This window comes from Nocardia sp. CA-084685, from assembly GCF_050955785.1.
In the GTDB taxonomy this organism is placed as follows: domain Bacteria; phylum Actinomycetota; class Actinomycetes; order Mycobacteriales; family Mycobacteriaceae; genus Nocardia.
In genome coordinates this window covers 229,631-1,152,376 of the sequence record NZ_CP192094.1, presented here as the reverse complement: position 1 = coordinate 1,152,376, position 922,746 = coordinate 229,631, and the positions used below count along the sequence as shown (strand labels likewise).

Annotated in this window: 747 protein-coding genes, 12 tRNA genes, 1 other RNA gene and 14 pseudogenes (2 of these 774 only partly in view); 340 read left to right on the top strand and 434 right to left on the bottom strand. The window is 65.4% G+C overall.

The window, feature by feature from the left end:
• Positions 1–783 carry the 5' portion of a glutamine-hydrolyzing GMP synthase gene (guaA, locus tag ACQP2U_RS04925; protein ID WP_433713591.1) on the bottom strand. Its footprint begins 786 nt before the window's first position, so the window shows 783 of its 1,569 coding nt (coding positions 1–783); it begins with the start codon at positions 781–783; its stop codon lies off the left edge, out of view.
• 327 nt (positions 784–1,110) lie between these two features.
• Here guaA and ACQP2U_RS04920 point away from each other — a divergent pair, with 327 nt between their 5' ends.
• On the top strand, positions 1,111–1,911 hold the full coding sequence (locus tag ACQP2U_RS04920) for an alpha/beta fold hydrolase (RefSeq protein ID WP_433713590.1): 801 nt from the start codon (positions 1,111–1,113) through the stop codon (positions 1,909–1,911).
• An 11-nt stretch (positions 1,912–1,922) separates the two neighbouring features.
• Here ACQP2U_RS04920 and ACQP2U_RS04915 read toward each other — a convergent pair whose 3' ends face one another.
• Both ACQP2U_RS04915 and guaB read right to left on the bottom strand, forming a co-directional pair.
• Entirely contained in the window at positions 1,923–3,095 is a 1,173-nt protein-coding gene (locus ACQP2U_RS04915) for a GuaB3 family IMP dehydrogenase-related protein (protein WP_433713589.1), read from the bottom strand.
• A 402-nt stretch (positions 3,096–3,497) separates the two neighbouring features.
• Entirely contained in the window at positions 3,498–5,042 is a 1,545-nt protein-coding gene (guaB, locus tag ACQP2U_RS04910; protein WP_433713588.1) for an IMP dehydrogenase, read from the bottom strand.
• A gap of 384 nt (positions 5,043–5,426) precedes the next feature.
• Between guaB and ACQP2U_RS04905 the strand changes: the two genes are divergently transcribed.
• Positions 5,427–5,840 carry a DUF5319 domain-containing protein gene (locus ACQP2U_RS04905; protein ID WP_397031619.1) on the top strand — a complete coding sequence of 138 codons (414 nt, stop codon included), beginning with the start codon at positions 5,427–5,429 and terminating at the stop codon, positions 5,838–5,840.
• Between the two features lie 217 nt (positions 5,841–6,057).
• Here ACQP2U_RS04905 and ACQP2U_RS04900 read toward each other — a convergent pair whose 3' ends face one another.
• The 3 genes from ACQP2U_RS04900 to ACQP2U_RS04890 all read right to left on the bottom strand — a co-directional run bounded on the left by ACQP2U_RS04900 (position 6,058) and on the right by ACQP2U_RS04890 (position 8,700).
• Entirely contained in the window at positions 6,058–7,137 is a 1,080-nt protein-coding gene (locus ACQP2U_RS04900; protein WP_433713587.1) for an anti-sigma-D factor RsdA, read from the bottom strand.
• Complete coding sequence (locus ACQP2U_RS04895) at positions 7,130–7,708, bottom strand: sigma-70 family RNA polymerase sigma factor (RefSeq protein ID WP_040686727.1); 579 nt, start codon at positions 7,706–7,708, stop codon at positions 7,130–7,132. The genes ACQP2U_RS04900 and ACQP2U_RS04895 overlap by 8 nt, the downstream gene beginning before the upstream one ends.
• A 128-nt stretch (positions 7,709–7,836) precedes the next feature.
• Positions 7,837–8,700 (bottom strand): hypothetical protein, encoded by an 864-nt coding sequence (locus tag ACQP2U_RS04890; protein ID WP_433713586.1) that lies wholly within the window; start codon positions 8,698–8,700, stop codon positions 7,837–7,839.
• A 624-nt stretch (positions 8,701–9,324) separates the two neighbouring features.
• Between ACQP2U_RS04890 and ACQP2U_RS04885 the strand changes: the two genes are divergently transcribed.
• The 3 genes from ACQP2U_RS04885 to ACQP2U_RS04875 all read left to right on the top strand — a co-directional run bounded on the left by ACQP2U_RS04885 (position 9,325) and on the right by ACQP2U_RS04875 (position 10,786).
• The gene (locus ACQP2U_RS04885; protein WP_014981828.1) at positions 9,325–9,618 is read left to right on the top strand and encodes a WhiB family transcriptional regulator; all 294 of its coding nucleotides are present in this window, start codon (positions 9,325–9,327) and stop codon (positions 9,616–9,618) included.
• Between the two features lie 339 nt (positions 9,619–9,957).
• On the top strand, positions 9,958–10,533 hold the full coding sequence (locus ACQP2U_RS04880; protein WP_397031990.1) for a sigma-70 family RNA polymerase sigma factor: 576 nt from the start codon (positions 9,958–9,960) through the stop codon (positions 10,531–10,533).
• A 1-nt stretch (position 10,534) separates the two neighbouring features.
• A complete protein-coding gene (locus ACQP2U_RS04875; RefSeq protein WP_397031613.1) occupies positions 10,535–10,786 on the top strand; it encodes an RskA family anti-sigma factor in 252 nt (83 codons plus the stop codon).
• A gap of 269 nt (positions 10,787–11,055) precedes the next feature.
• Here ACQP2U_RS04875 and groL read toward each other — a convergent pair whose 3' ends face one another.
• Positions 11,056–12,666 carry a chaperonin GroEL gene (groL, locus tag ACQP2U_RS04870; RefSeq protein ID WP_433713585.1) on the bottom strand — a complete coding sequence of 537 codons (1,611 nt, stop codon included), beginning with the start codon at positions 12,664–12,666 and terminating at the stop codon, positions 11,056–11,058.
• An 88-nt stretch (positions 12,667–12,754) separates the two neighbouring features.
• Positions 12,755–13,054, bottom strand: a complete 300-nt coding sequence (groES, locus tag ACQP2U_RS04865) for a co-chaperone GroES (RefSeq protein WP_040686722.1) — start codon at positions 13,052–13,054, stop codon at positions 12,755–12,757.
• A 713-nt stretch (positions 13,055–13,767) separates the two neighbouring features.
• Between groES and ACQP2U_RS04860 the strand changes: the two genes are divergently transcribed.
• A complete protein-coding gene (locus tag ACQP2U_RS04860; protein ID WP_433713584.1) occupies positions 13,768–15,303 on the top strand; it encodes an Hsp70 family protein in 1,536 nt (511 codons plus the stop codon).
• 417 nt (positions 15,304–15,720) lie between these two features.
• Here ACQP2U_RS04860 and tsaD read toward each other — a convergent pair whose 3' ends face one another.
• From tsaD to ACQP2U_RS04825, 7 genes are all read right to left on the bottom strand, one after another.
• A complete protein-coding gene (tsaD, locus tag ACQP2U_RS04855) occupies positions 15,721–16,764 on the bottom strand; it encodes a tRNA (adenosine(37)-N6)-threonylcarbamoyltransferase complex transferase subunit TsaD (RefSeq protein WP_433713583.1) in 1,044 nt (347 codons plus the stop codon).
• The gene (rimI, locus tag ACQP2U_RS04850) at positions 16,761–17,264 is read right to left on the bottom strand and encodes a ribosomal protein S18-alanine N-acetyltransferase (RefSeq protein ID WP_397031606.1); all 504 of its coding nucleotides are present in this window, start codon (positions 17,262–17,264) and stop codon (positions 16,761–16,763) included. Before rimI ends, tsaD begins: the two co-directional genes overlap by 4 nt.
• A gap of 41 nt (positions 17,265–17,305) precedes the next feature.
• Positions 17,306–18,019: a tRNA (adenosine(37)-N6)-threonylcarbamoyltransferase complex dimerization subunit type 1 TsaB gene (gene tsaB, locus ACQP2U_RS04845; protein WP_433713582.1), complete on the bottom strand. Its 714-nt coding sequence runs from the start codon at positions 18,017–18,019 to the stop codon at positions 17,306–17,308.
• Positions 18,020–18,107: 88 nt separating this feature from the next.
• On the bottom strand, positions 18,108–18,560 hold the full coding sequence (gene tsaE, locus ACQP2U_RS04840; RefSeq protein WP_433713581.1) for a tRNA (adenosine(37)-N6)-threonylcarbamoyltransferase complex ATPase subunit type 1 TsaE: 453 nt from the start codon (positions 18,558–18,560) through the stop codon (positions 18,108–18,110).
• Positions 18,553–19,626, bottom strand: coding sequence for an alpha/beta fold hydrolase (locus tag ACQP2U_RS04835; RefSeq protein WP_433713580.1), 1,074 nt, complete (start codon positions 19,624–19,626; stop codon positions 18,553–18,555). Before ACQP2U_RS04835 ends, tsaE begins: the two co-directional genes overlap by 8 nt.
• Positions 19,623–20,762 (bottom strand): alanine racemase, encoded by a 1,140-nt coding sequence (alr, locus tag ACQP2U_RS04830; protein WP_433713579.1) that lies wholly within the window; start codon positions 20,760–20,762, stop codon positions 19,623–19,625. The genes ACQP2U_RS04835 and alr overlap by 4 nt, the downstream gene beginning before the upstream one ends.
• Positions 20,763–21,676: 914 nt before the next feature.
• Positions 21,677–23,161, bottom strand: a complete 1,485-nt coding sequence (locus ACQP2U_RS04825; protein WP_433713578.1) for an NAD(P)H-hydrate dehydratase — start codon at positions 23,159–23,161, stop codon at positions 21,677–21,679.
• Between the two features lie 119 nt (positions 23,162–23,280).
• Between ACQP2U_RS04825 and ACQP2U_RS04820 the strand changes: the two genes are divergently transcribed.
• Positions 23,281–23,706 (top strand): plastocyanin/azurin family copper-binding protein, encoded by a 426-nt coding sequence (locus tag ACQP2U_RS04820; protein WP_433713577.1) that lies wholly within the window; start codon positions 23,281–23,283, stop codon positions 23,704–23,706.
• A 481-nt stretch (positions 23,707–24,187) separates the two neighbouring features.
• Here the strand turns inward: ACQP2U_RS04820 and ACQP2U_RS04815 are convergent, their stop codons facing one another.
• On the bottom strand, positions 24,188–24,661 hold the full coding sequence (locus tag ACQP2U_RS04815; protein ID WP_433713576.1) for a MarR family winged helix-turn-helix transcriptional regulator: 474 nt from the start codon (positions 24,659–24,661) through the stop codon (positions 24,188–24,190).
• Between the two features lie 138 nt (positions 24,662–24,799).
• Between ACQP2U_RS04815 and ACQP2U_RS04810 the strand changes: the two genes are divergently transcribed.
• Entirely contained in the window at positions 24,800–25,996 is a 1,197-nt protein-coding gene (locus tag ACQP2U_RS04810) for an MFS transporter (RefSeq protein ID WP_433713575.1), read from the top strand.
• Positions 25,997–26,192: 196 nt separating this feature from the next.
• On the opposite strand, the gene glmS is transcribed toward ACQP2U_RS04810, so the two are convergent.
• Positions 26,193–28,073, bottom strand: coding sequence for a glutamine--fructose-6-phosphate transaminase (isomerizing) (gene glmS / locus ACQP2U_RS04805; RefSeq protein WP_397031594.1), 1,881 nt, complete (start codon positions 28,071–28,073; stop codon positions 26,193–26,195).
• A gap of 36 nt (positions 28,074–28,109) precedes the next feature.
• Between glmS and ACQP2U_RS04800 the strand changes: the two genes are divergently transcribed.
• A complete protein-coding gene (locus ACQP2U_RS04800) occupies positions 28,110–28,967 on the top strand; it encodes a dienelactone hydrolase family protein (RefSeq protein ID WP_433713574.1) in 858 nt (285 codons plus the stop codon).
• On the opposite strand, the gene ACQP2U_RS04795 is transcribed toward ACQP2U_RS04800, so the two are convergent.
• From ACQP2U_RS04795 to ACQP2U_RS04765, 7 genes are all read right to left on the bottom strand, one after another.
• The gene (locus ACQP2U_RS04795; protein ID WP_433713573.1) at positions 28,968–29,522 is read right to left on the bottom strand and encodes a TetR/AcrR family transcriptional regulator; all 555 of its coding nucleotides are present in this window, start codon (positions 29,520–29,522) and stop codon (positions 28,968–28,970) included.
• A 22-nt stretch (positions 29,523–29,544) separates the two neighbouring features.
• Positions 29,545–29,994, bottom strand: a complete 450-nt coding sequence (locus ACQP2U_RS04790; protein WP_433713572.1) for a DUF6640 family protein — start codon at positions 29,992–29,994, stop codon at positions 29,545–29,547.
• Between the two features lie 436 nt (positions 29,995–30,430).
• A complete protein-coding gene (locus tag ACQP2U_RS04785) occupies positions 30,431–30,817 on the bottom strand; it encodes a hypothetical protein (protein WP_397031586.1) in 387 nt (128 codons plus the stop codon).
• A gap of 49 nt (positions 30,818–30,866) precedes the next feature.
• Entirely contained in the window at positions 30,867–32,492 is a 1,626-nt protein-coding gene (locus ACQP2U_RS04780) for a hypothetical protein (protein WP_433713571.1), read from the bottom strand.
• Positions 32,493–32,550: 58 nt separating this feature from the next.
• Positions 32,551–32,865 (bottom strand): hypothetical protein, encoded by a 315-nt coding sequence (locus ACQP2U_RS04775; protein WP_433713570.1) that lies wholly within the window; start codon positions 32,863–32,865, stop codon positions 32,551–32,553.
• Between the two features lie 439 nt (positions 32,866–33,304).
• Positions 33,305–33,610 carry a DUF6802 family protein gene (locus tag ACQP2U_RS04770; RefSeq protein WP_397031580.1) on the bottom strand — a complete coding sequence of 102 codons (306 nt, stop codon included), beginning with the start codon at positions 33,608–33,610 and terminating at the stop codon, positions 33,305–33,307.
• A gap of 113 nt (positions 33,611–33,723) precedes the next feature.
• Positions 33,724–33,921 (bottom strand): PspC domain-containing protein, encoded by a 198-nt coding sequence (locus ACQP2U_RS04765; protein WP_433713569.1) that lies wholly within the window; start codon positions 33,919–33,921, stop codon positions 33,724–33,726.
• A 174-nt stretch (positions 33,922–34,095) separates the two neighbouring features.
• Here ACQP2U_RS04765 and ACQP2U_RS04760 point away from each other — a divergent pair, with 174 nt between their 5' ends.
• Positions 34,096–35,754 carry an ABC-F family ATP-binding cassette domain-containing protein gene (locus ACQP2U_RS04760; RefSeq protein ID WP_433713568.1) on the top strand — a complete coding sequence of 553 codons (1,659 nt, stop codon included), beginning with the start codon at positions 34,096–34,098 and terminating at the stop codon, positions 35,752–35,754.
• Here ACQP2U_RS04760 and ACQP2U_RS04755 read toward each other — a convergent pair.
• From ACQP2U_RS04755 to ACQP2U_RS04730, 6 genes are all read right to left on the bottom strand, one after another.
• The gene (locus ACQP2U_RS04755; RefSeq protein WP_433713567.1) at positions 35,751–36,335 is read right to left on the bottom strand and encodes a hypothetical protein; all 585 of its coding nucleotides are present in this window, start codon (positions 36,333–36,335) and stop codon (positions 35,751–35,753) included. The two genes, ACQP2U_RS04760 and ACQP2U_RS04755, sit on opposite strands and share 4 nt — an antisense overlap.
• A gap of 480 nt (positions 36,336–36,815) precedes the next feature.
• On the bottom strand, positions 36,816–38,192 hold the full coding sequence (gene glmM / locus ACQP2U_RS04750; protein WP_433713566.1) for a phosphoglucosamine mutase: 1,377 nt from the start codon (positions 38,190–38,192) through the stop codon (positions 36,816–36,818).
• Positions 38,193–38,409: 217 nt separating this feature from the next.
• The gene (rpsI, locus tag ACQP2U_RS04745; protein WP_433713565.1) at positions 38,410–38,910 is read right to left on the bottom strand and encodes a 30S ribosomal protein S9; all 501 of its coding nucleotides are present in this window, start codon (positions 38,908–38,910) and stop codon (positions 38,410–38,412) included.
• The gene (rplM, locus tag ACQP2U_RS04740; protein WP_040686710.1) at positions 38,907–39,350 is read right to left on the bottom strand and encodes a 50S ribosomal protein L13; all 444 of its coding nucleotides are present in this window, start codon (positions 39,348–39,350) and stop codon (positions 38,907–38,909) included. Before rplM ends, rpsI begins: the two co-directional genes overlap by 4 nt.
• Before the next feature lie 145 nt (positions 39,351–39,495).
• Positions 39,496–41,337: a hypothetical protein gene (locus ACQP2U_RS04735; protein WP_433713564.1), complete on the bottom strand. Its 1,842-nt coding sequence runs from the start codon at positions 41,335–41,337 to the stop codon at positions 39,496–39,498.
• A gap of 70 nt (positions 41,338–41,407) precedes the next feature.
• Positions 41,408–44,014 carry an FHA domain-containing protein gene (locus ACQP2U_RS04730; protein WP_433713563.1) on the bottom strand — a complete coding sequence of 869 codons (2,607 nt, stop codon included), beginning with the start codon at positions 44,012–44,014 and terminating at the stop codon, positions 41,408–41,410.
• Positions 44,015–44,121: 107 nt separating this feature from the next.
• On the opposite strand from ACQP2U_RS04730, the gene ACQP2U_RS04725 reads away from it, so the two are divergent.
• Positions 44,122–45,567, top strand: coding sequence for a metallopeptidase (locus ACQP2U_RS04725; protein ID WP_433713562.1), 1,446 nt, complete (start codon positions 44,122–44,124; stop codon positions 45,565–45,567).
• Positions 45,568–45,851: 284 nt separating this feature from the next.
• Here the strand turns inward: ACQP2U_RS04725 and ACQP2U_RS04720 are convergent, their stop codons facing one another.
• The 3 genes from ACQP2U_RS04720 to ACQP2U_RS04710 form a co-directional block, all read right to left on the bottom strand.
• Complete coding sequence (locus ACQP2U_RS04720) at positions 45,852–46,697, bottom strand: alpha/beta fold hydrolase (RefSeq protein ID WP_433713561.1); 846 nt, start codon at positions 46,695–46,697, stop codon at positions 45,852–45,854.
• Complete coding sequence (locus ACQP2U_RS04715) at positions 46,697–47,461, bottom strand: PIG-L deacetylase family protein (RefSeq protein ID WP_433713560.1); 765 nt, start codon at positions 47,459–47,461, stop codon at positions 46,697–46,699. The genes ACQP2U_RS04720 and ACQP2U_RS04715 overlap by 1 nt, the downstream gene beginning before the upstream one ends.
• A gap of 153 nt (positions 47,462–47,614) precedes the next feature.
• Positions 47,615–48,931, bottom strand: a complete 1,317-nt coding sequence (locus ACQP2U_RS04710; protein WP_433713559.1) for an FHA domain-containing protein — start codon at positions 48,929–48,931, stop codon at positions 47,615–47,617.
• A 115-nt stretch (positions 48,932–49,046) separates the two neighbouring features.
• Between ACQP2U_RS04710 and ACQP2U_RS04705 the strand changes: the two genes are divergently transcribed.
• The 7 genes from ACQP2U_RS04705 (at position 49,047) to ACQP2U_RS04675 (ending at position 56,833) form a co-directional block, all read left to right on the top strand.
• Positions 49,047–50,252, top strand: a complete 1,206-nt coding sequence (locus ACQP2U_RS04705; RefSeq protein ID WP_433713558.1) for a DUF7373 family lipoprotein — start codon at positions 49,047–49,049, stop codon at positions 50,250–50,252.
• 237 nt (positions 50,253–50,489) lie between these two features.
• Positions 50,490–51,692 (top strand): DUF7373 family lipoprotein, encoded by a 1,203-nt coding sequence (locus ACQP2U_RS04700; protein ID WP_433713557.1) that lies wholly within the window; start codon positions 50,490–50,492, stop codon positions 51,690–51,692.
• A gap of 8 nt (positions 51,693–51,700) precedes the next feature.
• Positions 51,701–52,894: a DUF7373 family lipoprotein gene (locus ACQP2U_RS04695; RefSeq protein WP_433713556.1), complete on the top strand. Its 1,194-nt coding sequence runs from the start codon at positions 51,701–51,703 to the stop codon at positions 52,892–52,894.
• A 124-nt stretch (positions 52,895–53,018) separates the two neighbouring features.
• The gene (locus ACQP2U_RS04690) at positions 53,019–54,101 is read left to right on the top strand and encodes a DUF7373 family lipoprotein (RefSeq protein ID WP_433713555.1); all 1,083 of its coding nucleotides are present in this window, start codon (positions 53,019–53,021) and stop codon (positions 54,099–54,101) included.
• Positions 54,102–54,199: 98 nt separating this feature from the next.
• Positions 54,200–55,792 carry a serine/threonine-protein kinase gene (locus tag ACQP2U_RS04685; protein ID WP_433713554.1) on the top strand — a complete coding sequence of 531 codons (1,593 nt, stop codon included), beginning with the start codon at positions 54,200–54,202 and terminating at the stop codon, positions 55,790–55,792.
• Between the two features lie 378 nt (positions 55,793–56,170).
• Positions 56,171–56,506 carry a WXG100 family type VII secretion target gene (locus ACQP2U_RS04680; protein WP_397031554.1) on the top strand — a complete coding sequence of 112 codons (336 nt, stop codon included), beginning with the start codon at positions 56,171–56,173 and terminating at the stop codon, positions 56,504–56,506.
• Between the two features lie 33 nt (positions 56,507–56,539).
• Positions 56,540–56,833 (top strand): WXG100 family type VII secretion target, encoded by a 294-nt coding sequence (locus tag ACQP2U_RS04675; RefSeq protein WP_397031552.1) that lies wholly within the window; start codon positions 56,540–56,542, stop codon positions 56,831–56,833.
• 70 nt (positions 56,834–56,903) lie between these two features.
• Here ACQP2U_RS04675 and ACQP2U_RS04670 read toward each other — a convergent pair whose 3' ends face one another.
• The gene (locus ACQP2U_RS04670) at positions 56,904–58,208 is read right to left on the bottom strand and encodes a type VII secretion-associated protein (RefSeq protein ID WP_433713553.1); all 1,305 of its coding nucleotides are present in this window, start codon (positions 58,206–58,208) and stop codon (positions 56,904–56,906) included.
• Between the two features lie 140 nt (positions 58,209–58,348).
• The gene (gene eccCa, locus ACQP2U_RS04665) at positions 58,349–62,389 is read right to left on the bottom strand and encodes a type VII secretion protein EccCa (protein ID WP_433713552.1); all 4,041 of its coding nucleotides are present in this window, start codon (positions 62,387–62,389) and stop codon (positions 58,349–58,351) included.
• A gap of 174 nt (positions 62,390–62,563) precedes the next feature.
• Here eccCa and eccD point away from each other — a divergent pair, with 174 nt between their 5' ends.
• The 3 genes from eccD to ACQP2U_RS04650 are packed head-to-tail and all read left to right on the top strand — an operon-like array spanning position 62,564 to position 66,306.
• A complete protein-coding gene (gene eccD / locus ACQP2U_RS04660; protein ID WP_433713551.1) occupies positions 62,564–64,030 on the top strand; it encodes a type VII secretion integral membrane protein EccD in 1,467 nt (488 codons plus the stop codon).
• A complete protein-coding gene (mycP, locus tag ACQP2U_RS04655) occupies positions 64,027–65,433 on the top strand; it encodes a type VII secretion-associated serine protease mycosin (protein WP_433713550.1) in 1,407 nt (468 codons plus the stop codon). The genes eccD and mycP overlap by 4 nt, the downstream gene beginning before the upstream one ends.
• Positions 65,434–65,493: 60 nt before the next feature.
• Positions 65,494–66,306, top strand: a complete 813-nt coding sequence (locus ACQP2U_RS04650; protein ID WP_433713549.1) for a potassium channel family protein — start codon at positions 65,494–65,496, stop codon at positions 66,304–66,306.
• On the opposite strand, the pseudogene ACQP2U_RS04645 reads toward ACQP2U_RS04650, so the two are convergent.
• Positions 66,237–66,434 (bottom strand): annotated as a pseudogene (locus ACQP2U_RS04645) (type VII secretion protein EccB); the annotation flags it as partial. The gene ACQP2U_RS04650 and the pseudogene ACQP2U_RS04645 overlap by 70 nt on opposite strands.
• Before the next feature lie 112 nt (positions 66,435–66,546).
• Here ACQP2U_RS04645 and eccE point away from each other — a divergent pair.
• Positions 66,547–68,196 carry a type VII secretion protein EccE gene (gene eccE / locus ACQP2U_RS04640; RefSeq protein ID WP_433713548.1) on the top strand — a complete coding sequence of 550 codons (1,650 nt, stop codon included), beginning with the start codon at positions 66,547–66,549 and terminating at the stop codon, positions 68,194–68,196.
• A 94-nt stretch (positions 68,197–68,290) separates the two neighbouring features.
• On the opposite strand, the gene ACQP2U_RS04635 is transcribed toward eccE, so the two are convergent.
• Positions 68,291–68,851 (bottom strand): NADPH-dependent FMN reductase, encoded by a 561-nt coding sequence (locus tag ACQP2U_RS04635; RefSeq protein WP_433713547.1) that lies wholly within the window; start codon positions 68,849–68,851, stop codon positions 68,291–68,293.
• A gap of 131 nt (positions 68,852–68,982) precedes the next feature.
• On the opposite strand from ACQP2U_RS04635, the gene ACQP2U_RS04630 reads away from it, so the two are divergent.
• Both ACQP2U_RS04630 and ACQP2U_RS04625 read left to right on the top strand, forming a co-directional pair.
• Positions 68,983–69,819: an NAD(P)H-binding protein gene (locus tag ACQP2U_RS04630; RefSeq protein WP_433713546.1), complete on the top strand. Its 837-nt coding sequence runs from the start codon at positions 68,983–68,985 to the stop codon at positions 69,817–69,819.
• A gap of 470 nt (positions 69,820–70,289) precedes the next feature.
• Positions 70,290–71,288: a GAF domain-containing protein gene (locus ACQP2U_RS04625; protein ID WP_433713545.1), complete on the top strand. Its 999-nt coding sequence runs from the start codon at positions 70,290–70,292 to the stop codon at positions 71,286–71,288.
• Between the two features lie 520 nt (positions 71,289–71,808).
• On the opposite strand, the pseudogene ACQP2U_RS04620 reads toward ACQP2U_RS04625, so the two are convergent.
• Positions 71,809–72,777, bottom strand: a pseudogene (locus tag ACQP2U_RS04620) (NAD-dependent epimerase/dehydratase family protein); the annotation flags it as partial.
• A 40-nt stretch (positions 72,778–72,817) separates the two neighbouring features.
• A complete protein-coding gene (locus ACQP2U_RS04615; protein ID WP_433713544.1) occupies positions 72,818–73,627 on the bottom strand; it encodes an S-methyl-5'-thioadenosine phosphorylase in 810 nt (269 codons plus the stop codon).
• Between the two features lie 302 nt (positions 73,628–73,929).
• On the opposite strand from ACQP2U_RS04615, the gene ACQP2U_RS04610 reads away from it, so the two are divergent.
• Complete coding sequence (locus ACQP2U_RS04610) at positions 73,930–74,199, top strand: metal-sensitive transcriptional regulator (RefSeq protein ID WP_062983353.1); 270 nt, start codon at positions 73,930–73,932, stop codon at positions 74,197–74,199.
• 3 nt (positions 74,200–74,202) lie between these two features.
• Here the strand turns inward: ACQP2U_RS04610 and ACQP2U_RS04605 are convergent, their stop codons facing one another.
• The 5 genes from ACQP2U_RS04605 to ACQP2U_RS04585 form a co-directional block, all read right to left on the bottom strand.
• Positions 74,203–75,108 (bottom strand): TAXI family TRAP transporter solute-binding subunit, encoded by a 906-nt coding sequence (locus ACQP2U_RS04605; protein ID WP_433716369.1) that lies wholly within the window; start codon positions 75,106–75,108, stop codon positions 74,203–74,205.
• Positions 75,108–76,532 (bottom strand): sensor histidine kinase, encoded by a 1,425-nt coding sequence (locus tag ACQP2U_RS04600; protein ID WP_433713543.1) that lies wholly within the window; start codon positions 76,530–76,532, stop codon positions 75,108–75,110. The genes ACQP2U_RS04605 and ACQP2U_RS04600 overlap by 1 nt, the downstream gene beginning before the upstream one ends.
• 37 nt (positions 76,533–76,569) lie before the next feature.
• The gene (locus ACQP2U_RS04595) at positions 76,570–77,229 is read right to left on the bottom strand and encodes a response regulator transcription factor (protein WP_397031988.1); all 660 of its coding nucleotides are present in this window, start codon (positions 77,227–77,229) and stop codon (positions 76,570–76,572) included.
• A 46-nt stretch (positions 77,230–77,275) separates the two neighbouring features.
• Positions 77,276–78,685 carry an MFS transporter gene (locus ACQP2U_RS04590; protein WP_397031527.1) on the bottom strand — a complete coding sequence of 470 codons (1,410 nt, stop codon included), beginning with the start codon at positions 78,683–78,685 and terminating at the stop codon, positions 77,276–77,278.
• Positions 78,686–78,885: 200 nt separating this feature from the next.
• A complete protein-coding gene (locus tag ACQP2U_RS04585; RefSeq protein WP_433713542.1) occupies positions 78,886–79,710 on the bottom strand; it encodes an LLM class F420-dependent oxidoreductase in 825 nt (274 codons plus the stop codon).
• Positions 79,711–79,899: 189 nt separating this feature from the next.
• Between ACQP2U_RS04585 and ACQP2U_RS04580 the strand changes: the two genes are divergently transcribed.
• On the top strand, positions 79,900–80,343 hold the full coding sequence (locus ACQP2U_RS04580) for an Hsp20/alpha crystallin family protein (protein WP_397031523.1): 444 nt from the start codon (positions 79,900–79,902) through the stop codon (positions 80,341–80,343).
• Positions 80,344–80,480: 137 nt separating this feature from the next.
• Here ACQP2U_RS04580 and truA read toward each other — a convergent pair whose 3' ends face one another.
• From truA to ACQP2U_RS04530, 10 genes are all read right to left on the bottom strand, one after another.
• A complete protein-coding gene (truA, locus tag ACQP2U_RS04575) occupies positions 80,481–81,293 on the bottom strand; it encodes a tRNA pseudouridine(38-40) synthase TruA (RefSeq protein WP_433716368.1) in 813 nt (270 codons plus the stop codon).
• A 392-nt stretch (positions 81,294–81,685) separates the two neighbouring features.
• Complete coding sequence (rplQ, locus tag ACQP2U_RS04570) at positions 81,686–82,213, bottom strand: 50S ribosomal protein L17 (RefSeq protein ID WP_433713541.1); 528 nt, start codon at positions 82,211–82,213, stop codon at positions 81,686–81,688.
• Between the two features lie 126 nt (positions 82,214–82,339).
• Positions 82,340–83,398 (bottom strand): DNA-directed RNA polymerase subunit alpha, encoded by a 1,059-nt coding sequence (locus ACQP2U_RS04565; RefSeq protein WP_040686662.1) that lies wholly within the window; start codon positions 83,396–83,398, stop codon positions 82,340–82,342.
• A gap of 107 nt (positions 83,399–83,505) precedes the next feature.
• Positions 83,506–84,111, bottom strand: a complete 606-nt coding sequence (gene rpsD / locus ACQP2U_RS04560; protein WP_327095488.1) for a 30S ribosomal protein S4 — start codon at positions 84,109–84,111, stop codon at positions 83,506–83,508.
• Positions 84,112–84,131: 20 nt separating this feature from the next.
• The gene (gene rpsK, locus ACQP2U_RS04555) at positions 84,132–84,545 is read right to left on the bottom strand and encodes a 30S ribosomal protein S11 (protein ID WP_014349147.1); all 414 of its coding nucleotides are present in this window, start codon (positions 84,543–84,545) and stop codon (positions 84,132–84,134) included.
• An 11-nt stretch (positions 84,546–84,556) separates the two neighbouring features.
• Positions 84,557–84,928, bottom strand: a complete 372-nt coding sequence (gene rpsM / locus ACQP2U_RS04550) for a 30S ribosomal protein S13 (protein ID WP_040686660.1) — start codon at positions 84,926–84,928, stop codon at positions 84,557–84,559.
• A gap of 221 nt (positions 84,929–85,149) precedes the next feature.
• A complete protein-coding gene (gene rpmJ / locus ACQP2U_RS04545; protein WP_040686659.1) occupies positions 85,150–85,263 on the bottom strand; it encodes a 50S ribosomal protein L36 in 114 nt (37 codons plus the stop codon).
• 177 nt (positions 85,264–85,440) lie between these two features.
• A complete protein-coding gene (gene infA / locus ACQP2U_RS04540) occupies positions 85,441–85,662 on the bottom strand; it encodes a translation initiation factor IF-1 (protein WP_003418601.1) in 222 nt (73 codons plus the stop codon).
• Between the two features lie 2,558 nt (positions 85,663–88,220).
• On the bottom strand, positions 88,221–88,679 hold the full coding sequence (locus ACQP2U_RS04535; protein ID WP_433716820.1) for a hypothetical protein: 459 nt from the start codon (positions 88,677–88,679) through the stop codon (positions 88,221–88,223).
• The gene (locus ACQP2U_RS04530) at positions 88,676–88,864 is read right to left on the bottom strand and encodes a hypothetical protein (RefSeq protein ID WP_397031518.1); all 189 of its coding nucleotides are present in this window, start codon (positions 88,862–88,864) and stop codon (positions 88,676–88,678) included. Before ACQP2U_RS04530 ends, ACQP2U_RS04535 begins: the two co-directional genes overlap by 4 nt.
• 1,783 nt (positions 88,865–90,647) lie before the next feature.
• Between ACQP2U_RS04530 and ACQP2U_RS04525 the strand changes: the two are divergent.
• Both ACQP2U_RS04525 and ACQP2U_RS04520 read left to right on the top strand, forming a co-directional pair.
• Positions 90,648–91,769: pseudogene (locus tag ACQP2U_RS04525) on the top strand (AAA family ATPase); the annotation flags it as partial.
• A gap of 78 nt (positions 91,770–91,847) precedes the next feature.
• Complete coding sequence (locus ACQP2U_RS04520) at positions 91,848–92,126, top strand: inorganic diphosphatase (RefSeq protein ID WP_433713540.1); 279 nt, start codon at positions 91,848–91,850, stop codon at positions 92,124–92,126.
• Positions 92,127–92,383: 257 nt separating this feature from the next.
• Here the strand turns inward: ACQP2U_RS04520 and ACQP2U_RS04515 are convergent, their stop codons facing one another.
• Entirely contained in the window at positions 92,384–93,358 is a 975-nt protein-coding gene (locus ACQP2U_RS04515; protein ID WP_433713539.1) for a GlxA family transcriptional regulator, read from the bottom strand.
• A gap of 100 nt (positions 93,359–93,458) precedes the next feature.
• On the opposite strand from ACQP2U_RS04515, the gene ACQP2U_RS04510 reads away from it, so the two are divergent.
• Both ACQP2U_RS04510 and ACQP2U_RS04505 read left to right on the top strand, forming a co-directional pair.
• Positions 93,459–93,890: a VOC family protein gene (locus ACQP2U_RS04510; protein ID WP_433713538.1), complete on the top strand. Its 432-nt coding sequence runs from the start codon at positions 93,459–93,461 to the stop codon at positions 93,888–93,890.
• The gene (locus ACQP2U_RS04505) at positions 93,887–94,381 is read left to right on the top strand and encodes a hypothetical protein (RefSeq protein ID WP_433713537.1); all 495 of its coding nucleotides are present in this window, start codon (positions 93,887–93,889) and stop codon (positions 94,379–94,381) included. Before ACQP2U_RS04510 ends, ACQP2U_RS04505 begins: the two co-directional genes overlap by 4 nt.
• A 76-nt stretch (positions 94,382–94,457) precedes the next feature.
• On the opposite strand, the gene ACQP2U_RS04500 is transcribed toward ACQP2U_RS04505, so the two are convergent.
• Positions 94,458–94,919, bottom strand: coding sequence for a DUF4254 domain-containing protein (locus tag ACQP2U_RS04500; RefSeq protein WP_397031507.1), 462 nt, complete (start codon positions 94,917–94,919; stop codon positions 94,458–94,460).
• Between the two features lie 212 nt (positions 94,920–95,131).
• On the opposite strand from ACQP2U_RS04500, the gene ACQP2U_RS04495 reads away from it, so the two are divergent.
• The gene (locus ACQP2U_RS04495) at positions 95,132–95,941 is read left to right on the top strand and encodes a GntR family transcriptional regulator (protein ID WP_433713536.1); all 810 of its coding nucleotides are present in this window, start codon (positions 95,132–95,134) and stop codon (positions 95,939–95,941) included.
• Between the two features lie 30 nt (positions 95,942–95,971).
• Positions 95,972–96,565: a GNAT family N-acetyltransferase gene (locus ACQP2U_RS04490; protein WP_433713535.1), complete on the top strand. Its 594-nt coding sequence runs from the start codon at positions 95,972–95,974 to the stop codon at positions 96,563–96,565.
• Here the strand turns inward: ACQP2U_RS04490 and ACQP2U_RS04485 are convergent.
• Positions 96,547–96,807, bottom strand: coding sequence for a hypothetical protein (locus tag ACQP2U_RS04485; RefSeq protein WP_433716819.1), 261 nt, complete (start codon positions 96,805–96,807; stop codon positions 96,547–96,549). The two genes, ACQP2U_RS04490 and ACQP2U_RS04485, sit on opposite strands and share 19 nt — an antisense overlap.
• Positions 96,808–96,850: 43 nt before the next feature.
• Entirely contained in the window at positions 96,851–98,158 is a 1,308-nt protein-coding gene (locus ACQP2U_RS04480) for a hypothetical protein (protein WP_433713534.1), read from the bottom strand.
• A 177-nt stretch (positions 98,159–98,335) separates the two neighbouring features.
• On the opposite strand from ACQP2U_RS04480, the pseudogene ACQP2U_RS04475 reads away from it, so the two are divergent.
• Together ACQP2U_RS04475 and ACQP2U_RS04470 are read left to right on the top strand one after the other, a co-directional pair.
• Positions 98,336–98,637, top strand: a pseudogene (locus ACQP2U_RS04475) (alpha-ketoglutarate transporter); the annotation flags it as partial.
• 194 nt (positions 98,638–98,831) lie between these two features.
• Entirely contained in the window at positions 98,832–99,497 is a 666-nt protein-coding gene (locus ACQP2U_RS04470; protein WP_397031501.1) for a response regulator transcription factor, read from the top strand.
• Here the strand turns inward: ACQP2U_RS04470 and ACQP2U_RS04465 are convergent.
• The 4 genes from ACQP2U_RS04465 to ACQP2U_RS04450 form a co-directional block, all read right to left on the bottom strand.
• Positions 99,494–99,799 (bottom strand): hypothetical protein, encoded by a 306-nt coding sequence (locus ACQP2U_RS04465; protein WP_433713533.1) that lies wholly within the window; start codon positions 99,797–99,799, stop codon positions 99,494–99,496. The two genes, ACQP2U_RS04470 and ACQP2U_RS04465, sit on opposite strands and share 4 nt — an antisense overlap.
• Positions 99,796–100,236, bottom strand: coding sequence for a hypothetical protein (locus ACQP2U_RS04460; RefSeq protein WP_433713532.1), 441 nt, complete (start codon positions 100,234–100,236; stop codon positions 99,796–99,798). The genes ACQP2U_RS04465 and ACQP2U_RS04460 overlap by 4 nt, the downstream gene beginning before the upstream one ends.
• 431 nt (positions 100,237–100,667) lie before the next feature.
• Entirely contained in the window at positions 100,668–100,949 is a 282-nt protein-coding gene (locus tag ACQP2U_RS04455; protein ID WP_433713531.1) for an NUDIX hydrolase, read from the bottom strand.
• A gap of 187 nt (positions 100,950–101,136) precedes the next feature.
• A complete protein-coding gene (locus ACQP2U_RS04450) occupies positions 101,137–102,048 on the bottom strand; it encodes a cupin-like domain-containing protein (protein WP_433713530.1) in 912 nt (303 codons plus the stop codon).
• A 240-nt stretch (positions 102,049–102,288) separates the two neighbouring features.
• Between ACQP2U_RS04450 and ACQP2U_RS04445 the strand changes: the two genes are divergently transcribed.
• From ACQP2U_RS04445 to ACQP2U_RS04435, 3 genes are all read left to right on the top strand, one after another.
• Positions 102,289–104,043 (top strand): hypothetical protein, encoded by a 1,755-nt coding sequence (locus tag ACQP2U_RS04445; protein WP_433713529.1) that lies wholly within the window; start codon positions 102,289–102,291, stop codon positions 104,041–104,043.
• Positions 104,044–104,085: 42 nt separating this feature from the next.
• Positions 104,086–104,517: a D-aminoacyl-tRNA deacylase gene (gene dtd, locus ACQP2U_RS04440; protein ID WP_433713528.1), complete on the top strand. Its 432-nt coding sequence runs from the start codon at positions 104,086–104,088 to the stop codon at positions 104,515–104,517.
• Between the two features lie 151 nt (positions 104,518–104,668).
• On the top strand, positions 104,669–106,171 hold the full coding sequence (locus tag ACQP2U_RS04435; RefSeq protein WP_433713527.1) for a hypothetical protein: 1,503 nt from the start codon (positions 104,669–104,671) through the stop codon (positions 106,169–106,171).
• Between the two features lie 63 nt (positions 106,172–106,234).
• Here the strand turns inward: ACQP2U_RS04435 and ACQP2U_RS04430 are convergent, their stop codons facing one another.
• Genes ACQP2U_RS04430 through ACQP2U_RS04420 form a run of 3 tightly spaced genes read right to left on the bottom strand, consistent with a single transcriptional unit; the run spans position 106,235 to position 109,706 of the window.
• A complete protein-coding gene (locus ACQP2U_RS04430; protein ID WP_433713526.1) occupies positions 106,235–107,518 on the bottom strand; it encodes a glycoside hydrolase family 130 protein in 1,284 nt (427 codons plus the stop codon).
• Positions 107,518–108,528 carry a glycosyltransferase gene (locus ACQP2U_RS04425; protein WP_433713525.1) on the bottom strand — a complete coding sequence of 337 codons (1,011 nt, stop codon included), beginning with the start codon at positions 108,526–108,528 and terminating at the stop codon, positions 107,518–107,520. Before ACQP2U_RS04425 ends, ACQP2U_RS04430 begins: the two co-directional genes overlap by 1 nt.
• The gene (locus tag ACQP2U_RS04420) at positions 108,525–109,706 is read right to left on the bottom strand and encodes a glycosyltransferase (protein WP_433713524.1); all 1,182 of its coding nucleotides are present in this window, start codon (positions 109,704–109,706) and stop codon (positions 108,525–108,527) included. The genes ACQP2U_RS04425 and ACQP2U_RS04420 overlap by 4 nt, the downstream gene beginning before the upstream one ends.
• A 245-nt stretch (positions 109,707–109,951) precedes the next feature.
• Here ACQP2U_RS04420 and ACQP2U_RS04415 point away from each other — a divergent pair, with 245 nt between their 5' ends.
• The gene (locus tag ACQP2U_RS04415; protein ID WP_433713523.1) at positions 109,952–111,043 is read left to right on the top strand and encodes a glycosyltransferase family 4 protein; all 1,092 of its coding nucleotides are present in this window, start codon (positions 109,952–109,954) and stop codon (positions 111,041–111,043) included.
• A gap of 17 nt (positions 111,044–111,060) precedes the next feature.
• On the opposite strand, the gene ACQP2U_RS04410 is transcribed toward ACQP2U_RS04415, so the two are convergent.
• Together ACQP2U_RS04410 and ACQP2U_RS04405 are read right to left on the bottom strand one after the other, a co-directional pair.
• The gene (locus ACQP2U_RS04410; protein ID WP_433713521.1) at positions 111,061–111,555 is read right to left on the bottom strand and encodes a DUF5994 family protein; all 495 of its coding nucleotides are present in this window, start codon (positions 111,553–111,555) and stop codon (positions 111,061–111,063) included.
• Positions 111,552–111,935: a DUF5994 family protein gene (locus ACQP2U_RS04405; protein WP_433713519.1), complete on the bottom strand. Its 384-nt coding sequence runs from the start codon at positions 111,933–111,935 to the stop codon at positions 111,552–111,554. Before ACQP2U_RS04405 ends, ACQP2U_RS04410 begins: the two co-directional genes overlap by 4 nt.
• Before the next feature lie 347 nt (positions 111,936–112,282).
• Here ACQP2U_RS04405 and ACQP2U_RS04400 point away from each other — a divergent pair, with 347 nt between their 5' ends.
• On the top strand, positions 112,283–113,011 hold the full coding sequence (locus ACQP2U_RS04400) for a TetR/AcrR family transcriptional regulator C-terminal domain-containing protein (RefSeq protein WP_433713517.1): 729 nt from the start codon (positions 112,283–112,285) through the stop codon (positions 113,009–113,011).
• A gap of 11 nt (positions 113,012–113,022) precedes the next feature.
• On the opposite strand, the gene ACQP2U_RS04395 is transcribed toward ACQP2U_RS04400, so the two are convergent.
• Both ACQP2U_RS04395 and ACQP2U_RS04390 read right to left on the bottom strand, forming a co-directional pair.
• Positions 113,023–113,355 carry a DUF5994 family protein gene (locus ACQP2U_RS04395; protein ID WP_433713516.1) on the bottom strand — a complete coding sequence of 111 codons (333 nt, stop codon included), beginning with the start codon at positions 113,353–113,355 and terminating at the stop codon, positions 113,023–113,025.
• Between the two features lie 46 nt (positions 113,356–113,401).
• Positions 113,402–114,088, bottom strand: a complete 687-nt coding sequence (locus ACQP2U_RS04390; protein WP_433716367.1) for a TetR/AcrR family transcriptional regulator C-terminal domain-containing protein — start codon at positions 114,086–114,088, stop codon at positions 113,402–113,404.
• Between the two features lie 270 nt (positions 114,089–114,358).
• Between ACQP2U_RS04390 and ACQP2U_RS04385 the strand changes: the two genes are divergently transcribed.
• The 3 genes from ACQP2U_RS04385 (at position 114,359) to ACQP2U_RS04375 (ending at position 116,162) form a co-directional block, all read left to right on the top strand.
• Positions 114,359–114,532 carry a hypothetical protein gene (locus ACQP2U_RS04385; protein ID WP_433713515.1) on the top strand — a complete coding sequence of 58 codons (174 nt, stop codon included), beginning with the start codon at positions 114,359–114,361 and terminating at the stop codon, positions 114,530–114,532.
• 19 nt (positions 114,533–114,551) lie between these two features.
• Positions 114,552–115,778 carry a fatty acid desaturase family protein gene (locus tag ACQP2U_RS04380; RefSeq protein ID WP_433713514.1) on the top strand — a complete coding sequence of 409 codons (1,227 nt, stop codon included), beginning with the start codon at positions 114,552–114,554 and terminating at the stop codon, positions 115,776–115,778.
• Positions 115,779–115,985: 207 nt separating this feature from the next.
• The gene (locus ACQP2U_RS04375; RefSeq protein ID WP_433713513.1) at positions 115,986–116,162 is read left to right on the top strand and encodes a hypothetical protein; all 177 of its coding nucleotides are present in this window, start codon (positions 115,986–115,988) and stop codon (positions 116,160–116,162) included.
• A gap of 608 nt (positions 116,163–116,770) precedes the next feature.
• Here the strand turns inward: ACQP2U_RS04375 and map are convergent.
• The 9 genes from map to rpsH form a co-directional block, all read right to left on the bottom strand.
• Positions 116,771–117,568, bottom strand: a complete 798-nt coding sequence (gene map, locus ACQP2U_RS04370) for a type I methionyl aminopeptidase (RefSeq protein ID WP_433713512.1) — start codon at positions 117,566–117,568, stop codon at positions 116,771–116,773.
• 6 nt (positions 117,569–117,574) lie between these two features.
• A complete protein-coding gene (locus ACQP2U_RS04365; protein WP_433713511.1) occupies positions 117,575–118,120 on the bottom strand; it encodes an adenylate kinase in 546 nt (181 codons plus the stop codon).
• Positions 118,117–119,439, bottom strand: coding sequence for a preprotein translocase subunit SecY (gene secY, locus ACQP2U_RS04360; RefSeq protein ID WP_433713510.1), 1,323 nt, complete (start codon positions 119,437–119,439; stop codon positions 118,117–118,119). The genes ACQP2U_RS04365 and secY overlap by 4 nt, the downstream gene beginning before the upstream one ends.
• Positions 119,440–119,577: 138 nt before the next feature.
• Complete coding sequence (gene rplO / locus ACQP2U_RS04355; protein ID WP_062983140.1) at positions 119,578–120,021, bottom strand: 50S ribosomal protein L15; 444 nt, start codon at positions 120,019–120,021, stop codon at positions 119,578–119,580.
• 1 nt (position 120,022) lies between these two features.
• Entirely contained in the window at positions 120,023–120,202 is a 180-nt protein-coding gene (gene rpmD, locus ACQP2U_RS04350) for a 50S ribosomal protein L30 (protein ID WP_062983142.1), read from the bottom strand.
• Positions 120,203–120,204: 2 nt separating this feature from the next.
• On the bottom strand, positions 120,205–120,867 hold the full coding sequence (gene rpsE, locus ACQP2U_RS04345) for a 30S ribosomal protein S5 (RefSeq protein WP_364780190.1): 663 nt from the start codon (positions 120,865–120,867) through the stop codon (positions 120,205–120,207).
• 31 nt (positions 120,868–120,898) lie between these two features.
• Entirely contained in the window at positions 120,899–121,306 is a 408-nt protein-coding gene (gene rplR, locus ACQP2U_RS04340; protein ID WP_397031466.1) for a 50S ribosomal protein L18, read from the bottom strand.
• Positions 121,307–121,308: 2 nt separating this feature from the next.
• The gene (gene rplF / locus ACQP2U_RS04335; RefSeq protein ID WP_433713509.1) at positions 121,309–121,848 is read right to left on the bottom strand and encodes a 50S ribosomal protein L6; all 540 of its coding nucleotides are present in this window, start codon (positions 121,846–121,848) and stop codon (positions 121,309–121,311) included.
• A gap of 14 nt (positions 121,849–121,862) precedes the next feature.
• Entirely contained in the window at positions 121,863–122,261 is a 399-nt protein-coding gene (rpsH, locus tag ACQP2U_RS04330; RefSeq protein ID WP_062983150.1) for a 30S ribosomal protein S8, read from the bottom strand.
• Between the two features lie 502 nt (positions 122,262–122,763).
• Between rpsH and ACQP2U_RS04325 the strand changes: the two genes are divergently transcribed.
• Positions 122,764–123,417 (top strand): Uma2 family endonuclease, encoded by a 654-nt coding sequence (locus tag ACQP2U_RS04325; protein ID WP_433713507.1) that lies wholly within the window; start codon positions 122,764–122,766, stop codon positions 123,415–123,417.
• Positions 123,418–123,566: 149 nt separating this feature from the next.
• Here ACQP2U_RS04325 and ACQP2U_RS04320 read toward each other — a convergent pair whose 3' ends face one another.
• The 4 genes from ACQP2U_RS04320 to rplN are packed head-to-tail and all read right to left on the bottom strand — an operon-like array spanning position 123,567 to position 125,009.
• Complete coding sequence (locus ACQP2U_RS04320; RefSeq protein WP_014981705.1) at positions 123,567–123,752, bottom strand: type Z 30S ribosomal protein S14; 186 nt, start codon at positions 123,750–123,752, stop codon at positions 123,567–123,569.
• A 4-nt stretch (positions 123,753–123,756) separates the two neighbouring features.
• Positions 123,757–124,320 (bottom strand): 50S ribosomal protein L5, encoded by a 564-nt coding sequence (gene rplE / locus ACQP2U_RS04315; protein WP_062983164.1) that lies wholly within the window; start codon positions 124,318–124,320, stop codon positions 123,757–123,759.
• Between the two features lies 1 nt (position 124,321).
• Entirely contained in the window at positions 124,322–124,639 is a 318-nt protein-coding gene (rplX, locus tag ACQP2U_RS04310) for a 50S ribosomal protein L24 (RefSeq protein WP_040686592.1), read from the bottom strand.
• Between the two features lies 1 nt (position 124,640).
• Positions 124,641–125,009 carry a 50S ribosomal protein L14 gene (gene rplN / locus ACQP2U_RS04305; protein ID WP_040686591.1) on the bottom strand — a complete coding sequence of 123 codons (369 nt, stop codon included), beginning with the start codon at positions 125,007–125,009 and terminating at the stop codon, positions 124,641–124,643.
• A gap of 347 nt (positions 125,010–125,356) precedes the next feature.
• Here rplN and ACQP2U_RS04300 point away from each other — a divergent pair, with 347 nt between their 5' ends.
• Together ACQP2U_RS04300 and ACQP2U_RS04295 are read left to right on the top strand one after the other, a co-directional pair.
• Positions 125,357–127,396, top strand: a complete 2,040-nt coding sequence (locus tag ACQP2U_RS04300; protein WP_433713506.1) for a M13 family metallopeptidase — start codon at positions 125,357–125,359, stop codon at positions 127,394–127,396.
• A gap of 98 nt (positions 127,397–127,494) precedes the next feature.
• Entirely contained in the window at positions 127,495–129,531 is a 2,037-nt protein-coding gene (locus tag ACQP2U_RS04295; protein ID WP_433713504.1) for a M13 family metallopeptidase, read from the top strand.
• A gap of 93 nt (positions 129,532–129,624) precedes the next feature.
• Here the strand turns inward: ACQP2U_RS04295 and ACQP2U_RS04290 are convergent, their stop codons facing one another.
• Positions 129,625–129,966, bottom strand: a complete 342-nt coding sequence (locus ACQP2U_RS04290; protein WP_433713503.1) for a hypothetical protein — start codon at positions 129,964–129,966, stop codon at positions 129,625–129,627.
• A gap of 270 nt (positions 129,967–130,236) precedes the next feature.
• Between ACQP2U_RS04290 and ACQP2U_RS04285 the strand changes: the two genes are divergently transcribed.
• Positions 130,237–131,220: an ABC transporter substrate-binding protein gene (locus tag ACQP2U_RS04285; protein WP_433713502.1), complete on the top strand. Its 984-nt coding sequence runs from the start codon at positions 130,237–130,239 to the stop codon at positions 131,218–131,220.
• A 2-nt stretch (positions 131,221–131,222) separates the two neighbouring features.
• Here the strand turns inward: ACQP2U_RS04285 and ACQP2U_RS04280 are convergent, their stop codons facing one another.
• From ACQP2U_RS04280 to ACQP2U_RS04225, 12 genes are all read right to left on the bottom strand, one after another.
• Positions 131,223–132,275 (bottom strand): MAB_1171c family putative transporter, encoded by a 1,053-nt coding sequence (locus tag ACQP2U_RS04280; RefSeq protein ID WP_433713501.1) that lies wholly within the window; start codon positions 132,273–132,275, stop codon positions 131,223–131,225.
• Positions 132,276–132,319: 44 nt separating this feature from the next.
• Entirely contained in the window at positions 132,320–134,089 is a 1,770-nt protein-coding gene (locus tag ACQP2U_RS04275) for an MFS transporter (RefSeq protein ID WP_433713500.1), read from the bottom strand.
• Positions 134,090–134,173: 84 nt separating this feature from the next.
• Positions 134,174–134,938, bottom strand: a complete 765-nt coding sequence (locus tag ACQP2U_RS04270) for an ABC transporter permease (protein ID WP_433713499.1) — start codon at positions 134,936–134,938, stop codon at positions 134,174–134,176.
• Positions 134,935–135,699 carry an ABC transporter permease gene (locus ACQP2U_RS04265; RefSeq protein WP_433713498.1) on the bottom strand — a complete coding sequence of 255 codons (765 nt, stop codon included), beginning with the start codon at positions 135,697–135,699 and terminating at the stop codon, positions 134,935–134,937. Before ACQP2U_RS04265 ends, ACQP2U_RS04270 begins: the two co-directional genes overlap by 4 nt.
• On the bottom strand, positions 135,696–136,652 hold the full coding sequence (locus tag ACQP2U_RS04260; RefSeq protein ID WP_433713497.1) for an ATP-binding cassette domain-containing protein: 957 nt from the start codon (positions 136,650–136,652) through the stop codon (positions 135,696–135,698). Before ACQP2U_RS04260 ends, ACQP2U_RS04265 begins: the two co-directional genes overlap by 4 nt.
• Positions 136,649–141,148, bottom strand: coding sequence for an amino acid adenylation domain-containing protein (locus tag ACQP2U_RS04255; protein WP_433713496.1), 4,500 nt, complete (start codon positions 141,146–141,148; stop codon positions 136,649–136,651). Before ACQP2U_RS04255 ends, ACQP2U_RS04260 begins: the two co-directional genes overlap by 4 nt.
• 67 nt (positions 141,149–141,215) lie before the next feature.
• Positions 141,216–147,206: an amino acid adenylation domain-containing protein gene (locus ACQP2U_RS04250; RefSeq protein WP_433713495.1), complete on the bottom strand. Its 5,991-nt coding sequence runs from the start codon at positions 147,204–147,206 to the stop codon at positions 141,216–141,218.
• Positions 147,207–147,220: 14 nt separating this feature from the next.
• The gene (gene nbtC / locus ACQP2U_RS04245; RefSeq protein ID WP_433713494.1) at positions 147,221–150,325 is read right to left on the bottom strand and encodes a nocobactin polyketide synthase NbtC; all 3,105 of its coding nucleotides are present in this window, start codon (positions 150,323–150,325) and stop codon (positions 147,221–147,223) included.
• Entirely contained in the window at positions 150,318–151,634 is a 1,317-nt protein-coding gene (locus ACQP2U_RS04240; protein WP_433713492.1) for a polyketide synthase, read from the bottom strand. The genes nbtC and ACQP2U_RS04240 overlap by 8 nt, the downstream gene beginning before the upstream one ends.
• Positions 151,631–152,386 carry a thioesterase II family protein gene (locus ACQP2U_RS04235; protein WP_433713490.1) on the bottom strand — a complete coding sequence of 252 codons (756 nt, stop codon included), beginning with the start codon at positions 152,384–152,386 and terminating at the stop codon, positions 151,631–151,633. Before ACQP2U_RS04235 ends, ACQP2U_RS04240 begins: the two co-directional genes overlap by 4 nt.
• Positions 152,387–152,537: 151 nt before the next feature.
• Positions 152,538–153,485 (bottom strand): methionyl-tRNA formyltransferase, encoded by a 948-nt coding sequence (locus tag ACQP2U_RS04230; RefSeq protein ID WP_433713489.1) that lies wholly within the window; start codon positions 153,483–153,485, stop codon positions 152,538–152,540.
• A gap of 39 nt (positions 153,486–153,524) precedes the next feature.
• Positions 153,525–154,811, bottom strand: coding sequence for a SidA/IucD/PvdA family monooxygenase (locus tag ACQP2U_RS04225; protein WP_433713488.1), 1,287 nt, complete (start codon positions 154,809–154,811; stop codon positions 153,525–153,527).
• Positions 154,812–154,951: 140 nt separating this feature from the next.
• On the opposite strand from ACQP2U_RS04225, the gene ACQP2U_RS04220 reads away from it, so the two are divergent.
• Positions 154,952–155,443 (top strand): hypothetical protein, encoded by a 492-nt coding sequence (locus ACQP2U_RS04220; protein WP_433713487.1) that lies wholly within the window; start codon positions 154,952–154,954, stop codon positions 155,441–155,443.
• 123 nt (positions 155,444–155,566) lie between these two features.
• On the top strand, positions 155,567–156,268 hold the full coding sequence (locus ACQP2U_RS04215; protein WP_433713486.1) for a siderophore-interacting protein: 702 nt from the start codon (positions 155,567–155,569) through the stop codon (positions 156,266–156,268).
• On the opposite strand, the gene ACQP2U_RS04210 is transcribed toward ACQP2U_RS04215, so the two are convergent.
• The gene (locus ACQP2U_RS04210) at positions 156,269–156,697 is read right to left on the bottom strand and encodes a MerR family transcriptional regulator (protein ID WP_433713485.1); all 429 of its coding nucleotides are present in this window, start codon (positions 156,695–156,697) and stop codon (positions 156,269–156,271) included.
• 28 nt (positions 156,698–156,725) lie between these two features.
• Here ACQP2U_RS04210 and ACQP2U_RS04205 point away from each other — a divergent pair, with 28 nt between their 5' ends.
• Positions 156,726–157,415 (top strand): methyltransferase domain-containing protein, encoded by a 690-nt coding sequence (locus ACQP2U_RS04205; RefSeq protein WP_433713484.1) that lies wholly within the window; start codon positions 156,726–156,728, stop codon positions 157,413–157,415.
• An 84-nt stretch (positions 157,416–157,499) separates the two neighbouring features.
• On the opposite strand, the gene ACQP2U_RS04200 is transcribed toward ACQP2U_RS04205, so the two are convergent.
• Together ACQP2U_RS04200 and ACQP2U_RS04195 are read right to left on the bottom strand one after the other, a co-directional pair.
• Entirely contained in the window at positions 157,500–159,236 is a 1,737-nt protein-coding gene (locus ACQP2U_RS04200; protein WP_433713483.1) for an ABC transporter ATP-binding protein, read from the bottom strand.
• The gene (locus tag ACQP2U_RS04195; protein ID WP_433713482.1) at positions 159,233–161,062 is read right to left on the bottom strand and encodes an ABC transporter ATP-binding protein; all 1,830 of its coding nucleotides are present in this window, start codon (positions 161,060–161,062) and stop codon (positions 159,233–159,235) included. Before ACQP2U_RS04195 ends, ACQP2U_RS04200 begins: the two co-directional genes overlap by 4 nt.
• 190 nt (positions 161,063–161,252) lie before the next feature.
• On the opposite strand from ACQP2U_RS04195, the gene ACQP2U_RS04190 reads away from it, so the two are divergent.
• The 4 genes from ACQP2U_RS04190 to ACQP2U_RS04175 all read left to right on the top strand — a co-directional run bounded on the left by ACQP2U_RS04190 (position 161,253) and on the right by ACQP2U_RS04175 (position 166,535).
• Entirely contained in the window at positions 161,253–161,432 is a 180-nt protein-coding gene (locus ACQP2U_RS04190) for a hypothetical protein (protein ID WP_433713481.1), read from the top strand.
• A gap of 51 nt (positions 161,433–161,483) precedes the next feature.
• Positions 161,484–162,434: an RluA family pseudouridine synthase gene (locus tag ACQP2U_RS04185; RefSeq protein WP_433713480.1), complete on the top strand. Its 951-nt coding sequence runs from the start codon at positions 161,484–161,486 to the stop codon at positions 162,432–162,434.
• Positions 162,435–162,522: 88 nt separating this feature from the next.
• Positions 162,523–163,266, top strand: coding sequence for a lysostaphin resistance A-like protein (locus tag ACQP2U_RS04180; RefSeq protein WP_433713479.1), 744 nt, complete (start codon positions 162,523–162,525; stop codon positions 163,264–163,266).
• A 299-nt stretch (positions 163,267–163,565) separates the two neighbouring features.
• Complete coding sequence (locus ACQP2U_RS04175; RefSeq protein ID WP_433713477.1) at positions 163,566–166,535, top strand: hypothetical protein; 2,970 nt, start codon at positions 163,566–163,568, stop codon at positions 166,533–166,535.
• A 105-nt stretch (positions 166,536–166,640) separates the two neighbouring features.
• Here ACQP2U_RS04175 and ACQP2U_RS04170 read toward each other — a convergent pair whose 3' ends face one another.
• From ACQP2U_RS04170 to ACQP2U_RS04145, 6 genes are all read right to left on the bottom strand, one after another.
• Positions 166,641–167,132 carry an alpha/beta fold hydrolase gene (locus ACQP2U_RS04170; protein ID WP_433713476.1) on the bottom strand — a complete coding sequence of 164 codons (492 nt, stop codon included), beginning with the start codon at positions 167,130–167,132 and terminating at the stop codon, positions 166,641–166,643.
• Between the two features lie 705 nt (positions 167,133–167,837).
• Positions 167,838–170,009 carry an MMPL family transporter gene (locus tag ACQP2U_RS04165; protein ID WP_433713475.1) on the bottom strand — a complete coding sequence of 724 codons (2,172 nt, stop codon included), beginning with the start codon at positions 170,007–170,009 and terminating at the stop codon, positions 167,838–167,840.
• Positions 170,010–170,050: 41 nt separating this feature from the next.
• Positions 170,051–170,470: an EXLDI protein gene (locus ACQP2U_RS04160; RefSeq protein ID WP_433713474.1), complete on the bottom strand. Its 420-nt coding sequence runs from the start codon at positions 170,468–170,470 to the stop codon at positions 170,051–170,053.
• A 184-nt stretch (positions 170,471–170,654) separates the two neighbouring features.
• The gene (locus ACQP2U_RS04155; RefSeq protein WP_433713473.1) at positions 170,655–171,854 is read right to left on the bottom strand and encodes an MFS transporter; all 1,200 of its coding nucleotides are present in this window, start codon (positions 171,852–171,854) and stop codon (positions 170,655–170,657) included.
• 554 nt (positions 171,855–172,408) lie between these two features.
• Complete coding sequence (locus ACQP2U_RS04150; protein WP_433713471.1) at positions 172,409–172,873, bottom strand: NUDIX domain-containing protein; 465 nt, start codon at positions 172,871–172,873, stop codon at positions 172,409–172,411.
• Between the two features lie 4 nt (positions 172,874–172,877).
• Complete coding sequence (locus ACQP2U_RS04145; RefSeq protein ID WP_433713470.1) at positions 172,878–174,089, bottom strand: helix-turn-helix domain-containing protein; 1,212 nt, start codon at positions 174,087–174,089, stop codon at positions 172,878–172,880.
• Positions 174,090–174,176: 87 nt separating this feature from the next.
• Here ACQP2U_RS04145 and ACQP2U_RS04140 point away from each other — a divergent pair, with 87 nt between their 5' ends.
• Entirely contained in the window at positions 174,177–174,692 is a 516-nt protein-coding gene (locus ACQP2U_RS04140; protein ID WP_433713469.1) for a hypothetical protein, read from the top strand.
• An 84-nt stretch (positions 174,693–174,776) separates the two neighbouring features.
• Here the strand turns inward: ACQP2U_RS04140 and rpsQ are convergent, their stop codons facing one another.
• The 11 genes from rpsQ to rpsJ are packed head-to-tail and all read right to left on the bottom strand — an operon-like array spanning position 174,777 to position 180,047.
• Complete coding sequence (rpsQ, locus tag ACQP2U_RS04135; protein WP_040686553.1) at positions 174,777–175,058, bottom strand: 30S ribosomal protein S17; 282 nt, start codon at positions 175,056–175,058, stop codon at positions 174,777–174,779.
• Positions 175,055–175,294, bottom strand: coding sequence for a 50S ribosomal protein L29 (rpmC, locus tag ACQP2U_RS04130; RefSeq protein ID WP_040686552.1), 240 nt, complete (start codon positions 175,292–175,294; stop codon positions 175,055–175,057). The genes rpsQ and rpmC overlap by 4 nt, the downstream gene beginning before the upstream one ends.
• Positions 175,294–175,710: a 50S ribosomal protein L16 gene (gene rplP, locus ACQP2U_RS04125; protein ID WP_433713468.1), complete on the bottom strand. Its 417-nt coding sequence runs from the start codon at positions 175,708–175,710 to the stop codon at positions 175,294–175,296. Before rplP ends, rpmC begins: the two co-directional genes overlap by 1 nt.
• A 3-nt stretch (positions 175,711–175,713) precedes the next feature.
• Positions 175,714–176,523 (bottom strand): 30S ribosomal protein S3, encoded by an 810-nt coding sequence (gene rpsC, locus ACQP2U_RS04120; protein WP_040686551.1) that lies wholly within the window; start codon positions 176,521–176,523, stop codon positions 175,714–175,716.
• Positions 176,524–176,925, bottom strand: a complete 402-nt coding sequence (gene rplV, locus ACQP2U_RS04115; RefSeq protein WP_364355561.1) for a 50S ribosomal protein L22 — start codon at positions 176,923–176,925, stop codon at positions 176,524–176,526. It abuts the gene before it with no gap.
• On the bottom strand, positions 176,922–177,203 hold the full coding sequence (gene rpsS, locus ACQP2U_RS04110) for a 30S ribosomal protein S19 (protein WP_040686549.1): 282 nt from the start codon (positions 177,201–177,203) through the stop codon (positions 176,922–176,924). Before rpsS ends, rplV begins: the two co-directional genes overlap by 4 nt.
• A 15-nt stretch (positions 177,204–177,218) precedes the next feature.
• Positions 177,219–178,055, bottom strand: coding sequence for a 50S ribosomal protein L2 (rplB, locus tag ACQP2U_RS04105; RefSeq protein ID WP_433713467.1), 837 nt, complete (start codon positions 178,053–178,055; stop codon positions 177,219–177,221).
• 33 nt (positions 178,056–178,088) lie between these two features.
• On the bottom strand, positions 178,089–178,394 hold the full coding sequence (gene rplW, locus ACQP2U_RS04100; protein WP_040686547.1) for a 50S ribosomal protein L23: 306 nt from the start codon (positions 178,392–178,394) through the stop codon (positions 178,089–178,091).
• Positions 178,391–179,065, bottom strand: coding sequence for a 50S ribosomal protein L4 (rplD, locus tag ACQP2U_RS04095; RefSeq protein WP_397031397.1), 675 nt, complete (start codon positions 179,063–179,065; stop codon positions 178,391–178,393). Before rplD ends, rplW begins: the two co-directional genes overlap by 4 nt.
• Positions 179,062–179,727, bottom strand: a complete 666-nt coding sequence (rplC, locus tag ACQP2U_RS04090; protein WP_040686545.1) for a 50S ribosomal protein L3 — start codon at positions 179,725–179,727, stop codon at positions 179,062–179,064. Before rplC ends, rplD begins: the two co-directional genes overlap by 4 nt.
• 14 nt (positions 179,728–179,741) lie before the next feature.
• Positions 179,742–180,047 (bottom strand): 30S ribosomal protein S10, encoded by a 306-nt coding sequence (rpsJ, locus tag ACQP2U_RS04085; protein WP_003938093.1) that lies wholly within the window; start codon positions 180,045–180,047, stop codon positions 179,742–179,744.
• Positions 180,048–180,696: 649 nt separating this feature from the next.
• Between rpsJ and ACQP2U_RS04080 the strand changes: the two genes are divergently transcribed.
• Both ACQP2U_RS04080 and ACQP2U_RS04075 read left to right on the top strand, forming a co-directional pair.
• Positions 180,697–181,173 carry a hotdog fold domain-containing protein gene (locus ACQP2U_RS04080; protein WP_433713466.1) on the top strand — a complete coding sequence of 159 codons (477 nt, stop codon included), beginning with the start codon at positions 180,697–180,699 and terminating at the stop codon, positions 181,171–181,173.
• A gap of 172 nt (positions 181,174–181,345) precedes the next feature.
• Positions 181,346–182,539, top strand: coding sequence for a lycopene cyclase family protein (locus tag ACQP2U_RS04075; protein ID WP_433713465.1), 1,194 nt, complete (start codon positions 181,346–181,348; stop codon positions 182,537–182,539).
• Between the two features lie 6 nt (positions 182,540–182,545).
• Here ACQP2U_RS04075 and ACQP2U_RS04070 read toward each other — a convergent pair whose 3' ends face one another.
• Genes ACQP2U_RS04070 through ACQP2U_RS04060 form a run of 3 tightly spaced genes read right to left on the bottom strand, consistent with a single transcriptional unit; the run spans position 182,546 to position 185,219 of the window.
• Entirely contained in the window at positions 182,546–183,400 is an 855-nt protein-coding gene (locus ACQP2U_RS04070) for an ABC transporter permease (RefSeq protein ID WP_433713464.1), read from the bottom strand.
• Positions 183,397–184,179, bottom strand: coding sequence for an ABC transporter permease (locus ACQP2U_RS04065; RefSeq protein ID WP_433716366.1), 783 nt, complete (start codon positions 184,177–184,179; stop codon positions 183,397–183,399). The genes ACQP2U_RS04070 and ACQP2U_RS04065 overlap by 4 nt, the downstream gene beginning before the upstream one ends.
• 35 nt (positions 184,180–184,214) lie before the next feature.
• Complete coding sequence (locus ACQP2U_RS04060; RefSeq protein ID WP_433713463.1) at positions 184,215–185,219, bottom strand: ATP-binding cassette domain-containing protein; 1,005 nt, start codon at positions 185,217–185,219, stop codon at positions 184,215–184,217.
• Between the two features lie 398 nt (positions 185,220–185,617).
• Between ACQP2U_RS04060 and ACQP2U_RS04055 the strand changes: the two genes are divergently transcribed.
• On the top strand, positions 185,618–187,138 hold the full coding sequence (locus tag ACQP2U_RS04055) for an aldehyde dehydrogenase family protein (RefSeq protein WP_433716365.1): 1,521 nt from the start codon (positions 185,618–185,620) through the stop codon (positions 187,136–187,138).
• A 559-nt stretch (positions 187,139–187,697) separates the two neighbouring features.
• Here the strand turns inward: ACQP2U_RS04055 and ACQP2U_RS04050 are convergent.
• Positions 187,698–188,945, bottom strand: coding sequence for a TetR/AcrR family transcriptional regulator (locus ACQP2U_RS04050; protein WP_433713462.1), 1,248 nt, complete (start codon positions 188,943–188,945; stop codon positions 187,698–187,700).
• Positions 188,946–189,076: 131 nt separating this feature from the next.
• Between ACQP2U_RS04050 and ACQP2U_RS04045 the strand changes: the two genes are divergently transcribed.
• Entirely contained in the window at positions 189,077–189,880 is an 804-nt protein-coding gene (locus ACQP2U_RS04045) for an enoyl-CoA hydratase-related protein (RefSeq protein WP_433713461.1), read from the top strand.
• A gap of 153 nt (positions 189,881–190,033) precedes the next feature.
• Positions 190,034–191,059 (top strand): SDR family oxidoreductase, encoded by a 1,026-nt coding sequence (locus tag ACQP2U_RS04040; RefSeq protein WP_433713460.1) that lies wholly within the window; start codon positions 190,034–190,036, stop codon positions 191,057–191,059.
• Here the strand turns inward: ACQP2U_RS04040 and ACQP2U_RS04035 are convergent, their stop codons facing one another.
• Positions 191,060–191,416, bottom strand: coding sequence for a winged helix-turn-helix transcriptional regulator (locus ACQP2U_RS04035; RefSeq protein WP_397031381.1), 357 nt, complete (start codon positions 191,414–191,416; stop codon positions 191,060–191,062).
• A gap of 108 nt (positions 191,417–191,524) precedes the next feature.
• Here ACQP2U_RS04035 and ACQP2U_RS04030 point away from each other — a divergent pair, with 108 nt between their 5' ends.
• Together ACQP2U_RS04030 and ACQP2U_RS04025 are read left to right on the top strand one after the other, a co-directional pair.
• On the top strand, positions 191,525–192,454 hold the full coding sequence (locus ACQP2U_RS04030; RefSeq protein ID WP_433713459.1) for a zinc-binding dehydrogenase: 930 nt from the start codon (positions 191,525–191,527) through the stop codon (positions 192,452–192,454).
• Positions 192,455–192,464: 10 nt separating this feature from the next.
• Positions 192,465–192,872, top strand: coding sequence for a nuclear transport factor 2 family protein (locus tag ACQP2U_RS04025; protein WP_433713458.1), 408 nt, complete (start codon positions 192,465–192,467; stop codon positions 192,870–192,872).
• On the opposite strand, the gene ACQP2U_RS04020 is transcribed toward ACQP2U_RS04025, so the two are convergent.
• The 7 genes from ACQP2U_RS04020 to ACQP2U_RS03990 all read right to left on the bottom strand — a co-directional run bounded on the left by ACQP2U_RS04020 (position 192,869) and on the right by ACQP2U_RS03990 (position 215,139).
• Complete coding sequence (locus ACQP2U_RS04020) at positions 192,869–194,194, bottom strand: Nramp family divalent metal transporter (protein ID WP_433713456.1); 1,326 nt, start codon at positions 194,192–194,194, stop codon at positions 192,869–192,871. The two genes, ACQP2U_RS04025 and ACQP2U_RS04020, sit on opposite strands and share 4 nt — an antisense overlap.
• Before the next feature lie 44 nt (positions 194,195–194,238).
• A complete protein-coding gene (locus ACQP2U_RS04015) occupies positions 194,239–195,228 on the bottom strand; it encodes an alpha/beta hydrolase (protein WP_433716363.1) in 990 nt (329 codons plus the stop codon).
• 230 nt (positions 195,229–195,458) lie between these two features.
• Positions 195,459–206,063 carry an amino acid adenylation domain-containing protein gene (locus ACQP2U_RS04010; protein ID WP_433713455.1) on the bottom strand — a complete coding sequence of 3,535 codons (10,605 nt, stop codon included), beginning with the start codon at positions 206,061–206,063 and terminating at the stop codon, positions 195,459–195,461.
• 211 nt (positions 206,064–206,274) lie between these two features.
• On the bottom strand, positions 206,275–206,529 hold the full coding sequence (locus tag ACQP2U_RS04005; RefSeq protein ID WP_433713453.1) for a hypothetical protein: 255 nt from the start codon (positions 206,527–206,529) through the stop codon (positions 206,275–206,277).
• Positions 206,530–206,624: 95 nt separating this feature from the next.
• A complete protein-coding gene (locus ACQP2U_RS04000) occupies positions 206,625–214,049 on the bottom strand; it encodes an amino acid adenylation domain-containing protein (RefSeq protein ID WP_433713451.1) in 7,425 nt (2,474 codons plus the stop codon).
• A 234-nt stretch (positions 214,050–214,283) separates the two neighbouring features.
• Positions 214,284–214,478: a hypothetical protein gene (locus ACQP2U_RS03995; protein WP_433713449.1), complete on the bottom strand. Its 195-nt coding sequence runs from the start codon at positions 214,476–214,478 to the stop codon at positions 214,284–214,286.
• Between the two features lie 226 nt (positions 214,479–214,704).
• Complete coding sequence (locus tag ACQP2U_RS03990; RefSeq protein WP_433713447.1) at positions 214,705–215,139, bottom strand: hypothetical protein; 435 nt, start codon at positions 215,137–215,139, stop codon at positions 214,705–214,707.
• A 26-nt stretch (positions 215,140–215,165) separates the two neighbouring features.
• Here ACQP2U_RS03990 and ACQP2U_RS03985 point away from each other — a divergent pair, with 26 nt between their 5' ends.
• The 3 genes from ACQP2U_RS03985 to ACQP2U_RS03975 all read left to right on the top strand — a co-directional run bounded on the left by ACQP2U_RS03985 (position 215,166) and on the right by ACQP2U_RS03975 (position 218,047).
• Positions 215,166–216,194 carry a helix-turn-helix domain-containing protein gene (locus tag ACQP2U_RS03985; RefSeq protein WP_433716362.1) on the top strand — a complete coding sequence of 343 codons (1,029 nt, stop codon included), beginning with the start codon at positions 215,166–215,168 and terminating at the stop codon, positions 216,192–216,194.
• A complete protein-coding gene (locus ACQP2U_RS03980) occupies positions 216,191–216,400 on the top strand; it encodes a DUF397 domain-containing protein (protein ID WP_433713445.1) in 210 nt (69 codons plus the stop codon). Before ACQP2U_RS03985 ends, ACQP2U_RS03980 begins: the two co-directional genes overlap by 4 nt.
• Positions 216,401–217,171: 771 nt before the next feature.
• Positions 217,172–218,047 carry an endonuclease domain-containing protein gene (locus tag ACQP2U_RS03975; protein ID WP_433713443.1) on the top strand — a complete coding sequence of 292 codons (876 nt, stop codon included), beginning with the start codon at positions 217,172–217,174 and terminating at the stop codon, positions 218,045–218,047.
• 66 nt (positions 218,048–218,113) lie between these two features.
• Here ACQP2U_RS03975 and ACQP2U_RS03970 read toward each other — a convergent pair whose 3' ends face one another.
• The 4 genes from ACQP2U_RS03970 to ACQP2U_RS03955 all read right to left on the bottom strand — a co-directional run bounded on the left by ACQP2U_RS03970 (position 218,114) and on the right by ACQP2U_RS03955 (position 242,111).
• The gene (locus ACQP2U_RS03970; protein WP_433713442.1) at positions 218,114–232,465 is read right to left on the bottom strand and encodes an amino acid adenylation domain-containing protein; all 14,352 of its coding nucleotides are present in this window, start codon (positions 232,463–232,465) and stop codon (positions 218,114–218,116) included.
• A gap of 125 nt (positions 232,466–232,590) precedes the next feature.
• Complete coding sequence (locus tag ACQP2U_RS03965; RefSeq protein ID WP_433713441.1) at positions 232,591–239,979, bottom strand: amino acid adenylation domain-containing protein; 7,389 nt, start codon at positions 239,977–239,979, stop codon at positions 232,591–232,593.
• 247 nt (positions 239,980–240,226) lie between these two features.
• A complete protein-coding gene (locus ACQP2U_RS03960) occupies positions 240,227–241,210 on the bottom strand; it encodes a DNA-binding response regulator (RefSeq protein ID WP_397031357.1) in 984 nt (327 codons plus the stop codon).
• Positions 241,211–241,283: 73 nt separating this feature from the next.
• Positions 241,284–242,111 carry a M23 family metallopeptidase gene (locus ACQP2U_RS03955; RefSeq protein WP_433713440.1) on the bottom strand — a complete coding sequence of 276 codons (828 nt, stop codon included), beginning with the start codon at positions 242,109–242,111 and terminating at the stop codon, positions 241,284–241,286.
• Between the two features lie 233 nt (positions 242,112–242,344).
• Between ACQP2U_RS03955 and ACQP2U_RS03950 the strand changes: the two genes are divergently transcribed.
• The 4 genes from ACQP2U_RS03950 to ACQP2U_RS03935 all read left to right on the top strand — a co-directional run bounded on the left by ACQP2U_RS03950 (position 242,345) and on the right by ACQP2U_RS03935 (position 244,753).
• Positions 242,345–243,406 carry a nitronate monooxygenase gene (locus ACQP2U_RS03950; protein ID WP_433713439.1) on the top strand — a complete coding sequence of 354 codons (1,062 nt, stop codon included), beginning with the start codon at positions 242,345–242,347 and terminating at the stop codon, positions 243,404–243,406.
• A 60-nt stretch (positions 243,407–243,466) separates the two neighbouring features.
• Complete coding sequence (locus tag ACQP2U_RS03945; RefSeq protein WP_433713438.1) at positions 243,467–243,859, top strand: SCO5389 family protein; 393 nt, start codon at positions 243,467–243,469, stop codon at positions 243,857–243,859.
• Positions 243,860–243,983: 124 nt separating this feature from the next.
• On the top strand, positions 243,984–244,193 hold the full coding sequence (locus ACQP2U_RS03940) for a type II toxin-antitoxin system VapB family antitoxin (RefSeq protein WP_433713437.1): 210 nt from the start codon (positions 243,984–243,986) through the stop codon (positions 244,191–244,193).
• Between the two features lie 11 nt (positions 244,194–244,204).
• A complete protein-coding gene (locus ACQP2U_RS03935; protein WP_433713436.1) occupies positions 244,205–244,753 on the top strand; it encodes a hypothetical protein in 549 nt (182 codons plus the stop codon).
• A 16-nt stretch (positions 244,754–244,769) separates the two neighbouring features.
• Here the strand turns inward: ACQP2U_RS03935 and ACQP2U_RS03930 are convergent, their stop codons facing one another.
• The gene (locus ACQP2U_RS03930; protein WP_433713435.1) at positions 244,770–246,407 is read right to left on the bottom strand and encodes a long-chain fatty acid--CoA ligase; all 1,638 of its coding nucleotides are present in this window, start codon (positions 246,405–246,407) and stop codon (positions 244,770–244,772) included.
• 220 nt (positions 246,408–246,627) lie between these two features.
• A complete protein-coding gene (locus tag ACQP2U_RS03925) occupies positions 246,628–247,650 on the bottom strand; it encodes a cation diffusion facilitator family transporter (protein ID WP_433713434.1) in 1,023 nt (340 codons plus the stop codon).
• On the opposite strand from ACQP2U_RS03925, the gene ACQP2U_RS03920 reads away from it, so the two are divergent.
• On the top strand, positions 247,531–248,136 hold the full coding sequence (locus ACQP2U_RS03920; protein WP_433716818.1) for a hypothetical protein: 606 nt from the start codon (positions 247,531–247,533) through the stop codon (positions 248,134–248,136). The two genes, ACQP2U_RS03925 and ACQP2U_RS03920, sit on opposite strands and share 120 nt — an antisense overlap.
• On the opposite strand, the gene ACQP2U_RS03915 is transcribed toward ACQP2U_RS03920, so the two are convergent.
• The 4 genes from ACQP2U_RS03915 to ACQP2U_RS03900 form a co-directional block, all read right to left on the bottom strand.
• Positions 248,118–248,513, bottom strand: coding sequence for an ArsR/SmtB family transcription factor (locus tag ACQP2U_RS03915; protein ID WP_433713433.1), 396 nt, complete (start codon positions 248,511–248,513; stop codon positions 248,118–248,120). The two genes, ACQP2U_RS03920 and ACQP2U_RS03915, sit on opposite strands and share 19 nt — an antisense overlap.
• 108 nt (positions 248,514–248,621) lie before the next feature.
• Positions 248,622–250,061 carry a C40 family peptidase gene (locus ACQP2U_RS03910; protein ID WP_433713431.1) on the bottom strand — a complete coding sequence of 480 codons (1,440 nt, stop codon included), beginning with the start codon at positions 250,059–250,061 and terminating at the stop codon, positions 248,622–248,624.
• Positions 250,062–250,941: 880 nt separating this feature from the next.
• Positions 250,942–251,790 (bottom strand): hypothetical protein, encoded by an 849-nt coding sequence (locus tag ACQP2U_RS03905; protein WP_433713430.1) that lies wholly within the window; start codon positions 251,788–251,790, stop codon positions 250,942–250,944.
• Positions 251,790–252,515: a ParA family protein gene (locus tag ACQP2U_RS03900; protein ID WP_433713429.1), complete on the bottom strand. Its 726-nt coding sequence runs from the start codon at positions 252,513–252,515 to the stop codon at positions 251,790–251,792. Before ACQP2U_RS03900 ends, ACQP2U_RS03905 begins: the two co-directional genes overlap by 1 nt.
• Positions 252,516–252,814: 299 nt before the next feature.
• On the opposite strand from ACQP2U_RS03900, the pseudogene ACQP2U_RS03895 reads away from it, so the two are divergent.
• The 3 genes and pseudogenes from ACQP2U_RS03895 to ACQP2U_RS03885 form a co-directional block, all read left to right on the top strand.
• Positions 252,815–253,434, top strand: a pseudogene (locus tag ACQP2U_RS03895) (acyl-CoA dehydrogenase family protein); the annotation flags it as partial.
• A gap of 66 nt (positions 253,435–253,500) precedes the next feature.
• Positions 253,501–254,346: a DUF1542 domain-containing protein gene (locus ACQP2U_RS03890; RefSeq protein WP_433713428.1), complete on the top strand. Its 846-nt coding sequence runs from the start codon at positions 253,501–253,503 to the stop codon at positions 254,344–254,346.
• Between the two features lie 444 nt (positions 254,347–254,790).
• Positions 254,791–254,863, top strand: a tRNA-Arg gene (locus tag ACQP2U_RS03885).
• A 417-nt stretch (positions 254,864–255,280) separates the two neighbouring features.
• On the opposite strand, the gene ACQP2U_RS03880 is transcribed toward ACQP2U_RS03885, so the two are convergent.
• Positions 255,281–255,670 carry a hypothetical protein gene (locus ACQP2U_RS03880; RefSeq protein ID WP_433716361.1) on the bottom strand — a complete coding sequence of 130 codons (390 nt, stop codon included), beginning with the start codon at positions 255,668–255,670 and terminating at the stop codon, positions 255,281–255,283.
• A 54-nt stretch (positions 255,671–255,724) separates the two neighbouring features.
• On the opposite strand from ACQP2U_RS03880, the gene ACQP2U_RS03875 reads away from it, so the two are divergent.
• The 10 genes from ACQP2U_RS03875 (at position 255,725) to ACQP2U_RS03830 (ending at position 264,972) form a co-directional block, all read left to right on the top strand.
• Complete coding sequence (locus ACQP2U_RS03875; RefSeq protein WP_433713426.1) at positions 255,725–255,907, top strand: hypothetical protein; 183 nt, start codon at positions 255,725–255,727, stop codon at positions 255,905–255,907.
• Positions 255,908–255,933: 26 nt separating this feature from the next.
• The gene (locus tag ACQP2U_RS03870) at positions 255,934–256,278 is read left to right on the top strand and encodes a putative quinol monooxygenase (RefSeq protein WP_433713425.1); all 345 of its coding nucleotides are present in this window, start codon (positions 255,934–255,936) and stop codon (positions 256,276–256,278) included.
• A gap of 91 nt (positions 256,279–256,369) precedes the next feature.
• Complete coding sequence (locus ACQP2U_RS03865; protein WP_433713423.1) at positions 256,370–256,942, top strand: carboxymuconolactone decarboxylase family protein; 573 nt, start codon at positions 256,370–256,372, stop codon at positions 256,940–256,942.
• Positions 256,943–257,024: 82 nt separating this feature from the next.
• Complete coding sequence (locus ACQP2U_RS03860; protein ID WP_433716360.1) at positions 257,025–257,981, top strand: pyridoxal-phosphate dependent enzyme; 957 nt, start codon at positions 257,025–257,027, stop codon at positions 257,979–257,981.
• Positions 257,982–258,117: 136 nt separating this feature from the next.
• Positions 258,118–258,972 (top strand): alpha/beta fold hydrolase, encoded by an 855-nt coding sequence (locus ACQP2U_RS03855; protein ID WP_433713422.1) that lies wholly within the window; start codon positions 258,118–258,120, stop codon positions 258,970–258,972.
• A gap of 112 nt (positions 258,973–259,084) precedes the next feature.
• Complete coding sequence (locus ACQP2U_RS03850) at positions 259,085–260,086, top strand: GlxA family transcriptional regulator (protein WP_433713421.1); 1,002 nt, start codon at positions 259,085–259,087, stop codon at positions 260,084–260,086.
• A gap of 299 nt (positions 260,087–260,385) precedes the next feature.
• The gene (locus ACQP2U_RS03845) at positions 260,386–263,316 is read left to right on the top strand and encodes a BTAD domain-containing putative transcriptional regulator (protein ID WP_433713420.1); all 2,931 of its coding nucleotides are present in this window, start codon (positions 260,386–260,388) and stop codon (positions 263,314–263,316) included.
• Positions 263,317–263,440: 124 nt separating this feature from the next.
• Positions 263,441–263,887 carry a DoxX family protein gene (locus ACQP2U_RS03840; protein ID WP_433713419.1) on the top strand — a complete coding sequence of 149 codons (447 nt, stop codon included), beginning with the start codon at positions 263,441–263,443 and terminating at the stop codon, positions 263,885–263,887.
• Between the two features lie 38 nt (positions 263,888–263,925).
• The gene (locus ACQP2U_RS03835; protein WP_433713418.1) at positions 263,926–264,444 is read left to right on the top strand and encodes a carboxymuconolactone decarboxylase family protein; all 519 of its coding nucleotides are present in this window, start codon (positions 263,926–263,928) and stop codon (positions 264,442–264,444) included.
• A gap of 129 nt (positions 264,445–264,573) precedes the next feature.
• Positions 264,574–264,972 (top strand): hypothetical protein, encoded by a 399-nt coding sequence (locus ACQP2U_RS03830; RefSeq protein WP_433713417.1) that lies wholly within the window; start codon positions 264,574–264,576, stop codon positions 264,970–264,972.
• 239 nt (positions 264,973–265,211) lie between these two features.
• On the opposite strand, the gene ACQP2U_RS03825 is transcribed toward ACQP2U_RS03830, so the two are convergent.
• Positions 265,212–265,505 (bottom strand): hypothetical protein, encoded by a 294-nt coding sequence (locus ACQP2U_RS03825; RefSeq protein WP_433713416.1) that lies wholly within the window; start codon positions 265,503–265,505, stop codon positions 265,212–265,214.
• A gap of 1,613 nt (positions 265,506–267,118) precedes the next feature.
• Complete coding sequence (locus ACQP2U_RS03820) at positions 267,119–268,144, bottom strand: ice-binding family protein (RefSeq protein WP_433713415.1); 1,026 nt, start codon at positions 268,142–268,144, stop codon at positions 267,119–267,121.
• Positions 268,145–268,857: 713 nt separating this feature from the next.
• Here ACQP2U_RS03820 and ACQP2U_RS03815 point away from each other — a divergent pair.
• Complete coding sequence (locus ACQP2U_RS03815) at positions 268,858–270,711, top strand: cutinase family protein (protein ID WP_433713414.1); 1,854 nt, start codon at positions 268,858–268,860, stop codon at positions 270,709–270,711.
• Positions 270,712–271,389: 678 nt separating this feature from the next.
• On the opposite strand, the gene ACQP2U_RS03810 is transcribed toward ACQP2U_RS03815, so the two are convergent.
• The gene (locus ACQP2U_RS03810; RefSeq protein WP_433713413.1) at positions 271,390–271,716 is read right to left on the bottom strand and encodes a hypothetical protein; all 327 of its coding nucleotides are present in this window, start codon (positions 271,714–271,716) and stop codon (positions 271,390–271,392) included.
• A gap of 1,708 nt (positions 271,717–273,424) precedes the next feature.
• Positions 273,425–297,964, bottom strand: a complete 24,540-nt coding sequence (locus tag ACQP2U_RS03805) for a non-ribosomal peptide synthase/polyketide synthase (protein ID WP_433713412.1) — start codon at positions 297,962–297,964, stop codon at positions 273,425–273,427.
• A gap of 1,326 nt (positions 297,965–299,290) precedes the next feature.
• Here ACQP2U_RS03805 and ltrA point away from each other — a divergent pair.
• On the top strand, positions 299,291–300,763 hold the full coding sequence (gene ltrA / locus ACQP2U_RS03800; protein WP_433716359.1) for a group II intron reverse transcriptase/maturase: 1,473 nt from the start codon (positions 299,291–299,293) through the stop codon (positions 300,761–300,763).
• A gap of 576 nt (positions 300,764–301,339) precedes the next feature.
• On the opposite strand, the gene ACQP2U_RS03795 is transcribed toward ltrA, so the two are convergent.
• Entirely contained in the window at positions 301,340–302,644 is a 1,305-nt protein-coding gene (locus ACQP2U_RS03795) for a cytochrome P450 (RefSeq protein WP_433713411.1), read from the bottom strand.
• Between the two features lie 992 nt (positions 302,645–303,636).
• On the opposite strand from ACQP2U_RS03795, the gene ACQP2U_RS03790 reads away from it, so the two are divergent.
• Positions 303,637–304,134, top strand: coding sequence for a hypothetical protein (locus ACQP2U_RS03790; RefSeq protein WP_433713410.1), 498 nt, complete (start codon positions 303,637–303,639; stop codon positions 304,132–304,134).
• A gap of 31 nt (positions 304,135–304,165) precedes the next feature.
• Positions 304,166–304,840, top strand: coding sequence for an RNA polymerase sigma factor (locus ACQP2U_RS03785; protein WP_433713409.1), 675 nt, complete (start codon positions 304,166–304,168; stop codon positions 304,838–304,840).
• 3 nt (positions 304,841–304,843) lie between these two features.
• On the opposite strand, the gene ACQP2U_RS03780 is transcribed toward ACQP2U_RS03785, so the two are convergent.
• From ACQP2U_RS03780 to ACQP2U_RS03755, 6 genes are all read right to left on the bottom strand, one after another.
• Positions 304,844–309,283 carry a trypsin-like peptidase domain-containing protein gene (locus ACQP2U_RS03780; RefSeq protein WP_433713408.1) on the bottom strand — a complete coding sequence of 1,480 codons (4,440 nt, stop codon included), beginning with the start codon at positions 309,281–309,283 and terminating at the stop codon, positions 304,844–304,846.
• A gap of 42 nt (positions 309,284–309,325) precedes the next feature.
• Positions 309,326–310,138, bottom strand: a complete 813-nt coding sequence (locus tag ACQP2U_RS03775) for an enoyl-CoA hydratase/isomerase family protein (protein ID WP_433713407.1) — start codon at positions 310,136–310,138, stop codon at positions 309,326–309,328.
• Positions 310,139–310,214: 76 nt separating this feature from the next.
• Positions 310,215–311,228 (bottom strand): TIGR03617 family F420-dependent LLM class oxidoreductase, encoded by a 1,014-nt coding sequence (locus ACQP2U_RS03770; RefSeq protein ID WP_433713406.1) that lies wholly within the window; start codon positions 311,226–311,228, stop codon positions 310,215–310,217.
• Complete coding sequence (locus ACQP2U_RS03765; protein ID WP_433713405.1) at positions 311,225–311,827, bottom strand: TetR/AcrR family transcriptional regulator; 603 nt, start codon at positions 311,825–311,827, stop codon at positions 311,225–311,227. Before ACQP2U_RS03765 ends, ACQP2U_RS03770 begins: the two co-directional genes overlap by 4 nt.
• 50 nt (positions 311,828–311,877) lie before the next feature.
• Complete coding sequence (locus ACQP2U_RS03760; RefSeq protein ID WP_433713404.1) at positions 311,878–312,906, bottom strand: phosphotransferase family protein; 1,029 nt, start codon at positions 312,904–312,906, stop codon at positions 311,878–311,880.
• On the bottom strand, positions 312,906–314,021 hold the full coding sequence (locus tag ACQP2U_RS03755) for a hypothetical protein (RefSeq protein ID WP_433713403.1): 1,116 nt from the start codon (positions 314,019–314,021) through the stop codon (positions 312,906–312,908). The genes ACQP2U_RS03760 and ACQP2U_RS03755 overlap by 1 nt, the downstream gene beginning before the upstream one ends.
• A gap of 126 nt (positions 314,022–314,147) precedes the next feature.
• On the opposite strand from ACQP2U_RS03755, the gene ACQP2U_RS03750 reads away from it, so the two are divergent.
• Genes ACQP2U_RS03750 through ACQP2U_RS03735 form a run of 4 tightly spaced genes read left to right on the top strand, consistent with a single transcriptional unit; the run spans position 314,148 to position 317,048 of the window.
• Entirely contained in the window at positions 314,148–314,756 is a 609-nt protein-coding gene (locus ACQP2U_RS03750; RefSeq protein ID WP_433713402.1) for a TetR/AcrR family transcriptional regulator, read from the top strand.
• Entirely contained in the window at positions 314,753–316,303 is a 1,551-nt protein-coding gene (locus ACQP2U_RS03745; protein ID WP_433713401.1) for an LVIVD repeat-containing protein, read from the top strand. The genes ACQP2U_RS03750 and ACQP2U_RS03745 overlap by 4 nt, the downstream gene beginning before the upstream one ends.
• The gene (locus ACQP2U_RS03740; protein WP_433713400.1) at positions 316,300–316,434 is read left to right on the top strand and encodes a hypothetical protein; all 135 of its coding nucleotides are present in this window, start codon (positions 316,300–316,302) and stop codon (positions 316,432–316,434) included. Before ACQP2U_RS03745 ends, ACQP2U_RS03740 begins: the two co-directional genes overlap by 4 nt.
• Entirely contained in the window at positions 316,431–317,048 is a 618-nt protein-coding gene (locus ACQP2U_RS03735) for a DUF305 domain-containing protein (protein ID WP_433713399.1), read from the top strand. Before ACQP2U_RS03740 ends, ACQP2U_RS03735 begins: the two co-directional genes overlap by 4 nt.
• A 10-nt stretch (positions 317,049–317,058) precedes the next feature.
• Here ACQP2U_RS03735 and ACQP2U_RS03730 read toward each other — a convergent pair whose 3' ends face one another.
• Positions 317,059–318,303, bottom strand: coding sequence for a helix-turn-helix domain-containing protein (locus ACQP2U_RS03730; protein ID WP_433713398.1), 1,245 nt, complete (start codon positions 318,301–318,303; stop codon positions 317,059–317,061).
• A 255-nt stretch (positions 318,304–318,558) separates the two neighbouring features.
• Here ACQP2U_RS03730 and ACQP2U_RS03725 point away from each other — a divergent pair, with 255 nt between their 5' ends.
• From ACQP2U_RS03725 to ACQP2U_RS03690, 8 genes are all read left to right on the top strand, one after another.
• Positions 318,559–319,701 carry a hypothetical protein gene (locus ACQP2U_RS03725; RefSeq protein WP_433713397.1) on the top strand — a complete coding sequence of 381 codons (1,143 nt, stop codon included), beginning with the start codon at positions 318,559–318,561 and terminating at the stop codon, positions 319,699–319,701.
• A gap of 19 nt (positions 319,702–319,720) precedes the next feature.
• Positions 319,721–320,758 carry a glycoside hydrolase family 3 protein gene (locus ACQP2U_RS03720; RefSeq protein WP_433713396.1) on the top strand — a complete coding sequence of 346 codons (1,038 nt, stop codon included), beginning with the start codon at positions 319,721–319,723 and terminating at the stop codon, positions 320,756–320,758.
• A complete protein-coding gene (locus tag ACQP2U_RS03715; RefSeq protein WP_433713395.1) occupies positions 320,755–322,113 on the top strand; it encodes a glycoside hydrolase family 3 C-terminal domain-containing protein in 1,359 nt (452 codons plus the stop codon). Before ACQP2U_RS03720 ends, ACQP2U_RS03715 begins: the two co-directional genes overlap by 4 nt.
• A gap of 42 nt (positions 322,114–322,155) precedes the next feature.
• Positions 322,156–323,760 carry an MFS transporter gene (locus tag ACQP2U_RS03710; RefSeq protein WP_433713394.1) on the top strand — a complete coding sequence of 535 codons (1,605 nt, stop codon included), beginning with the start codon at positions 322,156–322,158 and terminating at the stop codon, positions 323,758–323,760.
• A gap of 623 nt (positions 323,761–324,383) precedes the next feature.
• A complete protein-coding gene (locus ACQP2U_RS03705; RefSeq protein WP_433716358.1) occupies positions 324,384–325,148 on the top strand; it encodes an amino acid hydroxylase in 765 nt (254 codons plus the stop codon).
• Positions 325,149–325,219: 71 nt separating this feature from the next.
• Positions 325,220–329,173 carry an amino acid adenylation domain-containing protein gene (locus ACQP2U_RS03700; RefSeq protein WP_433713393.1) on the top strand — a complete coding sequence of 1,318 codons (3,954 nt, stop codon included), beginning with the start codon at positions 325,220–325,222 and terminating at the stop codon, positions 329,171–329,173.
• A 170-nt stretch (positions 329,174–329,343) separates the two neighbouring features.
• Entirely contained in the window at positions 329,344–330,078 is a 735-nt protein-coding gene (locus ACQP2U_RS03695) for an O-methyltransferase (RefSeq protein WP_433716357.1), read from the top strand.
• 190 nt (positions 330,079–330,268) lie between these two features.
• Complete coding sequence (locus ACQP2U_RS03690; RefSeq protein ID WP_433713392.1) at positions 330,269–331,123, top strand: MaoC/PaaZ C-terminal domain-containing protein; 855 nt, start codon at positions 330,269–330,271, stop codon at positions 331,121–331,123.
• Here the strand turns inward: ACQP2U_RS03690 and ACQP2U_RS03685 are convergent, their stop codons facing one another.
• From ACQP2U_RS03685 to ACQP2U_RS03675, 3 genes are read right to left on the bottom strand one after another with little or no spacing between them, the layout of a single operon-like run.
• Entirely contained in the window at positions 331,124–331,966 is an 843-nt protein-coding gene (locus ACQP2U_RS03685) for an alpha/beta fold hydrolase (RefSeq protein WP_433713391.1), read from the bottom strand.
• Positions 331,963–339,342 (bottom strand): SDR family NAD(P)-dependent oxidoreductase, encoded by a 7,380-nt coding sequence (locus tag ACQP2U_RS03680; protein WP_433713389.1) that lies wholly within the window; start codon positions 339,340–339,342, stop codon positions 331,963–331,965. The genes ACQP2U_RS03685 and ACQP2U_RS03680 overlap by 4 nt, the downstream gene beginning before the upstream one ends.
• Complete coding sequence (locus ACQP2U_RS03675) at positions 339,339–340,325, bottom strand: hypothetical protein (protein ID WP_433713388.1); 987 nt, start codon at positions 340,323–340,325, stop codon at positions 339,339–339,341. The genes ACQP2U_RS03680 and ACQP2U_RS03675 overlap by 4 nt, the downstream gene beginning before the upstream one ends.
• A 334-nt stretch (positions 340,326–340,659) precedes the next feature.
• Here ACQP2U_RS03675 and ACQP2U_RS03670 point away from each other — a divergent pair, with 334 nt between their 5' ends.
• The gene (locus tag ACQP2U_RS03670; RefSeq protein WP_433713387.1) at positions 340,660–342,303 is read left to right on the top strand and encodes a class I adenylate-forming enzyme family protein; all 1,644 of its coding nucleotides are present in this window, start codon (positions 340,660–340,662) and stop codon (positions 342,301–342,303) included.
• Positions 342,300–343,571: a cytochrome P450 gene (locus ACQP2U_RS03665; RefSeq protein ID WP_433713386.1), complete on the top strand. Its 1,272-nt coding sequence runs from the start codon at positions 342,300–342,302 to the stop codon at positions 343,569–343,571. The genes ACQP2U_RS03670 and ACQP2U_RS03665 overlap by 4 nt, the downstream gene beginning before the upstream one ends.
• A 39-nt stretch (positions 343,572–343,610) precedes the next feature.
• Here ACQP2U_RS03665 and ACQP2U_RS03660 read toward each other — a convergent pair whose 3' ends face one another.
• From ACQP2U_RS03660 to ACQP2U_RS03650, 3 genes are all read right to left on the bottom strand, one after another.
• Positions 343,611–344,123, bottom strand: a complete 513-nt coding sequence (locus tag ACQP2U_RS03660) for a VOC family protein (RefSeq protein WP_433713385.1) — start codon at positions 344,121–344,123, stop codon at positions 343,611–343,613.
• Positions 344,124–344,193: 70 nt separating this feature from the next.
• A complete protein-coding gene (locus ACQP2U_RS03655; protein WP_433713384.1) occupies positions 344,194–345,408 on the bottom strand; it encodes an FAD-dependent monooxygenase in 1,215 nt (404 codons plus the stop codon).
• Between the two features lie 45 nt (positions 345,409–345,453).
• Positions 345,454–348,546: a BTAD domain-containing putative transcriptional regulator gene (locus ACQP2U_RS03650; RefSeq protein WP_433713383.1), complete on the bottom strand. Its 3,093-nt coding sequence runs from the start codon at positions 348,544–348,546 to the stop codon at positions 345,454–345,456.
• A 159-nt stretch (positions 348,547–348,705) separates the two neighbouring features.
• Between ACQP2U_RS03650 and ACQP2U_RS03645 the strand changes: the two genes are divergently transcribed.
• Together ACQP2U_RS03645 and ACQP2U_RS03640 are read left to right on the top strand one after the other, a co-directional pair.
• Positions 348,706–349,239: a cupin domain-containing protein gene (locus ACQP2U_RS03645; protein ID WP_433713382.1), complete on the top strand. Its 534-nt coding sequence runs from the start codon at positions 348,706–348,708 to the stop codon at positions 349,237–349,239.
• A 317-nt stretch (positions 349,240–349,556) separates the two neighbouring features.
• Positions 349,557–349,775, top strand: a complete 219-nt coding sequence (locus tag ACQP2U_RS03640) for a hypothetical protein (protein ID WP_397031276.1) — start codon at positions 349,557–349,559, stop codon at positions 349,773–349,775.
• Between the two features lie 73 nt (positions 349,776–349,848).
• Here ACQP2U_RS03640 and ACQP2U_RS03635 read toward each other — a convergent pair whose 3' ends face one another.
• From ACQP2U_RS03635 to ACQP2U_RS03600, 8 genes are all read right to left on the bottom strand, one after another.
• Positions 349,849–350,367 (bottom strand): hypothetical protein, encoded by a 519-nt coding sequence (locus ACQP2U_RS03635; RefSeq protein WP_433713381.1) that lies wholly within the window; start codon positions 350,365–350,367, stop codon positions 349,849–349,851.
• 93 nt (positions 350,368–350,460) lie between these two features.
• Positions 350,461–350,793: a hypothetical protein gene (locus ACQP2U_RS03630; protein ID WP_433713380.1), complete on the bottom strand. Its 333-nt coding sequence runs from the start codon at positions 350,791–350,793 to the stop codon at positions 350,461–350,463.
• Between the two features lie 331 nt (positions 350,794–351,124).
• Positions 351,125–352,108 (bottom strand): aldo/keto reductase, encoded by a 984-nt coding sequence (locus tag ACQP2U_RS03625; protein WP_433713379.1) that lies wholly within the window; start codon positions 352,106–352,108, stop codon positions 351,125–351,127.
• Positions 352,109–352,189: 81 nt separating this feature from the next.
• On the bottom strand, positions 352,190–352,774 hold the full coding sequence (locus ACQP2U_RS03620) for a TetR/AcrR family transcriptional regulator (RefSeq protein WP_433713377.1): 585 nt from the start codon (positions 352,772–352,774) through the stop codon (positions 352,190–352,192).
• Entirely contained in the window at positions 352,771–353,991 is a 1,221-nt protein-coding gene (locus ACQP2U_RS03615; RefSeq protein WP_433713376.1) for a cytochrome P450, read from the bottom strand. The genes ACQP2U_RS03620 and ACQP2U_RS03615 overlap by 4 nt, the downstream gene beginning before the upstream one ends.
• A 42-nt stretch (positions 353,992–354,033) precedes the next feature.
• Positions 354,034–354,456 (bottom strand): DUF6098 family protein, encoded by a 423-nt coding sequence (locus tag ACQP2U_RS03610; RefSeq protein WP_433713375.1) that lies wholly within the window; start codon positions 354,454–354,456, stop codon positions 354,034–354,036.
• 17 nt (positions 354,457–354,473) lie between these two features.
• Positions 354,474–354,701 carry a DUF6480 family protein gene (locus ACQP2U_RS03605; RefSeq protein WP_433713374.1) on the bottom strand — a complete coding sequence of 76 codons (228 nt, stop codon included), beginning with the start codon at positions 354,699–354,701 and terminating at the stop codon, positions 354,474–354,476.
• Complete coding sequence (locus ACQP2U_RS03600; protein ID WP_364347222.1) at positions 354,685–354,822, bottom strand: hypothetical protein; 138 nt, start codon at positions 354,820–354,822, stop codon at positions 354,685–354,687. Before ACQP2U_RS03600 ends, ACQP2U_RS03605 begins: the two co-directional genes overlap by 17 nt.
• 168 nt (positions 354,823–354,990) lie before the next feature.
• On the opposite strand from ACQP2U_RS03600, the gene ACQP2U_RS03595 reads away from it, so the two are divergent.
• Positions 354,991–355,479: a hypothetical protein gene (locus ACQP2U_RS03595; RefSeq protein ID WP_433713373.1), complete on the top strand. Its 489-nt coding sequence runs from the start codon at positions 354,991–354,993 to the stop codon at positions 355,477–355,479.
• A gap of 47 nt (positions 355,480–355,526) precedes the next feature.
• Here the strand turns inward: ACQP2U_RS03595 and ACQP2U_RS03590 are convergent, their stop codons facing one another.
• Complete coding sequence (locus ACQP2U_RS03590) at positions 355,527–355,988, bottom strand: hypothetical protein (protein WP_433713372.1); 462 nt, start codon at positions 355,986–355,988, stop codon at positions 355,527–355,529.
• A gap of 114 nt (positions 355,989–356,102) precedes the next feature.
• On the opposite strand from ACQP2U_RS03590, the gene ACQP2U_RS03585 reads away from it, so the two are divergent.
• The 4 genes from ACQP2U_RS03585 to ACQP2U_RS03570 all read left to right on the top strand — a co-directional run bounded on the left by ACQP2U_RS03585 (position 356,103) and on the right by ACQP2U_RS03570 (position 359,278).
• Complete coding sequence (locus tag ACQP2U_RS03585; RefSeq protein WP_433713371.1) at positions 356,103–356,708, top strand: PadR family transcriptional regulator; 606 nt, start codon at positions 356,103–356,105, stop codon at positions 356,706–356,708.
• A gap of 63 nt (positions 356,709–356,771) precedes the next feature.
• Complete coding sequence (locus tag ACQP2U_RS03580; protein ID WP_433713370.1) at positions 356,772–357,020, top strand: galactose oxidase early set domain-containing protein; 249 nt, start codon at positions 356,772–356,774, stop codon at positions 357,018–357,020.
• 100 nt (positions 357,021–357,120) lie between these two features.
• Positions 357,121–358,128: an adenylate/guanylate cyclase domain-containing protein gene (locus tag ACQP2U_RS03575; RefSeq protein ID WP_433713369.1), complete on the top strand. Its 1,008-nt coding sequence runs from the start codon at positions 357,121–357,123 to the stop codon at positions 358,126–358,128.
• A 355-nt stretch (positions 358,129–358,483) separates the two neighbouring features.
• Positions 358,484–359,278, top strand: a complete 795-nt coding sequence (locus ACQP2U_RS03570; RefSeq protein WP_433713367.1) for an RluA family pseudouridine synthase — start codon at positions 358,484–358,486, stop codon at positions 359,276–359,278.
• 426 nt (positions 359,279–359,704) lie between these two features.
• Here ACQP2U_RS03570 and ACQP2U_RS03565 read toward each other — a convergent pair whose 3' ends face one another.
• Complete coding sequence (locus tag ACQP2U_RS03565; RefSeq protein WP_433713365.1) at positions 359,705–360,349, bottom strand: TIGR03086 family metal-binding protein; 645 nt, start codon at positions 360,347–360,349, stop codon at positions 359,705–359,707.
• Positions 360,350–360,435: 86 nt separating this feature from the next.
• Here ACQP2U_RS03565 and ACQP2U_RS03560 point away from each other — a divergent pair, with 86 nt between their 5' ends.
• Positions 360,436–360,870 (top strand): MarR family winged helix-turn-helix transcriptional regulator, encoded by a 435-nt coding sequence (locus tag ACQP2U_RS03560; protein ID WP_433713363.1) that lies wholly within the window; start codon positions 360,436–360,438, stop codon positions 360,868–360,870.
• 161 nt (positions 360,871–361,031) lie between these two features.
• Entirely contained in the window at positions 361,032–361,838 is an 807-nt protein-coding gene (locus ACQP2U_RS03555) for a metallophosphoesterase (protein WP_433713362.1), read from the top strand.
• Here ACQP2U_RS03555 and ACQP2U_RS03550 read toward each other — a convergent pair.
• The gene (locus ACQP2U_RS03550; protein ID WP_433713361.1) at positions 361,808–362,866 is read right to left on the bottom strand and encodes an AraC family transcriptional regulator; all 1,059 of its coding nucleotides are present in this window, start codon (positions 362,864–362,866) and stop codon (positions 361,808–361,810) included. The genes ACQP2U_RS03555 and ACQP2U_RS03550 overlap by 31 nt on opposite strands.
• 95 nt (positions 362,867–362,961) lie before the next feature.
• On the opposite strand from ACQP2U_RS03550, the gene ACQP2U_RS03545 reads away from it, so the two are divergent.
• The 5 genes from ACQP2U_RS03545 to ACQP2U_RS03525 all read left to right on the top strand — a co-directional run bounded on the left by ACQP2U_RS03545 (position 362,962) and on the right by ACQP2U_RS03525 (position 368,898).
• Entirely contained in the window at positions 362,962–364,422 is a 1,461-nt protein-coding gene (locus tag ACQP2U_RS03545) for a flavin-containing monooxygenase (protein WP_433713360.1), read from the top strand.
• Between the two features lie 63 nt (positions 364,423–364,485).
• Positions 364,486–366,600, top strand: a complete 2,115-nt coding sequence (locus ACQP2U_RS03540; RefSeq protein WP_433713359.1) for an ATP-binding cassette domain-containing protein — start codon at positions 364,486–364,488, stop codon at positions 366,598–366,600.
• Positions 366,600–367,337 (top strand): energy-coupling factor transporter transmembrane component T family protein, encoded by a 738-nt coding sequence (locus ACQP2U_RS03535; RefSeq protein WP_433713358.1) that lies wholly within the window; start codon positions 366,600–366,602, stop codon positions 367,335–367,337. The genes ACQP2U_RS03540 and ACQP2U_RS03535 overlap by 1 nt, the downstream gene beginning before the upstream one ends.
• A gap of 18 nt (positions 367,338–367,355) precedes the next feature.
• The gene (locus ACQP2U_RS03530) at positions 367,356–368,039 is read left to right on the top strand and encodes a hypothetical protein (protein ID WP_433713357.1); all 684 of its coding nucleotides are present in this window, start codon (positions 367,356–367,358) and stop codon (positions 368,037–368,039) included.
• Positions 368,040–368,253: 214 nt separating this feature from the next.
• Complete coding sequence (locus tag ACQP2U_RS03525; protein WP_433713356.1) at positions 368,254–368,898, top strand: ammonium transporter; 645 nt, start codon at positions 368,254–368,256, stop codon at positions 368,896–368,898.
• A 65-nt stretch (positions 368,899–368,963) separates the two neighbouring features.
• On the opposite strand, the gene ACQP2U_RS03520 is transcribed toward ACQP2U_RS03525, so the two are convergent.
• Positions 368,964–370,205: a lipase family protein gene (locus ACQP2U_RS03520; RefSeq protein WP_433713355.1), complete on the bottom strand. Its 1,242-nt coding sequence runs from the start codon at positions 370,203–370,205 to the stop codon at positions 368,964–368,966.
• Positions 370,206–370,486: 281 nt separating this feature from the next.
• Between ACQP2U_RS03520 and ACQP2U_RS03515 the strand changes: the two genes are divergently transcribed.
• Positions 370,487–371,134, top strand: coding sequence for a cysteine hydrolase family protein (locus tag ACQP2U_RS03515; protein ID WP_397040226.1), 648 nt, complete (start codon positions 370,487–370,489; stop codon positions 371,132–371,134).
• A gap of 44 nt (positions 371,135–371,178) precedes the next feature.
• On the opposite strand, the gene ACQP2U_RS03510 is transcribed toward ACQP2U_RS03515, so the two are convergent.
• The 5 genes from ACQP2U_RS03510 to ACQP2U_RS03490 all read right to left on the bottom strand — a co-directional run bounded on the left by ACQP2U_RS03510 (position 371,179) and on the right by ACQP2U_RS03490 (position 376,023).
• Complete coding sequence (locus ACQP2U_RS03510; protein WP_433713353.1) at positions 371,179–371,358, bottom strand: antitoxin; 180 nt, start codon at positions 371,356–371,358, stop codon at positions 371,179–371,181.
• Positions 371,359–371,449: 91 nt separating this feature from the next.
• A complete protein-coding gene (locus tag ACQP2U_RS03505; RefSeq protein ID WP_433713351.1) occupies positions 371,450–373,759 on the bottom strand; it encodes an ATP-dependent DNA ligase in 2,310 nt (769 codons plus the stop codon).
• A gap of 49 nt (positions 373,760–373,808) precedes the next feature.
• Positions 373,809–374,120, bottom strand: coding sequence for an antitoxin (locus ACQP2U_RS03500; RefSeq protein ID WP_433713350.1), 312 nt, complete (start codon positions 374,118–374,120; stop codon positions 373,809–373,811).
• 34 nt (positions 374,121–374,154) lie between these two features.
• Complete coding sequence (locus ACQP2U_RS03495) at positions 374,155–375,297, bottom strand: MBL fold metallo-hydrolase (protein WP_433713349.1); 1,143 nt, start codon at positions 375,295–375,297, stop codon at positions 374,155–374,157.
• Positions 375,298–376,023 carry an enoyl-CoA hydratase gene (locus ACQP2U_RS03490; protein ID WP_433713348.1) on the bottom strand — a complete coding sequence of 242 codons (726 nt, stop codon included), beginning with the start codon at positions 376,021–376,023 and terminating at the stop codon, positions 375,298–375,300.
• A gap of 90 nt (positions 376,024–376,113) precedes the next feature.
• Here ACQP2U_RS03490 and ACQP2U_RS03485 point away from each other — a divergent pair, with 90 nt between their 5' ends.
• On the top strand, positions 376,114–377,241 hold the full coding sequence (locus ACQP2U_RS03485) for an NAD(P)-binding domain-containing protein (RefSeq protein WP_433713347.1): 1,128 nt from the start codon (positions 376,114–376,116) through the stop codon (positions 377,239–377,241).
• Here ACQP2U_RS03485 and ACQP2U_RS03480 read toward each other — a convergent pair.
• The 7 genes from ACQP2U_RS03480 to ACQP2U_RS03450 all read right to left on the bottom strand — a co-directional run bounded on the left by ACQP2U_RS03480 (position 377,238) and on the right by ACQP2U_RS03450 (position 387,208).
• Positions 377,238–378,092 (bottom strand): aldo/keto reductase, encoded by an 855-nt coding sequence (locus tag ACQP2U_RS03480; RefSeq protein WP_433713346.1) that lies wholly within the window; start codon positions 378,090–378,092, stop codon positions 377,238–377,240. The two genes, ACQP2U_RS03485 and ACQP2U_RS03480, sit on opposite strands and share 4 nt — an antisense overlap.
• Before the next feature lie 210 nt (positions 378,093–378,302).
• Positions 378,303–379,751 (bottom strand): aldehyde dehydrogenase family protein, encoded by a 1,449-nt coding sequence (locus tag ACQP2U_RS03475; protein ID WP_433713345.1) that lies wholly within the window; start codon positions 379,749–379,751, stop codon positions 378,303–378,305.
• A gap of 367 nt (positions 379,752–380,118) precedes the next feature.
• Positions 380,119–381,621 carry a carboxyl transferase domain-containing protein gene (locus ACQP2U_RS03470; protein ID WP_433713344.1) on the bottom strand — a complete coding sequence of 501 codons (1,503 nt, stop codon included), beginning with the start codon at positions 381,619–381,621 and terminating at the stop codon, positions 380,119–380,121.
• Positions 381,622–381,711: 90 nt separating this feature from the next.
• Entirely contained in the window at positions 381,712–382,314 is a 603-nt protein-coding gene (locus tag ACQP2U_RS03465) for a GTP-binding protein (protein ID WP_174414979.1), read from the bottom strand.
• On the bottom strand, positions 382,295–382,669 hold the full coding sequence (locus ACQP2U_RS03460) for a DUF742 domain-containing protein (RefSeq protein ID WP_040686485.1): 375 nt from the start codon (positions 382,667–382,669) through the stop codon (positions 382,295–382,297). Before ACQP2U_RS03460 ends, ACQP2U_RS03465 begins: the two co-directional genes overlap by 20 nt.
• Positions 382,670–382,676: 7 nt before the next feature.
• Positions 382,677–383,090 (bottom strand): roadblock/LC7 domain-containing protein, encoded by a 414-nt coding sequence (locus ACQP2U_RS03455; RefSeq protein WP_011207200.1) that lies wholly within the window; start codon positions 383,088–383,090, stop codon positions 382,677–382,679.
• Positions 383,087–387,208: an ATP-binding protein gene (locus ACQP2U_RS03450; protein ID WP_433713343.1), complete on the bottom strand. Its 4,122-nt coding sequence runs from the start codon at positions 387,206–387,208 to the stop codon at positions 383,087–383,089. The genes ACQP2U_RS03455 and ACQP2U_RS03450 overlap by 4 nt, the downstream gene beginning before the upstream one ends.
• Before the next feature lie 346 nt (positions 387,209–387,554).
• Here ACQP2U_RS03450 and ACQP2U_RS03445 point away from each other — a divergent pair, with 346 nt between their 5' ends.
• From ACQP2U_RS03445 to ACQP2U_RS03430, 4 genes are all read left to right on the top strand, one after another.
• Positions 387,555–389,618, top strand: coding sequence for an AMP-binding protein (locus ACQP2U_RS03445; protein ID WP_433716356.1), 2,064 nt, complete (start codon positions 387,555–387,557; stop codon positions 389,616–389,618).
• 147 nt (positions 389,619–389,765) lie between these two features.
• Positions 389,766–390,152 (top strand): hemophore-related protein, encoded by a 387-nt coding sequence (locus ACQP2U_RS03440; RefSeq protein ID WP_397040246.1) that lies wholly within the window; start codon positions 389,766–389,768, stop codon positions 390,150–390,152.
• A 56-nt stretch (positions 390,153–390,208) separates the two neighbouring features.
• Positions 390,209–390,916: a response regulator transcription factor gene (locus ACQP2U_RS03435; protein ID WP_433713342.1), complete on the top strand. Its 708-nt coding sequence runs from the start codon at positions 390,209–390,211 to the stop codon at positions 390,914–390,916.
• A gap of 7 nt (positions 390,917–390,923) precedes the next feature.
• The gene (locus tag ACQP2U_RS03430; RefSeq protein WP_433713341.1) at positions 390,924–392,294 is read left to right on the top strand and encodes a sensor histidine kinase; all 1,371 of its coding nucleotides are present in this window, start codon (positions 390,924–390,926) and stop codon (positions 392,292–392,294) included.
• Positions 392,295–392,375: 81 nt separating this feature from the next.
• Here ACQP2U_RS03430 and ACQP2U_RS03425 read toward each other — a convergent pair whose 3' ends face one another.
• The 6 genes from ACQP2U_RS03425 to ACQP2U_RS03400 form a co-directional block, all read right to left on the bottom strand.
• Positions 392,376–392,621 (bottom strand): hypothetical protein, encoded by a 246-nt coding sequence (locus ACQP2U_RS03425; RefSeq protein WP_433713339.1) that lies wholly within the window; start codon positions 392,619–392,621, stop codon positions 392,376–392,378.
• A 179-nt stretch (positions 392,622–392,800) separates the two neighbouring features.
• A complete protein-coding gene (locus ACQP2U_RS03420) occupies positions 392,801–393,094 on the bottom strand; it encodes a hypothetical protein (RefSeq protein ID WP_433713338.1) in 294 nt (97 codons plus the stop codon).
• 96 nt (positions 393,095–393,190) lie between these two features.
• Positions 393,191–394,363, bottom strand: a complete 1,173-nt coding sequence (locus tag ACQP2U_RS03415) for a hypothetical protein (RefSeq protein WP_433713337.1) — start codon at positions 394,361–394,363, stop codon at positions 393,191–393,193.
• A 152-nt stretch (positions 394,364–394,515) separates the two neighbouring features.
• Positions 394,516–396,342 carry an ATP-binding cassette domain-containing protein gene (locus ACQP2U_RS03410; protein WP_433713336.1) on the bottom strand — a complete coding sequence of 609 codons (1,827 nt, stop codon included), beginning with the start codon at positions 396,340–396,342 and terminating at the stop codon, positions 394,516–394,518.
• Positions 396,343–396,372: 30 nt separating this feature from the next.
• Positions 396,373–397,554 carry a type III polyketide synthase gene (locus ACQP2U_RS03405; RefSeq protein ID WP_397040273.1) on the bottom strand — a complete coding sequence of 394 codons (1,182 nt, stop codon included), beginning with the start codon at positions 397,552–397,554 and terminating at the stop codon, positions 396,373–396,375.
• A gap of 88 nt (positions 397,555–397,642) precedes the next feature.
• Positions 397,643–399,115 (bottom strand): cytochrome b5 domain-containing protein, encoded by a 1,473-nt coding sequence (locus ACQP2U_RS03400; protein ID WP_433713335.1) that lies wholly within the window; start codon positions 399,113–399,115, stop codon positions 397,643–397,645.
• Positions 399,116–399,546: 431 nt separating this feature from the next.
• Between ACQP2U_RS03400 and ACQP2U_RS03395 the strand changes: the two genes are divergently transcribed.
• Positions 399,547–400,377: an LppX_LprAFG lipoprotein gene (locus ACQP2U_RS03395; RefSeq protein ID WP_433713333.1), complete on the top strand. Its 831-nt coding sequence runs from the start codon at positions 399,547–399,549 to the stop codon at positions 400,375–400,377.
• A gap of 281 nt (positions 400,378–400,658) precedes the next feature.
• Here ACQP2U_RS03395 and ACQP2U_RS03390 read toward each other — a convergent pair whose 3' ends face one another.
• The 4 genes from ACQP2U_RS03390 to pdxH all read right to left on the bottom strand — a co-directional run bounded on the left by ACQP2U_RS03390 (position 400,659) and on the right by pdxH (position 404,648).
• Positions 400,659–401,021: an FKBP-type peptidyl-prolyl cis-trans isomerase gene (locus ACQP2U_RS03390; protein ID WP_397040259.1), complete on the bottom strand. Its 363-nt coding sequence runs from the start codon at positions 401,019–401,021 to the stop codon at positions 400,659–400,661.
• A gap of 42 nt (positions 401,022–401,063) precedes the next feature.
• Entirely contained in the window at positions 401,064–402,368 is a 1,305-nt protein-coding gene (locus ACQP2U_RS03385) for a citrate synthase (RefSeq protein ID WP_397040261.1), read from the bottom strand.
• Positions 402,369–402,524: 156 nt separating this feature from the next.
• Positions 402,525–403,808 (bottom strand): MFS transporter, encoded by a 1,284-nt coding sequence (locus tag ACQP2U_RS03380; protein WP_433713332.1) that lies wholly within the window; start codon positions 403,806–403,808, stop codon positions 402,525–402,527.
• A gap of 99 nt (positions 403,809–403,907) precedes the next feature.
• Positions 403,908–404,648: a pyridoxamine 5'-phosphate oxidase gene (pdxH, locus tag ACQP2U_RS03375; RefSeq protein ID WP_397040264.1), complete on the bottom strand. Its 741-nt coding sequence runs from the start codon at positions 404,646–404,648 to the stop codon at positions 403,908–403,910.
• A 153-nt stretch (positions 404,649–404,801) separates the two neighbouring features.
• Between pdxH and ACQP2U_RS03370 the strand changes: the two genes are divergently transcribed.
• The 4 genes from ACQP2U_RS03370 to ACQP2U_RS03355 all read left to right on the top strand — a co-directional run bounded on the left by ACQP2U_RS03370 (position 404,802) and on the right by ACQP2U_RS03355 (position 410,827).
• Positions 404,802–405,950 (top strand): citrate synthase 2, encoded by a 1,149-nt coding sequence (locus tag ACQP2U_RS03370; protein ID WP_433713331.1) that lies wholly within the window; start codon positions 404,802–404,804, stop codon positions 405,948–405,950.
• Between the two features lie 435 nt (positions 405,951–406,385).
• Positions 406,386–407,246 carry a polysaccharide deacetylase family protein gene (locus tag ACQP2U_RS03365; RefSeq protein WP_433713330.1) on the top strand — a complete coding sequence of 287 codons (861 nt, stop codon included), beginning with the start codon at positions 406,386–406,388 and terminating at the stop codon, positions 407,244–407,246.
• A 285-nt stretch (positions 407,247–407,531) separates the two neighbouring features.
• On the top strand, positions 407,532–410,240 hold the full coding sequence (locus ACQP2U_RS03360) for an ATP-binding protein (protein ID WP_433713329.1): 2,709 nt from the start codon (positions 407,532–407,534) through the stop codon (positions 410,238–410,240).
• Positions 410,237–410,827 (top strand): GTP-binding protein, encoded by a 591-nt coding sequence (locus tag ACQP2U_RS03355; RefSeq protein ID WP_397030275.1) that lies wholly within the window; start codon positions 410,237–410,239, stop codon positions 410,825–410,827. The genes ACQP2U_RS03360 and ACQP2U_RS03355 overlap by 4 nt, the downstream gene beginning before the upstream one ends.
• 35 nt (positions 410,828–410,862) lie before the next feature.
• Here the strand turns inward: ACQP2U_RS03355 and ACQP2U_RS03350 are convergent, their stop codons facing one another.
• Positions 410,863–411,504, bottom strand: coding sequence for a hypothetical protein (locus ACQP2U_RS03350; protein WP_433713328.1), 642 nt, complete (start codon positions 411,502–411,504; stop codon positions 410,863–410,865).
• A gap of 64 nt (positions 411,505–411,568) precedes the next feature.
• On the opposite strand from ACQP2U_RS03350, the gene serC reads away from it, so the two are divergent.
• The 3 genes from serC (at position 411,569) to ACQP2U_RS03335 (ending at position 415,464) form a co-directional block, all read left to right on the top strand.
• On the top strand, positions 411,569–412,693 hold the full coding sequence (serC, locus tag ACQP2U_RS03345; protein ID WP_433713327.1) for a phosphoserine transaminase: 1,125 nt from the start codon (positions 411,569–411,571) through the stop codon (positions 412,691–412,693).
• A 369-nt stretch (positions 412,694–413,062) separates the two neighbouring features.
• The gene (sepH, locus tag ACQP2U_RS03340) at positions 413,063–414,187 is read left to right on the top strand and encodes a septation protein SepH (RefSeq protein ID WP_433713326.1); all 1,125 of its coding nucleotides are present in this window, start codon (positions 413,063–413,065) and stop codon (positions 414,185–414,187) included.
• Between the two features lie 533 nt (positions 414,188–414,720).
• Positions 414,721–415,464, top strand: coding sequence for a DUF6928 family protein (locus tag ACQP2U_RS03335; protein WP_397030282.1), 744 nt, complete (start codon positions 414,721–414,723; stop codon positions 415,462–415,464).
• A 127-nt stretch (positions 415,465–415,591) separates the two neighbouring features.
• On the opposite strand, the gene ACQP2U_RS03330 is transcribed toward ACQP2U_RS03335, so the two are convergent.
• The gene (locus ACQP2U_RS03330; protein WP_397030284.1) at positions 415,592–415,903 is read right to left on the bottom strand and encodes a DUF2537 domain-containing protein; all 312 of its coding nucleotides are present in this window, start codon (positions 415,901–415,903) and stop codon (positions 415,592–415,594) included.
• A gap of 13 nt (positions 415,904–415,916) precedes the next feature.
• The gene (locus ACQP2U_RS03325) at positions 415,917–416,720 is read right to left on the bottom strand and encodes a TrmH family RNA methyltransferase (protein ID WP_433713325.1); all 804 of its coding nucleotides are present in this window, start codon (positions 416,718–416,720) and stop codon (positions 415,917–415,919) included.
• Positions 416,721–417,337: 617 nt separating this feature from the next.
• Here ACQP2U_RS03325 and ACQP2U_RS03320 point away from each other — a divergent pair.
• From ACQP2U_RS03320 to ACQP2U_RS03310, 3 genes are all read left to right on the top strand, one after another.
• On the top strand, positions 417,338–418,543 hold the full coding sequence (locus ACQP2U_RS03320) for a GNAT family N-acetyltransferase (RefSeq protein WP_433713324.1): 1,206 nt from the start codon (positions 417,338–417,340) through the stop codon (positions 418,541–418,543).
• Positions 418,544–418,826: 283 nt separating this feature from the next.
• Positions 418,827–419,237: a nuclear transport factor 2 family protein gene (locus ACQP2U_RS03315; protein WP_433713323.1), complete on the top strand. Its 411-nt coding sequence runs from the start codon at positions 418,827–418,829 to the stop codon at positions 419,235–419,237.
• Positions 419,238–419,351: 114 nt separating this feature from the next.
• Positions 419,352–419,780 (top strand): YccF domain-containing protein, encoded by a 429-nt coding sequence (locus ACQP2U_RS03310; RefSeq protein ID WP_397030292.1) that lies wholly within the window; start codon positions 419,352–419,354, stop codon positions 419,778–419,780.
• Positions 419,781–419,988: 208 nt separating this feature from the next.
• On the opposite strand, the gene ACQP2U_RS03305 is transcribed toward ACQP2U_RS03310, so the two are convergent.
• Positions 419,989–420,426 (bottom strand): MarR family winged helix-turn-helix transcriptional regulator, encoded by a 438-nt coding sequence (locus ACQP2U_RS03305; RefSeq protein ID WP_364347112.1) that lies wholly within the window; start codon positions 420,424–420,426, stop codon positions 419,989–419,991.
• Between the two features lie 57 nt (positions 420,427–420,483).
• On the opposite strand from ACQP2U_RS03305, the gene ACQP2U_RS03300 reads away from it, so the two are divergent.
• Entirely contained in the window at positions 420,484–420,726 is a 243-nt protein-coding gene (locus ACQP2U_RS03300; RefSeq protein WP_433713321.1) for a DUF2530 domain-containing protein, read from the top strand.
• A gap of 3 nt (positions 420,727–420,729) precedes the next feature.
• On the opposite strand, the gene ACQP2U_RS03295 is transcribed toward ACQP2U_RS03300, so the two are convergent.
• Positions 420,730–422,775 (bottom strand): neutral/alkaline ceramidase, encoded by a 2,046-nt coding sequence (locus ACQP2U_RS03295; RefSeq protein WP_433713320.1) that lies wholly within the window; start codon positions 422,773–422,775, stop codon positions 420,730–420,732.
• A 115-nt stretch (positions 422,776–422,890) separates the two neighbouring features.
• Between ACQP2U_RS03295 and ACQP2U_RS03290 the strand changes: the two genes are divergently transcribed.
• On the top strand, positions 422,891–423,517 hold the full coding sequence (locus tag ACQP2U_RS03290) for a TetR/AcrR family transcriptional regulator (RefSeq protein WP_397030297.1): 627 nt from the start codon (positions 422,891–422,893) through the stop codon (positions 423,515–423,517).
• 67 nt (positions 423,518–423,584) lie between these two features.
• Here ACQP2U_RS03290 and ACQP2U_RS03285 read toward each other — a convergent pair whose 3' ends face one another.
• Together ACQP2U_RS03285 and ACQP2U_RS03280 are read right to left on the bottom strand one after the other, a co-directional pair.
• Complete coding sequence (locus ACQP2U_RS03285; protein WP_433713319.1) at positions 423,585–426,557, bottom strand: sacsin N-terminal ATP-binding-like domain-containing protein; 2,973 nt, start codon at positions 426,555–426,557, stop codon at positions 423,585–423,587.
• Between the two features lie 752 nt (positions 426,558–427,309).
• Positions 427,310–428,221, bottom strand: a pseudogene (locus ACQP2U_RS03280) (DUF3027 domain-containing protein); the annotation flags it as partial.
• Positions 428,222–428,238: 17 nt separating this feature from the next.
• Between ACQP2U_RS03280 and ACQP2U_RS03275 the strand changes: the two are divergent.
• From ACQP2U_RS03275 to ACQP2U_RS03265, 3 genes are all read left to right on the top strand, one after another.
• Positions 428,239–429,012, top strand: a complete 774-nt coding sequence (locus ACQP2U_RS03275) for a glutaminyl-peptide cyclotransferase (RefSeq protein ID WP_433713318.1) — start codon at positions 428,239–428,241, stop codon at positions 429,010–429,012.
• A gap of 77 nt (positions 429,013–429,089) precedes the next feature.
• A complete protein-coding gene (locus ACQP2U_RS03270; RefSeq protein ID WP_433713317.1) occupies positions 429,090–430,829 on the top strand; it encodes an MFS transporter in 1,740 nt (579 codons plus the stop codon).
• Complete coding sequence (locus ACQP2U_RS03265; RefSeq protein ID WP_397030307.1) at positions 430,826–431,335, top strand: DUF2771 domain-containing protein; 510 nt, start codon at positions 430,826–430,828, stop codon at positions 431,333–431,335. Before ACQP2U_RS03270 ends, ACQP2U_RS03265 begins: the two co-directional genes overlap by 4 nt.
• Before the next feature lie 117 nt (positions 431,336–431,452).
• Here ACQP2U_RS03265 and ACQP2U_RS03260 read toward each other — a convergent pair whose 3' ends face one another.
• Positions 431,453–431,878: a cold-shock protein gene (locus ACQP2U_RS03260; protein WP_433716355.1), complete on the bottom strand. Its 426-nt coding sequence runs from the start codon at positions 431,876–431,878 to the stop codon at positions 431,453–431,455.
• 201 nt (positions 431,879–432,079) lie between these two features.
• On the opposite strand from ACQP2U_RS03260, the gene ACQP2U_RS03255 reads away from it, so the two are divergent.
• Positions 432,080–432,310, top strand: a complete 231-nt coding sequence (locus ACQP2U_RS03255) for a hypothetical protein (RefSeq protein WP_397030309.1) — start codon at positions 432,080–432,082, stop codon at positions 432,308–432,310.
• A gap of 367 nt (positions 432,311–432,677) precedes the next feature.
• The gene (locus tag ACQP2U_RS03250) at positions 432,678–433,301 is read left to right on the top strand and encodes a resuscitation-promoting factor Rpf1 domain-containing protein (RefSeq protein WP_397030310.1); all 624 of its coding nucleotides are present in this window, start codon (positions 432,678–432,680) and stop codon (positions 433,299–433,301) included.
• Between the two features lie 544 nt (positions 433,302–433,845).
• Here the strand turns inward: ACQP2U_RS03250 and ACQP2U_RS03245 are convergent.
• Positions 433,846–434,034, bottom strand: a complete 189-nt coding sequence (locus ACQP2U_RS03245; RefSeq protein ID WP_397030311.1) for a hypothetical protein — start codon at positions 434,032–434,034, stop codon at positions 433,846–433,848.
• Between the two features lie 142 nt (positions 434,035–434,176).
• On the opposite strand from ACQP2U_RS03245, the gene ACQP2U_RS03240 reads away from it, so the two are divergent.
• Complete coding sequence (locus ACQP2U_RS03240; protein WP_433713316.1) at positions 434,177–436,570, top strand: helicase-associated domain-containing protein; 2,394 nt, start codon at positions 434,177–434,179, stop codon at positions 436,568–436,570.
• On the opposite strand, the gene ACQP2U_RS03235 is transcribed toward ACQP2U_RS03240, so the two are convergent.
• Positions 436,571–437,083 (bottom strand): LppU/SCO3897 family protein, encoded by a 513-nt coding sequence (locus ACQP2U_RS03235; protein ID WP_397030315.1) that lies wholly within the window; start codon positions 437,081–437,083, stop codon positions 436,571–436,573. It lies immediately after the preceding gene.
• 320 nt (positions 437,084–437,403) lie between these two features.
• Here ACQP2U_RS03235 and ACQP2U_RS03230 point away from each other — a divergent pair, with 320 nt between their 5' ends.
• Complete coding sequence (locus ACQP2U_RS03230; protein ID WP_433713315.1) at positions 437,404–438,219, top strand: hypothetical protein; 816 nt, start codon at positions 437,404–437,406, stop codon at positions 438,217–438,219.
• A gap of 3 nt (positions 438,220–438,222) precedes the next feature.
• On the opposite strand, the gene ACQP2U_RS03225 is transcribed toward ACQP2U_RS03230, so the two are convergent.
• Genes ACQP2U_RS03225 through ACQP2U_RS03210 form a run of 4 tightly spaced genes read right to left on the bottom strand, consistent with a single transcriptional unit; the run spans position 438,223 to position 442,711 of the window.
• Positions 438,223–439,614 carry a M1 family metallopeptidase gene (locus tag ACQP2U_RS03225; protein ID WP_433713314.1) on the bottom strand — a complete coding sequence of 464 codons (1,392 nt, stop codon included), beginning with the start codon at positions 439,612–439,614 and terminating at the stop codon, positions 438,223–438,225.
• A 53-nt stretch (positions 439,615–439,667) separates the two neighbouring features.
• Positions 439,668–440,303 (bottom strand): LysE family translocator, encoded by a 636-nt coding sequence (locus ACQP2U_RS03220; RefSeq protein WP_433713313.1) that lies wholly within the window; start codon positions 440,301–440,303, stop codon positions 439,668–439,670.
• A 39-nt stretch (positions 440,304–440,342) separates the two neighbouring features.
• Entirely contained in the window at positions 440,343–441,011 is a 669-nt protein-coding gene (locus ACQP2U_RS03215) for a DUF3239 domain-containing protein (RefSeq protein WP_433713312.1), read from the bottom strand.
• 41 nt (positions 441,012–441,052) lie between these two features.
• Positions 441,053–442,711 (bottom strand): DNA repair helicase XPB, encoded by a 1,659-nt coding sequence (locus tag ACQP2U_RS03210; protein WP_397030325.1) that lies wholly within the window; start codon positions 442,709–442,711, stop codon positions 441,053–441,055.
• Between the two features lie 369 nt (positions 442,712–443,080).
• Between ACQP2U_RS03210 and ACQP2U_RS03205 the strand changes: the two genes are divergently transcribed.
• Positions 443,081–443,725 carry a LysE family translocator gene (locus tag ACQP2U_RS03205; protein ID WP_433713311.1) on the top strand — a complete coding sequence of 215 codons (645 nt, stop codon included), beginning with the start codon at positions 443,081–443,083 and terminating at the stop codon, positions 443,723–443,725.
• Positions 443,726–443,761: 36 nt separating this feature from the next.
• A complete protein-coding gene (locus ACQP2U_RS03200) occupies positions 443,762–444,412 on the top strand; it encodes a trimeric intracellular cation channel family protein (protein ID WP_433713310.1) in 651 nt (216 codons plus the stop codon).
• Here the strand turns inward: ACQP2U_RS03200 and ACQP2U_RS03195 are convergent.
• On the bottom strand, positions 444,409–445,587 hold the full coding sequence (locus ACQP2U_RS03195) for a pyridoxal phosphate-dependent aminotransferase (RefSeq protein WP_433713308.1): 1,179 nt from the start codon (positions 445,585–445,587) through the stop codon (positions 444,409–444,411). The genes ACQP2U_RS03200 and ACQP2U_RS03195 overlap by 4 nt on opposite strands.
• Positions 445,588–445,764: 177 nt before the next feature.
• Between ACQP2U_RS03195 and ACQP2U_RS03190 the strand changes: the two genes are divergently transcribed.
• Positions 445,765–445,968 carry a hypothetical protein gene (locus tag ACQP2U_RS03190; protein ID WP_357476388.1) on the top strand — a complete coding sequence of 68 codons (204 nt, stop codon included), beginning with the start codon at positions 445,765–445,767 and terminating at the stop codon, positions 445,966–445,968.
• 49 nt (positions 445,969–446,017) lie between these two features.
• Here ACQP2U_RS03190 and ACQP2U_RS03185 read toward each other — a convergent pair whose 3' ends face one another.
• Positions 446,018–446,938: a sigma-70 family RNA polymerase sigma factor gene (locus tag ACQP2U_RS03185; protein ID WP_397030333.1), complete on the bottom strand. Its 921-nt coding sequence runs from the start codon at positions 446,936–446,938 to the stop codon at positions 446,018–446,020.
• A 61-nt stretch (positions 446,939–446,999) separates the two neighbouring features.
• On the opposite strand from ACQP2U_RS03185, the gene ACQP2U_RS03180 reads away from it, so the two are divergent.
• Positions 447,000–447,581 (top strand): GNAT family N-acetyltransferase, encoded by a 582-nt coding sequence (locus ACQP2U_RS03180; RefSeq protein ID WP_433713307.1) that lies wholly within the window; start codon positions 447,000–447,002, stop codon positions 447,579–447,581.
• A gap of 78 nt (positions 447,582–447,659) precedes the next feature.
• Complete coding sequence (locus ACQP2U_RS03175; protein WP_433713305.1) at positions 447,660–448,211, top strand: class I SAM-dependent methyltransferase; 552 nt, start codon at positions 447,660–447,662, stop codon at positions 448,209–448,211.
• Positions 448,212–448,249: 38 nt separating this feature from the next.
• On the opposite strand, the gene ACQP2U_RS03170 is transcribed toward ACQP2U_RS03175, so the two are convergent.
• The 4 genes from ACQP2U_RS03170 to ACQP2U_RS03155 all read right to left on the bottom strand — a co-directional run bounded on the left by ACQP2U_RS03170 (position 448,250) and on the right by ACQP2U_RS03155 (position 454,568).
• Positions 448,250–449,341, bottom strand: a complete 1,092-nt coding sequence (locus ACQP2U_RS03170; protein WP_433713303.1) for a 3-deoxy-7-phosphoheptulonate synthase — start codon at positions 449,339–449,341, stop codon at positions 448,250–448,252.
• A gap of 189 nt (positions 449,342–449,530) precedes the next feature.
• Positions 449,531–450,001 (bottom strand): carboxymuconolactone decarboxylase family protein, encoded by a 471-nt coding sequence (locus ACQP2U_RS03165; RefSeq protein WP_397030342.1) that lies wholly within the window; start codon positions 449,999–450,001, stop codon positions 449,531–449,533.
• Positions 450,002–450,175: 174 nt separating this feature from the next.
• Positions 450,176–451,054 carry an oxidoreductase gene (locus ACQP2U_RS03160; protein WP_433713302.1) on the bottom strand — a complete coding sequence of 293 codons (879 nt, stop codon included), beginning with the start codon at positions 451,052–451,054 and terminating at the stop codon, positions 450,176–450,178.
• 25 nt (positions 451,055–451,079) lie between these two features.
• Complete coding sequence (locus ACQP2U_RS03155; protein WP_433713301.1) at positions 451,080–454,568, bottom strand: amino acid adenylation domain-containing protein; 3,489 nt, start codon at positions 454,566–454,568, stop codon at positions 451,080–451,082.
• A 136-nt stretch (positions 454,569–454,704) separates the two neighbouring features.
• Between ACQP2U_RS03155 and ACQP2U_RS03150 the strand changes: the two genes are divergently transcribed.
• Positions 454,705–456,324, top strand: a complete 1,620-nt coding sequence (locus ACQP2U_RS03150) for a (2,3-dihydroxybenzoyl)adenylate synthase (protein ID WP_433713300.1) — start codon at positions 454,705–454,707, stop codon at positions 456,322–456,324.
• 123 nt (positions 456,325–456,447) lie between these two features.
• Here ACQP2U_RS03150 and ACQP2U_RS03145 read toward each other — a convergent pair whose 3' ends face one another.
• Together ACQP2U_RS03145 and ACQP2U_RS03140 are read right to left on the bottom strand one after the other, a co-directional pair.
• Complete coding sequence (locus tag ACQP2U_RS03145; RefSeq protein WP_433713298.1) at positions 456,448–457,758, bottom strand: salicylate synthase; 1,311 nt, start codon at positions 457,756–457,758, stop codon at positions 456,448–456,450.
• 93 nt (positions 457,759–457,851) lie between these two features.
• On the bottom strand, positions 457,852–458,616 hold the full coding sequence (locus ACQP2U_RS03140) for a DUF2127 domain-containing protein (protein ID WP_397030352.1): 765 nt from the start codon (positions 458,614–458,616) through the stop codon (positions 457,852–457,854).
• A gap of 120 nt (positions 458,617–458,736) precedes the next feature.
• Between ACQP2U_RS03140 and ACQP2U_RS03135 the strand changes: the two genes are divergently transcribed.
• Together ACQP2U_RS03135 and ACQP2U_RS03130 are read left to right on the top strand one after the other, a co-directional pair.
• On the top strand, positions 458,737–461,193 hold the full coding sequence (locus tag ACQP2U_RS03135; RefSeq protein ID WP_433713297.1) for a glycerol-3-phosphate 1-O-acyltransferase: 2,457 nt from the start codon (positions 458,737–458,739) through the stop codon (positions 461,191–461,193).
• On the top strand, positions 461,193–462,647 hold the full coding sequence (locus ACQP2U_RS03130; RefSeq protein ID WP_433713295.1) for an HAD-IB family hydrolase: 1,455 nt from the start codon (positions 461,193–461,195) through the stop codon (positions 462,645–462,647). The genes ACQP2U_RS03135 and ACQP2U_RS03130 overlap by 1 nt, the downstream gene beginning before the upstream one ends.
• A gap of 154 nt (positions 462,648–462,801) precedes the next feature.
• Here the strand turns inward: ACQP2U_RS03130 and ACQP2U_RS03125 are convergent, their stop codons facing one another.
• The 7 genes from ACQP2U_RS03125 to ACQP2U_RS03095 all read right to left on the bottom strand — a co-directional run bounded on the left by ACQP2U_RS03125 (position 462,802) and on the right by ACQP2U_RS03095 (position 465,680).
• Positions 462,802–463,521: a polyprenol monophosphomannose synthase gene (locus tag ACQP2U_RS03125; protein WP_397030358.1), complete on the bottom strand. Its 720-nt coding sequence runs from the start codon at positions 463,519–463,521 to the stop codon at positions 462,802–462,804.
• A 241-nt stretch (positions 463,522–463,762) separates the two neighbouring features.
• Positions 463,763–463,948, bottom strand: coding sequence for a hypothetical protein (locus ACQP2U_RS03120; protein WP_397030360.1), 186 nt, complete (start codon positions 463,946–463,948; stop codon positions 463,763–463,765).
• A gap of 155 nt (positions 463,949–464,103) precedes the next feature.
• Positions 464,104–464,331 (bottom strand): hypothetical protein, encoded by a 228-nt coding sequence (locus tag ACQP2U_RS03115; protein WP_433713294.1) that lies wholly within the window; start codon positions 464,329–464,331, stop codon positions 464,104–464,106.
• Between the two features lie 281 nt (positions 464,332–464,612).
• Positions 464,613–464,686, bottom strand: a tRNA-Phe gene (locus tag ACQP2U_RS03110).
• A gap of 59 nt (positions 464,687–464,745) precedes the next feature.
• Positions 464,746–464,819 (bottom strand) — tRNA-Asp (locus tag ACQP2U_RS03105).
• Positions 464,820–464,848: 29 nt separating this feature from the next.
• Positions 464,849–464,921 (bottom strand) — tRNA-Glu (locus ACQP2U_RS03100).
• A gap of 93 nt (positions 464,922–465,014) precedes the next feature.
• A complete protein-coding gene (locus ACQP2U_RS03095; RefSeq protein ID WP_433713293.1) occupies positions 465,015–465,680 on the bottom strand; it encodes a TetR family transcriptional regulator in 666 nt (221 codons plus the stop codon).
• 849 nt (positions 465,681–466,529) lie between these two features.
• Between ACQP2U_RS03095 and ACQP2U_RS03090 the strand changes: the two genes are divergently transcribed.
• Together ACQP2U_RS03090 and ACQP2U_RS03085 are read left to right on the top strand one after the other, a co-directional pair.
• A tRNA-Lys gene (locus ACQP2U_RS03090) sits at positions 466,530–466,602 on the top strand.
• 844 nt (positions 466,603–467,446) lie between these two features.
• Positions 467,447–468,409: an acyl-ACP desaturase gene (locus tag ACQP2U_RS03085; protein WP_433716354.1), complete on the top strand. Its 963-nt coding sequence runs from the start codon at positions 467,447–467,449 to the stop codon at positions 468,407–468,409.
• Between the two features lie 123 nt (positions 468,410–468,532).
• Here ACQP2U_RS03085 and ACQP2U_RS03080 read toward each other — a convergent pair whose 3' ends face one another.
• Complete coding sequence (locus tag ACQP2U_RS03080) at positions 468,533–469,171, bottom strand: hypothetical protein (RefSeq protein WP_433713292.1); 639 nt, start codon at positions 469,169–469,171, stop codon at positions 468,533–468,535.
• A 40-nt stretch (positions 469,172–469,211) separates the two neighbouring features.
• On the opposite strand from ACQP2U_RS03080, the gene ACQP2U_RS03075 reads away from it, so the two are divergent.
• The 5 genes from ACQP2U_RS03075 (at position 469,212) to phoU (ending at position 475,200) form a co-directional block, all read left to right on the top strand.
• Positions 469,212–469,373, top strand: coding sequence for a hypothetical protein (locus ACQP2U_RS03075; protein WP_433713290.1), 162 nt, complete (start codon positions 469,212–469,214; stop codon positions 469,371–469,373).
• 38 nt (positions 469,374–469,411) lie between these two features.
• On the top strand, positions 469,412–470,278 hold the full coding sequence (locus tag ACQP2U_RS03070; RefSeq protein WP_433713288.1) for an SDR family oxidoreductase: 867 nt from the start codon (positions 469,412–469,414) through the stop codon (positions 470,276–470,278).
• A 69-nt stretch (positions 470,279–470,347) separates the two neighbouring features.
• A complete protein-coding gene (gene dusB / locus ACQP2U_RS03065) occupies positions 470,348–471,496 on the top strand; it encodes a tRNA dihydrouridine synthase DusB (protein WP_433713287.1) in 1,149 nt (382 codons plus the stop codon).
• A 509-nt stretch (positions 471,497–472,005) separates the two neighbouring features.
• Positions 472,006–474,039 (top strand): LCP family protein, encoded by a 2,034-nt coding sequence (locus ACQP2U_RS03060; RefSeq protein ID WP_433713286.1) that lies wholly within the window; start codon positions 472,006–472,008, stop codon positions 474,037–474,039.
• Between the two features lie 498 nt (positions 474,040–474,537).
• On the top strand, positions 474,538–475,200 hold the full coding sequence (phoU, locus tag ACQP2U_RS03055) for a phosphate signaling complex protein PhoU (RefSeq protein ID WP_433713284.1): 663 nt from the start codon (positions 474,538–474,540) through the stop codon (positions 475,198–475,200).
• Positions 475,201–475,401: 201 nt separating this feature from the next.
• On the opposite strand, the gene pstB is transcribed toward phoU, so the two are convergent.
• The 6 genes from pstB to ACQP2U_RS03025 all read right to left on the bottom strand — a co-directional run bounded on the left by pstB (position 475,402) and on the right by ACQP2U_RS03025 (position 481,344).
• Complete coding sequence (gene pstB / locus ACQP2U_RS03050; protein WP_364347028.1) at positions 475,402–476,178, bottom strand: phosphate ABC transporter ATP-binding protein PstB; 777 nt, start codon at positions 476,176–476,178, stop codon at positions 475,402–475,404.
• 14 nt (positions 476,179–476,192) lie between these two features.
• Positions 476,193–477,098, bottom strand: a complete 906-nt coding sequence (gene pstA, locus ACQP2U_RS03045) for a phosphate ABC transporter permease PstA (protein ID WP_433713283.1) — start codon at positions 477,096–477,098, stop codon at positions 476,193–476,195.
• Positions 477,098–478,090: a phosphate ABC transporter permease subunit PstC gene (gene pstC / locus ACQP2U_RS03040; protein ID WP_397030377.1), complete on the bottom strand. Its 993-nt coding sequence runs from the start codon at positions 478,088–478,090 to the stop codon at positions 477,098–477,100. Before pstC ends, pstA begins: the two co-directional genes overlap by 1 nt.
• A 91-nt stretch (positions 478,091–478,181) precedes the next feature.
• Positions 478,182–479,294 (bottom strand): phosphate ABC transporter substrate-binding protein PstS, encoded by a 1,113-nt coding sequence (gene pstS / locus ACQP2U_RS03035; RefSeq protein ID WP_397030379.1) that lies wholly within the window; start codon positions 479,292–479,294, stop codon positions 478,182–478,184.
• Positions 479,295–479,536: 242 nt separating this feature from the next.
• Entirely contained in the window at positions 479,537–480,448 is a 912-nt protein-coding gene (gene mshD, locus ACQP2U_RS03030) for a mycothiol synthase (RefSeq protein ID WP_433713281.1), read from the bottom strand.
• 131 nt (positions 480,449–480,579) lie between these two features.
• Positions 480,580–481,344, bottom strand: coding sequence for a winged-helix domain-containing protein (locus ACQP2U_RS03025; RefSeq protein WP_397030383.1), 765 nt, complete (start codon positions 481,342–481,344; stop codon positions 480,580–480,582).
• 182 nt (positions 481,345–481,526) lie between these two features.
• Here ACQP2U_RS03025 and ACQP2U_RS03020 point away from each other — a divergent pair, with 182 nt between their 5' ends.
• From ACQP2U_RS03020 to ACQP2U_RS02995, 6 genes are all read left to right on the top strand, one after another.
• Complete coding sequence (locus tag ACQP2U_RS03020) at positions 481,527–482,333, top strand: LmeA family phospholipid-binding protein (protein WP_433713280.1); 807 nt, start codon at positions 481,527–481,529, stop codon at positions 482,331–482,333.
• On the top strand, positions 482,330–482,770 hold the full coding sequence (locus ACQP2U_RS03015; RefSeq protein WP_433713279.1) for a thioredoxin family protein: 441 nt from the start codon (positions 482,330–482,332) through the stop codon (positions 482,768–482,770). The genes ACQP2U_RS03020 and ACQP2U_RS03015 overlap by 4 nt, the downstream gene beginning before the upstream one ends.
• A gap of 321 nt (positions 482,771–483,091) precedes the next feature.
• Positions 483,092–483,649: a DUF4395 domain-containing protein gene (locus ACQP2U_RS03010; protein ID WP_433713278.1), complete on the top strand. Its 558-nt coding sequence runs from the start codon at positions 483,092–483,094 to the stop codon at positions 483,647–483,649.
• Positions 483,650–483,680: 31 nt separating this feature from the next.
• The gene (locus ACQP2U_RS03005) at positions 483,681–484,514 is read left to right on the top strand and encodes a sulfurtransferase (protein WP_397030391.1); all 834 of its coding nucleotides are present in this window, start codon (positions 483,681–483,683) and stop codon (positions 484,512–484,514) included.
• Between the two features lie 4 nt (positions 484,515–484,518).
• A complete protein-coding gene (locus ACQP2U_RS03000) occupies positions 484,519–484,824 on the top strand; it encodes a DUF1416 domain-containing protein (protein ID WP_062988334.1) in 306 nt (101 codons plus the stop codon).
• 183 nt (positions 484,825–485,007) lie between these two features.
• Complete coding sequence (locus ACQP2U_RS02995) at positions 485,008–485,715, top strand: FABP family protein (RefSeq protein ID WP_433713277.1); 708 nt, start codon at positions 485,008–485,010, stop codon at positions 485,713–485,715.
• On the opposite strand, the gene ACQP2U_RS02990 is transcribed toward ACQP2U_RS02995, so the two are convergent.
• From ACQP2U_RS02990 to ACQP2U_RS02960, 7 genes are all read right to left on the bottom strand, one after another.
• On the bottom strand, positions 485,712–486,296 hold the full coding sequence (locus tag ACQP2U_RS02990) for a Uma2 family endonuclease (RefSeq protein WP_433713275.1): 585 nt from the start codon (positions 486,294–486,296) through the stop codon (positions 485,712–485,714). The genes ACQP2U_RS02995 and ACQP2U_RS02990 overlap by 4 nt on opposite strands.
• A gap of 23 nt (positions 486,297–486,319) precedes the next feature.
• Positions 486,320–486,757 carry a hypothetical protein gene (locus tag ACQP2U_RS02985; RefSeq protein ID WP_397030397.1) on the bottom strand — a complete coding sequence of 146 codons (438 nt, stop codon included), beginning with the start codon at positions 486,755–486,757 and terminating at the stop codon, positions 486,320–486,322.
• Between the two features lie 290 nt (positions 486,758–487,047).
• Complete coding sequence (locus tag ACQP2U_RS02980) at positions 487,048–489,342, bottom strand: ATP-binding cassette domain-containing protein (protein WP_433716352.1); 2,295 nt, start codon at positions 489,340–489,342, stop codon at positions 487,048–487,050.
• A 292-nt stretch (positions 489,343–489,634) separates the two neighbouring features.
• Positions 489,635–491,518, bottom strand: a complete 1,884-nt coding sequence (gene cydD, locus ACQP2U_RS02975) for a thiol reductant ABC exporter subunit CydD (RefSeq protein ID WP_433713273.1) — start codon at positions 491,516–491,518, stop codon at positions 489,635–489,637.
• 2 nt (positions 491,519–491,520) lie between these two features.
• Positions 491,521–492,552: a cytochrome d ubiquinol oxidase subunit II gene (gene cydB, locus ACQP2U_RS02970; RefSeq protein ID WP_433713272.1), complete on the bottom strand. Its 1,032-nt coding sequence runs from the start codon at positions 492,550–492,552 to the stop codon at positions 491,521–491,523.
• A 9-nt stretch (positions 492,553–492,561) separates the two neighbouring features.
• Positions 492,562–494,049 (bottom strand): cytochrome ubiquinol oxidase subunit I, encoded by a 1,488-nt coding sequence (locus ACQP2U_RS02965; protein WP_433713271.1) that lies wholly within the window; start codon positions 494,047–494,049, stop codon positions 492,562–492,564.
• A 174-nt stretch (positions 494,050–494,223) separates the two neighbouring features.
• Positions 494,224–495,141, bottom strand: a complete 918-nt coding sequence (locus tag ACQP2U_RS02960) for an aminodeoxychorismate lyase (protein WP_433713270.1) — start codon at positions 495,139–495,141, stop codon at positions 494,224–494,226.
• Positions 495,142–496,248: 1,107 nt separating this feature from the next.
• Between ACQP2U_RS02960 and ACQP2U_RS02955 the strand changes: the two genes are divergently transcribed.
• The 4 genes and pseudogenes from ACQP2U_RS02955 to ACQP2U_RS02940 all read left to right on the top strand — a co-directional run bounded on the left by ACQP2U_RS02955 (position 496,249) and on the right by ACQP2U_RS02940 (position 499,532).
• Positions 496,249–497,364 carry a YgfZ/GcvT domain-containing protein gene (locus ACQP2U_RS02955; protein ID WP_433713268.1) on the top strand — a complete coding sequence of 372 codons (1,116 nt, stop codon included), beginning with the start codon at positions 496,249–496,251 and terminating at the stop codon, positions 497,362–497,364.
• Positions 497,364–497,978 (top strand): annotated as a pseudogene (locus tag ACQP2U_RS02950) (MOSC domain-containing protein); the annotation flags it as partial. The gene ACQP2U_RS02955 and the pseudogene ACQP2U_RS02950, both read left to right, overlap by 1 nt.
• Positions 497,979–498,199: 221 nt before the next feature.
• Positions 498,200–499,144 carry an asparaginase gene (locus ACQP2U_RS02945; RefSeq protein ID WP_433713267.1) on the top strand — a complete coding sequence of 315 codons (945 nt, stop codon included), beginning with the start codon at positions 498,200–498,202 and terminating at the stop codon, positions 499,142–499,144.
• 175 nt (positions 499,145–499,319) lie between these two features.
• Positions 499,320–499,532 carry a DUF3073 domain-containing protein gene (locus ACQP2U_RS02940; protein WP_040686370.1) on the top strand — a complete coding sequence of 71 codons (213 nt, stop codon included), beginning with the start codon at positions 499,320–499,322 and terminating at the stop codon, positions 499,530–499,532.
• Positions 499,533–500,116: 584 nt separating this feature from the next.
• On the opposite strand, the gene purM is transcribed toward ACQP2U_RS02940, so the two are convergent.
• The 6 genes and pseudogenes from purM to purF all read right to left on the bottom strand — a co-directional run bounded on the left by purM (position 500,117) and on the right by purF (position 508,891).
• The gene (gene purM, locus ACQP2U_RS02935; RefSeq protein WP_397030412.1) at positions 500,117–501,196 is read right to left on the bottom strand and encodes a phosphoribosylformylglycinamidine cyclo-ligase; all 1,080 of its coding nucleotides are present in this window, start codon (positions 501,194–501,196) and stop codon (positions 500,117–500,119) included.
• Positions 501,197–501,340: 144 nt separating this feature from the next.
• Positions 501,341–503,026, bottom strand: a complete 1,686-nt coding sequence (locus ACQP2U_RS02930) for an ABC transporter ATP-binding protein (RefSeq protein WP_397030414.1) — start codon at positions 503,024–503,026, stop codon at positions 501,341–501,343.
• A 278-nt stretch (positions 503,027–503,304) separates the two neighbouring features.
• Positions 503,305–504,222, bottom strand: a pseudogene (locus ACQP2U_RS02925) (ABC transporter permease); the annotation flags it as partial.
• A 35-nt stretch (positions 504,223–504,257) separates the two neighbouring features.
• Positions 504,258–505,268 (bottom strand): ABC transporter permease, encoded by a 1,011-nt coding sequence (locus tag ACQP2U_RS02920; protein ID WP_364358534.1) that lies wholly within the window; start codon positions 505,266–505,268, stop codon positions 504,258–504,260.
• 119 nt (positions 505,269–505,387) lie between these two features.
• The gene (locus ACQP2U_RS02915) at positions 505,388–506,944 is read right to left on the bottom strand and encodes an ABC transporter substrate-binding protein (RefSeq protein WP_433716351.1); all 1,557 of its coding nucleotides are present in this window, start codon (positions 506,942–506,944) and stop codon (positions 505,388–505,390) included.
• Between the two features lie 387 nt (positions 506,945–507,331).
• Complete coding sequence (gene purF / locus ACQP2U_RS02910; RefSeq protein WP_433716350.1) at positions 507,332–508,891, bottom strand: amidophosphoribosyltransferase; 1,560 nt, start codon at positions 508,889–508,891, stop codon at positions 507,332–507,334.
• Positions 508,892–509,108: 217 nt separating this feature from the next.
• On the opposite strand from purF, the gene ACQP2U_RS02905 reads away from it, so the two are divergent.
• Together ACQP2U_RS02905 and ACQP2U_RS02900 are read left to right on the top strand one after the other, a co-directional pair.
• The gene (locus tag ACQP2U_RS02905) at positions 509,109–510,362 is read left to right on the top strand and encodes an ABC transporter permease (protein ID WP_433716349.1); all 1,254 of its coding nucleotides are present in this window, start codon (positions 509,109–509,111) and stop codon (positions 510,360–510,362) included.
• Between the two features lie 54 nt (positions 510,363–510,416).
• The gene (locus tag ACQP2U_RS02900) at positions 510,417–511,433 is read left to right on the top strand and encodes an acyl-CoA dehydrogenase family protein (RefSeq protein WP_433713266.1); all 1,017 of its coding nucleotides are present in this window, start codon (positions 510,417–510,419) and stop codon (positions 511,431–511,433) included.
• 276 nt (positions 511,434–511,709) lie between these two features.
• Here the strand turns inward: ACQP2U_RS02900 and ACQP2U_RS02895 are convergent, their stop codons facing one another.
• The 5 genes from ACQP2U_RS02895 to ACQP2U_RS02875 all read right to left on the bottom strand — a co-directional run bounded on the left by ACQP2U_RS02895 (position 511,710) and on the right by ACQP2U_RS02875 (position 515,819).
• Positions 511,710–512,105, bottom strand: coding sequence for a sterol carrier family protein (locus tag ACQP2U_RS02895; RefSeq protein ID WP_433713265.1), 396 nt, complete (start codon positions 512,103–512,105; stop codon positions 511,710–511,712).
• Positions 512,106–512,334: 229 nt separating this feature from the next.
• Positions 512,335–512,502, bottom strand: a complete 168-nt coding sequence (locus ACQP2U_RS02890) for a hypothetical protein (RefSeq protein WP_433713263.1) — start codon at positions 512,500–512,502, stop codon at positions 512,335–512,337.
• Positions 512,502–513,206 (bottom strand): hypothetical protein, encoded by a 705-nt coding sequence (locus ACQP2U_RS02885; RefSeq protein WP_433713261.1) that lies wholly within the window; start codon positions 513,204–513,206, stop codon positions 512,502–512,504. Before ACQP2U_RS02885 ends, ACQP2U_RS02890 begins: the two co-directional genes overlap by 1 nt.
• Positions 513,207–513,429: 223 nt before the next feature.
• On the bottom strand, positions 513,430–514,071 hold the full coding sequence (locus ACQP2U_RS02880; RefSeq protein ID WP_433713260.1) for a lysostaphin resistance A-like protein: 642 nt from the start codon (positions 514,069–514,071) through the stop codon (positions 513,430–513,432).
• Positions 514,068–515,819, bottom strand: a complete 1,752-nt coding sequence (locus ACQP2U_RS02875) for an alpha/beta hydrolase (protein ID WP_433713259.1) — start codon at positions 515,817–515,819, stop codon at positions 514,068–514,070. The genes ACQP2U_RS02880 and ACQP2U_RS02875 overlap by 4 nt, the downstream gene beginning before the upstream one ends.
• Before the next feature lie 302 nt (positions 515,820–516,121).
• Here ACQP2U_RS02875 and ACQP2U_RS02870 point away from each other — a divergent pair, with 302 nt between their 5' ends.
• Positions 516,122–516,412 (top strand): YiaA/YiaB family inner membrane protein, encoded by a 291-nt coding sequence (locus ACQP2U_RS02870; RefSeq protein WP_397030424.1) that lies wholly within the window; start codon positions 516,122–516,124, stop codon positions 516,410–516,412.
• Between the two features lie 57 nt (positions 516,413–516,469).
• Here the strand turns inward: ACQP2U_RS02870 and ACQP2U_RS02865 are convergent, their stop codons facing one another.
• Positions 516,470–518,263, bottom strand: a complete 1,794-nt coding sequence (locus ACQP2U_RS02865; RefSeq protein ID WP_433713257.1) for an alpha/beta hydrolase — start codon at positions 518,261–518,263, stop codon at positions 516,470–516,472.
• A gap of 53 nt (positions 518,264–518,316) precedes the next feature.
• Positions 518,317–520,611, bottom strand: a complete 2,295-nt coding sequence (gene purL / locus ACQP2U_RS02860) for a phosphoribosylformylglycinamidine synthase subunit PurL (protein WP_433713255.1) — start codon at positions 520,609–520,611, stop codon at positions 518,317–518,319.
• Positions 520,612–520,788: 177 nt separating this feature from the next.
• Between purL and ACQP2U_RS02855 the strand changes: the two genes are divergently transcribed.
• On the top strand, positions 520,789–522,072 hold the full coding sequence (locus ACQP2U_RS02855; protein ID WP_433713254.1) for a glycosyltransferase 87 family protein: 1,284 nt from the start codon (positions 520,789–520,791) through the stop codon (positions 522,070–522,072).
• Positions 522,073–522,428: 356 nt separating this feature from the next.
• Here ACQP2U_RS02855 and ACQP2U_RS02850 read toward each other — a convergent pair whose 3' ends face one another.
• Positions 522,429–523,727: a M18 family aminopeptidase gene (locus ACQP2U_RS02850; protein ID WP_433713253.1), complete on the bottom strand. Its 1,299-nt coding sequence runs from the start codon at positions 523,725–523,727 to the stop codon at positions 522,429–522,431.
• A 423-nt stretch (positions 523,728–524,150) separates the two neighbouring features.
• On the bottom strand, positions 524,151–524,576 hold the full coding sequence (locus tag ACQP2U_RS02845) for a MarR family winged helix-turn-helix transcriptional regulator (RefSeq protein ID WP_433713251.1): 426 nt from the start codon (positions 524,574–524,576) through the stop codon (positions 524,151–524,153).
• Between the two features lie 49 nt (positions 524,577–524,625).
• On the opposite strand from ACQP2U_RS02845, the gene ACQP2U_RS02840 reads away from it, so the two are divergent.
• Positions 524,626–525,702 (top strand): substrate-binding domain-containing protein, encoded by a 1,077-nt coding sequence (locus ACQP2U_RS02840; protein ID WP_433713249.1) that lies wholly within the window; start codon positions 524,626–524,628, stop codon positions 525,700–525,702.
• A 109-nt stretch (positions 525,703–525,811) separates the two neighbouring features.
• On the opposite strand, the gene purQ is transcribed toward ACQP2U_RS02840, so the two are convergent.
• Entirely contained in the window at positions 525,812–526,489 is a 678-nt protein-coding gene (gene purQ, locus ACQP2U_RS02835) for a phosphoribosylformylglycinamidine synthase subunit PurQ (RefSeq protein WP_397030438.1), read from the bottom strand.
• A 76-nt stretch (positions 526,490–526,565) separates the two neighbouring features.
• On the bottom strand, positions 526,566–526,805 hold the full coding sequence (gene purS, locus ACQP2U_RS02830; protein WP_040686358.1) for a phosphoribosylformylglycinamidine synthase subunit PurS: 240 nt from the start codon (positions 526,803–526,805) through the stop codon (positions 526,566–526,568).
• Between the two features lie 95 nt (positions 526,806–526,900).
• On the opposite strand from purS, the gene ACQP2U_RS02825 reads away from it, so the two are divergent.
• Positions 526,901–527,545, top strand: coding sequence for an MBL fold metallo-hydrolase (locus ACQP2U_RS02825; protein WP_433713248.1), 645 nt, complete (start codon positions 526,901–526,903; stop codon positions 527,543–527,545).
• 88 nt (positions 527,546–527,633) lie between these two features.
• On the opposite strand, the gene ACQP2U_RS02820 is transcribed toward ACQP2U_RS02825, so the two are convergent.
• Complete coding sequence (locus ACQP2U_RS02820; RefSeq protein ID WP_433713247.1) at positions 527,634–528,998, bottom strand: dipeptidase; 1,365 nt, start codon at positions 528,996–528,998, stop codon at positions 527,634–527,636.
• 234 nt (positions 528,999–529,232) lie between these two features.
• Here ACQP2U_RS02820 and ACQP2U_RS02815 point away from each other — a divergent pair, with 234 nt between their 5' ends.
• Positions 529,233–530,663 carry a glutamate decarboxylase gene (locus ACQP2U_RS02815; RefSeq protein WP_433713246.1) on the top strand — a complete coding sequence of 477 codons (1,431 nt, stop codon included), beginning with the start codon at positions 529,233–529,235 and terminating at the stop codon, positions 530,661–530,663.
• Positions 530,664–530,828: 165 nt separating this feature from the next.
• Here the strand turns inward: ACQP2U_RS02815 and ACQP2U_RS02810 are convergent, their stop codons facing one another.
• A complete protein-coding gene (locus ACQP2U_RS02810) occupies positions 530,829–531,530 on the bottom strand; it encodes a DUF2334 domain-containing protein (RefSeq protein ID WP_433713245.1) in 702 nt (233 codons plus the stop codon).
• Between the two features lie 103 nt (positions 531,531–531,633).
• Between ACQP2U_RS02810 and ACQP2U_RS02805 the strand changes: the two genes are divergently transcribed.
• Positions 531,634–531,924: a hypothetical protein gene (locus ACQP2U_RS02805; protein ID WP_433713244.1), complete on the top strand. Its 291-nt coding sequence runs from the start codon at positions 531,634–531,636 to the stop codon at positions 531,922–531,924.
• A 1-nt stretch (position 531,925) separates the two neighbouring features.
• Here the strand turns inward: ACQP2U_RS02805 and ACQP2U_RS02800 are convergent, their stop codons facing one another.
• The 3 genes from ACQP2U_RS02800 to ACQP2U_RS02790 are packed head-to-tail and all read right to left on the bottom strand — an operon-like array spanning position 531,926 to position 534,826.
• On the bottom strand, positions 531,926–532,255 hold the full coding sequence (locus ACQP2U_RS02800) for a nitroreductase family protein (RefSeq protein WP_433713243.1): 330 nt from the start codon (positions 532,253–532,255) through the stop codon (positions 531,926–531,928).
• Between the two features lie 5 nt (positions 532,256–532,260).
• Entirely contained in the window at positions 532,261–534,444 is a 2,184-nt protein-coding gene (locus tag ACQP2U_RS02795; RefSeq protein WP_433713242.1) for a S9 family peptidase, read from the bottom strand.
• Between the two features lie 10 nt (positions 534,445–534,454).
• Positions 534,455–534,826: a MerR family transcriptional regulator gene (locus ACQP2U_RS02790; protein WP_433713241.1), complete on the bottom strand. Its 372-nt coding sequence runs from the start codon at positions 534,824–534,826 to the stop codon at positions 534,455–534,457.
• A gap of 178 nt (positions 534,827–535,004) precedes the next feature.
• On the opposite strand from ACQP2U_RS02790, the gene ACQP2U_RS02785 reads away from it, so the two are divergent.
• Both ACQP2U_RS02785 and ACQP2U_RS02780 read left to right on the top strand, forming a co-directional pair.
• A complete protein-coding gene (locus ACQP2U_RS02785) occupies positions 535,005–536,093 on the top strand; it encodes an alkene reductase (RefSeq protein WP_433713240.1) in 1,089 nt (362 codons plus the stop codon).
• A gap of 41 nt (positions 536,094–536,134) precedes the next feature.
• Complete coding sequence (locus ACQP2U_RS02780; RefSeq protein ID WP_433713239.1) at positions 536,135–537,175, top strand: DUF2330 domain-containing protein; 1,041 nt, start codon at positions 536,135–536,137, stop codon at positions 537,173–537,175.
• Between the two features lie 268 nt (positions 537,176–537,443).
• Here the strand turns inward: ACQP2U_RS02780 and ACQP2U_RS02775 are convergent, their stop codons facing one another.
• From ACQP2U_RS02775 to ACQP2U_RS02760, 4 genes and pseudogenes are all read right to left on the bottom strand, one after another.
• On the bottom strand, positions 537,444–537,866 hold the full coding sequence (locus ACQP2U_RS02775; protein WP_397030462.1) for an HIT family protein: 423 nt from the start codon (positions 537,864–537,866) through the stop codon (positions 537,444–537,446).
• Positions 537,867–537,887: 21 nt separating this feature from the next.
• Positions 537,888–538,178, bottom strand: a pseudogene (locus ACQP2U_RS02770) (adenylosuccinate lyase); the annotation flags it as partial.
• A 190-nt stretch (positions 538,179–538,368) separates the two neighbouring features.
• Complete coding sequence (locus tag ACQP2U_RS02765; protein ID WP_433713238.1) at positions 538,369–538,842, bottom strand: NUDIX domain-containing protein; 474 nt, start codon at positions 538,840–538,842, stop codon at positions 538,369–538,371.
• Positions 538,826–539,590, bottom strand: a complete 765-nt coding sequence (locus ACQP2U_RS02760; RefSeq protein ID WP_433713237.1) for a hypothetical protein — start codon at positions 539,588–539,590, stop codon at positions 538,826–538,828. Before ACQP2U_RS02760 ends, ACQP2U_RS02765 begins: the two co-directional genes overlap by 17 nt.
• Positions 539,591–539,761: 171 nt before the next feature.
• Here ACQP2U_RS02760 and ACQP2U_RS02755 point away from each other — a divergent pair, with 171 nt between their 5' ends.
• The 3 genes from ACQP2U_RS02755 to ACQP2U_RS02745 are packed head-to-tail and all read left to right on the top strand — an operon-like array spanning position 539,762 to position 540,385.
• A complete protein-coding gene (locus ACQP2U_RS02755; RefSeq protein WP_433713236.1) occupies positions 539,762–539,998 on the top strand; it encodes a hypothetical protein in 237 nt (78 codons plus the stop codon).
• Positions 539,995–540,165: a hypothetical protein gene (locus ACQP2U_RS02750; protein WP_433713235.1), complete on the top strand. Its 171-nt coding sequence runs from the start codon at positions 539,995–539,997 to the stop codon at positions 540,163–540,165. The genes ACQP2U_RS02755 and ACQP2U_RS02750 overlap by 4 nt, the downstream gene beginning before the upstream one ends.
• Before the next feature lie 28 nt (positions 540,166–540,193).
• A complete protein-coding gene (locus ACQP2U_RS02745) occupies positions 540,194–540,385 on the top strand; it encodes a hypothetical protein (RefSeq protein WP_433713233.1) in 192 nt (63 codons plus the stop codon).
• Between the two features lie 260 nt (positions 540,386–540,645).
• On the opposite strand, the gene ACQP2U_RS02740 is transcribed toward ACQP2U_RS02745, so the two are convergent.
• From ACQP2U_RS02740 to ACQP2U_RS02725, 4 genes are all read right to left on the bottom strand, one after another.
• Entirely contained in the window at positions 540,646–540,972 is a 327-nt protein-coding gene (locus ACQP2U_RS02740; RefSeq protein WP_433713232.1) for a hypothetical protein, read from the bottom strand.
• A gap of 237 nt (positions 540,973–541,209) precedes the next feature.
• Entirely contained in the window at positions 541,210–542,631 is a 1,422-nt protein-coding gene (gene purB, locus ACQP2U_RS02735) for an adenylosuccinate lyase (protein WP_433713231.1), read from the bottom strand.
• Positions 542,632–542,714: 83 nt separating this feature from the next.
• Positions 542,715–543,425: a TetR/AcrR family transcriptional regulator gene (locus tag ACQP2U_RS02730; protein ID WP_397030480.1), complete on the bottom strand. Its 711-nt coding sequence runs from the start codon at positions 543,423–543,425 to the stop codon at positions 542,715–542,717.
• A gap of 143 nt (positions 543,426–543,568) precedes the next feature.
• Positions 543,569–544,735, bottom strand: a complete 1,167-nt coding sequence (locus ACQP2U_RS02725) for a pyridoxal phosphate-dependent aminotransferase (protein WP_433713229.1) — start codon at positions 544,733–544,735, stop codon at positions 543,569–543,571.
• A 132-nt stretch (positions 544,736–544,867) separates the two neighbouring features.
• Between ACQP2U_RS02725 and ACQP2U_RS02720 the strand changes: the two genes are divergently transcribed.
• Positions 544,868–545,839, top strand: a complete 972-nt coding sequence (locus tag ACQP2U_RS02720) for a M23 family metallopeptidase (protein ID WP_433713228.1) — start codon at positions 544,868–544,870, stop codon at positions 545,837–545,839.
• Positions 545,840–546,136: 297 nt separating this feature from the next.
• On the opposite strand, the gene purD is transcribed toward ACQP2U_RS02720, so the two are convergent.
• Positions 546,137–547,408 (bottom strand): phosphoribosylamine--glycine ligase, encoded by a 1,272-nt coding sequence (purD, locus tag ACQP2U_RS02715; protein WP_433713227.1) that lies wholly within the window; start codon positions 547,406–547,408, stop codon positions 546,137–546,139.
• A gap of 283 nt (positions 547,409–547,691) precedes the next feature.
• Here purD and ACQP2U_RS02710 point away from each other — a divergent pair, with 283 nt between their 5' ends.
• Together ACQP2U_RS02710 and ACQP2U_RS02705 are read left to right on the top strand one after the other, a co-directional pair.
• The gene (locus ACQP2U_RS02710) at positions 547,692–548,066 is read left to right on the top strand and encodes a PH domain-containing protein (RefSeq protein WP_063046650.1); all 375 of its coding nucleotides are present in this window, start codon (positions 547,692–547,694) and stop codon (positions 548,064–548,066) included.
• Between the two features lie 185 nt (positions 548,067–548,251).
• Positions 548,252–548,677: an HIT family protein gene (locus tag ACQP2U_RS02705; RefSeq protein WP_397030488.1), complete on the top strand. Its 426-nt coding sequence runs from the start codon at positions 548,252–548,254 to the stop codon at positions 548,675–548,677.
• A 251-nt stretch (positions 548,678–548,928) separates the two neighbouring features.
• Here ACQP2U_RS02705 and ACQP2U_RS02700 read toward each other — a convergent pair whose 3' ends face one another.
• A complete protein-coding gene (locus tag ACQP2U_RS02700) occupies positions 548,929–549,864 on the bottom strand; it encodes a helix-turn-helix domain-containing protein (RefSeq protein WP_433713225.1) in 936 nt (311 codons plus the stop codon).
• A gap of 186 nt (positions 549,865–550,050) precedes the next feature.
• On the opposite strand from ACQP2U_RS02700, the gene ACQP2U_RS02695 reads away from it, so the two are divergent.
• The gene (locus ACQP2U_RS02695) at positions 550,051–550,290 is read left to right on the top strand and encodes a hypothetical protein (protein ID WP_433713223.1); all 240 of its coding nucleotides are present in this window, start codon (positions 550,051–550,053) and stop codon (positions 550,288–550,290) included.
• Between the two features lie 69 nt (positions 550,291–550,359).
• Here ACQP2U_RS02695 and ACQP2U_RS02690 read toward each other — a convergent pair whose 3' ends face one another.
• The 4 genes from ACQP2U_RS02690 to ACQP2U_RS02675 all read right to left on the bottom strand — a co-directional run bounded on the left by ACQP2U_RS02690 (position 550,360) and on the right by ACQP2U_RS02675 (position 554,490).
• Positions 550,360–551,856, bottom strand: coding sequence for a sensor histidine kinase (locus ACQP2U_RS02690; RefSeq protein WP_433713221.1), 1,497 nt, complete (start codon positions 551,854–551,856; stop codon positions 550,360–550,362).
• On the bottom strand, positions 551,853–552,590 hold the full coding sequence (locus ACQP2U_RS02685) for a response regulator transcription factor (RefSeq protein WP_397030492.1): 738 nt from the start codon (positions 552,588–552,590) through the stop codon (positions 551,853–551,855). The genes ACQP2U_RS02690 and ACQP2U_RS02685 overlap by 4 nt, the downstream gene beginning before the upstream one ends.
• A gap of 68 nt (positions 552,591–552,658) precedes the next feature.
• Positions 552,659–554,236, bottom strand: coding sequence for an alpha,alpha-trehalose-phosphate synthase (UDP-forming) (locus tag ACQP2U_RS02680; RefSeq protein WP_433716348.1), 1,578 nt, complete (start codon positions 554,234–554,236; stop codon positions 552,659–552,661).
• An 83-nt stretch (positions 554,237–554,319) separates the two neighbouring features.
• The gene (locus ACQP2U_RS02675; protein WP_169338030.1) at positions 554,320–554,490 is read right to left on the bottom strand and encodes a hypothetical protein; all 171 of its coding nucleotides are present in this window, start codon (positions 554,488–554,490) and stop codon (positions 554,320–554,322) included.
• A gap of 188 nt (positions 554,491–554,678) precedes the next feature.
• Here ACQP2U_RS02675 and ACQP2U_RS02670 point away from each other — a divergent pair, with 188 nt between their 5' ends.
• The gene (locus tag ACQP2U_RS02670) at positions 554,679–555,512 is read left to right on the top strand and encodes an alpha/beta fold hydrolase (protein ID WP_397030493.1); all 834 of its coding nucleotides are present in this window, start codon (positions 554,679–554,681) and stop codon (positions 555,510–555,512) included.
• Positions 555,513–555,640: 128 nt separating this feature from the next.
• The gene (locus tag ACQP2U_RS02665; RefSeq protein ID WP_011207082.1) at positions 555,641–555,883 is read left to right on the top strand and encodes an MbtH family protein; all 243 of its coding nucleotides are present in this window, start codon (positions 555,641–555,643) and stop codon (positions 555,881–555,883) included.
• Between the two features lie 336 nt (positions 555,884–556,219).
• On the opposite strand, the pseudogene ACQP2U_RS02660 reads toward ACQP2U_RS02665, so the two are convergent.
• A pseudogene (locus ACQP2U_RS02660) lies at positions 556,220–556,623 on the bottom strand (HNH endonuclease).
• A gap of 119 nt (positions 556,624–556,742) precedes the next feature.
• On the opposite strand from ACQP2U_RS02660, the gene ACQP2U_RS02655 reads away from it, so the two are divergent.
• A tRNA-Thr gene (locus tag ACQP2U_RS02655) sits at positions 556,743–556,814 on the top strand.
• Between the two features lie 743 nt (positions 556,815–557,557).
• Here the strand turns inward: ACQP2U_RS02655 and ACQP2U_RS02650 are convergent.
• The 12 genes from ACQP2U_RS02650 to ACQP2U_RS02595 form a co-directional block, all read right to left on the bottom strand.
• Positions 557,558–558,094, bottom strand: coding sequence for a h domain protein (locus ACQP2U_RS02650; RefSeq protein WP_433713219.1), 537 nt, complete (start codon positions 558,092–558,094; stop codon positions 557,558–557,560).
• Complete coding sequence (locus tag ACQP2U_RS02645) at positions 558,091–558,822, bottom strand: hypothetical protein (RefSeq protein WP_433713218.1); 732 nt, start codon at positions 558,820–558,822, stop codon at positions 558,091–558,093. The genes ACQP2U_RS02650 and ACQP2U_RS02645 overlap by 4 nt, the downstream gene beginning before the upstream one ends.
• Before the next feature lie 73 nt (positions 558,823–558,895).
• Positions 558,896–560,305, bottom strand: a complete 1,410-nt coding sequence (locus ACQP2U_RS02640) for an MCE family protein (RefSeq protein WP_433713216.1) — start codon at positions 560,303–560,305, stop codon at positions 558,896–558,898.
• On the bottom strand, positions 560,302–561,522 hold the full coding sequence (locus ACQP2U_RS02635; RefSeq protein WP_433713215.1) for an MCE family protein: 1,221 nt from the start codon (positions 561,520–561,522) through the stop codon (positions 560,302–560,304). The genes ACQP2U_RS02640 and ACQP2U_RS02635 overlap by 4 nt, the downstream gene beginning before the upstream one ends.
• The gene (locus ACQP2U_RS02630; RefSeq protein WP_433713213.1) at positions 561,519–562,787 is read right to left on the bottom strand and encodes an MCE family protein; all 1,269 of its coding nucleotides are present in this window, start codon (positions 562,785–562,787) and stop codon (positions 561,519–561,521) included. The genes ACQP2U_RS02635 and ACQP2U_RS02630 overlap by 4 nt, the downstream gene beginning before the upstream one ends.
• Entirely contained in the window at positions 562,784–563,851 is a 1,068-nt protein-coding gene (locus ACQP2U_RS02625) for an MCE family protein (RefSeq protein WP_433713211.1), read from the bottom strand. Before ACQP2U_RS02625 ends, ACQP2U_RS02630 begins: the two co-directional genes overlap by 4 nt.
• Positions 563,848–564,876 (bottom strand): MCE family protein, encoded by a 1,029-nt coding sequence (locus ACQP2U_RS02620; RefSeq protein ID WP_433713210.1) that lies wholly within the window; start codon positions 564,874–564,876, stop codon positions 563,848–563,850. Before ACQP2U_RS02620 ends, ACQP2U_RS02625 begins: the two co-directional genes overlap by 4 nt.
• On the bottom strand, positions 564,873–566,084 hold the full coding sequence (locus ACQP2U_RS02615) for an MCE family protein (protein ID WP_433713209.1): 1,212 nt from the start codon (positions 566,082–566,084) through the stop codon (positions 564,873–564,875). Before ACQP2U_RS02615 ends, ACQP2U_RS02620 begins: the two co-directional genes overlap by 4 nt.
• Positions 566,085–566,090: 6 nt before the next feature.
• On the bottom strand, positions 566,091–566,942 hold the full coding sequence (locus ACQP2U_RS02610) for an MlaE family ABC transporter permease (protein WP_397030512.1): 852 nt from the start codon (positions 566,940–566,942) through the stop codon (positions 566,091–566,093).
• Between the two features lie 4 nt (positions 566,943–566,946).
• Positions 566,947–567,711, bottom strand: coding sequence for an MlaE family ABC transporter permease (locus ACQP2U_RS02605; protein ID WP_062988486.1), 765 nt, complete (start codon positions 567,709–567,711; stop codon positions 566,947–566,949).
• 296 nt (positions 567,712–568,007) lie between these two features.
• Complete coding sequence (locus ACQP2U_RS02600; protein ID WP_433713208.1) at positions 568,008–568,925, bottom strand: 3-oxoacyl-ACP reductase; 918 nt, start codon at positions 568,923–568,925, stop codon at positions 568,008–568,010.
• 123 nt (positions 568,926–569,048) lie between these two features.
• Positions 569,049–569,237 (bottom strand): ferredoxin, encoded by a 189-nt coding sequence (locus ACQP2U_RS02595; protein ID WP_062988489.1) that lies wholly within the window; start codon positions 569,235–569,237, stop codon positions 569,049–569,051.
• Positions 569,238–569,389: 152 nt separating this feature from the next.
• On the opposite strand from ACQP2U_RS02595, the gene ACQP2U_RS02590 reads away from it, so the two are divergent.
• Both ACQP2U_RS02590 and ACQP2U_RS02585 read left to right on the top strand, forming a co-directional pair.
• Positions 569,390–570,583 (top strand): acyl-CoA dehydrogenase family protein, encoded by a 1,194-nt coding sequence (locus tag ACQP2U_RS02590; protein WP_433713207.1) that lies wholly within the window; start codon positions 569,390–569,392, stop codon positions 570,581–570,583.
• A gap of 16 nt (positions 570,584–570,599) precedes the next feature.
• Positions 570,600–571,706 carry an acyl-CoA dehydrogenase family protein gene (locus ACQP2U_RS02585; RefSeq protein ID WP_433713206.1) on the top strand — a complete coding sequence of 369 codons (1,107 nt, stop codon included), beginning with the start codon at positions 570,600–570,602 and terminating at the stop codon, positions 571,704–571,706.
• A 109-nt stretch (positions 571,707–571,815) separates the two neighbouring features.
• On the opposite strand, the gene ACQP2U_RS02580 is transcribed toward ACQP2U_RS02585, so the two are convergent.
• Entirely contained in the window at positions 571,816–572,574 is a 759-nt protein-coding gene (locus ACQP2U_RS02580; RefSeq protein ID WP_433713205.1) for a helix-turn-helix transcriptional regulator, read from the bottom strand.
• Positions 572,575–572,609: 35 nt separating this feature from the next.
• Here ACQP2U_RS02580 and ACQP2U_RS02575 point away from each other — a divergent pair, with 35 nt between their 5' ends.
• On the top strand, positions 572,610–572,912 hold the full coding sequence (locus ACQP2U_RS02575; RefSeq protein ID WP_433713204.1) for an SDR family oxidoreductase: 303 nt from the start codon (positions 572,610–572,612) through the stop codon (positions 572,910–572,912).
• Here the strand turns inward: ACQP2U_RS02575 and ACQP2U_RS02570 are convergent.
• A complete protein-coding gene (locus ACQP2U_RS02570) occupies positions 572,909–573,499 on the bottom strand; it encodes a TetR family transcriptional regulator (protein WP_433713203.1) in 591 nt (196 codons plus the stop codon). The genes ACQP2U_RS02575 and ACQP2U_RS02570 overlap by 4 nt on opposite strands.
• Before the next feature lie 100 nt (positions 573,500–573,599).
• Here ACQP2U_RS02570 and ACQP2U_RS02565 point away from each other — a divergent pair, with 100 nt between their 5' ends.
• Positions 573,600–574,781 (top strand): FAD-dependent oxidoreductase, encoded by a 1,182-nt coding sequence (locus ACQP2U_RS02565; protein WP_433713202.1) that lies wholly within the window; start codon positions 573,600–573,602, stop codon positions 574,779–574,781.
• Between the two features lie 101 nt (positions 574,782–574,882).
• Here ACQP2U_RS02565 and ACQP2U_RS02560 read toward each other — a convergent pair whose 3' ends face one another.
• The gene (locus ACQP2U_RS02560) at positions 574,883–575,665 is read right to left on the bottom strand and encodes a crotonase/enoyl-CoA hydratase family protein (protein WP_433713201.1); all 783 of its coding nucleotides are present in this window, start codon (positions 575,663–575,665) and stop codon (positions 574,883–574,885) included.
• Positions 575,666–575,770: 105 nt separating this feature from the next.
• Between ACQP2U_RS02560 and ACQP2U_RS02555 the strand changes: the two genes are divergently transcribed.
• Complete coding sequence (locus ACQP2U_RS02555) at positions 575,771–577,420, top strand: acyl-CoA synthetase (protein WP_433716347.1); 1,650 nt, start codon at positions 575,771–575,773, stop codon at positions 577,418–577,420.
• An 86-nt stretch (positions 577,421–577,506) separates the two neighbouring features.
• Positions 577,507–578,328: an acyl-CoA thioesterase domain-containing protein gene (locus ACQP2U_RS02550; protein WP_433713200.1), complete on the top strand. Its 822-nt coding sequence runs from the start codon at positions 577,507–577,509 to the stop codon at positions 578,326–578,328.
• 5 nt (positions 578,329–578,333) lie between these two features.
• Here the strand turns inward: ACQP2U_RS02550 and ACQP2U_RS02545 are convergent, their stop codons facing one another.
• Positions 578,334–578,750 carry a VOC family protein gene (locus tag ACQP2U_RS02545; protein WP_433713199.1) on the bottom strand — a complete coding sequence of 139 codons (417 nt, stop codon included), beginning with the start codon at positions 578,748–578,750 and terminating at the stop codon, positions 578,334–578,336.
• 241 nt (positions 578,751–578,991) lie between these two features.
• On the opposite strand from ACQP2U_RS02545, the gene ACQP2U_RS02540 reads away from it, so the two are divergent.
• Entirely contained in the window at positions 578,992–579,984 is a 993-nt protein-coding gene (locus ACQP2U_RS02540; protein WP_433713198.1) for a sigma-70 family RNA polymerase sigma factor, read from the top strand.
• A 903-nt stretch (positions 579,985–580,887) separates the two neighbouring features.
• On the opposite strand, the gene ACQP2U_RS02535 is transcribed toward ACQP2U_RS02540, so the two are convergent.
• Positions 580,888–582,432 (bottom strand): acyl-CoA synthetase, encoded by a 1,545-nt coding sequence (locus ACQP2U_RS02535; protein ID WP_433713197.1) that lies wholly within the window; start codon positions 582,430–582,432, stop codon positions 580,888–580,890.
• A gap of 64 nt (positions 582,433–582,496) precedes the next feature.
• Entirely contained in the window at positions 582,497–583,534 is a 1,038-nt protein-coding gene (locus ACQP2U_RS02530) for an LLM class F420-dependent oxidoreductase (RefSeq protein ID WP_433713196.1), read from the bottom strand.
• Positions 583,535–583,649: 115 nt separating this feature from the next.
• Between ACQP2U_RS02530 and ACQP2U_RS02525 the strand changes: the two genes are divergently transcribed.
• From ACQP2U_RS02525 to ACQP2U_RS02505, 5 genes are read left to right on the top strand one after another with little or no spacing between them, the layout of a single operon-like run.
• Complete coding sequence (locus ACQP2U_RS02525; protein WP_433713195.1) at positions 583,650–584,612, top strand: Zn-ribbon domain-containing OB-fold protein; 963 nt, start codon at positions 583,650–583,652, stop codon at positions 584,610–584,612.
• 24 nt (positions 584,613–584,636) lie between these two features.
• Entirely contained in the window at positions 584,637–585,713 is a 1,077-nt protein-coding gene (locus tag ACQP2U_RS02520) for a thiolase domain-containing protein (RefSeq protein WP_433716346.1), read from the top strand.
• A complete protein-coding gene (locus tag ACQP2U_RS02515; RefSeq protein WP_433713194.1) occupies positions 585,710–586,879 on the top strand; it encodes a thiolase domain-containing protein in 1,170 nt (389 codons plus the stop codon). Before ACQP2U_RS02520 ends, ACQP2U_RS02515 begins: the two co-directional genes overlap by 4 nt.
• Before the next feature lie 8 nt (positions 586,880–586,887).
• Complete coding sequence (locus ACQP2U_RS02510; RefSeq protein ID WP_433716344.1) at positions 586,888–587,778, top strand: TIGR03619 family F420-dependent LLM class oxidoreductase; 891 nt, start codon at positions 586,888–586,890, stop codon at positions 587,776–587,778.
• Positions 587,775–588,191, top strand: coding sequence for a nuclear transport factor 2 family protein (locus ACQP2U_RS02505; RefSeq protein ID WP_433713193.1), 417 nt, complete (start codon positions 587,775–587,777; stop codon positions 588,189–588,191). Before ACQP2U_RS02510 ends, ACQP2U_RS02505 begins: the two co-directional genes overlap by 4 nt.
• A gap of 135 nt (positions 588,192–588,326) precedes the next feature.
• Here ACQP2U_RS02505 and ACQP2U_RS02500 read toward each other — a convergent pair whose 3' ends face one another.
• Positions 588,327–589,634 (bottom strand): cytochrome P450, encoded by a 1,308-nt coding sequence (locus ACQP2U_RS02500; protein WP_397030551.1) that lies wholly within the window; start codon positions 589,632–589,634, stop codon positions 588,327–588,329.
• 98 nt (positions 589,635–589,732) lie between these two features.
• Here ACQP2U_RS02500 and ACQP2U_RS02495 point away from each other — a divergent pair, with 98 nt between their 5' ends.
• Together ACQP2U_RS02495 and ACQP2U_RS02490 are read left to right on the top strand one after the other, a co-directional pair.
• Positions 589,733–590,896, top strand: coding sequence for a steroid 3-ketoacyl-CoA thiolase (locus tag ACQP2U_RS02495; RefSeq protein ID WP_433713191.1), 1,164 nt, complete (start codon positions 589,733–589,735; stop codon positions 590,894–590,896).
• 361 nt (positions 590,897–591,257) lie between these two features.
• Positions 591,258–591,674, top strand: coding sequence for a helix-turn-helix domain-containing protein (locus tag ACQP2U_RS02490; protein ID WP_011207048.1), 417 nt, complete (start codon positions 591,258–591,260; stop codon positions 591,672–591,674).
• Positions 591,675–591,975: 301 nt separating this feature from the next.
• Here the strand turns inward: ACQP2U_RS02490 and ACQP2U_RS02485 are convergent, their stop codons facing one another.
• From ACQP2U_RS02485 to ACQP2U_RS02470, 4 genes are all read right to left on the bottom strand, one after another.
• Complete coding sequence (locus ACQP2U_RS02485) at positions 591,976–592,986, bottom strand: hypothetical protein (RefSeq protein WP_433713190.1); 1,011 nt, start codon at positions 592,984–592,986, stop codon at positions 591,976–591,978.
• Positions 592,983–593,507 carry an ImmA/IrrE family metallo-endopeptidase gene (locus ACQP2U_RS02480; protein WP_433716343.1) on the bottom strand — a complete coding sequence of 175 codons (525 nt, stop codon included), beginning with the start codon at positions 593,505–593,507 and terminating at the stop codon, positions 592,983–592,985. The genes ACQP2U_RS02485 and ACQP2U_RS02480 overlap by 4 nt, the downstream gene beginning before the upstream one ends.
• Positions 593,508–594,784: 1,277 nt before the next feature.
• A complete protein-coding gene (locus tag ACQP2U_RS02475) occupies positions 594,785–595,696 on the bottom strand; it encodes an SDR family oxidoreductase (RefSeq protein WP_397030558.1) in 912 nt (303 codons plus the stop codon).
• A 269-nt stretch (positions 595,697–595,965) separates the two neighbouring features.
• Complete coding sequence (locus ACQP2U_RS02470; protein ID WP_433713189.1) at positions 595,966–596,745, bottom strand: SDR family oxidoreductase; 780 nt, start codon at positions 596,743–596,745, stop codon at positions 595,966–595,968.
• 181 nt (positions 596,746–596,926) lie between these two features.
• On the opposite strand from ACQP2U_RS02470, the gene ACQP2U_RS02465 reads away from it, so the two are divergent.
• From ACQP2U_RS02465 to ACQP2U_RS02450, 4 genes are read left to right on the top strand one after another with little or no spacing between them, the layout of a single operon-like run.
• Entirely contained in the window at positions 596,927–597,700 is a 774-nt protein-coding gene (locus ACQP2U_RS02465; protein ID WP_433713188.1) for an enoyl-CoA hydratase family protein, read from the top strand.
• Positions 597,700–598,584, top strand: a complete 885-nt coding sequence (locus tag ACQP2U_RS02460; RefSeq protein WP_433713187.1) for a CoA transferase subunit A — start codon at positions 597,700–597,702, stop codon at positions 598,582–598,584. Before ACQP2U_RS02465 ends, ACQP2U_RS02460 begins: the two co-directional genes overlap by 1 nt.
• Positions 598,581–599,339 (top strand): CoA-transferase subunit beta, encoded by a 759-nt coding sequence (locus ACQP2U_RS02455; protein WP_433713186.1) that lies wholly within the window; start codon positions 598,581–598,583, stop codon positions 599,337–599,339. The genes ACQP2U_RS02460 and ACQP2U_RS02455 overlap by 4 nt, the downstream gene beginning before the upstream one ends.
• On the top strand, positions 599,336–600,400 hold the full coding sequence (locus tag ACQP2U_RS02450; RefSeq protein WP_433713185.1) for a nitronate monooxygenase: 1,065 nt from the start codon (positions 599,336–599,338) through the stop codon (positions 600,398–600,400). The genes ACQP2U_RS02455 and ACQP2U_RS02450 overlap by 4 nt, the downstream gene beginning before the upstream one ends.
• Positions 600,401–600,941: 541 nt before the next feature.
• Here the strand turns inward: ACQP2U_RS02450 and ACQP2U_RS02445 are convergent.
• From ACQP2U_RS02445 to ACQP2U_RS02435, 3 genes are all read right to left on the bottom strand, one after another.
• Entirely contained in the window at positions 600,942–602,093 is a 1,152-nt protein-coding gene (locus ACQP2U_RS02445; RefSeq protein ID WP_433716342.1) for an acetyl-CoA C-acetyltransferase, read from the bottom strand.
• A gap of 130 nt (positions 602,094–602,223) precedes the next feature.
• Positions 602,224–602,829, bottom strand: coding sequence for a TetR/AcrR family transcriptional regulator (locus tag ACQP2U_RS02440; RefSeq protein ID WP_433713184.1), 606 nt, complete (start codon positions 602,827–602,829; stop codon positions 602,224–602,226).
• Between the two features lie 152 nt (positions 602,830–602,981).
• Entirely contained in the window at positions 602,982–603,710 is a 729-nt protein-coding gene (locus ACQP2U_RS02435; RefSeq protein ID WP_433713183.1) for a hypothetical protein, read from the bottom strand.
• A gap of 477 nt (positions 603,711–604,187) precedes the next feature.
• Here ACQP2U_RS02435 and ACQP2U_RS02430 point away from each other — a divergent pair, with 477 nt between their 5' ends.
• On the top strand, positions 604,188–605,258 hold the full coding sequence (locus ACQP2U_RS02430; RefSeq protein WP_433709920.1) for an IS110 family transposase: 1,071 nt from the start codon (positions 604,188–604,190) through the stop codon (positions 605,256–605,258).
• Positions 605,259–605,479: 221 nt separating this feature from the next.
• Here ACQP2U_RS02430 and ACQP2U_RS02425 read toward each other — a convergent pair whose 3' ends face one another.
• Both ACQP2U_RS02425 and ACQP2U_RS02420 read right to left on the bottom strand, forming a co-directional pair.
• Complete coding sequence (locus ACQP2U_RS02425; protein ID WP_433713182.1) at positions 605,480–606,331, bottom strand: SDR family oxidoreductase; 852 nt, start codon at positions 606,329–606,331, stop codon at positions 605,480–605,482.
• The gene (locus ACQP2U_RS02420) at positions 606,328–607,515 is read right to left on the bottom strand and encodes an acyl-CoA dehydrogenase family protein (RefSeq protein WP_433713181.1); all 1,188 of its coding nucleotides are present in this window, start codon (positions 607,513–607,515) and stop codon (positions 606,328–606,330) included. Before ACQP2U_RS02420 ends, ACQP2U_RS02425 begins: the two co-directional genes overlap by 4 nt.
• Before the next feature lie 97 nt (positions 607,516–607,612).
• Here ACQP2U_RS02420 and ACQP2U_RS02415 point away from each other — a divergent pair, with 97 nt between their 5' ends.
• The 7 genes from ACQP2U_RS02415 (at position 607,613) to ACQP2U_RS02385 (ending at position 614,629) form a co-directional block, all read left to right on the top strand.
• A complete protein-coding gene (locus ACQP2U_RS02415) occupies positions 607,613–609,160 on the top strand; it encodes a FadD3 family acyl-CoA ligase (RefSeq protein WP_433713180.1) in 1,548 nt (515 codons plus the stop codon).
• Positions 609,160–610,050 (top strand): enoyl-CoA hydratase, encoded by an 891-nt coding sequence (locus ACQP2U_RS02410; RefSeq protein ID WP_433713179.1) that lies wholly within the window; start codon positions 609,160–609,162, stop codon positions 610,048–610,050. The genes ACQP2U_RS02415 and ACQP2U_RS02410 overlap by 1 nt, the downstream gene beginning before the upstream one ends.
• A complete protein-coding gene (locus ACQP2U_RS02405) occupies positions 610,050–611,192 on the top strand; it encodes an acyl-CoA dehydrogenase family protein (protein WP_433713178.1) in 1,143 nt (380 codons plus the stop codon). Before ACQP2U_RS02410 ends, ACQP2U_RS02405 begins: the two co-directional genes overlap by 1 nt.
• Complete coding sequence (locus tag ACQP2U_RS02400) at positions 611,189–612,220, top strand: acyl-CoA dehydrogenase family protein (protein WP_433713176.1); 1,032 nt, start codon at positions 611,189–611,191, stop codon at positions 612,218–612,220. The genes ACQP2U_RS02405 and ACQP2U_RS02400 overlap by 4 nt, the downstream gene beginning before the upstream one ends.
• A 20-nt stretch (positions 612,221–612,240) precedes the next feature.
• Positions 612,241–613,320, top strand: a complete 1,080-nt coding sequence (locus ACQP2U_RS02395) for an acyl-CoA dehydrogenase family protein (protein ID WP_433716341.1) — start codon at positions 612,241–612,243, stop codon at positions 613,318–613,320.
• 68 nt (positions 613,321–613,388) lie between these two features.
• Positions 613,389–613,838, top strand: a complete 450-nt coding sequence (locus ACQP2U_RS02390; RefSeq protein ID WP_433713175.1) for a MarR family winged helix-turn-helix transcriptional regulator — start codon at positions 613,389–613,391, stop codon at positions 613,836–613,838.
• Positions 613,839–613,876: 38 nt separating this feature from the next.
• Positions 613,877–614,629 (top strand): DUF427 domain-containing protein, encoded by a 753-nt coding sequence (locus ACQP2U_RS02385; RefSeq protein WP_433713174.1) that lies wholly within the window; start codon positions 613,877–613,879, stop codon positions 614,627–614,629.
• 12 nt (positions 614,630–614,641) lie between these two features.
• Here ACQP2U_RS02385 and ACQP2U_RS02380 read toward each other — a convergent pair whose 3' ends face one another.
• The 3 genes from ACQP2U_RS02380 to ACQP2U_RS02370 all read right to left on the bottom strand — a co-directional run bounded on the left by ACQP2U_RS02380 (position 614,642) and on the right by ACQP2U_RS02370 (position 616,352).
• Positions 614,642–615,046: a hypothetical protein gene (locus ACQP2U_RS02380; protein WP_433713173.1), complete on the bottom strand. Its 405-nt coding sequence runs from the start codon at positions 615,044–615,046 to the stop codon at positions 614,642–614,644.
• Positions 615,043–615,318 (bottom strand): type II toxin-antitoxin system Phd/YefM family antitoxin, encoded by a 276-nt coding sequence (locus ACQP2U_RS02375; protein WP_397030584.1) that lies wholly within the window; start codon positions 615,316–615,318, stop codon positions 615,043–615,045. The genes ACQP2U_RS02380 and ACQP2U_RS02375 overlap by 4 nt, the downstream gene beginning before the upstream one ends.
• A 113-nt stretch (positions 615,319–615,431) precedes the next feature.
• Positions 615,432–616,352: an AraC family transcriptional regulator gene (locus ACQP2U_RS02370; RefSeq protein ID WP_433713172.1), complete on the bottom strand. Its 921-nt coding sequence runs from the start codon at positions 616,350–616,352 to the stop codon at positions 615,432–615,434.
• Positions 616,353–616,448: 96 nt separating this feature from the next.
• Between ACQP2U_RS02370 and ACQP2U_RS02365 the strand changes: the two genes are divergently transcribed.
• A complete protein-coding gene (locus ACQP2U_RS02365; protein WP_433713171.1) occupies positions 616,449–617,483 on the top strand; it encodes a saccharopine dehydrogenase NADP-binding domain-containing protein in 1,035 nt (344 codons plus the stop codon).
• A 142-nt stretch (positions 617,484–617,625) separates the two neighbouring features.
• Here ACQP2U_RS02365 and ACQP2U_RS02360 read toward each other — a convergent pair whose 3' ends face one another.
• Together ACQP2U_RS02360 and ACQP2U_RS02355 are read right to left on the bottom strand one after the other, a co-directional pair.
• Positions 617,626–620,235: a LuxR C-terminal-related transcriptional regulator gene (locus ACQP2U_RS02360; protein ID WP_433713170.1), complete on the bottom strand. Its 2,610-nt coding sequence runs from the start codon at positions 620,233–620,235 to the stop codon at positions 617,626–617,628.
• Between the two features lie 81 nt (positions 620,236–620,316).
• The gene (locus ACQP2U_RS02355; RefSeq protein ID WP_433713169.1) at positions 620,317–621,606 is read right to left on the bottom strand and encodes an adenylosuccinate synthase; all 1,290 of its coding nucleotides are present in this window, start codon (positions 621,604–621,606) and stop codon (positions 620,317–620,319) included.
• A gap of 537 nt (positions 621,607–622,143) precedes the next feature.
• On the opposite strand from ACQP2U_RS02355, the gene ACQP2U_RS02350 reads away from it, so the two are divergent.
• Together ACQP2U_RS02350 and ACQP2U_RS02345 are read left to right on the top strand one after the other, a co-directional pair.
• On the top strand, positions 622,144–622,806 hold the full coding sequence (locus tag ACQP2U_RS02350; protein WP_433713168.1) for a hypothetical protein: 663 nt from the start codon (positions 622,144–622,146) through the stop codon (positions 622,804–622,806).
• A complete protein-coding gene (locus ACQP2U_RS02345; protein ID WP_433713167.1) occupies positions 622,803–623,585 on the top strand; it encodes a site-2 protease family protein in 783 nt (260 codons plus the stop codon). The genes ACQP2U_RS02350 and ACQP2U_RS02345 overlap by 4 nt, the downstream gene beginning before the upstream one ends.
• A 294-nt stretch (positions 623,586–623,879) precedes the next feature.
• Here the strand turns inward: ACQP2U_RS02345 and ACQP2U_RS02340 are convergent, their stop codons facing one another.
• From ACQP2U_RS02340 to ACQP2U_RS02330, 3 genes are all read right to left on the bottom strand, one after another.
• Positions 623,880–624,983: an FUSC family protein gene (locus tag ACQP2U_RS02340; protein WP_433716340.1), complete on the bottom strand. Its 1,104-nt coding sequence runs from the start codon at positions 624,981–624,983 to the stop codon at positions 623,880–623,882.
• Positions 624,984–625,031: 48 nt separating this feature from the next.
• Positions 625,032–625,481 carry a DUF3151 domain-containing protein gene (locus ACQP2U_RS02335; protein ID WP_433713166.1) on the bottom strand — a complete coding sequence of 150 codons (450 nt, stop codon included), beginning with the start codon at positions 625,479–625,481 and terminating at the stop codon, positions 625,032–625,034.
• A 1,270-nt stretch (positions 625,482–626,751) separates the two neighbouring features.
• Entirely contained in the window at positions 626,752–627,684 is a 933-nt protein-coding gene (locus ACQP2U_RS02330; RefSeq protein WP_433713165.1) for a hypothetical protein, read from the bottom strand.
• A gap of 268 nt (positions 627,685–627,952) precedes the next feature.
• On the opposite strand from ACQP2U_RS02330, the gene ACQP2U_RS02325 reads away from it, so the two are divergent.
• Together ACQP2U_RS02325 and ACQP2U_RS02320 are read left to right on the top strand one after the other, a co-directional pair.
• Positions 627,953–628,993 carry an Rv0361 family membrane protein gene (locus tag ACQP2U_RS02325; RefSeq protein ID WP_433713164.1) on the top strand — a complete coding sequence of 347 codons (1,041 nt, stop codon included), beginning with the start codon at positions 627,953–627,955 and terminating at the stop codon, positions 628,991–628,993.
• A gap of 113 nt (positions 628,994–629,106) precedes the next feature.
• Positions 629,107–630,171, top strand: a complete 1,065-nt coding sequence (locus ACQP2U_RS02320) for a fused (3R)-hydroxyacyl-ACP dehydratase subunits HadA/HadB (protein WP_433713163.1) — start codon at positions 629,107–629,109, stop codon at positions 630,169–630,171.
• 15 nt (positions 630,172–630,186) lie between these two features.
• On the opposite strand, the gene ACQP2U_RS02315 is transcribed toward ACQP2U_RS02320, so the two are convergent.
• Positions 630,187–631,623, bottom strand: a complete 1,437-nt coding sequence (locus tag ACQP2U_RS02315) for a DUF4185 domain-containing protein (protein ID WP_433713162.1) — start codon at positions 631,621–631,623, stop codon at positions 630,187–630,189.
• Between the two features lie 326 nt (positions 631,624–631,949).
• On the opposite strand from ACQP2U_RS02315, the gene ACQP2U_RS02310 reads away from it, so the two are divergent.
• Positions 631,950–632,285, top strand: coding sequence for an excalibur calcium-binding domain-containing protein (locus ACQP2U_RS02310; RefSeq protein ID WP_433713161.1), 336 nt, complete (start codon positions 631,950–631,952; stop codon positions 632,283–632,285).
• Positions 632,286–632,289: 4 nt separating this feature from the next.
• Here ACQP2U_RS02310 and ACQP2U_RS02305 read toward each other — a convergent pair whose 3' ends face one another.
• Together ACQP2U_RS02305 and fbaA are read right to left on the bottom strand one after the other, a co-directional pair.
• On the bottom strand, positions 632,290–633,408 hold the full coding sequence (locus tag ACQP2U_RS02305) for a BTAD domain-containing putative transcriptional regulator (RefSeq protein ID WP_433713160.1): 1,119 nt from the start codon (positions 633,406–633,408) through the stop codon (positions 632,290–632,292).
• A gap of 31 nt (positions 633,409–633,439) precedes the next feature.
• Entirely contained in the window at positions 633,440–634,474 is a 1,035-nt protein-coding gene (gene fbaA / locus ACQP2U_RS02300; protein ID WP_433716339.1) for a class II fructose-bisphosphate aldolase, read from the bottom strand.
• A gap of 356 nt (positions 634,475–634,830) precedes the next feature.
• On the opposite strand from fbaA, the gene ACQP2U_RS02295 reads away from it, so the two are divergent.
• A complete protein-coding gene (locus tag ACQP2U_RS02295) occupies positions 634,831–635,487 on the top strand; it encodes a DedA family protein (protein WP_397031180.1) in 657 nt (218 codons plus the stop codon).
• 19 nt (positions 635,488–635,506) lie between these two features.
• Positions 635,507–636,190: a DedA family protein gene (locus ACQP2U_RS02290; RefSeq protein WP_433716338.1), complete on the top strand. Its 684-nt coding sequence runs from the start codon at positions 635,507–635,509 to the stop codon at positions 636,188–636,190.
• Between the two features lie 3 nt (positions 636,191–636,193).
• On the opposite strand, the gene ACQP2U_RS02285 is transcribed toward ACQP2U_RS02290, so the two are convergent.
• The 3 genes from ACQP2U_RS02285 to ACQP2U_RS02275 all read right to left on the bottom strand — a co-directional run bounded on the left by ACQP2U_RS02285 (position 636,194) and on the right by ACQP2U_RS02275 (position 638,535).
• Entirely contained in the window at positions 636,194–637,282 is a 1,089-nt protein-coding gene (locus ACQP2U_RS02285; RefSeq protein ID WP_433716337.1) for a glycoside hydrolase family 76 protein, read from the bottom strand.
• 117 nt (positions 637,283–637,399) lie between these two features.
• Positions 637,400–638,080, bottom strand: a complete 681-nt coding sequence (locus tag ACQP2U_RS02280) for a TrmH family RNA methyltransferase (RefSeq protein ID WP_433713159.1) — start codon at positions 638,078–638,080, stop codon at positions 637,400–637,402.
• Positions 638,081–638,196: 116 nt separating this feature from the next.
• Positions 638,197–638,535, bottom strand: a complete 339-nt coding sequence (locus tag ACQP2U_RS02275) for a DUF4190 domain-containing protein (protein WP_433713157.1) — start codon at positions 638,533–638,535, stop codon at positions 638,197–638,199.
• 95 nt (positions 638,536–638,630) lie between these two features.
• On the opposite strand from ACQP2U_RS02275, the gene ACQP2U_RS02270 reads away from it, so the two are divergent.
• From ACQP2U_RS02270 to ACQP2U_RS02260, 3 genes are all read left to right on the top strand, one after another.
• Complete coding sequence (locus ACQP2U_RS02270; RefSeq protein WP_433713156.1) at positions 638,631–639,995, top strand: sensor histidine kinase; 1,365 nt, start codon at positions 638,631–638,633, stop codon at positions 639,993–639,995.
• Entirely contained in the window at positions 639,992–640,645 is a 654-nt protein-coding gene (locus tag ACQP2U_RS02265; protein WP_433713155.1) for a LuxR C-terminal-related transcriptional regulator, read from the top strand. The genes ACQP2U_RS02270 and ACQP2U_RS02265 overlap by 4 nt, the downstream gene beginning before the upstream one ends.
• Positions 640,646–641,390: 745 nt before the next feature.
• Positions 641,391–641,843, top strand: a complete 453-nt coding sequence (locus ACQP2U_RS02260) for a hypothetical protein (RefSeq protein WP_433713154.1) — start codon at positions 641,391–641,393, stop codon at positions 641,841–641,843.
• A gap of 335 nt (positions 641,844–642,178) precedes the next feature.
• On the opposite strand, the gene ACQP2U_RS02255 is transcribed toward ACQP2U_RS02260, so the two are convergent.
• From ACQP2U_RS02255 to ACQP2U_RS02225, 7 genes are all read right to left on the bottom strand, one after another.
• Positions 642,179–642,865 carry a lysoplasmalogenase gene (locus ACQP2U_RS02255; RefSeq protein WP_433716336.1) on the bottom strand — a complete coding sequence of 229 codons (687 nt, stop codon included), beginning with the start codon at positions 642,863–642,865 and terminating at the stop codon, positions 642,179–642,181.
• Positions 642,866–642,884: 19 nt separating this feature from the next.
• Positions 642,885–643,949: a beta-ketoacyl-ACP synthase 3 gene (locus ACQP2U_RS02250; protein WP_433716334.1), complete on the bottom strand. Its 1,065-nt coding sequence runs from the start codon at positions 643,947–643,949 to the stop codon at positions 642,885–642,887.
• 386 nt (positions 643,950–644,335) lie between these two features.
• Positions 644,336–645,745: an NF041680 family putative transposase gene (locus tag ACQP2U_RS02245; protein WP_433713152.1), complete on the bottom strand. Its 1,410-nt coding sequence runs from the start codon at positions 645,743–645,745 to the stop codon at positions 644,336–644,338.
• A 266-nt stretch (positions 645,746–646,011) separates the two neighbouring features.
• Positions 646,012–647,703, bottom strand: a complete 1,692-nt coding sequence (locus ACQP2U_RS02240; protein ID WP_433713151.1) for a dipeptide ABC transporter ATP-binding protein — start codon at positions 647,701–647,703, stop codon at positions 646,012–646,014.
• Between the two features lie 8 nt (positions 647,704–647,711).
• Positions 647,712–648,665 carry an ABC transporter permease gene (locus tag ACQP2U_RS02235; RefSeq protein WP_397037668.1) on the bottom strand — a complete coding sequence of 318 codons (954 nt, stop codon included), beginning with the start codon at positions 648,663–648,665 and terminating at the stop codon, positions 647,712–647,714.
• Positions 648,658–649,584 (bottom strand): ABC transporter permease, encoded by a 927-nt coding sequence (locus tag ACQP2U_RS02230; protein ID WP_397037666.1) that lies wholly within the window; start codon positions 649,582–649,584, stop codon positions 648,658–648,660. Before ACQP2U_RS02230 ends, ACQP2U_RS02235 begins: the two co-directional genes overlap by 8 nt.
• Before the next feature lie 64 nt (positions 649,585–649,648).
• Positions 649,649–651,223, bottom strand: coding sequence for a peptide ABC transporter substrate-binding protein (locus tag ACQP2U_RS02225; RefSeq protein ID WP_433713149.1), 1,575 nt, complete (start codon positions 651,221–651,223; stop codon positions 649,649–649,651).
• A gap of 457 nt (positions 651,224–651,680) precedes the next feature.
• Between ACQP2U_RS02225 and acs the strand changes: the two genes are divergently transcribed.
• The 4 genes from acs (at position 651,681) to ACQP2U_RS02205 (ending at position 656,562) form a co-directional block, all read left to right on the top strand.
• Positions 651,681–653,633 carry an acetate--CoA ligase gene (acs, locus tag ACQP2U_RS02220; protein ID WP_433713148.1) on the top strand — a complete coding sequence of 651 codons (1,953 nt, stop codon included), beginning with the start codon at positions 651,681–651,683 and terminating at the stop codon, positions 653,631–653,633.
• A 176-nt stretch (positions 653,634–653,809) separates the two neighbouring features.
• The gene (gene nhaA / locus ACQP2U_RS02215) at positions 653,810–655,069 is read left to right on the top strand and encodes a Na+/H+ antiporter NhaA (RefSeq protein WP_433716333.1); all 1,260 of its coding nucleotides are present in this window, start codon (positions 653,810–653,812) and stop codon (positions 655,067–655,069) included.
• The gene (locus ACQP2U_RS02210) at positions 655,066–655,566 is read left to right on the top strand and encodes a phage holin family protein (protein ID WP_433713147.1); all 501 of its coding nucleotides are present in this window, start codon (positions 655,066–655,068) and stop codon (positions 655,564–655,566) included. Before nhaA ends, ACQP2U_RS02210 begins: the two co-directional genes overlap by 4 nt.
• A 60-nt stretch (positions 655,567–655,626) precedes the next feature.
• Positions 655,627–656,562 (top strand): alpha/beta fold hydrolase, encoded by a 936-nt coding sequence (locus ACQP2U_RS02205; protein WP_433713146.1) that lies wholly within the window; start codon positions 655,627–655,629, stop codon positions 656,560–656,562.
• A 184-nt stretch (positions 656,563–656,746) separates the two neighbouring features.
• Here the strand turns inward: ACQP2U_RS02205 and ACQP2U_RS02200 are convergent, their stop codons facing one another.
• The 5 genes from ACQP2U_RS02200 to nth all read right to left on the bottom strand — a co-directional run bounded on the left by ACQP2U_RS02200 (position 656,747) and on the right by nth (position 660,629).
• On the bottom strand, positions 656,747–657,091 hold the full coding sequence (locus ACQP2U_RS02200; RefSeq protein ID WP_433713145.1) for a hypothetical protein: 345 nt from the start codon (positions 657,089–657,091) through the stop codon (positions 656,747–656,749).
• A gap of 193 nt (positions 657,092–657,284) precedes the next feature.
• Positions 657,285–658,478 (bottom strand): MarP family serine protease, encoded by a 1,194-nt coding sequence (locus ACQP2U_RS02195; RefSeq protein WP_433713144.1) that lies wholly within the window; start codon positions 658,476–658,478, stop codon positions 657,285–657,287.
• The gene (locus tag ACQP2U_RS02190; protein WP_433713142.1) at positions 658,475–659,194 is read right to left on the bottom strand and encodes an NUDIX hydrolase; all 720 of its coding nucleotides are present in this window, start codon (positions 659,192–659,194) and stop codon (positions 658,475–658,477) included. Before ACQP2U_RS02190 ends, ACQP2U_RS02195 begins: the two co-directional genes overlap by 4 nt.
• Complete coding sequence (locus ACQP2U_RS02185; protein ID WP_397037654.1) at positions 659,191–659,826, bottom strand: redoxin family protein; 636 nt, start codon at positions 659,824–659,826, stop codon at positions 659,191–659,193. The genes ACQP2U_RS02190 and ACQP2U_RS02185 overlap by 4 nt, the downstream gene beginning before the upstream one ends.
• A complete protein-coding gene (gene nth, locus ACQP2U_RS02180; RefSeq protein ID WP_433713141.1) occupies positions 659,823–660,629 on the bottom strand; it encodes an endonuclease III in 807 nt (268 codons plus the stop codon). The genes ACQP2U_RS02185 and nth overlap by 4 nt, the downstream gene beginning before the upstream one ends.
• Before the next feature lie 118 nt (positions 660,630–660,747).
• Here nth and ACQP2U_RS02175 point away from each other — a divergent pair, with 118 nt between their 5' ends.
• On the top strand, positions 660,748–660,990 hold the full coding sequence (locus ACQP2U_RS02175) for a hypothetical protein (RefSeq protein WP_364497978.1): 243 nt from the start codon (positions 660,748–660,750) through the stop codon (positions 660,988–660,990).
• A 146-nt stretch (positions 660,991–661,136) separates the two neighbouring features.
• On the top strand, positions 661,137–661,811 hold the full coding sequence (locus ACQP2U_RS02170; protein ID WP_011206875.1) for a Crp/Fnr family transcriptional regulator: 675 nt from the start codon (positions 661,137–661,139) through the stop codon (positions 661,809–661,811).
• A 131-nt stretch (positions 661,812–661,942) separates the two neighbouring features.
• Here the strand turns inward: ACQP2U_RS02170 and ACQP2U_RS02165 are convergent, their stop codons facing one another.
• Genes ACQP2U_RS02165 through ACQP2U_RS02155 form a run of 3 tightly spaced genes read right to left on the bottom strand, consistent with a single transcriptional unit; the run spans position 661,943 to position 663,385 of the window.
• The gene (locus ACQP2U_RS02165) at positions 661,943–662,737 is read right to left on the bottom strand and encodes an MBL fold metallo-hydrolase (protein WP_433713140.1); all 795 of its coding nucleotides are present in this window, start codon (positions 662,735–662,737) and stop codon (positions 661,943–661,945) included.
• Positions 662,738–662,746: 9 nt separating this feature from the next.
• Positions 662,747–663,205: a RidA family protein gene (locus tag ACQP2U_RS02160; protein WP_397037647.1), complete on the bottom strand. Its 459-nt coding sequence runs from the start codon at positions 663,203–663,205 to the stop codon at positions 662,747–662,749.
• A gap of 18 nt (positions 663,206–663,223) precedes the next feature.
• Positions 663,224–663,385 carry a DUF4177 domain-containing protein gene (locus ACQP2U_RS02155; protein ID WP_085998464.1) on the bottom strand — a complete coding sequence of 54 codons (162 nt, stop codon included), beginning with the start codon at positions 663,383–663,385 and terminating at the stop codon, positions 663,224–663,226.
• Between the two features lie 225 nt (positions 663,386–663,610).
• Between ACQP2U_RS02155 and ACQP2U_RS02150 the strand changes: the two genes are divergently transcribed.
• Positions 663,611–664,630: an ArsA-related P-loop ATPase gene (locus ACQP2U_RS02150; RefSeq protein WP_397037773.1), complete on the top strand. Its 1,020-nt coding sequence runs from the start codon at positions 663,611–663,613 to the stop codon at positions 664,628–664,630.
• Positions 664,627–665,757: an ArsA family ATPase gene (locus tag ACQP2U_RS02145; protein WP_433713139.1), complete on the top strand. Its 1,131-nt coding sequence runs from the start codon at positions 664,627–664,629 to the stop codon at positions 665,755–665,757. Before ACQP2U_RS02150 ends, ACQP2U_RS02145 begins: the two co-directional genes overlap by 4 nt.
• Before the next feature lie 101 nt (positions 665,758–665,858).
• On the opposite strand, the gene ACQP2U_RS02140 is transcribed toward ACQP2U_RS02145, so the two are convergent.
• Entirely contained in the window at positions 665,859–666,182 is a 324-nt protein-coding gene (locus tag ACQP2U_RS02140; protein ID WP_397037643.1) for a WhiB family transcriptional regulator, read from the bottom strand.
• 436 nt (positions 666,183–666,618) lie between these two features.
• Here ACQP2U_RS02140 and ACQP2U_RS02135 point away from each other — a divergent pair, with 436 nt between their 5' ends.
• On the top strand, positions 666,619–668,991 hold the full coding sequence (locus ACQP2U_RS02135) for a penicillin-binding protein (protein ID WP_433713137.1): 2,373 nt from the start codon (positions 666,619–666,621) through the stop codon (positions 668,989–668,991).
• Positions 668,992–669,054: 63 nt separating this feature from the next.
• Here the strand turns inward: ACQP2U_RS02135 and ACQP2U_RS02130 are convergent, their stop codons facing one another.
• The gene (locus tag ACQP2U_RS02130; protein ID WP_397037640.1) at positions 669,055–669,519 is read right to left on the bottom strand and encodes a GatB/YqeY domain-containing protein; all 465 of its coding nucleotides are present in this window, start codon (positions 669,517–669,519) and stop codon (positions 669,055–669,057) included.
• 169 nt (positions 669,520–669,688) lie between these two features.
• On the opposite strand from ACQP2U_RS02130, the gene ACQP2U_RS02125 reads away from it, so the two are divergent.
• The 7 genes from ACQP2U_RS02125 to ACQP2U_RS02095 all read left to right on the top strand — a co-directional run bounded on the left by ACQP2U_RS02125 (position 669,689) and on the right by ACQP2U_RS02095 (position 680,227).
• Complete coding sequence (locus ACQP2U_RS02125) at positions 669,689–670,651, top strand: metallophosphoesterase (RefSeq protein ID WP_433713136.1); 963 nt, start codon at positions 669,689–669,691, stop codon at positions 670,649–670,651.
• 308 nt (positions 670,652–670,959) lie between these two features.
• A complete protein-coding gene (locus tag ACQP2U_RS02120) occupies positions 670,960–672,186 on the top strand; it encodes a hypothetical protein (protein WP_433713134.1) in 1,227 nt (408 codons plus the stop codon).
• 60 nt (positions 672,187–672,246) lie between these two features.
• Positions 672,247–672,320, top strand: a tRNA-Pro gene (locus ACQP2U_RS02115).
• 487 nt (positions 672,321–672,807) lie between these two features.
• Entirely contained in the window at positions 672,808–673,530 is a 723-nt protein-coding gene (locus ACQP2U_RS02110; RefSeq protein ID WP_433713133.1) for a GntR family transcriptional regulator, read from the top strand.
• The gene (gene uca / locus ACQP2U_RS02105; RefSeq protein ID WP_433713132.1) at positions 673,527–677,168 is read left to right on the top strand and encodes an urea carboxylase; all 3,642 of its coding nucleotides are present in this window, start codon (positions 673,527–673,529) and stop codon (positions 677,166–677,168) included. Before ACQP2U_RS02110 ends, uca begins: the two co-directional genes overlap by 4 nt.
• Positions 677,165–678,898 carry an allophanate hydrolase gene (gene atzF / locus ACQP2U_RS02100; protein WP_433713130.1) on the top strand — a complete coding sequence of 578 codons (1,734 nt, stop codon included), beginning with the start codon at positions 677,165–677,167 and terminating at the stop codon, positions 678,896–678,898. Before uca ends, atzF begins: the two co-directional genes overlap by 4 nt.
• Positions 678,899–678,988: 90 nt before the next feature.
• Positions 678,989–680,227: an FAD-dependent monooxygenase gene (locus ACQP2U_RS02095; protein ID WP_433713129.1), complete on the top strand. Its 1,239-nt coding sequence runs from the start codon at positions 678,989–678,991 to the stop codon at positions 680,225–680,227.
• Positions 680,228–680,844: 617 nt separating this feature from the next.
• On the opposite strand, the pseudogene ACQP2U_RS02090 reads toward ACQP2U_RS02095, so the two are convergent.
• Positions 680,845–681,216 (bottom strand): annotated as a pseudogene (locus ACQP2U_RS02090) (catalase-related domain-containing protein); the annotation flags it as partial.
• Positions 681,217–681,669: 453 nt separating this feature from the next.
• Here ACQP2U_RS02090 and ACQP2U_RS02085 point away from each other — a divergent pair.
• Together ACQP2U_RS02085 and ACQP2U_RS02080 are read left to right on the top strand one after the other, a co-directional pair.
• The gene (locus ACQP2U_RS02085) at positions 681,670–682,899 is read left to right on the top strand and encodes an APC family permease (protein ID WP_433713128.1); all 1,230 of its coding nucleotides are present in this window, start codon (positions 681,670–681,672) and stop codon (positions 682,897–682,899) included.
• A 305-nt stretch (positions 682,900–683,204) separates the two neighbouring features.
• Complete coding sequence (locus ACQP2U_RS02080) at positions 683,205–684,554, top strand: serine hydrolase domain-containing protein (protein WP_433713127.1); 1,350 nt, start codon at positions 683,205–683,207, stop codon at positions 684,552–684,554.
• 342 nt (positions 684,555–684,896) lie between these two features.
• Here ACQP2U_RS02080 and ACQP2U_RS02075 read toward each other — a convergent pair whose 3' ends face one another.
• Complete coding sequence (locus tag ACQP2U_RS02075) at positions 684,897–685,808, bottom strand: aminotransferase class IV (RefSeq protein WP_433713126.1); 912 nt, start codon at positions 685,806–685,808, stop codon at positions 684,897–684,899.
• 66 nt (positions 685,809–685,874) lie between these two features.
• Positions 685,875–686,294: a nuclear transport factor 2 family protein gene (locus ACQP2U_RS02070; RefSeq protein WP_433713125.1), complete on the bottom strand. Its 420-nt coding sequence runs from the start codon at positions 686,292–686,294 to the stop codon at positions 685,875–685,877.
• A 94-nt stretch (positions 686,295–686,388) separates the two neighbouring features.
• On the opposite strand from ACQP2U_RS02070, the gene ACQP2U_RS02065 reads away from it, so the two are divergent.
• Positions 686,389–686,952: a TetR/AcrR family transcriptional regulator gene (locus tag ACQP2U_RS02065; RefSeq protein WP_433713123.1), complete on the top strand. Its 564-nt coding sequence runs from the start codon at positions 686,389–686,391 to the stop codon at positions 686,950–686,952.
• 293 nt (positions 686,953–687,245) lie between these two features.
• Here ACQP2U_RS02065 and ACQP2U_RS02060 read toward each other — a convergent pair whose 3' ends face one another.
• Positions 687,246–688,217, bottom strand: coding sequence for an alpha/beta fold hydrolase (locus ACQP2U_RS02060; protein ID WP_433713121.1), 972 nt, complete (start codon positions 688,215–688,217; stop codon positions 687,246–687,248).
• A 70-nt stretch (positions 688,218–688,287) separates the two neighbouring features.
• On the opposite strand from ACQP2U_RS02060, the gene ACQP2U_RS02055 reads away from it, so the two are divergent.
• Positions 688,288–689,031, top strand: coding sequence for a helix-turn-helix domain-containing protein (locus ACQP2U_RS02055; protein WP_433713120.1), 744 nt, complete (start codon positions 688,288–688,290; stop codon positions 689,029–689,031).
• Positions 689,032–689,083: 52 nt separating this feature from the next.
• On the opposite strand, the gene ACQP2U_RS02050 is transcribed toward ACQP2U_RS02055, so the two are convergent.
• Together ACQP2U_RS02050 and ACQP2U_RS02045 are read right to left on the bottom strand one after the other, a co-directional pair.
• A complete protein-coding gene (locus ACQP2U_RS02050) occupies positions 689,084–690,118 on the bottom strand; it encodes an aspartate-semialdehyde dehydrogenase (RefSeq protein ID WP_433713119.1) in 1,035 nt (344 codons plus the stop codon).
• 79 nt (positions 690,119–690,197) lie between these two features.
• Positions 690,198–691,463 (bottom strand): aspartate kinase, encoded by a 1,266-nt coding sequence (locus ACQP2U_RS02045; protein ID WP_397037609.1) that lies wholly within the window; start codon positions 691,461–691,463, stop codon positions 690,198–690,200.
• Between the two features lie 401 nt (positions 691,464–691,864).
• Here ACQP2U_RS02045 and ACQP2U_RS02040 point away from each other — a divergent pair, with 401 nt between their 5' ends.
• Entirely contained in the window at positions 691,865–692,272 is a 408-nt protein-coding gene (locus ACQP2U_RS02040; RefSeq protein ID WP_433713118.1) for a secondary thiamine-phosphate synthase enzyme YjbQ, read from the top strand.
• On the opposite strand, the gene ACQP2U_RS02035 is transcribed toward ACQP2U_RS02040, so the two are convergent.
• On the bottom strand, positions 692,269–692,574 hold the full coding sequence (locus ACQP2U_RS02035) for a helix-turn-helix domain-containing protein (RefSeq protein ID WP_433713117.1): 306 nt from the start codon (positions 692,572–692,574) through the stop codon (positions 692,269–692,271). The two genes, ACQP2U_RS02040 and ACQP2U_RS02035, sit on opposite strands and share 4 nt — an antisense overlap.
• A gap of 252 nt (positions 692,575–692,826) precedes the next feature.
• Positions 692,827–693,123: a hypothetical protein gene (locus tag ACQP2U_RS02030; RefSeq protein WP_433713116.1), complete on the bottom strand. Its 297-nt coding sequence runs from the start codon at positions 693,121–693,123 to the stop codon at positions 692,827–692,829.
• A 36-nt stretch (positions 693,124–693,159) separates the two neighbouring features.
• Between ACQP2U_RS02030 and ACQP2U_RS02025 the strand changes: the two genes are divergently transcribed.
• Positions 693,160–693,399, top strand: a complete 240-nt coding sequence (locus ACQP2U_RS02025; protein WP_433713115.1) for a hypothetical protein — start codon at positions 693,160–693,162, stop codon at positions 693,397–693,399.
• 46 nt (positions 693,400–693,445) lie between these two features.
• On the opposite strand, the gene ACQP2U_RS02020 is transcribed toward ACQP2U_RS02025, so the two are convergent.
• Positions 693,446–694,021, bottom strand: coding sequence for a dihydrofolate reductase family protein (locus ACQP2U_RS02020; RefSeq protein ID WP_433713113.1), 576 nt, complete (start codon positions 694,019–694,021; stop codon positions 693,446–693,448).
• A gap of 29 nt (positions 694,022–694,050) precedes the next feature.
• Positions 694,051–694,626, bottom strand: a complete 576-nt coding sequence (locus ACQP2U_RS02015; RefSeq protein ID WP_433713112.1) for a dihydrofolate reductase family protein — start codon at positions 694,624–694,626, stop codon at positions 694,051–694,053.
• Between the two features lie 57 nt (positions 694,627–694,683).
• On the opposite strand from ACQP2U_RS02015, the gene ACQP2U_RS02010 reads away from it, so the two are divergent.
• The 4 genes from ACQP2U_RS02010 to ACQP2U_RS01995 all read left to right on the top strand — a co-directional run bounded on the left by ACQP2U_RS02010 (position 694,684) and on the right by ACQP2U_RS01995 (position 697,534).
• Positions 694,684–695,304, top strand: coding sequence for a TetR/AcrR family transcriptional regulator (locus ACQP2U_RS02010; RefSeq protein ID WP_433713111.1), 621 nt, complete (start codon positions 694,684–694,686; stop codon positions 695,302–695,304).
• Positions 695,305–695,334: 30 nt separating this feature from the next.
• Positions 695,335–695,523, top strand: coding sequence for a DUF1918 domain-containing protein (locus tag ACQP2U_RS02005; RefSeq protein ID WP_040686020.1), 189 nt, complete (start codon positions 695,335–695,337; stop codon positions 695,521–695,523).
• 304 nt (positions 695,524–695,827) lie between these two features.
• A complete protein-coding gene (locus ACQP2U_RS02000; RefSeq protein WP_433713109.1) occupies positions 695,828–696,286 on the top strand; it encodes an SRPBCC family protein in 459 nt (152 codons plus the stop codon).
• A gap of 36 nt (positions 696,287–696,322) precedes the next feature.
• Positions 696,323–697,534, top strand: coding sequence for a low temperature requirement protein A (locus ACQP2U_RS01995; protein ID WP_433713108.1), 1,212 nt, complete (start codon positions 696,323–696,325; stop codon positions 697,532–697,534).
• Here ACQP2U_RS01995 and ACQP2U_RS01990 read toward each other — a convergent pair.
• From ACQP2U_RS01990 to ACQP2U_RS01975, 4 genes are all read right to left on the bottom strand, one after another.
• Positions 697,512–698,360 (bottom strand): ion transporter, encoded by an 849-nt coding sequence (locus ACQP2U_RS01990; protein ID WP_433713107.1) that lies wholly within the window; start codon positions 698,358–698,360, stop codon positions 697,512–697,514. The genes ACQP2U_RS01995 and ACQP2U_RS01990 overlap by 23 nt on opposite strands.
• 57 nt (positions 698,361–698,417) lie before the next feature.
• On the bottom strand, positions 698,418–700,040 hold the full coding sequence (locus tag ACQP2U_RS01985) for a GMC oxidoreductase (RefSeq protein ID WP_433713106.1): 1,623 nt from the start codon (positions 700,038–700,040) through the stop codon (positions 698,418–698,420).
• 120 nt (positions 700,041–700,160) lie between these two features.
• A complete protein-coding gene (locus ACQP2U_RS01980) occupies positions 700,161–701,738 on the bottom strand; it encodes an alpha/beta hydrolase (RefSeq protein ID WP_433713105.1) in 1,578 nt (525 codons plus the stop codon).
• Between the two features lie 152 nt (positions 701,739–701,890).
• Positions 701,891–702,658, bottom strand: a complete 768-nt coding sequence (locus tag ACQP2U_RS01975; protein ID WP_433713104.1) for a sulfite exporter TauE/SafE family protein — start codon at positions 702,656–702,658, stop codon at positions 701,891–701,893.
• Positions 702,659–702,888: 230 nt separating this feature from the next.
• Between ACQP2U_RS01975 and leuA the strand changes: the two genes are divergently transcribed.
• Positions 702,889–704,682 (top strand): 2-isopropylmalate synthase, encoded by a 1,794-nt coding sequence (leuA, locus tag ACQP2U_RS01970; RefSeq protein ID WP_433713103.1) that lies wholly within the window; start codon positions 702,889–702,891, stop codon positions 704,680–704,682.
• A 1,719-nt stretch (positions 704,683–706,401) separates the two neighbouring features.
• A complete protein-coding gene (locus ACQP2U_RS01965; protein ID WP_433713102.1) occupies positions 706,402–708,093 on the top strand; it encodes an AAA family ATPase in 1,692 nt (563 codons plus the stop codon).
• Positions 708,094–709,352: 1,259 nt separating this feature from the next.
• Here the strand turns inward: ACQP2U_RS01965 and ACQP2U_RS01960 are convergent.
• Complete coding sequence (locus ACQP2U_RS01960) at positions 709,353–710,249, bottom strand: LysR family transcriptional regulator (protein ID WP_397037771.1); 897 nt, start codon at positions 710,247–710,249, stop codon at positions 709,353–709,355.
• Positions 710,250–711,194: 945 nt separating this feature from the next.
• Between ACQP2U_RS01960 and ACQP2U_RS01955 the strand changes: the two genes are divergently transcribed.
• From ACQP2U_RS01955 to ACQP2U_RS01920, 8 genes are all read left to right on the top strand, one after another.
• Complete coding sequence (locus ACQP2U_RS01955; protein WP_433713101.1) at positions 711,195–712,163, top strand: EamA family transporter; 969 nt, start codon at positions 711,195–711,197, stop codon at positions 712,161–712,163.
• A 248-nt stretch (positions 712,164–712,411) separates the two neighbouring features.
• Complete coding sequence (locus tag ACQP2U_RS01950; RefSeq protein WP_433713100.1) at positions 712,412–713,011, top strand: DUF4226 domain-containing protein; 600 nt, start codon at positions 712,412–712,414, stop codon at positions 713,009–713,011.
• A 735-nt stretch (positions 713,012–713,746) separates the two neighbouring features.
• Positions 713,747–715,522 (top strand): hydroxysqualene dehydroxylase, encoded by a 1,776-nt coding sequence (locus ACQP2U_RS01945; protein ID WP_433713099.1) that lies wholly within the window; start codon positions 713,747–713,749, stop codon positions 715,520–715,522.
• A gap of 168 nt (positions 715,523–715,690) precedes the next feature.
• The gene (locus tag ACQP2U_RS01940) at positions 715,691–716,320 is read left to right on the top strand and encodes a pyridoxamine 5'-phosphate oxidase family protein (RefSeq protein ID WP_433713098.1); all 630 of its coding nucleotides are present in this window, start codon (positions 715,691–715,693) and stop codon (positions 716,318–716,320) included.
• Between the two features lie 188 nt (positions 716,321–716,508).
• Entirely contained in the window at positions 716,509–717,744 is a 1,236-nt protein-coding gene (locus tag ACQP2U_RS01935) for a Mur ligase family protein (RefSeq protein WP_397037577.1), read from the top strand.
• Between the two features lie 41 nt (positions 717,745–717,785).
• Positions 717,786–718,505, top strand: coding sequence for a type 1 glutamine amidotransferase (locus tag ACQP2U_RS01930; protein WP_433716331.1), 720 nt, complete (start codon positions 717,786–717,788; stop codon positions 718,503–718,505).
• 76 nt (positions 718,506–718,581) lie between these two features.
• Positions 718,582–719,472, top strand: coding sequence for a DUF2637 domain-containing protein (locus ACQP2U_RS01925; protein WP_433713097.1), 891 nt, complete (start codon positions 718,582–718,584; stop codon positions 719,470–719,472).
• A gap of 46 nt (positions 719,473–719,518) precedes the next feature.
• Positions 719,519–719,944 (top strand): hypothetical protein, encoded by a 426-nt coding sequence (locus ACQP2U_RS01920; protein ID WP_433713096.1) that lies wholly within the window; start codon positions 719,519–719,521, stop codon positions 719,942–719,944.
• A gap of 1 nt (position 719,945) precedes the next feature.
• Here the strand turns inward: ACQP2U_RS01920 and ACQP2U_RS01915 are convergent.
• The 5 genes and pseudogenes from ACQP2U_RS01915 to ACQP2U_RS01895 form a co-directional block, all read right to left on the bottom strand.
• Positions 719,946–720,176, bottom strand: a pseudogene (locus ACQP2U_RS01915) (putative zinc-binding metallopeptidase); the annotation flags it as partial.
• A 28-nt stretch (positions 720,177–720,204) separates the two neighbouring features.
• Positions 720,205–721,119: a transglutaminase family protein gene (locus ACQP2U_RS01910; RefSeq protein ID WP_433713094.1), complete on the bottom strand. Its 915-nt coding sequence runs from the start codon at positions 721,117–721,119 to the stop codon at positions 720,205–720,207.
• A complete protein-coding gene (locus ACQP2U_RS01905; RefSeq protein WP_433716330.1) occupies positions 721,116–724,082 on the bottom strand; it encodes a circularly permuted type 2 ATP-grasp protein in 2,967 nt (988 codons plus the stop codon). The genes ACQP2U_RS01910 and ACQP2U_RS01905 overlap by 4 nt, the downstream gene beginning before the upstream one ends.
• A gap of 66 nt (positions 724,083–724,148) precedes the next feature.
• Positions 724,149–724,412, bottom strand: coding sequence for a hypothetical protein (locus ACQP2U_RS01900; protein ID WP_433713093.1), 264 nt, complete (start codon positions 724,410–724,412; stop codon positions 724,149–724,151).
• 280 nt (positions 724,413–724,692) lie between these two features.
• The gene (locus tag ACQP2U_RS01895) at positions 724,693–725,343 is read right to left on the bottom strand and encodes a hypothetical protein (RefSeq protein WP_433713092.1); all 651 of its coding nucleotides are present in this window, start codon (positions 725,341–725,343) and stop codon (positions 724,693–724,695) included.
• Positions 725,344–725,517: 174 nt separating this feature from the next.
• Here ACQP2U_RS01895 and ACQP2U_RS01890 point away from each other — a divergent pair, with 174 nt between their 5' ends.
• The 3 genes from ACQP2U_RS01890 to ACQP2U_RS01880 are packed head-to-tail and all read left to right on the top strand — an operon-like array spanning position 725,518 to position 727,159.
• On the top strand, positions 725,518–725,850 hold the full coding sequence (locus ACQP2U_RS01890) for a YbaB/EbfC family nucleoid-associated protein (protein WP_084509499.1): 333 nt from the start codon (positions 725,518–725,520) through the stop codon (positions 725,848–725,850).
• A 13-nt stretch (positions 725,851–725,863) separates the two neighbouring features.
• Positions 725,864–726,472: a recombination mediator RecR gene (gene recR / locus ACQP2U_RS01885; protein ID WP_433713090.1), complete on the top strand. Its 609-nt coding sequence runs from the start codon at positions 725,864–725,866 to the stop codon at positions 726,470–726,472.
• Positions 726,473–726,508: 36 nt separating this feature from the next.
• Positions 726,509–727,159 carry a LysE family translocator gene (locus ACQP2U_RS01880; RefSeq protein ID WP_433713088.1) on the top strand — a complete coding sequence of 217 codons (651 nt, stop codon included), beginning with the start codon at positions 726,509–726,511 and terminating at the stop codon, positions 727,157–727,159.
• 3 nt (positions 727,160–727,162) lie between these two features.
• On the opposite strand, the gene ACQP2U_RS01875 is transcribed toward ACQP2U_RS01880, so the two are convergent.
• Complete coding sequence (locus tag ACQP2U_RS01875) at positions 727,163–727,807, bottom strand: hypothetical protein (RefSeq protein ID WP_433713087.1); 645 nt, start codon at positions 727,805–727,807, stop codon at positions 727,163–727,165.
• 128 nt (positions 727,808–727,935) lie between these two features.
• Here ACQP2U_RS01875 and ACQP2U_RS01870 point away from each other — a divergent pair, with 128 nt between their 5' ends.
• Positions 727,936–728,760, top strand: coding sequence for a MerR family transcriptional regulator (locus ACQP2U_RS01870; protein ID WP_433713086.1), 825 nt, complete (start codon positions 727,936–727,938; stop codon positions 728,758–728,760).
• A gap of 64 nt (positions 728,761–728,824) precedes the next feature.
• Positions 728,825–729,100: a VOC family protein gene (locus ACQP2U_RS01865; protein ID WP_433713085.1), complete on the top strand. Its 276-nt coding sequence runs from the start codon at positions 728,825–728,827 to the stop codon at positions 729,098–729,100.
• Between the two features lie 40 nt (positions 729,101–729,140).
• On the opposite strand, the gene ACQP2U_RS01860 is transcribed toward ACQP2U_RS01865, so the two are convergent.
• On the bottom strand, positions 729,141–729,575 hold the full coding sequence (locus ACQP2U_RS01860) for an SRPBCC family protein (protein WP_062981254.1): 435 nt from the start codon (positions 729,573–729,575) through the stop codon (positions 729,141–729,143).
• A gap of 357 nt (positions 729,576–729,932) precedes the next feature.
• On the opposite strand from ACQP2U_RS01860, the gene ACQP2U_RS01855 reads away from it, so the two are divergent.
• Together ACQP2U_RS01855 and ACQP2U_RS01850 are read left to right on the top strand one after the other, a co-directional pair.
• Positions 729,933–731,369, top strand: coding sequence for an FAD-binding oxidoreductase (locus ACQP2U_RS01855; RefSeq protein WP_433713084.1), 1,437 nt, complete (start codon positions 729,933–729,935; stop codon positions 731,367–731,369).
• Positions 731,366–732,682: a class I SAM-dependent methyltransferase gene (locus ACQP2U_RS01850; protein ID WP_433713083.1), complete on the top strand. Its 1,317-nt coding sequence runs from the start codon at positions 731,366–731,368 to the stop codon at positions 732,680–732,682. Before ACQP2U_RS01855 ends, ACQP2U_RS01850 begins: the two co-directional genes overlap by 4 nt.
• A gap of 23 nt (positions 732,683–732,705) precedes the next feature.
• Here ACQP2U_RS01850 and ACQP2U_RS01845 read toward each other — a convergent pair whose 3' ends face one another.
• The 3 genes from ACQP2U_RS01845 to ACQP2U_RS01835 form a co-directional block, all read right to left on the bottom strand.
• Positions 732,706–736,290 carry a protein kinase domain-containing protein gene (locus ACQP2U_RS01845; protein WP_433713082.1) on the bottom strand — a complete coding sequence of 1,195 codons (3,585 nt, stop codon included), beginning with the start codon at positions 736,288–736,290 and terminating at the stop codon, positions 732,706–732,708.
• Positions 736,291–736,458: 168 nt separating this feature from the next.
• Positions 736,459–737,070: an SgcJ/EcaC family oxidoreductase gene (locus ACQP2U_RS01840; protein WP_433713081.1), complete on the bottom strand. Its 612-nt coding sequence runs from the start codon at positions 737,068–737,070 to the stop codon at positions 736,459–736,461.
• Positions 737,071–737,097: 27 nt separating this feature from the next.
• Positions 737,098–737,538 (bottom strand): SgcJ/EcaC family oxidoreductase, encoded by a 441-nt coding sequence (locus ACQP2U_RS01835; protein WP_433713080.1) that lies wholly within the window; start codon positions 737,536–737,538, stop codon positions 737,098–737,100.
• A gap of 92 nt (positions 737,539–737,630) precedes the next feature.
• On the opposite strand from ACQP2U_RS01835, the gene ACQP2U_RS01830 reads away from it, so the two are divergent.
• A complete protein-coding gene (locus tag ACQP2U_RS01830; protein WP_433713079.1) occupies positions 737,631–738,083 on the top strand; it encodes a MarR family winged helix-turn-helix transcriptional regulator in 453 nt (150 codons plus the stop codon).
• A gap of 21 nt (positions 738,084–738,104) precedes the next feature.
• Here ACQP2U_RS01830 and ACQP2U_RS01825 read toward each other — a convergent pair whose 3' ends face one another.
• The 4 genes and pseudogenes from ACQP2U_RS01825 to ACQP2U_RS01810 all read right to left on the bottom strand — a co-directional run.
• Positions 738,105–739,217, bottom strand: a complete 1,113-nt coding sequence (locus tag ACQP2U_RS01825; RefSeq protein ID WP_433713077.1) for an esterase-like activity of phytase family protein — start codon at positions 739,215–739,217, stop codon at positions 738,105–738,107.
• 258 nt (positions 739,218–739,475) lie between these two features.
• A complete protein-coding gene (locus tag ACQP2U_RS01820; protein ID WP_433713076.1) occupies positions 739,476–741,626 on the bottom strand; it encodes a 3-hydroxyacyl-CoA dehydrogenase NAD-binding domain-containing protein in 2,151 nt (716 codons plus the stop codon).
• A 115-nt stretch (positions 741,627–741,741) separates the two neighbouring features.
• Complete coding sequence (locus ACQP2U_RS01815; protein WP_433713075.1) at positions 741,742–742,956, bottom strand: acetyl-CoA C-acetyltransferase; 1,215 nt, start codon at positions 742,954–742,956, stop codon at positions 741,742–741,744.
• 2,490 nt (positions 742,957–745,446) lie between these two features.
• Positions 745,447–747,066 (bottom strand): annotated as a pseudogene (locus ACQP2U_RS01810) (DNA polymerase III subunit gamma and tau); the annotation flags it as partial.
• A gap of 465 nt (positions 747,067–747,531) precedes the next feature.
• Between ACQP2U_RS01810 and ACQP2U_RS01805 the strand changes: the two are divergent.
• The gene (locus ACQP2U_RS01805; RefSeq protein WP_433713073.1) at positions 747,532–748,356 is read left to right on the top strand and encodes a hypothetical protein; all 825 of its coding nucleotides are present in this window, start codon (positions 747,532–747,534) and stop codon (positions 748,354–748,356) included.
• A 78-nt stretch (positions 748,357–748,434) separates the two neighbouring features.
• The gene (locus tag ACQP2U_RS01800; protein ID WP_433713072.1) at positions 748,435–749,730 is read left to right on the top strand and encodes an ammonium transporter; all 1,296 of its coding nucleotides are present in this window, start codon (positions 748,435–748,437) and stop codon (positions 749,728–749,730) included.
• Positions 749,731–749,795: 65 nt separating this feature from the next.
• Here ACQP2U_RS01800 and ACQP2U_RS01795 read toward each other — a convergent pair whose 3' ends face one another.
• Both ACQP2U_RS01795 and ACQP2U_RS01790 read right to left on the bottom strand, forming a co-directional pair.
• Positions 749,796–750,827 (bottom strand): neutral zinc metallopeptidase, encoded by a 1,032-nt coding sequence (locus ACQP2U_RS01795; protein ID WP_433713071.1) that lies wholly within the window; start codon positions 750,825–750,827, stop codon positions 749,796–749,798.
• Between the two features lie 307 nt (positions 750,828–751,134).
• Positions 751,135–752,256 (bottom strand): neutral zinc metallopeptidase, encoded by a 1,122-nt coding sequence (locus tag ACQP2U_RS01790; protein ID WP_433713070.1) that lies wholly within the window; start codon positions 752,254–752,256, stop codon positions 751,135–751,137.
• Positions 752,257–752,409: 153 nt separating this feature from the next.
• Between ACQP2U_RS01790 and ACQP2U_RS01785 the strand changes: the two genes are divergently transcribed.
• On the top strand, positions 752,410–754,020 hold the full coding sequence (locus ACQP2U_RS01785) for a DUF2207 family protein (protein WP_433713069.1): 1,611 nt from the start codon (positions 752,410–752,412) through the stop codon (positions 754,018–754,020).
• 264 nt (positions 754,021–754,284) lie between these two features.
• Here ACQP2U_RS01785 and ACQP2U_RS01780 read toward each other — a convergent pair whose 3' ends face one another.
• The 5 genes from ACQP2U_RS01780 to ACQP2U_RS01760 form a co-directional block, all read right to left on the bottom strand.
• On the bottom strand, positions 754,285–755,550 hold the full coding sequence (locus ACQP2U_RS01780; protein ID WP_433713068.1) for an ROK family protein: 1,266 nt from the start codon (positions 755,548–755,550) through the stop codon (positions 754,285–754,287).
• 402 nt (positions 755,551–755,952) lie between these two features.
• Positions 755,953–757,386 carry an MFS transporter gene (locus tag ACQP2U_RS01775; protein ID WP_433716329.1) on the bottom strand — a complete coding sequence of 478 codons (1,434 nt, stop codon included), beginning with the start codon at positions 757,384–757,386 and terminating at the stop codon, positions 755,953–755,955.
• Between the two features lie 141 nt (positions 757,387–757,527).
• Positions 757,528–757,914: a hypothetical protein gene (locus ACQP2U_RS01770; RefSeq protein ID WP_433716327.1), complete on the bottom strand. Its 387-nt coding sequence runs from the start codon at positions 757,912–757,914 to the stop codon at positions 757,528–757,530.
• A 156-nt stretch (positions 757,915–758,070) separates the two neighbouring features.
• Positions 758,071–758,784 (bottom strand): hypothetical protein, encoded by a 714-nt coding sequence (locus ACQP2U_RS01765; protein WP_433713067.1) that lies wholly within the window; start codon positions 758,782–758,784, stop codon positions 758,071–758,073.
• A gap of 113 nt (positions 758,785–758,897) precedes the next feature.
• Positions 758,898–759,491 (bottom strand): HhH-GPD-type base excision DNA repair protein, encoded by a 594-nt coding sequence (locus ACQP2U_RS01760; protein WP_433713065.1) that lies wholly within the window; start codon positions 759,489–759,491, stop codon positions 758,898–758,900.
• Positions 759,492–759,721: 230 nt separating this feature from the next.
• Here ACQP2U_RS01760 and ACQP2U_RS01755 point away from each other — a divergent pair, with 230 nt between their 5' ends.
• Together ACQP2U_RS01755 and ACQP2U_RS01750 are read left to right on the top strand one after the other, a co-directional pair.
• A complete protein-coding gene (locus tag ACQP2U_RS01755; protein WP_433713064.1) occupies positions 759,722–760,528 on the top strand; it encodes a methyltransferase domain-containing protein in 807 nt (268 codons plus the stop codon).
• Positions 760,529–760,530: 2 nt separating this feature from the next.
• On the top strand, positions 760,531–760,968 hold the full coding sequence (locus ACQP2U_RS01750) for an SRPBCC family protein (RefSeq protein ID WP_433713063.1): 438 nt from the start codon (positions 760,531–760,533) through the stop codon (positions 760,966–760,968).
• Between the two features lie 49 nt (positions 760,969–761,017).
• On the opposite strand, the gene ACQP2U_RS01745 is transcribed toward ACQP2U_RS01750, so the two are convergent.
• Positions 761,018–762,307, bottom strand: coding sequence for an aminotransferase class I/II-fold pyridoxal phosphate-dependent enzyme (locus ACQP2U_RS01745; RefSeq protein ID WP_433713062.1), 1,290 nt, complete (start codon positions 762,305–762,307; stop codon positions 761,018–761,020).
• 143 nt (positions 762,308–762,450) lie between these two features.
• Positions 762,451–762,545, bottom strand: an RNA gene (gene ffs / locus ACQP2U_RS01740) — signal recognition particle sRNA small type.
• A 129-nt stretch (positions 762,546–762,674) separates the two neighbouring features.
• On the opposite strand from ffs, the gene ACQP2U_RS01735 reads away from it, so the two are divergent.
• Positions 762,675–762,762, top strand: a tRNA-Ser gene (locus ACQP2U_RS01735).
• A gap of 143 nt (positions 762,763–762,905) precedes the next feature.
• Here the strand turns inward: ACQP2U_RS01735 and ACQP2U_RS01730 are convergent.
• Positions 762,906–764,432, bottom strand: coding sequence for a WS/DGAT domain-containing protein (locus ACQP2U_RS01730; RefSeq protein ID WP_433713060.1), 1,527 nt, complete (start codon positions 764,430–764,432; stop codon positions 762,906–762,908).
• Between the two features lie 168 nt (positions 764,433–764,600).
• Between ACQP2U_RS01730 and qcrB the strand changes: the two genes are divergently transcribed.
• A complete protein-coding gene (gene qcrB / locus ACQP2U_RS01725; RefSeq protein ID WP_433713059.1) occupies positions 764,601–766,226 on the top strand; it encodes a cytochrome bc1 complex cytochrome b subunit in 1,626 nt (541 codons plus the stop codon).
• Between the two features lie 101 nt (positions 766,227–766,327).
• Here the strand turns inward: qcrB and ACQP2U_RS01720 are convergent, their stop codons facing one another.
• A complete protein-coding gene (locus tag ACQP2U_RS01720; protein ID WP_397037763.1) occupies positions 766,328–766,450 on the bottom strand; it encodes a DUF397 domain-containing protein in 123 nt (40 codons plus the stop codon).
• A 485-nt stretch (positions 766,451–766,935) separates the two neighbouring features.
• Between ACQP2U_RS01720 and ACQP2U_RS01715 the strand changes: the two genes are divergently transcribed.
• From ACQP2U_RS01715 to ACQP2U_RS01705, 3 genes are read left to right on the top strand one after another with little or no spacing between them, the layout of a single operon-like run.
• A complete protein-coding gene (locus ACQP2U_RS01715; protein WP_433713058.1) occupies positions 766,936–767,445 on the top strand; it encodes a DUF309 domain-containing protein in 510 nt (169 codons plus the stop codon).
• A gap of 20 nt (positions 767,446–767,465) precedes the next feature.
• The gene (gluQRS, locus tag ACQP2U_RS01710) at positions 767,466–768,398 is read left to right on the top strand and encodes a tRNA glutamyl-Q(34) synthetase GluQRS (RefSeq protein ID WP_433713057.1); all 933 of its coding nucleotides are present in this window, start codon (positions 767,466–767,468) and stop codon (positions 768,396–768,398) included.
• 45 nt (positions 768,399–768,443) lie between these two features.
• On the top strand, positions 768,444–769,139 hold the full coding sequence (locus ACQP2U_RS01705; RefSeq protein WP_433713056.1) for an RDD family protein: 696 nt from the start codon (positions 768,444–768,446) through the stop codon (positions 769,137–769,139).
• A 65-nt stretch (positions 769,140–769,204) separates the two neighbouring features.
• Here ACQP2U_RS01705 and ACQP2U_RS01700 read toward each other — a convergent pair whose 3' ends face one another.
• Entirely contained in the window at positions 769,205–769,723 is a 519-nt protein-coding gene (locus ACQP2U_RS01700) for a DUF4190 domain-containing protein (RefSeq protein ID WP_397037518.1), read from the bottom strand.
• Between the two features lie 29 nt (positions 769,724–769,752).
• On the opposite strand from ACQP2U_RS01700, the gene ACQP2U_RS01695 reads away from it, so the two are divergent.
• On the top strand, positions 769,753–770,535 hold the full coding sequence (locus ACQP2U_RS01695) for a queuosine precursor transporter (RefSeq protein ID WP_397037516.1): 783 nt from the start codon (positions 769,753–769,755) through the stop codon (positions 770,533–770,535).
• 327 nt (positions 770,536–770,862) lie between these two features.
• Here the strand turns inward: ACQP2U_RS01695 and ACQP2U_RS01690 are convergent, their stop codons facing one another.
• From ACQP2U_RS01690 to ACQP2U_RS01665, 6 genes and pseudogenes are all read right to left on the bottom strand, one after another.
• Positions 770,863–771,933, bottom strand: a complete 1,071-nt coding sequence (locus tag ACQP2U_RS01690; RefSeq protein WP_433709920.1) for an IS110 family transposase — start codon at positions 771,931–771,933, stop codon at positions 770,863–770,865.
• 371 nt (positions 771,934–772,304) lie between these two features.
• Entirely contained in the window at positions 772,305–773,561 is a 1,257-nt protein-coding gene (gene tgt, locus ACQP2U_RS01685; protein ID WP_433713055.1) for a tRNA guanosine(34) transglycosylase Tgt, read from the bottom strand.
• A 57-nt stretch (positions 773,562–773,618) separates the two neighbouring features.
• Positions 773,619–775,532: an ABC transporter ATP-binding protein gene (locus ACQP2U_RS01680; RefSeq protein ID WP_433713054.1), complete on the bottom strand. Its 1,914-nt coding sequence runs from the start codon at positions 775,530–775,532 to the stop codon at positions 773,619–773,621.
• A 77-nt stretch (positions 775,533–775,609) separates the two neighbouring features.
• A pseudogene (locus ACQP2U_RS01675) lies at positions 775,610–777,337 on the bottom strand (ABC transporter ATP-binding protein); the annotation flags it as partial.
• 104 nt (positions 777,338–777,441) lie between these two features.
• Entirely contained in the window at positions 777,442–777,936 is a 495-nt protein-coding gene (locus tag ACQP2U_RS01670) for an RrF2 family transcriptional regulator (RefSeq protein WP_433713052.1), read from the bottom strand.
• Between the two features lie 38 nt (positions 777,937–777,974).
• Positions 777,975–778,568 (bottom strand): TetR/AcrR family transcriptional regulator, encoded by a 594-nt coding sequence (locus tag ACQP2U_RS01665; RefSeq protein ID WP_433713050.1) that lies wholly within the window; start codon positions 778,566–778,568, stop codon positions 777,975–777,977.
• 211 nt (positions 778,569–778,779) lie between these two features.
• Between ACQP2U_RS01665 and ACQP2U_RS01660 the strand changes: the two genes are divergently transcribed.
• On the top strand, positions 778,780–781,077 hold the full coding sequence (locus tag ACQP2U_RS01660) for an MMPL family transporter (RefSeq protein WP_433713049.1): 2,298 nt from the start codon (positions 778,780–778,782) through the stop codon (positions 781,075–781,077).
• Positions 781,078–781,400: 323 nt separating this feature from the next.
• Here the strand turns inward: ACQP2U_RS01660 and ACQP2U_RS01655 are convergent, their stop codons facing one another.
• Positions 781,401–781,646 (bottom strand): hypothetical protein, encoded by a 246-nt coding sequence (locus tag ACQP2U_RS01655; protein ID WP_397036284.1) that lies wholly within the window; start codon positions 781,644–781,646, stop codon positions 781,401–781,403.
• Positions 781,647–781,830: 184 nt separating this feature from the next.
• On the opposite strand from ACQP2U_RS01655, the gene ACQP2U_RS01650 reads away from it, so the two are divergent.
• The gene (locus ACQP2U_RS01650; protein ID WP_433713048.1) at positions 781,831–782,865 is read left to right on the top strand and encodes an EamA family transporter; all 1,035 of its coding nucleotides are present in this window, start codon (positions 781,831–781,833) and stop codon (positions 782,863–782,865) included.
• Here ACQP2U_RS01650 and ACQP2U_RS01645 read toward each other — a convergent pair.
• Complete coding sequence (locus ACQP2U_RS01645; RefSeq protein ID WP_364356943.1) at positions 782,862–783,062, bottom strand: hypothetical protein; 201 nt, start codon at positions 783,060–783,062, stop codon at positions 782,862–782,864. The genes ACQP2U_RS01650 and ACQP2U_RS01645 overlap by 4 nt on opposite strands.
• A gap of 163 nt (positions 783,063–783,225) precedes the next feature.
• A complete protein-coding gene (locus tag ACQP2U_RS01640) occupies positions 783,226–783,441 on the bottom strand; it encodes a hypothetical protein (protein ID WP_397036287.1) in 216 nt (71 codons plus the stop codon).
• A 143-nt stretch (positions 783,442–783,584) separates the two neighbouring features.
• On the opposite strand from ACQP2U_RS01640, the gene ACQP2U_RS01635 reads away from it, so the two are divergent.
• On the top strand, positions 783,585–783,875 hold the full coding sequence (locus tag ACQP2U_RS01635; RefSeq protein ID WP_433713046.1) for a DUF6191 domain-containing protein: 291 nt from the start codon (positions 783,585–783,587) through the stop codon (positions 783,873–783,875).
• A gap of 777 nt (positions 783,876–784,652) precedes the next feature.
• On the opposite strand, the gene ACQP2U_RS01630 is transcribed toward ACQP2U_RS01635, so the two are convergent.
• The 3 genes from ACQP2U_RS01630 to ACQP2U_RS01620 all read right to left on the bottom strand — a co-directional run bounded on the left by ACQP2U_RS01630 (position 784,653) and on the right by ACQP2U_RS01620 (position 785,805).
• Positions 784,653–784,740: transfer RNA gene (locus tag ACQP2U_RS01630), tRNA-Ser, on the bottom strand.
• Between the two features lie 62 nt (positions 784,741–784,802).
• A complete protein-coding gene (locus tag ACQP2U_RS01625) occupies positions 784,803–785,237 on the bottom strand; it encodes a nucleoside deaminase (protein WP_397036612.1) in 435 nt (144 codons plus the stop codon).
• A 28-nt stretch (positions 785,238–785,265) separates the two neighbouring features.
• Complete coding sequence (locus ACQP2U_RS01620) at positions 785,266–785,805, bottom strand: tRNA adenosine deaminase-associated protein (protein ID WP_397036291.1); 540 nt, start codon at positions 785,803–785,805, stop codon at positions 785,266–785,268.
• 58 nt (positions 785,806–785,863) lie between these two features.
• On the opposite strand from ACQP2U_RS01620, the gene ACQP2U_RS01615 reads away from it, so the two are divergent.
• A complete protein-coding gene (locus ACQP2U_RS01615; RefSeq protein ID WP_433713045.1) occupies positions 785,864–786,814 on the top strand; it encodes a prephenate dehydrogenase in 951 nt (316 codons plus the stop codon).
• 275 nt (positions 786,815–787,089) lie between these two features.
• Here ACQP2U_RS01615 and ACQP2U_RS01610 read toward each other — a convergent pair whose 3' ends face one another.
• From ACQP2U_RS01610 to ACQP2U_RS01590, 5 genes are all read right to left on the bottom strand, one after another.
• Positions 787,090–787,605: a putative glycolipid-binding domain-containing protein gene (locus ACQP2U_RS01610; RefSeq protein ID WP_397036614.1), complete on the bottom strand. Its 516-nt coding sequence runs from the start codon at positions 787,603–787,605 to the stop codon at positions 787,090–787,092.
• Positions 787,606–787,726: 121 nt separating this feature from the next.
• Positions 787,727–789,685 (bottom strand): ABC transporter ATP-binding protein, encoded by a 1,959-nt coding sequence (locus ACQP2U_RS01605; protein WP_433713044.1) that lies wholly within the window; start codon positions 789,683–789,685, stop codon positions 787,727–787,729.
• Positions 789,682–791,508: an ABC transporter ATP-binding protein gene (locus tag ACQP2U_RS01600; RefSeq protein WP_433713043.1), complete on the bottom strand. Its 1,827-nt coding sequence runs from the start codon at positions 791,506–791,508 to the stop codon at positions 789,682–789,684. The genes ACQP2U_RS01605 and ACQP2U_RS01600 overlap by 4 nt, the downstream gene beginning before the upstream one ends.
• Positions 791,509–791,759: 251 nt before the next feature.
• The gene (gene fadD32 / locus ACQP2U_RS01595; protein ID WP_433713042.1) at positions 791,760–793,679 is read right to left on the bottom strand and encodes a long-chain-fatty-acid--AMP ligase FadD32; all 1,920 of its coding nucleotides are present in this window, start codon (positions 793,677–793,679) and stop codon (positions 791,760–791,762) included.
• A 105-nt stretch (positions 793,680–793,784) separates the two neighbouring features.
• The gene (locus ACQP2U_RS01590; RefSeq protein ID WP_433713041.1) at positions 793,785–795,035 is read right to left on the bottom strand and encodes a KasA/KasB family beta-ketoacyl-ACP synthase; all 1,251 of its coding nucleotides are present in this window, start codon (positions 795,033–795,035) and stop codon (positions 793,785–793,787) included.
• Positions 795,036–795,272: 237 nt separating this feature from the next.
• Here ACQP2U_RS01590 and ACQP2U_RS01585 point away from each other — a divergent pair, with 237 nt between their 5' ends.
• The 5 genes from ACQP2U_RS01585 (at position 795,273) to ACQP2U_RS01565 (ending at position 799,437) form a co-directional block, all read left to right on the top strand.
• Positions 795,273–796,427, top strand: a complete 1,155-nt coding sequence (locus ACQP2U_RS01585) for a DNA cytosine methyltransferase (RefSeq protein WP_433713040.1) — start codon at positions 795,273–795,275, stop codon at positions 796,425–796,427.
• Between the two features lie 13 nt (positions 796,428–796,440).
• The gene (locus tag ACQP2U_RS01580; RefSeq protein ID WP_433713039.1) at positions 796,441–796,863 is read left to right on the top strand and encodes a very short patch repair endonuclease; all 423 of its coding nucleotides are present in this window, start codon (positions 796,441–796,443) and stop codon (positions 796,861–796,863) included.
• Between the two features lie 294 nt (positions 796,864–797,157).
• Entirely contained in the window at positions 797,158–797,853 is a 696-nt protein-coding gene (locus ACQP2U_RS01575) for a DUF998 domain-containing protein (RefSeq protein WP_433713038.1), read from the top strand.
• A gap of 434 nt (positions 797,854–798,287) precedes the next feature.
• Complete coding sequence (locus tag ACQP2U_RS01570; protein WP_433713036.1) at positions 798,288–798,698, top strand: RidA family protein; 411 nt, start codon at positions 798,288–798,290, stop codon at positions 798,696–798,698.
• A 10-nt stretch (positions 798,699–798,708) separates the two neighbouring features.
• Positions 798,709–799,437, top strand: a complete 729-nt coding sequence (locus ACQP2U_RS01565; protein ID WP_433713035.1) for a maleylpyruvate isomerase family mycothiol-dependent enzyme — start codon at positions 798,709–798,711, stop codon at positions 799,435–799,437.
• A gap of 465 nt (positions 799,438–799,902) precedes the next feature.
• Here the strand turns inward: ACQP2U_RS01565 and ACQP2U_RS01560 are convergent, their stop codons facing one another.
• From ACQP2U_RS01560 to ACQP2U_RS01545, 4 genes are read right to left on the bottom strand one after another with little or no spacing between them, the layout of a single operon-like run.
• Complete coding sequence (locus tag ACQP2U_RS01560) at positions 799,903–801,042, bottom strand: molybdopterin-dependent oxidoreductase (protein WP_433713033.1); 1,140 nt, start codon at positions 801,040–801,042, stop codon at positions 799,903–799,905.
• 1 nt (position 801,043) lies between these two features.
• Positions 801,044–801,691 carry a methyltransferase domain-containing protein gene (locus ACQP2U_RS01555; RefSeq protein ID WP_433713032.1) on the bottom strand — a complete coding sequence of 216 codons (648 nt, stop codon included), beginning with the start codon at positions 801,689–801,691 and terminating at the stop codon, positions 801,044–801,046.
• Entirely contained in the window at positions 801,688–802,383 is a 696-nt protein-coding gene (locus ACQP2U_RS01550) for a TIGR04282 family arsenosugar biosynthesis glycosyltransferase (protein ID WP_433713031.1), read from the bottom strand. The genes ACQP2U_RS01555 and ACQP2U_RS01550 overlap by 4 nt, the downstream gene beginning before the upstream one ends.
• Positions 802,380–803,051 carry a glycosyltransferase family 2 protein gene (locus ACQP2U_RS01545; protein ID WP_433713030.1) on the bottom strand — a complete coding sequence of 224 codons (672 nt, stop codon included), beginning with the start codon at positions 803,049–803,051 and terminating at the stop codon, positions 802,380–802,382. The genes ACQP2U_RS01550 and ACQP2U_RS01545 overlap by 4 nt, the downstream gene beginning before the upstream one ends.
• A gap of 124 nt (positions 803,052–803,175) precedes the next feature.
• Here ACQP2U_RS01545 and ACQP2U_RS01540 point away from each other — a divergent pair, with 124 nt between their 5' ends.
• From ACQP2U_RS01540 to ACQP2U_RS01530, 3 genes are read left to right on the top strand one after another with little or no spacing between them, the layout of a single operon-like run.
• Positions 803,176–804,498, top strand: a complete 1,323-nt coding sequence (locus tag ACQP2U_RS01540) for a hypothetical protein (protein WP_433713028.1) — start codon at positions 803,176–803,178, stop codon at positions 804,496–804,498.
• Positions 804,499–804,501: 3 nt separating this feature from the next.
• Entirely contained in the window at positions 804,502–805,197 is a 696-nt protein-coding gene (locus ACQP2U_RS01535) for a response regulator transcription factor (protein WP_433713027.1), read from the top strand.
• Entirely contained in the window at positions 805,190–806,215 is a 1,026-nt protein-coding gene (locus ACQP2U_RS01530; RefSeq protein ID WP_433713026.1) for a sensor histidine kinase, read from the top strand. The genes ACQP2U_RS01535 and ACQP2U_RS01530 overlap by 8 nt, the downstream gene beginning before the upstream one ends.
• 1 nt (position 806,216) lies before the next feature.
• Here ACQP2U_RS01530 and ACQP2U_RS01525 read toward each other — a convergent pair whose 3' ends face one another.
• The 4 genes from ACQP2U_RS01525 to ACQP2U_RS01510 all read right to left on the bottom strand — a co-directional run bounded on the left by ACQP2U_RS01525 (position 806,217) and on the right by ACQP2U_RS01510 (position 809,626).
• Positions 806,217–807,269 (bottom strand): NAD-dependent epimerase/dehydratase family protein, encoded by a 1,053-nt coding sequence (locus ACQP2U_RS01525; protein ID WP_433713025.1) that lies wholly within the window; start codon positions 807,267–807,269, stop codon positions 806,217–806,219.
• Positions 807,270–807,554: 285 nt separating this feature from the next.
• Entirely contained in the window at positions 807,555–808,175 is a 621-nt protein-coding gene (locus tag ACQP2U_RS01520; protein WP_433713024.1) for a carboxymuconolactone decarboxylase family protein, read from the bottom strand.
• A 3-nt stretch (positions 808,176–808,178) separates the two neighbouring features.
• Positions 808,179–808,505 carry a hypothetical protein gene (locus tag ACQP2U_RS01515; RefSeq protein ID WP_433713022.1) on the bottom strand — a complete coding sequence of 109 codons (327 nt, stop codon included), beginning with the start codon at positions 808,503–808,505 and terminating at the stop codon, positions 808,179–808,181.
• A gap of 47 nt (positions 808,506–808,552) precedes the next feature.
• Positions 808,553–809,626, bottom strand: a complete 1,074-nt coding sequence (locus ACQP2U_RS01510) for a nitric oxide synthase oxygenase (RefSeq protein WP_433713021.1) — start codon at positions 809,624–809,626, stop codon at positions 808,553–808,555.
• An 832-nt stretch (positions 809,627–810,458) separates the two neighbouring features.
• On the opposite strand from ACQP2U_RS01510, the gene ACQP2U_RS01505 reads away from it, so the two are divergent.
• Complete coding sequence (locus tag ACQP2U_RS01505; protein ID WP_433713019.1) at positions 810,459–811,523, top strand: alpha/beta hydrolase; 1,065 nt, start codon at positions 810,459–810,461, stop codon at positions 811,521–811,523.
• Here ACQP2U_RS01505 and hisC read toward each other — a convergent pair.
• Positions 811,520–812,602 carry a histidinol-phosphate transaminase gene (hisC, locus tag ACQP2U_RS01500; RefSeq protein WP_433713017.1) on the bottom strand — a complete coding sequence of 361 codons (1,083 nt, stop codon included), beginning with the start codon at positions 812,600–812,602 and terminating at the stop codon, positions 811,520–811,522. The genes ACQP2U_RS01505 and hisC overlap by 4 nt on opposite strands.
• Before the next feature lie 96 nt (positions 812,603–812,698).
• On the opposite strand from hisC, the gene ACQP2U_RS01495 reads away from it, so the two are divergent.
• The 4 genes from ACQP2U_RS01495 to ACQP2U_RS01480 all read left to right on the top strand — a co-directional run bounded on the left by ACQP2U_RS01495 (position 812,699) and on the right by ACQP2U_RS01480 (position 814,395).
• Complete coding sequence (locus ACQP2U_RS01495; protein WP_433713015.1) at positions 812,699–813,439, top strand: dienelactone hydrolase family protein; 741 nt, start codon at positions 812,699–812,701, stop codon at positions 813,437–813,439.
• 91 nt (positions 813,440–813,530) lie between these two features.
• A tRNA-Ser gene (locus tag ACQP2U_RS01490) sits at positions 813,531–813,620 on the top strand.
• Between the two features lie 40 nt (positions 813,621–813,660).
• A tRNA-Arg gene (locus tag ACQP2U_RS01485) sits at positions 813,661–813,733 on the top strand.
• Between the two features lie 44 nt (positions 813,734–813,777).
• Positions 813,778–814,395: a Uma2 family endonuclease gene (locus tag ACQP2U_RS01480; protein WP_433713014.1), complete on the top strand. Its 618-nt coding sequence runs from the start codon at positions 813,778–813,780 to the stop codon at positions 814,393–814,395.
• 396 nt (positions 814,396–814,791) lie between these two features.
• On the opposite strand, the gene ACQP2U_RS01475 is transcribed toward ACQP2U_RS01480, so the two are convergent.
• Positions 814,792–815,628 carry a hypothetical protein gene (locus ACQP2U_RS01475; RefSeq protein WP_433713012.1) on the bottom strand — a complete coding sequence of 279 codons (837 nt, stop codon included), beginning with the start codon at positions 815,626–815,628 and terminating at the stop codon, positions 814,792–814,794.
• Positions 815,629–816,275: 647 nt separating this feature from the next.
• On the opposite strand from ACQP2U_RS01475, the gene ACQP2U_RS01470 reads away from it, so the two are divergent.
• Positions 816,276–817,799 (top strand): FAD-binding oxidoreductase, encoded by a 1,524-nt coding sequence (locus tag ACQP2U_RS01470; protein ID WP_433713011.1) that lies wholly within the window; start codon positions 816,276–816,278, stop codon positions 817,797–817,799.
• Positions 817,800–818,018: 219 nt separating this feature from the next.
• Here ACQP2U_RS01470 and ACQP2U_RS01465 read toward each other — a convergent pair whose 3' ends face one another.
• The gene (locus ACQP2U_RS01465) at positions 818,019–819,008 is read right to left on the bottom strand and encodes an NAD(P)H-quinone oxidoreductase (RefSeq protein WP_433716804.1); all 990 of its coding nucleotides are present in this window, start codon (positions 819,006–819,008) and stop codon (positions 818,019–818,021) included.
• A gap of 471 nt (positions 819,009–819,479) precedes the next feature.
• Between ACQP2U_RS01465 and ACQP2U_RS01460 the strand changes: the two genes are divergently transcribed.
• The 5 genes from ACQP2U_RS01460 (at position 819,480) to ACQP2U_RS01440 (ending at position 822,326) form a co-directional block, all read left to right on the top strand.
• Positions 819,480–820,655, top strand: coding sequence for a lactate 2-monooxygenase (locus tag ACQP2U_RS01460; RefSeq protein WP_433713010.1), 1,176 nt, complete (start codon positions 819,480–819,482; stop codon positions 820,653–820,655).
• Between the two features lie 81 nt (positions 820,656–820,736).
• Complete coding sequence (locus ACQP2U_RS01455; RefSeq protein ID WP_397036344.1) at positions 820,737–821,234, top strand: MarR family winged helix-turn-helix transcriptional regulator; 498 nt, start codon at positions 820,737–820,739, stop codon at positions 821,232–821,234.
• A 44-nt stretch (positions 821,235–821,278) separates the two neighbouring features.
• A tRNA-Ser gene (locus ACQP2U_RS01450) sits at positions 821,279–821,363 on the top strand.
• A gap of 229 nt (positions 821,364–821,592) precedes the next feature.
• Complete coding sequence (locus tag ACQP2U_RS01445; protein ID WP_433713009.1) at positions 821,593–821,739, top strand: hypothetical protein; 147 nt, start codon at positions 821,593–821,595, stop codon at positions 821,737–821,739.
• Between the two features lie 290 nt (positions 821,740–822,029).
• Positions 822,030–822,326: a hypothetical protein gene (locus ACQP2U_RS01440; protein WP_433713008.1), complete on the top strand. Its 297-nt coding sequence runs from the start codon at positions 822,030–822,032 to the stop codon at positions 822,324–822,326.
• Positions 822,327–822,474: 148 nt separating this feature from the next.
• On the opposite strand, the gene ACQP2U_RS01435 is transcribed toward ACQP2U_RS01440, so the two are convergent.
• Positions 822,475–823,533 carry a hypothetical protein gene (locus ACQP2U_RS01435; RefSeq protein WP_433713007.1) on the bottom strand — a complete coding sequence of 353 codons (1,059 nt, stop codon included), beginning with the start codon at positions 823,531–823,533 and terminating at the stop codon, positions 822,475–822,477.
• 327 nt (positions 823,534–823,860) lie between these two features.
• Positions 823,861–824,724, bottom strand: coding sequence for an NAD(P)H-binding protein (locus ACQP2U_RS01430; RefSeq protein WP_433713006.1), 864 nt, complete (start codon positions 824,722–824,724; stop codon positions 823,861–823,863).
• Between the two features lie 85 nt (positions 824,725–824,809).
• Between ACQP2U_RS01430 and ACQP2U_RS01425 the strand changes: the two genes are divergently transcribed.
• Complete coding sequence (locus tag ACQP2U_RS01425) at positions 824,810–825,553, top strand: TetR/AcrR family transcriptional regulator (RefSeq protein WP_433713005.1); 744 nt, start codon at positions 824,810–824,812, stop codon at positions 825,551–825,553.
• A gap of 118 nt (positions 825,554–825,671) precedes the next feature.
• Complete coding sequence (locus tag ACQP2U_RS01420; RefSeq protein WP_433713004.1) at positions 825,672–826,022, top strand: hypothetical protein; 351 nt, start codon at positions 825,672–825,674, stop codon at positions 826,020–826,022.
• A 19-nt stretch (positions 826,023–826,041) separates the two neighbouring features.
• On the opposite strand, the gene ACQP2U_RS01415 is transcribed toward ACQP2U_RS01420, so the two are convergent.
• Positions 826,042–827,244 carry a cysteine desulfurase-like protein gene (locus ACQP2U_RS01415; RefSeq protein ID WP_397036356.1) on the bottom strand — a complete coding sequence of 401 codons (1,203 nt, stop codon included), beginning with the start codon at positions 827,242–827,244 and terminating at the stop codon, positions 826,042–826,044.
• A gap of 228 nt (positions 827,245–827,472) precedes the next feature.
• Between ACQP2U_RS01415 and ACQP2U_RS01410 the strand changes: the two genes are divergently transcribed.
• From ACQP2U_RS01410 to ACQP2U_RS01375, 8 genes are all read left to right on the top strand, one after another.
• A complete protein-coding gene (locus tag ACQP2U_RS01410; RefSeq protein ID WP_397036358.1) occupies positions 827,473–828,081 on the top strand; it encodes a bacterial proteasome activator family protein in 609 nt (202 codons plus the stop codon).
• Between the two features lie 320 nt (positions 828,082–828,401).
• Complete coding sequence (gene wzm, locus ACQP2U_RS01405; protein WP_433716803.1) at positions 828,402–829,280, top strand: galactan export ABC transporter permease subunit Wzm/RfbD; 879 nt, start codon at positions 828,402–828,404, stop codon at positions 829,278–829,280.
• Between the two features lie 15 nt (positions 829,281–829,295).
• Positions 829,296–830,135: a galactan export ABC transporter ATP-binding subunit Wzt/RfbE gene (gene wzt, locus ACQP2U_RS01400; RefSeq protein WP_040685856.1), complete on the top strand. Its 840-nt coding sequence runs from the start codon at positions 829,296–829,298 to the stop codon at positions 830,133–830,135.
• Positions 830,136–830,286: 151 nt separating this feature from the next.
• Positions 830,287–831,360: a galactofuranosyltransferase GlfT1 gene (gene glfT1, locus ACQP2U_RS01395; protein ID WP_433713003.1), complete on the top strand. Its 1,074-nt coding sequence runs from the start codon at positions 830,287–830,289 to the stop codon at positions 831,358–831,360.
• A gap of 202 nt (positions 831,361–831,562) precedes the next feature.
• Complete coding sequence (rsgA, locus tag ACQP2U_RS01390; RefSeq protein WP_433713002.1) at positions 831,563–832,684, top strand: ribosome small subunit-dependent GTPase A; 1,122 nt, start codon at positions 831,563–831,565, stop codon at positions 832,682–832,684.
• A gap of 106 nt (positions 832,685–832,790) precedes the next feature.
• The gene (locus ACQP2U_RS01385; RefSeq protein ID WP_397036363.1) at positions 832,791–833,498 is read left to right on the top strand and encodes a hypothetical protein; all 708 of its coding nucleotides are present in this window, start codon (positions 832,791–832,793) and stop codon (positions 833,496–833,498) included.
• Between the two features lie 184 nt (positions 833,499–833,682).
• Positions 833,683–834,534 (top strand): SDR family oxidoreductase, encoded by an 852-nt coding sequence (locus ACQP2U_RS01380; protein WP_433713001.1) that lies wholly within the window; start codon positions 833,683–833,685, stop codon positions 834,532–834,534.
• A gap of 347 nt (positions 834,535–834,881) precedes the next feature.
• Positions 834,882–835,442, top strand: a complete 561-nt coding sequence (locus ACQP2U_RS01375; protein ID WP_433716802.1) for an O-acetyl-ADP-ribose deacetylase — start codon at positions 834,882–834,884, stop codon at positions 835,440–835,442.
• A 91-nt stretch (positions 835,443–835,533) separates the two neighbouring features.
• Here ACQP2U_RS01375 and ACQP2U_RS01370 read toward each other — a convergent pair whose 3' ends face one another.
• Both ACQP2U_RS01370 and ACQP2U_RS01365 read right to left on the bottom strand, forming a co-directional pair.
• Positions 835,534–837,429 (bottom strand): glycosyltransferase, encoded by a 1,896-nt coding sequence (locus tag ACQP2U_RS01370; protein ID WP_433713000.1) that lies wholly within the window; start codon positions 837,427–837,429, stop codon positions 835,534–835,536.
• Between the two features lie 122 nt (positions 837,430–837,551).
• Complete coding sequence (locus ACQP2U_RS01365) at positions 837,552–838,088, bottom strand: GtrA family protein (protein WP_433712999.1); 537 nt, start codon at positions 838,086–838,088, stop codon at positions 837,552–837,554.
• Positions 838,089–838,197: 109 nt separating this feature from the next.
• Between ACQP2U_RS01365 and ACQP2U_RS01360 the strand changes: the two genes are divergently transcribed.
• Together ACQP2U_RS01360 and ACQP2U_RS01355 are read left to right on the top strand one after the other, a co-directional pair.
• Positions 838,198–839,178, top strand: coding sequence for a glycosyltransferase (locus tag ACQP2U_RS01360; protein WP_397036370.1), 981 nt, complete (start codon positions 838,198–838,200; stop codon positions 839,176–839,178).
• Positions 839,175–840,755 carry a DUF2142 domain-containing protein gene (locus ACQP2U_RS01355; protein WP_433712998.1) on the top strand — a complete coding sequence of 527 codons (1,581 nt, stop codon included), beginning with the start codon at positions 839,175–839,177 and terminating at the stop codon, positions 840,753–840,755. The genes ACQP2U_RS01360 and ACQP2U_RS01355 overlap by 4 nt, the downstream gene beginning before the upstream one ends.
• A gap of 1 nt (position 840,756) precedes the next feature.
• On the opposite strand, the gene rfbB is transcribed toward ACQP2U_RS01355, so the two are convergent.
• A complete protein-coding gene (rfbB, locus tag ACQP2U_RS01350; protein ID WP_433712997.1) occupies positions 840,757–841,764 on the bottom strand; it encodes a dTDP-glucose 4,6-dehydratase in 1,008 nt (335 codons plus the stop codon).
• Positions 841,765–842,069: 305 nt separating this feature from the next.
• Between rfbB and ACQP2U_RS01345 the strand changes: the two genes are divergently transcribed.
• Entirely contained in the window at positions 842,070–842,777 is a 708-nt protein-coding gene (locus ACQP2U_RS01345) for a hypothetical protein (RefSeq protein ID WP_433712996.1), read from the top strand.
• Positions 842,778–843,123: 346 nt separating this feature from the next.
• On the opposite strand, the gene ACQP2U_RS01340 is transcribed toward ACQP2U_RS01345, so the two are convergent.
• The gene (locus tag ACQP2U_RS01340) at positions 843,124–844,131 is read right to left on the bottom strand and encodes an alpha/beta hydrolase (RefSeq protein WP_433712995.1); all 1,008 of its coding nucleotides are present in this window, start codon (positions 844,129–844,131) and stop codon (positions 843,124–843,126) included.
• Between the two features lie 221 nt (positions 844,132–844,352).
• On the opposite strand from ACQP2U_RS01340, the gene rfbA reads away from it, so the two are divergent.
• Positions 844,353–845,225, top strand: coding sequence for a glucose-1-phosphate thymidylyltransferase RfbA (gene rfbA / locus ACQP2U_RS01335; RefSeq protein ID WP_433712994.1), 873 nt, complete (start codon positions 844,353–844,355; stop codon positions 845,223–845,225).
• Between the two features lie 2 nt (positions 845,226–845,227).
• Positions 845,228–845,776: a dTDP-4-dehydrorhamnose 3,5-epimerase family protein gene (locus ACQP2U_RS01330; RefSeq protein WP_433716801.1), complete on the top strand. Its 549-nt coding sequence runs from the start codon at positions 845,228–845,230 to the stop codon at positions 845,774–845,776.
• Positions 845,777–845,845: 69 nt separating this feature from the next.
• Here ACQP2U_RS01330 and ACQP2U_RS01325 read toward each other — a convergent pair whose 3' ends face one another.
• Positions 845,846–847,303, bottom strand: a complete 1,458-nt coding sequence (locus ACQP2U_RS01325) for an MFS transporter (RefSeq protein WP_433712993.1) — start codon at positions 847,301–847,303, stop codon at positions 845,846–845,848.
• Positions 847,304–847,388: 85 nt separating this feature from the next.
• Between ACQP2U_RS01325 and ACQP2U_RS01320 the strand changes: the two genes are divergently transcribed.
• The gene (locus tag ACQP2U_RS01320; RefSeq protein ID WP_433712992.1) at positions 847,389–847,811 is read left to right on the top strand and encodes a MarR family winged helix-turn-helix transcriptional regulator; all 423 of its coding nucleotides are present in this window, start codon (positions 847,389–847,391) and stop codon (positions 847,809–847,811) included.
• Between the two features lie 630 nt (positions 847,812–848,441).
• Here the strand turns inward: ACQP2U_RS01320 and ACQP2U_RS01315 are convergent.
• Entirely contained in the window at positions 848,442–849,314 is an 873-nt protein-coding gene (locus ACQP2U_RS01315) for a helix-turn-helix domain-containing protein (RefSeq protein WP_433712991.1), read from the bottom strand.
• A gap of 141 nt (positions 849,315–849,455) precedes the next feature.
• Positions 849,456–850,067 (bottom strand): DUF4282 domain-containing protein, encoded by a 612-nt coding sequence (locus ACQP2U_RS01310; RefSeq protein WP_433712990.1) that lies wholly within the window; start codon positions 850,065–850,067, stop codon positions 849,456–849,458.
• Positions 850,068–850,319: 252 nt separating this feature from the next.
• Here ACQP2U_RS01310 and ACQP2U_RS01305 point away from each other — a divergent pair, with 252 nt between their 5' ends.
• The 3 genes from ACQP2U_RS01305 to ACQP2U_RS01295 all read left to right on the top strand — a co-directional run bounded on the left by ACQP2U_RS01305 (position 850,320) and on the right by ACQP2U_RS01295 (position 854,107).
• Positions 850,320–850,802: a hypothetical protein gene (locus ACQP2U_RS01305; protein ID WP_433712989.1), complete on the top strand. Its 483-nt coding sequence runs from the start codon at positions 850,320–850,322 to the stop codon at positions 850,800–850,802.
• Positions 850,803–851,043: 241 nt separating this feature from the next.
• Positions 851,044–853,275, top strand: coding sequence for a molybdopterin-dependent oxidoreductase (locus ACQP2U_RS01300; protein ID WP_433712988.1), 2,232 nt, complete (start codon positions 851,044–851,046; stop codon positions 853,273–853,275).
• Between the two features lie 217 nt (positions 853,276–853,492).
• Entirely contained in the window at positions 853,493–854,107 is a 615-nt protein-coding gene (locus tag ACQP2U_RS01295; RefSeq protein ID WP_433712986.1) for a pyridoxamine 5'-phosphate oxidase family protein, read from the top strand.
• A 104-nt stretch (positions 854,108–854,211) separates the two neighbouring features.
• Here ACQP2U_RS01295 and ACQP2U_RS01290 read toward each other — a convergent pair whose 3' ends face one another.
• Positions 854,212–854,670, bottom strand: coding sequence for a GtrA family protein (locus ACQP2U_RS01290; RefSeq protein WP_433712985.1), 459 nt, complete (start codon positions 854,668–854,670; stop codon positions 854,212–854,214).
• A gap of 152 nt (positions 854,671–854,822) precedes the next feature.
• Between ACQP2U_RS01290 and ACQP2U_RS01285 the strand changes: the two genes are divergently transcribed.
• The 5 genes from ACQP2U_RS01285 to ACQP2U_RS01265 all read left to right on the top strand — a co-directional run bounded on the left by ACQP2U_RS01285 (position 854,823) and on the right by ACQP2U_RS01265 (position 865,123).
• On the top strand, positions 854,823–856,277 hold the full coding sequence (locus ACQP2U_RS01285) for an FAD-binding protein (protein ID WP_433712983.1): 1,455 nt from the start codon (positions 854,823–854,825) through the stop codon (positions 856,275–856,277).
• Complete coding sequence (locus tag ACQP2U_RS01280) at positions 856,274–857,035, top strand: decaprenylphospho-beta-D-erythro-pentofuranosid-2-ulose 2-reductase (RefSeq protein WP_397036393.1); 762 nt, start codon at positions 856,274–856,276, stop codon at positions 857,033–857,035. Before ACQP2U_RS01285 ends, ACQP2U_RS01280 begins: the two co-directional genes overlap by 4 nt.
• Before the next feature lie 345 nt (positions 857,036–857,380).
• A complete protein-coding gene (locus tag ACQP2U_RS01275) occupies positions 857,381–859,606 on the top strand; it encodes an arabinofuranosyltransferase (RefSeq protein ID WP_433716800.1) in 2,226 nt (741 codons plus the stop codon).
• A 220-nt stretch (positions 859,607–859,826) separates the two neighbouring features.
• On the top strand, positions 859,827–861,668 hold the full coding sequence (locus ACQP2U_RS01270; RefSeq protein WP_433712982.1) for a glycosyl transferase: 1,842 nt from the start codon (positions 859,827–859,829) through the stop codon (positions 861,666–861,668).
• A 59-nt stretch (positions 861,669–861,727) separates the two neighbouring features.
• Positions 861,728–865,123, top strand: coding sequence for an arabinosyltransferase domain-containing protein (locus ACQP2U_RS01265; RefSeq protein ID WP_433712981.1), 3,396 nt, complete (start codon positions 861,728–861,730; stop codon positions 865,121–865,123).
• Positions 865,124–865,181: 58 nt separating this feature from the next.
• Here ACQP2U_RS01265 and ACQP2U_RS01260 read toward each other — a convergent pair whose 3' ends face one another.
• Positions 865,182–866,111 (bottom strand): NADP-dependent oxidoreductase, encoded by a 930-nt coding sequence (locus ACQP2U_RS01260; RefSeq protein ID WP_433712980.1) that lies wholly within the window; start codon positions 866,109–866,111, stop codon positions 865,182–865,184.
• A 104-nt stretch (positions 866,112–866,215) separates the two neighbouring features.
• On the opposite strand from ACQP2U_RS01260, the gene ACQP2U_RS01255 reads away from it, so the two are divergent.
• Both ACQP2U_RS01255 and ACQP2U_RS01250 read left to right on the top strand, forming a co-directional pair.
• Positions 866,216–866,617 carry a winged helix-turn-helix transcriptional regulator gene (locus ACQP2U_RS01255; RefSeq protein WP_433712979.1) on the top strand — a complete coding sequence of 134 codons (402 nt, stop codon included), beginning with the start codon at positions 866,216–866,218 and terminating at the stop codon, positions 866,615–866,617.
• A 64-nt stretch (positions 866,618–866,681) separates the two neighbouring features.
• Positions 866,682–866,843, top strand: a complete 162-nt coding sequence (locus ACQP2U_RS01250; protein WP_169811244.1) for a hypothetical protein — start codon at positions 866,682–866,684, stop codon at positions 866,841–866,843.
• Positions 866,844–867,046: 203 nt separating this feature from the next.
• Here the strand turns inward: ACQP2U_RS01250 and ACQP2U_RS01245 are convergent, their stop codons facing one another.
• Entirely contained in the window at positions 867,047–870,415 is a 3,369-nt protein-coding gene (locus ACQP2U_RS01245; RefSeq protein WP_433712978.1) for an arabinosyltransferase domain-containing protein, read from the bottom strand.
• A 345-nt stretch (positions 870,416–870,760) separates the two neighbouring features.
• Here ACQP2U_RS01245 and ACQP2U_RS01240 point away from each other — a divergent pair, with 345 nt between their 5' ends.
• Positions 870,761–871,258: a peptidylprolyl isomerase gene (locus ACQP2U_RS01240; RefSeq protein WP_433712977.1), complete on the top strand. Its 498-nt coding sequence runs from the start codon at positions 870,761–870,763 to the stop codon at positions 871,256–871,258.
• Positions 871,259–871,317: 59 nt separating this feature from the next.
• On the opposite strand, the gene ACQP2U_RS01235 is transcribed toward ACQP2U_RS01240, so the two are convergent.
• The 16 genes from ACQP2U_RS01235 to ACQP2U_RS01160 all read right to left on the bottom strand — a co-directional run bounded on the left by ACQP2U_RS01235 (position 871,318) and on the right by ACQP2U_RS01160 (position 898,485).
• On the bottom strand, positions 871,318–872,862 hold the full coding sequence (locus ACQP2U_RS01235) for an acyl-CoA carboxylase subunit beta (RefSeq protein WP_397036407.1): 1,545 nt from the start codon (positions 872,860–872,862) through the stop codon (positions 871,318–871,320).
• A gap of 23 nt (positions 872,863–872,885) precedes the next feature.
• On the bottom strand, positions 872,886–878,390 hold the full coding sequence (gene pks13, locus ACQP2U_RS01230) for a polyketide synthase Pks13 (RefSeq protein WP_433712976.1): 5,505 nt from the start codon (positions 878,388–878,390) through the stop codon (positions 872,886–872,888).
• 106 nt (positions 878,391–878,496) lie between these two features.
• A complete protein-coding gene (gene fadD32, locus ACQP2U_RS01225; protein ID WP_433712975.1) occupies positions 878,497–880,413 on the bottom strand; it encodes a long-chain-fatty-acid--AMP ligase FadD32 in 1,917 nt (638 codons plus the stop codon).
• A 192-nt stretch (positions 880,414–880,605) separates the two neighbouring features.
• Positions 880,606–881,646, bottom strand: coding sequence for an LLM class F420-dependent oxidoreductase (locus ACQP2U_RS01220; protein WP_397036413.1), 1,041 nt, complete (start codon positions 881,644–881,646; stop codon positions 880,606–880,608).
• 314 nt (positions 881,647–881,960) lie between these two features.
• A complete protein-coding gene (locus ACQP2U_RS01215; RefSeq protein ID WP_433712974.1) occupies positions 881,961–882,953 on the bottom strand; it encodes a cutinase family protein in 993 nt (330 codons plus the stop codon).
• Complete coding sequence (locus tag ACQP2U_RS01210; RefSeq protein WP_433712973.1) at positions 882,950–883,465, bottom strand: DUF732 domain-containing protein; 516 nt, start codon at positions 883,463–883,465, stop codon at positions 882,950–882,952. Before ACQP2U_RS01210 ends, ACQP2U_RS01215 begins: the two co-directional genes overlap by 4 nt.
• A gap of 102 nt (positions 883,466–883,567) precedes the next feature.
• Positions 883,568–885,370: an alpha/beta hydrolase-fold protein gene (locus ACQP2U_RS01205; protein WP_433716799.1), complete on the bottom strand. Its 1,803-nt coding sequence runs from the start codon at positions 885,368–885,370 to the stop codon at positions 883,568–883,570.
• A 199-nt stretch (positions 885,371–885,569) separates the two neighbouring features.
• Entirely contained in the window at positions 885,570–886,607 is a 1,038-nt protein-coding gene (locus tag ACQP2U_RS01200) for an alpha/beta hydrolase (RefSeq protein WP_397036418.1), read from the bottom strand.
• Positions 886,608–887,900: 1,293 nt separating this feature from the next.
• Positions 887,901–889,004 (bottom strand): alpha/beta hydrolase, encoded by a 1,104-nt coding sequence (locus tag ACQP2U_RS01195; RefSeq protein WP_433712972.1) that lies wholly within the window; start codon positions 889,002–889,004, stop codon positions 887,901–887,903.
• 876 nt (positions 889,005–889,880) lie between these two features.
• On the bottom strand, positions 889,881–890,972 hold the full coding sequence (locus ACQP2U_RS01190) for an alpha/beta hydrolase (protein WP_433712971.1): 1,092 nt from the start codon (positions 890,970–890,972) through the stop codon (positions 889,881–889,883).
• 270 nt (positions 890,973–891,242) lie between these two features.
• On the bottom strand, positions 891,243–893,168 hold the full coding sequence (gene zomB, locus ACQP2U_RS01185) for a flagellar motor control protein ZomB (RefSeq protein ID WP_433716798.1): 1,926 nt from the start codon (positions 893,166–893,168) through the stop codon (positions 891,243–891,245).
• A gap of 7 nt (positions 893,169–893,175) precedes the next feature.
• A complete protein-coding gene (locus ACQP2U_RS01180) occupies positions 893,176–894,108 on the bottom strand; it encodes a decaprenyl-phosphate phosphoribosyltransferase (RefSeq protein WP_433712970.1) in 933 nt (310 codons plus the stop codon).
• Between the two features lies 1 nt (position 894,109).
• Positions 894,110–894,655, bottom strand: coding sequence for a phosphatase PAP2 family protein (locus ACQP2U_RS01175; RefSeq protein ID WP_433716797.1), 546 nt, complete (start codon positions 894,653–894,655; stop codon positions 894,110–894,112).
• 80 nt (positions 894,656–894,735) lie between these two features.
• On the bottom strand, positions 894,736–896,745 hold the full coding sequence (locus ACQP2U_RS01170; protein ID WP_433712969.1) for a glycosyltransferase: 2,010 nt from the start codon (positions 896,743–896,745) through the stop codon (positions 894,736–894,738).
• Positions 896,742–897,974 (bottom strand): UDP-galactopyranose mutase, encoded by a 1,233-nt coding sequence (glf, locus tag ACQP2U_RS01165; RefSeq protein WP_433712968.1) that lies wholly within the window; start codon positions 897,972–897,974, stop codon positions 896,742–896,744. Before glf ends, ACQP2U_RS01170 begins: the two co-directional genes overlap by 4 nt.
• 373 nt (positions 897,975–898,347) lie before the next feature.
• Positions 898,348–898,485, bottom strand: a complete 138-nt coding sequence (locus ACQP2U_RS01160; RefSeq protein ID WP_433712967.1) for a hypothetical protein — start codon at positions 898,483–898,485, stop codon at positions 898,348–898,350.
• A gap of 174 nt (positions 898,486–898,659) precedes the next feature.
• On the opposite strand from ACQP2U_RS01160, the gene ACQP2U_RS01155 reads away from it, so the two are divergent.
• Positions 898,660–899,286, top strand: a complete 627-nt coding sequence (locus tag ACQP2U_RS01155; RefSeq protein ID WP_397036432.1) for a TetR/AcrR family transcriptional regulator — start codon at positions 898,660–898,662, stop codon at positions 899,284–899,286.
• Between the two features lie 151 nt (positions 899,287–899,437).
• On the opposite strand, the gene ACQP2U_RS01150 is transcribed toward ACQP2U_RS01155, so the two are convergent.
• From ACQP2U_RS01150 to ACQP2U_RS01140, 3 genes are all read right to left on the bottom strand, one after another.
• Positions 899,438–899,977, bottom strand: coding sequence for a hypothetical protein (locus ACQP2U_RS01150; RefSeq protein WP_433712966.1), 540 nt, complete (start codon positions 899,975–899,977; stop codon positions 899,438–899,440).
• A gap of 215 nt (positions 899,978–900,192) precedes the next feature.
• Complete coding sequence (locus ACQP2U_RS01145) at positions 900,193–900,954, bottom strand: MerR family transcriptional regulator (RefSeq protein ID WP_433712964.1); 762 nt, start codon at positions 900,952–900,954, stop codon at positions 900,193–900,195.
• 69 nt (positions 900,955–901,023) lie between these two features.
• A complete protein-coding gene (locus tag ACQP2U_RS01140; RefSeq protein WP_433712963.1) occupies positions 901,024–901,950 on the bottom strand; it encodes an EamA family transporter in 927 nt (308 codons plus the stop codon).
• A 107-nt stretch (positions 901,951–902,057) separates the two neighbouring features.
• Here ACQP2U_RS01140 and ACQP2U_RS01135 point away from each other — a divergent pair, with 107 nt between their 5' ends.
• Entirely contained in the window at positions 902,058–902,558 is a 501-nt protein-coding gene (locus ACQP2U_RS01135; RefSeq protein ID WP_433712961.1) for a MarR family winged helix-turn-helix transcriptional regulator, read from the top strand.
• 357 nt (positions 902,559–902,915) lie between these two features.
• Here the strand turns inward: ACQP2U_RS01135 and ACQP2U_RS01130 are convergent, their stop codons facing one another.
• Entirely contained in the window at positions 902,916–904,919 is a 2,004-nt protein-coding gene (locus ACQP2U_RS01130; protein WP_433712960.1) for a SpoIID/LytB domain-containing protein, read from the bottom strand.
• Between the two features lie 280 nt (positions 904,920–905,199).
• Between ACQP2U_RS01130 and ACQP2U_RS01125 the strand changes: the two genes are divergently transcribed.
• Entirely contained in the window at positions 905,200–907,764 is a 2,565-nt protein-coding gene (locus ACQP2U_RS01125; RefSeq protein WP_433712959.1) for an N-acetylmuramoyl-L-alanine amidase, read from the top strand.
• A 117-nt stretch (positions 907,765–907,881) separates the two neighbouring features.
• Here ACQP2U_RS01125 and ACQP2U_RS01120 read toward each other — a convergent pair whose 3' ends face one another.
• Entirely contained in the window at positions 907,882–908,682 is an 801-nt protein-coding gene (locus ACQP2U_RS01120) for an HAD family hydrolase (protein ID WP_433716796.1), read from the bottom strand.
• Between the two features lie 74 nt (positions 908,683–908,756).
• Positions 908,757–909,800, bottom strand: coding sequence for a hypothetical protein (locus ACQP2U_RS01115; protein WP_433712957.1), 1,044 nt, complete (start codon positions 909,798–909,800; stop codon positions 908,757–908,759).
• A 160-nt stretch (positions 909,801–909,960) separates the two neighbouring features.
• On the opposite strand from ACQP2U_RS01115, the gene ACQP2U_RS01110 reads away from it, so the two are divergent.
• The 9 genes from ACQP2U_RS01110 to ACQP2U_RS01070 all read left to right on the top strand — a co-directional run bounded on the left by ACQP2U_RS01110 (position 909,961) and on the right by ACQP2U_RS01070 (position 921,332).
• Positions 909,961–910,938, top strand: a complete 978-nt coding sequence (locus ACQP2U_RS01110) for an ABC transporter permease (RefSeq protein ID WP_364349416.1) — start codon at positions 909,961–909,963, stop codon at positions 910,936–910,938.
• A gap of 73 nt (positions 910,939–911,011) precedes the next feature.
• Positions 911,012–911,953, top strand: a complete 942-nt coding sequence (locus tag ACQP2U_RS01105; protein ID WP_433712956.1) for an ABC transporter permease — start codon at positions 911,012–911,014, stop codon at positions 911,951–911,953.
• Positions 911,950–913,818: an ABC transporter ATP-binding protein gene (locus ACQP2U_RS01100; RefSeq protein WP_433712955.1), complete on the top strand. Its 1,869-nt coding sequence runs from the start codon at positions 911,950–911,952 to the stop codon at positions 913,816–913,818. Before ACQP2U_RS01105 ends, ACQP2U_RS01100 begins: the two co-directional genes overlap by 4 nt.
• Positions 913,819–913,830: 12 nt before the next feature.
• Positions 913,831–915,519, top strand: coding sequence for an ABC transporter family substrate-binding protein (locus ACQP2U_RS01095; RefSeq protein ID WP_433712954.1), 1,689 nt, complete (start codon positions 913,831–913,833; stop codon positions 915,517–915,519).
• Positions 915,516–917,201 carry an ABC transporter family substrate-binding protein gene (locus ACQP2U_RS01090; protein ID WP_433712953.1) on the top strand — a complete coding sequence of 562 codons (1,686 nt, stop codon included), beginning with the start codon at positions 915,516–915,518 and terminating at the stop codon, positions 917,199–917,201. Before ACQP2U_RS01095 ends, ACQP2U_RS01090 begins: the two co-directional genes overlap by 4 nt.
• Positions 917,198–918,856, top strand: coding sequence for an ABC transporter family substrate-binding protein (locus ACQP2U_RS01085; RefSeq protein WP_433712952.1), 1,659 nt, complete (start codon positions 917,198–917,200; stop codon positions 918,854–918,856). Before ACQP2U_RS01090 ends, ACQP2U_RS01085 begins: the two co-directional genes overlap by 4 nt.
• The gene (locus ACQP2U_RS01080; protein ID WP_433712950.1) at positions 918,853–919,665 is read left to right on the top strand and encodes a hypothetical protein; all 813 of its coding nucleotides are present in this window, start codon (positions 918,853–918,855) and stop codon (positions 919,663–919,665) included. The genes ACQP2U_RS01085 and ACQP2U_RS01080 overlap by 4 nt, the downstream gene beginning before the upstream one ends.
• Before the next feature lie 124 nt (positions 919,666–919,789).
• The gene (locus tag ACQP2U_RS01075; protein WP_433712949.1) at positions 919,790–920,527 is read left to right on the top strand and encodes a FadR/GntR family transcriptional regulator; all 738 of its coding nucleotides are present in this window, start codon (positions 919,790–919,792) and stop codon (positions 920,525–920,527) included.
• 109 nt (positions 920,528–920,636) lie between these two features.
• Positions 920,637–921,332, top strand: a complete 696-nt coding sequence (locus ACQP2U_RS01070; RefSeq protein WP_433712947.1) for a sterol desaturase family protein — start codon at positions 920,637–920,639, stop codon at positions 921,330–921,332.
• A 105-nt stretch (positions 921,333–921,437) separates the two neighbouring features.
• Here the strand turns inward: ACQP2U_RS01070 and ACQP2U_RS01065 are convergent, their stop codons facing one another.
• The gene (locus tag ACQP2U_RS01065) at positions 921,438–921,995 is read right to left on the bottom strand and encodes a TetR/AcrR family transcriptional regulator (protein WP_433712946.1); all 558 of its coding nucleotides are present in this window, start codon (positions 921,993–921,995) and stop codon (positions 921,438–921,440) included.
• A gap of 118 nt (positions 921,996–922,113) precedes the next feature.
• Between ACQP2U_RS01065 and ACQP2U_RS01060 the strand changes: the two genes are divergently transcribed.
• Positions 922,114–922,746 carry the 5' portion of a carboxymuconolactone decarboxylase family protein gene (locus ACQP2U_RS01060; RefSeq protein WP_433712945.1) on the top strand. 123 nt of this gene lie beyond the right edge of the window, so the window shows 633 of its 756 coding nt (coding positions 1–633); its start codon is at positions 922,114–922,116; its stop codon lies off the right edge, out of view.

Below are 922,746 nucleotides of genomic sequence, written 5' to 3'. Positions count from 1 at the left end.
CTGCTCGCGCTCACCCGCCCGCAACAGGCCGTGGTCGACGAACACACAGGTCAGTCGCTCGCCGATCGCCCGCTGCACCAGTGCGGCGGCGACCGCGCTGTCCACACCGCCGGACAGCCCACAGATCGCATGGCCGTCGCCGATCTGCTCGCGCACCGAAGCGATCAGCGATTCGGCGATACTGGCCGGGGTCCAGGTGGCGGGGATTCCGGCGAGTTCGTGCAGGAAGCGGCTGAGCACCTGCTGACCGTGCGGTGAGTGCAGCACCTCCGGGTGGTACTGCACACCGGCCAGCTTGCGGGCCCGATCCTCGAATGCGGCGACCGGAGCGCCCGCGCTGGTACCGGTGACCTCGAAACCCTCGGGCGCGTCGGTGACCGCGTCGCCGTGGCTCATCCACACCGGCTGTTTGGTCGGCAGGCCACCGTGCAGCAGACCGCCGTCGGCACTGAGCTCGGTGCGGCCGTATTCGCGGGTGCCGGTGTGCGCGACGGTGCCGCCGAGTGCCTGGGCCATGGCCTGGAAGCCATAGCAGATGCCGAAGACCGGAATGCCGAGATCGAACAGCCGCGCGTCCAGTTGCGGCGCACCTTCGGCGTACACGCTGGACGGTCCGCCGGACAGAATCACCGCGAGCGGCTGCTTGTCGGCGATCTCATCCACGGTGGCGGTATGCGGAATCACCTCCGAATACACACTCGATTCACGGACCCGCCGTGCGATCAGCTGGGCGTACTGTGCGCCGAAGTCGACGACGAGGACCGGTCTCTGGGTTTCTGCCACCTGAACAGTTTAGTGAGGGAGCGTAGCGAGCGAACCATCGGCACAGCAGGGTCCTCCCTGACGGCGGAGCCGAGCGCCAGCGAGGCGCAGGCGCCGAGCGCCAGCGAGGCGCAGGCGGCAGGGAGCGTAGCGAGCGAACCATCGGCACAGCAGGGTCCTCCCTGACGGCGGAGCCGAGCGCCAGCGAGGCGCAGGCGGCAGGGAGCGCAGCGCGCGAACCATCGGCACAGCAGCATCACTGCCATCGGAACCGAGCGCCAGCGAGGCTTTGATGGCAGCGGCCGAAATCGTCCCGCGCGCCCCCGCACCGCTGGCTATCCTCATGCCGTGCCCTTCGCCCGCGCGATAGATGCCGACATCCACTACGAGGACAGTGGCGGGGACGGTCCGGTGGTCTTACTAGCACACGAATTCTTCATGGACCGAACGATGTTCGCATCCCAGATGGCCGCGCTCGCACCGGAATTCCGGATCGTGTCCTGGGATGCGCGCGGACACGGTCGTACCAGGGACGAGGGACTACCGTTCACCTACTGGACCGCCGCACGCGATGCGCTCACCGTGCTCGACCATCTCGGCGTCGAACGCGCCGTGTTCGGCGGCACCGCGCAAGGGGGGTTCACCGCGCTGCGCACCGCGCTCATCGCACCCGAGCGGGTTTCGGCGCTGATCCTGATCAGCACCGAGGCGCACGGTCCGACGGCCGAACAATCCATCGCGACCCAGAAATTCCTGGACGAGTGGTATGAGGACGGCTCCCGGCAGGAGGCCGTCGAACAGCTCGCATATTGGCTGATCGGCGATGACGAGTGGTACCGGGCGATCTGGACCAAGCGGTGGCTCGGCCGCGACCGCCGCGGCATCGAGGTCGCCGCGGGCTGTCTACTCGGCCGCGATTCGGTATCGGACCGCTTATCCGAAATCACCTGCCCGGCCTTGGTGATTCACGCCACAGACAGCGGTATCGCCCGCGAGCGCACCCAGCAGCTTGCCGCCGGTCTGACCGCGTCGAAGTTCGTCGAGATCGCTGGCGCACGGCTCGCGGTCACCATGACCCACCCCGAGCCGGTCAACCACGCCATACAGCAGTTCCTCCGCGAGCAGTCGGTACCGACGCACGCCCGCTGAGCGTGGCTAGGTCACGCGCGGACGCTGAGGCCGACCCGCTGGAATTCCTTGAGGTCGGAGTAGCCGGCCTTGGCCATCGAGCGACGGAGGCCGCCAACGAGATTCAGCGAGCCGAACGGGTCGTCGGAGGGGCCGTACAGCACCCGCTCCAGGCTCGGGCGCACCGTCTCGCCGGTATCACCGGACAACTCGCCGCCCAGATCCCACGGATCCTCCACATGCAGCAATGAACCGCGCGGCACCGACGGATGCGCGGCCGAGGAAGGCCAGTACCAGCCGCGCCCCGGCGCCTCGGCGGCCAGCGCAAGCGGTACGCCGAGCATGGCGGCATCGGCGCCACAGGCGATGGCCTTGGCCAGCTGCCCCGAGGTGGCGATATCACCGTCGGCGATCACGTGCACATAGCGTCCGCCGGTCTCGTCCAGGTAGTCGCGACGCGCGGCGGCGGCATCGGCGATGGCCGTGGCCATCGGAACCCCGATGCCGAGCACCTCACCGGTGGTGGTCGCGCCCGGATAGGAGCCGTAGCCGACGATGACGCCCGCGGCGCCGGTGCGCATCAGATGCAGCGCGGTCTTGTGGTCGCTCACGCCACCGGCCACCACCGGCACATCCAGTTCGGCGATGAAGGTCTTGAGGTTCAACGGCTCACCATCGCCGACGTGTTCGGCGGAGATGATGGTGCCGTGCACCACCAGCAGGTCGATCCCGGCCTGCACCAGCGCCGGGGTCAGCGCGCGTGCGTTCTGCGGGCTCACCCGCACCGCCACCGTCACACCGGCGGCCCGCACCTGCGCGACCGCGGCGGCCAGCAGATCCGGCTGCATCGGCGCGGCATGCAACTCCTGCAGCAGCCCGACGGCACGCTCGTAACCACCCTTGGCGACCAGTTCGAGCAGTTGGTCGACCTTGGCGGCGACATCGGCATGCCGGGCCCAAAGCCCCTCACCGTTGATGACGCCGAGTCCGCCGAGCCTGCCGAGTTCGATGGCGAACTCCGGCGAGACCAGCGCATCGGTCGGGTGCGCTAGGAACGGGATCTCGAACCGGTAGGCGTCCAACTGCCACGCCAGCGATACCTGCTTCGACGAACGAGTCCGCCGCGACGGGACGATATCGACATCGTCCAGTTCATAGGTACGCCGGGCGGTCCGACCCATACCGATCTCGACCATGTCGCGCACGCGTGCTCCTTAGTTTCGGCCGCGCCGGCGCGGCATGTTCACGGCTCTGTTGGATTAGCAGCGCCCGCAGCACTGCGTGTTCGCCTCGCCCGTGGTCCCGCTGACCGGTCGAGCGACCTGCGTGCAGTCGCTGGCGTCCGAGCCGTCGAGACTCGCGACTGCGTCGCATGCGTTTCGACGATCCGGCTGCCACGCCGCGAGCGCCGCTCGCACGGACTCGCTCCCTCGTGGTCGCATATCGAGCCGTCGATCGCGAACAGGCGACTACGTCCGGGAGTCCGGGCCGGGACTCGTGGTCCCGGCCCTACGCTGCGCGAGGCTGTGGGTTATGCACCTCGATGACCGCGAATACGGTCAATCATGCACGGAACATCCCGTCCAGTACACAACCCGTCGAGCAGGCTAGCCGCGACCAGTGTAGTTGGGCGCCTCGACGGTCATCGTGATGTCGTGCGGGTGGCTCTCCTTGAGCCCGGCAGCGGTGATCTGCACGAACTGCGCCTCCTGCAGCTCCGCGATGGACTGCGACCCGGTGTAGCCCATGGCCGCGCGCAATCCGCCGACGAGCTGATGGATGACCTGGTTGACCGGTCCGCGGAACGGTACCCGGCCCTCGATCCCCTCGGGCACCAGCTTGTCCTCGGCGAGCACGTCGTCCTGGAAGTAGCGATCCTTCGAGTAGGACTTGGCCTGCCCGCGGCCCTGCATCGCACCCAGCGAGCCCATGCCGCGGTAGCTCTTGAACTGCTTGCCGCCCACCAGAATCAGCTCGCCCGGCGACTCGGCGGTGCCGGCCAACAGCGAGCCCAGCATCACGGTGGACGCGCCCGCCGCGATGGCCTTGGCGATATCACCGGAGAACTGGATGCCGCCGTCGGCGATCACCGGAACGCCGTGCGGTTTGCACGCGGCGACGGCCTCGAGAATCGCGGTGATCTGCGGTGCGCCGACACCGGCGACCACGCGGGTCGTGCAGATGGAGCCGGGACCGACACCGACCTTCACCGCGTCCGCACCCGCCTCGACCAACGCGGCCGCGCCAGCCCTGGTTGCCACATTGCCGCCGACGATCTGGATGCGGTCGCCGACCTCGGCCTTGACCTTGGTCACCATCTGCAGCACACCGGCCTGATGGCCGTGCGCGGTATCGACGATGAGCACATCCACCCCGGCATCGGCCAAAGTCATGGCGCGCGACCAGGAGTCCTCGCCGACACCGATCGCGGCGCCGACGAGTAGGCGGCCATCACGGTCCTTGGTGGCGTTCGGGTACTGATCGGTCTTGACGAAGTCCTTGACGGTGATGAGTCCGCGCAGCCGGCCGTTCCCGTCGACGATCGGCAGCTTCTCGATCTTGTGGCGGCGCAGCAGACCGAGTGCGGCCTCGGCGGTGACGCCCTCCTGCGCGGTGATCAACGGCGCCTTGGTCATCACATCGGCGACCCGCCGGTTCTGATCCACCTCGAAGCGCATATCGCGGTTGGTGATAATGCCCACAAGTGCGCCGGTCTCATCTACCACCGGCAGACCGGAAATGCGGAAGCGGGCGCACATCGCGTCGACCTCGGCCAGGGTGTCGGTGGGGCGACAGGTCACCGGGTCGGTGACCATGCCCGCCTCGGACCGCTTGACGGTCTCGACCTGTGCGGCCTGATCCGCGACGGCCAGATTGCGGTGCAGCACACCCATGCCGCCCGCGCGCGCCATGGAAATGGCCATCCGCGCCTCGGTCACGGTGTCCATGGCGGAGCTGCAGAGCGGGGTGCGCAACCGGATCTCGCGGGTCAGCTGGCTGGAGGTTTCCACCGTGCTCGGGATGAGATCCGAAGCGGCCGGCAGCAACAGCACATCGTCGAACGTGAGGCCGAGCATGGCGATCTTGTTCGGATCGTCACCACCCGTAGGAGGGCGGACCGTGATTCGTTCGCCCGATACGGGATTACTCATTCGGATCGACCCCTCCTGGACGTCGAAAGCAACGAACGCCGGGGTGGCCGGCGTCGTGGAAGCTGATGGGATGGACGGTGACGGCTCCGCCAGCGCTGTCGGATACTGGCCGGGGCCCGTCACCCATGGTATCTGTCCCGCAAACACGCTCACGACTGCGCCTCGCTGACGCTCGGCTCCGTCGTGCGCGTGGGCGCCTGTGCCTACGGTTCACTCGCTGCGCTCGCTCACGACTGCGCCTCGCTGACGCTCGGCTCCGTCGTGCGCGTGGGCGCCTGTGCCTACGGTTCACTCGCTGCGCTCGCTCACGGAACTGAGCCCACCACCGAAACTGGCGCGCCACATAGCTGGCGAAGAGCCCCCTGTTCTGCGTACCGTGGGGGTGTGCGTGACCATCTACCACCTGGCTTGCCGCCGGATCCGTTCGCCGGAGACCCCTCCGACCCGACCGCCGCGCTCGATGCCATCGAGCCCGGCGAACCGCTGGATCCCCACGAGCGCCTTGCGGTCGAGGAGGATCTCGCCGACCTTGCGGTGTATGAGGCACTACTAGCGCACCGTGGCATCCGAGGACTCGTGGTCAGCTGCGAAGACTGCAGACAAGATCACTACCACGACTGGGATATGCTGCGCGCCAATTTGCTTCAACTGCTGGTCGACGGCACGGTGCGCCCGCACGAACCCGCCTACGACCCGATGCCGGAAGCGTATGTCACCTGGGACTACTGCCGGGGGTACGCGGACGCCTCGATGAACGAGGCCTTCCACGGCGACGGATTCGACGGGTTCGACAGCTGACATCGCGCGCCCACACAGCGCGCTGACGCGCGTGCGCGATGTGAAATAGCTGACATACAAGAAGCCGACCGCCGGTCGGCGATCGGTTCATGCACGATTATTCGGATGTCCGCGCACCCACGCACGCGCGGAAGTGGCGGATATGCATCCGCCACAGCGCTTCTGCTGGATCGAGCGCTTCTCACGAACCAAAGCGCTGTTGGAGTATCGACTCCGATTAAGTGGTCGGCCCCGACCCGGGCAACCCCGGCAAGGACGGCAACCCCGTGGGAACCACGAAGGGCGGCGTCTGCTGATGTGTCGGCGGTTGCACGGGTGGGCCGGAATCCGCGCTCGGCACGACCCCCGTTGGCTTGGGTACCAGGGTGGTCGGCGGAGCCTGGGGCGGTTGATTGGGCTGGGTGGACTGTTCGGGAGTGGTCACCGGCGGCACTGTTGTCGGCGGTGTCGACGTGCCCGGGGTACGCGTGTCCGTAGTCGGCACCTTCGTATCGACCGGCGGAACCACCGAAGAGGTCGAACCCGCATCGCCGGACGGCTTGGTGGTCGACGGGTTGGTGCCGTCGGTTGTCGCCGGGTTGGATGTCGTCGTCGGTGGCGTGCTCGCCGCGAGTGACTTCCCGATCTCCGGAGCGATCTTGTTCAACTCCGCAAGCAAGAGGTTGAATTCGTTGATTCGCTTGTCCCGCTTGACCGGATCGTCGATCAGCTCGGCATTCGCCTTCGCGCCCTCCAGCCTTGCCCTCGCCTGCTCCGGATTATCCTGAGCGAGCATCACTTTCGCATTGGCCAGATCGCTGTCGGCGCGCTGCACCACGGTCGACTGCGCCTGCTCACTGAACACGACTTCTTTGACCCGCCAGAGCGGATCGCCCGGAGCGGCGCCATAGGAGAACGCCGACAGACCACCGATGACCAGAGCCAGCGCGGCAGCCGTCCCGAGAATCGGACGGATAAGCCGTAGTCGCCCACCGGACTGCGCACCGATACGGACCTGCCGGGCACCGATCTCCTGGTTGACCGCCGCAACGATCTCATCGAGGTTCGGTCCCCCAGGCAGCGGCGGAGAAATCAGCTCCGCTCGCCAGTCCGCGAGCAGCGAGGCGAGCTGAAACTCCTCCGCGCTGTCGGTCTGTACCGGGCCGTTGCTAGCAATGGCATCGATCAGCGCATCGTCTCTGCGCACCGCCGCGATGTCCACCGGACCGGTGTCACCACTCCCGGCGTAGGGACCGCTATTTCGCGATCCACGTCGCGCCTTCCAGTCGCCCCGACCGCGCTCGCCATCCCTAGCCATACATTTCACCTGCCCTCGCCACTTGTGACTTCAGTTTCGCGAGCGCCCGGTGTTGGGCGACGCGTATCGCACCCGCCGTACTGCCCACGGCGACTGCGGTTTCTTCTGCTGACAAACCCATGACCAAACGCAGGATCAGAATCTCTCGATGCTTCTCAGGAAGCGTCGCGAGCAAGCTATTCATCTGCCTGCTCGTTTCGGACTCGAGAGCTCGCTGTTCCGGCCCCTGGTCGGTGGATATGACATCTGGTACTTCGGCCATTGCCTCCGCCTTGTTACGGGCGGCGTTGCGATGAGCGTCGGCAACCTTGTGCGAAGCGATTCCGTATACGAAGGCCATGAAGGGCCTGCCCTGGTCCTGATACCGGGGCAGAGCTGTCATCACGGCCAGACATACCTCCTGCGCAACGTCGTCCGCGGAGAGCTGTCCACGCTCCGCGGCGCCGATCCGCGCGCGGCAATAGCGCACCACCAACGGGCGGACCAATTCGAGTACCTGGGCTAAAGCGGATCTGTCGCCCTGCGCAGCGGCAGCGACGGCGAGGTCCAACTCTTCGCCCGTGTTCGTCATCGTCAGAGAATTTCCTGGCGTTACAAGTGGCACCGGCTGGTGATGACCAGTGCTTCCGCCGAAGGGGCGGAACGGGTCTAACAATAGCGATACAACGCGTGGATCCGGGCAACACGGTGGTGTCTTGATCAGACTCGGGAATCACTCATGGGACGAAAGTGGCCGCCACGACGGCCGATGGTCTGCGCGCACTCCTGCGCATCGATCGCGGCCGCGTCCGCGCGAGTCCCCGTGCACACCCCCGAGCGCAACATCGAACTGGCCCAACGCAATGGGAGCAACCCATGCTCGTGGCACTGCTCGGCAACCGCGTCGGCGAGCGTGCGCGCGCGTTCGACATCACCGGATGCCGCGGCGGTCGCGGCGACCAAGAGCCGGGACTTGACCCGGTGCCGAACCGACGGTGCGTCCTCGGCCAGCGCGAGGGCTGTCGCGGCGTGGGGTGCGGCAGCGTCGGCGGCGCCGGAAGCGAGTGCCGTCTCCGCACAGACCCAATGCCAGCGGATCAGCGTTCGCCAGCCGTGCGGTGACTGCGCCCGGGCCATCGCGTCATGGCTGCGCCGAAGCAGGCGGGTGGCGAGCGCCGAGCGGCCGATGCCGAGCGCGTCGGCCGCGAGACCGGTCAGCGCGTCACAGATCGCGTCCACGCGAGCGGGACCCACCGCATCCTCGGTCGGCAGGATCAACGCGACCGCGCGACCGTCATAGCAGGCCGCGCGGGTATGCCAGCCGAGCTGACGCAGGAACGAGCCTTCGGTACTCGCCGCCAGCGACAGCAACACCGGATCGGTGGTGCGCTCGCGCAACGTCCGCAACTCTTCGCGTGCTGCGGCATACCGGCCCTGACCACCGAGAATCACCGCCCGGTACCAGCAATCGAGAGGGTTCGCGGCGGCTGGCAACTCGGTAGCGGCACGGCCGGGACAGGTACCGAAGGCCGCGTCGGCAAGCATGGCGGACTCGATATATATAGGGGAAGCAGGCACGAGCACGGCCGAACTCTAACCCGAGTGCCGCATGCGACCCCGCGCGAGAAACCGTCCGTCAGGTACTTCCGGCTAATATTGAGCATTTCATCGCCGTAGCCATGTTTCCATCAAGTAAAAGTACTTCCGGCAATCACATAGCGTGTGTGACCGGAATTCACATGCGTTTCGCGCAATTAACCTGAGCGCCCCGTTTCTGCCATCTCCGATCGAGCGGACATCGCAGCGGCCGGTCGGCGATGTGATAGGACCCACGTCCGCGACTACGCGCTACCGCTCGGGGATGCAACCGCCAACCCGTTCCCACCTGCGGGAATGCGGAATACTGACGCCATGCGAAGACCGCTCGGCCTCTGGTCAACCGATCAGTATTACCGGACCGATCCAAAAAGTAAACAGCTTCGAGGTTAAATTTCGCAGCTTAAGATTTAGAAAACTGCTGCATCGAACTATTGACGGAATTTCGCGGCTGGACCTAACGTAGCTCATCGCCACGGTCGGCGCCGCGCGAAATTGCAGCGACCGCAATAGGCGAGCCCATGGCACGCCGCCGACCCAGCGCCGTGGCCACAACTGTTGCAGAACAACTGCTCGACAACGCTGACGAGCTCGCACCACGAGGAGTTCACCATGCCCATGCCGACCCACCTTCCCGGACCGAACGCGGACGTCTGGGACTGGCAGATGCGGGGATCCTGCCGAGGCCAGGATTCCGCGGTGTTTTTCCACCCGGACGGTGAACGCGGCCGCGCCCGTACCGCACGCGAGATGCGCGCCAAGGAGATCTGCCGGGCCTGCCCGGTGCTCATGCAGTGCCGCAGTCACGCGCTCAAGGTCAGCGAGCCCTATGGCATCTGGGGCGGTATGTCCGAAACCGAACGCGAGATGCACGCCCGGCGCAACCGTCGTCGCATGGCCGTGTGAACCCAACTTCTTCCCATCCATGTGGCGCGGCGCGCCGAATGCCTAGCAAACACCCGGCGATGGCCACAAGCCGAAGTCGGTTGTACATACGGCGTTTCGCGAAAACCATCGGCGCGTCACGGCGCGTCCCCACCAGAAACGCCTGGCGCGTCGAGGTTTACAGAGAAGTTGCTGATCCGCACGCGGTTCGCTGATACCCCACCGCGCGGGGTCCGATAGCGGCCCGCTACGGTAGTGACCGATGACACAGAATGGAGCGTTGTGACAACGCGGCCGCCGGCCGCAGAGGGCGACTCGTTCCGAAGAGAAGCCATCCCACCCGCCGTTGCTTCCAACGGGGTGGAATCTGCGGTAACGGCACGCGCCGCCGAAAGTATCGAGCTCGCCGCACTTCTCGAACGTTGCGGCCGGTCGGACCAGGAGGCATTCGCCGAGCTCTACGACCGAACGTGCGCGCGCGTTTTCGGCCTGGTGCTACGCGTCCTACACGACCCCGGTTACGCGGAGGAGACCACCCAGGAGGTGTATCTCCAGATCTGGCGGACCGCGTCCAGTTTCGACGTCACCAAAGGATCCGCGGTGACGTGGTTGATGACCCTCGCACATCGGCGGGCCGTCGACCGGGTCCGCGCCGAACAGGCCCATACCCTGCGCGAAGTCGCATATGGGATAAGGGTTCTCGGCAACGAATTCGATGAGGTCACCGAAGAAGTAGAGCGCAGGCTCGAGCAGCAGGCTGTCCAGCGGGGTCTAGGGACATTGACACAGACTCAGCGGGAAGCCATTTCGCTCGCCTATTACGGCGGGCGAACCTACGCGGAAGTCGCCGACTTCCTCGGCGTAGGGTTACCTACCGTTAAGTCCCGTATACGGGACGGATTGACACGACTGAAGAAAAGTTTGGGGGTGACGTGAGATGAACGAAGCCCGGATCGATCTCGCGCACGCCGTCGCGCTCGGATCGATCGACGACGAAGACCACAATGCGGTACAGGAAGTGCTCGACGGCGAGGACCCCGCACTACACGCGGAATTCGTGACCGAGGTCCAGCAGACGGCCGAAGTCCTCGCCACTCTCGCGGAGGCGACGGCGGCCGAGCCGCCCGCCGCCCTGCGCACCAGATTGCTCGCCGCCATCGCCGCTGAGCAGCCACCGGTCGCCTCGTAAATTTCTCCCATACGGCCGATCCACGTCACCACTGCCGACGGAACAACCGTTCGCTGCCCCATGGGTAACTCGTCGGGTACGCCCAGAATCGGCTCGAGACAGTCCGCCGGTCCGCGGCGAAACTTCGGCGGCACCCGCCGATCGGTAAAGGTCAGAGAGAGCCGCGATTGATATTTTTCGACTTCTTGCGCGGCATTGCGTTCATATTGTTCACAAACAAGGCCCCCGGGACGCTTCGGTCCCGGGGGCCTTTTGCCTTCGGCCTGCGCTCAGTGCGCGTGACCGTGGTGGCTGTGGTCATGCTCCTCTTCGGCGGGCTTGTCGACCACGGCGCTCTCGGTGGTGAGGATCATCCGGGCCACCGACGCGGCGTTCACGACCGCGGAACGGGTCACCTTCACCGGGTCGACGACACCGTCGGTGAGCAGATCACCGTAGGTGAGGGTGGCGGCATTGAAGCCCTCCTTGCCCTCGGCCACCTTGCTGACCACCACGGAACCGTCCACGCCCGCGTTGGTGGCGATCCAGTACAGCGGCGCCCGCAGTGCGGTACGCACCGCCTCGACGCCGATCGCCTCGTCACCGGAGAGCGAGTCGCGCAGTTCGACGAGCTTGGCAGCGGCGTGCACCAGGGCGGTGCCACCACCGGGGACGATGCCCTCGTCGACGGCGGCCTTGGCCGCGCTCACCGCGTCCTCGACCCGGTACTTGCGCTCCTTGAGCGCGGTCTCGGTGGCCGCGCCGACCTTGATCACCGCGACGCCGCCGGCCAGCTTGGCCAGACGCTCCTCGAGCTTCTCCCGATCCCAATCCGAATCGGTGGCCTCGATCTCGCGCCGCAGCTGTGCGCCACGGGCCGCGATGTCCTCGGCGGTGCCCGCCCCGTCGATGATCGTGGTGTCGTCCTTGGTAACGACCACGCGACGCGCCTTGCCGAGCACCTCGATGCCCGCCTCGCGCAGTGAGATACCCAGATCTGGGTTGACCACGGTGCCGGCGGTGACGACGGCGAGGTCGTCGAGGAAGGCCTTGCGCCGGTCACCGAAGAACGGGGCCTTCACCGCAACGGCCTTGAGGGTCTTGCGGATCGAGTTGACCACCAAGGTGGACAGCGCCTCGCCCTCGACGTCCTCGGCGATGATCAGCACCGGCTTGCCGGATTCGGCGATCTTCTCCAGCAACGGAAGCAGATCGGGCAGCGAGCTGATCTTCTCCCGGTTCAGCAGGATGTAGGCGTCCTCGAGGACAGCCTGCTGGCTGTCGGCATCGGTGACGAAGTAGGGCGAGAGGTAGCCCTTGTCGAACTGCACGCCCTCGGTGACGACGAGTTCGGTCTGCAGCGTCGAGGACTCCTCGACGGTGACGACGCCGTCCTTGCCGACGGTGGTCAGCGCCTTGCCGACCATTTCGCCGATCTCCTCGTCGCGCGAGGAGACGGTGGCGACCTGTGCGATGGCCTGCTCACCGGAGACCGGGGTGGCCAGCGCGAGCAGCGCCTCGGAGACCGCGTCGGCGGCCTTGGCGATGCCCGAACCGACCGCGATCGGATTCGCGCCAGCCGCAACGTTCTTCAGACCCGCACGCACCAGCGCCTGGGCCAGCACGGTGGCGGTGGTCGTGCCGTCACCGGCGACATCGTTGGTCTTGGTCGCGACGCTCTTGACCAGCTGCGCGCCGAGGTTCTCGAAGGGGTCCTCGAGGTCGATATCGCGCGCGATGGTGACGCCGTCGTTGGTTACGGTCGGGCCGCCGAAAGCCTTCGCGAGCACGACGTGGCGACCACGCGGCCCGAGGGTGACCTTCACCGCGTCGGCGAGCTTGTCGACGCCGCGCTCGAGAGCACGACGAGCCTTCTCGTCGAACTCGATCTGCTTTGCCATGTGTTTGTCAGCTCCTGTGTGTTCTGGGCCGAACGCACTCCGCCCCGGGTCGCGAAAGACACCGGGGCGGAACGCATGTGCCTATCGGCTACTTGGTGACGACGGCCAGGATGTCGCGCGCCGACAGGATGAGGTATTCCTCGCCCTGGTACTTGATCTCGGTGCCGCCGTACTTGCTGTAGATGACGACGTCGCCTTCCTTGACGTCGACCGGGATGCGGTCACCCTTGTCGGTGACGCGTCCTTCGCCGACGGCGATGACGGTGCCCTCCTGCGGCTTCTCCTTCGCCGTGTCGGGGATGACCAGGCCGGAGGCCGTCGTCGTCTCGGCCTCGTTGGCCTGGACGAGGATCTTGTCCTCGAGCGGCTTGATGTTCACGCTCGCCACGTTGAGCCCTCCACTTTCAGGGGATTTACGGTCGTCCGGAACTGTTGTCCCGGACCATCGGTATCGGTGTTGTATCGAGCGCCCCGCATGCAATCGCCGGCCACTCGAACTCGACCCTGCGCATCAGCCCCGTCGTCGCGGGTGCCGGGACCCCTGCTCAGTAGTCGAACTGGCACACGCACATCACACAGTGCCGACTAGCACTCTATACATGAGAGTGCCAGCGCTCAAGGTTGGACTGTGCCAAAACCGTTGGTTCCCGGCATTCGCGTCGTTTTTCCGACACGCGTGCGCCACGCCACGCCCAGATGTCTGAGGGCTTCCCAAGACTTCGGCAAATCTGTAACGTTCGGATAACGGATTGTGACAGTATTGACGACGGGTCGTGCTCCGCTCGCCGTGTTCGTCACGAACCAGCGCCGTGGGGGAGCACCAAGCGTCACGAAACACCAAGCGCTACAGAGCAATACCCGCTCGCAAGAGCAAGATCAGCGTCAGTACCGAGTTCGAACCAGCGTCACAACACCAGCGTTTCCACAAGAAGCTTCACCAGAGGGCAAGACCACACGTGATCCAAGGCCGTCCCAGCGACCCATCCGGACAATGGGTCGGCCCGGTCCCGCGTCCGGATCGCTCGCCATCCACGCGAGCTGTCCGGCTGTCCATTCGAGATGGTCGGCGACACCATGACCATCCGCTCGAAGGGAGGTGACATGCGAACATCCCTCGGCATATCGGCCGGTAACGAGGTCGTGTGCTCGGCGCTGGTCGCTACCGCGTCCAACGGCGCGCAGAGTTTCGATTACCGAGTCGTTTCCGCGGACGCGGCCCATTCCGATCTCGGCGATCTCGTGGCGTCCTCGATCGAGCTGATGACCACCCAACTTCCGACCACGCAGCTCTCCTATGACGTGGCGTTTCCGGCACAACCGGTCGGTGCGCGCTTCGCCGGTGCGAAATCGATCGGTGTCGATTCCGCCGCCGGTCGCCCGCCCACCAGCGTCGCGGTCGCTTACCGCAGCAAAGAGCAGGCGCAGGTGATCCGGGCGGCCACCGGCAAACAGCGCGATCTGCGGCTGGTGCCGGAAGGTACTGCCGCACTTACCTATTTGCGGCACACCGGACTCGTGGATCGCTACGACACCGTCGCCATCGTCGATCTGGGCGCGACCGGTCTCAGCATCACCGTGGCCGACCAAGCCGACTCCACCATCCTGCGCACCGAACGCACCGCCGCGGTCAGTGGCAACGCCATCGACGAGCTGATCTATCACCATCTTGTCGATCTGCACTACGCCCGGCGCGGCACCCGACCCAACCGGGGCATGCTCACCAATCGCGGCCGCGCCGCCAAGGAACATCTATCGATCGCGCCCGCCGTGACCATCGATCACGTCGCCGGGCAACCGCTCAAGCTGACCAGGGCCGACTTCGAGGAACTGATCTCGGAGCTGTTGCGCGAGACCGCCGTCTTCGCCGCCGCGGTATTCGCGCGGGCCCCGAAATCGCCAGAGGCCGTAATCGTGATCGGCGGCGGGGCCAATATTCCGGCCGTCCTATCCACCCTCGAACACGATCTGGACATTCCGGTGCACACCATCGACGATCCGGAGGCGGTGATCGCGAAAGGCGCCGCGCTGGTCGCGGATTCGGTACAGCCATCGGTTTTTCCGGTGGTCGGTGCCGCCGACGCGCCGGTCGGTACCTTCACCAAGGTCGTCGGCACGCTGGCGGGTGCGATCGTGGTGGTCGGGCTGGTCATCGGCTATGGGGTGAAGACCTTCGCGCCGACCGGGGACGACGAGATCTCCCCCGCGGGCACCACCAGCAGTGCCCAACTACCCACGGCGCCGGTGACCGTGGCGCCACCGAGTACGGGTACGTCGCCCACCGGCCCGAACCGGGAGAGCACCAACCGGCCCTCCGGCGCCACTATCCCCTCGCTCACTCCGGACCGCAGCCAACCGGCCACCTCGACCGCCACGTCACCTGGCGGGACCCCCTCCGCGCCGACGCTGCGCCCGGACCCGAACCTGCCGCCGATCCCGTTCCCCGAGTTACTCGGGCCACTGTTCGGAAATCCGAACTCGCCGGGTGCGGGGTCATCGGGCCAGGACCGCGGTCCGGCGTCATCGCCTCAATCGGGGCCGACACAGACACCCGCGCAGTCCCGAATCCCGTTCCCGCCCAAGGCGGATTCAGGATCGAGCGCGGGGCAAGGCGGGCTGTTGGTCAGGCCTGAGGACTGAAGACGCTACTCCGGGACGATCCGGGGCGAGGGAGCGAGCCAGGGTACGAGGCTGATGGCGCGCTCAGTGGGACGCGGGGAGAGGCCATCCGGGCCCAAGGACAGAAGACGCGCCCCGCCGGCCACAAGGAAAGACCATCCGGGCCCAGGGGCCATGCCAGCCAGTAGGTCGGACCCGACCACAGAGGACGCACTCCGTGGGGCAGGCGGCAAGATCATCCGGCTCCAGGGACCAAGCAAGACAACAGGTCCGGCCCCAAGGACACACCCCGCCGCCCGCAGGGAATGACCATCCGCGCCGAGAGACCAAGCCAAACACCAGTCGAGTCTGGCTGGACAAATGATCATGTGGAAACTACGGCGGCAAAACGCGAGAGACTACCTCCACCAGTGTCACCTGATCTTGATTGCGTGGGGGTTAGGCGAGTTGGCTTATGGAGACGGGGAGGCCGGGGTCGGTGGCGACGGTTAGGGGGGATGGGGGGGCGCCGGCGGCGATTACGTGGGCGCCGAGGGCGGCGATCATGACGCCGTTGTCGGTGCACAGGCGGGGTTTGGGGACGCGCAGGCGCAATCCGGCTGCGGCGCAGCGCTCTTCGGCCATCGAGCGGATCCGGGAGTTGGCGGTGGCACCGCCGCCGAGGACCAAGGTGTCGACGCCGACGTCCCGGGCCGCGCGGACTGCCTTCATGGTGAGTACGTCGGCGACCGATTCCTGGAACGATGCCGCGATATCCGGTATCGGCAGTTCATCGGCGGTGAAGCCGTTGCACTGGGCCGCCTCGACGTAGCGGGCGACGGCGGTTTTGAGACCGGAGAAGGAAAAGTCGTAGCGGGGGTCGCGCGGGCCGGTCATGCCGCGCGGGAAGGCGATGGCCTTCGGATCGCCGTGTGCCGCAGCGGCATCCAGCGCGGGTCCGCCCGGGAAGCCGAGGCCGAGTAGCCGGGCGACCTTGTCGAAGGCTTCGCCCGCGGCGTCGTCGACGGTGCTGCCGAGTTCGACGATCGGCTCGGATAGATCCGTCACGTGCAGCAGATGCGTGTGCCCGCCGGAGACCAGCAGCGCGGCGCACGGCGGCATCGGGCCGTGTTCGAGAGTGTCCACCGCGACGTGTCCGCCGAGATGATTCAGTGCGTAGAACGGCACATCCCACGCTGCCGCATAGGCTTTCGCGGCCGCGACGCCGACCAGCAGCGCACCGGCCAGCCCTGGTCCGATGGTCACCGCGAGCGCGTCGGGCTTGCTGATGCCCGCAGCGGCCAGTGCTCGGCGCATCGCGGGCACGATGGCCTCGAGGTGTGCGCGCGACGCGATCTCCGGGACTACGCCGCCGAAGCGGGCGTGTTGTTCGACGCTGGAGGCGACCTCGTCGGCGAGTAGTTCGCAGGTCCCGTCGGGGTGCCGGCGCACAATGCCGACTCCCGTTTCGTCGCAGGAACTTTCGATGCCCATCACGATCACGACAGCACCTCGTTCGGTTGTGCCGATTCAGCCGGCCGCGGGCCCCAGGCCGGGTTTGCGGCTAGTTCCGGTCTGCGCATGGTGTAGGCGTCGGCGCCGCTGGGGTGGTAGTAGTTTTTACGCAGGCCGATGATGTGGAAGCCGTGCTTGGCGTAGAGCGCGATGGCGGGGGCGTTGTCGGTGCGCACCTCGAGGAAGACCGGACCGCCGCGCTCAGCGGCCTCGGCGAGTAGCGCCTCGAGCAACATCGTGCCGATACCGCCGCGATGACAGCCGGGATCGACGCCGATGGTATGCACTTCGGCCTCGGGATGTTCGGCATCACCGAGCAGCGCGATACCCGCATAGCCGACCATCCGCCCGGCCTCGTCGCGCGCGACGATATAGCGGTTGTGCGGCCCGGCCAGTTCCGAGCGGAACGACACCGCCTGCCACGGATCGTCCTCCGGGAACAACAGCTGCTCGAGTTGGACACAGCGCTCGATATCCGCAACGTCCATGGGCTCGATGCGAATCACGGGTCTGCTCGGCTGCACGGCCGTCACGCTCCCGTCCGGTCGAGCGCGCGATAACTCCGTTCGACCGCATCCGGTCTGCGCAAGTACAGCGGGATCAATGGTGCCGGCGCGGTGCGCGCCAGCAGTTCGGCAGCCGCGACCCGAACCAGACCGGCGGGCGACGGAGTCTCGACCGGGAGCACGGGCAGGTCGAACAAGTCGACGTGCGAGGCGGATCCGGCGACCATGGTGGCCTGCACGGGATCCAGGTCACCTGGCTTGCTCACCTCCGGGCCCTCGATGCGATATCCGTCACGGTAGCGAGCCCAGTACACCTCGCGACGGCGCGCGTCGGTGACAACGAGCAGTTCGCTCTCAGGTGTGATGTCGGGCAGCAGGGAGGGTTCGAGCACCGCGTCGGCGGCGATCGCATCGAGGCTGCAGACACCGTAGACCGGGATGCCGAGCGCGTCACCGAAGGCGGCGGCGGTCGCCATGCCGACCCGCAGTCCGGTGAACGGACCCGGCCCGATGCCGACCACGACGGCCTCTATATCGGCTCTGGAACGATCTGCCTCCGAGAGGCATTCGAGGATTTGCGGGGTGAGCACCTCGGCGTGGGCGCGGGCGTCGACCCGGACGCGAGCGGCGACGGTGTGCACCCGCGCTGGGGCGAGGTTGCCGGATGCGGCCTGCTCCAGTTCCACCAATCCCGCTGTTACGGCGGGTGTCGCGGTGTCGACGGCTAGTACAAGCATGATTGGCCCAACGATACCGGGTGGTACCTGCGCGCGGTGCGGAGCTACTCGGTCGTTACGGCACCCGGACGATCCGCCATCTGGCGAGCTAACCGACCCATTCCCAGATCGCGGTGCGGACTTCGGAATTCGGTTCGCGCGCGAGCAGCACATACAGGTGTCGCTCAGCGAGGTGTTCCACGACACCCTTGCCCCACTCGACCACCACGACCGCCTGATGCAGATCGGTATCGAGGTCCAGGGCGTCCAGTTCGTCCAGATCACCGGCGAGTCGGTAGGCATCCACATGCACCAGCGGCACCGGTGCTGCGCCCTGGCGCTGTCCTGCCCGGTGCTGGCGGGCGATGATGAAGGTCGGCGAACTGACCCGGCCCTGCACACCGAGGCCCTCGGCGATGCCGCGAGTCAGGGCGGTTTTGCCCGCACCGAGCGGACCGTCGAGTACTACCAGATCACCCGCCCCCAGTCCGGCGGCGAGTTCGCGACCGAAGGCCTCGGTGTCGGCGACCGTGGGCAGAATCCGTTGCTGCCGTTCAGCCACCGGCGACCTCCGCGATTGAGGGGGTGTCCTCGATCACGCCCGCCCGCATGAGCAGGCGGTCGAGTGCGGCGTTGACGATATCCGGGAACTGCATATGCGGCATGTGGGCGGCCTCATCGAGGCGGACGAGTTCGCTATCGGGCAATTCGCGTGCCAGCGCCCGTGAATTGCGGAACGGGATGACGACATCGTGCGCGCCACCGACTACCAGCACCGGCAGTCCCGCGAGCGTCGGCAGTGCGGCCGATTCATCGTGCAGTTCGATCGCCTTCAGGAACTTCACGATCGTTTCGACGGGTGTGCGGTCGATCATGAGCGTGGTGAAGCGGGAAAGAGTGGGGCTGACGTGCCCATGAAACGAACTGACGTGCAGTATCGGCGTGATCACATGCCGGACGGTGCTGCGCCCGGCCTGAACCAATGCCGGAGCGGTATGCACGGCCAAGCGGAAGCCGTCGACGGCCGGGTTACGCAGCAGTTGCGCGATGCCCGCCGAGGTGACCTCGGCGGCGGCGGTCGAGAGCAGACCGACGCCGATCACCCGCGCCGCGAACAATTCCGGGAACTGTGCCGCCGCGGCAAGTACCGCCATGCCGCCGAGCGAATGACCCACCAGGACCACCGGACCGGTCGGAGTGGTCGCCTCGATGACGGCCGCCAGATCGCGACCGAGCTGGGCGACGGTGCAGCTGTCGGTGGTCGGGGTGCCGGAGCGGCCATGACCGCGCAGATCGAAGAAGACCAAGCGAGCGCTTGTGCCCCACCGCTGTTCCAAGTCACGGCGCTGGAAGTGATAGGACGCCATGGAGTTGCAGAAGCCGTGCACGAAGATCACCGTGACGGGCGCATTGGGCGGACCGCATTCCCGGGTGGCCAGGCACACACCGTCTTCGGTGACCACCGCACCTGAGCGGTCCTCGTCCAGCAGGGCGAAGTTCTCGTCGCGGTACTCATCGACGCGAGCGGGCCAGAGCACGCGGGCACCGGCGCGGCGCAAAGCGTGGGCACTGGCCAGCGCGCCGACCACACCAGCGGTTGCCAGTCCGCCGCGGACGACTGATCTCATCGGATTCCCCCTATGTGGCGCCGTAGCACCCGGCCGTGGGGAGAGCACACGATCTCATAGTGGATGGTGCCGAGCAGATCGGCCCAGTCCTGGGCGCGCGGCTGGTCCGCGCCGAACATGATCGCGGTGTCGCCCTCGGTGACGCCCGCGGCATTGTCACCCAGATCGACGACGAACTGGTCCATGCAGATGCGCCCCACATTGGGGCGCAACGCGCCGCCGAGCCACACCGCGAAGCGGTTGCTCAACGGGCGGAACACACCGTCGGCGTATCCGGCCGGGATGAGGGCGACGGTGGTGTCGTGTGGAGCGATCCACTTGTGGCCGTAGGAAACGCCCTCACCAGCAGCGACCTGCTTGACCAAGGCGACCCGCGCTTGAAAAGTCATCGCTGGGCGCAGACCGAACTCACCGAGTTCGGGTATCGGGGTCAGTCCGTACATCGCGATTCCGGGCCGAACCATATCGAACGCCAAATCCGGGCGGGTGACCGTGGCAGCCGAGTTCGCGAGGTGGACCAGTTCCGGTTCGAGGCCGTGCTCCTTGGCGGCGGCGATGGCCTCGACGAATCGGTCGCGCTGGACGTCGAGGAAGGGGTGTTCCGGCTCGTCGGCGTGTGCGAGGTGGGAGAAGATCGCGCGGAACCGCACCAACTGTTCGTCCACCAGCGTGCGCAGGGCCGCCAGCACCGCCGGGTACTCGGTCGGTGCTATGCCGTTGCGGTTGAGGCCGGTGTCGACCTTGAGCGAGACGACCGCGGTTCGACCGGTTGCGCGCGCCGCGGCCTCGATCGCACGCAGATGATCAAGCGAGGAGACACCGATCTCGATATCGTGCTCGATCGCGGCGCCGAAGTCGGCATCGGAATTATTGAGCCAACACAGGATCGGCGCGGTGATCCCGGCGGTGCGCAACTGCACCGCCTCGGCGACCGTGGTGACCCCGAGTTCGGCCGCCCCTGCCACCAACGCGGCCCACCCCACCTCAACAGCGCCGTGGTTGTAGCCGTCGGCCTTGACCACCGCCATCACCGCCGCATCCCCCGCATATTCACGCAGGACCCGCACGTTGTGGGCAATGGCATCCAGATCGATAACCGTCTCCACTTGCGCCTCCACGCTTAGTGATCCTGCCATTCGGCGCCTGGCTCGCGCGAGGGCGTCGGTTCATGTCCAAGCGGAGAGGGCGCGCACGACGCGTGATGACGAGGCGGCAGCGGCAGTTGGCGGCGAGCGCAGGTAGAACGCGAACGGCCGCACGGTTACCGAGACCAGCGCGTCTGGTGGGTCGTCGAAGTGGCGTCCAGGGCAGCGCACGTCACTTCGTGTCGAGCGTGGGTGAGGTGGGATTGCCGCACGAAGGTGGTCGAGTGAGAGCAGACGCGGAGGTGGGGGTTCTCAGGGCGGCGAAGGCATAGAGGCCGCCGGTTGCGGTTGCCGAGACCCGTGCATCTCGCCGGGGTCGCCGATGCGGCAATGAAGGCGCGGGCCGGGCCAGCGCGCGCCATTTCCCCGCAACCGCGCGCAAGGTGCGGATTGCCGCACGCAGATGGTCGAGGAGAGAAGACACGGAGATGTGGTTCTCATGGGCGGCGAAGGCATGGACGCCGTTGTTGCCAGTCGCCGGCCCCGTTCCCGGCTGCCTGTCCCACCGTTCCCGGCTGCCTGTCCCGTTCCTGGCTGCCTGTCCCGTTCCCGGTCGCCGGTTGCCTGTCCCCGTCGCCGGACGCCTCTCCCGGACGCCGGTCGCCTGTCCCGGTCGCCGGACGCCGGTTGCCTTTCCTGGTCGCCGGACGCCGGTTGCCTGTCCCCGGACGCCGGACGCCGGACGCCGGTCGCCTGTCCCCGGACGCCGGACGCCGGACGCCGGACGCCGGACGCCTGTCCCCGGACGCCGGACGCCGGACGCCGGACGCCGGACGCCTGTCCCCGGACGCCGGACGCCGGACGCCGGACGCCGGACGCCGGACGCCGGACGCCGGACGCCGGACGCCGGGACCAGCGCATACCGCGAGGCCATCGAGGCGGCAATGAAAGTGGGCCAGCGCGCGTCACGTCCCCGCAACCGTGCGCAAGGTGCGGATTGCCGCACGCAGGTGGTTGAGGAGAGGGGATGCGGAGGTGGGGGCGGCGGATGGGTGGTTTTCATGGGCGGCGAGGTTGGCGGCGAGGGCGTGGACGCGGGCGGCAGCGGCGGCGGACCAGGCGGGGTCGTAGCCCGCGGCGAGGAGGGCGCCGATGATGCCGGACAGGACATCACCCGCACCGGCGGTGGCGGCCCAGGAACCACCTGCTTCGTTGACGAGTACGGGGCGACCGGGGCTGGCGATGAGGGTGGCTCGGCCTTTGAGCAGGACGGTCAGTTGCCAGGATTCGGCGAGGTCGCGGACGGCGGCTACCCGGTCCTGGCCGAGCTCTTGTCCGGTCAGGCGGGCGAATTCGCCTGCGTGCGGGGTCAATACGGTGGGGGCGGTGCGGCCGCGGACCAGGTCGGGATCGCCGGCGAGCAAAGTCAGGCCGTCGGCGTCGACGACGACAGGAAGGTCGGTTGCGAGGATTTCGCCAAGTCGTTTGTGGGCGTCGGTCTCGGTACCGGCGCCAGGGCCGAAAACCCAGGACTGCACTCGGCCGGTGGACGTGATGGTCTGGGCGGCAATTACTTCGGGAAAATGGCCGAGGACCTCGGCCGAGCCGGTTCCGGCGTAGCGAACCATGCCGGAGGTGGCCGCGACGGCGGCGCCGGTGCACAGGACAGCGGCGCCGGGATACGTCGCGCTGCCCGCACAGATACCGGTGACGCCCTGGGTGTACTTGTCGTCGGTTGGTCCCGGAATCGGCCACCGCGCACCGATCTCCGCTGGCTCCAGCGCCGCGAGATTCGGTTCGGGTAGTCGTAAACCGATAGGTACCAATTCGATTCGGCCGCAGTAGGGCGCGGCCAAGGCATGCACCGGCTTATAAGCGCCGAATGCGACCGTGACCTCAGCGCGGACAGCAGGGCCGGTGATCGCGCCGGTGTCCGGATCGACTCCGCTCGGGAGATCGGCTGCGATGATCGGAACGTCCAGAGCGGCAACGAGTTCCGCGGCGCTTGGACGGAGGGGGCCACGGCCGGAAATGCCGACGATACCGTCGATTACGAGGTCGGGTGCAGCCGAATTGATTTCGTAGTTCGCGCCATCGGCACGCAAAACATCCGATGCAGTTCGAATCCGACCGCCTGCCTTGCGCAGAGCGGCAAGGCCTTTCGCGTGCGCGCGTTCCGGATTCAGCAGCACGGCGGTGACAGCGGCGCCGCGGCGGCGCAGCATCGATCCGGCCCAGAGCACGTCCCCGCCGTTATCGCCGGAACCGACGAGCAGCAATACCGACCTGCCCGCGATGCCACTGGTCCGCGCGCGCAACTCGCTCGCGACCACGGTCGCCAATCCGTAGGCCGCCCGATGCATCGGCATGCCCTCGGGGACGCGGGTGAACAGCTCGGCCTCGGCCACGCGCACTTCATCTGCGGTGAAATAGCCCCGCTGGCTTGACATGAACGCTCGCCTCCACTGCGTCGATCGGGCACTGCGGTTCCGCTGGTACGGGGATACGCCGAAGCGCAACGTCATGCGCTGCGCTGGCCCGCACCGTCAGCAGACTACGCTTGGCCGTCATGCCGATCGTGCGCCACGCGATGTCCACCCGGATCGCAACCGGATCCGTCCTGGCCGCGACAGTACTGCTGGCAGGCTGCGGCTCCGGCGATACGAACTCGACCCCCACATCGACCACCGCGAAGTCCGGCCACACGACGACAACCACCAAGTCCGGCGATCCGAAAACCGCTGCGGTCACCGTCGATGTCACGGATATGAAGTTCTCCCCCGCCGATGTCACCGTCAAGGTCGGCGAGACCGTGACCTGGAAATTCAAGGACGCCGTCCCACACACCGTCCAAGGCATCGGCGATAAGGCCATGGGCATCAATAGCCCGATCTTCGACAAGGGCGAATGGAGCTACACCTTTTTCGCCCCCGGCACCTACCGCTACCTGTGCTCCCTGCATCCTCAGATGCGCGGCACCGTCACCGTCGAATAGCCGAGCTCCTTCTCCGGCTCCCAGCAAGCGCGGACGCAGGGGTAATCGCGCTCGGATGGATCGAGCACGAAGGCATTTCCGCACACCAGCGTCAGGCCAGTCTTCCCAGCGGGCTGATGGGAAGTTGAACAGATGATGTCCACAAGCACAGCTCCAGCGGCGACGATCACGGCCCAACCACCGCAGGGCATCATCTGCCGCCCGATACACATTCCGGCGTGAGCGCAGACGACCCATCCTGAGCCGCACCATCACCATCGAAGTAGAGCCTGGTCAGATCCCCGGAGTCTCCGCCACGATCACACCCCGCTGGCGCATGACACTCGATACACGTTCCGAGCCGAACGCGGGGGTCGGATCATCCGTCGTTCAACCCCGCGCACCATGTTGAGCCGATTCGGACCACTTGTCCCCCATGGCAGCAGGCACATGCGACCAGCGGGAGGGGCAGTGTGTCCGCCACTGGCGCGCCGACGAAAGATTACGTCTGCGGAATCCGGGCAGCGTTGGTGTTCATCGCTTCCACGGCGGCGACCAGCGGGGCGAGTTCAGGGTCGGCGGCGGCTTGGCCCAGAGCGCTGGACAGGGCGGTGTCGTGGGTGGGACGGGCGCGGGTCAGTAGTTCCAGGCCCGCGGCGGTGACGTCGGTGTAGATGCCGCGGCGATCGTCGGGGCAAAGGTAGCGCTGTAGGAGGCCGCGGTCTTCGAGGCGGGTGACCAGGCGGGTCGTCGCACTCTGGCTGAGCACCACGGCTTCGGCGACTTGATTCATGCGCAGGTGACCGCCGGATCCGTCGTGCTGGCGGCTGAGCACGACGAGCAGCGAAAACTCGCGCACGCTCAGCTCGTGACCGGATTGCAGGGCGCGTTCGATATGCGCCTCGATCCGATCGTGCAGCAGCGACAGTGCGTACCAACCATCGGCCAGGCCGGTCAGGGCGGCATCCGCGGTCATGACGTTCCTTCGCGTCGGGGGTCGTACGTCCAGGATAGATGAAGCACGCAATAGCCCGCGTTTGCAATTAACAAGCGTCTGCAATTATTGTTGACGCTTGTAAAGCTCAGGCGCAACATCACGTGGAGGCTCGCGCTCATGCCGCTCGCACTACTCGCCCTGACACTCGGGGCCTTCGGAATCGGCACCACCGAATTCGTTGTCGTCGGACTGCTGCCCGATATCGCCGACACCTACACGGTGTCGATCCCCACGGCAGGTCTGCTGGTCACCGGGTACGCGCTCGGCGTGCTGGTAGGCGCGCCGATCATGACCGGGCTCGGCACCCGGGTATCCCGCAAGCGCATGCTGCTCGTCAGCCTGTTGCTGCTTATCGCGGGCAATGTATTGTCCGCGCTCGCACCGACTTTCGGTCTCATGCTGACCGGACGCATCGTCGCCTCGCTCGCACACGGCGCCTTCTTCGGCATCGGATCAGTGGTCGCCGGAAATCTGGTCGGCCCGGAACGCAAGGCCGGTGCGATCGCCATGATGTTCACCGGACTGACCGTCGCGACCATCGTCGGCGTGCCGCTGGGTACGCTGCTCGGCCAGCAGTTCGGTTGGCGGCTCACCTTCCTGCTCGTCGCACTGGTCGGCCTGGCAGGTCTGATCGGCGTCACCGTGCTGGTGCCCGAACAGCCCGCACCTCATGACGCGCGCCTGCGTCACGAACTCGCCGTGCTCGCCAACCCGCAGGTGCTGCTCGCAATGGCCATGACCGTGCTTGGCTTCGGCGGCGTCTTCGCCGCGATCACCTACCTCGCACCGATGATGACCGAGGTCACCGGCTATGCGGAGAGTTCGGTCACCTGGCTGCTTGTCCTGTTCGGCATCGGCTTCTTCCTCGGCAATCTGATCGGCGGCAAATTCGCCGACCGCCATTTGATGCCGATGCTCTACACCACCCTCGGCGGCCTCGCGCTGGTGCTCGCGCTGTTCACGCTCACCGCACACAACAAGGTCGCGGCCGCCATCACCGTCGTCCTGATCGGCGCCCTCGGCTTCGCGACCGTCCCGCCGCTACAGAAGCGCGTCCTCGATCAGGCAGGCAATGCGCCGACCCTGGCCTCGGCCCTCAATATCGGCGCCTTCAACCTCGGCAACGCGATCTCCGCCTGGCTCGGCGGCGTCGTCATCGCCGCGGGATACGGGTACACCTCACCCAACTGGGTCGGAGTCATCCTGGTCGTGAGCGCGCTGTGTCTGGCGGTCGTGTCGGGCAATCTCGAACGTCGCGGTGCCGAAACGCCAAGCGAGACAACCGAAACTCTGGTCACGGCTGGCCGGTCCTGAAACCTCGTAACCGGCGGCGCTGATCGATCGTCGCCGGTCACGACTGTCCACGCCGAACTACATCCAGGTCGCAACGGCGTAGCACAGACTTCCGGTCTCACCGCCGTGCCCTCGCCCTTGTCGAAGGTTTCACCGCCGTCCTGTCGAGCAAGCCACCGCAGCTCCCCCGCCGACAGCACATAGCCGAGCCTTCTCGCTATTCGACAGTGACGGACTTGGCCAGGTTGCGCGGCTTGTCGATGTCGTACCCGCGGGCCTGCGCCACTTCGGCAGCGAAGATCTGCAGCGGAACAGTCGACAGTAGCGGCTGGAAAAGGGTTGGTGCCGAAGGGATTTCGATGAGGTCGTCGGCGAATGGGCGCACTGTGTCATCGCCTTCCTCGGCGATGACGATGGTGCGAGCGCCGCGGGCTTGGATCTCACGGATATTGCTGAGCAGCTTCGAATGCAGCACCGCGCGTCCCTTGGGTGAGGGCATGACGACGATCACCGGCAGCCCCTGCTCGATCAGCGCGATCGGACCGTGCTTGAGCTCACCCGCCGCGAAACCCTCGGCGTGCATGTACGCGAGTTCCTTGAGCTTGAGCGCACCCTCCAACGCCACCGGATAGCCGACGTGACGGCCGAGGAACAGCACGGTCGGCACGTGCGCCAGTTCCCTGGCGATCGCGCGCACCTGCGGAGCGGTCTCCAACACCTGCTGCACCAGGTGCGGCATCGCCTCGAGTTCAGCGAACTCGCGCGCCACCTCATCCGGATACTTGGTGCCGCGTGCCTGCGCCAAGGCCAGCCCGACCAGGTAGTTCGCGGCCACCTGCGCCAGGAATGCCTTGGTGGACGCGACGCCGATCTCCGGTCCGGTCCGGGTATAGAGCACCGCATCGGACTCGCGCGGAATCTGCGCGCCATTGGTATTGCAGATGGCGAGCACGCGCGCCTTCTGCTCCTTCGCGTGCCGCACCGCCTCGAGCGTGTCGGCGGTCTCGCCCGACTGGGAGATCGCCACCACCAGCGTGGACCGGTCCAGCACCGGGTCGCGGTAACGGAATTCGCTGGCCAGCTCGACTTCGACAGGCAGCCGGGTCCAGTGCTCGATCGCGTACTTGGCCAACAGTCCGGCGTGATAGGAGCTGCCGCAGGCGACGACGAATACCTTGTCGAAGTCACGCAGTTCCTGATCGGCGAGGCGCTGCTCGTCCAGCACGATCCGGCCACCGGCCTCGTCCTGGGTGAAGTGGCCGATCAGCGTGTCGGCGACGCCGGCGGGCTGCTCCTCGATCTCCTTCAGCATGAAGAAGTCGTGCCCGCCCTTCTCGGCGGCGGCCAGATCCCAGTCGATGGTGAACGGTCGGGTCCGTGCCGATGCGTCGTTGCCCGCGAAATCGGTGACCGTATAGGTGTCGGCGGTGATCACGACGGCCTGGTCCTGGCCGAGTTCGACGGCCTCGCGGGTGTGCTCGATGAAGGCCGTGACATCGGAGGCGATGAACATCTCGCCCTTGCCGACACCGACAACCAGCGGCGTCGAGCGGCGCGCGGCGACAATGACGTCCGGGTGGTCCGCATGGGTGAAGACCAGTGTGAACGCACCCTCCAGCCGACGCAGCACGGCCAGTGCGCTAGCCGCGAAATCACCCGCGGTCGGTCCCTTGGCGTATGCGCGCGACACCAGGTGCACAGCGACCTCGGTGTCGGTATCACTGCTCAGCTCGACACCGGCGTCTTCGAGCTCCCGGCGCAGCGGCGCGAAGTTCTCGATGATGCCGTTGTGCACGACGGCCACCTTGTTGCTGGTGTCGCGGTGCGGATGGGCATTGCGGTCGGTCGGCGCGCCGTGGGTGGCCCAGCGGGTATGCCCCATGCCGGTGGTACCGGCGAAGTGGTCGGTCCCGATTTCGGTGAGTTCGGCCTCGAGATTGGCCAGTTTGCCCGCCTTGCGTTCCACCGCCAACACACCCGCGCCATCCAGGATCGCGACACCCGCCGAGTCGTATCCTCGATATTCCATGCGGCGCAACGCGTCAACGACAACGCCGAGGGCATCCCGGTATCCGACGTATCCCACGATTCCGCACATGGCTCATCAGAGTACTTATCGGATAACGTTCACGTCGTGTCGGCGTCTGTGAAATCACTCGTGAGCACCCTGACCAGCCGGGGGCCCCACCGCGTACTGCGCGGCAATCTCGCCATCGCCGGTCAGCCCGGCGTGGTGTTCACCCCGGAGTCCGGACTGAATCTACCCGCGGTGGCCTTCGGTCACGGCTGGCTGACCAGCGCCGCCAACTATCGGGCCACGCTCGAACACCTCGCGTCCTGGGGTTTTGTGGCCGCCGCCCCAGATACCGAGCGCGGGCCGATTCCGTCACATCTCGGATTGGCCACCGATCTGCTCACCACGCTCGATATCTGCACCAGTGTTCGGCTCGGCGACGGTGCGATCAGCGTGCATCCGGACCGGGTGGCGTTGGCCGGGCACGGCATGGGTGCGGGCGCCGCGGTGCTCGCGGCCGGACAGCGTCGCGTCGCCGCAGTGGCCGCCCTCTACCCGGCGCCGACCGCGCCGTCCGCCGAGACCATCGCCCCCGATATCGACACCCCGGCGTTGGTGGTGGCGGGGGCGACCGATATCGAATCGGTGAGCTCGAACGCGATCCCGCTGACCGCCGCGTGGGCCGGACCGGCGGTATTGCGGGCGGTCGACGGGGCCTCACATAACGGCATTGTCGAAGGGCGTCGCGCGCTGGCCGCGTTGGGTGTGGGCAAGCACGAGTCCAAGACCGCGCGGACCACGCGGGCACTGCTCACCGGATATCTGCTGCACAAACTGTTGCACGACAAGACATATGCCGCGTTTTCCGATCCGGAAGCGGTTATCCCGCACACCACTGCTGTCGATCCGGAAGCGCCGCGCGAGGAGGAGAAGCCGAAGCTCCCGGTCCTTCAGCTCGCACAGCTGTTGCGTCGGTGATCATGGCCGAAGGCCGTCGAGCGCGAGCTCGATGAACCGCCGCCAATCGCCGAATCCGTCGCGACTGACCGTGGCGACCGCGCCGACGATCATATAAAGGTCGGCGACGGTCGCATCCGCGCGAATACTGCCATCGGCTCGCCCCCTGACCAGCAGTTCCGCGCCGAGTTCGGCCAGATCGTCGCGTACCGTACCGCGCGGTTCGGTATCGCCGAGTACCGCTTCGATGGTGCCGGACAGCGCACGCCCCTGCTCATGCACTTCGGCGACATGACTGAGGAAACCGGCCAGCGCCTCCCTGGCATCCGGATTCGGGAGACAGGTGCGGCGCACATGCTCGAGAATTCCGGCGAAGCGCTGTTCCGCAGCTGCCTCGATCAAGGCCCGGCGGGTCGGGAAATGCCGGTAGATGGTGCCGACCCCGACCCCTGCGGCGCGTGCCACATCGGCCATCTGCACCTGGTCACCGTGTTCGGCGAACAATGCGGACGCGGTGGCGAGGACCTGGTCACGATTGCGGGCGGCGTCGGTGCGGAGTTTTCGGTCGGTCATCATCTCCCTGTCTGCTGGCCGTAGGTTAGCCCCGGATCGGTGCGCGAGTGCGCTCGACGACGATCGCCAGCGCCAAGACGATCAGCATTACCAAGGCAATGAATAGTTGCGGGTCCATACCGATGACCTTCGTGGCGTCGGCCGCGTGCTCGGGGTCCTGGGCTGCGGTGCCAGGGAACAGCAGCGCGCCGAACATGGCCAGCCAGGTGACCGATCCGAGTGCGGCAGCCAGAAAGAACTGGGCGCGGAGGTTTCCCGATCGCTGCCATAGGACCACCAGTCCGATCGCGCCGATGAGTGTGCCCATGCCGATGTATTGAGCGTCGTGGAATTTGGCGTGCGGAGGCCATGCGGGGTTGTGCAGGTGAAGGTCGGCGATGTCAGGGATGACCAAGTCGGCGAGAAGGGGGCCGATGAGGGTGTTGAGCAGGACGGCGCCGACGAGGATTCGCGGGAGGGTCCAGTGGGCGGTCATGGGAGTCCTATCGGTCAGTCAGTCAATGAACCGGAATCCGATTCCGATTAGACGGTAGGGGCTGTGGGTGCGGACTGTCAACGGGCGGTTGGTATGCGAGTGTTCAACGGGGTTGCGACCGCACCGGCCTAGCCGGTCTCACTGGCTCGCGACCTCATTCGCCGTTCGCGTCATCTGCAAGCGATCGTTCGCATCACCTCGGCAAGGCTGTTGGCCTAGGTGTCACCCCGCCGATGCCGGAGTTTTCGGCAGGCTGACGCAGGTGTGGTTCATGGATTTGTAGGTTTGAGCTACTGCTGCCCTTGGCGCTGCTCGGAGGCGACAGACCCGCCCGCGACAACCTCAGCAAATACTTCCTCCGGCCCGACAACGACGCGACCTCGGCACGCAAGTAGCGTTGCGCTAGCCGAATCGCTGTGCGACGGAACGCACTCCCTCAGATCAGCCAACTCTTGCGACGGTAGTACTCGGACTCCGGATCATCGTCCTCATCGATCGGGGTGACGATGTCGTGGGCTTTGCGGGCGGCGATCGAACGCGCTATAGCTTCACGCTGCTCGCGAGCTTCGGTCTCCTGACGTTCCCGCTCGACCCGCGCTTCAGCTTCGAGCCGCTCCCGCTCCGCTGCCTCTGCCTCAGCCTTCGCTATCTCTTCGGCGTGGTCCTCCCAGAATCGATCCATCTCGGCGGTCGCCCGTGCCGAGAACTCACGCCCACCCCTGGCGGTGTCGGCTTGGATCTCCTGAACCTCATCCAGCAGTATCGCCATTCGCCGCTGATTCTCCTCGGCAAGACGCCTGGCTTCTTCGACGTAATTCACCACGTTGACTCTCCCTGATCATCAACAGCTGAGACGGTGCAGCGACAACGGGTCACAGCGGGCCAGCCTCGGCCAACCTGGCACCGCTATCGGCCGCCTCCTCCTGACTTCCAGTGACCGGCATCGGTTGAGGGGTGTGCTCACCGTCTTCTTCACGCTTACCTGCGGAGGGGACTCCAGGAACGGTTCGGCTACCGGGAGAGTTCTCATTCGTCGCCGGAGTGCCCTCATCGGGCTTGTCGGTGGAATCCGGCGCTAGCTGGTCGCCGGGCGTGGCGGATTCGCGGTCTTCGACTTCGGGCTCATTGGTGGAGATGATCGGATTCCCCTTGTCATCCAGCTTCACGCCGTATTCATGGGTCTTACCGTCCGCGTCCACTACCACGAATTTCGGCTGACCATCCGCCCCGATCTCTACCTTCATATGCTTCCCACCGAGATCGAACTCGACAATCGACTTGTCCTTCCTGTCGTCGCCGTCCTCATCTTCGGTCTTCGTCTCGAGAGACTTGGTCACTTGCTCGATCGCGGTGTCAACACCCGACTTTATCGAGGTACCGAGCGAAGTAAGTCCTTGACTGATGGTTTGCGCCAGCGAGCTCAGTTGCGAAGCTGATTGCGTGAGACTGGCGAGCCCCTGTAGGGGGTTGCTGGAGGTCGAGTTCGTGGTCGTGGGCGTCGTCGTAGTGGACGGCGTCGTTGCGGTGGACGGTGTCGCAGCCGACTGCGTCGTCGTAGTGGACGCAGTGGTTGTCGGCGGTTCCTTGCTGGTGGGTGTCTCTGTAGTGGTGGGCGACTCTGTCGTCTTCGGCTTGGCCGGTTCTTCCGGAGCTGGATACGACTGTTCGGATACCTGCGCCATCGCATCGGTCAGATTCTTGTACTGCTGCTTGAAGAAACTATCGACCGTGTTACAGATTTCGACATATGAACTCAGTTTGCGATCAAAATCTGGCTTGAAAACCTTTTGAAGCCAGTCATCCGTCACCTGATGAGCCTTTTTGCCGTACTCCCCCGTCATCAGATTCTGACTATCAGAGTTTATAAAACCCAGCGTACTCTTATGGATCTTATCCTCGGGAACAGCGACTTCTGGGAACACCCGCCCCAAGTCACGAACCTGATCGGCATTTATCCATTCGCGCGCCTCGTGGACATCGATAATGAGCTCGACGTCCTCCGGTGTCTTGCCATCAATCTTGACGACTTTACTGCCACCCACTGGCCCTTCGAGCAGTTCCTTCGTCACATATGCCTTCACGGCAACCGACGTGCGAAGCGAGCTCGTCATTTCCACTATGACATTCATGGCCGTGCGGGCATGCTTTCGATCTTCGTCGGCTTGGGCCAGTTGCTTGGTCAGCATGTCCATCGCGGAACTCGCAGCAGTCCCCGTCCAGAGTGTCGGCAGTGTACGCGCGTATCCCTGCTGGGCATCCCACTGAGCGTCCGCCTCCGCCAAGGCGGTCTTCAACGCTTCACCGGTCTGCTCCAGCTTCGAGACCTTCATACCCTTCTGTTCGTCATACAGCGCCAACATCGTACTGACATCACCCTTGCCGCCATTACCGCCGAATGCCCGTTCATAAAGAGGCATGAACTTTATCCAGTACTGAAGACCATAATTACCTTCGGTCAGGATCTCGTCGATCTCCTTGCCCTGCCAAGGAACTGTCATAGCCCCGAACCCCCCTGAAATACTGTGCCGCCAGTTCGAATACCTACTACTCGCGTGATCATTGCTTGTCCGTCTCTGAAGCACGCGCCCGATCGATTTCGGAATAGATCACCACGGATGCACCGAGTGCGTTGCCGAGGGCTGTAGTCGCGTCGCTCCAATTCTCGAGCCATGCGTCGATCCGCTCCAACCCGCTGTGCACGGCGATGCCCTCTTGCGAGTAGTTTCGTCCTGCCTCATCGTTGCCTACACCGAACATGTGGTCAGTTACGCGCTTGGCCTGATCCTTTACGGCACTCGCAGACCGTCTGAAGTCACTGCCGAGCGCTCCCAGCTCGCCGGTCTTGACGCCCATCTTGTCCGACTCAGCCACGCCATCCCCTCCATCCCTGCTGCACCCGATACGACCATCGGCGACTCATTCGCGCGGATAACCGCTTTATCTCTTCTGACGCAGCTGGTCCATGTTCGGTTCCATCGCACGGGGTGTCAGCAGAAATTTACTGGGTGGGTCCGGCGGCTACAACCGGCCGTCGACCCGGCAGCCACAGCACACGGCATCAATCGCGGTCGAAGAGTGATTCCGCAGGTTCCAATGATCCGCACGTGAGTCGCGCGGATCATTGCAGCCTGCGGCCGGGTGTACCCACGAAGGGTTTGGGTTGTGGGGGCCGTTGTCGGACAGTGTAATTGGGTGTCGGGTGGAGAGGAACCCGTCGAGATGCAGTCGACAAGGAGCTGTGGCTACTCGATGTGACGAGCGCGGCCCGGCCCCGAGAGCGAGGCCGGGCTGAATCGAGGCTGCTCAGCGGCTAGTGCCCGATCTTCCCCTGATCGGTCCGCACCCACTCCGACGTCCCATCCGGATGCCGATGGAACTCCCATGCGGAGTAATCGCCGTCCTTCTCGACCACGGTGACCTGGTCGGCGATACCGTCGTGGTCCCAGTCGGTCCACACCTGCATGGCTTCGGGGCCGGTGGTGGTGATGGTGTCCAGGGTGCCGTCGCCGTCGATGTCCTGGGTCGGGTGGTGCAGTTCCACTTCACCGAGCCCGTCCAGCGAAGAGGATGCGTCGATGCCGGGATCCATGCCCGGGAATTCACCTGAGGTGATCATGACTCCTCCTGCTCGGGACTCGTGTGGGTGACACGGCGGTCGATCGGTGGGTACCGGTCCATAGTGTCATCCGCGAGTCCCGGACGCAGCGCCCAGCCCCTAATTGTCGGGGATCACTTTTTCGGAATGATCAGCCACAGAACCAGATACACGACGAACTGCGGTCCCGGGAGCAGGCAGGACAGGACGAAGATCAACCGGACGACGTTGGCGTTCCAGCCGAAGTATTCGGCTATGCCGCCGCAGACACCGGCGATCCACTTGTCGTTATTGGAGCGCGTGAGTCGGCGGGTGGGCGCGGGGGCGGTCATTGTGGTCCCTCTCTGATGATGTTCGGCTACGACATCAACTCTGCCGGGGAAAACCGCGCCGCACATCGGTCGCACGACCTATGCCGACCCTGATTTCCGCAGGCTATGGACTCAGGGTGCAACCCCGAGCACGGACCCCTCGGTGCCGACGTGCAGCACGGACACGGCAGACTCATGCTGGTGAGCACCACTCTGCACGCGCGCGGACTGTCCGCGGGCCACGGCGAACGCACCCTGTTCGACGACCTCGATTTCACCCTTGCGCCGGGTGATGTGATCGGTTTGGTCGGCATGAATGGTGCGGGGAAGTCGACGCTGCTGCGCATGCTGGCGAACCGCTCGACACCCACCGGCACCATCACGCTGTCCCCACCCGACGCCACGGTCGGGTACTTGGCGCAGGAGCCCGAGCGGATTCCCGGCGAGACGGTGCTCGAATTCCTCTGCCGGCGAACAGGTGTCGCCGACGCGCAACGCATCATGGACGCTGCGGCAGAACGTTTGGCCGATGGCGACGAGGATGAATATTCACCGGCCCTCGAGCGCTGGCTCGCGCTCGGTGGCGCTGATCTGGATCAGCGGGCCGAGGAGGTCGCAGCGGACCTCGGACTCGCGAAAAGCTTGGCGAACGGCCTCGACACCGTGATGACCGGACTCTCCGGCGGCCAGGCAGCCCGCGCCGGACTCGCATCGGTCCTGTTGTCCCGCTTCGACATTCTGCTGCTCGACGAGCCCACCAACGATCTCGATCTCGACGGCCTCGCTCGGCTGGAGCAGTTCGTGACCGGCGTGCGGGTGCCGCTGATGGTGATCAGTCACGACCGAGAGTTCTTGGCGCGCACGGTGAATCGCATTGTCGAACTCGATCTCGCGCAGCAGCGGGTCGGGATCTACGACGGCGGCTACGAGGCGTATCTGATGGAGCGCGAGATCGCCCGCCAGCACGCCCGCGAGGCCTACGAGGAGTACGCAGACACCAAGGCTGGACTCGAGACCCGCGCCCAAATGCAGCGCAACTGGCTCGAACACGGCGTCCGCAATGCTCGACGTAAGGCGCGCGACCCCCGCAAACTCGACTCCGACAAAGCGGGCCGCAAGATGCGCGCCGAATCCACCGAGAAGCAGGCCGCCAAGGCCCGCCAGACCCAACGACGCATCGAACGTCTGGATGTGGTCGAGGAGCCGCGCAAGGAATGGGAGTTGCGCATGTCCATCGCGGCCGCGCCACGCAGCGGCTCGGTGGTCGCCACGGTGGCGAATGCGACGCTCACCCGAGGGGAGTTCGAGCTCGGCCCGATCACCACCCAGGTCGACTGGGCCGACCGTATCGTGCTGACCGGCGCCAATGGTTCGGGTAAGTCCACACTCTTGGCCCTGCTGCTCGGAAAAATCCAGCCCGACAACGGAACTGCCACACTCGGCTCCGGCGTCGAAATCGGCGAGGTCGACCAGGCACGCGGACTTTTCCGCGGCAGTGCCGCCCTCGCGGATACGTTCAGCACCGAAATGCCCGACTGGCCTGACGCCGAGGTCCGCACCCTGCTAGCCAAATTCGGCCTCCGCGGCCCACATGTTCTGCGCCCCTGCGAAAGCCTCTCCCCTGGCGAACGCACCCGCGCCGCACTTGCCCTCCTCCAAGCCCGCGGCGTCAACCTGCTGGTCCTCGACGAACCAACCAACCACCTCGACCTGCCCGCCATCGAACAACTCGAGCAGGCAATCGAATCCTTCGAAGGCACAATGCTTTTGATCACCCACGATCGCCGTATGCTCGACTCGATCACCGCAACCCGCCGCTGGCACATGAACAACGGCCGCCTCACCGAAAGCTAGGTGACCTCCTCCAGCGCGCGGGTGTCGGCCAGGGAGATCAGTTCGGCGGCTTGGGTGTAGCCGCGGCGTCTGTGGTGGCGCTGCAGTTCGGTGGTCAGGGCTGTGCGGGAGATGCCCAGGCGCAGTGCGGATTCCAGCGTTGCCAGGGCTTCGGGGCGAGGGGCGGTGCGAGCTACGTCGATTGCGGTTCGGGTGGGATTGGTGGCCGCAATGCCGTGGGTTAGTTCTAGTTCGGCCTTGTCGATGCGGTCGCGGTGCACGACCAGGCGGCAGGAGCGCGAATCCTGAAGGCCCAGTACGTGGGTGGGTTTGCTGGGCGGTATTGCCAGACCGTGTAGTTCGGCGGCGGTGTGATAGGCGGCGATCAAGGTCGGTACTCCCATGGATAGTCGGGCTGCTTCGACGCGGAGTTGGGGCGAGGGTGGGGTGGCTGACTCGCGGAAGACGCCGCGGAAGACACGGACCCATTCGCCTCGGTCGAGCAAGGTTCGCATTTCCACGCGGGTGTATTCGCACAGCACCTGCCATGAGGTGAAGACCCCGAATTGCTTGTCCCGTACTTCTTCCAGACCTGGTCGCATACGCCGACTATGGGCGATCCCGAACCCCGACCTCGATGCCCGACCAGCACAAACAGAAAGTCTGTGGATAACCGGTTTCCTGTGGACAAATCGCCACGCCGCCAGAGAACTTTCGAGCCTCATGCTGTCGGTCGACCACGCGACGCAGCCAGGTGACATTCAGGCCAGCCGATGAGTCGCTCGAGCTGGGCTGAGAATCATCCGACTTGTCAGCTGCACCATATGGCTTCCCCTGCATAGCCAGCGCAGCAAACGTCCCCGATTCCCATGAGCGCTGTTCAGGCGCACGCCCTGGTGCGAGCCCAGGGCTTGCCAGCTGAGACGACAGTGCGCGGCTGCCACGCGCACCAGCTGCCGTGCGACTGCCCCACCGAACCGCAGCAGTGATCAGCGCATGCAACCATCAAACGCACCCGACTGTCATACCGAGCACGCACCAGCGATCAGGAGTACGGGTGGCCGACCTTACCGCTGACGCGGCTATACCGCAGCGACGCGCTTGGCCAGATCGTCGGCCAGTTGCTGGGCTTGGACGGGGTCGGTGGCCTCGACCATCACCCGGACCAGTTGCTCGGTTCCGCTGGGGCGCAAAAGGATTCGGCCGGAGTCCCCGAGCACTCGTTCGGCTTCCGCTACCGCCTCGCGGATCTCGGTGGCCGCGGCGACCGTCGCCTTGTCGGTGACCGGAACGTTCACCAGAACCTGCGGCACCGTCTGCAGTACTGAAGCCAAATCGGCCAGCGTGCGACGCGTCTGCGCCATGCGGGCCATCAGTTTCAATCCGGTGAGGATGCCGTCACCGGTGGTGCCGTAATCGGGGAAGACTACGTGGCCGGATTGTTCGCCGCCGAGGTTGTAGCCGCCGCGGCGCAACTCCTCGAGGACGTACCGGTCGCCGACAGCGGTGGTACGCAAGGCGATTCCGGCTTCGCGCATCGCGATATGCAGGCCCAGGTTGCTCATGACCGTGGCGACCAGTGTGTTCTGGACGAGCGAACCGGTCTCGTACATGGCCAGGGCGAGGATGGCCAGGATCGCGTCACCGTCGACGACGGCGCCGTCGGCATCGACGGCCAACGTGCGGTCCGCATCGCCGTCGTGTGCGATGCCGAGGTCAGCGCCGTGTTCGCGCACCGCGTGCTGGATGTGTTCGAGATGCGTTGAGCCGCAACCGTCATTGATATTGAGGCCGTCCGGTTCGGCATTGATCGCGATGACCGTCGCACCGGCCGCGCGGTAAGCCGCGGGTCCGACCTCGGAGGCCGCGCCGTTCGCACAATCCACGACGACGGTCAGCCCGGACAGATCCTGTCCGGTCGCCTCGACCAGATGCTCGACGTACCGCTCGTGCGTGCCCGACTCGCTGTACTGATCCGAGATCACCAGGCCGTGATCGCGGGCGCCGGAAGCGTTCAGCACGCGACCGATTCCCGCCCCGATCGGCCGCAGCGTGGCGCCTTCGGCGATCAACGCCTCGATCCGGTCCTCCACCGCGTCGTCGAGCTTGTGCCCGCCGGCCGCGAAGATCTTGATTCCGTTGTCCGGCATGGGATTGTGCGAAGCCGAGATCATTACGCCGAGGCATGCGTCGTACAGACCGGTCAGATAAGCCACCGCGGGAGTCGGAAGAACGCCTACCGAAAGCACATTCACACCCGCGGCGGTCAGGCCGGCGGTGACCGCGGCTTCGAGCATCTCACCGCTGGCGCGTGGATCGCGACCGACCACAGCGAGCGCGCGCTCTTTGCCGCGACTCAGGATCTGCGCGGCGGCACCGGAAACCCGCAGCGCCAGTTCCGGACTCAGCGATTCATTGGCAAGCCCACGGACTCCGTCGGTGCCGAACAAACGTCCCACTACCCTCGCCCCTCATCGTAGATCTGCGGCGTGCGCGACGGGCACGGAGGCGGCAGCCCGCGTAACCACGCAGGGCCCCGCAAACGCCGCAAATAGATACAGCACGAGAGCAGGCGCCCAGCTGTGCTGGAAGCCTGCTCTCGCACAGGTGCCCCGCCGACCGTACCGTCTCCGACACCTGCACGGTGTCGGATGACGGTGGCCGACGTAGCCAAAATCAGCGCTTCGAGTACTGCGGCGCCTTGCGGGCCTTCTTGAGGCCGTACTTCTTACGCTCGGTGGCACGCGGGTCACGTGTCAGGAAGCCGGCCCGCTTCAGGGCGGGACGGTCATCCGGGGTGACCTCGATGAGCGCACGGGCAATGGCAAGACGCAGCGCACCGGCCTGGCCCGAGGGGCCACCGCCGACAAGACGCGCGTGGATGTCGAAGGACTCGGTCCGCTCGACAGTCACCAGCGGCGACTTGACCAGCTGCTGGTGCACCTTGTTCGGGAAGTAGTCCTCGATGGTGCGGCCGTTCAGCACGAAGTTGCCGGTGCCCGGCAGCAGGCGCACGCGAACGACGGCCTCCTTGCGACGACCGACGGTCTGCACCGGACGGTCGATCACGACCGGGGCGTAGCTGGCGGGCTCGGCCTCGTAGCCGTAGTCCTCCTCGACGACCTCGACGTTGGCGTCCTCGGTGTAGTCCTCGTTGAATTCCTCAGGAGCGGTCACTGGGCCACCTGCTTGATCTCGAACGGAATGGGCTGCTGAGCGGCGTGCGGATGCGTCGGGCCCGCGTAGACCTTCAGCTTGCCCGCGATGGCGTTGCCGAGCTTGTTCTTCGGGATCATGCCCTTGACGGCCTTCTCCACGAGACGATCGGGGCGCGACTCCAACACCTGACCGACAGTGCGCGACTTGAGCCCGCCCGGGTGTCCGCTGTGGTGGTGGATCAGCTTGTCCGCCTTCTTGTTGCCGGAGATGGCAACCTTGTCGGCGTTGATGATGATGACGAAGTCGCCACCATCGAAGTTCGGCGCGTATGTCGGCTTGGTCTTGCCGCGCAGCAGATTCGCTGCCTGGACGGCGAGACGGCCGAGCACTACGTCAGTGGCGTCGATGACGTACCACTTACGGGTCACGTCACCCGCCTTGGGGCTGTACGTAGGCACAGTGGTTCCCTGTCTGTAGTCGGTGTTGCCAGCCACGGCGTGCAGTCGAGTGAGTTCCCGGCGGCCGGTGGAGACCCGGGGCTCGACGTAGTGCCACACGCCAACGGGCAACGATACCAGCCATGCCCCAGCGGTATGAAACCGGTCAAATCTCGATCGGCGGACCGTGGTCGATCGCACCGGGCGGCCCAGGGACGACGTAGCGGGGGACGTCGATGCTCGGCTGCGCGCACTCCGCGCCCGCGGCATCGAATCCGGGGTCGGCCTGTTCCGACACCAGACCCGGATCGTATCCGCGAGCCGCGGCAATGCCCGCACGCTGCTCATTGGTGACGTATGGGGTCAACGGGCAGGAGACCGGGGCCCCGGCGACCGAAGCGGCCAGTTCGGCGCGGTCACCACCGGACGGCATGGCCATCGCGGCCAATGCGGCGGCACCGGCCACCGCCTGCGCGCCGAACAACTTGCCCCAGCGCTTGCCCTTGCGCGGTTTGTCCTCGTCGTCCGATTCGCGGGGGTGCCATTCCGAACCGCTCTGCGGCGGTTGGTCCTGCGGCGGCTGGTAGGGGCCTCGCGGCCCCAGCGGCGGCACCGGCCCTTGCGACGGTGGCCCCTGGGGCGTGGGCGGGCGACCGATAACGGTGGGCCGCTGTTCTTCCTGATACTGCCCGGGCGGGCGGGTGAATCGGCTACCCAACTCGGCGAGGTTCGGTGGCAAAGACTCCCGGCTGACCCGAGTGGTCGGCTCTTCCCCCGTCGGCTCGGTCGCCGGCCGCACCGTCGGATATCCGGGCCCGTACTGCACGACCGGCGGATGTGTCCGACCGGTGTCATGAGGCCCATGCCCCCGGTCAGGCCGGACTTGCCCCTGATCAGAATGCACCGGCCCTTGGTCGGGACGCCCCTGTTCCGGCCTGCCCTGCTCCGAACGAGACGACACCTCCCGCCCCTGCAACGCCTCCGCCTGATACTGCGCCGACGATGCCTGCGCGGCCTCCGCCTGCTGCTGCGGCGAAAGCTCCTGCTGCTGCAGCGAAAACGCCTGCTGCTGCGCCGAGTCGGCCTGATACTGCGCCGAGTCCACCTGCCGCGCCCGCGGCTGCGGTGCCGGCTCGGCATGGCGCCCCGCCGACTCCGGCTCACCGTTCTCGTTGTCGGTCACCAGCAAGTGCGAAGCCCCGAGCACCAGTGCGTGCATCGGGTGATCGGCCACGTGCAGCCGGTGCCCGAGGTGGTTCTGGAAGGCCAACCGCAGTGCATCGTTGAAGCAGACATTGCCGGACAGCAGCACCGTCGAGGTGTCCGCGCCGATCGAGCGGGCCGCGGCCATCACCTCGATCACCACATTGTCGGCCGAACGCGCATCGCGCATGGCCTCCGCGGTGACCGGCACGTCGACCGATTCGGTCGGCTGCTCATCGTCGCCGTGCACCGCGACGACCAGCATGGTCCGCCCGTCGGAGTACACCCCTGTCGCGCCGATGCCGTGTGGATTGCGATCGTCCGGGGACCGCACCAGGCCGAGCGCACGCACATATCCCGACAGCGCGACGCTTTCCGGCAGCGGTTCGACCGTGACGTCCAGCCGCTCGACCAGGTCGACGTATACATCGACCTTCGCGTCCGGCCAGCCGTCCGGAAACGGCAGCGCGACCAGATCCGGTTTACCGCGCAGATACTTGCCGACGGCCGCGAGCGGGTTGTACATGCGGGCACGGAAGACCAACTCGGCGGGCCAGGTCGCACCGGCCACCACGATCTGCGGATGGCCGAGGATGTCGCGCACATCGGCGATCGCCATCCCCAGATCCGGCCGCTGCCGCTCCACTCCTGCGGTATGCAGCCGACCCGACGAATCCGCCAGCAGATATGCCGGCGGCGTGTACGTACCTTCTACTTGCACGGGGCGGATAGGTGTCCCGCCGCCGCCCGCGGCAACGGACACCACATCCCACCCGAGATGTACTGCCCCAACTCGCACCGTCACAGGCATAAGTGTGCCTGTTGCGCGAGCGACGTGCTTACCGCATCCGGTGAGAACCCGCCTGAGCAGCCCGTCACGCGTTCGACTTCCGCAACCGCAACCGGCGCCAGGTGATAATCGCCAACACCGCGGTTATCGCGACGAGCAGGCCGATATCGAGATACCAGATATTCGGCTCGTGCTTCCACAGCGCATCGGGTTGCGCGTTGGCGAACAGTGTCCGAATATCCACCGTCGACGCACCGGCCGCATACCCCCACCGTGACGGGAACAGCCACGAGATCTGTTCGAGTACCACTCGGTTGGTCACCGGAATAAGACCGCCCGCCATCACCAGCTGGACCATGATCATCACCACGAGCATCGGCATGACCTGCTCATTGGACCTCGCCAGACTGGACAGCAGCAGGCCGAAGACCACACAGCACACCGCGGTCAACGCGATATCGAGATAGAGCTCGGCGGGCCCGTTCGGGATCACCGAACCCTCCAGCGGCGGCTTCTTACCGACCAGTGTGATGCCGACCAGCACCGCCGCCTGCAGGAACGCCGTAATGCTGAATATCGCGATCTTGGCGAGCAAATATGCCGAAGGCAGCAGCCCGACCGCGCGCTCGCGATAGAAGATCGTGCGCTCGCCGACCAGATCGCGCACGGACAGCGTTGATCCCATGAAGCAGGCGCCCAGAATCAATACAACGAGCAGCTGCTGCGTCTCGCTGCCCCCGGACGGGACGAACAGCACCTCATTACCGCTCTGTACTTGCTCCAGCGGACCGCTCTGGAAACCGTTACTGCCCGGCACTACCAGCGAAAGCGCACCGAGGATAAAGGGCAGGATCACCAGGAACGCCAGATAACCGCGGTCGGCGAAGATCAACCGCACCTGCCGTCGCGCCAGGGTGGAGAACTGCTTGGCACGCCCGGATTGCGGCGGACTGCCCGCCGACCCCTGCCGCGGCGGTGCTGGCGGTGGCGGCGGTGGCGCGAAGGCCAGCCTGGATCGATACGCGGCGAATGCCTGATCCGGATTCGCGGCCACCCGCCCGAAGATCTCGGCCCAGTCGCTGGTGCCCATGGCCGCGCCGACGCTGGCCGGATGACCGCAGAAGGCGGTCTTGCCACCGGGCGCGAGCAACAGCACCTGATCACACATGTCGAGGCAGGCCACCGAGTGGGTGACCACGATGACGGTGCGCCCGGCATCGGCCAGTTCGCGCAGCATCGTCATCACCTGACGATCCAGTGCCGGATCCAGACCCGAGGTCGGTTCATCCAAGATCAGCAGGGACGGACCGGTGAGCAGTTCCAGCGCCACCGACGCGCGCTTGCGCTGACCACCGGAGAGCCGGTCGACCCTGGTGTCGGCATGCTCGGTGAGCGAAAGTTCTTGCAGCACACCGTCGATCACCTTCTGACGGTCGGCCTTGGAGTTGTCTGGCGGCAGTCGCAGCTCAGCCGCGTAGCCGAGGGCCTGACGCACGGTGAGCTGACGGTGCAGCACATCATCCTGCGGCACCATGCCGATGCGGGAACGCAGCGCCTCGTATTCGGCGTGGAGGTTGCGGCCTTCGAAGGTGACCACACCGCCGGAGGGGTGTGTGTTGCCCGCGATCAACTTCGACAGCGTCGATTTGCCCGCGCCGGAAGGTCCGATGAGTGCGGTGAGGGTGCCCCGCCCCGCCTGCATATTCACATCGACGAGCAACTGCTTATTGCCTTCGACGGTGAACCCGACGCCGTGCACGTGCAGCCCCTGTTCGGCGACCGGCTTCTGCCGATGTACCAGCGTGCCCTGCTGAACGACGAAGTCGATATTGCCGATGGTGATGATGTCGCGCTCGCGCAGCACCGTGCGCTGCTCGCGATGGCCGTTGACGAAGGTGCCGTTGGCCGAGCCGAGGTCCTCGATGGTCAGGCCCTCGGATGCCGCGACCAGGCGGGCGTGCTTGCGCGAGGCCAGCGGATCGTTGACGACGATCTGATTGTCGGAGGTACGACCGATATTGAGTCCGCCCGGCGGCAGGCGATCACCCCTGGCGATCGGCGCTGTGGACGGGCGCGTGCGGATCGGCGGCAACATCGAACTGTCGGCCTTGAAGGTCATATTGACGTTCGGCTGCTGCGGTTGGGAGGGCGGTGGCTGCTGGGGTTGCGGCTGCGAAGGTGCTTGTGCGGGTTGCTGTTCTGGGCGTTGCTGTTGCGGACGCTGCTGCGACGGCGGCTGTGAAAATGGTTGTGGTGGGTACTCCGGACGCTGCTGGGACGGCGGTGGCGCCTGTGGTGTCCGTCGCGGATGCTGGTACCCCGGCGGCACCGACGACTGCGGTTGGGATGGCGGTTGCGCCGCAGGCGGCCGGGCCGCCGGCGTCGCGGGCAGCAGATGCAGTAGCGGACCACTGATCGCATCACCGAGGCGCACCTGCGTTGGCCGATTGATCGGCACCGGCTGATTCAACCGCCGCGCATCCACGAAAACGCCGTTGGTGCTGCCGTTATCGGTGAGTACCCAGCTGGTGCCCTGCCAGGCGAGCGTCGCATGCACCCGTGAGACGAGCGGACTGTCCACGAAGAGCGTCACTTCCGGTGCGCGACCCATCGTGACCTGTTGATTCGAATCGAAGACCCGTTCGGTTCCATCATGGCGCACGGTGATGGTCTGCGCCCCCGGTGAAGACATGCAGCGGATACTATTCCATCACCCGGACTTCGGCGGTGCCCCCGATGCGCCTTTTGCCCCGATCCGGAGACCGTTACGAACGTGCGACCGGCCGACTAGGGGGAGCCTTGCCGAAACTCCGAGCGACCGCAGTCATTGCCGTAGCCCTATGCGTAATCGCGATGTTGGCGGGCTGTACTCGCGCGGTGCACGGTCGAGCGGTTTCGGTCTACGACGATCCGTTCAAGGTCGCCGGACTACCCACCACGAGCGGTCCGAACGGGCCGCGCGAAGGCGTTCCCGACAGCTCGCTCACCGCGGTGAACGGCGACAGCGGCGAGGTGGATGCGCTGGCGCTCAACGCGATCGACGATATTCAGGCATATTGGCGCGCCGAATACAGCAAGGATTTCGAAGGGGAATTCAAGCCGGTCGACAAGCTGATCTCATGGAGCGCGAAGGCGCCGCGCAGCCAGGCACTCGAATTCTGTAAGGAATCCACCTATCACCTGGTGAACGCCGCCTACTGCCGACTGGACAACTCGATCGGGTGGGACCGCTCGGTGCTGTTGCCCACCATCGAGGACACCTTCGGCAAGATGGCCGTGATCATGGTGCTCGCCCATGAATACGGACACGCCATCCAGACACTGGCGAAAATCGTGCAGACCAAGGATCCGGTGATCGTCAAAGAGCAGCAGGCCGACTGCTTCTCCGGTGCGTTCATTCGCCATGTGGCCGAAGGCAAATCCAAGCACTTCACCATCAATACCTCCGACGGCCTGAACTCGGTGCTGGCCGCGACCGTCGCCATTCGCGACTCCAATCCCGACGATCCCGAGAGCGTGCACGGTTCGGCATTCGAGCGGGTCACTGCCGTGCAGATCGGCTTCACCGATGGCCCGAAGGCGTGCAAGGCCATTGATATGCACGAGATAGACCGCCGCCGCGGCAACTTGCCGCAGAGCTTCAAGGATGATCCCGGCCACGGCGAGAATCCGATCGACAAGGACAGTCTGATCGAGCTCAGTAAGGCACTCGCGGTGATCCTGCCGCTGAAACAGGCGCCGACCTTCAACTACTCCGGCGCGAAGATCGACTGCAAGAACGGTGTTGCCACACCGCCGGTTTCGTATTGTCCGGCCAAGAACACCATCGCGACCGATGTGCCCGCGCTCGCGCAGCGCGGCACGTCCGATGCCGATGACAATGATCCGTTGCCGGTCAAGGTGACCGGCGATTACAACGGCTATGTCGTCTTCATTTCCCGCTACACCCTCGCCGTGCAGCAGGCCAACGGTCAGCAGCTCGTCGGAGCGAAGACCGGATTGCGCGCGGCGTGCCTCTCGGGTGTGGTCACCGGCAAGCTCGCGCAACCGGGCCGGACCCAGGAACAAGGCGATATCGTCTTGGCCGCAGGAGATCTCGACGAGGCGGTCTCCGGACTGCTCGCCGACGGGCTCGCGGCCAGCGATATCGAGGGCAAGACCGTACCGAGTGGGTTCTCCAGGGTCGACGCGTTCCGCGCCGGGGTGCTCAACGGCGAGCACACCTGCACGTCACGGTATTCATAAGCTCCCCGGCTCTCAGCACCTACAGGCGCCGGACTCACGCGTCTGGCCATTAGCGTTTGCTGCCGCGCGCGAATGGTGCGACCTGATCTGCCAGTTGCACGGGTACCAGGCGAGTTCGACGCTGCCCTGTGGTCGAGTGCGCGCCGGACGCCTCCGCTCTTCATCGAAGCAGTCGCCTTGAAAGACGCGGCAGATGAACAGCTTTCGCCCGGCACGGTCATCGTGGCGCCGCGGCAATATGTCAGGTCGGTGTGGGCGACCTCGCTCGCCCGTGCGGGCGGAGCCTAGAAGAGATTCGGCGTCGTCGGCAGCACATCGTCGAGAAATGCGGTCACCATCGGCGCCAGTACGGCTGACTCGCCGAAGATACCGAGATGCGACGTCGCCGGCAGAATCACCAAGCGCGCGGGCGGAACCCTCAGCAGCGCCCCTGATGCCGCCGCTTCCTCATCGCCACCACCGCGCAATTCGAACATCGCCAGCGCATGCTCGGGCTTCAGTGCATCCGCATCACCGGCGACGACCATCGTCTTCGCGGAAATCGAACGCATCTGCGCGTCGCTGATGTTCTGGTCATTGACCCCCAAGATCTTCATCTTTTCGAGATAGGCGTCGAACGCCGCGCCGTCCGGGGTGTGCTCCCTGAACGCCTTCTCGACGGATGTTCCGGCAAAGGCTGCGGCGCTGAGACCCCTGATGCCCTCCAGCACCGACGGGTACCAGCCGTCCTGGCGGTAGGTGGCCGACACCGAGACCAGTTTGTCGACGAGCCTCGGGTGACGGAGCGCGAGCTGCAGCGCGACCCCGCCGCCTTGCGAGTAGCCCAGCGCATCCGCGCGCTCGACCTGCAACGCGCGTAGCAGCGCCGCGGCGTCATCGGCGAACTGCTCGTAGGACATCTCGCGCGGAGTGTCCGGGGTGCGGCCGTGCCCTTGCTGATCGAAGACGACGACGGTGCGCGTGCTCGCGAAGGCGGACACCCACGACTTCATCGAGTCGGTGGACATGAACCCGCCGGGAATGAGCAGCAACGGAGACGTCTTCGACGTGCCGAGCTCGCCATACACTTCGTAATAGATGCTCAGACCGTCGAGTGGCAGATGACCGCTGCTCGAAGGCTGCGTTGCCATCACTTCGACGAGTCCTGCGTGTCTTCGGTGGCGAATTCCGGTGGTGCTTGCAGGTCATGGGCGCGGAACAAGACAGCGTGCTCGACGCCCATGGCCTTACCGCTCAGCGCGGTGAACTGCGGGATGAAGTCCTCGGGGGCGGGGTGGTCCGGGAGCGCGGCCAGGTACGCGGCGTGCGCCTCGAGGGAGGCGACGCCGCGGCGCAGCGGCTCACCCGTGACCTCGACGCCGTGGGTCGCGGAGCCGGCGAGTCCGGGGACGACGTACCAGCGCACGGAGTGCGGTTCGAGGTCGTCGTCGATCTGCTCCGGGAAGACCCACCGGTTGCCCGCGTCGCGCACCGCGTCGAGCGTCGCGAGCCCGGCCGCGCGGTGGTCGGCCTGGTCGAAGCCATAGGGCGTCTCGATTTCGTAACCGGCGCCGAGTACGACATCGGGCTTGAACCGGCGGATCTCCCGGCAGATATCCCGGCGCAGGTCGAGGCCGTAGACGAGCACGCCGTCCGGATGTTCGAGGACGGTCAGGTGCTCGACGCCGACGACGGCGCAGGCGGCCCGCTGCTCGGCGACGCGCAGGCGAGCCGTCTCCTCGGGACGGTTCGGCATGCCGGCCTCGCCGCGGGTGAGCAGCAGATAACCGACTTCGATGCCACGCGCGGTCCAGCGAGCGACAGCCGCGGACGTGCCGTACTCCATGTCGTCAGGATGCGCGACGACACAGAGCACACGCCGGAAGGACTCCTCGGGGAGGGCAGGCAATGTCATGTCGGCCATCGTCGCGCGTCGCGGGCCCGCTGTCCTGCCTTTCAGACGCGCCCGACGATGCTCGGGCGGCGGACGGCGAGCCGGGCGGCGTGCCCTGTTACCCATGTCCGGACGAAATCAGTTGCCGCGTTGGGCAGATGCGCGGGACAACCCTCAGCCGAACGGTGGGGGCGCGGCCGGCTCGAAGCGCAGCACCCGGTTGCCGATCATGATTTCGGTGCCGGGTATCAGGCCCATCGGCTGGTTGGGTGGTAGGCGGATCCAGTCGCGGTAACCGGGTAGGCGGGTGCGGGTGCCATTGGTAGAACCCCGATCCACCAGGGACACATCCCAATTCACCAGCAGCACCTCGGCGTGCGCGCGAGACATGCCGCCCGAGGAGTCCTCGACCTTCAGCGGCACCATGCCGCGGCGGGCCTGTTCGGAATGTTCCGGATCGCGGCCGAGGACCGCGTCCGCGGCCAGCATGTAGGTCATACCGTCGTCGAGGACCAGCATGCCCAGCGGCGGGCGGACCACTTCGATCAGCTGCTGCGTCTGATCCACCGGCATCCCGCAGACCGTGCAGAACGCCGAGCGCGGATCACTCGGATGCGCACGCGCGCACTTGAATCCCATCACCTTGACGGTCAGTGCGGTGGACTTCGCGGTGGCCTCCAGCCTGCGTTGCAGATCCGGATCCGGGCGCGGGGCCGGATTGGTGCCGCCCGTTTGGGTCGGTGCGTGATGCGGGTCGACCGGTTCCTGTTCCTGGAGCGAATCGAGCATCGCGGTCGAGGCGCGGGTTTCGGTCAGCTGTGGTTCGGGCACGGGGTGCGGTTCGGGCGCGCGACGCTGGGTCGGTCCCGAGTCGATGCGCGCGGTCGGTGGTCTCTCGGGCCGCAACGATTCGGATCGACCACGTACCGCATCGGACCAGACGATCGCACCGCCCGCCTGTGCGATTCCCTCGACCAACCAGCCGATTCCGCGATCAGCTGGCAGCTCCGGAATGCGGCCATCGAGATCGTCGACGAAGAGCGCGACCGCTCGTGTGGGCAACGATGCGACCCGGTCCACCGTGAAGGCGGCATCGCTGCCCCGATAGCGCTCGCTTGTGCCGTCATCGGCGAGCATCGCGGTGACCCCGCCGTGCAGGAAGATCGCCACCCCGCCGGTCTCGGCAGCGGACAGGATGCCGAAATCGATCGGCTCACCTGGACTGATCCGCTCGGCATGCGTCATCAGCCAGCGCGTTGCCGCGCGCGCGACCAGTGCGCCCGGTCCTTCGGGATGCTGTTCGGCGGCGTCGCGCACGAGTTCGGCCAGCGATTCCAGCGCGATGACGGCGGGTGCGTCCGCAGTGGGGCGACCATGCCCACGATGTGCGACGACCACCACCGCACCCGCGACCCGAGCGACGGCGTGACCTCCGACAACGACCTCAACCTGCCGATCCTTCAACGGAATCGGCCTTCCAGAGGTGCGCATCGCGGGGTCGTCGCCACATCGACAAGGGTATTGCAAACCAAGCCCTGAGGGGTCCCCGTCCGCGGCGTCCGTCCGGTAACTTCGAATGCACATCGGGAGGAACGAGGGGCCTGTCATGGTTAGGACTTCGCGGATCGCGCTCGCCGTGGCTTGTATCGCGGTGACCGGGGTGCTGGCCGGGTGCAGCGGGGTGCAGGGTACGCCGCTGGCGGCCGAGCAAGACGTGCGCAAACTCGAGGTCGGCACCTATCCGGTCGATCGACACGAATACCAACAGGCGGCGGGCTCGAATGGGGCGCTGGTCGAGGGTATGCGGATGTCGGAGGCCGTAGTCGCCAGTTCGAAGATCGACCCGTCGCTCACCTATGGACGTGAAGGCAAGGTGCTCAGCAGCATCGACGATGCCGTCGAACACGTGGCGGCCGCGTCCAAGCCGGTGCTGGTGAACCGCAACTACCTCACCGGATACGCCACCAGCGGTTCGGACAAGCCCGATCCACCCGGTCAGACCCGGCCGTCGGCCGACACCACCGCGATCACCAACGTCGTGTTCCGGTTCCCGGACGAGGCCACCGCGAAGATCGCGGCGCGCGAACTCGAGGACGCCGATATCAACGTCTCCCCCGACAACCGCAAACTCACGTCGAACAAATATCCGGATGCCTTTATCCACTGGCGTCCTGGCATTGCCAATATCGGAACCTTCATGGCGCACAAGGAGTTCGTCATCTCATTGTTCGTCGGGCGGCCCCGGGCGGAGAGTTCGGACCTGGTGAGCTGGGTCGAGAAGACACTCGATGCCCAGGTCCCCGCATTGGACAAATTCCAGGCCACGCCGAAGGACGAATTCAGCAGCCTGAAGGTCGATCCGGAAGGCATGCTGGCGCGCGTGGTGGTCGCTGATCGCCGTGGGCACACTCCGAATGCCGATAACTTCGCGGTCTACGGACCGAGTTACTTCGTGCAGTCGGCCGAGGACGAGAGCAAAACCCAGAAGCTGGTGGACGAGGCCGGAGTCGATCGGTTCGCCATCGTCGACAACGGTTCGGTCACCCGTGTGCGGGACTATCCGGCCGCGCGGAAATTCATCGACGGGCTGATCGACGAGGTGCGCGACACCTTCGACCCGATCGACGCACCCAAGGACGTTCTGGGCGCGAAGTGCTTGCAGCTCAACAGCAAAGGCGATCCGGAGCGACAGTACAAGTACCGCTGCTATGTCCCGTACAAGCGGTATGTCGGTGTGGTCACCAGCGATAAGGAACCGGATGTGCGACAGAAGGTGACCGCGCAGTACGCGCTGTTGGCCAATAGTCTCTGATATACAGCGCCTCTGAGGGCTCGGTGGAGGACGATCCCTAACCGGTTCGCGCCGTTGGCAACTGGCCCGCGGGCTGGAAGCGGTCCTCGCTGGAAAGCTGGCACCGATGCTCGAATCCAGGTCGAGCTGGCGGCGAGTCGGTGTCCTTCCCGAAATGGCCCCGGCGCTCGCGACAAGTGTGAAGTAGGATCCCGCGAGGAGTACGAACGGGGAGAATGCATCCTGAACGGGGGAAGTATGAGGTACCGAGGCGGTTTCGTCGCGGTGCTCGCCGCAATAGCCGCAGCGAGCGTGAGTTGTTCGACGACTGTGACAGGACAACCGGGCCCCGGGCTGGCTCGGGTCGATGTGGCGACATTGAAGACCGGGGCATATGCCCCCGAGCCAACTGCCTACGCCCCGGACATCACCAGCATCCCCGACCTGCGGCTGATCGAAGCGCGCCGGATGCTCAACTACTTGATTCATCCGTTCGAGATCGATAGCGAAATCAGCGAGACCACAAATCAGACGTTAATGACGAACGCCGATTCGATGATCAGCGAGAAATCCTTTCCCGAACTATATCGCCCCGTCGCGACGGACAACAATCTCCTTGCGGGAGTTTATGTCTCGGGCACCAACGGTAATCTCCGCACTCGTAAGAAGCTGATCATCTCGATACTGCGTTTCCCGACCGACACGGCTGGGCGAGCCGCCGCCGACCAGTTCGATCAGCTCACCAACAGCAATCCGGGCCGTCATCCGGTGGCCATTCCGGGGCATCCGGATGCGCGGGCCTCCTCGGCCGACGATAAGACGGTGACCTCGTTCATCGCGCACGGTCCATACGTGATCGTCGCGAATGCTGCTCTGCCCCAGCCGGATCAGGCAATGGTCGCCAGCAATATCGCTAAGGCCATCGATCTGCAGACCGCTCGATTGGACCAGCAGCGACCCGTACCACTCGACGATCTGCTCGACCTGCCGACGGATCCGGACAACATCATGCGCCGCGCCCTGCCCGAGGCACCGGACTTCAGCGACCCGTTCATCGGCAAACGTGATTTCGGCTATTTCGAACCGTCCGGCGAACTGCACTTCGAACGCAATCCGATCGAGGTGCGCAAGGCATTCGATGAGAGCGGAGTCGATCTGGTCGGCCGTCGTGGCGCGATCCTCTATCGCGCGCGTGACCTGTCCGGCGCCTTCCACCTGCAATCCGTGCTGGCCAAGACCGGCAAGAACGACGAGATCATCGCATCGCCACCGGGCCTGCCCGATGTTACCTGCGTCAAGCTCGATACCAGGGACGACACAAGGAATTACGATCAATATTGCGTCGTGGTCTATGGCAGGTACGCGGCCGTCGTCATCGGGAGCACGTTCACCGGAAACCTGGATCCGGTGCTGTATCAGCGCGCCGCCGCTCAGTACGCAATCCTGGCCAAGAGCGAATGAGTCCGACTATGCGATTCCGAAACAGCCTGTACGCGATAATCGCTGTGGCCCTTGCGGCGAGCACCGCCTGCGGTGACACCAAGGACACAACCACCCCGACCATCGACATATCCAAACTGGATTCCGGGAACTATCCGACAACGCCACGCGATATGGAATCCACGCGCACAACGGATTCCGGAGCCAATCTGGAGTCGGTGCGGATCGGAAACTCGGTACCGCTGCCTTTCGAAATAGACGGGAAGTTCGCTTTCCAGCGCCTGGCGTCCGTTGATGGGCGAACTACCCTGAAATCCCCAGCAACCATGACGTCGATCGCGAGTAAGGAGTTCCCCGACCTCGCACAAGGACTCGTCGCCGGGTGGGAATCATCTGGCGAGCGACGCAAGAACCCGTGGGTCGGCAGCTCGGTAATCATTGATACGCTTCGATTCTCCGACGCGGCCAAGGCCGAGACCGCCGTCCGTCGCCTTGCGGACCGCCAGGCGGAGGTGGATCCCGGCGAGACCGTGACGATCCCGGGGCACCCGAGCGCCCGTGCGAAATGGTCGCCAGTCAAGCGGACCCTGGATTCATTCCTCGCACATGACAGCATGCTGCTCTACGTGTACATCACCGATCCGGTCAGCGAACCTGTCGACACAGCGCCGCTGATTGCTTTCACCCAGGCCGCTTTTACCAAGAGTATCGAGGCACTGAAGAACTATTCGCCGACGCCGATCGAGCAGCTCGCGTCCCTTCCGCTGGATACGGACGGACTGCTCGGCCGGACTCTGCCGCTCGAAGATCGGCAAATGAGCATTTCCGGGATCGATCGGACGAGGCTCATGACCGCCCGCAGCGCGCTGCCTTCCGAGAGCTTCCCGGCACTGTCGAAAGCCGCCTTCGATGACGCCGGCGTCGATCTCGTCGCATACTCCGGCGAAAAGGTATTCCGCACTCGTGATGTCAGCAGCACCGTCCGCCTGATCGCCGCTCTTATCGATCAGCGTTCGGATGGATACCGTTCGATCGAGGCGCCACCGAACTTGCCGGATGCCAAGTGTTTCGACACCAAGGATAAGAAGACCTCTGAACTCAGTTATCCGCCGGTGTGCTACCTCGCCTACGACCGATACGTCGCGAAGGTGCAGGGAACCAATGTGCAAGAGGCGTACCAAAAAGCCGCTGCGCAATACAAGTTACTTGCTTACGGGCGTTAGGGGAGGCATGAAACTCGCTACCAGGCCGACGGCCGTTCGAATAGTGGTGGCCCTGTGCACGGCCGCGGCATTAGCAGGGTGTGGCGCGCAGGTGACCGGACAGCCGCTCCGCGTGGAGCCGGACGTGTCGAAACTCGATGTCGGCAACTATCAGACCAAGCCGCGTCAAATAGGTAATGCCAAGAGCAACAAACAAGCTCGAACACGGGAGGCACAACGACTGGCCGACTACGTGGCGCTGCCCTACGAAGCCGATCCGTCCTACGTCGAGGATGCCTGGGGCATCGCGACGCATATTGTCCTCAACCGCAAGACCCTCGGCAGCCTCGTCATCAACGACACCTTCGATGATGTCGCGAAGGATTTGGTCGCGGGTTGGGTCAACGCGTGGCGAACCGGAGGTGCGCAGGAGGACAAGCGACGAACACTGAGTGTCGCTGTGCTGATGTTCCCGGATGCGCAAACCGCGTCAGCGGTCGGACCGACGCTCGAACACGACGACTTCACCTACAATGCCGACAATCAGCCTGTTGCGATCGCGCAGCCGAATACGTACGCCCATTGGCGGCCGGGCATTTCCTCTATCGGCTCGTGGACGGTGCGCGACCGGTACGTCGTCTACATCAAGGTGGTGGACGATACCTCCGCACCCGATTTGCCCGCGTTGACATCGCAGGTCGAGAAGATGCTCGGTGTGCAACTGCCGCTGCTCGACAAGTTCCAGCCGACTCCGGTCGGCGAACTCTCCCGTATCCCGCTCGACCCACAGGGTTTGCTCGGCCGAACCATACCCAGCAATCCGGAAAGACCCATCCGCGCGGAGCCCGATGGTGTTTTCAGCGGCCGCGGGACCGTGTCGTTGATGAACGCAAGCCAAACAACACTGCCGGAATTGGAGAAGCACGGCGTCGATCTGGTGTCCTTCGGTGATGCCGTTGTCTTCCGCACCAAATCACGGAAGGATGCCGACGATCTCTGGACGAAGTGGCAACCATTGAAGCCCGATCAGAAGATGATCGGCGCACCGGCCGGACTCGGCGAACATGTGCAATGTTTCGCCGATGGCGTAACCGACAAGAATCCGACCGGCTCGATGAATCTGTGTATGTTCCAGGTTGACCGGTATGTCGTGCAGGCGTTCGGGAAACAGCTGCAGGATCTGCACCAGAAGGTCTCCGCGCAGTATGTCCTGCTGCAGAGCCGCTGAGGGCGGTTCGGATGCGACTCGAATACCCACCGACGACTTGCTAGATTTCTGACGAAGGCTCGTGTGTCCGGGCGTTCGACATCATCGAGGAGGACCGAATGGCGTTGCGGCCCGGCGCAATCGTAGGCGGCTACCGGGTACTTCAAGTTCTCGGCAGCGGCGGGATGGGCACGGTGTACCTGGCCCAGAACCCGATCCTTCCCCGTCGTGACGCATTGAAGGTTCTCAGCGCCGATCTGTCCACCGATGACGAATTCCGCGCCCGCTTCGAGCGCGAAGCGAATCTGGCTGCGGGACTCGATCATCCGAATATCGTCGCGGTGTACAACCGCGGCGAGGAGAACGACCAGCTGTGGATCGCCATGCAGTACGTCGACGGTGTCGATGCCGCGGACGAGGCCAAGAAGGGCCCCGCCGTGATGACACCGCAGCGCGCCCTGCGGATCGTTTCCGAGGTGGGCAAAGGGCTCGACTACGCGCATCGACGCGGGCTGCTGCACCGAGATGTGAAACCGGCGAACTTCTTGCTCTCCGCCGCCGAAGAGGGCGATGAGGAACGAGTGCTGCTCACCGACTTCGGTGTCGCGAAATCCTCCGAGGACGGCCAAGATCTCACCGCGACAGGCAATTTCATGGCCACCGTCGCCTATGCCCCGCCCGAGCAATTGGTCGGAACCAGCCTGGACAACCGCGCCGATATCTACAGCCTCGGCTGCTCGTTCTTCAAGCTGCTTACCGGACAGAACCCGTATCCGTCGACCATGCCCGCCGTGGTCATGATGGGCCACCTCCATGAGCCGCCGCCGAAATTGAGCACGGTTCGACCGGGTCTGCCGCCCGCGTTGGACGCGGTGATCGAGAAGGTGATGGCCAAGGACCCGACGCAGCGCTATGCGACGTGTCGCGAGTTCACCCAAGCTGCCGAGGCCGCCCTCTACGGCGCGCAATTCCGAGCTCCGGAAGTCGGGTACTCGACCGATAACCGCATGCCTGTCGCCGGATATTCGACCAACCCGACGATGCCGGTAACCGGGGACCCACACTCCTCCGGCCACCACCTTCGAACCCGAACGCCTGCTGCCGGATTCGCGCCGCAGGAGAATACGGACCAAAGCCTGATCTCGACGCAGCGAAATCACGCACCACGGTCTGCCATCCGCCGCTTCCTGATACCAGCGGCTCTCGCCGTGGTTGTTATCGCCGCCGTCGCGGCTGGAACATTTTTCCTCACCAACGGTGGATCTAATTCCGGGGCCAGTGGCGACAAGGTGGCCGAAGCGCGCAGCGCCAACCCGCAGTTCTCGGGAAAGACCGTCACCGCATTCAATTTCGGCAACTCGACGCTGTCTGTGGTGCTCAACCCCAGCGACCAATCCAAGTTCCTGCAGAACCTGGGCTTCGTCTACAGCACCAAGTACAAGGCCGTCGGCGATGAGAAGTCGCCACGTGCACTTTCGGCCGCTAGTTATTCGGCGGACATCGATTCCGAGGTGGTTATCGTGCTGCGGACCGATAGCCAAGCCGGGAACGGTGGCCTACGTGGCTTGCCGGGGAGCATTCTGTCCAGCAACGCGAAGATCGTGGTGGTCGATGACCCTACGACAGTGCAGGCGTTCCAGGTGTGGACCGCACAGTCGCAGAACACGCTGGCGGACAAGATGGTTCCGACAATCGCCAAGGTCGTGAAGTAGCGCAACGCGAGGTGATCCACAGCTCTTATCGAACTGGGATCCGTCTTGTAGACGCGAGAGCGCGCTGTTCGGTAGGGTGTTCGCAGCCAGCCCACTCGCCAGTTCAAGTGGCCGCGAACAGGGGGAAGGAGGGGATCGGTGTGCTGGTGGCGACCGAGACGACGACATTGCGGTCCGAGACATCCGGGGGGATCTCTGAGTGCCCTCCGACCGTGATGAAGCCGGTCGACAACGCTACAGCGCCCGTGCGACGCGGTGTATCTGCCAGAATTCTTTCGAACTGGATGGAACCGAACGGGCCCAGGACGCGTCCAACCATATGAAGAGGTCAACTAGCACTTGGGACGTTGACCAGAACCAGAACCAGGAGCAGAAGCGATGACTTCACCAGGGAATTTCGCTGCGGATACCGAGGGTATCAATGCCAAGGCGAAGGAGTTCCAGGAGCAGCACAACAGCCTGATGCTCGCCATCCGGCAGTTGAAGACCGATGAAGACAACATCACGAACGGCGCCAACTGGCAGGGTGCGGCCCGCGACGCGTTCAACGCCTTCATGGAGCGCTACTACTTCCAGGCTGACAAGATGAACGACCAGCTGATGGAGACCTCCGAGAAGCTGCTCAAGATGAGCAACTCGTTCTCCGATCAGACCAACGACTTCGCCTCCAAGGTGCAGGCTCAGGTTTCCAGCCTCGACCTGCCTGCGGTCTAAATTCCAGAATCACGCAGCATAGGAGCCTGAACAATGAGCAGCAGCAAGCCGATCTCCGCCAATTTCGACGGTGTCGCCGACGGTGCCCGTCAGATCATCAACCGCGCCGAGACCATTCGCAACGAGCTCGAGGCGTTCGAGAAGAAGGTGAAGGCGTTCTTCGACACCCAGGGTGGTCAGGCGAAGGAAGCATTCGACCAGTACCAGACGACCTGGAACCAGCATGTCGTTCAGCTGAACACGACCCTGCAGGGCGCCGCTCAGCTCGTCGATAAGGGCAACTCCGAGCTTCAGGGCACGGACACCGCGCTCGCTGGCCTCTTCTGAGATTCGACTCGGAATCATTCGTGCCCCCGGCATGTGGTCGGGGGCACGAATTACTTTTGGGGAACAGCGATTACGGCGTGGCCTGAATGGATGCCGCGAACTGCTCGCAGATCTGCGCGATCGAGTCCCCGCTGCCGAAGTACTGGCATCCGGTGCTCACCTGAAGTCCATGCTCCACCAATACATGCCAGCTCACGGTTGAGCCGTCGCCCGGTTGTTCGGTGTAGGCCAGGCCCGATTTACCGCCGAATACGATGTCGCGCTTCAGCTCGCTGACCGTACCACTCGGCCGCTGCTTCATCTGGGCCTCGAGATTCACCGCGACCTGCTCGTATCCGGTACCCGTTGCGACCGGAGTCTGGATCAGGGTGATGCGCATCCGAGTTCCGTCCGAGGGGACAAGATCCACCCGCGACTTACTCGGGTCAGGCGCCTGCGCGAATCGCCATCCGGCCGGTATCTGAAAGCGCACGTGCCCAACGGTTTCCGCTGCTTTGGCCGTAGTCGACGGCGGCGCGCTGATCGACGGCGCCGTGGGACGCGCGGAGACAGCTGTGCTTGCGGGTGCGGCGGTTGGGTGGTCCTCCGAGCCGCCGAACGCGAACACCGCACCGACGGCCCCGGCCGCCACCACCGCAACCGCAACCACAGCACTCACGACGTACACCTTCGTATTGCGCCGAGGCGGCTGCATTGCGGCTGCCCGCTGCCGCAGCGGCTGCATCCACTCCTCGGTCGGCAATGGCGCGACCTCGGGCTGATACTCCGGTTCAGAGCGCGGTCCGCGCACTAGGTCCGCGCCCGTTACCGGACGGACCTCGACCTCCGGTCCACGGAGCTGCTGCGCCACTGACCTGATCAGATCCAGCTTCGGCGGATCCGAAACACCCACCGCCTGAACGACATCGATGGGTTGGCCCCCGAGGAGCCGATCGAGGAGTGCGGCCAACTCGTCGACCCCGGCCGCATCCGGTGCGATATCGGATATCGCGAGATTCGGTTCGTGCTCACACGATTCGATGTGCATGCCCTGATGGCTACGCACGACGGCGGTCGCCGTGGTCGAGAGCGGGCCGAACTCCAACACGACCGTGCGCCTGCTGCGCGCGGTACGAGCATCGGCGACGACGGCGCGTATTGCCATGTCCTCGAACACGATATCGGTCGTGAAGCGCCGCACTGCATCATCGATGACCGCACGTCGCCGCCTGCCCCATTCGGTCGGGCACACGATGGTGACCTGTTCGCACGGAATCGCGGCACCGAGGTTGCGCAGGACGGTACCGACCACCGCGGTCATCGCTTCGGCAACTGCGGGTACGCGCGGCAGCAGAGCTATCCGGTCCCCGCCGACATACTGGACCGCGGAACTCACCTGTGTAGGCGGCGTAAGCGGCTCTCCGACAACAAGATCCCCATCGCTTCCGAGTACCACCGAGGGCGGTGCATCCCAATGAGTGGCCGGACCCCGTGCCCAGACGCGGGTGTCCGTCACTACCAGATCGATGTTCGACATCACTCGGCCGGCGGCATCCAGGCCAACTGGATCAGACCTTCGCTGTTGCGCGTGACGTAGGTACCGCGACCGGGCGGTTTGATACCCGGTCGGGTGTTACCGAACAACACACCCTCGTCCTTATTGCAACTCATAACCAGCGCGGCCGAACCGAGATCCTTCATGCGCGCTACCGTCGCTTCGTACATGGCCCGGCTGGCACCACCGGAGCGGCGAGCGATGATCACGTGGAAACCAAGGTCACGTGCATGCGGCAGGTGGTCGACCAGCGCCGACACCGGGTTGCCGCTGGAGGACGCTACCAAGTCGTAATCATCGACGATGACGTACAGTTCCGGACCCCGCCACCAGGAGCGGTCGCGCAGTTGCTGCGGGGTGACGTCAGTGCCCGGTGTGCGCTGCGCGACATAGGCGGCGAGATCGGCCATGTTCTGGGTGAACTGCGGTGCCGTGGAACCGTATCCGGCGAGGTATCCGTCGGGCACGAGTCCCAGCATCGACCGTCGGTAGTCACCGAGGATGAAACGTGCCTGATCCGGTGTATTCGAGGCGGCGATGCTCTCGATGATCGACCGGAGCAATGTCGTCTTACCGCTTTCGGTATCACCGATGACGATGAAGTGCGGGCTCTCGTTGAAGTCGAGGTAGACCGGTGCCAGCTCGGATTCGTTGATGCCGAGCGGAATTCGCATGCACTTGGCTTCCGGGTCGACCTGCGACGGCCAATTGCCCGCGAGTTGCAGCAACTGCTCGCGCGGCAGCATTTCCGGCAGCATCCTGGCCGCGGGCGCGGGTCGTCCCGGGGTCAGGCGGGCAATGGTTGCCACCGCATCGGCGACGGCTTGGCCGAGGTTGTCCTGATTCGCGCTGCCATCGATGCGCGGCAGACCGGTCAGCATGTGCAGGCACTCGGGCGTCATACCGCGGCCCGGACGACCCTGCGGCACAAGCGAAGCGAACTTGCGGCCGAGGTCGGAGTCCATGGGGTCACCGAGGCGGAGTTCGATGCGGGTGCCGATCTGGTCTTTCAGGGCAGGTCGCGCCTCGGCCCAGCGGTTGAGGGCGATGACGACGTGCACGCCATAGGAAAGGCCCTGTACCGCAAGGTTCATGATCGGCTGCTCGAGCGGGTCGAAGTCTTGGCGGATCGAGCTGAACCCGTCGATCACCAGGAAGACATCGCCGAATGGATCCTCGTGGGCACCGGCCGCGGCCGGACTGCTCGCCGGGTCCATGGCGCGCAGACGGCGGAACTCGATCATCGATTCGATGCCGATTTGACGGAACCGCGCCTCGCGTTGACGGACGACCGTGGTCATTTCGGCAATTGTGCGGCGAACCTTGTCCTCATCGAGACGGCTCGCCACCGAACCCACATGCGGCAGGCCTTCGAGGCTGCCCAGAGTACCGCCACCGAAATCGAGGCAATAGAACTGCACCTGTTCGGCTGTGTGGGTGAGGGATAGGGCCATGATCATGGTGCGCAGAGCCGTTGACTTGCCCGACTGGGGACCGCCGACGACGGCGACATTGCCTCGTGAGCCCGACAGGTCCACCACGAAGGGATCGCGGCGCTGGTCGTAAGGTCGGTCGACAATACCCATGGGGGCGCGCAGGGTGGCGATGGCGGAGTATTCGCCGGTGAGCACGCTGCGCGGGATGAGTTGGTCGAGGGTGGGGGCCTCGTCCAGGGGCGGGAGCCAGATCTCATGCGCCGGGCGGCCGTGGCCGCGGATGCGGGAGGCCAGCATATTGAGGTTGGAGATCTGTTCGCCGTCGTCGGACTGCGGTTCGGGATCGTGGGTCGGCTCGGACGGCAGCGGGATGCGGTCGATGGCGCGGAAGTCGACGTGGGTGGCGGTGAACGGCCTTGCCTTGACGTCGATTTCGCCACCGGCGACGCCGGCCTGGGTAACCTCGCGCTGCGAACCGCCACCGACGTAGGGGCCGGAGACGTAGGCGGCCTGGAAGCGCTGAATCTCGCCCGAGTCGGACTTGAGGTAACCACCACCGGGGATGCCGGGCAGGTTATAGGCGTCCGGGACGCCGAGGACCTGGCGGGATTCATTGGCGGAGAAGGTCTTCAGGCCGATGCGGTAGGACAGGTGGCTCTCCAGACCCTTCAGCTTGCCCTCTTCGAGGCGCTGCGAGGCCAGCAGCAGGTGCACGTGCAGCGAGCGGCCGAGACGACCGATCATCACGAACAGCTCGGCGAAATCCGGGTGCTGGGTGAGCAATTCGGAGAACTCGTCGAGCACGACGAACAGTGCGGGCAGCGGGTCCAGATCGGCGCCAGCGGCACGCGCCTTCTCGTATTCGGAGACGTTGGCGAAGTTGCCCGCCTGGCGCAGCACCTCTTGGCGGCGATTCATTTCACCGGCCAGGGCGTCGCGCATCCGGTCGACGAGGTCGGCTTCCTCTTCGAGGTTGGTGATAACGGCGGCGACGTGCGGAACGCCGTCCAGGCCGAGGAAGGTCGCACCGCCCTTGAAGTCGACGAGCACCAGGTTCAGCTGGTCGGGCGAATGCGTGGCCAATAGGCTGAGCACCAGGGTGCGCAGGAATTCCGATTTACCGGAACCGGTCGCGCCGATGCACAATCCGTGCGGACCCATACCGCTTTCGGCGGCTTCCTTGATATCGAGTTCGATGGGCGCGCCGTCCGCACCGACACCGAAGGGCACGCGCAACCGCTCGCGGCCGTAGCGCGGACGCCAGGCGTGTTCGGGATTGAATGTGCCGATATCGCCGAGCTTCATCAGCTGGGTCCAGGTCGAGATCACTTCGGCGTCATCGTTTTCGACATCGCTGCTGCGCTGAGTCGCGGCGCGATACGGCGCGAGGCGGCGGGCGACCTGCTGAGCCTGCTGCGGGCTGATCCGGTCGATGAGGGCGAAACGCTCCTGGTTGCCGGTGGCCCCTCGACCGACGCATTCACCGTTCTCCACGACCATCTTGATGCCGCGCGAAACCGCCAAACGCGGTGCGTAGCCGCACAAGTCGAGAATGGTCACACCTTCGTAACCGGATTCCCGTAATTGGTCTTCTTCGGCCTCGAGCAGGCCACCGTCGACGACTATGACGATATGCACCAGGTTGGCGTTGGCGGGCTGGTTACGGGAATAGCGCACGCGGTTGGCCAGCAATGGATGCAGGCCCGCGGTGGCCTCCCGGATCGAGCCGTAGAACATACGCTGGGTGCCGATGCCGTCCTGCGCATCCGGGTGCTGGGTGTGCGGCAGCCACTTGGTCCACTCCCATTCGCGGGCGGTGTCCGGACCGCAGACGACGGCGATGAGCACCTGGTCCGGTGCCTGGAACATGCACAGCTGCAACAGCATTGCGCGGGTCATATCGCGAGCTTCGGCACGGTCGCCGTCGAGGGCGATGGTCGCGAATCCCTTGACCGCGATCGCGGTCGGCAGATCCGGCACCGTCGAGTGCGCGCGCACGAAGCGGCGCAGCGAGACCGCCGCGATCGGCTCCAATTCCTCGACCGGGCCGGTCTCCGGCGCGACCAGACGGGTAGCCAGACGCTGTCCGCCGATGCCGATGCGGGCGTGGCAGAAGTCCTTATCCCCGGCGCGGCGTTCCCACATCCGGGAAGTTCCGGCCAGCATCCAGATCAGGGCCGGCTCCGGATGGCTCCATTCGACCGAAGCGCGCTGCTGCGTTGCGGTCTGGTCGACATCCTTACGTACCTGGTCGAGGTAGCGCAGATAGTCCTTGCGGTCCTCGTTCGCCTCGGCCGCCTTCTGTCCCTTGCCGCCGCCCTGACCGGCGAACATGCCGACCATGGAGACGACCATCATCATCGGGAACATCATGCTCATCGGGTTCGACGCGATGCTGCCGCCCTGGGTGAACAGCAACGCCATCATGCCGACCATGCCGACGACCATCACGACCGGCATCAGCTTCGATACCAGACTGCCCGGTGTCACCCTTGGGATTTCGGGCGGCGGCTGCAGCGTGACCTCGCCACCCGGCGAGCGCGGCATCTCGCGACGCGCACGCCGCTGGAACCGGACGGTACTCATCGAACGAGATCCCCCTCTTCGCAAGCTGCACTTTTTCGGCCTCAGTGTAGAGGGCACAGCTGACATGTCGTACAGTTCGACCAGCATTCTGCTGCCCGAACGGTGGGTTCGCAAGCTCGGCCCCCTCGCTCACGGGACGCGGAAATACGAGGTAGAGACCGAGTTGGGGGAAGCTTGACGCACGCGCGACTTGACCACATCGACGAAGAATCCTCGCGCGGCATCGTCCGTGCACCCGACCTCGCCCGGGTCACGATTCTCGCGAAGCACACCCAGGTGGATATGGCGATTCCAGTCGATGTGCCGGTCGCGCTGGTGATTCCGAGTGTCGTCGATATGGTCGCTCAACACAGCCGCACCAACGATTTCGACAATGAGGGCGAGCGCTTCGAGCCCGCCGACTGGGTGCTGGCCCGAATCGGCCATCCCCCGTTCTCCAATTCGCTGAGCCTCGGCGAGCACGGTGTGCGCGACGGCGAACTGCTCATGTTGGAGAGCGCCTCACATACCGCGCCGACGCCGCTGTTCGACGACATCATGTACAACGTCGCGATCGCCGACACCGATCACTATCGCAGTTGGACACCGAAAGTCGCGCGGATCACCGGTTCGGTGCTCGCCGCGCTCACCATGATCGTCGGCTGCCTCGGCCTGCTGCTGTCCAAAGACGCACTGCCGGGCTGGGTCAGCGGTTCGCTCGCATTGACCGTGGCGATTCTGCTCGTGGTCGCTGGCATGGTGCTCAGCCGGATGTACGGCGATACCGCGACCGCGCTGGTGCTCGGCGGCTGCGCGCTGCCCGCCGCGTTCACCGCCGGAATGCTTTACGTGCCAGACGATTACGGTTGGGCGCATCTGCTGCTCGGCTCGGTAATGGTCGGCGCGACAGCGGTTCTCGCCTGGCGCGTCACCGGCGTCGGGCTCGCGCTGTTCATCGGCGCGGCCACACTCGCGGTGTACGCGGTACCGGCCGCGCTGGTCGGCGTGCTGACCGATCAGGAAGAGAAGGCCATCGGTGCCGTCGTCGCCGCATTCGGTCTCGCGGGTCTTTCACTGTCGCCACGGGTTTCGATGCTGCTGGCCAAACTGCCGCTGCCACCTGTCCCGTCCCCCGGCACCCCGATCGACCCCACCGAGGACGATCCGGACGATCACCGCGCGCTGCCGACCATGGAAGTGCTGCGGGTGAAGTCCGAGCGGGCCCGCATGTATCTGGCCGGACTCGTCTCGGCGACCACACTGGTCTCGGTGACGGGTGCGTTGGCGTCCACTGATCCGGGGGCCGGTGATCCGTACTGGCCGGGTATCGCGCTCGCGCTGGTCACCGCCGTGGTGCTGATGTTCCGCAGCCGGACCTACGCGGGTGCGGAGCAGGCCGTGGTGCTGATCGCGGGCGGTGCGGCGATCGTGCTGATCATGATGGTCGGTGTCGCTATCGGTATGGAGCAGCCGCTGGCCGTCTTCGGCGCCGCGATGGTGGTGCTGGTGGCCGCGCTGATTCTCGGGATCATCATTCCGAATCAGTCCGCGACACCGCCGATGCGTCGTGGCGTCGAATTGCTCGAGTACGGGTTCGTGGCCGCCGTGCTGCCGCTGGTGTTCTGGGTGGCCTCGCTCTACTCGCTCGTTCGCGGGCTGTGAACCGGCATGTGCGCGTCGCGGCGGCGGCCGTGGCGTTGGGCCTGAGCGCGTCGTTGGGTGCCGGTGCCGGTGCCGCTTCCGCGGATCACCCGCCTGCGGTGAATCCGGGTCTGCTGCCCGCGGGCGATCCGGCCGCGCCGCCCGAAAAGACCGAGCGGCCAGCGAATTCCGATTGCTCGAATACCGTGTCCGGTGGTGAGGGCGCAACAATTCCGACCGCGCAGCGCTCCCTCGATCTGGGCAGCGCGTGGCGGTTCTCCATGGGGGAAGGCCAGACCGTCGCCGTCATCGATACCGGTGTCGCGCGGCATCCCCGATTACCCGGATTGATCGCCGGCGGCGACTTCGTGGCGAACTCGGGTGACGGCACCGAGGACTGCGACGGACACGGCACCTTCGTCGCAGGGTTGATCGCGGCTTCCAAGATCGACGGTCAGGGGTTCTCCGGTGTCGCACCGGAAGCGCGCATCATGACCATCCGCCAGACCAGCAAGATGTATCAGAAGGAAGGCCGGGCCAGGGAGCGCAACCCCGACGACCTGCCCGAGGGCTACGGCAATCTGGCCACCATGGCCTCGGCGATCCGGCGTGCGGCCGATGCGAACGTGAGCGTCATCAATATCTCCGAGGTGTGGTGCGGCTCATCCAATGACGTCGACGGATCCATCGGTGCGGCAGTGCGATACGCGACGCTGGAGAAGGACGTGGTGGTGGTCGTGGCCGCCGGAAACCAGGACGGCTCCTGCAAGACCGAACAGCAGATCATCGATCCGCTGCGTCCGTCCGCCGATCCGTGGAGCAATGTCAAGGTCAATGTGAGCCCGGCACGCTGGGACGACTATGTGCTCTCGGTGGGTTCGATCGATTCGAACGGCGCGCCGTCGAAGTTCACCGTGCCGGGACCATGGGTGAGTGTGGCCGCGCCCGGCGAGAATATGACGTCGCTCGACCCGCGCGGCACCGGGACCGCGACGGGCACCGTGAATCAGCAAGGGCAGCAACAGACGATGAGCGGGACGAGCTTCGCGACGCCGCTGGTTTCCGGTGTGGTCGCGCTGGTACGTGCCCGCTTTCCAGATATGAGCGCGTTGGACGTGGTCAAGCGGATACAGGCCACCGCGCACGCGCCCGCCGAGGGCTGGAGCCCGTATATCGGCTACGGCGCGGTCGATCCGGTCGCGGCGCTGACCGACGAGGTGGACAGCACACCGCTGCCGCCCAAGCGGCCGAGCCCGGCCAAGAGTGCCCAGCTCGCCGTGCCGAAACCGGCTCCGCCGCCGGACAATCGAGCCCGCAATGTGGCACTGATCGGCACCGGGGTCATCGGGAGCCTTTTGGTGCTCGGCTACCTCGCCTCGTTCCCGATCCGCCGCCGGTTCGGGGTCGACTCCGACGATCTGTAGCGTCGTCGTGGCGAACAGCGGTACATAGAGTGTCGCGCCCGATCGATACAGGTAGTTCCCATGCACGCAGCACCCAGCCATCCGAGTCGTAGACAAGCCTGGGAACACGCGACCGGTATCCCGATGCTGGTGCTTGCCGTGCTCTTCATCTGCGTCTACGCCTGGCATGTGCTGGATACCGGTGCGTCACCGCGTCTCGATACCTGGCTCGAACGCATCGACATCATGATCTGGGCGGCATTCGCGGCGGACTTCGGCATCCGGACCTGGCTGTCCAGCGATCGCCGGCGGTTCGTGCGCACACATCCACTGGAACTGGTAATCGTGCTGTTGCCGCCGTTCCGCCCGGTGCGGCTATTGCGAGCAGCGCTGTTGGTGCTCGACCAGCTCAACCGCAACCGGGTGACACGCGCCCGGTTAGCGATATTCGTCGGCACCAGTTCGGCACTCACGCTGATGCTGTGCAGTCTGGCGTTCTTCGATGCCGAATATGGCGCACCCGACAGCAAAATCCACAACTTCGGCGATGCCCTGTGGTGGTCCATGGTGTCGGTGACCACGGTCGGCTACGGCGATGTGTATCCGGTGACCGTGCACGGCCGCCTGATCGCGCTGATCCTGATGACGCTCGGCATCGGCCTGATCAGCTTCGCCATCGGCACCACGACCAGCTGGCTGATGGATCAGCTGAAAGCCGTCGAGGTGACCGCCGATCGCACCGAAGGTGAGATTACCGTGCTGATCGACGAAATCCGTGCGCTACGAAGCGAAGTCGCCGAGTTGCGCGTGGCCTCGAAGTCCTGCGGACGCAGCAGTGCGAGTACGCCACAACCGGCCAGCACCACGATCGCCATGATCAATCCCGATGCGTAGGCACGGGACTGGGAGCGCATCGGATCGTGCAGCATGCGCACGTCCCGGCGCACCAGCGCGTGTTCCATCCGGCGGACCAGGAAGCGGTAACCGCTCACCTGCCAGCGTGTAGTGGGTTTTGAAGGCATGTTTCCCTCCCCGAACAATGCTCGCGTTCGCCGAACACAGTACAGTTCCCGAGGACTATTGTTCAGCTCGGCCGCTGCGATACGGCCGATACCGGGTACTTGGGGGACGACGATGGCCGAACAAGGCGGCGCGGGACCACGCCCGCTGCTCGGGCGCATCTCACTGCCGAATCTGCTGATCGCGCAGGTGATCGGGCTCGTTGCCGGACTGCTCGCCTTATTGGTCGGGCTCGCCGCCTGGCCCGCGTTGGGCGTCGCGGTGGTCGTCGGACTACTGCCGCTGATCCCGGTCGCCAAGCGCACCATCCTGGATTGGATCGGCACGTGGTGGCGCTACATCACCCGCCGCGATTACGAACTCGGGGATACCGTCGACTTCCGCGGCTCGGACGGTCGCTCGCTCGGGTTGTACTGGGACGGAACAAGAGTCGTCACGGTCGTCGAAGTGCTGGCCCCCAAGGGCGGGCTGACCCGGATCGCTCGCACCACCGTGCACGCCTCGCATCTGCTGCCGCTGCCGGAATTGGCGAAATGTCTGAACCAGCACGACATTCTGCTCAGCGGTATCGACATCATCAGCCATGGCCACCGCAGCCGTTCAGGTACGCCCGCGGGCAAGATCTACGAATCGCTGCTGGGTCCGCTGCCCGCGACCGCGCACCGGAATGTGTGGCTCGCGATCAGCTTCGACGCGATCACCTGCCCGGAGGCCGCCGCCCGGCGCGGTGGCGGTAATGAGGGCGCCTCTCGCACGGTAACCATTGCGACGCAACGCATTATGCGCACACTCGAGGACGCCGACTGCAGCGCGCGCATCCTCACCGCCCCCGAGATCCGCAAGGCGGTTCTGCAGGTCACGCAAGGCTTCGATCCGCGCACGCTGACCCACCGCTGGCGGTACGCCGAAATCGGCAACAGTGTGAATATCGGCAGCGCGGTCGATCCGAAGCGGCTCGGCTCGGATCTGCTCTCGCAACTCTGGGTCGCGCCGTCGCGCGGTACGACCGTGGCGGTGCGGCTGCGTCCGGGTCGTTCCGCCGAATCGGTGAGCATCGGCGCAGCCTGGCGGCTGACCACGCGGGAGCTCCCGGAGCGCACGAAGCTCAAGGGTCTGATCTCGATGAACGGACGGCAGCGCGATGGTCTGCTCGCGCATCTGCCGCTGGGCATTCCGGATCTCGACGACGCGGTTCCGGTGACCGAGTATCCGATCGATGTGATCAGTGCGCTGCATCTACCGTCGTCGGGGTGCGGTCAGCTGATCGGGTCGGATGACGAGGGTCAGGGTGTCGCGGTCCGCATTGTCGGTACCGGTATCTCGACGGTGTATGTGGCCGGTGAGCTGTATCTGGCTCAGCAGTTGGTATTCCGCGCGTTGGCGGTCGGTGAACGCATTCTGATCCGAACCGATCGGACGCATGCCTGGGAGAACCTGGTGACGACCATCGGGAATCCCGAGCGGCTGCAGATCGCGGTGGAGACACATCAATCCGATGCCGGATTCACCGCGACGGTGGTCGACGGTGTGCTGGCGCCCGCGCCGCACGCCGGTGTCACGACTATCTATGTGACCGGAGATCCCATGGGCTGGCCCGCGACTCGGCCGGACCTGTCGATCCACCAGCCGGGCGCCATCGGGAACCATGTGGTGCTGCGGACCGGGACGGCTCAGGTCGACCTGACGCTGGTCTCCATCCCCCGCGAGGCAACCTACATCGGCCACCCACGCGGCCGCCGCGCAATGGCAGACAGCCCGCAGTAGCCCTCCCTCACGGGTGCCTGCATGGATGCATAGTTGTGGCGCGCGCACGCCCGCTACTCGGGGGGCGCGGATTGCGCCATGGGGTGTGCGCGGGTCAGCCTGGATAAGGGTCTGTGGTCCGGGCGGTGCGGAGAGTTCGTGCCCACCAGGCCAATTGGCGGATCAGGCGGTCGGCGGCATCGATGGCGGCGCCGTCTTGGGTATCGCCGGACTTGTCGAATTGCTTTTTGGCCTGGTGGAAGCTGACGGTTTCGCGGATGGAGACCATGTGGATTTCGGCGACTACCTGGCGGAGTTGCTCGACGGCGCGCAGGCCGCCGGAGAGGCCGCCGTAGGAGACGAAGCCGATGGGTTTGGCGCGCCATTCGTGTTTCGCGTTGTCGAAGGCGGTTTTCAGGGACGCGGGATAGCCGTGGTTGTATTCGGAGGTGATGGCGACGAAGGCGTCGGCGGCAGCAAGGCGCTGGCGGTAGGCCTCGACCTCGTCGGTGAAGGTCAGGTCCGTCGGCAGGGGGGTGGCGATTAGATCGATGACGCCGGTGTCGAATTCGGGGCTCGCCCGGACTGTGCGCAGAAACCAGTCGGCGACCACCGGAGCGAATCGCTCCGGGCGCGTGCTGGCCACGATGACCTCTAGCCGTAGCGGAGTATCCACTGCGCGAGCCTAACTCGGTGAGCCGACGGTACGGTCGAGGCGGGTGCGGCGATCTCGATTCATTCGCGGAGATCGGCCGATGATTCCGCATGATGGACGGGGCAACCCGGTACGACTCTGGAGGAGACGGCATGATCCTGGTGACCGGTGCGACCGGCAATATTGGCACGGAACTGGTTGCGGCACTGAACAATTCCGGCGCTGCCGTGCGCGCGCTGGTCCGCGATCCCGCGCGGGCGCGGTTGCCTGCCGGTGTCGAGGCGGTGACTGGCGACCTGAATCGGCCGGAGAGCATGACGCAGGCCATGGACGGGGTCACCGGAATGTTCCTGCTGCCGGGCTACGCCGACGCCCCCGATCTGCTCGCACGCGCGAAGAAGGCGGGCGTCCAGCACATCGTCCTGCTCTCGGGTGGTTCGGCGGCGCTCGAGGATATGAACAATGCGGTCTCCGCGTATATGACGCAGGCTGAGCGGGACGTGCGCGAATCCGGTCTGGCGTGGACCTTTCTGCGCCCGCGCTCGTTCATGTCGAATGCGCTGCGCTGGCTGCCACAACTCGAACAGGGCGATGTGATTCGCGCTCAGTTCCCCGATGTACCGGTCGCCGCGATTGATCCCGCCGATATCGCGGCCGTCGCGGCGGTCGCCTTGACCGGCGGCGCACTGGCCGGGCGGATCCTCGAGCTGACCGGCCCGCAAGCGCTCGTGCCCGCCGATCAGGTCGCCGTGCTAGCCGACGTGCTCAACCGGCCGCTGGTCTGCCAAGGCTTGACGAATGCGCAGACGCGGCGCGAACTCGAGGCCTCCATGCCGCAGCACTACGTCGACGCATTCTGGAGCTTCTTCGTCGACGGCACCCTCGACGAATCCCAGGTCTACCCGACCGTGCCCGAGGTGACCGGCCGAGAACCGCGCACCTTCGACCAGTGGGCCCGCGCACACGCCGACGCCTTCGCTAAGGCTTGAGCGGTCGCAGCATTCGACAGGCCCATTGAAATTCGTCCCGAACTACGCGTACCAAATGGGCCGTCCGGGATTGCTGACCTTGCGGCGGCAGGGAATATGACACCGGGGACTTCCTACCTGACACAGCGACAACCACCCGACGCCACATGCTCGATCGCATCGCCGTAGCGACCAAGGACGAGGCCCGACACCCAGCGCGTCCGGACGGATGGTCGGAAGTCTTGGAGATGTGTCGGTTACCCCGAACGCCCGGGCCGGAGGCAAAGCCCGCCCGCGATGGACGACGCACAATGCCGGAGCGCAGCCGTCCGGCACTGGAGATTGCGGGCACACGGGTGTCCACGGACAAGGCCGAACGGCCGCGAACAGAATGCTGCGGATTCCGTGCTGGCCTTCTTCATATCGTGCACGATATGCATTGGCTATCAGCGGTGATCCTGACGTAGATTCGAGTTCGGGAGGGGGGCGAAGTGATCATCGAACGCTGGCTATTGATCGAAACGCTCGGCCGTGTCGACAGCTGGTCGGTGTTGGCCATTGGCACTTCGCCACGTGAATGGAAGTCGTTTCAGCGGGCCGTGCCGGGTCGGTTGCAGCCGCTTGTCGCTACCGCGTATGCGAGCGGATCGATGGTGGATCAGGTGCTGCCGACCTCGCGGCAGGCGTGGTCGGGACAGCATCTGCGAGCCGTGCCGATATTGGGTACGGACCAGCAGGTGTACGCGATCCATCTGTGGGTCGGCGCAGGGGATCCCCCACCCGCGCCGGGGGTAGCTCCGTTTGTCATCGATGCGCGCACACGCAGGTTGGATGCGCTGACGCGCGGCCTCTGGCCGGATTTCGCGTCCGATCGCACCAGCCGGATCGGTGCCGAAATCTTCGAGATGGTCGAAAGATTCGATGGCGCACTGGATCTCGTCGCAAACCTGACACGCTCCGAGCCCGATTCCCGGTGGCTGGGTACGGCAACCGTGCGCTCTAAGACGGGCCCGCGCTCCATACTGGCAGCCACCCGCAACGCGGTTACGGTAGCCGAACGGCACCGCTGGCGTGGCGTGGCCGTGGACGTTACCGGTACCGTTGCGCCGCAACACAAATCCTTCGAGGCGACCGCCCTCGATATGCTGCGCCGCGCCCAACCCAACCTCTACCTCGCGATCGTGGACACCGCCCAGATCCGCTTGATCCGCTGGGTCACCGAACCAGTTCCCGCAATGCGCTGGGCCAGCATCGACGAACGCACCGTCCCCCACCCCGCCGACCGACCCCGGATCATCGCCGCCCGCAACGCAATGCGCTCCGGCGCAGACCACCACCAACTCCGCGCCGTCCGCCTGGCCAGCGAAAACAGCGGATGGATTATCGCCAACCTGGAAATCTCCCCCCTTCCCGCCACCACCCCGAACTCCCCCGCTCCCGAATTCGTCCTCGTCCAACTCGAAGTACTGGATAACCCCGGACCCGCCTGACCATCCTGGGGCCTGCGACCCCAGCCTTGCTGGACACGATCACCGCGACCACCATCGGCACCCAGCAGGCCATCGTCGAGGGCACCGAAGCCGGTCACCACCGCCCCTGGCCGCGAAAGCATGCGGCCCCGCAATGGCAACGGTGCTGCGCACCAGATTTACGCCCCCATACGCAACGCAGCCGATCCAGCGAACGCACCCCCGACCACCGCCGCCCCCAATCGAGTCAGGCGCGAACCCACCACCAGGCGGGCGAACCCGTCCCGGCCTCCGGAGTCGCCAACTCGGGTTAGGGCGCAGGCATCACATTCGGATCGGCATCCTGGCTCGCTGGCTCCGGTTGGGGTGCAGCCGTCTCCGCATTCGGCACCGGAGCCTCCGGGCGGGATTCGGACCGCACGATCGGCGCGGCGGGCCGAGGTTCCGGACGAACCCGATGCTCGGGTGTGGTCGGCGGCGACGGAGCAACTCGCACGTGTAGTGGAGCGGATTCACGTTTGGCTGGCTCGACTCCGGGAGCGGCGAGTTCGGCGAGGCCATGGGTGGGTGCGATTCGGGCAGTGAAACCCAATGTGCGCCTGGCTCGTTCGGGGTCCGCGGCGAGGTGGCGGGCGTCACCGAGGTGGTAATGGCCGGTTACCACAGGGGCGGGGCCGCCGCGCGCTTTGGCCATGATCGAGGCGACTTCCCACAGGGTGATGGGGTGTCCGGAGGCGATATTCAGGGGGACGAAGCCCGGTGGACGGCGGTCGACGGCGGCCACGGTGGCGGCCACGATGTCGTCGACGTGCACTACGTCCCTGACCTGACCACCGTCCTCGCCGACCAAGGGCGGACGCCCCTGGTCCAGCGCGGTGAGGAAGCTTCCGATGAAGCCGGTGCGCGTGCCTTCGCCGTAACCGTTGTGGTAGCGCAATGCCGTGACGGCAGCGCCGGTGGCCAAACCCCAAGCGAGCGCATAGTTTTCCTGCGCCAGCTTGCTGGCGCCATAAAAGCCGCGCGGACGCAGCGGCGCGTCCTCGGTGACCGGCTCCCAGGTGAGCAATTCCCCGGTGCGCGGCGCCAAGTGGTCGAACATGCCACGATCCAGATCAGCGCGCCGCCGCAGTCCGGGGTAGAACGGACCGCTGTTCACTCCGCGATACCGACCCTCGCCGTACACCACGATCGAGGAGGCGAGCACCAGATGACGTACCTTCGCCCGCCCCATCACATCGAGCAGCACCGCCGTCCCGAGATCATTATTCGCGGCGAATACGGCCGATTCGGTCCCGGAGGTGATGGCAGCGAGATGACAAACCGTATCGATGCCGCGCAGCAATGGCTCGAGCGCATCGGCATCGCGCACGTCAGCCCGCGAAACACCGTCCGGCACTTCCACTTCCGGCTCGAGTAGATCGATCCCGACCACGTCGTGCCCGGCCGCGGCCAACGCCCTCCACAACCGTGCCCCGACGAACCCGGCAGCCCCGGTGACCAGCACTTTCATCGCATCCGCACCCCGTGTTTCGGCTCCGACCCCATCTGATTCACGGTAGTTCGAAGGGCAGCGACACCCCCGCATGGACACGGCAACGGTCGCAAGTATCGGTTCCGGTGACCGCCGAAACCGAGCGCCGGATCAGCTCCTTGAACGGCCCGAGGTTCTTCTTGAATTCAGCGAAGACGTCGAGCGCGTGCACACCATCGCCCTCCTCCAGTCCGGCATCCAGATCGGTCACCAAAGCGACTGCGGCGTAGCACATTTCGAGTTCACGGGCGAGCACCGCCTCGGGATGCCCGGTCATATTCACCAGCTCCCAGCCCTGTGCGGCGAACCACCGGCTCTCGGCCCGGGTGGAGAAGCGCGGGCCCTGTACCACGACCATGGTGCCCGAAGACTTCACCGGCAGCGCGTCCGTAGCGGATTTCGTTGCCGCGGAACGCAGATCATCGCAGTACGGGTCGGCGAAGGAGACGTGCACGCCACCGCCGTCGAAGTAGGTCTGCGGACGACCGGAGGTCCGGTCGACCAACTGTTCCGGCACCGCCACGGTTCCCGGCCCCCAGTCCGCGCGCAGGCTGCCGACCGCGCACGGCGCGAAGATCCGCCGCACTCCGATCGAGCGCAACGCCCACATATTGGCCCGGTAGGGCAGCGTATGCGGTGCGTATTCGTGCTGCTTGCCGTGCCGGGGGAGGAAGGCCACCGGCCGACCCTCCACCTCACCGACCGCGATCGGCGCGCTGGGCTTGCCGTAGGGCGTCTCGACCTCGACGGTGGTCGCCTCGTCATCGAAGAAATCGTAGAAGCCACTACCGCCGATCACGGCGAGCGCGGGCCGAACATCCAAACTCATGCACCGATTCTCTCGCCCGTCCCGGATCCCCGACCAAACGGGTCCACATCGGGCCAACTGACCTTCGTTCATCATGACCTGAATTAGTCCGGGGACGAGGTGTCGGCTGGTCGGCATCACCGGATCGCGGTAACCTGACAACGCCCTCGCGACACTGTACCCTAGGGGGGTATTAATGAGGCCGGTCAAGCCGGTGAGCAGCGAGGAGACAGTCGGTGACATCCACCCCGTCACACAATGACACCGCGCCCGCGCCGGGTACTGACTCGGCGGGCACCCACGACCACACCGCACACGGCTACATCACCGCCAAGGACGATTACCTCAAGCGCCTGCGCCGGATCGAGGGCCAAGCCCGCGGCCTGCAGCGCATGGTCGAGGAAGAGAAGTACTGCATCGATATCCTCACCCAGGTCTCCGCGATGACGAAGGCACTGCAGGCCGTTGCGATGGGCCTGCTGGAGGACCACATCAGCCACTGTGTGGTGGACGCGGCGGTCGCCGGCGGTCCCGAGGCTGATGCCAAGATCAAAGAGGCCACCGATGCCATCGCTCGTCTGGTGCGTTCCTGACGCTCAACCGTGTCGCCGTCGGTACACCGCCGCCGCCCCCGGATGCAACGGGACGGAATCGGTTCCGATGAGCGAGCGGCTATCCAGGAATTGGGTGCCTGCCGCCTCGGCGGGCACCAGCCGGTCCGCACGGGAAACCAGTAGCTCGACGATCGCCCCGGCCGCCGCATCGGACATGGTCGGGGCGGCGAGCAGCAGATTCGCGACGCCGACCGTGCGGACCGAACGACCACTGTCATAGGCGTCAGCCGGAATCTCGACCAAATCGTAGAGGTGTCCGAAGCGTTCGCGCATCGGCGCGGCCAACTCACCGAGTTCCACCAACCGCAGCCGCTGCGGCACATCGAGTGCGTCGGTGGGCACGCCACCTGCCCATAGCAGCGCGTCGAGCTCACCGGATTCCACACCCGCCACCGCATCTCGCAGCGGTCGATGCGAAATATCCACATCCGAAACGGGATTCACGCCCGCCGCCCACAACAGACGCTCTCCGGTCATCGCCGCACCGGATCCCGCGGCCCCCAGATTGACTCGGGTCCCGCGCAAATCAGTGACCTGCTGAATCGGCGCGTCCGACCGCACGGCCAATTGCAGATAGTTCTCATACACGCGACCGAGCGCCACCAACGGAGCCCGCTCACTTTGCACCGAATCCGCGAGCGCCAGTGCGGCATCCACCTGGCCGTTCGCCAACATCCCCAGATTTTCCTGCGATCCGGTAGTCGTCACCGGTTCGATCCGCACCGTGCCCGCCTCCTGGGCCACCGCCGCGAGCAGTTCCGCGAATGCGTGATAGAAGCCGCCGACCTCACCCGAGGCCAGCCGTACCAGCTCCGGGTCCTGACCACATCCGACAACACTGGCCGCGACACCGAAGGTAGTGAGCGTCAAGAACTTCCGCCGCCGCATCACGACCGCACCGCCTGCGGCAGCCGGATCTGGATCGCGAGACCGTGCGGCTCGATAGGGAGCACGGACAGGGTGCCGCCGCGCGCTTGGGCCAATGCCGTCGCGATCGGTAGACCGAGGCCGGAGCCGCCGGAGGACGCACCGGAGCCGCGGAAGAACCGGGTGGTCAGCTTGTCGAGTTCGCCAGGTTCGACGCCGACGCCATTGTCACGGACGGTCACGGTTACCCAACCCGGTTCGGCATCGACCACGATGACGGTCTGCGCACCGGAACCGGCATAGCTGCAAGAATTACTCAGCGGCACATCGAGAATTTGGGCGAGAACATCAGCGGACACCGCGGTATCAGCCTCGGCCACTTGCGGTTCCGCCCGCAACTCCTGTCCGGCGTTCTCGTAGGCGGAGTACCAGGCGTCGATCCGATCCGCAGCGACTTGCACTGCGTCGCAATGGTTTTCGTCGTCAGACGGAGTCCGCGCGGCCTCGAAGGCGGCCGGGGTCTCGGCAACCGCCAAACTCAGCAGACCGTCGAGCAGCGCCGTCAGCCGTTCGACTTCCGCCCCCGCGCTGCGGAAGGTGGCCACCGCGCCTTCGGGAATGGCGGCTTCCAAAGAATCGAGACGAATCGTCAAGGCGGCAAGCGGATTTCGCATGGCATGCGCGGTATCCGCAACGAGCTGACGTTGCGCATCCGCCGAATCGGCGACCGCCAATGCCATGGCATCGAAGGATTCCGCGACCGCCCGCATCTCCGGCGGCCCGCCGTGGTGGCGGGCGATCGAGACGTGCGCGGCGGCCTCGGCGCGCGGCTTCGGCAGGGTCGCGGCCAACTCGGCGACCGCCTGCGACAGCGCCGCCAGCGGGCGCAGCACCCAGCGCGCCAAGCTCAGGGCCAGCATGGTGAACACCACCATTGCCAGCACCGCGCCGACCGCGATCACCGCCCACGCACGGCCGATATCGCGTCGGGCGCGTGCGGTGGATGCCTCGATCACCACCGCACCGTTGACCTGCACCCCGGTGCCGACGGGCCGGGCGATCAGCACCCTCGGCCCACTCCACGGGGTGAGCCGATAGACCGGCTGTGGCCGCTGATTGCGACGAGCCGCGGCAACGGCGGCCTCGACGGGCGCGGCGGCCGCATCCACGCCCGCATTCACCGTCCGCGCGCCGCGCGCATCGACCACGAGCACATTTTCCCCATAGAGATCGTGGTAGCGCCCGGCCTCGTCGGCCAGTGCCCGACTGTCCCCCTCGGCCACCGCGGCATCGGCGAGGCTGGCGAACCGATCGGCATCACCGGACCGATCGGCGACGAACTCCTGGGTGCGGCTGGTCGCGAAGGTCAGCGAGAGCGGTACCGCGAAGGCGAAGACGGCGATCGCCGCGAATACCGTCAGCGCGACGAGTAGTCGTCTGCGCATGCCGGGCTCCGCTCCTAGGTCCGCCGGGCCAACACGATCACTGGCCCCAGCGGTAACCGTAGCCGCGAATTGTCGTTATCAGCCCAGGTCGGTCCAATTTCGCCCGCAGTCCGGTCATATGCACATCCAGTGATCGGGATACCGCGACGAACGCATCACCCCAGATTCGATCCATCAACTGTTGGCGGCTGACCGCGGCACCGGGCCGCTCCACCAATGCCTCGACCAACTCGAATTCCTTCTGGGTCAACGGGATCTGCCGCCCGGCGACCTCGACCACCCGTGCCGCCAGATCCACCCGCACGTCCCCGGTGACCACCTCGGCTCGCTCCGGCTGCGATCCGGCGGCGGCGCGGCGCACCACATTCTCCAGCCGGGCCATCAATTCCGCGATCCGCGGCGGCTTCACCAAATAGTCGTCGGCGCCGCCGCGCAACCCGCGCACGATCGAGCGTTCGTCGCTGCGCGCGGTCAGGATCAGCACCGGCACCGAACTCACCTCGCGCAGCTGGCGCAGCACATGCAGACCATCGCCATCGGGCAGTCCGAGATCCAGGATGACGGCGTCGTAGCCGCGGTGGGCGATGAGCAGATCCGCGCCGCGGCGCTTGCGCTCGGCCTGATAACCGCGGGCGTTGAGCGCCTCTACCAGCGCGTCGCCTACGCCGTCATCGTCCTCGACCACCGCAAGCCGCACCCGCCGATCCTCCCACAGCGGCGGAGCGGCGGGTGCGGTCGGGCCCTCAGGGTCGAGCCGTCGTGAGGTCACGGTCTGGCTCGGTGGCCGAGGGATCCGCCTTGGTGAGCGAAATATCGTCCGAGGCAGCGGCGTCGGCGTCGATGGCGGATCCCTTCGAGGTCTCCCGCATGAACCAGTAGGTCAGCAGTGAGATTCCGATGCATCCGGCGACGTACCAGAAGTACAGCGATTCATGGTTCGCCTGTTTCAACGACAGCGCGATGGTTTCGGCCGTACCGCCGAAGATCGCGACGGTCAATGCGTACGGCAGGCCGACGCCGAGCGCGCGGATCTTGGTCGGGAACAGCTCGGCCTTCACGATGGCATTGATCGAGGTGTAGCCGGTGATGATGACCAGCGCGCCCATCATCAGCGCCCACGCGGCGATCGGATTCTTGGTGTGCGCGATCACGGTCATGATCGGCACGGTGAGCAGGGTGCCCGCGACGCCGAAGAAGATCAGCAACTTACGTCGCCCGATGCGGTCGGACAATGCGCCGGCCAGCGGCTGCAGCACCACGAAGACCAGCAGTGCGATGAAGTTGATCCAGGAGACCGTCGGCTTGGAGATGCCGGAGGTATTGATCATGAACTTCTGCATGTACGTCGTGTAGGTGTAGAACGCGACGGTGCCGCCGAGCGTCAGCCCGATCACCAGCAGGCATTCCCGCGGGTACTGCAGCAGCATCCGCAGCGAACCGCGCGCGGGCTGCTTGGCATCGGTGCTGCTCGCCGCCGGATCACGCTCGGACTCGACCTCGGCCTCGAAGTGCTCCGATTCGTCCATGCTGCGCCGCAGCCACATCACGATCAGCGCGCCCGCCGCACCGATCACGAACGGAATGCGCCAGCCCCAGTTGTTCATCTGCGCGTTGTTCAGGAACTGCTGCAGGATGATCTGCACACCGAGCGCCACCAATTGTCCGGCGACCAGCGTGACGTATTGGAAGCTCGAATAGAATCCACGCTTACCCGTCGAGGCCACCTCGGACAAATACGTTGCGCTGGTTGCGTATTCACCGCCCACCGAAAGCCCCTGCAACAGCCGGGCCAGCAAAAGCAGTACCGGCGCGGCGATTCCGATCGTCTGGTATCCCGGCGTGGCCGCGATCAGCAGCGAACCCGCCGCCATCACCGTCACCGACAGCGTCAGCGCCGAGCGACGTCCGAACTTGTCGGCATAGCGACCGAGCAACCAACCACCGAGCGGCCGCATGAGGAAGCCGACCGCGAAAATCGCTGCGGTGGAAAGCAATTGCGCGGTGGAATCGCCCTTCGGAAAGAACGATTTCGCGAAGTACACACTGAATGCGGTATAGACGTACCAGTCGTACCACTCGACGAGATTACCGATGGAACCACGCAATACATTCGCGACCACCCGGCGCTCGCCGACAGGCTGTGTCGTAGTCACAAGATCTCCTTCTTCGACGCGGCCTTGCGTCGGTCGGAGACCAGTGTGTGCGCAGTCACAGCGCCGATGGAAGCGCACGGGGCGCTTTCTAACGCTGTCTTAGGACGATTTCGGTGGGGCGGCGGCGGCAACTGCTGGCGCGGCCCCACCAGCCCCTCAGGGCGATCGGCGGGTAACTCGTGCCGATCGCCTATGCGGTACTACTTCGCGAGCAGTGGCGCGAGGGTGCGGAGTGTGGCGGGTTCGTCGGCGAGGACTTGGATGACGACATGGTCGGCGCCTGCGTTCAGATGGGTCGAAAGCCGATCGACGATCGAATCCGCGGCGCCGTGGGCTACCAGGGCATCGATCAGACGGTCGCTGCCGGGTTTGGTCAGGTCGTCGTCGGTAAAACCGAGGCGGCGCAGATTGGCGACGTAGTTCTGGAGATCGAGGTAGAACTCGACGCGCGGGCGGGCGGCGGCGCGGGCCCGGACCGGGTCCTCGTCGAGGACGACCTTGTGTTCGGTGGCCAGCAGTACATCCTCGCCGAGCAGCGCGCGGGCGCGGGCGGTGTGTTCGGGGGTGACGTTGTAGGGCAGCGCGCCCGCAGACCGTTCCGCCGCCAGCCCGAGCACCCGCGGGCCGAGGGCAGCGAGCGCGCGGCGCGCCTTGGGGACACCCGCGGCATCCAGTTCGTCGAAATATTCGGCCAACGCGTCGTAGGGCTTGCGGTACTCACCCTGATGTTCGGGGTGGCCCGCACCGAGGCCGAGCAGGAACCGGCCGGGGAAGCGCGCCTCGATCCGGTGGAACGACTCCGCGACCTGCTTCGCGGGCGCCGTCCAGATGTTCACGATGCTGGTGGCGACGGTGATCGACTCGGTCGCCTCGAGCAGCGACTCGATCACGGGTAATTCGGCGGGCGGGGACCCGCCGAGCCACAGAGTGCCGTAGCCGAGTCCTTCCAAGTCCTGCGCGTCCTGCGGGGTGAACGCCCCGTAGTACCGCCATACACCGAACCGTCCGAGGTCTCCGATAGCCATGCTCGGAATGAACCAGGCCGCAGCTGTCGCTATTCCGCCGCAGCCGCACCCCCGATCCGAGACGGTCACGATTTTCGAGCCAACTACTGTTAGCACTCTCGTCTTGAGAGTGCTAACTTAGATGGTGCACAGCTTCCGGCGCCTACCGCCGTGGCAGGCGTCGCCGCTAGTGAAATGGAGGTGATTGCTGTGCTCCGGTTCGATCCGTTCCATGACATCGACACCGTTGCCCGCCAGCTGCTCGGCGAATCCATGGGGACATCGCGGGCGCCACGATTCATGCCGATGGATCTGTTCAAGGCAGGCGATCATTATGTACTCAACGCCGACCTGCCCGGTGTGGACCCCGGCTCAGTGGATGTGAGCGTCGACAACGGCACCCTCACCCTGCGCGCGCAGCGCAGCCTGCCGAGTGACGAAGGCGTCCAATGGATCGCGTCCGAGCGCTTCGCAGGCACCTATATGCGCCAGCTCAGCCTCGGCGACAATGTCGATGCCGACAATATCAGCGCAACCTACAACAACGGCGTGCTGTCGGTGACGCTTCCGATCGCGGAGAAGGCCAAGCCACGCCGCATCGAAATCTCCGGCTCCAACCAGCCGCGAACGATCGAGGCGGGTTCGTCCAGCTGACCGGAAGGGTCATGCTCCCGCACCGCCCGCGCCCGCAGATTCGCGGTGCGGGAGCGCCACCAATACAGGGCACATAGGTGTTGCCGCCGCGCACAGGTTGGACCTTCTGTGCGACGTCGAGACGTTATGCGCCAACCTCAGCTGCCACAGCAGCCTTCATCAAGCGTTGAGACCGTACGCATTTCACGCGTCTGCGCGTTGCGGACGGCCAGGTCCGCGTCAGCGGGGTAGTCGACGGCGATGAGGCTGAGCCCGTGGGCGGGGGCGACCGCGACGGAGCTGGACCGTTCGGTTTCCGCCAGCAAGCCGCCGACCCAATCCGGCGTCCGACGCCCCTCCCCGACGGCAAGTATCGCGCCGACGAGGCTGCGCACCATGGACCAGCAGAACGCGTCCGCGCTGACATAGGCGGTGAGCAGATCACCGTCGCGCTCCCAATCGAAGCGCTGGAGTTCGCGCACCGTGGTCGCACCATCGCGGCGGCGGCAGAATGCGGCAAAGTTGTGCAGGCCCAATAACTTTCGCGATGCCTCGCGCATGGCTTCGAGATCGACGTCGTGGCGACAAGCGACAACACTGCGGGCCTGCAGTGGCTCGGCCCCATAGGGCGCGGTGGTCAGCCGGTACGCATAGTGGCGGCGGATCGCCGAGAAGCGTGCGTCGAATTCGGGCGGGGCGACGCGAATATCCTTGATCCGCACGTCTTTCGGGAGAAACCGGGCCATGCGATGGATGAGTTTGGCCGCATCCGGCTCCGAACCGACATCGAAATGCGCGACCTGCCCCTCGGCGTGCACCCCCGCATCAGTGCGGCCCGCGACGGTCAATTGGATCGGTTCGCGCAGTACCTTGCTCAGCGACTCTTCGAGGACACCCTGCACCGTGCGCAGACCCGGTTGTCGCGCCCAGCCGATGAAATCCGTACCGTCGTAACCGATATCGAGCCGCACCCGGACCGCGTCGGCGTCGGACTCCAACCCTGCATCGACTTCCGCGCCCTGCGCGACCTCAGAAGTCCCCACAACTCCAGGAGCCTGCATCACCTCAGAAGCCTGCACGACATCAGGTGTCACGCCCCCAGAGGCATGCTCGACTCGGGATGACTGCATGACGCCGGGAACCTGCGCGAATCCGCGCGAATCCATCGGCGCGGACTCGCCCGACGCCGTCGAAGCCACCGAATTCTCTTCGGTCACAGGCGATCTCCTAATCGATACGAACGCGGGTCGCGGCGCGGCCGGAACCATTCACCACGCGAAACCCGATGTCGGCGTGGCGGTCTCGGATACGAGCGAGCCCGCCGACCCATACGGGGGCGGCGGGCTCGTGCGAGAACCGAACGTCAGGCGTCCTTCTTGTCCTCAGCGGCCTCGTCGGCAGCGGGCGCCTCGGCCTCGACGGTCTCGGCGACGGCCTGTTCGGCCTTCTCCTCGACCATGGTCTCGGCGGCGGGCGCCTCGACCTTCTTGGACGAGGCAACGCGACGGGCGCGGTCGGCCTCATTGGTCACGGTCTTCTCCCGGACCAGCTCGATAACCGCCATCGGCGCGTTGTCACCCTTGCGAGGCAGCGTCTTGGTGATGCGGGTGTAGCCACCCTCGCGGCCCTCGAACGACGGACCGATCGAGGCGAAGAGCTCGTGGACGACATCCTTGTTGCGGATGACCTTGAGCACCTCGCGTCGGTCGGCCAGGGTGCCGGCCTTCGCCTTGGTGACCAGCTTCTCGGCGTAGGGGCGCAGCGCCTTGGCCTTGGCCTCGGTGGTCGTGATCCGACCGTGCTCGAAGAGCGCCGTGGCCAGATTGGCGAAGATCGCCTTCTGGTGCGACGCCGACCCGCCGAAGCGGGCACCCTTCTTGGGCTTGGGCATTGTTTGTTCTCCTGTGTCTTATTGCGGCGCTCCCGGCGCCCTGCGTGGTAACGCTCCGCTACCGCCTCCGGGCGCGTCGCTCACGCCGCGGGTGCGAGGCCGGGCCGGGGTGCCTACCCCGACGGCCTAGAGCTGTTCGGTCTCGGCGTAGTCCTGCTCGCCGCCATCGGTGTCACTGAACGTGCCGCTGTCGCTCCACGTTCCGGTGCTCGCGTCGTAACCCACTACGGACGAAGGATCGAACGAGGCCGGACTGTCCTTCAGCGAGAGGCCGAGCGCATGCAGCTTGACCTTGACCTCGTCGATGGACTTCTGGCCGAAGTTGCGGATGTCCAGCAGATCCGATTCGGTGCGGGCGACCAGCTCGCCGACCGTGTGCACGCCCTCGCGCTTGAGGCAGTTGTAGGACCGGACGGTGAGGTCCAGGTCCTCGATCGGCAGACCGAACGAGGCGATGTGATCCGCCTCGGCGGGCGAAGGGCCGATCTCGATGCCTTCGGCTTCGACATTGAGCTCACGGGCCAGGCCGAACAGCTCGACCAGGGTCTTGCCCGCCGAAGCGAGCGCGTCCCGGGCAGTGATGGAGTTCTTGGTCTCCACGTCCAGGATCAGACGGTCGAAGTCGGTGCGCTGCTCGACACGGGTGGCCTCTACCTTGTAGGTCACCTTGAGCACCGGCGAGTAGATCGAGTCCACCGGGATCCGGCCGATTTCCGCGCCGGACGCCTTGTTCTGCACCGCCGGGACGTAACCGCGACCGCGCTCGACGACGAGCTCGATCTCCAGCTTGCCCTTGTCGTTCAGGGTGGCGATGTGCATATCCGGGTTGTGCACGACAACACCGGCAGGCGGCACGATGTCACCGGCGGTGACGGTGCCCGGGCCCTGCTTGCGCACGTACATCGTGACCGGCTCGTCCTCCTCCGAGGACACGACCAAACCCTTGAGGTTCAGGATGATGTCGGTGACATCCTCCTTCACACCGGGAACGGTGGTGAACTCGTGCAGAACGCCGTCGATGCGGATGCTGGTGACCGCGGCCCCCGGAATCGAGGACAGCAGGGTACGCCGCAGTGAGTTGCCGAGGGTGTAACCGAAGCCCGGCTCGAGCGGTTCGATGGTGAACTTCGAGCGGTTCTCGGCAACGACCTCTTCGGTCAGCGTCGGACGCTGTGAAATCAGCATTTTGGATCATCCTCCTGTACGGGCGCCCACTATTTGACGCCCACGTCTTGGGGGTTGTGCGTGGTCGCGGGCATTGCCGACGACCACGCACCAGCAGCGGTGAGCTGTTACTTCGAGTAGTACTCGACGATCAGCTGTTCCGACAGCGGCACATCGATCTGAGCGCGCTCGGGCACCTGGTGCACCAGGATCCGCAGCCGACCCGGGATCACCTGCAGCCAGCCCGGAACCGGGCGGTCGCCGACGGTCTCACGCGCGACCTGGAACGGCAGCGTGCCGAGCGACTTCTCCTTGACATCGATGATGTCGTACTGGGTCACCTGGAAGCTGGGGACGTTCACGGCCCGGTTGTTCACCAGGAAGTGACCGTGGCTGACCAGCTGGCGAGCCTGCCGACGGGTGCGCGCCAGACCGGCGCGGTACACGACGTTGTCCAAGCGGCACTCGAGCAGACGGAGTAGGTTGTCACCGGTCTTGCCCTTGAGGCGGTTGGCCTCTTCGTAGTACCGGCGGAACTGCTTCTCCATGACGCCGTAGGAGAAGCGCGCCTTCTGCTTCTCCTGCAGCTGGAGCAGGTACTCGCTCTCCTTGATCCGCGCGCGGCCGTGCTGGCCCGGCGGGTACGGACGACGCTCGAACGCCTGGTCGCCTCCGACGAGGTCGACCCGCAGACGACGCGACTTGCGGGTGATAGGGCCTGTGTAACGAGCCATTTTTCGTTATTCCTTTCCCGCTAGACGCGACGCCGCTTGGGCGGACGGCAGCCGTTGTGCGGCTGCGGGGTGACATCGGAGATCGTGCCGACTTCCAGACCGGCGGCCTGCAGCGAACGGATCGCGGTCTCGCGGCCCGAACCCGGGCCCTTGACGAACACGTCGACCTTCTTGACGCCGTTCTCCTGCGCCTTGCGGGCCGCGTTCTCGGCGGCGAGCTGCGCGGCGAACGGGGTCGACTTGCGCGAACCCTTGAAGCCGACGTGGCCCGAGGACGCCCACGAGATGACGTTGCCGGACGGGTCGGTGATCGACACGATCGTGTTGTTGAACGTGCTCTTGATGTGCGCGTGGCCGTGCGGGACGTTCTTCTTTTCCCGGCGACGCGACTTCTGGGTCTTCTTGGGGCCGGAGGCCCGACTCTTCGGAGGCATCCTTATATCCCCTACTTCTTCTTGCCTGCGACGGTGCGCTTCGGGCCCTTGCGGGTGCGCGCGTTGGTCTTGGTGCGCTGGCCACGCACGGGCAGACCACGACGGTGGCGCAGACCCTGGTAGCAGCCGATCTCGATCTTGCGTCGAATGTCGGCCTGCACCTCGCGGCGCAGGTCACCCTCGACCTTGAGGGCCGAGCCCTCGATGTAGTCACGCAGCTGCGTGACCTGCTCGTCGCTGAGATCCTTCGAGCGCAGGTCGGGGCTGACGCCCGTTGCCTCGAGGATCTCCTTGGAGCGGGTACGGCCGATGCCGTAGATGTAGGTCAGCGCGATCTCCATGCGCTTTTCGCGCGGGAGATCAACGCCCATGAGACGTGCCATGTGGCAGGTTCCTTAATCGTTGCGGAGGTCTGCTCCCTGTCCGTCCCCTCGTCTGGTGGGGCACCGGCCTCCGTACCGGTGGTTGGCTCGCACACCTTCCGACCTTGCGATTCCGAGGAACCGCGCGATCCGAATATCCGCAGTGTGCGGCTGGAGCTGGGAGTTCTTCTTTTAGTTGGCCAAGCCGATCAGTGATCGGTGCCCGGCTGGTGCCGCGAAGATCAGCCCTGGCGCTGCTTGTGGCGCAGGTTCTCGCAGATCACCATGACCCGACCGTGACGGCGGATCACCTTGCACTTCTCGCAGATCTTCTTGACGCTCGGCTGAACCTTCACGTCCGTCCAATCTTGTTCGGTTCACACGGGTGTGAACACAGTTTTTCCCCAGCCGGAGGGCTGAGGAAGTCTCTTGCCGCCGCGCTGGGCGGCGACGTGGTCTTTACCGCCGTACTGGGCGGCGAGCCCAACGAGCTGAGCCCGGGCCCCGGTGGGGGTCCGGAGGCGAAGCCCGATTCACTTGTAGCGGTAAACGATGCGGCCGCGCGACAGGTCGTAGGGCGAGAGCTCGACGACCACACGGTCCTCGGGAAGGATACGAATGTAGTGCTGCCGCATCTTTCCGCTGATGTGCGCGAGAACCTTGTGCCCGTTCTCGAGCTCGATCCGGAACATCGCATTGGGCAGCGGCTCGACAACTCGACCCTCGACCTCGATGGCCCCGTCTTTCTTCGCCATGTCCTCCGCGATCCCGGTTTACGCTCAAACCTGGTTTGATTGCCTTGTATCTGATTCCATGTAACCGATCGGTCGAACCGATCAGTGACACGCAAACAGTCGGCGCGTAGGTGCACCGCCGACCAAGCTTACCGGTTTAACTGCTGGCAGGCCAATTCGCCCTGGTCGCACGGGCCACGAGCGTCTATTATTCCGCTTTTGATGCGCGCAGAACGTGCGTGAACCCGCAGTTGCCAGGGTAGACCTGGGTGCCGAAGCCGCTTTGAAGCCCTGGTCGTTGCGCAGCCGCAAGGCACCTGTCGGTAACGAGATCAGAGGTCATGACGCTCTGATGATCATCGTCGAATGCCCACCGGCTTCACCGCCAAGGCCGTCTGATCGGCACGATCCCTTCCTTGCGCGGCGACGGCGTCGACATCGATGTTTCGACGCCATCCACCCCGGACGAACCAGAGCGGTGATGGTCGCACAGCGGAAGGCACCGACGGTGACGAGATCGAGAGCCGGTCATGCTCTGATCGCATGTCCACCGATTGCACCGACAAGGGTGTCTTACCCGGCGCGGCGCCCTTCCTCGGCGTGGCCACACGGCATCGAGTTTCCATCGCCGTTCCGGCGTGGCCGAGCGACGCTCGGTGAATAGGTCGTGCCGGAAGCGGAGGCCACACTCGCGCAGGCGGCCGTCGGCCGCCGATCATGCCGACTTTGCCGTCGACGGGGCGTGGGTAATCACAGGCCGATCGCCACCCGCCGGTCTGTACGAATAGGTCGCACTACAAGCCGCACTCGTGGAGGCCGAACTGGACCGGCGATCTCGCACGGCGGAGGTCACCATCTGAAATCGGGAGCCGGTCCTGCTCTGATGGCGTCGACATCGAGGTTTTAGACGCCATTCACCTCGGCCCGCCGGGACGGTGGGGCGCCGTTGTGCTGTGGCACGTGTGCGCGGGGAGCGTTGGGGAAAGATGGTTTTGCCGGGAAATACGAAGCGCGTGCCGGATTTAGACGGATACAGAGCCCTCGAACCTCAGGACCGTGACGCGACGCCGATGGCTAAGCAGACGCGCGGCAATCAACCACGTAGAGTGGCCCCGGTCACACCCATGGCACATTCCTGTCCCCTTATCGAGACATGTATGGGGCCCAACAGATCCCGCGATCGCGGTCGTCGAAAACCCGGTCATTCGCGCCCATCCCCACCCGTGATGAGGCAGAGTCGTCGCGTAAACTGACCACAGCCCAGGAATAAAGGTCGAGCAGATCAAGGGGGACGTGTGAGCCGTAATAACGACGGCCTCCCCATGCTGCCCCCGTGGCTATCCGAGAGCGATGTCACCGGCGGCTATGAAGCGCCCGTACAGAACCTGCCACACGAGGACCTCATCGATGAAGCGCCTTCGCGGCGTGGACGTTCCAAGCGCGCGCCGGAGACCGAACGGCCCGAAGCCGCGCGCCGGGACAAGCGCCGATTCGGCCGCCGCAAGAGTAAGGACGAGCAGCCCGAGGAGCCCGGTCAGCGCCCGGGTCCGGCGACGCGCGAATTGTCCGGTCCCGGTTTCGAACTACACAGCGGACCGGGTGGTTTCCAGGGCCCGAATACCTTTCGTGGACCTGAGCCCCAACGCGGTCCCGAGCAAGGGGACCCGCGCCAAGGGCCACCGCAGCACGACTCCGGTCCACACGCGCGCCCGGACCAAGGTTCGCCGCGTCCCGAAAACGGCTGGCAAAGCGGCAATCCACTGCCGACCCGCAATCCGCGCCAGCCCTCCGCGGGCTTCGACCCGCTCGGTAGCAGGGCGCCGACGCCACCGTCGCAACCGCTGCCGCCACACCCTCCCGGCCCGCACCAACCCGCTGCCGACTACCAGCAGCCGGGCGCTACCCAAATGCCTCCGGCCCAACAGTTGGGCGCGGGCCAATCGCCCGCTTTCCAGCAGCCAGATGTGGGCCAACCGACTGCCACCGAGCCGCCCGCGTCCGTTGAGGAAACGGTGCGCTACCAGCCGTCGCGCCCCAACCTGCCGCCCCCGCCCAACCAGACCGCCGCGCAACCGTATTCGGCTGCCGCACCGCCTCCGCCAACAAGCGAGCAGCCCGGCATGCCGCCGACGGGCGACTTCGACGCTCCGCCGCCATGGCTCGAGACGCCACGCCCCGAGCAGGGTCCGACCGCCGAACCCGCCGGTATAACCCCGGCAGCCGCTCGATCCGGCCATTCGCCGACGCCCGAAAACCGCTCGGACAACAGTCGACCGGCACCGCCCGTACACGTCGGCGCACCGCACGCATCGACCTCGCAAGGCGCTGGCGCACCGTCCGCGCGGCTCGACGAACCGCACGCGCGCGGTCTCGACGGCCCGTCCTCGCAGCTCGCCCCACCGCAATCAACCGGTCTCGACGGCCCACCCTCGCGACTCGATGAACCGCGCCCGCCGCGCTCTCACGGCGTCGACGGGCCGTCGACACGGCACGATGAACCGCGCCCCCACAATCCGCGCGGAATCGACAATCCACCTTCGCGACTCGATGAGTCGCGGTCGGGCTCGCGCGCGGATGGCTCAGGCGCGGGACTCGACGAGTCGCACGGCGGCCAGGGCACGGCGCAGCAGTTGGACGAGGCGGTGCAGCCGGTCTCGCAAGGTGCGGATGGTCCACCGCCTTGGCTTGCGCCGCAGCGGGCGACCGAGGATCAAACCGCTGGTGAGCAAGTGGGTGCGCCGAGCGCGCGTCGGCCTGAGTTGCCGCCGCCACCAGGGGAATTCGATGCGCAGTCGGCTGCGGATTCCGGCTTGTCTTCGGCTGCTGGCGTGGCAGGTGGTCCCTCGGATACCGGCGCGGCAAGTGGCCCCTCGGATACCCGCACGGCAAGTGGTTCCGGGTCGGAAGTTGGGGCGACGACGGATGAACCCGCGTCGGTAAGCCGTACGGGTCAGGATGACTCGGCGCGTGCGCTCGGCGCCGAGCACACAGCGAACAGCGCCGTTGGTTCCGCTGAAGACGCAGGAACGGGCGATCACGCGGAATCCCCCCATGGTGCGACACCGATATTCGACTCCGCGATGGTCGAGCCGACCAAGCGGTCGAGCAGCCCTTCGCGGGTTCCCAGCACCGCCTCCTCGGAGTACGGACCGGCACCACACGATCGCACCAATTCGGCAGCGAGCACCGGCCACCCCACCGGAGGCGAGTCAGCTTCGGGCACAACATCGTCCGCGAGTGGCACTGCACCACACGACTACAGCCAGGCACCGCGATCCGCCAACGACGATCGGGCCTCCGCGCAGGCCCCCAGCTCAGGCGCAGCATCCCAAACGCCGGGCCAGTTCCATCGCCCCGCGGCCGTACCACAGGCGCCCGGCAACGACTTCCACCAACCCCCATCAGCACCACAGGCACCCGGTGGCCAGCCCGACCAACGCACACCACAAACACCCGCCAACGACTTCCACCGACCGGCATCGATACCGCAGGGAACCGTAGCCGAATCCCAGCTGCCGACCGGGACCGCAGGGCAGTCGGGATCCGCTGCGGCGCAACGGGGAGGTGGCTTGGCCACCCCCGGCTGGACTGCGCACCCCGCGCCAGGAACGACGGGCGCACCGACGCCCGGCAGTGGCCGACACCGATTGTCATCGGAAGTCGACGCGGCCGCCGAGACAAGTGAGTTCAGCGGTGATGCCGCAGGGACAACCGATACCGTTGGCAGCAAGCAAGTTCCGACGGGCGAGCAGTCCGCACCGCACGCGCCGGGCGACCAAGGAACTGTCGGCGGAGCCGAGCAATCTGCGGTAGCCGAGAGCCAGAGCTCCGATCGCAATGCATCCAAATATGGGCAGCCTGCGGCCGGACCGGATGCGCCGGGCACCGATCAGCCGAATAGTCAGTGGCACAACGGGACCGGGTATGCGCAACAGCCCACCGCGCAGGCACCCGGCGACGACCGAGTCGGACAACCACGGCAGAGCGGACATGGGTCTGCGGGACAGCTGCCTGGCAGCGAGCGAGCACCATGGCAGACCGGCCCCGCGGGGCAGGCATCCGACGACCCGGTCGGGCCGTGGCAGAACGGACCCGGGTACACGCAACCGTCCACCGGACACGCACCCGGCAGCGGCCAGGCACCGCGGCAAAGCGGACCCGGACGCACAGAACAAGGCCGCGATCACGCGCTGTCGCAGGGCGGCCCCACACCCACGGGCCAAGCACCGCAGCAACACGGACCGAGGTCCACAGAGCAAGCACCGGGCGGCGACCAGGCATCGGCGCAAGGCGCGCCCGGATCCACGGCGCAAGCGTCCGACGATCAGGCACCGTGGCATGGCGCCCCCGGCCCCACCGGCCAAGCGCCCAACGACGACCGAGCACCGTCACACAGCGAACGCATCGGACACACACCCGCCATCGACCACGGCCCCCGGCCGAGCGGCGTTGGCCCCAAAGGCCAAGCCACTGGCAGCGATCAGGCTGGCGCACCATGGCAGAGCGGCCCAACGGGGCAAGCCCCCGGCGGCGATCACGCACCATCGCAACGCGGACCCGCGCCCACAGGGCAGATGCCCAGCGGCGACCAGGCACTGTCGCAAGGCGGACACGCGCCCACAGGGCAGGTGCCCGGTGGCGATCAGGCACTGTCGCAGAGCGGTCCCGCCGTGCACCCACCTGGCGGCGACCACGCGCCATGGCAAGGCGGACCCGCTCCTACGGGACAAGCACCCGGCGGCGTCCAGGCATCGCCGCACGGCGAGCTCGGACCGACAGGTCAGCCCCCCGGCGGGGACCAGGCACCATGGCAAAGCGCGGCCGGACCCATGGGGCAAGCATCTGGTGATCAGGCAGCGTGGCACGGCCCCGGGCACACCGGCCTGGCACCTGGCGGCGGTCACGCTTCCCAGCAAGGCGCGCCTGCGTATGGGCAGCCGCAGATGGGGCGGGCGCCCGAGGGCGAGCAGTGGCAGAATCCGGCGGCGCGGGCATCGGGGCAGCAGTCGCCGACGGGTGAGCCTGCTGACCAATGGCAGCATGGGCATGGGTCCGGGCCGATGGGACAGCAAGCGCCCGTTGGGGATCCACAGGGGTACGGCCAACCGTCGGCTGGGCCGCATGGACCTGGGTATGGGCAGGGGATGCCGCCCGGGTATCAGCACGGCGGGCAATATCAGCCGCAGCATCCGCACGGGCCGCAGCCTTCGCTGGATGACGTGCCGTTGCGGCGGGCGAAGAAGTCGCCGAGCAGTGGGTGGCGCAAGGCCGTGCACCATGTTTCCGGTGGCGCGATCAATCCCGGTTTGTCCGCCGAGGAGTTGCGACTGCAAGAGTTGGTGGCGCGGATCCGTCAGCCGGTGCGCGGTGACTATCGGATCGCCGTGCTCTCGCTCAAGGGTGGTGTCGGAAAGACCACCACGACAATGGGTCTCGGGTCGATCTTCGCCTCCATCCGTGGTGACCGGGTGATCGCCGTCGATGCCAATCCGGACTTCGGCACGCTGTCGCAGCGGGTGCCGTTGCAGACTCGCTCGACGGTGCGTGATCTTCTGCTCGATCCAGCGATCCAGCGCTATTCGGATGTGCGCAGGCATACCTCGCAGGGCACCAGCCGATTGGAAGTGCTTGCCAGCGAACGGGATCCGGCGGCGTCGGAGGCGTTCAACGACGAGGAGTACCGCGCGGTCGCGCGCATCCTGCAGCGGTTCTACAACATCATCCTGACCGACTGCGGTACCGGACTGATGCATTCGGCGATGGGCGGCGTACTCGACCTAGCGCATTCGCTGGTGCTGATCTCTTCTGCCGCGATCGATGGCGCACGCAGTGCCGCGGCGACACTGGACTGGTTGTCCCTGCACGGCCACGATCATCTGGTCCGCAATGCGGTCGTGGTGATCAACCTGCCGCGTGAGGGTTCCCCGAATGTCGGCATCCAGCAGCTGCGCGAATACTTCCTGTCGCGCTGCCGCGCCGTGCACATCATCCCGTACGACTCGCATCTGTCCGAGGGCGCCGAAATCGATCTGCACCGCCTGCACAAGACAACCAAGCGCGCCTACGTCGAACTCGCCGCCACCGTCGCAGACGAATTCGGCATCGATCATCGCCACTACCGAGTCTGATCAGCAGCGTCGGCAACGCTGCGGCTGCGTGTCTCACGACCGAGCCGCACTGCTAGCTCCCGCCGATAGCCTCGAACGATGACCGAACCGCGCCCGCTCACCGAATCCGGATCACTGTCGCCGGCGCGCCAGTTCCTCGGCCGCACAGTCGAACTCACCATCGACCGGCCCTATGGAAGCCGCCACCCCAGCTGCGGATTCCGCTACACCGTCAACTATGGATTTGTTCCTGGCACACTCGCACCCGACGGCGAGGAACTCGACGCCTACTTCCTCGGCCCCACCGAGCCCGTCACCGCCGCAGCAGGGCATGCATCGCGATCATCCACCGGCTCTACGACGATGACGACAAGCTGATCGTCGTCCCACCCGAGCTTCTCCACCTCGATGACGCAGCGATCGCCGCCGCCGTCGAGTTCCAAGAAGAATCCGGGCGCTACATCGTCGTCCGGTCATGACCACCCCACCGAACCGACCGGCACTCCATAGCCCCGAATCACAACGTCCTTGACGAAAACCACAGGGTCCGCGCATGCTCGTATCCGACGACTGAGCCGTTGAGACGCACGGTTTTCCAGTGAGGCGCGCGACGCGGGAGTCGTGATCATCGAGACTCACCACGACAGCCGCGACGCGCGCACCTCCGCAATGGAACGCCCGCGACGGCGACGGAACAGCCCGCGCAGTGTGCCCGCATTCAGGTAGCCGACCTTTACCGCTATCGCATCGATGGTCAGCGTCGTGGTGCGCAGCAGTTGGGTGGCCCGTTCCAGCCGCACCTCATGCACGAAATCCCGTGGCGACATTCCGATTTCGGCTTGGGTAGCGCGCTGTAACGTGCGTTCGGTGACGCCGAGCACATGCGCCGCGTCCGCGATGCGGAACTGCTCGGCGATATGGTCGCGTACCCAGCGCTCGAATGCGGCGACCAGGGAGTCATTGCGGGCGATCACCTCCGGTATCGCGGAGTCGATCTGCGTTCGACGATCGCCGACCACCAGATATCGGGCGGTCAATTCGGCCAGGGTCGGACTCTGCGCGGCGATCAGTGCCAGCGCGAGGTCGATATGCGATAGCGAGGCCGCGGCGGTGGTCAGCCGATCCGCCCGGCACAGGATTCGGCTCTCGTCCAGGTCGATGCGCGGATACCGGCGCCGAAAGGCCGGGCCGAGCCACCAACTCGTCGTCGCCACCGCGCCGTCCAGCAGGCCCGCCTCGGCCAGGTAGAAGGTGCCGGTGCAGGCCGCGGCGAGGTGCGCGCCGGATTCATAGGCACGCGTCATCAGTCGCAGCACCGGGCGATTCGCGGGTGCGGACACCACGCCGATCAGCCCATCCGCATCCAGGACCCGCGTTGCGGGGACGACGATCAGACCGACATCATCGGGCAGTTCGGTCATCGGTGTCGTCTGCGCGCGGAAACCGTGCGCCGTAAGCACTTCTTCGCCATCAGCCACAATGTGCACCCGCCACGGTTCGGGTGCCGTCTGCAACTCCTCGCGCAGCCCATTGGCGGTCGCGAAAGTCTCCAGTACGGCGGTCAGTCCGAGATCGGCGACGCCGTCCTGCACGAAGACCGCAACATCCATGTCGCAAACAGTACTGAATATGTCGTTTCCGACACTCGGAACTGCGGAATAAGCGGCTTAGGGTTCGTACTACTTGCCCGGCCTGCCCTGCGGAGTTCACATGACGATCGTCGAAACCACCGGTATCCACCACATCCGGCTGACCGTGACCGATATCGACCGCTCCAAGGCGTTCTACCGCGACGTCCTCGGTTTCGAGATCGCGGTGGAATCGCCGGGTCGGCCCGAGGATCCGCAGGTGCGCACCGATCCGGCCCAGTTCTACGGCGGCGTCGTATTCCAAACGAACGGAATGCTGTTCGGACTACGCCCGGTGGCCGATCCGACCGACAAATTCGATTCCGAACGCGTCGGTCTGGACCATCTCAGCTTCACGGTATCCTCAGTCGACGATCTGACCCGCACCGCCGCCCGGTTGGCCGAGGCCGGAATCGAACACGGCGAGGTCACCTCGCTGGACGGACTCGGCATCGCGATCCTGTCCTTCAGCGATCCCGACGGTATCCATCTCGAGCTCACCGCACCGCTGTGAACGCGCCGGCGCACTGTAGTAATCCGACGTTCCGTCGGCCTCCGACGCTGGCGGGCACGAATGTCGGCTCGGCACTGCCGAGCACCAGCGAACTACTGTGCGCGCTGAGCGGAAAACAGGTCCGCGGCCATGTCTGCCGATGGTCGCGCGATCTGGTCCGGTTGCACCGCATACGACGCGAGCATCCACAGCGTGCGGCCGTAATCGACTGCCTCCGAGTGGAATTGGTCGCCAATATCAACACCTGGGCCACCGAGCACCTGACGCTGCGCCCCGACAACCGTCGCGACGCCGCACTCGGCGACATCATCGATCGCATCGCGGCCAGCGCCGACCACGCCTTCCACCTACTGATGACCGGCGATCTCACCGGCGAACACATGCACGTGGCATGGACCCGACTGGCCGAATTATCCAATGCCTACGGTGATCTAGTCCGCGAAGCCGAGCACGGCCGCTGGTGCCTCTCCCCCAACACCAGACGCAGATAACCTGATCCGCTCGCGAAACAGCAAGGGGCCGTGGCCAGCCGGTAGGGAAGCCACGGCCCCTTGTCAACCCGAGTCGTCACCACTCCGGGAGTCGCCGCCGTCCCGCGAGTACATCGCGTACCAAATCGTCGTAGGCATCGGCCAATTCGGCCAGGTGATGCCACGCGCCGTGTAGCTGGTCGTCGTGGGCGTCCAGGGTCATCAACGCATGGTGCGCGCGGACCGAGGACTCCGCGATCCGGTCGATGACCGAGCCGACGGTTTCGGTGTGTAGTGTCGCGCCGAGCCGATGCTGCGGCACACTGCGCGCCACCCAATCGTCGATCGCCATGACCAATTCGATTCTGCGACGCTCGATTTCGAGGATCGTCGCCGGATCGGTCGATACCGATCCGCCACGACCAACGAGCCGTCGCTCATGCAGAATCGCCAGGTCACGGGCGAACCAGAGCAGCGGACCACCGACAACCCGGTGACCGCGACACGCCCGAACAAGTAGATCCGACGTGGGAAGTAGCCCGGCAGTCAGGGACTGCACCGTCGAATCGGCACACCTCGGTGTGCCGGGAAGAGCCATCACAACCGTTGATGAATCCGAACCTGCCACGTTGCCTCGCCGTCATCGCCGCACAACACCTGGATCAGGACTTCATTACAATAAACCTCTGCAGGCACCTGTCAAGCGTTACCGGGCCGTAGGGAGTCACGAAGAGTAGACTTCGTTACCTGCACGACTGACCGAGGAGCAAGATGGCCGACGGTCCGATGTATCTCCGGATCGCAGACCTCCTCCGGGAGGAGATCCGCGCAGGCAAGTGGAATCCGGGCGATCGGTTGCCCAGCCATACCGAGCTGGCCGATCAAATGCAGGTTTCGATCACTACCGCGCGCAACGCCATTCAGGTGCTTGTCGCCGAAAATCTGGTCTACACTGCTACTTCCCGTGGCACCATTGTGCGAAACCAAGAAGTTCTGGAATCGGTTGTCACCGACCATATTCGTCCGAATCGTCCGCAATCCGCTCACGATATTTTCGAGGAAATCGCGCGCGCCGCACATCGCGAGCCCACCAAGGAGTTCAGCGCGAAGATGGAACCCGCGAATCCGGAGGTGGCCCATTGGCTGGGCCTGCCGGAGGATTCCTGGGTGCTGGCCAGGACGGTCGTCCAGTTCCTGGACAACGAGCCGTGGTCGTGGGAGGTCAGTTTCTATCCGCGGGATTTGGCGGAGGCGACCGGCATCGACTCGCCGCACGATATTCCCGAGGGCACGACACGCCGACTGGCCGACCGCGGCCACGCCGAGACCGCGCACCGCGACACGCTCGTCGCCCGCCCGGCCAGTACCGAGGAGGCCATTGTGCTCGGTGTCGCGACCGGCACCATACTGCTGGACCATCTACGCATCGGCGCCAACCATGAGCGCATCACCAGGGCCACTCGGCATCGGTCGATCGCCACCCGCAACCGGCTGGCCTATGAACTCGGCGACGATGTGGGCAGCAACGTCATCCGACACGCGCTCGGCATCTCCTACGGGCAGGGTATCTCGCTGCCGTGAAAAATGTTCCGCCATGAATACGGTGCAGTCATGATAACGATCCGCCGGGGGGCTCTGAGTGATCTCGGCACTATCTGTCGACTCCGAATCCAGCGTACCGCGTGGCTCACCGCACGCGGCTCCGATCAGTGGACCGTCGCAAGCCGCGGCCTACCCATCGAGATCTTCGCACGGGCGGTCGGCAAAGCGCTGGACGCGGGCGAAACCTGGATTGCCGAGGTGACAGGGGAGCCGGCCGGAACGATCACCGTCAACGACCGCTCGGACCCGGGACTGTGGTCGCCATGGGAACTGGCCGATGCGGTGATCGTGCATTACATGATCGTCGACGTCAGCTTCGCCGGTCAGCGCATCGGGCACCGGCTGCTGGCCCACGCCGCATCGCTTGCGCGCCACCGACAACGTCATTGGGTCCGGCTCGATGCCTGGACCACCAACAACGATCTGCACGACTACTACCGCAAGGAAGGCTTCCACCTGGCCAGGATCGCCGGCCCGGCAGCATCGGGACCGTCCCGCGCGCTGTTCCAACGCCGCTCCGACAGCTGGACATACGAGCCGATGACGCCGGTGCTGACTCCGGTGCCGCAGCCTGCGCCGGAGGCTCACAGCGGCGGCAGATAGGGGTGCGGCCACGACCAGGGCGGCCGACCGGCACCAGAGCTGCTGCGCGTTTGCAGCGCGGGCGGTCGCGGATGTCGATTCACACCGGTGTCGATGACCGCGACCTTCTGTCCCGCACCGCGACTGAATTGCCAAGCGGCGGGCAGGTCGAGTTCCGCACTGGTGCGGATGATCCGGGATTTCGATCTGCCCAAGATCACGGTGCGGACCTCCACGGCTCGGGGAGCGTGGTCGGCAGCCATGCGCGCAACGATGTGTCAGGTCCGCGGATCCTCTGACCTCCGGCTATAGCGCAACTCGATCATCGCATGGACGTCTGTCGTCCAAAAGGTGAAATTCCGGCATGGTTGCGGTAACCGGCTCGGGCCGCCGATTCCCGGAATGGACTCGATTCGGTTGCGGCGCAAACAATCCGGCTGCGGAGAGCTGACGCATCGCGGCTTCGAGATCGGAATCGCGACCGAAGGCGTCGACCAACAGCTCTCGAGTGACCGCACCGCGCTCCGCGCCAGTCAGCAAATGCGCCACCGCGGTTCGTGTTCGGGTGCCCGGATCCCCCGACAGTAACCGGGCCACCGTCTCGACCACGGTGTGCGACTCCCAGATTTTCGGCATCGCCACACCACACTGCTGCACCGAGGGCGACTCCCCGCAGTACCACCGTTGCCCGTCCCACCAAAAGCAGAACGAGAGCAAGCCGACGGCCGCGCGCGGACTCAGCACCGCGTTGGTCACCCAATCCGGTGCCCCCGCATAGAGATTCGGCAGGCCTACGCCGCCGTTGTAGGCCGCATTCAATGCCGGTGCGTCCCACACTCCGCCCGAAAGCACGGCTCGACCGCCCGGCACGGTGTACAGCGTGGAGCCGCTACTGCCATTGCCGCCGCTCTCGAACCAGCCGTTCGATGGCACCACGCGCGGGCCGCGGTCGGAAGATACGGCAACGTGCGCCGCCGAAATCACCGCCCAGCGGGCCCATAACTGCGGGAAGGACGGCAGTTCCGGATCCACCGGCCGCGCGGTCACCCCGTGCGCCCGGTCGACGAGGGCAGCGGCCACGGCACGGCGCGGGCGGCGACACTGGCGGTCGCGGTGACCCATATAGGCCGCCAACCACACCGGTAGTCGCGGGCGTGGATACGCCGCCACATCGGCGCGATACGCCTCCGGGCGGAAGAGTTGGTCGGCCGGGAACGGGTCGTCACCGTAGTCGTAGTCGACCTCTACGTCACCATATGCGTTGGCCCGCAGCAACAGTCGCCACCAAGGCTCGGTGCCGGACGCGGCGATCTCGCCACGATACTGCCGCACCGATGCGAGTACCGACTCCGGGACCTCCAGACGTACCGGCCGGTGCTCGCCGGTGAACTCGACGCGCGCAGACTCGACGGTCACGGTCAATGCGAATACCGCATTCAGACGCTGCCAACCGCGTGGTGCGAGTTCGGCCAACTCGCTCGCGATGCGCGAAACCAACGTATCGGCGTACCGGCCGTGGTCGGCGACGGCATCCGCGCCGCCGATCTGTCCGTCGCGCCCGCCCGTAGCTCGACCGCCACCCCGCACGGAATCGCTACGCGATGCTCGAGTCATTGCTCTCGTTCCCTGTTCCAATACAATCGATGCACCGATCCGCGCTGTTGTTCGGCGCGCTCGCCATCGGTGTCATTTCCGATAGTGGCATGCGGGTCGGCCCCCGCATCTCGGTACCGATGGTGACTAGCTAAAGGGATTGTTAAGAATTCAAACCGCCTCCGACCAGGGCAATCTTTGACCCCGACCGGCGAATTGACGAGCGCAGAATTCGTCTCGGACTTTTTCGCCCACGTGCTGCGTGGCTCGCTCGGCAATCTCGCCGAGTGGTACGACTGGTATGTCCAGGCGGCGTTCAGCGTGTACTTCGCGCACAGCTTCATCCCGAAGGGCGATTCCACCGCACAGCTACTCAATTCGGCCACGGTCTTCGCGGGGGCTGCCTGGTGCGCCCGATCGGCAGCTGGATGCTCGGCCGCCGCAGTCGCCGTGCCGCGCTGACCCGCTCGGTGAGCGTGCTGGCCGAGGGTTCACTGTTACGTCGCGATCTGTATCGCGATCTCGTTGACGATCTACTACTTCGTGCGTGAGACCTCGACGAAATCCGCGTCGAACGCAGGACACGGCCGAGGACGTGGTGTCGACTGCTTGCAGGTCGCGCGAAAGGACCAGCTGAGCACGGCTATCCGCAAAACGCCTGCGCGTCGAAGCTTCGCTTTGCAAGGATCGGCGCGTGCGGCTTGTGCTGGTGGAAGACGATGACGGAGTCGGCGACGCGCTGCAGGCCGCGCTCACAGCTCGGGGCTACCTCGTCGACCGTAAGCGGCGCGGTGCCGACCTACTCCGCACACACCGCGACTACGACGCGGTGATCCTCGATCTCGGACTTCCGGATATGGACGGGCTGGAGGTATTGCGGCGGCTGCGTGCGGTCAGTGCGGTACCCGTGCTGATCCTCACCGCCCGGGCCGGTGAGCGCACCGTCGTCCTCGCGCTGCGCTCCGGCGCGGACGACTATCTGGTGAAACCGCCGCGAATCGCGGAGCTGGTCGCGCGGCTGGAGACGGTCACCCGTCGCGTCGTGATCCACACCTCCCCCGTGGAAGCGGTTGTGTCCCAAGATGTTCGGGTGGATCTGATGGCTCGGCGAGTCGAAGTCGCCGGAGTGCCGATCACGCTCACCCACAAGGAATTCCAGCTTGTTCGGATCCTGGCGGAGCGACCCGACACCGCCGTCAGCAGACAAGAGCTGATGGACCGCATCTGGGGCGACTCATCGGCCTCGGTATCGCGCGCGCTCGATGTGCATATGGCCGGATTGCGCGCGAAACTCGACCGGCCCGGTTTGATCGCCACCATCCGCGGTTTCGGCTATCGGTGGCGCACCGACGGATCCTAGCTCCGCACCGAACCGTGCCGCTGCTGGAAGCGCCGCTCGAACTCCACCGCGTAGACCGACGGCGCCACCGATGACGAAGATTGTTCCAGCACACCGTCATCCGCGACATAAAAGATCGCCCGACAGATCGAGATCTCACCGGGCTCGGTCGGCACGTACACCATCCAGCCGACCCTGATCCGGTCCGCGCGCGGGTTCTCCAGCGGATAGCCGGTGGTGTCCATGTTCTGATCCAGCACGAACTGGCGGACCTGAGCGATCGCGGCTTCCCGCGAGATCAGCTCCGGCAAGGTGATCGTCACACCGGCGAGGGTGAGTTGATAGAGGGCGCTGTCGATATCAAAGGTGCCGTCGTCACCGAAGACTTGGCGTTGGCGTCTTTCTCCCGGTTGGTGATGTTGGCGGGCGGGCGGATCGAGGAGGTGTAGCCGCTCGCACAGATGGTGCTGCCCAAAGTATCCGCAGTGACCTTGGGATTGGCCGCGCCTGGAGTACACACCGGATCGGGAAGCGGCTGCTCGCTGGCAGACTTGCCGAAATGGCAGCTGCCCTCGGCCGGTTGGGGCTGCACCGTATAGGTCCCCGACGGCCCCGGACCAACCGGGTCCCGCGCGGCCTCGTGCGCCGCGGGCGGATGCGGCACGACCTGGGAGATCGGTTTCGAATTCTGGTGTGAACAACCGGCTGTCAATAGCGGCACGGACATCAATGACACCAGTAGGAGCTTGCGCGTATTCATGACTTCCTTCGGCAGAACCTTCATCTTTACCCAATTGTCTGGTACTGCAGGCGATATGGCAGCGCGATATACTATTCATTCGAATAATGCTGGTATGCAGTACATTTGACGCACACATTGGCGAACGCGAATGCCTGCGCAGATCCCAGCGCCCGGTAGTCCACCATTCTGTGATCGCGTACTTTGATGTCCAGCGCTGCGTCGGGCGTAGTCGGCCGCGTCTGCGTATCGGACGGTTCCGTCGTTTTGTGGATGGCGACGGGATGCGCGGTACGGCAGCGCAATGGCCGGAGCGTGATCGTTGGCCGGCTGATAGTTTCGGTGGATTCAGTGCCAGAGCCCGTTACGGGCCTAGGTCCGTTGCTCTGCATGGTGTCGTAGCCGTAATCGCACCGTGGCGTGTACCGGCAACTCGGCTAGCTCGTCCAGGCTCAGAAACCGACCTCAGTGGATTCGTTGCTGACCGTGATCCGGCCGCCGACAACGCGGCCGTAAAACGTGATGTTGAACTCTTGGCGTATCTCGCCGTCCGCGGATTCGATGATGTGCTCGGGATCCGTGTAGATACCGAGTAGCCCGGTTATCTCGATATTGAGCCCGGATTCTTCCTCAGTCTCGCGGATGACGCATTGTTGATGGGGGCACGCGGGCGAGTCGGGGGGATCCGCCGGATATCCGTGGGACGGTGCGTGTGTTCGGTCGTACGGGGACATCGTTGGATCGTGGGAGGTGCCGTTGAGTCGTGAGATGGAAATGTTGGGGGTTGCGGATGCTCCGGTGTCGTTGGCGGCACAGGCGTCGTCGGCGGTACCGGCGCCGGCGCTTGGCAACTCATCCGTAGCTCGAACATGAACGGCAAGTGCCGCGCCAGCTACAGCGCCCACCAACCGCGGTTCGCGGTCACTTCGGCTTGCGGAACCTGCCCACGATGCTGTCGATAATGCGCAGCACACCGCGCACCGCCATCGGGAAGAAGGCCGCCTTCATGAATTCGAAGTAGCTCGGGTTGTAGCGGGCGACATACGAGATCGCCGGATCCACGGATTCGACCTGATGCCACCAGAACATCGGGATGTAGAGGATGTCACCGGTCTCGAGGACCACGTCGTAGTAGGACGCCTCGCCCAGCTTCTCGAAGCTGCTCACGTCCGGGTCGAATTCGTCGGGAAGCCCGGTGTAGGGGTCCGAAACTTTCATCGGTATCCGGCCGTACACATTGCGGTACTCATTCGGCGGGAACAGCCGGACCCGCTTGCGTCCGTGCAGCTGGATCAGCAGGCCGTGCCACGGGTCATTGTGCAGCGGTGTGAGGTTGCCCTGCTGGCCGATCCACACGCTGCTCGCCGCCGAACTCTGCTGCCGGGTGCCGACTCGCGCGGGCAGCTGATCGGCGAGTGGCTGCGGGTCCGCGGCGGCACGTGAGTAGTAGTTCTTACCCGGCGTCGGCTCGTCGAAGACGGCCGCCATGACGTCGCGGTATTCGAGCACCTCTACCGGCGATGTTTCCTGCGTGAACACATTGGTCGTACTGGTCAGCGCGGCGACCTTCTGGTCGCCATACTTCTCGCGCAGCGCCGCGGGCTGGAAATCCTCGAATACGGGCCAAGTCGTTGCGACTCCGCGGAATACGACCGGAGTCTGCTCATCGAAGACAGTCCCGAGTTTGAAATCCCGATCGGGTACGACCAACCCCCGCCGCCCGCCTTTCGACGGATTCACCACATCCCGAACGCTGCGACCGACCCATAGTGCGAAACTGGCCAGGAAAATAGGAGCCAGTGTGACCGGCCTCTCATCGTAACCCTTAGTCATATCCCCATGTCTTCTAAGAGAATTGGTGTAGCGGCTTGACTTCGGTTGCTTTTACGCAACCATCACCCCGTCATGAGCCGACCCTATCGACGGCCTCGAGTCTACCGCTGCGGACCGTACCCACATCTGGGAAGACCGTAACGCAGGTCATGGCCGAGCAAGTGGACCTCCCACAGACGGCAACAACGGGTGCGTGTCGGGACGCCTAGGGTCGAGGGGACGCCGATTTCAGGAGATATCGTGGCCGACTTGCCTTCGGACCCGTTGATTTCGCTGGTGACCGTGGCGGCTGAGCATATGGGGTACTCGTGCCTGGCAACTGAACCCGACGAGGTGCGATTGGTGGGGCCGCGCGGGGATGGGCCGCATTTCCTGTGGTTGCACAACCTGCGACGCAGGCTGAACGAGCAGCCGTTGGAGCAGTGGCCCGCGCTCATCGCAGATCATGTCGAGACATTCCTCGCGCGAGTGGATCTGGATTGCACCGATCCACTCGCTACCGACGAATTCCGTGCGGTGCGTGCACTTCTCAGGACACGATTCGCGTCATCGGACACCATTGCGGGTATCGACATCGTCGGCCGCTACGTCGCGCCGGGCATCATCGCGGTGGTGGTGATCGAGCAACTTCTCACCGCCGAGGCCATCACCACCGATCAGCTCCACCAGTGGCAGATCGACAGTACCGAGCTCTTCGAGCTGGCCGAGGCGAACACCCGCGCCGCCGGGCGCCTCGAGATCGAATGGCGCAACTACAACGATGCGCATTTCGCCATTCTGAGTGGCTCCGACTGCGCGAGTGCCCACGCGAACTGGCTCGGCGACTATCCGGTAATCGGAACCTACGGTGCGCTTTTCGTCGTCTCACAGGAGGGCAATGTCTACGCACATCCGATTGTCGGACCGAATGCGCTAACGGCGATGATCCTGCTTGGCAAGGTGGCCGCCAATACCTACCGCAGCGAGCCGCGGCCCATCAGTCCGGCGGTCTACTGGTGGGGCGACGGGAAGATCAGCCTGGCCGCCATCACCGAGGTCGATCCCGATCACAATGTCGAGGTGCGCCCGACCCCTGAATTCGAGGCGTTGCTGACCAGCCTGGCGGTGACCTGTGAGTTCGCGGTGGTACCCGCCAACGCCGTCGATACCGCGCTCGACGTACTCGAGCAGTACCAGCAGATGTGCACGGCACCGGACAACAGCGCGACCCCACCCGCCGTCGACGACCTCATCACCGAAATCAACCGCAACGGAGGCGCGGTCGGATTCATTGCGGCAGTGGCGGATTCACGTGGCGCCGTACTGCGCACCTGGGGACCGAACCGCGGCCAGCACCTGTTCGCCGTGCTGAAACTCACCAAGGATCGCGATCTCGCCGTGCTCGACGTCGAGACGGGGCACCTCTACGACCCCCGTGGACACCTCGACGTCCATGTGACCGTCGGCGACGGCCGGTCACTGCCCTACCTCACCCGCGAACTGCTCGACGACTTCGTGGTCGCGGCCGCCGACCCGGATGACCCGTTCCTGGTCGTCGCACGTGCGGAGGAGACCTATATCCGAACGCGCCGCCACGAGTGGGTCTACGAAATCGAGCACCGGGCCGGATCCGCGTCGGAACATTTTCGCGTATACACCTTGCGGCACAAGGTTGTTCGCGATGTCATCTGGGCGTGGGCCGGTGGCGATCCGTCGTGGACAGCCGCGGTGCGATGGCGGCGGGTCGATCCCACATCGCCCGGTATCGAGGCGGCATCCGGGGTGGAAATCCTGCAGGACGAACTGGCGTCTGCCGGTTCCGATCTCTCCCCCGACGCCCTCGCGCTCCTCGATACCTTTCTGACAGTCCGTGATACGCCGATCCCGTCGACGGATCTCGCTCCGATGCAGGACCTCGCGATCGATCCGGCGATCTTGCGCGATCTGGCGTCGTCACACACCGAAGAGGCACGGCCCAACGAAACAGCGAAACCCGACGACCCGGACGAGACCTGACAGAAGTCCGGCGCACCCACCTCCGGGTGCGAGGATCGATGCATGCGAGTACTGGTGCAGCGCGTATCCGCCGCGCAAGTGACCGTCGACGGCCAGACCGTGGGCCGGATCGATCCGAATCCGCAGGGCCTGGTCGCCCTGGTCGGCGTGACGCATGACGACACCGAGGCCACCGCGAAGGCATTGGCGGACAAGTTGTGGCGGCTGCGCATCCTGGCGGGGGAACGCGCCGCCGCGGATCTGAATGCGCCGATTCTCGTGGTCAGCCAGTTCACCCTGTACGCCGATACCGCCAAGGGACGGCGGCCGTCCTGGTCCGCGGCCGCTCCCGGCGCTGTCGCCGAACCGCTGGTCGAGACCTTCGCCCAAGCGCTGCGCGAGCTCGGCGCAACCGTCGCCACCGGGAAGTTCGGTGCGCACATGGAGGTTGAACTCGTCAATGACGGGCCCGTGACACTGCTGCTCGAGGGCTGAACACAACCGCTGTCAACCGGTCGATCTCGGCGGCAGCGGTCACCGGTGGATTGCCTGCTCATTCCGGCCATTTCTATGGCAAACTCGGTCGAGCAGAATGCGGCCGCTCGACGACCGTGGCGCGGAAGGGTAAGCGGGAGTTGAGGTCGCGATGGATCTGAGTGCACTCGAGCGTCGGGTAGCCGAGGATCGCCGGGCAGCGATCGACCGGACGATCGAGAACGAATTGCGTTTGGCCACTTCGCTGTGCGACCTCGCAAAAGGCCTGGTAGCGACGAAAAACGGGCCCGGCAGGGACCGGACGGCCGAGGCGCTCGCGCCATCGCAGGAATCCGTCGGTATCCGGCTGCACTGGCTCGCCGCCGGTCGCGTGACCGCCGAGTTCGCGGGCGAAGTCCAGGATGCGCTGCGCGTCTTCGAGCAGGCGACCCGACACATCGGTCACCGGGAACTCGCGGCGAGCACCATCCGCAATGCCTGCCATACCTACCGCCAGGTGTCGCGGACGCATCCGCAGGTGGCCGCGGTCTGCGCGGACGGGCTGTCGAAATGCGGCGTCTGGTTGTGTCGCCTCGACCCGAAGGCCGCCGTCGCCGCCAGCGAGGATGCCGTGCGCATCCGCAGCGCACTGTTCGCGGCGAATCCGGAGCAATCCGGAAAGTATCTCGCCAGCCTGAATATGCTGCTGCGTACGCTGATGGTCGGCCGCCAGCGCAAACAGGCCGTCGCGATGTACCGCGAGCGGTACTCGGCACTGACCTCACCGGAGATGACCGCGCGGCTGCGCGAAACCCGGATCGAGGATATCGATCTCACGAACAAGACCTTCACCGCGCTCACCAAACTCGAAGCCCGGACCTTACAGCGCGCCGGACATCTCACGCAGCAGCAGATTCTGTACCAAACCTCCGGTGATCTCGCCACGATCGAGGAGATCAACTGGAAGCTCGCGCTGGTCGGCTTGAAGCCGCTGGCTGCGGGCGCCCTACCCGATCCCCCTTCCCGGCCGGTGGAAATCGGTGCGACGTTCGGCGCGTTGAGTGTCCGCTGCAGCGCTCGCGACGCCCTCGCCCAGGTCCGCGCCGCGATCATCGCCGCCTACGCCACCGACAACGCGCGCCAGGTGGACCGCTCCGCCGTGCGCGGGGCACATGAAACCCACTGGCACACCTTCGACCCCGAACTGAATACGGCCGAAACTCTGGGCGATGATGTGGTGTTGATCGAACAGCCATACGGCGGTTCGGTTGTCGTCATGAGCTTGAACTGGGAGATGTCGCCGGTCGGCAAACATCCACTGGCACAGCACCTTTCCGCGCGCTGGCCGGTGATCAGCGTTACCGCCAACGAAAAAATGTCCTACGAGCTGTGCCGATACGAGGACGGTGTGGCCACCCAATACGCCGCGCTCGGCCGACCGAGCGGACAAGCCCCGCTCGATACACCATTGGCGCCCTTGGACTTCGCGGCCCTGGCCGACTACGGCGCGGACTACGCGTCCGAAACCCAAGTGCGTGCCGCTTTCGGCAATACCGATATGTTCGCGAAACTCACCCACCTGCCCGCCAGCGGCATCCGGCAAGCGGCACTGGCCATTCCGCTCGCCGACTACGGCGACAACGTCCTGTTCTTCCGCAAGTCGAGCGGGGGCTGAGAACTACCCCGACACCCTGTGCACGTCGAGAAGGGCCACTCCCGGATCCCGGTGCCGCCAGGTCTAAGCGATGAGCTGTCGGCGCAGAGCGGACAGGTCGACGAATGCGAATCTGATGGCGGAGTCGCCGCAGCCGTAGGGCAGCACCAGGGTGTTCCGGTGGACGAGCGCGCCGCACGAGTACACCACGTTCGGCACGTAGCCGTCGCGTTCGTCTTCGTTCGGGACAAGCAGCGGCTCGCGGAGTGCACCGATGAGTCGAGTCGGGTCGTCGAGATCGAGCAGGATCGCGCCGATGCCGTACGTGCGCATCGGACCGACGCCGTGGGTCAACACCAGCCAGCCGTTGGGCGTCTCGATCGGTGGACCGCAGTTGCCGAGTTGGATCAGCTCCCAGGAGTTGGTCGGTCGATAGACGGTGACCGGCGCACGCCACACACGAGTATCGGAAGAGCTGACCACACTGATGTTTTCCCGGTCCCACCGTGAGAGCATCAGGTAGCGGTTGCCGACCCGCCGCGGAAACAGTGCCATCCCTTTGTCTTCGGCCCCGGATCCGGCCAGCCGAGTGCTGACGAAGGTGCCGAAGTCGTTGGTGCGCAACAGCCGCGGCGCGATGTGCGCGCCGTCGAAAGCAGTGTAGGTGCCGTAGTAGGTAATCGTCCCATCCGCCTCGGTGAACCGGGTCAGCCTCGTGTCCTCGATGCCGCGGCTCTCGTCGGGACTCTCGGGAAACAGCACCCGCTCCGAGAGCGGGCGATCGGCGGGGAAGTTCACGGTGTAGTTGCCTGCCGCCGAGGCGGCGACCCGGCCGGTGTCCAGAAAGGGCGAAGGTTTGTCGAGGCGAACCGAATCATGGTGTGCGACTGTGCCGGTCCGGAACTCAACGCTCGAAAGGTGCCCCTCGCCCAGTGCGCGCACGCTCATGACGAACCGCAGCTCGCCCGCCGCCAGGCCGGATTGGTCCGGGTGCGCGACCATCGACGGATTGAACAGCGCCGCGGCTTCGACCGCGAACTCCTGGGTGAAATACGCGCCGATGAGCTGCCTGCGCGCCGGGGTCAGTGTCCCCCGCCGTGGCAGCAGATGTTCGACGAGCGCCGCATGCGTGGCGAATGTCGCGTCGATATCGCGGTGGCGATCGCCGAACCGGCGGCGCACGGAAGCCAGGCTGGCCAGCAGGTCCGCATCGGTGAGTGCGAGCACCCGGTCGATGATGGCCTCGGCGCGTGAAATCCCCTGTCCGAGAATCTCTTGGCCGGGCAAAAATAGCCTGGCCGAGACTCTGCTGGCATCCGGCACCAGCACCACGGCACTGCGCCGGATGAGATCGGCGGGGTTAGCCACTACCCGGCCAGCGTGAGTCGGCGTGCCTGTTGCTGCGTGGAGATCAACGCTAGCGTCGACTCGGCGCCCTGGTTCTCGTTCCGGCCGGTGTGCTCGAGTCCGTCGCAGCAGCCGCCGCTGACCGGGTCGATCAGGGGAGTGTCGACGTCGTTCGTGCCACGGAACCACGCCTCACACAGCAGTACCGCATCCTTCCACCGCTGGTCGCCGGTGTCGTCGTAGGCGCGGGCGCAGGCGTCCGCCAGGGTCGCGACCTCGATGGGTTGCTGGTCGAAGCCGGGCCGGGTTTCGCCGGTCACCCAGCCGTCGACGGGGGTGACCGATAAATGATCACCCGAGGTTTCGATCTCGAGTAACCAGCGCAGCATCGCGAGCCCATCGGCATAGACGCGGCCCTGTCCAGGTAGCAGTGCGCCGACCGCGAGCAGCGCTTCGGCCAGCACCGCGTTGGCATAGTGCAATCGCGGCTCGGGCCAGCGCCAGTCGAGACGGCGTGTCGGCGGACCGATCCGAGCGGAGGCGGCGGCCAGTAGCTCACGCGCTTGTGTGTTTCCCGGCTGGACACCCAGTACCTCGGCGGCGCCGAGTGCGGCGAAGGCCATTGCCCGGGGATACGGGGATCGCCCTTGTGCCCCGATGGTGAAGTGCGCCAATGCGATCTGCGCCAGATCGGGTCGGCGGGCGACGACGGAGCCGAGTGCCCATAGGGCGCGGCCCCAGTGATCTTCGAGGCTCGGTTCGTCCTGCCAACTCCGGTCCGTGCCGCGACGATTGTGGCAGGTTCCGTCCTCGCTCAGTGCCGCGACGATGAAGTCCAGATACACGGCGGCGTTGTCGAGTAATTGTTCGGTCGGCTCGGGCTCGCGAACGGCCACCACTAGTGCGCGCGCGACATCGTCGACACAGTAACCGTTTTCGATGCGGGGCGTGGTGAACCTCGAGTGTTCGAAGATGCCGCACTCGTCGCTGAGTCGGTAGAGGTGCGCGTAGGAGATGCTGATGGTATTCATGCCGTGGCCAGTTCCGTATCGGCGCGCAGCGTTTCCGCGGCAAGATCACGGTACTTCCGGCCTACCGAAGTCCACAGTAGGTCGGGTGCGATACGTTTCGCTTCGGCACCCATTGTGGCCGCGAGGCCCGGTTCGGTGATCACGCGGCGCAGCGCCGCGGCGATTTCGGTCGGTGATTCTCGATCGACCAGCAGGCCCGCGCCGCTCGAAAGCAGTTCTTCGGCATGCGGGAAGGGGGTCGATATCACCGGTTTGCCCGCCGCGACCGCCTCGATGAGCACGCCGGATGTCACCTGCTCGCGCGAATCATAGGGCAGCAGAACGACATCGGCCTGCCTGATGAGCCGGTACAGCTCGATGTTGGACAGGTAGCGGGCGTCGAAGTGCACGGCGTTGGCCACGCCGCGGCGCCGGGCGCGCTCGACGAGCCCGCTGCGGTAGGACTCACCCTGGCGCGCGAGCACTCTCGGATGCGTCTGTCCCACCACGCGGTACTGCGCGGCCGGTCGCAGGTCGGCGATGTGGGCCATCGCGTCGATGCCCCATTCGATGCCTTTACCCGCACCGAGCAATCCCCAGGTCAGGATTACCGGCGTGCGGGAGATCGGCTGGTGTTGATCGCCCGGCTGTCCGGAGCGATTGTCGGTGGCGCCGTGTGGAATTACCCGGACCTTGGCCGGGTCGACCGCGTAGTGGTCGATGAGTCGTCGACGGGCCGTATTCGTCATGGTGACGATGGCCGCGCAATTACGGGCGAGCTGCTCGAGGATCATCCGCTGCTGCGGTGTCGGAGTCACCAGCACTGTATGCAGCACGACAATGGCCGGAACGCGAAGGGCACGAACGATTTCGAGGACATCGACGCCGTCTCGCCCACTATAGATGCCATATTCGTGCTGGATGACCGCGATATCGAAACGGTTGAGCGCGATGGCCGCGGCGGCGGCACCGCGATGGTCGCTGCGCTCCCACTGATGTGCCACCTCGGGGGCCGGTGTCGGATCCGGACTGTCGACCACCGCGACGACGCCGACGGTAGGGCGGCGCCCGAAATCAACCGGCCCGAAACAGATTTCGCCGGGTGCGGACAATGCATCGACGAGCGCGGCGGTGAAGGTGGCCAGTCCGCACTGGGTCGGTGCGTAAGTACTCAGAACGCCAAAGGACCGAACCGACACTACGCCAGCCTTTCTGATTCGAGGCAGCGCCGACGGTGCCGCTGTCTGCAGCCACTCAACTGGCTGATCGTGTTGCGCTGAAGCGCTTGAGAATCCGCTCCGGAAAAAGACACGAAGGGATCGGCAACCAGGTCTCGATCATAACACTCGGGTCGGCAAAAATTAGTGTGATATGATCCCCGCATCCTGTTCGCCCACATCTGGGGCGACTCTCGGCGGTCTTGCCGCCAGTAATCGAGGAATATATGAGAATCGGCGTTATCGCGTCGGTCGCACACCGTACACCTCCGAAGAATTACGGCCCCTGGGAGCAAATCGCTTCGACGCTGGCCGAGGGGTTTGTCGCGCGTGGGCACGATGTCACACTGTTCGCAACGGCGGACTCCGCGACCTCGGCACGGCTGGTCTCCGCCGTACCGTCGGGTTACGAGGAGACGGCCGGTGCGGATGCGAAAGTCTTCGAAGCGCTGCACAATTCGACGGCATTCGCGCGGGCCGGGGAATTCGACATACTCGCCAACCATTTCGACTTCATGCCGCTGACTTACAGCAGGCTGGTATCTACACCGATGGTGACGACGATTCACGGCTTCTCCTCGCCGAATATTGTCCCGGTTTATCGAGAATTCGGTGACATCGCCCACTACGTGGCGATCACCGACGCCGATCGCGACCCAGATCTGCGCTATGCGGCGACGATTCATCATGGTATCGATCTCGCTCAGTTCACATTTCGGCCGGAGCACGGCGAATATCTGCTGTTTCTGGGCAGAATTCATCCGGATAAAGGGACGCACCTGGCGATCGAGGTGGCGCGGCAGGCCGGACTGCCATTGATCATCGCGGGCGTGATCCAAGACGAGGAATACTTCCGCACGGCGGTCGAACCGCACCTCACCGGCACCGATGTGACCTATCGCGGTCCGGTCGGCCCGGCAGAGCGGGACGCGCTACTCGGGGGTGCCCGCGCGCTACTGCATTTGATCGGTTTCGCCGAGCCGTTCGGTTTGTCGGTCGTCGAAGCCATGGCCACCGGGACACCGGTCATCGCGACACCATTGGGTTCGATGCCGGAGATCGTCCGCCACGGTCGCACCGGATTCCTTGTCTCCGATGTCGCGGGTGCGGTCGCGGCGGTATCGGATATCGGACGGCTCGACCGTTCCGCCTGCCGGGACGACGTCTTCGAACGGTTCACCGCTGATCGCATGATCGATGCCTACCTAGCTCTATTCGAGCGGGTCGTTCGAGATTGCGGACATCGCAAGGTATCGGCCGAGCCGGTAGCACAACAGTCCATCGGCTCGCCCGGACTGTTCTCGCACGCCGGACTGTAATCGACAGTGCGCCAGTGTTATTGGGTTCCAGCTCGGATGCCGAGTTGGTGCGGTGTTTCGGTTCGTGTCGACGACCGCATCAGACTGTTCGCTTGATCGGGCGGGGTGTCGGCAGGGATGACCAGCAGAGCCATATGAGTTCCGCCGGCGCCTACCAGATGCATGACATCGTTTGGTTGAGCAGCGCCTGGTCCGTGCAGTCGGATGCCGTCGTCGTGGTCGATGCGGCGTTGGGCGAGACTGACCGCGTTCCAACCGAAGCCGATTCGCACGGTCGAGCCGAGGCGTGGGGTGAGCACGCTGATCAGATCGTGCAGTTCGGCGGTGAGGTTGGCCGTCCACGGCCACCAGGCGCCGTCGACATGTCCGGCACTGGAGCCGGCTCCGCGCAGCAGCAGACGTGGTGTCCGGGTAGGTTTCCGGAACGGTTGCCGATCGAGCACGGGCGGGCCGGTGTTGCCGGTCATGTCGCGGTGATTGGTGATCGGGCGGTGTGCCTTGATGTGACTCATGATCTGGACTCGATTCCACTGGCGGCCATGGTCGCCGGTTCGGGCTTGACGGTCGCCATGAGGGCAGCATGTGCGACGTCCTCGGCGGTCGCCGATGGGATGACGCGGAGCACGATCAAGCCGCTGTCCCGGCCGAAGACGAACATCGTGTTCCACCGCTCGAAGCGATATGGATCGAGCCGGACCGTTCGGTTGTCGACGGTTATTTGCTGGGGTGCGCCCGACCAGCACGCGGGGTCATAGACGACGCGCCAGACCGGGCCGAGCCCCACTGATAGGACCGCCAGGAGATCTGGGAGTTCGGCGGCGAGTACGCCGGATCGGGGCCACCAGGCGCCATCGATATATCCGTCGCGTGCGGCCTTCGGCTTCAGTCTCAATCGAGGAGTGTATTCCGGCGGGACACGATGCCGAGCCGACGGTGAGCGGATCTTTTTCGGTGACATGACGGTGCTCCTGTTTCGGCTGTGGCGCCCGCCGATCGACGGGTGTCGCGGACGTGCGCGACGGTGCCCGCGTGCCGTCTGGACGAACAGTAGAAGTCGCGGCGACCGCGGGTGGCCGCTGGCGCCCGCGGACATGAGCACCGATCGGATGACGACGATGACGCAGATCCTCAGATCTGTTGGTTCTTCCAGTAGACGCCCATTATGACGTAATGTCAACGCTGTAGGTCTACGATCATGACCTACAGCGCAGACGCTGAGAAACTGGAGAATTCTTCGAGATGACCGAACCACCGACCGATCGCATGAACTCCCGATCCGGGCGGCCCGCGCCGGCCACCGCAGGCCGAGGCGGCGGTCCGGTGACCAGGGCGACGGTGCTGCACGCGGCGCTCGAGATCGTCGATCGGGACGGGATCGACGGACTCTCGATGCGGCGCTTGGCTGACGCGGTGGGGCGGGATCCGATGGTGGTCTACCGACATGTGGCGAATAAGGCGGCGGTGCTCGACGGTGTCGCCGAGGTCGTCTTCGCGCAATTGTCGATCGATGCCTCCGACGCGGACTGGACCGCTCAGTTGCGGCTGGTCGCCCGCGACTTCCGGCGCTTGGCACTGGCCCATCCGAAGGCGGTACCGCTGCTGGTGACCCGGCCGTTGGCGACTCCGTTGGGGCTGCGTCCTCGAGCGGTGGTCCGTCCGCTCGAGAACATCCTCGCGCTGCTCACCCGCGCCGGGTTTTCCGGTGCGGATGCCCTGCACATTTACCGTGCACTGTTCGGCTTTCTCTACGGTCACGTGCTCAACGAGCTGCAGGAGATCGTGGAGAGCCCCGAGGAAACCGACGAGGTGCTGCGCCTCGGGCTGCATCGGCTGCCCATCGCGGAGTTCCCGTTGCTGCGCGAACTCGCTCCGGCGCTGGCGGCCTATGACGGCGCCACCGAACTCGAACGAGGTCTCGATATTCTGCTCACCGGACTCGCGGCGACGCTGCCCAGCCAAGAGCGATGATCTTTTGCCGATCAGGCCACCGACCCGCCTTCGGAGTCCCAACGCTGCTGCGCCGCAATCGTTTCGATGTCAGCCGGGGTAACCACTACTAGCGTGAGCTGAACACCACTCACCCCGAGAACACCGAGCGTATGCCGGGCCTTGTGCCGGTAACCGTCGAGCCGCACCAGTCGCCCACCACTGCGGAGTTTCCTTGGTGCTGCGGCCCATTCGTCGAGGTGATAGATCACTCGATGGATCGGGCCGAGTCGGGTCGCGACCGACGTGAGCAGATCCGGTAGTTCGACCACGAGGTCATTGCCGCGCGGACGCCATACTCCGTCGACCGAAGGGGTTGAGTCCATGGTGAATTCGAGTTCTTGTCGCAGCCGACGAGGATTGCGTGGAGGTCTACCCGAGTCGGTTCGGGTCAGCTGGTGCATCATGGTCGACGCTCCCTTCTCGGTCGCGTGGCGGGCGGGTCATAGTGGCGGTCAGGCCAGTGAGCAGAATGTCCAGGCCTCGTTCGAGTTCGACGACGCCGTCGTAGGCTGCCAGGTCGGTGGCGAGACCGCGTAGCAGTGGGAAGTCGCCGATCGGCAGGCGGTGCAAGCCCAGGCGCAGCAGGTCGGTCGCTTCTTCGGGGCGTTCGACGAGTTCCTGTCGTTCGTTGAGGATGTGGCCGTAGAGAAAGCCGAACAGCGCGCGGTAGATGTGCAGCGCATCGGTGCCGCTGAATTCGGCACGGGTGAGCAGCGCGAGGATGTCCTCCAGCGGACGCAGCGTGCCTACCGGTCGGAGCCCGAGTGGGGTGGCCAGCGGGTGGGTGACCAGCAGCGGAACAACATTCGGGTGGTCGACCGCGAGACGGCGGAAGTCGCGTGCGATGCTGCGCAGCTGGTGGCGCCAGTCGTGATCGGCGGTGTCGACGGTCAACTGCTCGAGCACGATCTCGGCGACCCCGTCGAGCAGCGCCGCCTTATTCGCGGCATGCCGGTAGAGCACCATGGGGTCCCGGCCGAGGGCCGCGCCAAGGCGTCGCATCGAAAGCCGCTCGATGCTGTCGCGGTCGATGATCTCGAGCGCGGCCGCCAGCATCGCGGCCCTGGTCAGTGGAGCATTCCCGGCGTTGGCGCGGTGCGCGCTGACTGGATTCTTGGGGTAACCGACGGGTCCTTCCCTGATTCCGTTCATCTGATTCAGCGCCTCTCGATGAAGACAGCACAACTGTTAACGATGTAAGCCTACGCCGTAGACAGGCGGCGTAGATAGGGCTTAAGCTGTGGATATACCGGATCGCGCAGCGGCCGGTCGGGCGGTTTCGGCTGTCACCATCGACGCCGCGCATCCGGAGACAGGAATATTCCGATGACGATCGAAGACAGGGTCGCGCAGCAGATTCGGGCACTCCGCACAAGGTTGCGAAGGCTACTCGCCAAACCGGACGAAGACAGTCGGCGTCGGACCGACATCGGCGGCAAGCGCCCCAACGACATAGTCGAACGCCTCTCGAGATCGCTGCGGGACGCATTCAAACGCTGACCCGATCGGGGGCATGAGGATGGCAATCACACAGGTCGCGGTCTACGCGCATCTGACCGCGGCCGATATCGAGGCACTCGGCGACGAGCTCGATGCGATTCGCCGCGATATCACCGATCAGCGCGGCGCACGGGATGCGGCCTACATCCGCCGCACGATCGCCTTCCAGCGGGCACTCGACGCCGGGTCGCGGCTGATGATCGCGCTCAGTCGCAAGCGGACCGGTTGGATCGTCGGGACTGCCGGATTGGCGATGGCGAAGAGCATCGAGAACATGGAGATCGGCCACAACGTCTGCCACGGCCAATGGGATTGGATGAATGACCCGGAAATCCATTCCAGCAGTTGGGAATGGGATATGGCGGGTCTGTCGTCGCAGTGGCGCTATTCGCACAACTATCGCCATCACGTCTTCACGAATGTGCTCGGCATGGATGAGGACATCGGATTCGGCGTCATACGTGTGACCCGCGATGACCGTTGGCGCCCAGGGAATCTGCTGCAGCCGTTGCTGAACCTAGTGCTGGCGGCCACCTTCGAGTGGGGTATCGCACTGCATGGTAACGACTCCGAACACCTCCGCGCGGTGACCCCGGCCCAGAAGACGATGCAGACCAGAGCGCTCCTCGGCAAGGTCGCCAGGCAAGCCGGCAAGGACTATCTGCTGTTCCCCGCGTTCAGCGGGCGGCGCTGGCGGCGCACCTTGGCTGCGGATACCAGTGCCAATGTCCTGCGCAACCTATGGGCCTATCTAGTGATCTTCTGCGGGCATTTCCCCGACGGCGCAGAGAAATTCGCGCCGACCGTCCTGGAAAACGAGACAAAACCGGAGTGGTATCTGCGCCAGATGCTCGGCACCGCGAACTTCGACGCGGGCCGGGTGCTGGCCTTCCTCAGCGGCAACCTCTGCTACCAGATCGAACACCACCTGTTCCCCGACCTGCCGAGCAACCGCTACGCCGAGATCTCCCGGCGCGTGCGCGCACTGTGCGACAAATACGACCTGCCGTACACCACCGGTCCACTACTGCGCCAATATCTGCTGACGCTACGGACCATCCACAAACTGGCGCTGCCCGACAGCCTGCTGATCGCCTCCTCGGACGACGCACCCGAAACCGCATCCGAACATAAGTTCAAGGGCATCGATTCGTCCACGGTCGTCAACACCGACCGGACGCCGGGACGTCGCGGGCTGCGCACGGCGTTACGACGACTAGCGATCAATCGGGCGCTAGTCCGCTAATTAGCTTCTCCCGCAGTTATCGACTGCGAAAATGCACGTCCAGCAACGGGTCTCGTCGACTACCATCGGCACGCGCTGTGGCTCGACCGCGACGACCCACTGGACCTGATCGCCGGTATGCGCGCCGCGATCCTGCCCCAGCTGGAAGACCCAGCACCCGGCCGTCCTGTTCTTCCGCGGCAACGGGAGTTAACCGGATACTTCCCAATGGGTTTCGGAGCGGTCGGGCAGGGCCTCGATCGCGAACCGCACGGCAGGCGGGAAGCCGCTGACGGCGAATTCGACTTTCCCCTCCGCACCATGGTCATCCGCGCCGTGCGACGACCGGCCGATACGGCGGCACCGCAGGCGGATCGAGTCGCAATGCGCTCGGCGGACGTCTAGCGGAAGCCGCTACTTACGCGCGGCGCCGTGCACCCACTGCACCGGCCCTGAGCAGTGCGGAGACCGGATCAGACGGCCGCAAAGGCCAACCGTCGGATCACGGTTCGCTGCGGAACTGCGCAATCCCACAAGGGAATTCGAGTAGCTATCTACTCGGGTACGCACCCCTGCCCCGGTCATACGCTTCTTCCATCGTCGAAGTGCGTTACGAATCGGAGGAGAAATCATCGCCCCTGTGATTGCGGTCGATCCCCTGGATTACCCCCGAATGCGGTAAGACGCACGAGCGCGGGTGCAAGGAACGACGTCACCGATCCAGCGCAAGCTGGGTAACGTCAGGTTCGGGCGGCGGACGCATTGTGTCCGAAGCCGTTGGGTACCAGACATTTACGACCTTCGGGCGTCGGTGCGGCTCGGCTCCTCGCCGCGAGGTCACCGAACTCGGAGTCGGATAGGGTTGCCGCCGCACACGGCACAATGTGGGCCGAATCGCACAACACAGTCGAGCTACAGACCCAACTGTAGGCGTAGCGCCCGATCGAGTTCGGCCGCAATAGTTTCGAGCGGTCGGCCCGACCGTACCTGTTCGGCTCGAGCCTTCGAGGCTCTTACTCCGGACGAACCGTGAGAATCCGCGGCCCATCCTCGGTAACGGCGACCGAATGTTCCCAGTGCGCCGCCCGACTACCGTCCACCGTCACCACGGTCCAATCATCGTCGAGTACCTTTGTCTGCGTCGTGCCCAACGTCAACATCGGCTCGATCGCGAGCACCGATCCGACCACGAGTTTCGGCCCCTTACCCGGCGCACCCTCGTTGGCCAGGAACGGATCCATATGCATCTCCCTGCCGATGGCGTGCCCACCATAACCGTCGACGATGCCGTAGGACCGACCGTGCTCCTTTTCGGCCGCGCGTGTACCGATTTCGATGGCATGGGACACATCGGTCAGCCGGTTGCCGGGCAGCATGGCTGCGATACCCGCCTCCATCGACATCTTGGTGGCATCGCTGAGCAGCTGATCGGCCTCGATGATCGTGCCCACACCGAAGGTCCAGGCCGAATCACCGTGCCAGCCTTCGAGAATCGCGCCGCAGTCGATCGAGACCAGATCACCTTCGCTCAAGATCTCCGACGAGGTCGGAATCCCGTGCACCACACGGTCGTTCACCGATGCGCAGATCGACCCCGGAAAGCCGTGGTAACCCTTGAACGACGGCACGGCGCCCGCGTCGCGGATCACCTGCTCGGCGATCTCGTCCAGTTCCAGGGTGGAAACACCGGGCTTGGCCGCCGCGCGCACCGCGACGAGCGCGCGGCCGACAATCGCACCGGCCGCCGCCATCGCATCCAGTTCGCCTGCCGTCCGGAACGGCACGACCTTCTTCTTGCGGTTGAAGACCATCCGGCCTCAGTGTCCCAGGGCGCGCAACGCGCGCGCGTTGACCTCGTCGATCTCACCGACACCGTCGACCGAGACGACCAGACCGTCGTAATGCTCCAGCAGCGGCTCGGTCTCCTCGCGATACACCCGGAGCCGGTTGCGGATCACATCCTCGTTGTCGTCCTTGCGGCCGCGCGCCATCATCCGGGCGACCACGGTGTCCTCGGGCACAACGAAGCAGAGCACCGCGTCGAGCTTCTTGTCCATATCCGCGAGGATCTTCTCCAGCGCGTCGGCCTGATCGACCGTGCGCGGGTAGCCGTCCAACACAAAGCCGTTCGCGGCATCCGGCTCGGCGACCCGAGCCTCGACCATGCGGTTGGTCACATCGCTGGGCACCAGATCGCCCGCGTCGATGTATTTCTGCGCCTCCCGGCCCAGCGGCGTCTGGGCGGTGATATTGGTGCGGAACAGGTCCCCGGTAGAGATGTGTGGGACACCCAGCTTGTCCGACAGGAGGTCGGCCTGAGTGCCTTTGCCGGCGCCCGGCGGTCCGAGCAGTACAAGTCTCACTTGAGGAACCCTTCGTAATTTCGATTCATCAGCTGGCTTTCGATCTGCTTCACGGTGTCCAAGCCGACGCTCACCATGATCAGCACCGAGGTGCCACCGAACGGAAGGTTCTGGGTGCCACCGGACGCGCCGATATCGAGGAACAGGTTCGGCAGGACGGCCACAAGACCGAGGTAGATCGAGCCGGGGAGGGTAATGCGGCTCAATACGAAATTGAGGTAGTCGGCGGTGGGCCTACCGGGACGATATCCGGGAATGAACCCACCGAACTTCTTCATCTCGTCCGCGCGTTCCTCCGGGTTGAAGGTGATCGCGACATAGAAGTAGGTGAAGAACACGATCAAACCGAAGTAGATCGCGATGTAGGCCGGGTTGCCCGGGTTCACCAAGTATTTCTGGATGATCTCCTGCCACCAACTCTGGTCGGTGGCATTCTTCGAGGAGGTCAGCTGCGCAACCAGGTTGGGCAGATACAACAGTGAAGAAGCGAAGATCACCGGAATGACACCGGCCTGGTTGACCTTCAGCGGCAGATAGGTCGAAGAACCGCCGTACATCTTGCGGCCGACCACACGCTTGGCGTACTGCACCGGAATTCGGCGCTGGCCCTGCTCGACGAAGATGACCGCGGTGACGATCGCGAATGCGGCCACACAGACCAGACCGAAAACCAGTCCGCCGCGGTTGTCCAGAATGTTCTTGCCCTCGGTGGGGATGCGCGCGGCGATACCGGCGAAGATCAGCAGCGACATGCCGTTGCCGATGCCGCGCTCGGTGATCTGCTCGCCGAACCACATGACCAGTGCGGCACCGGCGGTCATCACCAGCACAATGATCACCATGCCGAAGATGCTGGTATCGGCCAGGATGTCCTTCTGGCAGCCTTGCAGCAGCTGGCCGCGGGCCGCCAGCGCGACCAGACCCGTGGCCTGCAGGATCGCGAGCGCGATCGAGAGGTATCGGGTGTACTGCGTCATCTTGTTCTGGCCTGATTGGCCTTCTTTACGCAGTTCTTCGAAACGCGGGATGACAACGGTGAGCAGCTGGATGATGATGCTCGCGGTGATATAGGGCATGATGCCGATCGCGAAGACCGACAACTGCAGCAGCGCACCACCGGAGAACAGGTTGATCAGCTGGTAGATGCCTTTGGAATCACCGCCGGAGACCAGGTCTATACATTCCTGGACGTTCTTGTAATCGACACCGGGGGACGGCAGCGAAGCACCCAAGCGGTACAGCGCGATCAACCCCAGCGTGAAGAGAATCTTCCGCCGTAAGTCCGGAGTCCGGAAGGCCGATACGAAGGCGGAAAGCACAGATCCTCCTGGCGAACGACATGGTCATGCCACGGATATAGAAAACCCATGACGAGGCTTGGCAGACAACAATTGAACTCTAACAGTGGCACCGGACGAGCTCTTCACTCGTCCGGTGCCACTATCTGCAGAGTACCGTCAGCCCAGCTCGGTGACAGTGCCACCGGCCGCGGTGATCTTCTCCTTGGCGGCGCCGGTCACCTTGTCGACGGTCACCTGGACCGCGACGCCGATCTCGCCATCGCCGAGAACCTTGACCAGCTGGTTCTTGCGAACCGCGCCGGCGGCCACCAGCTCCGCCTTGCCGACCGCGCCGCCCTCGGGGAACAGCTTGGCGATCGAGCCGACATTCACGACCTGGTATTCCACGCGGAACCGGTTCGTGAAGCCCTTGAGCTTGGGCAGCCGCATGTGAATCGGCATCTGCCCACCCTCGAAGGCGGCTGGGACATTCTTGCGAGCCTTGGTGCCCTTGGTACCGCGGCCCGCGGTCTTGCCCTTGGAGCCCTCACCGCGACCCACCCGGGTCTTCTCGGTCTTGGCGCCAGGAGCCGGACGCAGGTGATGCAACTTGATGGTCATGTCAGACCTCCTCAACTGTTACGAGGTGGCGCACGACGTTGATCAGCCCACGGTTCTGGGGGTTGTCCTCCCGAACCACGGTCTGGCGGATCTTACGCAGGCCGAGCGTACGAAGGCTCTCCCGCTGGTTCGCCTTGGCGCCGATCGACGACTTGATCTGGGTCACCTTGAGATCTGCCATAACTACCGACCTCCCGCTGCCTGAGCGCGTGCGCGCAGCATGCCCGCGGGGGCAACATCCTCGAGGGGCAGACCACGACGGGCCGCGACCTCTTCCGGACGCTGCAGCATCTTGAGTGCCGCAACCGTCGCGTGCACGACGTTGATGGCGTTGTCGCTACCAAGCGACTTCGCCAGAATGTCATGGATACCAGCGCATTCCAGCACCGCGCGCGCCGCACCACCGGCGATCACACCGGTACCGGGCGAGGCCGGACGCAGCATGACCACACCGGCCGCCGCCTCACCCTGAACCGGGTGGGTGATGGTCGAGCCGATCATCGGAACGCGGAAGAAGCCCTTGCGAGCCTCCTCGACACCCTTCTGGATGGCCGCGGGAACTTCCTTGGCCTTGCCGTAGCCGACGCCGACCAGACCGTTGCCGTCACCGACGATCACCAGGGCGGTGAAGCTGAAGCGACGACCACCCTTCACGACCTTGGAGACGCGGTTGATCGCTACGACGCGCTCGAGCTGGTTCTTGTCGGTCTGCTGGTCACGACGGTCACCACCGCCACGACGATCGCGGCCACCGCCGCGGCCGTCCCGGCTGTCGCCGCCACCGGCGGCACCATTCTGCTGTCCGGCGGGTCCGTTGCCGCCGTCACGCCTCTGACGTCCCGGCATCAGACGTTCCTTCCGTAAATGTTTGCAGTCATCAGAACTTCAACCCCGCTTCGCGAGCGGCGTCCGCCAACGCGGCGATCCGGCCGTGGTAGTCGTGACCACCACGGTCGAACACGACAGCTTCGATGCCCGCGGCCTTGGCACGCTCGGCCAGCAGTTCGCCGACCTTCTTGCTCTTGGCCGACTTGTCGCCGTCCAACGCGCGGACATCGGCCTCGATGGAGGACGCGGCGGCAATGGTCTTGCCGATCGAGTCGTCCACGAGCTGTACGTGCAGGTGCCGCGAGGAGCGGTTTACCACCAGGCGCGGGCGCTCGGTGGTGCCGACGACCTTCTTGCGCAGACGGAAGTGACGGCGGGTCTTCGACAGACGACGTGCGGTAGACACGTCCTTGCCGCGCGGCTTGCGCTTGGCAATCTGGTTTTCGGTTTGCGCCATGATCACTTACCCGTCTTTCCGACCTTGCGGCGAACGACCTCGCCGGCGTAGCGGATGCCCTTGCCCTTGTACGGGTCGGGCTTACGCAGTCCGTGGATGACAGCGGAGATCTGACCGACCTTCTGCTTGTCGATTCCGGACACGGAGAACTTGGTGGGCGATTCCACCGCGAAGCTGATGCCCTCCGGGGCCTCGATCGGCACCGGGTGCGAGTAGCCGAGGGCGAACTCCAGGTTCGAGCCCTTGGCCGCGACACGGTAACCGACGCCGAAGATTTCCATCTTCTTCTCGTAGCCCTTGGTGACGCCCTCGATCATGTTGGCGACCAGAGTGCGGGTCAGGCCGTGCAGCGAGCGGTTCTGGCGCTGGTCATCCGGGCGGGCAACCTCGAGCTGACCGTCCTCACCCCTGGTAACGGTGATCGGCTCGGCGACGACGTGGGTCAGGGTGCCCTTGGGACCCTTCACCGACACGTTCTGGCCGTCGATGGCGACCTCGACACCGGCAGGAATGGCGATGGGCTTCTTACCAATACGCGACATTTGTCCTACCTCCCTTACCAGACGTAGGCGAGGACTTCGCCGCCCACGCCCTGCTTGGCCGCCTGACGATCGGTGAGCAGACCGGTCGACGTGGAGATGATCGCCACGCCGAGGCCGCCCAGGACCTTGGGCAGGTTGGTGGACTTCGCGTACACACGCAGACCCGGCTTCGACACGCGGCGCAGGCCCTGCAGGCTGCGCTCACGGCTGGGGCCGTACTTGAGGTCGACGACGAGGGTCTTGCCCACGGTCGCGTCCTCGGTCCGGTAGTCGGCGATGTAACCCTCGCGCTTGAGGATCTCGGCGATATTCGCCTTGAGCTTCGAGTGCGGAGCCTTCACCTGATCGTGGTACGCCGAGTTGGCGTTGCGCAGACGTGTCAGGAAGTCTGCGATCGGATCAGTCATGGTCATAGTTCGACCTTGACACCTTTCTCGCTACGGTTCCCATGCAACACCGGCGTACGCATCGGCACGCCAGCCGTGGGCCTATAGCAATTCGGCGGTCCGGCCGACATTTGCCGACCGGATTGAGTTCTCATATGAGCTCTCGGTGCGAGGGCCGTCCACACGTCGATGCAGCATCGCACCAAGGACATGCGGACACAGAAGCGCCCACGCAACCGCTCTAGTGTAGGCAATGGGCTGACCAGGACAAAATCGGCCCCGACGGTTCGAGCCGCTCCCCGAAAGCCACAACATATGCCGCCATACGCATATGCCTTCCGCCGCCAATCGCCACCGCCATGCCCCAGCCCCACCTCCAGGCACTCTGGACACCAAACACGCGAGGAATGCCTGTTCACGCAGACCTTCCGGCGCCGCGCACATCGACTCACCGCACGAAACGCCGTGCCCCGAACCCGAAGGTATGCGAGAGCCTCGAGCGGTCGGCGGGCGAGATTAGGATTGGGGGATGTCGCTGCGGCGCTTCGAACGACCTGACCTTCCCGAGTACATGACGTGGGAGGAACTCGAGCAGTTGCCCGAGGAGATTGCTCGGCAGATCGAACTATGGGATGGGCGGGTGGTCTGGGTACGGCGTGGGCCTGCCGAGCATCAGGAATTCACCAACCTGCTGTGGAGCGGCCTGCGTCGGTGCGCACGGGGGGATATGGCCACGAACCCGGAGCAGTGCTGGCGAGTCCACACGGAAACGAACATCTTCTTCGGCACATCGGGAAAGTCCGATTTCGTGACCCCGGACTTCCTGGTACACCGGTGCCTCCCAGTCCCCTATCAGGATGTTCGTGCCGACGACGTGCTCTTGGCTGGTGAGGTCCTGTCACCATCGAACACCCAGACCGATATCGATGAGAAGAAGGCGCGCTACGCGAAAGCGGGCATCCCCTGGTACTGGGAAGTGACGCTGGAACGCGAGCGGAGCGCCATCGCAATGGCCCGCGCGTTCGCACTGGAAACAACCCACGGCGACCTCCCGGAGGGAGTCCACCCGCTGTATCCCGTGAACTACCTGCTCATCGGCAAATGGACTCCCAAGGATTCCGACGCGATAACCGCCGACTTCCCATTCCCGATCCACATCCCCTGGTCCGAACTCGAATTCTGAACCGCGACAAGCGAATCGAGGGCCCGGGTTGATCCCTCCAGCCGCTGTCCCATGAATGTACGGGCCTGAAAACAAGCAAGGGCACGGCCTCTGGTGGAGGCCGTGCCCTTGTTCAGTTTCGTGCGGGTGCGCTCACAAGGAGCGCAAGCTCACCAGGAGCTCTTGTGCACGCCCGGGAGCTCACCGCGGTGCGCCATTTCGCGCAGGCACACGCGGCACAGGCCGAACTTGCGGTAGACGGCGTGGGGACGGCCGCAGCGCTGGCAGCGGGTGTAAGCCCGGACCGCGAACTTCGGCTTGGCGTTGGCCTTGTTGACCAGTGCTTTCTTAGCCATGTGCTCAGTTCTCCTTGAACGGGAAGCCGAGGTGCTTGAGCAGGGCACGGCCTTCTTCGTTGTTGGTCGCGGTGGTCACCACGGTGATGTCCATACCGCGCGGTCGGTCGATGGAATCCACGTCGATCTCGTGGAACATCGACTGCTCGCTCAGGCCGAACGTATAGTTGCCGTTGCCGTCGAACTGCTTCGGCGACAGACCGCGGAAGTCGCGGATACGGGGCAGCGCGATGGAGACCAGGCGGTCCAGGAACTCCCACATGCGGTCGCCGCGCAGGGTGACCTTCGCACCGATCGGCATGCCCTCACGCAGCTTGAACTGCGCGATGGACTTGGTGGCCTTGCGGATCTCGGGCTTCTGACCGGTGATCAGTTCCAGGTCCCGGACCGCACCGTTGATGAGCTTGGCGTCGCGCGCGGCGTCACCGACACCCATGTTCACGACGACCTTCACCACGCCCGGGATCTGCATCACGTTGGCGTAGTTGAACTCGCTGTTCAGCGCGTCCTTGATCTCGGCACGGTAGCGCGCCTTCAGACGCGGCTGAGTCTTCTCAGAGGTGGTCATGTCAGATGTCCTTCCCGTTCTTACGGGAGATCCGGACCCGCTTGCCGCTCTCCTCGTCCGCCCGGTAGCCGACGCGGGTCGGCTTGCCGTCGGAGTCGACGACCATCACGTTGGACACGTGGATCGGAGCTTCCTGGGTCACGATGCCGCCCGAGGAGGCGCCACGCTGGTTGGTGGAGTTGGCAACGTGCTTCTTGATCCGGTTCACGCCCTCGACCAGGACCCGGTTCTCCTTCGGGTAGGCCTGGATGACCTTACCTTTGGCGCCCTTGTCCTTGCCCGAGATGACGAGCACCGTGTCGCCCTTGTGCACCTTCATGTCAGAGCACCTCCGGAGCCAGCGAAACGATCTTCATGAACTTCTTCTCGCGCAGCTCGCGGCCGACCGGGCCGAAGATACGAGTGCCACGCGGGTCGTTGTCCGCCTTGATCAGAACGGCCGCGTTCTCGTCGAACTTGATGTACGAACCGTCCGGGCGACGACGCTCCTTGACGGTGCGCACGACGACGGCCTTGACGACCTCGCCCTTCTTGACGTTGCCGCCGGGGACAGCGTCCTTGACGGTGGCGACGATGATGTCGCCGATGCCGGCATAGCGACGCGACGAACCACCGAGAACGCGGATGCAGAGGATTTCCTTCGCACCCGTGTTGTCGGCGACGCGCAGTCGCGACTCCTGCTGAATCACTTCAGCCTCCTTGACCTGGATGTATACGCACGCCGGATTGCCGACCCGACGGGCATGGTCGTGTTACCACCCGAACGCGCGCCTGCCAGCGGTTTTCTCGATCGGATAGATCAACCACTGGGGGTTCGTGGCCGGATTGCGGGCACAGCTCCCGCAGGCAACCGGTTCAGTGTAGGTGGATGCCCAGGTCGGTCCCAAATCGGGCCCCGCAACCGCAGGCTGAACTTCCGCTGTGAAACCCCGCGTGGATCAGTGCTCGCGGGCCGTCCCGTCACTACCCTCGGGACGAGCAAGATCACCAGATGAACTGTGCGTATTCCGCATCGTCGCTGATATAGGGGGTTTCCTTGAGTTCGTCCGCGCGTTCCGCCCGGCTCGATCGTCGCACCTTTCTGATCGCGCTCGGCGTGATTCCCGCCGCACTGGTCTCGTGCACGCGAGAGCAGTCGGTGCAGCTCACCGGGGTCGATATGCGGGGTGGGGATCAGGCGGTTCGTCCGCAGGACGATCTGTTCCGGTACGTCAACGGGGGCTGGCTGCGCGATTTCCAGCTGCCGCCGGACAAGCCGTCCTACACCACCTTCGACGAGGTCGGCGACCGGGTGGAGCAGCAGTTGCGCGAGATCATCGATGGCATCCACGAACCCGAGGACGGTACCGCCGAGCAGCAGATCCGCGATCTCTACGACGCCCGGGTCGACTTGGCCGAAATCGAGCGGCTCGGCGTGACCCCGCTGGCCGATCTGTTCGCGGCGATCGACGGCGCGGCAACCAAACCGGATCTGGCGAAGGTGATGGGCGGGCTGCCGATCGGCGGCCTCGTCGGTTTGTCCGTCGGGGTCGATGAGAAGAACTCGGCCGAGTACGTCGCGAACATCTCCCAGTCCGGTATCGACCCGAATATGGGCGAGCAGTATTACCGCAAGCCCGAATACGCCGAGCAGCGTGCCGCTTATCAGACCTATCTGCAACGGGTCGCCGCGGGCGCGGGCTTTGCCGATCCGGCGGGTATCGCCCAGCGGGTATTCGAGCTGGAGACCAAGATCGCCGCCGGTTACTGGGACGACGTTCGACTGCGCAATCCCGATGCTGTCTACAATCCGATGAACTGGTCCCAATTGACCGCGCTCGCACCGCAATTCGATTGGGAGCCGTGGCTGGCGGGCAGTACCGACCGACCGCGCACACTATTCGATCGCGTGGTGGTTGGTCAGCCGTCGTTCGTGGCGGCGACCGGAAAGCTCTGGGCCGCGGTCGATATCGCGGTCTGGCGGGAGTATCTGCGTATGGCGGTGGTCAAACAGTTCGCGGCGCTGCTACCCAAGGCCATTGCCGATGCCGAATTCGATTTCGTCGGCAAGGTGCTGCAAGGGTCGCAGGAGCGTCCGGAGCTGTGGAAGGACGGCATCGCCACCGTGAATGAGAACCTGAGCCAGCAGCTCGGGAAACTCTATGTGGGAAAACACTTTCCGCCCGCGGCCAAAGAGCGCGCCTTGGCGATGGTCGCCGATCTCATATCCGCCTATCGAGCCGATTTCACCGATTCCACCTGGATGTCGCCGCCGACCAGGCAGGCCGCCATCGCGAAACTCGACAAGATCGTCACCAAGATCGGCTATCCGGACAACTGGATCGACTACTCGGGGTTGACGATCACGCGCGGCAAGTTGATCGAATCGGTCCGCGCCGCACAACGTTTCGAGACCAAGCGCGGTTTCGCGCGCCTCGGCACCCCGGTCGACAAGTCCGAATGGCGGATGGCGCCGCAGCTGGTGAATGCCATGTACGACCCCAATGCCAATTCGATCACATTTCCGGCCGCCATTCTGCAGCCGCCATTCTTCGACCCCAATGCCGCGACCGCGGTCAATTACGGCGCGATCGGGGCGGTCATCGGTCACGAGATCGGACACGGGTTCGACGATCAGGGTTCGCGCTACGACGGTGACGGCACTTTGCTCGACTGGTGGACGCCCGAGGACCGGGCCGCCTTCGAAGCCAAGACCAAGCAGCTCATCGAGCAGTACAACGCGCTGGTCCCGACGGGTCTGGACCCGAGCAAGCACGTCGACGGCGCGCTCACGGTCGGGGAGAATCTCGCGGACCTGCGCGGTCTCGGTATCGCCCTGGCCGCCCTCGGCATCGCCGATGAACGCGACGGCAAGGGCAACCCGGACAATCGCATGCTGTTTTTGTCCTGGGCCCGGATCTGGCGGGAGAAATCGACAAAGCAGCATATGGAATTGCGACTGGCCATGGATCCGCACGCGCCCAACGAGTTCCGCTGTAACCAGGTGGTCCGCAATATCGACGAGTTCTACACCACCTTCGCGCTCGAACCGAGCGACAAGCTGTACCTGGCCAAGGACCAGCGGGTCTCGCTCTGATCCGACGCGCTGGCAACGCCGGAGGCGGGTAGCCTCGGGCCAGCACTATCGCGCCTGACGAGGATGCGGCCGGGACCGCATCGGGAGAGGAAATCCTCGTGACATCAACCGGTCGTCTCGGTCAGCTCGACCGTCGTGCCTTCCTGGTCGCGCTCGGGGTGGTGCCCGCGGCCGTCGCTCTGGTCTCCTGCTCGAACGATGAGCATCCGGTGCGGCTCACCGGGGTCGATATGGGCGGCGCGGACGAGGTGATCCGGCCGCAGGACGATCTTTACCGGCACGTCAACGGAAAGTGGCTGCGCGAGTACCAGCTACCGCCGGATAAGGCCGCGGTCGGCGCGATCAGCGATGCGAGCGATCGGACGCTGGCTCAGCTGCGCGAGATCATCGAGGGCATCAAGGATCCGAAGCCGGGTTCGGAGGCGCAGCAGATTCGCGATCTCTACGACGCGCGCCTGGATGAGGCCGCCTTCGAAACGCTCGGCATGACACCGCTGACCGACCTGTTCGCCAAGATCGACGGCGCGGCGACCAAACCGGATCTGGCCAAGGTGATGGCGGAGCTGCCGATCGCCGGGCTGATCGGCATCGGAGTCGGCATCGATCGCAAGGACTCCAATGCCTATATCCCCACCGTCAGTCAGTCGGGTATCACGCTGAGCGAGCAGTACTACCGCAAGCCGGAATACGCCAAACAACTCGCGGGCTACAAGACCTACCTCGAGAAGATGTCGGTGGGCGCGGGTCTCGCCGATCCGGCGGGCATCGCGCAGCGCATGCTCGATCTGGAGACCAAGATCGCGGCGGCGCATTGGGACAGCGTGCGCAATCGCAATACCGATGCCACCTACAACGTGATGAGTTGGCATGATCTGGTCGCGCTCGGACCGCAATTCGATTGGGATCCGTGGATGGCGGGCAATACCGATCGGCCGCGCTCACTGTTCGACAAGCTCGTGGTGGCGCAGCCGTCGTTCGTGACCGCCGCCGCGCAACTGTGGGCCGACACCGATATCGCGCTGTGGCGAGAGTTCCTGCGGGTCAATGTGATTGCCGAGTACGCCCGCTTCCTGCCCAAGGCGATCCGCGACGCGCGGTTCGAATTCGTCGGCAAGGTGCTGAGCGGAATCGAGGAGCGGCCCGAGACCTGGAAGTCCGGTGTCGGGGTCGTCAACGACAATCTCGGTGACCAACTCGGCAAACTGTATGTGGACAAGTACTTTCCGCCGGCCGCCAAGGATCGGGCCAAGGAGATGGTGGCCGACCTCATGGCCGCCTATCGGGAGAATTTCACCAATTCGACCTGGATGTCCAAGCCGACCAGGGATGCCTCGATCGTCAAGCTGGACAAGATCGAGGCCAGGATCGGATATCCGGATAAGTGGGACGACTACTCCGCGCTGAAGATCACCCGGGGCAAGCTGATCGAATCTCTGCGCGCCGTCAATGCTTTCGAATCCAAGAAGGCGTTCAACCGGCTCGGCACTCCGGTCGACAAGTCCGAATGGGGTATGTCGCCGCAGACCGTCAACGCCTACTACTCACCCACCAGCAACCAGATCACCTTCCCCGCCGCTTATCTACAGCCGCCGTTCTTCGACAAGGACGCGACCACGGCGGTCAATTACGGCGCGGTCGGCGCGACCATCGGCCACGAAATCGGCCACGGCTTCGATGATCAGGGCCGCAAGTACGATGCCAGCGGTAATCGCAGCGACTGGTGGACACCGGAGGACCTGGCCGCATTCGAGGCCAAGACCAAACAGCTGATCGAGCAATTCGATGTACTGGTCCCCGAGGGCCTCGATCCCAAATACCACGTCGACGGTGCGCTCACCGTTGGCGAAAATCTCGCCGACCTGCGCGGCCTGCAAATCGCCGTCGAGGCCTACCGCATCGCCGCAGAACGCGAGGGCATCGACCCCGATTACCAGCAGATGTTCTTCTCCCACGCCCGCAGCTGGCGCGAAAAGCAGACCGAGGAATCCACCATCAGCCTGCTCCAGGACGTCCACGCGCCCAACGAATTCCGCTGCAACCAGATCGTCCGCAATATCGCCCAGTTCTACAACAGCTTCGCCGTCAAGGAAGGCGACAAACTCTTCCTCCCGGAGAACCAGCGCATCACCCTCTGATAATCGCCTCTCATGAAGCCCGGCCCCTACGCCGGGCTTCATTCGTGGAGAAACGCTCGCGAGCGAATAGGGTTCGCCGCCGAGGCGAGCGGGTCAGAAGGCGCTGCCGGTGGAGGGGCGGGGGAAGTAGCCGGGCCAGCCGAACAAGTAGCCGGGGTAGCTGGGGTAGCCGGGGTAGCTGCGCTGGCCCCAACCGCCGTGGCCACCCCAACCGCCGTGACCGCCGTGGCCGCCCCAGCCACCGTGACCCCAGCCGCCGTGACCGTGGATGTCGTCAGCCTGGTCCACCTGCACGATCGCCGGGCCCTGGGTGTCGGCCGTATCGGCGAGCGCCGGGCCTGCGACCGCGGCGATCGGGGCCAGGGCAAGCACGGAGGTGATGGCGATGCGGGCGACCATGGGGCGGACGCGTCGGGCGGAACTCTTTTGGTTCATCGGAACTAACCTCAATTCGGTATGCGTCAGTCGTGCGAAGACCCGTGTGCTCACGGGTTCGACGTCGATGCCTCCCGGACGAGAGGATCATTTATTGACGTCATTTAACGTACCGCTAGATAGCGGCACGTTCAATAGGTTTGCAACAGATGACGTGACAGCAAATCGCAGGGCACTCGGTGGCTACAGCAATGTAGGTTAGGCTGGCCTTTGCTGCTGCGGCTCGAACGGAGCCGAGTCGGGGGTTCCTCGATGAAGGAGAGGGTGAGGATGGAGTCTGTTCGGACGTCTCGTGGCTGGAAACGGGCGGCGGTTGCCGTGCTGGCCGGTGCGCTGACCTTGGGCATTGCCGCCTGCGGGTCGTCGAGCGATGACACGGGGTCCGATAGCGGCGCACCAGTCACCATCACCCACGCGCGCGGCACGACAACCGTCCATACCACCCCGGAAAAGATTGTCACGCTGGGGAATCAGTGGCTGGATTCGACACTGGCACTCGGCGTGACCCCGGTTGGCTATGTCGACAATGTCGCCTCCGTATCCAAGAGCACCCCGGCATGGGAGCCGAAATCGCTCGGATCAGCGAAGGCCTTGAATACCACTGGCAATATCGCCGAGCAGGTCGCGGCGCTGGAGCCGGATCTGATTCTGGTGGACGGATTCCTGGCCGACCAGAAGACCTATGACGAGTTGTCCAAGGTCGCCCCGACGCTGCCCGCACTCACCTCCTCCTCAATCCAGCCCTGGCAGGACCTGGTGACCACGCTCGGCAAGGTACTACACAAGGAAGACGACGCGACGCGGGTGATCACCGATGTGGACAAGAAAGTGGAATCCATCGGCCAGGCCAATCCGGGCCTGAATGGCAAGACCTTCGCGAGCACCTGGCTGGCCAGCCCGGCCCAGCTGATGGTGCTGACCGATCCGAACGACGGGTCGAGCAAGATCTTCACCCAACTCGGACTGAGCATTCCGAAGAACCTCACCGATCAGCCGTCGAGTCAGGGCAGGCTCGCGCTGTCGCCGGAACGAGTCGACGAGCTGACCGCCGATCTGTTGCTCGCTGGCTACTCCCCCGGTATGGACGATAAGTACCGGCAGCTGCCCGGATACGCCGATATGCCCGCGGTGAAGAAGGGGGCGGTGGTCTTCCTCACGGTGCAGGAGATCAGCGCCGTCAACCAACCGACCGCGCTCTCAGTGCCCTATCTGCTGAACAAGCTGGAGCCTGCTTTCGCCAACGCGGCGAAATAGCTTCAGCGCGCCGGAGATTCGATGCGCACCAGTGCGTGGGCCTTCGGCCATTCCGCGGCCATGTCCAGCAGGTACCTGAGTTCATCGGTTCGATCGCGTAGGGCTGGAGTAGCGCAGCCGGAGGACATCGCCGGGGACTCACCAGCAGCTTTTGCCTGCACGGCATGCGCGATACACCGCGCGTATTCGCGAATATCGGTGTGCGCCTTGGCATGCGGTGTGTACGGCCGCAATCGCACCAGGGCATCCCGGATTTCCACCGTCATCCGATATAGCCGCGACGCGGAACCGCCGCTCGGCCGGGCCAGCACTACCTCGGGTACGGCATCCGTGAGCGCCTGCCACAGCGGACGCAGTCGGCGACAGCGGCGCCCGGCCCGGTCCAGTTCCGCTCGAGCCAGCACCGCATTCCACAGCGGGATCGCGATCAGTGCGGTGAGCAGGACCAATGTCGCGTAGGTTCCGATAGACCAGATCAGCCCCTGCTCATCTGGTCGAGTTCCGTTGGTCATCCGCACGAGCGAGACCATTGTCGAGATCGCGGCATACACGGCGACGATCAGCAGTGCACCGTAGGTCAGTCGCTCCTGCACGGTGAGGCCGGCGGTGCGCAACTCTCGCACGCAGGCCCGCGTCATCAGCATGCCGGACAAGGCGGTCGGCACCGTGGTCAGCGACCAGACGGTCAGCCCCCAGTCCAGGTGCGAAGCCACAATGCCGACCAGCACAACACATCCGGACGCGAGGGCGGTCCTGTCGTAGGTGCGCTGCCGGCGTACCGCGGTGTGCGCGTCCCCGCCATCGAGCAATCGTGCGAATCCGAAGACATTCGCCACCGCCAGCGCACCGAAGATCGTGAACAGATCGAGCGCTAGATCAGCCCGACCGAGCCGACCGACGCAGATGAAGATGAGCAGACCGACCAGATCCCAGGCCAGTGCGCGATTGATGAGCCGGTCGCTGAGGGTGTCGGCGACCAGGAACCACCGGCCGATGGTGATCGCCGCGACGAATCCGAGGACCGCCACCACGGGCGCGACCGGCAGCGAGTTCATGGCCAAGACAGTAGAGTCCGGGCGCGGCAGGCACCAGCCGTGCGTCAGCGCGCGGCGACGAGTTCGTCGGCCTCGGCGAGTTCGGCCAGTTCTTCCTCGACGTACTCATCGCCCGCGAAGTATGCGGCCGCGGCGGCCAGGAACATCATCACAGCGGCCGAGACGAATACCACGATCAGACCCGAGTGGAACGGCCCGGTGAGCAGATTCGGGAAGAATTCCTGACCGGTGAGGATGTCCGCATTGACCCCCGGCTTGGCCAATTCGCCGCTGGGTCCAAGCAATTCCTGGATCGGATTGTAGCCGAGGAAGGCGGCGAACATACTCGCGACGGGCGGCAGATCGGCGAGTTGGGACGCGGCGCCCGCGGATACGCCCTGGGCGCGCAGACCGCTGTCGAGTGCTGAGGGCAGGCTGGCGGCCAGGCCGACGACCATGAGCGAGAAGAAGATTCCCATCGACAGCGCATTGCCGCCGTTGAACAGGGTGCCACGCATACCGGATGCCGCACCGCGCTGGGACGCGGGCACGCTCGACATGATGGCCGCGGTATTCGGCGAGAAGAACAGTCCGCAGCCGACGCCGTTGAGCAGCACGATCGTGGCGAATACCCAGTAGTTGAAGTCGACCGGGATGACCAGCAGCCCCAGGAAGGTGAGCCCGGCCAGCGTCGCACCGCCGGTGGTGAACCGGCGCGATCCGTAGCGATCCGACAGCCAGCCCGAAACCGGTCCGGCGGCAAGGAATCCCACGGTCAGCGGCAACAGATAGATACCCGCCCACAGCGGCGTGGATTCGTAATCGTAGCCGTGCAGCGGCAACCAGATGCCCTGCAGCCAGATGATCAGCATGAACTGCATGCCGCCGCGGCCGATCGAGACCATCAGATTGGCGAAATTGCCCAGGCCGAATGCGCGGTTGCCGAACAGCGACAGGTGGAACATCGGCTCGGCGATCTTGGTCTCCACCACACAGAACGCCGCGAGCAATGCGATGCCGCCGAGCACCGCACCGAGCACCCATGGGTTGGACCAACCGGTGGGGTGTCCGCCATAGGGCTGGATGCCGTAGGTGATGCCGGTGAGCAGCGCGGTCAGACCGAGGCCGAAGGTGATGGTGCCCGCCCAGTCGACCTTGCCCTTGGTGCGCGTGCCCACTTCGTGCAACGAGCGGTAGGACCAGATCGAGCCGATCACGGCGATCGGCACGCTGACCCAGAACACCGCGCGCCAATCCCATTCCGAAAGCACGCCACCGATGATCAGCCCGAGGAAGGAGCCCGCGACCGCGGCGACCATATTGATGCCGAGTGCGGTACCGCGCTGTTTGGCCGGGAAGGCGTCGGTGAGGATGGCCGTCGAGTTGGCCGTCAGCATGGCGCCGCCGATGCCCTGCAGCACGCGCCAGACGATGATCCACATCGCGCCCGACCCACCGTGGAATGGATCGAAGGACAGCGCGACCGAGGTCACCGCGAAGACCGCGAAGCCGAGGTTGTAGATCCGGACGCGGCCGAAGATATCGCCGAGCCGCCCGAACATCACCACGAGCACCGCGGTGACGAGCAGATAGCCCATCAGCATCCACAGCAGATAGCCGACATTGCCCGCTTCCAAGGGATTCAGTCCAATACCTCGGAAGATCGCGGGCAGCGAGATCAGCACGATCGAGGCATTGACCGCGCTGAGCAGCACACCGAGGGTGGTGTTGGTCAGCGTGATCCACTTGTAGTTCGGATGATCGCGGTCGTAGCGCAGGCGGCGGCGAATGGTCTGGACATCATCCAGATCGAGATCGGCGGATGGAATCGTCACGGCAGCCCCTTGCTGATTGTTACCTCCGGAAACTATATAGTTAGCCGATGTAACTATCAACTGAAGGCTCGCTCAGTGGACTCGTCAGCCCTGCGCTGCCTTGCGGTAGCCGCGGACCGCGAAGGCGCCGAAGACCAGGGCCAGCCCCGCGGACCAGGCGATTGTCTGCAGCAGCGCAGTGGCGATGGGACCACCGATCATGCAGCCGCGCATTGCCTCTATGGCGCAGCTCATCGGCTGGACGCGCACCACCGGCTGCAGCCAGCCCGGGTAGTTCTGCACAGGCACGAATCCGGAATTGAAGAACATCCCGAGCAGCACGAGTGCCGAGAACAACTGCACGACTTTGTCGCCCGCCTTGCTGACGCCGACCGTGATCACCATGGTGGCGAAGCCGGGAATCAGCAGCACCGGAGCGGCGAGCGCGCCGAGCACACCCGGCCAGCCCTGCTCGAAGCGCAATCCGAGCGCCACGCCGAGGGCGACCACGACGACCGTCGCGATCAGCGTGCGTCCGCATTCGGCGAGCAGTCTGCCGATCAGTCCGGCCGCGCGGTGCACCGGCAGCACCCAGATGCGCCGCAGCAGACCGCTTTCCCGCTCCGCATAGAGTGACAGGCCGGTTCCCATGGCGCCGTACATCGCGCCGGTGACCGCGATCATCGGGACGAAACCGTAGATGGCATCCACGCCGGAGGATGCGCTCAGGAATTTGTGGAGCACCAGTTGGTACATCAATAGCAACAGCACCGGCAGGATCAGCGTCGAGGTCAGCACCTCCTGCTCGCGCGGCCAGCGCCGCAGCAGTCGGCCCGTTTCGACGAAGCTCTGGTCGATCAGTGCTTTCACGGCCGCCGCCTTTCCACCGAGACCGATATCGCGGTGAAGGCCACGATCAGAGCGAGAATCCAGATCGCCGCCACGGCGACGGCCGAGGTGTATTCGCCGCTCGCGAGATCACGTAGGGCGGCAGCGGCCTGGGATACCGGCTGATTGCGGACGAAGGGCTGAATCCAGCCCGGAAAGCCTTCGACCGGAACGAAACCCGTGGACATCATGATGAGTAGCAATTGCGGTGCCAGCAGCGCGGACGCGCCGATTTCCGGCTTGCCGGTGGCCGCGCCGAGTGTGTCGGCACCGATCACCAGTGCCACAGCGAAGGTCAGCGACAGCACGATGAAGATGAGAGCCGCTGTGCCACTGTGGAATCGGAATCCGAAGATCGTGCCGATAATCAGCGCTCCAGCGAGTCCGGCCAGCGCGCGAACCAGATTCGCGGACATCCGGGCGGCCAGCGGGACCCAGGGTGTGACCGGCATGGATCGCATGCGAGTACCCATGCCGCTGAAGGTGTCTCGGGCAGCGCGATCGCCCGCCGACATGGCGGTGAAGAACATCCCCTGCAGCACGATTACCGGCAGCAGGTACTGGGCGTAGTCCGCACCGGCCTGCTCCATCGACTTGCGCAGCGGGACATAGAAACAGACGAAGAAGATCATCGGCGCGACGAAACCGAAGGGCAGATCGCCCTCACGGATCGCAGCGCGCACGGTGCGGCCGCTCAATGCGGTCCATTGCATTCCGGCCGGAATGGCGACTGATTCGGTCATGCGGTCACCAACCCCGGTTCGTCGGTGGTGAGCTTGATGAAGACCTCATCGAGTGACGGTCTGCGCAGGGCGATATCGATGAGTTCGATATCGGCATCGGTAATGCGGCGCAACGCTTCGGCCAATGTGGCGGCACCGTCTGGAGCCGGAAGCGAAACCCGGTCCTTGGATTCGGCGACCGTCACCGTGCCGAGGTCGTCCAGCGCGGTGACCACGGCGGGCACGTCACCGGCATCGACCGGAACGACCTCGCAGTAGCTCGAACCCGAGTGGGCCTTGAGTTCGTCCGCGGTGCCCTCGGCGATCACGCGGCCCTTATCGATGACGATGATGTTGTCGCTCAACGCATCCGCCTCTTCGAGATACTGCGTGGTGAGCAGGATCGTCACCCCCTGCTCCTTGAGCGAACGCACCAGCGACCAAACTCCCTGTCTGCTCACCGGATCCAGGCCGGTGGTGGGTTCGTCGAGGAAGACGACCTTGGGCAGGCGCACCAGGCCGCAGGCGATATCAATGCGTCTGCGCATACCGCCCGAATAGCCGCCGACACGACGATCAGCCGCCTCGATCAGATCGAACTGTTCGAGCAATTCCGTGGCCCGGAGCTTGGCCTGCTTCGGACGCAGACCCATCAGGCGACCGAAGAGGACGAGGTTCTCCCGGCCGGTCAGCACCTCGTCCAGGGCCGCGTACTGGCCGGTGAGCATGATGGATGCCCGCACAGCGGCGGCCTCGCGCACCACGTCGTGGCCCGCGACCAGGGCGCGGCCCGCATCGGGCTTGGTGAGCGTGGACAGGATGGAGACCGTGGTGGTCTTGCCCGCGCCGTTCGGTCCGAGTACGCCGAGCACACTTGCGGTCGGCGCCGAGAAACTCAGGCCGCGCACGGCATGGACGTCGCCGAAGGACTTGCGGACGTCCTCGACCACGATGGCGTTTTCGATCGCGTTCATCGTTCTCCTGGAGTTGCGCTTGGTATGGCGGCGGCCACCGCGGTGATGCAGCGCTGCCAGATAGTGGCGAAACGGTCGATCTCGGTGGCCTCGAAAAGCGCGTCGCTCCAGCGGAACAGGGTGGCCAGCTGGGGGCCGTCGGCGCTCGGATAGACAGCGACGACGAGGTCGAGCGCGTAGCGCAGCGGCATATCCGGTTCAGGGGCCACCGGAAGCCGTTGGTGCAAGGTGAGATCGGTGATGGGGGTCCATGGGCCTGCTGTTCCCGCCGGGAGATCCATACGGCCCAGGTAGTCGAGCATTACTTGCGGGTCTGCCTGCGATTCGGTGTCGCCGTAACGGAGCAGGCCGTAGTCCAAACCCTTGTTCGGGACACTGGCCAGCTGTGCTGCAACGGATTTCAGTAAGTCTGCCGCTCGGGCAGGATCATGCTCAGCGCCGGTGATGTCGAGTGTCGAGCCCACGCCGACGCGCAGCGGGTGCACGGTGGTGAACCAGCCGACCGTCCGTGATGTGTCGGCATCGTCGACGATGGCATCTTCGCGGCCGTGGCCCTCGAGGGCGACCAGTGCGCCGGTTGAGTCGTCCTGGTCGCGTTCGGCTCGCCAGGTGGTGAGCGCGATTGTCAGTGCGGTGAGCAGCAATTCGCGCATGTCTAGGTCGGCGCCGAGACCATCGAGGATGCGGCCGGTGGTATCGATCGGCGTGAACGATGGGGTGAGGCGGTAGGCGGACCAGGTGTCGCGGGTCGGATCCGGATGGCGTAGGCCCAGTTCCGGATCGGGGCCGGTCAGTTGGTCGGACCAGAAGTCGCGTTGGCCTGCTACTTCCGGTGCGCCGCGGCGCTTGTCGAGCAGTGCGGCCCAGCTGCGATATCCAATGAATTCTGGTGCGACAGTGGGGGTTTGCCCTGCCGTGAGTTGCGACCATGTGTCGGCGAGATCCGCGAGGATAATGTGCCAGGAGACCGGATCCACGGCGAGATGGTGGATCGATAGCAGCAGCACATCGGGGCCCACGAAGCGGACGGCCTGAATCATGGTGCCCGTCTCCGGATCGATGCGGTCGATCGCCGCTCGCGCATGCTCTTCGAGGACCGGGCCCAAGTCACCGAAGACCCGGACCTCGTGCAGAATATCGGCGGCGCGCACGCTGCCCTGCGCCCTGGTTTCGAAACCGGTTGTCGACAGCTGGCCACGCAGCATGTCGTGACCGTCGAGGAGTGCCTGCAGCACCGCTTCCAACTCGGCCCGATCCGCCTCGGCGGGCAGCGATACCAGTGTCGAGAGTGCGAGTCTGCGGAAGCCGCCGTACTCGAACATCCAGGACATGATCGGTGTCGGAACTACCGCGCCGATTTCGTCCGGGGCGTTATCCTGTTGTGTCGCACGGGAATCGATGGCTGCCGCCAAATCGCGGACGGTGGGATTGGCCATGACCATGGCGGGGCTGACCGAGAGTCCAGCCCGTCGCACCGCGTTCACCAGGGAGATGGCGACAATGCTGTCCATGCCGAGTTCGATGAAGTCGTCGTCGATGCCCGGTGTGGTACCGCCCAGTGTCTCTGCGAGCGCGCGGCACAGGGTTCGCTCGGTATCGGTGCTCGCCAGAGTGCGCTGAGCGGAACTCCGCAGTGCCTCCAGTCCCCGAGCGTGCAGAGCGCGGACGTCGAGTTTGCCGTTAGGGGTGACCGGTAGCTCGGGCAGCGCAAGGACCCGCGCCGGAACCATATATGCGGGCAGGCGCTCGGCGAGTCCGGCACGCAAGTTGGCCGAATCAGCGGTGACCGCGAAGGCGACGAGACTCGGCCCGCCCGGGCGCCGCACAACCAGCACAGCGCCCGCACGTACCTGCGGTAGTTGCAGCAAAGCCGTTTCGATATCGCCGATTTCGATTCGGTACCCGCGGATCTTGACCTGGTCATCGGCGCGGCCGAGATACGCCAGATCGCCATTCGGCGACTGCCGCACCAGATCACCCGTACGATACATGCGCGCGCCGGGTCGGAAGGGGTCGGCGACGAAGCGATCCGCCGTGATCGCCGCCTTGCCGATATAGCCGCGCGCCACCTGCGCACCCGACAAATACAGCTCACCGACGACACCGCGCGGCACCGGCCGCAGCATGGCATCGAAGACGTAGGCGCACATGCGATCCACCGGTCCGCCGATCGTGGGTTGGGCACTGCCCGGCTCGTTGCGGCCGGTATTCACGGTCGCGACCACCGCCTCGACCGTGGTCTCGGTGGGTCCGTAGCAGTTGTAGACCGCGGTGCCCGGCAGCGCGCGCAGTTGCTCCCACATGGACGAACCGATCGCCTCGCCACCGAGGGCCAGCACGGTCAGCCGCTCACCATCGACCAGACCGGCGGCCGAGAGCTGGGTGAACATGGACGGCGAAGTGTCGATCATATCGATCTCGTGCCGGACGATGCCGTCGACGAGGCCCTGCGCATCACGCATTTCGGTCTCATCGAACAGGTGGACGGTGTGGCCGTCGAATAGGCCGATCATGGGCTGCCAGGAGGCGTCGAAGCTCAGCGACCAGGCGTGTGCGATGCGCAGTCGGCGACCGAGACGGCTCACTGCCGGGCGGTAGACGCGGTCGCGGTGGTCGGTGAAGTAGCTGGTCAGAGCGGCGTGGGTGCCGATGACACCCTTGGGTTCGCCGGTCGAGCCGGAGGTGAAGATGAGGTATGCGGCAGTATCGGGAGCGACCGGATGGTAGGGCGCGATGGTGTGGTGCGCGATTCGTTCGGCTACGGCGGGATCGTCGAGTACCAGGACCGGGTGTGTGGTTTCACCGAGCAGGTCTGCGGACTCCCGCACCGTCAGAACGAGTTTCGGGTCCGCTTGGCGCAGGATGGATTCGATGCGTGCTGCCGGTGCCGAGATATCCACCGGCACATAGGCTCCCCCTGCTTCCAGTACAGCGAGGATCGCGATGATGGACCGTGCGGATCGCGGTAGCGCCAGGGCAACAACGGTTTCCGGACCGATGCCGCTGCCGGTCAGCTCATGTGCCAGCCGCCCAGCGGCCGCACGCAATTCACGATAGGTGTAGCAATCCCAACCGGTGCGCAGGGCGATCGCATCTGGAGTGCTGGCCACCTGGGTGAGGAAGAGCTGGTAAACCGTGCCATCCGCGCGGTCCTGCTTCGCGACGGCGACTTTCTCAGCGGCCAGCAGCAGGTCCAGCGCATCGGGGCTCGAATCACCATGATCGGGCAGCTGACGCAGCACCGACAGGATCCGTTCACCGATATCACCCACCGGGAAGTGGGGCAGCGCTTCGGCAATCGCCTCGAGCATCACGACGAGCGTGCCGTCGTTCAAATGCGACACCACCGAAAGCGGATAGTGCACCAGACTCTCCATCGCCACCGGCAGGAACCGGGTGCCGCTCGCGGTGACGATCGGATCGGTGGCCGCGCCGATGGGTGCATTCTCGAAGACGAACAGCACATCGAACAGCGCACCGTGCCCGAGCGCGCGCTGAATAGTCGACAGGCTGACATAACCCGCATCCCGCATGGCCGCCGATTCGCGCTGTAGCTGCGCACATTGCTCGGTCACGGTGCGAGCCCGGTCGATGAGGACACGCGCGGGCACCGTATTGATGAACAGTCCGATCATGGTTTCGACGCCGGGCAGCGCATCCGGACGGCCGGAAATGGTGGTGCCGAAGACGACATCGCGTCGATCGGTGAGCCTGCCGAGCACGACTGCCAGGGCGAATTGGACGACCGTGCTCATGGTCAGGCTGTTCGCACGTGTCCACCGCACCAGCCGTGCGGATTCGGCGTTATCCAAACTGAATCGGCTGCGGCGTGGAATCGCCGCGCCGACTTCGGTTGCGGTACCACCGGCCAGCATGAGCGGACCGCTCAGCGGCGCGAGGTATTCGCTCCAGCTGCGGGTGATGGCGGCGGTGTCCTGCGCGGCCAGCCAGCCGATGTAATCGCGGTACGGCCGCGCCGGTGCCAGTGAATTCGCCTGTCCGCCAGCCTCGTACACCGCGATCAGCTCGCGGAAGAACAACGCGACCGCCCAGCCGTCCATCAGGATGTGATGCGCGGTCACGATCATTCTGCGCCGCTCGCCGGGCAGGGTGACCAGCGTAATGCGCAGCGCGGGACCGCGAGACAGATCGAACCGCCGCTGCCGGTCGGCTTCGGCAATGGCATCGAATTCCGCGGGTAACGCGGAAATTTCGAACCAGGGCAGATCCACCCAGGTCGGCACGATCTGCACCGGCTTGGGTAGATCCTTATCCCAGAACGAGGCCCGCAGATTGGCGTGCCGCTCCAGGATGACTTCGGCGCTGCGACGCAGCATCGGCACATCGATCGGACCGCCGATATCGATGACGAACTGCATCGTGTACAGATCGACCCCGTCGGCTGCCAACCGCGCCAACGAGAACAGCCCCTCCTGTAGTGGGCTGAGCGCGAGCACATCCTCGATTTCGGCCGGGACGCTCCGGTCCACCGTCATCGCAACGCCTTTCGGCCCGCAGTCATCGCAACGCTGCTCGTCCCGAACGCTCGGAAGTAGTCGCCCCTCATTGCGACTGCTTCCATGCCGCGCCCAAGGTGGCCAGCGCGTCGGAGCTGAGGCCGGATACGCTCATCGCGGCATGCTGGTGCTGAGCAGGTGGTGCCGTATCGGGCTGGCCGTCATCGCTGTTCGCCTGGGCTGCCGCACCGAAGGTGTCGCCGATGGTCGTGGTCACCCCCGCCGTCACCGCCTCGTCGACCGCGGCCGCGAGCTCGGCAATGGTGATGTGCTCGAAGACCAGCTGTGGAGACAGCGGAAGGCCGAGCTGATTGGCGCGTGTCGACCACTGAATGGAGATCACACTGTCGCCGCCGAGCGCGAAGAAGCCATCCTCGGCAGTGACATCCTCGATCTCCAGCAACTCCTCGAGGATCGCGATGAGCTGCCGTTCGGTCTCGGTGTGCTCGGCATCGGGCGATGATGTGCTCGTACTGGTTTCACCGACGCGATCGGTCCTGAACACCAGTCGCCCTGCGGTGTCCCAACGCGCCAACTGCTGCGTGCGGAACAACCGGGCACCTGGCAGGTACGGGTCGTCGATGAACGCATTTGCCGCCTCCTCGACATAACCCTGAGCAAGTCCGGCACCACCGACGTACACATCGCCGTCAACGCCGGGCGCAACCGGTCGCAGGGCTTCATCCAGCACCAATACCCGCGCCCCCGGAATGGGACGCGCACGTGCGCTCCCGTCGACCGCACCGCGTGCCACCGCGCCCGCGTACTGCGGAATCCGGAAGTCGAAGGTCGCGACCGAACCGGCCGCCAGCGCCGGCAGTAGGTCGGGAAGCGCTGCGGGCCAACCGGTTCCGATGATCTCCCAGCTGCGCACCGACGGCAGCATGGAGACGCCGGTCTGCACGAACCGCGACAGCGTGACGGGCTCGGCAACCACATGGGTGACCGAATACGTAGCGATCAGCTCGACCAGCGCGACCGGATCTTCGCGTTGCTGTTCGGTGGTGAGGATCAGCGTCGCCCCGTCGACGAGCGCGGCCAGCAACTCGACCTCGATCTCGGAACCCGCCCAGGGGATGGCAACGAGTCGCACATCTGCCGAACCCGTCGCCCGGTCGAGCGATGCGCCGCGGCGATCGGCGGCAATGGCCCGTCGATCGGCGACCGCGGCGGCTATGGCCTCCCGGCCCAGCACAACGGGCGAAGCCGAAATGGTCCCACCGGTATTCGCTATCGTGTCCAGTGCGGCGAGCCGTCGCACCACCCCGGCCGCCGAAACACCTTCGGGCACCTGTGCCACGCCTCGATCGAGCCGTTCGAACAGCTCGCCATAGGTGAGTGTCTCGGTACCACAGCGCAGCGCGATCCGATCGGGTGGAACGCCGCGACCACGCCGGATCAGCTCGGCAAGGCCGGGCAGCCAGGACAGCTCCACACCGGTGGCCCATTCACCGAGGACCCGCTGCCGCTCGGCCGCGGGCATGATGTCGAGTTCACCGACGGTGCTGTCCGGGTTATCAGCAAAGGCCGTGAGAACGCGAAGCATGCGCTGCGCGAACAACGCCCCGGTCGCAGGATCGTACAGATCGGTATTCACGATGACGCTGGCATCGAAGCCGCCGTCGGACCCCGCGAAGAAATTGATGCTGAGGTCCAGCAGCGAGGTGTCGAAGTCCAATGGCAATACCGTCAGTGCGGTGTGCGCGTCCAAACCCTGACCCGTGCCGTCCCAGTTCTCCTCACGGAAGTGCATCATGGCCTGGAACAGCGGGTTCCTGGATCGGGACCGGACCGGATTCAGTGCGTCGACCAGGCGTTCCATCGGAATGTCCTGGTTGCTGTACGCGCCGAGTGCGGTATCGCGGGAGCGCTCCAGCACGGTCCGCAGCGTCGGATCGCCGGATAGGTCATTGCGCAGTACCACCATATTGGCGAGCAGGCCGACCAATTCGGCAGCGGCCGGATCGACTCGACCCGCGATCGGCGTGCCGAGCGGAATATCCACCCCCGCACCGAGTTTGTGCAGCAGCGTCGCGACCGCGGCTTGGTAGAGCATGAACTCGCTGCCTCCGCTCGCCTCGGCGAGGGCTTTCAGCTTGCCGCGCAGTGCCGCGGGCACGGCGAACGGCACCACATGCCCGTTCTTGCCGAGTACGGCGGGGCGCGGGCGGTCCAGGGCGACATTGATCTCGGCGGGCAGACCAGCGAGGGTGTCGCGCCAATAGTCCACCTGCGTGCCGAGCGTCTCGACGACCTCGCGCTGCCACAGCGCATAGTCGGCGTACTGAACGTCCGGGGACGTCCAGTCCGGAGCAGCGCCTGCGATGCGTGCACGGTAGGCGGTGCCGAGATCGTCCAGAATCGTCCGGAACGACCAGTGATCGGCCACCAGATGGTGAACGAGCAGTGACAGCACATGCGTCTTGGCGCCCAGCATGAAGACTCGCGGCCGAATCAGCAGCTCGGTAGCGACTTCGAAGCAGTGACCACCCGCTGCCGCGAGTTCGGAGCGCAGTTTTCCTGGATCGTAGAGCTCCGCCACCGGCACATCGATCGGACCGGCGGGCAGCACCAATTGGTATGGGACACCGCCGTTCTCGGGGAAGACAGTGCGCAGCACCTCGTGCCTGGCAACGACGTCGGCGAGCGCGGCAGTCAGCGCATCGAGATCCAACGGACCATCGACCCGCACCGCGAATGGAATATTGCCGATCGCACTCGACCCCTCCAGCTTGCGCTGGAACCACAGTGCGAGCTGCGAGTACGACAGTGGAATACGCTCGGGCCGTACGCGTTTCAGCAGCGGCACGGCCGATGTGCTGCGCGCCGGCGTGGTCTCGATGAGGGCGGCAAGGCCCGCGACGGTCGGTGTATCGAACGGTGCGCGCACATCGATCTCGACACCGAACTCGGTGCGAATCCGCACCACCAGACGGGTGGCCAGCAGCGAATGCCCACCGAGTTCGAAGAAGGAATCGTCCGCGCCGATCTGCTCGCGGCCGAAGATCTGCGCGAACAGACCGGCGAGGCGGATTTCGGTGGCCGTGCTCGGCTCCCGGTAGCGGTGCGCGGTGGCGCGTTCCGGATCCGGCAGCGCGCGACGGTCGAGTTTGCCGTGCACGGTCAACGGGATTTCATCGATCACCGCGAAGGCGCTGGGCACCATGTACTCCGGCAGCGTCGCGGCGGCGTGCCTGCGCACCTCGTCGATATCGAGCGTCGACTCCGAAAGTCCGTTGGCCGCAACCACATAGGCGGCGAGCATCGCACCGACCGCGGCATCATCGACCGCGATGACGACACAGTGGCCGACCCCCGGATAAGACGCGATGGCCGCCTCCACCTCGCCGAGTTCGATCCGGAAGCCACGCACCTTGACCTGCTCATCGGCCCGGCCGACGAATTCGATCTCACCATGGGCATTGCGCCGCGCTAGATCTCCGGTCCGATACAGCCGAGCGCCCAGCGCGAACGGATCGGCGACGAACCGCTCCGCCGTCGAACCACGCCGATTCAGGTATCCGCGCGCCAATTGCGCTCCACCCAAATAGATCTCACCGACCACACCCGATGGCACCAGCTGCAGCGCCGCATCCAGCAGATACACCGTGACGTTCTGATTCGGCACACCGATCGGCACGATCCGAGTGCCCTGTGGGCCTTCCACATTCATATGCGTGGCACACACCACGGCCTCGGTCGGACCGTAATGATTTCGCAGCTCGGCATCGAAGACACCGGCGAACTTGTCGGCCACCTCACCGGGCAGCGCCTCACCGCCCACCGGAACATGCCGCAGCGCACGCCATTCGCTCACCTCGGGCAGCAGCAGGAAGGTGCTCAACATCGACGGCACCATATGCAGCACCGTGACCCCGCAGCGGGTGATCAACTCGGCGACGTACGGAATATCGCGGAAGGCATCGGGTTTCGGGATGACCAATCGGGCGCCGAGTGTCAACGTCACGAAGATATCGAGCAGGGAGGCATCGAAGCTCACCGAAGAGGACTGCAGCAGCCGGTCCTCGGCGGTCATACTCCATTCCGCGACAAAGCCCGCGAGATGTTCGGCGATCGCGGCATGAGGTACCGGTACACCCTTGGGCTTTCCGGTGGATCCGGAGGTGTAGATGACGTACGCGAGGTGGCCGGGCAGCAGCGGCCGCACGCGGTCCGGATCGCCGGGATCGGTGTCGGGGAGTCCGACGGCCGCGGATTCGGCGGCATCCAGCTCGTCCCGACCGAGCACCAGCCGGGGTTGCGCGTCCTCGACCAGGTAGTCGATGCGGTCCTGCGGATAGGCCGGATCGATGGGTAGATAGGCCGCACCGGATTTGAGCACACCCAGCACCGCGACCACGAACTCCACCGAATTCGACAGCCGCAGCCCGACGATGTCCTCGGTACCGAGTCCACGCCCGATCAGCCAGTGCGCCAATCGATTGGCGCGCCGATTCAGTTCGGCGTAGCTGAGTTCGGTGTCGTGTTCGGCGGGGGCGACGATGGCGAGCGCGTCGGGCGTGGCCGCGACCTGGTTTTCGAAGAGCGCGACCATCGTGGTCGGTTCGGCCGCGACAATCGGGCCGTGCGACAGCGCGAGGATCGCGGCGCGATCGGCCGCTCCGAGCATATCGATATCACCGAGCCTGCGATCCGGATTCGCGAGTGCGCTGTACAGCAGCTGCAGGTAGTGACCGAGCAGCTGTTCCACCAAGGCGCGGTCCAGATCGGCGATCCGGTATTCGGCCTCCAGGTAAGCGCCATCGGCTTCGGTGACAACGGTCAGTCCCAGCGGAACCTGCGCAACCACACTGCCGAGGTCGAGCAGTGTCGCCTCGACCCCCGCCAGGTCGAAACCCTCTGCGCTCCTGCGCATTCCGAAGCCGAGCCGGACCAGCTGTTCCAACCCGTCCCGGCCGCCGATGCGATCCGGATTCGCCTCGCGCACAACGCGATCGATTCCGACATTCTGGTGTGCGAAGGCACCGATACAGGTGTCGCGAATGGTGTCGGTGAAGCGAGCGAAGGTGTCCTCGGCGCCGATGGTGGCGCGCAGCAGTAGCGTATTGCCGAAGTAGCCGATCAACGATTCGGCGGCATCGCGGCGCACCGTCACCGGGACCGACACCAGGAAATCCGTTGCCGCGGTGTAGCGGTGAATCACCGCGTCATACGCGGCCAGCCACACCATGAACGGAGTGGCGCCGTGCGCACGCGCGAACGCTTCCACGCGCCCGAGGAGCTCTGCGGGCAGCGGCAAGGTACACCGATCGGACTGCTTGGCCGCAACCGTGGCCACCGTGGCCGGACCGGGGAGTTCCAGGGACTCCGGCAACGGGCGCAGGGCCGCGCGCCAGTAGTCGATATCGGCGCTGTCGGTGATATCGCCGAAGACCGCGACGTCGACGAATTGCGCACGGGCAGTCTGTACCGACTCGGCGCGATAGGCGGCATTGAGCTCGGTGAAGAAGACGGCCCACGAGTCGTCATCCCAGCTGATGTGATGTGCGACCAACAACAATGCGAACTCATCGCCACCGGTGCGCACCAGACTGACACGCAACGGCGAGTCGGTCGCGAGATCGAACGGTCGGCCGAATTCCCGACGGGCGAGCACTTCCAGCCTGCGTGCCCGGCCCGCCTCGGGCAAATCGGTCAGATCGTGTGTCTGCCAGGATAATCCGAGGTCTGCCCGCACGACCTGGTACGGCTCGCCGCTCTCGTCGAGCCCGTAGGTGGTGCGCAGAATGTCGTGGCCGCTGACGACGGCCGCGAGCGCATCGCGCAGCCGCGCCTCGTCGAGCGCACCGGTCAGCCGGTAGGCCACACAGATATTGAGGGTGGTGTCCTCCGGGTCGCGGGTCTGCAGAAACCACATGCGACGCTGACCGGCCGACAGCGAGTGACGCTCACCAGGTTTTGATCGCCGAATGGTCGCATTTTCGGAAGTTGGTGCGGCTAGGCCTCTTTCGGCCAATCGCTGGCGCAGCAGCGCCTTCCGGCGGTCCAGCACGCTGGCCGCCTCGTTGTTCGACATCGTCAATCCCTCGCCTAGACGTTGCTGTCGGCCATCAGGCGCACGACGTCGTCCAACGACGCGCCGCCCAGAATGGCCGCCACCGGAAGATCGCGGTTCAGTTCGGCCCGCACCCGCTTGCGGAAGTCCAACGCCTGCAGTGAATCCAGGCCGAGCGCCACCAGTGGCACCGAGCTATCGATGGCGTCGAGCCCATCGGCGCCCATCACCTTGCCGAGTTCGATGCGCACCTGATCGGACAGTGAACCGGTGGGCCGTGGCGTGGGGGCTACCACCGGCACCGCCGTCGGCTCGATGACCGGAGCAGAGCGCGGCACTCGAGCGAGCACGTTCGTGAGCAACGGACCGAACCCGAGCGCCGAGATGAGGGCATGCACCTGGAACCAATCGGCCGCGGCGACCAGCCGGTTGCCGGGTCGACCGATTTCGGCGTACTCCGACATTCCCACGGCCAGCGCGGCAGCCGCATCCATCGGAACCACCCCGGCCGCGGTCACCCGGTCCAGTCCGACCGCATGCAATGGTCCTTCGAGATCCCAGATACCCCACTGCACCGCTGTGGCATTCGCGCCCGCCGCGCGCAGTCGCTGGGCGAGGGCATCGAGCATCCGGTTGACGGTGGCGTAGAGGATCTGTCCTCGACCGCCGAACGTCGCGGCCGCCGAGGAACAGATGATGATCCGGCAGCCCTCGGTCATCGGTAGCACACGCAGCAAAAGGTCGGTGCCGACGATCTTGGAACCGCCCATCTCCCAAACCTTTTCGGCGGTGATATCGGCGAGTTCGGCGCCGACATAGTTCACCGCCGCATGCACCAGCACGCTCACCGGCCGATCGGCCTGCGCATCGGCGAACCGGCGCACCGCGTGCTCGTCGCTGACATCGCATGCGACGACCACGACCTCGACATCGCTGATCTCCCGGATCGAACGCACCCGGGCCGCAGTGGCATCGCTCTGCCCCGAACGGCTCAGCAACGTGATCCGCCGAGCGCCGCGCTCGGCGAAGTGCGCACCGAACTTCAGTCCCAGCGTGCCGGTGCCGCCGACGATGACGACATGGTCGAGCTCATCGGATGCTTCGCCGAGCGCGGACTCCTGGTCCACCTCGAGCCGCTTGGCATATAGACCGCCCGCACGCAACGCCAGTTGCGGTTCGTCCTTGGTGTGCAGGGCTCGCACTATCGCGGCGGCCTGCGCGGGGTCGGCATCGTGCGCGAGGTCCAGGTGCCGGAACGCGGTGCCGATGTATTCCATGCCGATGCAGCGGAACCCGGCCGAGATCGCGCCGTGGAACAGGTGTGGCACGGCATCCTCGGCCACGACGGATTCACCGCCGATGGTCAGCACCCAGCATTCGGTGACGGTCGAGTCGATGGCGGGTAGCCACCGCGACTCATAGAACTCGGCCACCGCACGAAGGGCGGCGGGCCCGTCCATATCGGGGAGTTCCGGCAGCAGTACCACAATGGTGTCGCGGTCGCTGTCGGGTCGATTCGGATCGAAAACCGTGGCGTCGCCCCCATGGTTGTACGCCGCGCTGGTCAGCGCCGCTGCCAGTTCGGCGCATCGGCCGGTGGGGTCGACGATCAGCAGCGTGCGCGGCGCGGCGAGTGCACGTCGCTCCAGCCGCACCCAGCTCTCGGCCAGTCGCGTCGGGTACTCCCCCGCACGGTGCGATTCGATGCCCACCGATCGCGGCCGCTGGGCCGGGGTGGCGGATCGGTATGCGGCCCAGAGCCGTTGCGGGTTGAGCACCGTATTCGGGAAATCGCGCAGCGGCAATGGGACAGTGCCGGAATCGGAATCGATGCGCAGCGCGTCCCATGAATAGTTGAGGTCGTGCACCGCGACCGTGGCCACGTTGCGCGTGAACTCCGTCAGCCCGGTCGCGGTGCGCAGCGACGTGCCGAGCACCTGAAGATCGCGCGGCGGCAGCCCCGGATCATGTGGCACCAGGGTCAGGTTCTCCTGCGCCGCCAGTTGCAGCATCGGATGTTCGGACACCTCGATGAAGGTGTCGATGCCGTCGGTAGCGGCCGCCACGATGGCGCGATCGAAACGGACCCGGTTGCGCAGATTCCAGTACCAGTACTCATCGTGCTGCAGATCCGGCGTGATCGCCGCGCCGAGGGTGGCCCCGTAGCAAGGTATATCGGTATCGGTGAAGTTCGGATCGCTCATCTCCGCGCCGAGGAAGGCCTCGAACTCCGACCGCACTTCGGCCACGATCGAGGTGTGTGCCGGATAGGCGACCCGGATCTCCCTGGCGAACTGGCCGTTCGCGGTGGCGGTCGCGACCATATCGACAATGGTTTCCCGGTCGCCGGAGATGGCCAGAATGTGCGGCGAGTTGACCACTGACAGCTCGGCCCACCCGGAGTGCCTGGCCAGCAGCGCCTCGCAGGCGTCGCGGTCCATACCGAGGACGGCCATAGAGTAGCCGCGCGGCGAGATCCGCTCGACCAGCCGGGCGCGGTGCGTCACCGCGAGTACCGCGTCGCGGCGCGTCATCACACCCGAGACCGCACCGGCCGCCAACTCCCCCTGGCTGTGCCCGATGGTGGCGGCGGGCAGCACACCGACGGCACGCCACATGGCGGCCAGACCCGCCATATGAAACATCAAGGCGGGCTGCACTTCCCAGATGGCATCGGCGTATTCGCCCTCGTTCCCGAGCAGATAGTGCAGCGGGCTGACGTGGCCGAAGCGCTCCCGATGGATCTCGGCGCAAGCATCGATCTCGGCACGGTAGGCCGCGGAAACCTCGTAGTACAGCGCGCCCATGCCCGTCCGCTGGCTGCCCTGACCGGGAAAGACCAGCCCGATCCGGCGAGCGGTCGCGATGCCGTCCGTCGATACCACCGACGGGTGCGCGACGTCTTGGGCGACCGCCCGCATCGCGTCGAGTAGTTGCGCGTGATCGGTGACCATCGCCAGCGCCCGCCGCCGACGCGCGATCCGCGTGCGAAACAGCATGTCCGCCACCCGATCCGGGGTCACTTCGGGATGCCGCTCCAGATATCCGAGAATCGCCGCCGCCTCACCGCGCAGCCCGTCGGCCGTATCGGAGGACAGCAGCACCGGGACGGTTCCGTCCGGAAGTCGGTATTCAGGCATCGATATCCTCCAGCAGGGGCATGGCCAAGATCGCGTGCGCATTGGTGCCCGCGACGCCGAACGAGGAGACGGCACCGTATCGCCCGCCACCGATCGGGTCCCAGGGTTCGAGTTTCGTGGCCAACCGCAGACTGGTGGCCTCCCAATCCACCTCGGTGGTCGGATTCTCCGCGTAGAGGCTCGGCGCGATCTGACCGTTCAAGCCGCACAGCAGCACCTTGATCAGGCCGAGCACCCCCGAGGCGGCCTGTGCGTGGCCGATATTCGACTTCACCGAGCCGAGTCGCGGGCCATCGGTGCCGCGGTCGAGGCCGCCGTAGGACTGTGCGAGAGCGGCCAGCTCGAGCGGGTCGCCGACCGGCGTTCCGGTGCCGTGTCCCTCGATCAGGCCTATGTCATCCGGCCGAACTCCGGCCGCCGCCAGGGTTTTCTCGATCAGCCGCTGCTGTGCCGTCACACTGGGTACCGCGAGCGGTGCCCCCTTGCCGTTGTGGTTCAACCGGGTGGCGAGCACGCGGCCATAGATCCGATGGCCGAGTTCACGTGCGCGCGATTCATGTTCGACGACGACCACTCCCGCGCCCTCACCCCACAAGGTGCCGGTCGCGTCGGCGGCATAGGAGCGACAGTGTCCGTCGACGGCGAGCGCGTTGTTCTTGGCGAACTCGAAGAATGCCGCGGGCGAACCCATGACACAGACGCCACCGGCCAGCGCCCACTCGCATTCACCGGCGCGCACGGCGTTGGCAGCCAGGTGCAATGCGGTCAGCGACGATGCGCACGCGGTATCGGTGGTCAGCGACGGCCCGATCAGTCCGAGACTGTGCGAAATCCGACCCGCCACCGCGCCGAGGGCCGTCCCCGTGGCCCGATATCCGGAGTACTCGGTGACCACACCGGACTGCGGCCCGTACTCATTGATGGACGCACCCATGAAGCAACCGACCTCGGCGCCGTCCAGCGCCCCCGGATTGATGCCCGCATTCTCCAACGCCCGCCAGGCCACCCGCAGCGCGACCCGCTGCTGCGGATCCATCGAAATGGCCTCGCGCGGGGTGATACCGAAGAACATCGGATCGAATTCGGTTGCCGCCGAGAGGAAACCACCGGCATCGGCAACTCGACCCCATCCTTCAGTGCGGTGCAGCGCGAGCAACTCCTCGATCGGCCATTCCCGATTGCGCGGGAACGGTCCGATGAGTTCCCGCGATTCGGCCAGCACCGACCAGAAGTCGGGCAGTGTCTCGATACCGCCCGGCGCCTCGACGGCCATACCGGAGATGACGATCGAGTTCATTTCCGCACTCATCCGACGCGGTCCAGTTCGGGCGCGAGTAGTTCCGCGATACCGGCGGCATTGTCGTTCAAGTAGAAATGTCCGCCGTCGAAGATGGTGACGTCGATTTCCTGTGCGCTGTGCTTGGACCAGTCGTACAGCTCACGCGGCGTAATGAGGTGATCCTCGGCACCGCCGAGCACGTGAATCTTGGCCTGCACCTGGACATCCACCGGGCAGGTATAGGCATCGAAGGCCCGGTAATCGGCCTTCACCACCGGCAGCGCCATCCGCATCACCTCGCGGCTGCCGAGTACATCCGCGCCGGTGCCCTCCAACGCGCTGAGGTGGTCGAGAATCTGCTCATCCTGGGTCGGATGCGGCGGCAGGTCCACGGCCCGGCCCGGTGAAACAGCGGCGGACGGCGCGAGCAACCGCACTTCGAGTCCGGCCGCCTCGGCATTGCGCACCAGTTCGAAGGCCACCATCGCGCCCATGCTGTGGCCGAAGACCGTCAGCGGGAGACCGCGATTGTGTTCGGAGCTAAGGAATTCCGCGAACGCACCGGCGGCGAGTTCGGGCAGCGTGGCGAGTGCCGCCTCGCGGGCCCGGTCCTGGCGACCCGGGTACTGGAAGATCAGGACGGTGAAGTGTTCGCTGAGCACCTTCGAGAACGCGCGGTAGGTGGACGCGCCGCTACCCGCGTGCGGGCAGATCAACAATGGCGGGCACTCGACGGAGCGGGGCCGGTGGAATTGCCGGATCCATCCGAGATTTGCTGGCATTTCTTGACTCCTGCGCTCCCGCCGGACGCCCCGGCGCAATGGTCGCGCCAGGCATTCAATCGGCGGCGTACAACACCCCCCGGCTCGCTGCACTGATCTGTGGTTACTTCTGAACGGTCGCCCAATATTAGCGTAGCCTACCCTAACCCGTCTAGGCAGTCCCTTCGTGACCGGCGAGATAGCCACCGCGGGTGAAGAATTCCGCGGCCGAATGCTCGGTGCCGTCCGCGGCGCGAATCCGGGTGAGCACCAGGCCGCGATTGCGCCCGCGATGCGCCTCCGGACCGCAAACCACCGCGCCGCCGCCCTCCTGCACGATCACCCGACCGGGCGTCCCGCCGTAGCGCGCCTCCGAAACCGCCGCCTCGAGCACCTCGATCCGCTCACCGCGGTAGTAGGTGAACGCGCGCGGATACGGCTCGGACAGTGCGCGCACGAAACGCTCCAGATCGACGGCGGACCAGGTCCAGTCGATGCGGCTGTCTCGCTCGGAACGCTTGTGGAAGTACGTTCGCTCGGATTTGCGCTGCGGCTTCCATTGCGCGGTACCGGTTTCCAGGGCCTGCAGCGCTTCTTGCAGCGCACCGGGGATGAGTTCCATACCGCGCAAAACCAATTCGGTGCCGGTATCGGTGGGGCCGATGGGCAATGCGCGCTGCACCAAAATGTCGCCGGTGTCCAAGCCCTCGTCCATCCGATGCACGGTCAGGCCCGTCTCGGATTCACCGCTGATCAGCGCCCACAGCACCGGCGAGAAGCCGGTGAACTTCGGCAGCAGCGAATCGTGCAGATTGAGGGTGCCGTGCGGGGGCAGGTTGTAGAGCTCGGCAGGCATCCAGGTGTACCAACTGTTCACCACGATGACATCCGGTTCGGCCCGCTTCACCAGGTCGATGGTTTCGGCATCGGCCCGTTCGGTCAGGTGCACCGGAATACCGTGCTCGCGGGCGAGTTCCTCGACCGAATCCGACCAGATCCCCTTGTAGGAATCCGCACTGGCCGGATGGGTGACCGCGAGCACGACCTCGTGCTCGGAATCAATCAATGCCTGCAGGGTGCTGCGGCCCCAGGTCTGGAAGCCGAACGAGACGATGCGCATGAAACCTCACCTAGATGAACGGGGGAACTCGGGGCCCGATCAGCCCAGTCGGGCGGCCGAGCCTCGCCGCGCACCGACGACCTGACGCGCCGGGGCGGTACGCAATACCCGATCCGAAAGTTCGCCGAGGCAGCTGAGATTCGGGAACCCGGGCCCCTGCGCGATGGCCGCCATATTCGGCAGATAGAGCTTCGCGTCCAGTCCGGAGACCGCCAGGTCATAGCCGATCGCGGCCTCCAGCCTGACCTGGTTCAGCGGACCGCCGACGGCGAGTTCGAGCAGATCGGCGGCATCGGAATCGAAGAGCTCCAGGAACCACAGCGGCTGCCCGCCGGTCGCGTCGACCACCAGATCGAAGTTGTGCGCCTGATCCGGGCGGCGGTCGTTGCGCAACGTCACGGATACGCCGTCGCCCTGGTCGGCGACCCGCACGACCCGCCCCTGCATATGGTGCACGCGGTTGTCGCCGATCACGCTCTCCTGCACACGCACCGAGAAGACGCCGCGGTCGGTGCGCCGGATGACATCGCGACGCTCGTCCATGCTCAGCGCGTTCCATTTGGTCGGATCGCTGAAGAGCGCATTCTCGAAATAGCTTTCGCCGCGGGTGTAGATGGTGGCCTTGGGCGTGATCACCGAAATGGTCAGCATGTCGTGGCGGACCAGCTCGTCCAGTGCCGAACCCGCGGTTTCGCCGCCGCCGATCACCGCGACGCGTGAGGAGACCGGCAGCGCGCGTTTGCCTGCCAGGTTCCAGAATTCGGCAATGCTGAGCACCCGCGGGTGTTCGGCCAGGGCACGGCCGCTGTGGCCCGGACCGGTGATCATCAGTGCGTCCGTGTCGATTTGGGTGGTCACACCATCGGCGTCGGTTACCGAAACCAGCCAGCCGTCGGCCGCCGCGGCGACCGAATCCACTGACGCGAGGACCAATTCGAGATCGATCGCGCGGGCAACCCACTGCAGGTATTTGGCCCAGACGTGGTGGTGTGGGCTCGGGCGGCCACGGTCGATCCATTCGGCGTAGGTGCCGTGCTCGACCAGGAACGAGGTCCAGCTGTAGGCCATCATCGCCTCGTCGATGGCCCGGTTGTGCCCGCGCGCCCAGGTCGAGTGGTACGGGAATCCGATGTCCTTCTCCGGACTCGTACCGAGCCGGTGCTGCCCGTCGGTCCAGCCGCCGCTCGGTAGCCAATTGCCGCCGACGGCATGGGCCTCGACGACGATCACCCGTGGGGCCGCCAGCCCCAACTTTCGCAGGACGTGCGCTTTCGCGGCCACCGCAAGGGCTTTCGGCCCTGCTCCGACCACCAATAGTGTGTCCACGGTTCTCCTGCGTTCGATCTGGCGGTAGTCAGGGTCACCTAACTTCCGACTTTCATCTTTGCATAGGCTTACCTTATATTGCACTGTAGTGCCAGTCCTCGACCGGCACACTCCCGGCAGATGAACGATTGGATGATCCGATGCTCAGCACCAGAAATAGGCCGGTGGCGCGCCTTGCCACCGCGGCGTTTTCGCTCGCCGCGGCCGCCGCGATCGGCGCATTCGGCACCGTCGCCACCGTGGCCCCCGCCACCGCCGCGCCCATCGGCGCACCGATGCGGACCGCCACCCCCGGCCTCGGTGAGCTGAAGGCCAAGCTGCAACTGGTGCTGAACACCGGCGCTTCGCGCTCCGCCCGCGCAGCCGAACTCGAGGCGGGCGAGGCCGGTCTGCCCCTGGTCGACCAGGTCGGTGGCGTCATGGCCGCGGCCCCGCCGAGCTTCCGCTGGAATGTCCTCGGCCCGGTCAATGTTTCCGGCGATCTGCTCACCGCCCAGCTGACCACCGCCATCGACGGCTGGGACCCCTGGTACTTCGACCTGTCCTGGAAGCAGATCGACGGCACCTGGAAGCTGACCCGAGAGGCCGAATGCACCATCGCAAGCGTCGCGATGCTGCCCTGCGACCTGTAATCGCCTGCGGCACGCGCGAGTTGGCCCCGAGGTTGCTCACTGCCTCGGGGCCACACGGCCATTCGGAGTCGTTTCCACCCACACCCCACGACATCAGAGTTTGTTTAGGCTAACCTTAGCCGCATGGGTAGAGGCTTCGAAGGGTTGATGCTGAAGGCGTGGCGTGCCGAGGATTACCGGCTCACGGTGACCTCGACCGAGTACATCAGCGACAAATACCTGCGGCTCGGATTCGATGCGGGCGGACTACTCGCCGATCATCCGGTGCACCCGACGCAATGGGTGCGGCTGTGGATTCCGAATGGTGAGCGCGAGCACCAGCGCGGCTACACGCTGGTCGATCCCGATCCGGATGGGAACAAGTTCTCGATCGAATTCGCGGTACACCACGGCCCCGCCTCGATGTGGGCGCAGCAGGCGTCCGTCGGCGACCAGATCGATGTGTCGGTGCTCGGCTCGGATTTCCAACTGCCCGAACCACTCCCGAGCGAGTTCGTCATCTTCGGCGATACCGCATCGCTGCCCGCCATCAATTCGCTGCTCGACGCGATCGGCGATGTACCCGCCCGGGTCTGGCTGGAATGGCAATACGAATCCGATACCGGGCTCCCGGTCCGCAATAAGCCGCACCACGAGGTGAAATGGGTGCAGCGGATCGATAACGGTCGGCTGTTGCGCGAGCAGGCCAATGAAATGCAGTGCCCGAAGGACGCTTTCGCCTGGGTCGCGTGCGACGGCCACACCACGCGCTCGATCGTCAAGGCACTGAAGACCACTCATGGTCTGCCCAAAACCGCGATCAAATCCCGCGCTTATTGGAAATAGTCACACCGTTCGGTCAAGCGCATCCAGGAACTCGGCGTCCGCCGCGGTACCGGAAGCGGGCCGCAGTCGATCAGCCAGCAGCCCCTGGAAACGCGGGCACGTCATGATGTCGTCGTACGGGCATTCGCCTTCGAGCATGTCGAGTGCGGCCTGTGCTCGGGCGATCCGTGCCAGCAGCCGCTCGCGATGGCGGACCGTCACCTCGTGGCGCGCCGGTGCGGACCGTGCGGCCAGCATCGTGCGGATGTCGGCGAGCCCGAAGCCCGCCTCCTTCGAGATCAGGATCGCCGCCACCCGGTGCAGGTCCGCGTCGGTGTAGCGGCGGCGGTCACCTGCGCGGGCCGGTGTCAGCAGTCCTTCGGCCTCCCAATATCGCAGTACATGTGTCGGCAACCCGAACTGGGCCGCCACCTCACCGATTGACTTCATGTCGACATTAAGTCGCACACTGACGGCCATGTCTACGTTGCTCACTCTGCTCGACGCCTTCGACGACCTACCCCAGGTACGCAACCTGCGAGAACACACCTACAACGCATTGGGCGACACCGTTGTCGACGTCGGCTGTGGGAGCGGGCGCGCCGTCGGTGAGTTGGCCGCGCGCGGGGTGCGGGCCATCGGCATCGACCTCGACCCGGCCACGATCGAGATCGCCGGCCAGCGCTGGCCCGCGGGCGAGTTCCATATCGCCGACGCCACCGCGTTGCCCCTCGATGACGGCTCGGTCACCGGCTACCGCGCCGATAAGGTTCTGCACACCCTCGCCGAGCCCGAGCAAGCCGTCGTCGAGGCGCGCCGGGTCCTGGCGGGCAACGGCCGCGCTGTGCTCATCGGCCAAGACTGGGACACCTTCGTCATAGACTCCGACGATCCCGGACTCACCCGCACGCTGGTCCACGCTCGCGCGGACGGTATGCCCAACCCACGGGTTGCCCGGCGATACCGCAATCTCCTGCTGGACAACGGATTCGTCGACGTTACCGTCGAGGTCCACACGATCGTGTGGACAGACGCCGCGGCCCTGCCGGTGCTCGCCAATATCGCGGGAGAAGGTGCCTGGCTCGACGACCAAGCCGCCAGGGCGCGCACCGATCGACTGTTCGTCGCCGTCCCGATCTTTCTCGCCTCCGGGACGCGCGCCGGTTGAGTACCGGTTCGCGGTCGTTCGGGAAATGGCCTGCCGTATCGGGAGCTCTCCAGCGATAACAGAAGCGGCCAACTCACGAATTCTCTAGACCGGCGCGGGCTCCAATCGCCAACCGGCGGCCCGCGACCGCTCGTTCCAGAAGTCGGCATAGCGGCCGCCGAGCGCCAAAAGTTCGGAGTGCGTACCACGTTCGACGATCCGGCCACCATCCAGGAACAGGATCTGATCGGCATGCGCGATGGTTGCCAGCCGATGCGCGACGACGATTACCGTTTTATCCCTGGTGAGTTCGTGTATCCCGCGCACGACGACCGCCTCGCTGTGCGGATCCAACGCACTGGTCGCCTCGTCGAGCAGCACGATCGGCGCATCCTCGAGCAGTGCGCGGGCGATCGAAACCCGTTGCCGCTCACCACCGGACAATGTCGCACCGCCCTCGCCGACCGCCGTGTCATAGCCGTCGGACAGCCGCTCGACGATCTCGTCCACCCTGGCCGCCTCGGCCGCGCGCCACAGTTCGGCGTCGGTGGCGTCGGGGCGGCCGATCCGAATATTGTCCGCAACCGACTGATTGAACAGATACACGTTCTGGAAAACGAGCGAAAGCTGATTCAGCAGTGTCTCCGACGGCTGCTCGCGCACATCGTGCTCGCCGACGATTACGCGTCCAGCCCCGACATCGTAGAACCGCGCGACGAGCCGCAGCAGCGTCGTCTTACCCGCTCCGCTCGGCCCGACGATCGCGGTGGTGCTCCCAGCAGGCACCTCGAAGCTCAGCTCCGACAGCACCGGTTCACCCGGCCGGTAGCCGAAGCAGACATTGTCGAAGACAACCGACGGCGCACCCGGTGTCACCGACGCCTTCGCCTCGGGCAGTACAGGTTCGGCGAGCAGTCCGGTGACCCGGTCGGCGGCCGCGGCGGCCGACCGCAGCGCATTGCCCAGCTGCGCGGCCTGATTCAGCGGTTCGATGAACCTGGAGCTCACCGCGATGAGGGCGATAGCGGCCGCTGCCGATACGGCGCCGTCGGTAACCCGGCCCACCGCAATATAGACCAGCACCAGGAACACGGCCTGCACGAACAGTGCGAATACGATCAGCCCCGGCACCGATGCGAACATCAATCGGATGATCGCCGAACGTTGTTGTGCCAGGGCGCTATCGAGTGCTCGGTTACCGGGCCCGACCGCGCCGAAGGCGCGCAACACCGGCTGCGCCTGCGCGAATTCGACCACCCGCGAATCGGCTTCGGTCGCCGTCTCGTGCATCCGCGCGTCGGAGCTGGTGTACGCGCGATTGGCCAGTCCATTGACCACGAACAACACCGGCGCGGCGAGCAGCATGGCCAGCGAGATCCGCCAATCGATGAACAGCATGCCGACCGCGACACCGAGCGGAACCACAATGCTGGTCAGCACCTTGGTCAGCAGATACGCGATCAGGCCCTGGATCTCACGCACATTCTCGACCACGATCCGCGACAGCGGCCCAGCGCTGTGCGTCTCGAACCAGCCGAGCGGCAAGGCATTCAGATGGTCGCCGAGTCTGGACTGCAGCCCGCGCTGCATACCGACGCCGATGCGCAGACCGATTACGGCCTGCAGATATCCGAAAACAACGACCCCGGCGACCGCGACCAACATCCACAGCGCCCAGAACCAGGCGCGGCCGAGATCGTTGTCGAACAATGCCTCCAGCACCGGCACCAACAGCAGATACGCCACAGCCTGACTCAGCGCCTGAGCGATGATGGCCGCCAACAGTTTCGGCCTCAGGTGCGCGAACTCCGCCGGAATCAGCGCGAGCACCTTGCGAATCATCGTGTCACCTCGACATTTTCGACCAGCGCGAGCGCGCCGATAGCCGCCTCGTTTATTTCCCAGAGCCGCTGATAGGTACCGCCCGCTTCGCGCAGACCGTGGTGATCCCCCTGTTCGACCAGGGATCCGTTCTCCAGCACGAGAATCCGATCGACACCGGTGATTGTGTGCAGCCGGTGTGCGATTACGAGCACTGTCCGACCCGCGACCAGCACCGCGAGCCCATCCTGAACCGCCGCCTCGGATTCCGGATCGGCGAAGGCGGTCGCTTCATCGAGCACCAGCACCGGAGTATCAGCCAAAAGCGCGCGGGCGATCGAAAGTCGTTGTGCCTCACCGCCCGACAGCGTCGCATCGACACCGATCTCGGAGTCGTAACCGCGCGGCAGCGCCAGGATGCGATCGTGGATCTGGGCCGCCCGCGCCACCTGCTCCAGCGCGGCATCATCGGCATCGGGACGGGCCAGCCGCAGGTTCTCGCGAATGCTGCCGCGGATCAAGCGCACATCCTGGAAGACGAATCCGACGGTGCGATAAAGCTCCTCGCTCGAAAAGTCGCGAATATCGCGGCCCGCAATGGTGATTCGCCCGGCACCGACGTCGTAGAAGCGCGGCAGCAGCTTCGCGAGCGTCGACTTACCCGACCCGCTCGGCCCAACCAGCGCGGTAATGGTGCCCGGTCGCAGCTCGAGGTCGATCTCGCGCAGCACCTGGTGACCCGCGCGATATCCGAAACTCACGCCCTCGAACCGCACCACGCCTACCTGCTCCGGATCGGGCGCCGATGTCGTCTCGGGCACAGTCAATTCGGGTGTCTGCTGCAGTTCGTGCAGTCGCACAGCGGCCGCACCGGCGGCCCGCAACGCCTGAGAGCCGTACCCTAGACCGAGCAGCGCACTACCCAGGCCGAGGCCGACGAGCAAGAACGGCAATATATCCAGCGGCGCGACCCAATCCAGTCCCACCGCGGCGAGCCCGGCGATCACCACGACCAGCATCACGAATACCGGCATGACCACGATGTCGGAGGCCGACTGAATGCGAATGATCGGCATCTTCAACCGATTCAGGCTGTCGGCTTGGCCGTCCACCGCCTCCTGAAATACCGTGTGCGCCCGGCCCGCTTGCCCGAACGCCCGCACCACCTGGATGCCGTCGACGAATTCGATGGCGGCGTCCTGGGTTCGGCGTTCCCAGCGGGTATAGACGGCCATGCGATCGCGGCCGTCCTGGTCCATCATCCGGCTGAACAACACCAGGTAGGCGATCAGTGGAATCAGCAGTGCCACCGTGAGTCGCCACTCGACGCTGACGAGATAGCCGAGCGTGACCAGCGGCACGGTGAGCGCGCCGACGAACTCGAGCCGCGCATGCGCGACCAGATAGTGCAGCGCCTCGACATCGTCCTGCAGATATTTCTTCACCTCGCCGGAGGACCGTTCACCGAACCAGCCCAGTGGCACCCTGGTCAGCTTGGCCGCCAACAACCTACGCAACGTCAGCTGGTATCCGGCATCGACCAGATGCGACCAGGTCAGCGCAGCCGCCTGCAGCAAGCCCCGCGCGATGAGCACAACCACGGCGATCAGCAGCAGTCGCCACACCCGATCGGTATCCACCTGGTCGGTGAGCAGCTCCCGGCAGGCCGCCACGATCAACACGAACGGCACGACGGTGCCGACCGAGGCAATGGCCACGAGGATGCTTGCGAGCGTCAACGTCGCGCGCACTGGCGCGAGGATCTCCTTGCGGGCCGCGGCTTCCTGCTGCTTTCGCGCCTTCAGCACCGCCTTCGGCGGCCGGTTTCCGGTTTTCTCCACCCTCATCTGCCTTGCCCCTCTCACCGACCCTCGTGCCGCAACGGCACCCATCTTCACACAAGATGAGCCGAGAAAGTAGGTTAGGCTAAGTTATCTACTGGCCGTTTCAGCCGAGGTCACGGTGCTTGCTACCGCGACACCGGCCCCTTGTCCGAGCAGCAGGCGCACCGGGCGATGCAGGTGCACCTGTATTGCAGTGTGGACAGCTGCAAGGTCCGCCGCCGCGCCGGACAGACGCTGGTCGAATCCCGACGAATGGTGCTGGACCGAGAAATACGCCGAGGGACTCGCATCGCTTTCGATGACCGAGGAACAATTCCACGCCGAATATTCGGTCACGGTGCGCGTCACGCCGGATCGGCTGCGCGGATTCTGAGCCCGACCCGGCCGTGAGCTGGGCATTCGTCGCCGACTAAGGTCATCGGTGATGAGAAGGAGGCAGCAGCCGCCGTTGCCCAAGCGGCACGGCCTGGATCCGGCCCGGCTCCGCCTACCGGAGCAGGGCGATTGGGCGACCATTCGCGACCATTTGGTCGACCGGCAGCCTCGCGTCCCCGCCGCGCGCATAGATGAGCTGCTGGATGCGGGCGGGATCGTCGACCTATCCGGTCCGATCGCGCCGGATGCGCCGTATGTGCCGGGCGGCGCGGTCTGGTTCCATCGCGACCTACCCGATGAGACCGAAGTGCCGTTCGATATCCCGATCGTCTACCGCGACGACGCTCTGCTCGTCGTCGACAAGCCGCATTTCCTGGCCACGATTCCCCGTGGCCAGCACATCCTGCAGACGGCGTTGGTGCGGCTACGTCGCGAACTCGACCTACCCGATCTGATTCCGGCGCACCGGCTCGACCGCGTCACGGCGGGGCTGGTGCTCTTCGTGGTCGATCCGGCCCGGCGCGGGGCATATCAGACGATGTTCCACAAGCGCACGGTGCGCAAGGAGTACGAGGCCATCGCCGCATTCGATCCGGAGCTGACGCTGCCGCGCACGGTGCGCAGCCGGATCATCAAGGAGAAGCAGGTGCTCGCCGCCCAGGAAGTAGCGGGTGAGCCCAATGCGGAGACCTGGATCGAGTTGCTGGAGCAGCGCGACGGCCTAGGTCGCTATCGGCTACGGCCACTGACCGGGCGCACCCATCAGCTGCGACTACATATGAACGGACTCGGCATTCCGATCCTCGGCGACGACTTCTATCCGGCAATCACCGAAAAATCTGTGCACGACTTCACTCGGCCATTGCAATTGCTGGCCACATCACTCGAATTCACCGACCCGATCAGCGGCGCCCCGCGCCGGTTCGACAGCGCTCGAACGCTGCAGGCATGGGCGGATCCGCAAGGGTGGCGGGTCGGTATTAACGCCGCCGGTGCGTAACGCGAAACAGGGTACGACCATGTTGATGACGCGAACCCCCGAAGCCGACCACCGCGCACCGCTTGCCGGCATCCGTAGACTGGGCCGGGTGCTTCAACCGGACCTCGACGAAGCGGCACCGCCCCGCCACAAATTGCACGCCTATCTGGACGTGGCCGTTGTGGTGGCCGTCCTGGCCGGCACCAATCTGATCGCCCACTTCACCACCGCATGGGCGAGCATCCTCACCGTTCCGATCGCCGCCGTCGTCCTGCTCGCACTCATGCGCCGACGCGGACTCGGCTGGTCCGAACTCGGATTAGCACCGCGACACTGGCGGCGCAGCACACTCTGGGCACTCGGTGCCGTCGGTCTGGTGCTCGCGGTCGTCGCGATCGGGGCGTTGCTACCAATCACCCGGCCGTTCTTCCTCGCCGACCGCTACGCCACCATCTCCGGCGCACTCATCGCATCGATGATCGTCATCCCGCTGCAGACCGCGATCCCGGAAGAGCTGGCCTTCCGCGGTGTCCTGCACGGCACGCTCGACCGCGTCTACGGCGCCCGCGGTGTCTTCGCGGCGGGCTCGCTGCTTTTCGGCCTCTGGCATATCGCCTCCTCGCTGGGCCTTACCACCAGCAACCGAGGCCTGACCGGGGTCGTCGGCGGCGGTCCGGCGGGCCAGATCATCGGCATCCTGCTCGCCGTCCTCGCCACGGCTGCCGCGGGCGTCGTCTTCACCTGGCTGCGCCGCCGCAGCGGCAGCCTGCTCGCCCCGATCGCGCTGCACTGGTCTGTCAACGGAGCAGGCGCACTGGCGGCCGCGATCGTCTGGCATACGACGCTGACCTGAGCTCGCCGATTGGCGCGGCGATGACCGGAGAGGGGAGCGGATCCAGCGTGTCCGAGGTTGCGCGCTCGGCTCGCTCTGAACATCGGCGAGCTCCGATACGTGGGCCGATCGATCGTTGGTCGCCGAGTCTGGCGAGGAAGTTTTCCGCGGACAGGATCTCGCGATTCGCGCATTTGTTCGAGTTTCGGGGTAGCGAGCATTGACCTCTGGCGGGTAGCGGTTTAATCTCGGTGCGATCACACATATGTTCGAGCATGTAGGTCTGCGTCGGTATGCACCTGCTTCTGGGAAGGCTCGCGATGCGCGACAAACAGTCGACCGGTAGGTCCGAGATCGCCGCATTGGCCGAGCGGGTCGCGAACGCGCGGGGTCGGTTGCCGCTGCAGGAGGATGCGGCGCTGGTTCAGGCGTTATCGGATGACGAGATCGACGCCGAACAGCAACTCGCGCAGTGGGTTCGGGCACAGCGAAGGGGCCAGCGCAAGCGGGCCGTCCAGGATGAACTCGCGGCGGAGAAGCGTACTCGGCGAACCATGTCCGCCATCCAACGCGCCGACGATGCGGATGCGCGCTGGCATCGGCGGGCGCTCGCGGCGCGGCGGCGGGTCTCGAATCAGGATGCGCGCCTTGCCCAGTTGTACCGCCGGGCCGAATGGTCCTCGCGCGCATTGATCGCTGTCGTCGTGCTCGGCATGGTGTGGGCCGGGGTGAATGTCCAGCACAATCTGGTGCCCAGCGGGAATATGGCAGATCCGCTGTACTGGTTGAGCTATGGCATCGAGGCGATGATCTCGATCCCGATCATCACCATCATGGTGGCCGCGACGACGGCCGCCCGCTGGGGCCGCGAACTCGATCGAGGCAAGGTCGTCTTCTTCGAAACCGCGCTGCTCGGTACGACCATCGCACTCAATGCGGGCCCGCATCTGGCCGCCGGATCCTTCGGTCAGGCCGCCGAATACGCGATCGCCCCGGTTATGGTCGGCGTCGTCATCTGGTTGCACGCCTGGGTTTCCGCACGATACGCCCTGCTCATCGACAGCGTTCCGATGGTCGAGGACGAACCCGACCTGCCGCCGCGGCATCGGGTCACCACCGAACGTGGAGCGCCCATCGACACCTTCCGCGACGAACCCGCCGACCGTCGAGAACTACTCGCCGCCAAGGGTTTCGATCCCCTACTCGACCAGGCAGGTGTCCGCTTCCCGGTCGACATGGATACCCACGTCGCCGAGGCAGCGATGCGCGCCGCGCAACCCGACACGGTCCCCGTCTCGCGCCTCGATTGCACCGAAACCCTGGTGTACCACGCCCAGAGCACCCGCTCGACCAACGGCCGTTTCACCCAACAGATTCCGAGCGAGGACTACCGATCCGGTCACGCGATGCGTGGGTCGGATTCGATCCACGACACCGCACGCAACGTTGCCGACGCCGATGGCACAAGGCCCGCGCATCCATCGTCCTCTGCCACGAACCCCTTCGGCGAAAATCCATTTCACGCCGCCGACGTCGATCAGCGCATTGCACCTGATGGCACCGCAAACGTCAGTCAACGCTCGCCGCATGCCACTGTGCGTGTCGAGTCAGCGATGGCGCAGGTGAACACTCGCGACACGCACACAGCTGTCGCCCCAACCGTGTCCTTTCCTCAGACTGCTTCTACGGCTGCCGGCGAGCACATAGCTGCCGGTGCCACCGGATTCGAGCCCGATACCGCGCCTGCGACCGCTGCCGATGAGCGCACGACTGCCGCTGGCACAGGCTTCGTGCCACGGACGGCTGCGCCGGGTGCCGCCAGCACCCGCGACGAACACACCACCGTTGCCGCCACCGGATACGAGGCGGACAACGCGTCAAGGACAGCTGCCGATCATCGCGCGACCTTCGCTAGCACGGGCTCCACGCCACGGACCGCAGCGGCGAACGCCGCCAGCGCCCGCGACGAACACACGGACGTTGCAACCGGATTCGTCGCGCAGAACGTCGCCGATGAGCGCACGGCTTTCACTGCCGCAGGCTTCGCCCCTCGGGCCGCTGCACCGAATGCGGCCCGCGCCCACGATGAGCACACCACTGCCACAGCCGGATTCGATCCCCAGACTGCGGTGACTTCGCCCGGCGAGAACACAGCTCTCACTGCCCAAGGTTTCCGGGACCATACTGCTGCACCGAGTGCGGTCAGCACCCGCGATGAACACATCTCAGTTGCCGACATCGGTACCACGTCCGCGACAACTGGTTCCACTCGCGTCGAGACCGCGGGTTCCGCTACAAGCGGCGACAGTGCCCGGACGGCACCTGCGGCCGCTGATCACGCGGCTTTTCCCGCCACAGGCATCGACCTCCGAACTGCGACGACGGCTGATATCGGCGCTTCCGATGAGCGCACGGCCCCAGGCACCGGAGACTTCGAGCAGGATGGCACCACCACAGCTTCCGTTCGCGACGAACGCCCCACTCGCGACGCGAGTGCGACTTCTGTTGTCGGCGAGGTCGAATCGCAGAAGGCCTCGGCACGCCACGCAGCACAGTCGCAGCTGAGCATCTTCGATACGGCCGCTGTCGAGCCTGCGGTGCAATCCAGTGACGACACCGCCCACACACCACGCCGCCGCGCACAGCCCGACACGAGTCGCGTCACGGTTTCTCACAACGCAACCACAGCGGGCACGGGCACGGGCACGGGCACGGGCACGGGCACGGGCACGGGCACGGGCACGGGCACGGAAGCTGATGCTCCCCGGCCCGCGAAGTCAAGCACTCGCACCGAAACTCCCACGCGCACAGCCGCAGCCGCCGAAACCCAGCGTGCTCCTCGCAGTTCCGCGACATCCACCCCGGCCGAACGAGTGACCCGGGCAATGGAGGGTCACCGCTCGCGCGCGGACGACACCGTAACCGATCACAAGGATCAGACCGCAGAATCCGAAGCCGAGGGCAGGCAACTCGTTCCGGATGACGCACCTCGTCGCACCACCAGTGAGGTGATCAGCGAAGTCGTGCAATCACTTTCGGCCGAGAACCTGCTGACCGAAAACCTCGGCTCCGAAAGCGACGATGTCGAGGTGTGGTCGGTCGCCCGTGCGATCGCGGGCCGCGGCCTTTCGGTCATCCCCGTCGAACAACTCGCCGAAATCCTCATGCTCGCCGACCAATCCTGGACCCCAACCAGCATCGGCGCGGAAGTCGGCCTCTCCCGCACGGCCATCGCCCAGGTCCTCGAATTCGCCAGACGAGTCCGCCGCCCCTACGCCATCAGCAGCTAGAGCTTGTCTCCCAACAGGTCAAGGGCATCGGATGGTCGCGTGGCGGGCTGAACACCAAGACTCATGTCGGGGTCGACGGGCACGGCCTGCCGCTGCCGCTCGTGGTCACCGGTGGATTGCCGAAGTGACGTGCTGTACCACGGTTGCCATTTTGCGAACCTGGGTCCAGAACCGTTTCAGCGGTGCGTATTTCGGGCCGTGTTGGTCTTCGTAGATGTCGCCATTCTGCACGATCATCCCGCGCACGCGTTCCGGCGCCGAGATCGCCAACCGCAGCCCGAACTGAGAACCGTAGTCGTGCAGGTAGATCACATATTCGGACAGCTCGAGCACTTCAGTGAAGCGGCGCAGGAATTCCGAATATCCGTCGAAGGTATACGCAAAATCCTCCGGAGCGTCGCTGTAGCCGAAGCCGGGCAGGTCGGGCGCGAGCGTGCGCCAGCGATCGACCAGCGCGGGCATCAGATTGCGGAACCCGAACGAGGACGACGGGTATCCGTGCGGCAGCAGCACTACCGGCCCGTCGGACGGGCCCGCCTCGCGGTAAAACGTTTCGATGCCGTCGATCGTGATCCAGCGATGCCGGGTTGTATCCATTCGGTGCCCCTCCTCAGGTGTAGCTCCGTGCCGAACCATCCCGCGCCCCGAGGAGTGGTCTCGTTCTGTCCGCGTACCCCGATCGCGCGCCCACTCACCTTCAGACCGAGGGTGACCTCCGTGCCCGCCAATTCCCTGACGCGAGGGCATCGATGATCATGTGGCGGCTACTCCCGCGCGCGAGCGCATTCGGGGAACCGGTTTCTCAACGCCTGGTCGAAAACTTGCGCCCGCTCCAGTGACTCCCGCGCATAAGAACTGCGCGCGTGACAGGTATCAGGCCATCAGCGTCGCGGCTGTGGTCGCCGCGCCGTCGAGCAAACAGCTAGCGTTCGGAACGATCTGGATCGGCAGCAGCTGCGCGGCGTTCGGTGCTCCCTACTCTCGCATTACCGCGCCGCTGCGGCCAAGCAACAACAGCGCCAACAATGCAGTGCTGATGGCGATAGCGCGATAGCAGCGCCACGTCAGCGCGATAGCAGCGTCAGCGCGGCGGCAGGGCGAGGACAGCAGAAGGCCTTCGATCCCCGCTCGCGCATACCCAGTGACTACCTCGCATAGGTTGCGACGTAGTGAGGTAGTCACTGGGTATGCGACAACTAGGCATCGAGGACAACGAGAAAGGCCGTCCGACTTGGATATCCCGGGTCGGACGGCCTTATCACTCAGCGGCAGAACTACCGGCGTTCCCCGGTAGAGGGGGCCCTAGTTGTAGTACGTATCCGAGTACGCGTACTGATCCGAGCGCGGGTCCTGCGACTTTCCTTCGGACGCCCCGGTCGAAGCCCGGTCCCCATGTCCCGGCCACCAGGCCCGGTGACCGATCAGCGCCGTCACCGCTGGGGTGAAGAACATCGCCATGACGAATGCGGCGATCGCGATGCCCACCGAGATCGCGAAGCCCATCTGCGACAGCACGTTATTGCCAGCGAGCATCATCGAGGCGAAGGTGCCCGCCAGGATCACACCAGCGGCGGCGACCGTCGGGCCGGTGTGCCGAATCGCGAGGGCCGCAGCCTGTTTCGGCTCGTTTCCGGCCCGCGCCTCCTCACGCAACCGAGCGACCATCAGAATGTTGTAGTCGGTACCGAGGGCAACCACGAACAGGTACATGATCACCGGCAAGTGGAAGATCAGTCCGGAATTGCCCTGGAAGTGCTGGAACACCAGCACTGCGGCACCGAGCGTCGCGGCGAAGCCGAGGAAGACCGAGGCCATCAGGTATAACGGCGCCACCAGACTGCGCAGCAGCAGCGCCAGCACGATCATAATGAGAATCGCCGCCACCGGGAACACGATCTTGTAGTCGTGGACCATCGCATCCTGGAAGTCGACATACACCGACGTGATGCCACCCACTGCGGCGGTAGTGCCTGCGGGTGCCACCGAATGCGCGGCATTACGCAGCGGATCACGCACCGTATCGAGCGCGGCATCCGATTCGGGCGCACCATTGAGGGTCACCTGAAAGTCGGCGGCCAGTCGATCGCTCGATACTGTCGGCGTCGCAACCTGATTCACGCCCGGCACGGCGGCGAGTACGGCACGGTAGGTGGTGAGCTGTTCATCGTCGAGCGGTGCGCCGGTGTCCGAACGCAACAGCACCTCGGACGGCTGGGTCGCCCCGGCGGGCATGCCCTTGAGCAATTCCTTGTTGTAGACCGTCGATTCGGCGGAATCCGAGGTTGAGCCCGAACTCAGATCGAATGTCGGATGGAAGCCGAACGCCAACACACCGAGGGCTACCAGCAGCCCACCGGATACCGCCGCGAATGCACCGGGCCGCCGACCCATCGCCGCGCCGATCGCGCTGAAGCGCGCACCCTTCGGCTCCTGCTGCCACGCCTTGGACGGCCAGAACACCTTGGTGCCCAACAGCGAAACCACGGCAGGCACGAGCGTGAGTCCGGCCACCAGCGCCACCGCGACCGCGATCGCCAGCGCCGGACCGAGCGCACGGAACATGCCGAGCGTCGACAGGACCAACGCCATGAATGCGATGATGACCGCACCCGCCGCCGAGGTGATCGCCTCGCCGACCTTGGTGACCGCACTGACCATCGCGGTCTTCGGATCCTCTCCGGCGCGCAGTCGCTCCCGGTACCGGAACATCAGGAACAGGATGTAATCGGTGCCGACGCCGAATAGCACCACCAGCAGAATGGAATTCACCGAACTGTCGACCTCGAGGTCGAAGGCCTTGCTGACCATGGCGATCAGACCGCCGACGGTGCCGGAGATCGCGCCGATCACGACAATCGGCAGCAGCGCGATGACCGGACTGCGGAAGATGATCAGCAGCAGCACCAGAATCAGCACCACCGTCGCGATACCGATTATGGCCATACCCTTTTCGCCGGATTCGGTCTGATCCAGCATCTGCGCCGCCTGACCGGTGACGCCTGCCTTCAGATCCGTCCCCCGCACCTGATCGCGCAATGCGTCCCGCAGTTTCTCGACCGCATCGGTCTGCGTCGTATCGCCCGCATTGGTCACCTTCGTCATCTGCACGGCGGCGACCTGCACCAGACGGTTCTCCGAGACCACAGCGGCCTGGATGCCGATGACATCCTTGATTCTGTCGCCGTTGAGCTTCGATGCGATCGCCGTCACGCTCGCCGAATCGGCCTCGGATAGCGGTGCGCCGTCCGACCGAACGAAGACAAGTAGCGCCGCGGGTGCCTGCTGCTGCGGAAATGCCCGCTGCTGCAATTGCATCGCCTGAATCGACTCGTAATGCGATGGCAGGAATTCGGATTGGTCGGTGGTCGATTTCAGTTGCGGCGCCGAGGCCACCACCGCGATCACGATGAACAGCCAGAGACCGATCACCTTCCACGGGTTGTGCACAACGATCGCGCCCAGTCGAGCGAACATGTGGGAGAAGTCCTTTCGAGGTCCGAACGAGCGGGCTGGTCTCAGATGTCGAGTTCGTCGATCTTCGGACTCGCCGCGGTGTCGACGAGTTCGCGGTAGATGCGGGCCGGAATCCGTCCGGCGAGTTCCTCGACCGAATCGACGATGTCCACCGTGTAGTCGCCCCAGGTCTGGTCGTCGACATCGAAGATCTCGCGCCAGTTCTTCAGCTCCTTGGCCCAGTTCGTGATGGCGAAATCCATCCAGTCGGCCTGCTGCCGGTGCACCACGTATTTGCCCTTGCGGCTCAGGTAGACCCGGATCACCGCGATGCCCGCCTTGGTGAATTCCCTTGCCTCACCGAGCTTTCGCCCGACGAAACGCTGGCTGCGCAGGCCGCCGGGACCGGTTTTGAGCAGCACATCGCGCATATCCGATGCGCTCTTATCGATATCGACCGGTGTATGCGGATTCGCGTTCATAATTCCCCGTCTCATAAATAGATATGCAATAAAGCATGAGATCGACGCCAGCGGACCCGATTCGGTCCGCCGCGATGACTTGATCTGATGTTTTCGGGTTGCCTCGAGCAGGCTCGTCAGCTTCTGTCGGAAATCACTATAAGTAGATGTATACGTATAACGCAAGCCCTCGGATCGGCCGACTTCAGCAAATCCCGACGGGCCGCCCTTCCCGCTCAACGTTCCGCACTACCTTGACCAGCAACGCCAGCCCGATCCCGAGTCCGAGTCCGAGTACCGCGGCCAGCGCGAATCCGGCCGGGAATCCGCCCGCGTCGATGGCGACGCCACAGAGGGAACTGCCGATGCCGTTGCCGAACGTCATCGCGGCGGCGTGCCAGCCGATCGCCTCGCCGCGCCCGCCCTCGGGGACGATCCGGCTCAACTGGTCGATAGATGCGACAAGTGTTGGCGCACATAGCGCTCCGGCGAGGAGCCCGGCCACGCCGAGCGATAGCGGACCGACGGCGAAGCACATCGGAATGGTGGCGACGCCGAGTCCAGCGAGCAGCACATACGTCGAAATGGATCGGCGCAGCGCGCCGTACACGAGACCACCGACGAGCGAACCGAAACCCCAGACCGCCATGACCCCACCGAGCCATTGCTGCGCGCCGAACTCGCGAATAGCCGAGACGAAGGTCAATTCCGAACCCGCGAGCACCGCGATCGCCACACCCGCGCCGACGCACAGCGCGACGAACTCCAGCCGGAACCATTCGCGCCGCGGTACCGCCGCGACCTCGGCCTTGTCATGCCCACCCTGCTCAGCGGAGCGCAGCGGCGGATCGCGCACCCACAGAAAGACTCCCGCGAAGACCAGCGCCATCTGCATCGCGAACAGGGTCAGCGTCGTCGACCATACGGTCGCGGCGGCAACGCCGAGCACCGGTCCCACCATGAATGCCGTCTCCACCGACACCGACTCCAGCGCCAGCGCCGGTTGGCGGGTCTGTTCGCTGGTCGCCGCGATCACGGCCTGCCGCACCACCGTGAAGATCGGAATATCGAAAAGCCCTGCGATCGCCGCGAGCACCAACAGCGCCGCGTACCCGACGAACGGCGCGATCGACCAGCACACCGCTCCGACCACGATCGAGGGCAGGATCGTGCGCCGCAACCCGAACCGATCCAGCATCCGCCCGCGCCAGGGCCCACTCGCCGCAACACACAGCGTGACAATCGAGCTCAGCGCCCCCGCCTGTCCATACGACCCGTGCAATGTCTGCACGACATGCAGTGCGAGCACTACCGACCCGGCGAACACCGGAATCCGAACCAGCACCCCCAGCAGCAGCACATTGCGCAACGCCGAGTTCGCCAGCACCTCCCGATAGGATCGCACGCGACCGAGCGTCGCACGCCTGTCCACCACCACGCCACCGATTAATCCCACGAGCCGAGCTACGCGCCCCCGCCATGTGACAGGCAGCTCTCGAACTATTCAGCAGGTCGCTTCAACCGAAGTACGGATCCGTCGAGATTCCGCCCAGCGAGTGAATCTTTTCCGCCTCGGATATCGATCGCGAGCACCCGCTCGAGGCTAGTGCCCGAGTCCAGATAGCTTCTGAGGCAACTGAGATCCGTCGAGCGCAGTCATATGGCGTTGCCTGCGGGGCGTGCCGCGCCGCGTTTCGACCGCGCTCGACGAAAGCCGGAACTGATAGCGCGGCAACCTATCTGGACGGGCACTGGTTCAGGTCGATCACTATCGATCGCGAGCACCCTCTCGAGGCTAGTGCCCGAGTCCAGATAGCTTCTGAGGCAACTGAGATCCGTCGAGCGCAGTCATATGGCGTTGCCTGCGGGGCGTGCCGCGCCGCGTTTCGACCGCGCTCGGCGAATGAGCCGGAAGTGATAGCGCGGCAACCTATCTGGACGTGGCATTAGTCAGGTCGGTCACTGTGGGGCGGGCGCGCCGTGTTCGAGGTAGGCGGTGCGGCTCGTGGAATGCGCGATATGCGCTTGGCGTAGTCGGCGAGCGAGTCGCGGAATGAGATAGTCATCGAGTTTCGACAATGACACCCAGGCCCACTGGTCGAGTTCGGTCTCCTGCAGCGTGATGGCTTGCTCATCGGATCCGAGCTCGCCGCAATCGAAAATGTAGAGAATTTTGTCGCCGTCGGTTTCGGTAGGCGCCCAATCGTGAACAAGCAATTGCTTTGGGCCACGGTCGATTCCGAGTTCTTCGCGAATCTCGCGACGACAGGCCGCGCCTGGCGACTCCCCCGGCTCCACATAACCGCCGGGTATATCCCAACCACTGCCGTACGTCTTGTGCACCAAGAAAAGCTCGTCGCCGCGCACGAAAAGCGCTCCCGCCGCCAGCCGTGCGCGCGCAAAATGATTGTCTTCGTCGGTCATTGGTTCACCTCACGACGTGCATTCGTTGGGCCAAGGCTTGCAAAACGAACGAAGGACTGCCGTGCGCATTGCGCATCCAGGTGAGTACGAGTTGTCGACTGAGGTAATGGTGGCGAACTTGTTCCGGTGCCGCCCGCTCGGCGTCGAGTAGAGCCGATACCGAATCCTGTTGACGGCCAGCCAGATTGAATGCGCGAGCAAGTTCGAGTTGGTGCCGAATCCGGCGCTCCACCGGGAGGGCGGAGGTATCCAGCCCGGGACCCAACCGAAGCGCGATCTGCACATCGCCGAGTTCCATCGCGGTATTGACTCGATGGATCGCGACATTGGTGGGTCCGAATGCCGTCCACAGGCAGTTGCGATCACCACCTAATTTCCTCGCAGCCTCATCCGCCTCGGCCAGGAACACCTGCACAGTGTCGCGACGATTGCTACGCGCGGCTGCCATCGAGCCGACAAGAAGCAATGTTCCGTATACCGACAACATGTCGTCGCGGCCCGCACCGAGATACGGCCGCAAGTACTCCGCTCCGGCTTCGACCAGATCGACAGCGGGTTGCACCCGGCCCGTCGACATGACCGTAAAGGCGACAGATCGCATCAGGGAACCGACGATGGCGAGATCATCGGTCCGCTGCGCCGCCACGAGACCCCGTTCGGCGGCGTTCCAAGCCAAATCCGTTTCACCGAGTTTGGTCAAAACAGAGGCCGCGACCTGATAGCACAGCGCCAACAGCCGAAACCCCTGTGCTTCCCCATCTCGCCGGGCGACGGTCAGAGCAGCAGACAACAGGCTGGGCAATCGACCCGCGACGAATGCGAACTTGGCATCCTGGTACGCATCGAAGACACCACAAAGCTCTAGTTCGAGGGTCGGCAGCTGCAATGCGTCCGGATCACGATCGGGCGGCATCAGTTCGGGCATCAAATGGCTGTAGTCCATCAACGCGGCCCGGAGTGCGGGAATAGTCGAGGTCCCACTGTCGATGGTCCACTCCAACAGGCTCGGATCACCGATCAGGTCGCCCAGCGAAACATCCAATGCGTCTGCGAGTAGGCGGATTACCGACAAACGGTCCAGTGGAATCCGATTGTTTTCGACCTTGCTCATCCAATCGTCTGTCCGCCCGACAAGTCCGGCTAGCACGTCTTGGGACATACCGCGACGCCGTCGGTACCAAGACACCCGCTCACCGATAGTGAGGTTCTGGGACATTCCGCGCACAACACAATCTTCCGACTCGGCTGGGCAACGATCCCGGAAAGATATTCCGGGCATACAGCTGATCTGGCCTCAGGCTACTTGCAAACCAACGACATCAGTGCCGAACGGGACAAGGCCACCGTGGACACCGAGGGACTCGAGAACGTCGTCGATTGGGCGGACTACTACCGCCAACAGTTTCATCTCCCCGCCGAGGAACGTGGCGGTTACGTCATGTTGCCGGTGACGAACCATTTGGGCATCGTCCACATACCCAAGCTATTGGCCGAAAAAGTCCGGATTTCATTGCTACGGCAGGGCACTCTCGGCCCACTGCTGGCGCGGCAGATTCGCTGGACTTTCGTGGCGGCCGTGGACTACGCCCCCGGCCGTCAAGTCCTGGAACTGCTGGCGCGCAAAAACATTTGTGTGCCCGTGGTCGGCAGCGCGCTGATGATCCCGACCAGCCTCGGACGCTGGACCCGTGAGGGCGCGCACTGGATCAATCCACCGGACCGCGACCAATCGATGCCGATGCTTTCGACCGTCATCAGCACTACGCTGGCAGCAATTTCGGATCGAAGCGACCGACCGGCTTCATCGTGGACCGGGTGAATAATCCGAACCGCTGAGGAGATATGAAAAAGGCCCGCTTCCCAAGAAATGGGAAGCGGGCCTTCGCTTTTCCGCCGGAAAGACTTACTTGGCCTTCTCCAGGACCTCGACCAACCGCCAGTGCTTGGTGGCCGACAGCGGGCGGGTCTCCATCAGCTGGACGCGGTCGCCGACACCGGCGATCTCGTTCTCGTCATGCGCCTTCACCTTGGTGGTGGAGCGAATGATCTTGCCGTAGAGCTTGTGCCGCGTGCGGTCTTCCAGCTCGACCACGATGGTCTTGTTCATCTTGTCCGAGACCACGTAGCCGATGCGGACCTTGCGGGTGCCGCGCTTGACCTCGGGGGTCACTTTCTCTTCACTCATGCCGCATCTCCCTTGCCAGCGGGTGCCGAGGCCAGGCCGAGCTCACGCTCGCGCATGACCGTGTAGATGCGCGCGATCTCGTGACGCACGACGCGCAGGCGACGGTTGTTGTCCAACTGACCCGTCGCCATCTGGAAGCGCAGATTGAACAGCTCTTCCTTCGACTCGCGCAGGCGGGCGACGAGCTCCTCTTCGTTGAGCTCGCGGAGCTCTGCGGCCGGTGTACCGGTAGCCATCAGAACTGCTCCTCCCTGGTCACGATCCTGCACTTCATGGGGAGCTTGTGCATCGCGCGGCGCAGGGCCTCACGAGCGGTCTCCTCGTTGGGGTAACTCATTTCGAACATCACGCGTCCGGGCTTGACGTTCGCGACCCACCACTCCGGCGAGCCCTTACCGGAACCCATGCGGGTTTCGGCCGGCTTCTTGGTGAGCGGGCGATCCGGGTAGATGTTGATCCAGATCTTGCCGCCACGCTTGATGTGGCGGGTCATCGCGATACGCGCGGACTCGATCTGCCGGTTGGTGACGTAGGCGGGCTCGAGAGCCTGGATGCCGAATTCACCGAACGCGACCGAAGTGCCGCCCTTGGCCATGCCGCTGCGGCTCGGGTGATGCTGCTTCCGGTGCTTGACCTTCCGTGGCATCAACATGCGTCAGCCCTCCTGTGTTTCTGCCGGGGCGTCGGCAACCGCGGTAGCAGCGCCGGCACGACCGGCCTCGGTGCTGGTCGCGGTGGTGCCTGCGGAACCGGACCGACGCGGGCGGCTCGGCCGCTCCCGACGCTCGCGGCGGTCACCAGCGGCGGGCGCGGCCGCGGCCGTGACCTCACGCTTGCCACCGACGATGTCGCCCTTGTAGATCCAGACCTTCACGCCGATGCGACCGAAGGTGGTCTTGGCCTCGTAGAGGCCGTAGTCGATGTCCGCGCGCAGCGTGTGCAGCGGGACGCGACCCTCACGGTAGAACTCCGAGCGCGACATTTCGGCGCCGCCGAGGCGGCCCGAGCACTGCACACGGATGCCCTTGACGTTCGGCGAACGCATGGCCGACTGGATCGCCTTGCGCATCGCGCGACGGAACGCCACACGGTTGGACAGCTGCTCGGCCACGCCCTGGGCGACGAGCTGCGCATCCGACTCGGGGTTCTTGACCTCGAGGATGTTCAGCTGCACCTGCTTCTTGGTGAGCTTCTCCAGCTCGGCGCGAATGCGATCGGCCTCGGCGCCGCGGCGACCGATGACGATGCCAGGACGCGCGGTGTGGATGTCGACGCGAACCCGGTCACGGGTGCGCTCGATCTCCACCTTGGAGATGCCCGCCCGCTCCATGCCAGTGGCCAGGAGCTTGCGGATGGCGACGTCTTCCTTCACGTAGTCCGCGTATTGCTTGTCCGCGTACCAACGCGACTTCCAGTCGGTGGTGATACCGAGGCGGAAGCCATGGGGGTTGATTTTCTGTCCCATTTACTTTGCCCCTCCCTTCCGGCGGTTACGAGTGGATCCACCGGCGGTGGGCACGCTCTCGACCTCGATGGTGATGTGGCTGGTGCGCTTGCGGATCCGGAACGCGCGGCCCTGGGCTCGCGGCTGGAAACGCTTCATGGTCGCGCCCTCGTCGACGTAGGCGGTCGAGATCACCAGGGTCGACGGATTCAGGCCGAGGTTGTTCTCGGCATTCGCCGCGGCGCTGGCCACGACCTTGGCGACCGGCTCGCTCGCGGCCTGGGGCGCGAACTTCAGGATCGCGAGGGCGTCCTCGACCCGCTTGCCGCGGACCAGGTCCACGACACGGCGAGCCTTCATCGGGGTGACGCGAACGTGCTTGGCGGTCGCGCGCGCAGTCGGATTCTGAGTCTCAGTGGTCATCGCCGCTTGCTCTTCCGATCTTCCTTGACGTGGCTCTTGAACGTCCGGGTGGGCGCGAACTCACCCAGCTTGTGGCCGACCATGGACTCCGAGACGAACACCGGCACATGCTTGCGGCCGTCGTGGACAGCGAAGGTGTGACCGATGAAATCGGGGATGATGGTCGAACGACGGGACCAGGTCTTGATGACCTGCTTGCTGCCCTTTTCGTTCTGAACGTCCACCTTCGCGAGGAGGTGGTCGTCGACGAACGGGCCCTTCTTGAGGCTGCGTGGCATTTCTTACCTCCTCCTTCAGCGCTTCTTGCCGGTCTTGCGACGGCGGACGATGAGCTTGTCGCTCGGACGGTTGGGCTTGCGGGTGCGGCCTTCCGGCTGACCCCACGGCGAGACCGGGTGGCGACCACCGGAGGTCTTGCCTTCACCACCACCATGCGGGTGGTCGACCGGGTTCATCACGACACCACGGACCGTGGGGCGGCGACCCTTCCAGCGCATGCGGCCGGCCTTACCCCAGTTGATGTTCGACTGTTCGGCATTGCCGACCTCGCCGACGGTGGCGCGGCAGCGCACGTCGACGCGACGGATCTCACCGGAGGGCATACGCAGCGTGGCGTAGGGGCCTTCCTTACCGAGCAACTGGATGCTCATGCCGGCGGCACGGGCCATCTTGGCGCCACCACCCGGACGCAGCTCCACGTTGTGGATCGTGGTACCGGTCGGGATGTTGCGCAGCGGCAGGTTGTTGCCCGGCTTGATGTCGGCCGTCGGGCCGGACTCGATCGGGGTGCCCTGCTGGATACCCTTCGGCGCCAGGATGTAGCGCTTCTCGCCGTCCACGTAGTGCAGCAGCGCGATGTTGGCGGTGCGGTTCGGGTCGTACTCGATGTGGGCGACCTTGGCCGGGATGCCGTCCTTGTCCAGGCGACGGAAGTCGATCAGACGGTAGGCACGCTTGTGGCCGCCACCGCGGTGGCGGGTGGTGATGCGACCGTGAGCGTTGCGGCCACCCTTGCTGTGCAGCGGGCGGATCAGCGACTTCTCGGGGGTCGACCGAGTGATCTCAGCGAAGTCCGAGACGCTGGAGCCACGACGGCCCGGCGTAGTCGGCTTGTACTTACGGATTGCCATGAGTTCTTCTCTGCTTTCTGGATTCCCAGGCGCTTACGCGACCGGGCCTCCGAAGATCTCGATGGGCTTGCTGTCGGCCGAGATGGTCACGAGCGCGCGCTTGGTGTCCTTGCGCTTGCCGTAACCGAAGCGGGTCCGCTTGCGCTTGCCCTGACGGTTGGCGGTGTTGACGCTGGTCACCTTCACACCGAAGACCTTCTCGACGGCGATCTTGATCTGCGTCTTGTTGGAATCCGGGTGCACGATGAAGGTGTAGGTACCTTCCTCGATCAGTCCGTAGGACTTCTCCGAGATGACCGGCGCCAGCAGAATGTCGCGGGGGTCGGCGATCGTGGTCACTTGCTCTCCTCCTGTGCGGACTCGGCGGGGCCGTGCACGAAGGCGTTCAAGGCCTCGACGCTGAACACCACTTCGTCGCTCTCGAGCACGTCGTAGGTGTTGAGCTGATCCGGCGCGATCGGGTGCACGAACTCCAGGTTCTGCACGCTCTTCCAGCCCGCGACGTCCTCACGTCCGAGGACGAGCAGGAACTTCTTCCGGTCCGAGAGCTCGGCCAGGAACGACTTCGCGGTCTTGGTCGACGGGTTCTGACCCGAGACCAGTTCGGTGATCACGTGGATGCGCTCGTTGCGCGCACGATCCGAGAGAGCTCCACGCAGCGCGGCGCGGATCATCTTCTTGGGGGTGCGCTGGCTGTAGTCGCGCGGCTGCGGACCGTGCACGGTGCCACCACCGGCGAACTGCGGCGCGCGGGTCGAACCCTGACGGGCACGACCGGTGCCCTTCTGGCGGTACGGCTTCTTGCCACCACCGGAGACCTCGCCGCGCGTCTTCGTCGCGTGCGTGCCCTGGCGTGCGGCAGCGAGCTGCGCGACGACGACCTGGTGCATCAGCGAGATGTTCGCGGTGGCATCGAAGATCTCCGCGGGGAGCTCGACGGTGCCGTTGGTCTTGCCGCCGAGTTCCTTCACCGGGAGGGTCAGGTTCGTCTTCTTCTCGACGCTGGTCATGCGTGCGCACCACCCTTCACTGCGCTCTTGACGGTCACGACGCTGCCCTTGCGACCGGGGATCGCGCCCTTGATGAGCAGCAGGCCGTTCTCGGCGTCCACCTTGTGAACCGAGAGGTTCTGCGTGGTGACGCGGTCGTTACCCATGCGACCCGACATGCGCATGCCCTTGAACACACGGCCGGGGGTGGCGCAACCACCGATGGAACCTGGGCGACGGTGCACTGCCTGCGCACCGTGCGAGGCGCCCTGACCACGGAAGCCGTGGCGCTTCATGGTGCCTGCGAAGCCCTTGCCCTTGCTGGTGCCGGTGACGTCGACGTAGGCGCCCTCTTCGAAGACATCGGCGTTGATCTCCTGGCCGACCTCGAAGGTGGAGGCGTCCGCGACCCGGATCTCGGCGACGTGGCGGCGCGGGGTGACACCGGCCTTGGCGAACTGACCGGAGACCGGCTTGTTCACCTTGCGCGGGTCGATGGCGCCGAAAGCGACCTGGACGGCGCTGTAGCCGTCGCGCTCCACGGTGCGGATCTGGGTAACGACGTTCGGTCCGGCCTTGATGACGGTCACGGGGACGACGCGGTTCTTGTCGTCGAACACCTGGGTCATGCCGAGCTTGGTGCCCAGGATGCCGGCCGCTGGCCTGTTCTTGTTGTCAGTCATATCTCGAGTCCCCGTCACTGAATGTTGACGTCGACGCTGGCCGGCAGGTCGATGCGCATGAGGGCATCAACCGTCTTCGGCGTCGGGTCGAGGATGTCGATCAGCCGCTTGTGCGTCCGCATCTCGAAGTGCTCGCGCGAGTCCTTGTACTTGTGCGGCGAACGGATGACGCAGTACACGTTCTTTTCGGTCGGCAACGGCACCGGCCCGACCACACGGGCCCCGGTGCGGGTCACCGTCTCCACGATCTTGCGCGCGGACGCGTCGATCGCTTCATGGTCATAGGCCTTGAGCCTGATGCGGATCTTCTGTCCCGCCACGCTAAGTGTCCTTTTCTCCGCTTATCGTTCGTGGTCCGGAAGCCGGCTTCCGAACCACCTTCAATTGCACAGCCCGAACACACGAAGACGTCCCAGCCCGGTCAGTCAGGCCCGGAGGTGGCAGCCTGCGCAATTACGCAGGGCCCCCGCTCGGGCAAGATCCAACACAGTGAGACCGCGACCGGGCACCGCCCGATCCTCGCCGCTGTTCATCTGTCATGGTTCTCCGGTCCACGCGGTCGGGCGTGTCGCCCCTCCGCTCATTCCTCGGCCCCGGTTCGTAACTTCACCTGGCCTGGAACGTTGTCCCGGACGCACCCACGCTGGATGTCCAGCGAGGTACACGATTGGGTGTTGCTCGCCTCACCACCCGCCACAACCGCCGAACGGCATGACCCGGTGCAAGGCAACCCGAACAGTATGCCCGACCGCGTTGGCGACTTCAAATCCGCCCCCTGCCAACAACTCCTCAGCAGGTCAGGACATGAATCCCGGGCGCGCCCATCCTAGTCGCCGACGACACCGGACGCCGCCACCGGCGACCGAGGGCGATCAGGACGACGAATGCGATGAGACCGGCACCAACAGATTTCCCCATTGGCTATCCGCGACGGCCGCTGGCAAACTTACTTCTGAGTAAGATAGAGCCATGACGAAACCGACCGCGACTCATCGGATCTGGAACAAGCTGCCGGACAACCGGCTGGGGCACACCCTGTTCTCGCTGGGCATGGTGGCCCGGGTGCCCTACTTCGGCACGGTGCTGCCGAGCGTCGTGCGGTTGGAACCCGGACTGTGCGAGGTGACCTCGCCCAAGTGGTTCGGCATCCACAACCACCTGGGTACCTTTCACGCGATCGCGGCCTGCAATCTGGCCGAGGTGGCAATGGGCATGTTGAGCGAGGCAACGGTGCCCGATACCCACCGCTGGATTCCCAAGGCCATGAATGTGCAGTACCTGGCCAAGGCCGAGACCGGTCTGCGCGCGGTGGCCGAACTGTCCGAGGTGCCCGACTTCGCCCGGATCACCGAGGGACAGGAGCTGACTGTGCCGGTCTCCATCTACGACAAGCACGGTCTCGAGGTCGTGCACGCCGACATCACCACCTGGATCACCCCCAAGTAGGTGAGCGCGCCAGAGTCCCGAGGCAGGCGACAGCCTCTGCGCAGTGACGTGCGCACACCCAACGCGCGACCCTTTATCGCGGTTGTGCAGGTCACATGCGGAGTGTGCGGTTGGCCGCACCGGCGGGGAGCAGTGTTGCGCGCGAAAGGACGGAGCGGATTGAATGCGGAACATGAGTGACGGGGCGGTCCGGGAATTCGACCTCTGCGTGGTCGGTCTCGGACCGACCGGTCGGGCGCTGGCGCATCGGGCGATGCTGGCCGGGTTCCGCGTCGCCGCCGTCGATCCGCGGCCGGAGCGGCTCTGGACGCCCACCTTCTCCTGCTGGATCGATGAGCTGCCGCAATGGTTGCCGTCGAGCGTTATTGCCACACGCATTCCGAAGCCGACGGTCTGGACGAAGTCCGAGCACCGAATCGACCGCCCCTACTGCGTACTCTCGAAGACGGGGCTGCGCGCTGCACTAGCGCTCGACGATGCCACCGTCGTCGCCGGGCGGGCCACTCGCGTCGAGGCCAACGAGGTGGAGCTCGCGGACGGCACGATCCTCAGGGCCGCAACGGTTTTCGATACCCGCGGGCTCCCGGCGCCGGGACAGCGCCGCGCGGCCAGCGCGCACGGCATCTTCGTCGATGCCGAATCCGCCGCGCCCATGGTGACCGAGAGTGAGGGACTGCTACTCGATTGGCGTCCGGAGAACGGCGCCGGACCCGACGAGCCGCCGTCGTTCCTCTATTCCGTTCCGCTCGGTGACGGCACGGTGATCTTCGAGGAGACCAGCCTCGGCCTGCGCGGCGGCATGCCGCAGCACGAGTTGCGCAGACGCACGCTGAACCGCCTTGCGGCACATGGTATTCGACTCACCGGTGCCGAACCGACCGAGGCCGCGCACTACCCACTGGATCAGCCACCGCCGAAAAAGGGCACCGCCCAGGCGATTCCGTTCGGCTCCCGCGGCGGCATGATGCATCCCTGCACCGGCTACAGCGTCGCCGATTCGCTGGCCCTGGTCGACACCGCCGTCGCAGCCCTGCGACAAGGCCGCGACCCCATTGCCGAACTCTGGCCATGGCAGGCCCGGCTGGTGTACTGGATGCGCTTGCGCGGCCTATGGGGCATGGGCCGCCTGACCACCGGCCAGTCCATTTCCATGTTCGACGCCTTCTTCAGCGCCTCGCCCCGCGGCCAGCGCGCCCTGCTCTCCGCCCACGACGATTACACCGTTCTCGGCGCGGTCCTGTTCAATACGGTCGCCCGCACCTGGCCGTTCCGCTGGCGCTACGACCTGGTCGGCTGGACGAATCGAAACCGGTGGGTCGGTTTCGACTTCGCCGCAGCCGACCGCGAAGAGCGACGGATCCGCTGACGAAGATCAGGCGCCGGTTTCGGCGGCGCGCTGATAGCCGCGGATCGCGGGATACGCGAACACGACGATGAGCCCGAGCACCCAGGCGACGGTCTTCACCAGGGGCTCGGCGACGGCACCGCCATAGGACAGTCCCTTCATCGCATCGATGGCGCAACTCATCGGCTGATTCGCGACCACGTCCTGCAACCAGATCGGATAGGCGATCACCGGCACGAACCCGGAATTGAAGAACATCAGCAGGGTATTGACGATGCCGATAACGCTCACCAGCATGACGCCCTCGGTAATGGTCGCCAGTGCCGTGACCAGCACCGCGAAGCCGACACCGAACAGCACCGGAATGCCGATCAACGCGATGGCCGCCAGCGGACCCTGCCCGAAGCGGAAGCCGAGGCAGAAGCCGACCACGATCACGAACAGCGTGGTGACCAGCACGCGAACCGCTTCGGCGAAGAGCCTGCCGGTCAGTCCGGCCGCCCGGTGCACCGGCATGGTCCAGAACCGACCGAGCAGTCCGGTGTACTTCTCGCCCTTGAAACCGAGTGCACTGACCACCGCACCCGACATCGCCGCGACCAGCGTGATCAGCGCGACCTGTCCGTAGATGCTCGGTTTACCGGTGGCCGCGGTAATCGAATTGCCGAGCACGACGCGGAACATGAACAGCGTCAACGCCGGATAGATCAGCGTCTGGATGGTCGTCGCGGGATCGCGCGCCCACACCAGCAGCAGCCGCTTGCACTGGATCAGGCTGTGCGCGATCCAGGTCGACAGCGCGCGCTCGGATGGCGTGGCCACCAGCGGCAGCGGGTCGAATCCGTCCACCTCGGTGCGCTCCAAGGTCTCGACCGAACTCATGACCGCCTCACACTCGCCCAGATCGCCAACGGGATGAAGACGATCGCCATACCGCCCAGCCAGGTCAGCGGCACCCACAGCACATCCCAGCTCACTCCGTCATGGGCCATATCGCGCAGCGCGAAGGAGAACTGGGAGATCGGCTGATTGCGCACGAACGGCCGGATCCACATCGGAAAACTGCGTTCCGGGACGAACCCGCAGGACAGCATGCCGAAGATCAAGGTGGGCAGCGTCAATGCCTGACTCAGCGATTCCGGACTCTTTGTCAGGCTGCCGAGCGCGTCCGCGCCGAGGGCGAGCACGGTACCGACCGCGATCGAGAACACACAGAACAGTACGGCCTGACCGAGTCCGGCGATGAAGCGGAAGCCGATCATGTAGCCGAAGATGATCGCCGCGGTCAGCGCCGTCAGCGAGCGCACCAGGCCCGCGCCGATGCGCGCGCTCAACGGCACGAGCGTGCCGATCGGCATCGTCTGTAGTCGCGTGCTCAGACCGGTCAGCGCCTCGTATGCGGACAACTGCGCATTCGACATCATCGTGAACGCCATGGTCTGCAGCACAATGATCGGCATGACGAACTGGGCGTAGTCGATGCCCTGGAACTTCATGACGAATCGCAGCGGCAGATAGAAGCCAAGGGTGAATACCAGTGGGGTGATCATCGCGACGATCAACTCGCCCTTGACGGCCATCGTTCGCACAATGCGTCCGGCCAGCGCCCGCCACTGCGCGAAGTAAGAGATTCTGGCCACGGGCAGCTCAGCGAAGAGCAGTGCCGAATCGGCCCGCTCGACGGTAGTGGAACTCACTAGTGGCCGCCCGAATGACCGGTGATGGAGAGGAAGACATCGTCGAGCGAGGGCCTGCGCAGCGCGATATCGGCCAATTGGATCCCGGCGGTGTCGAGCCTGCGCAATGCCTCCGACAGCGTGGCCGCGCCGTCGGGGGCGGGAATCGAAATCCGATCGCCGCCATCGAGGTCGGCGAGTACGGCGGCGGGCACCAGATCGCCGAGCGCGCTGGCGGCTTTGCCGAGCTGACCCGGAACCAGCGGCACAACCTCGCAATAGCTGCCGCCGGTCTTCTCCTTGAGTTCGTCGGCGGTGCCCTCGGCGATCACCGTGCCCTTATCGATGACGATGATGTTGTCGCTGAGCACATCGGCTTCCTCGAGGTACTGCGTGGTGAGCAGCACCGTGATGCCCTGATTCTTCAGCGCGGTCACCAGATCCCACACGCCCTGGCGGCTGCGCGGATCCAGACCGGTGGTCGGCTCGTCGAGGAAGACCACCTCCGGCCGCACCACAAGGCCGCAGGCGATATCGACCCGACGACGCATACCGCCGGAGTAGTGGCGCACCGCGCGACGGCCCGCGTGTACCAGGTCGAATTCCTCGAGCAGGGTGTCGGCGCGCTTGCGGGCCGCCGATTTGCCCAGGCCCATCAGTCGGCCGAACAATTCCAGGTTCTCCCGGCCGGAGAGGTTTTCGTCCAGCGCGGCGTACTGGCCGGTCATCATGATCGAGCGGCGCACACCCGCCGGATCCTTCAGCACATCGTGGCCCGCCACCACGGCGGTGCCGGAGTCCGGGCGCAGCAGGGTCGACAGCACTTTGACCATGGTGGTCTTGCCCGCACCGTTGGGCCCGAGGATGCCGAGCACACTCGCCCGCGCGGCAGTGAAGCTGATGCCCTGCAGCGCGTGCACATCGCCGAATGACTTCCGGACATCCGCAACCGCGACCGCGGCGTCACCACCATCGATGGGTGGTGGCTCGCCGGTATGCGAATCCGCTTGGTTCAAGCTCGGCATCAACTCTCCACTGTGTCTGATCGGCGGCGTTCGCGGGGCCTGGGCGGCGACCGCGGGTCGCCAAGAGTGTGGGCATGAATTCGTCCCGGTTGGTGATCCCTGCCGCCAAGCGTGATGTTACCGGCAGAGCCATCCGCACACGGCAGACCGCGCCATACCCAGCAAACTGCGACCTAAGTGTGTCCTTACTCACATTTCTCTCCGCCGATCCACTCGACCGGAGAACGTCGCTGGTGGCGGCCCTTCAGGGGCAGCGTAGGGGCGGTAGCGACACCTTGTCCGGCCGTCGCGGCGCCCATAGTCTGCTAGACGGGGAAAACGCACTCACTCGTTTGCGGCAGCGCCGTTTCGTCAATCGTTCGACGGCCTGCGGCGGATCGACCCTGCAAGAGGTGACCATGGCCGAGACCGCGCAGCCGAGGCTGGCAGCGCATACGGGAGGATCGGGCCGACCGAACGTGCTGACGTCCTATGACCCGCGCACCGGCGAAATCGTCGGCAACTATGCCGTGATGGGTGCGGGCGAAATCAACCGCACCGTGCGCGCCGCACGCTCCGCCGAAAAATGGTGGGCCGAGCTGGGATTCAGCGCCCGCAAACGCTGGCTACTGGATTGGAAACGCAGTATCGCCAGGCGCGCAGGCGAGTTGGTGGAAATCCTGTGCGAGGAAACCGGAAAACCGGAGGCGGACGCGGCAATCGAGGTGATGCTCGCCGTCGAGAATCTGGATTGGGCGGCCCGCAATGCCGCGCGCGTACTGGATCGGCGCAAGCTCGGCTCCACCTGGCTGACCCGCAATCAGCACGCCTCGGTCGGCTACCTGCCGCTCGGCGTGGTCGGCGTGCTCGGGCCGTGGAACAACCCCGTCTTCACACCGATGGGTTCGATCGCCTACGCGATGGCCGCGGGCAATGCCGTGGTGTTCAAACCCGATGAGCTCACCACCGGGGTCGGGGTCTGGCTGGCCGACAGCTGGAACAAACTCGCGCCGAATCAGCCTGTGCTACAGGTCGTTACCGGGGATCACAGCACCACCGCGGCGCTGTGTCGGGCCAAGGTCGACAAGATCGCCTACGCCGGTTCGGATGCGGGTTCGCGCGAGGTGATCACGCTGTGCGCGCAGACCTTGACGCCGGTGGTGGTCGAGCGGAACGGCAAGGGCACCATGGTGGTTCACGTCGACGCCAAACTCGCCGAGGCCGCTGAGGCCGCGGTATTCGGCGCTATGGCCAATGCGGGCCAGAACTCCACCGGCATCCAGCGGGCCTATGTCGCCAACTCCGTCTACGACCGATTCCTGGACCTGGTGGTCGAACAGGCGCGGCGGCTGCGGCCCGGTGCGGATAAGCGCGCGTCCTACGGTCCGATGATTCTGGAATCGCAAGTCGATGTGGTGCGCAAGCAAGTGCGCGACGCGGTGGCCAGGGGTGGGCGCGCGGTGGTCGGCGGGCTGGATTCGATTCGCGACCCCTATATCGAACCGATCGTCCTGGCCGAGGTGCCGGAGGAGAGCGTCGCGATCACCGGCGAGGGCATCGGGCCAGTACTGATCGTCAACCGGGTCGCGAATATGGACGAGGCGGCGCAGCGGATCAACGCCGTCGGCAATGGCGTCGCGGTGTCGGTGTTCACCCGCGATGTACACGGCATAGAATCCTTCGCCGAACAACTGCGGGTCGGCGTTGTGACCATCAATTCTTCGACCACATACGCCGGAATTCCGGCGCTGCCCTTCGGCGGGGTCGGCGAATACGGGCAGGGACACCATCACGGCGACCAGGGACTGCGCGAGTTCAGCCGGACACTGGCGATCGCGCGCAAGCGGTATCGAGCGCCGGTGAATCTGTCCACCTTCGACCGGCACTCTCGACATCTACGCACGGCCAAAGCAATCTTCCGAATGCGCCACGGCCGCTGAAGCCGAGCCTGAAGCCGCACCGGATCGCTCCATCCGGAGCCACCACGGAGCGAGCCTTACGAGCGAGGAGTTCGCGGCCCATCTCACGTCCAAGCCGTCAAAGCGCATACGCCGCAAACACGAGACCCCGCGCGCATCAAGTGCCGACAGACCCCACCTCCGCAACCACAACGGAGCGAGTCTTACGAGCGACGTTCGCGGCCCATCTCACGTCCAAGCCGTCAAAGCGCATACGCCGCAAACACGAGACCCCGCGCGCATCAAGTGCCGACAGACCCCACCTCCGCAACCACAACGGAGCGAGTCTTACGAGCGACGTTCGCGGCCCATCTCACGTCCAAGCCGTCAAAGCGCATACGCCGCAAACACGAGACCCCGCGCGCATCAAGTGCCGACAGACCCCACCTCCGCAACCACAACGGAGCGAGTCTTACGAGCGACGTTCGCGGCCCGTCTCGCGTCCGAGCCGTCGAAGCGCATGCGACGAAGTCGCCAGTCTCGACGGCTCGGACGCGAGACACCAGGGGGCCGCGAACACGCAGCGCCGAAGGCGCTGCCATTAGACACAGCCTAGAAGGACGGCCTCCATCAGGGCGCAGACTCGGGCCAGCTGTTCGGGGCGGGGGTCGAATTTGGTCAACCGGCCCACGTCGATCACCTGGGCGATGGCGGCGTGCACGCGGAAGCGCGCCTCCACCGAGTCGCCGTCGAGCAGGTTGGCCCACTCCAGCACGTTCTGTCGCTGGATGGCGCGCAGCTTGTGCTGTTCGGCCTGCGGCAGATTACTGAATTCGGCGTAGTAGACCGGCATGATCTCCGGCATCGAGAAGGTCAGTCGGGCCTGGCGGTAGGCGATGCGCCGGACCGCGTCCGGACGGCTGGTGGCCTCGGCCAGCGCCTCGGTGATCGCGATGGCCACCCGGTCGCCGGTGCGGTGGAAGGCGGCGGCGAGCAGGTCGGCCTTGCTGGTGAAGTACCGGTAGACGCTGGAGGCGTTGATGCCGACGGCCGCGCCGATTTCCTCGATGCTGGCCTCGTGATACCCCTGGCGACCGAAGATCCGGATCGCCTCGGTGAGCAGCTGTTCGCGTTTCGAGGTGACCGGCAGGCCACGGGTGGCCGGTCCGGGTGCTGGCTCGGTCGGGGCGGGCGGCAGTTCCGCGCGCAGGATCGACCAGCTCATCTCGCGCAGCAGCGGCATCAGCCGGGCGGTGGCGAGCGTGGTGCGATGTGAGGAGATGCTGGCGATCGCGCTGAGCACCCCGGCGGCGAGCATTGCCACGTCGGCGGGGGGTGCGGTGGGACGCAGCTGTCCGATCGGTTCGGCGAGCGTCGCGTTGAGCGCGTCGTAGACCTTCCTGATCCGGGCGCGGTCCTCGGCCTCGAGGTAGCGCCGCTCCCAGCGGTACAGTCCGGCCTCGCGACGAATATCGATGGTGTGTTCGCTGATCGCCTTGATCAGGGCGTCGAGCCTGGGTCCCGGTTCCAGATTCGGATCGTCGGCTGCGCGCGCGATCTTCAGCAGGTGCGAGGCACCTTCTTCGGCGGCCGCGACCAGCAGCGCGTACTTGTTCGCGAAGTGGCGATACAGCGCGGGCCCCGAGATGCCGACCTCCGCGGCGATCTCGTCGACGCCGACCGGGTAGTACCCGCGTTCGCTGAACGCGCGCGCGGCGGCCCGGGTGATCTGGACCTTGCGATCCTTCGGGCGCCGCCGCACCGTCTGGGCGGGCTCCGCTCCCGTCCTGTTCGCACCCGTGTCAGGCCGCGCGGAAGCGAGACCGATCTCGCTGCGATCCGCGACCATCCAGCTCTCCGTTCCGGTGCGGCGCCGCTGGTTGACAGCGCCGGACAATTCAACCTAAGTTAACCACAATTCGCAAAGTTAACCACCATTCATGGGAATGCCGAGCCGGGATTCCAGACCAGGAGCACCAAATGAGCAACCCCGATTCCGCGACCACATCCGCGGGTTTCAGCGCCGTCAACGACGGCAAGGTGCTCCGGGTCACAATCACCAAACCCAAGCGCAAGAACGCCATCGACTACGACACGATGGTCGCCCTCGGTGACACCTTCCTCGCCGCCGCCGAGGACCGTTCGGTGCGGGTGATCGTACTGACCGGCGAGGGCGGCGACTTCTGCACCGGCGCCGATCTTGCCGCATCGGCCGCCGAGGCGCAGCGCGGAATCACTTCGGATATGGTGATGGACGCGGCCAATCGGCTGGTGAAAGCCATTGTGGACGCGCCGATTCCGGTCATCGCGCGGGTTGCGGGCGCCGCCGCGGGCGTCGGTGTCGGCATCGCGCTGGCCGCCGATCTGGTCTATGCCGCCGAGGATTCCTACCTGCTGCTCGCCTTCATCAATATCGGCCTGATGCCCGACGGCGGTGCGGCCGCCATGATCGCCGCCGCGGCCGGTCGCCCGCTGGCCGCGGAAATGGCCCTGCTCGGCGAGCGACTCCCCGCACCCGTGGCCAAGGCGGCCGGACTGTTCACCGCCGTGGTCCCGCAGGACGAACTCGATGCCAAGGTCGAGGCCGCCGCCGCCAAGATCGCCGCTGGCCCGCGCCGCGCTCTCGAACTCACCAAGAAGGCGCTCAACGCCGCAACCTTGCCCGCCTTGGACGCCGCGCTCGCCGCCGAAAAGTCCGGCCAGAGCGAACTGCTCCAGTCCCCCGACTTCTTCGAGGGCGCGACCGCCATGCTCACCAAGCGCAAGCCGGTCTTCGCCGACTGATCGCGTCGACGAGCGGGCTTCGAGCCGAGTCCGGGAATCCTCAGGCCCCCGGCTGGGTAATGGTCGTAGCCCGCAGCCGCGGCGACCGACACAAGCGCGGGAGCGTGATCCCGGACACAGGCGCGCCCGCACGAGCGACTATGTTGATCGGCTATGGCTTACCTGGTTACCGGAGCAACTGGGTTTATCGGTCGATTTCTCATTCCCGAACTGCTGAACCGGGATGGGGATATTCATGTGCTGGTCCGGCCGGGGGTTGATTCGGCGGACCGGTATGCCTGCTGCGCTCGCGAGTGGATGGGGGGCGAGCGGGTGCGGGCGGTGCGCGGGGATATGGGCGCGCCCGGGCTCGGCATCGATCCGGCCTGGATCAGCGAGCATCGGGGCTCGATCGAGCATGTCTTCCATCTGGCGTCGAGCTATGACCTCGCCGAACGCGGCGGCGGCACCAGACATGTCATCGATGTCACGCGGGAGTTGAAAGCCACTCTGCTGCATCATGTCTCGACGGTGGATGTGGCGGGCGGGTTCGACGGTGTGTTCACCGAGGATATGTTCGACGAGGGTCAGGTGCTGAGTTCGCCCATGCAGCGGGCGAAATTCGAGGCCGAGAAGATCGTGCGCGAATCCGGGTTGGGCTGGCGGATCTATCGGCCCTCGATCGTGATCGGCCATTCGCGAACCGGCGAAATCGATCGAATCGAAGGGCCCTACTATTTCTTCCGGCTGCTGCGGATGGCCGCGCAACTGCCGAGGATTCTGCCGGTACTCGTGCCGAAGCTAGGTGAAACCAATATGGTTCCGGTCGATTTCGTGGCTCGCGCCCTGGCCCACATCGCGCACCGGCCCGACTCGAACCACCTGACCTACCATTTGGCCGATCCGCGCCGACAGAGCGCAGCCGAGGCGCTGAATCTGTTCGCCGACGAGGCCGGTGCGCCGCATCTGGTGGAGGTGATGCCCAAGCGCACCCTCGAGATGATGCTTCGTGTCCCTGGCACGAACTGGCTGCTCCCCCGCGTCGGCGTTCCCCAGGATGTGTTGGAGCACAGCGAATTCAGCTGTTGGTTCGACTGCCGCAACGCCACCGCCGCACTGGCGGGCACCGATATCAAGGTGCCGCCGCTGGCCGCGTATGCCCCGCTGATCTGGAAATACTGGATCGAAAACTGGGTGTGATCAGCTCGCCCGCTCGTAGTCGGCTCTAGCCGCGTCGATTTCATCGATGTGTTCGATGGCCCAGGCCCGCAGCACATCGACGGCGGCACCGAGGCTGTGACCGAGCGGTGTCAGCGTGTATTCGACAGTGACCGGCACGGTCGGATACACCGTGCGCGACACCATGCCGTCACGTTCCAGACCGCGCAGCGTCTGGGTGAGCATCTTCTGCGTGATGCCCTGCACCTGCCTGCGCAGCTCCGAGAAGCGCAGCGTGCCGGGCTTCAGGGCCAGCAGCACGAGCCCGGTCCACCGTTCACCGAGCCGATCGAAAACCGCGCGGGACGGACAGTTCAGATCGAAGACGTCGTATGCCATTGGATTGTTGGTATCCACCAGGTACCTATACCACTAATTACTGCCTTCTTTCATCTGGAAACCAGCCCTCCTAGTGTCGTTTTCATAGCAACGACCAGGAGGAAGTCGATGAAAGCCCTTGCAGCAACCGGTGATCCGACCTTGGTGCGGTTCGCCGAGGTCCCCGAACCCACGGCCGCCGCCGATGCGGCGGTCATCCAGGTCGAGGCGTTCTCGGTGAACCGCGGCGAGATTCTCGCCATGACCGGCGCCTACGGCACGCCGACCGCACCGGGGACCGTCATGGGACAGGATGTGGTCGGCCGGGTCGTGGCAGCCGCTGTCGACGGCTCGGGCCCTGCCATCGGAGCCCGTGTGGTCGGCCATGCCGAGGGCGGTGGGTGGGCCGAGCTGGTGGCCATCCCGACCGCCGCATTGGCCGAGTTGCCCGACACCCTCACCGCCACCACCGCGGCCGCCTTGCCACTCGCGGGGTTGACCGCATTGCGTCTGCTCCGGCACGTCGAGGTCCCCGCGGGCAAGAAGGCTCTGATCACGGGCGCATCGGGCGGCGTCGGTCATTACCTGGTGGAGTTGGCGACGGCCGCAGACATTTCGGTGACGGCGGTGGCGGCCTCGCCCGAGCGGGGCGCCCGGCTGGCCGAACTCGGCGCGGCCGTCGTCCATGATGTCGCGGACGCCGACGGTCCCTTCGATGTCATCTTCGAATCGGTCGGCGGCGATGTCTTCGCCGCCGCACTTGCCCGGATCGCGCCCGGCGGCACCGTGCTGTGGTTCGGTCAGGCCAGTCTGCAACCGATCCGGCTCAGCTTCTTCGAATACCTCACGGTCACACCGTTCACGCTGCGGCATTTCCCGCACTGGGTCGCCGACACCACCGATGCCGAGGATCTGCGCATGCTGGTCGAGCTGACGGCCACCGGCCGCCTGCATCCGGAGCTCGGTAGGGTCGCCGACTGGGCCGAAACGGCAAGCGTGCTCACCGATCTGAACAACCGCCGGATCCGCGGCAACGCGATCCTCGCCATCGCCGCCTGAAGGAGCGATCATGTCGACCACCGAGCAGACCCGCGCCACCATCCTGGCCTATATCGAGGCACTCGGATCCGGTGAGGCCGAACGCGGCGCCGGGTTCTTCACACCGGATTCGACCTGGACCCTTTTCGGCGACTTGCCGACCGCGCGCACCTGGACCGGACCCGAGGAGATCTTCGGGCAATTCGTCGCGCGGATGATCGAGCGGATGGATGCGTCGCAGCCGATCGGCCAGGAGGTGCGGACCGTGCTGGCCGACGGTGCGCAGGCGGCCGCGGAATGGACCACCCGCGCCACCACCAAGGCGGGCGAACCGTACGTCAATAATGTGGCGATCGTCTTTCGCGTCGAGAACGGCAAGATCGCCGAGGCCCGTGAGTATTTCGATACGGGCTATGCTCAGCGCACGCTGTTCGCCTAGTCGCCCGCGACGGTCAGGTAGATCAGGGCCACATTGAGCAGACTGATGATGACGGCGACGAGCCAGGCCAGGCTCGTGGTCACGCGGTGGTTGACGTCGACGCCCATCAGCATGCGGTCGCTGGTGAAGCGGACCAGGGGGATCAGTGCGAAGGGGATGCCGAACGACAGCACCACCTGCGAAATGATCAGTGCGCGAGTGGGATCGATGCCGACCGCGAGGATGAGGATGGCCGGGATCAGCGTGACCATGCGCCGGACCAAAAGCGGAAACTTGCGGTTCAGCAACCCCTCCATGATCATCGCTCCGGCATATGCGCCGACCGAGGTGGATGCCAGGCCGGAGGCCAGCAGGCCGACCGCGAGCAGCAGTGCGGCGACGGGGCCGAGCGCATCGCCGACGGCGGCGTGCGCCCCTTCGAGGGTGTCGACATTCTCGCGGCCGCGCAGGGTATTGGCGGCCATCAGCAGCATCGCCATATTGACCGTGCCCGCGAGCACCATGGCCAGTCCGACGTCGTATCTGGTGATCCGCAGCAACCGGGTCCGCAGCGGACCGACTTCGGGCTGACCGTGCCGATCACGGGCAAGGCCGGAGTGCAGGTACACCGCGTGCGGCATGACGGTCGCGCCGATCATCGCCGCCGCGAGCAGCACACTTTCGGTGCCATGGAACCGCGGCAGCAGACCACCGACGGTGCCGGAGGCCGACGGCGGCGCAATCACCACGCTGGCCAGAAAACCGATGGCGACGACGGCGAGCAGGCCGGTGATAACCCGCTCGAACGGCTTCTGCCCGCGCTGATTCTGCACCAGCAGCAGCCCCATCGAGACCACACCGGTGATGAGCCCGCCGACCAGCAGCGGCAGATCGAACAGCAGTTGCAGCGCGATCGCGCCGCCGACTACCTCGGCCAGGTCGGTGGCCATCGCGACGGTCTCCGCCTGCATCCAATAGGCGAGGCGCATCGGACCACTCGACTTGGACCGCACCGCCTCCGGGAGCGACATACCGGTGACCAACCCCAGCTTCGCGGAGAGGAACTGCACCAGTCCGGCCATCACATTGGCCATCACGATGACCCACACGAGTAGGTAGCCGAACTGAGCGCCCGCGCTGATATTCGACGCCACATTGCCGGGATCGACATAGGCGATGGCGGCTACGAAGGCAGGTCCGAGCAAGACGCTGACCGATCTTGCCCGGCTCGTCGCGTTCCGCGCCGACTCAGCCAAGGTTGTACTCATGGAACAGAATTTTACGGCTTCCCGAACTTTTTGTTTAGCACTATCTATATAAAACAAACCGCCCCGACTGTGCATAAGGTCACAATCGGGGCGGTCCGTTGGGAATCGCGGGGATCGGGTCAGATACCGAGTCCCTTGGCCAGCGTCGGCCAGGAGGCGTGCAGTTCGTCGTTCCAGTAGCCCCAGGAGTGGGTGCCGCTGGGGCGGAAGTTGAAGGTGGCGGGGATGCCCAGCTGATCCAGCTTCGTCTGCATGTTGTGGGTGCAGTAGTTGGTGCCCGCCTCGATGACACCGCCGATCAGAATCTGGTTGGCCAGACCGCCCGGGCCTGGCAGTGCGTACTCACCGTTGAGGGTGTCGTACGGGCCGGGCAGACCGTTGCCGGTCGAGATGTAGAGGTCGGTGCCGCGCAGACCCTCGGCGTTGACATACGGGTCGTTCGCCACCCAGTCCGGCCCACCGATCGGTCCCCACATGTTATCGACATTGCCGCCGCCCCAGGTCTCGACGGTCAGCTTGACGAACTCCGAGCCGACCGGATCACTGGTCTGGGCGCAGCCGCTGTAGGCCGCGGCGGCCTTGTACAGGCCGGGCTTGGCGATCGGCAGCGCGAGCACGGTGGTACCCGAGGTGGACAGGCCCGCGATCGCGTTGGTGCCGTTGGTGCCGAGCGCGCCGTCGATCAGCGGCGGCAGCTCCTCGGTGAAGAAGGTCTTCCACTTGTTGCGGCCGAGTACCGGATCGTCCTTGATCCAGTCAGCGTAGTAGCTCCACTTGCCGCCGATCGGCTGGACCACATTGACGTTCTTGTCGCCGAGGAACTTCAGCGCATCGGTCTTGGCCACCCAGGACGCGCTGTCCTCGCCGCCGCCCGCACCGTTGAGCAGGTACAGCACCGGACGCGGCACCGAGGCATCGGCCGGGCGCTGCACGTCGACCGGGAAGGTCCGGTCCATGGCCGCGGAGTAGACGTACAGGCGGATGCTGCGGTCGTCCTTGTACTCGGCCTTGGTGATCTTCGAGCCGTCCGGCGCGACCGGGTTGGCCAGCAGCGTCTTGGAATCGATGATCGGATCAGCCGTCGCGGTAGATGCGCCGAAGCCGGACATGACTCCCGCGAATACCGCGGTTGCCGCGATCACCGCCGCCGCACGTGTGCCGCGACGCCGGATCAGACTACGCATCAATTTCACACCTTCACTTCGTATCGTGATTACGGGAGGGCTTCCCCATGCCGCGGGCATGCACCGCGGCCGACCATACGGCCTATTCAATCGTGACGATAGTGGACGTCGTTACCGCAATGTTGCTCCATCATGCCTGAACGGCCGGAATGTGATCAGGGTCGCCCCGGATATCGCTGCCCGTATTCGGCCAGTCCGCCCAGCGCCCGGATCCAGTGTTCGGCGAAGGTCTTGACCTCATCACCGCCGAACACCTCGGCCGCGTAGTCGAAGCGCACGAGCAGACCGTCGGCGGTGGCGTCGGCGGTGATATCGAGCAGCAGATCCGTGGCCGGTGCATCGGTGTGCACGCGCGCCGGGCGCAGATCTCTATAGCGCAACGCGCACCGGCCGGTGGGGAGCGCGCTCAAGGCGGCGGCGGTATCCGGATTGAGATAGCGCAGCAGGCCGTAGCCGACGCCATAGGACGGCACTGCACCGGTGAGCCGTTTGACCTGCTCGATCGCGACGCCCGCCGCGTGACCACCGACCAGCGCCTCCTCGACGTTGACCCCCGCCAACTGCAGCGGGAGCGGGTAATCGGTGGTGAACGCGCCGACGAGGGTGTCGGTCTCGGCCATCGCCCGGCTGTCGGCGTGCAGCCGAACCACCGGGCCGATGGCATCGGTGACGGTTTCGCCCGCGGAGGTGATCTGCGCGAGCGCGAGGGCGGTGAGTAGGACCTCATCGACACTGACACCATGCGCGGCGGCCGCGGCGACGACGGCGGCGGTGCCCTCGGTGGTGATGGTCAGCGAGACCCGGCGCCGCGAGCGCAGGTTCTTGTTCGTGGCACCGGCCTTGGCGGCGGGGACCACGCTCAGGGCGTGGTGCCACCATGCCATTTCCTCGATTGCCGCCGGGCCGCTCGCGCCCTCGGACAGCACGCTCAGCAAGTCGGACAGTCCGGACTCGGGGACGGCGGGCGTGCGGTGCCTGCCGCGCGACCAGGCCAGTGACAGCTTGTCGATGATGGTGCGCCAGGAGGTGTCGTCCACGACGAGGCCATTGGCGACGATGACCATGGTCGTTGGCACCTCGCGGCCACCGACCAGTACGAAGCGGATATTGCGGCCCTGTGCCGGATCCAGTTCGGAGGCGACCGCGCGCACCACATCGTCGACCGGCGGCGGGGTCTGATCGATGCCGTACTCCAGCCCGAGGAAAGCCTCGTCGAGACGCTGCGCCTCGGCCGGGATCTCGAAGACCGGAGCAGTACCCGCAGCGTCGCGGTGCAGACGGACCCACAGCATCGGATGCTGTTCGAGCACCGTATCGACGGCGAATTGCACCGCCTCCGGTGAGTAGTTGGGTGGGATCTCGAGGGTAAGGACGCGCAGTTCGACACCGGAGTCCAACAGCCGCACGGCATTCGGGGTCAGCGATAGCGGGATGGGGGCGTCGTCGGGGGCGTCGGCACGGTGGGGGACGGCGTATTCGATCGGGTCGTCGTCGTGGATGACCGCGAACGGCATGCGCTGGGGTTCGGCGGCAATCGCGGGCTCGTCGTCGTCGAAGTCCGGTGTCGGGGCCTCGACCGTCGGGGGCAGGTCATCGGTCGCTGCCGTGTCCTCGGTCGGTTCCGGAGCATCGATCGGTATCGGGACCAGGACCGATGTCGGGTAGTCGTGGTCGAATGCGGCCGGATCGGCGAGCGGTGCCGCGTACTCGTATCCCTCCGGTGCGGCAGCGTATTCGACCGGCTCGGATGCCTCGGCTTCGGTGGCATTCTCGACCGGCTCGGGCTCTGCGAGCAAGGCGGCCAGGACCGGACCGATTTCGGCGAAGGCCACCGGTGACGTCATCAGCTCGTGGGTCGCCCCGATCGGATGCTCGTTGATCGTGCCGTCGACATAGGGCCGCCAGGCTCGGGATTCGGCGGTGTGGCCGGTGGCGCTGAAGAACTCGAGCGTGCCGTGGAAAACCTTGTGTTGATGGTTGATTCCGAGCTCCACCGAGCGCACCGCGCCACGGTAGCTCTGGCGCAGGCGGTCCGGGGTCAGCAGCGCCAGTTCCGGTGGGATGTTGGCATACAGCACCGCGAGCGCCTCTTCGGTGAGGTTGCGAATATTGCTGTCACCGAGCATGTCCGGGCCGATGCCGAGTTCAGCGAAGGCCGAGCGCAGCTCCGCCCAGAAGTCGGCGATATTGCCGCCGGTGCGGCTGTCCAACATCGCGAGCAATGCGACCTCGGCACCCTCGGACTGCAATTGGACCGCGACCGCGTGGGCCAGCGCACCACCGAGCGACCAGCCGAGCAGCCGATACGGCCCCTCGGGCTGCACCGCGCGGATCTCCTCGACATAGCGCCGGGCCATGGCGTCCAGCGAATCCGGCCGGAAGTCCGATTCGGACAGCGCGGGTGATTGCACACCGAAGATCGGACGGTCGGCGGGCAGGTACTGCGCGAGACCGGTATAGCACCAGGACAATCCGGCCATCGGATGGATGCAGAACAGGGCTTCGCCGGTGCCGTACCGGATCGGCAGCAGCACATCGAGTGCGGCCTCGGCATTCAACCCGTATTCGTAGGCCTCGGTGTCATCGGCGTCCATGATGCGCTGGGTCAGTGCGGCGACGGTCGGATCGGTGAAGAACCATTGCACCTGGACCGCGATGCCGGTCAGCTCGCGCAGCTTGTGCACCGCGCGCATGGCGGCCAGCGAACTGCCGCCGAGTGCGAAGAAATCGTCATCGGAGCCGACCCGATCGATGCCGAGTACGTCGGCGTATACGTCGGCGACGGCCTGTTCCTGCGCGGTCGACGGCGCGAGGTAGGGGCGCGGGGCGAGCTCGGGTGCGGGCAGCGCCGCGCGATCGAGCTTGCCGACCGGGGTCAGCGGCACCATATCGAGTACCACCACCGCCGAGGGCACCATATGCCGAGGCAGGCTGCGCGCGGCGTATTCGGTGAGCGCACCGGTATCGATGGCCCGTCCCGCTACCGGAAGCACATAAACGACGAGGATCTTCTCGCCCGTTGGGTTTTCCCGACCGATCGTGACGGCGAACTCGACATCGTCGTGACCGCCGAACACCGCGTCGATCTCACCGAGTTCGATGCGCAGACCGCGGATCTTGAGTTGGAAGTCCGTGCGACCGATGTATTCGAGTTCCCACTGCCCCGCCTCGCCGACCCAGCGCACCAGATCACCGGTGCGATACATCCGCGCACCGGGTGGACCCCACGGATCCGCGACGAAGCGTTCCGCGGTCAGCATCGGACGATCGTGATAGCCGCGTGCCAGCGCGGTGCCACCGAGATACAGCTCGCCGACGGCGCCGGGCGGCACCGGACGCAGCCGCGAATCCAGCACCACCATCGGCGTTCCCGGCACCGGGCCGCCGATGGTGATGCGCCCTCCGGCGATCAGCTCGCTCCACGACGCGGCCACCGTGGCCTCGGTAGGGCCGTAGCCGTTGATGAAGTGCCGTCCCGGTTGCCATTTGGCGACCAGATCGAGCGAGGTGGAATCGCCACCGCAGCACAGGTATCGGAATTCGTCCAGACCGGCCGGATCGACGGTGCCGAGCACAGCGGGGGTGAAGATCGCGTGGGTGACCCGCTCGGTGCGCAGCAGCGCGGCCAGATCCGCTCCGCCGAGGATGGTGGACGGCACGATGACCAACGTCGCGCCGTTGTGGAAGGTGCACAGCCACTCCAGAATCGACGGATCGAAGCTCGGCGAGCACAGATGCGCGAACCGATGCCGCGGACCGAGTTGGAATACGGCGCTGGCATTCTCGACTGCCCCGCCGATGCCGACCTGGGTGACGGTGACACCCTTCGGTGTGCCCGTCGAACCGGAGGTGTAGATGACGTACGCCGGATGCTGCGGCAGCAAGGTCGCCAGCCGCTCGTCATCGGTGATCGGCGATGGCGACTTACTGGCGACGGCCGCATGGATCGCGGGATCGTCGAGCTGTAGCCAGTGGGTCTCGGACGACTCGTCGGGCAGCCGCTCACTGTAGGTGGAGGTAGTGATGCCGAGGACGGCACCGGAATCGGTCACCATGTGCCGGATCCGGTCCGTCGGATAGGTCGGGTCGATCGGCACGTGCGCCCCACCGGCCTTGGCTACGGCCCAGAAGGCCGCGACCATCTCCAGGGAACGCGGGAAGGCAAGTGCGACGAGGCGCTCCGGGCCGACACCGCGATCGATCAATACCCGAGCCAGTCGCGAGGAGTATTCGTCCAGTTCGCGGTAGGAGATCGAGCGACCGGCGGTGCGCACCGCGACATGTTCGGGGTCGGCGCTGACCGCGCTGGTCAGCAGGTCCGGCAGCAGCCGAACGGCGGGCGTCTCGCCGCGCCGCACTGGTGTCAGCGCCTGCTCTTCGGCCGCGCCGAGCAGCCGCAGGTCACCGATCGGGGCGTCCGGACGGGCGACGATCTCGGTGAGCAGCCGGGTGAACCGGGCGGCGAACATCTCGATCGTCTTGTCGTCGAAGAGATCTCGCGCGAAATTGAACTCACCGCGCAGGCTTTCCGCGGCGGTACCCGGTGCCCACATGGTCAACGAAAGATCGAACTTGGCGGTATCGACGGCGAAATCGAAGGTCTGCGCACGGAGTCCGGGGAGTTCGAAGGTGCTGGTCGGCAGGTTCAGATACGACATCGACACCTGGAACAGCGGGTGGCGAGCCGTGGAGCGCGGCGGGTTCAGCAATTCGACCAGTCGCTCGAACGGGAGGTCGGCATGCGAAAAGGCCTGCAGGTCGGTGTCTTTGGCGTTGGCGAGCAGATCACCGAAGGTGCGGTCCTCGGGCACCTGTAGTCGCAGCACCAGCGTATTGACGAACATGCCGATCATGTCGTCGAGTTCGGCCGCGCCGCGACCGGCCACCGGCGTGCCGATGGCGATATCGTCGGTGCCGGACATGCGCGCCAGGAATACCGATAGCGCGGCGTGCACCACCATGAACATGGTGGCGTTGTGTCGCCGCGCAAGGCGCACCAGACCGGCGTGCACCAGCGGGTCGATCTCGAATTCGGTGCGCCCGCCGGTGAAACTCCGCAGCGCCGGGCGTGGCCGGTCCGTGGGCAGGTTCAGTTCGTCGGGCAGGTCGGCCAGTGCGGTCCGCCAGTATTCGGCTTGGGCCGAGATGAGGCTGTCCGGATCGTCCTCGGAGCCGAGTACCGCACGTTGCCAGATACTGAAATCCGCATACTGCACCGGCAGCGGCGACCATGAGGGAACCTCGCCCGCGCTGCGGGCCGAATAAGCCAGCATGACGTCACGCACCAGCGGCGACATCGACCAGCCGTCGGCGCCGATGTGATGGGCGACGAACACCAGGATGTGATCATCGGTGTCGAGCCGCATCAAGGTGGCGCGGAACGGCACCTCGACGGTGACATCGAAGCCCGCCGCGACGATCTCCCGCACCTGCCGCACCGCTTCCGATTCCGCGATCGGAATCGGGACCAGATCGATCGGCACCGCGTTCGGTGCGAGTACTTCTTGCACCGGCCCGTCGGCGGTCTGCGGGTAGACGGTGCGCAGCACCTCGTGCCGCGCCACCATATCCTCGACCGCCGAACCCAGTGCGGCGATATCGAGTTCGCCGGACAGCCGGATCGCCACCGGTATGTGATAGGCCGCCGAGCTGGGATCGAACTGGTTGATGAACCACATCCGCAACTGCGCAAGCGATAGCGGGACGTGCTCCGGGCGCAGTCCGGCCAGCAGGGGCTGTCGCCGGCCGGAACCGGCATGGGTTTCGACCTTGGCGGCGAGTCCGGCCACCGTGGGCGTCTCGAAGATCGAGCGCACGAGCACCTTGGTATCCAGCGCATCGCCGACGCGGGCCGCCACCTGTGTGGCCAGCAGCGAATTGCCGCCCACGGCAAAGAAATCATCATCGCGGCCGACGCGATCCACGCCGAGCACATCGCCGTACACACCGGCCACGATCTCCTCGACCGGTGTCGCGGGTGCGCGGAAGGCCTGGGTCTCGAACTCCGGATCGGGCAGTGCGGCGCGATCCAGTTTGCCATTCGTATTGCGCGGCAAGTCCGTCAGCGTGACGAACGCATTGGGCAGCATGTACGACGGCAACACCGCGGCCAGCGCGGCCTTCAGTTCGGCGGTCTCGACCGGGGTCGACTCGTCGGCCGGTACGACGTAGGCAACCAGCCAATCACCGATCCGCGCATCGGATTTGACCGCCGCCGCGGCCTGCGCGATCTCCGGCCGGGCCAGCAGCGCGGACTCGATCTCGCCGAGTTCGATGCGGAAACCGCGGATCTTCACCTGGAAATCGGTGCGGCCGTGGTACTCCAGTTCGCCGTGCTGATTCCAGGACACCAGGTCGCCGGTGCGGTACATGCGCGCGCCGGATTCGAACGGGTTCGCTATGAACCGTTCCGCGGTGAGATCGGACCGCCCGAAGTAGCCGCGCGCCAGTTGCGCACCGGCCAGGTACAACTCGCCGGATACGCCGACCGGGACCGGCCGCAGGCGCGAATCCAGGACGTAGACATGGCTGTTCCACTGCGGCCTACCGATCGGAACCGTCACCGAGTCGGCGTCGGTAACCCGATGGTTGGTGATCGAGACCGCGGCCTCGGTCGGTCCGTACAGGTTGAACAGGTCCGCCGCATTGCTTTGGCGCAATCGCTGTGCGGTGGCGGCCGGTAGCGTCTCACCGATGGCCAGTACCCGGCGCAGCGAACGGGCCAGGTGACCTGTCGACAGCGCGTCCAGCATCGACGGCACGACATGCAGTGTCGTCACCGACTCGCGCGCCATCAATTCGTTGAGATAGGCCGGATCCCGATGACCATCCGGCGCGGCGATGACCACCGTGCCACCGCATACCGCCGCCGTCCAGAACTCCCAGACCGACAGATCGAAGGTGGCGACCGTCTTGAGCAGCACCACATCGTCGGCTTTGAGGCCGAATTCGGTTGTCTCCCAGAGCAACTGGTTGACGATCGCCCCGTGCGTGACCGCGACGCCCTTCGGCTGCCCGGTCGAACCCGATGTGTAGATCACGTACGCGGTGTGTCCCGGCAGCAGCGCACCACGGCGTTCGCCCGCGGCGAGCGGAGCGTCCGAGTAGTTCGACAGGTCGAGCTCATCGATCGTCACGGAATCCACGGCATCGGTGTGGAAGCCGCCGGGTACGGAGCTCAGCAGGCAGACCGGTCCTGCGGTCCGCAGTATGTACTCCATGCGTTCGGCGGGTTGATCCGGATCGATGGGCACATACGCCGCACCGGATTTCGCCACCGCGTACATGGCGACGATCAGATCGACCGACCGACGCATGCCCAATGCCACCCGGTCCTCCGGGCGCACGCCGCGTTCGATCAGATACCGCGCCAACCGATTCACCCTGGCATCGAGTTCGCCGTAGCTGATTTTGCGTCCGGGCTGATCGGACACCACCGCCACCGCATCCGGGTCGGCGGCCACCGTCGCATCCAGGAGTGACACCAGCGTCGCCGTCGTATCGATGGGATGCGCGGTGTCGTTCCAACCCGCCAGAATCCGCGAACTCTCGTCACCGGCGAGCAGTTCGATCTCGCCGACCCGCACCGACACATCGGCGAGTACCGCATCGAGCACCCGGACGAAGCGGTCGGCGAAGCCGCGCACCGTGGTCTCGTCGAACAGGTCGGTGGCATATCCGAAATCGGCCATCATTCCAGCGGGCGCGCCGTCGTCGGTGTAGCGGTCGGCCAGGGAGATATGCAGATCCGTCTTGGCCAGCTGCAGATCGAAATCGACCGTGGCGACCGAAAGTCCGGGCAGTTCCAGGGTGGTTTCGGCCAGGTTCTGGAAGGAAAGACCCACCTGGAACAGCGGATTGCGAGCAATCGAGCGAACCGGATTCAGCGCCTCCACGATTCGCTCGAAGGGCACATCGGCATTGGCGAAGGCCTCGAGATCGCGCTCGCGCACGTCGGCGAGCAGCGCCGCGAAAGTATCACCGGGACGCACCCCCGTCCGGAACACCAGCGTGTTGACGAACATGCCGATCAGATCATCGAGTTCGCGCTCGCCACGACCGGCGATGGGCGTACCGACCGCGATGTCGTCGGTGCCCGACAGCCGTGCCAGCAGCACCGCGAGCGCCGCATGCACGACCATGAACAGCGAGGCGTGATTGGCCCGTGCCAGCGCATGCAGTCGGGCATGCCGATCCGCCGAGATCTCGAACCGCACCGATTTACCCTGGAACGACTGGGCAGGTGGGCGCGGTCGGTCGGTCGGCAGCTCCAACTGGTCCGGCAACTGCGCCAAGGTCCGCCGCCAATAGGCGATCTGCTGTGCGGCAGGCGATTGCGGATCGTCCTCGTCGCCCAGCGCCTCGCGCTCCCACAGCGCGTAGTCGGCGTACTGCACCGGCAGCGGCTGCCACTGCGGCGCCTGCCCGTGCATCCGTGCGGCATAGGCGACCATGAGATCGCGCGCGAGCGGACCCATCGACGCACCGTCGGCCGCGACATGGTGCACGGTCAACGCGATCACATGCTCTTGCGGCGCCAGACGGAACAGCGTGACCGCGACCGGAACCTCAACGGTCACATCGAAGGTCAGCACGGCGAAGTCGATGAGGCGGCGCACCAGTTCGTCCTCGGCCACATCTTCGGGCACCATGGCGAACCGGGTATCCGGCACCGGATGGATGACCTGATGCGGCCGCCCGCCGATGCTCGGATAGGTGGTCCGCAGCACCTCGTGCCGGGACAACACATCGCCGATGGCCAGTCCGAGCGCCGCCGCATCCAGCTCACCGGTGAGCCGCACGGCCAGCGGAATATTGTCCACCGCCGAGGTCTCGGTATCGAACTGGTTCAGGAACCAGTACCGCTGCTGCGCCAGCGACAGCGGAATCAACTCGGGTCGCTCCCCCGCGACCAGCCGCGGCCGACTCCGACCGGATCCGGCGGTGCGTTCGACCACGGCGGTAAAGGCGGCGACCGTCGAGGCGTGGAATAGATCCCGGACCGCCAACTGCGTGTCGAGCGCGGCGTCCAGCCGTGCGGTGACCTGGGTGGCCAGCAGCGAATTGCCGCCGAGTGCGAAGAAGTCGTCGTCCAGGCCGACCCGCGTGACACCGAGCACATCGCCGAAGGTGCCCGCGACGATCTCCTCGACCGGCGTCGTTGGTGCGCGGAATACCTTTGCCTCGAATACCGGTGCGGGCAGCGCCCTGCGGTCCAATTTGCCCATCGGCGTCAGCGGCACCTGATCGAGCACCGTAATGGACGCGGGCACCATGTGCGCTGGCAATTTGCGCTCTACCAGCGCTTTCAGCTCCGCCATATCGACGGTCAGCCCGTCGATGGGATGCACATAGGACGCCAAAACGGTGGTCCCGCTGTCGAGTTCGTGCCCGACAGTGACCGCGAAATCCACGTGGTCGTATGAGCCGAGTACCGCGTCGATTTCGGTGAGTTCGATGCGGAAGCCGCGGATCTTCAGTTGGGAGTCGTTGCGGCCGAGGTACTCGAGATCACCGGTCGCGGTCCAGCGCACCAGATCACCGGTGCGGTAGAGCCGGGTGCCCGGTTCGAACGGATTGGCCACGAATCGGGCCGCGGTAAGAGCTTGTTGGCCGAGATAACCGCGCGCCAGTTGCGCACCGGCGACATACAGTTCGCCGACTACCCGGTTCGGCACCGGCGCCAGCCGATCGTTGAGCACATAGGCGGCGATGCCGTGGATCGGCGGACCGAGGGTCACCGGCTCCCACGGCACCATCGGCGCGGTGATATTGGTGGCGATGGTGGCCTCGGTCGGACCGTAGGCATCGAAGAATTCGCGCAGCAGCCCGCCCGCGATCGGCAATACCCAGCGCCGCACCAACTGCGGCGGACAGGCCTCACCACCGGTCACCACGACCCGCAGTTCGTCGAGGCCGTCGGGCTCCACCGAGGCCAGCGCCGCGGGCGTCACGAAGGCATGGGTCACCCGCTCGCGCCGCAGCACCGCGGCCAGTTCCGCGCCGCCGTAGACGGTCGGCGAGACAACCACCATGGTGGCCGCCGCGCCCAATGCCAACAGCAGTTCCAGCACCGACGCGTCGAAGGAGGGGGAGGCGAAATGCAGTGTCCTGGCCGAACTCGTCACCCGGTAGCGGGTCCGCTGCTCATCGCAGAAACCGGATAACCCCTGATGGGTGACCACCACGCCCTTGGGGACGCCGGTCGAGCCGGAGGTGTAGATGACATAGGCCGGATGTGCGCCGTGCAGGGGCCGCACCCGATCCTGATTGGTCACCCGGTCTACCGGATACCGCTGCAGCAGTTCCGCGGTGATCGGGTCGTCGAGCACCAGCCATTCGGCGTAATCGGGCAGGCCGCGGCGAACCGCGCCGACGGTCAGGCCGAAGCTCACGGCGGAATCGGTGAGCATGTGCGCGACCCGATCCGCCGGATAGTGCGGGTCCACCGGCACGAATCCGGCGCCGGTCTTGGCCACCGCCCACACCGCGAGCACCGAATCCACCGATCGCGGAACGGCCACCGCGACCAGATCCTCCGGACCGACACCACGATCGATGAGCAGCCGGGCCAGCCGGGTCGAACGCTCATCCAACTCGGCATAGCTCAGCCCGCCGGAAGTGGCATCGGCATCGGCGAATACGACGGCGAGGCCGCCGGGATTCGCCTCGACGGCGGCCGCCATCAGCTGCGGCAGGGTGACGACGCGCGTCCGCTGTGTCCGTGTCCGAGCCGGCCGCACCCGAGCCTGGCGCGTCACCGGCTCACCGCTTGCGACTGCTCGCAGGTCGCAGGAAACAACGCAGCTTCCTCATGCCGACGTTGTGCAACCACCCGAAACATGAAGGAGCTCACCTACCCTGTAATCCCTAAAAAGTGCTCCCCTCCCAGCGTTTGCTCAGAAGCATCGCATGGTCAGACGCCGATCGTAACCGCATTGGCCGCTTGTGCACGCCGACGATCCACCCGCGCTACCCCGCCGATCGCCGACGCTCAGGGGGTTCGAGCAGCTCAGCGAGCCGGGGACCGATCTCGGCCAACGCTTCGGCAGAGGTCATCAACTCGTGCGTCGACCCGATCGGGCGATCGATGATCTCATCGGAGACGAAAGGCTGCCAGTCGGCGGGGGTGCGATCACCTCGAGCCTCGGCGGCTACCGACGCGCTGGCCTGGTCACGAGAATGCCCCCCTCCGATATCGCGCGGCCGCATCCGAACTTGTCCCATCGACCGATATCCCGGCATAGGAACTTTCCTATCCTCCTCTCGTCGCTACCCGTACCGGTAACGGCCTGTGCGAGCACCGGCCGCCGGGTGGAAGATCAACTCGGGTCCTGGACGCCCAATAGCGCACCGAGGTCGACCACAACCGGGACGGCCCCGAATTCCGGCGCGGGCGCGCCGTCATCCAGCACCACCGCGTGCAGATCTTCCAGCCCTGCCACCTCGACGGGCCCGAGTCCGGCCCGATCGATGAACAGATGTGTCACCCATTCGTCGGCCAATAGTGCCGAAAGCGTTACGTTGTCCAGGTCACCGGCGGTCACCACCACCGACGCGCCGTTCTCACCGGCCGCGACCACTTCCAGCAGCGCCGCCGCCGAATCCGCGCGGCCGTGCCGGAACAGCCGGGACTCGAAGGTGAGTTCGGTGCGCGCCCGCAGCCGCTTGGTCGCGACGGAAATGTCGTTGTAGGACAACGCAACTCCGGCGACGAAGGCCGGATCCTCGCCGCGCAGCGCCTGGGTCCGGTTGGCGTAGGTCACCGGTCGCGGCGATTCGGCGGCGATCTCGGCGAGCACGTCCGGATCGTCCAGGGCCAGCCAGTCGATACTGCTATCAGTGGGCCATGCACCGGTGGTAAGCCCGACCTTGACCTCGAGACCAACGGGCAGCGGCCGGTCGAGGCCACTCACCGGGATCAGTGCGGCACCGGCCTTGAGCACCGCCCAAGTGGCGACTACCGCGTCCACCCCGCGATCCAGCCGGATCACGACACCGGTGCGCGGACCGCAGCCGCGGCCGATCAGCACCCGAGCCAACCGCGAGGACCGCGCGTCGAGATCCTGGAAGGACACCGCGTCCTCGCCGAAGACCACCGCGGGCCCGTCCGGATCCTCCTCCACCGCGGCGGCCAGCGCCTGAGTCAGCGCCGCACCACTGGTGACCGGCACATCATCATCGACGGGCTGCGGCACGGTTTCCGGTGCGGCCAGTGCGCGATCGCGTTCGGCGGCATCGAGGATATCGATGTCGCCCACGCTGATCTGCGGGTCCGCCACGACGGCGGTGCAGATCCGAGTCAGCCTGCGGCCGAATGCCTGCACCGTCGATGCGTCGAAAAGGTCGGTGGCGTAATTGAATACCGCGACCAGCTCGCCGGGAGCACCGTCCGCGCCGTGGCGCGGCTCGACGGTCAACTGCAGATCGAACTTCGCCGCGACCGCACCGGTATCCAGCGCCGCGACCGTCAGACCGGGCAATTCCAGCTTCGGCGGCTCCAGATTGTCGAAGGAAAGCACCACCTGGAACAGCGGGTTGTGCGAGGTCGCCCGGTTGGGCAGTACCACCTCGACCACTCGCTCGAACGGAATATCGGCATTGCCGAAGGCCGAAAGGTCGGTCTCGCGCACATGTTCGACAAGCGCGTCGAAGGTGGTTCCCGATTCTGTGGTGGTGCGCAGCGCCAAGGTATTGACGAACATGCCGACCAGATCGTCGAGCGCGCGCTCACCGCGGCCCGCGATGGGGGTGCCGATCGTGATATCGGAACTGCCGGACAGTCGCGCCAGCAGCACCGCGAGCACCGCGTGCACGACCATGAACAGTGACGAATTGTGTTCCCGGGCAATGCGAATCAGACCGGCATGCACCTCGGGTGAAAGCGTGCAGGCCGTCGACGCGCCGCGCATGGACGGTACCGCGGGACGCGGCCGGTCCAGCGGCAGCTCGAGCGCGCCGGACAGTCCTGCCAATTGCTCGCGCCAGTAGGCCAATTGCTGCGCGGCGACGGAATTCTCGTCGTCGTCGGTACCGATAGCCGCACGCTGCCAGATCGCGAAGTCGGCGTACTGCACCTCGAGCGGCGTCCAGGTCGGGACATCACCGGCACAGCGCGCGGCGTAGGCGAGCATCAGGTCACGGGCCAGCGGTGCCATCGAGGCGCCGTCGGCCGAAATGTGGTGCACCACCATGGCGAGCAGATGACGCTCCGGGGTCCCACGCAGCAGCACACCGCGCACCGGAACCTCTCGGGTCACATCGAATCCGGTCGACATCAGCTCGGTGATGCGGACGATCGGATCGGTGCTCGACTCGACCGCGAGCCCGCCCGGCCAAGCCTCGGCAACCGGCAGGATCTCCTGGTACGGCAGCCCGCCCGGCCCCGTCGACGGGTAGCGAGTGCGCAGCGCCTCGTGCCGCTCGAGCACATCGGCGATGGCATCGCGCAGCGCCTGCACATCGAGGGCACCGGTCAGGCCGATGCCGAGCGGGATGTTGTAGGCCGCCGAGCGGGTATCGAACTGATTGAGCACCCACATGCGCTGCTGCGCCAGCGACAACGGCACCCGTTCCGGGCGCGCCGTCACAACCAGCGGGGTTCGGGTTCCGATCGAGGAGCCGGGCACGATTCGTGCGGCCAGCGCCGAAACCGTCGATGCCTCGAATAGCTCGCGCACCGAGACATTGGCGTCCAACGCCTCGTTGATCCGGCTCACCGCCCTGGTGGCCAGCAATGAATTACCGCCGAGGACGAAGAAATCGTCGTCCAGACCGACATCGCGGACACCGAGTAGTCCGGCGAATACCCCGGCGACGGCCTGCTCGATCGGGGTCTGCGGGGCGCGGTAGGTGGCGCTGCTGACGAATTCCGGTGCGGGCAGCGCCTTTCGGTCCAGTTTGCCGTTCGGGGTCAGCGGCAGCGCGCCGAGTACGACGATCGCGTCCGGAACCATATAGCTGGGCAGGAATTCGGCGATCGTGCTGCGCAGCTGCGCGCCCTGCACCTGCGAATCCGCCTCGGCCATCACATATCCGACCAAACGGTCACCGGTGTGTTCGTCGGAGCGCACCAGCACCATCGCCTGGCTGATGGACGGCTGGGCGAGTAGCGCCGATTCGATCTCACCGAGTTCGATGCGGAAGCCGCGCAGCTGTACCTGCTGGTCAGTGCGCCCGGCGTATTCGAGATTCGCGTGGCCCGCGAAACCGGCCCAGCGACCTAGGTCGCCGGTGCGGTACATGCGAGATCCCACCGCCCCGAACGGATTCGCTACGAAACGGGTCGCGGCCAATCCGGGCCGCCCGAGATAGCCGCGGGACAACTGCGCACCGCTGATATAGATTTCGCCCGCAACTCCGACCGGAGCCGGATGCAGCCGATCATCGAGCACATAGCTCTCCAGGCCGGGCAGCGCACGACCGATGGCACTGGCCGGATTCTCGGCGAGCTGCTCATCCAGCGCCAAGAACGACACGTGCACCGTGGTTTCGGTGATGCCGTACATATTGACCAGCCACGGCGCATCGAAGGCGTGCCGCTCGTACCAGCGCCGCAGCTGACGCAGATCCAGTGCCTCACCACCGAATACGACATAGCGCAGCGCGAATTTGCCCTGGTCCCCGGCATGTGAGGCACGATCGGCCTCGGCGAGTTGGTAGAAGGCCGACGGCGTCTGGTTCAGCACCGTGACTTGTTCGCGAATCAGCAAGTCGCGCAATTGCTCCGGTGAGCGAGAGGTCAGGTAGTCGACCACGACCACGGTGCCGCCATTGGCGAGCGCGCACCACAGTTCCCACACCGAGAAGTCGAAGGCGAAAGAGTGGAACAGCGTCCACACATCGGTGTCGTCGAATTCGAACATCAACTGGGTGTTGGCGAACAGTTCGACCACATTGCGATGTGAAACGCCGACGCCCTTCGGCACACCGGTGGAGCCCGAGGTGTAGATGACATAGGCCAGGTTGTCCGGCCGCAGCCGGGACGTGCGCTCGATATCGGTGATCGGCGATTCGCCGAAGCCCGCGGTTTCATCGAGCAGCACCACCGGGGCATCCGTCGCCGGAAGGTCGCCCAGCAGATCCGAGGTGGTCAGCACACAGGTCGGCTGCGCGTCGCTGAGCATGAACTCGAGTCGCGGCGCCGGATAGGTGATGTCGATCGGCAGATATCCGGCACCGGCGGTGAGCACTCCGAGCAGCGCGATGGGCAGCTGTTCGGAGCGCGCGACGGCAACGGCGACCAGCGCTTCCGGCCCCGCACCGCGCGCCATCAACGCCCGCGCCACCTGATTCGCGCGCCGCTGTAGTTCACCGAAACTCAGTGCGGTACTACCGAATCGGACCGCGACCGCATCCGGACGGCGCCGTGCCTGCGCCTGGATGAGATCGAGCAGTGTCACATCCGGCACGGCCGCACCGGCCGAATTCCATTCGTGCAGAACCAGCTCGCGCTCGCCGGGGGCGAGCAGATCGATATCGCCGAGCACCGCATCGGAGTCGGCGGCCACTGCGGACAGCACCCGCAGGAAGCGATCGGCGAAGTCCTGCACCGTGGCGGCATCGAACAAGTCGGTGGCATAGGTGAATGTCGCCGACATGCCTCGCGCCGCGGTGTGAGATTCGCGGCGCTCCCGGCGCCCTCCGTGGTGACGCTCCGCTACCGCCTCCGGGCCCGTCGCTCGCGCCGCGGTGTCGGATTCCGCGATCTCGAGCTGCAGATCGAACTTGGCCAGCGCCACCCCGTGTTCCACACCCGCGACCGTCAGACCCGGCAGCTCCAGTTCGGTGCGCGCCAGATTCTGGAAGACCAGCATTACTTGGAACAGCGGATGCCGCGCGGCCGAGCGCACCGGATCGAGCAGTTCGACCAACCGCTCGAACGGCACGTCGGCATGTCCGAAGGCCGCGACATCGACCTTGCGCACCGTACGTAGCAGGTCGTCGAAGGTCATGGCGGGATCGATCTCGGTTCGCAGCACCAGGGTGTTGACGAACATGCCGATCAGATCGTCCAGCGCCGCCTCGCCGCGACCGGCCACCGGGGTGCCGATCGCGATGTCGCGGGTACCCGACAGTCGGGCGAGCAGTACCGCGAGCGCGGCGTGCACGACCATGAACAGGGTCGAATTGTGTTCGTGCGCAAGCTGGTCGAGACGGCTGTGAATGTCCGCATCGATGTCGAAGGCGAGGACGGCACCGTTGTTGGATGCGGTGGCGGGGCGCGGCCGATCCGCGGGCAGATCCAATTGTTCCGGCAGCGCGGCCAATTCGTTGCGCCAGAACTCGATCTGCTGCGCGAAGACCGATTCCGGATCGTATTCGCTGCCGAGGATTTCGCGCTGCCAGAGGGTGTAGTCGGCGTATTGCACCACAAGCGGCGGCCATTCCGGCCGTCCGCCGCGCACGCGCTCGCTGTACGCCGCCATCAGATCGCGGGCAAGCGGACCGAGTGAGAAACCGTCACCCGCGATGTGGTGCACCACGCACACCAGCACATATTCGGACTCGCCGAGCTGGAATAGCCGCAGCCGCACCGGCGGTGCGGCCGTCACATCGAATCCGTCCACCACCTCGGCCCGGATCAGTTCCGAAAGTTCTTGTGCTACAGCGGCGGTCACCGGCAGTTCGGGCACCGCACGAGCATCGGTGACGGGCAGAACGACCTGGAAGCCCTCGCCATCGATATCCGGATAGATAGTGCGCAGCACCTCGTGCCGCTCGATCAGATCGCGCGTCGCCGCGAGCAGTGCCTCGACATCCAGTCGCCCGGACAGTCGCACCGCAAGCGGAATGTTATTGACCGCATTCGCCGTATCGAAACGGTTCAGGAACCACATCCGCTGCTGCGCGTACGACAGCGGAATCCGATCGGGTCGGGTCTGCGCGGTCAGCGCCCGGCCGACCGCCGAACCCGCGTGCTGCTCGACACGTTGGGCCAGTACCGAAACCTTCGACGCCTCGAAGAGCAGCTGCACCGGCACCCGGAGACCGAGTGCGAAACCGATGCGCGCGGCGGCTTGGGTGGCCAGCAGCGAGTTGCCGCCCAGTTCGAAGAAGTCGTCATCCACGCCGACGCGCGCATCCGTCGTGGGACCGAGCAGCAGCGCCGCGAATACATCGGCGATGATTTCCTCGACCGGCGTTGCCGGAGCACGGAACTGACGTGCGGCGAAGACCGGTTCTGGCAGTGCCGCCCGGTCCAGCTTGCCGACCGGGGTCAGCGGGATCTCGTCCAACACCATGATAGCGGCCGGAAGCATAGAGGCCGGCAACGATTCTCCGAGATGCGCGACCAGCTGGCCGGTATCGAGGGCGGCCCCCGCACGCGGCAGCACATACGCGATCAGCGAGGTCGTACCCGAGGGCAGCGTCTTGCCGAGCGTGGCCGCGAAGTCGACATCCGGATGTGTGCTGAGCGCGTTATCGATCTCGCCGAGTTCGATGCGCAGCCCGCGGATCTTGACCTGGAAATCGGATCGGCCGAGGTACTCCAGAGTGCCGGTTTCATTGCGCCGCACCAGATCTCCGGTGCGGTACAGGCGTGCACCCGGGTTATCGACGTCCGCGCCGAACGGGCTGGCAACGAAGCGTTCCGCGGTCTGCGCCGGTCGACCGAGATAACCCTGTGCGAGCACCGCGCCCGAGACGTAGAGCTCACCGACGACGCCCGCGGGCACCGGCCGCAACCGCGCGTCGAGGATGAAGGCGCCAACGCCCGCGATGGCCGAGCCGATGGTGACGGGCTCTCCGGGCGCGATGGCCTCGGTGGTGGTGACCATGACGGTCGCCTCGCTCGGCCCGTACGCATTGAATACCGCGCGCCCGCTATCCACCCAGCGCGCCACCAATTCCGCGGGCAGCCGGTCCCCGCCCGCCACCACGACCTGCACGTCATCGAGACCGGCGGGATCCAGTGATTCCAGCGCACCCGGGGTGATCAGCAGATGGGTGACCTGTTCCCGGCGCAGCAGATCCGCGAGTTCGACCCCGCCGAATACCGTCGGCGGCGCGATGACCAGCGTCGCGCCCACCGAGAAGGTGAACAGCGTCTCCATTATCGAGAAGTCGAAACTGGGCGAACTCAGATGTGCGACGCAGGAGTCCGCGTCGATCAGATAGTGCTCGCCGATCGCCGCCAGCCCCGCCAGACCGGTATGAGTGACCGCGACGCCCTTCGGCTTACCGGTGGAACCGGAGGTGTAGATGACGTAGGCCGGATGGTTTTCGTTGACCGCCCGCACCCGATCGGCATAGGAGACCGGGTGATCGGGCCGAGCGGCGATGCGCTCGGACACCACCGGATCGTCCAGTTCGATCCAATAGGCCGAGGTGCCGAGCTTGGCCCGATGCGCCGAAGTGGTCAGACCGTGTGCGGCACCCGAATCGGTGACGATGTGCTGGATCCGCTCCGCCGGATAATGCGGATCGACCGGCACATAGGCCGCACCCGTCTTCGCGATCGCCCACAGCGCGACGATCGATTCGACCGAACGGGTAATGCCCATCGCCACGTAATCGCCCGCGCCGATCCCGCGGTCGATCAGCTCGCGCGCGACCCGTGAAGAGCGGGCATCGAGTTCGCGATAGGTGAGTTCACGCTGGTCCGCGGGATCACCGGTCGGGTTGAAACGCAGTGCGATCGAGGTGGCCGCGGACTCCACCGCGGCCGTGAGCAGCTGAGCGAACAGCGGGCTGCCAGACCTGCGTCGGCGACTACCTCGGGCGGAACGACGAGCAGTTTCCATTCGGGTGTAATCACCTCTCGGGTCGAGCTGAGACCTGCCCCCGACCCCGCTGCAGGGCGTCGTGCGCCGGGGGCCAAACCAGTCCGAGTCATCTTATAAGCCTGAAACACGCGCGGTTATGTCTCCGCCCGAAGGGCGCGGACGGCACAGCTGTGTATCGGTCTCTGATGATTGATGTTGCGGACCCATCAGACCAGGGTGACCTACATCACATACTGGTCGGACTATTCCAGCTCATTCGTCGAGCCACCGCTCGATCTGATCGAGGTCCGCACCCGAGTAGATGTTCGTACCGTCTTCGGCGTCGAGGAGCATCCAGTCGTAGGGCACCCTGGAACCGCGTTCGAGCCGATACCCCGCCCGTCCCGCTCGGGCCGTGAGTTGCCGAATCCGCACCACCGTGGGTTCGAGCCGCCTGTCATCGTCCATTAGACGAACCGTCCTCGTGAATTTCGCGGAGGCGGAGTGAATTCCGCCCAGTACTCACGCCGAATCGCATCCCACAACCGAGACAGCTCCGGAAATTGCTCTCGCATCTGCGCCAGGTCCGGTGCCGCAGCCGCCGTGCACGAAACCAACGGCTCCTCGGACCCATTGCGTACCAGCATCATTCGAATGTCGTGGTGATCTATCCGCCACTCGGCCAGCCAGCCGTCTACCTCGGTGCGACGCCCGCCCACGCCTCCCCCTGCCCGTGTGGATCGCCTGCCAGGGATTCGAGCCTCTCCAGCACCTCACGCAATGTCCGCACCGACTGGCCGCCGGACGGTAGCGCGTCGACCTCGGGCGCTCTCGGGAAATCGATTCCTCTGGGGGCGGCGCGTTCACGCGGGCTCATCGACTGCGGAACCAGCCGCCCAGCGAGAACGAGCGTCTGGTATGCCGCCGATTTCCACACGCACCGGTTGATTCGGCACGCGCGATGCCGTTGCCACAGCCGGTGCGCCAGCGTCACATCCGCGGCATCGCATAGCGGTGGCACGGTGACGAGTACGGGGCGCGATTGCTTCGCCTCCTCGACTTCGAGAAGTCGAATACCCTCGTGGCCAGGGCGTTTCGCGTTGTTGATGCTTCCGTGTTGCTCGACCATGTGGTTATGTTGCTCCCCTACACGGCATCGACGAGTCTCAAACGGACAGTCCGATTGAAATCGTCCGTACCCGCAGTGTCCGGACCGTTTACATCTGGAGTTACATCCGAAACGGACCGAGACCTGGGCCGTTTCGGACTAAGCAGGGGAAGGGGAAACAATGGCGAGGGAATGATCAGCCCGGCTCGACGCTGCCGCGTCGGCAACTGGGGCGAGCACTTCGTGATGCGCGCGAGGGCGCCGGGTTCACGCTCGAGCAGGCCGCACACGAGATGGAGATGGGCAAGACCTCGGTAATTCGGATCGAAAAGGGACACAACGACAAGGTCAAGCAGCGCGACGTAGACGGATTCGGCCGTCTTTACGGCCTCAGTGACCGACGGATCGACGAATTGAAAGCCCTTGCGCAGCAGATGGCAACGAAATCTTGGTGGCAAGCAGACCGACATCTGATTCTGCCGAGATATCGCACGTATATAGGGCTTGAATCCGGAGCGTCACAACTGTTCTCTTACCAGCCCTTGATTGTCCCTGGGTTGTTGCAGGTGGCCGATTACGCGAGAGCGATCGAGCAACCTCAGCTGCCGAGTGATACACCGGAAGATCTCGAGCGCCGTGTCAGCCTGCGGCTGCGCCGCGCCGCAATCCTGACTCGGCAGCGCAATCCCATACCCGCCGAGTTCATTCTTCATGAGAGCGTCCTGCATACAGTCGTGGGATCGCGCACCGTCATGGCCAACGAATGCCGACACATGGCGGACATAAGCACCCGGGACAACATCATATTGCGGATACTGCCGTCCTCCGCGGGTTTTCCGGCGGCGGGAATTCCGGTGCAGCCGTACACCATCCTGGACTTCCCGGCAACGGGCCGAAGTTTCGACGCGGAGCCGCCTGTCGTCTACTGCGAAAACCCCATCGGTTCAATGTTCTTCGAGGATGCAGCTGACGTGCGGCGATACCGGGACATTCACGAAGCTCTTCAGCGTGCCACACTGGACGAGCAAGCATCGAGGGACCTGCTCAGGCAGGTAGCAAGGAGATACGGCTCGTGACCATCAACCTGACCGGCGCACAGTGGTTCAAGTCGTCGCGCAGTGGTCCGGCCAACGACTGCGTCGAGGTCGCCTGGCTCGAATCCGGTCACGTCGGAGTCCGCGACTCCAAAAACCCCACCGCCCCCGCCCTGATCTTCACCCCAAGCGAATGGGACACCTTCACATCTGCCTTGCAGGCTGGCGAGTTCCACCACCCCGCATAGCCTCGGCCCTGGACAACTGATCACCGTGCATCCCTGCGGGCAAACACCGAGAATCCCCTCCACCCAAACCTTCTCGAGCACGCAACCACAGCCAGTCGACCCCGCTGGAAGTCGAAGGAGCCCATCTGACTGCGGAAGGTAAGCCGGGTACGGCACACGACGCGCCCAGCACTGCAACGGCAAAACCACGGAACGCCAAACCATCTTGGCCAGGCACACCCCGAAAGCCACTGCAGAACAACAGGACCCACCGCAGCCCCACCAACCCTCCGGCCCCACTGATCTCCCCCGAATCGAACACCTTCCCCGCCAACCCGCACGACACCACCCCCACCCCCGCTCGACTACCGTCTCCCGCGCATCAGTTCGCACGCCGCGCACGCTTCTGCCCACGATTTCGTGCGTGGCGTGAAAACACCTGCGCGGCACGGGTCCAGCGCATCAGAGACTTCCGGTCATGAGTCGGATGCGGATTCCACCACAGCTCGGTCAGCAATTGCCGATTTCGGCGAGCCCAGCAGCGGCCGTCATCTCCCAGTCAATGGTCGATACCCCACGGCTGACCACCGCCCCTCGACCACCTGATCCCCACCACCCACCCAGACGGGCCCCAGGTTGGACAGATGATCACGTGGAAACTGGGGCGGCATCGCCCGAGACGCCCCCGCCGCCATGTCCACCTGATCTTGATCGTTGGGCGAGGCCGGGGGGGCGCAGAGGTTCGAGCTGGGGGTTGAGGGGGTTGTCGGTGGGGGTGGGGATAGTGGGGGGATGGGGGTATTGGATGAGCCGTTTGTGGGGTCTTGGGCAGTGGCGGCGGGGGTGGTTACGCGGTGGGAGCTGCGGCACAACTTTGTGCGGGTGTTTCCGGATGTCTATGTGCGCAAAGGGTGCTCGCTCGATGCGAGAGGGCGCGCCTGTGCCGCTGCGCACTGGGCGAAGGGTGATGGTGTTCTGATCGGGCGCTCGGCGGCCGCCATGCACGGCACTCGCTGGCTCGATGCAGATCAAGCAGCAGAGATCGCCAGGCGCGGACACTGTCGTCCGCCCTGCGGGATTCGTGTCGTCCGCTCGGTTATCGAGCCGAGCGAATGCTGTGAGGTCGACGGGTTCGCGGTCACAACACCGGCGCGCACTGCATTCGACCTCGGTCGGCGGCTGCCGCGCGAGCGGGCCGTACCGATCCTGGACGCACTGTGTGCGGCCACCGGACTCGAACCAGGTGAAGTCGCGGTCTTGGCAGCAAAACATCCGGGGGCACGTTTCCTCAACCGTTTGCGCACAACGCTCGTCGTCGTAGATCCAGGCGCCGAATCCCCACCCGAGACCCACACACGCTTACTCCTGATCGACGACTGCTTACCCCGTCCCGCAACACAATTAGTGATCCGTAATCACTACGGCGAATTCGTCGCGCGCGTCGACCTCGGTTGGCGCAAATGGCAGGTAGCCGTCGAATACGACGGCGCCCAACACTGGACCGACCCCACCCAGCGCACCAAGGACATAGACCGCATAGCCCGCATCGAAGCCCTGGGCTGGCGCGTAATCCGCATCAACGCAACCCTCCTCTACCACCGCCCCCACGTAGTCCTCGACCGCGTCCGCACCGCCCTCACCACCCAAGGTGCACAACTGAACAAATGATCACGTGGAAACTGGGGCGGCATCGCCCGAGAAGCGCCCGCCCCCAGCGCCACCTGATCTTGATTTCTAGAGGGGTTGGTGCCACAGCTCGGTGAGTACCTTGCCGATTTCGGCGAGGGCTTCGGCGGCTGTCATGCGCCAGTGGGTTGTTGGCACGGCGCGGTTGTCGACTGCGCCGTCGACCACCTCGGCCCAAATCGACGCGCCGATCGAGCCGGTGGGATCATCCAATGCCGCCGTGAAGTAGATGACGTCGCCGTGGAATCGAACGGGCTGGTAGTCATTGCGCAGCACGACCGAGTGCACCGCCGTATCCAGCACCCGGGTGAACCGCTCGGAGCCGAAGGAGGCGAACGGCTCCGGCAGCTCGACCAGCCGCTCGGCGAGTTGTGCCAGGTCGATATCGGCGGCGAAGCCGAGGTCACCGGCCTGTTCGCCGAGCAGGCCGCCGATCAACTCGGCCACCGGCACGGGTGAGCCCGCACCTTGCGCGCGTTCGTCGGGGGGATCGGCCATATAACTGTCCATCACCGCGAGCGTGGCCACCCGCTGTCCGGCCCGCTGCAACTGCACCGCGATCTCATGGGCGAAGACACCGCCCATCGACCAGCCGATCAGGTGATATGGCCCCTGCGGCTGGACCGATCGGATCGCATCGACGTAGATCGCCGCCCACTCCTCGATCGAGTCCGGCAGTACCGCAGGTGCGGCCAGGGTCGGTGCCTGGATGCCGTAGATCGGCCGGTCGGAATCGAGGTAGGCGGCCAGTCCCGCGAACGACCATGCGATACCTGAGACCGGATGGATGCAGAACAGCGGATCGGCGCTACCTGTCGCACGCAGCGGCAGCACCACATCGAAGGCCACCTCACCCTCGACCTGGCCACCAGCCCGGCGAGCCAGCTCGGCCAGGAAGTCCGATGGGGTCGGCGCGGTGAATATCCGCATCACCGGAATCTTGTCGCCGAGTACCGAACTCAGCCGCGCGGTCAGCTTCGTGGCGACCAGCGAATTGCCGCCGCGCTCGAAGAAGTTGTCGTCCATACCGAATCGGTCGAGGTCGAGCACCTCCGCGAAGGCGGCAGCGACTGTTTCCTCGATCGGCGTCGCCGGTGCGCGGTACTGGCGTGCCTCGAATGCGGGTTCGGGCAGCGCGCGCCGGTCCAGCTTGCCGTTCGGCGTCAGCGGCATGACATCGAGCACCACGATGGCGGCGGGAACCATATACCCGGTGAGGAATTCGGCCACCTGCACGCGCAATTCATCCGCATCGATACTGGCACCGGCCGCGGGCACCACATACCCGACGAGCTGATCCCCGAGACGTTCGCTCGAGCGGACCAGCACAACCGCCTGGCTCACACCGGGACAGCGCAGCAGCGCGGATTCGATCTCGCCGAGCTCGATTCGGAAGCCGCGCAACTGAACTTGCTGATCACTGCGCCCGGCATAGGCGAGTCCGGAGTGGCCCCAGCGACCGAGGTCACCGGTGCGGTACATGCGAGATCCGGGCGCACCGAAGGGATTGGCAACGAAACGCGCCGCCGCGAGCCCCGGCCTGCCGAGGTACCCCCTGGACAGCTGGGCCCCGGCCACATAGATCTCCCCCGGTGTTCCGACCGGCACCGGATGCAGGCGCTCATCGAGCACATACCCGTCCAAACCGGGGAGCGCACGTCCGATGAGGCTGTCCGGACTGTCCGCGAGCTGCTTGTCCAGCGCAAGGAACGATACGTGCACCGTGGTTTCGGTAATCCCGTACATATTCACCAGCCGCGGCGCATCCGGGTCATGACGCTCGTACCAGCGCCGCAACTGCCGCAGATCCAATGCCTCGCCGCCGAATACGACATGCCGCAGTGCGAATTCGCGATCCCCATCGGCCGCCCGATCGGCCTCGATGAGCTGATAGAAGGCCGACGGAGTCTGGTTCAGCACCGTCACGCGTTCACGAATCAGCAACTCGCGGAAAAGTTCCGGTGCCCGTGAGGTCGCATAGTCGACCACGACCACCGCGCCGCCGGTGGCCAACGCACACCACAGCTCCCACACCGAGAAATCGAAGGCGAACGAGTGGAACAGCGTCCACACATCAGTCTCATCGAAACCGAACAGCGGCTGGGTATTCGCGCACAGCTCGACCACATTGCGATGCGCCACACCAACCCCCTTCGGCACACCCGTCGAACCCGAGGTGTAGATGACGTAGGCGAGATGATCCGGGAGCAGGGGTGCGATGCGATCGGCATCGCTGACCGGTCGATCATCGAATTCCGTTGTCTCTTCGAGCAATATCACCGGCAACTCGCCGACCGGCACATCGGCACGTTGTTCGGCAGTGGTGAGCACGCAGACCGGCACCGCGTCCGACAGTACGAAGGCCAACCGCTGCGCCGGATAGGTGATATCGATCGGCAGATACGCCGCACCCGCGATGAGCACGCCGAGCAGTGCGACCGGCAACTCCTCGGTGCGCGCAACCGCGACGGCTACCAGCGATTCCGGCCCGGCACCGGCAGCGATGAGCGCCCTGGCAACCCGGTTCGCCCGCCGCCGCAGCTCCGCGAAGCTCAGCGCGGTATCGCCGAATCGAACCGCCACCGCGTCGGGCCTGCGCCGGGCCTGATCGGCAATCAGATCGGGCAATGTCGCGGCGGGCACCCACGCACCGCGCGAATTCCATTCGTGCAGCACTCTGGTGCGTTCGTTCGGTCCGAGCAGCTCGATATCACCGACGATCACCGCGGCATCGGCGACGACCGCGGTGAGGATCCTGGCGAACCGGTCGGCGAAGCCCTGTACCGTCGCTGTGTCGAAAAGATCTGTCGCATAGGTGAATTCGGCCAGCACGCCTTGGGTTTCACCGCGCGGGCCGATCCGCTCGTTCAGCGAAAGCCGCAGGTCCACCTTGAACGGATCCGTTGCGTGATGCCCCATCGCGACCTGGAACAGCGGATTCCTGCCGGTCACCTGGACCGGATCGAGTATCTCGACCAGTTGCGCGAACGGCACATCGACGTGCGCGAATGCGGCGGCATCGACCAGACCGACCGCCGCCAGCAGTTCATCGAACGTCGCATTCGGGTGGTATTCGGTGCGCAGCACCACGGTGTTCTCGAAGGTCCCAGGGACCCTGGCGGCGTCGGTGGGACCGACCGCGGCGACTAGTTCACCAAAGGTCGCACTCGGATTGCTATCGGTGCGCGGCATCACAGCGTTGTCGAGGGTTGTCTCCGAGGCCGGCGCACCGATGGCTATATCGCTCATGCCGGACAATCGCGCCAGCAGCACCGCGAAAGCCGCATGCGCTACCACGAATACCGAGGTATTCCTGGCCTCGGCAAGCCGACGCAGTTCGTGGTGCAGGTGCACCCCGATCTGCAGCACGACCTGCCCGCCGTCATAGGAGGGCACGGTCGAGCGCGGACGGTCCATGGGCAACGTCAACTCATCCGGCAGTCCTGCCAGCGTGGTGCGCCAGTATCGAACCTGGGTGATGACATCGGGCCCCGCGCTATCACGCACAGCCGCAACCGAATCGGCGGTGACGAAGGCACCGAGCACAGTGCGCAACCGCTCGGTCAGCGCCCGCGCCGCCGAATCCGCGACGGCATCGCCGCGATACAGCACCTCTACTCGCAGCTCGCTGCCCAACTCCGCCCGCACCGTGACCGGATAGTGGGTGTAGTCGACCGAACTCACACCACTGACCACCAGCCCGTCGACGGCACTACCCGCCTGCCGCAGGCCATCGGCATCGATCGGGTACGACTCGTAGGCCACCAGCGTGTCGAACAACTCGCTGCCACCGGCGATCGCCTGGACATCGGCCAGCCCGAGATAGTGATGCTCCAGCAGCGCCGCCTGCTCGCCTTGCAGCGCGGTGAGCAGCTCCGAAACCGTTGTGGCCGAATCGAATCGGACCCGCACCGGGATGGTGTTCACGAACAGGCCAACCATCGCGTCGACCCCGTCGAGCTGCGGTGGACGTCCCGAAACGGTGACGCCGAAGACGACATCATCACGGTCGGTGATACCCGCGACGACCACGCCCCACGCCGCCTGCAGCACCGTATTGACGGTGACCTCCTTCGCCGCGGCGAAGGAGGTCAGCGCGGCCGTCTCGGTCGCCGACAGTTCGAATGCGGCTCGGCCGAATCCGTTGTCCGGGCCGAATCCGTCGTCCAGCACAGCCGGGCGCACCAGCGCGGGCGCGAGCAGCGTCGGTGTGACCTTGCTCAGCGCGGTTTCCCACGCGCGCAGTGTGGCTTCGCGGTCCTGGCGCGACAGCCACGCCAGATAGTCGCGATACGGCCGCACGGCGGGCAGCAGCGCGGTATCGCCGCTGGTCGCGTAGAGGATCAGCAGATCCTTCATCAGCAGCGGCATGGACCAGCCGTCGAGCAGGATGTGATGGGCCGTCAGCACCAGGTGCGTGCGCCCGGATGCGGTGCGATACACCGTGAATCGCAACAGCGGCGCCTGCGCGGCATCGAATCCGGTGCGCTGGTCGGCGGCGAGCAGATCGGGCAGGTCGGCGTCCGGCACCTCGGTGACCACCCGCCACGGCACCCGAACCCCGTCGGCGATGAGCTGCACCGGTTTGCCGTTCGCGGCGAACGTGAAGGCGCTGCGCAGATTCGCGTGCCGGTCCAGCACCGCCTGTGCCGCGCGGCGCAGACGGTCGAGTTCGAATTCGCCCGAGAGTTCGACGGCCACCTGAATGACGTAGGGGTCGACCGACTCCGCCAGCATTTCCATCAGGAACAGCAGGCCGGTTTGCAGCGGCGACAGCGGCAGTACCTCGACCAGGCCCGGATAGTTCGTCCGCCAGCTGTCGAGTTCGTGCTGGGTGGTGGACACGAGCGGCACGTCCGAGGGTGTGAGACCACCGGCGTTCGGGTCGGCTACGTGCCGGGCCACCGCCGTCAGTGCGGTCAGCCAGTCGTCTGCCAGTTCCTGAACCGCCGCCGCGTCGAGGATTTCAGCGGCGTACTTGAACACCACGTCCATCCGCGGTCCGGCCTCGGTATCGACGACGATCGCATTGATGTCGACCACGGCCGATGCGGGCAGTGCCGGATCCTGGCTGTCGTCGAGGTCACCCAGATCGCCGGACGGGAGCCAGGATGGATCGGACAACGCCGGTGCGCCGCCGGTGGCTACCCGGCCCAGATAGTTGAAGCCGACCTGTCCGATATCACCGGCCAGACCCGAATTCAGTTGGCGCAGTAGCCCGAAGCCGATCCCTCGATCCGGAACCGCGAGCAATTGCTCCTTCACCGAGCGCAGTACCGCCGCGGTCTCGTCGGCAACGCCGGTGAGATCGAGCGCGACCGGGTATACGCTGGTGAACCAGCCGATCGTGCGAGTCAGATCGGCGCCGGGCACGGTCGCTTCTTCGCGACCGTGGCCCTCGAGTCGAATTCTGGTGACCGGGAGGTCGATACCGCGTCGCGCGCGCCAAGTCCGCACCGCCATGGCCAGTGCCGCGAGCAGACCGTCGTTGACGCCGCCCCGGTACAGCGCGGGTACTGCGGTCAGCATCGCCTCGGCGACATCGACCGGCACCTCGACCGTCAACTGCCGTACCGTCGCGTGCGTATCAACGGTGGGATCGAGCGCACGCGTACCGAGCAAGGGATCCGGTGTGGCCAGCACAGTGCGCCAGTAGTCGAGCTCGGCCGTCCGGGACGGCGAACCAGCCGCCTCGACCAGGCCGTGCGCCCAACGCCGGAACGATGTTCCGACCGGCGGCAACGCAATGGCCATCCCCGCGCAGCGCTGGGCCCATGCGGTGATGAGGTCCGGAATCAGGATCCGCCACGATACGCCGTCGATCACATAGTGGTGCGCCGCGAAGACCAGCAGATCGCGTGCATTCGACCTGCGCAGCCAACTGAACGCGACCATCCGGCCCGCGGCCGGATCCAGCGCCGCCAGCGCGGAAGCCACAGCGGCATTGCCGATTCGGTTGAGCTCGGTTTCGTCGGAGACTTGCACCTCGGACAACAGCGTCGACGCGTCGAGGGTTCCCGGCGCGGCGACCTGCTGCCACCACCGTCCGTCGACCTGCCATACCCGCGCCCGCAGCATGTCGTGGTGATCGAGCACGGCAGTGAGCGTGGTGGTCAGTCCGGTGCTGTCGATGCCTTCCGGCAGCGCGAGCACAAGGGTCTGCGCGAATCGGCCGAACGAACCGTTCTCGAGGAAGCCCGCGAGCACCGGGGTGAGCGGGATATCGCCGACACCGCCACCGGGCAACTCCGCCAGCACGACCGGCGCGGGATCGGTACCGAGCACCGCGACCCGCGCCAATCCGGCGACGGTCTTCTGCTCGAAGACATCGCGCGGCGTGAAGGCGATTCCGACCGCCTTGGCCCGCGAAACCAACTGGATCGAGACGATACTGTCGCCGCCGATGGCGAAGAAGGAGTCATCGGCTCCGACCTGCCGCGCGCCGAGGACCTGCGCGAACAAGTCCGCGATCCGCGATTCCAGCGGGCTGGAAGGTGCCCGCGATACGGTGGCCGTGAACTGCGGTTGGGGTAGCGCTGTGCGATCGAGCTTGCCATTGCTGGTCAGCGGCACCTCGTCGAGGACGACGATCGCCGAGGGCACCATATGCGAAGGCAGTACTCGCGCCGCGAATTCCGTTAGTCCGTCCTGGTCGACGATACGGTCGGCCACTGGAAGCACATAGGACACCAGTGCCGTTGCACCAGCGGTAGTTTCGCGACCGAGAGTGACGGCGAATGCGACATCCTCGTGGCCGCCGAGCACCGCGTCGATCTCACCGAGTTCGACACGGAAGCCGCGGACCTTCACCTGGAAGTCGCTGCGCCCCACATAATCCAGTGCCCAGGTCCCTATGGCCGTCGCGTACCACCGGACCAGATCGCCGGTGCGGTACATCCGGGCCCCCGGCTCGCCCCACGGATCGGCCACGAAACGCTCCGCGGACAGCCCGGCTCGGTTCTGGTAACCGCGGGCAAGCGCGCCGCCCGCCAGATACAACTCACCTGTCACTCCGGGCGGCACCGGATGCAGCCGGGAGTCCAGCACCAGCGCGGACATGCCGCGCACCGGACGACCGATCGTAATGTGCTGTCCCGCGAACAATTGCGCATACGACGAAATAATGGTCGTCTCGGTCGGGCCGTAGCCGTTGTAGTACCTGCGACCGGGCTGCCACTTGGCCAGCAGTTCCGGTGTCGTGACGTCGCCACCGACGGATAGCACCTCGAGGTGGTCGAGGCCGGTCGGATCCACCGTACCGAGGACCGCCGGGGTGATGATCGCGTGCGTGACCTGTTCGGTGCGCAGCAGTTCACCGAGCTCGTCCCCACCGGGCACGGTGGACGGCACGATCACCAGAGTCGCGCCGACCGAGAATGCGCACAGCCATTCCAGTACCGACGGGTCGAAGCTCGGCGCACAGATATGCAGGAAACGGCGGTTGGGCTCCAAACGGTAGAGCTCGATGGCATGTTCCAGTAGGCCGCCGAGTCCGGCGTGGGTCACCGTGACGCCCTTGGGCATACCGGTCGAACCCGAGGTGTAGATGACATAGGCCGGGTTGTGCAGACGCAGCGGGGTGATCCGGTCGGCATCGGTGATCGGTGCGGCGGATCGGTTGGCGCACAATGCCTCCGTCGCGCGATCGCCGAGCGCGAGCCACGGCACGTCGTCCGGGAGGTCAGCGAGGTATTCGACCGAGGTCAATCCGATGACCGCGGCCGAGTCGGTCAGCAGGTACCTGACCCGTTCCAGCGGGTGGTTCGGATCGACCGGCACATGTGCGCCACCGGCCTTCGCGACGGCCAGCACGGCGGCGACCATCTCGTAGGAGCGCGGAAATGCCAACGCGACCAGACTTTCCGGGCCGACACCGCGCTCGATCAGCACCCTGGCCAACCGCGACGAGTACCGATCGAGTTCGCGGTAGCTGATCGAGCGACCCGCGTACCGGATCGCGACACGGTCGGCCCCGAGGCGCAATCCGCGCAACAGCAGATCGGGCAGCAGCCCACCAGCCATCACGTGATCCGGTTGCACCCTGGTCAGGAATTCGAGTTCGGAGTCGGCCAGCAGCGGCAGATCACCGATCGGTGTTTCCGTATCGGCGACGATCGCGGTGAGCAGCCGCACGAACCGGTCCGCGAAGCCGCGCACCGTCGCGTCGTCGAAAAGGTCGCGCGCATAGGTGAACGCGGCGAACATGCCAGCACTCGACTCGCGAATCGCCAGCGACAGATCGAATTTCTCGGTGATCAGATCGAAAGCCACTGGGGCGACCCGCAAATCGGGCAGCTCGAACGAGTTGTCCGGCAGGTTCTCGAACGAGAGCGCCACCTGGAACAGCGGATGCCGTGCCGTCGATCGCTCCGGTTCGAGCAGATCCACCAACCGCTCGAACGGAATATCCGCGTGCGCGAAGGCCTGTAGATCCACATCCTTGGCATGGGCCAGCAGTTCGGCGAAGGTAGTGCCGCCCGGCACCTCGGTACGCAGCACGAGCGTATTGACGAACATGCCGATGACATCGTCGAGTTCGGCCTCGCCACGCCCGGCGACCGGTGTGCCGATGGCGATATCGTCGGTGCCCGACAGGCGCGCCAGCAGGACCGCGAGCGCGGCGTGGACCACCATGAACAGGGTCGCATTGTGCTCGCGGGCCAAGCGCAGCAGCCCCGCGTGCACATGCGCATCGATCGGGATATCGCACCGCCCGCCGACGAACGACGGGACGGCAGGCCGAATCCGATCCGATGGCAGGTTCAGCTCATCCGGCAGCTCGGCAAGAGCCTGTCGCCAATACGACACCTGTTGTCCGGCAAGTGACTCCGGATCGGACTCCGAGCCGAGTACCGCGCGCTGCCACAGCGCGAAGTCGGCGTACTGCACCGGCAATGGTGTCCATGCGGGAGCGGATCCGCCCGTTCGAGCGACGTAGGCCAGCATCAGGTCACGGGTCAGCGGACCCATGGACCAGCCATCAGCGCTGATGTGATGGGCCACCAGCACCAACACGTATTCGCCTTCACAGCACAGCAATTCGGCACGCACAGGCACTTCGGCGGTGACATCGAATCCGGCACTGACCAGTTCGATGATTCGATCCCGCAGCTCATCGGCAGCCACATCGACCGCTGTCAGATCCGGAACGGCCTGTCCCACAGGCAGAATCACCTGGTAGGCGATACCGTCGCGAGTCGGATACACGGTGCGCAGCACCTCATGCCTGGCCACCACATCGGCAACCGCCAACCGCAGTGCATCGAGATCCAGTGCACCCGACAGTCGCACCGCTACCGGCACGTTGTACGCGGCCGAATCGGTATCGAACTGGTTCAGGAACCACATCCGCTGCTGTGCCAGCGACAACGGCACCCGGTCCGGTCGCGTAGCCGCGGCGAGTGGTGGCCTGCGACCCGAGCCGACCCGCTGCTCGACCCGGACCGCCAATGCCGCGACGGTGGTCGCCTCGAACAGCACCCGCACCGGCACCTGCGTATCCAACGCGGCACCCAGCCGCGCGGCCACCTGAGTGGCGATCAGCGAATTGCCGCCGAGTGCGAAGAAGTCGTCATCGATTCCGACCCGATCCACCCCGAGCACCTCGGCGAACACCCGGGCAACGATCTCCTCGATCGGCGTCGACGGCGCACGGAAGACCTGGGTCTCGAACTCGGGCGCGGGCAATGCCTTCCGATCCAGCTTGCCGTTGGCGTTGCGCGGCAGTGCGGCCAGAACCACGTAGGCAGCGGGCACCATATAGGACGGCAGCACGTGGACCAGCGCCGACTTCACCTGTGCCACATCGATATCGTCGCCAACCAGATAGGCGACGAGCCGATCACCGGTCCGCTGATCGGCATCGGCGAGCACTACCGCCTGCGTAACTTGCGGCAGTGCGGCTAATGCCGCCTCGATCTCACCCAGCTCGATCCGGAATCCACGGATCTTCACCTGGAAGTCGGTGCGACCGCGATACTCCAGCTCGCCATCAGCATTCCAGGCAACCAGGTCACCCGTGCGATACATACGCGCACCCGACTCGAACGGATTCGCCACGAACCGTTCGGCGGTCAGATCGACCCGACCGAAGTATCCGCGCGCCAACTGCGCACCGGCCAGATACAACTCACCCGAAACGCCGACCGGCACCGGGCGTAACCGCGAATCCAACACATAGACCCGGCTGTTCCACTCCGGCGCACCGATCGACACCGATACCGCATCTTTGGCGGTCACCCGATGATTGGTGACCGACACCGCGGCCTCGGTCGGCCCGTACAGATTGAACAGTTCCTTCTGCGGATAGGTGTCCCGGAACCGCTGCGCCAGCTCCGCGGGCAGTGCCTCACCGATGACCAGCACCCGTCGTAAGGTGAACGGCAGCCGACCGGTCAACAGCGCGTCCAGCATCGACGGCACCACATGCAGCGTGGTCACCGACTCCCGGGCCATCAGATCGTTCAGATAATCCGGATCGCGATGCCCGTCCGGGTGGGCGAGCACCAATCGCCCGCCGAATACGGCCGCCGACCAGAACTCCCATACCGACAGATCGAAGGTGGCGGCCGTCTTCAGCAATACCGCGTCGCCTGGGCCGAGTACGAATTCGGCTGTCTTCCAGAGCAATTGGTTGACGATCGCGGCATGCGAAACCGTCACGCCCTTCGGCCGCCCGGTAGAACCCGACGTGAAGATCACATACGCGGTATTCGCCGCGCGCAGCGACCGGACCCGCTCGTCGTCCGCGATCGGTGTCGCGTCGACCCAACCGAGATCGAGTCGGTCCAGTCGCACCACAGGTGCCAGCTCGGTATCGAAATCCGCTGCCGCATTGGTCAATACGCAGACCGGTGCCGCGGTACCCAGAATGTAATCGGTCCGCTCCGCGGCCTGGTCCGGATCCACCGGCACATACGCGGCACCGGCCTTGGCAACCGCGTACATCGCGACAACCAGATCCACCGACCGGCGCAAGGCGAGCACCACCCGCGACTCCGGTCCGACGCCCCGGGAAATCAGGTGCCGCGCAAGACGGTTCACCCGCGCGTCCAGCTCGGCGTAGGTCATCGGTTCGCCGTCCGCGGCCATCAGCGCCACCGCGCCCGGTGTGGCGGCCACGGTCGCATCCAGCAGCGACACCAGTGTCGCCGTCGCATCCACCGCATGGTCGGTCGCATTGCGGCCGGACACCAGTTCGGTCCATTCCGCGGCGTCGAGCAGTTCCAACGCACCGACGACAGCGCGCGGTGCCGCGGTGATCTCGCCGAGCAAACGCGCGAATCGAGCCACGAAGCCCTGCACCGTCCGCTCGTCGAACAGATCGTGGGCATAGGTGACGGCACCGCTGATGCCCGCGGGTTGTCCCATCTCGTCGTAGTGATCGCCGATGATCCAGTGCAGATCGAACTGCGATACCGCGGCATCGAAGTCCACCGCCGACACGGTCAGTCCGGGCAGTTCCAGACTCGTCGCGGCCAGATTCTGGAACGACAACCCCACCTGGAACAGCGGATGACGTGCGGTCGAGCGGACCGGATTCAGCACCTCGACGAGTCGTTCGAACGGCACATCGGCGTTGGCGAAGGCCCCGAGATCCGTCTCGCGCTGCCGCGCGAGCAGTTCGGTGAACGGCACGGATTCATCGACCCTGGTCCGGAACACCAGGGTGTTGACGAACATGCCGATCAGCTGGTCCAGCGCCGGCTCACCGCGACCTGCCATGGGCGTACCGATGGCGATGTCATCGGTGCCCGACAACCTGGCCAGCAATACCGCAAGCGCCGCGTGTACAACCATGAACAGCGTCGCGCCCTCGACGCGTGCCAATTCGACGAGCACCCGGTGGGTTTCGGCATCGATATGCACCGGAACCTTGCCACCGGCGAAGGACTGCACCGGGGGCCGCGGCCGATCCGTCGGCAGGTCCAGTTGATCGGGCAGTTCGGCGAGTGCGTCGCGCCAGTAGGCGATCTGTCCGGCCGCCAACGACTCCGGATCATCCTCACGACCAAGCAGTTCGCGCTGCCAAATGCTGTAATCGGCGTACTGCACCGGCAACGGTGCCCATCCGGGCACGGAACCGGCCGACCGTGCGGCGTAGGCGGTCACCAGATCGCGCGTCAACGGCCCCATCGAGGTGCCGTCACCCGCGATATGGTGCACCACCAGCGCCAATACGAACTCGGCTTGCGCGTCCTCGACCTGGAACAAGCCGACCCGAAGCGGCACCTCTGCGGTCACATCGAAGGTTGTCGAAAGAAGTTCGCGCACAGCTGATTCGAGCTGTTCGGCGGCGACGGTCTGAACCGTCAGCTCAGGCGCCGACTCATCCGCGGGCAAGATCAACTGCACCGGACCGGTGTCGGTGTGGGGATACACCGTCCGCAGAACCTCATGTCGCGCAACGAGATCCGCGACCGCATCGCGCAGCGCGGCCACGTCCAGCGCACCGCTCAAACGCACCGCGATCGGAATGTTGTAGGCCGCCGATCCGGTATCGAACCGGTTCAGGAACCACATCCGCTGCTGAGCCAGCGACAGCGGAATCGCCTCCGGACGCGGACCGGCAATCAATGCCTTGCGGTCACCAGCCCCAGCATGTTCCGCCACCGCGGCGGCAAGCCCGCCGACGGTCGGCGTCTCGAAAAGTAGACGCACCGGAATCCTGGTATCCAGCGCGGCACCGAGGCGCGCCATCAGCTGGGTGCCGATCAGTGAATTGCCGCCGAGGTCGAAGAAGTCGTCATCGGCACCGACCGGCACTTCGAGCGCAAGTACCTCGGCGAAGAGTTCGGCAACTACCGGCTCGATGGCACCCGACGGCGCGCGGAAAGTCTTGGTGCGCAACTGTGGCGCGGGCAGCGCCTGGCGATCCAACTTGCCGACCGGGGTCAGCGGGATCTCGTCGAGCACCATAATGGCGCTCGGCACCATATGGGCGGGCAGTTTGCTTGCGGCCAGCTCGGTCAGCTCCGTCGTATCGATCGCGACACCATCGAGGGCACGCACATACGACACCAGAATCGTTGCGCCACTGTCCTGTTCGTGACCGATGGTAACAACGAAATCGATGCCGTCGTGTGCGGCGAGCACCGCGTCTATCTCACCGAGTTCGATGCGGAAACCACGGATCTTCACTTGGAAATCATTGCGCCCCAGGTATTCCAACTCGCGCTCGGCCGTCCACCGCACCAGATCGCCGGTGCGATAGAGCCGCGAACCCGGCGCACCGAACGGATCGGCTACGAACCGAGCGGCGGTCAGACCTGGTCGGTCGTGATAGCCGCGGGCCACCTGCGCACCGGAAATATAGAGTTCGCCGACGACCCGGCCCGGCACCGGCGCGAGCTCGGAGTCCAGCACATATTCGGTGATCCCGCGGATCGGCCCACCGATGGTCACCGGTTCGCCCGGCACCAGCGGTGCGCTGATATTCGTCATGATCGTGGTCTCGGTTGGACCGTAGCCATTGAAGAATTCCCGGATGCGGCCATCCGCGATCGGTAAAACCCAGCGCTGCACCAACTCCGGTGGACAGGCTTCACCGCCCGCGACCACGACACGCAGCTCGTCCAGCCCATCGGCGGGCAACGAGGCGAGCGCGGCCGGGGTGATGAAGGCGTGCGTCACTCGCTCTCGGCGTAGCAGTGCGGCCAGTTCCGTACCGCCGTACACCGTCGGCGCGGCCACGACCATGGTCGCGCCCCGACTCAACGCGAGCAGCAACTCCAACACCGATGCGTCGAAGGAGGGTGAGGCGAAATGCAGTGTGCGCGAATCGGGTGTCAGTGTGTAGCGCTCACGCTGCTCATCACAGAAATTCGACAGCCCCGCGTGGGTGACGACTACGCCCTTGGGCGTACCGGTCGATCCGGAGGTGTAGATGACATAGGCCGGATGCTCGGCGCGCAGCTGCCGGAGCCGATCAGCGTAGATGATCGGTTCCGCCGAATATGCCGCCATGTCCAAGGTATCGATGGCGAGCCATTCCGGACCATCGGGCAGCTCCACCGCCGCAACGGTAAGACCGAGTGCCGCACCCGAATCCGACAGCATAAGGGCGACGCGATCGGCGGGATAGTTCGGATCGACGGGCACGAATCCGGCGCCAGCCTTGGCGATCGCCCACACCGCGACAATCGATTCCACCGAGCGTGGAATACCGACCGCGACCAAATCCTCCGGCCCGATACCGCGCTCGATCAGCAAGCGCGCCAAGCGGTTCGATCGATCATCGAGTTCGGCATAACTCAACCGCGCCAATGTCGTCGTCGCATCCGCGAATACGACCGCGGGTCCGGCCGGATTGGCCTCCACGGCGGTGGTGAGCAATTGCGGCAGGGTCTTGATCCGGGGGCGTCGAGTCCGGTTGGGCCGCTCGCGATTCGGCCGCGTCATGCGCCATACCCCTGTCGCGCACCACGCGCGAACGCCAACACACCTTCGAACAAGCCGAACATTTCCGGGACTACTTCCTAGCGTTTGTCGTTACATCTCAACCACCCCCATGCACGGTCATCTACTCAGCTCGACACCACCGGCAGCAGCTCGTCCAACGGCACAATCTCGGCCGATTCGGGCACCACGACCTCGGCGGAGCCGACCTGCTCGAGCACCACCGCCCGCAGATCCGCCAGCTGGGCGGTGTCGATGGCGGCCAGCGCGGCCCGATCGGCGATCAGATGCGTCACCCACTCCTCGGCGAGTGAGGCACCCAGGTCTTCCACGGTCGGCACCACGATCAATCCGGCCCCGGTCGCACCGGCGCTCACCACCTCGAGCAACCTCGCCGCCGAATCGGACCGGCCGTGCTGGAAGGTGCGCGATTCGAAGGTCAGGCCGGTGCGCACGCGCAGGCGATCGGCCGCGGTGGCCAGTTCGTCGTAGCTCATCCGCACCCCGGTCGCGGCGATAACAAGCGCCGGATCGGACCCGCTGAGCACCCCGGTCCGATTGGCGTGGTTGACCGGTCGCAGCGACTGCGCCGAGATTTCGGCGCTGGTCGCGGCATCGTCGAGGCGCAGCCATTCGATGCCGTCACCGACCGGACGCGCACCGGTGGTCAAGCCGATCCGCACCGATGGCTCATCGGGCAGCGCGGCGTCCGGAGGCAGCAGTACCAGCGCCGCGCCCGCCTTGAGCACCGCCCACGCGGCCACCGCCCAGTCGACGCCGCGATCCAGCCGTATCGCCACCCCCGTCCCCGGACCGCAACCACGCCCGATCAGCACCCTGGCCAGCTGTGACGACTTGGCGTCGAGTTTGCGGTAGGGCATTTCCTCCGCACCCAACACCAGCGCGGGTGCGTCCGGATCATCCTCTACCGCGGCGGTCAGCAGGTGGGTCAGTTCGGTGCCATCGGTGGTCGTCGTGGCATCGGTCGCGGTGGGCCCCAGCTCCTGCCCGTCGACAATATCGATGCCGCCGATGCGCACGCCCGGATCGGCGACCACCGCGGTCAGAATGCGCTCCAGCATGCGCCCGAGCCCACGCACCGTCGATTCCTCGAATAGATCTGTGGCGTAGGTGAATACCGTGGCCAGCTCGTCCGGCGTCCCATCCGCCCGCAGGCGCGGTTCGACGACCACCTGCAGATCGAACTTCGCGACCACATCGCCCGCATCCAATGCCGCGACGGTCAGTCCGGGCAGCTCCAGACTCGGCTGTTCGAGATTCTGGAAGACGAGCATCACTTGGAACAACGGCCGCCCCGGCGACACCACCTCGACCACCCGCTCGAAGGGCAGATCCGCATGTGCGAATGCGGCCAGATCCGTCGCACGCGTCTGCTCGACCAGCTCGTCGAATGCCATGCCGCGCTCGACCGATGTGCGCAGTGTCAGCGTATTGACGAACATGCCGACCAGCTCGTCCAGCGCTCGCTGCCCGCGCCCGGCGACGGGCGTGCCGATGGCGATATCCGAACCACCCGACAGTCGGGCGAGCAAGACGGTCAGCGCCGCATGCACCACCATGAACACCGAGGATCGATGCTCGCGCGCAATCCGTATCAGACCCTCGTGCACCTGCGCTGGCATGGCCCAGCCGACCGATGCGCCACGGCCCGACGGCGTTACCGGGCGTTGCCGATCCAGCGGCAGCACCGGCGCGCTCGACAGTCCGGCGAGCTGCTCGCGCCAGTACGCCAATTGTGCTGCGGCCACCGAGTTCTCATCGTCATCGGTGCCGACGACCTTGCGCTGCCAGAGCGCGAAATCCGCATACTGCACCGGCAGCGGCGACCAGCCGGGTGCCGCACCGCCGAGACGGGCGAGATACGCGGTCACCAGATCACGCGCCAATGGGGCGAGCGAGGCACCGTCGGCCGAAATGTGGTGCACCACAAAGACAAGCACATACTCGTCCCCGTCGGCCAGTAGTCGGGCCCGCACCGGAACCTGTTCGGTCACATCGAATCCGGCCGACACCAGCTCGACCACCCGACCGAGCACATCGATGCTGGTCTCGACCTCGAGTCCATCGGGAAGCACCTCGGCGGCGGGCAGAATCTCCTGATACGCCTGCCCGCCGGTACCTGCCGTCGGGAACCGGGTACGTAGCGCCTCATGCCGCACCAGCACGTCCTCGACGGCCTGTCGCAGTGCCGCGACATCGAGTTCGCCGGTCAACCGGATCGCGAACGGCAGATTGTATGCCGCAGATTCCGGATCGATCCGATTGAGCACCCACATCCGTTGCTGGGCAAGGGAAAGCGGTATCAGCTGCGGGCGCTCGGTCCGAGTCAGCGGTACGCGCGCGGCGACACGGCCCGCACCTGGGATGATTCCGGCGGAGAGCGCGGCAACGGTGGAGGTCTCGAATAGATCGCGCACAGCGACATTCGTATCGAGCGCATCATTGATGCGCGCGACGACCCGGGTGGCCAGCAGCGAATTACCGCCGAGCGCGAAATAGTCGTCATCGAGGCCGACCCGCTCGATGCCGAGCACATCGGCGAAGACAGCGGCGACTATCTCCTGCGTTGGAGTGATCGGCGCACGGAATTCGCGTGCGGTGAAGGTCGGCGCGGGCAGTGCCTTGCGATCCAGTTTGCCGCTGGTGTTGAGCGGGAAGGCGTCCAGCACGACAATGGCGGCCGGAACCATATATGCCGGAAGCACTCCGGCCACCGCCGTCCGCAACTCGTGCGGTTCGACCTGTTGTCCCGGCCGCGGCACCACATATCCGACCAGCTGATCACCGGTCGCCACCAGCGCGGCAGCTTGACTGACCGCAGGTTGGGCGAGCAGCGCGGTCTCGATCTCGCCGAGTTCGATGCGCTGACCACGGAACTTCACCTGGAAGTCGCTGCGGCCCAAGTACTCCAATCGGCGCGGATCTTCGCGCCACACCACGAGGTCACCGGTGCGATACATCCGCGCCCCAGCGGTGAACGGGTCCGCGACGAAACGATCCGCCGTGAGATCCGGTCGTGCGACGTACCCGCGCGCCAACTGCACCCCGGCCAAATACAGCTCACCGACCACCCCGGCGGGCACCGGCCGCAATCGCGCGTCCAGCACGTAGACTCGCGAATTCCACTGTGGCAGGCCGATCGGCACGGTGGTCCGCTCGCTCGCGGACGCGCGCCATGCGGTAATCGACACCGCCGCCTCGGTCGGACCGTACAAGTTGTGCACCGCCGCATCCGATACCGCACGCAGCGCGGTCACCGTCTCCGGCGGCAATGCCTCGCCGATCACGAAGATATCGCGCAATGTCGGGCAGGACCCGTGCCGCAGATGTGCGGCGAATACCGTCAGCATGGACGGCACGAAGTCGGTGACTGTGACACTATGCGCGGCAATCGTTTCCGCGAGATACGTCGGATCCCGGTGACCGTCGGGCGTGGCGACTACCAACTTCGCGCCCGCGCGCAGCGGCATGAAGTAACCCCACAGGGATACATCGAATGTGGTGGCGGTCTTCTGCAGATACACGTCATCAGGGCCGAGCGGGTAGTGCGCGAGCATCCACTCGATCTGGTTATTGATGGCCGCGTGCGTTACCGCGACACCTTTCGGGCGACCGGTGGAACCCGAGGTGAAGATGACATACGCGGGATTGTCCAGCGAAACCGGACGCAGCAGTTCCGTCGGCAGCACCGGATCGCCCGAGAATCCGGTCAGCTCAACGGTATCCAGATAAATGAGCGGCGTATCCGATACCTCGACGACATCCGCACTCGTGGTCAGCACACAGACGGGTGCGGCGGTGTCGAGAATGTGTGCGATCCGATCGGCCGGATGATCCGGATCCAACGGCACATACGCACCGCCAGCGGTGACGATCGCATACATGCCGACCACCAGGTCGATCGAACGCCGAACCGCCAGTCCCACCAGGGATTCGGCACCGACGCCCCGCTGGATCAAGAGGCGCGCGAGCCGATTGACCCGCTGGTCGAATTCGCGATAAGTCAGCGTCGCGAAGCGACTCGATGGGGGGTGGTGGTCGGGCGACGGGTGGGCCAGCGTCGCGAAGCGACTCGATGGGGGGTGGTGGTCGGGCGACGGGTGGGCCAGCGTCGCGAAGCGACTCGATGGGGGGTGGTGGTCGGGCGACGGGTGGGCGAGTTCGGTTCCCTCGTAGACCACCGCGACCGCATCCGGATGTGCCGCCACGGCACGGCGATATCCGTCGAGCAGCAGTTCCGGAACGACCGGATGCGCGGTGTCGTTCCATTCCCACAGCATCCGCTGTCGCTCGGCGGGCGCGAGCAGTTCGAGCTCGCCGACCACCCCGTGCGGATCCTCGGCCACCGCCGCGAGCACCCGATGCAGGCGCTGCGCGAACCCGGCCACCGTAGCCTCGTCGAAAAGGTCGGTGGCATAGGTGAACGATGCCGCAAGACCGTTCGCCGCACCGTGGTCCGCGCGCGGTACGACGGTCAGCTCCAGATCGAACTTCGCCTGCACGACACCGAGATCGATGCCGGATACCGCGAGGCCGGGCAACTCCAGCTCGGGCCGGTCCATGTTCTGGAAGGTCAGCATCACCTGGAACAGCGGATGCCGCGCCATCGAACGCACCGGGTCGAGCAGCTCCACCAGTCGCTCGAACGGCACATCCGCATGTCCGAAGGCCGCCACATCGGCGCGCCGGAAGTTGCGCAGCAGATCGGCGAACGATAGTTCGGGGTCGACCTCGCCACGCAGCACGAGCGTATTGACGAACATTCCGATGACATTGTCGAGTGCGGCATCCCCACGACCGGCAACAGGGGTCCCGACGGCGATATCGGCGGTTCCCGCCAGTCTGGACAGCAGCACCGCGAAGGCGGCGTGTACCACCATGAACAGCGTCGAATGATGCTCGCGGGCAATCCGTTCGAGCGCGGTATGCACCGCGTCATCGATTTCGAAGGCGAAGACGGCGCCGCTACTGGACAGTACCGCCGGGCGCGGCCGATCGGTGGGTAGCGCCAATTGCTCGGGCAGTCCGGCCAATTCGGTGCGCCAGAAGTCGATCTGTTGCGCCAGTAGCGATTGCGCGTCGTCCTCGGCGCCGAGCACCGCCCGCTGCCAGATCGCGTAATCGGCGTACTGCACGTCGAGCGGCTGCCACTGCGGCCCCGCGCCACGCACCCGAAGCGAATAGGCGGACATCAGGTCCCGTGCCAGCGGACCCATGGACAAACCGTCGGCCGCGATGTGGTGCACCACGCACACCAGCACCCGCTCGGTCTCACCGAGCTCGACCAAACGCAGCCGAATCGGCGGTGCGACGGCGACATCGAAACCGGCGACGGCCGCGCCGATGACCAGTTCGGGCAGCTCGGCCGCACTCGCGGACACGATCTCGAGCTCCGGCACCGCGCGAGCATCATCGACCGGCAAGACGACCTGGATGCCCTCGCCATCGATCTCCGGATACACCGTCCGCAGCACCTCGTGCCGCGCCACCAGATCGCGTGCCGCCGCACGCAGCGCCTCGAAATCGAGCGCCCCGGTCAGCCGCACCGCCAGCGGGATGTTGTTGACGCCGCTGGTCGGATCGAAGCGGTTGAGGAACCACATGCGCTGCTGTGCGTAGGAGAGCGGAATCCGCTCCGGGCGCGGCTGGGCGCGCAAAGTGTGTCCAGCCGCCGCAAGTACCCTCACCCGTTGCGCGAGTTCGGCGACTGCGGGTGCCTCGAAGACCAACTGCACCGGCACCCGCGTGCCCAACGCGGTACCGATGCGCGCGGCCGCCTGCGCGGCCAGTAGCGAGTTGCCGCCGAGTTCGAAGAAGTCGTCATCGACACCGACTTCCACACCGTCGGCACGCAATAGCTCCGCGTATACCTCAGCGACGACCTGCTCTTCCCGGGTGGACGGCGCACGGAACTCCCGCGCCTGGAAAACCGGATCGGGCAGCGCGGCGCGATCCAGCTTGCCGACCGGTGTCAGCGGCAGCTCGTCGAGCACCACGATGGCCGTGGGCACCATGTACTTCGGCAGCTTGCGCTCCAGTGTGGCCACGAGCTCGGCGGTATCCACGGCGGCACCGGTACGTGGCAGCACATAGGAAACGAGTGCGGTCGTCCCCGAAGGCAATGTCTTGCCGAGCGTGGCCGCGAAATCCACATCCGGATGCGCGGTGAGCGCGCTATCGATCTCGCCGAGTTCGATGCGCAGACCGCGAATCTTCACCTGGAAATCGGACCGGCCCAGATACTCCAGCACACCGTTTTCATTGCGCCGCACCAGATCTCCGGTCCGATACAGCCGTGCACCCGGCGCACCGGCTTGCGCACTGAACGGACTGGCCACGAACCGTTGCGCGGTCAGCCCGGGACGTCCGAGATAGCCCTGTGCGAGCGCGGGTCCGCCCAAATAGAGCTCGCCGACAACACCCGAGGGCACCGGCCGCAGGCGCGAATCGAGGACAAACGCCCCGACCCCGGCGACGGTGCCGCCGAGGGTAACCGGCGCGCCGGGTTCCATCTGACCGGTCGTGACCATGACCGTGACCTCGGTCGGGCCATAGGCATTGAAAACGGCCCGCCCGTCGCGCGCCCAGCGTTCGACGAGTTCGGCGCCGAGCTTGTCGCCACCGGTCACCACGACCCGCAGTTCGTCCAGCCCAGCCGGATCGACCGATTCCAGCGCACCCGGAGTGATCAGCAGATGGGTAACCCGTTCCCGGTGCAGCAGGTCCGCGAGTTCGGCACCGCCGAATATCGTCGGCGGCGCGATCACCAGCGTCGCACCCGCCGAGAACGTGAAAAGCAGCTCCATCAGCGAGAAGTCGAAACTCGGCGAACTCAGATGCGTCACCCGCGAGTCACCTGTCAGCCCATACCGCTGACCGATCGCGGCCAACCCGGCCAACCCGGCGTGCGTCACCACGACGCCCTTCGGCCGCCCGGTGGAACCGGAGGTGTAGATGACATAGGCAGGATGTCGTTCGTCCAGCCGCCGCACCCGATCGGCATAGGAGACCGGGCGCTCCGGCTGTCCGGCTATCCGTTCGGACACCACCGGATCATCGAGCTCGACCCATTCGACCGATGCGCCCAGCGCCGCGCGATGCGCCGAAGTGGTCACGCCAAGCACCGCGCCGGAGTCCGAGACCATATGCGCGATCCGCTCCGCGGGATAGGCCGGATCCACCGGAACGTAGGCCGCACCCGTCTTCGCGATCGCCCACACCGCGAGCACGGACTCGACCGAGCGGGCCAGCGCGGTAGCGACAATGTCACCGGGTCCGATGCCCCGCGCAATCAATTCCCAGGCCAGGCGCGAGGATGCCGCGTCGAATTCGCGGTAGGTCAACTCGCGCTGGTCGGCCGGATCACCGGTCGGGTCGAAGCGAACCGCCACCGCATCGGCAGCGGATTCGACGGCGGCGGTGAGCAGTTGTCCGAAGAGTGGGGCGCTGACGCGGCGCCGACGATTGGTCCGAACAGATCTACTCGCTCTATCCATTCTCAACCATTAGCCTTTCACATCGAACATATGCCAGAGGCGAATCGAGGCACGCGGAATTCCGCCGCCGCATCCGCTCCTGCGCAATGCAATCGGGTAACCGTATCGAAGAGAGCTAACTGTCCGCGAACACGGAGTGCACGGTGTTAGCTCCGAATCCGTTGTGACACAAGCCCTCAAACTTCCCGGGACATTGATCGTTCAGTATTCGTCCCATGTTGTCCACTCGAGCGTTCACTCGAGCGTGCTACAGCCATCCGCGCCTCGTCGCCTGCACGCCGGCCTGGAACCGGGTACTCGCGCCGAGCCGCTCCAGCAGCCGCGCGGTGCGCCGCACGACGGTTCGACGGGACATGCCGAGTCGGCGAGCGATGGTGTCATCGGTCGCACCCAGGCCCATCAGGGTCAGAATCGCCTTATCCCGCTCGTCGAGTTCGTCGGCGGACGGATTCACCGAAATCGGCGCCGCCAGCGACCACAGCACATCGAAAGTCTTCACCAGCAACCGCAATCCAGGCGATCCGGTAATGCGCAAACCCATCGGATCCGGGCGGCGCTCGTCCGCGTGCAGCACCAGGCTCGCTCGCTCGTCATCGCTGATGATCAGCTTGAACGGCGGCTCGGGTAGGGTGCGCGCCTGTGCGCCACTCGCATTGGTGGACAGGGCGTGCCGCAATCTTTCAGCATCCTGGTAAATAGTATCCTGATATAGCGTCTGGTAGCGGATGCCGTCACCGATCCGAGAGCGCTTGAGCAGGAAAAGCTGTCGCTCGCGTTCCGGATCGCTGAGATAGGGACCGCGTTCGATCACCTTGACCGTGCTGCGGGCCGAGGTCTGGACCTCCTCGAAATCCGCCAGCATCTCCAGGCGTTCGAAAACCGGCACGATCGCGCCATTGGTGCGCGGTGAGCGGCGCACCGATCGGAACGTCTCGCTCAGTCGCGCGGCCGCGGCGTGCATTTGGTTGATCTCGTGCTGCCTGCGCCGCGCCTCGGCTTCGGATAGCGATTCGGGAGCGTGCGCGTCCCAGATGGCCTCGCCGTCGACCGACAGTTGACTGACCGCGGCCTGCAGGTGGGTCAATACTTCCAGCGATGCGGCGGCGGTCTCCTTCGAGACGCCCAGATATTCGGCGACCTCGCCCAGGCTCGATCGCGGATGATGCACCAGCACGGCATAGGTGCGCCCATGCGGTGATCCAGGCTCGAAGATATCGCCCAGCGCAGTCATCGCCTGAGCCTAACGACCATACGGTCCCCACGGGACCGTTGTGATCGTCGGATTATCAAGCCGGGCAACAAAATCAGTGCGCCGACGGGCCCCATTGCAGCGGCACACCCTTGGCCGCCAGATACGGCATCGGGTCGACCTTGTGGCCGCCCTGATCCCAGATCTCCAGGTGCAGATGCGGTCCGGTCGAATTGCCGCGGTTACCGACGGTGGCGATGACATCGCCAGCGTTCACATGCTGCCCGGCGTGCACGAACATCTCGTTGACGTGGCCGTAGACCGCGATGGTGCCGTCGTCCTGCTGGACCCGCACCCACAGGCCGAAGCCCGAGGCCGGGCCAGCCTCGATGACGGTGCCGCTGCTCACCGAATGGATCGGCGCGCCGAGCTGATCGGCGAAGTCGAGGCCGTAGTGGAATTCGCCCCAGCGGGAACCGAATCCGGAGCTGATCTCACCGGCCACCGGACGCACCGCGGGAGCCGGAGCGAACTGCTGCTGCGCGCCCTTGAGGATCTGTTCGACCTGGGCCAGCGGGCCCGCGATCTCCGGCGGCAGATTGCTGATGCCGAACGGATTGGCGACCGCGTCCGCGATCGGCGCTGCCACCGGAGTGGCCGCGTCGGCCTGCGCGACTTCGGCGACCGGTGCCACGGCCTTGATCTCTTCGACAGGTAACTCCGCCGTGCCCTTGAACGTGATAGGAGCGGCGGCTTCCTCGTCCCCGTCGTGCGCACCCGGCAGGAGCGGGGCGGCAATGGCAGGCGCGACCTGGGCCGCGGTGCCGATGAGAGCGCCGGCGGCGACGGCCGCACCGGCGGCGATCTTCACCCTTTCGGTGGTCGACGGCTCGGCGCGATGCCGCGTCGGCCGACCCGTAACGCCGTCGCCGATGAGGCTCATGACGGTTATGGAACTGGGGCCTACCCGATGCTGCGACAAAGCTGGTCCTAGCGCTCGACCTACAGTGGCTGAAACGGGCTCCGACGTTTGTAACGTTTCGGCATCCGTTGTGACGGGAACTCTACCGCGTCGTGACCATTTCGCAACCTATTGCGCAGAAATCCCCGTTTAAGTCCTGGTCAGACCCCTGGGCCGGTGTCACGCAGCCGTGACCGATAGGCCACACTGGACGGGTGATCCTCAACGAGTTGAGCGTTCCGATCGTGCTTGCGCCGATGGCGGGCGGGCCGTCCACGCCCGAGTTGACGGCGGCGGTCTCCGCGGCGGGCGGCCTCGGCCTGCTGGCCGCCGGATACCTGACCGCGACCGATACCGCGGCACGACTCGCCGCCACCCGCGAACTGACCACCGCACCATTCGGCGTGAACCTCTTCACCCCCGGTCCCGCGACCGCACCCGAGGATTTCGCCGACTACCTCGCCGAGTTGGGACACACCCACGAGCTCGGCACGCCGAAGTACGACACCGACGACTGGGACGCCAAGCTCGAGCTGCTTGTCAAAGCGCCGGTCCCGGTGGTCACCTTCACCTTCGGCTGCCCGAGCGCCGCCGAGGTCGCGCGGTTGCACGAGGTCGGTTCGGAAGTGTGGGTGACGGTCACCTCGGCCGCCGAGGGCCGCATCGCGGTCGCGGCGGGTGCCGATGTGCTGATCGCACAGGGTGCGGAGGCGGGTGGGCATCGCGCCACCTTCATCGATCGTGTTGACGATGACGCCACCGATCCGCTCACCTTGCTCGCACTGCTGCAGATTCTCCGCGCGACCGTCGACCGGCCGATCGTGGCCACCGGCGGCATCACCACCGGTGCCGGGATCGCGGCGGCACTCGCGGCCGGTGCGACGGCCGCGCAACTGGGCACCGTCTTCCTGCGCTCGCCGGAGGCGGGCACCAATCCGGTGCATCGCGCCGCACTGCATCACGCCGCACTGGGCGCCGAGACCCCGACCATGCTGACCCGCGCCTTCACCGGGCGCCGGGCGCGCGGGCTGCGCAATCGGTTCATCGACGAACATTCCGCGACGGCACCGGTCGCCTATCCGGAAATCCATTACGCCACAGCGCCATTGCGGGCCGCCGCACGGACGGCGGGCAATCCGGACAATGTGAACATGTGGGCTGGCCAGACCTACCCGCTGGCACCCGAGCTACCGGCTGGTGAACTGGTCCGCACCCTGGCCGCCGATGCGAAAACCGCGCTGACCACAGCACTTTCGGGACGAATCCAGTCTTGTTGACAACAGTTTCCGTTTAGAATCGAGGGGCATCGCACCAGCCATCCAGGTCAGGAGAGCGCTATGTCCCTCGATGTTCCCACCGCCCTACTCGAACGCGCCGAACGCGGCGAGGTCGACGACGCCGACTTCGTCGAGGTCGTGCGGGTCTCCCTCCCGTACGCCTGGGAGGTCGTCAGCCGGGTGGCCGGTGAGCTGCATTCCGGCACAGCCGAATTCGCCGACAATGTCGTTCCGCCACCCGACGAGGTGGCGCGTGGACAATTGCTGCGCGCCATGGCCTCCGATGCCATCCGCGGCGGCCTGGAACGCCACTTCAAGGTGAAACTGGCCTTCCAGAACTGCCACCGCGTCGCCGCGTTCCCCATCGCCGCAGTCGGCGGCGAAACGTACAGCACCTTCATCGGGACTCGCGCCCAACTGCTGAACCAGAGCCCTGAACTCCGCAACTGCTGATCAGTTGACAGGTCGGCGCGGCCGAGATTTCGGTCGCGCCGACCTGCGTTCGGCCATATGCCAATGGTGGCCGGATCGCGCCGCGGTGATGTCCCATTCGCGTAGTGGATATCAGAGGTTCCCGATGGCACGTCCAGTGATCGACCTGGATGCGGAAGCCCTCGCCGAAGCAGCAAGGCGTCTGGGCATCAGCACCGAGTCAGACGTCAACGCAGCCCCGCGTGAAACCGTCGACGTCGCGCTGCCGCTGTGGAGCGCATCGCCACGGGTCGAGGTAGGCAAGATCGACTTCTCCTCCTCGAAGTGGAAACGTCGCGTCCGATACCACGCGTAATGTGAACGGACATGAGCGGCAACGATCTTCGCGACGAGATCGATCGGCGGCTGCATCCCTGGCTGCCGCAACTCGGCTCGGATCGCGGTGCCTACACCAACCATGTGCTGCGTGTGCTGGAGCTATGCGATCTGCTCGACACCGGCTCGAGCAGCCTGCCGAGCACTCGCGAGGAGTTCCGTACCGCCGCGGCCTTCCACGATCTGGGCATCTGGACTGCGGGCACCTTCGACTACCTGGCGCCATCCGCCGACCTAGCACTGCAATGGCTCGACCAGATCGACCGCGCCGACCTAGCGGACCTGGTCGTCGCAATGATCGACGAGCACCACAAGATCCGAGCCGCGGGCGCGGCCACCGACCCGATCGAAATCTTGCGCCGGGCAGACGCGATCGACGTCGAATACGGCCTGCTCGGACGCTTCGGGATACCCCGCTCCACCTACCGCGAACTGGCGAAGCGATACCCCGACAAGGGCTTCCACCGCCGATTGGTCCAACTGGCCGCCAAACGAATCCGGACGCACCCCACGTCACCACTGCCGATGCTGAAGTGGTGACGCGGGGCTCCTCGTTCTAGGACAGCGTGGTGACGGTGAGATCGCCGTCGGCGTATTGAGCACGCAGGCGCTTCTTGTCGAATTTGCCCACGCTGGTCTTGGGGACCTCCGCGATGAAGGTCCAGCGTTCCGGCAGTTGCCATTTCGCGAATTTGTCGGCGAGGAAGTCGCGCAGTTCCTCCGGTTTGGTCTCGGCCCCCTCCGCGAGCACGATCGCGACGAGCGGGCGCTCGTCCCACTTCTCGTCCGGCACACCGATAACCGCGGCCTCGGCGACGGCGGGATGTCCCATTACCGCGTTCTCCAGATCGACCGAGGAGATCCATTCACCGCCGGACTTGATGACATCCTTGGAGCGGTCGACCAGGGTGAGATAGCCGTCCGGGCTGATCTTGCCGACATCGCCGGTGCGCAGCCAGCCATTGTCGAACTTATCGGGATCGATCACCGCACCATCCGGCGAGTAGTACGACCCCGTGATCCAGGGCCCGCGAACTTCCAACTCGCCCAGCGACTCGCCATCATTGGGGACCACGCGGCCGTCATCGCCGACCAAGCGGGCCTGCACGCTCGCCGGAAAACGGCCCTGGGTGAAGCGGTACTCCCATTCGTCCTCGCCCTCCACCCCGGCGGGCGGATGCGCGACGCTGCCGAGCGGGGAGGTCTCGGTCATACCCCAGGCGTGCAGAATGCGAACGCCGTGCTTTTCCTGGAAGGCGCGCATCATCGACGGCGGCACTGCCGAACCGCCGACGACCACCGAACGCAGATGCGAGATGTCCTGCGGCTTGGCGGCCAGTCCGGCGAGTACACCGCCCCAAATGGTCGGGACGGCAGCGGCGAAGGTCGGCTTCTCGGCGGCCATCATCTCCAGCAGCGGACCGGGCTGCAGGAAGCGGTCGGGCATGAGCACATTCGCCCCCGACATCAGCGCCGCGTACGGCAGGCCCCAGGCATTGGCATGGAACAGCGGGACGATGGCCAGCACATAGTCGCGGTTGGAGAAGCCCATGCTGGTCGGCTGGCACACCTGCATGGCGTGCAGCCAGTTGGAGCGGTGCGAATACACCACGCCCTTGGGGTCACCGGTGGTGCCGGAGGTGTAACACATTGCGGCGGCGGATCGTTCGTCGGTCACCGGATAGTCGAAGGTATCCGGCTGCGCGGCGAGCAGTTCGGTGTAGGAATGCACCTGGACGCCCTCGGGGGCCTGCAGCGCGGCGGCATCGCCATTGGCCACGATGACGTGGCGGACGGTCTTCAGATTGGGCAGATACTGGGCGAACATCGGCACCAGCGTGCCGTCGACGATCACCACCTGATCCTCGGCGTGATTGGCCACGAAGACGAGTTGTTCCGGGAAGAGCCGGATATTGAGCGCGTGCAGCACCGCACCCATCGCGGGTACCGCGATATAGGCGACCATATGCTCGTTGTTGTTCCACATGAAGGTACCGACCCGATCGCCGTCACCAACCCCTAAGCCGCGCAACGCATTTGCCAGGCGGGCCGATTCGGTGCCGAGCTCGCGGTAGGTCATGGTGCGCACGCCGGTGCCGGTCCAGGTCGAGACGGTGGAATCGCCCATGAACGTCGATGCGTAGCGCAGCAACGTCGCCAGCGACAACGGCTCGTCCTGCATGGTGCTCAACATCGGTACTCCTTTTCTTCGGTGGCTACGGCGGCCTGCCGACCATGAGCCACATCACACCGGGGATGCTACCCAAGAGTAGGGCGCCCAGCGCCCCCCATCGCCGATCACATCAGCAGGCAGGTGCCGTCAGTTTGCCCAGCCCGCCCGCAATCTCGCGGGGCGAGTCGAATGGCGGTTCCCCGCGGCTCAGAACCGCCATCCGACTACGCTCGACGGCCGGTCAGACCGCTGAGTGGGCGGGGTAGGCGTGCACCAGGGCGGTGTCGAGTTTGGGCACGGCATGGGTGAGGGTGTGCTCGGCACCGTGGGCCAAGCGGTGGGCGTCGGCCAAGGTGATGGTCGGAGCGACATCTAGTTCGACGTCCGCGTGCAGGCGGTGGCCGATCCAACGCATCCGGAGGCTGCGCACGCCGAGCACACCGGGCTCGGCGACCAGCGCCTGCTCGGCGGTACTCACCAGGACGGGCTCGACGCCATCCATCAAGCGGCGGAACACGTCTCGCGCGGCCGTGCGCAGCACGGCCAGGATCGCGGTCGTAATCAGCAGTCCGACAACGGGATCAGCGAGCGGAAAGCCGAGCGCGACACCACCCGCACCGACCAACACCGCCAATGAGGTGAATCCATCTGTCCGCGCGTGCAATCCATCGGCCACCAGCGCCGCCGAGCCGATCCGCCGCCCCACCCTGATCCGATACAGCGCGACGGTCTCATTGCCGACAAACCCGACGAGCCCCGCCGCCGCAACCCAACTCAGATGCTGGATCTGCACCGGATCGATCAGCCTGCGCACCGCCTCGTACCCGGCGATGATCGCCGACAACGCGATCATCCCGACCACGAACAACCCGGCCAAATCCTCGGCCCGCCCGAACCCATACGTATACCGTCGCGTCGCCGCCCGCCGACCGAGCGCGAAAGCGATCCACAGCGGCACGGCGGTCAGCGCATCGGAGAAGTTGTGAATGGTGTCCGCCGCCAACGCGACCGAGCCGGAAACCAGCACGATCAAAACCTGCAGCACCGCGGTCAGCCCGAGCACCGCCAGACTGATCTTCACCGCCCGTATCCCGACCGCACTGGACTCCAACGCATCATCGACACTGTCGGCAGCATCGTGACTGTGCGGCACGAAGATCTCACGCAGCGCCCCGCGCAATCCACCCGGGTGACCGTGGTCATGGTGCGCACCGTGCGCGTGATCGTGGTCTACACCGTGGGTGTGTCTGTGGCCATGGCCCACACCGCGATCAAGGTGCGCACTACGCGCTTGTCCGTGGCCATCGCCCGCACCCTGGTCATGGTCATGTTCCGCACCATGCGCGTGCCCGCGGTCTACATCGTGGGTGTGCCTGTGGCCATGGCCCGCACCTCGCGCGTGTCCGCGATCAAGTTGCGCACCGCGCGCTCCGGGGCTATCGCCCGCACCCTGGTCGTGGTCATGATCCGCACCATACGCGTGCCCGTGGTGGTCGCCCTCACCCTGCACGTGCCCACGGTCATCGCCCTCACCGTGCGCGTACCCGTAGTCATCGCTCACACCCCGCGCGTACCCGCGATCGTCGCCCGCACCCCGCGCGTACCCGCGATCGTCGCCCGCACCCCGCGCGTACCCGCGGTCATCGCCCGCACCCCGCGCGTACCCGCGATCGTCGCCCGCACCGTGGCCATGCGAAATGCTCTGCCAGCGTTCGGGGTTGCGTTCGTGACTCATTCCGCCACCGCCTGATCGCGAGTGGGCAGTTGGCGTAAGGAACCCTCGCCGCGGTGGTGCGCGGGTACGCCGGGGCCTGCGTGCTCGGCGTTGTACACCGCATCCACGACCAACTGGCGGACGTGTTCGTTCTCCAGGCTGTAGAAGATGGTGGTTCCAGCACGGCGGGTCCGGACCAGGCGGGCCATGCGCAGTTTGGCCAGGTGCTGCGATACCGAGGGTCCTGGTTTGCCGATGTGGTCGGCCAGATCGTTGACCGAGAGCTCCTGGTCCACCAGCGCCCATAGGATCTGTACGCGGGTCGAATCGGCCAGCATGCGGAATACTTCGACGACCAGGCGGACTTGGTCCTCCGCGATCGGCGGTCGCGGCGGCTCAATACCTGCATTCATACGCAGATAATAGAACTAAACTGCCTTCGATGGAACCGGCCCCTTCGAACCGACCTGACGGCAACACCCCGCCGACAGACCGATCCGCCCCAGCTCATTGGTTCGGCGTCAGTACCGACGGGCGCCCGCGTAGGGCATCGACGACATCGGCGACATGATCACGCCGGTCCCATAGGTGGACGCGTGGATGACCTTGTCGTCACCGGCATAGAGCGCCGAGTGGCTGCCGCCGTAGAAGGACACCACATCACCGAGCTCCAACTCGTCCCGGGCAACCGGGGTTCCCGAGGACAGCTGCTCATAGCTGGTGCGCGGCACCTTCACACCGGCCTGCCGGTAGGACCACTGCACCAGCCCGGAGCAGTCGAAGGCATCCGGCCCCGTCGCGCCCATGCTGTATCCGGTGCCGACCTTGCCGCGTGCCGCCTCGACGGCGATCGCGCCGTGGGTGCGTTCCGGCGACACCGCTGGTCCCGGTGTCGCAACAGGCGGCTTGACGCCGAGAACACCGGTGAGGAATGCGAGTTCGTTGCGGAACATGTCTGCGGGGAAAGTTATCCCCGTTCCCGGAATCGTCGCGAGTGCCGGAGGCTCAGCACCTGGAACCACGGCAGGCACCGGAGCCGATCGGTCACCCCACGGGATCGCAAGGGGCAGCGAGCGCTCCGCCCCCGGACCCACCGACCGGTCCGTACCCGGTATCGCGAGCGGAGCCGACCGCTCCAATCCGAGCACCCCGATGGGTATAGAAATTTCCGTACCCGGAATAGCCAGCGGAATCGAAAATTCCTTCCCGCGGACCTCGACAGGCGCGATCCCCGGGACATCGACGGGATTCTCGACCGCGGGGATCACGGGGAGCGGCAACCGCTCGATTCCCAGCGCCCGCAGCGGCACCGCGAACCCGGGAACCGAAACAGTCAGCGGCGCAGAAAGCTCCTCGCCCTGCACCGCAGCAGGCGCGGCGCGAGAAGGAGCAGCGCGATTCTCAACCGCGGGATTCAGCGGAAGCGCCGACCGCTCGACCCCCGAGGCCCGCATGGGCATCGCGAGTCCGGGCACTGGAACAGTCAGCGGCGCGGAAAGCTCCTTACCCAGCGTCGCAACAGGCGCGGTGTCCAAAGGAGCAACCTCAATAGCGGGAATCAGCGGAAGCACCGAACGTGCGATGCCCAAAGCCCGCATGCGCACCGCGAACCCGGGACCCGGAAGCGGAGCCGAAAGCTCCTTGCCCTGCACCGCAACAGGCGCGAGCCCCGAAGGAGCGATCTCAATGGCGGGCATCAGCGAAAGCGGCAACCGCTCGACACCCACAGCCCGCAGCGGCACCGCGAACCCAGGACCCGAAACAGTCAGCGGCGCAGAAAGCTCCTTACCCAGCGTCGCAACAGGCGCGGCCTCCAAAGGAGCAACCTCAATAGCAGGAATCAGCGGAAACGCCGAACGCTCGACACCCACAGCCCGCAGCGGCACCGCGAACCCACGATCCGAAACAGTCAGCGGCGCAGAAAGCTCCTTACCCAGCGTCGCAACGGGCGCGGCCTCCAAAGGAGCAACCTCAATAGCAGGAATCAGCGGAAACGCCGAACGCTCGACACCCAAAGCCCGCATAGGCACCGTGAGCCCGAGCCCCCGAAGCGGAGCCGCAAGTTCCTTGCTCTGCACCGCAACAGGCGCGGGCCCCGAAGGAGCGATCTCGATAGCAGAAGCCAGTGGAAGTGCCGAACGCTCGATATTCAAAAATGCAAGAGGCGTCGAAAACTTCGCGCCCGGAATTGTTGGTGGAATAGAAAGTTCATCGGCCGGGACCCCGAGCGGCATATCGAGTTCCGCACCGGGCACCGCGGGTGGCGCCGAAAGTTCCTTCCCCGGAACTTCAGCCGGCGCTATTTCCGAAGGCGCGACGGAATCCGCTACCGCGGGAATCGGTGTGGGCAACGCTCGCCCATCCGTCGGGACCTCTGTGCCGGGAATCGAAAACTGATCCGGGACTTCGAATGTTCCAACCCCCGGAACGGTCAGCGGTTGCGCTGACGCCTGACCTCCTGCGAGCAGTGTCGCGGCGATTGCCGCACCTGCGATGAGTCCCGCGCCGACGGCCCATGGGAGCACGCGCCGCAGGAAACGAGAATATCGACCCTCCGTAGTTGATGCCATGATCCGGTCCTCCGATGCTCGTATCGAAGTTCCTGGCTGGCCGTGCGACGCCGAACTGCATTGGCGTGTGGGACTTCACCAAGACCTCGAATGAATTCGAAAACCATCACGGTGATCTGTCGTCCAGCGGATCCGATCGCCATATTTCGCGCAATAATCACCAATTCCGCGACACGACACGCGCATTAACGATAACGAAAGTGTAACTAAAATGAAATGCCTCGTCGCGGAACCGCTTCCGCGACGAGGCATTCCGGCACACCGAATTGGCTCAGGCGATGATCTGCTCCTCGATCTGCTCGGCGAGAGTCCGCAGTTTCGCAGCGAATTCGCGCGCCGCCGCCGGATCATTGTTCGAGCTCTTGACAACTCGTCGCGTCAGCGCGGCGAACCGCGACTCCACCGCGGCGAACAGATCGACGGCCCGCTCATTCGATCGCTCGCGCAAATCTCCGCGCAGCCACGCCTGCAGTAATTCGACCACCTCATCCTTGTCGAACCGCTCGGGCAGCAGCGCGACGGCCTCGCGAAGCTTGCCCGCGGTGACCTTCATATCCTCGGCAGCGGCAATCGTGGTGTACACCGTGACCGCCGCATCGTCGCCGTGCTGGGCGGCCACCGGCAACAGTTCTCGAACCTGCCCCTCATTGATGGCGGGCGCGACCGGATGCAATTTGGCGGCGAGCGGCCAGGCCCGAATCAGCTTGTGGGCGTATGACCGCTGCATATCCCAGCGCTGCTCCACATACTCGTCGAAGTTCGCATACCGATCTCGGTAGAGCCGACCGTCGCGAACTATTTGCAGTGCCCGTCCGGCCGACCAGAAGGCGACCCGCAGGCCGTCGATCGAGGATTCGCAGGTCGTCAACTGCGCCTGCTCGCGCTCGTCGAGCGGGCCATCCGGCGCGGTTTCGTTCGGCGTTGGCAGCGGCATCGTCAAAACATTCGCCTCGGCCGGCGGCGCGATCACCTCCAGCGACGCCGTGCTCAGCGGGACCGTTCGCCACTGGGCATCCCGCAGCGGGGATACCGGGGGCGTGTGCTCGGCGCTATCGGCCAACGGATTCGCGCCGCCGATCGAGCCCTTACCGATGGAACCCTTCCTACGTTGCGGAGGCATCAGGCGGGTACCTCCACCGCGACCCGGTACGGACTCACCAGCTCCTCGCCGACCTGCCGATATTCACCGAGATCCATGATCGGATTCTCGGCGCCCTCACCGACCTCCCCGTCGGCGGCCTCGCGATACCACTTCCACGCGCTCAAATAGGATTCGAAGACGTCATAGCCCGCATCCTCCAGATTTCGGCGCTGCGTACGGTATTCGGTCGAGACGTTCATGCCGTTCTTCATCGTCACCGGAACCTTGGTCATCAGTACCCGTACCCGGATCTCGCGGCCGCTATCGGCCGCTGCCTCCTCGGCCGCCTTATAGGTACTCGGCACCCGCTTGACCTCCGAGGGGCTGACGCTGGTCAACAGAATCAGCTCATCGGTCTGCGGGATCGCGGCCTTGAATATCTCGGCCGACTCACCACCGGCATCGATGATGATCACGTCGAATTTCCCGGCATTGTCGGTAATGCAGTCGTCGACATGTCGCGACGGGAACGCGATCAGGTTGAACGGCACTTCGATCCCGCCCTTACGCAGGCGCCGGTACCAGGAATATCCGGTCTGACTGAGCGGATCGGCGTCGATGACGAGCACACGCAATTCGTGGACCTGTGCGAAATATGCGGCCAAGAAAAACGCTGATGTCGTCTTACCGACGCCGCCTTTGAGATTTCCGAGCGTTATAACCAACGGCTCGGGTAGTTCCAGTGGCGCAACAGAATTCTTCATGGACAATCCTCCGGGGGTGAGGAGTGCAGAACTGTGGCGGTCCTAAGTTTCGCATAGTGAAGATGAATTACCGCTGATTGCGGACCCGCCATTTACGCGCGCGCGTGCGTTGTGCGCGATTTGGGCGGCGAAGCTGTGTCCAATTGGACACACCCGGCCACACCGGCGCGCCCCATCGAACGGGAAGACAGGTGATATGCCCCTTGACCGGATATTGCCGACGCCGGAGGCCTGCGATCCGATCGAGCTCACCCGCGAAATCGTCGACAGCGTCTCCATACTCGCGTGGTCGAATCCGAGAGGGTGGGTACCGGATCAATGGTTCGAAGGCGTGAACCAGTATGGCGGCCGCACCCTGTTCGCCAGGAACTGCGAGGGTCGCGCGGCATCTCCTGTTCCTGGTAGCCAGCGGAGGTCTGAGTTTCGGTAAGGTCGATGAGGAGAATCGGCCTGCGTGAATGCCGCCGCCTGTTTACCCATCAATTGACTGAAAGCATTGAGGGACAACGACTTTCGGTCACATACAGCGCTTGGACTCAGGTCGCCTCGGCCTCGCGCAGCGCGCCATCGACAATGCCCGCTATGCCCAGCAACGAAGGGCCTTCGCCCGCCACATCATCGACCATCAGGGCCTCGGTTTCGTACTCGCCGATATCGCCGCCGCGCTGGATTCGGCGCGCGACCTACCTCGACGCCGCATGCCGGACTCCCCTACTCACGTCAGGCCGGTGTCGCCCAACTGATCGCCACCGCCGCCGCGATGAAAGTCACCGCCGATGCAGTGCAGGTCTTCGGCGGCTACGGCAACACGCGCGACTTCCCGGTGGCGTTATGCGCGAGGCCGAGGCCGAGGCAGATCTTCGAGGGCACCAATCAGATCCAACGTCTGGTCATCGCCCGCCAGCTCGCCGGACAATAGACAAGGCGGGACACCGCCCGCCGCCAAGCTCAGCCCAGTCTCCGCAATCCACCAGTAAACTCGGTGATGACCTGCACCGATGACGAAGGGGCGCGAGCGATGCTGTGGGTACTGATCGGCGTTGTGATCCTGCTCGCGGCGGCCTACGTCATCTATCAGACGCAGCAGACCAGACAGCGCGCGGCACGCGAGTTCGATGATGCGGCCGCCGACGCCAGGCAGATGATCGAACGGCTCGCAGGTCAGGTCTACAACCTCAGCGGTAGCAACGAGGCGGCGAAGCAGGCACTCGCCGACGCCTCGGAGCGACACATCGCGGCCGGATCACAGATCGAGCAGGCGCGCACGCCCGCCCAGGCGCGGCTGGCGAAGCAGACCGCGGTCGAGGGCATGTACTACATCCGCGCGGCGCGCACCGCGATGTTGATGGATCCGGGCCCGGCGATTCCGGCGCTGGACGGTCAGGACACCGCCGGGCGGGTCACCGAGAAGCGCGTCGTCGAATACGAGGGCCGCGAAGTCGCCGCATCGCCGAATCCCTCCACGGAGACGCCGAATTACTATCCGGGCGGGCGCGTCGCCGGGCGGCCGGTGCCCGCGGGCTGGTATTCCGAGCCGTGGTGGCGGCCCGCATTGCTCGGCGGCGCTTGGGGTTTGGGGTCGGCACTGCTGTTCTCCTCACTGTTCTCCGGAATGTCCGGGGTGGGGTATGACGTGCAGGGATTCGAAAGTGGTTACGGCGAGGGGTATCAGGACGCGCTCGACGCGCCGGGTGGGGATCAGGGTTACGACTCAGCGGATCAGGGCGGGTACTCCGACGATCAAGGTGGGTACGACTCCGGCGGGGGGTACGACGGTGGGGGCTTCGACGGCGGCGGGTTCGATGGGGGCGGGTTCGACGGCGGTTTCTGATGCACTGAGCGGCACGAGTCGCTCCCCGAGCACAACAACCGACCCTTATTGTCTGAGACAGCTTTGTCTCGCGAGCGATCCCGAACAGGGAACAACTTTCGCAAGCCGGACCCCAGAAACCGACCTCACACCAGGGGCCGATGCCTGACGGAGGTCGGCTCCGCACCAGAGGCGGCTGCGGGGTCGACAGCTCCGGAGTCCGGCGCGCTTCTCGTCGCCACACCTCGGAAGCCGACCCACGACCGGGATCGACCACCCCGACATGCCTGCCGATCCGATAGAACAGACCCGCGCCACCAACAGTCTCAGACAGATGCCCTATCCCCGTTAACCCCAACCGATCTCGACCCCGATGACGCCCCCGACCAAATCGATGCGGCCCCCTCGCCCCCGACCCGGTAGACTCCCCGACGTCCCGATCGGTGCCCCGGCACCACCAGTTAAGCCCTCGTAGCTCAGGGGATAGAGCACCGCTCTCCTAAAGCGGGTGTCGCAGGTTCGAATCCTGCCGAGGGCACTTACCCTGCGAAACGTCTCCGCAGTTCAGCGGGTTTTCTTTAACTGCACATCGCTTTCGGATTGCCAACAGAACGAAAAGCGCAGGTCAATCGGTCGCCCGTGCGAATCTCCCAGGAAACACAAAACATGGGCAATCGGTCCGACAACTCGCCGGCGCGGCGGGAGAACCCGGGAGGTGGTCCGGCCGTCCGAAACTCGAAAGCTCCAGCGCCGTTCCTCCGCAGGGCGGTCGCAGCATGACGATCTCGGTGGCAGTGCCAGCCATGCCGATCACCGTGTCCAGGAACTCGCCTTCGACGGCAATCTCTGATCGGCCGAAGAGGACGGCCCACCATGACGGCGGGTATTCATGTGTGATCCCTTCGGAGTGGAGACGATCAGTCCGACACCCGGTGTGCCGCCACGGCGAGTGGTCTCAGGCGACCGGCCGCGTCTCCTCGGCCCAGCTGGCGAGTAACCGCAAAGCGGTGTGCGAGGGTGAGCCTTCCTCGACCGTGTGCGCGATCAGTGCTTGGTCCGGATCGTCGGGCAGGCGCAGGGTTTCGAAGCCGAGGTCCACTTCGCCGACCACCGGGTGCCGGTAGACGTACCGGCCGTGGGTCTTGTCCTTCAGGTGGTGCTCTGCCCACGCTGGCCGGAATTCCGCGCTGGCCGCCGACAGTTCGTCGAGCAGGGCCGCCGTTTCCGGGTCGTCCGGGTGCCGCCCGGCGTCGAGCCGGAGGTAGGCGGCCACGTCGCGGGTCTTTTGCGGCCAGTCGGCGTAGAGGCTGCGCATGCCCTCGTCCAGGTACACCAGGCGGGCCAGGTTTCGCTGCGTGGGTGGCAGTGCGCCGAAGTCGGTGATCAGCGCGGCGGCGAGGTGGCCATCGCCTGGGTGCTGGCCTGGCCGGGTATCACCGGAGCCATCGTCGGTGCACGCAGATCAGACCAGGTCGACGGCTGGATCGGCGCGGACTCGGTGACGCTGACACCGTCGGACCTGGCCGAGATCGCCGCCGCGATCACCGCATCCGGCGCGGGCGCCGGCCCCGCTCAGCCGTGAAAACCCCTACCGCACAGGAGATCACCATGTCATTGACCGTCATCGCCGAGTGCCTGGCCGCGCCCGGGCAGGAGGACCGGCTTCGCACCGCGCTGGAGGCGATGATCGAGCCTTCGCTGGAGGAGCCCGGCTGCCTGGCCTACCGGCCCTACCTCGACCCCAACCACGCAGGCCGGATGGTGATCGTCGAGCAGTGGACCGGCGCGCAGGCACTCGCCGAACACTTCACCTCCGCGCACTTCCGACACGTGCAGCAGGTGCTCGAATTCGTGCTCGCCGAGCCGATGACCATCCGCGAACTCGTCACCGCCCCACCGGGTGAACGGTCGAGAACCCGGCAGCGGAACACCGAGCGGCTCTTCCCCGGGTGATGAGTTCGGGTTCCTGGCGTTCTTCATGGCATCCGAAGTCCCATCGCGAGCGCATCGCAAAAGTATCAACCTGGCCGACAATGCTGACCGCATGTCCGACCACATGCTCGAGTTGCCGCTGATCGAGCCGGAGACGACGGCCGACGCCACCCGCACTCTCTTCGACACCGCCCAAACCATGTTCGGGATCACGCCCAATCTCGCAAAGGTGCTGGCGCACAGTCCGGCCGCGATGCGCGGGTATCTCGCTCTTGCCGGCTCACTGCGCGGTGACAGCGCGCTGGAGGCGGCGACCCGGACGCGCGTTGGCCTGCTGCTGGCACAGGAGCACCGATGCGATTACGTACTATCGGCCCACAGCTTTCTCGCCTCGCGGGTGGCCGGACTGAGCGAGGACGCAGTGGCCGACGCACGATTCGGCACAGCGTCGGATCCGAAGCAGGCCGCGATCCTGGCCTGGGCGACGGCACTGGTCCGCCGCGGCGGGGCGGTCACCGACCAGGAGCTGGCCGCGGCCCGAGCCATGCTGTCGGTGGCAGAACTCGTCGATGTGGTGGCCGAGATTGCGCTCGGAGTGTTCGACTCCTATTTGTCGCTCGCTGGGCGGGTGCCGATCGACTGGCCGCGGGTGCGCCATACCGATCCGGCTGGCGAGCAGCGATGATGCCGGGTTCGGGCGCTGGTGTTCCCACCCGGCCCGTCGTTGTCGGCGGTACGTCGGTCGGCATGAGGAGCAGTGTCGGGTGATGGGTCCATGCCTTCCTGCCATCGACGACGTTGCGGCGGCCGCCGATCGCATCAAAGGGATCCTCCGACCGCTGACAGTGATCGACGCAGATGCGGATCTCGTCCCGGACGCCGAGATCGTTCTGGCCCTGGAATTCCTGCAGCACACCGGTTCCTTCAAGGCCCGGGGTGCGGCGAACCTGGTGGTTGCTCTGGTGCAGGCGCGACGAATGCCGGCCGCCGGCATCGTCTCGGCCACCGGCGGCAACGCAGACATCGGATTCGCCTGGGCGGCCCAGCGGCTCGGTATTCCCGCGACGGTGTTCCTCGATCGTTCGACTCCCTCGGCCAGGGTCGAACGGCTGCGCAGCCTCGGCGCCGAGGTGCACGTGGCGGGTGCGACCAAAGCGGATACGTTGCAGGTCGCCCGGCGATTCCAGGAGCAAACCGGGGCCATCGACGCCTATACCCACGACGACACCCTCACCTGTGCAGGCGCAGGCACCATCCTGCTCGAACTCGCTGCCGCCCGCCCGATGCTGGACACTGTCGTCTGCGCAGTCGGCGCCGGCGGCATGTTCTCCGGTATCGCCGCCGTCGCCGACACCTTGGGTATCCGGCTGGTCGGAGCCGAACCAGAGGGCAGCCAGGCGCTGCACGCTGCGCTGGCCGCAGACGCCGTCTTGGAGGTGGATATCGATTCCATCGCCGCGGAATCCCTGGGCGCGCCCCGAGTGTCACCCGCCGCCCTGGCGTGGGCCAAGACCACCGACGCCCGTTCGGTTGTCGTGGACGACGGCGCAATCGTTCACGCGCGCCTGCAGTTGTGGCAACGCCACCGCATCGCCGTCGAATACGGTTCGGCGGTGGGCCTGGCGGCCGTGCTCACCGGCGCCTACCGGCCCCGGCCCGCGGAGCGGATCGGAATCGTCTTGTGCGGGGCCAATACCGATCCCGCCGACCTGATCGACAACTGACCGAAGGTCGGTGACGATCCCTGCCAGCTCGGTGACCGGATCTGCCGCCGTCCTCGCGCTCGGCCGCTTTCTGCCGTTCAATTTCGGTCATCACAGTGTGTCCCTGACCTGCAGGGACTTCAGGAGAGGCGAAGCAGTGACCGAATTTGTGGAGTTGACCGGTGGCCGGATCGCCTACGACACGCTCGGGGACGGGCCGCTCGTGCTATTGGCACACGGCATGGGCGACCATCGCCAGGTGTACCGGGCCGTCGTACCGCGGCTGGCTGCGGCAGGCTACCGGGTTGTCAATATGGACATTCGCGGGCATGGCCAGTCGTCTATGGACTGGGTGTCGCAGACCGGGCGGGCAGTCATCAGCCGGACCGATGTAGCGCGGGATCTGGTCGGGGTGATCGAGCACTTCGGCGGTCCGGCGGTGATCATCGGGCATTCGATTTCCGGGGGCGCGGCGACGATCGCTGCCGCCACCGCACCGGAGCTGGTCGCGGGCATCGTGCAGATAAACCCTTTCACCCTGGCCCAAAAGTTCAGCGTGCCGGGTTTCTGCAGGGTTCGCCGGTATCGGCAGGGGATGCTGCGGCTCGGCATGACCGCAACGGGAAGCCTGCGATGGTGGCTGCGCTACCTCGACGTGGCCTACCCGACCAAGCCGGCCGACCACGCAGAGTACACGGCGGCATTGGCTGCCACGCTGCGCGAGCCAGGGCGGATGGCGGAATTCATGAAGGTCGAGTCCCGGCCGACCGACGCGCACGCTCAGCTGCCCAATGTCGCCTGCCCAGCGCTGGTGATCATGGGCACCTCGGACCCGGATTTCGTCGATCCGACGGCCGAGGGCGAAGCGGTCATCTCCGCCATGCCGCCGGGTATCGGGCAGCTCGCGACCATCGCCGGCGGCCACTACCTTCATGCTGAAAAGCCCGACGCCACAGCAGAACTCATTGTCAACTTTCTCGCGACCCGGGTGGCGGAAAACCGAGTCGGCTGACGACATGTCCCCCTCGGGCTGCCGGCTCGCATACCCGGCACACCGCCCTCTAAGCGGATACCCGCCCTGCACTTCGGCGTCGGAAAGTTCGGAGGGCCGTCATAATGTCGGCGTGCTTACTCGGACGGTCGTGTTTGTCGTCTACGACGGTTTCCAGCTGCTCGACCTGGCGGGTCCGCTTGATGTGTTCGCTACGGCCAACCATGCAGTGGGCGGTCCGGCCTATCGACTGATCACGGCGTCACCGGGCGGTCGGACGATCGAACTCGCGGGCGGGGTGAGCTTCGCTGTCGACCGAGCATTGGAGGAGGTTGCTGCGACCACCGAGGTGATCGACACCCTGCTCGTGGTCGGGGGGTTCGGGGCATTCGTGCCGGAGACGTCGTCGGAGGTGGCACAGCAACTGCCCGCACTCGCGCGGAGGTCCCAGCGAATCACCTCGGTGTGCGCGGGCGCGTTGGTGCTGGCCGCAGCAGGGCTGCTGAACGGGTACCGAGCCACCACGCACTGGGGGGCGGGTGATCATCTGGCCCGCGCATTTCCGCTGGTAAGAGTGGAGGTGGACCGGATTTTCGTCCACGACCGCAATCGGTGGACGTCGGCCGGGGTCAGTGCGGGAATCGATATGGCGCTGGCTTTGGTGGACGCCGATCTCGGCGCCGAGATCGCGCAGCTCATCGCCCGCCAACTGGTCATTTACGTCCATCGAGCGGGCGGGCAGGAACAGTTCAGCGCGCAGCTGCGCAGCCAGCCCGCCCGGACACCATCGATCCGGGCAGTACAGCAATGGCTGCCCGACCACCTGACCGGGGATCTGACAATCGCAGCGCTGGCCACCCGAGCGGGGATGAGCGAACGCACCTTTGCGCGGACCTTCCGCGCCGAGACCGGTACCACTCCAGCACATTTCATCGAGACCCTGCGGCTGGAGGCCGCTCGCCGATTGCTCGAGAGCACCGACCTCACCGTCGACGCGATTGCCCGCACGGTCGGCTACAAGCACGGCAAGACACTGCACCGGTTGATCGCCCGGCGGCTGTCCACCACCCCCGACGCTTACCGACAGCAGATTGCCTCCACCACTGCCACGCATCCCCAGCTCAACCCTGCGTGAGCAGAATTATCCAGCCGACGGGACCCTCATGTGTCCCGATTGCGACCTGTACCAAGGGTTTTCGGAGCGCACGAGTCGCAATCGGGGAGCATGAGTTACTGCTTGACACGCGCATCGCTCGCGTCGGCTCGGAATCTTCCACACGATATCCGCCGACGCTGCGGCGTTCGTGTCAGCGGCCAGCCGTTCCATCGGATCCGGTGCCCGGCGTCGTGAGCGAACTGTTCCCAGAACGCGCCCTGCGTCCCGGCCCATCGCCCCTCCGGAACGGACACAGCGCATTGATCTCATCGCAACCCATGCAGGTACATTTCTCGATTCTCGGACCCGTCGAGATCACTGTCGACGGGCAAGCCACGGCTTTGGCTCCTCGCCACCGCGGAGTGCTCACCTACCTGCTCCTCAACGACGGCAGAGTCTGCACCATCGATCGGCTCGTCGACGCCGTCTGGGGACTCGATGCGCCCGTCACCGCCCGCGCACAGATCCACGCCGCCCTCACCGCGATCCGACGGGTCCTGCGCAACACCGACGCCGCGTCGGTCATCGAAACCCGGGCCGCCGGGTACGTTGCACATCCGACGCCGGATCAGTTCGACCTCGCCGAGTTCACCGGTCACGTCGCCGCCGCCACACGCGAGGCGGATACTCACGCCGCTGCCGCGAAATTGCGCACGGGACTGGCGCTGTGGCGAGGGGACGCTCTGGCCGATCTGACTGCCGATTATGTGGCCGGTGCCCGCGCCCGGTTGCACGAGCAGCGGCTCAGCGCGTTCGAGCGACTGATGGACCTGGAGTTGTCGCTAGGCAGTCACGAACTCCTGCTGGATGAACTGATCGCAGCGCTGGCCGAGAACCCGTTGCGGGAACGGCTCGCCGGCCAGTTGATGCTTGCGCTGTATCGGTCCGGACGGCAGAGCGACGCGCTGGCCACGGCCCGCTCACTGAGAAACACACTCGTCGAACGGCACGGGCTGGACCCGGGATCGTCATTTTCCGAGCTGGAACAGGCGATCCTGCGCGACGATCCCAGGTTGCGGTTGCCCGCGAACCACACCGACGCGGAACCTGTCGAGTCTCATCGACCGGCCACGTCGTCTCCCACCCCGCCGCCGTCGCCGAATCCTCCGCCGCGCCGAACGAACTTCCTGCCCTACGACATTCCCGATTTCGCGGGCCGGGAAGCCGAACTGAATCGGCTCGGCGCCGCCCCCTGCGGCTCGGGCGGTGTCGTCGCTGTCGACGGTATGGCCGGGGTCGGCAAGACCGCGCTGGCCGTCCATGTCGCTCACCGCCTCACCGACCGGTACCCCGACGGCCAGTTGTTCGTCGATCTGCAGGCATACGCGGCCGATGGCGCCGCGCTCGCTCCGGCCGCCGCACTGGAAATACTGTTGCGCCAGATCGGAATCCCGCCCAATCGCATCCCGGCCGACGAGAGCGATCGGGGCGCGCTGTGGCGCACCGAGCTGATCGGTCGCCGAATCGTCACCGTGCTCGACAACGCCGCAGACACCAACCATATTCGTCCGCTGCTGCCTGCCGCCACCGACAGCCTGATACTGATCACCAGCCGCCGACGGCTGGTCGATCTCGATGGCGCACAGGCTGTTTCAATGCAGGTACTGCCACCCCGCGATGCCGTGGCACTGTTCGAGCAGATCGTCGGTGAACGAGCCGCTGCGCAGCCGGTGGCGGCACTCGATGTGCTGCAGCTGTGCGGATTTCTGCCACTGGCGGTACGGATCGCGGCAGCCCGACTGCTGCACCGCCCGCAATGGACCGTGTCTTACCTGGCGGAACGGCTACGCGACGAGCGCCGGCGCCTCGCCGAGTTGTCAACCTCCGAACGCGGCGTCGCCGCGGCCTTCGCGCTGTCCTACAGTCAACTCACCTCCGGCCAGCAGCGCATGTTCCGGCTGCTCGGCCTGCTCCCCGGCCGCGACGTCGACCCGGCCGCGGCGGCCGCCCTGGCTGGCCTGCCCTGCTCCGACGACGCCGAACTGGTGCTCGAGGGTCTGTTGGATGTGCATGCCGCCACACAGCAGGAACCCGGGCGTTATCTGTTGCATGATCTGCTGCGCGCCTATGCGGCCGCGATCGTAGCGGCCGACGAGTCCGACATTGCGCGCGACGATTCGCTGTCCCAGCTACTCGACCATTATCTGCATACCGCCCGGGCCGCGGTGGATCTGCGGTTCCGCCACAGCGCCGCCGACCGCAGTCCATTGCCGCCCGCCACCGTCACGATCACTGCTTTCGAGGACCCGGACGCCGCGGCAGCGTGGTTGCATGCCGAACGCGACAATCTCATCGCAGCCACCCTCCATGCCGCAGATCACGATCGGCTGGCTTATGCACGCGATATGGCCGCAACGCTGCGGCCCTATCTGGACGGATACTCACACCATGCCGACGCGGTCCGGCTGCACGCGGTCGCACTGGCGGCCAACCGCAGGCTCGCCGATGGGTCCGGTGAGGCGCGGGCGCTGACCGACCTCGGCTGGACTTGCTGGAGGCAGGGCGAATACCCGGACGCGACACAGTATTCGGAGCAGGCATTGACCGCGGCCCGGACGAGCGGGGATCGCTTCGAGGAAGCACGCGCCCACAACACACTCGGCAACATTTGCTGGCGGCAACGCGACCTTGCCGAGGCGTACGGCCATTTCCAGACCGCGCTCCGGCTCACCCGCGAGATCGGTAATCGCAGCGGCGAGGCCCATGTCCTCGGCAGTCTCGCGCTGGTTCTCGACGAGAGCCAGTATCCCCAGGCCCGCGACCATCTCGATCGGGCGCTGGTGCTGCACCGCCAGGCGGACAACCAGCTGGGAGAAGCCTTGGTGCTCGACAAGCTCGGCACACTGTGCCGCCGACACGGAATGCTCGACGAGGCCCACCGCTATCACCGCCAGGCGGTCGAGCTGTTCGGCTCGCTCGGCAATCGCAGCGACATGGCGGCCGCGCTGAACGGGCTGGGCGAGACCGTCCGTGCCTGCGACGATGCCGCACAGGCGATCCGCGATCACTCCGCCGCGCTCGAACTCGCGACGGAGACGGGCAACACGCCCGCGCTCGCCGGCGCCCATGATGGGCTGGCGCGAGCCCATCACCTTCGCGGCCAGTTGGACCTGGCTCGCAGGCAGGCCGCGCTCGCATTGAATCTGTTCGAGACACTCGGCCTACCGGAGGCCGGCGACGTGGCGGAATTTCTGGCCGGACTGCCGTAGCCGTCCCCGAGCGACTCATCGACGATGCAGGCGCGTCGCCGGTCCCATCGCGGCCACATCGCAGAAGTATCAACCCGGCGGCCGACGCTGTCCTGGTGCATTTACGCAACAGGAGTAAACATCAATGACCATCGCCGCGAAACTTTCTTCTCGCGCACTGCAATTGGCGAAATGGGTGCCCGCAGCCGCCGTGCTGACCGAGACCGCGGTCGGTTCCTACTGGGACCTGGCCCGCACCCCCTACGTCCGTGAGGTGTTCAGCGAACTCGGGTATCCGATGTATTTCGCGACCATCCTCGGCGCGGCCAAGGTCGCGGTGCTGGTCGCGCTCCTCACGCCCGGCCACCCGCGCACGAAAGAATGGGCCTACGCCGGATTGTTTTTCGTTTACGGCGGGGCCGCGGCCTCACACCTGGCCGTCGGTGACAGCCCGGACAAGTGGGGCGGGCCACTGCTGTTCGCCGCCTTCACCGTCGCCACCCGCGCGGCGCTGCCCACCGGCGTCGCCATCACACAGTCCGCATCGCTGAACAAACTCGGTGCTCTCCAGCACCGACCGCAGCATGCCTGAGCCACACCGAACCTGATATCAGGAGAAAGGAAATCATCATGTCAACCAATGCGAACACCACACAGGAGCTGACCGGCTCGCGGCTGCCCAACCCACAACAACTCGTTCCGGAAATGGGCGACGTCGCCAAGGCACTGTTCAAGGCCACCGGCAACGGCTCGGTCCCGCGGACCACGATCGGCCTGATCCAGTTGCGCGCCGGACAGATCGTCGGAAGCACCTATTTGGTGCTGCAGCAGGCAGGCGGCTTGCGTAAGGCAGGCGAGTCCGAAGAACGCATCGCGGCCGTGGTGACCTGGCAGGACGCCCCCTACTTCACCGACGCCGAACGCGCCGCGCTCGCCCTGGTCGAGGCTGTCCTGCAACCGTCGCCCGAGGGCCCGCGGGTGTCCGACGAGCTGTACACGCAGGCCAGTGCCCACTACGACGACAAGGCATTGGCCACCCTGGCGATGGCAATTGGGCAGGTGAACTTCTTCGTCCCGGTGGCCGTCATCGGCAAGCCGATCCCCGGCGTATCGCCCGCAGCACAGTGGACACCTGTTGCGGGACAGTAAATCCCGCGCCCGACGGGACGCGGTCGCAATGCCGATGGGCACGGCGACCGCGCTTTCCCGGCTTACGCTGGGCATCTCGCGCCCAGCGTAAGCCGCGACTTTACGGCTCCCCGCTTAACGCTGTCGGCCATGCTCGACCCCACGACTGTCTCTCCCAACCTCACTGCCCGAGGCCGCATCCCCTCGATCCTCCGTTTCAGCACCGAACTGATCGCCTGGATCGCTACCCCCTGGGCGCTGGCCGACTATTCGGTCATACTCGCCATCGCCGCCGTGGTCCTACTCATCGGCTTGCCCACCCTCTTCTCCACGCCGGGCGACAAGAAACAAACCCTCGTCCCGGTCCCGGGCACAGTCACGATCGGCCTTGTCGTACTCCAACTCTCGGCAGCCCTGATCAGCCCCTGGCTCTCGTGGCACCCCTGGCTCGCCATCCTGGTCACCGCACTAACACTCGTCACGGTGCTAGCCGAGCTCCCGCGCTGGCGGTGGTTGCTCAATGCGCCCGGCCGCGCCCACCGCGGCTGACAGAAAAATGCAGCTACCGTGCATCGCGTTCGCAGAAGGTCACGAGTGACCTAGAAACCACTGCTCGTCCCCGTTCTCATCTTCGATTAACTCTGCCGTAGGCACTCTGGATGAGAACGGTCTGCCGGTCCGTACATACTGACCACTATCGTCGGACCGGATACACGCCTACGATGACCAGGCGTTTCCCAGCTGCCCATGTTGTGCGTGCCCTGCCGAGGGCACATCATTTCCCCAGGTCAGCTCGGCATTTTCCGAAGGTCGACCACTTCTGCGTCGCCTTGAGTACGCAGAGAGTACGCAGTAGCGAAGTTGGTTCGCGCCGAGTTCAATCTGTTCGCCACTTCGTCGAGATCGTCGTCGAACAGATCGGCGTAGTTATCCAGGGTTGCTCGCTCGGGCCGGTTCGGTGTCGGGGGCGGGTAGCGGTCGAGGTCGTCGTTCAACCGCGCCGCGATCACTTCATAGGCGAGGTGTTCGTCGTGTCGCAGCTGGAAGATCCGCACGACCGCCGGTGCGCGTTCGAGGTCCACGACGAGTCGGGATTTGGTGCGTCCCTCTTCTCATTTGGCCCGCGACCGGGTGCGGGGCTCGCTCGTTGAGGTCGCCGTAGAGGGGTTTGCCGATGTTCCAGCCTTGTATGGTGTGTTCGCAGTAGCCCTCCCAGGACTGTTCGAGAGTGTGGCGCAGGAACCATTCGGCCACACCTTGTTTCATGCGCCGCACCAGGATCTGGGTGGCGCGTTTCTCCGACAGCGAGATCGGCCCCTCATTTGCGGCGAACAGCGGCACGCCCACGGTTTCCAACTCGTGTTCGAGCTGAGTGGACTGATGAGTCCACCGCGCGGCGCGTTCGATCTCCTCCACCACCACCGCTCGAACCGGCGATTGGGGTGGCGTGCTTCGGCCAGCAGGTCGGCCAATCCCCCGTCGCGGGGAAATCGGGATGTCGAACGCCTCGTGCGCGTTGCCGCGATCACCGCAGCGACGTTGTAACCGCGTGCGGTGTTGATCAGCCGCGCTACCGGGTCGTCCACTTTCGATGGGTCTCGAACCACCATCCGCACCAGCTGATAGCCCAGAGCGGCAGCACATTCCGACACGCACATCTCGTTCATCACCCGCTCACCCAGTGCGCTGTTCACGTACCCGATCGCACGTGGCGGCCCCACGGAGCGGCGGCGATTGCCGAATATGGATTCGTCATCGCTGCCCTTTCTCAATACCTCGCAGCATTCGGGAAATACACGGTCGCATGCGTGTCGGCCCGTGACACCTGCGTGACGGTCCGACAGCCGCCCGGTTGATGGGTAGCGCTGAACTGGGCGTTTTCGCTGACCGGACTTGCCCATCGTGATGGGGTAATCCGAGGGCCGTGACGGTTCCGGGTGTGGAGGACTGGGATGGGTGGGAGTTCCTTCGAGGCAACGCAATTCGACCTCGCCGATGAATCAGCCCACGACACCCCAGGCGCGTGGCCGGTAGATGGCCGCTGTCGGCAAAAAGCTATGGACCACACTGGGTTCGGTGACGCAGGCACGATTCTGGTCGGCCCACCGGACACACTGGCACGGAACGCGATCTGGCGAGGATATCTCGGCCCCGCCACGAAGCCATCGACCTCGACCGTTTGGTCTGCGCCACAGCGCAATTCACCCCCGCCGATATCAAATACGCGGCCGTGCAGGCGCACAGTCCGCGTTCAGACGCGCAATGCGCGAGTACACGCGAACCCACGACCACCGAGGACTACCTGACTGCGGTCGCCGATACCCGCCCGACCCTGACACCGGAAATCCTGAGCGCGTTCGAGCAGGACCAGCAAGGCCTGCACCCGACTGTGAGAAGTCGACATCAGGCAGCCAATTCAGCTGTTGCTCAATTTGTTTCGATGGTTCCGGTCAGCCGGGGCGGGGACCCGCTGTGTAGGTCGGGCCCGGAATTTCACCGGTCCACACTTGACACACACCAGCGCGGGCACGATCGTCCTCGTCGCGGGCGGCCTGATCATCATCGCGATCAGCGGCTGCCTCGACGGCCTCGGGGGTCCGGGAAGGCCGGGGGTTGAAACTCCTCCCGGCCACTCGCTACAGCACCTTTCGCTGTCTCCCGGTACACAATGCCGGAAAACGGTGAATTGCCCAGGCTAGGCAGTACCACCCCCACCCGTTTCTGGCGAGCCTTCGGGGACGTCCCCGCCACCGCCGGGGCCTTCCTCGTTGGGGCCTTGCTCGCCAGGTCCCTGCTCACCCGGTCCGCCCCTACCCGGTCCACCCGGAATACCGCCACCGGGAATCGGAATGGGGATGGGGATAGTTGTCACCGGCGTTGTTGGCGGTGCAGTTGTCGTTGTCGTTGTCGGCGGCGCTGTAGTCGTGGACGTCGGTGGGATAGTGCAGTTGGGTCGGGTGATCCTGTTGTTGTCCAGGCTGACCTGGCCGTTCCGTGCCAACAGCCGTCCCTCCACGATGGTTCCGCTCTGCGCCGAGATCGAGGTCAACGCCATGATGGTTCCGACGAAGGTGGTGTTGGTGCCCAATGTCGCGGAGCTACCCACCTGCCAGAAGACGTTGCACGGTGAGGCCCCGTTGATGAGGGCGACCGTGCTGTTCGATGCCGTGATCAACGTAGATCCCGCTTGGAAGATCCAGACCGAGTTGGGATCATTTTGCCCATCGAGGGTGACTGTCCCGGTTAGGCCCATGGGGCCCGCCGTGTTGTACACCCCCGCGACCAGTGTTTGGCCGCCGAGATCAGGGGGAGCGGCGGTGGCAGGACCGCGACCCGCAGCATCGTTATATGCCGTAGTCAGATCCGTTTGCGCGTGCAACGCCACCGCGTCGGCAGCGTGGAAGGTTCCCGTTCCGTGCGTAATAAGTCCCGGCGGGAACCCGGTAATCGCACTCCCCGGGCTGACCCCCACATCGGAGATGATCGTAGGCCCCGTGTTGGTGACCATCTGGCCCGCCAGTACCGCAAAGGACGCGGCCGTTCCCAACCCGACAGGGGGCTGGGCCGCTGACGCGACCCCATTGAAGATCAGCAGGACTGTGGCGGTCACAACCGTCACCGCAGCGATGATCAATCGTCCGACCGGACGCGCCCGGGGCGAGTTGGACGCCAATGTCACTGGTTTCCCTTCGCCGTTGAACGGCACACGTGTGAATGTCACTGTGCGTCTTCGATGCAGCTCGGGTACGTGGATGGGTCGGTCATGATTTGCCCATCGCTGTTATAGCAGCGTCCAAACCGCCCTGACCACGCCGATAAATCGAAGCCAGAAATTAACCCATCCAGGGTCGCGCGACTTACGAAGTACCTTTCGATGCCGATGTAGTGGGGCGGGGGCGATGCTCGCGTCAGTTTGCTTGCTACTGAATCGGTGTCACGGTCGAGTCTCGCCACGGGAGTATCAGCGGTTCGCAAAACAATGCGCGATCCCTCTTCTGGCGGGCGACCACGCAAGCACCCTCGAGGCCCGTCTTCGGGGGAACACCAATCACCAAACAGGAAGAGGTTAAACAAACATGGGTCTCCTCAGCGGTCTGCTGCCGATCGTGGGCAACCTTCTCACCGGTGTCGTCAGCGTTTTGGTCCACTCGCTGCTCTGACACGAATGTTTGGTTGCGGTCCGACCCCCGACATCTCGAAACAGTCGGTCGGGGGTCGGGCCGCAACCAATTCACTACGCCCCGATACATAGGTGATCAACCGACCGAGAGGCTGTTCGAATGATCCTCCAGCCCGTAATCAACGTCGTCACAGGACTTCTCGCCGTCGTGGGAGACACACTCCATTTTCTGACCGGCGGGCTGCTCTAGGGGGCAATGACAATCCGGCGGGATGAACGTGAAGTACGGCAAGTCCAAGTAGAAGCTCGAGTCTGTGAGAGGTCGGATCGTAGTGTCGAGGAAGATAGCTCGAGCACTCGCCGTAACCGGCGTGTGTGCAGTCGTCGCAACGACCGGCGCCGCCGTCGCCGAACCCGCGACCGCTGCTCCGGAATTCGATCCGACCGACTGCCCGGCCCTATACACCCTCGGGGTTCAGGGCACAGGGCAGTCCTCTTTCAGCGCATCGCCCACCGTCGACACCGGCTTGCTGTCGGGCGTTTTCGCGCCATTGCTGGCCAGCATTTCGAAGCCCGGAGCGATCGATCGCGCATACGTGCCCTATCCCGCGGCGTTCGGCGGGATCGTGCCCGGCGCTGCCACGTCGCCGTACGCACAATCCGTCTCCGCCGGACTCGACGAGTTGCGCAGCATGGCCCGCGCGATCAGCGCTAGATGCGAGAACACCAGCCTGGCTTTGCTGGGGTATTCACAAGGGGCGCACGTTGTTTCGCTGTTCCTGCGGGAAGTAGGGCTCGGATACGGTGTGGTGACACCGGACAAGATAGCCGGCGCCGCACTCTTCGGCGACCCGACCCGCGACCCGGGGGCACCAGTGTTCCCCGGCGCGCCGGGACAGCGCATCCCCGCCCCCGCGCCCGGCATCGACCGAACAGCATTAGCGGGGCTGCCACCAGTTGCACAGGCGATGCCAGCGGGCGGTGGTATCGGACCGCAACAAGACATTGCGGCAGACTTCGGCGCGCTCACCGGACGCGTGGCCTCGCTATGCATTGCAGAAGACCTCGCCTGCGATGCGCCCGCCGGCACACCGATACTGCACGCGTTGACGAACATCATCGGCCAGGCACTGCTCTCCCCACTCGACCCATTCACCGCACTGTCCTCGATCATTCAAGCCGTTGTCGCGACAACCGTGAAGACCGCCGCCGCCGTGGTCAGCCAGGACGTGGATGGCAATACGGTTGAAACCCTGACGCTGACGTCCGAAAGGACGCTCAGTCAGCGCCTTGCCGAAGCCTCGGACCCGCGGGTACCGGTTTATGGTCCCGACGCGCAGGCAGCATTGCTCAAAGTGGCTACAGTCACGCTCAATATTTTGCTCGCCGTAGTAGGCGTGACACTCGAACCGAGCGAAGTCACCGAAATTCTCAGCGTGGGCGAGAATCAACCTTTGGACGGCATTGCCCTCCTTACGGAAAAAGTTACTGGCCCGCGATTCCCATCGGAGCCGATCGAACCCGTCGGGAACTTGGTGACACAAGCGTTCGACGCGGTCGCCTTTGCCGTCGCAGACAACGCCGCGCTCCTCGAACCCGCAACGTGGGCGAGATATCAGGATGTTGTCGCACGCCACGGCGCCTACACATGGGAATCCGTCACCGAAACCGGCCAAACGCCAACCCAATTCGTCGCGGACTGGTTTGCAGCGCTGGCACGCAGTCTCGCCACTCGGACAGGCTCCGCCGCCAACGCCAAGGCTTCCGCCGCACCGAGTGTTCCCAGTCAGCCTATTGATCCACATCAGGCCGTAGCACCAGACGATGCATCTCCACCGGCGATCCAGGCCTCCGAACCAACTACGGCCGAATCCACGCTCCTACATCGCGCACCGCGAAAAGACATGTCGGCATCCGTTACCGCTGACGCTGATATCACAATGTGGGATTGCCTGTGGATGCTCCTGATGTTCCTGGTTTCGTGGCGACTGCTTCGATATCGGCTCGCCGCTGGCGATGCCGTCGGTGCCCGATCCAACTTTCTTGCCGGGTCCACGAACTCGGCCTCGAACAGCGCCAGCTGGGGTTGGAGCGCGCCGCCGATAGTCGCAGCAGTCGGAGCCATATCGCTTATCGCGGTGTCGGTGCGCGAACTCCCGTATCTGTAGGGGATACCGATAAATCGCCATTTTGCGGTTGCTGCGGGTTGGCGCAGGCCGTCCCCGTTCTCATGTTCGACATGCCCCGCCCCGGGCGCGCCATAAAGTTGGGGCCGATTAACCAACGCCCGCAGGGAATCGCGATCCCTCAGACGGGATACGTACCCACGATGACCAGGCGTTTCTCAGTTGCCCATGTTTGTGTGTCGAGCCGAGTACCAGTACCTGCGATTTTCGCTGAAATCGGCATCGCCACAACCGAATTCAATGGCATGACCACTACACCTTCGCTCCTTCTCGAGTTCCTGACCGCTGCCGCCAGGAACACTGGCAGGACTTCTCCTGATGGCCGGCCGCAGTCCCCCGACCTACGGTCGCTGGCTACATCGAAGTTCCGCGAGGTCCTGATCTCGCATACGAGTTCTTGAAGGTCGAGTGGCGGGCCATCCAGCACTACGGTGTCGAGTTCGGCGGGTACTCATTCGAGCGATTTGCTTCGAAGTGTCGACATAGGCGACGGATCTCGCCGGCGGCCATCGGGACCCTCCGCTGCGGCTGCGCGGCCTGTACTGGTGATGGCGGCGACAAGGTGACGTTGAGAAGAGGCCGTTGGCTCAGTATACGGCCAGGTGGCCGAATGACCCGGAACCGCCGCGGCGCGTGTAACCCCGCGATCTGATCGGCTCGTTACCGAGTCGCGGCCGCGCGGATGGAACGGTAGGCGAGCAGGTGGGTCAGGAATAGATGGGACTTCTTGTCCCGCAGTGCATACAGCGTGGCGGTGTCGGTGGCGCGACCGGGCGTAGGCGGAAGGCCCAGCTCGTCGAACAGCACCACCTGCAGTTCCCGCTCGGAATCGAGATCAACTGTCCTGCCGATCACGTCATAAGCTGCGGCGCGGAACTGGTCCGCCGTGTCGAGCAGATGCTCGCGGCTTTCTGCGCTGGCGATGATGCCGAGCTTGCCGAAGTCGAGCAACGCCGAATCATCGAAGGCCCGAAAGGAGTCGGTCATGACCTTCATTCGTTGCCGACAGCGCGCCCGGATGACTGCAGACACGCCACACAACCGCGTCACATCCGAATCGGCCCGGTGAGTCCGGACTCTCTGACATGAAGGCGCAAGTTGCTTGTCTGGTTGTCGAACGTTGGAGCACTCCAAACCGACTCGATCGACAGCATTTTCACGAACCTTTGATGAAACCTGTGTCAAAAATTTTGGTGCACAACCTAATTCGTGATCAAATGGATTTCGTCGCGCCCGGGTCTCCACAGCACAACACCGGGGCGCGGCAACCGCAGATAGGCAGCGACCCGGCGCCCTCATCAGCCGAACGTCGGGAGCCGGGGTCGTTTCGGCTGTTGGGAACGCGCCGGTCATAGGGTTGCGGACTGGTGAGATCGGGGCACTGCGGCTCGGGACGGCTACGGAAATCCACTCTGCGGCTCAGGCTGGGGCCAGGATTCCCGAGGCCCGTGGTGACCGAGCGACTGGCTCGGCCGCGCCAGCTAGGAGGGCTGGTGGACGTCGGGTGTGAAAGTAGTTGTGCCGCAAGGGTTATCAGATCAACGGTGGTGGTGTTCGCGCCACGCACGTGTCGAGGGAATAGGAAACGGTTGTTGTTGATCGGCGGATCTGTCATCGGCGTGATCGTCGTGCTGGTGTTGCTAGGTATCGTGGCCGCAGCTATGGATCCACGTAGCCGCGCGGAGCGGAGCGACCGGGTCGACTCCGATGTGCACGAGCATGTTCGGCGGCACTCTCAGTGGCCGAGACCTGATCATCTCCACCATTGATGACCTCCGGCAATGCACTCCGTTCAATCGACCGTGCATCAAGTCACCTAGCCTTGTTGCTACTGATCGGCCTCATCGCTGTGACCGTAACGTCGGGCCGAAAACCTATCCCTCTCCGCCGCGCGCCCGGGCGCAACCGTGCCAATTCCAGCCAACGAAATAGACCCGAGGTACTCGAGGTAGCTGCCCTACACCGCGACGAGGAAAATGATATGTGCGCGAATTCGAAGCACCGTCGGCAAAAGTGACTGGTTAAATACGCGCGCCCGATCCACTCCCGATATGGTGGCGGAGCAAGGTCGCGCCGTTTTCTTCCAAACCGGCCGTACGGCAGGAGGATCCGAGGACAGCTCGTGGCTACTCGGGGTGAAGTCGGATTCGATAAACGAGCGGATTCGGCGCTGCTGAGTGCCATTGTGGTGCTGTCTCGGCGCCGCATCTACGGCCGTGGTCGCGAGCACCCGGCGCCACGTCGGACACCAGATTGCGAGCCTGACGCGGTATTGCGCGGACCGCGCCGGATCTGGTGCACTGCAACCTGCGAAGGGACACATTTTGCGGCACCGGGTGCACATCCCAGCATGCGCGATTCCGGTGCTCCCCGCACTGCCCTTTCGATGGCCTTCCGCTGACTGTCGACATTCACCGGATATCTCCAGCCGAGGCGGATACAGAAGTGTGTCGACCGCATGGCAAGTTCGCGTGCGCCGATTACTACCAGTTGTGGCGATACATAGCCGATTGTGGCGAAGGGCGCGACCATCGCGGTCGAGCTGACCATTACCCAGCCGGGTGAACTCGAGCTCGACCGGTCGGCCTGGGCGCAGCACAACTCAGGCCGACCACAGTCGCCTTCCCCGCATCCGAACCATGGCCAGCTCGTCGAGACAACCGTCGGCGTTGAGTCGGAGCCGGTTGGACCGTGATCAGCATTCGTTCATAAACCTTTCCAGGATCGGGCCGACGACGGCCATAGCATGCGGGTGGCTGAGCTCGAGGTGGCGTGCGTCGACAACCCTGTTGTGAAGGTTGCCTGTCACGTACGGGCGCCACGCCTGCACGAGAGCGTCGTGGTCCATACGGTCTTTGCCTGCGGTGAAGAAGACCAAGTCTCCTTCGAACACTTCTGGCCGGTGATCGGCCGCGATTTTGCCCGCTGTCTCGAAACTCTCCATCACTCGGTCCGTCTGTTCGGCGGTGAACAGCCCCGTGCCGATCACCTGGTCACGGATGACTGCCCACGCTTGGTCATGGGTGTCCACCTTCACCGCGTCACCAAGGTCGAACAGCTCCCGCCAACCGCCGAGCAGGTCCGCCATCAGCTGTCCCGGAGCGGGCTCGGCCACGGTGGTGATCGTCGAGGCGGCCGACAGATCCGCTGGGTCGACGGAGGTATCCAGCATGGCCAGCGTTCCGACGAGCTCACCATCGCGTTGGAGCTTTACCGCCATCGCATGCGCGATCTGCCCGCCCAACGACCAGCCGAGCAAATGGTACGGTCCGCTCGGCTGTACTCGGCGAATCTCGGCCACATACCGCTCGGCCAATTCATTCACGGACTCAGCGCGTGGTTCGCCCGCCACGACGTGCGGATCCTGCAAGCCGTATACCGGTCGATCCTTGTCCAAATGTTCGACCGCGCCGCCGTAGAACCACGCTAATCCACCGGCGGGGTGCACACCGAATACGGCAGGCTTCGAGCCGCTGGCACGCAGCGGAAGCAGTACCTCCAGACCGGAGCCGCCCTCGGCCTCATCGACCTTGCGCGCCAGGGCCTTCGGTGTCGCATCATCGAACATCCATGGCAACGCGATCGTCACACCGCGAGCACGCAGTTCGGTGACCACCATCGTGGCCAGCAGCGAATTGCCGCCCAGGTCGAAGAACCCATCCGATATCCCGACTCGCTGGACGCTCAAGACCTGCGCGTAAACGTCGCTGATCACTTTCTCGGTGTGGGTCCGCGGAGCGACGAACTCGTCCACCGATACATCGAAATCGGGAGCAGGCAATGCGGTTCGATCGAGCTTGCCGTTGACCGTCAACGGCAGATCGGGCAACACCATCACTGTCGAGGGCACCATGTAGCTCGTCAGCATCTGGGCAGCGACCTCCCGGACCTGGCCCGGATCGATCAGTTGGCCGTAGATGCCCACGACGTAACCGATCAACTGATCGACACCCGAGGCGTGGCGGTGCACCGCCACGGCGGCCCGCGTCACGTGCGGGTGCTGCAGCAGTGCCGACTCCACCTCGCCCAACTCGATGCGGTAACCACGCAACTGCACCTGTGCGTCGGCCCGGCCAACGTAGTTCAACTCGAGCCCGGTGGCGGTCTTCTTCCACCGGCCGACATCGCCGGTCCGATACAACCGGCCACCCTGCGGATCGAAAGGATTGGCCACGAATCGTCCCGCCGTCAAAGCCGGGGCCCCCAGGTAGCCTCGCGATAATTGCTCACCGGCGACATAGATCTCCCCGCCGACGCCGATCGGCACCGGGCGCAGCCTGTCGTCGAGCACGTATACGCGCAACCCCGGAAGCGGCGATCCGATCCCGGCCACGTCGGTCCCACCGATCTCGGTGAACGTGACATGTACCGTCGTCTCGGTAATCCCGTACATGTTGGTCAGTCGCGGCGATCCCGGCTCGTGCGCTGCAAACCACCCGGTCAAGCGGGACCCATCCAGTGCCTCGCCGCCGAATACGACGTAGCGCAAAGTGAGTTCGCCAGCACTACAACCGGATTCGCGGTATACACGCTCTGCCGCGGCGAACCCGTAGAACGCCGACGGGGTCTGACTCAACACTGTCACGCGCTCTCGGGCCACGAGATCCACGAACGCCTCCGGCGACCTGGATGTGGGGTAGTCGACAACGACCAGCCTGCCACCGGACAGCAGTGCTCCCCACATTTCCCATACCGCGAAATCGAAGGCGTACGAATGGAACATCGTCCACACGTCGTCCGGGCCGAAATCGAAGCGTTCGGCCGTGTTGGCGAACAACGTGACCACTTCGCGGTGGCTGACCGTCACTCCCTTGGGGCGGCCGGTCGATCCTGAGGTGTAGATCACATAGGCCACGTTGTCCAGTCGCAGGTTCGGCGGCACCGGATCGCAGCCGTCCGCTGTCGCGTCCGCACTATCCTCGATAAGCACCACCGGCGCGGCGTACTGCGGCACCGCCGATGCCATCTCGACCGATGTCAACACCGCGGCCGGACGTGCGTCGTCGAGCATGAACCGCAATCGGTCCGGCGGATACGCAACATCCAGTGGCAGATACCCAGCGCCCGCTCGCACCACCGCGATCAGGCCCACGACCAACTCGATCGAGCGCGGCAACGCCACGGCCACCAGTGATTCCGGCCCGACTCCCTGCTCGATCAGCCGAGCCGCTACGTGGGTGGCCTGCCGCTCCAGCTCCGCATAGGTCAACTGTGACGCACCGTCGGATACCGCGACCGCATCCGGCTGGGCCAGGACTCGGGCAGCGAACAGATCCACGAGCGTCGCGTCGGCGACCACGACGCCGTCTTCCCCTGCCGAGTCGAGCAATTCGCGGCGCTGCTTCGCATCGACGATCTCGATATCGCCGACCGCACCCGCCGGATTCGCGGTCACCTCCTCCAGAATTTGTATGTATGCGTGTGCGACCCGAGTCATCGTCTCTTCGACGAACAGATCGGTAGCGAAGGTGAGCCGACCCACCACGCCATCCGGACGGCCTCGATCATCGAACTGCTCGACCAGCTTCATGCTCAGATCCGCCTGTGCCTGCTCGAAGCCGTTTTCCAGCGGCTCGATGCTGAGCCCCGGCAGCTCCAACGCGGCCTTGCTCAGGTTCTGGACGTCGAGGGTCACCTGATACAGCGGAAGATGCGCAGTCGACCTCGGCGGATTCATCGCTTCCACGACTTGTTCGAAGGGAACTTCCGCATGCGCGAACGCCGCCAGGTCCGTGTCACGGGTCGCGGCGAGCAATTCGGCGAACGGCTGGCTGGTCCGCACCCGTGACCGCAATACCAGCGTGTTGACGAACATACCGATCAGATCATCGAGCTCACGCTCGCCACGGCCAGCCACCGGGGTGCCGATCGCGACGTCGTCGACGCCGGCCAGCTTGGACAGCAGGACGGTCAGCGCGGCGTGCAGGACCATGAAGACTGTGGCGTTCGCGGCGCGTGCGACAGCAATGATCCGTTCGTGCAGTTGCGTGGGAAGCTCGAAATCGACGGCGCGGCCGCGCATGGACGCTACCGGTGGCCGGGGCAGGTCGGTCGGCAGTTCCAGCAGCTCGGGCAATCCGTTGAGGGTGTCTTTCCAGAATCGCAACTGCCGGGACATGACCGAGTCCGGGTCGTCCGCCGCGCCGAGCACTTCCCGCTGCCACAGCGCGTAATCGGCGTACTGGACCGGAAGGGCCGGCCACATCGGTTCTGTCCCTTGCCTACTCGCCTCGTAGGCCAGTGCTACATCCCGCGCGAGCGGCATCATCGACTGGCCGTCGGCGCAGATGTGGTGCACGCAGATGACCAGAACATGGTCCCGGTCATCGACCGCGAACAATTCGATACGTAACGGGGGTGCCTGGCGCACATCGAAGCCCGTCGAGACTACGGCGATTGTTCGTTCCAGCAAATGCTTTTCGTCGACCCGGACGGGAGTCGGTACGGATGGGATCTCATCCGTGGCGACCGTAACCTGATACGGCTGTCCGTTGGTCATCGGGAACTTGGTCCGCAGCGACTCGTGGCGGTCGATGACCAGTTCGCACGCGCGCCGCAGCGCATCGGTGTCGAGTTCGCCCCGCAGCCGGATCACCAGCGGGATGTTGTACGCGCCGACCGTGGTGTCGAACTGATTGAGGAACCACATCCGCTGCTGCGCCGGTGACAGCGGTACGAGCGGGGGCCGCAGTCGCGGCGTCAGTGGCATTCGGGTGTTTCGGTCGAAAGTCTGCAGGCGGGAGGCGAGTTCGGCGACCACGGGTGCCTCGAACAGGTCTCGGACCCCGATACGCACTCCGAGTGCCGTGCTCAACTGGGCAGTCACCCGTGTCGCCGACAGCGAATCGCCACCGAGGTCGAAGAAACTGTCCGTCGCCCCTACGCTGTCGACGCCCAACACGCTTGCGAACACGTGGACGATGCGCCGCTCCGCGTCGGTGCGTGGCGCGACCCATTTCCGACCGGCTGAGAATTCCGGGCTGGGAAGCGCCAAGCGGTCGAGCTTGCCGGACGTTGTGCGTGGAATCTCGGCGAGCACCATGAACACGTCGGGCACCATGTGCGCGGGCAGTCGCAACCGCGCGGTGGCCCGAACCTCGTCCGGATCCACATCCTCGCCGACGACAAGGTAGCCGACGAGACGATCTATGCCGCGCTGGTCCTTCCGCAACAGCACGACCGCGTGTTCGACCCCGGGATGTTCGGCCAGAACAGCTTCGATCTCGCCGAGTTCGATGCGCTGACCGCGGATCTTCACTTGGAAATCGCGCCGTCCGAGGTATTCCAGCGTGTGCTCCGGTGTCCAGCGGACCAGATCGCCGGTGCGGTACATGCGCGAACCGGCCGCACCGAATGGATTCGCCACGAATGCACCGGCTGTAGCCGGGGCCCGGTTCACATATCCGCGCGCCAGCTGCACACCCGCGAGGTACAACTCGCCTACGACCCCGACCGGCACCGGCTGCAACCACGCATCCAACACGACAGCCTCGACACCTCGGATCGGTCCGCCGATGGTCACCTCACCACCCGGGAGCAGCGCAGCACTGATACCAGCCAGAATCGTGGCTTCGGTCGGACCGTACCCGTTCAACAGGGTCCGGCCCGGCGCCCACGTCGCGACCGTTTCCGGTGTCACCGCCTCTCCACCGGCCATCAGTACCCGCAGCGAATCCATACCGGTCGGCGACATCGTCGCCAGCACGCTAGGCGTAATGAAAGTATGCGAAATCCGCTGTGCGCGAATCAGTTCGGCAAGCTCGTCGCCCCCGAAGACCGTTGGCGGCGGCACCACGAGCATGGCACCGGCGGTGTGGGCGAGCAGCATATCGAGGACCATCGCGTCGAAGCCCGGAGCAGCGGCCTGCAGCACTCGCGAACCAGTGTCCACACCGAACCGGTCCCGCTGCACGGCTGCGAAATTCGCCAGCCCCTCGTGGGTGACGGCGACGCCCTTCGGCGTTCCGGTCGAGCCGGAGGTGTAGATCACGTAGGCCACATCTCGGATGTGCGGCGTACGCACGCGCTCACCGGCGGTCACGTCGGCCGCCGATCGCAGGGCGATCGACTTCGCGGTGTCCGCGTCATCGAGGACCAGCGGGCGCACCGCGTCCGGCAGCAGCTCCCGCATTGCCTCGACCGTGACCGCGACCTGCACCTCGGCATCTGCCACCATGTGCGCGACGCGCTCGGCCGGATTCCGCGAATCGACGGGCACGAACGCCGCGCCCGCTTTGGTCACCGCCCACAGGCTGACCACGAATTCCACCGACCGCGGCATCGCCAGCGCGACCTGATCCCCTGGGCCGACGCCCCACGCGATCAACTGCCGCGCCACTTGGTTGGACCAGGCATCCAATTCCGCGTAGGAGACGGTACGCCCGCCGAAAACAACGGCCGCCGCATCGGGATCGACCGCCACGCCCGCCGACAGCAGCTCCGCCATGACGCACGGTGCCACTGCGCTGCCACCGGAACCAGGTACAAGCTCGCGCCGCTCGTCCGCGGACAACAGATCGATCGCACCGAGTCGCTTGGTCGGATCGGTCGTCACCGCACGCAGCACAGTCTCGAGACGGGCCGCGAGACCAGCCGCTGTCACCTCATCGACGCGGGCCCGCTGGTAGCGGACTCGGACGTGCAACTCGTCGGTGTGGTGTGCTTGCACGGTGATCGGGTAGTGCGCTGCGTCGCGGCCATCCGCCGCGACCACCCGCATACCGTCGATGTCGGCATCGCCCAGGCCACTGCTGTCGACCGGATACGACTCGAACACGACCAGAGTGTCGAACAGTTGGCTGCTGCCCGCGGCCACCATGATCTGTGACAGTTCGAGGTAGTGGTGGTCGAGCAGACGGGTGTTATTCGCTTGCAATAGGCGCAGCGCGTCCTCGATCGGGAGATCCTGCCGCACATCGGCGGCGACCGGAATCGTATTGATGAACAGACCGATCGTCGACTCGACGCCCGGCAGTTCGGCCGGGCGGCCGGATACCGTGCCGCCGAAGGCCACCCGTTCGACACCGAGCAGATTGCCCAGCACCACAGCCCAGGCGAACTGCACGATCGTCGCCATCGTCACCGCTCGTTCTCGCGCGAATTTCACCAACTCTGCCGTCGCGGCACGATCGAGCACGATCGGCAGATCGATCGGGATGTCCGCGGTCGTCGCCGTGTGTGGATCCGCAATCAATGTGGGCTCGCTGATGTCCCGCAGCGCGTCCCGCCACACCTCGATGCTGGTGGCGCGATCGCGCAGGCTCAGCCATTCCAAATAGTCGCGGTACGAGGTCGCCGGGGGAAGCAGCTCCGACTGTGCGGCCACGGCATACAAACTGATCAATTCACGCCACAGCAGCGGCAACGACCAGCCGTCGAGCAGAAGATGGTGCGCCGTCAACACCAGCCGGAACTCGTGCGAGCCAACGGCGACAAGCAGGAACCGCAGCAGCGGCGGGTCGGCGGGATCGAACACGACCGCCCGCTCGGCTTCGATCAACTCCTCCAATTCCCTTGTGCTGCCACAGTGATCGACGCTGAGCCAGCACACCGTGGTGGCAGCCGGAATAACCTGCACCGGAACACCATCGGCCGTTCGTGTGAACGCGGCCCGCAGGTTGGGATGCCGCCCAAGCAAGGCTTTCGCGGCACGCTCGAGCCGATTCTCGTCGACCGCACCGGTAAGAGTGAGCACCGATTGCGCCGTGTAGACGTCGAGTTGGCCCGCCGCGAATTCGGCGTGGAACAGCAAACCCTCCTGCAGCGGCGCCAGCGACCATACCTCGCTCAGCCGACCATACCGATCGGCGAACATATCCAGATCGCGCTGCGTGAGGTCGACCAGCGGAGCATCCGTCCGCGACAGTCCCCATTCGTCGTCTGCATGAGCGATGCCGGCGATTTCGGTCACGGCGGCGACCCATCCGTCGACAAGTTCGGCCACATCGTCGTGTTCGAGTAACCGCGAGGCGTAGCCGACATGTGCCGACAGCTCAGGTCCGGCCGCGGTGTCCACGATGTTCACGTCGATCGTGACCACCGCTGCGGCAGGCATATCCGGATCGAAGGCGGCCCGCCGATCGAACCGCTCGTCGGTCGGGACCCACGCGAGGCCCGACAGCGATGTGAGGTCGACGCCGGCCCGGCCGAGATTGTTGAAACTGATCTGCGGCTGGGACGCCGACGCGAGCCGGTCGGCCGTGTCGGTGTTCAGATAGCGCAGCAGGCCGTAACCGATGCCCTTATCGGGGATTTCGCGCAGCTGGTCCTTGACGGACTTCACTGCCGCGCGCAGGTCCGCACAGTCGATTCCACTGAGGTCGAGCGCGACCGGGTACGCATTGGTGAACCAGCCCACGGTGCGTGAGATATCAGCGCCCGCGGCGATCTGCTCTTCGCGGCCGTGTCCTTCCAAAAGGACTTTCATACCCAGGTGCGTGATGCCGCGGTGGCGGCGCCAACCGGCCAGCGCCACGGCCAGACCGGCCAGCAGCGCGTCATCGACGCTGCCGCGCACGGCTCGCGGCACCGTGTCCAGCAACGCCGAGGTCACTGTGGTCGGGATGGACACCGTCAGATGCCGCACCGTCGCCTGGGTGTCCACGGCGGGATCCAATTCCGCACTCCCGAGTAGCGGATCGGGCGCCGCACTCATCCGCTGCCACAGCTCGAACTCGCTGCGGCGGGCGGCCGCGGCGGCGCTCAACGCGTGTGCCCACCGCCGCATGGATGTGCCCTGTGTCGGCAACTCGACCGCGCGTCCCTGGCTGATCTGCTGCCAGGCGGTGACGAAGTCGGGCAGCAGGATCCGCCACGACACCCCGTCGACAGCCAGGTGATGAATCACGATAAGGGCGCGGGCATCGGCTTCGACGCCCGATTCGGGAAGCAGGCACACGACCTGCAGCATCCGCCCCCCGGCGGGATCGAGTCGGTCGGACGCCTCGGCCAGCGCCGCTTCCACCACAGCGGTGAAACCGTCGCTGCCCGGCACCTCATGCACCCGGAACGTTCGGACGAATACCGAGCCAGCGGCATCGGCCGCGCTCACGGGAAGCACCTCCATGCACCGTTCGCGCAGCCGCGAGCGCAGCATGTCGTGCTGGTCGAGCACCGCCTGCACGGTCGCGGTCACATCACCGACTCGTGCGTCCCTCGGCAAGCGCACCAGCATCGACTGCGCGAACCGATCGGCTGGCCCGAGCCGCTCGACAAACCACGACACGATCGGCGTGAAGGGGATTTCGCCCACACCACCGCCAGGCAGTTCCGCCATCGACACCCGTTCCGCGGCCGCGGCGACCTGTGCGAGCCCCCGAATGGACTTGCGCTCGAAAATATCGCGAGCCGTCACGATGACACCCGCTGTCTTCAGCCGCGATGCCAACTGGATCGACATGATGGAATCACCGCCGAGCGCGAAGAACGAGGTCGTCGCGCCCACCGACGCGATGCCGAGCACGTCCGCGAAGGCGGCGGCAATAGTGCGTTCCAGTTCGGTCGCCGCGGCGACGGCATCGTCGTCATCGATCTCGAAAACGGGTTCCGGCAGGGCTTTTCGGTCCACCTTGCCGGTCGAGGCGAGCGGCATGTGGTCGAGCACGGTGATCGTCGATGGCACCATGTAGGCAGGCAATACCGCGGCGAGGTGATCGAGCACGGCGCTCGGCTCGACGACGGATGCGGGTTCGGCCACGATGTATGCGACGAGCATCGGTTGCCCACCGGATCCCTTATGGCTCACTGAGACAGCAGCAGTCACCTTCGGATGCGAGAGCAGTGCGGCGTCGATCTCGCCGAGTTCGATGCGCTGGCCACGGATCTTGACCTGGAAGTCGATGCGGCCGATGTATTCCAGCGCACCCTTCGCCATCCAGCGCACGATGTCGCCGGTGCGATACATCCGTGACCCCGGCTCGCCGTAGGGATTGGCCACGAACGCACCTGCTGTCGCGGCAGGGCGATTCAGGTAGCCCTGCGCCAATGCGGCACCGGAAAGGTACAACTCCCCTGTCACCCCAACCGGCACCGGACGCAGCCGCGAGTCCAACACCACAGCCTCGACACCACGGATCGGACCGCCAATGTTGATCACATCGGACGGCTGTACCGGATCGCTGATCGTGGTCACGATCGTCGTCTCCGTCGGGCCGTAGATGTTGTGCAGTTGCCGCCCCGGCGCCCACGCCTCGATCAGGTCCGCCGAGACCATCTCGCCGCCGACCGCCAGCACCCGCACCGACGCGAAGTCCGCAGGTGCCATTGTCGCCAGCACGCTGGGTGTCAGGAACGCGTGCGTCACCCGATGCGCGCGGACCAGTGCGACCAAATCCGGGCCGCCGAACACCTCCTGCGGCGACACGACCAGGCAAGCGCCGGCCGCACACGCCATCAACGCTTCGAGCAGCACCGCGTCGAAGGCGGGCGCCGCCACTTGCAGTACACGCGAGGTGGCGTCCACGCGATAACGCACCCGCTCCTCTGCCGCGAATCCGGCCAATCCGGCATGCGTCACCACGACACCCTTCGGTGTCCCGGTCGAACCAGACGTGTAGATCACATACGCCGCGTCCCGAATCTGCAATGCGCGGGGGCGATCTGCATCCGTGACGGCCTGGCCCGGTTGCGCCGCGATCTCGGCGGCCGCATCCGGGTCGTCGAGCACCACCCATCCGACATCTTCCGGAAGGGAGGTGTGTGCGGCCGCAACTGTGATCCCCACGGTGACACCGGAATCGTTCACCATGTGCGCAATCCGCTCCACGGGATATCGCAGATCCACGGGGACGAACGTGGCACCGGTCTTCGCTATCGCCCACATGGCGACGTGGTAATCGACCGACCTCGGCACGGCCAGCGCCGTGAACACCCCCGGTCCGACCCCTCGGGCGAGTAAGTGCCCGGCGAGCTGGTTGGACCGGTGATCGAGCTCGAGGTAGGTGAGGGTCTCGGTCTCCCCGATCAGAGCGATCGCCGCCGGATCCGTTGCGACGGCCTCGGCCAGCAGTTCAGGCAGCAGGCACGGCGACGTGGTCGCACCACCACGTGCCGGGACCAATCGTTCGGCCTCCACGACACCGAGCAAATCGATGTCGCCCACCGCGCGCTCCGGATCGGCGGCGACCGTTTCGAGGACACGGACGAACCTCTCGGCGAACGATTCCGCGCTCGATGCGACGAAAAGGTCCGTCGCGTAGGTGATCTCGCCGTCGATGCCAGCAGGCCGCTCGCCATCGATGCGTTCGGTCACCAGCACGGTGAGGTCGGTTTTGGCCTGCGCCAAGCCGGGGTCGAGCAGTTCGACATCGATACCGGGCAGCTCGAACCGGGCCGCGCGCATGTTCTGCAACCCGAACATCACCTGATACAGCGGCGTATACGCGGTCGACCGGGAACGGTCGAGGACATCGACCAGTCGTTCGTAGGGCACATCGGCGTGTGCGAGGGCCTCGAGGTCCACGTCGCGCACCTGGGCCAGAAGTTCCCGGAACGACAGGTTCTCGCGGATTCGCGTGCGCAACACCACGGTGTTGACGAACATGCCGACCAGATCCTCCAGCGCCTGGTTGCCTCGACCGGCGACCGGGGTGCCGACCGTAACGTCCTCGCTGTGCGCGGTGCGCGCCAACAGGATCGCCAATGCCGTGTGCAGCACGACGAACACGGTGACGCCCTCGCGGTGTGCCAGCCGCACGATGTCATCGTGCAGCCGCGCCGACATCGCGAAGCGGACGATGCCACCGGCCATCGACATAGTGGCGGGCCGTGGCCGATCGGTCGGCAGGTCGAGCAGTTCCGGGGCGTCACCGAGAACCTCGGTCCAGTGGGCGGTCTGCCGCGCGCTCAGCGACGCCGGATCGTCTTCGGTGCCGAGCATCTCGCGCTGCCACATCGCGTAATCGGCGTACTGGACTTCCAGTGGTTCCCACTGCGGCGCTTCGCCATTCACACGCGCTTGGTAGGCGGCGAAGACATCACGGGCCAGCGGTGCCATCGACGAGCCGTCGGCGGCGATGTGATGGACCACGACCACGACCACATGTTCGTCGGCGCCGGTGCGATACAGCCGCGCCCGCACAGGCACCGATTCCGCGACATCGAAACCCGTCCCGACGGCCTGCCGAATCCGATCGGCCAACTCCGCCTCATCGGCGACCGGCTCGGGATCCAACACCAGGCCCCTGGCCACAGCCGCGACGTCCTGCACGACCTGACACGGTTCACCGTCGACAGCGGGATACAGTGTGCGCAGCGGCTCGTGCCGGGATACCACATCGAGTAATGCCGCCCGCAATGCATCGACACTCAGCCCGCCGGTCAACCGGGCCGCGAAACAGATGTTGTATGCCGCCGAAGCGGTGTCGAACTGGTTGAGGAACCACATCCGCCGTTGCGCCGCCGCCAACGGGACCGCCGCCGGGCGTGGCCGGGCTGCCAGCGGAACCGCGGTGGAACCGGTTCGCTCGCCGAGGCATTGGGCCAATCCGGCGATCGTCGGCTCATCGAAGACATCGCGGATGCCGACATCGATGCCGAGCGCCGCGGCGGCTCGCGCCGCGATGCGGGCGGCGGTAAGCGAGTTGACCCCGATTTCGAAAACGTTCGCCGTCATGCTCACTCGGTCGATATCCGTAAGCTCGGCGACGATTTCGGCAAGGGCCGCTTCGTATTCGGTGCGAGGCGGCACGAATTCCTCGCCGTCGTCGAACACCGGCTGCGGCAAGCCAGCTCGATCGAGCTTGCCGTTCGGTGTCAGCGGCATCGCATCGAGCACCTGTACAGCGGCCGGAACCAGGTACGAAGGCAGTGAGCGGGTGAGCTGGCCGCGAATCGCGCGTCCATCGGTCACCGCACCGGATACGAGCGTCACGTATCCGACGATGTGTTCGGCGGTGGCGACAGCGACGGCGCGTGCGACATCCGGGAGCGCGGACAGCGCCGCTTCGATATCCCCCGGTTCCACCCGCTGACCGCGGACCTTGACCTGGAAATCGCTGCGACCCAGGTAATCCAGTTCGCCAGCTTTCGTCCACCTGGCGAGGTCACCGGTGCGATAGAGTCGCTCACCCGCCGCACCGAACGGGTTCGCTACGAATACACCGCAGGTGAGGTCGGCGCGAGCGTGATAACCGCGCGCCAGCTGGACACCGGAGATGTACAGGTCGCCGACCACACCCACCGGCACCGGCCGCAGCCGCGAGTCCAGGACGTAGACCCGCATGCCCGATACCGGCGTACCGATCGGAACCATCGCACGGGTCGTCACACCCGGCAAGCAGCGTGCAGCCGTGACGACTTCCGCCTCGGCCGGGCCGTACCAGTTCACCACCTCGGCATTCGTGAACACGCGCGCCGCGGCGTCGACGGTGCGCTGCGCGAGCGCCTCACCGGCACCGAGTACTCGCCGGATCGATGGCAGCTCCGTGACAGCGGTGGTTTCGAGGAGAACGTCGAGCATCGAGGGTACGAAGTGCACGGTAGTGACGCGGTGTCGCGCGATGACACCGGCAAGGTACGCCGGGTCGCGGTGCCCGTCGTGTTCGGCGACCACGATCTGCGCACCGGTCTGTAACGGCCAGAACAACTCCCATACCGCGATGTCGAACGTGATCGGTGTCTTGTACAGGACCATGTCGGAGGCGTCGTGCGGCCACTGCTGCTGTGCCCACGCCAACTGGCTCACGGTCGCGGCATGGGTCAGCGCGACGCCCTTGGGAACACCGGTGGAGCCGGAGGTGAACAGGACGTAGGCCACATTGGCTGGCCGCAGCGGCGCACGGCGCTCCGAATCGGTGATCGGACCATCGGGAAGACCGGCCACGTCCACTCGATCGATCCGCGCGGTCGCGAATCCATCCGGAAGTTCCTCGCCGTCCGCCGACGTGGTGAGCACCATCAGCGGCCGCGCCGCGTTCAGCACATCAGCGATTCGCGCGCTTGGATGATCCGGATCTATCGGAAGGAAGGCGGCGCCCGCCTTCACCACCGCATACAGCGCCGTGATTTGCTCAATCGATCGCCGGATACACACCGCCACAACAGTTTCCGGACCCGCACCGCGCGCTATGAGCCATCGGGCGACACGGTTGACGCGGGTGTCGAAATCACGGTAGGTCAACACGGCGCCGTCGGGGACGCGGATAGCCGGAGCGTCCGGGGTACGGGTGACCTGCTGGTCGAAGGCGTCAACCAGGGTCCGGCCTGTCGCGGCGGGAGCCGCGGTGTCGTTCCATCGCTCCAGCACCAGGTGCCGCTCGGCGGCATCGAGCAGCTCTATCGCGCCGACCGCCGCCTCGGCATCGGTCGCGGCGGCGTCGAGTACCCGCACGAATTGTTCGGCGAAACGCCGTACGGAGTCCGCGTCGAAAAGGTCCGTGGCATAGGTCAGGCGCAGCGTCATGCCGGTCGGCTCGTTGTGGGCGCCGTGCCCCTCGGTCATCATCAGCAGCAGGTCGTAGATCGCGGCACTGTCGCCCGGATCCACGTTCTCGACGGTGAGGCCCGGAAGTTCGACACGCGCCTGCACCATATTCTGGTAGGCGAGCATGACCTGGAACAACGGCGTGTGGGCCGTCGACCGCGCGGGATTGACTGCCTCGACCAACTGCTCGAATGGGACGGCGGCATGGTCGAATGCCTCGATATCCGTGCGCCGCACCTGGTTCAGCAGGCTCGAGAACGATTGATCCATCGTGACCCGGGTGCGCATCACCAATGTGTTGACGAACATCCCGACAAGGTTGTCGAGTGATCGGTGACCGCGGCCCGCATGTGGCACACCGATGGCGATGTCGTCGCTGCCCGAAAGCCTCGACAACAATACTGCCAGCGCCGTGTGCACGACCATGAACGTCGTCGCCTCGGCCCGCCGCGCCAGCGCCTCCAATCGGCCCTGCAGCTCACCGGGGATCGTGACATGCTCGACCGCACCACGCTGTGTCTGCACAATCGGCCGCGGCCGATCGGTCGGCAATTCGATCACATCGGGGATGCCCGCGAGTTGAGTCTGCCAATAGCCGATGTCGCGGGCCACATACGAGTCCGGGTCGTCCGCCGAGCCGAGCACCTCCCGCTGCCAGAGGGCATAATCGGCGAACTGCACGGCCAGCGGAGCCCAGTCCGGCGGGTTACCACTGGACCGCGCACGATAGGCGGTCACGATATCGGCAGCCAATGGCGCTACCGAAAAGCCGTCGCAACTGATGTGGTGGATGGCCAACGCAACCACCCATGACTGGTCGGACAGCTGATACAACGCAATACGCAGTGGCGCGCCCTTCGACACGTCGAATCCGGCACCCGAGAACTCGGCCAACCGGTCCGACAGCGCGCGCTCACCGACCGGCTGCGGCGTGAGATCCCAGGTCTCGACAACGTCGGCCGCGTCGAGCACAACCTGCGTGGGTGTGCCATCAACAGCCGGATACACCGTGCGCAGGCTCTCATGCCGCTCGATCACATCACCGACGGCCGCCGTGAGGGCATCTATGTCGAGCACACCGTCGAGTCGGATCGCCAGCGGCACAACGTATCCGGGTGAATCCGGATCGAACTGGTTGAGGAACCACATCCTTGCCTGTGCCTGCGACAGTGGAACACGGTCCGGACGCGGCTTCGGAGTCGGCTCCGGCAGGTTCGGCACCGCACGCAGCCGCGAGATACGTTCGGCGAGGTCGGCAACGGTGGGCGCCTCGAATATCACCCGCACCGGTACCGCCACGCCGACGACATCGCCTATCCGGCTCAGCGCGCGCGTCGCGATGAGCGAATTTCCGCCCACGTCGAAGAAGTTGTCGTCCGCGCCGATCTCCGGGCGATCGAGCAGCTCGGCGAAGATCCCGGCGACCGCCTGCTCGACGAGTCCTTGCGGCGCGCGATACCCGGCTTCCTGGTTTCTCGGATCCGGCACCGGCAACGCTCGGTAGTCGACCTTGCCGTTGGTCGTGAGCGGGATCGCGTCGATCCGGATCAGCGACGTCGGCACCATATACGCCGGCAGCCGTTCGAGCAGAAAGCTCCGGACCCCTTTGACATCCAACGCCTCTGTGGCCACCACGTAGGCCACCAAGCGCTGCTCACCGTGATCAGTGCGCACCTGCACGACGGTCGCGTTCACCTGCTCGTGGGCGATCAGCGCGGCTTCGATATCACCGAGTTCGATCCGCAGACCGCGAATCTTGACCTGGGTGTCGGCGCGGCCGACATAGCGCAGGCCGCCATCCGCGTCCCAGCGGACCAGGTCGCCGGTGCGGTACAGCCGAGATCCGCTCGCACCGGAGCAGGGGTCGGCGACGAACGTCGCTGCCGTGAGACCGGGACGTTCGTGGTAACCGCGAGCCAGCTGGATCCCACCCAGGTAAAGCTCACCGGTAACCCCGACCGGAACCGGACGCAACCGCGAATCCAGAACGCGCACAACCACATTCGCCTCGGGGGCGCCGATCGGCACTGCGACGCCGTCGAGTGCGTCGATGCGGTGGTAGGTGACGCTGACCGCGGCCTCCGTCGGCCCGTACAGGTTGTCGATGCGCGCCGAGCTCAGTTCTCGGAAGCGGCGAACGGTATCGGCCAGCAGCGCCTCGCCGATGCACAGTACCTGCCGCAGGTCGGGGAACTCGTGCCCAGCGGCCTGCTCGATGAATGCGGAGAGCAATGAGGGCACGAAATCCATGGTCGTGACGCGATACTCGGCCATCAGGCGGGCCACAGCGGCCGGGTCGCCGTGTGCGTCGGGACCTGCGACAACCAACGCCGCGCCGCAGGTCAATGCGGAAAACAGCTCCCAGACCGACAGGTCGAAGGTGAACGGCGTGCGCAATAGCATGACATCGTCGCCGCCGAGCCCATACTGATCCCGCAGCCACCGCAGTTGATTCACCACCGCGGCATGCGTTACCGCCACACCCTTCGGCACGCCTGTCGAACCCGAGGTGTAGATGACATAGGCCAGATCGTCTGGGCGCAAAGCCCGGGTCCGGTCGGCGTCGGCCACCTCCGACGTATCCACGTGCTCGATACCGAACTGCTCTAACGTCCACACCGGCACGTCATCGGGCAAATTCGCCTCGTCGACCGGCCGAGTGAGGACAGCATTCGGCATCGCGTCGGTGAGGACCGCGCGCACCCGGTCGACTGGGTGATCCGGATCCAGAGGCAGATAGGCCGCGCCCGCCGCATGGATTGCGTACAACGTGGTCAGCAGATCAACGGAGCGACGCATCGCGACGGCAACAACGGTTCCCGGGCCAACGCCCTGTCCGATCAGCGCGCGTGCCAGCGAATTCACCCTCGCCGCGAATTCCTGGTAACTGAGCCGGCCGCCGCCACCCTCTGCATCTACCACTGCGGTGCTCTCCGGGGTCGCTGCCGCCTGTGCGGTGAACAGGTGTGCGATCGTCGCCGGCGAAGGATGCGTAATCTCCCCGGTCGACCGCGCGGTCAGCTCGCGCGCCTCTTTCACGGTCAGTAGATCGATATCACCGACAACGCGGGCGGGATCGGCGACGATTGCCTGCAGCAGGTGCAGGTAACGGTCGAAGATCGAGGAGATCGTCGCCTCATCGAACAGATCTGTCGCATAACCGAATTCGACTGCCATATCGCCCGGTTCACCGTCCGGCCCCAGCGCGTCGACGAGATTCAGAAGCAGGTCGTACTTGGCTACGCTCGGATCAACCATCCGGGCCGAAACCGTCAGGCCCTCGAACCCCACCGTCGGGATCTCGATGTTCTGGAACGAGAATCCGACTTGGGTCAACGGCGCATGTGCTGTCGTGCGCGGCGGATTCAGCACCTCGACGAGCCGCTCGAACGGGATGTCGGAGTTCTCGAAGGCGGCCAGATCGGTGGCCCGGACTTGATCGAGTACCTGCAGGAAGGACGCGGCAGGCTCGATGCGTGTCCGCAATACCAGCGTATTGACGAACATTCCGACCAGAGCATCGAGTCCAGGCTCGCCGCGGCCGGCGATCGGTGTGCCGACCGCGATGTCACCGGTTCCCGACAGCCGCGCCAGCAGCGCGGCGTAAGCCGCGTGCATCACCATGAAGACCGTCGCATCGTGGCGGCGGGCCAAGGCGACTATTTCACGGTGGAGATCCGCGGGCACCGTCATCGACACCGTCGCACCACGGAACGACTGTTTCGCCGGCCGCGCGCGATCGGTAGGCAGGTCGAGCACCTCGGGCAAATCGGCGAGAGCCGCGCGCCAGTAGTCGATTTGGGCGACGGTCTGGCTGTGCGGGTCGCTCTCGGTGCCGAGCAATTTTCGTTGCCACAGAGCGTAATCCGCGTATTGCACAGGTAACGGCGCCCACTGCGGTACCTGTTGCCGGGCGCGGGCTTTGTACGCGGTCATCAGATCTGCGGCAAGCGGCGCGAGCGATGACCCGTCGAAGCTGATGTGATGGACGACGAGCACCAGGGTGTGGTCGTCGGGTGCGCTGCGCAGCAAGGTGGTCCGGAACGGAGCCTCGGTTGTGACATCGAACCCGGCGCTCACCTCCGCGGCAATGTGCGCCTCGACCTCGCTCGCCGCGACCGGCAACGGCGCCAGCCTGGGCAGTGCCGTCTCCACCGAGACGACCACCTGGTGGGGTCCGATGTCGCTGTCCGGGTAGACGGTTCGCAGGGATTCATGCCGGTCGAGCACATCCGCGATTGCCGCGTGCATGGCGGCTACGTCGAGGTCTCCCGACATGTGGACGACCATCGGAATGTTGTACAGCGCAGAGCTCGTGTCGAACTGATTGAGGAACCACATGCGCGCCTGCGCGGGCGACAGCGGGATTCGGGCCGGGCGCTCCTGCGGCGCAAGGGGTTCCCGTCTCGCCGCATCGCTGGTCCGGAGATTCTCCGCTAAAGCGGCGATGGTCGGCGCATCGAAGATCGCGCGCAACGAAACATCGACACCGAACGCAGCGCTCAGTTGTGCCGCTACCCGAGTGGCCGACAACGAGTTTCCGCCCAGATCGAAGAAACTGTCGAAGACGCCCACGCGCTCGATCCCTAGCACCGCGGCACACACGTCGGCGACGATCTGCTCGGCAGCATCGCGAGGTGCAACGAATTCGATCGTGGTGGCGGCGAATACCGGCTCGGGCAATGCCGCACGGTCGATCTTGCCCACCGACGACAGCGGCAGCGTGTCGAGCACCATCACCACATCCGGGACCATGTGCGACGGCAGGCGTTGGGCAGCGTAGCCCAGCAGCTCCGCTGTATCGACGGTGTCGATCGGCACGACGTAGGCGGCCAGTCTCGACCCGCCGTCGGTCGCGAAGCCCACCGTTACCGCTACCGCCACGTCGGGGTGCGCGGCGAGGACGGCCTCGATTTCGCCGAGCTCGATGCGCTGGCCCCGGATCTTGACCTGGAAGTCGGTGCGACCGAGGTATTCCAGAGTTTCCTGCGGTGTCCAGCGGACCAGGTCACCGGTCCGGTACATACGGGTACCAGGGGGACCGTACGGATTGGCCAAGAAGGTGGTGGCCGTAGCGACCGGCCGGTTGAGGTATCCGCAGGCCAGCTGCGCTCCGGACACATACAGCTGTCCCGTCACGCCGACCGGCACCGGCTTCAGGTCGGTATCCAGTACCACGGCCTCGACACCACGAATCGGGCCACCGATGGTGACACGGTCTCCGACACCCAACGGGTCGCTGATCGCGACCATGATCGTGGTTTCGGTCGGCCCGTACCCATTGAACAGCTGCCGACCGGGTGCCCATACCGCGACCGTCTCCGCCGACACCGCCTCCCCACCGGCCACCAGCACCCGCAGCGAATCCAAGCCGGCCGGCGACATCGTCGCCAGCACACTCGGCGTCACGAATGCGTGGGACACCCGCTGCGCCCGAATCAATTCCGCCAAGTCCTGCCCTGCGAAGACTTCCGGCGGCGACACCACCAACGCCGCACCGTTCGCATGAGCCATCAGCAACTCCAGAACAACCGCGTCGAAACCCGGTGCCGCCAACTGCAATACCCGCGAGGAACTGTCGACCCGGTAGCGCTCCCGCTGCTCGGCTGCGAAATTCGCCAATCCCTGGTGGGTGATTGCGACACCCTTCGGCGTCCCCGTCGACCCCGAGGTGTACAGCACATACGCCGTGTCCGAGATATGGCAGGACCGCACCCGATCTGCATCGGTCACCGCCGCCGAGGACTGCGAGGCGATGCAGACCGTGGTGTCTGGATCGTCGAGCACCAACTGCCGGACAGAATCCGGAAGCAGGTCATGGGCGGCCTCGACGGTGATCCCCACCTGGACATCGGCATCGGCCACCATGAGCGCGACCCGATCGGCCGGATTTCTCGGATCAACCGGCACGAACGCCGCGCCCGCCTTGGTCACCGCCCATATCCCCACCACGAACTCCACTGACCGCGCCATCGCCAACGCGACCTGATCCCCCGGGCCTACCCCCCACCCGATCAACTGCCGCGCAAGACGGTTCGACCAGGCATCCAACTCCCCGTACGACACCGTGCGCTCGCCGAAAACCACTGCCGCCGCGCCCAGATCCCGTACCGACAACACCTCCGCCAACACCCTCGGTGCCTCGGCATGGCCACCCGACGCGGGCACCAACCCTGCTCGCTCGCCCCGCGACAGCACATTCACACCACCCAACCGGGCCTGCGGGTTGGACACGACCGCATCAAGTACCCGATTCAGCCGCGCGGCCAGCTCCTCGACCGTCGCCCGATCGAACAGATCCGTGGCGTAATTGATCCGCAGTGCGACATCGCCTCCTGCGGCGGTGTTTTCGGCGACGGTGACGATGATGTCCACCTTCGCCGGCTGCGGCCCAGGATCCAGGACCTCGACTGCGAGGTCGGATAACTCCAGACGCGGGCGGTCCATGTTCTCGAACGCGAGATATACCTGACACAGCGGGGCATGCGCGGTCGACCGCGTGGGATCGATTTCATCCACTACGCGTTCGTAGGGCAGGTCGCTATTGGCAAAGGCATCGACATCGATCTCTTTGACCCGCGCCAGAAACGCGGTGAACGATTCGCCGGAACGCACCTGGGTGCGCAGCGGCACCGTGTTCACGAACATGCCGATGAGCGGTTCCAACGCCCGCTCGCCGCGGCCCGCGACGGGCGTCCCGATGGTGATGTCCTGCGAGCCCGAGAGCCGGGCCAGCACAACCGCCAGGGCGGCATGGACGACCATGAAAGTAGTGACGTTGGCTGTGCGAGCCAACCGCTCGATCCCGGCGAAGGTTTCGGCCGGTACCACGGTGTCGGCGACGTCGCCGCGCATGGACTGGTGAGCAGGGCGCGGACGGTCGGTGGGCAGCTCCAGCAACGGCGGCATCCCCGCCAACTGCGCTGCCCAGAAACACAACTGACGTGCCGCCAAAGACTCCGGATCGTTCTCGTCACCGAGCAAGCGGCGGTGCCAGATGCTGTAGTCGGCATATTGCACCGTCAGGGGCTGCCAGTCCGGCGTCTTTCCTTCCGACCTCGCTTCATAGGCCGTCACAACATCGGCCGCGAGCGGTCGAAGCGACGATCCGTCGCAGCAGATATGGTGCAAGACGATAACCAGCACATGCCGACGCCGGTCCGCGGACGTGAGAAGCGTGACCTGGATCGGGGGACTCGTACGCACGTCGGACCCGGTCGACGCCAAGTCACGGAGCCGATGCGTGATGTCGGCGGAGTCGATCGGTTCCGGTGACAGATCGAGACCCGCGACAACGTGCGCGGTCGGCAGAACGACCTGTGTCCCTTCTCCATTCACGACTGGATAGACGGTGCGCAGGGATTCGTGCCGATCGATCACATCCGTCAGGGCCGCGTGCAGCGCAGCGACGTCGAGACGGCCGCTCAGCTGAACCACCACTGGAATGTTGTAGGCCGCCGAGGCGGGATCGACCTGATTGATCAGCCACATGCGGTTCTGCGCCGGCGACAACGGAATCGGCTCGACGCGTGGCTGCGCGCGCAACGCGAGCCGGCCGGGGCGGTGCTCGGCGTCGACGTGTGCGGCGAGTTCGATGACGGTCGGTTTGCCGAACAGATCCCGGACCGACACATCGGATCGTGTCCGCTCTGCGATCCGTACGGCAGCGCTGGTCGCGGTGAGCGAATTGCCACCCAGTTCGAAGAAACTGTCCCGCGCGCCTACCCGCTCCAAGCCCAGCACCTCGGCGAAGACATCAGCGATCGTCTCCTCCATAACGGTGCTCGGCGCAACGTAGGCCGCGGCCGAATCGAAGATCGGCTCGGGCAGCGCCCGATAGTCGACCTTGCCGTTGACGGTCAGCGGCAACTCGGACAACTCCACGACGGCGGCTGGGACCATGTATTCCGGCAGCGTCGCCGCGACGTGCGCGCGCAGGGCGTCGGCCAAAGCGGCAATTTCGCCGGTGAGCACGACATAGGCGACGAGCCGGGCCGCTTCCGTGCCGGGCAGATGCACGATGACGACTGCCGCTGAGACCGCGCCGTGGGTCAGCAGTGCGTTACGGATCTCGTCGAGCTCGATGCGGAACCCGCGCAGCTGCACTTGCTGATCGCCACGGCCGCGGTATTCCAGCTCACCCTTGTGATTCCATCGTGCGATATCGCCGCTGCGATAGAGTCGCTCGCCCGGCTCGCCGAACGGGTTGGCCACGAACCGTCCGGCAGTAAGTGATGGCCGGTTGAGATAGCCGCGCGCGAGTTGCGTTCCGGCGACGTAGATCTCACCCCAGGCTCCCAGTGGCGCTGGGCGCAATCGTTCGTCCAGTACATATGTGCGCAGCCCCGGCAGCGCAGGGCCGATCGTGCTCGGCGCCCCCGGCATCGCGATCTGCGGTGTCAGGCCGAGGTAGGTGACGAAGACCGTGGTTTCGGTGATGCCGTAGCTGTTGGCCAGCACAGGAAGCTTCGGGTTGTGCCCGTACCAGTCCGCGAGCCCCGCCGGGTCGAGACGTTCGCCCGAGAGAATGACCAGTCGCACCGAAAGCTCACCGTCGGGCTCACCGGCGTCCGCGTAACGCTGCCGCGCCACGGCGAATTGGTGGAACGCGGATGGCGTCTGGTTGAAGACGGTCACCTTCTCGAGCGCCACCAAGCGCACGACATCGTCCGGTGAGCGTGTGGTGAGGCTGTCCACGACGACCACTCGGCCACCACTGACCAATGCGCCGAAGATCTCCCACACCGAGTAGTCGAACGCGAACGAATGGAACAATGTCCACACATCTTCAGTCCGGACGCCGATCTCAGCGCACGCGTTCACGAGGTACGTCGCGACGGCGCGATGGGCGATCGCCACGCCTTTGGGCCTACCTGTCGATCCGGAGGTATAGATGACGTATGCGACGTTGTCGGGGCACAGTGGGCTCGGCCGATCGGCGTCCGTGATCGGCGCTGCTGACTCGTCGCCGACCGCGCCGTCGAATAGCACCACACGTCCGGGATCACTGGGCAGGTATTCGCGCATACTGCCCGTAGTCACGACGGCGATCGGATCGGCGTCGTTCAGCACATATTCGAGCCGGTCAGCCGGATGCGCGACGTCCAACGGCACGTACCCCGCGCCCGACTTCAGGACGGCCAGCGTGACGATGATGAGATCGGCGTCCCGTGGCATCGCGATGGCTACCAGTGATTCCGGCCCGGCCCCGAGAGCGATGAGCGTGCGGGCGAACCGGTTGGATCGCTCGTCCAGCTCGCGATAGGTCAGGGCGGTCTCCCCCGAAGTGACGGCCACTGCCGATGGTGTAGCGGCGGCCTGCCGCGTCAGCAAATCTACGAGCGTCGCTGTGCCTGTTGCGCCGTCACGCCCGGCGAGCTGCCCAACGATGCGCGCCTCTTCGGCGGCGTCCACAATCGGGATCTCGACCAAAGAGGTTGCGATCGGCGAATCCATCAATCGCTGCAAGAAAGCGACGAACCGACCCGTGTGCGCATCGAGTTCATCCTGGCTGTACAAATTCGCATTGCCGTGAAGTTCGATCAGCAGTGGCGCGTCGGCTCCGGAACGGTACAGATTCAGCTGCAGATCATCCAGCGCACCCGACGTCAGTGCCCGATAGCGGCCGAGGGCCGACCCGAGGCGAATCTCCGAGTCGAAGAAGAGGATATTGACAATCGGACCGAACGAGTTCGCCGACGCGTCCAACGCATTCGAATCGCGACGCAGATCTTCGAACCTATAAAGCTGATGCCGCATCGCGGAGACGAGCTCAGACACGGACGCGTGGATTATTTGCTCCACAGTGGTCGTCGCGTCCATAGTGAACCGAATCGGCACCATGTTCGCCAACATCGCGGCAGCATTGCGCAGACGCTTCGTCACACGACCGCTTACCGGCATCGACAACACCACATCGTCGGTACCGGTCATCCGGGCGAGGAACGCAGCGAAGGCTGCGATGACCACTTGCGCGGGCGATGCGTGGAGGTCGTCGCAGAAACGGTCGAGCATGTCGGACAATCGCGACGGAAGCTGCAGGCTCGCAACATTATCGACCTTGCTCCACCGGGCTGTGCGGCCGGAAAGACTTGTCGGCGTCGGCAGATCGGCAACCTTGTCGAGCCAGTATGCCTTGTCGGTGTCGAACCGCGAGCTAGCTCGATAGGCGCGCTCCGCCTCAATGATGTCGCGCAACCCGGCCGCCTTCAGAGGTACAACCGGCCGGCCCTCGAGCAAGGCGTTGTAGTGCTCGGCTATCCGGGTCACGACGTTGAACGCGGCGTAGCCATCAACGACGAGGTGATGGGCACGCGCGTACCACAGGTACCGATCTTCAGCGACCTGGATCAGCCGCATCGCGGTGAGCCGGTCACGGCTCAAATCCATAGCCTTGGTGCTGTAATCGCGCCGCATCCATTCCATTGCCGCTGCCAACGGATCGTCCTCGCCACTGAGGTCGAGCACGGACGCGTCGAACGTGATGCTGCGGTCGACGAATTGATATGGGACGCCGTTCAATTCAACCACCCGAACACCAAGCGACTCGGTTTCCTGAGCGGCGTCATTCACCGCCTTGGTGAATGCGTCGACGTCGATCGGCCCCTCGATCTCGATGTAGTGTGCGATGTTCACCGCCGGCCTGCCCGAGAGGTTGTCCGCGAGCCACATGCCGTACTGCGCCCGCGATAGCGGAATCAGATCCAGCTGAGGATCAGCAGTTTCGGCTGACTTCGAATCCAGCTGACTGCTGGCAGTTTCGGCTACCTTCAAATCCAGCTGAGGGTCGGCAGTTTCGGCTGACTTCAGATCCATCTCAACCTCTCACTCAGACTCGGAGGCACTGGAACACGGCAGACCACACCCCTACCCGTGCCCGAAATTTCCTGTATCTGCACATCATCTAGGTCGAAGCAGCGCCCATATCTCTGATCTGGAGCGCGCCGGTCAGCACAGCGTGCGGCTCTCCAAGTCCGCGCCCGGAATCAACTCGGGCGCCGACGTTCTAGTGCGACGGAACCCCAAAACTCCCATTTGTCGACGTCTCCCAGCATCTCGAAATCTGAAAAGTCGGACACTTCGAACATCTGGCAAAGCAACACAGGCTCACATGCAACAGCTATCTGACAGCTTCCTCGAACAGTCTAGCGACCCATAGCCATGAGCTATGCCGGAGGTGGTGTCTCGGGCCCGGTTTCCTGGATGACATCCCCGACGGGGTCGCTCACCGGCCATATGCCAACACCAGCCAGCAATGCTAGATACGTTGATGCTCAGTAGAATTCGATCCAGCGCATCACACATCGAGCGCGGCCATTACAGTCCCGGGCATGCTCAGCTCTGAGCCGGAAGCGGCGACGCGTGAAGTTCTCTTTGAGGCAAGGGCAACGCTGTGCGAACCATCATTGCGCTGCGGGCACACTATAAGCTAATAGCATGTCGCGCAAGCGGTTGCATCAGGTGACCGGTGCGCGGAGGGATGGCTGGCTCAATGATCGGAGTGTCGTTGTCACCAGCCACGGTGATGGGTTCTGGCGCAAACAGTGTTTGCGCCGTGAGGCGCTGTGTTTCGAGTGGAGGTGAGAGACCCCCGCCTCCGGTCTGTCGTAGCAGGTCGGTGGAGCTGAGGGCAGCCTGATCCGGGTGGTGCCGGGGAGGGTGGGAGCAGCCCTGACAAAGCCGGGACGTGGCCAGTACTGCCAGATGGTGCGGGTCCGGCGAGCGGGATGAAGAGGAGTACGCGAGGAACCAGCGTTGTTACGTCCCTCCATGCGCCACCTGCTCAAATCTGGCGGATATGGGCAGGACGCGGTGTGTCCCCGATGTTTACGCTTGCGGAGGGGAACTCCTGGACAGGTTTACGAAAGCCGGTCGGGAGGCCACGAGGAAGGTCTACGGCGTACTCGTGGCGATGCCGCAGGGACACAGTTGGGCTCCTCCTTCGTCGAGCGAATCACAGTGAACACGGGAACCACCCGGTCAGACTCCCCGGCGGCGGGCAATCCGGTTGCGCCGCTTGGGGATAGACGCACCGACCGTCGAACGGGCTGGGTGGGGCGGAGCCGCCGTAGTAGTCCGAGGCCGGGAAAGCCGGTCACATGGCGAAGGGCGGCAGCGGTTTCGAGAAAGGCGGAGACTGTAATGCCGAAAGATGCGCCACCGAATGGTGACGCCGCGCCGGTGGACCCTGCGGGGCCGCGTCGGCGGGTATCGGAGATGCAGGCCAAGCTTCACCGTTGGGCGGCGGCCGATCCTGACCGCCGGTTCGACGACCTGTTCAACTTCGTGCACGACCCGGCGACGCTGATCGTGGCGTTCGACCGGGTCGCGGGCAACCACGGAGCCCGCACTCCCGGCGTCGACGGAATGACCGTCACCGACGTCGACGAGCGCATCGGGGTTCCGGGGTTCCTGGACGATCTACGGGCCTCGTTGAAAGACGGGTCTTTTCGGCCTTTACCGGTGCTGGAACGCAAGATCCCAAAACCAGGCGGGTCGGGGAAGGTTCGCCGCCTCGGGATTCCGACGGTGACCGACCGGGTCGTTCAGGCCGCGCTGAAGCTGGTGCTGGAACCGATTTTCGAGGCCGACTTCGAACCGGTCTCATACGGGTTCCGGCCCGACCGGCGGGCCCAGGACGCGATCGCCGAGATCCACTACTACGGCACCCGTGGTTACCGCTGGGTGCTGGATGCGGATATCGAGGCGTGCTTCGACCGGATCGACCACACGGCCCTGATGGACCGAGTTCGATTGCGGGTCAAGGACAAACGCGTCCTGATGCTGGTCAAGGCGTTCCTGAAAGCCGGGATCTTCACCGAGCTCGGCGAGCATCAGGACACGATGACCGGCACCCCGCAGGGCGGCATACTCTCGCCGTTGTTGGCCAACATCGCGCTGAGCGTGCTCGATGAGCAGGTGATGGCGCCGTGGAAGCCGGGCGGGACGATGGCCAGCGAGGTCAAACGGGCCTACCGTCGCCGGAAAGGGTCGCCGACGTGGCGGATCGTCCGCTACGCCGACGACTTTGTCGTGCTGGTCCACGGGGCCGAGCACGACGCTGCGGCGATGCGCGAACAGGTCGGGAAAGTGCTTGCACCGCTGGGGCTTCGGTTGTCACCAGAGAAAACTACGGTGCGGCACCTATCGGACGGGGTCGATTTCTTGGGATTCCACATCCAGTGGCGTCGCAAGCGCGGCTCGGACAAGTGGTTCGTCTACACCTTCATCGGCGACCGGCCCCTCCGGTCGCTGAAGTCGAAAGTCCGTGCCCTGACCCATCGTTTGTCCCAGCAGAGTCTGAGCTATGTAATTATGCGGCTCAACCAGATTCTGCGTGGTTGGTCCAACTACTTCAAGCATGCCGTTGCGAAGAACCGGTTCGCCGTTCTCCAGAAGTTCGTATGGAAACGGATGATCGTAATGTTGCAGACCCGGCACCGTTGGAACTGGACCGATATCCGCCGCCGCTACACCACCCGAACTGGGCGATGGCTGCCCATCACGGCGGCGGACGGGACCGTGTTGTTCGACCTAAACAGCGTGACGGTCAGTCGTTATCGCTGGCGCGGACACACGATCCCGAACCGATGGGCGACTCTTCAACCAGCCTGACGGCAGAAACCGTGGAGAGCCCGTTGCGTCGAGAGGCGCACGGCGGGTTCGGCGAGAGGTTCGGGGAAACGGAGCAGGAGCAATCCCGCCACCGCGCCCCGGGCCTACTCAGCGATCAACTCGGCCGCAGTTGTTCTCCGGCATGGGCGCATCCGCTTCCGCAAGTCCAGCTTCGCCCTGCCGAAGCACTGGCGCACGAGGTGCTTCATTTTATTGACGGTGACCTCAGTTGGACCGTTGCTCCACGGCAGCGTCAATCAGACCGTCACGGCCGGCTCGGGGTGGCGATCGACGCGCTACACCTGTTGCGGAATCATCGTCCGGCTGATCAGCGCCGGCGCAGGGGATTACACGTCACCGCGCCAGCTTCGCTGTCCGGCAGCGCATTCGGAAAGCGAACCAAAGCGGATCACGAGATGTCGTGCGGCAGCGGCGGTTCAGGGGCTACTGGATATTGCCGCGCCATGGCAAGAGTCGGCCGAACCCAGCGCAGAGCAACCCGTTGCACACTGCACACCCTCTTGACCGGCACGGAGGCACCCTTTTCCGGCCGCGAGCACGCGCTGCGGGTGCAGATCAGCTGATGGGCTGGTGGCTGCGGAGACGCGGACCGGTGTGTGCAGGAAGGTGCTGGTAACCGTGCAGGGTGAATAGCGGCCGCCGCGTGGGCGGATCGGTCAATCGCAGGTCCGGAAACGCCTCGAACAGTGCGCGCAGGGCGTGCGCTGCTTCCATACGGGCCAGACCGGCGCCCAGGCACGCATGGCTACCGCCGCTGAAGGACAGGTGATTCTTGGCGTTGTCCCGGGTGATGTCGAAACGTGCCGGGTCGGTGAACACAGCAGGGTCGCGGTTCGCACCGGCCAGCGACAGCACCACGGTCGACCCCGCGCGCAGCCGGACACCGCCGATCTCCAACGCTGTCCGGGTGGTGCGAGCGGTGCTCTGCACCGGGGGGTCGATCCGGAGGATCTCCTCTACCGCATTGGGCCAGAGTGCCGGCTCAGCGCGCAACTGGTCCAGCTGATCGGGGTGGCGAAGCAGCCAGATGATGCCCTTGCCGATCAGGTTGACCGTGGTCTCGAAGCCTGCGGCCATCAGCAGGGTCGCCGACGCGCACAGTTCGTAGGTGGACAGATCGCCTGCGGTGACCAGGCTGCTGAGGATATCGTCGCCGGGTTCGGCGCGGAGGCGCTCGACGTGCTCGACGAGATACTGGTGCACCCGCTCCGAGGATTCCATCGCCCGCTGGTGCGTGCGCCATGAGATTCCGAAGTCGAGCAACGGACTGATGTCATCGCCCCAGCGCAGAAACATCTCGCGGTCAGAGTCCGGGAAGCCGAGCATCTCGGAGATGATGGCGATGGGCACCTGCGCCGCGTACCGCGCCACCAGATCGGTGGGCCCGTCGTCGGGGAGCGTCGCGAGCAGTTCCTCGGTGACCGTTTCGATCCTGTCGCGCAGCCGGGCGACGGCACGCGGGTTAAAGGCCGCGCTGACCGGTTTGCGCATCCGGGTGTGTTCGGGTCGGTCGATCACCAGCATCGACGGCGGATCGACAGGGGTCGGCGGGAGGGGCCGACGCTCCAGCGCGCGCAGAACAGGCTGCGGTATACCGAACACGGTCGGTATACCGACACCGAAACGGTTGTCGCGCAGTATCTCCCGGACCATATCGTGATCGAAGGTGATCCATACCGGAACGGCACGGTGCAACCCACCCGCCCCGCGCATCTCCTCGATCAGAGCGTACGGATTCTCGATACCCTTCGCGCTGCCGATCAACTGAGCGAACAGATCACCACGGCGGAGCGGTATCTTCTTGAACAGGCGGATCAACCCGTGATTGTTCACCCACCGATACACGTAATGCGGTTTCATCGAGCCCCTCGGTCGTCGAATCGCGTCCCTGTGGCCGTAACGAATATCACAGGAATCGCTGGCGCAGTGGGATCTCGAGACCTGGCAGAAGACGTGGCCTCGAGAGCGTGCGGATCACCCGTTCGGCGGTACGCGTGACAACGACTTTCGACGGATTGTCCGCGCTGATCCGCGCCGCCGCCACGCTATAGCCCGCCGTCCCCACCGCCCCCGCGATCCAGCGCAGCCAACATCGCCACGGTCGCCAGCATCCGCACCAGCGCCTCGAACCGGTCCGACACGTGCATCAGCGGGTTCGTACTCCACGGTCGCGCCCGCCACACACGGACCGCGACGGGCGCTCCGACACCCAGATCACCTCTTCTCGACCGCGTCGCCACCTTGGTGAAATCGTGGTCCGATTCGCACGTAGATTCGCGCGACCAAGAAACCGCAGGTCGCGTGTCGCAGGTTCGCATCCTACGGGGATTGCTGTCAGCTAACGCCCCAGCTCAGAGCGCCTATAGTGCGGAATAGCCAGCTGATCGGCCTTTGTGGATTGGCCTCGACGCGTTGGCCTCTCGGCGTGCGGCCGTTTCGGATCGCGCGATCGGTGGTGCGTTCGTTGGTCGGGTGCTGCGGTGGGGATTGGCGCAACCCCGGTCGAGGACTTGCCTGGTCGAATCGTGCTATGTAGGTGCGAGCGCGTTTCCAGGGGTCGTAGATGAACTCTGCGGGGCTGCGGTGCCAGTGCCGCGCGTAGAACTCGTCCAGATCCATTGCGATGGGCCGGGACTGACTTGCTTCGATCGGCGCAAGATGGCGGCTACCTTCGTGGGGTCGCGGCGGCCGACGGGTCCGCGTCACACACCGCGTCGGCGATTTAGGCCGTGTCCTGCTGGCAGCCAGGCAGACACCACCGCCACCATGAAAATCCTCTTACGGACCCAACGTTTCGCGACCCACGGCGGTTGATCCCTACGAACACCCAGTTCGAGAAGGAGGAATCCGCCATGATGCAGAGCCCCACCGCCCCTGGCGACTTTGCCCATTCACACCCGGTGCCGTCACCCAGCGGCGGGACCGCCATCACGGCCGGGGTGCTCGCCTGCCTCGGCGGTACGCACCGGCTGCTGAGTATTCTTGTGCTCATCGCCGGGATAGCGCTGTTGAGCGACGTCGACGCGGAGGGCGAAACCACTGGGGTGCGAATGCTTTTCGCGATCTCGATCCCGGTCTTCTTGATCGCCGGTTCGCTGTTGCTTGCCGGTGGCATCCAGATGTTTCGCAAGCATGCCTCGGGCCGTCGGCTGATCGTCATCGGCTGTGCGGTCGACATCGCCTACATCATCATCGAGACAGTGGTCGTGCTTGCCGTTGCCGGAGCCTCCGATGACTACGGTGTGATCGGCAGCCCGCTGTTCGCCATACTCGTGGCCGTGTTCCCGATCGCCACGATCATCCTGACCTTGGCGACATCGACCACGCGGTGGCTCGAGTATCGGTCATAAGATACCGAGAGACGACAGGGAGCCAGACCACATGAGCGCGCCACTCGATCCCGCCCAGGCCCGTGATATTTCCTTTGCCGCCCTGCTGCGTGTGGTGTTGCACGAATGTGCGCGGGCCCCACTCACGCTGCTCACCGCCGATACCGAACCGGCCCTCATCCGGATCGCCCGCGGTGGTGAGCAGCGGGAGCAGGCATTCGCCGAAATGCTGGTGGAGGCATACGAGTCGGCGAGCGAGATGCTGCTGGCCCGCATCACCAAGTTGACGCGCAACCGCGCCGACGCCGACGACATCGTGCAGACCGCGTTCATGCGGGTGTACGCGCGCTGGCCGGACCACATCACCGACGTCGAAGGGCTCCGGAAGTACCTGTGGACCACGGCGGAAAACCTGGTGAAGGATGCCATGGTCCGGGCCGCGAAGGACGGGGAACGGCTGGATTCCGGTGGGCATGAACGCCTCTCGGTCCTCGCCGCCCATGCCGGCCTACCGTTCGACGACATGATCGCCTTGCGGGACATGCTGATCCGGCTCTTGGACGCACTGCCGCCGAGGGAACGCCAGGCGGTCATCATCTACACCTACGAGGGAAACACCTACAAAGAGACCGCTCGGGTCATGGGCGTGGCGGAGGGCACCGTCAAGGGATACGTCCACGACGGGCTGTTGCGAGTCCGCAAATACCTCGAAGAGCAGGTCGCTTGATCGTCAGTTCCCTCGGCAGGGTGGGGTGTTGCCGGCGCCCACCGGCAGCTGGTCACGTTCGGCCCGGGTGTAGTCGCGGTCATTGATCGCGCAGAGCCGTCCCAGTACGTCATCGCGGTCGAGATTGATCGAGTACCGTCCGACACCTCCGCTGCCGGAATACCTGCCGGGATTCAGCGCGTACAGGGCATCTCCGGAGAGATCCCCGTACCGCTGGTCCGAGATCTTCACATCGAAGATCTTTACGCTGCGATCGAAGTCCCAGATCTCCAGTATCCCGAGGTGATCGACCACGAGCAGGCCATCGTCGGTCATGCCAACCCCATTGCCCGACGGAAACGGTTGTGCAGAAGGAGATTCCACACCGCTGTCGAAGTTCTCCACGGTGTCTTCCCCGGACTCGTACCTGATGTATATCTGGGGAGCGGCAGGGCTGACGAAGGCATCCTGCCTCTTGCCGCGATCGATCGGTTTGACGGGTACCGAGCGGAGTACTCGTCCGTCATCCAGGGCCCGTACGGTATCGCCGTCGATGTTCTCGGTGAAGAACTGGTCGTTGTGCGTCGGGATGAGGGCCGCCTGCGCGCCAGCCCGTACCATCCACACCAGTTCGTCGATGTCGCGCCAAGTCCGCACGGTCTGGCCGAGCTGTTTCCCATCGCTGATCCGCCACCGGGTGACCGAGCCCGCATGGAAGAAGGCCAACTCGTCGTCGCCGGGCTGCATGATGGATGTCGGTCGCCGCAGTCCAGGTCCGAGTTCGGGCGGGACAGGTAACGAAATACGTTGCTCGACAGCGAGTCCGGGCAGCGAGAAGATGGTGATGACCCCCGTCGCACCGGCCACGACGAAATGCTTCCCGTCGGCAGTGATCCGGTAGGCAGATTCGGGCGGAATCGACCCACGCACGGCAAGGCCCACCGTGATACGCGCGACTTCCCTTATGGCAGGAGTCATTTCGACGACGCGCACCGTTGCGTTCGCATCTTCTGGGCCGCATGCGACTTCCACAACGAACGAGCCGTCGGGACTCCACTGGACAATTCGCTGCTCGGTGGCCGGTCCGGCGAACACATTCATGTCCGAGATCGCCACGGCGGGCGCGAATCGGAGCAGGCCACTCGGCGTGAACTGTGCCAGCCTCGGGCCGTCGTCGGCAGGGGCGACCAGTACCGTGGCCGACATGTCCCGAGGGCTGGCTGTTTGGACAACGAAGGCCTGGCCGGTCCGTAGGTCGATGAGTTGAGTCTGGCCGAGCGTATCGCCGGCGAGGATACTCGTCGACCACGCGTACCGTCCGCTGCTATCGACGGCCCACTGGCAATCCTCGGTCGTCGAGCCCGAGCCGCGCGGCGTCCGCAGACGTTCGGCCCCCGTCAACGCGTCCGAGACGACCAGTTGGTTGTCGGAACATCCGACCACCAGGCCGGTCGAGGTGATATTACCGGCTGGCAATTCCCGAATCGGCTGTCCGGTCTTGGCGTCGCGCACGACGTTGCGCGTGATCCCGATTTTCGACTCGCGCATCGCGATCATGCTGCCGGTCGGGTCGACATAGTCCGGAAACTGGGCGAAATCCCCCAGCGGAGGCGGGGAAGAGACCAGAACGGGCCCGGCACCCGCCATGTCGTACACCTCCAGCAGGTCGGTGTGCTGTGCCTGCTGCAGCTCTGCCCGTTGGACCTGCGCTCGGTTGAGTCGCACCGCGAGCCAGCGCCCGGTCTGATCCCAGCCGGTCGACACGCCATTGGGCAGCAGCGGCGCAGGCTCCGGCGGACGGACCAACGCAGGACCGGTGCGGTTTCGAACATCCCAGACGGCGACCGCACCATTGTCGGTCACCACGGCGAGTGCGGAGCCGTTCCGACTCAGGTTCAGCGAGGCGACCGTCCCGGCGATCGGTGGAAGTCGCCACGGCATCGGCTCATCGCCGAGCACACCGGTCCAGACTGTGACGTCGCGGCCCTCAGCGACCGCGACCTCGGACCCGTCGCCACTTGCCGCCCCGAATGTCGCATCGCGCCACAGGCCGGTCCGGTAATCCGTGACGGAGGACATCCGCACTTGTTGATACAGCAGTGCCGTCCGCACCATGTCGTCGTCCGGCGCATACCGCGCTGCGGCCTGCGCGAATTGCAGCGCCTTGTCCAGGTCGGAGTCGGCCACCCGCATGGATTCCGCCGCGAGGCTGCGCCCCGCCTGCAACCGCAACTGCGCCGCGCGAGCCGCACTGCTCCGGTAGGCGAGCACCGCCATCGACGTGGCCACGACCACCAGAACGGTGAGCGCTGCGGCCACCGCCCGCAGGCGCCGCACCTCCCGCCCGCGCAGCCGGCGGCTGGCCGCGATGAATTCCTGATGTGCTTGCGGCACATCGGATTTTCGAGCCTCGAGCTGGTCCTTCGCGGTCTCGAGAGCGGTACCGCGCAGCAACGCCTCGTGCTCGCGACCGCGCCGTTCCCAGTTGTCCAGGTCCTGCGCGAGGTGTTGCTGCCAGGCGCGGAAATCGCGGTCGGACTGCAGCAGGTCGTGCAGCCGTTCCCAGTTGTCGATGAGCGCTTGGTGTGCGAGCTCGACGGTGTCCGCGCCGTTCTTGTCGCGACCGACGACGACCAGGCGGTCGAGCGCCAGCCGCCCGGCCACACCGCGGAGTTCGGGGTACTCCCGCATCGGCAGCACCGCTCGGAGGAATCCGGCGCTGTTCGAGGTCGGCACCGCGAGCAGCTTCAGTAGCCGTTCCGCGTCGTCCCGCTCGGCGGGATCGGTGAACTGCGCCATGACCCGCTCGGCCCGCCGGGCGATGGAAACCTCCACACTGCCGACGTTTTCGTAATCAGCCAGGGTGATCCGGCCACCGGTGTGCCGAACCCACAGATCCGACAGCACCGACGCCAGCAACGGCAACCCGCCGGGCTGGTCGAAAACACCGTCGATCAGCCGCTGCACCACCGCATCGTCCAGCATCACTCCGGCACGCGCGGCGGGGCGGCTGATGACGTCGCGCAGTTGGGCACGGCTCAGCGGAGCCACCGCAACCGTTGTGCTGCTGAGGAATTCGGCGAGTTCGGCGTCGAGTAGGTCGTCCAGCGCGTCCCAGCGCAACGTCAGCACGATCGCCAGGCGTCCCTCGGTGTCGGCGCGGGTGAGCTCGAGCAACGCCTGCGATAGCGCACGGGCCTGCCGCGGGGCCGCCACTGCCAGATCTTCGAACTGGTCGACGAACAACACCGTGCCGTGCGGCGGAAGCTGTTGCAGCAGTGAGGCCACGTCAGTGGTGTCGGGCGCGGGCGCGGCCTGCTCGATCAACCAGGTAGACAGTGGCTCGTCCGCGGCGATGCCGGAGCCGATCGCGCGCACACCGGATTCCGTCGCAGCGTCGCCGCTGAGCCGGAATGCGGCGATCTGCCACCCCTGCTGCCGCAATCGCGGTATCACCCCGGCTCGGATCAACGAGGACTTGCCGGTACCGGAACGTCCCACCACCGCCGCGAAACCGCTCTGCCGCAGGGTCTCCCGCACCCGCGCGATATCGTCGTCTCGCCCGTAGAAGAACTCTGCGTGCTCCTCGTCGAACGGCGCCATACCGCGATACGGGCTCGACAGCAGCGCCGGATTCAGCCGCAGCACCTCGTCGATGGGAAGCATGAACGCGGTGCGGGTGTAGCGGCGGCGGTCGGCAGCGACCGCCATTCCGGTCACGGCATGCGCCTCGGTGTCCCAAACGGCGGCGCCACTGAACCCCTCGGTGATCGGCTGCCCGCCGGTCGCTGCCTGCAGCTGCACCCAGCCCTGGCTTTGCGGCGCTCGAAACTCGCCGGACACCCAGACACCGCCGGGCATCTCGGCCGGAAATCCGAACATCCGGAACTCGCCACCCCAGGGCTGGCCGGCAGGCCAGAACGGCAGCGGCGCAATGGAATCCGGGGGCGAATCGAGGAGCTCCAAGATGGCGATATCGCCGCGGCCGTCCGCGCGGATGGGGGTCCAGTGCCGGACCCGGGCGAGTATCGGAACTGCGGCATCCGTTGACGGAAAGTCCACGGCCACAGGCTCTTCGGGCCGTTCGCCGTCCGTCGGTTCCCGACCCAGCGCCGCCGATACGACGTGCGCGCACGTCGCAATCAGAGTGGGCCGCAACAGAAATCCGGCACCGACCACATCGCCGGTAGGCGTTAGAATCCGCGCTGATGCCCAGCCGAGCCGACCGGTTTCCGCAATCCCTTGCACGCGTCGAACCCTCCCCGGGAAGTTCGGCAAGCGTAGCAAATCCACCGATGGTGTGAAGGAATCGTCGCCGAGCACGGGCAGGAGACCGGAGATCGAATTCCGCGGTCCCTTCGGGATCTGAACTTCAGTCGCGCCGGCTACACAGCGCCATCGGCGCCAGATGGCATCCGAACCGAATCTTGTTGGCGCTGCGAGCCTCTGACGGGACGAGTGCATGTCGAGGCGGCTTCGCTCGCCTTCGTGAGTCCGGCCGGACGGTCAGAACTGTGGCAAGTCCTCCCACTCGCTCGACAGTCGGGCAGACCACGCCGGTTTGCGGCGGGTGAGCCGGGCGCGCATTCCTTCCGCGGCGTCGGGTGTGCCCATGACCCGCAGGTGCAGTTCGGTTTCGAGCGCGGCGACGCGGGTGGGGTCGTAGCCGTGGATCGCGGTGTCCCACAGCAGTCGTTTGCTCAAAGCCGCGGACATCGGCGCGACATTTGCGGCTATATCGGCGGCCATCGCGAGAGCGGCGGGCAGCACGTCGGCGGCCGGTAGGCAGCGGGTGGCGAGGCCGAGTCGCACTGCTTCCTGGCCGTCGAAAGTCCGTCCCGACAATAGGATGTCGGCCGCGACCGACATGCCCGCGACCTTGGCCACGGTCCAGTGCGCCATCGCGTCGGGCACGACGCCGAGGCGCACCTGGGGAATGGCGTAGCGGGCGGCGTCGGCGACCAGGCGGATGTCGGCCTGCATCGCCAGAGTCAGCCCGATGCCGATCGCGTGCCCGTTCACCGCGGCGATCACCGGTTTTCGCAGGGCGAAGGCGGGTGGGTCGACCGGTGATGCGGAAAATGCCGCGCTGTCGGGCTTTTCGAACGTCGTCGCACCGCCGGCCAGATCCGCTCCGGCGCAGAAGGCCGGGGCGGCGCCGGTCAGCACGATGACCCGGACATCGTCGTCGGCATTGAGATCGCGGTAGGCCAGGCCGAGCGCGCGCCCCATCGCGGCGGTGAAAGCATTGCGGCGCTCCGGCCGGTCCAATGTCACCACCGCGACGCCCTCGGCGATGTCGATCCGCACGTCGCTCATGCCTGCGCCTCGCTGACGCTCGGCTCCGGCATGACCGACCTTATCGGCTGTGTTGATGCTCGCTCGCTGCGCTCGCTCACGCGACCTGCAATTCCGTGACCAGGTCCCTGATGTGTGCGTCGGCGACGGCGTAACCCGGGAAATAGCAACAGATCCGGTCGGCGACGGCACCGAAGCGCACCATGATCTCGGCGGCGCATTCTTCGGGCGTGCCGTAGACGGCGAGAGTCTCGAGCATCCGGTGATCGATCAGTTCGGTCATCGCGGTGACCTGGCCGCGCTTGGACAGCGTATTCAGTTCCGGCTGGAGCTCACCCCAGCCCTCGACATCGAGGACCGGACGATAGGCGGGCGTCGATCCGTAGAAGGCGAGCAGCCGGCGAACACCGACGGCGGCAGCCTCGAGTTCGCCGGCGGTCCGGCCCATCGCGACGATCACCTGCGGATAGATCGCCAGCTCCGCGGCATCGCGACCGGCGCGCGTCAGGCCCTCGGCGATGGCAGGCTGGGTGCGCTCGGCGAAATGCCGGACACTGTTGAACGGCATGACCAGCAGCCCGTCGGCCACCTCGGCCGCGGTTCTGGTCATGATCGGGCCGAGCGCGCCGAGGCAGACCTCCGGCATGCCATAGGGATTGGGGCCGGGGTCGAAGGTGGGCGGCATCAAGGTATGCCGGGTGAATTCGCCCTCGAAGCGCAACGGCGTGCCGTGCTGCCAGGAGCCGAGGATGGCCTTGACCGCCAGCACCGCTTCCCGCATCCGTGCCGCCGGCTGCGACCACTGCCCGCCGTACCGCTTGTCGATGTGCGCGCGGGTCTGCGAACCCAGGCCAAGCCGGAACCGGCCGCGGCTGAGCAGATGCAGGTCGTAGGCCGCATGCGCCAGGTGCACGGGGCTGCGCGGGAGAGCGATGGCGACGTTGGTCATCAGGTCGACGGGTTCGGCACCGGTCGCCGCCAGAGTCAGCGGCAGGAAGACATCGTGGGCCCCTTCGAAGGTGAACAGGCCGTCGGCGCCGCACGCGACCAATTCGTTTGCCCGCGAGACGGCTTCGTCGGGACGACCGTTCAGCTGGAGATCGATCTTCATTGTTGCGCCGTCCTACCCGCGGCCACCAGCGCGTACAGCGCGTCGGCCATTCTCGACACGAACAGCTCGGCCTCCTCGCTGCCACGCGAGAGCGCGTGGAAGGTCGTTGTCCCCGCGAGTATCTCGAAGACGAATTCGGCATCGGCGCCGGGCGCGATCCGGCCGTCGTCGACCGCGCCGCCGAGCAGCTCGGCGAACGCCTTGCGCACCGGGGCCCCGATCGCCAGCAGCCGCCGCCGCGCCTCCTCCGTCTGTGAATCGGCCAGCAGGCCCGGCACTCCGGCTCGCGCGGCGGGGCTGTCCGCGCGAGCGAGGAAGATGCGCACCCAGGTCGCGAGGTCGGCCCGCAGGTCCCCGGTCGGCTCGGGCGGCGCGTACGCGCCCGGACCGTGAATGGCCTCCTCCAGCAGGGCCTGCCGAGTCGGCCAGCGTCGATAGATCGCCGGTGTGTTCACCCCGGCGCGCTTGGCAATCGCCACGACCGTGGTCTGCGGATATCCCATTTCGGCCAATAACTGCCGCGCCGCGATGAGCACGGCGAGGTCTTTATCGGCATCACGCGGCCGACCGGGGCGCGGCGAGGTCTGCGAAGTCACCATTACATAGTAACCTGTAACGTTATTCGGCCCGCCGCAATCCGAGGTCGCACCTACACGCCGGCGAGCAGCTGCTCGATCCGTGCGACGCAGAATGCGGTCACATCGATCTCCGGCGGTAGCTGTAGCCGGTGCGCCATCCGTAGCAACGGGATACTGAGCAGGACGGCCGCCAGTATCTCGTTGTAGCGCAGGTTGCGCACCGTCATCCCACTGCGGTCCTCGTAGCGTGCGATCGTCTCCTCCCGGGTGGGCGTTCCCGGAAGCCTTTCGGTGTTTTGGAATTCCGAGCACGCCCAATCCAGGAACAGCATCCATGCGAGGTCGGCCTCGTGGTCGCCTATGTAGGCGATCTCCCAGTCGAGGACACCGGTGACCCGGAAATCGCTGTCGTAGAGGATGTTCGACATGCGGGCGTCGCCCCAGCACAGCGTGACGTGCTCGGGTACATACAGATTGGCGCGCAGCCAGTCCACGGCCCGGCGCAACACGGGTGGCTGAATGGTCGAAGCCCAGTCGAGCGCGGCGTCGACGTAACCGATCATCTGCTCGAGCGGCGCGGTGCCGAATTGCGGAAACGACAGGAAGTCCATATTCAGTGTGCGCCAGTCGAGCCGGTGGATTTCGGCGATGGTGTCGACACAGCCCCGCCACATCTTCGCGCGCTGGGCCGGCTCGGCGTCGAAGTACAGCCCGGCCGAGTGGTAGGACGGGAGGTCACCGGGCGCACTGCCCTCGATCCGGTCCATCACGAAGTACGGACTGCCGAGGGCTTCGGCGCCGCGATCCAGCCAACGCACGGCGGGAACAGGGAGGGCAGTGTCAGCGAGCCGGCGCATGACCAGCACCTGTCGCAGTAGATCGTAGTCGGGAAACAACGCCACCTCGGGCGGGCGGCGCAGCACCAGCGACACCGGCTCGGCGTCGTCGCATTCGAGGTCGAACAGGAAGGTCTCGGTCGCCAGCCCGCGCGGGCTGGCCGACCAATTCGTCACCCGGACGGAGTCCGCGCCGGGAAATCCGGCCCGCAGGACGGGGACGACGGCGGTCGGCAGATCGGCTGCCGTGGGCCGAGCGGTCATCAGTAGCCCTCGTATCCGTAGCGGGCATTGCGCCCCATGAACACCATCTCCACCAGCCCGTACCCGACTTTGCCTTCGCTGCTCTCGATCTTGCAGAAGGTCTCGGTGAGCATGCTGACCTGGCGCAGTTCGTCGGTATCGGTCAGGTCGACGGTGAAGCCGTCGCTGTAGAACGGGCCTTTCCAAATACCCGACGCGTATCCGCGGTACATGTCGTAGCCCGCCAATCCCGGCCAGAAGTCCTGGAGCGCGGTGACCGTGAAGGTACGGGTACTGCCGTCGGCGGCGTTCGTGGTGAAGCAACCCTCCGACACGATCCGGAAGTCGTCACGGAACCGCAGGTCGTGGGTCACGCTGACGATCGGCACAATCGCCGCCCGCGCCTCGATCGGCTGCTGGATGGAGCCCTCGAAATGCCAGCGCTGACCGTCGGCGGTCTCGCGCTGTGCGAAATGCACCAACTCGTCGTCGAACTGGAAGATGCCCATGAAGTACAGGACGCCCTCGGGGATCTCCGAGGGCTGCAGGCCACCGCCCTCGGAGAGGCTGCCACCACCGCCGCCGTGCCTGGTACCCCATGAGTGGTCGCGACCGAACCACCAGGTGCTCGGATCGATGTCGATGCGTTCGCCGTCGACCTCGAGCCAGCCGGAGATCTCGCCGTTCTGGTAGTAGCGCCGCGCATCCTCGCGGACCCGGCCGTGGGTGCGGAAGAAGGCGGGTTCCTGCTCGTAGGCGGGGAACTGTCCGGCGAAGTTCAGCTCGAGGCGGACACCGTGGTCGTTGTCACCCAGGGTGGCCCGCACCCCGCGCAGTGGCTCGGTGATCTCGTAGCGGTAGGGGCCGACCTGCCAGGCGCCCAGGTCGTCGTAGTTGCCGCCGATCTCGCGTGACAGGCGAGCCACGTGCGCCTTGCCGTCGACAGTGACCATCGCGTAGGCGTCCATGACATTGCGGTTGGGGTAGCGGGCCATACCGGTCATCACGCTCACCCGGCCGGTGGTGTCGAAGCCGTAGAGCACGATCCGCTCGGTCCAGCGCAAATCGCTCTGGACGACGTGGTCGAACGTCGTCGGCAATTGATGGCAGAGCAGTTCGTCCTGGGGAGTCAGCATGGGCGTTTCCTTCGAGAGTGGGGGTAGAACACGTTTCAAGTTAGCTAATTTGAATACACCATGAAGCGTTTTTGAAAAGCTCCCGATCTCGGCTACGCTCGGCCGACGTCGAAGGAGGAGTTATCGGTGAGTGAACGCCGCGAGGCCCGGCCGGGACCGGGCCGCCCCCGGGACCCGCAACTGGATGATCAGGTGCTGCGCGCCACCCAGGAACTGCTGGTGGAACAAGGTTTTCAGGCCACCACCATCCAGGGTGTCGCACGCCGGGCCGGGGTGGTCGCCACCTCGATCTACCGCCGGTGGCCGAACCGGATTCATCTCGTCGAGGACGCGATCTTCGCCCTCGACAGCGGCGTCGTCCCGCAGCCGACGGGCGACATCCGCGCGGATCTGCTCGCCTGGACCCGCCTGTTCTTCGCAGCCGCCACCCATCCCGCGGCTCGCTCCGGCATCCCCGGCCTGCTCTCGGCCTACCACGACGACGAGCAGAGTTACCGCAGGCTGCGCGAACGCGGCGAGGGCCTCGCCCGGGTCGCGCTGCGCGCCACCATCGACGCGGCGATCGACTCCGGTCAGGTCGCCCCCGGCTGCGATCCCGACCTGATCTTCGAATTCCTGCGCGGCGCAACGCTGCTGCGCGCCCTCACCCGCGGCGACGAGGACGGCGAACAATTCTGCCGCCAGACCGCCGCGGCACTGGTCACCCTGGCCGTCCACCACGAAAGTACGACATGAGAACTTCCTATCGCCGCCTGCTCGCCGCGGCGGCGGCCGTGCTGGTGATGCCCGCCGCCAGCGGCATCGCACAGCCCGACTCCGCGGGGGTCGTGCTGGAAAACCGCGACATCGCCGAGACCGCCGTCGCCCGCGCCACCTGCGCGGGCGACGCGCTACCCGAACCCGGCCTCCAAGGCGACGTGCCCGCCGGCGAACGCGACAGCCGCAGCAGCACACATGGTTACCGGTGCAACATCAGCCGCATCGGCGGCTACGCGGGCCGCGGCGCCGGGATCACCTCGACTCAGTTCGAGCACTGCGTCTATCTGGGCAGCTTCTTCCCCGGCAATCTGCTCGGTCCCGCGCAGGGCGTGCAGGTGGTCGACGTCGGCGATCCAGCGAACCCGGTGCTCACCGCCACGCTCACCGAACCGGCCATGCTGGCGGGAACCTGGGAAAGCCTCAAGGTCAACGCCGCGCGAAAGTTGCTGGTGGGCACGGGAGTTCCCGCATTCACCGGGGCAGGGCTGATCTCGGTCTACGACATCTCCGACTGCGCGCATCCGCGCCTGCTCAACCCGGGCCCCGGCACCGATCTGAGCCTGCCGGTCCCGATCACGGCACACGAAGGCGGGTTCTCTCCCGACGGCCGCACCTATTGGGCCTCGGGCGTCATCCCTGGGATCGTCAGCGCCATCGACCTGACCGATCCGGCCGACCCCCGCGTGATCTGGCAGGGGATGCCGGGCCAGTCCATGCACGGCATGGGCCTGCGCGCCGACGGCAACCGCCTGTATCTCGCCAACAACATGGGCGGTCTGACCATTTTGGACACCTCCGCGGTGCAGCGGCGCGATCCCGATCCGCAAGTGCCGATCCTTGCCCAGCTGACCTGGACCGACGGCTGGGCGACCCAGCAGAACGTCCCCGTCACCTATCACGGCGTGCCCTACCTGTTCAGCGCCGACGAGGCCGGATCCGGCGGCGTCAAACTCATCGACATCTCCGACGACGCACATCCGCGCGTGGTGAACACGATCAAGCTGGAGATCAACCTGCCACAGCACCGCGACAGTGCGATGGCATCCAGCATGGGCGGCTCACTGTTCGCCTACGACGCCCACTACTGCTCCGCCGACCGCCCGGTTAACCCCACCGCGCTCGCATGCGGCTGGATCTCCTCCGGCATCCGGGTGTTCGACGTGCGCGACCCGTTGCGCGTGCGCGAGATCGCCTACTACAACCCACCCGCGCGTACCGGTCAGAACAGCGAGCTGTGGAACTCCCCGCATGCGCTCGCATCGATCATCGGAGTTCCGCTGCTCAGCGCGCCCTCGGTGATGCAGGCCGTCGAGTCGGGCGCCTTCGATTCCGAGCAGGCACAGAGTTCGCGCACCGGCGACGTGGCTTTCGGCGACCTCTCCACCGACTGGTGCTTCTCCGCTCCCGAGTGGCGCGGCAATCAGCTGTGGGCCGCCTGTGCGGACAACGGGCTGCTCACCTTGGAGTTGTCCCCCGAGGTGTACACCCCACCCGCCGACCAGCACTCGACGGTCGGCTCATGAGCGAACTAGTTGAGTACAGCATCGCGGAGCGATTCGATGAGGGGCGGTGGCCGGGCGACGGGTGGGCGCGAATCATGTGCCGGCGCGCCGTGCGCATGCCGGAGCCGAGCGTCAGCGAGGCGCGGGCATGAGCCGACGAGTGCTGCTCGGCGCCGCGGTCGCCGCGTCGATCCTGCTCCTGCTGGTGCTCGGCGCGGCCGTACGCCCGCTCGTAGTCTCCGAGACCGCCACTGCCGCACCAATATTGACGTCCACCGAGATCGGCTTCGTACAGGACATGACCGGCCACCATCAGCAGGCGCTGATCCTGGTCGAGCGCCTCGCCCCCGATATCGACCCCACCGTACGACGGCTGGCCGACCAGATCGCCGATGCCCAGCGCCTGGAGATCGGCACGATGCTCGGCTGGCTCCGGTTGGCCGGGGCGACTCCGACCAACCCGCACCCGATGTCGTGGATGCCCTCCGGTCACCACAGCGCCGCGCCGGCGACCATGCCCGGCATGGCTACCCGCGCCGACCTCGACGCCCTCACTCGGGCACACGGCGCCGAGGCCGAAACGCTGTTTCTGCGCCTGATGTATCGCCACCACCAGGGCGGAGTCGCCATGGCCCAGACGTTCGACCAGTTGGCCACCGGCGGCCCGGTCGAACAGGCGGCCCGCGACATGATCAGCACGCAGAGCCAGGAGTCCGGGATCATCGGCCTGCTGATCACCCAGCACGGCGCGACAGCGGCCGGCTGAGTACCCGAACTCAGGCGGGCGCGACCAGCTCGCGGATCGTGGTGCGCACCTCGCCGACTGCCGGGACCGTGGCGAATTCGACCGACTCGTGCCAGAAGTCCGACAGCCGGGCGGCCGTGCGGCCGGTGGGGCGGTCGTCCAGTGACAACACCGGACCGACCTGCTCGGCCGCGTGTTCGGGCTCGCCGAGCATCAACTGCAGGCGGGCGGAGGAGATCGCGGCCATCGCCGGTGTCACGAATTCCTGTGGCACCGGAGGGTGAACATCGCCGAAGGCGATCCGTGCCAGGTCGGGTCGGGTGGCGAAGAGCTGACGGTAACTTTTGCCGAGTAGCCGCCACTGCTGTCCCGGCCCCGGCCAGTCGCGGCGCGGCCCGAGAAGCATGCCGATGGTGGCCGCGGTGAGGCTGCGGTCGGCGGCGCGATCACCGGCCGCGGTCTCGGCGGCTTCGCAACGGCATTCCGCGGCTACGACGATCGCGCGCTGGAACGCGGCCTGCTCGCCGAGAATGCCGTGCGCGTACGCCTCCAGCTCGGCAAGGGCGACCCGCAGCAGCGGCGTCGCCGTGCGGCGCGCCAGATACTGGGCGAGCTGAGCTATCTCCAGTCCCTCCTCCGGCCTGCCGCTATCGAGGAGCTGCCAGGTCGACTCGGTGAGGATCGCGGCGGTCAGCAGCGAGTCCCCCGCGGCGTGGGCCAGCCGCGCGGCGACGACCGAGTACCTGCGCGCGGCGGTGATGTCCTCCACGTCCCAGCTCATGGCGGCGGCGATATCGGCAAGCTCCGCGCCGACCCGCAGGGCGCGTCCATACCTGTTCGAGTCCGAAAGCTGCTGCAATCGAGGCAGATTCGCGGCCAGCCATGCCATGACAACGCGGCGCGGCGTCTGCCCGTCGCCCCATTGCCTGCTACGCGCCCAGGTCGCGAGCTGCTCGGCGGCCGCCAGCTCGGTCACAGCGAAGGTGGGGTGTCGAGCGCGCGTGCGCGCGACGGGCGGCAACAGCAGCGACGACAGTTGGCTGGGCAGATCGTCGAGCTCGCTGACCGACTCGACGGTCAGCCGGACGCGCAGGTGAACCAGCGGCATACCTAGCGCCGACTCATATGCGGCTATGTGCTCGGCACGCACCGCGCGGGCCCCGGTCTCGAGCTGGCCCAGGTACGGCTTGGAATAGTTCGTGCGCGCGGCCATGCCCTGCAGGCTGATCCCCGCAGCCGTTCGTGCGACACGCAGCGCCGAGCCGACCTCGCTCATGGCTCCACCTCGCTAACGCTCGGCTCCACCACGAGCGAGGGCTCGACCGCGCCTACTGTTCGCTCGCTGCGCTCACTCATGCCTCCACCTCGCTAACGCTCGGCTCCACCACGAGCGAGGGCTCGACCGCGCCTACTGTTCGCTCGCTGCGCTCACTCATGCCTCCACCTCGCTAACGCTCGGCTCCACCACGAGCGAGGGCTCGACCGCGCCTACTGTTCGCTCGCTGCGCTCACTCATGCGAGGTCCGCGACAGTGCAGGTCGACTTGTACATCGCTTCGAGAATACGTCGCCGGCATTTTGCAGCGCGGGTGTCTGCAAAGAGTCTGCAAGACCGCGCTGCCCGCCTTGCGCAGCCATTTGTCTCCCTATCGTCCGACATCGTGAGCAACAACTTCGTCTTGTCCGATCGGCGCCCGCGCAACGGCGCCCGGGTTGGGCTGACCATCCTCGCGCTGATCGTCGCCGCGGCGACCGGGATGACACCGGCGGCCGCGACGCCGCCCTACCAGCCCGCCGGCCAGGTCGAAGCCACCTATTACGCGCCAGGCCCCTGGACGGTGGCCGAGCGGACCGGTGTCGACTGCTGCACGTCGACCGGCGACAGCTACGACATCTGGTATCCGACCGATCTCGGGGCGCACGGCGTCGTCCACCCGGTCATCACCTGGGGCAACGGCACCATGGCCCACCCGCGCGAATACGCGTATCTGCTCGCGCACCTCGCGTCGTGGGGATTCGTGGTCATCGCCGCCGACCGGACCGACACCGGCACCGGCATTCAGATGCTCGACGCGGTGCGGTACCTGGCCCGTGAGAACAGCGACCCGAACAGCATCTTCAGCGGCAAGATCGACACCGGCCGGGCCGGCGCGACGGGGCATTCGCAAGGTGGTCTCGGCGCGATCAACGCGCTCGCGCGCGGCGGCGGCGCCGTCAGCACCGCGGTGACTCTCGAGATGCCGTTGTCGGCGGTCTGCGCGTCGCTGCCGTCGGCCGAGGGCCGGGGCGCCTGTATCGACCCCACCGCGGTGACCTCGGGTTCGGTGCTGCTGGTCAACGGTTCGGCCGACGGCATCTCGCCCGCGACCCAGCCGGCCCCGCCGGAGTTGATCGGTGCACAGTCGATGCAGGCGTACTACGACGCGCTGCCCCCCGGACTACCCAAGGCCCGCGCGGCGGTGGTCGGCGCCCAGCACAACGATGTCCAGGGCCAGCCGGACTGCACCAACTTCAGTTGCACCGAGGGCGTCTACCGCTACCTCGGCTACCTGACCGCCTGGTTCATGGACCGATTGCGCGGCGATTGCGCCGCCCGCGGCGCGTTCCTCGCCGACACCGGCGAGCTCCTGCACAACCCCCACTGGTCCGATCAAGCCAGCACCATCACCCCGTGACCGAAAGGCTGCATTTTTCATGGAAGACGACATCGAGAAACTACTCGCCAAGCTGGATCTGGACGGCAAGCTGCGACTGATCTCCGGCGCGAGCCTGTTCCGGATGGCCGGTGACCCCTCGATCGGCCTCCCCGAGATGCCGGTCTCCGACGGTCCCTCCGGTGTGCGTGGCGAGAATTGGGACGAGCGCGATCCGTCGGTGAGCCTGCCCTCGGGCACCGCGATCGGCGCGACCTGGAATCCGGCGCTGCTCACCGAGATCGGCGCCGTCATCGCCGCCGAGGCCCGCCGCAAAGGCGTCTACGCGGTCCTCGGCCCGACAATGAACCTGCACCGTTCCCCGCTGGGCGGCAGGCATTTCGAGTGTTTCTCCGAAGATCCGCTACTCACCGCCGAGATGGCCGACGCCTACGTGCGGGCCGTGCAGGCGCACGGGGTCAGCGCGTGCCCGAAGCACTACGTGGCCAACGATTCCGAGACCGATCGCTTCACCGTCGACGTCCGCGTCGACGACCGGGCACTGCGTGAGCTGTACCTCTACCCGTTCGAGCGCACCGTCGAGGCGGGGGCGTGGATGATCATGGACGCCTACAACTCCGTCAACGGCACCACCATGACCGAGAGCCCCTTGCTCAACGAACCACTCAAGGGCGCATGGGGATTCGACGGCGTGGTGGTCTCGGACTGGACCGCAGTCCGCACCACCGAGAGCGCGGCGCAGGGCACCGACCTGTGCATGCCCGGGCCGCCGCACCTGTGGGGTGAACCGCTGGCCGCCGCCGTGCGCGCGGGCGAGATCGCCGAGTCTGCCATCGACGACAAGGTGCGCCGCATCCTGCGCTTCGCCCAGCGCGTCGGTGCCCTGGACGGAACCCCGCAGCCCACACCGGTTTTCAGTGACGAGCAAGCACAGGATCTGGTCCGCCGGGTCGCCGCACAAGCGATGGTTCTGGTGCGCAACGACGGCGTCCTGCCCCTGGCACCGGACACGGCGGTCGCCCTGCTGGGCCCGTCGGCGGGCGAACCCCGCTTTCTCGGCGGTGGCAGGCGACCGTGATCCCCGGCCACACCACCACCCCGGCGGAGGGCCTGACCGGCCGGCTGCCGCTGACTCACACCGCCGGTGTCCACCTGTCCGAGGACCTGATTCCCGCCCCGCCGGCGATCATGACCGATCCCGAGACCGGCGAACCCGGACTGTCCGTGCGGTATCTGACAGGTGACATCGTGCTCGGCACCCAGCACCGCACCACGAGCCGCCTCGTGCTGCTCGGCGAACCGCTGGCCGCACGATCGAACGTGGTCGAGATGCGCACTCGGCTGCGTGCCGACATGGCCGGTGACTGGCAGATCGGTTTCGGCGGCGTCGGCCATATCCGGCTCGACCTCGACGGCGAGACCGTGCTGGACGAGAACGTGGCCCTGGATTCCGGCGATCCGGCGGCAGCGCTGCTCAACCCGCCCCAGCGTCACGTGACTCGCACGCTCGCCGTCGGCGACGAGGTCCAGGTACGGCTCGTGACCAGCATCGAGGAGGCGATGCCCGGTCTCGGCATCATTCTCGGCGCGACCCTCGGTATCCGGCGGCCTCAGCGCGATGACGACGAGGAGTTCGCGGCCGCGATCCAACTAGCGCGCGCGGCCGAGGTGGCCGTGGTCGTGGTCGGCACCACCGAGCAGATCGAGAGCGAGGGCGTCGACCGCACCTCCCTGCGGCTGCCCGGCCGTCAGGACGACCTGGTCGCCGCCGTCGCGGCGGTGAACCCGCGCACCGTCGTGGTGGTGAATTCCGGTGCGCCGGTGGAGATGCCGTGGCGTGACGAGGTCGCCGCGGTGCTGCTGGCCTGGTTCCCCGGCCAGGAGTTCGGCGCGGCGCTGGCCGACGTGCTCACCGGCACCGCCGAACCCGGCGGCCGGCTGCCGACCACCTGGCCGAAGACCATGGCCGACGTCCCGGTTCTGAACACCGCACCCGTCGACGGCGTCCTCGACTACACCGAAGGCATCCACATCGGTTACCGCGCGTGGCTGCGGGCAGGGATCGAACCCGCCTATCCCTTCGGCCACGGCCTCGGCTACACGACCTGGTCGACCGACGATCTGGTCGTCGAAGGGCGCACCGTCTCGATCACGGTGACCAATACCGGAGATCGCGAAGGCAAACAGGTCGTCCAGGTGTACCTCTCACGCCCGGACAGCGCCGTGGATCGACCGGTCCGCTGGCTGGCCGGCTTCACCGCCGTCACCCTGGCACCAGGCGAATCCCGGACCGTAGCGATCCCCTTGCCCGAGCGCGCATTCCAGCATTGGGGACCAGCCGGCTGGGAGACCGAGCCCGGCGAGTTCACCGCCCAGGTAGGCACCTCGGTCGCCGATCTCCCCCACACCGCCTATATCTACTGCCCCTTCTGATCGACCATCTCGAACGCAGTTCCCGAACAACGGAGCGTGGCCATGTCCACCAGTACCTCTCAACTCGACATCGACGATGACACCGGTCGGCTCGACGGTGCCTCGCGCACAAGGATTTTCACGGTTCTTGCGGTGATCGTCCTGTTCTCCGAGATCGCCCCGATGCAGTACACGATCGTCGCGGCGGCACTACAGAAGATCGCGCCGAGCTTCCCGGGCGTCGGGGCCAACATCAACTGGGCGATCATCGTGTTCGGATTGGTCGGTGCGGCCGCGTCTCCGTTGATCGGCAAGATGAGTGACGTGTGGGGCAAGAAGCGGATGTTCCTCATCTGCGGTGTGCTGTTCGTCATCGGCTGCGTGCTCGACGCGACCACCTCGAACTGGGCCGTCTTCCTGTTCGGTCGCTGCCTGCAGGCCACCGCCATCGCGACCGCGGTGATCGCCTACGGCCTCATCCGAGACTTGATGCCGCGCGACATGGTGCCCCTCGCACTCGGTTTCACGGCCACCGGTTTCGGTGTCGCCTCCATCGCGGGCCCGATCCTGGGCGGCTACCTGGTCGACAACTACAGCTGGCGTGCGATCTTCTGGGTACTCGCTTCGTTCAGCTTGATGCTGCTGCCGATGGTGTGGCTGATCGTGCCCGAATCCAAGCTGCGGGTGTCCGAGCGGATCGACGTCGTCGGCGCCGCGCTGCTGTCCGGTGGCGCCGCGCTCATCCTGATCTACGTCGACAAGGGTCATGACTGGGGTTGGGCAAGGCCGACCACGCTGGCCTGGCTGATCGCGGGCATCGCGCTGCTCGTCCTGTTCGTCGTTGTCGAAAAACGCGTCTCGACACCGGTCATGGACATGAACCTGCTGTTCCATCCGCGCGTCGCGTTGGTGCTCGCCGGTGCGCTCTTCGCGTCCCTGCAAATCGGCATCGTCTCCTACGCCATCGCCTACATGGCCCAGACCCCACCCGAGCCGACCGTCGTCACCGGCGTCCAGCAGGGCACGCTGGCCGAGATCCAGGAGATGACGGGTCGGGTGCTGCCGCCCGAGGCCGTGCAGGTCAGCCTCGATCCCGGGTACACCTACGGCAGTGGGTACACCCTGCTCGAGTTCGCCTTCCGGATCGCGCTGCTCGGCTCGGTGATCACGATGATCTTCGGCGCGGTGGCCGGCCTGCTGGCCAAGCGCGTCGGAGCCCGACTGCCGCTGGTTGCCGCCCTGTTCATCTTCGCCGGTGCGGGGATCGCCTTCGCGGTGTTGCCGCTGACCACCACCAACTTCCTGATCGTGAACTCGATCTTCAGCATCGGATTCGGGATGTATTACGCCTGCATGCCGATCCTGCTGGTCGATGCGGTTCCACAGGAACAACAAGGCATCAGTCTCGGCATGCTCGGTGTCATGCAATCCATGGGAGTCGCGATCGGCCTGGCCATCGTCACCGCATTCCTGCACAACAACAGCATGAGCGCCCTGGTGAGCGTCGGCGGGCAAACCCAACCAGCCACACCGCTGCCGGACCTGTTCGGTGATCACGGCTACCAGTTGGGTTTCTGGGTCTGCGCGGCCGCCTCGATGCTCGCCCTCTCGTTCGCGCTGGTAATGCAGCACGGCCGCACCCCGGCCACCGGCGGCATCGCCCACTGACCATGATCGCCGCGTCACATCGATGAGCACCGTCGGTCTACCCTCAGCGACCGAAGGGCGTGATCAGCAATGTATTGGCAAACCTCCGAATTGCTACCGATCTTGTAGTAGTTTGACTGACTACCGTCGCTGGTGCGATCGCGTCGTCATCGGCGGCGGGTTCGAATCGAACGGGTGCACGCGTCGGCCCGCTGCGGAGTTGAGCGCTGCTGGTGTGCCGGCGCGGATCGTCTTCCGGCCCAGGGGGACCCATGCATGGGGATATCCGCACGATGCACTGCACAATTCGTGGCCCATGTTCGCGGCCGCGATCGGCGCCTGATCGGTTCCGAAGACCGCATGATCACCCAAAAGCGACCATTCACACAGCGAATCCATCCCTCGCCGGACACCCCCCGTTTCGCTCGTAGCGGGCGACCTCGGGCGGCGTCGACTAATCGCGAATAAACCGCCAAATGTGTTGTGGGAAGCCATATCTTCCTATATGGGCCGCCGTTGCCGATTTGTTTGCCGGGAATCGGCGGGGGTACGCGCAGACAGAACGTCCTTATTGTCAGCGCCGATCGATTTCGAGTGGTGATGACCTGCGCAGCCAAGGCAGCTCGAGGAGAGGATTGATTGCGATGACGGTTGGTCTCGACGTTCGATCCGAGCGTGAGCGCATTGCCCGCGCGTGCCGCCCGGGGCAGCCCTTGCCCGAATTTGTCTACAGCAGCGACGAGGACGCGTTGTGGTCGCGTGTTTTCGCGACACTTTGCGCTATGCACGAGCAGGTCAGTTGCGCGCACTATCGTTCGGCCGCTCGCCGCATGAAGTTGCCCGCCGGCCGGGTACCACAATTGAGTGAGGTCTCGCGCACGCTTCGTTCGTTGACCGGCTTCGAGCTTGCGCCGGCTATCGGAAGCCTACCGGGCCGCCTGTTTTACGGCCCTCTTGCCGACGGCGTCCTCCACGCGACCCCGGATGTGCGCCCCGCTACCGAGCAATCGTTCTCGCCTGAGCCCGATGTCATCCACGAACTGGTCGGACATGCGGTAATGCTTGCCGATCCGGAATTCGCGGAACTGTATCGCTGCTTCGGACGAGCCGCCAACGACGCCGTCTCGAACGAGGCCAGGACAGCGATCGCGCGGTTGTTCTGGTTCACCCTGGAGGTCGGCGTGGTCTCCGAAAAGGGTCACCCGCGAGCGTATGGAGCTGCCATCTTGTCCTCGGTCACGGAGATGGAGTCTTTCGTGGATGCGGATTTGAGGGAGTTCCGAGTCGAGGACATAGTCGCCAGCGGCATCGACGACAGCATTTGTCAACCTGTCCTCTTCGTCGCCGATTCGGTCAGCCGGATGATGGATGAGGTAAAGGGCTTCCTCGGGACAAGCGTCGGTTCGTGACGGTGCTGTCGCTCGCTATCTGCATGATTACCTTCGCCGACATCCTCGCCGTCGAGAATTAAGGAATTGCGGTGGTAGACCTGTCGAGTACCAGGCGTGGCAATGGCAGCACGACTCCGGAAGCGGACTTCTTCGAGTTGTCGGTCGCGCAGTCCGAACTGTGGCTGGCCCAACAATTGCATCCGACAGTTCCGTTTTCCATCTCTCAATACACCGACCTGCACGGTCGCCTCGACCTCGGACTGCTCCAGGACTGTCTGCGCCGCGCCGGTCGCGAATTGCAATCGCAGCATGTGCGATTCGCCATCGTCGGTGGACAACCGCGCCAATACCTCGACCACGACCTGGAAACCGGATTCGACTGCATAGACCTGAGCGATCACCCCGACCCGGAACACGCCGCGCAAGTGTGGATGAGCCACGACCATCGCGGCGGCATCGACCTGACCGGCACCGACGTCACAAAGACGGTGATGTTCACCCTCGGCCCCGACCGACACCGCTGGTACGCGCGCAGCCACCACATCGCGGTCGACGGCTTCGGCGCCGCTCAGGTGTTGCAGCGAACGGCCGAATTACATTCCGCGGCAAGTGAAGGGCGGACCGCGACACCGTGCCGGGCAGTGTCCCTGACCGAGATTGTGGCGGCAGAGCGGCGATATCGGTCCTCGCCGCGGTTCGCGGCCGATCGCGAGTACTGGGGAAACCATCTCGCCGGCCTGAATCACGTGACACGGCTCAGTGATCGGTACGCTGCACCGTCGGCACGGCCACATAGCGCGCACGCAACTCTCGATGCGGCGGCAATGGCCCGGCTCGATGCCGCAGCCGGCCGGCATGGCACCGGCATGGCCGAGGTGCTGGTCGCGGCGGTGACCGGATTCCTAGCGCAAATGACCGGTGATACCGATATCACGGTGTCACTGCCGGTCGCCGCGCGCACCACCGGGGCGCTACGGCGATCGGCGGGGATGGTCTCGAACGTGGTGCCCTTACGCGTGCGGGGCGTGGCCGAGAGCACGGTCGGTGACCTGGTCCAGCAGGTACGCCTGAACATGATCGGCGCGTTGCGCCACCAGCTGTATCGGCACGAAGACTTGCTCCGTGACCACGGCGTGGGTCAGGCCGGTCGCCATGGCTACGGCCCACTGATCAACGTCCTCACCTTGCCCGACAGCATCGGCTTCGGCGCCGTCCGCGGTCGAACGCACCTGCTTTCGGCTGGGCCGGTGGAGGATATGGCGATCAGCTGCTACCGATTCGGTACCGGGCCCCTCACCATCGACTTTCATGCCAATCCTGAGCTGTACACAGCAGACGAGGTGGATAGGTATCGACAGCAGTTCATGGACTGCCTGACCCGATTCCTCTGTGCTTCCGGTGCGGAGAAAGTGTTCGCTGCTATCGCCGACAAACGCACAATCGCTACCCCACGGCAGCGACGCCGCCAGCGGTTGCTGCCGGAGTTGCTCGCGGGCGGAATCGGTGCGGGTGAGCGGATCGCACTGAGCGGCCCGGACCGGTCGGTATCTTATCGTGAACTCGACGAGTTGACCGCCCAGTGGGCGCGTGAGCTGATCGCGCACGGGGCAGGGCCGGAAGTCGTTGTCGCCGTGGCGTTGACCCGGTCGGTGGAATCGGTCATGGCGTTATGGGCGGTAGCCCGGGCGGGCGCGGTGTTCTTCCCGGTAAATCCCACCGATCCGCCGGCGCGCGTGGCGAAGCTGATCACTGATTCACGCGCGAGGCTGGGAATCACCCTCACCAGGTGGCGCACACCGCTGGCGGCCACGACGGTCGACTGGTTGATGCTCGACAGCGACGAGTTCACCTGCGCCGCCGCGTCACGGTCGGTCGCTGCGGTGACCGACGCGGATCGGATAGGACCGCTGCGTGCCGCGCACCCCGCCTATCTGATCTACACCTCCGGATCCACCGGAGAGCCCAAGGGCGTGCTGAGCACGCACGAAGGTCTGGCAACACTGGCCGACGACCTGCGCACCCGTAATCGCATCAGCAGCGAATCGGTAGTGCTGCAAGCACATTCACCATATTGCGACGCGTCGATGCTCGAATACCTCTCCGCGTTCGCTCCTGGGGCGAAGCTGGTCGCCTTGGCGCCGGACATCGTGGCCGGCCAACGGCTTTCGCAGGTGATGCAGGACGAGGCGATCACGCACCTGGTGGTCACACCGGCCATTTTGGCAACGCTCGACCCGAACCGATTGCCGTCGCTGCAGACCGTAACCGTCGGCGGAGACAAATGCCCGCCTGCCTTGGCCAGACGCTGGGCCAGTCGGCTACCGATGTTCAACTCCTACGGCCCGACCGAAGCGACCGTGGTGGTGACCCAAACCGAACCGCTCGACCCGAACGCCACGATCACGATCGGCCGGGCACTGCCCGGAGTGCAGACTCTCGTGCTGGATGCCCGGCTGCGCCCAGCTCCGCGCGGCGCCCGCGGCGAACTGCATCTCGCCGGTGACGCGTTGGCGCGAGGGTATCTGGGACGGCCCGGGATCACCGCGCATTGTTTCGTGGCGAATCCGTACGGGCCGACGGGAACCCGGATGTATCGCACCGGTGACATCGTCCGCGAGCAACCCGATGGCACGCTGGAGTACCTCGGCCGAGGCGATGTCCAGATCTCGCTACGTGGGCAGCGCATCGAGCCGTCCGAGGTCGAGCGCGCGCTGGCCGCGGACGAGGCAGTCGATCAGGCCGTGGTGCGGATGTGGACGTCCGAGACACTCGGCGACCGGTTGATCGGTTATGTCGTCCCCACGGAGGCAGAGCGCGAGCATTTCGACCGCGCCGCCGTATTGGCACGGTTACGGACAGTCTTGCCGCCCGCAATGATTCCGGCGGTGTTGGTACCGCTGCCCGAGATACCGATCAATCCGAGCAGCGGCAAGACCGATCGATCCGCATTGCCGGATCCACAGGCGCTGGCGCGTCCGGCATTTCGCGCGCCGACGTCACAAATCGAGCACACGGTCGCGGCGGCGATCGCCGAAGTGACCGGGCAGACGCGTATCGGCTTGGACGACAACTTCTTCGAACTCGGCGGCAACTCGTTGCTGGGCGTCGAACTGTGCCAGCGGTTATCGGAGCGGACCGGCACCACAGTGACGATCTCGTTGCTGTTCACCCCGACGGTGCAAACCTTGGCCGCTGCCATCGAATCCACAGCGGTCGGAGCGAACAGCGATGTGATATTCGGCGGTTCGGCCTTGGAGACGATCCTCCCCTTGCGTAGCAACGGTTCCGGGACGCCGTTGATATGTCTACATTCCGCTGTTCCGCTGTCGTGGTGCTACTCGGGGTTGCTGCAATACGTCACCGACCGGCCCGTCTACGGGCTGCAGTCCCCAGCCATCTCCGGACAATCGAGGCGATACCGCACCGTCGAGGAACTCGCCGAGGTGTATCTGCACGAACTCACGCGCGTGCAACCGGAGGGGCCGTACCATCTGCTGGGCTGGTCCCTGGGCGGGCAACTCGCGCACGCGCTCGCCGTTGAGCTGCGCGCCCGAGGGCACGCCGTGGATTTGCTCGTCATGCTCGACAGCGTGGCATTCGCCGACGGTGCCTCCCAGCCGCAGCCGCCCACCGTACGCGATCTGGTCACCCACCTACAGGGCAATGAGGCAGCCACTCCGGACACCCGACCACTCACCCTCGACGAAGCCGTCGACCTGCTCGCCGACAGCACCGGGCCCGGTCGTGGATTGACCCGCCAGCAGCTCGAACGTCTGCATCGTGGATATGTCGACTGCGTTGCCATGTCCACGTGCTACCGGCCGACATCCTACGACGGCGATCTGCTGTACTTCTCGGCGCGCGAAGGCATCACCGGCGAACTGACCGGCGATATGTGGCGACCTTATTGTTCCGGACAGATCACGCAACACTCCGTCGACCTAACTCACGCCCAAATGACAAACCCCGAGGCGCTCGCGGTCATCGGGCCGATCCTGGATGCCGAACTGAATCGGCGGCAAGGGGAAGGGAAGGACATGTGAGCAAGCATTCCGCCGCTATCGTGGCAGCCACGGTGTCGGTTGCTTCATCGATCCTGCTGACCGCGCGTCGGCCGAGAGTATTCGGTCTACATCCCCCGCGGTCGGTGCTGGCCGCAATCGCCACAATCGCCCTGGCAGTTGCCGCCAACGAGTGCGTCGGCAAACCGGTTATGTTTCTGCGATGGTCGTATGTGCGGTTTCTATTCGGCCTACGACACATGGGCACCACCTGGCAGGTCGGTGACGGCCGCGAACAAGCCTTGGCCGACTATGTGTGCGCGCATGCGCGCCGAAACGACATCGACGACGTCATCAGGGCGATCGACGAGTTCTGTTACACCAAGAGTTACCTGATCAACATCGGTGACGAGAAGGGAAAGATCCTCGACCGCGCTGTCGCCGCTGCGCATCCGCACCGCCTGCTGGAGCTCGGAACCTACTGCGGCTACAGCGCATTGCGCATCGCGCGGGTCATGCCCGCCGATGCCGTTTTGTACTCGATCGAGTTCAATCCGGCGAATGCCGCCGTTGCCCGACGGATCTGGGACCACGCGGGCATCGGCGAGCGCATCGTCGTGCTCGTCGGCACGTTGGGCGACGGCGGAAAGACCCTCAGCGCACTGCGCGACGAACACGAGTTCGCCCCCGGCACAATCGATTTCGTCTTCCTCGACCACGAGAAAGACGAATATCTTCCCGATCTCCGCCGGATCCTCGACCAAGCCTGGCTGCACGCCGGTTCGGTCGTCGTGGCAGACAACGTCAAATACCCCGGCGTCCCTGGGTATCGAGCATTCATGCGCCGCCATGAGAGCGCCCACTGGCGAACCCGAGAACATCGGACGCACGCCGAATACCAGAAGATCATCAAAGACCTCGTACTCGAATCGACCTTTCTCGGCTGATCAGCCGAGGCGGGTACCCACTAGCCACGGATCGCCGGTCGCATCGGCGCGGCAGAAGCGAGAACGGCTGGGAGCCGCCCTACAGCCTCGAGGATGGGTTCGACGGTAAAGTTCGCACCGACATTTCGACGTGACTGCTCGGCAAGCGCGTTTTCGATGCAACGGGCCTCGGCCGGACGGGAACTGTCCCATGCCTATCGATGTTCAGGCCGCTGTCGGTCTTGCGATACCGGAGCAGGAGTTCCACTGGTCCGAGCAGAATATGCGCGAATATCGCCGGGCTGTCGGGCAGGAGCCGCGGCAGACGGGTGTGCTACCGACCTTCGCGATGACCGCGCCCGGCGCATTCGGCGTCGCCTCACCGGATTTCTATCTGCCCGGGCCGCCGGAGATCCGATTCCCCGGCATCCGCCTGAACCTGGCCACCCTGCTGCACCTGGAGCAGGAGCTCGTCGTTCCCACACCACTGCCCCGAACCGGATTCGCCAGATGCCGCGGCGAGGTGGTTGGCATCGAGGAGCACGGCACCGCGGCGGTTCTGGTTCAGCGCACCACCATGATCGCGGCCGACGGAACCACGCTGATGTCCGGGATCTCGCGGATCCACGCCCGCGGTGAAGGCGGAAATGGCACAGACAACCGTCGCACTGCCGCCGCGACGACGCCTACCCGCGGTCCCGACGCCGAAACCCGCACGCCAACCTCGACCGCGCAGGCGGTGTGGTACCAGGCGTGCATTCGCGGCGGTTCGCTACACGACAACGTCCATACCGACGCCGCCTTCGCCCGCGCGGCCGGATTCCCCGGACCGATCCTGCAGGGCGTGTGCACCTACGGGATGGTGTGCGCGGCACTGGTCGATGCGGTGGCGGATTCGGACGCCGGGCGGGTGCGCCGGTACGCGGCTCGCTTTCGGGGCGTCGTCTTTCCAGGTGAGTCCTTGCGCACGCGGATCTGGAGCACCGACGATGAGTACGTCTTCGTCACCACCGTGCCCGAACGCGAGGACAAGCCGGTGCTGTCCGGAGCACTGAGAACCGGATGATCAGCCCCATTCCAGAAACTTGCCGATCTCGGCGGCCACCTCGTCGGGGTTCTCCATGTGCAGATGATGACCGCCGGGAAGGGTGACCTGCCGTAGTTTCGGAACGCTGCCGATGCGCGTCGGATAGTACGGCTCCACCAGCGCAGTGCGTTCGGCCGTCACCAGCAGCGTCGGGGCGAGAATACCGCGCAGAAAGGCCAGCACTTGTTCCTCGCCGAGCGTCGCGGTGAGGCCGCGGTTGAGGCGCACGTCGTGACGCCAGGAGAAGCCGCCGGGAACCTCGATCAGATCCCGCTCCACCAGCACCTCGGCGGTGTCGAGGAGAATATCGGCCAGCTGGACCCGTGTCTTCACGGCGTGAATCCGACTGCGGTACACCGGATGCCGGTCACCGTTCAGGTAGGTGTCGAGGTAGCGGGCAAGGCCGAACACCGCGCGGTCCGGATCCGCCGACAGCGGCCCGATCGCGTCGAGCAGCACCAGTCGATCGACCTTGTCCGGGTGGATTCCGGCGACCAGTGACGAGACCGCGCCCCCGAGCGAATGCCCGATCAGCCGGAAGCGGTCCCAGCCCAGGGTGTGCGCCAACTCCAGCACACACGCCGCGTAGTCGACGTAATTGCACGTGAGCGCGGGTATCGGGTCGGATAGGCCGTGACCGGGTAGATCGACGGCGATCAGATCCGCACCCGGCAGCCGCTGCGCGAGCGCATCGAAACTCGCGCAGTTGTCGAGAATGCCGTGCAGGCACAGCACCGGAATACCCTCGCCTCCGGTTCGCTTGCCGCGCAGGGTGATTCCGGCTCTCGGCAGCCGGATGGACACCTCCTCCGCCGAGGTCACCGCTTGTCCAAACGGCCGAGTACCAGATCCGACAGTTCCAGCACGCTCGGGCCTTTCATCAGTTCCATGATGGTGACCTTGGTGCCCAACTCCCGTTCGAGCCAGGCGCTGATCTCGACGGCGAGCAGCGAGTCCAGGTAGTCCATCAGCGGCATGTTCTCGTCCAGCGTTTCCAGGGGGATGCCGAGCACCGCCGCCAACCGGCCCTTCAACGCCGTCGTGACGAGTTCACCGCGATCGGCGCCGCCGGGAGCCTCCAGTCGCTGGCGCAGGGAGCCCGCCGCGGTGCCGACGGCCGTTACCGACTGCCCCGACACCTGCTCGTAGCGGGGGTGGGTCTCGGGCGTGATGCCGTGGTGGCCGAAGAATTCCGGCCAATCCATGGGCAGCACCCCCACCTGCGCAATGCGGCCGGACCACAGCCTGGTCAGGGCCCGATACGCCGCAGCGGCGCTGAAACCGCGCATACCGGTGGCGGCGACGAAACGGCCGATATCGTCGTGGCGGGCAACATATCCGGCATCGGAGATCGCACCCCAGTTGACTGCGAGTGCGACCTGTCCCCGCGCACGGCGGGCGTGGGCCAGGTGATCCAGTACTGCGTTGGCCACGGCGTAATTCGCTTGGCCCCGGTTGCCGACCATCGAGGTCGCGGAGGAGAACAGCACGAACGCCTCCAGCGGCAGGTGCGCGGTGAGCTCGTCCAGATACATGGCACCGAACGCTTTGCCCGCCAGAACCTTTCGGACCCGTTCGGGATCCATGTCGACGAGCAGAGCATCGTCGAGGACCATCGCGCAGTGCAGCACACCACGCAGCGGCGGCCCGTCGGCCTCGATACGATCCAGGACCGCGGCCAACTGTTCTCGGGAGGAGACGTCCACCGCCTCGGCCAGTACCCGCACGCCGCGCTGCCGCAGCGCCTGCACTCGGGTGGCGCGCTCGTCGTCGGCGACACCGGATCGCCCGAGCAGCACCAGGCTCCGCACTCCCGACTCGGCGAGCGATTCGGCCATCGCCAGGCCGAATCCGCCGAGACCGCCCGTGATCAGCCAGGTCCCGTCGAGCGCGGGCGGACGCGCCGGAAGGACCACCTCGACATCGCGCTCATTCATGGTCATCACGACCTTGCCGATATGGCGGGCCGCGGCCAAGTGCCGGAACGCCGCCTCGGTCTGCGCCGGGTGGTACAGCCGGTACGGCAGCGGGCGCAGTTCCCCGGAGGCGAAGCGGTCCATGAGTGCGCGGAATACCGCATTGGTGGCCCGCGGCCGGTCCACCAGCAACTGGCGTAGATCGAAGGCGAAGTAGGTGAGGTTGCGCAGGAACGGCCGCAGCCCCATCCGGCGGTCCTGGAGCAGATCGCGCTTGCCGAGTTCGACGAACCGGCCGTACGGCGCGAGACAGGCCATACTGCGTGCAGCCGCTTCTCCTGCAATCGAATTCAGCACCACGTCGACACCCTCGCCGCCGGTCGTTGCCCGGATCCGGTCGGCGAAATCCAGTGAGCGGGAGTCGAAGACGTGCTCCACCCCGAGTGCCCGCAGCAGGTCGCGCTTGGCCGGACTGCCCGCCGTGGCGAACACCTCGGCGCCCGCGAGCCGGGCGATCTGCACGGCGGCCAGGCCCGTGCCGCCGGTGGCGGCGTGGATGAGGACGCGCTCGCCTGCGGTCACCCGGGCGAGTTCGTGCAGGGCGTACCACGCGGTGAGGAACACGATGGGAACCGAACCGGCGGCCTCGAATCCGAGGGCTCCCGGTTTGGGGACCACATGGTCGGCCGAGACGATCAGATGCGAGCCAAGGGCGCCCTGGGCTGGGCTGACGGCGACCACCTCGTCACCGACGCACAGCCCCTCCACATCACCGCCGACACGGGTGACGACACCGGCGCATTCGGCGCCGAAACGGTGCCCGCTCACCGACTCCAGTGACGGGATCTGGCCGAGCGCGATCATCACGTCCAGAAAATTGAGCCCCGCCGCGATCACCTCGATCTCGACCTCGTCCGCGGCGGGGGCCACCCGCTCGCGCAGGTGATAGTGCAGGCCGTCCAGGGCTCCGGGACTCGTTATCGTCAAGCCGAATCCGCTCTCGGGCGGCAGCGCCGCCCCGGTCGCGGTGTCGCGCTCCGGCGACCACGAGGCGAGGCGGCGCACGAAACGCTCGCCGGAGCGGGCGAGAATTTCTCGTTCCCGGCCGTCGGTGAGCACCTCCGCCCACACGACGTCGAGATCGCCGCGCGCGGGTTCGGCGTCGAGATCGACCACGGTGAACCGCAATTCGGGCAGTTCGACCGCGACGACGGCCGCCAGCCCCCACGCCGCGGCACCGGTGAGCGCGGCGTCGCCGATTCGGTGGGCGTGTGCGCCCCGCGTCAGCACGACCACCCGCGGCCAGTCCGACGGATCGTCCCGGCACACCCTGCGCAGCACGTCGACGATGTCGAGGGTGGCGGTGGTGAGGGTCTCGTCGAGGGGCCCGTCACCGCGCCCCGTCCGCATGTCGACGATCGCCGCGGGCGGCGCGTCGAGGTCGATTTCCTCAGGCGCGCGCACGAGGACCGCGCGGCCGCCGTACTCGTGCACCCGGTCGGCCAGCGCGGCCGCCAGCGGGTCGCCGTCGGCGAGGACGTACCAGGTGCCCAGCGGCTCGGCGGGCGCCACGGGCGGGTGCGGTACCGGTGCCTGCAGCGCGCGGGCCAAAATCAGCGACTGGGATCCGGCTCCCGGATGCGCCGGATCGCCGAATGCGGCCACATCGTCGAAGTCCAGCGATCGCAGCAGTTCCGACCAGTCGTGCGCGGACAGCAGCGGCGTCTGCGGGCGCAACCGCTGATCGCGGAACGACCACCAGCCCTCGGTAAGTCCGAAGGTGAGATCGAGCCACGGGTTCTCCGGTGCCGCCTCCAGCAGCATCAGCACACCGCCGGGGGCGAGGGCGTCCTGCAGGTACAGCAGCGTCTTCTTGGCGTCGGCGGTGGCGTGCACGACGTCGGAGGCCACGACCAGATCGAACGCGGCCGAATCGATGTCCTGGGCCAGCAGGTCCTGTTCCAGATCGAGCACCCGGTAGTCGACGAAACCATAGGCGCGGAAGCGTTCTCGGGCCGCGGCCAGGAACGCGGGTGAAACGTCGGTGAAGACGTATTCGCACCGATCCGCCGACAGCACCGGGAGCAGGCTCGCGGTCAGTCCACCGGTGCCGCCGCCGACCTCGAGCACACGCAGTGTGCGGCGCGGGTCGGCGCTGTCACCGAGGCGTCGCACCAACTGTGCGGCGAGCACGTTGTAGAACCGCGCGACCGGCGAGTTCTGGTAGATGGCTTCGAGATCGACCGGCGCGGCGTCGGAGAACAGCAGTTCCAGCGGGTCGGCACGGCCGATGAGGATATCGCGCAGGTGGGTGCCGGTCTGGCGCAGCAACAGCAGTTCCCACGCACAGTCGGGATGCCGGGCGAAAAGGTCCGACCACCATGTGTCGGTGTCGAGCGTGACCGGCCGTTCGAGACGGTACCGTCCGTCCGACTCGCGCACGGTTCCCGCGGCGACCGGCAGCCGCAGCAGGCCGTGCAGGGCACGCCGATACTTCGGCAGCAGGTCCGGGATGTCGGCGACCGCGAACTCCCCCTCCAATCCCCACTCTTCGAGGCATCGGGTCACGTAGCTCGCGCAGAGCCGGGCGATATCCCGCTGGTAGTCGGTGGCGTAGGAGGTGCGGTCGAGTCGCCGCGAAAGCTCCTGTGCCGTCGTATCGAATTCGGCCGCGAGTTCGGTGGGAGCGACGGTGAACGCGCTGTGCTCGGGCGGCACCACCGGACCGCGCGAATGCCAGTCGAGGGTGTAGTAGTGCTCATCCAGGTTGTCGGCCGGACCGTCGTCGCCGTGCCGCACTGCCTTGCCGGACAGCGAAATGTACTCGGCGACCACCGCGCCCTCGTCGTCGAGCAGATAGATGTCGACCAGCAGGGTCTCGTCGTTCTTGCGTGGCCGTGTGTAACACCACACCGGCAGTGCGACCGGCCGGTGCACCCGGATCCGTTCGATACCCGTCGGCAGGTAGCTCATCGGCAGCAGTTCGTCCGGATGCTCCGCGGTCGGATGCAGTATCGCGCTCTGGAAGCAGGCGTCGAGGACAGCCGGATGCAACAGATAGCCGTCGATCCGGTTGCGCAGCACACGCGGGGTCTGGATGCGTGCCAGCGCCTCGCCCCGTCCGAGATGGATCTGCCCGATCCCGCAAAATGCGGGACCGTAGGCGTAGCCGCGCCGGGCGAACCGCCCGTATACGTCGACGGCCTTGACGGTCTTGCCGCACCGCTGACGTATCGCCGCCAGATCGAAGGACGCGCAGGTGGTATCCATGGACGACAGCGCGTGAAAACGCCCGCGCGCGTTGCGAACCCAGGTGTCACCGCGGACCGCGCGCTGGTGGAACTCGAACGTACCGTCCTCGGGATCGATGTCGAGCCTGCTCAACTGCGGTTCTTCGCCGAGCACACAGGCGCGTTCGAACTCGACGAATTCGAGTGCGCAGGACCGGCCGGTCAATTCGCCCGCCGCCGCCAGCGCCGCCTCGACGTAGGCGGCGCCGGGCACGATCACCGAACCGAAGACGTCGTGTTCGCGAACCCACGACAGCCGGTGGTCATCCCAGCTGATATCCCATGCCGGCCGCGCGCCGTCGACCGGCTTCAGCATCGGATGCGCCTGGCCGCCGGCGCGGTAGTCCTGCGAGACCTTGCTCTCGTTCCAGAACGATTCCCGGATCCACCAATTGGCGGGGAGATCCAATACCGGGGCACCCGCCGGATACCGGCGATCCCAGTCGACGGCGCAGCCGCCGGTGTAGAGCCGGGCGAACGTGTCGAGCAAGACCGACCAATCGTCCTTCTTGCGCACCAGCGACGGCACGACCGTGACATCGGCGCTGATCTCGGTAACCGAGTTCGCCAGGACCGGATGCGGGCTCAACTCCACGAAGGTGTCGTAGCCGTCGGCGAGCATCGCGCGGATCGCGGATTCGAACAGCACCGGCTCGCGAAAGTTCCGCCACCAGTACTGGGTACCCAGTTCGCTGCCCCCGATCCGGGCACCGGTGAGCGTGGAATACAGCGGAACAGAAGTATCGCCGTGTTCGACCTCACCGAGCGCCTCGAACAGTTCCTCGCGCAGCGGATCCATGTCCTGGCTGTGGCAGGCGCAGTTCACCCGCAGCACGCGCGCGAAGACACCGCCGTCGGCCAGTTCAGCCGACAGCGCCTCCAGGACCGGACGGCGGCCGGATATCGTGGTGGCCTGCGGACTGTTCACCGCGGACACCCAAGCCTCATCGGGATACCGGGCGCACAGCTCGCGCGCCTGCGACTCCGGCAGGGCGACGAACATCATCCCGCCCGTCGGATCGGCGCGATCCTGGATTCGCGCTCGGTGGCAGATCACCTTCAACGCTTCGGACAGCGACAGCGCTCCGGCGACGTGGGCCGCGGCGATCTCGCCCATACTGTGCCCGAGCACCGCGGCCGGGCTGATACCCCAGCTCTTCCACAGCTCGACCAGGGCGACCTGCAGGGCGAACATGGTCGGCTGCAGGAATCGAGTCTCCCCGATGCGGGAGGATTCCTCGTCCGCGGTGAGGATCTCGTGGATCGACCAGTCGAGGTACCGGCGAGCCAGCCGATCGCATTCCAGGATCTTGTCCCGGTAGACCGGCGACGTTTCCAGCAGCGTGCGGCCCATCGCAAACCATTGCGGCCCTTGGCCATTGAACAGGAATGCCACCTTGCCCGAACGGCCGTGCCGCACCTGGCCGCTGACGACCTCCCCCGCCCGCAGCTTGGCGGCCGCCTCGGCGGTCCCGGTGGCCACGACGGCGCGACGGTGGTCGTGATGGCTACGCCGCAGCGCCGTCGCGGCACTGTAGATGGCCAAGTCGATGCCCGAATCCTCCAGTGTCCGAGCGAAGTCCGCGCTCAGCGCGTCGAGCGCCGCGGCGCTGCGAGCGCTGAAGGTCAGTACGGTCGGGAACGCGGCGGGACTCGGCGACTTCTCGGGGTTCGCTGCCGGGGCATCGGTGTCCTCGGCCAGCACAACATTGGCATTGGTGCCACCGAAACCGAAGGAGTTGATGCTGGCTACGGCGACCGTATACTCAGCGGGCCAGGGCTGTGCGTTGGCGGCGACCGAGATAGGCAGCGCATCGAAGTCGATATCCGGATTTCCCTCATGGAAGTGCAGGCTCGGCGGGATGCGCCGATGCCGTACGCACAGCGCCGCCTTGATCAATCCGGCGATGCCCGCCGCCGCCTCGAGATGTCCGATATTCGTCTTGATCGACCCGAGCAGCGCCGTCGACTTCGGCTCGCGGCCGGTGCGTAGCACCCGGCCGAGCGCGTTGGCCTCGATGGGATCACCGACCGGTGTCCCGGTGCCGTGCGCCTCGACATAGCCGACCGCGGCGGGCGCGATTCCCGCATCGACCAGGGCGGCACGGAAATTGGACTCCTGGGACTCCCCGCTTGGTACGGTGATGCCCGGTGTGCGCCCGTCCTGATTGACGGCGCTGCCGTGAATGGCCGCGTAGATCCGATCCCCGTCACGCCGGGCGCGCGCGAGCGATTTCAACAGCACCAGCCCGACGCCCTCGCCACGCACGTAGCCGTTCGCGGATTTGTCGAACGCACGCGACCGCCCATCCGGCGAGAGCATGGCAGCCTGGCTCAACGCGATACCGAACTGCGGTGTCAGCATCAGATTCACGCCGCCCGCCAACGCGAGATCGCTTTCGCCGCGACGCAGACTCTGCACGGCCAGATGCACCGCCACCAGCGACGACGAGCATGCCGTATCGATGGTCATACTCGGCCCGCGCAGATCGTAGGTGTAGGACAGGCGATTGGACACGATGCTCATGAAAGTGCCCGTCGCGGAATGCGGCCCGAGCCCCGCCACCTCACTCGGTGCCGATTGCATCGCACCGTAATCCTGGCTGCACGCGCCGATGAACACACCGGTCCGGCTGCCCGCCGCGGCGCCGGGAATCATGCCGGCGTCTTCGAAGGTCTCCCAGCTCACCTCCAACAATTGCCGCTGCTGCGGGTCCATCTGTTCGGCGACACGGCCGGAGATTCCGAAGAATGCCGCGTCGAACGTGTCGACCTCGCCGAGAAATCCGCCCCGCCGGGCGCTGATCCGGCCGGGTTGCTGCGGCTTGGGAGAGTAGAAGCGGTCGACGTCCCAACGGTCGTCCGGCGTGGGAACTATGGCGTCGGCACCCTGCTCGAGCAATTCCCACAATCGGTCGGGACTGGTGACGCCACCGGGTAGGCGGCAGCCGATGCCGATGATGGCGATGGGGTCGTCGTGACCGAATGTCATTGCTGCTCCAGGTATTTGAACGCGGCGAGCACCTGCGCCGTGGTGTATACGTCCTGAGTGGCCCGGAAGGAGGCGTAACTCTCCGTTTCCGGATACGGGTAGCGGCCGCCCGACCAGGAACCGTCCGGCCGTCGGCGGCCCAGCAGCCATTCGATCGCCCGGCGCACCGGAGGTTCACCGGCTTCCATCCCGGCGTGCGCGAGTGTCGCCAGCGCGAGCGCGGTCTGTAGTTCCGGAGCGGAAGGCTCACCACGGAAACCTTCCACCTGGGAGAACCAACTCCCGTCCGGACGTTGTCGGCCTATAACGAAATCGCGGGCCCTGGCAACCGCGGCGTAGTTCCCGAATTCCGCCAGGGCGGCAATCGCAGGCCGCATAAGATAATAATGGGTGCAGTAGTAGTACCAGTTTATTCCGAAATGCCCCTCGGCCTGCTGCTTCCTCGCGAGAAAATCGAGGGCCTCGTCGAGATGCACGGGTTCGACACCGACGTCATCGAGAGCGCACAGGGCAAATCCGGTCACCGACGACTCCAATTGGAATGCCTTGGGAATGTGGCCATGCACTTCCGCCCACGGCCCGTCGGGCAGTTGCCGGGTGCGCAAGAACTCCGCTTTCCGCTCGGCCGCCTCCCGTTCACCGAGAAGCGCGAGGGCGGAAATGTACTCGCTACTCGTCTCGGTGCAGTATTCGCCGGGTGCGATCTCCGTCGCCCCCCAGCTCAACATCCCGGTGGATTTCTCGCGACCCGCCAGGAATGCTAGTACGGGGTCGACCACATCCGCCGCGCTGTCGGGGAAAGCATTCCGCCACAGGGCAATCGCCTTGAGCGCGTTGACCGAATCCCATTCCTGGAATACGACGATCCCGGGATCCTCCGCGATGGAGCCATCCGGTTGCAGGCATCGTCGGAAATAGCCGAGCGCGTCGGCAAGAACTCCGTCGAGGGTCAGGGATCGATTATTCGAGATCTTTTCCAGCATTATTCGAACTAACGCGATCGACCGACCGTTACCATCCCCCCGGATTTCACCGTACTTCGACTACTCACATCGCACTCCATACCCTGCCGGGATCTGTCGCACCGCACGACACGCGCAAGCTAACACATCGCAACACCCAATGAACTTCCCAATTTTGAGAACATACTCATGTCAATCGTGTTACCTCTCCAAGCGCAAGTTCTTAACGTCAGCGACGCCTTCCGTTAACGCCTCGCATACCACCCGAAGGATGCGCAGCAATCTGTTGCCGAGTGACCGACTGTGCGGTACGGTCCGCCTGCTGGGGGCTTTTCCGGTCGATTGGGAGTCATTAATGAACCAGGGAGATCTCGCCCAGCAGCGGTGGATCGAGGTCACCACTCTCGGTGATCTGCTGGACCGGCGTGCCCATGAGCACCCCGACCGAATCGCCCTGGCCTTTCCCGGTTTGGAGGTCAGCTACGCGCAACTCGGCGCCCGCGCCGAGAGCCTCGCGCGCGGCCTGCTGGCGTCCGGGATCGCGCCCGGTGACACGGTCGGAATCCTGTTGCCGAACTGCCCGGACTCGATCGCGGCACTGTTCGCGGTCACGCAGATCGGCGCGCTTCCCGTACCGATCAATTCCCGGTTCAAAGAACACGAACTGAGCCAGGTCGTGGTCCATTCGCGGATGAGCCTGTTGTTCGTGCACCCGTCGACGCCCGTTCCCGAGTCGGTCACGGCCCAGGCTCCGCGATTGCGGCAAGTCGTGCTACTCGACGCCGACGACGCACTCCCTGGTCTGGTGTCGGAGGGCGAATTCCTCACCGCCGCAATGCGCGTCGAGCCGAGCCGGGTGCACGAGCGCCGTCGGCTGGTGCGGGTACGCGACGCCGCTCTGGTCATGTATACCTCCGGGACGTCGGCCAGTCCGAAAGGCGCCCTGATCACTCACGAGGCCCTGATCAGATTCGCCGCGGGTGCCGCCGGGTCGCGACTGCTGCTGACCGGGGACGACCGGGTCTGGACGCCGTTGCCGCTGTTCCACATCGGCGCCGTCGCCTTCGCCGTCGCCAGCCTGTACGCCGGTTGCCGCTTCTGCCATGTGGGGCACTTCCAGCCCGATGTGGCGCTGGAACAACTGGAATCCCAGCGCTGTACGGTCGCCCTGCCGGGTTTCGAGACGGTGTGGCTGCCCGTGCTGAACCATCCGGATTTCGCGCGCCGCGATCTGGCGGCGCTGCGCCTGGTAATGACCGTCGGTGTCCCGGAACGCGTGCGGGACATGGCGAGTCGGCTCCCCGACGCGATTCAGGTGTCCTGCTTCGGCATGACCGAGGCCGCGTCGTTCCTGTCACTGAGCGAGCAGACCGACACCCTGGAGCAGCGGACCACCACCGGCGGACGGCCGCTGCCCGGCATGCAGTGCAGGGTTGTCGACCCCGGCACGGGTGCTGATCTACCTCCCGGCACCGAGGGCGAACTGCTGTTCCGGGGCACTAACTGCTTCGAGGGATATCTCCACGATCCCGAACTGACCGCGCGGTCCTTCGACGAGGACGGATGGTTCCACACCGGCGATATCGCGGTCATGGACAACGACGGCCGGGTCACATTCGTGAGCCGGATAAAGGACATGCTCAAGGTCGGCGGCGAGAACGTCTCCGCGGTCGAGGTGGAGGATTTCCTGTTGCGGCATCCCGCCGTCCACATCGCGCAGGTCGTCGGAGCACCGGACGCGTACTACGTCGAGGTGCCCACCGCGTTCATCGAGCTCAAACCCGGCGCACACGCCACCGAACAGGAGATCATCGACTACTGCCTCGGCAGCATCGCCACCTACCGGGTTCCCCGCTACGTCCGCTTCGTCGACGAATGGCCGATGTCGGGCACCAAGATCAAGAAATATGTGCTGCGCGAGCGCATCGCGGACGAACTCCGGCAGCGCGGGATCGACAGCGCGCCGAAAATCCGTGCGCCGCAGGAGACCCGCGCATGAGCGGTGAGCTGGGCACCGTCGCCCGCCTGTACCGGAATTCGCTGCGCCTGCGCACCTCGACGGCCCTGGGCGACCCGGTCGCCACGGTGCTGAACCTCCGGCGTGGTTCGGATGGGCATGCCGCCTACGAACGGATCCGCGCCCGCGGTGACCTGGTGCGCGGGCGCAGCGGCCTGTGCATGTCGGCCTCGTACCCGGTGTGCAATGAGGTATTGCGCGACAATCGATTTCGCGTCGCCCCTACCTCCGCAATCCGCCTGAAACTGCGACCCCGCCCGGATCAGCGCACCGATTTCCTGGTCCATCCGCTCGATGATTCCCTCGCCTCGGCGAATCCGCCGGAGCACACCCGGCTGCGAAAGCTCGTCGCCCCGCTATTCGGTGCCGCGCAGATGCGTGCCCGCCGGACGTTCGTCGAGGAGCTCGTCGAACGGCAGCTGGACCGGCTCGACCGAGCCGAGCCGGTCGACCTGATCGACGAATTCGCCTTGCGCATACCGAGTCTGGTGATCGCCGAACTGCTCGGACTGCCGCCGGAGGATCACGACCGCTTCGCGTGGTGGGGTCTGGAATTCGGGGCAACGGTCGACGGCGCACGCGGCGCACGCGAGCGGCACCGGACGCACGTCCTGCTCGCCGAACTGACCGACTACTTCGCGGAGGTGACGTCCCGGCGCAGGAAGGATCCGGGCGACGACCTGATCAGTGCCCTCACGACCGCCGTTGACGAGGGCGCGATGACCGAGGCTGGGCTGGTGTCCACGTGCCAGGCGCTGCTCATCGGCGGCTTCGTCACCACCGCCAACATCATCGGCAATGCCGTGATCGCCCTGTCGGCCGCACTGGACCAGCGCGAGCTGTTCATCGCCGACCTCGATCTGGCCGGACAGGTGGTGGAGGAGGCGCTGCGCTGGGAGGCGCCCGCGCAGTACAGCGTCCGGGTCGCGGGTGAAGACGTCGAGCTGGCCGGACACCGACTGAGCAGAGGCACCCCGGTGGTGGCGCTGCTGGCTGCGGCCAACCGCGATCCGAGGGTGTTCGCTGACCCCGGCCGCTTCGATATCGAACGCCCGAACTCCCGCGACCACCTGTCCTTCGCCGCCGGTGTGCACTACTGCCTCGGTGCGGGCCTGGCCCGGATGGAGGGCGAGATCGCCCTGCGCGGCCTGTACCGGCGCTATCCCCGGCTCCATCAGGTCGGCCGAGCGGACTACTGCCCATCGCGTGTCATCCGAGGTCCACAGCGCTTGATGATCCGCCCCCGTTGATTCTCGCGAATCCCCAGTATTCGCCATCGACGTCGGGGACTATCCGTGCGACCACGGGTTCCGGTATCCGGACGGAATCATGCTGTCGAACATTGCGCGAGCGTCCGCGGGTAGCCGCAGCAACTCGATGTACGTGCCGAGCGGGCCACCGTCGAGATAGACGAACTCCATGCTGAGCTCGGCGACGGTGCAATGTTGCGCGATCTCGGTGCCCGATGCTTGCGCCGCTGCCAGTGCGGCGTCGAAATCATCTGGTACCCAGGCGATGTGATGTAATCCGGGGCCCGACCGCGCTAGCGTTTCGGTGTACAGATTCGTGCCCGAGACCGGCGCGATCAATTCCAGTTGCTGTCCGCCGGCATAACCGAGCGAGGTGTCGATCGTGTAGTCGGCGGGCGCACCGCGATAACTGCACGACTCCGGGCCGAAATGCACACGGGGCATGCGGATCCACCTGTCGACGCCGTAGCTGTTGGTGAATTCCTGTTCGGCCGCCTCGAGGTCGTGGACAACCCACGCCACCTGGAAGATCGGGCCGGAAACGATACTCATGTCGGTACTCCTCACGAATCAGTTGGACATGCGGGTCCCGCAGTCGGGAACAGCGCAGGTGACGACGGGTTCAGTAATCCGCGAGCCGGATGGCATTGGCCGCGCGCTCCAGCGGTTTGATGATCGGCCGCAGGGCCAGACCCTTCCACGGCATGTGCCGCAGCATGCGCAACATCGTGGTCTGGGTCCGGATCGCACGCCGGTCGGCAGCCACCATTTGGGTGGCATTGCTCCAGCCCAGCGTCAGGTTCTCGCTGACGTAATCCTGCATAGCGTGCTGGTAGCGCTCGAACGCGACAGCGTGATCGCCGGCGGCCGCTTTCAGTTCGCCCGCAAGGACATACGCGCCGACCAGCGCCATGCTCGTGCCCTGCCCGGACAGTGGCGACGGGCAGTAGGCTGCGTCACCGACGACCGCGACGCGACCGTCGGACCACCGGTCCAGATGGATCTGGCTGACCGAATCGAAGTAGAAATCCGGGGATTCCGGCATGGCACGCACCAGATTCGGTGTCTCCCAACCGGCATCGTCGAAGGCGTCGGTCACCAACTGTTGCTGGACGGCGCGGTCGCGTCGGTCCGGCAGTTGTTCCGGCGCCTGGAAGATGAACTGTGCCTTGGCCGTGGTCCGTTGGGTGCTGTACACCTGCACCACGCGCCCGGGCGTGGGATGCACCAGTTCCCAGTGGTCGAGGTTCAGGTAGTTGGGTACCGAAATCACACAGGCTGCCATGCCGGTGTGCCGGGCGAACTGCTCGGTCGGCCCGAATGTCAGCCTGCGCACCGCCGAATGCATGCCGTCGGCCCCGATCACCAGGTCGAATACGCGTGGCGCGGAGTTGCGGAACCGCACCGTCACACCATCGGCCTGCTGCACCAGGCCGGTGATCGAGTCACCGAACACGTACTCGACCTCGCCCTTGGTGGCGTCGAACAGGATGTGGGCGAGATCGCCGCGCAAGACCTCGTCGTCGCCGGGTGAGCGCAGGCCGATCAGTTCGGGTCCCAGCGTTGCCAGCGCCTTGCCCGCACCGTCGATCCACACCCCGCCCCGCATCGCCGTAGAAGCTTCGCGGATTTGCGGCATCAGACCCATTCGGTCGACGACTTCCATTGCCACACCACGGATATCGACCTTGTAGCCGCCCTCGCGCAGAGTGGGCGCCTGTTCGACGACGGTGACGGTGAACCCGTAACGGGCCAGCCAGTAGGCGAGCGCCGGCCCGGCGACACTGGCGCCGGAGATGAGGACGGTCTTGCTGGTGAACTGCTGTTCGGTTGTCATGCGCACAGCGTCGGGCACGGCAATCACCGTGCCCTCACCACCGGCTCACCACCGCTCACCGAGCAACTCGGTGACCTCCTCGGCCGAGCATCGGGCGCCGCGCTCGCGGCCGGCACGAAACTCCGGTTCACCGAGTTCGGTACGGCATCTTGCGGCGGTGTCGGCCGCCGCACCTTCATATACCCCGGGCATACCGCGCAGCGAGTCGGCCGCACCCAGCATCATCGCGCCCCGCGCCGGCGCACCGAGTGCCACCGCGATCCCAGCCATGCCCTCCACCGCTGCCGCGGCCACCGGCCGGGACCGGTCGCGCGCCAACTCGAACGCCTCGCGGTGCGCCGCCAGTGCACCCTCGATATTCGCCTCGGCGAGACAAATCCAGCCCAATCCGATGAGGCTACGGGCCAGGGCCTCGGCCGTGCCGAACGTGTCGTTGCCGGGCACAGCGATGGCGGTGACGTAGTACTCCCGGGCGGCGGACAGATCACCCGCTACCCGGGCCAGATCGCCGAGCCCACGTAGTGCGTTCGCGTAAATATCCGTTGCGCCTGTTGCGCGGGCCAGTTCCGCGGCGCGGTGGTAGGTGGTACCCGCATCCGCGCGACACGCGGCGGACCCGCGGGCGAGAATGTCACCGCGCCGGTTGAGCAGGTCAGCGGCGTCATCGCCGGCGCCCAGCTCGGTCTGCAGAAGGACGGCCTCGTCTATGAGGTCCAAGGCGGCCTTTCGTTCACCACGCCAGTCGGTGACCGCGGCGAGCTTGTCGAGCGTGGTCGCGATCGCCCACCGGTCGCCGATAGCGCGGAAATCCGCTAGCGCACAGGACAATTCGGGCTCGGCCAGCAGCGGCTCACCGGACAGGAGGTACCGCAGTCCGGTACCGAGCCGCAAGAATGACTGCGACCAGCGATCAGGACCGAACAACACATGCTGCCGCTCCGGCGACAGATCGAGCAGCCCGCCGGCAGTTGCCAACAGAAACACCAGATGTGGCCGCCGCAAAGGTCCTTCGATGCTGGACAGGGCCGCGGCAGCCTGGGTGACCGGCACCGGCGGCCCGATTCCGGCGCGCGCGGCGACCGCTACGCAGAAGGCGTATTCTTCGACGTCCGCCGCCGGGTCGAGGGCGGGCAGCAGTTTGCCTGCCAGTTCGACGGCGTCGCCCGAATAACCACGCAGCCACCAGTGCCACGCATGGGCGGCGATCAACCGCTGTGCCAGTGCGGGATCCATGTGCACCGCCCAGCGCAGCGCCGCCTGCATATTGTCGTGCTCGGCCGTCAGCCGCGCCAGCCAGTCGAGCTGCTCGGGGCCGCGTAGCAGCGGATCAGCCCGCTCGGCCAGCTCCGTCGAGAAACCGGCGAGGGCACGTTGCAACCGTTCACGCTCGCCAGCCTCGGTCAACCGTGCGAAACCGTAGGCCCGGATGGTCTCCAGCATCCGGTAACGGCCGTTGCGCGCTTCCACCAGCGACTTATCGGCCAAACTGTCCAACAGTTCGTCGGCGTCGTCGAGTTCGCAAACGGATGCGACCATGGCTGCGGTGGCCCCACCCGCGAAGACGGCGAAGCGTCGCGCCAGTAGGCGTTCGGACGGTTCCAGCAGTTCCCAGCTCCATTCCACCACCGCCTGCAGTGTCCGGTGTCGTGGTTCGGCGGTGCGATCCCCGCGCGCCAACAGCCGGAACCGATCGGCGAGCCGCGCGTCGATCTCGCCGACGTCGAGAGTGCGCAGCCGGGCGGCGGCAAGTTCCAGGGCCAACGGCAGCCCGTCCAGCCGCTCGCAGATGCGCCGCACGGCCGCGATCGTGCCCGCGTCGACGGTGAATCCCGGCCGCGCGGCGGCGGCACGATCGGCGAACAGGCGGACCGCGCTGCAGCCGAGCTGGTCGGCCAGTGCCGCCTCCGCGGCCACAACCGGCAGCTGCCCGACCGCGAGCACGGTCTCGCCGGTGATGCGCAAGGCTTCCCGGCTCGTCGCCAGCACCCGTAAGCCTGGACAGTCACGCAACAGCCGATGCACCAGGCGGGCCGCATCGAGGATCAGATGCTCGCAGTTGTCGAGAATGATCAACTGCGACCGGTCGGCGAGCATGGCGCGCACTCGGGCTTCGGCATCGTCGTGGTCACCGCTCGCACGGCCACCGAGCGTCACCGCGATCTCCGGCGCCACCTGTGCGCCGTCCACCAGCGGCGACAAATCCACGAAACAAACCTCGCCCCGAACCCGAGCGCCGACTTCCATCGCCAACCGGGTCTTACCAGTACCGCCCGGGCCGGTGAGTGTCACCAGGCGGGCCCGGGTAAGCAACGACGCGACCTGCGCAAGCTCGTCGTCTCGACCGACGAAACTGGTGAGCTGGGCGGGTAGGCGGCGCACCGCGGCGGCGGCGACGGTGTCGGCCCGCAGGATCGTCGAGTGCGCCTGCATCAGCTCCGCCGATGGGTCGGCGCCCAGTTCGTCGGCGAGCAGTTGCCGGCCCTGCTCGAACAGCTCCAGCGCCTGTGCCTGCCGCCCACCGGCATAGAGCCCACGCATCAGTAGCGCTCTGGCTCGCTCCCGAAGCGGATGTGCGGCAACGAGTTCCGGCAACGTAGCGACCACCGCCCGGTGATCACCCAACGCCAATGCGGCTTCGGCACGATCCTCCTGAGCCGCCAGCAACGCCTCGGTGAGGCGGGCGACCACCGCGGCGGCGAATGGCGCGTCGCGCACATCGGCCAGCGCCGCGCCGCGCCATATCCCGGCGGCCTGGTCCAGCAGCGCGACAGCGGCAGGGCAATCTCGGGCGCGCAACGCGATTCGCCCCTCCTCGGCGAGGCGAAGGAACCGATGCATATCCACCAGCTCCGGATCGACCGCGAGCCGGTAGCCCGCCGCCGAGGACTCCACGAGACCATCGGCACCCGCGGCGCGTAGCGCACGCCGCAACCGCGATACCTGGGACTGCAGCGCATGCGCGGCATCACCCGGCGGCTCCTGCCCATAGAGGTCGTCGATCAACCGATCCCGCGACACCACCCGCCCGGCCTCCGACACCAGAACCGCCAGCAGCGACCGTACTTGCGGCCCGCCCACCGCGACCGGAGTCCCATCGGTCCCCCGCACCTCCACCTGCCCCAGGATCCCGAACTGCACGGCCGCCAGTATGCATCCGAAGAACTCTGCGCGTGGGCGCAATTTCCCTGCGTCCACCGACAACCGGGGTACCCGCGCCGCTCCTACCGTGACTGGTGTTGCCAAGCAAGTACGGCAAGCGTCGAGCACCGCAGCCGTCCAGAAAGTGAGGAGTGTCGAATGCGCAGGGTAGTCATGGGTCACAACGACTCCGGCGAAACGCAGGTCCTGTCCGACACGGACATCGACCCGATCACCATCGCCCTGCTGCCCGGCGCGACGGTGCACCGCATGTGGGAGTTGGACAAGGCTCCGGTGCTGCCGGTGACCACAGCGCAGGCCGCGCCAACGGGCACGTATTTCCCCGGCCCTGATGGGCTGCGGTTCGGCTGTATCACCATCCCACCGGGGCTGTCCTATGAGCCGCCCGCGGATGTGTCCGCCTCGGATATGGAAGCGGTCATCGCCGAGGCGGACGCGAAGCTGCCGGGAATGATGGCCACCTTCGATGCGACGCGACCGGGAATGCATACCACCCCTACTGTCGATTTCGTTGTCGTGTTGTCCGGCGAGGGCCGGTTGCGGACGGACAATGGGATCGACGTGGCGCTGCGCGCTGGTGACTGCGTAATCCAGAACGGCTCCGCACATGGCTGGTTCAACGACGGCACGGAACCGTTCGTCTTCTGGTACACCCTGTGTGGCACCGACTGACCGCCGATCATCCACCTGCCCCACCACGGCATGCCACCGCGACGGGCAGCTGCTCCGGCCGACCGTCGGCGCTCCGCGTCTGTCCGGGACGTGACTCGACGCTAGAGGTTTCGCCGCTCGGCTGGCCGGCGTGCCAGGTGCGGCTCGTGCACTTGGGTCGGTGTTGCCGAACAATTCGCGACGCAGCGGCCTCTGTGGGAGATACCCGATCGGGCGCACAGGGTGGAGAAAATCGGGCTCACCGCTGGCGGGGACCAGCCCTCTCGAGTTCTCGATAGGCTACGGAGGCAATGAGCCGAAAAGCGAAAGGTAGCAATATGATCCGGAAGGTTCTGCTGGCGGTGACGGCCGGTGTTCTGATCAGCACACCCGCAACGGCATCGGCCGAGGTGACCGCCATCGAGCAGCCGGCTACCGCACAGGAAGTAGCGATCAGCACCGGATCGGGTGTTGCCGACACCGTCATCAATGGACTGATCGCGCTTATCTTCGGGCCGAACGATCCCTCGACCTGCAAGTTCCCCTACTGCTTCTGAGTTTGCGCCAACCTTTGGCAATTAACTGAAAACGGGTACCGGGCGCACTGCCCGGTACCCGTTATTCATCGGTTCAGCTGAAACGCGCCGCGAGGATCGGCACGTCGGCACCGCGCGCCTCGCCCGCGATACACGACCCAGCCATGGCCAGAGCATTGCCGATCGGCCCCTGCTCGACCACCAGATGGCCACCCGCCCCGGGTCCATCGATGATGGTCACGGTGTTGGACATCGACCCGCCGACGCCACCGCCGACATGCCACGGCCCGCTGATCCGGCTGACCGCACCGTTGGACCAGTGGAGCTTGCCGTCGATCTGACCGTCGACATCGGCGCAGCTACCGCTTCCGTTGAAGGTGCCGCTCACGGTTGCTCCGGCCGCGGGCGTACCCGTGCAGCCGGTGAGGTTGCCCTCCCAGGTGGCCGTGGCGGGCGCGACCGCTATCCCGAGTGGGCTTGTGCTGTAACTGAATTGGCCGCCGGAGCAGCCTCCCGCAATGGGATCGGCGGCGGCCTGTTGAGCCCCGACGAATGCGGCGGCGAGTGCGGCGACGGCGATCGCCGCTGTCGCGATCTTCCGGAAAATTGCCATGACGAATACCTTCTCCCTTGGATCGAACTTGATCTGATGGAGCAGCTGACGACAAGCAAACGCGAAAATCGTAAACGCCGCGCCCGGCGCAGGCTAATCAGCCCACACCCGTTCCTCGGGAAATGCTCGTCGAGCATAGGTATTCGCCGGGTTGACCGTGATCACATCGCAGGCCCGCACAAGCTCTTCCGGTCGATCGTCCAAATGCGCGAGATTCGGCATGATCACCGCTTCCGCATCCGTCTTGCGGATTACCTCGTGCAGTGCCGCGAGAATATCCGTGCCCGCGCCGGCGCACTGCACGATTTCGGCGAGGTCGTATCCATATCGCGTTGCCAATTTACGGATCTGGGCAATGTCCCAGTCCATGGCATCTCCCGACACGTCCGGACGGAGGAATCCGATCGCGGTCGGCGTCGGCCTCATCGACTTGCCTCGTTCCGTCGTGGGCCAGATCTTCTAATGCTGGATCCATACAGGTCGGGAGCAGCTACCGTCGTGGCGCCCCGCCACCGCACACTTTTCGCAGCAAATATAACGCAACCGTAGCAATTTCCCCCGCCGAATACAACAGGTGTGTACGTCCTCGACACCGAAAGCCGTGCGTTCGAACCGATTCCACGTAGGGCCTTCATCGGGATGACCCAGGAGAATCCCGACAAATAATGCCGTCGCAGACCTTCGTCTTCGAGGCACGGCGTTTCATGCGGTGCGTCGCTATGCGAGGTGCGCGGACCCTGTGCGAGACCCGAGGATGTCAGCGCCCGGCGACCTTAGCGAGGTGTTCCGGATAACGCGCACCGGCGAATGCGGTGGCGGGAGCGGCGGCATCGATGCGCGCGAGATCGTCTGCGGTCAGCGTGATCTCGGCAGCGGCCACATTCTCCTCGAGGTAGGTGCGGCGCTTGGTGCCCGGAATCGGAACCACATCGTCGCCGCGACTCTGCACCCAGGCGAGCGCCAATTGTCCTGCGGTAATGCCCTTTTCGGCGGCCAACTCACGCAGCGCCGCGACGATGGCGAGGTTGTCGTCCAGGTTGTCCTCGGCGAATCGCGGTAGGCGGCGGCGCATATCGTCGGCGGGCAGATCGGCGGTGGAAGTGATGGCGCCGGTCAGGAAGCCGCGGCCGAGCGGTGAGAAGGGCACGATGCCGATGCCGAGCTCACGGCAGGTCGGCAGCACTTCGGCCTCGATATCCCTTGTCCACAGCGACCATTCGCTCTGCAGGGCAGTCACCGGATGGACCGCATGCGCACGGCGGATGGTCGCCGCCGAGGCCTCCGAAATGCCGAGGTAGCGCACCTTGCCCGCCTGCACCAGCTCCGACAGCGCGCCCCAGGTCTCCTCGACCGGGACATTCGGATCAACGCGGTGCTGGTAGTAGAGGTCTATGTGGTCGACACCGAGCCGGGCCAGCGAGGCGTCACAGCTCTGCTTGACATACGCGGCGTCGCCGCGGGCGCCCATGCTGCCGTCCTCGCCCCATACGATGCCGAATTTGGTCGCGAGCACCACCTGGTCGCGGCGGTCGGCGATGGCCTTGCCGAGCAGTCGCTCATTCGTCTCCGGGCCGTAGACATTCGCGGTGTCCAGCAGCGTCACGCCCAGATCCAGCGCTCGATGGATGGTGGCGATGGATTCGTTGTCGTTATCGCGCACGCCATAGGCCTGGCTCATGCCCATGCAGCCCAGCCCCTGTGCGCCAACGGTCAACTGGCCGAGCTTCCTGGTCGGAATCATGCGAGGCTCTCCTCCTTGGTCGACGATTTTCGCCATCGACGCTACGACCTGGAGCGCGCTCCAAGTCAAGCGCAAGGAGGTTCAGTTCGCGAATGCGCCCATGACGACGGGTGCGACGAACTGTTCCAGCATTGCCCGTTCATCGACCTCGTCGCGACCGGGCGCGGTGAGCAGCGACATGATGATACGAGCCAACCAGCGGGCCAGCCGGGAGCGCTCCGGATCGGCCGTCGGCGGCAGCAGCCCGGCGGCAATGGCCTCGATGACCTCGGAGGATTGTCCGATTTCATTGGCGATGCCCGCATCACCCGCAGTGAACCACGCGATCAGTGTCGGGTCGGCGCGGACCTCGCGCAGCGATGCGAGCATGACCGCGACGATGCGCTGGCGCGGATCAGTGATCTCACGAGTCCGCTCGGCGACCGTGGCGCCGACGCGACGAGCTTCGCGGTGCACGAACGCGATTCGCAACGCTTGGCGGTTCGGGAAATAGCGATACAGGGTGGCGCGGGAGCAGCCCGCCGCCTTCGCGACATCGCCCATGCCGGTGTTCGTGACGCCGCGCTCGACGAACAGCTGCGCGGCGGCATCCAGGATCTGCTCGGCCGCGATATCGGCGCGCCTGGGGCGCAACCAATCTCCCGCCCCGCCCGGTGCCGCCGTCATCGCGACGCCCGGAACGGCACGCGGTCCGGCCAGCGCACGTAACTGCCCGGGGCATAACGCACACGGTCGATATCGACGACGAAATCCGGACAGCGCGAAAGCAATTCCTCCAGCGTGACGCGTGCGACCATGCGCGCGGCGGCCGCGCCGAGACAATGATGGTTGCCGTGGCTGAAGGTCAAGATCTGCTTGGGCCGACGCAGCACATCGAGTTCGCTTGCCTCGGCGCCGAATTCGCGCTCGTCCCGATTAGCCGAGGCATACAGCAGCAGCACGCGACGTCCCGCCGGAATAGTGGTGTCGTGAATCTCGACGTCGCGCATCATGGTTCGCGCCAATCCCTGCACCGGAGACGTGAGCCGCAAGAATTCCTCGACCGCATCCGGGATGAGTGCCGGCTCCTCGATCAGCAGCCGACGCTGATCAGGGCGCTCGGTCAGCAATTGCACCGCACCACCGAGATTGCCGGTGGTGGTGTCGTTTCCGCCGGTGATCATGGTGAAGGCGAAGCCGAGAATCGAGATGATGCCCGCATAGTCGCCGTCCGCACCGAGCCCGGAAGCCACCAGATGCGAGATCGTATCGTCGGCGGGTTCGGCGCGACGGCGTTCGATCAGATGGGTGAAGTACTGCATCAATTCCCCGATTGCCGCTTGGGCATCGAGCGGACTACCGCCTGCGGAGGCGGTCATGATGTGATCGGTCCACTCGTCGAATTTCGGCCGATCCGGTTCCGGCACACCGAGATAATGCGCGACTACCATGCTCGGCAGCGGCTTGAATAGTTCGACGACGATATCGCCCTCGCCTGCCGCGCACAGCCGCTCCAGCCGCTCGACGACGAAAGCGCGTACCTGTGGTTCGACCGAGCGCACCTGCCGTGGCGTGAAGCCCTTCATGACCTGTTTGCGGAAGGTGGTGTGATCCGGCGGATCGGTGAAGACGAACGGACGCGGTTCAGGCAACCCCATCTCGCCGAGGTCGCGGTAGTCGACGGTCAGACCGCCCGCCGAGGAGAAGGTCGCGACATCCCGCGCCGCCGCATACACATCCGAATAGCGGGACAGGACGTAGTAGTCGCTCGCCGGATCATCCTCGGGCACAACGTGATGTACCGGGTCATGGGCGCGCAGTTCGGCATACATCTGCCACGGGTCGCGCCAGGTCTGCGCGGATCTCAATTCGAAATGCGGACGGTGAGACAACTCTGTCACCATGACACGAGCGTAAGACAGAATGGCAATTCTGTCTAGAACGCGTTACATCTGACGACAGCGGGAATCCTGCGCCACTTCGAACCGGCTGCGATACACGCGTTTCGCCTCATCGATCACCTTTTCGTCGATCACCGCCACGGGGGTGATATCGGTAACCACCGGCTCATGATCCGGCCCCCGCCCCACCTCGCGACCGCACAGTATCCACGCGAATCGCCCCCTCTCGGAACCGAGTTCGGCGTATTTGCACAGTCGGCGCGCTATCCAGTCCTCGGCTGGGCGGGTCCACCACGGCTCGGGAGCCAGCGTGGTCACCGACAGTCCAGGCAGTTCCACCCCCGACTCGTAGTCGAGGCTGGGCCCATCATCGGTATCGGGGCCGTCGGAATAGCGCAGGTACACCGGCCGCTCGGTCACCAAGTCGACGAGATCGGCCAGGGCGCGGATAGTCGGCAACTCTGTCATGGGTCGCCCCTTCGCGCTCAGAACAGGGTTATCACCAGCAGCACCGCCACCACGATGAACAGGATCGCCAACGCCGCGGCCATGGCGATGAACCCGACTCCAGTCGGCGGGAAATGTCGGCTGGTGCGCGGTTCGGGCGCGGACAGACCGGAGGTCTGCGCCGTCTCGGGCGGGGTCGAGCCGGGCCGGACGCCGCCACCCGGCTCGAGATCGGGAGTGCCGCGGGGATCAGGATCCATCGACATGGCGATGCCCTTCGTTGCCGGTGATCATTTCCGGGTCCGTCGGCTTCCCGGCACGTTTACGTCGCAATACCACGATGGCGACGATCACCGGTATCACGACGAGTACCAGTAGAAGTTCCATATCGGGCGCTTACCCGGACGCGCACCACTTAAAGGTCATCGTTCACTCGAAAATTGCCAAGGCTCCGGCCAGGTTGCTGCGGGCGAGCGGCCGCGTCCGCGCGATATCTCGAGCCGTCGCCATGGCATACGACGGCGGTACCGTGGAAGAAGACGCGGGGAGGCGACGATGGTGCAGATGGACCGGCCGCCCAGGGTGCAGACACCGGATGCGGATGCGCCGTGGAACGAGATTGTTCCACAGCTATGGATGGGTGGGCATCACTACGGGAACACCGAGGGTGTGCGGGTGCCCGCGATCGTCGGGACCGAATTCGAGGTGGTGATCAGCCTGTACCAGGCCGAGGGGCACGGGCCGGGACCGGATGTCGAACACCATCACCTCGCGATTCCGGATGCGGCGCTGCACGCCGAGCAACTGGCGGCGGCGCGGGCGTTGGCCAGGATCGCCGCCGCCGCGGTTCGCGCCGACCGCAGCGTCATGGTGCGCTGCCAATACGGATACAACCGCTCGGGTTTGGTGGTCGCGCAGACGCTGCTCGATCTGGGGCATGCGGTCGATGACGCCATCGCGCTGATCCGGCTGCGGCGCTCACGTTACGCGCTGAACAACGAGTTCTTCGTGAAGTATCTGACGATTGGGCTCGACGGCGGCTGAAATGCTCTGTGCCCCAACCACAGGGTTGGGGCACAGAGGGTTCGATATCAACGCGGCGCATTGGCCGGATCGGCGACCGTCGGATGCGTTCCTTCGCGATGCGCCCGGCGCACATCCTCGAAGAACTCCCGCGAGAACATGGCCGACAGCACGGCGGTACCCGCACGGTGCACCCGGAATTCGCTGCGGTTGCTGGTGCCGGTGAGCCGGATGACGCGACCCGCGGCGTCCTGGGGCCGCGCGAAATCCTTCACCCGGCCGCGGCCGGTCCAGTGCAGTTCGGTCTGGTCGATGACGGCGTCGTCGGGGACGAGCAGTTTCACCATGGCGTGGTCGAGATCGGCGTGCACGACGATCTCGCCGTCACCGGTGATCTGCGGCGAGCGCAGGTCGATCACCACGCTGCCGTAGCGGGCCGTGATGTCGAAGGTATCGGCATCGGTCCAGTTGCCGAGGCGCTTTGCGGTCTCGTGGTCGACGTGGATGCGGGTGGCGGTCTTGGCGGTCATTTTTCGATCCTCTCGGGTGGCTTCCGCTGATGAACCAATAGTGACATACACACTAGTTTCTTCGCAACTAGTTTGTATGAACCTAGTTGTCTAAACACCATTAGAATGAGCGGTATGACGGCATCGACGCAGTTCAAGCGCTCGCCCCTGGCGATGGCGCTGCTCGGCATCCTGCATCTGGAACCGATGCACCCGTATGCGATCCAGCGGCGGATCAAGGAGTGGGGCAAGGACAAGGTCGTCAATGTCACCCAGCGCGCGGCGCTCTACAAGACGATCGGCAGGTTGCAGGAGGCCGGACTGGTCACGGTCCGCGAAACCGGCCGCGATCAGCAATATCCGGAGCGGACCATCTACGAAATCACCGATGCGGGCCGCACGGCCTGCGCGAATTGGCTCGCCGAGATGATCGGTGAATCGCGCAACGAGTATCCGGAATTCCCTGCGGCGCTGTCGTTCCTGATGTTGCTCGGGCCCGAAAGCGCCCGCACCGAACTAGAGCGGCGCGCAAAATCGGTGCGCGCCAAAGTCGCCGAGATGGACGCGGACGCGAAGCAGGCCGCCGCGATGCAGCTGCCCAGGGTGGTCATGCTGGAGGACGAGTACCAGCGCGCGGTCACCGAGGCCGAATTGCATTGGCTCGACGCCGTTATCGCGGATTTGGCGGCGGGCACCCTCACCTGGTCCTGGGAATCCCTACTGCCGCATCAGCAGCCGTAGCTCGCATCCCCCCGCGGCGACACCGGAATACCAATCGGCGCCGCCGATGGATCTTCCCAGGATGTGGCGCGACCGTTGCCGCGACAAAGGCCCGCCCCGCGCGAGGTGAATCTCGTCCGCCCCGGTGCGTGCACGCACTCCGCCGATAACGAGCAACGCGCGATTGATCTCGAATTCACCAGCACCGCACCGGATTCGGTGACGATCACACTGCCGTCGAATCCGGCACTCGCGCCGCCTGGCTGGTACCCGGTGTTGGTCGTGAACGATCAGGGTGTGCCGTCGACCGGACGGTGGCTGCACCTGAGCTGATTGTGACCGATCACAGTCCCGGACCGCCACGACGGTGGCGCCGACCGTCACCTGCTCCGTTGCCGCCATGGGCGCGAGCTCGGCCCGTAAGGTACCGATCATGGTTCCCACCGAGATATCCGAGCTGGTCGAGTCGGTCGTGGAGTCGTATCTGCTCGACGGGCCGCGCCGCTACAACCGCACCGAGGTCGCCGAGGAATCCGGGACCACCACCGATCTGACCAAGCGGCTGTGGATGGCACTCGGCTTCCCCGCCGGTATCGATGATGCCGCCGTCGACTACGCCGATGCCGATATCGCCGCCGTGCGCAATTTCCGCGCGCTCAATGTGCTCGCCTCGGCGGACTCCAAGCAGCAGGCCGCGACCGCGCGCACTCTCGGCCAGGGCATGGCGCGACTGGCCGAATGGCAGGTCGATGTGGTGCTCGCCGAAATCAGCGCTCGGATGGCCGCGAGCACGCCCGGCGCCGACCCTGCCGAAACCGCGCGCGCCGCCACCGAGGCGGCCATCTCCACGCTGGAACAGCTCAATACCTACGCGTGGCGCCGCCACCTCGCCGCGGCCCTGGCCCGGTCCCTCGATCCTGGCACTACGGCGGGTGAGGCGGTGCGCGAGTTGGCGGTCGGCTTCGCCGATATGGTCGGCTACACCCGGCTCACCAGGCATCTGCACCCGGATGAACTCTCCATGCTGTTGGAGGCATTCGAATCCACCACCACCGCCGCGATCACCGAGAACGGCGGCTGGGTGATCAAAAACGTCGGCGACGAAGTCATGTTCGCGGCCGAGGATCCGGCCGATGCGGCCCGGATCGCGCTGGCCATCCAGGAGAGCACGATGATGGTCGGCGGCACGCCGGAGCTGCGGGTCGCGGTGGCCTACGGGCCGGTGCTGCAGCGCTTCGGCGATCTGTACGGCTCGGTGGTGAATATCGCCTCCCGGCTCACCGGCGTCGCCCGACCCGGCACCGTTCTCGTCGATGACGACGCCGCCGCGGCCCTGGACGGCAATCCGGAGTTCGATATCCGCAATCTGCGCAGCGTGCGCGTCCGCGGATTCAACCGCCTGCGTCCCCACACCCTGCGGCGCAACGGCAAGTACCGGTAACACACGAACCTGCCGCCCGGGCACCCCCAAGCACAGGGCCGCAACAGCAAGCAGCGGTAAGGCACAACCTGTCTGCCCCACTCGCACCGCCGCAACAGCAAACGCCAGCAACGCAGAACCTGAGTCCACCGCCTGGCCCGCCCGCCCACCCACTCCGCCGCAACAGCACCGGCAACGCACAACCTGAACTCCCGCCTGCCCGCCCACACGCAGCGCCACACCAGCAACACCGGCAACCCACAACCTGGCCGCCCAATCGCAGCGCCGCCACAGTGAACACCGGCACTCCCCGCCTGCCCGCCCACACGCACCGCCGCACAGCAAACATTGGCGACGCACAACCTAAGCTCGTCCGGTGGAATTCGAGTGGGCCGAGTTGCGGGAGAGCTGCGTTATCGAGGAGGACGCGGCGGTGTTGGCGTTGAACAAGCCCGCTGGGATTTCGGTGACCGGGGAGCGACACGACAGCGATATCGTCGAGGCGGCGGCCGCTTCCGGGGAAACACTGTATCCGGTGCACCGGATCGACAAAGTGACCTCCGGGCTCGTGCTGCTAGCCAAGGAACTCGGCGCGCACGGGCAGCTGACCAGGCAGTTCAATAAGCAGACGGCCGAGAAGTCGTATCTGGCGATCGTCGAATCGACCGGCCTGCCCGATCGCGGCGTCATCGAACTCCCGCTCAGTGTCGGCCGCAAGAACCGAGTGCGGATCGCCGCGCCCCGCGAATCCATTCGCGAGCAGGCGGGCCGCTGGTTCGTCGACGACGCGGATCTCCTGGCCACCAAGAACTACCCGTCGACCACGCAGTTCACAACGGTGCTGCGCACCGACGCCCATACCCTGCTGGCCGTGCGCCCTATCACCGGCCGGCGCCACCAGATCCGGATACACCTGGCCTGGATCGGACACCCCATCGTCGGCGACCCGCTCTTCGACAAATCCGCCCGATACGACCGCACCTACCTCCACTCCTGGCAACTCGCCCTGACCGCCCCCTGGCGCACACCCCCAACCCTCACCCTCCAAGCAACCCCAACCCCCGACTTCTGGCGCCCCTTCCAACCCACCCCCGACGCCGAAGCCCTCCTCCAACACGCCGACAACCTGCTGCACACCGCCGAATCCCCGCTGCTCCCTCCACCCGAATAGCCCTACACCCGCACGCAACAGACCAAGCCCCCGTGCCACATAACCACCCCGTTACCTCTCAGCAGCCCCCGAAGCCAATCTCCCCAGCCTGGTCCAACGCTGCTCACGTTCTCTCGTGCCGCGCGTCGAATAGCCGAAAATCCCCTGCGCCGCATGCCCAAATCGCGCGCGGCGCGGCGAGCAGGTTGCGGCGGTGTACGACGAGCGCTTGCGTCGCGGAGTCCGGACGGTCGTCGCGGTTGCTGCGCGCACCGCGGAGCCGATGGGCCGCGGCAGCCGCTCGAGCGATCTTTGCCAGCGCAGAGCACCTGAGCGGAGGCGTCGTGCGAAAAGACACGCGCACGCCGTCTCATCGCCGCGCGCCTCAGCGCGACACACGTAACAATTGCCCCGGCGTGGCACACGGTGATCGGGTTCGTGCGACGACTACTCGGGCCAACTCGGGGAACGTCCGAGGATGGCGACGATCTCGTCGAGCGCGGAGTCACCGGACCAGTTGATGACCGGTCCGAAAGCCGCACCGGGCGCCAGGCGGGCCGGGCCGCCGGGGACGACTTCGGCTACCGAAAGTGCGACCGCGAGCAGGTCGTCGTCGAAATGCACTGTGCGGCCGAGGGTTCGGGCGACGTCCCAGGAGTGCACGACGTAGTCGATGAAGTGGAAGCTGACCGCCTCGGCTCCGGAGAATTCGAAGGCGCGGGTGAACTCCGGCAGTGGAAAAGTTCGGTCGAGCACGCCGTCCTCGGCGAAGGATGCCAAGACATGTTCGGCGGCAGCACGGTAATCCGCGACCGGATCCGCACCCAGCGGACGCAGCCGCCACAGTGACAGGTCGCCCTCGCCGCGGGAGGCGGCCGCGAACCCGTAGTGCTGGGTGATCATATGCGCCAGCAATCCGTGCAGCGTCCACCCGGTGCACGGCGTGGGTTTCGCCAGATCGGCGGCGGTCAGGTGGGAGACAACTTCGATGCTGGTGCGCACCGCCTGTGCATTGAGGGCGATCAAATCGACCTGCGTACCCAGCGATTTGAGGGTCCGCAGTTCGGCGGAGGTGTCGGAATCGGTGGTCATTGAGAGTCCTTTCGAAACATCCAATTAATACGCGCATGCTTATCGTAAGCGCATGCTTATCATAAGCCAAGCGGTATTTTCTACCCATGCCGGAAAAGCGCCCCGACCTCGCCGCGATGATCGCGCCGCTCGGCCGCGCCCTCGCCGCGGCGGAACTGCCCGTCCTGGAGCGGCACGGCCTGACCATGTGGGGCTATGTGGTCCTGCTCGGACTCGGTGACGAACCCGTCTACACCCAGGCCGCGCTGGCCAAGAAAATCCGCGCGGACAAGACACGCATCATCGGCACACTCGACGAACTCCAGCAGCGCGGCCTCATCCGCCGGGACCTCGATCCGACCGACCGGCGCGCACGCCTGATCTCGCTCACCCCGGCCGGTCGGACCACCCGCGACCAGGCACAACACGATATCCAGGAGCAGGAGAACCAACTGCTGGCCCAGCTGCCCGCCGCCGACCGCAAGTCGTTCCTGCGGTCACTGCAGACGCTGTGGGCCTCGGTCGTCGACCCGTCGAGCTGACCCGGTGTGTGCGCGACCACTTCCGACCCCGCGGTCTGCTACCGGTGGTCAGCCTCATGACGACGCGGAACTCGCAGGTCATCTAGCCTGTAGACGTGCCAGCACACGATGCCGACACCCTCTGACGCAATGGAGCGACCCCCCAGAGAAAGCGAACGCCGATGATCCTGGTGGCTCAGGTCAGCGATACCCATTTCGATCTCGGCACCCGCAATGCCGAACGCGCCGAGCGGGTCATGGCCTATCTCGCCGAGCTGCGACGCAGGCCTGATGCCATTCTGGTGACCGGCGATATCACCGATTCGGGTAAACCCGAGCAGTACGCCGAAGCGCGCGTCGCACTCGAAGCCGACATTCCGGTCTATGTCCTACCTGGCAATCACGACGACCGCGCCGCCTTCCGCGCCGTTCTGCTCGGTGAACCCGCATCGACCGCGCCGATCAACCACGCACACCGGGTCGGCGATCTGACCGTGGCCCTGCTGGATTCGAGCGTCCCCGGCGAATCCGGCGGCCGACTCAGCGAGGAAACCTACGACTGGTTGCGCGGCGTACTCGTCGCCGCACCCGCCGACGCGCCCATACTGCTCGCGCTGCACCATCCGCCCGCACATCTGTTCAGTCCGGTCATCGATGAGATCTCGCTGGCCGAACCCGAGAAATTCGCCGAGGTGGTCGCCGCTGACGAACGCATTGTCGGCGTGGTCACCGGACACGCACACTCCGCCGCCGCGACCACCTTCGCGGGCCGCCCACTACTGATCGCGCCGAGCACCGCCTCCGTACTCGGCGGAGAGTGGGAACTCGAACTCCCGCACCGCGTTATGGATTATGCGCCGGATCCTGCCATCGCAATGCACGTCATCGACGAAAACAAGCGCATTACAACGCATTTCCGCAATATCACGATGGACGGCTGGATCAACGTGCCGCCGAATCAGCCCCGCACGGCGCGTTCACGGCGGTAGGCGGCCGGTGTCGCGCCGGTCCAGCGTTTGAAGGCGTAGATGAAGGTGGAGGATTCGGCATAGCCGAGTCGGATGGCCACATCGCTCACCGAAAGCGGTGTGGCGGTGAGCATTTCCTCGGCGAGCGCGCGGCGCACCTCGTCCAGCAGTGTGCGATAGCTGGTACCAGCGGCATCGAGGTGGCGACGCAAGGTGCGGGTGCTCATATTGAGATCGCGTGCGACGGAGTCGATTCCACGCGGAGCGGCGAATCCGTCCGCACCGCCGGGCACCAGGAGTTCGCGCACCTCGGCCGCGATACCCGTGCGGGCGCGTCGTCGGTCCACCAGATCCCGGCATTGTGCCAGGCACATGGCCCAGGTGTGCTCATTCGCCTGCGGCAGTGGCTGTTCCAGCATTGCCGGATCGATGGTGAACAGATTGTGCGACCGCCCGAAACGCGGTCGCACCTGGGTGACCTCCATGATCCGATCGACGTATCCCGGCTCAGGAAACCGGAATTCGGCCCTGGTGAGCGGCAGTTGTTTGCCGATCAGATCGCTCATGACCTGATGCATGGCGGTGACATCGCGTTCGACCAAGAACTGGCGCACATCGGCCGGAATCGATTCGTCGTGCACCCAGGCGATGAATTCGCCCTGCCCCCATTCCGCGACAGGTAGGCAGAAAGTGAAGCTCAGCTCCAGATAGCGCAGCGCGAACGAGATGGCCTCACCGAGCGTCGGACTGCTGACGCACGCGAAACCGAAAATGCCGAAGGTGGTGATCCGATACCGGCGGCCGATCTCGACACCGAGCGCGGGTGTCTCGGCGAGTTCCCGCACGAGATTGCGGATGACGGCGAGCTCGGTGCGCGCGTCGATCTGCGCGTCCGGATCGTGCAGCACGGCCTCGGTCAGCCCGGTTCCGGCGAGCATGCGCTCGACAGGCACGCCCTGCTCACCGCCATAGCCGACCATGAGTGCCACGCTGGCGATGCCGCGTGGAAAGTTCCAGTCGCGGATGCCCGGATCCTGTACCCGCTCCACAGCGGACATTATGGCCGAAAATCTCGATCTGCCGACCGGTACGACCGGCAGTCGTAGAGTGGAACTCATCTACAGTGCTGTGAGGAGTGCCACACATGACAGCTGGGAGGCAGCCCTCGGTCATCATCGTCGGCGCCGGATTCGGCGGCATCGGGATGGCAATCGAATTGCGGCGCAATGGTTTCGACGATATCACCATCCTGGAGCGCGGCACCGACATCGGCGGGGTCTGGCGGGAGAACACCTACCCCGGCGCGGCCTGCGATGTGCCGTCGCCGCTGTACTCGTTCTCCTATGAGCCCAAGCCGGACTGGCCGCAGCGCTATTCCGGACAGGTGGCGATCCACGACTATCTGCGCGGCGTCGCCCAGCGGCACCAACTGCTGGAGACGATCCATTTCGGCGCCGAGGTGACCGATGCCGAATTCGACGACGGCCGCTGGACCGTACGAACCAAGGACGGCGCGGCCCGCGCCGCCGACGTGCTCATCTGCGCGGTCGGCCAATTGTCCCGGCCCGCCCTGCCGAACATTCCCGGCATCGATACCTTCACCGGCCAGGCCTTCCACTCCGCCGAATGGGATCACGGCGTCGAGTTGACCGGTAAGCGCGTCGCCTGCATCGGCACCGGCGCCAGCGCCATCCAGTACATTCCGCAGATCCAGCCGCAGGTCGAACACCTCACGCTGTTCCAGCGCACGCCGGCCTGGGTGCTGCCCAAATTCGATACCGACTACACCCCCATCCAGCACAAACTCTTCGCCCGACTGCCCGGGGCCCTGCTCGTCGAGCGGTTCGGGTGGTGGGCCATTGCCGAATTCGTCGCGCTTGGTCTTGTCGAATTCCCGTGGATCGCACGGCTGGTCGGGCAGATCGCGTCGAAGCATCTGGAAAAGCAGGTCCCGGATCCGCGGCTGCGCGCCGAACTCACCCCCGACTATCCGATCGGCTGTAAGCGCGGGCTGTTCTCCAACGATTACTACCCGGCGCTGCTCGAGCCGAATGTGCAGGTCGAGACCACCGCCATTACTGAAATCGTGCCGAATGGCGTGCGCACCGCCGATGGCACGGTGCACGAGGCCGAGGTGATCATCTACGGCACCGGGTTCAAGGGCACCGAATTCCTCTGGCCCATGAATATTTACGGCCGAGCGGGCCGCAAGCTCGCCGATGCGTGGCAGGGCGGCGCGCACGCCTACTACGGCATTACCGTGCCCGACTTCCCGAACCTGTTCCTGGTCTACGGGCCGAATACCAACCTAGGTGTCGGCTCGATCATCTACATGATCGAATCGCAGGTCCGGTATATCCGCCAGGCCGTCCAACTGCTCGCCGAACGTCCCGGCCACGTGCTCGAGGTGCGTCCCGAGGCGGAGGCGCGATTCAATACCGCGGTCCAACAGCGTCTGGCGCGCACACCGTGGAACTTCTGCTCCAGCTGGTATCGCACCGCTTCGGGCCGGATCACCAATAACTGGCCGGGCCCGCAGCTCGCCTATCGCCGTCGCGTGCGCAAGCTGAACGTCGCCGATTACGAGCTGACCCGGGTCGCCTGACGCTCACAGTCTCCACAGAAACACCACACGAACTCTGCCACCGGATCCTGGCAGACTTGACCCGTGAGTGATCTGCCCGCCCGCCCCACCGAGCACGGACCACTGCGCCCGATCGAATTGGCGGTGGGGGCGGTGCTAGGCGGTGCCACCGTCGGCCTTGTCACCGTCGGCGCCCTGATTCCGTTCGCCGCGGCGCTGCAGCTGGTCGCGGCGGTGCCGCTGGCCATGATCGCGCACCGCTATCGGCTGCGGGCCCTGATCACCGCGACCGGTTCGGCCGTGCTGGTCTGCTTCGTCGCGGCGGGCATCGTGCCGGCATTCGGCATTCTCAGTTCGGCCACCATCGCGGGCATTATCGGCACCGTCAAAAGACGACGCGGCGGCTTACCCGCGGTGCTCGGATTATCGGTAATCGCCGGTCTCGGCTTCGCGGCCTTCGCCGTCGGAACGCTGTTCGTGCTGTCCCGGTCCCGGGATCTACTGTTCAACACCATTCGCAGCACCGCGGAAGGGCTGGAGCGGACGGCGGCGCGACAGCCCCACCTGGAACCGCTCGGGCGTGGCGTCGCCGATGCCGCGGATGCCGCGATCCGCTGGTGGTGGGTCCTGATCGGCGGTGGCGTGCTGGTGGGCATCCTCGCGACGGCGGTGTTCTCCTGGTTCGTACTCGGCTCGGTACTCGACCGGCTGGCCTGGCTACCGAGTCAGGACCGGCTCGACGCACCACCCGATGACCGGCCCATCGCGCCACTGCCGGTGCGACTGCGCGAGGTCGGCTTCCGCTATCCGGGCGCGCCGGTGGATGCGCTGTCCGGTATCGACCTAACGGTCGCGATCGGCGAATTCGTGGCCATTGTCGGCCACAACGGATCCGGCAAATCGACATTGACCCGGGTGCTCGCGGGATATCCGCCGACCACCGGCAGCGTGGACCGCCCGGGCGCGGCAGGCCTCGGCCACCTGGGTGGCACCGCACTGGTACTGCAGCGGCCGGAGAGTCAAACGCTCGGTGTGCTGGTAGCCGATGATGTGGTGTGGGGTCTGTCCACCGAACTCGCCGCCGCGGTCGATATCGATGGCCTACTGCGCGAGGTCGGCCTGGACGGGATGGGCGATCGAGAGACCGCCACCTTGTCGGGCGGTCAGCAGCAGCGGCTGGCGGTGGCCGCGGCATTGGCCCGCCGCCCCGCGCTGCTCATTGCCGACGAGGCCACCTCGATGATCGATCCGGACGGCCGCCGCGATCTCGTCGCACTCCTGGCCGAACTGCCCAACCGCCATCCCATGGCGGTGGTACTGGTAACCCATCACGAAGCCGATGCCGCCGCCGCCGACCGGGTCGTGCACCTGGCAGATGGCCGGACCGTCGAGCGACTACCAGCCTGGCCGCAGCCGGTCGGCGAAATACGACGCCGCCCGATGGGGGAAACCGTCCTGCGGTTGAGCGATGTTCGGCACACCTATAACCACGGAACACCTTGGGCCGCACCGGCTTTACACGGCGTCGACCTGACCGTCCGGCGTGGCGAGGCGGTACTCGTAGTGGGCGGCAATGGATCCGGCAAGTCGACACTCGCCTGGATCATGGCCGGATTGATCGAACCCAGTTCCGGCCGTTGCGAATTGGTCGGTAAGCCGATCGCGAAACAGATCGGCCGAGTCGAGTTGGCGTTCCAGCACTCCCGGCTGCAACTGCAGAAACAGACGGTCGGCGACGAAATCGCGGACTGGGGTGGCCGAGCCGCCGGATCCGGTGCCGTCGGCCGCGCACTCGACGCGGTGGGCCTGGATCGCGCACTCGCCGCACGCTCCATCGAACAACTCAGCGGGGGCCAAGCCAAACGCGTGGTGCTCGCGGCCATTGTGGCAAGCCACGCGCCGGTAGTCGTGCTCGACGAGCCGCTGGCCGGGCTCGATCCGCAGGGCCGCGCCGAAATCGTGGAATTACTTGCTCGCCTGCGTAACTCCGGGCTGACCCTGATCGTGATCTCCCATGACGTGCACGATATGGCCGCCGTCTGCGACCGGACCGTCCACCTCCAGGCCGGACGCATTCTGGAGACCGATCCGATCCGCGACACCGCGAATGCACCCGCGCACCAGCCAGATGCCCACACGATGCTGCCAGGAACCCACCCGGGGGATCCGGCATGGCGACTCGGGAACGGAGGTCGGTGATGAGTACGGTGCTGTTCCGCGAAGTGCCGGTTGCCAGTCCAGTGCACAGCCTCTGGGCCGGAACCAAGATCATCGGGGCGTTCCTGATCAGCCTGGTGCTGATGTTCCTACCGTCCTGGCCGGTACTGGGCTTGATGGTGGTTTTCGTAATCGTGATCGGGGTCGCGGCCCGACTGCCGCTGAGCACACTGCCGCGCCTCCCGTGGTGGTTCTGGGCCGCGATCGGCGTCGGTGCCCTGCTCAATGTGCCGGTAGGCAGTGCAGCCGTGCTGCGCTACACCAATGTCACCGTCTTCGGCCTGATCCTGCTGGCCTCCTCGTTCCTGATCGCCTGGACCACCCCGATGGCCGATATCGCCCCCGCACTGGCCAAACTCGGCTCCCCGCTGCGCAGATTCCGCGTGCCCGTGGACGAATGGGCCGTGGTCATCGCGCTGACACTGCGCGGGCTGCCACTACTGATGGACGAGATCCGGGTGCTGCGAGCGGCGCGCCGACTGCGCCCGAAGAACAATCTGCTCAATCGTGCCGCCGATAATCCGCTCGTCGATATCCTCACCGCCGCGATGGCGGTATCCAGCCGCCGGGCAACCGAACTGGGCGAGGCCATTACCGCGCGTGGCGGCACCGGCCAGCTCACTGCCCGACTGAGCGTCCCCGGCCGCAATGACGCGATCGCGCTGACCATTGTTGTCGCGGTCTGCCTCGGCGCGGTCGTCCTGGATCTGCTGACCTGATCGGCGATACTGGCCTCTGTGCGGGACCAAGACGAGGATGTACCTGCCTGGCAACGCAAGACGGAGGGTGAGTCGCGGTTGGCCGCGACACTCGCCGTGGTGGTGATCGTCGTGCTGCAGGTCGCGCCGAAGGAACTTCGCCAACAGCCCGCCTGGCTGGTGCTGCCCGTGCTCGAAGTCCTGTTGCTCGGTGTGTTGGTGGTGGCGAATCCGTTCCGGCTCAACCGGGAAGAGCGCTGGCTGCGCAGCGGCGGCCTGCTGCTGACCGGGTTGCTGAGTCTGGCCACGGCGGTCTCGGCGGGTCGACTGGTGTTCCAACTGCTCAATGGAACTCTCACCGATCCAGTGCAACTGCTCGTCTCGGGCGGTGCGGTCTGGTTGACCAATGTGGTGGTGTTCGGACTCTGGTATTGGGAGTTCGATCGCGGCGGACCCGCGGCTCGTGCACATGCGCGAAAGCCGTTGCCGGACTTCCTGTTCGTGCAGATGCAGAGTCCGGACCTGGCTGGACCCGACTGGGAGCCACAGTTCCCTGACTATCTGTATCTGGCATTCACCAATGCGACGGCGTTCAGCCCGACCGATGTGATGCCGATGTCGCGATGGGCGAAGGCGACGATGATGCTGCAATCGGCGATCTCGCTGGTGCTGGTGATCTTGGTGATCGCCCGCGCGATCAACGTCTTGCAGCAGCCCAGATGATGACCGAATAGCGAAGAGCTATAACAAGACTCATCATGTGAGCATTGTTGTATACCCCGAAAAGCATTCCTCTAAACCTTTTGTGCGCGGTACGGTGTCCTCGGAGTGCGTTCTCTAGATCACATCGCGGCTCTGCACGGCGTCGGGGGAAGGATTTTTCGTGTGCGGAGCGTTGCTACGGCTTACCAGAACTGATGAAGATTGGACCACCGGAATGATTTTCCGCAAGATCACTGCGGCAGCCGTGCCGATCGTCGCCGCTGTCGCGGTCGGCGCGGGCACCTCGTACGCACAGCCGGATGCCGCGCCCGTACCGGACATCGGATACGAGGCAAAACTGGTGGGCGACAAGATCGTTACCACGCTGACCGACGGGTCCTTCCAGATGTCGGCGAACACCGTGGATATCAAGGACATCGCGGGCAATACCGTGGTCACGCTGCCGCTGTCGTTCCGGCAGGACGGCCTGGAGTTCACCATGCCGCACGAGATCCGCGACGCGGGCCGGGTGCTGGAGTTGACCGCGGTCAAGGACTTCACGACGGCGCGGCAGGCGGCTACGCCCGTCGCGTCGGCACGGGAGAATCTGCGCGCACAGGACAACTTCCTGTCCCAGTTCGGCATTGCCACCGCCATCGGCGGCTTTATCGGCACGGTGATCGGCGCGCTGGTCGGGCTCACCGGCATTGTCGGCGGACCGACCGTCATCGCCAGCGTCCTCGCGGGCGCGGGCATCGGCGGCATTATCGGCACACTCGTGGTCGGCGGTCCGGCACTGATCATCGCGGGCATCGATCTGCTCGACACCCTGTCCGCCCCGCCCGGCACCACCAAATGGCAGGACGGTCCGGTCAAGTAAGACCGCGCACTTCCATCGCCCGACGCGGCGCGCAACGAATCGTCTGAGCGCGCCGCATCTTTCGTTTATCGTCCGTGGCAACCGGGCGCTATCGGGACACCCGCGAAACGATCGGCGAGGAAGCCCATGGCACCGGCCGCCTCACCGATCGCGGTCGCATTGTGTCCGGGCAGCGCCGAATGCACCGAGGTGAGATCGGCACCCTGTGCGCAGTATCGCCCGACCAGATCGGTGAAACCGGCGACTGGGATTACATCGTCAGTTGCGCTGTGGTACAGGTACATCGGCATGATCGGTGCGTTGCCGCCGAGCTCCTGCCGGTCGGTCGCCGCCCGTAATACCGGATGAGACAACACATCCGGCACCGCCGCGAATTCATCCACATGCGCGTTGAAGTACTTCGTAAGGAGATCCGGACCACAGGCCGAGGCGTCCTCGATGAGGGCGGTCCGACCGCGCTCGTTGAGTAGTTCCGCCACACCGGAATCCGGCTCGTTCTTCGCGATAGCGATCAGTACCAGCATTGCCAGTCCCGCTTGCACCCCACCATCGACACCCTGCGCAATGGCTGTCCAATCTGCGGGCACCCCACCCGAGGTGATTCCGGCGAATTGGATATCGGGCGCGTACTCCGGTTGTATCTGCGCCGCCCACAGCGTCGCGAAGGCACCGCCCGAATAGCCCCACGCCCCAATGGGGCTCGCTAGGCCGACGCCGTCCGGTGCGAACGCCCGAGCGGCCCGGATGCCGTCGAGCACCGCGCGGCCAGCGTTGACGCCGTCCAGGAATCTGGAGTCCGGCCCCTCGTAATCGCTTGTCACCACCGCCCAGCCGCGGCGCAACGCCTCGGCGATGAACAGAGTGTCGATATAGGTGTTTGCGCCGCCGAGATCCCAGCCGCCTCGCAGCGCGTACGACGGCGCACATCGGGTATCGAGACTGTCCTCGGCAATCTGATACGACAGCAGCGGCCGCTGGCCGGGACCGAACCACGGCCAATTCGGCACCAGCATGGTGGCCATACCGGCGATCGGCGAGCCATTCGTATCGTTGGTCCGGTATTGCACCTGCCAGGCCGAAACCGGTAGCGGCAGACCGTATAAAGCGATCGAACGGGTCCGCATCACAGCACCGTCGGGCTGCGAAGCCGGATCGACCGCTGCCACGTAGAAGAGGTCCTGATCCGGCGGCGGCACCGCCCTGGCAACGGGCACGCATGCGAATGCCGCGACCGCGAGAACGGTAAAGATCGATATCGCACCGAATCTCCGGTTACCGCCGACGAATGGTGCAGACAAAATGTTCATCGCGGCCTCCAGTCTTCGACGCGGCGCGACGCGGAGCGCGCCGGAAACACGTCGGCGCCGACTTCGCCCGGCCTCTTATGAAACCACCGTACTGCCTGATCAGAGGGCCTAGCAACGGTCATCGGCGGGCATCGGCTACGCCGTAGGTGTCCGATTTCCGACATGGTTACAGTTGGGGCGGAGCACGCCTGGAGCGCGCTTCGAAAGTGGCTATAGCGCAATCGGATCACCGTCGGGACGAACCCCGAACGTGACCGGTACCGAACAGGAGTGAGCTGACCATGCGGCATGGCAACGGACTGGACATTCCCGAAGAACTCGCCGATGTGTGTGCGCCGCACCGCATGGCGGTGATCGTCTACGACATGCAGGTCGGTGTGCTCTCCCAATTACCGGACGGTCCGGAGATCATCGAGCGGGTGGCGCGAGTGGTCGAAGCGGCACGGCGCGGCGGTTATCCGATCATCTTCCTGCGGCATTTCTTCCTGCCGCGCCGCCTGAGCGGCACCTTCGCGCTGCGCATGGCGATGAGCTGGCAGCAGGTCGACAGTGTCGATGACGTGAAATTCATCCTGCAGCGCGACACCCCGGCCTTCGAACTGGTTCCAGAGCTGCGGCCCACAGCCGATGAGGTGGTCTTCGACAAGACCTCCATGTCGGCCTTCGAGGGCACGCCATTGGCCGCGGTGCTGCGTGATCTCGGCATCGGCGCATATGCGATCACGGGTGTCGCACTGGAGATCGGCATCGCGCCGACGGTCACCCATTCGACCGATCTGGGCTTCGTGCCGGTGATCATCAGCGATGCCGTCGGCGGCCGCGATAAAGAGGCCATGGCGCGCGCCTACGACGATTTCGAATTCCAGGGGCACGCGATGGTCACCGACAGCGCGACCATCATTGCGCTGCTCGCCCGCGAACCCAACTGACCGCGGGAATGGCGGATCGGTACTCCCGGTCCGCCATCGGCGGCTCAGCTGTCCTTGTGGATGGCCTTCTTGGCGGCATCCTGCGCGGCGTCGACCTGGCTGGCGAACTTGCCGTCGGTCTGCTTGTCGACGAGATCGCCCACCTTATCGATGGCGGTATCCACCTTGTCCGCATTCTGCTGGGCCAGGTCCAGCGCCTTATTCGCCAGGTTCTTGAAATCCACCGTGCACTCCTCGTTTTCGAGCCGACACAACCGCGAACAAACGATACCCAGCGAACTCACCGATGAACCGGCAAACCATCAGCGACCGCCGTCACATCTCGCCGAGCCAGGCCGGATGCCAGAGACGGCCGGTCTCGGTCCAGTTCATGAAGCGCACGGTTCCACCTAGTTTCGGGGTAACCCACACCGCGTCCGCGCGCTCCTCGGCGGTGAGGTCATTGTCGAAAGGGGTGGACTTGCGCTCCAACTTGACCAGCCTTTTGGCCAGATCCCGCATGACAGGCTCGCTGAACCCCGTGCCGACCCGTCCCACGTAATACAGCCTGCCCTCGTGCGGAATGCCGACCAGCAGCGATTTGAAGTTGCGGGCATCGCTGCGCCGCCAGCCGCCGATCAGCACCCGCTGAGTGCGCCAGTTGCGCTGTTTGACCCACGAATGCCCGCGCTTACCCGGCAGATACACCGAATCCTTGCGCTTGGCGACCACACCCTCCAGCCCCTGCTCCTGGCTGTAGCGCAGCGCTTCGGCGCCGGTGCCGTCCAGTCGCCGCGGCACCCGCAGTGACGGCGCGGTGGCTGCGATTGCTTCCAACACCCGACGCCGATCCGAATACCGTTTGCGGAGCAGTGAAGTGCCGTCCAGATACAACACATCGAAGGCGACGAAGACCGCGCGCGCCGCATCGGCCTGCAGCAGACCGACATTGGCGACGCCGTGATCGTCGAACACCACGGCCTCACCGTCGAGCACCACATTGTGACCGGCCAACTCCTCGGCCAGCACCGCCATGCCCGGATAGCGTGTGGTCACCACATTGCCCGCCCGGCTGCGCAGCGTCAATGTTCCGGAATCTATTTCGGCGATGAGCCGGAAGCCGTCCCATTTGGTTTCGAAGCACCACTCGACGTCATCGAGATCGGCGACCTCACCATGCGTGGCGAGCATCGGCCGCAGGCCGCGCGGAAAAGGGGCGGGCCCAGCTGGTCTCGGCACGATGAACGCGGCCTCGGGGCCGACTGGACCACTGGAAACCCGGTCCGCGCCCTCCTCGGCCGGATTCTGGTCGCGCATGAGATGCATCAGCCACTGGGTGCCATTGGTTCGGATCATCGCGTAGCGGCCGCGCAGTCGCCTGCCGTGGAAGGTGACGATCACCTCGTCCTCGCGCCACTTCTCGGTCTCGTAGGTACCGGAATCCCAGATCGTCATCTCCCCCGCGCCGTACTGCCCCTTCGGAATGGCACCGTGGAAGGTCAAGTACTCCAACGGATGATCTTCGGTGTGCACGGCGAGCCGGTTCTGAGCCGATGAGGTCGGCGGCCCCTTCGGCACGGCCCACGACACCAACACGCCGTCACGTTCGAGCCGCACATCCCAATGCAACCGCCGCGCATGGTGTTCCTGGACGACGAACCGATTGTTCTCCCCCGGCACAGGTTCTTCGGAAGGCACCGGTTCCGGCGTCGCCGAGGCGTCGCGCATCGATCGGTATTTCGTCAGCGCATCGCTGTTCGAGCTCGGCGGATCCAATTCGGCGAGCAGATCCCCGTCATCGCGCCAGCGGGCGAGCACCTCATCGAACCTCAACTGCCGCAACTTCTTCCGGCTCTCCAACTCGGCCCAGGTGCGCGGTGCTGCCGCATTCGGTTCGGTGCGGCCGCGCAATGAATACGGTGCGATGGTGGTCTTGGCCGGATTGTTCTGACTCCAGTCCAGGAAGACCTTCCCGCCGCGCGCCGATTTCGCCATCGTCGCGGTGACCAGATCCGGGTGCAGCTTTTCCAGATTCGTCGCCACCTGCTTGGCCACGGTGGACGCACCGCCCGGACTCAACTCCCGTTCCAGCGGCACGTAGATGTGAATTCCCTTGCTACCACTGGTAACCGGAAAGGCGTGCAGCCCGATGCCCTCGACCATCTCGCGCACTGCTAGTGCGACCCGCGCGCATTCGGCCAATCCCGCGCCAGGACCCGGGTCCAAGTCGAAGACCAACCGGGTGGCGTAGCCGACCTTGTCACCGTCGAAACGCCATTGCGGCACATGGACTTCCAGCGCGGCCTGCTGTCCGATCCAGGCCAGTCCGGCCTCGGAATCGATGACCGGATAGACAACCTTGCGATCGGAATGTTCGATGGCGTGACGTTCCAGCCATGACGGCGCGTGTTCCGGGAGATTCTTTTCGAAGAAGGATGATTCGTCGACGCCGTTGGGCCAGCGCTTCCGGGTGACCGGTCGTCCGGCGATGTGTGGAAGCATCGCGGGCGCGATGGCCGAGTAGTAGGCGATGACCTCGCCTTTGGTGGTTCCTGTTGCCGGATACAGCACCTTGTCGAGGTTGCTCAACTCAACCTCGATGCCCGGCCGGCCCGGGCTGCCACCGAATTCCCGGCGGGTCACCATAAATGAAGTTTAGGGGTGGGGACCGACAGAAACCGGCCCCCACCACATATCAGGCCTGCGGCTCTCCTGGCTCGGGGGCGGGCTTGGGAGCGGGCGGCACCGGCGGTTCCTCAGCCGCGGTCACCGGCGGCTCCGGTGCGGTCGGCTTCGGTGCGGGCGGCTCCGATGCGGACTGGTCTGTCGGGACCACCTTCTTGGCGGCCTCCTGCACCTTGCCGATCTTGTCGGAATATTTGTGGCCGGTCTTCTCGTCGATGAACCCGCCGGCCTTGTCGACCGCACCGTAAATTTTGTCGGCGTTCTCGGCCGCCGCTTCCTTCCCCTTGCCGACCAGGCCTTTCAGGGTGTCCACGAGACTCATGCCTGTATTCCTTCCTGTCGACGAACCTAGGTATTCACCCAATATCCTCCCACCAGGAATCCCGGCCCGGCAGGTCATTGAGGTCGATACGCTGGCCCGGCATCGGCACCGCCACGGCAGTACCGGCCGCACGCGCCGCCTCGACCATCCGGCGCACCGGCTCCGACCACCCGTGGAAGGCCAGATTGAAGGTCGCCCAGTGGATGGGCACCAGTAGTCCGTGTCCGGGATCGCCGACGCCGAGGTCGGCATGGGCCCGAACCGCCTCCTCCGGGTTCATATGCACGTCCGGCCAGGCCTCGTCGTAGGCCCCGATCGGCAACAGCGTCAGATCGAACGGGCCGAGTGCGGCGCCGGCCTCCGCGAAAGCCTTGGTGTACCCGGTATCACCGCCGAAGTAGGCCCGCCGGGTCGAGCCGATGATGGACCAGGACGCCCACAGTGTGGTGTTGCGCACCAGGCCGCGTCCGGAGAAGTGCCGCGCTTCGGTACAGGTGAGCACCAGATCGGTGCCATCGCGCTCGCGCCCCAGCGCGGCGAGGGAAACCGAACCGCCCCAATCCAATTCGATGATCCGATGTTCGGGCACACCCCAGTGCCGCAGATGTGCGCCGATGCCGATCGGCACCAGGAAGGGCGCGGCCTGTTCGACCACCAGCTGACGGATCGTCGCCTTGTCCAGATGGTCGTAGTGATCGTGCGAGATCAGCACCGCGTCCACCGGCGGCAGCTCCGACAGCGGCGTCGGCACCGGATGCAGCCGCGCGGGACCGACCAACGCCGACGGCGAAACCCGTTCGCTCCACACCGGATCGGTGAGAATCCGATACCCGTCGACCTCGATGAGCGCCGATGCGTGCCCATACCAGGTGACCGCGAGGTCGGCGGCCTCGGTCGGCACGTCGGGCGTCGCCAGCGGAACCGCGGTGCGCGGACGACCGGCATTACGCCGGGTCAGCACCGAGAACAGCAGAGACGGAGTGGCACCGGAGACGAACTGCGTGCTCGGCTCGGTGTTGTGGAACTGCCGATTGCGATAGCTCACCGCGCCGGTCGCGTATGGCTGAATGGCATTGATGGAGGCGCCGATCGCCGAGGGGATGTCCCACACCGCGCGTACCAGCCAGGTGAGGCCGAGTGCACCGGCGGCAATGCCGACTATCTTCTTCGGATTCATCTATCGCCCCACGAATTTCGCCGCGCGCTTCTCGGCCCTTGCCAGCCGGCCCTCCTGGGCGTCCTGACTGGTCCACGCCGCCTCCAGCGCCGCACGCTGCTGTGTGGTCTCCGGATCCCGGGTGCCGTCATCGTTGAGCTCCAACTTCATATGCCGCAGCGACAGCGGAGCCAGTTGGGCGATCGATTTGGCCCACGCCTGCGCATCGGCCAGGGTGCCGAGCCGGTTGGCGAAGCCGAAGGAGTAGGCGTCGGCGGCCGATACCGGTTCCGCGCCGAGCAGCATGGTCCGGGCGGGGCCGCCGCCGATCAGCGAGACCAACCGCCGCACGGTCCAGCGGTCGACGCTGATGCCGAGCTTGGCGGCCGGAATGGCGATATAGGAATCGGGTGCCATGACCCGCAGATCCGAGGCCAGCGCGATCTGCACGCCCGCGCCGAGTGCGCCGCCGTTGATCGCCGCGATCACCGGGACCGGTACGGATTCGATGGTGTGCAGCATGTCGGGCAGGGCCGTCAAAAATTCCTCCGCGTGGACCCCGGACAGGTCCGCGCCCGCGCTGAACAGGGCGCCCCGACCGGTGAGCACTATCACCCTGGCATCCTCGGCCGCGGCCAACACCGCTTCACGGAGCCGAGTGATGAGTTCGATGTTCAGCGCATTACGCCGCTCCTCGCGCTGTAATTCGATGGTGACGACATCGCCATCGCGGCTAACGTCGAGCATGCATCCTCCGCAACTGACCGGTTCGACTGGTTACATCAACTGTGCCACAGGTGGCCGAACATACCGACCAAGCCGATACGATCTCGGTTTGTGCCGACAGACTTCCCCATCCTGGTGATCGGCGCTGGTCAGGCCGGGCTGTCGGCCGGTTACCACCTGCAGCGCCTCGGTCTGCGCCCGGAACGGGATTTCCGCATCCTCGATCACGCACCGGGACCCGGTGGTGCCTGGCAGTTCCGGTGGCCATCGCTCACACTGACCACCGTCAACCGGGTGCACGACCTTCCTGGCATGTCCTTCGCCAAGACACTGCCACCCGATTCCGACGCCGTACCAGCGGCCACCGCGGTGCCGCGCTATTACGAGTTGTACGAGAAGCGATTCGATCTGCGGGTGCGCAGACCGGTCTCGGTGACCGTGGTCTGCGACCGCAATTCCGACGGAACCCCTTGTGCCGCAGGGCCGGATCTCGCGGCAGGACGAGGCACGACGCTGAATGTCGAGACCGATACCGCGGGCACGATCCGGGTGCGCGGCCTGATCAATGGCACCGGCACCTGGGAACATCCCTTCATTCCGCACTATCCGGGCGCGGAGACCTTCGCCGGACGCCAGTTGCACACACACGACTACCGCATAGCCGATGAGTTCGCCGGCAAACATGTCGTGGTGGTCGGCGGCGGAGTGTCCGCGGTTCAGTTGCTCGATGAGATCTCGCAGGTCACCACCACAACCTGGGTGACTCGACGCGAACCGGTATTCCGTGACGCACCGTTCGCCGAGGAGGACGGCCGGGCCGCCGTCACCATCGTGGAGGATCGTGTGCGCCGCGGACTTCCGCCGGGTTCTGTGGTTTCGGTCACCGGATTGCGGATCGACGATCGATTGCGCGCCGCGCAAGCTCGCGGCGCGCTCCAGCGACATCCGATGTTCGCGAGCATCGAACCGGATGGGGTGCGCTGGGCCGACGGTTCGTTCCAGCACGCCGACGTGATCCTCTGGGCCACCGGATTCCGCAGTGCCCTGGACCATTTGGCCCCGCTACGCCTGCGCGGCCCAGGCGGCGGCATCACCATGACCGGTCGCCTCGCCACCCAGGTCGCTGTCGATCCGCGCATCCACCTGATCGGCTACGGCCCATCCGCGAGCACCATCGGCGCGAACCGAGCCGGGCGCGCCGCCGCTCGAGAACTTACGGCTTATCTCGGCCTCGGTTAGACGAGCCCTGCGGTGAAGGTCGCCGGATCGGGCCCGATGCGGGCGCCCTTATCGAGTGCGTTGATGGCGTTCATCTGGTCCCGGGTGAGTTCGAAACCGAAGACGTCGAAATTGTCGGCGATGCGCGACGGGGTGACCGACTTCGGGATGACCACAATCCCCTGCTGAAGGTGCCAGCGGATGATCACCTGGGCCGGAGAGCGACCGACCTCGTCGGCAATGGAGACGATGGTGTGATCACCGAGCAGCGTGCCCTGGCCCAGCGGACTCCATGCCTCGGTGGCAATGGCATTCGCATCGTGGAACGCACGGAGCTCGCGCTGCGCCAGCCGGGGATGCAGTTCTATCTGGTTGACAGCCGGGATCTCGCCGGTCTCACTGATGATCCGCTCCAGATCGGCGACGGTGAAATTCGATACCCCGATCGAACGCACCCGCTCCTGCGCCTTCAACGTCTGTAAGGCCTTGAAGGTCTCGACGAAGCGATCGGCCTGCGCCACCGGCCAGTGGATGAGATAGAGGTCGAGGTAGTCCAGGCCGAGCCGCGCCATACTGGCGTCGAATGCGCGCAGCGTGGCGTCGTAGCCCTGATCGGAATTCCACAGCTTGGTGGTGACATAGACCTCGTCACGCGGCAGCCCGGATTCCCGGATGGCACGGCCGGTGCCCTCCTCATTGCCGTAGATGGCGGCGGTATCGATGCTGCGATAGCCCACCTCCAGTGCGGCGGTGACGACCGGCTGGACGTCCTCCGACGGTACTTGGAACACCCCGAAGCCGAGCTGCGGGATTACGTTCCCGTCGTTCAGCACGATCGAGGGAATGGCGCTGGTCTCGCTTCTGAAGGTCACATTCCGACCGTAGAAGTGCCGCGCCGAGTCGTCAACGAGAAGCCCTGGTGTGTTGACCACCGGTTTTCCCAATGGCATCGCGTTTGCGCTGGACATCAGGGCTCTTCAGGTTTGCCGCGGCGGCTCGACGCCGCCATCTGATCCGGGCACGACCCGGGCCGGATCGTTCGTCGCAGCCCCCGCGAACCACCCGAATCCCGGTCGACCCGATCAGTGGCCGATGTAGACCGACTTGATGTTGAAGTAGGACTCGATACCCTTCTTGCCACGCTCGCCGCCCCACCCCGACTGCTTATGGCCGCAGATCGGCATCGAGGGGTCCGCAGCCAGCGCGGAGTTCACCCAGATCTGGCCGGCGCGGAGCTCGTTCACGACGCGATGGGCGCGGCCGAGGTTTTCGGTCCAGATGGAGCCGGCGAGGCCGTATTCCGTGTCGTTCGCGGCGGCGATCACCTCCTCCTCGTCGTCGAACGGGATCACCGAGCCGACCGGCCCGAAAATCTCCTCGCGGATGAGACGCATATCGGGCGTAGTGCCCGTGACGATCGTCGCCTCGTAGAAGTAGCCGCGACGGTCCATCACCTGGCCGCCGGTCACCACCTGCGCGCCGGCCGCCACGCCGTCGTTCACGATGCCTGCCACGCGCTGGCGCTGCTTCTCGCTGATCAGCGGCCCGAGAACCGAGTTGGGATCATCGCTTCCGCCCATCGGCAGCATCTTGGCGAAGGCGGCGAGACCGTCCACGACCTGTTCGTAGATGCCGCGCTGAACGTAGATGCGCGAGGTGCACGAGCAGTTCTGGCCCGAGCCGGCGAGCAGGCCCATACCAGCCCCCATGATCGCCTTGTCCAGATCGGCGTCGTCGAACATGATCAGCGGTGACTTGCCGCCGAGCTCGAGCGTCAGGCGCTTGAGGTTGCCGGCCGCTGCCTTGACGATCAGCCGTCCGACCTCTGTCGATCCGGTGAACGCGATCTTGTCGACGTCCGGGTGCGCGGTGAGCGCCGCACCTGTGGTCTCACCGTAGCCGGTGATGACATTCAGGACACCGTCGGGCAGACCCGCCTCGCGGAAGATCCCTTCCAGTTTCAGCGCGGTGAGCGGCGTCTCCTCCGCGGGTTTGAGGACAGCGCTGCAGCCCGCCGCGAGCGCGGGCGCGACCTTGAGCATCGCGACGAAGAACGGCCCATTCCAGGGGATGATGAGGCCGACGACGCCTACCGGCTCGAGCTGAGTGAAGGTGTGGTAGTTCTCGAAGTGGCCGAGTAGTCCGTCGGACACGAGATTGCTCGACTCGCCGTGGATCTTGCCGACCCAACCGGCGTAGTACACGAGCATGTCGAGCGACACCTTGATGATCTGACGCGCGGCCATCGCGTTCATGCCGTTGTCACGGGCCTCGATCGCGGCGAGTTCGTCGGTGCGGGCCCTGATGATGTCCGCGGCGCGGAATAGCACCTGCGCGCGGTGCGCGGCGGGCAGCTTGCGCCAGACACCCGACTCGAATGTTTCGCGTGCCCTGGCAACCGCCTCGTCGACGGCCGCCTGGTCGGAGTCGACGACCTCCGCGATCAGCTCCTCGGTGGACGGGTCGAAGACCGGAATGACCCCCGAGCTGGGGCTTTCGACCGCAGCGTCGACCTCGATGGTGTTACTCAATATCCCTCATCCTTTCGCCGAGCTGCTCCGACGCGGGAGAAGCACGATGCCTTCTGTTGTCGAGAACCCTTGCTGTGTAAGCACAGGAGGATCCGGCCGCCTGCCGACGCCCGCAGAACCAGGGCCGACGCCGCAATTTGTCGGATGACCCCGCTCCCGAGGCGAAGATCTCTCGGTCATTGCGCGCAAGGTTACGCGCTTAACCTAAGGGCGTCCAGTACGTCGTGAGTCCATGCCTGACGCAAAGACTCCGTGCTGGAGTCCGCGCATCGACGATGAGAGCCGCGTCGTCGCCGAGCAGCCGTGGTGTGTTGACCACGGTTTTCCGAATGGAATCGTGTTTGTGCTGGTTACCGAGGGGCGTCGGTCAGGGCTGGCCGAGGCGGCGATAGCGGGTGTGGCGGGAGGCCCGAACTTCCTCGTACGGACGGGCGCGCAGCCCGGTGAGCTCTTCGGCGATAACGGCGACCATGCGGCGAGCGAAGTCGACCGGTTCGTCGGCGGCGTCCGGAAACTCCGGGACGATGCGGTCGACGACACCGTCGGCGAGCAGGTCGATGGCGCGGATGCCCTGTGCGTCAGCCAGTTCGGGGGCATGGTCGGTATCGCGGTAGACGATGGCGCTCGCCCCTTCGGGCGGCAGCGGCGCGAGCCAGCCGTGGCTGGCGGCCAAGACGCGGTCGGCGGGCAGCAGTGCCAATGCGCCACCGCCGGTGCCCTGCCCGAGCAGAACCGATACGGTCGGGGTATCCAAGGTGACCAAATCGGCTATGCAGCGGGCGATTTCGGGAGCGAGCCCACGTTCCTCAGCCTCCTTCGACAGGGCCGCACCGACGGTATCGATCACCAGCACCAGCGGCAACCGCAATTCCTGAGCCAGCGCCATACTGCGCCGAGCCTCGCGCAATGCGGCGGGGCCCATGGTGTATTCGCCCTGCTGACCCGAGCGATCGTGACCGAACACGATGCACGGCTGTCCGCGAAAGCGGGCCAGCGCATGCACCATGGTGCGATCGGATTCGCCCTGACCGGTGCCACTCAGCGGAACCCGTTGCGTCACATGGCGCAACAGGTCACGAATGCCGGGTCGACCTGGGCGGCGCGAGATCTGGACCGATTCCCAAGCCGGAACGTCCGGGCTGGCCTTCGCGGTCCGGCGTACCGGCGCGGCCCAACCCGGTTCCGCCGCAACAGAATCCGGCACGCCACTGAGCACGCTCAACGCACGGTGCGCGATGCGGCGGAACACCGAAACGGGCAGCACACCGTCGATCACACCGTTGCGGTACAGATTCTCCGCGACCTGCACGCCCTCCGGAAAACCCCTGCCGTACAACGCTTTATAGACGCGCGGGCCGAGAAAACCGATCAGTGCGCCGGGTTCGGCGAAGGTAATGTGCCCCAGCGAACCCCACGACGCGAAGACGCCGCCCATCGTGGGATTGCGCAGATAGACCAGATATGGATGCCCGGCCGCCTTGTGCGCCGCGACCGCACCCGCGATCTTCACCATCTGCACGAAAGCGACTGTGCCCTCCTGCATTCTGGTACCGCCGGAGGTCGGCGACGCGACAAGGGGCAGGCCGAGTTCGGTGGCGCGCTCGACCGCCGAGACGATGCGCTCGGCCGCGGCCACCCCGATCGAACCCGCCAGAAATCCGAACTCGCAGGCGATTACGGCCACGCGTCGACCACGCAGCAGACCTTCACCGGTCAGCACCGCTTCATCTGTACCGGCCGCCAGCTCGGCCTTGTGCAGATCCTCGCGGTATCGCAGGGACGCGGCCACCGTCATCGGTGGCCGGTCCCAGCTGATGTACGAGTCCGAGTCGAGCAGTTGCCCGAGCAACTCCCGCGCCGAAATCCTCATCGAGCGAGCTTAGGGGATGGCAGCCGGCAGAGCCGGCGGATGGGAAAGCTCAGCCACTCGATTCGGGAACGACGCGGCAAGCGCGAACGCTCAGTAGCCCTGCATGACCTTGCGTAGGGCGTACTCGGTTAGCGAAACCAATGCCTGCTTGGCCGGCTCGCGACGGCGGGCATCGATGGACAGGATCGGCACATCCGCGGGCACCGCCAGTGCCTGACGGATGTCCTCGATCGGATACCGCGGCGCGTCGTCGAATTCGTTGAGCGCAACCAGGAACGGTAGGTTGCGCGCCTCGAAGTAGTCGACGGCCGCGAAGCTGTCCTCGAGCCTGCGGGTGTCGACCAGCACCACGGCGCCGATGGCCCCGCGGATCAGGTCGTCCCACATGAACCAGAATCGGTACTGGCCGGGCGTCCCGAACAGGTACAGCACCAGATCGTCGGCGAGGCTGATCCGGCCGAAGTCCATCGCCACGGTGGTGGTCGATTTCATCGGGATACCGGTCAGATTGTCGATTCCGGTACTGGCATTGGTCACCAATGCCTCGGTGCGCAGCGGAACAATCTCCGAGACGGCACCCACCAACGTGGTCTTACCGACACCGAAGCCGCCAGCGACCACGATCTTTGCCGAAGTTGGTTTGCTGGTGCGGGTATCGACCTGTGCCGTCGAATCAAATACGCCGGAGTCCACTGAGAACCCTTTCGATCAGCTCGCGACGTTCATCGTCGCTGGAATCGTCTTTCAAAGTCGCCGAAACTCGCACATGCCCGGCCTCGATGAGGTCGGCCACGAGCACGCGGGCCACCCCGATGGGGATACCCAAACGCGCTGCCACTTCAGCAACGGACGGCGATTCTCTGCACAACTCCACGATGGACGTCTCGATGTTGGTCAGTTCGAACTGCCGCTCCAGGGCGACCGGATGCGATGCGACAAGTGCCTCCAACGCCAACTCGACCGCGGGCCTGGTTCGGCCCGCAGTCAAGGAGTATGGGCGAACGAGACTCGGCTCGGCGCTCCCCATGCGGTGATCGTCTATGTCCATCCCACCATCAGGAACCCATCGTGACGCGTGGCGTGGCCTGCACCGTCTGGCCAACACGCTCGACCAACAGGGCCATTTCGTAGCCCACCTGGCCGATATCGCAGGAAGTATTCGTCAGCACCGCGAGGTACGAGCCGTCGCCGACTGCCATGAGTAGCAGGTAGCCATGCTCCATCTCGACTACCGACTGCAGCACGGTGCCGCCTTCGAATAGATTCGAGACGCCTACCGAGAGGCTGGCCAGTCCGGCGGTGACAGCCGAGAGCTGTTCGGCGCGGTCCACCGGCAGCTGCGCGCTCGCCGCCATGAGTAGGCCGTCAGCCGAGACCAGGACGGCATGAGCTACGCCAGGAACCTCGTTGGCGAAGTTCGAAACCAGCCAATCCAGCTGACGATTCGTACCACCTAGATCGGGGTTCATCGGTCTCCTTTATCTCCGGTTAGGTTCATTGCCTTCATTGCGCGGCCATCCCGGACGCCCTGCTGGTGACGACTCAAGCTGGACCTGATCGTTTCTGGATCGCGACGCGGTGCGCGATCGGCGTTGCCGGTGACACCGCCGGGGACCAGCCTCCCGCCCGGATTGCGTTGGGGCAACCCGGCGGCCGTCTTTGTTTCGGCCTGGGCCTCGCTGGCGCGGCGCGCCGCCTGCCAGCCTTCGTCACCCGGTGACTCGAAGGAGGCGGCCACCTGGGACCGATCCGAGTTCGGATCGGAGAGCCACGCCGACATCATTTCGGCGAAGATCGGTGTCCCACCCATGATCGAATCGGAGTCGACCGCGGGCTGCAACCTGGTCTGGAAGAACGACGCCGCCTTCTCCGGATCGGGTTTGAAGCTGTGCCGTCCCGGATCGCGCGGTGTGGTCGTCGCCCCGTTCTCCGAAACCGCGGGCGACTCACCACTGGCCGCAGGCTGGGCCGCACCGCGATCGCGTCGCGGCAGGCCGACACCCGGCGGAACTTCCTTGCGTGGCAGTACCGTCGCGCCCGGATCGCGCTGGGGCAGGCCCGTCGGGCCCGCCTCCCGCTGCGGCAGACTATCGCGGGACGGTAGCAGACCGTCGCGCTGGGGCAGTCCGCTCGGCGCCTGCGCACCCGACTGACGCTGCGGTAGGCCATTCGGAGCCTCACGCTGCGGCAAACCGTTTGCGGGCGACTGACGCTGCGGCAGACCGGGCGCACCGGACTCCCGCTGCGGCAGACCATTCGAGGCCGAATCCCGCTGCGGCAGACCGCCCGTGGTTTCCCGCTGCGGGAAACTGCTCAACGGATCACGCAAGGGATCACGCTTCGGCAGACCGCCGGTGCTCTCCCGCTGCGGCAAACCACCGGTGCTCTCACGCTGTGGCAAACCACCAGAGCTCTCACGCTGCGGCAAACCCCCCAGCGCATCACGCTTCGGCAGACCGCCGGAAGCGGAATCTCGCTGCGGCAAGCCCGAACCGGTGTCCCGCGGCGGGATACCGGTCAGACCGGACTCCCGCTGTGGCAGGCCATTGGATGCCGACTCCCGTTGCGGCAGACCGCCGGTGTTCTCACGCTGCGGCAAACCGCCCGTGCTCTCACGCTGCGGCAAACCGCCCGTGGTGTCCCGCTGCGGCAAACTACTCAACGGATCACGCAAGGGATCACGCTTCGGCGGACCGCCGGCGCTCTCACGCTGCGGCAAACCGCCCGTGCTCTCCCGTTGCGGCAGACCACCGGTTGCTTCCCGCTGCGGCAGGCCACCCAAAGCATCACGCTGCGGCAGACCACTGGCGCTCTCACGCTGCGGCAAACCATTCGATGTTTCCCGCTGCGGCAGGCCGCTCGCAGGCGACTGACGCTGCGGCAGACCCGTCGCCCCCGGCTCCCGCTGCGGCAGGCCTCCAGCAGCCGAATCCCGTTGCGGGAGTCCACCGGCAGCCGAATCCCGCTGCGGCAGGCCGCTCGAACCGGCCTCACGCTGCGGCAATCCACCCGACGCAGCACGCTGCGGCAGGCTCGAACCGGTATCGCGCGGCGGCACACCACCGGCACCCGGTTCGCGCTGCGGCAGACCGTTCAGCCCCGGCGCACGCTGCGGCAGACCACCCGCACCTTCGCGCGGCGGCGCACCATTGCTACCCGGCTGACGCTGCGGCAGGCCACCACTGGGCTGACCGCCCTCCGACTGCGGCACGCCATTGCCGCCCGGCTGACGCTGGGGCAGACCACCGGAGTTCAGATTCCGTGGCGGCAGACCACCGCCGGAAACCGTCGGTTCGGGGCCCGGCCGACTCGGCGGCGGACCGCCCGGCGTGACACTGCGCCTTGGCAGATTCGCCGCGGCGAGCTTGCCGCGCTGCGGAGCGCTCGGCGCCGGTCCGGCCGACGGGCGCAGGGTCGGATTCGGTTGCACCGGATCCTGACGCAGCCCCGAGGCCCCCGACGACATGGTGGATCCGGGCGAACGCTGCGGCAGCCCGCCCGCCGTCGGAATCGGACCACTGCTCGCGGCCGGTGCGGGACTACTGGTCGGAATCGGTCCACTCACACCGGGATCGACGGTGACCATGACGTTGCCGCCCGGCGTCCGTGTGATCGCGCGCGTCTGCATCGCCGCCGCCGCGGACGGCCGCTGCGGACTGGCCGCTGCGACCTGCGGTGCCGCCTGCGGCATCGCGGTGGTCTGGCCCTGTCCGAGCACGATCAGATTCATCGGAACGTGCACGGTGACCGTGACGCCGGGATCCCGTGCGGTGTCGAAGGTCGGCCGCAGACGCACAGTGAGTCCGTGTCGCTCGGCCAATCGGCCGACCACGAAAAGACCCATGTGTCGTGCGGTATCCGGACCCGGCTCGGCGGTCTGCTCGAGTCGCCGGTTGATATCGGCCATTTCACTGGGCGGCATACCGATGCCGCGGTCCGCGACCTCGATGAGCATGCCCTGGTCGTGTCCCTGCGCGAAGGTGAACTTCACGTCGGTCTCCGGTGGCGACGCGCGTAGCGCGTTGTCCAATAGCTCGGCGAACAGGTGCGCCATATCCGAGGCGGCGGGCTCGACCAGCGAGCCACGCGGTGTCGCACCCAGCTTCACGCGCTCGTAGTCCTCGACCTCGGAGATCGCCGCACGCAGCACGTCCGCGATCTCGACGGGCGCGGACTTACTGCGCCGCTGCCGGGTACCGGCGAGGATCAACAGGTTGTCACCGTTACGCCGCATACGGGCCGCGAGATGGTCCAGCCGGAACAGGTTTTCCAGCAGGCGTGGATCCTTCTCGTCGTACTCCATCGCCTCGATCAGGCTGAGCTGATGGTCGACGAGCGACTTGGAGCGCCGGGCCAGGGTTTCGAACATGTCGTTGACCTGGGCACGCATCTGCGCCTGGTCACTGGCCAGACGCAGGGCCTGGCCGTGGATATCGTCGACGGCGCGAGCCAGCTGACCGATTTCCTCATGACTGCGGATCGGCATCGGCTCCAGCGGCACATCCTCGGGGGACGCGCCGTTACGGAGCTGGGCGACCTCGTGCGGTAGATCGCTCTCGGCCACGCGCAACGCGGCCAGGCGTAGCCGGTGCAGCGGCACGATCATCGAGCGCGCGACGAACACGGCAAGCATCAGCGCGGCGAGAATGGTCGCGATAACGACCGCGGTGTAGGTCCACGCGCCGGTATTGGCCTTGGACACCAGCGCGCTCATCGCCGAGTCGATGTCCTTGGTCGACTTGTTGACCACGCGCTCGTAGACATCGAGGCTGCCGGTGAGCGAGTTCTTCAGATCACCGACCGGGATCTTACCGGACTGCGCCTCCGGGCTGGTCAGCAGCGAGATCCGATTATCGATACCGGCCCGCAGATCGGCGATCGAGGTGTCGCCGTCGGAGAAGCGGTGGGCAAGCACGTTGAGCATCGCCCGCTCGGTATTGGCCGCGGTGATCGCGCTCTGCACGCCAGCCGCCGAACCGCGCAGCACCTCGGGGAATGCGGCAACCTCACCGACCAGTGCGGCACGGGTGTTCAGCGAGTCGACCAGCCGCAGCTTCGACTGTTCGATGGCCTGGTCGCTGACCTGGCCGACCGTCGTCTCGACGATGTGCACGCTGTCGTTGCGGACCTGGTCGATCAGCCCGATGACTTCGGCCGGTGTCTGCGGCGTGACGTTCTTGCCCTGGGCACGAACGGCCTTGGCCTGGGTGATCATGCTGTCCAGCGACGCGCGCGCACCGGCGACACCGTCGAGCTTGCCGCCCGACTGTTCGGCATCGGCGATGACCTTGTCGAGGTCGGCCAGGTTCTTGTCCGACACGATCGACACGTTCGGCATGATCGAAATCATCTGCGAAGCGGCGGTCGTCGCCGTCTGCGCACTCAGCGCGGTGACGGCAGGGATCGTCTCGATGTTCTTGGCGGCAGCGTCCAGTCGGTTCGCGTCGGCGAACTCGGTGGTAATCCTGGACACGCCGAGGCCAACCGCGACTGCCAGCGGAACGGCCAGGACCGCCGTAACCTTCCAGCGCAGGTCCCAGTTGCCGAGCGCCCAGCGTTTGCTGCCGGACCTTGCGGCGTCACGCATCTCCCACTCACTTTCCAAACTGGCCCCAACCACGTGCCATCAGCGAACCTAGACAATCGCATGCTGGCTCGACAGGCAGAGCTGGCCGAGGAACTGCGGCTGGCCGAGAAATTGCGTCTACGACGGCCCAAATAAGTGACATCAGATTCTAACGGATCAATAACAGCTTGGGTGACGTTGAGTGTAGTTACGGGACTTGACCTGCCGAGAATCAGCAAAACCAAAGGTCGCGGCACCCACCCGGGCGTCGCGTGAAGTCTGCCACAATCGTGCTGATCTATCGAGGCGGGCATCGAGGCGAAGCTAGGGAGTCACAAGTTTGGGTACAGCATCGCGCAGCGATTCGATAGGGGGTGGCGGCCGGGACACGGGTGGGCGTGAGAACCGCACGTACCGGCCGGTCTATCAGACCAGCTTGGTCGATCCCGCCGAGTTCTGGGCCGAGGCGGCCGAGGCGATCGACTGGGTGACCCCGCCGACCCATATCGTCGACACCACCGCTCGCTCGATGACCAGATGGTTCCCGGACGCTCGCCTCAATACCTCCTTCAACGCCCTCGACCGGCATGTGCACGGCGGCGACGCTCCGGAGGAGGCGGATCGGGCCGATCAGCCGGCCCTGATATACGACTCCGCTATGACCGGCGCCAGAGGCGTTTTCACCTACGCCGAACTGCTCGCGAAGGTTGCCGAGTTCGCCGGTGCCATGGCGCGTTTGGGGGTCGGTACGGGTGACCGAGTGGTCATCTACCTGCCGATGATCCCGGAGGCCGTGATCGCGATGCTTGCCTGCGCTCGCATCGGCGCGGTGCATTCGGTGGTCTTCGGCGGCTTCGCCGCACCCGAGCTCGCCGCCCGCATCGACGATGCCGAACCTGTGTTGATAATCACTGCCTCGGGCGGCTTGGAGCCGGGCCGGACGGTCGATTACCCGCCGATCGTGTTGCAGGCCCTCGACCTCGCCGAGACGAGCGCGCCGCGTCACGTGATCGTCAAGCAGCGGCCGCAATTTCCGACCATCCACTTCTCCACACCGCAGCCCGCCACCGAATCACTGCCGAGTTCGACAGAGACCGTCGCGGTGCGATGGCTGGATTGGGAAGACGCCGTCCGCGATGCCCAGCCCGCCGATCCGGTTCCGGTCGCAGCAACCGATCCGCTGTATATCCTCTACACCTCCGGCACCACCGGAAAGCCCAAGGGCGTGGTCCGCGACAACGGCGGACATGCGGTCGCCCTGTCCTGGTCCATGCGCAATATCTACGATGTCGGGCCGGGCCAGGTGATGTGGGCCGCCTCGGATGTCGGCTGGGTCGTCGGGCATTCGTACATCGTCTACGCACCGCTATTGGTCGGCGCGACAACGCTGCTCTACGAAGGCAAACCGGTCGGTACGCCGGATGCGGGCGCGTTCTGGCGAGTGGTCGCCGAGCACAACGTGCGCGTGCTGTTCACCGCGCCGACCGCGCTGCGCGCCATCCGCAAGGCCGATCCGGACGCCGAACTCGCCCACCGCCACGACCTGTCCTCGCTGCGCGCGTTGTTCTGCGCCGGTGAGCGCCTGGATCCGGCCACCTACGAATGGGCCAACGAAACGCTGCTGGCCGATCGATCCGACTGCCCGGTGGTCGACCACTGGTGGCAGACCGAGACCGGCTGGCCGATCTGCGCGAATCTGCTCGGCCTGCAAGAACTTCCGATCAAGGCGGGGTCGGCATCGGTGCCGGTGCCCGGCTACCGGCTGCGGGTGCTCGACGCCGAGGGCAATCCGGTCGCACCGGGTACCGAGGGCAATATCGTCATCGGCCTGCCACTACCGCCGGGCACGCTAACCGGGCTATGGCGCGACGAAGACCGCTTCCAACGCTCCTATATGTCGGCGTTTCCTGGCCACTACCTCACCGGCGACTCCGGATATTTCGACGACGACGGCTACCTCTACGTGCTCGGCCGCAGCGACGATGTGATCAATATGGCCGGGCACCGGCTGTCGGCGGGCAGCATCGAGGCCGCCATCGCCGGACATGAAGCCGTCGCCGAATGCGCGGTGATCGGCCTTCCCGACGAACTCAAGGGCCAACGGCCGATCGCCTACGTTGTGCTCAAGTCCGGCGTCGAGATCGATCCGGACCGCCTGCGCGACGAACTGATCGCCCGGGTCCGCGAGCAAATCGGCGCGATCGCCACACTGCACGACGCCGTCGTCGTCACCGCACTGCCCAAAACCAGATCGGGCAAGATCCTGCGCAAGACGATCCGGCAGATCACCGCGGGCGACACCTACGACGTGCCCTCCACCATCGAAGATCCCTCGGTGCTCGCCGCGCTGGAGGTACAGATCCGGGCCAGCCGCCCGCAGGGGCCCGGTCCGGAAGTCGTTGCGCCCAACGGTGATCCGATCGTGCCCTGATAACTTTGCGATCGCATTTCGTTTCACCCCTTAGGAAACCCTCAGGGATACTTCACACATGTGCCAGTGCGGGGCAATAGCGTCTAGGGCGCTGTATCCACAGCACCCTCGAAGCAGCATCCCCCCGAAATTCTGGAGGCAAGCACCATGAAGCTCTACCGCAGTCGCCCTGCCGTCGCCGCTCTCGCCGCGGGTGGCATCGCCAGTGTGGCCGTGTTGCTGTCCCCGGCCATCGCGGCCGCGGATCCGATGACACTGGCTGGGCCGCTGCTGAACTCCGACTGCTCCTTCGCGCAGGTCGACGCGGCGCTGCACGCCAAGGCCCCGCAGCTGGCGGCCATGCTCGATTCGAATCCGACCCAGAAGGCCGAACTGCAGCGCAAATTCGACCAGCCGGTCGAGCAGCGTCGTGCGGAACTCCAGGCCGCCATCAACGAGAACCCGGGCGCCGCACAGGACGCCGAAAACGACCCGCGTGCATCCGGCCTGGCCGAGACCATCCGCACCGTGGCCGAAACCTGCCACAGCTACTGACGGCACACCCGGCTTGCTGACCGACTCGAGCGATACGTGCCTGCACAATGAGTGATGTGACCGAGCGGAGCGCGAACCCGACCGTCCTTGTCGTCGATGATGACGAGGATGTGCTCGCGTCGGTCGAGCGCGGGCTGCGCCTGTCCGGCTTCCAGGTACGTGTCGCTCGCGACGGCGCCGAGGCACTGCGCAGCGTGACCGAGCAGGCGCCCGACGCTGTGGTGCTCGATATGAATATGCCGGTGCTCGACGGTGCGGGCGTGGTGACGGCACTTCGAGCCTTGGGCAATGAAGTCCCGATCTGTGTGCTCAGCGCCCGCGCCTCCGTCGACGACCGGATCTCCGGATTGGAGTCCGGCGCCGACGACTATCTGACCAAGCCCTTCGTGCTCGCCGAATTGGTGGCGCGGATCAAGGCGCTGCTGCGCCGCCGCTCCGACGTCGCGGCACCCGCGACGCCGGGGGCGATCGCGGTCGGTCCGCTCGAGGTCGATATCGCCGGGTACCGCGCACTGCTCAACGGCCGCGAAATCGAGCTCACCAAGCGCGAATTCGAGCTGCTGTCCACACTGGCCCGCAATGCGGGCGTGGTGCTGAGCCGGGAGCGGCTACTGGAATTGGTGTGGGGCTACGACTTCGCCGCCGACACCAATGTGGTCGATGTCTTCGTCGGATACCTGCGGCGCAAGCTGGAGGTCGAGGGCGCGCCACGGCTGCTGCACACGGTCCGCGGCGTCGGATTCGTGCTGCGAGCGCCCAAGTGAGTTGGCAATGACGTCGCAGCTATCCGATAAGCGGCGGCGGCGCACGTTCTCGCTGCGCACCCGGGTGGCCGGCGCGGCCGCGGTCGGCGCGATCATCATCGTCACGATCATCGGCGTGATCTCATCCCGGGCCATCGAGCGCAACAACCTCGCCCAGACCGACCAGCAGTTGGCCATCGCGTCGCGATTGGTGCTCATCGATTCGGTATTGGCCGTCGGTGTGCTCGGACTGGTCGGTCCGACCTACGACATGGCGGTGACGGTTCGCGACAACAACACGGTCGCGGCGAGCACACCCATTCGCCTGCCCGAACAGCCGATCGGATCGCATACCGTCACGGTGAACGGCACCCCGTTCCGAGTGCTCACCACGACCGAGAACCAACCTGCGGGACGCGTTGTCTCCCTTGGCATTCCGGCAACGACTGCGGCGCGTACCACCGCCGAGCAACAGCGCTGGGTGCTCGCCGGAGCCGGACTGGCAATCGCCACCGCCGCCGCACTCGGCTGGTTGCTCGCGGGCCGCGCCGTGCGCCCGATCGTCGATCTCACCCGACAGGTCGGCACACGCAGCGGCTACCGAGATCCGGACAATCCGCAGCCACCGGTCGACGGTTCCGGAGTCCGGGAGGCGGAAAAACTCGCCGAAGCGGTGAATACCCTGCTGCAACGGGTGGATCAGGCACAAACCGAGACCGCCGCCGCGCTCGAGACCGCACGCGACTTCGCGGCCGTCTCCGCCCACGAACTACGCACCCCCCTCACCGCCATGCGCACCGACCTCGAGGTGCTGCGCACCCTGGACCTGGACGAGGCCCAACGCGCCGAAATCCTCGCTGACCTGCAACGCAGCCAGGGCCGCGTCGAAACCACCTTGGCCGCACTGGAACGTCTAGCCTCGGGCGACCTCACACACGAGCGCGATCACGTCGACACCGACGTCGGCGACCTCTGCGATCAGGCCGCCCACGACGCCATGCGCCACTACCCCGGCGTAACCGTCCGCATCGATACCGATGCCGAACTCATCACTCGCGGCCTCCCCGCCGGACTGCGCCTGGCAGTCGACAACGCTTTGACCAACTCCGTCAAACACGGCCGCGCCACCGAGGCCGTCGTCTCCGCTCACCGAATCCCCAGCGGACACATACTGATAACCGTCGACGACAACGGCCGAGGCATCCCCGTCGAAGAACGCACCGCCGTCTTCGAACGCTTCTTCCGCGGCAGCCAAGCCAGCAGAGGCGGTTCCGGACTCGGCCTCGCCCTGGTCGCCCAACAGGCCCAATTACACGGCGGCCGAGCCTATTTCGATGACAGTCCACTCGGCGGTGTGCGCTTGGTGCTGGACTTGCCCGAACGCCGAACTACCAACTGACCTGAAGAGCGCTTGCGGCTTGCGGTTCCACGCTCATCGACCAGGGGCAGCAGTTGCCTCTCAACGCCGCGGAGCCGTCGGTCAGCCGGTCGCACCGTCGGGACGGGTAACCGCAATGATCGTTACAAGTTCCTCCAGACCGGTAAAGTCCTTCGGATTCGTCGTGTACAGCGGCAAACTGTTGCGCGCGGCTGTGGCGGCGATCATCAGGTCGGCCGTGCGCCGTCGCGGTTGCCGGCCGATCGCGTACACTGCGGCGCAGATCAGGCCAAAAGTTCGGGCGGTTTCGCTGTCGTAGGGCAACGCCTCGCCGAATGTCGCTTCCACGTGTTGCAGTACCGCGATCCGACGCGCACGTATGACCGGATCATCGGTTGCATACGGCCCTCGCGACAACTCTCCCAGCGTGACTGCCGTGATTGCGGACTCGATCGGCAAATCGGCCGGATCGAAAAGGGAGAGAGCCGCGATTATGCCGGTGTCGAGTACGCCCCTCGCATTGCGGCTCACAGACCCGTTCCTTCGAGCGGATCGTCGGACAGTTCGTCGGAGACCACAGCATCCAAGTCGTGTCGGAGTTCGTCGTAGTCGAGTATCGGAGCCTTCGCGAACATCTCCTGGGCCTGACTGGTGGGCACGAAGCGTCGGCGCCTGATCGGCGTTACTTCGGCCAACGGCTCGCCGTTGATGGTGAGCACGTATCGCCTCCCCTCCCGCAGACCACGGGTGACACTGCCGGACTCATTGACGAACTGGCGCACACTGACCTCGGTCGGAGGCGGCATTTCAGGCGCGGGCATACCCACACCGTACCACGCCGTGCCACATCCCAGGCAGAATGGCCCGGTATGAATTCCGAGGAAGTCCCGCCTCATCGCCGGATGTGCGCGGGACTATCAGTTGCGAACCACCTCGACCGGGTCGGTCAACGCAAGCGCCAGTGCGGACTGCTGGGCGCTGCTGCGCTGAGGCAGCGCTGAGACGGCCTTGTCGGTTTGGGTGCTGAGGTTTGTCACGATCTGTTGCAGTTGGGTGACGCCGCCGGTCAGCTGGCTTATGGCACTTACCAATTGAGCACCACCCTGGTCGGCGAGCTGTGGCAGGCCCTCGGCGAGTTTCGCGCCTTCGGCCAATTGCGCACTGGCACCGGTCAACCGGTCCACAACCGTGCGCAGGAGTGTGCCGAGATCGGTGCTCGGATCGACCGAAGCACCGACCAGACCGCCGAGATCGGTCAGCTGGGAACCGGCCTGGCTCGAAACATTGTGCAATCCTTCGAGTTTCACGATGACATCGGCGACCTGGGGATCGCCCGCGAAGGGAAGCGCGCGCATCAGCGGCAGGATCTGGTCCAGGCCGCCGCTTACCGTAGTCGCAGTCTGCTGCACCTGTCCGATCGTGACGCCGGTCGAATCCAATGCCGAGGCAAGTTGATTTGCCTGTGCGGCGGCACCCGAGACGGTCGAGTTCAGCAATGCGATGGCCGAAGTCAACTGTGCCGAACCTTCTTTGGCGTAGGCCAGGAAGCCGAGTAGCTGATCCGCACCCGAGCTGAACTGGTCGGCGCCTGCGGTCGCGGCACTGACTCCGGCGTTCAGCAGTTGGGTGGTGAGCTGCACCGAGGTCATCTGGGTGCGCGCCTGCGCGACCGCGGCCAAAGCGGCGTCGACACCGGCCGCGCCGACTCGGTGCGTCACCGTATTCACCGCGCCGTTCACCGCATCCGCGTCCGCGCCCTTATGCGTATCCACCGTGACCTTGGCCCGCTTCGGCTGCGCACCCGCCAGCGTGCCCATGGATTGGGTCAGATCGGCAGGCAGGGTGATCACCGCCGCGTAGTCATCCGCATCGAGCTCACCCGGCTTACCGACGGTCCACTCGTAACCGCCGCCGTCCTGCTGCAGCCCCTGCGCGATGCGCGCACCAGTCGGCCCGGTATCGGCGTTGACCAGCGCGATACCGCTGGGTGAGCCCGATGATCTCGAGCAAGCGGTGACGGCACCCCCGAGCGCCCCGGCAATGACAACGGCGACGGCGAGCAGTGCCCACCGGGTGCGTATTCCAGTCACAACTCCGCCGCGCTAGCGCTCGGCTCCGCCGTGACCGGCAACGCTGTGTCTTTGGTTCCTTCGCTACGCTTAGTCACACCTGCCGACCCTAGAGCTCAGAATTGGCATCGTCGCTTACCGAAGTCTGAGAGTTCGGTAAGGACCGCAGATGATCAGGCGAGCTCGGCGCCGGTGGGCTCCTCGGTCCGCTTCGCCGCGACCACCCTGCCGAAATCGAGCTTGACCAACTGGTCTGCGTGGTGGAAGTAGCGATCGTCGTGAGTGATCACGATGACGGTCTTCCCGCGCTGTTTGAGTTCGGTGAGGATTTCCTGATAGAAGACGTCGCGGAACTTGGGCTCCTGATCGGCCGCCCATTCGTCGAAGACATAGATCTGCCGGTCCTCGAGCAGGGCGGTCAGCAGCGCGAGCCGCTTGCGCTGGCCCTGCGACAGATCGATGGTGGACAACCGCCCGTCCCGCACCGTCACCTTGTGCGCGATCTGCAACTCCTCGAGGTAACGGCGCACCTCACCGTCGAGTCCGGGCCGATCGAAGCCCAGGTATTCCTCGAAAAGATGGAAGTCGGTGAAGATCGCCGAGGAATTCTGCCGAAACCACTCGATATTCTCGTGGTCGATCGGCTCGCCATTGAGCGACAGCGTGCCCGTCTGCGGCACGTACAGTCCCGTGATCAGTTTGGCCAGCGTGGATTTACCGCTGCCGTTACCACCGACGATGAAGGTGATCTGGCCCGGTTCGAAGACCAGATCGAGTGGGCCGAGCCGGAATCCGGACTCGCCATTGCTCGCCTCCGGTGGCGGGCCGAGCGGCATCGGCCGATTGTCGTGTCCGCTGTGGTCGACGAACCGATGGCCGTTGACGTCCGGCAGCGGCCCACCGGGACGTGGACCGCGACCGGGTGGATGCGCGCCACCTCGCGGACCGAGCCCGCCCGGCCCCGGCGGAAACGGCGGTGGCGGCTCCACCCGGTAGCTGTAGGTGACATTCGTCAGTTCCAGTCGCGCCGTGTCGACGGCAGGACGGTCCGTGAACGGCAACCTCTCCTCGTCGTGCATGGTCTCCATGGACAGATTCATCGCGCGAATCTTCGCCAGCGCCACATCACCGCGCAGCAGATCCGGGATGCGGTGCATGAAGTTCTGCATCGGCATCGCCAGAAACGTCGTCACCAGGACATACCCGACCATCACGTCGCGCGACAGATCCAGCGGTGCGACCAGCACGAACAAGATCAGCGCCATGGTGGCGAGTTGCAGCGCCTGCCCGAAGCCCTGTGCCACCGAGAATTTGGATCCGGCATCGACATTCTGCGCACGCAGCGTCGCGGCCGAACCGAGCAGATGCCGCTGCATGAAGTCCCGGCGCCGCCCCCGATGCAGCTTCAACTCTTTGATGCCGAGCGTCACAGCCTGGTACGACCGCAACAGCACGTCCTCGTTCTCCCGCGCTTCGCGGTAGATATTGCGCACCTGCTTGAGAATCAGCTCGACACAGGCGATCCCGAGCAGGGTGCCCGCCACGGTCACCGCGAACAGCGGACCCGACACCACCAGCAGGAAGACAAAGCAGCCGACGATGGTGGCCACGTCGATGCAGATGCTCGGAATGGCGGTCACCGCCTGCGAGAGCGAGCGCACATCCTCGGTCAGCGTAGCCATCAGACGGTGCATGCCGAGCCGTTCCAGATGCTCGAGCGGTGCCGAAACGATCCCGGAACTCAGATCCCCGCGCAGCCGGTAGATCGCCTCTTGGGCAAGGCGAATCAACAGCACCTGCGACACCACGCCACTGACCAGAATGACCAGACCCGTGAGAGCGAAGCTTTGGATATTGACGTGCGGATGCGGTTCCGGTGACACCACACCCCTGATGAGGGTCACCAGAAAGGTATTTGCCGCACCGCAGATGAGACCCGCGGCAATAACGGCCGCGATCCGCATCCAGGAGATCGACATGAGGAATCGGATGAGTTGCATGGTTGCTGCGCTCCCTGAGGCCGATGCTTATTACCGGCGAATGATGTCGAAGATCATGCCTTCGAGGGTGACCCCCGGCGCGAAGGAGAACGCCACACCGGTCGAGATCGGCTTCGCCGTCTGCTGCTGAATCATCTGTTCCAGCACGAAAATCAGCGACACGCTCAGCATATTGCCGAACCTGGCCAGCACATCCCAGCTCAGCGCCGCCCGCTCCGGCGCGATACCGAGCGAATGCACGGACTCCTCGATGATCTTCGGCCCACCCGGGTGGATTGCCCACAGATCGACATCGGATTTCTGCAATCCATTGCGGCCCAAGACCTCGGTGACCACGGGATCGACCCCGGTGTAGATGTACTGGGGCAGATTTTCCGACAGCTCGCAGGTGATGCCGTTCTGATTGACACCGAGCACGATGCCGTCCTCGGCGCCGTCGAAGAGCTGGCTGAAGCTGTCCCGGATCACCACCTTGCCCGGCGCCAGCGGCTGCTGGACCTGACTTGCGCCGATAACCACCGCACCGCATCCGTCACCGAACAGGCTGTGGATGATCACATCGTTGATGTTGTCGTCGAAGACGGCATTCACCGAGCTCAGCTCGATGCAGACCACCATGGCCTTCTTATCCGGATGCGCCCGAACATAATCCACAGCGGTCCGAATGCCGTTCATCGCGGCCGCGCAGCCCATGAAGTTCACCACGACCCGCCCGACCGATGGCGACAGCCCGAGCTGCTTCACCACCGCGACATCCACGCCAGGCGCGATGAAACCGGTGCTGGTCACGAAGACCAGCAAGCCGATCTCCGCCGCCGCATCCTCGATACCGGCGAGAGCGCGGCCCGCGACATCGACGGCCAGCGGCACCGCGTGGCGGTAGAACAGATTCATCCGGTCCCGGATCGTGCCGCGCTCCCGGCCGAACTGCAGGAATTCGGGATCGAGTGGATCGACCACCAGGCGGCGGCTGTCGATCTTCGTCTTCTGGTAGATCCGCGAAATCCGCGCCCGCTGTCGCGGATCGGTGAACAGCTCGGCCACCCGATCGGCGGCGCCGGCCTGGTCGACCAGCTGGCTCGGCGCACCGGTCGCGATGCTCTCGATCACCCCGACCGTGGTCGGTGGCGCGGGCGGCAGCCCGTGCTGCACGAGGCCGTGGCCGTGCTCGTCCCCCTGACGAGCCGCCGACGTTTCCTCATCGATAGTGATTGACACGAAATTCTCCCCGTTCTTGTGAAAAATGGTGATCGGCGCCGCGCTTGCCCAACGGTTCGATCGGTCGATCTCCGGAATCGATTCAGACCGTGCCGATTCCGGTGAATCCCTGCACCGTGTAGACGGCACAGGTTTTCAGCGCCCCGGGCGAGCAGTGCTCGCGAATGAAGCCCCAATTCCGTTCCTCGGCTTCGCGGGAGGGTGACAAAAGGTAGGTGCGGCAGAGTTTCGGGAACCGATCGGTGAAGAAACTCTTCGCCGGCAGCCACTCGACGCCGAATTTCGCTGACTCCTCGCGCAATACGTCCTCGGTGGCGATATTCGCGAAACCGCTGCGCTGGAACGGCAGGACGTGGTGAACGCGGTGCGAACTCAAGCCGGCCGCGAGAAAGCAGTCTATATAACGATTTCCGATCACCTTCAGGTCGTATGCCTGCTCCACCTGATTGACGGCCCAGTCCTCGGTATCGGCGGCGGGAAGTTCCTCGGCCTCCACTTCGAAATCATGGCTCGCGACGACCAGGAAGGTACTGATCCACAGCGTCACCACGAATTGCAGTGCCCAGGCCCAGAAGTCGCCTGCCAGGGCGAAGACCACCAACTCGCCGAGCAATAGCGCGCGCACGCCGAACGAACCGATGAAGTGTGGCAGCGCACCACCCCAGGTACCGTACATATCTTTGATGCCGACCTTGCGGGTGAGGCGGCAGACATCGAGGAGTCGAATTGTCATGCCGGTCACCGTGTGCCCGAATTTGTGCAGGGTGTGAATCGGCACCCGATACAACCGGGGCACCCGCATCATCATGGTGAAGACGTTCTTCTTGATATCGACTTCACTCTGGGTATGCGGGTGGTGCAAGAGCGCGTGTCCATCCGCGGTGACGAAAGCCAGTGCGACGTAATTGAAATCGAAGGTATTCGTATAGATCTTGTTGAGGCCCTTTTGCGCACGATGGATCGCGTAGTGGCCGAATCCGGCCAGCGAGCTGCGCAGCAGCACCATCAGGATCACGAAGACGGGCAGCGGCATCCAGCTGCGCTCGAACAGGCGCAAGCCCTGCACCGCGAAGTAGGCGACGGCCAGTACGGCGACCACGACGTTGAAGATCGTATCCATGCGCTGCAATCGCGCGGCCAGTTCCGGCTCTTTCAGCCGTGCCTTGACCTTGTGCAGCAGATCGTCTTTATTGTCGAATCGGTACTTCGGAGTGTCCTGCCAGCTGTCGAAGCCCTCTTTGAACAGGAAGTCGGGAGCGTTGGCCTTCGGATGGATGTCCTCCGGTAATGCGTTGCGCCCCACCGCATATCTTTCGAGCATTCGCCCGATTCGCTCGGGATCGCGATGATAGGACCCGATGATGGAGGTGATATCGCGATTTTTCGTTCGCCCGATGAAGAACTCGCCGCCGGGATGTTTGGAGATCCAATCGCTCAGATCGTAGGCTTTTCCGTTGTAAACCCACACATTCGACAGTTGCGGGCCACCGCCGGGCGGCGGGCCGGGCGGTCTACGGAAGTCCCGCTCCTCCGCTTCCGGCTGGCTGTTCGTCATCGCATTCCTCCGTGTCTGATCCGCGGTTCGGTGGCCGTCGTCGGCCCCGGGGTTATGGCGTGTATCGCGGACAGGCGCGGGGGCGCTTCATCCGGCGAACCGGATGTCCCCCCGAAGTCACACACACTGCCTGAGCCTTCGTGACAGCATCGTGCTTGCAGCGCCTTACATCTCACTAAACAATCCCTTAACCCGGTAACTTTCGCGTCGGATTCCCCCCGATCTCTGCGAGAAGACCGAACCAAGGGTAACGTCGGCACCCGCAGCATGCGCGGCTCACCTCGACTTCGCTTGCGAACGGGGTCGAGTTACTCTGCGCGACAGGCTAATCTGGCGGTCGAAATGCTGCACTACACCCGGGCGGCAGCACCAGCTGTCCCCGTCAATCCACCCGGTCGTAACCGACCTCGCACTCTTCTGGGGGCAGAACATTGAGTGATCTGACAGCGCGAGCACGCACCTCGCACCGAATTCGACTTCGCCGACCGGGACTCGTGCCCGCCGTGGTCGCGGCGTCGATGTTCGCTGCACTGGTGACAGGCTGCGACTCCAGCTCCGACTCGAAGACCACCTCGTCCGCGCCGCCCTCGGGTCAGCTGCCCGATGCCGCGCAGATCGTGCAGGAGTCCGCAAGGACCACCCAGACCCTGCAGGCCGTGCATCTGAATCTGAAGGTGGACAACCTCACCACCCTTCCGGTGGAGAGCGTCTCGGCCGATGTGACCAACCAGCCGCAGGGCGCCGGACAGGCGATCGGCGAGGCGAAGGTCAGGACCAAGCCCGAGGCCGACTTCATCCAGGCCAAGTTCCTGGTCGTCGACAAGGAAATGTACGCACAGACCGGTGGCTCCTCCGCCTACGCCAAAATCGGTCCGGCGGAACAGATCTACGACCCGGGCGTAATCCTGGACAAGGACAAGGGTCTGGCCAACCTGATCGCCCAGGTGAAGAACCCGAAGGTGGAGGGCAGGGAGAAGGTCGACGGCACCGACACCGTGAAGTTGACCGGAACCATCGACTCCACGGTCATCGATCCCATCGTCCCCAAGTCCGGTGACCCGGCGGGCACGTTCCCGATCACCCTGTGGATCGCGGATGTCGCCCCGCCGTCGGGTTCGGCTTCGGCCCTGCCGTCGAACGCCGCCTCACCCGGCAACGGCCCGAACCTGGTTCAGGCTGTCGTCAAGCGGGATCCGGGCACCATCAAGGTGACCCTGTCGGCGTGGGGTAAGCCGGTCAAGGTCACCGCACCGCCGAAGTAAGGCCCACATACCGCAAACCGGTCCGGGATGCATGACGGTGGCAGCAGCCGTCATCCGCACTCCCGGACCGGTTTTCGCCTCTCAGGCACCAGCGCCGTGCACTCGCCCCGCACCAGCACTGAATGATGCCCAGCTGCCGCGCACGAATTGCTCCGCCACGCACCGATTGTCCCCACGAAACTGTGCGTGGCGCGCCAAATCGTGCGCGGCGCGAATACGGCGTTAGGAAATGACCGCGGCCCGTGCTCTGTGAGAGCACGGGCCGCAGTTGGGTTTTCAGATCAGTTGACGACGTCGAGCAGGTCGATCACGAAGACCAGGGTCTTGCCGGAGAGTTTGTGGCCGGAACCGGCGGGGCCGTAGGCGAGCTGCGGCGGAATGGTGAGTTGGCGGCGGCCGCCAACTTTCATGCCGGGGATGCCGTCCTGCCAGCCCTGGATCAGGCCGCGCAGCGGGAAGCTGATGGATTCGCCACGGTTCCAGGAGGAGTCGAATTCCTCGCCGGAGTCGAATTCCACGCCGACATAGTGCACCTCGACGGTGCCGCCGGGCACTGCCTCGGCGCCCTCGCCCTCGACGATGTCCTTGATAACCAGCTCGGTGGGAGCTGGGCCCGCCTGGAATTCGATCTCCGGCTTGGTCATTCGGCTATCCCCTCTGATAGGTGATGGTGGATTGGGTTGAAATTAGCGGCCGTCGATCTCGTGGTAATCACGGTGACCGTAACCGGTGTAGATCTGGCGCGGACGGCCGATCTTCAAAGGCTCGCTGTGCATTTCCCGCCAGTGCGCGATCCAGCCCGGCAGCCGGCCCATAGCGAACAGCACGGTGAACATGCGGGTCGGGAAGCCCATGGCCTTGTAGATGACACCGGTGTAGAAGTCGACGTTCGGGTACAACTGGCGCGAGATGAAGTATTCGTCGGTCAGCGCTGCCTCTTCGAGAGACTTTGCGATATCGAACAATTCGTCGTCGCCGCCGAGCTTGGACAGGATCGCGTCGGCATGCTTCTTGGCAATCGAGGCGCGCGGGTCGTAGTTGCGGTAGACGCGGTGCCCGAAGCCCATGAGCTTCACGCCGTCTTCCTTGTTCTTGACCTTGCGGATGAATTCCTTGACATTGCCGCCATCGGCCTTGATGCCGTCCAGCATCTCCAGCACAGCCTGGTTGGCGCCGCCGTGCAGCGGGCCCCACAGCGCGTTGATGCCGCCGGAGACGGAGGTGAACAGGTTGGCGTCGGAGGAGCCGACCAGGCGCACGGTCGAGGTGGAGCAGTTCTGCTCGTGATCGGCGTGCAGGATCAGCAGCATGTCGAGCGCGGCGGCGATCTCGGGGTCGACCTCGTAGGGCTCGGCCGGGAAGCCGAAGGTCATCCGCAGGAAGTTCTCCACCAGGCTCAGCGAGTTGTCCGGGTAGAGGAAGGGCTGGCCAACCGACTTCTTGTACGAGTAGGCCGCGATGGTGGGCAGCTTCGCCAGTAGTCGGATGGTCGATAGCTCGACCTGTTCGGGATCCTTCGGGTCCAGCGAGTCCTGGTAGTACGCCGAAAGCGCGTTCACTGCCGAGGACAGCACCGGCATCGGGTGCGCGTTGCGCGGGAAGCCGTCGAAGAACCGCTTGAGGTCTTCGTGCAGCAGGGTGTGGCGGCGGATCCGGTCGGTGAACTCGTCCAGCTGCGCCTGGGTCGGCAGCTCGCCGTAGATCAGCAAGTAGCTGACCTCGATGAAGGTCGAGGACTCCGCGAGCTGGTCGATCGGGTAGCCGCGGTAACGCAGGATGCCCGCTTCGCCATCGATGTAGGTGATCGCCGACTTGGTCGGCGCGGTGTTCATGAATCCGGGGTCGTAGGTCACGTACCCGGTGCTGGCCAGCATTTTGCCGAGATCGACGCCGTCATTGCCTTCTTTGGCTTCGGCGATCGTCATGGCATATTCGCCGCCGGGGTAGCTCAAAACCGGCTTGGCGTCGTTGATGTGGTCTTTTTCGGGCACGGAAGGATCCCTCTCAGGCTAGGACCGTCGGCATCGGGGTGCGGTCGGCACGGCGGTGCTCTCACGTAGACGCTAGTCGCTACTCGCGCGGCCCGAGAACGAGGGTGCCCACCGACCGACCTCACAAACAACTTCTGCTCAGGTGAGGTTTATGACTCATCCCAGCACGGTCACCGACTGCGACCTGACAACGCGATAGCGCACAAAGGCCGGGAACACGAGCGCAGCCAGCACCACCCCGATAACGACGAGCACGCCGCCGCCCGCCGCGGCCACTGCGGTACCCAGGCTCGCCGCCGCAAAACCGTGGGCAACATCACCGATGCGCGGGCCACCCGCGACGATCACGATGAACACCCCTTGCAAACGGCCGCGCATCTCGTCGGTGGTGACCGTCTGCAGCATGGCGATGCGCAGCGCGGCCGAAACCATATCGACCGCACCGCCGAAGGCCGAGCAGCCCAACGCGATCCACAGTCCGGGTCCGAGCCCGAGGCCGTGCCCGGTCCAGCCGACCGCGACGCCGAAGCCGACCATCGCCAGTCCCCACAGCGCGATGCAAACCACCACCGCGAGCCCTTGGCGGCGCACATGCGAGATCCAACCGGAGAACACGCCACCCAGCACCGCGCCGACCGACATGGAAGCGAACAGCAGACCGAGCGCGACGCCGCCGCTGGCCGGATCGCCGAAGGTCTCGTGCGCGATTTGTGGGTAGAGCGCGCGCGGCATGCCGAAGACCATGGCGATCACATCGACCACGAAGGAGGCCAGCAGGATGCGCTGTGTCGCCAGATAGGCGAAACCGTCCAGGACGGTGCGGAATCCGGACTTGCGCGCGGTGCCGGTCGGTGGGATGGCGGGCAGCCGCCACACCGCCCACACGGTGGCGAGCAGCGCGATCGCGTCGATCAGATACAGGGTGGACAGGCCGACCACGGGGATCAGCACACCTGCGAGCACCGGTCCGGCGATGGCGCCGGTCTGCTGCACGGTCATGCTGAGCGCACTGGCCGCTGCCAGATGTTCGGTGGGTAGCAACCGCGGTATAGCGGCGCTGCGGGTCGGCTGATTCACCGCGAACAGCGCCTGCTGCACGGCGAAAAGTCCGAGCACGATCCAGACGTTGTCGAGTCCGACCGCTGCCTGCGCCCAGAAGGCGACCGCGGTCACACCGGTGCCGCAGTTGGTGATGAGCATGAGTTTGCGCCGATCCATCACATCGGCAAGCGCGCCGCCCCACAGACCGAACACGATCAGCGGGACCAGGCCGAACAGGCCGGCCAGACCGACATAGCCGGAGCTGCCGGTGATCTGGAAAATCTGCTGCGGCACGGCCACCACGGCCAACTGCGAGCCGATGACGGTGACGATATTGCTGGTCCACAGCCGACGGAACTCGGGATAGCGCAGCGGGGTGGTGTCGGCGAGCAGTTTCACCGACCGCAGCGTAATGAGTCGGTCAATGGCGCAACAATGTTGGGGTTCGACGATTCAGCGTCGCGGAGCGCTTCGACCAGGGGTTCCCGGGTGTGCTTTCTAGGGTTGTAGTCGGTCGACTGTCATGGTGTCGCCGCTGATCCGCACCCGGATCCGGTTGTGCAGCCGTCCCCGGCGACCCTGCCAGAACTCCACCTCGTCGGGGCGGATCAGATAGCCGCCCCAGTGCGGCGGCACCGGGATCTCGTCCACATCGGCGAAGCGAGCGGTGGTCTCGGCCAGGGTGCGATCGAGTTCGGCGCGCGAGGCGATCGGCCGGGACTGGCGCGAGGCCCAGGCGCCCAGCTGCGAATCGCGTGGCCGGGAGCGCCAGTAGACCGCGGTCGTCTCGGCGGATACCAGCTCGACCGGCCCGCGCACATGCACCTGTCGACCGAGTGCGGGCCAGACAAAGGTCGCGGCTGCGAATGGCACGCCAGCCAACTGGTTGCCCTTTGCCGAGTCGTAATTCGTGTAAAAAGTCACACCTTCCGGCGAGAGGCCTTTACATAGCACCGTCCTGGCGACCGGACGCGGCCCGATATCGGTGAGTGCGACAGTCGCGACGACCATGGCATTGGGCTCGGCAATGCCGACCGCGGTCGCCTGTTCGATCCAGTGCCGAAGCAGCGGCTCCCACCCGCCTGCCAGCCAGTTTTCATCCAGATCGGTGTCCTCTCCGCTCCCGAATGGCATGCCGCCGTAGTCGACTCGCATTGCTGCCAAATCGCTCGCCGGGAAAAGCACCCGGTCGCTTGCGGCCATTTCCTGACCGAGAGATGAATTGTCCAGGTCACGCATGGGCCAGACGTTACTCCGCGGTAGCAGGGAGCTAAGGTTTTGTTGATCGGCATGTACTCGGCGAGCCACACCCATATCGACGAGAACAGGCCTTTTCCAGCGACCCGCAAGTCGTCGCCAAGGAACGAACCGAAGTGCAAGGAGAGTCACAGAATGACTACCAGCCATGCGGTGCCCAGCGGGCAAACCGCCGTACCCCCTGATTTCGTCAGTGGACTGGAAGGCGTGGTGGCATTCACCACCGATATCGCCGAACCCGATAAGGACGGCGGCGCGCTGCGTTACCGCGGCGTCGATATCCAGGACCTGGTCGCCTCGCAGGTGACCTTCGGCGACGTATGGGCGCTGCTGGTAGACGGCGAATTCGGGCATGGCCTACCGCCCGCGGAGCCGTTCCCGCTGCCGGTGCACACCGGTGACGTGCGCGTCGACGTGCAGGCCGGACTCGCCATGCTCGCCCCGATCTGGGGCTACCAGCCGCTGCTGGATATCGACGACGAAACCGCGCGGGAGAATCTGGCGCGCGCCTCGGTGATGGCGCTGTCCTATGTCGCGCAGTCCGCGCGCGGCATCTACCAGCCCGCGGTGCCGCAGAAGAAGATCGACGAGTGCACCACGGTGACCGAACGGTTCATGACCCGCTGGAAGGGCGATCCGGATCCACGGCACACCGAGGCGATCGATGCCTACTGGGTTTCCGCGGCCGAGCATGGCATGAACGCCTCCACCTTCACCGCCCGGGTTATCGCATCGACCGGCGCCGACGTCGCCGCGGCACTGTCCGGTGCGATCGGCGCGATGTCGGGCCCGCTGCACGGCGGTGCGCCGGCGCGTGTGCTGCCGATGATCGAGGCCGTCGAAAAGTCCGGTGACGCACGTGCTTTGGTCAAGGGCATCCTGGACCGCAAGGAAAAGCTGATGGGCTTCGGCCACCGGGTCTACCGGGCCGAGGATCCGCGGGCGCGCGTGCTGCGTGCCACCGCGCAACGCCTGAACGCCCCCCGCTTCGAGGTCGCCGCCGCGCTCGAGCAGGCCGCGCTCGCCGAACTGCGCGAGCGTCGTCCGGACCGCGCCATCGAGACCAATGTCGAATTCTGGGCGGCGGTCATCCTCGACTTCGCCGAGGTCCCCGCGCACATGATGCCCGCGATGTTCACCTGCGGCCGCACCGCCGGTTGGTGTGCCCACATCCTGGAGCAGAAGCAGCTCGGCAAGCTGGTCCGCCCGGCCGCCATCTACACCGGCCCAGGCCCACGCCAGCCCCAGGACGTCACCGGCTGGTCCGCCGTCGCACACGTGTAGCCCACGAGCTACTCAGCCGGTCGCCGTGGTGGGACCCGTTGCCCGCCACGGTCGCCGGCTATTTGCAGCGATATGCCCGACCAATCGACCACCGCGGAGCGAGTCTTACGAGCGAGGAGTTCGCGGCCCGTCTCACGTCCGAGCCGTCGAAGCGCATGCGACACAGGCACGGAACTCACCCTTCCCACATGTGCGCACCAAGTGCCGAACGCCCCGCCAAACCCAACCACCACGGAGCTGTCTTACGAGCGAGGAGTTCGCGGCCCGTCTCGCGTCCGAGCCGTCGAAGCGCATGCGCCGCAGGCGCGAGTCTCGACGGCTCGGACGCGAGACACCAGGGGGCCGCGAACACGCCGCGCCCGCGCGGCCAAAAACACAGGTAGCATCCCGGGGGACGCTGTGAGAGAGAGTTAACGGGGAATGCTGGATAGGAATGTGTCGCGGCGGCGGCTGATCGGATTCGGTGCCGCGGCTGCGGCTTTCGTCGCTGGTTGCAGTACCGATAAGGGCAATACGACTGGCGCGCAATCGAGAACGACCACCGCCGCGAACGCCGTTGACGTGCAGGCCATTCCGAGATCCCCGGTACAGCAGACGCCCGCCGCCACCTCCCCCGCGGCAGTGGCCGCCCGGCACGCGGGTGCGCAGCCGACCAGGTGGGGCATGGCGATGGACGGCATTACCAGCACTTTCGCGGCGACCGACAAACAGATGGCGGTTACCTTCGACGCGTGCGGCGGGCCCGGCAATAACGATATCGATGAGACATTACTGAATCTGCTGGTCTCCCAGCAGATTCCGGCCACGCTGTTTCTCAACAAACGCTGGATCGAGGCGAATCCCGGTCGCGCCACGCAATTGGCCGCCAATCCGCTGTTCGAGCTGGCCAATCACGGCGTGGCACATAAGCCGCTCTCGGTGACCGGCCGGGCCGCCTACGAAATCCCGGGCACCGGCTCGCCGCAGGAGGCCGTCGATGAAGTCTGGGCCAATCACGAGCGGCTCACCACGCTACTCGGCAAACCGCCGCGGTTTTTCCGCGCGGGTACCGCGCACTATGACGATGTCGCGGTCGCGATCGTCAACGAATTGGGTGAGCGGCCGGTCGGCTTCAGCATCAATGCCGACTACGGCGCCACCGCGACCGCGGCACAGGTTCAGAATGCGATGAAAGCCGCCGCGCCCGGTGCGATCTCGCTGGCGCATATGCACCGGCCGAATTCCGGAACGGCCGCCGGGATGACCGCGGCGCTGCCCGCGCTGCGAGCTGCGGGGTTCACCTTTGTCCATCTCTGAGCACCCTTGCCGCCCGTAGTGGGATTCGACGCACGATCGTGCCGGTGAACCGCGCGGTGCAATTATTACGGTATGGAGTGCACGCCCCCGCGATCGCGCCAATAACGCGCAACCCTCGGCGGCGAGCCAGTATGGTACCGATGCTGACCGGTGTCCCGACGTCAGCCGACCGCCTGCCGGTCGCTCGAAAAAACAAAGGTGAGACGGATTACGGCCGTGCACCGGGCATTTCGCCAGCGCGAGGTGACCGGATCGGCCAGATCCGAGCGGAAGGCGGTATGTAGGGTGGCGCAGGGAATCTTCGCGCACACTCGATGGCGGAATCTCGAGCAATGGCGAGTCCGCTGGAAAGTCGGCGCGGCCGTTGCACTTCCGCTGGCCGCGGCCATTTTGCTCGGCGGTCTACGCCTGACGGTGTTCTTCCGCGATTACTCCGAATACGACAGTGCGGCCGATCGCATCTCCGATATTCCGGCGATCACCGCCCTCGAATCGGCGGCCTCGACCGTCGCCGGTGGGCAGGTCTACGGCACTGCCACCGACCAGGACCTGGTCGAATTGTCAACGGCTATTACCGAAGCAACGGTGCGCGCCGGACGCAAGGGCATCGACGCGGCGGTCGCCAGGGCGCTGAAGCAGATGACCGCGACCAGCGAGGTCATCCGCTCCGGCGGTAAGGGCGGCGGCGATCCGGTGAAGGCCATCGAACTCAACAACGCGATCGTCGCCGATGCCATCGGCACCGTGGACAAATTGCTCACCCCGATCGGCGTCGGCTCGGTCGTTGCCGCGAAGGCGCAGCTCTCCGATGTGCTGGCCGGCAAGGTCGAGGGCTTCAACTGGCTGATGGCAGCCATATCGGCGATCCAACAGCCGTCTCAGGCCGAGAGTTTTCATACCGCGCAGGGGCGTATCCTGGCCATGGGCGAGGCGATCGAACGGGTAATGCCCGCCGCCAAGCCCGAACTCGATCGGGTGTTGCGGCCGAATAACGCCGCGCTCAAGGACATGATCGATGTCGCGATGCGCACGCACGTCGTCGACCTGGTGGAGTTGCGGCGGCTGGCCATCGAATCCCGCGATGTCTTCACCGGATTGACGCGCCAGATCGTGCAGGGTGTCATCCACGATGTCGACGACAAGGTCGCCGAGGCCCGATCCGCGGCCGTGCAGGCCTCCCTGGTCGTGCTCGGGACGGTGATCGCGGCGCTCGCACTCGCGCTGTGGGTCGCGCACTCGCTGCTGCAACCGCTACGCAGGCTGCGGGCGGGTGCCAGCGAACTTGCCGATATGGACCTCCCGAGCGAGGTAGAACGGATCATGCGCGGCGCCCAACTCGAGGACATCGAGGTGAAACCGGTGCCGGTGCACACCGGTGAGGAAATCGGCGAAATCGCCCGCACCGTAGATGGTTTGCACACCCAGGCACTCAAACTCGCCGCACAGCAGCAACTCCTGCGCGATCAGGTCAACGACATGTTCGAGACCATGGCACGGCGCAGCCAGACGCTGGTGGATCGCCAGCTCAGCATGATCGAGGCGCTGGAATTCGAAGAGAAGGATCCCGAGCGGCTCGGCCATCTCTTCCGGCTCGACCACCTGGCCGCGCGCATGCGGCGCAATAGCGCCAATCTGCTGGTGCTGGCCGGAACGCGGTCACGGCACGATCGGTCCGGGCCGGTCGAGGTGCGCGATATTCTCCGTGCCGCCGTCTCCGAGGTCGAGGACTATCAGCGCGTCAAATCCGGTGCCACACCCGATGGTTGGGTCGCGGGCATCGCGGCCACCGATGTGGTGCATCTGATCGCGGAAATGCTGGAGAACGCGCTGCGGGCCTCACCGCCCGATAGCGATGTCACCTTCGCCTACAGCCGAACCTCCGAGGGCGGCCTGCTCATCGAGGTCGTCGATGAGGGCATCGGCATGGTGGCCAACGAACTGAACGAGATCAACCAGCGGTTGGCGACACCGGCCGCGGTCACCGTCGCCACGACGCGGCAGATGGGCATGTTCGTGGTCGGCAAGCTCGCCGAGCGGCACGGCATCACGGTTCGGCTGCGCCGGACCCACGATCGGGCGCTCAGTCCGGGAATCACCGCGAGCCTGCACATTCCGCCCGCACTGATCGAGGTGCCGTCGCAGGATTCGAAGGATCCGTCGACGCTGAAGCCGGTGATTCCGGTGCATCGGGACACCCTCGGTACCAAGGCGACGGCCGAGGCGCGCAGAGGTCTTGCCAAGGCGACGGCCGAGGCGGGCGCGGACGCCGAGCCCGCAGCCAAGGCGGTCGCACCGAAGTCCGAGCCTGCGGCACGTCGGATCGGTGCACCGCCGCCGGCGGCGCCCAAGCCCGCCGAACCGGATGTCGATGCTCCGGCGGCGCCGCCGGTGATTACCAGTTATGGTCTCCCGAAACGGGTTCCGGGAGTAAATCGCAAAGGACGTCGCAAAGCGGGCGGGGCCGCCGCGAAGCCTGCGCGCACAACCGCGGCGCCGACGCCGTCCGCTAGCGTGGCCGATTCGGGTCCCCCGACCGGGCCGCAGGAGCGGGTGGCCAAGACGACCTCGTTCTTCCTATCCGAGGAGGGGGATTCTGCGGAATCCACATCCGAGGGACCCGCGCAGCCCACCGAGGGGGCGGCGACGCCGATTTTCGCCGGCATGATGTCGGGGTGGTTGGCTGATCCGACCACAGGGGAGCTACCGGTTTCGACCAATTGGCATTCGGCGGCGGATGAGGGCTGGTCCGCGGCACAGCGGGCGGCCGATGTCACGATCACGGAAAGGACAACGTCCGGGCTACCGAAACGAGATCCAGGGAATCAGTTGGTGCCGGGTGGGGCCGAGTCGGGGTCGGCGGCAACGGAAGCTGCGGCGAGCACGCGCCGCGACCCGGAAGCGATCCGCACAGGATTGAACCGGTATCAGCGGGGGGTACGTGACGGAAGAGCCACTGGTAAGTTGAAACCCCTTGCAGCCGAGGATGTTCGATGACCGCACCTGAACAAGCACCACCCGAGACCACGTCCCGCGCGGTCTCGGCGAAAATCGTGATAGCCGGCGAGATGGGGGTCGGCAAAACTACGCTGGTCGGCGCGGTTTCGGATATCGTTCCGCTGAAAACCGAAGCACTGATGACCGATCTGAGCTCCGAGATAGACGACACCTCGGCGGTCCCGGACAAGACCACCACCACGGTGGCCATGGATTTCGGCCGGATCACCCTGAACGACGATCTGGTGTTGTACCTGTTCGGCACCCCGGGCCAGCACCGGTTCTGGTTCATGTGGGACGACCTGAGCCTCGGCGCGATCGGCGCGATCCTGCTGGTCGACACTCGTCGAGTGGACGAAAGTTTCGCCGCGGTCGACTATTTCGAAGAACTCGGACTACCGTTCCTGGTCGCGGTCAACGAATTCGAAGGTGCCCCCAAATTCCCCGAGGAGGCCATCCGCGATGCCCTCTCGCTCTCCGAGGATGTTCCGGTGATGATGATCGACGCCAGGGATCGTGAATCCGCCAAGACGGCGCTCATCGCACTGACCGGACATGCGCTGGCCAGGGTGAAAGCCAAAAGTTAGCGAAATGGCGGCTCGGGCATCGAGCCGCCGCCTCGCTAGTCCTGGTCGAGGGAGGCGAGCCAGTCGACCGCGACGGATTCGCCGCGGTCGACGGTGAAAAAGGCCACCTCGAGGTGTTGGCCGAGATCGACGAGGCCGATCGCGGCCAGCGGCACCGGTTGGATCAGGCGCACACGCCACGGTTTCGCCTCGTCCCAAGCGTGCAGTTCGAGATCCAGGCGCAGCACCGGGTCGTCGCGACCGGCGTAGTCGGCGGCGACCGGTGCGGCGGCGAGCACGGTGGCATCGGCGCGGCGGCCGTCGGCGAGGATTTTCGAAATGCTCGCCCGGCCGGTCTCGGCGATATCGGGCACGTAGAGCACCAGGCGGTCGCGATCGCCCGGATCGACCCGGCAGCCGACCACGTCACCGGGCTGCATCCACTCCAGATCGTCCGGCCGCATCCGCTGCCGTACCCGGGTCTCGTACGGTAGCGCGCCTTCTACCTGCACTCGAACCCAGAAAATGTGTCCGGGTTCGCTGCGTCGCGGCCGCACACCCAGGATGGTCGCCGAGCCCATCACGCCGTGCATGAGCAATTCGCGCCGCTGCGAATCCGAAAGCGCCGCGCGCAGTCCGAAGTTCCGCGGCCCCCCGCTACGCGCTCTCCACCCCGAGTTAGCCGACGCAAGGTCCATGGGCGACTACGTTAGCCGGAGTGTGGTCAGTGTCACAGCAATACCACCGTCTACCCTGTTGGCCATGACCGCTGAGTTCCCGACCATTCCCGACGATCTCAAGCCCGCCGACGGACGGTTCGGCTGTGGCCCCTCCAAGGTGCGCCCGGAGCAGTTGCAGTCTCTGGTATCCGTCGGCGCCTCTGTGTTCGGAACCAGTCACCGGCAGAAGCCGGTCAAGGATGTGGTCGCGCGCGTGCGCAGCGGGCTGCGCGAGCTTTTCGCACTGCCCGACGACTACGAAGTGGTGCTCGGCAACGGTGGCACCACGGCGTTCTGGGATGCCGCCGCCTTCGGCCTGATCCGCGAGCGCTCGCTGCACCTGACCAACGGCGAGTTCAGTTCGAAGTTCGCCGCGGTGGCCAAGGGCAACCCGTTCATCGGCGATCCGATCGTGGTCTCGGCGGAGCCGGGCAGTGCGCCGGAGCCGGTTTCGGACCCCTCGGCCGACCTCATCGGCTGGGCGCACAACGAAACCTCCACCGGTGTTTCTATCCCGGTGCAGCGTCCGGCGGGTTCGGAGAACGCGCTCATCGCCATCGACGCCACCTCAGGCGCGGGCGGTCTGCCGGTCAACATCACCGATGCCGATGTGTACTACTTCGCGCCGCAGAAGTGCTTCGCATCCGATGGTGGGCTGTGGGTCGCGCTGATGAGCCCGGCCGCGCTCGCCCGGGTCGAGGAGATCAAGGCCTCGGGTCGCTGGACGCCGGACTTCCTTTCGCTGCCGATCGCGATCGACAACAGCACCAAGGACCAGACCTACAACACCCCCGCGCTCGGCACCCTGCTGCTGTTCGCCGACCAGATCGAATGGATCAACGGCAACGGCGGGCTGGACTGGGCGGTCAAGCGGACGCTGGATTCCTCGTCGCGGCTGTACTCCTGGGCCGAGTCGAGCTCCTTCGCCACCCCGTACGTCGCCGATCCCGCGCACCGCTCACAGGTCGTCGGCACCATCGACTTCGCCGACTCGGTCGATGCGGCCGCCGTCGCCAAGGTGCTGCGCGCCAATGGAATCGTGGACACCGAGCCCTACCGCAAGCTCGGCCGCAACCAACTGCGCGTCGGCATGTTCCCCGCCATCGACCCAGAGGATGTTTCCCAGCTGACGCGTAGCATCGACTGGGTCGTCGAAAAGCTCGGCTGACAACGAACGGCTCAACACACCACAACGCCGCTCAACGGGCTGCGAACATACGATCCGACGTAAGAGACCCGCACTATCGACCAGCGCGGAGCGAGTCTTACGAGCGACTCGTTCGCGGCCCGTCTCGCGGCCGAGTCGTCGAAGCGCATGCGCCGTAGGCGCGAGTCTCGACGGCTCGGCGGCGAGACACCGGGGGGCCGCGAACACGCCGCGCCCGCGCGGCCGAAAACGCGAATAGAGCAGATTAGCGGGGCGCGGAGGGTCTTTCGCAGATTTCCGCCCCGCGTGTCTTGCCTCGAGATCATCAGTAGTGCACTACTGTTTCGGAAAGTGGGCGGTGTCGCGAGCCGACGCGATAAGGAGGTAACGGTGCGTGAACTTCGAGTGATCGGGGTGACGCCCGACTCCACGCACATCGTGTGCATCGACACCGAGACCGGCAACAAGTACCGGCTGCCCGCCGACGACAAGCTTCGAGCCGCCGCACGCGGAGACCTTGCCCGATTCGGCCAGATTGAGATCGAGATGGAAGCAACTATGCGTCCCCGCGATATTCAAGCTCGTATCCGTGCCGGGGCATCCGTTGAACAGGTCACCGAAGAATCCGGTATGCCGCTGAGTCGCGTCGAGCGATTCGCCTATCCGGTTCTGCTGGAGCGTGCCCGCGCCGCTGAACTCGCGCAGAAGGCGCATCCGGTACGCGCCGACGGTCCGGCCGTGGAAACCCTGATCGATATCGTCACCGCCGCGTTCACCGAGCGCGGGCACACACTCGAGAATGCCGAGTGGGATGCCTGGAAGGACGAAAAGGGCTTCTGGGTCGCGCAATTGCAATGGCAGAACGGCCGTTCCGAGATCGCCGCGCATTGGCGCTACCAGCCGGATGCGCACGGCGGCTCGGTTTCCCCGCTCGACGATCCGGCCTCGGATCTGATCGACCCCGACTTCGGCCGTGCTCTGCGCGGGCTCGCCACCATCCTGCCGCCCCAGGCGGAGATCGAGGCCGCCGCGGCGCCCGAACCGCCGGTAGAGACCCGGCCGGTGGAAACCCGTCCGGCCGACGCGCGTCCGGCGCGCGAGGCCGCGGCGGCACCGGCGCGTCCGGCGGCACGGACCCAGCCGACATTGGACGAGTACTACGAGCAGCGTTCCGTCGCGGCCGGCGGTAGCAGTACGCCGGTCGCCACCGGTGGTGCCGCGGCCGCGATCCCGGCCGCCGCGAGCACGAATGCCATTCCGGCCGCGAGCGGTTCCGCTGCGGTGACCGCCGGGACGAGTACGGCTCCTGCCGCCGGTGATGCACCGGCTGGTGCGGGCACCGCCCCGCCCACGCCCGCCGCGCCCCCCAAGGCCTCGAAGTCTGCCGCAAAGCCCGCCGCTTCCGAGGAAGCGGCGAAGAAGGCGCCTGCGAAGACGGCGCGGAACAAGCGGGGGAAGGCGCCCATGCCGTCCTGGGAGGACGTATTACTCGGGGTGCGTAGCTCGGGGCACTGAGTTCCAGTCCTGCGCTGGGTTTCGCGCGGGACGGGCTACGCGAGCGATGGCGTTCTCATGGGCTGGCCGCGAGTCCCAAACGCCGAAGGTCTCGGGAGCGCCGAGCTCCGCCCAGCTTTCGAGGCCTCCGGTTTCGCACAGTCCAGGCCAACAAGCACAACCCCAATCTCGAGGCACAGCCCAAAGCCGCGACCAGCTCATCCTCAACAACTCACCCCTCCGCGCCTCGGCGCGCTCTCGCGTTCTGACCAAGATCAGGTGGACATGACGGTAGCGGCTTCTCGGGCAATGCCGCCATGGGCTCCACCTGATCTTGATTCTGGGCTTGTTCGGGGCGAATTTTGAGGGCTGCGGGCGTGTTCGAATGCGGAAGGTGCGATGTTGGCGCGGTAGTGCGGGTAGATTTTTCGGAGTGTCGACGTCTTGGTGAGTCGACGTTGGGCGGTTCACGGCAGTGGGAGTTGCTAGAGGACGCCGTGGGGTGCTCGAAGTTCGCGGAGCTGGTTTGGTGCAACCATCGGGAGGTGCCGGAAATGCTGTCCAAGGCTTCGTCTCTCTGGTACGTCGACGCACAGGATCCGTTGGCGGTACTCCGCGCGAACCACGATCCGGATCCCGAAGCCGCGCTCGCACTGGCGAAACAGCTGCACACGGACCGCGATGTCATGCCGATCATGGTCGGCACGCTCGGTGGTTGCGCCGGACCGGATGCCGACGAGGTGTACATCGGCTGCTATCCCGGAGTCACGGTGGTGTGCTCGGCACAGGCAGCGCGGGCGCATCCGACGGCGCTGCCCGAGTTGCTGGTTCGCCCACTCGCCTCGGAGCACACCTACCTGATCTCGTTCGACGCGCATCACGGCTGGGGCGCGTTCGCCCACTGGGAGCGTGGCGAATTCCGGCGCTCGTTCAGCTCGACGCGGGTGAACATTCTGGAAGACGACGGCCTTCCGCTGGTGTGGGAACGTTCGTATTGGGCCGGTGATCATCCGGTGCGATGGCGGGCCGGGGAACTGCCCGATCCGCAGACCCTCCCCTTCGACCCGCCCGATTTCGCCGACGCCGCCAATAACGAATGGCTCGGGTTCCACTATCGCGCAGCAGCCCCCGAAGGTGCCCTGGTAGCAGGCGATATCGCGGTATGTGGATTCACCCTGTACCCCAAGGGCCAGGCGCCCGACCCCGCCGCGCGGATCCCGCTGGAAGAGCGGAACGGTGACGCGAAACCGAGACGAGGTCTGCTCGACTGGCTGCGCGGCAAGGATCGTGTCTCGTGAGCGGGTCCATCTCGGTTTGGCACCGCGCCGCATCGAGCTGGCCGGACCGACGAGGAAACTGTGCGTCCCGCTCTCACTGGCCCCAACCTGCCGGACTCATAGCGATCGTGTCACGCGCCGAGGTCGGTCAACTCGACAGGCCGCCGATGATCAGGACCAGCCAGCCGAGCAACACACCAGCCACACCCCCACCGATCACCCAGCGCGTCACGGGGGCTAGGCGCCAGCGCCAGGCTGTCGGGGCGGCGCCGCCGACCGCGACGAGGTTGACCAGAATCGCGAGCAGCGGATGCACCTCCGCCAGCGCCGAACCGAACGCGTACACCGCGACGGCCGTCAGCAGCGCGACCATGGTCGCGACGGTGAGTCCGGCGGCCCATGGGGTCGGATCCTGGTCCGGCTGAGAGGGCCGGTACGCCCCGTTCGAGAAGTAGCTCACGACAGCATCCCCCTCATGACGTCCTCACCCGCTCATAGAACGCCATGGCGGCCGCGGTCGCCACATTGAGCGAATCGGTGCCAGGCGCCATCGGGATGCGAGCACGAATATCGGTGGCCCGCATGGCTTCCTCGGTCAATCCGGGTCCCTCCGCGCCGAGCAGCAGCGCCACCCGGTTCCCCGTCATCGCGGTAGCCAAATTCACCGCGGCCGGGTTCGGGGTGAGTGCGATGATCTGGAATCCCTTGTTCCGCAAGTCATCCAGTCCCTCCGGCCATTTCGGCAGTTGCGCGAACGGCACCCGCAGCACATGTCCCATCGACACCCGCACCGCACGCCGATACAGCGGGTCGGCGCACCGATGACCGAACAGAATCGCCTCGACGCCGAATCCGGCCGCATTCCGGAACATCGAGCCGAGATTCTCGTGATCGTTCACGCCCTCCAACACCGCGACCGTGCTGGCCCGCTCGATGACGTCGTCCACGCTCAACTCCGCGGGCCTGCGCGCCACCGCGAGCACCCCGCGGTTGAGATGGAATCCGACCACCTCCGCCATCACCTCGGCACTCGCCCGGTAGTACGGCACATCGATCCGCGCCAGATCCCCCGCGAGTTCCACCCGCCGCTTCTCCACCCCGAGCAACGCACTCGGCCGAAACCGCGAATCCAACATCCGCTGGACGACCACCACCCCCTCCGCGATCACCAACCCCTTGCGCCCCGGCAGATCCGGCCGCCGATCCGCCGACTTCAGATCGCGAAAGTCATCGACGCGCGGGTCAGCGGGATCGTCGATATCGATCACATCAGCCACCGCTACATCCTGCCGTCCCCCGACACCTCTGCGAACACCGGTGGCCCTTCCGACGCAGGCCCTCGCGCGCGGGGCATCGCCGAGTAACGCGGCGTGTCCGTACGCGAGCTGTACCAAGCGCCTGCGACAGCCCGAACACCAATGCCCTTACCTGACACCACCCCCACGCTCGGGACATCGCCGAGTAACACAGTCCGTACGCGAGCTGTACCGAGTCCATATGCGAGGTGTGCCGAGCGCCCGCGACAGCCCGAACACCGGCGCCCTTTCCTGACACAGACCCTCGTGGTCGGACATCGGCGAGTTACACGGCGAGTCCGTATGCGAGGTGTGCCAAGCGCCTGCGACAGCCCGAACACCAATGCCCTTACCTGACACCACCCCCACGCTCGGGACATCGCCGAGTAACACAGTCCGTACGCGAGCTGTACCGAGTCCATATGCGAGGTGTGCCGAGCGCCCGCGACAGCCCGAACACCGGCGCCCTTTCCTGACACAGACCCTCGTGGTCGGACATCGGCGAGTTACACGGCGAGTCCGTATGCGAGGTGTGCCGGGCGTCTGCGACGGGTGGAATTCGAGTGCGGGCGGGTCGGGGGGCGTGCGATCGTCGAGGGATGACGCTGATACCCGGCATCACCATTCGGTCGGCCACCGATGACGACGTGGCGGACATTCAATTGCTCGGCGACACCGCGTTCGGGATGCGCAGTGAACCTGGGTATGCGCAATTGCGCGCGCAGGTCTTTCCGACCGAGGAAGCAATCGTCGCCATTGATGGCGGCCGTGTCGTCGGACATGCCAGGTCCACTCGGATGACGCTGACGGTGCCCGGGGAGCGCGCGGCCGAGGCCTGCGGGATCGCCGGGGTCGCGGTTGCGCCGACGCACCGACGGCGCGGGATTCTGCGGGCTATCTATACCGAGCAGCATCGGCGCACAGAGGCGGCCGGGCTCCCGTTGACCATCTTCACCGCCAGTCAGGGGGCCATCTACGGGCGATTCGGATATGGTCCGACGATTCGGCAGAACGCCGTCTCGATCGATCGGCGGTTCGTCGAATTCCTGCCGTCGGCACCCGATCCGGGCGGGGTGGTGCTCAGCACCATGGGAGATGCGGGCGAGGCGGTGCGCGCGATCTACGACCGGTGGCGGCGCTTGGTTCCCGGCGCGCAGGCACGACCCGAAGCACGGTGGCAAATGGACCTCGCCGACTCGCCCGCCTTCCGCGACGGCGGTACCGAACTCTTCGCTTTCCTACACCCGGACGGTTATGTGCTGTATCGCTATCACCGCCGGGAACAAGGCAAGACCGCGGTGGTCGAGGAAATGCGCGCGGTGACCTCGGAAGCGCAAATCGCGTTGTGGCGTGCCCTATTCGGATTGGAGCTGTGCAGTCACGTCGAGGCGGCGATCACCGATAACGATCCACTCCCGTATCTGCTCACCGATCACCGACTGGTGCGCACGAAGGCGCGCTTCGACGATTTGTGGTTGCGGCTCATGGATGTTCCGGCCGCCTTGACAGCTCGCTCATACCTGCGCGACCTCGATGTCGTTCTCGCAGTCCAGGATCCGTTCCGCCATGCGGGCGGCACCTTCGCACTCACCGTGCGCGACGGCATCGCAGAATGCACCCCGACCACGCGCCCACCCGACTTCGAACTCGGCATCGACGTCTTGGCCTCCCTGTACCTCGGCGCATATCCAGCACGGGTCTTCGCAGCCGCCAACCGTCTGCAAGCCAAGGACACCGGGCAATTACGCGACCTCGACGAGGCATTCGGCGCGCAGCGAGATGCGGTACTCGGCTGGTTCTTCTGAGCCTGATCGCCGCCGCTCGACTCGCCAAGCGCTGCCAAGATGCGGTAGGTAGCCGCACCCACTTCACCGAAGCCGTCGGACGCAGACCAGTGGGCGTGAGCGCGCAGCCGTCGGCTCTCTCCACCTTGTCAGGCCCCAGGGCGTGCACTGACAACGGGTGAGCGGCCGACGGCTGCGCGGGCAAGCATGTGATCCACGGCATCACAGACTTTATTGGCGCAACCAACAAAAATCCGTATAGTTGGAGATACCAATGTTGGTACCGCCAATGAAAGAGGATGCAATGGACACGGATACGATGATCGCCGACCGCATCGAGATCGCCGACCTGTTCACCCGCTTCGCCCGCCTGCTCGACGACGTGCGATATGAGGATGTGGGCACCGTCTTCACCGACGATGTGGCGGTCCACTCGCCACGAATCCAAGTCCGCGGCATCGATAAAGTCGCTGAATTCATGCGGCAGTCTCAGGTCGAGGGCGAGCTCACTCAGCACACGACCACCGATCTACTGGTGAATATCGACGGCGACCAGGCCGCGGCCTCGGCGAACTCGCTCGTGTACTACTACCGTGACGGCCAACCGCCGCACCAAACCGGCGGTCTGCGACTGGCTGGCATGGCAGCGCGGACCTCGGCGGGCTGGCGACTGCGCGAGGTGCGGATCATGCTCGCCTGGATGCGCAAGGATTGAGCTCTCGCCGCATGGACCACCATGCCCACCGCTGCGGCCGATCCGGGATATCCCTGAGTCCACCTCGTACTCCGGAGTGATGTCGGATCCGAGGTGGGCTGGCATGCTTGATTCATGAAGCCGATTCAGCTGGTGCTCAATATCCTGTGGCTCGTATTCGTCGGGTTCTGGATGGCGCTCGGCTACATCCTGGCGGGCATCATCTGCTGCATTCTGATCATCACGATCCCGTGGGGTATCGCCTCGTTCCGGATCGCGACCTATGTGCTGTGGCCATTCGGACGCACCACGGTCGAAAAGCCTTCCGCGGGTGTCGGTTCGATGATAGGCAACATCATCTGGTTCATCGTCGCCGGTTGGTGGCTGGCGCTGGGCCACCTGTTCACCAGCATCCCGCTGTTCGTCTCGATCATCGGCATACCCTTCGGCTGGGCGAACCTGAAACTCATCCCGGTCTCCCTGTTCCCCCTCGGCCGCGAAATCGTAGACAGCGACCAACCATTCGGCGCGCAGTACACCCGCGGCGGGTACGCACCCCGCTGACGCGCGGATCCGGGAGCCGCCCGCGCCGAAAGCCGCACCGTAAGTTCGATTCGGCGCGGGGTCATCGACGGTCAGGCGCACCGCGCGGCGGACGGTTGTTGCCGCCAGTGGGCTGGTTCCGACTTCTTTACGAGCCACCGATAGTTCGGCGTAGCCGGGGCGTCGAGGGCTTTCGTGGCCGCGCATCCACGACGGGCCGTTTGCGGGTTTACTCCGAGTCGTCGACGAGTTGCTTCATGATGCCGACGGCACGGGTCAGCACGACCAATTGCTCGTCGGTGAGGGTGGAGAGTTGTTCGGTCATCCAGGCTTCGCGGGCGCTGGTTTCGTCGGCGATCAGTGCGCGCCCGGCATCCGAGAGCGAGACGATGATCTGGCGGCCATCGGTCGGATGTGGTTTGCGCTCCACCAATTCCAGATCGGTGAGCGAGGCGATCACGCGCGTCATCGATGGTGGCTGTACGCGCTCCTTGGCGGCCAACGCGCCCGGCGTCATCGCCCCTTCCCGGTGCAGCGTGGCGAGTGCGGAGAGCTGCGTCAGCGAAATCTGCGCGTCGGCGCGCCGCCCCCGCAGATGTCGCGTCAAGCGCACCACCGCGAGCGACAGCTCACCAGCGAGAGCTCGAACATCCGATGGCGTTGTCACAGAGCAGAACGATACGGGACACGCTGGCCGGTGACCGCCTGTTCCCGCAGCTACCCTATGACTGTGACCCAGAATGTCCCGCAGATCCCGCCGCGCTTCACCGATCCACGGCCGGTCCTCGCGGTCGGCAGCATCCTCTGGCTGATCGCGACCATCGTCGTGTGGACCAGTGACCGCTGGGAATCGGCCCGCCCGGTGTGTCTGATGGGGCTGGCCGTCGGCCTGCTCGGCTACACGATCTTCGCGATCCAGCGCCGGGGCGCCCGCCGCGGCGACAAAGGCGCACAAACCGGACTTTGACCCTCAGCTCACTTCGAACTCGTTGGTGGTGCCGATGAAGGGGTGCAGGGTGCCGTCGGGGTGCAGGCTGTCGGCGAAGTGTTGCATGCGGTAGGTGCCGGGGGTGGCGTCCGTGGGGATGTCCCAGGTGAAGCGGGCTACGGATTCGGCAAGTCCGCGCTTGCTCCAGTAGAACCGGACGGCCCATTCGCCCTCGTTGGCAACGCGGACCCAATCGCCGGATGCGTTGCGACGCTGCACTTCCAGGAAGGTGCCGTTGCGGCGCGGGTTGTGTTTCGGGTGGGCGGAGATGAATTCGACGGCTGCCTGGGTGCCAGGCGCGTAGGAGGTGGCGGGCTGGGCCAGGACATCACCGAAGCCACGGCCCAACGGTGTGGCATCTGGTCCGGGGGCAGGCTGGAAGTTCAGCTGCAGGTTCGATATGTCGCGCGGCGCAGGGCCGCGTGGGGACTGCTGAAAGAGAGCGAACGCCGTTGCCAGACGGGTGAATTCCTGCTGGTAAGCGGGCAATGTATAGCGGCCGAAGAGGGTTGAGCCGCCCTCGTACTGCTGGGAGTCGTATTCCTCAGGGGTGGTGACGTATTCGTGGTATGCGTTCGCATAGCCCTGCATGAGCACCTGCTCCAGCGGGACACCGAGCGCGGTGGCAACCGCCCGGCGGATGCGCAATCCGGCGACAATGGTGAATTCCGCACCGCCGCAGGCCAAGTACAGCTCACCGATCCGAACGATCTGGATCGGCACCACATTCGGCACCCATGGCACCGGCGGCAACAAGCCGAGCGGCACGATGATCGCCTTGGGCGCCTGCGCATCCGCGAGCCAGGACGGCGCGGGCTGCCGCGGATCACCGAGCGCATCGATGAACGGATTGCGCACCCCCTCCGGAATCGGAATGCCGGGTAGACCCGGACCGTCCTCGACGCTGCCCGCGATGAGCGAGACGCCCGCAGCGGCGGGCGCGGTGTGGCGCGGTTGACCCTCGGGGGTGAATCTGCCGTCGACGGCGGTATCTGCCAGGTCGATATAGCAGAGCATCGAATCGACCGGACCGCTGATGGAGCGCGCGCTCGACAATGCGGTTTTCGATGCGTGGTACTGGCGCTCACCGATGATGCGGGTGTTGTCGAACTCGTTCTCGGTCGGGCCCGACCCGGGTCGCAGGTTGAGATTCGGGGACATATCGCCCGCGTTGGTCTGCGCGAATGCGGCGATGAAATCGGCGGGGCCATCGAGATATCGAACCCCGTGCTCGGTGTGTTCATAGGAGAACGAGGCGTAACCCTTGTTATCCGCGCTGATCAGTCGATTCTGGTTGGTCATCGAGGTGTTGTGCGTGGCAAACCAGGTGATGGCTCCGACTTGTTTGCCACCCCTGACGAATGACAGCGCGGTGACCGCCGGGTCGATGGCATTCGGGAAGTGCTCTTTATCCACTTCCGGATTGCGTTCGAAGGCAACTCGCGATCGGTTGACACTTGCGTCGCGCAGTTCGGCGCGACCCAGCGAAAGCGTGCCCGGTCCGAGATCGGCATGCGCGGCCGCGATCGCCTCCACAATGCCGTTCACCTCGGCGTCGTATACCTGCTGTTGAAAACCCAGAATCGACAGGTTGTACGCGTAATCGTTGCTGGAGCCGCCACAGGTCGCATGCGAATGCGTCGAGGTGAGCACGACGTTCTGTTCGGTGTACAGATCACCGAAGCGGCCCGCGAGTTCGAGCATGACGCCGCGATGCACGGACTGGAAAATCATGCCGTTCTCCGCTACCGCGAACACGATTCGGCGCGCACCACTGTCGATGATGAATGCGCGAGCACGCGGGCGCAGATGGATGCCCGCCGTCTGCTGGTCGAACTGTGAATAGCCCATCATTCCGCATTCGGCGGCCGGTCCGGTGATATCGGAAAGACCGAGTCCGATTAGGTAGCCACCTGATTCGGGGGCCGGTGCGCCGAGCGCCGTCGTCACACCCGGCACCGTGGCCGCTGCCAACGCGGCCGAACCCGCCGCGGTTCCGGCCAGCACCGTTCTGCGTGACACCGGCATACGCGTCTCCCTTCGATCCCACGCTGAAGCGAACCACACAACTGGACAATCGTCCAGTCGAGATTTTCGGCCCTGCGAATTGACTGTGGCGGTGTTGCGGACTTAACTCGCTTGGGTGTCCTCCCGATTGAGCGTCGAAGAACGACGGGCCCACCTTATCGAGGCAGCCATCGGCCTTGCCGAGAAAAAGGGCGTCGCGGGCGTGACCACGCGCGATGTCGCTCAGGCAGCCGGTGTTTCGCTCGGTGTGGTGCATTACTGTTTCGAAAACAAGGACGCGCTGATGACCGAGCTGGTCAAGGCGTTGTCGATGGAATTGCGCGATTCCGTCGACGCCAACGAAACAGTTTGGCAAGACGTCGGAAGTGGAAAAGAAGCGCTTCAAAAATTGGTGCGCGCCGGACTCGAACTGATGTGGCTCAACATTGAAGCCACACCGGAACGACAACTACTCACCTACGAAACCACGACATATGCGCTACGCGAAGGAGAATCGACTCCCGCGAAACTCGCGATCGCGCGCGAACAGTACGCATTCAACGACACCACCGTCGCCGACATCCTCGACCACGCCCGCGATGCCACCGGTTGCCAGTGGTCCGTGCCGGTGCCGACGCTGAGCCGCTTCACCTTGAATGTGATCGATGGCGTCGTATTGCGCTGGTTGGTCGACAACGACAGCGAAAGCGTCCGCGGCCAACTCGACCTCCTGAGCGAGATGCTCGCCAACTACGCCACGTAGCTCCCAGCCCCCTTGCGGGAGACCAAGTGACGGGGCTTCGCGTTTTGCCGCCATGGTTTCCACGTGATCATTCGTCCAGTCGGGCTGGAGAGTGGGGGGTTTGGATGTGGGTGGTGGTGCCTTGGCGCCACCAGGGGACGGCGATGGTGGCTTCGAGGGCGCCGCGTAGGCGGATTCGGAGAGTGTCGTGGAGGACTAGATCGCCGTCGGTGGGCATTGTGAACAGTTGGCGGAGAATGATTCCCAGTGGTTCGGCGGACCAGGTGGTGTGGCGGCCCTGGGTTGTCACCTCGGCGGTGATCACCTCGGAGACCATGGGCAGATCGAGTAAGGTCGCCAAGGCTGGGGCGGTGGCGATATCGCCTGCTACCAGGTGATCCGCGGGAACGGCGAGTCCGAACCACGGCTGGTCGAGTACCCACGCGTCATTGGGGTCGGCGACCGCTGAAGACAGAGTACGCACGCGCTCGGGGAGTTCGAGTTCGGTCAGGTCGAGGTGATCCACGGCGGCGGCGAGGCGGGCGTGGGTTCGGGAAACCACCTCGGGGGTTGGGGTTTTCGACGGGTCGGCGAGGGCGGCCAGTAGGGCGGCAGCCAGTTCCTGAGTGATGGCATTCGGGTTCGCCAGGACCGCGCGTAAGGAATCCGGATCGGAATACTCGAATTCGGGGAGTAGGGCGGCGAATTCGGTGTCGGTGGGGTGGCGGAGCAGGCCGAGGGGTGTGCCGTTGACGCGCGCGTGTCTGCGGAGCCACCAGGCCGTGTATCCCTCGGGATCGGTGAGCAATTCGCGGGTGCGCGGACTGGATGCCAACTGCCGCAAGGCCGTCGGCCAAGACGGCTCGTCGACGAGGTCGAGGTCGCGGACGGCGGCGAGTTCCGGTGGGTCTTCGGGCAGGCCCGACCACCAGAGTTCCTCGTCGTCCAGGTGGTGATCGGGTCCGGTCGGATCGGATTCGACGACAACGCTGAAATCCCAGCCGACGCCTACCGCACGCAGCGCCTCGGCACCGTAGCGGTCCACCAGATCCGTTGCGACGGTGCTGAAGGGTGAATCCGGGACCAGCAATGCGCTCAGCGGTGCGTCGGGGAGCAGCAATTCGTCGGCGGGGAGCAATTCACCCGTCGTGTCGGGTAATTCGAGCAGGCCGAGCCAGGACGGTAATGCGGACGGATCGGCCTGAGCGGCGAGACGCAGCACAGCGTCGGTGGTATCGGGATCACCCGGCTGATCCTCCAGTTCCGCGCGCAATCCGGGATCGCTCAACAGATCCTCGGCCGCGGCCGAACGTGCGCCGAGTCGCGCGAGGAGGGGATGAACTGCCTCGGGATGCACCAAACGCGCCCAGTGCACGGGTATGGCGACATCGAGCTGGTCATCCAAAACCGCTGTGCGTGGACCGGTTACAAGTCGGCCGTCGGCCAGCGGTACCGCGAGCGCGCCGAGCTCCTCGGCGGCCAATGGATCGACCACATATGGCTCCAACGCCGCATACAGCGACCGCCACCACTTCGGGGACCGCTCGAGCCCACCCGAAAGTTCGGCCAGCCGAGCCAGTCCCAGTCTGTGCACATCCAGCACACCCAGGGCCTCGCTGTGTGCACGCCCCGATAACTCGGGCACCACCAGCGGCCCGACGATGTCGTCGAGCAGGTCGGCCAGTTCCCAACTCAGACCGGTGAATACGCTCGCTCGGGTAGGCACTGCCGTTGCGTCATTCAATGGCTGGAGCGCGGCACCAGGCAGGCCCGCAGCGGTCCAGACCTCGGTGTCCGACACATCGACCTGCGCGCCACGACGATCGGCGTCGCTGCCAGCTGCTTCAGGCTTTGAAAAAGATTCGTCCACAGTCGAGTCGGCCGATCCCATACCCGAGTGCTCCGGCATTCCACCGGAGGTTTTCGGACGAGCGGCTACAACCGGAAGCCAGGGATGGGTCTGCAGTTCGCGGATCAGCGCCTCGCGCAGCATGCCATCGACCTCGCTGCGGGCGAAGCCCGGGGTGGGAACTAGGACGAGGCGGTCCTGCGGCGGAAGTGCGCGGGCGAAATCGGCATAGTCCTCAGCGAATTCGGCAACGCGGGCACCGGGGAGAACGCGACGCCGGTCTGGCTGCATCGGAATGTCGGCGATCAGCAGCGCCGGTAGCGACAGCTCCTCGTCGGATCGCGTGGGGGCGCGCAACACATCATGTGCCGCGGACACCGGCCTGCCATCCCGCAGCGGGAGCAACCAGCGCGCCCGGGCGGTTCGGTACTCCCACCAAACTTGTCGTTCCGATCCGGGGCCATCGATACGCAGTTCCCGGAGCCCTAGCCCCGCGGATCGGCGTGCGCTCAGATCCGCTTCGGTGCTGTTGAATGCGGCGTCGCCGATTCGGATGCTCTGTAGGGCTGGCAGTTCCAGAAGGAGGTCCACGGCTTCGGCGCGCATTGCGGCGAGCAGGGATTCGGGATCGATGTCGGAGCGCAGGCGTAGGACGATCTCGGTGTCTGCGGCTGGTGGCGGGGCGGCCTCGGTCGGCCAGGCCAGGCGCAGGACGGGCGGGGTGAACGTTTCGGCAGGGCCCGGAACGGTGATCGCGTTGTCGCGCAGGGCTTCCCAGGTGAGGTCACGGGAGAACCGTATGGAGCCGGTGGTCGACCGGACCTCGATCTCGTCGCTTACCGTCCGGACAGCGGTGAAGCCGACGCCGAAGCGGCCGACGCTTGCGGTCGGATCCGCCTTGCCGGAGGCGCGCAGCGCCGTCAGCGCGTGTACGCCCGCTAGATCGAGCGGTGCACCGGTATTCGAGATGTGCACGTCGCCCTCGACAAGACGCACCACCACTCGGCCTGCCACACCCGCCTTGGCCGCCGCATCCGCGGCGTTCTGGGCCAATTCGGTCAGCAGCCGATCCCGATAACCCGCGCGCACCAGATCCGACTCGGTCGCCGCATCCTCGCGCAACCGCGTAGGCGAATCACGCCAAGCCGCGAGAACCCCCGCCCGCAGCCCCGCCGTTCCGAACGGATCCGCAGCTACGTCGTCCGCACTCACCCCTGCAGCGATGACCCGAACTCCGGCCGCGCCGCAGCCCCAGGCCCACCACCCGCAGCGTCACCAGACTCACCATGCGTACCAGTGGCCCCGCCGTGACTGTCGGCATGCCCACCGTCATCGTCCGCAGCCTTCTCGACACTCGACTCGGCTGCAGCGAAGCCACCGTCCGAACCGATGGTCGCCAACCCGTCGTGAATTGCAGCATCGGCAACATCACTCGCGGTGGCGGGCTCAGTCGTGACACCAGCATCGAATCCCGACCGCGGCACAGCAGTTTCAGCACCCGTCTCGACCGAAGTGGGGATGCTTGCCGAATCCGCGGTCGCCGAGGCCTCAGGGCCCGCCACACTCTTAGCAGGATCGACTACCGCGTTCGGTTCGGCGGTCACCACATCACCAGCCGGACCAAATGTGATTGCGGCGCTGGATATGTCAGCCACGCCCTCGCCAGCCACGGCAGTCGAGGCGGTCTCGGAGTTCGAGCCGGGCTCCGACACAGCACCTTCAACGCTCGGATCGGTCAACGCGGTCTCGGAGCTCGAACCCGGCTCCCACACTGCACCTTCAACGCTCGGCTCTGCAGAAGTGGGGACGATTGCCGAGTCCGCGGTCGGTGCAGCCTCGAAGGCGGCGTTTTCGCCAGCCGCGCTGTTCGGCTCGGCCGCGGTACTGGCCTCGCTACCCGCGCCGGGCACCGAGACATCCCGCGCAACCGGCATATCCGGCTCAGCGACGTCACCCGCCACGCCAGCAGTCGACTCCACGGAGCCAGTCGCAACAACCCCCGACGCCGCACCGGTCGCCTCAGTGACGCCGCGATCCTCCGGCTCGCCCGTAGTCGGCTCAGCGGCATCGCTGGTGTCCGGGGCAGTCTCGGTCACCGCATCGGGTGCGGCTTGCGCGGACTTGCGCGGCGCCTCCATCGAGATCACATCGAAAGCGGCGTCGTCGAACGCCTCGTGCAGCGGCGAGCCTCCGCCGGTCGGCACTTCTACGTCCGAATGCGCACCGCAGCCGTATTCGGCGTGGACTACGTGGCCGTCGGCGCCCATGGCGTTTCCGCAGACGCCGAAGGCGGCGCGGAGGGCGCCGGCGAGGGGGAGGTAGAAGCCGCAGCTGCCGCAGGTGGCGGGGGCGGCCTTGGCCATATCGGTTTCGGGGCCGTATTCGGAGTACCAGCGTTCGGCGGCTTCTTCGCGGCCCTCGCGGCTGAGCACCTTGGTACGGCCGAGGCCGATTTCCAGGGCGACCTCGTCGACGGCCGGATCGCCGCTCGCGACGTAGCCGGGCACCAGCCGCGGATCATCAGCGGGCGGGGCGAGCAGGTCACCCGGTGCCAGATCGCCGGGGCGAATGCGCTGCTCCCACGGCACGAAATCGGGTGCGACCAGCGCGTCCGGACCTGGCAGCAGAGCCGATTCACTGACGGTGGCGTACTGCGCGCCCGGCGGGGCCGCCACCACGACCGCCCACTGCCAGCCGCGGTAACCGGCCAGCGTGGCTTCGAATCGGTGGGTCGCCGCGGTCTCGTCCTCGGCGGTGACGCCGAGATGTGCGCCGACGCCAGTCGGTTCCAGCTCCAGGAGCGCACGTCGGGCCACGTCGACGGCATCGGCAAGGATCGGCCGCACGCCGGACTGCGAAACAGATACTGCGCTCACGGCCTACATTTTGCCGTATGGAGCGCAATCGGCGTTCGTTGGCCGTCGTTGTCCTGGTCAGCCTGCTCGGAATCACCGGGTGTGGCGACTCCGACAACGATGTGCCGCGACTGCACATCGAGGTGGTCGGCACCCGTCCGCACGATCCGCGGGCGTTTACCGAAGGTTTGGAAGTCGACGGCAACGTGCTCTACGAAGGCACCGGCATGCCGGGCGCGTCGGATGTGCGAGCCACCGATCTGACGACCGGCAACGAACTGGCCCGCACCGGACTGCCCGCGCCCTACTTCGGCGAGGGCGTCACCAAATCCGGTACCACCCTCTGGCAGCTCACCTGGCAGAACCACGTGGCGATCGCCCGCGATCCGGCGACGCTGGCCGAACGCACCAGGGCGTCCTACGACGGCGAGGGCTGGGGTCTGTGCACTCGCGGGGACAGATTGGTGATGAGCAACGGCACCGACACCCTCACCTTCCGCGATCCGGTGACCTTCGCCCCGACCGGCACCGTCACCCTTACCAGCCGACATCGCGCCGAACTCAACGAACTCGATTGCGCCGCCGACGGTTCCGTCTATGCCAATTCCTATCCCACCGATGACATCCTGCGCATCGATCCCGAATCCGGCGACGTCCTCGCGGTCATCGACGCGCGCGGCCTGCTGCCCGTGAGCGTCCGCGCGGGCACCGATGTGCTCAACGGCATCGCCCAACTACCCGGCACGGACCACTTCCTGATCACCGGCAAATACTGGCCGACCATCTTCGAGGTCAGATTCGTACCGGACTGAGCGAGTCAGGTCACCTTTCTGGACGGCTTGGAGCGGCAATTGAACCCAACTCGCCGATGTACGACAGAATTGAGGTTGTGACTACTCCCCGCGATCCCTCCGGTTCCGACCGTGGTCCGTGGGATGGCGAGGAGTCTCCACCGATTCAGCGTCACCCTGGCTACGACCGCTACCCGCCACCCCACACCCCACACCATCGGTCCTCACTACCTCCGCTACCACCCGAAGCGCCGCAACGCCGCGAACCACCGCCGACCCGGCCGCTACCCGGCGGATCCGCGGAACCGGCAGATCCGCCGCCGGAACCCGAGACTCCGGCCGAGCCCCAGCGCATTCCGCGCAAGCTGACCGTCACCCGCGTCGCCGCCATGCGCGGCCGCGAACTCACCTCCCGCGGCGTCGCCACCTTCCAGCGCGCCGCAAAGGCCGATGGCGCCGACAAATCCGGCCTCACCGCGCTGACCTACGCCACCATGGCGAATTTCGCCCTGGACGCCGCGATCGCGGTGGCACTTGCCAACACACTGTTCTTCGCCAGCGCGACCGCCGAGAGCAAAACCAAAGTCGCGCTGTACCTATTGATCACGATCGCACCGTTCGCGCTGATCGCCCCCCTCATCGGACCGATGCTCGACCGCCTGCAGCGCGGCCGTCGCCTGGCACTGGCCACTTCCTTCGCGCTGCGCGCGGTGGTCGCGGTGGTGCTGATCATCGCCTTCGACAGCTGGGCGCTGTATCCGCTCGCCCTGTGCATGATGATCGGCAGTAAATCCTTCTCGGTGCTCAAGAGCGCGGTGACGCCGCGCGTGCTGCCACCGGAAATCGATTTGGTGCGCACCAACTCTCGGCTCACCGTGTTCGGCCTGGTCGGCGGCACCATCGGCGCGGGCGCGGTCGCCGCACTCGCCGCCGCGATCGCCGGTTCCAATGGCGCACTCGTGCTGGCCGCCGCGATCGCGATCGCGGGCACCTTCCTGAGTCTGCGCATCCCGCGTTGGGTCGAGGTCACCGAGGGCGAGGTCCCGGCGACGCTCAGCTATCACGCGAAAACCGAAGTATTCAGTCCGGCAACCGAAGCCACGGTTCCGCCGCGCAAACGCAGACAGCCGCTCGGCCGCGCGGTCGTGACCGGGCTGTGGGGCAATAGCGCCATCCGTGTCCTTACCGGCTTCCTGACGTTCTATGTGGCCTTCGTCGCCAAAGCGACCGAGCACGGTGGCTGGCAGCAGGCCGCGATGCTCGGTGTGGTCGGTGTGGCCGCGGCGGTCGGCAATTTCATCGGCAATGCGACCGGCGCCCGGATCCAACTCGGCAAGCCGTCACTGATCGTGTTGGGCTGCACCGCCGCCTGCTGCGCGGTCGCCCTGCTCGCGGTCTTCCTGAATAATCTGCTCGGCGCCGCGTTGGCCACCCTGGTCGCGTCGGGCGCGAGCGCACTGGCGAAGGTATCGCTCGATGCCTCCATCCAGGATGATCTGCCGCCGGAATCGATCGCCTCCGGCTTCGGCAGATCCGAGACCGTACTGCAGCTCAGCTGGGTCCTCGGCGGTGCGGCGGGCGTACTGATGCCGACCACCTACTGGCAGGGTTTCGCGTTCATCTCCGCGGTCCTGCTGTTCGGGCTGCTGCAAACCTTCATCAGCGATCGCGGCCACTCCCTGCTGCCCGGTCTGGGCGGGCACCGCCCAGAACATGCGGAGCAGGCAGTCGCTACCTCTCGACACGCCGACGCCGACCGAGCCGCGCAACGCGGCAAGGAGCGCGGCGATAGCGACACTAAGCACATGCAACGAGGCACAGGAGACCCGATCTGGTGAGCAAACCAAGTATCCGCACCGTCGTCGCGCTATGCGTGGCGACCCTACTGGTGTTCACCGTCGCCTTCGTCGGCGTGTTGACGGTGTTGGTCCGCAAAGCGGACCACCCCGACCCGACCGTTACCGCATACGCGCACGGCAAGACCGTCACGGTGTCCCCATTCCTGTACTGCACAGTGAAGATGGAGGACTGCAAGTACGGCGAGACCGTCACCATGGACGTCCCCGCCGGATATCCAGTGCAGCTGTCCCTGCCGAAGAAGATCGCCGACGCGCCCTGGCTGGCGCAGCTGGTCTACGTCATGCCCAGCGGCGAGAAGGTGGACCGGGTGGTGAGCCGCAACGACTTCCCCGAGGGCGCGCTCGCCGTCACCATCGATTCGAAGCCGGAGCCCGAATTGCGGCTCGTCGGTATCGAATTGCAGCTGCCGATCCTCGCGCGCGACGAGACCGGCCGCGAGTTCTACGTACCGCATGCGGCCTGGTCGATCAGCACCGCGAGCTGAGTAGATCAGCACCCTCCGTAGCGACTGTTCGCAGGTCGCTCGAAAGGGGCAAGGCGAAAACGCTTCGCGCGCTGCCCGGTAGGCCGGGTAGCGCGCGAAATTCGTTATCCGCGAATGTCAGTGATCGAGTTCGCGCGCGACCGCCCGCACGACTTCCGAAATGCGCTGCGCGGTCTTGCGATCTGGGTACTTACCCTTGCGCAGATCCGGCTGCACCTTGGCCTCGAGCAGGGTGATCATGTCCTCGACCATCCCGTGCAGCTCGTCCGGGGTGTGCTTGCGCACGGCCGGTTCCTTGTGCGCCCCACGATCGCGGTGCTGGTCCTGACGGACCGAAGGCGGCGATTCGAGCACCTTCAGGCTCAGTGCCTGCGGCCCACGACGACCGGCGGCCATTCCGAATTCGACGCGCTGACCGGGCTTGAGCCCATCGACGCCAGCGGGCAACGCGGACGAACGGACATAGACATCCTCACCCTCGTCCTGGGAAAGGAAGCCGAAGCCCTTTTCGACGTCGTACCACTTCACCCTGCCGGTCGGCACTGCACTCACCCGTTCGTCATCGAAACTCGAACCCCAGCGGCCCGAGCACATCCGTCTGCCCAGGTGCTGGTCCGGCGTAGCGCCTCGGACAGCTCCTGTCAGTTTGCGAAAAGAACGCGCCCCACAGCTGTGCAGGACGCGATTGACACTGAGTCTACCCCGGTGCGAATAACGCAAGCACATCAGTTTTACGGTCGAGCGGTGACGAATCCATCCGCGCCACCGCCCCCGCGCCGCGCCGGCGACCGATTGCTGTACGTGGCACTCGGTCTGTTCGCGATCGGCTTGCTTGCGATCGTCGCCATATTTCTGACGCCGGTGCTCAGCGATTCCGACCCGGGCCTGTGGCTGTATGTGCTGGCGATGTTGGCGCCGCTCGGCTTCCTCTGCGCGATCGTTTTCGCACTGTGGTCCGGCCGGCGATCGCGATAAACCGGTTACCCCTGCTAATCGTTACCCAACCGCCGATGTGATCCTCGTCACATAACAGCGCGGTAACGGAGCGGTATCGGCTCACGACCGGCCCGTCGGCACCATGTCTCAGCTGCGCGGAAGCGACTCCGCCGCAACCGATACCGGTCCGAGACCCACGGGGACCCGCCGGTTACCAAATAGTGATTTTTCGCGCGGATCGTCGTACCGTCTTACCCAGCCGGGACAACCGGCAACCACCGGCCCGCCGCATCGAACCTCGCCCCGCGGGTACCGGACCCCAACGGAAATCAGGGGTGAGAGCGGGACGGACGACCTCTCAGTCCGGACCACTTGCAGATGCGTACGAGAGGCAGAAGAACCCGATATGAGTGGACGCCATCGCAAGCCAACCTCCACCGGGCGCACCGTAGCCAAGGTCGCCGTCACCGGCGCGATCATCGGCACCGCTGGTGTGGCTCTCGCTGGAAACGCCAGCGCGGCACCCGACCAGGATTGGGATCGCCTCGCACAGTGCGAGGCCGGAGGCAACTGGGGCATCAACACCGGCAACGGTTTCCAGGGCGGACTGCAGTTCTCCCCCTCCACCTGGAAGGCGCACGGCGGCGGCGAATACGCCGCGACCGCCAACCAGGCCACCCGCGAACAGCAGATCGCGGTCGCCGAGAAGGTGCTCGCCAGCCAGGGCTGGGGCGCTTGGCCCTCCTGCTCGTCCTCGCTCGGCCTGAGCAGCGGCTCCACCCCGCGCACCGCGCCCTCGTCCACCGAGACCCCGCGCTGGAACCCCGCCCCCGCCGCTCCCGAGCAGGCCGTCGCCGACCAAAGCCAGCAGGTGTTCGACGCGATCGACCGCGCTGTCGCCGTGGTCCAGGGCCAGGGTGTGCAGATCCCGCAGGAAGCCCTCGATTTCTTCAACGCCGCCAAGGGCACTCAGCTCGACCCGGCAGTCGTGAACTTCTACGAGGCGAACAAGAGCCTGCTGCCCTCCTGAGGCGTCACGCCGCAGTCTTGACTTGCGGGCCCCAGCGCGTCCCTCCGGGGTCGCGCTCCGGGCTCGTAACTACGCTGCTGCGTGCAATTCGTGGGCCTCGCGGGTGTACCTCCAGGATTACGCTCCCCTCTGGTGCCCGTCGCTCACGCCACAGCGTTCGAGTCGCGGGCTTCGCGGGTCCCTCCAGGGCTACGCTCCGCTACCACCTCCGGACCCGTCGCTACGCCGCCGCGTTCGATTCGAAGGCCTCGCGGGTGTACCTCCAGGATTACGCTCCGCTCTGGTGCCCGTCGCTCACGCCACAGCGTTCGAGTCGCGCGGGTCCCTCCAGGACCACGCTCCGCTACCACCTGAGGCCCCGTCGCTCACGCCACAGCGTTCGACTCGCGGGTCTCGCAGGTCCCTCCGGGGCTACCCTCCGCTACCGCCTCGGGCCCGTCGCTCACGCCACAGATCCTACGAAGAAGGTCCCCACATCCAATGCGATGCGGGGACCTTCTTCGTATCCGCGGGTTTTCCGTCCGGTCGCCGAGCGATTCGCCGCTCAGCGGTTGATCACCGTATTCGGGTGCATGTAGGGCAGCTGGTCGGCCGGGACCGGAAACTCGGTGTCCTCACCGAACGGCGAGAGCCCACCGGAACGAGTCGACGACAGTTCGGTGACCGCGTGGCCGCCGTCGTCGAGCGAGGGCCAGCCATTGTCGACATAGGGTTTCTTCGATTTGTTCACCACGACCACATTGTGGCATGCGAGCGACCCGCCAGCACCCCGCCCTCCGCTGCTGGCCACGCCCGGCGGCAGATAAACGACATCCACTAGGCTGGCAGAATCGACAATATTCGGATTGCGACGCAACGACTGATCTCGAGAGCACATGGGTAACTCGTCGGGGACGCCCAAAACCGGACCGGGCACACGACAGCCAGCCCGCGACGGCAGTCACGCGGCACTCGCGACCGGCAAAAGGCCCGGAAAGACGCCCGCGACGGAATCCCTGGCCGAGTGGCTCGCGGCCCGCAGCGATGCGCAGCTGGTGGCCCTGCTCGAACTCCGGCCCGATCTGGCCGTGCCACTGCCCTCCTCCATGGCGGTGCTCGCGGCCCGCGCCGAGCAGCGCGCATCGGTCCTGCGTGCCACCGATGACCTGGACACACTCGAGTTCGCGATCGTGGAAACCCTTGCGGTGCATCGGGCGACGGGCTCCGGCGGCACGCCGATGAGTCGCAAGGCATTGCGCGTGCAGTTGAAAGATCGGGTGAAGGTCGCGGCCATCGATGCCGCGCTGGCCCGCCTGTCCGATCGTGCGCTGGTCTGGAGCGACGGCGACGACCTCCATCTGATTCCGGCCACCGCCGAGGCGCTGCCCTGGCCGATCGGCAGCACCACCGAAATTCCTGATGCGTTGACCGAGCCCGAGGTGGTCGCGGCCCTCGCGGCCGTATCCCCCGCCGAACGCGCGCTGCTGGACAAGCTGGCCACCACCGGACCGCGTGGACGCACCAGGGACGCCGCACCGGGCACACCGGCCGACCGCCCCATTCAGCAACTGCTCGGCCGCCGATTACTGCACTGGATCGACGAGGAGACGGTCGAACTGCCGGTCACCGTCGGTCAGGTGCTGCGCCGGGAGCCGGTGACCCATCCGCACGCGCTGAAACCGCCGGAGCCGACGCCGACCGAGCACGCGCCCACCGAAGTGAATGCGGTCGCGGCGGGTGAAGTGGGCGAGCTCCTACGGCACTGTGCCGACATTCTGGAGGCGCTCGGCCAGGCGCCCGCGCCCGCATTGCGCGCGGGTGGGCTCGGGGTGCGGGAGTTGCGCCGCGTCGCCAAGCAGACCGGTATCGACGAACCTCGCGCTGGACTGCTCGTCGAACTGCTCGCCGCGGCCAAACTCATCGAGAAGGGTATGCCGGACCCGCCACCGGAATTCGACTCCACCGACGACTTCTGGGCGCCAACACCGGCCGCCGACGGCTGGCGGGACGCGCCGCCCGCGCGCCGCTGGGTGGCGCTGGCACAGGCCTGGCTCGACCTGGATCGCATGCCATGGATGATCGGCATGCGCGATGCCAATGACAAACCGCTGGCGGCGCTGTCGATCGAACTGCGCACCCCACACGCACCGCGAGACCGGCGCGCCATCTTGAATCTGCTCGCCGAATATCCGACCGGCACCGCCTTCGGCCCCACCGATATCGGCCGACTACTCGCCTGGCGGCAACCACGATGGCGCAGACACTTTCGTGTCGAGGCGGTCGAGCACACCTTGGACGAGGCCGCGACGCTCGGTTTCATCGGACGCGGTGCGCTCGCCTCACCGGGGCGAGCACTGCTGCACGATTCGCCGACCAGCGCCGCCGATGCCGAGTCCGAGATGGAATCGGCGCTACCCGAACCGATCGATCATGTGCTGGTCCAGGCGGATCTGACGGTCATCGCACCGGGTCCGCTCACCCCGGAGCTACAGAGCCGGGTGGCACTCATGGCCGATATCGAATCCGCCGGTGCGGCAACGGTTTATCGGATCAGCGACACATCGGTGCGGCGTGCGTTGGATGCCGGGATGACCGCGGCCGAACTGCATACGCTGTTCACCACACATTCCCGCACGCCGATCCCACAGTCGCTCACCTATCTGATCGATGATGTGGCGCGCAGACACGGCCAGCTGCGGGCCGGTATGGCGCAGTCGTTCGTCCGCAGTGATGATCCGGCACTGCTCGCACAGGTGCTGAGCTCGCCGGTGGCGAGCGAACTCGCGCTGCGGGCCATCGCACCCACCGTCGCCATCGCCCAGGCTCCGCTCGGCGAATTGCTGGAACGGTTGCGCGCGGCCGGATTCGCCCCGGCCGGTGAGGATTCCGCGGGCACTATTGTCGATCTGCGCCCGCGCGGCGCCCGGATCGCGGTGCGCCCGCATGCCAGGCAGCCGTACCGCCCGACGCCGCCGAGTACCGAACAGCTGACACTGCTTGTCGCGGAACTGCGCGCGGGTGAGCGGGCCGCCAGCGCCCGCAATGGCCAGGCGGTGCGCCCCGACGGCACCAGAACCAGTACCGCCGCAACCCTGGCGCTGCTGCAATTGGCGGCGCGGGTGCGGCGGTCGGTCAATATCGGTTATGTCGACGCCCAGGGCGTCGCGTCACAGCGCGTGGTCGAGCCGCTCAAGGTCGGCAACGGCCAGCTCGACGCACTGGACCCGGTGACCGGCACGATCCGGCATTTCACCTTGCACCGGATCGCGTCGGTCGCCCTACTCGAGTAATCAGCCCTTGGCCGGGCCGAGGCAGTAGGTGACCTTGGGGTCCGGGACGGTCACGAAGCTGGTCGCATCGGTGCCACACTGCAATTCGTCGGCTTGGCCGTCGATGCGCTGCATCACCTTGAAGGTGGCTTCGGAGGAGGAGCAGTCCACGTACTTGTACGGGTTGGTGCCGACATCGGCGTAGCAGCTGCCCTGCTTGAAGTTCGGCGCGAGGCACATGTAGGCCTGGCCACCACTGACCAGGTCCTCGGTGTAGGTGGTGTATTCGGCCGCGCAGTCGATCTTCTTGTCCGCGGTCTGGAATACCTTGTAAACCGCCTTCGGCGACGAGCAGTCGACCGGCTCGGACTTGGTGGCCGATGACGAACTGTCGGTGACGTTGATGCAATCACCGACCTTCGCCTTGGCGGTGTCGGACTTGCTTGCATTGTCGAGCGCCGAACAACCGGTCACCACGGCCACCAATGCGCCCACCGCCAGGAGGGCGAGCACGATGCGTGCCAGCAGCCTCATTCCTGGGAACTTCAACGTGAAACCCTCTCTCACCGAACGTGTTCACAGCAGTTGTGAACGCGGTGAGAATACCGTTCCGGTCGCCCGAACCGCATCAGCAGTTCGGACGACCGACCAACAGCAGGCGCCGGCTCAGTACTGCCCGTACAGCCCAGTCAGCCCCAGCAGCGCGAGACCGACTAATTTCGGGATCAGGGTAGTGATGACCGTGAGTCCTAAACTGTTCACTAGCAATGCCTTTCGCATTTCGAACACATGGACTTTTGTCCAGTATGTGCACTCTGTCGCTTCCGGGGACTCGGTCGTTACGCTTGGCAAGTATGAAGCTCGAAGAGGTCACCGTCGACTTGTACGGACTAGACCCTGGTGAGTTCATCGCCGCCAGGGCGGCACGTGCGGCCGAGGCCAAAGATGCGGGCGATAAAGAACTCGCGGCCGCCATCGGCAAACTACGCAAGCCAACGGTCGCCGCCTGGACGGTGAACCTGCTGGCCCGCGCGGTGCCCGATGATGTCGATGCGCTACTACAACTCGGCTCCGCGCTCCGGACGGCGCAGCGCGAACTGTCCGGCGAACAGTTGCGCACACTGACTGCCCAGCGGCAGCAGATCGTCAATGCCCTTGCCAAGCGAGCGGGCGCATTGGCCGCCGATCACGGACATCCGGTCACCGAGGGGGTGCTGCGCGAGGTGGGGCAGACGCTCACGGCGGCCTTGGCCGACGACGCGGTCGCCGAGCAGGTTCGCGGCGGCACACTTGTGACGTCGGCGAGTTATGAGGGCTTCGGTCCGAGTGGTGCCACGCTCACATCGGTAAGCGGAACTGCCACAACGCAATCCGCCGAGCCCACCGCCGAGGACAATGCGCGACAGGAACTCGATGACGCACTCGAGTCCCTCGAAACCGCCAGCGCGGCAAGGGATTCAGCACACGCCGAAGCCGAGGACGCGGCAAATCGGTTGGCCGAGAGTGAATCCCGCATCGAGGCACTGCGCGAAAAGCTTGCACACGCCGAACAGCAGAAGCAGTTCGCCCGCACCGCCGAGCGCGGTGCGCAGGAACAATTACGTGCGGCCCAGAAACAACTCGACCGGGCCGAGCGCCGGGTGGAACGAGCCCGCGAACGCGTCGACTGAACGTCAGCCGCGCAGGGCACCGGGATAGAGGTACTCGTCCGAGGGAATTGTGGTGCGGTTCAACCAGGCGTCGAAGAAGGCGGTCAGATCGGTCAGGGATTTCGACTGCATGAAGGTGCGAAACTCCGGCATCGAGGCGTTGCCGTGGGCGTGTACCACATTGAATTCCAGGACGGCCGCGAAGAAGACGTCGTCGCCGAGTTGTTTGCGCAGTGCGTGCAGGAACAGTGGGCCGCGATAGTAGACGGAGGTGAATTCATTTCCGACGCCCGGGTTTTCCAGCGATATATCCCAGAACTTTGGGTCGGCACGGTATTTCCGAATGGTCTCTCGGTAGGCCGCGTCGACGTCCTTACCCTCTTTTCGCTCCGGCCACAAATAGTCGGCGGTGTAGCTGGCGAAGCATTCGTTGAGGCAGATATCGGACCATTGCCGCACCGATACCGAATCGCCCCACCATTGGTGCGCGATTTCGTGTACCGCGGTCGGCAGGTCGGTCCACGGTGCGTAGATCGGACGGGTCTGGGTCTCCAGCGAGAACTCCAGATCCGCATCGACGTAGATACCACCCGCGGTGTCGAACGGATAGGGACCGTACAGCCCCTCCTCGAAGTCGATGATTTCGGGTAGACGCTGCTCGGTTTCCCTATTGCGCTCCGCATTCGGGGCGAAGGCGCTGATCAGCGGTGTGCCGTTGGCGCGGCGCTGGTCGAGGTAGCTGTAGTGATCGATCGCGACGGTGGTCAGATAGCCGAGCACCGGTTGGTACGTCTCCCACGTGACATCGCGCTTTACACCGACAACCGCATTCTCGGTCCGCACACCGTTGGAAACCACCTCCCATTCCGCGGGAACCGACGCGTGCAGGGTAAAGGTGGCCTTGTCCAGCGGGGTGTCGTTGAGCGGGTACCAGGTGGTGGCCGAATGCGGTTCACCTGCGACGAAGGCACCGCCGCTCGGCGCATAGGTCCAGCCCCCGCCTTCGGTGTTCCTGGCCTGCCCGGCGTAGTCGACGGTCACGGTGAACGGCAGGCCAGGCAGCAGCGGCAGCAGCGGGGTCACGGTCAATTCGTGCTCGACGTTGCGATCGAAGGCGGCGGGCAGGTTGTTCACCGACACCATGCGCACATCCGGGCCGTCGAAGTCCAGATTGAACATCCGCAGTGGCTGGGTGGCGGTCGCGTCGACCTTGGTCGTACCGGTGAGCTGATGGCTCGGCGGGTCGTAGTCGATGCTGACCTCGTAGTGGCCGACGTCGTAGCCGCCATTGCCGTCCAGCGGGTAGTACGGATCGCCGAGCCCCGGCGCGCCGACGAGTGGATCGGCGTTCGCCGGTACCGGGGCGGCGACCAGCGCCGCGACCACCGCCGCACACAACCAGCCGGACCACCTCATATGACCACCACCCCTTTCGCGGCCCCACCCGACCTCGGTGGATGGTAGTCGCTTCAGTCGGCGCTACCGCTGAGCGCCACCGACGCGCCGAGACCGAAGATCATCGCACCGCCCGCACCGCCGACCGCCTCCAGTCGTTGCGGCGAGCGCGCGAACCAAGCGCGTGCCGATGCCGCGAGCAGGCCCCATGCGCTATCGGAGATCAAGGCGATCGCCAGGAAGATGGTGCCGAGGATCAGGAATTGCAGCTGCAGCGAACCCGCCGACGGTTCGGCGAAATGCGGCAGCACCGCCGAGAAGAAGACGATCGCCTTGGGGTTTGTCAGCCCGACGAAGACGCTCTGCCGAAACACCTTGGCATCGGCGGGGTCGACCTGCGCGTTCAGCGCCGATCGCAACGCCTTGCGCTCGCGGATCGCCTGGATCCCCAGATACATCAGGTACAGCGCACCGGCGAACTTCACCACGGTGAGCGCGAGCGCCGAGGCCGCGAGCAGGGTACCGAGGCCCACCGAGACCAGCAGTAGCGCGATGAAAACACCCGCGGAGTGACCGAATACCGAGACCAGAGCGGCGCGGCGGCCGAGTGCGAGGGCCCGGCCGATGGTGAACAGCACCCCCGGTCCGGGGATGACGATAATGACAATCGATGCGGCGATGAAAGCCAGCAGGTTGGACGCCGGAACCATTTACCGAGTCTATTCGGCGGCGCAAGGGAATTCGGCTGATCAGGTACCCAGGTCACCAGGGAGCTGGTGCGGATCGAGCAGCAGCCGTTTGGCGGAGGTGCGCCGCACCTTGTCGGCGAGTTCCAGATTGTCGGTGAGCAACCGCCATTCGACCTCGCTGATGGCCGCGCGTGCCCGATCGATGACGGTGCCGTCACGGGTGCCCCAGGCGATCGGCATGGCGCTGACCGACTGCCAGCGCTCGCCGACCTGACGCGGCGCCCGATCGGTGCGCACCGCGACCGACGGCACCCGCTCACCCGCGCGCTTCTCATGTCCGGGCAGATCCCTGACCTTCCTGATCACCAGGGCATAGCGCGGATCATGGGTCTCCGGTTTCGAGACATCGACCAGCGCGAGCAGCACCACCCCGCTCGGATGCGTTTCGGAGACCACCGCGGGCACCAGCTCACCGTCGGCATAGAGCTTGTCGATGCTGGAGCGGTGCGGCGTCCAGAACGCCACCCACAGCGCGACCACCGCGCCGAGTGCGAATGCGATCGCCAGCAGATAGGCCCACGGATGGTTGAGCCAAATCAGATATGCGGTGCCGGTCGCGGCGATGACCGCGGCCGCGACTGCCATGATGCGCAGTCGACGTAGGTCGGCGAAGACTTCGTTGACCGCATGGGCGTGCTGCCGGTCCACCGCGAATTCGAAGCGTCGCACGTCTTTATTCCTAGCACACGTATCGGAGGAAATTCCTCCGCTTATCCGATGGCCGGTCCCAGCAAGTCATCGGCATCCGTAATGCGATACGCGTAACCCTGTTCGGCCAGGAAACGCTGCCGGTGCGCGGCATATTCGGCGTCCAGGGTGTCACGTGCGACGACCGAATAGAAGTGAGCTTGGCCACCATCGTGTTTCGGCCGCAACAGCCGACCGAGCCGTTGCGCTTCTTCTTGCCGCGAACCGAATGTTCCCGAAACCTGGACAGCGACAGATGCTTCGGGCAAATCGATGGAAAAGTTCGCGACCTTGCTCACCACCAGCACCGGAATCTCACCGCGCCGAAAGGCGTCGAAAAGTTCCTCGCGCTCTTTGGTTTTCGTCGAACCTTGAATTACCGGAGCATTGAGATCGGCGCCGAGTTCATCGAGTTGATCCAGATACGCGCCGATCACCAACGTCTGCGCATCCTTGTGCTGAGCCAGAATCGATTCCACCACAGGGATCTTCGTGCGCGCGGTCGAGCAGAGCTTGTAGCGCTCTTCCGGCTCGGCAGTGGCATAGGCCATCCGCTCGGCATCGGTGAGGGTGACCCGGACCTCGATGCACTCGGCCGGGGCGATCCAACCCTGCGCCTCGATATCCTTCCACGGCGCGTCATAGCGCTTGGGTCCGATCAGTGAGAACACATCGCCCTCGCGGCCGTCTTCGCGCACCAGCGTCGCGGTGAGACCCAGCCTGCGCCGCGATTGCAGATCAGCGGTCATTCGGAAGACCGGTGCGGGCAGCAGGTGTACCTCGTCGTAGATGACCAGGCCCCAGTCGCGGCTGTCGAAGAGTTCGAGATGTTTGTACTCGCCCTTGGTGCGGCGGGTGATCACCTGATAGGTGGCGATGGTGACCGGACGGATCTCCTTGCGCTCACCGGAGTACTCACCGATTTCGTCCTCGGTCAACGAGGTTCGCGCGAGCAGCTCACGCCGCCACTGCCGTCCAGCCACCGTATTGGTGACCAGGATCAAGGTCGTAGCCTGCGCCTTGGCCATCGCGGCCGCACCGACCATGGTCTTGCCAGCACCACACGGCAGCACCACGACACCCGAACCACCGGCCCAGAACGAATCGGCGGCCATCTCCTGGTAATCGCGCAGATGCCACCGACCGCCGGTGAAATCCAACTCGATCGCATGCGCTTCGCCGTCGACGTAGCCCGCCAGATCCTCGGCGGGCCAGCCGATCTTCAGCAGCATCTGTTTGATCCGTCCGCGCTCGGACGGATGCACGACGACAGTGTCCTCATCCACCCGGGCGCCGAGCATCGGGGCGATCTTCTTGTGCCGCAGCACTTCCTCGAGCACCGCGCGATCCAGACTCACCAGCGTCAAGCCGTGCGCCGGATTCTTGACCAACTGCAACCGGCCGTAGCGGGCCATGGTGTCCACAATGTCGACCAGCAGCGGTTGCGGCACCGCATACCGCGAGTAGCTGACCAAGGCATCCACCACCTGCTCGGCGTCATGCCCCGCCGCTCGCGCATTCCACAGCGCCAATGGCGTCACCCGATAGGTGTGCACATGCTCCGGTGCCCGCTCCAATTCCGCGAACGGCGCGATGGCCTGCCGCGCCACCCCGGCCAACTCGTGGTCGACCTCCAACAGCAGCGTCTTGTCACTCTGAACGATCAGCGGACCTTCGGTCACAGCTCCGCCTCGCTAGTGCTCGACTCCGCTGCGACCGAAGGTGCTGTGCCTATGGTTCCCACGCTGCGCTCGGTCACGATCTCTCCTCGTATACGGCGTCCGGCTGCATCCGATCGCTCGGGCGACTCCGGCCTATTCTCCCCGACACCACCGACATCCCACCGGATGCGGCATCGATCCTGCCCCCGCTGACGGACACAACTCCCATCGGCCTCGCACATACAGCGTCCGAGCAGCCTGTTTTGTTCCGGGACGGCACGCGGCGACCGCCCATGTCGTCCGAATCGCGCTGGATCAGCGGTGGCGCCAGTCCACCGGCGCTCAACTGGCCCGAGACGAACGCACAGCGTATGCCCGAGTATCGAGAGCATGATCGAAACTGCGGCGATTCTGGGAGTGGCGGCGGCCGCGTTGGGGATGGTGCTCACGCCGGGACCGAACATGATGTATCTGGCATCACGCAGCGTTTCGCAGGGGCGGCGAGCCGGATTGGTATCGCTCGGCGGCGTCGCGGCCGGATTCGGAGTCTATTTGGCGGCGGCCACGGCGGGGATTACGGCGGTGTTCGCCATCGTGCCCGGCCTGTATCTGGCGGTGAAGTTGGCGGGTGCCGGATACCTGCTGTGGCTGGCCTGGCAGGCGGTGCGGCCCGGTGGGACCTCGGTATTCGCACCAGCCGAGCTTTCTGCGGATCCGACGCGGCGACTGTTCACTATGGGGTTGGTCACCAATCTGCTGAATCCGAAGATCGCGATCATGTACATGGCGTTGATTCCGCAGTTCGTGGCGCCCGAGCACGGCCGGGTGTGGTTGCAGAGCCTGTGCCTCGGGGCGGTGCAGATCGCGGTGGCATTGACGGTGAACGGGCTGATCGTGTTCGGGGCGGGCGGGATCGCCGCCTTCCTGACCGGTCGGCCGCTGTGGTTGCGGATCCAGCGCTATTTCATGGGCACGATACTCGGCGGGATCGCGGTTCTGGTCGCGACCGACCGTGCGCGGCCGATGCCTGCCTGAACGCCGGCGCGGCGCGGCATATGTGATCGTGTGCGCATGGCGCATTTCGATTCCGCGGTGAATACCGCCCAGCACGTCGGGGAGCTGTTCGGCGTTTTCGCCTTCGCGACCTCGGGGGCGCTGCTCGCGGTGCGGCGCGGATTCGACATCTTCGGGATCGTGGTGCTGGCCTGCAGTACGGCGCTGGGCGGCGGTGTCATTCGGGACCTGGTGATCGGGCGGACGCCACCCGCGTCGTTCGTCGATCTCAGTTACCTGTGGACCGCACTGCTCGCGGCCGCGGTCATCTTCTTCTGGCATCCGACGCCACGCGTGACCGGCGGTCCGCTCGGCGTGGCCGATGCGTTCGGGCTCGGGCTGTTCTGTGTCACCGGCACGGTGATCGCCTACAACCACGGTCTCGGCGCGCCATCGGCCACACTGCTCGGATTGGTCACCGCGATCGGCGGCGGAGTAATCCGCGACCTGCTCGTCGGGCAGACCCCGAGTGTGCTGATACCCGAGCAGATCTACGCGGTACCAGCACTTTTCGGTGCGGCAACAACCGCAACGCTATTGCATTTCAATGCCTACAACCCGATCACCGGCGCCTGCGCCGCGCTCGGCGCCATCGCATTTCGCCTGCTCGCGATGCGCTACGACTGGCATGCCCCACAAGCGCGACGTCGCCCGCAGGACCGGGCCTAGCCCACGCGAACACCGGCCCGGAGTCGGCGCACGCCCTCGTCGAGGGTTTCGTCGCGTTTGCAGAATGTGAAGCGCACCAGGTGATTCCACTGCTCGACATGGTCGGCGAAGGCGATGAGCGGCACCGCCGCGACACCTAGCCGAGCCGGTAGTTCCCGGCAGAAGGCCAACCCGTCGGTTGCGCCGAGCGGTGTGATATCCGCGCAGATGAAATAGCCACCCGCGCTCTGTTTGACTCCGAAGCCGGTGTCCTTCAGGGCGGCGGCGAGACGAAGCCGCTTGTCCGACAGCGTATCTCGCAGTGCGGCGACCCAGTCGAGTTCATTGTTCAGCGCGTGCGCGACGGCGGGTTGGAACGGCCCGCCCGCGACGAAGGTCAGGAACTGTTTGGCCGCGAGTACGCCATCGATGAGTTCGGCAGGTCCGAGCGCCCAGCCGGTCTTCCAGCCGGTGACGCTGAAAGTCTTTGCCGCGCTGGACACCACGACGGTGCGCTCGGCCATACCCGGCAGGGTGGCGAGGCTGATGTGCTCGTTTCCGTCGTAGACGAGGTGCTCGTATACCTCATCGGTGAGCACCAATAGGTCATGCTCGCAAGCGATTTCGGCGATGGCGGTCAGATCTGCGCGATCGAGTACGGTGCCGGTCGGATTGTGCGGTGAATTGATGATCAGCATCCGGGTCTCGGATGTGATGGCGGCGCGCAGACTGTCCAGATCGAGTACGAAGCGGTCACCGTCGGCGACGAGGTTGGCGGTGCGCCGTCGCGCTCCGGCCAAGGCCACCGCGGCCGCATAGGAGTCGTAATACGGCTCGATCAGCACGACCTCTCGACCGGGCTCGACCAGACCGAGCACAGCAGCACTGATCGCCTCGGTCGCGCCTACGGTGACCAGCACCTGGGTGTCCGGGTCGTACTGGGTGCCATAGCGGCGAGCCCGGTCGGCGGCGATGGCCCGTCGCAGGATCGGCATACCGCGGCCGGGCGGGTACTGGTTCAGCCCGTCGGCAATGGCCTGACGCGCGATCTCGAGCATGCCCGCGGGGCCGTCGGTATCCGGAAAGCCCTGGCCCAGGTTGATCGCCTCGTGACGCACGGCCAATTCGGTCATCTCCGCGAAGATGGTGGAGGCGAAGGGGCGCAGGCGGGCGACGGTCGCGGGTTGCGAGGACATATCCGGAGAGTAGCCCAGCGATCGCCATTGTTGCCATCCGATAGCGAAAGGCTATATTTCACTATTGAATTGGGCGTTCTACCTGCATATTTGTGCGTCTCCCGAACGACGGCTAGCCTCGCCGTGTTCTACCTCACAAACCGCCGACCTGCGGCGGTATCTCGAAAGGGGCGCTTTATGGCCTCGTATCTGGACCTGGTCTTGCAACCGGCCGCGTCGGAGGTCGCCGGAACGGTACTGGGTTTCCTGCGAAATGTCGCACACGATCTGATCGTCGGCTTCGGTTCCTCCACCGGCGATTGGTTCAACGGCTCATCGACCGGCAATAGCGGCACCGGATCGTCGACCGGGGACTGGTTCCTCGGCTCGTCCACGCCGTGATCCGATGGCGGTGTCAGGCCAAGCGATGAGGGCTCGGCCCGACACCGCCTCAACCCAGACGGACGTGGGACAGTTTTTCTGGATTCGCGAGATCGTAGGTACCACAGACCAATCCGTCGCGAACCGCGAATCCGATCACCCGGGGCGGCCCCTCGAGCCGCCCGTAACCCGGGCCGACCCGATAGACGACCAAACCCAATTGCCCATTGACCGTGGCGAATTCGAATTCCAGTGTCGGCTCCGAAGAGCCGTCCATACCGTACTTGCGGATCAGGCCGAGGAAGAAACGAGCGACCTTGTCCGCGCCGGCGATGACATTGATCGCGGTGGATGTGGTGCCGTTCGCATCTCCGATCATCACCGAATCCGGGTGCAGCGCTGCGGTTATCGCGGCGATATCACCGGCGGACAGCGCGTCGACGAACTTGCGCACCGCTGCCGCGTGCTCCACATCCGGGACCGGCGGCGGGGCCTGTGCGACCGATTTCCGAGCCCGCACGGCCAGTTGACGCGCTGCCTCCACCGAAATGCCCAGGATTTCGGCGATCTCGTCGAATGGCACCGAAAGCCCGTCGTGCAGCACGAATGCCACCCGCTGCGGCGGGGTCAGGCTCTCCAACACCACCATGGCCGCAAGACTGCATTCCTGTTTACGGACCACCGCCTCTAGCGGATCCGGCATGGTCGACGGCGTGATAGCTGTCACGACCGGCTCCGGAAGCCACTGCCCCACATAGGTTTCCCGGCGCACCGCGGCACTGCGCAAGCGGTCCAGGCAGATTCGGCTGACCACGGTGGTCAGCCAGCCACGCATATCCTCGATCTCGGATTGATGCGTACCGGCGAGCCGCAGCCAACTCTCCTGCACCGCGTCCTCGGCGTCGCCGGCACTGCCCGTCAGCCGGTAGGCGACCGAGAGCAAATGCGCCCGATGCGATTCGAACAAGTCGGCGAGAAGAGCGGCAACCATTGAGCTGATTCTACGTTCCGCGCTGATGGGCCCGACGAGCCGGTCATGACACGATGCTCATATGGAGGATCATCCGCTATCGGACACAACCATCTGGTTGTCGCGGCCGACCGAGGCCGATATCGACGATATCGTCGCATGCTGCCAGGAACCCAGCATTGCCGAGTGGGTGACGATTCCGGTGCCGTATCACCGGAAAAATGCCGAATCCTTCCTCGACGATATGGTCGCGCCGGGCTGGGCCACCCGCAGTCCGATCTGGGCGCTGCGCACACGCGCCGACGGTCCGGTCGTCGGCATGATCGATCTCAACGCACGCGACCAATCGGCATCGGAGATCGGGTTCTGGTTGGCCTCCGCGGAACGCGGACGGGGGCTGATGTCGCGTGCGGTCGCTCTGGTGTGCGAATTCGGTTTCCAGCCAGCAGGATTGGGGCTGAGCCGGATCAGCTGGCGCGCCTTCGTCGGCAATTTTTCCTCGGCCGCGGTAGTCCGCCGCAACGGTTTTCGCTACGAGGGCATGGCCCGACTCGGCTTCATGCAGCGCGGCAGCCGCCGCGATACCTGGCTGGCCGGACGACTGGCGACGGACCCGCCCAGCCCATCCTCGGATTGGCCGCCCGAGATATTCGGCATCGCGTAGCTGATGCGATAACGGTGGCGGTCGGGCAGGTGGGCCGAACCGCCGACCGGCGCGGCGAAACAGTCGTAGATTGCGTATATGGCGGCCGATGCCCGATTCGACTGGATCGCCGAAACCATGCGCCTGCGGCCCGACGACCGGATCCTGGAGATCGGTCCCGGCTCCAGCGACTCGATCGCGTACCTGGCCGCACGGCTGGACGGCGGTCGAATCGTCGGCGTGGACCGTTCCCCGACGGCCATCGCCCGCGCGCGGAAACGCCACGCCGCACTGATCAAATGCGGCAAGGTCCAGCTGTTGCAGGCTGGGCTGGAACAGCTCGACCGGGCCCGGGTGCTGGCGGAAATCGGACCGGCCCGCGGCTTCGACAAGGTTGTCGCCGTCAACGTGAATCTGTTCTGGACTAAACGCCCCACGGCCGAACTGGCCCTGATCCGGCAGGTCCTCGCGCCCGACGGCACGCTGTATCTGTTCTACGGATACGGACAACCGGACGGGCCTGCCAGCGCCGGTCCCAAACCCGCACCCGGACATCTCATCGATTATCTGGCCACCGCGGGCTTCGACGGTGCCACCGTCTGCTCCGGCGATATCCTCGGCGTCGTCGCGAAACCGCGCCGAAATCCATAGCCGCGCCCCGGCTTTCACCGGGGCGACAGGCTCGGATATCAGCGATCACGGCGCCGCCGCACCGCGTCGGCGAGGCGATCGAGTTGGGCGGCGGTGGTCTCCCAATCGATGCAGGCGTCGGTGATGGACTGACCGTAGGTCAGCGCGTCGGCGTGCCCGAGGGTCAGATCCTGGCGGCCCGCGACGAGGAAGCTCTCCAGCATCATCCCGACCACACCCTGCTCACCGGCGGCCAGCCGGTCCGCGATATCGGTGACCACATCGACCTGCTTGTTGTGATCCTTATTGCTGTTGCCGTGGCTGGCGTCCACCACGATCCGCCGCGGCAGCGATGCCTTCTCCAACCGGATGCAGGCCTCGCGGACCGAGGCGGCATCGTAGTTCGGGCCGGTGCTGCCGCCGCGCAGGATCACATGGCAATCCGGATTTCCGGTGGTGCGGATCAGCGCCGAGCGGCCGTCCAGATCGGTGCCGGGGAATACGTGGCTGGCCGCGGCGGCCCGCACACCGTCGACGGCCACCTGCACATCGCCGTCGGTGCCGTTCTTGATGCCGACCGGCATGGACAGTGCACTGCTGAGCTGGCGGTGCACCTGGCTGGCCGCGGTGCGGGCGCCAATGGCGCCGTAGGAGACCAGATCCGCGATGTACTGCGGGGTGATCGGGTCGAGGAATTCACAGGCCACCGGCAGACCGAGGGCGGTGATATCCACCAGCACCTTGCGGCCGATGCCGAGGCCGGTGTTGACGTCGAAGGAGCCGTCCAGGTGCGGATCATTGATCAGGCCCTTCCAGCCCAGGGTGGTGCGCGGTTTCTCGAAGTACACCCGCATCACGACATGCAGCCGATCGTCTAGTTCGGCCGCCTTGGCGGCTAGGCGACGGGCGTAATCCAGTGCGGCGACCGGATCGTGGACCGAACACGGCCCGACGATCACCATCAGGCGATCGTCGGCACCATTGAGCACGTCGACGGTGGCTTTACGGCCGGCTCGAACGACGTCGGCCAGTGCGTCGGTGATCTGGTGCACCTGGCGCACCTCGGCAGGTGAGCGCAATGGGCTCACGCTGAGGGTGCGTTGGTCGTCCAGATCGGAATGCCGCGCGTCGATGTCGGCTGCGGTAGTCATCGTTTGTGGGTTCCTTTTCTTCAAGGCCGACCCACGGACGTGAAACCCGTCGAGCCGGTCCATCATCCGGCTCGGGGTGGAAATGAGGTCAGCGCAAAAGGTTGCCGCAGACCGACCCACCCAGGGCCGGCTTGCTAAACCAGAAATAGACGCGCTGCACGACGGTGACTGTACCAGGGACTATCTCGGTCAGCCCAGCTGACCGGGGACATAGCCACCGGCCGGGGTGCGGGCGATCACATTCATCCGATTCCACGCGTTGATCGTGGCGATGGCCGCGATGAGTGCGGCGGTCTGATCGTCGTCGTAGTGCTTGCGCACCTGCTCCCAGGTTTCGTCGCTGACGCCGCGGCCGTCACCGATACGGGTGGCCTCTTCGGTGAGGGCGAGGGCGGCCCGCTCGGCCTCGGTGAAGACGGTGGCCTCGTGCCAAGCGGCGACCAGGTTGATTCGCACGGCGGTCTCGCCCGCGTGCGCGGCGTCTTTGGTGTGCATATCGACGCACATGCCGCAGCCGTTGATCTGGCTGGCGCGGATCTTGACCAGCTCGTAGGTGGCGGCGGGCAGAGAGGATCCGTCCACGACCTTGCCCGCGGTGATGAGGCGCTTGACGTAGCTGCCGGCGACGGGGTTGGCGTAGAGGTTGAAGCGCTGTTCCATGATCTGTGCCTTCCATTCGGTTGGTTCACAGAGAGGACGACGCGGCCCGCAGCAGTGTGACAATCGCGAATGTGACCTGCATCACGGACTGGCACATCAGACGGCCTCGGCCTTGGTTACTCGACTGGTCGAGCAGAGGTCTAACCGAGTTGACCTGCGGTGCAACGGATTCGGCTACTGGCCGAAGGTGTAGGTGACGCCGGTCAGCTTCTCCGACAGTTCCCACAGGTCGCGCGCGACCTGCTCGTCCTTGGATGCCGCGGTGGAACGGGAGAGGCCAGGATAGCCGCGCATACCGCCCCATCCGACCGGACCGTAGAATGCGCCCGGCTCGACCTGCTCGGTCGCGGCGTAGATCTCCGGCAGCGCACCCATTTCGGCGCTCTGGGCGAGCAGCCGGTTGCCCAGCGCCATGACCGTATCCAGGATGGATTCGGTATGCGACTGCAGTTCCGTTGCGGCATAACCGGGATGCGCGGCCACCGAAATCTTCGACGAACCCGCCGCGGTGAGCCTGCGCTGCAGCTCATAGGCGAACATCAGGTTGGCCAACTTCGCCTGACCGTAGGCGGACCAGCGCTGATACTTACGGTGCTCCCAGTTCAGATCGTCCAGATCGATCTTGCCGAACCGGTGCGCATCGCTCGAGACCGTGACCACCCGGTCCGAAATCTTTTCCAGCAGCAGCCCGGTCAGCGCGAAGTGACCGAGATGATTTGTGCCGATCTGCATTTCGAAGCCATCGACGGTCCGCCGCTGCGGCACCGCCATCACACCCGCGTTATTGATCAGTACATCGACCCGTTCGACCGCATCGGCGAACGCACGCACCGAGGCCAGGTCGGCGAGATCGAGTTCGCGCACCTCGGTCCGCGCACCGATCTCCCCTGCCACTTTCTCGCCCTTGGCCACATTCCGACAGGCCAGGACCACCTGCGCACCCGCACCGGCCAGCGCACGCACCGCCGCCGCCCCCAGCCCGCTGTTCGCGCCGGTGACGATGATGGTGCGGCCACTCTGATCGGGAATGTCCGAGGTATCCCAATGGCTCATGCTCGCCAAGTCTAGTGCGCGTGGCTCAGGCTTGGGCGAGGATCTCCTCGTCGGTCATGGCCAGCACCTCCAGGTACAACTCGGCGACGGCATCGAGGCGGTCAGGTGTGCCGCGGCCGGTCTCGCGCTCGACCAGCCGCCCCGCCAACCCAGCCACCGTCCGGCCGACGAGCAAGTCGGCGACCAGCGCGTGATCGACCTCCAGCCATTCGCGAATCCTGGCGACGGCCGTGGTGGCCAGCACCGAGTCCCCGCCCGCGCCGAAGAAGTCGTCGTGCACGCCGATGCGATCGGCACCGAGCACTTCGGCGACGATGGTGGCCAGCGCGGCCTCCAGCGGCGTGCGCGGGCGCGCGTCCACCGCTTCGGCCGCATCGGGCTCCAGTAGCGCAACCACCGCGCGGCGATCCAGTTTGCCGTTATCGGTCAACGGCATCTGCTCGAGGATCGCGATGCGAGTGGGAATCATATAGCCGGGCAAAAGATCTCGTACCGCAGCGACAATCTCCTCGACGGAGCCGATCTCGCCCGAGACCGCCGCGACCAGCTTCGGCGCACCCTTGCCGACCACGGCGGCGACCGCGTGCCGCACACCCGGTGCGGTGCGCAGTCCGCTTTCCACCTCGCCCAATTCCACCCGGTAGCCGCGAATCTGGACCTGCTGGTCGGCGCGACCGAGGAATTCGATGGTGCCGTCGGGCCAGTAGCGTGCCATGTCACCGGTGCGGTACCAGCGCAGATCCTCGTGGACGACGAACCGTTGCGCAGTGCGCTCCGGATCGTTGCGATAACCGGCCGCCACATTCGCACCGCCCACCCAGAATTCGCCCGACACCCAGTCCGGGCAGTCGCGGCCCGCCGAATTCACCACGCGGCAGCGCACATTGCGCAGCGGCACGCCGAACGGGACAGTGGCCCAATGCTCGGGCGGGTCGGCGACCTCGCAAATGGTGTTGTGGATGGAGGTTTCGGTGGCACCGCCCAAACCGGAGAATCGGCAGCCGGGCACCTGCCGAGCCAGCCGCCGCGCCAGGTCGGCATTCACCCAGTCGCCGCCCAAAGTGATCGCGCGCAGTGCATCGCCCAGGTTGTCACCGCCGATCTCCAGAATCATATCGAGCATGCTCGGCACGCAGTTCAGGATCGAAACCCGGTAGTGGGTCAGCAATTCCACCCAGCTGGTGGCCTCCTCGCGCTGCGCTGCCGACAGCGCGACCACCGAGCCGCCGACGGCGAACATGCCGAACATGTCGTAGACGGAAGCATCGAATTCCAGCGCGGATAGTCCGAGCACCCGGTCAGCCGGACCGACCTCGAACCACTCGTTCACCGCGTCGATGGTGTTCATCGCACCACGGTGCGGCACGTCGACCCCCTTGGGCACACCGGTAGAACCGGAGGTGAACAGCACATAGGCGATCGACTCCGGATCCGGAATCACCGGCGCGGCCGGCGGATTCGGATGCGAACACGCCGCCGACAGCGGCAGACAGGCGATATCCGGACGGCCCATATCTGCGCCGTCGACAGTCAGCGCGGCGACCACCTCACCGGTGCGCAGGATCTCCGCGCGTCGCCCGACCGGCTGATCGAAACCGATGGGCACATAGGTCGCACCCGCCGCGAGCACACCGAGTACGGCGAGGATCTGATCCGGTCCCTTCGGCAGCTGCACAGCGACGGTTTCGCCAGCCCGCACCCCGGTCGCGCGCAGCGCGCCCGCGACCGAAAGCGCTTGTGCGGCGAGTTCGCCATAGCTCCAGCCGCCATCCACGCCGTCGCGACGCCACAGCACCGCGGGTGCGTCGGGCGCACTGCGGGCATGGTCGAAAAAGCCCTGATGCAGCGCCCGTCCGGAGACTGGGCCGTCGGTCGCGTTCACGGCGGCGCGCACGGCGGCCTGGGCGACCGGCAGTTGTGGGGCTGCCTCCGCGCTCCAGCCAGCCTCGCCGGCACCGAGCCTGCCGATGGCCTCGGTGTAGCTGGTGAACATCGCCTCGATCATGCCCGCGGGGAACGCGGATTCGCGCACGTCCCAGTTGAGCAGCAGCCCGCCGCGCACCTCGGTGACCTGCGCGTCCAATAGCACCTGCGGGCCCTGCGAGATGATCCAGACCGGTTCGCCGAAGGTCTCGGTAACCGAGGTGGCGAACAGCTCGCCCAGATTGAGCGCGCTGGTGTAGACAATCGGTGCGAGCACCGGTTCGCCCCGGTGTCTCCCCAGATCGCGCAGCACCTCGAGCCCGGAATACGCGGTGTGCGCGCCGCTTTCGTGCATCGCACGTTGCAGTGCCTTGGCCCGCTCGGTGACCGTCACGTTCTCGGTGACATCCACCTCCAGCATGATCGAGGAGGTGAAATCGCCGATCACCCGGTCGATATCCGGATGCACCGGTTCCCGCTGGAACAGCGGCACATTCAGCAGGAACCGGCTCCGCGCCGACCAGCCGCCGATGGTCTCGGCGAATACCGCGGCCAGTGCCATGGCCGGTGTTATGCCGCGGGCATGCGCGGCCGCGAGCAGCCGCTGCTTGGCTTGCGGCTCCAACCAGTAGTTGTAGCGCACGGTGCGATGCGGCTCGGCACGTTCGCTGACCGGAATGGTCGGCAGTTCCGGTGCACCGGGCAGCTCCGGCAGCCGATCGCGCCACCACTGCTTATCGCGTTCCCTGGCAACGGAATCCACTGCGCGCTCGGTACGATATCGCCGATAGCTGTAACCCTGTGGCGGCACCGCGGCGCCGAGGTAGAGCTCAGCGAGGTCGGCGACGAGCACGCGGTAGCTCATCGCGTCACCCGCGATCATGTCGACATCGAGATGCAGCCGGGTACGACCGTCAGCGAGCAGGCTCAGCGTCACATCGAGCACCTGGCCGTCCTCGATGGCCAGCCGCTGATGAGTCTTGCTTTCGCGCAACCGCGCCAGCTCGGCGTCGGCCTCGGCATGCGTGCGCAGGTCGACGACCGAGAACACCGGCCGGCCGGGCGTGCGGATGGTCTGCTGAGTGCCGTCGGGGAGGAACTCGGTGCGCAGCATCGGATGCACCTCGACCAGATCCGTCACCGCTCGCGCCAAGCGTTCGGGATCAACCTCGGCACCGTCGAATTCGACATACAGGTGCGCGGCGACACCACCGAGATCCTGCTCTTCGGAGCGACCGATCCAATAAGCGTGCTGCATCGAACCCAACGGGAACGGCGCGAATTCGTCCTCGGTATCACTGCTTTCGGCAGGTTCGGGTGCAACCGCCACGACCGATTCCTCGATACCGAGCAACCGCGCCCACTGCGCGATCGATGGCGCCGCCGCCAGCTGCGCGAAGTTGATCTCCAACCCGCGCTTGCGCCAGCCACCCGCCAATTTCATGGTGCGAATGGAGTCCAGCCCGAGCTGGATCAGGTCATCGCCATCGCCGATCGTCTCGGCCGCTACGTCGAGCTGTTTCGCGATGGCCCCGCGAATTTCGTCCCGGCTGATTCCCGCCCCGTCCCCCGGTCGCTGTGCTGGCTCCATCTGGCGCTGTCACTCCTTGGTCGCCGCCGCATCCGGCGGATCGAGACTGCTCGGCGGTAGCCTATCGCATTGAGATAGGGTTGCCTAACCTATGTTATGAGACGCTACTGCAGCAGACCTTCCAGTGAGGCAGCCCGTGACTTCGACATCCACCTCGCCCACCCATCGCGACGGCTACGTCCCCTTCCCGACCGCCGACGCCGCGACCTATCGCGCGGCGGGTTACTGGACCGGCCGCCCACTCGGCGACCTGCTGCGCGCGACCGCGACCCGGCACCCGCGCCGCACCGCCCTGCTCGATGCCGACAACATGCGCACCTACGCGTGGGTAGATGCCGAGGCCGACCGAATGGCGCACCGATTGCTCGCACTCGGCATCGCGCCGGGCGATCGGGTGGTCGTACAACTGCCGAATGTGCCGGAGTTCCTGACGGTCCTGTTCGGACTGCTGCGCGCCGGAATCATTCCGGTGCTGACCCTGCCCGCGCATCGCCGCGCCGAAATCGCGCATCTGGCCGGACTTTCCGAAGCGGTCGGCTACATCGTGGCGGACCGGCTCGGCGACTTCGACTATCGTGAACTGGCCGAAACCGTGCGTTCGGCAGTACCCACGCTGCGTCACGTTCTCGTTCTCGGCGATCCAGGAACTTTCACCGCTCTGAATTCGATTCCCCGCGACGGGAGTTCACTGCCCGACATCGATTCGAGCGATATCGCGCTGATGCTGGTCTCCGGCGGTACCACCGGGCTGCCGAAGCTCATCGCGCGCACCCACGACGACTACGTCTACAACGCCACCGCAAGCGCCGAGATCTGCGGCCTGACCGAGGACGACGTCTACCTCGCGACGCTGCCCGCCGCACACAATTTTCCCCTCGCGTGCCCCGGCATCCTCGGCACCGTCTCAGTCGGCGCAGCCGTCACCTTCATCACCGATCCGAGCCCGGAAGGCGCCTTCGCCGCCATCGAACGGCATGGCGTCACCGTCACGGCGGTTGTGCCGCCGCTGGCCCAACTCTGGTGCGCGGCCACCGAATGGGAGGATGCCGATCTCGGCTCATTGCGCCTACTCCAGGTGGGCGGTGCACGACTGGCCGAGGTGAACGCCCGCGACGTTACGCCCGCGCTGGGCGTGCAGCTGCAACAGGTCTTCGGTATGGCCGAAGGCCTGCTCAACTACACCCGACTCGACGACAGCGCCGATATCGTCTGTACCACCCAGGGTCGTCCGCTCTCGCCTGCCGATGAGGTGCGGGTCGTGGATGGTGACGGCAATGATGTCGCCCCCGGCGAAGAGGGCGAACTGCTTACCAAAGGGCCCTACACAATCCGCGGCTACTACCGCGCACCCGAACACAACGCCCGCGCCTTCACCCCCGACGGCTACTACCGCTCCGGCGATCTCGTGCGCCGACTGCCGAGCGGACATCTGATCGTCTCCGGCCGCATCAAGGACGTCATCAACCGCGGCGGCGAAAACATCTCCTGCGACGAACTCGAGGAGCATCTGCTCGCCCACCCGTCGGTCCGGCATGCCGCCGCAGTCGGCCTCGCTGATGCCGCACTAGGGGAAAAGGTCTGCGCCGTCCTGGTTGTCGACGGGGAGATGCCGACCCTGGCGCAGCTGAAGTCCTTCCTCACCGAGCGCGGCCTGGCGACCTACAAACTCCCGGACCTGCTCCGTCGGGCCGATGAACTCCCGATCACGGCTGTCGGCAAGATCGATAAGAAGGCCCTGCGCGCCAGTCACGGCTGACCGGAACGATCAGGGGTGGCGCGAGTCCGATCTCGCCACCCCCGATCAGAACCCCGGATAACCGGGTGCCCCAGCAGATGATTCGGAACGAGGGCCCGCCTTGATGGGTATGACTTCGAATTGCTACGCCTTGACGACATAGGGCGCGACACTACCCAGTTTTTCGCAGGTCTCCTCGAATTCCCGCTCCGGTCGCGACTGCCCGACAATGCCCGCGCCCGCGCGCAGCCACGCGCCATCGGTGGTCTGGTAGACCGCCCGCAGCACCAGCGTCGCCTCCATCGCACCGCTCGGCGAAATCGTCACCACTGCACCGGAATACAGACCACGCGGCGCGCCGTCGAGACGGAATACCGAATCGACACCCTCGCGCTTCGGAATACCGGACGCCGTGACCGACGGAAACAGCACCTCCAGCGCATCCCAGCTGGAACGGTCCGCCGCCAGCCGCCCGCGCACCGTGGAGGCCAGATGCTGCACACTGCCGCGTTCTCGAACCGCCATGAAATCGGAGACCGCTGGCGTGCCGGGATCGGCCACCTCGGTGATCTCGGCGAAGGAGGTCTGCACCGAAATCGCGTGCTCCACGATCTCTTTGGGATCGGTGATCAGGTCGGCCCGAGCCGCCATATCAATGGCCTCGCCGAGTCCGAAGGCACGCGTGCCGGCGAGCGGCTCGGTGGTGACCACCCGATCCTCGTCGACGGAGGCGACCAACTCCGGACTGAATCCGGCCGCCTCGAGTCCACCTAGGCGAAGCAGGAACGAGCGCGCCGGAGTGTTGTTGGCACGGCCGAGCCGGTAGCTGGCCGGGATGTCCACCGCGAACGGCAGATCGACCTTCCTGGACAGGATGACCTTCTGATAACGGCCGGAATGGATTTCCGCGACCGCCTCGGCGACCCGATCGCGATATCCGGTGGGATCGAGACGCACGTCGACCGGATGTGCCTGCGGCAGTTCGGTTTCCTGGGATGCGGAGATGAGATCGTGAATGTCATTGGCCTCGGCCGGTGTGGCGCCGGAAATCCGGACACCGAACTCACCGACACGCACCTCGATGCGCGGAATCATCAGATGGGCCAGTGCGGTACGCGGATGCAAATGCCGCGTCGCATCCAATGCCCATGCGCAGAATTCGAATCCGATCCAGCCGTAGGCCTGGCGCCCGCCGAGCGGCAAAGTGGCCAGCGCGTTGTCGATGACCCGCGCCGGGCTGCCGTCCCAAGCACTGGTCGTGCCGCGTCCGTCCCAGGACACGCGCAGTTCGTTCGCGTCGAGTTCGACGCTGCCGAGTGGATCCGCGGCGAATACCCATTCGCCGGGCCGTTCGTACATCAGGTATTCGCCGAAGCGCTCGGCCGCCGCCAGCCGGGACATCGCTGCCGCCGGATCGGTCACAGACTCAATGCGCAAGCGCTCCGTGGTCGACAACGATCCTCCAAGGTAAAGCTGACCTAACTCAGAAAAGTAAGGTTAGCATTACCTGACTCGCTTCGTAGCTGTGCTGCAGACCACAACCAACGGCTACTCCGCGGGCACCGCCAGCGCCGACCGCTCAACGCTCAGCAAACTCTCCGTACTGTGCTCCGCGTGGTACGCGGCACCGCCGCCGCGCACTCCGAACAATCGCTTGCTGTAGACCAGCCAGACCACCGCGGCGATATTGATCAGCAGCGCGCCGATGCGCAGCACGGTGATCTTCTCCGTCAACTCGTAGATCTCCAACGGTAGGAAGATGCTGGTCGCGACCACCGCGAAGTACTCACCCCAGCGCTTCACCAACCACAGCCCCACTGCCTCGATCGCCTGTAGCGTCGCATAGGCGAGGATGCCGATGGCCACCCACAGCAGGGTGGTATTCGACAGCGAGAACGCGTTATCGATCAGATGCACGATCTTGGATCGGTCGATATCCCAGCCGATCTGATCGGCCAGTGGCCGCAGCAGCGGCAGTTCCTCGTCGAAGGCCGCCCGCATATCCTCGCGCGAGGACCGGAATTTGAAGACGGCGACCCCGGCGACCACCAATAGCAAGCCGCGCACCAACCGCTCGATCGCCAACGCCCGCATCAGCCAGCGGTCCCGCAGCAGTCGTCCGCGCGGCACCTCCGGCGCGTGGTCGGCAGGTCCGGAGCCCACAGGTTCGCCGGGCACGAAGGTGCCGCAGCGCAGACACCGCCATGCGACACCGGCCACCGTCTGAACATGCAGCCGCTCCGCCAGTTCCCGCTCATCCGGCGCATAGGTGTAATGGCCGTGCCAGCCGCACGCGCGTAACGCCCAATCCATGCGCGCAGCCTAGTTCGCGATCACGACCGGCCGCGATCGCAGACGCCGTGTCGAGGCCCGATGCCAACTCGCCCGCCGGAGTTCCTGCGCGGAATCCACTGGCGGGCTTCAATAGGAGTCATGATCGATCATCGCGGGGATTCGCCCGCTCCGGCTCGAGCGGCAGCACCCGACTCCGTGGTGGCACTGATCGATGCGGGCTCCGGCGTGGAACGCGAACTCATCGGCGCCTGGCTGGCCGAGGGCGGCATCGAACACGAACTCGGCGTCGACGCACCTGTCACCCAGTTGGATCTCGACGCGGATGCGATCGGCGATCGCCTGGTGGGAAGGCGCGACGATCCGCTGGTCGTGCCGATCCGGGTGCTATGGCTGCCGCCGGAACGCGACGGGGTCCGCCGCATTACCTTCGCCGACCTGGCCCTGCTGACCAATCCGCGCAAGCCGAACCGGTTCGCGCAACGTCGGTTGATCGGCAAATCACCGGACCGTCACGTGGTGCTCACGGGTCAGCCCGCCCTGCTCAGCGAACTGCGCGCCAATAACCCGGAGGCGGCGGCGCTGCTCATGAAGGGGGCCGGCGAGCCATTCGCCCGCGCCATCGTGCGCGCCGCGGTCGTCGCTCTGGAACGTGCCGAACGTTCCATCATCGGTGACCGGTACAAGGTGCCGCGGCTGGTGGCCGAGGAGATCCTCGACTCCCCCGAGTTCCTGCGCAGGCTCGAACTCATCGCCGATCAGCTCGGCACAAGTCCGCACGAGGTGTATCGGCGGGCGGAGAAGGCGCTGAACGAGCTCGTCGCCGCCCAGAGCCAGTTGGTCTCGGATCTGTTCACCCAGGCGATGCGCCCGATCCACGCCTCGACCTGGAAGGTCGACTCCGACGACTCCGGCCTGGACGGACTGCGTGCGTTGAACCGGAGCCATCCGCTGGTCTTCCTGCCCTCGCACCGATCCTATGTGGATGCCTTCGTCCTCGGTGATGTGCTGGCCCGCAATGACTTTCCACCGAATCACGTGATCGGCGGCGCGAATCTGAGCTTCTGGCCGATGGGTCCGATCGCCCGGCGCACGGGCGCGGTCTTCATCCGGCGCAGCTTCGGTGACGACGACGTCTACAAGGCGGTGGTCGAGGAGTACTTCGCCTACCTGCTGGCCAAGCGATTCAATATGGAGTGGTACTTCGAGGGCGGCCGCACCCGCACCGGCAAGCTGCGCCCGCCGCGCTACGGCTTGCTGAATTACCTTGCCGCCGCGGTCCGTTCGAATCGGATCGACGATGTCATGCTCGTCCCGGTCTCGATCACCTACGAGCGACTGAATGAACTCGGCGCCATCGCCACCGAACAGGCGGGCGGGAAGAAGAAACCGGAGGGGCTGGCCTGGCTGGCGCGTTATGTACGCAGCCAACAGCATTCGGCCGGACATGTCTATGTGCGATTCGGCGAACCGCTCTCGGCGCGCGATCGCCTTGCCGCATACGGGGATCCGCTCACCCCGCCGCCGACGATCATTCCGCTGCACCGCACCGAAGCGGCGGGTACCGAGCCGAACAATCTCGCCGAGTCGGCGCAGCTCGCCGAGCTGGAACGAAAGGCCGTGCAGCGGTTGGCCTTCGAGGTCGCCGTCGGCATCAACGCGGTCACTCCGATCACGGTCAACGCGCTGGTCACATTGACGCTACTCGGTGTGCACGAGCGGGCGCTCACGCTCAGCGAGGTGCGTTCCGTGCTGGCCCCGGTACTGCGGTACATCGAACAGCGGGGTTTGCCCAGCGGCGAGCTGGCGGCACTGCGCGACGAGCAGAGTCTCGCGGTGGTACTCGAACAATTGTCGCTGGCCAGGGTTGTTACGGTGTATCGCGGCGGGCTGGAACCGGTGTACTCGATCGAATCGGGTGCGCATCTGGAGGCCGCGTTCTATCGCAATAGCGCGGTGCACTGGTTCATCAACCGCGCCATCCTCGAATTGTCCATCCTGTCCGCCTTGGAAATGCGGGCGCCGGATCAGCTGCGGGCGGGCTGGGACGAGGCCTTCCGACTGCGCGATCTGCTGAAGTTCGAATTCTTCTTCCCGGAGCGGGCGGAGTTCTCGGCGCAGATGACCGCGGAAATGCTGCTGGTGGACCCGGATTGGCACCAACACACCGCGGCGGACACTCTCGGCGAGGATATTCTGCACAAACTCACCGCATCCGGATTCATGATGGCGCACCGCGCGCTGCGCGCCTTCGTCGACGCGCAACTTGTCGTGGCCGAGCGGCTCGAGGCCCGCGACAGCGCCGAGGAGATCGATCGCAAGGAGTTCATCGACGAATGCGTCGCCGTCGGTAGGCAGATGCTGCTGCAGCAGCGACTGCACAGTCCAGAATCGGTGTCCACCGAATTGTTCTCCAGCGCACTCAAGCTCGCCGACAATCACGGGTTGTTGGCCCACGTGAGTCACGACTCGGCCAAGCCTAGGGCCGAATTGTCTCGGCGCAGGAAAGAGTTCGCCGACCAGCTGCGCATCATCGCGACTCGGATCTCGCAGGCCGCCGCACTCGACCCGTCCAATAATCCTGTTCGGGGTGCCTGATGACCGAAAAGCGCCCCGCGGTCCCAACGGATCTCGCGGCAGCCATCGCCGCGATCCGATCCGGGCCGCAGGGCAATACGGTGGCCGCGGTCTTCGACCTCACCGCCGTTGTGGATGGTTTCGGGCGGCCCTCGCTGTGGCGGAGGACATTTCGGAGCAATAAGGGCGCAACCGCCGCGGACACCCTGCTCGACGGCATCCGCAACCAACTCACCGATGGCGAATACAGCCGGTTCCTACACCAGGCTATGCGGACACTGGCCGACCAACCGGAAGCCGAGCTGGACGAGCTGGGCACGCGGCTGTTCCGGAAAACGATCTACGGGCAGCTATATCCCGAGGCGTGGCAACTGATCCGCACGCATGAGGCCGCCGGACACACAGTTGTGCTCGCCACGGCACTGACCCGCTTCCAGGTCGAACCCGTGGCGGCCGAACTCGGTATCGAGCACGTGCTGTATACCCGGATGGCGACCAGCGACGGTGTGCTCACCGGTTATGCGGACGGAAAAACCCTGTGGCGCAACGGCAAGGCCGATGCGGTTCGCGAATTCGCCGCAGCGCATGTGCTGGATATCACTGCCAGCTCTGCCTACGCCGACAGCATCGCCGATCTACCGCTGCTCTCGGTGGTCGGACATCCGGTAGCGGTGAATCCCGATCATCAGCTCGCTACCGCTGCCGTCGAACAGAATTGGCCGGTACTGACGTTGCGTCCGCGCCGACCACCGCACCCGATCGACTATCTGCGCACCGTCGCCGGATTCGCCGGACTGCTGGCCGGTGCGTTGTTCGGTGTGCTGAGCAAGTCGTATACGCGCCAGCGCCGGAAGATGGCCGATGCGCTGATGGCCTACGGAACCGGTGCGACGCTCCGCACCACCGGTATTCGGCTGCGCGTCAGCGGTGCGGAAAACGCCCGCGCTCCACGACCCGCCGTCTTCCTGTTCAACCATCAGAGTCAGTTCGACGTGATCATCGTGCCCAAGGTGCTCCAAGGCGGGGTCACCGGAATCGGCAAGAAGGAGCTGACGAAGAATCCGATCTTCGGTCCGCTCATGCGGTTCGTCGGGGTGACCTTCATCGATCGTGCGAACACCACGCAGGCCAAGGCCGCGCTGGCGCCGGTGGTGCATACGCTGCGCGGCGGGCTGTCGATCGCGATCTCGCCCGAAGGCACCCGGTCGTATACGCCGGGTATCGGCCCATTCAAGAAGGGGGCCTTCCATATCGCGATTCAGGCCGGTGTACCGGTGATCCCGGTAGTGATCCGCAATGCCGGTGAAGTCAACCGGCGCAACTCGATGGTCGCCCGCAAAGGCACCGTCGACGTAGCCATCCTCCCCCCGATCGACGTCTCCAACTGGACCCCCGCCACCATGGACGAAAACGTCGAAGCCGTTCGCCAGCTGTACACCGACACCCTCCTGAACTGGCCGCCGCCGGACCACTGACGCCCCTGCGCACCCGTCCGGCATTCTCCAGCGGCCGCGCGGCACTGACCGATTGCGGTACCCGACTCCGATGCGCCGAAGGTCGAACGCGCGCATGACGACGACCTTGCGCCCGCCGGGAATTGAGCGACGGGGTGCCAGGTCGTCGGGGTGGTTAAACCGAACGGCCGAACAGCAGCTTCCACGGCATCAGCGCGGATTCCAGCTGCACCTTGAGGCTCATCTTGGAGGCGCCGAGGGTGCGCTCCTCGAACCGTATGGGCACCTCCGCGATCGTGATGCCCTTCTTCACGGTCCGATAGTTCATCTCGACCTGGAACGAGTATCCGTTGCTGCGAATCGAGGCGACGTCGATGGCACGCAGCGTATCGGCCTTCCACGCCTTGAATCCGGCGGTCGCGTCCTTCACGGCGAGGCGCAGGATCAGATTCACGTAGAAGTTGGCCCAAGCGGACAGCGCCTTGCGGTACCACTTCCACTCCTCGGCGGTCGACCCGCCGGGCACGTAGCGGGACCCGAGCACGACACCGGCATCGGTGGTGTTCAGCTTCTCCAGCATGGCCGGAATGACCTCGGCCGGATGTGACAGGTCGGCGTCCATCTGGATCACCACATCGGCACCCTCGTCCAGCGCCCGGGTGATCCCGGCCACGTAGGCACGGCCCAATCCATCCTTTTCGGTGCGGTGCAGTACACCGACGACATTCGGCAACTCGACGGCCAGCTTGTCGGCGATCTCACCGGTCCCGTCCGGCGAATTGTCATCCACCACGAGCACATGCAGATCGGGCACCGGCAGCGCCGTCAGCCGCTCCACCGCAACCGGCAGATTCTCCCGCTCGTTGTAGGTCGGCACAACAACGGTAACCCTCAAGGGTCGCCCTCCCTGCTCACCTGTTCCAGCCCGCAGACCCACGACAGGACCCGGAGCACTCGTCTGATTGCCAAGAACCGTACTTGATCGAACTGAAGGCCACCTGAGCGCCCGCACGCTCCCGCCGCCACCCGAATACCCGCGACCTGCCGACTACCTCGCAAATCACCGGGCCCACCCCACCGACCGCCTCTGGATCCGCACCGAAATCAGTTGCCGCACACCACCCCCTGACGCGCCCTCACTTATCCCCATCGCGCCAATTCCGATCTCGGGCATCCTCGCGCGCATTGCGCGCATGCACGATCTCCAATGCCCGCTCAGCCGTGGCCTGATCCGGATACGGCCCCATCCGATCCCGAAACCAACACTGCTTCCCACTCTCGGCCCGCTGATGCTTCAAGCAGTAATACCACTTCTCCGCCATCCCCCCAGCATCCCACCACCATGATCAACAGATCCCCCTTTTCCACCCAACCCCCAACCCCTTGGCGCGCTCCGCACCACCTGTGGGCACGGGTGCGGCACAGCCGAAAAGCCGGTCGTCCTGGCCTGCGACGGCCGGGACGACCGGCGCGACGGTTAGATGCAGCCCTTTGCCCTGAGCTGGGCCGCAACCTCGTCGGAGACAGTGATAGAGCGGCCGATATTGGCCTCCGTCAGGTCGGATGCGCTGATCCCGGCCTGCATCGCACAGCCGAGCAACTTGGCGTCGACGGTGATGGTTTCGTCTGCGTGCGCGATGCCGGCCCCGGTCATGAGGGCACCGGCCAGCGCTATAGCAAGAACACCGGTCTTGACGAATCGCACGAGATTTCCTCCTTCGAATCGCAGTCCTACGGTTCTGCTTGCACCTGATTCACTTGCGTGGATGTTTCGGAGTACGCCCGCCCGCCGTAGCCGACGAAGCCCACCCCTGAGTTGCAGGCTCAAACATACGCACGGACACCGATACGCGCCGAGCATTCGTCACATCGTCGAGGTAAATGGCAGATCCGCAGCCCGCCGAGCGGGTGGGGTCGCACCCCACAAAGACAAAAGACAAGAAGCTCCTGTCCGCGCGCTTTGCGGACAGGAGCTTCTGCGACGAGTGGCCAGGGCCGGGATCGAACCGGCGACCTTCCGCTTTTCAGGCGGACGCTCGTACCAACTGAGCTACCTGGCCGCAGGCACCCGTGGTGAATGCCATACGCGAAACGCCGGATTGCTCCGGCGCTTACTTTGCGACCCTGACGGGACTCGAACCCGCGACCTCCGCCGTGACAGGGCGGCGCGCTAACCAACTGCGCCACAGGGCCTTGCGTTGCTTCCAACGATCCGAAGACCGTACCCCCTACGGGATTCGAACCCGCGCTACCGCCTTGAAAGGGCGGCGTCCTAGGCCGCTAGACGAAGGGGGCTCGCCCCGGATTTCTCCGGACCGGCTTCAACGGCTGTCCGTTGGGAGCTGGGATAGCTTATGACACACCAGCCGCGTTTCCCAAATCGGCTGTTCAGGCTCCCAAACCGAGCTCTTCGAGGCGGGCCTGTGCGCGCCAGCCGTCGTTGCGGAACTTCTCGGCCCATTCCGGGGTGGCCATTGCCTCGACCACAACCTCGAGCGCCTCCTGGAACCGAGCGCGCAGATCGACACCGTTGCCGAGGATGTCTATCAGATAACGCTGGCCGGCCAGCGCGGCGGAGATCGTGCGGGTGAAACGGTCCGGATCGGCGTCGGCGCGCAGCTGCCCCTGATCGATGGCACGGACCGCGAGCGCCCTGGTGGCCCGGCCGAGTATGCGACCGCCGCCGATCTGTACGTCGCGATAGAAGTCCGGTTCGATGATCAATCGGAATTCGGCCTGCACGATGATGTCGTGTTCGAGTCGCAATGCCACCTCGTCGACCATGCCGTGCAGGACGTCCAGTGGTCCGAGATCCGTTCTGGCAAGCCAACGCTCGGCAGAGGTGCGGTATCGGTCGACCGCGGTCTCGAGTACCGCGCGCGCGAGATCTTCCTTGGAATCGAAATGAAAGTACATGGCGCCCTTGGTGGCGCGTGAACCTTCCAAAATGCGGTTGAGCGATGCAGCGGCATAGCCGCTCTTCCCGAACTCAACGGCGGCGGACCTGATTATCGCCGCGCGTGTCCGGCGGGCCCGCTCTTGCTGCCGTGCCATGCTCGAAACGCCTCCGAAGCCTACTCGTCGCCAATCGGTGCCCCTAAAGGAACGGACCCTTGGCGCGAAGTCATGAGTTTTATCAATACTTCAAACCGGGATTTCGCCCCGTTTCAAACTTTCGGTACGAAAACTTGCGAAAATCCTTAAACACACCAGCTGGTATAGTTTTCTTGCCCAGGTGCGCCGCAGGGGGTGCGCACCTGGGCATTACTTCGTCTCGGATCTGCCTCCCCCGGCGTCGACTCGTAGGAAGTCGCGATCGGTCGTACCGGCCGCGACACGTTCGGGCACACCAACGATAAGCGGAATTCCGGATCGCCGGGTAAGTCGGCGATTCTCCCGTAATTCACCAAGTCGTCACGGTACCCGGAAACACCATCCGACACGCGGCAAACCGAAGACTCCAGCGGCCGAAACATCCGGATATCTGTTACAGCAAACTTCACGCAATCGAGCAAAGTGCTACGTCGGATTTCCGAATTGGACAGCGACACAGGGCTATTCACCCGAGCCGACCAGCAGCCCGGTCACCGCGGCGCCGACCGCGCGACAACGGCCAGCCGCCTCGCTGCGCCCCCCGCGCACTGACCCTACACCCCCCGCAAATCCAAAGACATTGGTACGCAACATGATTGGATGGTAGCCTGGCTCGGCAGGAATGAACAAAGCTGGGTACCAAATGTTTACCGGCAGCATCGTTATCCACATGCACCGTGTTACCCGGTGCGCCAGCGCGACTCGACACCGGCACCCGACAACCCCGAGCGAACCGAATCGAGCCCCCGGCCGCCGCGCCCTGCCCCCGTTTACCCGATCCGCACCCGGCCCACTACACTGTCCATCCGCGCCCCTATAGCTCAGTTGGTAGAGCTACGGACTTTTAATCCGCAGGTCGTAGGTTCGAGCCCTACTGGGGGCACCTTCTCAGGCGTCCGGTTTCCATACCGGACGCCTGAGTCATTTCCGGTCCGTTCGAACTCGCGACGCGCCTCGGCTGCGGCCAGGAAACACCACATTCCACCGTGGGCTTTCTCATAACCCGGTGCGACCCGACACCCGGGGCATACCAGGGCGACAGGTGGCTTCACTCGATGATTTTCCCTTCCGGGTTTCATCGCACCGACAACTCGACCGGCCACCGCTACGAATGCGCTGAAGGCGGCATTGCCGACATCGCCCGGCGAATGCAAGCTGAGCGTTGGTCTGGTGCGCAGAATCAACGCTCAGCCCGACGGAAGCCACCAGCGGTAACGATCTGGTCGCCGACGCCGCCTCCATCGTGGCGACCTATCCGGCCGAGCAGCTGAACAGTGGCATACACCACAGGCGAAGTTCGGCTGCGCCAACTGGGTCGTACTCGGCCATCGAGTCGGCGGCAGCGGCAAGATCGCGCGGCACCAACGGCGCGATCGGAGAAGCGTTGACCGAGAAGGCAGGTGGTCCACTCAGGATTCTCCCCGCCGCACTTTTCGGCGGCGAACACTGAACGGTCGCGGGGGCGGCACCTGCGGCTTTGTGCGTTACAGCACGCTGAGCTAACGACTCTCGGCCCCTGACGATAGACCCCTTGCTACGGTCCGAGCCCCTACACTCGGTGTGGTTGTCGAACGCCGACATCGGCGTATGAGCTCGATCACGAGGTCTCATTTGTCAGCCAGATGCGTTTCGCATCACACCTACGGTGCCGTAAGGTATGGCCGCATCGGCACACGGTCTACCCCGGGGAACTGACCAGCAAGAGCACACACATGAAGGGCTTGTATATGGCAAGGGATCTGACTCAACTCGAGCTGCTCACGGAGTTGGAGCCGGTTGCCGAAGAAAACGTCAACCGGCACCTCTCCCTGGCAAAGGAATGGCATCCGCACGACTATGTCCCGTGGGATGAGGGCCGCAACTTCGCGGCACTCGGCGGGGTCGACTGGGACCCTGAGCAGTCCCGACTGAACGAGGTCGCGAAGGCGGCCATGATCACGAATCTGCTCACCGAAGACAATCTGCCCTCTTATCACCGCGAGATCGCCGAGAACTTCTCGCAGGACGGCGCCTGGGGCACCTGGGTGGGCCGCTGGACCGCCGAGGAGAACCGCCACGGGATCGTCATGCGCGATTACCTCGTGGTCACCCGTGGCGTCGATCCCGTCGCGCTCGAAGAGGCGCGCATGGTCCACATGACCAATGGATTCGCTTCGCCGACCGAGGCCGATGCGGGCTTCCTGCACTCGGTGGCGTACGTGACCTTCCAGGAACTGGCCACCCGGGTCAGCCACCGCAATACCGGGCGGGTCTGTGACGACCCGATCGCCGACCGCATGCTGCAACGCGTCGCCGCCGACGAGAACCTGCACATGATCTTCTACCGCAACATGTGCGGCGCGGCCCTGGATCTGTCCCCTGACCAGGCGATCGAGGCCATCACGCTGATCCTGGAGAACTTCCAGATGCCCGGCGCCGGTATGCCCAACTTCCGCCGCAACGGCGTGCTCATGGCCAAGCACGGCATCTACGACCTGCGCCAGCACCTCGAAGAGGTGGTGCAGCCCGTGCTCAAGAAGTGGAACATCTTCGAGCGCACCGATTTCACCGCACGCGGCGAGGCGGTGCGCGAGCGGCTCGGGCTGTTCCTGGAGAAGTTGAGCCAGGACGTCGTCAAGTTCGAAGAGCAGCGCGACCGCATGCTCGCCCGGGAGGCCAAGAAGCGCGAGCTCGCCGGTATCGCCGGCTGAGATCGACCTCCGCGAACATAAACGCGCCGCCGCCGGATTTCTCCGGCGGCGGCGCGTTTATGTTCGGCAACGCCGATTTCGGTGGCGAACTTATAGATTCAACCGTCGAAACTCGTTGCGGCGCTACTTCACCGGCAGTGCGCCGTCGACACCGCCCACATCGGTGATCTTCCATTCCGAGTTCTTATCCAGCGTGACGTTGTAGGTCACCGTTGTCTGCGCGCCCTCCGGGCTCTGCGCATTCGTCGAACTCACATTCACGAACACATCGACTTTGTAGGTACCGCCTTGCTCCGACATCACCTTCGCGGTAATCGGCGCGGCGGTGGAGGTCCACTTCAGCGGAACCAGAATCTGTTCGAGCTTGGGCGCGGTCGCATCGAACTTGTTAGCCAGTTGCGGAACGGTATTCGCCTTCAGCTTGGCCACCCATGACGGTATGTCCTGATAGTTGACGGTGGCCGCGCCGACCGCGTATTCGGTGGCCACCTGCTCGGCCTTCTTATCCGCGGCTTCCCGATCGTTTCGGTCGGCGAGATCACCGCTGGCCGAGACGAGAAGACCGCTCAGCACGGCGACCGCGATCACCAATGCGCCGATTACCGTGCCGAGGACCACGCTGGATACGCGAATCGACACAGTTCCCGGCCGGTGTCCGGACTTGTGGGCCCGCGTATCGGATGCCGTTGCTTCGGCAGTCTTGCCCAACTTCAGGCCGGAGTCGTCATCGCCTGGTGCGGTGCCCTCGATCGGTTCCGTCATTCGCCCTCTCCGATAACTCTGGTGGTCACGGGCGCTACCCATGAGTAACAGGCTACTGAGGCCGGCTGAGAAGGCCGGAGCGCCCTCGGCGCAGGGGCTCCTGGCCGGGCAAACCATCTCGGGGCCCGATTCCGAATCCGCCGATGATCCGGCCGCGAACCTCGACACTGGTGGTATTGCCGCCGACGGCGCGCCGCGCTGACCGGCCATGACTCACACCGACCGCAGGAGGCTGAGGCTATGTCCAGCACATCGAAGGGCGACGGGGCGCTCACCGGCAAGGTTGTCGCGATCACCGGAGGGGCGCGCGGTATCGGACGCGCGAGCGCCGAGGCATTTCTCGCGGCGGGCGCCGCGGTCGCGATCGGCGATATCGACGTCGAACTCGTGGCCAAGACGGCGGCGGAGTTGGGTGCGGATCCGGATGCCAAGATCGTCGGCCTGCCGCTGAACGTCACGGATAAGGCCTCGTTCACCGCCTTCCTCGACAGGGTGGACGACGAACTCGGCCCGCTGGACGTGCTGGTCAACAATGCGGGGATCATGCCGACCGGTCTGTTTGCCGACGAGGACGAGGCGATGACCGATCGAATCATCGCCATCAACCTCAACGGGGTAATCCACGGTTCGCGACTCGCCGTACAGCGGTTCAAGAACCGCGGCAGCGGACACCTGATCAATATCGCGTCTTTGGCGGGGACACAGGGCTTTCCGGGCCTGGCCACCTACTGCGCGACCAAACACGCGGTGGTCGGGTTCACCTCGGCGCTGCATCTGGAGATGAAGGAGCACGGCATACATGTCGGCGCGGTGCTGCCCGGCATCGTGCGCACCGAGCTGTCCGCCGGTGCCAATATGCCGGCTTGGATCACGCCGCTGACCACGGTGGATCCGGAGGACGTCGCGCAGGCGATCGTGAAATCGGTGCAGCAGAACAAACCACTGGTGACCGTGCCACGCCGACTCGCGGCCATCATCAAATCAGCACAGCTGCTACCCTACCGCGCACAACTCCGCGTTGCCGAATTCACCGGCGCGACAACGGCTTACGCCCAACCCGACCCGGCCATACGCGAGATCTACCACCGCAGACTCCGCGGCGAATAAGGGTGAATCAGCGCACGTCAGCGTAGATGGCTTGGGGACAGCCCGGCCGCTGATGAGAGACTGGTGGGCGTGACGATTACTGCCGAAGCCAAGAGCACGCTGCGGATCGGGCCGTATCCGGTCGATCCGGCGGTGGTGCTCGCGCCGATGGCGGGCATCACCAACCTGGCGTTTCGGAAGTTGTGCCGGGAGTTCGGCAGCTCCACTTCGATCTATGTGTGCGAGATGATCACCGCGCGGGCGGTCGTCGAGCGCAATGAGAAGACGCTGCACATGATGTCCTTCGACGCGGACGAGCATCCACGCTCGATGCAGCTCTACGGTGTGGATCCGGCCACACTCGGCGAGGCCGTGCGGATCATTGTCGGCGAGGGCTGGGCCGATCACATCGACCTCAATCTCGGCTGCCCAGTGCCGAAGGTCACTCGACTGGGTGGCGGCGCGGCGCTGCCGTACAAGCGCGCGCTGTTCAGCAAGATCGTCAAGGCGATGGTTTCCGGCGCCGAACCGGCCGGTGTTCCGGTGACGGTGAAGTTCCGCATCGGCATCGACGATGACCACCTCACCTACTTGGACGCCGGCCGCATTGCCGAGGCCGAGGGCGCCAAGGCCGTCGCATTGCACGCCCGCACCGCCGCGCAGCGGTACTCCGGCCAGGCGGACTGGACGGCGATCGCCCGGCTCAAACAGGCCGTCACGACGATCCCGGTGCTCGGCAACGGCGATATCTTCTCGGCTGCCGACGCGGTGCGCATGATGGACGAAACCGGTTGCGACGGAGTCGTTGTCGGCCGCGGCTGCCTCGGCCGCCCATGGCTGTTCGCCGAATTGCAGGCGGCACTGCGCGGCGAGGCGCTGCCAGAGGCGCCGAATCTCGGCCGCGTCGGCGAGGTGCTGTACCGGCACGGCGCCCTACTCGCCGAACACCTCGGCGAGGACAAGGCCATGCGCGATCTGCGCAAGCATATGGCCTGGTATCTGATGGGCTTCCCGGTCGGCGCGGCCCTCCGCCGCTCATTCGCCACGGTGTCGAGCCTCACTCAATTGCAGGACCTCATCGGTGAACTCGACCCGACCGCGCCATTCCCCCGTGACGCCGAGGGCCCGCGCGGGCGCCAGGGTTCGCCGGGCAAGGTCGCGCTGCCGCACGGCTGGCTCGACGATCCCGATGATCCGGCCGTTCCCGCTGGCGCGGATCTGATGCACAGCGGCGGCTGACCGTAAGTGCAATCGCACTGTCGTCACCCAATTGTCGGAAAGCCTCCGACCAGCACACATCCAGATGCGCAAGACAACCTCGGCACGTCGATTCCGCACTGGGCTGGCTCGCCGTGGCGGAATCGTTATCATTGGCGGAATCGGTCATGCGGGTCGAAAGCGGCCGAAGCGGCAGCGGAGACGAAAAGCGAGGTTCGTTGGTGGGTGACGATCGGCACGGGCAGTCGCCACGGCCCGGAGGTCGCGCCCCGTGGGAGCGCTATCCCACGGCGGATTACACCGAAAGCGACGGTGCACGGTCCTCACGCAGAGCCCGACATAACGATCCCGATTCCGGCTCGGCACCGCTGACGGTTCAGGACCTCGTCCAGAAGGTCGACAACGAACGCAGCGGGCGCAGACGTCGGTCCACGACACCGGACGCTCCGCCCACGCACGCGAACCGGGCTGCCCCTCCGCCGCCCGAAGCCCCCGCACGCCAAGCGGACGCACCGCCCCGAACATCGGCCATGCCCGCCGGACGCAAAGGCGACGCGCCACGCACCTCGGGCACAACAGCCGCACGCAAACCAGACGCGCCACGCACCTCGGCCACCCCAGCCGCACGCAAACCAGACGCGCCACGCACCTCGGCCATGCCCACCGGACGCAACGACGCGGCACCTCGCACCTCGAGCACCCCGGCCGCACGCAAAGCCGACGCACCCCGCACTTCGAGCACCCCGGCCGGTCGCAAGGCCGACGCACCCCGTACGACGGCCACCCCGGCCGCCAAAGCCGACGCTGCGCGCCGTTCCGCGCCCTCCCCGGTCGTCGACGACATCGCGGGCACCCCGGCGACCGCGCGCACCGGGAAACGCCGCGCATCGACGGTTTCCGGGAAAGAACCGCCCGAGGTCGTCACCGACGTAATCCCCCCGGTCGAGGAGACCCCGCGCCCCAAAAAGCGCGCCATCGGTTGGCCGACCACCGATCCGGACACCCCGAAAACGGCCACAGCATCCACCCGCGTCGGCCTCACCCGGCTAGCCGCGAGTCGCCAACGCCGCAATAAACGGCTGCAGGTCGCGGGACGGGCCAGCCTCACCATTTGCGCGGTCGTCGCCTTGCTGGTCACCGGTGGCGGATGGAGCTATCTGCGTTCGACGGCCAATGGGTTCACCCAGGTTTCCGCCCTCGACGACCATCCGGAAGACGTCGTCGACTCCGGTGCCCAACTCGGCGACGAGAACTTTCTGCTGGTCGGTACAGACACCCGTGTCGGTGCCAATAGCCAAGTAGGTGCTGGCTCTACAGACGATGCCGAAGGCTCTCGAGCCGACACCGTTATGTTGGTGAACATCCCCAAGAATCGGTCGCGGGTCGTAGTTGTTTCGTTCCCCCGAGATCTGGACGTCAGCCGGCCGCAGTGCAACGGTTGGGACAACGACAAGGTGGAGTACACCAACGAGACTTACCCTGCGGCTATGGGCGACAAGCTCAATGCGGTTTACGCATTGGGCGGGCCGAAGTGCTTGGTCAACGTGATCCGGAAGTTGACCGGGCTCACCATCGGCCACTTCATCAGCATCGACTTCGCTGGGTTCGAGGCGATGGTCGACCAAGTCGGCGGCGTGGACGTATGCGCCACCAAACCGATCGTCGACGGGATTCTGGGCACGGTCCTGGAGAGCCCGGGCAGACAGCGGATCGACGGCGCGACGGCACTCAATTATGTACGTGCCCGCCACGTGTACGGCGAGGAGCGCAGCGACTACGACCGAATCAATCGCCAACAGCGCTTCCTCGCCTCGTTGCTGCGTGGCGCGCTGTCCAGCAAGGTTCTGTTCGATCCCGGCAAGCTGCGTGGATTTATCGATGCATTCACCAAGCACACTTGGGTCGATCGGATAGACACGAGCGACCTGCTGACGCTTGGCCGGTCACTCCAGAAGGTCGACGCGGGCGCGGTTACGTTCCTGACCATCCCAACCGCGGGCACCACCTCCTATGGCAACGAGATTCCCCGCGAATCCGATATCAAGGCGATCTTTCGCGCGGTGATCGACGACCAGCCGCTGCCCGGCGAGAAGAAGTCGACCCCGGCCCCCGGTTCGATCCCGTCGTCCCAGCCGGCGCCACCGAAGCTGACCGCGGTCGATCCGAGCACGGTATCGCTGCTGGTTTCCAACGGCTCGGAGACGGCGGGTGCGGCCAATAAGGCGGCGACCAAGCTCGGCAACCAGGGCTTCCAGATCTACAACACCGGCAATTACTCCGGCGGGAATTCCGAGGTCGCCACCAAGGTGCGCTTCGGGCCCGGCCACGAGGCCGAGGCGGCCACGGTGGCCAGTTCCCTGCCCGGAGCAACGATGGAGCAGTCGAATAGCCTTGGTGGCATCGTCGAGGTCGTGATCGGTGCTGACTATGCGGGTACGGTGCGTGCGCCGACGCCGGTCGGGGATCCGATCTCGAATGTGTCCATCACCGCGTCAAGTACGGAACCAGTCACGCTGCCCTCGGACCTGGAGCACGTCAACGCCGCCGACGAGACGTGCAAGTAGCTCACTGAGATCTTCGCCGCTATCACATCGGCGGCCGCGATGACCTTGCTCGCAGGGCCGGCGCTAGCCGACAAACCGGACTGGGCCAACAACTGGCACAAGTCCCCGACTTACCAACAGTGCGAGCAAGACCGGCGGGAAACCGCGAAGCTAGGAATCCGCGTCAGCGATAATTGCGAGTACGACGGCGGTGAAAGCTACCAGTACTGGACGTAGGCTGCTATCGGCTCGATGCACGTTGAACTCCTGTGTAAGTGGGACATTCACCTCACACTTGCACGGGAGTTTCGTTGTGAGTGTGAAGTCGTGGACGCGCTGGCCTGCTCCTCGGACATGAGCGGGGTCACTTTGCCGCCGGATCCAGAGGAAATCGCGCTACCAACGGTATCTGCGAGCGAGCCCGCCCCGAGCTGCGGTAACACTGCTGCTACGGACTGGCACCGCCCATTAACCCTGCGTTGGTGACTAGGTCAGCACCGGGCATTAATGTCTCTATTCATGCGTGTCATCTACAACGAGCAAATGGCCGATCTTGCCCACCTGCTGGGCGAGATGGCCGGTCTGGCGGGTTCGGCGATGGAACGGGCCACCCAGTCTCTGCTCCAGGCCGATCTCACTCTGGCTGAGTCGGTGATCACCGAGGGCGACCGGATCGCCGAGATGATCAGCGATGCCGAGGAGAAGTCGTTTGCCCTGCTTGCGCTGCAGGCGCCGGTGGCCGGTGATCTGCGGCAGGTAGTGAGCGCGATCCAGATCGTCCAGGACGTCAACCGGATGGGCGCGCTGGCGCTGCACGTCGCCAAGGTGACCCGGCGGCGGCACCCCAACCACGCGCTACCCGAGGCGGTGAACGGCTACTTCGCGGAAATGGGCCGAATCGCGGTGAATATGGGTGCCGGAGCCAGGGAGGTGCTCGAGACGCGGGATCCCGAGCGCGCCGCGCAGCTCAACGAGGACGACGAGGCGATGGACGATCTGCACCGCCACCTGTTCACGTTGCTGATGGATCGCGACTGGAAGTACGGCGTGGCTTCGGCCGTCGATGTGACGCTGCTCGGCCGCTACTACGAGCGCTTCGCCGACCACGCGGTCGAGATCGGCCGCCGGGTGATCTTCCTGGTCACCGGTGAGCTGCCGCCGGATTCCGACGTCGAGTTGTGAATATCGAAGGCCCGCGTCGTAACGCGGGCTCTTCCGCCTTCAGGCGCCGGAATCAGTTGTCTGAGAATGATGTTGGCGACGGACGGCACGAGCGGATCGAGTTGGCCGGTCCGGGGCGAGTTACCCATGTGCTCACGAAATCAGTTGAACCGGCTGAACGCCAAAGGCCCGCACCAAAGTGCGGGCCTTTGCTTGTGCTATTTATCCGAAGCGGCCGGAGATGTAATCCTCCGTCGCCTTCTGCCCCGGGTTGGAGAAGATCTTCTCGGTATCGTCGATCTCGATCAGCTTGCCCGGCTTGCCCTGCGCCTCCAGGTTGAAAAAGCCGGTCTGGTCACTCACGCGCGCGGCCTGCTGCATATTGTGCGTGACGATGACGATGGTGAATTCCTTCTTCAGCTCGGTGATCAGGTCCTCGATCGCCAAGGTGGAGATCGGGTCCAGTGCCGAACACGGCTCGTCCATCAGCAGCACATCCGGCGATACCGCGATGGCGCGCGCGATGCACAGACGCTGCTGCTGACCGCCGGAGAGGCCGCCGCCCGGCTTGTCCAGCCGGTCCTTGACCTCGTTCCACAGGTTGGCGCCGCGCAACGAACGCTCGGCGACCTCGTCGAGCTCCTTCTTGTTGCGCACACCCTGCAGCTTCAGCCCCGCCACCACATTGTCGCGAATCGACATGGTGGGGAACGGATTCGGACGCTGGAACACCATGCCGATGGTGCGGCGCACGCCGACCGGGTCGACGGTGGAGCCGTAGATGTCCTCGCCGTCCAGCAGCACCGCGCCATCGACGCGGGCACTCGGGGTCACCTCGTGCATCCGGTTGAGCGAACGCAGCACGGTGGACTTACCGCAACCCGACGGGCCGATGAAGGCGGTCACGCTGCGCGGCAGTACCGACAGCTTGACATCGGCAACCGCATGGAATTTGCCGTAGTAGATATTCAGGTCTTTGACGTCGATCCGCTTGGCCATTTTTCCGTTCGCTTCTATCGGTTCCGCGTGAGCAGCTTGTTGACGACCGCGGCCGCCGCGTACAACAGGGCGATCAGCAGGATCAGCGTCAACGCCGCGCCCCAAACCCGGGCGCGCCCGGCCGGTTCCGGGTTCGCCAACTCTTGGTAGATCAGCAGCGGCAACGACGCCATATTGCCGTCGAACAGGTTGGTGTTGATCGATTTGCTGTAGCCGACCAACACCAGCACCGGCGCCGTCTCACCCATGACGCGGGCCAGCGAGAGCAGGATGCCGCTGATCATGCCGGGCGCCGCGGTCGGCACCACGATCCGAACAATGGTCTTCCACTTGGGAATTCCGAGCGCGTAGGACGCCTCGCGCAGTTCGTCGGGAACCAGCTTCAGCATTTCCTCGGTGCTGCGAATCACCACCGGGAGCATGAGCAGGACCAGCGCCAGCGATACCGCGAGCGAACTCTGTGGGAAGCCCATGGTCGCGATCCACAGCGCGAAAATGAACAGCGCCGCGACGATCGACGGAACACCCGCGAGGATGTCGACCATGAAGGTGGTGACCTTGGCCAGCACGCCACGCCCGTATTCGACCAGGTACACCGCGGCCATGATGCCGAGCGGCACCGCGAGGATCGCGGCGACGAGAGTCTGCACGATGGTGCCGTAGATCGCGTGGTACACACCGCCACCGGATTGGTCCGGCAGGATACCCTTCTGCGATTTCTGCCACCAGTCCGGCGAGACGACGGACTCGAGGCCCTTCGACACCACCATGAACAGCACCCAGACCAGTGGCACGAGCGCGATGGCGAAGCAGGCCCAGACCACCGCGGTCGCCATGTTGTTCTTGACCCGGCGGGCCGGGCTCACGTGCCGGAAGGTGGGCGCCTTGACCGGCTTGTCGAGAGTCGTCGTGGTGGCCATTACCCGTTCACCCTTCCACCGGACACGAGGCGCGCCAGCGCGTTGACGATGAAGGTCAGCGCGAACAGCACGAAGCCGGCCGCGATATAGGCGCCGGTCGGCAGTGGCTGACTGAATTCCGAAGCGGCTGCGGCGATCTTGGAGGCGAAGGTGTAGCCGCCGTCGAACAGCGACCAGTGACCGGCCTGTGCCGAGGTACGCAGGATGACCAATACCGCGATCGTCTCACCGAGCGCGCGGCCGAGGCCGAGCATGGAACCGGCGATCACACCGCTGCGGCCGTAGGGCAGCACCGTCATCCGGACCATCTCCCATTTGGTCGCGCCGAGCGCCTGCGCGGCCTCGATATGCGAGACGGGCGTCAGGTTGAAGACCTCGCGGGAAACCGAGGTGATGATCGGCAGAATCATCACCGCAAGCACCACGCCCGCGGTGAAGATGGTGCCGCCACCGGAGATCGACACATTGCCGTCGGAGAACAGGAAGAACCAGCCGAGCTTGTCGTTCAGGAAGGTCTCGACGGGTTCGAGCTTCGGCGCGAGCACCAGGAAGCCCCACAGACCGAAGACGATCGACGGCACCGCCGCGAGCAGATCGACGAGCATCGCGAACGGACGCGCCATCGGCTTCGGCGAATAGTGGGTCAGGAATAGCGCGATGCCAACACCGATGGGCACCGCGATAATCAGCGCCAGCACCGAGCTCAGCACCGTGACCATGAGCAGGTCACGGATGCCGAAGCGCAGGTGGTCGGCATTGGTGGTGTTGAACTCACTGCTGGTGAAGAAGTTCGCCTCGTTCGCGACGATCGAGGGCCAAGCCCGGACCAACAGGAATAGGGCGATCAGTGCGATGGCCGCCACGACCGTGGCACCCGCTGCGGTGGCAAGCGACCGGAAGATGACCTCGGCCCCTTGGTTGTGGCCTTTCCTGGCCGGTGTTGCGGCCGGATCTTTCGGTGAGTCCGGTTCGGTGCTCGGTTCACTCGGCATAGGGACAGTATCTCCAGCCGCCAGCGGACCAGTCGAGTCCGACTGGTCCGCGGCGGACACCTCAGGATGCACGGTCATGGCGTGGCGGCTATCAGTTGATGGCGTTGATCGCGGTGGTCAGCTTGGTCTTGAACTTGTCCGGAATCGCGACGTAGCCCGCGGTGTCCAGACCCTTCTGACCGTTGTTGACGGCCGAGGTCAGGAATGCCTTGACCGCCTTGGAGGTTTCGGCGTCGGCGTACTTCGAGCAGACGATCTCGTAGGTCGGCAGGATGATCGGGTACGCGCCGGCAGCGGTCGGCTTGTAGAACGACGAGGTGTCGAGCACCAGATCGTTGCCCTCGCCCTTGATCTTCACACTGTCTACGGCCTTGGCCGCGGACTCCGGGGTCAGCTTGACCGGATCCTTGGCGGCCGAGGTGACGACCTGCGCGATGGACAGGTTCTGTGCCTTGGCGAAGGACCACTCGTTGTAGGTGATCGAGTTCTTGGTGCTCTTGATGGCGGCCGAGGTGCCCTCGTTGCCCTTGGCGCCCTCACCGACACCGCCGGTGAAGGTCTTGCCCGCACCCTTGCCCCACGCGCCGTCGGAGGCGGCGTCCAGGTAGAGCTGGAAGTTGTCGGTGGTGCCCGACTCATCGCTGCGGAAGATCACCGAGATCTTGTCCGAGGGCAGCTTGGCGGTCGGGTTCAGCGCCTTGATCTCCGGGGCATCCCAGGTGGCGATGGCGCCGTTGAACACCTTGGCGGCGGTCGGGCCGTCGAGCACCAGATCGGTCACGCCGTCGATGTTGTAGGTGATGGCGATCGGGCCGAAGACGGTCGGCAGGTTCCATGCCGGGGCGCCACAGCGCTCCTGCGCCTTGGCCGGCTCACCCTTCTTATCGCTCAGCGGCGAGTCGGAACCGGCGAAATCGGTTTGGCCGCCGAGGAATTCGTTGACACCGGCGCCGGAGCCACTGGAGGTGTAGTTCAGCGTGAAGCCGCTGCAGTTGGCCTCGTAGGCGGCGACGAAGCGGTCCATGGCGTTCTTCTGGGCCGAGGAACCGCTGGCCTTGAGGGCCTTCTTGCCGCCACATGTGACATCGACCTTGGCGGCGGAATCGCCGGTGGCAGAGGTGTTGTCGTCACTGCCACAGGCGGCCAGGGGCATGGCGACGGCGGCCAGCACACCGATCAGGGCGCTGCTGCGCTTGAAGTTCACTTATTCCTCCGGGAATCGCGCTCGACACGCCCGGTCCCTCACCGGCCCGGGCGGGTTTCGTGGTGCCGTTCGCGGGGAACTTGCGCACCAGGCGGCAACGGTGCCGCCCTTATGTAACGTAAGGTCGCTCGGTTGACATTTGGACCAGGCTGAGTGAACGGAGGGTGAACAGCCCGGCGCGATTGCTTCCGGGCAGGTGTGACATTTGCCCCAGTGTTACTTCGAGTAACCCCGGCGGTTATTCAGTCAGCGGGCGAATACGCGACATCGACGTGCGCTGGTGCGAAGCCGAGTCGGGTGTAGGTGTGCACGGCCGCGGTGTTGTCGGCCTCGGTATAGAGCAGAACCTCCGGCAGTCCGCGTTCGCGCAGGTAGTGCAGGCCTGCGAGGGTGAGCAGGCGGCCGAGTCCCCGACCCTGCGCGGCCGGGTCGATGCCGACCACATAAACCTCGCCGACCGGCGGATCCTCCTCGTAATGCACCTTGGTCCAATGGAACCCGAGGATGCGGTCCGGATCGGCCGGGTCCACCGCGATGAACAGGCCCTTCGGATCGAACCAGGACTCCTCGCGCCGGACCGCGATATCGCGCTCGCTCCAGCCGCCCTGTTCCGGATGCCAGGCGAAGGCGGCGTTATTAACACGCAACAGTTCGGCATCGTCGGTGGGCCATTCGTAGGTCCGCAGCGCGATGCCGTCCGGGACCACCAACTGCGGTAGCTCCGGCATTGCCAGCGACCGCCGCATCTGCCACAGCTCCCGCGCGATGCGCAGTCCGAGTCGGGTCGCGAGCGCCTGGGCGGCAGGCTTATTTCCGTGTGCCCAGACCCGAGCACCCGATCCGCCCTTCGCCAGCGCGGCCGAGACCAATTCCGCACCGATGCCGTGGCCGCGAGCAGCGGGATCGACGGCGGCCTCGGCCATTGCGGGGTGTTCGCCATGTGCTGGAACGAGATTCGCGTAACCGACGACGACACCATCGCGCAGCGCCACCAGATGTTCGGCCCCGGAATCGGTCGCGGCCAGCGAGAGTACGGCCTGTTCGGAAACCGGAGCGACATCGTCCGCCGCACCGGCCCGCTCGAGCAGTTCACGCACCGCCTGCGCCACGTCGGCATCGACCTGTGCGCTCCACCCCAATGCTGTCGCACCCATAACGTCTCCTTCGTCGATCCGGTCATCGCGACGAACGCGCGAATCCCGCGCGCCATTCCTTCGGCTCGAGTTCAGGTGGACTTGCTGGCGGTCGACGAATGCCGCCATGGATTCCACTTGATCTCGAGCTGTTAGGGGGCGGAGCCGTTGACGGGAAGGGGTGGGGAGTCGTCGGTGCCCGCGGCGGATTCGTCGTCGTGGAAGGTGACGTGATCGCCCTTGGTGGTACGCGCGGGGCGGACGGCTTTGTAGCCGACATTGCGGACGGTGCCGATCAGCGATTCGTATTCGCTGCCGAGCTTGGCGCGCAGGCGTCGCACGTGCACGTCGACGGTTCGGGTGCCACCGAAGAAGTCGTACCCCCAGACCTCCTGCAGCAGTTGGGCGCGGGTGAAGACCCGCCCCGCGTGCTGTGCGAGGTATTTGAGGAGTTCGAATTCCTTGTAGGTGAGATCCAGCGGGCGACCACGCAGCCGGGCGGTATAGGTGCCCTCATCGATCACCAATTCGCCGAGGGTGATCTTGCCGGTGTTCTCCGGACTCGCGACACCGCCGTTGCGGCCGACCAGCAGGCGCAGCCGGGCGTCCAGTTCCGCCGGTCCCGTACCGGGCAGCAGAATGTCGTCCAGGCCCCAGTCCGCATTGACCGCGACCAGTCCGCCCTCGGTGAGTACGGCGACCACCGGCACCGACGAGCCGGTGCTGCCGAGCAGTCGGCACAGGCCGCGGGCCGCGGCCAGGTCGGTGCGCGCGTCGACCAGCGCGACATCCGCGGTTCCCGCCTCGAGCAGGGACGCCACCTCGGTCGGCGCCGGGCGCACATTGTGCGCCAGCAGCGACAGTGCGGGCAGAACCGACTCAGGGTTGGGGTCGGAGGTCAGCAGGAGCAGCTCCACAAGCCCTCCTCCCATCTAGTAGCTCCGGACAACAGCCACACCGCCGGGGCCACGTCGCTAATCACAGGTAATCGGATGCAAGATTAGCGCGTGAGCACTGATGACCTCGCCATCCGGGGTCAGTGTGGCATCTCGACACAGACGTGCGATACCCGAAACACACCGCCAAGTAGTGTTGCCCCATGCGCAAGCTGATCATCGGGCTGCTGTGCCTCGCGGTATTGGCGGTAGTCATCGATTTCGGCGCCGCCGCCTACTCCGAGTATCGCGTGTCGCGTGCCCTGCGTGTCGGCGCCGACCTCACCGCGGATCCCGACGTGGTCATCTTCGGTTTCCCTTTTCTCACCCAGGCGCTCGACGGCCGTTACCAGACGGTCGATATCCGCGCGCGCGTCATGCGTCCCGATATTCCGGGTGAAATTTCGGTCGGCGCAACGCTGACCGGCGCCCACCTTTCCATCGGTGATCTCACCGACGGAAACGTGCGTGCGGTGCCGGTGGATCGGGTCGAGGGACAGATGCGGCTCGAGCCGACCGAGCTCGGCAAGCTGTTCAAGATCCCTGACCTGCAAGTACATTCGGCACCGGGGAATAAATCCGACGGGACGGGCGGATCGGGCGGATCCGGCATGACCACCGGCGGGCAACTGCTGCTCACCGGCACCATGCCCGGCAAGACGCCGAGCAAGCCGGGTGCACCGCTCGGCGGTGACAATGTGAGTGTGACCGCAGACCTCGTAGTCGACGGTGATCAGGTGAAGATAGTCGCGACCAGCATCTACCGTGGTACGGGGGATGCCACGACGACCGCGGTGGTCACCGATACCGAGCGCCCCAAGGTGCTCGAGCAGTTCACCCGGACAATAGATACGAACGAACTGCCGTTCGGGCTGCGGCCGACGAAGGTCTCGGCGCAGGGCGGCCAGATCGTCATCGAGGCCAAGGCCGAGAACGTGACCATCGACCTGGACAGATTGCGGCGACCATGATTGAAATCACAATCCTGCTATTGGTGGTGCTCGCCGCAGCGGCGGTCGGGGCGCTGCTGAAGCGCCGCGACGGCAAGCTGCGCACGAGCGACACCGGGGCACAGGACGTATCGGCGCGTACCGATCTGCTTGCGTCGATCGGCGCCGACAACTCGGGCCCCGCGGTGCTGCACTTCTCCGCCGACTGGTGCGGACCGTGCGCCGCGGTGCGCCGGGTGGTCGCCGGGGTGACCGAGGAATTGTCCGGATCGCCGCGCCCGCCGCTGGACATCGAGGTCGATATCGATGCCGAACCCGCGCTTGCCAAGGAACTGAACGTGCTCTCGTTGCCGACCACCTTCGTCTTCGATGTCGAAGGGCGGGAACGATTCCGCATCTCCGGCGTTCCCAAGTCCGCGGACCTGCGCACCGCACTCGAGCCGCTGACGGTGGGATAACTCTTCCGGTGGATCGCCGCTGACGGTGGAAAAACAGGGCGTAACAAGGGGTCATAGCAACTGTGACGAACCCCGGGTCCAATTCTCCGGCAGAACCAGGTAAACTCCTCTGCGTGCAAGCCAACCACGAGCTGATGCTCACCCGACGCCGCACAGTTGATCTGTGTCGCCTCGGTGGTTGTTGCTGCCTGTGTGGCTGAGCGGTCGGCTCCGTCAGAATTCCGATGCCGACCTGCGTCCGTCGTGCGAGTGATCTCTTGATCCCCCGGCGAACTGGCATTTTTCCCGCCAACAGCGAAATTCAGCGCAGGAGTACGCACAATGTCCACCCGAACCGCATCCGTTGAGACCGGAATTCCCGCAGTCGTCGACGTGCGCGGCCCACGCTTCGCCGCGTGGGTCACCACCGGCGCGCTCGTTCTGGTCCTGCTCGCCGCAGCCGTTTCGACACCCGTCGCCGCAGTGCTCATCGCCGCCCAAGCGGTGGTGTTCGCGATCGGCGCGGCCTACGGACCACGTCGGCATCCCTATGGCCGGATCTTCGCCGCGTTCGTCGCGCCGCGCTTAGGTCCGACCATCGAAACCGAACCTGCGGCACCGTTGCGGTTCGCCCAATTACTCGGCCTGGTCTTCAGTGCCGTCAGCCTGCTGGGTTTCCTGGTCGGCTCCACCGTCGTCGGCGCGGTGTTCGCCGGCTTCGCCCTGTTCGCGGCGTTCTTGAATGCGGCGTTCGGGATCTGCCTGGGTTGCCAGATCTATCCGCTGGTCGCCCGACTCCGCCGGGCAGGGCCGATGGGCGGTGTTCGCGGGCCCTCCGTGGTCACGCAAGCTACCGCCTCCGGGCCTGACGCGAACACCGCTGGGTCCCCGGCGAACTGACACTGCAAGTCACCACCCCGAAAGGAACAACATGGCTCGCTCCGATGTCCTGGTCTCCGTTGACTGGGCCGAAGAGAACCTCAACGCCCCCGGCGTCGTCTTCGTCGAGGTCGATGAGGACACCTCCGCCTACGACGGCGGCCACATCGAGGGTGCCGTTCGGCTCGACTGGAAGAAGGACCTGCAGGATCAGGTTCGGCGGGACTTCGTGAACCAGGAGCAGTTCTCCGATCTGCTCTCGGCGCGCGGCATCTCGAACGACGACGAGGTCGTGCTCTACGGCGGCAACAACAACTGGTTCGCGGCGTACGCCTACTGGTACTTCAAGCTGTACGGCCACAACAACGTCAAGCTGCTCGACGGCGGCCGCAAGAAGTGGGAGCTCGACGGTCGTCCGCTTTCCCGCGACGCCGTGAACCGCCCGGCCACCCAGTACAAGGCCGCCGCCCCCGACCTGTCCATCCGCGCGTTCCGCGATGAGGTCATCGCCGCCATCGGCACCAAGAACCTGGTCGACGTGCGCTCCCCTGACGAGTTCTCTGGCAAGATCCTGGCTCCGGCCCACCTGCCGCAGGAGCAGAGCCAGCGCCCCGGTCACATCCCCGGCGCCATCAACGTGCCGTGGAGCAAGGCCGCGAACGAGGACGGCACCTTCAAGTCCGATGCCGAGCTGACCGAGATCTACGGCGAGGCCGGACTCGACGGGTCCAAGGACACCATCGCCTACTGCCGCATCGGTGAGCGCTCCTCGCACACCTGGTTCGTGCTGCAGGAGCTGCTGGGCCACCAGAATGTCAAGAACTACGACGGCAGCTGGACCGAATACGGCTCGCTCGTCGGTGCACCGATCGAGTTGGGAGAGTAATCACATGTGCGCAGCACCTACCCAGGGACAGGCCATTCCGGCCGGAGTCGATGTCGAGAAGGAAACGGTCATCACCGGCCGTGTTCTGAGCACCGACGGTCAGCCGGTCGGCGGCGCGTTCGTGCGCCTGCTCGACGGCAACGGTGACTTCACCGCCGAGGTCGTAGCCTCGGGCACCGGCGATTTCCGCTTCTTCGCGGCGCCGGGCGCGTGGACCGTACGGGCGTTGTCCTCCTCGGGCAACGGCTCGGCCGAAGTTCGTCCGGAGGGCGCGGGCATCCACGCCGTGGATGTGGCAGTCGCCAAGTAAGTAATCGCGCCGACGGCCCCGTCGTTTCCCGGTAACCGGGAAGCAACGGGGCCGTTGTGCTGGGCGGGACGCAACTCGTTAGACTCCAGTTGTGGTCCTCTTCTTCGAGATTCTGCTGGTGGCCGTGGCCGTTCTGATCGGCTGGTTCGGCCTGTACGTCTTCTACCGGTTGTTCACCGAATCATGAGTGAACTCGCGAGCGAAGGTTCCAACCCGGCCGAGCGAGCGAGTGAACAACTGAACGGCAACGGCCCGGCCGAGTCGGCTCCGCGCCGCAGTGGCGACGAGGCCGTGGCCGAGGCGGCCGAACGGGCGAAATGGACTGGTGCGCGCAATATTCCGGTGCTACCGGATCTGCCGCTGCCCGAGGACACCGCGAATCTGCGGCTCGGCCCGGATCTGAGTTCTTCGATGCTCGCTCTGCTGCCGATGGTCGGTGTGTGGCGCGGGGAGGGGGAGGGCAATGATCCCGCGCGTGGCGACTACCGCTTCGGCCAGCAGATCATCGTCTCCCACGACGGCGGCGACTACCTGTCCTGGGACTCCCGTTCCTGGGTGATCGAATCCGACGGCTCCTACGGCGGTCCCGATCTGCGTGAGAGCGGCTTCTGGCGAGTCGGCATCGACGGCGATGACGAGGTCATCGAACTGCTGCTGACCCACAGCACCGGCATCGTCGAACTCTTCTACGGCACCGCACTGACCCAGTCCTCCTGGGAATTGGCCACCGATGTCGTCATTCGCAGCCAATCCGGCATCGTCGTCGGCGGAGCCAAACGCCTGTACGGCATTGTCGAAGGCGGTGATTTGGCCTACGTCGAGGAGCGCGTCGTGGCCGACGGCCCCCTCGAGCCCCGCCTGTCGGCACGTTTGCAGCGCTACATCGGTTAGCCGCGTCGCCCGATCGATGTCAGGTCGATATCGATCGGGAACGGGACGCCGATTTTCAGGCGGTCGTGGAAGATGCCCACGGGGACGTAGCAATGCGCTACGGGGTCGAGTTCGTAGACGTAGACGACGGCTTCATCATCACGACGCTCGACCCGCCAATAGTTCGGGATTCCCGCCTTCGCATACTTGGCAGGCTTGGTCTCGCGGTCGCGCTCCTCGGAATCCGGAGACACCGCTTCCACCGCGAGAACAATATCCTCAGCGAAGTAGTAGGTGGATGGATTCTCTCGGCGAACCGCGGACATGCTGACCACCAGAACATCGGGCTCCGGCATCTGGCGCGGTCCGAGTTTGACGGCCATCTCACGGTCGGCGTAGAGATCCGGCGGAGTTTGTTGGTCGAGGTCCCGCCAGAGAATCGACACGGCCCGGCTGTGCCATCTCTCCTGCGGACTCACGAAGACCAGACCCCCATCGATCAACTCAGTGTGCTTGGGAAGGCCGCGCAGCTCCAGGAAGTCCTCGACCGTGAATCCACCGGCAGGCGGAATCACCCAGTCGGGCAACGGCTCAACGGTCATTGCCCCAGAGTAACCCCTGGCCGTCAGGTTGGGTGCCAGGTGACGAGGAGTTCGTCGGCGAGGGTTTCGATGGCGAGTTTGGCGCCGTTTACTTCGAGGACGGCGGCGCGGAGGCGGTCGTCGTGCAGGCGGGATTCGGAGACGGCGGCAATGTGGGAGCCGATCAGGTCTGAGTACGGGGGTTCGGCGCCGACGTCGAAGGCGGTGTATTTGCCGGATTCGGCGACGTATTCGATGTATTCGGGTTCGGTGAGGCCGGCGAACGGGTCGCGCCACGGGGTCGATGCGACGAGGAGTTCCTCGCCGTCGGTGCCAGCGTCCAGCAGCAGCACCGAACCGTCGTCGAAGGTCAATTCGATGGGGCCTTCGGTGCGGTCGACATCACTGCCCTGTACATAGAACATGCGGCGAACCGCCCTGATGCGGCGTCCAACCACTGCCGCGAGACCCTCCAATGGCATCGGCTACCCCTCGTGTCGAACCCGGTCGCCGGACTCTACCGTCCGAGAGAATTGTGCCGAAAAGGGAACGGCCCCCGAGCCATACCCCGCCGACGGTGAAGTCTGCATGGGTCCCGGTCGGACTAGACCGGTAGCTCGGGGGCCGGGTGGCTGCCTGGAATTCGCTCAGCACTCGCGCGAACGGAATCCGTTGCAGCGGTGGCGCTAGCGGACAGCCACCTCACAAGTCCTTTGAACATACATTCTTCGAACCACCTCCTTCCTTGTGTACAAACGAATCTAGTCAGCGGTCAGCGAGTCGGCAACGGAATTTCGCGGGCCGCTGAATCGGTGCGTTCCGCATCTGCTCCAGTGGTCATGACCTGGCTTGATGCATCGATGTGCAGCACCACTTCGGCGCGGTGATCGAATGGCAGCTGATGTGTGACGACAACCACAATTCGGTCGGGTTCGACCAGACCGCTGTCGACATCGAGTAGTTCGCGCAGCAATCGGGCGCCCGCCTCCGCCTCGAGATGTTCGGTCGGCTCATCGAGCAGCAGCACCCGCGCGGGCGAAATGAGCGCCCGGGCGAGCAGAATCCGCCGCCGCTGCCCACCCGACACCGCCGCCGCACCCCCGACCAGGTCGGTGCGCACACCATCGGGCAGCGATTCCAGCCAATCCCCGAGACCGACCACGCGCAACGCCGTCTCGGCCGTTTCGACAGTGAGATCCCCACGCGCGACACGCAGGTTCTCGAGCACGGAGGTGCCGAAGATGTGCGCATCCTCGGCAAAGAACGTCACACCCGGCACAGGTGTGTCGAACAGCCCCGCCCACGCCATGAGCAACGTCGTCTTACCCGCCCCGCTCGGTCCGACAACGGCGATCCGCCTCCCTTTCGGCCGCTCGGGGAGATTGCCCGGCAATAGTTCTCGCGCATCGCGGATGCGCTCATCGGCAGCGCCGTCCGACGACGAACCAGCGACACCACACCTGTTGTCTTCCACTGGGCTGTCCAGCAACACATCTCGGGCATCGCGAATGCCTTCATCGGCAACCGGCCGATCGGACGCACGCAGGCTACCGGCTGACGAGCGTGCGACACGCGGCGAGCTGTCCTCGGTACTGTCCGGCAATAGGTCTCGCGCGTTACGCGTACGCGTATCGGCATGCGGGCGATCGAATGTACGGGTGACACTGTCTGACCGCGCAACGCCATGCCTGCTGTCCTCGCCTCGGCTGGACGCACTCTCCGGCAAATGGTTTCGTACCGACCCACTGGGGTGGTTGGCGAATGGTCGCTCGGCCCGCTGCGCCATCGGGTTTCGGGTTATCTCTCGCACGGGAAGGCGATGGAGGGCGGCACGAGCGGTGGTCAGAGCTTGGGCGGCCGCGGGTAGTGGGGCAACTGCTTCGAAGGCCGAGAGGGGAAGCAGGACGAGGATGGTGAGGGCCATCGGGGTCATCGCGGGTTGGTTGGGGCCGTAGATCGCTATACCGATCAACAGGGACCCCAGGACGCTGGCACCGATCGAAAGGGGTGTGGCTGCGGCGGCCCAGGCGCTGCGTGCGGCCGCGGCATCCTCGGCTGCCACCGCACGTTGTCCGGCGCGATCGGCGGCCGCCAGCGCGGTGTCCAGCTTCCCCGCGACGCGGAGTTCGGCCGCATGATCGAGGACGGTGAGCGCTTGCGCGGTGAATTCGGCGCGGTCGGTGCGCACCGCACGCTCGGCTGCACGAGCGGCCCACCCCGACAGCCACGGTGCGACGATTCCGGCAACGCCGAGCGATACGGCCAGAATGGCCGCCGCGCCGACCGAAATGGTGGCCATGAGTCCGATCGCCGCCAGCGAGAGCACGATCGCGACCGCGATCGGCACGAATACCCGCACGACGACGGCACCGAGATCATCGATATCGCTGCCGATCCGAACCAGCAGGTCGCCGCGCCGCAATGACGCAGCGCCCGCGGAATCCGGTTCGGCGACCGGCCGACCCACACCGCCGTCCGAAGTATCTCCCCTGCCGAACGTGGTCACCGCGCCATGTCGACCGGACAGGGCGGGCTCGGGCGTCCCGGCGTTGTCCGCAGCAGCGAGTTCGGGCGCGTCGGACACCGCTGCAGCGACACCCCGCGATTCGGCGATCGAGCGATTCCGGCCGCGCCGACGACTGAAGCCATCGGCCGAGCCAGCCCGCGCACTGTCGCCGAGCCCATGAATCGACCCATCGAACTCCCCGGCGTGCACGCCGTCGGCTTCGGCTGCCCCGTTCGAATCTCCGCCGCGCATATTCCGCCGCATCCAGACATCGGAGTGCGCGAGTGTCCGGTAAACGGTTGTCCGAGCGGTCGTCATCGCGCGCAGCGCAACATCGTGGGTGGCAAGGCGTTCCAGATATCGGCACAGTCCGCGCGAGATGCCCAGCGCCCGTACCGCGACAACAGCCACGCTCAGATCGAGCACCGGGGGCATCTCCCAGGCACGCGCGATCAACCACGCCGCCAATGCCGCCAGCCCGAGCCCGCTGCCCAGCGCCAACGCGCCCCACCCGATCGCCACCGCAACCCGCCACGGCGACAACTCGAGCAGCCCCCACATCCGCCGCAGATCCGCCCACACCGCGCGAGCGCCGCGCTCCGTCGAAGTTTCTCTCGCACCGATACTCATCGCGCATCGCCTTCGACAGCATGACCCGGCGAGACTCTCGGCCACTGACCGAGCCACGTCACTACGTCTCGACCAGCCGTTATCCTCGATGCGGCTGCCGCGCTGAACCCCTCGACAGGTACCGCGCGCCGATTCGACGAGCCGAGAGCACACGCTCGCCGATCGGGCGGGATAGTGCCCGGCGTCCGATGACGCCCGATATCGCTCGGCGGAACTCGACTGTTCATGAGACGACCACCTGGAGGTCGGTGGAATGGATGGGGACTATCTGGTCGGCGGCGGCAAGCACGGTTGGGCGGTGAGCTATGACGATTACGGTGGCGCCGGTGCGGGCTCGCTGCCGTAGTGCGGCGAGGACGGTGGCTTCGGCGGCGGAGTCCAGGTGGGCGGTTGGTTCGTCCAGCAGGAGGATGGGGCGATCGGCGGCGAGCACTCGGGTGAGGGCCAGACGTTGGCGCTGGCCGAGAGACAGGCCGATGCCACCTGCGCCGACAATCGTGTTCCAGCCGTCGGGGAGTTCGTCGAGTACCGTGTCGAATCCGGTTGCGATGCAGGCGGCTTCGAGTTCGTCGAGCACTCGGGCCGCGCCCTTGGCGGTGGTATCGGTGGTGTGCGCGCCGAGCAGTTCGAGATTCTCGCGCAGTGTTCCCGGGACCAACACCGGACGCTGCGGCAGCCAGGCAACACGGGACCACCAAGACCGCTGATCCAGTTCACGTACGTCGGTGCCGTCGATCTTCACTGAGCCGCGCTCCGGTGAGATCAAACCCAGAATTGCTTGCAGCGCGGTCGATTTCCCGCACCCGTTCGGCCCGGTCAACACCGTCACCACGCCCGGCCGAAACTCCGCAGTCAGCCCGGCGGGCGCAAATCCGTCCCGGGCGCGGACCGCGAGATCACATATCTCGATCAGGCCCCGGACGTCTCTAACGACTGCGGCCTTCTTGCCAGGACGATTGCCATTTACTGCCGCTGAACCGAGTTCCCTTCCGCCGTCCCCGCTCAGCAGAGCCTCCGCACTGCCAACAATCCCACGGCGGGAGCCGACGGCGGCCATGGCATCAATGCCATTCGTGGTTTCGAACAGACCATCGACACCCGATTCGACCTGGGCCCGCGTAACCGTGGAAGGTTCGAGCACAGCAAAGGCCTTGTCCGCGGCCGCCATTCCATCCTGCGCCGCATGGAACCGCTCCCCCACCATCCGCAGCGGGAGATACACCTCCGGCGCGAGAATCAACGCCACCAGCCCGGCATGGAGAGTCATCTCGCCGTACACCAGCCGCAAACCGATGGACACCGCGATCAATGCGACGCTCAACGTGGCAAGCATCTCCAGCACCATCGACGACAAAAACGCGATTCGAAGCGCACGCATGGTGCGCTGCCGCAACGCGTCCCCGAGCTCGCGCACGCGATGTTCCATCGAACCCGTGCGCCCCGCGCTACCCTCCCGACCCAACGCGCGCAGCGTCGGCATCCCAGCGAAGAGATCGAGCAATTGATCCGAGAGCCGAGTAGTCGCGACGAGCGTGGCCTGCGCCCGCCCCTGCGTGAGCAGCCCGATAAGCACCATGAACACCGGAATCAACGGCAGCGTGACCAGCGCGATCACACCGGAGATCGGATCGTGGAATCCGATGACCACCAAAACAATCGGCGGCACGAGGCAAGTGAGGAGCAGCGCGGGAAGATATCCGGTGAGATACGCTCGCAACCCCGTCAGCCCGGTACTCACGACAACCGCGAGTTCGGTTCGGCGGCTTTCGAGTTCGCGCGGCGGCAGCTGCGCGCCGGCCGCGAGCACCGCGGTTTCCAGTTCGGCAACCACCGCCGCCCCCGCCCGATGCGCGATCCGCGACTGCGCCCAGGTGGCGAGCAGCCGACAGCCGATCGCGACGCCGAGCACGACCAACTCGAATGTCCACGCACCGAAGCTGCGCCGACCGGGATCGGTGACAACCCCGGCCAACACCTTCGCCAGCGCGACCGCCGTGACCACGATCGAACCCGTGATCACCACGGACAACCCCACACTCAGCACCAGATAGCGACGAGCCGAGCGCGCGTACTTCCACAACCGGGGGTCGACGGGCGGACGAGCCATGATCAGTCCTTGACGGCTTCCAACGGCAGGCCGATCGGCGCGGGAATCTGCTCGACCGTAATCCGTTTGCGGAAAACCCAATACGTCCACCCCTGGTAGCCGAGCACCACGGGCGTGACAACCAAGGCCGCCCAGCTCATCACCTTCAGCGTGTACGGCGTGGAAGAGGCGTTGTCGATGGTCAGGTTGAACATGTCGCTGATGGTGGACGGCAGCACATTGGGATACAGCGACCCGAACAGCAGCACCGTCGCCGCCGCGGTGGTGACCGCTGTGCCGACGAACGCCCAGCCGTCACGGTCGGCGAAACTCGCCGCACCCGCGAGCAGCAGCCCGAGCACGGCCAGCGCCAATGGAATCCAGGTCCATCCGGTTCCGTAGGCCAGCTGCGTCCACACTCCGAACACACCGACCACGGCCGCCGTCGGCGCCAGCAGCAACCGCACCGTCTTCGCCGCATCGGCGCGCACCTCACCACCGGTCTTCAGCACCAGGAAAACCGCACCGTGCAGCGCGAATAGCAATCCGGTCGCGAGTCCGCCGAGCAATGCGTACGGCCCGAGCAGATCCCACACCGAACCTGCGATGTGCTTCTTCTCGTTCAGCGGCACCCCGCGCACCACATTCGCGAACACCCACCCCCACGCCAATGCCGGTACCCAGGAACCGATTCCGATCGCGACATCACACCAGGCCCGCCACCGGGCATCGTCGATCTTGCTGCGATATTCGATGGCGCAGACCCGCACGATCAACGCGACCAGCACCAGTAGCAGCGCGAGATAGAAACCGGAGAACAGGCTCGCGTACCACTCCGGAAAGGCCGCGAACATCGCCCCGCCCGCGGTCAGCAACCAGACCTCATTGCCGTCCCATACCGGCCCGATCGTATTGAGCACGACCCGCCTTCGGGTATCGCTGCCCTTGCCGAGGATCGGCATCAGCATGCCGACTCCGAAGTCGAAGCCCTCCAACACGAAGTAGCCGGTGAACAAGACGCCGATCAGCAGAAACCAGAACTGTTGCAGATTCATCGTCGGCTCCTAGTATGCGAACGAAAGCTGTTCGACGGCAGGTTCTTCGGCCCGATCACGGCCGCCCGTATCGTCGGGTCCGCCGGGCGAAGTCGTCGCGGGCGCCTCGGCTCCGGCGACCGTGTAGCGCCGCATCAGGTAGAACCACACCACCGCGAGCGCGCCGTAGAGCAGGGTGAAAACCACCAGCGAAGTGATCACCGTGCCCGCGACGTGATCGGAGACGCCCTGCTGCACCATCAGACGCAGACTCTGGTCACCGGTCGGATTCGGCGCGACAACCCATGGCTGCCTACCCATTTCGGTGAAGACCCAGCCCGCGCTATTGGCCAGGAACGGCGTCGGGATCGCGATCAGGCACAGCCACGAGTACCAGCGCTTATCGGTGATCCGGCCACCTCGGGTCAGCCATAGACCGACCATCCAGAGCAGGATCGCACCGGCCGACAGGCCGATCATGGCGCGGAAGGACCAGTAGGTGACGAACAGATTGGGCCGGTAGTCGCCGGGTCCGAACTTCGCGTTGTAGGCATGCTGCAGATCGGTGACGCCGTCCAGGGTGACGTCGCTGAACTTGCCCTTGGCCAGATACGGCAACACATAGGGCACCTCGAGCACGTGCGTCACGCTGTCGCAGTTGTTGTGCGTGCCGATGGTCAGCACCGAGAAGTCCGGATCGGTTGCGGTATTGCACAGCGATTCCGCCGAGGCCATTTTCATCGGCTGCTGCTCGAACATCAGCTTGCCCTGCACATCGCCGGTGAAGAACAGCGCGACACCGGCAATGACGATCACCCACAGGCCAGCGCGTCCGCCCGAGCGCCACATCGTTTGCGCCTCGACTACTTTGGCCGCTTCGCCGCTGCGCGCGTTGCGCACCATCCACCAGCCGCAGATGCCGACCACGAAAGTTCCCGAAGTAAGGAACGCCCCGGCGACCACGTGCGGAAATGCGGCCAGCGTCGTGTTATTGGTGAGCACCGTCCAGATGCTGGTGAGTTCGGCGCGCCCGCGCTCCGGGTTGTATTTGGCGCCGACCGGATGCTGCATGAACGAATTGGCCGCGACGATGAAGTACGCGGAGGCGTTCACACCGATCGCGACAAGCCAGATCGTCGCCAGATGCAGCGTTTTCGGCAACCGGGTCCAGCCGAAGATCCACAGGCCGAGGAAGGTCGATTCCAGGAAGAATGCGACGAGCGCCTCCAGCGCGAGTGGTGCGCCGAAGACGTCACCGACGAAGCGGGAGTATTCGCTCCAGTTCATGCCGAACTGGAATTCCTGCACGATGCCGGTCGCGACGCCGAGTGCGAAATTGATCAGGAACAGCTTGCCGAAGAATTTGGTCAGCCGGTACCAGTGCTCTTTGCCGGTAATCACCCAAGCGGTCTGCATGCCAGCGACCAGCGGGGCCAGCCCGATCGTCAGCGGTACGAATATGAAGTGATAGACGGTCGTGATGCCGAACTGCCAACGCGATAAGTCCAGGACGCTCAAAACCGACCTCCCGCCGATCTACGACATTTCGTAGTAAGCGTACGCCCGGGAAAGGGTCCATCAAGGAGGCCTATGCCACCACACACCGGGGCTTCAGCCCCTCAACGACCCGTTTTCCGAGCTCGCCGAGTACTCCTACACGCCGTAGTAGGACGAAGATCACGGCCCGGCGACTCACCAATCGCCGATAGCCCCCGCCCGCTCCACTCCCCGGTCCACCAATTCGATGATTTCGGCCGCATTGTCCGGCGCCATCATGCGCAATCCGTCGAGGGAGTTCACCCTGGCGGCGAGCGTGATGCTCGAAAGAAGCCAAATGCTGTCGCAAGTCAACAGGTCGGCGGTGAACAACGAGCCGTAGCTGCACTTCCACCCGGCCTTCTCGGCCTCGGCGAACAGCGCCCGCTGGGTGACCCCCGGCAGTACGCCGTTCTTCGCGGGCGGAGTGATCAACTGCTTATCCCGCACGATCACAACCGACGAGCGCGGCCCCTCGAGCACCCGGTTCTCGGTACTGGTGAAGATCACATCATCTGCGCCCATCCGCTGCGCGAACCGCAGCGCTGCCATATTTGTGGCATACGACAGCGTCTTCGCACCCAGCAGCTGCCACGGCGCGGCCTGGGCCAGATCGATCGAGATCCCGCGCGATAGCGACACCACCGCGACACCATCGGTGCGCGCCTTGTGCACCCGCTCCGGCACCGGCAGCACCAACACATAGGAAGTCGGCACCGGCACCGCGGCCGCGAGATCGCCCGAAGTCACACTGGACGGGGCTGAAAGCTCGGTATCACGCCCGCGGGTGAGGACCAGCCGCATCACCCCCTCGCGCTCGGTCCCCCATTCTTTCGCCGCCGTCTCGACCGCGTCGCGCCATTTCCCCAACTCGGGCTCGGGTAGATCGAGCGCCTGCGCCGAACGACGCAGTCGGCCTAGATGAAATTCGATCGCGCACGCGTTACCGGCACGAACCAAAACCGACTCGAAGACACCATCGCCGCGCAGTACGCCGATGTCGTCGGCAAACAACAACGGCGCGTCCGGATCCTGGACGGCGCCGTCGAGTGTTACTAGAACTCGATCCACCATGGGTCGAGAGTAGGCGGTGTTCGTTGACCGCGCCTAGAACTGTGTTTGTTTGCTGTATCTTTGGCCGCGCCTGCGGCGCGGCGTGTTCGCGGCCCCCTGGTGTCTCGCGTCCGAGCCGTCGAGACTGGCGACTTCGTCGCATGCGCTTCGACGGCTCGGACGCGAGACGGGCCGCGAACGGTCGTTCGTAAGACTCACTCCGTTGGGGCTGGCGATGACAGGACGTTCCACACCTGATGCACCCCTGCAGCAAGGGCGAGCCCCGCGACTGCGGCCCATCCGCTTCGACGACTCGGACGCGAGACGCGCCACGAACTCCTCGCACGAAAACTCACTCCATTGGGGCTGGCGATGACAGGACGTTCCACACCTGATGCACCCCTGCAGCAAGGGCGAGCCCCGCGACTGCGGCCCATCCGCTTCGACGACTCGGACGCGAGACGCGCCACGAACTCCTCGCACGAAAACTCACTCCATTGGGGCTGGCGATGACAGGACGTTCCACACCTGATGCACCCCTGCAGCAAGGGCGAGCCCCGCGACTGCGGCCCATCCGCTTCGACGACTCGGACGCGAGACGCGCCACGAACTCCTCGCACGAAAACTCACTCCATTGGGGCTGGCGATGACAGGACGTTCCACACCTGATGCACCCCTGCAGCAAGGGCGAGCCCCGCGACTGCGGCCCATCCGCTTCGACGACTCGGACGCGAGACGCGCCACGAACTCCTCGCACGAAAACTCACTCCATTGGGGCTGGCGATGACAGGACGTTCCACACCTGATGCACCCCTGCAGCAAGGGCGAGCCCCGCGACTGCGGCCCATCCGCTTCGACGACTCGGACGCGAGACGCGCCACGAACTCCTCGCTCGTAAGACCTGCTCCGTTGTGGTCGTGACGGCGGGGCGTCCGGCACACGGTGCACGCGTGCTGGAAGGTCGAGGCTGCCGACTTCGCCGCATGCGCATCAACGACTCGAACACAAGACAGGCCACGAACTCTTCGCTTGTAAATCCGCTCCCGTGGTCGCGGAGAAGTAGACGGTGTGCACGACTGGATAGGCCGCTGAAAGCAAGCAAGGAGGTTCGCGCTTAGAGTGGTTTACGTGTCCGTGGTCGTCGCACCCAGTCCCATCCTCGCTGTCCCGGGCGCCGTCGCGGGCGCGGCCGGTTCGCCGGATTCCGCAGTCGCCTGGCATTACGGGGATCCATTCCGAGAGCAGCGCGCTGCTGCGGAGCGAGTGGCGATCGTCGACCGGTCGCATCGCTTCGTCCTGAAAATCACCGGGGCCGAGCGGCTGACCTGGTTGCACACCATCAGCAGCCAGGACATCGCGAGTCTCGGTGACGGGCGGTCCGCCGAGAATCTGGATCTCGATCTCAATGGCCGTGTGCTGCACCATTTCGTGCTGACCGAACTCGATGGCACGGTGTGGATCGATACCGAGGGCGAGCGCGGACCCGCGCTGCTGGAGTTCCTGACGAAGATGGTCTTCTGGGCCGATGCCAAACCGGTCGAGGCCGCCGATCACGCGGTGCTGAGCCTGCTCGGCCCGCGCACTACCGAATTGACCGAAGCGCTCCGCATTTCCACGCTTCCGCAGACCTACGACGCCGTGCCGCTGCCGGACGGCGGCTTCCTGCGCCGCATGCCGTGGCCCACCGCGGACTCCTTCGATCTGGTTATCCCGCGCGACCAACTCGCTGACCGCTGGGCCCGCCTCACCGCGGCAGGCGCCGAACCGGCGGGCATGTGGGCATTCGAGGCACTGCGCGTCGCGGCGCTGCGCCCCCGGATCGGACTCGACACCGACGAGCGAACCATCCCGCACGAGGCCCGCTGGATCGGCGGTATCGCCGAACACGGTGCGGTGCACCTGGACAAGGGCTGCTACCGCGGCCAGGAAACCGTGGCCCGGGTGCACAACCTGGGCAAGCCGCCGCGCCACCTGGTGCTGCTGCATCTCGACGGCTCGGCCGACGAGCGACCGACCACCGGCACGGAGGTCACCGCGGGTGGTCGCACCGTCGGTCGGCTCGGCACCGTCATCGACCACTACGAATTCGGTCCCATCGGATTGGCTTTGCTCAAGCGCACGATCCCGACCGGCACCGAACTGATCGCGGGCCCGACCGCTGCCGCCATCGATCCGGATTCGGTCCCAGCCGACGACGCACCCCAGGCGGGTCGGATCGCCGTCGACCGGTTGCGTGGCCGTTGATGCAATCCGATAGCGCTCGGGTGCTTGCCGTGTGCGTCGTCCATGCGGAGTTGGAAGTGCCGACCCGCGTCGGCAGGACGGCCATCGACAAGCGAGCCGTTCTCCATCGTGTCGCCGCACATGCCCGCGGTCTCGACGGCGATCACGTATGCGACACCAAGCATCACGGCGGTGTACATCAGGCCGTCTATGCCTACGCCGAGGAGGATGCCCGGCGCTGGGGCGAGGAACTCGGCCGCGAACTGCCTCCGGGTTGGTTCGGCGAGAATCTGCGCATCACCGGACTCCCGATAAGCGATGCGGTGATCGGTGCGCGCTGGACCATCGGTGACACCCTGCTCGAGGTGAGCGCACCTCGCGTACCGTGCGCGACCTTCCAGCACTGGTCCGGTGAGTGCCAATGGGTCAAGCGCTTCGCGCTGCGCAGTGATACCGGCGCCTACCTGCGCGTCCTCACCGAGGGCACGATCGGCGCTGGTGACGAGGTCCGCGTCGTGCACACACCCGACCATGGCATCACCGTCCGCGACCTGTTCACCGGCCACGATCCCGATCTTCTTGCGATTCTGCTCGCGGCCGAACCGACCATCTCCGATGATGTGCGCATGCAGATCGAGCGGCACGGCCGCCGCCACGCCAATGCCACCCACGCCCGCGAGCGGCGGATCGACGTGGCAAACGCGCGCGAGCACCGGGCCAACGCGGCAGGCACCCCCCATCAGCTCGATACGGCAGGCACCCGCCAGCGGCAGGGCGAACCGGCGGGCGCGCGCGAGCAGCAGGGCAATGCACCGAGCGCCCGCGAGCAGCACGTCGAACCAACAGGAGCCGAGCTATGACCGTCGAACTGGTCGAGGTGGTCCGCTCCGGCTTCCGCGAATGCGTGCATAGCGGTTCGGTGGTGATCCTCGGCGCCGACGGTGACCCGACGCTGGGGCTCGGCGAGGTGCACGTCCCGATCTTCCCGCGCTCCACCAATAAGCCCATGCAGGCGATCACCCTGCTGCGCAACGGCTTCGAACCGCTCGATGATGCCGAGCTGGCCATCACGACCGCATCGCACTACGGCGAACCCGATCACATCGCCCTGGTCGAGCGCCTGCTCGACCGTTTCGGCTTCGACGAGAAGGCCCTGGAATGCCCGCCCGACCTGCCGCAGGATGAGCGCGCACGGGCCGACGCGCTGCACGAACCCCGCCGCGTCTACATGAACTGCTCCGGTAAGCACGCGGCCATGCTCGCCACCTGCGCCGTCAATGGCTGGCCCACCGAGGGCTACCTGGACCAGGCGCATCCGCTGCAACAAGCGGTGATCGCCACCATTACCGACCTCACCGGCGAGCCCGAAACCGACCTCGGCATCGACGGCTGTGGTCTACCGATCATCCCGGTCTCACTGGTGAATCTGGCCCGGGCCTTCGCGGCCATGGCTACCGCCGCGCCCGGCTCGCCGCAGCGACGCGTCGCCGATGCGATTCGCGGCAATCCGCGAGTGATTTCCGGCACCAACGCACCCGATTTATTGACCATGCAGGCCACCCCCGGCCTGGTCTGCAAGATCGGCGCGGATGGTGTGCACGCGGGCGCGCTACCGGACGGAACGGCCTTCGCCTACAAGATCGCCGATGGTCACGACCGTGCGCGAATCCCCCTGACGCTGGCCATTCTGCATCGCATGGGCATCGAATGGACCACCGCGCACGCCGAACTCGCGGCGCCACCGGTGCTCGGCGGAGGCGCCAGGGTCGGGGTCATCCGAGCGATTCCCGGGGTGGTCTGAAGGGGCGGCCCGACGGCGACAACCGGGCAAACGGCGCCACTTCAGGAGTTCTTCCCCCACTCCTGGAAGCGCGACTGCCGGACACACGCTAAAGTGTCTGTCAGGAAGAGTATTAATTCGAACGGGGCCGCCAACAAACCCCAGGCCGCCCCGCAGTGACGCGAGGGGGTCAGCCATGGGCCGTGGCCGGGCTAAGGCAAAGCAGACCAAAGTCGCACGCGAGCTGAAGTACAGCTCCGCGCCGACTGACTTCGCGAGCCTTCAGCGCGAGCTTTCGGGTAGCCCCACCTCCCAGCGGAGTGGTGGTGTGCTGTCCGATGAGCACGACGCGGACGAATCCTCATCCCGCTGGGACGAGGACGACGACTACAAAGACTGGCGCCGCTGACTCGGTAAACGATGAAGGGGGAGGCCGACGGGCCTCCCCCTTCACCCGTTGACGCCGCGTGACCGGACTAACCATTCGAGGCTTGCACAACAACAGCGTCCCGCATCCGACGATGCGGGACGCTGTTGTGAATTTCCCTGCGCGACAAACGGAACCACACCGCGCGAGTCTGAGCGACCCGTTCGCGGCCCGTCTCGCGTCCGAGCCGTCGAAGCGCATGCGACACAGGCACGGGGCCCGCTCGCCTAGCGCATGTCCATCAGGCGCCGAGCGATCCGCCATCCCCAACCACAACGGAGCGAGTCTTACGAGCGAGGAGTTCGCGGCCCGTCTCGCGTCCGAGCCATCGAAGCGCATGCGCCCAAGCGCGGGACTCGACCTCCCGGCATGCGTGCACCAGGTGCCGAACGCCCCCGCCACCACCAACCACCACGGAGCGAGTCTTACGAGCGACCGTTCGTGGCCCGTCTCGCGTCCGAGCCGTCGAAGCGCATGCGCCGCAGGCGCGAGTCTCGACGGCTCGGACGCGAGACACCAGGGGGCCGCGAACCCGCAGCGCCGAAGGCGCTGCCAAAGACACAGACTCAGAAGCGCGGGTGCTCGCCGACCAAGACGGCGCGCACCGCCTCGGCATCCTTGGCCTTCTTGACGGTGCCGAGGGTCCAGCAAGCGATGTGGCGTGCCGTCAGCACGGCCAGGGCCCGGTCGACATCCTCGGGCGCCACCACGGCAACCATGCCGACGCCCATATTGAAGGTCTTCTCCATCTCGACCCGGTCGACCCGGCCGCGCTGGGCGATCATCTTGAAGACCGGCGCCGGATTCCAGGTGCCGCGATCGAGCTCGGCAACCATGCCCGCGGGAATCACCCGACCCAGATTCGCGGCCAAACCACCGCCGGTGACGTGTGCGAAGGTCCGCACATCGGTTTCGGCGATCAGCGCGAGGCAGTCCTTGGCGTAGATGACCGTCGGCTCCAGCAGCTCCTCACCGAGGGTGCGGCCGAACTCCTCGATATGGCCGGTCAGCGACATCCGGTCGATATCGAGCAGGACCTTGCGGGCCAGGCTGTAGCCATTGGAGTGCAGACCCGAGGAGCCCATGGCGATCACCACATCGCCGGGACGCACCCGATCCGGACCAAGCACCGAATCGGCCTCGACCACGCCGACACCGGTCGCGGACAGATCGTAGTCGTCCGGATCCATCAGGCCGGGGTGTTCGGCGGTCTCGCCGCCGAGCAGTGCGCAGCCCGCACGCACGCAGCCCTCCGCGATACCGGAGACCAATTCGGCCACCTTCTCCGGGACGACCTTGCCGATAGCGATGTAGTCCTGCAGGAACAGCGGCTCGGCGCCGCAGACCACCAGATCGTCGACGACCATAGCGACCAGGTCGAGGCCGACGGTGTCGTGCTTGTCCATCGCCTGGGCGATTGCGATCTTGGTACCGACCCCGTCGGTGGAGGCCGCGAGCAACGGCTCGCGGTAGCTACCCTTCAGTGCGAACAGCCCGGCGAATCCGCCGAGCCCACCCTGCACCTCGGGCCGGCTGGCCTTCTTCGCCAATGGCCCGAACAACTCGACTGCGCGGTCGCCTGCCTCGATGTCCACGCCGGCTGCGGCGTACGAGGCACCGGCACCAGTGGGGGTCTGTTCAGTCATTTTCGGGGAGAGCTCCAAACCGAATCGGCGGATAGATGCCAGCTCACGCTACCGGAGTCACATAACAAGCTTGCAGCGGACGTCGCGCTGGATGGCTCCCGAAATCAGTCTTCTCGTTCGTACCGGGCACACGCCGCGCGCCGATCACTCGGTGTGCCCGGTGGCGAACATCGCGGCGGATTGGGCGCGCCTGCGTCGCTGCTCCACCGGATCGGGAACCGGGACCGCGGCGACCAGCCGCCGGGTGTACTCCTGTTCGGGTCGGCGCAAGATGCGATCACGATCCCCCTGCTCGACCACCGCGCCGTTGCGCAGTACCACGATCCGATCGGCCAGCTGGTCGACGACCGCCAGATCGTGGCTGATGAACAGGCAGGCCCAGCCGCACTCCTGCTGCAGCTGTCCGAACAGTTCCAGCACCGCCGCCTGCACCGAGACGTCCAGCGCGCTGGTCGGCTCGTCGGCGACCAGTAGGTCCGGATCGAGGACCAGGGCTCTGGCCAGGCTGGCGCGCTGACGTTGGCCGCCGGACAGTTCGTGCGGATAGCGGCGTTCGGTGCCCGCGGGCAGCTGCACGTCATCGAGGAGTTTGCGGACCCGCGCCCGGATCTGCGTGGCGCTGCCCGCCTTGTGCACGATCAGCGGTTCCGCCACGCAGTCGCCGACGGTGAGCCGCGGATTCAGCGAACTGGCCGGATCCTGGAAGACGAATCCGAAGCGGCGGCGAATCGGGCGCAGCTGCCGCTGGGACAACTCCGCGATGTCCTGTCCGCGTACCTTCACCACCCCGGAGGTTGGGCGCTGCAAGGCCGCGACGCAGCGGCCGATGGTCGACTTCCCGGAACCGGATTCGCCGACCAGGCCGAGCGTTTCACCGGGCCGAATGGACAGACTCACGTTGTCCACCGCACGGAACGGCGGTCGGCCGAACGGTCCGGGAAACTGCACCACCAGATCGGACACCGCGAGCACCGGCTCGGCGGTGGCGACTTCCTCGACCGCACCGTGCTCCAACTGCTCGGTGCCCAGATGCGGTACGGCGGCGAGGAGTTTGCGGGTGTACTCCTGCTTCGGAGCCGCGAACAGCTCGTCCACCGACGCTTGCTCGACCACCTTGCCGTCGCGCATCACCACCACCCGGTCGGCGATATCGGCGACGACACCCATGTTGTGGGTGATCAGCACGATGGCGCTGCCGATGCGATCACGCAGATCGCGCAGCAGCTCCAGGATTTCGGCTTGCACGGTGACATCGAGTGCGGTGGTCGGTTCGTCGGCGATGATCACCTTCGGCTCACAGGAAATCGCGATCGCGATCATCACGCGCTGTTTCTGGCCGCCGGAGAGCTGATGCGGGTAGTAGTCCACCCGATGCTCCGGATCGGGCAGTCCGACCATCCGCAGCAGCTCGATCGCCCTGGACTTGGCGGCCTTACGGCTCATATCGCTGTGCGCCCGCAGTGCCTCGGCGATCTGATAGCCCACCGTGAACAGCGGATCGAGTGCACGACCCGGCTCCTGGAAGATCATCGAGATCGCGCCGCCGCGCAGTGCGGTGAGCTGCCGCTCACTCATCGAGGTGACCTTGTCCGCGCCGAGGGTGACCAGTCCCTCGACCCGCGCGGTATCCGGCAGCAGCCCGATCGCGGTGCGCGAGCTCACCGATTTGCCCGACCCGGATTCCCCGACAATGGCAAGCACCTCGCCGGGGAATACCTCATAGGAGACATCGCTGACCGCGTATACGGGACCGGCGTCGGTGGCGAAAGTGACCGACAGCGATTCGATGGACAGCGCCGGGCGCTCGGTCTCGGCTGACGCTTGCGTCATCGCGCTGGTCCTTCCGTGTTTTCGACTGGACCGCTGTCCTTTTCGGCGCTCTCCACCGCGGAACTGCCCTTTCCGGCGCTACTTTCTGGAGCACTGTCCCTTTCGGCGCTGCCCTCTGGGATCCCGTCCATTTCGGCGTTACCTTTTTCGGCGCTGTCCTCGGACCCAATAACGAGGTCGAGTTCCGCTGCGGTGAGTTGCGCTGCGGGCGCGCCCTTTTCGAGATCGGAGCCGGCGACGCTCAGCGTGTCGCCGGCGACGGTCGCCGGGCTCACGGCACGGCGCGTGCGCAGCAATGGATTGAGCACCTCGTTGAGGCTCTCGCCGACCAGCGTCAGTCCGAGCACCACCAGCACGATGGCGGTACCGGGGAATATGCCCGTCCACCAAATGCCATTGGAGACATCGGAAAGCGCCTTATTCAGGTCGTAACCCCACTCGGCGGCCTGAGTCGGTTCGATACCGAAACCGAGGAAGCCGAGCGCGGCCAGTGTCAGGATGGCATCGCCCGCATTGAGTGTGACGATCACCGGCAGCGACTGGGTGACGTTGGCGAGAATGTGCCGGAACATGATTCGAGTGGTGGAGGCACCGGTGACCCTGGCCGCGTCCACATACGGTTCGTTCTTCACCGCGACGGTCGCATTGCGAACCACCCGAAAGTATTGCGGCACATAGATCGCCGTGATCGCGACGGCCGCCGACAGCACGCCGCCGAAGCTGCTCGACTGCCCACCCGCGACCACGATGGAGACGACGATCGCGAGCAGCAACGTCGGGAACGCGTAGATGGCGTCCATGAACAGTACGAGCACCCGGTCGAGGGCACGTCCGATATACCCGGACACCAGACCCAGCGGCACGCCGACGACCAGTGACATCACCAACGAGATCGCGATCACCAACAGCGCGGTACGGGCACCGAAGATCACCCGGGACAGCACATCCTCGCTGCGCACCGACGTGCCGAACCAATGCTGACCCGAGGGCGGTTGCTGTGCGACGAAACCGACACCGTCCGCGGAGTTCTGGGCCAGCCCGTACGGCGCGATCAGCGGAGCGAAGATCGCCACGAATACGAATACCGCGACGAGCCCGAGTCCGACGATCAGCGTCACCCGCTGCAATCCGGCGGTCATGGTGAACAGGCGCAATCCGGGAATCCGCCGGCGTTTGGTCGGCGGCACCGGCGGCATCACCAGTGGTTCGTTCGCCAATTCCGGAGCGGTCATCAGAACCTCACCCTCGGATCGATCAGCGCGACAACGACATCCACCAGGAAGCTGATGACCGCGACGGCCAGTGCCAAGAACGCGACAATCCCCTGCACCGCGATGAAATCGCGCTGATGCAGGTATTCCGCGAGCTGATAACCCAGTCCCTTCCATTCGAAGGTGGTCTCGGTGAGCACCGCACCGCCGAGCATCGTGGCGATATACATGCCCATCACCGTGATGATCGGAATCATCGCGTTGCGCACAGCATGTCTTCCTGTCACCACTCGCGCCGAAAGTCCGCGTGCCCGTGCGGCATCCACGAACTCGCTGCGCAGCGTCTGAATCAGATTGACGCGCACCAAGCGCAGGAAAATGCCCGCTGTCAACAGACCCAGTGCCACCGCGGGCAATATCGCATGCTTCAGCACGTCGATCAGATAACTGTTGTCCCCGTAAAGGATTGCGTCGACAACCATGATGTTGGTCTTCGGCGAAACATGCTGCAGTTGCAGCTCGACGGGCGTGCTCGCCCGGCCGGCGACCGGTAGCCACTCCAGCTTCACCGCGAAGATCAGCTTCAGCAGCAGACCGACGAAGAAGACCGGCGCCGCATAGGCCAGGATGGCGAAGAGCCGCAGCCCGGCATCGGCGGTCGAATCACGGTGTGTCGCCGCGTATCTCCCGAGCGGAACGCCGACCGCGAAGGCGACGAGCAGCGCCCAGAACACCAGCTCGAGGGTGGCCGCGCCATAGGTCGTCACCACCTCGCTGATCTGCCGATTGTCCTGGGAGTGACCGAAATCGCCGTGCATCAGCCCAGAGATGTACTCCCAATACTGAGTCAGGATCGGCCGGTTCAGACCGGCCGCCTCCTTGCGCACTTCGATCTGTTCCTGGGTCATCCGTCCGCCCATTGCGGCGCTGATCGGATCGCCGATCACCCGCATCAGGAAGAACACGACGGTGACCAGGATCCACGCCGTCGGCAGGATCAACAACAGTCGAATCACCAAGTACCGCAACAACGCCAGCTGCCGGGAATCCCCACTCGACTTCCCGGCCCACGGCAGCCCGAAGCGCCGGGCCCGACCCGGTGCCTGCTTTTCCGCGGCGGCAATCGTTTCGGGCCCGGCTTCGCCAGAGGTCACTTGCTCAGCACCGTGTATCGGAACTTGAACGACGCGTCGAGTGTGTCCGACACACCCTTGACGCTCGGATTCGACACCGCGATCTGCTTACCCGACAGCAGCGGCAGGGTCGGCAGATAGTTCTGCGCGAGATCCTTCTGCACATCCTCGATCAGCTTGATGCGCTTGGTCTTGTCCTGCTCGGTCGTCTCCGCGGTCAGCTGCGCGGTGATCTTCGGATCCTCGAAATGTGACTGCAGGAAGTTGTTCGGCGCGAAGAACGGGGTCAGGTAGTCATCGGCGTCCGGGTAGTCCGGGAACCAACCGAAGTGATAGAGCGGGTAACCGTCGCGGGCCCGCTCCTTCTGGTAGGTAACCCATTCGGTGGATTGCAGATTCACCTTGAACAGTCCGGTCGACTCCAGTTGCGATTTGATCGCCGCATACTCTTCGGAGCTGCTCGAACCATAGTGATCCGGGTTGTACTGCAGGTTCAGCTCGACCGGTGTCGCGATGCCCGCGCCGGAGAGGAACTTGGCCGCCGCATCCCTATTGGGCTTGGCACCGTAGAGCTCCTTCAGCGGCTCGGCCGCACCCGGCATGCCCTGCGGCACAAAGCCGTACGCGGGTTGATAGGTGTTCTTGTAGACGCCCTCGGCCAGCGCGGTCCGGTCGATCGATGAGGCGATGGCCTTGCGAACCGCCAGCTTCTGCTCGGGGGTACCGCCCGGCATGGTGTTCAAATTGAAGACGATGTAGCGCAGCTCGCCGCCGGGCCCGTCCGACACCGTGACCTTGCTGTCCTTGCGCAGCGATTCGATATCGGTCGGCGTGAAGGATCGGTATGCGACATCGAGCGCACCGCTCTGCAGATCCAGCTTCATATTGTCCGATGTCGCGTAGTACTTGGTGGAGACCCGCGAGGTTTTCGGTGTGCCGAGGATGCCCTTGTAGTCGGGGTAGGCCTGGTACTCGACCAGCTTGTTCTTGTCGTAGCTGGCGATCGTGTACGGGCCGGCGTAGCCCTTGGTCTTCACCACCTCGTCATCCGGCAATACCTTGTCGGCCGGGAAGACCTTCTCGTCCACGATCGGGCCGGCCTGGGTCGGCAGGATCGCGGGGAAGGTCTGATCGTTGGCGACCTTCAAGGTGAAGTTCACCGTCAGGTCGTCGACGGCCTCGGTTTTCTCGAGATTGCCGAGCAGCGAGGCGGGACCGTTCGGGTCGTTGATGCCCTGCATGCGATCGAAGGAGAACTTGACGCTCTTGGCGGTCAAGGGGTTCCCATTGGCGAACTTCAGCCCCGACTTCAGCTTGCAGGTGTATATCGTCGGCGAGCTGAAGTCACACTTGTCCGCGGCGTCGGGCTTCGGTGTGGCATCGCCCGGTGCGAAATTCAGCAGATACGAATAGATTTGGTTTTCCACCAGCAGCGAACCGTTGTCGTAGGCGGCCGCGGGGTCGAGCGAGAAGATCTTGTCCGTGGTGCCCGCCACCAAACCCGCTCCGTCACCACCCCCGCCGGTGCGCCCCGAACCGCATCCCGCGATCGCGGAGACGGCCAGCGCCGCCATCCCGACCGCCGCGATTCGTCGCGTCCGCCCAGGCTTGTTCGAAACCCTCATCATCAGGCCCCACTTCTCGAGCGCGCCACACCGCATGTGCTGGATCACAGGTCCGCGGCGGGCACGGTGAACTTCCGATATGTCGGGCACCGTACCCACGATCCATTTCTGGGATGTTGCGTTTTCAAAGAAAAAGTCACGGGCCGGTTAGCGGCGGTTGCGAATGGCGCACGGGCAACACCGGATCACCGGACGAATGACCAGGTTCGCCCGGAACTCGTCGCCGCTACGTCTCGAGCAGGCCACGGCACAGCCGCGGACAGCTCGCGCGGAAAGCGCCCGAACAAGATCGAACCCCCCGGCTTTCGCCGAGGGGTTCGTGATCATCGAATTCGGTCAGGGACGGCTCAGCGCGCTCGCATTCGCGTTCTCGCTCAACAACATTGCCTCGGACTGACCGGAGAGCATGCCCTCCAGCACGTTCTTGCCGATGGCCGCCTCGGTGGGCAGCGGAATCGGATAATCACCGTCGAAGCAGGCGCAGCACAGTCGCGAGCGCGGCTGCTCGGTGGCGGCGACCATGCCCTCGGTGGAGATGTAGCCGAGGGTGTCCGCACCGATCGAACGGCGCACCGCTTCCACCATGTCGTCGTAGCTGTCATCGGCGCCCGCGCCATTGGCGATCAACTCCGCACGCGAGGCGAAGTCGATGCCGTAGAAGCACGGCCACTTCACCGGTGGCGAGGCGATCCGCACGTGAATCTCCAACGCGCCCGCCTCGCGCAGCATCCGGATCAACGCGCGCTGGGTGTTGCCGCGCACGATGGAGTCGTCCACCACGATCAGCCGCTTACCGCGGATCACCTCGCGCAGCGGATTCAGCTTGAGTCGGATGCCGAGCTGGCGGATGGTCTGACTCGGCTGGATGAAGGTGCGTCCGACGTAAGCGTTCTTCATCAGGCCCTGCCCGTAGGGCACACCCGAACCCTGCGCGTAACCGACCGCGGCGGGGGTGCCGGACTCCGGCACCGGAATAACCAGATCGGCCTCGACCGGATGTTCCTTGGCCAGCCGACGGCCGATCTCCACCCGGGTGGCGTGCACCGAGCGACCTGCGATGGTGCTGTCGGGCCGGGCCAGGTAGACGTATTCGAAGACACAGCCCTTGGGTTCGGGATTGGCGAAACGCATGGACCGCACACCATCGGCATCGATCGCCAACAATTCGCCCGGCTCGATCTCCCGGACGAAGGCGGCGCCGACGATATCCAATGCGGCGGTCTCACTGGCTACGACCCAGCCACGCTCGAGCCGACCGAGGCACAGCGGACGGACACCGTGCGGATCCCGCGCGGCATAGAGGGTGTGCTCGTCCATGAAGGTCAGACAGAACGCGCCCTTCAGCGTCGGCAGCAGCTTCAGCGCGGCCTGCTCGATACTCGAATCCGCGGCGGCGTGCGCGAGCAGCGCGGTCATCACATCCGAGTCGGAGGTGGCGGTGATCGGCGCCGGGCGGCCACCGGAGACCGGCGGCATACCGATCAGCCCGAGTTCGCGTGCGCGCGCGCTCAATTCGGCGGTGTTGACCAGATTTCCGTTGTGGCCCAACGCAAGTCCGGAACCGACCGAGGTGGTGCGGAAGATCGGCTGGGCATTCTCCCAGGTGGTGGAGCCGGTAGTGGAATAACGGCAGTGACCGACGGCGATGTGGCCCGGCATCGCGGCCAGTGTCTGCTCGTCGAATACCTGGCTGACCAGGCCCAGATCCTTGAAGACCAGAATTTGCGAGCCGTCGGAGACGGCGATGCCCGCAGCTTCCTGGCCACGGTGTTGTAGGGCATACAAGCCGTAGTACGTGAGCTTGGCCACGTCCTCGCTCGGCGCCCAGACTCCGAACACACCACACTCTTCGCGTGGTTCGTTCTCGACCTGATCGGGAATAGTTTGGACCGGCATTTCGGCGTTGGTCACCGTTTGCTCCCTGTTCGGGCGGGCTGGGGGCAATGGCCAGTCTACGTGTGCGGGATGTGCCGCGATCACCGCCACCGGGGAGGCGCGGCAACCACGGAGCGACGCTGCCGTTTTTCCGCGCCGCACGGTGTTACCGTGGCCAGCCGTGACGACTTCGGACAGTGCGCGCCGCCGTGGGTCGGATACCCGGTTGACCGCGCGCATGTGGTTGGCCCCGATCGCGATACTGACCCTGTTCATGGCGCTGCTCGGCACGATGTATCTGGATTACGTCGTCGATCCGGAGAAGAACCTGCACGACTTCCCGATCGCCTTGGTGAACCAGGATGTCGGCGATACGGTCGGCGGGCAGCAAGTGAATTTCGGCACACAGATCACCGATGCGCTGCGCCAGGGCATTCCGTCGGACAAGGTCGATCTGCAGGTGCTCGGCATCAACGAGGCCGAGCTGAAGATGCAGTCCGGTGCGGTGTACGGCACGATCCTGATTCCCAGCGATTTCAGCAAGCGCCTCAGCATTCTCGGCGCGGGCAGCGTGGTCCCCGGTGATATCCAGCGTCCGACGCTGACGTTGCAGACGAATCCGCGCAGTGGGGCGTTCGTCACAAATATCGTCACGACCATCGGCACCCGGGCGCTGACTCAAGTGAACGAGCAGGTCGGTAAACAGCTGACCGATCAGGTGAATGCACAGTTGAAGCCGCCGGGCGGCGGGGCCGCGCCCGAGTTGGCGGGTGCCACGCGGGTGGCGCTCGCGGATCCGGTGCACATTGTCATCGCGCCGTTCCGCCCGCTGCCATCGGGCACCGGCCAGGGGTTGACGGCGTTTTTCTATGCCCTGCTACTCCTGCTCGCCGGGCTGGTCGGCTCGATGACCATCCACACCATGATCGATGCGGCACTCGGATTCGTACCCACCGAATACGGACCGTGGTACGTGCATTTCCCGACGACTCCGATCTCGCGGTTCAATACGCTGCTGATCAAATGGGGCGTGATGGTGATCACCGCGAATATCGTCGCGGGTGTATTCCTCGGTGTGGCCGGGCTGCTCGATATGCCGATCGACCATCCGCTGACGCTGTTTCTCTACAGCGCGCTGGCCATCATGGCGGTGGGGATCACCGGATTGTCCGTGCTGGCGGCGGTCGGTTCGGCGGGTCTGCTGATCAATCTGATTCTGTTCATCATTCTCGGGCTGCCGTCCTCGGGCGGCACCGTGCCGATCGAGGCGACGCCGAAATACCTCGGCTGGCTGGCGAAATTCGAGCCGATGCACCAGGTGTTCGTCGGTGTACGCGCAATTCTGTACTTCGATGCGAACTTCCCGGCAGGGTTGGCGCGTGGGGTGTGGATGGCGGTGCTCGGGCTCGCGATCGGGCTGGTGCTCGGCACCTGCACCACCCGGTACTACGACTACAAAGGGCTACACAGACGCGATCTGTCCCGCGGCTGAGTCAGGCTCATGGCGGGTGCGACCGGTTTCGCCGCATGCACCAAGATAGATGCTGTGAATTCGTGGATCGAACACGCGCGGTATCTGGCCGATGAGATATTCGCACCGCAGGCCGACGCGGTCGACCGCACGGGCGAAATTCCCGGCACCCATTTCGACCTGCTCGCCGAATACGGGTTCTACGGCGCGACCATGGCCGATGATATGGATATCGCCACCTTCACCCAGGCGGGCGAGCTCCTGGTGGGCGGATGTCTGGCGACCACCTTCGTCTGGGCGCAGCATCTCGGGGTCGCGCGCCGGATCGCCACCTCACCGAATCCCGAACTGCGCGAACGACTTACCGAGGACCTGCGACACGGACGGGTACGCGCCGGTGTGAGCTACGCGGGCGCGAACGACCAGCCCGGCTTGATCGCACGTCGCATCGACGGCGGGTATGTGCTCGACGGCACCGCACCATTCGTCACCGGATGGGGTCTGGTGGACATTCTCGGCGTGATGGCCCGCGATGCGGACGACGAGGGGTCGCTGATCAGTGTGCTGGTGCCCGCCGAACCGGGCCCCACGGTGCACGCCACCGCGCTCCCGCTCATCGCCGCCGATGCCAGCAAGACCGTGACGCTCACCTTCGACGGCCTCCAGGTGCCCGATGCCGCTGTGGACAACCGAATTTCACTGCGCAACTTCCATGCCTCCTTCATCCTGGCCGCCTGGCGCAACGGTGCGATCGCTCTCGGCATCGTGCGCCGCTGCCTCGGCGAACTCACGCGCTCGGGTGTCGACACCACCGCCATGGCCGCCGAATCCGCCCGCATCCGTACCGAACTCGACGATGCGCTCACCGGCCAGTCCGACATCTACCTGGCCCGCGCCCACGCCTCCGAACTCGCGGTCCGCGCGGCGACGGCTCTGGTGACGGCCACCGGTAGCGCGGCCGTCACGCGCGACAACATCGCCGAACGCTCACTACGCGAGGCGACCTTCACGCTGGTCTTCGGCTCCCGCCCGGCCATCAGGACCGCGCTGTTGGACCGCCTGACCCAGGCCACCGACACCGTCTACCCCTAGGCTGCGAATCCTCGCAGCCCTCACCGGGATTCACGCCTCCTCTGGGAAAAATGTGGGCACAGTGGGAATGGTTGGAACTCGGAACCTGTTGCGAGAACGGGGATCCCCATGCCCCTGCGGAAGACCTCTCGGGCGGGAAGTCTTTAACTCGCGCTAAAGCTGCTCGTCGGTGTGCCACTCGAGCATTCAAGTAGACCGCACTCCGTGTGACGCCGTGAACGGATGGCGAATCCCGTGGAGTCCACACGTGGACGGTGCGACTGGCCAGGACGATCGTCAGTCCGCGGTGGCACGCGTGATGGGCAGCCAGTGGGCCACTTCGCCAGCTCGGCTACCGGAAGCGCTGACCACGCCCGATGCCACAGCAACGTCGAATTCGAGGAGGCCGGTGGCAAGCAAAAGCCAAGTGCGCGCGTCGGTTTCGATGACATTCGGCGGTGTGCCCCTGGTGTGCCGCGGACCCTCGATGCACTGCACGGCCGCGAAAGGTGGGACGCGGACCTCGACGGAGTGACCGGGTGCGGCGGCGGCGAGGGCGCGAACGGTGGTGCGGGCCGCGGCGGCGAGTTCGGGCCGGGCGGGTGCGGGCGTCGAATCGTCGCGCAGCCAGGCGCTGACCGCCGCGACCGCCGCTCGCAGTTCCGTTGGATCCACCTTTGCTCGTCCTGCCACGATGCCGAGAATACTCGGAGGCGACTGGCCTGAGCGCCCGCGCTCTTGCCCGCCGGGGATTCCCGTTGGATCGAGCGAAAATGAGCGCTGCGGCTAGACGAGTGTGGGTCGGTCGCTCAGCGGATGTGTCTACGCTTCGGGCCGGTTGAAGTCTCCGTTTTGCACGCTCGTCGTGAAGGCAGTCCGGGGTGAAGACCAGAGCCGGACCAGCTGCACACCCGAGAAGCCATCAGACGACCGGCGGCACGCTGGTGAGCTGCCCTCGATACGGGAGTGGTGGTGCGCCATCGAGGATGACGCTGGTGTCGGCTATCACGTGTTGCACCTCGTTGATCATCAACGGGATGTCGCTGACGACGACCAGGCGAGGATGTGGGTTGGTGTGAGCGAGGCCCATCAGCTGGTGGCGGACCAGACGGTCACCACGGCCGTGTAGGCGTGGATGGCATCGCTGAGCGAAAGTTCCGTAATGAAGGCGACGCGATTGGCCACCGTCTTGACGCAGTAGCTGCTGTTCTTGCTGAGAGGTAGGGATTCGACGCCCTGGGTGGCGATGACGTCGGCGCACTGTTGCCGGGTCGGCTTGGTCGGATTGCTCCAGGACGCGATGGTGGGCTGCACGGTAAAGAAGTCGCCTCGCTGACCGTAGAGCGTGGCTTCGGAGAATTTCTTGGACGAAGAGTAGTTATAGCTGGCCCACGTGCTGGCGCCATTGTTCCCGGATACCACCCTGGGCGGGACGGAGTCCAGGTCGAGGTAGGTCAGATTGACCGTGCCGGACCACCGAACGTCCTCAGACGCGGAGGCCGATGTCGAGGAAGTAGCGGACTCGGAGACAGTGGTCGGCCGGCTGGCGGACTCGGTCCGGGACGCCTGCTGGGCCGGTGGAGGGGATTGCGAGGAGGAGTTTCCGTCCTGCTTGGCGTCGAAGAACTTGTCCGGTACGAGGATGATCAAGCCGACGATCAAACCGGGAATGACCGGCAAGAGCATCGCGGCGAGAACGGGATGGCGACTGACCCAGCTGCGCCGCTCGGGAGAGACTTCGTGCTGGGGTCGGCTCGAGTTGCGAGAGTCCTCTTCGTGCTGGTCGTCCCCCATGATCTGCCTGGTCTCCTTTGCCGTGGCTGACGAAAACCTCGCGTCTGTAAGAGTGTGTCCCGAGCACTGAGTACCGCAGCCATGCTTATAGAACACCCTTCAATTGTCAATGGCGGCAAAGTGTTCGGTCGTCGAGGTCAGGGATGCGCGTTCGGGCCCGTTCGCGCCAGTATGGATGGTGCGGCGACAAGCTGGGAGCCGCAACGTGACAGGCTGAAGCCGGTCAACTGCTCGGCGAATCAGCCGCGGCGATTCGCGGCGCAAGCGCACCCCCGGCGTTCACGGCGAAGTGCAGCAGAGCGGGGGCTGTGGCACTGTCGGTGCGGCGGCGCAGCAGGTCGAATAGGAGGCCACCGGCAGCGGTCGCGGCAATCGATGCCGGAACGCTGTCGCCCGCAGCGCGTGCGGGATAGATGTGCCAGAGGCCGAAGGTAGCCGCTCCGATCAACGCACCACCTCCCGGCCCGAACGCGTTGTCCAGCAACGGGTTCAGTGTTGCACGAAAGATGAGTTCCTCGCTGTAGGCGGTGCCGATCGGGATATGTACCGCGACCCACTCACCGAGCGGGACGTCCGGAGCCCGGTCGGCGAACCCACCGAGACGATCACGCAGCGCCGGAATAGCGACGGCCGCACCATAACCGGCGGTGACCACGCTCGCCGAGGCGAGTCCGTAACCGAGACCACGCACGGACAACCAGTTCGGTCGGCCGCGAAATGCCAGTGCGTAGCCGGTCGCGAATCCCGCATTGGCTGCGGTGCGGCCGCGCAGATCCAGCTGCAAGCGCGGCAACAGCCAATTGCCCCATGCCAATGGAACACCAATGGCGACAGCAGTTTTCGCAACGCGCCCGATAAATGTCATTTGATCTCGCGCTCGTAGTCCTCGGCGGCCTCGATCTGGGCCCGGATCTTGTCGGACTGTTCGACAGTCCAATCCGGTGGCGCCGCAACAGCGATCCAGCCGTCCAAGACCAGACTGCCGTACCGGTGGCCGTGTCCGTCGGTGACGCCCTGCGCATTGGACAGATCACAGGTGACCTGCCAGAACGTGACGAATGGCCACCAGCGCATCTGCGAGGACACATCGGAGCCGCGCGGTTCGGACAGCCAATCCGGTTGGGAGAAGATCAGGTCCGAGGACCACCAGACGATCGGGTCGGAGGCGTGCTGCAGATAGGCGATACGCGGAGCCCGCCATTCGGTCGTCGGACGCGCGAGATCGGCACTGTCGGAGGCGAATCGGACCACCAAACCATCCGCGTACAGCGGTTCGACCTCGCGCGATCCTGGATCGCGTCGCGAAACGAACTGATCCCACAGTCGATTCGAATTCGGGGGGCCGACCCATAGCGCACCGTCGACCTTGGAGCGCAGATCGGCGAGTCCGTCGAAGGCCGCCTCGGAGCCTTGTGAGCCCAGACTCTCGCCGTACACGAGCAACTTCGGCCGCGCCCCCTCCGACCGTGCCGACCAATGCTGGTACACGGCGTCGAAGAGCTGCTTACCCGCATCCGATGCCTTGCCGCGGTCCGCGAGAAAGGAAAGCACGCTCGGCAGGTACGAGTACTGCGAGGCCACGATGGCGGTGTCGCCGCCGTACATGTACTCGATGGCACCGGCCGCCATGGAATTGACCCATCCGGTGCCGGTCGTGGTGACCACCACCAGCACCTTGCGGTCGAAGGCACCCGTGCGCTCCAATTCGGAGACGGCGAGCGCGGCTCGCGCTTCGCCGCTCTGCGCCGACTCGAGACCCACATATGCGCGAATCGGTTCGCGGGCGGGTTTACCGGTGATCGAGGTGATTCGAGCGGCGGAGGGGCCGTGCGAGACGAACCAGCGGCCCTCGAATCCGAGCGAATCCCATTTCGCCAGCGATGCCGGACTCCCCGAGCGTTCCGGCTGCACCGGCTGAACCGCATTCGGCGAGGTGTGATCGTTCTGCACGCTGAATGCCGAGTTGGCCACCGCGAAGAAGGCGCGCGAGGCGACGCCGTTGAACAGCGTGACGGTCAGCACCACCAGGACCAGGAATCCAGCCGATGGGGCCAGCTCGCGCGGTACCCGTACCCAGCGGTTGAGCTGGCGGGCCAGGAATCGGATGATCTCGCGCAGCGTCCGATACACCACAACCACGCCGGTCCCGACCGCGATACTGAGCAATCCCGTGCGCAGATAGGCGGGGGTCGTGGTGCCCTCCATACCCATCAGCGCGGTGATTTCGCGCTGCCAGCGGGCCGACTGCACCAGCATGAAGGCCGCGGTGAGGGCGGCAGTGAGCAGGATCGCAGATTTCACCGCATAGCGCACCCAGGTCGGCGGCGGCGAAATTCGATCGCGCAGCAGCTTGGCCAGCCGCGGCCGGACCCAGAGCCGGAACAACCACTCCAATAGACAGCCGAGGCCGTAGCCGAGCGCGGCATTGATGCCGCTGATCAGACCCTGGAACAGCCAGTCGCGCGGTACCAGTGACGGCGTCACCGAGAGTACGAAGAAGATCGTCGCGAAGACCAGCCCGGCGTAGTTCAGGTCGATGATGTCCTCGGCACGCCGCACCACCACAACGCCGCGCGCACGCAGCTTCGTCAGGGTGGTCGCGGTTTCGAGCATCGTCTCAGCGCGATGGCGTGGTGCCCGGATCGTGGCGGTTCGGATCGGGCACGGGCGTGGACGGGTCCGTAGCGATCATCATCGGAACAGTATGCGGGTGCGCGCGGGTCAGCGGGTATGTTGCCCGCAGCGCCACGCGGCATCGGGGGTACAGATCACACGCAGGCTCGGCCGAGGCGACCGACCCGATGCGCGAATCATCCAGCGGCAGTGTCACTTACCGCGACATTCGGCAACTACCCAACGCGCTCGAGTAGTTGTACGCGGTCGCGTAGCGCCCCGAATCAGCAGACTCGGTACCCATGACCAATCCCAATGCCCGGCCGAAAACCTCCTCGGCCTTTCTCGCGCAAGCCGCGATCGCGTTCGGCGTCAGCTTCTTCGGGACCGGCGTCGGCATCTTCTACCTGCCATTGGATATCGCACAGCGCGGCTTCCTCGGCATGTCCGTGCTGTTCCTGGTGTCGAGTGCGTTCACCCTGGCGAAGGTGGTTCGCGACCAACAGGAATCGGCGAGCATCGGCCGCCGCTTGGACGAGGCGCGGATGGAAAAACTGATCGCGGAGCACGATCCGTTCAAATCCGTCGCCTGATGTGCGCATCCGGACGGGTCCGGCGACGAGGGGTTCGGGCCCGCCAGGGTGCGTGCGCTATTTCAGCTCGTGCTCGCGGGCGGAGGAGATCGCCAGATAATCGCGGATCCGATCCGCCAGATCGGCCGACCAATCCGGCGGCTGCGCGATCGCGGCCCAGGCATCCAATACCAGGTTGCCGTAGTTGTGCCCATGTCCGTCGCTGACGCTCTGCGCCCTGGGCAGATCCGCGGCGACCTGCCAGAACGTGACGATCGGATACCACGCCATGCGTGCGGAAACATCGGGACCGCGCGATTCGCGCAGCCAATCGGGTTCGCTGAACAGCAGATCCGGTGACCACCAGACCACCGTATCGGAGGCGTGCTGCAGATAGGCGATTCGCGGCGCCAGCCAGTTGTCCCCAGGCTTCCACAGATCGGCGCGGCTATCGGAGAAGCGCACCACCAGTCCGTCGGCATAGGTCGGCAGAATCTCCGACGTGCCGGGATCGCGGCGGGCGGTGAATTCACGCCACAGCCGGTTGGAATTCGGCGGTCCGACCCACAGCACACCGACGGTCTTCGCTCGGATGTCGGCCAGGCCGGTGAAAGCGCCTTCGGAACCTTGGGATCCGAGGCTCTCGCCATAGACGAGCAGTTTCGGCCGCGCGTCCTGCGGCCGGGCCGACCAGTGTTCATAAACCTTGTCGAAGACCAGCTTTCCCATCTGCGTGGCCTTGGCCTTATCGGACAGGAACGACAGCACGCTCGGCAGATAGGAGTACTGGGTCGCGGCGATCGCGGTGTCGCCGTTGTACATCAGCTCGATGGATTCGGCGCTGGACGAATCGACCCAGCCGGTGCCCGTCGTCGTGACGACCACCAGCACCTTGCGCTCGAAAACCTTGGTTCGCTCCAACTCCGCCGCGACCAATTCGGCCTGTGCCTCGGGCCCGTCGGCCGACTCCAATCCGGCGTAGACCCGAATCGGTTCGCGCGCGGGCTTTCCGGTGACCTGGCTGATATCGACCGCGGTCGGCACGAACGAGACGAACCAGCGGCCCTCGGATCCCAGCGTGTCCCAGACCGCCAATGACTTCGCACTGCCGGAACGCTCCGGCAACTGCGGCTGCACGGCATTCGGCGAGGTGTTGCCGTTGCGCACGCTGAACGCCGAATTCGCCACATCGAAAAACACTTTGGTGAGCACGCCGTTGAACAGCAGCACCGCCGCGACCACCACGACGAGCACGCCGGTCGGGACGGCCAGCTGGCGCGGAAAGTGGGCGCGCCTGATCAGCTCGAACGCGATCGAACGGACGAGCCGCCGCAGTATCCGGAATACCGCGATGACAATCGCGCCGACCAGCGCGCTCAATGCGCCGGTGCGCAGGAATCCGGAGGTCGTCGTGGATTCCATCCCCATGAGCGCGGTGATTTCACGCTGCCAGCGAGCCGATTCGATCAGTAGGAATATGGCGACGCCAAGACAGGCGAACACAATCGCGGTCTCGACCGCACCGGAGAGCCACTTCGGCCGTTTCGACCGAACTCGTGTGACTGCGGGCGGCAGCTGAGCGACCTTGCGGTGCAACGGTTTCCGCAACCACTTGCGGTACACCCATTCGAACAGGCAACCGACGCCGTAGCCGATGGCCGCATTGATCCCGCTGACCAGGCCCTCGAACAACCAATCCCGTGGCAGCAGTGAGGGTGTCAGCGACCAGCCGAAGAACACCGTGGCGACGATGAGACCGACGTAATTCGGATGGAAGAAGCGCTCTATGGCGCCGACAATTCTGGCAGCGCCGCCGCGGCCCGAGCTCAGGCCGCGGAGGGGCAGCGTGACCACGGACGCGACAGCGAACATCGCGAATCGAGCCCCGCGTAGGGCTACCGAGACCGCGCCAGCCTCAGGTGCGATCAAATGGCACTGGCCCCGAATAACTTCGGCAGCGTGCCCTCATACGCTTCGCGCAGATCGTCCAGGGTGATCGAGAACTGGCCCTGCACCTCAACCGAATCCGAGCCCTGATCGACCACACCGATGCGCACCCACGGCAATCCGCGCGCGGTGCACATCTTGGTGAAGCGCGTCTCCTCCGAGCGCGGCACCGCGACGAGCACCCGGCCCGCCGATTCGGAGAACAGCTGCACGAACGGATCCGAACCCTCGGGAAGCAGGATGCGGCAACCGGTCTCACCGGCCAGCGCGGCCTCGACCACGGTCTGGATCAGACCGCCCTCGGAAAGGTCGTGCGCGGCACTGATCATCCCGTCGCGCGAACCGGAGGTCAGTACCTCGGCGAGCAGTTGCTCGCGGGCGAAGTCGACCGTGGGCGGGACACCGCCGAGATGGTCGTGGGCGACCTGCGACCAGATCGAGCCGCCGAATTCGTCGGCGGTCTCGCCGAGCAGAATCAGCGTTTCACCCGGCTCCAGGCCGAGTCCGGTCGGGATGCGCCGGTGCACATCGTCGATGACGCCGAGCACGCCGACCACCGGGGTGGGCAGAATGGCGTCCTGACCGGTCTGGTTGTAGAAGCTGACATTGCCGCCGGTAACCGGAATGCCCAGCGCCACACAGCCGTCCGCGAGACCGCGCACGGCCTGCTGGAACTGCCACATGACGCCCGGATCCTCCGGCGAGCCGAAGTTGAGGCAGTTGGTGACGGCCTTCGGCGTCGCACCCGTGGTCGCCACATTGCGGTAGGCCTCGGCCAGCGCGAGCTGCGCGCCGGTGTAGGGGTCGAGCTTGGTGTAGCGGCCCGATGCGTCGGTGGCCAGCGCGATGCCGCGGCCGGTCTCCTCATCGATCCGGATGACACCGGCGTCGGCATGTTCGGCGAGCACGGTGTTGCCGCGGACGTAGCGGTCGTACTGCTCGGTGATCCACCGGCGGCTGCACAGCTGCGGGCTGGCGACCATCTGCAACGCGGTGGCGCGCAATTCGTCCGGAGTCTTCGGGCGGGGCAGCGTATCCGGAGTGTCGGCGATGAGCGCGTCCTGGAAATCCGGTCGCTGCACCGGGCGCTCGTACACCGGGCCCTGGTGTGCGACCGTGCGCGGCGGCACATCGACAACGGTCTCGCCGTGCCAGCTGATCACCAGCCGGTCGCCCTCGGTGACCTCACCGATGACCGTGGCCAGCACATCCCACTTGTGGCACACGGCCATGAACGCGTCCACATTCTCCGGCGTGACCACCGCGCACATGCGCTCCTGCGATTCACTGGAGAGCACCTCGGCCGGGGTCATCCCCTTGGCGCGCAGCGGCACCTTGGTCAGGTCGATATGCATGCCGCCATCGCCCGCGGCCGCGAGTTCGGAAGTGGCACAGGACAATCCGGCGCCGCCGAGATCCTGGATGCCGACCACCAGCTTGGCCGCGTACAGCTCGAGACAACACTCGATGAGCACCTTCTCGGCGAACGGGTCGCCGACCTGGACGCTGGGCAGCTTCTTGCGGCCGGTACCGGATTCGTCACCGGAGAAGGTGTCCGAGGCGAGCACCGATACGCCGCCGATGCCGTCGAGCCCGGTGCGCGCGCCGAACAGAATGATCTTGTTGCCAGCGCCGGAGGCGAAGGCCAGATGCAGATCCTCGACCCGCATGACACCGGCGCACAGCGCGTTGACCAGCGGATTGCCTTGGTAGGAGGCATCGAAGACGGTCTCTCCGCCGACATTCGGCAGGCCGAGCGAGTTGCCGTAGCCGCCGACACCGCGCACCACACCGTCGACAACGCGTCGGGTATCCGATGCGTCCGCCGCACCGAAGCGCAGCTGATCCATCACCGCGATGGGCCGCGCGCCCATGGCCATGATGTCGCGCACAATGCCGCCGACACCGGTGGCCGCACCCTGATACGGCTCCACATAGGACGGGTGGTTGTGGCTTTCCACCTTGAAGGTGACCGCCCAGCCCTCGCCGATATCGACAACGCCCGCGTTCTCACCGATGCCCGCGAGCATCGCCGATTTCATTTCCTCGGTGGTGGTCTCGCCGAAGTAGCGCAGATGCACCTTCGAGGACTTGTAGGAGCAGTGCTCGCTCCACATCACCGAGTACATCGCCAGTTCGGCGTCGGTCGGCCGACGGCCGAGGATTTCCTTGATCCGCGCGTACTCGTCGTCCTTGAGACCGAGCTCCTTGTACGGCTGCGGGGCGTCGGGAGTTGCTGCGGCTGCGCTGACGGTGTCGACCTGCGGAGTCACGGAGTACCAGGGTCCTTTCGGGCCGGAGCGCGAAGCTGGGGATTCGCCATGAAGTTTAGCCGTGGCCCTCCATGGACGGCCGGTCGCATCGACCAGGCGTCCGGATCGCCGCTTTTCGGGCCCGAAGGCCCCGGGTCGGCACACATCGCGCGAGCTCGCAACCGCTACGCTTTGGCCGTGAACGATCGATCGGGGGTTGCGGATCCGGCCGAGCAGCCCGTCACCACGCTGAACACTCGACTCGAACTCGACTCGGATGTCTCGCCGCGATTCTCATTGTCGAATCCGCAGGTGCGCTGGCTGTTGATCGCCGTCGCGATGTTCGCCGTATCGGCCATCGTCTCGCTGGTGGTGCACTGGTGGAATGGATATATCGATCTCCAGGTCTATCGCAACGGTGCGCGCGTCTGGCTCGACGACGGCGAGTTGTACGGACCGATGCCCCCGGTCGAGGGGATCGGACTGCCGTTCACCTATCCCCCACTGGCCGCACTGTTCTTCGCACCACTCGCGCTGATGCCGCTTCCACTGGCCGAGGTGCTGGTGACCGCCACCTCGGTGCTCAGCCTCGGCATCACACTGTGGCTGGTGCTCGCGCGGCTGCGCCCGTCCCTCGAATGGCGGACCATGCTGGCGCTGGTCATCGGCGTGGTCGCGGTGGCGCAGATGTCGGAACCGATCCGGCAGACCTTCGGCTTCGGTCAGATCAATCTGGTGCTGATGGCCGCGGTCACCATGGATTGCCTTGTCCGCAAGCCGGTCTGGCCGCGCGGCATGCTGATCGGCATCGCGGTGTCGGTGAAATTGATTCCGGCCGGATATCTGCTGTATTTCCTGCTTCGCCGGGATTGGAAAGCGGCGGGCACGCTGATCGTCTCCGCGGTTCTCGCTGTCGGACTCGGATTCCTGCTGTTCCCGAGCGATTCGGCCGAATATTGGTTCCACACCCTGGCCGATACCGGCCGCATCGGGCCGCCCTACTTCGCGGGCAATCAGTCGATCAAGGGCATGGCCTTCCGCCTCGGTGTCTCCGATTCACTAGCCACCGTGATCTGGATCACGCTGTCGCTCATCGCGATTACCCTCGCCGCGGTATGGATGCACCGGCTGCTCGAAGTGGGACAGCAGGTCGCGGCACTGATGGTGAATGCTGCCGCCGTACTGCTGGTATCCCCGGTTTCCTGGTCGCATCACTGGGTTTGGATCGCCCCCGCCATCCTGGTCGCGGCCGACGCCATCGCCCGCGGCGCCCGAAACCGCTGGTTCATCGGCTCGGTCGCCGCCTTCACCGTCCTGTTCATGATCGGACCCCAATGGCTCCTGCCGCATTCCAAGGATCTGGAACTCGGCTGGGCCTGGTGGCAGCAGCTCATCGGCAGCAGCTATGTCCTCGCGACCCTTGCGGTATTCGTGGTCGCCGTCAGCACCTACCACCCAGCGAAAAGCGCGGTGCCCGAGTAGGCCAGCGCCGCTGCCTGAACGGCGATCGTCCGCCCCGACGCGCCTCTCGGAATTCCAGCTCTTTCCACCGGCACACGTCCCTTGCGAGCTTGCCATCGGCACCCGGACCTGCCCGCATGACGCACCCCCGCGCGCAGGAATTGACCGCGGAATGTCGCAGCACCAGCCCGTATCGAACTCATCCGCCGTTGCGGCGAGGACATGGCCACCCGGACCTGCCCGCCTATCCATGGCACCCCCACGCACACGACTCGATCGCGGAATGTCGCAGCACCAGCCCGCATCGAACTCATCCGCCGATGCGGCGAGCTCATCGGCACTCAGGAGGTGAGAAATTGCGGATCGCCGCGACACACCTACCGGTCGAGTGGTGCGGGAGTCAGGAAAGCGGCTAGGGCGGCGGCATAGGACGAAACATCTTCTGCGCCCATGATTTCGCGGGCCGAATGCATCGCCAGCTGCGCGGCGCCGACATCGACGGTGGGCATGCCGGTGCGGGCGGCGGTCATCGGGCCGATGGTGGAGCCGCAGGGGAGATCGGCGCGGTGCACATAGCGCTGCAGGGGGACCTCGGCTTGGGCGCAGGCCAGGGCGAAGGCACCCGCACCCGCGGCATCGGTGGCGTAGCGGAGATTCTGGTTGACCTTGAGTACCGGGCCGCCATTCACCTCGATGCGATGTGCGGGCTCATGACGGTCCGGGTAGTTGGGGTGCGTCGCGTGTGCCATATCACCGGAGGCACAGACGGATCCGGCCAGTGCGGCAAGGTATTCGGCGCGGCCGCCGCCGCGGGCGAGCACGACGCGCTCGAGCACCGTCGGCAGCAGATCGGACTGCGCACCGCGGTCGGATTGGCTGCCTACCTCCTCGTGATCGAACATCGCCAGCACCGGAATGGCCGCACCGGGTTCCACGATCGCCGCGAGGAAGGCATTCAATCCGGCATAGCAGGTGCCCTGGTTGTCCAGGCGCGGCGCACTCACCAGATCGCGGTCCCGGCCGACCAACCGGCTCGGCGCCAGATCATGGGTCATCAGCTCCCATCCGAGCACCGACTGCGGATCGACCTCGGCATATTCGGCCACGAACGCCAGGAATGAGCGCGGCTGCGCACCCAGACCCCAGATCGCATTGACGTGCCGCTGCGGATCCAGCGTGACACCGCGGCGATCCTCCGAGAGATGGATGGCCAACTGCGGCACCCGCAAGATCGGTTCATCGATGCGAACCAGCTGGTCGCGCACCGCATTTCCGTCGCGCACGCTGAGCCGCCCGGAAATGCCGAGTTCGCGGTCCAGCCAGGAATTCAGCCAGGCTCCGCCGTAAGGCTCCAACCCGACCAGCTGCCAGCCCACCGCGGCCAGGTCCGGATACTGCTTCACCCGCAGGTTCGGACTGTCGGTGTGCGCACCGACCACCCGGAATGGCGTCACACCGGCGGAATCGGCCGTCGCCCACGCCACCAGCGAACCGCCGCGCACGACATAATGCCGACTCGGCCCGTCCGTGGGCCACGGCTCCGACTCCGCGAGCGGCGTGAAACCGTGGGCGTCCAGTTCCCGCGCGACCGTCCGGCAGACGTGGAACGGCGACGGTGAATCGTCGATGAAGGCGCACAACCCGGCGGCCGTGGCAGCGGTAGTGGAAACGGGCATGTCTGCGATCCTATGCAGCCGTCGCGCAGACCTGAGGATCCGTCTCGATCAGATCCCGCACGGCTCCTGTGCCTCGACCGGATCGTTGACCCGGGGTCGACAGCAGTGGAGCGGGCAGCTCTCGTAGACACCGGTCGCATGGCCTCCGTTTCAACAACCTACGCAGACCGAAGTGGTCCCGCCCCGCATGAGAAACCGCCCCCGTCGCGGCAGGTCGGAGCGAAGACCGCGGTTTCGGTGCCGAGAATGACCGTCGCCGTGGAGTACAACGATCTCGTCGTACGCCTATGGCCGAATATTCGGAAAACATAACCAGGTCTATTGCGACCATAACCCGAGGAATGGAAATCGCGCGCCGAGATCAGCGCGACCGAACATTCGTCAGATTAATTCATCCGATGAATGAGGCGGTACCAATTTGAACTACTCCGCGGAAACGAGTTCGAGCAAACGCATCAGCTCGGCATAACGCCGCGCACCGATACGCGAACGCAACTCCCGCTCCGCGCGCTCCTCTTCGACGCGGACCGCGTCGACCAGATCCGAACCGAGCCGGCTCAGGCCGATCAGGATGCGGCGACGGTCGTCCTCCGCGGCCACCCGGAAGATCAGGCCGCGTTCGGCGAGTGCGTCGGCGTGCCTGGTCGCCGAGGACGGCGGTAGCTGTGACCTGGCCGCGAGCTCACTCATGGTGACCCCGAACTCGGGGGACAGATTCGACAGCATCGACCATTGGTCGGCCGTCAGTTGCCTGGCGCACAGGGCGGCGTCGAGGTGATCCAGCCAGCGCCGTTGCGCGGCACGCAGCACACCATGCAGCGTGGAATATCCGCTTACAATGGTCGTCATTATTTCCTGCCTGCCATGAATTTCGCTCGAACGAGAAGAAGAGTACCGAATGTCAGCGTTCGGCGAGAGCCCAGACGGCACAATCGAGATACTGAACATAGTCCCCATGCAGGGACCGGGCGGTATTGTCGCGGCGTCGTGTGATGCGGCGGTTTCCCTCGCGGTCGACGAAATCAATGCTGGGACCGGTTTTCTGGGCCGCGAAATTCGTACTACGAATATCGATGGCGGCCGGAATCCGCGCGAGGTCGCCGATGAGGTATCCGCGCTGCTGGCCACCGGGATGGTGCACGCGATCACCGGCTGGCATACCTCGGCGGTGCGATTGGCCGTCGCGCGCGCCAATGCCAGTCGGGTGCCCTACCTCTTCGCCACCGGACACGAGGGTCTCACCAATGAACTACCCGGGGTGCTCATGCTCGGGGAGCATCCGGCGGGCCAGACCCTGCCCGCGGTGCACTGGCTGCAGCGCGAACACGGCGTACGCCGCTGGGCGGTTATCGGCAACGACTACATCTGGCCGCGCGAATCGGCCAAGGCGGTGCGCCGCAGCCTGGCCGATCCGAGCGCCATCGTGCTGGAGCGATTCGTACCGCTCGGCACACCGGACTTCGCGGAATTCCTCGACCATCCCGCATTGGACCAGGCCGACGCCGTCATGATCCTGATGGTCGGCGCGGATGTCTCCCGCTTCAACCGGCAGTTCGCCGCCACCGGACGCGCGGACACGCTACTGCGCGTCAGCCCGGCCGCCGACGAAAACGTACTGCTGACCGCCGGTCCCGCGGCCAATCACAACTTCTACGTGGCATCGAGCTTCTTCGTCGACCCGCGCACCGACGACGGCCGCGACCGGATGGCCCGCTACCGCCGACTACACGGCGCCTTCGCACCCGCACTGACCAGCTTCAGCAATATGAGCTACGAGGCGATCCACACCCTGCGCGCGATCGGCGAGACGGTCGGATCACTGCACGTCCCCGACATACACGCGGCCCTCGACCAGCGCGTTCAACTCGAAACACCCGGCGGTTCCAGAAGTTTCGTCGGAAACCAAGCCCAGCAGCACGGCTATATCGCGCTGGCCGACGGCGTCGATTTCGACATCATCGCCCGGATCACCTGAGCTGACCTACCTGATCGGTGACCCCAACGGAGCGAGTCTTACGAGCGAGCATTTCGCGGCCCGTCTCGCGTCCGAGCCGTCGAAGCGCATGCGCCGCAGGCGCGGCAAATTAAACACCAACCAGGTTGTCGAGTACCGAGAGGAACAGGCCGAGGCCGTCGTCGCTCGGACCGGTCAGCGGCTCGGTGGCGTGTTCGGGATGCGGCATCAGGCCGACGATCCGGCCATCGGCCGAGGAGATGCCCGCGATATCGCGCTGAGAGCCGTTCGGATTGTCGCCCGCGTAGCGGAAGACCACCCGTCCCTCGCCCTCGAGTTCATCGAGCACGCGATCGGAGGCCTGGTAGCGCCCCTCGGCGTTCTTGACCGGGATGAGGATCTGGGCACCGGGCTCGAAACGCGAGGTCCATGCGGTATTCGCGGTTTCGACGCGCAGCCATTCGTCACGGCAGACGAAGTGCAGACCCTCGTTGCGGGTCAGCGCACCGGGCAGCAGACCCGCTTCGCACAACACCTGGAAACCGTTGCAGATGCCCAGGACCGGCAGGCCCCGACCGGCGGCCTTGACGACCTCACCCATCACCGGGGCGAATCGGGCGATGGCACCGGCGCGCAGGTAGTCACCGTAGGAGAAGCCGCCGGGCACGATCACCGCGTCGACCTGCTTCAGATCGGCATCGGCATGCCACAGGCTGACCGCCTCGGCACCGGCCAGCTTGACCGCCCGAGCGGCATCGACATCATCGAGCGTGCCCGGAAAAGTAATGACCCCGACCCGCGCGGTCATGACTGCGCCTCGCTGGCGCTCGGCTCCGCCTTGCCCGCGATGGCGGCTGTGTTTTCGATTCGCTCGTTACGGTCGCTCATGCCGAAACCCGCACGACCTTCCAGTCCTCGATCACGGTATTGGCGAGCAGCGCCTCGGCGATCTGTTCGAGCTCCGCGTCGCTGACACTGTCGTCGACATCGAGTTCGAATCGCTTGCCCTGCCGCACATCCGACACTCCGGCGAATCCCAGGCGCGGGAGCGCGCCGGCGATGGCCTGACCCTGCGGATCCAGGATCTCGGCCTTCGGCATCACCTCGACCACGACTCGTGCCACGCGTTGCTCCTCAGGTGGTGTTGGGGTTACCTGAGCAGCGTAGTTGTCCGGGCTGTCCGAGCTACGGTCGGGGTCGAGTCAAATAGCATGGCCCCATGCGCATAGCCCACTTCGGCCATTCCTGCATCCTCGTCGAATTGCACGGCAAGAAGGTGCTGTTCGATCCGGGCACATTCTCACACGGCTTCGAGGGCATCACCGGCTTGGACGCCATCGCCGTCACCCACCAGCATCCCGACCATATCGATCCGAGCCGGATCGAGACACTGCTCGACAACAACCCGGACGCGCGCCTGTTCAGCGATCCACAGACCGCACAGCAGCGCGGCGAGCCATGGGAGGCGGTGCACGCGGGCAATGTGATCACTCTCGGCGATCTCCAGATCACCGGAGGCGGCGGCAGGCATGCGGTAATCCACCCGGAGATCCCGGTGATCGATAACACCGTCTTCCAACTCGGCACCTCGGACGACCCGGCCCAACTCGTGCACCCAGGCGACTCGCTCTGGGTGCCGCCGGTGCCGGTCGGCGTCCTCGCCATCCCCGCGTCCGCCCCGTGGATGCGCATCAGCGAGGCCGTCGACTACCTGCGCGCGGTCTCCCCCCGTACCGCCTTCCCCATCCATTTCGGCATCATCCAACCCGAAGCCCAAGGCATCTACTTCGGCCGCCTGGCCGAAATGGGCCCCACCGGAACAGAATTCACCGTCATCACCCCCGAGTCCCAGCGCGACCTCTAACACCTGGACTATTGATCACCATGTATCCCTGGCGGCAATCGTCGAGAGGATCCGCCACGGACGCATGGTGATCAGGCGTCCAATACCCTCAGCGGGCCTGTTCGGCGTAGGTGGCGAGGAAGAGGGCCTCGGCGAGGGCCATGTGTTCGATTTCGGAGGGGTCGACGCTCTCGTTGGGGGCGTGAATGAGGCATTTCGGTTCCTCGACGCCCAGCAGCATGATCTCGGCGTGTGGGTAGGTGTCGGCGAAGACATTGCACAGCGGGATCGAACCGCCCTGGCCCTGGGTGGTCGTCGCGCGGCCGTACGAGGCGGTGAGCGCGGCTTCCATGGCGGTGCGGGCAGGACCGCCGCTGGCCGACCGGAATGGCGCGCCGGTCCCCTCGGTTTCCACGGTGATTTTCGCGCCCCACGGCGTATGCGCCCGCAGATGTGCGGTCAGCAGTTCCAGCGCCCGGTCGGGATCGACGCCCGGCGGAATGCGCAGGTTGAGCCGGGCTCGGGCGGTGGGCTGGATGGCCGCCGCTGAACCGACGACCTTCGGCGCGTCGATGCCGAGCACCGTCAAAGCCGGTCGCGCCCAGAGCATATCGGCGACGCTGCCGTCACCGGTGAGTTCGACACCGCCGAGTACGCCTGCGTCAGCGCGGAATTGGTCCGCCAAATACTGCACACCGGTCCAGCGCTGATCGTTGGGCAGACCGGCCACGGTGGTGTTGCCGTGTTCGTCGCGCAATGAGGCGAGCAGGTGGACGAGCGCGGCAAGCGCATCAGGGGCGGGACCGCCGAACATGCCGGAATGCATTGGGCCGGCGAGAGTTTCGATGGTGACGACCACGTTCACATTGCCCCGCAGCGACTCGGTCAAGGTCGGCATCCCGATCGCGAAATTGCCGCAGTCGCCGATCAGAATCGCATCCGCGCGCAATAGATCCGGATTGGCCTCGACGAATTGTTCGAGTCCACCGGTGCCCTGCTCCTCGGAGCCCTCCGCGACCAGCGTCACCCCGAGCGGGAGATCCGCGCCGAGTGCCCGCAGCGCGGTCAGGTGCATCACGATATTGCCTTTGCAGTCCGCACTGCCGCGCCCGTACCAGCGGCCGTCCTTCTCGGTCAGCTCCCAGACCGGGGTGCGCCAGGCATCGTCGTCGAGCGGCGGCTGCACGTCGTAGTGGCAGTAGAGCAATACCGTGGGCGCACCGTCCAGCGCGGGACGCGAGGCGATGACGGCCTTACTGCCATCGGGAGTTTCGTGCAGACCAACCTTGGTCAGACCCGCCCCGGCGAACGCGTCGGCCACCCACTGCGCGGTCCGGTCGCACTCCTCCGGCGGGAACTGCCGGGGATCGGCCACCGACTTGAACGAAACCAGTTGAGTGAGATCGGTTTTCGCCTGCGGCATCAGCGCGGCCACCCGCTGGCGCAGCGCCGCGATGCGGGAGTCGTCGATCATCTGCGAAACCTCATTTCCGATCCGATCCAGCACAGAAGCGGCCGACCGCGCGCCGCCCGCCCACTCTGGCATGAACCGCTCGGCGCATACGGAGAAATCAGCCGACCGATCGGTCTGTGTCGTCCGGATCGGAACACCGAAAATCCGGTCGCCGCTGTGACATGCTGAAACGTCGACGCTGGTTGCCACTGTTTTCGCAAGGACATCACCCGAGCCATGTTCGGAGGCGGTTCGATGACAGAAGAACTGGAGCCCGACGACCTATTCGCCCTGCCGGGCCTGCGCCGGTCGGCACCGAAGGCCGGATTTCCGATAAGCGAGTTGATCCCCCAGGTCGCCTACGAGATCGTGCACGACGAACTGATGCTCGACGGCGTCTCCCGGATGAATCTGGCGACCTTCTGCACCACCTGGGTCGACGACCAAGCGCGCCGACTGATGAACGAATCCCTGGACAAGAACATCGTCGACAAGGACGAATACCCGCAGACCGCGGAATTGGAGCGCCGCTGCGTGCGGATGGTCGCCGATCTGTGGCATGCGCCGGATCCGGCGGGCACGCACGGCACCTCGACCACCGGCTCGAGTGAGGCCGCGATGCTCGGTGGTCTGGGCGCCAAATTCCGCTGGCGCAAACGCGGCGGCACCGGAACCCCGAATTTCGTCTGCGGCCCGGTGCAGGTGTGCTGGGAAAAGTTCGCGCGCTATTTCGATGTGGAGATCCGTCAGATTCCGCTGCGCGGGGACCGGCTGACCATGCATCCCGACGATGTGGCCGACTACTGCGACGCGAACACCATCATGGTGGTGCCGACCTTCGGGCAGACCTACACCGGGTTGTTCGAGGATGTCGCCGGGATAAGCCAGGCGCTGGACCGACTACAAGAAGACAGCGGCCTGGATATCCCGATCCATGTGGACGCGGCCAGCGGCGGATTCCTCGCGCCGTTCACCGCACCGGATCTGATCTGGGATTTCCGGTTGCCGCGGGTCAAGTCGATCAATGCCTCCGGCCACAAGACCGGGCTCGCACCGCTCGGCTCGGGCTGGGCGATCTGGCGCGAGGCCGCCGACCTGCCCGAGGAACTGATCTTCAATGTGGATTACCTCGGCGGCAGCATGGCCACCTTCAATCTCAACTTCTCTCGCCCGGGCGGGCAGGTGATCACCTCGTACTACGAATTCATCCGGCTCGGGCACACCGGATACACCCGTTTGCAGTCCCAGCTCTACCACGTCGCCCAGCATCTGGCCGAAGGCCTGCTGAAACTCGGTCCGTTCGAGATGATCCACGGCGGCGATCCGCATCGGGGGATCGCGGCGGTGTCGTGGCGACTGACCGAGGATGTCGGCTTCAATCTCTATGAACTGTCGGATCGGCTGCGGACCAGGGGTTGGCTGATCGCCGCGTATCCGTTGCCCGCCGACCGCGAGAACGAGACGATCATGCGCGCGCTGGTCCGGCACGGGTTCAGCATCGATATGGCCGACCTACTGCTCGCCGATATCGAGCGCGGTATGGAGCAATTGGACAAGCATCCACACTCCGAACCACTCACCCGAGCCGAAGCGGGCGGATTCACGCATAACGCGACAGCTGCCGTACCGAGCGATAAGGCGAAACCGGTCCGGTCCCGATCTCGAGCCACTGGAGGCCCCGGCTGACAGACGACGCCATCGATATCTCGACGCCACACGGTACCTCGATCGAATACGTTGGCGCAGAGTCGATTTCGCCGCGCGCCGCCGCCCGGTCACGCCATTACGGGCGGCGGCGCCTCGTGCGGGCGGTGCCGACCACACCCCCTACACGGATTCGGGCAGACCTGATCAGGCCGCCTTGACCGCCGTGAACGCCTCCCAGCGGTATACCTCGCTGGCCGCACCGTGGAACAGCGCGAGATCGACCGCATCGAGCATCGCCTGCCGCGGACCGGAGCGGCCGAGCTGAGCGGCGGAAACGGCCAGCCGCAGCACACCACCGCGACGTGCGGTCCTGGCCGCACCGAGCACCAACGCGCGACACCACCACGGCTCGGCGCGGAAACCCTCGCCCATGCCGTAAACGCGCGCCCTCTGGGCGATATTGCGCTCGAGATCGAGAATCGAGGTCAGCCCGAGCGCGAGCCGGAAACCGGCCTCGGGCAGCGCCTCGATCGCGCCCGCGGAGGCATCCCAGCGCGGTGCCGCGAACAGCCGGGTGCGCAATTCCACCTGCTCGAGCACACGATCCGCCGCGGTCAGCCGCAGGCGCGCCTCATGCCGGGGCAGGGTGGCGAATTCGGCTCTGCGCCGTTTGGTCGCCGCCTGGTCGTAGCCGTGCAGCACGATCGCATCACCGCGGGCCCGCCGACCACGCAGCCAGGCCTGCGTCGCCGGATCTTCCACCAGCCGGTAGCCGCCCTTCAACCTGGGCGCGACCAGCAGCGAAAGCCGCACATCGCGGCGATCCATTTCGGCCGCGAATTCGATAGCCGCGTCCCGCGTGGCGTCCCGGATCCCGGAAATCGACACGATCAGCTCAGCGTTCATGACCTTACGGTGCCAGCCGCACATGTACTCGGCGTGCAGGGCGGATGACCCGCCGACGAACACTGCGTCACACCCGCGGGACATCTGACCTAAGATCTGCGGCGTGAAGACAGCCCTGTTCAGTGCTCTGTCAGTTCCACTCCTGCTCATCGCACCGGCCACGGCGCTAGCCGATCCGGACACCCCCCAGATCTTCAGCCAAGACGAAACATGCACTGCTACAGAAGGTTTCGTCAACCAAGTGCGCAGCCGCACGCCGGACGCGACACCGGATCAGATCGCCGACGCCTACATCGCGATCATGGATGCGAACGGCGCATATCAGGGGATCGAGCAATTTCGCGACAGCGATCGTGCGACATTCCTGGACAACATGCGCACCTGCGGCCTCTGATTTACCACCGCTCCCAGTGCAGTACCTGCTCCCTCGGCACCCGGACGGCGGGTTTGAAGTCGGTGCCGAGGGTGTAGGCCAATGGGATGAATGCCGCGAGCATCACCGAGTGGTACGGAATCCCCAGTGCCGCAGCTAGTTCGCGTTCCAGCGGCCCCTGCGCGCTGGTCCAGGTGGTGCCGAGCCCGCGAGCGCGCGCGGCGAGCATGAAGCTCCACACCGCGGGCAGAATGGAACCCCAAGCGCCCGACTGGAGCTCGACCGAGGCGCGATCGGTTCGGCCCTCGACGGCCGGGATCGGGTGAGCGGCCGGGGAGGACCGACCGCTCACCCGACCTAAACGTCGGCCAGGCCGAGGGTGTCCAGGAGCCAGGCGTATTCGAAGGCGACTTCCTTCCACTGTTCGTAGCGGCCGCTGACGCCGCCGTGGCCCGCACTCATTTCGGTCTTGAGCAGCAGTGGTGCGTCACCGGTCTTGGTCGCACGCAGTTTGGCGACCCACTTGGCGGGTTCGACATAGAGCACGCGGGTGTCGTTGATACCGGTGACGGCCAGGATGGCCGGGTAGTCCTTGGCTTCGATGTTCTCGTAGGGGGCATAGGACTTCATGTAGTCGTAGACGTCCTTGTCCGCCAACGGATTCCCCCACTCGTCCCATTCGATGACGGTGAGCGGCAGCGATGGGTCCAGGATCGAGGTGAGCGGGTCGACGAACGGTACGTTGGTCAGAATTCCCTTGAACAACTCGGGCGCCATATTCGCCACCGCGCCCATCAGCAGACCACCCGCACTGCCGCCATCGGCGACCATCCGGTCCGCCGAGGTGACACTGGTATCGATGAGATGCCTTGCGCACGAGATGAAGTCGGTGAAGGTGTTCTTCTTGGTGCGGGTCTTGCCGTTCTCGTACCAGAGCCGCCCCATTTCACCACCGCCGCGCACATGCGCCACCGCGAACACCATGCCGCGGTCGAGCAGCGAAAGCCGCGAGACCGAGAAGGACGGATCAATGGGGGTCTCGTAGGAGCCATATCCATACAGCAGCAGCGGTTTCGGGCCCGCGGGCAACCCCTTCTTGCGCACCAGCGAGATCGGAATCCGGGTGCCGTCCGCGGCGACCGCCCAATCTCGTTCCTGCTCATAGTCGTCGGCGTCATAACCGCCGAGTACGGGCTGCTCCTTGCGCAGCAGCAACTCACCGGTGGCCGGGACATAGTCGAAGACCTGCGTCGGTGTGATGAACGAGGTCAGCCCGATGCGCAGCGTCGGCTGCTCCCATTCCGGATTGCGGCCGGAGCCGACCGCGAAGAGTTCCAGATCGAATTCGAGTTCGTGCCGCTCGCCGTAGCCGGATTCGGTCAGTGGCCAAATGGCAACGCGGGGAAGGGCTTCACGCCGATAGCTCAGCACCAGATGGTCGGCGAACGGATCGATGTCCTCGAGTCGCACATCGTCGCGGTGGCCGATCAGCAATGTCATATTCGACGGATCCGATACCGGCGCCTCTGCGAGCACGAAGTTCTGCGCCTTCACCCCGTCCACGACATCGTTGTGCAGGATCAGGAAACGGTCCTCGCCACCGACCACGGCATGATCCACCGAATACTCGACACCTTCACGTCGCGGAATGACGACCCGGAAATCCCCTTCCGGATTATCGGATTCGAGTACCCAAGCCTCGCTGGTGATCTTGGAGCCGAGCCAGATCATCAGGTACTTCTCTGAGCGCGTCGCGCCGATGCTCACCCAGTAGCGCTCATCGGGCTCGTGGAAGACCTCGACATCGTCATCCTTGGCCGTGCCGAGCCGGTGCCGCCACACGGTGTCGGGTCGCCAGGATTCGTCGACGGTCTGATAGAACACGTGTGTGCCGTCCAGCGACCAGGTCGCGCCGGGTGCGGTGCCCGCGATCTCGTCGGCGAGCATTTCGCCGGTGCGCAGATCCTTGAAGCGCAGCAGGTAGCGCTCGTCACCACTGGTGTCGACCGAGTACGCGAGCAGGTTGCCGTCATGGCTGACCGAGAACGCGCCGATGGTGAAGAAGTCGTGGCCCTCGGCGGCCTGGTTGCTGTCGAGCAGCACCTGCTCGCCGGGAATCTCGGTATCGGCCTCGAGTTGCGGCGGGGTCCACGCGTCGATCCCCGCCGCGGCGGCATCGATGCGACAGCGGCAGTGCACGCCGTACTGCTTGCCCTCGAAGCTGCGCGAGTAGTACCAGTACTCGCCGATCCGGGTCGGCACCGACAGATCGGTCTCCTGGGTACGCGCCTTGATCTCGTCGTAGAGCTTGTCCCGCAGCCCGCCCAGATGCGCCGTGCGCGCCTCGGTGTAGGCGTTCTCGGCCTCCAGATGGGCGATGACCTCGGGGTCTTCCTTATCGCGGAGCCATTCGTACTCGTCGATGAAGACGTCGCCATGGTGCACCCGTTCGGTGCGCACCCGCTTGGCGACCGGGGCCGTCACCACGGCCGATTCATCACCCGGACCGGCGAGCGTTCCGGTTCCACTGTCGAGAGCCATGGGCTCCACCCTACTGTTCGGGCTGCGCGCCGCCCGCCGCTCGGATGATCTCGTCGAGTACCGCGCCCGCCCGGTGCAGATCGGTCATCGCCTGATCGATGCGGCGGCGCTCCTCGGCCAGCTTGTCCACCAGGAACGGTGTCGCCAGTTCGTTCGGGGTGCCGTCTTCGTCGTGGATACACGGCAGCAACTGGCTGACGGTATCGCTGCCGATGCCCGCGGCGAACATTTCGCGAATGCGCAGCACCCGCGCGACCGCCGACTCCGGATATTCGCGCTGACCACCGGAGCTGCGCTCGGATCCGAGCATGCCTTTGGCCTCGTAATACCGCAGCGACCGGACGCTCACCCCGGTCCGCTCGGCCAACTCACCGATGCGCATATCTGTTCCGCTTTCCGGACCTTTGCCGACGTGCAACGGAAGGCGCGCTGCGAACCGGCGGCCACGCACGAAGAGCTGCTTGACGTTCCCGACGAGTTACCCATGCACTCCCGCGATCAGCCGTTGCGGTCTCGAGCTTACTTGACCTCACATCGATGTCAGGTTTTATGGTGCCGTCATGCAGCTATTGAGCGAATACCGCAACCATGTTCTGGCCCTGCCCAATCGCATCGTCATGTCACCGATGACCCGATTGCGTTCACATCCGGACGGTTCGCCGACCGCCGACGTGGTCGATTACTACGCGCAGCGGGCCACGGCCGGACTGATCGTGACCGAGGGCATCTGGCCGCATTCGACCGGCCAGAGCGAGGCCTGGGTGCCTGGCCTGCAGACGGGTCGCCATGTCGATGCCTGGCGACGGGTCACCGAGGCGGTGCACGCGGCGGGCGGGCGGATCGTCGCACAACTGATGCACGGTGGTCGGAAGGGACATCCGTTGGCGCGGGTCGACGGATCGTGGCCTACCGGACCGTCGGCCGTGGTGGACGACGATCGACCGCACCTGCTCGACGGCACCAAGGCCGATCCGATCACACCGCGTGCGTTCAGCCGTGCCGAAATCGCCGCCGTAATAGAGCATTTCGCGATCGCCGCCGCCAACGCGATCGCGGCGGGCTTCGACGGTGTCGAGATCCATGGGGCCAATAGCTATCTGCCGCACCAGTTCCTGGCCGATAACACCAATCTGCGCACCGACGAATTCGGTGGTTCGATCGAGAACCGTATGCGCGCGCCGCTGGCCATCGTGGACGCCGTCGTCGAGGCCGTCGGATCGCACCGCACCGCTATTCGACTGTCCCCGGGCAACCCGCAGTTCAATATGTACGAGGCGGATCCGGCACCGCTGTACCGCACGTTGGTGGCCGAGTTGGATCGCCGTGACCTTGCCTATCTGCATCTGACCGATAACGATGACTATCCCGTGCTGGCCGATCTACGGCCGCGCTGGCACGGCACGCTCATCGCGAATATCGGCGAGAACCGCGAACCCACCGGTGCGGTCGAGGCCGAGACCGCGCTCCAGCAGGGGCTCGCCGATCTGGTGTCGTTCGGACGCGCGTTCATAGCCAATCCTGATCTGGTGACACGGATTACCTACAATCTGCCGCTCGGTTCGATCCGGGAGGATCTGCTGTACGGGCGCGATGCGGCGGGTTACAGCGACTATCCATGCTGGGGGTTGCGCGAAACGCGGTGCGCCTGAGGTCCGGATGCTCGGCCGCGCGGGCCAGTAGGCTCGCGGCCATGCGCGCCACAATCGCAAATCGCCTGCTGGCCGTCACGGGGATGCTGTTCGCCACGGCCGGAATCGGTGCGTTCGCACCGGCTTCCGCATGCGCGTGCGGTGCGGTCGCCAATCCGGCCGGGCATCGGGCGTCGGTGCGCGAGGAGACGGGGCTGGTCAGCTGGGACGGACAGCGCGAGACGATACTCATGCGGCTCGCGCTGAAATCCGGTACCGACCAGGCGGCGCTGATCGTGCCGACACCGAAACCGGCGACCGTCGCGGGCGGCTCCGCGGCGACGTTTACCGAACTGGCGAACTTGACCGCGCCCAAGATTGTGACTGAGCGCCGATGGTTCTCGAGTTCCGGCGACACCGCGGGCGAGGGGGCGCTGGCTGCCGCCGGGGGCGGGCCGACAGTCCTCGATCGCGTGCGGCTCGGTCCGATCGAAGCAACCACACTGTCCGGCGGCAATCTGGACGGCATTCGAAAGTGGCTGAGCGACAATGGCTACGAGATGCGTCCCGAGGTGGTCGGTACGCTCGAGCCGTATCTACGCGAGGGCTGGTCCTTCGTGGCAATGCGCCTCACCAGCGCCCAACCGCTCGATGGCGCGATAGATCCGGTGCGTCTGACCTTCGATTCGGATCGGTTCGTGTATCCGATGCGCATGTCGAGCGCCGCTGAGCAGGCCCAGTATGTGCACCTTTACGCGCTGAGCGCGCATCGTGTGCGCCGGTCCGATCCCGATGCCGCCGCCCAAAGTGTGCACGTCGACTTCGCAGGCCGAGTTGCCACGTCGGATCCAGAACTCGCGTCGGTGACCACGAGCGGCCGCAACTACCTGACCGAACTGCGGGTTTCGATCGATACCCCGGCGGATATCCACTCCGACTTCGCCTTCGAGACCGATGACAGCGATGCGGAGGTCTACCAGACGATCCACCGAACCGAGGCTGTGGAACTGTTCGGCGTGCCCGCGGGCATCGTCATCCTCGGCACGGCATTCCTGGCCGCGCTCGTCGTGGTCTTCGCCATCGTCCGCGTGCTGCGGGCCTGACCTCAGGCTCCGAGGCCCCCACATATTCACCGGATTGTCGCCGCGGTTGGTCCGTCAGCACGATGGTGGCTTTCACCAGCATGACGCTGACCAGACAGTTCCAGACGGTCCATGCGGTGGTTGTGGTCCACAGCATGCGGTCACCAGGCCGGATGTCCAGATGCAGGGCATCCAACTTCAGGTGTTCGAGCAGGATCCCGCCATGCCCGTGCGCTGGACGCGCCCATGGCGAGAACGGTGTCGGACGCTGACCGGCAATCCGCCCGGCTCAACGATCGAGCGCGCCGCGGATCGAACTCGCCAGATAATCCAGGTCAGCGCGGTGCGGACTGGTCGGGCGCCCACGTAATCCGAACCCGTCGCCCGGCGTTCGGGGGATGACATGCAGGTGCACATGGAACACTTCCTGCCCTGCGGTCACCCCATCGGCCAAGAAAAAGTTGACTCCATCACACGCCACCTCACTGGCCCGCAGCGCCCCCGCCAGCTTCTGCGCCACCTGGAACAACTTCCCCCCGACCACCGGATCCAGCTCCGCCAAATTGCGCGCCGCAATCTTCGGCACCACCAATAGATGTCCGGGCGTCATGGGCCGAATGTCCATGAACGCCACCACATCATCGTCCTCATACACCCGGCTGGCCTCGGCCCGCCCAGCCACAATGTCCCCGAAGATCGTGTACGGATTCACTGGACCACTATGGCCGGTCGGCTAGAGGATCGGGGACGGGGTGTAGCGAGCGGCGTCCGGGTACCGGTCAACGAGCTTCTGGACGGCGGCCACCACATCCGAAATCTGAGCTTCCGCCGCGCCGATGAAGGCGGACTTGTCGGCCAGGGCGGCATCCAATTCCGAGTGATCCAACGGGAAGCGGGAGTCGGCGGCCAGGCGGTCCAGCAGATCGGGTTCGCGGCCCTGCTCGCGCATGGCGAGGGCGACGGCTACCGGCTGATCTCGAACTGTAACCGCCACGGCGGTCAGAGGTCCACCACCTGCATCTACACCTTGTCGGCGGGCACGCCCTCGCCCCGATGCTCGAAAATCGTTGGTGACAAACATTTTGGCCATCGTGCAGGGGTTGTGCGCCACCGGTCCAGCGCGGCACCGACCCGCGCGCGGGCAGCTTTGCCGGTTACCGACTGCGCGGCAAGAGTTTCGAGCGCCTCTCGAATAAATGTTCGCATTGTGCGTCTCATCCCAGATACGGGGTTGAGCGTTGTTCGGCGTGGTGCTGCAACCGGAGCCGAACCGTCTGGTGTACCGGCAGTGTCTCGAGTTCTTCTAGCCGCAGGAATTTCACTTCCGTTGACTCGGAACTGACTTCGATACGGCCACCGATCACCCTGCCGTAGAACGTGATGTTGAACTCTTGGCGGACCTCGCCGTCCGCGTAAGCGATCACGTGCTGAGGGTCGGTATAGATACCGAGGATCCCGGTGATCTCGATATCCAGTCCGGATTCCTCCTTGGTCTCACGGATCACGCACTGTTCTAGCGTTTCTCCGATCTCCATGATTCCTCCGGGGAACGACCAGTTCCCGGAGTCGCTGCGGCGCTGCATGAGTATCGCGCCGTGGTCATCGACTACCAGTGCCGAACCTCCGGGAACCAAGCTGTTCGGCCGAGGTGCGTTGGGATCTCGGTAGTAGTCACGCCGTGAGCCCATCGGGATTCACCTCTTGCAGGTACGGGGTTACGGTTCCCCAGATCTGTTCGAATTGGTCTTCGAACGATGCGAACAGCCCGTACGGGGAGAGCTTTCGGAGGTAGAGCGCGGGGTGTTGATAGCCCCTCGCTCGAACCAGGTACGGCGTCACCAACATCAGGTCATCGAACCTGAACACCGAGTTGTACAAGTGCGTTGTGTGTAGCCCGATTCGGCACCCGGGAGTCTCGGCAAGGCTGCCGATCATGCTCAGCGCGTTGCGTATCCGTCCCGGCAATGTCCCTTGCATCTGTTCGAGCGCGTCACGCTCGGCTACGTGTGCGGACTCCGGGTCCGCGAAGGCCAGCCGAACGCTCGCGCCGTTGCGGCACTTTTCCGCGATCAGATCAGCGGCATCAGGCAACAGTTCAAGGACGAACGGGTAGGCATAACCGATGATGTCGATTCGCTGAGTCGCACTCAGCAGCAACGATGTCCACACTTCGTTAGGCACGTCGGCCCGGTGTGCGTACGCCCCGATGACTTCGGCTGTGGCAGGAGCGCCCGCGCTGATGTCCGGCCGAGTCGCAGGCCACAGGCTCGACTCCGATTCGCCGAGCGCGCTCGCCACAGCGGCGCGAGTTCGTTTGTGCGGCACTCGACCCGCTAGCCATCGGTTCACGGTCTTCACATCTACCTTGACCGTCTTCGCGAGTGCGGCGGAGTCGATCTGTGCTCGCAACATCGCCGACTGGAGGCGGTGACTCATACCGAAACGATACCGGGACGTTTCGGCGCTTTGAAGTGTCCGGAGAAACGTCCTTCGCGCAGTTCTAGCGTCCCGGGTCCGCCCATACCGTCTAAATCGGCCCCCGTGGCATGTGACGCCGTACCGGTCACGGGGTGCCTACCAACAGCCGACTACAGGAGTCGAGTCGAGATGGATACCGACAAGCCAACACGATTGTTCGTGTTCCCAGGTGGAGTGTTGGAGGTCACCGACTACGGAGACGACGACTCCGGCGGTGTGCACCTGGAGTTGCTGACTCCAGCCGATCATGGGCTACCGCAACGGGTTCCGGGTGCTGCGAAGATAGCCCCGCCGAATAGCCCTGTCGAGCCAGCTGACGCCGAGACGTGCGCCACGGTGCTGCGACTGCTCCGAGACCTGCCGTGATCGCGCTCGGGTGGGTCGTGTGCTTCGGCCTGCCGCTCGCGGTGATGGTCGCAGTGATCGTGTGGCCGGAACGGATTCCGAAGGACCGCACCGTCCGGAAAATCCGCGAGCGGATCGAACGCGAGGACACGGGCGAGATGAAGCCCGACCCGTCACGGGAGTACTGATCGGCTCCCGGCTGGTCAGGCACAAGAAATGAGGAATCCCTTGCGGTACAACATTTCGCGACTCGCCTTTGTCGTTGCAGCCGCTACTGCCGTGCTGGTGCTGGTGACCTCGCCAGCGTCGGCAATCACGATCGAAATGTGCGAGCAGTCGGGCGGGATAGTGGTCCGCTGCGCCGAGCAGCCGGTGACCAGATCCCAGGTGGCTTGGCTCGGAGTCTGATGGTGACGCGGCGGAACCGGCAACGGTCACGTTCGAAGTCACAGGGCCGTACGCCGAGGAGTTTCGGGTGGTGGCCGAGCGTCGTCCGTGAACGGGCTGGAGCCCTCGTTGCCTGGAAACTTCGAGGGCTCCGGCAAAGTTACTGCCCCGGTGTGTTCGGCGCGGTCCGTTGGAGGATCTTTGCCGCCTTTTCCGTGACCCGCCCACCTGCGCGACCGGGAACCGAGTGACGGCCAGGGGCCTCCGAGGAGCGGGGTAGGTCAGCCCCCCAGGTAGGCGTTCGCGATCTGCCACGAAACGTTTCCGATGAGGGCGCCAAGCGCTGCGCCGATGAGGGCGCCGGGGACCGCACCCACGACGAAGAACGGAAGTCCGGCGAGACCGCCGAGCACGGCCCCAACCACGGCGCCAGCGCCCGTGCGGAGTTCAACCGTGTCACCTGGCGGCATCGTGATCTCCTCGACCACCTCCGAAACGGCCGTGGGAGTTCGGTCAACCGGGGTGGCGACGGCCTGCGTCGTACCAAGCCCTACGAACAGGGCGGAAGCGAGGATTGAGAGGATCGCCCGCGCGATGAATTTGGCCAAGATTCCTCCAGCTGCTGTGCTCCAGGTCTCACCTGAGCACAAGGGAATCGGAGCGTCACCCTAACCTGTTACGGCTCAAACTATGGCGCTGATAACACAATCCGTCGCTGGCACCTTCAGATCGAACATCCAGGCTCCCGCGCCCTGGCGAGTCCGGCCGGGTCTGCTTGACCTTGGCTACGATCCCGTACTTCAGCAGCAGCTTTACGGATTCACTGGACCACTATGGCCGGTCGGCTAGAGGATCGGGGACGGGGTGTAGCGAGCGGCGTCCGGGTACCGGTCAACGAGCTTCTGGACGGCGGCCACCACATCCGAAATCTGAGCTTCCGCCGCGCCGATGAAGGCGGACTTGTCGGCCAGGGCGGCATCCAATTCGGCGCGATTCAACGGGAAGCGGGAGTCGGCGGCCAGGCGGTCCAGCAGATCGGGTTCGCGGCCCTGCTCGCGCATGGCGAGGGCGACGGCTACCGCGTGTTCCTTGATGACCTCGTGGGCGGTCTCGCGGCCGACACCAGCGCGCACGGCGGCGATGAGCATGCGGGTGGTGGCGAGGAAGGGCAGGTAGCGGTCGAGTTCGCGGGCGATGACGGCGGGGTACGCGCCGAATTCGGTGAGCACGGTGAGGAAGGTTTCGATCATGCCGTCGATGGCGAAGAAGGCGTCCGGCAGCGCGACCCGACGCACTACCGAGCAGAACACATCGCCCTCATTCCATTGCGCGCCAGCGAGTTCGGCGGCCATCGAGGCGTAACCGCGCAGCACCACCTGCAGGCCGTTGACGCGCTCGCAGGAGCGGGTGTTCATCTTGTGCGGCATGGCGGAGCTGCCGACCTGCCCGGGCTGGAAGCCCTCGGTGACCAGCTCATGCCCCGCCATCAGGCGAATGGTGTGCGCGAACGACGACGGACCCGCACCGACCTGAACGAGCGCCGACAGCACATCGTGATCGAGCGAGCGCGGGTACACCTGTCCGACACTGGTCAGCACATTCGCGAAGCCGAGATGCCGCGCGACCTGTTGCTCCAGCGTCGCCAGCTTGGCCGAATCGCCGCCGAGCAGGTCGAGCATGTCCTGCGCGGTGCCCATCGGGCCCTTGATACCGCGCAGCGGGTAGCGGTCGATGAGCTCACGCAGGCGGGTCAGCGCGATGAGCAGCTCGTCGGCGGCGGAGGCGAACCGCTTGCCGAGCGTGGTGGCCTGGGCTGCGACATTGTGCGAACGGCCCGCCATAACCAGCGTGTGATACTCGGCGGCCCGCTCGGCCAGCCGCGCCACCACCGCGACACCGTGCGCATGCACATGCTCGAGCGAGAGCCGGATCTGCAGCTGCTCGACATTCTCGGTGAGATCGCGGCTGGTCATGCCCTTGTGCACATGCTCGTGCCCGGCCCGCGCATTGAATTCCTCGATGCGCGCCTTCACGTCATGGCGGGTGACCCGCTCACGCTCGGCAATCGAGGCCGGATCCACCTGATCGATGACCCGCTCGTAATCGTCGATGACGCCCGCAGGCAGGTCGATGCCGAGTTCGGACTGCGCCCGCAACACCTCCAGCCACAGCCGCCGCTCGAGCACGATCTTGTTCTCGGGCGACCAGAGATGCACCAACTCGGGGCTGGCGTATCGAGTGGCAAGGACGTTCGGGACGAGGCTCACGACTGCGCCTCGCTGGCGCTCGGCTCCGTCGTACGCCTAGGCGCTGTACCTTTGGTTCGCTCGCTGCGCTCTCTCACGTCTTGTCAGTCTAGTGTCCGAAACCTGTCGACCTGCTGCGGCGTCTGTATCTGATGTGGTGCGAGCGGGCCCTCCGTGGTTACGCGAGCTACCGCCTCCGGGCCTGACGCTCGCACCGGGGGCGCGACGATATCGATGACCTCGAGCAATGCCCCGCGCGCCATTCGCCTTGGCTCCGGGTCCATTTCGCTCAGCGCCGCGACCACGGCACCGTCGACCACCGCGACCATCCTGCGCAACTGCTCGGGCCGGACCGCCCGATCGGAGCGGCGCAACACATCGGCGAGCAGCTCGTCCAGCTGCGCACGCAGCCGCAGCTGTACTTCACGCAGTTCCGGATGCCGCGCCGAGGCCACCGAACGTTCATAGCGTGCGATGAGCTGTCCGCGTGCGCCCTCGTCGTTTCCGTCCGACCCCACCAACAGGTCCAACACCAGATCGACGGTCGCCTCCGCGCCGCGTCTGCGGTGGCTCACCTCGCCGACCCGACGCCGCATCGCGTCCAGTTCCACATTGCCGCTGAATTCGACCGCACGCGCGATCAAATCATCGAGCGACTCGAAGTAATACGTCGTCGACGCCAGCGGAAGGTCGGCGCGCGTCGCGACCGAGCGATGCCGCACCGCATCGAATCCGCCTTCGAGTAACAACTCGGCGGCGGCCGCTACCAAAGCCTGGCGACGCCGTTCGCCTTTCGGGGTCGTCGCGGTTATCACCGTGCCATCGTGCCAGTCATCATCAGTTCATCCGTGCGAAATCAGAGAGGAAACCCAGAGAGTGCAAACCCAGCCATCGTTGTTTTACCGCATCTGCTCGTTCAGGGTGTCGAACTGTGCAAACTCGTTGTCGGGCAGGATGATCAACAACGCAGGTAGTGACCCAGCCGAACGAGTGCCGCCTCGATGTCGGCGGTAGCTCCGGCGAAGGAGAACCGTACCGTCCGGTGCCCCGCCGCGGTATCGAAGTCGATTCCGGGCGCGAGGGCGACTCCGGTGTGATCGAGCACCTCGGCACACCACTTGCGGGAATCATCGGTGAGATGGCCGATATCGGCGTAGGCGTAGAAGGCGCCGTCGGCCGGAGCCAGCTCGGTGATGCCGAGTTTCGGCAGACCCTCCAGCAGCAGTTGCCGATTCACCGCGTAGCGGCGGACGTGGCCGTCGAGCTCCGCCTTGGCCTCGGCGCCGAAGGCGTGCAGCGCCGCGAACTGCGAGACCGCGGGCGGACACACGGTCATATTCGACGCCAGCCGCTGCAGCGCGGGCCGCAAACCGGTCGGCGCCAGCATCCAGCCGAGCCGCCAACCGGTCATCGAAAAGTACTTCGAGACCGAACCGATGACCACGGATTCGCGCGAGGTCTCCCAGGACGATGACGTCCGGCCGACGCTGACGCCCTGGTAGGTGATGCCGTGGTAGATCTCGTCGGAGATCAGTAGGGTGCCGTGCGCATCGCACCAGCGGGCCAGTGCGGCGAGTTCAGCCGGATCGATCATGGTGCCGGTCGGGTTGGCCGGACTGGCCACGATAAGGCCCGCAGGCGGTTGCGGGAGCGCTTCCAGCATGGCGACCGTCGGCTGGAATCGGGTCTGGGCACCGCAATCGAGTTCGACCACACGACAACCCAGCGCGGTCAGGGTGTTGCGGTACGCCGGATATCCGGGCCTGGCCACCACGACGGTATCCCCGGCATCGAATGCGGCCAGGAAGATGAGGGTGAACGCGCCGGACGATCCGGTTGTCACCACGACGTCATCGGGCTCGACGGCATATCCGTAGGTATCGCGGTGGTGTTCGGCGATCGCTTCGCGCAGCGGCAGAACGCCGAATGTCTCTGTGTAACCGAGCAATTCGGAATCGATCGCCGTCTTCGTCGCGCGCAGCACCGGTGTGGGTGCTGGCGTCGAGGGCTGCCCGGCCGCCAGCACCAGCACATCGCCGTGCGTCCTGGCCCTTTCCGCGGCGGCTTTCCAGACATCCATCACGTAGAAAGGTGGAATGGTCGACCGGCGAGATTCTCTGGGCACCCGACGTACGGTAGACCTTCCCGAACATCGGGTGGGCGCCGATGCTCGGCTTTCGTCGACAGGTATCGAAATGCGACCCACCGCGCGGTTCGGCAGGTGCGCGGCATGCGGCACGGGTTATGGTCGGCGTTAATGCTTGACAAGGCTCGCCGGGCGCGGCTGGACCGAGTACCCGGGGTGGGTGGCATCGGTGTCATTCCCCCCGATTGGCGTGCCGAGTTGCGCAAGCGGCGCGAGTCCGAGTTGGGCGGGCGGGCGCGTGAGGTGCTCGGCGAGTGCAAGCAAGGCCTGGTCTGGTTGCGTCGGCAACCACCGCCCGACCTGCGTGCACTGTGGGAGGACCGGCCCAAGCTCGACTACCGCGCGTTAGTGCGCAAGCACCGGATTCTGATCGCCGGAGTCTGTGTCACCGCGGTATTCGCCGCCGCCGATTCCTCGTTCGATTGGGGCGTCACGGATCGCACCCCGAGCCCGGACGAGACCCAACGCGTCGCCTTCGCCTATCCACAGCAGATGCAGTCGACACCGCCGTCGGTGAAGCGCTATCTGAACGCCATCGCCAACGGTGAGCGCATCCGTGAGCAGGAGGTCGTCGCGGCCGCGGCCCGCGCGACGCTGGAACGTGCCAAGGCCGAGGCGGCCGCGGCCGTGTCCGGTGAATATCAGCCGTGGATGGCGGGCAGCGCGCCGGCCACCGCCGGGTCGGTGCTGCCCGGCATCACCGGCATGGTTTTGCCGGCGCGCGGCACCTTCACGTCCGGATTCGGTTCGCGCTGGGGCACTTTCCACAACGGCATCGATATAGCAGGACCGATCGGCACACCGATTTACGCCGTCGCCAGCGGCACCGTCATCGATGCGGGTCCCGCGCAAGGCTTCGGGCTATGGGTGCGGATCCGGCACGATGACGGCAGCATCACCGTCTATGGGCATATGTACGACTTCTTCGTCTCCGTCGGCGAACGTGTCCCGGCGGGGATGCAGATCGCCCGCATGGGTAACCGCGGTGATTCCACGGGGCCGCATCTGCACTTCGAGGTGATTGTCAACGGACAACACGTCGACCCACAGCAGTGGTTGGCACTGCACGGACTCGGCATTTAATGGCCGCGCCTGCGGCGCGGCGTGTTCGCGGCCCCCTGGTGTCTCGCGTCCGAGCCGTCGAGACTGGCGACTTCGTCGCATGCGCTTCGACGGCTCGGACGCGAGACGGGCCACGAACGGGTCGCTCGTAAGACTCGCTCCGTGGTGGTCAGTGCGGGCGGTGCGTTCAACACCTCATGCACGCATACTCAAAGGTCGAATCCCGAGCGCGCGGCGCATACGCTTCGACGACTCGCACGCGAGACGGGCCACTCGTATGACTCACTCCGTGGGGTCACCAGTGCGAGTCATTATCCGTCAAACGCTGATGCGATCCTCGACCGCGGCGAGGCCGATGTCGGTGCGGAAGTGGCTGCCGGGCAACTTGATCGAGGCGATGCGGTCGTAGGCGTGCGCGCGGGCGTCGGCAAGATCCGCGCCGATGCCGACGACGCTGAGCACACGACCGCCTACGGAGACCAGCGCCCCGTCCTCGCGCAATGCGGTTCCCGCGTGCAGCACAGCGGACGAGTCGTCGGTTGTGCCCTCGTCCGCTCCGGTGATCACATCACCGACGCGGGGATGACCCGGGTAGTTCTCGGCGGCGATCACCACCGTGACGGCCGAACCGTCGCGCCAACGCGGCGCGGCGACCTCGGCGAGCGTGCCGGTCGCGGTGGCGTTCAGCAATTCGCCGAGCGGACTCTCCAGCAGCGCGAGCACGGCCTGGGTCTCCGGATCGCCGAAGCGACAATTGAATTCGACGACGGCGGGTCCGTCGGCACCGATCGCCAGACCCGCGTAGAGCAGGCCGGAGAAGCCGCAGCCACGCCGCACCAACTCCGCCGCGACGGGCTGCACGACATCCTCGACGATCGTGGTGACCGTCTCCTGCGGCAACCACGGCAGCGGGGTGTACGCGCCCATACCACCGGTATTCGGCCCGGTATCACCGTCGCCGACGCGCTTGTGGTCCTGCGCGGGCAGCAACGGCACCACGGTCTCGCCGTCGACCAGACAGAACAGCGAAACCTCGGGCCCGTCCAAGAAGGATTCCAGCAGCACCGGATGGCCCTGCTCGAGCAGTTCGGCACCGTGGTCGCGGGCTGCAAGCCGGTCGGCGGTCACCACCACACCCTTGCCCGCGGCCAGGCCGTCGTCCTTGACCACCCAGGTCGGGCCGAACCGGTCCAGTGCGGCGTCGAGTTCAGCGGGGTTGTCCACGATCTCGCTGCGCGCGGTGCGGACCCCGGCGGCGGTCATGACGTCCTTGGCGAAGGCCTTCGAACCCTCGATGCGCGCGGCCGCGGCCGACGGACCGAAGCACGCGATACCCGCGGCCCGGACCGCGTCGGCGACGCCGAGCACCAGCGGCACCTCGGGTCCGATCACCACCAGGTCGGCGTCCAGTTCGGTAGCCAGGGCGACAACCGCCTCCGCGGAGGACTGATCGACCGCTCTGACCTGCGCGCACTGGGCGATACCCGCATTGCCCGGCGCCGCGAACAACGCGGTCACCACGGGGTCCCGGCGCAGGGCCAGGACGAGGGCATGTTCACGGGCTCCGGAACCGATAACGAGTACGCGCACGGGCAACAGCTTAGGGTGTGCCGAACTCGCCCCGACCAGTAGTCCGCGCACCCGATACGCGGGGTTCATCGGCCGTACATCGCACACCCGCCGATCCCGGCAGGGCGATACCGATTACTGCCGCGGCCCACCCCGATAACCACTGGTGGGCGGGTAAGCGATGACCGATTTCGTAAGCACATGGGGGCACACCCAAAAGCCGACCGCCCGGTTACCGCCGGCCCGTATTGTGGGTATCGAGGCACCGGACGACCGGCAAATACGCGGAGAGGCGGGGGAGTCTATGGGTCTGATCGACGGACTGATGGGCAATGCCGGGCGGATCGATCCCGGTAAGGCTCAAGAGGAATACGCGAGACTGATGGGCGGCGGTGAACAGGTCTATGCCGCTTACCTTCTCGTCCGCGATGCGATTCTGTTCACCAACAAGCGGCTCATCCTGGTCGACAAGCAGGGGGTCACCGGCCGCAAGGTGAGCTATCACAGCATCCCCTACCGCGCCATCACCCACTTCTCGGTGGAAACCGCGGGCACCTTCGACCTCGATGCCGAACTCTGCATCTGGATCTCCGGCACCCACGAACCGGTGCAGAAGCGATTCAACCGCCAGGTCGACATCTACGAAGTGCAGAGCATCCTGTCGCACTACGTCGCCTGACCACTGAACCCGCGGGTGATCACCCGGGCCAGGTCAGCAGCAATTCGAGAAACTGGCTCGATGCCACCGATGGTGACGAAGGCCGCCTCCGAGATACCGTTCGTGGTCTCGATCCGCGGCGGCCGAGCGTTGATCTGTCGGTGGGTGAGCAGACCTGCGGGAACTCTCGGCGTAGCCTGCGGTGCATGGCTTCTGTTTTCAGCGCGATCATCGAGGGCCAGCTGCCGGGCCGTTTCGTCTGGGAGGACGACGAATTCGTCGCATTCCTCACCATCGCCCCGGTGACGCAAGGGCACACACTGGTGGTCCCCCGCAAGGAGATCGATCAGTGGCAGGACGTCGACGCCGACACCTTCGCACGGCTCAACGGCGTCGCGCAGAAGATCGGCCGAGCGGTCCGCCAGGCCTGGGACGCCCCTCGCGCCGGCCTACTCATCGCCGGCCTGGAAGTCCCCCACCTGCACGTCCACGTCTTCCCCGCCTTCACCATGGGCAACTTCGACATCTCCGGCGCCAACCCCCACCCCACTCCCGAATCCCTCGACGAAGCCCAAACGAAAATCAAGTCCGCCCTCCGCGACCTGGGCTACGGATCCAACGTTCCCGATTGATCAGGCGTCGCTTCGGTGCGCCGGGTGGGTTGACCAGGCCGCATAGGTGTCGCGGAACGCCTCGCGGACGGTCGCCGCATCCGGCGCGTCTCGGCCTTCGATTCCGGAGACCACCTCGGCGACGCGCCAGTTGGACGGGACCAGTCAGCCGGAAGCCACGTCCGTGAGCGTGACGTCGGCCGCCTCATCCGGCTTGTCGGCCGCTAAGCCCAGGTTCATATTCGCCGTAGCGATTCGGCGCGTCGGCGCGGTCACACCGAATCGCCCGCGCTCATGTCTGGATCGACGCGGCGCAACGCTGATGCCAACCATTCGGACCGGCGGTGTTCGGCTGGCATCACTGCCAGCCCGTGTGTCGCCTCCCCAATTGCTTCGGCCGTCTGCCCCAGCAGCGCCAGCACACCGCCACGCTGCACAGCCCCGAATCCGGTACTCCACCAATACATCGACGCAGGGGGCTCAGCACCGTCCGCCGCTTCCGTCGCCGCATCGGCCAGAGCCATCGCGCGTTGCGCTTCGACCTTCTCTCCGTGCGCGGCCAATAGCTCGGCTCGCCGCATTCGCCCATAGGCCGTGATGACGGGGTGCACGTCCCCTACCGCCAGCGCGGCGTCCGACAGGGCGAGGACTTCGTCATAATTTCCCGCGCTCATAGTCACGTAGCCAAAGAAGCCCAGGCTGTGGGCAAGCCGGTCCGGGTCGCGAGACTCCTCCGCCAGGCTCACAGCGGTGCCGAGGCTACGCCGGGCAGCGGCATCAGCTCCGATCGCGTGCTCCAGCCACCCGCGATACTGCGTGATCTCCGACGCGAGGGACGCCGCATTACTCCGTCCCACACGCGCCTCGCCGGCAAATGTCTCGGTCATCTCGGCCATGCCCCGGACGGCGGGCAGAACTGTCAAAGCTCCTGCCGCGTCCTCGAATCGGCGCGTAGCAGCCAACATCACCGCCACGTCGGACAAGGCGGTGATGTCCACGCTGGCTGGTGCTCGCGCCACCGCCGTCAGCCGCTCCAAGTCCGCGCCGAGCACCCTTTCGTAGGCAGCGACGACACCGGCAGGTACCGGACGCTGGCCGGTCTCGATCAGCGACAGGTATGCCCTGCTGTAGTAGCTCCGCTCGGCCATCGCGCGCAGCGAGATACCCGCCGCCTCGCGAGCAGCGCGCATCAGCGCACCGGGTTCCATAAAGACCAGCCTAACGCGCACAGTGCGCTGGTAGACGCTGTAGACGCATGTGGACACCGAACTGATCCGTTCCCGAAAGCTCCACGCCTAGCGTGTTTTTCAGCCCCGCCGCCGGGTCGATGCCGTGGCCTCATCGCACCCCGTCGGCGGGTGCACACCAACACGGACAGCTGAAGGGGGCAAGCGATGGATCTCCCGGCGCGATTCGATGACGAGGATCTCCGCAAGCTTGCGATCGCCGCGGATGACGACGAGGGGTACCGCTATCTCCAGCGCGACGATGGCTCATGGGCATTGATCGATGGCGAGGGGTGGGAAGTCGAGTTCGCCGAACCCGACACCGACGCGATGTCGGCGATCGCAGCGGCGATGCGCGCGTCGATCGACATAGAGCCGGTGTCGGTCGAAGACACCGAGATCCGATGAGCGGCGGCTGGATCGTGCTCGGGTATGTCGTCGTGATCGGACTCCCCTTGGCCGTCGCAGTGCCGTCGCTCAGCGATTTTCGCGGGGGAGGCGGACGGTGAAGGTGGTGCCTTCGCCCTCGGCGCTTTCGACACTCACTGTGCCGTTGTGGGCGTCGACGAGGGCTTGGACGATGGACAGGCCGAGGCCGGTGCCGCCGCTGGCGCGGGTACGGGAGGTGTCGGTGCGGTAGAAGCGTTCGAATATGCGGTCGGCTTCCTCGGGCGGTAGGCCCGGACCGGTATCGGCGACTTCGAGCAGGACCTCGTCTTCGGTTGGGGTCAGCCGGACCGTGACGTCGGCGTCTGGCGGCGTATGTGTGAGGGCGTTGTTCATCAGGTTGGCCAGTATCTGACGCAGCCGCGCTTCGTCGCCGACCACTTCCAATGTTCCTGTGCCCGAACGGATCTCCAGTTCGACAGCGCGGTGCGGACCATCATCGCTATTGGCCGCGGCGACGGCGCGGGCGTTATGCACGGCGTCGCTGGCGAGGGCGAGCAGGTCGACCTGACCTAGTTCCAATGGGCGCTGCGCATCCAGTCGGGCCAGCATCAACAGATCCTCGACGAGCAGGCCCATGCGCTGGGCCTCGTGTTCGATGCGGTCCATGAACATGGCCGGATCCGCGGTCGCGCCCTGCCGATACAGTTCCGCGAAGCCACTGATGGTGGTTAGTGGGGTGCGCAGCTCATGACTCGCATCGGCGATGAAGCGACGCATCTTCGCCTCGGAGCGCCGGGCCGCCGACTCGGACGCTTCTGTCGCGGCGAAGGCCCGCTGGATCTGGGCGAGCATGCCGTTGAGCGATTGAGACAGCCGGTCGACCTCGGTATTGGTGCCGCGCACCGGAACTCGGCGATGCAGATCACCTGCGGCAATGGCGGCGGCGGTCTTCTCGACCGCGCGCAGCGGCCGCAGACTGCGTCGGATTACGAAGTAGGCGAGCACCGCCAGCGCGCCGAGCACCGCGGCGCCGACCATGAGCTGCAACATGATCAGTCGATTGGCGGTGTCGATATTCTCGGTGAGCGGTATCGCGACCGTTGTCGTCGTATCGGGCGAAACCGCCGTCATGGTCCGCCATTTGACCGTCGAGCCGTTCTTGGAACCGATGGTCACCGGTTTGGTGAGTACCTTGCTGCCCGGCGGATCCGTGCTCGGCCGCGTATCGGTCAATCGTGGCAGCTCGGGTTCGGCCTCCTCATTGAACGGCCTGGTCTCGAGATAAACGGTGCCGTTGCCGCCGGGGGTCGGCTCGATGCGGACATAGAAGGTGCTCGACGGATGCGGCGGATTCGAAGGAGTCGGCGGCCGCGGCCGCGACCACGCCATCACCGCATCGCGGAGCTGCTGATCGGTGCGGTGCAGCAGCGAATTCTCCAGCGCCGAGGTGACGACCATGCCCGAGGCGAACAGTCCGAGCGCGCAGAGCAGCACCAGCGCGAGCACGAGCGTCACCCGCAGCGGAATCGCCGAAGTAGCGCGGGCCAGTTTGCGACGGGTCCGTTCGATTCGAGAGGTGATCATTTCTCGGACTGGCGCATGCGATTCGGCGCGCGCATCACATAGCCAACGCCACGCAACGTGTGAATCAAACGCTGATCGCCCGTGTCGACCTTCTTACGCAGATATGAGACATACGTTTCGACCACGCCGACCTCACCCCCGAAGTCGTAGCGCCACACATGATCCAGGATGCGCGGCTTACTCAACACCGTCCCGGCGTTGACCATGAAATACCGCAGCAGGGTGAATTCGGTGGGCGACAACGCAACCGGCACGCCCGCCTTCCACACCTCGTGCGTGTCATCGTCGAGTTCGATGTCCTCGAACCGAATTCGCGAACTCTCGCGCTGCGGTGCGGTATGCCCGAACCGGCGCAAAACAACTCGCAGCCGGGCCACCACTTCCTCGAGGCTGAACGGTTTGGTGATGTAGTCGTCGGCGCCGAGGGTGAGTCCGGCGACCTTGTCCTGCACATCGTCGCGCGCGGTCAGGAACAGCACCGGCGCGTCGATGCCGTCGGCGCGCAGTCGGCGCAGCAGCCCGAAGCCGTCCATGCCAGGCATCATCACATCGACGATCAGCGCCTGCGGTCGGAAGGTGCGCGCCTTGTCCAGTGCCTGCGCCCCGTCGATCGCGGTGTCGACCGCGAACCCCTGATAACGCAGGCTCACCGACAGGAGCTCCACGATCATGGGTTCGTCGTCCACCACCAGTACCCGGGCCTCGGGCGTGGACTCCGCAGGCGCACCACTCATTGCTTCATAATCCGGCAATCGACTGGGAACTGCCTGGACCTTCCCTGGGTGATTCCTGTGAGGTGGTGTCAGCGACGGGGAGCTCGCGACTCCGGGTACACATCGTCGTCGGTCAGCAGTGCGCTGCCCGCGACCTGGTCCTGCGCCAGCGCTTCCAGGAACGACCGCGCCCAGCGATCCACGTCATGCGCGAGCACCTGACGGCGCAGGGAGCGCATTCGGCGACGACGCGTATCGCGGTCGTCCTCCAGCGCGGAGATGACGGCATCCTCGACGCTGTTCAGATCGTGCGGGTTGCACAAATACGCCTGGCGCAATTCGGCTGCGGCACCGGTGAATTCGCTCAATACCAACGCTCCGTTGAGGCCACTGTGACAGGCGACGTATTCCTTGGCGACCAGGTTCATCCCGTCGCGCAACGGAGTCACCAGCATGACGTCGGCGGCCACGAAGAAGGCGACGAGTTCGTCGCGCGCGATCGGCCGGTGCAGATAGTGCACGACCGGATACCCGACCCTGGCGAATTCGCCGTTGATCCGGCCGACCTGGCGCTCGATATCGCCGCGCATCTGGATATAGCTCTCCACCCGCTCGCGGCTCGGGGTGGCCAGTTGCACCATGACGGTATCGGCCGGATCCAGCCTGCCCTCCAGCAACAATTCCTCGAGCGCGGCGAGACGGATATCGATGCCCTTGGTGTAGTCCAAGCGGTCGACGCCGAGCAGGATATTTTTCGGATTGCCGAGTTCGGCACGGATTTTCGCGGCCCGTTCCCGGACCGAGCGGCGGCGGGAATGCTCGTCGAGTTCGGCCGAGGCGATCGAAATCGGGAACGCGCCCACCCGGACCGTGCGGAAACCCACCTGCACCACGCCGAGCTTGGAGCGCACACCGACGGTGCCGCGCGAAGTGGGCTGCCCGGCCAGTCTGCGAGCCAGGTAGAGGAAGTTCTGCGCGCCGCCGGGCAGGTGGAAGCCGATCAAGTCGGCGCCGAGCAGACCCTCGATGATTTCGGTCCGCCACGGCATCTGCATGAACAGCTCGACCGGTGGGAATGGAATGTGCAGGAAGAATCCGATGGTGAGATCGGGCCGCAGCATGCGCAGCATCTTCGGCACCAATTGCAATTGATAGTCCTGCACCCAGACGGTCGCGCCCTCGGCGGCGACCTTCGCGGTGGCCTCGGCGAAACGCCGGTTCACCGTGACATAGGCAGCCCACCAGGCCCGATCGTAGACCGGGCGCACGATCACATCGTGGTACAGCGGCCATAGCGTGCCGTTGGAGAAGCCCTCGTAATACTCGGAGACTTCCTCCGCCGATAGCGGCACCGGATGCAGTTCGAGGCCGTCCTCGATAATCGGATCGATATCTACATCCGGAACACCGGCCCAGCCGACCCAGGACCCCTTGTTGTTGCGGAGTACCGGCTCCAGCGCGGTCACCAGACCACCCGGGCTGCGCTTCCAGCGGGTGGAACCGTCGGGCAGTTTCTCCAGGTCGACCGGCAGCCGGTTGGCGACTACGACGAAGCCGGAACCGGCGCCGTTCACGTCGGCGAGGACGGAGGGGACCACCGTTGTGTCGGGTTCGGATGGGGGCTGTAGAAAGGCGTGTTCGGAGTCGTCGGACGGCTGTTGGGTCATCTGGTCCACTCACGCATCCTTTGCGCGTCGCTGTTCCCGGTGAAGTTATGAGATAGTCGACGGCCCCGTTGACGTCGAGGTGGTTACTCGCCCCGAGAGTTAGGCCCGATGCCCAGCATCGACAGCAGCATCCGGCATTCGTCCGCATCCTCCGCGTAGGCCGCGACAACGCGCTGCGCCTGACGGGCGGTCTCGTCGGCGAGTGGTTCCAGATCGTCGTCCGCGATGTCGTTCGCGCTGCTCTTCGCGGCCATCTTCTTGTCCTCCCGGCTCAGTACGCTCGTACGTGCGAATAGTCAATGGTATCTGGCCACCGTCCAGGTGTGCCGCACCTGGATGCGGGTGACCTAGGACACGTTCGGCGTCATACCCTTCGCTTGTTCATCGAAAACCGAGGCCCTATACCTTGGGAACGCAGGACCAACTCCACGAAAGGGTCGATATGCCACTGGCCACGGTGAACGGAATTTCACTCAACTACCAGGTCAAGGGCGACCGAGCCAAGGGCACGGAGGCGAAGGGCGCGGGTCCGCTGGTCGTCATGATCATGGGTACCGGCAGCCCGGGCAGGGTCTGGGAGTTGCATCAGGTCCCGGCGCTGGTCAAGGCGGGATATCGGGTCTGCACCTTCGACAATCGCGGCATCAAACCGTCCTATGAGGCGGCTGAGGGGATGACCATCGATCAGCTGGTCGGCGATACCGCCGGACTCATCGAACTGCTCGACGAGGGGCCGGCACTGGTGGTCGGCACGTCGATGGGCGCGCGGGTGGCCCAGGAACTCGCGCTGGCGCGTCCGGAATTGGTGCGCAAGGCCGTATTCATGGCCGGCCACGGCCGCCTCGACCAGTTCCAGAAGACGCTTTCGCTCGGCGAACACGAACTCGACGCCAGTGGGGTCACCCTGCCCGCGAAGTATGAGGCCGCGGTGACCGCGGTGATGAATATGTCGCCAGCGACCATGGCCGATCCGAACGCCGCGCGCGACTGGCTCGATCTGTTCGAATTCACCGGTGGTGCGGTGACGCCCGGCATCCGCGCCCAGCGCCGGATGGACCATGATTTCGACCGGGTGCAGGCCTACCGCGGCATCAAGGTGCCGTGCCTGGCCATCGGATTCGCCGACGATCGGATGATTCCGCCGTATCTGTCCAGGGAGGTTGCCGAGGTCATCCCCGGTGCGCGTTACCTGGAAGTTCCTGATGCGGGGCACTATGGCTATCTCGAACGTCCAGAAGCGGTGAACAAGATCCTGCTCGATTTCTTCGCGGCCTGAGGTAACCGCCTACGCGTAACGTCTGCCTTGCTAGGGTCGACACAACGCTCGGGGATCTTCCGGCGCTCGACAGCGTTGGACGAGCCAAGGGCAATCCCGTACACGCGCCAGTATCCAGTGAGGTGAAATTGAGCACCAATCCCTTCGATGACGAAGACGGCCGCTTCTTCGTTCTGGTCAACGATGAGGAACAGCATTCGCTGTGGCCGGCCTTTGCGGAGGTTCCGGCCGGATGGCGAGTCGTTTTCGGCGAGGACAGCCGCGCCGCGTGCGTGGAGTACGTCGAAAAGAACTGGACCGACATGCGTCCGAAGAGCCTGCGCGACGCCATGGCCGCCGATGACGCGGCCCGTCAGGGCGCCCAGTCCTGACTCGCGGTATCCGATACTGCGCCGGGCTCTGCTGAACCGTCACTGCGTGGCACCGTAAAGCCGGTGTCACGCAGCTGGCGCGCCCGGTTTGATTCGCACCGTTTTTCCAGAAAGACACCGTCCGCATCCTTGCTCAGTGGTAGAGCACCCGCCTTAAGCACTGGACCGATATGCGGCCCAAGAGCCTGCATAACGCGATGGCCGCCGACGACGCGGCGCGGCAGGCCGCCGCCCAGTCCTGGACCCGCGGTATCCCACACTGCGCCGATCTCTCACCGAGCTGCAGCAGGGTGTCGCCGTAACTGTTCACCTTGCTGCAGCGCAGTAGTCCTCAGCCTAGTAAGACTGCCCGTTGGCGTATCTCTCACGCCGAGAGTGCCTACCGTTGCCCCGGTTCCGGCTCTTGTACGTCGGCAGCTGGGAGTCGCAGTTCGGGCAGATGAGCCGCAGGTTCTCCCGTCGATTGTGAGTGGGATCGCCATCAATGTGGTCAAGGATGAACGCGAGTGGGCGCCCGCACCATTCGCTCCTAATACCGCATATCGCGCATCTGCGGCTCTGGGCGTCGGTCAGGTAATCACGGAGATAATGCCCTTGGTGGCCGCGTACTCGAGCTTCACCTGTATGCAACCACCGCTCGGTCAGGGCTTTGCGCTGGGTGCCTGCTGGCATCCCAGACTGCAGTAGACCCGCTGACTCCGTTTGACCAGCGCAGCGGCGCACCCCTTGCATCGCCTCACGCTGTGGACGCTACCGCTACCCACCGACAATGCCGGAGGATCGCTAAGACGCCGCCGGGCACCGGAAACCCGGTGTCGCGCCGTCGGTGCGCCCCGTTATGATGGCAACCGCTTCACCCGCCTCCTTAGCTCAGTGGTAGAGCACCGCTCTTGTAAAGCGAAGGTCGTCAGTTCAATCCTGACAGGGGGCTCCGATACGGGCGCGCCACTAACGGCGCGCCCGTTCTCGTTGGGTCTTGCATTCGGCAAGCTCGTCGGCGCTGCTAGCTGGAGCGATTGGCGAACGGACGCTTGCCGTACATGGCTACGAAGTCAGCGATCAGCGCCTTTTCCAGAGCCCGGGCGTCGTCTTCCGGGCGCCATCCGACGAGCAGGTAGGTCCGCGCTGTCGGCGAGCTGCCAGATCATTCGTCCGCCCCAGTGGGCGACGGGTTGCCCCGCCCCGTGCCGTCGGTACTCATCCAACCGCTTACGCAGCCCCGCCTGCCGGACGCGCCGGCGTTCGCCTTCCCGATATAGACGACAGGTTCGCCCGGCACCCACGACATCTGCAGCTCCGCGAGCGGAACCGAAGGATCCTTGCCCTTGAACCACCCCGCCGGGGCTCTGCGCGGCAAGAAGACAGGTGGTGCCGCACCGATCCGCGTGACTACATAGACCTCTGACCTGACTCCGTCGGCACATCGCTTGCCGCCAACTCGGCGAAGCCGTACGAATCCGCTGAACCCGGACAGTGCAAATGTCATGTCAGGAGTTGACCGATCCGGTGCGCCGGTTCAGACGCTGACTGCGACCGCGTACTGCTGATGGTTCAGGCCCGCGCTCGGTATCCGCGCCACCGACACGGGCACACGGCCCCAGGTCGAGCTGCCCGGCCGCCTTCTAACGCTCGGAACACACGCGGAGGAGTTCAGACGGCAGGGACAGCGGTCGGCTAGATCGGCGTGACTGCGGAAACCAGCCAGCGGCCGTCGTTCTTGTCGAGGCTTACCCGGACTCGGCTGGTGCTGATATTCGCTTGGGGGGAGTCCTTGCCGGTGCTTACCTGGTTCAGGTAGAGCAGGACTACTGCGTGGGCGGGTTCGGCGGAGACTACGCCGGTGGCCTGGGTGGTGGCCTGGACGTTGAGTTCCTTTTCCTTGGCGCCGGGGGCGATGGCTTCCTTGATCAGTTTCAGGTAGTCGTCGCGGAAGCTGCCGCCGAGATTGTCGGCGGCCTTCGGCAATTCGGCGTCCACCGTTTTGAAGTTGTAGGTGAACATCGCTTCGACGGTGCGCTGCGCCGCGGGGACGGCCTGGGTGCGGGCCTGTTCGCTCTTGCGGTCGTTCCAGTACTTGTATCCGGTGACGCCGCAGATGGCCGCCAGCGCGACGATGACGAGGGCGATCGCGGACGCCACCAGAATCAAACGCCTGCGCCCACCCGTCACCCGACCGCCGCCCCTCATCGAATCGCTACGCGATGCTGTCATGCCACGAACTCCACTTGTGAGGCGGTGATCCCGTTGTCGCCGCGGGTGACGGTGACCCGGAATCGGTAGAACCGCGTCTGCGGATCCGCCATACCCGCATTGGTCAGGGTCTGCTTGGCGGCGACCAGCACGCGGGCCGAATCCCCGTCCTCGCTCTCGATGGCGGATTCGACGATCTCACCGGTGGCCTTCACCTTGGCCTGTTCGACAACGCTGGCATAGGCATCCTTGCGCTGGGAGTATTCGGCCTTGAGTTCGCCGGAGGCGACCGCCAGGACGCGGTCGATATCGGCCTTGGCGGTGTCGTCCTTGATCGTGGTGAGATTGAGAATCGCCTGTTTGGCGGTCTGGACGTAGTCCGCGCGCCGCGCATCACGGTCGGAGGCGGTGTGCAGGCTGTATGCGAAGAATCCGGTGCCGATCACCAGCGCGATCGCCACGACCGCGGCCGCGACGGCAGCGGCAACGAGAACCCAGCGCGGTGGAGCGGACTGCGCAGCGCCATCGACAACCTCATCGGCGACGTTGGGTATCTCCAGCGTCGTCACCGGTTCGGCATCCTCGCTCGGAGTGTCCGACTCGGCCTTGGTCACCTTGACGGTGACATCGACGGCCTTGGACAGCTCGACACCTTCGGTCTCGAGCGGGAGCGTGTCCTCCGGCGGCGGACCCGCCGAACGCACCGCCCGTCGCCTCGGCCGAGCCTTGACCACACTGGATTCACTCATGCCCGCACCTCGCTGACGCTCGGTTCCGGCATGCGCGAAGCACGCTGTGACATTGTTCGTTCGGTGCGCTCTCTCACTGCTGCTGCTCCTGAAGCATCGCCTGCCAACTCGACGGTATCGTGCCGGATCCGTCCTTTCCGATATCCCCCTGACGGTACGTGCGTCCGTCCGGTCCCATGAACGTCCCACTGCCGGGATCCAATGTCGTACTGTGCGCGGCCGGGTGGGTCGACCCCTGATCGCCGATCGGGTCGCCCGAGGGCGTCACCGGCTGCGGTGCACCGAATGCCGGGTTATTGCCTTCGGGCACATAGCCGTTCGGATCGCGGCACAGCTCCGGCGATGGCGCCCGCTTACCCGGCACCTCCATACACGGCGTATTGCGGATACCGCGCACGGCCTCCTTGGCGTTCTGCGCCACCTTGCAGTACAGCCCGGGCGGCGTATCCGGAGTGTCGAGCTGCGCGGGTGAGCGGCGCTGTTCCGGCGTGAGGAAGCCGGTGGTGCAGCCGGGCGGATCGTTGAGCTCCAGATGGAAGTCCACGACGGCACCGTATTCGACGGGGCCGCGGATGGCCGTCAGGAACGCGGCGGTCAGCGGCGGAAAAACCACCAGGATCTGTTCCAGACCGGAGTGATAGGTCACCGCGACCTGACCAACGCTGACCAGATTCGACAGCAGAATCGGCAGGGTCGGGCGCAGGTCCTGGAACAGCGTACTCACCTGCTGTGCCGCACCGGGCGTCTTCTCGATGACATTGCGCAATGCCGGATCATGGGCGCGCAATTGGTCGGTGACCGTTGCCAGGTCCTGGGTCCACGACCGGATCGCCGCATCGGACTGATTCTGCGTATCCAGCAGCGGCCCGATCTTTTCCAGCAGATCCTTGGTCGGCTCGGCATTCGCCTGAGCCTCCTGCACCAGCAGCGATGCGGAATCGATGAACTTCTGCAGATCCGGCCCGGCTCCGTTGAAGGCTGTGAACGCGTCGTCGATCACCTGCCGGAGCTTGGTATCGGCAATGCTGGACAGCAGACGATCGGAGCGATCGAGCACAGTGCCGATATCCTCGGGCAGTTTGGTGCGTTCCACCGGAACCACCGACCCGTCGGAAAGGTTGCCGCCCTTGGCATCAGCGGCCGGTACCAGATCGACGTATTGCTCACCGATGGCCGAAACACTGCGCACCCAAGCGTCGACATCGGAGGGGATCTTGTAATCACTGTCAATGGACAGCTTCGCGTCCACACCCGCCGGGGTGAGCCGAACTTCTTCCACCTTGCCGACATTCGTGCCGCGGTAGGCGACATTGGCGGTCGGATACAGCCCGCCGGTGGCCAACAATTCGACCGTCACCTCATAGCGACCGATGCCGAACATGGCGGGCAGCCCCACGTAGGTACCACCCATCACCACCAAGCCGATCACCGTCAGCACCGAGAAGATGGCCAACTGGATCCGGACGAAGCGCGTGAGTTTCATCGGCCCGCACCTTCCTGCCCGACGGGTGGAACGGTGAGGCCCGGAATCGCGGGCAGACCCGGAATCGGGGGCAGCCCAGGGATACTCGGCGTCGGAGCGGGTGTCGCCGGTGGCTGCAACGGTGCCGTCGCCGGATCGCTATTGCCCTCCGCCGAACCGGCCAGACCGCCGAGTGCGCCCTCGACCCCGCCGAACCGACCGCCGAGCGGGGTGCCGGTGAGGAAGTTCGAATCCAACCGCTTGCCCGTGATATCGACGGTCATGAGCAGGTTCATGTAATCGCCCTTGACCGCGTGATCGAGATTCTTCATCGGGAAGGGGAAGGTGAAGATCAGCTTCAGGACCTCGACCAGGCTGTTGCCAGTGCTGGCCAGCGTCTCCAGCACGGGTGCCAGATTCGCCAGATTCGCCTTCAGATTGTCCCCACCCTGCGCGATGATCCGCTGCACCACATCGCTCAGATCGCCAAGGGCGGTCAGGGTATGCGTGATGTTCTCGCGCCGATCGGCGAGCACGGTGAGCGCCGGATGGATCTGTTCGATCGCCGCGGCCACCCGATCCTTCTGCTCGGCCAGCGTGCCGGTGAACCGGTCGAGTCCGCCCATCGCATCGATGATGTCTTTGGTCTGCGAATCCAGTGTGGTGGTCAGCTCGGTCAGCTGCGGCAACAGATCCCGGATCGCATCCTCGCGACCGTTGAATGCGGCATTGAGTTCGTGGGTAATGGTTTCGAGCTGACTGATGCCACCGCCATTGAGCACCACCGACAGCGATGACAGGGTCTGCTCGGTAGTGGGATAGACATCGGCGCGATCCAGCGGGATCAGATCGCCGTTCTTCAGCTCACCCTGTGCCGGAACATCTTTCGGCGCGGCGAGTTCGAGGTGATTGCTACCGAGCAGACTGGTCTGCCCGATTCGGGCGGTCGCATTGGCTGGCAGCTGCACATCGTGGTTCAACCTGACGGTGACCAGCGCGTGCCAGCCTTCCACCTCGATCTTCGACACCGTGCCGACCGTCACGTCGTGCACGCGGACCGGCGAATTGCGGGTCAACGTGGTGACATTGGGCATCTGGATCTCGACTTCATAGGCATTCGGATCACTTCCGGCGGTACCGGGCATGGGCAGCGAATTGAGCCCGTCCCACTCGCAGCCGCTGACGCCGAGCACGACGGCCAATCCGATTGCCGCACCGGCCATTCGCGTGCGCATCATCGCCCTCCTCCCGGAATGGCCAGCCCGGCGATACCGTTCGGCACCGTGACCGGATCCGATTGCGGCACCGAATCACTCGGTCCGCGCGCGGCCAGACTCGGCGGACTGTAGACGAGCTGGTTCGGGAACGCGGTTTGGTTGGAAACCGGATTGGCAAGCAGCGGGGGGTAATTCATCATGAGCTGCTGGATGACCGGTGCCAGATATTGGCGGCACAGGGCAGCGCTCTGATCGGAACCGTTGGCATCGTTCGCCTCGACCGCGCCGCACAGGAAGGCGAAGGGGTTGGCGAAGTTCGGCGCGACGACCGCACCGGTGAGGCTGCCTTGGGCCGGATCGTAGATCTGATAGAAGTTCACCAGAGACGTCGGTCCGGAATGCAATACCTGCTCGAGCTGGGGCCGCTTATCCGCGAGGATCTGGGTGACCTCGGCCAGTCGCTGCACACCTTCGGTCAGCGCCCCACCGCGCTCTTGAATGAACCGCTGAACATCACCGACGGCGATGTCGAGATTGTCCAGCCCGGCACCGAGATCACCGGAAACATTCGCGAGCACCGACGAGACCGAGGCGAGTCGACCGCCGAATTGGACGATCTGGTCGTTGCTCTTGGACAGCACATCCACGAACTGCTGCAGATTGCGGATGGTGCCGAACAGATCGGTGCGCCCGTCCGACAACGTGCTCAACGTATGCGACAGCTCGCGCAGCGTATCGCGCAGCGCCTGCGCATTGCCATTGCCGAGATTGTCGGCGGCGGTATTCACGAACCGTCCGAACGAACCCTGCTTATCGTCGCCGACCGGTCCCAATGTGGTTGCCAACCTGGATAATTCGGCCTTGATGTCATCCCATTCGACCGGAACCGCGGTGTGCTCGATCGGAATCACACTGCCGTCGTGCATCTTCGGCCCACCGGTGTAGGCCGGGGCCAATTGGATGAACCGCGCCGACACCAGCGATGGCGAAATGATGACCGCCTTGGCATCCGCGGGGATCTCGATACCGCGATCGAGCGTCATCGCGACGCGGACCTGGTCCCTACCGGGATCGATGGAGTCGATCCGGCCGACCGCGACGCCGAGCACCCGCACCTCGTCACCGGCGTACAGGCCGGTCGTGGACGGGAAATAGGCGGTGATCGAGGTCCTTCCGATCCGCGATATCAGTGACCACCCACCGGCGATCACCAGCGCGGCGATGACGACCAGCGCGAGCACCCGCACCCACCGCGGTGCCGAACGAACAGTGCGCATTGCATTCATCGCGGCGGCTCCTGAATCGCGGGCTCGATCGACGGCAACGCGGGGTCGGTCAGATATGCGCGGAAGGAATCGGGCACATGCTGCGGCCAGACCAGCGCGTCGACGAGTATCTGCAGGCCGCGCGTAGTCGCGTTCGAGACATATGCCTGGAAGTACGGACCGCTGCCGACCTGTTCACCGAGCGCGGCCGAGAACGGGCCGAGTCCATCGAGCGCTTTCGACAGGTTGTCTTTATTGGATTGCAGCAGTGCCAGCACCGAATTCAGCCGGTCCAGTGTGGGTTTCAGCTGTGCCTCGTTGTCGTTGACGAGGCCGGTCAGCTGCTGGGCCAGCCCATTGATGTACACGATCAACTGACTGAGCGCGCCGCGCCGCCGATCCAGTTCGCCGAGCAACTCATTGCCGTCGACCAGCAGCGCATTGATCTGATTGCTCCGGTCGGCGAGCACCTTGGTGACGTTCTGCGCCCGGCGGAGCAACTCGGTCAGCGCCTGATCTCTGGCATTCAGGCTGCGCGAGAGTTGCGTGACACCGTCGAGTGCCGACCGCAGTGGGGCCGGAGTATTGGCGAAGGTCGTGGACAATGCGTCGAGTGTCTGGTTGACCTGGTCCATATCCAGGCCTTTGACGGTATTCGTCAAATCGCCGAGCGCGTCGGTGAGCGAATACGGCGAGGTGGTGCGGTCCAACGGAATGGTGTCGTCGGTGCGGGTCGAACCGCTGCCCGCCGGAGTCACCTCCAGCGATTTGCGGCCGAGTACCGTATTGGTTTTGATGGCGGCACTCGTCTTATTGCCCAGCACGATTTCCTCGTCCAGTGTGAACCGCACGTAGACCTTCGCACCATCCAGCTTCACCTGCTCGACGCGTCCCGACTTCACACCCGCGACCTGCACATTGTCACCGGGAACCAGTCCGCCCGCATCGGCGAAGTAGGCGGTATAGGTCGCGCCGGAGCGAATGAAAGGCAGCCGGTCCACCTGCAGTGCGGACAGCGACACCGTGGTCGCTACGACAATGCCGATAATGCCGAGCGAGACTGCGCGTGATCGGGTTTCGTTCATCGGGTCTTCGCACACCTTCCCGTCGTCTGCAACCCGGGCAGGGTGATGTGCAACGGCTTGCCGTCCGGCCCGTCGACAATGAAGTTCGTGCCGCACACGTACATATTCAGGAACGATCCGTAGGAACCGATCCGGACCAGCTTCTTATAGGTTTCGGGCAGCCGATCCAACACCCATTGAATGGTGTCGGAACCGTCGTCGAGTGTGGCGGCGAGGGTGCCGGTCTGCTCGATGGTGGTCTTCAGATCCGGGCGGGCCTGCTGCAGCAGATCGGTCAGGTCCCCGGTCGCGCCGGCGATCCGCGGCAGGGCGGCGCCGATCGGATCCTTATCGGCGGCCAAACCGCTGACCAGCCGCTGCAATTCCTCGAGGGTGGTGGCGAACTGCTGATCGCGGTCATCGATCGTGGCGAGCACGGTCTTCAGATTCTCGATCACGCTGCCGATCAACGCATCTCGATCGGCGAGGGTTTTGGCGAACGATCCGGAACTGTTCAGCAGCGCGACGAGCGTGCCGCCCTGCCCTTGGAAAACCTGGAGCAGCGCCTCGGTCAGATCGTTCACCTGAGCCGGGTCGAGGCCGCGCAACAGCGGTTTGAAGCCACCGAGCAACATATCGAGATCGAGTGCGGGCGAGGTGCGTTCGAGGCCGATCGTGGCGCCCTTGGACATCACCTTCGCGGTGCCCGGCCCCTCCAGCAGTTCGAGATACCGGTCCCCGACCAGGTTTTCGTAGCGGATGGTCGCCTTGGTGCTGGTGTAGAGCCGGTACTTGCTGTCCACATCGAAGTCGACGTGCGCGAGATTGTCCTTGCCGACATGCACCCCGGTCACCGAACCCACCGGCACACCGGCGATTCGAACCTTGGCGCCGTCCAATATGCCGGAGGAGCTGGTGAAGACCGCGTGATAGCCGCTCTCCCTGGCGAAGCGCATCTGACTGAAAACCACCACCAGTCCGGCCAATACCAGCGCCATCACCAGCGTGAAGATGGTCAGCTTGACGGTTGTCGCGCGCGGTTTCACAGCTGCCCCACCCCCGGCAATCCGGCGAACAGCAACTGGAACACCTTGGGCCCGTTGAGATGTGTGGTCGTCGAGGGCGTCCACACGTGCCCATCGGAGGTGTCGGTGACCACGAAGTTCGCGTGGCTGTCCGGTACTCGGTCCAGCACGCCCTCGCAGTGCGGCCCGCCGGTGGCGTTCACCTTCGGTAGATCCTGCGGGTACTGGTAGGCATCGGCACCTGGCATGAAACTCGCATTCAGCGGCACCGCGTCGTACCGTCCGCCGAAGATGTCCTCACCGATCGGGAGCACATTGGCCAGGCCGACGACCAGACAGTACAGCGCGGGCTTGTAGTCATCGAGCAGTTGGGTGGTCGGACGCAGCAGATCCAGCGCCGTCACCAGCGGCTGTTCGTTCTCGTGCAGCACCGAGCCGGTGGTATCGGCCAATCCGATGAGGTTGACCAGCATGGCATCGACGTTCTCCTGCTCCTCGACGAGCGTTGCGGCCGTCACGGTCACGTTGTCGGTCGTGCGCAGCAGATCCGGCACGGTATCGGCATACAGGTTGGTGACGCCGGTCGAGGAGACCAGATCCCGTTGCAGCGCGGGCAGACTCGGATTGATATCGCGCAGGTAGGCATCGCTGCGGGCGAGCAGATCACCGAGCTTCTCACCACGCCCCTGCAGCGCGGTGCCCAGTGCCGACAGTGTGGCATTGAGCTTTTCGGGCTCGATCTTCTGCAGCACATCGGTCAGATGCTGGAACAGCGTATTGAATTCGACGGTCACGGATTCGGCCGTCACGGTCGATCCGGGCTTCAGCGGTGTCGACGAAGGCTGGTCCGGCGCAGTGAAATTGATGTACTTGGCGCCGAATACCGTGGTGGACTTGATATCCACGGTCGCGTTGGACGGAACCATTTTCAGCAGTTCGGGATCCATCGCCAACGTCAGCTCGGCGCCCTCGGCGGTCTGCTTGATCTGCGAGACCCGCCCGATCTCCACACCGCGAATCTTCACCTTGGCGTCGGGATCGAGCACCAAGCCGCTTCGTGGTGCGTCCACCATGACGGTCACCGTCTTGGTGAATCCGCCGACGAACATGACCATCGCGACGGACACGATCGCGACCAGCGCGATCACCATGCCGAGCCCGGCGAGCTTGAGCCCGAGCCCGCCGCGCAGTGCCGCGCTGAGGCCGCTTCCCGATTGCTTCGTTGCCATACCGCTCTACCCGGAGAGATGGAAGTTGCCGGAGGTGCCGTAGATGGCCAGCGAGATCAGCAGTGTCACCGTGACCACCGCGACCAATGAGGCCCGCACCGCATTGCCGACCGCGATCCCGACCCCGACCGGTCCGCCCGCGGCGTTGTAGCCGTAGTAGGTGTGAATCATCATGACCGCCAGGGCCATGAAGATCGCCTGGGCGAAGGACCAGAGGATGTCGCTGGGGATCAGGAAGGTGGAGAAGTAGTGGTCGTAGACGCCCGCCGACTGCCCGTAGATGACCACGGTGGCGAATCGGCTGGCGATGAACGAACAGATCACCGCGAGCGCGTACAGCGGCACGATCGCGATCATGCCCGCGAGCACCCGGGTGCCGACCAGATACGGCACCGGCCGGATCGCCATGGACTCCAGTGCGTCGATCTCCTCGGCCACCCGCATGGCGCCCAGCTGCGCGGTCGAGCCCGCGCCGATCGTTGCCGCCAAACCGATTCCGGAGATCACCGGCGCCGCGATGCGCACATTGATGAATGCCGCGAAGAAGCCCGTCAATGCCTCGACACCGATATTGCCGAGCGAACTGTAACCCTGCACCGCGATGGTGCCGCCGGTGAACAGCGTGAGAAATCCGACGATGACAACCGTGCCGCCGATAACCGCCAATGCGCCTGTGCCCATGCTGATTTCGGCGATCAAACGAATAGTCTCGGTGCGATAGTGCATCAGTGCGCGTGGGATGGAACCTATTGTCTGCGCATAGAACACCGCATGTTTACCCAGCGAATCGAGCGAGTTCGAAAAGCGACGCACTCGCCGAACGGTACGCGGGAAGCGGGATTGGATTACGAATGCCATCGGCTCACCGCGCCGCGAACTTGATACCGACGGCGGTGACCACGACGTTCACCACGAACAGGGCCATAAAGGCGAAGACAACGGTCTGGTTCACCGCATCACCGACACTCTTGGGACCGCCTTTGACATTCAGGCCGAGATAACAGGCCACCAGTCCGGCGATCAGCCCGAACAAGCCGGCCTTCACTTCGGAGATAACCAGCTCGGGCAGATGGGTGAGCAGCGTGATGCCATTGACGAAAGCGCCGGGATTCACATCCTGCAGCAGCACCGAGAACAGGAAGCCGCCGACGATGCCGATGGTGCACACCAGGCCGTTCAACATCAATGCCACGAACATCGAGGCCAGCACCCGCGGCACAACCAGCCGGTGCACCGGGTCGATACCGAGGACGCGCATCGCATCGATCTCTTCGCGAATGGTTCGCGCCCCGAGATCCGCGCAGATCGCGGTGGCGCCAGCGCCCGCCACGATCAATACGGTGACAATCGGCCCGACCTGGGTGACCGCACCGAATGCCGCGCCCGCGCCGCTGAGATCGGCGGCACCGATTTCGCGCAGCAGAATGTTGAGCGTGAAGCTCACCAGTACGGTGAACGGAATCGCCACCAGCAGGGTCGGAATGATCGAAACACGTGCGATGAACCAGGCCTGATCAATGAACTCGCGCCCTTGAAATGGACGTCGAATGCTGGCCCGCGCAACGTCGGCGACGAGTTCGAAGAATCCGCCGACTGCCCGCAATGGCACAGCAAGGACCTCGTTCATGCACGATCCTCCTTGCTCATCCTGCTGATTCCGCTCATCGCACGATGCCCCGCCCTGGCCACATCGCCGCAACGATTAGAACATGTTCTCATTGCTGTAGGAAGCTTTTTGGCACATTTGAACTGCCATTTTTCTCAAATTCGGCCCATGAATTTGTAACAGGTGTCATTTGAGGGTGGCCTTACCCTTGTGAGGCGTCACACACCGTTGACTCCCATGTCTACCAAGCGCCGCACCGGCGATCAACAACTGGTCGAGTGATCAGCTGGCGTCCGATGGCACCTGCCATCACAGAGTCAGTTGTCGAGATCGATCAAAGAGGACGCTGAAAACGTACGCCCCGTGGGGCGCTGCGCGAAGTAACCGCCGAGCGTGGCGGCGAGATCATTTACCGACCACTGATCATCGTCGGCATCGAAGCGCTGTTCGACCACCGGCGCGGCCATCAAGGCCACCATCGGGCCATAGACGACGAACAGCTGACCGTTGACCGCGTCGGCGGCAGGTGAAGCGAGATAGGCGACCAAGCGCGCCACATGGTCCGGCGACAGCGGATCGATGCCGTCCTGCGGCGCCGCACTGAAGACCGCCTCGGTCATCGCGGTGCGCGCACGCGGCGCGATGGCATTGGCGCGCACGCCGAACCGAGACAGCCCGCGCGCGGCAGAGAGCGTCAGTGCGGTGATGCCGGCTTTGGCCGCACCATAGTTGGCCTGTCCCTCGGGGCCGAGCAGGCCCGCTTCGGAAGAGGTGTTGACGAGCCTGCCGTAGATCGGCGCGCCCGCCGCCTTGGACTTGGCCCGCCAGTAGGCGCCCGCGTTGCGAGTCAAGAGGAAATGGCCACGCAGATGGACGGCGACCACCGCGTCGAAATCCTCGTCGGACATGTTGAACAGCATGCGGTCGCGGGTGATGCCCGCATTGTTCACCACGATGTCGACGCTGCCGAACGCTTCCTCGGCCGTGCCGATCAGCGCGTCGGCGGTGGCGCGCTCGGCAATGCTGCCCGCGACGAACTCGGCCTTGGCGCCGAGTGCACGGATATCGGCGAGCGTCTCGGCCACCGCATCCGACTCCGTCAGATCGTTGACCACAACCGATGCACCTGCCCCCGCCAAGGCCAGCGCCTCGGCACGGCCCAGTCCGGCGCCGCCACCGGTAACGATGGCCACCCGCCCAGCAAGGCTCACATCCGTGTTGTCCACATCGCTCACAGCTGCACCTCGCTGGCGCTCGGTTCCGCCGTGCGTGATCCACACGCTGTGTTTTCGGTTCGTTCGCTGCGCTCACTCACGGGCCGACTCTAGAACGTGTTCTCACCAACGGCAAGCCATCGGCTACTGCAACTTCAGCGCCGCCTTCGGGCATTGGGCGACCGCATCCTCGACATCGGCGAGCCGATCATCCGGCACGTCGGCCGACACGATGTGCAGCACGTCCTCGTCATCGAGTTCGAAGACGTCGGGGGCGATTCCGACACAGATTCCGTTGGCTTCGCATTGGTCGAGATCGACCGTGACCTTCATGGGAACTCCTTAAACGCGACTCTGGTCGAAGCGTAACAACACCAGGTCATATCGGGTACCGCCATTGTGCGGATTCGGTAGCAATACTGGAACATGTTTCAGTTCGTATGCAATGATCGGTTGACCGACATCGAACGAGCATGAGGACTGCCATGCGCATTGCGTATACGCCGCAGCAGGAAGAGCTCCGCGCGGAGCTGCGCGACTACTTCGCGCGGCTGATCACCCCGGAGCGCCGAGCCGCGCTGAGCGCGACCACCGGCGAGTACGGCCACGGCAACGTCTATCGCGAGGTGGTCCAGGAAATGGGCCGCGACGGCTGGCTCACCCTGGCCTGGCCAAAAGAGTTCGGCGGCCAGGACCGTCCGACCATGGACCAGCTGATCTTCACCGATGAGGCGGCCATCGCCGGTGCGCCGGTGCCCTTCCTCACCATCAATTCGGTGGCTCCGACGATCATGCACTACGGCAGCGAGGAGCAGAAGAAGTTCTTCCTGCCCAAGATCGCCGCGGGCGAACTGCACTTCTCCATCGGTTATTCGGAACCGGGCGCGGGCACCGACCTGGCCAGCCTGCGTACCACTGCCGTGCGCGACGGCGACGACTACGTGATCAACGGCCAGAAGATGTGGACCAGCCTGATCGCCTATGCCGATTATGTCTGGCTCGCGGTCCGCACCGACCCGACTGCCAAGAAGCACAAGGGCATCAGCATGCTCATCGTGCCGACCACCGCCGAGGGCTTCTCTTGGACCCCGGTGCACACCATGGCCGGACCGGACACCAGCGCCACTTACTACCAGGACGTCCGAGTGCCGACGAGTTCACTGGTCGGACAGGAGAACGGCGGGTGGGCACTGATCACCAATCAGCTCAACCATGAACGCGTCGCGCTGACCTCGGCCGGACCGCTCACGGTCGCGCTGAACCAGACCACCGAATGGGCGCGCGATACCAAAGCTGGCGACGGTTCCCGGGTCATCGACCAGGAATGGGTGCGGCTCAATCTGGCCAGGGTGCAGGCCAAGGTCGAATATCTGAAGCTGCTGAACTGGGAGATCGCCAGCCGGGCCGATGCGGGCGGCGATGCCGCGCCACGGCCGTGGGATGCCTCGACCTGCAAGGTCTACGGCACCGAACTGTCCACCGAGGCCTACCGACTGCTCATGGAGATCCTCGGACCGCAGGCCTATCTGCGTCAGGATTCGCCCGGCGCCGAGCTGCGCGGACGGTTGGAACGGTTCCATCGCGCCGCACTGATCCTCACCTTCGGTGGCGGCACCAACGAGGTCCAGCGCGACATCATCGCGATGACCGCACTAAAGCAACCCGCCGCGGCGCGCTGAGCAGAAAGTAGAGACCATGGACTTCACACCCACCGAAGCTCAGCTCGATCTGACCCGCCTGACCGCCGAGGTCTGCGCCAAGTTGGTCACCGCGGACCGGATCCGCGAACTCGACGCCGAGGGCCGCTTCGACGAACCGCTCTGGCAGTCGCTCGCCGAGACCGGCGTATTGGCCGCCGCACTGCCGGAAGCGGTGGGCGGCGGCGATTTCGGCGCGCTCGAGCAGAGTGCCGTGCTGCGCGAACTGGGCAAGCATGTCGCCGCGGTGCCGTATCTGTGGTCGATCGTGGTGGGCGCGGGTGCGCTCGCGCGTTTCGGCTCGGACGCCCAACAGGATTGGGCGCGTCAGGCGGGTGCGGGCAGTATCATCCTCACGGCCGGTCTTGCCGAGGAGCACAACTGGGAGCCGACCAAGCCGACCACTGTGGCCCATGAGGTCGATGGCGGCTGGCGACTCACCGGCGCGAAGACCACGGTGCCCTATGCCGATCGCGCGGCCCGAATCCTGGTCCCCGCTACGGTTTCCGGCGCACCCGCGCTGTTCCTAGTGGATCCCGCCGATGCGACGGTGCATGTGACCGCCCAGCGCGTAGTCGACTTCAGCGCCGAGTTCGGCGTCGAATTCCACGACACCCCAGCAGAATTGGTCGCGACGGCGGCCTCCGGCGCGGAAATCCTGGACTGGATACTCACCCGCGCCTGGCTCGGCCTGAGCGCGCAGCAATTGGGCACCTTGGAACGCGCACTGGAACTGGTCGCCGAATATGCCCGCGAGCGTGAACAATTCGGCAAGGCAATCGGCAGTTTCCAGGCCGTAGCGCAGCGCCTGGCCGACGCCTACATCGACGTCCAAGGTCTTCGGCTCGCAGTCACCCAGGCCGCCTGGCGGGTTTCGGAGGATCTGGCCAGCGCCGAAGCCGTGCACACCGCCAAATTCTGGGCGGCCGACGCCGGACATCGCGTGGCGCACACCGTGGTTCACGTCCACGGCGGCGTCGGCATCGACCGCGACCACATCGTGCACAACTACTTCACCGCCGCGAAGCACAATGAATTCGCACTGGGCGGGGCAAGTGACCACCTGCGGGCCATCGGCTCCCTGCTCGCGGAAACTCCCGCCTGACCGAGCGCTAGCGGCTGCTTGCAGATCGCTCGAAAGGGACGGTGCCCGCATCACCGAATCGGCCCGCCGGACCTGCCACCGGCGGGCCGATTACTGCGCGACGCAGCCGTCACGCGGCCGCATGATCCTCGAGCGACCCGACGAAAAGTTGTCGGGTCGGCTCCGGCAGTGTGGTGCGGAATCGTTGGACGTGGATTTCGAATGGCTTGCCGGTCTTGCGATTTCGAAGCCGGATGGTCGGGTCGCGGCGGCCGATGTGTACCCGCCCGGTATTCCACAGGCGGTGAAAGTCGGGCTGTGCGCCCAACTCGCGCAGTAGCAACTGGACATCGGCTCGTGCACCGGCACGGCCCGCGTAGGCGCGAAAACGTCCGACCATCAGATCCGCCTCGTGCTCCCATTCCTCGATCACCAGACGTGCCAGCGGATCGGTGAACATCCAGCGCAGCGCGTGTCCGTTCGGCCGCAGGCCGGGGAAGGCCGCGTCGAAGGCGTCGTTGCAGTCGATGACGCGCCAGCCGTCATCGAACGCTGCCGCGAGATGCGGGGTCAATGCGTCGAGTGTCTTGCGCACGGGTGGGGGCACCGGGCCCGGCCGCGGCACAGCACCGCTGAATCGCTGCTGCGCAAGGTGATACAGATGGATGCGCTCGTCCGGATCCAGTGCGAAGACATCGGCGAGCGCATCGAGAATCGATGGGCTCGGATTGAACGCGCCGCCCTGTTCGATCTTGGCGAGGTAGCCGACGCTGGAGTGGATCGCCTCGGCGAGCTGTTGTCGACTCAGACCACCCGGATGCGACGCGGTCGGCCGCTGCCGCCGCATCCGCACGAATTCGGCGAGCGTCGGCACCTGTAGTTCATCCATGTTCCTCCTTCGGGTCGCCGCCCATGGATGACGTTATGCCTTGCCGCTCAATCCTTCTGGACCAGGCCTTCACGCGGGTGCTGGCGCTGGAGTACAGCAAACGGAATCTGCGGGCGGTCTGCGTTTCGCCCGGCGGCATCGAGACGGCCATGACCTACAGCCTGCTCGATGTGCCACCGGACATCGATCCGAGTCTCCTGAGCAAGATGGCTCCGGCCATCGGGCCGCTGCTCGGCGCACCCGAGATGGTCGCCGGTGTGGTCGCGATGGTCGCCTCCGAAGATGGGGAGTTCATCACGGGGACAACGATTCACGTCGACGGTGGCGCGCACATCTAAACGCTGATCGGCGTCGATATCAGATAGCGCTGCAGAGTCGGTGCGATATCGGCGATGATCTGCTCGCGGGTCAACTCGACCACCGGTGGCAGCTCGAGCACGTAGCGGCACAGCGCAAGCCCGAGCAACTGGGTGACGATCAAACCTCCGCGGCGCTGCGCATCGTGCGGATCGCCGAAGCGCAGCACCGCGGGCAACACCTGTTCGGCGAAGATCTGCCGAAAGCGTTCGCTGACCGCCTCGTCGGTAATCGATGAACGCAGCAGTATTACCAGCACTTTGTTATCGGGCTGGTCCTCCCAGATCGCCAGGAATCGGCGAATCAGCAACTCGCCGATGGCATCCGGATCGGCTGCGGCCAGATCCGGCAGGTCCAAGCGCACATCGACGGCAGCCGCGAAGAGTCCATCCTTACTGCCGAAGTAGCGCATCACCATCGACGGATCGATCGCGGCATCGGCGGCGATGGCGCGGATGGTCGCCTTGCGAAAGCCCTCGGCGGCGAAGCGGGCACGCGCGGCCGCCAGGATGGCCGCGCGGGTGGCATCGGAGCGACGCGCAGGTGGTTTATCAGGCACGATATTCATGCCAACAAGTGTAGGCCAACAACTGTTGACTACCGAAGGGGGTGCGCGATACGGTTATGCCAACGAACGTTGGCCTACAGATGTTGACCTAGGAGTTCCGATGAACACCACCCCGCTGCCGGAGACCACTTCCGTCGTCATCGTCGGGGCCGGTCCGGCCGGACTGACCACCGCGATCACCCTGGCCGACGCCGGTATCGACTTCATACTGCTGGACCGGCTCGCCGAGGGTGCGAACACCTCGCGCGCCGCGGTCGTCCACGCCAGGACCCTGGAGGTGTTGCAGGAACTCGGCATTGCCGAGGAACTGGTCGATCGCGGCATCGTGGTCCCGACCTTCCGCGTGCTGGACGGCAACCGCACACTGGCCACAGTGCCGTTCGGCGGACTGCCCACCGAGTACCCGTACACGCTGATGGTTCCACAGGACACCACCGAGGCCGTCCTGCTCGCACGGTTGCGCAAGGCGGGCGGGGATGTGCACCGGCCGTACCGGATCACCAAGGTCATCGATGAAAATGGCAGCGTCACAGTCGAATACGTCGACGGCGCGGGCCTGACCGGCACGATCCGCGCGGACTATGTAGTCGGCGCGGACGGTATGCACAGCGTCGTCCGGGAACAGGCCGGCATCGGCTTCACCGGCGCCACCTACCCGGAATCCTTCGTACTCGCCGATGTCCGCATGGACTGGCCCATCGCGCGTACGGAAGTGGCACTGCATCTTTCGCCGGAGGGCGTGACGGTGGTCGCGCCGCTGCCGGACGACACCGATCCGAATCGGTACCGGGTCGTGGCGACCGTCGCCGAGGCCCCCGAACACCCGACCGCCGAGGATATTCAGACCATCTTGAACACCCGCGGCCCCGGCGACAGCGTGAAAGTCCGTGAAGTGCTGTGGAGCTCGCGCTTCCGAGTGCACCACCGCGTCGCGGACCACTACCGCGCGGGCCGCCTCCTGCTCGCCGGAGACGCCGCACACGTGCACAGCCCCGCGGGCGGCCAGGGCATGAACACCGGCATCCAGGACGCCGCCTTCCTCGGCCCCCTGCTGGCCCGAGTGCTGAACGGTGAACCCGACACCGTGCTGGACGCCTACGAAACCACCCGCCGCCCAGTCGCTCTCGGCGTCGTCGCCTTCACCGACCGAATGACCACAATGGCCACCCTGCGTCCCCGCCCCGCCCGCTTTCTCCGCAACACCGTCATGACAGTGGCAACCCGCATCCCAGCAGTCCGCACCAAGCTCGCCTTCCGCCTCGCCGAACTCGCCAACCGCTGACCCGCCAACGAACTCAGCGCCGCGCACGGATTCGCACGCCACGCACAATTCGCCGAGTCAATCGGTGCGTGTCACGCGAAAAGGTGCGCGGCATTGCGCGATCAGTTGCCGGTGAAGGTGGGTTTGCGCTTTTCGGCGAAGGCTTTGGGGCCCTCTTTGGCGTCGGATGAGCGGAAGACTGCCATGCCTAGTTTCGCTTCGATTTGGAAGGCGTCCTCTTCGGGCATGGCCTCGGTTTCGCGGATCGTGCGCAGAATCGCCTGTACCGCGAGGGGGCCGTTGGCGGCGATCTGGGCGGCCAGTTCGAGTGCCTTGTCCAAGGCGGTACCGTCGGGCACCACATGGCCGATCAGCCCGATCTCCTTGGCCTCGGCGGCGGTGATGTGCCGACCGGTCAGCAGGATGTCGGCGGCCACGGTGTAGGGGATTTGACGGACCAGTCGTACCGCGGAACCGCCGAGCGGGAACAGACCCCAGCGCGCCTCGGACACACCGAATTTCGCACCCTCCGCGGCCACCCGGATGTCGGTGCCCTGCAGAATCTCGGTGCCGCCCGCGATGGCAGGGCCTTCGACCGCCGCGATCAGCGGTTTGGTGAGTCTGCGGCCCTTGAGCAGCGCCTCGAGTTTCGTCGGATCGAAGCTGCCCGCGGCGGAGGCATCACCGGGATGCCGGGCGGTCATCGCCTTCAGATCCATACCCGCGCAGAACGCGCCACCGGCACCGGTCAGGATCGCGGCGCGGATATCGGGATCGTCGTCCACCTGATCCCAGGCGTCGCGCATGATCGCCATCATCTCCGCCGAAAGGGCATTGCGGGCCTCGGGCCGATTCATAGTGACGATGAGGACGTGATCGCGCTTCTCGACGAGGCAATCTGGCATTACTGATTCTCCTGACTTTCCAGGGGGATGGCAGGTTGGCGGAGTCGACCCGGGTGGGCAAATTCGGCCTTGTCAGAAACAGTAACACGTTCTATTTTTAGCTTTGTGAGCTACAACATAGCGGACCTAGTCGAACACGCCATCGATCTGATGCCCGACCGCGTAGCGCTGGCCGACGACGGCCGCGAGGTGACTTACGCGCAGCTGGAGGAGCGTGCCAACAAACTCGCCAACTACCTGCTGCAACAGGGTGTCCAACCGGGAGACAAGGTGGGCATCTATTCACGTAATACGATCGAGGCCGTCGAGGCCATGGTCGCGGTCTTCAAGGCTCGCGCCGTGATGATCAACGTGAATTTCCGCTACGTCGAGAACGAGTTGCAGTACATCTTCGACAATTCGGATATGGTCGCGCTGATCCACGAGCGTCGCTACAGCGACCGGGTGGCCGGGGTTCGACCGAATACGCCCCTGCTGAAGACAGTCATTGTCGTGGACGACGATACGACCGGCACCATCCCGACCGCAGCCGATTCGGTGGAATACGAGACGGTGCTGGCGCAGTCGTCCGGTGAGCGAGACTTCGGTGAGCGCTCGGCCGACGACATCTTCATGCTCTACACCGGCGGCACCACCGGCCTGCCCAAGGGCGTGATGTGGCGGCACGAGGACTGGTGGCGCGTGCTGGGCGGCGGCATCAACTTCCTGACCGGCGAATACGTCGAGGACGAATGGCACCAGGCCAAGACCGGCGCGGGCAATCCGCAGATGGTCCGCTTCCCGATTCCGCCGATGATCCACGGTGGCTCACAAACCGCGACCTTCCACAGCCTGTTCGACGGCGGTAAGGCCGTGATGATTCCGGAGTTCACCGGACACGGCGTGTGGCAGCACATCGACCGGCACAAGATCAACCTCATCTTCATCACCGGTGACGCCATGGCCCGCCCGATGATGGACGCGCTCGCCGAGGGCAATCCGGAAACCGGTGCGCCATACGACCTTTCGAGCCTGTACGTGATCGCCAGCAGTGCCGCGCTGTTCTCGCCGACGCTCAAAGACCAGTTCCTGGAACGGCTGCCGAACCGGATGATCACCGATTCCATCGGCTCCTCCGAAACCGGCTTCGGTGGTCTCGCCGTTGTCGCCAAGGGCGCCAACCACACCGGCGGCCCGCGGGTGAAGATCGATGCCGCCACCCAAGTTCTCGACGAACAGGGCAATCCGGTGCAACCCGGCTCCGGGCAGGTCGGCTTCCTCGCGCGCAGTGGCCACATTCCGGTCGGCTACTACAAGGACGAGGCCAAGACCAAGGCGACCTTCAAGGAGTTCAACGGAATTCGCTACTCCATCCCAGGCGACTATGCCCAGGTCGAGGAGGATGGCACCGTCACCATGCTCGGCCGCGGTTCGGTGAGCATCAACAGCGGCGGCGAGAAGATCTACCCGGAGGAGGTCGAGGGCGCGCTCAAGATCCACCCCGAGGTCTTCGACGCGCTCGTGGTCGGCGTTCCGGACGAGCGGTGGGGACAGCGCGTGGCGGCGGTCGTGCAGTGTCGCGGCGACAAGCGTCCCACCCTCGATGAACTGCGTCCGGTGCTCACCCAGGAGATCGCGCCCTACAAGCTGCCGCGCAGCGTGTGGTTCGTGGATCAGATCAAGCGCAATCCGGCGGGCAAGCCAGATTACCGTTGGGCCAAGGCGCAAACCGAGGAGCGCCCGGCCGACGAGCATGTCGAGGCGAGCAGCAAGTAGTACCCGGCTGGGCATCGACATCGGCAAGGGCTGCTGCGGCAGCCCTTGCCTTTCTGCCGTTGGTCCTGCGGCGATAGGAGTTCGAATTGACCACGCCCCTTGCGTTTTTCGCGGCAGTCGACGACGCGTTCGAGCCTTTGCCATTCGCGTCGAGCGCGTGGTCGCCGAATATGGTCAATGGCCCCGCGGTCTGTGGGCTGCTGGCCAGGGCGCTGGAGACCCAGCATTGCGCGCAAGGATTCTCACCCGCCCGGCTGACCGTCGACCTCTTCCGGCCCACGTTGTACAAACCGGTGACGGTGGTGACCGAACTGGTGCGCGACGGCAATCGAATCCGGGTCGCCGATGCCGCACTGATGCAGGACGGCGAGGATGTGGCACGCGCCAGCGCGGTCTTCCTGAAGCGGTCGGTGCAGCCGCCGGGTGAGCGGTGGACGCGTGCGGAATCCCCAGAGCCACCTCCGGTTCCGGTCGCGAACGGACCGACGGCGCCGATGTGGAGCAGCGGTCCGGACGGCTGGTCATCCAGGATCGGCGATCATCAGAACAACGGACGCAAGCGCATGTGGCAGGCCCCGCTCTCGGTGGTCGAGGGTGAGCCGCCCTCGTCATTCGCAGGTGCGGCGATGATCGGCGAGTCGACAAGTCTCATGACCAATTGGGGCACCACCGGAATCGGTTTCATCAACGCCGATCTGACACTGGCGCTGGCGCGTCCGCTGATCGGATCGGAGATCGGGGTCGAGGCCGACAGCCATATCAGCGCGTATGGCATCGCCGTCGGTAGTGCGACCTTGTTCGATCGGCACGGGTCCTTCGGCACCTGTGTGGTGACCGCGCTGTCCAATGCCGACCGGCAGATCGACTTCAGCAATGGCGACCCGCGCCGGAGAGTCGGCATTTTGTAAGGCCGTCAGCTGCCCGGATAGTCCATCCAGAACGGCTCCCACTGGTGGCCGTCAGGATCGATGAAGGTGCGGCCGAACATGCCGACCTGGGCCTCCTGTGCCCTGCGGTCCTCGTTGATTTCCTCGGTGGCGCCCGCGGCCAGCGCGGCATTGGTGAGTACATCGACCTCATGGGCGCTGGCCAGGGATAACGCGTAGGCGCCGCCGATGGTCGCGACCGTGTCCGCGATCGGACGCTTGCTGAATGTCGTGAAGAAGTCCCTGGTCAGCAGCATGGCGCAGATATTGTCGTCGATGACGATGCAGGCGGCATTGTCATCGGTGAATTCCTGATTCACCTTCCAGCCGATCGCCTCGTAGAAATTCTTGGACCGGCCCAGGTCCGCGACGGGAAGGTTGATGAAGATCATCTTGCTGGGCATGCGGGATCCCTTACGTCGGCTTCGGCGGTCTCTATGTAGAGACGGATCGAGTGCGCGGAACTCATCGGTTCCGGCCGTTGTGTAGCCGGAAATCTAGTGATGATCTTGAAACCGCAGGTAGGCGGCGGTCTTGCCTTCGCTCGCCCAAGCGCACCGAACTATTGACGGATTGTGTCCGGCGCGCTCGATTGTGCCGATTCGGGTCTCGAATGTGTCGGTGGGCTGTGGCAGGGTGACACCCATGAACGACTCCGTCGGCCTCACCCCGGAGGTCCTCGAATCTTTCGAAGGACACCGGCGGGAACTGTGCGCCTACGCCTATCGCATGCTCGGCTCCTCCTTCGAAGCGGAGGACGCGGTGCAGGAGACCTTCACCCGCGCGTGGAAGTCCTATGACTCGTTCGAGGGACGCGCCAGCCTACGGTCCTGGCTGTACAAGATCACCACCAATGTCTGCCTCGATATGCTCGACGGGCCACAGCGCCGAGCCCGGCCGATGGATCTGTCCGGTCCGTCGCGGCCGGATTCGCCGATGCCCATGCCGCAGCCGGATTATGTCTGGATCGAACCGATCCCGAATGCATTGGCATTCGGATCCGATCCGGCCGAGCACGCCTCCGCCAAAGACACACTGCGGCTGGCCTTCGTCGCGGCCTGTCAACATCTGCCCGCCACCCAGCGCGCGATTCTGATCATGCGTGAAGTACTGCGGTTCTCGGCCAGTGAGACCGCCGAGGCGCTCACCATGTCCCCCGCTTCGGTGAACAGCGCACTGCAGCGTGCCAGGGCCACCATGTCGAAAGTGCAGCCCACGGCCACCGACACCTACGACGAAACCGATAGCGACCAGCGCAAACTCGTCGACGATTTCGTGAAGGCCTTCGAGGCCTACGATTTGGACACTCTGACCTCGCTGCTGAAAACCGATGTGGCGCTGTCCATGCCGCCGATCGAACTGTGGGTCTCGGGCCCGGAGAATGTGGCCGCCTTCATGCTCGGCCACGGCAAGGGCTGCCGCGATTCGCGCATGATCCGCCTGGAAGGCGCCAACGGCCTCCCCGCCTTCGGCCACTACAAGCCGAGCGAAACCGAACCCGGCGTCTGGCTCCCCTGGTCCATCACCGTCCTGGAACTCGACGGCGACGCAATCGCAGGCCTCAACTTCTTCCTCGACACCGAAAAGCTGTTCCCGCTCTTCGGTCTGGCACCGGAGCTGCGCGAACCGGTCGTGTGAGGTTGGTGGTCGCGCGAGGTGTCGGAGGGACGAGCAGGCAAAGAAGGCCGCCGGGGGACGAGCAGGGCAAAGAAAGGCTGCCGGCACGAACGAGCAGGCAAAGAAAGCCGCCCGGAAAACGAGCAGATCGGAGCGGCGGACGCCAGAACACACCAAGACGAGCCCGGCCCCCCGCACACCCTATGAGCGTCACGCACAGCCAATGACCACCGCGCAGAACGTATCCCCACAGCGCGCACGTCATCGGGTGTGCGACAGCACTCCCCTACACCCGGTGAGTCGGCGAGCCGGCCGGAGAGCGATGGGCGGGCCACTGGACCGGCGAACGCCAGAACCAACCAAAACAAGCCCGGCCGTCGCGCACAACCTGTGAGCCTCACGCACAAGCAGTGACCATCGCGCAGAACATATACCCTCTGCGCGAAAGCCCTTGGCTCTGCGACAGCAATCCCCTACCCCCGGTGAGTCGGCCAGCAGGCCGGACGAGGAACGCCCAGAGCGGACGAGGCGCCCAGCAGGCAGGACCAGCAGCCACCCCAGGCCAAGCCAGCGGACCCAGACCACACCAGTGAGCGCACGCTGGACCCGCGGACACCAGGGCACACCAGGTAACTCACCCGGCCCTTCCGCACACCCTATGGGCATCACGCGCAGCCAATGACTACCGCGCAGAACGTATACCCTCGCGAAAGTCATTGGGTCTGCGACAGCACTCCCCCCACCCCCGGCGAGTCGGCCAGCAGGCCGCAGAGCGCCGGGCGGGCACCGACCATCGCACACCGGAACACACCAAGACGAGCCCGGCCGTCTCGCACACTCTATGAGCGTCACGCACAAACAGTGACTATCGCGCAGGGCGTATGCCTTCTGCGCGATAGTCACTGGGTCTGCGAGAGTGCTCGCTTATGCAGGGATGTAGCGGTCTCGGAGTTTGCGTTTGTAGAGTTTGCCGTTGGGGTCGCGGGGGAGTTCGTCGAGGTAGTCGATGGAGCGGGGCATTTTGTATTTCGCCAATTGGGTTGCGGCGTAGGCCAATAGTTCGGTGGTGAGTTCGTCGTTGCCCTCGACGCCCGCGACCGGCTGGACGACGGCCTTGACCTCCTGGCCCCAATCCGGATGGGGCAGACCGAAGACCGCGACATCCTCGACCTTCGGGTGGGTGGTCAGCACATTCTCGATCTCGGCCGGGTAGATGTTCACCCCACCGGAGAGGATCAGATCGGAGCGGCGGTCGTGCAGGTAGAGGTAGCCGTCCTCGTCGAGATGGCCGATATCGCCGACCGTGAAAAGGTCACCGACCCTCGACTCTTCGGTCTTCTCCTTGGCGTGGTGGTATTCGAAGCTGGACGCGCCCATGCGCATGTAGACCAGACCGGGTTCGCCAGTGGGAACTTCGGAGCCGTCTTCCTCGCTCAACACCTTGATCACCGACCAGGGCCATGCCTTGCCGACCGATCCGGGCTTCTTCAGCCAATCGGTCCCATTGATCACCGTGCCGCCGCCCTCGGTGGCCGCGTAGTACTCGGTGACGGTCGGACCCCACCACTCCAGCATCTGCCGCTTGGTCTCGGCTGGGCACGGCGCCGCACCGTGCACCATGCTGCGCAGCGACGAAACATCGTATTTGGCCCGCACATCCGCGGGCAGTGCGAGCAGGCGGTGGAATTGGGTCGGCACCATATGGCTGTGGGTGACCTGGTGCTTGTCGATGAGCCGCAGCATTTCCTCGGCGTCCCAGCGATCCATCAGAACTACCTTGTGCCCCAATTGGATCGAGATCGTCGCGAAGTTCAGCACGGCTGTGTGATAGAGCGGCGAACCGCAGATGTGCACGTGATCGTCATAGGGCTTCAGCCCGAACAGGCCGAAGAAGGCGGGCGACTGCGCCGGTACGACATCGGGGTCGGTGCCGGTGAGCGGGCGCCGAACGCCCTTGGGCCGCCCCGTGGTTCCCGAGGTGTAGAGCATCGGCGCGCCGGTGGTCCGGTTATCGGGACGACCCGTGTCGGCCGCACCCAGCCACGACACGGACTTGAAGCCCTCGATCTCGCCGACCGCGAAGCGCGCGGTGGCGGGCAGTCCGGCCTCATCAGCGGCGGCGATCGCGGCGGCGGCGAATCGGTCACTGGCGATGAAGGCCTTGGCCTCGCTATCGGCGAGGATGTAGGCGACCTCCGGTCCGGTCAGATGCCAGTTCACCGCGACGATGTACAGCCCGGCCTGATAGGCCGCGAAGTAGGCAGCGACCGCCTCGACGCAGTTGTGCACCATGCTGACCAGCACGTCGCCGGGCTGCAGGCCGAGCGCCCGCAGGCCGGTGCCGTAACGGTTTGCGAGCGTGGCCAATTCGCGATAGCTCACCTCGCGGCCGGATGGATCCACGAGAGCGATCCGATCGGGTTGCGCGTTCGCGATGTTCCAGAGACCGAGAATTTCTGCTGACTCCATCGGGGGATGGTGCGGAGCCGACGGGGTGGGTGAATCAGTCACCCCTACGAATCTAGAACGTGTTCTACATCTGTACAAGGGGTGCGAGCCGATGCAATTGTTCGATATCTGGAACCGACACCAGCATTTCGGTGACACCCGCGGCTTCCCAGACCCCGAGTTGCTTACGCACATGCTCCTCGTCGCCGATGATCGCCGTATCCAAAATCAGCTCATCCGGCACGATCGCGGCGGCCTCGGCCTTCTTCCCGAATTGGAAGAGCCTGCCGATCTCGTCGACCTCGCGCTCATAGCCCATGCGTCGGTAGACCTGGGCGTGGAAATTCAGTTCCGGTGCGCCCATACCGCCGATGTAGAGCGCCATGATCCAGCGCATCCGTTCCAGTTCGCTCTTGGGATCGTCGGTGATCACGACCTGACAGCTCGCCGCGATTTCGAAATCCTCCCGCGAACGCCGCGCCCCGGCCCTGGCGAAGCCCTCGTCGAGCCAGTCGTTGTACATCCCGGCCAGCCGTGGCGCATAGTAGATCGCCAGCCAGCCATCGGCGATCTCGGCCGTCAGCGCCACATTCTTCGGCCCCTCGGCACCCAGCCAGATCGGCAAATCCGCTCGTAGCGGATGCACGATCGGCTTGAGCGGCTTACCGAGTCCGGTGGCGCCCGGCCCGGTGTAGGGCAGTGGGTACTGCGGCCCATCGTTGGTGACCGGCGCCTGCCGCTCCAGGATGCGGCGAATGATGCCGACATACTCCCTGGTGCGTTGCAATGGCTTGGCGAACGGTTGGCCGTACCACCCCTCGACCACCTGCGGCCCGGAAACGCCGAGACCGAGGATGGCCCGGCCGCCGCTGAGATGATCCAGCGTCAGCGCGTGCATGGCCGTCGCGGCTGGCGTGCGGGCCGACATCTGCACTACCGAGGTGCCGAGGCGCACCCGATTCGTCGACGAGCCCCACCACATCAGCGGCCCGAACGCATCCGACCCCCAGGATTCGGCCGCGAAGACCGCGTCGAACCCGGCCGCCTCGGCGGCGACAACGATCTCACCGGCATTCGGTGGCGGCTGCGCCATCCAGTACCCGAGTTGCAATCCGAACTTCATGGCCGACCTCTTTCCACGCAACTTCTTGCCACCAGAATAAGAACCTGTTCTACTCGATATCGTGACTCAGGGGAATACCGCATCCGGCACTGTTACGGATGAGAGAGGGTCGGATTTGAACACCGGACCTGATGTACTCAGCGCACCCCTGCGGGTGCAATTCGACTACACGCGATCGGTCGGACCGACCATCGGCACCTTCCTTGCCGCGTTGCGCACCCGCCGGATCGTCGGTGTGCGCGGCTCGGACGGGCGGGTACTGGTGCCGCCGCCCGAATACGATCCGGTCACCTCCGCGCCGCTGACCGAATTCGTCGATGTGGCCGATACCGGCACCGTTCAGTCGTGGACCTTCGTGCGCGATCCGCTGCCCGGTCAGCCGTTCGACCGCCCGTTCGCCTGGGCACTGATCAAGCTCGACGGCGCGGACACCACGCTGCTGCACGCCGTCGATGTTTCCACACCCGAGGACATCCACACCGGACTGCGCGTGGTGGCACGCTGGGCCGACGAAACCATCGGCAGCATCAAGGACATCGCCTGCTTCGAACCGGGCGAAATTTCCAACGCACCGACACAATCCAGCGCGGACGGCGAGCCGATCGAAGTGCTCATCACCCCCGTCGACCTGCACTACATGCACAGCGCATCGCCGCAGGAGACCATCTACCTGCGCGGTCTGGCCGAGGGCAAGCTGCTCGGCGGACGCACGGACGCCGCGGGCAAGGTGTACTTCCCGCCCCGCGGGGCCAATCCGACCGACGGCCGCCCGACCGACGAAGTCGTCGAACTGCCCGACCGCGGCATCGTGACCACCTTCTGCATTGTGAATGTGCCGTTCATGGGCCAGCGGATCAAGCCACCGTACGTGGCGGCATATGTGCTGCTCGACGGGGCCGATATCCCGGTGCTGCACCTGGTGCTCGGCTGTGACGCGAGCGAGGTGCGGATGGGCATGCGGGTGGAGGCGGTGTGGAAACCGCGCGAGGAGTGGGGTTTCGGGCTCAGCAATGTGGACCACTTCCGACCCACCGGCGAGCCGGATGCCGACTACGAGACCTACAAGCACCACCTCTGAGAGGCCACGTTGACGAACAACGCTCTGCCTACCGACCCCGCCGTCTCCGCACGCTCCGACGGCTACCGTCCCCCTAACGACATCGCGGTTGTGGGCTTCGCCCACGCACCGCATGTGCCGGAGACCTTCGGCACCACCAATGGCGTCGAGATGCTGGTGCCCTGTTTCCAGCAGCTCTACGCCCGACTCGGCATTACCAAGTCCGATATCGACTTCTGGTGCTCCGGTTCTTCGGATTACCTGGCGGGCCGGGCCTTCTCGTTCATTTCGGCGGTCGATGCCATCGGCGCGGTGCCGCCGATCAACGAATCGCATGTGGAAATGGACGCCGCGTGGGCGCTCTATGAGGCCTTCGTGAAACTCCGCTCCGGCCAAGCGCAGACGGCGCTGGTGTACGGCTTCGGCAAGTCGTCGGCCGGTACGCTGCGCCAGGTTCTCACCATGCAACTCGATCCGTATCTTGTCACTCCGCTGTGGCCCGATGCGTGGTCCATCGCGGGTCTGCAGGCGCAGGCCGGACTGGATGCCGGACGCTGGACCGAGCGCGATATGGCGGCGGTGGCGGCCGGTGATTCCGGTGATATCGAAAGTCTGCTGGCCGCACCGTATGTCGCCGATCCACTGCGCGCGCACGATGTCGCACCGGTCACCGACGGCGCGGCCGCCATTGTGCTCGCGGTCGGCGACCGGGCACGCGAACTGTGCGAGCGCCCCGCCTGGATCACCGGCATGGCGCATCGGGTGGACACCCCCAACCTCGGCGCTCGCGATCTGACCGTATCCCCGTCGACTTCCGCTGCGGCACAGTCGGTCACCGGTGGCGATACCAGCGGATTCGATATCGCTGAACTGCATGCGCAGTTCAGCCATCAGCAGCTGATCCTCGCCGAGGCCATCGGGCTGCGACCCGAGACCACAGTGAATCCCTCAGGCGGCGCACTGGCAGGCAATCCGATGTTCGCGGCGGGTCTGGAGCGCATCGGCTTCGCGGCCGAAGCGATTATCGCGGGTACCGCGAATCGCGCGTTGGCCCATGCCAGCAGTGGTCCCGCCCTGCAACAGAACTTGGTAGCCGTTTTGGATTCGGAGGCGAGCCGATGAGTTTCCCCGCTGCGGTGCTCGGCACCGGACAAACCCATCACGTGACGAAACGAACCGATGTGTCCATGGCGGGCATGTGCCGCGAGGCAATCGATCGTGCACTCGTCGATGCCGGACTCACTATCGCCGATATCGATGCGGTGGTGGTCGGTAAGGCGCCGGACTTCTTCGAGGGCGTCATGATGCCCGAGTTGTATCTGGCGGATGCGTTGGGCGCCACCGGAAAACCGCTGCTGCGCGTACACACCGCCGGATCCGTCGGCGGCTCCACCGGTATCGTCGCCGCCAATCTGGTGCAGGCGGGGGTGCACAAGCGCGTACTGGCCATTGCCTGGGAGAAGCAGTCGGAATCGAATGCCATGTGGGCGCTGTCGGTTCCCGTGCCCTTCACCATGCCCGTCGGCGCGGGTGCGGGCGGCTACTTCGCCCCGCACGTGCGTTCCTACATCCGTCGATCGAATGCGCCGAGCCATATCGGCGCGATGGTGGCGGTGAAGGATCGCCGCAACGGCGCGAAGAATCCGCTGGCGCATCTGCACCAGCCCGATATCACGCTGGAGAAGGTGCTTTCCTCCCAAATGCTGTGGGATCCCATCCGATTCGACGAGACATGCCCGTCCTCGGACGGTGCGTGCGCCCTGGTGATCGGTGACGAGGATGCCGCGAAGGCCGTCGAGGCCACCGGTAAGAAGGTCGCATGGGTGCACGGCACCGCCATGCGCACCGAGCCGACCACCTTCGCCGGACGCGATCAGGTCAATCCACAGGCCGGACAGGACGCAGCGGCCGCACTGTGGCAGTCCGCCGGAATTACCGACCCGCTCAACGAAATCGACGTCGCCGAGATCTACGTGCCGTTCTCCTGGTTCGAGCCGATGTGGTTGGAGAACCTGGGCTTCGTTCCGCAGGGCGACGGTTGGAAGCTCACCGACAAGGGTGAGACCGAGATCGGCGGCACCCTGCCGGTCAATCCGTCCGGCGGCGTGCTCTCCTCGAATCCGATCGGCGCCTCCGGGCTCATCCGATTCGCCGAGGCCGCCAAGCAGGTCATGGACCGGGCCGGGGACTACCAGGTCGCGAATGCCAAGAAGGCGCTCGGACATGCGTATGGCGGTGGGTCGCAGTACTTCTCGATGTGGGTGGTCGGCTCGGAGCAGCCCAGCTGATGAACCCGTTGAAGTTCACCGTCGGCATTGCGCTGAGTCCGCTGGAGCAGCTACCGGAATTGGCGAAAACCGCTGAGGAGTGCGGCTTTTCGTCGATAGCCCTCCCGGATTCGCTGTTCTATATGCAGTCGGCCTCGGCGAAGTATCCCTACACCGCCGACGGCAGCCGCTTCTGGGGTCCGGAGACGCCATGGGTCGACCCGCTCATCGGTGCGACCGCCATGGCGGCCGTGACCAGCCGCATTCGCTTCTACACAAACGTGCTCAAGCTCGGTTCGCGCAATCCACTGCTGCTCGCCCGCCAGGTGGGCTCGGTCGCCAACCTCTCCGGTAACCGATTCGGGTTCGGCGTCGGAATCGGTTGGGCACCTGAAGAATTCGAGTGGTGCGGCGTGCCCTATGTCGCTCGTGGGGCACGGGTCGACGAGATGATCGAGGTCATCAAGCTGGTACTCGGCGGCGGCATGGTCGAGTACCACGGGAAGTTCTTCGATTTCGAGCCGCTGCAGATGAGCCCTGCGCCGAGCGAGCCGGTGCCGTTCTACATCGGCGGCCACACCGCGCCCGCACTACGGCGGGCGGCCAAGGTCGGTGACGGCTGGACCTCGGCGATGATGACCTACGAAGAATTGTGCGCCACCATCGACAAGCTCGATACTCTGCGGGCCGAATTCGGGCGGGAGAGTCAACCTTTCGAGATTCAGGCGGTGTGCATCGACAAGTTCGGGCGCTCCGGATATCAGGATCTGGCCGATGCCGGAGTGACCGATGCGATCGTGGTCCCGTGGCTGGCCGACGGCATCGGCTTCGACGGTGAGCTGGCGGCCAAACAGGAGTCACTGCGCCGCTTCGCCGCGAAGAATATCGAGGAACCCATCGTCGCGAAGGCACGCGCATGAGTAATTCCGAACATCCAGCACGAGCCGCCGGACTCGCCTCGCAGGCGGCGGTGCGCGCCAGGGACAAGCAGGCCTGGGTCGATCTGTTCGCAACCGACGGCATCGTCGAAGATCCCATCGGCCCCTCGGGTTTCGATCCAGAGGGCAAGGGCCACCGCGGTAAGGAGGCCATCGCGGCCTTCTGGGATATGGCAATCGCGAAGACCGACTCGATCGAGTTCCTGTTCGAGGACTCCTTCGCCTGCGGTAACGAAATCGCCTTCACCGGCCTGATCCGCACCAAGATGGGCGGACACCAAATCGATGCCGAGGGCGTATTCACCTACAAGGTCGACGAATCGGGCAAAATCGCCGCGCTGCGGGCCTTCTGGGAGGTCGACCGGGCCATGGCGACCGCCAAACCGATTACCTGAGCGCGCTGCCTCTCCCCTCGGGGCAGCACAACAATGGCCCCCGCACCGGCATTGGGCAAACCGGCGCGGGGGCCGTTGTCTGTCACCGAAGGCCGGGGATCCAGGCGGCCGACACAAGCCTGGATCCCCGGCGATTCAGTGCGCGACCGGGCAGCCCGAGGCCTTGTAGTCGACCTGGAATTCCTTGACGCCGTTGAGCCAGCCGGAGCGCAGCCGCTTGGGATCACCGAGCTTGGTGATATCGGGCATGGCATCGGCAATGGCGTTGAAGATCAGATCGACCTCCATGCGCGCCAGATTCGCGCCGATGCAGAAGTGCGCGCCGGTACCACCGAAGGACAAGTGCTGGTTGTCCTTTCGCATGATGTCGAACTTCTCCGGGTTCTCGAAGACATCCTCGTCGAAGTTGGCCGAGCGGTAGAGCATGACCACCCGCTGCCCCTTCTTGATCTGCACGCCGCCGAGTTCGGTGTCCTCCAGTGCGGTGCGCTGGAACGAGGTGACCGGGGTGGCCCAGCGGATGATCTCGTCGGCGGCGGTGGCCGGACGCTCCGTCTTGAACAGCTCCCACTGGTCCGGATGCTCCAGGAAGGCCACCATACCGTGGGTGATCGCATTGCGGGTCGTCTCATTGCCCGCGACGGCCAGCATGATCACGAAGAAGCCGAACTCCTCCGGAGTCAGCTCATCACCGTCGACATCGGCCTCGATCAGCTTGGTCACGATATCGTCGGCCGGGCATTCCTTACGCGCCGCGGCCATCTGGTAGGCGTAGCCGAGTACCTCGGCGGATGCGGCGACCGGATCGGCCGTGCTCTCCGGATCGTCGTAGCCGGTCATATCGTTGGACCAGGTGAAGACCTTCCTGCGGTCCTCCTGCGGGATGCCGATCAGCTCGGCGATCGCCTGCAGCGGCAGCTCGGAGGCGACCTGGGTGACGAAATCGCCGGTGCCGTTGTCCACCGCTTCCTTCACGATGGCCTCGGCCCTGGTCTTGAGTTCGGCCTTCAGGCCGTTGATTACGCGCGGGGTGAAACCGCGCGAGATGATCTTGCGCAGTTTGGTGTGTTGGGGCGCGTCCATGTTCAACAGGACGAAGCGCTGCAGTTCGATCTGCTCGCGGGTGATGTCGTCGTTGAAGCGCGGGATCGCGGTGTTCTCGAAGGTGGAGAACACATCGCTGCGGCGCGAGACCTCCTTGACGTCGGCATGCTTACTCACCACCCAGAAGCCCTCATCGTGGAAGCCGCCGATTTCCGGTGGCTGCGGATTCCACCAAATCGGCGCGGTACGGCGCAGTTCGGCGTATTCCTCGACCGGAACACGCTCGGCATAAATGTCCGGGTCCGTGACATCGAACCCATCCGGCAGGTTCGGCCGGGCATTGCGCTGGTCTACCACCAGATGTCTCCTTCGACAAACTGAAACACGTTCTACAATCATTGAAGCATAGGCGGCATAATGAGGGAAGAACAGGACAGACTCCGCCGTATCGCACGTAAACACACGTTTCAGTTTCTGTCCCCAAAGAAAGGTTGGACATGGGCACACCCGTCATCGTCGAGGCCGCTCGCACCCCCATCGGCAAGCGCGGCGGCTGGCTCGCCGGGCTGCACGCCGCTGAACTGCTCGGCCTCGCTCAGCGCGGACTGCTCGAGAAGGCGCACCTGGACCCCGCGTCGGTCGAGCAGGTGATCGGCGGCTGCGTCACCCAGGCCGGTGAACAGTCCAATAACGTCACCCGCGTCGCCTGGCTGCATGCCGGACTTCCGTGGCAGGTCGGCGCCACCACCATCGACGCCCAGTGCGGATCGGCACAGCAGGCCAATCATCTGATCGCCGGACTGATCGCGACCGGCGCCATCGATATCGGTATGGCCTGCGGTGTAGAGGCGATGAGCCGAGTTCCGTTGGGCGCCAACGTCGGCGAGAACGCGGGCCCGCGCCGCCCGGCTACCTGGAATATCGATCTGCCGAATCAATTCGAGGCGGCCGAGCGTATTGCCAAGCGGCGCGGCTTGACTCGTGACGATCTCGATGAACTCGGCGTCCGCTCGCAGCGGCTGGCCGCGCAGGCCTGGGCCGAGGGGCGCTTCGACCGCGAGGTGCTCACCGTCACCGCACCCGCCGTCGACAAGGAAGGCAAGCTCACCGGCGAAAAGCTGGACGTGACAAGGGATCAGGGCCTGCGCGATACCTCGCGCGAAGGTCTGGCCAAGCTGAAGCCGGTATTGGAGGGTGGAGTCCACACGGCGGGCACCTCCTCGCAGATCTCCGACGGCGCGGCCGCCGTACTGCTGATGGACGAAAAGGCCGCGCAGCGAGCGGGTTTGCGCCCGCGCGCCCGGATCCTCACCCAGGTGCTCGTCGGCGCGGAACCGGAATTCCATCTGGACGGTCCGGTGCAGGCGTGCACTCGACTGCTCGAACGCTCCGGAATGAATATCGGCGACATCGACCTTTTCGAGATCAATGAAGCCTTTGCGGCAGTTGCCCTTTCATGGGCTTCTGTACACAAACCAGACATGGACCGGGTAAATGTAAACGGCGGTGCCATTGCACTCGGACATCCGGTCGGCTCAACCGGATCTCGGCTCATCACAACGGCTTTGCACGAACTCGAGCGCTCCGGCGGCAGCACCGCGATGGTGCTCATGTGCGCGGGTGGCGCATTGGCGACCGGCACCATCATCGAGCGGTTGTAGCGGATTCAACCAATTGTGCTCCAAAGTTGAACGTTCATCTCAATGAGGCCAAAACGTGTCGTACGCCACACAAAGGCCAGCCCAGCCGCCTAGATGACTCATCAGCTATCTTTTCGCTATCATAGACCTGTCGGGGAAGACCGCTGCGACGGGCCAGAACCGGTGCACACCACGTGTTCTCAAGAGCCGTTGGCGTGACCCGCAAACGCAACGGTCGCAGTCACTTCGCCGGAGCGGTACCTAGAAGCTTCAAGGAAATCCTGAATCAGGCGTAGGTTTTCAGTTACTGAGCCGCTAATATCAATGATACGTATCCGAGATAACGACTGTTAGTACAGCGAAGGGAATTGGGCGGCTCACAATGGCTGATTTCGCGGCGCGGCTGAACAAGCTGTTCGAAACCGTGCATCCCCCGGGGCGCAAGCCGCACACCAACGCGGAGGTTGCGGCTGCGCTGACGGCCTCCGGGCATCCGATCTCGAAACCGTACCTCTCGCAGTTGAGGTCGGGACAGCGGACCAACCCGTCGGACGAAACGGTGGCTGCACTGGCCAAGTTCTTCAAGGTCAAACCGGACTACTTCTTCAACGACATCTATGCCGCCAAGATCGATCACGATCTGGAGTTGCTGTCCCAGCTGCAGGGCTACGGACTGCGACGGTTGTCGAGTAGGGCGTTCGATCTGTCCGAAGAATCGCAGAACCTTCTCACGTCCATGGCGGAGAAATTGCGGGCAAGTGAAGGTCTGCCCGAAATTCCTCCGGACGGTACCGAATAGGTTCTCCTGCAGTGCAGTACGGTGCGGCCCACAGGGTCGCACCGTACTTCGTCATGGGGTATTGCTGCTTCTCGACTTGCACCACCCATGAATTGTGGGCTTGGCAACGAGCGCATGGTGCGATAAAAGCGCGCCCGAAGTGACCGGTATGCAACGAATCAGTTGTGCGGATACGTCGGTAGACACGTGGAATCCGGCATGGCCATCAGCCCACCCGGATTCCTTGCTATGTCAACCATATTGAATACCAGGACCGAGTCCTTCAGAATGCTTCGGACTGATCGGTTTTGATTGCACACGATCAATTTCGGGCAGCGGCACCGACGCCCGCTTCGCAGGCACGCGCGATTGCCTGAACCCAACCTCGGGGGCTAATCCCCTCGGGTGGAGCAATCCATCGCGCGTCTACTACGACATCGCCCAAAGGGTTTCGCACCCATTGCGCAACGCGGTCCGCACGCGCCGATACCAGTGGCGGTGGCGGACCCGCGGCGACCAATTCGACGCCGCCGCCGGATTGCAGATACAGCGCGTCCATGATCTGCGCGACCTGGTCGGATGCCTCGAGCTGCGTCGAGGTGCCCGTCTGTTCGTGAGCGACCACCTCCGGAAACCGGCCGACCATGATGTGGTGCAGCTTCTTGATCTGCCGCAACAGGATTCGCGCGCGCACCCACAACTCCACCACGATCCAGACGGCGCCGAAGGCGATGAGCAGTGCGGCCGCCTCCCAGATCGGCCAGCCCCAGTCCGGCTCACCGGCCTTCGTGGGCGACGCATCGGTGCAGGCCCGACGGACCTGCAGCACGGACAGCACCGCGATGACCGCGGTGCCCGCGGTGTAGATGGCGATACCGCGACCGAGGGTGGTCCAGTCCAGATTGCGCACACCGGTGATGACGACGAACACACAGCCGAGCGCGACGATTATCCAACCGAAGGTCGTGGACCAGAACAGATTCCCCGCCATCGCGAGCACACCGAGGCCATAGATGACGAAGGCGATCTGGCGCAGGTTGGTACGCGAGACCACCGGCCATGCCGCCGAGGCGACCACCGAAGTCGCGATCGAAAAGAGGAGCCAGGCCGAGGTGACCACGCCGTCGGAAAGCATGCCCGAATGCAGGCCGCGCGGTAGCAGGTTGTCCAGCGCCAGTTCGATTTCGGGAACAGCGATGGTGGCCGCGACCGCCACCGCCGCGACCACGAGGACGATGGCGACCCGGGCGGTCGTCGCTGGCTTCACCAGCACGCGCCCCACACGAGCACCGGCAGCAACCCACACCAGCATGGCGGTCAACCAGAGGGTCATCCCAGCGCCTCATCGAATCGAAGGACCGAGACGCCTGCGCCTCGGCTGTTGAATACCCGCAGTCGCGTCATCAACATGGCGGCGAAGGTTTCGGCCTCCCATTCGGCGAGTTCGTCGGCGCCGTCGTCGACGATCTGCAGATGCGCGCGCTGACTGAGCATGTAGGCGATGAGATCGTCACTGGCTTCCAGTGTCACCTCCGGCGCGGGCGCACCCTCGTGATCGAAAATGATATGGCCCAATTCGTGTGCGAGCGTGTGGTCACGGCTCGGCAGTGCGGTAGCGAGCACGATGACATCGCGATCCGGATAGAAACGGCGCTGACCGCAGACACCGGGAGCCAGGTCGGCACTGGCGATTTCGATCTCGCGGCGCCGCTCGCTGGCAACGGAGGCGACGACCTCCTCCAGGGTGGTCGCATCGGAATCCGCCGCGACGGCGCATACCGCGTCGACCGCCGCCGCGACCCGGCGATAGGCCCGGAGTCCGCTTTGTGTCCGGCAGAACCCGTACCCGCCAATGCCGAACCCGCACCGACACCGGCGGAACCGACTCCAGCAGAACCAGTTCCGAGCACAGCAGAGCCCGTGCCGAGAGCGGCAGAACCCGTACCCGCCAATGCCGAACCCGCACCAACATCGGCGGAACCGACCCCAACAGAACCAGTTCCGAGCACAGCAGAGCCCGTGCCGAGAGCGGCAGAACCCGTACCCGCCAATGCCGAACCCGCACCAACACCGGCGGAACCGACCCCAACAGAACCAGTTCCGAGCACAGCAGAGCCCGTGCCGAGAGCGGCAGAACCCATGCCGGCGGCCGCGGGTCCGACTGCGGCGGAACCGGTTCCGAGAATGGTGGCGACACCGGCCGAGCCGGTGCCGATGATCGCGCCGACGCCTGCGGAACCGGTGCCGATGATGGTGCCAACACCCATTGAGCCACCGCCGAGGAGTATGCCGAGCAGACCGGTGGCGCCGACCGTGGCGGAACCGGTGGCGGCGGATCCGGCCGCTGCCGAACCCGCCGCTGCGGCAGGACCGGCGGCTGCCACAGTGGTATCGACCGATGACCTCACATTCAACTGGCCGGGAATCGCCAGCGGCATCCAGACATCGCCATTCGAATCCGGCGTCGGATTATTCGGGTCCGTGCACTGCGGACAGGTACCCCCGGGCTGTGCCTCGGCCGAAGCCCCTGCGAGTAGCGCAAAGCCGGCAACAGTCGCGAGTAGGGCGACCACACGCGACGTGCGACCAACGGCCATGCGCCAGCCTTCCCCTCATCGAAATAGCGCAGATCTCCTGCCCAGGTCGCAACATCTCAGTTCCGGGACTTTGACGGACGGGAGCCCATAGTAGACCTCAGTCCGAATCCGCGCAGTGGCTCGGGCCACGCCCCCATTCGACACGCCCGACCGGCCACGCGCCCGTTCTCTGCCGCCCACGCAGAACATATCTTCGGAAGTCCGGCTGTAATCCCGAACGAGTTCCGCGTTAATCCTGGCACGCGCTGCGCAAATGGCCAGACCAGTACGTATGTCGATGCCGCGCAGACGCGAATAGAACACGCCCGCAGCGAAGGGCTGCCGGTCCGACACTCCGGCACCGAACCCGCCGAGCGACCACACCTGCGCGCCCCCGACCGGAACACGAATCAGGGAAAGCGCCGACATGGCCGCACCGCGTCCAGGAGACGATTGGTACGGATGTGCCGATCTGCGTTGGAAGAAGCAAACGCCGAGCGGCCTTGACGACAGCCGCTCGGCGCTGCCGCGATTGTTCGGCAGATCGGTCGACGCTCAGGCGCCGTATACCGCCTCCGGCGGAACGGACTTGGCGATCAGATCGGCGACCACGGGGCCGAGTTCGGCGGGATTCCAGCGAGCGCCACGGTCCACGGCGGTGCCGTGGCGCCAGCCGTCGGCCAGCGCGACCTTGCCACCCTCGACCTCGAACATTCGACCGGTGACGGCCGCGGATTGCGAACTGCCGAGCCAGACCACGATCGGCGAGACATTCTCGGGAGCCATCGCATCGAAACCGTCCTCCGGAGCGGCCATGGTGTCGGCGAAGACGGTTTCGGTCATGCGCGTGCGTGCGGAAGGGGCGATGGCATTGACAGTGACGCCGTAGCGCGCGAATTCGGCCGAAGCGGTGAGGGTCAGGCCCGCGATACCCGCCTTGGCGGCACCGTAATTGCTCTGGCCGACACTGCCCTGCAGACCCGCGCCGGAACTGGTGTTGATGATGCGCGCGTCGACGGGACGGCCCGCCTTGGACTCACCGCGCCAGTACTCGATCGCATGGCGCATGGTGGCGAAGTGGCCCTTGAGATGGACCCGGATGACCGCATCCCATTCGTCCTCGCTCAGGTTCACCAGCATGCGGTCGCGCACGAAACCGGCATTGTTGACCAGCACATCCAGGCCGCCGAAAGTATCTACGGCCTGGCGGATGAGATTGCGGGCGCCGTCCCAGTCCGCGACGTCGTCACCATTGGCGATGGCCTCGCCGCCGAGCGCCTTGATTTCGGCCACGACCTGTTCGGCGGGCGTCTCACTGGTCGCCGCGCCGTCCAGCGCGGAGCCGAGATCATTGACGACCACCCGGGCTCCGGCAGCGGCGAAGGCGAGCGCGTGCGCCCGGCCGATACCGCGGCCGGCGCCGGTGACGATGACAATGCGCCCCGCGCAGATCTGCTCGGTGTCCATAACCTGTTGTGTCCTCTTCGTCGGATTCGATTGTTCAGGCCCGAGCGCTCTGCTCGGCAGTGTTGTTTCGAGCGACCTGCAAGCAGTCGCTAGCGGCGTTGTTTCGAGCGACCCGCAAGCAGTCGCTAGCGGCGTTGTTTCGAGCGACCCGCAAGCAGTCGCTAGCGGCGTTGTTTCGAGCGACCCGCAAGCAGTCGCTAGCGGCGTTGTTTCGAGCGACCCGCAAGCAGTCGCTAGCGGCGTTGTTTCGAGCGACCCGCAAGCAGTCGCTAGCGGACGTTCGCATTCGAGGCCGCGAGGAATGCAGGACGCTCACCCCCGCCGTGTACTAGCAGCGTCGCGCCGCTGACATAGGCGGCCAGCGATGAGGTCAGGAATGCGGCGCAGCGGCCGATGTCCTCGGGGCGGGCCATCCGACCGAGTGGGATGGTCGCGCCGACAGCGTCGATACCGTCTCGATCGCCGTAGTGCAGTTCGCTCAGTTCGGTGACGACCGGGCCCACGACCAGCGAATTCACCCGCACCTTCGGCGCCCATTCGACCGCGAGGGAGGAGGTCAGGCTGTCGATGCCCGCCTTCGCCGCGCCGTAGGCGGCGGTACCCGGCGATGGTCGGTGACCGCTCACGCTGGACACCATCACAATGGAGCCGCCGCTCGGCTGCCGCTGCATCACCGCATTGGCGGCCTGCGAGACCAGCAGGGGTGCGAGCAGATTGAGCTCCACGATCTTGCTGTGGAAGTTCTTGCTGGCATCGGCGGCGAGCGCGAACGGGGCGCCGCCCGCATTGTTGACCAGGTGATCGAGGCGGCCGTGCCTCGCGACGATCGCATCGACCAAATCCTGTACGGCATCGGCATCGCGCACGTCGCAGGGCAGGTATTCGATCTCACGCCCCTCGTGTTCCACCAACTCTTCACCGGGTCGCCGCGCGCACGCCACAACGGTCGCCCCTGCCGCCAGGAAGGCCCTGCTGACGCCCGCGCCCACGCCGCGCACACCGCCGGTGACCAGGACGACGTTGCCGGTGAGGTCTATTTCGAGTGCCACCGTGCTAACCTACCAAGCAACTGCTTGCTTCGCCACACCGTAGGCACTGCTCGCGGGTCGCTCGGAACGATCGGCAGCGACTGCTTGCAGATCGCCCCGAAAAGAAGCGACTGCTTGCAGATCGCCCGAAAAGATCAGCGCCGAGGTTCGGACCATCTCGGCACACAAGATGGGACATGCGATGGGGATCAACCGTCACTCCGAATCAACCGGCATCACCGTGGTCACGGTCGACTACCCGCCCGTCAACGCCATACCGTCCGACGGCTGGTTCACGCTGGCGGATGAGATCCGCGCGGCCGGGCGCGATCCGGAAACCAAGGTGGTGGTGTTGCGCGCCGAGAACCGCGGGTTCAATGCCGGTGTCGATATCAAGGAGATGCAGCGCACCCCGGGCCATCAGGCGCTGATCGACGCCAATCACGGCTGTTTCGAGGCATTCGCGGCCGTCTACGACTGCCCGGTGCCGGTGATCGCGGCGGTGCAGGGCTTCTGCCTCGGCGGCGGCATCGGTCTGGTCGGCAATGCCGATGTCGTAATCGCCTCGGATGACGCGACTTTCGGACTGCCCGAGGTCGACCGCGGCGCGCTCGGCGCGGCCACCCACCTGTCCCGGCTGGTGCCGCAGCATCTTATGCGCGCGCTGTTCTATACCGCGAGCACCATCACCGCACAGCAGTTGCAGCACTTCGGCTCGGTGTACCAGGTGGTGCCGCGCGCCGAACTAGACGCCGCCGCACTGGAAGTCGCCAAGAACATCGCGTCCAAGGACGGCCGGGTCATCCGGGCGGCCAAACGGGCGCTCAACGGTATCGATCTGCAGGACGTGCACCGCAGCTACCGCTACGAACAGGGCTTCACGTTCGAACTGAATCTGGCCGGTGTAGCGGATGAGATCCGTGCGCGGTTCGACGACGATCTAGCCGCGCGCAAGGAAGAGAGCAAGGAAAACTGATGCGGGACAAGCGAATGTCGCTCGACGAGGTCGTCGGCGAGCTGCGCAGCGGTATGACCATCGGCATCGGCGGCTGGGGCTCGCGGCGCAAGCCGATGGCACTGGTACGGGCCATCCTGCGCTCGGATATCACCGATCTGACTGTGGTCAGTTACGGCGGACCCGATCTCGGTCTGCTGTGTTCGGCGGGCAAGGTGCGCAAGGCGTACTACGGCTTCGTCTCGCTGGATTCGCCGCCGTTCTACGATCCGTGGTTCGCCAAGGCGCGCACCTCCGGCGCCTTGGCGGCGCGCGAGATGGACGAGGGCATGTTGAAGTGCGGGCTGGAGGCGGCTGCGGCGCGCTTGCCGTTCCTGCCGATCCGCGCCGGACTCGGATCCGATGTGGTGAATTTCTGGGATGGCGAGCTGAAGACCGTCGCATCGCCGTATCCGGACGGCGACGGACGAACCGAAACGCTGATCGCGATGCCCGCACTGAATCTCGATGCGGCGCTGGTGCATTTGAATATCGGTGATAAGCACGGCAATGCGGGCTACACCGGTGTCGATCCGTATTTCGACGACTTGTACTGCCTGGCCGCCGAGCGTCGCTACGTATCGGTGGAGCGGGTGGTGGAGACCGAGGAACTGGTGAAAGCCGTTCCGCTGCAGTCGCTACTGCTCAACCGGCTGCTGGTCGACGGGGTGGTCGAGGCACCCGGCGGCGCGCACTTCACCCTGGCCGCCGATAGCTACGGCCGCGACGAGAAGTTCCAGAAGCATTATGTGGAGTCGGCCAAGACGCCGGAGTCCTGGCAGCAGTTCGTCGACAAGTATTTGGCGGTCTCCGAGGACGAATACCAGGCCGCCGTTCGCGAGTTCGCACAGGAGGCATCGAAGTGACGTCCACCGAACCTGTTACCCGTGCGGAGATCTGTGCGATCGCCTGCGCTGAGATCTTCAGCGGCGCAGGGGAAATCATGGCCTCGCCGATGTCGCCCATGACGATCATCGGGGCACGGCTGGCCAAGTTGACCACCGAACCGGATCTGCTGCTCTCCGATGGCGAGGCGCTGTTGTTCGCCGACACTCCCCCGTTCGGCGCTAAAGCGCCGATCGAGGGGTGGATTCCGTTCCGCAAGGTCTTCGATGTGGTGGCCTCGGGACGGCGCCACGTGGTGATGGGCGCCAATCAGCTCGATCGGTTCGGCAATCAGAATCTGTCGGCATTCGGTGCGTTGCAGCAGCCGACCCGGCAGATGTTCGGTGTGCGCGGTGCGCCGGGCAACACCATCAACCATCCGACCAGTTATTGGGTTTCGCGGCATACGCGGCGGGTGTTCGTGGATCAGGTCGATATCGTCTCCGGTGTCGGCTACGACAAGGTGGATCCGGCCAATCCGGCGTATCGGTTCCATCACCTGCACCGAGTGGTCACCAATCTGGGTGTCTTCGATTTCGAGGGACCCGAACACACCTTGCGGGCACGCAGTCTGCATCCAGGCGTCGCCGCCGACGAGGTCGCCGAGAACACCTCGTTCGAGATCGCTGGACTGGCGCAGGCTGGTCAGACCCGGCTGCCGACCGCGGAAGAGCTGCGGTTGATCCGGGATGTGCTCGATCCCAAAAAGGTTCGGGAATCGGAGGTGCCGTCATGAGCACTCTGCGGACACCGCTGACCGAGTTGGTCGGCATCGAACATCCGATCGTGCAGACCGGTATGGGCTGGGTGGCCGGGCCGAGTCTGGTGTCGGCGACCGCCGAGGCGGGTGGACTCGGGATTCTGGCCTCGGCCACCATGACCTTCGCCGAATTGGAAGCCGCTATCGCGAAGACCAAGGCGCATACCGACAAGCCGTTCGGGGTGAATATCCGCGCGGACGCTACCGATGCACCGGACCGGATCGATTTGTTGATCCGGGAGAAGGTTGCCGTCGCATCATTTGCTCTGGCACCGAAACAGGACCTCATCGCCAAGCTGAAAGATGCCGGTGTAGTGGTGATTCCGTCGATCGGCGCGGCCAAGCATGCGGTGAAGGTCGCCGCATGGGGTGCCGATGCGGTGATCGTGCAGGGCGGTGAGGGCGGTGGGCACACCGGTCCGGTGGCGACCACACTGCTGCTGCCGTCGGTGCTGGATGCGGTCGATATTCCGGTTGTCGCGGCGGGCGGATTCTTCGACGGACGTGGCCTGGCAGCCGCGTTGGCCTATGGCGCGGCGGGTGTCGCGATGGGGACACGCTTCTTGTTGACCAAGGAGAGCACCGTGCCCGATGCGGTCAAACAGGAGTATCTGAGGCGGCAACTGCAGGACACTGTGGTCTCGCTCAAGGTCGACGGTATGCCGCACCGGGTGCTGAATACCGAACTCGTTGATCGCCTGGAACATTCGGGTCGCTGGCGCGGACTGGCCGCCGCGGTCTCGAATGCGGCGAAGTTCAAGGGTATGACCGGGATGAAATGGTCGACCATGGTCCGCGACGGGCTCGCCATGCGAAAGGCCAAGGACCTCAGCTGGTCTCAGGTCGTCATGACCGCCAATACCCCGATGCTGTTGCGCGCCGGACTCGTCGAGGGCAATACCCAGGCGGGCGTACTGGCCGCAGGTCAGGTCACCGGCATCATCGATGACCTGCCCACCTGCAAGGAACTCATCGACCGCATCGTCGCCGACGCCGTCACACGGATCGACAGCATCGCCGCGCTCACAGCAAGCTGACATCACCGCGCCCCGAATTCCCGGCGACGGTAGTCAGATGACGGTTGGGATCGATTGGTCGAGCCGCCGCTCGATGATGGTTTGGTTCCGCTGTCCTGGGATGTTTGCCGGTCCCGTGGTTTGCCGGGCCGTGCTGGGCACGTCGTATCCCGTACCCGGCTCACCTCCTACCGTCAGGTCGACAGGCCAACAGGCTTCCAGCCCAGTCGACCGGCTGTGGTTGCGTTCTCGAGCGCTACGAGGCGAGTCGAGAGGTGATTGCGATCGGTAATTCGCGCAACCATTCGACTCGCCTCGAGGGGCTGGACAGCCAGTTGACTCCGCTCGATGACGCGGGGGCACGGGGCGCACCCGATCGGTGCCGAGGGTAGTCGAATGGGTGTGCAGCGCCCTTTTGACTACTTTCAATGGGTGAGCTGCGCTTGACGGCTCTCGGCTGTGAAGCAGGCTGCCGGACGTGCCGGATGGCTGTCGAGGGCAGTCAAATGGTTGTTGTAGCGGGGGGATGACTGCCGCCATTCGACAACCCTCGGTGGGGCTGCTAGGTGAGGCGTTCGATAATGGTGGCGTTGGCGGTGCCGCCGCCTTCACAGATGGTGAGCAGGCCGTAGCGGCCGTTGCGGCGTTCCAGCTCGTTCAGCAGAGTGGCGAAAAGCTTTGCGCCGGTGGCGCCGAGCGGGTGGCCGAGGGCGATCGCGCCGCCGTTGACGTTCACTTTCTCCGGATCCGCGCCGGTCTCCCGTAGCCAGGCCAGCACGACCGGGGCGAAGGCCTCGTTGATCTCGACGACATCGATATCGTCGATGGTGAGACCGGTCTTCTCCAGCGCCCATTTGGTGGCCGGAATCGGGCCGGTGAGCATCATGATCGGATCGGCGCCGCGGGCGCTCACGTGGTGGATGCGGGCGCGCGGACGCAACCCGTATTCCGCTACGGCCCATTCCGAGGCGAGCAGGGTCGCGCTCGCGCCATCGGAAATCTGGCTGGCGACCGCGGCCGTCAGCGTGCCGCCCTCGGCGAGCACCGGCAGCGACGCCATCTTCTCGAGCGAGGTCTCGCGTGGACACTGATCGATCCACAACTCGCCAACCGGCACGATCTCACGATCGAAACGGCCGTTCTTAATGGCGTCCCTGGCACGCTCGTGGCTGCGTAATGCCCAGCGCTCCATCTCTTCTCGGCTGATATTCCACTTGTCGGCGATCATCTGCGCGCCGTTGAACTGCGAAACCTCGCCGGTGCCGTAGCGATGGTCCCAGCCTTGCGCGCCGACGAACGGCGAGTCGAAGCCATACTCCTTGCCCGCCAACATGGCCGCCGAGATCGGTATGGCGCTCATGTTCTGCACACCGCCCGCGACGATCACCTCGGCGGTTCCGCTCATAATCGCCTGCGCGCCGAAATTGATGGCCTGTTGGGAAGATCCGCACTGCCGATCGACCGTGACACCCGGAACTTCCTCCGAATAGCCGGCGGCAAGCCACATGGTGCGACCGATATTGCCCGCCTGCGGACCGATATTGTCGACGCAGCCGACGATCACATCGTCGACCACCGCCGGATCAACGGGGTTGCGATCCAGCAGCCCACGCAATGCGGCCGCGCCGAGATCGGCCGGATGCACCGCGGCCAGTGCGCCATTGCGCTTGCCGACCGGGGTGCGCACCGCGTCGATCACATAGGCATCCCGCATCGGGGCGTATGGGCGGCGAGCGGATGGTGCTGACATGGAGAACTCCTACTTGGTGTTGCCCGGCGGCAGCGACGGGCCCGGAGGCGGTAGCTCGCGTAACCCACAGAGGGTCCGCGACCGCCGAGATCGACTACGGCACGGTGAGGCCGTCCAGCACGATGGTCAGGTACTGCTTGGCGAGGTTCTCGACGGTGATCGAGCCGCCGGGCTCGTACCACCGCACCGCAACCCAGACGGTGTCCCGGAGAAATCGGTAGGCCAATTCGACGTCGAGTTCCGGCCGGAAGCTGCCGTCCTCGACACCATTGGTCAATACCTGGTGCCACAGCTCGCGGAATTCGCGGTTGTAGTCCGCGATATAGGTGAACCGCTCCGAATCACGCAGGCGCTTGGCCTCGGCCTGGTAGATCGCCACCGCGGCGTGCGAGCGGTCGAAGGATTCGTAGGAGGCGATCACCAAGGCTTCCAGGGTATCTCGCGAGCTGAGCCCGGCGGCCACGATCTCCCGATACCGCCCGAACAGGTCATCGAGGAAGCCACGCAGAATCTCGTCGACCATCGACTCCTTGGAATCGAAGTGGTGATACAGGCTCCCCGATAGAATCCCGGCCGCATCGGCGATATCACGCACGGTGGTCGCACGCAGGCCACGCTCGGCGAACAGTTGGGCCGCCAGTGCGAGCAATTCATTGCGCCGTGCTGATTTCGAGGCGTCTGGTGCGGTCACACGGCTCATAATACAACCAAGCATTTGCTTGGTCTAGCCCGCCTCCCCGGGGTCAGACGCCAGACTCGATTGCCGCGGCGACCGCGGACATTGGTGGAGTTCCGTTGGCCCGTCCCCGACGAGCTACCCATGTACCAGCGAAATCAGTGGTACGGGAGGTATCAGCGCATCGAATAGCGCAGGGGTGACGACACCGACAGATCGGAAAGTAGCCGGTCGCAGATGACGACCGGGGAAACACCCGCGCGCGCCATCCGCGCCACCAGCGCGAGTCTGCGTTCGCAGCTGTCCCATTCGACGGTCAGCGGTCCGCGATCCGGACCAGCGTCAACGGTGGCCAACACGCGCGGCGGACCGAAGGGGACCGGCTCCTCGATGAGTTTGAGGATCATGCCGCGCTGCCAGGCTCGGTAGGTATCCATATCCGCGCCGACGACGAGCTTGTCCGTGGCTGCGCACAGGCCCTGGGCGATCTCGTCGGCGAACTCGACGCGATCGAACCGGTACTTGCGGCATTTGCGAATGACATTGAGCAGATCCGCTCGCACCTCACACAACAGCGCCGTCTGCCGTCGTCGTCTACGGTCCTGCTCGGACCCGAGCGATGCGACATCGAGCCCGATGCGGTAGGCGCGTTCATAATCGCGTGCCATATCGGCACGCAACGCACCACGCGGATCGCGAGCTACCTCGGATTCGTCGATCGCGCATTGCTCGAGAATCTGAGCGGCCCGGGTCGCGGTCACGCGCTCACAAGTGTGGTCCAAGAGTTCGGCACCGAGGGTGAGCGCCGCAAGCACCATGCTGTCCATCCGTCGCCTGGCCAGCACGACTTCGCGCACCAATTCGAGTTCCAGTTGTTCGCGGGCCTGTGGGCGATCCAGCCCCATAGCCATCGCCCCTTAAGGAGTACGGGATTCGGCCACACCCAGCATTGCACAGGTGCACGGCCCGCGTCCCGGCCTTTTTACCTGATCAGGAGGTGGGAGGAGAGGTGAGGTGTCTTTGGCGCTGCGTGTTCGCGGCCCCCTGGTGTCTCGCGTCCGAGCCGTCGAGACTCGCGACTTCGTCGCATGCGCTTCGACGGCTCGGACGCGAGACGGGCCGCGAACTCCTCGCTCGTAAGACAGTAATGATTGCTGAGTTCCCGTGGTGGCCGTCCTGACTCACCGTAAGACTGGCTTCGGGCCTTCAGCGAGATCTGTCGGTCGACCACCACGGGCACTCAGGTACTCACCGGACGTGGTGTTCGTGACTTCATAGGAGCCTGTTCGCACCAGTCACCCATTACTGTCTTGTCCGCCCGCCCGGCTGGTGTGTGCCGTCCTCAACCCCGGTCGAGAGAAAAGGGCAGGCACATTCCCACCATGACACACGCGGTGATCGAAGTCACCGCCGGCATCGACACCCACAAAGACACTCATACCGCGGCTGCGATCGATGCTGCCGGCCGGACGCTGGGTTCGGGCCAGTTCCCCGCCACCCCCGCCGGATACGCACAGTTGCTGTCGTGGTTACAGACACTGGGCACGCTGGTGCTGGTCGGTATCGAGGGCACCGGCGCCTACGGCGCCGGTGTGGCTCGTTACCTGGCGATCAAGAAGGTGGCGATCGTCGAGATCGACCGGCCCGACCGCAAAACCCGCCGCATGCAGGGCAAATCCGATCCGATCGATGCCCTGGCCGCGGCCCGCGCCGCGTTGGCCGGTGAGCGCACCGGCACACCCAAACAACGCGACGGCCTGGTGGAGGCACTGCGTAACCTGCGCGTCGCACGCCGCAGCGCCGTCGCGCAGCGGTCGGATACCCAACGACAGATCAAGTCGTTGATCATCACCGCGCCCGCGCAGCTGCGCACGCGACTGGCGCCGCTGACCGACAGCGAATTGATCAAAACCTGCCTCACCGCACGTCCGGACATACGCAAGGCCGGTGACCCCGCCCACGCTGTCAAGATCACACTCCGACACCTCGCACGCCGTCACAGCGCGCTGAGCGAGGAAATCACCCAACTCGACGCCACAATCAAACCCATTGTCGCCCAAATCAACTCACCACTACTGCAACTACTCGGTGTCGGCCCCGACATCGCCGGCCAACTGCTGGTCACCGCAGGAGACAACCCCGACCGGATACGCTCCGAAAGCGCGTTCGCGATGCTGGTCGGGACCGCACCACTGCCCGCCTCTTCCGGACGCATCGATCGCCACCGCCTCAACCGAGGAGGCGACCGGCAAGCCAACTCCGCGATCCACCGCATCGTCGTCGTCCGCATGCGCTGGGACCCACGAACCCGCGCCTACACCGAACGCCGCACCCAACAAGGCCTGTCCAAAAAAGACATCATGCGCTGCCTCAAACGACTCGTAACACGCGAGATCTACCACGTCCTCAAAACCCCGAAAACCACCACACCACCCCCGAACACAAACACTTGACATCTATAGGAGCATCTCCCTCGTGGTCGGTGATGGCCGGACGTTCAGCACCCGGTGCGCGCATGCCGGAAGGGCGCGACTCGCGACTTCGTCGCATGCGGTTCGACGACTCGAACGGGAGACGCGCCACGAACTCCTCGCTCGTGAGACTCGCTCCGTTGGGGTCGCCGGAGCGAGGAGTTCAGCCTCGGCCACTGTTCTGCCGCGACGTTGTGCGTTCCTCAGGCGCGCTGACTGCTGATCGATACCACTTCGCCGGTGAGGTAGGTGGTGTAGTCGCTTGCGAGCATGGCGATGGTGGCGGCGACTTCCCAGGGTTCGGCCGCGCGGCCGAAGGCTTCGCGCTCGGAGAGGCGGTCGAGCAGTTCGGTCGAGCTGACCTTGTCCAGGAAGGCGTGTCTGGCGATGCTCGGGGCGACGGCATTGATGCGAACACCGAGTTCGGCGGCCTCGACGGCGCTGCAGCGAGTCAGGGCCATGACACCGGCCTTGGCGGCGGCGTAGTGGGCCTGGCCGTATTGCGCGCGCCAGCCGAGCACGCTGGCGTTATTGACGATGACGCCGCCGTGGCCCGCATCGCGGAAGTAGCCGAGCGCGGCGCGGGTGCAACGGAAGGTGCCGTTGAGGGTGATGTCCAGGACGCGGTCCCACTGCTCGTCGGTCATATCGACGACCGGGGTCTCGCCGCCGAGTCCGGCATTGTTGACCATGATGTCGATGCGACCCAAAGCGGTTGCGGCACCACGGATCAGTTCGTTGACCTGTTCGGTGCTCTGCACATCGCACGCGATCGAGGCGACCCGGCGCTGCGGGAATGCGGCCTTCAGCTCGACCTCGGTTTCCGCGAGACGCCGCTCATGCCAGTCGGATACGACGACATCGGCGCCCTCCGCGAGCAACCGGCGCGCGGTCGCGGACCCGATGCCGGTACCCGCCGCCGCGGTAATGACGGCATTGCGCCCGGTCAGCAGTCCGTGCCCTGGAATGGGCTGCGGCGCAATCGAAAGCGGTCCGGATCCACCTGTCACCTGAGCGCCACCCTCCGTCGAATCGCTACCCGATGCGGTATTCATCGAGCCTCCCGCGGCAGGCCGAGCACGCGCTCGGAGATGATATTGCGCTGCACTTCGTTCGAACCTCCGTAGATGGTGTCGGCGCGGGTGAACAAATACAGCCGCTGCCATTCGTTGAGATCGTGCCCATCAGCTACCAGACCGGCGGGACCGAGCACGGCCATGGCCAATTCACCGAGGCCGCGATGCCAATTGGCCCACAGCAGCTTCGAAACCGAAGCCTGACCACCGTCGTCGGCGGTGCTGTCCTGCATGGTGCGCAGCGCGTGGGCGCGCAGCACACGCAGGCCGACCCATGCCTTGTCGATGCGGTCGGCGATCAACGGATCCTCGGCCGCACCGGTGCGACGGGCCAGCGCTTCGATGTCGGCCAGTTCGCGGGCGAATCGGATCTGCTGGCCCAGGGTGGAGATGCCACGCTCGAAGGTGAGCGTGCCCATGGCAATGCGCCAACCGTCACCGGATTCGCCGACGACCAGGTCCGCGGCGGTGCGGGCATTGTCGAAGAAGACCTCGTTGAATTCCGAGGTGCCGGTCAACTGGATGATCGGACGGACCTCGATACCCGGCTGATGCATCGGAACCAGCAGGTAGGAAAGTCCCTTGTGCCGGATCGACCCCTTTTCGGTGCGCGCGATGACGAAGCACCAGTCGGCCACATGGGCCAGCGAGGTCCAGATCTTCTGGCCGTTGATCGACCATTCCTCGCCATCGAGCCGGGCGCTGGTGGTGATGGCGGCCAGGTCCGAGCCCGCGCCGGGTTCGGAATAGCCCTGGCACCACAACTCGGTCACGTTCCGCACGCCCGGCAGGAACCGCTGCTTCTGTGCCGGAGTGCCAAAGGCCAAGATGGTCGGACCGAGCAGTTCCTCACCGACGTGGGAAACCCGCGCGGGCGCATTCGCTTTGGCGTATTCCTCGTGGAAGATCACCTGCTGACGCACCGAGGCCTCGCGTCCGCCCCACTCCTTGGGCCAGCCGAGGCAGGTCCATCCGGCGGCGGCTAGATGCCGGTCCCAGGCGAGGCGTTCCTCGAAGGCCTCGTGTTCGCGGCCGGGCCCGCCGAGTCCGCGCAACGCACGGAACTCGCCATCGAGGTTCTCGGCCAACCACTCGCGCACTTCTGCGGAAAACCGCGCGTCCTGTGCTGCGGTGTCGGAATCTGAGGTCTGGATCGCACCCACGCCGGTAGGATAACCTACCAAGCACTTGCTTTGTTAGAGCCCGACCGCTTTTATCGAGCAAAGGCAGCAAAAGACCCCGCCAACGGTGAGGACACCCGTGACAACCCCTGCACAAACGACACCCATGGCACTGCACGATGCCGCGCGCACCTTCGGCACCTCGCCCGCCCTCGGCGACGGCGAGGTGCGGTTCGACTGGGCGCAGTTGCTATCGGCGGTGCAGGAGATTGCACGGGCACTCATCGCGCGCGGCGTGCAGTCGGGTGACCGGGTCGCCATGTGGGCGCCGAACACCCACCACTGGGTGATCGCCGCGCTGGCCGCCCACTACACGGGCGCGGCCTTGGTGCCGCTGAATACCCGCTACGTCGCGGATGAGGCCGCCGACGTGCTGGAGCGGGTCGAGGCCAAGGCGCTGTTCATTGCCGGGACCTTCCTCGGCCGTGACCGGTTGGCCGAATTGCGTGCCGCCGCACCGGAATTGCGTATCGATACGGTTGTGGTCATTCCGGTCGAGTCGGATACCGTCGATCCCACCGCGCTGAACTGGTCGCAACTGGCGGGAATAGCCGAATCGGTCCCATTGGCGGACGCCGTTGAACGCGCCGAAGGCGTAAACCCCGAGGATATTTCCGACATCCTGTTCACCTCCGGCACCACCGGACGCAGCAAGGGCACGTTGGTCGCGCATCGGCAGGCGCTCTCGGTGGTGCGGGCATGGGCCGAATGCACCACCCTCGACAGCTCCGATCGGTATCTGGTGGTGAGCCCGTTCTTCCACAACTTCGGTTACAAGGCGGGCATTCTCGCGTGCCTGGTGACCGGCGCGACGATCATTCCCCAGGCCACCTTCGATGTGCCGGTGACCATGCGATTGGTCGGCGAAGAGAAGATCACGGTTTTGCCGGGACCGCCGACCATCTACCAGACGATCCTGGACTTCCCGGGCCGGGACGACTACGACCTGAGCACCCTGCGGGTCGCCGTCACGGGTGCCGCGACCGTACCGGTAGTGCTGGTCGAGCGCATGCGTTCGGAACTCGACTTCGACGTCGTCATCACCGGCTACGGACTATCCGAGGCCGCCGGATTCGGCACCATGTGCCGCGCCGACGATGATGCCGCGACCATCGCGGGCACCTGCGGTCGCCCGATCGCCGATTTCGAATTGCGGCTGAGCGAGCAGGGCGAAGTACTGTTGCGCGGCCCGAATGTCATGCTCGGCTACCTCAACGATCCGGAAAGCACCACCGAAACCATCGATACCGAGGGCTGGCTGCATACCGGCGATATCGGCACGATCGACGAGCGCGGTTATCTGAAGATCACCGATCGACTCAAGGATATGTATATCTCCGGCGGCTTCAATGTGTATCCGGCGGAGGTGGAACAGGCGCTGGCCCGGCTCGACGGCGTTGCCGAATCCGCGGTCATCGGGGTGCCGGATACGCGAATGGGCGAGGTGGGCAAGGCATTTGTGGTGCGCAAGCCGGGCGCGGCACTGACCGAGGAGCAGGTGCGCGCCCATGTGAGCACGGTGCTGGCGAATTTCAAGGTGCCGCGGTTCATCGAATTCCGGAACCAATTGCCGTATAGCGCGGCCGGGAAAGTGCTGAAGCGTGAACTACGTGAGGAGAAGTCGTAATGTCCGAGATCCCCTATGAGCCGGACGTGGTCACGTTTGAACGGCGCGGGCGGGTCGCCATCGTGACGCTCAACCGGCCCGACTACCGCAATGCGCAGAACTCGGTGATGACCTACGCCATCGACGCCGCCTTCGAGCGCGCGGTCGAGGATCCCGAGGTCGGCGTAATCATCTTGGCGGGCAATGGAAAACACTTCAGCGCCGGGCACGATATCGGTACTCCGGGCCGCGATCACCATGTGCGCTACCAGAACAAGGCCGCACTCTGGTGGGATCACGTCGACAAGGTCGGCGGCGATCAGCGTTTCGCGCGCGAGCTCGAGGTGTATCTCGGCATGTGCCGACGCTGGCGCGAAATTCCGAAACCGACCATTGCCATGGTGCAGGGCGCCTGCATCGCGGGCGGGCTCATGCTGGCCTGGGTCTGTGATCTGATCATCGCTGCCGATGATGCCTTCTTCTCCGATCCCGTTGTGCGCATGGGCATTCCGGGTGTGGAGTACTTCGCGCACCCGTGGGTGATGGGTCCGCGCGCGGCCAAGGAGTTCCTGTTCACCGGTGACCGCTTCGACGCGGAACAGGCCAAGGAATGGGGCATGGTCAATCGCGTCGTACCGCGCGAGGAGCTCGAAACCGAAACCCTCGCACTGGCCGAAAAGATCGCCGCCATGCCGCAATTCGGGCTCGCGCTGACCAAGAAGGCGGTCAATCAGGCCGAGGATCTGATGGGCATGCGGGCCGGCATGGATTCGGTATTCGGCCTGCACCACTTCGCGCACGCGCACAATGCCGAGGTCGGCGCGGATTCGCTCGGCGGTATGAACGCCAAGTCGATGAAGGCTAATGCGACAACCGCGGCCTCGACGTCCGAACAGAACGGGACAACGTAGTGGATCTGGATCTCGATCAGGCGACACAGGAATTCCAGCGCGAAGTCCGCGAATTCCTCGCCGCCAACAAACCCGCGAAACCGCTGCCCTCGATGGATACCAAGGTCGGGTTCGAAGCGCATCGCGAATGGGAGCGCACGCTCGCCGAGGCGGGGCTGTCGGTCGTCGCTTGGCCGCAGGAGTACGGCGGGCGCGATGCCTCGCTGCTGGAGTGGGTGCTCTTCGAGCAGGAGTACTACGCCGCGGCCGCACCTGGACGCGTCAGCCAGAACGGCATATTCCTGCTGGCGCCAACGCTTTTCGAACACGGCACGGCAGAGCAGTTGGAACGGATCATGCCGCGGATGGCGCGCGGTGACGATATCTGGGCGCAGGCATGGTCCGAGCCGGAGGCGGGCAGCGATCTCGCGGGTATCCGTTCGACCGCGCGGCGCACCACCGGCGGCTGGTTGTTGAGCGGCCAGAAGACCTGGAGTTCGCGCGCATCGTTCGCGGACTGGGCATTCGGCCTGTTCCGCAGCGATCCCGAGGGCGAGCGGCACCGTGGACTCACCTATGTGATGTTCCCGCTGTCCGCGGAGGGTGTTTCGGTGCGGCCGATTCCGCAGTTGGATGGGGAACCGGGATTCGCGGAAATCTTCCTCGACGATGTCTTCGTGCCGGATCAGGATGTGATCGGCGCGCCAGGCGAGGGCTGGAAGGTCGCGATGAGCACGTCGAGCAATGAGCGCGGACTGTCGCTGCGGTCCCCTGGCCGCTTCAGCGCCACCGCGCAGCGGCTCATCGATCTGTGGCTCGACGCCGGCGACCGCACCAACACCGCACAGCGAGATGCGGTGGTGGACGCTTGGATCGGTAGCGAGGCCTACCGGCTGCACACCTTCGGCACGGTCACCCGGTTGAACGAGGGCGGCAAGCTGGGTGCGGAATCCTCGATCACCAAGGTGTTCTGGTCCGAACTGGATATCGCCATGCACGAGACCGCGCTGGAGGTGCTCGGCGGTGCGGCCGAGCGGTCCGGACCATGGACCGACGGCTATCTGTTCTCGCTATCGGGCCCGATCTACGCCGGTACCAATGAGATTCAGCGCAATATCATCGCCGAGCGGCTGCTCGGACTACCGAGAGGGAGCAGCCGATGAGATTCGCGCTCAGCCCGGAACAACTCGACTACGGCACCAGCCTGCGCAAACTGCTCGATGCCGGACGGACTCCCGCCGCCGTACGCAACTGGGCCGCGGGCGATCCCCAGCCCGGACGCGGACTCATCCGGCAGCTGGCCGGTGCGGGTGCGCTCGGTCTCGCCGTCGAGGAGCGACACGGCGGTGCCGACGCGGAGCCGATCGATCTGGTCGTCGCATTCCAGGAGATCGGTCGGGCCGCCGCGCCCGGACCGCTGGTCGAGACGGCGGCCGCGATACCCGCTCTGCTGCAAGCTCTTCCGAATACCGAATTGGCCGAACGCTGGCTGCCCGGGTTCGCGGAGGGCGCCGCGCTCGGCACGTTGGCATTCCCTTCACCCGATCACGGCACGGTCGCATTGGATGCGGATACCGCCGAGGTGTTGCTGATCGCCGACGGTAATCGGATCCGCACCGGACATCGCGCGGGCCTGGTGCGATCGATCGATCCGGCGCGGCGGCTGTTCGTCGTCGAATCCGATGCGGTTGTCGCCGAGGGTGAGCAGGTGCTCGAGGCCATCGCGGTGGCCTTCGATACCGGTGCGCTGGCCAATGCGGCACAGCTCCTCGGCGCGGGACGGGCACTACTGGCTGCGGCGACAGAATATGCCAAGCAGCGCAAGCAGTTCGGTAAGCCGATCGGCGAATTCCAGGCGGTGAAGCAGAAATTGGCCGATGTGCTGGTCGGGCTCGATCTGGCCGAACCGCTGCTCTACCGGGCGGCATTGACAATGGGGGAAACCACACGCGCTCGCGACGTTTCGGCGGCCGTGATCGCCTGCGGTGATGCGGCTTATCGGGCGGCGCGGGCTGCCCTGCAGGTACACGGCGCGATCGGTTACACCGCCGAGTACGACCTGTCGCTGTGGTTGACCAGGGTGACCGCGCTACGGTCGGCTTGGGGCACACCGGATCTGCATCGTTCCCGCATTGCCCGCGCACTGCGCGATGAAACTGTTCGGGACCGGGCCTTGCGAGGTACGAAATGACTGCATCGCGTGGCGATTCGATGGGGGGTGGCGGTCGGGTGACGGGTGGGCCGAGTACCGAACATCAGGAATTCATCGCCTCGGTTCGGGCGCTGCTCACCAAGCACGCCGGATCTGCCGCGGTGCGCGCGGCAATGGATACCGAACTCGGCTATGACGCGACGCTGTGGCGGCTGCTGTGCGAGCAGGTCGGTGTGGCGGCGCTCGCGATTCCGGAGGAATACGGCGGGTTCGGTGCGAGCCTGGTCGAATCCCTGCTGGTGGTAACCGAGTTGGGGCGCACGCTGGCCGGTGTGCCGATGCTCGGTTCCGCCGTGCTCGGTGCGCAGGCGGTGCTGTTGTCCGGTGACAACGAGGCGTGTGCACGGCTGCTGCCCGAGGTCGCCGAGGGCGCTCGCACCATTGCCGTGTGCTGGGCGGGGACCGGCGGCTGGGATGAGCCGGGTGTGCATTCCGAAGACGGAATACTTTCCGGCACAGCGCATTACGTGCTCGACGGGTTACCTGCCGACACACTCGTCGTGGTGACTTCTGATGGCCTGTTCGAGGTCGAGTCGGGTGCTGCGGGCGTCACGCGGCGCGCGGTTGCGACCATGGACCCCACTCGCAAGCTGGCCGAAATCACATTCGCGGCGGTCGCGGCGCGGCGGCTCGGTTCGGCGGATCCGGCACTCATCGCACGCCTGCATGAAATCGCTTGGGCCACGGTAGCTGCCGAACAGGTCGGTGCCGCGCAGCGGTGTCTGGAGATGACAGTCGACTACGCCAAGTCCCGGGTGCAGTTCGGACGGCCGATCGGCAGTTTCCAGGCGCTCAAGCACCGCATGGCGGATATGTATGTGCTGGTGGAGTCTGCTGAATCCGCGTCGTACGCGGCGACGGTCGCCGTGGCGGAGCAGCGCCCGTCCGCCGCCGAGGATGTCTGGGTGGCGCGGACGCACTGTTCGGAGGCGTTCACGACCATCGCGGCCGAGATGGTGCAATTGCACGGCGGCATCGCCATTACCTGGGAACATGACGCGCATTTGTTCTTCAAGCGCGCACACGGTGATGCGCAGTTGTTCGGGCAACCGCATAGGCCGCTGCCACGACCCGCCTGACAGGCGCAGCGCATACCCTGGCCATAGATAGTTAGCGTATGTAATAATATTGTGTGCAGCAGGCTCGGGTGGCAACAGCAGATGACATCGTGGTCAACCTTCTCGTCACCGCGGGCCGGCTGACCCGGCTGGCCGGGGTGATCAGCGGCGATGATCTGCCGCGAGCCGTGATGCGGGCCCTTGCGGTGCTCGACGAACACGGCGCGGTCCGCGTCAGCGAATTCGCTCGCATCGACCGATGTTCACAGCCGGCGGCAACGGCGCTGATCGGCAAGCTCGTCGCGGATGGATACGCCTCCCGACGCAAGGATCCGGATGATTCCCGGGCCGTCGTCGTCGAGCTCACCCCGGCCGGACGTACTCGTTTGACGCGTGCCCGCGCCGCCTTCGGCGAGGCGATGACGGCGGGGCTCGCCGGTTTCGATATCGAACGGTTGGCCCGGATGGAAAGCGATATGAAGGAACTGCTGGAGGCACTGAAGAAGTCGGTGCCGCAGCATCTGTCCACGTCGCGCTAGTCGATCCGGCCAGTCGGACCGGAGTACGGTCGGAGAGTATGACCGATGAGAAGCGTGGCCGGGTCAAGGTAGCGACCAGCCAGAAGCGAGTCCGGGTCTACCTCGGCGGCCAGTTGGTCGCCGATACCGCCCACCCGGTCCTGGTCTGGGAGAGTCCGCACTACCCGACCTACTATCTGCCCGTCGCGGATCTGCACGCGAAACTCGAGCCGAACGGCACCAGCGCGAAATCACCGAGCCGGGGCACCGCGACCGGCTACGACGTGGTCGTCGACGGCACCACCGCTGCTGGAGCCGCCGTTCGCTACCACGACTCCCCCTTCACCGAACTGAACGAGCTGGTGCGCCTGGACTGGAATGCCATGGACGAATGGTTCGAAGAGGATGAGCCGGTCTACGTCCACCCGCGCGATCCGTACACCCGCGTCGACATCCTCGCCAGCTCCCGCCATATCCGCGTCGAAGTCGACGGCACTACCGTCGCCGACTCGCACTCCCCCCGCATCCTCTTCGAAACCGGCCTTCCCGCAAGGTATTACCTCCCCCTCACCGATGTCCGCCAGGACCTACTGAAGCCCTCCGACACCCATACCAGCTGCCCCTACAAGGGCACCGCCGACTACTGGTCCGTCCACATCGACGGCAAGGACTACCCGGACATCGTCTGGGGCTACCGCACCCCACTGCCGGAAAGCCAGAAGATCGCGGGCCTGGCCTGCTTCTACAACGAAAAGGTCGACATCTACCTCGACGGCGAACTCCAAGACCGCCCGAAGACCCCGTTCAGCTGACCGCTTACCGCATCAGAGCGCAACGATCTCGAGCATGCTCTCGAGCCCACGGAAATCCTTGCCGTTGCGTGTGTAGAGCGGCAGCCGACGGGCCGACGCTATCGCCGCGATCAGCAGGTCCATCCTGCGCGGTTTGGGATCACGCTTCGCCGCAATGGTCAGCGCCACCAACGTGCCGTACCGCGTGGCCGCGTCCGCGTCGAACGGCAGCGGATCGAAGTCCACGATGGCAGCGCCCAATTGCTCCGATCGCGCGGAACGAGTCGTGGCATCCTTGGCCATCGCGACGCCTTGGTTCAGCTCAGCCAGGGTGATCGCGGTGATCTCCGGCATCTTGGGCAGGACATCTGGATCCAGCAGATCCAGATCGAGGTACGTGCAGGTATCCAGGACGCCGGAAGGATGCTGGTTTGTCATCGACGGGATTCCCATGCGTCGTCGTCGCCGATGCGGTCCTCGGTACCGAAAAACTCGTCGGCCTCCTGCCGCATCGCCGCATAATCCACCCGAGGCAGCTTGCGATGCCGCTCCACGAGTTCCGCAGCGGTCAATCGGCGGCGACGGCCGACCGGTCGCAGTTCGGCGACCTCCACGCCATTTCGGGTAACCCGAAACACCTCACCGGCCTCGACGGCGTCCATGACCGCCGCGGAGTTATTGCGGAACTCCCGCTGCGTGATCACCTTCATGACCAATAGCGTAGCCCGACGTAGCACAGAAGGCTACAAGGCTCCTACCGGCGGCCAGCGTTCGCCATTCCTGGCGTGCGGCAACCACCATGGGTGTGAGCAAACTCGGCCGATCAGACCGCGATCAGTGGAGGCTGGTCCTCGGCGCGGCGGTATTGACCAGGGGCTTGGCCGTATTCGCGTTTGAAGGCCTTGGCGAAGGCGAATTCTGAGGTGTAGCCGACCTGACGGGCGATGGTGCCGAGCGGGCTGTCGGTGTCGCGGAGCAGGCGGGCGGCGGTGAGCATGCGCCAGCGGGTGACGTAGGCCAGCGGCGGTTCGCCGACCGTGGCGGTGAAGCGGCGAGCCAGGGTGGCTCGCGAGACGCCCGCGATATCGCTGAGGTCGGGCACCGTCCAGGTCCGGGCGGGTGCTTCGTGTACTGCGCGCAGCGCGGCCGCTACCGCCGGATCGGCGAAGGCGCCCGCCCAACCGGTGGCGGGTTCGTCGGCGGCCTGCTCGTCGAACCAGGCGCGCAGCATGAACAGGAGCAGGGTCTCCAGAATGGCGGGCACGGCGGCATCGCTGCCCTGTTTCGGCTCGGCGACCTCGGCGGCGAGCAGGTCGACGGCGGCTCGCAATGACGGATGACGACCGGGACGCGCTGGCAGATGAATGAATTCGGGAAGTTCGTCGAGCAGAGGGTGGCTGCGTTGCCTGCCGAGTTCGTATGCGCCACAGAGCAGGGCGGTACGCGCACCTGGTCCGGTGATCTCGCGCGGCTCCCCCGGTTGCGCCTTCTCGGTGACCGGGCTATCGAGGCGGTCGAGTAAGTCGTGGTCGGCACCGCGCGGCATGAAAAGGACGTCGCCGACACCGAGGGCAATGGGTTCGCCGCCGGTAGGCACCGCCACGCACGAACCCTGCAGCACCACATGGAAACCCGCACCGGGGACGACCGGATAGGCGCGGCCCCACGGCGCATGCCGAATGAACAGGCCCGAGGTCGGGTTGCCGGTGCGGATAGCGGCAATGGTTTCGCTGAGGATGTCCACCTCTGCACCATACCTCTCCATAGATGAGTGTTTCAGACATGATTCCGAGCAGACCAGCCATTTGTTTACTCACATACTGCCCATAGTGTCGTACTCATGACAACGACGAAGATTGCCGTCTACGGCGCGACCGGCCACACCGGCAGCTACCTGCTCAGCGAATTACACCGGCGCGGGATTGCCCCAATCCTGGTCGGCCGCAGTGCCGCTCGAATGCGGGCGGCGGCCGAGGCAGCCGGGATCCCGGACGCCGAGATCCGAGTCGCGACACTCACCGATCACGACGCCCTGGTTGCCGCCTTCACCGGCGCGGCCGCCGTCATCAGCAGCCTGTCCGCGTATGTGCACAATGGCGAGCCGGTACTCGCGGCAGCCATCGCGGCCGGGGCGCACTACACCGATCTGTCCGGCGAACAGCTTTTCCTGAAGCGCGTTTTCGACGAGTACGGCGCGAAGGCCGAGGCCGCGGGCGTCACGGTGATCCCCGGTGTCACCGATAACAATGTGGCGGGCGACTTGCTCGCCTACCTGACCGCGCGCCGACTGACCGGACCGGTCGAGATCGTGCTCAGCCATCTGAGCAAGAGCGGTGGCAACGGTTCCAAGGGCAGCGCGAAAACGGTCTTCGCCAGCCTCGACTGGTTCCGCGGCGGCGGCTGGCACTTCCAGGACGGCGAACTGCGCACCGGCACCGCCGCCCGTCACGCCGAGATGACATTCCCCGGCCACACCGCGGTCACGACCGTCGCGAAATTTCCACAGCCGCCGGTGATCACTATCCCCAGGCACACCGATGTGTCGTACGTGGAAGGCGTCCTGGACGTCGCCATCCACGACCTCCTCGGCTCTTTCACCGAGGAAATCATCGAATCGCTCCCTGACGAGCCGAGCACCGACCTGCGCTACGACGTGGTCGTGGATGCCTATGGCACCAACGGACATTCGGCCCGTGGGGTCGTCAGCGGCGTCGACTCCTACCGCGACTCAGCGTTGGAAGCAGTAGAAATCGCAGTCCGCCTAGCCGACGGGACCACCAAGCCCGGCGCCTTGTCCGTAGCCGAAGCCTGCGATGCCGAGGAACTTCTGGACGCACTCGCCCGCTTCGACATCACCTGGCGCATCGACAATTAACCTTCGCCCGGCGCACCGCAGTACGACAGGTCGCGATGCACACCCGTGCCGGCATTCGTCGCATCTTCGGATCCGACAACGACGGACGGAATGCCGCGAGCTGCCGCAGCGATCGCCGAGGCACTCACTGCGGCCGGTTCGCTCAGCTGGCCCCGCCGGAGGACTCACCGCGCATCAGCGCCCCGAGTGACTCGCGGTCGGTGACGTCCATCTTGATGCAGGCGCGGTAGAGGTGTCCCTCGACCGTACGGACGGAAACCGTGAGGCGATCGGCGATCTGACGGTTGGAGAGCCCGGCCGCGACGAGATTCGCGATTTCACGTTCGCGGGAGGTCAGCGGCAAGGGCTGGGCGGCCTGCCGTAGAGCAGGGGTGCTCGCACCGCCGCAGGCCGCGGCGAGTCGGTTGGCGGTGGTGGCGGATTCGAGCAGGCGACGGCGGTCACCGGCGCGTTCGTGGGCGGATGCGGCCTGGGCTGCGGCATCGGCGGCCGAGAGCATGGCGCCGATGCGCTCGAATTCGGCTGCGGCCGCGTCCAGACCGGGTCCGTCGTGAGCGGCGAGCGCCACCGCGTGGCGGGCCTGGACCTGCACCAGCCGCCCGTCTACCCGGGCGGCCAGGTCGGCGAGTCGGCCTGCCACGGAATGGTCGCCGAAGCGGGCGGCGGTATGCAGTGCCATGGCCTCGATGGCGTGCTGATGTGCGCGCGCCGCCGCGTCGGCGGCGCCCATGGCCAACCGGATGGCCGGGGTCACGGTGCCTTCCGCGGCGGCCGCGCAGGCCCGCGCGAGCTCCAATTGCGGATCGTAGACCGCGCTGTGCCTACCACCACGAGCGGCCGCCTCGGCAATGGATTCGGCGGCCTCCGCGGGTCGGCCGAGTGCCGAATATGCCTCGGCCAGACGGATTCTCGCCGGAATGTGCCAGGCGGCGGCGCCCTCTGCGGTGAGCGCGGCCAGTGCCTGCTCGAGATGTTCGATGCCGTCCAAGAAGCGGCCCTGCGCCACGTCGACGCTGCCCTGCAAAATTTTCGACATGCCCCACGCCAGGTACTGGCCCGGTGCCGAATAGCCGAAATACCCGGTGGCGCGGCGGCGTGCGGCATCGAGATCACCGGTGCAGATCAGCCCGAGCACCTCGGCATGGGTCGAGATGAACCGGTTGAGTCCGTCGATATGCGACTCCACCTGATGCCCGCGGGCCGCGTACTGCCGCGCCGCCTCGCCCTTACCCATCAGCGCGAGCGCCAGGCCACCGCCGAAAGACGCCCACCAAACCGCCCACGGCGGTGCACCTTCGGTCTCCATCACCGACTCGGCTCCGGAAAACGCGTCCTCCAGCAGATTTTCGTGGACCGCACACGCCGCGGCCAAGCCCGCGAAGGTGGCGATGGTTTTCGGATGCTGCACCTTGCCGCGCAACATCGCGAGCACCTCGTCGGCGCGCTCGGCATCGCCCATAGCCCAGAAAAGATTCGAGACCCGGGTACTGCCCCAGCGGCCCAGTTGCACCTCGTTCATCTGATCGGGGTCGAAGCTGGCGAGGGTGCGTTCGGCCTCGATGCGATGGCCCTGCCACAGCAGCGCGCGGGCAAGCAGATCCGCCGCCTCCACCCCGCCGCGACGTTCCACCGCCGCCCTGGCGAAACGTTCACCGAGCGGCATATTGGCCAGTCCGATCGCATCGGCGGCGGCTGCCTCGAAGAGTTCGAGATCGGCGGATTTATCGCTGTCCAAAGCCAATTCGGCCAACCGGATGCGGTCCGGCGCGGAATTGATCGGCCGTTCCTTGAGCGAGGAGTACAGCCGACCGCGCAGCCGCCGGGCCGAGGCGATGCCGAGCCTGCGCCGGATGACCTCGCCGAACAGCGGATGGTTGTAGCGCACGATCAACTGGTGGGTGTTCTCGACGACCCTGATGAGACCGCGGGTTTCGGCGGCCTCCACAGCCTGCTCGCCCGCCAGTTCGGAGAGCACGTCGAGATCTATGGGCTCGCAGAAGGTGAGCAGTTCGAGCACCCGCAGCACCGGTTCGGGCAACTGCTCGACCCGATCCTCCAGTAGCGCAGCCAATTCCGAGGTCACCGCGGCCCGACCGCGCAGCTGCCAGACGCCGTTCACCTGCCGCAGCGCGCCCGCCTCCAGCGCGCCCTCAACCAAATGCCGGAGAAACAGGGCGTTTCCGCCGGAGGACTCCCACATCAGGTTGGCGGTGAACCCTTCCAACTGCCCGCCCAGCATCGACTCCACCAGATCGACGCTCTGCTGCTGGGTGAACGGCGTGAGGTCGATACGCAGCAGATGGCCGTCTTTCCATAACGAGGTGACCGCATCGGGCACCTGCACCCCGCTGCGCACGGTCGCGACGATATGGGCGGCCTTATCGATGGCCAGCTGCAACAGCAGCGTGGCCGAGAGCTGATCGAGCAGATGCGCGTCGTCGACACCAATGATCGCGTGCCCGTCGGCGAGCAGCGCCTCGCGCGCGGCGGACATGAAGGTCACCGGATCGTGCGCCGTATAAATGCCCACCATATGGGCGAATACGCCCAATGGGATGCTGCGGGCCGATTCCGTGCCCGCCACCCACCGGACATTGCCGCCTACCGCGGCCGTCGCCTGTCTCGCCAGCGTCGTCTTCCCGACTCCGGCGTCGCCCGTCAATACCGCACCGACATATTCAGTTCCGGTGAGTGCCGCGCGCATCGCTTCGAACTCGGTCTCGCGCTCGATCATCGGCCAGTTCCGAGCCATAGCTCTAACTGTAGTTCGTCACGGATCATGATCGAGGACAACGAACCATGAACGGCCGCACCGGCTCAACTGTTTCGTCCGCTAACCGAGTACGTCGTGGCGGACAATGGTCTGGTCACGCCCCGGTCCGACGCCGATACAGGAAATGCGGGCGCCGGACAGCTCCTCCAGGCGCAAGACATACGCCTGGGCGTTGGCGGGCAGTTCCTCGAACGTCTTCACATCTGAAATGTCTTCCCACCAACCAGGCATCTCTTCGTAAATCGGCTTGGCGTGGTGGAATTCGGTTTGTGTGGTCGGCATCTGCTCGACCCGCTTGCCGTCGATTTCGTAGGCGACACAGATCGGCACCCGATCCAGACTCGACAGGACGTCCAGCTTGGTGAGGAAGTAGTCGGTGATGCCGTTGACCCGGGTCGCGTAGCGCGCGATGACCGCGTCGAACCAGCCGCAGCGGCGGGCTCGGCCGGTGGTCACGCCGACCTCACCGCCCTGCTTGGCCAGGAATTCGCCGAAATTGTCGAATAGTTCGGTCGGGAACGGACCCGAACCGACGCGGGTGGTGTAGCACTTCAGGATGCCGAGCACGGTCGTGATCTTGTTCGGTCCGACGCCCGCGCCGACCGCCGCACCGCCCGAGGTCGGGTTGGACGAGGTGACATACGGGTAGGTGCCGTGGTCCACATCGAGCAGGGTGCCCTGCGAACCCTCCAGCAGGACGGTCTCGCCGCGCTCCAGCGCCAGGTTCAGTTCCAGGCGGGTATCGGCGATGCGGTGTTTGAAGCTATCCGCTTGGCCGAGTACCTCATCCACCACCTGCTGCGGGTCCAACGCGCGCCGGTTGTAGATCTTCACCAGGACCTGGTTCTTGAACTCCAGGGCCGCCTCGACCTTCTGGGTCAGGATCTTCTCGTCGAGCACATCGGCGACGCGCACGCCGACCCGGGCGACCTTGTCCTGATAGCACGGACCGATGCCACGACCGGTGGTGCCGATCTTCTTATTGCCGAGGAAGCGTTCGGTGACCTTATCGATGGCCACGTGGTACGGCATGATCAGGTGCGCGTCGGCCGAGAGCAGCAGTCCGGAGGTGTCGACGCCGCGCTCCTCCAATCCGGCCAGCTCAGCGAGCAGGACGCCGGGATCGACCACGACACCATTGCCGATGACGTTCGTCACGCCCGGGGTGAGAATGCCGGACGGGATCAGATGCAGTGCGAACTTGTCGCCATTGGGCAGCACGACCGTGTGACCGGCGTTATTGCCGCCCTGATACCGGACGACCCACTGCAACCTGCCACCGAGCAGATCGGTTGCTTTGCCCTTACCTTCGTCGCCCCATTGGGCGCCGATCAGGACGATTGCCGGCATGGTCGTGTCTCCTACGGTTCGACGCGCGGTACTCGTGTACCGCAGCTACCTGCCGTATCGAGGCGGTGGCCGGAAGCACAGTCTACCCAACGCCCAACCGGGTCCTGCGTCCGTCTGGATCGCAGGGAGGGTTGCCCCCTCACGGTCCACAACGGAGCGAGTCTCACGAGCGAGGAGTTCGTGGCGCGTCTCCCGTTCGAGTCGTCGAAGCACAAGCGACGAAGTCGCGAGTCGCGCCCTTCCAGCATGCGCGCACCGGGTGCTGAACGTCCGGCCATCCCCAACCACAACGGAGCGAGTCTCACGAGCGACCGTTCGCGGCCCGTCTCGCGTCCGAGCCGTCGAAGCGCATGCGACGAAGTCGCGAGTCTCGACGGCTCGGACGCGAGACAAAGGGGGCCGCGAACCCGCGGCGCCCGCGCCGCCAAAAACACAGCTATGGTTGCGAGGCACCGGCGGACCGAGCAGGGGGTCCGCCGACAGGTGGCGAGGGTGACCGACGGGTTGTCGGCCGAACCGAGGAGGGTGTACGGCAGTTTGAGTACCCACGTTCTCCGTTGCGACGGCGCACCGGTACCCATCGCCCTTGCGTCGCTGCCGATTTCGCAGACGACCGCCATCCCGGAAAACAGCGTCATCGATGAGTTATTGCCCGTCCTCGCCGCCGACAGCCTGCCCCGGCTGATCGTGCTCGGCGACGACGCCGCCCTGGCCTCCGTGCTGACCCATCTGATGCGGACCGAGCGGCTGCATGTGGAGATCGGGTATGTGCCCGTCGACAAGACCTACGGTTCGCGCGTCTACCAGACCGGCACCGGTAATGCCGCCGCAAAACGGGCGGTGGAGGGCCGGGCCGTCGAGACGCCGCTGATTCGCGATGACACCGGAACCGTGCTGGTCGGTCGGGCAGAGATCACCGGTCCCGGCGGCGAGAAGCTCGAGGGCGAGGCCTATGTGGATGACGCCCCGTTGTTCTCCGGCAAGGTCAACGTGATGGTCGTCTCCCCGATGCTGGATCTGCCGGGGGTACGGGCGAGCGTGCGGAAGAACATCATCCGCAGGCGCCGCTGGCTGGCGGGTCGGGCCGCGCAGCTCGGCACACCCGGGGCCGTGGTGACCAGGGACGGCATTGCCAACGATCGCGTGCTGCCGCGCTCGTCGTTCTACCGACATCACGAAAGCTGGCAGCTGGTGCGATGACAGTTCCGTTCTCGAGGAATCGCCGCCTGGGCGCCGTGCGGCCGAGCCCGATATTCCTGCTGGTGATCGCGGTCGCGGTGGCCGGTGGCGTGCTCGCATGGGATGCCGATGTGCAGTCGACGCGGGCGAAGTTCGGCGTATTTCTGCTCGTCGTATTCGGCTGGATCGTCACGCTGTGTCTGCACGAATTCGCGCATGCGTACACGGCGTGGCGGGCCGGCGATCGTGAGGTGGAGCTGCGGGGTTATCTCACGCTGAATCCACTGAAGTACAGCCATCCGCTGCTTTCGATCGTGTTGCCGATGGTGTTCATCGCGCTCGGCGGTATCGGCTTGCCGGGCGGTGCGGTGTACGTGCACACGCATAATGTCAGCGCGCGCATGCAGCGGATCATCAGCGGTGCCGGGCCCGCGGTGAATGCGGTATGCGCGGTGCTGTTGCTGGTGGTCGTGCGGTTCGCCGGCAGTGATACTTCGCATCGCGCGTTCTGGTACGGACTGAGCTTTCTGGCGTTTCTGCAAATCACCGCAACACTTTTGAACATCCTGCCGGTGCCAGGGTTGGACGGGTACGGCGTGGTGGAGCCGTCGCTGAGCTACCAGACCCGGCGAGCGCTCGATCAGTTCAAGCCGTTCGGGATGTTGATTCTGTTCGCGCTGTTGTTCACGCCGTCGATCAACAAGGTGTTCTTCGATGCGGTGTATTCGCTGTACGAATTGTCCGGGGTCGATGCGGACTGGTCGCGGTATGGCAGCTGGCTGACCCGGTTCTGGACCTAGCCGATAACCGGTCGCCCGGTCCGACCTTCCGAACCGGGCGACCTCTTCGCACGACCGCTGCGCGCCCTCACCCACCCGGGCCACCACACCTTATGGCCGGTAGGGCGGTTCGCCGTCGAGCGAAGCGTCCCAACCGCACTACCCCTCGTAACCGCGGTTGCCTCTCGAGGCTAGGACCGTTGGCATGGGCGAACACGAGTAGCGGACTACGTGAAGGTCAGATTCGCGTGCCCGAAATCGAGCGCGCTGTCCCGCAGCGGCCGGAGTATGTCCGAAATCCGCTGAGTAGTCGGCTCAATTCTCCGGCGGCACATGCGGATTCGGGACCGTCGGGGGCAGCAGTGCCATCGCCGAGATGCGCTGCATACCGCAGACCTGCAGGAGATCGACCAACATGGAGCGCATCTGCGCGAAGACAACATGAGCCGAAAGTCCCGCGCCCTCAACGAGTTCTGGTCGCGCGGCCTTTGCGATACCGCGCAGCACCCTGGCGGCCTCGGCCTGATCCGGCTGCTGACCGGGATCGGCGAGCATCATTCGGCGCACCACCTCGACGGCTTGGGCGAGGCGCTCCAGTCCCTCGATCAGTCGCGGATCGAGGATTTCGTCGTCCTGGACCAGAGTGAGGGAACGGCGCAGCAGCACCCTGGTATTGCGGACGGCATTGTCGAGCGGATCGGCGGTGGCGCGGATGCGATCGAGACGCTGGCGGGAATTCCAATAGAGCGGGGAAATCCGGCTGATCTCGCGGCCGCCCTCCAGAGTGGAGCGCAGGCGATCGATCTGGGGCTGAGTGGCGCGGGCCGCGGTCAGTACCGCGCGAATCTTCTCGGGATCCTGTTCGAGCAGGCCGTCGGCACATTCGTGCAGCGATTTCGCAAGTACCGCAAGGACTTCCGCAGCTTGCTCGCGGGCCCGACGCACCGGATGCAGCGGTATCGATGCGACCACGACAACGCCGACCAACCCGCCGACGAGTGCGTCGATCATGCGCGAGAATCCGCCGCCCGCCGACGGCGGCAGCAAGGTGGCGACCAGCACCGCCGAACCGGCGGCCTGCATGGTGATGATCGAACCGCCGTCCAGGAATACCGCCAAGGCCATGGCCACCGCGACGACGAAGGCGATCTGCCAGACGCCGGTGCCCGCGCGGGTGATGAACAGGTCGCCGATGCCGATGCCGACCGCGACGCCGACCACCAACTCCACCGACCTGCGCAGCCGGGCCCCGAACGAAATGCCGATCGAGACCACGGCCGCGGTCGGTGCGAAAAAGGGCTGGGTGTGTCCGATGATTTTGTGCGCGATGAACCAGGCCAGCGCCGCGCCGACCGCGCACTGCAGAATCGGCAGCGCGGACAGTCGCAGTCGAGCCCACGAGCTGCGCAGCTTCTCCATACTGCTGGCGCGGGCGACGCCGACCGGAGAGTTCGGATCGATCAACGGTTAATCGAGGCCGAGCTCACCCGCGGCGCGCGGGTCGCAGTCTTCCAGCAGGTCGAGGCAGCGTGCGTACTCTTCGGTCTCACCGACCGCCCTTGCCGCCCTGGCAAGCGCGCCGACACTGCGCAGGAAACCGCGATTGGGTTCATGGCTCCACGGCACCGGGCCGAAACCCTTCCAGCCATTGCGCCGCAATAAGTCCAGGCCGCGGTGGTAGCCGGTGCGCGCGAACGCGTACGCGGCGACGATGTCGTGATTGACCACCTGCGTATCGCCATCGGCCCCGCCGCGCTGCAGCGCGGCCTCCGCGAGATGGGCCCAGGCGATCGAAGCCGCCGGATGCGCGGCAGCGACCTGCACCGGATCGGCATGGTTCAGCAGTGCCTCCTCCGCATCGGAGTCTTCGGGCAGGAGTACCGGTTGCGGTCCGAGCAAGTCACCGAACGAGGTCATGCGGTTCATTGTGCACTGCGCGCGCCTGCCGCGCCGACACGGCGTTCCCCTGGCTGAGCAGTGCCCGGCCCACCGCTCCCACCCATCGCCATCGAGCCGGACAAGGCGTCCCACTGCGCAGGGGAATCGTCACAGTCGACCGAATTGCTGGCTAGGCTGGCCGTCGAGTTCAACTGTTCCGCCCGACCGAGGGGTAATAGGTGTCCGACCCGAACGACGAGAAGAGCCCGGCACGAAATCCCGGCCGCCCCGCCGAAGCGGCCGACCCGCGCCCCGCCGCGCCCACGGACCGGAAACCCGCATCGTCCGAGTCAGAAGGCGCACCCTCGCGCCCCGGTCCCGGCGCAGGCACCTCGTCGGGAGCCGGTACCGGCGCGAAGGGCGGCGCCGCGGACGCGACCCGACCGTTCCCGTCATCGTCAGGACCCGGCTCGTCGGGGTCCAACGCGCCATCAGGAACCGGGAAAGCGGCAGCCGAGCGCAGGGCAGCTCCTACTAGGCCGATTCCGTCGCCGTCGTTGCCGAAGCAGCCACCCACCGGTGCCGGACAGCCCGGCGCATCGGGTGCGGCAACCGGGGATATCGCCGCGCTCGGCAGGCCTGCTGCCCCCATCCAGGGCGGAGCAGCCAAGGCACCGTCATCAGCATCCGCACAGGGCAACGCGACCAAGCCGGGCAGCGCAAACCAGCGAAGCAGCAGCCCAGCCCCATCAACTCCAACACCCGGCAGCGCGACGAAACCGGGCAGCGCAAACCAGCGAAGCAGCAGCCCAGCCCCATCAACTCCAACACCCGACGGCGAGGGCCAGAGAGGTAGCGGCGCAGCTGCAGCAGCTCCAGCCCCGGGCAGCGCAACCAAGCCCGGCAGCGCAAGCCCACGAAGCAGCAACGCAGTCCCATTTGCTTCCACGCCGAGCAACACAGCAGAGCTGGGCGGCGGCGCCGGCCGACAAGGTAGCGGTGCGGCACCATCTACTGCTGCGCCGAGCAGCACTGCCAAGCCGGATGACGGGGACCAGCGAAATAGCGGCACCGCCCCAGCCGCTCCCGCGGCGGGCAGAGCGGCCGAGCCGAGCGGCACGGGCCAACGAGGTGGCGGAACCCCACCGTCTGTTTCCTCACCAGGCACCGTTACCAGACCGGGCAACGCAACAGGACCAGGCGGCGCGGGCCAGCGGGGTGGCGGCCCAGCCTCGCCTGCTCCGGCGCCGGGTAATACCGCCAAGGCGGGCGGCGGGAGCCAACAAGGTGGCAGCGCAGCCCCATCCATTCAAACGCCGAGCGGCACCCGGAGGCCGGACGCAGCAAACCAGCGAGGCAGCGGCCCAGCAGCATCTGGTCTGGCACCGGGCAGCGCAACCAAGCCCAGCAGCGCAGGTACACAAGGTGGCAGCACAACCTCAGCTAGTCCCGCACCGAGCAATGCCGCCGGGCCGAGCGGCACAGGCCAGCAAGGTGGCGGGACCCCACCGTCTGTTTCCTCACCAGGCACCGTAACCAGGCCGGGCGGCACAACCGGGCTGGGCAGCCCAACCAGGCCGGGCAACGCAACCGGGCCGGGCGGCGCGGGCAAGCGAGGTAGCGGCGCGGGCTCGTCGGCTCCGGCGCCGCGCGGAGTAGCCCAGCCAGATGGTTGCACCGACCCAGCAGCTCCGACGCCGGGCAACAAGCCGAGCGGGGCAACCGGCTCGAGCGGCGCGGGCCGGAAAGATAGCGGCGCGACCTCGTCCTCCCCGGCGCCGGGTGGTGCAGCCACTCGTGACAGTGCGGCCCAGCCAGATGGTGGTGCGGCCTCATCCGCACCCGCGCCGGGCGGCGCGGTCAAGCCAGGCGGCACAGGCCAACGAGACGGCACCGCCCAACCCGCTCCCGCGCCCGGCGGCACTACCCGGCCGGGCGGCGTGGACCGACGGGGTAGTGGCGTGGCCTCGTCTGCACCCGCTGCTGTGCGGCCGGGCGCAGTTGCCGGTTCCGGAGCGTCCGGGGCTACCGCGGTGAATTCCGAAGGGAAGACTGCGGAGATCTCGCGTGGTGATGTCGCGGACAAGGGCAACTCCGGCCCGACGAAGGCGCCAGGGGCGGGGTCGCCTGGCAAGCCGACACCGGCTGGCGGCTCCGGCGCAGCGCGCGGCACCGGCTCCGGGCCGAACGCGCGGACCGTCGTGATCAAACGGGGCGGCCCCGCGGCCCAGGATGCTGGCACGGCGAAGTCCGCAACACCAACCGCCGAATCGACGAGTCGGTCGTCGAAAGCTACGCCACCGGCTGAAAGCGCTGCGCCGAGTGACAATTCCGCATCTGGTGCCCCTGCGGAAACCGTTGCGGTTCAGCGTGATTCGGATGCAACCAAGTCTGCGACGCCAGGTGGCGCTGCCGGACCCGCTGGTGAAACCGTTGTGATTCAGCGGGATTCGAACGCAAGCGAGTCTGCGGCACCAAGTGGCGCTACCGGACCCGCTGGCGAAACCGTTGTGATTCAGCGGGATTCGAAAGCCGACAAGTCCGCGACACCAGACGACAAGGTCGACGATGCCGCGGGTGCGGATGCGGCGACCATGGTGATGCGAGCGGTCGATCCGAAGGCCGAGAGCGCTCCGAGGCAACCGGAACCGGATTTGGCGGGCGCGGACGACAAGACCGTCGCCATGCCGATGATTTCGAAGCTGGATGCCGAGCAGACCGTCGCACTGCCGATTCAGAAGCCAGCCGACAAGGACGCCACGAAGCGGATGCGGACCGATGCCGGGACCAAGCCCGGTACCGACCGGGTCGTTCCGCCGGCGGCGCGACCCGGGCCGATCACCAAGCCGCCGAGCACCCCTCGTCCGGCGCCTGGTCCGAAACAGGCTGGGGCGCAAGGGCCTGCGCAGGGTGGACCGGGTGTCGAGGAGACCGCACCGTCGGCGCCGCGCGGTCCTGGCCGGCCACGTCAGGTCGCTTCGGCGCCGTCACCTGCCGATACCCAGCTGACTCGCCCCGCCCAGCCGGTCAATGCACCGCGACCGATGGCCCAGCCGCAACGAATCACCCCGGCTGATCAGCAACCGGCGGCCGACGAGGCATCGGCCGGGCCCTCGAAGCGCTGGTTGTTCATCGGGGCGGCCGCGGTGGCGCTCATCGCGGTGGTCGGACTCGTGGTCGTGCTCGTCGGGAATCGGGGCGACAACTCCCCGGAGGCCAAGGTGCGCGCCACCATCACCGATTACACCGCGGCGCTGAAATCCGGCGATCTCCCGGCGCTGCGCAACAGCACCTGCGGACAGTTGCACGACTTCTATCAGAACATCGCGGCGCACCAGTTCGCGGGCGTGCATCAGCTGTCGACGGATCGCAAGAACATCCCGGTGGTGGCGAGCGTCGATACGATCAAGATCACCGATAAGACGGCGATCGCGCAGGCCAGCGTGTACACCGATGCGGATCCGACGAAGCGCTCGGCGAGGACTTTCGATTTGGAGCAGACCGCCGACGGTTGGAAGGTCTGTGATCCACCGACCGCCGGGACGCCCTAGTCGAAAGGCGACGAGTCGAACAGGCCATATCCAAAAGGTAAGCCCTCTAACCCGTAGCGAACGTCACACTCACCTGGTCATCAGACCGGTTCGCCAGTAGCATGGCCCGGATCATGGTCAGGGAGCAAACAATCGAAAAGCCGGAAGTCGAAGCGGGCGAGCAGACAGCCACGGCGGCAGGACGCCGGTTCCGGGTACGCGAACACTATTCGGTCGGCCGGGAGAAAATCCGTGAGTTCGCCCGCGCGACGCAGAGTCGCCACGGCGCGCATTACTCCGAACCTGATGCGCTCGAGCTCGGTTACGACGGCATCATCGCGCCGCCGACCTTCGCCTCGGTCATCGGCATCAATGCGACCAGGGTGCTGCTGGATACGGTACTCACCGAATACGACCTGTCCCAGATCCTGCAGACCGACCAGGTCTTCGAGCTCACCCGCCCGATTCTGGCGGGCGACCGGCTCAGCACCGAGATCGTGATCGACTCGATCCGACAGTTCGGCGATAACGACTTCGTCCTGGTGACGTTCTCGCTGACCAACCAGCACGGTGAAATCGTGCAATCGGGTTCGACCACCATCGTGGCGCGCCGCGGTGTCGAGGTGGATCCGAATATCGCGGCCGCCGTCGAGAACATCATGATGCATGCGCGTCCGGTCACCATCGGTGACATCACCAGGCCGGATCCGCTGGTCGCGTTGCCCGCGGACGCCCCCGCCCCCGGGCAGCCCGCGGTGCGCAGCGCTTCCGTGCGCTCCCTCCCCGACTTCGACCGCCTAGCTGTCGGCGATCAGCTCCCGGCCGAGACCGCCCGGGTGACGCGCGGCGATCTGGCCAACTATGCGGGAGTTTCCGGCGACCCCAACCCGATTCATTTCAGCGAGCGCGCCGCCCAGTTGGCCGGACTGCCGACCGTCGTGGCACACGGCATGCTGACCATGAGCCTGGCCGGTGACTATCTGACCTCATGGCTCGGTGACCCGACGGCCATCGAGAAGTTCAGCGTGCGGTTCGCCGGATTCGTTCCGGTGCGGGCCGAGGCGCCGAGCTCCGTCGAATTCAGCGGGCGGATCAAATCGCTCGATCCGCGCCGACGGACCGCGACCATTGTGCTGGCCGGCAGTTCGGAGGGGCGCAAACTCTTCGGCCGGGCCATCGCCGAGGTTCGATTCGCCTAGCGAGGCAAACTCAACTCATTCGATAGTCGCGTGCACGAGATAGACGTTGTAGTCGCTCCACGTCGAAATATTGAAGTAGAGGTCCGAACCCGAGGACCAAGGGTGGATGAATCCGCCGTACAGCTCGGGGTATTCGCGCACCGTTACCGTCGGCACGCCATCGGACCACACACCCTGCGGTGAATCCGCTTCGCGGAGCACCAGTGCTGCTTTCGCGGTATCCAAATAGCTCATCTGCCATAGGTTTCGGGAGGCGTCGAAGCGCACCGACAACTCACCGACGGGTGCGTCGACGATCGAGCTCGCGGAGCCGAACCCGCCTACCGGAGTCCAGTTTCCGTTGCTCCAGTATTGGTAGGCGGTGGTATTGAGGAGCTGATCCTTCGGCACTCGCGCCAGTCCCACCGAGCCGAGCCGGGTATTGGGCGTGCCGAACATGTAGACGTAATCGCCCTGCGGAACCATCGCGCTCACTTGGAAATTCGCCAGTCCGAAGATATTGTCCCAGCGCGCGTAGGCATCCTTGATCCATGTCCGACCGTGATCATCGGAATAGGCGATGCCGCCGTAATTGGTGAAGAACGTTCCCGGAACGCTGTTCCAGGTGCGAATCGACATATAGCTCAGGTACTGGCGCGCACCGAGTGCGAATCCGGAGGTCGGAATCGTGGTCACCTCGACATTGTCGAGTTTGCGGCTGGAGAGCACCTCGGCCGCGTGGCAGCGGTCGTCGGTCACCATCCGGTCGTAGGTCATACCGTCGGTGAGATCGCGGTCGGTGCTGAATGCGAGCACATTGCTGCGCCAATCCGATCCCATTCCGCCAGGCGGGTGAAAGCCGCGTCCGACAGTGTCACCGAAGGCGGTCGCGATCTCACCCGGCGCGCTCTCCCACATGATGCCGAGATCGGTGCCATCCACCTGCCAGCGCTTATCGGTGCGATTGACCGAATTCGCGCCGGTCTGCTTGGCCACCTCGGTGACCGCGCTGATTCGGGGCGGCGGTCGCACCGCCGACAAAGGGGCGGATTCGATCGGCGGCTCGACGCGCGGCGGAGGTGGCGGCACTTGACCGGGATCCGGTCCCGGTCCTGGAATCGCGAAGTGAAACGGCTTGGGGCTCACTAGGATTTCCGGAATGCCGAGTTGATGCGCCGGGCTCGGTGGCGGTGCCGGTGCATCGGTCAGATCCGGGCACGGATTCACACAGGGATCCGACGGCAACTCCATCTCCGTGCGAATCGGCGCGGATTCGGCCGAAGGCGGCAGGACGGTGATCACCGGATACGGAATCGGCACTTCCAGCGTCTTGGGCACCAGACCCGCATGCGTCGCGGGCGGATCCGTGACACACGGACCGGCAGGCGCGGCACCGGCAGGTCGCGCCGCGGACGTCAACGCCCCGGCCGTACATACGACCGCACCGAATACCGCCACCCACCGCCGAGTCATCCACAACCCCTTGATATCTCGCGCAAAATGGAGCCTGTCCACGCCGCATCGAAGCCCCACACGATGCCGCGCAACCAGCGCCCGACCCTACCTGTTTCGTCCCTCTGCCCCGTCCGACTTACCGAATCACCTATGCGCGGCACCGACATCCAGAATTAACAGGAAACTTCTGCTTCATTTCCGGGACCGCAGGCCGCCGCCCTGCTACCGTCCACGGCACGACAACTCGAGTCGGGGTGAGTGGCCGTCCACCGGAGGAGCAAAGGGCCTCCGGTGGTTCAAAAGCCGCACTGCCGCCGGGGCGGAAAGCGGAGCAGGATGGAGACGTGAAAGCCGCACTGATCTATCGCCGCGCTATACCCGCACTCGGCGCCGCATGTCTGGTGATTGGCGGTCTCGGGATCGCCTTGCCGGTCGCCGCCGCCGATTCATCCACGGCCCAATTCGTTGCCGGGCCTGATAGTTCGCTTCCCGTGCCGAGCTATCGGCCGGGGCCGAAGGGGTCGAATGTGCCGCCGCCGGAGGAGTCGAAGGAGGAGTCGCCGAGGTATTACACCGATTGCGATCAGGTTCGGGCCGAAGGGAAGCTGCCGCTATATCGTGGTCAGCCCGGGTACAACCCGTATCTGGATCCGGACGGGGACGGCATCGCCTGCGACTGAGCGCTTACTGGACCGCCTGGAACACCAGAACCGTTGCGCCGATGCGGATATTGTCGCCGTCGGCGAGCAGCGCACCGCTATCGATCGCCTCGTCGTTGACGTACACGCCATTGGCCGAATGCAGATCCTTGATCAGCAGGCCGGCCCGGCTCGGCATGATATGCGCGTGGTAGCGACTGGCCTTCGGATCGTCGAGGACCAGATCGTTATCGGTCATCCTGCCGATTCGCATGCCGCCCTGCGCGATTACCGTGACCCGGCCGTCCGGCATGCGCAGCTGACCGCTGCGGACCGCACGCGGCATCTCGGTGACGGTCTCGGTCATCGCCGCGGCCAGCCGCTCGGTGCGCTTGAGCTCCATCGTGCTCAGCGGTTCCTGGCGCAGCACCCGCTGTTCGAGATCGACCAGGACCGGGCCCGGATCGATACCGAGTTCGTCCGCGAGCACCGTGCGCACCCGACGGCACGCGTCCAGCGCATCGGCCTGCCGGCCGGATAGGTACAGCGCGGCGATCAGCTGACCCCACAGCGGTTCGCGCAGCGGATGTTCATTGGTCATCGAGACCAGCTCGCCGATCACCGATGACGCACGTCCACAGGCGATTTCGGCATCGATGCGAGCCGAGGCGGCCTGCAGCCGCTCCTCGTCCATCGCGGTGGCGAAACCGTCGGCGAACTGCAATCCGGCCAGATCGGCCAGTGCCCGACCGCTCCACTCGCGCAACGCATTTCCGAACAGCTGTGACGCACCGACATGGTCGCCGACCTCGGCGGCACGCGCGCCCGCGTCCCTGGCCGCTTCGAAGCGACCGAGATCGCAAGCGTCCTCGGAGATCTCGAGCCGGTAGCCGGACGATTCGGTGCGCAGCACGACAGCCGGATCGACACCCGAATTACGCAGTGCCTTACGGATATTCGAGACGAATACCTGCAGGCTCGCGGCATAGGAATCGGGCGGATCCTCGTTCCAGACCATATCGGCCAGCGCAGCCGAAGCCACCGCGCGCCGTCGATTGACAGTCAGCGCGGCGAGCAAGGCTCGCGGCTTGGGCCCGCCGACCGCCACCGGTTCACCACCGACCAGCAGTCGCACGGGCCCGAGCACACGTACATCCAGACTCATGTACTAAAAGCCCCCCGAAGGGTAAATAGGGTCAGGCGCTGATCGAGCGACCCGCGGACTTCAGATCATTGCACGCCTCGAGGACGCGCGCCGCCATGGCCGATTCGGCCTTCTTCAGGTAGCTGCGCGGGTCGTAAGTCTTCTTGTTGCCGACCTCGCCGTCGATCTTGAGCACACCGTCGTAGTTGGTGAACATGTGCGCGGCGACCGGGCGGGTGAACGCGTACTGGGTGTCGGTGTCGACGTTCATCTTCACCACACCGAAGCGCAGCGAATCCTCGATCTCCGACTTCAGCGAGCCCGAACCGCCGTGGAAGACGAAATCGAACGGCTGCGCATCCCCCGCCAGACCGAGCTTGGCCGCCGCGACGCGCTGCCCCTCGGCAAGCACCTCGGGCTTGAGCACCACATTGCCCGGCTTGTACACGCCGTGCACATTTCCGAAGGTCGCGGCGAGTAGGTACTTGCCGTTCTCGCCCGAACCGAGCGCGTCGATGGTCTTCTCGAAGTCTTCGGGGGAGGTGTAGAGCTTCTCGTTGATCTCGGCCTCGACACCGTCCTCTTCACCGCCGACGACGCCGATCTCGACCTCGAGGATGATGTTCGCGGCGTTGGTCGCCTTGAGCAGCTCCTTGGCGATCTCCAGGTTCTCGTCGATCGGGATCGCGGAGCCGTCCCACATATGCGACTGGAACAGCGGGTTCTTGCCCGCGTTCACCCGCTCCTGGGAGATGGCGATCAGCGGCCGCACGAAGGCGTCCAGCTTGTCTTTGGGGCAGTGGTCGGTGTGCAGCGCGATGGTCACGTCGTAGCGCGCGGCGACCACATGCGCGAATTCGGCCAGTGCGACCGCGCCGACGACCATATCCTTCACACCCTGGCCCGAGCCGAACTCCGCGCCGCCGGTGGAGAACTGGATGATGCCATCGCTGCCCGCGTCGGCGAAGCCCTTGATGGCCGCGTTGACGGTTTCCGAGGAGGTGCAGTTGATGGCCGGGAAGGCAAAGGAGTTCGCTTTGGCCCGACCGAGCATCTCGGCGTAGACCTCCGGAGTCGCGATGGGCACTGTGAAGACCTCCGTGTTGTGCGGCAAAAGACAATTCTGTCAGCTCACAGACTAGGCCAGCGCCTTTTTGCCGTGTTTGACGGCCAGCCACTAAGTCGCAAGACCTGTTCCCGACCGGCCACGCACGGAGCGCGTCTTACGAGCGACGTTCGCGGCCTTGGGGCCGCGAACACGCCGTGCCGCAGGCGCGGCAAATCAAACACAGGTACTGTTGGCCGCGTAATTGCGCTGGCAGCTTCCGATGCGGTGGCAAGCAATGCAGGCCAGCCGTACCCGGGACAGGAGGCCGCGTGATTCTGCTGGCAGCGACAGAATCGGTGACGAGCAACGTCGCATTGACCCAGTTGCTGGACCCGATGCACCTGCTCACGGAGACGTGGCTCAAGAACGCGGTACTCCCGGCGATCCTGGTGATCGTCTTCATCGAGACCGGTCTGCTCTTCCCGATCCTCCCGGGCGATTCGCTGCTGTTCACCGGTGGCCTGTTGTCCGCGACGGAGCATCCCCCGGTATCGATCTGGCTGCTGTTGCCCGCCGTCATGGTGACCGCCTTCGCCGGTGACCAGTGCGCCTATTGGATCGGCAGGGCGATCGGGCCCGCACTTTTCCATAAGGAAGACACCCGGTTGTTCAAGAAGCATTACGTCACCGAGACGCATGCCTTCTTCGAAAAGCACGGGCCGAAGACGATCATCCTGGCCCGTTTCGTGCCGATCGTGCGCACGTTCATGCCGGTGCTGGCCGGTGTGTCCAAGATGGACTATCGCAAGTTCGTCACCTTCGACATCGTCGGCGCCGTGCTATGGGGCGGCGGCGTCACCGTGCTCGGCTACTTCCTCGGCAATATCGAATTCATCCGCAAGAACATCGAGCCGATCTTCCTGCTCATCGTCCTGATCTCGATCCTGCCCGGCATCATCGCGGTGGCCAAAAAGGTGCTCAACCGCGGTGCGGACGAGGCCGCTCAGCACGATGCCGCGCTGACTGCCTCGACGAACGAGCCGACCCACTGAGCCGGTGTCCACGGCGCAGTTGCCCCTAGCGGTGGGCAGTTTCGATCCGCTGACCTCGGCGGGACCGGCGCTCGTCTGGACGGTGGTGCTGACCTTCGTCTTTCTCGAATGCGCGCTGATCATCGGGCTATTTCTGCCCGGTGACTCGATGCTGATCACGGCGGGCATCGTGATGGCCTCCAACGCCGCGGGCGAGGCCCATGTCTGGGCGCTGTCCATCGGCGCGATGATCGCGGCCGTGGCGGGCAACCAGGTCGGCTACGTCGTCGGACATCGCACCGGCCACCACCTGGTAGCCAGAAAGAACGGCCGCTACATCAACATCCGCAACCTGCAGCGGGTCACCGATTTGCTGCAGCGGCACGGTTTCCTCGCGGTGCTCATTTCGCGCTGGATCCCATGGGTGCGCACACTGTGCCCGATGGTCGCGGGCGCGGCCAGGATGGATCACCGCAAATACACTCTGGCCAGCACGGTCGGCGCCATTATCTGGGCGCCGGTGCTGCTGCTCATCGGCTACTACGCGGGTAGTTTCCTGGACCGGGTGCCGTGGCTGATGCCAGGTGTCATCGGCACCCTTGTCGTCGGGCTGATCATCGGCACCGCTATCGGCATCCGGCACTACCGCCAGGAGATCGCCAAACCCGCCGAGGATTTCGATTTCGAAACCGCGCCCTCGGGCGTGCTGGAGTCCGAGTGCTGATGGCTACAGCCCGGCGGCGCTGACCTGGTAGGCCGCCTCCATCAGCAGCCAGCCCGACAGTTGCACCGACATATCGCGTTCGGGCACCTGCGACGAAGTCACCGAACCGCCCTCGGTGAAATGTCCGGCACCGGACCGGCCGCCGGGTAACTGGGCGGGTTTGCTCCAGTCCTGCCCGAACAGCGGCTCGCCCTCGACCTCGAGCCGGTTCGCCCAGGCCGCCGCGGCGCTGGCACGCACAATGGCGGCCGCGGTGCGCCGATCGGCCGCCTGTTCGCGCTCATCGCCGGGCAGCATCAGCGCGACCACCGCGAGATAACGAGCCAGGATTCCATTGAACAGGCCGCCATCGCCGCCACCACCGCCATTGATCACCCCATTGGTTGTCATCTGCTCCTCGACGGCGGTGAGCAGCCGGTGCACCCGTTCGCTATGGCGCGGTTCACCGGTGTGCACCGCGAGTTCGGCTTCCAAACCGAGCACCACGCCCTGGCAGTAGGTGAAGGTCGGGCACTCGATTTCGCCGGAGGGCAAATGGATGCCATCCAGGATCAGCCCGGATTCCTTGTCGCACAACGTCGCATCGATCCAGTCCGCCATTTCCTGCGCGCGGACGTGGCGGCCGAGGCGCAGCAGCGCGATGGCGGCCGGTCCGTTGGCAGGGGCATTGAAATAGTCCGAGTCGACCCGCCACGGCACACCGCCGCCACGCGCCGGATCCCAAGCGCCGTACAGCTCCTTCTCGAGTGCGATCAGACCACCGCGCGCCTCGGTGATGCCCTGGGTTCGCTCGGCACGCTCCAAAGCGATTGCCAGCCAGGCCATATCGTCGTAATAGTTATTGGTCCATCCGGTGATATTGCGCAGCCGATGCGCCCGCGCGATGGCGGCGATGCGCTTGCGTCGCGCCGGCGTCGGCACCCGGTTGGCGGCATCGACCGCACAGTCGATCAGATGCGCCTGCCACCAGTAGTGCCAGGTCGCGAAGCCCCGTTCACGGCGGGTCGCCGGCCAACCGACAACACCCAATTCGGTACCCGGCACGCCCCATAGCGCGCGTAGGTGCCGAGAAACGATCGCGGATTCGGCCATATCCGCGCGCTCGGACCACAGCGCGGGCGTGGGGGCAGCATCGCGCCCGGTATCCGGGCTCCGCGAGGTCATGGGTCAATGGTGCCAGCTTCGAGCCGATTAATACCTATCTTTTCGTTACCAAGCTGACGTCAAATCGGCATGTTGCCGAATCCATGCGTGCATCGCGATACCAGCCGCGACTCCAGCATTGATACTGCGGGTCGAACCGAACTGCGCGATCGAAACCGTCAGCGCGGCCGCCCCCTTGGCATGTTCTGTCACACCTGGCCCTTCCTGCCCGAACAGCAGCAGGCAGCGGCGCGGCAACTCCACGGTTTCCAGCGGAACCGAGCCCGGCACATTGTCCACCGCGACCACGGTCAGATCTTCCCGCTCGGCGAAGGCGAGTAGTTCGCCGATATCGGAGTGGTGTTCGATGTGCTGATAGCGGTCGGTGACCATGGCGCCGCGGCGATTCCAGCGCCGTCGGCCGACAATGTGCACGGCGGCCGCGGCGAAGGCATTGGCAGTACGCACCACGGTGCCGATATTCGCGTCATGGCCGAAGTTCTCGATGGCCACATGGAACGGATGCCTGCGACGGTCGATATCGGCGATGATCGCCTCCCGCGTCCAATAGCGGTAGGCATCGACGACATTGCGGCGGTCACCGCCGACAAGCAGCTCCGGATCGTAGCGGGGATCCTCGGGTGGGGCCTCCCCGTGCTCTTGCGCCCATGGCCCGACACCGTGCGGATGCTCGCTCCATTCGGTGGGGCCTGGCTGCTCGGCCGTATCCGGCGCGGGGTGGTTCACTCCGACGATGCTAATTCCCGCGGCAATCACGATGGGCCCGGAGGCGGTAGCGCAGCGCAACTACGCGGGAACACGGGAATACCGCAAGTCGAACACCGCCTCCGTCAGGTGGCCGGTCAGTAGGTCGAGGACGAGGAGCCGAGGACGCCGACAGCGGCGAGTACCACCATGAGGATGACGAACACAATGGTCAAGATCAGCAGTATCGAGGCGATTATGCCGCAGATATATCCGGCCTGGACGCTGCCGCGACCACCGATGGCACCGCCGGAGGCGTCGATCTCGTTGAGCGCCTTTTTCCCCATCACCCACGCGACCGGGCCCAGGAACTGACACATCAGCAGGCCGAGAACGCCGAGGATCATGATCGTGATGGCCTGCGGATGATCCTGCGGCGGGCCATAGGCCGGGTAGCCGTACGGCGAACCGTACTGCGGCGGCGGCGGATAGTTCATGCACAGGATGCTAGTTGGTGGTGTGGCTGGCCACACCTAGGATTCGGCGGGCAGCTCGATCGAATGCCGCCGTGCCGGCGACAACCATGGAGTCCATGACCGAAACACAAACTCTCGGGCTCGACGCGCCCACCGGCAAGACCGGTCCGGACGCGCGAGCGCTGCTGCGCACGGTGCTGCGGGCGCCGATCCAGGGCAGGACCTGGAAGCAACTCGCCTATGTATTCACGGTTTTCGCGATCGGCATGCTCGCCGTCTGCTATCTGTTCTTCGGTCTCGGCGGTGGTTTGTACGCCTCGATCTTCCTGATCGGCATTCCGATCCTCGCGCTGGTGATTCTGGGCGCGCGACTGTGGGCGAAGGTGTATCGCGCGCTGGCCAGGGATCTGCTGGATACGCCGGTGGACGCGCCGCCGCCGCATGTTTCGCAGCGGGGCTTTTTCGGATTCCTGAAGAGCGCGTTCACCGATCGCGCGAGTTGGCGAGCGATTCTGTTCCTGTTCGCGCAGGCCGTGCTCGGTGTGGTCGGCGGCTATCTGGTGCTGGTTGTGGTGGCCGTGACGGTATTCGTCGCGATATCGCCCATTCCGTGGGTGCTGTTCGACCCGACGAATATCGACGACAACGGTGTCGAACACCATTCGCTCGCCCAGTTCGGATCCTTGTATATAGACACTTGGCCAAGGGTTTTGCTGATGTCCGCGGTCGGCATCATCTGCTGCTTCGCACTGCCGTGGCTGCTGCGCGCGGTGTGCTGGGTGCACGGACTGCTCACCATCGCATTGCTGTCGGCGACGGCGCGGGACCGTCAGCTGGTCGAATTGCGCGCGAGCCGTCGTGCGGCGGTGGAGGATTCGGCCGCTACGCTGCGGCGCGTGGAGCGGGATCTGCACGATGGCACACAGGCGCGGCTGGTCACCATCGCCATGGCCTTGGGCCGGGCCGAGGAGCGGATATCGCTCGGCGGCGACGCACGCGACCTGATCGCCGACGCACACGCCAATGCCAAGGAGGCGCTGACCGAATTGCGCGAACTGGTGCGCGGAATCCATCCGCCCGCACTGGACTTGGGGCTCGAACCAGCACTGGAAACGCTGGCCTCGCGATGTGCCGTTCCGGTGGAGCTGCGAGTCCATCTGCCGCAGCGGCCGAATCCGGCCATCGAGGCGATCGCCTATTTCTCGGTCGCCGAACTGCTCACCAATGTGGTCAAACATGCGAACGCCACGAGTGCGTGGGTGTCGGTCGTGCCGACCGATGCGCACACCATCGCGGTCTCGGTGCGCGACAACGGAATCGGCGGTGTGCTGCAGCCGATCGACGGGGAACATGTCGCGGGCAGCGGACTTTCCGGACTGGCTGCACGGGCGCGCGCGGTGGACGGCACGCTGACCGTGCAGAGTCCGACCGGCGGACCGACCGTGGTGACGATCGCGCTGCCGATGGCCGGGCCGCGATGAGTTCGCCGTTGCGGGTGGTCATCGCCGAGGACAATGTGATCCTGCGCGACGGGCTGGCCGGGCTGCTGACCGAGCGCGGCCACGAGGTCGTCGCCATTGTCGGCGACGCCACCACCTTGAGCGATGTCGTCGGTACCTACAATCCCGATGTGGCTGTGGTGGACGTGCGGATGCCGCCGACCTTCACCGACGAGGGGCTGCTCGCGGCGATCGAGTTGCGCCGCAAGTATCCGCTCACCGGCGTGCTGGTGTTCTCGCAGTGGATCGAAACCCGCTATGCCACGGAACTTCTCGCCGGTGGCGCGAGTGGCGTCGGCTATCTGCTCAAGGATCGGGTGGCCGACGTCCGCGACTTCGTCGACGCCCTCGACCGCGTCGCCACCGGCGGCACCGCACTCGACCCGGAGGTGGTGAGCCAATTGATGAGTGCGTCACGCCAACAGGATTCGCTCGCCCGGCTCACCCCCCGCGAGCGCGAGGTCCTCGAACTGATGGCACAGGGACTATCGAACAACGCGATCGCGACCGCACTCACGGTCACCGAGCGCGCGGTCGAAAAGCACATCGGCAACATCTTCACCAAACTGGATCTGCCGCCGTCGGACACCCACCACCGCCGAGTCCTCGCAGTCCTGCGCCTGAAGGGCTGACTCGGCTCATCCACGCCTGTCCTACCGCAGGCAGCGAGCCGGAAACCGTCCACTTCCTGCAAGCCCGATAACGGCGGTCACGGCGTCCCCATCGGCAAAATCGACGTGCCCCTGGATCACAGTCCTGTTCGGTTACGGCAGTTCCAGCTACGCGAGGTCCAGCGAGGACGTCGGCAACGCGGCAGCGTTCGTGGTGTCTGTACCGTGCCTTCGACCGTGACCGCATCGGGCACTCGGCCCGATCCTCGTCCAGGGTATCGGGCGTCACCCAGTCCGAAGGGTGCGGATCGCATCACCGTGCGGCAAGTCGACCCCGGGGTTCACCGTGCCGCTTTGACCAAGCGGGTACGGCGATCCACTACGAGACATCATCATTGCGCATCCATCGCACACCTCAGCCGTAACCCGGCGGTGCCCATAAGCGTGGGCACGGATTGGCCGGATGGTCGTGTGCGCCGCCGTACCACAAGCAGTCGATCAGAGATTCGATGCGTTTGCCGGACAGCGGATCGGCGGCAATGCCGGGTATGCGGAATAGCTGCGTAGCTCGCCGGCACTGCTGCGCGCAAGACCATGCGCCGAGACCGTACCCGGCTAGGGACCATGTCGGATCGCGGACCATTCGCTTGCTCATCGCCTGGCCGGGTGCGGTGGAAACGGGCAGGTCACGGTTGTGGTCAAGGCGCATTCCCGCCGTAGTGGCCGGTCCTATCCTTGAAGTGCAGGCAGTCGGGTGGAGGCTGGCATGGATCACGCACGCGTTCTCCGCACAGTGCTCGGGGTGACCGCCGGGTATTTGATCGTGCTCGCATTCTGGCTGGGTTGGCTACTACCGCATACGCCACCGGGGACCGAACCATTTCAGATTGTCGCGCTGGTCGGTCTGTTCGGATCATGCGTGGGCGTCGGAATGCTCTTGGCCGCTCGGCCATCGCGCGCGGATCGGCAGTTGTGGCGGCACGGGCTAGAAGGGTGGGCGACCATCGAGGGGGCGCATACCCTGCAACGCACCGATCATCACACCGAGTTGACCGAATTCGATCTGGAGCTCGTTGTCCCGGGATCCGAAAGTTACCGTGGCACTATCGTTTTCGATGTCACCCCGGCCGATAAGCAGCGGCTGGCGGTCGGCGAGACAATCTCGATTCGAGTCGATCCGCAGAATCGGGATCGGATCATTCTCGTTCTCGGGCAATAGCTTTCGTCAGCCGCACATCTCGCCGAATCAACGGGCGCGAGGGTCGGTCTCGCGCCTGCGGTCACTGGTCACCCACACAACACGCCGAATCAACGGGCGAGCTCGGGCCCGCACAAGCGCTCACCGGTCACCCACACAACACGCCGAATCAACGGGCGCGAGAGTCGGTCCGGCGCCCGCGCTCACCGGTCACCCACACAGCTCGCCGAACCAACGGGCGACGTCGGCCCGCACCAGCGCTTACCGGTCATCCACACAACACATCGAATCAACACGCGAGGTCGGCCCCGCACGAGCGCTCACCGAGCATTCGGCCGAATCGACGAGGCGCGAGATCAGTCCAGCGCGTGCGCTCGCGGGTCCGCGAGCAGATATTGCGCGGCCGCATAGGTAGCCAGGATGACGCCCTCGGTGACCCGCCGGGAACGCTCACCGCGCGCGAACAGCCGCCGCAGGACGATCAACGCATCGGAAACGGTGAACAGCAATGCACCCAGGCCCAGCCGACTACGCGGATCGGCACTCGGAATATTCAGTCCGGCAATATTTTTCGCGGCCGGAGCCAATCCGGGATCGGAGGCCAGCACCGCCGCACTGCCCAGCGTCGCACCGTAAGCCGTCAGCGCGGCCGCGACGGTCGGCGCCTTGGCCCGCATCAATGCCGCGGCACCGAGCCAGGCCAGCAGCCGGGGAACCGCGATCTCCGGACGCGGCCGCCCACCTCGGCGCCACCACAGCACCGAATATCCGGTCTGCATCACCGCGAACGAGGATGCCCCCGCGATCAGCCGCCGATCCTCGTCCGGCTCGATCAACAGCACATCACCGATGGTCGCGGCACCGAGACAACCGAGCAGCACCGTGCGATCGACCGGATCCAACGCGGGATCGGTTGCCGCATCCGCCGCCAACAGCGGCATCAGCAGCGGCTTCGCAACCCATTGCACGTTGTCTCGGCCGGTGACCGCGCCATACACGGTCGCCGCCGCAGCCACCAGGAATCCGGCTCGGAACGGACGCACGACCCGCGAATGCCGCAAATCAGACACCGAAGCTCGGCTCTTTCGGGGCGGGCGGCAACGTGACGACCTGACCCGCATAGCTGAGACCCGCACCGAAGCCGAGCAGCAAGGCCACCTGGCCGCCCTTGGCCTTACCGGTCACCAACATCTCCTCCATCGCCAGCGGGATGGACGCGGCGGAGGTATTGCCGGTGTTCTCGATGTCGTTGGCCACCGGGATGTCATCGGACAGCCCGAGGTTCTTCTTCATCAGCTCGTTGATGCGCGCATTGGCCTGATGCGGGATGAAGACCTCGATATCGTCCTTGGAGACACCCGACACCTCGAGCGCCGAGGCCAGCGCGCGCGGCAAAGTGACCGCCGCCCAACGGAATACCCGCGGTCCCTCCATCCGCAGCGACATCCGGCCGATGGGCTCGATGGCCGGATCGGTGCCCTGCAGCCGCTGCGCCCTCTCCATATATTCGAGGAAGTCGACGTCCTGCTCGATCGCCGAGGCATTCTCGCCGTCGCTGCCCCACACCGTCGGGGAGATACCGTTCTCCTCGCTCGGACCGACCACCACAGCACCAGCACCATCACCGAAGATCATCGCGGTGCCGCGATCGGTCGGATCGAGTCCGACCGTCATCGTCTCAGCACCGATGAGCAGCACGTATTCGGCCGATCCTGACCGGATGAGATCGGCGGCGACGCCGAGGCCATAGCCGAAACCGCCGCAGCCGGAGGTCAGATCGAAGGCCGCGATCCCGTTCATCCCCAGGTCGTTGGCGACCTTGGGGGCGCCGTGCGGGGTGAGCGTCAGCCAGCTCGAGGTGGCCAGGATCAGCGCGCCGATCTTGGACCGGTCGATGCCGCTGTTGACGATCGCGCGTTCACCGGCTGCCGCCGAAATCGACTGCAGCGTTTCGTCACCGCTGATCCACCGACGGTTGCGCACACCAGTGCGCTCGTAGATCCACTCCGGGGTCGAATCGAGGACCTCGCACACCTCTTCGTTGCTGACCAGGCGTTTCGGACGGTAAGCACCGATGCCGAGCATCGCGACATTCGCACGGCTGTTATTGACTGCAATGCTCACCACAGGTAACTCACACGACCCTTCACTGTCCGAATGCCCCCGTATCGGGTCGCATCGCTGTTGGCGTTTCAGAGCGATTCGAAGCTCCGACCACCAGCGATAGCGACCCCGGGGACCGCATTCGCAGCTTACCGCGTGTCTAGAAGACAGCTTTTCGGCATTTACCGGCACCGTCCTTTTCGGATGTCCTCCGTGCCCACCCTGAGACTTCGCACCTCGGTTTCCGCGTCATCCGCGCGGGGTCACCGACACGAGCGTGCAGGCCAGCGCCCTCCCGTTCACGGACATTCGTCACCGGTGCTCGTGCTCCCGGACCCGGGCGCCCCGGATAGACGGCAGTTTGCCGCAGGGTACCGATGCAGTTCTCGGACGCACTCTCAGCTTTTCTTTTAACCCCCACCAGCTGTGCTGGTGGGGGTTGTGGCGTTTTTGCCTACTGGTTGGTGTGGGGCGGGTTGCTTGTTTTTGGAGCCGGGTGGGCGTCCCGGGCCGGGGCGGGAGGGTTTCGGTGCTCTGGCGGGTAGGGCTGTTGTCGGGCGGAGGTTCCGAAACCCTCGGCGGACTCGTGCGGGGGTGAGCCGGTCGGGTCGGGAGGCTGGTTTCTCCCAGGGGCGACGCAGGTCGTGGGTGAGGTTGCGGGCCAGCCGTAGTTGGGTGTGGGCAGCGATTACCAGCCAGGTCCAGCGGTCGGCGGCGTGGGGATCGCGCAGATGGGGGCGGGTCCAGCCGAGGGTTTGTTTGAAGAATCTGAACGTGTGCTCAATGTCGAAGCGGCGCAGGAACGTTCGCCAGTATCGGTCCACCTCTGTAGCGGTGGCGTCAGGGTTGGAACACCACAGCCAGACCGGTTTCGGGTTGCGGTCGCCGGGCAGGTACTGCACCCGCAGCCGCAGCAGGGTGCCCTCGATCGTCGGCAGCGGGCCGGCGTGGTCGGCCCAGTTCATGGGGTGCAGTCGGTGCCAGGCGCTGGCTTCGGCCAAGCCGTAACGGTCGGTGTCGGTGTGGGTCGACACTTGCGGTTTGGGGTAGGTGGTGGCGTCGGCGAGCACGAATTCGGGTCCGTGTTTGGCTGGACGTCCGGTCCTGGCCGCTGGACGGGCCGCGGCAGGCAACGCCAGGACCCGGTCGCTGCGGATTCTGCCGACCAGTTCCACGGGCAGGTCAACCAGCAAATATGCCAGGCGGGTGATGTCGTAGCCGGCGTCGAATACGATCAGGATCGCCGGGTCGTGGGGCTGGTGCTGCCCGGCCAGACGGAGTCTGTCGACAACCTCACGAATTTGTGTGGAGGTCACCGTGGTCAGGTCGTCGTCGGGATCGATGCGCACCGCGTCAAGCATCGCGGTCCATGATGTGCGGCCGGGCTCGAGCGCCGCCACGAACGAGTAGGGCCACCCAGGAATCATTTGCGCTTGGCCTTTTCCGCGTCCGTAGACGTGGCAGAACGCCCGATCGGGACTGGTCGCGGCGTCCGGGCGCAGCCACGGACTGACATCGACGGCCAGCAAGATCCGGCCGTCGCCGTCACGCGGCACCGGCAGCCCAGCCACGGATCGCCGCAGCCTTGCGAAGTCGATACGGCCACTACCCAGACCGTCATATAGCGCGCCATGTCCGCGGCGGTGCTCGGCGGCCAACGACAATCCGACCAAGGTATGCACGGGACCATCGCTGCACAGCACCGCCTCGGTCAGCTCGAACAGTGCGTCGGACCGCCGCTCGAGGCAGTCATAGAACGAATTACGAAACACCGCAAGACAATCCAGATCGAACGAGCGCGTTGACTCGACCGAACTCATCGCTTGAGGCACACTGGCACCCACGGCCACCGCGTCTCTTTTCAGGCTCTTTGGACAGAACCCGACGATGATGATGCGGTGGCCGCCCAGAGTCACGCCGACACGCTGCCGAACGAGAACGAAATCTCCACGGCACCAACAATTCTCGCCTAAACAACTTCTGCCTGTCGCAGCCGATCACTTCGGCTGCGACAGGCAGAGGTTAAAAGAAAAGCTAAGACCCGCGCCGCCGGGGTCCGGTCCGCGAGGTATGTATCGCCCTCTGGTCAGCCCGCCAGCAGGTCCCGTCCGGGAATGGCGTCGAGCAGGCGGCGGGTGTATTCCTCCTTCGGGTTCTGGAAGACCTCGTCGGTGGTCGCCGCTTCGACGATCCTGCCGGTCTGCATGACCAGGACGTCGTCGGCGATCTGCCGGACGACGGCCAAGTCATGGGTGATGAACAGATACGACAGCCCGAGCTCGGCTTGTAGGTCGTTGAGCAGCTTGAGGATCTGCGCCTGGACGAGGACATCGAGTGCGGACACCGCCTCGTCGCACACCACGACCTCCGGGGAGAGCGCGAGCGCACGGGCCACCGCGACGCGCTGACGCTGGCCGCCGGAGAGTTCATTGGGGTAGCGGCGCATTACCGAGGATGGCAGCGACACCTTGTCCAATAGGTCGCGCACCGTCGCCTCACGTTCCTTGGCCGTGCCGATTCTGTGCGTGCGCAGCGGCTCCTCGATGGTGCGGTAGATCGAGTACATCGGATCCAGTGAACCGTAAGGGTCCTGGAAGACCGGCTGCACCCGACGGCGAAAAGCGAACGCTCCCTTACGATCCAGCTTCGCGACTTCGCGACCGTCGAAGGACACCGAACCGGAGGTCGGTTCGAGCAGACCCAGAACCATCTGTGCCACAGTCGATTTGCCCGAACCGGACTCGCCGACAATGGCCGTGGTCGTGCCGCGCTTCAGCCGGAACGACACATCATCGACCGCGACGAAATCCGTCGACTTCCACGGCGTGCTACCTCGAATCTTGAACGCCTTGGTCAGATTCAGCGCTACCACCACGTCATCGGAGACCGCCGCGATTTCGCTATCAGCCGCCGCGACCTCCTCGGCGACCTGTATGGCCTGCTTGCGCACCTCGATGCGTTCGCGCACCGAGGACAATCGCTGCGAGGCGAGCGAGGGCGCGGAATTCACCAGCTTCTTGGTGTACAGATGCTGCGGTTCGCGCAGAATCCGCAGCGCCGGGCCGGATTCCACCACTCTGCCGCGATACATCACCACCAGGTGCTCGGCACGTTCGGCAGCTAGGCCGAGGTCGTGGGTGATGAGCAGAACCGCGGTGCCGAGTTCGCTGGTGAGTCCGTCGAGGTGGTCGAGGATCTGCCGCTGCACCGTCACGTCGAGAGCCGAGGTCGGCTCGTCGGCGATCAGCAGTTTGGGACGGCAGGCCAATCCGATGGCGATGAGCGCGCGCTGGCGCATACCGCCGGAGAATTCGTGCGGATACTGGTTCACCCGGCGCGCCGCATCCGACATCCCGGCTTCCTCGAGCAGTTCGATAGCGCGCTGCTCGGCCGCCTTGCCCTTGGCAATGCCGTTTGCCTCCAAGGTCTCTCGGATCTGGAAGCCGATCTTCCACACCGGGTTCAGATTCGACATCGGATCCTGCGGCACCAATCCGATTCCGCTGCCGCGGACCGCAACCACCTCCTTCTTCGACGCCTTCGCCAGATCCTTGCCGTCGAATCTGATCGAGCCGGAGGTGACCTGTCCGGTGCCGGGCAGCAGGTCGATAATGCTGTGCGCGGTCGTGGATTTTCCGGATCCGGATTCGCCGACAATGGCAACGGTCTGACCCGGATAAACCGTCAGACCGACATCGCGAACCGCCGGAATCTTCTTGCCCTCGGAGGAGAAGCAGACATTGAGATCCTCGATCTCGAGCAATGGTTTATCCGACATCGCCGCGGTCACCTCTTCCTTGCCTTCGGATCGAGCGCGTCCCGCAGCGCGTCACCGAGCAGGATGAAGCTCAGCACGGTGAGCGCCAAAGCCGTTGCGGGATAGAACAAGATCGGCGAGCCGCCGCGCAGTTCGTGCTGATTGGTATTGATATCCGAGCCCCAGGACACGATCGTGCGCGGCAGGCCGACACCGAGATAGGACAGTGTCGCCTCGGTGACGATGAATGCGCCGAGCCAGATCGTGGTGACCACGATCAGCGGTCCGGCCGCATTGGGCAGCACATGACGCAGCAGCGTGCGTATTCGCGATACCCCCAATGCCTTTGCCGCCGTGACATATTCACTGTTCTTTGCCTCGATCACCGCACTGCGCGCGATACGGGCGGCCTGCGGCCAGGTGAACGCGGCCAGAATCAGGATGACCGTCCAGATCGTGCGCGAATCGAGCAGCTGCATGATGACGATCGCGGCCAGCATCAGCGGAATCGCATAGAAGATCTCCGCGATGCGCGATACCACCGAATCGAGCAGCCCGCCGTAGAACCCCGCTAGGGCCCCGAGCGTGCCGCCGACGAGCAGGAATACCGTAGTGGCACCCAGCCCTGCCATTACCGAAGCCCGTGCGCCGTACACCGTTCGGGTGTAGACATCGCAGCCCTGTTTATCGAATCCGAAGGGGTGTCCGGGCCCGCGCGGATCCATACTGAAATCGCCATTGCAGTAGCGCGGATCCTGATCGGAGAACAGGCCGGGCCAGAGCACCACAATGGCGATGAACACGATCAGCACCGCGGCCACGATGAAGATCGGATTGCGGCGCAACTGTCGCCACGCGTCCTGCCAGATGCTGGTCGGCGAACCGGTATCGACGACCTGATCGGTGGCGAGCACCTCGACTTCATCGGGCGGCGCGACGAAATGCCGCTGCCGGTCCCGAGCTTTCTTCTCGAGCTCAGGCATATCGGATCCTCGGGTCGAGCGCGGCATAGAGCAGATCGATGATCAGATTCGAGATCAGGAAGATCACGATGAGCACGGTCACGAACGAGACCACCGTCGGTGGCTCCCCGCGGGTAATCGCCTGGTACATCGTCCCGCCCACGCCCGGAATATTGAAGATGCCCTCGGTGACGACCGCGCCGCCGATCAGCGCACCGAGATCGGCGCCGAGAAAGGTGATCACCGGAATCATCGAATTACGCAGAATGTGCACGGTGACCACACGCGGTCTACTGAGCCCCTTCGCGGTCGCGGTGCGCACGTAATCGGCGGACATGTTCTCCGCCACCGAGTTTCGGGTCAGCCGCAGCACATAGGCGAATGACAGCGACCCGAGCACGAATGCGGGCACGAGCAATTCACCGATACTCGCCTTCCCGGTGACGGTCACCGGCGCGATACCCCACTTCACCCCCAGTACGAACTGGGCCAGGAAGCCGATCACGAAGATCGGGACCGCGATGATGATCAGGCTGACCACCAGCAGCGTCGAGTCGAACAGTTTGCCTTTGCGCAGTCCAGCGATCAGACCGAAGAGCACGCCGAAGATACCCTCGATGAGCACCGCCATCAATGCCAATTTGATGGTGATCGGGAATGCGCGGGCGAGTTCATCGCGCACCGGGCGGCCGGAGAAGGCCGTCCCGAAGTCGAGGGTGAAAATGCCCTTCAGATACAGCAGATACTGCACGATGAAGGGGCGATCCAGGTGATAGCGCGCACGCAGTTGCGCCTCCACCGCAGGCGTCATCGGCTTGTCGCCGGCCAGCGCGTGGATCGGATCGCCCGGAACTAGGAAGACCAGTGCGTAGATGAGCAGCGTCGCCCCGAGGAAGACGGGGATCATTTGAAGCAGACGCCGCACGACATACCAGGCCATTTCTTCTCCTGGGTGAGCGGCGCGGCCGTGCCGTCAGAATCTGCGGCACGACCGCGCCGAGCGGCTACTTCTCGATGTTTTCGAAGTCGAACAGGCCATTCCAGGCCAGGTCGGCATGCTTCACCTTGTCCGAACGTCCCGCCGCGGCAAGGTAATCGAGCACCGGGATGTCGGCCATATCCTTGATCAGCAACGCCTGCGCCTGCGCCACGATCTTGTACGACTCGTCCAGCGTCGGCGCGGCCAGTGCGGCGTCGAGCAGATGGTCGAATTCGGGGCTCTTGTAGTCGACGTTATTGGTCTCGGAGTAGCTGTAGTACTGCGAGGTGAGGAACTGCAGCATGGTCGGGTAGTCACCCTGCCAGCCGTAGCGGAACGCCTTGCCGATCGTCTTCTGATTCACCAGATCTCGGATGTTCTTGAATGTCGGATACGGCGCGCCGACGGCATCGATACCGAGGGTGTTCTTGATGCTGTTGGCCACGGCCTCGATCCACGCCTGGTGGCCGCCGTCGGAGTTGTAGGCGATCTCGTAGCGACCCGACCACGGCGAAATGGCATCGGCCTGCGCCCAAACCTTCTTGGCCTCTTCGGGGTTGTACTTCAGCACCTCCGAGCCGGGCAGGTTGCCGTTGAATCCGGGCAGGGTGCTCGAGGTGAAGTCGCGTGCCGGAATCTTGGTGCCGTTGAAGATGGTGTCGCAGATCTGCTGCCGGTTGATCGCCATCGAAATGGCCCGGCGACGCAGCAGCCCTTCCTCACCGCCGAAGTGCGGGACATTGGCCTGGACGCCGATGTGCTGGTTCTGCGCGGACGGATTCAGGATCGCGCGGTCGCCGAGGTCCTTCTTGTAGGAAGTCAGCGCACTGTCCGGAATCGTGTCGAGGGTATCGAGATTGCCTGCCTGCAGATCCGAGTAAGCGGTATCGAACGACTGGTACATGACGAAGCGCAGACCCTTGTTCTTGGGCGCACGTCCGCCCTTGTAGTCCGGGTTGGGCGTCAGGTCGATCTTGACGTTGTGCTCCCAGGTCTGGAACTTGTACGGTCCATTGCCGATCGGGTTCTCACCGAAGGCCTTCATATCCTTGAATGCGGCATCGGGCAGCGGATAGAACGGCGCGTAGCCGAGTTCGGTCTCGAAGTCGATGGACGGCGACTTCAGCTCGACGGTGAAGGTTCGGTCATCGACCACCTTCAGACCCGACATCGTTTGTGCCGTGGGCTTTTCCACCGAAACCTCGTCGAATCCGACGATCGGTGTGAACGCGTAACTCTGCAGCTGACCGTTGGTGCCGAGCGCGCCGTAGTTCCATGCGTCGACGAACGACTTCGCGGTCACCGTGGTGCCGTCGGTGAACTTCCAGCCCGGCTTGATGGTGATCGTGTAGGTCTTGCGGTCGTTGGTCTTGATGGACTCGGCCATCTCGTCGTGCGCGACGCCTTTGCCGTCGTAGTACTTCAGACCGGCGAATAGCCGGTCCACAACGCGACCGCCCATATTCTCATTGGTGTTGGTCGGCACCAATGGATTCTGCGGTTCGCCACCGTTGGTGGTGACGATGTCGGCGTCGGCACTATCGCTCGACGAACATGCGGACAGTCCCAGGCTTGTGGCCAGCAGGACTGCCGCGGTCAACGCTGTAGCTCTGTTGAATCTCAACGCGTTCTCCCGATTTCGAGACAGGCGAAGGGGATCCGCGACGACGCATGAGTATTTGCCCAGCGCGCCTCGACTCGATCCGCCTTGGAATGCCTGGGACGTTAGCTATTCGAAGCAGCCTTGTCACCGGATTGACAGAGGTTCGTTCCACTTGTTACCAATCCGGCAACATCGTTGAAACGCGCTAAACATTAAGGAGAAGACAGGCATCCGCCGGAAGTATGCCTCCGTTGGGGCTTCCGGTGTCCGTAGCTGTTGGTCTATGACGATAGCTACCGAAGGCCCGGTTTGTCAGCGGATCGCGCAGGATACCCGCCGCGGTGACGCGATGGAAACCCAATGGACACAGCAGGCGCGGGCTGGATCACAGTTGGTTACTGTCGAAATCGACTGCGACTGCCAGCACCACGGGGCTACGTGAGGAAGAGACGAGATGACCGAATCCACCGACAACCGGGACTCGTACCCGCCGACCGCGGAATTCGCCGCGGCGGCGAATGCCGACGCGTCGTTGTACCAGCAGGCCGCGGCCGATCGCGACGCGTTCTGGGCCGAGCAGGCCGAGCGGCTGCATTGGGAGCAGCCGTGGACGCAGGTGCTCGACTGGAGTGACGCGCCCGTCGCGAAGTGGTTCGTCGACGGCAAGCTCAATGTCGCCTACAACTGTGTGGACCGCCATGTGCTCGACGGGCACGGCGATCAGGTCGCCATCCACTGGGAGGGCGAACCGGGCGACTCCCGCGATATCACCTATGCCGAGCTCCTCGCCGAAGTTTCCCGCGCCGCAAATTATCTGACCGAACTCGGACTCGAAGCGGGCGATCGGGTCGCCATCTATATGCCGATGGTTCCCGAGGCGATCGTGTCGATGCTGGCGTGCGCCCGACTCGGCCTGACCCATTCGGTGGTCTTCGCGGGCTTCTCACCGACCGCGCTGCGCCAGCGCGTCGACGATGCGAGCGCCCGGTTGATCATCACCACCGACGGTCAGTGGCGTCGCGGTAAGGCCGCACCACTCAAAGGAGCCGTCGACGAGGCGCTCTACGCCAACGGCGATGTGCCGCACAGTGTCGAACACGTACTGGTAGTGCGCCGCACCGAGATCGAGGTGCCGTGGACCGATGGCCGCGACCTGTGGTGGCACGAGACCGTCGCACAGGCCGCCCCCGAACACCGGGCGCAGGCCTTCGATGCCGAGCATCCGCTGTTCATCCTCTACACCTCCGGCACCACGGGTAAGCCCAAGGGCATCCTGCATACCAGCGGCGGATTTCTCACCCAGGCGTCTTACACCCACCACAATGTCTTCGACCACAAGGCCGGACAAGATATCTACTGGTGCACTGCCGATATCGGCTGGGTCACCGGGCACACTTACATCGTCTACGGACCGCTGTCGAACCGGACCACTCAGGTCGTATACGAGGGCACGCCGAACTTCCCGGATGAGCACCGACACTGGAATATCGTCGAAAAGTACGGCGTCACAATCTATTACACGGCTCCAACCCTGGTGCGCACCTTCATGAAGTGGGGCAGGGAGATTCCGGCGGCCCACGATCTGTCCAGCATCCGGGTGCTCGGCAGCGTCGGCGAACCGATCAATCCGGAGGCGTGGCGCTGGTACCGCGAGGTGATCGGCGCGAACTCCGCGCCCATCGTGGACACCTGGTGGCAGACCGAGACGGGGTCGATCATGATCTCCCCGCTGCCGGGTGTTACCACCGCCAAACCCGGCGCCGCGATGACCGCACTGCCCGGTATTTCGGCGAAAGTCGTCGACGAGGAGGGCAAGGCGGTCGAACTCGGTGAGACCGAGGCCAACGGCTATCTGGTGCTCGATCAGCCGTGGCCGTCCATGCTGCGCGGCATCTGGGGCGATATGGACCGCTATCGGGCCACCTACTGGGAGCGCTACGCCGAGCATGGCTGGTACTTCGCCGGTGACGGCGCCAAGCTCGATGCCGACGGCGATCTGTGGGTGCTCGGCCGGGTCGACGATGTGATGAATGTGTCGGGTCACCGCATCTCTACCGCCGAGGTCGAATCCGCGCTGGTCGGTCACTCCGGGGTAGCCGAGGCCGCCGTGGTGGGCGCAAGCGATGCGACCACCGGACAGGGCATCGTCGCCTTCGTGATCCTGACAGCCGAGGCCAAGGACACCGGCGACGCGTTGATCGACGAACTGAAGGCGGAGGTGTCGCGGGAGATCAGCCCGATCGCCCGGCCGCGCGAGATCCACGTGGTGCCCGAACTGCCCAAGACCCGCAGCGGCAAGATCATGCGGCGACTGCTGCGCGATGTCGCCGAGGGGCGCGACTTGGGCGACACCTCGACGCTAGTCGATCCCAATGTTTTCGAGGCGATCCGGGCCAGCCGCGCCTGATGCACCGCATCCCGCACATCCTCGGGCCGGTGACGAAATTCGTCACCGGCCCTACCCGTTAGTATTGCGTGAGGTGTGCCGGGAAGCCTGGTCGGCATGCGGTCGTGTACCTGAACGCCGGATCGGTGGGATTGCGCGTCCGCGGTCCAGCCAACCCCGGCGGAAGGTTTCCCGTGATCACCCAAGTGCGCTCGGAACTGACGCGGTATCTACGCACCGAAACCATTGGTGGGGCGATACTTCTGATCGCGGCTGCTGCCGCATTGCTGTGGGTGAACTCGCCCTGGGGCCAGAGCTACCTCACCCTCACCCAGTACGCCCTGCCGATCAAGGCACTGCATCTGGATTTCACCGTCGCGGACTGGACCAAGGACGGTCTGCTCGCCGTTTTCTTCTTCGTCGCCGGATTGGAGCTCAAACGCGAGCTGGTGGTCGGCGAGCTCGCCGATCCCAAGCGGGCTGTGCTGCCGATCATCGCGGCGGTGGGCGGGGTGGTCACTCCGGCGCTGATCGCATTCGCGGTCGGATTCGGCGTGGACGGAATGGACCGGGGCTGGGCGATCCCGGTGGCGACCGATATCGCATTCGCGCTGGCCGTGCTTGCCATGACCGGATCCCGGATCCCGACCAGCGCGCGGGTCTTCCTGTTGAGTCTCGCGGTGGTCGACGATCTGCTCGCCATCATCCTGATCGCGGTGCTGTTCACCGCGACGCTGTCGGCGCTGTGGCTGCTGGGCGCGGCGGCCTGTTTCGCGATGTGGGCGCTGGCCCAGCACAAGCGGATATCCACACCACTGCTTTACGTGCCGCTGGCGCTGGTCTCCTGGTACGCGCTGCACGAGGCGGGCATCCATCCGACGCTGGCCGGTGTCGCGCTCGGTCTGCTCACCAGGGTGCGCAAGGACCCGGGCGAGACCGAAGCTCCCGCAACGCGGCTAGAGCATATGATCCAGCCGATCTCGGCCGGACTCTGTGTGCCGCTGTTCGCCTTGTTCGCCTCCGGAGTTCCATTGGACGGCAAGGTTTTCCAGCACCTGTTCAGTGACCGGCTGCCACTGGCCATAGTTCTCGGATTACTGCTCGGCAAGACCCTCGGTATCTTCGGAATAAGCTGGGTGGCAATCCGATTGGGCATGGCGAAACGTCCGGTCGGTCTCGGCTACCGAGACATGTTCGCCCTCTCGGTGCTCGGCGCGATCGGCTTCACCGTTAGCCTTCTGGTGGCAGAACTCGCGCTGACCGACGTCGGTGACGGCTCAGCCGTCGAATTGGCCAAAGCCGCGGTGTTGGTGACGTCAATGACGGCGTCGCTCGCGGGTTCGGCGCTACTGTTGCGGCGTGGGCGTGTCCACCAGGCGCGGCGGGACGCGCGTGCGATAGAACGAGAGACTGAGGCGCAAGCAGTGCCGGGACAGGGAGAAGGGTCGACGAAGTGAGTTTCGCAAACGGCGGTAACGGGGACCAGTCGCGTCGCGACCGCACTGTCACCTCTATTCCCCTCTCGGACGCCAACCCGGCCGGGTCGGCGAGCTTCGGCACCCTGGTCCGCGATGCCACCGAGCAGATGTCGACGCTGGTGCGGGCCGAGGTCGAGCTGGCCAAGGCCGAGGTGACCGGGGAGATCAAGAAGGGGCTGCAGGGCAGCGTCTACTTCATCCTCGCGCTGACCGTGCTGCTGTTCAGCACCTTCTTCTTTTTCTTCTTCCTCGGCGAGCTGCTCGACGTCTGGCTGGCGCGCTGGGCGGCCTTCCTCATCGTGTTCCTGCTGATGATCGTGGCGACGGCGGTCTTGGCCCTGCTCGGCTATCTGCGAGTCAAGAAACTGCGGGCGCCGGAGAAGACCATCGATTCGCTCAAGCAGGCACGCACGGTGCTGCCGAGTGGCTTCGGCTCGCACGAAGAACACCTCGCTCTCGAGAAGCCGTCGAACTAGGGCCCGGCGCGGCTGCGTCGACTAGGCGGTGGGGCACGCGCCACACTAGGCTCGATCGGCGTGTCGTCGAACTCGTTTCCCGATCCGTCCAGCGTCCGTTATGACGGACCGTGGACGCATCGGGACGTGCATGCCAACGGCATTCGCTTCCACGTCGTCGAGGCTGCGCCGCAGCGCCGAGACGCGCCGCTGGTCGTGCTGCTGCACGGGTTCGCCGACCTCTGGTGGTCCTGGCGGCATCAGCTGACCGGACTCGCCGATCTGGGCTATCGCGCCGTCGCGGTGGACCTGCGCGGGTACGGCGACAGCGATAAGCCGCCGCGCGGCTATGACGGCTGGACGCTGGCGGGCGATATCGCCGGTCTCATCCGCGCCATGGGCTACTCCGAGGCCACGCTGGTCGGCCACGCCGACGGCGGACTGGTCTGCTGGACGACCGCGGTGCTGCACCCGCGGCTGGTGCGCTCGATCGCACTGGTGAGTTCCCCGCATCCGGTCGCGCTCAAGAGCGCGGTGCTGCGCGACCGGCGCCAGCGCCGCGCCTGGCTGCCGAATTTCCTGCGCTATCAGCTGCCGCGATACGGCGAACATCTGCTCACCTCGGGCAATGGCTTCGAAGTCGAGCGCCTGCTGCGTCAGCGGGTGAGCCGAACTTGGTCGGACAGCGCCGAATTCGTCGATACGGCCAACCGGATGCGCTCGGCCATCCAGATTCCGGGTGCGGCGCACTGTGCCCTGGAATATCAGCGCTGGGCCTTCCGCAGCCAATGGCGTCCGGACGGCCGCCGCTTCATGGCCACCATGCGCCAGCCGATCCGCATCCCGGTGCTCGCCATGCGCGGTGAACTCGACGGCTACCTCCTGCCCGCGACCTTCCAGCGCGGCCGCCGCCTGTCGCCGCAGCGGCGACAGGTCGTGATTCCGGACGCGGGCCACTTCGCCCACCAGGAGAATCCGGACGCCGTCACCGCTGAGCTGGCCAAGCTGCTCGCGTAGCGGCACTCGCCACTGCCGAACATCTCGACGCCGGAACAGAAGCCTCCCACTATGGCTGTCTGGATCAGCATTGGCCCGGTGCTCATACCGCACCGAGCCAATGCGTCGATGGCTGCGATCCATCGTGACCAGCAGACCTCAGAGTCGGGTCAGGAGTAGAGCCGACGACTCACGGTGATTGCGGTCAGTAGTCGAAGTAAATCCTCGTAACGATCTCGTCGTTTAGGTTGAAACTCTGGTTTTCGCCAAAATCATGGCGTCCCGACTGCTCCGTTTCGAACCACCCTTTGTGCTTCACTGTGTCGACATAGTAAGCGGGGAGACGTTCTGGGAAGCTCATGGCTGTGCGCCCTCCGTAGAAGCACTCGAGAGAAAGCCCTTCCGAGGTCCGACCGTGGTAGTAGACGCAGAGGCGGTCCGCGTATGGGTCGTCCGCCGTCGCGGTTCCGACGGCAAGTGTCCCGAGGCCGATCGAGATTATGGCTGCCACGACCGCGGGCGCCCAATTTTTCCGAAGTCTTCTCAACATGAATCGCTCCTCCCGTGATGCCCCCGGGAACGAGTTTCAGCAGGATGCCTGCACCGTAAGTTGGTGACAGCCTTTGGAATTCGGCGCTTGTCTGAAGCCCCCCGGGGCCGAACAACCACTAGATTAGCAGCGAGTCGCGCACGTCGCTGTCCATCCGAGCCAACGCCTCCGGCCGATGGCACCCACCGATCGATCAGCTGAGCACACAAGCTCCCGTAGCGACCGGCGTCATCGATACCGGAGCCGCGTCGAGTTGACCGCGAACCTCCGCAAGAGTCAGCACATAGCCGGTGTCGTCGTCGGTGACCGCAGCGCCGAACACGATGCCGAGCACCCGTCCCTCGGTATCCACCAGCGGCCCACCGGAGTTGCCTGCGCGAACCTTGCCACGGATTGTGTAGACCTCCCGCTCGACAGTGCCATTGCGATAAATGGTCGGCCCAGTCAAGTCGAGGGTCTCTCGCACCCGGGCAATGCTCGCGGAGTACAGACCGCCCCCGGGATAACCGAGCACGATGGCGCTGTCCCCTGAGCGCGCGGTCGACGGAGCCTGGGGAATCACCGGGGCGGTGAGACCGGGAATGGCGAGCACCGCGACGTCTTTGGACGGATCGAACAGCACCACGGTGGCGTCCAGCTGCCCGCCGCCGAAGTCCACCTTGATGGAGGTGGTTCCGGCGACCACGTGGGCGTTTGTGACAACCCGCTCGGGTGCGGCGACGAAGCCGGTACCCTCGAGTGCCCGCTGACAGCTCGGCGCGATGCCGTGGATCCGCAGCACACTCTGTTGCAACGCGGCGGGGACCGGGCTACCGATCAGGTCAGGATCCGGCGGCGCTACGGCCGCGATCGGGGCGCGGCCGAACGGCCCGATGACGTCCGGGAGCCCGGAAGTATTGAGCAGTTTGGAGAATTCGTTCGGCAGCCGCCGCAGCCAATTCGGGGAGACATCGTTGACGTCGGCGAGCACCTTCGAACCATTGATGGCCGCGGCGATGGCGGGCTGGGACGAGGTGGCCAGCGGCAACGCCAGCAGCCACGCGGTGACCAGCACCGCGACCGCCTGCAGCACCGCGCCGACGACACTGTCCGCACTGCGGGTGAACGGATGCCGCATACCGCCGCGCGCGGCCCGGCCGAGCACCATGCCCGCGACCTCACCCACGATGACCAGCACCACGATCAACAGCACGCCGGTGAGCACCCGCGGTCTGCCCTCATCCACATGGATCAGAATGTGCGGCGCAATAAGAATGCCCGCGACCGCGCCGAGTACGACGCCGAGGAAGGCCAGCGCGGAAGCCACCGCACCCTGGCGCCAACCGGAGGAGGCGGCAAGCAGCGCGAGCAGCACCACCGCGATATCGAGCCAAGCCGATGAACTCATAACGTCATCCCTACGGCCGCCAGCGCGGACTCTAGATCGCGAACATCGCTGTGGTCCCAGTCCCGTTCCCACCCGGCGGATTTGCAGATGCCCGCCAGAATGCCGCCGGTCAGACCCCACACCAGCATTCCGTCCACCTGGAATGCCGGGCTCTGATAGCCGAGGCTGCCGCGCACCATGAAGCGATTCGCCGGGTCGAACAGATCGGCGAGCGGCACCCGCACGACGCGTTCGGTCTCGGTGTGATTGACCACGCGGACCGCCCTCGGTGTGTGCCAATATGCCACCACCGGGGTCACATCGAATCGGGACGGTGGCACGAACAGCTTCGGCAGCACGGCAAAGGGTTCGACGCCCTCGCGTGCCAGCCCAGTCTCTTCACAGGCCTCGCGCAGGGCGGTATCGATCGGACCGGAGTCGCCGGGATCGACCGCGCCACCCGGAAATGCGACCTGACCGCGGTGCTGGCGCATGGTGGACGCGCGCTGGGTGAGCAGCACATCCGCATCGGCGGGCAGCCCGCCCAGTGTCTCGGGATCCGATTCGGGCGAACCGCTGAAGAGCACGAGCACGGCCGCCTGCCGCGGTGTCGTGCTGACCGTCATGGCTCGGCGCACCGCGCGCGCCAGGGACAGCGTGTCGGTGGAATCGGTATTCGGGTCCGCAGCTCGACGCAGCCATGGGGGAATGCTGTGCGGCATGGGGATCTCGGTCATGCCGCAACTCCCAAATTATTAGCGACCGTATCGGCGATATCGTCGACGCCGTTGAAGGCGCGCACCACCACCTGGGCGACCGAACCATCCGCACGCAGCAGGACCGATACCGGCAGCACCGCGGGCGCACCGACCGCGGTACGCACCTTGGTGCGCGGGTCGAGGACGCCGGGCAACGTCACCTTCAGGTCGGTCAGCAACGCGAGCGCCCTCGCCTCATCCGGATCGCTGTGCACGGTCAGCACGGTAATCGCGTTTCCGGCTCGTCGCGCGTACTCCTGCACATCTGGCAACTCTTTGGCGCACGGTCCACACCAGTACGCCCACAGGTTCAGCAGTGCGGGTTTGCCCGCGAGCGCGGCCGCTAAGTCGACCGGTCTGCCGTCGGATAGACAGCTCAGGCCGAGTCCGGCAAGCGGTCCGCGTCCCACCGCATCCGCCGCTGGCACCGGACAATTCGCGAGCCCGGCGGCGGTGCGCGCCTCGACCGATGCGCTCGCGAGGGAGTTCGCCGGATGGTCGCCGCTCGTCGCGGTGTCGTCGTGATCGCGGGGCCACAGCGCGACCGCCAAGGCCACTACGGTGATCAACCCTGCCAGCGCCAAGCGCGCCGCGACAGGTATTCGTCTCACCGGCCCACCAGCTCGAGCAGATGCTCCGCCTCCGGACCCTTCACCAACTTCGCCGCGGTCTCCGGATCGGTCGGCCCGACCCCGAATGACGGACAGTCCTTGGCCAGCAGGCAGACACCACATGCGGGCTTGCGGGAATGACAGACCCGACGCCCGTGGAAAATCACGCGATGGGACAGCATTGTCCATTCCTTGCGTTCGATCAGCTCGCCGATGGCGTGCTCGACCTTCACCGGATCTTCTTCGGTGGTCCACGCCCAGCGCCGCACCAGCCGACCGAAATGGGTGTCGACCGTAATGCCGGGCACCCCGAAGGCATTGCCGAGGATGACGTTGGCGGTCTTGCGGCCGATCCCGGGCAACTGCACCAGTTCGTCGAGGGTGTGAGGCAATTCACCATCGAAGCGTTCGACCAGTGCCTGCCCGAGTCCGATGAGCGCACTGGTCTTGTTGCGGAAGAAGCCGGTGGGCCGGATGTATTCCTCCAGCTCGGCGCGGTTTGCCTCGGCGTAGGCGCGGGCGTCGGGGTACTTGGCGAAGACCGCGGGTGTGGTCAGATTCACCCGTTCGTCGGTGCACTGCGCGGAAAGTATTGTCGCCACCGCCAATTCGAGCGGGGTTGTGAAGTCGAGCTCACAGTGCGCGTCCGGAAAGGCCACCGCGAGAGTGCGGTTCATCCGGCGGGCCCTCCGGGTACGACCGAGCTGGGTTTCCGCTTGTCGCGGTCGGGATTTGCGCTTCGGCGCGGGGACCGCGGCAAGTTGCGCATCGGTCGCCTCGACGGCAGGCGCAGGCCCGCTCACGGCAGCATTGGAGGGGGAGACACGCACGCGTCCACCATACGGAACCACTCCACAACGGTGCCCTCCTAGATCTCTTGCCGTGTTCCATCTGAGACCTAGACCGTGTTTACTGCTCGTCATGCAAGGACTCGCTGTGGTGCTCTTCCCAGTGGTGCTGATGCTGTTTGCACTGGGCATGGAGCGGGTCGAGAATCGGCTCCGCAATCTTCTCGAACCCGACGAAGAGGTTCAGCAGTACCTGGACAAGGCAAGCAACGCCGAAGTGAAGGAGCTGACGAAGCTCGGACTGCCCGCTGCGGTGGCACGGATGCGCAGGCGCCGTTCCCGTGGCGAAGAGCTGGACGTCGCACGCGCCAGCTGAATCCCTACCGACCAGTACCTGGTACGCCACGCAATCCACTCGTTACGTGGTGTCTGTCACTACGCTGCCGTAATGCCGCGTAGACTGCGCTGTTGGCCGATTCGCTTCGGTCCAGGACAGAGCCATTTCCCATAAGGAGCACATTCGTGGACGAGGCCCTCGCCAGAGCAGGCATCTTCCAAGGCGTAGAGCCCACCGCGGTGGCGGCCCTCGCCAAACAACTGCAGCCCGTGGATTTTCCGCGCGGCCATGTCATCTTCAACGAGGGCGAACCAGGCGACCGGTTGTACATCATCACCTCTGGAAAGGTGAAGATCGGACGGCGTTCCCCGGACGGCAGGGAAAATCTGCTGACCATCATGGGCCCGTCGGACATGTTCGGCGAGCTGTCGATCTTCGACCCCGGTCCGCGCACCTCGACCGCTACCACCGTGACCGAGGTCCGTGCGGTCACCATGGACCGTGACGCCCTCAAGTCCTGGATTGACCAGCGACCCGAGATCGCCGAGCAACTGCTGCGCGTCCTCGCCCGCCGCTTGCGCCGCACCAACAACAACCTGGCCGACCTGATCTTCACCGACGTTCCCGGCCGGGTCGCCAAGGCGTTGCTGCAGCTCGCGCAGCGGTTCGGCACCCAGGAGGCCGGTGCGCTGCGGGTCACCCACGACCTCACCCAGGAAGAGATCGCACAGCTGGTCGGCGCCTCCCGCGAGACCGTGAACAAGGCTCTGGCCGACTTCGCGCACCGCGGCTGGCTGCGACTGGAGGGCAAGAGTGTGCTGATCTCCGACTCCGAGCGGCTGGCCCGCCGCGCGCGTTGACGCTCGAACCCATCGGCGACCGGAGAACCCGGCCGCCGACGAGACGCGGCGCGACAGGCGGACGCCGCGGCATTTGAACGCAAAAGCACGCTGAGTTCAGCTCGAATGAACTCAGCGTGCTTCGGTGTTCGCTAGTTCTGCTCTGCGCGCAGGTACTCCAACTGCGCCTGCACCGAACTACGCGCGGCAGGCCAGAGCCGCTTGTCGACATCGGCGTAGACCTTGCGCACCACCGACATCGCGCCCGCGTTCGGCCCGAGTACGCGCAACGCCTCCCGCACCTGATCGAGCCGCTCCTGTCGGTGCGCGATGTAGTACCGCGCGATCGGTTCCAGATCGGGATGATCCGGACCGTGCGCGGGCAGCAGCGCGCGGCCCGCGCCCGCCTCGACCAGCTTGTCCAGCGATGCCAGGTAATCGGCGAGGGCGCCGTCAGTGGAATCGAGCACGGTGGTGCCGAAGCCGAGGATGGTGTCACCAGTAAGCACCGCGTCGTCGAGTACGAAACTCACCGAATCCTTGGTGTGGCCAGGTGTGTCCAGGACGGTGATCCGTAGTCCGGCGGCCTCGATCACCTCACCGCCGACCAGCGGCGCATCGGAATCACGCAGGAATTCGGCGGTCCTGGCCCGCACCGGCGTACCGGTCAGCTCGACCAGCCGATCGATGCCGCCGGTGTGATCGTGGTGCCGGTGGGTGATCAGGGTGAGCGCGATATTGCCATCGGTGGCGCGGGCGATCGCCTCGCTGTGCGCCTTATCCTTCGGTCCCGGATCGATGACGACGTATTCCGAATGTCCCGGCGCGCGCAGCAGCCAGGTGTTGGTGCCCTCCAGCGTCATCTGGCCGGGATTGTCCGCGAGTACGACCGCCGCGGTCGGCGTGACCTGCCGCAGCTGGCCGTATGCGGGATGGGTGAGCGTCATCGAACCTGTCTAGCGCACTTCGGCGATCAGTTCGACTTCGACGGGGGTGTTGCGGGGCAGCTCAGCGACGCCGACCGCGGAGCGTGCGTGCACGCCCGCATCACCGAAGACCGCACCGAGCAATTCCGATGCGCCATTGATGACCTGCGGCTGATCGGTGAATCCCGACGCGGAGGCGACGAATCCGACGACCTTGACAATGCGCACCACCGCATCGAGCCCGACCAGATCGTGCACCGCGGCGATCGCGTTCAACGCGCAGAACTTGGCCGCCTCCTTGGCTTGTTCGAGCGAGACCTCCGCGCCGACCTTGCCGGTCGCCGAGAGCTGCCCGTCCACGAACGGCAGCTGGCCGGAGGTGTAGACGAGCGAACCGGTGCGGATCGCCGGAATGTAGGCGGCGACCGGGGCAACGACCGGCGGCAGGGTCAGGCCGAGCTGGGCGAGGTTCTTCTCCCATTGGGTCATAGGTGCAAGTCCCTTCGATTACTTGGGGCGCTTGAGGTAGGCGACGTGCTGCTCACCGGTCGGACCGGGCAGCACGGTCACCAGTTCCCACCCGTCGGCACCCCATTGGTCCAGGATTTGCTTGGTCGCATGCGTCAGCAGCGGAACGGTGGCGTACTCCCACACCTTCGAATCACTCATGTGAGTAACTTTGGCAGCGTCTTCGGCGCTGCGTGTTCGCGGCCCCCTGGTGTCTCTCGTAAAGACTCGCTCCGTGGTGGTCGGTGAAGTAGGTATCTCGCCTTTCGGCAAACTCTGGATCCCGCCGTCTGGGACAGAATCGCTGAAAATGAGGCGCTGACCATATCGCTGGGACGCGGTCTCAGAACGGGTTATAGGCTCGCGATCGTGGGAGTACCAACAGCAGTGCCTATTTCGGCGGAGCCGGGGCTGGAAACGGGTTGGCCGGAGCGCGCGGATAGGGCCCGCCTGCACTATGTCTCCGGCAAAGGGGGAACCGGCAAGTCGACGGTCGCCGCCGCGCTGGCGCTCGCGCTGGCCGCGGGCGGGCGGCGAGTGCTGTTGGTCGAGGTGGAGAGCAGACAATCCATCGCTCAGCTTTTCGATCTGCCACCGCTGCCGCCGACCGAAACCAGGATCGCCACTGCGGATGGCGGCGGTGAAGTAGTCGCGCTCGCACTGGATATCGAGCACGCCTTTCTCGAATACCTGGATATGTTCTACAACTTGGGCTTCGCCGGGCGGGCGATGCGCCGGGTCGGCGCCATCGAATTCGTCACCACGATCGCACCGGGTCTGCGCGACGTCATCTTGACCGGCAAGATCAAGGAATGCGCTGTCCGAGTGGATAAACAGGGCAAGCACGTATTCGACGAAATCGTGGTCGACGCACCGCCGACCGGCCGCATCGCCAGCTTCCTCGATGTCACCCAGGCCATGGTCGAGGTGGCGAAGGGCGGGCCGATCGCCTCGCAGGCCGAGGGCGTTTCACGGCTGCTGCACTCCGATCAGACCATGATCCACCTGGTCACCCTGCTGGAGGCACTGCCGGTGCAGGAAACCGCCGACGCGGTCGCCGAACTCAGCGCCAATGACCTGCGGATCGGCACCGTCATCGTGAACCGGGCGACCAAGGGCCAACTACCCGCCGACGTGCGAAATAAGGCAGCGCAGGGCGATATCGACCGCGATGCCATTCGCGCCGGACTGACCGAGACCGGAATTTCCCTATCGGACCAGGACTTCCAGGGACTCATCACCGAAACCGTCGAGCATTCGGCCACTTTGCGGGCACAGGACGACAGCGCCGCCGAACTCGCGAAAGTGGATGTGTCGCGGATGTATCTGCCCGCACTCGCCGACGGCATGGATCTCGGTGGCATCTATGAACTTGCCGAACATCTGAGCAAGCAGGGGGTCCGATGAGTAATACCGCACCACTGGATATTTCGAGCATTATCGCCGACCGCACGGCGCGCGTGGTGGTCTGCTGCGGGTCCGGCGGCGTCGGCAAGACGACCACCGCGGCGGCCATCGCATTGCGCGCGGCCGAACAGGGGCGCAAGGTTGTGGTGCTCACCATCGATCCGGCACGCCGGCTGGCCCAGTCACTCGGTGTCGCCGATCTGGACAACACTCCGCAGCGGGTGGCGCTCGGTCCGGAGGTCAAAGGCGAGCTGCACGCCATGATGCTCAATATGCGGCGCACCTTCGACGATATGGTGCTCGAGCACACCAGTCCGGAGAAGGCGGAGCAGATTTTCGCCAACCCCTTCTATCAGACGGTCGCCTCCTCCTTCGGCGGTACGCAGGAGTACATGGCGATGGAGAAGCTCGGTCAATTGGCTGGGCACAAGGAGTGGGACCTGATCGTGGTCGACACTCCGCCGTCGCGCAATGCCCTCGATTTCCTCGATGCGCCGAAGCGGCTCGGAAACTTCTTGAACGGCAGGATGATTCGGGTCATCATGGCTCCCGGTCGCGGCGTCACCCGATTGGTGACCGGAGCGATGAGCCTGGCCGTGCGCGGTGTTTCGACCATTGTCGGTGGCCAGATGCTCAAGGACGCGTCGAATTTCCTGCAGTCGCTGGAGTCGCTGTTCGGTGGGTTCCAGGATCGCGCGGACCGCACCTACGCGATGCTGTCGAAGCCGGGCACGCACTTCCTGGTAGTCGCGGCCGCCGAACCGGATGCGCTGCGCGAGGCATCGTTCTTCGTCGACCGGCTCAGCACCGAGCGCATGCCGCTGGCCGGACTGATCTTGAACCGGACCCATCCTGTGCTCAGTTCACTATCGGCTGATCACGCGGTGACCGCCGCCGATCAACTGGCCGATTCCGATCCACTGACCGCCGCGGTGCTGCGCATCCACGCCCAGCGGGTCGCCACCGCCAAGCGCGAGCAGCATCTGCTGCACCGGTTCACCGGTGCGCATCCGCGGGTGCCGATCACCTCGGTGACCGCGCTGCCCTTCGAGGTCTCCGATCTCGAGGCACTGCGTGCCGTCGGTGCACAGCTCGCCGATGCGCACGAGGTCGAGGTGACCGCCTGAGCCGAAATCGACTGAGCGACTGTGTCATTCTGATGTCGGTTTGATATAGAGCCATTAACGAAGCCGAGCCCGCAATCGCGGGCTCGGCTTCATTTCCAGGGTTAGATTGCGATTTGGTGTTGACGCTGGGCCTGGAAAAAGTCCGCCCAGGAGGTCACCTCCGGGTGCTGCTTGAGCAACGCACGACGCTGCCGTTCGGTCATACCACCCCATACGCCGAATTCGACTCGATTGTCGAGCGCATCGGCCCCGCACTGCATCAGCACCGGGCAGTGCCTGCAGATCGTCGCCGCCTTGCGCTGCGCCGCGCCGCGGACGAACAGTTGATCAGGGTCTACTTCCTTGCATCGGGCCTGGGCTACCCAGGCGATCCTTGCTTCGGCCTGCTCTACGTCCAATCGAGCGATGGGGGTTGTCATTTGCATTTGGTGTGCCCCTTTGCAGTCCGAACACCGGGTCAACGGCGCTCCAGAATCGCGTGTCAGTGTCGCAGCAACCCAAACCCCGCTGCGAACTGCACCACATTCCACTTTGAGTGTTAGCTCTATCACACTGGGTTCTCAATCTAGGTAAAGGTATGGCCTCTGCGCAAGACCGTCCCGAGACTTTTTGGTACGTCCGTCCCTGCAACCGTGATCCAGAACCGGGCGGTCGACTCCACCCGCGGCCCGCCCCCCTCGCGACACGCCGGAATCCGTCCCGCGACACGCCCAATCGGGCCGGACTGCGCCTCGCTGCTGCACGGCTCCACCATCTCCTGCGGGGCGGTGTCCATTGCTGACTCGCTCGAGAACTCCAGGATCCGGGCTCCTCGCAAACACACCCGAGAGCGCAGAATCGGCACCCCGTAGTCTGGGGCTCGTGCCGATCACACATACGCTCGCGAGGCTGGCCGGCAGCTGCGCGCTGGCCGCCGTGCTCGTCGCCGGGTTGTTGTTCCCTCTCGCAGGCGGTTTCGGGTTCGTCTCCAACCGCGCCGCCGACGCCGTCGACAATGTGTCCGCGGAGTTGGTGGAGGGCACCGTCCCCGCCGTCTCGACCATGGTCGACGCGAACGGAACGCCCATCGCCTGGTTGTACGAGCAGCGCCGCTTCGAGGTCCCCAGCGACAAGATCTCCAACGATATGAAGTTGGCGATCGTCTCCATCGAGGATCGGCGCTTCGCCGAGCACGCGGGTGTCGACTGGACGGGCACCATGCGCGCGTTCGTCACCAATACCAGCAGCGGCGAGGTGCAGCAGGGTGCGTCCACCCTCGATCAGCAGTATGTGAAGAACTTCCAGTTACTTGTCGTCGCGAAGACCGACGCCGAGCGCCGGGCCGCCATCGAGACCACGCCCGCGCGCAAATTGCGCGAGATCCGGATGGCACTCACCCTGGACCGGGAGCTGACCAAGGACGAGATCCTCACCCGATACCTCAATCTCGTCCCGTTCGGTAACTCCTCCTATGGCATCCAGGACGCGGCGCAGACCTACTTCGGCGTCGATGCCGCGAATCTGAATGTGCCGCAGTCGGCGATGCTGGCGGGCATGGTGCAGTCCAGCTCGAAGCTGAATCCCTACACCAATCCCGAGGGTGTGCTGCAGCGGCGCAATACCGTGTTGGACACGCTGATCCAGAACATCCCCAGCCGCGCCGAGGAATTCCGCAAGGCAAAGTCCGAACCGCTCGGCGTACTGCCGGAGCCGAAGGGGCTGCCGCGCGGCTGCATCGCCGCCAACGATCGCGGCTTTTTCTGCGACTACGCGCTGCAGTATCTGGCCAATGCCGGTATCAGCCGCGAGCAGATCAATACCGGGGGCTACACGATCAAAACCACGCTCGATCCGGCCCTGCAGGATTCGGTGAAGCGTTCGGTCACCGAGGCCGCGAACCCGAACCTGGACGACATCGCCCAGGTGATGTCGGTGGTCGGCCCGGGACAGGATTCGCATCCGCTGCTCGCCATGGCCAGCAGTCGAACCTACGGCCTGAACCGCGATGCCAACGAAACGGTGCAGCCACAGCCGTATTCGATGGTCGGTGACGGCGCGGGCTCGATTTTCAAGATCTTCACCACGGCCGCGGCCATGGAAAAGGGCCTCGGTATCAACGCCCAACTCGATGTGCCGGGCCGATTCGAGGCCAAAGGCATGGGTAACGGTGGTGCGCGCGGCTGCCCGCCCGCCACCTACTGCGTGCAGAACGCGGGTAACTACAAATCGCCGATGTCGGTGACCGAGGCGCTGGCCACCTCGCCGAATACCGCGTTCGTCAAGCTGATCCAGGCCGTCGGGGTGACCCCCACCGTCGATATGGCGGTACGCCTCGGCATGCGTTCCTACACCGAGGCGGGCACCTCGGGTCACGGCAACCAGAGCTTGGCCGACATGATCAAGGACCAGAACCTCGGCTCGTTCACCCTGGGGCCTGTCGCGATCAACCCGCTCGAACTGTCCAACGTGGCCGCCACCTTGGGCTCCGGCGGCCGATGGTGCCCGCCCTCGCCGATCAAGGAGGTAGTCGACCGCTACGGTAAGACGGTGCCGCTGACCCAGCAGGCATGTGAGCAGGTCGTTGATCCCGGGCTGGCGAACACCCTGGCCAACGCCCTCAGTAAGGACGACGTCAGCGGTACCGCGGCCGGTGCGGCACAGGCCACCGGCTGGAATCTGCCGCTGTCGGCCAAGACGGGCACCACCGAAAGTCACCGTTCCTCGGCGTTCCTCGGCTTCACCAATTCGCTTGCGGCCGCCGCTTACATCTACGGCGACAGTCCGACACCCGGTGAGATCTGCTCTTTCCCGCTGCGCAGCTGCGGCGACGGCAATCTGTTCGGTGGTAATGAACCTGCTCGCACCTGGTTCAACGCGGTCAAACCGGTGATCGGCAACTATCCACCGCCCGGACTGCCACCGCTGGACGACAAATATGTGCGTGGCTCCAATCAGGCCCAGGTCCCCGATGTCGCGGGCATGACGCAAGGTCAGGCGACGGCCGCGCTGGTGGCCGCGGGCTTCCAGGTCTCGCCGGTGAACGGCGTCGGTGCGCCGCCGAAGGGGACGGTGATGGGGACAGCACCCAATGGGTCGGCGATACCAGGGTCGGTGATCACGATCTATATCAGCGATGGGACCGAACGGGCACCCGCACCGGCACCTGGACCGGCACCGGCGCCCGGACTTCCGATTCCGGGCATTCCCGGCATACCGGGATTGCCGAGTATTCCGGGATTCCCCGCACCTCGATAGCGCTCCGACAATACGAAAGCCGCCGACCCGGATCCCGGATCGGCGGCTTTCGTATATGTATGGCTACAGCCGCGCCTTAACGGCGGCCGAGATCCGGGAGCCGTCGGCCTTACCGGCGGCGATCGCGGTGGCGGCCTTCATGACCTGACCCATTTGGCGCATCCCCGGCCGTTCGCCGAGTTCCTGAGCGACCTGCGCGATCGCGGTATCGGCGACATCGGCGACCTCGGCGTCGGTCAGCTGCGTCGGCAGATATTCATCGATGACGCGCGCCTCGGCGTGTTCGTTGGCGGCCAGGTCGCCACGCCCGGCCTGGGTGTAGACCTCGGCCGACTCGTTGCGCTTCTTCGCCTCTTTCTGCAGTACGGCGATGACCTCGGCGTCGGAGAGCTCACGCGCCTGCGTCCCCGCGACCTCCGCGGTCTGGATCGCGGCGAGCAGCATCCTGAGGGTGGCGAGGCGCAGCGTGTCCTTGGCTTTCATCGCGGCGGTCATATCCGCACGCAGCTGCGATTTGAGTTCCGACATGTGCCACACGGTAGCCGTTTCCCGGTTCCCGGCCCACTACATTCGGCGCTCGACCCGAATTCACCGCACTCCCCGTAGTGACTGCTCGCAGGTCGCTCGAAACGGCCAGCCGACCGCTTGTGCGGAAACACACTCGGCGATCCGGACCGAGGTCACCTATGCTGGGCAAATGCCCGTAATCTCGACCTCCGCCATCCGACGAACCGCGTTGGGAGCCGCCGGGGCCGCGGTGGCCGGTATCGGCTACGCCTCGCTGATCGAACGAAATGCCTATGTACTGCGCGAGGCCACGATGCCCGTCCTGGCGCCGGGCTCGTCGTCACTACGGGTGCTTCACATCAGCGATCTACACATGATGCCTGGTCAGAAGCTCAAGCAGCAGTGGCTGCGGGAGCTGGACCGGCTGGAGCCGGATCTGGTCGTCAATACCGGGGACAATCTTTCACACCAGAAGTCGGTGCCTGCGGTGGTGCAGGCCCTCGGCGGATTGCTTTCCCGCCCGGGCCTTTTCGTTTTCGGCAGCAATGACTATTTCGCGCCGGTGCCGAAGAATCCGGCGAAATACTTCAAGAAGGATCACCGGCGGGTGTACGGCGCGCCGCTGCCGTGGAAGGACCTGCGCGCGGCATTCACCGAGCGCGGCTGGCTCGATCTGACCCACGTCCGCCGTGATGTCGAGGTCGCGGGCATTCGCATCGCGAGCGCCGGCGTCGACGACCCGCACCTGCAGCGCGATCGGTACGACACCGTCGCGGGTGCGCCGAATCCGCTCGCCGTGCTGAGCATCGGACTGACCCACTCCCCCGAACCCAGGGTGCTGGACCGTTTCGCCGAGGACGGCTACGACCTGGTCATGGCCGGACATACCCACGGCGGCCAACTGTGCCTGCCCGGATACGGTGCGCTGGTCACCAACTGCGGTATCGATCGCTCGCGGGTGAAGGGCTCGTCCAAGTGGGGCGCGCATACCCAACTGCACGTCTCCGCGGGTCTGGGCACCTCGCCGTGGGCGCCGTATCGGTTCTGCTGCCGCCCCGAGGCGACGCTGCTGACCCTGGTCGCCGCACCGCCGAAGCGTCCCAATGCCGATAGCGGACAGGGCGTCTCACCCTCGGAAGCCATCGCTCACTGAGTTCCGCCGAGAGTGCATCTGAGAAACTCCGTCGGTGGCCTATGGCAGTCCGATCTCATTCGGGCGCAGAGCACTACAGTCCCGGGTGCCCGAAGCGCGAGCTCCGGTGATCAATGCCCGTGGATCGGGGGGGCTCTGGCCTGCATCCCGGTGTGGGTGAAACAACCCGAGTGAAGCGGGAACCGACGTGACACCATGTGGTGTGCACTGCGGACATCCGAAAAGGATGGCGCCGGGAACCATCGATCAGGGGTTTCCAGACACGCTGTAAGGTCCTTTGCCGAGACTGACGTCAGGCAGGGGACAGTGTGAGTGATTCCGACGACCGGCGCGAAACCGGTACGCCGTATCAGCAACAGCCTTATGGCGCAGACCAATTCGGCCCTGCGCTAGGACTGCCCGGATCCGGGCAGTCCGCTCCCACCCAGTCGAGGGCCGACGCGCCGCACGGCACATTCGGCGCGCCGGTCCAGCTCGATCCGGCCGTGCTGTCGCCGTTCGGCCCCGAGCTCACGGCTACACCGTGGAACGGCGGCGTCGCACCGGCGCTGCCAACGCCGTGGCAGCCCGAGCAGGAAACCCCAAGTGCCCCTGGTCAATTCGACCCGACCCTGCAGTGGGCGCCGCAATCGACTCCGACATGGCACGCGGGGTCGGCGACGCAATTCCAGCCCGCCGCAACACCATCCGGACCGTATGGCGGGATGCAAACACCCCAAGGCCCGGGCCCGAATGCGCTTTTCGGCGACCGATTCGTATCGGACTTCGCCGCCGGGTCGAGCACGAATCAACCGAGCCGCGCCACCTGGATCGCCGCGGCGGTCGCGGCGCTCGTGGTGGCGGGCGGGGCGACGGCGGCGATCGTGACCGCCAACCACGGATCCGACGACACCACGGCACAGAATCCGGTTCCGTCGATGGTGAGTGCACTCACCCCCACGGGTTCGCATACCTCGACCCAGCCGACCACCACCAAGCACGCTCCGGCCAATAACGAGACCCCGGTGGTGCCCGGTTACCAGGTGGTGGTGGCCTCGGATCTCGGAGCCGCCTACGACGTGCCCGCCGACTGGACGGTGGCCCCCGATGGCAAAGTCGGCGGCTTCGGCGAACCGCCGAACGCCGTCACCGGTAAAGGCTTGGCCACCGAGGGTAAGAGCTACTGCCCCGGCTCGACACGCACCGTAGCCTTCCTGACCGGCTCCAAGGACACCGATTCGGCAGCCGCCGCAACCGAACTCGGCACCAGAACCGCCAAGGTCGCATACACCAGCTCCCCGGGCGGCACACCCGGCGCCGCACAGCCGCTGCGCTCGCTCGACGGCTCCCAGCAGGGCATGTTCGTCGAGACCAAGGGCACCGCGACCGAGGCCAATCCGGGCTGCGCCACGGAGTATTCGATCTACACCTTCGCGGCCCCGACCGATACCGGCAACTTCGTCATGGTGATCGCGGCCGACACCGGCGTCCCCAATGCCGTCGACACGGCCACCGCGATGCGCATCTTCACCAGCATTCGACCTCATGGAGGCTGATTGACCTGCGGGTTTAACGTCTGGACCTGAGCTGTTGTAAGCTACTGCAGGTTCGCTCCACGGGGTGTGGCGCAGCTTGGTAGCGCGCTTCGTTCGGGACGAAGAGGTCGCAGGTTCAAATCCTGTCACCCCGACTCGTGGTTGAGACGAATGGTTCCGCCCCCGGCCCGCACAGGTCGGGGGCGGAGCTGTTTACGCTGGTTGGCTCGGCGGTCCGGGGTCGGCCACCACACCGCGCAGGCAATGACCGCTAGTAGCCCGCAGACCAGGGCGAGCAAGCCAACGATCACGAACGCATCCATCCATACCTCCCGAGACTTCTCGTAGGTGCACCCGGCGTCGCGACGGATCGGCACCGACCGGCGGCACGCAAGTGCCGGGCTGTCATCAGCCTGCGGGGACAATGTGTCCTGCGGTAGTGCGGCGACGTTGCCAAGTGTTGCTGTCTGCTCCCCCTCACTGTGCACCGCCGGTGCGAAATTCCGGAAGGCGGCGCGCCGATGGAATGCGCGACGGTTCCGATATGTCCCCGGTCGTCCCATATGGGCGGTGAGCAGACTCTTACCGCTTGCTAACTTACGGTCATCTCGACGAAATGCGAGGTCCATAGCGTATACATCCATGTCGACACGGGTGGCCACACTGGCGGATGCGGCGGGGCGGCCGCTGCGGGACGTTGTTTATACGACTTTGCGCGGCGAGTTGATGAACGGTGATATCCGATTCGGTGAGCGGCTGACCGAGCCCAAGCTGTCCACCCGGTTCGGTATCTCACGGACACCGGTCAGGGAGGCGCTGACCATGCTGTGCTCGGACGGGCTTTTGCAGCGGGAGGAATACGGTTTCACTCCGGTGCGGCCGAGTATTCCGTTGATCCGCGACCTGTACGAGCTGCGAATCACCTTGGAGCTCAGCGGAATTCAGCGCGCCATCGATAATCCGGCGGTCGCGCACGATCATGCGTTGCTGGCGGCCGAACGGGAGGCATGGCTGGCCCTGCGGGCGGATCCGCCCGAGCAGGAGCCCGGTTTCGTGGTACGTGACGAGGAGTTCCACGTCACGCTGCTGACGGCGGCGGGCAATGCCGAGCTGGTGCGTTCGCTGAAGGCGGTGAATTCGCGGATCCGGCATGTGCGGATGTACGACTTCATGGTCAACAACCGGATCGAGGCCACCATTGCCGAGCATCTGGGAATTCTGGATGCCGTGCTGGCACAGAATCTTCCGCTGGCATATCGACTGCTGCACACCCACATCGGCGAATCGCTCGATGTCGTTCTCGATCGGGTCACGCGGGCCATTGCCGCGATGTCCTTGGCAACTGAACAGGGAGCTTCTCGGTGACACTGGAATTCGATACGGTTCTGGTCGCCAATCGCGGCGAAATCGCCTGCCGGATCATGCGAACGGCACGTGCGCTCGGACTGAAGACCGTCGCCGTGTACTCCGACGCCGATGTCGGTGCGGCACATGTCGAAATCGCCGATGTCGCGGTGCATCTGGGGCCGAGCCCGGCCGCGGAGTCGTACCTGCGCGCGGACCGGGTGATCGAGGCCGCGCTCTCGACGGGTGCGGGCGCGATTCATCCCGGATACGGATTCCTTTCGGAGAATGCGGATTTCGCCGAGGCGGTGACAAATGCCGGGATCGCCTTCGTTGGGCCGACGCCGGAGCAATTGCGCATCTTCGGCGATAAGCACACTGCGCGCGAAGCAGCCGAAACCGTTGGGGCGCCACTGCTTCCGGGTACCGGGCTACTCGAATCGGTCGAGCACGCGGTTGCCGAGGCCGGAAGCATCGGCTATCCAGTAATGCTCAAGGCCGTCGGTGGTGGCGGTGGTATCGGCATGCAGGCCTGCGAAAATGCCGATGAACTGCGGTCGGCGTATGCGCGGGTGCAGCGTTTGGCCGCGACGAATTTCTCCTCGACCGGTGTCTTCCTGGAGCGGTTCGTGGCGCGGGCCAGGCATATCGAGGTGCAGTTGTTCGGTGCCGGTGACGGACGTGTGGTGAGCCTCGGCACCAGGGATTGTTCGCTGCAGCGGCGCAATCAGAAGGTGCTGGAGGAAGCGCCCGCACCCGGACTCGCGCCGGAGCTGTCGGAGCGGTTGCTCGCGGCATCGCGGGAGTTGGCCAGGTCGGTCGGGTACCGATCGGCGGGCACGGTGGAATTCGTCTACGACCTCGAGCGCGGTGCGGCCTCGTTCCTGGAAATGAATACCCGGTTGCAGGTCGAGCATCCGGTGACCGAGGCGATCACCCGGATCGATGTGGTCGAGTGGATGCTGCGGCTGGCGGGTGGAGACAGCTCGATGGTCGACGCACTGCCGGAGACCGGACCGGTGATCAGCGGATGGGCCGTGGAGGCGCGGGTCTATGCCGAGGACCCGGGACACGATTACCGACCGAGCGCCGGGCTGATCACTTCGGCTACGTTTCCGGTGGACACCGCGGTTCGGGTCGATACCTGGGTCGCAACGGGCACCGAGGTCAGTCCGTATTACGACCCGCTGCTCGCGAAGGTGATCGCGGCGGGGACCACCCGAGAGGCCGCCTTCGCGGGATTGCGCGATGCGCTGGCCGCGACCAGGATCTACGGGGTCCAAACCAATCTTGCACAGTTACGTGCGGCGAGCGCCGATTCCATAGTGCTCGATGCGGACCATGTCACGACCACGCTTGCCGACATCCGCCCTGCCAGCCATCGCATCGATGTGCTGCGCGGTGGCACGATGACAACGATCCAGGATCATCCCGGTCGAATCGGGTTGTGGCAGGTCGGAATTCCGCCGTCGGGTCCGATGGATGATCTGTCTTTCATGCTGGCCAATATCGCCGTCGGCAACCCATCCGGTGTACCCGCGCTGGAATGCACGCTCCAGGGTCCCCGGCTGCGTTTCGCCGATCCGACCGTGGTGTGCGTGACGGGTGCTTCGACGCCGGTCACCGTGGATGGACATCCGGTCCCGATGTGGCAGCCGGTGACCATCCCGGCCGAGTCGGTACTCGATATCAGCGCACCGTCGGACGCCGGACTGCGCACCTACCTCGCGGTGCGCGGTGGCATCGATGCGCCGCTCTATCACGGCAGCGCCGCTACCTTCACGCTCGGCGGTTTCGGCGGCAGCACCGGTAAAGCCATTGTCGCGGGAGATGTGCTCGGAATCGTCAGGGATCGGCCCGAACTCGCTGAGCCGCAGGATGTTCCGCTCGACGAACGACCCGAGTTCACACATGTCTGGCAACTCGCCGTCGGCATTGGACCGCAAACCACGCCCGCCTATTTCACCGATGCGGATATGGATCAATTCTATTCGCACCCTTGGAAAGTCGGCAGTCACGCCAATCGCACCGGTATCCGGCTGGAGGGGCCCAAGCCGACCTGGTCGCGCACCGACGGCGGCGATGCGGGCCTGCATCCGTCGAATCTGCACGACAACCCGTACAGCATCGGAACATTGAATGTCTCCGGTGACACCCCGATCCTGCTCGGTCCGGACGGTCCGAGCCTCGGCGGCTTCGCCTGCCCGCTCACCGTCATCTCGGCGCATCGATGGAAGCTCGGCCAGTTGCGTCCCGGCGATACCGTCCACTTCGTCCCCGTCGACGATGACCGGGCCACGGCGCTGCGGCGTTCGAATGCCGCTCGCGCCAAGGCCGACGCCCCAACGACGGTGTTCGCCGGTTCCCGCGCGTCGGTCGGGCTGGATGATCGCGGCGTCCTCGGCACCGTCGCGGCGGGTGCGGCTCGTCCGCGAGTCGCCTATTTGCGCGGCGGCGATGACAATATCCTGGTCGAATACGGCGAGATGGTGCTGGATCTCGGTCTGCGTATGCGGGTGCACGCACTCGCCGAGGCATTGGCGGACAGCGGTCTGCCCGGCATCGTCGATGTGACGCCGGGTGTACGATCACTGCATATCCATTTCGATCCCGAGGTGCTGCCGCAGTATCGGCTGCTCGGCACGCTGACCGATCTGGAATCCGAACTGCCCGCAACCCATGACCTCGTGGTGCCCAGTCGCACGATTCGATTGCCGCTCTCGTTCGATGATCCCTCGATCACCCAGGCCATCGATCGATATCGCAGCGGGGTCCGCGATACCGCGCCGTGGCTGCCCTCGAATACCGAATTCATCCGCCGCATCAATGGACTCGACAGCGTCGCGGACGTGCGTGCCGCGGTGTTCGACGCCGAATATCTGGTGCTCGGCCTGGGTGACGTCTATCTTGGTGCGCCGCTTGCTGTTCCGCTCGATCCGCGACATCGGTTGGTCACCACCAAGTACAACCCGGCACGCACCTGGACGCCATCGGATGCGGTCGGTATCGGCGGCAAGTACCTCTGCGTATACGGCATGGCATCACCGGGCGGTTACCAGTTGATCGGCCGGACGGTCCCGATCTGGTCCAGCTACCGGCAATCCGCGCCGTTCGAAACCGGCACCCCGTGGCTGTTCCGATTCTTCGACCGCATCGTCTGGGAGACGGTGACACCCGAGCAGTTGCTCGAACAGCGCGCCGCCGCCGCGGCGGGCCGTTTCGACGCCGAGGTCAGCGATGGCTCCTTCGCACTTGCGGACCATCTGCGGCTGCTCGCCGAAAACGCGGGAGCCATAGCGGAATTCGAGACAAAGCAGGCCATCGCCTTCGAGGCGGAAAAGCAAGCCTGGCGCGCCGCAGGGGAATTCGAGCAGCTCGCGATCGTCGAGAATGCGCCGGAACCAGTGACGGACCCGCTGGCCGGATTACCGCCGGATGCGACGGTGGTCACCGCACCGATGATCGGCAATGTCTGGCGGGTGGAAGTCGAGGTGGGCCAGCGCCTCGGCGCGGGCGATCCGGTGGCCATCCTGGAGGCGATGAAACTCGAACTGCCGGTGCACAGCCCGGGCACCGGCACGGTACTGAAAGTGCTGGCCACACCAGGCGCGAAAGTGGAACCGGGAACCCCGCTAGCAGTGATCGGAGCCACCGAATGACCTCAGGCGTCCTAGGCAATACCGAAGTCCATGGCACCCCCACCGCACGGGTCGCCGCCGCGTATCGGCGGATCGCCGAGGTCGATCGGCCAGAGGTGTGGATCACGCTGCGCGCCAAGGCCGATGTCGCCGCCGAGGCCGCGACCGTCGAGCAACGGGTCGCGGCGGGTGAATCCTTGCCACTGGCAGGGGTATTGGTCGCGGTCAAGGACAATATTGATGTCGCGGGACTGCCTACCACCGCGGCCTGTCCCGAATTCGCCTACACCGCCGAGGTCACCGCGGCAGCGGTCGAGCGCCTGGTCGCGGCGGGGGCAGTGGTTCTCGGCAAGACGAATCTGGATCAGTTCGCAACCGGGCTCGTCGGTACCCGCAGCCCATACGGCGCGGTTCGCCACGCGCACGATCCGAAATTGGTCTCCGGCGGGTCCAGTTCCGGATCGGCGGTCGCCGTGGCGTTGGGTATCGCGGATATCGGAATCGGAACGGACACAGCGGGTTCCGGACGCGTCCCGGCGGCGCTGCACGGAATCGTCGGTATCAAGGCCACGTTGGGGATCATTCCCGCGCACGGTGTGGTCCCCGCATGTGTGGACTACGACGCCGTGACGGTCTTCGCTACGGACCTCGACCGCGCGGTCGCGGCAGCCGCAATCATGGCCGGACCGGAGCCGCGGGATCCGCGCAGCCGGTCCTGGCCCGCCGATGTACCGCTGTCCGCGCCGCAGACCATCCGGCTGGCCATCCCGCGCGCCGCGGATCTCGCCGCACTCAGCGACTTGTACCGAGATGCGTTCGCCCGCACCGTATCCGCGATGCAGGGTGCCGGGATCACGACCGAAGAGGTCGATATCTCCGGAATGCTCGACGCCGCACTCCTGCTCTACGATGGCGCGATCGTCGCGCAACGCTATGCGGCCGTCGGTGCGTTCCTCGAAACCGCACCGGCGAGTGCCGATCCCACCGTGACGGCGATCATCAATGCCGCGCGAGCCACGACCGGCCCCGGATTCGCGGCCGATCTGGATACCCTCGCGAAGGCGAAGACCGCGGCAACCGAGACGTTGCGGGGATTCGCCGGACTGCTGTTGCCGACGACCACTGAACATCCGAGTATCGCTGCGATACAAGCGGATCCGTTCGGCATCAACCGCCGAATGGGCACGTTCACGAACTTCTGCAACTTGCTGGATATGGCGGCCGTCGCCGTCCCCGGCCTACCAACCACGACCGGCGCACCGTTCGGCGTGATGGTCGTGACGCCCGCTTTCACCGATCAGGTCGCCGTCGATATCGCCGCCCGCATCCTCGGCGCCGACAACGCTCCGACGCTCGTCGAAGACGGTGTCGAACTGGCCGTCTTCGGCGCGCACCTGCGCGGCCAGCCGCTGCATTGGCAGCTGGAGGAGATCGGCGCGCGGTTCACCGGCGAGATCCGCACCACCGACGCCTACCGCCTGACCGCACTGGACACCACACCCCCGAAACCGGGACTGGTGCGCCACGGCGCGGGACTCGGTGCGCCGATACTCGGCGAGCTCTTCCGGGTATCGGCGGCGGGACTCGGTCGCTTCCTCGCCGCGCTGCCCGCGCCGATGGCACTGACCAGTATCGAATTATCCGACGGAAGTGCGGTTATCGGCTTCGCGTGCACCTACGACGCCGCACGATCCGCCACCGACATCACCGCCCACGGCGGCTGGAAGGCCTATCTGCAGAACCAGAACTGACTCAAACGTCTTACACATTTGTACTAGACAAACGTGCAATCAGTTTGTTAGACATATGTGCAAGACATTCGAGCCAGTGAGGAACAGATCATGAGCAACACCAACCCCGCCACCAACCGCCCGCGGGTCCTCGTCTGCGGCGGCGGCATCGGCGGTAATGCCGTTGCCCTGCAACTGCTCCGGGCCGGCATCCGGGCCACCGTGGTCGAGCGGGCGGCCGCGCCGCGCCCCGGCGGCCAGGCCGTGGACCTGCGCGGTCCGAGCGTCGAGGTGGCGCAGCGGTTGGGGCTCATGCCGGGTATCCGCAAATCCCAATTGGATGAACGCGGCATGGTTTTCGTGGACAGCGAGGGCAAGGAACTGCTGCGCATGGCCGCGGAGGTCTTCGAGGGAAAGGGCGCGGTCGCCGAGATCGAGATCACCCGTGGCGATCTGAACCAGGTACTGCTGGATCTGCTCGACGCGGCGGGCGGCGTCGACTATCGCTACGGCGAATGGGTTACCGAGATCAGTCAGGACCGCGGGGGCGCGGATGTCACCTTCGCTTCCGGCGGCACCGAGCGATTCGACATCGTGATCGGCGCGGACGGCCTGCATTCCGCCACCCGCCGCCTGGTCTTCGGGCCAGAGGAAGATTTCTCCACCTACCTCGGCGGCTACATGTCCTTCTTCACCCTGCCGACGCCCGACTATGCCGAGCCGCACTGGATCGCGATGAATTCCCTGGTCGGCGCGACCGGTGTGGGATTGCGTCCGGATGCCGATCCGGCCACCTGCAAGGCACTGGTCGTCATTCGTGACGCCGCGAATCCAGCGCTGCGTCGTGATATCGCGGCACAGCAGCGGCTCATCAGCGAGCGACTGGCCGACGGCGGCACGATCGCGAGCACCGTCCGCGATGCCATGGCCACCGCCGATGACTTCTACTTCGACGAATTGGCCCGCATCGACGTGCCGAACTGGTCCGAGGGCCGCGTGGTGCTGCTCGGCGACGCGGGCTACTGCGGTTCGCCGCTCACCGGACAGGGCACCGCGATGGCACTGGTCGGCGCGTACGTACTGGCCGGTGAAATCGCCACGCACGCAACCGATCCCGAGAAGGCGCTGAGCCGCTACGAAGAGGTGCTGCGGCCGTTCGTCGCCACCGCACAGGAACTGCCGCCGGGTGGCCTGCGGTCGATGACGCCCAAATCGCGCTTCGGCATCCGCGCGGGTCTGTTCGTCAGCAGGCTGATGACCACCAAGGTCATGAAACCGCTCATGATGAAGATGCTCACCAAGACCCAGAGCTACGAACTGCCCGACTATTCCCTCCAGCCGGTCGGCTGACCGCTCGAGTCCCGGCCGGGCCGGTCACCCCTCGTGAACCGGCCCGGCCATATACACCCTTGGATGGGATCGTCGGCGCGCACCGAATGGTTACCTTCGGCAGCGGCGACTCGATGCGCCGATCAGCTCCGGGAAGAGCCATCCGAAGTGGTTGCCCCCGATAAAAGCGCCAGCCGGGACGGTCACCCCTCGTGGACCGGCCCGGCTGGCACTACCCCCGAAACGCGACCTGTTACCCCTCGTGAACAGGTCGAGTCCGGTTCCCCACCCCCGGTGGTGGCTTGTGTTGCGGTGTTGACACAAACAATGCCGTCGCGGGCTTGTTGGGCACTTAAGAAGACCTTGCAGGAGAAAGTCCGCAGGTAGTCGCGTTATTTGTGGAAGATCCCGACAAGTTTGCGGCGCGTTGGCGCGAATCGGCGGATGATGGAGGATGAGGGGCGCCAAGGAGGATGGGAGCGGCGATGGAAACCGTGGTTGTCTGGGTGCTGGCCTGCCTGCTCTATTGGTGGGGCTTGTTGTAGTTCCGAGCCATGAGGCCCGTGGGTTTCCCATAACGAAAAGCTCCGCCTCCGACCGAAATGGTCAGGGGCGGAGCTGTTTTCGGACCTGAGTTATCAGCCGTCCAGTCCGGCGCGGACACCTTCCTCGACGCGCTTGCCGAGTTCGGCGTCCACGTTCCTCCAGTATTCGAAGACGCGCGACAGCACCGGCTCGCGCACACCGCCGAGCACGTGGCCAACGATATTGTCCACCAGACGATCTCGCTGCGCGTCGTCGTAGACCTCACGGACCAGGGTGCCCGCCTGGGTGAAGTCGCCGTCCTCGGCGTGCTCGATATAGTCCGCGCGTACAGCGCTCACCCACCCCGTCGGCTCCGGCGACTGTCGTCGCGCCGCCGTCGGCTCGAACTCCCAGACGCCACCATCAGGTGCGCGCTCCGGATCGGCATGCGGGCCGTCGAACGAATTAGGCGCGTAGACAGGCAGCCTGCTCAGCCAGCAGATGTGGCGGTGGCCACGGCAGGCAGCTGCCGTCTGCGCACTTCGAGACTTTCTGATCGGGAGTCGGGGCCTGCCGTAGATGACGATCGGGCCATCTCCCGCGCCATAGCCGTTCGGGATGAGTTGGCCCGTTTTCGGGCAACCGGAGGAGAACGCCAGGACGTTTTCGTGGTGCGCATCACATCCGAGTCCTTGGAATAGATCCGGGCGGCGGACCGTTGACCACTTCTGTCGGCGTCCGGACAGCCCCGGGCCTCACCCCATTCGTCGCTACGAGCGACCACTCGCCGAGAGGCGCTTGTGGGACGTCGGCACTCGAGTCGCGACGCTGGCGTGGCGTCCGGCGACTCAGCGCCGCCAGGTTTACCACCTGGCGGCGTTTTCAGTTCCGGGGCCGCTCGACTCGTGGTCGAGGGCGGCGTGGTCGATGATGCAGTCATGGCAACGCACGGCGACGCGCCGCGGCGCAGGCTCGGGCTCACCGACTCCGTGGTCATCGGGCTCGGATCAATGGTGGGTGCGGGCATCTTCGCCGCGCTCACTCCCGCAGCGGGCGCGGCGGGTCGTTGGCTGCTGCTCGCCTTGGCGGTGGCCGCACTACTCGCATACTGCAATGCGACCTCCTCGGCGCGGCTGGCGGCGCGATATCCAGTATCGGGCGGGACGTATGTGTATGGACGCGAGCGCCTCGGTGCGTTCTGGGGATATCTGGCCGGGTGGGGTTTCGTCGCGGGTAAGACCGCATCGTGTGCCGCGATGGCGCTGACCGTGGGCGGCTATGCGTGGCCGGAACATTCGCGAGTCGTCGCGGTCGCCGCGGTTGTCGCGATCACCGCGATCAATTACACGGGCGTGCAGAAATCGGCGCTGACCACTCGGATCATCGTGGCAGCGGTACTGGCCGTGCTGACGCTGGTCGTCGGGGTGGGATTTTTCGGAAACCACTCCGCCGCAACGACTTTGCCGGACCGGATCGGTCCGCGCGGAGTCTTGCAGGCCGCGGGGTTGCTGTTCTTCGCCTTCGCGGGATACGCCCGCATCGCCACCCTCGGCGAGGAGGTGCGCGATCCGCGACGCACGATTCCACGAGCCATCATGATCGCGCTCGCGCTCGCGCTGGCGGTCTACGCGCTGGTGGCAATGGCCGCGCTCGAGGTACTCGGGTCGGCGGGGCTCGCGCATGCGATCGATCCGCTGGCCAGGGTCGTCTCGACGGCGGGGGTCTCTGGGTTGGCCCCGATAGTCCGGGTTGGCGCGGTGTTGGCGGCGGCCGGATCGCTACTCGCGCTGATACTCGGGGTGTCGCGGACAGTGCTTGCGATGGCGCGCGACAGATATCTTCCTGGTGCGCTGGCCGCGGTGCATGCGCGCTTCGGTGTGCCGCATCGGGCCGAGTTGGCGGTCGGTGCGGTGGTCGCGGTGATCGCGGTGATCTTCGATCTGCGTGCGGCCATCGGGGTTTCCTCGTTCACGGTGCTGGTGTATTACCTGATCGCCAATGTTTCGGCGGCGACGCTGACCGAGGATCGTCCGCCACGCTGGGTGCCGTACGTCGGCGCGGTCGGGTGCGTGGTTGTCGGGCTGTCACTGCCGCTCGGTTCGGTGTTGAGCGGACTGGCAGTCCTGGGTGTGGGCGCGGGGTGGTTCGCGGTGCGGACACCTCGCTGACCTCGTCCGAAGCCGAACGGAATCGCAGCCCACACCGCGGGCGCGAGTTGATTCGCGGTGCGGAAAACTCGCCGACCCCGCCCGAACCGACCGGCATCGCAGCCCTCGCCCACGGACGCAAACTGGTTCGCCGTGCGGACGCGCTATTGACGTCATCCCAGAAGCAGCCCCGTGCCGATCGAATGGGGTGTGGCGCGCGACCGATGTGTCATGACGATGATCGGTGCGCCGAGTTGGCAATTGACCCCAGACGCATTCAGCCTGTTGCCCGGTCTGGCGTGGTCTGGCGCGATAGCCTCATGCGCATGGGGCGCATCTACGGATTCCTGGCGGGAATCGCAGCGGTATCGCTGGTTGTGGGAAGCGTTTTCGCCGGAGGTGCGCACGCCGCGTATACCGAGCAGCTGTCATGTGGTGTGTCGTCCGGGCGGGAGCCGGAACGGGCGGCGCCGGAACAAGTTGGACTGGATTCGAGACAGCTCACCGACGCAATGGAGTTCGCGAGCGGGCGTAATCGGTTGAATGTGCAGGTGTTCCGGCACAACTGCCTGATCGGCGAGGGGCCGACGAACGACCAGACCGGCAATGTCGCCTGGAATATCTGGAGTGCGACGAAGAGCGTCGTTTCCCTGCTTGCCGGAATAGCCTGGGACCAGGGGAAACTCGATATCACAGCACGGATCGATCGATATCTGCCGCCCGGACTCGGCGATGAGCAGCATCGGTCGATCACCGTGGAGAACCTGCTGACCGAATCCTCCGGCATGAAGGTGGGCGTGCTCACCGAGGGTGTCACCGGGGTGATTCCACTCGATCCGAATAGTGCCGTGCAGGCGCTCGGGGTGCCCTTGGACAATCCGCCCGGCGCGGCATTCAGCTACAGCCAGCGCAATGTCGATCTGCTCGCCTATGTCATCGAATTGGCCGTCGGGGAACCGCTGCAGCAGTTCGCGCAGCGCGAGCTTTTCGATCCGCTCGGTATCGAACGCGGCGATTATTACTGGGCGCGCGATCGCGCCGGGCACACCTACGGATACGCCCATCTGATGATCCCGCCGAACGATTTCGCCAAACTCGGGCTGCTGGTGAGCAATAACGGGAGCTGGGGCGGGCAGCAGATCGTTTCGCGGACGTACCTGCGCAAGGCACGCCAACCGTCCGCGACGAACGAGTGCTACGGCTATCTGTTCTGGATCGGACCGGGATGCGCCGAAACCGCCGACTACCTGCCCGCCGATATCTACTCGATGTCGGGACTCGGCTTGCAGAACGTATTCATCATTCCGAGCCTGGATTTGACGGTGGTGTGGACCGGATTCTTCGGAAATGTCAGCAACGAGGGCATTTCGGGAATTGTGCAGAACACCGCGGAGCTGCCGTACGAATTCTTCCGTCGGCTGTTCGCGGCCTTCGAAGTCCGTCCGGTGCCGGATCCCGGTCCGTATGTGGAGCCGCCGCTGCGTCTGGATCCGAGGCGGTTCGTGGATACGAATCTGCTGCTCGCGGTCTTCGGCGTCGGACCTGCCGCATATCCGGGCTGCAATGTCTTCAGCTGCCTGAACTATCCGTTGGCGCCGCCCTTCGCCGATACCGCACCCGGATGCGTCATTCTGGTGTGCCTCGGTCCGGATCCGCGCACACCGGGCATCCACTGAATCACACACCGAAGAAAGGGATATCGCCTTCCTGCGCACCCTGCGCGACGACAAATTCGTGCACGGCAACGTAGAACTATTCCGCGGCACCCTCGCAACCCTCGACCGCTTGTGACGCGCAGCCGCACAGGAACGAGCACGTCGCACAACACGTGTCAACTTCGCAGACCGTAGACGTTGTGCGAGGTGGTCACGGCATATGCGTGCGCCGGGATCACCACGAGCCGTCTCGAGCGAAGGGAATCCACTCCGTCGCGATAGACGGGCGTATCGCAGACCAGACGACCACCTCGCACACCGTAGACACCGTAGACGTTGTGCGAGGTGGTGACGGCTTGTGCGTCAGAGCAGGGTAAGCCAGTTGTGGTGGGTGTCGGTGCGCAGGGCTGCGGCGTGGCGTTTGCGGAGGGTTTGAGTGAGGGGGCCGGGGCGACCGTCGGCGATCAGGCGGCCGTCGACTTCGGCGACCGGTGAGGTGCCCGATGAGGTGCCCGTGACGAAGACTTCGTCGGCAATGTAGAGCTCGGTCAGGTCGATGGTGCGTTCGACGATCGGGATGCCGTCCTCGGCGGCGAGGGTGAGGATGGTTCGGCGGTTGATGCCGTCGAGGATGTCGCACGACACATCGGGGGTGATCAGAGTGTCGTTGCGGACGAGGAAGATATTGGCCGCGCTGAGTTCGCAGACGTGACCGTTGCCGTCGAGGAAAATGCAGTCGTCGTAGCCGCTGTCGATGGCATCCTGTTTGGCGAGCACCGAATTGACGTATGCGCCGTTGACTTTCGCGCGCGATGGAATCGCATTGTCCGGAATGCGCCGCCACGGACTGGATTTCAGCCGCATGCCATCCTGCGGCACGATCGGCACCGCGTCGTAGACGAAAATGCTGACCTGGATGGCGCAGCCGCGGACCCGCGTGCCCGGAATCGATTCGACGACATGCACTGTCGCGCGGACGAATACATCCTCGGTCGGCACATTGGCCGCGATCAGGTCGGTGACCGCTGTGCGGAATCGGGCGAAGTCCCATTCGGCGGCGAACCGGTCGATGCCGATGATCTTGCAGGATTCCTCGAGTCGCCGGAAATGGTCGTCGAGCCGAAATGCCGTGCGTGCCGATCCATCCACAAGCACCGGGAAAACTGTGTACACACTCAGGCCGTACAGCACCGCCGACGATGCGACAGCGACCGACGCCCGTTCCGCATCGATGAGCCGGTCCCCGAAGTACACCTGTGGATAAGGATTCGCCATCGGCGCAGGCTAGCAGTCGACATCCGGGCGGAGCGACGGATTTTCGGACCGCCCGGGCCGGACTGGTCAATTGTCCACAAGCCGAGCGAAGCGCGCCGTATCCATGTAGTCGCGGAACAGCGTGACCTTGCCGTCGCGCACCCGAACGACATTGACGGAGGTACGAACTCGCGCCCGCTCCGCGCCGGGCACCGTCATATCCACCTCGTTCTCCACGAAAACCACCTCGGGATCGGCTGTTTCGTACACCTGTGGATAGATCCCGTGTACCTCGATACCCGAAATTCCGGACCAGCGCTGTGCGAGATGCGCCCGGATCTCCTCCCGCCCGACGAGCCGGGTCGGCATCCCGGCGATGACGAAGGGAATCTCGAATACCGCGTCCGGGGCAAGCAACTCGACGAATGCGTCGGCATCGCGAGCGGGCAGCTCGCGAAACATCCGTTCGACCAGCTCACGAGGGCTTTCCACTGAAGTCTCCACCATGAAAACACCTGCTTCAATTAAGCGGAACGTTGACCCCGCTTATCATCCGGAACGATCGCCCCGCTTGTCAATGCCTCCAGTAAACTCAGCCCTCATGACAAACCGCGAGGAAACGCGCCCGCTGCGCGCCGACGCGCGCCGCAATCGCGACCGTGTACTCGCCGCCGCCCAAGAGGCCTTCGCCGCTGAGGGCATCTCGGTCCCGCTCGACGAAATCGCCCGCCGCGCCGGCGTCGGCGCGGGCACCGTCTACCGCCACTTCCCCACCAAGGAAGCCCTCTTCGAAGCCGCGATCGTGGACCGCATCGAGCGCATGATCACCTACGCTCGTGGACTGTCCACCGCCGCCGACCCGGGCAAAGCCTTCTTCGACTTCCTCGACCGCATGGTCGCCGAGGGCACCGTCAAACGCGACCTAGCCGAAGCCGTAGGCGCCGACACCCCCGAATACCGCAAACCCGCCTATGCTCTGAACGCCGCCATCGCCGAGTTACTCACGCGTGCACAAGAATCCGGTGCAGTGCGCCGCGATATCGATATCGACGATCTCATGCGTGTCGTGAAGGGCACCTTCCTGGCCGCCAACGCCACGAATACCACCGCGGAGCAACGCCGCCGCACGTTCGCGATCGTCTTCGACGGGCTACGGCCCCACTGACCAAATCGGGCCGCCCGACGCGGCCTCGAGAACTCCGGCCATACAGATCGACCGCGATGACACCAGTCGGTGCGAGCGCCTCCACTTCGACCAGTGGTCCGAGACCATTGACCGAGCTGAGTCCGATCGGGGATGGCCTGCCAGGCAGTCGATTCGGGGTGGCACACCGTTCGACATCGACCGAATCCCGAGTTCGGTCCGCCGACACCGGCCGGATCCGGCCCACGCGCAGGCGACCGCGCCTGTTCGATGGCTACTACCTCGCCTGCCGCGCGGGCCTCGCCCGAGAAGCGTTAGCAGCTCGAGTTGCGCCGGTCGGCGGTGACGGCGGGCCGACCGTGGCGCGGAGTGCGGCAGGCGTCGACGATGATCTTACGGGCCGCGCGACCTTCGGGGCTTGGCATGAGTGCGTAGTTGTGGGGCAGTCCTGGGCCCTCGTGGTAGTCGACCGGTACGCCTGCGGCTTCGGCGCGGCTGGTCAGGGCTCTGGCGTCGGCCAAGACCATTTCGTGGGTGCCGGAGAAGACGGTCAGGGGCGGCAGGCCTTCGATAGCACCGAACAGGGGGCTGATACGGGGGTCGCGGAGGTCGAGGCCATCGGCGTACAGTCGCGCGATCTCGGCCATCCCGGGTCGCTGATGCAGCGGATCGACCTGTTCGAGCGCGGCGAGTGCCGGGTCGGACAGGGTGGCATCGATCCAGGCGGAGATCAGCACGACCCGCGATGGTTGCGGCCCACCCTGATCGCGCACAGCATGTGCTGCCGCCAGCGCCAGCAGACCGCCTGCCGAATTTCCCATGACCACGGTCTTCCCCGAGCCGCACTGCTCGATCGTGCGGGTGACTATCGCGGCGGTAGTGGCCACCATATTCGCGGCGCTGCCATGTGGGATCAGCGGATAGATCGGGACCACGACCTGCGCCGGAATCGCGGCGCTGAGTTCGCGGACGAAACTCCAGTGCGGGCGCACGATCTCGGCGAAGAAACCGCCGCCGTGCAGGAAAACCACACTGACGTCGGTGGGACCGGCGGTCGGCGTTATCCGGAATACGGGCCAACCGTCGAGATCATCCCGGGTGACGGTCGCCGTCTTGCGTAGAAAGGCCGGGGCCCGGACTTCTTTGACGCGCCGGTCGCGCTTTTGCACCGCCGCTTGCACCCCTTCCGCGCTGCCGAGCATCCGCTTCTGGCCGCGCGATGCCAACAGTGCGGTGATGGCTCTGGTCTGCCAGCTCGGCTTCGCGGCAGCTCCCTCGGTTGTCATATCCGTTCATCTTCCTGTCGTCGCGGCTCGCACCGGCTGATTGCGCCGGTCACCGATTAGCCTGACGAATATGACCGGTACCGCGCTTTCACAAACCTGCGGTGCGCCGGTGGTATGGACGCGGCCGGGCCATGTCGGATATCTCGGTCCGGAACTGGGCGTCGGGATGCATGCCACGTCGATCGCATATCTCGGCCTCAGCCTGGACGGACCGTTCGCCGTGGAGACGGCGGCGGATGTGGCGATCATCACCCACAGCGTATTCATACCGGCTCGGGTGCCAGCCCGGATTGTCTCGGAGGGCCGGATCGCATTGCTGTTCGCCGAACCCGGCAGCGCGATGATCGCCGGGGTCACCACCGGGTCGGGTAGCAACGTCGAATCCGCGGCTGTCGATCCGAGCGCCGAAGCTGTCCTCATCACCGCCGCCCGCGCCGGTGTCGCCGAACTGGAGCGCCTGATATCGGTTCCGCGGTCGGCCATCGACCCTCGCATCGAGGCGATCGTGCGCGATATTCGTGACGACCCGGCCACGCACATCCGCGCCGAACACGCCGCCGAAGCCGCCGGGATGTCGGAAACCCACTTCCTACGAACCTTCGCCGCGCACACCGGCACCACATTCCGCCGCTACCGCCAATGGGCCCGGCTGCGAATGGTTTTCGCGAGTCTGTCCGCCGGACACGATCTCACCCGCTGCGCCGCCGATGCCGGATTCGCCTCGCCGTCACATCTGAGTGAAACGTTCCGAAGCACGTTCGGACTGTCGCTGACCGAACTACTCAGCTCGTCGGTGACATTCGATATTCGATGACCGAAAACCGAACGGGCCGTCCGGATCTCGCGATCGAAACGGCCCGTTCAGGTCAGCGCTGAGCCAACAGGACTTCGGCGATTTGAATGGTGTTGAGGGCAGCACCTTTTCGGAGATTGTCACCTGAGATGAACAGCGCCAGGCCGCGGCCTTCCGGAACGCCTGGGTCCTGGCGGATGCGGCCGACGAGAGAGTCGTCCTTACCAGCGGCGGCCAAGGGAGTCGGCACGTCGGTGAGCTGGACGCCGGGAGACTTGGCGAGGATTTCCTTGGCGCGCTCGACCGAAATCGGTTCGGCGAATTCGGCATTCACCGACAGCGAGTGGCCGGTGAAGACCGGGACGCGCACGCAGGTGCCGCTGACCAGCAGCTCGGGCAGACCGAGGATCTTGCGGCTCTCGTTGCGCAGCTTCTGGTCTTCATCGGTTTCGAAGGAGCCGTCCTCGACCAGCGAACCGGCGAGCGGGATCACATCGAAGGCGATCGGCGCGACGTACTTGTTCGGGGCAGGGAACTGCACCGCACTGCCGTCGTGCACCAGCTTTTCGGCATCGTCGACCACAGCGCGCACCTGGGAGGCCAGCTCCTCGACACCGGCCAGGCCGCTGCCCGAGACAGCCTGGTAGCTCGAAACGATCAGCCGCTGCAGACCAGCCGCATCGTGCAGCGGCTTGAGCACCGGCATCGCGGCCATGGTCGTGCAATTCGGGTTGGCGATGATGCCCTTGACCAGATTCCGGGTCTGCTCCGGGTTCACCTCGCTGACGACCAGCGGGACCTCGGGATCCTTTCGCCAGGCCGACGAATTATCGATCACGGTGACACCGGCCGCCGCGAAACGTGGGGCCTGCACGCGCGACATGGTGGCGCCAGCGGAGAACAACGCGATGTCCAGGCCGGTCGGGTCGGCGGTCTCGGTGTCCTCGACGACGATCTCTCCGCCGCGCCACGGCAGGGTCTTACCCGCCGAGCGGGCCGAGGCGAAGAAACGCACCTCATCGACCGGGAAGTTGCGCTCTTCCAGCAGTTTTCGCATGACGGCTCCGACCTGTCCGGTCGCGCCGACGACTCCTACCCGTACACCCATGACTGTGCCCCTTTCGACTCGACCGGGAGCGCTGCGTGGGTACGCTGCGCTACCGCCTCCGCGCTCGACCCGGCCAAGTTCAGCGTCCTGTTCCCGCGTGGACGACGGCGACCTCGTCGCCGCCCAGATCGAAGGCCTTGTGCAGCACCTGCACGGCCTCGTCCAGTTCGGTGTCCTTGACCAGCACCGAGATCCGGATCTCGGAGGTGGAGATGAGGTCGATATTCACACCCGCGTTCGCCAGCGCTTCACAGAAGGTGGCGGTGACGCCCGGATGGCTCTTCATACCCGCGCCGACGAGGGAAACCTTGCCGATGTGGTCGTCGTAGAGCACCTGCGAGAAACCGATTTCGGCCTGACGCTTGGTCAGCATCTCCACCGCACGCGCGCCCTCGGTCTTGGGCAGGGTGAAGGTGATATCGGTCTTGCCCGTCTCGACCTTGGAAATGTTCTGCAGAACCATATCGATATTGATCTCCGCGTCGGCGATCGCGCGGAAAACCTTGGCGGCGTAGCCAGGTTCGTCCGGCAGTGCGACCACGGTCACCTTGGCCTCGCTGCGGTCGTGCGCGACGCCCGTGAGGATTGCTTGCTCCAAGGGGATGTCCTCCATCGATCCGTAGACGTAGGTGCCGGGCTTGTCGGTGTAGGACGAGCGCACATGCACCGGAACGTTGTAGCGGCGCGCGTATTCCACGCAGCGCAGCATGAGTACCTTCGCGCCGCAGGCCGCGAGCTCGAGCATCTCCTCATAGGAGACCTGCTGGAGCTGCTGGGCGTCGGGCACGATCCGCGGGTCGGCGGTGAAGACGCCGTCCACATCGGTGTAGATCTCGCAGACGTCGGCCTCCAGCGCCGCGGCCAGTGCTACCGCGGTGGTGTCGGAACCGCCGCGTCCGAGTGTGGTGACGTCGCGACTGTCCTGACTGACGCCCTGGAAACCCGCGACCAGCACGACCAGACCTTCGTCCAGCGCCGCGCGCACCCGGCCCGGGGTGACGTCGATGATCTTGGCGTTACCGTGCGATCCGGTGGTGATCACACCCGCCTGCGAGCCGGTGAACGAGCGAGCCTGGGCGCCGAGCGAATGGATGGCCATGGCGACCAGCGCATTGGAGATGCGCTCACCCGAGGTGAGCAACATGTCCATTTCCCGCGCCGGCGGCGCCGGCGCCACCTGCTGCGCCAGGTCCAGTAGCTCGTCGGTGGTATCGCCCATGGCCGAGCAGACGACCACCACGTCGTGGCCCTGCTTCTTCGTCTCGACGATCCGTTCAGCGACGCGCCGGATACGCTCGGCGGTTGCCACCGAGGATCCTCCGTACTTCTGAACCACGAGAGCCACGACAGGGTCCTCCAAGATCGACAATCAGCTGCTAACAGCACCCCAGCGTACCGGCCGCGGCCCAGCGGATTTGTTCCTACCTCCTCAGCCCGCCAGTACCGAAGGGGCCCTTCGGTACTCGAACTGGGCCGAATCTGCTAGCTGACTTCGGCGGTTCTCGCCATCCGGGAGGGGGCGACACTGCGCGTGTTGATACATCAACCATGTTAACTCGACCCGCAATCGCGCACCCGTGCTCGATCGACGCCATCCGAGCTCGCGTCAGGTCCGCAAATCGGCTCGAATACCGCGGGACGAGGTGCTTGCGCAGTAGTTCGGGGCAGTGTCGTTCAACCGGCTCGACGAGAGATCCGTGCGCGGGCGCAGCACACCGACTGAGCGCGAGGAGGACGATGTAGCTCATGAAGAGCACGGTGATCGAGGTGACCACGGGACGGTCCGAGGTTGTGTACGACATCACCCCGCAGTGCGCGTCGTTCGCGCGCGACGCGGGCGAGGACGGATTGCTGCACATCTTCGTGCCGCACGCCACGGCCGGGATCGCGATTATGGAACTCGGGGCGCGCAGCGATGACGACCTGCTCGCCGCATTGCGCGATCTGCTGCCCGCCGATGATCGCTGGCGGCACGCCCATGGCTCACGCGGGCACGGCCGCTCCCACGTGATGCCCGCACTGATCCCGCCCTATGCCACCGTGCCGGTCATCGGCGGTGCGCTGACCTTGGGTACCTGGCAGTCGATCGCGATGGTCGATCTCAATGTGGACAACCCGGATCGGCAAGTGCGCCTGTCGTTTCTGCGCGGTTAATCCGGCGCTAGGCGGGCGAGTTCGGTGCGATTGGCGATCCCGAGTTTGGCGTGGACGTGGGCCAGGTGCGTTTTCACGGTGCCACGACTGATGAACAGGCGGGCGGCGATCTCCGGATTAGTCAAGCCGGAGGCGGCGAGTTCGACCACGGAACGTTCAGTGGGCGTGAGGCTTTCCCAGCCGGAATCGGGACGGTTGCGTTTACCTCGGCGGCGGGTGATGTAGTCGACCGTCTCGCGCAACGACGTGGTGCGGCCGCGCTCGAGGTATTCCAGCAGCCGCGGGTCGTCGGGAATATCCACGCGCACAACCGATCGGCGCGTCCGCGCGGGCCCGCTCGGCCGCGTCGAACAGCAGGCCCGCCGTCTCGAACGACTCACGTCGCAGCGCCACAGCTGCTAGGGCCACCAGACTGTCCGCACATGCGAGCACCAGGCCGTGCTCGTCTCGAATGCGCAAGGCCTCGTGGTGCATCCGCATTTCCTGCTCGGTATCCGGAGCCGGCAATGCCCGCTGCTCGAGGACAGCGGCGTGTAGGGACGGCAGGGCCGTGGTCAGCGGTGTGGCCGATAACCGGTCAGCAGATCGGCCGAATCCGCCGCCGCCGATTCACGCAGCGCACGGGCGAGTACCAGCCGCGTCCACGGAGTCAATTGATCATCGGAAGGCGGCTGCCGCCAACGGCCTTCACGCCGACACCAGGACACCGCTTCGACCGGTCGTCCGGCGTCGAGTTCGAGCAGGGCGTGCACCCGCTCCCAGCCGGGGACGAACGGTGGCGTCTGCGCTCCCTCGACAAGTCGATCGATCGGGGCGAGCGCCGCGCGAGCCGCCTCGGAACTGCCTGCCACAGCAGGATTTCGGCGAGTGCGGTGCGAGCCAGTGCGATGCGATGGAAGTCGCGCAGCGGTGTCGCGGTGCTCACCGCCTGTTCCGCGAGTTCGATGGCGCGTCCCAGCGCGCCGGAGTACGCGGTCGCCAGTGCGAGCCAGCCGAGTGCGGAGGAGGCGATGGCGCGGTCGCCGCGCCGGATCAGGCCCGTTACCGCGGGCTCCAGCTGGTCGCTCGCCGATCTGTCCACCACCGATTCCGGTGCGATCGTGCGGGTCTACGACAGGATCGGGTGAAGGTGTCCGGTGCCGTGGCGGCACGCCGCCGCCACGGCACCGGTCCTCAGGCCCTGGTCAGCCAGGTGACCTGCGTGCCGTTTCCGAATTCGGTGCGTTTGGTGGGTGCGAACAAGGTCGGGTTGAACTCACCCGCGAGGGCCGGGGTTCCGGTCCCTGCCACCACTGGATAACTCTTGATGACGAGCTCATCGATCTCGCCGAGCAGTTGTGCGGCGAGCTTGCCGCCCCCGGCGAGCCAGATATCCATTCCGTCCTCCTGCTTCAGACGGCGCACCAGGCCGACCGGATCGCTGTCGACCAGTTCGACAGTCGGGTCATCGATGCGGCCGATGGAACTCGAGACGACGTACTGCCGCATATGCGCATACGGGCTGGTCAAGCCGATGGCCAGGCCCGGATCGTAGGTTCCGCGGCCCATGATCAGGGTGTCGAACTTCCGATTCGGCGCATCGACCGCCAGACCGATATGCGGGCGGATATGGGTCGGGAGCGTCTCCGGATACTGTGCCTTCAGCCAGTCCCACATGTCGTCGCCGACCGGATAGAAGCTGATGTCGTCATTGGGCCCCGCGATGTAGCCGTCGAGGGACATGCCGACGAAGTAGACGAGTTTTCGCATAGAACTACCTCTTTCGTGGTGCTGGATCGTCAGGTCCGGGAGAACCAGGTGACCTGGGCGCCGTTGCCGAACTCGCGGCGCTCGGTCGGTGTGAACAGGGTCGGATTGAACGCACCCGAGAAGGCGGATATGCCGCCGCCCGCGACCACGGGATAGCTCTTGACGATCATCTCGTCGAGTTCGTCGAGCAGCGCCCCGGCCAGCTTGCCGCCGCCGCACAACCAGATATCGCCGCCCGGCTCGGCCTTCAGTCGCCGCACCAAGCCGACCGGATCGCTCGCGACCACCTCCACCTGCGGATCATCGACCGGGCCGAGGGTGCTCGAAATGACGTACTGCCGCATATGCGCATACGGGCTGGTGGCACCCTCGGACAGCCCGGGCTCATAGCTCCCGCGGCCCATCAGCACGGTGTCGAACCGCTTATTCGGTTCATCCGCCGCCATCCGGACGTGGGGCCGCACGTGAGTCGGTACGAACTCCGGGTACTGGGCTGTACTCCATGCCGTCATCTCGGCGTCGAGCGGATAGAAGTCGTACTCCCCGGCCGGACCCGCAATGTAGCCGTCGAGCGAGACGGCTACGTAGTAAACGAGTTTTCGCATTGCATACCGCCTGATCCGTTGTACTCTAAGTGAAGTGGTTTGAAGATAGTACTACAGATGGAGTGGTGTCAAGTGCGGACGAATCCGGAGCGGCGGCAAGCGCTGCTCGATGCGGCGCTCGAGGTTTTGGCGAAGGAGGGCGCGCGTGGGCTCACCTTCCGCGCGGTGGACAAGGAGGCCGGGGTGCCCGCGGGTACGGCGTCGAATTACTTCACCAACCGCGATGACCTGCTGACCCAGACCGGCGGGCGATTCTACGAACGCCTGACGCCGAGCGCGGCAACCATGGCCGACCTCGCGACGGGCCCGAAGACGCGGGCGCATATCACCGAGCTGATGCGGGAGACGGCCGGTCGCATCGAGGCGTTCCGCACCGGCTACCTGGCCATGCTCGAGCTGCGCCTGGAGGCGACGCGGCGACCGGAACTGCGCGCGGTCATGACCGAGGCCGTGCGCGCGGATCTCGATTTCAACGTGCGCAACCACCTCGAGGCCGGACTGCCCGGCGACGAAAAATCGGTGATGCTGTTGTATCTGGCGCTGAATTGGCTGATCGTGGATCGGCTCACACTGCCGGGAATCTTCACCGAGGCGCAGAGCCAGGAACTGATCGAGACCGCGGTCGATCGACTCGTCGGCGCCGAGCGAAACGCCGTGTCGTACGGGGAACCCTTGTGACGCACGTCACCGCCATTCGATAATGGGGCGATGATGGCGAATGTCGGAGACCGGCTCCTCGTGCACGGCCACGTTGTGGGACAGAGTGATCGCCACGGCGAAATCGTCGAAGTCCGCGGGCCTCAGGGCGCACCGCCGTATGTGGTGCGGTTCGATGACGGGCACGAATCGCTCGTTTACCCAGGTCCGGACGCGATCATCGAACCCACGCCGCACTGAGCCCCGGCACCAAGCGGGCCCGCTCGCCGCGGGCCCGTTACCTCATGCCCAGCCGCGGACGCGAATACCTTGCGCACGATCGACTTACGCCCCCGACGCTCCGACGGTCAGTCCACTGGATCCGCCGAAATCGCGGTTCGTTCGAAAATACTGAACCGTAACTTGTTCTCGCCGTACATAATCGACCGTGATACCCCCGAGATATGCGGCCGATGTGGCTTCGGGCACTGCCCGCTCAGTTGACTTGCGAATGTGTCACTGGGCACAATTTGCCGATGTAGTTGGGCGGGGGCGGAGGTATGGAATGCGTACAAAGACCGATATCCGTTTCGTCGTCGACGCCGATCCCCAGCAGGTAATGGATGCGCTGGCCGCGGTCGAGATGCTCCCGGACTGGTCGACCTCCTACAGCGATGCCCGGGTCGCCAGCCGCGACGACGAGCTGCGACCGCGTCGGGTATTCGTCAAAGCCGAACTCATGGGCCGGTCGGATCTGCAGGTCCTGGAGTACGAATGGACCGAGACGCGCTCCTCCTGGGAAGTCACCGACAGCACCGAAGGGGTGAAGGGCGGCGGCTGGTTCGAGGTCACCGAGGGCGAGGGTGGCACCGATGTCTGGTACCACGTCGAGCTCTACATCCCGATCCCCATTCCGGGCATGCTGGTGAAACGGACCATGCGCCGCTCGAACGAGGCCGTCGTACAGAACTTCATCGAGTTCGCCGAGGGCTTCACCGAAAACGAAAACTATCAGGCCGTGTAGAACGCACCTGTCGCATCCGGATGCGACGATGTGAACATGATCGGTTCCAAACGGGCACGCCTGCTGCCAACGGCCGAAGATGCGTCGGTAACGCAGCTCGAATTGTTCTTCGACCTGGTGCTCGTCTTCGCGTTCACCATGGTCACCGGCTTGGTCGCACACGACACCAGCGCCAAGAACATGCTGCGCGCAGTGCTGGTACTCGCAGTCATGTGGTGGCTGTGGATCGCCTACTCCTGGCTGGGCAATGTGGTGCGCGCGGACGAGGGCATCGCACGGGTGGCCATGTTCGTCGCGATGGGCGGCGGTTTCCTGGCTGCGCTCACCATTCCGGAGGCCTTCGACGATGCGCCCGGTGGCTGGTACGGTCCGCTGGTCTTCGCGATTGCGTATCTGATTGTGCGGCTGGTACATCTGGCCATGTTCGTGCTGGCCAGCGCCGAGGATTCGCAACTGCGCACCCAGGTGCTGCGCTGGAGTCTCGGTTCCATCACCATCGGAACCACCCTGCTCGTCATCGCCGCCATGACAGCCGGGACGGCGCAGATCGTGCTGTGGATCGCCGCGATCGTCGGCGATATGGGGTGGACCCTGCTGGCGGGCGAGGACTGGCGATTGAACTCGGCCAGCCATTTCTCCGAACGCTACGGGCTGATCACCATTGTGGCGCTGGGTGAATCGATCGTCTCGATCGGCATCGGCGTTGCCGGACTGCCGATCTCGTGGCCGATCGCGGTCGGATCTCTACTCGGTCTCGCGGTTTCGGGCCTGCTGTGGTGGGCGTACTTCGATGTGGCGGCGCTGTCGGTGGAGCACGAGCTGCAGCGGGCCCAAGGCGAGCGGCAGATCAAGATCGCCCGAAACTCCTACACCTTCTGGCATTTCCCGCTGATCGCCGGGGTCATCGGACTCTCTCTCGGACTGAAGAAGGTGCTCTACTACGTCGGCGACGCATCGGCGCACAACCTGAAAGACGCACTGTCCGGGATACCGCTGTTCGCGCTTTACGGCGGTGTGGTGCTGTATCTGATCGCCTTGGTCGGGTTCAAGCAGTACGCGACCGGGAGCGTCACGGTGCCGCGACTGGTGGCCGCGGTAGTGCTGCTCGCGCTGATCCCGGCCGCCTGCGCACTGCCCGCGCTGGCGTCACTGGGGCTGCTGTGCGGTGTGCTGGTACTGCTGATCGTCTGGGAGACAATGCGTTACGCGCAGCCGCGCGATGAGATCAGGCACGCGGCACACGGTTGAGGTGGTAACGCACGGTCTTTTCGTGCGGCGTCGGGCCTACGTGTGAGGGCCCGACGCGCACCCCGGCGTGCACCGCGTCTCGGATCTGATCCACGTTCTCACGGATCATGTCCGAGACCAGTTCATCGGTGCGGGGATCGGCCAGTACCTGGAAGAAGATGCGAAATGTGGTGTCGGCGACGAGTCGGATGATCTCGTCGTGGAACGGGATGTAGCGGACCCGTCCGGCCTGTGGATCGTTCTTGATGAGTTCGAGGATCATCTCGTCCATTTCGGCGCGGTTCTCCTCCAGCGCCGCCGCGATATTGCGGGTGTAGTGGCCGGCGCGCAGTACATGCGCGACCTCATCCAGGATCGCGATCGTCATCGGGCGCTTGATGACTTCGACGATGGTCGTCACGAAGCGGTTCACCACCGCGGCGGTCACCCGATCGCCCAGCGCCCGGTCGACCACACGGCCGACGCGCACCGCGATCACCACGATCCGTAGCAAGCGGAATCCGCGGAAGAACGGGCTGGTCACCGGGATCATGCCGAGCACTTCGTACCAGTAGATGAACGGGAACGTCCACGGCCAGCCCGCACGGCGCCAGCGCCACAGGAATTCGACGGCGAATACCGCGCATACCGAGTAGTCGATCACCACGATCACGCGGTAGGTGTGCGCGGATACGTCGAAGAAGGTGACCCAGGTGACCAGCACGACCGAGACGACGGCCAGCGCCAGCATTACCAAATCCGACCACAGCGCCGGCGGCTTGCGCGGAAAATCCAGCTTCGGCCCTTCGTCGAGGCCGGGTGTGGTCGGCCTGGTTGGAGTTGCCACGTGAGGATCCCTTCGACGCCGAACGGTCCCGCCGACAGTAATACGCGCCGCGACGGGCTACTTCCCAGCGCGGATGATGGCCTCGATATTGCGCTCGGCCAGCGCGGTGATCGTGAGCGACGGGTTCACCGTGCCGGTGCTGCCCGGGATGGCCGCACCGTCCATCACGTACAGGCCCGGATGACCGTGCACGCGACCGTTGCCGTCGGTAGCCCGACCGAGCACCGCACCGCCGAGCGGATGCGCAGTGAACAGTGCGTTCGCGTCGTAGCCGAGTGCGCTGTATTCGACGAGGGCATTGGAGCGTTCGGCGATCCGGTGATCGACCGCGCGGGCGGCCGCCACGATATCGTCACGGTTCTTGGTCGACCAGGACAGCCCGACCGCATTACGGGCGCGGTCGTAGCCGAAGCGTGCGCGGGCCGGATCGAGCACCATGCCCAATGAGGCGAGCGCACCGGTCTCGAACGGAATGCCTGGGATGTACCAATTTTCGAGCGTTAGCGGCACCGCGGATTCGTCGAGGATTCGGCTCGCGCTCGGCACGCCCTGACCGAAACCGGCCAACTCGCTGGCACCGCGAGCCAGCACCACATCACCGTTGGTGCCCCAGCCATCGCCGATGTGCTCGTTGAGGTTCGGCAGTGCCCCGGTCGCCTGGGCCCGCACCAGTAGCTCCGAGGTGCCGATCGAACCCGCGCCGAGGAACAGGCGATCGCAGGTGATGGTGCGGGTGCAGATCACTTCGCCGGTCGGCGAAAGTTTAGTCACGGTCACCGAATAGCGGCCGCCGGATTCCTGCGCGATGGCGTCGACGCGGTGCCCAGGATAGATGGTGGACTTGCCGGTGCCCTCGGCGTAGCGCAAATAATTCTGGTTGAGGTCGAACTTCGCACCGTTGGAGTTGCCGAGATTACTGCGCGCCACCGTCGCGGAAGGCCTTGTAGTGCCGGCGATTTCGCCGCGCAGCACATCCCAGTTGAAGATCGAGTCATTGGCGACCGGCTGATAGCCCGCCCTGCGTACCTGTTCGTCCCAGGCCCGGGAATGCGCGAACGGCGAAGCGGCGTACAGATCCGCCGGAATGGGGCTGAGCCGCAACATCTCTCGGACGCGCGGGTAATAGACGCTCGACATTTCGCCGTAATCGACTGTGCCGCCGAAGACGTGGTCGAAGAAGCGGCGCTCGGGTGCGACCATGGCACCGGAGAAGATGACCGAGCCGCCACCGACAGCAGCGGCCCGCCATACGTCGATGCCCGGATACTCGGTGCAATCGAGCACCCCGCCGAAGCTGGCGAAATGCATCGGCACCTTGGTGACGCCGGTGAAGTTGGTGCGATGCCAGAAACCGCGGCCATCGGGCAGATCGTCACCGGTGAAAATTTCCCGCCATGGATCGTTCGGCCAGCGTGAACCGCGCTCCAGCACAGTATTGGCGATGCCGGCTTCGGCCAAGCGCAGTGCGGTGACCGAGGCGCCGAAGCCGGAGCCGATCACGATCGCGGGCGAATGCTCGGGCGGATCGGGAAGTGGCGCAAAGATTTCCGGGACCCACATGCGGAAAAAGTTGTCCCAGATCGGGTCTGCGGCCTCGGCCGTCGCCCTACCCAGTGCGGTACTCGCGACACCCAACATCGCTGCCGCACTGGCTGCCTTGAAAAAGGCACGTCTGTGCACCCTGGCCACCTCCCTCATCACGCATGGCCGAGCGCAGACTACCGGGATTCCGGAGTCCTGAACAGTGGCAGCCGAAGGAATGCGGACGATCTTGGTCGAGCGGTTCCCGGTACTGGCGTTTCAGTCGGTGAACGGCGCTCTGTCCGGCTTACAGGTAGCACCGGGCGCGGGGAGTTGCAGGTCCACAAGGTAGTGCTCCTGCAGACGAGCAGCGCAGTCACTCACCACCAGGTGCCCGTAACCGCCCTCGACGATCACCAGCCTGGCATTGACCAACTCCTGTTGGGCCCGGCGGGCGCCGGTCAGCGGCGTGACCGGGTCGAAGCGGTTGTTGAACAGCAGGGCGGGTTTATCCGAGCGCAGAATCCACGGACCGGTGATGCGCTGCGGATAGCCGTTCCCTGGTACGGACCAAGCACCACAAGCCTGCCGCAAATACAGCCACATAGGACCGTAATGGGGTGCGGCACTGGCGAGTTCGGCAGCCATCGCAGGCCATTGCTCGGGCTCGTGACCGAAGTTGTTGTCAGCACACGAGATTGCGGTGAAGGCGTCGAGGAAGTCCTCGGTGAAGCCACCAGCGTCCAGAATCTCTTGTACGACATCGGGATTGCCCGCCGCACCCAGCTCCAATTCGGTGAGCAGTTCGGCCAGCGCGGGCCAGCCCTGCTTCGCGTCGTAGAGCAGGGTGGCGTGTGCGGGCAGTACTTCGGTGAGGGTTACCGCGCGGATGTGCGCACCATGACCGACCACGATGGGTCCCTGCCGCAGCCGGTCCAGTACGGCGTCGTTGCGGGTGCGCAGGACGGCGGCATCGGTTTTGGTCGGGCCCGCGAAGACGCATTGTGGTTGTCCCGCTTCGGCACACAGTCGCAGGAACTCCGCGAATACCTCCTCGGTGCCCGTCGCGGAGTCGGCGATCTGCGCGCGCGAATCGTTGGTGTAGGCATCCGGGTCGATTATCGAGCCGAGTTGTAGTGCGCGGACCCGGTCACCGAAGAGCGCGCCATACACCTCGCCCACATAGCTCGCGTAGGACCCGCCCGTGTAGGTCATGGTCGTCTCGCCGACCGCGCGGCGCAGCAGATCCAAGTCGCGGGCGGCATCGACGGTGGTCAGGTGCGCCAGCAACTCCGGGCTGTGCGCGGCGCAACCGGCGGCCAGTTCGCGGGCATTGCGGGCGGCCGCGGCCTCCTGTTCGGCATTCGTCGGCGGCAGCAGGAAACCGGACCAGAAGCGGTGCCGCTCTTCGGCATTCGCGAAACAGCTCACCTGACCGCTGCGGCCGATTCCGCGCTGATCGAAGGTGATCACATCGAATCGCCGGGCCAGCTCACCGGAGAACAGCACACCGTGACTCGCCCATTTGAAGCCCGAACCGCCGGGTCCGCCAACCGCGCTGAACAGGGCGCCGATGCGCCGGTCTGGATCGGTGGCGGGCTGTTTGATGACAGCCAGCGACAGCGTCGGACCGTTGGATTGCGCGTAGTCGATCGGGACCGCGGCTGTCGCGCACTGATACTTACTCAACTCCGATTCGGGACACGGGACCCAATCGAGTTTCGGAGTCGGCGCAGCATCGGCCTGCGCAACCAGTTCGGCGACCTGCGAGACCGCTTCGCTCTGTCGGAAGCACGAGACCGATGCCGACACCAATACGGCCCCCAACACCAACCCGACGATCTTCCACCCGCGCATACCGATCATCCTGCGTTGCGGACCGGTCCGGCGTCGTCCTCCTTTGGGACCAATCCGCCACAAGCACGACCGCACTGGGGGTTTCGCATCTCGACTGCCACGTACTTCCTCCGTATGCGGTCGAACCGCGCTGTTCGACAAGACTATTGCGGCTAAGTCATCAGCAATCGGACAACCGCGATGCTGCCGACTACGACGATCACCGCACGCAGTGCGGTTGGCGGCATCCGCCTGCCCATCTTCGCGCCGAGTACGCCGCCGATGATCGAGCCGACCGCGATCAGCCCGGCGACCCGCCAGTCGACATCGGCGATCATCGTGAACACCACCGCCGACACCGCGTTCACCAGCAGACCGAGCACATTCTTGACCCCGTTGAGCCGCTGGATGTCCTCATGCACGAACACCCCGAGCAAACCGATCAACAACACGCCCTGGGCCGCACCGAAATAACCGCCGTAGATACCGCACAGAAATATCGCGACGTACAGGATCAGGCCACCGTGTTCGGGCGCCGGACCGGTGTCGGCCGCCCGACGCTCCTTCACCCAGCGCGCCAACCGTGGCTGAACCACGACCAGGATCAATGCCGCGATGATCAGCACCGGCACGATCGCCTTGAAGGCCGCGGCGGGCAGTACGAGCAGCAGGATCGCGCCGGCGGTGCCGCCGAGCAGCGACGCACTGCCGAGTCGGACCAGCCTGGCCCGCTGTCCCTCGAGTTCGCGCCGATAGCCGTATGCCCCGCTGACCCCACCGGGAACCAGCCCGATGGTGTTCGACACATTCGCCGTGACCGGCGGAATTCCGAAGGCGAGCAGTACCGGGAAGGTGATCAGGGTGCCCGATCCCACAATGGTGTTGATGCCGCCCGCCGCGATGCCCGCGCCGAAGACCGCCAGTTGTTCCAGCCAAGTCATATGAACCTACCTCCAGCCGGTCGGAACGCTAATCGTTACGTCGGATGACCGGACGATGGGGACCGGGCTTTCGGCGACACGTCGGGGCACGGTAAACTCGCCGGCATCATGCAGCGGGCACTTCTTCTCGGCCGCCGCGACGGGGTTTGACCGGACTGGCCTCCCGTCGCGGGGTTCTGCCGCGCCGGTCGACCCGATAACTGGGATCCACCACACCCTGGAGAAACCGCATGTCCCCCGCTGACGCCTTCGTATCCGGCTCGCGCACCATCACGGCTCCGAGCAAGCCCGCCCCTGCCGACCAGCCCGCCTGGAACCGGCAGCGGAACTCCTCCATGCCGACCTTCCGCTACCGGCCCTTCGCCGAGGAGGTCGAGTCGATCACGCTGCCCGACCGCACCTGGCCGGACAAGATCATCGATCAGGCCCCAGGCTGGTGCGCCGTCGACCTGCGCGACGGCAACCAGGCCCTGATCGACCCGATGAGCCCGGCTCGCAAGCGCCGCATGTTCGACCTGCTGGTGCGGATGGGTTACAAGGAGATCGAGGTCGGCTTCCCCTCGGCCAGCCAGACCGATTTCGACTTCGTCCGCGAGATCATCGAGGACGGGGCGATTCCCGACGATGTCACCATCCAGGTGCTGACCCAGTGTCGCGCCGAACTGATTGAGCGCACCTTCGAGGCGTGCGCCGGTGCGACCAATGTGATCGTGCACTTCTATAACTCGACCTCGGTCCTGCAGCGGCGTGTGGTGTTCCGTGCGGACCAGGCGGCGGTGAAGAAGATCGCGACCGATGCCGCGAAGCTGTGCCTGGAGGTCGAGAAGCGCTACCCGGACACCAACTGGCGCTACGAGTACAGCCCGGAGTCCTACACCGGCACCGAACTGTCCTACGCCAAGGAGGTGTGCGATGCGGTCACCGAGATCATCGCGCCCACCCCCGCCAAGCCGATGATCATCAACCTGCCCGCGACCGTCGAGATGGCGACCCCGAATGTGTACGCCGATTCGATCGAGTGGATGAGCCGCAACCTGGCCCGCCGCGATTCGATCGTGCTGTCGCTGCATCCGCACAACGACCGGGGCACCGCGGTCGCCGCCGCCGAACTGGGCTACCAGGCCGGTGCGGATCGCATCGAGGGCTGCCTGTTCGGCAACGGTGAGCGCACCGGCAATGTCTGCCTGGTGACGCTGGGGATGAATTTGTTCTCCCGCGGCGTGGATCCGCAGATCAACTTCTCCGATATCGACGAGATCCGCCGCACCGTCGAATACTGCAACCAGCTGCCGGTACACGAGCGCCACCCCTACGGCGGCGATCTGGTCTACACCGCGTTCTCCGGTTCGCATCAGGACGCGATCAACAAGGGTCTGGATGCGATGAAGGCCGCGGCCGACGCCGCCGAGTCCGATGTAGACGACATCGTCTGGGAGGTGCCGTACCTGCCGATCGACCCGAAGGATGTGGGCCGCACCTACGAGGCCGTCATCCGCGTCAACTCGCAGTCCGGTAAGGGCGGTGTCGCCTACATCATGAAGACCGATCACGGACTGGTGCTGCCGCGCCGGCTGCAGATCGAGTTCTCCCAGGCGATCCAGAAGATCACCGACGGTGAGGGCGGTGAGGTATCGCCCAAGGAGATGTGGGATGTCTTCGCCGAGGAATACCTGAGCCCGATCCGTCCGCTGGAGCGGATGCGGCAGAAGGTAACCGCCTCCGAGACCGACGGCGGCGTGGACTCGATCACGGCGGTGGTGAAGGTCGACGGCGTCGAGCAGGAAGTCACCGGCGCTGGCAATGGACCGCTCGCCGCATTCGTCGATGCGATCGCGACAGTCGGATTCGATGTGCGCGTATTGGACTACTCCGAGCACGCGATGTCCGCGGGTGACGATGCGCAGGCCGCGGCGTATGTGGAGTGCGCCATCGGCGACAAGGTTGTGTGGGGTGTCGGCATCGCCACCTCGATTACGACCGCGTCGCTGCGGGCCGTGGTGTCGGCGGTGAACCGGACGCACTGAGGCGGGGTCGGTTGGTTTCGGCGGGCCGGGGTTCGGGGGGCTCGGTCGGGCGGGCTCGGCCGGGCAGAATTCTCGGGCTGGGCTCGTTCCAGGGCCGGCTCGTTCAGAGCCCGGCTCGTTCAGAACCCCGCTCGTTCAGAACCCGCTCGTCCAGAATCAGGCTCGTCCAGAATCAGGCTCGTCCAGAACCGGACTCATCCAGAACCAGGCTCGTTCGCGACCAGGCACTTCACACCCGGCTCGTCCAGGACCGGCTCACCCAGAGCCGGACTCGTTCAGGGCCAGAATCATTCGCGACCAGCCTCGTTCAAGACCGGATTCGTTCGCGAACAGGCTGTTCAGAACCAGGCTCGTTCAGAACCCGGCTCGTCCAGAACCCGGACTTATCCAGAACGAGGCTCGTTCGCGACCAGGCACTTCATGACCGGAATCGTTCGGGACCAGACTCTTCAGAACCGGCTTCTCTAGGACCGGCTCATCCAGAGCCCGACTCGTTCAGGACCAGACTCGTTCGCGATCAGGCTCGTTCAAGACCGGATTCGTTCGCGAACAGGCTCTTCAGGACCAGGCTCGTTCAGCGCCGGAGCCGTTCGGCGCCCGGCTCGTCCAAAGCCGGGCTCGTCCAAAAACCGGACTCGTTCAGGGGCCAGAATCGTTCGCAACCAAGCTCTTCAGGACCGGATTCATTCGCGACCAGGCTCATTCAGGGCCGGCCCGCTCAGTGCCCGGCTCGTTCCGGACCCAGCTCTTCCAGAGCCGGATTCGTCCAGGACCGGACTCCTTCAGAACCGCGCTCGTTCAAGGCCAGACTCGTTCGCGACCAGGCTCTTCAGGACCGGATTCGTTCGCGAACAGGCTCTTCAGGACCCGGCTCTTCCAGAGCCGGATTCGTCCAGGACCGGACTCCTTCAGAACCGGGCTCGTTCAAGGCCAGACCTGTTCGCGACCAGGCTCTTCAGGACCGTATTCGTTCGCGACCATGCTCGTTCACGGCCCGGCCGTTGAGTGCCCGGCTCGTTCCGGACCCGGCTCGTTCAGGGCCGGAGCCGTTCAGTGCCCAGCTCGTCCAGAGCCGGGCTCGTTCAGGGCCAGACTCGTTCGCGACCAGGCTTTTCAGGACTGTATTCGTTCGCGACCAGGCTCGTTCAGAGCGAGGCCGTTCAGTGCCCGGCTCGTTCCGGACCCGGCTCGTTCAGGGCAGGGCCGTTCAGGACCCGGCTCGTTCCGGACCCAGCTCGTCGAGAAGCGGGCTCGTTCAGGGCCAGACTCGTTCACCACCAGGCTCGTTCACCACCAGGCTCGTTCATGGCCCGGCTCGTTCAGGGCCAGACCCGTTCGCGACCAGGATTTTCGGGACCGGATCCCTTGAGCCGGATCTGTTCGGGAGCCGAGGTCGTTCGGGTCGGTCCGAGCGATCTGGCACCTCGGCTGAGACCGCGGAGTACGGTGAGAACAGGACGCCCATTGGCGACGATTTGTCGCCGACTGGGCGTTTGATCTCGAATTTGCTGTTGGACAGTGTTTTCGAGTTGCGGCTGGTCGCGGTGTTCAACGCGGCGCGGCGGCCGTGTATACCACGGCGCGGGGCCAAGTACCCCGTGCTAGCGTTGATTCGCATTCAAGCGCCGAGCTCTCTGCTCGAATTCCCGAGCAGATGGGGGAACTGTGACAACTAACGACCACAACCCGACTTCTCCGCCCTGGCTGCAGAGTCATTCGGTGGACACGGCCGAGGTCACCACCGACTCCTCGGCGCCGGATGAAGCGGCCGAGTCCGCATCCGTCGACGCGGAGCCCGCAACCGACGAGCACGGGGCCGCCGAGGTTGCCGAACAGCCCGATGAGTCCGACCAGTCGGAGTTCACCGGATACCCCGGCGGACCAACAGATCAGACCACCACGTACCCGCAGGCGGGAGTGCCGCAGCAGCAGTACGGACCGCCCGAGGTTTACGCGCCGCCCGGAACGCCTTACAACGGCGGTCAATTCGCGCAGCCGCATCAGCCGGGACCCGGCCAGAGCGGAAACCATCCGGTGCAGCCCGAACCGTCCTACGGCGAGTACCGGCAGGAGATCGGTCCCGATGGGCTGGTTCGACGGGTTCCGGCGGAAAGTCAGGTCGAGCCGCCGATCTACAGTTGGGCACCGCCACCGCCGGTGCAGCAGCCGCCGATGTATCAGCAGCCGCCCATGGGACAACAGCCCCCGATGGGACAGCCGCCCGTCGGCCAGCAACCACACAGCGGGCAGCAACCACACAGCGGGCAGCAACCACACACCGGGCAGTTGCCGTACGCCGAGCAGGGGCCCGGCACCGGCCTGATGCCGTACGGCGAACAAGGGCCTGGCACCGGCATGGTGCCATACACCGAACAGGGCCCGCCGCCAGGATGGCAAGGCGGCCCGCCGAATACGCAGCAGCCGTTCCAGCCACAGCATGTGCCGCAGCCCGGCCAGCCGGGACATTCGGTCAATGACCTGAACCTGCTCAAGCGGGCGCGCAAAGCGCCGCGCAGTGGCTGGCGCCGGGCGGTGCACAAGGCCTCCGGCGGCATGATCAATCCCGGTGAGTCCGCGGCCGATATCGTCTACCGCGATCTCGTCGACCGGGTGAATCAGCCGGTGCGCGGGGACTATCGGATCGCGATCCTCTCGCTCAAGGGCGGCGTCGGCAAGACCACGACCACGGTCGGGCTCGGATCGACGTTCTCCTCGCTGCGCGGCGACCGGGTCATCGCGATCGACGCCAACCCCGACCTCGGCACCTTGGCGCATCGCGTACCGCGCCAGACTCGCTCCACCGTGCGCAATCTGCTCGAGGATCAGCACATCAGCAGGTACTCCGATGTCCGAGCACACACCTCCCAGGCGCCGAGCCGACTGGAAGTCCTTGCCAGTGAACAAGATCCGGCGGTTTCCGAAGCCTTCAGTGAGGCCGATTACCGCCAGGCCATCAGCATTCTGCAGTCGTTCTACAACATCATCCTCACCGACTGCGGCACCGGTCTGATGCATTCGGCCATGGCCGGTGTGCTCGATATGGCCAGCTCACTGGTGCTGGTGACCTCACCCGCCATCGACGGCGCCCGCAGCGCCTCGGCCACCCTGGACTGGCTGGACCATCACGGCTACGGCAAGTTGGTCGAGCGAACGGTGGTGGTGGTCAACGCATCTCGCCGCGGTGCCTCCACCGTCGACTTGGACCAGCTACGCAAACTGTTCCTCGACCGCACCCGCGCGGTTCAGGTGGTGCCCTTCGACGACCACCTCGCCGAGGGTGCGGAAATCGACCTGGAATTGGTGAGCAAGCCGACCCGGCGTGCACTCCTGGAACTGGCCGCCATGGTCGCCGATGATTTCGGCTACATCGGCAACCAGCAGTACCGCCCCGGCCCGCCCAGGCACTACTAGACCGTTGCGGCGCGGCCAGGTTGTCCGAGCGACAGCCTCGCCTCGGGCCCGCCCAGGCACTAGACCGTTGCGGCCGAGCAGGCTATCCGAGCGACAGCCTCGCCTCGACAACCAACGGATTGCGGCCAAGATTCGGGCGTTCGCCCGGTTGGCGGGGCGTCGAAGCCTATCGCCACGTCGCGGCGCATAGGTAGTGGGTGCGGCGCAAAGCGGCAGCAGCCTCAGCGATAGCTCCACGGTATGCGCCACCGGATTCTACCGTGCGGCATGGCAGTCACCGGCGCTGTGACCAGCGGACATGCCCGAGATTCGGTTGGCACACATGTGCGAGAGAAGGCGCACAGGGTGCCGCCGCGGCGAATGCACCACATGGTTATGCGCCCATCCAATCCACCGCACGGGCACGACAATCGCCAGCGCCGTGAACGGCAGGCTTCACTGGCACATCCAAGATTTGTAGATGCACAAGTAGGGAATGCCGGAAATGTGGTGCAGCGCCGTGCGACAGCGCCACACGGCGTGTGCCAGCCGACCTCGCCGCGGGCACGCCAATCGCCACCACCGCAATCGCGAGCGTGCCCGAAATTCGGCTGGCGTGCAGGCAGTAAGCATGGCGCACAGGTTGCCGCCGCGGGGAAAGCGTCGGACGATATGCGGAAGCGGATTCATGGCGACGGTCGCCAGCACCACGGTCGCCGCGCGCACCCCACGTACCCGAGCCTCGACTGATGCAGAGGTAGTGAGCGCCGCGCATAAGACGCAGTGGCTGTTGCCGAATGCGCCGCCGGGCGGTTATTCCATCACATCATCGTCACACTCGCGGGATCAAATCACTTCCGGCTCAGCATGATTGCCGGCAGCCGACGAAATAGCGACGTGATTGTGTCACGGCCAAAACACGCCACAATTCGGCAACAGGCACCGCAGCCGCTGCGAGGCGATCAATGCCTCTGCGACAGCAAAATCCGCCACAAGCACAACACCGCCAGCACCAGAGTCGCCGGTCGCACCGCACACACCCGGGACTCGGCTGACGCACAAGTAATGAGCACCGCACATAAGGCGCAGCCCCTGCGAGGCGGACAATGCCTCTGCGACAGCAAAATCCGCCACAAGCACAACACCGCCAGCACCACGGTCGCCGGTCGCACCGCACACACCCGGGACTCGACTAACGCAGAAGTAGTGAGCACCGCCCATAAGTTGCGGCGTCTGCGAGGTGGTGAATGGGTGTGCGGCAGCAGGCTGGTGCGGTGGGGCTATTCGGCGGCGACCTGGGCTGCGGCGGTGCGGAAGGCTTGTAGGACGGTGGCTATGGCGGGGCGGGTTGTGGCGTGGGGGCGGGTGGCCAGTTCGTAGAGGCGGGCGGCGCGGACACCGGACAGGCGTAGGACGGCGAGGTCCGGATGGGCCACGGCCCAGCGGGGCATGAGGGCTACGCCATAGTTCGCGGCGACAAGGGTTTCGATGACGCGGAAGTCGTTGAGGCGCTGGGCAATACGAGGTTGGACGCCGGTCATGGTGGCGATAGAGCGCAGCACGTCGTCGACCGGGAAGCCGCCGCGCACGCTGAGCCAGGTCTCTTCGGCGAGTTCGGCCGGGGTCACCTCGGTGCGAGTCGCGAGCGGATGGGTCGGTGCGACAACGACATCGGTGGGTTCGCGCATGATGACTGTGGTGCTGACACGAGGGCCCGCGATACCAGGCGAGCGCTCATCGCGGTGGGTGAGGACGATGTCGTAGTCGGCGAGCAGCCGCGGCACCTCACTCGGCGGCAGATCCTCGTCACGGGCGACGACCTCGACACCGCTGTCGGCCAGCGCGGGCAGCACCCGCGGCAGCAGCAGCGCCGCGCCGGACGGGAACAGCGCGACCCGGACCCGACCGCGCGCGGACCCGCGATAGTGCGCCATCTCCGCCACCGCACGATCCATCGCGGCAAGCACCTCATCAGCGCGCACCACAAGCGCGTGCCCCGCATCGGTGAGCCGGACCCGCCGCCCATCCGGCTCGAGCAACGCAACGCCCGCCTCCTTTGCAAGCACCTTGAGCTGCTGCGATACCGCGGACGGGGTCATCGAAAGGGCTTCGGCCACAGCCGCAATAGTCCCGCGATCCGCGAATTCCCGCAGTACCCGCAGCCGCTCGACCGCCATCGGTGGCCCGCCCCGCACGTCCTCAGGCGGCTGTGACACGCGCCGCTCCTACCGCCAGCAGCAAAGCGGGCATCGCTGGTGTTCCTGTGCCGCCCAATACCGCCCCGGCACAGGCCGATACGGCAGCCGACAGCATTGCGACCCCGGCCATAGCCGAACCGTGCACTACTCCAACAACCGATAGTGAAGCCGCTGACATTTCTGCCCCGCCTCTATACGCCCCCACCACACCCAGCGACGATGCGCCGTCAGCCCTAGCCGACATGTGCGCCGCTCCTGCAACCGGTAGTGAATCCGCTGAAATTTCTGCGCCGCCCGCATCCATCCCCACAGCAACCGACGACGCCGCGACATCAGTTCCAACCAACGCGTGCGCTACTCCAGCTACCGGTGGCGAAGCCGCTGATACTTCTGCCCCGCCCGCATACACCGCCACAACACCCAACACCCCCGCGACCTCAGCCACAGCCGACGCGCGCGCCGCTGCAGCACCCGGTAGTGAATCCGCTGACATTTCCGCGCCCTCTGCATCCGCCGTCACAGCAACCAGCGACGCCGCGACACCAACCACAGCCGAACCGTGCGCTACTCCGGCGACCGATAGTGAAGCCGCGACCACTGGTATTCCAACCCCGCCCGTATCCGCCGCACAACACCAAGCGACCCTGCGACCTCAGCCACAGCCGACGCGCGCGCCGCTCCGGCATCCGGTAGCGAAGCCGCTGACATTTCTACGCCGCCCGCATACGCCGCCGGGGCGACGGGCGGCGCTGCGACCAGTGCCGCTGGTCTCGGGACGCCACGGCACAGGCCGGTGTTGTGCACCGATAGCGACCCGCTGGGAGCCGCGGTGTGAGGAGTGCCCGAAATCATTAAGCAATGCTACATTGATAGTGCATATTTATTCGATTGTTCTTATCGGTTTCATTACCGACGATAAGGAACGTGACCAATCGTGACCGCATACTCGGGCTTACCGTTGTCCTGCTCTGGGGGCTGAACTTCATTGCTATTCGGGTGGGGCTGGACCACTTTCCGCCGTTCTTTTTCGCTGCGCTGCGGTTCGCGGTGATCGCGGTGCCGGTGGTGGTGTTCGTGCCTCGACCGAAGGTGCGGCTGCGGTGGTTGCTGCTGTATGGGATCGGGTTCGGGATTTTGCAGTTCGCCTTCCTGTTCACGGCGATGCGTGCGGGCATGCCAACCGGATTGTCCTCGCTGGTGCTGCAATCCTCCGCGCCATTCACGGTCGTCCTGGGTGCAGTGTTTCTGCGGGAGCGGCTGCGGGGGACACAGTTGCTCGGCATCGGCGTCGCGGTGGCGGGCATTGTGGTGATCGGGCTCGATCGGGCGCAGCAGGCGGCGCTGTTGCCGGTGCTGCTGACGCTGGCGGGTGGTCTGGGTTGGGCCTTCGGCAACATCGGTTCGCGCTTGGCCACCGCGTCCGGCGACGTCAACCCGCTGCACTTGACGCTGTGGATGACGGTCGTGCCGCCGATCCCGATGTTCGCGCTGTCCGCGTTCATCGAAGGACCGACTACCGGCCTACATGCCTTGACCGACGTCACCTCCCCCGGCGGCTGGCACGCGCTGCTCGGCCTCGCCTACATCGTCGCGCTCGGCACCATCGCGGGCTCGGGCCTGTGGACCTACCTGATGAGCCGGTACCCGGCCAGCACGGTCGCCCCCATGTCCTTGCTGGTCCCGGTGATCGGCATCCTCGCCGCCTGGGCCGTCTTCGGCGAGGACCCGACGCCGCTGTCGCTGCTCGGCGGAGCCATCGTGATCGCAGGCGCGTTCGCGGCGACGAAGGCGGGCCGCCGCGATGCGCGTACCCCAGCGGCGGAACCAGTTTCGCCCCTGCCCCCGGTGTCGGAATCGGCCCTGGATGGGCAACGCCGATTGGTGCAGGCCTGAGCCGAGCATTCACGCGAACGCCCCAGCAATGAAACCGGATTCGAACCCACCCCGATATCGAACCGGCCCAGGTGAGCAACCCCGATCGGCGCAGACCCGAGCCAAGCACTCCCGTGAACGCCACAGCAACGAAACCGCATTCGAACCCACCACCGATGCCGCAGGGTGAGCAACCCCACCAGCGCAGACCCGAACCGACCACTCACGCAAACACCCCAACAACGAAACCGCATTCGAACCCACCACCAATGCCGCACGGTCAGCAACCCCACCAGCGCAGACCCGAACCGACCACTCACGCAAACACCCCAACAACGAAACCGGATCGACCCACCCCCGATGTCGGAACCGCCCCGCTGGGCAACCCTCAGTGCACTGGCATCCATGCCCAGTACGGCAACGCCAATCCCACCGCCGACACCGGTCAGCCGTACGCACCACCTGCGCTCGGCTCCGGACAACCGACCTCATGGCCCGGCGAATCGGACACACAGTACGCGGCGAACAATCTCGACACCGCGCGGCGCGGACAATCGACGCAATCGTTGAACGCAGAACTCGGCGGCCTGCTCGGCGGAGCTGCCGATAGCACCATCCGGGGGCGGGCCGCCATCGACGGAATTATCGCCGAGGTGAACACGGCCATGACCGCGCTCGGTGCCGTCGCGGATACCACCGCTGGGCGGCAAATGCTGATCGCCACACTGAGCAGTGCCTTGCAGCGCGCAGGGACCGTGCTCGGACAGGGGCAGACCGCTGCGGCGATCACCGCGGATAAGGTTTCCGCACCGGCCGATCGGTTCCTGCAGAACGCGTGCCCTACCCGGCAACCACCACGGCGATCCTGAGCCAACCGCTTGCCACAGCACTCGAGCCGGATTCGGACCCACCGGTCTCGGGCCCGCCCCGAGTGAGCAACCCAATTGGTGGCAGCCTGGGCCCACCACGCGATCGCCACAGCAGTGCAGTGTTTCGACCCTGCCCCGGCACCGGAGCGGCGACCCCCTGGTGGCACATGCCTGAACATCGCTCGGGTACATTCCGCCCCGCCAACACAGCCTGCGATAGGCAGCCCAGCCCGGTTGCACGCGGTTTACCTGCCCCCTTCCGTCGTACCTGGGAAACATCGGTCACTACGACGCGCTGACCTGCGAAGTTTGCGTACGATCCCGGTTCGGGAAACCAACTCGGCCCGGTCACCCGCCCGGTAATGTCTGCCCCGCTGTACTGGTCGAATGCGATGCCGACCGGGTTCAGGCGGCGGCGTCAGGGGTGGGTTGAGGCACCCGCCAGCAGTCGCTTTACAGTGTATTCGGCGTGGAACAGGGTCCGGAGGCTTGAACGTTGTCGAGAAACTTGTCGGTGCTCATCGGTGAGGTGGCTCCCGCATCGGAAACGATGCCCCGGACCTCCGGGCCGCAGGCAGGGATGCCAATGCCTGTGGAGATTTCGGCGCTGGTCAGCCCACTACTCGGACTGGTGAAACCGATGTCGATGCAGCAAGAACCTGCATCGATGCGGGAGCACCCGAGAAGGGTGGCGTCGGACAGTTTGTTCGGCGCGCGGTAGGCACAACGACGCGCATGGCAGATCAGCGACTGACGGTGTCGCGAAGAGCGATACTTCGCGGCACCGTCGCAGCAGGGGTAGCAACGGCGGGGGCACTAACAGCTGGTGGGCTCAGACCGGCGCCCGCCGCGGGCAGTCCCGGCGGCAGGCGGGTCGCGGTACTCGGCGGTGGGGTCGCGGGATTGACCGCCGCGCATGAATTGGCCGAGCGTGGGTTCCAGGTCACCGTATTCGAAAGACGTGCGCTCGGTGGCAAGGCGCGCAGCATTGCGGTGCCGGGCAGCGGGTCGGGCGGACGTCCGGATCTACCCGGAGAGCACGGCTTCCGCTTCTTTCCCGGCTTCTACCAACACCTTCCGGACACCATGCGACGAATTCCGTTCGTGGGCAACCCGAATGGCGTTTGGAATAACCTGATCGGCGTGCCGGAGGCACGTTTCGCTCGCCGCGGCGGCGATGATTTCCGACTTCCCTTGGGCCCCAAGGCCCGCGCGAATTTCACCCCGGACGCGTTCCGCGAAACCGTGGGTGCGGCAATCGCGACGGCCCTGAAAATGCCAGCCAACGAGGGCGCGTACTTCGCCGATCGGCTGCTGGTATTCAACTCCAGCTGCGACGCCCGCCGAGTGGGGCAGTGGGAATACACCTCATGGCGCGATTTCGTCGGCGGCCACCAGCGCTCCCATGAATTCCGCGCCCTGCTCTCACGGACGCTGACCAGCATCATGGTCGCCGCGAAAGAGGATGTCGCCAGCGTCCGAACCATCGGCACCATGGGCGAACAGTTCCTGGGCAACCCCTTCGAAATCGGCAATGACGGGGCGCTGGACCGAGTGCTCAACGGTCCGACCAATTCGGTGTGGATCGATCCGTGGGTGCAGCGGCTACGCGACCTCGGCGTGGAATTCGCGCTCGGGGCCGATGTGCGCGGACTAGACGTACGCGATCGGCGGATCGCCTCGGCCCGCATCGTCGATGAGAACGGGTCTCAGCGCAGCATCGACGCGGATTACTTCGTGGTCGCGCTGCCCGCCGAAAAAGCCCGCGCCCTATGGTCGCCCGATGTGCTCGAGGTGCGCCCGGAATTGGCCGCGATGGATCGGCTCTTCGTCGACTGGATGAACGGCATCCAGTTCTATCTACGCAGGCCGATGGATATTTCACATGGTCACACCGCCTATATCGACGCCCCGTGGTCGCTCACATCGATCACCCAGAATCAGCTGTGGACGCGCAAACTCACCGAATTCGGCGACGGCACGGTGCAGGACTGCATTTCGGTCGATATCTCCGATTGGAACTCCCCCGGCATGCTCTACGGCAAGCCAGCCAAGGAGTGCACCCACGAGGAAATCGCGCGCGAGGTGTGGGCGCAGCTGCGGGCGCATCTGAACGACCGCGAGGACCTGTTGCGCGATGCCGATCTGCATTCCTGGTTCCTCGATCCGGGCATCAGCTGGCAGGAATCCCAGCGGCGCAACGCCAATGCCGATCCGCTGCTGATCAATACCGCCGGGTCGTGGGAGTGCCGACCGGAAACCCACGGCGCGCTCGAAAACTTGTTCCTGGCAGGCGATTACGTGCGCACCAATGTCGATCTGGCAACCATGGAGGGCGCCAACGAATCCGCGCGCGACGCGGTCAATGCCGTTCTCGACGTTTCGGGTTCGAATGCCGAACGCTGCCGAAAGTTCACTCTCTACCGAGCTACCGAACTGGAGCCGCTGCGCCGCATCGATGCCGACCGCTACGCCGCGGGTCAGCCCAACGTGTTCGACGTGCGTCTGTGACCCGTGACTCGCCGCGCAGATCACCGTAAAGTCAACGTAATAACTGATTTCGTCAGCACATGGGTAACTCGTCGGGTGCGCCCAAAGACTCACTCAGTACGCGTCCGGCGGCCCGGAACGGGAGTCTGCACGTGCTCAACGACCGGCAAAGTTCTGGGGAGGCGGGGAGTGATTACCGAAGCCAATGAGATCACCGACCCGGCCGAGCTGCGACAGTTGCTCGGGGAGGTCATGCCGCGAGCCGCGACCAAGGAACGCGTCGCACTGCATCCCCGCGACCGCGACTGGATCGCGGCCACCCCGTTTATTGCCCTCAGTACCAGCGATGCCGACGGCAACTGCGATACCTCACCGAAGGGCGATCCGCCCGGATTCGTGAAGGTGCTCGACGACACCACCATCGCCATTCCGGAACGGCCGGGCAATCGAAGGGCCGACGGCTACCTCAATATCCTCAGCAATCCGCACGTCGGGCTGCTGTTCATGATTCCGGGCCGCCGCGAGACGCTGCGCATCAACGGCCGGGCCCGTCTGGTTCGCGACGCACCATATTTCGACGACATGGTGGTCAAGGGTCATCGACCGATCCTGGCGATCGAGGTCGATATCGAGCAGATCTTCTTCCACTGCGCCAAGGCGTTCATCCGCAGTCACCTGTGGGAACCGGAGCAGTGGCCGGTCGACAATCTGCCGAGTCCGGCCCGGCTCGTCAAAGAGGTCCAGACCAATGTGACGGAGTCGGTGGAGGAGCTGGAGCGCTACTACTCGCCGGAAAACTACAACGCCAAGCTGTACTAGACAAACGTAAGCACTGATTTCGTCAGCACATGGGTAACTCGTCGGGTACGCCCAAAAGACGTTCGGCACAGATCCGGCGGCCCGGAACGGGAATCTCCCCGTGCTCGACGACCGGCAAAAGTTCCAGGGAGGCGGGGGAGCCGGGCCGCAGCGAATGCGGCGCCGAGCAGAACACATAGACTCGCGGCGTGGCAGACATAACGGTGCGCGGGCGACTCGCGCTGCGGGCGGCGGCGGCAGCGTCGTGGGCCTCGCAGAAGGCGGGCCGCGGCAAGGGATCGATGATCGGCGGTCTCATCGCCCTGCAGATCGATAAGACGATCATGGATCAGCTGGGTCGTGGGCGGCGCACCGTGCTGGTGACCGGAACGAACGGCAAGTCGACCACCACCAGGATGACCACCGCCGCCTTGAGTACCCTCGGCAAGGTCGCCACGCAGGCCGACGGCGCGAATATGGACGCAGGCATCGTGGCCGCGCTGAGCGCGCACCGCGGGACCCCGCTGGCCGCGATCGAGGTGGATGAACTGCATCTGCCACACGTCACCGATTCGTTGAATCCGTCCGTGGTGGTGCTGCTCAATCTGAGTCGCGATCAGCTGGATCGGGTCGGCGAGATCAATATGATCGAGCGCAAGCTGCGCGCCGGACTGGCGCGGCACCCGCAGACCGTGGTGATCGCCAATTGCGACGATGTGCTGGTGACCTCCATTGCCTACGACCATCCGAATGTGGTGTGGGTCGCGGCGGGCAGCGGTTGGTCGATGGATGCGACGAGTTGCCCGCGCAGCGGCGAGCCGATCGTCTGGGAGGGTGCGCACTGGCGCAGCACCGGCACGGATTTCGAACGGCCCGAACCGAATTGGTGGTTGGACGGCGCAGAGTTGGTGGGACCCGGCGGGGTTCGGCTGCCGCTGAAATTGGCGCTGCCGGGGCGGGCCAATAAGGGCAATGCCGCGCAGGCGGTCGCCGCGGCGGTCGCACTCGGTGCGGATCCGGCGGAGGCGGCGACCGCGGCGGGTACGGTGCGCGAGATCGCCGGCCGCTATCGGACGGTGCAGGTCGGCGAGCACGCCGCGCGGCTGCTGCTGGCGAAGAATCCGGCGGGCTGGCAGGAGGCGCTGTCGATGATCGAGCCCGATTCGGCCGGTCTGGTGATCGCGGTGAACGGGCAGGTGCCCGACGGCGAGGATCTGTCCTGGCTGTGGGATGTGCGGTTCGAGCATTTCGAGGGCGTCCAAGTGGTGGCCGCGGGTGAGCGCGCCACCGATCTCGCGGTGCGCCTGACCTACGCAGGAGTCGAGCACACCACGGTGCCGGATCCGTTGCGCGCCATTGCATCCTGTCCGGCGGGACGGGTCGAGGTGCTGGCGAACTACACCGCGTTCCGCGACCTGAACCGCGATCTGGAGGAGCAGAACTGATGGCAGCATCGCGTAGCGATTCGATGAGCGGTGGTGGCCGGATGACGGGCGGATCCGAATCGACTGTGCGCATCGGCCTGGTGCTGCCCGATGTGATGGGCACCTACGGCGACGGCGGCAATGCCCTGGTGCTGCGGCAGCGACTGCGCATGCGCGGCCACGACGCGGAGATCATCGAAATCACCCTGTCCGACCCGGTTCCCGAGTCGCTCGACATCTATACCCTTGGCGGAGCGGAGGATTCGGCGCAGCGTTTGGCGACCCGGCATCTGCAGCGCTATCCCGGACTGCAGCGGGCCGCCGCGAAAGGTGCTCCGGTACTTGCCATCTGCGCCGCGATTCAGGTGCTCGGCCACTGGTACGAGACATCCACCGGCGAGCGCGTCGACGGCGTCGGCCTCATCGATGTCACCACCTCCCCGCAGGCCAAGCGCGCCATCGGTGAAGTGACGACCACGCCGATGCTTCCCGGTCTCACCGCCGCCCTCACCGGCTTCGAAAACCACCGTGGCGGAACGAAACTCGGCGGCGACGCCACCGGTCTCGCGCACGTCACCCGCGGCGTGGGCAACGGTGTCGGCGACGGACTCGAGGGTGTAGTCCAGGGATCCACCATCGGCACGTACATGCACGGTCCCGCCCTCGCGCGCAATCCGGAACTCGCCGACCTGTTACTCGCGCGCGTCCTCGGCGTGGATGAACTCCCCCCACTGCACCTCCCGGAGGTGGACCAGCTCCGCCGAGAACGACTGCGCGCCTGAGGCCCGTCGCAGCGCGCCGCGCTTTTCGGCGGGGGTCCTCGACGAGGTACGCAGTGATGCACGATACGCTCCCGCTATGGCGACGATCACATCAGCGGAATCGGAACTGCTCGAGGAACAATCGGCACCGGCCGACCGTCGGCCGTCGCTGATCAGCCGGCTACGAGCATGGCGGCCACGCCCGCTACATGCGTCGGCGATCGTCACCGGTGTCGTCGCACTCACGTCATTCGAAATGTCGTTTGCCGCATTGCACGACCTGTCGGTGCGAAACCTGGTGGCTCCGGCGCTGGCCGCGAATGTGCCGATCGCCATCGACGGACTGGTCATCGGTTCGATCATTGCCACCGCCACCTTCAAGCGGCGCAGTGCGGCGTGGTGGTACGCCACGGCGCTGTTCGTCTTCTGGACCCTGGTATCGGTCGCGGGAAATATCGAGTACGCGCGCGAAATCGGGGGTAGCCCTGTGTCTTTGTCGCTGTACGCCGGTATGCCGTTGACCATGCTGTTCGCGGTGCATTTGACCCTGATGCTGTTCGGGCGCGGACGCGCCGTGGCGACCGACCCAGCAGCGCAGCAGAATCGCGCACCGGCAACCCAGCAGACTCACGCACCGGCAACCCAAGGGGACCGCGCACCGGCAACCCAGGACGACCGCGCACCGGCAATCCAGGACGACCGCGCACCGGTGACGCAGGAGGATCGCAGCCAAGCGGCGGAGGAGGTTTGGGACCACGCGACGAACGAAAATTGGGGTGACACGGAAGAGGATTGGGATTCGGCACCGAATGAAGAGCGTATCGTAACGACGCGGGGTGCCGCGATCCTGGAGAATACCGACCCACTGCCTGTCGCTCCGAAAAAGCTGCTCACCAGCACCCTGCCAGGTACCGCGGTATCGCCGCGAATCACACCGACATACGTGAGCAACGGCGCGGGCGGCAAGACGAAGATCAATCCCTTCTGACTCGAAACTGCTTCAGCCACAATCGGACACGTCGATGGAGTAAGCGATGGCTTTTACCGTTTGGCAAGACCAGGGCGTAGAACAATTCCGGGAGGTCGCGGCGCGGCTCGCGTCGGTGATCCAGAGCGGCATCGATCGCTCGGGCGCGTTGAACCAATTCGCCGAATCGATCAGCAGCGGAGAGACATTCACCGATCTGATGATCGAATATTCGTCCCGATGGTTCACCGAAACCGGTGGCCGTTCGACATTGATCGGGCCGGAGTTGTTCTGGTTGCTGTCCGAGCCCAGCCCGCGCCGGGTATCCGGCACCGGCCTGCGCGTCCAGGAATCGTATCTGGATACCGAATTGACGGCCGGACAGCGAGCCCGGATTTTACTGCTGATCTGCGTTTACGAGGCGCTGGCGCAGAATCAGTGGGGTCCGGAAAGCATTGGGGACCATGTGCTCACGACCAACGGTGTCGGCTAGGTCAGCGGAGTTCGGTGCGCAGGTCGTGGACCAAGCGCAACGTTTCGAGCACCTGGTCGGGCAGGACGAAGAGGTAGAGGTCGTCGTGGCCCATTGACCGGTTGACCATATTGAGCGACCAGGCGAGCGGAAGCCACGGGTCGATAATGCGGTCGAAGCCGGCGCGGCCGAACTGGGGACGGTCCAGGGTCGCGCCGGCGGGGGCCGAGCCGAAGGCGGCGGCGGTGTCGATGGCAGCCTCGGCCTACCTGCGCATACCGCTACACCTCTACCGGCGCGACGTCGACGGATACCGTGATCGAGCTCTCCTTGGCGTCGGTGTAAATGATGCCGCGCAGCGGGGGCACGTCGGCGTAGTCACGGCCCCATGCGACGGTTACGTACCGCTCGTCGGCGAACTGGTCGTTGGTCGGGTCGAAACCGATCCAGTGGCCGGTCCGGTCGTGTGCGGTGTCACCGGGGACCCACACCGCGGACCAGGCGTGGGTCACGTCCGCGCCGACCATCCGTTCCTTACCTGGCGGCGGATCGGTTGCCAGGTAACCGGATACATAGCGTGCGGCCAAGCCGTGCGAGCGCAGGCAGGCGGCGCCGATCCTGGCGAAGTCCTGACAGACGCCCGCACGTGCGGCGAAGACGTCGGCGACCTTGGTGGATACGGTCGTCGAGCCGGATTTGTAGGTGAAGTCGTCGTGGATGCGGGTGTTGAGTTCGGCCACCGCTTCCAGTAGCGACCTGCCAGGAGTCAAGGATTCGGCAGCATATGCGCTGATCTCGGAGGTGATTTCGGGGGGTTGCAGGTCGAGAGCGAATTCCACTGCGAGCGGGCCATTGGCGGTGGACGGACGGGACCGCTCCCACGGCTCGGCGGTCGCGCTCACCGCTGTGGCATCGGGTACCTCGACCTCGACCACGGATTCCCCGGTGACCACAAGTTTCATATGTTCGGTCGTGACATGGAAATACGAGGTGGTGTTGCCGTACACATCGGTGCCGATCGAGCGGTCCGATGGCGTCGGCTCGATATGGATCTCATGGGAGAGCAGGCGCTGTCCGGGAAACTCTCGGGGCGTGAGATAGGCGCGCCCATAGGAGCTGGTGACCGCGTCGGAATATTTGTAAGTGGTGCGATGCTCGACCCGATAGTGCCGGGCGTCGGCATTCGGCGCGATCATCCAACGACCCTCGTGCTACCCCACAGTGGCTGGGTACCGACCGGCAGTGCCAGTTTCGTGGTCTCGAACGATTCGGAGATCTTGCGCAACCGCAAATGCACACCCTCCAACAACTCGGCCAATTCGGTACGCCGACCCTCGGCATCGGTGACATCCAGCTCGTCCGGATCCACTCGGCGCAGCATGCGCTGGGCATCGGCCAGCAGCCGTTGCGGGCGCGAGGATCCCGAATTACCCGGCAGCGCCTGGAAGTCGGCATCGAGCCGATCCAGCTGATAGGCCAGCGAGCGCGGATTCCCGGCGTCGAAAAGCAGCAGTCCGGTCACCGCCGATACCCGCACCGAATCCCGGTGCCGACCACGGTAACTCACCGACGACTCGGTCGCCTTCAGCACCGTTTCGATGACCACCCGTTCAGCTTCCGGCGGATAGGCATCTGTCAGCGCGGCCTCGAGCAATGCGGTCAACGACAGCCCACGTTCGATGCGCTTGCCGATATCCATGACGTACCAACCGGTATCGCGCACCAGCGATTCGGCACCGATACCGGACAACGAAAGCAGCGCTGCCAACGACAGCGAATGCACTGCCGACAATGCCGTTTCCTGATCGTCACCGGTGAACCGATACTCTTCCAGCGCCCGATCGACCGCCCCCAGGATCATCCAGGTATCCATCGACAACTGATCGCGTACCGCCCGAGCCGCCGACCCGTACCGATGGATGGCAAACGCCATCGACCCCGGCATATCCCGATCAACAGTCAACGCCACCAAATAGTCATGTCCCTCCCGACCTGTCCCCGGCACCACCGCCCGCGCGGTAATCGCCGCAACCGCGTTCGACGAATCAGCGGAGCCGGACGCCATGCCCGACGCACTCGAACCCTGCGCTGCAGATTGCGACTGCGCTTGTGACCGTCCAGCTGGCGGGCGCGGGTGCGCGCCGCTCGGCTCCGTCGCACCGACACCCGCCACTGGCCCTGCAGTCTCCGAGCCCTTGCCCGCACCTGGACCACTCGTCCCGGAACCATGCGCACTCGTGCTCGAACTCGGCACTTCGGCAGCAGAACTCAGCTCAGGAGGAAACTTCTGCACGACACCGGCACCATCGGGCAGCGCGCTCGGCGGAGCCAGCGTCCCGGTGGTGTGGGCCAGGGCGGCCATGAGGGCAGGCAGTGCGTCGGCGCCCGCCATCCAGGGACGGTAGCGGTAGTCCTGATAGCAGTCGTGGGTTGCGATCAGTTGTCGTACAACGGCTTCGGCGCGTTCGCTGTAGCGGCCCATCCAGAACAGGTCGTTGAGGACACGCGGGGAGCTCACCGGTTCGAGGGTGGGGGCGCGGCGTTCGCGTTCCTCGCGGGTCGGTTCGGTGCCGATGGCGGCCACAGTGGCGGGGACCGCCCGGACCCAAATGTCTTTGGCGGCAAACTTTATGGCTATTCGCTCGGGCTGTAGGCGTTGACGCAGTTGGCCGAGGCCGCCTTCCATCGCCGTGTAACCACCGCGTCGGGCGAGCGAGAACAGCCGCATACCAACAGGTGCCGAGGCGAGCCCGCCGTAACCCTGCACCGCGGGCGCGACCGAGAACTGTGCGGGCTCCTGCCCGACCCACTGCCATCCGCAGTTCTCGATCCGAGCGGCCAGCTCCCCGCGTTGCGCGTTGGACAGTTCCGGACCGAACAGCGTCGCACCGTCGACCGCCGAACGAATGATCAGCCGATCCAGATTCGCGATCAGATGCGACCGTTCACTGTCATCGCCACCCCAGTACGTCGGCGCGCTCTCGAGCGCCAACTCCTCCCCGAGCAGTGCCCGCGAGATCCGCGGCAGGAACCCCGCCAGCGCCGGATTCTCCAGCAGTCCACTGCCGATCGTATTCACCACGGTCACCGCACCGCGACGCAACACCTCCACCAACCCGACCACCCCTAGCCGCGAATCCGGCCGCAGATCGAGCGGATCGGAGAATTCGGCGTCCACCCGCCGCAGCACCACATCGACACGCTTCAACGTGCCGAGCGAGCGCATCCACAGCGCACCGTCGCGCACCACCAAATCCGCGCTCTCGACCAGCGGAAAACCCAGCGTCGAAGCGAGATAAGCCTGGTCGAAGGCGGTTTCGGAATGCACACCTGGACTCAGCACCACAACGACCGGATCATCGTTATCGGCCATCGGCGCGGATTCGATCAACATCAACCGCATGGCCCGCGCGAACGGCGAGAGCGGGCGCGGATTGGAATGTTCGAAGGCTTCGGGAATCGCCGTCGACACCACCCGCCGATCCGCCAGCGCGTATCCGGCACCCGACGGCGCCTGCGCCCAGTCGGCGATCACCCGGAACTGTCCGTCACTCCACCGGCTGAGGTCGCAGGCGTGCAGGAATAACTGGTGGCGTCCGGGAATCGTGATGCCATGCGCGGCCCGCACATATCCGCTATTGCCGAACACCACCTCCGGCGGCAGCAGACCAGTGGTGATGGTGCGACGCGGACCGTAGATATCGGTGAGCACCTCGTCGAGCACCCGTGAACGCTGCACCAGTCCGGCCTCCAGCCGGGTCCAGTCGTCGGCGGAGACCAGCAGCGGAATCGGATCCAGCCGCCAGGCGGTCGGCATGGGCGGTTCCCCTGCCGCGCCCGCCTCGGTGTAGTAGATGCCGTCGTCATCGATGAGCCTGCGCACCCGGCTGTCCAGCCGTCCCAGCCCGGTCGTGCCCAATTCCACGAAATCGGCGGACAGCTCCGACCACATGCGCCGCACACTGCCCGAGGGATCGACCAACTCGTCGTAATACCCGCCCATCGGACGACCGCATTCGTCGTAGCCCCCGGTATCGGCACCCTCGGCACGATATCTGGCGAACTGCTCCGCGACCTGCTCACCGACACTGAGCCGTCCGGCATTCAGCAGTGTCGTCTCGGATTCTCGAGCACCCGAACCCCGCGCTTCGTCGCGCATAGTCACCGCGCCGACCTCGCTTCCCCTGCCAGACGTTCTCTCCCAGCGCGGACCTCATATCCGCTTTTACCGATCGCTGACCAGGCCCCACACCGTGCGCGCCCGGGGCAGATCGAGGATGCCCTGCGCGCCGATGTCGGCGGACTGTGCTGCCATCTTCGCACGTAGTTCCCCCAGATCGACCCGGGAAATCGTGTGGCCCGCCGCCTCGAACCGCCGGTTGCGGCGCGATTGCTCCGCCACCGCATCACCGGGGTCCACATAGGCCACGCCGCCCGGATGGGCGAGGTGAGAGGTTCCGCCGCCGTCGGCGATGCCGTCGTGCGACACGCGCGGCGATCTCCCACGCCCTGTCGGGGGCTGATGCTATGACCGATTCAGGAACCGATCTCGTCTGGAGGCCATATGCGCGCGCCGATGTGTCCGTCCTGCGAATCCGCCATCGACCACTGTCACGGCACCCTTATCGTCCACCGCACCCGCATCACCGAATGCACCGATGCGGACTGCATCGATCTCGAGCACGCCCGGCACGCCTTCGTCGTCGACTGCGGTGACATCGCCGGTGGCTGCGCCTGCGCGGCACCGGATGTCACGCACACCGCCCGAACTAGTAGGTCAGCGCGAAGGTGAGCAGCAAGGTGGTCTGGAAGTAGCCGCGCCACCACGAGTAGCCGAACCAAACATTGGGCGTGACCTCGCGGATCTCGTCGTAGACCTGCGGGGTAGGCGACGGGGCGTAGTTCAACGCCCAGGTCGGCCCGCCATCGGTGATCGCTGGCGCGGTGTATACATCGGCTTGCCAGGCCTCGAGGCCCGCCTGGGTGATCCGGTTCACCAGAAAGCCACCGTCGGGGCCGGTGTAGAAGGTCTTACCGATCCACAAGGCCGGGGCCACCACCTCCATGATGGGCGGCCTGGTCACCCAGCCGTTCGTAACTCCCCTCGGCACCTCACCGCGCGGGGCATCGCGGAAGATCGCGTCCTGCTGTTCGGCCGAGCAGTGCGACCGCAGCGAGTCGATGGTCGCGGACGGATTGTCGGAATAGAGGACGCACCCGCCGCCATAATCCACCGCCGTGTCGACGACATCGGCCTCAACGACCTCAGCGTCGGTGGCCTCGGGGTCGACGATGCCGGAATCGGCGGCAGCGGGGTCGACGATGCCGGAATCGGCGGCAGCGGGGCCGGCGGCCCCGAGGAACAAACTGCCCAGAGTGAGCACCACAGTGCCCATGAAAAGAACGCGGTTTGCGCGCATTGCTATCTCCAGAACTCACCAACCCGGGCCCGACCCTGTATCGATCGTAAGACGGTGGCCTCGCAGACATCTGGTTAAAAATCGAACTGTTATCTGGCGGCTCGGGGCTGCGGACACGGCGGTTGCCGCGCCCACTAGGCTGAACGACGACACTTTCCGCAGAGAGGACAAGCCGTGCAGCCCGGTGGTCAGTTCGATATGCAGCAATTACTCGCCCAGGCACAGCAGATGCAGCAGGCGGTGATGCAGGCCCAGGCCGAGATCGCGGCGACCGAAGTGCAGGGGCAGGCCGGTGGCGGGCTGGTCCAGGTCACCATCAAGGCGACCGGTGAGGTCGTCGCGCTGAGCATCGATCCGAAGATCGTCGACCCCGACGATGTCGAGGGGCTGCAGGATCTGGTGATCGGCGCGGTCAACGACGCCATGTCCAACGCACAGCAGCTGGCTGCCGAGCGGCTCGGCCCACTGGCCGGCGGCGGGTCGCTGCCGGGTCTGCCCGACTTCTGATCCGGGGACGTCTTTGTACGAGGGCCCGGTCCAGGATTTGATCGACGAATTGGGCAAGCTGCCCGGCGTCGGTCCGAAAAGTGCGCAGCGCATCGCATTTCATCTGCTCCAGGTCGAGCCGCCCGAAATCGACCGACTGCAGGCCGCTCTGCAGAAGGTGCGCGACGGCGTGCAGTTCTGCGTTGTCTGCGGCACGGTCTCGGATAACGAAATGTGCCGCATCTGTTCGGATCCGCGGCGTGACCGCACCATGATCTGTGTGGTCGAGGAGCCCAAGGATGTGCAAGCCATCGAGCGCACCCGAGAATTCCGCGGGCGCTATCACGTGCTCGGCGGCGCGCTCGATCCGCTCAGCGGCATCGGACCCGATCAGCTGCGCATTCGAGAGCTACTGGCGCGCATCGGCAATCAGGAGGACGGCGTCGATGTCAGCGAGGTGATCATCGCGACCGACCCGAATACCGAGGGCGAGGCGACGGCCACCTACCTGGTGCGGATGCTGCGCGATTTTCCCGGCCTATCGGTGACGCGATTGGCATCCGGCCTGCCGATGGGCGGCGATCTCGAATTCGCCGATGAGCTCACCCTCGGCCGCGCGCTCTCGGGGCGGCGGGCACTGTAGCTTGCGTTCGGCCGGGCACGGGTTACTGTGTCGGGGATGAGCATCGAGTTCTTGCTGACCACGCTCGTCATCGTCGCCACACCCGGAACCGGCGTGCTGTTCACGCTGGCGGCCGGACTCTCCCGGGGAACGCGGGCCAGCGTGATCGCGGCCTTCGGCTGCACGCTCGGCATCATTCCGCACATGATCGCGGCCGTGACCGGACTGGCCGCACTGCTCAACGCCAGCGCCGTGGCCTTCCAGACGCTGAAGTATCTGGGCGTGGCCTACCTGCTGTACATGGCGTGGAATACGTTCCGGGACAAGGGCGCACTGGCCGTACCGGAGGCCGAAGCCGCAACGCCTTCGGCCCGGCAGGTGATCACCTCGGCGGTGCTGCTCAATATCCTCAACCCGAAGCTGACCATTTTCTTCTTCGCCTTCCTGCCCCAGTTCGTGCCGACCCTTTCGAGCGACCCGCAAGCGATCGCTAGCGAGGCAGGCGCCCCGAACGCGTTGGCGCGCATGCTCGAACTGAGCGGACTGTTCATGCTCGCCACATTCGTGGTCTTCGCGATCTACGGTGCCTGCGCGGCCGGCGTGCGCAACCAGGTGATTTCCCGGCCCGCCGTGGTCACCTGGATGCGTCGGGTGTTCGGGGCTTCATTCATTGCCCTGGCCGGGCGGCTGGCGGTACAGAATCAGTAAGCGTCAGACGGTGATTCGGCTCCAGGGCAGGGCCTGGAGCCGGGTGCGGTCATCGACGGCCCAGTCCCAGATCAGCTCCGCGACGGTCTGCGGGTCGGTGACGGTGATGCCGAAGTGCTGGTCCGGGGCGCCATCTCGATATTCGAGGGTGAATGTCCCGGACTTATCGCGGTAGGTCTGGATGTAGATTTGCTCGTCACGTTCGACGACTAGATACGGGTTCGGCGGTGCCAGCTCGGAAACCCACTGGTCGGCGAGGGCTTTCGTCAGATAGGGGAATTCCCCCGCACCGCCGTGCGTGACCAGGGCGGGCACATGTCCGGCCGGATCGATGAGCCAGGCCAGCTGCGGATCGTAGACGGCGTAGTTCAGCGGTGTCGCGACGTCGAACAGCAGCTGCCGGACGAATCCGATCGCGTCGTAGGGGCACGGCACGTGCAGCACCGCACCGGTCGCCGCGCCGCCGACCGGAACCGTACTCAGGAATCCGTCCTGCTCGGGCAGTTCGGCATTGCGCTTGTTCAGCTCCGCTGCCATCGCCGCGACCGGTTCCGTCTCCGGTCGTCCCTGCTGGGTAGCCAGATACGCATCGACCTGCGCGATCGTCATCGCGACACCGGAGGGCAACAAGACGTGGTCGTAGCTCACCAGAACAGCGTACGGGGGGAGTCGGAACTGGTCGGATGCTCACCATGCGCTGGCGTTATCGGGCCGACGCATGGTGAGCAGCCGGTCAGGTTGACTCTCCAGTGGGGGGAGGGTGTTCGCTGATGGGCATGGCCGCGACAGTTTCGATCGGGGAGTTCGCCAGGTTGACCAACCTCAGCGTGAAGACACTGCGGTACTACCACGAGGTCGAGCTCCTCGAACCCGTCGCGGTCGATGCGGGGTCCGGATATCGGCGGTATTCGGTGAACCAAGTTGGGCAGGCGCAGCTGATCCGGCGGCTTCGGGGGCTGGATATGCCGCTGCCGGAGATCAAGGCGGTGTTGACGGCCTCGGATACCGAATCTCGGGACGCCGCATTGCGCGCACATCTCGAACGCATGGAAGTGGAGTTGCGGCGCACGCAGTCCGTGGTTGCTTCGCTGCGCTCACTGCTCACCCCGGCCGCGCCGCTCACCGTCGAGTACCGGTCGGTCGCGGCCTTCCCGGCGCTCGCGTATGTCGATTCGGTGCGCAGCGACGGGATTGGTGACTGGTGCGCGGCCGCATATCCGCTGCTGCACGAGACGCTGGCCGCGGCACATATCGCGCCCGCCGGTGTCGAGGGCGCCACCTATTCGATGGAGTTCTTCGAGAACGATGAGGGCGAGGTCGTGGCGTTCGTTCCCATCCAGGCCGACGCGCGGATGGCGCTACCGAGCGAACTCTCGATCATCGAATTGCCAGCGCGTCGCTTCGCGATCGCCGTGCACTCCGGTCCGTTCGACGATTTCGACCGCACCTACGGCGCCCTCGGCAGCCACGTCGCCGAATACGACACCTCGCTCGCCGAACCCATTCGTGAGCTGTACGTCCTCGGCCCCGGCGAAATCGAGGACCCCAACGCCTACCGCACCGAAGTCTGCTGGCCCATCGAACAAGGAGAACCGCAATGACACTCACCATCGGGCATATCACCTTCGATTGTGCCGATGCCGCGACGCTGTCTGGTCAGAGCTGTTGAATCGTCCGCTCGATGAGAACGCCAGCGCGGAATTCGCCACGGTCGGAATGACCGAAGGCAATGCGCCGGTGCTGATGTTCATTCAGGTGCCGGATAAGACGCCCGGCAAGAATGTCATCCACCTGGACCTGAAGGCCGCGGACTGGCGCGAACAGATCGATCGCGCGATCGGCTTGGGCGCCAAGCACATCGGCGATTTCGACGAGTACGGTACGCAATGGGCGACACTGGCCGATCCGGAGGGCAATCTCTTCGATATCGCGGCCGGATAAAGGGAAAGGCCCGACTCGTGTCGGGCCTTTTCCTGCTATCTCAGGCGAGTTCGCGCTGCAGGTTCGCGAGCACCTCGGCCTGGATCTTCTTGAGCCCCAATGGCGCGAAGATGCCCTCGAAGATTCCCGCGATACCGCCCGCACCCTTCCACGATGTGCGCAGCGTGACCTGCGAACCGGTACCGTCCGGCGTCACCGTCCAGGTGTTCACCAGCGTCGAATTCGAATCACGTTCGGTCACGATGGAATCCGATACCGATACGACCGCATGGACGTTGCGGGAACGCTTTTCGGTCGCCTGCAGGGTCCATTCGGCGACGGTGCCCGCGCCTTGACCACCCTCGACCACCTTGTAGTCGCGGTAGTGCGCGGAGAGGATGCGCGGACGCACCTTCTCGTAATCCGCGATGGCCTCGAGTGCGCGCTGCGGATCCGCCGCGACGGCGATCGAACTGCTGGCGCTGACCTGTCCCACGATGAGCTCCTTGTCCGGCTGCTGATCTTTTCGAGCGACGTGCAAGCAATCGCTACGGTTGCCTCCTATCCTGCCCTGTCTGCGCCGCTGCGTGGCGCCCAGGGCGGTCCGCGCGCCGCGATGTTGATCACTGCGCGCCGACCGGCCCACACTGTTAGGCTTCCCGATCAGATTGCGCCGGAGGGGATCCATGCAATACATCGTGCGAATCGGGTGTTCGACACCGCCCGGATCACCGCCGGACTGACACGGCGAGTCCTGGGTATTCCCGATGCAACAGAAGCGTGACATTTATCCCTCGTCGGTGACTTCGCAGTGGCTTGTGTTACCGGTGCGTACTAGCGTCGAGGAGTGGCAGTGAGTCTGTTGGGGAAGGCCGGACACGCATCGGCCGCACACGAATCAGGGTTCGCCGCGCATCGAGCGGGTGTGGAGCGATTGTTGGCCAGTTACCGCGCGATACCCGCGACCGCCAACGTGCGATTGGCGAAGAAGACCTCGAATCTGTTCCGGGCCAGGGCCAAGAACACCGCCCCTGGCCTGGATGTTTCCGGACTCACCAAGGTCATCGCGGTGGACGCCGAGGCCAGGACCGCCGACGTCGCCGGCATGACCACCTACGAGGATCTGGTGGCCGCGACATTGCCCTACGGGCTCGCCCCGCTGGTGGTGCCGCAGCTCAAGACGATCACCCTCGGCGGCGCGGTCACCGGCCTGGGCATCGAATCCACCTCGTTTCGCAGCGGTCTGCCGCACGAGTCGGTGCTGGAGATGGATGTGCTGACCGGGGCGGGCGAGATCATCACCGCGGCACCGGATGGCGAGCACGCTGACCTGTTCCGCGGCTTTCCGAACTCCTACGGCACCCTCGGCTATTCGGTTCGCCTGAAGATCGAACTGGAGACCGTACCGCCCTATGTGGCACTGCGGCATGTCCGCTTCCACGATCTGCGCGAGTTGGAGTCCACGCTCGCCCGGATCGTCACGGACAAGACCTATGACGGTGAGCGCGTCGACTACCTCGACGGCGTGGTCTTCAGCGCCGACGAAAGCTATCTGACGCTGGGCCGTCAGACCGATGAGCCGGGCCCGGTCAGCGACTACACCGGCATGGACATCTACTACCGGTCCATCCAGCACGATTCCGACCGGCCCAAACGCGATCGGCTGACCATCCACGATTATCTGTGGCGCTGGGACACCGACTGGTTCTGGTGCTCGCGGGCTTTCGGCACGCAGAACCCGACGATCCGCCGGTTGTGGCCGAAGCGCTACCGGCGCAGCAGCTTCTACTGGAAGCTCATCGCACTCGATCACAAGTACAACATCGGCGACAAACTGGAGGCCCGCCAGGGCAATCCGCCGCGCGAGCGCGTAGTGCAGGACGTCGAAGTTCCGGTCGAGCGGACCGCGGATTTCGTCGAATGGTTCCTGCGCGAAATTCCGATCGAACCGATCTGGCTGTGCCCGCTGCGACTGCGTGGAAGCGACGCGTCGAACGCGGGGCGTCCATGGCCGCTGTATCCGCTACAGCCGAACCGTACCTACGTCAATGTCGGATTCTGGTCCGCGGTGCCGACCGTCGCAGGTCAGCAGGAGGGCAAGGCCAACCGCGCGATCGAGCAGACCGTCACCGAGTTCGACGGGCACAAATCCCTGTACTCGGATTCGTATTACGGCAAGGATGAATTCGCGGCCTTGTACGGCGGCGAGACCTACACCGATTTGAAGAAGCGCTACGACCCGGACCAGCGACTGCTGGATTTGTATTCGAAGGCGGTGCAACGCAAATGACTACATTCAAGGACCGTTCCGATGTCTTCGCGGACCTCGGGACAAAACTCAGCATTGCCGAGATCTTCGAGACGCTGATCGACGGCGAGATTCCGATTCGGCTCACCGCCTATGACGGCAGCGCGACCGGGCCGGAGGATTCGGAATACAGCCTGGAGATCAAGACCCCGCGCGGTATCAACTACCTGGCCACCGCCCCCGGTGACCTCGGCATGGCCCGCGCCTACATCGCCGGCGATATGACCGCCACCGGCGTGCACCCGGGCGACCCCTACGACATTCTCCGGGCGATGGACGGGCTGAAGTTCCGTCGTCCGTCGGCGCTCGCGCTGGTCACCATCGCCCGCTCGCTCGGTTGGGAGCGGCTCAAGCCGATCGCGCCGCCGCCGCAGGAGACGCTGCCGCGCTGGCGCCGGATCGCGCTGGAGGGCCTGCGGCACTCCAAGACTCGCGATGCCGAGGCCATCCACCACCACTACGACGTCTCCAATACCTTCTACGAATACGTCCTCGGCCCCTCGATGACCTACACCTGCGCGGCCTACGGTGACGAGAACTGGACGCTGGAGCAGGCCCAGGAGAACAAGTACCGCCTCGTCTTCGACAAGCTGCGGCTGAAGGAAGGTGACCGGCTGCTCGATATCGGCTGCGGCTGGGGCGGCATGGTGCGCTACGCGGCCAAGCGCGGGGTCAAGGTCATCGGCGCGACATTGTCCGCGGAACAGGCCGAATGGGCACAGCAGAAGATCGCCGAAGAGGGCCTGTCCGAGCTCGCCGAGGTGCGGCATTCCGATTACCGCGATATCCCCGAGGTCGGCTTCGACGCCGTCTCCTCGATCGGGTTGACCGAGCACATCGGCGTGCACAACTACCCCTTCTACTTCGAATACATCAAGAGCAAGCTGCGCGATGGCGGCCTGCTCCTGAACCACTGCATCACCAGGCCGGACAACAGCCGGACCACCAAGGCCGGTGACTTCATCGACCGCTACGTCTTCCCGGACGGCGAGCTGATCGGGTCCGGTCGGATCATTTCCGAGATCCAGAATGTCGGCCTCGAGGTGATGCACGAGGAGAACCTGCGCGAGCATTACGCGCTCACCCTGCACGAATGGTGTAAGAACCTGGTCGCCAACTGGGATGCCTGCGTCGAAGAGGTCGGCGAGGGCACCGCGAAGGTATGGGGCCTGTACATGGCCGGCTGCCGACTCGGCTTCCAGCGCAATGTCGTTCAGCTGCACCAGGTGCTCGGCGTCAAGCTCGGACCGAACGGCGAATCAGGTCTGCCGTTGCGTCCGTGGTGGCAGCCGTAAGCAGCGACCCGATACCGCCCGTCCTAGCCCAGGAGTTCATCCAGGAATAGGGCGGGCAGCGTCGTTTCGCCGGGTTGACCCGGCGTCGCACGCATTTCGGTGCGCAGCACGCGCAGGATACCGAGCACACCTGGGCCCGCATCCAAAAGCGGCATGGTCCAACCGTGCTCGGCGCAGGTGGCCGCCGCGGGCAGCAGCAGTCCGGTGGCCTCGCCGACCCAGCCGGAGGCGGCCAGACATTCGGCCAGCAACAGTACGGTATCCAATTCAGCACGGGGACGGTGCTGTTCGACCATGCGAGCGTGTAGCGCGCGGGCCCGGCGCACCGCACGATCATCGGCGCGCAGCTGACGTTCGGACAGCAGTGCGCGGATCGCGGCGATCTCCTGCGCCTCCGCCGCCAGCGCCGCCGCACCCGTCATCCGATGGGCCTGATGGATGGTTCCGGAGATATCCGATTCGTATCCGGTCGCGGCGTCGACGGCCAGCCGGGCCCCGGTATCGGTCAGCAGTCCAAGGCGCAGCCGTTCGGCGCGAATATGAGCGGCGAGCCGAATCAGCCTGTTATCGGCGGCGATTCGATCACCTTCGTCGAGTCGGGCGGTGGCGGTGTACAGATCGCCGAGCGCGGCCTTGACCCTGGCACCGACCACGAAGGTGGAAATCAGGAAGTCAACCGGCCCGACCCGGGTGACCAGCTGATGACTGTCATCGAGCAGCCGATCGGCGGTATCCAGATCGCCGCGGCGGTAACTCATTTCCCCGCGCAGCGCCGCAGCGACCCGCACCGCATCCGAGCGCGGTCCCGACTTCTCCCGTGCGGTCTCCCACGCCTGCTGGAAACAACTTGTGGCAGTGGCGATATCGAGCTGTTCATAGGCCGCGGCACCTTTGCCGCACAGTCCGAAAACCGCGCCGAGCGGATCCTTGGATCGGGCGTGATACGGCGCCGCCCATTCCTGGATTTCGCGCGCGCCGTCGAAATCGAATTCGCACAGGCGCACGAAGGAGGTCAGATTCGCGGCGGTCGATACGGTCCAGGCGGGTAGTTCATCGGGCTTCTCCAGACATTCGGTCACCCGGTCGAGCACACCCTCGGTGTGGTCACGGGCGATCTGATCCGAGGCCGCGAGCACCACCGCCTGGCAGTGTTGCCGATCCGCATCGTCATCGGTGGAAGAACCGCGCGCCAGTACATTGGACAATCGGCCCAAGGCCGCGCGCGCCGCGGCGGGTTGCTGCAGATTCACATTCGCCCTGGCCACGGCCATCAGCAGTTTGGAACGCGAAGCCACCTGCTGCACCGGCAGTTTCGATACCGTCCCGAGCAGCGTCGCGACGCGGGACTTATCGATGAGGTCCATGCCGCCGCTCTCGAGCAGATCGAGCGCCATCTTCAGATCCGTCGCCGCGAGTGCGTGATCGACCGACTTGCGCAGCAAATTGTGTTCGGCGTACCAGCGAGCCGCCTTGCGGTGCAATGCCTTCGACTTGCTCGGATCGGCCCGCTCCAACCGTGCCCGCAGATGTTCGGCGAACAGCGGCTGCATCCGGAACCACTCGGGGTCATGAGCAATGCGCCGGACGAACAACTCGCGCTGTTCGGCCTGCTCGAGCATCGATTCACCGTCCGGCTCCTCCGACAACGCCGAGGCCAGCGAACCGCTGACCCGCTCGGTGATCGAGATCGAGGTCAGGAAGTCGAGCATTTTGGGTTCGAGTGCGTCCAGAACGTTTTCGGCGAGATACTCGCGGATACCGTGACTGCCTTCAGCGAGATTCGCGATCAAACGATCCGGATCGACATTGCCGCGCAACGATAAGCTCACCAACTGAACCGCGGCGGGCCAACCGTCGGTGGCCGCGTGGATCTCCTCGATCTGGTTATCGGTGAGCGCGAATCCGTTGCGCTGCACCAGGATTTCCTTTGTCTCCGCACTGGTCAGGCGCAATACCGAGGAGCCGATCTCGATCAATTCATCGTGCACCCGCATCCGACTTGTCGGCAGGCCCGACTGCTCACGACTGGTCACGACGAAGCGCAGATGGTGACATCCGTTCTCCAACAACGCATCCATCACCCGCCGCGCACCCGCATCGCTGACGCGGTGCCAGTCGTCCACGATCACCACCATGGTTGTCCCGCTGGCGTGGATCTCATCGATCAGCGTCGAGATGACATAGGCGACCGCATCAGCGGGCCGCTCCTCGAGCACCTGATCCAAACCCTCACCGATATCCGGGCGGACCCGGCGGATCGCCTGGATGAGGTGGGCCAGGAACCAGATCTCGTTATCGTCGTCCTGGTCGACGCCGAGCCAGGCCACCGGGACCCCGCCATCGACCAGCTCATTGCGCCACTGCGCGGCCACTGTGCTCTTGCCGAATCCGGCTGGTGCGTGGATCACCGCGAGTCGGCGGCGACCACCAGCGCGCAGCGTGTCGAGCAGGCGTGGGCGGGGTACCGGCTCGCGGGCGGGGGTCGGTGGGCGGAATTTCGTCGTCGCCGTCGGGGGCAGTGTCGGCGCGACCGGGGTGGCGTTGGCCGGATGCTGGGATACCGCGGGACGCAATGTCAACGGCCAACTGCGGCGGGCGGTAACCGCCGGTCGCGTTACCGTCACCTCGGCCGCGCTCGGATGTTCGGTCTCCTCCGGCGCCACCACCGAGGTATCCAGCAGCGCCATCTCATCGGGCATCTGATCATGCTCGGCCTGCACCGTGCGCAGCAGCTCCCCGAACTCGAAGGCCGAGGCGGGCCGATTATCCGCATCGGTGTGCATCGCATACTGGATCGCATCGGCGACATCGTCGGGTATGTCGTGGCCGTGCAGATCCGGCACGGGCTGGGTGGTGATCCGCAGGAATTGCGCGACCACCTTCTCCCCCGATTGCCGTTCGAAGGCGGCATGGCCGGTCAGCAGGGCGAACAGCGTCGAGCCGAGGCCGTATACATCGGAGCGGACGGTCGGCTCGTCGCCCTTGAGCACCTCGGGCGCGGTGAAGGCGGGCGAGCCGGTGATCAAACTGCTGGAAGTGCGGAAACCACCCGGAATCCTGGCGATTCCGAAATCCGTCAGTTGTGGTTCGCCGTACGCGCTGAGCAGGACGTTCGCCGGTTTGACGTCCCGATGCAGAATCTGGGCCCGATGCGCGCTCTCGATCGCCCCCGCCAACTTGACCCCGGCCCGCAGCGAATCCGCCCAGGTGAGCGGACCCTGGTCCCGGATCAGCCGTTCGAGCGAACCCCGAGTGCAGAAGGGCATCACGATGAACGGCTGACCGGTCGGGGTGACATCGACCTGCAGGATGTCGACGATATTCGGATGGCCGGACAACCGGCCCATCGCCTGCTCCTCGCGCAGGAATCGTTCCCGGCTCTCGGCATCGATCTCCGAGGAGAGCACCTTGACCGCGACCACGCGATCCAATGCGTACTGGACACAGCGGTACACCACCCCGAACCCGCCCCGGCCGATCTCGACCGCATCCGACAGGCCCATCGCCTCGAGCTCGTCGACGATATCGATGGGCGCATGTCGCTGTGTGTCCGATTCGGCCGAAGTCGATTCGGCGTTTGCCTTGCCCGAACGCATCTGTGGATTCATGTGACCACCTCGAATTCACAACGAATCGGCGTCACCGGCGACCGAGAAACACACGGACATCGGACATCGCGAAACGATCTCACGATGCCCGATAGGTCACGCATACTCCAACGTAGCGCGGTATCAACCCGAGTGGGGGGCTTTCGAAACAGCGTGGTTGCGACCGCCTCAGCGCTCGGCGATGGGCCTGGTCGCGGGATCGTAGAGAAACGAGATCCGCTCCATGACGTTCTTGCGCTGCGTGTTCTGGAATGCGGCGATCAACCAGCGAACGTCTTGGCGAACGACGGTGTAGGTCTGCGTTTTCGACAACTCCTCAGGCTGCTTCGGGTCGCCCTTATAGGTATCGCCGCGGCTGGTGACAACGGCGGTATCCGGGCCGTAGAAGCGGATGCCGAGGATCGAATCGGTGAGTTCGGTGCCCTTCTTGAAGCCCTTGAACAGGGCGCGGTGCCCCTCGACGATATCGGCGCGACCCTGGTAGTAGGTGCCGACGAAGCTGGTGTAGGTGGCGTCCTCGGTGAACAGGGCACCGTAGGCGTCGGCGTCGCCGCGACCCCAGGCGTCGGTGAGTTGGTCGAGCAGATCGCAGATTTCCCGGGCCGACTGCGGTGCGGGCGTGCTGACGGTGGTGCAGGCGGGCGTGCCGAGGTTGTGCACATCCGAGGTCTGGTCCAGCCAGAGGTAACCGCTGCCCGCGGCGATACCAAGGGTGATGGCGGAGGCAGCGAGGACGCGGGAGACGATGCGGCGGTGATTGCGGGGCTCGGGGGCGTTCATAGCGGATCCTTTTGGGGCAGTAGGAGTTCAGCGCTCGGCGGCCGGGCGGGCGGCGGGGGTGGACAGGTAGGTGATTCGCTCCATGAGCTTGTTGCGCTTGGTGTTCTGAAAGGCGGCGATCAGCCAGTGGCCGTCGCGGCGGACCATGGTGTAGGTCTGGGTCTTGGTGAGTTGCTTGGGCTTGCCCTTGTAGGTGTCGCCGTGGCTGTTGACCACGGCGGTATCCGGGCCGTAGAAGCGGATGTCGACGATGTCGTCGGCCAGCCGGGTGCCCTTCAGGACGCTGCCGAACAGGGCGCGATGCGAGGCGACGATATCGGCGCGGCCGCGGTAGAGCGTGCCGAGAAAGCTTGTGTAGGTGGCGTCTTCGGTGAAGACGGTGCCGTATGCGTCGGCATCGCCGCGGCCCCATGCGTCGACCAATTCCGCGAGTACGGCTTCGATCGCCCGGGTGTCATTGCTTGTCATGACGGTCCTCCATGCTAGATTTCTTCTTAGAAGAGCTTTCTTTGTTGAAGAAGCTTCTTCGTTGAAGAAGAGATTAGGAGATGGAGGTATCCGTGTCAACACCGCCGATGCGCAAGGACGCGAGCCAGGTCTACCGCCGCTATCTCAGCGCGGTCATGCTGCACGGACAGGCCGGTGCGCGCGCCGTCGACCTGGGCGCGACAGACCTCTACGCCCTGAACATCCTGGAACTCAACGGCGCCATGACGCCCGGTGAACTGGGCGCCCGCAGCGGCCTGACCACCGGCCCCACCACGCGCCTCATCGATCGCCTCGAAGACGCGGGCTATGTGCGCCGCGTCCCGGTCCCGGGCGACCGTCGCAAGGTCATCGTCGAATTGATCGATAAGCCAGCCGATCTCGATGAAATCCTGGCACCCGCCCGCCGGGCCATCGGCGAAATCATCGGCGGCTATTCACCCGAACAACGCGAAGTGCTCTTCGACTACTTCACTCGGGCCGCCGACGCGTACTACCAAGCCGCCGAAGACCTACGTCCCAGCTGAACTACAACCCGCCGCCGCGTTCTACTGCTGTACAGCCAGCGCCACGATCTGTGTGACCTGCTTATCCGAGAAGTTGTTATCGCTCACCAGAATCAGCGTCCGCTCGCCGGAGGGCAGGCCCGGTCCCCACGTCATGCCCTCGATATTGTCGATGGGATCGAGGCCGACATCGGCGAGGTCGACCAGCAACCGCTTGGTGACCGGTCGGGCGGTGCCGAGCGGAGCATCGAGAATATTGGTCGCACCCTTGGTATCGGCTTCGTAGATTCGGATCTTATTGCCGATGCCGAGCACGTAAGACCGTTCCAAGACAAGGAATCTCGTGGGATCGAGCGGATCGGCGGCCAGGATCGAGGCAATGCCGTTCATACCCTGGCCCGGCTCCGGACTCGACTCCGCGAATACCGGCTCCATCGGGTAGGCGTACTGAGCAAGCAGCGGGCCGAAGCGCGCCTGTACTGTAATCCGAGACGTGGCACCGGTTTTCGCCGTTGCGGCGGGACCGTCCTGCAGCAGCGAACCCTCGACGGAGGTCACGAACAATGTCTCGCCCGCCGCGAAGGTCGCGCCCTCGAGCGCGAGATTCTGACGTGGCCCCGTGGTCGGGAGCATCCGCTCGTTCCGCGGAATCGGGAGTTCGGCGGCGAAAGCGCCATCCCGGTGGGTGATTCGGACCGAGGGGTCGGCGAGCACGGCATCGGTGCGCTCCCCCTCCTGTGTCCAGTAGTAGTCACCGGTCCACGGGTCGACCCGAATCTCCTCTGGGTCCAAGGACTTCGGCGCGTACACCGAGCCGTCCGGAGTGCGCAGCGGGCGGGTCCCGGTGAAGGTCACCGGACCGATGCCGCTATCGTCCACGCCGAATCGCGCGGTATAGAAGCGCGCCGGATCACGCTCGGACCTGTCGTCGCTGATCAGCACGTATTCGCCAGTGCTCGGCTGAAAATCGATACCGGACAGGCCACCGACCGTGGTGCCCCGAAAGTCCGTGTCGAACGGAATGATCTGCTGGCCGAGTAAGCGCACCGGTGCGACGTCGGACGCGACCGGCTGCGGCGCTGCGTTGGCAACCGGGGCAACAGCACATGCGAGCGCGATGGTCGCGACAAGCAGGGACGGTTTACTTCTGACCACAACCAACCACCGTATCGGCGAGGCCGGTCGCCCAGGTTAACGGCATTCGAAAAGGTATGGTCGCTGACCAGGATCAAGGTTCGTTCGCCCGACACCAGGCGCGGCCCCCGGGTCAGCTCTCGGAATGCCGCCAAGTGCTTCCAGATCGGCCATCCGGGCAACCGCTTCGAGGTCGCGGTGTAGCTCGCTCCCGCAACGGCGAAAGCCCGCCACCGCGAAATGCGATGGCGGGCTTGCCGTTAGCGGGTTACCGCGTGACTACTTGCGCAGCGAGGCCGGGACCTCGAAACGCTCGCCGTAGGTCTTGGCGAGGTAGTCGGCGCGCTCGACGAAGGCCGCCTGGCCGCCCGGGTAGCCGACGATGAACTGGTGCACACCCCCGGTCCAGGCCGGGTAGCCGATACCGAAGATCGAGCCGATGTTGGCGTCGGCGGTGGTGGTCAGCACACCCTCGTCGAAGCACTTCTGGGTCTCGATCGCCTCGATGAACAGCATGCGGTCGATCAGATCCTGCAGCGGCACACTGAAACCGGCGGTGCTCTTGAAGTGCTCGCGCAGTCCGGGCCACAGGCCGAGGCGCTTGCCGTCCTCGTCGTACTCGTAGAAACCGGCCTTGCCAAGACGACCCGGGCGACCCTGCTCGACCAGGTAGTCGATGACATCCTGGGCCGGATGCCGCTTCACACCGAGGGTGTTGTCACCCTTCTGGGCGGCCTCGAGGGTTTCCTTGGCGATCTTCTGCATCAGCGTCAGGTTCAGCTCATCCGACAGCTGCAGCGGCGCGGCCGGGTAGCCTGCCTGCAGACCGGCCTGCTCGATGGTCGCGGGCTCGATGCCCTCGTTGAGCATGGCGATCGCCTCGTTGACGAAGGTGCCGATCACGCGCGAGGTGAAGAAGCCGCGGCTGTCGTTGACGACGATCGGAGTCTTCTTGATCGCGAGGGTGTAGTCGAACACCCGGGCCAGCGCCTCATCGGAAGTTTTCTCACCCTTGATGATCTCCACCAGCGGCATCTTGTCGACCGGCGAGAAGAAGTGGATGCCGATGAAGTCCTCCTGGCGCTTCACACCGGTCGCCAGACCGGTGATCGGCAGGGTGGAGGTGTTCGAGCCCAGCAGCGCGTCCGGGGTGACGACGTCCTCGATCTCCTGGAACACCTTGTGCTTGAGCTCGGTGTTCTCGAAGACCGCCTCGATGACGAAGTCGACACCGGCGAAGTCGGCCGCATCCGCGCTCGGCTTGATCCGAGCCAGCAGCGCCTTGGACTTCTCCTCGGTGGTCTTGCCGCGCGAGAGGGCCTTGGCCTCGATCTTCTCGGAGTAGTTCTTGCCGCGCTCGGCCGCCTCGATGGTGACGTCCTTCAGCACGACCTCATAGCCCGCCTTGGCCGAGACGTAGGCGATGCCCGCGCCCATCATGCCCGCGCCGAGCACGCCGACCTTGCGGATCTCCTTCTTCGGAACATCCTTGGGCCGCGAACCGCCGTTGTTGATCGACTGCAGGTCGAAGAAGAACGCCTGGATCATGTTCTTCGCGACCGGGCCGGTCAGCAGCGAGACGAAGTAGCGCGATTCGATCAGCGACGCGTTGTCGATATCGACCTGCGAACCCTCGACCGCGGCCGACATGATGGCGCGCGGCGCGGGCATGTTGGTGCCCTTGAGCTGCTTGCGCAGGTTGGCCGGGAAGGCTGGGAGGTTGGCGGCGAAGGCCGGGCTGGACGGGGTGCCGCCCGGAATCTTGAAGCCCTTCTTGTCCCAGGGCTGCACGCCACCCTCGGGGTTGGCCTTGATCCACGCCTTGGCGGCGGGCACCAGCTCCTCGACCGAGCCGACGACCTCGTTGATCAGGCCGAGTTCCTTGGCCTTGGCCGGACGGTACTTATTGCCCTGCAGCAGGAACTGCATCAGCGCGCCCTGCAGGCCGAACATGCGCACGGTGCGGATGACACCACCACCGGCGGGCAGCAGGCCGAGGGTCGCCTCGGGCAGGCCGAGCTGCACACCGGGCACATCCGCGGCGATACGGTAGTGGGTCGCCAGGGTGATCTCCAGGCCACCGCCGAGCGCGGCACCGTTGATCGCCGAGACGACCGGCTTGCCCAGGGTCTCCAGCCGGCGCAGCGCCGACTTGATGGTGCCGAGCTCCTCCATGAGGGCCTGGCCGTCTTCCGGGCCGACCTTCATCATGTTCTTCAGGTCGCCGCCGGCGAAAAAGGTCTTCTTCGCGGAGGTGATCACCACGCCGGTGATGCTGTCCTTCTCGGCTTCGAGCCGGTCGACGGTGGCGGTCATCGACGTCTTGTACAGCTCGTTCATCGTGTTGGCGCCCTGGTTCGGGTCGTCCATCGTCAAAACGACGATGCCGTCCGAATCCTGCTCCCAACCGATCATGTTGGTCTCGCTCACAGCTCTGTGTCTCCTGTGTCTAATTGGCGGCGTTCGCGGTCCCTACGTGGTTACGCAAGCTACCGCCTCCGGGCCTGCGCGAACGCCGCCGTGAATTCTCGGCTGTCGGTTGGGTTTAGACGCGCTCGATGATCGTGGCGACGCCCATGCCGCCACCGATGCAGAGCGTGATCAGCGCGTAGCGGCCGTTGCGGCGCTCCAGCTCGTCGACCATGGTGCCGGTGATCATCGCGCCGGTGGCACCCAGCGGGTGGCCCATCGCGATGGCACCGCCGTTGACGTTCAGCTTCTCGTCCGGGATCTGCAGATCCTTCTGGAACTTCAGCACCACGGAGGCGAAGGCCTCGTTGATCTCGACCAGGTCGATGTCATCGAGGGTCAGGCCCGCCTTGGCCAGCGCCTTCTTGGCGGCCGGGGTGGGACCGGTCAGCATGATGGTGGAGTCGGCGCCGCTGGTGGCGGTCGCGACGACGCGCGCACGCGGGGTCAGGCCGGAAGCCTTGCCCGCCTCTTCCGTACCGACCAACACCAGCGCGGCGCCGTCGACGATGCCCGAGCTGTTACCGCCGTGGTGGACGTGGTTGATCTTCTCGACGAAGTGGTACTTCTGCAGCGCCACGGCATCGAAGCCGCCCATCTCGCCGACCACGGCGAAGGACGGGTTCAGCTTGGCCAGGTCCTCGGCGGTGGTGCCGGGACGCATGTGCTCGTCGTTGTCGAGGACGACGAGGCCGTTCTGGTCCTTGACCGGAACGATCGACTTGGCGAAGTAGCCGCCGGTGGTCGCCTTGGCAGCGAGCTCCTGCGAGCGCACGGCGTAGGCGTCCACGTCATCGCGGGAGAAGCCCTCGATGGTGGCGATCAGGTCGGCGGAGACACCCTGCGGCACGAAGTAGGTGTCGTAGTTGGTAGCCGGGTCCAGCGCCCACGCGCCACCGTCGGAGCCCATCGGCACGCGGGACATGGACTCCACACCACCGGCGATGACCAGGTCGTCGAAGCCGGATCGGACCTTCTGCGCGGCCAGGTTGACGGCCTCGAGGCCGGAGGCGCAGAAGCGGTTGAGCTGGAAGCCGCCGACGGTGTCGGGCAGGCCGGCCACGGTCACGGCGGTGCGGGCGATATCGGCACCCTGGTCACCCACCGGCGCGACGACACCCAGGATCAGGTCGGAGATCCGGTCCTCGTCGAGGTTCGGGAAACGGCCGCGCAGCTCCTGGATCAGACCAACAGTCAGATCGATCGGCTTGACCGAGTGCAGCGAACCGTTCTTCTTGCCGCGTCCGCGCGGGGTGCGGATGGCCTCGTAAATGTAGGCCTCTGTGGTCATATCGGAGTGTTTCCTTCCTTAAGGGTGCGGCGGCCGAACATTCGTCCGTCCATGCGAGTGACCTCGCCGATCGGTCCGGAGACCGACCGTCCTGACGCTGTACAAAAGTCGACAAGCAGCGGCGATGACGAGTACTCGGTACACGCATGCCTGCGCCTACCATAGAACTTCGCCATACCGCGGCTCGCGGCCACCCGTTCATACTACCGTCGTGTGCGAACTCCGGTTAACTTAACGTCTTGTGAACGCGGGTTGTCAACCGTCGAGACGTGTGGCACCCAGCTCACTTTTGAGCAACTCCAAGGCGACCTCATCCGGGTCGCGCCGATCCCCCGGCGCCACCGGGGTCTGCGATTCGGCCAGCATCTCCTGCTCCTCCTCCGGGGTGGAGGGCGGCGGGACGCGATCGATCGGCGCGTAATCCATTGGGCCGGGGTCATCGGGTAGATCCGGGTAATCGGGTGGCGGAATATCGTCATCGCCGCGGAACGACCGCGGATCGCCACTCGGCGCGGGCCGCTGACCAGCGCCCGCCGCGGGATCGGCGGCCGCCCTGGCCTGACTCGGCCGCGAGAACCGCGGCGGTGCAGGCGTATCCGAACCGCGTCCGGCCGGGTTGCCGGATTCACGTCCCGGCGCATTGGCGGCCTGTTGCCCGCCCTGACCGCGCCCCCGGCTCGTCTTGGGTGCGGCAGCCGCAGGCCGAGGCGCCGCCCCACCCGCCTCCCAGCGCACCGGATGATCACTGCCGAGCACGGCCCGCACCGCCGACCGCACCGCCTCCACATTCCGCGGATCCGACAGCCGCTGCGCCAACGGCGCATGTTGATGCGCGAATACGATCACCTCCCCCTCGATCCGCGCCACCGATGCCCCCGATAACAACGCCTGCACCGTAGGCCCGAACTCCCGAACCTTCGCCCGAATCTCCCCCCAGGCCCCTTCCACCGCCCGCAACAAATCCCCCTGCTGCGCGACGTCCGCACCGCCCTGGTCCGCGCCCCCCTGCGCACCGCCGTGCCGCACGGCACCGCGTCCCTGCTGCTCAGCAGGACCTTGCGCATGTCCCGGCTGCTCGACAGCATCTTGCGCACGCCCCGACTGCTCGACAGCACCTCGCGCACGCCCCGACTGCTCGACAGCACCTCGCGCACGCCCCGACTGCTCGACAGCACCTCGCGCACGCCCCGACTGCTCGACAGCACCTCGCGCACGCCCCGACTGCTCGACAGCACCTCGCGCACGCCCCGACTGCTCGACAGCACCTCGCGCACGCCCCGACTGCTCGACAGCACCTCGCGCACGCCCCGACTGCTCGACAGCACCTCGCGCACGCCCCGACTGCTCGACAGCACCTCGCGCACGCCCCGACTGCTCGACAGCACCTCGCGCACGCCCCGACTGCTCGACAGCATCTTGCGCACGCCCCTGCTCGACAGCATTTTCTGCACGTCCCGGCTGCCCGGCAGTACTTTGGGTACGTTCCGGCTGCTCCGCAGTAGCTTGCACACGTCCGGGCTGCTCCGCAGTACCTTGGGCACGTCCCGGCTGCTCCGCAGCATCTTGCGCGCGCCCCTGCTGCTCAGCAGCATTTTGTGCACGTCCCGGCTGCCCCGCAGCATCTTGCGCGCGCCCCTGCTGCTCAGCAGCATTTTGTGCACGTCCCGGCTGCCCCGCAGCATCTTGCGCACGCCCCTGCTGCTCAGCACGATTTGGACGCCCCTGCCGCTCGGCAGCACCCTGCCGATCCGAGCCAACGCCCGCCGCCGACTCACCGCGTTGCGCCGCCGCACCAGCTCCGACCGGATCCGCGAAATCTCGCTCCGACCGCTGCACCGCAGCGTCGTGGTGCGTTTCGAGACTCGCGCCTGCCCCACTGGTCTGCTCGCTCGCCTGCGCCGGACCGGCCCCGGACGACACGCCACCTGCGGCAGCTTGATCAGGCCACTGATCCGAAATCGACTGCACAGCTTTCGAATTCGACGCCGCCGGCGCGTCTGCGGAATCGGAGTAGTCGCGCTGTCGCGGCTCAGTTGCCTCGGAGACCGCCTGCGCCCCTTCGGTTTCCAGCAATTCGGCGGCAGCCTGCGAGCCCACGGCATCAGCGAATTCGGCTCCACCGGGGCCGGACGCGACCGCTCGATCCGCAGCTTCGACGCCCGAAGACGTAGCGGAAGCCTCCCCCGGAGCGGCATCGGCCGAAGCAGCGGCAGCACCCGGCGAAGCATCGAAGCCTGCTTGTCCTGAGGAGGCCGCGTCGACGGGTGCGCCGCTCGTCCCGGCCGAGGCATCAACTCCGGTCGGATTTGTCGCGCCGAGTTGTCCGGTACTCGCGCCCCGTTCGACGAGTGTGGGATACGCACCCGTCTGCGTCTCGCCGTCCTGCGCCGTCGAATCGCCGGGCACGAAAGCGAATCCGGCCACTGCGTCGCCTTGCCGCGCGTCCGGGCTCCGGCCGACAGCCGAATGCTCGCTGGTGGTCCGATCCTCTGCCGTCGCCGAGGGCTGTGCTGCCACAGCGCTGTGTCCGACCGCCGGATCCTGCGCATCGACAAGGTGCTGGCCGCCGACATCGCCCTGTTCGGCAGCCGCGTTCCGGCGGGCGACAGGATCCTGCCCACCGGTCAGGCTTTCTTGATCGGCAGTCGACCGCACCGCCGCCGCGGCTCGCTCAGCAGGAAGGCTCTGCCCGGGAGCAGCACCTTGCCCGGCGACACCAGCGTGCCCGGCACCAGCCTGCCCGACAGTGCCAGCGTGGCCAGCAGCACCAGCCTGCCCAGCAACGCTCGCAGGGCTCGCGCCAGCGCGGGTGGCGTCTTTTTCGCGGCGGGCGGCGGCGAGGAGTTCCGCGCCTCGGCGGCGGGGAGGTTCGTTGGCCGAACGTGGTGGGGTCGATTGGGCAGGGGCTTCGGGCTCCGCCGGGGCGGAGGGTGCGGTGGCGGGCGGTGCCGCCGCGGTGGCTATGCCGCGTTCGAGGCGCTCCAGGCGTTGCAGGGTTGCGGATTCGGCGTCGGAGACCGATGGGAGGAGCATGCGGGCGCAGACGATCTCGAGCAGCAGGCGGGGGGCGGTGGCGCCGCGCATTTCGCCGAGACCCTCGTGCAGGAGCTCGGCATGCCTGGCCAGCGTGGCCGGGCCGGTGCGTTCGGCCTGTTCACGCATGCGGTCGAGGACATCGCCGGGGCCGGAGACCAGACCACGGTCGGCGGCGTCGGGGACGGCCCGCAGCAGGATCAGGTCGCGCAGGCGTTCCAGGAGGTCGACGGCGAAGCGGCGCGGATCGTGGCCCGCCTCCATGACGCGGTCGATGGTGCCGAACAGAGCGGCGCCATCGCTGGCGGCGAGCGCGTCGATCGCATCGTCGATCAGCGCGACATCGGTGACGCCGAGCAGCGAAACCGCCCGCGAATAGGTGACGCCCTCGGGTCCGGCGCCCGCGAGCAGTTGGTCGAGCACACTCAGGCTGTCGCGCGGCGACCCACCGCCCGCGCGGATCACCAACGGGTACACCGCCTCCTCGACCGGCACCTGCTCCTGCTCGCAGATCTTGCCGAGCAGTCCGCGCATAGTGGCGGGCGGCAGCAGCCGGAACGGGTAGTGGTGCGTGCGGGAGCGGATGGTGGGCAGCACCTTGTCCGGCTCGGTGGTGGCGAAGATGAAGATCAGGTGGGCCGGCGGCTCCTCGACGATCTTGAGCAGCGCATTGAACCCGGCCGTGGTGACCATATGCGCTTCGTCGACGATGAAGACTCGATACCGCGACTCCGCGGGCGCATAGAAGGCCCGGTCACGCAGTTCGCGGGTGTCGTCGACACCGCCGTGACTCGCGGCGTCCAGTTCGATCACATCGAGATTGCCCGGACCGCCCGGTCCGAGCGCGACACAGGAGGGGCAAACGCCGCAGGGTGTCGAGGTGGGGCCCTGTACACAGTTCAACGAGCGCGCGAGGATGCGCGCCGAGGAGGTCTTGCCGCAGCCCCGGGGGCCGGAGAACAAATAGGCATGACTGATGCGACCGGTGTCGAGGGCGGTACTCAGCGGGTCGGTGACGTGCTCCTGACCCACCACTTCAGCGAACGTTGCCGGTCGGTACTTCCGGTACAGAGCCACGGCCAGAGGTTACCGGCGCCCACCGACAAAGCACATTCCCCTCGACCGACAGGCCGGGCGCGGCGCGGTGCCGGGCGTTTCGTGTCATATATGTGATGTAGATCACAAGATGCTAAAACCTTTGTTAGCCCCCACTGATCAGCGGCGAAGGCGGCAATACCGGAGCAATCGAAGATCGAGAACGGATGAACGGCGAATTTTGGCGCCCGTCCAGTGCACTTCGCGCCGATTAGTTGTACTCACGCCCCGGTTCTGGATCCATAAACGGAGATAACGAATCAATCAACCGACATGACATCTACGCAATCGCCTGGCTACCGTGGTGATCGGCAACTTCGGTAGCCAAACCTTCATCAGGTTGGTGGCCCCGGCCGGTCCCTCATCCCGACCGGGGCACAACCTGAAACCCAGAATTCCGGCGCTTTTCGCCGACTCACACCACTTTCACCGGAGGATACTTCCACCGTGCCGTCGTGTGACGACATCGCCGCCGCCTGGCTTTCGAGCACCGATTTCGCCGACGACCATGCCGCCGTCGACCTGCTCAGCCGGGCGATCAGCCCTCAGGACTTCGCGATCAAACGCGATTCGCTACCGGTGGCCGCGGCCGCCGATCCGTCGACCGCCGCCGCCATCCTCGAACTACTAGAACGTGGCCAGGTGCCGACCATGGCGGCGATCCGCACCCTCACGGCGCAGAACGAGATGCGCAGGGAGGCCGAACGCATCGAACGCCTCGGCCGCCGCGCCCAGCGCAGCATCGATGACTTCGGCCGCATACTGGCCCGGCTGTCCGAGGACCACTGGATCGCGCACGGAACCGGTCCCACTCGACGCGATGTGCTGCAGTCCGAACCGGTGATGGCACTGATCCGGGACCGGATCGGCCCGATCGCCCCGACAGCAGTGAAACACCTCTGGTTGATCGAACGCGCACAGCGCGCGGGCTGGATCGCTTCCAATGCCAATCCCGGTTCCCTCTGCGCCGCAAGACGCTTCTACTCCGCGAAGTACGGCAATCGGGTTTCGCTGCGACCGATCAATACCATCGGCACGATCGTGGCGACCTATCTGCGCGACTATCTCGCCGAGAATGACCGTCCGCCGCGCTGGTCCACCCTCGCCCACGACCTGCGCGACGACCGCGGCCGCCGGATCTTCCACGACACCGCCGACGCGCGCATCCAGCGCCGGTGGCTCACCACCGCCGAATGGATGGCCGAACGCGATGACCTGCCGGTGCCAGGGCGACGCGGCCTACGCGCGTTGGCCAAGAAGGCGCGGCGCTGACTGTCTGGGCCGATAAACAGCGACGATGTGAGCATTCGGTAACTTCTTCGCAACGCATTGCGTGGAAGGAGTTACCCCGTGTCCTCAACCATCGATCCCGCGGCCACCGCCTGGCTGCTCATCAGTACGGCACTGGTGCTGATGATGACGCCCGCACTGGCCATTTTCTACGGCGGGATGGTGCGCTCGACCGGCGTACTCAACATGCTGATGATGAATTTCATCGCGATCCCGCTGGTAACCGTGGTGTGGCTGGTGGCCGGTTACAGCCTGGCATTCGGCAAGGACGCGGGTGGCGGTCTGATCGGGAATCTCGACCACGTCGGGATGGCGGGCATTGATCCGAATTCCGTCCACGGCACGATTCCGGAACTGCTGTTCGCCACCTTTCAGCTGACCTTCGCGATCCTGACCGCGGCACTGGTCAGCGGCGCGATCGCGGACCGCGCGAAATTCGCGGGCTGGATGGTCTTCGTACCGCTGTGGGCACTTGTGGTCTATGTACCGATCGCGCACTGGGTGTGGGGTCCGGACGGCTGGCTGGCCTCCTTCGGCGCGCTCGACTACGCCGGTGGCATGGTCGTGGAGATCGCCTCCGGCGCCTCCGCGCTGGCTCTGGCCCTCGTGCTTGGACCGCGCATCGGCTTCAAGACCGATGCGATGCGTCCACACAATCTGCCGTTCGTGCTGCTCGGTGCGGGTCTGCTGTGGTTCGGCTGGTTCGGTTTCAATGCCGGGTCGGCCCTGACCGCGAATGGTATTGCGGCAGCGGTATTCCTGAACACTCTGGTGGCAGGCTGTCTTGGCATGCTCGGCTGGCTCGCGGTCGAGCAGATCCGCGACGGTCGGCCGACCACCTTCGGTGCGGCCTCGGGTGTGGTGGCCGGTCTGGTCGCGATTACGCCTTCGTGCGGTTCGGTGAATATGCTCGGCGCGCTCATTGTCGGTCTAGCGGCCGGTGTGGTGTGTTCCTTCGCGGTCGGCTGGAAGTTCAAAGCGGGCTATGACGATTCGCTCGATGTGGTCGGTGTGCACTTCGTCGGCGGTATCGTCGGCACGCTGCTGATCGGACTCCTGGCCAACCAGGTGATGACCGGGGGTGTCGAGGGTCTGTTCTACGGCGGCGGACTCGCGCAGTTCGGCAAGCAGTTGGTCGGCGTGCTGGTGGTCGCGGTGTATGCCTTCGCCATCTCGTTCGCACTCGGCAAGACCATCGACCGGTTCCTCGGATTCCGGGTCAGCAAGGAAGACGAGATCGCGGGCATCGACTCTGTGCTGCATGCGGAGACCGCGTATGCCGAAGGCGTGCACGGACATGCGCCGCGGCGCTTCGGTGAGGGGCACTTCGGGCACCCGCACGGTGACGATCACTGATACGAACACCAACAGCGCCACAGCACTTTACTGAGCCCGAGGTCACGACGCGGCCGACGGCATAACTACGCGACTTGGTCCGCCGATGCCAGCCAGGTGTTGCACTGGGATGTCCGATCGGCCTTGTAGCCCTGCGTGAACCAGTCCCCGGCGTTCTGCCCGGTGCCATGATCGCGCGCGTCACCCTGCTTGTCGCCGCGCCCATACGTGTCCTTCGTGGCACGGGCCCCTTGCGCATCGGAAAAGGCACCATCGTAGACCGATGTGCCGACGTACATTCCGGAGAAACACTGCGCTTGCAACTCCATGCGGCGTGACAGCTCCAGCCCGCGCGCGCTGCGGGTGCCCGCCGCGCTGCGTTCGGTGTTCATCTGCTGTGTCATCCCCGAGATCGCCTGCACGTGATGGCCGTACTCGTGCGCGAAGACCGCCAAGTAGATCACCACATCATTGCCATACTTCTCGGCCTGGATGTGATCGAGCGGCATGTAGATCGTATGGTTCGCAGAACAGTAGAACGCCGCATAGTTGCCACCGGATGAGGTACACGGCGACGACTCGTCCTGTGCTCGGGCGGGCGCCCGAACATTCGGGCTGGAGAACGGCAGATTCGACCCCTGCACAGCGGGCCGCCACTTCTTGTCCAGACAAGCCGCTGCGGCCTCGAAGAACCGTTGGGCCGCGGCGGCCGTAGCGGCCCAGGACGGATAATCGCAGTCGATATTGATCAGCCCGTTGTCGGTATCGCTGAACAGCGGATTGTCCCCGAGCTTCGCGACCGGTTGCGGCCCGGCCGGTTTCGTCGTGGTCGGCGCGGCGGCGCGGCTGGTGGCCGCCGCGGCGGGCGATGTCGGGATTGGCGAGGAGGTCGACGATGAAGTCGGCGGAGTGTAGGTGTAGCTCGGCGTCGGCGGGGTGTAGGTCGACGGACGGTTGCGCTTCTTCTCGTTATCGGCCGAAATCGCCGATGAGACAAAGAGTCCAGCGACCACGACGATGACCGTCAGCACACCGAACAGGGCACTGAGCCCAGCACCCGAACTCCTGCGTCGCGGCGGGTACGGACGCGGCGGATAACCCGGCCGCTGATACGGCATCGGCGGACCGTACGGCGCCGCATAGGGGGAAGGATATCCGGGCGGATAGCCCTGTGGCGGACCATATCCCGGCGGTTGCTGATATCCGGGAGCGGTTTGATATCCCGGAGCAGATGGAAATCCGGGTGCGGGCTGATGCCCAGGCGCTGAGTGATGCCCAGGCACGGACTGATGACCGGGCGCGGACTGATATCCAGGTGCGGACTCCTGCCCAGGCCCGGGTTGATGACCGGGCGCGGGTTGATGACCGGGCGGCGGCTGATATCCGGGCGACGAACCATAGCCGTGAGGCGGCCGCGTCATCTACTCACGACACCGAATTGGCCGACGCGGTGAACGTATTGCACTGTGCAGCACGGTCTTTGTCCACCCCGATCTCGAACCATGTGCCGCCATTTTCCGCCGTCCCATGATCGCGCATATCGCCGCGCTGGTCGCCGCGGCCGTGTGCGTCGCGGCGCGCGAGGGTGATCTGCGACGTGGTCAGCGAACCGCCATTGGACGAGGAGCCGAGGTACATGCCGTCGAAGCAGTTGGCCTGCAACTCGATTCGGCGCGAGAGCTCCAAACCGCGGTCGCTGCGTACGCCCGCGTCGACGCGATCGCTATTGGCCTTGCGCAGGATTCCGGCCATCGCCTGTACGTGGTGGCCGTATTCGTGGGCGAAGACCGACAGATAGACGATCCAGTTGTCCTTGAACAGCTCGGTCTGCAACTGGCTGATCGGCATGTAGATCGTCTTGTTCGCCGGGCAGTAGAAAGCAGCGAAATTACTGGTGGAGCCGGTGCACGGGGTGGTGATGCCGTCCGTGGTCGCGCTGACATTCAGCGTCGGCGACTGGAATGGCAGATTCTTCTGTGCCAGTACGGGTTTCCACGCCGATTCCAGGCAGGCCGCGGCGGTCTCGAAGAACTTGCGCGCGGTGTCCACCTGGGTGCTCCACGTCGAGTACGAGCACTTCGCCGGGATCAAGGTGGTGTTCGGATCGGTCAGCAGCGGGTTGGTTCCGGTCTCCGATACGCCCCCATTCGAATCCGGGGCGTAGGTCATGCTCGGGCCGGGTCCGGAGGAAGTGCTGCTGTGCCTGCCGTGCGAAATCGCGCCGCGCACCAGGCCACCCACGACCACGACCACAATGATCAACAGCAACGCGATCCATCCGCCGCCGCTCTTGCGCTGCTGCGGTGGACGTCCAGGCGGACCGTAGGGCATCGGCGCGCGCTGTCCGTATCCGTGCACTGGATAACCGGGCTGCTGGCCATAACCCGGCGGTGGACCATAACCGGGCTGTCCGTAGCCGGACGGATAACCCGGCTGCTGGCCGTAGCCGGGCTGCCCATATCCCGGCGCGGGACGATATACGGGCTGGCCATATGGCGCACCGGGGCGCGGCGGAACCGGCCCATAGCCGTACGGTGGTTGGGTCATGTCCCCCGTACCCCCTCGTCTCATGATCGCCGACCGTGTTGAATTTGCGGCGCTCCCGGGGCCCTTCGTGGTTACGCTGCGCTACCGCCTGCGGACCCGTCGCTCGCGCCGGGCTGCTGACGCAGCTTAGCAACTTGTCTAGAGTAGGCAGCCATGCTGACTTTACGGGGGGGCGCCGCGAGCGCGCTGCTTCTCGCCGCTGCGGGAATGCTGGCCGCCGCACCGCTTGCCCACACGGAGCCCGCAACCGATGGCGTCGAGATTGTCGCGGATCTGAAGCTGAGCCGCGAGGGTGTGCTCGAGGTCACCGAGAGGGTGACCGTCCCCGCCGATAGCGGCTTCAAAATGACACTGCCGCTGCGCCTCAAGGTCGGCAACGACGTCGAACGCGTCTTCAAGGTCACCGATGTCGATACCAAGGGCACCGGCACCGCGACGGTGGCGAACGATCTGTTCACTATCGATGCCAAGCCGGGTGAATCGACCTTCACCTACGCGATCCACAACACGGTCAGCGACGCGCCGGGCACCCAGGTCTTCCGCTGGCTCGGCACCATCAACGCCGATGTCGCATCGATCGATGCGTCCCTGATCAGCCCGAGCTACGAAATGGGTGTGGTCGACTGCAAATTGGGTCCGCCCGGCAATCTGCGGCAGTGCTCGGATCTGCAGATCGAGGCGGACGGGGTGCTCTACTGGCGCCAGACCGACCTACGCAAGGGCGACAATATCGACCTGACCTTGCAAATGCCGCCCGGCACGGTGCCCGCCAATGCCGATATTCGCGATAACAACGAGGCGGGTGCCTTCTCCTTCACGACCCCGGTGCTCGTCGCATTCGGTGTACTGCTGCTCGCACTGGCCGCAATGGCTGCCTACGTGCTCATGACAAGGCGGGAAAATGCCGCTGCCACAGCCGGTTCGGAGACGATCGATCCGCTGCTGCGCGACGGTAAGCAGGTGCAGTTCACCTCTCCGGACGGCATTCTGCCCGGCGAGGCAGGCGTATTGCTCGACGAACATGCCGATCCGAGCGATATCGCGGCGACGGTGATCGACCTCGCCGTGCGCCGGTACATCTGGATCACGCCGGTCAGCGATACCGATTGGCGCATCGACCGGGTGAACGCGCCCGATGACCAACTGCGCGATTACGAGAAGGCGGTCTACCGCGCGCTGCTGCCGGACGGCACCGATTCGGTGACCGTCGGTGAATTGCGTGCGCCGGGCCGCGTGCAGTCCCAAACTGTGCGCAGCGCAATGCTCGCCGATGCGGTCGAGCGCGGCGCCTTCATCGACCGAGCCCGCATCGGATTGCCGATCCTGTTGGGTGGGGCACTGATCGTCGGCGGAATCGCCGCGACCGTCACCTTGGCGCTCACTTCGGGCAGTGCCCTGGTCGGCGTCGCCATCCTGCTCGCCGGTGTCGCGACCGTGCTGCTGCCGCGATTCCTACCGGTCCGCACCGCCCAGGGCCGCGAACTCGTCGGCAGGATCCGCGCACTCCAGCGTGGCCTGGACGCGACTACCCGCGACCAGATCCCGCCCGCCGACCAGGAATTGGTCTTCTCGCGTGCGCTGCCGTTCATGGTGATCGGCGGCCGCGCCGACAACTGGATCCGCGCCTTCCGCGACCTGAATCTCGCGGCCGATTCCCAACCCGGCCTCTACTGGTTCGGCACCTTCGAACGCGACCGCAACCTGCAACGTTTCGCCGGCCACTTCCCCTACTTCATCACCGCCCTCGAAGGTCTTTTCACCTAAGGTGGGCAGCCCATCGACGGTAGTCATATGGTGGCGCGACACCCCGCCCCAACCACCATATGACTACTGGCGCCAATGAAGTCCCTGCAACACAACAGCAGTCGGTCCGAGTGTCGATACGGCACACGACGTGGCCACGACGGTCGGGCAACCATTCGACAGCAATTGACGGGACTGCCGAGGCGGGGAGTCTGTGCAGGACAACAGGAACCGCCTCGGCCACCAACCCGCCGCGCGGGACCACTTACGTTGTCATGCGCGGGGCTACTCTGCGAGCATCGTGCGGCGGATGGCGGAGAGCGGATCGGCGTAGATGGCGCTCAGTGAGGTGACCACCGCGGCGAATTCCTGCACCTTGCCACCGAATCCGCTGATGCGGATATCGGTCGGTGGGAGTTGGGAGGATTGGGTGAAGGCGCGGGCGACATGGGCGACGGCGGGGCGGTAGCCGGTGAAGGCCTGGCCACCGAGGATCACCCGGTCCGGATTGAGCATGTCCCGGACCATCGCCACGGTATGGCCGAGAATGGTGGCGCGCTCGGCGAGCAACTCCTGTGCATCCGCCGCACCTGCCTCGGCGGCGCGGTACAGGTCGGCGATGGTGGTGCCGCCGGTGCCTTTGTGCGCCGGAATGATCCCGCGCCCAACGGCTCTGGCGTGCAGCGACCGATCACCGACGGTCACCTCGAGGCAGCCGCGCCGTCCGCAGGTGCATTCGACATCGGAGCCGGTCGGGAAGTGCGCGATCGAGCCGGGGCCGCTGCTGGGAGTATGCACCCGGCCGTCCAAAGTCACGGCGATACCGGCGGTTTCGCGAACGTAGAAGTACAGGCTGCTGCCCGGGCCGCCGATACCACGCGGTTCGCCGGTCGGCAACAGCAGCTCCGACGCCGCCATCGCCTCGACGTGCGGCGCCACCGAAACCGGCAGCTCGAGCACCTCGCCGAGCACCGAACCGACCTGCGCGCCTTGCCAAGCCAACTTGGGATGATCGACCACACCGGTGGCGGCATCGACCCGGCCACCGATCGCCACACCGGCCCAGAGCGGCTTGCGCCGGTGCCAGCGCTGCAGGAAGGCCTTGGCGCTGCGCGCGACGGTCGTGGTCGCGAAGTCCTGACCGGTCTGCGGCGTCGCGATGGCCAGCCCGCCGAGGATGCGCCCGCGCAGATCGGCCGCGACGATCTTGGTGACCGCGGCGCCGATGTGGATGCCGAGGGTCAGATAGGCCTCGTGGTCCATTTCGAACGGAACTCGCGGACGTCCAACCGCACCCGACGCGGTCAGGTCGGGGCGTTCGCGCAGTAGCCCGGCGGCCAACAGTGCGGATACCTGGCGGTTGACCGTGGCGATGCTCAAACCCGTTGTGCGCGCGGCATTGTCACGGGACACCGGACCGCCAATCGCGGTACGTAGCACGGCTGCTGCTGGATTGTCGGCGATGCGGAGTTCCGGCGCGACGACAGGGCGCTGGACACGGACACGACCAGTTACGACCCTGGAGGCGGATCGATCAAGGGTGAGGGACATATGAAGATTCCTTGCTGAAGTCCCGTACCACGGGACATGCCTACACGTGCGGCGGCTGGGCAGCGCACGAGCCGAAAGAGCGGCTCAGCTGCAGCAGGAACAACACAGTTCGCGAGTCAACGGCAGTCGCAGACCCAGTGCGGCGGTCACATAGGTGACCCGCAGTGCGGTCGGACGGCTCGAAGACATGGGATCAAAGTTAACACCGAAATCGCGGTGTACCAAGCCCTGCCAGCGGCGCGCGACCTCGCCGAATGCGTGATTCGCATCGAAATCCTTGCCGCGCAGCATGTTCCGATCAAGCTGTGGCCCAGCGCACGATATGCCCGAAAACGCCGAATGGGGGTCGCATTTTGGCGACCCCCATGGGGTGACTGGCTCGCCCGATCCCGGGCTGTTCGGTTACGCCGTTTCCGCGACCAACTGACGACGGGCCAGCAGTGCGGTGGCCGAGGCGATCAGCCCGACCAGCGCGACCACGGTGACAAGGTACAGACCCGGCCGGTACTGCCCGATGCTGGTGGCGGCGCCACCGCTGATCAGCCCGGTGACGACGGCGAGCACCACCGCGCCACCGATCTGACCGGAGGTCTGCACCAGCCCGGAGGCCAACCCCTGCTCGTGGTCGGCGATGCCCTCGGTGGCCTGCACCATGACCGACGAGAAGCCGAGTGCGAAGCCCAGGCCGAGCAACAGGAACGCGGGCAGGTAGTCCACGGCGTAGGTCGGGTCGGCGCTACCGCCGAAGGAGATGAACCAGACGTACCCGATCACGAACGAGGTCATCGAGGCGATGATCATCGGTGTGGTGCCATAGCGGTCGATCAGCTTGCCCGCGACCGGCGACAGGATCGCCACGATAACGCCCGTCGGAGCCAGGGCCAGCGCCATCTTCAGCGGTTCCCAACCCAAGGTGTTCTGCAGGTACAGCGACACGATCGTCTGGAAGCTGATGTAGGAGCCGAAGATGGCCAGCGCGGCCAGATTCGCCCGGACGATCGACTTCACCTTGAAGATACTCAGCCGCACCAGCGGGTGGGCCACTTTGTTCTCGACCACGAAGAACGCGCTCAGCAGGGCGACGGCGATTACCGTGGTCGCGACAACCGTTGCGGTGAGGCCCTTTTCAGGTGCGGTGACGATGGTGTAGACGGCGGCCAGCATGCCACCGGTCAACAGTGCGGCACCTGCGAAGTCGATGCGACCCTGCTCCTTCTCGATGTTGCGCGGCACCACGAGGTAAGCGGTGAGCACCACGGCCGCGACGACCAGCACCGGGACGTAGAAGGTCAGCCGCCAGTCGATGCCGGTGAGCAGGCCGGAAACGATCAGGCCGGAGGCGTAACCGGTGGCGCCGAAGACGGTGAAGATCGACAGTGCGCGGTTGCGGTCGCGGCCTTCCTTGAAGGTGGTGGTGATGATCGAGAGCGCGGCGGGTGCGGTGAATGCGGCGGCGACGCCCTTGATGATGCGACTGGCGATCAACAGCGCACCGTCATCGACCAGACCGCCCGCGAGCGAAGCGAGTCCGAAAACCACCAGGGCGGTGAGAAATACCTGGCGACGGCCGAGCAGGTCGGCGGCTCGGCCACCGAGCAACAGCAGGCCGCCGTAGCCGAGGATGTAGCCGTTGACGATCCATTGCAGGCTCTCGGTATCGAGTCCCAGTTCGGATCCGATGGACGGCAGCGCGACGCCGACCATCGAGACATCGAGTGCGTCGAGGAACATCGCCAGACCAGCGACGAAAAGCACGGCCCACAACTTCGGGCCCCAACGGCCCGGGGTGTGGTCGGTAGATGCGGCGATCCGGGTGTCGGGTGGGGTAGCTGTCATAGTCACGTTCGGTAATTTAGATGCACACGCATTAAATGTCAACGCAAGTAATGCGCGGACATGAAAGGGCTGGTCGCGATCTTGCCGCCAACACGCGAAGGCCCCGCTCAGTACTGAGCGGGGCCTGTCTCCGTGGTGCGATCAGCCCGGGTAGACGTAGTGCTTGGGCCCGAAGTGGCCGGTCCCGCTGGAGCCCGCATACGGCAGGTCGAGCGGAGCGATATTGAGCTTGTGCGGATTGCCGTCGATGTCGGCTTGCCAGCAATCCTGCTGTACGCCATGGAAACTGGTGCACACGATCCGGGTACTCGTGCCGAATGGCGAGGTCAGGCGGTTGCGGTCGGAAAATGGGTTCCAGTAGTCGGGATCGGATTGGACCGCGAAGTCTTTGGTCTCATAGACCTCGAGTCCGCCGCCGTTGGAGGGCCAGTCGTCGGCAGCGGCTGTACCGGCACCGATCAGCACGCCGGCCCCCGCCGTCGCGAAGAGTAGTGCGATTCGCAGAAAGCGCTTGATATCGAAGTTCATCACTATCCCCTCCTGCTTCCAGAGTCTCTGAGCAGCCTGAGCATGCTAGCCGGATCGGCCCGGTCTTCCCCACAACAAGAAGGCCCCGCCCAGTCGAGAGGTACTGGGCGGGGCCTGTTTTCCGTGGCGACGGTGAGGCCACGGATGCCGAGCGACCTACTTGGGCGGGGCGAACGGCTGGTTGATGGTGGTGAAGTACTGGATCGCCGCACCGATCGCGACCGGGGCGGTGACAAAAATCTGACCGGCCAGGGTGCCCAGTGCGCCGACGGCGACGATGCCGCCGAGGCAGCCGATGGCCGCGGCCGGAATGAACGGACCGAACAGACCGACGATGGTGGCCGAGGCGACCGTGGCACCGGCGATACCGCCGAGCACGCAGCCGGCCGCGCCGCCGATGAGACCGCCGACCAGCGTGCCGATGGTTGCCGCCGCCGAGATGGTGCTCGTCAGACGGGTCCAGGCCGCGACCTCACGGTCGTATGGGGTCTTCCAGGGGGCTTGATCCTCGTAGGGCAGCGCGACCGGTTTGTAGACCGCGTGTTCGCGATCGATTTGCGGAGTCAGGCTAGCGCTGCGATCGGAAATCTGCGCGGCGATGGGGAATTCGAAGTCGTCGATCTTGAACCGCAGCGGCGTGCCCGCGAGCACGGTGCCGTCGGCGGCCTTGATCTGGAAGACATCGCCCTCGACCGCCAGCGAACCCGCGTCGGTCTTGATAATCGATGTATCGCCTACTGCTTCGGCGGTGAAATTGATTGCGCTATCGTCACTTTCGGTCGCGGCCGGGGCGGCGACCGAGGTGCCCGCGGCCACACCGGTCGTCATTGTCACCAGCGCCGCGACGACGGCGAGTTTCCTCATCCTCATGTACTGCATTCCCTCATCTAGGTGTTGCTACCGACGGAAAAGCATCGGCGAGAACTCAATCGAGCACGAGGGAAAAATGCAGACAGATTCGAATAGGCAAACCTGGAGCGACCTCAGGACTTCTTGGCCGCGGCTTTCATCTGCTTCTTGAAAGCCCGTACTTCCACAAGGGATTCGCCGTCGACGATATCGGCGGCCGAGCGCCGCGAGCCCGTTTCGGAGTAGGCGCCGGCCGCCACTTCCCAGCCCTTCGGCCGCACGCCGAGCTGCTTGCCGAGCAGTGCGAGGAAGATCCTGGCCTTCTGATCGCCGTAGCCGGGCAGGTCCTTCAAACGGCGCAGCACCTCTTTACCGTCCGGATCGCCCTGGGTCCAGATGCGGTCGGTCTTGCCGTCGTAATGCTCGACCACATAACGCGCGAGTTCCTGGGTGCGGCGGGCCATGGACCGGCCGTAGCGATGAATGGCGGGCGGAGTCGCACACAATTCTTCGAACGCCTCGGTATCGGCGTCGGCGATCCGCTGGATATCGAAGCCGTCCATGCGGTCGGCGATTTTCTTCGGCCCGCGGAAGGCGTGTTCGAGCGGAAACTGCTGATCGAGCAGCATGCCGGTGAGCAATGCGAAGGGATCCTCGGAAAGGAGTTTGTCCGCTTCCGGCTCCTGGGCCAGACACAGCTTCACAGTCGCGGAGTTCGCTTTGGTCACGGGACTTCCTTTCGCCGGTACCGAACTCTGTCGATCATCTCACTCGGCGCCGCTAGCGACTGGTTGGAGGTCGCTCGAAAAGCTGGGCCACACGGTCCGGCCGACCCGGATCGATGGTATGCCCGAATCGTGACCGACATCACAGACCTGCCGTGCGATGCGGTCGGCGCCGAAGTAGGCTCAGCGCCATGCCTCAGACGACGGCAATACCAAGAGACGGAATCGGGCCCATGAATACACAGGGGTTACGCCCGGATCGCTTCGACAGGGCGGGCCAGGATCAGTTGGTCGACGTGCGGGATCTGCAGGCGGCACTGCCGGGCATCCGCCGACTGCGCACGTGGGCACATGAAGCATTGGCGCTGCAGCCGGGCGAAAGTGCGGTCGATATCGGATCGGGCACCGGCACGGAGGTCATCGCCTTCGCGGATGCGGTCGGCCCGACCGGCACCGCGATCGGCGTCGAACCCGATCCGCAGCTGCTCGCCTCGGCTGAACGCCGCGCTCTGCAGTCCGGTTCGACGGCGAAATTCCATTCCGGCGACGCCTACGGGCTGCCGTTCGGCGCGAACACCTTCGACGCCGCACTCTGCGAGCGGGTGTTCCAGCACCTGACGGCACCGAATCGCGCAGCCAACGAGATCGCCCGGGTGCTCAGGCCGGGCGGTCGTGTCGTGGTGGTGGACAGCGACTGGGGCACGGCGATTGTGCACCCCGGCGACCGGCAGGTGGTTCGCGATGTCGTCGACACCCTGATCGCCGCCACCACCAACCCGTTTTCCGGCCGCAGGCTACCCGGACTACTGACCAAGGCGGGCCTGGTGATCGACGAAGTCGGCTCGCACGCCTTGGTGCAGGACCGGACGGTCGGGGCAGGTGCGCTGGTCAACCGCATCTCGGCCATGGCGGTCGCGCGCGGCTCCATCACCGAGGCGCAGCGCGATCAGCTCGTCGCGGATCTGGAACGGGGCGCCGAAACCGGCGACATCCACCTATCGGTGACCATGTTCGCCGTGCTGGCGCACAAACCCCGCTGATCGTGGCCGTCGACATTTCCACCGAAGCGGTGATCGAGCGACCGCGGGCGCAGGTCGCCACATTCGCGGGGGATCCGTCGAACGCTCCGCAGTGGTACGCCAATATCGACCGCATCGAATGGCGAACCGAGCCGCCGCTGCGGGTCGGATCACGCATGGAATTCGTCGCGCGGTTCCTCGGCAGGCAACTCGTCTATACCTATGAAGTAATCGAGTACGCGCCCGGCGAGCGACTGGTAATGCGCACCGCTGAGGGCCCGTTCCCGATGCAGACGACCTACACCTGGACCGACGCTGGACCGGACCGCACCCGAATGACCCTGCGCAACACCGGAACACCCAGCGGGTTCGGCAAGGTGGCCGCACCGATCATGGCGGCCGCGATGCGGCGGGCCAATCGCGCCGATCTGGCCCGGTTGCGGGCACTACTGGAAGTTTGAAATACCTTGGGCGCGTATCGAATCGATACGCGCCCAAGGTATTTGCCGACTATTTCTGCAGCAGCTTCTCGGTGGCCGCGAGCAGTACACAGGTGGCCAGACCGTCCATTGCCTTCTCCAGTTCCGGCAGCTGCGGGAAACTGGGTGCGATGCGGATGTTCTTGTCTTCCGGGTCGTTTTTGTACGGGAAGGCCGAACCGGCCGCGGTGAGCGCGATACCGGCATCCTTGGCCAGCGCGATCACCCTGGCTGCGGTGCCTTCCAGGACGTCGAGGCTGATGAAGTAACCGCCCTTCGGTTCGGTCCAGGACGCCACCTTGGACGCGCCGAGCCGATCCTCCAGAATCTTCAGTACCAGGGCGAATTTCGGTTCGAGAATGGCGCGATGCTTCTGCATATGCGCCCGCACACCATCGGCATCCTTGAAGAATCGCAGGTGGCGCAGCTGGTTGATCTTGTCCGGGCCGATGCTCTTCTTCGAGGCGTGGTCGAGGTACCAGTTCAGGTTCGGCGTCGACGCACCGAGGAAGCTCACCCCCGCACCGGCAAAGGTGATCTTCGAGGTCGAGGCGAAAACGATGGGGCGGTTCGGATTTCCGGCCGCAGCAGCCATGCCGAGCACATCGAGGACGGGTGCGGCGGTATCGGTCAGCGGGTGCACCGCGTAGGCGTTGTCCCAGAACAGGCGGAAGTCCGGGGCCGCAGTGGGCATCGAAACCAATTCCTGGACAACATCTTCGGAGAAGATGACGCCGGTCGGGTTGGAGTAGTTCGGCACCGCCCAAAGACCCTTGATCTGCGGATCGTTGGCCACCAGTTCGGCAATGGCGTGCACATCCGGACCATCATGACGGATCGGAACCGGAATCATCTCGAAGCCGAGCGCCTCGGTGATCGCGAAATGCCGGTCGTAGCCGGGACTCGGACACAGGAACTTCAGCGTAGGCTCGGCCACCCAGCGGCGCTCGGAATCCGGTGTGCCGTACAGCAATGCGTAGCTGATCACATCGTGCATCAACTCGAGGCTGGCGTTATTGCCCGCGATCAGATTCTCGACCGGGATGCCGAGCAGCTCACCGAAGATCGCGCGCAATTCCGGGAGACCGTGCAGCCCACCGTAATTGCGGCAGTCGGTGCCCGTACCGTCCTTGAAATCGCCCGGACCGGGCAGGGTGAGCAGTTCGGCGGAGAGGTCGAGTTGTTCCGGCGAAGGTTTACCCCTGGTCAGATCCAGCGTGAGCTTCTCGGTCTTGAGCGTCGCGTAATTCGCGGTCTGGGTCTCGTGTTCGGACACGAGCTCCGGGGGGCTCATCAAACCGATCTGCGTTTGCCGGGGCATCCTGGGCAGCCTTTCGAAGCAGCGAAGGGGCGATTGACGTCCGAACCGACGTGCTGGGGTCGGACCCTTGGTCCAGCCGAGCGCGTTCGACGTCCGGCGGACCGTGTTCACGTTACCCGGCGGTTGCTCCGAATTGGAGTGAATATAGGGGACCCCGCGCACCCGGCAGAGCCCGTTGACCCTTGCTGCCTTCCGGCCCTGGGGGAGTTCACAGGATGCGCGCCGCGCGGGATCCGTCCACAAGTGTAGCCGGCGGATCCGACAATGATCACCACCGGGGCATCGAAGATGGCCCGAGCTGGGACTTCCCCACCGCGACCGGCCCCAATTTGGTGACCGGCCGGGGGCACCCGGTATGCTGCTGCACGGAGGATTCGCCTAGTGGCCTATGGCGCTCGCCTGGAACGCGGGTTGGGTTAACGCCCTCAGGGGTTCAAATCCCCTATCCTCCGCCACAAAACAGCAGGTCAAATTCGTTCGCGCGAATCTGACCTGCTGTTTTTGTATGCACCGATCCACACGTACGCGGCCATGATCCAGGTGGCCCGGTTTATTCATCTGCAGGCCCAGGCGGGGCGCAGCACCAATCGGTGCCAGGTCAGGTCGTGGATCGAGTGGCGCAGTCGAATACCTCGTTCAGCGCATCGCGTAGCAGGTTCGCGTAGGTATCGATGTCCGGTAGCGCGGCGGTGTCGGCGTGGATCGAGACGGTGACGGTGTCGCCGAGGCCATGTACGCCGTGCGTGAGATGCATCACCGAGCCGATCGCGGGGAAGCCGCCGGTGAAGCGGATGGGGGCGCCGCCGAAGGTCAGGTCGGCGGGTCCGCGGTTGACGCTGGAGACGACGGTGTGTCCGGCGATCGAGTCGGGGACGGCGTCGAGCGGGTAGCGCTCGATGTCGCGGCGTAGTAGTCGGGCGGGGATGACGGCGGTTACGCGGTCCTGTGCGGTCAGCAGTGGATGCTGGGCGCGGGTTCGGCGCTCGGTGAGGGCCGCTGCGATTTTGCCGGCGCGGGCCAGTAGGTCCGGTTCGTCGATGAACAGGTCGACGCTCAGGCTGCGATAGTTATTGCGAGCCGCTATCCGGTTGTCGGACAAGGCCATCGGCACCTGTACGCCCAGACGGTCCACTCGTTCACCTCGCGCCGTGAGGTAGCGATCCAGTGCGATCGACACAGCGGTCAGCGCGGCCACGGTCACGGTGTGGCCCGGAATGCGCATCCGTTCGGCATCGCAAACGAGCATCCGCACCTGATGAGCATGCCGATCCGGCGAACCGCCCCGGTTCACCGGACTCGGCGTGAACCCGGGCCCAGGTTCAGGAATCCTTCCCGCAGTTGTCGATTCGGCCAATTCCCGCTGTGCCCGGAAGGCTTGATACCCGCGAATTGCCGTGCGCGCGAACTGAATCGGCATCCGAACCAGAGCCAGCACCGAATGCACGTGTATGGGATCCACCGGTGCCGACTCGACCGCTGCCGCTGCGAGCCATCGACCGAGGCGAGCGACCCGCCCAGCCACCGCCCGAGCAACCGAATCCAACGCCGCAGCAACCGGCGCGCCACCGATCACCGAGGCAACCGGTGCGGCCTCGGCAATCCGTTCGACCGCAACAGCCTCGTCCCGCACGGCGGTCTCGCCCTCCGCAACCGCCTCGACATCGGAAAACAACGCCCTGGCGAGCTCCGCACCGCGCCGCCCATCCGCCAACGCATGCGACATCTGCAACACAACCACCATCGCGGGCCCACCACCCCCGGGGGCGCCGATAACCCCACGGAACACATGCAATCGCCACGGCCGCACCGCGGCGTCCACTCCGGTGCCGAGCAGTTTGCCGAGCGCCATACACACACTCGGCCAATCAGGTTCCGGAAGGAAATGTTCTACAAATTGCTCGGCACGGTATTCACATCGAACCCATGCCGGATAGTCCAGATCTGCGGGCAGCTCGCGCAGCCGGACCGACAGATCGGCAATGTCGGCACTGCGCCGCGCGACGAACTCGCGCAGTGGCCCACCGGAACGCCCGGAATCGTCGAAGCAATAGAGCATGAAGAGGTCATTTCGGGTACGGCTCGACAGCCAGTACATCGTCGCGTCCTGGGCGGCCACCGTACTCACGACTCGACAATATGACACCCGGTTACCCGAGGAAGCGAGCAGCATCGAAAAACTGAATGATCTTGTTCCACATTGCGGTTGAGGGAAACCTATCGATTCCCGACCGATCCCCTGCTACCGTCTGTAGTAGAACATGTACCACCTCTCACCCAGAGCGGGGTGTCGGCCATGGCTGTTGACGTAGGTCGTAGGGCAAGCGAACAAGCCAACTCGTTCGACGAGCGATATAAGGCCGCGGCGTTCATGAAGCGGTCGATCAACAAGGTCTTTCCGACCCACTGGTCGTTCCTACTCGGCGAGATCGCGCTCTACAGCTTCATCATTCTGGTGCTGTCCGGTACCTATCTGACGCTGTACTTCGACCCATCGATGGCCGAAGTCACCTACAACGGCGCATACCAGCCGCTGCGCGGGGTGTCCATGACCCGCGCGTACGAAACAGCGCTGAACCTCTCCTTCGAGGTCCGCGGCGGTCTATTCGTGCGCCAAGTCCACCATTGGGCCGCACTATTGTTCGCGGCCTCCATCATCGTGCACCTGTTCCGGATCTTCTTCACCGGCGCATTCCGCAAGCCGCGCGAGGCCAACTGGGTGCTCGGCTCCCTGCTGCTGATCCTCGCGATGTTCGAGGGGTACTTCGGCTACTCGCTGCCCGACGACCTGCTCTCGGGCACTGGCCTGCGGGCGGCGTTCTCGTCGATCACGCTCGGCATTCCGCTCATCGGCACGTGGATGCACTGGCTGATGTTCGGCGGCGACTATCCGGGCGAGATCATCCTGCCGCGACTGTTCATCGCGCACGTGCTGCTGTTCCCCGGCATTATGCTCGCGCTGATCGCGGCACATGTCGCGCTGGTCTGGTACCAGAAGCACACGCAATTCCCTGGGCCGGGTCGCACCGAGAACAATGTCATCGGTGCGCGGATCGTGCCGGTCTTCGCCGCGGACCAGGGGGCGTTCTTCGCATTCACACTCGGTGTGGTCGCACTCATGGGCGGCCTGCTGCAGATCAACCCGATCTGGGCCTTCGGCCCCTATAGCCCGGCCAAGGTATCGGCGGGCACCCAGCCGGACTTCTACATGATGTGGACCGACGGCATGATGCGCTTGATCCCACCGTGGGAGCTGTATCCGGGACGCTATACCGTGCCCGCACCGTTCTGGGGCGCGATGATCATGGGCCTGGTCTTCGCCATGCTGATCGCCTATCCGTGGATCGAACGGCGCCTGACCAAGGACACCGCGCACCACAACCTGCTGCAGCGCCCGCGCGACGTACCGGTTCGTACCGCGATCGGCGCGATGGCGATCACCTTCTACGTGGTACTGACGCTGTCCTGCGTGAACGACATCATCGCCTACAAATTCGACGTCTCACTGAACGCGACCACCTGGGTCGGCCGCATCGGCATTCTCACCCTGCCAGCGGTGGCCTATTTCGCCGCTTACCGCATCTGCCTCGGCCTGCAGCGTAGCGACCGCGCGGTGCTCGAGCACGGCATCGAAACCGGCATCGTCCGGCGGCTACCGCACGGTGAGTACATCGAGATCCACCAGCCGCTCGGTCCGGTCGACGCACACGGTCATCCGATTCCGCTGACCTACCAGGGCGCGACGGTGCCGAAGAAGATGAACAAGCTGGGTTCGGCGGGCAAACCGGGTACCGGCGGATTCTTCCGCCCCGATGCATGGCAGGAGTCGCGCGCCAACCTGGCGGCCGAGCATGAGGAAGAGCGCAAACAGCTCGCCGTACTACGCGCCGCTCAGGAACAGACCGACGGTCGACCCCACTGAGAAAAGCCGCTGAGCACCTGCGAAGGCCCCGAGTCCGTGCCGACCCGGGGCCGTGCTGTTGGTTCGGACCTACCCTGTTGTTCAGGCGCGTCCGAACTCCCCTACGACATTCCGTTTAGGAATGCATCCCACTCGCCTGGCGTGAACGCCAACAACGGACCATAGCCGTTGTCTTTGGTGTCGCGGACCGCCACGTTGCCGTCGACGAGAAATGCGACTTCCACGCAGTTCCCATCGGGGCCACTGTATGTGCTCTTACGCCACACAGCGCCCGTCAAGTCAACTTCCACGGCACTAGCTCCTTTGCTGCGTCGAGAACGAGATTTTCTTCTGACATCGTTCTAACTAGCACCGGCATCCGGCGCGGAAGGCCGAATCCCGCGGTGCGCCTTGCCAAAGCGCGCGACTTTCACGGTGCGTCGTGATCGCACTGCTCTTCGAGGTGAATTCACCTCGCGGGGTCGCCCCCGCGCGCTAAACACTAGCAGGTTCATCATGAATTTGCCGATCTCTTGCCCATTCCATCATCGCAATTGCCAATCTTGCGAAGATACCAAGTTGCGGGGGTATTGCCGGAAGATGACATTCATTCCTATGTTTGCTGGGCAGCAAACTTTTTCGTGACGTGATTTCTCTGTGATGGTCAATTAATCAAGATCGGCAGAACTCGGCTGGACGTCCGCGATGTGGTCCATGGATGATGGGCAGCATGGTCGAACGCCCGCGCGACGAGGCAGGTCGCGCACGTAATCCCCGCCCCCGCGACCGGTTCGGACGACCCATGCCGGTCGGTAGCGTCGGTGTGCCACGCATTCCCGACGACCTGAATCTGCCGCCCCAGCAAACCCTCTTGTTCGCCCAGCAACTGCTGGATGACGGCCTGGCATTCAACGCGCACGAGGTATTGGAGGCCGCATGGAAGAACAGGCCGTTCGCCGAAAGGATGCTGTGGCAGGGTCTGGCGCAATATGCGGTCGGGCTGACACACATCCAGCGTGCGAATCCGAAGGGCGCGCGCACCCTGCTCACCCGCGCGGTGAGCCGGCTGCGCGCCTATGAGGCCGTCCCGGACACCGAGCCGTCGAACCGAAACAGCGATATGCCATATGGAATCGACCGTGCGGGTCTGATCGCGCACGCCGAGGCACTCTTGACCGCGCTCGACAACGGAACCGCGATTCCGGAAGACCGACTCAAGCCGCGGCTGTTGCTACGGTGACCCGCGCCGAAGCCTCTAGCATGGCAAACGTGCCAGTAACCAGAACTCGAGCAGGCCGGTACGCCCCGAGCCCGTCCGGCGATCTGCACATCGGAAATCTGCGCACCGCGATGCTTGCCTGGCTGTTCGCGCGCTCGACCGGACGCCGCTTCGTGCTCCGGATCGATGATCTCGATCGCGTCCGGCCAGGCGCCGAACAGCGCCAACTGGCGGACCTCGCCGCGATCGGCCTGGACTGGGACGGCCCGGTCGTGCGGCAGAGCGACCGACTGCCGCACTATCGAGCAGCCATCGATCGGCTCACCGCGGCCGGACTCACTTACGAGTGCTATTGCACCCGAAGGGAAATCCAGCGGGCCGCGACCGCACCGCACGGACCGCTCGGCCACTATCCGGGCACCTGCCGTGATCTGACCGAGGCGCAGCGAACCTCGCATCGCGCCGACGGACGCCCGGCCGCACTGCGGTTACGTGCGCATGTGCGCGAATTCGAGATCACCGATGAATTGCACGGGCGATACCGCGGCCCCGTGGACGATGTCGTACTGCGCCGCGGCGACGGAATTCCGGCGTACAACCTGGCTGTGGTCGTCGACGATGCGGAGCAGGGTATCGATCAGGTGGTCCGCGGCGACGATCTGCTGCCGTCGACACCGCGCCAGGCCTATCTCGCGACGCTGCTGCGAATTCCGGTTCCGCACTACGCACATGTACCGCTGGTGCTCAACGCCGAAGGCAAGCGACTGGCCAAACGCGACGGTGCGGTGACACTGGCCGATCAGCTCGCCCTCGGCAGCACACCTGACCGGGTCGCCGCCGCACTGGCCAGTTCACTTGGCTATCCCCCGGTTTCGCCCGCCGAACTGCTCGACCGATTCGACCCGGCCGATCTGACCGAGGAACCGTGGATACTCGACGAGAATGGGTTGTTGCAACCCGCGCGATGTCCGTAACGTACGCAATCGACCGATCTACTGATCACTGACGAGGACACATATATGACAAGCGGTGGGTACGACCCCAACCAATATCCGCAAGGCGGGCAACCGCATCCGGGCGGCCAGCAATATCCGCAGGGTGGACAGCAGTACCCGCAGGGTGGACAGCCCCAATACGGGCAGCAGCCGCCGCAGTACGGGCAGCAGCCCCAATACGGACAGCAGCCCTATGGTCAGCCCCAGTATGGGCAGCCGCCGCAGGATCCCTACGGCCAGCAGCAGCCCTACCCCCAGCAGCCCTATGGCGAGCAGCCGGGATACGGATACGGCGGACAGCCCGGTGATATCGGAGCCCGCATCGGCGCCCGTGTCATCGATCACCTGATCGTCGGCATCCCGGTTTACGTCATCATCTTGCTTATCCTGGGCTCCGGACTCGGCGGGCAGATCGTGATCGGTCTGGTCAGCGCGATCGCGTTGCTCGGGTACTTCGTCGGCATGGAGACCTCGCAGGGGACCACCCTCGGCAAGAAGATCGTTGGCCTCAAGGTTGTCGCCCCCGGCGGCGCGGCGAAGATCACTCCAGAGGTTTCGCTGAAGCGCAACCTCTACGTCGCCCTCAGCATCATCCCGTGCATCGGTGGCCTTGCCGAGCTCGGCCTGATCATCTACATGATCGTCACCACCTCGCAGGACCCGAACAAGCAGGGTTGGCACGACAAGTTCGCCGGCGGTACGCAGGTCGTCAAGTCCTGATCGCAGACCTCGGGCAAACATCAGGGGCGCTCCCGAATGGGAGCGCCCCTGATGTTTTTCGAAAGCTAGCGCGTCGCCGTCAGCGCTACGTCCAGCACGATGTAGACGATCCAGAGCACGATGGCACCGGCGCCTATCCAGATTCCGGCCAGGGCCATACCACGACCACCCTGGCCGCTCTCCTTGATCTGATTCAGTGCGATGACACCGAGGATGATTCCGACGATCGCGCCGATACCGCAACTGCACAGCCCGATTATCGAGGCGATCAGTGAACCGATCGCGAGCCCGTTATTCCCCTGCGCCTGCTGCGGGTAGCCGTACGGCTGGTACGCATTCGGATAGGCGGGAGTCTGCGGGTAGGGCTGCTGCGGACCGGCGACCGGCTGCTGTGGGTAGCTCGGATACTGCGACTGCGGCTGTGGTGGCGGAGTCGGAGCCGGCTGCTGCGGGTACTGCGGCGCGGAAGGGTACTGGGGAGCCGAGGGGTACTGCGGTACCGACCCCTGGGAGCCAGCCTCCGGCGATACACCTTCGCCGCCGTACTGTTTCCACCATTCGTCGGAATCGCCGGGATTCGTCATTGCTACAGCCTATTCCACAACCTGGTTGGATGAAGCGCGTGAGTGAGTCCAAAACAGTCGAAGAACACCCTGAATCTGGGGGCCCCGCGGCGGCCCACCCGGCATTCGCCGTCGCCGCGCGGGGCTACTACACCCCCGTCGTCGCCCTGTTCACCGCGACGCTGATCATCTCGAATATCTGCGCAACCAAAGGCGTCCAATTCTTCACCGATCATTCGGTGAAACTGGGTCCCATCGAGGTCCTGCCGATCTCCACCGACGGTGCGTGGTTCCTGTTCCCCCTGGCCTACATCATCGGCGACGTGCTCAGCGAGGTCTACGGCTTCAAGGCCGCCCGCCGGGCCATCTACTACGGATTCGCCATCCTGCTGCTCGCGGTCGTCTGCTTCAAGATCGCCATCGAGCTGCCCGCCGCCACCTTCTACGACAATCAGGAAGCCTTCCGGTCCGTCATCGGCACCACGCCGCAGCTAGTCGCCGCAGGGTTGTCCGGCTACTTCGTCGGCGAGATGCTCAATTCGGCATCGCTGGTGCTGATCAAGGAGAAGACCAAGGAGAAACACCTGTGGGCGCGGTTGATCGGTTCCACGATCGTCGGCGAATTCGGTGACACGCTGATCTTCTGCTCGATCGCGGCCACCGCGATCGGCATCGATAGCTGGGGACAGTTCGTGAACTACGTGATCGTCGGGTTCATCTGGAAGACGCTCGCCGAGGTCATCGTGCTACCGATCACCTATCGGGTGATCGCCTTCCTGAAGAAGCACGAGCCGAGCTACGCCCCGCGCGAAACTCCCGCGCTCCTGAGCTGAATCGTGTGACGCCGTAGGCTCGCTCCTCACGTAACCACGAAGGAGCGAGCTCACCAGCGACGTTCGGCGCCCGTCTCGCATCCGCACCGAAGGTGCGGTCATTGAACACGCCGAGCCCGTCAAAGCGCATGCGCCACAGACGCAAACTCCCATCGCCGACGCAACCACAACGGAGCGAGCCTTACGAACGACCGTTCGCGGCCCGTCTCACATCCGCACCGAAGGCGCAGCCATCGGACACAGCCGAGCCCGTCAAAGCGCATGCGCCACAGACGCAAACTCCCATCGCCGACGCAACCACAACGGAGCGAGATGCTCCTATAGATGTCAAGTGTTTGTGTTCGGGGGTGGTGTGGTGGTTTTCGGGGTTTTGAGGACGTGGTAGATCTCGCGTGTTACGAGTCGTTTGAGGCAGCGCATGATGTCTTTTTTGGACAGGCCTTGTTGGGTGCGGCGTTCGGTGTAGGCGCGGGTTCGTGGGTCCCAGCGCATGCGGACGACGACGATGCGGTGGATCGCGGAGTTGGCTTGCCGGTCGCCTCCTCGGTTGAGGCGGTGGCGATCGATGCGTCCGGAAGAGGCGGGCAGTGGTGCGGTCCCGACCAGCATCGCGAACGCGCTTTCGGAGCGTATCCGGTCGGGGTTGTCTCCTGCGGTGACCAGCAGTTGGCCGGCGATGTCGGGGCCGACACCGAGTAGTTGCAGTAGTGGTGAGTTGATTTGGGCGACAATGGGTTTGATTGTGGCGTCGAGTTGGGTGATTTCCTCGCTCAGCGCGCTGTGACGGCGTGCGAGGTGTCGGAGTGTGATCTTGACAGCGTGGGCGGGGTCACCGGCCTTGCGTATGTCCGGACGTGCGGTGAGGCAGGTTTTGATCAATTCGCTGTCGGTCAGCGGCGCCAGTCGCGTGCGCAGCTGCGCGGGCGCGGTGATGATCAACGACTTGATCTGTCGTTGGGTATCCGACCGCTGCGCGACGGCGCTGCGGCGTGCGACGCGCAGGTTACGCAGTGCCTCCACCAGGCCGTCGCGTTGTTTGGGTGTGCCGGTGCGCTCACCGGCCAACGCGGCGCGGGCCGCGGCCAGGGCATCGATCGGATCGGATTTGCCCTGCATGCGGCGGGTTTTGCGGTCGGGCCGGTCGATCTCGACGATCGCCACCTTCTTGATCGCCAGGTAACGAGCCACACCGGCGCCGTAGGCGCCGGTGCCCTCGATACCGACCAGCACCAGCGTGCCCAGTGTCTGTAACCACGACAGCAACTGTGCGTATCCGGCGGGGGTGGCGGGGAACTGGCCCGAACCCAGCGTCCGGCCGGCAGCATCGATCGCAGCCGCGGTATGAGTGTCTTTGTGGGTGTCGATGCCGGCGGTGACTTCGATCACCGCGTGTGTCATGGTGGGAATGTGCCTGCCCTTTTCTCTCGACCGGGGTTGAGGACGGCACACACCAGCCGGGCGGGCGGACAAGACAGTAATGGGTGACTGGTGCGAACAGGCTCCTATGAAGTCACGAACACCACGTCCGGTGAGTACCTGAGTGCCCGTGGTGGTCGACCGACAGATCTCGCTGAAGGCCCGAAGCCAGTCTTACGGTGAGTCAGGACGGCCACCACGGGAACTCAGCAATCATTACTGTCTTACGAGCGACCGTTCGCGGCCCGTCTCGCGTCCGAGCCGTCGAAGCGCATGCGACGAAGTCGCGAGTCTCGACGGCTCGGACGCGAGACCAAGGGGGCCGCGAACACGCAGCGCCGAAGGCGCTGCCATTAGACACAGCTCCAGCGACCGAGGGTTTCGGCCTTGTACTCATCGAAATAGCCGCCCTCGATGCTCTCGCGAATTCGGTCGACGAGCCGAATCGTGAAGCGCTCGTTGTGAATTGTGCACAGCGTCGAGGCCAGCATCTCCTTGGCCTTGAACAGGTGGTGGATATAGGCACGGGTGTAGTTCGCGCAGGTGTAGCAGTCACAGGTGTCGTCGATTGGGGTGAAGTCGCGACGGAATCGGGCGGTATTGATATTGAATCTGCCCTCGGCGACATAGATCGCGGCATTGCGCGCGACCCGGGACGGATTCACACAGTCGAAGGTGTCCGCGCCGTTCTCCACCGCGACGAACATATCCTCCGGTTCGCTGATGCCGAGCATATGCCGCGGCTTGTCCTCGGGCAGTTCGTCGCAGCACCAGCCGACGATCGCGCCGAGATTGTGCTTTTCCAAAGCACCGCCGATGCCGTAGCCGTCGAAACCTGTTCCGGCACTGCCGCGCAGCGACTCCAGCTCCCGGCAGGCCTTGCGCCGCAGGTCCTCGTATTGCGCGCCCTGGATCACCGCGAACAGCGCCTGATATGGGCGATGCGTGCGCGCGGCGGTCAGCCGTTCGTGCTCATCGATGCAGCGCTGCGCCCATTCGTGCGTACGCTGCAGCGACTTCTCCTGGTAGGCCCGGGTATTCAGCAGGGTGGTCAGCTCGTCGAAGGCGAACATAATGTCCGCGCCGAGCTGATGCTGGATGCCCATCGAAACCTCCGGGGTGAATCGGTGTTTCGAGCCGTTGAGGTGCGAGCGGAAGGTGACACCGTCATCATCGACGGTGGCGAGGCGCTCCTTGCCCGCGGCGATCACGTCATCGCTTCGGACGTCGACCGCCTCCATGGCCAGCACCTTCTTGAAGCCGACACCCAGTGACATCACCTGGAAGCCGCCGCTATCGGTGAAGGTCGGGCCAGGCCAGTTCATGAATTTGCTCAGCCCACCCGCCTCGTCCACGATGTCCGGTCCGGGCTGCAGGTAGAGGTGGTAGGCATTCGCCAGCAGCGCCTGCGCACCGAGTTCCTTCATGGTCTCCGGCAGCACCGCCTTCACCGTCGCCTTGGTGCCGACCGGAATGAATGCGGGCGTCGCGATATCCCCGTGCGGTGTACTGATCACGCCCGATCGACCGTGCCGCCCAGCCAAGCGGGCGCCGACGGTGAACGAAAAGGATTCGGGCTCAGACACCACGTCATCTTCCCAGCCCGACATCCGCGGCGACGTCGGCCCCCGGTTTGGCCGAGCCGCACCGACGGCAGTCGTTACCACCTAGGCGTCGGCGGCGGCCGCGGCGAACTGGGCGTTGTAGAGGCGGTAGTAGGCGCCGCGTTCTTCGAGGAGGCGCTCGTGGGTGCCGTGTTCGACGATGCGGCCCGCCTCCATGACGACGATCAGGTCGGCGTCGCGGATGGTGGACAGGCGATGGGCGATGACGAAGCTGGTGCGGTCGCGACGCAGCGCCGCGGTCGCGTGCTGGACCAGCGCCTCGGTGCGGGTGTCGACCGAACTGGTCGCCTCGTCCAGGACGAGGATGGACGGTTTGGCCAGGAAGGCGCGGGCAATGGTGATCAGCTGCTTCTCACCAGCGCTGACGCCCGAACCCTCCTCATCGATGACCGTGTCGTAACCGTGCGGCAGGGCGTGTACGAAGCGGTCGACATAAGCGGCGCGCGCGGCTTCGAGAATCTCCGCTTCGCTCGCATTCGGATTGCCGTAGGCGATGTTCTCCCGAATTGTGCCCTTGAACAGCCAAGTGTCCTGTAGCACCATGCCGATCCTGGAGCGCAGGTGATCGCGGGTGGTTTCGGTGATATCGACGCCGTCGATGGTGATGGTGCCCGCATCGAGTTCGTAGAACCGCAGCAGCAGATTCACCAGCGTGGTCTTGCCCGCACCGGTCGGGCCGACGATGGCGACCACATGTCCCGGCTCGGCGACCAGCGACAGCCGCTCGATGACCGGCGTCTCGGGTTCGTAGCGGAACGACACCGCCTCGAACTCGACCCGGCCGCGATCGACCGGCCTGGTGTTCTCCATGATCGGGTCCGGCGACTGCTCCTCGGCATCGAGGATTTCGAAGATCCGCTCGGCCGATGCGACACCGGATTGCAGCAGGTTGGCCATCGCACCGATCTGGGTCAGCGGCTGACTGAACTGCCTGGAGTATTGGATGAAGGCCTGCACCTCACCGAGCGACAGATTGCCGGTCGCCACCCGCAGGCCACCGACCAGCGCCACCAGCACGAAGTTCACATTCCCGAGGAACATGATCGATGGCATGATCAGCCCGGAGATGAACTGCGCCTTGAAACTCGCCTCGTAGAGGTCGTTGTTGCGCTTATCGAATTCCTGTCCGACCTCGCGATTGCGCCCGAATGCGGTGACCACCTCGTGCCCGGTGAAGGCCTCCTCGACCTGGGCGTTCACCATGCCGGTGTACTTCCACTGGTTCACGAAGTGCGGTTTGGAGCGTTTGGCGATCTGCGTGGTCACCACGATCGCGGCGGGCACGGTGAGCAGGGCGATCAATGCGAGCAGCGGCGAGATCCAGAACATCATGATCAGGATGCCGATCACCGAGAACAGCGAAAGGATCAGCTGGCTCATGGTCTGCTGCAGGGTCTGCGACACGTTGTCGACGTCATTGGTGACGCGGCTGAGCAGGTCACCGCGCGGCGTGGAATCGAAGTAGCGCAACGGAAGTCGATGGATCTTGTCCTCGACATCGCTGCGCAGCCGCTTCACCGTGCGGTTGATGACGATATTGAGCAAGAAGGATTGCAGCCAGCTGAAGACCGCGGCGCCGATGTAGAGCAGCAGCACCAGCATCAGCACCCGGCCGACCGCGCCGAAATCCACACCGACGCCCGGGATGACATCCATGGCGCCGAGCATGTCGGCGAGGGTGTTGTTGCCCGAAGCCCGCAGTTGCTGGATCGCCTCTTCTTTGGTGATGCCACTGGGCAATTGGCGACCGACCACACCGTCGAAGACCACATTGGTGGCCTTGCCGAGAATGTAGGGGCCCAGCGTATTCAGCACCACCGAGACGATGGCGAGCGCGACGATCACGCCGACATAAACGCGCTCGGGTGCCAACCTGCGCAATAGCCGCTGCAGCGACGGACCGAACGATTTCGCCTTCGCATCCGGCGCACCGGGATTCACCGCTCCGGGTCTCATCGGATCTCCTCCTGCCGGGTCCGATACCCGTCACCGCTCGGATCGGGCGGCGATCCGTTGCGCTTGGCGAGCACCACCGCCTCATCGGCGCCGAGCTGCGAGGCGACGATCTCCTGGTATTCCGCGCAATCGCGCATCAACTGGTCATGGGTGCCGATCCCGGCCATGACGCCGTCCTCGAGCACCACGATCTGATCGGCCTCGCGGATGGTGGTAACCCGTTGCGCCACAATGATTACCGAGGCATCCCTGGTCGCCGGCCGCAATGCCGCGCGCAGCCGGGCATCGGTGGCGACATCCAGTGCGGAGAACGAATCGTCGAACAGGTAAACCCGCGGCTTCTTCACCAGCGCGCGCGCGATGGCCAACCGCTGACGCTGACCACCGGAGACTGTAGTGCCACCCTGCGCGACCGGTGTCTGCAAACCCTGAGGCATATCACGCACGAAATCGGCGGCCTGCGCGATCTCGAGACATCGCCACAATTCCTCGTCGGTGGCGTCCGGATTGCCGTAGCGCAGATTGCTGGCGATGGTGCCGGAGAACAGATATGCCTTCTGCGGCACCAGCCCGATCTGTTCGCGCAGCACTTCGAGGTCGATATGACGAACGTCGGTGCCGCCGATATAGACCGCACCATCGGTCACATCGATGAGCCGGGGAATCAGATTGAGCAGTGTCGTCTTGCCCGCGCCGGTGGAGCCCACGATCGCCGTGGTCGTCCCCGGCTCCACCTGGAACCGGATTGCCGACAGCACCGGCTTTTCCGCACCGGGAAACGCGAATTCGGCGAATTGCAGATCAACCTGCGCCGGATCGCCTTTGAACGCCTGCGGCAGCCGCGGCGGCAGCACCGAGGTCTCGGTCTCGAGCACCTCCCCGATCCGGTCGGCCGAGACGGCCGCGCGCGGCGCCATCATGGCCAGGAAGGAGGCCATCATGACGGCCATCAGGATCTGCAAGATGTAGGACAGCATCGCGGTGAGCGAGCCGATCTGCATTTTGTCTTCGTTGATCAGATGTCCGCCGAACCAGATCACCGCGACGGCGGTGATATTGCTGATCAGCATCACCAGCGGGAACATCAGCGCCATCAGCCGTCCGACCCGCAGCGAGGATTCGGTGAGTTCGGTATTGGCCACCCCGAAGCGCCAGGTCTCCTGCCGTTCGCGCACGAACGCACGCACCACGCGGATACCGGTGATCTGCTCGCGCAGTACCCGATTGACCTCGTCGATGCGGTGCTGCATATCACGGAAGCCGGGCACCATCTTCGCCACGATGACGCCCATCGAAATGGCAAGTGCGGGCACCGCGATGAGCAGCAGCCAGGACAGCCCGAGATCCTCGCGCAGCGCCATGAAGACGCCGCCGATACACATGATCGGCGCCATCACCAGAATGGTCGCCGACATCACGATCAGCAGCTGAACCTGCTGAATGTCGTTGGTATTGCGGGTGATAAGCGAGGGCGCGCCGAAGATGCCGACCTCGCGCGCGGAGAAGGTGCCGACCCGATGCAGCACCGCGCCGCGCAGATCCCGCCCCGCACCCATCGCGGCCTGCGCACCGAGATAGACCGAGCAGGCCGACGCGATGATCTGCACACCGGTGACCGCGAGCATCCACAGACCGGTGGTCCAGATGTAGCCGATATCGCCCTTGGTGACGCCGTTATCGATCAGGTCGGCGTTCAAGGTCGGCAGGTACAGCATCGCGATGACCGAGATGAGTTGTAGGCCGACGACGCCCGCCAATTGGGCCCGGTACGGGGCCAGATGAGTGCGAAGCAGTCTGATCAGCATAATGAAAAGGAGGCTACCGTCATTCCGTGTGGTCCGTCGCGAACATTCCTGACCAGCACCGATGTTGGTGCGCGCGGCTTTCGGGCCGAAAGACCAGATTCGAATTATCGCCGCGCCCAGGCACCGGGATCCTCGGTGAGCGCACCGATGAATCCAGGCAGCCGATCCTCGGCGATGTCGTCGATGGAGACGTTCTCCAGCACCGCACGGATATTCACCCGCAGGGCGATCCACACCCGCTGCAACGGTTCGGCCGCACCCGGATACCGCACATCCTCCGGACGTTCACCGCGCACCGAGGCCAGTGGTCCCTCGATGGCGCGGATCACATCGGCGATGGAGATCTGCGCGGCCGGGCGGGCCAGCCAATAGCCGCCGTCCGGGCCGCGCCTACTGGTCACCAGATCAGCTCTGCGCAATTCGGCGAGAACCGTTTCGAGCACCTTGGGCGGGATATGCTGCGCGGTCGAAATCGCCTCGGCCTTCACCACCGGCGCGACCTGCAAGGCAACCCGATCCGAGGCGCGGTGGGTCTGCGGTGCGCGGGCGATCTCCAATAGGGTCCGCACCGCGTAATCGACCCTCGCGGTGATGTGCACGGCGGCTACTCCCTGGCCTGTTCGGTATTCGAACGAATCTACGCGGTGTGGCAGCCGGTAAGAACACAGGTGGCCGCGTCCAGCAGTGTGCGCTCCACCACCGAATCCTCGACACCGGGCACGAGTTCGGTGGACAGCAGCGCGACCCCGAGCACTTCCAATGCCGCGCTGGCGCGCAGCTTGGCCACATCGTCGGCACCCGGTCCGGCGAGCCATTCGCGCAGTACCCGAGTCGAATCCAGCATGTCCGGATACCGGTCGGCCATGACATTGATGATCGCGACGGTGTCGCGCACACACAGCGCACCCGCGTCGCGATGGCGGATCATGCCGCGCAAGTAGGCGCGCAAAACGGCTCGCACGCCCTCCTCGTCATGTGGGACCGCATCGATATCATCGATCACCGAGCGCATGTGATCGATGATCGGATCGACGATCGCAAGTAACAGATCCAACTTCGAGGCGTAGTGATAGTAGAGCGAAGCCTTTGTGATTCCTACCGCATCCGCGACCTCGCGCAGGCTCGTCTGCTCGAATCCCTTGGCCCCGAAGAGCTTCACCGCGGCATCGCGAATTGCCATTTTAGTGCCGCCACCTGCGACAACAGCGTTGCCCGCGTCACGAACGGTCATGGGATGATCCTCTCATCACTTATGCGCTGAGCTAACGTTGCCACCAGAATTGAGGTTGTACCTCCGCTTAGCCCCTGGGTAGTCTACCTACCGCACGGTAGGCAGAAAGCGTCAATGGAGGCGGGGGTCGGCAGGGCAATCCCCGCGAGTGCTGTCTACGCGCCACGAATCAGCACGTAACCAGCCATCGCCATCGCTAGGAGAACCCTTCGTGTCCGTTTATCTGTATAGATGGGGGAAGTTCGCTTTCCGCCGGAAATGGATAGTGCTTCCGGTCTGGATTGTCCTCTTCCTGCTGCTAGGCGGCCTCGGCGCGCAGCTCAAGGAGCCGATGACCAATGACTTCAGCATGCCGGCGCTGCCGTCCGCCCGTGCCAACGACATTCTCGACAAGCACTTTCCCGGCGCCTCCGACGCCTTCAAATTCGACGCCGTCACCGGCACCTATGTCGTTGCCGCACCCGATGGGCAGAAGCTGACCGATCCGGCGAACCGGGCGGCGCTGGAGGCCTTCATCGCCGAACTCGGCGCGCTCGACATCGTCGACCACAGCAAGCCGGTGATGAATCCGGTCGAGGCCGCCGAGAAGTCGGGCTGCGTCACCGACCCGGATCCGTCCAAGTGCAGTGGCGCACCGCTGAACGTGCTCAGCAAGACCGATCCCGATTCGGTGGCCTTCTTCAGTGTTCCGTTCACCATCAAAAAGTTCACCGACGTCACCGACGCGCAGCGCGAGGCCGCCTACAACGTGGCCAGCGATGCCCGCAATGCCGGGCTGCAGGTGGAGATGAGCGGTTCGATCGCGCAGAAGAACGAGGGACCCAGCGGTAAGTCCGAGCAGATCGGCATGGGCATCGCGCTGGTCGTCATGATCATCGCCTTCGGCGCCATCGTCGCCGCCTTCGTGCCGATCATCACCGCGATCGTCGGCCTCGGCGCGGCCACCTCGCTGATCTTCCTCGGTACCTCGATCATCGAGGTGCCGAGCTTCACCACCTTCCTCGCATCTATGATCGGCATCGCCCTGTCGATCGACTACGCGCTTTTCATCGTGTCGCGCTACAAACACGAACTGGCAGTGCAGGATTCGCCGGAGGAAGCGGCCGGTACCGCACTCGGCACGGCGGGTTCGGCGGTGGTGTTCGCCGGTCTGACCGTCATCATCGCGCTCGGCGGACTCAGCATCGTCGGCGTGCAATTCATGACCTTCATGGGCCTGGGTGGCGCGATCGCCGCGGCGTTCGCCGTGCTCACCGCCATCACGCTGATGCCAGCGCTGCTCGGTGCGTTCGGCCGGTTCCTGTTCAAGCCGAAGTTGCCGATCGTGGCCCAGCACGATCCCGAGGACGACAAGTCGGTTACCAACGGCATGCGTGTCGGCCGTTTGATCGGCAAGGCGCCCGCGGTCACACTGCTGCTCAGCGTGGTCGTGCTCGGCTTGCTCGCCGCACCCGCCGCCGGTCTGAACCTCGGCTTGCCCGGCGATGACAGCCAGCCCAAGACCTCCACCATCCGCAAGGCCTACGAGCTGCGCACCGAGGGCTTCGGTGAGGGCAGCAACGGCGTGCTGAATGTCGCGGTCGACCTCACCAATGTGCCCGCCGACCGGCGCGAGGCCGCGGTAACCGCCCTGCGATCCAAGCTCGCGTCCTACTCGGGCATGGATTATGTGACCGAGCCCAAGTGGAGTGGTGAGGACAAGGCGGGCGCACTGCTCGACGGCGTGCCCAAGTCGGGTCCGAACAACCAGGCCACCAAGGATCTGGTCAGTGATGCCCGCGATGCCGAGGCGCAGATGCAGTCCGAGTACGGCATCGAATACGGCATCACCGGCACCACGGCGATCTTCGCCGATGTCGACCATGTGCTGCTGAGCAAGATCGTGCCGTATCTGGCGATCGTGGCCGGTGCCGCATTCCTGCTGCTGATCCTGGTATTCCGCTCGATCCTGGTGCCGCTGACCGCGGCGCTCGGCTTCCTGCTCTCCATGGCGGCCACTTTCGGTGCGACGGTGCTGGTCTTCCAGGAGGGCAAGCTCGGGCTGATCGAGGATCCGCATCCGCTGGTCAGCTTCCTGCCGATCATGCTGATCGGTCTGGTGTTCGGCCTGGCCATGGATTACCAGGTGTTCCTGGTGACCCGGATGCGCGAGGAGTTCGTCAACGGCAAGTCGCCGAAGGATGCGATGGTCGCCGGTTATCACCACGGCGCCCGGGTCGTCACCTCGGCCGCGATCATCATGATCGCCGTATTCGGTTCCTTCTTGCTGGAAACCGATATCACCGCGAAATCCATGGGCTTCGCGCTGGCGGCCGGCGTATTGATCGACGCGTTCATCGTCCGGATGGTCGTTATCCCATCGCTGCTGGTGCTGATGGGCAAGTGGTCCTGGTGGATTCCGAAGTGGCTGGATCGGATCCTGCCGGATATCGACGTCGAGGGCGCGAAGCTGCGTGAGCTGCAGCAGCGGTCCGCGGAGACGGTGCAGGTGCCGGTCGGCGTGAGCTGATCGGAGCAAGCGGCTCGGCCCCGCACCCGGATTCGGGTGCGGGGCCGAGTGCGTTCCGGGGACGAAGTAGATGGGTTTCGCCTCGGCCGCTAGTGTGCAGCCGGACGCTTGCATCGTCCGATCGACCTTGATCCCACCGCTTTTGGTGTTGCCGGGCAAAGGGCGTGGAGTGCTGAATATCGATGTGGAAGGGGCCGAGTCGCACTGGGCAGCCGATGCCCGACACGATGCGACAGCCGGTGCGGGCCGGCTGATCTACGAATTCGGGCTGCTATCTGTGGATTTCGCAGCTTGGCGCTCGAATTCCGCTGGGAGACAGGTCATTATTGGCTGGGCTCCGGGATGTCACACTCCTCGATCTTGGGGTTTACACCCATGTAGTTGAGCGGACCGGCCAGCGCCGTCACGGCAATGGTGCCGAACCCAGCACAGTTGATCGGGGCGCTGTCGAAGTAATGGCGCTGACCCGCGGCGAGAATACCGATGGCCAGCCAGATCAGGAGAAGCATTCCGAACAGTCGCGCACCAGCGGAAGGCGCTGGTCTGGGGCGGGTCACACGCTCGCGCATCGTCATCGCTTCCTTTCACACTCGCGTACCAACTCGGGATACCCGCAGGCGAGACGATCACTCTCCAGCCGGATGAGCGTTTGTGCCGATCACCACAGATCAGGCATCGATCGGCAAGGTAAGCACCGTTTTCGAGAAACCGACCGGTCCACTGTCATTTACTTAGGACGCCTAGCTTTCGGCCGTGAAGGTTCAGCCACGCACGGCTCGCGCGGTGCCCGCGCCCATCCTCATCCTCGCCGCTATGGTCAGTATCCAACTGGGTGCGGGCTTGGCCAAGTACCTCTTCGACATCATCGGCGCCAGCACGACGGCAAGCGTGCGACTCGCGTTCGCGGGCGCCATCGCAATGCTGCTGTGGCGGCCCTCGCTGCGCGTCCAGCGCGCGGCCCTGCCCGGCATCATCGGACTCGGTACGGCCGTCGCCGGGATGAATCTCTGCTTCTACGCCGCCCTCGAACACATACCGCTCGGTATGGCGGTCACGCTGGATTTCCTCGGACCACTCACCGTCGCGGTCATCGCCTCGCGCCGCCGGCGCGATCTGGTGCGGACGCTCGTGGCCGGGCTGGGTGTACTGCTGATGATGAAAACCAGTGGTCCGGTGTCGTGGACCGGCGTGCTGTTCGCGATTGCCGCTGGCGCTGGGTGGGGTGCCTACATCGCATGCAGCGAGGTGGTCGGCCGGCATACCTCAGGACACGACGGTTTAGCGCTGGCAATGGCGTTCGGCGGCACACTGGTGCTACCCGTCGCCTTCGCGAACGCAAGCCCGGCACTGCTCGATCCCCTGGTGCTCGTGGCACTCGCCGGTGTCGCGGTGCTCTCGTCGCTGGTGCCGCACACCATCGAACTCGAAGCGCTACGGCGGATTTCAGCGGCCACCTTCGGTGTGCTGATGAGTCTGGAACCGGCGATCGCGGCCGCGGCGGGACTGCTTCTGCTCGGCGAAGATCTCGCGCTCGTTCAGTGCGCCGGTATCGGCCTGGTCATCATCGCCTCGGCGGGCGCGGCTGGCAACGGCTCGGCGGGCGCGACTGGCAGCGCCTCGACGGGCGCGACTGGCAGCGGCTCGACGGGCGCGACTGGCAGCGGCTCGACGGGCGCGACTGGCAGCGGCTCGACGGGCGCAGCTGGCAGCGGCTCGACGGGCACGGCTGGCAGCGCCCCGACGAGAGCTCCTGAACCACAGCGGGTTCTGGATCAGGTGCCAATCTAAGGGCTCGGTTGCGGGACGTTGCAGTCGGCGATTTTCGGGTTCACGCCCATGTAGTTGAGCGGGCCTGCGAGGACAGTCAGGGCGATCGTGCCGAAGCCCGCACAGTTGATCGGACCGCTGTCGAAATAGTGCCGCTGCCCCGACGCCACAACACCGATGACCAACCAGATCACTATCAGCACACTGCCAAGTTTCATTTCGCCCATATCTCTCCCGCGAATCGCGCGCACGGGTTTCAGCGAATTATCGCATCGTGCCGCGGGCGGGCGGGCGCGCCCGACCGCACGGCATGTCGCCGCCCGGCGGAGCACGCCCTCGGCCCCGAGGGTGGCCGAACCCTCGAAGCTCAGCCCTCAGGCGTTACTGACTTGGTTGGGGCACATTGCAATCGGCGATCTTCGGATTGACGCCCATGTAGTTGAGCGGACCGGCGATCACCGTCACCGCAATCGTGCCGAATCCGGCGCAATTGACCGGACCACTGTCGAAATAGTGCCGCTGTCCCGCGGCGACGACGCCGATCACCAACCAGACCAGCACCAGCAGACTGCCGAATCGAAAATAGGGCTCTCTCATCTAACTCTCGCGAATCAATCGCGCGCGGCTCGACTGCACCGCATCGTCGCAGCGCACCCTTCCCGCGCTCACCTAATCGCCGTATACCCGCCCGCCGCCCACTTACCCAGGAACTGCGCATCCGGCTGATGCGTTGGAGCGACATGGCGGATTTGCTGGGCTGGTCCATCCCTGGGTGGGTCCTACTCCTGATGGCCGTAGCCCTCTACGAAGTCCTGACGCGCAAGCGCCGTAAACGCCGCACCCCCGTCTCCGGCACCTTCACCGACGAGTTCACCGCCATGTTCTACGGAACCAAGCGCATGGAACTGGACCACCGAGACTCGGTGTCGATGCTGCGCGACGAACAAGAGCGAGGCGCGCCGCCTGGCTTCGGCGTCGACCTGGACCGGCAGACCGTTGTCCTGCGGCGGCAGGATCCGACCGCATCGTGAATTGGTGCGGCCGAAATCGGTTGTGCATCAGTGAGCATCACTTGGGAGCCATGGGATTACCATCGAGGTATGGGTGGTATGAGGATCCAAATTGCCGTCCGACGTCCAGAAGTGGTCACGTTCATCGATGCGCACAGAGACAATCGGACCGCGAGCGTCGTGGAGGCGCTCGAGCGCGTACAACGCCGCCGATTGCCCGAAGCCGAAGCGATCACTATCGGTGTGCGCCAAACTTTTCCGGACGCGAACTAGAAGCGATCGATCACCGGACCCGACCGAAAGCTGTGCCGGGCCGCGATAACTTGTGCCCACCGCTGCTGTCGCCAAGGCCAACGCAAGCCGTGAAAGAACAGCTGCGTTGCTCGAATCTCTCGCGCGGAATCGTGCTTTCGTGGACGGCATCAAGCGGACCGCATGGACACCGTCGGTCGTGTTCCCCGGCATCAACGACCGCGTCACGCTCGAGAACGCGCCCCTGCTCGAAACGCGCACCCTTTCGTAGTCGCCGTCACCACAGGCGAACTCGACGCCATCGAACCGATAGCGGCGCGACTGGCGAAGTTCGCCGGACACCTGTAGCTACCTGCATAACGACGGGCAAGCCCGCGCGCAGGCCGCTGCCCGGTCGCGGGCATCGAACCCGCGAGTTTCGGCTTCCAGATCGACTACCGAAATGCCGCCGATATCGGCGAGCACATACCCTCGCCGCATAGAACGAGCACATACCCTCGCCGCATAGAAAAGGACCCGGCCTGAGTATCAGGTCGGGTCCCTCGGCGGTGGCGGAGGGATTTGAACCCTCGGAGGGGGGTTACCCCTCACACGCTTTCGAGGCGTGCTCCTTAGGCCGCTCGGACACGCCACCGCCGACAACCATACCGGACGGGGGGCGGATCGCTAAATCGGCTGTGAGCGGGGTGGAAGGGGTCAGCGTTGGGGGCGGAAGAAGGCGTCGAGGAGCGCCGCGCATTCGGCTTCGAGGATGCCGCCGCGGACTTGTGGGCGGTGATTGAGACGGCGGTCACGTACTACGTCCCAAAGGGAGCCGACGGCACCGGTTTTCGGTTCCCAGGCGCCGAAGACCAGGCGGCCGACCCGGGCGAGTACCAGGGCGCCCGCGCACATGGTGCACGGTTCCAGGGTTACCGCGAGTGTGCATCCCTCCAGACGCCAACCGTCGCCGAGGACCGCGGCGGCCTGGCGCAGGGCGAGGATCTCGGCGTGCGCGGTCGGGTCGCCGAGGGCCTCCCTGGCATTGGCCGCGCGCGCGAGTTCGCGCCCGTCGGCATCGAAGACGACGGCACCGACCGGTACGTCGCGATCGCCCGCATCGGCTGCGGCGGCGATCGCGGCCCGGACCATGTCGGCGTCGTCGGTGAGCAAGCCCACCTCAGCGGGGCAGCTTGTCCAGCACCGCCGTGAGTTCGTTGGCGAAGCCGAGCCGCTGGGCGATCATGCCGAGCTGTTCATCCGGATAGAGATCGGTCTCGGCGAGGATCACACTGAGCACGGGTTCGGGCAGGCCGAGGTCGGCCAGGACGCCGAGGTCGCCCTCCTCCCATGGCTCGACATCGTCGAGTTCGTCCGGATCGATGTCCGGAATTTCGATATTGAGGGCCTCGAGGACGTCGGCGGCGATGTCGTAGTCGATCGCGGCCGTCGCATCCGAGACCAGCATCCGGGTGCCGCTCGGCGCGGGCCGGAGCACGATGAAGAACTCGTCATCGATATCCAGCAATCCGAACACCGCGCCGGAACTGCGCAATGCCTTGAGTTCTGTTTCCGCTGCGGACAAATCGGTGAGTGCCGCCTGACTCAGCGGACTGCACCGCCATTTTCCTTCTTCGCGGACAACCGCCACTGCGAACCCTTCCACGTCGTCGTAATCATCCGACGCAGCCTTGTTCGTGCCCGAGCGCTGTGCTGCCATGGCCGCAACGGTAGTCGGCTCGAGCCGAAATGTTGAAGTCGTATGCGAATCTGTTCCGATGACTCCTGACCAGAAAGCACCGGTGTGTGTCCTCGGGACAGGCTTGATCGGCGGTTCGCTGCTGCGCGCCGCCGTCGGCGCGGGCTATGACGCGTGGGGTTACAACAGGTCAGAGGCGGGTGCGCAGGCCGCGCGGGCGGATGGATTCGATGTCACGGGGGATCTGCTCAATGTGCTGACCCGGGCCGCCGATAGCGATGCGCTGATCGTGGTCGCGGTGCCGATGCCCGCGGTGGACCACATCCTCGCCGAAGTAGCGACCTTCGCGCCGCGCTGCTCGCTCACCGATGTGGTGAGCGTCAAGGCACCGGTGGCCGAGGCGGTGCGCAGGCATGGGCTCACGGCTCGCTATATCGGCGGGCATCCGATGGCGGGCACCTCCGAATCGGGCTGGGCCGCCACCGATCCCGGCCTGTTCCGTGACGCGGTGTGGGCGGTCGGCGTGGACGAGGGCACCCATCCCGAACCCTGGCTTCAGGTGGTGCGGCTGGCGTTGGCCTGCGGTGCCGTGGTCACGCCGGTGGTCGCGGACGAGCACGACCGGGCGGTGGCCCGGATCTCGCATCTGCCGCATGTCCTGGCCGAGGCGCTGGCGGTGGCCGGGGCGGCCGGCGGCGACCTGGCGCTCGGACTGGCCGCGGGCTCGTTCCGTGACGGCACCCGAGTCGCCGCCACCGCCCCCGACCTGGTCCGCGCCATCTGCGAACCGAATGCCACCGCCCTGCTCGACGTGCTCGAGGAGACGCTCACCGTGCTGCGCGCCGCCCGCGACAGCCTGCGCGACGAAGGCACCCTCGTCGACCTCGTCGAAGCCGGGCACGACGGCCGCGAACGCTACGAAACCACGCAGCGCTGGGAGATCACCGATATCCGCCCCGGCGACCACAACTGGTTGCAGGCGCTACGCGAGGCAGGCCAGCGCGGTGGAGTGATCACGAAACTGGACTGATCGCAACGAGGAGGCACTGCCCAGCGCTCGGACTTGCCGCGGGCCCGTTCCGTGACGGCACCCGAGTCGCCCCCACCGCCCCCGATCTGGTCCGCGCCATCTGCGAACCGACTGGCACCGCCGAGCTGGACGCGCTCGGGAGGCGCTCGCCGCACTCAGCGCCGCCCGCGACAGCCTCCCGGACGAAGGGCGCACGGCGAGGCCCCTAGCAGGAGAGCGCTGCGCACACTTCGGCGCCACGCATGCGCGGCGCGCCGAAGTGTGGCGGCACCCGATCAGATGCGTTCGGCGAGGCCTGGGTAGTCGAGCAGGAAACCCTCGTCGTCGACGGTGACGGTGGCGCTGGAGACCGGGGACAGCACACTGATGCCGGTGGCGCCGCTGCTGTAGGTAAGGCTGGCTTCCTGGACCAGAAGGTCGGGGAGGCGGACATAGACGACCGGGACCTGGATGTTCTCGACGGCGTTCTGCAGGCCGAAGCGGCGGATGGGCAGGGTGTTGAAGAACGGGCTGAGCACGACGTCGACGTCGAGGGCTCCGGCGAAGGTGGAGCGGACGTGCCCGCCGCCGGCGTCGACGAGCCAATAGTCCTCCTCGTCCCTGGCGATCGAGGCCTGGCGTTCTCCGGCGGCGGTGGTGCTGCGCAGCGATAGCCGCTTGGTGACACCGTTCTCGTCGGTGACCAGGTCATAGGACGCGCTGAACGCGGGATGGTCGGCACACGCGCCGCCGATCATGCGACCAGCGGCGCGGATGCGGTTGCCGTTGAGCGTCACGCGGACGGACTCCATCCGCGACGCGTTGTGCGCGCGCCACGTGAGGATCGCCGGCCACCGCGATGTCGCCGGTTGGCTGTCGGGGCCGAGGTCTGGGTTCGTCACGTATCTACCGTAAGGGACGCATGCACCGGCATCACACCAGCGCCTCACGCCATGCCGCGTGCAGGCTGGCGAACCGGCCGGCGCCCGCGATGAGCTCGCTCGGCGTGCCATCCTCGACGATCCGACCCGATTCCAGCACCAGCACCCGATCCGCGATGGCGACCGTCGAGAGCCGATGCGCGATGATCACGGCCGTGCGGTCGCGCAGCACCGTCTCCAGCGCCCGCTGGATCAGCCGTTCGCTCGGAATGTCCAGGCTCGACGTGGCCTCATCGAGCACGATCACCGCGGGATCGGCGAGGAACACCCGGGCGAACGCAACCAGCTGACGTTGCCCCGCCGATAATCGCCCACCGCGTTTGCGCACGTCCGTGTCGAAGCCCTCCGGCAGTTGGGTGACGAAGTCGTACAGCCCGACCGCACGCGCCGCCGCGAACACCTCGGCATCACTGGCCTGCGGCCGACCGAGCCGAATATTGTCGGCCACCGATCCGGAGAACAGATACGACTCCTGGGTGACCATCACGACATTGCGCCGCAGATCCGCATCGGACAACCGCCGCAGGTCGATGCCGTCCAAGGTCACTGTGCCGCCGGAGGGGTCGTAGAACCGCGTCAGCAACTTGGCCAACGTGGATTTGCCCGCCCCCGTCGCACCGACCAGCGCGATCACCTGCCCGGCCGGAATCTCCAACGAGAATTCCGGCAACACCGGGCGCGCTCGGCCATGCTCCTCGGCGTGCGGCACAACACCGTCGACCTCGGCCGACGCTCCGTCGCTCACGAGCGCCGACTCGCGTGCCCCCGGATCTGTGCCCGGAGATCCGTAGCCGAACCACACTCGGTCCATTCGCACGGCACCGGTCGCCTTCACCAACGCGACCGGCTCCTCCGGTTCTCGAACCGAGGGCTGCTCCTCCAGCACACCGGAGATCTTCTCCAAAGCCGCGGCCGCGGACTGGTAGGCGTTGAATACCTGAGCCAGTTCATCGAGGGGACCATAGAACTCGTTGAGGTACAACAAGTATGCCGCGAGGACACCGACAGCGAGGTTGCCCTCGATCACCTGCCATGCGCCGACCACGATGACGATTACCGTGGTCAGATTGCCGAGCAGCTTGGTGAGGCCGGCGTAGTCGCCCATGCCGCGCATGGCGGCGGTGGTCGCCTGCAGGTATTCGGCGTCCTCGACGGCCAGCGCCGATTCGTTGCGCGCCTCGCGACGGAAGGCCTGTACCGCGCGCATGCCGCCCATCGACTCCACGAACTGCACGACCACCTTCGCGATGGCACTGCGGGTGCGCCGGTATCCCGCCCGCTGCCTGCGCTGCGCCCAGCGGGTGACCACCATCAATGGCACGAATCCGAGCAGCACGATCGCGGCGAGGGTCTGATCGAGGTAGATCAACAGGACCGCGATGGTCAACACCGAAAGAATCGCGCTCAGCGCCTGATTCAGGGCACTCTCCAGCAACTGCTGCAGTGTTTCGATATCACCGGTCAGTCGCGCGACGACCTTGCCGGAGGTGTACTGCTCGTGGAAGGCCACGCTGAGCCGCTGCATATGCGCGAACAGCCGGACCCGCAGATCGAAAAGCACGCTCTGGCTGAGCCTTCCGGAAATCCGCAAGAAAACGAAGGTGGTGCAGACACCGAGCCCAACCGCCCCGAGGTAACCCGCGACAGTGCGCGCCAAGGGCGCCCAATTCCCCGCCGCACCTGCGGCAATGCCGGTGTCGAGTCCGTGCGCGACGAACAGCGGCGCCGACACCATCGCGGCATTGTCGAGCACGATCAGCAGCAGGGCGAAGACCGCGAGCTTGCGATACGGCCGGACCAGGCTCAACAGCAAGCGCCGAGATCGACCGGCCAGCACCAGATTTCCGGTCTCGGTGACCGCCTTGTCCTCATTGGCGATGCCGCGCCAGTCGGCGACCTCGTCGCGGTCGGCCGAATCGTCGGCGGGGACGATGGTTTCGGTTGTGGTCACGATTCACCACCCATCAGCTCGCGGTAGCGACTGCTGGTTTTCAGAAGTTGATCGTGTGCGCCCTCTGCGACGATCCGGCCATCGGCGAGCAGGGCCACCCGGTCGGCCAACGCTGCGGTCGAAGGTCGGTGCGCGACAAGCAGTGTGGTGGCACCCACCAGCACCGTGCGCAGCCGTTCCTGTACGCGCTCCTCGGTCTCCACATCGAGTGCGGACAGCGGATCGTCGAGCACCATGATTCGAGTTCGAGTCCGCTCCCCCGCGCTTGCGCGCGCCAGCACCGCGCGGGCCAGGGCCAGCCGCTGGCGCTGACCACCGGACAGGCTCAGCCCCTGCTCGCCGATTCGGGTGTCGAGTCCCCACGGCAGATCGTTCACGAAATCGGTGGCCTGGGCGACATCCAGCGCGCGCCGCACATCGTCGTCGGTGGCCTCGGGATCGCCGAGCGCGACGTTCTCCCGCACACTGGCCGAGAACAGCACCGGCTCCTCGAACGCCACCGAGACCAGCGAACGCAGATCGGACACGCGCATCGACGCGATATCGATGCCGTCGATGGTGATGGCGCCGCCGGTCACGTCGTAGAGTCGCGGGATCAGGTTGAGCAGCGCCGTCTTTCCGCTACCGGTCGCGCCGACCAACGCGACCGTCTCGCCCGGACGCACCTTCAGCGAAATATCGTGCAGTACTTCGCCCTTCGCATCCGGAAAGGCGAACCGCACGCCGCGCATGGTGAGTTCACCGACGATCCGCTCGGGCAGCGCCACCGGATCCGCGGGATCGTTGATTTCGACCGGGGTGTCGATGATCTCCCAGAACCGGTCCGCCGCCGTGCGCGCATCGTTCCACTCGGCGAGCAGGAAGCCGGTCCAGATGATCGGCCACTGCAGGAAGGTCGCCAGTGTGATGCTCGCGACCAGGGTGCCGAGCGTCATCATGTGGTGTGCGACGGCGTAACCGCCGTAACCCAGCGCGAAAGCGATGGCCAGCTGCGGCAGACACACCATCGCCGACCAGAGAGTGGCGTCCAACCGCACCTTGAGCAGCTCGGTCTGCTGCAATTCCCGCGCCTGCGCGGTGAATCGCCCGCCGAAGAACGCACCGCGACCGAATGCCTTCAGCACCCGGATGCCCTGTGCGGACTCCTCGGCGGTGGTGGCCAGATCACCGGCCTGATCTTGCGAGCGCCGCGCGGCTAGGCCGTAGCGCCGCTCGAATCGCAGGCAGACATAGGAAAGCGGGATAGCGATGACCGCGAAGGTCAACCCGATCTGCCAGCTCAGCGCGAACAGCACCACCAAACCGACCGGGATCACGATGAAGTGGATGATCAGGAATGGCCCCGCGAATGCGACGAACCGCTTCATGGTGCCCATATCGTCGACCGCGCGCGAGAGCAGCTGGCCGGACTCCCAGGCATCGTGCCGTCCGATCGAAAGCGTCTGCAGCTTGCGGAATATCTTGGCGCGCATATCGATCTCGAACTGGGCCGCGGGCTTGGCGATCAGCCACCGCCGACCCCATACGCCGCAGGCTTCCAGCAGACCGAGCGTCAGCACCAACAGCACCGGAAGTACGACGCCGCCGAAATCGCGCCGCTGGATCGGGCCATCGATAATTCGCGCGATGACCAGTGGCAGCACGATGGCCGTCAGGGTGGCGAGCACCGCAAGCGTGGTAGCGCCGAGCAGGGTGAACCGATGCGGCCGCAGATACGGCCAGAACCGGCGCAGCGATTGCAGGCGGCCCGGCACCGCGGCGGCGGGCCGCTGCGGTCTGTCGACCTCCGTGTCGGCCAATGGCGTATCGAGCGTGACGGACAAAGCTCCCCCTCGTGATCGTCTTGGATTGGCTGTGTCGCGAACCGAACCCCGGTGATGTTCGCATCGGGGTCCGACATTTCAGCGTGGCATCAGTCCGGGGATCGGCCAACCGATTTTCCGCCACGTCCACAGCCAACAACCTCGAGCAAGCTCGAGGTCAAGCACCCCCGAATACACCGACACGACATCGGCGCCCGGATACCCGGGCGCCGATGGCCGTTACTTCGATTGTACCGTCGAATAACCCGAGCTCAGACGGTCATTTGATCCTGGTCCACCGGCGCGTCCGGGAAGTCCTGCTGCTGATGACCGCCGCGCAATGTGCCCTCCAAATACGCCGCGCGACAGGCCCGTCGGGCGATCTTGCCGCTGGACGTGCGCGGAATCGAACCCGCTGGCACGAGCAGCAGATCGCGCACCGTGACGCCGTGGCGCTGTGCGATCGCAACGCGCACGATATCGGCGATCGGCCCCGGATCCAGCTTCGCCGCACCGGTGCCGCGCTCGGCCACGATGACCAACTGCTCGGAGGTGTCGTCGGCATCGAAGGTGAGACCGGAATGGCTGCCCGGTTCGAATACCAGGGCGGGCAATTGATTCGCGGGCACCGAGAATGCCGCGATGAATCCGGGCCGCAGTGCGGTACTGGATTCCTGCGCCGAGAATTCCAGATCCTGCGGATAGTGGTTGCGCCCGTCGACGATCACCAGATCCTTCACCCGACCGGTGATATACAACTCACCGTCCAGGTAGACACCGAAATCGCCGGTGCGCATCCACTTCGCGTCCGGATCGGTACCCTGTGCGTGGCTGCCCTCCGATAGTCGCCGCACCAGGGTGTTGTGGAAGGTCGCGGCGGTTTCGTCCGGCCGCCCCCAGTACCCGATACCCATATTGTCGCCGTGCAGCCAGATTTCGCCGACCTCGCCGTTACCGCGTTCGATGCCGGTTTCCGGATCGACGATCACCGCCCACTGCGATAGCGCCACATAACCGCAGGACACCTGCGCGATCGAATTCGGCGTGCCCTTCGGAACTTCCACCATCCGACCCGCATTGAGTTCATTGCGATCGACATAGACGACCTTCGCCTCGTCCTCAGCCTTGGTGGCGGAGACGAACAAGGTCGCCTCCGCCATCCCGTAGCAGGGCTTCAGCGCGGTCTTGGGCAGACCGTACGGCGCGAACGCCTCGTTGAATTTCCGCATCGACGACACCGAAACCGGCTCGCTGCCGTTGATCAGCCCGATCACATTCGAAAGATCCAGTTCTTCATCGGCTTTCGGCTTACCGCGGGCGGCCGCGTGTTCGTATGCGAAATTCGGTGCGGCCGCGAAGGTTCCGGCACCGTCGGAGGCGGCGGCCAGTTCCTTGATCCAGCGATACGGTCGCCGCACGAAGGCGCTCGGCGACATGATGGTGATGAATCCGCCGCCGACGGTCGGCAGGATCACCGACAGCAAACCCATATCGTGGAATAGCGGCAACCAGGTGACGCCGCGCGAATTCTCCTGCACCCCAATGGCATCGATCATCTGCAGCAAATTGGTGCCGACCGACCGATGGGTGATCTCGACACCGGCCGGGGTCCTGGTGGAACCCGAGGTGTATTGCAGATAGGCAACGCTGTCGATATTGATATTCGGCCGGACCCAGGTCGCGCCGACACTGTCCGGAATCGCGTCCACCGCGATAATGCGCGGACGCTGCGCCGGCGGGAGATGCCGGAAAAAGTTCCGCACACCGGCCGCGGCCGAACCGACGGTAAGAATCGCCGCCGGCTTGCAGTCGCCGAGCACCGCGTGCAGGCGGTCGGTGTGGCCCTGTTCTTCCGGATCGAACAGTGGAACCGCGATATTGCCCGCGTAAACCGCCGCGAAGATCGAGACGACATAATCCAACCCCTGGGGGGCCAGGATCGCCACCCGATCACCCGTCCGGGTCACCTGCTGCAGCCGAGCCGCGACGGCACGCAGCCGAACGCCGAATTCCCGCCATGTCAATTCGATGTACTCGCCATCGCGCTCGCGCGAGTAGTCGATGTAGCGGTAGGCGAGCGCGTCGCCGTTCTCCATGCTGTGCTTGTCGACGAAGTCGATCAGGGTCTTGTTGCCACGAATTTTGATATTGCCCTGATCGTCCAGATAGTCGTCGAATGTCTCGTCGATCATCGCCTTATCCTTTTGTCAACGCAGGCACTCGGGCCATGCGATTACACCGAACACAGGTCGATAACGAAGTGCCGGAAGGCTAGCAGGTGCGCCTTCCCGACGTGCTCAGTACCGCCCGAAAGCAATAGCGACGTTGTGTCCGCCGAAACCGAACGAGTTGTTCACGGCGTAGTCGATTCGTCCGGAGCGGGCCTGTCCCTTGACCACATCGAGCTCGATTTCCGGATCCTGATTGTCCAGATTCAGTGTCGGCGGAACGATTCCGTCACGTACCGAGAGCACCGTCAACACCGATTCGAGCGCGCCGACCGCGCCGATCGAATGGCCGAGTGCGGATTTCGGCGCATAGACCGAAACATGATCACCCACTGCGGCATTGATGGCCTGCGCCTCGGCGGTATCGCCGATCGGGGTCGCGGTCGCGTGCGCATTGACGTGGCCGACATCGTTTTTAGTGATCCCCGCCTTTTGAATGGCCCTGGTCATCGCCCGCGCGGCGCCCTTGCCATCGAGATCGGGTGCGACCAAATGGAAGGCGTCGGAAGTGATCCCGGCACCCATGAGCCGCGCGTGAATCGTCGCGCCGCGGGCCTTGGCGTGCTCCTCGGTTTCGACGACCATCATCGCGCCCGCCTCACCGAAGACGAATCCGTCGCGATCCCTGTCGAACGGTCGCGAGGCGGCCCTCGGGTCCTCGTTGCGGGTGCTCATGGCGCGCATCATGGTGAATGCCGCGATCGGCACGGCCTGGATGGAACCCTCGACACCGCCGGCGACCACCATGTCGGCATCGCCCATCACGATCATCTGCCAGGCCCTCGCGATCGCCTCCGAACCCGACGAGCAGGCCGAGACCGGTGTCACCACACCCGCTTTCGCGCCGAGTTCGAGGCCGACGCAGGCGGCCGAGCCGTTGGGCATAATGCGCTGCACGGTCAGCGGCGACACCTTGCGATAGCCGCCGTTCTGCAGCCGGTCGCGCGCGGCCGTAATGAATTCGCCCCCGCCGACGCCGGTGCCGATGGCGACGCCGAGCCGATTCTTGTCCACCTCCGGACTACCCGCATTGCGCCAGACTTCACGCGCGAGCACCACGGCCATCTGCTCCACATACGACAGGTGCCGCGCCTCCTGCCGCGTGAGGCAATCCGACGGCTTGACCTTCAGATGTCCACCGATGCGCACGGGTAGTTCGAACTGCTCGATGAAACTGTCCTCGAGGACATCGATGCCGCTCTCACCGTTGAGCAGGCCCTTCCAAGTCGAGTCGACATCACCGGCGATCGAAGTGGTCGCCGCCAGACTGGTCACTACAACGTTGGGATAGTTCCCGTTCTTGGTAGACGGAATCTGCATTTCGCTCACTTTCCTGGCGTCACTCTTGGGATAAACCGGGAACTGCGCGTGGAAGGTCATCGAACGACCGAGCAAACCATGATCCGACCGTGAGCATTGTCGGCGCATCCGGTCGGATCGGGTGCCCGACACACTACCGTGGCCGTCACTGGTCGTCGCATCTACGGCTCGAGTAACCTGCTGAGCGGATACGCAGCGCTGGTGGTTCGAGCGATCCGCGAGCAACCGCGAGAAGGGATGACTGTGACGGGCGGGCGGATGGTCGGGCTGTTCGCCGGTATCGGCGGGCTGGAGCTCGGCCTTGGCCACCACGGTTGGCACACCGAGCTGCTGTGCGAGATCGATCCCGGTGCGCGGGCGGTGCTCGCCGCGCGCTTTCCCGGAATTCCGCTGCAGGGCGATATCACTCGGCTACGTGCCCTGCCCGCCGGTACCGAGCTGGTCGCCGCCGGATTTCCCTGCCAGGACCTGTCGCAGGCCGGACGCACCGCGGGCATCACAGGTAAGCGCTCCGGTCTCGTGGACGAGGTGTTCCGGTTGGTGCGCCGTCAGCGTGGGCCGCGCTGGCTGTTGATCGAGAATGTGCCTTTCATGCTGCAGCTGGGTCGCGGGGCCGCCATGCGGCACATCACCAGCGCGCTGGAGGAGCTCGGCTACACCTGGGCATATCGTGTGGTCGACGCGCGCGCGTTCGGGCTGCCACAGCGCCGTCAGCGGGTGCTGATGCTGGCCTCGCGCACCGAGGATCCGCGCCGGGTGCTATTCGCCGATGATGCCGGACCGCTCGATCTCGGTGACCCGGAACAGGATCCGTGCGGCTTCTACTGGACCGAGGGTGTGCGCGGGCTCGGCTGGGCGGTGAATGCGATCCCGACGCTCAAGGGCGGTTCCGCGCTGGGGATCGCGAGTCCGCCCGCGGTTCGGTTGCCATCGGGCGAGATCGTCACGCCGGGCATCATCGACGGTGAGCGCCTGCAGGGCTTCGACGCCGACTGGACCGAACCGGCGACCACGGTGGCCGGAATTCGACACGGGCACCGGTGGAAGCTGATCGGGAATGCTGTGAGTGTGCGGATGGCGTCCTGGGTGGGTGCCCGATTGGCCGAACCGCTGGACCCGATTCCGGGCGATGAGCCGTTGCCGCCGGGGCGGCCGTGGCCGGTTGCCGCGTGGGGTCGCGCGGGCAGTGCCTATCGGGTGCCGGTTTCGACCTGGCCGGTGCACGAGCCATATGAGGATCTGCATCATTTCCTCACCGATTCGCGGCTGCTCTCGGCCCGGGCGACCGCAGGGTTCCTGCGGCGCACTGGAATGGGCAATCTACGGTTCCCGCCCGGATTTCTGGCCGACGTCGAGAGTCATCTCGATCGAATGGGTGGGTGGGCGGCATGAGATTTGCTACGTCATGAACCCGGCTCGGCGTCCGCTCACCGATGCCGCGACCAGTGCGCGGTTGGCCCGCCAGCGGCGCAGCGGCACCCGGCCCGAACTCGCGCTGCGGCGGGAACTGCATCGACGCGGATTGCGCTATTTCGTCGATCGCTCACCCCTGCGCGGGCAGCGTCGACGGGCGGATCTGGTGTTTCCCCGGCTGCGCGTGGCGGTGTATGTGGATGGATGTTTCTGGCATCGGTGTCCGCAGCATGCGACCGATCCGAAGAACAACGCACAGTGGTGGGCCGACAAATTGACCGGAAATGTGGCCCGTGACCGGGCCACCGATGCGGCAATGGCGGCCGCGGGCTGGCTGGTGATCCGAGTGTGGGAACACGAGGACGCCATCACGGCGGCCGACCGGATCCAGGCCGTATTGGCCGCGCGACGCTAGGTGACTCTTTCGAGCGCCCGGCAACCGCTAGCGGCGTTCGCGCACCCGAACCAGCGTGCGAGGCGCGTGCGCGGCCAGGTAGCCCGACACCGCCATTACCGTTAGCACCAGCATTCCGGCGATGGCCGTTGTGATTGCGATCATGGGAACCTCCTTAGATCTACCAACCATCGGGGATGGACCTGACAGAAGCCTGTGTTCGAGTTGGTAATGAGGTGTGTGAAGGACCGGTTGGTGCGGACACACGCACCTACTATTGAACACCGGACCAACCAGAAGGCGGAGAATGGTCCAGTGACTGATCGCCGGAGGCTCGCCGAACGCCACGTCCGGGTCGCCTGCGGGCTCATCGCGGTCGCGATCGCGATCGCCGGACTCTGCTATTCGTCGTGGTTGCTGGAGTTCGTACTGAAGATCGACGTCGATCCGGTCAACTCTTTCCTCAGCGAACTCGATGCCGAGGGCAAACCACATCGCGAGTTGTTCGCTACCGCCGACAAGATCGTCGGCGCATTGCTGATACCCGCCGCGATCGCGGGGCTGCTGTTATTTCCGCGCCGCAGCTTCACCACCATCGGCTGGGTCGCGCTCTTGTGCTTCGGCGCCGCGACCATCGGCGATGTGCTGCTCCCACTGCGCGATTGCACCCCGCAGGACAATGCCGAATGCGGCAGCGGTGGTAGCGAACTATTCCCGCAATTGCATCAGCCGCACGCGCTGACCAGCAGCATCGCGGTCACCGCTATCGCCGTCGCGACCTTCGCGTTCAGCGTGGCCGCCTTCCGCTATCACCGCTGGCGGATTCTGCGCGAGGCCGGTTTGGTGGTGCTGGTGATCGGGTCGGCGGCGACCGTGTGGATGTTGGTCGCCGACAACCTGACCGGCAATTACGCACTCGGCATCGCCCAGCGGATCCAGGTCGGATCGATGTCGCTGTGGCTGATCACATTGGCCGCCGCGGTGATTCTGGAAGGCCGCGAATGGTTCTAAAGTGATTCGGGTTAGTCGACCTTGATCTCGACCGTGCGGGTGTCGAGTTCGGCGGGCAGTTTGGTGGTATCGACCTCGAGGATTTCGCCGGTGTCCGGTAAGCCGTTGGGCAGCGTCTTGGGCTCGAGTCCGAAAGGCGGCTGCTCGCCCTTGCTGGCGGCGAGGCCGAAATCGCTGTCGTTGGCGATATAGGGTTTTGCCGCCGTCGAGCGTAGCGACGCCCTCGATCTTATCGTGACCGAAGAATTCGCCGTCGGCGTTCAGGCTGGTGACCAGGGCGGCGAAATCCAGGTTCGCGGTCTTGGCGGCCGGGGTGATGCCTGCCTTCTTCAGTGCCGCGGTGATACGAGCGTGCGCTTTCACGATCTTTGCCTACCGCATATCTCCGACAAAAGCCCTACGTCCGAATGACCCGTTGGTGTCATGCTTTCGCCATGGGTGATCGGATGAATATCGCGTCGGGTTCGGAGTTCGAGGATATCGTCGGCTACTCGCGGGCGGTTCGCGTCGGAAATACGGTCGCCGTCAGCGGCACCACGGCCTCGCTGCCCGGCGGCCACGCCGTCGGCGGGAACGATATCGGTGAGCAGACTCGAGAAGCCCTGCGCCGCATCGGCACTGCGCTCACCGAGGCGGGCGCGAGTTTTGCCGATGTTGTTCGCACGCGCATCTTCGTCACCGATATCGCGCGCTGGCCCGAGGTCGCGAAGGCGCACGCCGAGGTATTCGGCGATATCCGCCCCGCCGCGTCGATGTACGAGATCAAGGCGCTGATCACGCCAGCACTGCTGGTGGAGATCGAGGCTGACGCGATTTGCGCGACGATTCCGCGCTCGGATCGCTAATGTCGATCCGGTGACCAGCGACGCGCCGGAGACCACCGTTCAGCTCGAAACCGTCGCCACGGCGACGAACCGTCTGCTCGACACCATTCGCGGGCTGGACGATGACGTGACCGTGCCGTCACTGCTACCCGGGTGGACGCGCGGGCATCTGCTCGCGCACCTCGCGCGAAACGCCGACAGTCTGGTGAATTTACTGCTCTGGGCACGGACGGGGATCGAAACACCGCAGTACGCGAGCATGTTCATCCGGGATGCCGATATCGAGGCCGGTGCGCCGCGGCCACTTGCCGAGCAGTTGGCCGATAACGAAGCGGCGGCGAATCGCTGGCTGGCGCTTGCCGAGGCAATTCCCGAACAGGCGTGGACGGCGACCGTTCGGACCAGGCAGGGACGGCCCATTCCGGCGAGTGAGGTCATTTGGATGCGGCTGCAAGAGGTGGAGATCCATCATGTGGATCTGGCGGCCGGTTACCAACCTGCGGACTGGCCAGCGGATTTCGTTGCTCGGCTACTGCCGCGAGCCGCTGCTGATCTGACGAAAAGGATTGCCGCTGGGGCTGAACCGGCAGTCACGTTCGAAGCGCGAACCAGTGATACGGGCTTCACAGCGACGGTTGGGAGTGGGTCTCCTGACCACACCGTCAGCGGGCCCGCTTGTGCGGTGCTTGCTTGGCTGCTCGGTCGTTCCGACGGTGCCGAGCTGGGTGGTGTGCTGCCGACGCTGCCCTCGTGGAAATGACATCGTGAGCGGCACGTCGCCCGATTTTCGGTAGTCGAAGGGCTGGTTTCCGGCTGTGCGCATGCCCTCGACCGGACCGGCTCGACACAGCGTGGGCGATGAAAACCAGCGACCAGACGAGGACCAAGGCGACCGCCAGTCCAAAGGTGTAGTTGCGGTCCAGGACGGTCGGGTTGCTCGACATGGCGTTGCGCCGGTCGAGGACCGGGAGGGCGATCAGGACCAAGCCGACCGAGCAGATGGCACCGCAGGCGGTGACGGCCCACCAGGTAGGCGGTAGAAGATGGCGAGCGGTGAGTCCGGCCGCGACGCAGATCGGGGCGAACACCGCATCGTGGAGCAAGATCCCGCCGGCGAACCATATCGCGACAGAGCCGAGATCTCTGGGGGGAAGGTCGAATAACGCGCTCATGCCGTACCAGCCGAGCCAGATACCGATGAGGAGCAGCACGATGCGGGCCACCGTCATGGCAGCACCTCGATTTCGGATAACCATTTCGTTTGCAGGACACCGGGCCGGTTGGGTGCGATCAGACGGCATGGATAGCCGTGGTCGAGATCGAGGGTTTCACCATTGATGGTCAGAGCGACCAAGGTGCTGTCGTCGATGGCATGACGCTGCGGGAGAACCGAACTCCCGTAGATGCCGGTTCGCTCTAGTGAACGGAACCGGATATCGCCCCCGGAATAGTCCCCGACCACTGCCAGCAGATCCAGCAGGCGTACTCCGGACCAGTCGGCTCCGGCACTCCATCCTTCGACGCAGGCAATCGGCAGACGGGCCCGCGTCTGCGGCAGGGAAAGCAGCTCGTCCCTGGTGAAGCCGCGCTTCCGATCGCCCATGGTGACCGTCAACCGGTACCCGGGGTCACTCGCAGGCTCACCAATGCCCGCTGCCACAGCCGACCGATTGACCGGAACCCCTTGCGGCCCATGTCCGCTGCGCGGGGCCAGTACGGCCGCCCAGCGCAGAAACGGGATCGTCTGCCCGGCAACGGCAAAGCCCGCAGCCACGGCGGCAAGACCCGCACCGGTCAGCACTGCTCGACGCGAAATATGCGGACGGACCTCGGGGTCTGGTTCGACGAGCGAACGTTGCAGCGCGTCTCGGATGATGGGCAGCTTGACGGATAAATGCACCGCTAGCGCACCGATGGCAACGTAGGCCATGGCGTAGTGCGCGGTGGTAAAGAAGAACTTCCACGGGTAGTACTGGGCGATATTGAGAAGCCCGGTCGATAGCTGGAAGAGGACCGCGCCGACCAGGATCGCGATGGAACCACGTTCGAGGATTCGCAATGGCGAACCGATGATCGGCCGCTGAAACAGCCTGGGGTACACCGCCCAGAGCTTCACCAGCAGCAGCGGGATCGCTACGACACCCGAGATCACATGGGTGCCTTGGGTGACCCGATACAGCCACACGGGATGGGCCGGCCACCAGAACCAGCTCGGCGGATGCTGAATCCAGTGACTCAGCAAACCGGTGATGAAACAGAGCAGTATCGCGCTGCCGAGAGCGATCCCGACCCGACTCGCGACCTCGGGTCCGCGTGCGGTTGTCACGAGTAAGCGCGAGGTAACCGCTTGTCCCCCAATCCTCATATCACCCACCGACTGCTCGATCAGGGCCCCATCGCAACCAAGCGATATGCCGTCCGGACACCTCCACCGCCGCCACCACGCGGAACCCCGCTGCTGCGGCCAGCTCTTCCGCGCGATCTATCCCCACCCGGGCCCACGGAAACCATTCCCCCACTCGGTCTCTCGTCTCGAGCCGAATCGGATTCGTCACCACACCGGCACCAGGACGAGCGAATTCGACCACCGCGATGCCGTTGCGGGCAAGGAGTTCGCCCGCTCGAGTCAGCAGGCGGACCGGATCGCCACCGATCCCGATATTGCCGTCCGCGAGAATCGCATAGGACCAACGTCCCGAACCGGGCAGCGGCCCGAACAGATCCCGCTGCAACGCGGGTGCACCGCGAAATCTGCTGGTAGCCACGGCCATCGGCGAGATATCGACACCCAGGGCGATGATCCCCCGGCGCAGCAGCGATGCCACCAACCGACCCGGACCACACCCCAGATCCAGCGTCGGTCCATCACAGCAGCAGGTCAGCACAGCATCGGCCGGACGGTCGGCATCGTCGAAGCCCAGCCAGCGCCGGGTGCGCAGGGGATGACGCCGTCCGTCCGCATCGCGCACCCAGCAATCCTCACCCGCCAGCGCGAGATCGAAGATATCGCTCATCGATGTGCCAGCAGGGCGTGGTGCAACTGATGGATCAAGCGCGCGAACCGCCCATCGGATTCGCGTGCCACCTGGAGTGCGTCGGCGAAGGTGTCGACATCGTTGTATCGCGGCAGCGAGCGCACCCGAAGTCCGCAGTCCTGCAAGGCTTCTCGGGTGAGCTCACCGGTTCGTTCCGTCGACATGGGAACGTCGACGAGTATGCGCGCCGGCTGTGGTGTCGGCAGCCCGAGCGCCCACCAGCCGCCATCGTCGGCGGGGCCGAGCAGTGCGTCGCCGCGCAATACCAGTTCGCGGGCGGCCCAGCTCAGCACCTCCGGACCGATCTGCGGTGTGTCCATGCCGATCTGCAAAACCGGCAGCCCGTAGCGCGCGGCATCGGCATGCGCATTGGCCAAGCGCTCACCGAAAGATGCGCCGCGCTGCGGAATCAGCTCGAAGCCAACTAGCGCCCTCGCTACTTCGTCCGCACACTCCGCATCGGCGAGCTCTCCGGTGAACGCGACGATGTGGTGTGCGACCGGACTGCGCGACATCGACTCCAAGGTGTCCATCAGCGAGGCAGCGGCGACTCGTGCGGCCTCACGCGGTGAAAGTTGCGGGGTCAGACGAGTTTTGGCCAGGCCGGCAATCGGGGCCTTGGCCAGCACGAGCAGTGTCGCGGCGATGGGCGAGGGACGAAAGTAGTTCATCGCAGCACCACCAGAAAGTCGCGGGTCGCGCGCAGGGTCCCGAGCCACGACCCCGATACCTTCGAGACGCCACCCGCTCGTGGCCGATATGCGATGTCGCGCTCAACCACCCGCCACCCTGCTCCCGCCGCACCGATCAGCAGTTGCAATGGATAGCCGGAGCGCGTGTGCAACGGTCCGAGCGAGAGCAGTGCGGCGCGGCGAGCCACCCGCATGGCGCCGATATCGTGCACGGGTAGCCCGTACCGGCGACGCAGTCGCCCGGCGATTACCGAATTGCCGAGCCGCGCATGCCACGGCCACACACCCCGACGCACCGGCTTGCGCCGTCCGACCGCCAAATCGGCACCCGAACGCACCAATTCGACCAGCGGCGGCAACTCCGCCGGGTCCATCGATCCGTCACCATCGAGAAAGGCGACTAAATCCGTTCTTGCCGAGGCGATCCCGGCTTGCACGGCAGCCCCGTATCCGGGCCGGGCTTCGGATACGACAGCGGCGCCGCAGCGGCGGGCCACCTCGGCTGTCGCATCGGTCGAGCCATTGTCCACGACCAGCGCATGGAATCCGGCCGGGATGGCCGCGAGCACATCTGGCAACGCCTCAGCTTCGTCTCGGCACGGGATAACAACGGTCACGCCGTCCGGATTATGGAGGGTCTCGGTCACCTTTCCGACGCTATGCCAGCGCGATCGAATCGTGGCCGCAAAAGTGGTGACGAAACAGTGACATCCGCATCCAGAACCGATGGAGCACCGGTTTTCCACGCACCTCGGCCCTATCGTGAGGTTCGTGCATGACGTGAAGGAGGCCGCGACAGCGCCGCGCGGCCGGATACGTGCCGAGTATCTGGGGGCAGGCATTGCCGCCGCACTCACCCTGGCAGCATTCCTGGTCCCGCGAATTGCCAGCGAACAATGGCGGAGCAAGCTCTACGCGGGTTCGGCTCCCATCTTCGGCAACTGGTTGCCGCATGTCGGCTGGGGTTCGGTACCGGCCGTCGCTATCGCGCTACTTGTCATCGGATTCGGACCCGCCGTGGCCGAGTCGCTGCCGTGGCGACGGCTGCTTGCGGTGTCTTGGTTGACCGCTCTGGCCTGGGCTTTCGCTTTGGCTATGATCGATGGCTGGCAGCGCGGATTCGTCGCGAGACTCACCGACGGCCACGAATATCTGCACGAGGTGCCCGGCGTCCGCGATATCCCGGCCATGCTGCGCGGATTTTCCGGCCGGATCCTGGATTTCGAACCGGATTCCTGGACGACCCACGTCTCCGGGCATCCACCCGGCGCGCTGCTGTTCTTCGTCCTGCTCGATCGCATCGGCGTGCGCGGCGGAGGGTGGGCGGGACTGGCCTGTCTTGTGATCGGATCCAGCGCGATCGTCGCCGTCGCGGTCACCCTGCGCGCGCTCGGTGCCGAGGATCGAGCGCGAAAGGCATTGCCATTTTTGACAATAGCGCCCGCCGCAGTGTGGATCGCGGTTTCGGCGGACGCCATGTTCGCGGGTGTAACGGCGTGGGCGGTGGCGCTGCTGGCGATCGCGATCCGGCGGCCGCGGATCGCCGTTGGCTCCGGTGTGCTTTTCGGGCTCGGCATCTACCTCAGCTACGGCCTCGTGATCATGGCCGTCCTCGCCGTCGCGGTCCTGATCGCGGGCCGAACCACTAGGCCGCTGCTACCTGCCGTACTCGGCGCGCTGATCGTCGTCGTGGCATTCACAGTGGCCGGTTTCTGGTGGCTGGATGGCTATCACCTGGTGGTGCAGCGCTACTACCAGGGCATCGCCTCCGAGCGTCCGTACGCGTACTGGGTCTGGGCGAACCTCGCCGCCACCGTCTGCGCGGTCGGTCTGGCTACCGCGGGTGGTCTACCGAGCGCGCTGCGCAGACCATTCGATGCGGCCGCGCTCTTGGTGACGGCGGCCTTGTGCGCGATATTGGTGGCAGACCTCAGTGGCCTGAGCAAGGCGGAGACCGAACGCATCTGGCTGCCGTTCGACCTCTGGCTACTCGCCGCGACCGCGTTTCTGCCGCGGTCCACTGCCCGCGCCTGGCTGTTTCTGCAAGCGCTCGGCACACTCGTACTCGCCCACACGATCCTGACGAATTGGTAATCCATGTGCATTCTGATCGCCGATGACGACCCGCTGGTCCGTGATGTGGTGCGACGCTATCTCGAACGCGATGGACGCACCGTCGTGGAGACCGCGGACGGCGTCTCGACCATGGCGCAACTCACCGAACCCACCGGCGACCCCATCGAACTGGCCGTCCTCGACGTGATGATGCCCGCTCCCGACGGCATCGAAATCTGTCGCGCGGTGCGTTCCGGCCCGCGCCCGGACACCCCGATCATCCTGCTCACCGCACTCGGCGACGAGGATGATCGCGTACTCGGTCTGGAGGCGGGCGCTGACGATTACGTCACCAAGCCGTTCAGCGCCCGCGAGCTCGCCTTGCGGGTCGCCTCGGTGCTGCGACGTTCGCAGGCGACGCGGCAGCCGAGCACGCAGGTACTGCGCGACGGTGCGGTCGAGGTGCGACCGGGCTCGCAATCGGCGCTGGTGGACGGCAGGCCGGTCGACCTGACCGCGCGCGAATACGATCTGCTCGTCTTCCTGCTGCGTCATCCGCACCAGGTGTTCAGCAGGGAGGAACTGCTGGCCAAGGTGTGGGGTTGGGATTTCGGCGACCTGTCCACCGTCACCGTGCATATCAAACGTCTTCGAGCGAAACTCGGTGCCCGGCACCGGATCGAGACAGTGTGGGGCCGCGGCTATATCTGGGGTCGGAATGGAGAATACAGTGCCTGAGAACACCCTCCAGTTGATCGGCTACGCGCTCGGCTGTTCGCTGCCGATCGTTGCCATCGGCGCGGGAATCCTGCGCGCCACCAGCAATCGCTCCATGACCTCGAGTATGGCTGTGTTGGTGCTGATCCCCACGCTGTCCACGTTAGCGGGCATTATCGGGGTCAGCGGGTTGATGTTCACCGATGAACTCGAGCGCACGGCGGTCGTACTCGCGGTCGTCGCGGCGGTCACCGTGCCCGCCGCTCTGCTACTCGGTCGCGAGCAGGCCCGAAAGACCGTCTGGGAAAAGCAGATTCGCGAGCAAGAGCGGATGGCCGAGCGCTCCCGTCGCGAACTCGTCGCTTGGGTCAGCCACGACCTGCGGACCCCGCTAGCCGGTATTCGCGCGATGGCCGAGGGCCTGTCCGACGGCGTGGTCAGCGGTACCGACGATGTGGCGCGTTACGCGGAACAGATTGTGCGCGAAACGGATCGGCTCTCGGTCATGGTCGACGATCTGTTCGAAATGTCGAAGATCAATGCGGGCGCGCTGCGTTTGGAGCTGGAGCCGGTCGATCTGCGCGAGTTGATCGATGAGGTACTGGCCGCCAACCGACCGAATGCCGAACGCGCCGAAGTCCAGCTGCATGCGCAACAGCCCGACTCCGAAATCGTCGTCGCGGCCAGTGATCGAGCCCTCGGCCGGGTGCTGACCAACCTGGTCTCCAACGCCATCGCCCACACTCCACCCGGTGGCCGCGTCGCGATATCCGCCGGCACCTCCAACGGTCAGGCTTGGGCGCGCGTCGACGACACCGGCCCCGGCATCTCCGAAGCCGATCTGCCACGAATATTCGAAGTCGCCTACCGCGGTACCGCCGCCCGCTCCCCCGTCGCCTCCGACGGCGTGTCCTCCGGCAGCGGTATGGGGCTCGCGATCGCCGCGGGTCTGATCGAAGCCCACCACGGCGATATCAGCGCCGAGAACCGCGAGCAGGGCTGTCGCTTCGAAGTTCGGCTACCGCTCAGCGGAAACTGAACTACGCCACCGGCGCGCCCGCCCCCGCAACCGCGCGCAGCGGTGCGAACGCGAACTCGGCCAGGCCGTCGAGTGGATCCACCTGCGCGGTGAATCCCAGAATGCGTCGTGCCTGTTCGGGGCTCGCGACGATATGCCGCACATCGCCGGGGCGATAGCGTCCGGTGATCACCGGTTCGGGACCACCGCGCGCCGCGGCCAAGGCACTGGCGACCTTGCCGATGGTGATCGGACGTCCCGAGGCGATATTGAGCGGAACGAACCCGGAATGCGCATATTCGACCGCCGCGAGATTCGCTGCCGCGATATCGCTGACATGCACAAAATCTCGCGCCTGCTGGCCATCTTCGAAAACCTGCGGCGGGTTACCGGCCTCCAGCGCGGACCGGAAAATCGCGGCTACTCCGGAATACGGTGTATCCCTCGGCATATCGGGACCATAGACATTGTGATAGCGCAATGCGGTGACCCCGGACTCGGTTACCGCCGCCCATGCGGACGCGTAGTGTTCCTGCGCCACTTTCGCCGCCGCATAAAGACTCCGCGGCCGCAACGGCGCGGTCTCCGGCACCGGCTCCCACCCCAACACCTCATCGGAATCCGGATCCCGATGCTCGAACATGCCGTTCTCGAGATCCCCGCGCCTGCGCACCCCGACCTCGACGGCCCGAACCCCGCGATAGCGCCCCTCCCCATAAACCACCATCGACGATGCCAACACCAACCGCCGACACCCCGACCGATCCATCGCCGCCAATAAAACCGCGGTCCCCAAGTCGTTATGGCTCGCATAAGCGGGCGCATCCTGCGCGCTCACCCCCGCTCCGACCACCGCGGCCTGATGACAAACCACGTCGATCCCCCGCAGCACCGAATCCAGCGCAGCCGCATCCCGCACGTCAACCACCCGCACGTCCTGCGGAACAACCGCGCCGACCCCATGCGCCGCGGGCAACATCAGATCAACCGCCACCACCTCATGGCCCGCCCCCACCAACTCCCGATGCACCCGGGTCCCGATAAACCCCGCCGCGCCGGTCAGCAAGACCCGCATATCAGCACCACCCCAGATCGCAGTGCCCAACCCGCCCGTTAACCACTCCATCGTTTACCGAGGTCATGCCGCTGATTCTGCTGCCAGTCCGGTGGCTTTCGCCGCAACCTGGCCACGGCGTCAGACTTTCGTCACGATCTCGAGCCGCGCTTGCGTGTCAATTCAGCAACCAGCAGCGAGTCCCGGCGCTACCCGAGAACACACTTGATCGACAGGAGCCAGCCGTGTGGGATCGGTCGCCACGGCAAAACGATCGATATCGGCCGATCTCGGAAGCCTGCTCAGTTATCGAGCGCCGCGGGAAAGGTAGCGCACCGGAGGTGGGGTTCGGTAGCCGAATGCCTTGATGAAGCGTGCGCCGATCTGGGCTTGGCTGGCTTCGAGCGCTTCGGCGCCAACGGCATTCATAGCTCGGTTGATCACATTGAAAAGGGTCACTACCCAGAGGGCTTCGTCGAAGGCTTCGGCGGTGACTCCGGCCGCGCGGACCTTGTCGGCGTCACCGGGACTGAGGCCATCGGGGTCGCGCACCATTTTGCCGACGAATTCGAGCATGGCGCCGGCTTCGGGACGCAAGGGTGAGTCATCGCCGTCGGCCAGGGCTTCGTCCACCAGATTTTCAGCGATATAAGCAGCTGCGATGCCATGGTGGGCGGACACGCAGAAGGGACATTCATTGAACTGCGAGGCCCTTGTCGCGAAGATTTCGCGTTCGGCGACGGTCCAGAAGGACGGCCCCCGCATGGCGTCCTGGATGAGGTCGGAAAGCGGGGTACCGAAGTAGCGGTTGCGATAGCAGACGACCTTCATGACCGCGGGAACCTCGGTACGACCGAACCGCCGCATGGTCGCGAACATGATTCGGGCCGGGAGTTCCTGGCCGGATTCGACTGCGTCGAGCCACATTTTCTACCGCCCCTCCCAGCAGCGGCGGGCGGCGCGAAGCCGTCGATCGGCGGCGCCGTAGGCCGCGACCACGGCCGCCTCGAAGATCTCATCGTCGCTGCGACCCGCTTCGGCCAGCATCGTGATGTTCTTTTCGGTGAGCCGATACGAGCGTTCGGCGACCAGTTCGACGAAGTCGGCTAGATCATCGGGGACCCCGGCGGCGGCCCCTTCTTCCCCCGCGGCCCGCGCCCGAATCGACCGCCGCACCTCGACCGGCAGCCGCCCCGGCGCACCTTCGAGATGCGCGCCGAATTCTTCCCATTTCGAATCCATGGGACGCCGTGCCATGGCCTCATTCTTGTCCATCAACCGCAACCACCGCTGCCGAACGGAGATCAGATTTCGGCTTCGCCGCCGAAGTCCCGCCGTACGAAATTCGGGCGCAGATCGGGCTCGGGTTCGTCGTAGTAGCGGTGAAAGGTCGGGGTCACGCCCGACGAAATCGGTGGATTGACCCAGCTCCAATCGGTAGGGCATTTGCGGCCCGCTGCCTGCTCTCGATCGACGTGGTCGCAGAACTGTTTGGCAACCGTATGATGGTCGACGATATACACTCCCGCCTTCCGAAAGCTGTACAGCACAGCGTGATTCAATTCGACCAGCGCCTGATCCCGCCACAGTGAACGCTCGTGTCTGGTGTCCAGGCACATCATTTCAGCGATGAGCGGCAGCATGTTGTAGCGGGTGGTGTCGCTGAGATTGCGTGCGCCGATTTCGGCTCCCATGTACCAGCCGTTGAACGGCGCGAAAGGATAGGTGATGCCGCCGACCTCCAGATTCATATTCGAAACAGCGGGCAGCGCATGCCATTTCAAGCCGAGCCCGGCGAACCAGTCGAATTCGGGATGCTCGAGTTCGACCTCGCGGGCCAGTTCGGGTGGGATGTCGAACCAGCGGATCGGCTCGTCCGGGGTGCTGATGAGCACGGGCAGGATATCGAAGGGCGTGCCCGCACCACGCCAACCGAGCTTCATCGCGAATTCGGTGATCGCGATATTGGCCGGATCACCGGTTACGGTGCCGTCGCCGTTGCGATAACCGGCGTAGCGGATCAGTTGTGGGCTGACGATGCGGAATTCGCGGCCGTCGGCCTGACGCGGTGGCCCGACGGTGATCATCGATTGGATGGCGCCGCCGTTGGTCGCCATATGCAGGTGCTGCCAGCAGACCTCGGCCAGGTCGCGGGCCGAGCGCACCCGCCGTGCGTCGAGCAGTTTCAGTGATCGCCAGTGTTTTCGCCCGACACAGCGGGCGTGGTTACGCCACGCGAGTTTGGCGCCGATGAGGATTTCCTCGGCGGTCTGCACGTAGCTGCCGGTTTGGTGGAGTTGCTCCAAAGCGGTGCGGCGGCGGTTCGCGGATAGATGCGCGAGTTCAGGCAATCGGAAGAACTCATCGCACTCCCGCATCCGCCTTTCGATTCCGAAAGGGTATGTGTCAGCGGCACTTTCGAGCGATATGACAGGTAACGCTTGATTCACGGTGTTCTCCGGTCGGGCACGAGGTACTGCGGCTAGACAGACAGGGATTGATCGAGCAGAGAATTTCGCGCGCGGAGCGCGGCTGACACCGGGCTACGCCGGGGGACCGCGCGATAGCCTCCGCGTTGCGGAGAACCGCCATGCGGCAGACGATTCAGGAAGCGGGGTCACGCAGGCTGTCGGGTTGCCGGGCACGCGCGCAGCAGCATGACCTGGCTGCTGCCGTTTGCTGTCCACGATCATGCTCGTCCCAATCGACGCCTGAAAACGCCCGCATGCAGCCTAAGACCGGTGTGCTGGCCGTGTGCCCTAATTCGACGTAATGCCTGTTCGAAATCTGGCTGGCACGAGCAATTATTTGCCGATCCGTCCGGATCGGACTGAGGTGTACGTTGTGTGCGCCGTACCGTCGGTCGATCAGTTCGCGGCTGTAGCACTGGACGGGACGGTAGGGCACCAGTATCTCGGGCACCTCCTGATCATCATCGGACTGCTGAATCGCGCCTCGCTACTGGGCATTTGGCGCGTCTTCCGGTGGATGCGGCAGGGCGAGTTCGCCGAGGCGCGGCTCGAGCGCGGTTGGACAGCCGGGTCTGCTGAACCGGGTGCTCGCGCCGGTAGTGCGGCTGGTCGAGAAGCCGTCGTCGCTGGCAGAGTGACCTTGCCGCGAAGTGGCCATTCCGGGTAGTTGACAACACATACCGACCGGCGTGTTCATGGCTGGCGCGCCCACTTTCGTATTTCTGGCAGGATGGGCAGCATGCTGTCTCGGCGCGAGGTGCGGCGTTGGGTCTCCAGCGCCATAGTTAGCGTCGCACTGATTGCCGGTGCGGCGATGTTCGGCCCACCCCAGGTGCTAGCAGCGCCGGGCGATCAGCCGCGCCCGAATACCGGCTCGGCGGATGGTCCCTCCCCCGCGGAGCCGACCGTTCCCGGCGTGACACGCGCTTCGATCGATCGGATCGTGCCCATCAACGACCGGTGGCTGCGGGTGTGGGTGAATTCGCCTGCGATGAGTCGCGCCGTCGAGGTGCAGGTGTTGCTGCCGCGTGAGCAGAACCATCCACGACCGACCGTCTACATGCTCGACGGGCGCAGTGCCGAGGCGGAGAGCAATAACTGGACCGAGCTCGGGCACGCGGACAAGTTCTTCGAAGATAAAGACGTGAACGTGGTGCTGACGGTCGGCGGACCGGCCAGCTTCTACACCGACTGGCAGCGCCCGGACCCGGTGCTCGGCACCAATATGTGGGAGACCTTCCTGACGAAGGAACTGCCGCCACTGATCGACGCCGAGTACAACGGCAATGGACGCAACGCCGTCATCGGCGTCTCCATGGGCGCCGAGGCCGCGATGATGCTGGCCTTCCGGCAGCCGAAGCTGTACACGGCGGTGGCGGCGCACAGCGGGTGTTTCTCGATGGGAACCGATCTCGGACAGGCGCAGGCTCGCGCGGTCATCGCGACCTACCGTGGCGGACCGGACAATATGTTCGGCGATCAGCACGATCCCGCCTGGCTGGACCATGACGTGCTACTGCACGCGGAAGCGTTGCGCGGTAAGGCGATCTATCTGTCGGTCGGCAGCGGACTGCCCGGCAAATACGACACCCCGAACAACCCGGATGTGGTGAGCACCATCGGATTCGGCGGACCACTGGAGGCCGCGACCAATCTCTGCACCCGCAGGCTGGCCGATCGGCTCACCGCGCTCGGAATTCCGGTGACCGCGAACTTCCGGGCGACCGGGACGCATTCGTGGCCGTACTGGGCCGACGAGTTGGGTTCGTCATGGCCGACGATCTCGAAGGCGTTGGGCCTCTAGGCGATTCCGAAGCGCGCCAACACATCCGGATCGGTCGCGAACCGCAGGAACTGCTCGTTCTCATGCGGATCACCGATGGTCACCCGCACGCCATCGGTGCCGTACGGCCGCAGCAGCACCCCCGCCTCCGAGCTCACCTCGCCGTATTCGGCGCTGCGCTCGCGCAGCGGCAGCCACAGGAAGTTGGACTCACTCGGGGGCACCTCGTAGCCCGCGGCGAGCAGTGCGTCGCGCACCCGATCGCGTTCGACGACGAGACCGTCGGTGCGATCGAGCAGTTCGTGCCGCGCCTCCAGCGAGGCGATCGCGGCGGCCTGCACGACCCGGTTCACGCTGAACGGGATGTGCACCTTCATCAGCGCGCTGATCACCGCCGGATCACCGACCGCATAACCCGCGCGCAGTCCCGCCAGACCGTACGCCTTGGAGAAGGTCCGCAGCACAACGACATTCGGTCGATTGCGCCCCAGCTCGACACCATTCGGGCGCTGCTCTGTGGTGAGCCGCATGTATTCGAAGTAGGCCTCGTCCAACACGATCAGCACGTGCTCGGGGACCGCATCCAGGAAGCGGATCAGCTCAGCCTCGCCGACCGCGGTGCCGGTCGGGTTGTTCGGATTGCAGACGAAGATCAGCTTGGTGCGCTCGGTGACCGCGGCGGCCATCGCATCCAGATCGTGCACATGCTCTCGCGTAAGCGGCACCTGCACTGCGGTCGCATTGCCGACCTGGGTGACGATCGGATACGCCTCGAAGGAGCGCCAAGCGAACAGCACCTCGTCGGTCGGTGCGTCACAGGTGATCTGCACCAGTTCCTGACACAGTGCGACGCTGCCGCACCCGACCGCCACGTTCGCCGAAGAGACGCCGAGGAAGTCCGCGAGGGCCGCGCGCAACTCGGTGACCTGATTATCCGGATAGCGGTTCGCCAGTTCCGCGGCCTCGGCGATGGCCTTCGCCGCGGACGGGAGCGGACCGAAGGTGGTCTCGTTGCTGGCGAGTTTGACCGCGCCGGGATGGTTGCGGCCGGGGACGTACGCCGGGATCGAATCGAGGTCCGGCCGGATGTGCGCTGTCACCGTTCAACCATATGCCGGGTACCGGAAAATCTGCGCGTCAGGCCCGCTCACGTGCAATTTCTCGCGAAGATCAGCAGATCCACCTACTCTTGTTTCATGTCGGGCATTTACGACGATATTGCGCCGCTACGTAGTCGCGACGACATCATTTCCGGTTCGGACCCCAAACAATCGACCGACGATCGGCCTCGGACCCCGCGCGCACATGTGCCCATCACGGTGGCCGAGCCGGAGCGCGCCGCGCGCGGCGGCATCGTGATGCTGTACGAAGCCCGGGAGTTCACCGGGCCATTGCTGGAACTCATGAAAGCCCTGGCGACCGAGGGCTGGACGGTGGTCGCGCCCGATCTGTTCCATCGCATCGACGGCGAGCCGGCGAACGAGGTTTTCGGCGACGAGCTCTTCGACGATTTCGACGCCTGCTTCGACTGGCTGACTCGCCGCGGCGTCTTCCCGGACTGCATCGGCGTGCTCGGCTTCGACCATGCGGGCACCGCGGCCTTCCTGGTGGCGACCAATAGGCCCGTCGGCGCCGCGGTCAGCGTCGCCGCATCCGGCATCGTAGAACCGCTCACCGACGAAGCCGATGCCCTCATCCGCGCGGCACCCAATCTGCAGGCCCCGTGGCTCGGACTGTTCGGCGCCGACGACCCGGACACCCCGCCCGCCCAAGTCGATCAACTCCGCGACGCCACCGCCCGCGCCGCGGTCGCCAGTCTCGTAGTGACCTATCCCGGCCTGCACCACCGCGCCGACCGACCCGGCGGCGACGACGACTTCGATCTCATCGATTCCCAGACCCGGATTTTCGACTGGTTCGACAGCAATCTTCGGTGATTACCTGGCGTTTTGCGATCTGGACGTAGGCTACTGTAACCTTCCTGTTCGGCGGTTCGAAAGGACCGGTGCCCTCGAAGAGAAGGCTCCAGGAGGCGTGCCAGAGCGGCCGAATGGGACTCACTGCTAATGAGTTGTCCCTTCACGGGGACCGGAGGTTCAAATCCTCTCGCCTCCGCCACACCCCGGTTCGCCGGGGCTATATAACTGAACACAGGCATGCGCCCGTAGCTCAACGGATAGAGCATCTGACTACGGATCAGAAGGTTAGGGGTTCGAATCCCTTCGGGCGCACTTCACTCGCATTATGAATGCATCCATTCGGCCTTGGAGGCTGTGTGACCATCAGCTGGCATGGATCACAACCTCGGCCAATCACCTGGGAACAATATCTCGACCTCGATGAGGAATTCCGGCGTGACCTGGAGATCGTCGACGGGTTCATCGTGCCGCGTGAGCAGCGGAGCCGGGAGCACCAGAAGGTCGGTACGCGATTGTCCCTCGCTCTAGAAGGAGCGGCGGTAACCGAGATGCGGACGGGCAATGGTTCCTGCTACGAAACCAACACCGAAGTGGATGTGTTGCTCTGGGAGGTTCCGCCGACTGCGCGCAAACCAGACGCCGTGCTGCACAAGTGTCTACCCGAGTACGAGCAACTGGCGGCCGAGCACTGTGTGATTGTCGCTGAAGTGCTGTCGACCTGGTCGATCCGTCGGGACCGTGTGCACAAGATGAGCGACTACGCCGATGCAGGGGTTCCGCACTACTGGCTCATCAGCTTCGACAAGGTCGGAGCGCTGACCATCGAGCGGTACGCACTGTCCGGCCGTAAGGGCCGCTACACCCACATCGGCACCACCCACCGGGACATGGGTCCGGTGGCCGTCTCGCTTACCGATCCGTTTCCACTCGAAATCCTTTGGCGAGATCTCGAAGTTGCACCACCTGTGATCTGATTACCAAAGGGCTCGTTCGAACCTTCAGCGTTGCTTTGGTGCCGCCATCCCGAACACGTAGTATGGATCGTTCGGTCGAAACGCCCCAGACACCGAAGGCGTTTGAGATACCGCGACCATCCGTCCGCTCACCGACCAGTCCGCGAGTGGACGATGCCACCAGTCTCGCCACACTGAGACCCCAAGCGCGCCAGCCGAGATGCCCGCAGCGACGCAGGACGAATACGTGCCCCAGTCAGCTATCGCACAATCCTGCGCCGCCGACTCGGCACTCGGCAACACCCAATGCCAATGTGCCGTCAATCCAGCGCGCGCCTCATTTTTACCGAGTCCACGCCCACCGTGAATAGTAGCGTGGCGCATGAACCTCCTGGGTTCATGTAGCCGCCGGCGGAATCAGCGACGAACCCAACCCTGTGCGCGGTCCGCCAGATTCCACCACGAAACGAACTGCGGATCCTCGGATTTCAGCTCCCAGCGCGCAGCGAGCCCATCAAAGAACGCGTCATCACCGGTCTTTCCGCCTTTCGGCTCTCCGATGTAGACCAGTCGATCACCACCTCGAGCTTCGAACGCGACAAGCGCATCGGACGCCATCGTGTTACCCCAGCCAGGCGGCCAGCAGAGAAACAACACATCATCCGGGCCGCCGCTCGGACGCACAGCGAACTCATCGAGATCACCGACCGAGTGCCACACGTCCGACTGCCCCGCTGCGCCGGAAAACGACACATTCTCCGTCTTGTCCGGCGGCTCGGAGTCATACGCGTCGACGCCCACTCCCACCTCGGCCATCTGCGCCGCCCAATACCCGCGACCGGCTCCCAGCTCGACCACCTTGCGGCCATCAGCAAACTGAGTCAGCCACTCAATCGTCTCGGGAGAAGGAATGGCGTACGCGTACGCGGCCTGCAAGATGGTCTGCGCGAACCCCAGACGCACACTGCCCTTCTCACGACCACCGTTCACCACACGACGACCTTCGTGCTCGGACACCGATGGCGCAACGATCTCCCAGTACGGATTCGCGCTCACCGACCGGCCACAAGTCAGGTAGTGCACGAACCGCAGATCGAACGCGGCGTCGGCCCGATCATCCCCCGTCCCCGCCAACATCGGCGCCGTATCCAAGTACTCCGCCACCTTCGGATACTCAGCCCGAAGCCTCCCCTCATCCCCAAGCAACGCAGCCAGTTCCTCACGACGACCCGTGGTCAGCGCCAGCTCAGTCATCCCTCGATTCTGGCCTGACACAGCCGCATTGGCGAACACTCCCGCCGATGCCGCGACCGTTGGGACGTTCATGTTCCAGGTCGCCACGCTCTACCACGCCCGTTCCCAGAGAGCCTCCGTCCCCACCTCACGCATGATGCGATGCACTGCTCGCGAGTGTCGGGCTTCATTTGATGGTTGATGTTTTGGCTTGACTGGAAGCTTGACGTCGGACCTAGCCAGGTTAGTACTGCCACGGGCACTTGTTAAAGCGTTCGTCCGTCGCGGGGATCGGCGGCTAACGTTCTCGAACGTCCTCGCCCAAGGCGCACTGGCTCCGGATGAATGCGCCCGCTTGGAGGGGGTGGCAGCCCGTTCGAGCCGGGCCGAGTCCGAGGGGAGTCCACTCGATGTGGGCTCCCTAAGCCTCACGCGCCAACTCGCTGACGGTATGCACGCGGCGATCGTGGAAGCCGTCGACCCCGCTGAGTAGCGCGTCCTCAGTCCATTTCAGCCTGTCGTGATGGTTCTCGATTGGCGTGTCGGGACACACCACCACGTCATCCCGTTACCGTGCGGGAGTCGACCACAAGGGACTGCCGGTGGCCAGCGAGAAAAGGCCCTTGGCAGCCCGGTACTGGCGTAGACCGATTGAGAGGATCTGAACCTTGAGCGATCTTTCTCGCCGTGACCTGCTCAGGACGTCGGCGGCCGCTGGCGTCGGAGCGGTCGTTGTCGCGGGCCTTGCGGCCGCGGACACGCCGGATATTGCCGGCGCGAGCGCCCCGGGAAGTGTGGCCGCGGGCCACCCGAGTAAGAGCCCGGGAAGCCCGCCCGCGACGCTGACCGGCCACATCGTTCGCCCGGGTGACGCGTCGTACACGGATGCGCGACTCGGCTGGGACCAGCTCTTTTCTCACTATCCGCTGGTCATCGTCTTCGCACAGGAAACCCGGGATGTGGTGAACGCCCTGACGTGGGCGCGGCAGAACGACATCGCGCTTCGGGTGCGGAGCGGCCGCCATGCCCTGGAAGGCTGGTCGAACCTCGACAACGGCATCGTTGTCGACGTCAGCCAGCTGAAGTCGGTCCAGATCGACCATGGCGCTCGTATCGCGACGGTCGGTGCCGGGCTGAACCAACTGGAAGCGGTGACGACGCTCGCGAAGCAGAACTTTGCGGTCACAACCGGGAGCGAGGGCAGCGTGAGCCTGTGTGGTGCGACGCTCGGCGGTGGCCTCGGGCCCCTCAACCGCTGGCTGGGCATGGCCTGCGACAGCCTGATGGCGGCCGAGGTCGTCGTCCCGTCGGGTCACGACTGCGCCGAGGTGATCCACGCGGACTTGCAGCACCACTCGGACCTGCTCTGGGCGCTTCGCGGGGCAGGAAACGGCAACTTCGGGATCGTCACACAACTCACCTATAAGGTGCATTCGCTCGAGCATCTCGCCTATGTGCAGGCGACATGGGATGGACTAGGTGACCTGTACGGGATCTTCGAAGCGTGGCAGCGTACGGTACCGTCCGCCGACAGCCGTCTGGGATCGGAGCTCGAGATCCACAAGTCCCAGATCCTGCTGTCCGCGTGGCTTGTGGACGGAGCATCGGCACAGGCCACAGAGATGCTGGCCCCGATCCTGTCGGTCGGCAGGCCCGATGTCACGGTGCAGGTCGGTAACTGGGGCGACTTCTTTGCCGGAGCCCAGGTCCCGCTCGCGCAAGAGCCCGCGAACTGGAAGTTCTTCTCGGAGTTCGTCAAAGAGCGGTTCCCGAAGAAGGCGATCGACATCATCGGCGACTTCATGCGAAGCGCTCCCACAGAGGAGAGCAACTACTTCGTCGATGCCTTCGGTGGGGCGATCAAGAAGGAGCCGCCCGGCGGCACGGCGTTCGCGCATCGCGACGCGCTTTTCTACGGCGAGATCGGCGCGGCCTGGGGGACTCGGTCAACACAACCAGGCGTCGGCGACCCGCTGACCTCGCAGGCCCAGGCATGGACCGCCGAGTTCAGCCAGGCGCTGCGGCCCTACGCGGACGGCGCCTACGTCAACGTGCCGAACGTCGGAATGCAAGAGTGGGAGACCGCCTACTGGGGGAGCCAGGGCTTCGAGCGGCTGCGCAGGATCAAGGCGAAGTACGACCCCCACAACGTCTTCCAGTACGAGCAGAGCATCCCGCCCGCGTCACACTGATCGACAGTTCACCGCTGCTCCCCAACGCCCGGGCGGCCGTCGGCGGCCCAGAAGATTCCGGCACGTCATCGCCAGCCTCTCGAGTACCAGTCGATATACGCGGCTAGCCAATAGATGTAAGCCGCGGATTCGACCGCGTCATCTGGGTTAAGTCAGGCAGACCCAGCCCGGTGCGCGGTCGGCCACGTTCCACTACGAAACATCTTCGGGTCACCAGGGTCAGGCGTCGCGGACGTTCAGGACTACCTTGCCGAAGGTTTCGGAGGAGTCCAGCAGGCGGTGGGCCTCGGCGGCTTCGGTGATCGGGAGTTCGGCGTGAATGACCGGGGCGATGGTGCCGTCGGCGATCAGGGGCCAGACGTGGTGGCGGAGTTCGGTGATGATGGCGGCTTTGCTGTTGGGGCCGGTGGCGGGGCGGTTGCGGACGTTGTTGGCGTGGATGGTGCCCCATTTGGATAGCAGCGCACCGAGATTCAGTTCGGCGGTGACGCCGCCCTGCATGCCGATCACTACGAGGCGGCCGTGCGGTGCCAGCGCATCGACGTTTCGGGACAGGTAGGCGGCGCCCATGATGTCGAGGATGATGTCGGCGCCTGGGCCCTCGGCGCGAACCGCGGCGACGAAATCGTCCTCGCGGTAGTTGATCAGCATGCTCGCGCCCAACTCGCGGCACCGCTTCAGCTTCTCCGGCGAGCCCGCGGTCACGGCCACCCGCGCACCTCGGCTCACCGCGACTTGAATGGCGTGCGTACCGATTCCGCTGCCGCCGCCGTGGATCAACACCAGCTGCCCCGCGTCCAGCCCGGCGGTCATCGCGAGATTCGACCACACCGTCGCGGCCGCCTCGGGCAGCGCGGCCGCCGCACCCAGGTCGAGCCCATCGGGCACCGGCAGCACCTGCGTCGCGGCAACCACAACCTTCTCCGCATACCCGCCACCGGACAGCAGCGCGCACACTCGATCACCGACGTGCCAATCGCGCACCCCATCACCGACTTCGGCGATGACGCCCGAACACTCCAACCCCATGACCGCACTGGCCCCGGGCGGCGGCGGATAGAACCCACGCCGCTGCAACAGATCCGCGCGATTCACCCCGGCCGCGGCAACCTCGATCAGCACCTCCCCATGCCCCGGCACCGGATCCGCCGCGTCGCCCCACTCCATCACCTCGGGTTCCCCGAACCCGTTCAGCTTGATAGCGCGCATCATCCCATCCTGCCCCTCCCCCGGCCCGCGCCGCTGCTCACCCCTTCTCGCGAACACACTCCGCGTAGCGTCTGTTGCCGAATCAGCGCGGATTTTGGTCGTGCCACAGGCACTTGCCTGGATTGCGCCACTGAGCAACTCGAACTTCTCGACGGCGAGGTAGCGAGCGAATCCGAGGCCCGCGAACGCGACCAGGGGAGCGACGGCATCGAGACGGTAGCTGCACGTACTGTCGATGATCGGCCTCGGCCTGGCTATCGACTCAACTGCTCCCACGTGATCATTCTCGCCAGTAGCCGATTCGGTCCCAGCTGTCACGATCGGACGTAAGGCGCATTCGGCGACAGGTTCGGTACTTGATGTGCGATTCACACATGAAGTGCGGCGTCCCGCACACTGGTCCGGCATCGTCAGGCGGGAACTATGGCGAGCAGCCTGCGGGGATGAGGGCGAGCTACTACCGTTCCGAGCGTGAGCAGCTTTGTCGACTTCCAGAACGAGATCTACCTGGGCGGACTGGGTGGCGTAGTACCCGAATTGCCATTGACCGCTGCGGGTTTGGAAGAGCGGGCACGTGAGGTGCTGAGCGAGGAAGCCTTCGCGTATGTGGCGGGGAGTGCGTCGGGAGAGCGAACGGCGGCGGCCAATCGGTCCGCATTCGACCGGTACCGGATTGTGCCGCGGATGCTGCGCGGCACCTCGGGACCTGGGGCCCGCGATCTGTCGGTGGAGGTGCTCGGGACGCGACTGACCGCGCCGGTGCTGACCGCGCCTGTCGGGGTGCTGGAGTTGCTGCACGAGGGTGGCGAGGTGATCGTCGCGGAGGTTACGAAGGAACTCGGCGTCGGTACCGTGCTCTCGACGGCCGCCTCGTCGACCATCGAGGCCGTCGGCGCGGCGGCCGGTAGCTGGTGGTATCAGCTGTACTGGCCCGCCGATAACGAGCTGGCCAGATCCTTCGTCGAGCGCGCGGAGCGGGCGGGTGCGTCGGCGATCGTGGTCACCGTCGATACCCCGGGCCTCGGTTGGCGACCCCGTGATCTGGAGCTCGCGCACCTGCCGTTCCTGCACGGCAAGGGCATTGCCAACTATCTATCGGATCCGGTATTCCGGGCGAAGCTTTCCATACCCCCGGAACAGAGCGAGGACGCGATGCGAGCCGCGATCCTCACCTGGAGCGGCCTGTTCGGCAACCACGCCCTGCGCCCCGCCGACCTCGCGCACCTGCGGGAATGGACGGATCTGCCGATCGCGGTCAAGGGCGTCCTGCATCCGGACGACGCCCGCCAAGTCGTCGACATCGGCGCCGACGCGGTGGTCGTCAGCAACCACGGCGGCCGCCAAGTAGATGGTGCCATCGCCGCACTCGATGCCCTCCCCGCCGTGGTCGCCACCATCGGCGACCGCGCGGACGTCCTGTTCGATTCCGGCATCCGCACCGGCTCGGACATGCTCACGGCGCTGGCACTCGGCGCCAAGGCAGTGCTCTACGGTCGCCCATGGGCATACGGTCTCGGCATCGCGGGCCGAGCAGGCGTGCGCCACGCGCTACGCGTTCTGCTCGCGGACTTCGACTCCGTCATGGGCCTGTCCGGCTGCGCGAATCCAGCCGAGCTCGACCGTTCATTGATCGCGACAAGCCGCTGATTCAGGGTTTGATCAGTCGTATGTCCAGGCCTTTCGCCAGACCCCTGGGCGTTGCGTTTACGCAGTTCAGACGCGCTTAGAATGGACCATGTGCAACCAGAACCGAGCAGCTACGCGCCCGCCGAGCCGAGGTGGCTCTCGCCGTCGCAGCAGCGCGCCTGGCGGGCCTATATGGATGGTAACCAGCGCTTGGCGACAGCACTCAACCGTCAACTGCAACGCGACTCCGATCTCACCCTCGCCGAATACCGGATCCTCGTCCTGCTCTCGGAGGCCCCCGACCGTTCGTTGCGCATGAGCGAACTCGCCGACGGCGTGCTGTCATCGCGCAGTCGGCTGACCCATCAGATCCGCCGCTTGGAGACCCAGCGGATGGTCCGCCGCAACACCTGTCTCGAGGACGGCCGCGGCGTCCTCGCCGAACTCACCGAGGAAGGTATGCGTCGGCTGGAGGCTGCCGCACCCGGTCACGTCGAGGCGGTGCGCCGCAATTTCATCGACCTACTGGGCCCCGAACAACTCGAGATCGTCGGCGAGGTCTTCGCCCGCATCGACCACGAGGTAGGCAATTCCGACTGACCCCTCGGCAGACCGCGCACGGCGACGGGTACTCTCGTTGGCCTGGAGACGTGGCAGAGCGGCCGAATGCACTCGCCTTGAAAGCGAGCGTCGCGAGAGCGACCGGGGGTTCAAATCCCTCCGTCTCCGCAATCCTGGCGGGTCCTTCATGCCCGAAACCTCAACGGCGGGTGGGGAATTCTGACACCGGCTTCCGAGGCGCGATCGACGGGTTGCGTCCCATGTGCGGCTGTGTGAAGGTTTGTCGATACCAAGCGCGGTGTGGGAGTGCCGCTGAAGGGAGGGGTTCTATGACTGATGAGGTTCAATGCCAATCGCGCGCCGAGGAATTGGATCGCACTTACCCGGACGGTAGATAATGGCCGGTACGCCTACCGAGCCGACGGCCGGTGTCGTGCACCCGGGAACACGCAAGCCCAACCGCGACCGCATCGTCGCCCCCGACGAACCGGATGAGGACGACCGCTACTTTCGCGACCGTCAGCAGAATGGTTGGCTGGTGTGACCGAGCGGCAGAAAGTGCTGTTCGAGACGGAGGTGAATCCCGATTGGACCCCGGTTCTCACGTCTGCTCCGCTCGAATTGATTCTGGTCGAATCCATGCCCGATGTGTGCAGTGAGCACGGCCGGCCGTCGGTTGAAAGTCGTTCGTTCAGAGTGCGTTCCAACGGGCCGGGATCGGAGATACCCACTGCGCGGGTCTTCTTCCGGTCCATGAGGTCGCCATGGCGGCCCCCTGAATCACGCGGGCCGGAGGCCATTCTCCGGTTCGAATGTCCGGCCTGCGAATACTGCTTGTATGAAGTCGGGCGATTCCGGCGGATCGCGTTGCTGGCGTTGCTGGCAGTCGTGCTGACGTTCGTGGCAATTCTGGTCGCACGCCTGCTCCAAGTCGAGCAGCTCTATGTGCCGCTGGCCGTCGCGGGTGTGCCCGGGTGCTTTCCTATCGTGTTGGCTGTCGCCGTGGTCGCCTGGACGAGGTCCCGCTATTTCGCGGATGTCTGGCTGACCGACACGACCGACCAGCTGATCGTGTCAGCACACCCCGACTTCGTGACAGCCGTAGATCAGCGTCGCGCAGAGTCGCACTGACGGGCGTTATCGAGCTAGGCCGCCATCCGGCGTCGAACCGAGTCGAAAGCCGGTTCCGGACATGTCCAGTACCACCATTCGACTCGGCTCGATAGATGCCGCGCCACTTCGAGATAAGACCTGGTCGACGATGCGGCACCCGAACCGATCAACCGGTCGTCGTGACCATCAATTCGGTCAGCAATCGCAGTGCGTGGTCCATGTCGGCCTCGGTCATCCGAGCCATACCGCACGATGTGCTCAGCCCGCCGAACGGACGCGGGTAATACTTCCGCGCTTGCGTCAAGGCCGAGCGGATATGGTCCGCACTCGCCTGCTCGTGCACGATACCGGCGTAGATGGTCGCTTCGGTGGTCAGTTGCTCCAACGGCTGATAGATATCGGGATTGTCCACGTCGGCGAACGGAAGTACGTCGGCCGCCGCCAGCGGAATATGAATGCCCTGCAGTGTTCTGCCCTCGGGCCAGGCCGCCACAATGGCATTGACCAAGAGCACCACCGGCTCGAATCCGTTGATCTGCTTCAGCCACGTGCTGTGTTCCCAGTCGCCGCGACACAGATGGATCGTGACACGGGCACCCTCCGGCATCCGGCGCACGAATGTGGCCAGATCCGAAGCCAGCTCAACAGCTTTCGCGGCCCGCTCTTGCGCCGACTCGATCACCTCGATCGTCAACATGCGCCCTGGACTCTCGAGTTGGAACACCACGTCACCGTCGAACAACCGATGGATGGCGAAGATCTCTTCCAGCGCCGGTTTCCGAAACGACTCGTAATGCTGCTCGAGTCCGGCCGGACCCAGGGCGAAGTACGCGTGATCGTACGGATCGACAATGCATGCCTGATAGCTCTTGCTGCTGCCGCGCTCCTGGATCATGCGCTCCAGAATCGGCTTGGCCGCCTCGGCTTGATCGAAATAACCCAGCAGCACCGGCGGGATCTCGAGCTCACGCTCGCCCGTGTACTCGTAACCAGGCATCCCCGGATAGGCCAATTCGATATTCCCGTCCTTCACCTTGCGCATTCCAGGAAGCGCGAAGGTACTGCGCAGCCGCGGCATGATCCAACCGGGAAAAGCCGTGTCCCCCTCCGGAAACGACGGCAGGTACTCCCACATCGTGCCGAATTTCTCCATCGCGATCTGCCGCGTCGGTGCGTTGGCGCTTCCGACCAGATATGTCACGGGAAGCGAAAGAGCTGTCGCCATCGGTTGTCCTCTCCGTACTGATGTGCGGGGGGACTATAGCGCCCGAGAGCCCGACCCGACTCCTGCTACCAGGCAGCGATCGCGGTTGAGTCCAGCATGAAAATACCTGTCTTCCAAGGGAACTCACCAACTGCGCGCCCATACTCACCCCACTCCGACCATCCTCCCGCTACTGGGAACTGACGCCATCTCAGGGCGGAAGATCGCCCCCGCCGGGCACTCGCTACGCAGATCGCTTCTGTCACCGATTTCCGGCCGTCTTTCCATGCCTGCGGGCTCAGGCAATCACCGCAACACTCTCGATGTATCCGCCTGAGCGCCGAGCGCTCAGCTCGCCAACAGCGCCTCGCGCAGAACCGCGTCGAAACCGGTCGGCTCGCGGCCGATCAACTGCGCCAATGTCGGGTCGACCGTGGCGAATTCACCGGCCCGGCTAGCGGCGAAGATATCCACCATCATGTCCACCTGCGCGGCCGGGACGCCATAGCCCAGCATCTGGTGCCGGAATTCCTCGTCGGATACGGTGATGCGCTTGATGGTTCGGCCCGTGCGCGTGGCCGCGATGGCGGCGATTTCGTCGAAATCGATGGCCTGCGCCGCGGTCAATGCCGGTGTGGGACCGTCGAATCGGCCTTCCTCGGTAAGGATCGCCGCGGCCGCGTCGGCGAGGTCGACGTGTGCGGTCCAGCTCACCGCCCCATCCGCGGGCAACACGAGCTGTCCGGTCTCGGCGGCCCGCCCGAAGAACCGCATTGCACTGGCAGCGTAGAACCCGTTGCGGAGCGAGGTGAACGGAACACCGCAGGCCTGCAGCACTTCCTCGTCGATGGCGTGGTCGCGACAGGGCTCGAACTGCGAGTCCGGGCTGGCACCCATATGGCTGGTGTAGAGGATGCGGCGTGCGCCTGCGGCGGCGGCTGCTTCGATGGCAGCCCGGTGCTGTCGGACGGCCTCCGCACCGAGCTTGTCGACCGAGACGATGAGCACCTGACCGGCGCCCTCGAAAGCGTGGGACAGGCCGTCCGGGTCGGTGAAGCTGCCCTGTCGCACCCGTACTCCGCGGTCGGCCAAGTCCTGCGCCTTTCGCGGGTCGCGGACGCTCACACCCACCTGGTCGGCGGGCACTCGCGTCAGCAGACTCTCGACAATCCGACGGCCCAGCTGCCCGGTGGCTCCGGTCACGATGATCATGCCGTTACTCCTTGATTCCAACGGAAACACTAATACGTTAACAGTGAAACTTCCGCCGGAAACAGTCAAGCGATATCGTTGATTCATGACATCGCCCACGCCACCCAGGAACGACACCACCGTCGAACCCGACGGCACGGCGTCGACTCGTGAACAGCACCGGCAACGCGTCATCGAAGCCGCCGCCGACCTGCTGGAGCGCGCGGGTCGCGATGCGGTGACAACTCGCGCGGTCGCCGACATGGCAGGGTTGCAACCACCGGCGATCTACCGGCTGTTCGGTGACAAGGACGGGCTGCTGGAAGCGGTGGCGGAGTACGGTTTCGCGAAATTCGTCGCCGGCAAGCACGTCGACCCGGACCCTGTGGACCCCATCGAAGACCTCCGGGCGGGGTGGGACCTCGCGGTCGAGTTCGGTCTGTCCAACCCCGCGCTCTACACCCTCATGTACAGCGAACCCGCCGGTACCGAGTCGGCCGCATTCCGGGCCGGACTGCAAATCCTGCGCGGACGGGTCCGTCGCCTCGCCGCGGGCGGCTGGCTGCGTGTCGATGAACAACTTGCGGCCGGGATCATTCACGCCACCGGCCGGGGTGCGGTCCTGACCTGGCTGTCCTTCCCGGAAACCAACCGTGACCCGGCCCTGCTCACCGCACTCCGAGAGGCCATGGTCACCGCGGTCACCAACGAACGCCCAGCCATCCAAGACACCGGCGCGGCCGGCGCGGCCCGCGCCCTCCGCGCCAACCTTCCCGAGGAAACAACGCTCACCACCGCCGAGCAACACCTCCTCCGAGAGTGGCTCGACCGTCTCGCCGGTGACCAATGACCCCTCGACGCGCCAGCAGTCTGTTACAACCAGCACCTGCATGTGACAGATAGAACCTGTCGGCCACCCGTCCAAACGAGTTATTGCGTGACGCATCATCGATGTCATACTCGAATGTATGTTCGATAATCGACATCGAGACGTCTGGCGGCCGTACTCACCGCTCCTGCCGATCTACGTCGACATCGATCGTGTGCTCCCGCCGGATGGATCGCCGAGCCATGAGGTATCGGCGCGGGTGAAGAAGTACGGTCTGGTCTTGTCCGGGCGGATGGCGGCCAGACAGCGGGCGTGGCATCGGCTCGTGGACGGGCGTTGGGTGGCCAGCATCGAAGTGCCGGTCGAGACCAATGGGCGGTGGATCTATCTGGACTTCATCGCACCGGCCGACGCGGTCACGCCACGGGAGGCCGATGACACGATGCCGGAGCGACCGAGCAATCAGTGGGGGCAGCCGAAGCGATACTGACCGGCGGTACTGTCCGCGCTCACTCCAAGGCGGCCAGCGCCCGACCCAACTGATCGATCTCGAATTTCGTTGTGTACGGGGCCAACCCGACGGTGACGGCACCGCCTTCGTCGTTGACACCGAGGGCGTCCAATAGCCGACTGCCGCCGTGGACGCCGCTGAGGGTGCCGATGCGGGCATCGGCGAGTTTGGCGGCGACCTTCTCGGCCTGCATGCCTGCCATGGTGAAGCTGACGGTGGGGATACGGGTGGAGGCGCGGCCTATAACGGTGAGGTTGGAGATTTTGTCGAGCACGTCCATGAGGTGCTCGAAGAGTTGGTCGTGGTAGTCCTGCAGCGAGGTGATGGAGATTTCCAGGCGCTCGCGGCGGGTGCCCCTGGCGCGCTCGTCGAGGCCGGCGAGGAAGTCGATGGAGGTCGTCAATCCGGCGAGCAGTGCGTATTGGTGGCCGCCGACCTCGAGGCGTTCGGCCCCTTTGGCATAGGGATTCAACGACATCGACGGAATACGGTCCAGGAAGGCCGGATCGCGGAAGACGAGCGCGCCGATCTGCGGACCACCCCAGGCGGGGGCACTCAACGCGACCACATCGGCATTGAGTTCGTCGATATCGATGAGGGCATAGGGCGCGGCGCCGAAGCAATCGGCGACGAGCAGACCACCCACTTCGTGTACCCGATCCGCCGCGATGCGCACTCCGGGGGCCGAACCGACGATCGGCGATGCGGCGGTCAGCGCGACCAGCCGGGCAGTGGGGCCGATCAATTCCTCGAATTGCCACGACGGCATTTCGCAGGTCTCGATCTCGACTTCGGCCCAGCGCACATGCGCCCCGTAGCGGTTCGCGATCCGCAACCACGGCGCGACGTTCGCTTCATCGTCCAATCGCGACAGCACTATCCCGGTGCCGAGGCCGAGCCGCGAACTCAGCGACTCCGCCAACCAGGCCAACAACACCGCGCGGTCCGGTCCGAGCACGACGCCCGCCGGATCACCGCCGACGAGATCCGCGACGGCCTCGCGCGCCGCCTCCAGAATCGCGGCACTGCGAACGGCGGCACCATTGCGGCCGATATGGGAAAACGAAGAGGTTCGGAAACCTGTTGATACGGCACGAGATACCGAATCCGGGACCAGCATTCCGCCCTGCGGGTCGAGATGGATCCATCCGTCGCCCAGGGACGGTATCAGGCCCCGAACCCTCGCGACGTCGTAAGTCATGTTGGCCACTCTAAGGGCAGCGGGCGAGCCTGGGTAACCGCGTTCCCCCTCACCGGCGGGCGGGGGTGCAGTGAACTGGGACTCAGCATGGCAACCGACTTTCAACAAATCCGAACCACACGACCCGAACAGAATAGACGCCGCCTCCGCGCTGCGGCACCGACCCGGTGAGCCGCTCGAAGGCGACCGACTTAGCGCGTTCGCGGCGGACACGACATGATGGGGACCATGACGCAATCGGATGGAGCACCCGAATCCATTGTCGTGATCGGACCCGACGGCAGGCCGCTGGCCATTCCGGTGGAGTCCGGTTCGGACACGCCTTTCACCGCGCAGGTCGTTACCAACGGTGATGAGAAATCCGACAATGCGGACAGTAAGGACGACGCCGAGGAATCGCTCGCCGATATGGTCGAGCAGCCGGCGAAGGTCATGCGTATCGGGACCATGATCAAACAATTGCTGGAGGAGGTCCGCGCGGCTCCGCTCGACGATGCCAGCCGGACCCGGCTGCGCGAGATCCACAAATCCTCGGTGCGCGAACTCGAGCAGGGGCTGGCACCGGAATTGCGTGAGGAGCTCGAGCGACTCACGCTGCCGTTCACCGATGACGCGGTGCCGACCGATGCCGAACTCCGCATCGCTCAGGCCCAGCTCGTCGGCTGGTTGGAAGGCCTTTTCCACGGCATCCAGACGGCGCTGTTCGCCCAGCAGATGGCGGCTCGGGCGCAGCTGGAACAGATGCGTCAGGGTGCGCTGCCGCCCGGCATCCACGCGACCGACGCGCGCGGTGGCCAATCCAACCCGTCGATCGGCGGCTCCGGACAATATCTCTGAGTAGATCCGAGACGAGTGCCAGCCGGGTCGGCGGTGTCTGATTCGCGGCGATGGCGGGGGCGTACGTGGTTACGCTTCGCTTGCGCCTCCAGGCCCTGCCGTTCACGCCGCGGGAAATTGCGAGGGTAGTGTCGAGCACCGTGCCGTCCGCTGCCGCCCGCCCCGACTCGGTCTCCGATGTGAATACGGCGCGTCCCGATGAGAGCTCGGATCGTCCTGAAGAGGGTTCAGTGCGTTCAGATACCAGCCAAGCGCGTACCGACGAGAGTTCCGATGAGACCTCCGTACCTCCCGAAGAGAACACCGCGCCGGAGCATCCGGTGAGCGCCGACGCGCAAACGCCGACGCCGGATGAGGCCGTCGCGACTCCGATCGTCTCGGACTCGCAGACTTTCGCTCGCGCGTTCAAGGACTTCCGCAGCGGCTTCTCGCAGCGCGAACTCTGGCTGTCGCTCGGCTGGCAGGACATCAAGCAGCGCTATCGGCGCTCGGTGCTCGGCCCGTTCTGGATCACCATCGCGACCGGTGTGCAGGCCGCCGCCATCGGCATTCTGTACTCCGCGCTGCTTGGCCAGTCGATCAAGTCGTATCTGCCGTATGTGGCCATCGGCATCATCGTCTGGAATGTAATCCAGGCCAGCATCCTCGAGGGCTCGGATGTCTTCATCGCCAATGAGGGGCTGATCAAACAGCTGCCGTCGGCGCTGAGTGTGCACGTATATCGCCTGGTCTGGCGGCAGTTACTGTTCTTCGCGCACAACATGCTGATTTATCTGGTGGTACTGGCCGCATTCGGTGTCTGGGAAAAACTGCACTGGACCGCCATTTTCGCGATCCCCGCGCTCGGGCTGCTGTTCCTCAACTCGATGTGGGTCTCGATCGTTTTCGGCATCTTCAGCACCCGCTACCGTGATATCGCGCCGATCCTCGGCAGCCTCACGCTGATGCTGTTCGTGCTCACGCCCGTCATGTGGAATACCAAAAGCCTGGAAGAGCAGGGTGGCCAGGTGAGCGAGCGAGCGAAGCTGGCCGAAATCGTGCCGACCTTCCATTACCTGGAAATCGTCCGCGCGCCGCTGCTCGGCGATGATCAGCATTTGTATCACTGGGTGATTGTCGGCGCCATCACCGTCGTCGGCTGGATCGTGGCGATCTTCGCCATGAAGCAGTACCGTTCGCGCGTGCCGTACTGGGTATAGGAGACCGGGCCCGACATGACCGACCATGTGAGTATCGAAACCCGCCAGGCGTGGGTCGAGTTCCCGATCTTCGACGCCAAATCGCGGTCGCTGAAAAAGGCATTCCTCGGCAAGGCCGGTGGTGCGATCGGTCGCAATCAGTCCGATGTTGTGGTGGTCGAGGCGCTGCGCGATATCACTCTTTCGCTGAAAGAGGGCGACCGGGTCGGCCTGGTCGGACATAACGGCGCGGGCAAATCGACACTGCTGCGGCTGCTTTCGGGGATCTATGAGCCCTCGCGCGGCAGTGCCCGTATCCGCGGCCGGGTGGCGCCGGTATTCGACCTCGGCGTGGGTATGGATCCGGAGATCTCCGGCTTCGAGAACATCATCATCCGCGGGCTTTTCCTCGGCCAGACGCGCAAGCAGATGATGTCGAAGATCGATGAGATCGCCGAATTCACCGAACTCGGCGAATATCTGTCGATGCCGCTGCGCACCTATTCCACGGGTATGCGGGTGCGCCTGGCGATGGGTGTGGTGACCTCCATCGATCCGGAGATCCTGCTGCTCGACGAGGGTATCGGCGCGGTGGATGCCGAATTCATGAAGAAGGCTCGGATCCGATTGCAATCACTGGTGGCCCGCTCGGGCATCCTGGTGTTCGCCAGCCATTCCAATGAATTTCTCGCCCAGCTCTGCGATACCGCCATGTGGGTCGACCACGGGCAGATCCGGTTGCGCGGCGGTATCGAAGAAGTGGTACGTGCCTATGAGGGTCCGGACGCGGGCAATCACGTCGCCACCGTGCTGCGCGAAATGGAAGCGGAACGGAAAATGGGAACAGAGCGAGAATTGGAGCGGAATCAGGCGTGAGCGAGCGCAGCGAGCGGGCAATCAACGCAGCCGGACGCCCGCTCGTGGCGCCGCCGAGCGTTAGCGAGGGGGCGTCATGAGCGGGCAGGGCCCGGAGGAGGCAGCCCGCGTAACCACGCAGAGCCCACCGACCACGCCGAATGGATACAGCATGAATGAGCCGACGGGGCAGAACGCCCCGATCGACGCAGCACCGCAAGCCACGCCTGAGCCCGCGAACGACCAGGCAGCGCCTACCTCAGACGACCTGGCCGACGACATTTCCCCCGAACAAATCGAAGCCGCACGCACCCCCGCCGGTACCGGCCCCAACGCCAAGATCGTCGCCGTGGTCGTTACCCACAAGCGCCGCGAACTGCTCGCCGAATCGCTGAAAGTCCTTGTCTCCCAGACCCGCCCGGTGGACCACCTGATCGTGGTCGATAACGCCAATGAAACCGAGGTCGCCGAGCTGGTCGCCCAGCAACCGGTCGAGGCCACCTACCTCGGTTCGGCGCACAATCTCGGCGGCGCGGGCGGTTTCGCGCTCGGCATGCTGCATGCGCTGACCCTCGGCGCGGACTGGGTGTGGCTGGCCGACGACGACGGTCGCCCCGACGGCTCGGAAGTCCTTGCCACCCTGCTCGATTGCGCGGGCCGACACGATCTGGTCGAGGTGTCGCCGGTGGTCTGCGATATCGATGAACCGGATCGCCTCGCCTTCCCACTGCGTCGCGGCGTGGTCTGGCGGCGGCTACGTTCCGAGCTGGGCGACGAAGACTTCCTGCCCGGCATCGCCTCGCTGTTCAACGGCGCGTTGATCTCCGCGAAGGCGGTCGACCTGATCGGCGTTCCCGACCTACGGCTATTCGTGCGCGGCGACGAGGTAGAGGTGCATCGCAGGCTGGTCCGCTCCGGACTCCCGTTCGGCACGTGTCTACAGACGGCCTACCTGCACCCCAACGGCGCCGCCGAATTCAAGCCGATCCTCGGCGGCCGCATGCACACCCAGTACCCGGACGACCCGGTCAAGCGCTACTTCACCTACCGCAACCGCGGCTATCTCATGTCCCAGCCGGGTATGCGCAAACTGCTGCCCCAGGAATGGATTCGCTTCTCGTGGTTCTTCCTGGTCACGCGCCGCGATCCGGCCGGTCTGCGCGAATGGTTCCACCTGCGCAGCCTGGGCCGCAACGAGCAGTTCGGCAAGCCGACCCCGGACCAGAAGACCACCGACGAAAAATAGATTGCGCGGGTCTACGCGCCATGCCAGAGTGGTCGAGCAACGTCGAGATGAGAGTGAGGAGGTGGAGATCGTGACACGGACCGTTCGGATTGTCGTGCCCGTAGCAGCTGTGCAAACGCACGCTGTCGCACGAATTTCCGCCTCAGATACCTCTCGCTGAGTCCGGTTCGGGCTCGGCGCCCGACGAAGGATTCCATCCATCATGGTCGATTACGACCTCCTCGTCCCTTACGGCTGGACCGAAGCCGTTGCCAATGAATACAACTCGCTCATCGACGATGGGTGCGTCCCCGCGCGGGTGATCCGCATGGATCGCAGCGAATGCGATGTCGCGACGCCGACCGGACCCGCACGCGCCCGTTGCCCACGTCTGATATGGCCTGAGCGGGAGCCGTCCGTGGCTACCCGAGCTGCCTCCTCCCCGCCCGACCCGCTCAGGCGGGGTGCCGATTCCGAAATCAGCGGGTTGTGCACCGGCGACTGGGTGGGCATCGATACCGAACACAATGTGCTCCAGCTGCTGCCGCGCCGCGGCGCGATCACGCGCTCGGCCGCCGACCGCCGCGCACAGGGCCAGGTACTCGCCGCAAATGTCGATACCGTGCTGATCTGCAGCGCGGCCGACGGCGATATCGACCTCGGGCGGATCGAGCGCATGCTCGCACTGGCCTGGGAGAGCAACGCACAGCCGATCGTGGTGCTGACCAAAGCGGATGCGGCGCTGGATATTCCGCTCGACGAGGTACAGGCCGTCGCGCCCGGCGCGGTCGCCCTCGCGGTGAGTGCGGATACCGGATCGGGACTCGATGTGCTCACCGCGATGCTCGACGGCACTGTCGCGCTGATCGGTCCGTCCGGCGTCGGGAAATCGACGCTCGCCAATGCTCTGCTCGGCCAGGAAGTCTTCGCCACCAACGTCGTTCGCTCGGTGGACAAGAAGGGCAGGCACACCACCGTGCATCGGGAACTGCGGCCGCTGCCTGGCGGTGGCACGCTGATCGATACACCCGGACTGCGCGGCATCGGACTCTGGGATGCCGCCGAAGGCATCGGGAAAACCTTCAGCGATATCGAATCCCTCTCGACACACTGCCGATTCGACGACTGCGCGCACAACGGCGAACCCGGGTGTGCCGTTCAGAAAGCCATCGACGGCGGCGCGCTCACCCAGCGGCGCTTGGCCAGCTACCGCAAACTCGAACGGGAAAACGCCTGGATGGCAGCGCGATCGGATAAGCGACTGCAGGCCGAACGCGCGAAGGTGTGGCGCGATATCCGCAAGCAGCAGCGGCAGTTCTACCAGGAGCGAGGTTCACGGCGCTGATTCGGCGCGGGGAGCGGCAGTTCGCGTAACCACGTGAGGGAAAGCGAACGTCGCACCAGCACGGTAGGGTCGGCACGCACAAATCGCCAAACGGGAGGGTGTTCCGATGAGTTACCCCGGCGGGTATCCGCCACAGGGCCAGCCCGGGCAATGGCCCGGACAGCCCACATATGGTCAGCCGGCGCCGCAGGGCGCGCCGAATCCCTACGGTGCGCCACCGCAATACGCGCCGCCCGCGGGGCAGCCACCGATCAGCCAACCACAAGTGCCGCAACCGCCGTACGGCAGTCAGCCGCATATTCCGCAGCCGCAGTACGGCCAACCCGCGCCGCCGCAGCCGTATGGTCAGCCTGCTCAGCCCTATGGGCAGCAGCCGTACGGCCAGGCGCCCTATGGGCAGCAGCCGGTTCCGCAGCAGGCTCCGGCCCCGCCGGGCATCACGGTCAACGCTTCCTATGAATGGTTCGCGTTCCTGTTGGCGATTACCAAGCCGAAGATCCTGGTCAACGGTCAACGGGTGCCGAATACGCGGTGGGGTCAGAACCATATTCCGGTCGGTCCCGGCCAGTACCACGTCCGAGTGGTCACGCCCTGGCTGTTCGATATGGGCCAGGCCAATGCGACCGCATCGATTCAGGAAGGTCAGGGCGCGATGTTCTACTACAAGCCGCCCGCGATCATCTTCCTCAACGGTGCGATCGGCCCGGTTCCGCAGAAGACGCCCGGTGCCATCTTCATCTACATCAGCTGGGCCATCGTGGCATTGATGATCCTGCTCAACATCGTGTTGATCGCTGGCGCGTCCAGCATCTGACAGCGTCGAAAGGGCGTCGGAGTTCCGGCGCCCTTTCTTCGCGACACCTATGCAACTGGTTGCATAGGGGCCTGGGTTACGCTTAACGTGCACAACACCCGTCGGCGACTGCTCGCCGGTCGTTCGGACGGGTCGGCACGGTCGCGGGCGCACCCACCCGCGGCCTGGACGACAGGAGCAGGTCATGACGGAACCGGGATCGAAGCCGCTCGCGGGCGCGACGATGATCATGTCGGGCGGCAGCCGTGGCATCGGTTTGGAGATCGCCAAGCGGGCCGCCGCCGACGGCGCGAATATCACCCTGATCGCGAAGACCGACCAGCCGCATCCCAAGCTGCCCGGCACCATCCATACCGCCGCGGCCGAACTCGAAGAGGCGGGCGGCACCGTACTGCCATTCGTCGGCGATGTGCGCATCGATGAGTCGGTCGCCGAGGCCGTGCACCAAACCGTAGAGCGGTTCGGCGGCATCGATATCGTCGTCAACAATGCCTCGGCGATCGATCTGTCCCCCACCGACGCCATCTCCATGAAGAAGTACGACCTGATGCAGGACATCAACTGCCGCGGCAGTTTCCTGCTCTCCAAACTCAGCATTCCCGCGCTGCGCGAATCGGCCGCGGCGGGCCGCAATCCACACATTCTGACCCTGTCCCCGCCGCTCAACCTGGACCCGAAATGGGCGGGCATGGCACTGGGATACACCATCGCCAAGTACGGAATGTCGCTCACCACACTGGGTTTGGCCGAGGAGCTCAAGGGCGACGGTATCGCCGTCAACTCACTGTGGCCGCGGACCACCATCGCCACCGCCGCGGTAAAGAATCTGCTCGGCGGCGAGGAAATGATCGCCACCTCCCGCACCCCTGATATCTACGCCGACGCCGCCTACCTGGTCCTCACCTCGCCGTCGAAGGAGACCAGCGGCAACTTCTTCCTCGATGACGAAGTCCTCGCCGCCCACGGCATCACCGACCTGGACAAATACCGCGTCGTCCCCGGCGACGCCGAACTGACCACCGACCTGTTCCTCTGACGCCGCCCCGAAGGTGGCCCGCCCGGCCACTTTCGGGCACTCAGCCCGCTACCGTCGCTATCGTGACCGGTAAAACAACCTTGGCCGCGATCTTCGAACCAGAGCCCGAAGGATGGGGACTGCGCGGCGATCCCTACGTCTGGCAGGAAATGCGGAGTCGGCTCGAAAATCTCGACCCGCCATCGACTTCGACCGAGTTGATCGCACTACTGCACGACACCTTCGAGCAGGTGCTCGGATCGCGTCTCGACGCGAAAAACGCACCCCACAGCGTGCACCGACCGGAGTTCGGGCACGGCGGCATGTCGAGCGGGATGGTCAGCCTCGATGCCTGGCGCCAGGCGTTGATGCCGCTATTGGAGGGGCGCGCCAGGCACCTGATCTCGGGCGCGCCCGGTACCGCCACCATCATCCTTCGCCGAGGCGACATCACTGAGCAGCGGGTCGACGCGATCGTCAATGCGGCCAACTCTTCCCTGCTCGGCGGTGGCGGCGTCGATGGCGCGATCCACCGCGCCGGTGGACCCGCGATTCTCGACGCCTGCCGCGATCTGCGCGCATCGCGCTACGGCAAAGGACTGCCAACCGGTCAGGCGGTCGCCACCACCGGAGGCGACCTGTGGGCCCGATGGGTAATCCATACCGTCGGCCCCGTATGGTCCGCGACCGAAGACCGCAGCACCCTCCTCGCCTCCTGCTATCGCGAATCCCTCCGGGTAGCAGACGAATTAGGTGCGCGAACAATCGCCTTTCCTGCCATCTCCACCGGCATCTTCGGCTGGCCGATGGATGACGGCGCCCGCATCGCGACCGAAACGGTGCGCCACACAAAAACATCCGTCCAAGAAGCCCACTTCGTCCTCTTCGACGACCGCGCCCACGCCGCATTCCAAACCGCACTGCGCTGAGTGCGGTTGTCACCCGCACCTTTTGGCGCGCCGCGCATGGATTTGCCCGGTCATTTCGCGCGTGGCGGGCAAAAGCGTGCGCGGCGCTGGCTCAGTTCGGCTTGATGCCGTAGAGGCGCTCCCAGTTTTCTCGGCTGGTGAGTTCGGGCATTGCGGCGCGGTATTGCTGGGTGAGTTTGGGGAGTTCACGGCGCAGCTGACGCAGGACGCGGATGGTACGGATGAGCAAGGCGCGAGCTCGCGCCTTGTCGCGCTGACGGACCCGGACACCGGACTGCGAGGCATCGGTGACCACGACGTGGTCGAACAGCGATACATGCCACCAGTGCGCGTCCTCGCGGGTGACGCCGATCAGGCCGCGCTGGGTGCGTCCGGTCCACTGGGTGATGGCCCGCTTGATCAGCACCGCCGTGACCCGACTCGGTTCGCCACCGGCCCGGCGCAAGTGGATATCGGCCGAGCGCACCGGCGGGGTCGCGGCAGGATGCTTGATGGTTTCGGGGTAATCACCGCGACTGGTGCGAGCGGCGGCCAGTGCGGCGATTCCGCCGTCGCGCAAGATCTTCGGGCCCTGCAGGAAGTCCTCGATGCCCTGCAGCGTGGTGTGCACGAGGCCGTACTGCATGGCGACCAGATGTTCGGCCAGATTCCGGAACAGCTGGCGGGTAATGGCTTTGCCGTCGAGATCGGTGTGCAGCGAACCGACGATCAACGAGTTGCGCGTGCTGAAGTAGCGCGCCCAGTCGTCGTAGTCCTTCCAGTAGAAGTCCGCGTGCCACACCGCGGCGTTCGGCAGCGTCACCGTGACGAACCCGTGCTCACGGGCTCGGATGCCGTATTCGACATCGTCCCACTGGAAGAAGATCGGCACCGGCAGCCCGATCTCGGCGACCACCTCGGCCGGGATCAGGCAGGTCCACCAGGCGTTGTAGCCGGCGTCGACGCGGCGCTCCTGGTTCTTCTTCAGCATGCTGGTGTTGCGCAATGCCTTCGACACCTTCTGGCCGTGCTTCAGCTCGTGCAGATGCACTTCCTCGGCGCCGACATTCAGGTAATCCGGGTTGAGCAGGAACAACATCTGCGCGCCGACCAGCGTCGGTTCCACGGTCAGATTGGCGAAGGCATTGAGCCGCAATACCGTTTCCGGTTCACAGAGAATGTCGTCGTCCATCAGGATGACGTCGGCGTGCTCGTTGACCGCAGAGACCTCATACAGGCCACGGGTAAAGCCGCCCGCACCACCGAGATTCGGCTGCCGGATGTAGCGCAGCTTGTCACCGAAGATCGGCAGCGTCTCCTGGAAGCGCGCCTGATTCTGCACCAGATCGGTGCCCTGATCCACCACATAGACCGCGTCGATGGCCTCGAGAATCGGGGCGTCGGAGGCCAGCGCGGCTACCGTCTCGGCGCAGTCGGCAGCCCGGTTGAAGGTGCAGATCGCGATGGCGACAGGGCGCACACGTTCGGGTGCGATGGCGGTCCAGGTCTGCGCGGAGATGCCGAGTTCGCCGCCGACGGCATCGAATTCGAGCCACAGCGCGCCACCATCGACGTACTGGTCCAGCGGCGCGGTCAGGGTCAGCGGGCCGCTGGTGGTGATCTCGGCGGTCTCGATGATCCGGCGGTGCCCGGCGATATCAGAGGCGACCACCCGGACCCGGGCCTTCTTGGTCACATCGAGCACCATGCTCGCCCACACCTCGGTGACCGTGGTCCAGCGCTGCCAGTAGCTGGCCGCGAAGCGCCCGAAATAGGTGTTGGTATGCGCGGACGCGCCCTTGTCCAGTCTGAGCTCCAGGCGTTCCCGATGTGCGCGACCCTTGACGACGGCGTACAGCTCATCGCTCACCTTCGCCGACGGCCCGGTGAAGATGCCGCGCTGCAGCACCAGGCGATCGGGCGCCTGATGATCGACGCGCAGTGAGGCCGGCGCGGTCGAAGGTTGGTCATTTGTCTCGGTAACGGCCTGGGTAGCCGACTGATCCATGAAGTCCTCGAAATCCTTTGGTGCCGACGGGACAGACACGCCCCTGGATGCCTTCGCGGCGGGCCGAGGATATCAATCGGGCTCGGCGAATGCCTGTCCAGGAACCGGGACGGTCCCGCTATTTATGGTTGCTTGTCATTAGCCGAAGTGCCCGCAGAGCCGACGAATACGAATTTGTCGTAGGCCCAATAGCGGAATACCACCGCGACGATCTGGCCGATGAGCGTGCCGGATATGTTGTCCGAAAGCGGCGACGACAGCTCGAGCACATAGCGAGAGAACCCTAGACAACCCAGTTGCAGGCTGATAGCGACCACATTGAATATGGCATACAACAGGTACTCGCGCGCCGGATTATCCGATTTCTTGTGCCCGAAGGTCCACCACTTGTTGCCGAAGTAGGTCACCACCGTGGCCACCGCGATCGCGATGATCTTGGCGGGCAGCGGCGCGTGGTAGAGCACCCCTTCGCCGCCCCAGAACACCAGCAGGTTGTAGGTGCCCGCGTCGACCAGGAAGCCGATCGCACCGACCACCAGGAAGGCGCCGCCGCGCCGCAGTGCGGCGATCACCTTCGCGCTCAGCGGCTCCTGGACCGGCGTGGATTGCGGTGAGCCGGACCGTTCGGAGAATGACACGGGCTGCTCTGGGAAAGACACCCGGCGACGGTACCCCAGTAGGCTCGGTGAACCGAGTGAGCACCAATAGGTACTCCCCCTGTACCCTCCCGGTGTTCCCCATTCACCGCCGACATCGAGGATTGACCGGGTGGACTCCACCGAGCTCCGAATTGCCGCAGTGGTGCCATGCCACAACGAGGAGGCTTCGGTCGCCAAGGTCGTCGCCGACCTGCAGGCCGCCGTGCCGGGAATCGTCGTCTACGTCTACGACAACCGCAGCACCGATGCGACCGCCGAGCGGGCCCGCGCCGCCGGTGCGATCGTGCGCCACGAACACACCAAGGGCAAGGGCAATGTGGTGCGCCGCGCCTTCGCCGATATCGAGGCCGATATCTATTTGATGATCGACGGCGACGACACCTATGAGGCGTCGGCCGCGCCGCTGATGATCAAGACCCTGCTCGACGGTCCGTACGACCATGTGCTCGGCGTCCGCAAACAGGACGAGGGCGGCTCGGCGTACCGCTCCGGCCACGAGACCGGCAACAAAGTGCTCAACGGCGTGGTCGGAAAGGTATTCGGCGAGAACGTCGAGGATATGCTCAGCGGCTTCCGGGTGTTCTCACGCCGGTTCGTGAAGAGCTTCCCGGCCGTCTCGCGGGAATTCGAGATCGAAACCGAGCTGACCGTGCATTCCCTGCATCTGCGTGTGCCGCAGACCGCGGTTCCGGTCGGCTTCCGCGACCGGCCCGCGGGCAGTGAGAGCAAGCTGCGCACCTACCACGACGGATTCAAGATCCTGGCGCTGATCATCGGCCTGGCCAGACATGAGCGACCGGTCGCGTTCTATGGGCTGTTCGGCACGCTGAGCTGGCTGATCTCGATCATCCTGACCATTCCGATAGTCGTCGAGTTCTACAACACCCATGAGGTGCCCAGGTTCCCGACGCTGTTCCTCGGATTCACCTTGCTGCTGCTCGGCAGCCTGGCCTGGACCGCGGGTCTGATCCTGGACGGCATCCGGCGCTCCCGGCACGAGGCCGCCCGGCTGGTCTACCTGCGCTACTCGGCCGTCAGCGCGGATGACGCGCATGGTGGTGACGCACACGCCGCCGGGGCCGAGCGTTGACCACCTCGGCGGGTCGAACCGCGACCACCGCGCAGCCGGAGACCACGGACAACGATGTAGCGGCACCCGAATCCGCTGCCGCCGAAGCCGATTCGAGCAGACCGAATTCGGCACGCGATTTCGGACGCCGCATCGTAGATCGCTTCGGGGCGGCCACGGTCGCCTTCACCATTGTCGTCACGGTCTTCGGCGCGCTGTTCGCCTGGATCACTCCGCCGTTCTGGGGACACGACGAAATCACCCAGTTCGGTCGTGCCTACCAGGTCGCGCACGGCGGCTTCGGGCCGCAGCGGATACACGACGAGCGCGGCATCTCCTACGGCGGTGATGTGCCGGTCAGCATCACCGAGCTGATGGGCTACGCGTTGCACGACTACACCACCAATCCGGAAGAGCCGGACCCGATGGTGGCCGATCCCGGCAGCTATGCCCGGATGGAGAGCGGCGCGGTTTCCGAGGCCGAGGAGCCGGTCTGGTTCACCAATACCGCCGCCTACTCGCCGGTGCCGTATATTCCCGCGGCCATCGGTATTCGGGTCGCGGAGCTGTTCGGACTGAATGTCGGCGCGATGATGCTGCTGACCCGCCTCGCGGGCCTGGCCGCCTATCTCGCGCTGGTGGGATTCGGTCTGTGGGCGCTGCGTGCGCATCGGGTGCAGTGGCTGGCGTTCACCGTCGCCGTGCTGCCGATCGCGGTCTTCCAAGCGGGTACCGTCACCGCCGACACGTTGACCAACGCACTGGCCATTATGGTCTCGGCGCTGCTGGTCAAGGCGCTGTTCCTCGGTGACGGTCTCGGTCGAACCGGGACGGCCGCGCTACTGGCCACGACCCTGCTGCTGCCGGTCAGCAAGCCGACCTACGTGCTGCTCGCCATGCTCCTGGTACTGGTGCCGACGAACCGCTTCGCGTTCGGTAACGCGGCTACCTGGAAGCGTTTCATTCCATGGGGTTTCGCGGGACTGGGCGCGCTGGCCTTCGCCGTCTGGATGAAGATCGCCGGACCGACCACCGAGGGTATGGGCCTGATGCGCCCGCAGCACCAATGGAATTCGGTGCGTCCGGGCGATCAGCTGCACGGAATCCTCACCGACCCGGTGAATTTCGTGAACACCTTCGGCGAGAGCATCGCATTGCGAGACCAGCGGTGGTTCACCCAGTTCTTCGGTGAACTCGGGTTCGCCTACATCGATGTCCCCGCGCTGACGGTGCTGGCCTGCCTGCTCGCCTTCGCGGTCAGCATCGGTATCGCGGATCGGATGAATACCGCGACCGCCACTTTCCGGCGCACGCTGATCGTCGCGCTGACGGTGCTCGCGAGCGTCGCGATGATCTACGTGACGCTGTACATGTCGTTCTCACCGGTCGGCTACTACATCATCGATGGCGTCCAGGGCCGGTATTTCGTGCCACTGGCGATCATCGCGCTGGGGGTGCTGCTGCGTTGGATGCCATTGCGACTCACCGATGTTCGCGGCCAGACCCCGTCCAGGGGTCCGGCCATCGCCGTCATCGTGGCCACACTGGTAGCGCTGATCGCGGCGCTGTGGAAGTACTACTCGATCGTCTGGGGCTGACTCAGGCCTCGAGGGTCGTTTCGCCCGCCTCGGCGTAAGCGCGCTCGGTGCCGGCTTTGGCTGGACGCCACCAGGATTCGTTGTCGCGGTACCACTGGATGGTGGCGGCGAGTCCGGTGGCGAAGTCGGAATAGCGTGGTGTCCAACCGAGTTCGGTGCGCAGCAGCGTCGCATCGATGGCGTAGCGCTGATCGTGGCCCGCCCGGTCGGTGACGTGATCGAAATCGTCCGGATCGCGGTCGAAGGCCGCCAGGATCATGCGCACCACCGACTTGTTGTCGAGTTCGCCGTCCGCGCCGATCAGATAGGTCTGCCCGATTCGGCCTCGCTCCAGGATGTTCCACACCGCGCGGTTGTGATCCTCGACGTGGATCCAATCGCGCACCTGATGTCCGGCGCCGTAGAGGCGCGGGCGCACTCCGTCGATCAGGTTGGTGATCTGGCGCGGGATGAACTTCTCCACATGCTGATACGGCCCGTAGTTATTGCTGCAGTTGGAGATTGTCGCGCGGACGCCGAACGAGCGGGTCCAGGCGCGCACCAGCAGATCGCTCGAGGCCTTGGTGGCCGAGTAGGGGCTGGAGGGGTTGTAGGGGGTGTTCTCGTCGAATGCGGGGCCGTCCGGGGTGAGATCGCCGTACACCTCGTCGGTGGAGACATGGTGGTAGCGCACATCGTGGCGGCGCACCGCCTGCAGCAGGGAGTAGGTGCCGACGATATTGGTCTGCACGAACGGCCAGGGTTCGGCGAGGGAGTTGTCGTTATGCGATTCGGCGGCGAAATGGACCACGACATCGACGCCGGAGACGAGCTCGTCGACCAGATCCAGATCGGCTATATCACCGTGCACGAAGTCGATGCGGTCGGCCACCGGCGCGAGCGAGGCCCGATTTCCCGCGTAGGTCAAAGCGTCAAGGACGGTTACGGTGGCGTCGGGCCGCTCGGCCACGGTCTGTTGGACGAAATTCGCACCGATGAATCCGGCTCCGCCGGTTACGAGCAGTCGCACCCCATGACCTTACGTCGCCCGCGTGGCCCGGTGGCGCCGGATCCGTGCAGCTGTATTCACCCGCGCAACCAGGTTCGAATCTGTGATGTTCATCACTCTGGACATCGGAAAAGAAATAAGCGTGGTTCAGTCGATACTGAAAAACCCCGGTCAGCGCGCTCATTTCCGAGAACCCACCAAACCTCGAGTCGCGATGGTGAACAAAATTTGAATTAACGGTCACAAGCGGTTCACCACGCGTTAGCTGGTCTAGATTTCGATCGTCTAGTCCCCTCCGAACGCTTCACATCGAGGTCCAAAATAAAATGCTGATGAGGAAATTCGCCGCGACTTCGGCCCTGCTGATCGCCGCCATGGGCGTCACTGCGGGCACCGTCAACGCGGCACCGGCGGAATCCGCCGATGCCCCGGTCAACTTCACCGCGAACGCCACCGACACCCAGTCGATCATCTCGATCGACTCCGGCTCGCTGGTTGTCGAAGACAATGCGCTCAAGATCAAGGCCGCCAACGGAACCACCGTCGCGGGCACCCCGCTCACCTTCCGCGTCGACGACTTCGAGTTCCCGATCGCCGCGGACATCGCCGACCACACCGCCACCCTGACCCCGCAGCTCGACATGGCGAAGGCCACCTACAAGCCGGTCGCGCTGCCCTTCGAGGACAAGGCGCCCTGGAAGTCCGAATACGACCGTGAGACGGCCGCATTCAACCGTCTGAAGGACACCATCGGCATGGGCGCCACCATCGGCACTCTGGTCGGCGGTCTCGGCGGCGGCGCCATCGGCTGCGTCCTCGGTGGTATTGCCGGCGCGACCGTCGCCTCGGCCACCATTGTCGGCCTGTTCGGCGCGTTCATCCCAGCCGCGGCCATCGGCTGCCTCGGCGGCATCATCGCCATCGGTGCGCTTGGCACCCTGGCCGGTCAGATCCTGATCACGGCTCCGGTCGCGATCGGTGCGGCGATCCAGTACTTCTCCACGATCAACGCGCCGTTCAACGCGCCGAAGTAAGTCGAGCGACGGCTCTGCACAACTGAAAGAGAGCCCAGGAAACCCCGCCCGGTCATCGACCAGGCGGGGTTTCCACTGTTGATCGCGGCTCGGTCCGAAATGGCCGTGCGTTTGCGGATTTGATAGGACCGTGATGGGCGCGATGCCGGAGTAATTACAACCGTCGCGTGGGTGAACAAAAAGTTAATCAAGTTGGACCAAATGCCGCACGTATGCCCCTCGCGAGAATTCTCCGGATAACCGAGGGGAATTCACGGCAAGGTTCCCAACCAAAGAACCCCGCCCCGGACCGCCGCTGAAGGGGAGGTCCGGATGCGGGGTTCGCGACTCGTCCGGCCGATCCAGGTCAAGCCGTCCGAGCCTGTTGGGACTGCTCGAGGCGGGCGCGCACGAACCGGGAGACCCGGGCCAGTGCCATCCTGCTCTCGGGCAGGTTCGGGGCTATCGCCATGAAGGCATGCACCTGACCGCGCCAGATCTCCAGCGCGTTCGGGACACCGGCCGCGGTCAGCCTGCGAGCCATGAGCTCGCAGTCATAGCGCAGCATCTCGTCTTCGGCGGTGATCAGCAGTACCGGCGGCAGACTCGCCAAGGCGCCGTTGACCGGCGACACCAGCGGGTCCAGCACCCCATCCACCTCGGCGCCGAGCCGCACCACCGCCTCCAGGGCGGCCAGCGAAAGATAGGGATCGCGCGCGACATTCATATAGTCGCGCTTGGCGGCGTAGTCCAGATCGAGCAGTGGGCTCAACCCGATCAACCCACCCGGCGACGGCAGCCCGGCCTCGATCGCGCGCAGTGCGGTGGCGAAGGCGAGGAAGCCACCCGCCGAATCGCCCGCGAACATGACCCTGGCCGGGTCCGCGCCGTGCCGCAACAGCCAGCGGTAGGCCGTCAGGCAGTCCTCGATCGCGGCGGTGACATTATTTGCGGGCAGCTGGCGGTAGTCGACATTGACCACCGGCAATCCGGTGCGCCGGGCCAGGCTGGCCGCGATCGGGCGATGGGTGCCGAGACCGCAGATGGCGAAGCCACCACCGTGCATATACAGCACCGCGCCGTGCCGCAGGGCACGCGAACCGCCCGACGGCCGCAGGATCTCCATCCGAAACCCATTCAGCGTCACCTGTTCCCGATCAACACCGCGCGGCTGCGGACGCAGTCGCGCCAGTCCGTCGATCGCGAGAGCACCGATCGGGATGGTCGTGCGGCTGACCGGAAATACGCGCAGCACCGGCCGCACCGCACCGAGACAGGTCGCCAGCAGCAATCGGGCCGATGCGCTCGGACCGTCCGGGTTCATCAGCAGACCCGGATCACCCGCGTCGAATTCACTCCCGTTGATCGCCACCATCGCGCACCTACCTCACACTGGCGCGCCGAACCCGACCGAACGGTTCTCCAAGCGAGAGTCGACGCTGACATCTCACACGCTGATGTTTCAGAACACCATAGCGTGATCTACGTAACATATATCGCCCGCCGCGCCGACGCGCTAAACGTTCGTGATCAATTCGTAGGCCAGTCGGAACCTCGCCGAAGCCGAGCGCGATACGCCTGGCAGACTCGTGGACCATGCGCGGAATCATCTTGGCCGGCGGCACCGGATCCCGCTTGCACCCGATCACGCGCGGGGTGAGCAAACAGCTGGTCCCGGTCTACGACAAACCGATGGTCTACTACCCGCTGTGCACGCTGATGCTGGCGGGTATCAGGGACATCCTGGTGATCACCACACCCGAGGACGCCGATGCGTTCTGCCGCCTACTGGGAGACGGCTCGCAGTTCGGCATCTCGATCAGCTATGTGGTGCAACCGGAACCGGACGGACTCGCCAAGGCGTTCGTCCTCGGCGCCGACCACATCGGCGGCGAGAGCGCCGCATTGGTGCTCGGCGACAATATCTTCCACGGCCCCGGCCTCGGCACCCGCCTCGAACGCTTCGCCACGATCGACGGCGGCGCGGTCTTCGCGTACTGGGTCTCGGATCCGACCGCATACGGCGTCGTCGAATTCAGCGCGGGACGAGCGGTTTCGATCGAGGAGAAGCCGAAGGTGCCGCGGTCCAACTACGCCATCCCCGGGCTGTATTTCTACGACAACGATGTCGTGGAGATCGCGCGCGGGCTGCGACCGTCGGCGCGCGGCGAATACGAGATCACCGATATCAATCGCGCCTATCTGGAACAGGATCGGCTGAGCGTCGATGTGCTCGCCCGCGGTACCGCCTGGCTGGATACCGGCACCTTTGATTCGCTGCTCGACGCCGCCAACTATGTGCGTACCATCGAACAGCGGCAGGGCCTGAAAATCGGTGTGCCGGAGGAGGTCGCGTGGCGACGCGGCTACATCGACGACGAACAGCTGCGCGCGCTCGCCGAACCGCTGGTTCGCTCCGGCTACGGGACCTACCTGCTCGACCTGCTCGAGCGGGGACGGGATTGGTGAGCATGGAATTCCGTGAACTCGCCGTGCCAGGGGCATGGGTGATCACCCCGCGCCAATTCAGCGACGAGCGCGGCATGTTCTGCGAGGCGTTCAAGGCCTCGGAATTCGAGAAGGTGACCGGTCGGGCGTTCGATCTGCGCCAGGTCAATTGCTCGGTCTCGGCGGCCGGGGTGCTGCGCGGCATCCACTACACCGAGGATCCGCCGGGTCAGGCCAAGTACGTGACCTGTGTGCGCGGCGCGTTCCTCGATGTCGTCGTCGATCTGCGGCCCGGGTCGCCCACCTATGGGCGCTGGGACAGCGTAGTGCTCGACGATGTCGATCGGCGCTCGATGTTCCTGTCAGAGGGGCTCGGTCATGCGATTCTGTCGCTGGCGGACCACTCCACCGTCACCTATTTGTGTTCGATCGAGTACACGCCCGAATTCGACCGAGATATAGATGCCTTCGATCCGCGGCTGGGCATCGAATGGCCGAAGGTCGGTCTGGACGGTCAGCCGCTGACGTACGTCCGATCCCCAAAAGACGCTGCGGCTCCGCCCTTCTCGTGAAGCGCCGAACGTCACCGCCCCCGATGAGGAGGGAGCGGTGATGTTCGACTTTTCGTCGACGGAGGGGAATCAGCCGACGAGTTCCAATTCCGGCTCCTGCGCCCGTGCTTTGGCACGCTTGGGCAGGTAGGCCGTCAGTGCGATCAGCGCGCCGACAATGGCGACTCCCGCGGCGAATTGCAGTCCGGGGCGAAAGTTGTCGAGCATCGCGGACGCAGTGCTCGCGCCGTGGTCGCCCGAGGAGATGATCGCGGTATTCACCGCGAGCACGATGGCCGCGCCGACCTGCATGGAGGTCTGCAGCACACCGGCCGCCAGGCCCTGCTCATCATCATCGATGCCATTGGTGGCCTGAATATTGATGGCGGGGAAGCCGACCCAGCCGATGCCGATCAGCAGCACCGCGGGCAGGATCATCGTCAGGTACGACGGGGTCGTGTCCAGCCGCAGGAACAGCAGGTAGCCGATGGCCATCACGACCATCGTGATCGCGATGATCGGCCCGGTGCCGAAACGGTCGACGAGCTTATCGGAGAAGAACGCCGAGGCGACCACCAGCAGACCGACCGGGAGCAGCGCCATGGCCAGCTTCAGCGGCGACCAGCCCAGTGAATCCTGCATGTACAGCGTCACGATGAACTGCCAGCTGAAATACGAACCCGCCACCGCGATGATCGCGAGGCTGGCCCGGACCAGCGTCACCTTGCGCAGGATGCCGAGGCGCACCAGCGGGTACTCGACCTTCTTCTCCACCGCGATGAATCCGGCGAACAGCACCGCGGCGCCGACGAACGAACCGATGGTGCGCGCCGAACCCCAGCCCGCCTCGGGTGCGGAGACCACGGTGTAGACCAGCAGCAGCATGCCCGCGGTGGACAGCAGCGCACCCAGGATGTCGTGTCCGCCCTCCTCGGCGGCCTCATCCTTGGGGACCAGCACCCAGGCCGCGGCCAGTGCGGCGAGCGCGATCGGAACCGGAAGCAGGAAGGTCCAGCGCCAGCCGATGCCGGTCATCAGACCGCCGAACAGCAGACCCATCGAGTAACCGCCCGCGCCGAACACGGTGTAGATGGACAGTGCTTTATTGCGGGCCGGGCCCTCGGCGAAGTTGGTGGTGATGATGGACAAACCGGTCGGGGCGGTGAATGCCGCGGCCAGGCCCTTGATGAAGCGGGTCAGGATCAGCAGCGGGCCGGAGGTGACCAGACCGCCCGCCAGCGAAGCCAGTGCGAAGACGGCCAATGCGATCAGGAAGACCTTGCGCCGCCCGAGCAGGTCGGCGGTGCGACCGCCGAGCAGCAGCAGGCCGCCGTAACCGAGCACGTAGCCGCTGACCAGCCACTGCAGGGTGGAAGTTGACAGATCCAGTTCGGCGCCGATGGACGGCAGCGCCACACCGATCATCGAGACGTCGAGACCATCGAGGAACAACACAATGCAGAGGGTGATCAGCATGCCCCAGAGACGGGTGGACCATCTGATCGGATCGGTCGCCGTCGCGGCCGAAAGGGTTGCTGCAGAAGACATGGGCGGAACATTACATGCGCCGACATTAAATGCCAAGACATTTAATGCGCTTGCATCGTCCAGCGCGGAGCACTAGGATAGGGCTATGTCGAAGCCGTCGACAACACAATTTCTCGGGCGCGATGTGGCGCCCACCGGGTTGGTCGCCGAGTGGCGTGAGCTGCTCGACCGGCACGCCGCCGTGAGCTGTGCACTCGAGAAGGAGTTGCAGGGCAAGCACGATATCGGCCTCAGCGAATTCGAGACGCTGGACCGACTGGTCGACGCCTCCTGTGGCGACTATCGGATGAGCGATCTGGCCAACGACATCTACCTGAGCCAGAGCGCCCTCTCACGCGCGGTGGCGCGACTGGAGCGCGACGGACTGGTTTCGCGCAGTATGTGCGCCGAGGATCGACGCGCGATCTTCGTCTGCCTGACCGAAAAGGGACGCGAGGTCTACGAGGCCGCGCTCCCGACCCATCGCGAGGTACTGGAACGGACCTGGGGCAGTCGGCAGAAGTGCTGAGGCACTAGCTCATCCACGCCTTCCCAGCCACTACGGAGCAAGTGTTACGAGCGAGAAGCTCGCGGCCCGTCACCCGTCCGCGCGAAGGCGCGGCCACCAGCAGAGCCGTCGAAGCGCATGCAACACAATCGCCGAACTCGACCATCCAGCACCCGTGCACCAAGTGCCGAACACCTCCGCCATCAACCACAACGGAGCGAGTCATACGAGCGACCCGTTCGCGGCCCGACTCGGCGCGAGTCGGGCCCTTCCAGCACGCGTACACCAAGTGCCGAACACCGCCGCCATCAACCACAACGGAGCGAGTCGTACGAGCGACCCGTTCGCGGCCCAACTCGGCGCGCCTCACCTACGCCGACGGTACTGACCGCCGAAATCCGTACGCCGATCGGCTTCCGAGCCGTCGAAGCGCATGCGCCCGCAGGCACGGGACTCCCCTTCCAGCACGCGTGCACCAAATGCCGAACGTCCCGCCATCACCAGCCCCAACGGAGCGAGTCTTACGAGCGACCGTTCGCGGCCCGTCTCGCGTCCGAGCCGTCGAAGCGCATGCGCCGCAGGCGCGAGTCTCGACGGCTCGGACGCGAGACACCAGGGGGCCGCGAACACGCCGCGCCGAAGGCGCGGCCATTAAACCGAGCGCGCTTCCTCTATGCCTGGGCGGGCATCCACCGCGACCGACTTGATGTTCGCGAAAGCCGTTCGGTAGCGATTGATGTCGTGTTCCTTGTCCAGATACACCGGTCCGGTGAACGCCTCGACGTAGACCACCGGCGGCTCGCGCAGCTCCACTTGGGCCGTATCGGCGAATTCGAGCAGCACGAACGGACCGGAATCCATGCCGTCGTGATAGCCGGAATCCGAGGGCACCAACTGGATTCGCACATTCGGCAGATCGCACATGCGCCGCAGGTGCGCGAGCTGTTCGACGCTCACCTCGATGCCGCCGACCCGCCGCCACAGCACCGACTCGCTGATCACCACATCCAAATGCAGCGGCGAATCCTTGCGCGTGAGCAATGCCTGCCTGGCCGTGCGCAGCTGCACTCGCCGGTCGATTTCGGTCTCGGATGCATCCGGGCGCGCGGACTTCAGCAGCGCGCGGGTGTATGCCTCGGTCTGTAGCAGTCCGGGGATCAGCTCGTTCTCGTAGGTGGCCAGGGCGCGTGCGGCTTCCTCGAGGCCGATGTACACCTCGAAACCCTCGGCGATCACATCGCTGTAGCCGGTCCACCAACCTCTGGCCTTGGTTTCCTTGGCCAGTGCGGTCAGCGGTTCGACGAGATCGGTTGGCGCACCGTAGATCTTGCACATGGCCTCGACGTCCAGGCTGCGCAGTGATGTCTGCCCGGTTTCGATCCGCCAGATCTTGGCCTCGGACCATTCGAGCTGTTGGGCCGCCGTCCGAGTGGTCATCCGGGCCCGATTGCGCAGATCACGCAGATGTCGGCCGAGCTGCCTGCGCGGCATGGTCGAGCCGGTCGTGCCCTGCGGTAAAGCCATGTTTCCCCCTCGCGATATCCGAACAGCATTGTTTCACAGTAAATCCGACACAGGTCACGCCGAGTGGCCCAGGCACGCCAAGGGCGCAACAGCGACGAACAGGTTCGCGCAGGTGGCGATCCGGCAACTCGGCGCGGGGCCTTATTTGCGTTCGCCGCGCTTGCGGAAACGCCAGAACTGCACGGCGCGAACGTCTTCGGAAAGCTGGTTGACCGGCTCGGCGACATCGGCGAGCGCTTGGAACAGATCGTCGGCGAGATCGGCGATGTGCTCGACCTTGGTCGCCAGCTTGGACGCGTTCTCCAGGAATTCGAGCAGCAGGCGTACGACGGCCGCGATGGTCAGGCCAAGGGGTATCGCGATCAAGGCGGCCAGCACGCCGAACACCGCGGAGACCTGCCACATCAGCACCGTCAGTGCGATCGGAATGCCGATCGCGAAGGCCAGGCCGAGCATGTAGGCAAGGGGCAGCAGCGTCCTGGTCGCCGGCCGGTGGAACTGCACGTCGAGCAGGCCGCGGGCGGCATCGGCGGTCCAGGCACGGGGACTTTCGAAGGGTTCGGCCGGTTCTGGCTCCGCGGTGCGCGAGAACCGTTTGGACGCGGTCTCTTTCCAGCCGATCCAGCGTGATTCGGTTTCGAACTCCGCCGAATCCGGCGCGCTGTCGACCCTGTCTGCCGAATTGCTTCGTGATGCCGCGCGCCCACCCGCCCGACCGCTCCCCGTCGAATCGCTACCGCGATGCTCACTCATATCGCGATCCTTCCCCCAATTCGACGCCCGGCCAATAGGAGTGGATTCACATAGAAGGCGCGCCTGCCATGACCCGAGGGCCGATCGGCACGACTGATTGAGGGGGTGCCTCGGTGATAGCCGATTACTACCGGGTGAGACGAACCCGACAGTCACCAAGATCTTTTGTACAACCCGTAACGCCCACCCCACCCCGCCCCGATACCACCCACGTATGCAGGACCCAGATCTATCGGGGAATGGAGAAAGACAGTGCGCACCACGTTTCCGACTTCCGCATCGGCGGCAGAGATGACTGCCGCGGCGCAGGACTACATCCAGCGCGGGTGGACGATCGCTGAAACGACCAACGGAATCTGCCTGATCACGGACGAGGATCTGTCGGGTATCGAGATCAGCGGTGAACTGGCCGGCGAGGTTCGCCGGTTCCTGCGCGCGAACAACCTGACCGGCCCGGTCATCGAGATTCCCGGTGCCGAGCGTCGCGAGATCCACTTGGTCACCGGTCTGCGCAAGGCCGCGATGGCGCTGGAGGCACTGCGCGAGGCGGGCGCCACCGTCTACACCGACGGTGACGGCATCCCGCTGCCGCCCACCCAGCTCACCACCGGGGAGGCTTGCTGGGGCGTGGCTCCCGCCGAGGCCCGCTGGATTCCGCCCGTAGTCGCGATCGGCGCGGCGGTCCGCTCGGCGCTCTCGCGTCGCACGACCGTCAACGCAACCGTCGCCTGCTGAGCTCGTCCGCCTCTCCGCATACTCACGCCAGACAAGTTGGGTGCCGCTCGGCCTGCGCATAGATACTGCGTCGAGTGGCATGACCTGTCTTGGGCGTACCCGACGAGTTAGCCATGTTCTCGCGAAACCAGTCGTTGCGATGGTGCCGTTCGACTGGTTCGCCGAACATGTCGGAACGGTTCACGCGGGCATATAGACCGTTCTTGTTTCACATAGATCCATCGCGCGCCATGATGGGGCTATGGCCCAGCTCACTGATGACTCCCGCACGCTGTTGCGGACCTGCCCGCTGTGCGAGGCGGTCTGCGGACTCGAGATCACCCTCGACTCGAATGACCACGTGACCTCGGTTCGCGGCGACCGGCAGGATCCGTTCAGCAAGGGATTCATCTGCCCCAAGGGGGCCAGCTTCGGACATCTCGACGAGGATCCGGACCGGTTGACCGAACCGATGATCCGCGACCGAGCCACCGATACCTGGCGCACCGCATCCTGGGCCGAGGCGTTCGATCTCATCGCCGCACGCTTTCCGGCGATCGTGGCCAAGCATGGAAATCAGTCGGCGGCACTGTATCTCGGCAATCCGAACGCGCATACCGTGGCCGGGGCGCTTTATGTGCCCGTGTTGATCCGGGCGCTCGGCACCAAGAATCTGTTTTCGGCGAGTACCGCAGACCAAATGCCCAAACAGGTGGCGAGCGGGTTGATGTTCGGCGATCCGCTGACCGTGCCGGTGCCGGATCTGGATCGCACCGATTATCTGCTGATGCTTGGCGCGAATCCGCTGGAGTCGAACGGATCGCTGTGCACCGCACCTGATTTCCCGGGCCGGTTGAAGGCGCTGCGCAAGCGCGGCGGCAAATTCGTTGTGGTCGATCCGCGGGAAACGCGGACCGCCAAGCTCGCCGATGAACATCTGTTCATCCGGCCGGGCAGCGATGCTTATCTGTTGTTCGGGATCGTGCATACGTTGTTCGAACAAGGTCTGACCGATATCCGCATGGATGTCGCGGGGCTGGACGAAGTTCGCACAGCCGCCGCCGACTTCCCACCCGAGGTGGTTTCGGCGCGGACCGGAATTCCCGCCGAGACGGTTATCCGGATCGCGCAGGAATTGGCGGCGACGCCGACCGCGGCGGTATATGCGCGCATCGGCACCTGCACAGCCGAATTCGGCACGCTGACTCAGTGGTTGGTCGAGGTCATCAATGTTCTGACCGGCAATCTCGACTCACCTGGCGGTGCCATGTTCGCCAACGCCGCGGCGGGTGGCATCCCGCGCACCAAGCCATTCCGCACCGGACGCTGGGCAAGCCGGGTGCGCGGACTACCCGAGGCGATGGGCGAACTGCCGGTGGCCACGCTGGCCGACGAGATCACCACACCGGGCGCGGGGCAGGTGCGCGCGCTGGTGACAGTCGCGGGTAATCCGGTGTTGTCCGCGCCGAGTGGGTCCCGGTTGGCCACGGCCTTCGCGCAGTTGGACTTCATGGTCAGCGTGGACCGGTACCTGAATGAGACCACCCGGCATGCGGATGTGATCCTGCCGCCGCCGCGGCCGACGCAATCACCGCATTACGACTTCGCGTTGCTGCAGTTCGCGGTTCGCAATTACGCGCGGTACTCGCGGCCGCTGGTCCCACTCGGCGACCGGCCTTCGGAGTCGGAGATCCTGGCCAGACTCGGTGCGGCGCTCACCGGTAAGCCCGCCGGACCGGAAGCGCTGAACGACGTCAACGAACTGATCATCGCGGGCATGCTGCACAAAGCGGGTATGTCTGAGCGGCGGCCCGAACTCATCGGGTCCAACAGCACCGAGCAGCGCATCGATCTCATGCTGCGGCTCGGACCGTACGGCGAATGGAATGCCGCTGCGAGCGACGGGCTCGGCGGCGGTGGCCCGCGTGACCGCGGGGATCACTACGGCACGCTGAATCTGCAGGTGCTGCTGGACAATCCGCACGGTGTCGATCTCGGACCGCTGCGGCCGCGCCTGCCCGGCGTGCTGCGGACCGCGTCCAAGCGGGTGGAGTTGGCGCCGCAGCCGCTGCTCGACGATGTCGCGCGGCTGCGGGCTCGGCTCGCCGATGCCGCGCCGGATGTGGTGTTGATCGGGCGGCGTCAACTGCGATCCAACAATAGTTGGATGCACAATATCCCGACGCTGGTCAGCGGGTCGAATACCTGCACGCTGCATATCAATCCGGCGGATGTGGCGCGGTTGGGGCTCGGCGATACCGCTGTGGTGAAGTCTGCCGCGGGGACGCTGACGGTACCGCTGGAACCGACAGAGGCGATCATGCCCGGGGTGGTCAGCTTGCCGCACGGCTGGGGACATACCGACAGCACGCAGACGGTGGCCCGGGCGCATGCCGGTGTGAATGCCAATGTGCTGACCGATGATTCGGTAGTGGATGTGCCGTCCGGAAATGCGGTCTTCAATGGCGTTCCGGTGACCTTGACGCCTGCCTGAGTTGTGCTCGGTCCGACCGGTCGCGAATCGCAAATATTCCGGGCGGTCGGATTGTAGCTAATTCATGGAAACCCTTGCGCTAACTATAGATTCAGTGCATTCTCAACATGGATTTTGCTGTGTTGCCAGATTAAAATGGACGGGATTTCGGTTTAGTCGCGGGCTCAGCGTCGAACCCGTTGCCGTATGCCGGATTCCAGCTACCAGAGGGGGCGCGATGCCCGGTACACGTTGTGGCAGTGACGGTGAGCACGAACTACAGGACAGGTACGGCACGCGCGACCGCGCCGAACGCTTCTACCAAGATCAAGTACTCGATCACCTGAACCCGGCGATGATCGAGTACATCGCCAGGACAGATATGGCGTTCATCGCCACCGCGGACAAACACGGCGAATGCGACGCAAGCTTCCGCGCGGGACTGCCCGGCTTTCTGCATGTGATCGACGAACGCACACTTGCGTACCCGGAATACCGCGGCAACGGCGTGCACGCCAGTCTCGGCAACATCCTGGAGAACCCGCACGTAGGCATCCTGCTAATCGATTTCGTCCAGGATCTGATCGGATTGCACATCAACGGTTCGGCACGGATCGTGGACGACACCGCGCTGCGCGGCAACGTCCCCGCACTACCCGCGAGCATCAAAGGACGAGCCGCCGAACATTGGGTGGTCGTAGATGTAGAAGAGGCCTACATCCACTGCCGCAAACACATCCCGCATCTGGTCCCCGCAGCGCGCGAACAGCGCGAGTGGGGGACGGACAACGTCCGCGCCAAGGGCGGTGACTACTTCGGAGCGAAAGCACAAGCCAACGCCCTGATTCGATAGCCGAACTTGCTTTACTCGCCCCAGGCGGAGCGAGTCTTACGAGCGACATTCGCGGCCCGTCTCGCGTCCGAGTCGTCGAAGCGCTTGCGCCGAAGACGCCGCAATCAGGCGCCGAGTTTGAAGATGACCAGGCGCTGGACGACGAAGTTGATGACTGTCGCGGTGCCCTGGGCGATGACGAAGGCCAGGGGCTGGCGCCACCAGTCGCCGGGAAGTGTGGCGTAGAGCACGGCGTTGATGCCGACCTGGACGGCGAAGGTGACGGCGTAGAGGACCACGACAGCGAGGAAGCGGGCGCGGCTCGGCGGCGCCTGGAATGTCCAGCGGCGATTGATCAGGTAGGCGGTGGTGGTGCCCGCGATGAAGCTGATCGATTTCGCGACGCTGACCGGTAGGCCGATGAGGTTCAGCAGGAAGCTGTAGATCCCGTAGTCGACGATGGCCGACAGGCCGCCGGTGAGGGTGAAGCGGACTATCTGGGTTTTGAGGTCGACATCTGTTCCGCCCGGCTCGTCGACCAGCGGCAGTTCGGCCGGGAGCGGCAGGTGGGGTTCGGCTTGCACGCCGACGAGCCTAACGCCGGTGACGCGCGGCAAGCGGACCGAGCACCGATTGGACGTTCGTCCGGCGCGACGCAACCGACGGAGGACCTCACATACCGGTGAGTACGGCGACGCCGACCGGATATCGGCTCATGCATGTAGCCTCTATGCCGATGTCCACGAAAGCTCCGACCGCCACCACAACCGGGAACTCCGGCAATGTCACCGACGGCACCTACGCGTTGCCGACGCAGACCAAGGCATTGACCGGGTGGGGTCGCACCGCACCAACATCTTCCGAAGTGCTCTCGACGAGCGATCCCGAACTGATCGCCAAGGCCGTCGCCATGGTCGCCGAGGACAACGACTCCAAGCCGGCCCACCTGCGTCGCGGCATCATCGCGCGCGGGCTCGGCCGCTCCTATGGCGATCACGCGCAGAACGCGGGCGGCCTCGTCGTCGATATGACGGCGCTGAACAATATCCACCGGATCGACCGGGACACCCGGATCGTCGATGTGGACGGCGGCGTCAGCCTGGACCAGCTCATGAAGGCCGCGCTGCCGTTCGGGCTGTGGGTTCCGGTGCTACCGGGTACCCGTCAGGTGACGATCGGCGGCGCCATCGCCTCCGATATCCACGGTAAGAACCATCACAGCGAGGGCAGCTTCGGCAACCACGTGCGCTCGATCGATCTGCTCACCGCCGATGGGCAGGTGCAGCACATCACGCCGAAGCGCAATGCCAAGCTGTTCTGGGCGACCGTCGGCGGCAACGGACTCACCGGCATCATCCTGCGCGCGACCATCGAGATGGCGCCCACCGAGACGGCGTACTTCCTCAACGACGGCGTGAAGACCACCACGCTCGACGAGACCATCGCCGCGCACAGCGATGGCAGCGAGTCCAACTACACCTACTCGAGCGCGTGGTTCGACGTGATCAGCCCGCTGCCGAAGCTCGGCCGGGCCACCATCACCCGGGGCCGCCTCGCCAAACTCGACGAACTACCCAAGCGCCTGCGTAAGAAGCCGCTGAAATTCGATGCGCCGCAGCTGATGACGGTGCCCGATATCTTCCCGAACTGGACCATGAACAAGTTCACGCTCCAGGCCATCGGCGAGGCGTACTACGCCATGGGCGGCAACTACACCGGCAAGGTGCAAAATCTCACGCAGTTCTACCACCCGCTCGACATGATCGCGGAGTGGAACCGCGGGTACGGTTCCAACGGCTTCCTGCAGTACCAGTTCGTGGTGCCGACCGAGGCGGTCGAGGAGTTCAAGCGGATCATCATCGATATCCAGGCCTCGGGGCACTACTCGGCGCTGAACGTTTTCAAGCTGTTCGGACCGGGTAATCCGGCCCCGCTGAGCTTCCCGATGCCGGGCTGGAACATCTGCGTCGACTTCCCGATCAAACCGGGTCTGAACGAGTTGGTGAGCGAGCTGGACCGCCGCGTCATGGAGTTCGGCGGGCGGCTGTACACCGCGAAGGATTCGCGCACCACCGCGGAGACCTTCCACCAGATGTACCCGCGGATCGACGAGTGGATCAAGATCCGCCGAAGTGTCGATCCCACAGGCGTTTTCATGTCCGATATGGCGAGAAGGCTGGAGCTCCAGTGATTAATGCCGTAGGCAACCCGCAGACCATCCTGCTGCTGGGCGGTACCTCGGAGATCGGCTTGGCGATCTGCGCCGAGTATCTGCGCAAGAGTCCGGCGCGCATCATCCTGGCCGCACTGCCCGGTGATCCGCTGCGCGAGGACGCCGTCTCCGAACTGAAGGCCGCCGGTGCGACCCAGGTCGACGTCATCGACTTCGACGCACTCGACACCGAGAGTCATCCGAAGGTGATCGACGCGGCCTGGGAAGGCGGCGATGTGGATGTCGCCATCGTCGCATTCGCCCTGGACGCCGATCCGGAAGAGCTGTGGCAGAACCAGCGCAAGGCCGTGCAGGTCGCCGGAATCAACTACACCGCGGCGGTTTCGGTCGGTGTGCTGGTCGGCGAGAAGATGAAGAAGCAGGGCTTCGGGCGGATCATCGCCATGTCCTCGGTGGCCGGTGAGCGGGTGCGTCGCTCGAACTTCGTCTACGGCTCCACCAAGGCCGGCCTGGACGGCTTCTATCTGGGACTCGGCGAGGCGCTGCGGCCGTACGGACCACGCGTGCTGGTGATCCGGCCGGGCATGGTGCGGACCAGGTTCTCCGCGCACGTCAAAGAGGCTCCGCTCACCGTCAATAAGGAAGATATTGCGGCGCTGGCGGTTTCGGCGTCGCAGCGGGGCAAGGAGCTCGTCTGGGCGCCCGGTACCTTCCGCTTCGTGATGATGATCCTGCGCCACATTCCGCGCCCGATCTTCCGCAAGCTGCCCATCTGATTTCCCGAGCCGCACCCTGTCGGTCGCGCACATGTTTGCGCGGGACGGGTGCGGCTCGTCTGTATCACGCGGTTCCGCGGCTGCCCGGCGGGTTCGGTGCCGACGAGACAGCAAGTCCGACATCAGCGCACGCCACTGTGCCATTTCGGTCGATACCATCGTCGCGGTTCGCCGGTACCGGTCGATGCGGCATTCGGCACCCTGCCCATGCGAACGGCCGGGCGACCTGGCAAGTTCGGAGCCGACCTCGAGCCGTCGCATTGTCGAAGGAGCACTCCGTTGAGCACAGTCACGGCAGAACGCGTCGAGCACTCCGCACCGGAGCGCGGCCGGGCTGCGCTGTTGATCCGGCATATCGGCTCCGGCGTAGGTGAGGCGCTGCTGGCCGCCGTGGTGGCCGCGCTCGTCGCCGCCGTTGGACTGGTGGCGTTTTCGATGGTGCAGTGGCCCGCGTTCAACTCGTCCAATGTGACCAGATCGTTGACCACGGTCGGACAGGTCGGGGCCGCCGTGCTGCTCGGCGTGGCGATCCGGCTGGTGCGGGCGCGGCGGTGGCCGTGGGTGGCGAAAATGCTGTCCTGGGTCGGGATTTCGACGTTCGTCACGGTGACTTTGGGAATGCCGCTGGCGGCGACCAAGCTGTATCTCTTCGGTGTCTCGGTGGATCAGGAGTTCCGCACCGAATACCTGACACGGCTCACCGACAGTGCTGCGGTGCACGATATGACCTATGCCGACCTGCCGCCGTTCTATCCGGCCGGCTGGTTCTGGATCGGCGGGCGCGTAGCGAATCTGCTCGGGATGGACGGCTGGGAGGCTTTCAAGCCGTACGCCATCGGATCGCTCGCGGTGGTCGCGGTGATCGCACTCGTCCTGTGGTCCAAGCTGATTCGCGCCGACTGGGCGATCGGGGTCAGTGCGGCGACGACCGCGGTGGCGGTGGCTTATGCGTCGCCGGAGGCATACAGCGCGGTCATTGTGCTGCTGCTGCCGCCCGCGTTGATTCTTGCCTGGGGCGCGTTGTATCGGCCGCTCGAGCGGTCGGGCGGCACCGTAGGTGAGGTGGCATCGAGTGGCGCTGGTGCGTCAGGGGGTGCCGCAACCGCAAGCGACACCGCGACCTCACATAACGCCGCAACGGCAGGGAATGCCGCAACCCCAGGGAGTGCCGCAGCCTCAGCTGTCGACAGCGCTGCGGGCAGTGGGGCGGTAGTTGGTACCGCCACCTCAGGCAGTGCCGCCACCTCTGGTGACAAAGGCGCGGCGGGTGGCGAAGACTCGGCGGCCAGCAGCGGTATGGCAGCCAGGAGCGCCCAGACGAGTGGTAGTGCCACGACGGCCAGCGCTGCCGGAACTGCCGGGGGATGGGGGGCGGTTATCGGTGCCGGGCTGTTCCTTGGGATGGCGGCGTCGTTCTACACGTTGTATTTCGCGGTGGCGGCCTTCGCGGTCGGGCTGATGGGGCTGGTTTCGGCGGGGCTCGCGGTGCGGGCAGAGCGGGTGGCGAGCCGAGCGCAACGCGGCGGGGCGGGTTCGATTCGGCGGGCAGTCGTGCCGCCGCTGGTTCGGCTCATTGTCATCGCGGCGATCGCGGGCCTGGTCGCGCTGGTCGTCTGGCTGCCGTTCGTATTGAAGATGCTCGGTGGGACGATGCCGAGTTCGGGGACGGCATTCCATTATCTGCCCGAGGGCGGGGCGCAGTTGCCGTTGCCGATGGCGGAGTTCTCGCTTTCCGGGGCGTTCTTCCTGCTCGGGACGGTGTGGCTGGTGCTGCGGGCGGCGTCGTCGCGGCGGGCGCAGGCGCTCGGCATCGGCGTAGTGGCGATCTATCTGTGGTGTCTGCTGTCGATGATGGCGACCGCGGCGGGTACGACCCTGCTCTCGTTCCGGTTGACGCCCGTGCTCGAAGTACTGCTGGCGGCGGCGGGAGCATTCGGCTTCGTCGAAGGCGCGCGGGAGGCCTATGGTGCACTCAATGAGGCGGGACGGTTCAAGTTCGCCGTGGTCGTGGTCGCCATTGTCGGTGCGCTCGCGTTCACGCAGGACATTCCGCAGGTGCTGAAGCCGGAGATCACCACCGCCTACACCGACACCGACGGCAACGGCGAACGCGCCGATAAGCGTGCACCGGGTGCCGCGTCGTACTACCGCGAAATCGATGCGGCACTTATCGCGCAGACTGGCCGTCCACGCTCGGATTCGGTGGTTCTTACCGCCGATACCAGCTTCCTGTCCTTCTACCCGTATTACGGCTTCCAGGCGCTCACTTCGCACTACGCGAACCCGTTGGCCGATTTCGCGGGCCGTGCCGCCATCATCGAGTCGTGGAGCAAGCTGAACTCCTCCGCCGCCCTGGTGGACGCACTCGACAAGAGTCCATGGCGCGCACCGGACGCATTCCTCTTCCGTAGCAGCGGCGATACGTACACGCTGCGCCTGGCCAAGGACGTCTACCCCAACGATCCCAATGTGAAGCGCTACACGGTGAGCTTCCCCAAGGAGCTCTTCGCCGACCCGCACTTCACCACCACCAACATCGGTCCCTTCACCTTTGTCGTCGTCAATCGCTGAGGCCCGTCGGCAACACCGGGCGGTGTTCGACGCATGAATTCGCGAGAACATGGGTAACTTGCCGGGTACCGGCCGACCTGGCCGTCCACTGACCGGTGGCCGCCGACGGCAGCGTCGCGGCCCCGAATCCGGCGCAGCAAGGGCCGGGAGCCGGGCGATCCACAGGGTAATTGGGTACCGTGGACCGCTGATCTGACCATTTACGTGGGAGAAGTTCGTTTTGCAGGTCGAAGCACCACCAGCAGTAGGCGTCGTCACCAAGGATTCGACACCGGCTGGCGGGGCCAGACCCGAGCCGCGCATCACGAAGCGGAGACGGATCCGGGTCGATCGCAGTGATCTGGTCGCCTCGGCGAGCTATCTGGCATTGGCGATCACGGTGCTTTCCGGACAGTGGCGCAATACACACAGCGGGTACCTGATCAAGAGCGGTCAGGACCAGACCATGTGGGAATGGTTCTTCGCGGTCACCGCACATTCGGTGGCGCACCTGGAGAATCCGCTCGGCACCAATCTGCAGAACTTCCCGGCCGGTGTGAACATGATGGCCAATACGGCCATGTTCGGGGTCGGAGTGCCGTTGACGCCGGTCACGCTGCTGTTCGGACCGACCGTCACCTTCGTGCTCGTCCTCACGCTCGGCCTCGCCTCCACGGCGTTCGCCTGGTACTGGCTGTTCTCCCGGGAATTGGTGCAGTCCCGACTGGCCGCCGCGATCGGCGGACTGTTCTGCGGTTTCGCACCCGCGATGATCTCCCATGCCAACGCCCACCCGAATTTCGTGCTGCTTGCGCTGCTTCCGGTCATCGCGCTGCTGTTGATCCGCCTCGCACGACGTACGGCAGCCGCGGATACCACCCAGCCGCGCGGGCGAGTTCGTGATGCCGTCGTGCTCGGCTTCCTGGTAGCGATGCAGATCGCGCTCGGTGAGGAACCGCTGCTGATCTTCGCGCTCGCCTTCGGACTTTTCGGCCTCGTGTACTACCTGCACACACCGGGCAGAGGCTGGCGGGTGCTGCGCTCGCTCGCCCCGACCATCGCATTGGCGGCGGTGATCACCTTGATGCTCACCGAAATTCCGCTGTGGTGGCAGTTCTTCGGCCCGCAGAGTTATCGCTCGATCGACCATGGACCAATGGGCAACGATCTGAAGGCCATCGTGCAGTTCCCCGCCGAATCGCTGGGTGGAATGTTCGCGCCCGGCCAGTACGTGTCCATGAACGACACCGAGCAAAACGCCTATTTCGGCTGGCCACTGCTACTTTTGCTGCTCGTGACGGTGGCGCTGCTGTGGCGTGACCGGGTGGTCCGGGCGGCGACCGCGGTGATGGTGGTCTTCGGGGTGCTTTCGCTGGGTGCGACGGCCATGATCGGCAAGCAGTCGACCGGGGTCGAATTGCCCTGGCGTTGGGCCGAATTGGTCCCACTGCTCAATACGGTGCTGGAGACTCGGCTAACCATGGCCGCGATTCCGGCCATCGGTGCGGTGCTGGCATTGGCGACCCAGCGGGCGGTCACCTGGTGGCGGCAGTCACCGGTCGACTGGCGGCCGCTGGCCTGGTTCCCGGCGCTCGGGCTGGCCTTGGCTCCGCTCACTCCGACCGTACTTCCGGTGATCGAGCGCGCACCGACTCCGGAGTTCTTCGCCGACGGGACAGTAATGAAGTACGTGAGTGGCGGCTCGGTCGTCATGGTGCCGCCGCCGCGTCCCCCCGACGCGAAGGCATTGCGCTGGCAGGCCGACGCCGACTTCGACTTCCCGCTCGCCGGAGGCTATTTCGTCGGCCCGACCGGCGCGAATAAGAAAGGCATCTACGGACCCGATTTCCGTCCGACCACCGCGCTGCTCGTCGGTGCCCTGGACACCGGGGTCGTCCCGCCCATCGACGCCGATACCCGTGCACAGGCACTCGACGATCTGCGCTTCTGGGAGGCGGATGTGGTGGTCCTGCCCGCGACCAAGAACTCCGAAGTGCTGCGCACCACCATGACCGAACTGCTCGACGTCGCGCCGCGACAGGTCGATGACGTGTGGCTCTGGGACGTCCGGTCGCTGCGGTAGGCGGCGGCGATGATCTCGGTGGCGAGCGTCACCAACGCGGGTGGCTAGCATGGTCCCTCGTGCGACCGGACCGAACTTCTGCAGCGTTCACCCGCAACCGCCTGATCGCCCTCGTCTCCGGGTTGCTCGGATTCGTATTGGCACTGTTGACGCCGTTGCTTCCGGTGAAACAGGATCAGGCCGCGCTCGACTGGCCCCAGGCGGGCAATGCAAGTGTCGAGGCGCCGCTGGTTTCGTATGTGCCGCTGCGGTTGGATGCGACGCTGCCGTGCTCGGTGGTGACCGCCGCCGGATCCGGCACGGTGCTGTCGACCATTCCGTACGCATCGGGTCAGGCCAGTGCCAAGGGACTGATCGTCTCGGTCACCGACGGCACACTCGCGGTGCTGCAGCGTGATGTGCCGCTGCTGTCCGCGCCGGTCGCCGAGATAGCCGGGTGCGAGTCCGTCACCATCACCGCGACCGCGGCCGCGACCTCGGTCGAATTCGTCGGTGCGAAGCGCCAGGACGGTACGCCCTTCCGCAACAGCATCACCCGCGATATCCGCCCGCAGGTAGTCGGCGTCTTCACCGATCTGGATGCCGCGAAGCTCGATGGCGCGAAACTGCACGCCGATATCGATTCCCGCTTCTCCTCGACTCCGTCCGCGCTGAAGCTCGGCGCGATGATCGCCGCGGCGATATGCACGATCATCGCGCTGGTCGCGCTGCACCTGCTCGACAATGCCGACGGTCGGCGGGCGCGCCGGTTCCTGCCCGCGCACTGGTGGCGATTCACCCTCGCCGACGCGGCGATCCTCGGCATCTTGGTGCTGTGGCATTTTATCGGCGCGAATACCTCCGACGACGGCTACATCCTGAACATGGCTCGTGTCTCGGAGCATTCCGGATACATGGCCAACTACTACCGTTGGTTCGCGGTGCCCGAAGCGCCGTTCGGCTGGTCCTACGAGGTGCTGGCCTGGATGACCAAGGTCTCCGATGCCAGCCCGTGGATGCGGCTGCCCACACTGGCCGCCGGAATCGTGTGCTGGATGGTGATCAGCCGAGAGGTGCTGCCGCGCTTGGGCGCTCGAGTGCGCAGGCACAAGGTGGCCCTGTGGACCGCCGGTCTGGTCTTCCTCGCGTTCTGGCTGCCCTATGACAACGGACTGCGACCGGAACCGCTGATCGCCGCAGGCGCGCTGCTGACCTGGTGCTCGATCGAGCGGGCCATCGCGACCGGACGGCTGCTGCCCGCCGCGGTCGGTGTGCTGATCGCCGCGTTCTCGCTGGCGGCCGGTCCCACCGGGCTGATCTGCGTGGCGGCGCTGATCGCGGGTTCGCGGCCGGTGCTGCAGATCATTATTCGGCGGGCGCGTGATGCGGCGGGCACGCTGGCGGCACCGGATGCCGAGCGGACCGGGAACCGATCCGAACCGGTTTCCGCGGGCACCGCGAATGCGGTTGGGCATGAAGGCGGATCGGATGCCGAGCAACGGACCGCCGTCGCTCCCCAGAAGGACCACAGTACGTCGCGCCTGGCCACTGTCTTCCGTTATGCGGCGCTGCTGGCCCCTGGGGTCGCCGCGGGAACTCTCGTGCTGATCGTGGTTTTCGCCGATCAGACGCTGGCGACGGTGATGGAAGCGACCCGGGTGCGCACCCTCGTCGGGCCGAATGTGGCCTGGTTCGACGAGCGGACGCGGTGGGATTCGCTGCTGATGCTCTCGCCGGACGGATCGCTGGCGCGGCGGTTCGGTGTGCTGGTCATGCTGCTGTGTCTGCTGGTCTGTGTGCTGCAGGTGCTGCGCAAGGGGCGGATTCCTGGGACCTCGCGCGGGCCGTCGGTGCGGATTCTGGGCATCGTCTTCGCCTCGCTGCTGCTGATGATGTTCACACCGACCAAATGGACCCACCACTTCGGCGTATACGCCGGGCTGGCCGGATCGCTGGCGGCGCTGGCGGCGGTTGCGGTGGGGACCAACGGAATTCGCTCGCCACGCAACCGCGCGCTGTTCGCGGCGGCGGTGCTGTTCCTGCTGGCGATCACCTTTACCGGCTCCAATGGCTGGTGGTACGTATCCAGTTACGGTGTGCCGTGGTGGGACAAGGCCCCGCTGGTCGCCGGTAAGGGCCTGTCGACGCTGTTCCTCGGGCTCAGTGGAGTCGCGCTGGTGGTTGCGGTGTGGCTGCACTATCGCGAGCCGTATCGCGAGAAGACGGATGCGCCAGGTCGTTTCGAGCGGTATGCCTCCGCACCGTTGACGATCGCGGCCGCGCTGCTCGTGCTGTTCGAGGTCGCATCGATGGCCAAGGCGGCGGCCACGCAGTACCCGGCATACTCGATCGCGAAGTCGAATCTCGAATCGCTGAACGGTAATACCTGTGCGCTGGCCAACGAGGTGCTGGTGGAGACCGATACGGCGGACTCACTGCTGCTCCCCTACGCCGGCTCCCCCGCCGACGGGTTGTCCGCGGAATCGAAGGGATTCACGCCCAATGGCGTGGCCGCCGACCTCACCGCCGATGCCGAGGAGACGGTCAGCGGCGGTGCGAATTCGGTGAACAAGGATTCGAAGAACAAGACCACCAACACCACCGGTGCGGGCACCGGCGGCGGCACCAGTCAGCAGGCCGGAATCAATGGCAGCACAGTGGCATTGCCGTTCGGCCTGGATCCGGCGCGTACCCCGATCATGGGCAGCTACCAGGACGGAGCCGACCAACAGCAGGCCAAACTCACCACGCAGTGGTACCGGCTCGATCTCACCGACAGCATGCGCAACGACCCGGCCTACCAGGTACTCAGCATTACCGCGGCGGGCCGGATCCGCTCGATCGACGCCGACGGTGTGCTCACCTACGGACAGGAGCTGCACCTGGAGTACGGCGTGCGAGGAGCCGACGGCGAGGTGCAAACGCTCGGCTCGGTGGATCCGCTCGATATCGGCCCCGCTCCGTCATGGCGCAATCTCCGCGTGCCACTGGACAAGTTGCCCGCCGACGTGAACGCGGTGCGATTGGTCGCGGTCGACAACGACATCACCCAGAAGCAGTGGTTGGCCGTCACCCCGCCCCGGCTGCCGCATCTGTCCACGTTGAATTCCGTTGTCGGCGAAACCGCTCCGGTCCTGCTGGACTGGCACGTCGGCCTGGCCTTCCCCTGCCAGCGCCCGTTCGACCACCACGACGGCGTCGCCGAGGTCCCCCAGTGGCGGATCCTGCCCGACCGCGTCGGCTCCGACGCCTCCAACGCCTGGCAGGACGATATCGGCGGCGGCCCCCTCGGCTGGACCGGTCTACTCCTGAAATCCCGAACCATCCCCACCTACCTCGACCACAACTGGACCCGAGACTGGGGCTCCCTGGAACAGTTCACCCCCTACGCCCCCACCGCCACACCCGCGACGATCACGACCACAGTGCGATCGGTCAATGGCTGGAAGAAAGCCGACCCGATCCGAGCGCGCTAGCGTGCGCGGTGGGGCTGGACGCGTCTCGCTTCTTTCGGCCTGAAGACAATTCGCTGGGTCAGGAGATCAGAACGAGGCGGCCGCGCAGGCCACCTGCCGCGAGGCGCTGCTGGGCGTCGGCAACCGCATCCAACGGGTAGGTTTGCGCTACGCGGAGGGTGAGTTGGCCTTTGTCGACCAATGCGACGAGTTCGTCGAGTTGGGTGCGGTCGGCGTGGACCAGGACGGTGGTTACCTTGGTGCCGCGCAAGGGGATCGGCGTGGCTGGAACGCTGACGGAGACGAAGCGACCGCGGGCGCGGACGGCGGCGAGGGTTTCGGGGCCGAGGGCGGCGGCGTCGAGGGCGGCGTCTACGCCGCCGGGTATGAGGGCTCGGACGGCATCCGGAAGGTTGGCTTCGCGGGGGATGAAGTCGGTGGCGCCGAAGGCTCGAACGGTGGATTCGTCGGCAGCCGACGCAACGGCGATTACTCGAATACCTCGCGCTGCGGCGAGTTCGACGGCATAGCCGCCTACCGCGCCTGCCGCGCCGGTGATGAGGAGGGAATCGGCAGGCGTCAGGTCGAGGGCGGCTAGGGCCTGAAGGGCGGTGAGGCCGTTGAGCGGGATGGTGGCGGCGGCGGTCGCTGGTACGGAAGTCGGTGCGGGGGCGATGTTTTGGGCTTCGAGGACGACATAATCGGCTTGGGCCGCCAACGAGATGTCGAGACGGTCGCTGATGCCGATCACCTGCTGCCCCACCGTGAAATCGACACCGGACCCGACGGCGTCGATGACGCCGGCGACATCCCATCCGATTCCCCACTGATCGCGCGGGGCGGCGAACGCAGTCCCGCCGACACCATTTCGAACCATGAGGTCCACCGGATTGACCGTCGCCGCGGCCACTTTCACCCGAACCGAACCCGGTCCCGGCTCTGGCGTCGGCACCTCGATGATCTCCGCGACTGCCTCCGGGCCGGGTCGCCGGACTACTACCGCACGCATGGCACTCCTTCTCGCTTATCGGGTTACCTCGACAAACTAGGTCGCGTTACTATCTGTCGGGTAGTAGTTACCTAGAAGTGCGTAACGGGCGGCAGGGAAAGCAGATGGCGACAACGACCGCGGCACAACGCCGCGACCTGGCAAAACAGCAATACGACGCCTACGTGGCCGAATGCCCGATGCGCCACCTTCTCGACCGGATCAGCGATAAATGGGTCAGCCTGATACTCAACGCCCTCGCCGACGGCCCGCTGCGCTACGCCGAGATCAACCGCGTCATCTCCGGCGTCAGCCCCAAAATGCTCACCCAAACCCTGCGCACCCTCGAGCGCGACGGCCTACTCGAACGTCGGATCACCGCCGAGGTGCCGGTCCGGGTCGACTACGAACTCACCGCGCTCGGTCATAGCCTGCAGCCTGTGATGCGCGCCATAAAAATGTGGGCCGAGGAGCGCATGGACGACGTGCTCGCGGCCCGCGCACGTTACGACGGTGAACCAGCGTGACCATGTCGTAAAAGTTGGCCACGAAAGCCTTCCCACTCGTGAAGCTGGCCTTAACCTTTTATTCATGACCGCGGCCTTCGATGATATGGATCTGCGCGACCTCGTCGGACTGCTCACCGAGGATGAACTACGGGAGCTTCGACCGGCGGTGCTACGCGTGTTATCCCGCCAAACCCCGCAAGAGTTGCTCCGTCGTGAATTGGGCCTACGCATGGCGAAGGTCTAGTCCGCAAACCGTCATCCACCAGGCCGTCGCGTCGGCCAGCACAGCCGACGCCGCGGCCTTTCGTCGTTGCGGGGCATTGTTGACCTGAGCGCACCTGGCGTCCGAATTTCCCGGAATCCGGACACGAGGGGACGCGGAGTACAACTCAGTCCCCGAACGAGAGCAGGCCCGCCGAATTCGACGGGCCTGCCTTCATTCACGACCTAGAACACGCGCAGCTGTCCGGGCGACCACAGCCCCGACCGGCTGACCGTACCCGTATCCAACTTGGCTGGCACGGCATTCGGGTAGTACTGGTCGTACCGCTCCAATGAACCCCAGTCCCGCGCCCAGTCGTTCTTCAGATACGTCGGAACGGTGCTCGACTTCGCCAGCATCTGACCGAAGCCGAGGAGACCACCGAATTCCTCGGCCTGCCAGGTATTAGTCGAGCTGATGGCCAGCGGACGGTCCGGGAGGATCCGGTAACCGGGCACCTCGGCCACACCGTTCTTGTGGTCCAGCGGCCGCTGGCACGGGAACTGCAGTCCGACCGCCCAGTCCAGCAGCACCGGCTGCTCGGAGCCGATGAAGCTGTTCAGCGTGGCCAACTTCGGCATCCGCGGCGGGGTGAACGCCAGCCACTGATCGCCGATCAGAATCGGGTCATTGGCGACAATGCGGACCGCATCGGCATCGGGTGCGATCTCGTCGAGCGGGATGCGCAGATTGCGCCACGACGGGAAGGGACCGATATCGCGCGGCAGGTAGGTGCCGAGCATCTGCACACTGCCGTCGGGCAGGTGCTTGCCGTAATCGACGGTCAGCGACTGGCCGTACTTGGTGTCGCCGGTGTCGTCGACGGACAGGATGCGGCCCGCCGCCGAGATGACCACCAGCGGATGATCATCCGAGCGCGGCGCCAGCTGGTACCAGCTGGAGACCAGATGCGCGGGCTGCTGTACGCCCTGCTGGTAGCTGCCCATCACCGGCGTGGTGGCCGGATCGAGGCCGAAGGGCAGGGTGGCCCGGCTGCCGTTGACACCGGTCGCGCCGTAACCGCCGTCGGTGCCCGCGTTCTGACCGTCCGCACCGACCGGACCGACCGATTGCGTGGAGGTGTTGCCGGTACCCGGCTTCACCTCGATGGTGTCGGCGCTGAGCTTCTCGGGCACACCGTTCGGATCGAAGCCGACCGGATCGGCGCCGGCCAGCGGATCGCCGTTCTTGGGCGGATTCACCGGATCGATGATCGGGGTGAGCATGCCGTTGCCCTTGTTCACATCCGGTTCCACCAGCACGTCATTGGCGAGACCGCACGAATTACCCTGCACCGAATCGAAATTCGAGCGCGCGAGCGAATAGGCCGGGTACTGCGACACCGCGCCTTTGAGCAGCGAGCACACCTCGAGCAGCACCATCAGCGCGGCGACGACGGTCAGCGGGATCGCGGCGAACTTGCGAATCCGCTTGCCGCGCACCGACTTCGCCGACGGCTGCGGCTTGGTGTAGTCCTCGCGCAGCGTCGCCCATGCGACCAGTGCCAGCGCCAGCCCGAACAGCACCAGCATGAACGTGTTCGACTGGTAGCCGTGCAGCGAGATCCGCTTGTCGAACCACGGCACGCCGAAGCTGGACACATACCAGTAGCCGTTGATGCCCGAGAAGGCGATCGCGAGCACGAAAAGCAATCCGGCGAGGAAGATCGCCCGATTCTTCCTGGCCCGCAACGCACTTGCCGAAACCGCCACCGCGGTGACCGCGGCCAGTGATCCGGCGATGCCCGCGTACGCGCCGAAGTGGTGGGTCCACTTCGTCGGGTTGAACATCATGAAGAAGATGGTTCCGAACACCACGCCCATCAGCCGCCAGGTCGGACCGCTGGCGATGCCGGGAACCTGCCTGCGCCGCAGCAGCACCAGCATGGTGGTGAACAGGCACAGCAGCATGATCAGGAAGGCGAACCGACGCGACAGCGATCCGTCGACCGTCTCCACGAACAGGTAGTAGTAGCGCAGGTAGTCCTCATACCAGGCCAGATTCGGGCCGGTCACCTGCCGCACCCGGTTGGCCTCCTGGATACCGGCGAAGGTCTGGTCGCTGTAGACCACGATCAGCACCAGCAGACCCGCGGCCGCGATCGGCGCGAGCAGCGGCAGCGTCGAACCCCACTTGCCCACCCCCTGCGCCGCGAACTGCCGATGCCGCCGCACCACGATCCGCACCAGCGGCCGGATACCGGCGAGCAACGCTGCCACACACATAAGACCTGTCGGGGCGGCCGCCAAGGTGAATGCGGCCACCAGAATCGCCACCGCGGTGGGCAACAGCCGACCCGTCGCAATGGCCCGCTCGATCGACACCCAGGTCAGCAGCGCGCCGAGCGCGACGATCGGCTCCGAGCGCAAACCGTTGTCGAACGGCAGCCAGAACGCCAGGAAGACCAGCCCACCGGTCCACAGCGCCACCTTGCTGTTGCGCACCCCTCGCCCGAGCCGGGGCACCACTTCGCGGCTGATCACCATCCAGCACAGAATCGCGCAGAACAGCGCGGGCAACCGGACCCACGGGCTCGCGGTGGAGATCTCCGAGAAGGCCTGGATGACGTAGTAATACCAGCCGAACGGCGCCTCCGGCACGCCGTACCACCGGAAGTAGTTGGCCATATAGCCCGCATGCGGCGCCACCCGCACCATGCTCAGGATGTAGCCGTCATCGGAAGTATTCGCACCCACGAAATGCCACAGCAGCAGTGTGCCGACCACCGCGCCGTCCGCCCAGTTCGGCTTCAGCCAGTTGGCGGGCAGGAACCGGCGGTGCCCGCGCCCGTCGCTGCCGTCGAGGCGAGCCAGTGCGCCGAGCGCGATCAGCGTGCACAGCACCGCCGCGATCATCGCGATCAACTTGACCGGCGTCGGGCTGGAGGAGAACCGAGTGTCCACCGTCATGTGGTACGAGAGGCCGGTGGGCACCGCGCCCTTCAAATCGGTGAAGACGCCGACCACCTGCGGCCGCAGATCACCGTTGAGCTGCCCCTCGACCGGTACCTCGACCTTCTGCGTTGCCCCGGGCGCCGCGCCCTCGACCGGCCGCTCGATCGTGGTGGTCACACCCTCGAACGCGGCCCTGGTCCGATTCATATCGGAGCTGATGGTGATCGACGTGCACGCGCCCAACTGCGCACGCTCGGCCGAGGCCACCACGGCATTGCGGTCGACCACATCCACGGTGGTGTCCGAGACCCGCACGAACATCGCCTCTAGCGAGGCCCGGTCGCCCTGCGGCGGCGCGGTGGCCAGCAGCATCCCGCCGTAACTCGGCAGCTGATCGACCGCCGTACACGGAATGCTGGCGGTGAGATCGATCGGCACCTGCGACATCAGCGGCGCCTGCACGCTGTTGAGGGCCCCGTCCTGCGGCCAATTCAGCGTGGCGGTGGTCTGGCTGACCGGTAAGAACGGAGCCGCCAGCGCGAACAATGCGCCGAGCGCGCCGGCGACCAGCGCGACGAGGCGCGCGGTTCGGAAATCGCTCGGTGCGACTTCGGGCGCGGCGGGCGGTTTTGTCAAGACAGCGGTAGCGGCGTCGGGCACGGTTCGCAATGGTAGCTGTGTTTAATTGTCGCGGCTTCGCCGCGACGTGTTCGCGGCCCCTGGATGGCTTGCGTCCGAGTGGCCGAGACTCGCGACTACGTCGCATGCGCTTCGGCCACTCGGACGCAAGCCGGGCCGCGAACGGCGCATGCTCGATCTCGCTTCGCTCGAAACCTGAGCTGAGGCGCGTCGTCGACAACACAGGTATGTGCGGCAACCAGGGAACTGGTGCGGCTTCACAGTGCCCACACGGGCGCGGCTACCACGCTGGCGACCATCGTGGTGAGTGAGCAAAGTCGACCCGAACTGCTGACCAGTTGCCATGGGGATGGAAAGGTGGGCTTTATGACAAAGGTGAATCTCGAAACCAACTACGGACAGATCGTGCTGGAGCTCGACGACGCGAAGGCCCCGAATACCGTCGCGAACTTCGTGAATTACGTGAACGCCGGCCACTACAACGGCACCATCTTCCACCGCGTCATTCCGGGTTTCATGATCCAGGGCGGTGGCTTCACCCCTGAGATGCAGCAGAAGGGCACGCAGGCCCCGATTCAGAATGAAGCGAACAACGGCCTGAAGAACGACAAGTACACCGTCGCGATGGCCCGCACCAACGACCCGCATTCGGCCACCGCGCAATTCTTCATCAACGTCTCCGACAACGGCTTCCTGAACCACTCCGCGCCGACCGCGCAGGGCTGGGGCTACACGGTCTTCGGCAAGGTGGCCGAGGGCTCGGAGGTGGTCGACAAGATCGCCGCGGTCTCCACCGGTTCAGCGGGCATGCACCAGGATGTGCCACAGGACGACGTCATCATCGAGTCGGCGACCATCGCCTGACTTGCGCTGACACGCAACAGCATCGGGCCGCACTCCATCCGGGATGCGGCCCGATCACGTCAGAGCGGCAGCAGGTGGTGTTTGCGTGGGTTGCGGATGAGCGCCTTATCGCGCAGCAGATGCAGGGCACGACGAAGTTCCAGACGGGTGGTCGAGGGCTCGATAACCGCGTCGATATAGCCGCGCTCCGCGGCGACCCACGGCGTCGCTACGGTCGCGTTGTAGAAGTCGATCATCTGCTGACGCACCGCGGCACGCTGATCCTCCGGCGCCGCTTCGATCTGTCGGCGGCCGATCAAGCTGACCGCACTTTCGGCGCCCATGACCGCGATCCGCGCGGTCGGCCAGGCCAGATTCACATCCGCACCGAGCTGTTTCGAACCCATTACCGCGTATCCGCCGCCATAGGACTTGCGGATAACCACGGTCACCTTCGGCACGGTCGCTTCGACGTAGGAGAACAGGAAGCGGCCGCCGCGCTTGATGACGCCGATCTTCTCCTGTTCCACACCGGGTAGGAATCCCGGTGTGTCGACAACGAATACGAGCGGAATATCGAACGCGTCGCACATCCGCACGAAGTGCGCGGCCTTATCCGAGGCCCTGGCGTCGAGCGCACCGGCGGACACCATCGGCTGATTCGCGACCACACCGACGCTGCGGCCGTCCACCCGCGCGAATCCGGTGATGACATTGCGCCCCGCCGTTGCGCCGATCTCGTGGAAATCACCGTCGTCGAATATGCGCAACAGGATGTCGTGCATGTCGTACCCGGCGTTGTCCGAGTCCGGGACGATCGAATTCAGTTCCAGATCCGATTCGGTGATCTCAGGCTCCAGACCAGGATTCACGATCGGCGGCTGTTCCTGGCAGCTCGTCGGCAGGAAGCCCAGATACGCGCGCACCCATTCGAACGCTGACTGCTCATCATCGGCGACGTGATGGATATTGCCGTACTGCGCTTGGCTATTGGCGCCACCGAGTTCCTCCAGGCTGACGTCCTCGCCGGTGACCTCCCGGATCACGCCGGGCCCGGTGACGAACATGTAAGCCTCGTGGGTGGCCACCACAACATCGGTATTGATCGGGGCGTACACCGCCCCGCCCGCGCATTTGCCGAGGATCATCGAAACCTGCGGCACCATCCCGGAAAGCGGCTCCACGCGCAATCCCAGCTCGGCGTACCAGGCCAATGAGGTCACGGCCTCCTGTACCCGGGCACCGCCGGAGTCGTTGATGCCGACCACCGGGCAGCCGACCTTGGCCGCGAACTCCAGGATGGCGGCGACCTTGCGGCCGAACATTTCTCCGACCGAACCGCCGTAGACGGTCTGATCGTGCGAGAAAACCGCCACCGGCCTGCCCTCGACGAGGCCGTGCCCGGTTACCACGCCGTCGCCGTACAGCGCCGAAGGGTCACCCGGCTTGCGCACCAGCGCACCGATTTCCACGAAGGTACCCGGATCGAGCAACATATTGATCCGGTCGCGGGCGCTCGGAATTCCCTTCTTCGCCCGCTTCGCCACCCCCGCTTCGCCCGCCGGTTCCTGCGCTAATTCAAGTCTTTTGCGCAGATCGGCGAGTTTCTCGGCAGTAGTGCTCACTTACACCCTCTCATCAGGCACCCCTATGGGGCAATCACAGCAAGTTTCGCGGTGAGGTCGGCTCCGATCTTGCCGATCCGCGGCTCGTCAACGATCTGGAGGTGGTCACCCGGAATATGTATAACCTCGAGGTTCGGAATGTATTCATCCCAACCGCCATTGGGCAAGCGGTCCGCGAAGCGAGGCTCGAGCTCGATCGCGCCGTCGTGGTACCGATCGGCCAGATAGAGCACTACCTCACCCTCGTAGCGCGCGGGCCGCATCTTCTGCAACGCCCGGTTTTCGATCCAGGACGTGCGCTGATGTTCGAGCACGCCGCCCGGAATCTTGGTACCGCTGATCTTGACCAAATCGCTGATCATCTTGAACTGATCTTCGTCATCGGCCAACGCGAGCTCTTCCAACTGCTCCTGCGGCAGTTCACCTTCGACGCCATAGGTCTTCTTCGCGAAGGCCTGATAGCGCTCGATGCGACGGATCCGCTCCTCGGGACTGTTGTCCTCGGGCTCGGCCGGAATGGCCAGATCGATCAGGCCGACCACACGCACATCAGCGCCCTCACCGCGCAGCACATGCGCGACCGCCAGCGCGAGCACCGCGCCGAGCGACCAGCCGTACAGTACGTACGGTCCGTCACCCTGGATCTTGCGCAGCTGCGGCACGTACTGCTTGGCACGTTCCTCGATCTCGCCGTCAGCCCGTTCTATGCCGTACATCGGGGTATCGGCGGGCAGACGCTTCAACAGCGGTTCGTAGACCAGGGTGTTGCCGCCGGCGGGGTGGAAGACAAAGACCGGCACCGCATTCGAGCCATCGGCACGCGGACGCAGCGCACGTACGTAACCCTCCACATCGGCACCGCTGTCCTGCAGGTTGCGCACGATATCCGCGAGCTGCTCGATGGTCTCGCAGTCGAGCACATCATCGACGGTGACCTCGGCCTTGACCCGCTCGGTGAGTCGGGCCGCCAACTTCTCGGCGACCTCCTCCTCCAGAATCGGCAGGGTATTGAAGATGCCCCCCGCCGACTTACCGGTGACGATCGCCCAGGTCGCGAAGGTCAACCGCTCGGCGGCATCACGCGGCGGCACATCGTCCTCATCGGCGGTGGCGGACTGACCGCCGAAAATCGCGGCGGCTTCGGTGGGAGCCGCGTCAGCAGTCACTGCCTCGGCCGCGCCGACCGCGGTAGTGTTCCCGGCGTCCAGAGCGCGCTCGACCGCAGCGTCGTCGGCCGCGCCGACCGCGGTAGTGTTCCCGGCGTCCAGAGCGCGCTCGACCGCAGCGTCGTCGGCCTCGGCCGCAGCGCCCGACTCGGGACTGGCCGGGGCAGGCGCGGCGGCACCAGCGGCAGTACCGGTGATACCGGCGGCCGTCTCCGCCTGGGCGACGATCTTCTCGGCTTCCGCCTCCACCGAAGTGTTCTCGGCATCCAGCGAAACCTCTTCACCGGCAGCGGCATTCGCCACCACAGCCGCCGGATCCGCACCAGCGGCGACCGCAGCACGTGCCGCCGCGATGAATCCGCCGTCGACCGCGATCTCCTCACCGGCCGCCTGCTTATCGGCGATGGCCTGCACCTCGTCGCGGTGCTCGATGGCATAGCGCAACACCTTGCCGACCTCGATCAGGTTGGCATCGCGCACGGCCTGGATCTGCAGCTGGGGAATATCGAATTCGTATTCGACGCGGTTCTTGATGCGCATGGCCATCAGCGAATCGAGACCCAGCTCCATCAGCGGGATCTCCATCGGCAGATCCTCGACCGCATACCCCATCGACTCGGCGACGATCAACGCCAGCCGCTCCTCCAGGGTCTGCGTGCCCGCCGGATCCCAACGCTCACCGAAGGTTTCGACGACCTCGAGATCGGCGTTCCCGGTGCTCGCGACCTCGGTGCCCGCAACCGCCGCTGCGGCAACGGGTTCGGGCAGCGGCGCACTCGAGGCGACGACCGCTTCGAACAGCAGCTGGAAGCTCGCACCCTCGCGCGCATGCACCTGCACCGACGCGCCACCCAGGTGTGGAATCAACGTCGTGGTCAGCGTTCCGGTGCTCGGCAGCACCGCGTGCGGAACCGACGCGCCCAACGACACGTCGCTGAGCACCTGTGCCGCAGCGGATTTCACCAGCACCGCGAGATCGGTGACGGCCGAGGCCTGCACCTCCCACGCGTGCCGACCATCCGGCAGCGCGACATGCGCACCGGGCACACGAGCATTACCGCTGCCGGTGGCCATCTTCGCCTTGGGCCAGTACGGCTTGCGCAGGAATGCGGTCCGCGGAATATCGGCGTAGTCGCCCGCGGGGAGCAGCGACGGCAGATCGACGCGATGTCCGTGCACGTAAAGCTGTGCCAGCGCGGAGATCACGCCCGCCGACTCGTCTTCCTTGCGCTTGAGGGTCGGGATGAGCTGCGCATCGTGCACGCCCGCCGCGAAAGTCGTGCCCAGAACCTGCATCAGCGCAACGGAATTCGGCGCCAACTCCAGGAAGGTGGTGTGGCCCGTGTCCACCGCGAGCTTCACCGCGTTGGTGAAGTACACCGAGTGGCGCATGTTCTTGACCCAGTAGTCCTCGTCGTGCACCGGGTCGCTGCCGGGCCGGTAGAACTGTTCCTTGTTGACGGTCGAATACAAACCCGCCGTCAACTTGGTCGGCTCGATACCGGCCAGCTCCGCCGCCAACTCACCGAGGAGTGGATCCATCTGCGATGTGTGTCCCGCGCCGCGGGTCTGCAGCACGCGAGCGAATTTGCCCGCCTGCTCGACCTTGGCCACGATCGCCGCGACCTGATCCTGCGGGCCACCGATCACGGTATTCGTCGGCGCCGCGTATACCGCGCATTCGACATCCGGATAGTCCACCAGCAGCGCCTCGACATCGGCGGCGCTCAGCTCGACCAGCGCCATATTGCGCACGTCGTCATCGCTGATCATCGCCTCGCCCTCGCCCATCAGGCGCGAGCGGGCGCAGATCACACGGACCGCGTCCTCGAGTACGAGACCACCGGAGATATAGGCCCCGGCCACCTCACCCATCGAATGGCCGACCACCGCATCGGGTTGCGCACCATGCGCACGCAGGAGTGCGGCCAGACCGATCTGAATGGTGAAGATGCCTACCTGTGAGGTGCCGACGTTGTAATCCTGGGCATCGTCCAGGATCATCTCGCGCACCGAATACCCGGCCTCGTCCTGCACCAGCTCGTCGACCTCGTCGACGGTCTTGCGGAAGATCGAATTCTCCAGGTAGAGCTGCTTACCCATCTTGCGATGCTGCGCACCGAATCCGGAGAGCACCCAGACCGGGCCCTGCACGGCGGGCGCGTCCGCGGTGAACACTCCGGGACCCGGCTTACCTGCGGCGATCGCACGCAGGCCAGCAACGGCCTCCTCGTGGGTCTTGGCGACGACGACGCCACGCGAACGCCAATGGCTGCGCTTGGCCAGCGAACGCGCCACATCCTCTAGCGGAGCGTTACGGCCTTCCTCGGTTTCCAGCCAGTCGGCCAGCTCCGCGGCGGCGCGGCGGCGGCGCGATGGCAGGTAGGCCGATACCGCGAGGATCACCGGTAGCGGTTCGACCCGCTCGGTCGACCATTCCGCAACAACCCCTACATCTCCTGCACCCTGCTCGGCACTCTCCGCGAGTATCTGATCGGCCTCCGCGACCACATCTGTGGCCTCGATATCCGCGTCGATCGTTTCGCTCTGGTCTGCCGCCTCGTCGGCTTCGGCGCCGAGTTCCGCAACCTCGTCTGCCGAGCCAACGATCTCGTTCTGGTCAGCCCCGGCCCGAGTCGGCTTGTATTCCTGGATGACCACGTGGGCATTGGTGCCACCGAAACCGAAGCCGGAAACACCGATGGTGGCGGTACCGCTGTAGCGCGGGAATTCCGTCGGCTCGTCGACGACCTTCAGGTGGGCCTGTTCGAACGGGATATACGGGTTCGGCCCGGCATAGTTCACGTTCGGCGGCAGCACGTTGTTCTGCAGCGCCATGACCACCTTGGCCAGGCTGGCAGCGCCGGCACCGGATTCGAGGTGACCGAAGTTCGTCTTCGCCGAGCCGAGCAGCGCGGGCTTGTCGTCGTCGCGACCGCGACCGACCACTCGGCCGAGCGCATCGGCCTCGATCGGGTCGCCGAGCAGCGTGCCGGTGCCGTGCGCCTCGACGTAGTCGACCGTGGACGGCGCGATGCCCGCATCTCGATAGGCCCGGCGCAGCACATCGGCCTGCGCATCCGGGTTCGGTGCGACGATGCCGTTGGACCGGCCATCGGAATTGACAGCCGAGCCCTTGACCACCGCGAGAATGCGATCACCATCGCGTTCGGCATCGGCCAGCCGCTTGAGCACCACCAGACCGGCACCCTCGGAACGGACCATGCCGTCGGCATCGGAGGAGAACGCCTTGATGCGGCCGTTCTTTGCGACCGCGCCGATCGAATCGAAGCCGAGAGTGATCGCGGGGGCCAGCAACATATTCACGCCGCCAGCCAAGGCCAAGTCGGCGTCACCATCACGCAGCGCGCGCACAGCCTGGTGCACCGCGACCAGCGTGGACGAGCAAGCAGTGTCGACAGCGACCGAGGGGCCACGGAAGTCGTAGAAGTAGGAGATTCGGTTGGCGACGATGGCCGAGGATCCACCGGTCAGCGCGTACGCATCAGCCGAGGCGGGTGCATTCGGATCGGACTGACCCAAGCCGAGTGCGGACACCATCGCGAAGTCGTTGGTAGAAGTGCCGACGAAAACGCCGACCGCCTCGCCCTTGAGTTCGCTTGCGGGAATCCTGGCGTGCTCCAATGCTTCCCAGGTCAGCTCCATCATCAAGCGCTGCTGCGGATCGACCCGCTCGACCTCGATCGGGGACATCGCGAAGAACTCCGCATCGAAGCCCTTGACTACGTCTTGGTCGAGGTAGCCGCCCAGGGTGTTGCCCTCGGCGACCTTCGCGGCCACCGCCGGGTCTTCGGTGAACTCGTCCCAACGCCCCTCGGGACGCTCCCGGATCGCATCACCGCGGTTGATCAGGAATTCCCAGGTCGACTCCGGCGTATCGCCCGCACCGGGCAGCCGGGTGGACAGGCCGACGATCGCGATGTCGTGCGCATCGCCCGGCTGATACCCGGCCGTGTAGAACGAGTCGTTACCCGACTCCTCCGGCAACTCCGGCACACCGTTGATGACGACCTCGGCCAGCGACGCGATGGTCGGATGCTGGTAGACGATCGTCGCCGTCAGCACCACACCGGTCAGCTCTTCGATATCACCGCCGAGTGCGATGGCATCGCGTGAGGCCAGCCCGAACTCCTCCATCGGCCGATCCACCGTGATCTGCTCGAGCGGTTGACCGGTCGCATCGGCGACCCAGCGCCGCAGCCACTCCCGCAGCTCCGCAACCGACATATCGGTCGTCGCGGCGGGTGGCGCAGCCTGCCCGGCGTCAGTGGTATCGACCGCGTCCGCATCGGCGGGCACGATCTCGGTCGTCTGGTCGGGCGTGCCCTCGTTGTCAGCCATCAGTTCCTCAAGCTACCTGTCTGCGTACCGGGCACGCCGCGAATCGACGCCTGACGTGGGAAGTCACGTCGGGTGTCGATAGCCGGGTCGAGCCACGCTCGGGCAATTACTCTTCCGGTGCATCGGGGAAAGCCTGCTGGGTGTAACCACCCCGCAGCGTTCCCTCCAGATAAGCAGTCTTGCAGGCGCGTCGAGCGATCTTGCCGCTGGAGGTCCGTGGAATCGAACCGGCGGGGACCAAGAGCACGTCGCGCACGGTCACACCGTGGCGCTGGGAGATGGCCGCGCGGACCGCGTCGGCGATCGGCAGCGGGTCGGCCTTACCGGCGCCCGGGCCGCGCTCGGCCACGATGACCAGCTGCTCGGAGGCGTCGTCGGCATCGAAGCTCAGGCCGGAATGGCTGCCCTGTTCGAATACCTCGGCGGGCAGCTGGTTCGCGGGCACCGAGAACGCGGCGACGAAACCGGGTCGCAGCGCCTTCGAGGCCTCCTGCGCGGAGAACTCGAGGTCCTGCGGGTAGTGATTGCGGCCGTCGACGATCACGAGGTCCTTCACCCGCCCCGTGATGTACAACTCGCCCTCGAAGTACACGCCGTAGTCACCGGTGCGCATCCAGTTGGCGTCGAGTTCGGTGCCCTCGGTGTGGCTGCCCTCGACGAGACGATGCGTGACCTTGTTGTGGAAGGTCGCGGCGGTCTCGTCCGGACGACCCCAGTAGCCGATGCCCATATTGTTGCCGTGCAGCCAGATCTCACCGACCTGACCGTCGGCCAGCTCGTGCCCGCCGCCGTCGGAATCGACGGTCTCCGGATCCACGATGGCGGCCCACTGCGACAGCGCGACATAACCGCAGGAGACCTGTGCGATGGCGTTTTCGGCGCCCTGCTCGACCCGGATCATGCGGCCCGCATTGAGTTCGTTGCGGTCGACGTAGACGACCTTTGCCTCGTCCTCGGCCTTGGTCGCGGAGACGAAAAGCGTCGCCTCTGCCATGCCGTAGCAGGGCTTGATCGCGGTCTTGGGTAAGCCGTAGGGGGCGAACGCGTCGTTGAACTTCTTCATCGACGAAGTGGTCACCGGCTCGCTGCCGTTGATCAGGCCGATCACATTGGACAGATCCAGCGACTCGCCGTTCTTCGGCAGACCGCGCGCGGCGGCGTGCTCGAAGGCGAAGTTCGGTGCGGCGGCGAAGGTTCCGGCGCCGTCTTTATGGGCGGCCAGTTCCTTGATCCAGCGGTACGGGCGACGCACGAACGCACTCGGCGACATGATGGTGATGTACTTGCCGCCGACCGCGGGCAGGATCACCGTCAGCAGACCCATATCGTGGAACAGCGGCAGCCAGGTGACACCGCGCGAGTTCCAGTCCAGGTTGATCGCGTCGACCATCTGCAGCAGGTTGGTGCCGACCGCCCGATGGGTGATCTCGACACCGGCCGGAACGCGGGTGGAGCCCGAGGTGTACTGCAGGTAGGCGATGTCATCGACCGCGACATCGGGACGCACCCAGCTCTCGCCGACGGCGTCGGGGATCGCGTCGACCGCGATGATGCGCGGACGCTGGGCGGCGGGCAGCGAGCGGAAGAACTGGCGCACACCAGCCGCGGAGGAGCTCGCGGTCAGAATGGCCGAGGGTTCACAGTCGCCGAGCACCGCGTGCAGGCGGTCGGTGTGGCCCGGCTCGTCCGGGTCGAACAGCGGCACCGAGATGGTGCCCGCGTAGATCGCGGCGAAGAAGGAGATCACGTAATCCAGGCCCTGCGGGGCCAGGATCGCGACCCGGTCACCCGGGTTGGTCACCTGCTGCAGTCGAGCGGCCACCGCGCGCAGCCGAATACCGAACTCACGCCACGTCAGCTCCAGCGCCTCACCGTCACGCTCGCGCGAATAGTCGATGTAGCGGTACGCGAGGGTGTTCGCGTCGTTGCGGGTGTGCTTCTCGACGTGGTCTACCAGGGTGTGATCATCGGGAATACGGATGTTCCCGGTCTCATCCAGGTAATCGTCGAAAGTCTCGTCCATTCCTTCATCTCCTCCGAGGCACACGCAGCAAGACGGCGACAACGCCGCTGTTACCTGTGAGGCCCCGACTCGCTATCGCCCGCGGGTGCTCTACATGCGAGAGCCAGCCTGCAGATTTTATTGCGGTCTGCGCGGTAGACCGCTATCGGCTAGATGTTCTCAAACCAGAGTCATGTTACAGAGAAGACCGGGTCACTCCCCCCGCAGCAGCGGAATAATCGGCGCGAACGCGTCCATCTGGGTTGGGAATACACCAACATAGGACATCGATGTGAGTTGCCGCACCTGACGGATCTGTTCGGCGATCTCCTCGAATGTGCCGATTGCCACATAGGGCGAGGCGAGGATTTCCTCGACCGACAGTTTTACGTCGACCTCGAGGTCCGGGTGCAGTCCGCGATCGATGGCCGACAACGCCATCTCGGCGGTCTTCTCCCGGTCGTCGGTGATGACAATCGCGGTAATGGCCCAGTTCAGCTCGATATCGGCGAAACGCTCACCCGCGGCTTCCTTGATCAGGTTCACCTTCTCGATGGTCTTTTCCAAGGTGATCCCGGACAGCAGTCCCTTGCCGTTCTGGGTAGTGACCGGAACGACCGAAATGATATCGGCGTGCTTGGCGGCCAGCCGCAGCATCTTCGGACCGCCGCCGCCGGTGCAGATCGGCGGGCGCGGACCCTGCCGCGGCCGTGGCGTGCCCTTGACACCGTGCACCTGGTAGTACTTGCCCTCGAAGGTGCATTCCTGGCCACGCAGCAACACATCGAGGATGGTCAGGGTCTCGTCCAACTTCGCCAGACGCACGCCCGGCGATTCGTACGGCAGACCAGCGGCGACGAATTCATCCTGCTTCCAGCCCGCACCGATGCCCACCTCGAGGCGGCCCTTGGACAGCACATCGATGGTGGCCAGGTCCTTTGCCAGCACCACCGGATGCCGGAAACCGTTGGCCAGCACCGAGGTTCCCAGCCGGATCCGCTCGGTGGCCTGGGTCAGCGCACCGAGTGCGGCGATCGGGCCGATCTGATCACCGAGGTGATCGGGCACAACGAAGGTGTCGAAACCGTATTCCTCGGCTGTCTGCGCGGTCTGGACGAACTTCCTGGCCCCGCCCTCTTGCTTATTTCCCTCGCCCGCGGCCGCGAAGCGGAAGGGCCGCAGCGGAGTACCCAGCGCGGTCGACTCAGCATCCGCGTCACGGCTCGCCGTGGTGGCCGGTGCGGCTTCTGTCATGAACTCATGCTCCTGGCTGTAAGGAAATGTGGGCGCGACACCCGGCCACATCGTGCCCACGCTTCTGGGGGCTCGAGGGCCGGCGTCGCGATCATCAGGCGCACTTTACAGCGTTGTGGTGTGTAGTCGCCCAGGCTTGCGTCACTAGCACCGTGATCAGGCTTGTTTCATGTGATCAGTCACCAAGGAAACAACTGGTTTCGTGCACACATGGGTAACTCGCCGGGTACGCCCACAGGCTCACCCGCACTCGACCATCGGCCCGCGACGACACTGTCGAGGCTCCCACGACCGGCAAAGGTCCGGGGAGGCGGTCAAGCATGGGCGGGATGAGGCGCTGCCTCGATCAAACCGGTGGCCCAGTTCACTGTCCACTGCGTCGCGGTGGTGCCATCGCCGTCCACCACATAACTGTTGTAGAGGCTGTGCACCGGGTTACCGACCGCTCGGACCAGGGTGAGCACGCTGCCGACGATGTTCAGGGGACTCAACGCATCGCGCGGCGAATCGCAGATCATGTCACCCGGCGCGCAGATGGTGTAGGTGCGATCGGCGAGCGCGCCGAAACCACCCTCCCTGGCTCCGGTCATCGTGATCCCGGGCACCTTCAACCCGTTGAGCGAGACCTCGGCGCCCACTCCGGCGGGCGGGGTGCCGATCTGGATGGGCTGGCCCGGTCCGTTGTCACCGGTGCGGCGACCGTCGGCGATCAGCATGACGCCAAGTACCTTGTCCGCGGGTACCGGCCCTTTGCCCGCTCCGATTTGACTGGCGATATCGCCCGCGATCACCGCGCCCTGGGAGAATCCCGCGAGCACATAGGTGGTCAGCGGGCAGTCACGGTACCGATTCGACATCGCATCGAGCGCACGCTGCCAGCCCTCGGAGCGGCTGTTGTTATAGGACTGCTGACCGTCCGGCGGAATCGCGATCGGATTGGAGAATTGCGCGACGTAGGGAACGGTGTAGATATCCAGCCGTCCCTCCGGGAACTGCTGGGATACCGGCCCGGAGACGTTGAGCATCAACGAGATCGGATTGGCCGTCGGATTGTGCGGATCGTCGTTGCTATTCGATTCCCAGGTACCGGGTATCGAAATCATCTGCACATCGGGACACCAGGCCGGCTGAGAGGTCGGCGGTGTCGGTGGCGGCTTCGGACCGGGCTTCGGCTTGCGCAGCGGACCCGCGAGCACGAACCACAGCAGCAGCGCGATGACGAGGACGAGGACTACCAGACCGATGAAGAGCAGACATCCCGCCGGTTTCCGGGACCGGCGGGAGGCCGAACCGGGACGCGCACTCACTGGCAGTACGTCGACTTAGCCGTATCGATGTAGATCCTGCCGGCCTTTTCCACCGGCATCTTCGCCGGATCGAAGGACGGATCCGATCCGGCCATCGCCGAGACGAAGGTCATCAGATCCTGGTCGGAGGCATTCGCCGCGGCGCCCTGGCAGACGTAGGAGCCGATGCTCAGTGCGATATCCGGGGTGGACGGGGTGATGCCCGCTGCCTTGAGCGCGTCGAGGAACTTCTTGTCCTTATCGGTGAGCTTCGAGGTGTCCTCGGGGACGGCGTTGGTCGGGACGGGCTGCGGACGCTCCGGCGTCGCCGTATCGGTGGGCGTCTCGGGGGCCTGCGACGGCTGACCGGTCGCAGCGGCGCTTGTCGAGGCGGAGGTCGCCGCCGCCGTAGTGGTGTGGGACAGCGTCGGCGTACTCGTCGCCGTCGAATCGTTATTGCCACAGGCGGCAAGCAAGCCGGTAGCGGCGATCCCCACGACTACGCCGATAACCTTTCCGCGGGTCCGATGCATGAATTCGTGTCCTCGATCTGTTCGCTAAGGGGTCGGGTCGCCACCCAGGCTAGAGGAAAGCCAACCATAGGTGCAGCGGGTCAGCAAACAGACCGGTTGGAATCAAATTCCGTGGACCTCCGGTTTGCCGTCGCGCACGGTTATGAATCCGGTCTGGAAATTCTGCTGAGTGCCGCCCGGAATGGCGAACTCGTCACTGATCGGATACCCGAGCCTCCCAGTCTCATAGCCGACCACCGACCACATATCCATGATCGGACCCGAACGCACCAGCCACGCACCCGAGAGCGGGCTCCAGTAGATATTTCCGCCCTCGAACCTGCTGTAGCGGCCGAAATCCTTGCTCGGCGCCTCGTCGGCGGTGGGAAATCCGAGTTGGCTGTTCTCATAACCGAATTCGGCGTACTTGCCGAGGATCATCCCCTGCACATGATGTACGCCGGTCTTCGCGCTGTAGTAGAACGGGCCGTTTTCGAAGGACTGAACCACACCGTCCTTACCAGGGGTCTTGGTCTCCGGTCCGGTGGGATATCCGGCCGGGCCGTGCTCGAAGCCCTGCCGGCCCCATTCCTCCAGAATCGCGCCGCGCACCACCTGGGCGCCGGTGCGCGGGGTCCAGTAGAGCAGGCCGTTCTGGAAGGCCTGCATTCGTCCGCGGCCATCCGGCAGCCCGCGCTCGTCTTCGGTGGGCAGACCGAGCGAACCGCTCGGGCCGAGCGCGGCCTGGTAGCCGCCACCGATCATGCCGCCTACCGCGTGCGCACCGTCGGCCTGCGAATAGAAGACCCGACCGCCCTTGAAGTCCTGTGCGATACCGCCCGCCACCGAGTACTCAGCGGTAAGGCATTCGCCGAGCCAGCCGTTTCCACCGACCAGGGCGGCGATCGCGCCACCGGTATGACACGCCGGTTTGTTCGGATCGACCCCGAGCGCGGCGGCGGCCTGCGGCCAGGACTGGCGCATTTCGAAATCCCAGTACGGCCACGAATGTGTGCCGGAGGGACGGTAATTCACCTGGGCGGGGATGGATAGCTTGGCGAGTTTGGTCACGAAGTTCTGCGAGGTCAGCCGAGACAGGATCTCCAAGCCCATGCCCGCGTAATTGGTGCTGATCCCAGGAATGCCGCTTGCCTGGTCGAACGGTCCGGTCGAGCCGTTACCGCTGGAGATGTACAGACTGACGCCCTCGAGCTTGTCCGCCAATGCATATGGGTCATGGCTGTCCCATTCCGGACCGCCCGGCGGACCCCACATGGCCGCCGAATCGAATCCGCCGGCATCATGCATGGCGAACTGGATCGCCTGCGGCATACCGAGGGTGGTCGTAGTCAGCACGCCGGAGTACGACGCCGCGTATTTCGCGAAGTTCGGGTTGCGTGCGGCCAGGAACATCGCGGCCGTACCGCCCATCGAAATGCCTTCCATGCCACGCACATCCGTGGTCCGCCACTGACTCTCCAGCAGCGGCGGAAGTTCCTTGGTCAGGAAGGTCTCCCATTTGTAGTTGTGACCGTTGTCCGGCTGCAGCCAGTCGGAGTAGAAGCTGGACTGACCGCCGACCGGCAGCACCACCGTGACGTTCTTATCGGCATAGAAATCCACCGCACCGGCGTCGTGGGACCAGCCGCTCTCCTCATCGGTGGCCCGCAGACCGTCGAGCATGAGCAGAGCTGGGAACCTGGCCTCCGGGCGGGCGTTCCAATCCCGGGCCAGCAGCAACTGCACCTGGATCGGGGTGGCCATCGATGGCGAATTGATCCACAGCGCGACCCGCCGATCGGTCAGCCATACCACCCGCTGCACCGCCGTACCGACGGCCGAGGCGGCGGCGGGCTGGGCGTTTGCCGGCGCGGTCGCTGGGGAAATGCTGGATACGAGTGGGAGCACGGTGGCGATCGCAAGCATCGCGACCCGGCCGCGGGTCACACGTCCGTCACGCCGCGCCCATTTGCCGAATCCGAGTCCTGCCACACGTGTTTCCTACCCCGGTTGCGACGTGGTTGCCGGTAAGACACGCGGACAGTCTTTCCGCCTGAAAATACGAAACGGCGCCGCCGCTTCCATTCGGAAGCAGACGGCGCCGTTAGGCGTCTAGACCCTCAGCTCACCAACCGCCGGTGGCGTCGAGGATGCCGTTATGGGAATTCCACAGCTCACCCTCCCAGTACTTCCACGAGTGGGTACCCGCGGCCGGGAAGTCGAACTGGGCCGGAATGCCGAGCGAGGCCAGGCGAGACTGGAACGCGCGGGTGTTCACCAACGAGAGCGCCTCCAGCGCCATACCGTTGGCGGTGTTGAAGTAGCCGACGGCCGAGTTCGGGTTGTCGTACTGACCCGGCAGACCGCTGGCCGCCGAGATGTACATCGGCAGACCACGCAGCTGCGGCGCGAAGACGAACGGGTCCATCCGCAGCCACTGCGAGCTCCACGGCGCGGCCATCGAGTCGACGTTGTAGCGGCCCGCGTCCAGCATCGCGATGCGGATCGCCTCGCGCATACCCGGCGCGGAGATGTTCAGGTAGCCGGAGTAGGACGCGGCGTACTTGAACTGGTCGCGGTGATAGGCGGCCAGTGCCAGCGCGGCCGAACCACCCATCGAGAGACCGACAACCGCGTTGTTCGTGCGCGACACACCGTAGCCCTCGAGGAAGGCGGGGAGTTCCTTGGTCAGGAAGGTCTCCCACTTGTAGGTGGTCTTCTGGCCGTTGGTGTTGCTCGGGCTGTACCAGTCGGCATAGAAGCTCGACTGGCCGCCGACCGGCATGATCAGCGAGATGTTGTCGTTGCCGAACTGCTGGAGGGCATTCGTCTCGAACGACCACGCATTGCGGTCGTCACGTGCCCGCAAGCCGTCGAGCAGATACAGCGCCGCGTTACCGCCGCGCGCCGCCCACTGCACCTGGACCTTGATCGGACCCATCTGGGACGGGACCATCAGATCCTCGAGGCCGCCCGACGGCGTCCGCAGCGCGGGGCCGTGCACCGGCGCGGCCAAGGCAACGGTCGGGCCCGTCACGCCTGCGGCGATCGGTAGCGCCAACGCCGCGGCACCGACAGCCAGAATTCGATTCCGCCAACCACGAGGCGTGCCTCGCCGTCCCGACTTGGTTCTCTTCGGCGCGGCCGCCCTGCCGAAACCCATGAATCCTGCTCTCTTTCTGCTGTTGTGGTGTCACCCGTAGCCCCTGCGGGCCGGGCAACACCCGTGCTGCCAACGAGACGCGCGTCACATGCAAGCCGGTACCCGACATTCCGGCACAAGCGACGGCGCTACAACGATCTGGTCACACTTGCGCTCGCTGGAGGTTATTCGACGTGCGAAGCCTTAGCAAGACCGGGGTATTCGAGTGACCGAATTCCGCCCGTTCACAAGCTGTGATCGTGCGGAGACCTTATCGCGTTCGACCGGAGATGTCGTGTCGGAACGGGAATTTCGGACAAAGATTAGGGGGTCAGTAGGGAGTCTCAATCCTGACCCGAGGCGCCCACTCGGATCCGGCGCCATCTCGAGCCCTCGGTCGGCCCAGTAGCGTCGGTGTGCAGACCGACCGTCGAAGACCGCGGTCGTCGAGATGGCGCCGGATCCAGCCGGGCCGAAAGACGCGAGTTTCAGCCAGCGCGTCTTCCCCAACGTCATGTGCCGGGATCGAGTCGACTCGACACGTTGATCACATCGAGCGCACCATACCGGGCCCGAAATACTCAGCCCGAATGCGAACCGGCATAGCGGAATTGGTCGGGTGATTTGCCGCGAGCGTCAGTGCCGCGCTGCCGCCCACGGGGATTGAAGCCGAGACGGTGGCGCAGGCCCAAAGGACAGATTCTGGATCAGAAAGGTTTCCCAGACGCGGGCGCCCAGCTGCCCTGGTATCGGCCGGTGCGAGCCAGGGCCGAATAGAAGCTGGATTGCGCGCGACGTGACAATGTTGATATTCGCCGACGCCACGAGTGCGCCAAGACCGGCGACGGCAATCCCGAACTGCAATGCCAGTGCGAGCGACACCCGACCACGGGTCGCGGCAGCAATCCATTGGCAACTATTCCGCAAGGCCGCAACGTCGACGTCTCACCCGCACGAGCATTGTTGGTCGCTTGCGTGCACGAGGATCAGCACTCGGCGCCAACGCTTTCCCACCCACTGTGGTTGTCGGCGTTATCCCCTCTCATTGGGCAAACCTTCAAACGCACCCGAGCGAAAAAACCTCCGCTGTGCCGGATCGTGATGAAGTCCGGGAATTACCGCGCGAACTCACACCCCGGACCTTCGCCGGGCATGCGGTACCGAAACTTCCGATCTAGCGATCATCCAGTTAATAGTCCGGCAAATGCGTCGGTACAGACCAGAACAAAGCCGCCTGGTCCGTGCACCATGCGGCTTGCGCTCTGCAACACCGGCTCGCGCGGAGCGCGCGACCGTTCGCGGTGATCGAATAACTCAGCCGATATTGGCGGACATGTCCGGAATCATCCGATAGGCCTCGTCCTGCCAGTTGGTCCACGCATGCAGACCGGCGGACGGGAACGAATACACCACGTTCCGCGCCCCCAACGACATCATGCGGACCTGAAATGCCCTGGTATTCGCCAAGGCGATCGCTTCGAGCGGTGCGCCTCTCATAATGCGGTCCGCGGCAACCGGAAACGGGATGTTGACATCGTCGGACATCGGCAGCCCACTACCGGCGGCGACCCACACCCGGGTGCCGTTCCCGATCAAGCGGGGCGCGAAGACGAACGGATCCATCCGCAGCCACTGCGGGCCCCACGGCGGCGCCATCGCGTCCACGTTGTAGCCACCAGCGTCGATCATCGCCGTCCGAATCGCCTCCCGCATTCCCGGCGCCGAAATATTGAGGTAGCCCGAGAACGAACCGGCGAAGCTGAATTGGTCCGGGTGATAGGCCGCCAGCGTCAGCGCGGCACTGCCACCCATCGAGAGCCCGAACACGCCATTGCGATTCGGGTTGAAGCCCAAGCGATCTCGCAGTGCCGGTCGCAATTGCTGGGTCAGGAAGGTTTCCCAGTCGTATCGATAGCTCTTGCCAGGCCCTGCCATAAAGGCTTCTGTCGCACCGGATCCGGTGGACGAACCCGCCGAGCCCGGCGTGACGCCGAGAAAGTTGCTCGGCGCGTTCCAGTCCGCGTAGAAGCTCGACATGCCACCGACCGGCATGACCACATTGATATTCCAGCTCGCGAGCACCTCGGGGACGTTGGTCTCGATCTCCCAGCCATTGAGCGTTTCCGGCGCCCGCTGGCCGTCGAGCACGTAGACGACGCGGTTGGTATTGCCGTCCGCCGCGCGCAGCACCCGACTCTTGATCGGGCCCATTACCGGGGAATCGACCCAGAAGTCGAAGGCCGCGGGGTTTAAGCCCGCCGATGCGGTGGCCCCGCTGCCCGCGATGGCGATCCCGAGTGGCAGCAGCATTGCAGTCGCCACACCGAGCACCCATTTCTTCGCCCAGGAACCACTGCCCACCCCGGCCGAGGAACTGGCCGAGCTTTCGGGTCTACCTTCCCAGCGCACACATCGCATTCGACTCGACCTTTCATCCAGGCAGCCAGTCAGCTAATTTCACGCAATCTCAACCGGCCCCTCATCGGGTGCAAAGATGGTTCATCCTGTCCGAAACAGACATTTCACCTGCATACATGCAGCACGTACATCAATCGCCGGCGAATGGTTACATGTTGCTGGAAAGTGATTCACCCCACAACTACCGGAGGCGTCCAGCAGCTGATTCGTTGTCAACGGGGGTTTCGGACGGAGACGAGCAAACAAAAAACCGCCTGGCGTGCGAACACGCCAGGCGGTCAACTCACCGCATTACCAGCCCCACTCGGAGCGAGTCTTACGAGCGACCGTTCGCGGCCCGTCTCGCGTCCGAGCCGTCGAAGCGCATGCGCCCAAGCGCGGGACTCGACCTCCCGGCATGCGTGCACCAGGTGCCGAACGCCCCCGCCACCACCAACCACCACGGAGCGAGATGCTTACGAGCGACCGTTCGCGGCCCGTCTCGCGTCCGAACCGTCGAAGCGCATGCGCCGCAGGCGCGGGACTCGACCTTCCGGCATGCGTGCACCAGGTGCCGAACGCCCCCGCCACCACCAACCACCACGGAGCGAGATGCTTACGAGCGACCGTTCGCGGCCCGTCTCGCGTCCGAACCGTCGAAGCGCATGCGCCGCAGGCGCGGGACTCGACCTTCCGGCATGCGTGCACCAGGTGCCGAACGCCCCCGCCACGACCAACCACCACGGAGCGAGTCTTACGAGCGACCGTTCGCGGCCCGTCTCGCGTCCGAGCCGTCGAAGCGCATGCGATGAAGTCGCGAGTCTCGACGGCTCGGACGCGAGACACAGGGGGCCGCGAACACGCCGCGCCGCAGGCGCGGCAAATTAAACAGAGCTACTACCCGATGTTGGCGGAGAGGTCCGGGATCATGCGGTAGACCTCGGACTCCCAGTTGTGCCAGTTGTGGATGCCGACAGACGGGAAGCTATAGGTGACATTCTGCGCGCCCAGTGTCGCCATCCGAACCTGGAAGGCCCGGGTATTGACCAGTGCGAGCGCCTCCAGCGGCGTGCCCTGGATGACGTCGAGCGGCGAGCTCGCGTCGGCCGGACCGGGCAGTGCGCTACCGGCGGCCACCCAGAGCCTGGTGCCGTTCTGGATCAGTCGCGGCGCAAAGACGAACGGGTCCATCCGCAGCCACTGCGGGCCCCACGGCGGCGCCATCGCGTCGATGTTGTAGCCGCCAGCGCTGATCATCGCGACGCGCAGCGCCTCGCGCATACCCGGCGCCGAGATGTTCAGGTAACCGGAGTACGAACCGGCATAGACGAACTGGTCCGGGTGGTAGGCCGAGAGGGTCAGCGCGGCGCTGCCGCCCATAGACAGGCCGAAGACGCCGTTGCGGGTCGGGCTGAAGCCGAGACGATCACGCAGGGCATTGCGCAGATCGGTGGTCAGGAAGGTCTCCCACTTGTAGGTGTTCGACTTGCCGAGGGTCTCGTTCCAACCCGAGGAGCCGGTCATCGCGGACCCGGAGGACGAACCGTTGGCCGAACCCGACGACCCGGTGCTCAGGCCGAGGAAGTTACCCGGCGCGTTCCAGTCCGCGTAGAAGCTGGACGGGCCGCCGACCGGCATGACCACGTTGATATTCCACTTGGTCAGCTCACGGGCGACCTCGGTATCGTTCTCCCAGCCGCTCAGGTCACCGCGGGCCCGCATACCGTCGAGCGCGTAGACCACGCGGCCGGTATTGCCGTCCGCGGCGCGGAAGATCCGCGACTTGATCGGGCCCATGCTGGAATCGACCCAGAAATCGAAGCCGTCCGGGTTGAACGCAGCCGACGCGGAACCCGCCGGACCTGCTACTGACACCCCGAGCGGCAGCAAGATAGCCAGCGACATCAGCACCGACCGCTTGAGCCACGAACTGGCTCTACGGGTTTTCAGACGTCCATTCTGCGTCCTTCGCCCGATCACGCCTCGCATCTGTTTTTCGGCCTTTCGTTATGCGGTCGTACTTCGACCGCGTCTCTACGTTGACCACTGGATGGGCCATGTCGAATCGGACGCCCCAACGGGCGTTCCCACGTACCATATCGCTTCATCGATACGGTGACGTTATCAAAAAGAGATAAAGCGATATGCGCCACGTTTAGCCGACCCTTTCGGGCGACCTGCAAGCAATCGCTAGCGACACTGCTCAGCGAAAAAACTGAGGCCTAGGGAGATCCATGGGCCGAGTGTGACAGAAGTTCCTTATCTTTGCGGTTGCGGGTACGGATCCACCAGTCCGCACCGCTCGATCTCATACTTCGGCACGCGATCGATTCGGTATTTCGCGAAATGCAGCGCGTGGATCAGGTTGTGCTTGAAGCGACCCCAGGTGAGCGGATCACGGTAGGAGATATTCAGCGCAACGGTGTCCGGGCAGCTCATGGCGGTACGCGCCTGGGCGACCCACTTCTCGTCCATGTACCAGGGCATCCATGGGTGCCGGTCCACCATGCCGGTATCCACCACGACCCAGTCCGGATACAGGCTCTTGTCGTGGCCGATCCGGCCGTCGGTGAGCCGGTCGGTGTGCGCCGCCAGTGGATAGGCCAAACCCATCTGATCGATGACGCGCACGTCCAGCGGGACGTTCATGCTGGTCATGCCGAGGTTGAGGAAGTAGACCGTATGGCCGGCGCCACCGTCGGGAATCGGCTGCGGCGGTGGCGCGACGTACCAGAACATGAACGACGGCGAGTTCAGTAGCAGACCGCCGTTAGGGGTTTCGGCGATGTTGTTCACCATGGCCCGCACGCGCGGGTAGTCCAGGTAGTCCTCGGCCAGGATCGGATGGTCGTGACCGGTATTGAGGACGTAGTAGACACGCTCATCGACGATGCCGGAGGAACTGATCTTGGTGCCGGACTTGATGGCAGTGGTGTTGGCCGCGAACAGCGCCCAGCCCGCGGTGCCGAGCAACGCGAGCGCGATCACCGCGAAGGACCAATCCTTACCCGTCACCGCACGCAGGCCGCCCTCGGGCAATCGGATCGGAACCACGGCGACCGGCAGCAGCAGGCAGAACAGCTGCGGTAGCAGCATCCGGCCGTGCATGAAGTCACCGCCCACGCGCAGGGCGTAGATCGTGAGGACGAATCCGCTGCCGAGCACGAGAGCAACCACCGCGCTCGGCGAATGCAGCCATTCGCGGACCCGGCGCACGGTCCAACCGCGCTCGTCGGTTTGCTCGACGGCCCGCATCGAGCGGCCCGCGACCACGCCGAGGACGAGCAGCACCAGCAGCGGCACCCACAGGTAGTACGGACCGACCAGATCCCACAGGTATTTGAAGCCCTGGCCCCACTTGGCACCGCCCGCGTCCTTGGCGACCGCGGTATTCGGATAGGGCAGGCCGTAGTAGCCCATCCGCCAGACCTGATAGCACATCGGCACCAGTCCGGCGGCGGCAACGATCAAGCCGCGCAACACGATCGGATGCAGCCGGGACTGCGGCATCGGGGCCAGGAAGATCATCAGCAGCGACAACGCGCCGACCAGCGTCATCTCCGGACGGATCAGCGGTGCGAGTCCGCCGAGGAATACCAGCCCGAACAGTGCGGGCAGCTTCACCCGCTCGGTCTGGCTCCAGCGCACCAGCTGCCACCACAGCAGGCCCAGCCAGCAGATGACCAGACCGCTCTCCAGACCGGAGGTGGCGTAGTCACGGGCGGGCGGCAGGGCGATGTAGACGAATACGCCCGCGGGCAGCAACAGCGCCGTTTTCGTGCCGCCCCACAGCCGCGCGGCGCCGAGCATGGCGAACACGATCGCCGACATCGACACCGTCAGCGCGACGCCGAGGACCACGTACTCCAGTCTGGCCTTGGTGAGCCAGCTGAAGAACCACACCAGATAGGTCCATGCGGTACTGGTATTGGTCTCGACGCGCTCGCCCTCGTTGAAGACCGGCCCGTTGCCCGCCAACAGATTCCGCACCGTGCGCAGCACGATGAGGCCGTCGTCGGCGATCCAGCGTCGCTGCCAGGCGCCGACCGAGAATAGGACGACAGTGAGTGCGATCCCACCGACGAAGGTGGCTCGGGATAGCCTGGCGAACCGCAAGGCCGAACGAGCCGGCCCTTCGGCCGGCTCCTTCGTTACTTGTTCTGTTCGCTCCACTCCCTCTACCAACAGTTCGTCAGGTGAGATAGACAGCGACACCTACCGCTCCGATCCAGGCGATTGCGAGGAACTGGAGGATGCGATCCCCCAGTGCGATCTCTTCGGGTTCACCGGCCTCGCCGCCATCGACGTCGACCGCGTAACGCAGGATTGCGATGGTAAACGGAATCATCGAGATTGCGAACCAGTTGGTGTGCTTGAGGCTGTCCTGTTGGAACGCCCACAGGCCGTAGAACACCACCACCGCGGTCGCGGCGAGAGTCCAGATGAAGCGCAGATATGTCGGTGTGTAGTACTCGAGCGACTTGCGGATCTTGGCGCCGGTACTCAGCGCGATCTGCAGTTCCGCGTAACGCTTACCCGCGGCCATGAACAGCGAGCCGAACGCCATGATCAGCAGGAACCATTGCGACAGCTCGATATTCGCGGCCGCACCGCCGGCGACCGCGCGCAGCAGGAAGCCCGAGGACACGATGCAGATGTCCAGCACTGCCTGGTGCTTGAGACCGAAGCAGTAGGCCAGCTGGATGCCGATGTAGACGGTCATCACCACGGCCAGATGCCAGGAGGCCAGGAACGATCCGGCGATCGAGCCGAGCAGCAGCACCATCGAGAGCAGGTAGGCCAGGTTTACCGGGACGATGCCCGCGGCGATCGGGCGATACCGCTTGGTCGGGTGCGCGCGGTCGGCCTCGACGTCGAGTGCGTCGTTGACCAGGTAGATGCCCGAGGCCGCCATGCAGAAGACCACGAAAGCGAGCCCAACGTGTCCGAGCACGGTCAGGTCGGTGGCCGTATCGGGACCAGCGGCCAGCGGCGCGGCGAGCACCAGCACGTTCTTGACCCACTGACGCGGGCGGACCGCCTTGAACAGCCCGCCGGCCAGTGTCTTGGGTGGGCCCTTGACTACTGCTTCGGCTAGGTCCGTGCTGGTCGGCTCTTCACTCATGTCAACCAAGGTCTTTTCTTGTGCGGTCACTATCGAGTCTCTTTTCGGCGGCAAGCACAACAGCGGCGGACGCGGCGCCGAGCGCGGAACCGGCGAGCACGTCGGAGGGATAGTGCACCCCGAGCACAACCCGGGAGAGCAACATCGGTGGGACGAGCACCGCAGGCAAGGGTAGCCCGGTCAGTCTGCCGAGCAACACCGCAGCCGCCGTGGTCGAGGTCGCGTGCGAGGACGGGAAGCTCAGCTTGCTCGGCGTCGAGACGTTGACCTGCACCGATGGATCATTCGGGCGCGGGCGCCGGACGATGCGCTTGATCACGATCGACGCCGCGTGCGCACCGACCGCGCCGACCGCGACCCCGGCCCACTGCCGACGCCGTGGTTTGTCGACGAGCCAGCCCGCCGCCGCGATGCCGATCCAGCCGAGTGCGTGCTCACCGAAATGCGACATGCCACGCGCGGCCTTGATCACTTCCGGCTTGGTGCCGATGGCAGCCTGCACCGCATTGATGATCTTGACCTCGGGCGGCTGCGGCGCCGACGGCACCGCGGACACCGGGCCGCCGTGGCCGTTCGCACTCGGGCGTACCGCGGTGTTGTCATCCGCGGCGGTGGCTTCCAGACTCACTACTGCTCATCCTTCGTATCGATGCCGAAGACGTTCTCCCAGGCCGCCGTGCTGGTCAGCGTCGGGTGGGCGGCGCGATAGCGCTGCTGCATCTCCGGGAAGCGGGCCGCCAACTCCTTGCGCAGCCGCATGGCCTCCTTGAACAGGCCGAGGGCCTGGCGCGGATCGCGCTTACGGTAGACCACGCCGCGGCCGTCCGCAGTGGTCACGGTGACGCCGTCGACCTGCGAGAGCAGGAACCAACGGGCATCCAGCGTCGGCACATTCAGCTGCGGACGCTCATGGTGTTCGGCATGTGCCGGGCGGAAGTTGTGCACAACCCCCTTGGCAAGGCGGACCACTTTGGCGATCGGATTCGCCGGTTCACCGACCGCGCCGACGCCGATGTGACTGGCCAGCGGCAGTTCGGTGGACGAGGGCAGGATGACCGCATCCGGGTACTGCTTGCGCATTTCGTGCACCGCGCCGAGCGCGCTCGGCAGCAACTGGAACAGGCGCTCCGGCCCGGCGAGGAAGTCCTTGATCGCCAGGTTCTGGATGGCGACCGTCGAATATTCCAGGCAGAGCAGGTGTTTGAGGGTCGCCTTGACCGTGTTGACGACCATGCCGCGACCGTTGCCCGGCATGTGCAGCGAAGCGACAACAAGCCGGTTGCGCAGGTGGAAATACGCCTGCCAGTCGATCGCGTCGTCCTTATCGCTCCAGGCCATATGCCAGACGGCGGCGCCGGGCAGGGTAACGGTGGAGTAGCCGTGATCGCGGGCACGCAGACCGTATTCGACATCGTCCCACTTCAGGAACAACGGCAGCGGCTGACCGATCTCCTCGGCGACCTGACGCGGAATCACGCAGGTCCACCAGCCGTTGAAGTCGACGTCGATGCGCCGGTGCAGCAGCTTGGAGTTGTCGCGGTCCTTGAGCGGATACTTCGAGAAGTCGTGGTCGTATTCGACATTCGGCGCGGAAGTCCACATGAAGATGCCGCGGTCGACGATCTCACCCATGCTGTGCAGGTGTGAGCGCTCCTGCAGGTTGAGCATCTGGCCGCCGACGAGCATGGGCGATTCGGCGAAGCGGGCGAAGGCCAGCGCGCGCAGGATCGAATCGGGTTCGATCTCGATATCGTCGTCCATGTAGACGATGTACTGGGCGTCGGTGGTCTTCAGCGCCTCGTACATGACCCGGCTGTAGCCGCCCGAACCGCCCAGATTGGGCTGATTGCGAATGGCGAGCCGATCGCCGAGCACCGCGGCGGCCTCGGCGAAACCGGGCTCGTCGACCACCTTGCGGTTGCCCTGATCGGCGACGATGACCGCGGCGATCTTCTCCAGCACCAGCGGGTCCGAACCCAGCGAGCCAAGGGTTTTCACCAGATCGGTCGGCCGGTTGAAGGTCGGCATGCCGACCGCGATGGTGCCATCGCCGGGCGCCTCGATCGGTGCATACCAACCACCCGCGAGCAGCGTGACGGCGGTGTCGGTGGTGATGTCGAACCAGATCCAGCCGCCGTCCTCGAACGGGCCGAGATCGGTTTCGAATTCGACGTGCACCGATTCCGCGCTTGTGTCGGATTTGCGGCGCTCCCTGGTCCCTCCGTGGTCACGCTCCGCTGCCTCCTCCGGGCCCTGAGCTCGCGCCGCGAGCGCGACCGCGAATTCCCTGCCCTGGACGTGGATTCGCGAGCCGTCCGCCTTCGAACGGTAGACGTCCACCCGGCCGTGTCCGGCGAGCTCGAGCCGCAGCACCACCGACTTCAGAATGCTCCAGCGACGCCAGTAGCTGGCGGGCAGCGCATTGAAGTAGGTGCAGAACGACACCTCCGACTCCGCGCCCACCGACAGCGAGGTGCGGGTGGTGGCATGCGCACGCCGGGCGTTGGTCGGCGACTCCTCCAGGTAGAGGGTGCGCACATCCAGCGGTTCACCCGGCCGGGGCAGGATGATGCGCTGCAGCAGCGACTTCGCGCGGGTTTCGGTGGTCATATCTTCCAGGATCGATTGGGAGGTCATTCGTCGCTTTCATCCGAAAGAGTTTCGCCCGACTCCAGGTGCGGCCGCAGGACATTGTCGAACATGCTGAGCGCGCTGCCGATCGCCATATGCATATCCAGGTACTGGTAGGTGCCGAGGCGACCACCGAAAAGCACCTTGGCCGCTGCGGTTTCCTTCTTCGCCAGCGCCCGGTACGCGGTGAGCTTGGCGCGGTCCTCCGGCGTATTGATCGGGTAGTACGGCTCGTCACCGGTCTGCGCGAAACGGGAGAATTCGCGCATGATCACGGTCTTGTCGTTCGGGTAGCTCTCACGCTCCGGGTGGAAGTGCCGCGGTTCGATAATGCGGGTGTAGGGCACATCCGAATCGTTGTAGTTCATTACCGAGGTGCCCTGGAAGTCACCGGTTTCGAGCACTTCGGTCTCGAAATCGATGGTGCGCCAGCCGAGTTCGCCCTCGCTGTAGTCGAAGTAGCGGTCCACCGGCCCGGTGTAGACGACCGGGGCGTCCGGGTTCTCGGCGCGGATCTGCTCGCGCACGTCGAACCAGTCGGTGTTCAGCCGGACCTCGATGAGCTCCGAGGCGGCCATATTCTCCAGCCACTTCGTGTAGCCCTCTTTGGGCAGACCCTCATAGGTGTCGTTGAAGTAGCGGTTGTCGAAGGTGTAGCGCACCGGCAGACGGGTGATATTGCCCGCGGGCAGTTCCTTCGGATCGGTCTGCCACTGTTTGGCGGTGTAATCGCGGACGAACGCCTCGTAGAGCGGACGGCCGATCAGCGAGATCGCCTTCTCCTCGAGGTTCTGCGCGTCCTTGGTCTCGACCTCCGAGGCTTGTTCGGCAATCAGCTTGCGCGCCTCTTCGGGGGTGAAGTAGCGGCCGAAGAACTGGGAGATCAGACCCAGGCCCATCGGGAACTGATAGGCCTGGCCCTTGTGCATCGCGAAGACCCGGTGCTGGTAGCCGGTGAACTCGGTGAACTGGGTCACGTAGTCCCACACCCGCTTGTTCGAGGTGTGGAACAGGTGCGCCCCGTACTTGTGCACCTCAATCCCGGTCTGCGGCTCCGGCTCCGAATAGGCGTTGCCGCCGAGGTGGTAGCGACGATCGATCACCAACACCCGTTTGCCGAGTAGATTGGCGGCGCGCTCGGCGACGGTCAGCCCGAAGAATCCGGAGCCGACGACGATCAAATCGAACTGTGAGGCGGAGTTTGCGGAGTTACCCGGGGACGATGCGACGGTCACGGGTGCCCAGCGTATCGGAAGTCCGCGCGCGAGCCGGGTGGAGTCGCGCCCTGCGCACACTCCGCATCGAATGCCATCGAAATTTCTCCTGGAGTTCGCCGAACCGTACCCGCCTCAGCAACACTTCAGCTACCGTGCCATCAACCTGATCAGTTGTCCAACACCCTCCACCGACATCGCCCCCAATGCACTACGGATACCGGGCACTCGGTGCTGCGGCCCGGCACCCGACGCAAGGATGCCCCCGGCTGTGGCCCAGGTGCCCAGTTCACATGATGAGGTTCGGGGTGATCCCTACACGTGGTCAGCGCCCATATTTCGGCCTCGAATAGCGAGTCGTACCGCAGGGCGATCCGGCGGCCACCCCGTAGAGCTACCCGGGAAAGCCGATATCCGACTCGACGGCGTCGCGGTCGGTGTACATGCGCCAATAGTGATCGCCCAGTTCATCATTGGTCATGCGGACGATCTCGAGTCCGGCCGGGAACAGTTCCGGCTGCTCATCGACCAAGCGCTCGGCCTTGCTGTTACCCCATGCCGAGCCCTGGTCCGAAGCCGAATATCGCGATCGTCTTGGTCATACTTCCTCGCTAAGTTGAGCAGTGGTTCAAGTTAATGTCGACGCTAGCATTAAGTTGAACCTATGCTCAAGATAAATTCGGCACCGGATTTGTAGGATCGGGGAGTGCCCGTGGACAAGCCGTTACGCAGCGACGCCCAACGCAATCGGGACGCGCTCGTCAACGCCGCCCGCGAAGTCTTCGAGGAACGCGGCCTGGACGCACCGCTCAAGGAGATCGCCGCGCGCGCCGGCGTGGCGATCGGCACGCTCTACAACCGCTTCCCGACCCGCGACGACCTCATCGCCGCCGCCGTCGAGGACCGCATCGAGGCGGGCGGGCGCATTGCCCGGGAGGCGATCGAAATCCAGGACCCATGGGACGCTTTCGTCTACCTGGTCGAGAAGGTGTGCGAACTCCAGGCCGCCGACCGCCTGCTCAGCGACCTCGCCCTACGCGGCGCCCCCAGCCCCGCGATCGCGCGCGCCCAGGAATACGGCCACGGCCTGATGCGTCAAATCATCACCCGCGCACAGGAATCCGGCGCCCTTCGCCCCGACTGGGTCCTGGAAGACATCGCCTTCATCACCTGGTCCCACACCCGAATAATCGAGGCCACCGCCAAAATCGCGCCCGACGCCTGGCGCCGTCACCTCGCCTTGGTCCTGGACGGCCTCCGAGCCACCGCCGCCCACCCTCTCCCCGTGCCCCCGATCACCGAAGATCAACTCATGCAGGCGCTGAAGGGTTAGCACCGGCGCGCATCCGAGGGCGCTCATGGCGCTTGGACACCTGCTCAGACCGCGCGCTGATTCGCGTAATCCGCTCCGGTGCGGCGCATGTAGCACCCTGCGCGATGTCGCCAACCGGTATCCGCGGACGTCCTTATGAAGGCCGTGGCGGTCAGTACGTCGAGGCCCGGCGGACCGAGCGGGCGGCGGTCCAGCGGGCGGTGGACCGGTTGGCTGCCAAAAGGAGGATCAGGAGGGGTTGGGCGAGATCTATTGCGGTGCGGAGCAGGTTTTCCTGGATCAGGGCGGTCAGCTGGCCGACCAGGCCGAAGAAGGGCACCACCCAGAGCGGGTGGTCGGCGGTGGACCACCAGAAGATGCCGAGGCCGAATTCGTAATCGGTGAGCGAAACGGCAAGTCCGACAATGCCGATCGCGAGCGACACACCCGATGCGACGATCAGGGCGTAGCGCCCGGTCTCGTCCTGACGCCAGAGCTGGACACCGCCGAAGATCATGACAGCGACCATCAGCGCTGCCCCGAGCGAGGTGAAGATGACGAGCGAATTGTCGAACCGGCTTCGATCGTGGATGAAGTCGACGACGAGCGATATGCCCCCGACCAGGGTCCCCAACCCATACAGCACCGCGAGCGTCGCGCCGATCTGTGCGACCACCCCGCTCGGCGGCCGATTCCCACTCCGGTAAAGCATCGTCGACGCTCCTCTAGTTTGTGGACGATCCGATCCTACGGCCGTCGCGCCGGACGCGGTGTTGTCGATTCGGCCGCGATTCCGCCGATCGGTCGGCGGCGAGGTGCGCGCCGGAAGCGCCCGCGCGAAGGCGGACAAGATCACCGCGTGCCCGCACGAACTATCGCGTGCGGGCACTCTGCTATCCGGTGCGCGGGCTACGAGATCCCGTCGAACTATCGCAGGTTGGCCTCGGCGTACGCCTTCATCGCGTCACGCACGAATTCGGTTGTGCCGTCACCGTGTACGTCGTAGTTGACCGCGAAACGCGGGTCGGCGACGTACATTTCGCCCAGTCCGGTGAAGTACTCGTAGGACGGTCGGCGCTGGGAACCGATCCCGATCCAGTCGTAGTGCCGCGCGACGATGGCCTGGACCTCGTCGCTGTCGGGTGCGAGTCCGGTGGCGTGCGCTCGGCCGTAGTCGGCGGCGATATCCAGGTGGGTCTGCAAGTACGCCTGCTTATCCGTCGCGCTGAGCGAGCGCCACCAACGGTCGCCGCTTTCGTAGGCGTCCTTACCCCAGCGTTCGATCACCTCATCCTTGTACCGAGTGTGGTCGAAACCGTCGAAAACCTCTGCTGCCATGAGTTGTTCACCTCGTTCCGTCTTGTGCAGCGTGGTGGTCACCGACTCGATCCGGCGCCGGATCCGATCCTGTTCCTGCCGAAGCAGTTCCAGGTGCGCGCGCAGGGCGGCTGCGGTGTCCTGTTCGCCCGCGAGAACTTCGGCGATGACCGGAAGGCCGAGGCCGAGTTCGCGCAGCAGCAGGATGCGTTGCAGACGCACCAGGGAGTCCTGGTCGTAGTAGCGGTAACCGTTGGCTCCGATCCGACTCGGCGGCAGCAGCCCGAGCTGCCCGTAGTGGCGCAGCGTTCGGCTGGTGGTACCGGCCGCCTTGGCCAGATCCTGGATGGACCATTCGGTGCCCGTTCGCATGACCTGTTCTCCCTTCTTTCTCGTCGGTACAACCAGCTTGTAAGTTGACGTAACGTCAATGTCAACCCATTAACGTGCTCCTACCGGCACGCGAGGCATGACCACGGCGGGGGCGGTCCGCGGCTTGGCAACCATCTGGCCCAGCAACGTGCCGCCGAGCGCGATACCGAGTCCGAGAACCTGCAGCGCGCTCAGCGCCTGCCCAAGCGCGATCCACCCGATCACGGCCGCCGATACCGGGCTGAGCAGTCCGAGGAAGGCGACCGAGGTCGCGGGCACCTTGGCGATGCCGCGGAACCAGAGGAAGTACGCCAGCGCGGTGCCGATGATGCCGAGATACAGGTAGCCACCGACGGCCCGGCCGTCGAGTGCGGGCGGCGCACCCTCGATCAGGAAGGCGAGCGGTGCGATGAACAGGCCGCCCGCGGTGAGCTGCCAGCCGGTGATCGCGAGCGGTCCGACGCCATCGGGTCGACCCCAGCGCTGGGCGAGCACCGTGCCCATCGCCATGGACGCCGCACCGGCGAGTCCGGCGATGACACCGACCGTATCGAGTTGCGCATTGGCGCGGAGCACAACGAGCGCGACCCCGAAGACACCGATCAGACCCGCGATCACTTTGCGCCCGTTGGGCTTTTCGGCGAGTACGACGGTGGCGAAGACCAATGCGAACATCGGCGCAACCGCACCGAGCACGCCGGCGACGCCGCCGGGCAGTCGGTAGGCGGCCAGGAACAACAGCGGGAAGAACGCGCCGATATTGAGGACGCCGAGCGCGGCGGCGCGCCCGACCCAGAACCCGCGCGGCAGGACGCGGGTGATGGCGAGCAGCGCGAGTCCGGCGGGCAGTGCGCGCATCAGCGCGGTGAACAGCGGACGGTCCGGCGGGAGGAATTCGGTGGTCACGGCGTATGTGGAGCCCCAAGCAATGGGGGCGAGTGCGGCGAGCGCCAGGGTGCCGGCGGCTGAGTCACGCGCGGCGGTGATTGTTGTCATGTTGGTCGCTCCTCATTGATAATATCAACGTTGAAATATCTACGCGCTGGCATACTTCGCCGTCAAGTAGATGAATGTTGAGATAATCACTATCGAGAGGAACGGCCGTGGCCGATGCGATCGATCTGTTCACCGAGCACTGGCACCGGGAACGACCCGACGTCGACGTGTCACCGATGGCGGTGATCGGACGCATCCAGCGCCTGTCCCGCGTGCTGGAGCAGGATCTGAAGAAGTTCTTCGCTGGACACGGCCTGGAGTTCTGGGAATTCGACATGCTCGCCACCCTGCGCCGCTCCGGCGGCACGAACGGCCTCACCGCAGGCGCCCTGAACCAGGTCGCCATGCTCACCTCCGGCGCCATCACCAACCGCATCGACCGCCTCACAGCCAAGGGCCTCGTCGAGCGCGCACCGTGCCCGGAAGACCGCAGAGCAATCCGCGTCCAACTCACCGATGCGGGCCGCGCCCTGATCGACGAATTGCTGCCCTTGCACATGGAGAACGAGCAGCACCTCCTCGCCGCACTCGATAAGCGGGACCGCGGCCACCTGGCGGACCTACTACGCACGCTCGCCGAATCGCTGGGCGATACCGCGTCATCCTGATTCGACATATGCGACCGCGCTTATGACTCTGTCGCGCAAGCGGATTCGCCTCGATAGCGATATCGGCGACCATGCGGACACCGCAGCCGCCCACGAGCTGGGGCAACGGCGCGAGCGTGCGCGAAAAGCCCCTAGGGCTCCGCATTCAGGCCTGATCGTCAACACCGCACCGACTGCGACGCTCAGGCGAAACCCGCAGCCACTCACCACCGGGCGCAACGGCGCGAGCGTGCGCGAAAGGCTCCGCATTCAGGTCCGCCCAGCCAAATGGTCAACACGACACCGACTGCGACGCAGAGGCGGAAGGCACAGCCGCCCATGGATCGGGGCAGCGGTCCGCGAGGGTGCGGAATGCGATTAGAGCTCTTCGCTCAGCTCCGATTCCTCGCTTGTCGGCGCCGCCGGGGCGATCGCGGGAGCGCGTGGGCGTGGCGGGGTCGGCGTTGAGGCGGTGGTCGGGGCGACGGTGGTCACGGACAGGACCGAGGCCTCCGGTGCTATGGCGCTACCTGCCGCTGCGGGAATTCCCGGCGAGACGGCGGTTCTGGGTCCGAGCGCATCTCCGGCCGAAGTTGCGCTCCCGGGCAGGGGATTGCCATCGGACACCGCACTGTCGGACAAGGCGTTGCCGCCAGGCCCGACACTTTCGGGCGCGTCATTCGCACCGCCCGACAACGCGCTGTCGTGAGATATTCGACCATCGGGCAGCACGCTTGCAGGTGCGCCACCGGGCGCTACCGTCCCTCCGGGCTGCAAATGTTCCGGCGCGCCATATGCAACGCGGGGCACGGCGCTCTCGGACGCGTCATTCGGCCCGCCAGGCCGCACACTTTCGGGGGCGCCATTCGCACCGCCCGACAACGCACTGTCGGGGGATATTCCGCCATCGGGCAGCACGCTAGCGGCGCCACCGAGTGGCACCGTCCTTCCGGGCTGCACACTTTCAGTCGAGCCATTTGCACCACCGAGCACGGCACTCTCGGTTGCGCCACTCGCGCCAGGCGATACCGCACTGCCAGGCAGCACACCTTCGGCCGCGCCATTCGCACCACCGGGCACTGCACTGTCGGGCGCGCCATTTGCGCCGGGCGGTAAGGCGCGCTCGTTGTCGCCCGGCGGCACGGTGCTGGGGGGCTTGCCCGCATGGGTATCCGGCACCAGCTGCATCAGTGTCGTGAAGTCGACGACTCGGGCGCCGAGCGTTGGTGTCGCGATGATGACGCCATTGGTGAAAAGCCGGTAGGTGCCGCCGTTTTCGGGTAGCGCCATTTCCGGACCGAGTGGCTGGCCGACCGGACTGCTCGCGCCGCCGATCCGGCGGTATTCGGCATCGATCGGGGATTCGGCGACGAGGGTTTGCTTGCGCGGATCCACGGATGTGCCTGCGCCGACCACCGGGGTGCCGAGTTCGGCGGGGGTCGGTCCGACATCGAAGGCGTAGATATCGGCGGGTTCGCCACCGTTCGGTGCGGAAGAGTACTCCGAACGCAGAATTCGGCCGTCCCGCAACAGCACTGTGCCCGCGGTCGACGCGATGACGGCGCTCGCGCGCGGATCCTCCTTGGCGGTGCCGGGATACTCCTGGCAGTCGGTGCTGTCGCAGGTCTGCGCGTATGGGTAACGGTGCTCGGCCAGCGCGTACGAACGTGCCGCGATCGCCTGTGCGCGAAGGGCTTCCGTCGCTCCCTTGTCGACCCAGTTGGCTTGAACCTCGGCCGGGACGACGCCGAGTAGATAGTCCTCGACGTCGACGCGATTCACCGTGCGCGCCTTACCGTTTTCCATCGCGACACCGAGTGAGCCGCGATATGTCGAACCGTCGCACAGCGTTAGATGTTCGGCGGCGGGACGGTTCGGGCGCGGATTGAGCGGATAGATCCACGGGTCGGCGGTCGCCCGCTGCCACAGCACCGCACCGTCGCAACCCGCCGTGACAACCACATTCGCGCCACCGTCGGGCAGCGCGGTGAGATGGGCGACCTGACCCCGCGGCAGCATGTGGCCCGCGACTCGCAATCCGGCATCGGCATAGGCGTCCAGTGTCGAGTCGTCCTGGGCGAACAGCCGCACCCCGACAGTGGTCACCGAGATTTTGCCGAGCGTCGCGCCCGGGTAGTAGTGATCGAGAATTCGCTCGGCGGCCCAGCCCTCCAGGGCGCTGTCGAACGCGCCGACCTGACTCATCCCGCGCCCGTGGCCCGGGCCCGCCACGGGCCGGAGAAGGGCGTCGCTCGGCCAGACCCAGAACGCGAATACGGTGCCCGCCAGGACGGCCGCACCACCCGTGAACAGCGCCGATCGGATGGAAATCGGAGTTCCCGATATCTGCCGTCGGCCAATTCGGCCGCGCGGCGCACTCATTTTCAGGCGCAATTTTCACTCCCCCGCGTCGTGTCATTCCGGTGCCGCTTGCTTCGCATCCGTTCACTCCCACGGTTTTCCAGGACCTGGTCGGTTCCGCCTGTCGGCATGTCGTTCCATACCCGCGCAAATCGAGAGCTACATTTGAGCAATCACAATAATCCTCAACCAGAGGTTTAGATATGTGACAGTTGTAAACTAGTGTGATCGTTGATGCATCAGGAAGCAACCCTGACATTCATGCAGATGATCGCCCGGTTCGACCTGATTGGAGCTGCTCGTGCCGTACCGCAAACCGAAACGTTCCTACGTACTCCCGGTTATCACCACACTTGCGGTAGCGGCCCCGCTCGCGACCTTCACGCTGAGCGACTCGACCGATTACCGCCCGACAACTGGTAGCGAGCTCACCGCAATCCCCGCGCAATTGGCCGAAGTGGTCCTCACCACGGTCCCCGACATCACCCTCCCGCTGCGCGAACTCACCGGTCTCGACCTGCCTGATCTGCATCTTTCGGATCTACGCATGCTGCCGATTCCAGAATCAATTCCGGTTCCCCAAGGTTTGCCGCTGCCACCCGGCGTCGAGCTACCGAAGGAAATTCCCCTACCCCAGCTCGATTCCGGACAGAGCACACCGAGCCCATCGGTTCCCGGACAATACGTTCCCGGGCAATCCCTACCTGGCCGAACAGTTCCGATCCAACCACTACCTGGCCAAGCACTGCCCGGCCAGACGGTTCCGGGCCAGAACAGCCCCACCCAATCACTTCCGGGCCAAACCGTCCCAGGACAGGGCGCCCCCGCCCAATCGCTTCCGGGCCAAGCACTCCCGCAGGGCGCCCCCGCCCAATCGCTTCCCGACCAAACACTCCCGCAGGGCGCCCCCACCCAATCACTTCCCGACCAAACACTCCCACAAGGCGCCCCCACCCAATCACTTCCCGACCAAAGCACCTACAGCCAGTCACTCCCTGGCCAGTCACTCCTCGGCCAAGCAATCCCTGGCCAGTCACTTCCCGGCCAAGCAATCCCAGGCCAATCGCTTCCCGGCCAAACCACGCCAGGTCAATCGACACCCGCCCAGGCCATCCCAGCTCAGACCTCCTTCCCCACCGAGGGCACCACTGGTCAACCGACCCAAGGCCTTTCCACAGCTGCCGCTTTCATCGCCGATCCCGCCCAGCTCGAGCCCGACGTCACACCCGACACACCGGCACTGGCGCCCGGCGCCGTCCCACCGGAACTCCTCACTCAGGTCGGCGCGCAGGTCAAGGAGCTCAGCCGTGATACCCCGTTCAGTGTGGTCGCCCTGACCGCGCCCGATTTGGTGAATACCAAGGCGTTGGTTCGGGCCCGCCAGTCCGACGGCAGCTGGGGTTCCTGGTACGACACCGAAGCCGTCGACACCCGTCGCAATGATCGGTCGACGGGCGGTACGACCGGCACCGAACCGATCTATGTCGGCAATACCAACTCCGTGCAGATCCTGGTGACCCGCAAGCCTGCCGTGGCGACTGTGCCTCATCCCCCGGTCGCGGGTGACGCCGAGGGCGCCGTGCCGATGCTGCCCACCCCGGCGGCCGGGCGTTCGGATGATCCGGCACAGACAGCCGCCGCGCTGACGGCCGTGCTGATCGATCCCGGTCGCGGTGCGATCGACGGCGCGCTCAACAATGTCGCCGCGGCGCTGCCCGGCGGTGGACCCAATGTCATCACCCGATCCCAGTGGGGCGCGGACGAATCCATCCGCTGCGAGGAACCCACCTACGACGACCAGCTCGGCGGGCTCACCGTGCACCACACCGCGGGCCGCAACGACTACACCCCCGCCGAATCGGCGGGCATTGTCCGCGCGATCTACACCTATCACGCAAAAACGTTGGGCTGGTGCGATATCGGCTACAACGCACTGGTCGACAAGTACGGCCAGATCTTCGAGGGCCGCTTCGGCGGACTGGATCGTCCGGTGCAGGGCGCGCACGCGGGTGGATTCAATGAGAACACCGCTGGCGTCGCGCTGATGGGCAACTATGAGTCCGAGGAACCGTCGGACGAGGCGATCAATGCGATCGGTCGGTTTATCGGGTGGCGGTCCAAGATCGCGGGCCTGGATCCCAAGGGCTACACCACGATGTATTCCGAGGGCACCGAATTCACCTCCTATGCAGAGGGTGAGGCGGTGCGGTTGCCGGTGGTGTTCGCACACCGCGACGTCGGCAATACCAGCTGCCCAGGTGACTCCGCCTACGCCGATATGGACCGCATTCGGGATATCGCGGCGGGCATATCGACGCCGTCCGGCACCGCCACCAAGCCGCAGCAGCAGGCACAGACGCCGACAACCCAGCAGCCCCAAATGCAGACCCCCCCGCAACCCCAGTCCGATATCGCCACGCTGGCCGCCCTCACGGCCAAGTTGCTCGGCATGGTGAATCAGAACCCGATCGCCAAGCACTGGGCCGATAAGGGCGGTCCGGACGGTCCGCTCGGCGCGGCAGCCTCGGAGCCGATGCCCGCCGCGCAGGGGCAGCAGTACGCGAAGTTCGTCAACGGGTACATCTATACCGGACCGAATGGTCAGACATTCGAGGTGTTGGGCGCGATCCTGGATCGCTTCCTCGCCCTCGGCGGGGATGCCGGAGTCCTGGGGCTGCCGACTAGCAACAGCTACGCGGTACCGAATGGACTGCGCACCGACTTCCAGTACGGGTCACTGGTTCTCAACCAACTGACCGGCATCGTCACCAGCGTCTGGAAGACCTACAACGACACCTACCAGCAGCAGGTCAACCGCAACTCGGTCGGCCAAGTCGCGGCACCGGCCCCCGCACCAGCGAGCTGACACAGACGATCGCGTGGTGCGCCTTGGGCTGTGCTGTGGTGGGCCATTCAGCGCCCCCTCGGCGGGAGCTACGCACACCTCACGTTGCGGAACGCTTTTGGACACAACGGTTTCGGGTCAGACCCACCAGCGCTCGAGTACCTGCGCAACGCCGTCTTCGTTGTTCGCCGCCGTGACCTCATCCGCGGCAGCGAGCGCCTCTGGATGCGCGTTGGCCATCGCGACGCCGTGGCCGACGATGGTGAGCATCGGAACATCGTTGGGCATATCGCCGAATGCGATGATCGCGGAATGTTCGACACCGAGGCGTTGGGCGACGATGGCCAGGCCGGAGGCCTTGGTGACGCCGGGTGCGGAAACTTCGATGAGGCCGTGGTCGGTCGAGTAGGTGATATCGGCGCGGTCGCCGATCAGAGGAGCGAGGACCGCGCGCATATCGGCGCTGAGGCTGCCGCGTAGTCGAACCAGCATTTTGATCGCGGGCGCATCGATGACCTCTTCGCGCGAGACCTCGGTGTCATCCGGATTCAGCCAGGCGTGTTCGTATTCCGGCGAACTCACGAATTGCGGCGTCACCGCGTCATGCGCGCTGGCGCCGACGCGTTCGGCGGCGAGGCCGCAGCCGGGCAGTGCGCGTTCGGCCAGGTCGGCGATCCAGGCGAGAGTGTCCACGTCCAGGGTCCGGCTGGTGAGCACCCGGTCGGCGGCGCTGTCGTAGATCACCGCACCGTTGCCGCAGACGCACAGCGGCGCATAACCCAGCCCTTCGACAACCGGATCGATCCAGCGTGGCGGCCGTCCGGTGGCGAGCACGAATGGCACCCCATCGGTAATCAGGGCGGCCACGACCGCCTTGGTTCGCGCGGTGACCCGCTCGTCGTGATCGATGAGGGTGCCGTCCACATCGGTGGCAACCATCTTCGGCTTGGGCAGGTGCAGGCGCGTCACCTATTCCATCCTGCCGGAAGACCATATCGGCGAGGTCGCGGCTATCACTGCGACGGCGGTCGCCGCCACGGGGAGTCCTGGGCGTGCAACGTCGGGTCGGACTGCCGTTTCACCAGATCTGGGGCTGAAGAATCGGGCGCTGCCTGCGGATTCGCTCCCCGTTGCGGCTGTGCGCCCGCCTGATCGGTGCCTGGATGCTCCGGTTGGGGATTCAGGTGCGCAGCGGGATCACCAGCTGAAGGACCGTCTTGCGAATCGGTCGACGGCGGATAGAGCGTCGGGCCGGACGGATAGTCGGCCGGTGGCACGGCAGGTGCGGACGGATACGCGGACGGTGGCACCCCAGGCCCAGATTGATACCCAACCGACGGCACCGCCGGTCCGGACGGATACCCCGCCGACGGCACCCCCGGTCCAGATGGATATGCGGCCGGCGGCATCCCAGGCCCAGATTGATAGCCAGCCGACATCGCCCCAGGTCCGGACGGATACCCAGCCGACAGCACCCCAGGCCCAGACGAATACCTCGCGGGCGGCGAGCCAGGCCCGTACGGGTACGTGGCAACAGGCGGTGCGGCCACCGGGCTGTAATTGAGCCAGCGCGTTGTCGCGGGCACGAGCGCTAGCACCGCGGTCGCGATCGGGAAGACCAGCCCGAACAGCCCACCGATACCCCCGCCGATCTCGGCCGCGCTACCGCCCGAGGTGGTGTAGTGCACGGTGACCGTGTACCCAGCGATACCAGCGACGATCACCACCGCACATCCGGCCACCACGGGCACCCGACCGAGCGGCCGCCTGGTGAACATCATGACCGCGCCGACGCCGAGTAGGAACGCCGAGATCACGGCGATCGAACCGGTCACCAGCAGGTAGGTCCTGAACCAGCTCTGCGCGAACAAGCCGGTCGAGTCGTACTCCGCGAGATCGCCGCCCAGGTCGGTCAACCCGAGCACGATATTCAAACCGCCGCCTAGCAATTGGCCAACACTGCCGACACTGGCCAGCACCCCGGCCGTGATCGCGGTGCCACCACCGGGTGCGGGTGCCGGAACCGATGGATAAGGCTCATATTGCGGATAACTCATGAAGTCCCTCGGAGAGCGCCGGAAAAGCCTGGACGCACCGGTCTCGTCAGAATAGAGGACATGCCGATCTCACGCGTGTCACACACGGTCGCACGCACGTCCTTATGATCAGGGACTAATACTCGATGCTGGCCCGACCAGCCGTATGACCAGAGGACTGATGACCGGCTTCCTGCTACGACGCGCGTTCAATTATGTCGTGCTGTTGCTGCTGGCTTCGTTCCTGACGTTCAGTCTGGCGTCACTGACGTTCACGCCGCTGGACAGTCTCGAACAGCGCAATCCACGTCCGCCACAGGCGGTGATCGATGCCAAGGCCGAACAGCTGCATCTCAACGAGCCGATCCCACAGCGCTATATCAGCTGGCTGAAAGGTATCCCGCAGGGCGACTTCGGCCAGACGCTGGCCGGGCAGCCGGTCAGTGAGGAGCTGCCGCGCCGGGTCCTGGTGAGTCTGCGGCTGCTGATCATCGGTTCGATCGTCGGTACGGTGCTCGGGGTTCTGATCGGTGCGGCCGGGGCGATCCGGCAATACAAATTCAGTGATTACTTCACCACGGTCGTGTCTCTGCTGGTACTGAGCACGCCGGTGTTCCTGCTCGCCACTTTGTTGAAATACGGTGCGCTGGAAGTGAATACGCTCACCGGCTCGCAGATCTTCCTCTATACCGGCGAGACCTCGGCGAACAAGATCAACGGCTTCTTCCCGCAATTGCTCGACCGGCTCCAGCATCTGGTCCTGCCGACGGCCGGTCTGGCACTGGGCGCGATGGCCGGTTACAGCCGCTATCAGCGCAATGCCATGCTCGACGTGCTGCAGAGCGATTTCATCCGCACCGCCCGCGCCAAGGGCTTGACCCGCAACAAGGCGCTGTACAAGCACGGCCTGCGGACCGCACTGATCCCGATGGCGACGCTGTTCGCCTACAGCCTCGGCGGATTGATCACCGGCGCGACGTTCACCGAGAAGATCTTCGGCTGGCACGGCGTCGGCGAATGGCTGGTCAATTCGATCAATGCCCAGGACCTCTACGTTGTCGTCACGGTGACGGCATTCGCCGGTCTTGTCGTGCTGGTGTCGGGTCTGCTCTCCGATATCGTGTACGCGATTCTCGACCCCAGGGTGCGTGTGTCGTGAGTGAGCGCAGCGAACGAGCCATCAACACAGCACGGTCCGGCGTGACGGAACCGAGCGCTAGCGAGGCGCGGTCATGACGGAAGCCGAGATCATTGTCCAAGGCGCGCCGGAGGTCGCGGCCGCCTCGGGTCGGCGCAGGCTGGTACTGCGGCGCTTCCTGCGCAATAAGTCCGCGGTCGCGGGCGTGCTCATGCTACTGATCCTGGTGCTGGTCGCCTATGTGCTGCCGTACTTCTGGACCTGGGACTATCAGCAACTCGACGGCACGGCGCTGCGTAAACCGCCGTCGGCCGAGCACCCCTTCGGTACCGATGCCATCGGGCACGATGTGCTCGCCCAAACCCTTCGTGGCATGCAGAAGTCGCTGATCATCGGCTTCTGCGTCGCCATCATCAGCACCACCATCGCGGCACTGACCGGTTCGATCGCCGGACTCATCGGCGGTTTCACCGATCGGGCCATCATGTGGCTGGTCGATCTGCTGCTGGTGGTACCGAGCTTCATCATCGTCGCCCTCTTCGCACCGAAGACCAAGGGCAGCGGGTCCATCCTGCTGCTGATCCTGCTGCTGAGCGTCTTCGGCTGGATGATCAGCGCGCGCATTGTGCGCGGGTTGACCATGAGTCTGCGCGAACGCGAATTCGTCAAGGCGGCACGGTATATGGGCGCGCCGACCAGGACGGTGATCCTGAGCCATATCCTGCCGAATATCGCATCGATCCTGATCATCGACACAACGCTGTCGGTGGGCGCATCGATCATGGCCGAAACCGGTTTGAGCTTCCTCGGATTCGGTGTGCAGTCCCCGGATGTGTCACTCGGCACGCTCATCGCCTCGGGCACCGCATCGGCGCTCACTTTCCCCTGGCTGTTCATGTTCGCCGGTGGACTGCTGATCGTCATCGTGCTCTCGGCGAATCTGGTCGGTGACGGTTTGCGCGACGCATTCGACCCCAGTGCCAAACGGGCTCGCTCACGCAAGAAGGCCGGCTCGGAAAAGAAGGTAGCGGCATGACGGGCGATAACGTCGCCATCGAGAAGAACTCCACCGCACCGCTGTTGGAGGTCTCCGATCTTCGGGTTTCCTTCCCCAGCGAAGAGGGCCGCATCGATGCGGTGCGCGGGGTGAACTACGCCGTCTCCGATGGTGAAGTGCTCGCGATCGTCGGTGAATCCGGATCGGGTAAGTCGGTCTCCTCGCTCGCGGTGATCGGATTGCTGCCGGAGCAGGCGCGGATCAACGGCTCCATCCGGTTGCGCGGGCGCGAACTGCTCGGGCTGGGCGATCGCCAATTGTCCAAGCTGCGTGGACGTTCGATCAGCATGGTGTTCCAGGACCCGCTTTCGGCGCTGACGCCGGTGTACCGGGTCGGCGATCAGGTCGCCGAAGCACTACTGGCGCATACGGATATGACCAGCCGAGCGGCCTCCGCGCGGGCCGTGGAACTGCTGGATCTGGTCGGCATTCCGGAACCGGCGTTGCGCGCCAAGGCATTTCCGCACGAATTCTCCGGCGGTATGCGTCAGCGGGTGGTCATCGCCATGGCCATTGCCAATGATCCCGCGCTGATCATCTGCGATGAGCCGACCACCGCACTCGATGTGACGGTGCAGAAGCAGATCCTGAATCTGCTGCGCAAGGCGCGCGATATCACCGGCGCCGGTGTCATCATGATCACCCACGATATGGGTATCGCGGCCACGCTCGCCGATCGGGTCGCGGTGATGTACGCCGGGAAGATCGTTGAAACCGCCCCGGCGGCAGAACTTTTCGCCGCGCCGCGGATGCCGTATACGGTCGGCCTGCTCGGTTCGATTCCGCGCATGGATGGCCCGCCCCGCGGTCCGCTGATCCCGATCGTCGGCGCACCCCCGGCCATGCACGCGCTGCCGCCGGGTTGCTCGTTCGCGCCGCGCTGCCCGATAGCGATCGATGACTGCCATGCGGCCGAGCCGCCATTGGAGAAGACCGGCCCCGGCCATTCGGCCGCCTGCATCCGGACCGCCGAAGTCACCTCCGCCGATCTGTTCGAGGCCTACCGTCAGGAGATCCCGGAACCGAGCGCCGAAGCTGATACCGATGAGCGTGTGGTGCTGCGGGTTTCGGATCTGGTGAAGACCTACCCGATCACCTCCGGTGTGGTGTTCAAGCGCCGCAAGGGTGAGGTCCGCGCCGTCGACGGCATCAGCTTCGAGGTGCGTGCCGGGCGCACATTGGCGCTGGTCGGCGAGTCCGGATCCGGAAAATCCACCACACTCACCCAGATTCTCGAACTGGTGAAGCCGCAAGCGGGCACCATCGAGATCATGGGCAGCGATATCGCGACCGTGACCAAGGCGCGCAAACGGGAGATCCGCCGGAAGATGCAGATCGTCTTCCAAGATCCGACGGCCGCACTCGACCCGCGGCTGCCGATCTTCGACGTGCTCGCCGAACCGATGCGCATCGATGGCCGTCCCCGGACCGAAATCGCCAAGCGGATACCGCAATTGCTCGAACAGGTGGGGCTGCGGCCCGAACACGCCGACCGCTACCCCGCCGACTTCTCCGGCGGCCAGAAACAACGCATCAGCATTGCCCGCGCGCTGGCCCTGGATCCGGAGATTCTCGTACTCGACGAACCGGTGTCGTCACTGGATGTGTCGATCCAGGCGGGCGTGCTGAATCTGCTGCGCAACCTGCAGACCGAGCACGGTCTGTCCTATCTGTTCGTCTCGCATGATCTTTCGGTGGTCCGCAATCTGGCCCACGACATCGCGGTCATGTATCGCGGGAAGATCGTCGAGGCCGGGCCCGCCGAACAGATCTTCGACCGTCCGAGCAACGACTACACCCGCGCGTTGATCGATGCGGTCCCGGTGCCTGTCGTCAGCCGATAGAGGGAGAGCGCGATGCGATCGAGAACCCGAACCAAGGGGACGGCACCGGTTGCCGCGCTGGCTTTGATCGTATTGGGTCTGATCACGGCGGGCTGTGGCTCGGGCGGCGATTCGACGGCGGGGCTGTCGGATACGCTCGGCACCACCAACGACATCAACCCCATGAACGTCGACGAAATCCGCGACGGCGGAAATCTGCGCCTGGCGGTCACGACGTATCCTGCCAACTGGAACACCCTGTCCAATGACGGCAACGACGGCGAGATAGCCGATATCGAACGACCGCTGATGCCGCGCGCGTTCGATACCAACGCGGCGGGCGAATTGTCCATCAACAAGGACTTTTTCACCGATGTCGCGCTGACCGGCACCAATCCGCAGCAGGTCACGTACACGATCAATCCGAAGGCCGTTTGGTCCGACGGCAATCCGATCACGTGGGAAGACATCAAATCCGAGGCCAATGCGCTCAGCGGTAGGGACAAGCGGTTCCTGATCGCCATCACCAACGGTTTCGAATTCGTGGACAAAGTGGAACGCGGCGTCGACGATCGCCAGGCCGTGCTGACCTTCAGCCGCCCCTACGCCGAATGGCGCGGCCAGTTCGCGGGCAATGCCTCGCTGTTCCCGAAATCCGTTACCGCCGATCCGGATTCATTCAATAAGAGCCTGGCCGATGCGATGGGACCGAGCGCCGGACCGTTCCAGGTTGTCGCCACCGACCGGTCGCAGGGCCGAATCGTGCTGGGCCACAATCCGAAATGGTGGGGCGACAAGCCCAAACTCGACACCATTACCTACAGCGTGCTCGACCACTCGGCCTGGACGACCGCGCTGCAGAACAACGAACTCGACCTGGTGCAGTTGACCACGGTCGACGACGTCCAGACGGTGCGCAATACCGGCGGCCTGGTGGTGCGCCGTGCACCGGGTAATCGCTGGCGCCACATCACCTTCAATGGCGCGCCGGGGTCCATCCTGTCCGATGCCAAGGTGCGCGTTGCCATTTCGAAGGCCATCGATCGGCAGGCGATCGTCACCGCGATTCAGAACGGGCTGGTGGAGAATCCGAAGCCGCTGAACAATCACATCTTCCTGCAGGGTCAGGCGGGCTATCAGGACAATAGCCCCGGTTTCGATCCGACCGCCGCGGCGCGCGAACTCGACGAGGCGGGGTGGAAGCTCAATGGCGATGTGCGGGAGAAGGACGGGCGCAAGCTCGTCATCCGCGATGTCATGTACAACGATCCGACCTGGGTGCAGATCGCTCAGATCATCCAACAGAATCTCGCCCGAATCGGAGTTGGCCTGACCATCGACACCAGGCCCGGCGCCGGGTATTTCACCGATGTCATACACCCCGGTGATTTCGATGCCGCCCAGTTCATCTGGGTGGGTGATGCGTTCGCGTTCAGCAGTATTCGACAGACGTACTACTACGACCCGAACGACCTGCAGGGCAATTACGCCCGCATCGGCTCACCGGAACTCAATGCCCTGATCGATCGCACCCTGTCGGAGCTGGATCCGGCGAAGGCGCTCGAGCTGGCCAATGAAGTGGATCGCAAGGTGTTCGAGGAGGGTCATTCGCTGCCATTGATGCAGAGCGACGGCAGCTTCGGCGTCCGCGCGAATCTCGCCAATATCGGTTCCCCCGGCCTCGCCTCCTACGACTACACCAAGATCGGATTCGTGAAATGACAACAGCACGCATCTCCCGGCAGCGCCGGGTGGGAATTCGGATCGCGGCACCCGCCGTCGCCATCGCGCTGATTCTGTCCGGGTGCGGCTCGGGCGATGACGTGACGGCGGGTTCCAGCTCGATCGGCACGGCCAATGACATCAATCCGAAGGACACCAGCGAATTGCGCGACGGCGGGAATCTGCGGCTGGCGCTGACGAACTTCCCGGCGACCTTCAACGCATCCCACGTCGACTCCGACGCTGAGGCTTCCGATCTGGTGGGTTGGGCGTTGCCGGGTTCGGTCAAATCCGATGCGGCGGGCAGTATCACCACCGACACCAACTATTTCACCGAGATCAAACTCACCAATACGAATCCGCAGACCATCGTTTACACGATCAATCCCAAGGCGGTCTGGACCGATGGGACGCCGATCACCTGGGAAGATCTGAAATCCCAGGCCGACGCGCTCAGTGGGCGCAACCCAGCCTTCCAGGTAGCGGCAACGCAGGGCTACGCCCAGATCGGCACGGTCGAACGCGGTGTCGACGACCGGCAGGCGATCGTCACCATGGCCCAGCACTATGCGGAATGGCAGGGCATCTTCAGCACGGTCTACCCCAAGGCCTCGACCGCGACCCCGCAGGCCTTCGACGACGTCAACCGCAACGGTCTGCCGGTTTCGGCGGGGCCGTTCATGATCACCTCGATCGATAAGGCGCAGCAGCGAATCGTCTTGAGCCGCAATCCGAAATGGTGGGGCGATACGCCGAAGCTGGATACGGTCACCTACAGCGTGCTCGACTACTCGGCCCGGCTGAACGCGCTGCAGAACAACGAACTGGATTCGGCGTCGGTCTCGGGCATCGATGAGGTCAAGACCGCCTCGAACGCGCCCGGTATCAAGGTGCGCCGCGCGCCCGCGCCGCGGTTCTCGCACTTCACCTTCAATGGCGCGCCCGGCTCGATCCTCGCGGATCCGAAGCTGCGCGTCGCCATTTCGAAGGGTATCGATCGGCAGGCCATCGCGACCTCATCGCAACAGGGCGTCGTGGTCGATCCCAAGCCGCTCGACAACCACATCTTCATGGTCGGTCAGAAGGGTTACCAGGACAATGCGGCAGCGGTGGCCTACAACCCCGACCAAGCCGCCAAAGAACTCGATGACCTGGGGTGGAAGCTCAACGGTGATGTCCGCGAAAAGGACGGCCGCAAGCTGGAAATCCGCGATGTGATGTACCAGCAGGAGAGCTGGGTGCAGATGGCCCAGATCGCTCAGCAGAATCTGGCCAAGATCGGCGTCAAGCTGATCATCCAGACCTACCCGGGCAATGGACTTTTCACCGATGTGGTCGATCCGGGCAACTTCGACATCGTCCAGTTCACCTGGAGCGGTGGCATCCTTCCGCTCGGTGCGCTGCCGCAGATCTACGCCTTCGACCCGGCGAATACATTGAGCAATAAGGGCAAGATCGGTTCGCCCGAACTGAATGCGCTGATCGAGCGGACAATCGCCGAACTCGATCCCGATAAGGCCATCGAGCTGGCGAACGAGTGCGACAAGATGATCTTCGAGGAGGGCTTCTCGCTGCCCATCGTGCAGTCCGCGGGCACCGTCGCGGTACGCGAAGGGCTGGCCAACTATGGCGCCTTCGGCCTCGCGTCGGCGGACTACACGAAGGTCGGGTTCGAGAAATGAGATTCGCAACCGCGGTGGCAGTGCCGGTTGTCGCGCTCGGTCTGATCGCGACCGGTTGCTCCGATAACAGCATCACTCCGGGCACGGTGGATATCGGTAGCACCAATGACATCAATCCGAAGGATCGCGGCGAACTGCGCGACGGCGGCAATCTTCGGCTGGCACTGAGCTCGTTCCCGGAGTCGTTCAACTACCTGCACGTCGACGGCAATACCGAAAGCACTGCCTCCGCTATCAATCCGACGCTGCCGTCGCCGTGGACCAGCAATGCGGCGGGTGAGCTGACGGTCGACCACAATTACTTCACCGATATCAAGCTGACCAATACCAACCCCCAACAGGTCACCTACACGATCAACCCGAAAGCCGTATGGTCCGATGGCAGCCCGATCACCTGGGAGGACCTGCGATCGGAGGCGGCCGCGCTCAGCGGTAAGGATCCCGGTTTCCTCATCTCGTCATCGAGTGGATTCGATCGGGTCGGGAAGGTCGAGCGCGGCGTCGACGATCTGCAGGCGATCGTCACCTTCGATAAGCCGTACGCCGAATGGCAGGGGCAATTCTCACCGCTGTACCCCAAGGCGGTCACCGCGAATCCGGAGGCATTCAGCAATCTCGATCGCGACGGACTGCCGGTCAGTTCCGGGCCGTTCGTCATTACCTCCATAGATCGCGCGCAGAACCGGATCACCCTGGGGCGCAATCCGAAATGGTGGGGCGATACGCCGAAGCTGGACACCATCACGCTGAGCGTGCTCGACGATTCCGCGGTGCTGCCCGGTATCCAGAACAACGAGATCGACTACGCGTACATGTCCGGGATCGAGAATGTGACCGGTGCGCGGAATTCGAAGAATGTGGTCATCCGGCGTACCCCCGAGCCGAGTTGGTCGCATCTGACCTTCAACGGCGCCCCCGGCGCGCTGCTGTCGGATCCGCAACTGCGGATTGCCGTTTCGAAGGCGATCGATCGTCAAGCGCTGGTGAGCGCCGCCCAGAACGGTGTCGTCGACAACCCGACGCCGCTGAACAACCACATCTACATGAAGGGCCAGAAGGGTTACCAGGACAATTCGGCCCCCATCGCCTTCGATCCGGACGAGGCGGCGCGAATGCTCGACGCGCTCGGCTGGAAGCTCAATGGCGACGTTCGCGAAAAGGACGGCCGCAAACTCGAATTGCGCGATGTGATGTACCAGCAGGAAGCCTGGGTGCAGACCGCGCAGATCGTGCAGCAGAACCTGGCGCGGGTCGGGGTGAAGATGACCATCCAAACCGTCCCCGGCAGCGGTTTGTTCAAGAATGTGATCGATCCGGGCAACTTCGATATCGCCCAGTTCAGCTGGGGCGGTAGCGTTCTCCCCCTGGGTGCGCTGCCGCAGGTCTACGCCTACGATCCGGCGAATCTGATGGGCAATAAGGCTCGCATCGGCTCCCCGGAACTGAACGCGCTGATCGAACAGACCATTGCCGAACTCGACCCGGCGAAGGCCATCGAATTGGCGAACGAATGCGACCAGATGATCTTCGCCGAGGGCTATTCGGTGCCACTGCAGCAGGCCTCGGGCACCTATGCGGTACGCGATAACCTCGCCAACTACGGCGCCTTCGGGCTCGCCTCGCCCGACTACACCAAAGTCGGCTTCCTGAAGTGAAATTCGGACCGGGCCATCCCTTGGCCTATCCGCTCTCCGTGACGATCGGCGCCTTGGTTGTCTGCCTGGCCTGGGCGCCGTTCGGCGACTTGGACCAGGTGGCGGCGTTGGCCACTGTTGCGCTGGGCATTCTGGGCTATACGGGTTTTCAGCTTGTCAGAGCGTTGGGCATGCTGCCGAATGGCTTGGCGGACATCGGTCCACGCCGAACGGATTCATCTCGCGGCGATGGCGATGGCGGCTCGCACCTCGATGCCAGTAGCGGCACAAGCGGCAGCGCCGGAAGCTCAGGTAGTAGCAGCGCGGAGCGCGAGGGGGCAAGCCGCAGCAGCGCTCGAAGCGATGCCACGCGCACCGTGGAGATCAAGCGAGTGCGACAGCAGCATCGGCTCGTCAGCCGTAGCTGGCTCGAGATCACCGAAAACTATCGAACTCGCTGGTTACCAGTATTTTTCGACTCGGCGCTGCTCGGCATGACCGAGTCCGAGGCCGAGGTGACCGACCGATCCGTCGACACCACCAACCTGCACTTCTACCCATCCGGAAAGGCTCGCAGCTCCGAACCGCCCGGCCGCTTGATCGACAACCCATCCCGTCCCGATCCCGATGCTCCGATCCTCGCCACCGACTCGGCTCGGATTCGTCGCCGCCTACTGCTCGACGCCCAATCCACCGTCGCCGCTCCCTTCGTAGCCCTCATGTGGGTCTATGTATCCGCAGGTGGCTTCATTGCCTTCCTCGCTGCCACCTCGGTAGCCGCCGCCACCGCCATCTGGCTCGCCGCCATTCGCGGTTCCGACCCCAGCTGACGGTAAGTGCTGGGCGGCGGCCAGACATCAGCCGACCGCACGAGTCGTGGCCCCGGGGCGTCGCGCGCGCCGGCAACTGGTCTGACCACTTGACCTCCTGACCTATTTGGCGGAGAGTGACGGTATGGCGTTGCAACCGGTGATCAAGCGGTCGGTATCAGGCGATGTGTTCGAGCAGATCGCGGCGGATGTGCTCAGCGGAGAGTTGGCGCCTGGCGCGACGCTCCCCAGTGAGCGGCAGTTGGCGGAGGCATTGGGCGTTTCGCGGCCCGCGGTACGCGAGGCACTGCAACGGCTGGCGGCGGCCGGACTGGTGGCCGTGCGGCAAGGGGATGCGACCACCGTGCTCGATTACCGGCGCGGGGCCGGGCTCGAGGTGCTACCACGGCTGCTGATTCAGGCCGGTGAGCTGGAACCGAAAGTGGTGCGCAGCATTCTGGAGGCCCGGCTGCACAATGGGCCCAAGGTGGCCGAACTCGCGGCGATCCGGCTCGGCAAAACCGAGTCCGCCACCGTGCGCGCCGCCCTCGATCGCACCGTCGAAGCGCTTGCGGCCGAGCAGGATCCGATCGCAGCGCAACGGCATGCGATGGAGTTCTGGGATCACGTCGTCGACGCCGCCGACTCCATCGTCTTCCGGCTGATGTTCAACATGTTGCGCGCCGCCTATGAACCCGCGCTCGCTGCGCTGGCTCCGATCATGTCCACCGAGGTGGGCAATGTCGACGCCTATCGAAACCTGGCCACCGCCATCGAGGCCGGTGCGCCGGAACAAGCCATGAGCACCGCTCGGGCGCTGCTCGAACCGGCGACTACGGCCCTGATCGAAGTATTGGAGGGCACCGAAACCAGCGATCGCTGACGACGTACGCGATTCGGCCAGGCAATCCCGGATCACCCGCAGCGGATCGGAATATCGCTCGGTGCGCCACCGAATGGGCAGCACCGACTGGCTCCATCGAGGAAAGACCATGACGAAACCTCAGTCACCCAGCAATGAAACCCGTGAACGTCAGGACGGTCGGCCCCTGCGCCGCGGCCTCACTCTGGCCGCCGCCTTCCGCGAATTCATCCGGCACCCGTCGCCCTGGTTGATCGGCACCACCCTGGTGGCGGCGCTGGTCGCCCGAATCATCATGGGCGACTGGCAACTGAGCGATGCGCTGGTGCCCGCGGTCATGCTCGCGGTCTTTCCGATCTTCGAATGGATCGTGCACGTCACGGTATTGCATTGGCGGCCCAGGCAACTCGGTCCGATTCCGATCGATAGCGAACTGGCGCGCAAGCACCGTGAGCACCACGTGGATCCGCGCGATATCCCGCTGATCTTCATCCCGACCAAGACGCTGTCGGTACTGGTCGTCGTCCTGATCGCGATCGCGACCCTGGCCTTCCCCCGGATCGGCCTCGGCTTGACGTTCCTGCTGATGATCACCGCCCTCGGCCTCGCCTACGAATGGACGCACTATCTGATCCACACCGACTACAAGCCGAAAGGCTCACTCTACCGGGTTGTTTGGCGCAATCACCGCCACCACCACTACAAGAACGAGCACTACTGGTTCACCGTGACTACCTCCGGAACCGCCGACCGTCTACTCGGCACCTACCCGGAGCCGGCAACCACGGAAACCTCCCCCACCGCCCGCCATCTCCACTCCGCCTGACCAGCTCGGGGCTGTGCGGATCGCGTGCGTTCGCAGGAATACCTACCGACACCGAGGTATCTGCCGCACACTGCCGAGAGGTCGCCCGAGCGACAGGTAGCGCGGTCAGGCCGCCGCGAGCAGACGGTGCGCGATGGTGCGAGCACGGTCGGCCGCGGCCGGGGAGTTCTCGCGTACAGCCGTGACTATCGCACCATCCACGAGCAGCGCGAATTCGGCGGCCAACTCCTCGGCATCGGATCGGCCCGCGGCGGTGAGCAGTTCGGCGAGATATTCGACCACGCGCCGCTTGTGCCGATCGGCCGCTCGATGGGCCGCCGAGCCCGGATCAGCCACTTCGACCATGGTGTTGATGAAGGCGCAGCCGCGGAAGTCGTTGCGGGCGAAGCGTTCCGAGAGCGCGTCGAAGACCGCGAGCGGACGGTCCGCCGGATCGCTCGCCTTCCCTTCGACGGATTCGCGTAGCCACGCCAACCAGCGCCGATCTCGGTCCTCGAGTACGGCGACGACCAGGTCGTCCTTGCTGGCGAAGTGGCGATAGAAGGACGCGCGGCCGACGCCGGACTCCTGGAGCAGGCGGTCTACGCCGACCGCCCTGATGCCCTCGGCGTAGAAGAGCTCCTCGGCGGTGACGAGTAACCGCTGCCTGGCCTGTGTTGCCATGGCTTCACCGTACAGGACGGAACTGATCAGTACCATCTTTCTTGACATATTCGGCACCGATCAGTACCGTCCCAATTTGGTACCGATCAGTACCATCACGTTCGAACTTGGAGTCACGATGTCTCGGCTACCGCTTGTATCGACCGAAACCGCCGACGCCGAGCAGGCCGACCTGCTCACCGAGGTGCAGCGCCAACTGGGCCGGGTTCCGAACCTCTACGCCGCGATGGCGAATAGCCCCGCGACACTGCGCGGATACCTGAACATGCGCGACGCACTGACCCGCGGCAAGCTCTCCGCGCGCATCCGCGAACAACTGGCTCTGCTGGTCGCGAGTGAAAACGGTTGCGATTACTGCGTTGCCGCGCACAGCATGCGAGCGGGCCGAATGGGCTTCACCGAGGAAGCCATCGCGGCAACCCGCGATGCGCACGCCGATGATCCGCACGCGGATGCGGTACTGCAGGTCGCGCGCGAGGTATTGCGGTCGCGCGGCCGGGTCGACGATCGCGTCATCAGCTCGGCCCGTGAGCGCGGCGTCAGCGATGCCGAGTTGAGCGAGGCGGTCGGCCACATCGCGCTGAATATCTTGTCGAACTACTTCAACCACGTCGCCGAGCCGGAACTGGACTTCCCGCCGGCCGCACCAACGAAAGGCGCCATGATGAGCGCGAAATGGCGTAAGGCCACCAAAGTCGCCTTGGTCGACGGATATTCACTGCTCGACCGGGATGGACAGCCGGTGCGTGCG

Excerpts from the sequence above, each read along its gene's own strand:
- guaB (WP_433713588.1), bottom strand. The coding sequence starts at position 5,042 with ATGAGTAATCCCGTATCGGGCGAACGAATCACGGTCCGCCCTCCTACG.
- ACQP2U_RS04900 (WP_433713587.1), bottom strand. The coding sequence starts at position 7,137 with ATGGCTAGGGATGGCGAGCGCGGTCGGGGCGACTGGAAGGCGCGACGT.
- ACQP2U_RS04895 (WP_040686727.1), bottom strand. The coding sequence starts at position 7,708 with ATGACGAACACGGGCGAAGAGTTGGACCTCGCCGTCGCTGCCGCTGCG.
- ACQP2U_RS04885 (WP_014981828.1), top strand. The coding sequence starts at position 9,325 with ATGCCCATGCCGACCCACCTTCCCGGACCGAACGCGGACGTCTGGGAC.
- ACQP2U_RS04875 (WP_397031613.1), top strand. The coding sequence starts at position 10,535 with ATGAACGAAGCCCGGATCGATCTCGCGCACGCCGTCGCGCTCGGATCG.
- groL (WP_433713585.1), bottom strand. The coding sequence starts at position 12,666 with ATGGCAAAGCAGATCGAGTTCGACGAGAAGGCTCGTCGTGCTCTCGAG.
- ACQP2U_RS04860 (WP_433713584.1), top strand. The coding sequence starts at position 13,768 with ATGCGAACATCCCTCGGCATATCGGCCGGTAACGAGGTCGTGTGCTCG.
- rimI (WP_397031606.1), bottom strand. The coding sequence starts at position 17,264 with ATGGACGTTGCGGATATCGAGCGCTGTGTCCAACTCGAGCAGCTGTTG.
- tsaB (WP_433713582.1), bottom strand. The coding sequence starts at position 18,019 with ATGCTTGTACTAGCCGTCGACACCGCGACACCCGCCGTAACAGCGGGA.
- ACQP2U_RS04835 (WP_433713580.1), bottom strand. The coding sequence starts at position 19,626 with ATGAGATCAGTCGTCCGCGGCGGACTGGCAACCGCTGGTGTGGTCGGC.
- alr (WP_433713579.1), bottom strand. The coding sequence starts at position 20,762 with ATGGCAGGATCACTAAGCGTGGAGGCGCAAGTGGAGACGGTTATCGAT.
- ACQP2U_RS04825 (WP_433713578.1), bottom strand. The coding sequence starts at position 23,161 with ATGTCAAGCCAGCGGGGCTATTTCACCGCAGATGAAGTGCGCGTGGCC.
- ACQP2U_RS04820 (WP_433713577.1), top strand. The coding sequence starts at position 23,281 with ATGCCGATCGTGCGCCACGCGATGTCCACCCGGATCGCAACCGGATCC.
- ACQP2U_RS04815 (WP_433713576.1), bottom strand. The coding sequence starts at position 24,661 with ATGACCGCGGATGCCGCCCTGACCGGCCTGGCCGATGGTTGGTACGCA.
- ACQP2U_RS04810 (WP_433713575.1), top strand. The coding sequence starts at position 24,800 with ATGCCGCTCGCACTACTCGCCCTGACACTCGGGGCCTTCGGAATCGGC.
- glmS (WP_397031594.1), bottom strand. The coding sequence starts at position 28,073 with ATGTGCGGAATCGTGGGATACGTCGGATACCGGGATGCCCTCGGCGTT.
- ACQP2U_RS04795 (WP_433713573.1), bottom strand. The coding sequence starts at position 29,522 with ATGATGACCGACCGAAAACTCCGCACCGACGCCGCCCGCAATCGTGAC.
- ACQP2U_RS04790 (WP_433713572.1), bottom strand. The coding sequence starts at position 29,994 with ATGACCGCCCACTGGACCCTCCCGCGAATCCTCGTCGGCGCCGTCCTG.
- ACQP2U_RS04780 (WP_433713571.1), bottom strand. The coding sequence starts at position 32,492 with ATGACAGTTCCTTGGCAGGGCAAGGAGATCGACGAGATCCTGACCGAA.
- ACQP2U_RS04770 (WP_397031580.1), bottom strand. The coding sequence starts at position 33,610 with ATGATCACCTCAGGTGAATTCCCGGGCATGGATCCCGGCATCGACGCA.
- ACQP2U_RS04765 (WP_433713569.1), bottom strand. The coding sequence starts at position 33,921 with ATGACCGCCCCCGCGCCCACCCGCCGACTCACGCGCTCCAATAACGAC.
- ACQP2U_RS04760 (WP_433713568.1), top strand. The coding sequence starts at position 34,096 with ATGCTGGTGAGCACCACTCTGCACGCGCGCGGACTGTCCGCGGGCCAC.
- ACQP2U_RS04755 (WP_433713567.1), bottom strand. The coding sequence starts at position 36,335 with ATGCGACCAGGTCTGGAAGAAGTACGGGACAAGCAATTCGGGGTCTTC.
- ACQP2U_RS04730 (WP_433713563.1), bottom strand. The coding sequence starts at position 44,014 with ATGTCTTCACCGGGGGCGCAGACCATCACCGTGCGCCATGATGGAACC.
- ACQP2U_RS04720 (WP_433713561.1), bottom strand. The coding sequence starts at position 46,697 with ATGGCAACGCAGCCTTCGAGCAGCGGTCATCTGCCACTCGACGGTCTG.
- ACQP2U_RS04715 (WP_433713560.1), bottom strand. The coding sequence starts at position 47,461 with ATGACATTGCCTGCCCTCCCCGAGGAGTCCTTCCGGCGTGTGCTCTGT.
- ACQP2U_RS04710 (WP_433713559.1), bottom strand. The coding sequence starts at position 48,931 with ATGCGCACCTCTGGAAGGCCGATTCCGTTGAAGGATCGGCAGGTTGAG.
- ACQP2U_RS04705 (WP_433713558.1), top strand. The coding sequence starts at position 49,047 with ATGGTTAGGACTTCGCGGATCGCGCTCGCCGTGGCTTGTATCGCGGTG.
- ACQP2U_RS04700 (WP_433713557.1), top strand. The coding sequence starts at position 50,490 with ATGAGGTACCGAGGCGGTTTCGTCGCGGTGCTCGCCGCAATAGCCGCA.
- ACQP2U_RS04695 (WP_433713556.1), top strand. The coding sequence starts at position 51,701 with ATGCGATTCCGAAACAGCCTGTACGCGATAATCGCTGTGGCCCTTGCG.
- ACQP2U_RS04685 (WP_433713554.1), top strand. The coding sequence starts at position 54,200 with ATGGCGTTGCGGCCCGGCGCAATCGTAGGCGGCTACCGGGTACTTCAA.
- ACQP2U_RS04680 (WP_397031554.1), top strand. The coding sequence starts at position 56,171 with ATGACTTCACCAGGGAATTTCGCTGCGGATACCGAGGGTATCAATGCC.
- ACQP2U_RS04675 (WP_397031552.1), top strand. The coding sequence starts at position 56,540 with ATGAGCAGCAGCAAGCCGATCTCCGCCAATTTCGACGGTGTCGCCGAC.
- eccCa (WP_433713552.1), bottom strand. The coding sequence starts at position 62,389 with ATGAGTACCGTCCGGTTCCAGCGGCGTGCGCGTCGCGAGATGCCGCGC.
- ACQP2U_RS04650 (WP_433713549.1), top strand. The coding sequence starts at position 65,494 with ATGCACGCAGCACCCAGCCATCCGAGTCGTAGACAAGCCTGGGAACAC.
- eccE (WP_433713548.1), top strand. The coding sequence starts at position 66,547 with ATGGCCGAACAAGGCGGCGCGGGACCACGCCCGCTGCTCGGGCGCATC.
- ACQP2U_RS04630 (WP_433713546.1), top strand. The coding sequence starts at position 68,983 with ATGATCCTGGTGACCGGTGCGACCGGCAATATTGGCACGGAACTGGTT.
- ACQP2U_RS04615 (WP_433713544.1), bottom strand. The coding sequence starts at position 73,627 with ATGAGTTTGGATGTTCGGCCCGCGCTCGCCGTGATCGGCGGTAGTGGC.
- ACQP2U_RS04605 (WP_433716369.1), bottom strand. The coding sequence starts at position 75,108 with ATGCGGCGGCGGAAGTTCTTGACGCTCACTACCTTCGGTGTCGCGGCC.
- ACQP2U_RS04600 (WP_433713543.1), bottom strand. The coding sequence starts at position 76,532 with ATGCGCAGACGACTACTCGTCGCGCTGACGGTATTCGCGGCGATCGCC.
- ACQP2U_RS04585 (WP_433713542.1), bottom strand. The coding sequence starts at position 79,710 with ATGGCTATCGGAGACCTCGGACGGTTCGGTGTATGGCGGTACTACGGG.
- rplQ (WP_433713541.1), bottom strand. The coding sequence starts at position 82,213 with ATGCCCAAGCCCAAGAAGGGTGCCCGCTTCGGCGGGTCGGCGTCGCAC.
- ACQP2U_RS04565 (WP_040686662.1), bottom strand. The coding sequence starts at position 83,398 with ATGCTGATTTCACAGCGTCCGACGCTGACCGAAGAGGTCGTTGCCGAG.
- rpsD (WP_327095488.1), bottom strand. The coding sequence starts at position 84,111 with ATGGCTCGTTACACAGGCCCTATCACCCGCAAGTCGCGTCGTCTGCGG.
- rpsK (WP_014349147.1), bottom strand. The coding sequence starts at position 84,545 with ATGCCTCCGAAGAGTCGGGCCTCCGGCCCCAAGAAGACCCAGAAGTCG.
- rpsM (WP_040686660.1), bottom strand. The coding sequence starts at position 84,928 with ATGGCACGTCTCATGGGCGTTGATCTCCCGCGCGAAAAGCGCATGGAG.
- infA (WP_003418601.1), bottom strand. The coding sequence starts at position 85,662 with ATGGCGAAGAAAGACGGGGCCATCGAGGTCGAGGGTCGAGTTGTCGAG.
- ACQP2U_RS04520 (WP_433713540.1), top strand. The coding sequence starts at position 91,848 with ATGACCGAACCGCGCCCGCTCACCGAATCCGGATCACTGTCGCCGGCG.
- ACQP2U_RS04515 (WP_433713539.1), bottom strand. The coding sequence starts at position 93,358 with ATGGATGTTGCGGTCTTCGTGCAGGACGGCGTCGCCGATCTCGGACTG.
- ACQP2U_RS04510 (WP_433713538.1), top strand. The coding sequence starts at position 93,459 with ATGACGATCGTCGAAACCACCGGTATCCACCACATCCGGCTGACCGTG.
- ACQP2U_RS04495 (WP_433713536.1), top strand. The coding sequence starts at position 95,132 with ATGGCCGACGGTCCGATGTATCTCCGGATCGCAGACCTCCTCCGGGAG.
- ACQP2U_RS04490 (WP_433713535.1), top strand. The coding sequence starts at position 95,972 with ATGATAACGATCCGCCGGGGGGCTCTGAGTGATCTCGGCACTATCTGT.
- ACQP2U_RS04485 (WP_433716819.1), bottom strand. The coding sequence starts at position 96,807 with ATGGCTGCCGACCACGCTCCCCGAGCCGTGGAGGTCCGCACCGTGATC.
- ACQP2U_RS04480 (WP_433713534.1), bottom strand. The coding sequence starts at position 98,158 with ATGACTCGAGCATCGCGTAGCGATTCCGTGCGGGGTGGCGGTCGAGCT.
- ACQP2U_RS04460 (WP_433713532.1), bottom strand. The coding sequence starts at position 100,236 with ATGAATACGCGCAAGCTCCTACTGGTGTCATTGATGTCCGTGCCGCTA.
- ACQP2U_RS04455 (WP_433713531.1), bottom strand. The coding sequence starts at position 100,949 with ATGTCCCCGTACGACCGAACACACGCACCGTCCCACGGATATCCGGCG.
- ACQP2U_RS04450 (WP_433713530.1), bottom strand. The coding sequence starts at position 102,048 with ATGACTAAGGGTTACGATGAGAGGCCGGTCACACTGGCTCCTATTTTC.
- dtd (WP_433713528.1), top strand. The coding sequence starts at position 104,086 with ATGCGAGTACTGGTGCAGCGCGTATCCGCCGCGCAAGTGACCGTCGAC.
- ACQP2U_RS04435 (WP_433713527.1), top strand. The coding sequence starts at position 104,669 with ATGGATCTGAGTGCACTCGAGCGTCGGGTAGCCGAGGATCGCCGGGCA.
- ACQP2U_RS04425 (WP_433713525.1), bottom strand. The coding sequence starts at position 108,528 with ATGAATACCATCAGCATCTCCTACGCGCACCTCTACCGACTCAGCGAC.
- ACQP2U_RS04415 (WP_433713523.1), top strand. The coding sequence starts at position 109,952 with ATGAGAATCGGCGTTATCGCGTCGGTCGCACACCGTACACCTCCGAAG.
- ACQP2U_RS04410 (WP_433713521.1), bottom strand. The coding sequence starts at position 111,555 with ATGAGTCACATCAAGGCACACCGCCCGATCACCAATCACCGCGACATG.
- ACQP2U_RS04400 (WP_433713517.1), top strand. The coding sequence starts at position 112,283 with ATGACCGAACCACCGACCGATCGCATGAACTCCCGATCCGGGCGGCCC.
- ACQP2U_RS04395 (WP_433713516.1), bottom strand. The coding sequence starts at position 113,355 with ATGGACTCAACCCCTTCGGTCGACGGAGTATGGCGTCCGCGCGGCAAT.
- ACQP2U_RS04390 (WP_433716367.1), bottom strand. The coding sequence starts at position 114,088 with ATGCTGGCGGCCGCGCTCGAGATCATCGACCGCGACAGCATCGAGCGG.
- ACQP2U_RS04385 (WP_433713515.1), top strand. The coding sequence starts at position 114,359 with ATGACGATCGAAGACAGGGTCGCGCAGCAGATTCGGGCACTCCGCACA.
- ACQP2U_RS04380 (WP_433713514.1), top strand. The coding sequence starts at position 114,552 with ATGGCAATCACACAGGTCGCGGTCTACGCGCATCTGACCGCGGCCGAT.
- ACQP2U_RS04375 (WP_433713513.1), top strand. The coding sequence starts at position 115,986 with ATGGGTTTCGGAGCGGTCGGGCAGGGCCTCGATCGCGAACCGCACGGC.
- map (WP_433713512.1), bottom strand. The coding sequence starts at position 117,568 with ATGGTCTTCAACCGCAAGAAGAAGGTCGTGCCGTTCCGGACGGCAGGC.
- rplO (WP_062983140.1), bottom strand. The coding sequence starts at position 120,021 with ATGACCATCAAGTTGCATCACCTGCGTCCGGCTCCTGGCGCCAAGACC.
- rpmD (WP_062983142.1), bottom strand. The coding sequence starts at position 120,202 with ATGGCAGATCTCAAGGTGACCCAGATCAAGTCGTCGATCGGCGCCAAG.
- rpsE (WP_364780190.1), bottom strand. The coding sequence starts at position 120,867 with ATGCCGGGACGTCAGAGGCGTGACGGCGGCAACGGACCCGCCGGACAG.
- rplR (WP_397031466.1), bottom strand. The coding sequence starts at position 121,306 with ATGGCGCAAACCGAAAACCAGATTGCCAAGCGCAAGCCGCGCGGCAAG.
- rplF (WP_433713509.1), bottom strand. The coding sequence starts at position 121,848 with ATGTCGCGTATTGGTAAGAAGCCCATCGCCATTCCTGCCGGTGTCGAG.
- rpsH (WP_062983150.1), bottom strand. The coding sequence starts at position 122,261 with ATGACCATGACTGATCCGATCGCAGACTTCCTGACACGTCTGCGCAAC.
- ACQP2U_RS04325 (WP_433713507.1), top strand. The coding sequence starts at position 122,764 with ATGTCGCTGCGGCGCTTCGAACGACCTGACCTTCCCGAGTACATGACG.
- ACQP2U_RS04320 (WP_014981705.1), bottom strand. The coding sequence starts at position 123,752 with ATGGCTAAGAAAGCACTGGTCAACAAGGCCAACGCCAAGCCGAAGTTC.
- rplE (WP_062983164.1), bottom strand. The coding sequence starts at position 124,320 with ATGACCACCTCTGAGAAGACTCAGCCGCGTCTGAAGGCGCGCTACCGT.
- rplX (WP_040686592.1), bottom strand. The coding sequence starts at position 124,639 with ATGAAGGTGCACAAGGGCGACACGGTGCTCGTCATCTCGGGCAAGGAC.
- ACQP2U_RS04290 (WP_433713503.1), bottom strand. The coding sequence starts at position 129,966 with ATGAACCAAAAGAGTTCCGCCCGACGCGTCCGCCCCATGGTCGCCCGC.
- ACQP2U_RS04285 (WP_433713502.1), top strand. The coding sequence starts at position 130,237 with ATGGAGTCTGTTCGGACGTCTCGTGGCTGGAAACGGGCGGCGGTTGCC.
- ACQP2U_RS04280 (WP_433713501.1), bottom strand. The coding sequence starts at position 132,275 with ATGAACTCGCTGCCGGTCGCGCCCGTGGTGGCGGTCCTCGGATTCGTC.
- ACQP2U_RS04265 (WP_433713498.1), bottom strand. The coding sequence starts at position 135,699 with ATGACCGAATCAGTCGCCATTCCGGCCGGAATGCAATGGACCGCATTG.
- ACQP2U_RS04260 (WP_433713497.1), bottom strand. The coding sequence starts at position 136,652 with ATGAACGCGATCGAAAACGCCATCGTGGTCGAGGACGTCCGCAAGTCC.
- ACQP2U_RS04255 (WP_433713496.1), bottom strand. The coding sequence starts at position 141,148 with ATGACGGTGGACCGGAGCGTCCCGGCCGAAATCGAGGATGTGCTCGCG.
- ACQP2U_RS04250 (WP_433713495.1), bottom strand. The coding sequence starts at position 147,206 with ATGTCGAACAACGAGGCGGCCAGCGTGCTGGACCGCCGGAAGGCGCTG.
- nbtC (WP_433713494.1), bottom strand. The coding sequence starts at position 150,325 with ATGCCTGAATACCGACTTCCGGACGGAACCGTCCCGGTGCTGCTGTCC.
- ACQP2U_RS04240 (WP_433713492.1), bottom strand. The coding sequence starts at position 151,634 with ATGAGTGCGGAAATGAACTCGATCGTCATCTCCGGTATGGCCGTCGAG.
- ACQP2U_RS04235 (WP_433713490.1), bottom strand. The coding sequence starts at position 152,386 with ATGCCAGCAAATCTCGGATGGATCCGGCAATTCCACCGGCCCCGCTCC.
- ACQP2U_RS04230 (WP_433713489.1), bottom strand. The coding sequence starts at position 153,485 with ATGCGCATCGTCTCGTTCGGCTTCCAGACCTGGGGCCGCAGCACCCTG.
- ACQP2U_RS04220 (WP_433713487.1), top strand. The coding sequence starts at position 154,952 with ATGCTCAGCACCAGAAATAGGCCGGTGGCGCGCCTTGCCACCGCGGCG.
- ACQP2U_RS04215 (WP_433713486.1), top strand. The coding sequence starts at position 155,567 with ATGGGTAGAGGCTTCGAAGGGTTGATGCTGAAGGCGTGGCGTGCCGAG.
- ACQP2U_RS04210 (WP_433713485.1), bottom strand. The coding sequence starts at position 156,697 with ATGAAGTCAATCGGTGAGGTGGCGGCCCAGTTCGGGTTGCCGACACAT.
- ACQP2U_RS04205 (WP_433713484.1), top strand. The coding sequence starts at position 156,726 with ATGTCTACGTTGCTCACTCTGCTCGACGCCTTCGACGACCTACCCCAG.
- ACQP2U_RS04200 (WP_433713483.1), bottom strand. The coding sequence starts at position 159,236 with ATGATTCGCAAGGTGCTCGCGCTGATTCCGGCGGAGTTCGCGCACCTG.
- ACQP2U_RS04195 (WP_433713482.1), bottom strand. The coding sequence starts at position 161,062 with ATGAGGGTGGAGAAAACCGGAAACCGGCCGCCGAAGGCGGTGCTGAAG.
- ACQP2U_RS04185 (WP_433713480.1), top strand. The coding sequence starts at position 161,484 with ATGAGAAGGAGGCAGCAGCCGCCGTTGCCCAAGCGGCACGGCCTGGAT.
- ACQP2U_RS04175 (WP_433713477.1), top strand. The coding sequence starts at position 163,566 with ATGCGCGACAAACAGTCGACCGGTAGGTCCGAGATCGCCGCATTGGCC.
- ACQP2U_RS04170 (WP_433713476.1), bottom strand. The coding sequence starts at position 167,132 with ATGGATACAACCCGGCATCGCTGGATCACGATCGACGGCATCGAAACG.
- ACQP2U_RS04165 (WP_433713475.1), bottom strand. The coding sequence starts at position 170,009 with ATGTTCGCTCGACTGGGCGCGATCGTTGTGCACAACCCGTGGAAGGTG.
- ACQP2U_RS04160 (WP_433713474.1), bottom strand. The coding sequence starts at position 170,470 with ATGAACGCGAATCCGCATACACCGGTCGATATCGATAAGAGCGCATCG.
- ACQP2U_RS04150 (WP_433713471.1), bottom strand. The coding sequence starts at position 172,873 with ATGACCGACGAAGACAATCATTTTGCGCGCGCACGGCTGGCGGCGGGA.
- ACQP2U_RS04145 (WP_433713470.1), bottom strand. The coding sequence starts at position 174,089 with ATGTCCCAGAACCTCACTATCGGTGAGCGGGTGTCTTGGTACCGACGG.
- rpsQ (WP_040686553.1), bottom strand. The coding sequence starts at position 175,058 with ATGAGTGAAGAGAAAGTGACCCCCGAGGTCAAGCGCGGCACCCGCAAG.
- rpmC (WP_040686552.1), bottom strand. The coding sequence starts at position 175,294 with ATGGCTACCGGTACACCGGCCGCAGAGCTCCGCGAGCTCAACGAAGAG.
- rplP (WP_433713468.1), bottom strand. The coding sequence starts at position 175,710 with ATGTTGATGCCACGGAAGGTCAAGCACCGGAAGCAGCATCACCCGAGC.
- rpsC (WP_040686551.1), bottom strand. The coding sequence starts at position 176,523 with ATGGGACAGAAAATCAACCCCCATGGCTTCCGCCTCGGTATCACCACC.
- rplV (WP_364355561.1), bottom strand. The coding sequence starts at position 176,925 with ATGACCACTGAGACTCAGAATCCGACTGCGCGCGCGACCGCCAAGCAC.
- rpsS (WP_040686549.1), bottom strand. The coding sequence starts at position 177,203 with ATGCCACGCAGCCTCAAGAAGGGCCCGTTCGTCGACGACCACCTCCTC.
- rplB (WP_433713467.1), bottom strand. The coding sequence starts at position 178,055 with ATGGCAATCCGTAAGTACAAGCCGACTACGCCGGGCCGTCGTGGCTCC.
- rplD (WP_397031397.1), bottom strand. The coding sequence starts at position 179,065 with ATGACCAGCGTCGAGAAGAAGACGAACCTGACCCTCCCGGTGAAGGAA.
- rplC (WP_040686545.1), bottom strand. The coding sequence starts at position 179,727 with ATGACTGACAACAAGAACAGGCCAGCGGCCGGCATCCTGGGCACCAAG.
- ACQP2U_RS04080 (WP_433713466.1), top strand. The coding sequence starts at position 180,697 with ATGACGAAACCGACCGCGACTCATCGGATCTGGAACAAGCTGCCGGAC.
- ACQP2U_RS04075 (WP_433713465.1), top strand. The coding sequence starts at position 181,346 with ATGAGTGACGGGGCGGTCCGGGAATTCGACCTCTGCGTGGTCGGTCTC.
- ACQP2U_RS04070 (WP_433713464.1), bottom strand. The coding sequence starts at position 183,400 with ATGAGTTCGGTCGAGACCTTGGAGCGCACCGAGGTGGACGGATTCGAC.
- ACQP2U_RS04060 (WP_433713463.1), bottom strand. The coding sequence starts at position 185,219 with ATGCCGAGCTTGAACCAAGCGGATTCGCATACCGGCGAGCCACCACCC.
- ACQP2U_RS04055 (WP_433716365.1), top strand. The coding sequence starts at position 185,618 with ATGGCCGAGACCGCGCAGCCGAGGCTGGCAGCGCATACGGGAGGATCG.
- ACQP2U_RS04050 (WP_433713462.1), bottom strand. The coding sequence starts at position 188,945 with ATGGTCGCGGATCGCAGCGAGATCGGTCTCGCTTCCGCGCGGCCTGAC.
- ACQP2U_RS04045 (WP_433713461.1), top strand. The coding sequence starts at position 189,077 with ATGAGCAACCCCGATTCCGCGACCACATCCGCGGGTTTCAGCGCCGTC.
- ACQP2U_RS04040 (WP_433713460.1), top strand. The coding sequence starts at position 190,034 with ATGGCTTACCTGGTTACCGGAGCAACTGGGTTTATCGGTCGATTTCTC.
- ACQP2U_RS04035 (WP_397031381.1), bottom strand. The coding sequence starts at position 191,416 with ATGGCATACGACGTCTTCGATCTGAACTGTCCGTCCCGCGCGGTTTTC.
- ACQP2U_RS04030 (WP_433713459.1), top strand. The coding sequence starts at position 191,525 with ATGAAAGCCCTTGCAGCAACCGGTGATCCGACCTTGGTGCGGTTCGCC.
- ACQP2U_RS04025 (WP_433713458.1), top strand. The coding sequence starts at position 192,465 with ATGTCGACCACCGAGCAGACCCGCGCCACCATCCTGGCCTATATCGAG.
- ACQP2U_RS04020 (WP_433713456.1), bottom strand. The coding sequence starts at position 194,194 with ATGCACAGTCGGGGCGGTTTGTTTTATATAGATAGTGCTAAACAAAAA.
- ACQP2U_RS04015 (WP_433716363.1), bottom strand. The coding sequence starts at position 195,228 with ATGTCCGGCTTCGGCGCATCTACCGCGACGGCTGATCCGATCATCGAT.
- ACQP2U_RS04005 (WP_433713453.1), bottom strand. The coding sequence starts at position 206,529 with ATGGGACAAGTTCGGATGCGGCCGCGCGATATCGGAGGGGGGCATTCT.
- ACQP2U_RS04000 (WP_433713451.1), bottom strand. The coding sequence starts at position 214,049 with ATGGAAACTGCTCGTCGTTCCGCCCGAGGTAGTCGCCGACGCAGGTCT.
- ACQP2U_RS03995 (WP_433713449.1), bottom strand. The coding sequence starts at position 214,478 with ATGGACGATGACAGGCGGCTCGAACCCACGGTGGTGCGGATTCGGCAA.
- ACQP2U_RS03990 (WP_433713447.1), bottom strand. The coding sequence starts at position 215,139 with ATGGTCGAGCAACACGGAAGCATCAACAACGCGAAACGCCCTGGCCAC.
- ACQP2U_RS03975 (WP_433713443.1), top strand. The coding sequence starts at position 217,172 with ATGGGGGTATTGGATGAGCCGTTTGTGGGGTCTTGGGCAGTGGCGGCG.
- ACQP2U_RS03970 (WP_433713442.1), bottom strand. The coding sequence starts at position 232,465 with ATGACGCGGCCGAATCGCGAGCGGCCCAACCGGACTCGACGCCCCCGG.
- ACQP2U_RS03965 (WP_433713441.1), bottom strand. The coding sequence starts at position 239,979 with ATGGATAGAGCGAGTAGATCTGTTCGGACCAATCGTCGGCGCCGCGTC.
- ACQP2U_RS03960 (WP_397031357.1), bottom strand. The coding sequence starts at position 241,210 with ATGACTGCGCTGGGCGATATCTTCGAGCCTGGATCACCGCATGGGCGC.
- ACQP2U_RS03955 (WP_433713440.1), bottom strand. The coding sequence starts at position 242,111 with ATGAGCCTCATCGGCGACGGCGTTACGGGTCGGCCGACGCGGCATCGC.
- ACQP2U_RS03945 (WP_433713438.1), top strand. The coding sequence starts at position 243,467 with ATGTCCCTCGATGTTCCCACCGCCCTACTCGAACGCGCCGAACGCGGC.
- ACQP2U_RS03940 (WP_433713437.1), top strand. The coding sequence starts at position 243,984 with ATGGCACGTCCAGTGATCGACCTGGATGCGGAAGCCCTCGCCGAAGCA.
- ACQP2U_RS03935 (WP_433713436.1), top strand. The coding sequence starts at position 244,205 with ATGAGCGGCAACGATCTTCGCGACGAGATCGATCGGCGGCTGCATCCC.
- ACQP2U_RS03930 (WP_433713435.1), bottom strand. The coding sequence starts at position 246,407 with ATGTTGAGCACCATGCAGGACGAGCCGTTGTCGCTGGCGACGTTGCTG.
- ACQP2U_RS03915 (WP_433713433.1), bottom strand. The coding sequence starts at position 248,513 with ATGAATGCAGGTATTGAGCCGCCGCGACCGCCGATCGCGGAGGACCAA.
- ACQP2U_RS03905 (WP_433713430.1), bottom strand. The coding sequence starts at position 251,790 with ATGCCTCCGCAACGTAGGAAGGGTTCCATCGGTAAGGGCTCGATCGGC.
- ACQP2U_RS03900 (WP_433713429.1), bottom strand. The coding sequence starts at position 252,515 with ATGAAGAATTCTGTTGCGCCACTGGAACTACCCGAGCCGTTGGTTATA.
- ACQP2U_RS03890 (WP_433713428.1), top strand. The coding sequence starts at position 253,501 with ATGACCTGCACCGATGACGAAGGGGCGCGAGCGATGCTGTGGGTACTG.
- ACQP2U_RS03870 (WP_433713425.1), top strand. The coding sequence starts at position 255,934 with ATGTCATTGACCGTCATCGCCGAGTGCCTGGCCGCGCCCGGGCAGGAG.
- ACQP2U_RS03865 (WP_433713423.1), top strand. The coding sequence starts at position 256,370 with ATGTCCGACCACATGCTCGAGTTGCCGCTGATCGAGCCGGAGACGACG.
- ACQP2U_RS03860 (WP_433716360.1), top strand. The coding sequence starts at position 257,025 with ATGGGTCCATGCCTTCCTGCCATCGACGACGTTGCGGCGGCCGCCGAT.
- ACQP2U_RS03845 (WP_433713420.1), top strand. The coding sequence starts at position 260,386 with ATGCAGGTACATTTCTCGATTCTCGGACCCGTCGAGATCACTGTCGAC.
- ACQP2U_RS03840 (WP_433713419.1), top strand. The coding sequence starts at position 263,441 with ATGACCATCGCCGCGAAACTTTCTTCTCGCGCACTGCAATTGGCGAAA.
- ACQP2U_RS03835 (WP_433713418.1), top strand. The coding sequence starts at position 263,926 with ATGTCAACCAATGCGAACACCACACAGGAGCTGACCGGCTCGCGGCTG.
- ACQP2U_RS03830 (WP_433713417.1), top strand. The coding sequence starts at position 264,574 with ATGCTCGACCCCACGACTGTCTCTCCCAACCTCACTGCCCGAGGCCGC.
- ACQP2U_RS03810 (WP_433713413.1), bottom strand. The coding sequence starts at position 271,716 with ATGACCGACTCCTTTCGGGCCTTCGATGATTCGGCGTTGCTCGACTTC.
- ACQP2U_RS03805 (WP_433713412.1), bottom strand. The coding sequence starts at position 297,964 with ATGGATCTGAAGTCAGCCGAAACTGCCGACCCTCAGCTGGATTTGAAG.
- ltrA (WP_433716359.1), top strand. The coding sequence starts at position 299,291 with ATGCCGAAAGATGCGCCACCGAATGGTGACGCCGCGCCGGTGGACCCT.
- ACQP2U_RS03795 (WP_433713411.1), bottom strand. The coding sequence starts at position 302,644 with ATGAAACCGCATTACGTGTATCGGTGGGTGAACAATCACGGGTTGATC.
- ACQP2U_RS03790 (WP_433713410.1), top strand. The coding sequence starts at position 303,637 with ATGATGCAGAGCCCCACCGCCCCTGGCGACTTTGCCCATTCACACCCG.
- ACQP2U_RS03785 (WP_433713409.1), top strand. The coding sequence starts at position 304,166 with ATGAGCGCGCCACTCGATCCCGCCCAGGCCCGTGATATTTCCTTTGCC.
- ACQP2U_RS03780 (WP_433713408.1), bottom strand. The coding sequence starts at position 309,283 with ATGCACTCGTCCCGTCAGAGGCTCGCAGCGCCAACAAGATTCGGTTCG.
- ACQP2U_RS03775 (WP_433713407.1), bottom strand. The coding sequence starts at position 310,138 with ATGAGCGACGTGCGGATCGACATCGCCGAGGGCGTCGCGGTGGTGACA.
- ACQP2U_RS03770 (WP_433713406.1), bottom strand. The coding sequence starts at position 311,228 with ATGAAGATCGATCTCCAGCTGAACGGTCGTCCCGACGAAGCCGTCTCG.
- ACQP2U_RS03765 (WP_433713405.1), bottom strand. The coding sequence starts at position 311,827 with ATGGTGACTTCGCAGACCTCGCCGCGCCCCGGTCGGCCGCGTGATGCC.
- ACQP2U_RS03760 (WP_433713404.1), bottom strand. The coding sequence starts at position 312,906 with ATGACCGCTCGGCCCACGGCAGCCGATCTGCCGACCGCCGTCGTCCCC.
- ACQP2U_RS03755 (WP_433713403.1), bottom strand. The coding sequence starts at position 314,021 with ATGCTGACTCCCCAGGACGAACTGCTCTGCCATCAATTGCCGACGACG.
- ACQP2U_RS03745 (WP_433713401.1), top strand. The coding sequence starts at position 314,753 with ATGAGAACTTCCTATCGCCGCCTGCTCGCCGCGGCGGCGGCCGTGCTG.
- ACQP2U_RS03740 (WP_433713400.1), top strand. The coding sequence starts at position 316,300 with ATGAGCGAACTAGTTGAGTACAGCATCGCGGAGCGATTCGATGAGGGG.
- ACQP2U_RS03735 (WP_433713399.1), top strand. The coding sequence starts at position 316,431 with ATGAGCCGACGAGTGCTGCTCGGCGCCGCGGTCGCCGCGTCGATCCTG.
- ACQP2U_RS03730 (WP_433713398.1), bottom strand. The coding sequence starts at position 318,303 with ATGAGCGAGGTCGGCTCGGCGCTGCGTGTCGCACGAACGGCTGCGGGG.
- ACQP2U_RS03720 (WP_433713396.1), top strand. The coding sequence starts at position 319,721 with ATGGAAGACGACATCGAGAAACTACTCGCCAAGCTGGATCTGGACGGC.
- ACQP2U_RS03710 (WP_433713394.1), top strand. The coding sequence starts at position 322,156 with ATGTCCACCAGTACCTCTCAACTCGACATCGACGATGACACCGGTCGG.
- ACQP2U_RS03705 (WP_433716358.1), top strand. The coding sequence starts at position 324,384 with ATGACGGTTGGTCTCGACGTTCGATCCGAGCGTGAGCGCATTGCCCGC.
- ACQP2U_RS03695 (WP_433716357.1), top strand. The coding sequence starts at position 329,344 with ATGTTTCTGCGATGGTCGTATGTGCGGTTTCTATTCGGCCTACGACAC.
- ACQP2U_RS03690 (WP_433713392.1), top strand. The coding sequence starts at position 330,269 with ATGCCTATCGATGTTCAGGCCGCTGTCGGTCTTGCGATACCGGAGCAG.
- ACQP2U_RS03680 (WP_433713389.1), bottom strand. The coding sequence starts at position 339,342 with ATGACATTCGGTCACGACGACCCCATCGCCATCATCGGCATCGGCTGC.
- ACQP2U_RS03675 (WP_433713388.1), bottom strand. The coding sequence starts at position 340,325 with ATGCTGGAAAAGATCTCGAATAATCGATCCCTGACCCTCGACGGAGTT.
- ACQP2U_RS03670 (WP_433713387.1), top strand. The coding sequence starts at position 340,660 with ATGAACCAGGGAGATCTCGCCCAGCAGCGGTGGATCGAGGTCACCACT.
- ACQP2U_RS03665 (WP_433713386.1), top strand. The coding sequence starts at position 342,300 with ATGAGCGGTGAGCTGGGCACCGTCGCCCGCCTGTACCGGAATTCGCTG.
- ACQP2U_RS03660 (WP_433713385.1), bottom strand. The coding sequence starts at position 344,123 with ATGAGTATCGTTTCCGGCCCGATCTTCCAGGTGGCGTGGGTTGTCCAC.
- ACQP2U_RS03655 (WP_433713384.1), bottom strand. The coding sequence starts at position 345,408 with ATGACAACCGAACAGCAGTTCACCAGCAAGACCGTCCTCATCTCCGGC.
- ACQP2U_RS03645 (WP_433713382.1), top strand. The coding sequence starts at position 348,706 with ATGCGCAGGGTAGTCATGGGTCACAACGACTCCGGCGAAACGCAGGTC.
- ACQP2U_RS03640 (WP_397031276.1), top strand. The coding sequence starts at position 349,557 with ATGATCCGGAAGGTTCTGCTGGCGGTGACGGCCGGTGTTCTGATCAGC.
- ACQP2U_RS03635 (WP_433713381.1), bottom strand. The coding sequence starts at position 350,367 with ATGGCAATTTTCCGGAAGATCGCGACAGCGGCGATCGCCGTCGCCGCA.
- ACQP2U_RS03630 (WP_433713380.1), bottom strand. The coding sequence starts at position 350,793 with ATGAGGCCGACGCCGACCGCGATCGGATTCCTCCGTCCGGACGTGTCG.
- ACQP2U_RS03625 (WP_433713379.1), bottom strand. The coding sequence starts at position 352,108 with ATGATTCCGACCAGGAAGCTCGGCCAGTTGACCGTTGGCGCACAGGGG.
- ACQP2U_RS03620 (WP_433713377.1), bottom strand. The coding sequence starts at position 352,774 with ATGACGGCGGCACCGGGCGGGGCGGGAGATTGGTTGCGCCCCAGGCGC.
- ACQP2U_RS03615 (WP_433713376.1), bottom strand. The coding sequence starts at position 353,991 with ATGGTGACAGAGTTGTCTCACCGTCCGCATTTCGAATTGAGATCCGCG.
- ACQP2U_RS03610 (WP_433713375.1), bottom strand. The coding sequence starts at position 354,456 with ATGACAGAGTTGCCGACTATCCGCGCCCTGGCCGATCTCGTCGACTTG.
- ACQP2U_RS03605 (WP_433713374.1), bottom strand. The coding sequence starts at position 354,701 with ATGTCGATGGATCCTGATCCCCGCGGCACTCCCGATCTCGAGCCGGGT.
- ACQP2U_RS03600 (WP_364347222.1), bottom strand. The coding sequence starts at position 354,822 with ATGGAACTTCTACTGGTACTCGTCGTGATACCGGTGATCGTCGCCATC.
- ACQP2U_RS03595 (WP_433713373.1), top strand. The coding sequence starts at position 354,991 with ATGGTGCAGATGGACCGGCCGCCCAGGGTGCAGACACCGGATGCGGAT.
- ACQP2U_RS03590 (WP_433713372.1), bottom strand. The coding sequence starts at position 355,988 with ATGACCGCCAAGACCGCCACCCGCATCCACGTCGACCACGAGACCGCA.
- ACQP2U_RS03585 (WP_433713371.1), top strand. The coding sequence starts at position 356,103 with ATGACGGCATCGACGCAGTTCAAGCGCTCGCCCCTGGCGATGGCGCTG.
- ACQP2U_RS03575 (WP_433713369.1), top strand. The coding sequence starts at position 357,121 with ATGGTTCCCACCGAGATATCCGAGCTGGTCGAGTCGGTCGTGGAGTCG.
- ACQP2U_RS03565 (WP_433713365.1), bottom strand. The coding sequence starts at position 360,349 with ATGACCACCGATTCCGACACCTCCGCCGAACTGCGGACCCTCAAATCG.
- ACQP2U_RS03560 (WP_433713363.1), top strand. The coding sequence starts at position 360,436 with ATGCCGGAAAAGCGCCCCGACCTCGCCGCGATGATCGCGCCGCTCGGC.
- ACQP2U_RS03555 (WP_433713362.1), top strand. The coding sequence starts at position 361,032 with ATGATCCTGGTGGCTCAGGTCAGCGATACCCATTTCGATCTCGGCACC.
- ACQP2U_RS03545 (WP_433713360.1), top strand. The coding sequence starts at position 362,962 with ATGACAGCTGGGAGGCAGCCCTCGGTCATCATCGTCGGCGCCGGATTC.
- ACQP2U_RS03535 (WP_433713358.1), top strand. The coding sequence starts at position 366,600 with ATGAGTACGGTGCTGTTCCGCGAAGTGCCGGTTGCCAGTCCAGTGCAC.
- ACQP2U_RS03525 (WP_433713356.1), top strand. The coding sequence starts at position 368,254 with ATGATTTTCCGCAAGATCACTGCGGCAGCCGTGCCGATCGTCGCCGCT.
- ACQP2U_RS03520 (WP_433713355.1), bottom strand. The coding sequence starts at position 370,205 with ATGAACATTTTGTCTGCACCATTCGTCGGCGGTAACCGGAGATTCGGT.
- ACQP2U_RS03515 (WP_397040226.1), top strand. The coding sequence starts at position 370,487 with ATGCGGCATGGCAACGGACTGGACATTCCCGAAGAACTCGCCGATGTG.
- ACQP2U_RS03505 (WP_433713351.1), bottom strand. The coding sequence starts at position 373,759 with ATGGTGACCCGCCGGGAATTCGGTGGCAGCCCGGGCCGGCCGGGCATC.
- ACQP2U_RS03500 (WP_433713350.1), bottom strand. The coding sequence starts at position 374,120 with ATGAGTCTCGTGGACACCCTGAAAGGCCTGGTCGGCAAGGGGAAGGAA.
- ACQP2U_RS03495 (WP_433713349.1), bottom strand. The coding sequence starts at position 375,297 with ATGAATCCGAAGAAGATAGTCGGCATTGCCGCCGGTGCACTCGGCCTC.
- ACQP2U_RS03490 (WP_433713348.1), bottom strand. The coding sequence starts at position 376,023 with ATGCTCGACGTTAGCCGCGATGGCGATGTCGTCACCATCGAATTACAG.
- ACQP2U_RS03470 (WP_433713344.1), bottom strand. The coding sequence starts at position 381,621 with ATGAGGATTTCGGCGCGGGAGTTGCTCGGGCAACTGCTCGACTCGGAC.
- ACQP2U_RS03460 (WP_040686485.1), bottom strand. The coding sequence starts at position 382,669 with ATGGACATAGACGATCACCGCATGGGGAGCGCCGAGCCGAGTCTCGTT.
- ACQP2U_RS03455 (WP_011207200.1), bottom strand. The coding sequence starts at position 383,090 with ATGAACCCCGATCTAGGTGGTACGAATCGTCAGCTGGATTGGCTGGTT.
- ACQP2U_RS03450 (WP_433713343.1), bottom strand. The coding sequence starts at position 387,208 with ATGCGTGACGCCGCAAGGTCCGGCAGCAAACGCTGGGCGCTCGGCAAC.
- ACQP2U_RS03440 (WP_397040246.1), top strand. The coding sequence starts at position 389,766 with ATGAAGCTCTACCGCAGTCGCCCTGCCGTCGCCGCTCTCGCCGCGGGT.
- ACQP2U_RS03430 (WP_433713341.1), top strand. The coding sequence starts at position 390,924 with ATGACGTCGCAGCTATCCGATAAGCGGCGGCGGCGCACGTTCTCGCTG.
- ACQP2U_RS03420 (WP_433713338.1), bottom strand. The coding sequence starts at position 393,094 with ATGCCCGCGCCTGAAATGCCGCCTCCGACCGAGGTCAGTGTGCGCCAG.
- ACQP2U_RS03410 (WP_433713336.1), bottom strand. The coding sequence starts at position 396,342 with ATGCAACTCATCCGATTCCTCATGTCGATCTCCTGGATGCGGATCGCG.
- ACQP2U_RS03400 (WP_433713335.1), bottom strand. The coding sequence starts at position 399,115 with ATGACGAACAGCCAGCCGGAAGCGGAGGAGCGGGACTTCCGTAGACCG.
- ACQP2U_RS03390 (WP_397040259.1), bottom strand. The coding sequence starts at position 401,021 with ATGACCAAGCCGGAGATCGAATTCCAGGCGGGCCCAGCTCCCACCGAG.
- pdxH (WP_397040264.1), bottom strand. The coding sequence starts at position 404,648 with ATGCGTGACCTGGACAATTCATCTCTCGGTCAGGAAATGGCCGCAAGC.
- ACQP2U_RS03370 (WP_433713331.1), top strand. The coding sequence starts at position 404,802 with ATGACTACCAGCCATGCGGTGCCCAGCGGGCAAACCGCCGTACCCCCT.
- ACQP2U_RS03355 (WP_397030275.1), top strand. The coding sequence starts at position 410,237 with ATGACCGCACCTGAACAAGCACCACCCGAGACCACGTCCCGCGCGGTC.
- ACQP2U_RS03350 (WP_433713328.1), bottom strand. The coding sequence starts at position 411,504 with ATGGACCTTGCGTCGGCTAACTCGGGGTGGAGAGCGCGTAGCGGGGGG.
- serC (WP_433713327.1), top strand. The coding sequence starts at position 411,569 with ATGACCGCTGAGTTCCCGACCATTCCCGACGATCTCAAGCCCGCCGAC.
- ACQP2U_RS03335 (WP_397030282.1), top strand. The coding sequence starts at position 414,721 with ATGCTGTCCAAGGCTTCGTCTCTCTGGTACGTCGACGCACAGGATCCG.
- ACQP2U_RS03320 (WP_433713324.1), top strand. The coding sequence starts at position 417,338 with ATGACGCTGATACCCGGCATCACCATTCGGTCGGCCACCGATGACGAC.
- ACQP2U_RS03315 (WP_433713323.1), top strand. The coding sequence starts at position 418,827 with ATGGACACGGATACGATGATCGCCGACCGCATCGAGATCGCCGACCTG.
- ACQP2U_RS03310 (WP_397030292.1), top strand. The coding sequence starts at position 419,352 with ATGAAGCCGATTCAGCTGGTGCTCAATATCCTGTGGCTCGTATTCGTC.
- ACQP2U_RS03300 (WP_433713321.1), top strand. The coding sequence starts at position 420,484 with ATGACTGTGACCCAGAATGTCCCGCAGATCCCGCCGCGCTTCACCGAT.
- ACQP2U_RS03295 (WP_433713320.1), bottom strand. The coding sequence starts at position 422,775 with ATGCCGGTGTCACGCAGAACGGTGCTGGCCGGAACCGCGGCGGGTTCG.
- ACQP2U_RS03275 (WP_433713318.1), top strand. The coding sequence starts at position 428,239 with ATGGAGCGCAATCGGCGTTCGTTGGCCGTCGTTGTCCTGGTCAGCCTG.
- ACQP2U_RS03250 (WP_397030310.1), top strand. The coding sequence starts at position 432,678 with ATGAGTGGACGCCATCGCAAGCCAACCTCCACCGGGCGCACCGTAGCC.
- ACQP2U_RS03240 (WP_433713316.1), top strand. The coding sequence starts at position 434,177 with ATGGGTAACTCGTCGGGGACGCCCAAAACCGGACCGGGCACACGACAG.
- ACQP2U_RS03235 (WP_397030315.1), bottom strand. The coding sequence starts at position 437,083 with ATGAGGCTGCTGGCACGCATCGTGCTCGCCCTCCTGGCGGTGGGCGCA.
- ACQP2U_RS03230 (WP_433713315.1), top strand. The coding sequence starts at position 437,404 with ATGAAGCTCGAAGAGGTCACCGTCGACTTGTACGGACTAGACCCTGGT.
- ACQP2U_RS03225 (WP_433713314.1), bottom strand. The coding sequence starts at position 439,614 with ATGAGGTGGTCCGGCTGGTTGTGTGCGGCGGTGGTCGCGGCGCTGGTC.
- ACQP2U_RS03220 (WP_433713313.1), bottom strand. The coding sequence starts at position 440,303 with ATGGTTCCGGCGTCCAACCTGCTGGCTTTCATCGCCGCATCGATTGTC.
- ACQP2U_RS03205 (WP_433713311.1), top strand. The coding sequence starts at position 443,081 with ATGATCGAAACTGCGGCGATTCTGGGAGTGGCGGCGGCCGCGTTGGGG.
- ACQP2U_RS03200 (WP_433713310.1), top strand. The coding sequence starts at position 443,762 with ATGGCGCATTTCGATTCCGCGGTGAATACCGCCCAGCACGTCGGGGAG.
- ACQP2U_RS03195 (WP_433713308.1), bottom strand. The coding sequence starts at position 445,587 with ATGTCCTCGCAACCCGCGACCGTCGCCCGCCTGCGCCCCTTCGCCTCC.
- ACQP2U_RS03190 (WP_357476388.1), top strand. The coding sequence starts at position 445,765 with ATGGCCTCGTATCTGGACCTGGTCTTGCAACCGGCCGCGTCGGAGGTC.
- ACQP2U_RS03185 (WP_397030333.1), bottom strand. The coding sequence starts at position 446,938 with ATGGTTGCCGCTCTTCTCGCCGACTTGTTCGAATCGCATCGGGCGCAT.
- ACQP2U_RS03180 (WP_433713307.1), top strand. The coding sequence starts at position 447,000 with ATGGAGGATCATCCGCTATCGGACACAACCATCTGGTTGTCGCGGCCG.
- ACQP2U_RS03175 (WP_433713305.1), top strand. The coding sequence starts at position 447,660 with ATGGCGGCCGATGCCCGATTCGACTGGATCGCCGAAACCATGCGCCTG.
- ACQP2U_RS03170 (WP_433713303.1), bottom strand. The coding sequence starts at position 449,341 with ATGACTACCGCAGCCGACATCGACGCGCGGCATTCCGATCTGGACGAC.
- ACQP2U_RS03165 (WP_397030342.1), bottom strand. The coding sequence starts at position 450,001 with ATGGAACAGCGCTTCAACCTCTACGCCAACCCCGTCGCCGGCAGCTAC.
- ACQP2U_RS03160 (WP_433713302.1), bottom strand. The coding sequence starts at position 451,054 with ATGAGCCATTGGGATACCTCGGACATTCCCGATCAGAGTGGCCGCACC.
- ACQP2U_RS03155 (WP_433713301.1), bottom strand. The coding sequence starts at position 454,568 with ATGGAGCCAGCACAGCGACCGGGGGACGGGGCGGGAATCAGCCGGGAC.
- ACQP2U_RS03140 (WP_397030352.1), bottom strand. The coding sequence starts at position 458,616 with ATGGATTGGGCGTTACGCGCGTGCGGCTGGCACGGCCATTACACCTAT.
- ACQP2U_RS03135 (WP_433713297.1), top strand. The coding sequence starts at position 458,737 with ATGATCGATCATCGCGGGGATTCGCCCGCTCCGGCTCGAGCGGCAGCA.
- ACQP2U_RS03130 (WP_433713295.1), top strand. The coding sequence starts at position 461,193 with ATGACCGAAAAGCGCCCCGCGGTCCCAACGGATCTCGCGGCAGCCATC.
- ACQP2U_RS03120 (WP_397030360.1), bottom strand. The coding sequence starts at position 463,948 with ATGGCGGAGAAGTGGTATTACTGCTTGAAGCATCAGCGGGCCGAGAGT.
- ACQP2U_RS03095 (WP_433713293.1), bottom strand. The coding sequence starts at position 465,680 with ATGGCACGGCAGCAAGAGCGGGCCCGCCGGACACGCGCGGCGATAATC.
- ACQP2U_RS03085 (WP_433716354.1), top strand. The coding sequence starts at position 467,447 with ATGGCAAGGGATCTGACTCAACTCGAGCTGCTCACGGAGTTGGAGCCG.
- ACQP2U_RS03080 (WP_433713292.1), bottom strand. The coding sequence starts at position 469,171 with ATGACGGAACCGATCGAGGGCACCGCACCAGGCGATGACGACTCCGGC.
- ACQP2U_RS03075 (WP_433713290.1), top strand. The coding sequence starts at position 469,212 with ATGAGTAACAGGCTACTGAGGCCGGCTGAGAAGGCCGGAGCGCCCTCG.
- ACQP2U_RS03070 (WP_433713288.1), top strand. The coding sequence starts at position 469,412 with ATGTCCAGCACATCGAAGGGCGACGGGGCGCTCACCGGCAAGGTTGTC.
- ACQP2U_RS03060 (WP_433713286.1), top strand. The coding sequence starts at position 472,006 with ATGCCCGCCGGACGCAAAGGCGACGCGCCACGCACCTCGGGCACAACA.
- phoU (WP_433713284.1), top strand. The coding sequence starts at position 474,538 with ATGCGTGTCATCTACAACGAGCAAATGGCCGATCTTGCCCACCTGCTG.
- pstB (WP_364347028.1), bottom strand. The coding sequence starts at position 476,178 with ATGGCCAAGCGGATCGACGTCAAAGACCTGAATATCTACTACGGCAAA.
- pstA (WP_433713283.1), bottom strand. The coding sequence starts at position 477,098 with ATGGCCACCACGACGACTCTCGACAAGCCGGTCAAGGCGCCCACCTTC.
- pstC (WP_397030377.1), bottom strand. The coding sequence starts at position 478,090 with ATGCCGAGTGAACCGAGCACCGAACCGGACTCACCGAAAGATCCGGCC.
- mshD (WP_433713281.1), bottom strand. The coding sequence starts at position 480,448 with ATGGGTGCGACAGCATTGGGGTGGAGCGCACAGGTCGATGCCGACGTG.
- ACQP2U_RS03020 (WP_433713280.1), top strand. The coding sequence starts at position 481,527 with ATGCGCAAGCTGATCATCGGGCTGCTGTGCCTCGCGGTATTGGCGGTA.
- ACQP2U_RS03015 (WP_433713279.1), top strand. The coding sequence starts at position 482,330 with ATGATTGAAATCACAATCCTGCTATTGGTGGTGCTCGCCGCAGCGGCG.
- ACQP2U_RS03010 (WP_433713278.1), top strand. The coding sequence starts at position 483,092 with ATGTCCACCCGAACCGCATCCGTTGAGACCGGAATTCCCGCAGTCGTC.
- ACQP2U_RS03005 (WP_397030391.1), top strand. The coding sequence starts at position 483,681 with ATGGCTCGCTCCGATGTCCTGGTCTCCGTTGACTGGGCCGAAGAGAAC.
- ACQP2U_RS03000 (WP_062988334.1), top strand. The coding sequence starts at position 484,519 with ATGTGCGCAGCACCTACCCAGGGACAGGCCATTCCGGCCGGAGTCGAT.
- ACQP2U_RS02995 (WP_433713277.1), top strand. The coding sequence starts at position 485,008 with ATGAGTGAACTCGCGAGCGAAGGTTCCAACCCGGCCGAGCGAGCGAGT.
- ACQP2U_RS02990 (WP_433713275.1), bottom strand. The coding sequence starts at position 486,296 with ATGACCGTTGAGCCGTTGCCCGACTGGGTGATTCCGCCTGCCGGTGGA.
- ACQP2U_RS02985 (WP_397030397.1), bottom strand. The coding sequence starts at position 486,757 with ATGCCATTGGAGGGTCTCGCGGCAGTGGTTGGACGCCGCATCAGGGCG.
- ACQP2U_RS02980 (WP_433716352.1), bottom strand. The coding sequence starts at position 489,342 with ATGTGGGGGCTGCTCGAGTTGTCGCCGTGGCGGGTTGCGGTGGCGATC.
- cydD (WP_433713273.1), bottom strand. The coding sequence starts at position 491,518 with ATGGCTCGTCCGCCCGTCGACCCCCGGTTGTGGAAGTACGCGCGCTCG.
- cydB (WP_433713272.1), bottom strand. The coding sequence starts at position 492,552 with ATGAATCTGCAACAGTTCTGGTTTCTGCTGATCGGCGTCTTGTTCACC.
- ACQP2U_RS02960 (WP_433713270.1), bottom strand. The coding sequence starts at position 495,141 with ATGGTGGATCGAGTTCTAGTAACACTCGACGGCGCCGTCCAGGATCCG.
- ACQP2U_RS02945 (WP_433713267.1), top strand. The coding sequence starts at position 498,200 with ATGACCGTCGAACTGGTCGAGGTGGTCCGCTCCGGCTTCCGCGAATGC.
- ACQP2U_RS02940 (WP_040686370.1), top strand. The coding sequence starts at position 499,320 with ATGGGCCGTGGCCGGGCTAAGGCAAAGCAGACCAAAGTCGCACGCGAG.
- purM (WP_397030412.1), bottom strand. The coding sequence starts at position 501,196 with ATGACTGAACAGACCCCCACTGGTGCCGGTGCCTCGTACGCCGCAGCC.
- ACQP2U_RS02930 (WP_397030414.1), bottom strand. The coding sequence starts at position 503,026 with ATGACGCAAGCGTCAGCCGAGACCGAGCGCCCGGCGCTGTCCATCGAA.
- ACQP2U_RS02915 (WP_433716351.1), bottom strand. The coding sequence starts at position 506,944 with ATGGCGGCGCTGGCCGTCTCCGCGATCGCGGGATGCGGTTCGGGGCGC.
- purF (WP_433716350.1), bottom strand. The coding sequence starts at position 508,891 with ATGCCGGTCCAAACTATTCCCGATCAGGTCGAGAACGAACCACGCGAA.
- ACQP2U_RS02905 (WP_433716349.1), top strand. The coding sequence starts at position 509,109 with ATGTGGTTGGCCCCGATCGCGATACTGACCCTGTTCATGGCGCTGCTC.
- ACQP2U_RS02890 (WP_433713263.1), bottom strand. The coding sequence starts at position 512,502 with ATGGGCCTCGCTCACACCAACCCACATCCTCGCCTGGTCGTCGTCAGC.
- ACQP2U_RS02885 (WP_433713261.1), bottom strand. The coding sequence starts at position 513,206 with ATGGGGGACGACCAGCACGAAGAGGACTCTCGCAACTCGAGCCGACCC.
- ACQP2U_RS02880 (WP_433713260.1), bottom strand. The coding sequence starts at position 514,071 with ATGACATTTATCGGGCGCGTTGCGAAAACTGCTGTCGCCATTGGTGTT.
- ACQP2U_RS02875 (WP_433713259.1), bottom strand. The coding sequence starts at position 515,819 with ATGCTCGAAACCGCGACCACCCTGACGAAGCTGCGTGCGCGCGGCGTT.
- ACQP2U_RS02870 (WP_397030424.1), top strand. The coding sequence starts at position 516,122 with ATGACCAATCCCAATGCCCGGCCGAAAACCTCCTCGGCCTTTCTCGCG.
- ACQP2U_RS02865 (WP_433713257.1), bottom strand. The coding sequence starts at position 518,263 with ATGTTCGCTGTCGCGTCCGTGGTCACGCTGCCCCTCCGCGGCCTGAGC.
- ACQP2U_RS02850 (WP_433713253.1), bottom strand. The coding sequence starts at position 523,727 with ATGCCCGTTTCCACTACCGCTGCCACGGCCGCCGGGTTGTGCGCCTTC.
- ACQP2U_RS02845 (WP_433713251.1), bottom strand. The coding sequence starts at position 524,576 with ATGACGACCATTGTAAGCGGATATTCCACGCTGCATGGTGTGCTGCGT.
- ACQP2U_RS02840 (WP_433713249.1), top strand. The coding sequence starts at position 524,626 with ATGTCAGCGTTCGGCGAGAGCCCAGACGGCACAATCGAGATACTGAAC.
- purQ (WP_397030438.1), bottom strand. The coding sequence starts at position 526,489 with ATGACCGCGCGGGTCGGGGTCATTACTTTTCCGGGCACGCTCGATGAT.
- ACQP2U_RS02825 (WP_433713248.1), top strand. The coding sequence starts at position 526,901 with ATGCGCATAGCCCACTTCGGCCATTCCTGCATCCTCGTCGAATTGCAC.
- ACQP2U_RS02820 (WP_433713247.1), bottom strand. The coding sequence starts at position 528,998 with ATGATCGACGACTCCCGCATCGCGGCGCTGCGCCAGCGGGTGGCCGCG.
- ACQP2U_RS02815 (WP_433713246.1), top strand. The coding sequence starts at position 529,233 with ATGACAGAAGAACTGGAGCCCGACGACCTATTCGCCCTGCCGGGCCTG.
- ACQP2U_RS02810 (WP_433713245.1), bottom strand. The coding sequence starts at position 531,530 with ATGAACGCTGAGCTGATCGTGTCGATTTCCGGGATCCGGGACGCCACG.
- ACQP2U_RS02795 (WP_433713242.1), bottom strand. The coding sequence starts at position 534,444 with ATGGCTCTCGACAGTGGAACCGGAACGCTCGCCGGTCCGGGTGATGAA.
- ACQP2U_RS02790 (WP_433713241.1), bottom strand. The coding sequence starts at position 534,826 with ATGCGCATCGGTGAGTTGGCCGAGCGGACCGGGGTGAGCGTCCGGTCG.
- ACQP2U_RS02785 (WP_433713240.1), top strand. The coding sequence starts at position 535,005 with ATGCAGCTATTGAGCGAATACCGCAACCATGTTCTGGCCCTGCCCAAT.
- ACQP2U_RS02780 (WP_433713239.1), top strand. The coding sequence starts at position 536,135 with ATGCGCGCCACAATCGCAAATCGCCTGCTGGCCGTCACGGGGATGCTG.
- ACQP2U_RS02765 (WP_433713238.1), bottom strand. The coding sequence starts at position 538,842 with ATGGGCTCACGGCGTGACTACTACCGAGATCCCAACGCACCTCGGCCG.
- ACQP2U_RS02760 (WP_433713237.1), bottom strand. The coding sequence starts at position 539,590 with ATGAGTCACCGCCTCCAGTCGGCGATGTTGCGAGCACAGATCGACTCC.
- ACQP2U_RS02755 (WP_433713236.1), top strand. The coding sequence starts at position 539,762 with ATGGATACCGACAAGCCAACACGATTGTTCGTGTTCCCAGGTGGAGTG.
- ACQP2U_RS02745 (WP_433713233.1), top strand. The coding sequence starts at position 540,194 with ATGAGGAATCCCTTGCGGTACAACATTTCGCGACTCGCCTTTGTCGTT.
- ACQP2U_RS02720 (WP_433713228.1), top strand. The coding sequence starts at position 544,868 with ATGCTTGACAAGGCTCGCCGGGCGCGGCTGGACCGAGTACCCGGGGTG.
- ACQP2U_RS02710 (WP_063046650.1), top strand. The coding sequence starts at position 547,692 with ATGGGTCTGATCGACGGACTGATGGGCAATGCCGGGCGGATCGATCCC.
- ACQP2U_RS02705 (WP_397030488.1), top strand. The coding sequence starts at position 548,252 with ATGGCTTCTGTTTTCAGCGCGATCATCGAGGGCCAGCTGCCGGGCCGT.
- ACQP2U_RS02700 (WP_433713225.1), bottom strand. The coding sequence starts at position 549,864 with ATGGAACCCGGTGCGCTGATGCGCGCTGCTCGCGAGGCGGCGGGTATC.
- ACQP2U_RS02695 (WP_433713223.1), top strand. The coding sequence starts at position 550,051 with ATGGATCTCCCGGCGCGATTCGATGACGAGGATCTCCGCAAGCTTGCG.
- ACQP2U_RS02690 (WP_433713221.1), bottom strand. The coding sequence starts at position 551,856 with ATGATCACCTCTCGAATCGAACGGACCCGTCGCAAACTGGCCCGCGCT.
- ACQP2U_RS02685 (WP_397030492.1), bottom strand. The coding sequence starts at position 552,590 with ATGAGTGGTGCGCCTGCGGAGTCCACGCCCGAGGCCCGGGTACTGGTG.
- ACQP2U_RS02680 (WP_433716348.1), bottom strand. The coding sequence starts at position 554,236 with ATGACCCAACAGCCGTCCGACGACTCCGAACACGCCTTTCTACAGCCC.
- ACQP2U_RS02675 (WP_169338030.1), bottom strand. The coding sequence starts at position 554,490 with ATGGCCGCGAAGAGCAGCGCGAACGACATCGCGGACGACGATCTGGAA.
- ACQP2U_RS02670 (WP_397030493.1), top strand. The coding sequence starts at position 554,679 with ATGCCACTGGCCACGGTGAACGGAATTTCACTCAACTACCAGGTCAAG.
- ACQP2U_RS02650 (WP_433713219.1), bottom strand. The coding sequence starts at position 558,094 with ATGACAGCATCGCGTAGCGATTCGATGAGGGGCGGCGGTCGGGTGACG.
- ACQP2U_RS02645 (WP_433713218.1), bottom strand. The coding sequence starts at position 558,822 with ATGAGTGAATCCAGTGTGGTCAAGGCTCGGCCGAGGCGACGGGCGGTG.
- ACQP2U_RS02640 (WP_433713216.1), bottom strand. The coding sequence starts at position 560,305 with ATGAAACTCACGCGCTTCGTCCGGATCCAGTTGGCCATCTTCTCGGTG.
- ACQP2U_RS02635 (WP_433713215.1), bottom strand. The coding sequence starts at position 561,522 with ATGATGCGCACGCGAATGGCCGGTGCGGCAATCGGATTGGCCGTCGTG.
- ACQP2U_RS02630 (WP_433713213.1), bottom strand. The coding sequence starts at position 562,787 with ATGAATGCAATGCGCACTGTTCGTTCGGCACCGCGGTGGGTGCGGGTG.
- ACQP2U_RS02625 (WP_433713211.1), bottom strand. The coding sequence starts at position 563,851 with ATGAACGAAACCCGATCACGCGCAGTCTCGCTCGGCATTATCGGCATT.
- ACQP2U_RS02615 (WP_433713209.1), bottom strand. The coding sequence starts at position 566,084 with ATGGCAACGAAGCAATCGGGAAGCGGCCTCAGCGCGGCACTGCGCGGC.
- ACQP2U_RS02610 (WP_397030512.1), bottom strand. The coding sequence starts at position 566,942 with ATGGCATTCGTAATCCAATCCCGCTTCCCGCGTACCGTTCGGCGAGTG.
- ACQP2U_RS02605 (WP_062988486.1), bottom strand. The coding sequence starts at position 567,711 with ATGAACGAGGTCCTTGCTGTGCCATTGCGGGCAGTCGGCGGATTCTTC.
- ACQP2U_RS02595 (WP_062988489.1), bottom strand. The coding sequence starts at position 569,237 with ATGAAGGTCACGGTCGATCTCGACCAATGCGAAGCCAACGGAATCTGT.
- ACQP2U_RS02590 (WP_433713207.1), top strand. The coding sequence starts at position 569,390 with ATGCGCATTGCGTATACGCCGCAGCAGGAAGAGCTCCGCGCGGAGCTG.
- ACQP2U_RS02585 (WP_433713206.1), top strand. The coding sequence starts at position 570,600 with ATGGACTTCACACCCACCGAAGCTCAGCTCGATCTGACCCGCCTGACC.
- ACQP2U_RS02580 (WP_433713205.1), bottom strand. The coding sequence starts at position 572,574 with ATGGATGAACTACAGGTGCCGACGCTCGCCGAATTCGTGCGGATGCGG.
- ACQP2U_RS02575 (WP_433713204.1), top strand. The coding sequence starts at position 572,610 with ATGCCTTGCCGCTCAATCCTTCTGGACCAGGCCTTCACGCGGGTGCTG.
- ACQP2U_RS02570 (WP_433713203.1), bottom strand. The coding sequence starts at position 573,499 with ATGAATATCGTGCCTGATAAACCACCTGCGCGTCGCTCCGATGCCACC.
- ACQP2U_RS02565 (WP_433713202.1), top strand. The coding sequence starts at position 573,600 with ATGAACACCACCCCGCTGCCGGAGACCACTTCCGTCGTCATCGTCGGG.
- ACQP2U_RS02560 (WP_433713201.1), bottom strand. The coding sequence starts at position 575,665 with ATGCCAGATTGCCTCGTCGAGAAGCGCGATCACGTCCTCATCGTCACT.
- ACQP2U_RS02545 (WP_433713199.1), bottom strand. The coding sequence starts at position 578,750 with ATGCCCAGCAAGATGATCTTCATCAACCTTCCCGTCGCGGACCTGGGC.
- ACQP2U_RS02540 (WP_433713198.1), top strand. The coding sequence starts at position 578,992 with ATGAACGACTCCGTCGGCCTCACCCCGGAGGTCCTCGAATCTTTCGAA.
- ACQP2U_RS02535 (WP_433713197.1), bottom strand. The coding sequence starts at position 582,432 with ATGGAGTCAGCAGAAATTCTCGGTCTCTGGAACATCGCGAACGCGCAA.
- ACQP2U_RS02530 (WP_433713196.1), bottom strand. The coding sequence starts at position 583,534 with ATGAAGTTCGGATTGCAACTCGGGTACTGGATGGCGCAGCCGCCACCG.
- ACQP2U_RS02515 (WP_433713194.1), top strand. The coding sequence starts at position 585,710 with ATGAGTTTCCCCGCTGCGGTGCTCGGCACCGGACAAACCCATCACGTG.
- ACQP2U_RS02505 (WP_433713193.1), top strand. The coding sequence starts at position 587,775 with ATGAGTAATTCCGAACATCCAGCACGAGCCGCCGGACTCGCCTCGCAG.
- ACQP2U_RS02500 (WP_397030551.1), bottom strand. The coding sequence starts at position 589,634 with ATGATTGTAGAACGTGTTTCAGTTTGTCGAAGGAGACATCTGGTGGTA.
- ACQP2U_RS02495 (WP_433713191.1), top strand. The coding sequence starts at position 589,733 with ATGGGCACACCCGTCATCGTCGAGGCCGCTCGCACCCCCATCGGCAAG.
- ACQP2U_RS02490 (WP_011207048.1), top strand. The coding sequence starts at position 591,258 with ATGGCTGATTTCGCGGCGCGGCTGAACAAGCTGTTCGAAACCGTGCAT.
- ACQP2U_RS02485 (WP_433713190.1), bottom strand. The coding sequence starts at position 592,986 with ATGACCCTCTGGTTGACCGCCATGCTGGTGTGGGTTGCTGCCGGTGCT.
- ACQP2U_RS02475 (WP_397030558.1), bottom strand. The coding sequence starts at position 595,696 with ATGGACACCGAGCAGATCTGCGCGGGGCGCATTGTCATCGTCACCGGC.
- ACQP2U_RS02465 (WP_433713188.1), top strand. The coding sequence starts at position 596,927 with ATGGGGATCAACCGTCACTCCGAATCAACCGGCATCACCGTGGTCACG.
- ACQP2U_RS02460 (WP_433713187.1), top strand. The coding sequence starts at position 597,700 with ATGCGGGACAAGCGAATGTCGCTCGACGAGGTCGTCGGCGAGCTGCGC.
- ACQP2U_RS02450 (WP_433713185.1), top strand. The coding sequence starts at position 599,336 with ATGAGCACTCTGCGGACACCGCTGACCGAGTTGGTCGGCATCGAACAT.
- ACQP2U_RS02445 (WP_433716342.1), bottom strand. The coding sequence starts at position 602,093 with ATGCGGGATGCCTATGTGATCGACGCGGTGCGCACCCCGGTCGGCAAG.
- ACQP2U_RS02440 (WP_433713184.1), bottom strand. The coding sequence starts at position 602,829 with ATGAGCCGTGTGACCGCACCAGACGCCTCGAAATCAGCACGGCGCAAT.
- ACQP2U_RS02435 (WP_433713183.1), bottom strand. The coding sequence starts at position 603,710 with ATGGGGCTGGATCGCCCACAGGCCCGCGAACAACTGGAACTCGAATTG.
- ACQP2U_RS02430 (WP_433709920.1), top strand. The coding sequence starts at position 604,188 with ATGACACACGCGGTGATCGAAGTCACCGCCGGCATCGACACCCACAAA.
- ACQP2U_RS02425 (WP_433713182.1), bottom strand. The coding sequence starts at position 606,331 with ATGAATACCGCATCGGGTAGCGATTCGACGGAGGGTGGCGCTCAGGTG.
- ACQP2U_RS02410 (WP_433713179.1), top strand. The coding sequence starts at position 609,160 with ATGTCCGAGATCCCCTATGAGCCGGACGTGGTCACGTTTGAACGGCGC.
- ACQP2U_RS02400 (WP_433713176.1), top strand. The coding sequence starts at position 611,189 with ATGAGATTCGCGCTCAGCCCGGAACAACTCGACTACGGCACCAGCCTG.
- ACQP2U_RS02395 (WP_433716341.1), top strand. The coding sequence starts at position 612,241 with ATGGGGGGTGGCGGTCGGGTGACGGGTGGGCCGAGTACCGAACATCAG.
- ACQP2U_RS02385 (WP_433713174.1), top strand. The coding sequence starts at position 613,877 with ATGACCGATGAGAAGCGTGGCCGGGTCAAGGTAGCGACCAGCCAGAAG.
- ACQP2U_RS02380 (WP_433713173.1), bottom strand. The coding sequence starts at position 615,046 with ATGACAAACCAGCATCCTTCCGGCGTCCTGGATACCTGCACGTACCTC.
- ACQP2U_RS02375 (WP_397030584.1), bottom strand. The coding sequence starts at position 615,318 with ATGAAGGTGATCACGCAGCGGGAGTTCCGCAATAACTCCGCGGCGGTC.
- ACQP2U_RS02365 (WP_433713171.1), top strand. The coding sequence starts at position 616,449 with ATGACAACGACGAAGATTGCCGTCTACGGCGCGACCGGCCACACCGGC.
- ACQP2U_RS02360 (WP_433713170.1), bottom strand. The coding sequence starts at position 620,235 with ATGGCTCGGAACTGGCCGATGATCGAGCGCGAGACCGAGTTCGAAGCG.
- ACQP2U_RS02355 (WP_433713169.1), bottom strand. The coding sequence starts at position 621,606 with ATGCCGGCAATCGTCCTGATCGGCGCCCAATGGGGCGACGAAGGTAAG.
- ACQP2U_RS02345 (WP_433713167.1), top strand. The coding sequence starts at position 622,803 with ATGACAGTTCCGTTCTCGAGGAATCGCCGCCTGGGCGCCGTGCGGCCG.
- ACQP2U_RS02340 (WP_433716340.1), bottom strand. The coding sequence starts at position 624,983 with ATGGAGAAGCTGCGCAGCTCGTGGGCTCGACTGCGACTGTCCGCGCTG.
- ACQP2U_RS02335 (WP_433713166.1), bottom strand. The coding sequence starts at position 625,481 with ATGACCTCGTTCGGTGACTTGCTCGGACCGCAACCGGTACTCCTGCCC.
- ACQP2U_RS02320 (WP_433713163.1), top strand. The coding sequence starts at position 629,107 with ATGGTCAGGGAGCAAACAATCGAAAAGCCGGAAGTCGAAGCGGGCGAG.
- ACQP2U_RS02315 (WP_433713162.1), bottom strand. The coding sequence starts at position 631,623 with ATGACTCGGCGGTGGGTGGCGGTATTCGGTGCGGTCGTATGTACGGCC.
- ACQP2U_RS02305 (WP_433713160.1), bottom strand. The coding sequence starts at position 633,408 with ATGAGTCTGGATGTACGTGTGCTCGGGCCCGTGCGACTGCTGGTCGGT.
- ACQP2U_RS02295 (WP_397031180.1), top strand. The coding sequence starts at position 634,831 with ATGCACCTGCTCACGGAGACGTGGCTCAAGAACGCGGTACTCCCGGCG.
- ACQP2U_RS02285 (WP_433716337.1), bottom strand. The coding sequence starts at position 637,282 with ATGGCCGAATCCGCGATCGTTTCTCGGCACCTACGCGCGCTATGGGGC.
- ACQP2U_RS02275 (WP_433713157.1), bottom strand. The coding sequence starts at position 638,535 with ATGAACTATCCGCCGCCGCCGCAGTACGGTTCGCCGTACGGCTACCCG.
- ACQP2U_RS02270 (WP_433713156.1), top strand. The coding sequence starts at position 638,631 with ATGACCGAAACACAAACTCTCGGGCTCGACGCGCCCACCGGCAAGACC.
- ACQP2U_RS02265 (WP_433713155.1), top strand. The coding sequence starts at position 639,992 with ATGAGTTCGCCGTTGCGGGTGGTCATCGCCGAGGACAATGTGATCCTG.
- ACQP2U_RS02260 (WP_433713154.1), top strand. The coding sequence starts at position 641,391 with ATGGATCACGCACGCGTTCTCCGCACAGTGCTCGGGGTGACCGCCGGG.
- ACQP2U_RS02245 (WP_433713152.1), bottom strand. The coding sequence starts at position 645,745 with ATGAGTTCGGTCGAGTCAACGCGCTCGTTCGATCTGGATTGTCTTGCG.
- ACQP2U_RS02240 (WP_433713151.1), bottom strand. The coding sequence starts at position 647,703 with ATGTCGGATAAACCATTGCTCGAGATCGAGGATCTCAATGTCTGCTTC.
- ACQP2U_RS02235 (WP_397037668.1), bottom strand. The coding sequence starts at position 648,665 with ATGCCTGAGCTCGAGAAGAAAGCTCGGGACCGGCAGCGGCATTTCGTC.
- ACQP2U_RS02230 (WP_397037666.1), bottom strand. The coding sequence starts at position 649,584 with ATGGCCTGGTATGTCGTGCGGCGTCTGCTTCAAATGATCCCCGTCTTC.
- acs (WP_433713148.1), top strand. The coding sequence starts at position 651,681 with ATGACCGAATCCACCGACAACCGGGACTCGTACCCGCCGACCGCGGAA.
- ACQP2U_RS02200 (WP_433713145.1), bottom strand. The coding sequence starts at position 657,091 with ATGTTGAGAAGACTTCGGAAAAATTGGGCGCCCGCGGTCGTGGCAGCC.
- ACQP2U_RS02195 (WP_433713144.1), bottom strand. The coding sequence starts at position 658,478 with ATGAGTTCATCGGCTTGGCTCGATATCGCGGTGGTGCTGCTCGCGCTG.
- ACQP2U_RS02190 (WP_433713142.1), bottom strand. The coding sequence starts at position 659,194 with ATGACCGAGATCCCCATGCCGCACAGCATTCCCCCATGGCTGCGTCGA.
- ACQP2U_RS02175 (WP_364497978.1), top strand. The coding sequence starts at position 660,748 with ATGCAAGGACTCGCTGTGGTGCTCTTCCCAGTGGTGCTGATGCTGTTT.
- ACQP2U_RS02165 (WP_433713140.1), bottom strand. The coding sequence starts at position 662,737 with ATGACGCTCACCCATCCCGCATACGGCCAGCTGCGGCAGGTCACGCCG.
- ACQP2U_RS02160 (WP_397037647.1), bottom strand. The coding sequence starts at position 663,205 with ATGACCCAATGGGAGAAGAACCTCGCCCAGCTCGGCCTGACCCTGCCG.
- ACQP2U_RS02155 (WP_085998464.1), bottom strand. The coding sequence starts at position 663,385 with ATGAGTGATTCGAAGGTGTGGGAGTACGCCACCGTTCCGCTGCTGACG.
- ACQP2U_RS02145 (WP_433713139.1), top strand. The coding sequence starts at position 664,627 with ATGAGTAATACCGCACCACTGGATATTTCGAGCATTATCGCCGACCGC.
- ACQP2U_RS02140 (WP_397037643.1), bottom strand. The coding sequence starts at position 666,182 with ATGCAAATGACAACCCCCATCGCTCGATTGGACGTAGAGCAGGCCGAA.
- ACQP2U_RS02130 (WP_397037640.1), bottom strand. The coding sequence starts at position 669,519 with ATGTCGGAACTCAAATCGCAGCTGCGTGCGGATATGACCGCCGCGATG.
- ACQP2U_RS02125 (WP_433713136.1), top strand. The coding sequence starts at position 669,689 with ATGCCCGTAATCTCGACCTCCGCCATCCGACGAACCGCGTTGGGAGCC.
- ACQP2U_RS02110 (WP_433713133.1), top strand. The coding sequence starts at position 672,808 with ATGTCGACACGGGTGGCCACACTGGCGGATGCGGCGGGGCGGCCGCTG.
- atzF (WP_433713130.1), top strand. The coding sequence starts at position 677,165 with ATGACCTCAGGCGTCCTAGGCAATACCGAAGTCCATGGCACCCCCACC.
- ACQP2U_RS02095 (WP_433713129.1), top strand. The coding sequence starts at position 678,989 with ATGAGCAACACCAACCCCGCCACCAACCGCCCGCGGGTCCTCGTCTGC.
- ACQP2U_RS02085 (WP_433713128.1), top strand. The coding sequence starts at position 681,670 with ATGGCAACGCACGGCGACGCGCCGCGGCGCAGGCTCGGGCTCACCGAC.
- ACQP2U_RS02080 (WP_433713127.1), top strand. The coding sequence starts at position 683,205 with ATGGGGCGCATCTACGGATTCCTGGCGGGAATCGCAGCGGTATCGCTG.
- ACQP2U_RS02075 (WP_433713126.1), bottom strand. The coding sequence starts at position 685,808 with ATGGCGAATCCTTATCCACAGGTGTACTTCGGGGACCGGCTCATCGAT.
- ACQP2U_RS02070 (WP_433713125.1), bottom strand. The coding sequence starts at position 686,294 with ATGGTGGAGACTTCAGTGGAAAGCCCTCGTGAGCTGGTCGAACGGATG.
- ACQP2U_RS02065 (WP_433713123.1), top strand. The coding sequence starts at position 686,389 with ATGACAAACCGCGAGGAAACGCGCCCGCTGCGCGCCGACGCGCGCCGC.
- ACQP2U_RS02060 (WP_433713121.1), bottom strand. The coding sequence starts at position 688,217 with ATGACAACCGAGGGAGCTGCCGCGAAGCCGAGCTGGCAGACCAGAGCC.
- ACQP2U_RS02055 (WP_433713120.1), top strand. The coding sequence starts at position 688,288 with ATGACCGGTACCGCGCTTTCACAAACCTGCGGTGCGCCGGTGGTATGG.
- ACQP2U_RS02050 (WP_433713119.1), bottom strand. The coding sequence starts at position 690,118 with ATGGGTGTACGGGTAGGAGTCGTCGGCGCGACCGGACAGGTCGGAGCC.
- ACQP2U_RS02040 (WP_433713118.1), top strand. The coding sequence starts at position 691,865 with ATGAAGAGCACGGTGATCGAGGTGACCACGGGACGGTCCGAGGTTGTG.
- ACQP2U_RS02025 (WP_433713115.1), top strand. The coding sequence starts at position 693,160 with ATGCGATGGAAGTCGCGCAGCGGTGTCGCGGTGCTCACCGCCTGTTCC.
- ACQP2U_RS02020 (WP_433713113.1), bottom strand. The coding sequence starts at position 694,021 with ATGCGAAAACTCGTCTACTTCGTCGGCATGTCCCTCGACGGCTACATC.
- ACQP2U_RS02015 (WP_433713112.1), bottom strand. The coding sequence starts at position 694,626 with ATGCGAAAACTCGTTTACTACGTAGCCGTCTCGCTCGACGGCTACATT.
- ACQP2U_RS02010 (WP_433713111.1), top strand. The coding sequence starts at position 694,684 with ATGGAGTGGTGTCAAGTGCGGACGAATCCGGAGCGGCGGCAAGCGCTG.
- ACQP2U_RS02005 (WP_040686020.1), top strand. The coding sequence starts at position 695,335 with ATGATGGCGAATGTCGGAGACCGGCTCCTCGTGCACGGCCACGTTGTG.
- ACQP2U_RS02000 (WP_433713109.1), top strand. The coding sequence starts at position 695,828 with ATGCGTACAAAGACCGATATCCGTTTCGTCGTCGACGCCGATCCCCAG.
- ACQP2U_RS01995 (WP_433713108.1), top strand. The coding sequence starts at position 696,323 with ATGATCGGTTCCAAACGGGCACGCCTGCTGCCAACGGCCGAAGATGCG.
- ACQP2U_RS01980 (WP_433713105.1), bottom strand. The coding sequence starts at position 701,738 with ATGCGCGGGTGGAAGATCGTCGGGTTGGTGTTGGGGGCCGTATTGGTG.
- ACQP2U_RS01975 (WP_433713104.1), bottom strand. The coding sequence starts at position 702,658 with ATGACTTGGCTGGAACAACTGGCGGTCTTCGGCGCGGGCATCGCGGCG.
- leuA (WP_433713103.1), top strand. The coding sequence starts at position 702,889 with ATGTCCCCCGCTGACGCCTTCGTATCCGGCTCGCGCACCATCACGGCT.
- ACQP2U_RS01960 (WP_397037771.1), bottom strand. The coding sequence starts at position 710,249 with ATGGCGGTCGAGCGGCTGCGGGTACTGCGGGAATTCGCGGATCGCGGG.
- ACQP2U_RS01950 (WP_433713100.1), top strand. The coding sequence starts at position 712,412 with ATGCCGCACGGTCAGCAACCCCACCAGCGCAGACCCGAACCGACCACT.
- ACQP2U_RS01945 (WP_433713099.1), top strand. The coding sequence starts at position 713,747 with ATGGCAGATCAGCGACTGACGGTGTCGCGAAGAGCGATACTTCGCGGC.
- ACQP2U_RS01930 (WP_433716331.1), top strand. The coding sequence starts at position 717,786 with ATGACGGGCGGATCCGAATCGACTGTGCGCATCGGCCTGGTGCTGCCC.
- ACQP2U_RS01925 (WP_433713097.1), top strand. The coding sequence starts at position 718,582 with ATGGCGACGATCACATCAGCGGAATCGGAACTGCTCGAGGAACAATCG.
- ACQP2U_RS01920 (WP_433713096.1), top strand. The coding sequence starts at position 719,519 with ATGGCTTTTACCGTTTGGCAAGACCAGGGCGTAGAACAATTCCGGGAG.
- ACQP2U_RS01910 (WP_433713094.1), bottom strand. The coding sequence starts at position 721,119 with ATGATCGCGCCGAATGCCGACGCCCGGCACTATCGGGTCGAGCATCGC.
- ACQP2U_RS01905 (WP_433716330.1), bottom strand. The coding sequence starts at position 724,082 with ATGCGCGACGAAGCGCGGGGTTCGGGTGCTCGAGAATCCGAGACGACA.
- ACQP2U_RS01895 (WP_433713092.1), bottom strand. The coding sequence starts at position 725,343 with ATGCGCGCAAACCGCGTTCTTTTCATGGGCACTGTGGTGCTCACTCTG.
- ACQP2U_RS01880 (WP_433713088.1), top strand. The coding sequence starts at position 726,509 with ATGAGCATCGAGTTCTTGCTGACCACGCTCGTCATCGTCGCCACACCC.
- ACQP2U_RS01870 (WP_433713086.1), top strand. The coding sequence starts at position 727,936 with ATGGCCGCGACAGTTTCGATCGGGGAGTTCGCCAGGTTGACCAACCTC.
- ACQP2U_RS01850 (WP_433713083.1), top strand. The coding sequence starts at position 731,366 with ATGACTACATTCAAGGACCGTTCCGATGTCTTCGCGGACCTCGGGACA.
- ACQP2U_RS01845 (WP_433713082.1), bottom strand. The coding sequence starts at position 736,290 with ATGAATCCACAGATGCGTTCGGGCAAGGCAAACGCCGAATCGACTTCG.
- ACQP2U_RS01840 (WP_433713081.1), bottom strand. The coding sequence starts at position 737,070 with ATGAACGCCCCCGAGCCCCGCAATCACCGCCGCATCGTCTCCCGCGTC.
- ACQP2U_RS01835 (WP_433713080.1), bottom strand. The coding sequence starts at position 737,538 with ATGACAAGCAATGACACCCGGGCGATCGAAGCCGTACTCGCGGAATTG.
- ACQP2U_RS01815 (WP_433713075.1), bottom strand. The coding sequence starts at position 742,956 with ATGACCACAGAGGCCTACATTTACGAGGCCATCCGCACCCCGCGCGGA.
- ACQP2U_RS01795 (WP_433713071.1), bottom strand. The coding sequence starts at position 750,827 with ATGCCGTATCAGCGGCCGGGTTATCCGCCGCGTCCGTACCCGCCGCGA.
- ACQP2U_RS01790 (WP_433713070.1), bottom strand. The coding sequence starts at position 752,256 with ATGACCCAACCACCGTACGGCTATGGGCCGGTTCCGCCGCGCCCCGGT.
- ACQP2U_RS01785 (WP_433713069.1), top strand. The coding sequence starts at position 752,410 with ATGCTGACTTTACGGGGGGGCGCCGCGAGCGCGCTGCTTCTCGCCGCT.
- ACQP2U_RS01780 (WP_433713068.1), bottom strand. The coding sequence starts at position 755,550 with ATGTCCCTCACCCTTGATCGATCCGCCTCCAGGGTCGTAACTGGTCGT.
- ACQP2U_RS01775 (WP_433716329.1), bottom strand. The coding sequence starts at position 757,386 with ATGACAGCTACCCCACCCGACACCCGGATCGCCGCATCTACCGACCAC.
- ACQP2U_RS01770 (WP_433716327.1), bottom strand. The coding sequence starts at position 757,914 with ATGAACTTCGATATCAAGCGCTTTCTGCGAATCGCACTACTCTTCGCG.
- ACQP2U_RS01765 (WP_433713067.1), bottom strand. The coding sequence starts at position 758,784 with ATGAGGATGAGGAAACTCGCCGTCGTCGCGGCGCTGGTGACAATGACG.
- ACQP2U_RS01755 (WP_433713064.1), top strand. The coding sequence starts at position 759,722 with ATGAATACACAGGGGTTACGCCCGGATCGCTTCGACAGGGCGGGCCAG.
- ACQP2U_RS01745 (WP_433713062.1), bottom strand. The coding sequence starts at position 762,307 with ATGCCCCGGCAAACGCAGATCGGTTTGATGAGCCCCCCGGAGCTCGTG.
- qcrB (WP_433713059.1), top strand. The coding sequence starts at position 764,601 with ATGGCTGTTGACGTAGGTCGTAGGGCAAGCGAACAAGCCAACTCGTTC.
- ACQP2U_RS01715 (WP_433713058.1), top strand. The coding sequence starts at position 766,936 with ATGGTCGAACGCCCGCGCGACGAGGCAGGTCGCGCACGTAATCCCCGC.
- gluQRS (WP_433713057.1), top strand. The coding sequence starts at position 767,466 with ATGGCAAACGTGCCAGTAACCAGAACTCGAGCAGGCCGGTACGCCCCG.
- ACQP2U_RS01705 (WP_433713056.1), top strand. The coding sequence starts at position 768,444 with ATGACAAGCGGTGGGTACGACCCCAACCAATATCCGCAAGGCGGGCAA.
- ACQP2U_RS01700 (WP_397037518.1), bottom strand. The coding sequence starts at position 769,723 with ATGACGAATCCCGGCGATTCCGACGAATGGTGGAAACAGTACGGCGGC.
- ACQP2U_RS01695 (WP_397037516.1), top strand. The coding sequence starts at position 769,753 with ATGAAGCGCGTGAGTGAGTCCAAAACAGTCGAAGAACACCCTGAATCT.
- ACQP2U_RS01690 (WP_433709920.1), bottom strand. The coding sequence starts at position 771,933 with ATGACACACGCGGTGATCGAAGTCACCGCCGGCATCGACACCCACAAA.
- tgt (WP_433713055.1), bottom strand. The coding sequence starts at position 773,561 with ATGTCGGGCTGGGAAGATGACGTGGTGTCTGAGCCCGAATCCTTTTCG.
- ACQP2U_RS01680 (WP_433713054.1), bottom strand. The coding sequence starts at position 775,532 with ATGAGACCCGGAGCGGTGAATCCCGGTGCGCCGGATGCGAAGGCGAAA.
- ACQP2U_RS01665 (WP_433713050.1), bottom strand. The coding sequence starts at position 778,568 with ATGACCGTTCGTGACGCGGGCAACGCTGTTGTCGCAGGTGGCGGCACT.
- ACQP2U_RS01655 (WP_397036284.1), bottom strand. The coding sequence starts at position 781,646 with ATGCGCGAGCGTGTGACCCGCCCCAGACCAGCGCCTTCCGCTGGTGCG.
- ACQP2U_RS01645 (WP_364356943.1), bottom strand. The coding sequence starts at position 783,062 with ATGAAACTTGGCAGTGTGCTGATAGTGATCTGGTTGGTCATCGGTGTT.
- ACQP2U_RS01640 (WP_397036287.1), bottom strand. The coding sequence starts at position 783,441 with ATGAGAGAGCCCTATTTTCGATTCGGCAGTCTGCTGGTGCTGGTCTGG.
- ACQP2U_RS01635 (WP_433713046.1), top strand. The coding sequence starts at position 783,585 with ATGGCGGATTTGCTGGGCTGGTCCATCCCTGGGTGGGTCCTACTCCTG.
- ACQP2U_RS01625 (WP_397036612.1), bottom strand. The coding sequence starts at position 785,237 with ATGGTCCGGGCCGCGATCGCCGCCGCAGCCGATGCGGGCGATCGCGAC.
- ACQP2U_RS01620 (WP_397036291.1), bottom strand. The coding sequence starts at position 785,805 with ATGGCAGCACAGCGCTCGGGCACGAACAAGGCTGCGTCGGATGATTAC.
- ACQP2U_RS01615 (WP_433713045.1), top strand. The coding sequence starts at position 785,864 with ATGACTCCTGACCAGAAAGCACCGGTGTGTGTCCTCGGGACAGGCTTG.
- ACQP2U_RS01610 (WP_397036614.1), bottom strand. The coding sequence starts at position 787,605 with ATGGAGTCCGTCCGCGTGACGCTCAACGGCAACCGCATCCGCGCCGCT.
- fadD32 (WP_433713042.1), bottom strand. The coding sequence starts at position 793,679 with ATGATCGACGAGACATTCGACGACTATCTGGACGATCAGGGCAATATC.
- ACQP2U_RS01590 (WP_433713041.1), bottom strand. The coding sequence starts at position 795,035 with ATGCAGATTCCGTCTACCAAGAACGGGAACTATCCCAACGTTGTAGTG.
- ACQP2U_RS01585 (WP_433713040.1), top strand. The coding sequence starts at position 795,273 with ATGACTGTGACGGGCGGGCGGATGGTCGGGCTGTTCGCCGGTATCGGC.
- ACQP2U_RS01580 (WP_433713039.1), top strand. The coding sequence starts at position 796,441 with ATGAACCCGGCTCGGCGTCCGCTCACCGATGCCGCGACCAGTGCGCGG.
- ACQP2U_RS01570 (WP_433713036.1), top strand. The coding sequence starts at position 798,288 with ATGGGTGATCGGATGAATATCGCGTCGGGTTCGGAGTTCGAGGATATC.
- ACQP2U_RS01560 (WP_433713033.1), bottom strand. The coding sequence starts at position 801,042 with ATGAGGATTGGGGGACAAGCGGTTACCTCGCGCTTACTCGTGACAACC.
- ACQP2U_RS01555 (WP_433713032.1), bottom strand. The coding sequence starts at position 801,691 with ATGAGCGATATCTTCGATCTCGCGCTGGCGGGTGAGGATTGCTGGGTG.
- ACQP2U_RS01550 (WP_433713031.1), bottom strand. The coding sequence starts at position 802,383 with ATGAACTACTTTCGTCCCTCGCCCATCGCCGCGACACTGCTCGTGCTG.
- ACQP2U_RS01535 (WP_433713027.1), top strand. The coding sequence starts at position 804,502 with ATGTGCATTCTGATCGCCGATGACGACCCGCTGGTCCGTGATGTGGTG.
- ACQP2U_RS01525 (WP_433713025.1), bottom strand. The coding sequence starts at position 807,269 with ATGCGGGTCTTGCTGACCGGCGCGGCGGGGTTTATCGGGACCCGGGTG.
- ACQP2U_RS01520 (WP_433713024.1), bottom strand. The coding sequence starts at position 808,175 with ATGTGGCTCGACGCAGTCGAATCCGGCCAGGAACTCCCGGCCCGAATC.
- ACQP2U_RS01515 (WP_433713022.1), bottom strand. The coding sequence starts at position 808,505 with ATGGCACGGCGTCCCATGGATTCGAAATGGGAAGAATTCGGCGCGCAT.
- ACQP2U_RS01510 (WP_433713021.1), bottom strand. The coding sequence starts at position 809,626 with ATGCGGGAGTGCGATGAGTTCTTCCGATTGCCTGAACTCGCGCATCTA.
- ACQP2U_RS01505 (WP_433713019.1), top strand. The coding sequence starts at position 810,459 with ATGCTGTCTCGGCGCGAGGTGCGGCGTTGGGTCTCCAGCGCCATAGTT.
- ACQP2U_RS01495 (WP_433713015.1), top strand. The coding sequence starts at position 812,699 with ATGTCGGGCATTTACGACGATATTGCGCCGCTACGTAGTCGCGACGAC.
- ACQP2U_RS01475 (WP_433713012.1), bottom strand. The coding sequence starts at position 815,628 with ATGACTGAGCTGGCGCTGACCACGGGTCGTCGTGAGGAACTGGCTGCG.
- ACQP2U_RS01465 (WP_433716804.1), bottom strand. The coding sequence starts at position 819,008 with ATGCGCGCTATCAAGCTGAACGGGTTCGGGGAACCCGAGGTGATGGAG.
- ACQP2U_RS01455 (WP_397036344.1), top strand. The coding sequence starts at position 820,737 with ATGGACCATGTGCAACCAGAACCGAGCAGCTACGCGCCCGCCGAGCCG.
- ACQP2U_RS01445 (WP_433713009.1), top strand. The coding sequence starts at position 821,593 with ATGGCCGGTACGCCTACCGAGCCGACGGCCGGTGTCGTGCACCCGGGA.
- ACQP2U_RS01435 (WP_433713007.1), bottom strand. The coding sequence starts at position 823,533 with ATGGCGACAGCTCTTTCGCTTCCCGTGACATATCTGGTCGGAAGCGCC.
- ACQP2U_RS01430 (WP_433713006.1), bottom strand. The coding sequence starts at position 824,724 with ATGATCATCGTGACCGGAGCCACCGGGCAGCTGGGCCGTCGGATTGTC.
- ACQP2U_RS01425 (WP_433713005.1), top strand. The coding sequence starts at position 824,810 with ATGACATCGCCCACGCCACCCAGGAACGACACCACCGTCGAACCCGAC.
- ACQP2U_RS01420 (WP_433713004.1), top strand. The coding sequence starts at position 825,672 with ATGTTCGATAATCGACATCGAGACGTCTGGCGGCCGTACTCACCGCTC.
- ACQP2U_RS01415 (WP_397036356.1), bottom strand. The coding sequence starts at position 827,244 with ATGACTTACGACGTCGCGAGGGTTCGGGGCCTGATACCGTCCCTGGGC.
- ACQP2U_RS01410 (WP_397036358.1), top strand. The coding sequence starts at position 827,473 with ATGACGCAATCGGATGGAGCACCCGAATCCATTGTCGTGATCGGACCC.
- wzt (WP_040685856.1), top strand. The coding sequence starts at position 829,296 with ATGACCGACCATGTGAGTATCGAAACCCGCCAGGCGTGGGTCGAGTTC.
- glfT1 (WP_433713003.1), top strand. The coding sequence starts at position 830,287 with ATGAATGAGCCGACGGGGCAGAACGCCCCGATCGACGCAGCACCGCAA.
- rsgA (WP_433713002.1), top strand. The coding sequence starts at position 831,563 with ATGGTCGATTACGACCTCCTCGTCCCTTACGGCTGGACCGAAGCCGTT.
- ACQP2U_RS01385 (WP_397036363.1), top strand. The coding sequence starts at position 832,791 with ATGAGTTACCCCGGCGGGTATCCGCCACAGGGCCAGCCCGGGCAATGG.
- ACQP2U_RS01380 (WP_433713001.1), top strand. The coding sequence starts at position 833,683 with ATGACGGAACCGGGATCGAAGCCGCTCGCGGGCGCGACGATGATCATG.
- ACQP2U_RS01375 (WP_433716802.1), top strand. The coding sequence starts at position 834,882 with ATGCCGCTATTGGAGGGGCGCGCCAGGCACCTGATCTCGGGCGCGCCC.
- ACQP2U_RS01370 (WP_433713000.1), bottom strand. The coding sequence starts at position 837,429 with ATGGATCAGTCGGCTACCCAGGCCGTTACCGAGACAAATGACCAACCT.
- ACQP2U_RS01345 (WP_433712996.1), top strand. The coding sequence starts at position 842,070 with ATGCTGATGAGGAAATTCGCCGCGACTTCGGCCCTGCTGATCGCCGCC.
- ACQP2U_RS01340 (WP_433712995.1), bottom strand. The coding sequence starts at position 844,131 with ATGGTGGCGATCAACGGGAGTGAATTCGACGCGGGTGATCCGGGTCTG.
- rfbA (WP_433712994.1), top strand. The coding sequence starts at position 844,353 with ATGCGCGGAATCATCTTGGCCGGCGGCACCGGATCCCGCTTGCACCCG.
- ACQP2U_RS01330 (WP_433716801.1), top strand. The coding sequence starts at position 845,228 with ATGGAATTCCGTGAACTCGCCGTGCCAGGGGCATGGGTGATCACCCCG.
- ACQP2U_RS01325 (WP_433712993.1), bottom strand. The coding sequence starts at position 847,303 with ATGTCTTCTGCAGCAACCCTTTCGGCCGCGACGGCGACCGATCCGATC.
- ACQP2U_RS01320 (WP_433712992.1), top strand. The coding sequence starts at position 847,389 with ATGTCGAAGCCGTCGACAACACAATTTCTCGGGCGCGATGTGGCGCCC.
- ACQP2U_RS01315 (WP_433712991.1), bottom strand. The coding sequence starts at position 849,314 with ATGGCTTTACCGCAGGGCACGACCGGCTCGACCATGCCGCGCAGGCAG.
- ACQP2U_RS01310 (WP_433712990.1), bottom strand. The coding sequence starts at position 850,067 with ATGAGTGAGCATCGCGGTAGCGATTCGACGGGGAGCGGTCGGGCGGGT.
- ACQP2U_RS01300 (WP_433712988.1), top strand. The coding sequence starts at position 851,044 with ATGGCCCAGCTCACTGATGACTCCCGCACGCTGTTGCGGACCTGCCCG.
- ACQP2U_RS01295 (WP_433712986.1), top strand. The coding sequence starts at position 853,493 with ATGCCCGGTACACGTTGTGGCAGTGACGGTGAGCACGAACTACAGGAC.
- ACQP2U_RS01285 (WP_433712983.1), top strand. The coding sequence starts at position 854,823 with ATGTCCACGAAAGCTCCGACCGCCACCACAACCGGGAACTCCGGCAAT.
- ACQP2U_RS01260 (WP_433712980.1), bottom strand. The coding sequence starts at position 866,111 with ATGCGTGCGGTAGTAGTCCGGCGACCCGGCCCGGAGGCAGTCGCGGAG.
- ACQP2U_RS01255 (WP_433712979.1), top strand. The coding sequence starts at position 866,216 with ATGGCGACAACGACCGCGGCACAACGCCGCGACCTGGCAAAACAGCAA.
- ACQP2U_RS01250 (WP_169811244.1), top strand. The coding sequence starts at position 866,682 with ATGACCGCGGCCTTCGATGATATGGATCTGCGCGACCTCGTCGGACTG.
- ACQP2U_RS01240 (WP_433712977.1), top strand. The coding sequence starts at position 870,761 with ATGACAAAGGTGAATCTCGAAACCAACTACGGACAGATCGTGCTGGAG.
- pks13 (WP_433712976.1), bottom strand. The coding sequence starts at position 878,390 with ATGGCTGACAACGAGGGCACGCCCGACCAGACGACCGAGATCGTGCCC.
- fadD32 (WP_433712975.1), bottom strand. The coding sequence starts at position 880,413 with ATGGACGAGACTTTCGACGATTACCTGGATGAGACCGGGAACATCCGT.
- ACQP2U_RS01220 (WP_397036413.1), bottom strand. The coding sequence starts at position 881,646 with ATGACAGAAGCCGCACCGGCCACCACGGCGAGCCGTGACGCGGATGCT.
- ACQP2U_RS01210 (WP_433712973.1), bottom strand. The coding sequence starts at position 883,465 with ATGCATCGGACCCGCGGAAAGGTTATCGGCGTAGTCGTGGGGATCGCC.
- ACQP2U_RS01205 (WP_433716799.1), bottom strand. The coding sequence starts at position 885,370 with ATGCTTGCGATCGCCACCGTGCTCCCACTCGTATCCAGCATTTCCCCA.
- ACQP2U_RS01200 (WP_397036418.1), bottom strand. The coding sequence starts at position 886,607 with ATGGGTTTCGGCAGGGCGGCCGCGCCGAAGAGAACCAAGTCGGGACGG.
- ACQP2U_RS01195 (WP_433712972.1), bottom strand. The coding sequence starts at position 889,004 with ATGCGATGTGTGCGCTGGGAAGGTAGACCCGAAAGCTCGGCCAGTTCC.
- ACQP2U_RS01190 (WP_433712971.1), bottom strand. The coding sequence starts at position 890,972 with ATGCGAGGCGTGATCGGGCGAAGGACGCAGAATGGACGTCTGAAAACC.
- ACQP2U_RS01180 (WP_433712970.1), bottom strand. The coding sequence starts at position 894,108 with ATGAGTGAAGAGCCGACCAGCACGGACCTAGCCGAAGCAGTAGTCAAG.
- ACQP2U_RS01170 (WP_433712969.1), bottom strand. The coding sequence starts at position 896,745 with ATGACCTCCCAATCGATCCTGGAAGATATGACCACCGAAACCCGCGCG.
- ACQP2U_RS01150 (WP_433712966.1), bottom strand. The coding sequence starts at position 899,977 with ATGCTTTACCGGAGTGGGAATCGGCCGCCGAGCGGGGTGGTCGCACAG.
- ACQP2U_RS01145 (WP_433712964.1), bottom strand. The coding sequence starts at position 900,954 with ATGCGAACGGGCACCGAATGGTCCATCCAGGATCTGGCCAAGGCGGCC.
- ACQP2U_RS01140 (WP_433712963.1), bottom strand. The coding sequence starts at position 901,950 with ATGACAACAATCACCGCCGCGCGTGACTCAGCCGCCGGCACCCTGGCG.
- ACQP2U_RS01130 (WP_433712960.1), bottom strand. The coding sequence starts at position 904,919 with ATGAGTGCGCCGCGCGGCCGAATTGGCCGACGGCAGATATCGGGAACT.
- ACQP2U_RS01120 (WP_433716796.1), bottom strand. The coding sequence starts at position 908,682 with ATGGTTGCCACCGATGTGGACGGCACCCTCATCGATCACGACGAGCGG.
- ACQP2U_RS01115 (WP_433712957.1), bottom strand. The coding sequence starts at position 909,800 with ATGAGTTATCCGCAATATGAGCCTTATCCATCGGTTCCGGCACCCGCA.
- ACQP2U_RS01110 (WP_364349416.1), top strand. The coding sequence starts at position 909,961 with ATGACCGGCTTCCTGCTACGACGCGCGTTCAATTATGTCGTGCTGTTG.
- ACQP2U_RS01105 (WP_433712956.1), top strand. The coding sequence starts at position 911,012 with ATGACGGAAGCCGAGATCATTGTCCAAGGCGCGCCGGAGGTCGCGGCC.
- ACQP2U_RS01100 (WP_433712955.1), top strand. The coding sequence starts at position 911,950 with ATGACGGGCGATAACGTCGCCATCGAGAAGAACTCCACCGCACCGCTG.
- ACQP2U_RS01095 (WP_433712954.1), top strand. The coding sequence starts at position 913,831 with ATGCGATCGAGAACCCGAACCAAGGGGACGGCACCGGTTGCCGCGCTG.
- ACQP2U_RS01090 (WP_433712953.1), top strand. The coding sequence starts at position 915,516 with ATGACAACAGCACGCATCTCCCGGCAGCGCCGGGTGGGAATTCGGATC.
- ACQP2U_RS01085 (WP_433712952.1), top strand. The coding sequence starts at position 917,198 with ATGAGATTCGCAACCGCGGTGGCAGTGCCGGTTGTCGCGCTCGGTCTG.
- ACQP2U_RS01075 (WP_433712949.1), top strand. The coding sequence starts at position 919,790 with ATGGCGTTGCAACCGGTGATCAAGCGGTCGGTATCAGGCGATGTGTTC.
- ACQP2U_RS01070 (WP_433712947.1), top strand. The coding sequence starts at position 920,637 with ATGACGAAACCTCAGTCACCCAGCAATGAAACCCGTGAACGTCAGGAC.
- ACQP2U_RS01065 (WP_433712946.1), bottom strand. The coding sequence starts at position 921,995 with ATGGCAACACAGGCCAGGCAGCGGTTACTCGTCACCGCCGAGGAGCTC.